Source organism: Pseudosulfitobacter sp. DSM 107133, from assembly GCF_022788695.1.
Lineage (GTDB): Bacteria > Pseudomonadota > Alphaproteobacteria > Rhodobacterales > Rhodobacteraceae > Pseudosulfitobacter.
The window spans coordinates 2,383,055-3,275,294 of sequence record NZ_CP085154.1 but is presented as its reverse complement, the minus strand read 5'-3'; the positions used below and the strand labels follow the sequence as shown (position 1 = coordinate 3,275,294).

The 892,240-nt window shown below is 61.3% G+C and carries 910 protein-coding genes, 10 tRNA genes, 13 pseudogenes and 4 riboswitches (2 of these 937 cut by a window edge); of the genes and pseudogenes, 520 read left to right on the top strand and 413 right to left on the bottom strand.

Annotation, left to right across the window (positions count from 1 at the left end; all coding sequences use genetic code 11):
* Positions 1 to 2,018, bottom strand: partial view of an NADPH-dependent 2,4-dienoyl-CoA reductase gene (locus tag DSM107133_RS16310; protein WP_114293160.1) — the 5' portion only. It extends 13 nt beyond the left edge of the window; only the first 2,018 of its 2,031 coding nucleotides appear in the window; the start codon lies at positions 2,016 to 2,018; the stop codon falls past the left edge of the window.
* A gap of 110 nt (positions 2,019 to 2,128) precedes the next feature.
* Between DSM107133_RS16310 and DSM107133_RS16305 the strand changes: the two genes are divergently transcribed.
* The gene (locus tag DSM107133_RS16305; protein ID WP_114293159.1) at positions 2,129 to 2,611 is read left to right on the top strand and encodes an RNA pyrophosphohydrolase; all 483 of its coding nucleotides are present in this window, start codon (positions 2,129 to 2,131) and stop codon (positions 2,609 to 2,611) included.
* 2 nt (positions 2,612 to 2,613) lie between these two features.
* Here DSM107133_RS16305 and DSM107133_RS16300 read toward each other — a convergent pair whose 3' ends face one another.
* Genes DSM107133_RS16300 through nth form a run of 3 tightly spaced genes read right to left on the bottom strand, consistent with a single transcriptional unit; the run spans position 2,614 to position 4,840 of the window.
* On the bottom strand, positions 2,614 to 3,210 hold the full coding sequence (locus tag DSM107133_RS16300) for a GNAT family N-acetyltransferase (protein ID WP_114293158.1): 597 nt from the start codon (positions 3,208 to 3,210) through the stop codon (positions 2,614 to 2,616).
* Positions 3,210 to 4,199, bottom strand: coding sequence for an adenosine kinase (locus DSM107133_RS16295; protein ID WP_114293157.1), 990 nt, complete (start codon positions 4,197 to 4,199; stop codon positions 3,210 to 3,212). Before DSM107133_RS16295 ends, DSM107133_RS16300 begins: the two co-directional genes overlap by 1 nt.
* Positions 4,196 to 4,840: an endonuclease III gene (gene nth / locus DSM107133_RS16290; RefSeq protein ID WP_114293156.1), complete on the bottom strand. Its 645-nt coding sequence runs from the start codon at positions 4,838 to 4,840 to the stop codon at positions 4,196 to 4,198. Before nth ends, DSM107133_RS16295 begins: the two co-directional genes overlap by 4 nt.
* 151 nt (positions 4,841 to 4,991) lie before the next feature.
* Here nth and DSM107133_RS16285 point away from each other — a divergent pair, with 151 nt between their 5' ends.
* The 4 genes from DSM107133_RS16285 (at position 4,992) to DSM107133_RS16270 (ending at position 8,097) form a co-directional block, all read left to right on the top strand.
* On the top strand, positions 4,992 to 5,669 hold the full coding sequence (locus DSM107133_RS16285) for a Hint domain-containing protein (RefSeq protein WP_114293155.1): 678 nt from the start codon (positions 4,992 to 4,994) through the stop codon (positions 5,667 to 5,669).
* Positions 5,670 to 5,720: 51 nt separating this feature from the next.
* Positions 5,721 to 6,575, top strand: coding sequence for a bifunctional helix-turn-helix domain-containing protein/methylated-DNA--[protein]-cysteine S-methyltransferase (locus DSM107133_RS16280; RefSeq protein ID WP_114293154.1), 855 nt, complete (start codon positions 5,721 to 5,723; stop codon positions 6,573 to 6,575).
* A gap of 199 nt (positions 6,576 to 6,774) precedes the next feature.
* Positions 6,775 to 7,443, top strand: coding sequence for an OmpA family protein (locus DSM107133_RS16275; RefSeq protein ID WP_114293153.1), 669 nt, complete (start codon positions 6,775 to 6,777; stop codon positions 7,441 to 7,443).
* A 111-nt stretch (positions 7,444 to 7,554) separates the two neighbouring features.
* The gene (locus DSM107133_RS16270; protein WP_114293152.1) at positions 7,555 to 8,097 is read left to right on the top strand and encodes an NADPH-dependent FMN reductase; all 543 of its coding nucleotides are present in this window, start codon (positions 7,555 to 7,557) and stop codon (positions 8,095 to 8,097) included.
* On the opposite strand, the gene DSM107133_RS16265 is transcribed toward DSM107133_RS16270, so the two are convergent.
* Together DSM107133_RS16265 and DSM107133_RS16260 are read right to left on the bottom strand one after the other, a co-directional pair.
* Positions 8,094 to 8,495 (bottom strand): VOC family protein, encoded by a 402-nt coding sequence (locus DSM107133_RS16265; protein WP_114293151.1) that lies wholly within the window; start codon positions 8,493 to 8,495, stop codon positions 8,094 to 8,096. The genes DSM107133_RS16270 and DSM107133_RS16265 overlap by 4 nt on opposite strands.
* 170 nt (positions 8,496 to 8,665) lie before the next feature.
* A complete protein-coding gene (locus tag DSM107133_RS16260; RefSeq protein ID WP_114293150.1) occupies positions 8,666 to 9,694 on the bottom strand; it encodes an FAD-dependent oxidoreductase in 1,029 nt (342 codons plus the stop codon).
* A 57-nt stretch (positions 9,695 to 9,751) separates the two neighbouring features.
* Between DSM107133_RS16260 and mnmD the strand changes: the two genes are divergently transcribed.
* Together mnmD and DSM107133_RS16250 are read left to right on the top strand one after the other, a co-directional pair.
* On the top strand, positions 9,752 to 10,411 hold the full coding sequence (gene mnmD, locus DSM107133_RS16255; RefSeq protein ID WP_114293149.1) for a tRNA (5-methylaminomethyl-2-thiouridine)(34)-methyltransferase MnmD: 660 nt from the start codon (positions 9,752 to 9,754) through the stop codon (positions 10,409 to 10,411).
* Positions 10,408 to 11,277: a DMT family transporter gene (locus DSM107133_RS16250; protein ID WP_114293148.1), complete on the top strand. Its 870-nt coding sequence runs from the start codon at positions 10,408 to 10,410 to the stop codon at positions 11,275 to 11,277. Before mnmD ends, DSM107133_RS16250 begins: the two co-directional genes overlap by 4 nt.
* Here DSM107133_RS16250 and DSM107133_RS16245 read toward each other — a convergent pair.
* Positions 11,242 to 13,215: a lytic transglycosylase domain-containing protein gene (locus DSM107133_RS16245; protein WP_205387801.1), complete on the bottom strand. Its 1,974-nt coding sequence runs from the start codon at positions 13,213 to 13,215 to the stop codon at positions 11,242 to 11,244. The genes DSM107133_RS16250 and DSM107133_RS16245 overlap by 36 nt on opposite strands.
* A gap of 126 nt (positions 13,216 to 13,341) precedes the next feature.
* Between DSM107133_RS16245 and dapA the strand changes: the two genes are divergently transcribed.
* The gene (dapA, locus tag DSM107133_RS16240; RefSeq protein ID WP_114293147.1) at positions 13,342 to 14,214 is read left to right on the top strand and encodes a 4-hydroxy-tetrahydrodipicolinate synthase; all 873 of its coding nucleotides are present in this window, start codon (positions 13,342 to 13,344) and stop codon (positions 14,212 to 14,214) included.
* A gap of 54 nt (positions 14,215 to 14,268) precedes the next feature.
* Here dapA and DSM107133_RS16235 read toward each other — a convergent pair whose 3' ends face one another.
* The 7 genes from DSM107133_RS16235 to DSM107133_RS16205 form a co-directional block, all read right to left on the bottom strand.
* A complete protein-coding gene (locus DSM107133_RS16235; RefSeq protein WP_114293146.1) occupies positions 14,269 to 15,141 on the bottom strand; it encodes a DmsC/YnfH family molybdoenzyme membrane anchor subunit in 873 nt (290 codons plus the stop codon).
* 1 nt (position 15,142) lies between these two features.
* A complete protein-coding gene (locus tag DSM107133_RS16230; RefSeq protein ID WP_114293145.1) occupies positions 15,143 to 15,907 on the bottom strand; it encodes a 4Fe-4S dicluster domain-containing protein in 765 nt (254 codons plus the stop codon).
* Complete coding sequence (locus DSM107133_RS16225) at positions 15,904 to 18,726, bottom strand: molybdopterin oxidoreductase family protein (protein ID WP_114293144.1); 2,823 nt, start codon at positions 18,724 to 18,726, stop codon at positions 15,904 to 15,906. Before DSM107133_RS16225 ends, DSM107133_RS16230 begins: the two co-directional genes overlap by 4 nt.
* Before the next feature lie 176 nt (positions 18,727 to 18,902).
* Positions 18,903 to 20,366 carry a PLP-dependent aminotransferase family protein gene (locus DSM107133_RS16220; RefSeq protein WP_114293143.1) on the bottom strand — a complete coding sequence of 488 codons (1,464 nt, stop codon included), beginning with the start codon at positions 20,364 to 20,366 and terminating at the stop codon, positions 18,903 to 18,905.
* 134 nt (positions 20,367 to 20,500) lie between these two features.
* Positions 20,501 to 20,761: a glycine zipper 2TM domain-containing protein gene (locus DSM107133_RS16215; protein ID WP_114293142.1), complete on the bottom strand. Its 261-nt coding sequence runs from the start codon at positions 20,759 to 20,761 to the stop codon at positions 20,501 to 20,503.
* 274 nt (positions 20,762 to 21,035) lie between these two features.
* On the bottom strand, positions 21,036 to 22,430 hold the full coding sequence (locus tag DSM107133_RS16210; protein WP_114293141.1) for an aminotransferase class III-fold pyridoxal phosphate-dependent enzyme: 1,395 nt from the start codon (positions 22,428 to 22,430) through the stop codon (positions 21,036 to 21,038).
* Positions 22,431 to 22,626: 196 nt separating this feature from the next.
* Complete coding sequence (locus DSM107133_RS16205) at positions 22,627 to 24,150, bottom strand: Hint domain-containing protein (RefSeq protein WP_114293140.1); 1,524 nt, start codon at positions 24,148 to 24,150, stop codon at positions 22,627 to 22,629.
* A gap of 661 nt (positions 24,151 to 24,811) precedes the next feature.
* Between DSM107133_RS16205 and DSM107133_RS16200 the strand changes: the two genes are divergently transcribed.
* Positions 24,812 to 25,225: a cytochrome c gene (locus DSM107133_RS16200; protein ID WP_345889589.1), complete on the top strand. Its 414-nt coding sequence runs from the start codon at positions 24,812 to 24,814 to the stop codon at positions 25,223 to 25,225.
* Positions 25,226 to 25,392: 167 nt separating this feature from the next.
* On the opposite strand, the gene DSM107133_RS16195 is transcribed toward DSM107133_RS16200, so the two are convergent.
* The 4 genes from DSM107133_RS16195 to DSM107133_RS16180 form a co-directional block, all read right to left on the bottom strand.
* The gene (locus tag DSM107133_RS16195) at positions 25,393 to 27,414 is read right to left on the bottom strand and encodes a response regulator (protein ID WP_162792003.1); all 2,022 of its coding nucleotides are present in this window, start codon (positions 27,412 to 27,414) and stop codon (positions 25,393 to 25,395) included.
* Positions 27,415 to 27,590: 176 nt separating this feature from the next.
* Positions 27,591 to 28,844 carry a multidrug effflux MFS transporter gene (locus DSM107133_RS16190; RefSeq protein WP_114293138.1) on the bottom strand — a complete coding sequence of 418 codons (1,254 nt, stop codon included), beginning with the start codon at positions 28,842 to 28,844 and terminating at the stop codon, positions 27,591 to 27,593.
* Positions 28,841 to 29,341, bottom strand: a complete 501-nt coding sequence (locus DSM107133_RS16185; protein WP_114293137.1) for a MarR family winged helix-turn-helix transcriptional regulator — start codon at positions 29,339 to 29,341, stop codon at positions 28,841 to 28,843. The genes DSM107133_RS16190 and DSM107133_RS16185 overlap by 4 nt, the downstream gene beginning before the upstream one ends.
* Positions 29,342 to 29,529: 188 nt before the next feature.
* Positions 29,530 to 30,690 carry an ROK family transcriptional regulator gene (locus DSM107133_RS16180; protein ID WP_114293136.1) on the bottom strand — a complete coding sequence of 387 codons (1,161 nt, stop codon included), beginning with the start codon at positions 30,688 to 30,690 and terminating at the stop codon, positions 29,530 to 29,532.
* Positions 30,691 to 30,841: 151 nt separating this feature from the next.
* Here DSM107133_RS16180 and DSM107133_RS16175 point away from each other — a divergent pair, with 151 nt between their 5' ends.
* Both DSM107133_RS16175 and DSM107133_RS16170 read left to right on the top strand, forming a co-directional pair.
* Positions 30,842 to 31,804 (top strand): carbohydrate kinase, encoded by a 963-nt coding sequence (locus DSM107133_RS16175; RefSeq protein ID WP_205387800.1) that lies wholly within the window; start codon positions 30,842 to 30,844, stop codon positions 31,802 to 31,804.
* A 12-nt stretch (positions 31,805 to 31,816) separates the two neighbouring features.
* The gene (locus tag DSM107133_RS16170) at positions 31,817 to 32,470 is read left to right on the top strand and encodes a transaldolase family protein (RefSeq protein WP_114293135.1); all 654 of its coding nucleotides are present in this window, start codon (positions 31,817 to 31,819) and stop codon (positions 32,468 to 32,470) included.
* Here the strand turns inward: DSM107133_RS16170 and DSM107133_RS16165 are convergent.
* Genes DSM107133_RS16165 through DSM107133_RS16150 form a run of 4 tightly spaced genes read right to left on the bottom strand, consistent with a single transcriptional unit; the run spans position 32,467 to position 37,568 of the window.
* A complete protein-coding gene (locus DSM107133_RS16165; RefSeq protein ID WP_240310493.1) occupies positions 32,467 to 33,747 on the bottom strand; it encodes a flavin-dependent oxidoreductase in 1,281 nt (426 codons plus the stop codon). The genes DSM107133_RS16170 and DSM107133_RS16165 overlap by 4 nt on opposite strands.
* Positions 33,744 to 34,931, bottom strand: a complete 1,188-nt coding sequence (locus DSM107133_RS16160; protein ID WP_114293134.1) for a cytochrome P450 — start codon at positions 34,929 to 34,931, stop codon at positions 33,744 to 33,746. The genes DSM107133_RS16165 and DSM107133_RS16160 overlap by 4 nt, the downstream gene beginning before the upstream one ends.
* 56 nt (positions 34,932 to 34,987) lie before the next feature.
* Entirely contained in the window at positions 34,988 to 36,634 is a 1,647-nt protein-coding gene (locus tag DSM107133_RS16155) for a tannase/feruloyl esterase family alpha/beta hydrolase (protein ID WP_162792002.1), read from the bottom strand.
* A 46-nt stretch (positions 36,635 to 36,680) separates the two neighbouring features.
* Positions 36,681 to 37,568 carry an amidohydrolase family protein gene (locus DSM107133_RS16150; RefSeq protein WP_114293132.1) on the bottom strand — a complete coding sequence of 296 codons (888 nt, stop codon included), beginning with the start codon at positions 37,566 to 37,568 and terminating at the stop codon, positions 36,681 to 36,683.
* Positions 37,569 to 37,682: 114 nt separating this feature from the next.
* Between DSM107133_RS16150 and DSM107133_RS16145 the strand changes: the two genes are divergently transcribed.
* From DSM107133_RS16145 to DSM107133_RS16130, 4 genes are read left to right on the top strand one after another with little or no spacing between them, the layout of a single operon-like run.
* The gene (locus DSM107133_RS16145) at positions 37,683 to 38,468 is read left to right on the top strand and encodes a crotonase/enoyl-CoA hydratase family protein (RefSeq protein WP_240310492.1); all 786 of its coding nucleotides are present in this window, start codon (positions 37,683 to 37,685) and stop codon (positions 38,466 to 38,468) included.
* A 45-nt stretch (positions 38,469 to 38,513) separates the two neighbouring features.
* On the top strand, positions 38,514 to 39,542 hold the full coding sequence (locus DSM107133_RS16140; RefSeq protein WP_114293131.1) for a TRAP transporter substrate-binding protein: 1,029 nt from the start codon (positions 38,514 to 38,516) through the stop codon (positions 39,540 to 39,542).
* A gap of 57 nt (positions 39,543 to 39,599) precedes the next feature.
* Positions 39,600 to 40,133, top strand: a complete 534-nt coding sequence (locus DSM107133_RS16135; RefSeq protein WP_240310491.1) for a TRAP transporter small permease — start codon at positions 39,600 to 39,602, stop codon at positions 40,131 to 40,133.
* Entirely contained in the window at positions 40,130 to 41,464 is a 1,335-nt protein-coding gene (locus DSM107133_RS16130) for a TRAP transporter large permease (RefSeq protein ID WP_114293130.1), read from the top strand. The genes DSM107133_RS16135 and DSM107133_RS16130 overlap by 4 nt, the downstream gene beginning before the upstream one ends.
* Before the next feature lie 76 nt (positions 41,465 to 41,540).
* On the opposite strand, the gene DSM107133_RS16125 is transcribed toward DSM107133_RS16130, so the two are convergent.
* Genes DSM107133_RS16125 through DSM107133_RS16115 form a run of 3 tightly spaced genes read right to left on the bottom strand, consistent with a single transcriptional unit; the run spans position 41,541 to position 44,564 of the window.
* On the bottom strand, positions 41,541 to 43,310 hold the full coding sequence (locus tag DSM107133_RS16125; RefSeq protein ID WP_114293129.1) for a feruloyl-CoA synthase: 1,770 nt from the start codon (positions 43,308 to 43,310) through the stop codon (positions 41,541 to 41,543).
* An 11-nt stretch (positions 43,311 to 43,321) separates the two neighbouring features.
* Positions 43,322 to 44,089, bottom strand: a complete 768-nt coding sequence (locus DSM107133_RS16120; protein ID WP_114293128.1) for an SDR family NAD(P)-dependent oxidoreductase — start codon at positions 44,087 to 44,089, stop codon at positions 43,322 to 43,324.
* A 4-nt stretch (positions 44,090 to 44,093) separates the two neighbouring features.
* Positions 44,094 to 44,564, bottom strand: coding sequence for a MarR family transcriptional regulator (locus tag DSM107133_RS16115; protein WP_114293127.1), 471 nt, complete (start codon positions 44,562 to 44,564; stop codon positions 44,094 to 44,096).
* A gap of 97 nt (positions 44,565 to 44,661) precedes the next feature.
* Here DSM107133_RS16115 and DSM107133_RS16110 point away from each other — a divergent pair, with 97 nt between their 5' ends.
* Positions 44,662 to 45,126 carry a DUF3237 domain-containing protein gene (locus DSM107133_RS16110; protein WP_114293126.1) on the top strand — a complete coding sequence of 155 codons (465 nt, stop codon included), beginning with the start codon at positions 44,662 to 44,664 and terminating at the stop codon, positions 45,124 to 45,126.
* A 313-nt stretch (positions 45,127 to 45,439) separates the two neighbouring features.
* Here DSM107133_RS16110 and DSM107133_RS16105 read toward each other — a convergent pair whose 3' ends face one another.
* Complete coding sequence (locus tag DSM107133_RS16105; protein WP_114293125.1) at positions 45,440 to 45,958, bottom strand: SH3 domain-containing protein; 519 nt, start codon at positions 45,956 to 45,958, stop codon at positions 45,440 to 45,442.
* A gap of 98 nt (positions 45,959 to 46,056) precedes the next feature.
* Between DSM107133_RS16105 and DSM107133_RS16100 the strand changes: the two genes are divergently transcribed.
* The 3 genes from DSM107133_RS16100 to DSM107133_RS16090 are packed head-to-tail and all read left to right on the top strand — an operon-like array spanning position 46,057 to position 50,253.
* A complete protein-coding gene (locus DSM107133_RS16100; protein ID WP_114293124.1) occupies positions 46,057 to 47,043 on the top strand; it encodes a D-glycerate dehydrogenase in 987 nt (328 codons plus the stop codon).
* Between the two features lie 21 nt (positions 47,044 to 47,064).
* The gene (ggt, locus tag DSM107133_RS16095) at positions 47,065 to 48,843 is read left to right on the top strand and encodes a gamma-glutamyltransferase (RefSeq protein WP_114293123.1); all 1,779 of its coding nucleotides are present in this window, start codon (positions 47,065 to 47,067) and stop codon (positions 48,841 to 48,843) included.
* A gap of 6 nt (positions 48,844 to 48,849) precedes the next feature.
* Positions 48,850 to 50,253, top strand: a complete 1,404-nt coding sequence (locus DSM107133_RS16090; protein WP_114293122.1) for an FAD-linked oxidase C-terminal domain-containing protein — start codon at positions 48,850 to 48,852, stop codon at positions 50,251 to 50,253.
* A 185-nt stretch (positions 50,254 to 50,438) separates the two neighbouring features.
* Here DSM107133_RS16090 and DSM107133_RS16085 read toward each other — a convergent pair whose 3' ends face one another.
* From DSM107133_RS16085 to DSM107133_RS16065, 5 genes are all read right to left on the bottom strand, one after another.
* Positions 50,439 to 51,215 (bottom strand): GH25 family lysozyme, encoded by a 777-nt coding sequence (locus DSM107133_RS16085; protein WP_114293121.1) that lies wholly within the window; start codon positions 51,213 to 51,215, stop codon positions 50,439 to 50,441.
* Between the two features lie 19 nt (positions 51,216 to 51,234).
* Positions 51,235 to 52,299 (bottom strand): FAD-dependent oxidoreductase, encoded by a 1,065-nt coding sequence (locus tag DSM107133_RS16080; RefSeq protein ID WP_114293120.1) that lies wholly within the window; start codon positions 52,297 to 52,299, stop codon positions 51,235 to 51,237.
* Positions 52,296 to 53,228 carry an aldo/keto reductase gene (locus DSM107133_RS16075; protein WP_114293119.1) on the bottom strand — a complete coding sequence of 311 codons (933 nt, stop codon included), beginning with the start codon at positions 53,226 to 53,228 and terminating at the stop codon, positions 52,296 to 52,298. Before DSM107133_RS16075 ends, DSM107133_RS16080 begins: the two co-directional genes overlap by 4 nt.
* Before the next feature lie 62 nt (positions 53,229 to 53,290).
* Entirely contained in the window at positions 53,291 to 53,899 is a 609-nt protein-coding gene (locus DSM107133_RS16070; RefSeq protein WP_114293118.1) for a glutathione S-transferase, read from the bottom strand.
* A 57-nt stretch (positions 53,900 to 53,956) separates the two neighbouring features.
* Complete coding sequence (locus DSM107133_RS16065) at positions 53,957 to 54,511, bottom strand: DUF4453 domain-containing protein (protein WP_240310490.1); 555 nt, start codon at positions 54,509 to 54,511, stop codon at positions 53,957 to 53,959.
* Positions 54,512 to 54,623: 112 nt separating this feature from the next.
* Here DSM107133_RS16065 and DSM107133_RS16060 point away from each other — a divergent pair, with 112 nt between their 5' ends.
* On the top strand, positions 54,624 to 54,947 hold the full coding sequence (locus DSM107133_RS16060) for a hypothetical protein (protein WP_114293117.1): 324 nt from the start codon (positions 54,624 to 54,626) through the stop codon (positions 54,945 to 54,947).
* Positions 54,944 to 55,747: a class D beta-lactamase gene (blaOXA, locus tag DSM107133_RS16055; protein WP_114293170.1), complete on the top strand. Its 804-nt coding sequence runs from the start codon at positions 54,944 to 54,946 to the stop codon at positions 55,745 to 55,747. Before DSM107133_RS16060 ends, blaOXA begins: the two co-directional genes overlap by 4 nt.
* A gap of 45 nt (positions 55,748 to 55,792) precedes the next feature.
* Here the strand turns inward: blaOXA and DSM107133_RS16050 are convergent, their stop codons facing one another.
* Complete coding sequence (locus tag DSM107133_RS16050; RefSeq protein WP_243253570.1) at positions 55,793 to 56,113, bottom strand: hypothetical protein; 321 nt, start codon at positions 56,111 to 56,113, stop codon at positions 55,793 to 55,795.
* Between DSM107133_RS16050 and DSM107133_RS16045 the strand changes: the two genes are divergently transcribed.
* Genes DSM107133_RS16045 through DSM107133_RS16035 form a run of 3 tightly spaced genes read left to right on the top strand, consistent with a single transcriptional unit; the run spans position 56,107 to position 57,572 of the window.
* Positions 56,107 to 56,304 (top strand): hypothetical protein, encoded by a 198-nt coding sequence (locus DSM107133_RS16045; protein ID WP_114294110.1) that lies wholly within the window; start codon positions 56,107 to 56,109, stop codon positions 56,302 to 56,304. The genes DSM107133_RS16050 and DSM107133_RS16045 overlap by 7 nt on opposite strands.
* Positions 56,301 to 56,876: an IS630 family transposase gene (locus DSM107133_RS16040; RefSeq protein ID WP_243253569.1), complete on the top strand. Its 576-nt coding sequence runs from the start codon at positions 56,301 to 56,303 to the stop codon at positions 56,874 to 56,876. The genes DSM107133_RS16045 and DSM107133_RS16040 overlap by 4 nt, the downstream gene beginning before the upstream one ends.
* A 30-nt stretch (positions 56,877 to 56,906) precedes the next feature.
* On the top strand, positions 56,907 to 57,572 hold the full coding sequence (locus DSM107133_RS16035) for a metal-binding protein ZinT (RefSeq protein WP_114292096.1): 666 nt from the start codon (positions 56,907 to 56,909) through the stop codon (positions 57,570 to 57,572).
* A 93-nt stretch (positions 57,573 to 57,665) separates the two neighbouring features.
* Here the strand turns inward: DSM107133_RS16035 and DSM107133_RS16030 are convergent, their stop codons facing one another.
* The 7 genes from DSM107133_RS16030 to xdhA form a co-directional block, all read right to left on the bottom strand.
* Entirely contained in the window at positions 57,666 to 58,739 is a 1,074-nt protein-coding gene (locus DSM107133_RS16030; RefSeq protein WP_114292097.1) for a BMP family ABC transporter substrate-binding protein, read from the bottom strand.
* Positions 58,740 to 58,767: 28 nt separating this feature from the next.
* On the bottom strand, positions 58,768 to 59,688 hold the full coding sequence (locus tag DSM107133_RS16025) for an ABC transporter permease (protein WP_028954936.1): 921 nt from the start codon (positions 59,686 to 59,688) through the stop codon (positions 58,768 to 58,770).
* Positions 59,688 to 60,770: an ABC transporter permease gene (locus tag DSM107133_RS16020; RefSeq protein ID WP_028954935.1), complete on the bottom strand. Its 1,083-nt coding sequence runs from the start codon at positions 60,768 to 60,770 to the stop codon at positions 59,688 to 59,690. Before DSM107133_RS16020 ends, DSM107133_RS16025 begins: the two co-directional genes overlap by 1 nt.
* Before the next feature lie 69 nt (positions 60,771 to 60,839).
* A complete protein-coding gene (locus DSM107133_RS16015; RefSeq protein ID WP_114292098.1) occupies positions 60,840 to 62,354 on the bottom strand; it encodes an ABC transporter ATP-binding protein in 1,515 nt (504 codons plus the stop codon).
* The gene (gene xdhC / locus DSM107133_RS16010) at positions 62,351 to 63,301 is read right to left on the bottom strand and encodes a xanthine dehydrogenase accessory protein XdhC (protein WP_114292099.1); all 951 of its coding nucleotides are present in this window, start codon (positions 63,299 to 63,301) and stop codon (positions 62,351 to 62,353) included. Before xdhC ends, DSM107133_RS16015 begins: the two co-directional genes overlap by 4 nt.
* Positions 63,298 to 65,595 (bottom strand): xanthine dehydrogenase molybdopterin binding subunit, encoded by a 2,298-nt coding sequence (gene xdhB / locus DSM107133_RS16005; RefSeq protein ID WP_114292100.1) that lies wholly within the window; start codon positions 65,593 to 65,595, stop codon positions 63,298 to 63,300. Before xdhB ends, xdhC begins: the two co-directional genes overlap by 4 nt.
* Positions 65,592 to 66,983, bottom strand: a complete 1,392-nt coding sequence (xdhA, locus tag DSM107133_RS16000) for a xanthine dehydrogenase small subunit (RefSeq protein ID WP_114292101.1) — start codon at positions 66,981 to 66,983, stop codon at positions 65,592 to 65,594. The genes xdhB and xdhA overlap by 4 nt, the downstream gene beginning before the upstream one ends.
* Positions 66,984 to 67,193: 210 nt before the next feature.
* On the opposite strand from xdhA, the gene dnaE reads away from it, so the two are divergent.
* The gene (gene dnaE, locus DSM107133_RS15995; protein ID WP_114292102.1) at positions 67,194 to 70,709 is read left to right on the top strand and encodes a DNA polymerase III subunit alpha; all 3,516 of its coding nucleotides are present in this window, start codon (positions 67,194 to 67,196) and stop codon (positions 70,707 to 70,709) included.
* Here the strand turns inward: dnaE and DSM107133_RS15990 are convergent.
* From DSM107133_RS15990 to hemC, 3 genes are all read right to left on the bottom strand, one after another.
* Positions 70,706 to 71,146: a GNAT family N-acetyltransferase gene (locus tag DSM107133_RS15990; RefSeq protein ID WP_114292103.1), complete on the bottom strand. Its 441-nt coding sequence runs from the start codon at positions 71,144 to 71,146 to the stop codon at positions 70,706 to 70,708. The genes dnaE and DSM107133_RS15990 overlap by 4 nt on opposite strands.
* A complete protein-coding gene (locus tag DSM107133_RS15985; RefSeq protein ID WP_114292104.1) occupies positions 71,143 to 72,087 on the bottom strand; it encodes a fatty acid desaturase family protein in 945 nt (314 codons plus the stop codon). The genes DSM107133_RS15990 and DSM107133_RS15985 overlap by 4 nt, the downstream gene beginning before the upstream one ends.
* A gap of 117 nt (positions 72,088 to 72,204) precedes the next feature.
* Entirely contained in the window at positions 72,205 to 73,191 is a 987-nt protein-coding gene (hemC, locus tag DSM107133_RS15980) for a hydroxymethylbilane synthase (RefSeq protein ID WP_114292105.1), read from the bottom strand.
* 66 nt (positions 73,192 to 73,257) lie between these two features.
* Between hemC and hemE the strand changes: the two genes are divergently transcribed.
* Positions 73,258 to 74,292, top strand: coding sequence for a uroporphyrinogen decarboxylase (gene hemE / locus DSM107133_RS15975; RefSeq protein WP_114292106.1), 1,035 nt, complete (start codon positions 73,258 to 73,260; stop codon positions 74,290 to 74,292).
* 53 nt (positions 74,293 to 74,345) lie between these two features.
* Positions 74,346 to 74,422, top strand: a tRNA-Met gene (locus DSM107133_RS15970).
* 59 nt (positions 74,423 to 74,481) lie between these two features.
* On the opposite strand, the gene DSM107133_RS15965 is transcribed toward DSM107133_RS15970, so the two are convergent.
* Complete coding sequence (locus DSM107133_RS15965) at positions 74,482 to 75,579, bottom strand: AbrB family transcriptional regulator (RefSeq protein ID WP_114292107.1); 1,098 nt, start codon at positions 75,577 to 75,579, stop codon at positions 74,482 to 74,484.
* Positions 75,580 to 76,073: 494 nt separating this feature from the next.
* On the opposite strand from DSM107133_RS15965, the gene DSM107133_RS15960 reads away from it, so the two are divergent.
* The 14 genes from DSM107133_RS15960 to DSM107133_RS15895 all read left to right on the top strand — a co-directional run bounded on the left by DSM107133_RS15960 (position 76,074) and on the right by DSM107133_RS15895 (position 90,359).
* A complete protein-coding gene (locus DSM107133_RS15960) occupies positions 76,074 to 77,114 on the top strand; it encodes a TRAP transporter substrate-binding protein (protein ID WP_114292108.1) in 1,041 nt (346 codons plus the stop codon).
* 79 nt (positions 77,115 to 77,193) lie between these two features.
* On the top strand, positions 77,194 to 77,775 hold the full coding sequence (locus DSM107133_RS15955; protein ID WP_114292109.1) for a TRAP transporter small permease subunit: 582 nt from the start codon (positions 77,194 to 77,196) through the stop codon (positions 77,773 to 77,775).
* A 6-nt stretch (positions 77,776 to 77,781) separates the two neighbouring features.
* Positions 77,782 to 79,134 (top strand): TRAP transporter large permease, encoded by a 1,353-nt coding sequence (locus tag DSM107133_RS15950; protein ID WP_114292110.1) that lies wholly within the window; start codon positions 77,782 to 77,784, stop codon positions 79,132 to 79,134.
* Between the two features lie 11 nt (positions 79,135 to 79,145).
* The gene (locus DSM107133_RS15945) at positions 79,146 to 80,948 is read left to right on the top strand and encodes a feruloyl-CoA synthase (RefSeq protein WP_114292111.1); all 1,803 of its coding nucleotides are present in this window, start codon (positions 79,146 to 79,148) and stop codon (positions 80,946 to 80,948) included.
* A 103-nt stretch (positions 80,949 to 81,051) separates the two neighbouring features.
* Positions 81,052 to 82,599, top strand: a complete 1,548-nt coding sequence (locus DSM107133_RS15940) for a benzoate-CoA ligase family protein (protein ID WP_114292112.1) — start codon at positions 81,052 to 81,054, stop codon at positions 82,597 to 82,599.
* Positions 82,596 to 83,408, top strand: coding sequence for an alpha/beta hydrolase (locus DSM107133_RS15935; RefSeq protein ID WP_114292113.1), 813 nt, complete (start codon positions 82,596 to 82,598; stop codon positions 83,406 to 83,408). The genes DSM107133_RS15940 and DSM107133_RS15935 overlap by 4 nt, the downstream gene beginning before the upstream one ends.
* Positions 83,401 to 83,847 (top strand): DUF309 domain-containing protein, encoded by a 447-nt coding sequence (locus DSM107133_RS15930; protein ID WP_240310399.1) that lies wholly within the window; start codon positions 83,401 to 83,403, stop codon positions 83,845 to 83,847. The genes DSM107133_RS15935 and DSM107133_RS15930 overlap by 8 nt, the downstream gene beginning before the upstream one ends.
* 118 nt (positions 83,848 to 83,965) lie before the next feature.
* A complete protein-coding gene (gene boxC / locus DSM107133_RS15925; RefSeq protein WP_114292115.1) occupies positions 83,966 to 85,627 on the top strand; it encodes a 2,3-epoxybenzoyl-CoA dihydrolase in 1,662 nt (553 codons plus the stop codon).
* A 66-nt stretch (positions 85,628 to 85,693) separates the two neighbouring features.
* Positions 85,694 to 87,145 carry a benzoyl-CoA 2,3-epoxidase subunit BoxB gene (gene boxB, locus DSM107133_RS15920; protein WP_114292116.1) on the top strand — a complete coding sequence of 484 codons (1,452 nt, stop codon included), beginning with the start codon at positions 85,694 to 85,696 and terminating at the stop codon, positions 87,143 to 87,145.
* A 71-nt stretch (positions 87,146 to 87,216) separates the two neighbouring features.
* Positions 87,217 to 87,387 carry a hypothetical protein gene (locus DSM107133_RS15915; protein WP_205387757.1) on the top strand — a complete coding sequence of 57 codons (171 nt, stop codon included), beginning with the start codon at positions 87,217 to 87,219 and terminating at the stop codon, positions 87,385 to 87,387.
* Positions 87,384 to 88,559 carry a benzoyl-CoA 2,3-epoxidase subunit BoxA gene (gene boxA, locus DSM107133_RS15910; protein ID WP_114292117.1) on the top strand — a complete coding sequence of 392 codons (1,176 nt, stop codon included), beginning with the start codon at positions 87,384 to 87,386 and terminating at the stop codon, positions 88,557 to 88,559. The genes DSM107133_RS15915 and boxA overlap by 4 nt, the downstream gene beginning before the upstream one ends.
* A complete protein-coding gene (locus DSM107133_RS15905; protein ID WP_114292118.1) occupies positions 88,543 to 88,989 on the top strand; it encodes a thioesterase family protein in 447 nt (148 codons plus the stop codon). The genes boxA and DSM107133_RS15905 overlap by 17 nt, the downstream gene beginning before the upstream one ends.
* Before the next feature lie 6 nt (positions 88,990 to 88,995).
* Positions 88,996 to 89,883 (top strand): helix-turn-helix transcriptional regulator, encoded by an 888-nt coding sequence (locus DSM107133_RS15900; protein ID WP_114292119.1) that lies wholly within the window; start codon positions 88,996 to 88,998, stop codon positions 89,881 to 89,883.
* A complete protein-coding gene (locus DSM107133_RS15895) occupies positions 89,880 to 90,359 on the top strand; it encodes a 3-hydroxyacyl-CoA dehydrogenase family protein (protein ID WP_114292120.1) in 480 nt (159 codons plus the stop codon). The genes DSM107133_RS15900 and DSM107133_RS15895 overlap by 4 nt, the downstream gene beginning before the upstream one ends.
* Before the next feature lie 65 nt (positions 90,360 to 90,424).
* Here the strand turns inward: DSM107133_RS15895 and DSM107133_RS15890 are convergent, their stop codons facing one another.
* From DSM107133_RS15890 to hmgA, 7 genes are all read right to left on the bottom strand, one after another.
* Positions 90,425 to 92,083 carry an ABC transporter substrate-binding protein gene (locus DSM107133_RS15890; protein WP_114292121.1) on the bottom strand — a complete coding sequence of 553 codons (1,659 nt, stop codon included), beginning with the start codon at positions 92,081 to 92,083 and terminating at the stop codon, positions 90,425 to 90,427.
* Between the two features lie 331 nt (positions 92,084 to 92,414).
* Positions 92,415 to 92,612 carry a DUF2783 domain-containing protein gene (locus DSM107133_RS15885; protein WP_114292122.1) on the bottom strand — a complete coding sequence of 66 codons (198 nt, stop codon included), beginning with the start codon at positions 92,610 to 92,612 and terminating at the stop codon, positions 92,415 to 92,417.
* The gene (locus DSM107133_RS15880; protein WP_114292123.1) at positions 92,609 to 94,162 is read right to left on the bottom strand and encodes an FAD-dependent oxidoreductase; all 1,554 of its coding nucleotides are present in this window, start codon (positions 94,160 to 94,162) and stop codon (positions 92,609 to 92,611) included. Before DSM107133_RS15880 ends, DSM107133_RS15885 begins: the two co-directional genes overlap by 4 nt.
* A gap of 12 nt (positions 94,163 to 94,174) precedes the next feature.
* Positions 94,175 to 94,441: a hypothetical protein gene (locus DSM107133_RS15875; RefSeq protein WP_114292124.1), complete on the bottom strand. Its 267-nt coding sequence runs from the start codon at positions 94,439 to 94,441 to the stop codon at positions 94,175 to 94,177.
* Positions 94,438 to 95,388: an MBL fold metallo-hydrolase gene (locus tag DSM107133_RS15870; protein ID WP_114292125.1), complete on the bottom strand. Its 951-nt coding sequence runs from the start codon at positions 95,386 to 95,388 to the stop codon at positions 94,438 to 94,440. The genes DSM107133_RS15875 and DSM107133_RS15870 overlap by 4 nt, the downstream gene beginning before the upstream one ends.
* A 67-nt stretch (positions 95,389 to 95,455) precedes the next feature.
* Positions 95,456 to 96,712, bottom strand: a complete 1,257-nt coding sequence (gene fahA / locus DSM107133_RS15865) for a fumarylacetoacetase (protein WP_114292126.1) — start codon at positions 96,710 to 96,712, stop codon at positions 95,456 to 95,458.
* A 68-nt stretch (positions 96,713 to 96,780) separates the two neighbouring features.
* Entirely contained in the window at positions 96,781 to 98,115 is a 1,335-nt protein-coding gene (gene hmgA, locus DSM107133_RS15860) for a homogentisate 1,2-dioxygenase (RefSeq protein WP_240310417.1), read from the bottom strand.
* A gap of 124 nt (positions 98,116 to 98,239) precedes the next feature.
* Here hmgA and DSM107133_RS15855 point away from each other — a divergent pair, with 124 nt between their 5' ends.
* A complete protein-coding gene (locus DSM107133_RS15855) occupies positions 98,240 to 98,680 on the top strand; it encodes a MarR family winged helix-turn-helix transcriptional regulator (RefSeq protein WP_114292128.1) in 441 nt (146 codons plus the stop codon).
* Between the two features lie 34 nt (positions 98,681 to 98,714).
* Here DSM107133_RS15855 and DSM107133_RS15850 read toward each other — a convergent pair whose 3' ends face one another.
* Together DSM107133_RS15850 and DSM107133_RS15845 are read right to left on the bottom strand one after the other, a co-directional pair.
* Positions 98,715 to 99,524 carry a division plane positioning ATPase MipZ gene (locus tag DSM107133_RS15850; protein WP_114292129.1) on the bottom strand — a complete coding sequence of 270 codons (810 nt, stop codon included), beginning with the start codon at positions 99,522 to 99,524 and terminating at the stop codon, positions 98,715 to 98,717.
* Positions 99,525 to 99,989: 465 nt separating this feature from the next.
* Positions 99,990 to 100,370: a MerR family transcriptional regulator gene (locus tag DSM107133_RS15845; protein ID WP_114292130.1), complete on the bottom strand. Its 381-nt coding sequence runs from the start codon at positions 100,368 to 100,370 to the stop codon at positions 99,990 to 99,992.
* Positions 100,371 to 100,439: 69 nt separating this feature from the next.
* Here DSM107133_RS15845 and DSM107133_RS15840 point away from each other — a divergent pair, with 69 nt between their 5' ends.
* Positions 100,440 to 100,694 (top strand): zinc ribbon domain-containing protein, encoded by a 255-nt coding sequence (locus DSM107133_RS15840; protein ID WP_114292131.1) that lies wholly within the window; start codon positions 100,440 to 100,442, stop codon positions 100,692 to 100,694.
* A gap of 483 nt (positions 100,695 to 101,177) precedes the next feature.
* On the opposite strand, the gene rpmE is transcribed toward DSM107133_RS15840, so the two are convergent.
* Positions 101,178 to 101,399 carry a 50S ribosomal protein L31 gene (gene rpmE / locus DSM107133_RS15835; protein ID WP_089421294.1) on the bottom strand — a complete coding sequence of 74 codons (222 nt, stop codon included), beginning with the start codon at positions 101,397 to 101,399 and terminating at the stop codon, positions 101,178 to 101,180.
* Between the two features lie 11 nt (positions 101,400 to 101,410).
* Positions 101,411 to 101,794 carry a 50S ribosomal protein L19 gene (gene rplS, locus DSM107133_RS15830; protein WP_114293628.1) on the bottom strand — a complete coding sequence of 128 codons (384 nt, stop codon included), beginning with the start codon at positions 101,792 to 101,794 and terminating at the stop codon, positions 101,411 to 101,413.
* Positions 101,795 to 102,115: 321 nt separating this feature from the next.
* On the opposite strand from rplS, the gene DSM107133_RS15825 reads away from it, so the two are divergent.
* Together DSM107133_RS15825 and DSM107133_RS15820 are read left to right on the top strand one after the other, a co-directional pair.
* Positions 102,116 to 102,499 carry a hypothetical protein gene (locus DSM107133_RS15825; protein WP_114293627.1) on the top strand — a complete coding sequence of 128 codons (384 nt, stop codon included), beginning with the start codon at positions 102,116 to 102,118 and terminating at the stop codon, positions 102,497 to 102,499.
* A gap of 45 nt (positions 102,500 to 102,544) precedes the next feature.
* A complete protein-coding gene (locus DSM107133_RS15820) occupies positions 102,545 to 103,936 on the top strand; it encodes a PepSY domain-containing protein (RefSeq protein WP_114293626.1) in 1,392 nt (463 codons plus the stop codon).
* 260 nt (positions 103,937 to 104,196) lie between these two features.
* Here DSM107133_RS15820 and trmD read toward each other — a convergent pair whose 3' ends face one another.
* From trmD to rimM, 4 genes are all read right to left on the bottom strand, one after another.
* Positions 104,197 to 104,976: a tRNA (guanosine(37)-N1)-methyltransferase TrmD gene (gene trmD / locus DSM107133_RS15815; protein ID WP_114293625.1), complete on the bottom strand. Its 780-nt coding sequence runs from the start codon at positions 104,974 to 104,976 to the stop codon at positions 104,197 to 104,199.
* The gene (locus tag DSM107133_RS15810; RefSeq protein WP_114293624.1) at positions 104,973 to 105,767 is read right to left on the bottom strand and encodes a hypothetical protein; all 795 of its coding nucleotides are present in this window, start codon (positions 105,765 to 105,767) and stop codon (positions 104,973 to 104,975) included. Before DSM107133_RS15810 ends, trmD begins: the two co-directional genes overlap by 4 nt.
* Entirely contained in the window at positions 105,767 to 106,534 is a 768-nt protein-coding gene (locus DSM107133_RS15805; RefSeq protein WP_114293623.1) for a hypothetical protein, read from the bottom strand. The genes DSM107133_RS15810 and DSM107133_RS15805 overlap by 1 nt, the downstream gene beginning before the upstream one ends.
* A 66-nt stretch (positions 106,535 to 106,600) precedes the next feature.
* Positions 106,601 to 107,113, bottom strand: a complete 513-nt coding sequence (rimM, locus tag DSM107133_RS15800) for a ribosome maturation factor RimM (RefSeq protein WP_240310527.1) — start codon at positions 107,111 to 107,113, stop codon at positions 106,601 to 106,603.
* 321 nt (positions 107,114 to 107,434) lie between these two features.
* Between rimM and DSM107133_RS15795 the strand changes: the two genes are divergently transcribed.
* Entirely contained in the window at positions 107,435 to 108,250 is an 816-nt protein-coding gene (locus DSM107133_RS15795; RefSeq protein WP_114293621.1) for an ion transporter, read from the top strand.
* Positions 108,251 to 108,589: 339 nt separating this feature from the next.
* Here the strand turns inward: DSM107133_RS15795 and DSM107133_RS15790 are convergent, their stop codons facing one another.
* Entirely contained in the window at positions 108,590 to 108,799 is a 210-nt protein-coding gene (locus DSM107133_RS15790; protein ID WP_114293620.1) for a DUF4287 domain-containing protein, read from the bottom strand.
* A 356-nt stretch (positions 108,800 to 109,155) separates the two neighbouring features.
* Here DSM107133_RS15790 and DSM107133_RS15785 point away from each other — a divergent pair, with 356 nt between their 5' ends.
* Complete coding sequence (locus DSM107133_RS15785) at positions 109,156 to 109,710, top strand: DUF1993 domain-containing protein (protein ID WP_114293619.1); 555 nt, start codon at positions 109,156 to 109,158, stop codon at positions 109,708 to 109,710.
* Positions 109,711 to 110,142: 432 nt separating this feature from the next.
* On the opposite strand, the gene rpsP is transcribed toward DSM107133_RS15785, so the two are convergent.
* From rpsP to DSM107133_RS15755, 6 genes are all read right to left on the bottom strand, one after another.
* The gene (rpsP, locus tag DSM107133_RS15780; RefSeq protein WP_114293618.1) at positions 110,143 to 110,529 is read right to left on the bottom strand and encodes a 30S ribosomal protein S16; all 387 of its coding nucleotides are present in this window, start codon (positions 110,527 to 110,529) and stop codon (positions 110,143 to 110,145) included.
* A gap of 44 nt (positions 110,530 to 110,573) precedes the next feature.
* Positions 110,574 to 110,870 (bottom strand): chorismate mutase, encoded by a 297-nt coding sequence (locus DSM107133_RS15775; RefSeq protein WP_114293617.1) that lies wholly within the window; start codon positions 110,868 to 110,870, stop codon positions 110,574 to 110,576.
* Positions 110,867 to 111,199, bottom strand: coding sequence for an NIPSNAP family protein (locus tag DSM107133_RS15770; protein ID WP_114293616.1), 333 nt, complete (start codon positions 111,197 to 111,199; stop codon positions 110,867 to 110,869). The genes DSM107133_RS15775 and DSM107133_RS15770 overlap by 4 nt, the downstream gene beginning before the upstream one ends.
* Complete coding sequence (ffh, locus tag DSM107133_RS15765; protein ID WP_028957153.1) at positions 111,196 to 112,704, bottom strand: signal recognition particle protein; 1,509 nt, start codon at positions 112,702 to 112,704, stop codon at positions 111,196 to 111,198. Before ffh ends, DSM107133_RS15770 begins: the two co-directional genes overlap by 4 nt.
* A gap of 168 nt (positions 112,705 to 112,872) precedes the next feature.
* Entirely contained in the window at positions 112,873 to 113,394 is a 522-nt protein-coding gene (locus tag DSM107133_RS15760) for a hypothetical protein (RefSeq protein ID WP_114293615.1), read from the bottom strand.
* A gap of 124 nt (positions 113,395 to 113,518) precedes the next feature.
* The gene (locus DSM107133_RS15755) at positions 113,519 to 114,097 is read right to left on the bottom strand and encodes an NAD(P)H-dependent oxidoreductase (RefSeq protein ID WP_114293614.1); all 579 of its coding nucleotides are present in this window, start codon (positions 114,095 to 114,097) and stop codon (positions 113,519 to 113,521) included.
* Positions 114,098 to 114,220: 123 nt separating this feature from the next.
* Between DSM107133_RS15755 and DSM107133_RS15750 the strand changes: the two genes are divergently transcribed.
* Both DSM107133_RS15750 and DSM107133_RS15745 read left to right on the top strand, forming a co-directional pair.
* Positions 114,221 to 115,099, top strand: a complete 879-nt coding sequence (locus tag DSM107133_RS15750; RefSeq protein ID WP_114293632.1) for a LysR family transcriptional regulator — start codon at positions 114,221 to 114,223, stop codon at positions 115,097 to 115,099.
* Entirely contained in the window at positions 115,099 to 115,998 is a 900-nt protein-coding gene (locus DSM107133_RS15745; RefSeq protein WP_205387821.1) for a DMT family transporter, read from the top strand. Before DSM107133_RS15750 ends, DSM107133_RS15745 begins: the two co-directional genes overlap by 1 nt.
* A 164-nt stretch (positions 115,999 to 116,162) precedes the next feature.
* On the opposite strand, the gene DSM107133_RS15740 is transcribed toward DSM107133_RS15745, so the two are convergent.
* Positions 116,163 to 116,513 carry a metalloregulator ArsR/SmtB family transcription factor gene (locus tag DSM107133_RS15740; protein ID WP_114293613.1) on the bottom strand — a complete coding sequence of 117 codons (351 nt, stop codon included), beginning with the start codon at positions 116,511 to 116,513 and terminating at the stop codon, positions 116,163 to 116,165.
* 353 nt (positions 116,514 to 116,866) lie between these two features.
* On the opposite strand from DSM107133_RS15740, the gene DSM107133_RS15735 reads away from it, so the two are divergent.
* The 6 genes from DSM107133_RS15735 (at position 116,867) to DSM107133_RS15710 (ending at position 120,624) form a co-directional block, all read left to right on the top strand.
* The gene (locus DSM107133_RS15735; protein WP_162792035.1) at positions 116,867 to 117,775 is read left to right on the top strand and encodes a LysR substrate-binding domain-containing protein; all 909 of its coding nucleotides are present in this window, start codon (positions 116,867 to 116,869) and stop codon (positions 117,773 to 117,775) included.
* 184 nt (positions 117,776 to 117,959) lie between these two features.
* Complete coding sequence (locus DSM107133_RS15730) at positions 117,960 to 118,313, top strand: AtpZ/AtpI family protein (protein ID WP_028957159.1); 354 nt, start codon at positions 117,960 to 117,962, stop codon at positions 118,311 to 118,313.
* Positions 118,314 to 118,360: 47 nt separating this feature from the next.
* Positions 118,361 to 119,131, top strand: coding sequence for a F0F1 ATP synthase subunit A (locus DSM107133_RS15725; RefSeq protein WP_114293630.1), 771 nt, complete (start codon positions 118,361 to 118,363; stop codon positions 119,129 to 119,131).
* A 47-nt stretch (positions 119,132 to 119,178) separates the two neighbouring features.
* The gene (locus tag DSM107133_RS15720; RefSeq protein WP_028957161.1) at positions 119,179 to 119,415 is read left to right on the top strand and encodes a F0F1 ATP synthase subunit C; all 237 of its coding nucleotides are present in this window, start codon (positions 119,179 to 119,181) and stop codon (positions 119,413 to 119,415) included.
* An 83-nt stretch (positions 119,416 to 119,498) separates the two neighbouring features.
* Positions 119,499 to 120,050: a F0F1 ATP synthase subunit B' gene (locus DSM107133_RS15715; RefSeq protein ID WP_114293629.1), complete on the top strand. Its 552-nt coding sequence runs from the start codon at positions 119,499 to 119,501 to the stop codon at positions 120,048 to 120,050.
* Positions 120,051 to 120,054: 4 nt separating this feature from the next.
* Entirely contained in the window at positions 120,055 to 120,624 is a 570-nt protein-coding gene (locus DSM107133_RS15710) for a F0F1 ATP synthase subunit B (protein WP_114293610.1), read from the top strand.
* A gap of 64 nt (positions 120,625 to 120,688) precedes the next feature.
* Here the strand turns inward: DSM107133_RS15710 and DSM107133_RS15705 are convergent, their stop codons facing one another.
* Both DSM107133_RS15705 and DSM107133_RS15700 read right to left on the bottom strand, forming a co-directional pair.
* Positions 120,689 to 121,147: a metal-dependent hydrolase gene (locus DSM107133_RS15705; protein ID WP_114293609.1), complete on the bottom strand. Its 459-nt coding sequence runs from the start codon at positions 121,145 to 121,147 to the stop codon at positions 120,689 to 120,691.
* Entirely contained in the window at positions 121,147 to 121,914 is a 768-nt protein-coding gene (locus tag DSM107133_RS15700; RefSeq protein WP_114293608.1) for an FCD domain-containing protein, read from the bottom strand. The genes DSM107133_RS15705 and DSM107133_RS15700 overlap by 1 nt, the downstream gene beginning before the upstream one ends.
* A gap of 112 nt (positions 121,915 to 122,026) precedes the next feature.
* On the opposite strand from DSM107133_RS15700, the gene DSM107133_RS15695 reads away from it, so the two are divergent.
* Both DSM107133_RS15695 and smc read left to right on the top strand, forming a co-directional pair.
* Entirely contained in the window at positions 122,027 to 122,416 is a 390-nt protein-coding gene (locus DSM107133_RS15695; RefSeq protein ID WP_240310526.1) for a hypothetical protein, read from the top strand.
* A 144-nt stretch (positions 122,417 to 122,560) separates the two neighbouring features.
* Complete coding sequence (smc, locus tag DSM107133_RS15690) at positions 122,561 to 126,016, top strand: chromosome segregation protein SMC (protein ID WP_114293607.1); 3,456 nt, start codon at positions 122,561 to 122,563, stop codon at positions 126,014 to 126,016.
* 266 nt (positions 126,017 to 126,282) lie between these two features.
* Here smc and DSM107133_RS15685 read toward each other — a convergent pair whose 3' ends face one another.
* The 6 genes from DSM107133_RS15685 to DSM107133_RS15660 all read right to left on the bottom strand — a co-directional run bounded on the left by DSM107133_RS15685 (position 126,283) and on the right by DSM107133_RS15660 (position 132,448).
* The gene (locus DSM107133_RS15685) at positions 126,283 to 127,227 is read right to left on the bottom strand and encodes an IS110 family transposase (protein WP_114291353.1); all 945 of its coding nucleotides are present in this window, start codon (positions 127,225 to 127,227) and stop codon (positions 126,283 to 126,285) included.
* A 648-nt stretch (positions 127,228 to 127,875) separates the two neighbouring features.
* Positions 127,876 to 128,892 (bottom strand): PRC-barrel domain-containing protein, encoded by a 1,017-nt coding sequence (locus tag DSM107133_RS15680; RefSeq protein WP_114294565.1) that lies wholly within the window; start codon positions 128,890 to 128,892, stop codon positions 127,876 to 127,878.
* Positions 128,893 to 129,033: 141 nt separating this feature from the next.
* Positions 129,034 to 129,423 (bottom strand): rhodanese-like domain-containing protein, encoded by a 390-nt coding sequence (locus tag DSM107133_RS15675; protein ID WP_114294564.1) that lies wholly within the window; start codon positions 129,421 to 129,423, stop codon positions 129,034 to 129,036.
* An 11-nt stretch (positions 129,424 to 129,434) separates the two neighbouring features.
* Positions 129,435 to 130,598, bottom strand: a complete 1,164-nt coding sequence (locus DSM107133_RS15670) for a lytic murein transglycosylase (protein ID WP_114294563.1) — start codon at positions 130,596 to 130,598, stop codon at positions 129,435 to 129,437.
* A 12-nt stretch (positions 130,599 to 130,610) separates the two neighbouring features.
* On the bottom strand, positions 130,611 to 131,519 hold the full coding sequence (gene cbiB, locus DSM107133_RS15665) for an adenosylcobinamide-phosphate synthase CbiB (RefSeq protein ID WP_114294562.1): 909 nt from the start codon (positions 131,517 to 131,519) through the stop codon (positions 130,611 to 130,613).
* Positions 131,519 to 132,448, bottom strand: coding sequence for a threonine-phosphate decarboxylase (locus tag DSM107133_RS15660; protein ID WP_114294561.1), 930 nt, complete (start codon positions 132,446 to 132,448; stop codon positions 131,519 to 131,521). Before DSM107133_RS15660 ends, cbiB begins: the two co-directional genes overlap by 1 nt.
* 181 nt (positions 132,449 to 132,629) lie before the next feature.
* On the opposite strand from DSM107133_RS15660, the gene DSM107133_RS15655 reads away from it, so the two are divergent.
* Positions 132,630 to 133,007, top strand: a complete 378-nt coding sequence (locus tag DSM107133_RS15655; protein WP_114294560.1) for a response regulator — start codon at positions 132,630 to 132,632, stop codon at positions 133,005 to 133,007.
* On the opposite strand, the gene DSM107133_RS15650 is transcribed toward DSM107133_RS15655, so the two are convergent.
* The gene (locus tag DSM107133_RS15650) at positions 133,004 to 133,987 is read right to left on the bottom strand and encodes a glutathione S-transferase family protein (RefSeq protein ID WP_114294559.1); all 984 of its coding nucleotides are present in this window, start codon (positions 133,985 to 133,987) and stop codon (positions 133,004 to 133,006) included. The genes DSM107133_RS15655 and DSM107133_RS15650 overlap by 4 nt on opposite strands.
* A gap of 195 nt (positions 133,988 to 134,182) precedes the next feature.
* On the opposite strand from DSM107133_RS15650, the gene DSM107133_RS15645 reads away from it, so the two are divergent.
* Together DSM107133_RS15645 and DSM107133_RS15640 are read left to right on the top strand one after the other, a co-directional pair.
* Positions 134,183 to 134,548 (top strand): hypothetical protein, encoded by a 366-nt coding sequence (locus DSM107133_RS15645; RefSeq protein WP_114294558.1) that lies wholly within the window; start codon positions 134,183 to 134,185, stop codon positions 134,546 to 134,548.
* Positions 134,549 to 134,756: 208 nt separating this feature from the next.
* The gene (locus tag DSM107133_RS15640) at positions 134,757 to 136,136 is read left to right on the top strand and encodes an MATE family efflux transporter (RefSeq protein WP_114294557.1); all 1,380 of its coding nucleotides are present in this window, start codon (positions 134,757 to 134,759) and stop codon (positions 136,134 to 136,136) included.
* A gap of 58 nt (positions 136,137 to 136,194) precedes the next feature.
* Here the strand turns inward: DSM107133_RS15640 and DSM107133_RS15635 are convergent, their stop codons facing one another.
* The gene (locus DSM107133_RS15635) at positions 136,195 to 137,364 is read right to left on the bottom strand and encodes a MalY/PatB family protein (RefSeq protein WP_114294556.1); all 1,170 of its coding nucleotides are present in this window, start codon (positions 137,362 to 137,364) and stop codon (positions 136,195 to 136,197) included.
* A 99-nt stretch (positions 137,365 to 137,463) separates the two neighbouring features.
* On the opposite strand from DSM107133_RS15635, the gene def (DSM107133_RS15630) reads away from it, so the two are divergent.
* Genes def (DSM107133_RS15630) through DSM107133_RS15615 form a run of 4 tightly spaced genes read left to right on the top strand, consistent with a single transcriptional unit; the run spans position 137,464 to position 139,659 of the window.
* Positions 137,464 to 137,988: a peptide deformylase gene (gene def / locus DSM107133_RS15630; protein WP_114294555.1), complete on the top strand. Its 525-nt coding sequence runs from the start codon at positions 137,464 to 137,466 to the stop codon at positions 137,986 to 137,988.
* Positions 137,985 to 138,479: a peptide deformylase gene (gene def / locus DSM107133_RS15625; RefSeq protein ID WP_114294554.1), complete on the top strand. Its 495-nt coding sequence runs from the start codon at positions 137,985 to 137,987 to the stop codon at positions 138,477 to 138,479. Before def (DSM107133_RS15630) ends, def (DSM107133_RS15625) begins: the two co-directional genes overlap by 4 nt.
* Positions 138,480 to 138,507: 28 nt before the next feature.
* Positions 138,508 to 139,413: a methionyl-tRNA formyltransferase gene (fmt, locus tag DSM107133_RS15620; RefSeq protein ID WP_114294553.1), complete on the top strand. Its 906-nt coding sequence runs from the start codon at positions 138,508 to 138,510 to the stop codon at positions 139,411 to 139,413.
* A gap of 9 nt (positions 139,414 to 139,422) precedes the next feature.
* On the top strand, positions 139,423 to 139,659 hold the full coding sequence (locus DSM107133_RS15615; protein WP_114294552.1) for a hypothetical protein: 237 nt from the start codon (positions 139,423 to 139,425) through the stop codon (positions 139,657 to 139,659).
* Between the two features lie 49 nt (positions 139,660 to 139,708).
* On the opposite strand, the gene DSM107133_RS15610 is transcribed toward DSM107133_RS15615, so the two are convergent.
* The 9 genes from DSM107133_RS15610 to DSM107133_RS15570 all read right to left on the bottom strand — a co-directional run bounded on the left by DSM107133_RS15610 (position 139,709) and on the right by DSM107133_RS15570 (position 145,172).
* Complete coding sequence (locus DSM107133_RS15610) at positions 139,709 to 140,332, bottom strand: trimeric intracellular cation channel family protein (protein ID WP_114294551.1); 624 nt, start codon at positions 140,330 to 140,332, stop codon at positions 139,709 to 139,711.
* Positions 140,329 to 140,718, bottom strand: a complete 390-nt coding sequence (locus DSM107133_RS15605) for a hypothetical protein (protein WP_114294550.1) — start codon at positions 140,716 to 140,718, stop codon at positions 140,329 to 140,331. The genes DSM107133_RS15610 and DSM107133_RS15605 overlap by 4 nt, the downstream gene beginning before the upstream one ends.
* Positions 140,715 to 141,176: a ribonuclease HI gene (gene rnhA / locus DSM107133_RS15600; protein ID WP_114294549.1), complete on the bottom strand. Its 462-nt coding sequence runs from the start codon at positions 141,174 to 141,176 to the stop codon at positions 140,715 to 140,717. The genes DSM107133_RS15605 and rnhA overlap by 4 nt, the downstream gene beginning before the upstream one ends.
* On the bottom strand, positions 141,169 to 141,744 hold the full coding sequence (locus DSM107133_RS15595; RefSeq protein WP_114294548.1) for a class I SAM-dependent methyltransferase: 576 nt from the start codon (positions 141,742 to 141,744) through the stop codon (positions 141,169 to 141,171). Before DSM107133_RS15595 ends, rnhA begins: the two co-directional genes overlap by 8 nt.
* Positions 141,741 to 142,193, bottom strand: a complete 453-nt coding sequence (locus DSM107133_RS15590) for a DUF3429 domain-containing protein (protein WP_114294547.1) — start codon at positions 142,191 to 142,193, stop codon at positions 141,741 to 141,743. The genes DSM107133_RS15595 and DSM107133_RS15590 overlap by 4 nt, the downstream gene beginning before the upstream one ends.
* 34 nt (positions 142,194 to 142,227) lie before the next feature.
* A complete protein-coding gene (locus DSM107133_RS15585) occupies positions 142,228 to 142,623 on the bottom strand; it encodes a VOC family protein (RefSeq protein WP_114294546.1) in 396 nt (131 codons plus the stop codon).
* Positions 142,624 to 142,633: 10 nt separating this feature from the next.
* A complete protein-coding gene (ispH, locus tag DSM107133_RS15580; protein WP_114294545.1) occupies positions 142,634 to 143,587 on the bottom strand; it encodes a 4-hydroxy-3-methylbut-2-enyl diphosphate reductase in 954 nt (317 codons plus the stop codon).
* 71 nt (positions 143,588 to 143,658) lie between these two features.
* On the bottom strand, positions 143,659 to 144,399 hold the full coding sequence (locus DSM107133_RS15575) for a LuxR C-terminal-related transcriptional regulator (RefSeq protein WP_114294544.1): 741 nt from the start codon (positions 144,397 to 144,399) through the stop codon (positions 143,659 to 143,661).
* 197 nt (positions 144,400 to 144,596) lie between these two features.
* Positions 144,597 to 145,172 carry an NYN domain-containing protein gene (locus DSM107133_RS15570; protein WP_114294543.1) on the bottom strand — a complete coding sequence of 192 codons (576 nt, stop codon included), beginning with the start codon at positions 145,170 to 145,172 and terminating at the stop codon, positions 144,597 to 144,599.
* 97 nt (positions 145,173 to 145,269) lie between these two features.
* Between DSM107133_RS15570 and folK the strand changes: the two genes are divergently transcribed.
* The 12 genes from folK to recO all read left to right on the top strand — a co-directional run bounded on the left by folK (position 145,270) and on the right by recO (position 154,615).
* Positions 145,270 to 145,878, top strand: a complete 609-nt coding sequence (gene folK / locus DSM107133_RS15565) for a 2-amino-4-hydroxy-6-hydroxymethyldihydropteridine diphosphokinase (protein WP_114294542.1) — start codon at positions 145,270 to 145,272, stop codon at positions 145,876 to 145,878.
* A gap of 106 nt (positions 145,879 to 145,984) precedes the next feature.
* Entirely contained in the window at positions 145,985 to 146,341 is a 357-nt protein-coding gene (gene rpoZ, locus DSM107133_RS15560; RefSeq protein ID WP_114294541.1) for a DNA-directed RNA polymerase subunit omega, read from the top strand.
* 20 nt (positions 146,342 to 146,361) lie between these two features.
* Complete coding sequence (locus DSM107133_RS15555) at positions 146,362 to 148,503, top strand: bifunctional (p)ppGpp synthetase/guanosine-3',5'-bis(diphosphate) 3'-pyrophosphohydrolase (RefSeq protein ID WP_114294540.1); 2,142 nt, start codon at positions 146,362 to 146,364, stop codon at positions 148,501 to 148,503.
* 26 nt (positions 148,504 to 148,529) lie between these two features.
* Complete coding sequence (locus DSM107133_RS15550) at positions 148,530 to 149,210, top strand: DUF2062 domain-containing protein (protein ID WP_114294539.1); 681 nt, start codon at positions 148,530 to 148,532, stop codon at positions 149,208 to 149,210.
* Between the two features lie 142 nt (positions 149,211 to 149,352).
* Complete coding sequence (locus DSM107133_RS15545) at positions 149,353 to 150,102, top strand: pyridoxine 5'-phosphate synthase (protein WP_114294538.1); 750 nt, start codon at positions 149,353 to 149,355, stop codon at positions 150,100 to 150,102.
* Positions 150,095 to 150,526, top strand: a complete 432-nt coding sequence (locus DSM107133_RS15540; RefSeq protein ID WP_114294537.1) for an ABZJ_00895 family protein — start codon at positions 150,095 to 150,097, stop codon at positions 150,524 to 150,526. Before DSM107133_RS15545 ends, DSM107133_RS15540 begins: the two co-directional genes overlap by 8 nt.
* A gap of 58 nt (positions 150,527 to 150,584) precedes the next feature.
* Positions 150,585 to 150,989: a holo-ACP synthase gene (gene acpS, locus DSM107133_RS15535; RefSeq protein ID WP_114294536.1), complete on the top strand. Its 405-nt coding sequence runs from the start codon at positions 150,585 to 150,587 to the stop codon at positions 150,987 to 150,989.
* An 80-nt stretch (positions 150,990 to 151,069) separates the two neighbouring features.
* Positions 151,070 to 151,906 (top strand): signal peptidase I, encoded by an 837-nt coding sequence (lepB, locus tag DSM107133_RS15530; RefSeq protein WP_114294535.1) that lies wholly within the window; start codon positions 151,070 to 151,072, stop codon positions 151,904 to 151,906.
* Between the two features lie 8 nt (positions 151,907 to 151,914).
* Complete coding sequence (rnc, locus tag DSM107133_RS15525) at positions 151,915 to 152,601, top strand: ribonuclease III (RefSeq protein WP_114294534.1); 687 nt, start codon at positions 151,915 to 151,917, stop codon at positions 152,599 to 152,601.
* Positions 152,598 to 153,506 carry a GTPase Era gene (gene era / locus DSM107133_RS15520; protein ID WP_114294533.1) on the top strand — a complete coding sequence of 303 codons (909 nt, stop codon included), beginning with the start codon at positions 152,598 to 152,600 and terminating at the stop codon, positions 153,504 to 153,506. The genes rnc and era overlap by 4 nt, the downstream gene beginning before the upstream one ends.
* Positions 153,507 to 153,557: 51 nt before the next feature.
* Positions 153,558 to 153,887: a DUF1491 family protein gene (locus DSM107133_RS15515; protein ID WP_114294532.1), complete on the top strand. Its 330-nt coding sequence runs from the start codon at positions 153,558 to 153,560 to the stop codon at positions 153,885 to 153,887.
* A 2-nt stretch (positions 153,888 to 153,889) separates the two neighbouring features.
* Positions 153,890 to 154,615, top strand: a complete 726-nt coding sequence (recO, locus tag DSM107133_RS15510) for a DNA repair protein RecO (protein WP_114294531.1) — start codon at positions 153,890 to 153,892, stop codon at positions 154,613 to 154,615.
* Here the strand turns inward: recO and DSM107133_RS15505 are convergent.
* The 3 genes from DSM107133_RS15505 to DSM107133_RS15495 form a co-directional block, all read right to left on the bottom strand.
* Positions 154,599 to 154,988, bottom strand: a complete 390-nt coding sequence (locus DSM107133_RS15505; protein WP_114294530.1) for an META domain-containing protein — start codon at positions 154,986 to 154,988, stop codon at positions 154,599 to 154,601. The genes recO and DSM107133_RS15505 overlap by 17 nt on opposite strands.
* A gap of 8 nt (positions 154,989 to 154,996) precedes the next feature.
* Positions 154,997 to 155,524, bottom strand: a complete 528-nt coding sequence (locus DSM107133_RS15500) for a TetR/AcrR family transcriptional regulator (protein WP_114294529.1) — start codon at positions 155,522 to 155,524, stop codon at positions 154,997 to 154,999.
* A 123-nt stretch (positions 155,525 to 155,647) separates the two neighbouring features.
* A complete protein-coding gene (locus DSM107133_RS15495; protein WP_114294570.1) occupies positions 155,648 to 157,333 on the bottom strand; it encodes an acyl-CoA dehydrogenase family protein in 1,686 nt (561 codons plus the stop codon).
* 148 nt (positions 157,334 to 157,481) lie between these two features.
* Between DSM107133_RS15495 and DSM107133_RS15490 the strand changes: the two genes are divergently transcribed.
* On the top strand, positions 157,482 to 158,249 hold the full coding sequence (locus tag DSM107133_RS15490; protein WP_114294528.1) for a sulfite exporter TauE/SafE family protein: 768 nt from the start codon (positions 157,482 to 157,484) through the stop codon (positions 158,247 to 158,249).
* A gap of 17 nt (positions 158,250 to 158,266) precedes the next feature.
* On the opposite strand, the gene DSM107133_RS15485 is transcribed toward DSM107133_RS15490, so the two are convergent.
* Positions 158,267 to 158,623, bottom strand: coding sequence for a helix-turn-helix transcriptional regulator (locus DSM107133_RS15485; protein ID WP_114294527.1), 357 nt, complete (start codon positions 158,621 to 158,623; stop codon positions 158,267 to 158,269).
* A 114-nt stretch (positions 158,624 to 158,737) separates the two neighbouring features.
* Between DSM107133_RS15485 and DSM107133_RS15480 the strand changes: the two genes are divergently transcribed.
* Positions 158,738 to 159,664, top strand: coding sequence for a LysR family transcriptional regulator (locus DSM107133_RS15480; RefSeq protein ID WP_114294526.1), 927 nt, complete (start codon positions 158,738 to 158,740; stop codon positions 159,662 to 159,664).
* Between the two features lie 261 nt (positions 159,665 to 159,925).
* The gene (locus tag DSM107133_RS15475; protein WP_114294525.1) at positions 159,926 to 160,630 is read left to right on the top strand and encodes a hypothetical protein; all 705 of its coding nucleotides are present in this window, start codon (positions 159,926 to 159,928) and stop codon (positions 160,628 to 160,630) included.
* 80 nt (positions 160,631 to 160,710) lie between these two features.
* On the opposite strand, the gene DSM107133_RS15470 is transcribed toward DSM107133_RS15475, so the two are convergent.
* Positions 160,711 to 162,309 carry a phosphoenolpyruvate carboxykinase gene (locus DSM107133_RS15470; protein WP_114294524.1) on the bottom strand — a complete coding sequence of 533 codons (1,599 nt, stop codon included), beginning with the start codon at positions 162,307 to 162,309 and terminating at the stop codon, positions 160,711 to 160,713.
* Positions 162,310 to 162,656: 347 nt separating this feature from the next.
* Between DSM107133_RS15470 and DSM107133_RS15465 the strand changes: the two genes are divergently transcribed.
* Genes DSM107133_RS15465 through DSM107133_RS15435 form a run of 7 tightly spaced genes read left to right on the top strand, consistent with a single transcriptional unit; the run spans position 162,657 to position 168,021 of the window.
* The gene (locus tag DSM107133_RS15465) at positions 162,657 to 163,358 is read left to right on the top strand and encodes a response regulator transcription factor (protein ID WP_028957212.1); all 702 of its coding nucleotides are present in this window, start codon (positions 162,657 to 162,659) and stop codon (positions 163,356 to 163,358) included.
* Positions 163,359 to 163,400: 42 nt separating this feature from the next.
* Positions 163,401 to 165,095: a sensor histidine kinase gene (locus DSM107133_RS15460; RefSeq protein ID WP_240310606.1), complete on the top strand. Its 1,695-nt coding sequence runs from the start codon at positions 163,401 to 163,403 to the stop codon at positions 165,093 to 165,095.
* Position 165,096: 1 nt separating this feature from the next.
* Positions 165,097 to 165,531 carry a serine kinase gene (locus tag DSM107133_RS15455; RefSeq protein WP_114294522.1) on the top strand — a complete coding sequence of 145 codons (435 nt, stop codon included), beginning with the start codon at positions 165,097 to 165,099 and terminating at the stop codon, positions 165,529 to 165,531.
* On the top strand, positions 165,528 to 166,418 hold the full coding sequence (gene rapZ / locus DSM107133_RS15450) for an RNase adapter RapZ (RefSeq protein WP_114294521.1): 891 nt from the start codon (positions 165,528 to 165,530) through the stop codon (positions 166,416 to 166,418). Before DSM107133_RS15455 ends, rapZ begins: the two co-directional genes overlap by 4 nt.
* On the top strand, positions 166,415 to 166,822 hold the full coding sequence (locus DSM107133_RS15445) for a PTS fructose transporter subunit IIA (RefSeq protein WP_114294520.1): 408 nt from the start codon (positions 166,415 to 166,417) through the stop codon (positions 166,820 to 166,822). The genes rapZ and DSM107133_RS15445 overlap by 4 nt, the downstream gene beginning before the upstream one ends.
* Positions 166,819 to 167,088 carry an HPr family phosphocarrier protein gene (locus tag DSM107133_RS15440; RefSeq protein WP_089421220.1) on the top strand — a complete coding sequence of 90 codons (270 nt, stop codon included), beginning with the start codon at positions 166,819 to 166,821 and terminating at the stop codon, positions 167,086 to 167,088. The genes DSM107133_RS15445 and DSM107133_RS15440 overlap by 4 nt, the downstream gene beginning before the upstream one ends.
* A 48-nt stretch (positions 167,089 to 167,136) precedes the next feature.
* On the top strand, positions 167,137 to 168,021 hold the full coding sequence (locus tag DSM107133_RS15435) for a lysophospholipid acyltransferase family protein (protein WP_114294569.1): 885 nt from the start codon (positions 167,137 to 167,139) through the stop codon (positions 168,019 to 168,021).
* 192 nt (positions 168,022 to 168,213) lie between these two features.
* Here the strand turns inward: DSM107133_RS15435 and DSM107133_RS15430 are convergent, their stop codons facing one another.
* Positions 168,214 to 169,089 carry a 3-hydroxybutyryl-CoA dehydrogenase gene (locus DSM107133_RS15430; protein WP_114294518.1) on the bottom strand — a complete coding sequence of 292 codons (876 nt, stop codon included), beginning with the start codon at positions 169,087 to 169,089 and terminating at the stop codon, positions 168,214 to 168,216.
* Positions 169,090 to 169,240: 151 nt separating this feature from the next.
* On the opposite strand from DSM107133_RS15430, the gene DSM107133_RS15425 reads away from it, so the two are divergent.
* Complete coding sequence (locus tag DSM107133_RS15425) at positions 169,241 to 170,086, top strand: DUF6473 family protein (RefSeq protein ID WP_114294517.1); 846 nt, start codon at positions 169,241 to 169,243, stop codon at positions 170,084 to 170,086.
* 66 nt (positions 170,087 to 170,152) lie between these two features.
* On the opposite strand, the gene DSM107133_RS15420 is transcribed toward DSM107133_RS15425, so the two are convergent.
* The 6 genes from DSM107133_RS15420 to DSM107133_RS15395 all read right to left on the bottom strand — a co-directional run bounded on the left by DSM107133_RS15420 (position 170,153) and on the right by DSM107133_RS15395 (position 174,365).
* Complete coding sequence (locus DSM107133_RS15420; RefSeq protein ID WP_243253568.1) at positions 170,153 to 171,079, bottom strand: FAD-binding protein; 927 nt, start codon at positions 171,077 to 171,079, stop codon at positions 170,153 to 170,155.
* Positions 171,079 to 171,837: an electron transfer flavoprotein subunit beta/FixA family protein gene (locus tag DSM107133_RS15415; protein WP_114294495.1), complete on the bottom strand. Its 759-nt coding sequence runs from the start codon at positions 171,835 to 171,837 to the stop codon at positions 171,079 to 171,081. Before DSM107133_RS15415 ends, DSM107133_RS15420 begins: the two co-directional genes overlap by 1 nt.
* A 158-nt stretch (positions 171,838 to 171,995) precedes the next feature.
* The gene (locus DSM107133_RS15410; protein WP_114294198.1) at positions 171,996 to 172,568 is read right to left on the bottom strand and encodes a cob(I)yrinic acid a,c-diamide adenosyltransferase; all 573 of its coding nucleotides are present in this window, start codon (positions 172,566 to 172,568) and stop codon (positions 171,996 to 171,998) included.
* A 1-nt stretch (position 172,569) separates the two neighbouring features.
* Positions 172,570 to 172,776 (bottom strand): twin transmembrane helix small protein, encoded by a 207-nt coding sequence (locus DSM107133_RS15405; RefSeq protein WP_114294199.1) that lies wholly within the window; start codon positions 172,774 to 172,776, stop codon positions 172,570 to 172,572.
* An 87-nt stretch (positions 172,777 to 172,863) separates the two neighbouring features.
* On the bottom strand, positions 172,864 to 173,691 hold the full coding sequence (locus tag DSM107133_RS15400; protein WP_114294200.1) for an SDR family NAD(P)-dependent oxidoreductase: 828 nt from the start codon (positions 173,689 to 173,691) through the stop codon (positions 172,864 to 172,866).
* Positions 173,692 to 173,750: 59 nt separating this feature from the next.
* Positions 173,751 to 174,365 carry an SH3 domain-containing protein gene (locus DSM107133_RS15395; RefSeq protein WP_114294201.1) on the bottom strand — a complete coding sequence of 205 codons (615 nt, stop codon included), beginning with the start codon at positions 174,363 to 174,365 and terminating at the stop codon, positions 173,751 to 173,753.
* A 224-nt stretch (positions 174,366 to 174,589) separates the two neighbouring features.
* Between DSM107133_RS15395 and parC the strand changes: the two genes are divergently transcribed.
* The 3 genes from parC (at position 174,590) to DSM107133_RS15380 (ending at position 179,368) form a co-directional block, all read left to right on the top strand.
* On the top strand, positions 174,590 to 176,905 hold the full coding sequence (gene parC / locus DSM107133_RS15390) for a DNA topoisomerase IV subunit A (RefSeq protein WP_114294202.1): 2,316 nt from the start codon (positions 174,590 to 174,592) through the stop codon (positions 176,903 to 176,905).
* A 105-nt stretch (positions 176,906 to 177,010) separates the two neighbouring features.
* On the top strand, positions 177,011 to 178,240 hold the full coding sequence (locus DSM107133_RS15385) for a DUF898 family protein (RefSeq protein WP_114294203.1): 1,230 nt from the start codon (positions 177,011 to 177,013) through the stop codon (positions 178,238 to 178,240).
* Complete coding sequence (locus DSM107133_RS15380) at positions 178,241 to 179,368, top strand: M48 family metallopeptidase (RefSeq protein WP_114294204.1); 1,128 nt, start codon at positions 178,241 to 178,243, stop codon at positions 179,366 to 179,368.
* Between the two features lie 63 nt (positions 179,369 to 179,431).
* On the opposite strand, the gene DSM107133_RS15375 is transcribed toward DSM107133_RS15380, so the two are convergent.
* A complete protein-coding gene (locus DSM107133_RS15375) occupies positions 179,432 to 180,823 on the bottom strand; it encodes a cytochrome P450 (RefSeq protein ID WP_114294207.1) in 1,392 nt (463 codons plus the stop codon).
* Positions 180,824 to 180,948: 125 nt separating this feature from the next.
* Between DSM107133_RS15375 and DSM107133_RS15370 the strand changes: the two genes are divergently transcribed.
* The 3 genes from DSM107133_RS15370 (at position 180,949) to DSM107133_RS15360 (ending at position 183,745) form a co-directional block, all read left to right on the top strand.
* The gene (locus DSM107133_RS15370; RefSeq protein ID WP_240310580.1) at positions 180,949 to 181,542 is read left to right on the top strand and encodes a hypothetical protein; all 594 of its coding nucleotides are present in this window, start codon (positions 180,949 to 180,951) and stop codon (positions 181,540 to 181,542) included.
* Between the two features lie 153 nt (positions 181,543 to 181,695).
* Positions 181,696 to 182,871 carry an elongation factor Tu gene (gene tuf / locus DSM107133_RS15365; RefSeq protein WP_243253567.1) on the top strand — a complete coding sequence of 392 codons (1,176 nt, stop codon included), beginning with the start codon at positions 181,696 to 181,698 and terminating at the stop codon, positions 182,869 to 182,871.
* Positions 182,872 to 183,049: 178 nt separating this feature from the next.
* The gene (locus DSM107133_RS15360) at positions 183,050 to 183,745 is read left to right on the top strand and encodes a dimethylsulfonioproprionate lyase family protein (protein ID WP_114294182.1); all 696 of its coding nucleotides are present in this window, start codon (positions 183,050 to 183,052) and stop codon (positions 183,743 to 183,745) included.
* Here the strand turns inward: DSM107133_RS15360 and DSM107133_RS15355 are convergent.
* On the bottom strand, positions 183,742 to 184,128 hold the full coding sequence (locus tag DSM107133_RS15355) for a VOC family protein (protein WP_205387848.1): 387 nt from the start codon (positions 184,126 to 184,128) through the stop codon (positions 183,742 to 183,744). The two genes, DSM107133_RS15360 and DSM107133_RS15355, sit on opposite strands and share 4 nt — an antisense overlap.
* Before the next feature lie 140 nt (positions 184,129 to 184,268).
* Between DSM107133_RS15355 and DSM107133_RS15350 the strand changes: the two genes are divergently transcribed.
* The 15 genes from DSM107133_RS15350 (at position 184,269) to DSM107133_RS15280 (ending at position 202,293) form a co-directional block, all read left to right on the top strand.
* Complete coding sequence (locus DSM107133_RS15350) at positions 184,269 to 184,913, top strand: CatB-related O-acetyltransferase (RefSeq protein WP_114294183.1); 645 nt, start codon at positions 184,269 to 184,271, stop codon at positions 184,911 to 184,913.
* A gap of 58 nt (positions 184,914 to 184,971) precedes the next feature.
* Positions 184,972 to 185,463: an anthrone oxygenase family protein gene (locus tag DSM107133_RS15345; RefSeq protein WP_114294184.1), complete on the top strand. Its 492-nt coding sequence runs from the start codon at positions 184,972 to 184,974 to the stop codon at positions 185,461 to 185,463.
* Between the two features lie 82 nt (positions 185,464 to 185,545).
* Positions 185,546 to 185,621, top strand: a tRNA-Trp gene (locus DSM107133_RS15340).
* A gap of 166 nt (positions 185,622 to 185,787) precedes the next feature.
* A complete protein-coding gene (locus tag DSM107133_RS15335) occupies positions 185,788 to 187,515 on the top strand; it encodes an adenylate/guanylate cyclase domain-containing protein (RefSeq protein ID WP_162792070.1) in 1,728 nt (575 codons plus the stop codon).
* A gap of 111 nt (positions 187,516 to 187,626) precedes the next feature.
* Positions 187,627 to 188,253, top strand: a complete 627-nt coding sequence (locus DSM107133_RS15330; protein WP_114294186.1) for a hypothetical protein — start codon at positions 187,627 to 187,629, stop codon at positions 188,251 to 188,253.
* 78 nt (positions 188,254 to 188,331) lie between these two features.
* Entirely contained in the window at positions 188,332 to 188,529 is a 198-nt protein-coding gene (gene secE / locus DSM107133_RS15325) for a preprotein translocase subunit SecE (RefSeq protein ID WP_114294187.1), read from the top strand.
* Positions 188,530 to 188,751: 222 nt separating this feature from the next.
* Positions 188,752 to 189,285 (top strand): transcription termination/antitermination protein NusG, encoded by a 534-nt coding sequence (nusG, locus tag DSM107133_RS15320; protein WP_114294188.1) that lies wholly within the window; start codon positions 188,752 to 188,754, stop codon positions 189,283 to 189,285.
* 103 nt (positions 189,286 to 189,388) lie between these two features.
* Positions 189,389 to 189,814 carry a 50S ribosomal protein L11 gene (gene rplK, locus DSM107133_RS15315; RefSeq protein WP_028957946.1) on the top strand — a complete coding sequence of 142 codons (426 nt, stop codon included), beginning with the start codon at positions 189,389 to 189,391 and terminating at the stop codon, positions 189,812 to 189,814.
* A gap of 1 nt (position 189,815) precedes the next feature.
* Positions 189,816 to 190,514 carry a 50S ribosomal protein L1 gene (rplA, locus tag DSM107133_RS15310; protein ID WP_114294189.1) on the top strand — a complete coding sequence of 233 codons (699 nt, stop codon included), beginning with the start codon at positions 189,816 to 189,818 and terminating at the stop codon, positions 190,512 to 190,514.
* A 262-nt stretch (positions 190,515 to 190,776) separates the two neighbouring features.
* Positions 190,777 to 191,292 carry a 50S ribosomal protein L10 gene (gene rplJ, locus DSM107133_RS15305; protein ID WP_114294190.1) on the top strand — a complete coding sequence of 172 codons (516 nt, stop codon included), beginning with the start codon at positions 190,777 to 190,779 and terminating at the stop codon, positions 191,290 to 191,292.
* Between the two features lie 71 nt (positions 191,293 to 191,363).
* Positions 191,364 to 191,738, top strand: a complete 375-nt coding sequence (gene rplL / locus DSM107133_RS15300; RefSeq protein WP_028957949.1) for a 50S ribosomal protein L7/L12 — start codon at positions 191,364 to 191,366, stop codon at positions 191,736 to 191,738.
* A 246-nt stretch (positions 191,739 to 191,984) separates the two neighbouring features.
* Positions 191,985 to 196,121, top strand: a complete 4,137-nt coding sequence (gene rpoB, locus DSM107133_RS15295) for a DNA-directed RNA polymerase subunit beta (protein WP_114294191.1) — start codon at positions 191,985 to 191,987, stop codon at positions 196,119 to 196,121.
* A gap of 70 nt (positions 196,122 to 196,191) precedes the next feature.
* Positions 196,192 to 200,442, top strand: a complete 4,251-nt coding sequence (gene rpoC / locus DSM107133_RS15290) for a DNA-directed RNA polymerase subunit beta' (RefSeq protein ID WP_114294192.1) — start codon at positions 196,192 to 196,194, stop codon at positions 200,440 to 200,442.
* Between the two features lie 166 nt (positions 200,443 to 200,608).
* The gene (locus DSM107133_RS15285) at positions 200,609 to 201,421 is read left to right on the top strand and encodes a glycosyltransferase (protein WP_114294193.1); all 813 of its coding nucleotides are present in this window, start codon (positions 200,609 to 200,611) and stop codon (positions 201,419 to 201,421) included.
* Positions 201,421 to 202,293, top strand: a complete 873-nt coding sequence (locus DSM107133_RS15280) for a DMT family transporter (RefSeq protein ID WP_114294194.1) — start codon at positions 201,421 to 201,423, stop codon at positions 202,291 to 202,293. Before DSM107133_RS15285 ends, DSM107133_RS15280 begins: the two co-directional genes overlap by 1 nt.
* Here the strand turns inward: DSM107133_RS15280 and DSM107133_RS15275 are convergent.
* A complete protein-coding gene (locus tag DSM107133_RS15275) occupies positions 202,290 to 203,099 on the bottom strand; it encodes a putative rhamnosyl transferase (protein ID WP_114294195.1) in 810 nt (269 codons plus the stop codon). The two genes, DSM107133_RS15280 and DSM107133_RS15275, sit on opposite strands and share 4 nt — an antisense overlap.
* Positions 203,100 to 203,485: 386 nt before the next feature.
* Here DSM107133_RS15275 and rpsL point away from each other — a divergent pair, with 386 nt between their 5' ends.
* From rpsL to tuf (DSM107133_RS15255), 4 genes are all read left to right on the top strand, one after another.
* On the top strand, positions 203,486 to 203,857 hold the full coding sequence (gene rpsL / locus DSM107133_RS15270; protein ID WP_028957955.1) for a 30S ribosomal protein S12: 372 nt from the start codon (positions 203,486 to 203,488) through the stop codon (positions 203,855 to 203,857).
* Between the two features lie 162 nt (positions 203,858 to 204,019).
* Positions 204,020 to 204,490, top strand: coding sequence for a 30S ribosomal protein S7 (rpsG, locus tag DSM107133_RS15265; protein WP_114294196.1), 471 nt, complete (start codon positions 204,020 to 204,022; stop codon positions 204,488 to 204,490).
* A 40-nt stretch (positions 204,491 to 204,530) separates the two neighbouring features.
* On the top strand, positions 204,531 to 206,648 hold the full coding sequence (fusA, locus tag DSM107133_RS15260) for an elongation factor G (protein WP_114294197.1): 2,118 nt from the start codon (positions 204,531 to 204,533) through the stop codon (positions 206,646 to 206,648).
* Between the two features lie 90 nt (positions 206,649 to 206,738).
* Complete coding sequence (gene tuf / locus DSM107133_RS15255; protein WP_243253566.1) at positions 206,739 to 207,914, top strand: elongation factor Tu; 1,176 nt, start codon at positions 206,739 to 206,741, stop codon at positions 207,912 to 207,914.
* 95 nt (positions 207,915 to 208,009) lie between these two features.
* Here tuf (DSM107133_RS15255) and DSM107133_RS15250 read toward each other — a convergent pair whose 3' ends face one another.
* From DSM107133_RS15250 to DSM107133_RS15240, 3 genes are all read right to left on the bottom strand, one after another.
* A complete protein-coding gene (locus DSM107133_RS15250; RefSeq protein ID WP_114292540.1) occupies positions 208,010 to 208,708 on the bottom strand; it encodes a Hint domain-containing protein in 699 nt (232 codons plus the stop codon).
* A gap of 363 nt (positions 208,709 to 209,071) precedes the next feature.
* On the bottom strand, positions 209,072 to 210,556 hold the full coding sequence (locus DSM107133_RS15245) for an inorganic phosphate transporter (protein WP_114292539.1): 1,485 nt from the start codon (positions 210,554 to 210,556) through the stop codon (positions 209,072 to 209,074).
* 78 nt (positions 210,557 to 210,634) lie between these two features.
* On the bottom strand, positions 210,635 to 211,051 hold the full coding sequence (locus DSM107133_RS15240) for an NUDIX hydrolase (protein ID WP_240310448.1): 417 nt from the start codon (positions 211,049 to 211,051) through the stop codon (positions 210,635 to 210,637).
* A gap of 326 nt (positions 211,052 to 211,377) precedes the next feature.
* Here DSM107133_RS15240 and rpsJ point away from each other — a divergent pair, with 326 nt between their 5' ends.
* The 12 genes from rpsJ to DSM107133_RS15180 all read left to right on the top strand — a co-directional run bounded on the left by rpsJ (position 211,378) and on the right by DSM107133_RS15180 (position 218,948).
* The gene (gene rpsJ / locus DSM107133_RS15235; protein WP_005849850.1) at positions 211,378 to 211,695 is read left to right on the top strand and encodes a 30S ribosomal protein S10; all 318 of its coding nucleotides are present in this window, start codon (positions 211,378 to 211,380) and stop codon (positions 211,693 to 211,695) included.
* 18 nt (positions 211,696 to 211,713) lie between these two features.
* Positions 211,714 to 212,589 (top strand): 50S ribosomal protein L3, encoded by an 876-nt coding sequence (gene rplC, locus DSM107133_RS15230; RefSeq protein WP_114292537.1) that lies wholly within the window; start codon positions 211,714 to 211,716, stop codon positions 212,587 to 212,589.
* On the top strand, positions 212,586 to 213,203 hold the full coding sequence (gene rplD / locus DSM107133_RS15225; protein WP_114292536.1) for a 50S ribosomal protein L4: 618 nt from the start codon (positions 212,586 to 212,588) through the stop codon (positions 213,201 to 213,203). The genes rplC and rplD overlap by 4 nt, the downstream gene beginning before the upstream one ends.
* Positions 213,200 to 213,496 carry a 50S ribosomal protein L23 gene (locus DSM107133_RS15220; RefSeq protein ID WP_028957236.1) on the top strand — a complete coding sequence of 99 codons (297 nt, stop codon included), beginning with the start codon at positions 213,200 to 213,202 and terminating at the stop codon, positions 213,494 to 213,496. The genes rplD and DSM107133_RS15220 overlap by 4 nt, the downstream gene beginning before the upstream one ends.
* A 162-nt stretch (positions 213,497 to 213,658) precedes the next feature.
* Entirely contained in the window at positions 213,659 to 214,318 is a 660-nt protein-coding gene (locus DSM107133_RS15215; RefSeq protein WP_114292535.1) for a type VI secretion system-associated protein TagO, read from the top strand.
* 341 nt (positions 214,319 to 214,659) lie between these two features.
* Positions 214,660 to 215,496, top strand: coding sequence for a polysaccharide pyruvyl transferase family protein (locus DSM107133_RS15210; RefSeq protein ID WP_114292534.1), 837 nt, complete (start codon positions 214,660 to 214,662; stop codon positions 215,494 to 215,496).
* Positions 215,497 to 215,740: 244 nt separating this feature from the next.
* The gene (gene rplB / locus DSM107133_RS15205; RefSeq protein WP_028957237.1) at positions 215,741 to 216,583 is read left to right on the top strand and encodes a 50S ribosomal protein L2; all 843 of its coding nucleotides are present in this window, start codon (positions 215,741 to 215,743) and stop codon (positions 216,581 to 216,583) included.
* Between the two features lie 3 nt (positions 216,584 to 216,586).
* Positions 216,587 to 216,865: a 30S ribosomal protein S19 gene (gene rpsS / locus DSM107133_RS15200; protein WP_114292533.1), complete on the top strand. Its 279-nt coding sequence runs from the start codon at positions 216,587 to 216,589 to the stop codon at positions 216,863 to 216,865.
* A complete protein-coding gene (gene rplV / locus DSM107133_RS15195; protein WP_037915861.1) occupies positions 216,862 to 217,242 on the top strand; it encodes a 50S ribosomal protein L22 in 381 nt (126 codons plus the stop codon). The genes rpsS and rplV overlap by 4 nt, the downstream gene beginning before the upstream one ends.
* The gene (rpsC, locus tag DSM107133_RS15190; RefSeq protein WP_114292532.1) at positions 217,242 to 217,949 is read left to right on the top strand and encodes a 30S ribosomal protein S3; all 708 of its coding nucleotides are present in this window, start codon (positions 217,242 to 217,244) and stop codon (positions 217,947 to 217,949) included. Before rplV ends, rpsC begins: the two co-directional genes overlap by 1 nt.
* Positions 217,950 to 217,961: 12 nt before the next feature.
* Positions 217,962 to 218,375: a 50S ribosomal protein L16 gene (gene rplP, locus DSM107133_RS15185; protein ID WP_114292531.1), complete on the top strand. Its 414-nt coding sequence runs from the start codon at positions 217,962 to 217,964 to the stop codon at positions 218,373 to 218,375.
* A gap of 366 nt (positions 218,376 to 218,741) precedes the next feature.
* Positions 218,742 to 218,948, top strand: coding sequence for a hypothetical protein (locus DSM107133_RS15180; RefSeq protein WP_114292530.1), 207 nt, complete (start codon positions 218,742 to 218,744; stop codon positions 218,946 to 218,948).
* A 23-nt stretch (positions 218,949 to 218,971) separates the two neighbouring features.
* Here the strand turns inward: DSM107133_RS15180 and DSM107133_RS15175 are convergent, their stop codons facing one another.
* A complete protein-coding gene (locus DSM107133_RS15175) occupies positions 218,972 to 219,592 on the bottom strand; it encodes a 2OG-Fe(II) oxygenase family protein (protein ID WP_114292529.1) in 621 nt (206 codons plus the stop codon).
* 222 nt (positions 219,593 to 219,814) lie between these two features.
* Between DSM107133_RS15175 and DSM107133_RS15170 the strand changes: the two genes are divergently transcribed.
* Complete coding sequence (locus DSM107133_RS15170; RefSeq protein WP_114292528.1) at positions 219,815 to 220,798, top strand: hypothetical protein; 984 nt, start codon at positions 219,815 to 219,817, stop codon at positions 220,796 to 220,798.
* A gap of 69 nt (positions 220,799 to 220,867) precedes the next feature.
* Here DSM107133_RS15170 and DSM107133_RS15165 read toward each other — a convergent pair whose 3' ends face one another.
* Positions 220,868 to 221,620: an SDR family oxidoreductase gene (locus DSM107133_RS15165; protein WP_114292527.1), complete on the bottom strand. Its 753-nt coding sequence runs from the start codon at positions 221,618 to 221,620 to the stop codon at positions 220,868 to 220,870.
* Positions 221,621 to 221,837: 217 nt separating this feature from the next.
* On the opposite strand from DSM107133_RS15165, the gene rpmC reads away from it, so the two are divergent.
* The 20 genes and pseudogenes from rpmC (at position 221,838) to rplQ (ending at position 234,073) form a co-directional block, all read left to right on the top strand.
* Positions 221,838 to 222,044: a 50S ribosomal protein L29 gene (gene rpmC / locus DSM107133_RS15160; RefSeq protein ID WP_028957245.1), complete on the top strand. Its 207-nt coding sequence runs from the start codon at positions 221,838 to 221,840 to the stop codon at positions 222,042 to 222,044.
* Positions 222,045 to 222,055: 11 nt separating this feature from the next.
* Positions 222,056 to 222,295, top strand: a complete 240-nt coding sequence (gene rpsQ, locus DSM107133_RS15155; protein ID WP_089421180.1) for a 30S ribosomal protein S17 — start codon at positions 222,056 to 222,058, stop codon at positions 222,293 to 222,295.
* 73 nt (positions 222,296 to 222,368) lie between these two features.
* The gene (rplN, locus tag DSM107133_RS15150) at positions 222,369 to 222,737 is read left to right on the top strand and encodes a 50S ribosomal protein L14 (RefSeq protein ID WP_011567679.1); all 369 of its coding nucleotides are present in this window, start codon (positions 222,369 to 222,371) and stop codon (positions 222,735 to 222,737) included.
* Positions 222,737 to 223,042 carry a 50S ribosomal protein L24 gene (rplX, locus tag DSM107133_RS15145; protein WP_114292526.1) on the top strand — a complete coding sequence of 102 codons (306 nt, stop codon included), beginning with the start codon at positions 222,737 to 222,739 and terminating at the stop codon, positions 223,040 to 223,042. The genes rplN and rplX overlap by 1 nt, the downstream gene beginning before the upstream one ends.
* On the top strand, positions 223,042 to 223,605 hold the full coding sequence (rplE, locus tag DSM107133_RS15140) for a 50S ribosomal protein L5 (protein ID WP_114292525.1): 564 nt from the start codon (positions 223,042 to 223,044) through the stop codon (positions 223,603 to 223,605). The genes rplX and rplE overlap by 1 nt, the downstream gene beginning before the upstream one ends.
* A gap of 20 nt (positions 223,606 to 223,625) precedes the next feature.
* Complete coding sequence (rpsN, locus tag DSM107133_RS15135; protein ID WP_114292524.1) at positions 223,626 to 223,931, top strand: 30S ribosomal protein S14; 306 nt, start codon at positions 223,626 to 223,628, stop codon at positions 223,929 to 223,931.
* A 13-nt stretch (positions 223,932 to 223,944) separates the two neighbouring features.
* A complete protein-coding gene (rpsH, locus tag DSM107133_RS15130; RefSeq protein ID WP_089421176.1) occupies positions 223,945 to 224,337 on the top strand; it encodes a 30S ribosomal protein S8 in 393 nt (130 codons plus the stop codon).
* A 10-nt stretch (positions 224,338 to 224,347) separates the two neighbouring features.
* Positions 224,348 to 224,881 carry a 50S ribosomal protein L6 gene (rplF, locus tag DSM107133_RS15125; RefSeq protein ID WP_114292523.1) on the top strand — a complete coding sequence of 178 codons (534 nt, stop codon included), beginning with the start codon at positions 224,348 to 224,350 and terminating at the stop codon, positions 224,879 to 224,881.
* An 11-nt stretch (positions 224,882 to 224,892) separates the two neighbouring features.
* Complete coding sequence (gene rplR, locus DSM107133_RS15120) at positions 224,893 to 225,252, top strand: 50S ribosomal protein L18 (RefSeq protein ID WP_028957252.1); 360 nt, start codon at positions 224,893 to 224,895, stop codon at positions 225,250 to 225,252.
* A 127-nt stretch (positions 225,253 to 225,379) separates the two neighbouring features.
* Complete coding sequence (gene rpsE / locus DSM107133_RS15115) at positions 225,380 to 225,958, top strand: 30S ribosomal protein S5 (protein ID WP_028957253.1); 579 nt, start codon at positions 225,380 to 225,382, stop codon at positions 225,956 to 225,958.
* Between the two features lie 2 nt (positions 225,959 to 225,960).
* Positions 225,961 to 226,149 carry a 50S ribosomal protein L30 gene (rpmD, locus tag DSM107133_RS15110; RefSeq protein WP_028957254.1) on the top strand — a complete coding sequence of 63 codons (189 nt, stop codon included), beginning with the start codon at positions 225,961 to 225,963 and terminating at the stop codon, positions 226,147 to 226,149.
* An 844-nt stretch (positions 226,150 to 226,993) separates the two neighbouring features.
* Entirely contained in the window at positions 226,994 to 227,467 is a 474-nt protein-coding gene (gene rplO, locus DSM107133_RS15105) for a 50S ribosomal protein L15 (RefSeq protein ID WP_114292521.1), read from the top strand.
* A 117-nt stretch (positions 227,468 to 227,584) separates the two neighbouring features.
* On the top strand, positions 227,585 to 228,955 hold the full coding sequence (gene secY, locus DSM107133_RS15100; RefSeq protein WP_114292520.1) for a preprotein translocase subunit SecY: 1,371 nt from the start codon (positions 227,585 to 227,587) through the stop codon (positions 228,953 to 228,955).
* Positions 228,952 to 229,593, top strand: coding sequence for an adenylate kinase (locus tag DSM107133_RS15095; RefSeq protein WP_114292519.1), 642 nt, complete (start codon positions 228,952 to 228,954; stop codon positions 229,591 to 229,593). The genes secY and DSM107133_RS15095 overlap by 4 nt, the downstream gene beginning before the upstream one ends.
* A gap of 67 nt (positions 229,594 to 229,660) precedes the next feature.
* A pseudogene (locus DSM107133_RS15090) lies at positions 229,661 to 230,436 on the top strand (IS5 family transposase).
* Positions 230,437 to 230,785: 349 nt separating this feature from the next.
* Positions 230,786 to 231,268, top strand: coding sequence for a DUF2938 family protein (locus tag DSM107133_RS15085; protein WP_114293953.1), 483 nt, complete (start codon positions 230,786 to 230,788; stop codon positions 231,266 to 231,268).
* A 352-nt stretch (positions 231,269 to 231,620) separates the two neighbouring features.
* Complete coding sequence (gene rpsM / locus DSM107133_RS15080; protein ID WP_028957259.1) at positions 231,621 to 231,989, top strand: 30S ribosomal protein S13; 369 nt, start codon at positions 231,621 to 231,623, stop codon at positions 231,987 to 231,989.
* Positions 231,990 to 232,004: 15 nt separating this feature from the next.
* Positions 232,005 to 232,394 (top strand): 30S ribosomal protein S11, encoded by a 390-nt coding sequence (gene rpsK, locus DSM107133_RS15075; protein ID WP_028957260.1) that lies wholly within the window; start codon positions 232,005 to 232,007, stop codon positions 232,392 to 232,394.
* A gap of 113 nt (positions 232,395 to 232,507) precedes the next feature.
* On the top strand, positions 232,508 to 233,524 hold the full coding sequence (locus DSM107133_RS15070; protein ID WP_114293954.1) for a DNA-directed RNA polymerase subunit alpha: 1,017 nt from the start codon (positions 232,508 to 232,510) through the stop codon (positions 233,522 to 233,524).
* A 132-nt stretch (positions 233,525 to 233,656) separates the two neighbouring features.
* Positions 233,657 to 234,073 (top strand): 50S ribosomal protein L17, encoded by a 417-nt coding sequence (gene rplQ / locus DSM107133_RS15065; RefSeq protein WP_028957262.1) that lies wholly within the window; start codon positions 233,657 to 233,659, stop codon positions 234,071 to 234,073.
* Positions 234,074 to 234,804: 731 nt separating this feature from the next.
* On the opposite strand, the gene DSM107133_RS15060 is transcribed toward rplQ, so the two are convergent.
* Positions 234,805 to 235,260, bottom strand: a complete 456-nt coding sequence (locus DSM107133_RS15060; protein WP_243253565.1) for a host attachment family protein — start codon at positions 235,258 to 235,260, stop codon at positions 234,805 to 234,807.
* Between the two features lie 170 nt (positions 235,261 to 235,430).
* On the opposite strand from DSM107133_RS15060, the gene DSM107133_RS15055 reads away from it, so the two are divergent.
* Together DSM107133_RS15055 and DSM107133_RS15050 are read left to right on the top strand one after the other, a co-directional pair.
* The gene (locus tag DSM107133_RS15055) at positions 235,431 to 236,822 is read left to right on the top strand and encodes a trypsin-like peptidase domain-containing protein (RefSeq protein WP_114293955.1); all 1,392 of its coding nucleotides are present in this window, start codon (positions 235,431 to 235,433) and stop codon (positions 236,820 to 236,822) included.
* Positions 236,815 to 238,125, top strand: a complete 1,311-nt coding sequence (locus DSM107133_RS15050) for a replication-associated recombination protein A (protein WP_114293956.1) — start codon at positions 236,815 to 236,817, stop codon at positions 238,123 to 238,125. The genes DSM107133_RS15055 and DSM107133_RS15050 overlap by 8 nt, the downstream gene beginning before the upstream one ends.
* 103 nt (positions 238,126 to 238,228) lie before the next feature.
* Here the strand turns inward: DSM107133_RS15050 and DSM107133_RS15045 are convergent, their stop codons facing one another.
* Complete coding sequence (locus DSM107133_RS15045; RefSeq protein ID WP_243253564.1) at positions 238,229 to 238,801, bottom strand: pyridoxamine 5'-phosphate oxidase family protein; 573 nt, start codon at positions 238,799 to 238,801, stop codon at positions 238,229 to 238,231.
* A gap of 327 nt (positions 238,802 to 239,128) precedes the next feature.
* On the opposite strand from DSM107133_RS15045, the gene crcB reads away from it, so the two are divergent.
* The 8 genes from crcB to DSM107133_RS15005 all read left to right on the top strand — a co-directional run bounded on the left by crcB (position 239,129) and on the right by DSM107133_RS15005 (position 246,625).
* The gene (gene crcB / locus DSM107133_RS15040; RefSeq protein ID WP_114293958.1) at positions 239,129 to 239,509 is read left to right on the top strand and encodes a fluoride efflux transporter CrcB; all 381 of its coding nucleotides are present in this window, start codon (positions 239,129 to 239,131) and stop codon (positions 239,507 to 239,509) included.
* A complete protein-coding gene (locus DSM107133_RS15035; RefSeq protein ID WP_114293959.1) occupies positions 239,506 to 240,549 on the top strand; it encodes an RluA family pseudouridine synthase in 1,044 nt (347 codons plus the stop codon). The genes crcB and DSM107133_RS15035 overlap by 4 nt, the downstream gene beginning before the upstream one ends.
* Entirely contained in the window at positions 240,546 to 241,229 is a 684-nt protein-coding gene (locus DSM107133_RS15030) for an HAD-IA family hydrolase (protein ID WP_114293960.1), read from the top strand. The genes DSM107133_RS15035 and DSM107133_RS15030 overlap by 4 nt, the downstream gene beginning before the upstream one ends.
* On the top strand, positions 241,226 to 241,939 hold the full coding sequence (locus tag DSM107133_RS15025; protein WP_114293961.1) for an ATP12 family protein: 714 nt from the start codon (positions 241,226 to 241,228) through the stop codon (positions 241,937 to 241,939). The genes DSM107133_RS15030 and DSM107133_RS15025 overlap by 4 nt, the downstream gene beginning before the upstream one ends.
* A 197-nt stretch (positions 241,940 to 242,136) precedes the next feature.
* Positions 242,137 to 243,153: an amino acid ABC transporter substrate-binding protein gene (locus DSM107133_RS15020; RefSeq protein ID WP_114293983.1), complete on the top strand. Its 1,017-nt coding sequence runs from the start codon at positions 242,137 to 242,139 to the stop codon at positions 243,151 to 243,153.
* A gap of 136 nt (positions 243,154 to 243,289) precedes the next feature.
* Positions 243,290 to 244,528, top strand: coding sequence for an ABC transporter permease subunit (locus DSM107133_RS15015; protein ID WP_114293984.1), 1,239 nt, complete (start codon positions 243,290 to 243,292; stop codon positions 244,526 to 244,528).
* Positions 244,529 to 244,531: 3 nt separating this feature from the next.
* Positions 244,532 to 245,830 (top strand): amino acid ABC transporter permease, encoded by a 1,299-nt coding sequence (locus tag DSM107133_RS15010; protein ID WP_114293962.1) that lies wholly within the window; start codon positions 244,532 to 244,534, stop codon positions 245,828 to 245,830.
* A gap of 15 nt (positions 245,831 to 245,845) precedes the next feature.
* On the top strand, positions 245,846 to 246,625 hold the full coding sequence (locus DSM107133_RS15005) for an amino acid ABC transporter ATP-binding protein (protein WP_275890937.1): 780 nt from the start codon (positions 245,846 to 245,848) through the stop codon (positions 246,623 to 246,625).
* A gap of 21 nt (positions 246,626 to 246,646) precedes the next feature.
* Here the strand turns inward: DSM107133_RS15005 and DSM107133_RS15000 are convergent, their stop codons facing one another.
* From DSM107133_RS15000 to rpmH, 12 genes are all read right to left on the bottom strand, one after another.
* The gene (locus DSM107133_RS15000) at positions 246,647 to 247,138 is read right to left on the bottom strand and encodes a histidine phosphatase family protein (RefSeq protein WP_114293964.1); all 492 of its coding nucleotides are present in this window, start codon (positions 247,136 to 247,138) and stop codon (positions 246,647 to 246,649) included.
* Positions 247,135 to 247,755 carry a ferredoxin gene (locus DSM107133_RS14995; RefSeq protein WP_114293965.1) on the bottom strand — a complete coding sequence of 207 codons (621 nt, stop codon included), beginning with the start codon at positions 247,753 to 247,755 and terminating at the stop codon, positions 247,135 to 247,137. Before DSM107133_RS14995 ends, DSM107133_RS15000 begins: the two co-directional genes overlap by 4 nt.
* Positions 247,752 to 248,546 (bottom strand): sterol desaturase family protein, encoded by a 795-nt coding sequence (locus DSM107133_RS14990; protein ID WP_114293966.1) that lies wholly within the window; start codon positions 248,544 to 248,546, stop codon positions 247,752 to 247,754. The genes DSM107133_RS14995 and DSM107133_RS14990 overlap by 4 nt, the downstream gene beginning before the upstream one ends.
* Positions 248,547 to 248,611: 65 nt before the next feature.
* Positions 248,612 to 249,472 (bottom strand): acetylglutamate kinase, encoded by an 861-nt coding sequence (gene argB / locus DSM107133_RS14985; RefSeq protein WP_114293967.1) that lies wholly within the window; start codon positions 249,470 to 249,472, stop codon positions 248,612 to 248,614.
* Between the two features lie 48 nt (positions 249,473 to 249,520).
* On the bottom strand, positions 249,521 to 250,171 hold the full coding sequence (yihA, locus tag DSM107133_RS14980) for a ribosome biogenesis GTP-binding protein YihA/YsxC (RefSeq protein WP_114293968.1): 651 nt from the start codon (positions 250,169 to 250,171) through the stop codon (positions 249,521 to 249,523).
* On the bottom strand, positions 250,171 to 250,926 hold the full coding sequence (locus DSM107133_RS14975) for an MOSC N-terminal beta barrel domain-containing protein (protein WP_114293969.1): 756 nt from the start codon (positions 250,924 to 250,926) through the stop codon (positions 250,171 to 250,173). Before DSM107133_RS14975 ends, yihA begins: the two co-directional genes overlap by 1 nt.
* A complete protein-coding gene (gene yidC / locus DSM107133_RS14970) occupies positions 250,923 to 252,740 on the bottom strand; it encodes a membrane protein insertase YidC (RefSeq protein ID WP_114293970.1) in 1,818 nt (605 codons plus the stop codon). Before yidC ends, DSM107133_RS14975 begins: the two co-directional genes overlap by 4 nt.
* Positions 252,741 to 252,867: 127 nt before the next feature.
* Positions 252,868 to 254,418 carry a phosphodiesterase gene (locus DSM107133_RS14965; RefSeq protein ID WP_114293971.1) on the bottom strand — a complete coding sequence of 517 codons (1,551 nt, stop codon included), beginning with the start codon at positions 254,416 to 254,418 and terminating at the stop codon, positions 252,868 to 252,870.
* 74 nt (positions 254,419 to 254,492) lie between these two features.
* The gene (ttcA, locus tag DSM107133_RS14960) at positions 254,493 to 255,386 is read right to left on the bottom strand and encodes a tRNA 2-thiocytidine(32) synthetase TtcA (RefSeq protein WP_114293972.1); all 894 of its coding nucleotides are present in this window, start codon (positions 255,384 to 255,386) and stop codon (positions 254,493 to 254,495) included.
* Between the two features lie 41 nt (positions 255,387 to 255,427).
* On the bottom strand, positions 255,428 to 255,673 hold the full coding sequence (yidD, locus tag DSM107133_RS14955; protein WP_114293973.1) for a membrane protein insertion efficiency factor YidD: 246 nt from the start codon (positions 255,671 to 255,673) through the stop codon (positions 255,428 to 255,430).
* Positions 255,670 to 256,080 (bottom strand): ribonuclease P protein component, encoded by a 411-nt coding sequence (gene rnpA, locus DSM107133_RS14950; RefSeq protein ID WP_114293974.1) that lies wholly within the window; start codon positions 256,078 to 256,080, stop codon positions 255,670 to 255,672. The genes yidD and rnpA overlap by 4 nt, the downstream gene beginning before the upstream one ends.
* A 23-nt stretch (positions 256,081 to 256,103) precedes the next feature.
* Positions 256,104 to 256,238 carry a 50S ribosomal protein L34 gene (rpmH, locus tag DSM107133_RS14945; RefSeq protein ID WP_012177012.1) on the bottom strand — a complete coding sequence of 45 codons (135 nt, stop codon included), beginning with the start codon at positions 256,236 to 256,238 and terminating at the stop codon, positions 256,104 to 256,106.
* Between the two features lie 318 nt (positions 256,239 to 256,556).
* Here rpmH and DSM107133_RS14940 point away from each other — a divergent pair, with 318 nt between their 5' ends.
* From DSM107133_RS14940 to DSM107133_RS14905, 8 genes are all read left to right on the top strand, one after another.
* A complete protein-coding gene (locus DSM107133_RS14940; protein ID WP_114293985.1) occupies positions 256,557 to 257,282 on the top strand; it encodes a VTT domain-containing protein in 726 nt (241 codons plus the stop codon).
* The gene (locus DSM107133_RS14935) at positions 257,279 to 258,697 is read left to right on the top strand and encodes an FAD-dependent oxidoreductase (RefSeq protein ID WP_114293975.1); all 1,419 of its coding nucleotides are present in this window, start codon (positions 257,279 to 257,281) and stop codon (positions 258,695 to 258,697) included. The genes DSM107133_RS14940 and DSM107133_RS14935 overlap by 4 nt, the downstream gene beginning before the upstream one ends.
* Before the next feature lie 15 nt (positions 258,698 to 258,712).
* Positions 258,713 to 260,098, top strand: a complete 1,386-nt coding sequence (locus DSM107133_RS14930; RefSeq protein WP_114293976.1) for a HAMP domain-containing sensor histidine kinase — start codon at positions 258,713 to 258,715, stop codon at positions 260,096 to 260,098.
* Between the two features lie 89 nt (positions 260,099 to 260,187).
* Positions 260,188 to 260,264, top strand: a tRNA-Arg gene (locus DSM107133_RS14925).
* A 246-nt stretch (positions 260,265 to 260,510) separates the two neighbouring features.
* Complete coding sequence (locus DSM107133_RS14920) at positions 260,511 to 261,980, top strand: TniQ family protein (protein ID WP_240310558.1); 1,470 nt, start codon at positions 260,511 to 260,513, stop codon at positions 261,978 to 261,980.
* 445 nt (positions 261,981 to 262,425) lie between these two features.
* The gene (locus tag DSM107133_RS14915; protein WP_240310559.1) at positions 262,426 to 263,082 is read left to right on the top strand and encodes a dsDNA nuclease domain-containing protein; all 657 of its coding nucleotides are present in this window, start codon (positions 262,426 to 262,428) and stop codon (positions 263,080 to 263,082) included.
* Positions 263,043 to 263,414: a hypothetical protein gene (locus tag DSM107133_RS14910; RefSeq protein WP_114293978.1), complete on the top strand. Its 372-nt coding sequence runs from the start codon at positions 263,043 to 263,045 to the stop codon at positions 263,412 to 263,414. Before DSM107133_RS14915 ends, DSM107133_RS14910 begins: the two co-directional genes overlap by 40 nt.
* A 57-nt stretch (positions 263,415 to 263,471) precedes the next feature.
* Positions 263,472 to 264,386 carry a hypothetical protein gene (locus tag DSM107133_RS14905; protein ID WP_114293979.1) on the top strand — a complete coding sequence of 305 codons (915 nt, stop codon included), beginning with the start codon at positions 263,472 to 263,474 and terminating at the stop codon, positions 264,384 to 264,386.
* Here the strand turns inward: DSM107133_RS14905 and DSM107133_RS14900 are convergent.
* A protein-coding gene (locus DSM107133_RS14900; protein ID WP_114293116.1) for an IS3 family transposase occupies positions 264,383 to 265,512 on the bottom strand; the annotation gives its coding sequence in 2 pieces (ribosomal slippage) (positions 264,383 to 265,269 and positions 265,269 to 265,512; 1,131 coding nt in all). The two genes, DSM107133_RS14905 and DSM107133_RS14900, sit on opposite strands and share 4 nt — an antisense overlap.
* Before the next feature lie 94 nt (positions 265,513 to 265,606).
* Between DSM107133_RS14900 and DSM107133_RS14895 the strand changes: the two genes are divergently transcribed.
* The 8 genes from DSM107133_RS14895 (at position 265,607) to DSM107133_RS14860 (ending at position 273,613) form a co-directional block, all read left to right on the top strand.
* On the top strand, positions 265,607 to 266,944 hold the full coding sequence (locus DSM107133_RS14895) for a helix-turn-helix domain-containing protein (protein ID WP_243253563.1): 1,338 nt from the start codon (positions 265,607 to 265,609) through the stop codon (positions 266,942 to 266,944).
* Complete coding sequence (locus tag DSM107133_RS14890; RefSeq protein WP_114295039.1) at positions 266,934 to 267,170, top strand: hypothetical protein; 237 nt, start codon at positions 266,934 to 266,936, stop codon at positions 267,168 to 267,170. The genes DSM107133_RS14895 and DSM107133_RS14890 overlap by 11 nt, the downstream gene beginning before the upstream one ends.
* A gap of 266 nt (positions 267,171 to 267,436) precedes the next feature.
* A complete protein-coding gene (locus DSM107133_RS14885; RefSeq protein ID WP_114295040.1) occupies positions 267,437 to 268,822 on the top strand; it encodes an IS1182 family transposase in 1,386 nt (461 codons plus the stop codon).
* Positions 268,823 to 269,177: 355 nt separating this feature from the next.
* Positions 269,178 to 269,456 (top strand): hypothetical protein, encoded by a 279-nt coding sequence (locus DSM107133_RS14880; protein ID WP_114295041.1) that lies wholly within the window; start codon positions 269,178 to 269,180, stop codon positions 269,454 to 269,456.
* Positions 269,456 to 269,827: an XRE family transcriptional regulator gene (locus DSM107133_RS14875; protein ID WP_114295042.1), complete on the top strand. Its 372-nt coding sequence runs from the start codon at positions 269,456 to 269,458 to the stop codon at positions 269,825 to 269,827. The genes DSM107133_RS14880 and DSM107133_RS14875 overlap by 1 nt, the downstream gene beginning before the upstream one ends.
* Before the next feature lie 34 nt (positions 269,828 to 269,861).
* Positions 269,862 to 270,851, top strand: coding sequence for an ImmA/IrrE family metallo-endopeptidase (locus DSM107133_RS14870; protein ID WP_205387890.1), 990 nt, complete (start codon positions 269,862 to 269,864; stop codon positions 270,849 to 270,851).
* A 290-nt stretch (positions 270,852 to 271,141) separates the two neighbouring features.
* On the top strand, positions 271,142 to 272,356 hold the full coding sequence (locus tag DSM107133_RS14865; protein ID WP_072629711.1) for an IS256 family transposase: 1,215 nt from the start codon (positions 271,142 to 271,144) through the stop codon (positions 272,354 to 272,356).
* 498 nt (positions 272,357 to 272,854) lie between these two features.
* Positions 272,855 to 273,613, top strand: coding sequence for a hypothetical protein (locus DSM107133_RS14860; RefSeq protein ID WP_205387829.1), 759 nt, complete (start codon positions 272,855 to 272,857; stop codon positions 273,611 to 273,613).
* Here DSM107133_RS14860 and DSM107133_RS14855 read toward each other — a convergent pair.
* Together DSM107133_RS14855 and DSM107133_RS14850 are read right to left on the bottom strand one after the other, a co-directional pair.
* Positions 273,573 to 274,271, bottom strand: a complete 699-nt coding sequence (locus tag DSM107133_RS14855; protein WP_114293721.1) for a uracil-DNA glycosylase — start codon at positions 274,269 to 274,271, stop codon at positions 273,573 to 273,575. The genes DSM107133_RS14860 and DSM107133_RS14855 overlap by 41 nt on opposite strands.
* A complete protein-coding gene (locus DSM107133_RS14850) occupies positions 274,268 to 275,359 on the bottom strand; it encodes a pyrophosphatase (protein WP_240310541.1) in 1,092 nt (363 codons plus the stop codon). Before DSM107133_RS14850 ends, DSM107133_RS14855 begins: the two co-directional genes overlap by 4 nt.
* A 189-nt stretch (positions 275,360 to 275,548) precedes the next feature.
* On the opposite strand from DSM107133_RS14850, the gene DSM107133_RS14845 reads away from it, so the two are divergent.
* From DSM107133_RS14845 to DSM107133_RS14830, 4 genes and pseudogenes are all read left to right on the top strand, one after another.
* Positions 275,549 to 276,274, top strand: a complete 726-nt coding sequence (locus DSM107133_RS14845) for a deoxycytidine triphosphate deaminase (RefSeq protein ID WP_114293723.1) — start codon at positions 275,549 to 275,551, stop codon at positions 276,272 to 276,274.
* 159 nt (positions 276,275 to 276,433) lie between these two features.
* A pseudogene (locus tag DSM107133_RS14840) lies at positions 276,434 to 276,757 on the top strand (transposase); the annotation flags it as partial.
* Positions 276,758 to 277,528: 771 nt separating this feature from the next.
* On the top strand, positions 277,529 to 279,043 hold the full coding sequence (locus DSM107133_RS14835; RefSeq protein ID WP_243253562.1) for a TniQ family protein: 1,515 nt from the start codon (positions 277,529 to 277,531) through the stop codon (positions 279,041 to 279,043).
* A 163-nt stretch (positions 279,044 to 279,206) separates the two neighbouring features.
* Positions 279,207 to 279,722, top strand: coding sequence for a hypothetical protein (locus DSM107133_RS14830; protein ID WP_114293724.1), 516 nt, complete (start codon positions 279,207 to 279,209; stop codon positions 279,720 to 279,722).
* Positions 279,723 to 279,898: 176 nt separating this feature from the next.
* Here the strand turns inward: DSM107133_RS14830 and DSM107133_RS14825 are convergent, their stop codons facing one another.
* The 3 genes from DSM107133_RS14825 to DSM107133_RS14815 form a co-directional block, all read right to left on the bottom strand.
* Positions 279,899 to 280,417 (bottom strand): SRPBCC family protein, encoded by a 519-nt coding sequence (locus tag DSM107133_RS14825; RefSeq protein WP_114293725.1) that lies wholly within the window; start codon positions 280,415 to 280,417, stop codon positions 279,899 to 279,901.
* A complete protein-coding gene (locus DSM107133_RS14820; RefSeq protein ID WP_114293726.1) occupies positions 280,410 to 280,754 on the bottom strand; it encodes a metalloregulator ArsR/SmtB family transcription factor in 345 nt (114 codons plus the stop codon). Before DSM107133_RS14820 ends, DSM107133_RS14825 begins: the two co-directional genes overlap by 8 nt.
* Before the next feature lie 280 nt (positions 280,755 to 281,034).
* Positions 281,035 to 281,499: a hypothetical protein gene (locus DSM107133_RS14815; protein ID WP_243253561.1), complete on the bottom strand. Its 465-nt coding sequence runs from the start codon at positions 281,497 to 281,499 to the stop codon at positions 281,035 to 281,037.
* 163 nt (positions 281,500 to 281,662) lie between these two features.
* Between DSM107133_RS14815 and DSM107133_RS14810 the strand changes: the two genes are divergently transcribed.
* A protein-coding gene (locus DSM107133_RS14810; RefSeq protein WP_114293116.1) for an IS3 family transposase occupies positions 281,663 to 282,792 on the top strand; the annotation gives its coding sequence in 2 pieces (ribosomal slippage) (positions 281,663 to 281,906 and positions 281,906 to 282,792; 1,131 coding nt in all).
* 528 nt (positions 282,793 to 283,320) lie between these two features.
* On the opposite strand, the gene DSM107133_RS14805 is transcribed toward DSM107133_RS14810, so the two are convergent.
* Together DSM107133_RS14805 and DSM107133_RS14800 are read right to left on the bottom strand one after the other, a co-directional pair.
* Positions 283,321 to 284,508: a DUF262 domain-containing protein gene (locus tag DSM107133_RS14805; RefSeq protein ID WP_114293358.1), complete on the bottom strand. Its 1,188-nt coding sequence runs from the start codon at positions 284,506 to 284,508 to the stop codon at positions 283,321 to 283,323.
* Positions 284,509 to 284,945: 437 nt separating this feature from the next.
* The gene (locus DSM107133_RS14800; RefSeq protein WP_240310469.1) at positions 284,946 to 285,983 is read right to left on the bottom strand and encodes an IS110 family transposase; all 1,038 of its coding nucleotides are present in this window, start codon (positions 285,981 to 285,983) and stop codon (positions 284,946 to 284,948) included.
* A 468-nt stretch (positions 285,984 to 286,451) separates the two neighbouring features.
* Here DSM107133_RS14800 and DSM107133_RS14795 point away from each other — a divergent pair, with 468 nt between their 5' ends.
* The 5 genes from DSM107133_RS14795 to DSM107133_RS14775 all read left to right on the top strand — a co-directional run bounded on the left by DSM107133_RS14795 (position 286,452) and on the right by DSM107133_RS14775 (position 289,178).
* The gene (locus DSM107133_RS14795; RefSeq protein WP_114292763.1) at positions 286,452 to 287,105 is read left to right on the top strand and encodes a TetR/AcrR family transcriptional regulator; all 654 of its coding nucleotides are present in this window, start codon (positions 286,452 to 286,454) and stop codon (positions 287,103 to 287,105) included.
* Between the two features lie 2 nt (positions 287,106 to 287,107).
* Positions 287,108 to 287,590 (top strand): VOC family protein, encoded by a 483-nt coding sequence (locus DSM107133_RS14790; protein ID WP_114292764.1) that lies wholly within the window; start codon positions 287,108 to 287,110, stop codon positions 287,588 to 287,590.
* Positions 287,583 to 288,119, top strand: coding sequence for a hypothetical protein (locus DSM107133_RS14785; RefSeq protein ID WP_114292765.1), 537 nt, complete (start codon positions 287,583 to 287,585; stop codon positions 288,117 to 288,119). Before DSM107133_RS14790 ends, DSM107133_RS14785 begins: the two co-directional genes overlap by 8 nt.
* Positions 288,112 to 288,423, top strand: a complete 312-nt coding sequence (locus DSM107133_RS14780; RefSeq protein WP_114292766.1) for a hypothetical protein — start codon at positions 288,112 to 288,114, stop codon at positions 288,421 to 288,423. Before DSM107133_RS14785 ends, DSM107133_RS14780 begins: the two co-directional genes overlap by 8 nt.
* Before the next feature lie 98 nt (positions 288,424 to 288,521).
* Positions 288,522 to 289,178 (top strand): glutathione S-transferase family protein, encoded by a 657-nt coding sequence (locus tag DSM107133_RS14775; protein WP_114292767.1) that lies wholly within the window; start codon positions 288,522 to 288,524, stop codon positions 289,176 to 289,178.
* 220 nt (positions 289,179 to 289,398) lie between these two features.
* Here DSM107133_RS14775 and DSM107133_RS14770 read toward each other — a convergent pair.
* The 5 genes and pseudogenes from DSM107133_RS14770 to DSM107133_RS14750 form a co-directional block, all read right to left on the bottom strand.
* Positions 289,399 to 289,491 (bottom strand): annotated as a pseudogene (locus DSM107133_RS14770) (IS5/IS1182 family transposase); the annotation flags it as partial.
* Positions 289,492 to 289,568: 77 nt separating this feature from the next.
* Positions 289,569 to 290,477 carry an HNH endonuclease gene (locus tag DSM107133_RS14765; protein ID WP_114292768.1) on the bottom strand — a complete coding sequence of 303 codons (909 nt, stop codon included), beginning with the start codon at positions 290,475 to 290,477 and terminating at the stop codon, positions 289,569 to 289,571.
* Positions 290,474 to 292,750 carry an AAA family ATPase gene (locus DSM107133_RS14760; protein WP_205387783.1) on the bottom strand — a complete coding sequence of 759 codons (2,277 nt, stop codon included), beginning with the start codon at positions 292,748 to 292,750 and terminating at the stop codon, positions 290,474 to 290,476. The genes DSM107133_RS14765 and DSM107133_RS14760 overlap by 4 nt, the downstream gene beginning before the upstream one ends.
* Before the next feature lie 3 nt (positions 292,751 to 292,753).
* Positions 292,754 to 294,082, bottom strand: a complete 1,329-nt coding sequence (locus DSM107133_RS14755) for a hypothetical protein (RefSeq protein ID WP_162791992.1) — start codon at positions 294,080 to 294,082, stop codon at positions 292,754 to 292,756.
* 465 nt (positions 294,083 to 294,547) lie between these two features.
* On the bottom strand, positions 294,548 to 295,411 hold the full coding sequence (locus DSM107133_RS14750; protein WP_114292770.1) for an EamA family transporter: 864 nt from the start codon (positions 295,409 to 295,411) through the stop codon (positions 294,548 to 294,550).
* A 76-nt stretch (positions 295,412 to 295,487) separates the two neighbouring features.
* On the opposite strand from DSM107133_RS14750, the gene DSM107133_RS14745 reads away from it, so the two are divergent.
* On the top strand, positions 295,488 to 295,982 hold the full coding sequence (locus tag DSM107133_RS14745; protein WP_114292771.1) for a MarR family transcriptional regulator: 495 nt from the start codon (positions 295,488 to 295,490) through the stop codon (positions 295,980 to 295,982).
* Here DSM107133_RS14745 and DSM107133_RS14740 read toward each other — a convergent pair.
* The gene (locus DSM107133_RS14740) at positions 295,961 to 296,695 is read right to left on the bottom strand and encodes an MBL fold metallo-hydrolase (RefSeq protein WP_114292798.1); all 735 of its coding nucleotides are present in this window, start codon (positions 296,693 to 296,695) and stop codon (positions 295,961 to 295,963) included. The genes DSM107133_RS14745 and DSM107133_RS14740 overlap by 22 nt on opposite strands.
* A 136-nt stretch (positions 296,696 to 296,831) precedes the next feature.
* On the opposite strand from DSM107133_RS14740, the gene DSM107133_RS14735 reads away from it, so the two are divergent.
* The gene (locus DSM107133_RS14735; protein ID WP_162791993.1) at positions 296,832 to 297,143 is read left to right on the top strand and encodes a helix-turn-helix domain-containing protein; all 312 of its coding nucleotides are present in this window, start codon (positions 296,832 to 296,834) and stop codon (positions 297,141 to 297,143) included.
* 210 nt (positions 297,144 to 297,353) lie between these two features.
* Entirely contained in the window at positions 297,354 to 298,313 is a 960-nt protein-coding gene (locus DSM107133_RS14730) for an IS110 family transposase (RefSeq protein WP_243253540.1), read from the top strand.
* Between the two features lie 12 nt (positions 298,314 to 298,325).
* On the opposite strand, the gene DSM107133_RS14725 is transcribed toward DSM107133_RS14730, so the two are convergent.
* The 7 genes from DSM107133_RS14725 to DSM107133_RS14695 form a co-directional block, all read right to left on the bottom strand.
* Positions 298,326 to 299,843 carry a DHA2 family efflux MFS transporter permease subunit gene (locus tag DSM107133_RS14725; protein WP_114292270.1) on the bottom strand — a complete coding sequence of 506 codons (1,518 nt, stop codon included), beginning with the start codon at positions 299,841 to 299,843 and terminating at the stop codon, positions 298,326 to 298,328.
* Complete coding sequence (locus DSM107133_RS14720) at positions 299,840 to 300,934, bottom strand: HlyD family secretion protein (RefSeq protein ID WP_114292271.1); 1,095 nt, start codon at positions 300,932 to 300,934, stop codon at positions 299,840 to 299,842. The genes DSM107133_RS14725 and DSM107133_RS14720 overlap by 4 nt, the downstream gene beginning before the upstream one ends.
* Positions 300,931 to 301,377 (bottom strand): MarR family transcriptional regulator, encoded by a 447-nt coding sequence (locus DSM107133_RS14715; RefSeq protein WP_162791961.1) that lies wholly within the window; start codon positions 301,375 to 301,377, stop codon positions 300,931 to 300,933. Before DSM107133_RS14715 ends, DSM107133_RS14720 begins: the two co-directional genes overlap by 4 nt.
* A gap of 237 nt (positions 301,378 to 301,614) precedes the next feature.
* Positions 301,615 to 301,821 (bottom strand): hypothetical protein, encoded by a 207-nt coding sequence (locus tag DSM107133_RS14710; protein WP_162791962.1) that lies wholly within the window; start codon positions 301,819 to 301,821, stop codon positions 301,615 to 301,617.
* A gap of 89 nt (positions 301,822 to 301,910) precedes the next feature.
* Positions 301,911 to 302,285, bottom strand: a complete 375-nt coding sequence (locus DSM107133_RS14705) for a response regulator (protein WP_114292273.1) — start codon at positions 302,283 to 302,285, stop codon at positions 301,911 to 301,913.
* Complete coding sequence (locus tag DSM107133_RS14700; protein WP_162791963.1) at positions 302,260 to 302,733, bottom strand: MarR family winged helix-turn-helix transcriptional regulator; 474 nt, start codon at positions 302,731 to 302,733, stop codon at positions 302,260 to 302,262. The genes DSM107133_RS14705 and DSM107133_RS14700 overlap by 26 nt, the downstream gene beginning before the upstream one ends.
* A 117-nt stretch (positions 302,734 to 302,850) precedes the next feature.
* A complete protein-coding gene (locus DSM107133_RS14695; protein ID WP_114292275.1) occupies positions 302,851 to 304,962 on the bottom strand; it encodes a PAS domain-containing sensor histidine kinase in 2,112 nt (703 codons plus the stop codon).
* A gap of 326 nt (positions 304,963 to 305,288) precedes the next feature.
* Between DSM107133_RS14695 and DSM107133_RS14690 the strand changes: the two genes are divergently transcribed.
* Together DSM107133_RS14690 and DSM107133_RS14685 are read left to right on the top strand one after the other, a co-directional pair.
* Positions 305,289 to 306,233 carry an NAD(P)-dependent oxidoreductase gene (locus DSM107133_RS14690; protein WP_114292276.1) on the top strand — a complete coding sequence of 315 codons (945 nt, stop codon included), beginning with the start codon at positions 305,289 to 305,291 and terminating at the stop codon, positions 306,231 to 306,233.
* 56 nt (positions 306,234 to 306,289) lie between these two features.
* Entirely contained in the window at positions 306,290 to 306,787 is a 498-nt protein-coding gene (locus DSM107133_RS14685; protein WP_114292277.1) for a hypothetical protein, read from the top strand.
* Positions 306,788 to 306,823: 36 nt separating this feature from the next.
* Here the strand turns inward: DSM107133_RS14685 and DSM107133_RS14680 are convergent, their stop codons facing one another.
* Genes DSM107133_RS14680 through DSM107133_RS14670 form a run of 3 tightly spaced genes read right to left on the bottom strand, consistent with a single transcriptional unit; the run spans position 306,824 to position 309,359 of the window.
* On the bottom strand, positions 306,824 to 307,387 hold the full coding sequence (locus DSM107133_RS14680) for a TadE/TadG family type IV pilus assembly protein (RefSeq protein WP_240310422.1): 564 nt from the start codon (positions 307,385 to 307,387) through the stop codon (positions 306,824 to 306,826).
* Positions 307,387 to 307,929, bottom strand: coding sequence for a TadE/TadG family type IV pilus assembly protein (locus DSM107133_RS14675; protein WP_114292278.1), 543 nt, complete (start codon positions 307,927 to 307,929; stop codon positions 307,387 to 307,389). Before DSM107133_RS14675 ends, DSM107133_RS14680 begins: the two co-directional genes overlap by 1 nt.
* Positions 307,926 to 309,359, bottom strand: coding sequence for a TadE/TadG family type IV pilus assembly protein (locus tag DSM107133_RS14670; RefSeq protein WP_114292279.1), 1,434 nt, complete (start codon positions 309,357 to 309,359; stop codon positions 307,926 to 307,928). Before DSM107133_RS14670 ends, DSM107133_RS14675 begins: the two co-directional genes overlap by 4 nt.
* Before the next feature lie 63 nt (positions 309,360 to 309,422).
* Here DSM107133_RS14670 and DSM107133_RS14665 point away from each other — a divergent pair, with 63 nt between their 5' ends.
* The 15 genes from DSM107133_RS14665 (at position 309,423) to ribD (ending at position 324,574) form a co-directional block, all read left to right on the top strand.
* A complete protein-coding gene (locus DSM107133_RS14665; RefSeq protein ID WP_162791964.1) occupies positions 309,423 to 309,578 on the top strand; it encodes a hypothetical protein in 156 nt (51 codons plus the stop codon).
* A gap of 108 nt (positions 309,579 to 309,686) precedes the next feature.
* The gene (locus tag DSM107133_RS14660; RefSeq protein WP_114292280.1) at positions 309,687 to 311,117 is read left to right on the top strand and encodes a Glu/Leu/Phe/Val dehydrogenase; all 1,431 of its coding nucleotides are present in this window, start codon (positions 309,687 to 309,689) and stop codon (positions 311,115 to 311,117) included.
* Positions 311,118 to 311,311: 194 nt separating this feature from the next.
* Positions 311,312 to 312,586 (top strand): sarcosine oxidase subunit beta family protein, encoded by a 1,275-nt coding sequence (locus DSM107133_RS14655; RefSeq protein ID WP_114292281.1) that lies wholly within the window; start codon positions 311,312 to 311,314, stop codon positions 312,584 to 312,586.
* Positions 312,587 to 312,671: 85 nt separating this feature from the next.
* Positions 312,672 to 312,935 carry a sarcosine oxidase subunit delta gene (locus tag DSM107133_RS14650; RefSeq protein WP_114292282.1) on the top strand — a complete coding sequence of 88 codons (264 nt, stop codon included), beginning with the start codon at positions 312,672 to 312,674 and terminating at the stop codon, positions 312,933 to 312,935.
* On the top strand, positions 312,932 to 315,865 hold the full coding sequence (locus DSM107133_RS14645) for a sarcosine oxidase subunit alpha family protein (protein WP_114292283.1): 2,934 nt from the start codon (positions 312,932 to 312,934) through the stop codon (positions 315,863 to 315,865). Before DSM107133_RS14650 ends, DSM107133_RS14645 begins: the two co-directional genes overlap by 4 nt.
* Positions 315,866 to 315,869: 4 nt before the next feature.
* Entirely contained in the window at positions 315,870 to 316,418 is a 549-nt protein-coding gene (locus tag DSM107133_RS14640) for a sarcosine oxidase subunit gamma family protein (RefSeq protein WP_114292284.1), read from the top strand.
* A 40-nt stretch (positions 316,419 to 316,458) separates the two neighbouring features.
* Positions 316,459 to 316,767: a hypothetical protein gene (locus tag DSM107133_RS14635; RefSeq protein WP_114292285.1), complete on the top strand. Its 309-nt coding sequence runs from the start codon at positions 316,459 to 316,461 to the stop codon at positions 316,765 to 316,767.
* A gap of 132 nt (positions 316,768 to 316,899) precedes the next feature.
* Positions 316,900 to 318,885, top strand: coding sequence for a DNA primase (gene dnaG / locus DSM107133_RS14630; RefSeq protein WP_114292286.1), 1,986 nt, complete (start codon positions 316,900 to 316,902; stop codon positions 318,883 to 318,885).
* A 134-nt stretch (positions 318,886 to 319,019) separates the two neighbouring features.
* A complete protein-coding gene (gene rpoD, locus DSM107133_RS14625; RefSeq protein WP_114292287.1) occupies positions 319,020 to 321,005 on the top strand; it encodes an RNA polymerase sigma factor RpoD in 1,986 nt (661 codons plus the stop codon).
* A gap of 12 nt (positions 321,006 to 321,017) precedes the next feature.
* On the top strand, positions 321,018 to 321,470 hold the full coding sequence (locus tag DSM107133_RS14620) for a DCC1-like thiol-disulfide oxidoreductase family protein (RefSeq protein ID WP_114292288.1): 453 nt from the start codon (positions 321,018 to 321,020) through the stop codon (positions 321,468 to 321,470).
* 95 nt (positions 321,471 to 321,565) lie between these two features.
* Positions 321,566 to 321,985 carry a hypothetical protein gene (locus DSM107133_RS14615; RefSeq protein ID WP_114292289.1) on the top strand — a complete coding sequence of 140 codons (420 nt, stop codon included), beginning with the start codon at positions 321,566 to 321,568 and terminating at the stop codon, positions 321,983 to 321,985.
* 25 nt (positions 321,986 to 322,010) lie between these two features.
* On the top strand, positions 322,011 to 322,418 hold the full coding sequence (locus DSM107133_RS14610) for a hypothetical protein (protein ID WP_114292290.1): 408 nt from the start codon (positions 322,011 to 322,013) through the stop codon (positions 322,416 to 322,418).
* 53 nt (positions 322,419 to 322,471) lie between these two features.
* Complete coding sequence (locus tag DSM107133_RS14605) at positions 322,472 to 322,888, top strand: secondary thiamine-phosphate synthase enzyme YjbQ (RefSeq protein WP_114292291.1); 417 nt, start codon at positions 322,472 to 322,474, stop codon at positions 322,886 to 322,888.
* 118 nt (positions 322,889 to 323,006) lie between these two features.
* Positions 323,007 to 323,474, top strand: a complete 468-nt coding sequence (gene nrdR, locus DSM107133_RS14600; protein WP_028958686.1) for a transcriptional regulator NrdR — start codon at positions 323,007 to 323,009, stop codon at positions 323,472 to 323,474.
* 23 nt (positions 323,475 to 323,497) lie between these two features.
* The gene (gene ribD, locus DSM107133_RS14595; protein WP_114292294.1) at positions 323,498 to 324,574 is read left to right on the top strand and encodes a bifunctional diaminohydroxyphosphoribosylaminopyrimidine deaminase/5-amino-6-(5-phosphoribosylamino)uracil reductase RibD; all 1,077 of its coding nucleotides are present in this window, start codon (positions 323,498 to 323,500) and stop codon (positions 324,572 to 324,574) included.
* Between the two features lie 9 nt (positions 324,575 to 324,583).
* On the opposite strand, the gene DSM107133_RS14590 is transcribed toward ribD, so the two are convergent.
* The 6 genes and pseudogenes from DSM107133_RS14590 to DSM107133_RS14565 all read right to left on the bottom strand — a co-directional run bounded on the left by DSM107133_RS14590 (position 324,584) and on the right by DSM107133_RS14565 (position 330,215).
* Complete coding sequence (locus DSM107133_RS14590; RefSeq protein ID WP_114292292.1) at positions 324,584 to 326,593, bottom strand: capsular polysaccharide biosynthesis protein; 2,010 nt, start codon at positions 326,591 to 326,593, stop codon at positions 324,584 to 324,586.
* A gap of 24 nt (positions 326,594 to 326,617) precedes the next feature.
* A pseudogene (locus DSM107133_RS14585) lies at positions 326,618 to 327,430 on the bottom strand (polysaccharide biosynthesis/export family protein); the annotation flags it as partial.
* Positions 327,431 to 327,444: 14 nt separating this feature from the next.
* On the bottom strand, positions 327,445 to 328,020 hold the full coding sequence (locus DSM107133_RS14580) for an IS630 family transposase (protein WP_162792061.1): 576 nt from the start codon (positions 328,018 to 328,020) through the stop codon (positions 327,445 to 327,447).
* Positions 328,017 to 328,214: a hypothetical protein gene (locus DSM107133_RS14575; protein WP_114294110.1), complete on the bottom strand. Its 198-nt coding sequence runs from the start codon at positions 328,212 to 328,214 to the stop codon at positions 328,017 to 328,019. Before DSM107133_RS14575 ends, DSM107133_RS14580 begins: the two co-directional genes overlap by 4 nt.
* A gap of 283 nt (positions 328,215 to 328,497) precedes the next feature.
* A pseudogene (locus DSM107133_RS14570) lies at positions 328,498 to 328,806 on the bottom strand (polysaccharide export protein); the annotation flags it as partial.
* A gap of 116 nt (positions 328,807 to 328,922) precedes the next feature.
* Positions 328,923 to 330,215 carry a capsular biosynthesis protein gene (locus DSM107133_RS14565; protein WP_114291910.1) on the bottom strand — a complete coding sequence of 431 codons (1,293 nt, stop codon included), beginning with the start codon at positions 330,213 to 330,215 and terminating at the stop codon, positions 328,923 to 328,925.
* Positions 330,216 to 330,369: 154 nt separating this feature from the next.
* On the opposite strand from DSM107133_RS14565, the gene DSM107133_RS14560 reads away from it, so the two are divergent.
* Positions 330,370 to 330,957 carry a riboflavin synthase gene (locus DSM107133_RS14560; RefSeq protein ID WP_114291913.1) on the top strand — a complete coding sequence of 196 codons (588 nt, stop codon included), beginning with the start codon at positions 330,370 to 330,372 and terminating at the stop codon, positions 330,955 to 330,957.
* Positions 330,958 to 331,065: 108 nt separating this feature from the next.
* Here DSM107133_RS14560 and DSM107133_RS14555 read toward each other — a convergent pair whose 3' ends face one another.
* Positions 331,066 to 332,334, bottom strand: coding sequence for a serine hydrolase domain-containing protein (locus tag DSM107133_RS14555; protein WP_114291909.1), 1,269 nt, complete (start codon positions 332,332 to 332,334; stop codon positions 331,066 to 331,068).
* Positions 332,335 to 332,529: 195 nt separating this feature from the next.
* Here DSM107133_RS14555 and ribB point away from each other — a divergent pair, with 195 nt between their 5' ends.
* Genes ribB through DSM107133_RS14535 form a run of 4 tightly spaced genes read left to right on the top strand, consistent with a single transcriptional unit; the run spans position 332,530 to position 335,652 of the window.
* On the top strand, positions 332,530 to 333,669 hold the full coding sequence (gene ribB / locus DSM107133_RS14550; RefSeq protein ID WP_114291908.1) for a 3,4-dihydroxy-2-butanone-4-phosphate synthase: 1,140 nt from the start codon (positions 332,530 to 332,532) through the stop codon (positions 333,667 to 333,669).
* Positions 333,669 to 334,220, top strand: a complete 552-nt coding sequence (locus tag DSM107133_RS14545; protein WP_114291907.1) for a 6,7-dimethyl-8-ribityllumazine synthase — start codon at positions 333,669 to 333,671, stop codon at positions 334,218 to 334,220. The genes ribB and DSM107133_RS14545 overlap by 1 nt, the downstream gene beginning before the upstream one ends.
* A complete protein-coding gene (nusB, locus tag DSM107133_RS14540; RefSeq protein ID WP_114291906.1) occupies positions 334,217 to 334,684 on the top strand; it encodes a transcription antitermination factor NusB in 468 nt (155 codons plus the stop codon). Before DSM107133_RS14545 ends, nusB begins: the two co-directional genes overlap by 4 nt.
* The gene (locus DSM107133_RS14535; RefSeq protein ID WP_114291905.1) at positions 334,684 to 335,652 is read left to right on the top strand and encodes an NADPH:quinone oxidoreductase family protein; all 969 of its coding nucleotides are present in this window, start codon (positions 334,684 to 334,686) and stop codon (positions 335,650 to 335,652) included. Before nusB ends, DSM107133_RS14535 begins: the two co-directional genes overlap by 1 nt.
* Here the strand turns inward: DSM107133_RS14535 and DSM107133_RS14530 are convergent.
* Positions 335,639 to 336,616: a DMT family transporter gene (locus DSM107133_RS14530; protein WP_114291904.1), complete on the bottom strand. Its 978-nt coding sequence runs from the start codon at positions 336,614 to 336,616 to the stop codon at positions 335,639 to 335,641. The two genes, DSM107133_RS14535 and DSM107133_RS14530, sit on opposite strands and share 14 nt — an antisense overlap.
* A 97-nt stretch (positions 336,617 to 336,713) precedes the next feature.
* On the opposite strand from DSM107133_RS14530, the gene DSM107133_RS14525 reads away from it, so the two are divergent.
* The 13 genes from DSM107133_RS14525 (at position 336,714) to DSM107133_RS14465 (ending at position 346,680) form a co-directional block, all read left to right on the top strand.
* Positions 336,714 to 337,256, top strand: a complete 543-nt coding sequence (locus DSM107133_RS14525; RefSeq protein WP_114291903.1) for a carbon monoxide dehydrogenase subunit G — start codon at positions 336,714 to 336,716, stop codon at positions 337,254 to 337,256.
* A 111-nt stretch (positions 337,257 to 337,367) separates the two neighbouring features.
* Complete coding sequence (locus tag DSM107133_RS14520; RefSeq protein WP_114291902.1) at positions 337,368 to 338,297, top strand: ABC transporter ATP-binding protein; 930 nt, start codon at positions 337,368 to 337,370, stop codon at positions 338,295 to 338,297.
* On the top strand, positions 338,294 to 339,055 hold the full coding sequence (locus tag DSM107133_RS14515; protein WP_114291901.1) for an ABC transporter permease: 762 nt from the start codon (positions 338,294 to 338,296) through the stop codon (positions 339,053 to 339,055). Before DSM107133_RS14520 ends, DSM107133_RS14515 begins: the two co-directional genes overlap by 4 nt.
* A gap of 48 nt (positions 339,056 to 339,103) precedes the next feature.
* The gene (locus DSM107133_RS14510; protein ID WP_114291900.1) at positions 339,104 to 339,901 is read left to right on the top strand and encodes a S49 family peptidase; all 798 of its coding nucleotides are present in this window, start codon (positions 339,104 to 339,106) and stop codon (positions 339,899 to 339,901) included.
* Between the two features lie 3 nt (positions 339,902 to 339,904).
* Positions 339,905 to 340,069 (top strand): hypothetical protein, encoded by a 165-nt coding sequence (locus tag DSM107133_RS14505; RefSeq protein WP_205387745.1) that lies wholly within the window; start codon positions 339,905 to 339,907, stop codon positions 340,067 to 340,069.
* 3 nt (positions 340,070 to 340,072) lie between these two features.
* Positions 340,073 to 341,056, top strand: coding sequence for a calcium/sodium antiporter (locus DSM107133_RS14500; RefSeq protein WP_205387744.1), 984 nt, complete (start codon positions 340,073 to 340,075; stop codon positions 341,054 to 341,056).
* Positions 341,057 to 341,088: 32 nt separating this feature from the next.
* Entirely contained in the window at positions 341,089 to 341,868 is a 780-nt protein-coding gene (locus DSM107133_RS14495; protein ID WP_114291899.1) for an SDR family oxidoreductase, read from the top strand.
* Positions 341,865 to 342,200, top strand: coding sequence for a hypothetical protein (locus DSM107133_RS14490; RefSeq protein WP_162791949.1), 336 nt, complete (start codon positions 341,865 to 341,867; stop codon positions 342,198 to 342,200). Before DSM107133_RS14495 ends, DSM107133_RS14490 begins: the two co-directional genes overlap by 4 nt.
* Positions 342,201 to 342,202: 2 nt before the next feature.
* Positions 342,203 to 344,077 carry an excinuclease ABC subunit UvrC gene (uvrC, locus tag DSM107133_RS14485; protein ID WP_114291897.1) on the top strand — a complete coding sequence of 625 codons (1,875 nt, stop codon included), beginning with the start codon at positions 342,203 to 342,205 and terminating at the stop codon, positions 344,075 to 344,077.
* A gap of 100 nt (positions 344,078 to 344,177) precedes the next feature.
* Positions 344,178 to 345,341, top strand: coding sequence for a serine hydrolase (locus DSM107133_RS14480; protein WP_114291896.1), 1,164 nt, complete (start codon positions 344,178 to 344,180; stop codon positions 345,339 to 345,341).
* Between the two features lie 38 nt (positions 345,342 to 345,379).
* Positions 345,380 to 345,985, top strand: a complete 606-nt coding sequence (pgsA, locus tag DSM107133_RS14475) for a CDP-diacylglycerol--glycerol-3-phosphate 3-phosphatidyltransferase (protein WP_114291895.1) — start codon at positions 345,380 to 345,382, stop codon at positions 345,983 to 345,985.
* Positions 345,985 to 346,230, top strand: a complete 246-nt coding sequence (gene moaD / locus DSM107133_RS14470; protein WP_114291894.1) for a molybdopterin converting factor subunit 1 — start codon at positions 345,985 to 345,987, stop codon at positions 346,228 to 346,230. Before pgsA ends, moaD begins: the two co-directional genes overlap by 1 nt.
* Positions 346,231 to 346,233: 3 nt before the next feature.
* On the top strand, positions 346,234 to 346,680 hold the full coding sequence (locus DSM107133_RS14465; protein WP_114291893.1) for a molybdenum cofactor biosynthesis protein MoaE: 447 nt from the start codon (positions 346,234 to 346,236) through the stop codon (positions 346,678 to 346,680).
* A 30-nt stretch (positions 346,681 to 346,710) separates the two neighbouring features.
* Here the strand turns inward: DSM107133_RS14465 and DSM107133_RS14460 are convergent, their stop codons facing one another.
* From DSM107133_RS14460 to ubiA, 3 genes are all read right to left on the bottom strand, one after another.
* Complete coding sequence (locus DSM107133_RS14460) at positions 346,711 to 347,037, bottom strand: hypothetical protein (RefSeq protein WP_114291892.1); 327 nt, start codon at positions 347,035 to 347,037, stop codon at positions 346,711 to 346,713.
* Positions 347,034 to 348,971 (bottom strand): OmpA family protein, encoded by a 1,938-nt coding sequence (locus tag DSM107133_RS14455; protein ID WP_114291891.1) that lies wholly within the window; start codon positions 348,969 to 348,971, stop codon positions 347,034 to 347,036. Before DSM107133_RS14455 ends, DSM107133_RS14460 begins: the two co-directional genes overlap by 4 nt.
* A gap of 61 nt (positions 348,972 to 349,032) precedes the next feature.
* Positions 349,033 to 350,025, bottom strand: a complete 993-nt coding sequence (gene ubiA, locus DSM107133_RS14450; protein WP_162791948.1) for a 4-hydroxybenzoate octaprenyltransferase — start codon at positions 350,023 to 350,025, stop codon at positions 349,033 to 349,035.
* 12 nt (positions 350,026 to 350,037) lie between these two features.
* Here ubiA and DSM107133_RS14445 point away from each other — a divergent pair, with 12 nt between their 5' ends.
* The 3 genes from DSM107133_RS14445 to DSM107133_RS14435 all read left to right on the top strand — a co-directional run bounded on the left by DSM107133_RS14445 (position 350,038) and on the right by DSM107133_RS14435 (position 352,827).
* On the top strand, positions 350,038 to 350,760 hold the full coding sequence (locus DSM107133_RS14445; RefSeq protein WP_114291889.1) for a 16S rRNA (uracil(1498)-N(3))-methyltransferase: 723 nt from the start codon (positions 350,038 to 350,040) through the stop codon (positions 350,758 to 350,760).
* Positions 350,761 to 350,839: 79 nt separating this feature from the next.
* Positions 350,840 to 351,373 carry a hypothetical protein gene (locus DSM107133_RS14440; protein ID WP_114291888.1) on the top strand — a complete coding sequence of 178 codons (534 nt, stop codon included), beginning with the start codon at positions 350,840 to 350,842 and terminating at the stop codon, positions 351,371 to 351,373.
* 83 nt (positions 351,374 to 351,456) lie between these two features.
* Positions 351,457 to 352,827, top strand: a complete 1,371-nt coding sequence (locus DSM107133_RS14435; protein ID WP_114291887.1) for a glutamate--cysteine ligase — start codon at positions 351,457 to 351,459, stop codon at positions 352,825 to 352,827.
* A gap of 51 nt (positions 352,828 to 352,878) precedes the next feature.
* Here DSM107133_RS14435 and DSM107133_RS14430 read toward each other — a convergent pair whose 3' ends face one another.
* From DSM107133_RS14430 to DSM107133_RS14400, 7 genes are all read right to left on the bottom strand, one after another.
* Positions 352,879 to 353,235, bottom strand: coding sequence for a hypothetical protein (locus tag DSM107133_RS14430; protein ID WP_114291886.1), 357 nt, complete (start codon positions 353,233 to 353,235; stop codon positions 352,879 to 352,881).
* Positions 353,236 to 353,259: 24 nt separating this feature from the next.
* Entirely contained in the window at positions 353,260 to 353,706 is a 447-nt protein-coding gene (locus tag DSM107133_RS14425) for a hypothetical protein (protein ID WP_162791947.1), read from the bottom strand.
* Between the two features lie 26 nt (positions 353,707 to 353,732).
* Complete coding sequence (locus DSM107133_RS14420) at positions 353,733 to 354,278, bottom strand: MarR family transcriptional regulator (RefSeq protein ID WP_114291884.1); 546 nt, start codon at positions 354,276 to 354,278, stop codon at positions 353,733 to 353,735.
* Positions 354,279 to 354,586: 308 nt separating this feature from the next.
* Positions 354,587 to 355,195: a glycerol-3-phosphate 1-O-acyltransferase PlsY gene (gene plsY, locus DSM107133_RS14415; RefSeq protein WP_114291883.1), complete on the bottom strand. Its 609-nt coding sequence runs from the start codon at positions 355,193 to 355,195 to the stop codon at positions 354,587 to 354,589.
* Complete coding sequence (pyrC, locus tag DSM107133_RS14410; protein WP_240310372.1) at positions 355,196 to 356,491, bottom strand: dihydroorotase; 1,296 nt, start codon at positions 356,489 to 356,491, stop codon at positions 355,196 to 355,198.
* Between the two features lie 155 nt (positions 356,492 to 356,646).
* On the bottom strand, positions 356,647 to 357,186 hold the full coding sequence (locus DSM107133_RS14405; RefSeq protein ID WP_162791946.1) for a hypothetical protein: 540 nt from the start codon (positions 357,184 to 357,186) through the stop codon (positions 356,647 to 356,649).
* 63 nt (positions 357,187 to 357,249) lie between these two features.
* Positions 357,250 to 358,191, bottom strand: a complete 942-nt coding sequence (locus DSM107133_RS14400) for an aspartate carbamoyltransferase catalytic subunit (RefSeq protein ID WP_114291911.1) — start codon at positions 358,189 to 358,191, stop codon at positions 357,250 to 357,252.
* A 117-nt stretch (positions 358,192 to 358,308) separates the two neighbouring features.
* Here DSM107133_RS14400 and DSM107133_RS14395 point away from each other — a divergent pair, with 117 nt between their 5' ends.
* The 6 genes from DSM107133_RS14395 (at position 358,309) to DSM107133_RS14370 (ending at position 366,049) form a co-directional block, all read left to right on the top strand.
* Positions 358,309 to 359,082, top strand: a complete 774-nt coding sequence (locus DSM107133_RS14395) for a uracil-DNA glycosylase (protein WP_114291880.1) — start codon at positions 358,309 to 358,311, stop codon at positions 359,080 to 359,082.
* Positions 359,079 to 359,675 (top strand): metallophosphoesterase family protein, encoded by a 597-nt coding sequence (locus tag DSM107133_RS14390; RefSeq protein WP_114291879.1) that lies wholly within the window; start codon positions 359,079 to 359,081, stop codon positions 359,673 to 359,675. The genes DSM107133_RS14395 and DSM107133_RS14390 overlap by 4 nt, the downstream gene beginning before the upstream one ends.
* Positions 359,676 to 359,702: 27 nt before the next feature.
* Positions 359,703 to 360,320, top strand: coding sequence for a LysE family translocator (locus tag DSM107133_RS14385; protein WP_114291878.1), 618 nt, complete (start codon positions 359,703 to 359,705; stop codon positions 360,318 to 360,320).
* Positions 360,317 to 360,859 carry a molybdenum cofactor biosynthesis protein B gene (moaB, locus tag DSM107133_RS14380; RefSeq protein WP_114291877.1) on the top strand — a complete coding sequence of 181 codons (543 nt, stop codon included), beginning with the start codon at positions 360,317 to 360,319 and terminating at the stop codon, positions 360,857 to 360,859. The genes DSM107133_RS14385 and moaB overlap by 4 nt, the downstream gene beginning before the upstream one ends.
* 103 nt (positions 360,860 to 360,962) lie before the next feature.
* Positions 360,963 to 362,423, top strand: coding sequence for an HlyD family efflux transporter periplasmic adaptor subunit (locus DSM107133_RS14375; RefSeq protein ID WP_114291876.1), 1,461 nt, complete (start codon positions 360,963 to 360,965; stop codon positions 362,421 to 362,423).
* Between the two features lie 2 nt (positions 362,424 to 362,425).
* A complete protein-coding gene (locus DSM107133_RS14370) occupies positions 362,426 to 366,049 on the top strand; it encodes an efflux RND transporter permease subunit (protein ID WP_114291875.1) in 3,624 nt (1,207 codons plus the stop codon).
* Between the two features lie 133 nt (positions 366,050 to 366,182).
* Here the strand turns inward: DSM107133_RS14370 and DSM107133_RS14365 are convergent, their stop codons facing one another.
* The 3 genes and pseudogenes from DSM107133_RS14365 to DSM107133_RS14355 all read right to left on the bottom strand — a co-directional run bounded on the left by DSM107133_RS14365 (position 366,183) and on the right by DSM107133_RS14355 (position 369,656).
* Positions 366,183 to 367,721, bottom strand: coding sequence for a phospholipase D-like domain-containing protein (locus tag DSM107133_RS14365; RefSeq protein WP_240310369.1), 1,539 nt, complete (start codon positions 367,719 to 367,721; stop codon positions 366,183 to 366,185).
* Between the two features lie 70 nt (positions 367,722 to 367,791).
* Positions 367,792 to 368,567 (bottom strand): annotated as a pseudogene (locus DSM107133_RS14360) (IS5 family transposase).
* Positions 368,568 to 368,837: 270 nt separating this feature from the next.
* Entirely contained in the window at positions 368,838 to 369,656 is an 819-nt protein-coding gene (locus DSM107133_RS14355; protein ID WP_114291474.1) for a protein-disulfide reductase DsbD domain-containing protein, read from the bottom strand.
* A gap of 160 nt (positions 369,657 to 369,816) precedes the next feature.
* On the opposite strand from DSM107133_RS14355, the gene DSM107133_RS14350 reads away from it, so the two are divergent.
* From DSM107133_RS14350 to DSM107133_RS14340, 3 genes are read left to right on the top strand one after another with little or no spacing between them, the layout of a single operon-like run.
* A complete protein-coding gene (locus tag DSM107133_RS14350; RefSeq protein ID WP_114291475.1) occupies positions 369,817 to 370,368 on the top strand; it encodes a YqgE/AlgH family protein in 552 nt (183 codons plus the stop codon).
* 44 nt (positions 370,369 to 370,412) lie between these two features.
* Complete coding sequence (locus DSM107133_RS14345; protein ID WP_114291476.1) at positions 370,413 to 370,634, top strand: hypothetical protein; 222 nt, start codon at positions 370,413 to 370,415, stop codon at positions 370,632 to 370,634.
* 5 nt (positions 370,635 to 370,639) lie between these two features.
* Positions 370,640 to 371,605 carry a DUF3137 domain-containing protein gene (locus DSM107133_RS14340; protein WP_114291477.1) on the top strand — a complete coding sequence of 322 codons (966 nt, stop codon included), beginning with the start codon at positions 370,640 to 370,642 and terminating at the stop codon, positions 371,603 to 371,605.
* A 15-nt stretch (positions 371,606 to 371,620) separates the two neighbouring features.
* Here DSM107133_RS14340 and DSM107133_RS14335 read toward each other — a convergent pair whose 3' ends face one another.
* A complete protein-coding gene (locus DSM107133_RS14335) occupies positions 371,621 to 372,562 on the bottom strand; it encodes an L-threonylcarbamoyladenylate synthase (RefSeq protein WP_114291478.1) in 942 nt (313 codons plus the stop codon).
* A gap of 144 nt (positions 372,563 to 372,706) precedes the next feature.
* On the opposite strand from DSM107133_RS14335, the gene DSM107133_RS14330 reads away from it, so the two are divergent.
* From DSM107133_RS14330 to DSM107133_RS14310, 5 genes are all read left to right on the top strand, one after another.
* Complete coding sequence (locus DSM107133_RS14330; protein WP_114291479.1) at positions 372,707 to 374,419, top strand: acyl-CoA dehydrogenase; 1,713 nt, start codon at positions 372,707 to 372,709, stop codon at positions 374,417 to 374,419.
* Positions 374,419 to 375,462: an MBL fold metallo-hydrolase gene (locus DSM107133_RS14325; protein WP_114291480.1), complete on the top strand. Its 1,044-nt coding sequence runs from the start codon at positions 374,419 to 374,421 to the stop codon at positions 375,460 to 375,462. Before DSM107133_RS14330 ends, DSM107133_RS14325 begins: the two co-directional genes overlap by 1 nt.
* A gap of 25 nt (positions 375,463 to 375,487) precedes the next feature.
* Positions 375,488 to 375,958 carry a DUF6173 family protein gene (locus DSM107133_RS14320; protein ID WP_114291481.1) on the top strand — a complete coding sequence of 157 codons (471 nt, stop codon included), beginning with the start codon at positions 375,488 to 375,490 and terminating at the stop codon, positions 375,956 to 375,958.
* A gap of 102 nt (positions 375,959 to 376,060) precedes the next feature.
* The gene (locus tag DSM107133_RS14315) at positions 376,061 to 376,195 is read left to right on the top strand and encodes an aa3-type cytochrome c oxidase subunit IV (RefSeq protein WP_114291482.1); all 135 of its coding nucleotides are present in this window, start codon (positions 376,061 to 376,063) and stop codon (positions 376,193 to 376,195) included.
* A 40-nt stretch (positions 376,196 to 376,235) separates the two neighbouring features.
* Positions 376,236 to 376,835: a hypothetical protein gene (locus DSM107133_RS14310; protein ID WP_114291483.1), complete on the top strand. Its 600-nt coding sequence runs from the start codon at positions 376,236 to 376,238 to the stop codon at positions 376,833 to 376,835.
* Between the two features lie 492 nt (positions 376,836 to 377,327).
* On the opposite strand, the gene DSM107133_RS14305 is transcribed toward DSM107133_RS14310, so the two are convergent.
* Together DSM107133_RS14305 and DSM107133_RS14300 are read right to left on the bottom strand one after the other, a co-directional pair.
* Entirely contained in the window at positions 377,328 to 377,651 is a 324-nt protein-coding gene (locus DSM107133_RS14305; RefSeq protein ID WP_114291484.1) for an AzlD domain-containing protein, read from the bottom strand.
* The gene (locus DSM107133_RS14300; protein WP_114291485.1) at positions 377,648 to 378,355 is read right to left on the bottom strand and encodes an AzlC family ABC transporter permease; all 708 of its coding nucleotides are present in this window, start codon (positions 378,353 to 378,355) and stop codon (positions 377,648 to 377,650) included. Before DSM107133_RS14300 ends, DSM107133_RS14305 begins: the two co-directional genes overlap by 4 nt.
* Positions 378,356 to 378,401: 46 nt before the next feature.
* Between DSM107133_RS14300 and DSM107133_RS14295 the strand changes: the two genes are divergently transcribed.
* Genes DSM107133_RS14295 through DSM107133_RS14280 form a run of 4 tightly spaced genes read left to right on the top strand, consistent with a single transcriptional unit; the run spans position 378,402 to position 382,496 of the window.
* The gene (locus DSM107133_RS14295; RefSeq protein WP_114291486.1) at positions 378,402 to 379,292 is read left to right on the top strand and encodes a formate dehydrogenase accessory sulfurtransferase FdhD; all 891 of its coding nucleotides are present in this window, start codon (positions 378,402 to 378,404) and stop codon (positions 379,290 to 379,292) included.
* Entirely contained in the window at positions 379,289 to 379,915 is a 627-nt protein-coding gene (gene mobA, locus DSM107133_RS14290) for a molybdenum cofactor guanylyltransferase MobA (protein ID WP_114291487.1), read from the top strand. Before DSM107133_RS14295 ends, mobA begins: the two co-directional genes overlap by 4 nt.
* Entirely contained in the window at positions 379,912 to 380,403 is a 492-nt protein-coding gene (gene mobB, locus DSM107133_RS14285) for a molybdopterin-guanine dinucleotide biosynthesis protein B (protein ID WP_114291488.1), read from the top strand. Before mobA ends, mobB begins: the two co-directional genes overlap by 4 nt.
* Positions 380,403 to 382,496, top strand: a complete 2,094-nt coding sequence (locus tag DSM107133_RS14280; protein WP_205387724.1) for a molybdopterin-binding protein — start codon at positions 380,403 to 380,405, stop codon at positions 382,494 to 382,496. Before mobB ends, DSM107133_RS14280 begins: the two co-directional genes overlap by 1 nt.
* Here DSM107133_RS14280 and DSM107133_RS14275 read toward each other — a convergent pair whose 3' ends face one another.
* A complete protein-coding gene (locus DSM107133_RS14275; RefSeq protein WP_114291490.1) occupies positions 382,497 to 382,874 on the bottom strand; it encodes a carboxymuconolactone decarboxylase family protein in 378 nt (125 codons plus the stop codon).
* Positions 382,871 to 383,854, bottom strand: coding sequence for an aldo/keto reductase (locus tag DSM107133_RS14270; RefSeq protein ID WP_114291491.1), 984 nt, complete (start codon positions 383,852 to 383,854; stop codon positions 382,871 to 382,873). The genes DSM107133_RS14275 and DSM107133_RS14270 overlap by 4 nt, the downstream gene beginning before the upstream one ends.
* An 89-nt stretch (positions 383,855 to 383,943) precedes the next feature.
* Here DSM107133_RS14270 and DSM107133_RS14265 point away from each other — a divergent pair, with 89 nt between their 5' ends.
* Positions 383,944 to 384,837 carry a LysR family transcriptional regulator gene (locus DSM107133_RS14265; RefSeq protein WP_205387725.1) on the top strand — a complete coding sequence of 298 codons (894 nt, stop codon included), beginning with the start codon at positions 383,944 to 383,946 and terminating at the stop codon, positions 384,835 to 384,837.
* Positions 384,838 to 384,928: 91 nt separating this feature from the next.
* Positions 384,929 to 385,558, top strand: coding sequence for a LysE family translocator (locus DSM107133_RS14260; RefSeq protein ID WP_114291492.1), 630 nt, complete (start codon positions 384,929 to 384,931; stop codon positions 385,556 to 385,558).
* A 48-nt stretch (positions 385,559 to 385,606) separates the two neighbouring features.
* Here the strand turns inward: DSM107133_RS14260 and DSM107133_RS14255 are convergent, their stop codons facing one another.
* The 3 genes from DSM107133_RS14255 to DSM107133_RS14245 form a co-directional block, all read right to left on the bottom strand.
* Positions 385,607 to 386,680 carry a hypothetical protein gene (locus DSM107133_RS14255; RefSeq protein WP_114291493.1) on the bottom strand — a complete coding sequence of 358 codons (1,074 nt, stop codon included), beginning with the start codon at positions 386,678 to 386,680 and terminating at the stop codon, positions 385,607 to 385,609.
* 14 nt (positions 386,681 to 386,694) lie between these two features.
* Positions 386,695 to 387,165, bottom strand: coding sequence for a transcription elongation factor GreA (greA, locus tag DSM107133_RS14250; protein WP_114291494.1), 471 nt, complete (start codon positions 387,163 to 387,165; stop codon positions 386,695 to 386,697).
* Between the two features lie 204 nt (positions 387,166 to 387,369).
* Entirely contained in the window at positions 387,370 to 387,750 is a 381-nt protein-coding gene (locus DSM107133_RS14245) for a VOC family protein (RefSeq protein ID WP_114291495.1), read from the bottom strand.
* Between the two features lie 80 nt (positions 387,751 to 387,830).
* On the opposite strand from DSM107133_RS14245, the gene soxR reads away from it, so the two are divergent.
* Positions 387,831 to 388,283, top strand: a complete 453-nt coding sequence (gene soxR, locus DSM107133_RS14240) for a redox-sensitive transcriptional activator SoxR (protein ID WP_114291496.1) — start codon at positions 387,831 to 387,833, stop codon at positions 388,281 to 388,283.
* A 161-nt stretch (positions 388,284 to 388,444) separates the two neighbouring features.
* Entirely contained in the window at positions 388,445 to 390,094 is a 1,650-nt protein-coding gene (locus DSM107133_RS14235; RefSeq protein WP_114291497.1) for an electron transfer flavoprotein-ubiquinone oxidoreductase, read from the top strand.
* 51 nt (positions 390,095 to 390,145) lie between these two features.
* Here the strand turns inward: DSM107133_RS14235 and DSM107133_RS14230 are convergent, their stop codons facing one another.
* Both DSM107133_RS14230 and DSM107133_RS14225 read right to left on the bottom strand, forming a co-directional pair.
* Positions 390,146 to 390,610 carry an SRPBCC family protein gene (locus DSM107133_RS14230; RefSeq protein ID WP_114291498.1) on the bottom strand — a complete coding sequence of 155 codons (465 nt, stop codon included), beginning with the start codon at positions 390,608 to 390,610 and terminating at the stop codon, positions 390,146 to 390,148.
* Positions 390,600 to 390,947 carry a metalloregulator ArsR/SmtB family transcription factor gene (locus DSM107133_RS14225; protein WP_114291499.1) on the bottom strand — a complete coding sequence of 116 codons (348 nt, stop codon included), beginning with the start codon at positions 390,945 to 390,947 and terminating at the stop codon, positions 390,600 to 390,602. The genes DSM107133_RS14230 and DSM107133_RS14225 overlap by 11 nt, the downstream gene beginning before the upstream one ends.
* A gap of 186 nt (positions 390,948 to 391,133) precedes the next feature.
* Between DSM107133_RS14225 and DSM107133_RS14220 the strand changes: the two genes are divergently transcribed.
* Both DSM107133_RS14220 and DSM107133_RS14215 read left to right on the top strand, forming a co-directional pair.
* Complete coding sequence (locus DSM107133_RS14220) at positions 391,134 to 392,846, top strand: tetratricopeptide repeat protein (RefSeq protein WP_114291500.1); 1,713 nt, start codon at positions 391,134 to 391,136, stop codon at positions 392,844 to 392,846.
* A gap of 10 nt (positions 392,847 to 392,856) precedes the next feature.
* The gene (locus DSM107133_RS14215; protein WP_114291501.1) at positions 392,857 to 393,726 is read left to right on the top strand and encodes a 4-(cytidine 5'-diphospho)-2-C-methyl-D-erythritol kinase; all 870 of its coding nucleotides are present in this window, start codon (positions 392,857 to 392,859) and stop codon (positions 393,724 to 393,726) included.
* On the opposite strand, the gene DSM107133_RS14210 is transcribed toward DSM107133_RS14215, so the two are convergent.
* Positions 393,719 to 394,720 carry a polyprenyl synthetase family protein gene (locus DSM107133_RS14210; RefSeq protein ID WP_114291502.1) on the bottom strand — a complete coding sequence of 334 codons (1,002 nt, stop codon included), beginning with the start codon at positions 394,718 to 394,720 and terminating at the stop codon, positions 393,719 to 393,721. The genes DSM107133_RS14215 and DSM107133_RS14210 overlap by 8 nt on opposite strands.
* A gap of 55 nt (positions 394,721 to 394,775) precedes the next feature.
* On the opposite strand from DSM107133_RS14210, the gene DSM107133_RS14205 reads away from it, so the two are divergent.
* The 3 genes from DSM107133_RS14205 to DSM107133_RS14195 all read left to right on the top strand — a co-directional run bounded on the left by DSM107133_RS14205 (position 394,776) and on the right by DSM107133_RS14195 (position 395,990).
* The gene (locus DSM107133_RS14205) at positions 394,776 to 394,991 is read left to right on the top strand and encodes a DUF2007 domain-containing protein (protein ID WP_114291503.1); all 216 of its coding nucleotides are present in this window, start codon (positions 394,776 to 394,778) and stop codon (positions 394,989 to 394,991) included.
* 47 nt (positions 394,992 to 395,038) lie between these two features.
* A complete protein-coding gene (locus tag DSM107133_RS14200; RefSeq protein WP_114291566.1) occupies positions 395,039 to 395,725 on the top strand; it encodes a methyltransferase in 687 nt (228 codons plus the stop codon).
* 100 nt (positions 395,726 to 395,825) lie between these two features.
* Positions 395,826 to 395,990 carry a DUF465 domain-containing protein gene (locus DSM107133_RS14195; protein ID WP_114291567.1) on the top strand — a complete coding sequence of 55 codons (165 nt, stop codon included), beginning with the start codon at positions 395,826 to 395,828 and terminating at the stop codon, positions 395,988 to 395,990.
* A gap of 51 nt (positions 395,991 to 396,041) precedes the next feature.
* Here DSM107133_RS14195 and DSM107133_RS14190 read toward each other — a convergent pair whose 3' ends face one another.
* The 6 genes from DSM107133_RS14190 to DSM107133_RS14165 all read right to left on the bottom strand — a co-directional run bounded on the left by DSM107133_RS14190 (position 396,042) and on the right by DSM107133_RS14165 (position 402,315).
* A complete protein-coding gene (locus tag DSM107133_RS14190; RefSeq protein WP_114291504.1) occupies positions 396,042 to 396,983 on the bottom strand; it encodes a transcriptional regulator GcvA in 942 nt (313 codons plus the stop codon).
* Between the two features lie 371 nt (positions 396,984 to 397,354).
* Complete coding sequence (locus DSM107133_RS14185; protein ID WP_114291505.1) at positions 397,355 to 398,335, bottom strand: zinc-binding dehydrogenase; 981 nt, start codon at positions 398,333 to 398,335, stop codon at positions 397,355 to 397,357.
* 10 nt (positions 398,336 to 398,345) lie between these two features.
* Positions 398,346 to 398,951: a TetR/AcrR family transcriptional regulator gene (locus DSM107133_RS14180; RefSeq protein WP_114291506.1), complete on the bottom strand. Its 606-nt coding sequence runs from the start codon at positions 398,949 to 398,951 to the stop codon at positions 398,346 to 398,348.
* Between the two features lie 120 nt (positions 398,952 to 399,071).
* Complete coding sequence (gene phbB / locus DSM107133_RS14175; protein WP_114291507.1) at positions 399,072 to 399,794, bottom strand: acetoacetyl-CoA reductase; 723 nt, start codon at positions 399,792 to 399,794, stop codon at positions 399,072 to 399,074.
* A 332-nt stretch (positions 399,795 to 400,126) separates the two neighbouring features.
* Positions 400,127 to 401,302, bottom strand: coding sequence for an acetyl-CoA C-acetyltransferase (locus DSM107133_RS14170; RefSeq protein WP_114291508.1), 1,176 nt, complete (start codon positions 401,300 to 401,302; stop codon positions 400,127 to 400,129).
* 170 nt (positions 401,303 to 401,472) lie between these two features.
* The gene (locus tag DSM107133_RS14165) at positions 401,473 to 402,315 is read right to left on the bottom strand and encodes an EAL domain-containing protein (protein WP_240310336.1); all 843 of its coding nucleotides are present in this window, start codon (positions 402,313 to 402,315) and stop codon (positions 401,473 to 401,475) included.
* 96 nt (positions 402,316 to 402,411) lie between these two features.
* Between DSM107133_RS14165 and DSM107133_RS14160 the strand changes: the two genes are divergently transcribed.
* From DSM107133_RS14160 to DSM107133_RS14125, 8 genes are all read left to right on the top strand, one after another.
* Positions 402,412 to 403,032 (top strand): DNA-3-methyladenine glycosylase I, encoded by a 621-nt coding sequence (locus DSM107133_RS14160; RefSeq protein WP_114291509.1) that lies wholly within the window; start codon positions 402,412 to 402,414, stop codon positions 403,030 to 403,032.
* A 123-nt stretch (positions 403,033 to 403,155) separates the two neighbouring features.
* Positions 403,156 to 403,776, top strand: a complete 621-nt coding sequence (rpsD, locus tag DSM107133_RS14155; protein WP_114291510.1) for a 30S ribosomal protein S4 — start codon at positions 403,156 to 403,158, stop codon at positions 403,774 to 403,776.
* Between the two features lie 212 nt (positions 403,777 to 403,988).
* Complete coding sequence (gene hisC, locus DSM107133_RS14150) at positions 403,989 to 405,080, top strand: histidinol-phosphate transaminase (protein WP_114291511.1); 1,092 nt, start codon at positions 403,989 to 403,991, stop codon at positions 405,078 to 405,080.
* On the top strand, positions 405,077 to 406,027 hold the full coding sequence (locus DSM107133_RS14145; protein WP_114291512.1) for a prephenate/arogenate dehydrogenase family protein: 951 nt from the start codon (positions 405,077 to 405,079) through the stop codon (positions 406,025 to 406,027). Before hisC ends, DSM107133_RS14145 begins: the two co-directional genes overlap by 4 nt.
* The gene (locus tag DSM107133_RS14140; RefSeq protein WP_114291513.1) at positions 406,024 to 406,821 is read left to right on the top strand and encodes an extensin family protein; all 798 of its coding nucleotides are present in this window, start codon (positions 406,024 to 406,026) and stop codon (positions 406,819 to 406,821) included. Before DSM107133_RS14145 ends, DSM107133_RS14140 begins: the two co-directional genes overlap by 4 nt.
* Before the next feature lie 137 nt (positions 406,822 to 406,958).
* Positions 406,959 to 407,489, top strand: coding sequence for a gamma-glutamylcyclotransferase (locus tag DSM107133_RS14135; RefSeq protein WP_114291514.1), 531 nt, complete (start codon positions 406,959 to 406,961; stop codon positions 407,487 to 407,489).
* A gap of 72 nt (positions 407,490 to 407,561) precedes the next feature.
* Complete coding sequence (locus DSM107133_RS14130) at positions 407,562 to 408,776, top strand: biopolymer transporter ExbB (protein WP_114291515.1); 1,215 nt, start codon at positions 407,562 to 407,564, stop codon at positions 408,774 to 408,776.
* The gene (locus DSM107133_RS14125; protein ID WP_114291516.1) at positions 408,776 to 410,839 is read left to right on the top strand and encodes a peptidoglycan -binding protein; all 2,064 of its coding nucleotides are present in this window, start codon (positions 408,776 to 408,778) and stop codon (positions 410,837 to 410,839) included. Before DSM107133_RS14130 ends, DSM107133_RS14125 begins: the two co-directional genes overlap by 1 nt.
* 353 nt (positions 410,840 to 411,192) lie before the next feature.
* Here DSM107133_RS14125 and DSM107133_RS14120 read toward each other — a convergent pair whose 3' ends face one another.
* The 3 genes from DSM107133_RS14120 to gloB all read right to left on the bottom strand — a co-directional run bounded on the left by DSM107133_RS14120 (position 411,193) and on the right by gloB (position 415,429).
* Positions 411,193 to 412,164 carry a M23 family metallopeptidase gene (locus DSM107133_RS14120; RefSeq protein WP_114292660.1) on the bottom strand — a complete coding sequence of 324 codons (972 nt, stop codon included), beginning with the start codon at positions 412,162 to 412,164 and terminating at the stop codon, positions 411,193 to 411,195.
* A complete protein-coding gene (gene clpA, locus DSM107133_RS14115; RefSeq protein WP_114292661.1) occupies positions 412,161 to 414,482 on the bottom strand; it encodes an ATP-dependent Clp protease ATP-binding subunit ClpA in 2,322 nt (773 codons plus the stop codon). Before clpA ends, DSM107133_RS14120 begins: the two co-directional genes overlap by 4 nt.
* A gap of 179 nt (positions 414,483 to 414,661) precedes the next feature.
* Positions 414,662 to 415,429 carry a hydroxyacylglutathione hydrolase gene (gene gloB / locus DSM107133_RS14110; protein ID WP_205387779.1) on the bottom strand — a complete coding sequence of 256 codons (768 nt, stop codon included), beginning with the start codon at positions 415,427 to 415,429 and terminating at the stop codon, positions 414,662 to 414,664.
* 68 nt (positions 415,430 to 415,497) lie between these two features.
* On the opposite strand from gloB, the gene DSM107133_RS14105 reads away from it, so the two are divergent.
* The 8 genes from DSM107133_RS14105 (at position 415,498) to DSM107133_RS14070 (ending at position 423,643) form a co-directional block, all read left to right on the top strand.
* Positions 415,498 to 416,238 carry a methyltransferase domain-containing protein gene (locus tag DSM107133_RS14105; protein ID WP_114292663.1) on the top strand — a complete coding sequence of 247 codons (741 nt, stop codon included), beginning with the start codon at positions 415,498 to 415,500 and terminating at the stop codon, positions 416,236 to 416,238.
* 776 nt (positions 416,239 to 417,014) lie between these two features.
* Complete coding sequence (locus DSM107133_RS14100; protein WP_240310462.1) at positions 417,015 to 417,845, top strand: class II aldolase/adducin family protein; 831 nt, start codon at positions 417,015 to 417,017, stop codon at positions 417,843 to 417,845.
* Between the two features lie 386 nt (positions 417,846 to 418,231).
* Positions 418,232 to 418,792 (top strand): F0F1 ATP synthase subunit delta, encoded by a 561-nt coding sequence (locus DSM107133_RS14095; RefSeq protein WP_114292702.1) that lies wholly within the window; start codon positions 418,232 to 418,234, stop codon positions 418,790 to 418,792.
* The gene (gene atpA / locus DSM107133_RS14090; protein ID WP_114292664.1) at positions 418,793 to 420,331 is read left to right on the top strand and encodes a F0F1 ATP synthase subunit alpha; all 1,539 of its coding nucleotides are present in this window, start codon (positions 418,793 to 418,795) and stop codon (positions 420,329 to 420,331) included.
* Positions 420,332 to 420,345: 14 nt separating this feature from the next.
* On the top strand, positions 420,346 to 421,227 hold the full coding sequence (locus DSM107133_RS14085) for a F0F1 ATP synthase subunit gamma (RefSeq protein ID WP_114292665.1): 882 nt from the start codon (positions 420,346 to 420,348) through the stop codon (positions 421,225 to 421,227).
* Between the two features lie 21 nt (positions 421,228 to 421,248).
* Complete coding sequence (gene atpD / locus DSM107133_RS14080; RefSeq protein WP_114292666.1) at positions 421,249 to 422,673, top strand: F0F1 ATP synthase subunit beta; 1,425 nt, start codon at positions 421,249 to 421,251, stop codon at positions 422,671 to 422,673.
* Positions 422,674 to 422,742: 69 nt separating this feature from the next.
* On the top strand, positions 422,743 to 423,177 hold the full coding sequence (locus DSM107133_RS14075) for a F0F1 ATP synthase subunit epsilon (RefSeq protein WP_114292667.1): 435 nt from the start codon (positions 422,743 to 422,745) through the stop codon (positions 423,175 to 423,177).
* A gap of 115 nt (positions 423,178 to 423,292) precedes the next feature.
* Entirely contained in the window at positions 423,293 to 423,643 is a 351-nt protein-coding gene (locus DSM107133_RS14070; protein ID WP_114292668.1) for an H-type lectin domain-containing protein, read from the top strand.
* Positions 423,644 to 423,717: 74 nt separating this feature from the next.
* On the opposite strand, the gene DSM107133_RS14065 is transcribed toward DSM107133_RS14070, so the two are convergent.
* Positions 423,718 to 424,737, bottom strand: coding sequence for a ribose-phosphate pyrophosphokinase (locus DSM107133_RS14065; RefSeq protein WP_114292669.1), 1,020 nt, complete (start codon positions 424,735 to 424,737; stop codon positions 423,718 to 423,720).
* Between the two features lie 105 nt (positions 424,738 to 424,842).
* On the opposite strand from DSM107133_RS14065, the gene DSM107133_RS14060 reads away from it, so the two are divergent.
* Both DSM107133_RS14060 and DSM107133_RS14055 read left to right on the top strand, forming a co-directional pair.
* Positions 424,843 to 425,442, top strand: a complete 600-nt coding sequence (locus DSM107133_RS14060; protein ID WP_114292670.1) for a 2-hydroxychromene-2-carboxylate isomerase — start codon at positions 424,843 to 424,845, stop codon at positions 425,440 to 425,442.
* A gap of 2 nt (positions 425,443 to 425,444) precedes the next feature.
* A complete protein-coding gene (locus DSM107133_RS14055) occupies positions 425,445 to 426,227 on the top strand; it encodes an alpha/beta hydrolase (RefSeq protein WP_028958571.1) in 783 nt (260 codons plus the stop codon).
* Here the strand turns inward: DSM107133_RS14055 and DSM107133_RS14050 are convergent.
* From DSM107133_RS14050 to DSM107133_RS14020, 7 genes are all read right to left on the bottom strand, one after another.
* Positions 426,224 to 427,261 (bottom strand): beta-eliminating lyase-related protein, encoded by a 1,038-nt coding sequence (locus DSM107133_RS14050; protein WP_114292671.1) that lies wholly within the window; start codon positions 427,259 to 427,261, stop codon positions 426,224 to 426,226. The genes DSM107133_RS14055 and DSM107133_RS14050 overlap by 4 nt on opposite strands.
* Entirely contained in the window at positions 427,262 to 427,720 is a 459-nt protein-coding gene (locus tag DSM107133_RS14045) for a YcgN family cysteine cluster protein (protein ID WP_114292672.1), read from the bottom strand.
* Positions 427,717 to 428,649: a bifunctional riboflavin kinase/FAD synthetase gene (locus DSM107133_RS14040; protein WP_114292673.1), complete on the bottom strand. Its 933-nt coding sequence runs from the start codon at positions 428,647 to 428,649 to the stop codon at positions 427,717 to 427,719. Before DSM107133_RS14040 ends, DSM107133_RS14045 begins: the two co-directional genes overlap by 4 nt.
* A gap of 107 nt (positions 428,650 to 428,756) precedes the next feature.
* Entirely contained in the window at positions 428,757 to 429,200 is a 444-nt protein-coding gene (locus tag DSM107133_RS14035) for a MaoC family dehydratase (RefSeq protein ID WP_114292674.1), read from the bottom strand.
* An 88-nt stretch (positions 429,201 to 429,288) separates the two neighbouring features.
* Positions 429,289 to 430,161, bottom strand: a complete 873-nt coding sequence (locus DSM107133_RS14030; RefSeq protein WP_114292675.1) for a TIGR01459 family HAD-type hydrolase — start codon at positions 430,159 to 430,161, stop codon at positions 429,289 to 429,291.
* A 157-nt stretch (positions 430,162 to 430,318) separates the two neighbouring features.
* Positions 430,319 to 431,239, bottom strand: coding sequence for a manganese-dependent inorganic pyrophosphatase (locus tag DSM107133_RS14025; protein ID WP_114292676.1), 921 nt, complete (start codon positions 431,237 to 431,239; stop codon positions 430,319 to 430,321).
* A gap of 186 nt (positions 431,240 to 431,425) precedes the next feature.
* Positions 431,426 to 431,779 (bottom strand): MmcQ/YjbR family DNA-binding protein, encoded by a 354-nt coding sequence (locus DSM107133_RS14020; protein WP_114292677.1) that lies wholly within the window; start codon positions 431,777 to 431,779, stop codon positions 431,426 to 431,428.
* A 53-nt stretch (positions 431,780 to 431,832) separates the two neighbouring features.
* On the opposite strand from DSM107133_RS14020, the gene DSM107133_RS14015 reads away from it, so the two are divergent.
* Positions 431,833 to 432,510 (top strand): DUF2161 domain-containing phosphodiesterase, encoded by a 678-nt coding sequence (locus DSM107133_RS14015; protein WP_114292678.1) that lies wholly within the window; start codon positions 431,833 to 431,835, stop codon positions 432,508 to 432,510.
* Here DSM107133_RS14015 and DSM107133_RS14010 read toward each other — a convergent pair.
* On the bottom strand, positions 432,507 to 433,493 hold the full coding sequence (locus DSM107133_RS14010) for a TraB/GumN family protein (RefSeq protein WP_114292679.1): 987 nt from the start codon (positions 433,491 to 433,493) through the stop codon (positions 432,507 to 432,509). The genes DSM107133_RS14015 and DSM107133_RS14010 overlap by 4 nt on opposite strands.
* Positions 433,494 to 433,714: 221 nt before the next feature.
* On the opposite strand from DSM107133_RS14010, the gene DSM107133_RS14005 reads away from it, so the two are divergent.
* From DSM107133_RS14005 to DSM107133_RS13990, 4 genes are all read left to right on the top strand, one after another.
* Positions 433,715 to 434,002: a co-chaperone GroES gene (locus DSM107133_RS14005; protein ID WP_089421014.1), complete on the top strand. Its 288-nt coding sequence runs from the start codon at positions 433,715 to 433,717 to the stop codon at positions 434,000 to 434,002.
* A gap of 55 nt (positions 434,003 to 434,057) precedes the next feature.
* Positions 434,058 to 435,704: a chaperonin GroEL gene (gene groL / locus DSM107133_RS14000; RefSeq protein WP_028958560.1), complete on the top strand. Its 1,647-nt coding sequence runs from the start codon at positions 434,058 to 434,060 to the stop codon at positions 435,702 to 435,704.
* A gap of 90 nt (positions 435,705 to 435,794) precedes the next feature.
* On the top strand, positions 435,795 to 436,277 hold the full coding sequence (locus tag DSM107133_RS13995; protein ID WP_205387780.1) for an N-acetyltransferase: 483 nt from the start codon (positions 435,795 to 435,797) through the stop codon (positions 436,275 to 436,277).
* 12 nt (positions 436,278 to 436,289) lie between these two features.
* Entirely contained in the window at positions 436,290 to 437,138 is an 849-nt protein-coding gene (locus DSM107133_RS13990) for a DMT family transporter (RefSeq protein ID WP_114292680.1), read from the top strand.
* On the opposite strand, the gene DSM107133_RS13985 is transcribed toward DSM107133_RS13990, so the two are convergent.
* Entirely contained in the window at positions 437,104 to 437,559 is a 456-nt protein-coding gene (locus DSM107133_RS13985) for an NUDIX domain-containing protein (RefSeq protein WP_114292681.1), read from the bottom strand. The two genes, DSM107133_RS13990 and DSM107133_RS13985, sit on opposite strands and share 35 nt — an antisense overlap.
* A gap of 82 nt (positions 437,560 to 437,641) precedes the next feature.
* Here DSM107133_RS13985 and DSM107133_RS13980 point away from each other — a divergent pair, with 82 nt between their 5' ends.
* Together DSM107133_RS13980 and DSM107133_RS13975 are read left to right on the top strand one after the other, a co-directional pair.
* Complete coding sequence (locus DSM107133_RS13980) at positions 437,642 to 438,421, top strand: alpha/beta fold hydrolase (protein WP_243253560.1); 780 nt, start codon at positions 437,642 to 437,644, stop codon at positions 438,419 to 438,421.
* On the top strand, positions 438,408 to 439,547 hold the full coding sequence (locus DSM107133_RS13975) for an alpha-D-ribose 1-methylphosphonate 5-triphosphate diphosphatase (RefSeq protein WP_114292705.1): 1,140 nt from the start codon (positions 438,408 to 438,410) through the stop codon (positions 439,545 to 439,547). The genes DSM107133_RS13980 and DSM107133_RS13975 overlap by 14 nt, the downstream gene beginning before the upstream one ends.
* A 66-nt stretch (positions 439,548 to 439,613) precedes the next feature.
* On the opposite strand, the gene DSM107133_RS13970 is transcribed toward DSM107133_RS13975, so the two are convergent.
* The 3 genes from DSM107133_RS13970 to DSM107133_RS13960 all read right to left on the bottom strand — a co-directional run bounded on the left by DSM107133_RS13970 (position 439,614) and on the right by DSM107133_RS13960 (position 441,470).
* Positions 439,614 to 440,693, bottom strand: coding sequence for a 5-(carboxyamino)imidazole ribonucleotide synthase (locus DSM107133_RS13970; protein ID WP_114292682.1), 1,080 nt, complete (start codon positions 440,691 to 440,693; stop codon positions 439,614 to 439,616).
* On the bottom strand, positions 440,686 to 441,180 hold the full coding sequence (gene purE, locus DSM107133_RS13965) for a 5-(carboxyamino)imidazole ribonucleotide mutase (RefSeq protein ID WP_114292683.1): 495 nt from the start codon (positions 441,178 to 441,180) through the stop codon (positions 440,686 to 440,688). The genes DSM107133_RS13970 and purE overlap by 8 nt, the downstream gene beginning before the upstream one ends.
* A 65-nt stretch (positions 441,181 to 441,245) precedes the next feature.
* Positions 441,246 to 441,470: a DUF465 domain-containing protein gene (locus DSM107133_RS13960; protein WP_114292684.1), complete on the bottom strand. Its 225-nt coding sequence runs from the start codon at positions 441,468 to 441,470 to the stop codon at positions 441,246 to 441,248.
* A 242-nt stretch (positions 441,471 to 441,712) separates the two neighbouring features.
* On the opposite strand from DSM107133_RS13960, the gene DSM107133_RS13955 reads away from it, so the two are divergent.
* The 5 genes from DSM107133_RS13955 to DSM107133_RS13935 all read left to right on the top strand — a co-directional run bounded on the left by DSM107133_RS13955 (position 441,713) and on the right by DSM107133_RS13935 (position 446,080).
* Positions 441,713 to 442,126, top strand: a complete 414-nt coding sequence (locus tag DSM107133_RS13955; protein ID WP_114292685.1) for an Hsp20 family protein — start codon at positions 441,713 to 441,715, stop codon at positions 442,124 to 442,126.
* 4 nt (positions 442,127 to 442,130) lie between these two features.
* Entirely contained in the window at positions 442,131 to 442,352 is a 222-nt protein-coding gene (locus DSM107133_RS13950; protein WP_114292686.1) for a DUF1150 family protein, read from the top strand.
* Positions 442,353 to 442,692: 340 nt separating this feature from the next.
* Positions 442,693 to 444,210 carry an ABC-F family ATP-binding cassette domain-containing protein gene (locus DSM107133_RS13945; protein WP_114292687.1) on the top strand — a complete coding sequence of 506 codons (1,518 nt, stop codon included), beginning with the start codon at positions 442,693 to 442,695 and terminating at the stop codon, positions 444,208 to 444,210.
* Between the two features lie 156 nt (positions 444,211 to 444,366).
* Positions 444,367 to 445,242, top strand: a complete 876-nt coding sequence (locus DSM107133_RS13940; RefSeq protein ID WP_114292688.1) for a PhzF family phenazine biosynthesis protein — start codon at positions 444,367 to 444,369, stop codon at positions 445,240 to 445,242.
* Positions 445,235 to 446,080, top strand: coding sequence for a hypothetical protein (locus tag DSM107133_RS13935; RefSeq protein ID WP_114292689.1), 846 nt, complete (start codon positions 445,235 to 445,237; stop codon positions 446,078 to 446,080). The genes DSM107133_RS13940 and DSM107133_RS13935 overlap by 8 nt, the downstream gene beginning before the upstream one ends.
* An 83-nt stretch (positions 446,081 to 446,163) precedes the next feature.
* Here DSM107133_RS13935 and DSM107133_RS13930 read toward each other — a convergent pair whose 3' ends face one another.
* From DSM107133_RS13930 to trxB, 4 genes are all read right to left on the bottom strand, one after another.
* On the bottom strand, positions 446,164 to 447,882 hold the full coding sequence (locus DSM107133_RS13930; RefSeq protein WP_114292690.1) for a bifunctional sulfate adenylyltransferase/adenylylsulfate kinase: 1,719 nt from the start codon (positions 447,880 to 447,882) through the stop codon (positions 446,164 to 446,166).
* A complete protein-coding gene (locus DSM107133_RS13925; protein WP_114292691.1) occupies positions 447,866 to 448,081 on the bottom strand; it encodes a hypothetical protein in 216 nt (71 codons plus the stop codon). Before DSM107133_RS13925 ends, DSM107133_RS13930 begins: the two co-directional genes overlap by 17 nt.
* A gap of 32 nt (positions 448,082 to 448,113) precedes the next feature.
* Positions 448,114 to 449,778 (bottom strand): adenylate/guanylate cyclase domain-containing protein, encoded by a 1,665-nt coding sequence (locus tag DSM107133_RS13920; protein ID WP_240310463.1) that lies wholly within the window; start codon positions 449,776 to 449,778, stop codon positions 448,114 to 448,116.
* 134 nt (positions 449,779 to 449,912) lie between these two features.
* The gene (gene trxB / locus DSM107133_RS13915) at positions 449,913 to 450,920 is read right to left on the bottom strand and encodes a thioredoxin-disulfide reductase (protein WP_114292693.1); all 1,008 of its coding nucleotides are present in this window, start codon (positions 450,918 to 450,920) and stop codon (positions 449,913 to 449,915) included.
* 246 nt (positions 450,921 to 451,166) lie between these two features.
* Here trxB and DSM107133_RS13910 point away from each other — a divergent pair, with 246 nt between their 5' ends.
* The gene (locus tag DSM107133_RS13910; RefSeq protein WP_114292694.1) at positions 451,167 to 451,667 is read left to right on the top strand and encodes an Lrp/AsnC family transcriptional regulator; all 501 of its coding nucleotides are present in this window, start codon (positions 451,167 to 451,169) and stop codon (positions 451,665 to 451,667) included.
* Between the two features lie 29 nt (positions 451,668 to 451,696).
* Here DSM107133_RS13910 and DSM107133_RS13905 read toward each other — a convergent pair whose 3' ends face one another.
* The 5 genes from DSM107133_RS13905 to lgt all read right to left on the bottom strand — a co-directional run bounded on the left by DSM107133_RS13905 (position 451,697) and on the right by lgt (position 455,736).
* Positions 451,697 to 452,449, bottom strand: coding sequence for a Hint domain-containing protein (locus tag DSM107133_RS13905; RefSeq protein WP_114292695.1), 753 nt, complete (start codon positions 452,447 to 452,449; stop codon positions 451,697 to 451,699).
* Positions 452,450 to 452,721: 272 nt separating this feature from the next.
* Positions 452,722 to 452,862, bottom strand: a complete 141-nt coding sequence (locus DSM107133_RS13900; protein ID WP_205387781.1) for a hypothetical protein — start codon at positions 452,860 to 452,862, stop codon at positions 452,722 to 452,724.
* 173 nt (positions 452,863 to 453,035) lie between these two features.
* Complete coding sequence (pgeF, locus tag DSM107133_RS13895; RefSeq protein WP_114292696.1) at positions 453,036 to 453,791, bottom strand: peptidoglycan editing factor PgeF; 756 nt, start codon at positions 453,789 to 453,791, stop codon at positions 453,036 to 453,038.
* The gene (locus DSM107133_RS13890) at positions 453,788 to 454,846 is read right to left on the bottom strand and encodes an SAM-dependent methyltransferase (protein WP_114292697.1); all 1,059 of its coding nucleotides are present in this window, start codon (positions 454,844 to 454,846) and stop codon (positions 453,788 to 453,790) included. Before DSM107133_RS13890 ends, pgeF begins: the two co-directional genes overlap by 4 nt.
* Positions 454,843 to 455,736: a prolipoprotein diacylglyceryl transferase gene (gene lgt / locus DSM107133_RS13885; RefSeq protein WP_114292706.1), complete on the bottom strand. Its 894-nt coding sequence runs from the start codon at positions 455,734 to 455,736 to the stop codon at positions 454,843 to 454,845. The genes DSM107133_RS13890 and lgt overlap by 4 nt, the downstream gene beginning before the upstream one ends.
* 96 nt (positions 455,737 to 455,832) lie before the next feature.
* Between lgt and DSM107133_RS13880 the strand changes: the two genes are divergently transcribed.
* The 5 genes from DSM107133_RS13880 (at position 455,833) to DSM107133_RS13860 (ending at position 459,121) form a co-directional block, all read left to right on the top strand.
* Positions 455,833 to 456,072 (top strand): accessory factor UbiK family protein, encoded by a 240-nt coding sequence (locus DSM107133_RS13880; protein WP_028958539.1) that lies wholly within the window; start codon positions 455,833 to 455,835, stop codon positions 456,070 to 456,072.
* Positions 456,073 to 456,486: 414 nt separating this feature from the next.
* On the top strand, positions 456,487 to 456,987 hold the full coding sequence (locus DSM107133_RS13875; RefSeq protein ID WP_114292698.1) for a YbjN domain-containing protein: 501 nt from the start codon (positions 456,487 to 456,489) through the stop codon (positions 456,985 to 456,987).
* Between the two features lie 37 nt (positions 456,988 to 457,024).
* Positions 457,025 to 457,837, top strand: a complete 813-nt coding sequence (proC, locus tag DSM107133_RS13870; protein WP_114292699.1) for a pyrroline-5-carboxylate reductase — start codon at positions 457,025 to 457,027, stop codon at positions 457,835 to 457,837.
* Positions 457,830 to 458,171, top strand: coding sequence for a tRNA-binding protein (locus DSM107133_RS13865; RefSeq protein WP_028958536.1), 342 nt, complete (start codon positions 457,830 to 457,832; stop codon positions 458,169 to 458,171). Before proC ends, DSM107133_RS13865 begins: the two co-directional genes overlap by 8 nt.
* Positions 458,168 to 459,121, top strand: a complete 954-nt coding sequence (locus DSM107133_RS13860) for a D-glycerate dehydrogenase (RefSeq protein ID WP_114292700.1) — start codon at positions 458,168 to 458,170, stop codon at positions 459,119 to 459,121. Before DSM107133_RS13865 ends, DSM107133_RS13860 begins: the two co-directional genes overlap by 4 nt.
* A 10-nt stretch (positions 459,122 to 459,131) precedes the next feature.
* On the opposite strand, the pseudogene DSM107133_RS13855 reads toward DSM107133_RS13860, so the two are convergent.
* The 3 genes and pseudogenes from DSM107133_RS13855 to DSM107133_RS13845 all read right to left on the bottom strand — a co-directional run bounded on the left by DSM107133_RS13855 (position 459,132) and on the right by DSM107133_RS13845 (position 460,930).
* Positions 459,132 to 459,907 (bottom strand): annotated as a pseudogene (locus DSM107133_RS13855) (IS5 family transposase).
* A 67-nt stretch (positions 459,908 to 459,974) separates the two neighbouring features.
* Positions 459,975 to 460,349, bottom strand: a complete 375-nt coding sequence (locus tag DSM107133_RS13850) for a hypothetical protein (RefSeq protein WP_114291426.1) — start codon at positions 460,347 to 460,349, stop codon at positions 459,975 to 459,977.
* Positions 460,346 to 460,930 (bottom strand): thymidine kinase, encoded by a 585-nt coding sequence (locus DSM107133_RS13845; protein WP_114291427.1) that lies wholly within the window; start codon positions 460,928 to 460,930, stop codon positions 460,346 to 460,348. Before DSM107133_RS13845 ends, DSM107133_RS13850 begins: the two co-directional genes overlap by 4 nt.
* Positions 460,931 to 461,296: 366 nt before the next feature.
* Here DSM107133_RS13845 and DSM107133_RS13840 point away from each other — a divergent pair, with 366 nt between their 5' ends.
* Together DSM107133_RS13840 and arsH are read left to right on the top strand one after the other, a co-directional pair.
* A complete protein-coding gene (locus tag DSM107133_RS13840; RefSeq protein WP_114291428.1) occupies positions 461,297 to 461,755 on the top strand; it encodes a hypothetical protein in 459 nt (152 codons plus the stop codon).
* On the top strand, positions 461,748 to 462,455 hold the full coding sequence (arsH, locus tag DSM107133_RS13835; protein ID WP_275890925.1) for an arsenical resistance protein ArsH: 708 nt from the start codon (positions 461,748 to 461,750) through the stop codon (positions 462,453 to 462,455). The genes DSM107133_RS13840 and arsH overlap by 8 nt, the downstream gene beginning before the upstream one ends.
* A gap of 79 nt (positions 462,456 to 462,534) precedes the next feature.
* On the opposite strand, the gene DSM107133_RS13830 is transcribed toward arsH, so the two are convergent.
* Positions 462,535 to 463,659 carry a beta-ketoacyl-ACP synthase III gene (locus tag DSM107133_RS13830; protein WP_114291430.1) on the bottom strand — a complete coding sequence of 375 codons (1,125 nt, stop codon included), beginning with the start codon at positions 463,657 to 463,659 and terminating at the stop codon, positions 462,535 to 462,537.
* 320 nt (positions 463,660 to 463,979) lie between these two features.
* Complete coding sequence (gene carB / locus DSM107133_RS13825; protein ID WP_114291431.1) at positions 463,980 to 467,312, bottom strand: carbamoyl-phosphate synthase large subunit; 3,333 nt, start codon at positions 467,310 to 467,312, stop codon at positions 463,980 to 463,982.
* 204 nt (positions 467,313 to 467,516) lie between these two features.
* On the opposite strand from carB, the gene DSM107133_RS13820 reads away from it, so the two are divergent.
* On the top strand, positions 467,517 to 468,185 hold the full coding sequence (locus DSM107133_RS13820) for an HAD-IA family hydrolase (protein WP_162791929.1): 669 nt from the start codon (positions 467,517 to 467,519) through the stop codon (positions 468,183 to 468,185).
* 2 nt (positions 468,186 to 468,187) lie between these two features.
* On the opposite strand, the gene DSM107133_RS13815 is transcribed toward DSM107133_RS13820, so the two are convergent.
* The gene (locus tag DSM107133_RS13815; RefSeq protein ID WP_114291433.1) at positions 468,188 to 468,961 is read right to left on the bottom strand and encodes an alpha/beta fold hydrolase; all 774 of its coding nucleotides are present in this window, start codon (positions 468,959 to 468,961) and stop codon (positions 468,188 to 468,190) included.
* Between the two features lie 47 nt (positions 468,962 to 469,008).
* Between DSM107133_RS13815 and DSM107133_RS13810 the strand changes: the two genes are divergently transcribed.
* Positions 469,009 to 469,383 (top strand): hypothetical protein, encoded by a 375-nt coding sequence (locus DSM107133_RS13810; protein WP_114291434.1) that lies wholly within the window; start codon positions 469,009 to 469,011, stop codon positions 469,381 to 469,383.
* 27 nt (positions 469,384 to 469,410) lie between these two features.
* Here the strand turns inward: DSM107133_RS13810 and DSM107133_RS13805 are convergent, their stop codons facing one another.
* Together DSM107133_RS13805 and glyA are read right to left on the bottom strand one after the other, a co-directional pair.
* Positions 469,411 to 470,001, bottom strand: a complete 591-nt coding sequence (locus DSM107133_RS13805; RefSeq protein ID WP_114291435.1) for a hypothetical protein — start codon at positions 469,999 to 470,001, stop codon at positions 469,411 to 469,413.
* Positions 470,002 to 470,142: 141 nt separating this feature from the next.
* A complete protein-coding gene (glyA, locus tag DSM107133_RS13800; protein ID WP_114291436.1) occupies positions 470,143 to 471,432 on the bottom strand; it encodes a serine hydroxymethyltransferase in 1,290 nt (429 codons plus the stop codon).
* Positions 471,433 to 471,599: 167 nt separating this feature from the next.
* On the opposite strand from glyA, the gene DSM107133_RS13795 reads away from it, so the two are divergent.
* The 3 genes from DSM107133_RS13795 to DSM107133_RS13785 all read left to right on the top strand — a co-directional run bounded on the left by DSM107133_RS13795 (position 471,600) and on the right by DSM107133_RS13785 (position 473,857).
* A complete protein-coding gene (locus DSM107133_RS13795) occupies positions 471,600 to 472,361 on the top strand; it encodes an NAD kinase (protein ID WP_114291437.1) in 762 nt (253 codons plus the stop codon).
* Between the two features lie 154 nt (positions 472,362 to 472,515).
* Positions 472,516 to 473,550 carry an endonuclease/exonuclease/phosphatase family protein gene (locus tag DSM107133_RS13790; RefSeq protein WP_114291438.1) on the top strand — a complete coding sequence of 345 codons (1,035 nt, stop codon included), beginning with the start codon at positions 472,516 to 472,518 and terminating at the stop codon, positions 473,548 to 473,550.
* Positions 473,551 to 473,647: 97 nt separating this feature from the next.
* Positions 473,648 to 473,857: a CsbD family protein gene (locus DSM107133_RS13785; protein WP_114291439.1), complete on the top strand. Its 210-nt coding sequence runs from the start codon at positions 473,648 to 473,650 to the stop codon at positions 473,855 to 473,857.
* A 75-nt stretch (positions 473,858 to 473,932) separates the two neighbouring features.
* Here the strand turns inward: DSM107133_RS13785 and DSM107133_RS13780 are convergent, their stop codons facing one another.
* Both DSM107133_RS13780 and DSM107133_RS13775 read right to left on the bottom strand, forming a co-directional pair.
* A complete protein-coding gene (locus DSM107133_RS13780; protein WP_114291440.1) occupies positions 473,933 to 475,825 on the bottom strand; it encodes an AMP-binding protein in 1,893 nt (630 codons plus the stop codon).
* 496 nt (positions 475,826 to 476,321) lie between these two features.
* Positions 476,322 to 478,595, bottom strand: a complete 2,274-nt coding sequence (locus DSM107133_RS13775; RefSeq protein WP_114291441.1) for an NADP-dependent malic enzyme — start codon at positions 478,593 to 478,595, stop codon at positions 476,322 to 476,324.
* Between the two features lie 181 nt (positions 478,596 to 478,776).
* Here DSM107133_RS13775 and DSM107133_RS13770 point away from each other — a divergent pair, with 181 nt between their 5' ends.
* From DSM107133_RS13770 to DSM107133_RS13745, 6 genes are all read left to right on the top strand, one after another.
* Positions 478,777 to 479,868 (top strand): cupin domain-containing protein, encoded by a 1,092-nt coding sequence (locus DSM107133_RS13770; protein WP_114291442.1) that lies wholly within the window; start codon positions 478,777 to 478,779, stop codon positions 479,866 to 479,868.
* On the top strand, positions 479,868 to 480,254 hold the full coding sequence (locus DSM107133_RS13765; RefSeq protein ID WP_114291443.1) for a cytidine deaminase: 387 nt from the start codon (positions 479,868 to 479,870) through the stop codon (positions 480,252 to 480,254). The genes DSM107133_RS13770 and DSM107133_RS13765 overlap by 1 nt, the downstream gene beginning before the upstream one ends.
* Positions 480,251 to 481,567 (top strand): thymidine phosphorylase, encoded by a 1,317-nt coding sequence (locus tag DSM107133_RS13760; RefSeq protein WP_114291444.1) that lies wholly within the window; start codon positions 480,251 to 480,253, stop codon positions 481,565 to 481,567. Before DSM107133_RS13765 ends, DSM107133_RS13760 begins: the two co-directional genes overlap by 4 nt.
* Positions 481,567 to 482,745, top strand: a complete 1,179-nt coding sequence (locus DSM107133_RS13755) for a phosphopentomutase (RefSeq protein WP_114291445.1) — start codon at positions 481,567 to 481,569, stop codon at positions 482,743 to 482,745. Before DSM107133_RS13760 ends, DSM107133_RS13755 begins: the two co-directional genes overlap by 1 nt.
* A gap of 67 nt (positions 482,746 to 482,812) precedes the next feature.
* Positions 482,813 to 483,445 (top strand): uracil phosphoribosyltransferase, encoded by a 633-nt coding sequence (upp, locus tag DSM107133_RS13750; RefSeq protein ID WP_114291446.1) that lies wholly within the window; start codon positions 482,813 to 482,815, stop codon positions 483,443 to 483,445.
* A gap of 109 nt (positions 483,446 to 483,554) precedes the next feature.
* A complete protein-coding gene (locus DSM107133_RS13745) occupies positions 483,555 to 485,033 on the top strand; it encodes an SPOR domain-containing protein (protein WP_114291447.1) in 1,479 nt (492 codons plus the stop codon).
* A 33-nt stretch (positions 485,034 to 485,066) separates the two neighbouring features.
* Here the strand turns inward: DSM107133_RS13745 and DSM107133_RS13740 are convergent, their stop codons facing one another.
* Together DSM107133_RS13740 and DSM107133_RS13735 are read right to left on the bottom strand one after the other, a co-directional pair.
* Positions 485,067 to 486,083 carry a hypothetical protein gene (locus DSM107133_RS13740; protein ID WP_114291448.1) on the bottom strand — a complete coding sequence of 339 codons (1,017 nt, stop codon included), beginning with the start codon at positions 486,081 to 486,083 and terminating at the stop codon, positions 485,067 to 485,069.
* 129 nt (positions 486,084 to 486,212) lie between these two features.
* Positions 486,213 to 487,841 carry an AMP-binding protein gene (locus tag DSM107133_RS13735; RefSeq protein ID WP_114291449.1) on the bottom strand — a complete coding sequence of 543 codons (1,629 nt, stop codon included), beginning with the start codon at positions 487,839 to 487,841 and terminating at the stop codon, positions 486,213 to 486,215.
* 74 nt (positions 487,842 to 487,915) lie between these two features.
* On the opposite strand from DSM107133_RS13735, the gene DSM107133_RS13730 reads away from it, so the two are divergent.
* The 4 genes from DSM107133_RS13730 to DSM107133_RS13715 all read left to right on the top strand — a co-directional run bounded on the left by DSM107133_RS13730 (position 487,916) and on the right by DSM107133_RS13715 (position 492,744).
* A complete protein-coding gene (locus DSM107133_RS13730) occupies positions 487,916 to 488,884 on the top strand; it encodes a DMT family transporter (RefSeq protein ID WP_243253559.1) in 969 nt (322 codons plus the stop codon).
* A gap of 82 nt (positions 488,885 to 488,966) precedes the next feature.
* The gene (locus DSM107133_RS13725) at positions 488,967 to 489,620 is read left to right on the top strand and encodes a sulfotransferase family 2 domain-containing protein (protein ID WP_114291450.1); all 654 of its coding nucleotides are present in this window, start codon (positions 488,967 to 488,969) and stop codon (positions 489,618 to 489,620) included.
* 164 nt (positions 489,621 to 489,784) lie between these two features.
* Positions 489,785 to 491,569: an SLC13 family permease gene (locus DSM107133_RS13720; protein WP_114291451.1), complete on the top strand. Its 1,785-nt coding sequence runs from the start codon at positions 489,785 to 489,787 to the stop codon at positions 491,567 to 491,569.
* A 140-nt stretch (positions 491,570 to 491,709) separates the two neighbouring features.
* Positions 491,710 to 492,744, top strand: coding sequence for a fatty acid desaturase (locus DSM107133_RS13715; protein WP_114291472.1), 1,035 nt, complete (start codon positions 491,710 to 491,712; stop codon positions 492,742 to 492,744).
* 5 nt (positions 492,745 to 492,749) lie between these two features.
* Here the strand turns inward: DSM107133_RS13715 and DSM107133_RS13710 are convergent, their stop codons facing one another.
* The 3 genes from DSM107133_RS13710 to DSM107133_RS13700 form a co-directional block, all read right to left on the bottom strand.
* The gene (locus DSM107133_RS13710) at positions 492,750 to 493,436 is read right to left on the bottom strand and encodes a YafY family protein (RefSeq protein ID WP_114291452.1); all 687 of its coding nucleotides are present in this window, start codon (positions 493,434 to 493,436) and stop codon (positions 492,750 to 492,752) included.
* A gap of 14 nt (positions 493,437 to 493,450) precedes the next feature.
* Positions 493,451 to 493,756, bottom strand: coding sequence for a hypothetical protein (locus tag DSM107133_RS13705; RefSeq protein WP_114291453.1), 306 nt, complete (start codon positions 493,754 to 493,756; stop codon positions 493,451 to 493,453).
* Between the two features lie 99 nt (positions 493,757 to 493,855).
* Positions 493,856 to 494,443, bottom strand: coding sequence for a TetR/AcrR family transcriptional regulator (locus DSM107133_RS13700; protein ID WP_162791931.1), 588 nt, complete (start codon positions 494,441 to 494,443; stop codon positions 493,856 to 493,858).
* 112 nt (positions 494,444 to 494,555) lie between these two features.
* Here DSM107133_RS13700 and DSM107133_RS13695 point away from each other — a divergent pair, with 112 nt between their 5' ends.
* Positions 494,556 to 495,551 (top strand): SDR family NAD(P)-dependent oxidoreductase, encoded by a 996-nt coding sequence (locus tag DSM107133_RS13695; RefSeq protein ID WP_205387722.1) that lies wholly within the window; start codon positions 494,556 to 494,558, stop codon positions 495,549 to 495,551.
* A 104-nt stretch (positions 495,552 to 495,655) separates the two neighbouring features.
* Here the strand turns inward: DSM107133_RS13695 and DSM107133_RS13690 are convergent, their stop codons facing one another.
* From DSM107133_RS13690 to DSM107133_RS13655, 8 genes are all read right to left on the bottom strand, one after another.
* A complete protein-coding gene (locus DSM107133_RS13690) occupies positions 495,656 to 497,860 on the bottom strand; it encodes a 3-hydroxyacyl-CoA dehydrogenase NAD-binding domain-containing protein (protein ID WP_114291456.1) in 2,205 nt (734 codons plus the stop codon).
* Complete coding sequence (locus DSM107133_RS13685; RefSeq protein WP_114291457.1) at positions 497,857 to 498,768, bottom strand: hypothetical protein; 912 nt, start codon at positions 498,766 to 498,768, stop codon at positions 497,857 to 497,859. The genes DSM107133_RS13690 and DSM107133_RS13685 overlap by 4 nt, the downstream gene beginning before the upstream one ends.
* 3 nt (positions 498,769 to 498,771) lie before the next feature.
* Positions 498,772 to 499,983: an acetyl-CoA C-acetyltransferase gene (locus DSM107133_RS13680; protein ID WP_114291458.1), complete on the bottom strand. Its 1,212-nt coding sequence runs from the start codon at positions 499,981 to 499,983 to the stop codon at positions 498,772 to 498,774.
* A gap of 27 nt (positions 499,984 to 500,010) precedes the next feature.
* Positions 500,011 to 500,643, bottom strand: coding sequence for a glutathione S-transferase (locus DSM107133_RS13675; protein WP_114291459.1), 633 nt, complete (start codon positions 500,641 to 500,643; stop codon positions 500,011 to 500,013).
* Between the two features lie 352 nt (positions 500,644 to 500,995).
* A complete protein-coding gene (locus DSM107133_RS13670) occupies positions 500,996 to 501,208 on the bottom strand; it encodes a hypothetical protein (protein WP_114291473.1) in 213 nt (70 codons plus the stop codon).
* Between the two features lie 52 nt (positions 501,209 to 501,260).
* The gene (locus DSM107133_RS13665) at positions 501,261 to 503,042 is read right to left on the bottom strand and encodes an acyl-CoA dehydrogenase C-terminal domain-containing protein (RefSeq protein WP_114291460.1); all 1,782 of its coding nucleotides are present in this window, start codon (positions 503,040 to 503,042) and stop codon (positions 501,261 to 501,263) included.
* 23 nt (positions 503,043 to 503,065) lie between these two features.
* Positions 503,066 to 503,467 carry a MerR family DNA-binding transcriptional regulator gene (locus DSM107133_RS13660; RefSeq protein WP_114291461.1) on the bottom strand — a complete coding sequence of 134 codons (402 nt, stop codon included), beginning with the start codon at positions 503,465 to 503,467 and terminating at the stop codon, positions 503,066 to 503,068.
* 209 nt (positions 503,468 to 503,676) lie between these two features.
* Positions 503,677 to 504,072: a MerR family DNA-binding transcriptional regulator gene (locus DSM107133_RS13655; RefSeq protein WP_114291462.1), complete on the bottom strand. Its 396-nt coding sequence runs from the start codon at positions 504,070 to 504,072 to the stop codon at positions 503,677 to 503,679.
* A 129-nt stretch (positions 504,073 to 504,201) separates the two neighbouring features.
* On the opposite strand from DSM107133_RS13655, the gene DSM107133_RS13650 reads away from it, so the two are divergent.
* The 3 genes from DSM107133_RS13650 to DSM107133_RS13640 are packed head-to-tail and all read left to right on the top strand — an operon-like array spanning position 504,202 to position 506,511.
* Positions 504,202 to 504,618 (top strand): PaaI family thioesterase, encoded by a 417-nt coding sequence (locus DSM107133_RS13650; protein ID WP_114291463.1) that lies wholly within the window; start codon positions 504,202 to 504,204, stop codon positions 504,616 to 504,618.
* Positions 504,618 to 505,172: a hotdog domain-containing protein gene (locus DSM107133_RS13645; RefSeq protein ID WP_114291464.1), complete on the top strand. Its 555-nt coding sequence runs from the start codon at positions 504,618 to 504,620 to the stop codon at positions 505,170 to 505,172. The genes DSM107133_RS13650 and DSM107133_RS13645 overlap by 1 nt, the downstream gene beginning before the upstream one ends.
* Positions 505,165 to 506,511, top strand: a complete 1,347-nt coding sequence (locus DSM107133_RS13640) for an MATE family efflux transporter (protein WP_114291465.1) — start codon at positions 505,165 to 505,167, stop codon at positions 506,509 to 506,511. The genes DSM107133_RS13645 and DSM107133_RS13640 overlap by 8 nt, the downstream gene beginning before the upstream one ends.
* 68 nt (positions 506,512 to 506,579) lie before the next feature.
* Here DSM107133_RS13640 and DSM107133_RS13635 read toward each other — a convergent pair whose 3' ends face one another.
* The 3 genes from DSM107133_RS13635 to DSM107133_RS13625 are packed head-to-tail and all read right to left on the bottom strand — an operon-like array spanning position 506,580 to position 508,389.
* A complete protein-coding gene (locus DSM107133_RS13635; RefSeq protein ID WP_114291466.1) occupies positions 506,580 to 507,623 on the bottom strand; it encodes a quinone-dependent dihydroorotate dehydrogenase in 1,044 nt (347 codons plus the stop codon).
* Complete coding sequence (locus tag DSM107133_RS13630) at positions 507,620 to 508,054, bottom strand: DUF1330 domain-containing protein (RefSeq protein WP_114291467.1); 435 nt, start codon at positions 508,052 to 508,054, stop codon at positions 507,620 to 507,622. Before DSM107133_RS13630 ends, DSM107133_RS13635 begins: the two co-directional genes overlap by 4 nt.
* A complete protein-coding gene (locus DSM107133_RS13625) occupies positions 508,051 to 508,389 on the bottom strand; it encodes a DUF952 domain-containing protein (RefSeq protein WP_114291468.1) in 339 nt (112 codons plus the stop codon). The genes DSM107133_RS13630 and DSM107133_RS13625 overlap by 4 nt, the downstream gene beginning before the upstream one ends.
* Positions 508,390 to 508,539: 150 nt before the next feature.
* Between DSM107133_RS13625 and DSM107133_RS13620 the strand changes: the two genes are divergently transcribed.
* Entirely contained in the window at positions 508,540 to 510,099 is a 1,560-nt protein-coding gene (locus DSM107133_RS13620; protein WP_114291469.1) for a bifunctional metallophosphatase/5'-nucleotidase, read from the top strand.
* 75 nt (positions 510,100 to 510,174) lie between these two features.
* Here DSM107133_RS13620 and DSM107133_RS13615 read toward each other — a convergent pair whose 3' ends face one another.
* The 3 genes and pseudogenes from DSM107133_RS13615 to DSM107133_RS13605 form a co-directional block, all read right to left on the bottom strand.
* On the bottom strand, positions 510,175 to 511,443 hold the full coding sequence (locus DSM107133_RS13615) for an MFS transporter (RefSeq protein WP_114291470.1): 1,269 nt from the start codon (positions 511,441 to 511,443) through the stop codon (positions 510,175 to 510,177).
* A gap of 119 nt (positions 511,444 to 511,562) precedes the next feature.
* Positions 511,563 to 512,338 (bottom strand): annotated as a pseudogene (locus DSM107133_RS13610) (IS5 family transposase).
* Positions 512,339 to 512,405: 67 nt separating this feature from the next.
* Complete coding sequence (locus tag DSM107133_RS13605) at positions 512,406 to 514,133, bottom strand: tetratricopeptide repeat-containing sulfotransferase family protein (protein ID WP_114292848.1); 1,728 nt, start codon at positions 514,131 to 514,133, stop codon at positions 512,406 to 512,408.
* Positions 514,134 to 514,232: 99 nt separating this feature from the next.
* Between DSM107133_RS13605 and DSM107133_RS13600 the strand changes: the two genes are divergently transcribed.
* Complete coding sequence (locus tag DSM107133_RS13600) at positions 514,233 to 514,895, top strand: SOS response-associated peptidase (RefSeq protein ID WP_114292847.1); 663 nt, start codon at positions 514,233 to 514,235, stop codon at positions 514,893 to 514,895.
* Positions 514,896 to 514,958: 63 nt separating this feature from the next.
* On the opposite strand, the gene DSM107133_RS13595 is transcribed toward DSM107133_RS13600, so the two are convergent.
* Positions 514,959 to 515,345 carry a hypothetical protein gene (locus DSM107133_RS13595; protein ID WP_114292846.1) on the bottom strand — a complete coding sequence of 129 codons (387 nt, stop codon included), beginning with the start codon at positions 515,343 to 515,345 and terminating at the stop codon, positions 514,959 to 514,961.
* 106 nt (positions 515,346 to 515,451) lie between these two features.
* Positions 515,452 to 516,339, bottom strand: coding sequence for a LysR substrate-binding domain-containing protein (locus DSM107133_RS13590; protein ID WP_114292845.1), 888 nt, complete (start codon positions 516,337 to 516,339; stop codon positions 515,452 to 515,454).
* Between the two features lie 103 nt (positions 516,340 to 516,442).
* On the opposite strand from DSM107133_RS13590, the gene DSM107133_RS13585 reads away from it, so the two are divergent.
* The 3 genes from DSM107133_RS13585 (at position 516,443) to DSM107133_RS13575 (ending at position 519,070) form a co-directional block, all read left to right on the top strand.
* Positions 516,443 to 517,666, top strand: a complete 1,224-nt coding sequence (locus tag DSM107133_RS13585) for an acyl-CoA dehydrogenase (RefSeq protein ID WP_114292844.1) — start codon at positions 516,443 to 516,445, stop codon at positions 517,664 to 517,666.
* A gap of 158 nt (positions 517,667 to 517,824) precedes the next feature.
* Complete coding sequence (locus DSM107133_RS13580) at positions 517,825 to 518,589, top strand: SDR family oxidoreductase (protein ID WP_114292856.1); 765 nt, start codon at positions 517,825 to 517,827, stop codon at positions 518,587 to 518,589.
* A gap of 25 nt (positions 518,590 to 518,614) precedes the next feature.
* On the top strand, positions 518,615 to 519,070 hold the full coding sequence (locus DSM107133_RS13575) for a CIA30 family protein (RefSeq protein ID WP_345889586.1): 456 nt from the start codon (positions 518,615 to 518,617) through the stop codon (positions 519,068 to 519,070).
* On the opposite strand, the gene DSM107133_RS13570 is transcribed toward DSM107133_RS13575, so the two are convergent.
* The 9 genes from DSM107133_RS13570 to DSM107133_RS13530 all read right to left on the bottom strand — a co-directional run bounded on the left by DSM107133_RS13570 (position 519,067) and on the right by DSM107133_RS13530 (position 528,608).
* Entirely contained in the window at positions 519,067 to 520,299 is a 1,233-nt protein-coding gene (locus DSM107133_RS13570) for a mandelate racemase/muconate lactonizing enzyme family protein (RefSeq protein ID WP_114292843.1), read from the bottom strand. The genes DSM107133_RS13575 and DSM107133_RS13570 overlap by 4 nt on opposite strands.
* A gap of 79 nt (positions 520,300 to 520,378) precedes the next feature.
* A complete protein-coding gene (locus DSM107133_RS13565; RefSeq protein WP_114292854.1) occupies positions 520,379 to 521,476 on the bottom strand; it encodes a zinc-binding dehydrogenase in 1,098 nt (365 codons plus the stop codon).
* A gap of 117 nt (positions 521,477 to 521,593) precedes the next feature.
* Positions 521,594 to 522,799: a TCR/Tet family MFS transporter gene (locus tag DSM107133_RS13560; protein ID WP_114292842.1), complete on the bottom strand. Its 1,206-nt coding sequence runs from the start codon at positions 522,797 to 522,799 to the stop codon at positions 521,594 to 521,596.
* A gap of 8 nt (positions 522,800 to 522,807) precedes the next feature.
* On the bottom strand, positions 522,808 to 524,142 hold the full coding sequence (locus DSM107133_RS13555; protein ID WP_114292841.1) for a lyase family protein: 1,335 nt from the start codon (positions 524,140 to 524,142) through the stop codon (positions 522,808 to 522,810).
* A gap of 1 nt (position 524,143) precedes the next feature.
* On the bottom strand, positions 524,144 to 524,932 hold the full coding sequence (pcaD, locus tag DSM107133_RS13550; protein ID WP_114292840.1) for a 3-oxoadipate enol-lactonase: 789 nt from the start codon (positions 524,930 to 524,932) through the stop codon (positions 524,144 to 524,146).
* Entirely contained in the window at positions 524,929 to 526,134 is a 1,206-nt protein-coding gene (locus tag DSM107133_RS13545) for an endonuclease/exonuclease/phosphatase family protein (protein ID WP_114292839.1), read from the bottom strand. The genes pcaD and DSM107133_RS13545 overlap by 4 nt, the downstream gene beginning before the upstream one ends.
* The gene (locus DSM107133_RS13540) at positions 526,131 to 527,102 is read right to left on the bottom strand and encodes a threonine/serine dehydratase (protein WP_114292838.1); all 972 of its coding nucleotides are present in this window, start codon (positions 527,100 to 527,102) and stop codon (positions 526,131 to 526,133) included. Before DSM107133_RS13540 ends, DSM107133_RS13545 begins: the two co-directional genes overlap by 4 nt.
* On the bottom strand, positions 527,099 to 527,920 hold the full coding sequence (locus DSM107133_RS13535) for an alpha/beta hydrolase (RefSeq protein ID WP_114292837.1): 822 nt from the start codon (positions 527,918 to 527,920) through the stop codon (positions 527,099 to 527,101). The genes DSM107133_RS13540 and DSM107133_RS13535 overlap by 4 nt, the downstream gene beginning before the upstream one ends.
* A gap of 1 nt (position 527,921) precedes the next feature.
* Positions 527,922 to 528,608 (bottom strand): haloacid dehalogenase type II, encoded by a 687-nt coding sequence (locus tag DSM107133_RS13530; RefSeq protein WP_114292836.1) that lies wholly within the window; start codon positions 528,606 to 528,608, stop codon positions 527,922 to 527,924.
* A 194-nt stretch (positions 528,609 to 528,802) separates the two neighbouring features.
* Here DSM107133_RS13530 and DSM107133_RS13525 point away from each other — a divergent pair, with 194 nt between their 5' ends.
* Both DSM107133_RS13525 and DSM107133_RS13520 read left to right on the top strand, forming a co-directional pair.
* Complete coding sequence (locus tag DSM107133_RS13525; protein WP_114292835.1) at positions 528,803 to 529,231, top strand: peptidylprolyl isomerase; 429 nt, start codon at positions 528,803 to 528,805, stop codon at positions 529,229 to 529,231.
* Between the two features lie 90 nt (positions 529,232 to 529,321).
* Positions 529,322 to 530,437 carry a class I SAM-dependent RNA methyltransferase gene (locus tag DSM107133_RS13520; protein WP_114292853.1) on the top strand — a complete coding sequence of 372 codons (1,116 nt, stop codon included), beginning with the start codon at positions 529,322 to 529,324 and terminating at the stop codon, positions 530,435 to 530,437.
* Between the two features lie 72 nt (positions 530,438 to 530,509).
* Here DSM107133_RS13520 and DSM107133_RS13515 read toward each other — a convergent pair whose 3' ends face one another.
* From DSM107133_RS13515 to fabA, 3 genes are read right to left on the bottom strand one after another with little or no spacing between them, the layout of a single operon-like run.
* On the bottom strand, positions 530,510 to 531,301 hold the full coding sequence (locus DSM107133_RS13515) for an enoyl-ACP reductase (protein WP_028958468.1): 792 nt from the start codon (positions 531,299 to 531,301) through the stop codon (positions 530,510 to 530,512).
* A gap of 8 nt (positions 531,302 to 531,309) precedes the next feature.
* On the bottom strand, positions 531,310 to 532,539 hold the full coding sequence (gene fabB, locus DSM107133_RS13510) for a beta-ketoacyl-ACP synthase I (RefSeq protein ID WP_114292834.1): 1,230 nt from the start codon (positions 532,537 to 532,539) through the stop codon (positions 531,310 to 531,312).
* A 33-nt stretch (positions 532,540 to 532,572) separates the two neighbouring features.
* The gene (gene fabA, locus DSM107133_RS13505; protein WP_028958466.1) at positions 532,573 to 533,082 is read right to left on the bottom strand and encodes a bifunctional 3-hydroxydecanoyl-ACP dehydratase/trans-2-decenoyl-ACP isomerase; all 510 of its coding nucleotides are present in this window, start codon (positions 533,080 to 533,082) and stop codon (positions 532,573 to 532,575) included.
* A 375-nt stretch (positions 533,083 to 533,457) separates the two neighbouring features.
* On the opposite strand from fabA, the gene irrA reads away from it, so the two are divergent.
* Both irrA and DSM107133_RS13495 read left to right on the top strand, forming a co-directional pair.
* Complete coding sequence (irrA, locus tag DSM107133_RS13500; protein WP_114292833.1) at positions 533,458 to 533,877, top strand: iron response transcriptional regulator IrrA; 420 nt, start codon at positions 533,458 to 533,460, stop codon at positions 533,875 to 533,877.
* A 41-nt stretch (positions 533,878 to 533,918) separates the two neighbouring features.
* Positions 533,919 to 534,713, top strand: coding sequence for a phytanoyl-CoA dioxygenase family protein (locus DSM107133_RS13495; protein ID WP_114292832.1), 795 nt, complete (start codon positions 533,919 to 533,921; stop codon positions 534,711 to 534,713).
* A 21-nt stretch (positions 534,714 to 534,734) separates the two neighbouring features.
* Here DSM107133_RS13495 and DSM107133_RS13490 read toward each other — a convergent pair whose 3' ends face one another.
* Positions 534,735 to 535,601 carry a hypothetical protein gene (locus DSM107133_RS13490; protein ID WP_114292831.1) on the bottom strand — a complete coding sequence of 289 codons (867 nt, stop codon included), beginning with the start codon at positions 535,599 to 535,601 and terminating at the stop codon, positions 534,735 to 534,737.
* Between the two features lie 109 nt (positions 535,602 to 535,710).
* Here DSM107133_RS13490 and miaB point away from each other — a divergent pair, with 109 nt between their 5' ends.
* The 8 genes from miaB (at position 535,711) to metK (ending at position 543,587) form a co-directional block, all read left to right on the top strand.
* Complete coding sequence (miaB, locus tag DSM107133_RS13485) at positions 535,711 to 537,048, top strand: tRNA (N6-isopentenyl adenosine(37)-C2)-methylthiotransferase MiaB (RefSeq protein ID WP_114292830.1); 1,338 nt, start codon at positions 535,711 to 535,713, stop codon at positions 537,046 to 537,048.
* 249 nt (positions 537,049 to 537,297) lie between these two features.
* On the top strand, positions 537,298 to 537,834 hold the full coding sequence (locus DSM107133_RS13480; protein WP_114292829.1) for an OmpA family protein: 537 nt from the start codon (positions 537,298 to 537,300) through the stop codon (positions 537,832 to 537,834).
* A gap of 22 nt (positions 537,835 to 537,856) precedes the next feature.
* Positions 537,857 to 538,147, top strand: a complete 291-nt coding sequence (locus tag DSM107133_RS13475; RefSeq protein ID WP_240310476.1) for a hypothetical protein — start codon at positions 537,857 to 537,859, stop codon at positions 538,145 to 538,147.
* 158 nt (positions 538,148 to 538,305) lie between these two features.
* A complete protein-coding gene (locus tag DSM107133_RS13470; RefSeq protein WP_114292828.1) occupies positions 538,306 to 539,340 on the top strand; it encodes a PhoH family protein in 1,035 nt (344 codons plus the stop codon).
* A gap of 81 nt (positions 539,341 to 539,421) precedes the next feature.
* Positions 539,422 to 539,919, top strand: a complete 498-nt coding sequence (gene ybeY / locus DSM107133_RS13465; protein ID WP_114292851.1) for an rRNA maturation RNase YbeY — start codon at positions 539,422 to 539,424, stop codon at positions 539,917 to 539,919.
* Between the two features lie 16 nt (positions 539,920 to 539,935).
* Entirely contained in the window at positions 539,936 to 540,853 is a 918-nt protein-coding gene (locus DSM107133_RS13460) for a hemolysin family protein (protein WP_114292827.1), read from the top strand.
* The gene (lnt, locus tag DSM107133_RS13455) at positions 540,850 to 542,343 is read left to right on the top strand and encodes an apolipoprotein N-acyltransferase (RefSeq protein WP_240310474.1); all 1,494 of its coding nucleotides are present in this window, start codon (positions 540,850 to 540,852) and stop codon (positions 542,341 to 542,343) included. Before DSM107133_RS13460 ends, lnt begins: the two co-directional genes overlap by 4 nt.
* A 9-nt stretch (positions 542,344 to 542,352) precedes the next feature.
* Positions 542,353 to 542,401: riboswitch (SAM-SAH riboswitch) on the top strand.
* 4 nt (positions 542,402 to 542,405) lie between these two features.
* Positions 542,406 to 543,587 carry a methionine adenosyltransferase gene (gene metK / locus DSM107133_RS13450; RefSeq protein ID WP_114292826.1) on the top strand — a complete coding sequence of 394 codons (1,182 nt, stop codon included), beginning with the start codon at positions 542,406 to 542,408 and terminating at the stop codon, positions 543,585 to 543,587.
* Between the two features lie 93 nt (positions 543,588 to 543,680).
* Here the strand turns inward: metK and DSM107133_RS13445 are convergent, their stop codons facing one another.
* The gene (locus DSM107133_RS13445) at positions 543,681 to 543,995 is read right to left on the bottom strand and encodes a putative quinol monooxygenase (RefSeq protein ID WP_114292825.1); all 315 of its coding nucleotides are present in this window, start codon (positions 543,993 to 543,995) and stop codon (positions 543,681 to 543,683) included.
* Positions 543,996 to 544,095: 100 nt separating this feature from the next.
* On the opposite strand from DSM107133_RS13445, the gene DSM107133_RS13440 reads away from it, so the two are divergent.
* From DSM107133_RS13440 to trpB, 10 genes are all read left to right on the top strand, one after another.
* A complete protein-coding gene (locus DSM107133_RS13440; RefSeq protein ID WP_114292824.1) occupies positions 544,096 to 544,797 on the top strand; it encodes a tRNA (guanine(46)-N(7))-methyltransferase TrmB in 702 nt (233 codons plus the stop codon).
* Positions 544,798 to 545,016: 219 nt separating this feature from the next.
* On the top strand, positions 545,017 to 546,369 hold the full coding sequence (gene aroA / locus DSM107133_RS13435) for a 3-phosphoshikimate 1-carboxyvinyltransferase (RefSeq protein WP_114292823.1): 1,353 nt from the start codon (positions 545,017 to 545,019) through the stop codon (positions 546,367 to 546,369).
* Positions 546,362 to 546,886: a hypothetical protein gene (locus DSM107133_RS13430; protein WP_114292822.1), complete on the top strand. Its 525-nt coding sequence runs from the start codon at positions 546,362 to 546,364 to the stop codon at positions 546,884 to 546,886. Before aroA ends, DSM107133_RS13430 begins: the two co-directional genes overlap by 8 nt.
* Positions 546,883 to 547,497 carry a (d)CMP kinase gene (gene cmk / locus DSM107133_RS13425; RefSeq protein WP_114292821.1) on the top strand — a complete coding sequence of 205 codons (615 nt, stop codon included), beginning with the start codon at positions 546,883 to 546,885 and terminating at the stop codon, positions 547,495 to 547,497. Before DSM107133_RS13430 ends, cmk begins: the two co-directional genes overlap by 4 nt.
* Positions 547,498 to 547,501: 4 nt before the next feature.
* Positions 547,502 to 548,500, top strand: a complete 999-nt coding sequence (locus DSM107133_RS13420; protein ID WP_114292820.1) for an aldo/keto reductase — start codon at positions 547,502 to 547,504, stop codon at positions 548,498 to 548,500.
* Positions 548,501 to 548,723: 223 nt separating this feature from the next.
* Complete coding sequence (gene rpsA, locus DSM107133_RS13415; RefSeq protein WP_240310475.1) at positions 548,724 to 550,385, top strand: 30S ribosomal protein S1; 1,662 nt, start codon at positions 548,724 to 548,726, stop codon at positions 550,383 to 550,385.
* A 296-nt stretch (positions 550,386 to 550,681) separates the two neighbouring features.
* A complete protein-coding gene (gene ihfB, locus DSM107133_RS13410) occupies positions 550,682 to 550,966 on the top strand; it encodes an integration host factor subunit beta (RefSeq protein ID WP_114292818.1) in 285 nt (94 codons plus the stop codon).
* Positions 550,967 to 551,317: a LapA family protein gene (locus DSM107133_RS13405; protein WP_114292817.1), complete on the top strand. Its 351-nt coding sequence runs from the start codon at positions 550,967 to 550,969 to the stop codon at positions 551,315 to 551,317.
* Positions 551,318 to 551,326: 9 nt separating this feature from the next.
* Positions 551,327 to 551,986, top strand: a complete 660-nt coding sequence (locus tag DSM107133_RS13400; RefSeq protein WP_114292816.1) for a phosphoribosylanthranilate isomerase — start codon at positions 551,327 to 551,329, stop codon at positions 551,984 to 551,986.
* Between the two features lie 105 nt (positions 551,987 to 552,091).
* Positions 552,092 to 553,324 (top strand): tryptophan synthase subunit beta, encoded by a 1,233-nt coding sequence (gene trpB / locus DSM107133_RS13395; RefSeq protein ID WP_114292815.1) that lies wholly within the window; start codon positions 552,092 to 552,094, stop codon positions 553,322 to 553,324.
* Positions 553,325 to 553,410: 86 nt separating this feature from the next.
* On the opposite strand, the gene DSM107133_RS13390 is transcribed toward trpB, so the two are convergent.
* From DSM107133_RS13390 to DSM107133_RS13360, 7 genes are all read right to left on the bottom strand, one after another.
* Complete coding sequence (locus tag DSM107133_RS13390) at positions 553,411 to 553,779, bottom strand: DUF2237 domain-containing protein (protein WP_114292814.1); 369 nt, start codon at positions 553,777 to 553,779, stop codon at positions 553,411 to 553,413.
* Positions 553,769 to 554,953: a serine hydrolase gene (locus tag DSM107133_RS13385; RefSeq protein WP_114292813.1), complete on the bottom strand. Its 1,185-nt coding sequence runs from the start codon at positions 554,951 to 554,953 to the stop codon at positions 553,769 to 553,771. Before DSM107133_RS13385 ends, DSM107133_RS13390 begins: the two co-directional genes overlap by 11 nt.
* Positions 554,954 to 555,011: 58 nt before the next feature.
* Positions 555,012 to 556,052, bottom strand: coding sequence for a DUF2332 family protein (locus tag DSM107133_RS13380; protein ID WP_114292812.1), 1,041 nt, complete (start codon positions 556,050 to 556,052; stop codon positions 555,012 to 555,014).
* Entirely contained in the window at positions 556,049 to 556,750 is a 702-nt protein-coding gene (gene pth / locus DSM107133_RS13375) for an aminoacyl-tRNA hydrolase (protein ID WP_114292811.1), read from the bottom strand. The genes DSM107133_RS13380 and pth overlap by 4 nt, the downstream gene beginning before the upstream one ends.
* A gap of 157 nt (positions 556,751 to 556,907) precedes the next feature.
* Entirely contained in the window at positions 556,908 to 557,555 is a 648-nt protein-coding gene (locus tag DSM107133_RS13370; RefSeq protein ID WP_114292810.1) for a 50S ribosomal protein L25/general stress protein Ctc, read from the bottom strand.
* Between the two features lie 314 nt (positions 557,556 to 557,869).
* On the bottom strand, positions 557,870 to 558,490 hold the full coding sequence (locus DSM107133_RS13365; RefSeq protein ID WP_114292809.1) for a sulfotransferase family 2 domain-containing protein: 621 nt from the start codon (positions 558,488 to 558,490) through the stop codon (positions 557,870 to 557,872).
* A 17-nt stretch (positions 558,491 to 558,507) separates the two neighbouring features.
* The gene (locus DSM107133_RS13360; protein WP_114292808.1) at positions 558,508 to 559,680 is read right to left on the bottom strand and encodes an alpha-hydroxy acid oxidase; all 1,173 of its coding nucleotides are present in this window, start codon (positions 559,678 to 559,680) and stop codon (positions 558,508 to 558,510) included.
* Positions 559,681 to 559,812: 132 nt separating this feature from the next.
* Between DSM107133_RS13360 and DSM107133_RS13355 the strand changes: the two genes are divergently transcribed.
* Both DSM107133_RS13355 and DSM107133_RS13350 read left to right on the top strand, forming a co-directional pair.
* A complete protein-coding gene (locus tag DSM107133_RS13355) occupies positions 559,813 to 560,922 on the top strand; it encodes a twin-arginine translocation pathway signal protein (RefSeq protein WP_205387788.1) in 1,110 nt (369 codons plus the stop codon).
* Positions 560,909 to 561,358: a MarR family transcriptional regulator gene (locus DSM107133_RS13350; RefSeq protein WP_240310473.1), complete on the top strand. Its 450-nt coding sequence runs from the start codon at positions 560,909 to 560,911 to the stop codon at positions 561,356 to 561,358. Before DSM107133_RS13355 ends, DSM107133_RS13350 begins: the two co-directional genes overlap by 14 nt.
* A gap of 12 nt (positions 561,359 to 561,370) precedes the next feature.
* Here DSM107133_RS13350 and DSM107133_RS13345 read toward each other — a convergent pair whose 3' ends face one another.
* Together DSM107133_RS13345 and trpA are read right to left on the bottom strand one after the other, a co-directional pair.
* Positions 561,371 to 562,330 (bottom strand): IS110 family transposase, encoded by a 960-nt coding sequence (locus DSM107133_RS13345; RefSeq protein ID WP_243253540.1) that lies wholly within the window; start codon positions 562,328 to 562,330, stop codon positions 561,371 to 561,373.
* A gap of 216 nt (positions 562,331 to 562,546) precedes the next feature.
* Positions 562,547 to 563,338 (bottom strand): tryptophan synthase subunit alpha, encoded by a 792-nt coding sequence (gene trpA / locus DSM107133_RS13340; RefSeq protein WP_114294326.1) that lies wholly within the window; start codon positions 563,336 to 563,338, stop codon positions 562,547 to 562,549.
* A gap of 212 nt (positions 563,339 to 563,550) precedes the next feature.
* Here trpA and ychF point away from each other — a divergent pair, with 212 nt between their 5' ends.
* Both ychF and DSM107133_RS13330 read left to right on the top strand, forming a co-directional pair.
* A complete protein-coding gene (gene ychF / locus DSM107133_RS13335; protein WP_114294333.1) occupies positions 563,551 to 564,648 on the top strand; it encodes a redox-regulated ATPase YchF in 1,098 nt (365 codons plus the stop codon).
* 472 nt (positions 564,649 to 565,120) lie between these two features.
* Positions 565,121 to 565,210: transfer RNA gene (locus DSM107133_RS13330), tRNA-Ser, on the top strand.
* Positions 565,211 to 565,540: 330 nt separating this feature from the next.
* Here the strand turns inward: DSM107133_RS13330 and DSM107133_RS13325 are convergent.
* From DSM107133_RS13325 to DSM107133_RS13295, 7 genes are all read right to left on the bottom strand, one after another.
* A complete protein-coding gene (locus DSM107133_RS13325; protein ID WP_114294324.1) occupies positions 565,541 to 567,076 on the bottom strand; it encodes a winged helix-turn-helix domain-containing protein in 1,536 nt (511 codons plus the stop codon).
* Entirely contained in the window at positions 567,048 to 567,743 is a 696-nt protein-coding gene (locus DSM107133_RS13320) for a hypothetical protein (protein ID WP_162792072.1), read from the bottom strand. The genes DSM107133_RS13325 and DSM107133_RS13320 overlap by 29 nt, the downstream gene beginning before the upstream one ends.
* A gap of 50 nt (positions 567,744 to 567,793) precedes the next feature.
* Positions 567,794 to 567,868 (bottom strand) — tRNA-Glu (locus DSM107133_RS13315).
* 76 nt (positions 567,869 to 567,944) lie between these two features.
* Positions 567,945 to 569,684 carry a single-stranded-DNA-specific exonuclease RecJ gene (recJ, locus tag DSM107133_RS13310; protein WP_114294322.1) on the bottom strand — a complete coding sequence of 580 codons (1,740 nt, stop codon included), beginning with the start codon at positions 569,682 to 569,684 and terminating at the stop codon, positions 567,945 to 567,947.
* 81 nt (positions 569,685 to 569,765) lie between these two features.
* On the bottom strand, positions 569,766 to 570,725 hold the full coding sequence (gene glpX, locus DSM107133_RS13305) for a class II fructose-bisphosphatase (protein ID WP_114294321.1): 960 nt from the start codon (positions 570,723 to 570,725) through the stop codon (positions 569,766 to 569,768).
* A gap of 62 nt (positions 570,726 to 570,787) precedes the next feature.
* On the bottom strand, positions 570,788 to 572,077 hold the full coding sequence (locus tag DSM107133_RS13300; RefSeq protein WP_114294319.1) for a homoserine dehydrogenase: 1,290 nt from the start codon (positions 572,075 to 572,077) through the stop codon (positions 570,788 to 570,790).
* A gap of 138 nt (positions 572,078 to 572,215) precedes the next feature.
* Positions 572,216 to 572,521, bottom strand: a complete 306-nt coding sequence (locus DSM107133_RS13295; protein WP_243253558.1) for a hypothetical protein — start codon at positions 572,519 to 572,521, stop codon at positions 572,216 to 572,218.
* Between the two features lie 98 nt (positions 572,522 to 572,619).
* On the opposite strand from DSM107133_RS13295, the gene DSM107133_RS13290 reads away from it, so the two are divergent.
* On the top strand, positions 572,620 to 573,213 hold the full coding sequence (locus tag DSM107133_RS13290; RefSeq protein WP_114294317.1) for a TetR/AcrR family transcriptional regulator: 594 nt from the start codon (positions 572,620 to 572,622) through the stop codon (positions 573,211 to 573,213).
* Between the two features lie 44 nt (positions 573,214 to 573,257).
* On the opposite strand, the gene DSM107133_RS13285 is transcribed toward DSM107133_RS13290, so the two are convergent.
* From DSM107133_RS13285 to DSM107133_RS13275, 3 genes are all read right to left on the bottom strand, one after another.
* Positions 573,258 to 574,169: a pirin family protein gene (locus DSM107133_RS13285; protein WP_114294315.1), complete on the bottom strand. Its 912-nt coding sequence runs from the start codon at positions 574,167 to 574,169 to the stop codon at positions 573,258 to 573,260.
* 380 nt (positions 574,170 to 574,549) lie between these two features.
* A complete protein-coding gene (locus DSM107133_RS13280; protein ID WP_114294313.1) occupies positions 574,550 to 575,296 on the bottom strand; it encodes a hypothetical protein in 747 nt (248 codons plus the stop codon).
* On the bottom strand, positions 575,293 to 576,588 hold the full coding sequence (locus DSM107133_RS13275; RefSeq protein ID WP_114294331.1) for a hypothetical protein: 1,296 nt from the start codon (positions 576,586 to 576,588) through the stop codon (positions 575,293 to 575,295). The genes DSM107133_RS13280 and DSM107133_RS13275 overlap by 4 nt, the downstream gene beginning before the upstream one ends.
* 115 nt (positions 576,589 to 576,703) lie before the next feature.
* Here DSM107133_RS13275 and DSM107133_RS13270 point away from each other — a divergent pair, with 115 nt between their 5' ends.
* Both DSM107133_RS13270 and DSM107133_RS13265 read left to right on the top strand, forming a co-directional pair.
* Positions 576,704 to 577,165 carry an MmcB family DNA repair protein gene (locus DSM107133_RS13270; protein WP_114294311.1) on the top strand — a complete coding sequence of 154 codons (462 nt, stop codon included), beginning with the start codon at positions 576,704 to 576,706 and terminating at the stop codon, positions 577,163 to 577,165.
* A gap of 104 nt (positions 577,166 to 577,269) precedes the next feature.
* Positions 577,270 to 579,108: an FAD-dependent monooxygenase gene (locus DSM107133_RS13265; protein ID WP_114294309.1), complete on the top strand. Its 1,839-nt coding sequence runs from the start codon at positions 577,270 to 577,272 to the stop codon at positions 579,106 to 579,108.
* Positions 579,109 to 579,122: 14 nt separating this feature from the next.
* On the opposite strand, the gene DSM107133_RS13260 is transcribed toward DSM107133_RS13265, so the two are convergent.
* Positions 579,123 to 579,311: a DUF6324 family protein gene (locus DSM107133_RS13260; RefSeq protein ID WP_114294307.1), complete on the bottom strand. Its 189-nt coding sequence runs from the start codon at positions 579,309 to 579,311 to the stop codon at positions 579,123 to 579,125.
* A gap of 80 nt (positions 579,312 to 579,391) precedes the next feature.
* On the opposite strand from DSM107133_RS13260, the gene DSM107133_RS13255 reads away from it, so the two are divergent.
* Entirely contained in the window at positions 579,392 to 579,877 is a 486-nt protein-coding gene (locus DSM107133_RS13255; RefSeq protein ID WP_114294305.1) for a GNAT family N-acetyltransferase, read from the top strand.
* Positions 579,878 to 579,922: 45 nt separating this feature from the next.
* A tRNA-His gene (locus tag DSM107133_RS13250) sits at positions 579,923 to 579,999 on the top strand.
* A gap of 101 nt (positions 580,000 to 580,100) precedes the next feature.
* Here DSM107133_RS13250 and DSM107133_RS13245 read toward each other — a convergent pair.
* Entirely contained in the window at positions 580,101 to 580,403 is a 303-nt protein-coding gene (locus DSM107133_RS13245) for a DUF6476 family protein (protein ID WP_114294303.1), read from the bottom strand.
* On the opposite strand from DSM107133_RS13245, the gene DSM107133_RS13240 reads away from it, so the two are divergent.
* The 3 genes from DSM107133_RS13240 to DSM107133_RS13230 all read left to right on the top strand — a co-directional run bounded on the left by DSM107133_RS13240 (position 580,402) and on the right by DSM107133_RS13230 (position 583,664).
* Positions 580,402 to 581,424: an RluA family pseudouridine synthase gene (locus DSM107133_RS13240; protein ID WP_114294301.1), complete on the top strand. Its 1,023-nt coding sequence runs from the start codon at positions 580,402 to 580,404 to the stop codon at positions 581,422 to 581,424. The two genes, DSM107133_RS13245 and DSM107133_RS13240, sit on opposite strands and share 2 nt — an antisense overlap.
* A 243-nt stretch (positions 581,425 to 581,667) precedes the next feature.
* Positions 581,668 to 582,564, top strand: coding sequence for an RNA polymerase sigma factor RpoH (gene rpoH / locus DSM107133_RS13235; RefSeq protein ID WP_114294299.1), 897 nt, complete (start codon positions 581,668 to 581,670; stop codon positions 582,562 to 582,564).
* Between the two features lie 179 nt (positions 582,565 to 582,743).
* Positions 582,744 to 583,664: a hypothetical protein gene (locus DSM107133_RS13230; protein WP_114294297.1), complete on the top strand. Its 921-nt coding sequence runs from the start codon at positions 582,744 to 582,746 to the stop codon at positions 583,662 to 583,664.
* Here the strand turns inward: DSM107133_RS13230 and DSM107133_RS13225 are convergent.
* Positions 583,657 to 584,823: a membrane dipeptidase gene (locus tag DSM107133_RS13225; RefSeq protein ID WP_114294295.1), complete on the bottom strand. Its 1,167-nt coding sequence runs from the start codon at positions 584,821 to 584,823 to the stop codon at positions 583,657 to 583,659. The two genes, DSM107133_RS13230 and DSM107133_RS13225, sit on opposite strands and share 8 nt — an antisense overlap.
* 112 nt (positions 584,824 to 584,935) lie before the next feature.
* Here DSM107133_RS13225 and DSM107133_RS13220 point away from each other — a divergent pair, with 112 nt between their 5' ends.
* Complete coding sequence (locus tag DSM107133_RS13220; RefSeq protein WP_114294329.1) at positions 584,936 to 585,205, top strand: DksA/TraR family C4-type zinc finger protein; 270 nt, start codon at positions 584,936 to 584,938, stop codon at positions 585,203 to 585,205.
* Here DSM107133_RS13220 and DSM107133_RS13215 read toward each other — a convergent pair.
* The 6 genes from DSM107133_RS13215 to DSM107133_RS13190 form a co-directional block, all read right to left on the bottom strand.
* A complete protein-coding gene (locus DSM107133_RS13215) occupies positions 585,168 to 585,674 on the bottom strand; it encodes a GNAT family N-acetyltransferase (RefSeq protein WP_114294293.1) in 507 nt (168 codons plus the stop codon). The genes DSM107133_RS13220 and DSM107133_RS13215 overlap by 38 nt on opposite strands.
* 98 nt (positions 585,675 to 585,772) lie before the next feature.
* The gene (locus tag DSM107133_RS13210; protein ID WP_114294291.1) at positions 585,773 to 587,593 is read right to left on the bottom strand and encodes a M3 family oligoendopeptidase; all 1,821 of its coding nucleotides are present in this window, start codon (positions 587,591 to 587,593) and stop codon (positions 585,773 to 585,775) included.
* A 59-nt stretch (positions 587,594 to 587,652) separates the two neighbouring features.
* Entirely contained in the window at positions 587,653 to 589,245 is a 1,593-nt protein-coding gene (locus DSM107133_RS13205) for an ATP-dependent DNA ligase (RefSeq protein WP_114294289.1), read from the bottom strand.
* Complete coding sequence (locus DSM107133_RS13200; RefSeq protein ID WP_114294287.1) at positions 589,242 to 590,243, bottom strand: ligase-associated DNA damage response exonuclease; 1,002 nt, start codon at positions 590,241 to 590,243, stop codon at positions 589,242 to 589,244. Before DSM107133_RS13200 ends, DSM107133_RS13205 begins: the two co-directional genes overlap by 4 nt.
* A gap of 32 nt (positions 590,244 to 590,275) precedes the next feature.
* The gene (locus DSM107133_RS13195) at positions 590,276 to 591,217 is read right to left on the bottom strand and encodes an alpha/beta hydrolase (RefSeq protein ID WP_114294285.1); all 942 of its coding nucleotides are present in this window, start codon (positions 591,215 to 591,217) and stop codon (positions 590,276 to 590,278) included.
* Positions 591,217 to 591,507: an SCP2 sterol-binding domain-containing protein gene (locus DSM107133_RS13190; protein WP_114294284.1), complete on the bottom strand. Its 291-nt coding sequence runs from the start codon at positions 591,505 to 591,507 to the stop codon at positions 591,217 to 591,219. Before DSM107133_RS13190 ends, DSM107133_RS13195 begins: the two co-directional genes overlap by 1 nt.
* A 76-nt stretch (positions 591,508 to 591,583) precedes the next feature.
* On the opposite strand from DSM107133_RS13190, the gene DSM107133_RS13185 reads away from it, so the two are divergent.
* The 6 genes from DSM107133_RS13185 (at position 591,584) to DSM107133_RS13160 (ending at position 598,318) form a co-directional block, all read left to right on the top strand.
* A complete protein-coding gene (locus DSM107133_RS13185) occupies positions 591,584 to 592,141 on the top strand; it encodes a tetratricopeptide repeat protein (protein WP_114294282.1) in 558 nt (185 codons plus the stop codon).
* A gap of 21 nt (positions 592,142 to 592,162) precedes the next feature.
* Entirely contained in the window at positions 592,163 to 595,084 is a 2,922-nt protein-coding gene (locus tag DSM107133_RS13180; protein WP_240310583.1) for a helicase-related protein, read from the top strand.
* Positions 595,085 to 595,480 carry an RNA-binding S4 domain-containing protein gene (locus tag DSM107133_RS13175; protein ID WP_114294279.1) on the top strand — a complete coding sequence of 132 codons (396 nt, stop codon included), beginning with the start codon at positions 595,085 to 595,087 and terminating at the stop codon, positions 595,478 to 595,480.
* 52 nt (positions 595,481 to 595,532) lie between these two features.
* A complete protein-coding gene (gene fdxA / locus DSM107133_RS13170; RefSeq protein ID WP_028955989.1) occupies positions 595,533 to 595,871 on the top strand; it encodes a ferredoxin FdxA in 339 nt (112 codons plus the stop codon).
* 305 nt (positions 595,872 to 596,176) lie between these two features.
* Positions 596,177 to 596,698 carry a CarD family transcriptional regulator gene (locus DSM107133_RS13165; protein ID WP_114294277.1) on the top strand — a complete coding sequence of 174 codons (522 nt, stop codon included), beginning with the start codon at positions 596,177 to 596,179 and terminating at the stop codon, positions 596,696 to 596,698.
* 423 nt (positions 596,699 to 597,121) lie between these two features.
* On the top strand, positions 597,122 to 598,318 hold the full coding sequence (locus tag DSM107133_RS13160; RefSeq protein WP_114294275.1) for a hypothetical protein: 1,197 nt from the start codon (positions 597,122 to 597,124) through the stop codon (positions 598,316 to 598,318).
* Positions 598,319 to 598,389: 71 nt separating this feature from the next.
* On the opposite strand, the gene cobS (DSM107133_RS13155) is transcribed toward DSM107133_RS13160, so the two are convergent.
* Entirely contained in the window at positions 598,390 to 599,139 is a 750-nt protein-coding gene (cobS, locus tag DSM107133_RS13155; protein ID WP_114294274.1) for an adenosylcobinamide-GDP ribazoletransferase, read from the bottom strand.
* Between the two features lie 84 nt (positions 599,140 to 599,223).
* Between cobS (DSM107133_RS13155) and cobT (DSM107133_RS13150) the strand changes: the two genes are divergently transcribed.
* A complete protein-coding gene (gene cobT / locus DSM107133_RS13150; protein ID WP_114294272.1) occupies positions 599,224 to 600,234 on the top strand; it encodes a nicotinate-nucleotide--dimethylbenzimidazole phosphoribosyltransferase in 1,011 nt (336 codons plus the stop codon).
* A 241-nt stretch (positions 600,235 to 600,475) separates the two neighbouring features.
* On the opposite strand, the gene DSM107133_RS13145 is transcribed toward cobT (DSM107133_RS13150), so the two are convergent.
* Positions 600,476 to 602,335 (bottom strand): monovalent cation:proton antiporter-2 (CPA2) family protein, encoded by a 1,860-nt coding sequence (locus DSM107133_RS13145; RefSeq protein ID WP_114294270.1) that lies wholly within the window; start codon positions 602,333 to 602,335, stop codon positions 600,476 to 600,478.
* 15 nt (positions 602,336 to 602,350) lie between these two features.
* Here DSM107133_RS13145 and DSM107133_RS13140 point away from each other — a divergent pair, with 15 nt between their 5' ends.
* A complete protein-coding gene (locus DSM107133_RS13140) occupies positions 602,351 to 602,689 on the top strand; it encodes a hypothetical protein (RefSeq protein WP_205387850.1) in 339 nt (112 codons plus the stop codon).
* A 55-nt stretch (positions 602,690 to 602,744) separates the two neighbouring features.
* The gene (locus tag DSM107133_RS13135; protein ID WP_114294268.1) at positions 602,745 to 603,536 is read left to right on the top strand and encodes a prephenate dehydrogenase; all 792 of its coding nucleotides are present in this window, start codon (positions 602,745 to 602,747) and stop codon (positions 603,534 to 603,536) included.
* 359 nt (positions 603,537 to 603,895) lie between these two features.
* On the opposite strand, the gene DSM107133_RS13130 is transcribed toward DSM107133_RS13135, so the two are convergent.
* Complete coding sequence (locus DSM107133_RS13130; RefSeq protein ID WP_028955994.1) at positions 603,896 to 604,351, bottom strand: Lrp/AsnC family transcriptional regulator; 456 nt, start codon at positions 604,349 to 604,351, stop codon at positions 603,896 to 603,898.
* A 150-nt stretch (positions 604,352 to 604,501) separates the two neighbouring features.
* On the opposite strand from DSM107133_RS13130, the gene hppD reads away from it, so the two are divergent.
* Complete coding sequence (gene hppD / locus DSM107133_RS13125) at positions 604,502 to 605,605, top strand: 4-hydroxyphenylpyruvate dioxygenase (protein ID WP_114294267.1); 1,104 nt, start codon at positions 604,502 to 604,504, stop codon at positions 605,603 to 605,605.
* A 218-nt stretch (positions 605,606 to 605,823) separates the two neighbouring features.
* On the opposite strand, the gene DSM107133_RS13120 is transcribed toward hppD, so the two are convergent.
* Entirely contained in the window at positions 605,824 to 608,334 is a 2,511-nt protein-coding gene (locus DSM107133_RS13120; protein WP_114294260.1) for a hypothetical protein, read from the bottom strand.
* 186 nt (positions 608,335 to 608,520) lie between these two features.
* On the opposite strand from DSM107133_RS13120, the gene DSM107133_RS13115 reads away from it, so the two are divergent.
* Positions 608,521 to 609,237: an SIMPL domain-containing protein gene (locus DSM107133_RS13115; RefSeq protein ID WP_028955998.1), complete on the top strand. Its 717-nt coding sequence runs from the start codon at positions 608,521 to 608,523 to the stop codon at positions 609,235 to 609,237.
* 53 nt (positions 609,238 to 609,290) lie between these two features.
* On the opposite strand, the gene DSM107133_RS13110 is transcribed toward DSM107133_RS13115, so the two are convergent.
* On the bottom strand, positions 609,291 to 610,583 hold the full coding sequence (locus DSM107133_RS13110; protein ID WP_114294258.1) for an aminotransferase class I/II-fold pyridoxal phosphate-dependent enzyme: 1,293 nt from the start codon (positions 610,581 to 610,583) through the stop codon (positions 609,291 to 609,293).
* 168 nt (positions 610,584 to 610,751) lie between these two features.
* Between DSM107133_RS13110 and DSM107133_RS13105 the strand changes: the two genes are divergently transcribed.
* Positions 610,752 to 611,375, top strand: coding sequence for a hypothetical protein (locus DSM107133_RS13105; RefSeq protein ID WP_114294256.1), 624 nt, complete (start codon positions 610,752 to 610,754; stop codon positions 611,373 to 611,375).
* A 121-nt stretch (positions 611,376 to 611,496) separates the two neighbouring features.
* Positions 611,497 to 611,826 carry a hypothetical protein gene (locus DSM107133_RS13100; RefSeq protein WP_162792071.1) on the top strand — a complete coding sequence of 110 codons (330 nt, stop codon included), beginning with the start codon at positions 611,497 to 611,499 and terminating at the stop codon, positions 611,824 to 611,826.
* A gap of 625 nt (positions 611,827 to 612,451) precedes the next feature.
* Here the strand turns inward: DSM107133_RS13100 and DSM107133_RS13095 are convergent.
* The gene (locus DSM107133_RS13095) at positions 612,452 to 613,453 is read right to left on the bottom strand and encodes a hypothetical protein (RefSeq protein WP_114292132.1); all 1,002 of its coding nucleotides are present in this window, start codon (positions 613,451 to 613,453) and stop codon (positions 612,452 to 612,454) included.
* 96 nt (positions 613,454 to 613,549) lie between these two features.
* Here DSM107133_RS13095 and DSM107133_RS13090 point away from each other — a divergent pair, with 96 nt between their 5' ends.
* Entirely contained in the window at positions 613,550 to 614,014 is a 465-nt protein-coding gene (locus DSM107133_RS13090; protein WP_114292133.1) for a hypothetical protein, read from the top strand.
* Between the two features lie 261 nt (positions 614,015 to 614,275).
* On the opposite strand, the gene DSM107133_RS13085 is transcribed toward DSM107133_RS13090, so the two are convergent.
* The gene (locus DSM107133_RS13085; protein WP_114292134.1) at positions 614,276 to 617,227 is read right to left on the bottom strand and encodes an ABC transporter transmembrane domain-containing protein; all 2,952 of its coding nucleotides are present in this window, start codon (positions 617,225 to 617,227) and stop codon (positions 614,276 to 614,278) included.
* Between the two features lie 225 nt (positions 617,228 to 617,452).
* Between DSM107133_RS13085 and DSM107133_RS13080 the strand changes: the two genes are divergently transcribed.
* A complete protein-coding gene (locus DSM107133_RS13080) occupies positions 617,453 to 617,866 on the top strand; it encodes a DUF3307 domain-containing protein (RefSeq protein WP_275890929.1) in 414 nt (137 codons plus the stop codon).
* Between the two features lie 197 nt (positions 617,867 to 618,063).
* Positions 618,064 to 618,978, top strand: a complete 915-nt coding sequence (locus DSM107133_RS13075; protein ID WP_240310403.1) for a YihY/virulence factor BrkB family protein — start codon at positions 618,064 to 618,066, stop codon at positions 618,976 to 618,978.
* Here the strand turns inward: DSM107133_RS13075 and DSM107133_RS13070 are convergent.
* The 7 genes from DSM107133_RS13070 to DSM107133_RS13040 form a co-directional block, all read right to left on the bottom strand.
* Positions 618,975 to 619,913 (bottom strand): AEC family transporter, encoded by a 939-nt coding sequence (locus DSM107133_RS13070; protein WP_114292136.1) that lies wholly within the window; start codon positions 619,911 to 619,913, stop codon positions 618,975 to 618,977. The two genes, DSM107133_RS13075 and DSM107133_RS13070, sit on opposite strands and share 4 nt — an antisense overlap.
* A 66-nt stretch (positions 619,914 to 619,979) precedes the next feature.
* Positions 619,980 to 620,777, bottom strand: coding sequence for an MBL fold metallo-hydrolase (locus tag DSM107133_RS13065; protein WP_114292137.1), 798 nt, complete (start codon positions 620,775 to 620,777; stop codon positions 619,980 to 619,982).
* Entirely contained in the window at positions 620,777 to 621,583 is an 807-nt protein-coding gene (locus tag DSM107133_RS13060; RefSeq protein WP_114292138.1) for a TatD family hydrolase, read from the bottom strand. Before DSM107133_RS13060 ends, DSM107133_RS13065 begins: the two co-directional genes overlap by 1 nt.
* 8 nt (positions 621,584 to 621,591) lie before the next feature.
* On the bottom strand, positions 621,592 to 622,722 hold the full coding sequence (locus DSM107133_RS13055) for a DNA polymerase III subunit delta' (protein ID WP_114292139.1): 1,131 nt from the start codon (positions 622,720 to 622,722) through the stop codon (positions 621,592 to 621,594).
* Positions 622,723 to 622,853: 131 nt separating this feature from the next.
* Positions 622,854 to 623,495, bottom strand: coding sequence for a dTMP kinase (tmk, locus tag DSM107133_RS13050; protein WP_114292258.1), 642 nt, complete (start codon positions 623,493 to 623,495; stop codon positions 622,854 to 622,856).
* Positions 623,496 to 623,497: 2 nt separating this feature from the next.
* Positions 623,498 to 624,667 carry a D-alanyl-D-alanine carboxypeptidase family protein gene (locus DSM107133_RS13045; RefSeq protein ID WP_114292140.1) on the bottom strand — a complete coding sequence of 390 codons (1,170 nt, stop codon included), beginning with the start codon at positions 624,665 to 624,667 and terminating at the stop codon, positions 623,498 to 623,500.
* Positions 624,668 to 624,681: 14 nt separating this feature from the next.
* Positions 624,682 to 625,461, bottom strand: a complete 780-nt coding sequence (locus DSM107133_RS13040; RefSeq protein ID WP_243253596.1) for an SPOR domain-containing protein — start codon at positions 625,459 to 625,461, stop codon at positions 624,682 to 624,684.
* An 898-nt stretch (positions 625,462 to 626,359) separates the two neighbouring features.
* On the opposite strand from DSM107133_RS13040, the gene DSM107133_RS13035 reads away from it, so the two are divergent.
* The 4 genes from DSM107133_RS13035 to DSM107133_RS13020 all read left to right on the top strand — a co-directional run bounded on the left by DSM107133_RS13035 (position 626,360) and on the right by DSM107133_RS13020 (position 630,384).
* Positions 626,360 to 628,213 carry a reverse transcriptase/maturase family protein gene (locus DSM107133_RS13035; RefSeq protein ID WP_162791954.1) on the top strand — a complete coding sequence of 618 codons (1,854 nt, stop codon included), beginning with the start codon at positions 626,360 to 626,362 and terminating at the stop codon, positions 628,211 to 628,213.
* 11 nt (positions 628,214 to 628,224) lie between these two features.
* Positions 628,225 to 628,314 (top strand) — tRNA-Ser (locus tag DSM107133_RS13030).
* Positions 628,315 to 628,627: 313 nt separating this feature from the next.
* A complete protein-coding gene (locus DSM107133_RS13025; RefSeq protein WP_162791955.1) occupies positions 628,628 to 629,458 on the top strand; it encodes a hypothetical protein in 831 nt (276 codons plus the stop codon).
* Positions 629,455 to 630,384 (top strand): hypothetical protein, encoded by a 930-nt coding sequence (locus DSM107133_RS13020; RefSeq protein WP_162791956.1) that lies wholly within the window; start codon positions 629,455 to 629,457, stop codon positions 630,382 to 630,384. Before DSM107133_RS13025 ends, DSM107133_RS13020 begins: the two co-directional genes overlap by 4 nt.
* Positions 630,385 to 630,393: 9 nt before the next feature.
* Here the strand turns inward: DSM107133_RS13020 and DSM107133_RS13015 are convergent, their stop codons facing one another.
* The 7 genes from DSM107133_RS13015 to DSM107133_RS12985 all read right to left on the bottom strand — a co-directional run bounded on the left by DSM107133_RS13015 (position 630,394) and on the right by DSM107133_RS12985 (position 635,499).
* Positions 630,394 to 630,846: a hypothetical protein gene (locus DSM107133_RS13015; RefSeq protein WP_243253557.1), complete on the bottom strand. Its 453-nt coding sequence runs from the start codon at positions 630,844 to 630,846 to the stop codon at positions 630,394 to 630,396.
* Between the two features lie 254 nt (positions 630,847 to 631,100).
* Positions 631,101 to 631,574 carry a hypothetical protein gene (locus DSM107133_RS13010; RefSeq protein ID WP_162791957.1) on the bottom strand — a complete coding sequence of 158 codons (474 nt, stop codon included), beginning with the start codon at positions 631,572 to 631,574 and terminating at the stop codon, positions 631,101 to 631,103.
* Positions 631,575 to 632,030: 456 nt separating this feature from the next.
* Positions 632,031 to 632,420, bottom strand: coding sequence for a hypothetical protein (locus DSM107133_RS13005; RefSeq protein ID WP_114292147.1), 390 nt, complete (start codon positions 632,418 to 632,420; stop codon positions 632,031 to 632,033).
* A 124-nt stretch (positions 632,421 to 632,544) separates the two neighbouring features.
* On the bottom strand, positions 632,545 to 632,835 hold the full coding sequence (locus tag DSM107133_RS13000; protein ID WP_114292148.1) for a hypothetical protein: 291 nt from the start codon (positions 632,833 to 632,835) through the stop codon (positions 632,545 to 632,547).
* 98 nt (positions 632,836 to 632,933) lie between these two features.
* Positions 632,934 to 633,125: an AlpA family transcriptional regulator gene (locus tag DSM107133_RS12995; RefSeq protein ID WP_114292149.1), complete on the bottom strand. Its 192-nt coding sequence runs from the start codon at positions 633,123 to 633,125 to the stop codon at positions 632,934 to 632,936.
* 182 nt (positions 633,126 to 633,307) lie between these two features.
* Entirely contained in the window at positions 633,308 to 634,282 is a 975-nt protein-coding gene (locus DSM107133_RS12990) for a hypothetical protein (RefSeq protein WP_162791958.1), read from the bottom strand.
* Entirely contained in the window at positions 634,279 to 635,499 is a 1,221-nt protein-coding gene (locus DSM107133_RS12985; RefSeq protein WP_114292151.1) for a site-specific integrase, read from the bottom strand. Before DSM107133_RS12985 ends, DSM107133_RS12990 begins: the two co-directional genes overlap by 4 nt.
* 166 nt (positions 635,500 to 635,665) lie before the next feature.
* On the opposite strand from DSM107133_RS12985, the gene DSM107133_RS12980 reads away from it, so the two are divergent.
* The gene (locus DSM107133_RS12980) at positions 635,666 to 635,965 is read left to right on the top strand and encodes an Arm DNA-binding domain-containing protein (protein WP_240310404.1); all 300 of its coding nucleotides are present in this window, start codon (positions 635,666 to 635,668) and stop codon (positions 635,963 to 635,965) included.
* Between the two features lie 460 nt (positions 635,966 to 636,425).
* Here the strand turns inward: DSM107133_RS12980 and DSM107133_RS12975 are convergent, their stop codons facing one another.
* Positions 636,426 to 637,112: a winged helix-turn-helix transcriptional regulator gene (locus DSM107133_RS12975; protein WP_114292152.1), complete on the bottom strand. Its 687-nt coding sequence runs from the start codon at positions 637,110 to 637,112 to the stop codon at positions 636,426 to 636,428.
* A gap of 192 nt (positions 637,113 to 637,304) precedes the next feature.
* Here DSM107133_RS12975 and DSM107133_RS12970 point away from each other — a divergent pair, with 192 nt between their 5' ends.
* From DSM107133_RS12970 to DSM107133_RS12935, 8 genes and pseudogenes are all read left to right on the top strand, one after another.
* Complete coding sequence (locus DSM107133_RS12970) at positions 637,305 to 637,865, top strand: OsmC family protein (RefSeq protein WP_114292153.1); 561 nt, start codon at positions 637,305 to 637,307, stop codon at positions 637,863 to 637,865.
* Between the two features lie 71 nt (positions 637,866 to 637,936).
* A complete protein-coding gene (locus DSM107133_RS12965; RefSeq protein ID WP_114292154.1) occupies positions 637,937 to 638,152 on the top strand; it encodes a DUF1127 domain-containing protein in 216 nt (71 codons plus the stop codon).
* A 65-nt stretch (positions 638,153 to 638,217) separates the two neighbouring features.
* On the top strand, positions 638,218 to 639,453 hold the full coding sequence (locus DSM107133_RS12960) for an NAD(P)-binding domain-containing protein (protein ID WP_114292155.1): 1,236 nt from the start codon (positions 638,218 to 638,220) through the stop codon (positions 639,451 to 639,453).
* A gap of 25 nt (positions 639,454 to 639,478) precedes the next feature.
* Complete coding sequence (locus tag DSM107133_RS12955) at positions 639,479 to 640,051, top strand: GFA family protein (RefSeq protein ID WP_114292156.1); 573 nt, start codon at positions 639,479 to 639,481, stop codon at positions 640,049 to 640,051.
* Positions 640,048 to 641,085, top strand: a pseudogene (cysK, locus tag DSM107133_RS12950) (cysteine synthase A); the annotation flags it as partial. The gene DSM107133_RS12955 and the pseudogene cysK, both read left to right, overlap by 4 nt.
* Positions 641,086 to 641,109: 24 nt before the next feature.
* Positions 641,110 to 641,571 carry a glutaredoxin domain-containing protein gene (locus tag DSM107133_RS12945; protein ID WP_243253595.1) on the top strand — a complete coding sequence of 154 codons (462 nt, stop codon included), beginning with the start codon at positions 641,110 to 641,112 and terminating at the stop codon, positions 641,569 to 641,571.
* A 17-nt stretch (positions 641,572 to 641,588) separates the two neighbouring features.
* Positions 641,589 to 642,812 (top strand): MFS transporter, encoded by a 1,224-nt coding sequence (locus DSM107133_RS12940; RefSeq protein ID WP_240310405.1) that lies wholly within the window; start codon positions 641,589 to 641,591, stop codon positions 642,810 to 642,812.
* 120 nt (positions 642,813 to 642,932) lie between these two features.
* Entirely contained in the window at positions 642,933 to 644,018 is a 1,086-nt protein-coding gene (locus DSM107133_RS12935) for a nitronate monooxygenase (RefSeq protein ID WP_114292158.1), read from the top strand.
* A 571-nt stretch (positions 644,019 to 644,589) separates the two neighbouring features.
* On the opposite strand, the gene DSM107133_RS12930 is transcribed toward DSM107133_RS12935, so the two are convergent.
* From DSM107133_RS12930 to DSM107133_RS12910, 5 genes are all read right to left on the bottom strand, one after another.
* Positions 644,590 to 646,230 carry an acyl-CoA synthetase gene (locus tag DSM107133_RS12930; protein WP_114292159.1) on the bottom strand — a complete coding sequence of 547 codons (1,641 nt, stop codon included), beginning with the start codon at positions 646,228 to 646,230 and terminating at the stop codon, positions 644,590 to 644,592.
* A 3-nt stretch (positions 646,231 to 646,233) separates the two neighbouring features.
* A complete protein-coding gene (locus DSM107133_RS12925) occupies positions 646,234 to 647,034 on the bottom strand; it encodes an enoyl-CoA hydratase (RefSeq protein ID WP_114292160.1) in 801 nt (266 codons plus the stop codon).
* A gap of 21 nt (positions 647,035 to 647,055) precedes the next feature.
* Positions 647,056 to 647,505 carry an OsmC family protein gene (locus tag DSM107133_RS12920; RefSeq protein ID WP_114292161.1) on the bottom strand — a complete coding sequence of 150 codons (450 nt, stop codon included), beginning with the start codon at positions 647,503 to 647,505 and terminating at the stop codon, positions 647,056 to 647,058.
* A gap of 82 nt (positions 647,506 to 647,587) precedes the next feature.
* The gene (locus DSM107133_RS12915) at positions 647,588 to 648,730 is read right to left on the bottom strand and encodes a glycine cleavage T C-terminal barrel domain-containing protein (protein ID WP_114292260.1); all 1,143 of its coding nucleotides are present in this window, start codon (positions 648,728 to 648,730) and stop codon (positions 647,588 to 647,590) included.
* 164 nt (positions 648,731 to 648,894) lie between these two features.
* Positions 648,895 to 649,383 carry an Lrp/AsnC family transcriptional regulator gene (locus DSM107133_RS12910; RefSeq protein WP_114292162.1) on the bottom strand — a complete coding sequence of 163 codons (489 nt, stop codon included), beginning with the start codon at positions 649,381 to 649,383 and terminating at the stop codon, positions 648,895 to 648,897.
* A gap of 323 nt (positions 649,384 to 649,706) precedes the next feature.
* Between DSM107133_RS12910 and DSM107133_RS12905 the strand changes: the two genes are divergently transcribed.
* The 9 genes from DSM107133_RS12905 to DSM107133_RS12865 are packed head-to-tail and all read left to right on the top strand — an operon-like array spanning position 649,707 to position 656,737.
* On the top strand, positions 649,707 to 650,159 hold the full coding sequence (locus tag DSM107133_RS12905) for a cytochrome c (RefSeq protein ID WP_114292163.1): 453 nt from the start codon (positions 649,707 to 649,709) through the stop codon (positions 650,157 to 650,159).
* A 13-nt stretch (positions 650,160 to 650,172) separates the two neighbouring features.
* Positions 650,173 to 651,522: a cbb3-type cytochrome c oxidase subunit I gene (locus DSM107133_RS12900; protein ID WP_114292164.1), complete on the top strand. Its 1,350-nt coding sequence runs from the start codon at positions 650,173 to 650,175 to the stop codon at positions 651,520 to 651,522.
* 2 nt (positions 651,523 to 651,524) lie between these two features.
* Entirely contained in the window at positions 651,525 to 652,319 is a 795-nt protein-coding gene (locus DSM107133_RS12895; protein ID WP_114292165.1) for a CbbQ/NirQ/NorQ/GpvN family protein, read from the top strand.
* 5 nt (positions 652,320 to 652,324) lie between these two features.
* Positions 652,325 to 654,208 carry a VWA domain-containing protein gene (locus DSM107133_RS12890; RefSeq protein ID WP_114292166.1) on the top strand — a complete coding sequence of 628 codons (1,884 nt, stop codon included), beginning with the start codon at positions 652,325 to 652,327 and terminating at the stop codon, positions 654,206 to 654,208.
* Position 654,209: 1 nt separating this feature from the next.
* Entirely contained in the window at positions 654,210 to 654,392 is a 183-nt protein-coding gene (locus DSM107133_RS12885; protein WP_114292167.1) for a protein NnrT, read from the top strand.
* Positions 654,389 to 654,628 carry an NnrT protein gene (locus DSM107133_RS12880; RefSeq protein ID WP_114292261.1) on the top strand — a complete coding sequence of 80 codons (240 nt, stop codon included), beginning with the start codon at positions 654,389 to 654,391 and terminating at the stop codon, positions 654,626 to 654,628. Before DSM107133_RS12885 ends, DSM107133_RS12880 begins: the two co-directional genes overlap by 4 nt.
* A complete protein-coding gene (locus DSM107133_RS12875; RefSeq protein ID WP_114292168.1) occupies positions 654,625 to 654,879 on the top strand; it encodes a DUF6522 family protein in 255 nt (84 codons plus the stop codon). Before DSM107133_RS12880 ends, DSM107133_RS12875 begins: the two co-directional genes overlap by 4 nt.
* Positions 654,879 to 656,072 (top strand): NnrS family protein, encoded by a 1,194-nt coding sequence (locus DSM107133_RS12870; RefSeq protein WP_114292169.1) that lies wholly within the window; start codon positions 654,879 to 654,881, stop codon positions 656,070 to 656,072. The genes DSM107133_RS12875 and DSM107133_RS12870 overlap by 1 nt, the downstream gene beginning before the upstream one ends.
* Positions 656,042 to 656,737, top strand: a complete 696-nt coding sequence (locus tag DSM107133_RS12865; protein ID WP_243253556.1) for an NnrU family protein — start codon at positions 656,042 to 656,044, stop codon at positions 656,735 to 656,737. The genes DSM107133_RS12870 and DSM107133_RS12865 overlap by 31 nt, the downstream gene beginning before the upstream one ends.
* A gap of 206 nt (positions 656,738 to 656,943) precedes the next feature.
* Here DSM107133_RS12865 and DSM107133_RS12860 read toward each other — a convergent pair whose 3' ends face one another.
* On the bottom strand, positions 656,944 to 657,372 hold the full coding sequence (locus DSM107133_RS12860; RefSeq protein ID WP_114292171.1) for a pseudoazurin: 429 nt from the start codon (positions 657,370 to 657,372) through the stop codon (positions 656,944 to 656,946).
* A gap of 100 nt (positions 657,373 to 657,472) precedes the next feature.
* Here DSM107133_RS12860 and DSM107133_RS12855 point away from each other — a divergent pair, with 100 nt between their 5' ends.
* Positions 657,473 to 658,162, top strand: coding sequence for a Crp/Fnr family transcriptional regulator (locus tag DSM107133_RS12855; RefSeq protein WP_114292172.1), 690 nt, complete (start codon positions 657,473 to 657,475; stop codon positions 658,160 to 658,162).
* Here DSM107133_RS12855 and DSM107133_RS12850 read toward each other — a convergent pair.
* The gene (locus DSM107133_RS12850) at positions 658,156 to 658,383 is read right to left on the bottom strand and encodes a hypothetical protein (RefSeq protein WP_114292173.1); all 228 of its coding nucleotides are present in this window, start codon (positions 658,381 to 658,383) and stop codon (positions 658,156 to 658,158) included. The two genes, DSM107133_RS12855 and DSM107133_RS12850, sit on opposite strands and share 7 nt — an antisense overlap.
* A gap of 220 nt (positions 658,384 to 658,603) precedes the next feature.
* On the opposite strand from DSM107133_RS12850, the gene nirK reads away from it, so the two are divergent.
* The 3 genes from nirK (at position 658,604) to DSM107133_RS12835 (ending at position 661,745) form a co-directional block, all read left to right on the top strand.
* Entirely contained in the window at positions 658,604 to 659,752 is a 1,149-nt protein-coding gene (gene nirK, locus DSM107133_RS12845) for a copper-containing nitrite reductase (protein WP_114292174.1), read from the top strand.
* A gap of 176 nt (positions 659,753 to 659,928) precedes the next feature.
* Complete coding sequence (locus tag DSM107133_RS12840) at positions 659,929 to 660,648, top strand: SUMF1/EgtB/PvdO family nonheme iron enzyme (RefSeq protein WP_243253594.1); 720 nt, start codon at positions 659,929 to 659,931, stop codon at positions 660,646 to 660,648.
* Between the two features lie 302 nt (positions 660,649 to 660,950).
* A complete protein-coding gene (locus DSM107133_RS12835; RefSeq protein WP_114292176.1) occupies positions 660,951 to 661,745 on the top strand; it encodes a methyltransferase domain-containing protein in 795 nt (264 codons plus the stop codon).
* A 23-nt stretch (positions 661,746 to 661,768) separates the two neighbouring features.
* Here DSM107133_RS12835 and DSM107133_RS12830 read toward each other — a convergent pair whose 3' ends face one another.
* The 10 genes and pseudogenes from DSM107133_RS12830 to DSM107133_RS12785 all read right to left on the bottom strand — a co-directional run bounded on the left by DSM107133_RS12830 (position 661,769) and on the right by DSM107133_RS12785 (position 671,340).
* Positions 661,769 to 662,185 (bottom strand): cytochrome c, encoded by a 417-nt coding sequence (locus DSM107133_RS12830; RefSeq protein ID WP_240310408.1) that lies wholly within the window; start codon positions 662,183 to 662,185, stop codon positions 661,769 to 661,771.
* A gap of 133 nt (positions 662,186 to 662,318) precedes the next feature.
* Positions 662,319 to 663,173: a universal stress protein gene (locus DSM107133_RS12825; protein ID WP_114292177.1), complete on the bottom strand. Its 855-nt coding sequence runs from the start codon at positions 663,171 to 663,173 to the stop codon at positions 662,319 to 662,321.
* Between the two features lie 336 nt (positions 663,174 to 663,509).
* Positions 663,510 to 664,098: pseudogene (locus DSM107133_RS12820) on the bottom strand (MBL fold metallo-hydrolase); the annotation flags it as partial.
* Positions 663,990 to 664,337, bottom strand: a pseudogene (locus DSM107133_RS12815) (DUF6691 family protein). The pseudogenes DSM107133_RS12820 and DSM107133_RS12815, both read right to left, overlap by 109 nt.
* A gap of 151 nt (positions 664,338 to 664,488) precedes the next feature.
* Positions 664,489 to 664,692, bottom strand: a complete 204-nt coding sequence (locus tag DSM107133_RS12810) for a formate dehydrogenase subunit delta (RefSeq protein ID WP_114292178.1) — start codon at positions 664,690 to 664,692, stop codon at positions 664,489 to 664,491.
* Positions 664,682 to 665,494, bottom strand: a complete 813-nt coding sequence (fdhD, locus tag DSM107133_RS12805) for a formate dehydrogenase accessory sulfurtransferase FdhD (protein WP_114292179.1) — start codon at positions 665,492 to 665,494, stop codon at positions 664,682 to 664,684. Before fdhD ends, DSM107133_RS12810 begins: the two co-directional genes overlap by 11 nt.
* Before the next feature lie 2 nt (positions 665,495 to 665,496).
* Entirely contained in the window at positions 665,497 to 668,391 is a 2,895-nt protein-coding gene (fdhF, locus tag DSM107133_RS12800; RefSeq protein ID WP_114292180.1) for a formate dehydrogenase subunit alpha, read from the bottom strand.
* The gene (locus DSM107133_RS12795; protein WP_114292181.1) at positions 668,388 to 669,896 is read right to left on the bottom strand and encodes an NADH-ubiquinone oxidoreductase-F iron-sulfur binding region domain-containing protein; all 1,509 of its coding nucleotides are present in this window, start codon (positions 669,894 to 669,896) and stop codon (positions 668,388 to 668,390) included. The genes fdhF and DSM107133_RS12795 overlap by 4 nt, the downstream gene beginning before the upstream one ends.
* The gene (locus tag DSM107133_RS12790) at positions 669,893 to 670,363 is read right to left on the bottom strand and encodes a formate dehydrogenase subunit gamma (protein ID WP_205387758.1); all 471 of its coding nucleotides are present in this window, start codon (positions 670,361 to 670,363) and stop codon (positions 669,893 to 669,895) included. The genes DSM107133_RS12795 and DSM107133_RS12790 overlap by 4 nt, the downstream gene beginning before the upstream one ends.
* A gap of 89 nt (positions 670,364 to 670,452) precedes the next feature.
* Positions 670,453 to 671,340, bottom strand: coding sequence for a LysR family transcriptional regulator (locus DSM107133_RS12785; RefSeq protein WP_114292183.1), 888 nt, complete (start codon positions 671,338 to 671,340; stop codon positions 670,453 to 670,455).
* A gap of 268 nt (positions 671,341 to 671,608) precedes the next feature.
* On the opposite strand from DSM107133_RS12785, the gene DSM107133_RS12780 reads away from it, so the two are divergent.
* Together DSM107133_RS12780 and DSM107133_RS12775 are read left to right on the top strand one after the other, a co-directional pair.
* Entirely contained in the window at positions 671,609 to 672,688 is a 1,080-nt protein-coding gene (locus DSM107133_RS12780) for a Hint domain-containing protein (protein ID WP_162791959.1), read from the top strand.
* 596 nt (positions 672,689 to 673,284) lie between these two features.
* Positions 673,285 to 673,782, top strand: coding sequence for a hypothetical protein (locus DSM107133_RS12775; RefSeq protein WP_114292186.1), 498 nt, complete (start codon positions 673,285 to 673,287; stop codon positions 673,780 to 673,782).
* Between the two features lie 29 nt (positions 673,783 to 673,811).
* Here the strand turns inward: DSM107133_RS12775 and DSM107133_RS12770 are convergent, their stop codons facing one another.
* The 4 genes from DSM107133_RS12770 to DSM107133_RS12755 are packed head-to-tail and all read right to left on the bottom strand — an operon-like array spanning position 673,812 to position 677,603.
* A complete protein-coding gene (locus DSM107133_RS12770) occupies positions 673,812 to 674,612 on the bottom strand; it encodes a heme ABC transporter ATP-binding protein (RefSeq protein WP_114292187.1) in 801 nt (266 codons plus the stop codon).
* Positions 674,612 to 675,697 (bottom strand): iron ABC transporter permease, encoded by a 1,086-nt coding sequence (locus tag DSM107133_RS12765; RefSeq protein WP_114292188.1) that lies wholly within the window; start codon positions 675,695 to 675,697, stop codon positions 674,612 to 674,614. The genes DSM107133_RS12770 and DSM107133_RS12765 overlap by 1 nt, the downstream gene beginning before the upstream one ends.
* The gene (locus DSM107133_RS12760) at positions 675,697 to 676,551 is read right to left on the bottom strand and encodes an ABC transporter substrate-binding protein (RefSeq protein ID WP_114292189.1); all 855 of its coding nucleotides are present in this window, start codon (positions 676,549 to 676,551) and stop codon (positions 675,697 to 675,699) included. Before DSM107133_RS12760 ends, DSM107133_RS12765 begins: the two co-directional genes overlap by 1 nt.
* Positions 676,548 to 677,603 (bottom strand): ChuX/HutX family heme-like substrate-binding protein, encoded by a 1,056-nt coding sequence (locus DSM107133_RS12755; RefSeq protein ID WP_114292190.1) that lies wholly within the window; start codon positions 677,601 to 677,603, stop codon positions 676,548 to 676,550. Before DSM107133_RS12755 ends, DSM107133_RS12760 begins: the two co-directional genes overlap by 4 nt.
* Positions 677,604 to 677,840: 237 nt before the next feature.
* Here DSM107133_RS12755 and DSM107133_RS12750 point away from each other — a divergent pair, with 237 nt between their 5' ends.
* From DSM107133_RS12750 to DSM107133_RS12715, 8 genes are all read left to right on the top strand, one after another.
* Positions 677,841 to 679,829, top strand: coding sequence for a TonB-dependent receptor (locus tag DSM107133_RS12750; protein WP_114292191.1), 1,989 nt, complete (start codon positions 677,841 to 677,843; stop codon positions 679,827 to 679,829).
* 66 nt (positions 679,830 to 679,895) lie between these two features.
* Positions 679,896 to 680,288: a hypothetical protein gene (locus tag DSM107133_RS12745; protein WP_243253555.1), complete on the top strand. Its 393-nt coding sequence runs from the start codon at positions 679,896 to 679,898 to the stop codon at positions 680,286 to 680,288.
* Positions 680,289 to 680,292: 4 nt separating this feature from the next.
* The gene (locus DSM107133_RS12740) at positions 680,293 to 680,934 is read left to right on the top strand and encodes a MotA/TolQ/ExbB proton channel family protein (RefSeq protein ID WP_114292193.1); all 642 of its coding nucleotides are present in this window, start codon (positions 680,293 to 680,295) and stop codon (positions 680,932 to 680,934) included.
* Positions 680,924 to 681,310, top strand: a complete 387-nt coding sequence (locus DSM107133_RS12735; protein ID WP_114292194.1) for a biopolymer transporter ExbD — start codon at positions 680,924 to 680,926, stop codon at positions 681,308 to 681,310. The genes DSM107133_RS12740 and DSM107133_RS12735 overlap by 11 nt, the downstream gene beginning before the upstream one ends.
* Positions 681,307 to 681,687, top strand: a complete 381-nt coding sequence (locus DSM107133_RS12730; RefSeq protein WP_114292195.1) for a biopolymer transporter ExbD — start codon at positions 681,307 to 681,309, stop codon at positions 681,685 to 681,687. Before DSM107133_RS12735 ends, DSM107133_RS12730 begins: the two co-directional genes overlap by 4 nt.
* Positions 681,684 to 682,565 carry a TonB family protein gene (locus DSM107133_RS12725; RefSeq protein ID WP_114292196.1) on the top strand — a complete coding sequence of 294 codons (882 nt, stop codon included), beginning with the start codon at positions 681,684 to 681,686 and terminating at the stop codon, positions 682,563 to 682,565. Before DSM107133_RS12730 ends, DSM107133_RS12725 begins: the two co-directional genes overlap by 4 nt.
* 384 nt (positions 682,566 to 682,949) lie before the next feature.
* Positions 682,950 to 683,144, top strand: a complete 195-nt coding sequence (locus tag DSM107133_RS12720; protein WP_114292263.1) for a hemin uptake protein HemP — start codon at positions 682,950 to 682,952, stop codon at positions 683,142 to 683,144.
* A complete protein-coding gene (locus tag DSM107133_RS12715; protein ID WP_114292197.1) occupies positions 683,141 to 683,620 on the top strand; it encodes a hypothetical protein in 480 nt (159 codons plus the stop codon). Before DSM107133_RS12720 ends, DSM107133_RS12715 begins: the two co-directional genes overlap by 4 nt.
* Here the strand turns inward: DSM107133_RS12715 and DSM107133_RS12710 are convergent.
* The 7 genes from DSM107133_RS12710 to DSM107133_RS12680 form a co-directional block, all read right to left on the bottom strand.
* Positions 683,617 to 685,095: a mannitol dehydrogenase family protein gene (locus DSM107133_RS12710; protein ID WP_114292198.1), complete on the bottom strand. Its 1,479-nt coding sequence runs from the start codon at positions 685,093 to 685,095 to the stop codon at positions 683,617 to 683,619. The two genes, DSM107133_RS12715 and DSM107133_RS12710, sit on opposite strands and share 4 nt — an antisense overlap.
* The gene (locus DSM107133_RS12705; protein WP_114292199.1) at positions 685,083 to 685,856 is read right to left on the bottom strand and encodes an L-iditol 2-dehydrogenase; all 774 of its coding nucleotides are present in this window, start codon (positions 685,854 to 685,856) and stop codon (positions 685,083 to 685,085) included. The genes DSM107133_RS12710 and DSM107133_RS12705 overlap by 13 nt, the downstream gene beginning before the upstream one ends.
* The gene (locus DSM107133_RS12700; RefSeq protein WP_114292200.1) at positions 685,853 to 686,857 is read right to left on the bottom strand and encodes an ABC transporter ATP-binding protein; all 1,005 of its coding nucleotides are present in this window, start codon (positions 686,855 to 686,857) and stop codon (positions 685,853 to 685,855) included. The genes DSM107133_RS12705 and DSM107133_RS12700 overlap by 4 nt, the downstream gene beginning before the upstream one ends.
* A gap of 10 nt (positions 686,858 to 686,867) precedes the next feature.
* Positions 686,868 to 687,698, bottom strand: coding sequence for a carbohydrate ABC transporter permease (locus DSM107133_RS12695; protein ID WP_114292201.1), 831 nt, complete (start codon positions 687,696 to 687,698; stop codon positions 686,868 to 686,870).
* An 8-nt stretch (positions 687,699 to 687,706) separates the two neighbouring features.
* Complete coding sequence (locus DSM107133_RS12690; RefSeq protein ID WP_114292202.1) at positions 687,707 to 688,573, bottom strand: sugar ABC transporter permease; 867 nt, start codon at positions 688,571 to 688,573, stop codon at positions 687,707 to 687,709.
* Between the two features lie 106 nt (positions 688,574 to 688,679).
* Complete coding sequence (locus DSM107133_RS12685) at positions 688,680 to 689,999, bottom strand: sugar ABC transporter substrate-binding protein (protein WP_114292203.1); 1,320 nt, start codon at positions 689,997 to 689,999, stop codon at positions 688,680 to 688,682.
* 109 nt (positions 690,000 to 690,108) lie between these two features.
* Positions 690,109 to 691,137, bottom strand: coding sequence for a LacI family DNA-binding transcriptional regulator (locus DSM107133_RS12680; protein WP_114292204.1), 1,029 nt, complete (start codon positions 691,135 to 691,137; stop codon positions 690,109 to 690,111).
* A 238-nt stretch (positions 691,138 to 691,375) separates the two neighbouring features.
* On the opposite strand from DSM107133_RS12680, the gene DSM107133_RS12675 reads away from it, so the two are divergent.
* From DSM107133_RS12675 to DSM107133_RS12665, 3 genes are read left to right on the top strand one after another with little or no spacing between them, the layout of a single operon-like run.
* On the top strand, positions 691,376 to 692,215 hold the full coding sequence (locus tag DSM107133_RS12675) for a crotonase/enoyl-CoA hydratase family protein (RefSeq protein WP_114292205.1): 840 nt from the start codon (positions 691,376 to 691,378) through the stop codon (positions 692,213 to 692,215).
* 4 nt (positions 692,216 to 692,219) lie between these two features.
* Positions 692,220 to 693,371, top strand: a complete 1,152-nt coding sequence (locus DSM107133_RS12670) for an iron-containing alcohol dehydrogenase (protein ID WP_114292206.1) — start codon at positions 692,220 to 692,222, stop codon at positions 693,369 to 693,371.
* On the top strand, positions 693,365 to 693,808 hold the full coding sequence (locus tag DSM107133_RS12665; RefSeq protein WP_114292207.1) for a thioesterase family protein: 444 nt from the start codon (positions 693,365 to 693,367) through the stop codon (positions 693,806 to 693,808). The genes DSM107133_RS12670 and DSM107133_RS12665 overlap by 7 nt, the downstream gene beginning before the upstream one ends.
* 73 nt (positions 693,809 to 693,881) lie before the next feature.
* On the opposite strand, the gene DSM107133_RS12660 is transcribed toward DSM107133_RS12665, so the two are convergent.
* The 3 genes from DSM107133_RS12660 to DSM107133_RS25005 all read right to left on the bottom strand — a co-directional run bounded on the left by DSM107133_RS12660 (position 693,882) and on the right by DSM107133_RS25005 (position 696,146).
* Positions 693,882 to 694,574, bottom strand: coding sequence for a substrate-binding domain-containing protein (locus DSM107133_RS12660; protein WP_114292208.1), 693 nt, complete (start codon positions 694,572 to 694,574; stop codon positions 693,882 to 693,884).
* Positions 694,575 to 694,778: 204 nt separating this feature from the next.
* A complete protein-coding gene (rsgA, locus tag DSM107133_RS12655) occupies positions 694,779 to 695,855 on the bottom strand; it encodes a ribosome small subunit-dependent GTPase A (protein WP_114292209.1) in 1,077 nt (358 codons plus the stop codon).
* Between the two features lie 159 nt (positions 695,856 to 696,014).
* The gene (locus tag DSM107133_RS25005; protein ID WP_275890930.1) at positions 696,015 to 696,146 is read right to left on the bottom strand and encodes a hypothetical protein; all 132 of its coding nucleotides are present in this window, start codon (positions 696,144 to 696,146) and stop codon (positions 696,015 to 696,017) included.
* A 74-nt stretch (positions 696,147 to 696,220) separates the two neighbouring features.
* Here DSM107133_RS25005 and DSM107133_RS12650 point away from each other — a divergent pair, with 74 nt between their 5' ends.
* The 15 genes from DSM107133_RS12650 to DSM107133_RS12580 all read left to right on the top strand — a co-directional run bounded on the left by DSM107133_RS12650 (position 696,221) and on the right by DSM107133_RS12580 (position 711,460).
* Positions 696,221 to 698,512, top strand: a complete 2,292-nt coding sequence (locus DSM107133_RS12650; protein ID WP_114292210.1) for a bifunctional salicylyl-CoA 5-hydroxylase/oxidoreductase — start codon at positions 696,221 to 696,223, stop codon at positions 698,510 to 698,512.
* Positions 698,509 to 699,228 (top strand): SDR family NAD(P)-dependent oxidoreductase, encoded by a 720-nt coding sequence (locus DSM107133_RS12645; RefSeq protein ID WP_114292211.1) that lies wholly within the window; start codon positions 698,509 to 698,511, stop codon positions 699,226 to 699,228. The genes DSM107133_RS12650 and DSM107133_RS12645 overlap by 4 nt, the downstream gene beginning before the upstream one ends.
* Positions 699,225 to 699,683: a MarR family transcriptional regulator gene (locus DSM107133_RS12640; RefSeq protein ID WP_114292212.1), complete on the top strand. Its 459-nt coding sequence runs from the start codon at positions 699,225 to 699,227 to the stop codon at positions 699,681 to 699,683. Before DSM107133_RS12645 ends, DSM107133_RS12640 begins: the two co-directional genes overlap by 4 nt.
* Positions 699,673 to 700,473, top strand: a complete 801-nt coding sequence (locus tag DSM107133_RS12635; protein WP_114292213.1) for an enoyl-CoA hydratase family protein — start codon at positions 699,673 to 699,675, stop codon at positions 700,471 to 700,473. The genes DSM107133_RS12640 and DSM107133_RS12635 overlap by 11 nt, the downstream gene beginning before the upstream one ends.
* Positions 700,474 to 700,527: 54 nt before the next feature.
* Positions 700,528 to 701,673, top strand: a complete 1,146-nt coding sequence (locus tag DSM107133_RS12630) for an acyl-CoA dehydrogenase family protein (protein ID WP_114292214.1) — start codon at positions 700,528 to 700,530, stop codon at positions 701,671 to 701,673.
* Positions 701,673 to 703,292 carry an AMP-binding protein gene (locus DSM107133_RS12625; protein WP_114292215.1) on the top strand — a complete coding sequence of 540 codons (1,620 nt, stop codon included), beginning with the start codon at positions 701,673 to 701,675 and terminating at the stop codon, positions 703,290 to 703,292. Before DSM107133_RS12630 ends, DSM107133_RS12625 begins: the two co-directional genes overlap by 1 nt.
* Complete coding sequence (locus DSM107133_RS12620; protein ID WP_114292216.1) at positions 703,289 to 704,104, top strand: tryptophan 2,3-dioxygenase family protein; 816 nt, start codon at positions 703,289 to 703,291, stop codon at positions 704,102 to 704,104. Before DSM107133_RS12625 ends, DSM107133_RS12620 begins: the two co-directional genes overlap by 4 nt.
* On the top strand, positions 704,104 to 705,288 hold the full coding sequence (gene kynU / locus DSM107133_RS12615; RefSeq protein WP_114292217.1) for a kynureninase: 1,185 nt from the start codon (positions 704,104 to 704,106) through the stop codon (positions 705,286 to 705,288). Before DSM107133_RS12620 ends, kynU begins: the two co-directional genes overlap by 1 nt.
* Positions 705,289 to 705,357: 69 nt before the next feature.
* Positions 705,358 to 706,497: an ABC transporter substrate-binding protein gene (locus tag DSM107133_RS12610; RefSeq protein WP_114292218.1), complete on the top strand. Its 1,140-nt coding sequence runs from the start codon at positions 705,358 to 705,360 to the stop codon at positions 706,495 to 706,497.
* A 95-nt stretch (positions 706,498 to 706,592) separates the two neighbouring features.
* Positions 706,593 to 707,510, top strand: a complete 918-nt coding sequence (locus DSM107133_RS12605) for a branched-chain amino acid ABC transporter permease (protein ID WP_114292219.1) — start codon at positions 706,593 to 706,595, stop codon at positions 707,508 to 707,510.
* Between the two features lies 1 nt (position 707,511).
* A complete protein-coding gene (locus DSM107133_RS12600; protein ID WP_114292220.1) occupies positions 707,512 to 708,495 on the top strand; it encodes a branched-chain amino acid ABC transporter permease in 984 nt (327 codons plus the stop codon).
* Positions 708,488 to 709,243 (top strand): ABC transporter ATP-binding protein, encoded by a 756-nt coding sequence (locus DSM107133_RS12595; RefSeq protein ID WP_114292221.1) that lies wholly within the window; start codon positions 708,488 to 708,490, stop codon positions 709,241 to 709,243. Before DSM107133_RS12600 ends, DSM107133_RS12595 begins: the two co-directional genes overlap by 8 nt.
* Positions 709,240 to 709,929: an ABC transporter ATP-binding protein gene (locus DSM107133_RS12590; protein ID WP_114292222.1), complete on the top strand. Its 690-nt coding sequence runs from the start codon at positions 709,240 to 709,242 to the stop codon at positions 709,927 to 709,929. Before DSM107133_RS12595 ends, DSM107133_RS12590 begins: the two co-directional genes overlap by 4 nt.
* A gap of 24 nt (positions 709,930 to 709,953) precedes the next feature.
* A complete protein-coding gene (locus DSM107133_RS12585; protein WP_114292223.1) occupies positions 709,954 to 710,349 on the top strand; it encodes a RidA family protein in 396 nt (131 codons plus the stop codon).
* 181 nt (positions 710,350 to 710,530) lie between these two features.
* On the top strand, positions 710,531 to 711,460 hold the full coding sequence (locus tag DSM107133_RS12580) for a zinc ABC transporter substrate-binding protein (protein ID WP_114292224.1): 930 nt from the start codon (positions 710,531 to 710,533) through the stop codon (positions 711,458 to 711,460).
* A 140-nt stretch (positions 711,461 to 711,600) separates the two neighbouring features.
* Here DSM107133_RS12580 and DSM107133_RS12575 read toward each other — a convergent pair whose 3' ends face one another.
* Entirely contained in the window at positions 711,601 to 713,631 is a 2,031-nt protein-coding gene (locus DSM107133_RS12575) for a PhoX family phosphatase (RefSeq protein WP_114292225.1), read from the bottom strand.
* Positions 713,632 to 713,915: 284 nt separating this feature from the next.
* Between DSM107133_RS12575 and DSM107133_RS12570 the strand changes: the two genes are divergently transcribed.
* The 6 genes from DSM107133_RS12570 to DSM107133_RS12545 all read left to right on the top strand — a co-directional run bounded on the left by DSM107133_RS12570 (position 713,916) and on the right by DSM107133_RS12545 (position 717,729).
* The gene (locus DSM107133_RS12570) at positions 713,916 to 714,557 is read left to right on the top strand and encodes an ATP-dependent Clp protease proteolytic subunit (RefSeq protein WP_114292226.1); all 642 of its coding nucleotides are present in this window, start codon (positions 713,916 to 713,918) and stop codon (positions 714,555 to 714,557) included.
* A gap of 168 nt (positions 714,558 to 714,725) precedes the next feature.
* On the top strand, positions 714,726 to 715,991 hold the full coding sequence (gene clpX / locus DSM107133_RS12565) for an ATP-dependent Clp protease ATP-binding subunit ClpX (RefSeq protein WP_114292227.1): 1,266 nt from the start codon (positions 714,726 to 714,728) through the stop codon (positions 715,989 to 715,991).
* A gap of 73 nt (positions 715,992 to 716,064) precedes the next feature.
* A complete protein-coding gene (locus DSM107133_RS12560) occupies positions 716,065 to 716,427 on the top strand; it encodes a RidA family protein (RefSeq protein ID WP_114292264.1) in 363 nt (120 codons plus the stop codon).
* Positions 716,428 to 716,515: 88 nt separating this feature from the next.
* Positions 716,516 to 716,899 (top strand): NADH:ubiquinone oxidoreductase subunit NDUFA12, encoded by a 384-nt coding sequence (locus DSM107133_RS12555; protein ID WP_114292265.1) that lies wholly within the window; start codon positions 716,516 to 716,518, stop codon positions 716,897 to 716,899.
* Complete coding sequence (gene mlaD / locus DSM107133_RS12550) at positions 716,900 to 717,373, top strand: outer membrane lipid asymmetry maintenance protein MlaD (protein ID WP_114292228.1); 474 nt, start codon at positions 716,900 to 716,902, stop codon at positions 717,371 to 717,373.
* Positions 717,370 to 717,729, top strand: a complete 360-nt coding sequence (locus DSM107133_RS12545) for a DUF2155 domain-containing protein (RefSeq protein ID WP_240310409.1) — start codon at positions 717,370 to 717,372, stop codon at positions 717,727 to 717,729. Before mlaD ends, DSM107133_RS12545 begins: the two co-directional genes overlap by 4 nt.
* Here DSM107133_RS12545 and aat read toward each other — a convergent pair.
* The 3 genes from aat to accB are packed head-to-tail and all read right to left on the bottom strand — an operon-like array spanning position 717,693 to position 720,179.
* The gene (aat, locus tag DSM107133_RS12540) at positions 717,693 to 718,325 is read right to left on the bottom strand and encodes a leucyl/phenylalanyl-tRNA--protein transferase (RefSeq protein ID WP_114292229.1); all 633 of its coding nucleotides are present in this window, start codon (positions 718,323 to 718,325) and stop codon (positions 717,693 to 717,695) included. The genes DSM107133_RS12545 and aat overlap by 37 nt on opposite strands.
* On the bottom strand, positions 718,325 to 719,677 hold the full coding sequence (gene accC, locus DSM107133_RS12535; RefSeq protein ID WP_114292230.1) for an acetyl-CoA carboxylase biotin carboxylase subunit: 1,353 nt from the start codon (positions 719,675 to 719,677) through the stop codon (positions 718,325 to 718,327). The genes aat and accC overlap by 1 nt, the downstream gene beginning before the upstream one ends.
* A 10-nt stretch (positions 719,678 to 719,687) precedes the next feature.
* The gene (gene accB, locus DSM107133_RS12530; protein WP_114292231.1) at positions 719,688 to 720,179 is read right to left on the bottom strand and encodes an acetyl-CoA carboxylase biotin carboxyl carrier protein; all 492 of its coding nucleotides are present in this window, start codon (positions 720,177 to 720,179) and stop codon (positions 719,688 to 719,690) included.
* A 157-nt stretch (positions 720,180 to 720,336) separates the two neighbouring features.
* Here accB and DSM107133_RS12525 point away from each other — a divergent pair, with 157 nt between their 5' ends.
* Positions 720,337 to 721,800: an AMP-binding protein gene (locus DSM107133_RS12525; protein WP_114292232.1), complete on the top strand. Its 1,464-nt coding sequence runs from the start codon at positions 720,337 to 720,339 to the stop codon at positions 721,798 to 721,800.
* 126 nt (positions 721,801 to 721,926) lie between these two features.
* On the opposite strand, the gene DSM107133_RS12520 is transcribed toward DSM107133_RS12525, so the two are convergent.
* From DSM107133_RS12520 to DSM107133_RS12500, 5 genes are all read right to left on the bottom strand, one after another.
* Complete coding sequence (locus DSM107133_RS12520; RefSeq protein WP_114292233.1) at positions 721,927 to 722,682, bottom strand: ABC transporter ATP-binding protein; 756 nt, start codon at positions 722,680 to 722,682, stop codon at positions 721,927 to 721,929.
* A gap of 12 nt (positions 722,683 to 722,694) precedes the next feature.
* Positions 722,695 to 723,456 carry an ABC transporter ATP-binding protein gene (locus tag DSM107133_RS12515; RefSeq protein ID WP_114292234.1) on the bottom strand — a complete coding sequence of 254 codons (762 nt, stop codon included), beginning with the start codon at positions 723,454 to 723,456 and terminating at the stop codon, positions 722,695 to 722,697.
* Between the two features lie 10 nt (positions 723,457 to 723,466).
* Positions 723,467 to 724,708 carry a branched-chain amino acid ABC transporter permease gene (locus DSM107133_RS12510; RefSeq protein WP_114292235.1) on the bottom strand — a complete coding sequence of 414 codons (1,242 nt, stop codon included), beginning with the start codon at positions 724,706 to 724,708 and terminating at the stop codon, positions 723,467 to 723,469.
* Between the two features lie 3 nt (positions 724,709 to 724,711).
* On the bottom strand, positions 724,712 to 725,743 hold the full coding sequence (locus tag DSM107133_RS12505) for a branched-chain amino acid ABC transporter permease (protein ID WP_114292236.1): 1,032 nt from the start codon (positions 725,741 to 725,743) through the stop codon (positions 724,712 to 724,714).
* A 92-nt stretch (positions 725,744 to 725,835) separates the two neighbouring features.
* Positions 725,836 to 727,200, bottom strand: a complete 1,365-nt coding sequence (locus tag DSM107133_RS12500) for a substrate-binding protein (RefSeq protein ID WP_114292237.1) — start codon at positions 727,198 to 727,200, stop codon at positions 725,836 to 725,838.
* 247 nt (positions 727,201 to 727,447) lie between these two features.
* Here DSM107133_RS12500 and DSM107133_RS12495 point away from each other — a divergent pair, with 247 nt between their 5' ends.
* The 5 genes from DSM107133_RS12495 (at position 727,448) to DSM107133_RS12475 (ending at position 733,476) form a co-directional block, all read left to right on the top strand.
* Positions 727,448 to 728,734 (top strand): helix-turn-helix domain-containing protein, encoded by a 1,287-nt coding sequence (locus DSM107133_RS12495; RefSeq protein WP_114292238.1) that lies wholly within the window; start codon positions 727,448 to 727,450, stop codon positions 728,732 to 728,734.
* A gap of 117 nt (positions 728,735 to 728,851) precedes the next feature.
* On the top strand, positions 728,852 to 729,220 hold the full coding sequence (locus tag DSM107133_RS12490) for a response regulator (protein ID WP_114292239.1): 369 nt from the start codon (positions 728,852 to 728,854) through the stop codon (positions 729,218 to 729,220).
* A 3-nt stretch (positions 729,221 to 729,223) separates the two neighbouring features.
* Positions 729,224 to 729,502 carry a hypothetical protein gene (locus tag DSM107133_RS12485; RefSeq protein ID WP_114292240.1) on the top strand — a complete coding sequence of 93 codons (279 nt, stop codon included), beginning with the start codon at positions 729,224 to 729,226 and terminating at the stop codon, positions 729,500 to 729,502.
* A complete protein-coding gene (locus tag DSM107133_RS12480; protein ID WP_114292241.1) occupies positions 729,502 to 732,198 on the top strand; it encodes an ATP-binding protein in 2,697 nt (898 codons plus the stop codon). Before DSM107133_RS12485 ends, DSM107133_RS12480 begins: the two co-directional genes overlap by 1 nt.
* 84 nt (positions 732,199 to 732,282) lie before the next feature.
* On the top strand, positions 732,283 to 733,476 hold the full coding sequence (locus DSM107133_RS12475) for a FliM/FliN family flagellar motor C-terminal domain-containing protein (protein ID WP_114292242.1): 1,194 nt from the start codon (positions 732,283 to 732,285) through the stop codon (positions 733,474 to 733,476).
* A 13-nt stretch (positions 733,477 to 733,489) separates the two neighbouring features.
* Here the strand turns inward: DSM107133_RS12475 and DSM107133_RS12470 are convergent, their stop codons facing one another.
* The 15 genes from DSM107133_RS12470 to DSM107133_RS12400 all read right to left on the bottom strand — a co-directional run bounded on the left by DSM107133_RS12470 (position 733,490) and on the right by DSM107133_RS12400 (position 744,192).
* Complete coding sequence (locus tag DSM107133_RS12470) at positions 733,490 to 733,915, bottom strand: TIGR01244 family sulfur transferase (protein WP_114292243.1); 426 nt, start codon at positions 733,913 to 733,915, stop codon at positions 733,490 to 733,492.
* A gap of 9 nt (positions 733,916 to 733,924) precedes the next feature.
* A complete protein-coding gene (locus DSM107133_RS12465) occupies positions 733,925 to 734,356 on the bottom strand; it encodes a DUF6691 family protein (RefSeq protein WP_114292244.1) in 432 nt (143 codons plus the stop codon).
* A 1-nt stretch (position 734,357) separates the two neighbouring features.
* Positions 734,358 to 734,786, bottom strand: coding sequence for a YeeE/YedE thiosulfate transporter family protein (locus DSM107133_RS12460; RefSeq protein ID WP_114292245.1), 429 nt, complete (start codon positions 734,784 to 734,786; stop codon positions 734,358 to 734,360).
* Between the two features lie 16 nt (positions 734,787 to 734,802).
* The gene (locus tag DSM107133_RS12455; RefSeq protein ID WP_114292246.1) at positions 734,803 to 735,669 is read right to left on the bottom strand and encodes an MBL fold metallo-hydrolase; all 867 of its coding nucleotides are present in this window, start codon (positions 735,667 to 735,669) and stop codon (positions 734,803 to 734,805) included.
* Positions 735,670 to 735,734: 65 nt separating this feature from the next.
* Entirely contained in the window at positions 735,735 to 735,977 is a 243-nt protein-coding gene (locus DSM107133_RS12450) for a hypothetical protein (RefSeq protein WP_240310411.1), read from the bottom strand.
* A gap of 36 nt (positions 735,978 to 736,013) precedes the next feature.
* On the bottom strand, positions 736,014 to 737,000 hold the full coding sequence (locus tag DSM107133_RS12445; protein WP_114292247.1) for a TonB family protein: 987 nt from the start codon (positions 736,998 to 737,000) through the stop codon (positions 736,014 to 736,016).
* A complete protein-coding gene (locus DSM107133_RS12440) occupies positions 737,000 to 737,380 on the bottom strand; it encodes a biopolymer transporter ExbD (RefSeq protein WP_114292248.1) in 381 nt (126 codons plus the stop codon). The genes DSM107133_RS12445 and DSM107133_RS12440 overlap by 1 nt, the downstream gene beginning before the upstream one ends.
* Before the next feature lies 1 nt (position 737,381).
* Positions 737,382 to 737,753 (bottom strand): biopolymer transporter ExbD, encoded by a 372-nt coding sequence (locus DSM107133_RS12435; protein ID WP_205387759.1) that lies wholly within the window; start codon positions 737,751 to 737,753, stop codon positions 737,382 to 737,384.
* Positions 737,753 to 738,388 (bottom strand): MotA/TolQ/ExbB proton channel family protein, encoded by a 636-nt coding sequence (locus DSM107133_RS12430; protein WP_114292250.1) that lies wholly within the window; start codon positions 738,386 to 738,388, stop codon positions 737,753 to 737,755. Before DSM107133_RS12430 ends, DSM107133_RS12435 begins: the two co-directional genes overlap by 1 nt.
* A complete protein-coding gene (locus tag DSM107133_RS12425; RefSeq protein ID WP_205387760.1) occupies positions 738,385 to 739,167 on the bottom strand; it encodes a cobalamin-binding protein in 783 nt (260 codons plus the stop codon). Before DSM107133_RS12425 ends, DSM107133_RS12430 begins: the two co-directional genes overlap by 4 nt.
* Entirely contained in the window at positions 739,167 to 739,826 is a 660-nt protein-coding gene (locus DSM107133_RS12420) for an adenosylcobinamide amidohydrolase (protein ID WP_114292251.1), read from the bottom strand. The genes DSM107133_RS12425 and DSM107133_RS12420 overlap by 1 nt, the downstream gene beginning before the upstream one ends.
* Positions 739,823 to 740,569 carry an ABC transporter ATP-binding protein gene (locus DSM107133_RS12415; protein WP_114292252.1) on the bottom strand — a complete coding sequence of 249 codons (747 nt, stop codon included), beginning with the start codon at positions 740,567 to 740,569 and terminating at the stop codon, positions 739,823 to 739,825. Before DSM107133_RS12415 ends, DSM107133_RS12420 begins: the two co-directional genes overlap by 4 nt.
* Positions 740,566 to 741,546 (bottom strand): iron ABC transporter permease, encoded by a 981-nt coding sequence (locus DSM107133_RS12410; RefSeq protein ID WP_114292253.1) that lies wholly within the window; start codon positions 741,544 to 741,546, stop codon positions 740,566 to 740,568. The genes DSM107133_RS12415 and DSM107133_RS12410 overlap by 4 nt, the downstream gene beginning before the upstream one ends.
* On the bottom strand, positions 741,543 to 742,379 hold the full coding sequence (locus tag DSM107133_RS12405) for an ABC transporter substrate-binding protein (RefSeq protein ID WP_240310413.1): 837 nt from the start codon (positions 742,377 to 742,379) through the stop codon (positions 741,543 to 741,545). Before DSM107133_RS12405 ends, DSM107133_RS12410 begins: the two co-directional genes overlap by 4 nt.
* Positions 742,366 to 744,192 carry a TonB-dependent receptor gene (locus DSM107133_RS12400; protein ID WP_114292254.1) on the bottom strand — a complete coding sequence of 609 codons (1,827 nt, stop codon included), beginning with the start codon at positions 744,190 to 744,192 and terminating at the stop codon, positions 742,366 to 742,368. Before DSM107133_RS12400 ends, DSM107133_RS12405 begins: the two co-directional genes overlap by 14 nt.
* A 133-nt stretch (positions 744,193 to 744,325) precedes the next feature.
* Positions 744,326 to 744,531: riboswitch (cobalamin riboswitch) on the bottom strand.
* A 136-nt stretch (positions 744,532 to 744,667) separates the two neighbouring features.
* Here DSM107133_RS12400 and DSM107133_RS12395 point away from each other — a divergent pair.
* A complete protein-coding gene (locus tag DSM107133_RS12395) occupies positions 744,668 to 744,931 on the top strand; it encodes a DUF2312 domain-containing protein (RefSeq protein ID WP_114292255.1) in 264 nt (87 codons plus the stop codon).
* A gap of 114 nt (positions 744,932 to 745,045) precedes the next feature.
* A riboswitch (cobalamin riboswitch) is annotated at positions 745,046 to 745,225 on the top strand.
* A 49-nt stretch (positions 745,226 to 745,274) separates the two neighbouring features.
* On the top strand, positions 745,275 to 745,955 hold the full coding sequence (gene bluB / locus DSM107133_RS12390; RefSeq protein ID WP_114292256.1) for a 5,6-dimethylbenzimidazole synthase: 681 nt from the start codon (positions 745,275 to 745,277) through the stop codon (positions 745,953 to 745,955).
* 10 nt (positions 745,956 to 745,965) lie between these two features.
* Here bluB and DSM107133_RS12385 read toward each other — a convergent pair.
* Positions 745,966 to 746,741 (bottom strand): annotated as a pseudogene (locus DSM107133_RS12385) (IS5 family transposase).
* A gap of 67 nt (positions 746,742 to 746,808) precedes the next feature.
* The gene (locus DSM107133_RS12380) at positions 746,809 to 747,684 is read right to left on the bottom strand and encodes a hypothetical protein (protein ID WP_114294516.1); all 876 of its coding nucleotides are present in this window, start codon (positions 747,682 to 747,684) and stop codon (positions 746,809 to 746,811) included.
* Between the two features lie 147 nt (positions 747,685 to 747,831).
* Between DSM107133_RS12380 and DSM107133_RS12375 the strand changes: the two genes are divergently transcribed.
* Both DSM107133_RS12375 and DSM107133_RS12370 read left to right on the top strand, forming a co-directional pair.
* Positions 747,832 to 747,907: transfer RNA gene (locus DSM107133_RS12375), tRNA-Thr, on the top strand.
* A gap of 778 nt (positions 747,908 to 748,685) precedes the next feature.
* Entirely contained in the window at positions 748,686 to 750,740 is a 2,055-nt protein-coding gene (locus tag DSM107133_RS12370; protein ID WP_114294515.1) for an ATP-binding protein, read from the top strand.
* A 301-nt stretch (positions 750,741 to 751,041) separates the two neighbouring features.
* Here the strand turns inward: DSM107133_RS12370 and DSM107133_RS12365 are convergent.
* Positions 751,042 to 751,125: transfer RNA gene (locus tag DSM107133_RS12365), tRNA-Tyr, on the bottom strand.
* 151 nt (positions 751,126 to 751,276) lie between these two features.
* On the opposite strand from DSM107133_RS12365, the gene rlmB reads away from it, so the two are divergent.
* The 3 genes from rlmB (at position 751,277) to DSM107133_RS12350 (ending at position 753,079) form a co-directional block, all read left to right on the top strand.
* On the top strand, positions 751,277 to 752,062 hold the full coding sequence (gene rlmB, locus DSM107133_RS12360; protein ID WP_114294514.1) for a 23S rRNA (guanosine(2251)-2'-O)-methyltransferase RlmB: 786 nt from the start codon (positions 751,277 to 751,279) through the stop codon (positions 752,060 to 752,062).
* 15 nt (positions 752,063 to 752,077) lie between these two features.
* The gene (locus DSM107133_RS12355) at positions 752,078 to 752,365 is read left to right on the top strand and encodes a hypothetical protein (protein WP_114294513.1); all 288 of its coding nucleotides are present in this window, start codon (positions 752,078 to 752,080) and stop codon (positions 752,363 to 752,365) included.
* A gap of 246 nt (positions 752,366 to 752,611) precedes the next feature.
* Positions 752,612 to 753,079, top strand: a complete 468-nt coding sequence (locus DSM107133_RS12350) for a CoA-binding protein (RefSeq protein WP_114294512.1) — start codon at positions 752,612 to 752,614, stop codon at positions 753,077 to 753,079.
* A gap of 81 nt (positions 753,080 to 753,160) precedes the next feature.
* Here the strand turns inward: DSM107133_RS12350 and DSM107133_RS12345 are convergent, their stop codons facing one another.
* Genes DSM107133_RS12345 through hisA form a run of 3 tightly spaced genes read right to left on the bottom strand, consistent with a single transcriptional unit; the run spans position 753,161 to position 754,991 of the window.
* Positions 753,161 to 753,466: a phosphoribosyl-ATP diphosphatase gene (locus DSM107133_RS12345; RefSeq protein ID WP_114294511.1), complete on the bottom strand. Its 306-nt coding sequence runs from the start codon at positions 753,464 to 753,466 to the stop codon at positions 753,161 to 753,163.
* Positions 753,463 to 754,224 carry an imidazole glycerol phosphate synthase subunit HisF gene (hisF, locus tag DSM107133_RS12340; RefSeq protein WP_114294510.1) on the bottom strand — a complete coding sequence of 254 codons (762 nt, stop codon included), beginning with the start codon at positions 754,222 to 754,224 and terminating at the stop codon, positions 753,463 to 753,465. The genes DSM107133_RS12345 and hisF overlap by 4 nt, the downstream gene beginning before the upstream one ends.
* A 44-nt stretch (positions 754,225 to 754,268) precedes the next feature.
* Positions 754,269 to 754,991 carry a 1-(5-phosphoribosyl)-5-[(5-phosphoribosylamino)methylideneamino]imidazole-4-carboxamide isomerase gene (hisA, locus tag DSM107133_RS12335; protein WP_114294509.1) on the bottom strand — a complete coding sequence of 241 codons (723 nt, stop codon included), beginning with the start codon at positions 754,989 to 754,991 and terminating at the stop codon, positions 754,269 to 754,271.
* Between the two features lie 126 nt (positions 754,992 to 755,117).
* Between hisA and DSM107133_RS12330 the strand changes: the two genes are divergently transcribed.
* Both DSM107133_RS12330 and DSM107133_RS12325 read left to right on the top strand, forming a co-directional pair.
* A complete protein-coding gene (locus tag DSM107133_RS12330; RefSeq protein WP_114294508.1) occupies positions 755,118 to 755,501 on the top strand; it encodes a DUF2147 domain-containing protein in 384 nt (127 codons plus the stop codon).
* A 235-nt stretch (positions 755,502 to 755,736) separates the two neighbouring features.
* Positions 755,737 to 756,165: a DUF2147 domain-containing protein gene (locus DSM107133_RS12325; RefSeq protein WP_114294507.1), complete on the top strand. Its 429-nt coding sequence runs from the start codon at positions 755,737 to 755,739 to the stop codon at positions 756,163 to 756,165.
* A 16-nt stretch (positions 756,166 to 756,181) separates the two neighbouring features.
* Here DSM107133_RS12325 and hisH read toward each other — a convergent pair whose 3' ends face one another.
* Positions 756,182 to 756,820, bottom strand: a complete 639-nt coding sequence (gene hisH, locus DSM107133_RS12320) for an imidazole glycerol phosphate synthase subunit HisH (RefSeq protein WP_114294506.1) — start codon at positions 756,818 to 756,820, stop codon at positions 756,182 to 756,184.
* Position 756,821: 1 nt separating this feature from the next.
* Complete coding sequence (gene hisB / locus DSM107133_RS12315) at positions 756,822 to 757,409, bottom strand: imidazoleglycerol-phosphate dehydratase HisB (protein WP_114294505.1); 588 nt, start codon at positions 757,407 to 757,409, stop codon at positions 756,822 to 756,824.
* Between the two features lie 131 nt (positions 757,410 to 757,540).
* Here hisB and DSM107133_RS12310 point away from each other — a divergent pair, with 131 nt between their 5' ends.
* On the top strand, positions 757,541 to 757,780 hold the full coding sequence (locus DSM107133_RS12310; RefSeq protein WP_028956017.1) for an Lrp/AsnC ligand binding domain-containing protein: 240 nt from the start codon (positions 757,541 to 757,543) through the stop codon (positions 757,778 to 757,780).
* A gap of 195 nt (positions 757,781 to 757,975) precedes the next feature.
* Here DSM107133_RS12310 and DSM107133_RS12305 read toward each other — a convergent pair whose 3' ends face one another.
* The 5 genes from DSM107133_RS12305 to DSM107133_RS12285 form a co-directional block, all read right to left on the bottom strand.
* Complete coding sequence (locus tag DSM107133_RS12305) at positions 757,976 to 758,869, bottom strand: NaeI family type II restriction endonuclease (RefSeq protein WP_114294504.1); 894 nt, start codon at positions 758,867 to 758,869, stop codon at positions 757,976 to 757,978.
* A gap of 33 nt (positions 758,870 to 758,902) precedes the next feature.
* Positions 758,903 to 759,862, bottom strand: a complete 960-nt coding sequence (locus DSM107133_RS12300) for a DNA cytosine methyltransferase (protein WP_114294503.1) — start codon at positions 759,860 to 759,862, stop codon at positions 758,903 to 758,905.
* 221 nt (positions 759,863 to 760,083) lie between these two features.
* A tRNA-Gly gene (locus tag DSM107133_RS12295) sits at positions 760,084 to 760,158 on the bottom strand.
* Between the two features lie 98 nt (positions 760,159 to 760,256).
* Positions 760,257 to 760,652, bottom strand: a complete 396-nt coding sequence (locus tag DSM107133_RS12290) for a VOC family protein (RefSeq protein WP_114294502.1) — start codon at positions 760,650 to 760,652, stop codon at positions 760,257 to 760,259.
* Positions 760,653 to 760,723: 71 nt separating this feature from the next.
* Complete coding sequence (locus DSM107133_RS12285) at positions 760,724 to 764,161, bottom strand: pyruvate carboxylase (protein WP_114294501.1); 3,438 nt, start codon at positions 764,159 to 764,161, stop codon at positions 760,724 to 760,726.
* Between the two features lie 406 nt (positions 764,162 to 764,567).
* Here DSM107133_RS12285 and DSM107133_RS12280 point away from each other — a divergent pair, with 406 nt between their 5' ends.
* Positions 764,568 to 767,192 (top strand): UvrD-helicase domain-containing protein, encoded by a 2,625-nt coding sequence (locus tag DSM107133_RS12280; RefSeq protein WP_114294500.1) that lies wholly within the window; start codon positions 764,568 to 764,570, stop codon positions 767,190 to 767,192.
* Between the two features lie 157 nt (positions 767,193 to 767,349).
* A riboswitch (cobalamin riboswitch) is annotated at positions 767,350 to 767,545 on the top strand.
* Positions 767,546 to 767,651: 106 nt separating this feature from the next.
* Entirely contained in the window at positions 767,652 to 767,936 is a 285-nt protein-coding gene (locus tag DSM107133_RS12275; RefSeq protein WP_114294499.1) for a hypothetical protein, read from the top strand.
* Positions 767,937 to 768,017: 81 nt separating this feature from the next.
* On the opposite strand, the gene DSM107133_RS12270 is transcribed toward DSM107133_RS12275, so the two are convergent.
* On the bottom strand, positions 768,018 to 768,716 hold the full coding sequence (locus tag DSM107133_RS12270) for a hypothetical protein (protein WP_205387858.1): 699 nt from the start codon (positions 768,714 to 768,716) through the stop codon (positions 768,018 to 768,020).
* A gap of 593 nt (positions 768,717 to 769,309) precedes the next feature.
* Positions 769,310 to 769,537, bottom strand: a complete 228-nt coding sequence (locus DSM107133_RS12265; protein WP_114294567.1) for a DUF1127 domain-containing protein — start codon at positions 769,535 to 769,537, stop codon at positions 769,310 to 769,312.
* A gap of 231 nt (positions 769,538 to 769,768) precedes the next feature.
* Between DSM107133_RS12265 and DSM107133_RS12260 the strand changes: the two genes are divergently transcribed.
* Positions 769,769 to 770,845 (top strand): Mrp/NBP35 family ATP-binding protein, encoded by a 1,077-nt coding sequence (locus DSM107133_RS12260; protein WP_114294496.1) that lies wholly within the window; start codon positions 769,769 to 769,771, stop codon positions 770,843 to 770,845.
* Between the two features lie 21 nt (positions 770,846 to 770,866).
* On the opposite strand, the pseudogene DSM107133_RS12255 reads toward DSM107133_RS12260, so the two are convergent.
* Positions 770,867 to 771,642 (bottom strand): annotated as a pseudogene (locus DSM107133_RS12255) (IS5 family transposase).
* Between the two features lie 236 nt (positions 771,643 to 771,878).
* The gene (locus DSM107133_RS12250) at positions 771,879 to 772,094 is read right to left on the bottom strand and encodes a hypothetical protein (protein ID WP_243253553.1); all 216 of its coding nucleotides are present in this window, start codon (positions 772,092 to 772,094) and stop codon (positions 771,879 to 771,881) included.
* Positions 772,095 to 772,975: 881 nt separating this feature from the next.
* On the opposite strand from DSM107133_RS12250, the gene mraZ reads away from it, so the two are divergent.
* The 7 genes from mraZ to mraY are packed head-to-tail and all read left to right on the top strand — an operon-like array spanning position 772,976 to position 780,633.
* Entirely contained in the window at positions 772,976 to 773,467 is a 492-nt protein-coding gene (gene mraZ, locus DSM107133_RS12245) for a division/cell wall cluster transcriptional repressor MraZ (RefSeq protein ID WP_114291420.1), read from the top strand.
* A 3-nt stretch (positions 773,468 to 773,470) separates the two neighbouring features.
* Positions 773,471 to 774,445, top strand: coding sequence for a 16S rRNA (cytosine(1402)-N(4))-methyltransferase RsmH (gene rsmH / locus DSM107133_RS12240; protein ID WP_114291419.1), 975 nt, complete (start codon positions 773,471 to 773,473; stop codon positions 774,443 to 774,445).
* A complete protein-coding gene (locus DSM107133_RS12235; protein ID WP_114291418.1) occupies positions 774,446 to 774,790 on the top strand; it encodes a cell division protein FtsL in 345 nt (114 codons plus the stop codon).
* Positions 774,787 to 776,577 (top strand): penicillin-binding protein 2, encoded by a 1,791-nt coding sequence (locus DSM107133_RS12230; RefSeq protein ID WP_114291417.1) that lies wholly within the window; start codon positions 774,787 to 774,789, stop codon positions 776,575 to 776,577. Before DSM107133_RS12235 ends, DSM107133_RS12230 begins: the two co-directional genes overlap by 4 nt.
* A gap of 17 nt (positions 776,578 to 776,594) precedes the next feature.
* Positions 776,595 to 778,079: a UDP-N-acetylmuramoyl-L-alanyl-D-glutamate--2,6-diaminopimelate ligase gene (locus tag DSM107133_RS12225; protein WP_114291416.1), complete on the top strand. Its 1,485-nt coding sequence runs from the start codon at positions 776,595 to 776,597 to the stop codon at positions 778,077 to 778,079.
* The gene (gene murF, locus DSM107133_RS12220; RefSeq protein ID WP_114291415.1) at positions 778,076 to 779,509 is read left to right on the top strand and encodes a UDP-N-acetylmuramoyl-tripeptide--D-alanyl-D-alanine ligase; all 1,434 of its coding nucleotides are present in this window, start codon (positions 778,076 to 778,078) and stop codon (positions 779,507 to 779,509) included. Before DSM107133_RS12225 ends, murF begins: the two co-directional genes overlap by 4 nt.
* 41 nt (positions 779,510 to 779,550) lie before the next feature.
* The gene (mraY, locus tag DSM107133_RS12215) at positions 779,551 to 780,633 is read left to right on the top strand and encodes a phospho-N-acetylmuramoyl-pentapeptide-transferase (RefSeq protein WP_114291414.1); all 1,083 of its coding nucleotides are present in this window, start codon (positions 779,551 to 779,553) and stop codon (positions 780,631 to 780,633) included.
* A gap of 8 nt (positions 780,634 to 780,641) precedes the next feature.
* Here the strand turns inward: mraY and DSM107133_RS12210 are convergent, their stop codons facing one another.
* Entirely contained in the window at positions 780,642 to 781,553 is a 912-nt protein-coding gene (locus DSM107133_RS12210; protein ID WP_114291413.1) for a glutaminase, read from the bottom strand.
* A gap of 73 nt (positions 781,554 to 781,626) precedes the next feature.
* Between DSM107133_RS12210 and murD the strand changes: the two genes are divergently transcribed.
* Positions 781,627 to 783,030: a UDP-N-acetylmuramoyl-L-alanine--D-glutamate ligase gene (gene murD / locus DSM107133_RS12205; RefSeq protein WP_114291412.1), complete on the top strand. Its 1,404-nt coding sequence runs from the start codon at positions 781,627 to 781,629 to the stop codon at positions 783,028 to 783,030.
* 346 nt (positions 783,031 to 783,376) lie between these two features.
* On the opposite strand, the gene DSM107133_RS12200 is transcribed toward murD, so the two are convergent.
* Positions 783,377 to 784,555, bottom strand: coding sequence for an NAD(P)/FAD-dependent oxidoreductase (locus DSM107133_RS12200; protein WP_114291411.1), 1,179 nt, complete (start codon positions 784,553 to 784,555; stop codon positions 783,377 to 783,379).
* A gap of 111 nt (positions 784,556 to 784,666) precedes the next feature.
* Between DSM107133_RS12200 and DSM107133_RS12195 the strand changes: the two genes are divergently transcribed.
* The 16 genes from DSM107133_RS12195 (at position 784,667) to DSM107133_RS12120 (ending at position 801,600) form a co-directional block, all read left to right on the top strand.
* On the top strand, positions 784,667 to 785,194 hold the full coding sequence (locus DSM107133_RS12195) for a peroxiredoxin-like family protein (RefSeq protein WP_114291410.1): 528 nt from the start codon (positions 784,667 to 784,669) through the stop codon (positions 785,192 to 785,194).
* Positions 785,195 to 785,317: 123 nt separating this feature from the next.
* Complete coding sequence (gene ftsW / locus DSM107133_RS12190) at positions 785,318 to 786,487, top strand: putative lipid II flippase FtsW (RefSeq protein ID WP_114291409.1); 1,170 nt, start codon at positions 785,318 to 785,320, stop codon at positions 786,485 to 786,487.
* Complete coding sequence (locus tag DSM107133_RS12185; RefSeq protein ID WP_114291408.1) at positions 786,484 to 787,584, top strand: UDP-N-acetylglucosamine--N-acetylmuramyl-(pentapeptide) pyrophosphoryl-undecaprenol N-acetylglucosamine transferase; 1,101 nt, start codon at positions 786,484 to 786,486, stop codon at positions 787,582 to 787,584. The genes ftsW and DSM107133_RS12185 overlap by 4 nt, the downstream gene beginning before the upstream one ends.
* Positions 787,581 to 788,987, top strand: a complete 1,407-nt coding sequence (murC, locus tag DSM107133_RS12180; RefSeq protein ID WP_114291407.1) for a UDP-N-acetylmuramate--L-alanine ligase — start codon at positions 787,581 to 787,583, stop codon at positions 788,985 to 788,987. The genes DSM107133_RS12185 and murC overlap by 4 nt, the downstream gene beginning before the upstream one ends.
* The gene (locus DSM107133_RS12175; RefSeq protein WP_114291406.1) at positions 788,984 to 789,238 is read left to right on the top strand and encodes a DUF2484 family protein; all 255 of its coding nucleotides are present in this window, start codon (positions 788,984 to 788,986) and stop codon (positions 789,236 to 789,238) included. Before murC ends, DSM107133_RS12175 begins: the two co-directional genes overlap by 4 nt.
* Positions 789,235 to 789,486, top strand: a complete 252-nt coding sequence (locus DSM107133_RS12170; protein WP_114291405.1) for a DUF2484 family protein — start codon at positions 789,235 to 789,237, stop codon at positions 789,484 to 789,486. Before DSM107133_RS12175 ends, DSM107133_RS12170 begins: the two co-directional genes overlap by 4 nt.
* A 2-nt stretch (positions 789,487 to 789,488) precedes the next feature.
* Positions 789,489 to 789,749 carry a hypothetical protein gene (locus DSM107133_RS12165; protein WP_162791928.1) on the top strand — a complete coding sequence of 87 codons (261 nt, stop codon included), beginning with the start codon at positions 789,489 to 789,491 and terminating at the stop codon, positions 789,747 to 789,749.
* A gap of 1 nt (position 789,750) precedes the next feature.
* On the top strand, positions 789,751 to 790,710 hold the full coding sequence (gene murB, locus DSM107133_RS12160) for a UDP-N-acetylmuramate dehydrogenase (RefSeq protein WP_114291403.1): 960 nt from the start codon (positions 789,751 to 789,753) through the stop codon (positions 790,708 to 790,710).
* An 80-nt stretch (positions 790,711 to 790,790) separates the two neighbouring features.
* Entirely contained in the window at positions 790,791 to 791,711 is a 921-nt protein-coding gene (locus tag DSM107133_RS12155; protein ID WP_114291402.1) for a D-alanine--D-alanine ligase, read from the top strand.
* Positions 791,699 to 792,583 (top strand): cell division protein FtsQ/DivIB, encoded by an 885-nt coding sequence (locus DSM107133_RS12150; RefSeq protein ID WP_114291401.1) that lies wholly within the window; start codon positions 791,699 to 791,701, stop codon positions 792,581 to 792,583. Before DSM107133_RS12155 ends, DSM107133_RS12150 begins: the two co-directional genes overlap by 13 nt.
* A gap of 4 nt (positions 792,584 to 792,587) precedes the next feature.
* On the top strand, positions 792,588 to 793,922 hold the full coding sequence (gene ftsA / locus DSM107133_RS12145) for a cell division protein FtsA (RefSeq protein WP_205387721.1): 1,335 nt from the start codon (positions 792,588 to 792,590) through the stop codon (positions 793,920 to 793,922).
* A gap of 412 nt (positions 793,923 to 794,334) precedes the next feature.
* Positions 794,335 to 795,975: a cell division protein FtsZ gene (gene ftsZ, locus DSM107133_RS12140; RefSeq protein WP_114291400.1), complete on the top strand. Its 1,641-nt coding sequence runs from the start codon at positions 794,335 to 794,337 to the stop codon at positions 795,973 to 795,975.
* A 195-nt stretch (positions 795,976 to 796,170) separates the two neighbouring features.
* Positions 796,171 to 797,091, top strand: a complete 921-nt coding sequence (gene lpxC, locus DSM107133_RS12135; RefSeq protein ID WP_114291399.1) for a UDP-3-O-acyl-N-acetylglucosamine deacetylase — start codon at positions 796,171 to 796,173, stop codon at positions 797,089 to 797,091.
* 136 nt (positions 797,092 to 797,227) lie between these two features.
* Positions 797,228 to 798,097: an outer membrane protein assembly factor BamD gene (locus DSM107133_RS12130; protein ID WP_114291398.1), complete on the top strand. Its 870-nt coding sequence runs from the start codon at positions 797,228 to 797,230 to the stop codon at positions 798,095 to 798,097.
* 36 nt (positions 798,098 to 798,133) lie between these two features.
* On the top strand, positions 798,134 to 799,783 hold the full coding sequence (gene recN / locus DSM107133_RS12125) for a DNA repair protein RecN (protein WP_114291397.1): 1,650 nt from the start codon (positions 798,134 to 798,136) through the stop codon (positions 799,781 to 799,783).
* 128 nt (positions 799,784 to 799,911) lie between these two features.
* Complete coding sequence (locus DSM107133_RS12120) at positions 799,912 to 801,600, top strand: chloride channel protein (protein ID WP_114291396.1); 1,689 nt, start codon at positions 799,912 to 799,914, stop codon at positions 801,598 to 801,600.
* Between the two features lie 16 nt (positions 801,601 to 801,616).
* On the opposite strand, the gene DSM107133_RS12115 is transcribed toward DSM107133_RS12120, so the two are convergent.
* The 5 genes from DSM107133_RS12115 to cobS (DSM107133_RS12095) all read right to left on the bottom strand — a co-directional run bounded on the left by DSM107133_RS12115 (position 801,617) and on the right by cobS (DSM107133_RS12095) (position 807,117).
* Positions 801,617 to 801,961, bottom strand: a complete 345-nt coding sequence (locus DSM107133_RS12115) for a DUF427 domain-containing protein (RefSeq protein ID WP_114291395.1) — start codon at positions 801,959 to 801,961, stop codon at positions 801,617 to 801,619.
* A 63-nt stretch (positions 801,962 to 802,024) separates the two neighbouring features.
* Positions 802,025 to 803,815, bottom strand: a complete 1,791-nt coding sequence (locus tag DSM107133_RS12110) for an aminopeptidase P family protein (RefSeq protein WP_114291394.1) — start codon at positions 803,813 to 803,815, stop codon at positions 802,025 to 802,027.
* A 52-nt stretch (positions 803,816 to 803,867) separates the two neighbouring features.
* Complete coding sequence (gene cobT, locus DSM107133_RS12105) at positions 803,868 to 805,745, bottom strand: cobaltochelatase subunit CobT (RefSeq protein WP_114291393.1); 1,878 nt, start codon at positions 805,743 to 805,745, stop codon at positions 803,868 to 803,870.
* Positions 805,742 to 806,134, bottom strand: coding sequence for a hypothetical protein (locus DSM107133_RS12100; RefSeq protein WP_114291392.1), 393 nt, complete (start codon positions 806,132 to 806,134; stop codon positions 805,742 to 805,744). Before DSM107133_RS12100 ends, cobT (DSM107133_RS12105) begins: the two co-directional genes overlap by 4 nt.
* Positions 806,131 to 807,117, bottom strand: coding sequence for a cobaltochelatase subunit CobS (gene cobS / locus DSM107133_RS12095; RefSeq protein WP_114291424.1), 987 nt, complete (start codon positions 807,115 to 807,117; stop codon positions 806,131 to 806,133). Before cobS (DSM107133_RS12095) ends, DSM107133_RS12100 begins: the two co-directional genes overlap by 4 nt.
* A gap of 332 nt (positions 807,118 to 807,449) precedes the next feature.
* Between cobS (DSM107133_RS12095) and DSM107133_RS12090 the strand changes: the two genes are divergently transcribed.
* Positions 807,450 to 807,953, top strand: coding sequence for a fasciclin domain-containing protein (locus DSM107133_RS12090; protein ID WP_240310327.1), 504 nt, complete (start codon positions 807,450 to 807,452; stop codon positions 807,951 to 807,953).
* 114 nt (positions 807,954 to 808,067) lie between these two features.
* On the opposite strand, the gene DSM107133_RS12085 is transcribed toward DSM107133_RS12090, so the two are convergent.
* Entirely contained in the window at positions 808,068 to 808,694 is a 627-nt protein-coding gene (locus tag DSM107133_RS12085) for a DnaJ domain-containing protein (RefSeq protein WP_114291390.1), read from the bottom strand.
* A gap of 86 nt (positions 808,695 to 808,780) precedes the next feature.
* Between DSM107133_RS12085 and DSM107133_RS12080 the strand changes: the two genes are divergently transcribed.
* Positions 808,781 to 809,038, top strand: a complete 258-nt coding sequence (locus DSM107133_RS12080; RefSeq protein ID WP_114291389.1) for a BolA family protein — start codon at positions 808,781 to 808,783, stop codon at positions 809,036 to 809,038.
* On the opposite strand, the gene DSM107133_RS12075 is transcribed toward DSM107133_RS12080, so the two are convergent.
* From DSM107133_RS12075 to gatB, 3 genes are all read right to left on the bottom strand, one after another.
* The gene (locus tag DSM107133_RS12075) at positions 809,039 to 809,611 is read right to left on the bottom strand and encodes a DUF4177 domain-containing protein (protein WP_114291388.1); all 573 of its coding nucleotides are present in this window, start codon (positions 809,609 to 809,611) and stop codon (positions 809,039 to 809,041) included.
* Positions 809,612 to 809,686: 75 nt separating this feature from the next.
* Positions 809,687 to 810,187 carry a thioesterase family protein gene (locus tag DSM107133_RS12070; protein WP_205387720.1) on the bottom strand — a complete coding sequence of 167 codons (501 nt, stop codon included), beginning with the start codon at positions 810,185 to 810,187 and terminating at the stop codon, positions 809,687 to 809,689.
* A gap of 133 nt (positions 810,188 to 810,320) precedes the next feature.
* The gene (gene gatB / locus DSM107133_RS12065) at positions 810,321 to 811,832 is read right to left on the bottom strand and encodes an Asp-tRNA(Asn)/Glu-tRNA(Gln) amidotransferase subunit GatB (RefSeq protein WP_114291387.1); all 1,512 of its coding nucleotides are present in this window, start codon (positions 811,830 to 811,832) and stop codon (positions 810,321 to 810,323) included.
* 120 nt (positions 811,833 to 811,952) lie between these two features.
* On the opposite strand from gatB, the gene DSM107133_RS12060 reads away from it, so the two are divergent.
* Positions 811,953 to 812,456 carry a hypothetical protein gene (locus DSM107133_RS12060; RefSeq protein ID WP_114291386.1) on the top strand — a complete coding sequence of 168 codons (504 nt, stop codon included), beginning with the start codon at positions 811,953 to 811,955 and terminating at the stop codon, positions 812,454 to 812,456.
* On the opposite strand, the gene DSM107133_RS12055 is transcribed toward DSM107133_RS12060, so the two are convergent.
* Together DSM107133_RS12055 and DSM107133_RS12050 are read right to left on the bottom strand one after the other, a co-directional pair.
* A complete protein-coding gene (locus DSM107133_RS12055; protein ID WP_162791927.1) occupies positions 812,453 to 813,082 on the bottom strand; it encodes a hypothetical protein in 630 nt (209 codons plus the stop codon). The two genes, DSM107133_RS12060 and DSM107133_RS12055, sit on opposite strands and share 4 nt — an antisense overlap.
* A 53-nt stretch (positions 813,083 to 813,135) precedes the next feature.
* Entirely contained in the window at positions 813,136 to 813,720 is a 585-nt protein-coding gene (locus tag DSM107133_RS12050) for a hypothetical protein (protein WP_162791926.1), read from the bottom strand.
* Between the two features lie 487 nt (positions 813,721 to 814,207).
* On the opposite strand from DSM107133_RS12050, the gene DSM107133_RS12045 reads away from it, so the two are divergent.
* Positions 814,208 to 814,786 carry a transglycosylase SLT domain-containing protein gene (locus DSM107133_RS12045; protein ID WP_345889578.1) on the top strand — a complete coding sequence of 193 codons (579 nt, stop codon included), beginning with the start codon at positions 814,208 to 814,210 and terminating at the stop codon, positions 814,784 to 814,786.
* Here the strand turns inward: DSM107133_RS12045 and DSM107133_RS12040 are convergent.
* The 4 genes from DSM107133_RS12040 to pepN are packed head-to-tail and all read right to left on the bottom strand — an operon-like array spanning position 814,783 to position 819,047.
* The gene (locus DSM107133_RS12040; RefSeq protein WP_114291382.1) at positions 814,783 to 815,214 is read right to left on the bottom strand and encodes a hypothetical protein; all 432 of its coding nucleotides are present in this window, start codon (positions 815,212 to 815,214) and stop codon (positions 814,783 to 814,785) included. The genes DSM107133_RS12045 and DSM107133_RS12040 overlap by 4 nt on opposite strands.
* Positions 815,211 to 815,744, bottom strand: a complete 534-nt coding sequence (locus DSM107133_RS12035; protein WP_114291381.1) for a hypothetical protein — start codon at positions 815,742 to 815,744, stop codon at positions 815,211 to 815,213. Before DSM107133_RS12035 ends, DSM107133_RS12040 begins: the two co-directional genes overlap by 4 nt.
* A gap of 1 nt (position 815,745) precedes the next feature.
* On the bottom strand, positions 815,746 to 816,495 hold the full coding sequence (locus DSM107133_RS12030; protein WP_114291380.1) for an SDR family oxidoreductase: 750 nt from the start codon (positions 816,493 to 816,495) through the stop codon (positions 815,746 to 815,748).
* 8 nt (positions 816,496 to 816,503) lie between these two features.
* Positions 816,504 to 819,047: an aminopeptidase N gene (pepN, locus tag DSM107133_RS12025; protein ID WP_114291379.1), complete on the bottom strand. Its 2,544-nt coding sequence runs from the start codon at positions 819,045 to 819,047 to the stop codon at positions 816,504 to 816,506.
* Positions 819,048 to 819,153: 106 nt separating this feature from the next.
* Between pepN and DSM107133_RS12020 the strand changes: the two genes are divergently transcribed.
* From DSM107133_RS12020 to DSM107133_RS12005, 4 genes are all read left to right on the top strand, one after another.
* A complete protein-coding gene (locus DSM107133_RS12020; RefSeq protein ID WP_114291378.1) occupies positions 819,154 to 819,339 on the top strand; it encodes a hypothetical protein in 186 nt (61 codons plus the stop codon).
* A 226-nt stretch (positions 819,340 to 819,565) separates the two neighbouring features.
* Positions 819,566 to 821,725, top strand: a complete 2,160-nt coding sequence (locus tag DSM107133_RS12015; protein ID WP_114291377.1) for a malate synthase G — start codon at positions 819,566 to 819,568, stop codon at positions 821,723 to 821,725.
* An 84-nt stretch (positions 821,726 to 821,809) separates the two neighbouring features.
* Positions 821,810 to 822,235 carry a heme-binding protein gene (locus DSM107133_RS12010; RefSeq protein ID WP_114291376.1) on the top strand — a complete coding sequence of 142 codons (426 nt, stop codon included), beginning with the start codon at positions 821,810 to 821,812 and terminating at the stop codon, positions 822,233 to 822,235.
* Positions 822,236 to 822,326: 91 nt separating this feature from the next.
* Positions 822,327 to 823,103, top strand: coding sequence for a gamma-glutamyl-gamma-aminobutyrate hydrolase family protein (locus tag DSM107133_RS12005; protein ID WP_114291375.1), 777 nt, complete (start codon positions 822,327 to 822,329; stop codon positions 823,101 to 823,103).
* 13 nt (positions 823,104 to 823,116) lie between these two features.
* Here DSM107133_RS12005 and DSM107133_RS12000 read toward each other — a convergent pair whose 3' ends face one another.
* Positions 823,117 to 823,623: a transposase gene (locus DSM107133_RS12000; protein WP_114291374.1), complete on the bottom strand. Its 507-nt coding sequence runs from the start codon at positions 823,621 to 823,623 to the stop codon at positions 823,117 to 823,119.
* A gap of 265 nt (positions 823,624 to 823,888) precedes the next feature.
* Between DSM107133_RS12000 and DSM107133_RS11995 the strand changes: the two genes are divergently transcribed.
* From DSM107133_RS11995 to DSM107133_RS11985, 3 genes are all read left to right on the top strand, one after another.
* A complete protein-coding gene (locus DSM107133_RS11995) occupies positions 823,889 to 825,463 on the top strand; it encodes a Re/Si-specific NAD(P)(+) transhydrogenase subunit alpha (RefSeq protein ID WP_114291422.1) in 1,575 nt (524 codons plus the stop codon).
* A gap of 13 nt (positions 825,464 to 825,476) precedes the next feature.
* Complete coding sequence (locus tag DSM107133_RS11990) at positions 825,477 to 826,913, top strand: NAD(P)(+) transhydrogenase (Re/Si-specific) subunit beta (protein ID WP_114291373.1); 1,437 nt, start codon at positions 825,477 to 825,479, stop codon at positions 826,911 to 826,913.
* Between the two features lie 195 nt (positions 826,914 to 827,108).
* Positions 827,109 to 828,386, top strand: coding sequence for a DUF3422 domain-containing protein (locus tag DSM107133_RS11985; RefSeq protein WP_114291372.1), 1,278 nt, complete (start codon positions 827,109 to 827,111; stop codon positions 828,384 to 828,386).
* A gap of 72 nt (positions 828,387 to 828,458) precedes the next feature.
* Here the strand turns inward: DSM107133_RS11985 and DSM107133_RS11980 are convergent, their stop codons facing one another.
* The 3 genes from DSM107133_RS11980 to DSM107133_RS11970 all read right to left on the bottom strand — a co-directional run bounded on the left by DSM107133_RS11980 (position 828,459) and on the right by DSM107133_RS11970 (position 832,311).
* Positions 828,459 to 829,460 (bottom strand): ABC transporter permease, encoded by a 1,002-nt coding sequence (locus DSM107133_RS11980; protein WP_114291371.1) that lies wholly within the window; start codon positions 829,458 to 829,460, stop codon positions 828,459 to 828,461.
* Positions 829,453 to 830,490, bottom strand: a complete 1,038-nt coding sequence (locus tag DSM107133_RS11975; protein ID WP_114291370.1) for an ABC transporter permease — start codon at positions 830,488 to 830,490, stop codon at positions 829,453 to 829,455. The genes DSM107133_RS11980 and DSM107133_RS11975 overlap by 8 nt, the downstream gene beginning before the upstream one ends.
* A gap of 102 nt (positions 830,491 to 830,592) precedes the next feature.
* Positions 830,593 to 832,311 (bottom strand): peptide ABC transporter substrate-binding protein, encoded by a 1,719-nt coding sequence (locus tag DSM107133_RS11970; RefSeq protein ID WP_114291369.1) that lies wholly within the window; start codon positions 832,309 to 832,311, stop codon positions 830,593 to 830,595.
* Between the two features lie 278 nt (positions 832,312 to 832,589).
* Between DSM107133_RS11970 and DSM107133_RS11965 the strand changes: the two genes are divergently transcribed.
* The 5 genes from DSM107133_RS11965 to DSM107133_RS11945 all read left to right on the top strand — a co-directional run bounded on the left by DSM107133_RS11965 (position 832,590) and on the right by DSM107133_RS11945 (position 839,481).
* The gene (locus DSM107133_RS11965) at positions 832,590 to 834,425 is read left to right on the top strand and encodes an ABC transporter ATP-binding protein (RefSeq protein WP_114291368.1); all 1,836 of its coding nucleotides are present in this window, start codon (positions 832,590 to 832,592) and stop codon (positions 834,423 to 834,425) included.
* A gap of 1 nt (position 834,426) precedes the next feature.
* Entirely contained in the window at positions 834,427 to 835,590 is a 1,164-nt protein-coding gene (argE, locus tag DSM107133_RS11960) for an acetylornithine deacetylase (RefSeq protein ID WP_114291367.1), read from the top strand.
* Between the two features lie 148 nt (positions 835,591 to 835,738).
* Positions 835,739 to 837,082, top strand: coding sequence for an FAD-binding oxidoreductase (locus DSM107133_RS11955; RefSeq protein ID WP_114291366.1), 1,344 nt, complete (start codon positions 835,739 to 835,741; stop codon positions 837,080 to 837,082).
* Positions 837,083 to 837,112: 30 nt separating this feature from the next.
* Complete coding sequence (locus DSM107133_RS11950) at positions 837,113 to 838,276, top strand: M20 aminoacylase family protein (RefSeq protein WP_114291365.1); 1,164 nt, start codon at positions 837,113 to 837,115, stop codon at positions 838,274 to 838,276.
* 41 nt (positions 838,277 to 838,317) lie between these two features.
* Positions 838,318 to 839,481, top strand: coding sequence for a M20 aminoacylase family protein (locus DSM107133_RS11945; protein WP_114291364.1), 1,164 nt, complete (start codon positions 838,318 to 838,320; stop codon positions 839,479 to 839,481).
* A 76-nt stretch (positions 839,482 to 839,557) separates the two neighbouring features.
* On the opposite strand, the gene DSM107133_RS11940 is transcribed toward DSM107133_RS11945, so the two are convergent.
* Genes DSM107133_RS11940 through moaA form a run of 3 tightly spaced genes read right to left on the bottom strand, consistent with a single transcriptional unit; the run spans position 839,558 to position 842,844 of the window.
* A complete protein-coding gene (locus DSM107133_RS11940; protein WP_114291363.1) occupies positions 839,558 to 840,559 on the bottom strand; it encodes a glycosyltransferase family 4 protein in 1,002 nt (333 codons plus the stop codon).
* On the bottom strand, positions 840,556 to 841,836 hold the full coding sequence (locus DSM107133_RS11935; protein WP_114291362.1) for a 3-deoxy-D-manno-octulosonic acid transferase: 1,281 nt from the start codon (positions 841,834 to 841,836) through the stop codon (positions 840,556 to 840,558). The genes DSM107133_RS11940 and DSM107133_RS11935 overlap by 4 nt, the downstream gene beginning before the upstream one ends.
* The gene (gene moaA, locus DSM107133_RS11930) at positions 841,837 to 842,844 is read right to left on the bottom strand and encodes a GTP 3',8-cyclase MoaA (protein ID WP_114291361.1); all 1,008 of its coding nucleotides are present in this window, start codon (positions 842,842 to 842,844) and stop codon (positions 841,837 to 841,839) included.
* Between the two features lie 85 nt (positions 842,845 to 842,929).
* On the opposite strand from moaA, the gene DSM107133_RS11925 reads away from it, so the two are divergent.
* Positions 842,930 to 843,424 (top strand): hypothetical protein, encoded by a 495-nt coding sequence (locus DSM107133_RS11925; RefSeq protein WP_114291360.1) that lies wholly within the window; start codon positions 842,930 to 842,932, stop codon positions 843,422 to 843,424.
* 98 nt (positions 843,425 to 843,522) lie between these two features.
* On the opposite strand, the gene DSM107133_RS11920 is transcribed toward DSM107133_RS11925, so the two are convergent.
* The 4 genes from DSM107133_RS11920 to glmU are packed head-to-tail and all read right to left on the bottom strand — an operon-like array spanning position 843,523 to position 847,923.
* Positions 843,523 to 844,197: a DNA alkylation repair protein gene (locus DSM107133_RS11920; protein ID WP_114291359.1), complete on the bottom strand. Its 675-nt coding sequence runs from the start codon at positions 844,195 to 844,197 to the stop codon at positions 843,523 to 843,525.
* Positions 844,194 to 844,745, bottom strand: coding sequence for a pyridoxamine 5'-phosphate oxidase family protein (locus DSM107133_RS11915; protein WP_114291358.1), 552 nt, complete (start codon positions 844,743 to 844,745; stop codon positions 844,194 to 844,196). Before DSM107133_RS11915 ends, DSM107133_RS11920 begins: the two co-directional genes overlap by 4 nt.
* Before the next feature lie 3 nt (positions 844,746 to 844,748).
* A complete protein-coding gene (gene glmS / locus DSM107133_RS11910) occupies positions 844,749 to 846,569 on the bottom strand; it encodes a glutamine--fructose-6-phosphate transaminase (isomerizing) (RefSeq protein ID WP_114291357.1) in 1,821 nt (606 codons plus the stop codon).
* Position 846,570: 1 nt separating this feature from the next.
* Positions 846,571 to 847,923: a bifunctional UDP-N-acetylglucosamine diphosphorylase/glucosamine-1-phosphate N-acetyltransferase GlmU gene (gene glmU, locus DSM107133_RS11905; RefSeq protein ID WP_114291356.1), complete on the bottom strand. Its 1,353-nt coding sequence runs from the start codon at positions 847,921 to 847,923 to the stop codon at positions 846,571 to 846,573.
* A gap of 140 nt (positions 847,924 to 848,063) precedes the next feature.
* Here glmU and DSM107133_RS11900 point away from each other — a divergent pair, with 140 nt between their 5' ends.
* Both DSM107133_RS11900 and DSM107133_RS11895 read left to right on the top strand, forming a co-directional pair.
* A complete protein-coding gene (locus tag DSM107133_RS11900; RefSeq protein ID WP_114291355.1) occupies positions 848,064 to 848,735 on the top strand; it encodes an HAD-IA family hydrolase in 672 nt (223 codons plus the stop codon).
* Positions 848,732 to 849,931: an aminotransferase class I/II-fold pyridoxal phosphate-dependent enzyme gene (locus DSM107133_RS11895; protein ID WP_114291354.1), complete on the top strand. Its 1,200-nt coding sequence runs from the start codon at positions 848,732 to 848,734 to the stop codon at positions 849,929 to 849,931. Before DSM107133_RS11900 ends, DSM107133_RS11895 begins: the two co-directional genes overlap by 4 nt.
* Before the next feature lie 121 nt (positions 849,932 to 850,052).
* On the opposite strand, the gene DSM107133_RS11890 is transcribed toward DSM107133_RS11895, so the two are convergent.
* The 3 genes from DSM107133_RS11890 to DSM107133_RS11880 all read right to left on the bottom strand — a co-directional run bounded on the left by DSM107133_RS11890 (position 850,053) and on the right by DSM107133_RS11880 (position 852,422).
* Positions 850,053 to 850,997 (bottom strand): IS110 family transposase, encoded by a 945-nt coding sequence (locus DSM107133_RS11890; RefSeq protein WP_114291353.1) that lies wholly within the window; start codon positions 850,995 to 850,997, stop codon positions 850,053 to 850,055.
* A 481-nt stretch (positions 850,998 to 851,478) separates the two neighbouring features.
* Entirely contained in the window at positions 851,479 to 851,928 is a 450-nt protein-coding gene (locus DSM107133_RS11885; RefSeq protein ID WP_114294893.1) for a CreA family protein, read from the bottom strand.
* A gap of 5 nt (positions 851,929 to 851,933) precedes the next feature.
* Positions 851,934 to 852,422 (bottom strand): pyridoxamine 5'-phosphate oxidase family protein, encoded by a 489-nt coding sequence (locus DSM107133_RS11880; RefSeq protein WP_114294838.1) that lies wholly within the window; start codon positions 852,420 to 852,422, stop codon positions 851,934 to 851,936.
* A 149-nt stretch (positions 852,423 to 852,571) separates the two neighbouring features.
* Here DSM107133_RS11880 and DSM107133_RS11875 point away from each other — a divergent pair, with 149 nt between their 5' ends.
* Genes DSM107133_RS11875 through DSM107133_RS11855 form a run of 5 tightly spaced genes read left to right on the top strand, consistent with a single transcriptional unit; the run spans position 852,572 to position 856,499 of the window.
* Positions 852,572 to 853,735: an isovaleryl-CoA dehydrogenase gene (locus tag DSM107133_RS11875; protein ID WP_114294839.1), complete on the top strand. Its 1,164-nt coding sequence runs from the start codon at positions 852,572 to 852,574 to the stop codon at positions 853,733 to 853,735.
* Positions 853,736 to 853,763: 28 nt separating this feature from the next.
* Positions 853,764 to 854,171: a DUF1622 domain-containing protein gene (locus DSM107133_RS11870; RefSeq protein ID WP_114294840.1), complete on the top strand. Its 408-nt coding sequence runs from the start codon at positions 853,764 to 853,766 to the stop codon at positions 854,169 to 854,171.
* Positions 854,172 to 854,181: 10 nt separating this feature from the next.
* On the top strand, positions 854,182 to 854,487 hold the full coding sequence (locus DSM107133_RS11865; RefSeq protein ID WP_162792128.1) for a hypothetical protein: 306 nt from the start codon (positions 854,182 to 854,184) through the stop codon (positions 854,485 to 854,487).
* A 42-nt stretch (positions 854,488 to 854,529) separates the two neighbouring features.
* The gene (locus DSM107133_RS11860) at positions 854,530 to 855,024 is read left to right on the top strand and encodes a lysozyme inhibitor LprI family protein (RefSeq protein WP_114294842.1); all 495 of its coding nucleotides are present in this window, start codon (positions 854,530 to 854,532) and stop codon (positions 855,022 to 855,024) included.
* Entirely contained in the window at positions 855,021 to 856,499 is a 1,479-nt protein-coding gene (locus tag DSM107133_RS11855; RefSeq protein WP_114294843.1) for an AMP-binding protein, read from the top strand. The genes DSM107133_RS11860 and DSM107133_RS11855 overlap by 4 nt, the downstream gene beginning before the upstream one ends.
* Before the next feature lie 2 nt (positions 856,500 to 856,501).
* Here the strand turns inward: DSM107133_RS11855 and DSM107133_RS11850 are convergent, their stop codons facing one another.
* Complete coding sequence (locus tag DSM107133_RS11850) at positions 856,502 to 856,864, bottom strand: type II toxin-antitoxin system HicB family antitoxin (protein WP_114294844.1); 363 nt, start codon at positions 856,862 to 856,864, stop codon at positions 856,502 to 856,504.
* Positions 856,861 to 857,118, bottom strand: a complete 258-nt coding sequence (locus DSM107133_RS11845) for a type II toxin-antitoxin system HicA family toxin (protein ID WP_114294845.1) — start codon at positions 857,116 to 857,118, stop codon at positions 856,861 to 856,863. The genes DSM107133_RS11850 and DSM107133_RS11845 overlap by 4 nt, the downstream gene beginning before the upstream one ends.
* A gap of 117 nt (positions 857,119 to 857,235) precedes the next feature.
* Here DSM107133_RS11845 and DSM107133_RS11840 point away from each other — a divergent pair, with 117 nt between their 5' ends.
* The 4 genes from DSM107133_RS11840 (at position 857,236) to DSM107133_RS11825 (ending at position 862,559) form a co-directional block, all read left to right on the top strand.
* The gene (locus tag DSM107133_RS11840; protein WP_114294846.1) at positions 857,236 to 858,843 is read left to right on the top strand and encodes a carboxyl transferase domain-containing protein; all 1,608 of its coding nucleotides are present in this window, start codon (positions 857,236 to 857,238) and stop codon (positions 858,841 to 858,843) included.
* Positions 858,844 to 858,938: 95 nt separating this feature from the next.
* A complete protein-coding gene (locus DSM107133_RS11835; RefSeq protein WP_114294894.1) occupies positions 858,939 to 860,873 on the top strand; it encodes a biotin carboxylase N-terminal domain-containing protein in 1,935 nt (644 codons plus the stop codon).
* Positions 860,874 to 860,900: 27 nt separating this feature from the next.
* Entirely contained in the window at positions 860,901 to 861,755 is an 855-nt protein-coding gene (locus DSM107133_RS11830; RefSeq protein WP_114294847.1) for a hydroxymethylglutaryl-CoA lyase, read from the top strand.
* Between the two features lie 21 nt (positions 861,756 to 861,776).
* Entirely contained in the window at positions 861,777 to 862,559 is a 783-nt protein-coding gene (locus tag DSM107133_RS11825; RefSeq protein WP_114294848.1) for a crotonase/enoyl-CoA hydratase family protein, read from the top strand.
* Positions 862,560 to 862,761: 202 nt separating this feature from the next.
* Here DSM107133_RS11825 and DSM107133_RS11820 read toward each other — a convergent pair whose 3' ends face one another.
* From DSM107133_RS11820 to DSM107133_RS11810, 3 genes are read right to left on the bottom strand one after another with little or no spacing between them, the layout of a single operon-like run.
* On the bottom strand, positions 862,762 to 863,265 hold the full coding sequence (locus tag DSM107133_RS11820) for a hypothetical protein (protein WP_114294849.1): 504 nt from the start codon (positions 863,263 to 863,265) through the stop codon (positions 862,762 to 862,764).
* Between the two features lie 32 nt (positions 863,266 to 863,297).
* Entirely contained in the window at positions 863,298 to 863,624 is a 327-nt protein-coding gene (locus DSM107133_RS11815) for a DUF6525 family protein (RefSeq protein WP_114294850.1), read from the bottom strand.
* A gap of 11 nt (positions 863,625 to 863,635) precedes the next feature.
* The gene (locus tag DSM107133_RS11810) at positions 863,636 to 864,847 is read right to left on the bottom strand and encodes a GTP-binding protein (RefSeq protein ID WP_114294851.1); all 1,212 of its coding nucleotides are present in this window, start codon (positions 864,845 to 864,847) and stop codon (positions 863,636 to 863,638) included.
* 350 nt (positions 864,848 to 865,197) lie between these two features.
* Between DSM107133_RS11810 and DSM107133_RS25060 the strand changes: the two genes are divergently transcribed.
* The 27 genes from DSM107133_RS25060 (at position 865,198) to DSM107133_RS11675 (ending at position 888,257) form a co-directional block, all read left to right on the top strand.
* Entirely contained in the window at positions 865,198 to 865,569 is a 372-nt protein-coding gene (locus DSM107133_RS25060; protein ID WP_347568680.1) for a hypothetical protein, read from the top strand.
* A 210-nt stretch (positions 865,570 to 865,779) separates the two neighbouring features.
* Positions 865,780 to 866,145: an NADH-quinone oxidoreductase subunit A gene (locus DSM107133_RS11800; protein ID WP_114294852.1), complete on the top strand. Its 366-nt coding sequence runs from the start codon at positions 865,780 to 865,782 to the stop codon at positions 866,143 to 866,145.
* A gap of 254 nt (positions 866,146 to 866,399) precedes the next feature.
* Positions 866,400 to 866,933 (top strand): NADH-quinone oxidoreductase subunit B, encoded by a 534-nt coding sequence (locus tag DSM107133_RS11795; RefSeq protein WP_028956107.1) that lies wholly within the window; start codon positions 866,400 to 866,402, stop codon positions 866,931 to 866,933.
* 86 nt (positions 866,934 to 867,019) lie between these two features.
* Positions 867,020 to 867,637 carry an NADH-quinone oxidoreductase subunit C gene (locus DSM107133_RS11790; RefSeq protein ID WP_114294853.1) on the top strand — a complete coding sequence of 206 codons (618 nt, stop codon included), beginning with the start codon at positions 867,020 to 867,022 and terminating at the stop codon, positions 867,635 to 867,637.
* Entirely contained in the window at positions 867,637 to 867,810 is a 174-nt protein-coding gene (locus DSM107133_RS11785) for a hypothetical protein (RefSeq protein ID WP_205387882.1), read from the top strand. Before DSM107133_RS11790 ends, DSM107133_RS11785 begins: the two co-directional genes overlap by 1 nt.
* Before the next feature lie 97 nt (positions 867,811 to 867,907).
* Positions 867,908 to 869,122: an NADH-quinone oxidoreductase subunit D gene (locus tag DSM107133_RS11780; protein WP_205387884.1), complete on the top strand. Its 1,215-nt coding sequence runs from the start codon at positions 867,908 to 867,910 to the stop codon at positions 869,120 to 869,122.
* 82 nt (positions 869,123 to 869,204) lie between these two features.
* A complete protein-coding gene (locus DSM107133_RS11775) occupies positions 869,205 to 870,368 on the top strand; it encodes an NADH-quinone oxidoreductase subunit E (protein ID WP_114294855.1) in 1,164 nt (387 codons plus the stop codon).
* A 22-nt stretch (positions 870,369 to 870,390) separates the two neighbouring features.
* Complete coding sequence (locus DSM107133_RS11770) at positions 870,391 to 871,206, top strand: endonuclease (protein ID WP_240310631.1); 816 nt, start codon at positions 870,391 to 870,393, stop codon at positions 871,204 to 871,206.
* 15 nt (positions 871,207 to 871,221) lie between these two features.
* Positions 871,222 to 871,440, top strand: coding sequence for a DUF5337 domain-containing protein (locus DSM107133_RS11765; RefSeq protein ID WP_114294856.1), 219 nt, complete (start codon positions 871,222 to 871,224; stop codon positions 871,438 to 871,440).
* Between the two features lie 6 nt (positions 871,441 to 871,446).
* A complete protein-coding gene (gene nuoF / locus DSM107133_RS11760) occupies positions 871,447 to 872,742 on the top strand; it encodes an NADH-quinone oxidoreductase subunit NuoF (protein WP_028956115.1) in 1,296 nt (431 codons plus the stop codon).
* A 9-nt stretch (positions 872,743 to 872,751) separates the two neighbouring features.
* Positions 872,752 to 873,150: an MAPEG family protein gene (locus DSM107133_RS11755; protein ID WP_114294857.1), complete on the top strand. Its 399-nt coding sequence runs from the start codon at positions 872,752 to 872,754 to the stop codon at positions 873,148 to 873,150.
* Positions 873,150 to 873,476, top strand: coding sequence for a hypothetical protein (locus tag DSM107133_RS11750; RefSeq protein WP_114294858.1), 327 nt, complete (start codon positions 873,150 to 873,152; stop codon positions 873,474 to 873,476). Before DSM107133_RS11755 ends, DSM107133_RS11750 begins: the two co-directional genes overlap by 1 nt.
* A 134-nt stretch (positions 873,477 to 873,610) precedes the next feature.
* A complete protein-coding gene (locus DSM107133_RS11745; protein ID WP_162792129.1) occupies positions 873,611 to 874,021 on the top strand; it encodes a DUF5333 domain-containing protein in 411 nt (136 codons plus the stop codon).
* Positions 874,022 to 874,024: 3 nt separating this feature from the next.
* Positions 874,025 to 876,043, top strand: coding sequence for an NADH-quinone oxidoreductase subunit NuoG (nuoG, locus tag DSM107133_RS11740; RefSeq protein WP_114294859.1), 2,019 nt, complete (start codon positions 874,025 to 874,027; stop codon positions 876,041 to 876,043).
* Positions 876,040 to 876,423 (top strand): hypothetical protein, encoded by a 384-nt coding sequence (locus DSM107133_RS11735; protein ID WP_205387883.1) that lies wholly within the window; start codon positions 876,040 to 876,042, stop codon positions 876,421 to 876,423. The genes nuoG and DSM107133_RS11735 overlap by 4 nt, the downstream gene beginning before the upstream one ends.
* A 6-nt stretch (positions 876,424 to 876,429) precedes the next feature.
* Positions 876,430 to 877,470, top strand: a complete 1,041-nt coding sequence (nuoH, locus tag DSM107133_RS11730) for an NADH-quinone oxidoreductase subunit NuoH (RefSeq protein ID WP_114294860.1) — start codon at positions 876,430 to 876,432, stop codon at positions 877,468 to 877,470.
* Positions 877,471 to 877,472: 2 nt separating this feature from the next.
* A complete protein-coding gene (nuoI, locus tag DSM107133_RS11725) occupies positions 877,473 to 877,967 on the top strand; it encodes an NADH-quinone oxidoreductase subunit NuoI (protein WP_114294861.1) in 495 nt (164 codons plus the stop codon).
* Positions 877,964 to 878,362 carry a carboxymuconolactone decarboxylase family protein gene (locus DSM107133_RS11720; RefSeq protein ID WP_114294862.1) on the top strand — a complete coding sequence of 133 codons (399 nt, stop codon included), beginning with the start codon at positions 877,964 to 877,966 and terminating at the stop codon, positions 878,360 to 878,362. The genes nuoI and DSM107133_RS11720 overlap by 4 nt, the downstream gene beginning before the upstream one ends.
* A complete protein-coding gene (locus tag DSM107133_RS11715; protein ID WP_028956124.1) occupies positions 878,359 to 878,961 on the top strand; it encodes an NADH-quinone oxidoreductase subunit J in 603 nt (200 codons plus the stop codon). The genes DSM107133_RS11720 and DSM107133_RS11715 overlap by 4 nt, the downstream gene beginning before the upstream one ends.
* 91 nt (positions 878,962 to 879,052) lie before the next feature.
* On the top strand, positions 879,053 to 879,358 hold the full coding sequence (nuoK, locus tag DSM107133_RS11710) for an NADH-quinone oxidoreductase subunit NuoK (RefSeq protein ID WP_028956125.1): 306 nt from the start codon (positions 879,053 to 879,055) through the stop codon (positions 879,356 to 879,358).
* A 4-nt stretch (positions 879,359 to 879,362) separates the two neighbouring features.
* Positions 879,363 to 881,480 carry an NADH-quinone oxidoreductase subunit L gene (gene nuoL, locus DSM107133_RS11705; RefSeq protein WP_114294863.1) on the top strand — a complete coding sequence of 706 codons (2,118 nt, stop codon included), beginning with the start codon at positions 879,363 to 879,365 and terminating at the stop codon, positions 881,478 to 881,480.
* Positions 881,480 to 883,021, top strand: coding sequence for an NADH-quinone oxidoreductase subunit M (locus DSM107133_RS11700; protein WP_114294864.1), 1,542 nt, complete (start codon positions 881,480 to 881,482; stop codon positions 883,019 to 883,021). Before nuoL ends, DSM107133_RS11700 begins: the two co-directional genes overlap by 1 nt.
* Before the next feature lie 16 nt (positions 883,022 to 883,037).
* The gene (gene nuoN, locus DSM107133_RS11695; protein WP_114294865.1) at positions 883,038 to 884,477 is read left to right on the top strand and encodes an NADH-quinone oxidoreductase subunit NuoN; all 1,440 of its coding nucleotides are present in this window, start codon (positions 883,038 to 883,040) and stop codon (positions 884,475 to 884,477) included.
* A gap of 63 nt (positions 884,478 to 884,540) precedes the next feature.
* Positions 884,541 to 885,290 (top strand): biotin--[acetyl-CoA-carboxylase] ligase, encoded by a 750-nt coding sequence (locus DSM107133_RS11690; RefSeq protein WP_114294866.1) that lies wholly within the window; start codon positions 884,541 to 884,543, stop codon positions 885,288 to 885,290.
* 12 nt (positions 885,291 to 885,302) lie between these two features.
* Positions 885,303 to 886,076, top strand: coding sequence for a type III pantothenate kinase (locus DSM107133_RS11685; protein ID WP_114294867.1), 774 nt, complete (start codon positions 885,303 to 885,305; stop codon positions 886,074 to 886,076).
* A gap of 3 nt (positions 886,077 to 886,079) precedes the next feature.
* Positions 886,080 to 887,747: a ribonuclease J gene (locus tag DSM107133_RS11680; RefSeq protein WP_114294868.1), complete on the top strand. Its 1,668-nt coding sequence runs from the start codon at positions 886,080 to 886,082 to the stop codon at positions 887,745 to 887,747.
* An 84-nt stretch (positions 887,748 to 887,831) separates the two neighbouring features.
* Entirely contained in the window at positions 887,832 to 888,257 is a 426-nt protein-coding gene (locus DSM107133_RS11675) for an OsmC family protein (protein ID WP_114294869.1), read from the top strand.
* An 84-nt stretch (positions 888,258 to 888,341) separates the two neighbouring features.
* Here DSM107133_RS11675 and DSM107133_RS11670 read toward each other — a convergent pair whose 3' ends face one another.
* From DSM107133_RS11670 to DSM107133_RS11655, 4 genes are all read right to left on the bottom strand, one after another.
* The gene (locus tag DSM107133_RS11670) at positions 888,342 to 889,919 is read right to left on the bottom strand and encodes a DEAD/DEAH box helicase (protein ID WP_114294870.1); all 1,578 of its coding nucleotides are present in this window, start codon (positions 889,917 to 889,919) and stop codon (positions 888,342 to 888,344) included.
* Between the two features lie 129 nt (positions 889,920 to 890,048).
* A complete protein-coding gene (locus DSM107133_RS11665) occupies positions 890,049 to 890,984 on the bottom strand; it encodes a glycosyltransferase family 2 protein (RefSeq protein ID WP_114294871.1) in 936 nt (311 codons plus the stop codon).
* Entirely contained in the window at positions 890,981 to 891,991 is a 1,011-nt protein-coding gene (locus DSM107133_RS11660) for a glycosyltransferase family 2 protein (protein WP_162792130.1), read from the bottom strand. The genes DSM107133_RS11665 and DSM107133_RS11660 overlap by 4 nt, the downstream gene beginning before the upstream one ends.
* 5 nt (positions 891,992 to 891,996) lie before the next feature.
* Positions 891,997 to 892,240, bottom strand: partial view of a peptide chain release factor 3 gene (locus DSM107133_RS11655; RefSeq protein WP_114294898.1) — the end only. 1,364 nt of this gene lie beyond the right edge of the window; only the last 244 of its 1,608 coding nucleotides appear in the window; its start codon lies off the right edge, out of view; the stop codon is at positions 891,997 to 891,999.

The window sequence follows — 892,240 nt, the reverse complement described above, 5'->3', positions numbered from 1 at the left end:
GCGAGCCGCGTGCCCTGGTCGATGGCGCGTTTCGCGTCGAGTTCTGCGGCCACGTCAGCCCCGCCAATGACGTGGCATGTGGTGCCCTGTTGTTCCAGCGCATCGGCAAGGCTGCGGTCGGGCAGCTGGCCCGCGCACAGAACGATGGTCTCGGCGGCGATGGTCTGCGGGTTTTCGCGGGCTTCGCCGAACGAGACATGCAGGCCGTCGGCGTCGATGCGTTCATAATTCACACCGCCGACAAAATTGACCTCTTTCATCTTCAGCGCGGCGCGGTGAATCCAGCCGGTGGTCTTGCCCAGACGTTTGCCGTGCTTTTCCGCCTTGCGTTGCAGCAAGGTGATGGCGCGGGCGGGGTGGCCGGGTTTGGGGCCATCGGGGTTCAGGCCGCCGCGGTGCTCTGCGGGGTCGGAGACGCCCCATTCGCGCATCCATTCGGGTAGGTGTTCGGTGGTGCTGTGGCCGTCTTCCTCGGACAGGAATTCGGATACGTCAAAGCCGATACCGCCCGCGCCGACAACGGCGACGGATTTGCCGACAGGTTTCTTGTGGCGTAGCACGTCGATGTAATCCAGCACGTTGGCGCCATCCTGACCGGGGATCGCAGGATCGCGGGGCAGGACGCCGGTGGCGATGATAACCTCGTCAAACCCTTTCAGCATGTCCGGCGTGGCGGTGGTGCCGAGTTTCGTGGTGATGCCCAGAGTGTCGACCATGGTGCGATACCAGTCGACCAGCCCCCAGAACTCTTCCTTGCCGGGGATTTGCTTGGCCATGTTCAACTGCCCGCCGACCTCGTCTGACTTGTCAAACAAGGTCACGCTGTGCCCGCGTTGGGCGGCGGTGATAGCGGTGGACAGGCCTGCGGGACCTGCGCCGACGACGGCGATTGATTTTGGGGTGTCGGTTGGCGTGATCGGCAGTTCGGTTTCATAGCAGGCCAGCGGGTTCACCAGGCACGAGCTGATCTTGCCGCCAAAGGTGTGGTCCAGACAGGCCTGATTGCAGGCGATGCAGGGCGCGATCTGCGCAGCCTTGTCTGCGGCGGCCTTGGACACGAAATGCGGGTCGGCCAGCATCGGGCGGGCCATCGACACCATGTCGGCGCAGCCCGTCGACAGGACCTCCTCTGCGACCTCGGGGGTGTTGATGCGGTTTGACGTGATGATGGGAATGTTCACCTGACCCATCAGTTTCTTGGTGACCCATGCAAAGGCCGCGCGCGGGACCGAGGTGGCGATGGTCGGGATGCGCGCCTCGTGCCAGCCGATGCCGGTGTTGATGATGGTGGCCCCCGCTTTTTCGATTTCCTTGGCCAGTTGCACGACCTCGTCAAAGGTCGATCCATCGGGCACAAGGTCGATCATCGACAGGCGGTAGATGATGATAAAGTCATCGCCCACGGCTTCGCGGGTGCGGCGGACCACTTCGATCGGCAGGCGCATGCGGTTTTCATAGGAACCGCCCCAGCGGTCGGTGCGCTTGTTGGTGTGGGTCACAAGGAACTGGTTCAGGAAATACCCCTCGGACCCCATGATTTCGACCCCGTCATAGCCGGCCTCGCGGGCGCGGGCGGCGGTGTTGACGATGTCGCTGATCTGTTTCTCGATGCCTTCTTCGTCCAGCTCGTTCGGCGGGAAGGGGGAAATCGGGGATTTGACGGGGCTGGGCGCCACGCACTTGGGGCTGAAGGCATAGCGGCCCGCGTGCAGGATCTGCATCGCGATCTTGCCGCCTGCCGCGTGGACACGGTCGGTGACGACGCTGTGATTCTTGATGTCTTCGTCCGTCGCCAGCATTGCGGCACCGGGTGCGACCGACCCTTCCATGTTGGGGCCGATGCCCCCTGTCACCATCAGGCCCACATCGCCGCGCGCACGTTCGGCGTAGAACTCTGCGACACGGTTCCAGTCCTTGGTTTCCTCAAGGCCGGTGTGCATGGACCCCATGAGCACGCGGTTCTTCAAAGTGGTAAAGCCAAGGTCGAGCGGGGCGAGCATGTGGCGGTAAGCTGTCATGGAATCCTCCGGCGGTATGATTTCGCGCTATTTCGCCCCAGTTGGGCGGGAATGTCATGTGCAACGCGGCGTAAGGCAATATATCACAGCCCAAACGACAGGAGAGTACGATGACACCGGAAGAGATTAACGCGCTGCCATACCGGCGCAATGTGGGCGTGATGCTGGTCAATGCGGCGGGGCAGGTCTGGGTCGGGCAGCGTCATGACCGGTTCCGTGAATTCTGGCAGATGCCACAGGGTGGCGTGGACAAGGGCGAGGATGCCCGAGCAGCCGCCCTGCGCGAACTGGAGGAAGAGACCGGCATCCCGTCGTCATTGGTCGAGGTCGAGGCTGAAACAGCGGGCTGGTTGCCCTATGATCTGCCGCACGATGTGGTGCCGGACATCTGGGGCGGCAAGTATCGCGGGCAAGAGCAGAAGTGGTTCCTGCTGCGGTTCAAAGGGGCGGACGGGGATGTGAACATCGCCACCGAGCATCCCGAATTTGTCGCATGGAAGTGGGTCGCGCCCGCGCAGGTGGTGGACGGCATCGTGCCGTTCAAGCGCGATGTTTACGCCGCCGTGTTGGCCGAATTCGAAACCTATCTGTGACCCTAAGGGGCCAACAGCGGCACATGCGGGGCCAGCGCGTCGTCAAACCCTTTGGCCACGCGCGGGTCGTCGTCGATTTCGACCTGTTGGCGGATCGGCGTAAACCCTGCACGGCGGTAGAACCCCAGCGCCTGCGGACTGTCCAGCGTGCAGGTGTGGACGTGAAAGCGGTTGATGTCGCGCGCCCATGCCTGATCAATCGCGACGTCCATCAGGTAACGCCCTGCACCAAGGCCGATCAGGTCCGGGGTAACGCCGAAGAATGCCAGCTCGCATTCCCCTGACACGCGGAAATCCAGTTCCAGCAGGGCGGCGTCGGTGCTGCCTTTGGATAGGGTCCAGATGGCGACATCGTCGCTGTGAATGATCGCGGCCAGTGCATCGTCGGACAGGCCACGGCGCGAGAACCACAGCCAGTCTTCACCCACCGCCTGAAAGATGCGGCGATACCAGTCCAGATCCGGCTTTTCCATGCGGCGCAGGGTCCAGCCCTGAGGGGCAGTGCGCCCCGAGATGTCGGCACGCGCGCGCATTTCCAGATGCGTGACCACTGTGGCGATCTTGCCCAGCGGTACGTCATGCATTCCGTTTTCCAGCATCAGACCAGACCTTCCTTGCGGAACACCTCCATCATGTCCGCTTCGGGGCGGGGACCGATGTGGCTGATAACCTCGGCAGCACAGGCGTTGCCCATGCGCCCGCAGGTGGCCAGATCGCGCCCCGAGGCGAGACCAAACAGGAAGCCGGCGGCAAACTGGTCGCCCGCACCCGTGGCATCGACCGGCACAACCTTGGTCACCGGCACGTCCACCCGTTCGCTGTTGCGGATCAGGGTCACGCCATCGCCCGAACGGGTGCAGACCACGGTGGGGCACATGGCGGCGGTCTTGCCCAAGGCTGCTTCAAGGTCGTCGGTTTCGAACAGCGACTTGATTTCGGCCTCGTTGCCAATGACATAGTCCAGTTCTTCGCCGATCATGCGCAGGAAATCGGCGCGGTGGCGGTCAACACAAAAGGGGTCGGAAATGGCGATGCCCGACATGCCCCCCGCCGCGCGGGTCAGCCGCGACGCTTGCAGGAACGCCTGTTTGCCATGGTCCTTGTCGAACAGATACCCTTCGAGGAACATGATCTTGGCCGCCGAGGCGACAGCGTCGGGCACATCGGCCGGGCCCAGATCGGTGGAGATGCCCAGATAGGTGTTCATCGACCGTTCGCCATCGGGCGACACAAAGATCATCGAGCGTGACGTGGGCAGATCGCCGCCCGCAACCGGTGCGTTGACAAATTCGGTGCCCACACCGGTCATCGCGTCGGCGTAGAACCGGCCCAGAACGTCATCGTTCACCCGTCCGATAAAGGCGGTCTTCATACCCAGCGCACCGACGCCTGCAAGCGTGTTGGCCACCGATCCGCCGGGGGTCTGCAAGCGGTCGTTCATTGCGCCGTACAGCACTTCGGCGCGGTCGCGTTCAATCAGCTGCATGATGCCTTTTTCGATGCCCATGTTGCCCAGAAACTGGTCGTCGGCATGCGAGATGACATCGACAACGGCGTTGCCGATGCCAACAAGTTCATATTGTGTCATTGGGTCTTGTCCTCGAATTGGCAGAGATCGCGGATGATACAGGTGCGGCACTGGGGCTTGCGGGCCTTGCAGTGATAGCGTCCGTGCAGGATCATCCAGTGGTGTGCATGTTGCTGGAATTCAGCGGGAATATTGTCTTCGATGGCGCGTTCAACCGCGTCCACGGTTTTGCCGGGGGCGATGCCCGAACGGTTGCCCAGACGGAAAATGTGCGTATCGACCGCCTGCGCGGGATAGTTCCACCACATGTTCAGCACCACGTTGGCCGTCTTGCGCCCGACGCCCGGCAGCGATTGCAGCGCGGCGCGGGACGAGGGCACGACGCCACCATAGTCGTCCACCAGAATCTGGCTGAGCTTCATCACGTTCTTGGCCTTTTGGCGGAACAGGCCGATGGTCTTGATATGCTCGGTCAGACCTTCCAGCCCCAGGTCCAGCATCTTTTGCGGCGTGTCCACCACCGCGAACAGCGATTTCGTGGCCTTGTTGACCCCCGCGTCGGTGGCCTGCGCACTCAGCGCCACGGCGACCACCAGCGTATAGGCGTTGGTGTGATCCAGCTCGCCCTTGGGTTCGGGGTCTGCATCACGGAAGCGGTCGAAGATCTGATAGATCGTGTGATAATCAAGCTGTTTTACCATTGTTCTCCTATGCGGGTTTTGGCGCGGGCGGGCAAGCGCGCAACCGGAAAATCCCGACAATCCTATCTAGTGCGTGTTCCTTTGGTCAGGTCCTTTTAAGTATTGGGCGATATCCGTCGGCGGGTCGAAGGTTACAGAGGACGCCGGAAAGATGCGTGCAACGACAGGGCCAGACGCGAACAGAACGGACATATCGCGGGACGCGGCGGTGTTAACCAGCTTTGGTCCCGGAACGATGGTGCTGACCGAAGAGGGCGAGGTGCCTGTCGAATGGCTGGACAGCCAGCACATGTTGGTCACGCGCGATCACGGCCTGCAACCCATCTTGCGGATCAACCGGATCCGTTTGTTGCGCTCGGACCTGAACCGGCATCCCGAAATTGCCCCTGTGGTCTTGCCGCCTGAATCGTTTGGTCGGGGCGTGCCGGTGCATCATGTGCGGCTGTCACCGAATTCGCTGGTGCTGTACCAGTCGTGGCGGGCCGAATTGCACTATGGATCAAATGAAGTGCTGGTGCCGGGGGCTGCGATGGCCCAGCAGATGCCGCTGCGTCGTCCGGGGGATTCGGTATTTGTCTACACACAAATCTTGATGCAGCAGCACGAGCTGCTGAATGTCGAGGCGATGTGGGTCGGGTCGCTGTTCATTGCCGACCTGAACGTCATTTCGACCATTCACGACCCGATGTTGGCCGCCGCGCTGGGCAAAGCCCCCATGATCGCGGCGCGGCCGATCCTGACGCTGGCCGAAGCGGGGGCGTTGATCGCTCAGGATTTGGGCAAGGATCTGCCGGAACACCGCCGTGATACACCGCAAAAGAGAATTTGATTGCGCAGCTTTCGGGTCGCTGTGGCGCGGATCTCGCGTTAGATTTGGGTCATGGAACAGCACACAGAAACCGACACAGGTTACCATTATAATATCGTGCGGCGCGCGATCGAACTGGTGGATGACAAGGGCAACAACCTGACGCTGGACGATCTGGCGCGCGAAATGGGCATGAGCCCGGCCCATTTTCAGCGGGTCTTTAGCCGCTGGGTGGGCGTGTCGCCCAAGCGTTATCAGCAATATCTGGCGCTGGGACATGCCAAGGCGCTTCTGGCAGAACGGTTCACCACGCTGGAGACCGCCCTTGCCGCCGGCCTGTCGGGTGGCGGGCGGTTGCATGACCTGTTCTTGCGCTGGGAGGCGATGAGCCCGGGTGACTATGCCAAGGGCGGCGCGGGGCTGACGATATACTGGGGCTGGTTCGAAAGCCCCTTTGGCCCCGCCGTGGTCATGGGCACTGACAAGGGCATTTGCGGCATGGGTTTCGCGGCAGAAACAGGCGAAGCCGCAGCCCTGGAGGATCTGGTTGCGCGCTGGCCCGCCGCCCGTTTTGTCGAAGACCCGATGCGTCTGCGCCCCTGGGCGCTTGCGGCCTTTGGCGCGGCGGATGCGAAACTGGAAACCGCGCCGCTGTACCTGATCGGTGCGCCGTTCCAGATCAAGGTGTGGGAAGCGTTGCTGCGCATCCCCTCGGGCCATGTCACGACATATTCCGAAATTGCCCAAAGCATTGGCAGCCCGCGTGCGGTGCGCGCTGTGGGCACCGCCGTGGGGCGCAATCCGGTCAGCTGGCTGATCCCCTGCCACCGTGCGCTGCGTAAATCGGGCGGGTTGGGTGGTTATCACTGGGGCTTGCCGGTGAAACGGGCGATGCTGGCCTATGAATCGGCCCGCGCCGAAGCTTGAATTGCGAAAGTGGCGGGCCGACGCGGGGGCCAGCCCCCCGCCGCTTGCGCGTCGTCCCCCGGGATTATTGGAACCAGAGAAGCAGGCGGGTTCTTGCCGAGTTTGAACTTCCCTTATTTTTGTAGGGAACAAGCCTATATATGAGAACGTTGATCAAAACATGCCCTGCCCGAACGGGGCCCAACCAAGGCAGTATGATATGACGTTTTCGAAAATTTCCATTGCAGCGGTCCTGATGGGCAGCATGGCGCTGACAGCCTGTACCGCTCCGGGCCAGTTGGGTGGCAACCCAAATGACCCCAAACGCAACACCAAGTCCGGTGCCCTTGCGGGTGCGGCTGCGGGCGCATTGCTGGGCGCCGCTGTCAGTGATGACGGCGACCGTGGCGACGGTGCGCTGATCGGTGCCGTCCTGGGCGGCGCTGTGGGCGCGGGGGTCGGCTATAGTCTGGACAAGCAAGAAGCCGAGTTGCGCCAGTCGCTGGACAACAACGTGCAGATCACCAACACGGGTGACCGTCTGATTGTGACCCTGCCGCAGGATATCCTGTTTGCAACTGACAGCTTTGCCGTCCGCCAGGGCCTGCGCGACGATCTGGCCTCGGTGGCCGCCAGCCTGCAACGCTATCCGGGCAGCACCGTTCAGGTGGTCGGACATACCGACAGCGATGGTGACGCGGCCTATAACCAACAGCTGAGCGAACGGCGTGCGAATGCCGTGGCTGATGTGTTGATGCAGAACGGCGTGCCCTATTCGCGTATCCAGGCCTTTGGCCGCGGCGAATCGCAACCCGTCGCCACCAACCTGAATGCCGCAGGCAAGGCGCAGAACCGTCGCGTAGAGATCGTGATTTTGCCCAACGCCTGATGCGACCTGCATCATGATGTATAACGAAAGAGGGCGTGGCAATGCTGCGCCCTCTTGCTATTGCACTGACCCGCCACATCTTTTGGCGGAAGTCATTGAAAAGGAGGCGACATGACCACGCCAAGACTATTGGGACTTTCCGGATCGCTGCGTGCGCAATCCTGCAACAGCAAATTGATCCGCGAGGCGGCGCGCCTGTTTGGGGAATGCAGCTTTTCGGAAGCGGACCTGCGGTTTTCGCTGTATGACGGCGACGAAGAGGATGCCAACGGCGTGCCGGAAAACGTGCAGGCTGTTGAACGTCAGATCGCTGATGCCGACGCCGTGGTGATTTCGACGACCGAATACAACAAGGGTCCGTCGGGCGTTTTGAAGAATGCGCTGGACTGGATCAGCCGTTGCGAAGGCAACTGCTGGGCGGGCAAGCCTGTTGCCGTAATGTCTGCCGCTGCGGGCCGTGCAGGCGGCGAGCGGGCGCAGTTGATCTTGCGCAGTTTCATGGTGCCTTTCCGCCCGCGCATCTTGCAGGGGCCGGAAATTCACGTCGCCAGTTGCGCGACCCAATTTGACGATCAAGGCCGGCTGACCGGCGAAATTTACCTAAGGGAACTGGGTCAGCTCATGCAGCAATTGCGCGCCGAGACAAACTGCTAGGCGCGGGTGCTGACCTCAAGCAAGTTGCCGTCAGGGTCGCGGATGTAAAGCGATAGCAGCGGGCCCGTTGCCCCCGTCCGGCTGACGGGCCCCTCTTCGATCGTGATGTTATTGGCCGCGAGATGGGCTTGCCACTCTTCCAGCGGCGTGTCCGAAAGCAGGCACATATCGGTTGTGCCGGGGCCAGGGTAGGCGGCCTTTGGGTCGTATTCCGCACCCCATCGGTGGACGTTGATTTTTTGGCTGCCGAATTTCAATGCATGGCGCTTTGATCCGTCTACGGCGGTGAATCTTTCGACTTTCATTCCAAGGATGTCCGAGTAAAAGGCGAGCGTTTCTTCCAGATCACCAACGGTCAGAACAAGGTGGTCGAGGCTGGCTATTTCAGGGTGTTTCATCAAAAAGGCTTTCGTACCGTGAGAGTCCGGAGCGTGAAACAGATGACGCATATGTGCAAGTGGACGTATCGAATGTGATTGCATGGCTGCTATGCAATTGACGCCGTCCGTGCAGTTGCAGCATGACCTTTGCCATTTTGCCTTTGTCTGCGATGCGCGGCGCGCCTGCCCTATTGCGAAGCTTGCACCTCGAAGCCGGTCGGGATGGTGTTGTCGCTTTCCAGGATCAGCGCGGCCATTGTTTCGGCCACTTTGGGGGCCATGCCAAAACCGATCTTGAAGCCGCCGTTTGCGATAAAGTGGTGGGGGCGGTCCGGCCAGGCCCCCAACATCGGCGCACGCGAGCGCGCGCGGGGGCGCACGCCGGCCCAGCGTTGAATGACCGGCGCATATTCCAGTGCAGGCACGGCGGCGCGGGCGCGGGCAATAATGTTGTCCAGTTGGTCGTCGGGTTGCAGGTGGTCGTATTGGTTTTCCGACGTCGACCCGATGGCGGTGGTGCCATCGGCGTGCGGAATGATGTGCAGCCCTTCGGCGTAAAGCTGTGGCGCGCCGGCCATGTCGTATTGCAGCAGCGCGGCCTGACCCTTTACGCCTGCCCCCATCGGCCGGGGCGCTGTTTTGTTCAGATCTTGCAGCCCCGCGATGCCGGTTGCCCATAGGGTCGGGCCGCCTTCGGGGCCGTCCGTTTCCACCGATATCCCGCGTGAGTCCAGCGCGGCAACCAGTGCTGCGCAAGCCTGTGCCGGATGTAAATGGGCGCTGAGATTGTCAAAGATCAGCTGTCCGGTCGGGCTGTCCGGCGCCCACGGGCCACCCGAGGCCGGTCGCAGGGCCCATTCCGCCTGTCCCTGCCACAGGTCGCGCGCGGTTTCGATCCGTGCCTGTGCCAGCGCCAGCGCGCGGCTATCTGCCACCGGTTGCAAACGACCAGACCGGATATAACCCGAATGCCGCCCGCCCGCGTCCGACACGCCACGCCAAAAGCTGTCGGCCATCAGCAGGCTTTCCAGCTGAAACTGTTTCTTGGGGTTCCAGTTTTCCGGCACATGCGGGGCCAGCGCGCCGACAATGCCCCCCGACGCGCCGGCAGCCGGGCCGTTCGGGTCGATGATGCGCACAGTCGCGCCTTTTTGGGCGCAGACCCATGCAGTGGCGAGGCCGAAGATACCGGCGCCGCGGATGGTGATGTCGGGCATTGCCAAGGATAGAGCCTTTCGCCATGGATGCACTGACGATCCTTACAGGGTGACGGGATGCAGGACCAGCAGGCAGACTTGGAATGGCGGGACGGCGACGTGCCGGTCAGCACACGGTTTGACGACCCTTATTTCAGCCTTGAAAACGGTCTGGACGAAACGCGCCATGTGTTTCTGGCGGGCAACGGCCTGCCTGCGCGTTTCTGTGACGGCTTTCACATTGGCGAGCTGGGCTTTGGCACCGGACTGAATTTTGTGGTGACGCTGGCCGCATGGCGTGCCGCAGGCGTGGCCGGTGTGCTGCGCTTTACCAGTTTCGAAGCTTACCCGATGTCGGTGGACGAAATGGCGCGCGCACTGGGGGCCTTTGGCCTTAGCGACGAAATGGTCGCGGTCTGGAACGGGCGCGGCGGACGGTTCGATTTTGGCGATGCCGTGCTGGAGGTGGTCACAGGTGATGCGCGCGCCACGTTGCCCGCGTGGCAGGGCAAGGCGGATGCGTGGTTTCTGGACGGGTTTTCGCCTGCCAAGAACCCGGAACTGTGGGACGCTGATCTGATGCAGGGCGTGGCCGACCATACGGCAGCGCATGGCACAGTGGCCACCTATACCGCCGCCGGTTTCGTGCGGCGGGGTCTGGAGGCTGCGGGCTTCGATGTCAGCCGGATTTCAGGCTATGGCCGCAAACGGCATATGACAGTGGGAACATTACGATGAGCGCAGGCAATAACACGCGGCTGGGTGTCGGCCTGATGGTGCTGACAACCTTCGTCTTTGCCATGCAGGACGGAATCTCGCGGCATCTGGCGTCGGAATACAATGTGCTGATGGTGGTGATGATCCGCTATTGGTTCTTTGCGGCTTTTGTCGTGGCCATTGCGCGGGCCAAGGCGGGGGGCATCCGCGCCGCCGCGCGCTCGGAGCAGATGGGATTACAGGCGTTTCGCGGTCTGCTGCTGGCCGCCGAGATTTGTGTAATGGTGCTGGCCTTTACCATCCTCGGGCTGGTCGAAAGCCTTGCGGTCTTTACCTGCTATCCCTTGCTGGTGGCGGCGCTGAGCGGCCCTATCCTGGGCGAAAGCGTCGGCTGGCGGCGCTGGTCTGCCATCGCTGTGGGCTTTGTTGGCGTGCTGATTATCCTGCAACCGGGCATTGGCGTGTTCGAACCGGCCGCGGTGATCCCGCTGCTGGCGGCGATGATGTTCGCGCTTTATGGGTTGCTGACACGCTATGTCGCGCGCAAGGACACCTCTGCCACCAGCTTTTTCTGGACCGGCGTTGCGGGGGCCGTAGCCATGACCGGCGTTGGCATCTGGTTCTGGGAGCCGATGGTGCCAGGCGACTGGCTGTGGATGGGCACTCTGTGCGTGACCGGCGCCCTTGGCCACTGGCTGCTGATCCGTGTGTACGAGGTGGCCGAGGCCAGCGCCGTGCAGCCCTTTGCCTATTTGCAGCTGGTGTTCGGCTCGATGATTGGCGTCAGCGTCTTTGGCGAAGTGATCGCGTGGAACGTGGCCACAGGGGCAGGAATCGTGGTGGCGGCGGGGCTATTCACCCTTTGGCGCGAACGCCAAAAGGGTTGAGCCTGTCAGCTCTTGGGTAAAGGGAATTGGCAGCGCTTCCTTGCCCAGTCGCGCGCGATAGACCGGCAGGCTTTCGGTGACGCGCATCACATAGTTGCGGGTCTCGCGAAACGGGATGTTTTCGATCCAGTCGACCACATCCATCTTGCCGTCGCGTGGGTCGCCGTACATCTCCATCCAGCGCAATGGACGCGACGGGCCTGCATTATAGGCGGCTGACATCATCACGACATTGCCTTCGAACCGTCCGGCCAGCGTCGACAGAAAGGATGACCCGAGTTCGGCGTTGTAAACAGGGTCTGAAATCAGCCGGTCTGTCGTATGTTCCGCGCTGCGGCCCAGATTTGCGGCCACTTCTTTGGCTGTGGCAGGCATCAATTGCATCAGCCCGCGCGCGCCCACGCCCGATTGTACCACCGGATCAAATTCGGATTCGCGCCGTGCGATGGCCAGGGCCATTTCGGGCGCAATCGCCAGATCCTGTTCGGTCAGCGGGTGCAGCGGATAGTAAGGCTCGGCCAGCGTGATCCCGCGATAGGCGACAGTCTTGCCGATCATCACGGCCAGATGCGGCTGGCCTGCATCAATCGCGGCCTGCCCCAGTTGCGCGGCCTGCTTTTCGTCCAGTTGGTCGGCCAGATGTGTCCAGAACCGTTCGGCAACGCTCAACTCGCCTGAGGCTTGCAGCAACAGCCCGGCTTCGAACAGCGGGGAATGGATCAGGGGGCTGGTGCGCCAGTCGTCTGTTTCGCCCTGTGGTTTCAGCCCGATGTCAAAGGGCTGGCCCGCCTTCTCGGCGGCAAGAATGCCATAGAATGATGTCTGAAACTGCGCCCCGTCGGCAAAGGCCTGATCCGCAGCGGCCACGTCGCCCAGGGCTTCATAGGCCAGCCCGGTCCAATAGCCCGCCCGGCCCCGTGAAATGGGGCTTTCGATCACGCTGCGGTGGTTTTGGAAATGCTTCAGCGCCGTGGCCGGATCGTTCAGCTTGCGCAGCGCGATATAGCCCGCAATCCATTCCAGATCGGCATAATCGGACCCCGAGGTCAGGAAATGCTGCGCGGCCAGCTGATAGGCCACCTTGGGATCGCCATCGCGCATTTCGTCACGCGCCAGCGCACGGCGCCGGTTCGACCACGCGTCGGGCCGTCCCAGCGCGGCGGCACTGGTCGAGCGTTCGAGGATCAGCGCCTTGGCGTCGTCCCACCGTCCCTTGCGCACCCGCCATTCAAAGCGGGCATGTTGCAGGCCGGCGTCAGATTGCAGGGCGGCGGGCACGGCGGCCAGTTTGGCATCTACATCGTTGCTGCGTTTGGTCAGCGCCACGCGGGCGTCCAGCAATGCCTGATGCCCGGCATCCAGCAGGGGGCGCAACCGCTCTGCCTCGTTCAGCTCGCCCAGCCACAGCATCGTGTCGACACGCGCCTCGTGATGGGGTTTCAGCAGTTCGCTGTGCCTGGTCAGAAACAGGGCCTCTTCGTCGGCATCCATCGGCATCGAGGTCCACGCCAGGACCACACTGGCCTGTGCCTCGCCGGTTTGCCCCTGCTCGGCCATCGCATCGGCATAGGCCAGAACGCCGCGCGGCGTCTTTGGCTCGGCTTCCGCAAAATAGGCGCGCACGGCTGCGGCGCCTTCGGCAATCGCTTCGCCTTCGCCACGGCGGCGCAAATAGTCCATGCCGGGCCAGTCATAGCGGCGTTTGAGGAAATCCATGTACTCGGCGTAGCTGCCGCGCCCTGCACGCAGGCGGTGCCATTCGATGACATCGGCTGCCACCTGACCGTCGCGCGCGGCAAGCCGTTGCGCTGTATCCCAATGACCCGCACGCATTGCATTCATCGCCCAGCCCAACGGGCGCGGCCGCTCGGGTTGAGCGGTTGCCACGGTGGCAAAAAGGCACAGCATCAGGGCAGCGAGGCGGGTGATCACTTGCATTTCCTGTCATGGCAAGGGTAGTGGCTGTAAGCATATGGTCTTGTCGCGACTGTGCAACTCACGACTGCGACAGGATCATGCAATCCGGCCAATTCCGGCCAGCATTTTGAAAAAAGGAGCGTGAATATGTTCAAGGGTTCTATGCCCGCACTCGTCACGCCGTTCCAGGACGGCGCACTGGATCTGGTCACGCTCAAGAAGCTGGTGGACTGGCAGATCGAACAGGGGTCTTCGGGGCTGGTGCCTGTGGGCACAACCGGCGAAAGTCCGACCCTGACCCATGGCGAACACGACAAGGTTGTCGAAGAGGTGGTGCGCGCCGCCGCGGGCCGCGTCAAGGTGATTGCCGGGGCCGGGTCGAACAATACGGTCGAGTCTGTTCGGCTGGCAAAACACGCGGAAGCCGTGGGCGCCGATGCGGTTCTGGTGGTGACGCCTTATTATAACAAACCGACGCAGGCCGGCGTGATCGCGCATTTCGCCGCCGTACATGATGCGTGCAAATTGCCGATCATTGTGTACAACATTCCGGGCCGCTCGGTCGTCGACATCTCGAACGCGACCATGGTCGAACTGGCCAAGATGGAGCGGATCGTGGGCGTCAAGGATGCCACGGGCGACCTGCAACGGGTTAACGACCAGCGTTTGATGTGCGGGCCGGATTTCATCCAGCTTTCGGGCGAAGATGGCACAGCACACGGGTTCAACGCCCAGGGTGGCGTCGGCTGTATCTCGGTCACGGCGAATGTGGCACCCAAGCTGTGCGCCGAAGTGCAGGCGGCCTGCGCCGCGGGCGACTATGCCAAGGCGCTGGAGTTGCAGGACAGGCTGATGCCGCTGCACAAGGCGATCTTTACCGAGCCGGGGCTGGTGGGCGTGAAATACGCTATGTCGCGTCTGGGCCTGTGCAGCGACGAGGTGCGCCTGCCGCACGTGCCGCTGACAGAAGCCACGCGCAAGCTGGTGGACAAAGGGCTGGCGCACGCGGGTTTGCTGTAACCGTTCAAGGTTGCACTAAAGGAATTGGCAAAGGGGCTGCAATCTGCGGCCCCTTTATCGTTTCCCATAGTACAGCCCGACCACATGTTCCGCCTGCGCAAAGAACAACCAGCGCGCCACCAGCACACCCGCCACATGGCTCAGCACCGCCACCAGCGCCAGCCAGTGCGAAAACGGCACCAGCAGCAGGATCACCGGCAGGACAATCGCCAGCACAAAGGCGATGATGCGCAGTTTCATCCCGTGTTTGCGCCCCACCACAAAGACAAACTCGCGCAGCAGATAGTTGGTGCCGGTGTGCGGCGGCTCGAACGCGCGGGGCGTGCCGATGGCGCCAAGTCCAGTCGCCGTCGCCAGCGTCGTGCCCGACCGGGTAAACGCGCCGTCGCCGTGCACCCACGTGGCCACCAGTGCAGCCCCCGCCAGCACCAGCAACACCGCCGCCGCAGTGGTCTGCCCTGCCAGCAACGCACCGCCCGCGACGGCAAGGGCCAGAAACATCACCGGTGTCAGCGGCGTGTGCCAGCGCGGCACGGTTCTCAGCTGGGTGTAGATCATCGAGGTGGTGAACACGGTCAGCAGGCACAACACCGCCCCCAAAATCCCAACCAACGGCAAGGCCGTCGCGAAAAAGATCGTCCCGATGGCATAGACGCCCATCACCAGAAGTGCGGCCACCGACATCACCGCCTCGCGGCTCAGCCAGCTTTTGCGCCATTGCGTGAACGCCTTGAGCGCGCGTTCGGGGCGGCCCAAGTGAAAGGCAGAGGCCATCAGCCCGCCCACCGCGCAGACATAGGCGATGGTGAAAAAGACAAAGGCGGTCAGACCCGTAACCGCCGGAAAGCCCAAGCCAAGCCATGCCAGCAGGCCAAAGCCCAGCCCCGAGAAGGTGGTGAAGAGAATGACAGAAGGTGCCGGATGCATCTCAGAGCTTCTCCAACGTCTTGTCGAGCCAGCCAAGAAAACCGCCCGGAGCGTCGTCGACAGGGGCAAGGTAGGGGGCCAGCACGTCAATCTCGGGCAGGGCATCCTTGGGCCGTGGCGGCAGATATTTGTTCACGGGTTTGGTGCCCATTTCCGGCATCAGGTCCATGCCGCCCCGTTCCGCAGTCAGCCGCGACACATGGCTGTCGGGGTCGGCAAAATCGCCAAAGTGGCGCGCACCCGACGGACAGGTGCGCACGCAGGTGGGGATGCGGTCCACCTCTTCAAGGTTTTCGTTATAGATGCGGTCGACACACAGGGTGCATTTCTTCATCACCCCCTCAGCCTCGTCCTTTTCGCGCGCGCCGTACGGGCAGGCCCAGGCGCACAGGCCACAGCCGATGCAGTCGCTTTCGTTGACCAGAACGATGCCGTCCTCGACCCGTTTATAGCTGGCGCCGGTGGGGCAAACGGTGACGCATGGCGCATCTTCGCAGTGCAGACAGGATTTGGGGAAATGGATCAACTGCGCAGGTGGCTGGACTTTGGCCGAGGTTGCCAGCGGTTGCACCTCGTAACTGTGCACGCGGTTCAGGAAGGTGCCGGATGGGGCTGCGCCGTAAGGGTCTTGATCGGACAGGGGCGCGCCGTAGTTTTCGGTGTTCCATCCTTTGCACGAAATCACGCAGGCATGGCAGCCGACGCAGGTGTCGAGGTCGATGACAAGGCCCAGTTTGCGTTCGGTTGTTTCGGGAAGCTGTGTCATTTTCCCACCTTCCATGCCAGCCTGTCAGGCCCCTGGCCCACGGGCGATTTGATCGGCGCCATGACGGGTTTCGACTGACCCTGTGGCGCGGCCTTGGCGATGCGCACTTTCAGGTCGAACCATGCGGCTTGGCCAGTGACAGGGTCCGAGTTGGACCACCGCAGCCCGTCGCCCTTGGGCGGCAGCAACTCGTGGATCAGGTGGTTCAGCAGGAACCCCTTGGTCGCCTCCGGCGCGTCCTTGTCCAGAGCCCACGCGCCCTTGCGCTTGCCGATGGCGTTCCATGTCCAGACCGTGTTGGGGTTCAGCGCCGCCATTTCCAGCACCGGCACCGTGATTTCGCCGTGCGGCGAGGTGACGGTGGCCCAGTCGCCGTCTTTCAGGTCGTTGTCGCGCATCAGGTTGGTCGGCAGATACAGCGGGTTGTGCCCGTGCAATTGCCGCAGCCAAGCGTTCTGGCTGCCCCATGAATGATACATCGCCATCGGGCGCTGCGTCAGCGCGGTCACGGGATATTCGGTGGCGCGGTTGTCGCCTGACGGGTCGTACCAGATGGGCAGCGGGTCCATCGTTTGGCGGATGCGGTCGCGCAGGTGGTCGGGCGGCTGGCGGTCGCCTTGGCCCTCGGCGGCCAACTGGAACCGGCGCAGCGGCTCGACATACAGCGAGAACAGATAGGGTTGCGGGGCGTCGAACAGGCCCATGCCCACGGCCCAGTCCTGATAGGCCATGTTCCACGGTTTGTAGTAATTTGCCCCCTGGGGGATGTGTTCGACGAAAAAGCCGCCGTTTTCGATATAGTTGTCGATCTGGCTGGCATTCGGCGCGCCGCGTCCTGCGGTCAGACCGTGTTCGCCGGTGCGCCAGCCAGCCAAAGGGCCGATGCCGGGGCGGCGTTCGTGGTTGATGATATAGTCGGCGTAATCGGCGTATTTCTGTGCGCCGTCTTCGGTGACAAAGCCGGGCAAGTTCAGCCGCGCGCCCAGATCGCACAACACCGACTGGAACCCGCGCACGTCGCGGTCTGGTTCGACCACGGGCCAGCGGATCGCATCGGCAGCCGCATCCGCCTCGCAGATCGGACGGTCCAGCAGCGAAATACAGTCGTGACGCTCCAGATAGGTGGTGTCGGGCAGGATCAGGTCGGCATAGGCGACCATTTCCGAGCTGTAGGCATCCGAATAGATGATGCGGGGGATGACGTAATCGCCGTTTTCATCCCTGTCGGTCAGCATGTCGATCACGCCGCGCGTGTTCATCGACGAATTCCACGCCATATTGGCCATATACAGGAACAGCGTGTCGATCTTGTACGGGTCACCCGCGTGGGCGTTCGAGATTACCATATGCATCAGCCCGTGAACCGACATCGGGTTTTCCCATGTAAACGCCTTGTCGATGCGCGCCGCCGTGCCGTCGGCTTTCAACGCCAGATCTTGCGGCCCCTGCACAAAGCCAAGGTGCGGGCCATCCAGCGGGCCGCCGCAGGTGGTTTTGCAGTGGGGCGTGGGATGCGCGGTCGCGGGTTTGGGGTAGGGCGGTTTGAACCGGAAGCCGCCCGGAACCTCGACCGTGCCAAGGATGATCTGCAACACATGCAATGCGCGGCAGGTCTGAAAACCGTTGGCGTGGGCGCTGATTCCGCGCATGGCGTGAAAGCTGACGGGGCGGCCTGTCATCTTTGTGTGTGTTTCGCCCCGGAAATCGGTCCATGCATGATCCAGCTCGAACGCCTCGTCAAAGGCGACGCGGGCCAGTTCGGAGGCAATGGCGCGGATCCGCGCAGCAGAGATACCGGTGCGTTCGGCCACGGCTTCGGGCGCATATTCCTCGGACAGATAGCGTTCGGCCATCAGGTGCATGACAGGCCGGTGGGTGATACCCGCCGCACGGTGGGTGGCGGCCAGATCGGGGCGCACGCCCTTTTTGTCAAAGGGGGCTAGCTTGCCCGTGGTGCGGTCGATCACCAGTTCCTTGCCGTCCGCATCACGCAGCAGCAGGCCGTATTCGGGCGATTTCTCGTCGCTGTTTACGAGACAGGGGGCGTTGGTGAACTGCGCCAGATACGTCAGATCAATCTTGCCCGCCTTCATCAGGCAATGGATCAGCGCCATGATGAACAACCCGTCGGTGCCCGGCGTGATGCCGACCCAATCATCGGCCACGGCGTTGTATCCGGTGCGGATCGGGTTCACCCCGATCACCCGCGCGCCGCGTGCCTTGATCTTGCCTATACCCATCTTGATCGGGTTGCTGTCGTGGTCTTCGGCGACGCCGAACAGCATGAACAGCTTGGTGTGGTCCCAGTCGGGCTGACCGAATTCCCAGAACGCGCCGCCCATGGTGTAGATGCCGGCCGCCGCCATGTTGACCGAACAGAACCCGCCGTGGGCCGCGTAGTTGGGCGTGCCGAAATTCTGCGCCCAGAAGGAGGTGAACGATTGCGACTGGTCGCGCCCGGTGAAGAAGGCCAGCTTTTCAGGATTGTCGCGGCGGATCGGTGCCAGCCAGCCGGTGGCGATGTCCAGCGCCTCGTCCCAGCTGATCTCCTCGAATTCACCCGAGCCGCGCGGTCCGACCCGTTTCAGTGGCGCGCGCAGACGGGCGGGGGCGTTGTGCTGCATGATGCCGGCCGATCCCTTTGCGCACAGCACGCCCTTGTTCACCGGATGGTCGCGGTTGCCTTCGATATAGGCAACCTTACCCGCTTTCATGTGAACGTTGATGCCACAGCGGCAGGCGCACATATAGCAGGTGGTCTTGCGAATCTCGTCCGAAACTTTGGGTGACAGGTCCAGCGCGGGCTGCTTGTGCGGCATATGTCTGATCCTTTGGCAGCGGGATGGTGCGCGGTGCACTGACGGTTTTGGCGGCACGGCGCGCCTGATGAGGAATATTTCCCAATCCCGATAGCTGTGCAAGAACATTATTCCGCCAGGATTTGGCATTTTACAGCAAGAAAGCAAGGCAATCGCTGCCGTCGACCCCCCGCTTATCAGACCAGCTGACTTAGGGTGTCTGCGATACGCTGCACGCCCTCAGCGATGCGATTTTCCGGAATCGACGAATAGGCCAGACGGTAGAAGTTGCGCGCCCTGTCGGTGCCGGAAAAGAACGATTCACCCGGTTCGATCAGCACGCTTTGCGCCCTTAGCATCTGTGCAAGCTGGCGGGTGTCTACCGGGTGCGGCGCGCGCATCCAAAAGGAGGATCCGCCCGAAACACCCTGACCTGCAATGGTCAGCCCGGTGTCGGTGATCGCCTGCTGCATCGCATCGCGGCGGCTGTGCAGGGTGGTGCTCATCTTGCGCACCAGCGCGTCGTAGTGGCCCAGCGACAGGAAATAGGCGACTGTGCGCTGGATGTGTCCGGGCGGATGGCGCAGCACCGATGCACGCAGGGCGCGGGCCTCGCGGATGAACGGCTCGGACCCGACAAGATAACCCAGCCGCAGACCCGGAAACAGCGATTTGGAAAAGCTGCCCACATAGATCACCCGCCCGTCCGCATCCAGCGATTTGAGCGCGGGCGAGGGCGGTTTGAGAAAGGACATCTCGAATTCATAATCGTCTTCGACGATCAGCGCGTCCATTTCAGCCGCCCTGTCCAGCAGGGCGCGGCGGCGCTCCATCGGCATGGTGGCCGTGGTGGGGCACTGATGGCTGGGCGTGGTGAAAATCACATCGACCCCCGGCGGAATCGCGTCGGGCGGCAGGCCGTCCTGATCGACACGAACATGGGACAGACGGCACTTTGACTGGTTCAGAATGTCACGCAGGGCGTGGTAAAACGGCTCTTCCAGTGCAGCGTGGCGGCGTTGGGTCAACAGCACCTGCGTGGTCAGCCACAGCGCGTTCTGTGCCCCCAGCGTGATCAACACCTGCTCGGGGCGGGCGGTGATGCCACGGCGGGGCAGCGAATGGCGCACGATGAATTCGATCAGTTTCGGGTCGTCCTGATCATAGTAATCCGTGGTCATCGGCCCGAAATCACGCTGCCCCAAGGCCTGCATCGCACATTGCCGCCAATTGGCATGGTCAAACAATGTCGGATCAGCCTGCCCGTAGATGAATGGAAAGCGATAGCGCGCCCAGTCTTGCGGGCGTTGGGGCGCCTCTCCGCCTGAATACCGTTGACCGATGGCACGCGACCAGTCCACGGCATCCGCGGTGTCTGGTGCGGGGGCAAAGACCGGGGGCACTGGTGCGGTGTCAGATACGAAATAGCCAGAGCGCCCGCGCGAGATCAGGTAGTCGTTGGACAGCAGTTCGGTATAGCCAAGCGTGACGGTGATGCGGCTGATGCCAAGGTGTTGCGCCAGCTTACGGGTCGAGGGCAGCTTTTCACCCGGCTGGAAGCGGCCCGACAGAATGCCCTGGGCAATCATCTGCTGGATCTGGCTTTGCAGCGTGCCTTGCGCATCGGGATGCAAAAAGAAGGTTTCGACGGGGACTGTCATAGCCCAGATCTACACTGGACTTATCGGCACGGCAATGTGGCGCCATCGCTGAAATGCGAAAGACCCCGGACGCGACCGGGGCCTTTGCATGGACATGTGAAGTGTCGTTCGGGTGCTTGAAGCTCGCGAAAAGCTTACGGGCAGGACGCATAGTAACGCGAGCCGTCTGCACGCTGGTACACACACTGGCCGTTTTGCGTTTTGCCGATGTAGTTGCCGGCAAGGCCGCCAACAGCCGCGCCAATCAGTGCGCCTTTGACCTTGTCGTTGCCGCCCGAAACGGTTGCACCGAGTGCAGCACCGGTCAATGCGCCGGCGGCAGTGGTGTTCGATGTCGTGGATTCGCAGGCAGCAAGCGATGCGATCAGCGGAATGGCGATCAGGAGCTTTTTCATTATGGTCTTCCCTTGTTGAATTCTAAAACGAGAACGCAGTGACCGGATAAACGGTTCCCACATTATTTCGATAACGGTGAAAAAAGGCTTTGGGGCGCAAGATACCACCGGTCCTGTTCGGGCAAGACAGCGTTACAGGTAGCGAATTGTCGTACAGCGTCAAGCCGAGCGCAGGCGGCACAGGCGAAGAAGCGCCGAGCGGGGCAGGGGTATGAGACGCGAAACGGGCAAAGGTTTCCCTTCGCCCGTCTGGTCTGGTTCATTTGGTGTGTCGTCAGCCGAACACGTCGCCCAGGGCCTTGTCGACTGCCGAAATGATATGGTCGATGTCATCCTTGGTGGCGATCAGCGCGGGCGAGAAACACAGGCTGTTGTTCTTGCCCGGCAGCGACCGGTTGGTTGCCCCGATGATGACGCCCTGTGCCATGCAGTTGCCGACCACGGCCTGAACCTTGGCCTCTTCCGCAGGCGCACGGCTTTCGCGGTCGCTGACCAGTTCCGCGCCCAGAAACAGCCCCTTGCCGCGCACATCGCCGATCACGGCGTGTTTGTCGGCCAGCGCGTACAGCTGGTCCAGCATATAGGCACCCATCTGCGTGGTGTTCTCCAGCAGGTTTTCGTCCTCGATGATGCGCATGTTTTCAATCGCCGCAGCAGGACCGGCGGTGCAGCCACCAAAGGTCGAGATATCGCGGAAATAGTTCAGCTTGTCCGACGGGTCGTCCTTGAACATGTCAAAGACCGCTTCGGTGGTCACAAGGCAGGCAATCGCCGCATAACCCGAGGCCACGCCCTTGGCCATTGTCACCATGTCGGGCTGAATGCCGTAGTGCTGGTAGCCGAACCATGTGCCGGTGCGGCCCACGCCGCAGACCACTTCGTCGATGTGCAGCAGGATGTCATACTTTTTGCAAATCTCCTGCACGCGGTCCCAATAGCCATCGGGCGGGGTGATGACGCCGCCGCCTGCGGTTACCGGTTCAAGGCACAGCGCGCCCACCGTGTCGGGCCCTTCGGCCAGGATTACCTTTTCGATCTGGTCCGCGGCCCAAGTGCCATAGTTTTCCTGCGGTGCGCCGTCCTGTTCAAAGGCGCGGTATTCCAGGCAATGCGGCACGCGCACGAAACCTGGCACGAAGGGACCGTATTGCGCGTTGCGCTCGTCCTGACCACCTGCGGACAGGCAGGCGATTGTGGTGCCGTGATAGTCGCGGTCGCGGTACAGGATCTTGTGCTTCTTGCCGCCATATTTCTTGTGCGCGATCTGGCGGACCATCTTGAACGCCTTCTCGTTCGCTTCGGACCCCGAGTTGCAATAGTACATCCGGTCAAGGCCGGGCATCTTTTCCAGCAGCTTTTCGGCAAAGAGCGCGCCGGGGATCGACCCGGCGGAGCCTGCGAAATAGTTCAGTTTCACCAGCTGGTCGCGGACCGCATCGGCAATGCTTTCGCGGCCATAACCGACGTTGACCGTCCAGACACCGCCCGAGACCGCATCCAGGTGTTCTTTGCCCTTCTGGTCCCAGACCTTCATGCCCTTGCCCTCGACGATGATGCGCGGGTCGATCGCGCTTTCGAAGGGTTGGTGTTGAATCAGGTGGTGCCAGACGTTCTTGCGGTCGGCTTCGACCACACGGCTAAGGTCGTTTTCACTAAAGGTTCCGTCCATTGTCTGGCCTTTCGGGATGCATGAGGGTGGGGCTGGGGCACTGCAAAACATATTGCACCCGTTGGTGATCTAGAGAACAGCAGAAATGACCCGTGCGATAGGGCCAAATACATGTGACATTTAAGTCCAGATTCTGGCCGCTCTCCGAGGATCAAAGCGGGAAAGGCGTCATTTCAGGCGCAAATCGGTCCAGACCCTAAAAAACATCGCTATCGACCAGCCGCTTGCTGTTCCTTGCAAGCCGGTAGGCAATTCTGCGCGCCCGCCCGCCCGAGATGATCTGTCGGCATGCCGCTGGCTTGCGGTATTGAGCAGACACATCGGGGAACAGACGCTGTATTTCCGCCCGACCGGCGGGCGTCAGCATGGTTTGCGTTTGCGCGCCCAAATACAGGCTTTCGCTGGGGATCCCGTTGGCTTTCACGATCTCGTGCCGGTCAAATAGGATGTGATAATATGAAACCGTGGCCATATCATAAGCAATATCAACGCCATCCACCGTGAGAAGTTGTTTGGCAGAAACCAGCACTTCGTGTTCGTTGAACATTCGTGTCGCGATTGGGGATGCAATCAGCAGGCGATGCTGCGGCGAAACGATCAGATCGGCTGCGCCTGCGTTCAGATTTACGGCCCGTTGGCAAATGCGGATCGGCCGCAGCTTCGGGTGTCGCAACAGGTCGCGGGCTGTGAGATGTCGCACCCCGATCCATCGCAGCGGTTGCAGGCCGTTGTCCATTGTCTGCACAAGATCGCCTATGCGCAAATTCTGGATCGGCACATCGCCGACCTGCGTCGCAATCAACGTGTCATTGGCAAAACAAACGACGCCGGTGTTTTCGGTGGTCAACCCAGAGCCATCGACCGCCGACCCCGCATTCTGGATCTGCAGGCCACCGGCCTGATCCAACGTGCCATCGGCCTGATCCGCGCGCATCCAGTTCAGGACGGTTGTATAGGTCTGCCCGGGGTTGTTGGCGTTCCAATCGGCAAGCGATGCTTCGTTGTAATAGGCGGACAGATCGACAAAATCATTGTCGCTGCTGTCGCCATCCCCAGCGATGCCTGTCGTGGTGTCGAAATCGGTGATCAGATCGGGCGTGCCGTCGATCTTGAACACATCTGCACCCGCGCCGCCGGTTAACGTGTCATTGCCGCTGCCGCCACTGATGGTGTCATTGCCGCCGCCACCGCTTAGTGTGATTGCATCGCTGGCCGTCGACGCGTCCAGAACCTCGTCCTGGTCGGTGCCGTCATAGGATTGCAGAACATTCTTTGTCGGTGTGACAGTCAGGTCAAAGCCATGCGTCAGCGTCGTCTCGACATCAAGCGTATTGACGTTTCCAACGAGCGGATCATCGTCCGCATAGGGGGAATCTCCAACCATGATTTGCGTGCGCTCAACATCATTTGGCACCGCGGCAATGCCGAAATTCTGTGCGCCGATCTGGACGCCGTCCTTGGCAATTGTCAGCGTGCCGCTGTCATCAATCGTAACCTCCCATGTGGTTTCGACACCTTCGACAATGACGTCGGGGACTGCGATTCGATACCGGATGCCGTTTTGCAGAACTTCGAAGGCAATCGTATCGGTGTATGCGATATTGCCAAGCCAGATCGAATCCACCCCGGGGCCGTTTCCAAAGTCAAAGATACGCTGGTAATTCCCGCCAGAAAGATCGTCAAAGGTCGCGGTTGCTGTGGCCTGGAAAACAATGGGCATTTCTTAGCCACCCCGAAATAGGCAGCGCATCGCGCAAATGACATTGGTCTGCGCATCTGGCCCGGCTTGGGGCGTTGCATCAAATGTGTCTGGCATTTTCGCTGCTTTTCCCTTGATCGGGGCAAGGATAGCGAAATGGGATTAATGGCCAGTGAAAAGTCTTACAGCTTTGGTCGGGTCATCGGAACATACAGATTGGTGCCGGTTTTTCAGTGCTCTGCCGATACCCCAAGCGGCCAGTTCCAGCCTAGGGCCAGGACCCATTAATCCTGCGCCGTCAGCGGCAATTTCACGAAATTTCAGTGGTTTGGGTCGTGCTGCCAATAGTGGTTCTATTTGCAAGCGGCCCAAGACACTGAAATGAAGTGAAATTGCCGCCCGTCGCTCCGTAGGAGCGCTTAATAATATTGGCACGCCTTCGGCGTGACGGGTTCGACGGATTTTCCCGCAGCCTGCGGCGCATCTGTTTGAAATAGAACCACTATTCCTGCGCAGATGCTGCTTGTCAGCGGAAAAATCTGTCGAACTGACAGTGCAGGGTTAATGGGTCCTGACCCTAAATGACCCGTGCGAACAGTATCCGTGTCGGCTATTGATATGGATCATGGCGGCGTTGCTGGTAAAGCGTGAAGAATTGGACATAACTTTGGACGAGGGGCATATGCGCAATCCTATTTTTATCATTTCCGGTCTGGCGCTTGCAGCGGTCGGGCTGCTGGCCTGCACTGAACCCACGATGCCGGATCGCACGGATGGTGCGGCATTCTTTGCCGATAATTGTGCGTCGTGCCACGGGGCAGGGGGGCGGGGCGACGGCGTTCTTTCTGGGGGGTTGCAAACTGCACCGGCAAATCTAACCATGCTCAGCCGCGATAATGGCGGATCCTTTCCGGCGGCCCGTGCGCTCAGCTATATCTATGGCGATCCCGAACAGGCCCATCTTGCCCGCGTCATGCCGCAGTTCGGCGGCGCGATGGCGCAGGATCTGGTTCCGGTGAAAATTGACGGCGTGCTGACCCCGACGCCGCGCGTGTTGGCCGGATTGCTGGCCTATCTGGAGAGCATTCAGGAATAAACGGACGGAAAAGGCCGCGCCGGCCTGCCGTTTATCCATCCTGCCGGCCGCCTTGGCTGGTAAATATTTGCCATGTCGAACCCGCGCGCGCCAGAACGTCACATCAGATAGAAAAATTCAGATATGTCACAGGCTGGCGCGGCGGCTTTGCGCTGGCCGCGCTTAGCCTAGTTGCGGGGGGGCTGCGACAGCACCGATGCCGCAACTTCGCGCAAGAGGATCCAGTTGATCGGTTTTTGCAAGAACGGTTCGTTCCACTCCTCGCTGTCGGTCTGGCGTTGACGGATGGAATCATAGCCCGACATCAGCACCACATGGGTTTTGGGGAAACGCGCCCTGATCTCCTTGGCCAGCATGTGGCCCTGCATGTCTCCTGGCATGACCAGATCGGTGATTACCAGATCGGGTGCGGGTCCTCTTTCCATCATGGACAATGCCTGTGCGGCATTCACGGCAACTTTTACTTCGTTGCCATCCAGTTGAAGCTGGCGTGCCATGACGCGGGTGACTTTGGGGTCGTCGTCAACCAGCAGAATTTGATGTCTCAGCGATTCGCTGTGCTCAACCTGCTGTTCTCCTCCGACAACGCGCTTCGGGCCATCTGGCGAGACCGGGAAGGACATGGTGACGGTCAGACCCTGCCCGAGGTCGGAGGACAGTGTCATACCGCCACCCGACTGGCGACAGAACCCCGATGCGACCGAAAGCCCAAGGCCGCTGCCCTCGCCCACGGGTTTGGTGGTAAAGAACGGTTCGGTGGCGCGTGACAGCTCTTGGGCTGTCATGCCCGGCCCGGCGTCGACCACAGTGACGCTGACAAAGGTGCCCGAGAACAGATGCTCAGGGCCGCCAAAGCCTGCCACGATTTCTCGGCCCAGTTCCTGAGTGGAACTGCCGACAATGATCGCCCCGCCGTTCGGTTGGGCGTCTTTGGCATTGATCAATATGTTCAGCAGTGCCTGTTGGAAATTGACCTGATCCACCTGAACAATCAGGTCGGGCGTCGAAAGCTGTGTTGTCACCGAGATATTCGCAGGGCACAGCCGCTGGAACATTGTCAGGGTCTTTTCAACCAGTTCGTCCAGCACCGAAGGCACCGGTTCCAGCCGTGACTTGCGCCCATAGGACAGCAATTGCCGCGTCAGATGCGCGGCATGCTGCACCGCTTCGACTGAATCGCTGAGATAGCCGGGGTGCGCCTCTGTGTCTGGGTCGACCTGAAGCAACTGGAGGTTCCCCAGAACAACCGAGAGCGTGTTGTTGAAATCATGGGCCACGCCGCTGACAAGCTTGCCCAACGCTTCGATTTTCTGACCGCGTTCCAACGCGATTTCGGCCGCCTGCCGGGCGCGGTCGCTTTCACGTTGCAGCTTTTCTGCCTGAAGGGCGCGTTGTTCCGCCTGATTGGTAACATGGGCAAAATAGATAGCGGCCGACATCAGCAGCAAGATCATCAGGTAGGCCAGAAACGAGGCGCGCAGATCAGGAGACAGATAATTCATATGCGAGGCGATCAGGGCCAGACCTGTCAGGGAAATCGGCACCATAATGATGAACGGCAGCAGGTTGCGCAGCATCTGGCTGCCAAGGCCGGGCGAGGTTAACACCTTCACCCAACCCGATTGGGAATCCAGCAGCAGAAATCCGATGAACAGAGCCGCAAAGCCGATGGCCGTGTGCAGGGCCATTTGGGTGTAGATGGCATTGTTGAACAGCGCGTTGGCGTTGAACAGGAATCCAATTGTTGGAATCATCACGATGCTGAGGCCCAAAGTCTTGGGGAACAATCTGCCGGCGAATGGCAGATCGGGCAGTGTCTTGAACACCAGACAGACCGCAATCAGCGTGCAGGCCAAGGCTGTGCCGATCGACATGCCGTCGTGTCCCAGATCGAAATGCGGCAGTCGGTAGTTTGCAATGACGATGGCCGCGACAAACAGGCCACAGCCGCGTGCAATCCAGTGGTTCTGCTTTTGGTGTATGGCGATCAGGCCCAGACTTCCCGACAGCAAACACACCGCAGTTGAGGGAACCATCGCAGGAAAACTCGGATGGATGCGGATGAAAAACTCCAGCCCTGCGCCCCATCCCAAACCCAGATCAAGCAGTGCCAGAATGCCGGCAAAGACCGCAAGTGCAAAGGCGAACTTGCGCGGCTTGGTGGCGGGTGAAGGCATTTGTCTATTCATGTCGTGGTCCATTACGCTTCAGGGCCTTCTCACAAACCGATCCCGCATCAAACAAAGGAGGCTCTCATTCAACCTACACGACATTCGGACGGCTAATAATATTCCGAACATCTTGGCAAATATGGGCCTTTGGGGGAACAGGAAAGTGGCCTGCACCCCGACCTCAGGTCCAGACCCTAACGCTCAGGGGCAGCCATGACCGGCCCCGGGGGCATACCAGCACCCGCGGCGGCGCGCTCGGGCCGGTAAGGCGGCAGGCGTCTGTACAGCCCATAGCAAAGGCAGGCAAAGGCACCCATCATGGGGATCAGAAGGCCCATCGCAAACAGCGCATCTCCCAGCAATGCGCCGATGCTGCCCACCAACAGGCCCGAGCCCATCTGGATGAACCCCAACAGTGATGCCGCAGCGCCGGCCATTTTTCCAAAGGGGGCAAGTGCCGCTGTCGACATTGCAGGCATGACAAAGGAAATTCCGAACGAATAAAACGCGACAGGCACCATCACATGCAAAAAGCTGGGTGGCCAGATCAACAGTGTTGCCGTGCCGATGCTTCCCGCTGCGATGAATATCAGGCCGGGCAGAACCAGCTTTTCAGCGCCATAACGGGTCATCAATCTGCGCACCAACATCGAACCGGCAAGAAACGCGCCTGACTGGGCAAGCATCGAAAGGCCGAATTGCGAGGGGGACAGGCCGACGTCGCGCATCAGTATGAACGGCAAAAAGGTTGCCTGCGCATAGACCGCACCCAATGCGCCCCCAATCACGAAAGAGGTGGTCAGGAACCGCCGGTTGGTCAGCAAGGTGCGGTAGGACCCCGCAAGTGCCCGGAAATTCAGACGTTTGGGTGCGTCTGCCACGGTTTCTTTCATCGAAAAGATCGTGACGCCAATGACGAAAAGGCCCAGAACGGTCATCAGCACAAAGATCGACCGCCAGCCGGACACCACCAGCAACAGCCCCCCGATTGTGGGTGACAGGGCAGGCCCCAGTGCCAGAATGATCCCGATCAGGTTCATGATCCGCGAGGATTTTTCACCGGTGAACAGATCGCGCACCAGGGCCCTTGAAATCGCGACGCCGACAGAGGCACCGACACCTTGGAAAAAGCGGGCAACGATCAGAAGTTCAACTGATTGCGACAGCATCGCCAGCACGCTGGCAGCGCAATAAAGCGACATGAAGGCAATGGTTACGGGCCGCCGTCCCAGCGCGTCTGACAACGGACCGGCGACGAGTTGGGCACAGGCAAAGCCGCCGAAATACAGTGTCAGGGTCAACTTGACGATGGCTTCACTGGTGTTGAAGTGGTGCACCAGTTCGGTCATCGCAGGTGTATACAGTGCCATCGAGACCGGCCCGATGGCCACCAGAAGGGCCCCGATGATGCTGACCTTGCGTTCGGACATAATGGGCTTTGTGGTCATGATCCGGCCTCGGTGCGGGATGCGGTGCGTGCGGTTTCAAGGTTCGTGCGTATGGCAAGGGCGGCCGATTTGAAGGCGGCTACCTGATCGTCGGTCAGCCCGGCAAGCGCCCGGGCGCGGGCCTGTTGCCCTGCGATGGCAATACGATCCAGCAAGACCTGGGCGGCTTCTGTCAACGTGACGATTTTTGCGCGCCGGTCGGCGGGGTCGGGTGCGCGCACAACCAGTCCGGCTCTTTCCAGATTGTCCAGAAATCCGGTCACGCTCATCGGGGCAAGCCCGAGGTATTCTGCCAGAACATTCTGCCGTGCTGCACCGCACCGGGCCATATGTACCAGAACCCGCGCTTCGGACGTGGTGACAGGCACGCCGACTTTTTCAATCTCGCGCTCGAAGTTGCCGCGCATCAGGCGGGCAATGTCACCGATCAGAAATCCCAGGCTGTCGGGATCTATGAGTTTGGTTTCAGATGGGGGCGGGGTGATCGTGGTGGACATGTTGATGGGTCTATTAGTATGGTTACCATATTATATTATCTACTTACTATGCGGGGTGCGAAGGTCAATGGCTTGTGCTGTGTTTTCCGGGTTTTGGGCCGCAATTCCGGGATGCGCACGCCGATGCGGTCTGTTGCGCACAAAATGGCGCCAATCACATCAAGGCGTGACGTCTGGGGCTGGGGCGGTCAGTCGTCTCTATCGACGGAAAAGCGGGCTTGAAATGGTGCGATACCACTGCCGGTTGCCCGTGCGGTTGTCCCAGCCGTGCCGCGCACAATGTTTAACGGTGCCAGCCCGCGTTGATCCAGCCGCAGGGCGGCGGCTTGCACGGCGGCGACCAGTTTTTCATTAAGTGGCCGTGACAGGCTGGTGTCGATCACGATCGCTTGCGGGTCCAGAAAGGCCTGCGCGCTGACGCAGGCTGTGGCGATGGCCTCGGCTGCCGGTATCAGCCAGCTGTAAAAGACCGCCTGTGCCTGGGCGTCCAGCGGGGCGGCTCCGGTGTACACGCCTGGTGACAGACCTGCGGCGGCTGCGCGCGTTTCAAGCTGTTGCAGCGATCCTGAATCAATCATCTGCTGCAATTTCCCCGAGGTCGGATCGACGGCGGGCATCGACCCGATGGCGCCCGCCTTTCCGCCCCCTGTAAACAACCGTCCGCCCAGAGCGATGCCGCCGCCAATGAAGGTGCCGACATAGACATAGACAAAGCTGTCAAAGCCGCTTGGATTGCCGGTTTCCAGTTCAGCCAGGCAGGCCGCAGCTGCGTCGTTCAACGTGGTCAGTGGAACGTCAAACCGCGCGGCAAGTTCGGCCCCCAGATCACTGTCGCGCCAGTCGGCCATCGCTTCGGGCGGCGCGCCGATGGTGGCCTCCCAGTCGGCCAGTTGATCGGGCAGCGCCAGCCCGATGCCGATAAAACGGTCCCTTGCGGTGGGGGGCAACTGGTCGAGCATGGCCGCGACGGAGCCGGTGACCTTGTGGCGCAATTCGGCCAGTTGCGGAAAGGCATAGCGGTGAGTGATGTGTTTCTGAATGCGGTAGTCAAGCCCCATGCTGACAACTTCGAGTGTGTGCCGCCCGACCTTGACGCCAATCGACGTCGCGCCGTCGGGGTTCACCTGATAGGGCGTCGAAGGTTGCCCGATGCGTCCACGCACTGCCTTGCCAGCACGAAGAAAGCCGTCAGCGACCAGACGGTTCACGATCACGCTGGCAGATTGCGCTGACAGACCCGAGGCGCGGGTCAGCTCGGCCTTGCTCATCTGCCCGGCCTTGCGGATCAGATGCAGAAACAGACGGTCATTATAGGGCCTTTGCGCGTTTTCAGGTGTCTTATCTGCCATCGTGGGGTCCTATCCTGCTCGCAGAGCCAAGCGCAATTGCCGCAAACATGTCAATAATTAAATCAAGTTGAATTAATTATTGACATCGCGGGTGATTCCACCGCTTTTTGCATGCGCAGCGCATGTCGGGCCCAGTGGGAGGAACCAGCAGATGACAGGCAAGGCCGTGATCGCCATTGGCGGTGAAAACCTGATTGATTTCGTCCAGACCGGAGAAAAGAACGGTGCGCCGGTGTTTGATGCCGCGCCGGGCGGATCCCCGTTCAATGTTGCGGTCGGGCTGGCGCGCCAAGAGGTCGAGACGCATTATGTCACGCCGATATCCACCGATGATCTGGGCGATATGCTGGCCGAGCGGCTTAGGGCTTCGGGGGCGCATATCGCGGCCCCACGCAGGCCGGAACCGACGTCGCGCGCTGTTGTGACGCTTGTGCATGGCATACCCACCTATGCTTTTCACCGTGATGGCACCGCCGAGCGCCAGATCACGGCTGAGGGTCTGTGGCAGAGCATTCCACAGGGGGTGAGCGCGCTGCATTGCGGATCACTGGCGCTGGCATCTGGCGCAGATGCCGATGTGTGGGCAGCGGCCATGGCCGAGGCTGCGGCGCGCGGCATATTCGTGTCGTTTGATCCCAATGTGCGGGCGTCACTGATCCTTGATCGCGCGGCCTATATGGCGCGGGTGGGGCGGGTGATGCAGGTGGCGCACCTGCTGAAACTCAGCGACGAGGATCTGGACTGGCTTTACCCCGATGTGTCCGAGGATGATGCGATCACGGCTCTTCTTGCGACAACTTCTGCCGGTATGGTGGTGCTGACACGCGGGCCGAAGGATGCAACCGCCTTTGCGAAATCGGCCACTTGGACCCAGCCTGCCCCCAAGGTTGCGCGTCTGGTGGACACGGTGGGGGCGGGCGATACCTTTATGGCGACCTTGCTGGCGACGCTTGCGGCGCGGGGTTCACTGACCGCCGAAGCACTCGAGGCCTTGGACGAGGCTGACTTGCAGCACTTGCTGGCGCGTGCGGGGCAGGCGGCTGCGCTGAATTGCGCACAGTCCGGTTGTAACCCACCGTCCCGGTCGGATATCGACGCCGCACTGGCTGGCTGAGGATCAATTCAAATGGCGCTCTATCTGGACACTGCCGACGTGACGGCCTGGGACAGGCTGATGCCCACGGGGCTGTTTCACGGCATCACCACGAACCCGCTATTGGCGTCCCGTGCCGGGCTCGATTATCCTGCAATCGACTGGGCGCAGATGGCCACCCGCGCCCGCGATCTGGGGGCGAAAGAGCTGCATGCGCAGGTTTACGGTCCGGTGACCGACTATGTCGACTGGGCGGGGGCACTCTATGATGCGGGCCGTGCTGCGGGAATTGAAACCGTGGTGAAAATCCCGCTGGTCGAACCGGCGATCCGCGCCACCGGCGCGATCCGTGCCCTGGGCGGGCGGGTTCTGATGACCGCCTGTTATGACGCGAAACAGATGTTTGTTGCCAAGGCACTGGGGGCCGATTTCATCGCGCCCTATTTCGGGCGGATGGACGGGCTGGGCATGGATGCCTACGACGCGCTGGCGCAGATGAAGGCGATACAGGGCGCGGGCGACAAGCGTTGTACGATCCTTGTGGCGTCGCTGCGGTCGCCGGAACAGATGGTGCGGCTGGCCGCCGAAGGACAGGACACGTTCACCATCAGCCCCGCCGTGGCGCAGGCGCTGCTGGACGATGCCAACACCGCTGCGGCCTACGCCGAGTTCGAGGCGACGGTCTAGAGTTTGACCGTCGCCCCATCGGGCAGCGTGCGCGGCGCGGCGTTCAGCGTTTCGATGGCAAAGCCGGCAGCGGCCTTGTACTTGGCCATGAACTCTTGCCGTTCAGCGGGCGGGATCACGTCGTCGATGTTTTCGTATTCCCCGCCCGAACGCGCGTTCAGCATGTTCAGCAGGCCGAAAGGCCCCGCTCCGCGATTGCGCAGGATCAGCTCGGAAATCGGGCCGCACAGTTGCGCGTCATAGGCGCTCAGCGCCTGCGCGCTCACGCCGTGCTGGACAAAGGCCGCGCCCATCATGCGCGCGTCGATCACCGCCTGGCTCGCGCCGTTCGATCCCGTGGGGTACATCGCGTGCGCCGCATCGCCCATCAGCGCCACAGGGCCATCGACCCAGCTGGACACCGGATCACGGTCGATCATCGGGTTCTCATAGGCGCTGTCCGCGCCGCGGATCAGCGCAGGCACGTCCAGCCAGTCATAGACCCAATCGTTAAAATGGTGGGCAAAATCGTCAATCGGCACCTCGCGGAACCACCCGATGTCGGCGCGCGCGGCGGGGTCGTCCATCGTGACTTCGGCAATCCAGTTGATCAGGGCCAGGCCGGTGTCGGGATCAGGGTGCGAGATCGGATAGATCACCATGCGCTGACGGTGCGTGCCCAAACCCACAAAGGACGAACCGGTGCGGATCGGTTTGGCCAGCGTTGTCCCGCGCCACATCACGGCACCGCCCCAGTGGATCGGCGGCTGGTCGGGGTGCATCTGGGCGCGCACGCGGCTGTGGATGCCGTCGGCACCGATCAGCAGTGTGCCGTCCTCGCGCGATGTACGGCCGTCAGCGTGTTCGATCAGTGCGGTGACGGTGCCGTCATCGTGCTTTTCATAACCGGTGACCCTGGCGCCCAGCCGGATTGCATCGTCGCCCGCGCGCTCCCGCAAGATCCGTGCCAGCAACATGTGGAATTCACCACGGTGCATGGCGTACTGCGGCCAGTTGTATCCGGCCTCTAGCCCGCGGGGTTCGGCATAGATGTCCTGACCGTTCAGCCCGACCATTGCCCATTCGCGCGCGGGCACGCCGACGCTGTCCAGATCATCACCCGTCAGCCCCATGTCGAACAGCTCGCGCACCGCGTTGGGCTGGATGTTGATGCCCACCCCCAGCGGGCGCAGGCTGCGCACGCTTTCGAACACGGTGCAGGGCACGCCGATCTGGTGCAATGTCAGCGCCAGAGACAGCCCGCCGATGCCGCCGCCTGCAATCAGAACACGGGTCAATTCAACAGCACCGGAATTTGCACCGGCCCGCGAAAGCCGAAGCCGCGCCAGATCACGTCGTCGGTGTTGGGGATGCTCATGTTTGGAAAACGGTCAAACAGCAGTGGCAGCATCACTTGCCCCACGGCGCGGCGCGCCACATGGGTGCCCTGGCAAAAGTGCGGGCCGTTGCCAAAGGCCTGATGCTGGTTCTTGTCGCGGTACACGATGAAATCCTCGCCGTTCTCGTACAGGTCTTCGTCACGGCAGGCGCTGGCCTGAATGGTCATCACCGTGTCGCCCTTTGGGATGTGATAACCGCGAATTTCCGTGTCTTCCAGTACCAGCCGGGCCGAGGCCTGAATGGGGGCGACCCAGCGCACACCTTCCTCGAACGCCTTGTCCCAGTCGGCGTTGCGTTTGACCTCTTCCAGCTGGTCGGGATTGGTCAGCAGGCCGTAGATGATCGTGTTCAGCGCATCGCGCGGTTCGTTGATGCCGCCGCCGATGGCGATCTTGATGTTGGAATAGATCTGGCTCATCTCGATGGGATCATCCGCGTTCAGCATCACCGACAGTGCCGAATTGTTCGGGTTGGCACGGTGGCGGTCTTGCAGGCTGTCCATCAGCGCGTTCATCTCGGTGTTGGCCTGATCGGAAATGGCAAAGGGTTCGTCCTTCCAGCCAAAGTTGCCCGCACCGTTGATCAGGGCCTGCGACCAATGTTGCATCTGGTCGTCCGTGGCCCCGTCCGGCCCGTCCAGCCCCAGCAGCACGGCCAGACCGCGCGCGGCATAAGGGCCTGCGAGCGCAGGGAATATGTCGACCACCTCGCCGCGTGGCAGGCGCGAGACATAGTCTTCTGCGATCTGGCGATAGCGCGGCATCCAGTCGTTCATGATGACCTTGGGCGCAAAGGCAGGCGCCATCGCCATGCGCTCGCGCTTGTGGGCCTCGCCGTCCTTGCGCATCAGCGTATGCGCCTGAAAGGCCCGCTTCATCGGCGTATTGGGATCGTCCGAGCTGAAGATTTCCGGTGTGTCCTTGACGTATTTGGTGTCTTCGGCCTTGGTCAGCAGTGTGCGACCCGCGGCCTTGACGCGCAGCACCGGCGCTTCGGCGCGCAGGCGGCGGTAGATCGGGTAGGGATCGCGATCCAGCTGGTCCAGCGTGATGCTTTCATCCAAAGGGGCAAGCGTGGTCATAGCGGGTTCTTTCGTCATACGGTGAGGCGCAGGGGATGGCCCCCTGCGCAGTGGTGTTATTGGCAGGTAAAGCTGTCCGCCATGGCGGGATTGCTGCCGGTGTAGCGGGCGACCTGCGGGGCCGGACACAGCGGGCGCGAAGTGTCGGCCAATGCCTCGGGCAGATCACGGTTCGACGCGCGTGCCGTTGCGGTCACGACCTGCGGTTCCATGTCGTTTTCGACCCAGGCCACCAGCTCTGCGAACATGTCGAAACCCTCGACCGCTGGGCCGCCCGAACAATGGGTCATGCCGGGAACAGGGTAGAATTTGGCGAAATCAGCCGCGCTGCCGCCGTTGTTGGCATCCAGCTTGCTGTACCAGTTCGCCGTGTCATTGACCGAAAACACCGGATCAGACACGCCGTGAAACAGCATCATCTTGCCGCCTGCATCGCGAAAGGCCGCCAGTTCGGGATTGTCCGATCCGGGCGGGGTCATCACTTGCATTGCCGATTCAGGAAAGGCGTCGCTGGTGGCAAAGATCTCGTCCGCGCGGGCAGACAGGTCAAAATCCCGCAGGAATTGCTCCAGCGCGGCGGGGTCGCCTGCCACTTCCGTCGGTGGTGTGGTGAAGATCTGTGCCAGTGACGCCGATCCCATCACCGCGATGATCGGTTTCTTGCCCCAGGGCGGGATCGGGCTTTCCAGTTTCCAGAACCGCCAGCCGCCGCCCGCGATCCCGGTGTCCCATGGAAAATCGCTGTAGAACGGCGTGCCGCCATCGGCGGTGCCTGCGTGAATGGTGTTCAGCGCCGTGACCTGTTCCGGCGACAGACAGGCCGAATTCTGCCCGTCGGTGCATTGCAGGGCCGCGCTGTCAAAGCTGGCCTGACAGGCGGCAGTGTCCATGACCAGCCCGTCCGCGATCCCGTCCAGTGCATCGCAGGCTTGAAGGATGCCGTTGGCAACCGTTTGCAGATCTGCGGCGCTAAAGGCGGTGGCCAGATCGCCTGTTACGGCTGTCAGCGCCTGTACATCCACCGCATGTTGCAGCGCCGCCTTGGGCAGGTTGTAGCCCGGCGCGCCGATCAGCAGACCGTCAAAGGCCTGCGGCATCCGCGACGCGGCGACCATTGCGTGCCGTCCACCGTTTGAGCACCCGACGCCATAGCTGTGGCCGATTTCATTGTCGTAATAGGCTTCGACGATCTGGCGGGCCAGCGGGTCCAGCAACGCCACGGCCTTGTAGCCGTACATCTGCCGTGCCTCGAAATCGAACCCAAAGCGCGCGCCACCGGCAAGGCCTGCATCCGTAACAGCCTTGCCATCATGACCCGCGTCCGAGGATACAACCGCAAAACCGTGTGCCAGCGGTGTCTGTTCACCTGTGCCGGCCCCCATGCCGCCGGTGGCTGGCTTGACCTCGCCGTCGTTGCCGCCGTTGAACTGGTGGACGTAATCGCCGTTCCAGACATCCGGCAGGGCCAGTTCAAACCGCAGCGCATAGTCGCGCGCGTCGGCGCCGGTGCGTTCGGCGGTCGTGGCACGGATGCGGCATTGGGCGGCGGGGCTGTCATCGCCTGCTGGCACCGCTGCCACTTCGCTAAAGGTGACGCCGCTCAGGCCCAGGGCTTCGGGCGTCAATCCTTCGCATTGCATCTGTGCCATGGCCAGCGTGGCCGTGCCGCACATCAAGGCAGCCGTTCCCATTGTCTTGAACATCACAGTTTTCCTCCCAGATACTCTGTGTCTCGGTTCTTGCGTATGCCTAGACAGTTTCCCCCAGCAGGCGCATCGCATTTTCCTTCAGGATCAGCGGGCGCACTTCGTCCTTGAAGGGGGCGGCCTCGAAGTCGGCCAGCCAGCGGTCGGGCGTGATCGCGGGCCAGTCCGATCCGAACAACATCTTCTTTTTCAGGATCGAGTTGGCATAGCGGATAAATGTTTCCGGGAAATACTTGGGCGACCAGCCGGACATGTCGTAATAGACGTTGGGCTTGTGCTGGGCGACGGCCAGACCTTCCTCGGTCCAGGGGAACGAGGGGTGGGCCAGAATGATTTTCATGTCGGGGAAATCCACCGCCACATCATCCAGATACATCGGATTGGAATACTTCAGGCGCATCCCCATTCCTCCGGGCATCCCCGAGCCCACGCCGGTTTGGCCGGTGTGAAACAGGGTAATCACCCCCTCTTCGGCGCAGGCTTCCAGCACGGTATAGCACGCCTCGCGGTCATTCGGGAAAAAGCCCTGCATGGTCGGGTGAAACTTGAACCCGCGCACGCCAAAGTCCCGTACCAGACGGCGCACTTCGCGTGCGCCTGCCTTGCCTTTGTGCGGATCAACCGAGGCAAAGGGGATCAGGATGTCGTCATTCTCGGCGCAGATACCTGCGACTTCTTCGTTGGAATAGCGGCGAAAGCCGGTCTCGCGCTCGGCGTCCACAGGAAAGATCACGGCCGCAATGTTGCGTTCACGATAGTAGTTTGCGGTGTCCTGCACCGTGGGCAACATGCCCTTGGCGCCTGCCGGATTCTTGAAATAGGCGGCCATGCCGGCCTGAAATTCGTTATAGCCATCATCGCGGTGGTCGCAGCACGGCTCTTCCGCATGCGTGTGAAAGTCGATTGCGCGAACGGATGCAAAGTCTACCAAGAATCAATCCTCCCTCGGGTTGCGTCATCAGTATATCACCAAAAAACGCTATGCTGTGTAACAATTACAGTCTATAACACTTTTAACACTATTTTTGAAAGGGAGGGGATTCTCGTGGCCGCAAACTCAGCCAAGACAAACGTGACCCGCATCGAAATCGAAGGCGAGATTGCAACCATCATCTTTGACCGACCTGAAAAGCGCAATGCGATGAACGATGCGCTGATCTCGGCGTTGGATGACTTCTTTTCCAAGCCGCCTGAAGGTGTGCGCGCAGTGGTGTTGTACGGCGAAGGCGGCCATTTCTGCTCGGGTCTGGACCTGTCGGAACACGAACATCGCAACCCCGAAGAGACCGTTTACCATTCACGCAACTGGCACCGTGTGTCAGACGCCATTGAATACGGTGGTCTTCCGGTTGTCGCGGCAATGACCGGTGCTGTGATTGGTGGCGGTCTGGAAATCGCCACGTCGGCGCATGTGCGTATTGCCGAGCCATCGGTGCGTTTCCAGCTGCCCGAAGGACGTCGCGGCATCTTTGTCGGCGGCGGGGCGACCGTGCGCGTGGGCCGTATCATTGGTGCGGACCGCATGCGTGAAATGATGCTGACGGGCCGCAATTACGGGGCTGAAGACGGCCTGCGTATGGGGCTGGCCCATTATTCGGTCGGTGAGGGCGAGGCACTGCCACTGGCGAAAAAGCTGGCGCGCGAAATTGCAGGCAACGCGCCGTTCTCGAACTACTTGATGATTCAGGCCATCGGGCGCATTGGTGATATGTCCCGCTCGGACGGCCTGTTCACCGAGAGCCTGTCTGCGGCGATGTCGCAGACATCGGAGGGGGCTCAGGAAGGGCTGCGTGCATTTTTAGAGAAGCGCCCGCCGGATTTCCGCAAATAAGCCAGAAAAGCTGGTAACAACAAGCATCTTCAGGGAGGAAACAAGATGAACAAACGGACACTATTGATTGGCGCAGCTGCGGCTGTCGCAATGTTGCCGGGATTGGCCTTCGCGCAAGAGGTCACTTTGCGTCTGCACCAGTTCTTGCCCCCCGTGGCCACTGTGCCTGCGAAAATCCTCAAGCCTTGGGGCGAAGAAGTGACAGCGGCATCCGATGGCCGCATCGTCATTCAACACTTTGACGCCATGGCATTGGGCGGGCGCCCGCCCGAGTTGCTGGATCAGGCGCGCGACGGAGTCGTCGATCTGGCGATGACGGTTGTGGGCTATACACCGGGCCGTTATCCGCGCACCGAAGTGTTTGAACTGCCGTTCATGATGAAGAACCCCGTCGGCACCTCGCGTGCGTTCTGGGAAATGGTCGAAAGCGACTTTCAGGAAAGCGAATATCAGGACGTCAAGGTTCTGGGCGCATGGGTACACGGCCCCGGTGTGATCCACACCAAGGACCCGGTGACCAAGCTGGAGGACATGAAGGGCAAGACCCTGCGCGGCCCGACCCGCGTGATCAACGACATGCTGTCCGAACTGGGGGCCACCCCCGTCGGCATGCCACTGCCCGCGATCCCCGAGGCGCTGTCCAAGGGCGTGATCGACGGCACCGTGATCCCGTGGGAAGTGACACCTGCGGTGCGTTTGTCAGAGCTGGTCAGCAATCACGCCGAATTCTCGGGTGACGAAGCGCTGTACACCGCGACGATCGTCCTGGTGATGAACAAGGCCAAATACGATGCCCTGCCGGATGATCTCAAGGCCATTCTGGACGAAAAATCCGGCGCTGCCCTGTCGACCTTTGCGGCCGAAGTGATGTTTGAGTACGACAAGCCGGGGCGCGATATTGCTGTCGCTGCTGGCAACACCATCGTGCAACTGGACGAAGCCGAGGTGGCCCGCTGGAAAGAAGCGGCACAGCCCGTGATTGACCGCTGGGTGGCCGACATGGACGCCAAGGGCATCGACGGTCAGGCCCTGATTGATCAGGCCAAAGGGCTGATCGACCAATACTCCAACTAAGGTTTGGCGCGGCGTGCCGATTGGGGCACGCCGCCTGCCACCTGCGGGGCGACATCCATGTATGTGACACTTTATAGATCTGCCGAAACGCTGGCGCGCTGGATGGCGTTGCTGGGGGGATTGGCCCTGTTGGTTGTGGTCGTGCTGACCTGCGTGTCGATCGCAGGGCGGGTGCTGTTGCCTCTGGACATCGGTGTTGGTCCAATCAAAGGCATTTACGATATGACCGAAATCGGTGTGGGGGCGGCGATTTTCGCCTTTCTTCCCTGGTGCCAGCTAAAGCGCAGCCATGCGGCGGTTGACCTGTTCAAACCTGTTTTCGGGGCGGCGCTGAACCGCCTGCTGGACGTGGTTGTCGATCTTGGGATGTTTGTGGCTGCAATGCTGATCGCATGGCGGCTGTACCTTGGGATGCTCGACAAGCTGCGCTACGGCGAGACGACGTTCATCATGCAGCTGCCTGTCTGGTGGGGCTATGCTGCCAGCCTTGTCGGTGCAGTGGCTTTTGCTTTGGTCGCCATTTTTTGTGTGATCCGGTCGCTGCGCGGGCTGAGCGGACACTCTGATCCAACGGAGGAGCCCGGCATATGAGCAATTTTGAACTGGCGCTGTGGTCGTTTCCGGTCCTGTTGATCCTGATTTTTATCCGTATCCCGATTGCATTGGCGATGCTGGCGGTGGGCTTTGGCGGCGCGTATCTGGTGATCGGTTCACCGATGATGATGATGAACCAGCTGAAAACGCTGACCTATGGCACGTTCTCGAACTATTCGTTCTCCATTATCCCGCTGTTCCTGCTGATGGGCCAGTTTGCCACCCTGTCGGGTATGTCGGCATCACTGTTCCGCGCCGCCGAAAGCTTTCTGGGCCAACGGCGCGGTGGCGTGGCGATGTCGGCCATTGGCGCTTGTGCAGGCTTTGGTGCGATTTGCGGATCTTCGCTGGCGACGGCAGCGACGATGGGGCAGGTGGCCCTGCCGGAATTGCGCCGCTACGGCTATCCCGGTTCGCTGTCCACCGGCGCACTGGCGGCGGGGGGGACGCTGGGCATCCTGATCCCGCCTTCTGTGATCTTGGTGATCTATGCCATTCTGGCGGAACAGAACATTGAAAAGCTGTTCGTTGCCGCCCTGATCCCCGGCATTCTGGCCGCTGCAGGCTATATGATTGCTATCTCGATCTGGGTGCGCGTGTCGCCCAACGCAGCCACAGTGCGCCCGCGCGTGCCATGGTCAGAGCGGATGGTGGCGCTGGGCAAGGTCTGGCCGGTGCTGACGATTTTCCTTGTGGTCGTGGGGGGCATCTATCTTGGTTTCTTCACTCCGACCGAAGCTGCCGCCGTGGGCGCGGCAGGCACCGGACTGATCAGTGTCGCGTCGGGGCAGATGTCGTGGGACAAACTGAAACAGGCGATCCTGTCCACGGCGTCCTCTACCGCGATGATCTTTCTGATTATCCTTGGCGCGGGTCTGTACAACAGCTTTCTGGCGCTGACCCAATTGCCGCAGATGTCATCGGTATGGGTGGCGGAACAGGGGCTGAACCCCTGGCTGATCCTGACCGCCGTTCTGGTGATGTATCTGGTCTTTGGCTGCATCATGGATTCGCTGTCGATGGTGCTGCTGACGGTGCCGATCATCTATCCGATCATGTCCGTGCTGGACTTTGGCATGTCCCCCAACGACTTTGGCCTGTGGTTCGGCATTCTGGTTCTGATCGTCGTCGAGGTGGGGCTGATCACTCCGCCTGTGGGGATGAACCTGTTCATCATCAACTCGATGGCGCGCGATATTCCCATCGGGCAAACCTATCGCGGGGCCATGCCGTTTGTGCTGACAGACATGATCCGCGTGGTGATCCTGACAGCCTTTCCGGCCATCACCCTGTCGCTGGTCTGGCTGATTGACTATCTGGTGCCTTAGCAGGGCAGACACGGACCGCAAAAAGCAAAACGCCGCGCTGGTAAGGCGCGGCGTTTCTGGTTTCTGGCAGCGTGGTTCAGGCGATGAACACGCCGTCGCCCCCTGCATACAGTTTCTCGACCAGCGCCGGACGTCCCGCCCGCATCGCGCGCTGGTTCAGTGATCCCTTTTCGGTGATCTCGCCTGCGTCAAGGCTGGGCGGTTCGTCCAGCACCACCGCACGGCGGATGCGGCTGGCCGAGCCGGTGGCATTGGCGGCTGCTGTGCTCAGATGCTCTTGCAGTTGCACCGCCAAAGTGTCGGCATCCATCGCCGCCGCCTTCTCTGACAGCCACAGCAAGGCCCCCAATTGCGCCTGATCTTCGCCCACAATCACCGCATCGCGGATCAACCCGTGCATGGCATCGACCAAAGTGGCGCGCACAGCACCCACCGCGACCCATGTTCCAGTGGTCAGCTTGAAATTCTCGGCCAGTCGCCCGTCGAAAAAGAACCCTTTGGAAAAATCGTCGGGGTCGGCAGGGCGCAGCGCGTCGCCAAAGCAGTAAAAGCCGTCCTCGTCAAAGACCTCGGCTGTTTTGGCTGCATCGCCATAATATCCGGGCATGATGCTGGGGCCCTTGATCCGCGCTTCAAGCTTGCCTGCATTCGGCACCAGTTTCAGCGTCAGCCCGCGCGCGGGCACGCCGACGTTGCCCGAACGGTCCTGTACGTCGGTGATCGCCAGCGCAAAGGGCGCGGTTTCGGTGGCCCCCAGTCCGGTTGCCAGCAGAACATCACGGCCCGTGACCTTGCGACCAAGCGCCGACAGGCGGTCCCATGTGCGTTGCGACATGCTGGCACCCGCATAGAACAACATGCCCAGATCGGCAAAGAAGGTGCGCGCAAGCTCCGGGTCGGTCTCCATTTCCTCGACCAGCATGTCATAGCCAACCGGCACGTTGAAATACCATGTGCACGAGATGTCGCGCAGGTTGCGCAGGGTTTCGGCAAATTTGCCCGGAACAGGGCGGCCGTCGTCAATGTAATAGGTGCCGCCGTTGGTCAGCACCAGATAGCTGACCTTATTGCCCGCAGCCGTGTGGTTCCACGGGGCCCAGTCCAGCACCACGGGGGGCTGGTCGGTCAGAAAGCGATAGCAATCGCGCACCATCGCCTGACTGGCGCAGATCATGGCATTGGTGTTGATCACGGCCTTGGGCGATCCGGTCGATCCCGAGGTGAACAGGTATTTCGCCACTGTTTCCGGTGTCAGGGCGGCGCGGGCGTCGGTGGCACCGGCCGGGTGCGTTTCCAGCAAGGCGTCAAACGACAGCGATCCCGCCGCCACATTCCGGACGTTGATCACCGCACGCCCGTCCGCGGCGATGGCCGCGATTGCCTTGGCATAGGCGGCCCCATCGTCGGCAAAGACAGCGCCGGGGTTCAGTGTGGCCGCGATATCCTTGATCTTTCCATGGTCCTCGGACACCAGCGAATAGGCGGTGGCCAAAGGCGCATAGGGCACGCCGACATAGATGGCCGCCATTCCCAGAAGGGCGTGCTCAAGACTGTTTTCCGACAGGATCAGCAGGGGCCGGTCCGGCCCCAGCCCGAGGTCCAGCAACGCCGCCCCCAACCTGCGACACATGTCCTGCGCAAGCTGGTAAGAGATGTTGCGCCATTCGCCGTTTTCACCACGGCGGGCAATCCAGGTGCGGTCGGGGGCTGCGCTGGCCCAATGGTCCAGATAGTCGGCCAGCAGCTGCGGATGGTCCGGCAAGGCCTCGGTCTGGGACATCAGCACTGTCCCGTCGGCGCGGGTTTCATAGGCAAAGGTCGGTGCCCAAAAGCGTGGCTGGTTCATGGAGCGTTTCCTTACCTTGGTGCCATACGGATGGCGCCATCCAGACGGATGACCTCGCCGTTCAGCATCGGGTTGTCGACGATGTGACAGGCCAGCTTGGCATATTCCGACGGATGCCCCAGCCGCGACGGGAACGGCACCTGCTTGCCCAGCGAATCCTGCACGTCCTGTGGCAGCCCTTCCAGAAGCGGCGTCAGGAACAGACCCGGCGCAATGGTGCAGACCCGCACGCCCTTGTCCGCCAGATCGCGGGCCATGGGCAGGGTCATGCCCACGATACCGCCCTTGGAGGCGGCATAGGCCACTTGCCCGATCTGCCCGTCATAGGCGGCAACCGACGCCGTGTTGATGATCACGCCGCGCGCGCCATCCGGTGCGACGGGATCGGCAGCAACCATGCGGGCGGCAACCTGGCTGGCGCAATTGAAGGTGCCCATCAGGTTGACGCGAATGGTCTTGTCGAACACCGCAGGATCATGCGCTTCGCCACGCGACACGGTCTTGGCCGCAGGGCCGATGCCCGCGCAGTTGACCAGCACACGCGGTGTGCCCAGCTGCGCCTGTACCGCGTCCAGTCCGGCGGCGACGCTGGCCGGATCCGAGACATCGACGCTGTGAAACATGCCGCCCAGTTCGGCGGCCAATGCGTCGCCCGCGTCCTTGTTCAGATCGAATACCGCGACCTTCATACCCGTTTCGGCCAATGCACGCGCCGTGGCCGCCCCCAGGCCCGAAGCCCCGCCTGTTACGACAGCGATGCTGTCTTTCCAAATGCTCATTGGATCACTCTCCGATTTCCCTGATCTTCTTCAGCAGATGCACAAGCTGCGCGCGCTCCTTGGCGTTCAGCATGTGCAAGACTCTGTTTTCGTGGTCGCGGATCAACGCCAGCGCGGCATCATATGCCTGCACACCCGCGTCGGTCGGTGACAGCGCCTGAATGCGCCGGTCCTGCGGAACAGCAACGCGGTGCAAATATCCGCGCCCTTCCAGTTCGTCGACGATCGCCACCAGCCCCGAGCGCTCGATACCCAGCCGTCGTGCCAGTTCGCTTTGCGTCAGGTCCGGAGTCTCGACCACAAATGTCAGCGCCGAGAAAACGCGCGGGCTGAGCCCTTCATCGCCCATCACCTTGCGATAGTCGTTTTGCATCACCACATAGGCCCGCTTGAGATTGTACCCCACCAGCGATTCCAGCGCCATTTCGGACAGATCAGCATCAGTGGTGCGGGCTTTTCGGTGTGTCCGTGTCATGTCATCCTCATGCGATGGGATCGCCGCACTGTTCGATGTGGACAGGCGCGAGATCGTTTACTAGGTTAACAATTATCGGAAGCGAGGGGCCCTGTCTATGAAATTACTGAAACCGACGCTGGAACATGTCTGTACACTGGATGTCGAACTGGGCCCGATCCGTGAAATGGGGCAAGGACGGGCAGGCACGCGCCGCATCATCCCGATTATCGGCGGCACTGTGACAGGCGCCCAATTGAATGGCAGGATCCTGAATCTGGGCGCCGACTGGCAGACCCTGTTCAGCACCGGCATGGCCGAGCTTGATACCCGCTATGCGATGGAGACGGACGACGGGGCGGTTATCGAGATCATCAATTACGGCTATCGTGACGGGTCGCCCGACGTGCTTGCGGCCCTTGGCCGTGGCGAGGCCGTGCCGCCCGAAGACTATTACATGCGCACCCACGCGCGGTTGGAAACCGGCGATGCGCGCTATGACTGGGTGAACCGCACGCTGTTTGTGGGCACCGGCGCGCGCAACAAATCTTCGGTCAAGGTGGACCTATACGCGCTGCGCTAGGGTCAGGACCCATTAATCCTGCGCCGTCAGCGGCAATTTCACGAAATTTCAGTGGTTTGGGTCGTGCTGCCAATAGTGGTTCTATTTGCAAGCGGCCCAAGACACTGAAATGAAGTGAAATTGCCGCCCGTCGCTCCGTAGGAGCGCTTAATAATATTGGCACGCCTTCGGCGTGACGGGTTCGACGGATTTTCCCGCAGCCTGCGGCGCATCTGTTTGAAATAGAACCACTATTCCTGCGCAGATGCTGCTTGTCAGCGGAAAAATCTGTCGAACTGACAGTGCAGGATTAATGGGTCCTGACCCTAGTCCGTTAGTCGCGGATTTCGTCTGGGGCGACGCCCCAAAGGCGCGATTTCGGGGCCCAGCCGCGATATCCGCCCGCCGTCAGCCAGCACCATTCCGGGTTACACTCGCCCAGCCGGGCAATCACCCCGTTTTCCAGCACCGCAGCCGTGGGCGAATCGGGGTCGGGGCGGGCGTGCAGCGGCATCAAGTCCTGTTCGACGATCACGGTGCGCGTGCCTGAAAGCAGCGAATAATGCACCCAGCCGCCCAGCCCGTCACGGTCTTCGACGCGCCTCCAGTGGCCATGCTCTGCCGTGATCTGCAAGGGCATATCGCGGCGTTTGAACACCCAGTCGATCCGGTGTGTCAGCGAGGGGCCGCGCCGGACGTTGCCTTCTGCGGCTTTCATCGAAACAAAACGGGGCAGCGGCAGATTGGTGACCTGTCCCTTGTCCTGCGCCTGCGCGCTGGCGATGCCGGCCAGCGACGTCAGCAAAGCTGCACAGATTACACCTGTTTGAATTCTTTTCAGGAATCCTGCCATAGCTGCCTCATATAGTGGGCGCGGGTTCTTGTGCCTCGCGCTCTCATCGGCCACCATAGCGTGGCGCGATACTGAGCGCCAAGTCCGGGAGGTGCCGAATGGTAAAGGAACGTCTGAGTGTTGTTGTTACGCGACGGTTGCCCGAAGCGGTAGAAACCCGTCTGAGCGAGTTGTTCAACACAACATTGCGTGAGGACGACACGCCGATGACGCGTGACGAATTGGCCAAGGCCATGAAAGTGGCGGATGTTCTGGTGCCCACAATCACCGACCAGATCGACGCCGCGATGATCGCCCAGGCCGGGGACCGGTTGAAGCTGATCGCAAACTATGGGGCCGGGGTCGACAATATCGACGTGGCCACCGCCCGCCAGCGCGGTGTATTGGTGTCCAACACACCGGGCGTGCTGACCGACGACACTGCCGATATGACGATGGGCCTGATTCTGGCCGTGACACGCCGTATGCCCGAAGGGCTGGCGGCCATGCAGTCGGGCACATGGCAGGGCTGGGCGCCCACCGCCTTTCTTGGGGGGCGCATCGCGGGGCGGCGTCTGGGCATTCTGGGCATGGGCCGCATCGGTCAGGCCGTCGCGCGGCGCGCGGCTGCCTTTGGCATGCAGGTGCATTATCACAACCGCCGCCGTTTGCGGTCCGAGATCGAAGACAGCCTGCAAGCGACCTATTGGGAAAGTCTGGACCAGATGGTCGCCCGCATGGATGTGCTGTGCATCAACTGCCCTTCGACGCCTTCGACATTCCATCTGATGAACGCGCGCCGTCTGAAACTGATGAAGAAAGACGCGGTTCTGGTGAACACCTCGCGCGGGGAAGTGGTGGATGAAAACGCCATGACGCGGATGTTGCGCTCGGGCGAAATCGCGGGTGCCGGTCTGGACGTTTACGAGAACGGCACCAACATCAACCCGCGCCTGCGCGAGCTGCCCAATGTGGTGTTGTTGCCGCATATGGGATCGGCCACGCTGGAAAGCCGGTTGGAGATGGGCGAAAAAGTTATCATCAACATCAAGACATTTGACGACGGCCACCGCCCGCCGGATCAGGTCGTGCCGTCCATGCTCTGAGCGATTCCAGGGGAGAACAGAATGCGCAAGACACTGACATTGATTGCCGCGTTGGCGGCAGGGCCGGTTTTGGCCCAGCAGGCCGCCGATGCGGTCCAGCCCGAAGCGGCAACATCGGGCGGGTTTGCCGCCATGTCGCCACAGGTTGCGGCAGCCCTGCAAGCCAAGGAAGACGGCGTGCCGGTGGCGGGTAAGACGTGGATGGTGGCAGCGGCCAACCCGCATGCGGTGCAGGCGGGGGCCGATGTGCTGGCGGCCGGGGGCACTGCGGCGGATGCGCTGGTTGCAGTGCAGACGGTGCTGGGGCTGGTTGAACCGCAAAGCTCGGGCCTTGGCGGGGGTGCGTTTCTGGTGTGGTACGATGCGGCCAGCGGCAAGCTGACCACATTGGACGGCCGCGAAACCGCACCTTTGGCCGCCACGCCGACACGGTTTCAGGATGCTGACGGCGAATCGTTGAAGTTCTACGATGCCGTCGTGGGTGGTTTGTCGGTCGGCGTGCCGGGCACGCCCGCGTTGCTGGCCACGGCTCAGTCGAAATGGGGCAAAAGCAATTGGGCCGATCTGTTGCAGCCCGCCATTGCGCTGGCTCAAGACGGCTTCGCGGTTTCGCCGCGTCTGGCTGGGCTGGTTGCGGCAGATGCCGAGCGGCTGGCGCGCTTTGACAGCACTGCCAGCTATTTCCTGCCGCAGGGGCAACCCTTGCAGGCGGGCGACCAGCTGACCAATGTCGCCTATGCCGACACGCTGCTGGCCCTGGCGGACGATCCGGCTGCCTTTTATACGGGTGCGATTGCCCGCGATATTGTCGACACGGTGAACGCAGCGGTGCCTGCGGGCGGTTTGCTGACACCGATGGATTTCAGCCTATATGCCGCGCGTGAACGCGAAGCTGTTTGCGCGCCGTTTCAGGGCCACGAAGTTTGCGGCATGGGGCCGCCCTCGTCGGGGGCGCTGACCGTGGGCCAGATTCTGGGCATGCTCGACAATTATGATCTGGCAGCCCTTGGCCCTGCTGACCCGCAGGCGTGGCGGCTGATCGGGGATGCCTCGCGTTTGGCCTTTGCCGACCGCGGGCGCTACATGGCGGACAGTGATTTCGTGCCGATGCCGACGCAGGGGCTGATTGATCCGGCCTATCTGGCGGAACGGGCCAAGCTGCTGGCAGGCGACGATGCACTGCCCGAGGTCAGCCCCGGCAATCCCGCATGGGACCACGCGATGCTGCTGGCGGATGACGAAAGCATCGAGCTGCCCTCGACCTCGCACATCTCGATCGTGGACAGCTATGGCAATGTGGCGTCGATGACGACCACCATTGAAAACGGTTTCGGCTCGCGGCTGATGGTGCGCGGGTTCCTGTTGAACAACGAGCTGACCGATTTCAGCTTTCGCACCCACAGCGACGGCGTGCCGATTGCCAACAGGCTGGAGCCGGGCAAGAGGCCCCGCTCGTCGATGGCCCCGACCATCGTGATGAAAGACGGCGCGCCCGTGCTGGCCATCGGCAGCCCCGGGGGCAGTCGCATCATCGGCTATGTGGCGCAGGCGATCATCGCGCATCTGGCCTGGGGTATGGACGTGCAACAGGCGGTGGCGATGCCCCATGCGGTCAACCGTTTTGGTGCCTACGACCTGGAAACAGGGACAAGCGCCGCCGACCTGCAAGGGCCGCTTGGCGAGATGGGATTTGACGTGGGCACGCGGGATTTGAATTCGGGCCTGCACGCAATTGAAATAGGCGATGGCCTGCAAGGTGGTGCCGATCCGCGCCGCGAAGGCATCGCGCTGGGAGACTAAGACAAAATGGTGCAAGCGATTGACCTGCCGCGCAACGAAAGCGGCATTGAAACTGTCACGGGCGTGCTGAAACAGCAATTCGGAGACCGGTTCCAGACCAGCGCTTCCGTGCGTGAACAGCACGGGCATACGACGACGTGGATTCAAAACCAGATGCCCGATGGGGTGGTCTTTGCGCAATCGACCCAAGAGGTTTCGGAGATCGTCAAGATATGTGCGGCCCACAAGGTGCCTGTCGTCGCCTTTGGCACCGGCACCTCGCTTGAGGGGCATGTAAATGCGCCCGCGGGCGGAATTTCGATTGATCTGATGAATATGAACAAGATCATCGACGTGCACACGGAAGACCTCGACTGTGTGATCCAGCCCGGCGTGACGCGCGAAGACCTGAACACCCACCTGCGCGATCAGGGCCTGTTCTTTCCCATCGACCCCGGTGCCAATGCATCGCTGGGCGGCATGGCGGCGACGCGCGCGTCGGGGACCAATGCGGTGCGCTATGGCACCATGAAAGACAATGTGCTGGCGCTGGAAGCGGTGATGGCCGACGGGCGCATCATCCGCACGGCGCAACGGGCCAAGAAATCGTCGGCAGGTTACGATCTGACGCGGCTGCTGATCGGATCGGAAGGCACCCTGGGGATCATCACCGAGATCACGCTGAAATTGCAGGGCATTCCCGAGGCCATCAGCTCGGCGCGCTGTTCCTTCCCCACGGTCGATGCCGCGTGCCAGACGGTGATGCAGGTGATCCAGTTCGGTATTCCCGTGGCGCGGATCGAACTGCTGGATGCGCTTCAGGTCAAGGCGTGCAATGCCTATTCGGGTCTGGACCTGCCGGAAACACCCCTGTTGCTGCTGGAATTCCATGGCTCGGATGCGGGCGTGGTCGAACAGGCCGAAACCTTTGGGGCCATTGCAGATGATTTCGGCGGCAATGGCTATACCGCGACCACCAGCACCGAAGAGCGCAATGCGCTGTGGAAAGCACGGCACAATGCCTATTGGGCCTCGCTGAACCTGCGCCCCGGCGCCAAGGGGATTTCGACGGATGTCTGCGTGCCGATCTCGCGGTTGGCCGAAATTGTGGGGGCCGCGCAAGAGCGGCTGGCAGAGCTGGGCTTTATGGCCCCGATCGTCGGCCATGTGGGGGACGGCAATTTCCATTCGCTGCTGTTGGTCGACGAAAACAGTCCCGAAGAGATGGAAAAGGCCCAGGGCTATGTCAGCTGGCTGGCCGAGATGGCGATTGCGATGGATGGCACCTGTACCGGCGAGCACGGGATCGGGCAGGGCAAGATGCCCTATCTGGTCAAGGAACTGGGAGAGGCCACCGATTTCATGGTCGCAATCAAACGGGCGCTGGACCCTGACAATATTCTGAACCCCGGCAAGGTCGTCACCGTCTGACCCTGCGGACGCTGGCGCGACGCTGTTTTGTCAGGAGGCTCTGCCACTGTCTTTGGTTACGGGGGCTCTGCCACTGTCTTTAGTTATGGGGGCTCTGCCCCCAGGGCGCTGGCGCGCCTCCCCCGGAGTTTTTCTGGCAAGATGAAGGGCGGGGCGCGTTCAAGGTCGTGCGGCTTGGGCGAAGCCTAGATCTTGTGCGAGGACAGCCATGTCTCCCATTCGGCGCGATTGCCATTATAGACGTTCAGGTCAACCTCGCCGACGATGCCTGGAATGAGTCCCGTGGATGAGTATTGCCAGAATTTCCACCGTTGGCCCGGATAGGCTTCGGAGACGCTTTTGGCGGTTGAGCGCAGCCAGAAGTCATAGCCGCGAAACGACCGCAGGCCGTTTTCTTCAAAGAACTTCGGGGTGGTATAGATGATCGGGCGCAGGCCATAGTGGGCCTCGACGATCTTGACCCAGCGGCGCATCTGGTTGCGTACTTCGCTTGCGGGCGGGCGAACATGGGCGCATGTGGGCGAAAACGGGTTCCATTCCATGTCCAGCACGGGCGGCAACATGCCTGCTGTGCGCGGGACATTGCGGATGAACCAGCGGGCCTGATCCTCGGGCGAGGTGCAGAAGTAATAAAAGTGATAGGCCCCCCGTTCGACACCTGCACGACCAGCGTCGCGCCAGTGCTGTTTGAACGCGGGGTCCAGCAGGTCACCGCCTTCGGTCGCCTTGAGAAAGGCAAAGTTCACCCCGTTGCGCCGTGCCGTGTTCCAGTCGATTGATGTCTGGAACCGCGCGGCATCAATGCCCTGCACCGGATAGCGCTGCGGCGCGCGGCCCCGGAAGTCGACCGGATGCGCGTCTGAAAACCTGGGCGCAAAAACGACGCCATCCGGCGCGCGCGGGGCGCCACAAGCTGCCAGCGCAAGCAGGGTCAGCAGGGCAAGACGGCGGGGTAGGGACATGGTCGGGCCTCCAACGGGCTTAGTGCTGAAAACGGACGGGGGATAGGGTTGCAACGGTTTCGGGGGCGATCACAGGCGTTTGACCACTCAGCAGATCGGCCAGCAATTGCGAGGCTGCGGGGGCAGTTTGAAAGCCATAGCCTCCCTGGCCTGCGCACCAGACAAAGGCGGGATTGACCGGATCGCGGCCCAACACCAGAAGGCGGTCGGGGGCAAAACTGCGCAGGCCGGCCCATGAGGCTTCGAGTCGTGTGACTTCTGTCGTGACGTGCTGGCTGTAGCGGTCCAATCCCTCGGCCAGCACCATGTCGTCGGGCCATGCGTCGTGTGCTGTGGTCGCGTCTTCTTCGGCGGGCGAGACCAGCAGCGATCCGGCATCGGGCTTGGCGTACCAGGTCTCACCGACACCAAAGAAGATCGGCCAGCCGCTGATGTCGTGCCCGCCCGGTGCCGGAATGCGCGCCATCGAGCGGCGAAGGGGGGTGATGCCGACGGGGGTAATCCCCGCCAGCGTGGCCACCTGATCGGCCCATGCGCCTGCGGCGTTGACCAGTGTCGGGGCGCTGTGCGTTTGCCCGCTTGCGGTGACGGTCCATCTCCCATCGGAAAAGTCGATTTGCGTCACCGGCGATTTGGTCAGCACCTGCCCGCCATTGGTCCGCACTTGTCTGGCGTAATCCTGGATCATCCGGTCGGTGTCGATGTCAAAGGCATCAACGTGATAGGCGGCGCGCGTGATCTGATCGTTCAGGATCGGCACCATGGCGCGGGCCTCTTCCAGCGAAATCTCGGGGCATTCCAGGGTGGCGGCATCCGCCTCGAACCCTGCATCCTCGCCTGCGCGCGCCACCAGCATGAACCCGCGCGGGCTCAGATAGGGCAGCTGTTCGGCGGCGCTGGCACGGCTGAGTGCGACGATGGATGCCAGCCCATAGTTGGGTTCGTAAAGCGCGGCAGAACGACCCGATGCGTGATAGCCAAGCGCCTCTTCTGCTTCCAGCACGGTGACGGTGCCATGGGCCGACAGCCGCGCGGCTGCCGAAACACCGGCTATGCCTCCGCCAATGACGATGAAATCGCTCACAGGTCGTCCAGCCGGTCGGTGGCGGGTGGTGGCGTTTGGGACAGGGCGGTGATGCGCTCATACAGCTCCGGCGTCATTTCGAAACCTTCTGCGTCCAGTGACGGCTGCAACTGCGCAACGCTGCGGGCCGAGATGATGGGGCGCGGACGGGCAGGGTGCGCAGCGGCCCATGCCACGGCAAGTGTGGCTGGGGAGACGTTCATGTCAGCGGCCAGCGCGGCCAGATCGGCGGCGCATTTGTGCATCCAGGGCAGGCCATAGCGTGTCGCATAACGGTCATCCGTGCTGAGCCTGCCGGTGCCACCCGAGGCATATTTGCCGGTCAGCAGCCCGCCCCCCAGCGGCGAATAGGGCACCACCTCGATGTTCTGGTCGACGCACATGGGGATGATCTCGACTTCGGCCTGACGTTTCACAAGGTTGTACATCGGCTGGATCACGTCGATGCGGGTGTCGAACCGTGCGGCGATGGCCTGGGCCTTCATCACCTGCCAGGCGGCAAAGTTCGACAAGCCGATATAGCGGATCGCACCCTGGGCTTGCAGATGGGCCATCGTGTCGATTGTCTCTTCCAGCGGCGTGTCGGGGTCAAAGCAGTGGATATACAGCAAATCGACCATATCAAGCTGGAGCCGCTGCCGAGACACGTCGAACTGTTCAAGGATGTTGATACGACCGGCACCGCCGGCAAAGGCAACCTTGGTGGCGATCACCAGACTGTCGCGCTGGGGTTTGATCATGTCAGCCAGCAGCGTTTCCGACCGGCCCTCGGTGTACAGATTGGCGGTGTCGAAATGGGTGATGCCCGCGCCGCGGCAGGCATCGAACATGGCGCGAGAATTGTCAGCATCGGCGGTGCCGCCAAACTGCATCGCGCCAAAGGTCAGGCGGCTGGCGGGTGTGCCATCGGGTGCGGTAAGCTGTGTCATGTCCCAAAGGTGGCACGGGCGCGCAAGCGGCGCAATGGTGTGCAGGCGGGGCAGGTGCCCCTTTAGTCTGCACCCTGCGCGGTGGCCCGCTGATAGGCAGGACTGGCGTGGATGCGTTCGACGAAATCGGCCAGTCGCGGGAAATCCCTGGCACGGCCCTGCATGACAGCGATTTCGGCAGGAAAGCTCAGCATGATGTCGGCAGCAGACAGATCATCCAGTACAAAATGGCCCGAAGGGCGCAGCACGTCGTTCATATAGCCAAAGTGCGAATCAAGCTGTTGTTGAATGCGCGGATGCAGCGGTGCGCCTGCTTCACCCAGTCGTCCGACATAAAGTTTCAGCAAGATCGGGGTCATCGCGGACCCTTCGGCAAAGTGCATCAGTTCCAGATGCTGGACATAGGCCGGATCATCACGCTCGGGCACCATTTGCGGGGCATGTTTGGCGCAAATCACCTCGACGATGGCAGCGCTTTCGGTGATCAGACGACCGTCCATCTCGATCATCGGGGATTTGCCCAGCGGGTGAATTTCGGTCAGCTCGGGCGGCGCGAGGTTGGTTGTCTCGTCACGTTTGTAGTGCTTGACGGTGTACTCTGCGCCAGCCTCTTCGAGCAGCCACAGAATACGATGAGAGCGGGACCGGTTCAGGTGATGAAGTGTGATCATCCCGCTACGTTGGCACGGCGCTGTGACCTTGGAAACCTGTTTTGCAAGGTCGTAACGTCAGGGCAGGTTCTGGGTGCACATGCTGTGATAAAACCCGTCACGCAACCAGCCGCCGCTTTTCAGTGCGTATGTGCTGCTTGTCACCGTTACATAGCGGTAACCGTCCTGCGGTGTGTGCGAGAAGTAGATGTTGTCGCCCGCCTGCGCCGACCCGATCACGCGCGTGGCATTGCTGGTGCCCGCATACAGCAGGACCTGCCCACCGGTCCAGCCGACACAGCCAGACGGGAATTCATCCAGTACAGGCTGTATTGTCAGCTGTTGGCGGATCGTAAGATCATCAAGTTCGATCCGGCGAGATTTCGTGTCGATCTTGCAGCCGACCGTTTTCTCGATGGCCTTGATCTGGGCGACGATGCGGCTTTGTGCGGGGCTGAGGCTGACGTTCTTGCCGGTGCAGTCGGCATTGTCGAACAGCGCCTGTCCCAGGTTGGAGCCAAAGCAATAACCCGCCTGATTGATCGTCTGGTTCCGGCTGAACCACAGATCGGTACAGGGCGTGGCAAGGGCAGGGCCACAAAGCAGCAAAAGGCAAAAGAGGATGCGTATCATAGCGATAAGCTAGCGGGAAATCGCGCAGCCGTGCCAGCGTTTTTCTGCGACGGGTTGGCAGTGCTGCCGCCAGAGGATTATCACATCAGGGATGACCCGCTCAGGAGCCACCATGGAACGGATTTTTGCAACGATTGCAGTCGGCATGATATTGGCGCAACCCGCGCTGGCACAGGCACAGCCCGACGGGTGGACTGTCGAGAAATGCAGCCGTTATTCGCTGGCTTGGGCGCAAATGACTTCGGGGGATATGACAGGCATCAGCGCGCGGTTTCTGGACGATCACGCGGACTTTCTTGCGTCGGGCTGTTTGCAGGGACAGGTCTGCCCTGTCAGCAAGGCCGAGTATCAACTGGCCGATACGCTGGCGCTGATGGCGGTGGCCGAAGGCATGGCGGGGTCGTTCCTGCCATTCTCTTGCGCGGCGCCGGAATGATGCGGCTGGCCCTGATCGCCGGACTGTGGCTGTGTGCTGCGATGGCGCAGGCCGCCGAGGTTTGCACGCTGGTCGCAGAGGCACGCAGCGGGGCCGTTCTGCTGGAGCGCGGCGATTGCGACAGCCGCGTCACCCCTGCCTCGACCTTCAAGGTGCCCCTGGCGCTGATCGGTTTTGACACGGGGTTTCTGAGCGATACCCAAAATCCGGTTCTAAAGCCCCAAAAAGGCGATCCCGACTGGGGCGGTGCGGCGTGGCGGCAACCGACCACACCGGAACGGTGGCTCAGGTATTCGGTGGTTTGGTATTCTCAACGGATCACGCGGGCTCTGGGCGCGGATGTGCTGCGCGATCATGCGCTGGCCTATGGCTTTGGCAACGGCGATTTCACGGGCGATGCGGGGTTCGACAACGGGCTTGAGCGGGCCTGGATTGCGTCGTCGCTTAGGGTGTCTCCGCGCGAGCAGGTGGCATTTTTGCGTGGACTGCTGCGCGGTACATTGCCCGCCACGCCCCGCGCGATGGCACTGACCCGCGCGGCGGTCGATGGCCGAACAGCCGGCGGTTGGCACATCAAGGGCAAGACCGGCGGCGCCTATCCTCGCCGCGCGGACAGATCGTTTGACTATGCTGCCGGTTGGGGATGGTTTGTCGGGTGGGCGCAAAAGGGCGACCGGTTTCTGGTTTTTGCGACTTTGACCAAGGCCACCAAACAGCAAGACGGATCACCCGGCACCCTGACGCGCGACGCCTTTTTGCGCGACTGGCCTGCCTTGGCGGAACGCCTGCCCAAAGAGTGACGGCAGAGCCGGTGGAAAAGTGCAATAGGAGCGATTTTGGATATGTTATAACGTAACCTTTTGTGAGATAGCTGCACTCTCAGACACTAAAGCGTTTCTAACAAAACCTGAATCGCTGGGGATTCCCAAACTGGCCTGATTGTGATTCATCCTGTTTGGGAGGATGAACAATGTCAGCACCTTTGCCATCAGCGCTACGTGCGCGGTTTCAGAGATATATTGAGGAAGGGTTAAGCGGGCGAGCGGCGGCAGCACGCTTGAAGCTGTCGCCAGCAACGGGCGCCCGGTGGCGGCATCAGATCCAAACGACGGGCCGGGCTGATCCTGCCGTACAGGGTCGTCCAAAAGGGTCAGGAAAATTGGCACCCCATGTTGGTTTTTTCGAAGAGTTGATTGCTCAAGACCCTGATATCACACTGTTTGAGCTGCGTGATGCGCTTGCTGATGCAACCGGACTGCAGGTCCAGCACTCTGCTATCGGGCATCTGCTAAAGCGTCTCGGGTTCACGCACAAAAAAAGTCACTGGTCGCTACCGAACGTCACCGTGCCAAGGTGAGGCGACGACGTGAGGACTGGTTCACACACCGTTTGCCAGCCATTGCGCGGATGCCGGAACGCGTTGTCTTTCTTGATGAAACAGCGGTCAAAACGAACCTCGCCCGGCTGCGCGGCTGGGCCCCGCGTGGCGAACGCCTGACGATGGATGCGCCCTTCGGCAGTTGGGGAACCCAAACCCTGATTGCGGGGCTAACACATGAGTCTCTGATCGCACCTTGGGTGATCAAAGGCGCGATGGATGGTCCTGCCTTCGCGGCCTATGTGCAAAAGGTCCTGATCCCTGAGATCGCGCCAGGCACAGCCGTGGTTCTCGACAACCTCGCGACGCATCACAACAAAGAAGCCGCTGCGGCGCTCAAGGCTCATGGATGCTGGTTCCTCTATCTGCCGCCATATTCGCCAGACCTGAACCCGATTGAGTTGGCTTTCTCCAAATTGAAGGCTCACCTCAGACGCATCAGTGCGCGATCATTCACCTCGGTGTTCGAAGCCCTTGGCGAAATCTGCGCAATGTACTCCCCGCAGGAGTGTACAAACTACTTTCAGGCTGCCGGATATGCCTCAGGTTAAATTAGAAATGCTTTAAGAGAGATTCGTATCATGCAGAAAATGATCCCCACCCGCCTCGCTGCTGTCGCACTGGGGGCGTTGGCCTTTTGCGTGCCACAGGCACAAGCGCAGACCACAGCCCACTCCCACACACACGCCGCCGAAATGCATACGCATGGGGCAGATGAAATCTATCACGGTCATTTTGCCGACAGCCAGATCGCGCCGCGCACGCTGGCCGACTGGCAGGGAGACTGGCAATCGGTCTATCCGCTGCTGCAAGACGGCACGCTGGATCCGGTCATGGATCACAAGGCCGCCAAGGGCGACAAATCAGCCGCCGACTATCACGCCATGTACGAGGTCGGCTATCAAACCGATGTTGATCATATCAAGATCGACGGCAAAACGGTGACATTTTTTCAGGATGGCAAAGCCTTTGGCGGCACCTATGAAAACGACGGCTACGAAGTTCTGACCTATAAGGCGGGCAATCGCGGCGTGCGCTATATCTTTGAAAAGGTCGCGGGCGATGCGCAGGCCCCTGCGTTTATCCAGTTCAGTGACCACGCCATCGCGCCGCAAACGGCGGGGCACTTCCATCTGTACTGGGGCGATGACCGCGCCGCCCTGCTGGACGAGGTGACCAACTGGCCGACCTATTATCCAACCGCGAAAAGCGGCGCACAGATCGCCGCAGAAATGATGGCGCATTAGGGTCCAGACCCCAGGGCTTACGAAGCTGCCCGCCAGATATGAAAAGGCCCCGGACATTGCCGGGGCCTTTTGACGTTTCAGCTCAAACGCATCTTATTGCGGAATATCGCCTTCGATGCCTTCGACATAGAAGTTCATGCCAGCCAATGTGCCGTCATCGGCGGTCTCGCCCTCGGCCAGCCAGTCGCTGCCGTCCTGCTTTTTCAGCGGGCCGGTGAAGGGGTGGTATTCACCCGATGCGATCTTGTCTTTCAGCGCCAGCGCCTCGGCTTTGACTTCGGCGGGCACAGCGTCGGAAATCTCGCCAATGCCAACCATGCCCGGCCCGATACCGTCCCATGTGTCTGTCGAAGTCCATGTGCCGTCCATCACGGCCTTGGTGCGGGCGATGTAATAGGGGGCCCAGTTGTCGATGATCGAGGACACGCGCGGCAGCGGCGCGTATTGCCCCATATCGGATGCCTGACCAAAGGTGATGACGTTGCCCGCCTTTTGCGCGGCAGCCTGCGGCGCGGTCGAGTCGGTGTGTTGCAGGATCACGTCTGCGCCCTGTTCGATCAGAACCTTGGCGGCGTCGGCTTCCTTGGCCGGGTCAAACCATGTGTAAGCCCAGATGATCTTGAACTGGACGTCAGGGTTTACCTTCTTGGCGTGGATATAGGCCGAGTTGATGCCACGAATGACTTCGGGGATGGGGAAGGACCCGATATAACCGACGATGTTCGATTTGGTCATCGCACCGGCGATGTGCCCCTGAATGGCGCGGCCTTCATAGAAGCGGGCCGAGTAGGTCGAAACGTTGTCTGCGCGCTTGTAGCCGGTGGCGTGCTCGAACTTCACGTTCGGGAATTTGGCCGCAACGTTGATCGTCGGGTCCATATAGCCAAACGACGTGGTAAAGATCAGGTCGGCCCCATCCAGCGCCATCTGCGTCATCACACGTTCGCTGTCGGGGCCTTCGGCCACGCTTTCCACGTAGACGGTTTCGACCTTGTCGCCGAACTCTTCTTCCAGGGCCAGACGCCCCTGGTTGTGCTCGTAGGTCCAGCCGCCGTCGCCGACGGGGCCGACAAAGACAAAACCAACCTTGGTCTTGTCCTGGGCAAAAGCGCCCGTGGCAAGGCCCAGCGTCAACGCCGCCGTGGCCATCAGTTTGGTGAAGGTCATGAGTGTTATACTCCCCGGTTTATTGGCCTCAATGCGAGGCATGGAAAATGCGCCCCAGAGAACCCGGTGCGCGGGATTTGTCAGCAGACAGGATCACCAGAACGATGATCGTTACGATGTAAGGTGACATTGCCAGATACTCGACCGGTATGGCAACGCCCGCGCCTTGCAGATTCAGCTGAAGCTGGGTGATGCCGCCGAAAAGATAGGCGCCCAGCAGGACCCGCCAGGGCTTCCACGAAGCAAAGACAACCAGCGCCAGAGCGATCCAGCCGACACCGGCGGTCATGCCTTCGGTCCATTGCGGCACACGGATCAGGGAAATATAGGCCCCGCCCATCCCCGCGCAGGCGCCGCCGAACAGGATCGCAAGCGTACGGATGCGTTTGACCTTGTACCCCAGCGCATGTGCGGCATCGTGGTTTTCCCCCACGGCGCGCAGAACCAGACCGGCGCGGGTGAATTTCAATCCGGCCCAGACACCCAGCACGATCAGCAGACCGATATAGACCATGGCATCGTGGCTGAACAGGATGCGGCCCAGCACCGGAATATCGCTGAGCGGGCCAAGGTCCAGATCGGCCATGCGCGGCGGTTTCACCCCCACATAGCTTTGCCCCATCAGCGCCGACAGGCCCAACCCGAACAGCGTCAGCCCAAGGCCGGACGCCACCTGATTGGCCAGCGCCACCTGCGTGAGGAACACGAACAACAGCGACAGCACCGCACCGCCAGCCGCCGCACCAATGAACCCCAACGCGGGCGATCCGGTGTTGACCGCCACGATAAAGCCCGCGATTGCGCCGACGATCATCATGCCCTCGACGCCCAGGTTCAGAACGCCCGCACGCTCCACCACCAGCTCGCCCGTGGCGGCCAGAAGGATCGGGGTGGCGGCGCTCATCAGGGCCGCCAGAAGCAGGATCGGATTGATAACAGACAGGTCCATCACGCCACCTCTGCCGCGCCAAAGCGCAGCCTGTAGTTGGTCAGCACGTCCAGCGCCAACAGGAAAAACAACAACATGCCCTGAAACACCTGAATGGCGGCGGCGGGCAGTCCAAGCTGCGATTGCGCGATGTCGCCCCCGATATAGGTCAGCGCCATCAACGCCCCGGCCAGCAGGATACCAATGGGATGCAAACGGCCCAGAAAAGCCACGATGATCGCGGTAAACCCGTAGCCCACGTTAAAGTCGATGGTGATCTGGCCCGCAGGGCCTGCGACCTCGAACATGCCGGCCAGCCCCGCCAGCATCCCTGACGCACCCAGACAGAACAGCACCAGCCGCGCGGGGTTCACGCCGCCGAACCGCGCGGCACGCGGGGCCTCGCCCGTGACCCGAATGGCAAAACCCAACCGGTGCCGCGTCAGCAGCACATAGGCAAAGATCACCGCGATCAGCGCAGCCACCACGCCCCAATGCATCCCCGAACCGGCAATGATCTCGGCGTTATGGGCGGACGCATATTGTTGCAGGTTCCGCGAGCCGGGAAAGCCGTAGCCTTCGGGGTTCTTGAGCAGCCCAAGCGACATCGACGACAGGAACTGCTCGGCCACATAGACCAGCATCAGGCTGACCAGAATTTCATTGGTGCCGAATTTCACTTTCAACAGCCCCGGTATCATTGCCCACAGGAACCCGCCCAGACCGCCACAAATGACCATCAGCGGGAAAATCCACCACGCGTCCAGCGGATAGAACGCCAGCGCCACGGCGGCACCGCAGATGGCCCCCATGATGTATTGCCCTTCTGCCCCGATGTTCCAGATGCCCGCGCGAAACCCCAGCGCCAGACCCATGGCGATCAGCACCAGCGGCGCGCCTTTGACCAGCAGTTGCGGTCGGTAATAGAACGCGAATTCGCCAAACAGCGGTTGCCAGAAAATCGTCAGGATCGACTGCACTGGGTCCTTGCCCAGCACCGCGAACAGCAGCCCGCCAAACACCATCGTCGCCAGCACCGCCAGCAGCGGTGTGGCCAGCGCCATTTGTCGGCTGGGTTGTGGCCGTTTCTCAAGCCGGATCATTGGCTGCCCCCAATTTCATCTTGCAAGACAAACTCTCCCCGAAGGGCCGGCTTGCCACATTTCCAAAGCTCACACATGGGCCACCTCCATCCCATGCGCGCCGCCCATCATCTGACCGATCTCGGCCACGCTCAGCCCTGCTGCGGGGCGCACCGCACTCAGCCGACCTTCGTTCAGGGCCGCAAAGTTGTCCGAAATTTCCATCAGTTCGTCCAGATCCTGCGAGATCACGATGACCGCCGCCCCCCCTTCGGCCAGATCCAGCAGCGCCTGCCGGATCGCTGCCGCCGCCGAGGCATCGACCCCCCATGTCGGCTGGTTTACGACCAGCACTTCAGGGCGTTGCAATATCTCGCGCCCGATCACGAACTTCTGTAGGTTGCCCCCCGACAGCGCACGCGCTGCATTGCCAGGTCCCGGCGTACGCACGTCGAAATCGGTGATGATCTGCTCGGCAAAGCGTCGCGCCGCGCCCCAGTTCAACAGGCCGTTGTTTTCCAGTTTCTGACGTGCAGCGCCGGTCAGCATCGCATTTTCGGTCAGCGACATGTCGGGGGCGGCGGCATGGCCCAGCCGTTCTTCGGGCGCCGTCAAAAGCCCCGCGGCGCGTCGCGCGTTCGGCCCCATCCGGCCCATGTCGACACCTTTGAAGAACACTGTTCCAGCAGGCACATGCACCTCACCTGACAAGGCCGACAACAGCTCGTCCTGCCCGTTGCCTGCCACGCCGCCAATGCCCAGAACTTCGCCCGCGCGCACCGAAACCGAAATCTCGCGCAAGGGCATCCCGAAGGTCGAAGCGGGCGGCAAGGACAGCCCGCGCAGTTCCAGCAGCACATCGCCCACCGGCCCCGCCACCTTTTGCGGAGGCTTCAGCGCGCTGCCCACCATCATCTCGGCCATTTCCGCGGCCGACGTGTCGCGCGGAATGCAATGCCCCACCACCTTGCCCAGTCGCAGGATCGTGGCGGCGTCGCACAGGCTGCGGATTTCCTCCAGCTTGTGCGAGATATACAGGATCGCCGTGCCTTCGGCGGACAGCTTGCGCAGGGTCTTGAACAGGATCTCGACCTCTTGCGGGGTCAGCACGCTCGTGGGCTCGTCCATGATCAGCAGCTTGGGCTCTTGCAGCAGGCAGCGGATGATCTCGACCCTCTGGCGTTCGCCTGCTGACAGGTCCCCCACCAGACGATGCGGTGCCAGTGGCAGGCCATAGGTCTCCGACACTGTTTTGATCTCTGCCGCAAGCTGGCGCATCGGCGGTGCGTTCTCCATCCCCAGCGCGATGTTCTCGGCCACACTCAGCGCGTCGAACAGCGAGAAGTGCTGAAACACCATGCCGATCCCCGCCGCCCGCGCCGCGCGCGGGTCCGCAGGGGCAAAGCCCGCCCCGTTCAGCGCCATCTGCCCCGCGTCGGGTTTCACCAACCCGTAGATCATCTTGACCAGCGTCGATTTCCCGGCGCCGTTCTCGCCCAGCAGTGCGTGGACTTCACCCGGTTGGATGGTCAGGCTGACGTTGTCGTTGGCCACCACGCCCGGATAGGCTTTGGTCACGCCGGAAAGGTCCAGAAGGGCTGTCATGCGATCTCTTTCGTCTTGGCAGGCAAAGGCTTGCGCAACAGTAGTAGCTGTGCGGCCACGCCGACGGCAATGGCTTTGGGATGTTTTCCAAGGGCCGGATCGCCGATGGGGCAGGTAATGCGGTCAATTCGGGCAGGGGCGTGACCCAGCGCCGCCAGACGGCTGCGAAACCGCGCCCATTTGGTGGCCGACCCGATCAGCCCCGCAAAGGCAAACTCGCGGCCCAGCAGATGGTGGCACAGTTCCAGATCATAGTCATGTTCGGGCGTCATGATGTAATGCGCAGCGCTGTCATCGGCACCCGCCAGTACGTCGGTGGGCACCGCATCGGTGCGGGCAATCGCACCCGGCAATTGCGCCAGTTCGCCCGCGCGCACATCGCTGACCAGCACGTCGTACTGCGGCAGCCCGTTCAGGACACCAGCCAGCGCCCGCCCCACATGGCCCGCACCGTAAATCACCACCTGCTGACGTTCCTGCCACAGCGACTCCGCCATCCAGCCGCCCTGATACATCGCAGGCAGCGGTAGGCCGCCGTCAGCGGCCCGTGCACAGGCGCGTTGCATCAGTGTGGGCATGTCCTCGGCGCCTTTGACCCGTCGCGCCCAGACGCCTGCATATTCTGTCCCGATGGCCCGAAACCGCGCCGCGTCGAACCATTCCAGCACGATCACCACAGCCCCGCCGCAGCACTGGTTCAGCGTCGGCCCAAGCGCCAGCTTTTCGACCCGCGCGGGCGGGGCGTCCTGTTCCAGCATCGCGCGCGCATGGCGGATCGCTTCCAACTCCAGCCGCCCGCCGCCGATGGTGCCCGACAGACCGTCACCCCAGACCAGCATCGACGTGCCCGCCGTTCGGGGGGCCGACCCGCGCACGTCGGCCAGCACAATCCGCACGACGCGGTCCTGTGTCTCGATGGCGTTGCCAATGGCATCCAGATCCATCATGCGCCGCGCGCCCGGTGAACGGCGGCCAGCATCTGTTCGGCGGTGGCGGGCGCGTGCAGATCGGGATAGGCGTCGCCACAAGAGGCCACCGCATCCGACAGGGCCATCAAAGTGGCAATGCCCAGCATCAAGGGCGGCTCGCCCACCGCCTTGGATTTGTAAATCGTATCGGCGCGGTTCTCGCCGTCCCACAACGCCACGTTGAACACCTCGGGCCGGTCGCCGCAGGCGGGGATCTTGTAGGTCGACGGCGCATGGGTGCGCAACGCGCCGGTGTCGTCCCAGACCAGTTCCTCGGTCGTCAGCCAGCCCGCGCCCTGAATGAACCCGCCCTCGACCTGTCCGATGTCCAGCGCCGGGTTCAGCGACGCACCGGCATCATGCAGGATATCCGCCCGCAGCATCCGGTTCTCGCCGGTCAGCGTGTCCACGGCCACCTCGACCGCCGCAACGCCGTAAGCAAAGTAAAAGAACGGGCGGCCGTGTCCCTTGATCCGGTCCCACGAAATCTCGGGCGTTTTGTAAAAGCCGGTCGACGACAGGCTGATCCGCGCCTGATGCGCCAGTGCCGCCACCTCGGCAAAGCTGTAGTCGGCGCCACCCGCCGTCACCCGTCCGTTCTTGAACACCACATCGGCAGGGCTGCATTGATGCAACTGCGCCAGATGCAGCTCGATCCGTTCCCGTATGGTGTCGCAGGCATTGCGCACCGCCATCCCGTTCAGGTCAGACCCGGACGACGCCGCCGTGGCGGATGTGTTGGGCACCTTGGCCGTGTCCGTCGCCGTGATCCGCACGGCCTCCATCGGCACCCCGAACCGGCTGGCCGCCACCTGCGCCACCTTCTGGAACAACCCTTGCCCCATCTCTGTGCCGCCGTGGTTCAGATGGACCGACCCGTCGGCATAGACATGCACAAGCGCCCCCGCCTGATTAAGATGCGTCAGCGTGAACGAAATCCCGAACTTCACCGGCGTCAGCGCCAGCCCCTTGCGGATCACACCGCCGCGCGCGTTCCACGCATCCACCGCCGCCCGCCGCGCGGCATAGTCCGAGCTTTCCTCCAGCCGTGCCAGCATCTCGTGGCCGATGAAGTCGTCCACCTCTTGCCCGTAGGGTGTGGTCTGTATCTTTTGGCCGGAAATATCCCCGCCGGAGGCATAAAAGTTTGCCCGCCGCACCGCCGTCGGATCGGCGCGCAGGGCATGGGCCACGTGATCGACGATCCGCTCCATCCCCAGCATCCCCTGCGGCCCGCCAAAGCCGCGAAAGGCGGTGGCGGACTGGTGGTTGGTTTTCCAGCGGTGGCTGGTGATACGCACCGCAGGCAGGTGATAGGCATTGTCGGCGTGCAGCATCGCGCGGTCTGCCACCGGCAGCGAAAGGTCCATCGCCCAGCCACAGCGGGTGTCGTGGCGCACGTCCAGCGCCAGAATGCGCCCCGCGTCGTCATAAGCCACGTCATAGGTGATGCGGAAATCGTGGCGCTTGCCGGTGATGATCATGTCATCATCACGGTCATAGCGCATCTTGCAGGGGCGGCCCGTCGCGCGGGCGGCTATCGCGCAGGCAACCGCAAGCGCGTTGCCCTGGCTTTCCTTGCCCCCAAACCCGCCGCCCATGCGCCGCGTCTCGACCCGCACGGCGTGCATGTGCTGCCCGATGGCCTCGGCCACCTTGTGCTGGATTTCCGACGGGTGCTGGGTGGACGAATGCACATGCATGTCGCCGTTGTCACCGGGCAGGGCGAGCGCAGCTTGCCCTTCGAGGTAAAAGTGTTCCTGCCCGCCGATCTCCATCACGCCAGACAGACGGTGCGGGGCATCGGCAAAGCCTGCGTCGAGATCGCCGCGCGCATAGATGCGTGGGCCGTCCTCGAACCGGCTGTCGGCGGCTTCAGCCTGTTCTATGGTCAGGATCGGGGTGGTCTTTTCGATCGTGGCATCGCCCAGACGCGCCGCGCGGCGCGCGGCACCGTGGCTGGTGGCGATGACCAGAAACAGCGGCTGGCCAAGATAGTGCACAGCATCCGTCGCCAGCAGCGGCTCGTCATGGTTCGAGGGCGACACATCGTTGTCAAAGGGCAGATCGGCAGCCGTCATCACCGCAACCACACCGGGGGCGGCGCGCACCGCCTCAAGGTCGAGCGCAGTCAGCGTTCCGGCAGCGACGGTGCTGGTGCCAAAGGCCAGATGCAGCGTATCCCGAGGCGTTGGGATGTCATCGACATAGCGGGCGGCCCCCGTCACATGCAGGCGGGCGGCGTCGTGGGGCAGGGGTCGGGCGACACTCATGCGCGGACCTCCAGCACCGATGTTGGCGCGCCTTGGTCTTCGGACCATGCCCGCAGCAGCATGTTCTGCGCGGCCTCCATCCGGTAGGCGGCACTGGCGCGCATGTCGGAGAGGGGGGTAAAGTCTTGCGTCAGTGCGGCCATTGCGTCGCGGACAGTGTCGTGGCTCCACGGCTGGCCGGTCAGCGCCGCTTCGGCCTTGTGCGCGCGTTTCGGGGTTGCGGCCATGCCGCCAAAGGCAAGACGGGCGGTTTTGACCGTGCCATCCGCAACTTCAATCCAGAAGCATCCGCAAACGGCGGAAATGTCCTGATCAAACCGTTTCGACAGCTTGTAGCAGCGCAGGTGGTCTGCACCCCGTGGCAGGGTGATGTGGGTCAGGAATTCGCCCTTTTGGCGGTCCTGTTTGCCGTAGTCGATGAAGAAATCGACAATGGGCAGGCTGCGCGTTTCTGCACCGCGTTGAAGGTGCAGCGTCGCATCCAGCGCGATCAGCGCCGGTGGCCCGTCGCCAATGGGCGAGCCGTTGGCGACATTGCCGCCGATGGTCGCAGCATTGCGCACCTGCGCGGATCCATAGCGGCGGATCAGCTCGGCAAAGGTCGGGTGGTGTTCGGCCATAACGGGGTGCAAGTCCGACAGAGTGGTCATCGCGCCGATGGTGATCACGTCGTCGCTGACCGTCACACCGCGCAGGCCGTCCACATGGCTCAGGAACGCGGTCTGCCCCAGATCACGCATTTGTTTGGTCACCCACAGGCCCACATCCGTGGCACCCGCGATCAGCGTGGTGTCGGGGTGGGCGGCGTACCAGTCGGCAAAGGCGTCGAGGGTTGTGGGGTGGCTTGGGGGCGCTGCCCCCGCCTGCGGCTCCCCCGGGATATTTGGGGCCAAAAGAAGCGGGGTGTCGTGCATATGGGCGGGGACGGGGGCGCTTTGGGCCGCTTTTGCGGCGCGGACGATCGGGGCATAGCCGGTGCAGCGGCACAGGTTGCCCGCCAGCGCGGTGTCATGGTCGGTGCGTCCGTTCAGGTGGTTGGCCGCCATCGTGGTGATAAATCCGGGCGTGCAGAATCCGCATTGCGATCCATGGTGGTCGATCATCGCCTGTTGCACCGGGTGCAGGGTGCCATCGGGGGCGCTGATACCTTCGACGGTGCGAATGGCTTTGCCCTGCAGTTGTGGCAGGAACAGGATGCAGGCGTTCAGCGGGCGGGCGCTGTCGGCATCGGTGACGATCACCGAACAGGCCCCGCAATCGCCTTCGTTGCAGCCTTCCTTGGTGCCGGTCAGGCCGCGCGTTTCGCGCAGCCAGTCGAGGAGTGTCGTCGTGGGGGTGACATCTGTCGCCGTGACGTCCTCTCCGTTCAGACGAAAAGACACGTTCATGTGGTTCTGACCTGCCACCCTACCAAGGCCCGACAAGGCGCGACGTCGATGTGGCGTAGACGGCGCGCGGGCGTGTTGGCAATCAGCCTAGGCGGGCAAAGCCTTGCATTGCAAGAGTTTTGGCGCGGGACCCTGAAACAGGTGCCGTAAAGTGGCGCAAAATGCGTCATCGCTCTGGCAGGGGGTGCGGGGCGGGGTTAGGGTTGCGCCATGTCAAATGATCCCCGATTCATTCACCTGCGCACCCATTCCGAGTATTCCCTGCTGGAGGGCGCGCTGCGGCTGAAAAAGCTGCCCGACCTGTGCAAAAAGCACGACATGCCCGCGCTGGCGCTGACTGACACCAATAACATGTTCGCGGCACTGGAATATTCCGTGACCCTGTCGGGGGCGGGCATCCAGCCGATCATCGGCTGTCAGGTGGATGTGACTTGGGTCGAGACCCGCCCCGGCGACCGTCCGCGCCTGCCTGCGGGACTGGTGCTGCTGGCCCAGAACGAGACGGGTTACGAAAACCTGATGAAGCTGAACTCGTGCCTGTACCTCAAGGGCGACGGGCAATTGCCGCAGGTCACGCTGGACGAGCTTGAGGCACTTTCGGCGGGTCTGATCTGTTTAACCGGCGGGCCGGAGGGGCCCGTGGGCCAGCTTTTGCGTGCAGGCCAGCGCCCGGCGGCACAGGCGATGATGGACCGGCTGGCGGCGGCATTCCCGCAGCGTTTGTATGTCGAATTGCAGCGCCATCCCGGACCGGACGGCCAGCCCGACGCGGAAAAGCTGACCGAGCGGCCGTTTGTCGAGATGGCCTATGCGATGGAGTTGCCGTTGGTCGCCACCAACGACGTTTATTTCCCTGCCTCGGATATGTACGAGGCGCATGACGCGCTGATCTGTATTGCCGAGGGCGCCTATGTCGACCAGCAGCAGGACCGCCGCCGCCTGACCAACCAGCATTATTTCAAATCGCAATCCGAGATGGTGACGCTGTTTGCCGACTTGCCGGAAGCGGTGCAGAACACGGTCGAGATTGCCAAACGCTGCGCCTTCATGGCCTATCGCCGCGATCCGATCCTGCCGAAGTTTGCCGATGACGAGGTGGTCGAGCTGCGCCGTCAGGCCAACGAGGGCCTGCAAGCGCGGCTGGCGGTGATCCCGCACGCGGCCTCGGTGGAAGACTACCAGAAGCGGCTGGATTTCGAGCTGGACATCATCGAAGGCATGGGGTTCCCCGGCTACTTCCTGATCGTTGCCGATTTCATCAAATGGGCCAAGGACGAGAATATCCCCGTGGGCCCGGGCCGTGGGTCGGGGGCGGGCAGCCTTGTGGCCTATGCGCTGACCATCACCGACCTTGACCCGCTGCGCTATGCGCTGCTGTTCGAACGGTTCCTGAACCCCGAACGGGTCAGCATGCCCGACTTTGACATCGACTTTTGCATGGACCGCCGCGAAGAGGTGATCCGCTATGTGCAGCAGAAATATGGCCGCGACAAGGTGGGGCAGATCATCACATTCGGTGCGCTCTTGTCCAAGGCGGCGGTGCGCGACATCGGGCGTGTGTTGCAGATGCCATACGGGCAGGTTGACCGGCTGTCGAAACTGATTCCGGTCGAGGGGGTCAAACCCGTCAGCATCGCCAAGGCGCTGATCGACGAGCCGCGCCTGCGCGACGAGGCGCGCAACGAAGAGGTGGTCAAACGGCTGCTGGATTACGGCCAGCAGGTCGAGGGATTGTTGCGCAACGCATCGACCCACGCCGCCGGTGTTGTGATCGGTGACCGTCCGCTGGATGCGCTGGTGCCGCTGTACCAGGACCCGCGGTCTGACATGCCCGCAACGCAGTTCAACATGAAATGGGTCGAACAGGCCGGTCTGGTCAAGTTCGACTTTCTGGGCCTGAAAACCCTGACCGTGATCCAGAACGCTGTGGACCAGATCCGGGGCGCGGGGCGCGACCTGCACACCTCGGCGGATGGCACGCAGCTTTATGAACCCGCGCCGGGGACCGAGAACGACATCAACGCCATCCCGCTGGATGACGAGGCCTCCTACAAGCTCTACGCCGCTGCCAAGACCGTCGCCGTGTTCCAGGTGGAATCCAGCGGCATGATGGACGCGCTGAAAAGGATGAAGCCGACCTGTATCGAGGACATCGTGGCCCTTGTGGCGCTGTATCGTCCCGGTCCGATGGAAAACATCCCGACCTATTGCGAGGTCAAGAACGGCCAGCGCGAGCGCGAGAACCTGCACCCGACCATCGACCATATTCTGGACGAGACCCAGGGCATCATCGTTTATCAGGAACAGGTGATGCAGATCGCGCAGGAAATGGCGGGCTACAGCCTTGGCGGTGCCGACTTGTTGCGCCGTGCGATGGGTAAGAAAATTCAGGAAGCGATGGACGCCGAGCGGCCCAAGTTCCTGGAAGGTTCCAAGGCCAATGGCGTCGACAAGGACAAGGCGATGGAGGTCTGGAACCTTCTCGACAAATTCGCCAACTACGGTTTCAACAAATCCCACGCGGCGGCCTATGCGGTGGTCAGCTATCAGACCGCATGGCTCAAGGCGAACCATCCGGTCGAGTTCATGGCCGGTGTGATGAACTGCGATATCCACCTGACCGACAAGCTGGCGATTTATTTCGAAGAGGTCCGCAAGGCAATGGGCCTGCCGTGGGTGCCGCCCTGTGTGAACCGCTCTGATGCGACGTTCAAAGTGGTCGACGGCGCGCTGGTCTATGCGCTGGGCGCGCTGAAAAACGTGGGCGTCGAGGCGATGAAGCTGGTGACCGAAGGGCGCAAGGTGGACGGCGTGGACAAGCCCTTTGCCACGCTCTTTGATCTGGCACGCCGCGTCGATCTGAAGCGTGTGGGCAAGCGTCCGCTGGAAATGCTGGCGCGTTCGGGGGCGTTCGACCAGCTCGACAACAACCGCCGCCGGGTGTTCGATGCGCTGGACGCGCTGGTGCAATATTCCGCCGCGATCCACGATCAGAAGAATTCCAATCAGGTGTCGCTGTTCGGCGAAGCAGGTGATGACCTGCCCGAACCACGGATGATGCCGGGTGACGATTACCTGCCCGCCGAACGGCTGAGCGAAGAATTCAAGGCCGTGGGCTTTTACCTGTCGGGTCACCCGCTGGACGATTACGCCGGTGCGCTGAAACGCAAGGGCGTGCAGACGCTGGACGAGGTGCTGGCCGATGTGGAACGGCGCGGGGCCAAGAACGCCAAACTGGCGGGCGTGGTCGCGGGCTGTCAGATCCGCAAGTCGGCCAAGGGCAACCGCTTTGCCTTTGCGCAGCTTTCGGACACCACCGGCGCCTACGAGGTCACGCTGTTTTCCGAAGCGCTGGAGAAATCGCAGGATTTTCTGGTGACCGGCGCCAAGGTGATCATCACCGCCGAGGCGACGATGGAAAGCGACCAGTTGAAGCTGCTGGCGCGGTCTGTCGCGCCGATTGATGCGGTGGTGGCCGATGTGGGCGGCATGGGGCTGCGCGTGTTCATCAACGATGCAGGGGCGGTCGGCTCGATTGCCTCGGTGCTGGAAGGGGCGGCGCAGGGCCAGCGCGCCATCGGGCGCGGCCCGGTGCAACTGTGCCTGATGGGCGCAGGGCTGAACGGCGAGGTTGACGTGGAACTGGGCGATGATTTCCCGGTGAACCCGCAGATCAAGGGCGCAATCAAAAGTCTGGGTGGCGTGGTCTCGGTCGAGGAGATCTAGGGCCGGCGCGGGGGGAGGCGGCGCAGTTGCATTCCGAACTTCTGGTCGGCACGAAACCCCAATTTTTCATAAAACCCGCGCGCGCCGGTGTCCTGACCGGTCAGCAGCATGATCTTGTAGGCGTTCTTCGCCCAGGCGGACTCAGTGGCGGCGTGCATCGTGGTGTTTGCATACCCCAGTCCCCGCATGGCCGGTTGTGTTACCACGTTTTCGATCAGGGCATAGGGGCGCCCTGCACGGGTCATGTTGGGCAGAATGTGAAGCGTGACGGTGCAAGCAAGCGTTTCGTTCACGAATGTCCCAAAGACCGATGTGCCCGGGTGGTCAAGAAGTCCGGCGAATTGTTTGGCATCTGCGACGGGATCACCGTCTGATAGATGTGCCAGAAGGGCTGCCGCTTGCGCGTAATCCGACAAGGTGAGCAGGCGCGTGGTCATGAACTGCGCCAGCCCGCCTCCATCATCGCTGCGCGGTAGCTGGGGGCGGTGCGCATGCTGTCGCCCAGCCCCTTGTCCATCAGCAGCGCGTGCATCTTGTGCAATTGCCAGCAGGGCACATGCATCACCATGTGATGCTCCAGATGATAGTTGACATAGTAGGGCGCAACCAGCGCGCGGGCGACGGGGCCCGCATGGGTCGTGCGCACGTTCTGCAGCGGATTGTCCGACCGCTCGACCGCGCCGTGTTCCGCGATGTTGCGCACGCGCAGGACGAACTGGAACCACGTCAGATAGGGCAACAACCAGAACGCCAGCCCCCACCACCAGTCTCCGATCAGGCCGATGGCAACGGCAATGCCGATGAACACCGGAAAGGCGCGGCCCAGCATGTTGGATTTGAACGCCTGCGCCGATTGCGATTTGGCCGCATCAATGGCGTCGTCGTCGCCCGCGAGCCGGATGAACATCGTGATCTGCCCGAGCAGTTGCCTGATCCCCGTCTGCCCGGTCAGATCGCGCAGAAACTTGCGTCGCATCGAGGCATGGCTGGTCGGGAACTTCTCGCTGAGGACAAGGTCGGGGTCCTTGTCGGTCTGGGTAAAACGATGATGCGTCAGGTGATAGTGCCGATAGGCGTGCAGGTCTGCCATGATCGGCCAGCCGCACAGCCATTCGCCGACCCGGTCGTTCAGCCAGCGGGATTTGAACAGGGCGCTGTGCGCGGCCTCGTGCATCAGGATCGCCAGACCCAGTTGCCGCGAGCCGATCAGGATCACCGCCAGCAGGAAGGTCACGGGATTGGGCCACAGCGCGAACAGGCCGATCGCCAGCACAATCGTGCCCCAGCAATGCGCCACCAGCCAAGCGCCCATCAGGTTCGAGCGTCGGGCAAGGGGGCGAATCTCGTCGCTGGTCAGATAGGCTTTGCCGGGTGTCATGGGGCCAGCGTGGGGTGTGCAGGCCCTTTGCGTCAAGCAGGACGCGACGTTGCCTTTGGGGCTCTGCCCCCGGCGCTGGCGCGCCGTCCCCGGAGTTTGTCTGGCAAGATGAAGGGTTTAGTGCCAGTCGAAGAAGTCGGGACCGGCCTTGGCCAGAAGCTCCTGGGCCAGATCGCGGCCCATCTCGGCACCTGTTGCTATAGGGCCGGTACGGGTGCCCTTGATCGCCTCGGACCCGTCGGGGCGCAGGACCTCGCCGCGCAGGGTCAGCGTGTCGCCATCCAGCAGGGCAAGGCCGGCGATGGGGGTTTCGCACGACCCGTCCAGCGTGGCGAGAAAGGCACGTTCGGCGGCGAGTCGCTGGCCTGTGGCGGTGTCGTGGATGGCCAACAGCAATTGCGCGGTGGCGGGATCGTTTTCGCGCCGCTCGATGCCGATGGCCCCCTGGGCGATGGCGGGCAGCATGTCGGCGGGGTCGATGGGGGTGGCGGGCACCTCTGTCATGTTCAGGCGGTTTAGCCCCGCAGTTGCCAGAAACGTCGCCACGGCCACGCCATCGTCCAGCTTGCGCAGGCGGGTTTGCACGTTGCCGCGAAATTCAACCACGTTCAGGTCGGGGCGGCGGTGCAGCAGTTGCGCGCGACGGCGCAGGGACGAGGTGCCGACGGTGGCCCCCTGCGGCAGGTCCGCAATGGCGCTGTAGGTGGGCGAGACAAAGGCGTCGCGCACATCCTCGCGCGGCAGGTAGGTGTCCAGCAGCAGGCCGGCAGGCTGCTCGGTGGGCATGTCCTTCATCGAATGCACCGCGATGTCGATCTTGCCTGCCGACAGGTCCTGTTCGATCTCGCGGGTGAACAGACCCTTGCCGCCGATCTCTTTCAGCGGGCGGTCCTGGATCATGTCCCCCGTCACCTTGATCACCACGATCTCGAACGCCGCCTGCGGCAGATCAAAGGCGGCGGCCAGCCGGTCGCGCGTTTCATAGGCCTGTGCCATCGCCAGCGGCGATCCACGGGTGCCGATTTTCAGGGGGCGGTCGGGGGATGGCAGGGTCACGTCGCGCGGCCTTTGGTTGGAAAAAGGTGTGTCACGGTGTCCTGCCATTGCAGGCCCGACTTGACAAGTGCCCCGCGCCAATAGACCTCACCCCTGACAACAAGGGGACAGCGGATGACCGGGAACAAAAAGATTTTGCGCGCACTTGCAGGCGAGACGCTGGACGTGCCGCCGATCTGGATGATGCGGCAGGCGGGGCGCTATCTGCCCGAGTACAAGGCGACGCGCGCACAGGCGGGGGATTTCCTGTCGCTGTGCTACAATCCCGAACTGGCCTGCGAGGTGACCTTGCAGCCGATCCGCCGCTATGGATTCGACGCCGCGATCCTGTTTGCCGACATCCTGCTGGTGCCGCAGGCGCTGGGTGCGGACCTGTGGTTTGTCACCGGCGAAGGCCCGCGGCTGAGCACGGTCACCACGCAGGCGGATTTCGACAAGCTGGGGCCGGTTTCGGACATCCACGAAACGCTGTCGCCGATCTACCAGACCGTGCGCCTGCTGACCGAAGCATTGCCGCGCGAGACCACGCTGATCGGCTTTGCCGGCGCGCCGTGGACCGTGGCCACCTATATGATCGCCGGAAAGGGCACCCCGGATCAGGGACCGGCCCACGCGCTGAAGGCCGGGAACGTGGCGCTGTTCGAGGCGCTGCTCGAGCGGATCACACTCGCGACCATCGAATACCTGTCGGCGCAGATCGACGCCGGTGCCGAAGTGGTCAAGATTTTCGACAGCTGGGCCGGATCGCTGAAGGGCGCCGATTTCGAGCGGTACAGCCTGGAGCCTGCCCGTCAGATCACCGCAGCCCTCAAGGCGCGCCACCCCGGCATTCCGATCATCGGTTTTCCGCGCGAGGCAGGCGAGAAATACGTGGGCTTTGCCAAGGCAACCGGCGTGGACTGTGTGGCGTTGGACAATTCCGTGGCCCCCGACTGGGCCGCCGCGAACGTGCAGGTCGATGGTTGCGTGCAGGGCAATCTGGCCTCGCATCATATGGTGACGGGTGGTCAGGCGCTGGTTGACGAGACGCGGGCGATTGTGAAGGCCTTTTCCAAGGGCCCGCATATCTTCAATCTGGGCCATGGAATCACGCCGGATGCCGACCCTGACAACGTACAATTGATGATTGATACAGTTCGTGAAGGATAAGCTGCGTTTCAGGGTTGACCTGACCGCGCGCCTGTCATACTTCGCACGCCGATGGCGCGGTAGCTCAGTTGGTTAGAGCGATCGACTCATAATCGATAGGTCGGGAGTTCAAGTCTCCCCCACGCCACCATTTACCACCAACATTTCGGGATTAGACGGATCGCCAAACGGCTTGCCCGTCTGCCCCTGTTACGGCGCAGATGCCGGTTCTTTTGCACGCAACCTTGGCATGGCCCAGCCCGCAATGCCGACCGCCAGCACGATGCGGAACAGATGGTGCACGGTGATCGCCACCGGGCTGATTCCCAGGCTCAGCGCCACCAGTCCCATTTCGGTCACGCCGCCGGGGGCAAGGCTGATCACCAGCGCAATGAACGGCAGGCTGGACCATGGTGCCAGCATCGCGGCAAAGGCCACCGCCACCGACAGCATCGCGGCCACGCTGATGCATCCGAATCCGAAGGCCCGCGCCAAACTGCGCAATGACGATCCGGCAAACAGCACGCCAAGGCCCGCACCAATCACCAATTGCGCCGCTGCCAGCAGCCAGCCGGGGCTTGCCACGTCCAGAACGCCGGTGCCGTGGACAATGGCGCTCAGCAGCATCGGCCCGATCATGTAGGACGCGGGCAGGCGCAAGGTGCGCCCCAGCCAGATGCCGATAACGCAGAGAACCGCCAGTTCTGCCATGTCGAGCAGACCTGCGGGCGTGCTGTCAAACGATTGGCCTGCCGCGCTGCCGACGACGACACCGGTGGCCAGATAATAGGCGGTGGGGATTGCCACAATCACCAGAACCACGCGCGCGAAATGCTGTGTGCTCAGCAGACGCGGGTCGGCACCTGCGGCTTCGCCCAGTGTCACGGCTTCGATCAATCCACCGGGCATGGCGGCAAAAAAGGCAGTGACGCGGTCCAGACCCGCAAGCCTGCGGTAGATCAGGAAACTTAGCGCATGGGTGGCGCAGACAAAGGGAACCACCGCCAGAACCGACATCCACAATTGGGGCAATTGCTCCAGCAGCGCAGGCGAGAAGGTCGCGCCGATCATCACGCCGATCAGCGAAATGCAGGCCTTGCGCAGGGTTTGCAGCACCGGACGCGCACTGTTGTCCGGCACGCCCGCACTGCGCCAGACCGCCCACGCGCCGACCACGATCATGGATCCCAGAAGATAGGGCAGCGGCGACCCCAGCCAGACCGCCAGCGCCGCGCCGATCGCCCCGATTATCAGGGTCAGCCCGGTTTTGGGCAACTCGGTGCGCAAGTCGGCAAAGTCGAGCGTCATGAATCTGGGTCACTGCAATTGAACGGATCGTTGTCATTAGGACCCAGAAGACGTCCGACTTCCAGACCGATCCATATGCAAAGGCTGCGAAACATCGTTGAGGGGTGGTTTTCAGGCTGTGTGCCGTGATGGCCCAAGCGCAGGATCGGGCTGTGAATCGGCTCTGGCGGGGGCGGACAAAGGGGATTCCACCGGGAAAATGCGCCTTGGCCGGGAATATATAGCATTATAATGCCTAGTGTTCTGGGCGGATTTTTTCGGATATACTATGAAAATATGGAGCTTTGCGCGGATCTTGCGTTTCGCTGTTGATATTGTGATCGGCGCATCGCCCGTATTTGTTCTATCTTGCACAATACTGGATCGGCAGCTTTGGTGTGGGAGAGGGCAACGGTTACAAAATCGGGTGACAGCCCAACAACCTTGCCCTACCAATTTGCTGCAACGACACACGAAAGGCACGCCGCAAGAGCGTGTCACAAGGGAGGAAGACCATGACCATCACGCGTAAATCATTCCTGTCACTCGCAGGCGCTGCGGCGCTCGCGCTGGGACTGGGCGCGGCACCAGCATCGGCCCAAGAGGTCACGCTCAGCCTGCACCAGTTCCTGCCCGCGCAGGCCAACGTGCCACGTCTGGTGCTGGACGTCTGGGCCGACAATGTTGAAAAAGACAGCGGCGGGCGCATCAAGGTGGATCGCTATCCGTCGATGCAACTGGGTGGCAAGCCGCCAGAGCTGATGGATCAGGCGATTGACGGCGTTGCCGATATTGTCTGGACCGTGGTGGGTTATACGCCGGGCCGTTACCCGTCGACCGAAGTGTTCGAACTGCCCTTCATCATGACCAATGCCCGCGCGGCCAGCCGTGCCTATTGGGAAATGTTCGAAGAACACATGAAGGACACCGAGTTCAAAGATGTACATATTCTGGGCACATGGGTACATGGTCCGGGCATGATCCACGCCAACCGCGAAGTCAAAGTGCCTGCCGATATGGAAGGTCTGAAAATTCGGGGCGGATCGCGTCTGATCAACGATTACCTGTCCGCTTTGGGCGCAACCCCTGTTGGTATGCCCGTGCCTGCGGTCTCCGAAGGTCTGTCCAAAGGCGTGATCGACGGCACCACCATCCCGTGGGAAGTGACTGCTGCGCTGAAGGTGCCGGAACTGGTACACAACCACACAGAGTTTGAAGGCAAGGCGCTCTATGTGCTGACCTTTGTTCTGGCGATGAACAAAGACCGCTATGACTCGCTGCCCGATGACCTGAAAAAGGTGATCGACGACAACTCGGGCCTTGAATTCTCGGTCTTTGCAGGCGGCACACAAGCCGATGCAGACGGTCCCGCCCGCGCGGCAGCGGTTGCCATGGGCAACAACATCGTCACCGTGTCCGAAGAAGACGCCAAAGCGTGGCGTGAAGCGGCGCAGCCTGTCTATGACGCATGGATTGCGGACATGGACAGCAAAGGGATCGACGGTCAGGCGCTGATCGACGAAGCCACCATGCTGATGGATAAGTACAGCCAGTAATCTGGCCGGTACGCTGCGACGCCTGGAGGCAGACGTCGCAGCTTTTCCTCACATCTTATTACCCAAAACCGGAGTCGCCATGACACGTCTGGTCACCTGGCTTGCCCGCGCCACCGCTATTCTGGGCGGTCTGGTTCTTATTGCGCTTATCGTTCTGATGACCCTGTCGATCATCGGGCGCTTTCTGAACAATATCTTCCACACCGAATTTGCCCAATCCGCCTTTGGTGGCCTGTCGAACTGGGCGATCAATGCGGGGGTGGGCGAAATCAACGGCTCTTACGAGCTGCTTGAAGCCGGCGTCGCCTTTGCCATCTTCGCGTTCTTTCCGGTGTGCCAACTGTATTCGGGTCATGCGACTGTGGATGTGTTCACCTCGGGCTTGCGCCCGCGCGCGCTGGCGGTGCTGCGCGCCTTTTGGGAGGTGGTTCTGGCGGCAACGATCGTGTTCCTGACGGCGCGGCTGGCAGATGGCATGATGCGCTATGTGAACAACGGCGAGACGACGCTGTTTCTCCAATTCCCAGTCTGGTGGACCTATGCCGCCAGCGTTGCTGCGGCCACGGTTGCCTCTGTCACAGCTGTCTACTGCGCTGGCGCCCGTGTCGCCGAAGTGGTTTTGGGCCGCGCGATCCTGCCCAACGACCCGATGGGGGAATAACCGACAATGCAATGGTTGCTTGATCTTTTGCCGCTGGCCGACCTCAGCCGCCTTGAGCTGGGATTCTGGTCTTTCCCGATCCTGCTGGGCCTGATCTTTTTGCGTGCGCCCATTGGCCTGGCCATGCTGCTGTGTGGCATGGGCGGCTGGTATTTTGCCATGAACGGCAACCCCACGCCGCTGCTGGCCAAGCTGAAATCAGAAACCTACACCACCTTTTCCAGCTATTCGCTGACCATCATCCCGATGTTCCTGCTGATGGGCCAGTTCGCCACGCTGTCAGGCATGTCCACGTCGCTGTTCAAAGCCGCCGAAAGCTTTCTGGGCCACCGGCGCGGCGGTGTGGCAATGGCCGCTGTCGGTGCCTGCGCGGGTTTTGGGGCCATCTGCGGGTCATCGCTGGCCACGGCTGCCACCATGAGCCGCGTGGCCCTGCCAGAGCTGCGCCGCTACGGTTATTCGGGCGGGTTTTCCACGGCAACGCTGGCCGCTGGCGGCACGCTGGGCATCCTGATCCCGCCCTCGGTCATTCTGGTGATCTATGCGATCATCACCGAACAGAACATTGCCAAGCTGTTTCTGGCCGCCTTTATCCCCGGCATCCTGGCCGCGATTGGCTATGTCATCACAATCTCGATCTATGTGCGCCTGTATCCCGATTCTGCTGGCACCCGCGAACCGCAGCCGATGTCGGAACGCTGGGCGGCGCTGGCCGAAACCTGGCCTGTGCTGTTGATCTTTGGCGTTGTGGTCGGCGGCATCTATGCCGGTTGGTTCACCCCGACCGAAGGCTCTGCCGTGGGTGCAGCGGGCACCGGGCTGGTGGCGCTGGTGTCGGGCAATCTGAACTGGGCCGTGTTTCGCGATTCGCTGATCGGCACCGCCAAAACCACCGCGATGATCTTTTTCATCGTGCTGGGCGCGGGCTTTTACAACGGTTTCCTTGCCCTGTCGGGCGTGCCGCAGTTCATGGCCGATTATGTGCTGGGTCAGGGCCTCAGCCCGTGGGTCGTGCTGATTATCATCCTGGTGTTCTACATGGTCTTTGGCTGCGTGATGGACAGCCTGTCGATGATCCTGCTGACGGTGCCGATTTTCTTCCCTGTGATTTCGGCGATGGATTTCGGCATGACGCCGGAACATGTGGCAATCTGGTTCGGTATCCTTGTGCTGATCGTTGTCGAGGTGGGGCTGATCACGCCGCCGGTGGGCATGAATCTGTTCATCATCAACGCGATGGACCGCAGCACCCCGATCACCGAGACCTACAAGGCGGTGATGTTCTTTGTCGGCAGTGACATCGTCAGGGTGGCGATCCTTGTCGCCTTTCCGGCCATCACCTTGTTCCTGATCCCGTGAAAGCCGATGCCATGACCCACACGCCCGTTCTTGCCCCCCATGCCGTGACGCGCGCACATCGTGCTGACGGAACCATCCTGCTGACCGCCGACACCCCGCTGGGCGAGGTCGTGCGCAATGATTGTGTCTGGCTGGAACACTGGGCGCAAACCACGCCCGATGCGGTGTTTCTGGCGGAACGTTCCGGGGCCGACTGGCGGCGCGAAACCTATGCAAGCGCACGGCAAAAGGCGCGTGCGATTGCAGGCTGGTTGCTGGGGCAGGGCATGGGGCCTGATACGCCTGTGCTGATCCTGTCGGGCAACGGCATCGACCATGCGCTGCTGACGCTGGGCGCGCATTACGTCGGCGTGCCGACGGTGCCGGTGGCCGAACAATACACGCTGATCCCCGCCGCCCGCGCGCGTCTGGATTATGTGGTGAACCTGATCAAACCCGCGCGGGTCTTTGCAGGTGACGGCGCCGCCTATGCCGCTGGTCTGACGCGGGCGAACTGCCCTGCAATCGCGTCCGATCCCGCCGACACAGGGGCCACGCCCTTTGCCGATCTGCTGGCGCATACCGATGCGGGCGTTGACGCGGCCTGGGCCACGGTCGGCCCGGATACGGTGGCCAAGATCCTGCTGACCTCGGGTTCGACCTCGGACCCCAAGGGGGTTTTGACCACCCAGCGCATGATGACCACCAACCAGACCCAGCTGGCACAGGGCCTGCCGTTCCTGCGCCAGCGTCCGCCGGTGATTGTCGACTGGCTGCCGTGGAACCACGTCTTTGGCGGGTCGCACAATTTCAACATGGTGCTGTCGGGCGGCGGCAGCCTGTATATCGACGATGGCAAACCGCTGCCCGCCCTGTTCGGGCGCACGCTGGAAAACCTTGCGATGGTGCCCGGCACCGTCAGCTTCAACGTGCCCGTGGGCTTTGCCCAGCTGGTGACGGCGCTGCGCAGTGACGACGCCCTGCGCGAGACCTATTTCCGCGATCTCGACATGATCTTTTATGCCGGTGCCTCCCTGCCGCAGGAAACCTGGGAAGCGCTGGAAGAACTGGCCGCGCTGGCGGGTCAACGGGTGCCGCTGATCACCTCGTCATGGGGTCTGACCGAAACCGCGCCGGGGGCGCTGTTGCAGCAGGTGCCCACCAAAGGGGCGGGTATTGTCGGCGTGCCGATGCCCGGTCTGACCGTCAAGCTGGTGCCAGACGCAGACATGCGCTGCGACGTGCGGGTCAAGGGCCCGTCGATCATGCAAAGCTATCTGAACAATCCGGCCAAGACCGCCGAGGCGTTCGACGAAGAAGGGTTCTTTATCACCGGCGACGCCATGCGTTTTGTCGATGAAAACGACCCGAACCTTGGCCTGCGCTTTGACGGGCGCATTTCCGAAGACTTCAAGCTGATGACCGGCACCTGGGTGCAGGCCGCGAACCTGCGGCTGGAAATGTTGGGTCTGCTGGCCCCCTATGCCGCCGACATTGTCGTGACAGGGCAGGGACGCGACCAGATCGGGCTGTTGATTGTGCCCAACCGCGCGGCGATCGAAAAGGCGGGGTTTGCGCTGGAAGCCGACAGCGGTGCTTTTGTCAGCGCTGCGCTGGCCGACACATTGCGCGCGCGTTTGCGTGACAAAGCGGCTGCGTCGACCGGATCTGCCACCCGTGTTACCCGCGCGCTGATTCTGTCCGATCCGCCCGACATGGGCGAGGGCGAGGTTACCGCCAAGGGCAATATCAACTTTGCCAAGCTTCTGGCGCGCAGGGCACCGATGGTGGACCGCCTGTATGACGACGCAGACCCGGCTGTCATCGCGATTTAGCCCGGAATCCTGCACTAAGTTGCGCAAAATTGCGACCCCTGTTGCGATATCCTGAAATTGGCGCACGATAGCGCACAATAGGATGTCTTTGGGAGGAGCGCCGATGTCGAGCTTAGCCAGCGCGAATGCAGCCAGCTATTTTGTAGACCGTCATGTTGCCGAAGGACGCGGCGACAAGGTTGCCTTTCGCGAATACGGCAGCGGGCGCAGTCTGACCTACGGGGCTTTGGCCGATGCTTCGGGGCGCGTGGCCGCTGCCTTTGCGCAGCATGGTATCGCTGCGGAACAACGTGTTGCCATGCTGGTGCTGGACACCATCGAATTTCCGCAAATCTTCTGGGGTGCGCTCAAGGCAGGGGTCATTCCGGTGCCGCTGAACACGCTGCTGGCCACGTCGGTTTATGATGTGATCCTGCGTGACAGCCGTGCCACCACTCTGTTTGTGTCGCAGGAACTGTATGACACCGTGGCTCCGGCGCTGGTCGGTAATCCGTTCTTGAAACAGGTTATCCTGATCGGCAATGAAACCCGCGATGGCACGATCCCTTACCAAAGCTTTGTGGACAGCGCCGACGCACCCGCAGCGGTCTTTGGTGCCTGTTCCGATGAGGTTGCATTCTGGCTGTACTCGTCGGGTTCGACGGGCCAGCCCAAGGGGGTGCATCACGTTCATTCCAGCCTGAAAGCCACCGCCGACACCTATGGTGCGCAAGTGCTGGGCGTGCAGCAGGATGATGTCGTGTATTCGGCGGCCAAATTCTTTTTCGCTTACGGCTTGGGCAACGCAATGACCTTTCCGATGGCCGTCGGCGCAACGACGGTGCTGTTTGCAGGCCGCCCCACGCCCGACAGCGTCATCGACATTCTGAACACCGAGCAGCCCACCATATTTTGCGGCGTGCCGACGCTTTATGCCGCTTTGGCTGCCTATATGGACAAGAACGGCGCCGCCGCAGCGCCACTGCGGCGCTGCATTTCCGCAGGCGAGGCGCTGCCCGAGGATGTGGGCAAGCGTTGGGAAAAGCACATGGGTGTCGAGATTCTCGACGGTGTCGGGTCGACCGAGATGCTGCATATCTTCCTCAGCAACCGCCCCGGTGATGTGGTCTATGGCACTTCGGGCGTGGCGGTGCCCGGCTATTCGGTGCGGCTGGTGGACGCGGCGGGCGAAGACGTGGCCGCGGGCGAGGTTGGCGAATTGCTGGTGCAGGGCGACAGCGCAGCGGGCGGCTATTGGAACCAGCGGGACAAATCACGCGCGACCTTCGAGGGGCTGTGGACCCGTACCGGTGACAAATACGAATGCCGTCCTGACGGGCGGTTTGTTTACTGCGGACGCACCGACGACATGTTCAAGGTCTCGGGCATCTGGGTCAGCCCCTTCGAGGTGGAAAGCGCCATTGTCAGCCACGCCGATGTGCTTGAGGCCGCCGTGGTGGCCATGCGGGATGACGACGGGCTGGAAAAACCCAAAGCCTTTGTGGTGCTGAACGCGGGCGTGTCCCCCGATGGCATCGAGGCCGTGCTGAAAGAGCATGTGAAAACGAAAATCGGCAAATGGAAATATCCGCGCTGGATCACCTGTGTCGATGAACTGCCCAAGACGGCAACCGGCAAGATCCAGCGCTTTAAACTACGCGAGGACGCATGATGGACTGGACCAACGGATTTATCGACATTGACGGGGCATCGCTGGAATACGCCTGCTTTGGCGCGGCACCGGGTGACGCACCCACGCTGGTGATGCTGCACGAGGGTCTGGGCAGTGTGGCGCAGTGGCATGATCTGCCCGAGGTTCTGGCGCGCGAGACAGGCTTTGGCGTGCTGGCCTATTCGCGGGCGGGCTATGGCCAGTCCACTGCCGCCGCCCTGCCGCGCCCGCTGGATTACCAAACCCGCGAGGCGGTGGATGTTCTGGGGCCGTTGCTGGATGCGGCCGGTGTTCAGGACTGTGTGCTGCTGGGCCATTCCGACGGAGCGACCATTGCCGCGATTTACGCCGGCAGCGTCAGCGACATGCGGGTGCGCGGCCTTGTGTTGATCGCGCCGCATTTCTTCACCGAACCGCAAGGGCTTGCCGCGATTGCAGCGACCAAGGCGGCCTATGAAACGGGTGGTTTGAAAGAGAAACTGGCCAAATATCACGCCCGTCCCGACAACGCCTATTACGGCTGGCACGACATCTGGACCAATCCCGATTACGCCAAATGGAACGTGGCTGACAGCATCGACCACTGGCGCATTCCTGTGCTGGCGGTGCAGGGCACGGCCGATCCTTATGGCACGATGGCCCAGATCGACGAGATTGACGGGCGGATCTATTCGCCGCTTGAAACGCTGATTGTCGAGGGCGCAGGCCATGCGCCGCACCGCGAAGCCACCGAACAGACGGTTGCAGGCATCACCGAATTCTGCGCGCGGCTCAAGCGCATGGAAGAGGCCGAGGTGGAGCTTGCCTGAGCTTGCTGGCGGCACCCCTGCGCCGGACCATGCCTATGTGCCCGGCCAGACGGCCCGCCACCCCGAGGGGTGGTTCGACCCGCTGAAAGCGGTTGATCCCGACCCTTTTGACAGCCCCGCCATGCGCGCGGGGCTGGATTACCTGCACGCGGGATATTTTTGGGAGTGCCATGAAGTGCTGGAAGCCGTCTGGCTGGCATTGCCCGATCCCAGCGCCGAGCGGCACATGGTGCAAGCGGTGATCCAGCTGGCCAATGCGCGTCTGAAGCTGGTGATGGGCCGCCCCAAGGCAACATTGCGTTTGTGCACCATGGTGCAAGAACATCTGGTCGCAGGCCGCGCCAGCCGCCCGATTCCCGGTGTCACGCCGTCCGAATTGCTGGAATGGGCCAGGAATACCGCCGGTTTGGCAGATGTGGCCGTGAATGATGAACTATAGTGCCGTAAATTCACGAAAACATGCCTATCAGTTGGCCGACGCACCCTGACTTTGTAACTATACTACACAACAAGCCCGTGCAGACCTTTCTGCACCCCGCCAAAAGGACACCGATACCGTGACCAAGATTATTGATTTCCGTACCGACCCCAGCAAATACCGCCACTGGCGTGTCGAATATGATGGCCCCGTTGCCAATCTGTTCATGGACGTGGACGAAGACGCGGGCCTGTTCGACGGCTACCAGCTCAAGCTGAACAGCTATGATCTGGGTGTCGACATCGAGCTGGCCGACGTCGTCCAGCGGATGCGGTTCGAACACCCCGAGGTCAAGGTCGTCGTGATGCAGTCGGGCAAGGACAAGGTTTTCTGTGCGGGGGCCAATATCCGGATGCTGGGCGGTGCGAAACACAGCCACAAGGTGAACTTCTGCAAATTCACCAACGAGACCCGCAACACATTCGAGGCCGCCGAGGCCGACAGTGGCCAGAAATACATCGCCGCCGTCAAAGGCGCATGTGCAGGTGGCGGCTACGAGCTGGCGCTGGCGTGCAACCACATCATGCTGACCGATGACAGCACGTCATCTGTGTCCCTGCCCGAAGTGCCCTTGCTGGCGGTTCTGCCCGGCACCGGCGGGCTGACCCGCGTCACCGACAAACGCAAGGTGCGCCGCGACCGCGCCGATATCTTCTGCTCCACCGAAGAGGGCGTGCGCGGCAAACGGGCACAGGAATGGCGGCTGGTAGACGAGGTGATCGCCAATTCGAAATTCGACGAGACCGTGCAGGAACGCGCCCGCGAATTCGCAAGCAGTTCGGCCAAGGCGGACGTGACACAGGGCATCACCCTGAACCCGATCGAACGCAGTATCGCGGAAGACGGCAGCGTGTCATACGAACTGGTCGAAGTGGCGCTGGACCGTGCCGCCCGCCGCGCCACGATCACGATCAAAGGCCCCGAAGAGGACGCGCCCGCCGATATGGACGCCTTCACCGCGCAGGGGGATGCGGCCTATATGCTGCGTCTGGCGCGGCAGTTGGACGATGCCATCCTGCACCTGCGCCTGAACGAGATGGAGGCGGGCCTGCTGGTGTTCCGCACGCAAGGCGACCCTGAAGGTTTTGCCGCCCACGAGGCGCTGTTGATGGACAACGCCGATCACTGGCTGGCCAACGAGGTGCTGAAATACTGGAAACGCATCCTGAAACGCATCGACGTGACCTCGCGCAGCATGGCGGCGCTGGTGGAGCACGGGTCGTGCTTTACCGGTATCCTTGCCGAAATCCTGTTTTCGGTCGACCGCACCTATATGATGGAAGACGAATTTGACGGCGACAACCGCCCCTTGGCGACGATTACCCTGACGGCTGCGAACTTTGGCCCCATGCCGATGTCCAATGATCTGACCCGTCTTCAAACCCGTTTCCTGGGCGAACCCGAAGCGGTGGATAAAGCCAAGGCCGCGATGGGCGAGCAATTGGAAGCCGAAGAGGCCGAAGAGCTGGGCCTTGTGACCATGATCCTGGACGATATCGACTGGGACGACGAAATCCGCATCTTCATGGAAGAGCGCGCCAGCTTCTCGCCCGACGCGATGACGGGGATGGAGGCGAACCTGCGTTTTGCCGGCCCCGAGACGATGGAAACCCGCATTTTCGGTCGCCTGACCGCATGGCAGAACTGGATTTTCATTCGTCCCAATGCCGTTGGCGCAGACGGGGCGCTGCAACGCTACGGCACTGGCAAGCGCGGCGATTACAACATGGAACGTGTGTAACTGAATCTGCGCGCGCCGACCCGAACACCGGGCTGTGCGCGCGCGTCACCTCATGGGAGAACGAACATGATGGACCTGATCAACGTAAGCTACGACACCCAGATTCCCAATAACGTGGGGCTGAGCCAGGACAAGAAGGTGCTGAAAGCACTGGAAAAATGGCACCCCGGTTACATCAACTGGTGGAACGACCTGATCCCTCAGAACTTTCAGGAATCGATGGTCTACCTGCGCACCGCCGTCAGCGTGGACCCCAAGGGCTGGGCCAAGTTCGACTATGTGAAAATGCCGGAATACCGCTGGGGCGTTCTGCTGGCCCCCGAGGTCGAGGGCCGCACCATTCCGATGGGCGAACATTACGGCGAACCCGCATGGCAGGAAGTGCCGGGCGAGTATCGCAACATGCTGAAACGGCTGATCGTCATTCAGGGCGACACCGAGCCGGGATCGGTCGAACAGCAACGTTTCCTGGGCCTGACCGCACCGTCGCTTTATGACATGCGCAACCTGTTTCAGGTGAACGTGGAAGAGGGCCGCCACCTGTGGGCCATGGTCTATCTGCTGCAAAAATACTTTGGCCGTGATGGCCGCGAAGAGGCCGACGATCTGCTGGTCCGCTCGTCCGGTTCGGACGAAGCGCCACGGATGCTGGGGGCCTTCAACGAGGAAACGCCGGACTGGCTGTCGTTCTTCATGTTCACCTATTTCACCGACCGCGACGGCAAGATGCAGCTGGAAAGCCTTGCGCAGTCGGGTTTCGACCCGCTGTCGCGCACCTGCCGGTTCATGCTGACCGAAGAGGCGCACCATATGTTTGTCGGTGAAACCGGCGTGGGCCGCACCATTCAGGCAACGCTGGAGGCGATGGCCAAACATGGCATCACCGACCCCTATGACATCAACAAGATCCGCGATCTGGGCGTTATCGACCTGCCGACGATCCAGAAAAAGCTGAACCTGCATTACACGCTGTCGCTGGACCTGTTCGGACAGGAGGTGTCGACCAACGCCGCCAACGCGTTCAACTCTGGCATCAAGGGGCGGTACATGGAGCAGCGGATCGACGACGATCACAAGCTGCAAAACGACACCTATGCGGTCACCTCGATCAAGGACGGCAAGATCGTGACCGAAGACGTGCCCGCCCTGACCGCCATCAACATGCGCCTGCGCGACGATTATGTGCGCGATGCGGCCGGTGGCGTGGGCCGCTGGAACAAACAGATCGCCAAGGCGGGCATCGATTTCGAACTGAAACTGCCCCACGAAGGGTTCCACCGTCAGATCGGTGTGTTCTCGGCTGTCGCTGTCGACCCCGATGGCAACATCATCTCGTCCGACGAATGGGCCAAGCGCCAGAACGAATGGCTGCCAACCAAGGCCGATGGCGATTATATCCAGTCGCTGATGAAGCCTTGCTATGAACCCGGCCAATATGCATCGTGGATTGCGCCGCCCAAGGTTGGCATCGACAACAAGCCCGGCGATTTCGAATACGTCAAACTGCACATGGCCTGATGGCCCTGGCCGGGGGCAGGGTGTATCCTGCCCCGGCGCACGTTTTCCCTTTCGCGCTCAGGAGACGACCCATGCAAACCAAACGCACCGTGGCCTTTGCGCCGCAAACCCATGCTCTGGCCGCTGATGTGGCCGTGCTGCAAGGCCCCTGTGTCGGCTGCAAAGGCTGCGAAGGGCTGTGTCAGGCCCTGATCGACGCGATGTTGATCCCTGACCTGATCCTGAACGGGCGTTCCCTATGAACCAGCCGCTGAAACAGCACCTGATCGACCCCGAAATTTGCATCCGCTGCTATACCTGCGAGATGACCTGTCCGGTGGGCGCGATTGTCCATGATGACAACAACGTCGTGGTGGATGCGGACAAATGCAATTTCTGCATGGACTGTATTCCGGTTTGCCCCACAGGGTCGATTGACGAATGGCGCGTGGTCGAAACGCCCTATTCGCTGGAACAGCAGTTTGAATTCGACGAATTGCCGGAACAAGAGGACATCGAGGTCGCGCCACCTTCGCAAGAGGGCGACAGTCTGGATGACGCCGTGGCCGCCCTGCTGGCCGAGGCGCATCAGGGCGCAGGCGGCAAGGCCCGCGCCCCCGTCAGCGCGGCCAAGGCTGCGGTCAATATGTACAACCTTGGCAAGCCGGCCAAGATGACGGTGCAGGGCAACTATCGTCTGACGGATGATCCCGATCACGATGTGCGCCATATCATTCTGGATCCCGGCGCGCTGCCGTTTCCGGTGCTGGAAGGGCAATCTGTGGGCATCATCCCCCCCGGCACCGATGCAGACGGGAAGGCGCATCTGCCGCGGCTCTATTCCGTGTCCAGCCCCCGCGACGGCGAACGCGCAGGCTATCACAACATTTCGCTTACGGTGAAACGCGAGGCCAAGGGGTTGGCGTCGAATTATCTGTGCGACATTGCACAAGGCGACACGGTGAATGTTACCGGCCCGTTCGGCGCAACCTTTTTGATGCCCAATGACAGCAAGGCCCGCCTGCTGATGGTCTGCACCGGCACCGGATCGGCGCCCATGCGTGCCTTTACCATGCAGCGGCAACGCACCTCGGCCACCGCGCAGATGACCATGTTCTTTGGCGCGCGCACGCCGGATTCGCTGCCCTATTTCGGGCCGCTCAAGAAAGTGCCCGAAGCGCAGATGAAACAGCATCTGGTGTTCTCGCGCACGGGCGACAAGGAATATGTCCAGGATCGCATGGTTGCCGAGGAAGAGGCGGTTGCCGATTTGCTGGCGGACGAAAATACCTATATCTACATATGTGGCCTCAAGGGGATGGAGGAAGGCGTGGAACGCGCGCTGACCTCGATTGCCGAAAGTATCGGCCAACAATGGACCGCTTTGCGCGATGTGATGCGTGAAGAGGGCCGCTATCATGTGGAAACTTACTGACGTGCCAGACCAGACACCGCCTTTTGTTCATGAAATCCGCGTGACATGGGGCGATTGCGACCCTGCGCGCATTGCCTACACGGGCCGCCTGCCGGTCTTTGCGCTGGAGGCGATCAATGCCTGGTGGGAGGCGCATCTGGACGGTGACGGCTGGTTCCAGCTGGAACTGGACCGCAACATCGGCACGCCCTTTGTGAACCTGTCGATGGATTTCCGCAGCCCTGTCACCCCGCGCCATCGGCTGATGTGTGCGGTCTGGCCGCAGCGGTTGGGCGAAAAATCCATCACCTTTCGGGTCGATGCCCACCAGAACGGGGTGCTGTGTTTCGAAGGGTCGTTTACCTGTGTGTTCACCGTGGCCGATGCCTTCCGCTCGCAAGCGGCTCCGCCCGAAATCCGGGCGGTGGTCGAACCGCTTATCCGGCCCTGAGGTGACATGACGGACCAGTCCAACACCCCCAACGACAACCCGCTGATCCAGCGGCTGGCCCAACGGGTGCGCGACGCGCGCAAGGCGCAGAAATTGCCGCGCCGCGCCTTGTCGGACCGGTCGGGCGTGTCGCCGCGCTATCTGGCGCAGCTGGAATCGGGGCAGGGCAACATTTCGATCCTGCTGTTGGCGCGGGTGGCCGATGCGTTGGGCGTGCCGGTATCGGCGCTGTTGGCGGATGACGCGCCGCTCAGCGATGACACGTTGCGCGTGGCGAAACTGTTCCAGTCGGCAGGGGCGGATATTCAGGGGCGGGTGCGGGCCATGCTGGCCCCGCAAGCGCCCGGTGGCGCAAAAGCGCAACGTATCTGTCTGGTCGGCCTGCGCGGCGCGGGCAAATCGACGCTGGGCCAGGCCGCGGCGGCGGCGCTGGGCATCCGGTTTCTGGAATTGAACACCTTGATCGAGGATCAGGCCGGCATGCCGGTGGCCGAGGTCATGGGGCTGTATGGTCAGGACGGTTATCGGGATCTGGAACAAGAGGTTCTGGGCTCTGTGATTGACAGTGAAAACCGCCTGATCCTTGCCGTGGGCGGCGGCATCGTGGCCGAACAACAGACCTATCGCACCCTGCTGGAACGGTTTCACACGGTCTGGGTGCGCACCAGCCCGGCCGAACACATGGCGCGGGTGCGCGCGCAGGGCGATCTGCGTCCGATGAAGGACAATCCGGCGGCGATGGACCAGCTCAAGGCGCTGTTGACCGCCCGCACACCACTGTACGAACGCGCGCAGGCGCAGGTGGATACCGCCAACCGGCCTGTGCAATCCTCGGTGAACGACCTGTTGGCGGTGATTGCCAAGCACCGCTTTGTCGAAAGCATTTCCGTTTGACCGAAGCCGAGGTGACGGCGACCCTGCAAGATGCCTTTTGGCTGGCGGCAGACAGATTGTTGATGTTTCACACCAACCCCTGGGAACTGGACGAGGCGCTGGAGGCGGCCGGCTATGCGATGGGCCCTTGCGCTGCGATGGACCTGCTGGGGCTGGATGTTGTTCTGGCGCGGCGTGCGGTGGCGGCCTCTCCGATCCTGCCGCGCATGGTCGCCGAGGGGCGCATGGGCAAGAAGGGCGGCGTCGGGCATTACCGCTATCCCGGCGGGGGCGGCGCAGTGATCGACCCGCTGATCGAAGATCTTATCCTCGAAGAAGCATGGTTCGCCAAGGTCACGCGCCATGACCTGCCGGATGCAGCGCTTGTGACACAAATGCAGGCGGCGCAGGCGCAGGCGCTACAGCACTTGCAGCAGCAGGGTGTGGATCAGAGGCGGCTGGCCAAAGCCTGCCAGACAGCGCTGCACCTTCGCTGAAAATCTTTGATCGAGACAAAAGGGGGCCGCGCGATGGCAGCCCCCTGATGCGTTAACCTGTTGGATCAGGTCCAGGCCATTTCGGCAGGCCGGTATTCAAACGTGATGTGGTGGCCTGCGCCAACCAGACCCTCGCGGGTAAAGTTGTACAAGGACCGCCAGTACGGCTGAATGGTCACGCCGTCATCTTGCAGGATTTTCTCACCGATTTCCATCAGTTCGCGGCGTGCATCCAGATCGGCGGTGGCCAGTGCTTTGGTCAGGTTTTCATCGAATTCGGGGTTGGAATAGCCGAATTCGTTCCATGCCTCACCGGTGCGATAGGCAAGCGCCCAGATCTGCACGCCCAGCGGGCGGTGGTTCCAGTTGGTCGACGAGAACGGATATTTCGTCCAGTCGTTCCAGAAGGTCGAGCCGGGCAGGATGGTGCGTTTGACCTTGATCCCCGCGTCGCGCAATTGGGCGGCGACTGCATCGGTGGTATCCTTGCGCCACGCATCGTCGATGGAAATCAGCTCGTGTTCGAAATCGGCCATCCCGGCCTCTTCCATCAGCGCCTTGGCGGCGGCAGGGTCGACGACGCGCGGGGGCAGTTTGAAATATTCGGGGTGCATCGGCCCGACGTGGTGGTTTTCAGCCGGAATGCCACGCCCGGCATAGCCCAGTTCCAGCAGCACTTCGTTGTCGACGGCCATGGTGATCGCCTGACGCACACGCTTGTCGGCGTAGGGTTTCATACCGTCAACTTCGGCGAGCTGGTTCGGGCGGATCACGATGGTCGCAGCGGTTACGATCTCGTTCTGCACCCAGCCGTCAAGCGTCGCCATGATGTCGATGAATTCGCTTTCAACGGAATACATCGCATCGACTTCTTCGGCCTCGGCTGCGGCGACCCATGCCGACGGATCGGTGCCGTAGTCGATATAGGTCAGCTTGTCGATATAGGCGCCGTTGCCTTCGTTCCACCATGTGTGGTTGGTGTTTTTCTCAAGCACGCCACGCACGCCAACCTCAAGTTCGGTGGGCAGATAGGGGCCGGTGCCGACGGGGTTTTCAACCATTGTGTCTGCGTTGAACCCCTGGGGTACGATGGCGGCGGGATAGTCGGCCATGCCGGGAATAATCGAGATATCGGACGCGGGCAGGTTCAGCTTGACGGTGTGGTCGTCCACAATTTCGATGGACCCGTCCAGCGCCTTGTTGGTCTCGGGGTCGATGATGGTGGCAAAGCGGCCTGCCATCGAGTTGCCTTCGACATCTTTTTCACACCACCGTTCGATGTTGTTGGCCACGTCAGCGGCGGTGAACGGGGTGCCGTCGTTCCATGTCACACCCTTGCGGACATGCAGGGTATATTCGGTGGCGTCGTCATTGACCTCCCAGCTTTCCAGAAGCTGCGGTTTGAACGTGCCGTCGTTTTCATAGGTCACGAGGTACTCAAGCCAGCCGCGCGAAAAGTTGGCGATTTGCGACCAGTCGAATGTGCGGGGGTCTTTCATCGCGCGCACTTCCATCTGAAAGCGCACTTCGCCGCCCATTTTGTGGCCTTCTGCATGTGCAGGTGCGGCGATGCCCAGCATGCCATATGCGGTTGCGGCAGTGGCACCAAAGGCGCTGGCCAAGGCGAGGAATTCGCGCCGGTCCACGGCGTTGGGTCCGATCTTTTTGGCTTGATCCACGATTGTTGAAGGTAGGGGTTTCCCCGTGCGTGTCAAAAAAGTCATGTTCTTCCTCTCTGTCGACACCACAAGGTACTTACGGTGTCATGGGTGCGTGCCGCGCAGAGTGCGTACACTTGGTAAAGCAGTTAACCTGCATTTGTTATCGCTCCGTTAAGAGTGTTTATGATTTCAAACGATCTAAGTGATCGCGTCAACCCAACCCGCAGAAGCGCTGAACCAGGAATACCCCGGTTTTTGGGTCGTTCTTGGTGCCCGAGCGTCATGAATTGTTGGAAAACGGCCTTTTCAGGCGCGTTCGGGCGCACACAAATTCGTGTACAGATTGCGTTTGGCATGTCCGCGGCACCATTCTGCCACCGCGTTGCGCCTGTGCTCAGGCCGCAGAAACGGTGCGGCGCGCCTCTTGCAGCAGGGAATTGATGCGCGCGGCGTCGCCCACTTCGTTGATCAGCATCAGCACCAGGCGCGCGTTCAGCGCGTGGCTTTCGGCCTCGGACAGGCCCTCGTGCGTTTGCATCAGGGCGGTGTAAATGCTGTCGCCCTCGGGGCCAAGGTTGTCTTGAAGGATCATTGTGTCAGTCCTTTGGCGCGGGCCAGTGCGGCGGAGATCTGTGCGGCTTGCGGGTTCTCGAAATGGGCGCAGATGTGGCCATCGGGGCGGATCAGAAAACAGCCCTTGCCATAGCGCAGGGCCAGTTCAGGGCCGGGGTTGGCGATGTGCAGGGCCTGAATACCCTCGATTTCCGGCGCGCGATCGTCGCCAAAGCTGAGCAGCGTAAAGGCCCCTTGCGCCTGCTCCACCAGCCAGCCGGTGCCGACGGGCGCGTCGATCAGCGACTGGCCCACCAGCGGGTGATCGCCCGTTTGCAAGGACATCCCGTGCAGCGAACAGGGCTGCGACAGGCGGCCCGAGTTGATCAGCTTGCGTGCAAAGGGGTGGGTTTCGGCCAAATTCAGCACTTCGTTGCGAAACAGCGCCTCGATGGGGCTTTTCGGGGTCATGAAGTTGGTGGCGCGTGACGAATTCAGGATGTTTTCGGCAGATCCGTGGCTGCGCTCGTCGTTGTAGCTGTTCAACAGGGTCGCAGGCGCATCGCCGGACAGCACAGCGGCCAGTTTCCAGCCCAGATTGTCCACGTCCTGAATGCCGCCATTGCCACCCCGCGCACCAAAGGGCGACACCACATGGGCACTGTCCCCGACGAACAGCACGCGGTTGTGCACGAAATTGTCCAGCTTGGCGCAGCGGAATTTATAGACGCTCATCCAGTCCAGCCGGAACGGCGTATCCCCGACGATGGCCTTGATCCGCGGGATTACCTTTTCCTCGGCCGCTTCGGCCTTGGGGTCAGTGTCAGGCCCCAGTTGCAGGTCGATGCGGTAGATGTTGTCGGGCTGCTTGTGCAAAAGCGCGGACTGGCCGTGGTGAAAGGGCGGCGCGAACCAGAACCAGCGTTCGGGGCTGTCGGTTTCAAACGGGCTTTGTTGCATTTCCACGTCGACGATCAGGAAATGCTCTTCGAAGGTCTGGCCTTCGAACGGCAGATCCATGCGTTTGCGCGTCGGCGATGCGGCGCCTTCGGCAGCGATGTAATAGTCGGCTTCCAACTGGTAGGGGCCATCGGGGGTTTCGACGTCGATCACCACATGATCGCCCTTGTCGGTGTGGCCTGTTACCTTGTTCAGGAACCGCAGGTCGATCAGGTCGGGCAGTTCTTGTGCGCGTTCGACCAGATATTGTTCGACGTAATATTGCTGAAGGTTGATGAAGGCGGGGTATTTGTGGCCCTCTTCGGGCAGCAGGTCAAAGTTGTAGACCGGCTTGTCGCCATGAAACAGGCGGCCCACTTTCCACGTCACGCCCTTGGACAGCATCCGTTCCCCGACGCCAAGCCGGTCAAAGATTTCCAGCGACCGTTTGGCCCAGCAGATCGCGCGGCTGCCAACCGAAACCACGTTGTTGTCGTCCAGCACCACCGAACGCACGCCCTGTTGCGCCAGGTCGATGGCCATCGCCAGCCCGATGGGGCCTGCACCCACGATCACAACCGGATGGCGTGCTTCTTGCCCGGTCAGGCCAGGCGGGGCGATATAGGGAAAAGGGGCGTAATCATAGGCCATGGTCGGGGTCCTTCATGGGTGAAGCGTGGCGCGCAAGGGGGCAAGTGCGATAAACAGGAAGAGCACCGCAGTGGTGACGAGCAATTGTTTGCCTTCGCGCGGATGGCTGCGCGCCCAGTCACGCAAGGCAGCAAGTGCAGCGAAAGGGCCGGGCCACATCTTGCCGCTGTTGGCAACGGCAATGCGACGGGCCTGAAACAGGGCGCGGAACATCTGGAATGCCCAGAGGGCAAAGACCAGCCCCTGTACCGCCAGATAAACCGCGCCCCAGATCGTCATGCTTGCAGGTCTTCCCACATTTCGATGTCGCGTTTGTCGGTCCAGATGCGCGGATGTGCGATGCCACGTGCCTCGTCATAGGCGCGGGCGACGTTGAAGGGCAGGCAATGTTCGTAAATCGCGTAATCTGCGAACTTGGGATCGCAGGCGGCGCGCACGGCATCCCATGCGTCCTTGAGCGATCCGCCACGGGCGGCCACACGCGCTGCGGCGGCATAGGTGCTGTCGACAAAGTCGCGGGTGTTTTCGATGGCGGCGTTCACCATCTCCTGTCCCACCAGCGCGTCACCGCGCCCCGGTGCGATGGCGTCAACGTCATAGGCCTTGATGTTGTCCAGTGTGGTGCCCCAGTCGCCGAAATAGCCGTCGCCGCAATAGCAGGCCGAGTGATATTCGACGATGTCGCCGGTAAACATGACGTTCTGGTCGGGCACATGCGCCACGATGTCACCTGCCGTATGGGCGCGACCCAGGTGCATCAGGTCCACGCGGCGGTTGCCCAGATAGACGGTCATCTTGTCCTTGAACGTGGTGGTGGGCCACGTCAGGCCGGGGATGCTCTCGTGACCTTCGAACAGGCGTGGGAAGCGCTGGAATTCGCTGTCCCAGTCCTCTTGCCCGCGTTCGGCGACCATGCCGCGCGCGGTGTCGGACATGATGATCTGGCCCGCGTCAAAGGCCGACGCGCCCAGCACGCGGACCGCGTGATAGTGGGTCAGCACCACGTGGCTGATCGGTTTGTCGGTGACGCTGCGCACGCAGTCGATGACCTTGTTGGCCAGACGCGGCGTGGCCTGCGCCTCGACGATCATCACGCTGTCGTCGCCGATGATGACGCCCGAGTTGGGGTCGCCTTCGGCGGTGAAGGCATAGAGGCCCTCACCGACTTCGGTGAACGAGATTTTCTTTTCGGTCATGTCCCCTTGGGACGCGAATGCCTTGGCCATGAGTGTGGTCCTTTTTGGTCAGCGCCGGAGCCTCCGGCGGGAGTTTTTCTAGCAAGATGAAGCGGGATTACCGCTTGTAGGGATCGTCCAGCGCGGGCAGCAGGGTGCCGGTGCAGGGGCCAAAGCCGATGCGGTAGCCGTCGCCCGAGGCATGGCCGTGCAGGCCCAGCGTGTCGCCGTCCTCGATAAAGCTGCGCGACTCGCCGGTGTCGAGCGTGAAGGGTTCCTTGCCGCCCCAGCTGAGTTCCAGCAGGCTGCCGCGTTGCGATTTTTCCGCGCCCGAGATGGTGCCGGACCCCAGCAGGTCACCCGGTGTCATCGGGCTGCCTGCGGTGGTGTGGTGCGCCAGTTGCTGCGCGGCCGAGTAATACATTTCGTTGTAGTTGGTGCGTGCGATCACGCTGGCGTCCTTGCCTTTGGGGGCAAGGGTGACGGACAGGTCGATGTTGTACAGCATCGGGCCGGTGTCCTTGAGGTGGTCCAGCAGTTCGAATTCACGCGCGGGCGTGTCGGTGCGGAAGGGCTCAAGCGCCGCCTTGGTCACGATCCACGGGCTGATGGTGGTGGCGGTGGCCTTGGCCTGGAAGGGCCCAAGCGGTTGGTATTCCCACGCTTGGATGTCACGCGCCGACCAGTCGTTCAGCAACACGTAGCCAAAGATCGCCGCGTCGGCCTCGTCCACGGTCAGCGGGCCGTCGGACGGAGTGCCGACGATGGCACCCATTTCCAGCTCGATGTCAAAGCGCGCGCAGGGGGCAAAGCGGGGCTTGTCGTCGTTCGGTCCCTTCAGCTGGCCCCAGGGGCGGCGGATGTCGGTGCCGGACACCACGACCGACGACGCGCGGCCGTTGTAGCCGATGGGAATGTGCAGCCAGTTCGGCGGCAGCGCGTTTTCCGCGCCCCGGAACATGGTGCCGACGTTGGTGGCGTGGTGGCGGCCGGCGTAAAAGTCGGTGTATTCCGCCACGACCGTCGGCAGGTGCATCGTGGCATCGGCCATCGGCACCAGCAACGGCGCGACCTTGTCCTGATCGGCGCTGCCCTCGGACAGCAATTGCACCAGCCGGTCGCGCAGGGCGGCCCAGACGGCGGGGCCTTCTTCCATGACCTCGTTCCAGAACGGCACGTCGAACAGCGGGTATTCGGTGAGCGTCACCAGACCGGCATCTTCGGCGGCGGCCAGATCCAGGATCATGTCGCCAATCGCCACACCGCAGCGCGGATCGTCGTCCCCGACCGAGAACACGCCGTAGGGCAGGTTGTTCAACGGAAAGTCGGTGTCGGCGGAATTGGCGCTGGAGATCCAGCTTTTCATCAGGGGCATATGTGGTTCCTATGGATTGTGGGCGGCCACGCGCGGGCCGCCCGGTATTTCAGATCGGCGCGGGGGCGTTATTTCTTGCCCGGCGTGCCGTCGAATTTCTTTTCGATGTCGCTCCAGCAGTCGATGTAATCATCCTGCAACGGAGCTTCTTTTGCAGCAAACTGGGTCAGATGCTGCGGGAAACGGGTTTCGAACATGAACGACATGGTGTTGTCCAGCTTCTCGGCCTTGAGGTCGGCGTTGGACGCACCCTCGAACGCATTCTTGTCCGGCCCGTGCGGCAGCATCATGTTGTGCAGCGACATGCCGCCGGGGACAAAGCCCTGTGGCTTTGCGTCATACTGGCCGTAAATATTGCCCATCATCTCGGACATGATGTTCTTGTGATACCACGGCGGGCGGAAGGTGTCCTCGGCCACCATCCAGCGTTCGCGGAACAGGACAAAGTCGATGTTGGCCGTGCCTTCGACGCCGCTTGGGGCGGTCAGCACGGTAAAGATCGACGGGTCGGGGTGGTCGAACAGGATCGCGCCGACGGGGCAATAGGTGCTGAGGTCGTATTTCACCGGCGCGTAGTTGCCGTGCCATGCGACCACGTCCAGGGGGCTGTGGCCGATGCGGGTCTCGTGAAACTGACCGCACCATTTGATCGTGACGGTGCTGGGGGTCTCGCGGTCCTCGTAGGCGGCCACCGGCGTTTTGAAATCGCGGCGGTTGGCCATGCAGTTGGCCCCGATCGGCCCACGGCCCGGCAGGTCGAACTTTTGCCCGTAGTTTTCGCAGACGAACCCGCGCGCGGGGCCTTCCAGCACTTCGACACGATAGACCAGCCCGCGCGGGATGATGGCGATTTCCTGCGGGGCAAGGTCGATCACACCCAGTTCGGTGCAGAACCGCAGGCGGCCTTCCTGTGGGACGATCAGCAGTTCGCTGTCGGCAGAGTAGAAATAGCTGTCGACCATGCTGTCGGTGACCAGATAGATGTGGCTGGCCATGCCCACCTGGGTGTTCACGTCACCGGCAGTGGTCATGGTGCGCATGCCGGTCAGCCATGTATAGGACTGGCCGGAATGGGGCACCGGATCCCAGCGGTACTGGCCCAGGCTGGTCACATCTGCCGGAATATGCGGCGCCGATTTCCAATAGGGCAGCTCAATGCGCTCGTACCGGTGCGAGTGTTTCACCGAAGGACGGATGCGATAGCACCATGTGCGTTCGTTCTGGTGGCTGGGCGCGGTAAAGGCGGTGCCGCTCAGCTGTTCGCCGTACAGGCCGTAGTTCACCTTTTGCGGGCTGTTCATGCCCTGGGGCAGGGCGCCGGGCAGGGCCTCGGTTTCGAAATCGTTGCCAAAGCCGGGCATATAGCCGGGCGTGGTGCCGCCGGTGTCAGGGGCCTGTACCATGGTGCTGGGCGTGGTGTGCGTGTTCATTGCGGTGCCTCCTGTACATTGCCTGATGCGGCAGTCTTGCAGATTCGTTGCATGTGTAATAGTTGGTTTTGTAACTAACAACCGTTTCAGGTGGAAAATGGCCGATACAGAGACATTCGATCTGAGGGCGTTTTTGCCCTATCTTTTGAATCAGGCCGCCGAGGCGTCTTCGCTGGAATTTCAGAGCATTTACAAAGGCCGCTATGGCATGTTGCGCAATGAATGGCGGGTGTTGTTTCATCTGGGCATGTACGGGCGCATGACCGCGTCGGATATCCGCGACCGGTCGGGGCTGCACAAAACCAAGATCAGCCGCGCGGTGCAGCGGCTGGCCGAACGGCGGTTTCTGACGCGTGACCGCGATGCGCAGGACCGCAGGGCCGAACATCTGGAGCTGACTGCGCAGGGGCAGGCAGCCTATCGGGATTTGCGCAAGGTGGCACAGGACTATGACGCGGCACTGGCCGAAATGCTGGGCGACGAGGACGTGGCCGCCCTGCGCCGTATGCTGTTGCGGCTGGCCGAAGAGGGGGGCTGAACCGGTGGGGGCCTGAATGGCCCGCCGCCGTCGGTCAGAAGTCGACAGTGACGCCGGGCAGGTTCAGCGATTTTATCAGGTCGCGCAGCTCTTGCCGTGCGGCCACGTTCGAGATGTTCAGCTGTTTGACCCCGATGTCTTTAAGGTCCAGCAGCGTCAGCCCGCGCGGGAACAGCTCGCGGAACACCACACGCTCGGAAAAGCCGGGGGCCACGCGAAAGCCGATGCGCTTGGCCAGCATCTTGATCGCGCGTTCCATCTTTTCCTTGTTGACCATGCGCTGTGCGCCCATGCGGTTGCGCACCACGATCCAGTCGATGGGCTGAAGCCCCGCCTGCGCGCGCAACTGCCGCGCGTTCCAGACCATTTCGGAATAGACTGACGGCCCGAGGATCTTGTCGCCCGTCGCATCAATCCGCGCCAGCAGGTCGAAATCGACAAAGCTGTCGTTCAGCGGGGTAATCAGCGTATCGGCCAGCGAATGCGCCACCTGGCTCAGACGGGTGTGGCTGCCGGGGCAGTCGATCAGGATAAAATCGTTGTCCGGCTCCAGCGAGGCCACGGCGGCACTCAGACGGTGGTCATAGATGTTTTCACCGGGTTGCAGGGTGCCGGGGTCGATCTCGGGCAGCTCGTGCACCTCGGGGCTGGGCAGGGTCAGCTCGGCGCTTTTCAGGAACCCTTGCCGGTTCTCGACATAGCGCCCGAAGGTGCGTTGCCGCAGGTCCAGATCCAGCGCGCTGACCTTGTGGCCCATGCGCGCCAATGCGGTTGCCACATGCATCGACACGGTGGATTTCCCCGCGCCGCCCTTTTCGTTTCCGACGACGATAATATGCGCCATGCCTGTCCCCTTGCATCCGCTGTTTCTGTGCGGTTTGCCTTCTTTGGCACACTATATGTTGTGGATCGACCTGTGAAAAGCGCGGACAGGCGCAAAGCTGGCAAAAATGACAGGGTTAGTGACGCATTTGCGGCAGGGAGGCCCACCACAAAGGGCAGCGCCCGACCGCGGGTGGGCATCACAACGTCGGTGGGTACCACTTAATTTCTAATCTTTGGCGTGAGGGGTAGGAAGTGCAAGACGGTGAAGAAGCGCCCGCCCGTCACGCCAGAGGCGTGCCGACTATTTACGGCGCACCTTGTTCCGGGCTTGGTGGGTGGCAGCAAAGTTAGCCAACCGGACCTCTACTTAGATCGCCGCGAACGGCGGGTAACAGGCCTTGCGAACCAATGCTGCGTTTTGATCGAATGGCTGCTAAGGACCTTCCAGTGGCGGCTGGTGCTTTCGACATTTAGGGTTCAGACCCTACCGCTCGAAGACCTGGTCGTCGCAATATGGCGCCGCAGCCAACGCCACTCTTGTCTGTTGCAGGGTGGCCAGGAACCGCTTCGAGGCTTGGATCCGATCCTCGATTTCGACGATCTTATCGGCCAGAAACGCGTCGCCATCAAAATCATCTGTGTCCTGCGCCTCAAGCTGTCTCATGAACTTTGAAAGGTCATGAATACTCATACCTGCTGCTTGGGCATCCCTGATGATTTCCAGCGCAAAGACCGCGCCTTCAGGATAGCTCTTGTAGTTGTTGTCGGCCTCTCGCGTGTCCGCTTTGATTAAACCGCTCCGCTCATAAAGTCGGATTGCATCGCGGGTAAACCCACTGCGTTTGGCCAGTTCACCTATGCGCATTTCAATACCATTGACTGTGGACCATGGTTGTTGGTAGTCATGTTGATGTGAAAACGCAAGGAGCTTTCCATGTCAAATCGGTGCCAAAGTTGCGGGATGCCGCTGAACAAGGATCCCAAAGGAGGGGGGTCAGAAAGCGACGGAACGAAGAGTTCGGAATATTGCTCGCTTTGCTATGAAAACGGTGCCTTCATACACCCCACGGTGTCGGTCACCGAATTCCAGGCACACTGCGTCACAGCCCTGGTTGAAAAAGGGATGCCCAAAATCCTGGCTTGGGCATTTACACGCGGGATTCCAAAACTGAGGCGTTGGGTGAACTGACAGAGCCGAACTTTTCCGCACCTGCTCCAAAGCGGTCATCTGCGCGATGTTTTCCAGCGGAGGCTTCGTCCCGCCTCTGGCGTGACGGGCGGTCGGGCGGTGCACCTTGTTGCGAGCCATGCGTTTCATTGCAAATGGCAGGCAACGCGGAATGGCTGCGCCGGAACACTCCGGGGCAGTTGTTTCGTTTCATCTGATGTGGATCGTGGGAAGCCCGTTAAAAAAGGCGGCGCCGCCAGATCGGAGTGTGAGACAGGATTTTATCCCTGCATGTCTGAACCGTTCAGATATGACGCGGCCTGCGCGCCTCTGGTCCTATGGGATGCCGGTCGGGTTGTTGGCCCGAACCGGCGGGTGTTGCAACGGGGCCAAGGATGCCGCCGACGGGTTAAGGTCGCGTGAGCAGGGCGTGCGGTGCATCCCTCAAACGAAAAAGGGCGCGGCCATCGCTGGCCACGCCCTTCGTCATAGCTGCTGGCAGGCTTAGAAGCCCAGACCGGCGTATTTGTTCTTGAACTTCGACACGCGGCCGCCGGTATCCATCAGACGGCTGTTGCCGCCGGTCCACGCGGGGTGCACGGAGGGGTCGATGTCCAGCGACAGCTGGTCGCCTTCCTTGCCCCATGTCGATTTCATTTTCACCACGGTGCCGTCCGTCATTTTGACGTCGATCATGTGATAGTCGGGATGTGTATCGGCTTTCATGATCCGGATCCTTACGCGCTGGCGCCCGACTTGGGCTTGTAGTTGGTGACTTCTGCGATACGCGCGGATTTACCACGACGGGCCCGCAGGTAGTACAGCTTGGCGCGACGGACACGGCCACGACGCACGACAGTGATGTCTTCGATGTTTGTCGAGAACAGGGGGAACACACGTTCCACGCCCTCACCAAAGGAAATCTTGCGCACGGTGAACGAACCGGCGATGCCGTTGCCGTTGTTGCGCGCGATGCAGACGCCTTCGTAGTTCTGCACACGGGTGCGTGTGCCTTCGGTCACCTTGTAACCGACGCGGATGGTGTCACCCGCTTTGAAATCGGGGATGGTTTTCCCCAGCGCAGCAATCTGCTCCGCTTCGATCTGTGCGATCAGGTTCATCTGACCTTCTCCTTTATGCTCGTGGTTGCTCCACGAAGATTTGCGCGCCTCAGAGCTTCCTGTCTTCGCCGGGTCCGGCATCGCCGCCCGCAGGGAGTGTTCAAGCACCGTTCCTTGTTATGTGTTTCGCGCTGCGCTGGTTCATCGAAGGGATGCCACAGGCCAAACAGTCCGGGCGGCAGGTGCCGATTCCGAACTTGCGCGGTATAGGGTGGATGGGCAGGCCCGGTCAAGGGGCAGACAGCGTCCGCATCCCTGCGCAGTATGACGCAGGCGTGTTTTAGCGCTGGCGCGGCGCTGCGGCTTTGTTAAACAGAGCGGATGACCAGGACAATATCAAAGCTGCACCACAAGACCGCTGCGCTGATCCGCGCGGCGCATGTGATGTTGTTCGTGGCGTTCTCCTGTCTGACGCCGGGCACCATGCCTGCGGCGCAGGCGGGCGGGTTGACGTTGGTGCTGTGCACCGGTGACGGGACCACCACCACCATAACGCTGGATGCCAGTGGCAACCCTGTCGAGGCACAGCACGACCGGTGTGACTGGTCTGCCGGCATGGCCCATGTCACCCTGCAAAGCCCGCTGATGGTGCCCGCAGCCCTGCAAATCCGCGCCTATGTGCCGACCGTGCAAGGGGCGGCACTGGTCACGGGGCAGGTTGCACGCAGCCAGAACCACCCACGCGGGCCGCCCGTCCTTCTCTGACACGACACCCAGTCTTCAATTTACGCCTGTCAGAGGAACATCTTCATGGTCTCTATCGACCCGACTGCCGCGCCTGCGCGGTCATCCGACACCCATGCCTTCTACCGCGCCGCATGGCGGTGGCATTTCTATGCGGGGCTTTATGTCATCCCGTTTTTCGCAATCCTTGCCTTGACCGGCATGACAATGCTGTGGATCGCCTTTTTGGGCGGTCGTGACGGCGAACGCATTCCCGTGGTGCCGCAAGACGCGCCGCTGGCCGTCAGTGTGCAGGCCGATGCGGCCCTTGCCGCCGTCCATGACAGCGTGCTGGTGCAATATGTTGCGCCACGCGCGCCGGACCGTGCGGCCGTGTTCCGCGTCGACGTGGACAATACCGCGATGATGGTCGCGGTCGATCCCTATACCGCCGACGTGATCCAGACATGGCCGCGCCGGTCGGGGTGGTATGATCTGGCCGACAATATCCATTCCGATCTGTTGCTGGGCGTGACCGGCGACCGGATGCTGGAAATCGCCGCCTCGCTGGGCATGGTTCTGATCGCCACCGGCCTGTACATGTGGTGGCCGCGCGACGGCGGGTGGCGGCGGGCGCTGGTGCCGTCGTTCAGGGGCGGGCGCGCTGCGTGGAAATCACTGCACGGCTCGATCGGTATCTGGATTTCGGTGGTGCTGGTGTTTTTCCTGCTGTCGGGCCTGTCATGGGCCGGCATCTGGGGCGGCAAGATGGTGCAGGCCTGGAGCCAGTTTCCCGCCGAGAAATGGGACAACGTACCCCTCTCCGACAAAACCCACGGCAGCATGAACCACGGCCCTAAAGAGGTGCCATGGGCGCTGGAACAAACGCCGATGCCGGCCTCGGGCAGTGCCGCAGGTACACCGGCGGCGCAGGCGTCGCCGGACATCGACAGCATCGACGCTTTGGCCCGTCAGATCGGGTTCGACGGTCGCTACCAGATGAACCTGCCGAGTGGTGCGAACGGTGTCTGGACGCTGGCCCGCGATTCCATGAACAACGACAGCGTCAGCCCGACCGCCGACCGCACCACCCATGTCGACCGGTTCACCGGCAACATCCTCGCCGATGTGCGTTATGAGGACTATTCGCTGGCGGGCAAGGCGATGGCGGTGGGCATTGCCCTGCACATGGGCACGCTGGGCATCTGGAGCGTTCTGGCCAACACCTTGTTCTGCCTGTGCGTGCTGACGCTGTGCCTGACCAGCGTCGTCATGTGGTGGAAACGCCGCGCGGGAAATGGCCTGCGTCTGGCCGCACCACCGCTGCCGCGCGACATGCCGCTGTGGCAGGGCGCTGTTCTGGTGGGGCTGGCGGTGTCGCTGGCCTTTCCGATGGCTGGGCTGACATTGATCGCGGTTCTGGCCCTTGATGCACTGGTGATCCGCCGCATTGCACCGCTGAAGCGTTTCCTGTCTTAGGGTCTGGCCCCACTAATTTTACGTCGTCAGTTTGACAGATTTTTTCGCTGACAAGCAGCATCTGTGCAGGAATAGTGGTTCTATTTCAAACAGATGCGCCGCAGGCTGCGGGAAAATCCGTCAAACCCGCAGGGCGGCGATTTCACTTCATTTCAGCGTCTTGGGCCGCTTGCAAATAGAACCACTATTGGCAGCACGACCCAAACCACTGAAATTTCGCGAAATTGCCGCTGACGACGTAAGATTAATGGGTCCAGACCCTAATCCTGTTCGGTGTGCCTGGCCCAAAGGTCAGGCCGCCGTTCCCGCGTCAGCTTTTCAGACATCTCGCGCCGCCATTGTGCAATTCTGGCGTGGTTGCCCGACATCAGCACTTCGGGAATTGTACGGCCCTGCCATTCGGCGGGTTTGGTGTATTGCGGATGCTCCAGCAGCCCTGCCGAGTGGCTTTCGTCCACCGCACTTTCCGCATTGCCCAGCACGCCGGGCAACAGGCGCACGGTTGCATCAATCATCGCCTGAGCGGCCAGTTCGCCCCCCGTCATCACGAAATCGCCCAGCGACACTTCGGTGATGCCAAAGGCTTCGAGCACCCGTTCGTCCACGCCCTCGAACCGTCCGCACAGCAGGGTCACGCCGTCACAGCGCGCCAGATCGCGGGCCATGGCCTGATCGAACCGCCGGCCGCGCGGCGACATGTACAGGATCGGCCAGCGCCCGCGCGCGTGGCTTTGCGCCTCGGCAATGGCGGGGCCAACGACGTCAGCGCGCAGCACCATGCCGGCCCCTCCACCCGCAGGGGTGTCATCGACATTGCGGTGTTTGGTCAGCCCGTGGTCGCGCAGGTCATGGGTGTGCAGCTGCCACAGCCCGTCCTTTAACGCGCGCCCCGTCAGGCTTTCGCCCAGCACACCGGGAAAGGCTGCGGGGAAGAGCGTGACAATCCGCGCCTGCCAGACGCCGGCCAGATCAGGCGTTTCGTCCATCAGCGATGACGGTTTCAGCGTTGCCCGAATGCTCTTGCGGCCATGTGATTTCATGCGTCTTTCCCTTGGGCTTGTGCCAATATGGCCTGTTTCGCCGCCTTGCGTGCGCCCCGGTCGGTGTGGGCGCGGTTGGCTTCCAGCAATGCCTCTAGCACAGATGGGTCCAGCGATGCATTCACCACCGGCTGCGGCATGATCTGTGCCAGTGTTTCGGGCGGTACGTTGCACAATTCCAGCAGCGGTTGCGCAGGGCCCAGCCGCTGCGTCCGGGACGCCTCAAGCTGGGCGCGGAACACGCGGCAGGGCACGGCTGCGGCAATGTTTTCAACCACCCCGTCCAGATCGCCGGCAATGCCATATCGCGCAACAAAGTCGGTGAAATCCAGCGTCATGGACGAGGATTTCACATGCTCCCAATAGGCGCTGCGCAGCCAGCTTTCAGGATCACGGGTGGATGCATACAGCGCAAGTTCGCAGTCGGGGAAATGCCGTTGCACCAGGTCCACATAGATGCGCGCCAGCTCGGGGGCGGCGGAATAATCCGCCAGATCACCACGCCCCGGCATATGGCCCGACAGCTCCTCGGCTGAAATCACCAATGTCCGGCGCGGCATTCCCGGCAGCTCTTGCAGCAGCCTGTCAAAGCGGCGCGACACCTTGGCCAGCGACACCGCGTCACGCCATGTCGAAAAGCCGCGCGTGGCGTGCAGCAGTTCGGTCATCTGCGGCTTCAGGCGCATGGCAACGTGCGGTCTGAGCAGGGTCCGGTTGGTGCGCAGAAGGTGTTGCACGGTTGACGTGCCTGTTTTGTGAAAGCCGATGTGAAGGACCACTTTGGCGGGCATCAGAAATCCTCGCGCTTCAGGGTGTCTTTGGCCACGCGCCAGTCGGCATCGGACAGGCCGGACCGGTTCATCGCCAGCATCGCGTCGATCTTGCCCTGTGGCGGGGCGGTGTTGTCCGGCGCGCGGGGTGTCAGCGCGGCGGCGTCGATACCGCCCAGCAGGTCCAGCAACGGGGCAAGGGGGCCAAGCGGCGTGGGGCACCCCTCAAGCGGCTGGGCCATCACCCGAATGTGGGGCACGGCGGCGGCAACCTGTGCCACGATGCCGTCCAGATCGGCCGAGGCCGCCATATCGCGCGCGTAGTCTTCGGCGCCCAGCGTGATCCGCGTCGCGCGCAGATGTTGCACATAGCAACTGCGCAGCCATGCATCGGCTGCGCGGGTGGTGAAATACAGCAGTTGCCCGGCATGCGGTGCAACGGCGGCAAAGGCAGCTGTCATCGCTTTCATGATTTGCGGCGTGGCGTCATAGGCGCCCAGCCCGCGCCGCCCCGGCATGTGCCCTGCCAGATCTTCGGAGCTGATGACAATATCCTTGCCCCGCGCCGCCCAGCCCTCGGCCAATACGGCGGCTTCATAGCGGATCAGCGCCAGATCGGTCTGGCTGCGGCTGACGGAATAGGCGCGCGCCGCCTCGCACAGGGCCACCATGCCAGGGCGCAGGATGATGCGGCAGTGCGGTCGCAGAACCTCGCGGTTGGCCCGCAGGGTTTTTTGCACCGTGGTCGTGCCGGTCTTGTGAAACCCTGCGTGTATGATGATGCGCATGACAGGACGCCGATCAGACGCGATGCGCCAACGGGCTGCGCGCGCTTCGGGTGCGCTGGTGCAGGGTCACGGCCACAGCCCGTCGGGCGGGTCCGCCACAATGCGCCCCGCAGCCAGGTCAACGGTCGGGACGGCGGCCAGCGTAAAGGGCAACAAGACCGTTGCACTGCTGTCGGGCAGTGTGACTTCCAGCAGGTCTGTCGCACCATGGTTCTGCACCGATTTGACGCGGCCCAATGCGCTGCCGCCGGTGTCAACCACGTCCAGTCCGACCAGATCGGCATGATAGTATTCATCATCGGGCAGCGACGGCAGCTGGTCGCGACGGGCGTGCAGCATCACGCCTTTCAGCGCGTCGGCCTCTTCCTTGGTCGCCACTTCGGCGATGCGCACGACAAAGCCGTTCTTGACCGAATGGACAATCGCCAGCGAAAACGACCGCGCGCCCGTCTCGTCGGTCAACGGGCTGTAGGTTTCGATGTCTTCGGGCGCGGCGCAAAAGGACTTGATCCGCACTTCGCCCTTTACCCCGTAGGCCCCGCTGATGGCGCCCACGCAAACCAGTTCTTCCTTGCTCACTTCACACCTCTGCATATCCCGTCGCGCATTGTGCCGCCGGCATCCGTACAGCGTTGCGCGGCGGCCTGGCTTTCATAAATCCAACCGGCGGCGAAAGCGACCGGCAACAGGACAATCATTCGAAGAAGTTTGAACACGCTGGCAACGTCCCGATGCACGTTTTAACCCCGTTACCCTGTCCCCCCAGCGTCCGAGTGTCCAGAGCAGGTGCCCCGCCAACCTTCTCTGGTTCAAAAAATCCCGGGGAGTCTGTGGCCCATCGGGCCGCAGGCGGGGCAGAGCCCCTTGCACAGGTGCCAGCCACACCCGATATGTCCGCCTATGAATGATTCCGTTGTCCTCCCCCAGCCTTCACTGCGCACGCGCGTTGCCCGTTTTGTCGACCGGGCTGCCGTGCAGAATTTCATCCTTGGCGTGATCCTGTTCAACGCGGTCATACTTGGGCTGGAAACCTCCGACGCCGCGATGCAGGCGGCCGGCCCGCTGATTGCGGCGCTGGATGCAACCTGTCTTGGCATTTTCGTGGTTGAAATCGCGCTCAAGATCTACGGGCGCGGCTTCGACTTTTTCAAACGCGGGTGGAGCGTTTTCGATTTCGTGATCGTGGGCATTTCGCTGATCCCCGCGACGCAGGGCCTCAGCGTCTTGCGCGCCATGCGGATATTGCGGCTGTTGCGGGTGATCTCGGTGGCACCCTCCCTGCGCCGCGTCGTCGACGGGCTGGTCAACGCGCTTCCGGGTGTTGGCTCGGTGTTCCTGCTGATGGGGGTTATTTTCTACATCGGTGCGGTGATGGCGACCAAACTTTTTGGCGCGGCCTTCCCCGAATGGTTCGGCACGCTGGCGCGCGCGGGCTATTCATTGTTCCAGATCATGACGCTGGAAAGCTGGTCCATGGGCATCGTGCGTCCGGTGATGGAGGTTTATCCCTATTCGTGGACCTTCTTCATTCCTTTCATCATGGTCACGACCTTTGCCGTGGTGAACCTGTTGGTGGGTCTGATCGTGAATTCGATGCAGGACGCGCACAACGAGGAAACCAACGAAAAGACCGACACCTATCGCGACGAGGTGTTGCAACGTCTGTTGGAGATCGAGGCATTGATCAAGGCGCAGGACGGCCACCGCAAGGACTGAGCCATTCTCGAACGTCGTTCAGATCCGGCTCCACGCGACAGACTTTCCAAATCGGGTGGTTGATCCGTGCCAAGCATTTCTGACCGAAACCAGACCTTCAGTCCAATCTGAATCAACGTCGGTGAGGCGGGACAAAATGACGTTTCGCTGCGGTTGCACCAAGGACTGCTTTCGGGAAACCTAGCCGGTCAAAAACGGTGGTTTTCGCCGGTGACAAAAACGGTTGAGTTTTGGCACATCCTGCGGTGCGGAGAAGGTCGGCTGCGAGCCCAGAATGAAGGATGCGGCACCATCAGGACATGACTGGTTGTTAGATCTGCTGGCGGGGAATGTTGATTTTCACCTATCCTTCGAGGCCCGCGAATGAGCCACGAGCGCATTTGCATGGCCGTGACCGAGTCCGTGTTCAGACTTGAGCCAGGCAACTGTCTCCATGTGCTTCTCTTCGGGTCTGTCTGCGATGATGGCGAGCCAATGCTGAACCGGCTTGCCGTAAGTCTTCTCGATAGACGGGAAATAGGAGGCCGGGCCTTTGACCTTGTCTTTCATGGAACGGTTTCTCTCATGCCTATTGCTCTAGCGTAGAATGCCGGGAAAAACGGCAAGCCGCAACTCTCTGACCAAGAAATGCTTCATGGTGGACTGTGCGCACTAACACTGCGCCAACTGCATCGTTAGAGCCAAATGTATTGGCCCCTTTCCATTCAGGAAAGCCGAAGTTGGCACAAGCCGCAGCGAATGGCAGCTTTGTCCGCAAAGCTGACCTTGACTACCGGTCAAGGTGCCGATCTTGCGTGCTGACGCGGCGAAGGTCAGGTTCGAGCCCTCAGTGACGGATGCTGCAGCACGGCCTGACGACCGCTTCGGGGATTGCCAGGGGGCCGTCGCAAGATCATAACTAGATCATGACAACGTCCCTCTTCGATCTGAGTGTTCCGACTTATTTGCAAACGGTGCGTTCAATCGGGGCGTGCCTTGACAACGCAGTCGTCCATTGCTCCGAGACCGGAATCGACCCAGATGATTTCGTGGAAGCGAGTCTGGTGTCGGACATGGCACCGTTCTGGTTTCAGATAGAATGCGTGGACAACTATTCTGTCTGGGGATTGGACGCTCTCAGGCATGGAGCCTTCAACCCACCTGACCTTGTTGGAGCGATCCCTTTCAGCGAGTTGCGCAGCAGACTCGCAAGAACGGAGGCCGCGTTGCTGGAGTTCAAACCCGACGAGGTCAACGCATGGTCAGGAAAACACCTGAACATGCAAGTACACACAAATCCCCAGACGTCGGCGTTTACCTCTGAAACGTACCTGCTGTCATTCCTGCTGCCCAACTTCTACTTCCACGCGGTGATCGCCTACGACATCCTTCGCACGCGCGGCGTGCCAATCGGGAAGAGCGATTTCGAGGGGCAACTCCGCGTTCTCGACACCGCAGACCTCGCAGGCGCTCATCACTGACATTCAATCGGTCGATGGGATGGCAGCTTTGTCCCGCACACCGGACACAAACCCCCTGACAGAACCCATGTGCCAAAAACGGTCGTTTTTGTCACAGGCTTTGCTGACGCTGGAATCGTTGAAAAATCTTGTGCCACAAACCCTTGGCGAAACTGCCTTTGGATTTGTCACGTTTTTGGCCGCGCTCAAAAAGCGGTCGTTGGTTCAAGCCGCAGCATCAGGTAAATTGGGCTCAGACCTGCCGTTCGCGGCAATTCTCATAAACGACCGCTTGGCTCCCGCCCTACGGACGCAGCGCCGCACCCTGGGTCAGTTATCTGTCGCAAAGGTCGGTTTTTTCTTGGCAACCGACATCTGCACACATCCGACGCCACACGAAAAAGACCCGCCCCACCTGCGTGGAACGGGTCCCAAATCTGACTGTTGTCAGAGTTATTCTTCGGCGGCTGCTTCGGCCGGTGCGTTGGCGGCTTCTTCGAGGGCTGCTTTCTTGGCAGCTTTCTCTTCAACGCGCGCCTGAGCTTTCTTGCCGGGCGTCCCTTTGTTGGGGTTGTTGCGCACGGTCTTGGGGGTCACGCCGGCGGCTTCCAGCATACGGGCCACACGGTCCGTGGGCTGCGCGCCCTGGGCGATCCAGTGCTGGATGCGCTCGACGTCCATTTTTACGCGCTCTTCGTTGTCTTTGGCCAGCAGCGGGTTGTAGGTGCCCAGTTTCTCGATGAAACGGCCGTCGCGCGGCATGCGGCTGTCGGCGGCTACGATACGGTAGAAGGGGCGTTTCTTGGAACCGCCGCGGGCGAGACGAATTTTCATGGCCATGGTTGGTATCTCCTAAGTGATGGCTTTGACGGGGGGACCCCGTTTCAGGATTGGTGCTGTTTGTGGTGCTGAATGACTTCAGCGATGATGAAGTTCAGGAACTTCTTGGCGAATTCGGGGTCGAGGTCGGCCTCGGTCGCCAAATCTTCAAGCCGTGCGATCTGCGAGGCTTCGCGCGCAGGGTCGGACGGGGGAAGGTCGTGTTCGGCTTTGAGTTTCCCCACAGCCTGTGTGTGTTTGAACCGCTCGCCCAGAGTGTAGACCAGGATGGCGTCCAGCCGGTCGATGCTGGCGCGGTGGCCTTTCAAAAGCTCGGCGGCAAGTTTCACGGTGTCGGTCATAGTCCCAATTCATCCACAGTTGCGCCGTCAAAAAGCGGCTTGGTGAACGAGCGGTCATAGCGGCGAATACACTTTGTGCGTTTGGCGTATTCATAGGCGCGCAGGCACTCGGGGTCTTGCCACATCTTTTCGCGATAGATTTCGTAGTCGGCAAGCGACGGAAACGAAAAGTGGCAATAGGCGATGTCGTTCGGCCCCTCATGCGGCATGTGATAACCGTGATGGATGCCGCCCAGCTTGACCACAAGATGCAGCCACGCCTTGGCGTAGACTTCGAACTCCGGCAATTTGTCGGGGTCGATCTCATATCTGACGGTGCAGGTAATCATTTCTTCTTCCCGAAACCGGACAGACCCGAGGGCAGGCCCATGCCGCCGCCCATGCCACCCAGACCGGCGGGCAGTTTGCCGCCCATCTGCTTGGCGGCGGCTTCCAGCGCCTTGGGGTCCATGCCTGCGGCCATCTCTTCGGGGCTGGGGCCGCCCTTGCCGAACATGCCTTTCATGGCCTGTTTCAGCATGCCGCCTTTGCCCATCTTGCCCATTTTCTTCATCATGTCGGACATCTGGCGGTGCATTTTCAGCAGCTTGTTCAGTTCCGACACTTCCATGCCCGCGCCGCGCGCGATGCGCTTTTTGCGGCTGGCCTGAAGCAGGGCAGGGTTGGCGCGCTCTTTCTTGGTCATCGACTGGATCAGCGCGATCTGCTGTTTCAGGATCTTGTCGTCAAAGCCCGACGCCTCGACCTGTTTGGCCATCTTGCCCATGCCGGGCATCATGCCCATCATGCCTTGCATGCCGCCCATCTTGATCATCTGCTCAAGCTGCATGCGCAGGTCGTTCATGTTGAACTGACCCTTGGCCATGCGCTTCATCATCTTTTCGGCCTGTTCGGCCTCGATGGTTTCCTGCGCCTTTTCGACCAGAGCGACGATGTCGCCCATGCCCAGGATACGGCCCGCGATCCGCTCTGGTTCGAACGTCTCAAGCGCGTCCATCTTCTCGCCCAGACCGACGAACTTGATCGGCTTGCCGGTCACCGCACGCATCGAAAGCGCCGCACCGCCGCGCCCGTCGCCGTCCATCCGTGTCAGCACAACACCGGTGATGCCGATACGGTCGTCAAAGTTCTGGGCGGTGTGCACGGCGTCCTGACCTGTCAGGCCATCGACCACCAGCAGCGTTTCGCGCGGATTGGCGACGTTGCGCACCGCTTCGACCTGTTGCATCAGCTCTTCGTCGATGGACAGACGGCCCGCCGTATCCAGCATATAGACGTCATAGCCGCCCATGCTGGCCTGCGTCTTGGCGCGTTTGGCGATGGCGACCGGGTCTTCGCCCTTGACGATGGGCAGGGTGTCGACACCGATCTGCACACCCAGAATGGCCAGCTGTTCCATCGCCGCCGGGCGGTTGACGTCCAGCGAGGCCATCAGCACGCGTTTGCCGTCGCGCTCTTTCAGACGTTTGGCCAGCTTCGCGGTGGTGGTGGTTTTACCGCCGCCCTGCAGGCCGACCATCAGGATCGGCGCGGGCGGGTTGTCGATTTTCAGCGCACCGGGTTCCCCTTCGCCGCGCAGGGTGTCGATCAGCGCATCGTGCACGATCTTGACGACCTGCTGGCCGGGGGTGATCGACTTGGTCACCGCCTGACCTGTGGCCTTGTCCTGCACCGCCTTGACGAAATCGCGCGCCACGGGCAGCGAAACGTCCGCTTCCAGCAGGGCCACGCGCACTTCGCGCAGGGCGGTTTTCACATCCTCGTCGGACAGCGAACCCTGTTTGGTCAGACGGTCAAAGACCCCGCCAAGCCGTTCGGATAGATTTTCAAACATGCCAAGCGCCTTTCGTGCCCGTTTCGATCTGCCCCCTATGTAGGAAGCGGTGAGGAATTTCCCAAGTTCAAACCAAGAGCGCCCCCGTGGGCGCAACGCGCTGACGGAGGGCGATCCCTGATCTGTCAGGGACCGGAAGGCTGATGCTCCCGGAGTGTTGTGGGGCGTTTACGGTGCCGCGGCGCGTGAGTCAACAGCAGGCGACGCCCGCCCCGGCAGGCTGCCAAGCCATGTATTGATTGCGGCGACCATCTGTGGCGGGCCCGACAGGTTGGTATAGGCAGAGGTCAGGGGATGGCGCCCCGCGCTCATCCCGCGGGACAGGACCAGAACCGGACGCGCCAGCGTGTTGCCTTTGGAGTTGACGGTGGTTTCCAGTTCGGCATGGCTGAGATTGTCCAGCGCATGGGAAACCTGCGAATACCGTCGCAGCAGGGATTTGCGCCGGATCGTCACGGTGCCTGCGGGCCGGTCAAAGATGATTTGAAGCCGCTCGACCATCACAGCCATGATGACACAGCCCACGATCCCTCCAAAGCCGCCAAAGGCCAGACCGAACAACAGGCTTTCGGACATGATAAACAGGCCGGTGCCGACAAAGACCAGCACGAACCCCGCCAGCAGCAGTGCGATCAACCACGGCGTTTCGTCCAGGATCAGACGGTCGGGCGTATCTTGCAGCACTTTCATGCGGTGGGCAGCAATAAGGCGATGGAATCGGAACGGGGCATATAAAAATCCGGCGCACTGTACGAGTGCGCCGGATGCTAGGACCGGTCGGCCCCTGTTGTCAAAATATGCGTCAAAGCCGCACTTATGCGGCCAGTTGGGCCACTTGTGCCTTGGCTGCGGCAATCGAACCCTCGGGGTCGACCGACAGGCGGTCGGCGGCAACCAGTTCGACATCGGTGATGCCGATAAAGCCCAGAACGTGACGCATGTAATTGGTCGCAAAGTCGATTTCAGACCCGACAGGCATACCGCCGGTGGCTGCCACCAGAATGGCGCGTTTGCCGGTCAGCAGACCCTCGGGGCCGGCTTCCGTGTAGCGGAAGGTGATGCCGGCACGACAGATCATGTCGACCCACGCTTTCAGGTTTGTCGGGATGCCAAAGTTGTAGACCGGCACGCCGATCACCAGCACATCAGCGGCCTGCACTTCTGCAATCAGCGTATCGGACAGCGCCAACAGCTCTTTTTGCGCGTCGGTGCGGTCGGCTGCGGGGGTAAAGTTCGCGCCGATCCAGCTTTCGTCGATGTGGGGCAGGGCGTCGAACAGGTCGCGGGTGACAACATCGCCGTCCAGACGGGCGACAACATCCTTGCTCAGGTCACGGGTGACAGAAGCAGCGCGGCGGGCAGAGGCATCAATATGCAGAATAGATTTGGCCATTTTCAGGTCCTTTCAGGAGGAAGTGTTCTGATACCGAAAATAGGAATTGTAAAAACACACGCAATTGGCCAGAATTCACATAACATGTTGAAATTTGCACACTACAAGGCTGGACATTACCGCATGGACAATTGGGACGAGATCAAGACCGCCTATCAGGTTGCGCGTATGGGCACCGTCAGCGGGGCTGCCGAGGTGCTGGGCGTGCATCATGCAACGGTCATCCGCCATATTGATGCGCTGGAAACGCGGCTGGGGGTCAAGCTGTTCCAACGCCATGCGCGCGGCTATACCGCGACCGAAGCGGGGGATGACCTGTTTCGCGTGGCCAAGGCGACCGACGACCAGTTCAGCCAGTTGGCCGGGCGGATCAAGGGGCGCGGGGCCGATGTGTCGGGCGATCTGGTGATTACCTCGCTGACGTCGCTGGTGCCGCGCATGGTGCCCATTCTGGCCGACTTCCAGCGGGAAAACCCTGATGTGATTATCCGCTATCTGACCGGCGCGCGTCTGTTCCGGCTGGAATACGGCGAAGCGCACGTTGCCATCCGCGCCGGGTCGCCGCCGTCGCAGCCCGACAATGTGGTGCAAAGCCTGTCGCATCAGCGCATGGGCCTGTACGCCTCGCGCCGTTATGTTGACACCCATGGCCTGCCCAAGGACTGGGATGCATGCAGCGGCCACCGCTTTGTCGGCACCAACAACGATCAAAGCCGCGCGCCGTTCAACCGGTGGCTGCGGGAAAAGGTGCCTGATATTGTCTTTGGCTTTCGCAGTGACGAAGACCGGGCCATCGAACAGGCTATTATCAATGGCGCAGGTATCGGCTTTGCCACGGTTCTTGAGGCGCGGGCCAATCCCGATCTGGTCGAAGTGTTTCCGCAAGAAGAGGGATGGTCGGCGCCGCTTTGGCTGGTCACCCATGTCGACCTGCACCGCACGACAAAGGTGCAGTCTTTTCTGACCTTCATCAAAGACGCGGCAAAGGGCTGGGACGCATGATGTCAAAACTGTCTGCGGGTGCGCAGGGGCATCTGGCGATGCTGACCTTTTCTGCGCTGGTTGCGGGGTCTTTTTCGTTGGGGTCAAAAGCCGCCAACGCGATAGACCCCTCTGCACTGAACGCCGCGCGCTTTGCACTGGCTGCGGTTGTGATCGGGGCCGTGGTGGCCGCCACGGGCAAGGCGCGCGCGGTGCATTGGCAAGCCCCCTGGCGCTATCTGGTGCTGGGCGGGCTTTTTGCGGTCTATTTCGTGCTGATGTTCGAAGGGCTGAAAACCGCACCTGCCGTCAGCGCGGCGGCTGTTTTCACGCTGACGCCGATTTTGGCGGGCGGATTCGGCTGGCTGGTGCTGCGTCAGGTCACAACGCCGCGCATGGCACTGGCGCTGGCCATCGGGGCTGTGGGGGCGGTCTGGGTGATCTTTCGCGCCGACCTGGGGGCGCTTGCGGCATTCGAGATCGGGCGGGGCGAGGCAATCTATTTCGTCGGTTGCGTGTCCCATGCGCTGTACACACCGATGGTGCGCCGGCTGAACAGGGGCGAGCCTGCGGTGGTGTTCACCCTGGGGACGCTGATTGCGGGATTTGGGCTGCTGACCGTCTATGGCTGGTCGGACATCATGGCGACCGACTGGCTGAACCTGCCTGCGATTGTCTGGATCACGCTGGTCTATATCGCAGTCTTTGCCAGTGCTGCCACCTTTGTCCTGCTGCAATTCGCGTCCTTGCGCCTGCCCTCGGCCAAGGTCATGGCCTATACCTATCTGACGCCGTCGTGGGTCATCATCTGGGAAATCCTGCTGGGCAATGGCGCGCCGGGGGGCATGATCCTGATCGGTGTCGGGCTGACCATCCTGGCGCTGTACCTGCTGCTGCGCGATGACAGCGCCGTGCGCTGAATGTGAGCGGGGCGGGAACCTTTTGGCAAGATATGGCGTTAGGTCTTCACAAATTGAATAAATGAAGGATCTGTCCATGCGTGGTATTTTTTACATCATCGGCGTCGTTGTCGTCGTTCTGGCCATATTGCGTCTGGCAGGTCTGGTTTAGACGACAGCCAGTGTCAGCGCTCTGACGCGTCGGGCTGTACGTCGCTGTCCAGTTCCTGCGCCAGAAACCGTTCGAATGCATCCAGGTTCACCGGCTCGAATTGCCCGAACCCCTGCATCCATACCGACGCGGTGCGCATCGCGTCGGGTTCCAGTTTGCACCACTTGACCCGCCCGCGCTTTTCCTGCGCAATCAGGCCCGCGCGTGTCAGGATCGTCAGGTGTTTGGAAATGGCCGCCAAAGACATCTCGAACGGCTCGGCCACGTCGGTCACGGCCATGTCATCTTCAAGCAACATCGTCAGGATCGCCCGCCGCGTCGGGTCGGCCAGTGCCGCGAATATCTGATCCAGATCATGTGCCATTCCCCGTCATAGCGGGGCTTTCCCCCGAATAGAAGTGTCACCAACGCGGATGTACAGGCCCCTGCGACGGCCAGCGGTGCGTCAGCCGCGCGTGGGTGGTGGCGTCCAGACCCATGTCACGGGCCAGATGCCGGGTGATATGGGGATTGCGCACGGGCTTGAGTGCCGAAGCTGCACGTCTAATCCGTGACCATATTGCAAAATTCATCCGGCCGCCAAAAGCGGTTGCTTTGAAAACCTGTTCCATATGACACCTTTAGAATATGACGACATCAGCTTTATCAGCGGTGTCGTGCGGCGGCTCAATCCAGATAAGTTTGACAAGACATGTGCAAAAATTGCACAGATATGTCATGCAACGACCGCTTCCCCCACTCAACGCCCTGCGCGCCTTCGAGGCCGCAGGTCGCCATCAAAGCTTTTCCCGCGCCGCAGACGAACTGCGCGTCAGCCACTCGTCGATCAGCCGCCATGTGCGCGGCCTTGAGGATTGGCTGGGTGCGCAATTGTTCCGCGATCTGCCGCGTGGCGTGGCGCTGACACGGGACGGGGCGGCGTATCTCGCGGATGTGTCGGGGGCGCTGGAGCAGATCAGCACGGCCACCGACCGGCTGACCGCGCGGCCATCGGGTGTTCTTGTGGTGAATGCCGAGCCGCTGTTTGCAACCAAATGGCTGGTCCCGCGTCTGGGGCTGTTCCACGCCGCCCACCCCGAGATTGAAATCCGGCTAGAGGCGTCGACCGGTCTGGCCGATGTGGCGCGCTACGAGGCGGACATTGCAATCCGTTTCCTTGCGGTTGCAGGGTCCGACCCGCAGGCGATCCTGCTGAGCGATGCGGCGATCTATCCCTATGCCGCGCCCGCGCTGATCCCCGTGGCCCCCGATGATCCGGCCGACCTGTTGCGCTATCCGCGTTTGCGCGACCGTTACAAGGACACCTGGGCGATCTGGGCCGAGCTTGCTGGCCTGCCGCCGCCCGAGACCGATGCCACATGGCGGATGCGCGCACATCTGGCGATCGAGGCCGCGGTGGCGGGGCAGGGCGTCTATATGGTGTCGTCCGACGTGGTGGCCAACGATGTGGCCGCAGGGCGGTTGCACCGGTTGTCCGACATCGGTTTCCACGATGGCGGGTTCTATCTGGTGCAGGCGCAGGGCAGCGCACGGCGCAGGGCGATCCGTATCTTTTCCGACTGGATGCTGGAGCAGGCCGCACCCAGGCGTGGTGGCCGCGGGCGGGAAGATCAACCAAACGGTTGAATATGGAAAACGGTCCGTTGGAGGGGTTTGGGGTCACGTGTGGACTCGCATGGCGCCGGACTTGCGCCAGATATACCTTTTAAATCAACATATTAGGCCGATTTCATTCCGGCACACCCCGCCATTGACTCAAAACCCGCATCACCGTAGCTATCCCCTCAAGTTTCCAAGTGGGGGACACCGCGTGGCGGGGCCAGAAGAACAGCAGCGTATGCGGGATCTCGAGGCCAAGATCAAAGCCCTGAAGGGCGAAGACAAGCCCGAGGCCCACCACTACGACGATCACCACTCTCAGGCGCAGATGGCCTGGCGGATGGTGATCGAACTTGTAACCGGTCTGGGGATCGGTTTCGGGATCGGATACGGGCTCGACAGCCTTTTGGGCACCAAGCCCTGGCTGATGATCCTGTTCATACTTCTCGGCTTCGCGGCCGGCGTGAACGTGATGATACGCAGCGCCCGCGAAATGCAGAGAGACGGAATGGCCAAAGCGGCCGACAGTGACGACGCCCCGCGGGGCACAGACGAAGGGCCCTGAGAATGGCAGACGAAGCACACAGCGCAGCAGCCACAACCGGCGCAGACATGGCACATGGTGCCGATGCCGCACACGGTGCGGACGGTGGTCTGGTCTTTCACCCGATGGACCAGTTTCTGGTCAAGCCGTTGTTCGGCCATGCCGGTGATCCGGTGTTCTGGTACACGCCCACCAACGTGACGCTGTGGCTGGGTCTTGCGGTTGTCGCGATCTTTGCGCTGATGGTTCTGACCACATCGCGCCGCGCCGTGATCCCCTCGCGCGGGCAATCGGTGGCGGAACTGGCCTATGGCTTTATCTACAAGATGGTCGAAGACGTGACCGGCAAGGACGGGATCAAGTATTTTCCCTATATCATGACCCTGTTCATGTTCATCGTTGTCGCCAACTTCCTTGGCCTGCTGCCCACTGCATTCACGCCCACGTCGCACATCGCTGTGACGGCGCTGCTGGCGATGGCGGTGTTCCTGGCGGTGACGGTGCTGGGTTTTGTCCTGCACGGTTTCAAGTTTCTGGGCCTGTTCTGGGTCTCGGCAGCACCGCTGCCGCTGCGCCCGATCCTGGCCGTAATCGAGATCATCTCGTATTTTGTGCGCCCTGTCAGCCACTCCATTCGTCTGGCGGGCAACATGATGGCGGGCCACGCTGTTATCAAAGTTTTCGCAGCATTTGCCGCGGTCACGGCCATCGCGCCGATCTCGATCGCAGCCATTGCCGCAATCTACGGGCTTGAGGTTCTGGTGTCCTTTATCCAGGCCTACGTCTTTACCATTCTGACCTGCGTGTACCTGAAAGATGCTTTGCATCCTGGGCACTAAGGTTCGGTCTACTACGCAAATCAAAATTCCATCGTAAGGAGAAAATCATGGAAGGCGATATCGCACAAATGGGTCAATTCATCGGCGCAGGCCTGGCCTCCGTCGGCATGGGTGGCGCGGCTATCGGTGTGGGCAACGTTGTTGGCAACTTCCTGGCGGGCGCCCTGCGCAACCCGTCGGCTGCCGCTGGCCAGACCGCAACCATGTTCATCGGCATCGCGTTTGCAGAAGCTCTGGGGATCTTCTCGTTCCTCGTCGCTCTGCTGCTGATGTTCGCCGTCTAAGCGTCTGACGATTATTCCTTACGCTATGGGCGGCGCGGTCAGCCGTGTCGCCCAATGGACTGATTGTTTGACTGGAGGCCATGATGGCAACTGAACCTATTGACCTAGAGGTCGCAGGAACCTGTACGGATGCAGCTGGCAGCGCCATCGGCATGCCGCAGCTGTGTGACGCATGGTTCGGCAACCAGATCTTCTGGCTGCTTGTCACCCTGGTCGTGATCTTTTTTATTCTGTCACGCATCGCTCTGCCCCGTATTGCGGCCATTCTGGCCGAACGTCAGGGCACGATCACCAACGACATCGCAGCCGCCGAAGACCTGAAAGCCAAAGCGCTTGAGGCCGAGGCCGCTTATGACCAGGCACTGGCAGATGCCCGCGCCGAGGCAGGTCGTATCGTTGACGCCGCCAAGGCTGAAATGAAGGCCGATCTTGATGTTGCCATCGAAAAGGCCGACGCCGAGATTGCCGAACGTACAGCCGAAGGCGAAAAAGCCATTGCCGAAATCCGCGAAGGCGCGCTTGTCGCTGTCAAGGATGTCGCCAAGGACACCGCGAAAGAAATCATCGCGGCGCTGGGTGGCAAGGCGGATGCCCGCACTGTAACAGCTGCGGTTACCGCACGGATGAAAGGATAAGACGATGAAAAAACTGATCGCCCTGTCCCTCGCTCCGTCTCTGGTTCTGGCGGCATCGCCCGCTTTTGCAGCCAGCGGCCCGTTCTTTTCGCTGCGCAACACCGATTTTGTGGTGCTGGTTGCGTTCCTGATTTTTGTTGGCGTTCTGCTGTACCTGAAGGTGCCCGGCACGCTGATGGGAATGCTGGACAAACGCGCGACAGGCATCAAATCTGAACTGGAAGAAGCCCGCGCCCTGCGCGAAGAGGCCCAAACCCTGCTGGCCAGCTATGAGCGCAAGCAGAAAGAAGTTCAGGAGCAGGCCGACCGTATCGTCGCCGCTGCCAAGGAAGAAGCCACAGTCGCGGCTGACGAAGCCCGCGAAGATCTGAAAAAATCCATCGCCCGTCGCATCGCGGCTGCCGAGGGTCAGATCGCATCGGCAGAAGCTTCGGCTGTGAAAGAAGTGCGCGACCAGGCTGTGAGCATCGCTATTCAGGCGGCCCGCGACGTGATCGCCAAGCAGATGACAGCTGCCGAAGGCAACAAGCTGATCGACGAGGCCATTGGCCAGGTGGATGCCAAGCTGCACTGATCCGTAACGGAGCATACGAATTTGAAACCCGGGGCAGTGCCTCGGGTTTTTTCGTTTTTGGGGGCTAGGGGCGCTTTGTGGATGTGAACCAGACCGCCGCGGCCAACGCACATATCACAATCTCAACCGCAAAGGTCCAATGCAGCAGGAACGACGCCACCCACCAGTCGCGGGTTGCTGGCACCACGACCAAGGGCGCAGCCCAATCTGTTACGGGCCACCCCCAGGTGATTTGCCCTGCGATGCTGTCCAGTATCAGGTGCAGTATGGCTCCGGCAGCGACACCAAGCACAGCGGCGCTGCCACGCCACCAGCCCAGCATGGCGATCAGGGCCCATAGCAGGGGTTTGTGGGTCAGGTAGGCATGGTGATGGTGCTGACGCGCATCCACCAGATAGAACCACAACAGGTCTATGTCGGGCAGAATCGATCCCGCCAGAACGGCGATCATCACCCTGCGAGAGGCGTCAGGCCGCAGGCAGCGCACTGCCAGATAGCCCGCAGGTAAATGCGCCACAAACATCAGCCCTGCGTTTCGTGATCCAGCCGTTGGCGGGCCACGTCTTCGTTACGCTCGGCTTTTTGCTGGTCGCGCAGGGCGCGTTCGACATAGTCCAGATGCGTCTCGACGGCGCTGCGTGCGGCCTCGGGGTTGCGTGTCTGGATGGCGTCGTTGATGGCGCGGTGTTGGTCCAAAAGGGCGCTGCGGGTGGTGCGCTGTTTGAACATCACCTGACGGTTATAGAACACGCCATTGCGCAACAGGTCATACATCGAACGCATCATATGCAGCATGATGACGTTATGTGACGCCTCGACGATGGCCATGTGAAACTGCGCATCCAGCGCGCTTTCTGCGTCGGAGTTGCGGGCAGGGTGGGCGGCGACCATCTTGTCGAAAATGGTTTGGACCACCTGAAGGTCGGTGTTCGACCCCAGCCGCGCAGCGCGTTCGGCGGCCAGCCCCTCCATGTCGCGGCGGAACGACAGGTAATCAAACACCGCTTCGTCATGGCGCGCAAACAGTTGCGTCAGCGCAGGGGCAAAGGCGGAGCCCAGCACGTCGGCCACAAACACCCCCGCACCGGGGCGGGCCGTCAGCAGCCCGGAGTCCTGCAAGCTGCTGATTGCATCGCGCAGAGATGGGCGCGACACGCCCAGCCTGTCGGCCAGTTCGCGTTCCGAGGGCAAGCGTTCACCGGGACGCAGGATGCCGCGCAGGATCAGCATCTCGATCTGGCGCACCACGGCGGAGGAAAGTTTTTCTGGGGCGACTGGGCGAAAGGGCATCGGCAATCCTTTGGGAATTGGTCAAATTATATGACCACCATGCCGTCGGGGTAAAGGGCAGCCTGTGCAGAGGTTCACCGGTTATTAACCATGTTGTACGCAATTTGGCGGAATGCGTACATATTTTCCGATGATCCTCGGCCTGCTGCTGACGGCCTGTAACACCCCGGGACCACATTTTCGCGGCCTGCCCGCCACCCGTGTCACCGTTGACGGATCGACCTTTGACGTGCGCGTGCGCGACCGTCTGGCAGAAGCACTGCGGGTGAACCCGGAATACGCCCCCCGCTTTGGCCCGATCCGGGGCCGCGCGGCTGTGGCGATGCAGAAAGTATCGGGCTGCAAAGTGACCGAAGTGCGCGGCGATCAGGCACTGGCCACAGGCCTGTTGGATTGCGGCAACGGGCCACCGCGGGTGACGATGCGGCCCGGCAGCGCCTATGCGTGTACCCCTGTTGCAGCACTTGGGTCTGAAACGGAATATGAATGCGATCCGATCTAGCAAGGATCGACGTGTAGCCCCCAAAACCCGCAATATCTTGTGGATAACTGTGCGGTTCACCGCTTTCCCTAGCGGTTGTCGTTGACAGGTCGTGATAGGCTCCGTCATCCTGAGCAGCACTGGAATCGGACCAAAGGCACAGATTTGCGCTTTACCAAGCTGAAACTGACAGGCTTCAAGAGCTTTGTTGATCCCACGGATCTGATCATCGCGGATGGTCTGACCGGCGTTGTGGGACCGAACGGCTGTGGCAAATCGAACTTGCTTGAGGCGTTGCGCTGGGTCATGGGAGAAAACCGTCCCACCGCGATGCGCGGCGGCGGGATGGAAGACGTGATTTTCGCCGGTGCAGCGACGCGGCCTGCCCGCAACTTTGCCGAAGTCAGCCTGCACATCGACAACAGCGACAGGCTGGCGCCGGCAGGGTTCAACGATCACGACCATATCGACATCGTGCGCCGCATCACCCGCGACGTCGGCAGCGCCTACAAGGCGGGCGGCAAGGACGTGCGGGCGCGTGACGTGCAGATGCTGTTCGCCGATGCCTCGACCGGGGCCCATTCGCCTGCGCTGGTCCGGCAGGGGCAGATCTCGGAGCTGATCAACGCCAAGCCCAAAAGCCGCCGCCGCATTCTGGAAGAGGCGGCGGGCATCTCGGGCCTGTACCAGCGCCGCCACGAGGCCGAGCTGAAGCTGAAGGGGGCCGAAGCCAACCTGACCCGCGTCGATGACGTGGTCGAGCAACTGGCGGCCCAACTGGCGCAACTGGCACGGCAAGCACGGCAAGCGGCGCGGTATCGCGAGATTGGCACGGAATTGCGCCGGACCGAGGGCATGTTGCTGTACCGCCGCTGGCGCGAGGCGGACGATGCGCGCGCCACTGCGGACGAGGCATTGCGCGCCCGTGTGACGGCTGCAGCACAGGCCGAGGCGCGGGTTCAGACCGCGATAAAGGCGCGGGCGGCTGCCGAGGACGGGCTGCCTGCACTGCGCGAGGAAGAGGCGATTGCCGCCGCATTGGTGCAACGTCTGATCGTGCAGCGCGACACGCTGACGGATCAGGAAGCCCAAGCGCTGCGCACGATTGAAACGCTCGTGGGCCGGATCGACCAGCTTGGCCGTGACATCGACCGCGAGGGCGGGTTGAACCGCGATGCGGGCGAGACCATCGAGCGGCTGGAATGGGAACAGACCGAGCTGCGCAAGGCATCCGAGGGGCATGAGGACCGTCTGGAGGCCGCCGTTGATGCCGCCCACGAGGCCGCATCGGTTTTGCAGGAACGAGAGGCCGATCTGGGCAGCCAGACCGAGGATGTCGCCCGGCTGTCGGCGCGCCACGGGTCGGCACAGCGGTTGCTGGATGACAGCCGCAAGACCGAGGAACGCTCGGAAAGCGAGGCGACCAAGGCGCGGGATGCCGTCGCTGCATCTCAAGCCGCGCTGACCAAGGCGGGCAGCGACTTCGAGGCAGCCGAACAGGCGTCGCGCGTGGCCGAGGAAACCGCGTTGCGGGCGGACGCTGCGCTGACCGCTGCCGAGACTGCGCGGGCCGATGCGCAGACCCGCGAAGCAGATGCGCGCGGCGAACGTTCAGAGGCCGAGGGCGAGATGAACGCCCTGCGCGCCGAAGTGGGTGCATTGGCGAAGCTGGTTGAACGGGATACGGCAGAGGGTGGGCAGATTCTGGACCGGTTGCAGGTTCAGAAAGGGTTCGAGAAAGCGCTGGGTGCGGCGCTGGCCGATGATCTGCGCGCGCCGCAGGTTGATGGCGACGGGCCGTCGGGATGGGCCGTGTTGCCTGCCTATGACAGCGATCAGCCATTGCCCGCAGGTGTCACGCCGATGACCCAGCACGTTTCGGTGCCCGAGGTCTTGACCCGTCGCATGTCGCAGATCGGTCTGTGCGATGCCGAGGATGCGGCGCGGCTGCAACAGCAGTTGAAGCCGGGTCAGCGGCTGGTGTCACCCGAGGGGGATCTGTGGCGCTGGGACGGATTCCGTGCCTGGGCCGAGGATGCCCCGTCGGCGGCGGCACTGCGGTTGCAGCAGCTGAACCGGCTGGAAGAGCTGAAACAGGGCCTTGAGCACGCGAGCCAGCGGGCCGAAGGCGCGCGGTCGGCGCACGAGGCACTGACGGCGCGGCTGTCCGAGTTGTCCAACGCCGACAAGGCCGCCCGCGAGGCGCGCCGCGAGGCGGATCGTCTGGTGGCCGATGCGGGCCGCGCGCTGAGCCGCGCCGAGGCCGACCGCAATCTGGCCGAGGGGCGTCTGGAATCGCTGTCGATGGCAGTGAAGCGCCACGAGGAAGAGGCCATGGCCGCCCGTGCCCGCGTGCTGGAGGCGCAACGGGCGCTGGACGAGCTGGACGATGTCGACGAAGCCCGCGCGGCGGTGGATGATCTGCGCATGACGGTCGAGGCGGCGCGGATCACCATGATGTCGCGCCGGTCGGCGCAGGACGAATTGCGCCGCGAGGGCGAGGTCCGCACACGGCGGTCGCAGGAGGTAACCAAGGAGCTGTCGGGCTGGCGGCACCGGTTGGAGACTGCCGAGAAACGCAGCGCCGAACTGGTCGAGCGCAAGGCGCAGTCCGAGGCCGAATTGAAGGCGGCGCAGGCCGTGCCCACCGAGCTGGCCGCCAAACGCGCCGACCTGTCCGAGATGATGGCCGAGGGCGAGGACCGCAAGGCCGCCGCCACCGATGCGCTGAGCGTGGCCGAGGGCGTGCTGCGCGAAGCGACTGTGGCCGAGCGCGAGGCAGAGCGTGCAGCATCCGAAGCGCGCGAGGCGCGTGCGGCCAGCGAAGCCCGCGCCGAAGCCGCGCGCGAGACGGTGCAGGCGGCGGCAGAGCGCATTGCCGAGGAACAACAGCAAACCCCGAACCAGTTGCTGACCGCGCTGGATATGGATCCCGGCCAGATGCCCCGCTCGGACGCGTTGGAGGCGGATGTGAACCGTCTGAAGCGCCAGCGCGAAGCCCTGGGCGCGGTGAACCTGCGCGCCGAGGAAGACGCGCGCGAGGTGCAGGAAGAGCATGACACGCTGGTCAGCGAAAAGGCCGATCTGGAAGAGGCGATCAAGACGTTGCGGTCGGGCATTGCCAGCCTGAACCGCGAAGGCCGCGAACGGCTGCTGACGGCGTTCGAGCAGGTGAACAGCAATTTCTCGTTGCTCTTTACCCACCTGTTTGGCGGCGGCGAGGCCAATCTGGTGATGGTGGAATCGGATGATCCGCTTGAGGCCGGTCTGGAAATCATGTGCCAGCCGCCGGGCAAGAAACTTTCGACGCTCAGCCTGTTGTCGGGTGGCGAACAGACGCTGACGGCGATGGCGCTGATCTTTGCGGTGTTCCTGGCCAACCCCGCGCCGATCTGTGTGCTGGACGAGGTCGACGCGCCGCTGGACGATGCCAACGTGACGCGGTTCTGCGATTTGTTGGACGAGATGTGCCGCCAGACCGACACGCGGTTCCTGATCATCACCCACCACGCTGTGACGATGGCGCGGATGGACCGGCTGTTCGGGGTGACCATGGGTGAACAGGGGGTCAGCCAGCTTGTCTCGGTCGATCTGAAAAAGGCGGCGAAGCTGGTCGCTTGAGGTCTGCGTGGAGGGTTGTGCGGCTTTGGTGTGGTGCGGCGGTTTAGCGGACCTTCTTGGGGCGCGCGCGTCACACAATATTGGTTCAGATGTCAGGCAGTTCTGCCCCGAACCGGAGTTGGACCGCGGGGCGTGAAAATGTCTGCTAAGCGGGACTTTGTGGCCATTCACCAAAGCCTGAAGTCAAGGCTCGATGAGCCACCCGTCGCAACGCGCTCAAACGCCAACCCCATCCACCAAAGCCCGGAATCAAGTATCCGTCTTGGTCAAGGGTGTTTTGGTGTCCATTCTCTGTTTTCGCTTATGAGAGTGTTTGCGAGGATCAGGAGTTTTCGCATGAGGACGGCGAGCGCGACCTTGTGGGGTTTTCCGGCGGCTCTGAGGGCATCGTATTTCTGGCTCAGATCGGGGTTTCGCTTCATGGCGACGAGGGCGGGCATGAACAGGCTCTCGCGCAGGAGCCTGCGCCCGCCCTGGATGTGGGCCTTTCCGCTCCACTGACCGGACTGACACGTGATCGGCGCGAGACCTGCGAGCGCCGCGATCTGCTTTGACCCCAGAGTGCCGATCTCGGGGCATTCGCTGAGCAGCGCCCGTGCGGTGATGGCACCGATCCCGGGGATCGAGGTGAGAATGCCGATTGCCCTGGCGCGTTCCGGGCAATCGCGGTTTCGCCGTTCGATTTCGGCGTTAAGCCTGTCGATCTGGTGGTTGACCTGACGCAGGCGTGCCCGGGTCAGGCGGCGGGTCACGTCGAGCTGTTGCGTGCCAAGGCGGTTCATCAGCGCGGTACGATCCCGCACCAGCCCGGTGCGGGCGACATGCAACTCCTTGATTTCACGCTGTTTGGGGTCGGTTGGCTGGTCCGGAACCAGCTCCAGCGCGCGCCCCATGAGCGCGAGCATGCGGGCATCGACCGCGTCGGTCTTAGCGCGTGTGCCGTGGGCCTGCGCGAAGCGGCGGGCCTGCAGCGGGTTCACCTTGACGAGCGGCAGGCGGCCTGAGAAATGGCTCTCGAGGCGTCGGTGGTAGGGGCCGGTGGGCTCGAAGACCACGCGCTCCGGCGTTGTCTGCCCCAACCAGCGCTCGAAGGCGCGCAGGCCTGTCGCGGTATTGTCGAACCGGGCGTGGGTTGCGGTGCTGAGCCGGTGCGCGTCAAGATGCGCTTTCGAGATGTCGATGCCGATGGTATCGTTGATCATCTTCGTCATGTCCTTTGCTTGTCGTGCAGAGCCTGTGAGCTGCTGCGTATCCGTTCAGGCCTCATGCGAAGACGACGGGCGATCTCACTTGATTACGGTCCTCGAAGACCTGGCCGCAGACGATCCACCCGTCGCCGGTGCCTGCGATCCAAAAGGTGGCTGGCACCGGCTCCACCTTCGCAGAAGAGCCACGGAAAGTCTGAGACAAGGCACGTAGTGCCGCCGGGCAGCGCCCGACCGCCCGTCGCACCAAAGGTGCGCCATCTACAGTCGGCACGCCTCTGGCGTGACGGGCGGGCGCAAACCCATCCACCAAAGCCCGGAATCAAGGTGCGTAGCACCGCCGGGCAGCGCCCGACCGCCCCATGGGCGGGCGCTTTCTCACCGTATTGCAGTTCTTTAGCCACACGCCAAAACATTGAAATTAAGTGGCCCCCGCCTGCGTAGCGATGCCCACCCGCGGTCGGGCACTGCCCTGTGTGGGTAGATCATTCAGGGCTCGATCCTGTCTTTCGCTGCGGCCTGCCCGAATGTCCGGTTGTCTGCGTTGGAGCAATGGTGTGAAGCGAAAATCAAAGTCACCTGACATTCACCACCTTGAACACGAAAACGCCCGCCCCGAAAGGGACGGGCGATAGACGGCGCGGCAAGCAAAGCTTACTTGGTTTCTTTCATCGCTTTCAGGCTTTCCTCGGTCAGGTCGACGTAGACGCGGACGTCACCGACTTCCATGTCGCGCTGGATGTTCAGGCTGTCCATGCCCACACGAACGTGGTCCTCGCCAATGCCCAGAAATCCGCCGATGTCCAGCTCGGCCCCTGTCAGTTGGCCGTCAGCCGAAACGAACAGTTCCCCGACTTCACCGATGTTTTCCATCTGGGCGTCGAAGACCACTGCACCTGTCAGGTCTTCTGTTGTCAGCTCGTCCAGCTGAACCTGGGTCCAGCCGTCAACCGAGACGGCCGGAGGCGCTGCGGAATAGATTTCCTGGTCTTCGGCCGACATCGTGCTGTCAGCTTCGGCCGTCTCCATGGATGTGTCCGCCGTCGTGTCGCCGGTCGCTGCCGTGTCTGTGTCGGCCATCGCCGGATCGCCCGTGCTCACATCGGGTTCGGCTGCTGCGCTGTCCGTGTCCGTCATCGCAGGATCGGTTGCTTTTTCCATCTCCGTCGCTGCCGTATCTGTTGCGACCGGACTTCCATCAGCCTGGCTGTCATCGGCCCAGGCACCAATCGCGGCCACATCATATTCAGGTGCGTTTTCCAGCGCGGCGGCATTGCCGTTGAACACGACGTAATAGTCGTCGCCGTCGTTCATACCGCTGACCAGTTTCAGCTGGTCGACACTCAGCGCCACAGTGCGTTCACCCAGGCCAAGGAAGCCCCCGATGTCGAGCAGAACAGCGTTGATTTCGCCGTTGGGGCTTATGACAAGGTCATCCACCTCGCCGACGCGCTCCCAGTCAATTGCGTCTGTGTCGATCTCTTGGGTGGTCACGTCTGTTGCGGTCACATAGACCGATTTGCCAATCAGGTTCGAGGCGCGCACGGTTTGCGCATCTGCGACGGATTCAGCGGCTGAATCAACAAAGGGCGATTGCGCCGGCGCCGTCTGTGCATAGGCTGAGGTTGCCAGAAGAGCGGCGGCTGCGGTGGTTGCTAGAAAGTGTTTCATGTGATCCTCCTGATCGTGTTGACTTGATGTCAGCAGAACACCGGGGATCGAGAGTGGTTCCTGAAATTTCGTAGTAATTTCGGTTCCTTATGTCATTTGATGTAGCGCGGATTTTTGCCTATTCAGGGGGCAAGACCGGAATCATCCCTTGGTTTCAACGGGTCCGCCCAGTTTCACCCATTCCGAGAAACCGTTTTTCAGATGGGCCGCTTTGAATCCCATGTCATTTAACGTATCGACCGAAATCGCCGAGCGCCAACCCGAGGCGCAGTGGAACACGAATTTGCGGTCTTCGGCAAAGATCTCTTTGAAATAGGGGCTGTCGGGGTCCACCCAGAATTCCAGCATGCCGCGCGGGCAGTGAAAGCTGCCGGGGATGTAACCGGTGCGCTCGCGTTCGCGCGGGTCGCGCAGGTCGACGATTTGCACGCCGGGGTCGTCGACCATTGCGATCAGGTCGGCGGTTTCGATTTCCTCGATACGGGCGCGGGCATCTGCGACCATCTGGGCGCTGGTTTTGGTAAGGGCCATTTGCGTGTCTTTCAAAGTTGGTTCAGCAGTGCAGGGGTCGGCCAAGCGTCGGCGGGCAGGCCAAGACGCTTTTGTTCGGCCTGCACTGCGGTGCGGGTGCCTGACCCCAGAATGCCGTCGATCTTGCCGACATCATAGCCCCTGTCTTTCAGACGTTGTTGCAATTGCTTCATCTGGGTGCTGTCCAGTCCGGCTTCGGGGGTGCCGGCATCATAGACGGGTGCGCCGCCCAGACGGGTGGCGAAATAGGCCGCCGTCAGCACATAGGTGAACGACTGGTTCCATTCGAAATAGACGTTGAAATTGGGATAGGCGAGGAAGGCCGGCCCCTTGTGGCCCTGCGGCAGGATCAGCGAGGCGGGCAGGTCGGCCAGTGTGCCGTTGCGTGCCTCGACGCCAAGCGCCTGCCAGTCGGCGGTGGATTTGACCGTGTCCAGCCCGCTTTGCGACCAGTCCATCGCGGCGGGCACGTTGACCTCTTGCAGCCACGGCTGCCCCGCCTGCCAGCCCAGATGGTGCAGCATCTTGCCGCCCGAGGTCAGCGCGTCGGGGGCGGAGGTTTTCAGGCTGACATGGCCGTCGCCGTCTGCATCCACACCGTTTTCGATGATGTCCATGGGCAGCATTTGCACCATGCCGATCTCGCCTGCCCATGCGCCCGTGGTTGTGCGCGGATCAAAGTCGTCGGCGGCGTGCAGTTGCATCGCGGCCAGCACCTGAGGGCGGAACAGGTCGGGGCGGCGGCAGTCGTGCGCCAGCGTCGCCAGCGCGTTGGCGGTGTTGAAATCTCCCTGAAACGCGCCGTAATCCGTCTCGAATGCCCAGAAGGCCAGCAGCACGGTGCGGTCGACGCCATAGGTTGCTTCGATGTTGTCAAAGACGCTGTCGTATTGCTGTGCCAGTTGCTTGCCCTTTTCAAGTCGCTGGGACGAGATCAGGCGGCGCGAAAACTCGATAAAGGGTTTCTGGAACACGCCTTGCGCCTGATCGGCCTTGAGCACGGCAGGGTCCTGACGCACACCCGACAGGAACGCATCGGCGGATGCGGCGGGGATGCCCATGCTGACGGCTTCGGCTTTCAGCCCCGCCTTGAAGTCGGCAAAAGAGCCGCCGCATTGGGCAAAGGCCGTTACAGGCAGGGTCAGAGCAAGGGCGAAAGTGGCAAGGCGCAGCATATCGGGTCCAGTTCAGAACAAGGAAAGAAGGGCGGCAAGGCCCAGAAACACTCCCCATGTCTTCCACAGTATCGCACAGGCGGCGTCAATGTCTGCTGCTGTCAGCGGCACGCGTCCGCCTGCGTTGACCCATGCCAGCGGCTGGATTGTGCCGTCATAGCTGCGCGGGCCGGCCAGCGCGATATCAAGGGCGCGGGCCATTGCGGCCTCGGGCCAGCCTGCATTGGGGCTGCGGTGGCGGCGGGCATCGGCGGTGATGTCAGACCACTGGTTCAGGCCGCCGGACAGCCCCGCGATCATCAGGGCGGTCAGGCGGGCCGGTATCCAGTTCAGCACATCGTCCAGACGCGCAGCGGCCCAGCCGAAGTGCAGGTATTTCTCGGTGCGGTAGCCGATCATGCTGTCGGCTGTGTTCACCATCTTGTAGATCACCAGCCCCGGCAGGCCGCCGATCAGGAACCAGAAGGCGGGGGCGATAACACCGTCGCTGAGGTTTTCTGCGGCGCTTTCGATGGCGGCGCGGGCGGTGGCGCTGGCGTCCATGTCGCGAGTGTCGCGGCTGACGATCATCGCCACGTTGCGGCGTCCCTGTTGCAGCGACATGCGCAGGCCGTCTGCTACGGCGCTGACATGTTGCACCAGTGATCGCTGCGCCAGCAGGATCGCGGCGGCGAGGGTGATGATGACGGGGCCGAACAGGGACAGGGCTGCGCCGATGGCTCCGCCCCCCAGCACCAGCAGCACGACAGCAAAAATGCCCCGCCATTTGCGGTTGTGACCAGTGTTCAGCCGCTGGTCGAGGGCGCTGACCGCGCGCCCCATCAGCACCGCAGGATGCGGCAGGTGCGCCCACAGCCATTTCGGTTCGCCCAATGCGGCGTCCAGCAGCAGGGCCAGGATCAGCAGGGGGGCGGTGTCCATCAGGCGGCCTCGATCTGTGCCCAACGGTCGGGGGCGGGCAGGCCAAGGCGCAGCCATGTGCCCGAATAGGGAAAGACGCGGCTCCAGATATGGGCGGCGGCCAGACGGTCGCGCCATGCGGTTGCATCGTCAACGTTGTACAGGCGGAACAGGTCGGTGCCGCCGACCACGGTGGCCCCTTTGGCTTTCATGATATCGTCCAGCCGCACCGCATCCTGTGCAAGCCGCGCGCGGGTTTGCGCGGCCCAGTCGGGGTCTGACAGGGCGGCGGTGCCTGTGGCCAGGGCAATGCCCGACACGGGCCATGGCCCCAGCATGGCGCGCAGTGCGCCGATCAGTGCAGGGTCGCCAATGGCAAAGCCCAGACGCAGCCCTGCCAGCCCCCAGAATTTGCCAAAGCTTTTCAGGATCACGGTGCCGGGGGTCTTGGCCTGCGCGATCAGCGAAGCGTCGGGCGTTACGTCGCAAAAGCTTTCATCGATCACGCGCAGGCTGGCTTGCAGGTCGGTGGTGGTCCACAGCCGTCCGTCGGGGTTGTTGGGATGGACCAATACCTGTGCCGTTCCTTGCGGGCCCACATCCCAGCCATGCGCCTGAAAGGCGGCGGCGTGTTCGTTATAGGTCGGGCCTGCGATGGCAACGCTGCCGGCCTTGGCCAGCCGTGGGATCTGGGCAATCAGGGCCGACGCGCCGGGCGCTGCCAGAACATCGGCACCCTCGGGCACCTTCCAGAATGTGCGCGCGGCGGCTTCGATCTGCGCGGTGGCGCTGGCGTCGGGCAGGGCGTTCCATGCATCGGGGCCAATCCGGGGCACCGGATAGGGCACCGGATTGATACCTGTCGACAGATCGACCCAGTTGGCGCGCGCGCCGCCAAAGCGGGCCACCGCCGCGTCCAGATTTCCGCCGTGATCCCGGTTTTGTGCCACGATGATGTCCTTTGACCATTTGGGCCGCTTATCGCTCTAATCACACGGGTCCGGCGGCGGAAACAAGCCGGTTTTGAGCGATTTTCCGACTTGTTAGGGATTGGTTCCGACGATTAACCAATTGTTAATAAATTGGGCGCCCTTCTAAAATCGAGGGTGCGGCATTCAAAGTGGCAGGGATATGAACGTATTGATCGTTGAAAGCGAACCCGCGCTGGCAGAGCTGTGGCGCAGACATCTGGTCCGGTCAGGTATGCATGTGCGGGTGTCGCACACGCAAGAAGACGCCATACGCGTGATTGCCGAGGATTGCCCCGAGATCATTATTCTTGATCTGGTGCAGGTGGAGGGCAGCGCGCTGGCCGTGTCCGATTTTGCCAGCTACCGCTGCCCTGATGTGCAGGTCATCTTTGTCACCAACACGACGTTCTTTTCAGACGGGTCGATTTTTGCCCATGCCCAGAACGCCTGTGCCTTTGTCCAAAGCGGAACCCCGCCCGAAGATCTTGCCGCGATGGTCGAACATTACGGTTCGCGGCACCCGCGAAGGTCTGCCTAGAGACCCTGGCCACGCCCGTGGGGCGCGTCGAAATCGGGGTCGGGATTGATCGGGATGATCCGGTGCGGGTTGATGGTCTCGTGGCTGTAATAATAGTGGCGCACGATATGATCGAAATGGACCGTTTCGGCCACGCCGTCCCATTGGTACAGCTCGCGCGTATAGGCCCACAGGTTGGGATAGTCGGTAATCCGTGCGCGGTTGCATTTGAAATGGGTGTGATACACCTTGTCAAAGCGCACCAGCGTGGTGAACAGCCGCCAGTCGGCCTCGGTGATCTGCTCGCCCATCAGATAGCGGTTCTGGCCCAGCCTGTCTTCCAGCCAGCCCAGCGTGTCAAACAGCGGGTGCACGGCATCGTCATAGGCTTGCTGTGTGGTGGCAAAGCCGGATTTGTACACACCGTTGTTCAACGTGTCATAGATGCGGTCGTTGACGGGTTCGATGGCGGAGCGCAGTTCGGACGGCCAGTAATCGTCGGTGTTGCCGGTGATCTCGTTGAACGCGCTGTTCAACATGCGGATGATTTCGGCGCTTTCGTTGCTGACGATGGTTTCGCGCTGTTTGTCCCACAGGATCGGTACTGTCACGCGCCCCGAGAATTTCGGGTCGGCGCGGGTGTAGATGTCGCGGGCAAAGGGCAGGCCGTACAGGGTGTCGCCGGTTACGCCGTCGTAATCGGAGTCAAAGGACCAGCCGTCGCCCAGCATGTCGGGATGCACGACCGAAACGCTGATGTGATCGGTTAACCCTTTGAGCGCGCGGAAGATCAGCGTGCGATGGGCCCAGGGGCAGGCCAGCGCGACGTACAGGTGATAGCGGCCCGATTCGGCGGCGAAACCGCCCGCGCCCGAAGGGCCCGCCGTGCCGTCTGCGGTGATCCAGTTGCGAAACCTGGCTTGGGCGCGTTCAAATTTCCCACCCGACGATTTCGTGTCGTACCACTGGTCGTGCCATTCACCGTCAACAAGCAAACCCATGCCATTCTCCTTTGCTGCTTGGGACAAACCTAGGGCGGCGCAGGCCAAAGGCCCATTGCCGCCGCCGCGCAGCCGCTCTGCGCAGGCGCACATTTCTGCAACAGCCGCAGTGCAGCAATTGGGGCTTCATGATAAATTCACTTGAAGCTGGTTAGAGTTAGGCCAAGTTTTATCTTGATAGAACTGGGGACGACCATGACGACATATCTGCCCAAAGAGGTTCAGGCCGGTCTGGACAGCGCCCGTTTGGCCAGCCTGAAAAAGGCGTCGCGCCTGCGTGTGAACATTGACGGGGTGACCCATCCGGTGCTGCGCATGTGGAAGACCGGGTTTTCGGTCGACGCGGCAACCGCGCCCTATTTGCGCGGCTATGTCGATCTGTATGACGGGGCCATCCACCTGTTCCAGTGTCTGATCGTCGCCACCGACGAAGAGGCGGGCGAGATGATCTATGAATTCAAGCGCGCCACCGCCGTTGCGGACAAACCTGCGCTGGATTTCGAAAAGTCACCCGACGCGCCCGTAGCGCTGCTGATGGACCGCCCTGCCGTCGATATGTGATCTGCACGCTTGACGCATCGTTGCGGCGCGGCTACTTGCAGGCAAGGGTCCGACCCCTGCCGCTCGCATTGATGGTGAAGTTCGGGAACCGACATCTGGTCCCTTTTTGGTACACATGCGGTCTGACGGCAACGCGAGCCCCTTCCCGATACCGCATCTGAGACCGAAAGAGGCTCAAGATGTTCTATCTGTCCTTTGCGGGTGCGCCATGACGCATACGCCCGCTTCCAATATTTTCCTGAGCGGCCCGTTGTTGCCGCTGTTTCTGCGCACGGCGGCGCCCATCATTCTGGTGATGGGGGTCAACGGTGCCTTTGCCGTGGTTGATGCCTATTTTCTGGGCGTCTATGTCGGCGCGCATGCGGTGATTGCGGTGACGCTGATGTTTCCGCTGTATATGATGCTGGCGGCGCTTTCGACGCTGGTGGCCAACGGGTTCTCGGCCATCTATGCCCAGGCGCTGGGCGCGGGTGACAGTGCGCGCGCCCGTGCCATTCTGGGCAGTGCGCTGCAACTGGCGCTGGTGGTCAGCGTGGCGTTGATGGCGCTGTTTGCCCTGTTTGGTGGTGCCGCTGCGCTGCGCGTGGCGGCGGGGGATGCCGGTCTGGCGGCCACCGGTCATCTGTATATCGCGATCCTTGTTTATGGCGCGCCGCTTGGGTTCCTTGTCGGGATCGGGGTTGATGCCCTGCGCGCCGAAGGCCGCATGGGCGCGATGGCGGCGATCATGCTGTCGGCGGCGCTGCTGAACATCGGCTTTGATGCGCTGTTGGTGGTCGGGATGGGCTGGGGCGTGGCGGGGTCTGCGATTGGCACGCTGCTGTCGCAGGTCTGCGCGGGGGCTGCGGTTCTGGCGTTGCGCCGTCGCCAGCCACCGCCGCAGGTGTGGCCGCTGTACCCGACCTATTGGGGGCGGCTTCTGGCGCTGGGCGCTCCGTCAAGCCTGGGGTATCTGGGGCTGTCGCTGTCAGCGGCGGTGACGCTGGGTGCGATCCAGATCTGGGGTGGTACGCAGTTCAATGCCATCTCGGGGGCCTTTGGCATCATCACGCGCCTGATGACCTTTGCATTTCTGCCACTGTTGGGGCTGTCGATGGCGTTCCAGACGATCACCGCCAATGCCTTTGGCGCGGGGCAGGGGGTGCGGGTGCAGGCCGCGCTGCGCATGGCTGTGGGTCTGGGCCTGGTCTATGGGCTGGGCGTGCAGGTGCTGTATCTGTTGGGCGCGCCGGGGCTGGGGGCGGTTTTTGTCGATGATCCGCAGATCGTCGCACAGGTGGCGCGGATCCTGCCGATCACCACGGCGACGATGTTCATGTTCGGGCCGCTGATGATAGTGGCGACGCATTTTCAGGCCATCGGAGACGCCCCGCGTGCGGGGCTGTTGGGGCTGTCGCGCACCTATCTGTTCGGGCTGCCGCTGACGCTGTTGTTGCCGCTGGTCTGGGGCGAGGTCGGTATCTGGCTGGCAGGACCGGTGGCAGAGTGTCTGGTGCTGGGGCTGACGGTTTGGGTGCTGTGGCGCAGATGGAGGTCAGACGAGACCGGACCAAGGTACACGGCACCACAGGCCAAAACGCTGAAATAATGCGGAATGAAAACGTTGCAGCGCCCACCTTGCGGTCGGGCGCTGCGCTTTGTCGCGTTTACTGCAAGTCGCCAAAGGCCGCGGTCAACCGCTTGACCGCCTCTTCGACGCGGCTGCGTTGTGTGGCGATGTTGAAGCGCATGAATGTCTCGCCGCCCTTGCCGAATGTCGGGCCGTAGTTGGTGGCAATCCGCGCATCTTTCTCGATCCGGCGGGTGATCTCCGCGCGGTCCATGCCGGTGCCTGCAAAGTCCACCCAGCTGAGGTAAGTCGCTTCGAGCGGCATCGCCTTCAGCCCCGGAATCGCGTTCACGCCCGCGTCAAAGATACGCGCGTTGCCAGCGATATAGTCCATCACATCGTCAACCCATGCAGCGCCTTCGGGCGAATAGGCGGCTGTGGCCATGAACAGCCCGAATGCGTTGGGTGACAGCCCCAGTGCGCCCATACGTTTGGCAAAGCGCGCGCGCAGGTCTGCGTCCTGGATGATCACATTGCCCACATGCGCCCCCGCGATCGAGAACGTCTTGGTCGTGGCGGACATCATCACCAGCCGGTCTGCGACGCCGTCGATCCTGGCCATCGGGATGTGGGTGTTGCCGGGCATCACAAGATCGTGGTGGATCTCGTCCGATACGATGATCAGGTCATGCCGTTTGGCGAACGCTGCCACGCCTTCCAGCTCGGCCTGTGTCCAGACCCGGCCACCGGGGTTGTGCGGGCTGCACAGGATCAGCAGCTTTTCACTGCCGTCCAGCTGCGCGTCCCATGCGTCGAAATCCAGTTCATAGCGGCCGTCGTTCAGGGCCATCTGGCATTCAACCACGCGCCGGTCGGCGGCGTTGATCACACGCGCAAAGGCGTGATAGATCGGCGTGAACATGACCACACCGTCGCCCGGTTGGGTATAGGTGTCGATGCACATGGCCGCGCCGTTCACCAGCCCGTGGGTGGTAAAGATCCAGTCGGTGTCGATGTCCCAGCCGTGACGCTCCTTCATCCACCACCGGATCGCGCCGCGATAGGCGCTGTCGTCGCCGAAATAGCCGAACATGCCGTGATCGACCCGCGCCTGTAGTGCGTCGACGATGCATTGGGGGGCGGCAAAGTCCATGTCTGCGACCCACATCGCCAGACCATCATCGGGCGAGACGCCATATGTCGGCTCCATCATGTCCCATTTTGCGCAATGGGTGCCGCGGCGGTCGATGATGTCGTCAAAACTCATAAGGGACTCTCCTGTGATTACGAAAGCATTGCTAACGTGCGCACAGCCGAGCGCAAGGGGGCGTTGCACCGCAGCCTGAGTTGCCCTACATGACCTGCCATGAAACGCCCTATCCTTTTGCACCCCGATCCACGGCTGAAAAAGCTTTGCACGCCCGTCACTGATCTGACGGACGAATTGCGCACGCTGGCCGACGACATGCTGGCCACAATGTATGATGCGCCGGGCATCGGGCTGGCGGCCCCTCAGGTGGGCGTATTGGAACGGGTTATTGTGCTGGACTGCGTCAAGGCCGAGGGCGAGGCTCCCCGGCCGATGATTATGTTCAACCCTGAAATCATCGCGGTTTCGGACGAGATGAATGTCTATGAAGAAGGCTGCCTGTCGATCCCCGAGCATTTTGCCGACGTGACCCGCCCTGCCGACGTGCAGGTGCGCTGGATCGACCGTGACGGCAAAGAGCAGACCGAAGAGATGGGCGGGCTGTGGGCCACCTGCGTGCAGCACGAGATCGACCATCTGGATGGCAAGCTGTTCATCGACTATCTAAAGCCGCTGAAGCGCCAGATGATCACCCGCAAGATGACCAAGCTGAAACGCGAACTGGCCCGCGAGAAATCATGACCCTGCGCCCGTTCCTGTCCTGGCCTGACAAGCGTCTGCGCACGGCGGCGGCGCCAGTGGACGAGATCACGGACGAGATTCACGCGCTGTGGGCCGATATGGTCGAGACGATGGACGCGATGCCCGGTGTGGGGCTGGCCGCGCCGCAGATCGGAGTGATGCTGCAAGTGGCGGTGGTTGATGCCACGCCCGACCGCAGCCGCCGGATTCTGCTGGCGAACCCGACGGTTCTGATGGCTTCGGACGAGGTCGAGGCGGGCACCGAAGCCTCGCCCAACCTGCCCGGTGTGCACGCCGAGATCACCCGACCCAAGGCGGTCACCGTGCGGTTTCTGAACGCGCAGGGGGTGATTGACCGGCGCGATTTTACCGGGCTTGAGGCGCGGTCGGTCCAGCACCAGATCGACCATCTGGCGGGGCGGATGTATTTCGACAATCTGGGCCGTGTGAAACGCGATATGCTGATCCGCAAGGCGCGCAAATCCCGCTGATCGGCTGCCCGTCAGGAAAGGACACAGGATGCGCATCATCTTTATGGGCACGCCCGATTTTTCGGTGCCGGTGCTGGACGCGCTGGTTGAAGCGGGTCACGAAATTGCCGCCGTTTATTGCCAGCCGCCGCGTCCTGCGGGGCGGGGCAAGAAGGACCGCCCGACGCCGGTCCATGCCCGCGCCGGGGCGTTGGGGCTGGAAGTGCGCCATCCGGTGTCGTTGAAATCTGCCGAGGCGCAGGCGGAATTCGCGGCCCTGCAGGCGGAGGTGGCGGTGGTCGTGGCCTATGGGCTGATCCTGCCGCAGGCCATTCTGGACGCACCTGCGCGCGGTTGTCTGAACATTCACGCCAGCCTGTTGCCGCGCTGGCGCGGGGCGGCGCCGATTCATCGCGCGATCATGGCGGGAGACGCTGAAACCGGCGTGTGCATCATGCAGATGGAGGCGGGGCTGGACACTGGCCCCGTGCTGCTGCGCGAAGCGACACCGATTGGCATGAGCGAGACAACCGCGCAATTGCACGACCGGCTGAGCGCGCTGGGCGCTGCGGCTGTTGTGCAGGCGCTGGCGCAGTTGGACGGGTTGCACCCGCAGGCACAGCCCGAGGACGGCGTGACCTATGCCCACAAGATCGACAAGGCCGAAGCGGCGCTGGACTGGTCACGCGATGCGGTCGAGGTCGACCGGCAAATTCGCGGGCTTTCGCCGTTTCCGGGGGCTTGGTTTGAACGTGACGCTGTGCGCATCAAGGTGCTGGGCAGCCGTCTGGCCGAGGGGCAGGGCGATGCGGGTGTGGTGCTGGATGATGCGCTGAGGGTGGCATGTGGTTCGGGTGCCGTGCAACTGACCCGCTTGCAAAAGGCCGGGCGCGGGGCGCAGGATGCGTCAGAGTTCCTGCGCGGCAACGCTTTGCCCGCAGGCACACAGTTGTAGGAGCACGCGATGTTTCCCGTTCTGATCGGCACCGTGGTGATTGCGGGGATCGTCGGCTATGTCTCTGAACGCTCGGGGTTCACCCGCAACGGTATTTTGCAAAGCATCATCATCTGCATCGGCGGGGCGTTTCTGTTCTACTTTGTGCGGCTGATGTTCGGCTTTGGCTTCAACAGCGCGGGACTGAACGCGATTGTGTCCAGCATCGGGGCGTTGATTATTGTCCCGACCCATTGGCGCAGGTAGCGGGCCGGCCCTTCGGGGAGGATTTTCTAAATCAGAGAAATAACCGGGTTCAGGATTTTGGCGGGGTCGAGCGGTAGGTGGGCAAGTGCCAGCCAAAGGCCAGCGAGCCTGCGCGCAAGGCCCATGTAACAGCCGCCCCTGCGGCCAGTGCAGGCAGGCCCGGTGCGATGTAAGCCGAAGTGAACCACAGCGCCAGCGCACCGCCAAAGGCCGCCGAGACGTAAAGTTCGCCCAGTTTCAACACCACGGGCACGTCGCCCACCACCACGTCGCGCATCAACCCGCCCATGCAGCCGGTGATCATGCCCATCAGGATCACGATGGGCGCAGGCGCGCCAAGGTCAAGCGCCACACCCGCCCCTGCGGGTACGGCGATGGCAAGGGCGAAGCTGTCGAGCCAGACAAGCGTGCGCAGGCGGCTTTCCAGCAGGTGCGCGGTGAAGAACACCACGATGGCCGCCCCACATGCGACGGCGATATAGGTGGGTTGGGCGATCCAGAACACCGGATTGCGATCCAGCAGCACGTCGCGCAGGGTGCCGCCACCCATGGCGGTCAGGCAGGCGATGAACAGAAACCCCACGGGGTCCATCTGGGCGCGGCTGGCGACCAGCGCGCCGGTCAGGGCAAAGATCATGACCGAGCCGAAATCGAGAAGCGCCAGCCAGCTCATAGCGCGGCCTTGATCCAGTCGATGGCGCGGTCGTGAGGCGCGGTCAGGCCGTCGGGCAGGGGGTCGTCCAGCGCCAGCCAGCCAAAGCGTAGCAGGGTTCCGTCGGGGCCTGCGTTCTGCCATTGGGCGCGCACGGGTGGCACCGTGCGGCACAGGGCGAAATGCCAACGTTCGCCCGCGATGATGTCGTCAGAGGTGCCCAGCAGCAGCGCGGCGCGTGTTTCCAGCCCGCCGATGGCATAAAGTGCCTGTGCGGCGGTGTTTTCGGGGCGGGCGTCGGGGGCGATGTCGGCGTGGACCAGTGCAGGCTGCGGATGCGTCGCGATGGCCAGACGACGGGGGGCTCCGTCGGGGTGCAGGGCCACGGGGCAGGCGACCAGCTTCATTTCGACTTGGTCTTGAAGGGGGCCATACCCGCGCGCGCCAGCGCATCGGCGCGTTCGTTCTCGGGGTGGCCTGCGTGGCCCTTGACCCATTTCCAGGTCACGTCGTGGCGGGCCTGCGCCTGATCCAGACGCTGCCACAGTTCGGCATTGGCCACCGGCTTTTTCGCGGCGTTCTTCCAGCCGTTTTTCTTCCAGCCGAAGATCCACGCGGTGATGCCGTTTTTGACATAGTTGCTGTCAGTCACCACGGTGATTTTGCTGGGGCGCTCCAGCGCCTCGAGCGCGTTGATCGCAGCCAGCAGTTCCATGCGGTTGTTGGTGGTCGCGGCCTCGCCGCCTTTCAACTCGCGTTCCTTGACGACCGCGCCGTTGTCCATTGCGCGCATCAAGGCCCCCCAGCCTCCCGGGCCGGGATTGCCGCTGCACGCGCCATCGGTATATGCAAATAAATCAGCCATGAGCGCGCAGACATAGCCAGTTGGCATAGGTGCCGTCCAGCCCCTTGTCGCGCCCGAATACGCGGGCGTCGATGGTAAACCCCGCGCTGGTCAGCAGGCCGGCCAGTTCGTCTTCGGAATAATAGGTGTACAGCCTGCCGATGCTGTCGCGGGCCGATCCGGTGCCCAGCTTCATGCCGATGTGGAAAAGCCCGCCCACCCGCAGGGCCGCCTTGAGCGCCGCCAGATGGCGTGGCATGTCGGCGCGCGGGGCGTGCAGCAGGCTGAAGTTGGCCCAGATGCCGTCAAACTGGCTGCTGATGTCGTCGAAGGTGCCAAGCTGCGCTGTCACGCCGGGGTGTTGCGCGGCCATGGCCACCATTTCGGGAACAGCGTCCATGGCGACCACGTCAAAGCCTGCCTGCGCCATCCGTCCGGCAGCGCGCCCCGGGCCGCAGCCCAGATCCAGCACGCGACCCGTGCCAAGGGTGGCGATGAAGTCGGTCAGTTGCGGGTCTTCGTGGTCGGTCATGGTGGCGTAATCTGCGGCTTTGGCCGCGTAGACATCCAATGTGGTCTTGTCACTCATGCGAAGACCCCGATGGCCAGACAGATCAGAACGATGCCGGTCAGCAGCAGCCGCAGCGACATCCACCACGCGGGCGCCAGCCCCCAGCGCCAGAATGCGAAATCCAGCAGCAGCAGACCCGCAAAGCCGATCATCAGGTTCAGCCCCGCCGCTTGGGGTCCGTTGCCTGTCATCAAAAAGGCCCAGAGTGCGGGAATGGTCGACAGGGCATAGCCTGTTGCGGCTTGTGCGCCTTGTGCCTTGGTGGCGAACCCCCACAGCACGCCGGACATGAACGACAGGATCACCGCGCCGTAAAACAGCTGGATGTAGGGGCCGACAAAACGTGCGCCCAGCGTGCGCAGGCACCAGTCGGCCAGATCGGCGTTCAATCCGGTGGCAGCGCCCCAGACAAAGGGGATCAGGCCCAACAGGCCCAGTATGAAAGGTGCGCGGGGGATTTGCATCATCGGGGCATCGGTCCTGTCAGACAGTGGGAGAAGGTCAGTCGCCGTTCCAGACCAGCTCAAGACGCAGCCCGCCGGGTTCTGCGAACATCATGTGCTGTCGGGGGCCGTCGCCCATGGGTTCGGGCATGAATTCGACCGTCACGCCGGGCCAGCCCGCGACCAGTTCGGCGGTGGCGATCAGGCTGGCATGGTCGGGGACGGACAGCGCCAGATGATGCAGGCCGATCTGGGTGTGCCGGTCAAAGGCGCGGGCGGATTTGTCCGCTTGCCACAGGGTCAGACGCAGGCTGCCGTCGGTGACGGTGTTGCGCGGATAGGTCAGATCCTGGGCAGTTTGCAGCCAGCCCAGACATTTGACGAAAAACCCCGTGGTCGTGTCCAGATCACGCACGGCAAGACCAAGGTGATCGAGGCCGCTGGTCTTGGGCATATCTCTCTCCTCAGGCGGGGGTGCGCAGCACGCGGGGGACTTTGAATTCGACGTTTTCCACGGCGGTTTCCACCAGTTCGGTGGTCACGTCAAAGCGGGCTTTCAGCGCGTCGATCACCTCGTTTATCAACACTTCGGGGGCGGATGCACCGGCGGTGACGCCGATTGAGGCGATTCCTTCAAGGCTGCGCCAGTCGATGTCGGCGGCCCGTTGCACCAGTTGCGCGTAATCGCAGCCTGCGCGTGCGCCGACCTCGACCAGACGACGCGAGTTTGACGAATTGGGTGCGCCGACAACCAGCATGGCATCGCATTTCGGCGCGATGGCCTTGACTGCTTCCTGCCGGTTGGTGGTGGCATAGCAGATGTCTTCCTTGTGGGGGCCGACGATGGTGGGAAAGCGCGCCTTGAGCGCTGCGACGATGTCAGCGGTGTCATCCACGCTTAGGGTGGTTTGCGTGACATAGGCCAGTCGCGCAGGGTCGCGCACCGTGACGCGGGCAACGTCATCGGGGGTTTCCACCAGCAGCACCTCACCTTCGGGCAATTGCCCCATGGTGCCTACGGTTTCGGGGTGTCCGGCGTGGCCGATCATGATCATTTGCAAGCCCGCCTCGGAATGGCGTTCTGCTTCGATGTGGACCTTGCTGACCAGCGGGCAGGTGGCATCGACATAGACCATCTGCCGGTGCTCGGCCGCGGCGGGGATGGCCTTGGGGACGCCGTGGGCCGAGAAGATAACGGGCCGGTCGTCGGGGCATTCGTCCAGCTCTTCGACAAAGATGGCCCCCTTGTCGCGCAGCCCGTCGACGACAAAGCGGTTGTGCACGATTTCGTGGCGCACATAGACGGGCGCGCCCCATTTTTCGAGCGCCATTTCCACGATCTTGATGGCACGGTCGACACCTGCACAAAACCCGCGCGGGGCGGCAAGGAACAGGGTCAGGGGCGGTTTGGTCGGCATATCAGGCTCCGGCATGGCGATATCAGACAGGTAGGATGTCGGGCGGGCCGCGTAAACCCTGTGGGCGCGGCTCAGTCGCCTTTGCGCCAGATCAGTTGCGCGGCTTCGGCGCGGTTTTTCACGCCCAGTTTGCGATAAGCGGACTTGAGGTAGTCCGAAACCGTATGCGGCGAGATTTCGCACATCCGGGCACATTCCTTGCGGCTCAGCCCGCTGGCGACCAGATAGATCAGCTCACTTTCGCGCGCGCTGAGGTCTGCGGTCACCGCGAACCCTGGCGCGACCTTGAGGTCGCGAAAGGCTGGATCCGGTTGGATGTCCTGTTCGCGGGCCAGCTCTTCGATCCTGCGGTGGGCGATCAGGCAGAAAAATCGCAAGGCTTCGGCCTTGGGGGCGATGCGGTCATTGAACTGGGCGCTCGACAGGCCGGTGCCAAGGTTGAAGCCGCCAAAGCGCTGCGATCCTTCCAGGCGCATGGGAATGCCAAGCCCCGACAAAAAACCATGTGCGGCGGCGTCTTTGATGAAATCCCTGGCTGTGTCGGGCAGGTAGGCGTGTTCAGACAGGAATTCGTAGCCCGTAAAGCTGATGGCGTAGCTGCGACAGCAATGCGCCAGAAACGGATCCTCCTGCGGTTGCAACGTCGCGTAGATGTCGGGCCGGTTGGTCAACGCGAACGGCGCACCGAAGTCGCTGTTCACCGTCAAGTAAATGACGTGATCAATGCCGCTTTCGGCGAGTCCTTCAAGCGTCAGTGCCCAAAGTGTCTGGATATCTTTGGCCTTATCAATGGCCGCTATTTTACTCTGCATCTACCCCTGCACCCCCCCCTTATTCGGGGGGTCGTGTTCTGCGGTGTTTTCACTAAAATGTGTAAGATAACATAAGACGAAAAAATTTATTTCAAGAAAAACCGGACCTCTTGCACGAGAGGTCCGGCCATTCAGCATTGAGCCACGCGCCAGATGGCAGCGCAGTCGGTCAGAAACAAGCGGCGCCTTTGCGTCGCTTAGCGTTCGTTTGCTACCGCGTTCTGGCGTGGTGCAAAGTCTTCATCGCGGGGTGGGCGGCCGATAACGTCTTTCAGCTCGTCCAGTTCGATGAAGTTGTCGGCCTGACGGCGCAGATCGTCCGAAATCATCGGCGGTTGGCTGCGGATGGTCGATACAACCGACACGCGAACGCCCTGACGTTGCAGGCTTTCGATCAGCGGGCGAAAATCACCATCGCCGGAAAACAGCACAATGTGATCCACACGCGGAGCAAGCTCCATTGCGTCGACCGCCAGCTCGATATCCATGTTGCCCTTGACCTTACGCCGCCCCATCGAATCCGTGTATTCTTTGGCGGGTTTGGTCACCATGGTGAAACCGTTGTAGTTCAGCCAGTCAACCAGAGGGCGAATGGGCGAATACTCGTCATTCTCGAGCAAGGCGGTGTAGTAAAATGCGCGCAGCAGTTTCCCACGACGCATGAACTCTTGACGCAACAGTTTGTAATCGATGTCGAAGCCCAATGCCTTCGCAGCCGCATACAAATTGGACCCATCGATGAACAGCGCAAGCCGTTCGTCCTTATAAAACATAAAACGTCCTTTCGAAAATCACCCTGTCTGCCTGTTTCCGTGAGTGTCTTGTTGAGTTAAGACAGAGTGTACCGCGCGAAAATAAGTATTTTTGAGTATGCCGCAAGGCACCCAAGGCGTCAAAAGGGGTATTCACCTGATGCAATTCCGGTCAGATATACTGATTGCCGTGGGGTCAAACGAGCGGTCTTCCGCCGGAACTCCCGTCGAAACGCTGAAAACAGCCTATGCGTGTGTTGAAAAAGCAGGGGCAGTGATTCGTGCGACAAGTCAATTTTACAACACGCCTTGCTTTCCCGCAGGGGCTGGTCCGGACTATGTCAATGCGGCTCTCGCGCTTGAATGGAATGCAACGCCACAAGAGATTATTGCGCAGTTGCACCGGATCGAGGCCGAACTGGGGCGCGCCCGTGTGCAGCGCTGGGGGCAGCGTACACTTGATCTGGATCTGATTGCGGTCGGGGATCGGGTACTGCCGGACCTGCCCGGCTATCGGCGCTGGCGTGACCTGCCGCTGGAGCGGCAGATGAAAGAAGCGCCGGACCGGTTGATCCTGCCACACCCGCGCATGCAGGACCGTGCCTTTGTGCTGGTGCCCCTGGCGGAAGTCGCTCCCGATTGGGTGCATCCGGTGTCCGGGTTAAGCGTGCTACAGATGCGCGATGCGCTGGATCCCGTCCTGCGTGCGGAGGTCAGGGCGCTGTAGCGGCGGGTGCTGCGTCGCTTTGGCACCTGTTTTCGCCTTGTCATCAGGTGCAGATGCGCCTAAATACACGTCTTCTGATATTATTGTTCTCTGCAGGAGCACCCAAATGGCCCGCGTAACCGTCGAAGACTGTGTAGATAAGGTTCCCAACCGCTTTGAGCTGGTGATGCTTGCCGCACATCGGGCACGCGAAATTTCGGCGGGCTCGGCTGTGACTGTGGATCGTGACAACGACAAGAACCCCGTCGTTTCCCTGCGTGAAATAGCAGAAGAAACCCAGGCTGCCGACGACCTGCGCGAGCGGATGATCGAAAGCAACCAGAACCAGATCGAAGTTGATGAGCCCGAAGAAGACGCAATGGCGCTTTTGATGGGTCAGGAAACAGCTGACAAACCCGACGAAGACAGCATGACCGAAGAGATGCTGCTGCGTCAGTTGATGGCGGCTCAGGGGCAGGGCTAACGCCTTAAGGTGCGGACCAAATGATATCTGCCGATGACCTGATCGCACTGGTCCGCAACTATAATCCGAAGACAAACGAAAAACTCATTCGTGCCGCCTATGACTATGGCGGCAAGATGCACGAGGGGCAGTTTCGCCACTCGGGCGAGCCGTATTTCACGCATCCCGTGGCGGTCGCCGCGATCCTGACCGAACAGCAGCTGGATGATGCCACGATCATCACCGCGCTGTTGCATGACACGATCGAAGACACCAAAGCCTCGTACAAGACCGTATCAGAGCTGTTTGGCGACGATGTTGCCACGCTGGTCGATGGCGTCACCAAGCTGACAAACCTGCAACTCAGCTCGCTGGAAACCAAGCAGGCCGAGAATTTCCGCAAGCTGTTCATGGCCATGTCCAAGGACATGCGGGTGATTCTGGTCAAACTGGCCGACCGTCTGCACAATATGCGCACGATCAAATCCATGCGCGTTGACAAACAGGTGCAAAAGGCACGCGAGACGATGGATATTTTCGCGCCGCTTGCAGGCCGGATGGGGATGCAGTGGATGCGCGAAGAGCTGGAGGATCTGGCCTTTCGGGTGCTCAACCCCGAGGCGCGTGCGTCGATCATCCGCCGCTTTGTCACCCTGCAACGCGAAACCGGCGACGTGATCCAGCGGATCACCAACGACATGCGCAAAGAGCTGGAAAAGACCGGGATCGAGGCCGACGTTTTTGGCCGTGCGAAAAAGCCGTTTTCGATCTGGCGCAAGATGCAGGAAAAGGATCTGACCTTTTCGCGGCTGTCGGATATCTATGGTTTTCGTCTGATTACCGAAAGCGAAGAGGATTGTTATCGCGCGCTTGGCACGATCCACCAGCGCTGGCGGGCGGTGCCGGGGCGGTTCAAGGATTACATCAGCCAGCCCAAGACCAACGGCTATCGGTCGATCCACACCACGGTTTCGGGGCGCGACGGCAAACGGGTCGAGGTGCAGATCCGCACCCGCCAGATGCACGACGTGGCAGAAAGCGGCGTGGCGGCGCATTGGTCCTATCGGGATGGGGTGCGGTCGCAGAACCCCTTTGCGGTTGATCCGGTCAAGTGGATCGCGGGGCTGACCGAGCAGTTCAACGACGAGGACGATCACGACGATTTTCTCGAAGCGGTCAAGCTTGAGATGTATTCGGATCAGGTGTTCTGCTTTACGCCCAAGGGCGATGTGGTGAAGCTGCCGCGCGGGGCGACGCCGATTGATTTCGCCTATGCGATCCACACCCGTATCGGCAACGCCTGCGTCGGGGCCAAGGTGGACGGAATGCGGGTGCCCTTGTGGACACGGGTCAAGAACGGCCAGTCGGTGGAGATCATCACCGCCGAAGGGCAGACGCCGCAAGTCACATGGCTGGAAATCGCGACAACGGGCAAGGCCAAGTCGGCGGTGCGCCGGTCCCTGCGCGAGGCCGACCGCGAGCGTTTCATCAAGCTGGGGCAGGAGCTGGCGCGTTCGGCATTCTCGAACGTGGGGCGCAAGGCGACGGACAAGGCGCTGGACACCGTGGCCAAACACCTGCGGCTGGCATCGGGCGACGAGGTTCTGGCGCGGCTGGGCAGTGCCGAGCTGACGGGCCGCGAGGTGGTGCAGGCGATTTACCCTGATCTGGCGCCCAAGGCGGGCAAAAAAGTGGACAAGCGCCGCGCGGTGATCGGTCTGTCGCCGGGCCAGAGTTTCGAGCGGGCGACATGTTGCCAGCCTTTGCCGGGCGAAAGGATCGTGGGCATCACCTATCGCGGCAAGGGCGTTGTGGTGCATTCCATCGACTGCCAGCGACTGGTGGATTTCGACGACCAGCCCGACCGCTGGCTGGACCTGCACTGGCACGATGGCAGCCACCCGGCCGTCTATGGTGCGACGCTGGACCTGACGATTGGCAACAATGCGGGCATTTTGGGCCGGATCTGCACCTTGATCGGCGACAGCAGCGCAAATATTTCCGATTTGGAGTTTTTGGACCGGAAACCGGACTTTTACCGGCTGCTGATAAATGTTGAACTGCGAGACGTGGAGCATTTGCATTCGCTGATGCTGACACTTGAGGCCGAAAGCGAGGTTGCGTCTATTGAACGCTTCCGCGATGTCACAAAAGGTGCTGCCGATCCGGCGCGTTTACACTGAACCCGAACGGGAAGGACTGAGACCCGGTGATCTTTAAACGTCGAGATCCCAAACCGTTCCTGCGCGCGTTGGCCGAGGCGCTGTGGCCGCGCGGTGGTTGGACGCGGGCGTTTCATTACGTCAAACACCGGGTGCGGCGGCTGCCTGATACGCCTGAACGCATTGCGCGCGGCATCTGGGCGGGCGTGTTCACGACGTTTACGCCGTTCTACGGGCTGCACTTTGTGGTGGCAGCGATGATTGGCAAGGCAATGCGCGGCAATCTGCTGGCGGCGCTGATGGCCACGTTCTTTGGCAATCCGCTGACCTATGTGCCGATTGGTATAGCGTCGCTGAAGACCGGCCACTGGCTGCTGGGCACCCGTATGGACCCGGACGAGCACCGCTCATTCGGGGGCAAGTTCTATGACGCGGCGGCTGACCTGTGGGACAACCTGATTGCCGTGGCACAGGGCCATGCGACCGACTGGACCGGGCTGGACCGGTTTTTTCATGACGTGTTCTTTCCCTATCTTGTGGGCGGCATTATTCCCGGCGTTATCTGTGGCACCATTGCCTATTACGTCTCTGTGCCGCTGTTGCGGGCCTATCAGAAGCGGCGCAAGGGCGCGATCAAAGCCAAATTCGAGGCGCTGAAGGCCAAGGCTGCGGAGAAAGCGGCGGCCAAGGCGGCCAGCAAATCCGAAGCGCGCACCGACAAAGAATAACGGGGGCGCTGCCCCCGCGCCTTGCGGCGCGCCCCCGGAGTTTATCCGGCAAGATGAAGGGGATGTATCGGTACAATGAACCCCTCGCGCTTGGGCGGCTCTGCGACTAGTCTGCGGCGCAAACAGTTTCTGGAGAAACCCTATGACAGCCCCTGGCCCCCTTCGTCTTGGTGTGAACATCGATCACGTGGCCACCGTGCGCAACGCCCGTGGCGGCGACACCCCTGATCCGTTGCGCGCGGCGCGGATTGCGCAGGAGGCCGGGTGCGACGGGATCACGGCGCATTTGCGCGAAGACCGCCGCCATATCTCGGATGCGGACATCGAGGGGCTGATGGAGGTGTTGAACGTGCCCCTGAACTTTGAAATGGCCGCGACCGAAGAGATGCAGAAGATCGCCCTGCGCCATCGCCCCCATGCGGTGTGCATCGTGCCGGAAAAGCGCGAGGAACGCACCACCGAGGGCGGGCTGGAAGTGGCGCGCGAAGAGAACAAGCTGGCGCATTTCATCGCACCGCTGCGCGAGGCCGGGTGCCGCGTGTCGATCTTTATCGCGGCGGATCAGCGTCAGATCGAGGCGGCGCACCGCATTGGCGCGCAGGTGATCGAACTGCATTCCGGGGCCTATTGCGACGCCCATCACGAGGGCCGTTTCGACGACCGCGACCGCGAGCTGGAGGCGCTGCGCGAGATGTCCGCATTCGCGCACGGGCTGGGGCTGGAGGTGCATGTGGGCCACGGGCTGACCTATGAAACGGTGCAGCCGGTGGCGGCCTTTCCCGAGGTGATGGAACTGAACATCGGGCATTTCCTGATTGGCGAAGCGATCTTTCGCGGTTTGCAGCCTGCCATTGCCGAGATGCGCCGCCTGATGGACGAAGCCCGTGGATAGCTATCGTTTCAACATCCCGCGGTTTGCCACCTTTTATCTGGGGCTGAGCATCGGCCTGCCGGTGCTGATCTTTCTGATCCGCCAGTATCTGGGATTTGACCTGAGTTCGGGCGGGATTTCGTTGATCCCGATCATGCTGACCACGCTGAACGAAGGCGCGCGTTTCGTGCGTGCGACAGGGCGGCGGCCCGAAAATCGGGAGGCGTGGAAGATGGCGGGCCTGTTTGCCCTGTTCGGGGTCATGTTGTCGATGCTGCTGGCGGCTGTGGTGCTGGTGGTCGCACCTGACATGTTGGGCGATCTGTCAAGTCTGGGCTTTGGCTTCGTGGCGGTGATGGTGGCTGCGATGGCCGTTGTTTATGTGCTGGTGGCGCGGGTGTTCTTTGCCCTTGGCGCGCGCAGTGAAGTGCGGCGGTTGCCGTGAGCTTTGCTCGGCGAAGATCTGGCGCGCTGTCTGTCTGCGAGGACGGGGGATCGGGGCGATGATCCTGGGCATTGGCACTGATCTGGCCAATATCGAGCGCATCCAGGGCACGCTGGACCGTTTTGGCGACCGCTTTCGCAACCGTGTGTTCACCGATGTCGAACAGGCCAAATCCGAGCGGCGTAAAGATGTCGCCGGCACCTATGCCAAACGCTGGGCCGCCAAAGAGGCGTGTTCCAAGGCCTTGGGCACCGGCCTGCGCATGGGCATTTCATGGCGCGACATGGCGGTCAGCAACCTGCGCACGGGCCAGCCGGTGATGCATGTCACCGGATGGGCGGCCGAGCGGCTGGCCGAGATGACCCCTGCGGGACATGAGGCCATCATTCACGTCACGTTGACCGACGATCACCCCTGGGCGCAGGCCTTTGTGGTGATCGAGGCGCGGCCCATAGCGGGGTGACGTATTGGCCGCATGCGGCCCGCCTTGACACCCTGACGCTGCACCCGCATGTAGCATCCTGACCCAAGCAGGAGCGTCCCATGGCTGCCAAGGAAAAATCCGGTAACGGATTCGTCGAAACGATCAAGACAATCGTCTATGCACTGCTGATTGCAGGCGTGTTCCGCACGCTGTTCTTTCAGCCGTTCTGGATTCCCTCCGGGTCGATGAAAGAGACGTTGCTGATCGGTGATTTCCTGTTTGTGAACAAGATGGTCTATGGCTATTCCTATGCCTCTTGCCCCAGTATTGTCATTCCCAGCATTGGCATCGACGTGGACGCCGAGGATATTTGCGGTGTCTTTGGCGGCGACAACACGCGCCTGTTCGGCGGCACGCCCGAACATGGCGATGTGGTGGTGTTTCGCCATCCGGTGTCGGGGCGCGATTACATCAAACGGCTGATCGGACTGCCGGGTGATACGGTGCAGGTGAAAAACGGCATTGTGATCCTGAACGGCGAACCCTTGCCGCAGGAGCCTGCCGGTACATTCTCGGAGCCGATGGAGCGGCAGGGGCCGCAAGGGCTGGTGCCGCGTTGTGAAAACGGGCCCGTCGGCGAGGGTGGCACCTGCACCAAGTCGCGTTTTACCGAGACGATGCCCAATGGTGTCAGCTATACTGTGCTGAACATGGCCAATCAGGGATCGGACAACACCAATATCTATCAGGTGCCGGAAGGGCATTACTTTTTCATGGGCGACAACCGCGACAACTCGTCGGACAGCCGGTTTTCGCAACTGGCCGGTGGCGTCGGTTTCGTGCCTTATGAAAACCTGATTGGCCGGGCAGACCGGATCATGTTCTCGTCTGCGGGCCGTTCGATGCTGTTCTTCTGGACATGGCGCAGCGACCGGTTCCTCAAGGGTATCTACTAGGCGATTTGATGAAGATTTCGAGCGAGCTCAGAGACTTTCAACACCGTATCGGACACGAGTTCGCCGATCCCACGCTGCTGACCGAGGCTGTGACACACGCGTCGATGTCGTCGCCGACACGGGGCGACAACCAGCGGCTGGAGTTTCTGGGCGACCGGGTGCTGGGGCTGGCGATGGCGCAGGCCTTGCTTGAGGCCGATACCGATGCGGCCGAGGGCAAGCTGGCACCGCGGTTCAACGCACTGGTGCGCAAGGAAACCTGCGCCGATGTGGCCCGCGAGATCGACGTGGGCGCTGTGCTGCGGCTGGGCCGGTCGGAAATGCTGTCAGGCGGCCGTCGCAAGGAGGCGCTGCTGGGCGATGCGATGGAGGCGGTGATTGCTGCCGTCTATCTGGACGCAGGCTTTGACGTGGCGCAGGCGCTGGTTATCCGGCTGTGGGGCAAGCGCATTCACGAGGTTGACGCAGATGCGCGTGACGCCAAGACCGCGATGCAGGAATGGGCGCAGGCCCAGGGGCTGCAACCACCCCGCTATGTCGAAGTTCACCGCGAGGGGCCGGATCATGCGCCCGTTTTCACAATTGCCGCGAAGCTGACCACAGGGGCCAGCGCGCAGGCCACCGCCAAATCGAAACGTCTGGCCGAACAGGCCGCCGCCGCCGCATTGCTGGCGCAAATGGAGAAGACCCAATGAACACCCGCGCCGGTTTCGTCGCCCTGATCGGAGAGCCGAACGCCGGCAAATCCACCCTGTTGAACCGGATGGTCGGGGCCAAGGTGTCGATCGTCACCCACAAGGTCCAGACCACCCGCGCGCGCATTCGCGGTGTCGCCATCGAGGGTGACGCACAGATCGTCTTTGTCGACACTCCCGGCCTGTTCCAGCCGCGCCGCCGGCTGGACCGTGCGATGGTTGCCGCCGCCTGGGGCGGGGCTGCGGACGCCGATGTGGTGGTTCTGATGGTCGAGGCGCACCGTGGCGTGAGCGAGGGCGTGGAGCGCATTCTGGAGGGGCTGGCGACCGTTGGCGAAGGCCGCAAGGTGGCGCTGGCGATCAACAAGATCGACCGCGTGGAATCGCAGGTTCTGTTGGGGCTGACCAAGGATCTGAACGAACGCTACGGCTTTGTCGAAACCTTCATGATTTCGGCTGAGAAAGGCTTTGGCGTGGATGCGTTGCGTACATGGCTGGGGGCGCAACTGCCCGCGGGGCCGTGGCTGTACCCCGAAGACCAGATTGCCGATCTGCCGATGCGTATGATCGCCGCCGAGATGACCCGCGAAAAGCTGACGCTGCGGCTGCATCAGGAGCTGCCCTATCAGTTGACGGTCGAGACCGAGAACTGGGAAGAGCGCAAGGATGGAACCGCGCGGATCGACCAGGTGGTGTACGTCAGCCGCGACGGTCACAAGGGCATTGTCCTTGGCAACAAGGGCGAGACGATCAAATCGGTCAGCAAGGCCAGCCGCGCCGAGCTGGAAGAATTCCTGGGCCGCCGTGTGCATTTGTTCCTGCAAGTCAAGGTGCGCGAGAAGTGGCAGGAAGAGGCCGAGCGTTATTCGCAGATGGGGCTGGATTTCAAAGATGGCAACGTTTGAACCTTTGGCCGAACGACCCTCCGGGGGGAGTTTATCTGGCAAGATGAAGCCATGAGCCGTCTGACGGCGCGGTTCTGGGTTGATGCCTATCTGACGCGGTTGCGGCTGTTTGACATTGCCGCTTTTGTGGTCGCCCATGGCGATGACACGGGCGGCGCGGTGCTGGTCAAGCTGAACACGCTGGACGGGCAGGCGGTGGTGTTTCACCGCAGTTTTGATCTGGAAAGTGACGCGCGGGTCTGGGCCGAGTTGGCCAAGGGGGCTGAGGCGGACGTGGACGCCGCGGTGGCACGCCAGCGCGGGTTCGATCCCGACCTGTGGGTGGTCGAGGTCGAGGACCGCGCGGGGCGACATCTGCTGGATCACGACGGGCTGGCCTGAGCATGGAGTGGCGGGGAACAGGCATCTTGCTGGCCGCGCGCAAACATGGCGAGACATCTGTGATTGTCGAAGTGTTCACCGAGGATCGTGGCCGTCATGCGGGTGTGGTGCGCGGTGGGACCAGCCGCAAGATTGCACCGATCCTGCAACCGGGCGCACAGCTTGACGTGGCGTGGCGTGCGCGGCTGGAAGATCATATTGGCAGTTTCACCGTCGAGCCGGTGCGCAGCCGCGCCGCGCAGGCGATGGGCGACAGGCTGTCGCTGGCGGGGTTGAACGCGGTGACGGCATTGCTGTGCTTTTGCCTGCCCGAGCGCGAGGTGCACGCGCCGCTGTACCGTCGGACCGAGGCCTTGCTGGACCTGATGGGGCAGACTGATATCTGGCCGCTGGCCTATCTGCGCTGGGAATTGGCGCTGCTCGAAGAGATGGGGTACGGGCTGGACCTGTCGGCCTGTGCGGTCACGGGGGGGACCGAGGGGCTGCGGTATGTCTCGCCCAGGTCGGGGCGGGCGGTGTCGGAACAGGGAGCAGGGGAGTGGGCGGACCGGTTGTTACCCTTGCCCGATGTGCTGCGCGGGCGCGGTGATGCGCCGGACGGCGAGATTGTGCAGGGGTTGCAGACCACGGGGCATTTTCTGCAAGCGCATCTGGCCGCAGGTCAGGGCCACCGCGCCTTGCCCGTGGCGCGGGCGCGGTTTGTCGAGGCGTTCAGTCGGCGGCTCTGAACATCATTTCGCGGCCTTTTTCATTCTTCAGAATCATCACATCGCCCAGCACTTCGATCAGGGTCATGTCTTGCAGCGCGGTGAAATAGCGGGTTTCGTCGGCAAGGGCCGGGCAGGCGCGGCGGGTGGCGCGCAGGGGGCCGGTCTTGAACCACGGGTAGGGAACCGACATCGTGCCGGAGAAGCCGTTACAGGGCCCCTGTCCATCAATCTTGCCGGTTTCGGGAAAGCGCAGCGTGGCTGTCGCCGCGAATGGCTGGCCGTCGATTTCAACAAGGGACCAGGTGCTGTCACCGGCGCCATAGGCGCGCGCGGTTTCATCTGCTTTGCAGGACACGGCGAAGGTCAGGGCGAAGATCAGGGCAATGCGCATGGCGCTGATTAGCGCAATGCCAGCACAAGGTCGATCAACGCCGTATAGGCATTGGCGGAATCGTGCCGTTTGGATTTGGGCAACATCGGCATGCCGATCAGCGCCCCATAGGCGGCGCGGGCGAAATCAGGGTTCTTGAGGCCCAGCTGCGTCAACAGCGTCGCCATGTAGGTCAGACGCTCGGCATCGACCTGCGCCAGCGCGTCGGCAGCGTCCTTGTGTTCCTGCGCCCACGAGCGGATGGCGGGGGCGGTGGTGTCGTCCAGAACGTGTTTGCCGAAATCCTGAAGGCGGTCAGCCGCGCCGCCATCGGATTCCAGCTGTGCGACCACATCGGCAAAAGCCCGGGTTTTCCAATGATCCAGCAGCGCCGCGTGAAAGGCGGGGACGTCGGTGAAATGCCAGTAGAACGAGCCCTTGGTGGTGCCCATGCGACGGGCCAGCGGTTCAGCCCGCAGCGCGGGTGGACCGTCGCTGCGCAGGGCAAGGATGCCAGCGCTGATCCATTTCTCGCGGTTGAGACGGGTGTGTTTCATACCTTCCGGTGTAGAGCGTCGCAGGCCCCCTCACAAGCGACATATGCTGCAAGTGCAGCATAAGCGCGAGAGCCTGCGACAGATTTGGGCACTGTGCCTGCGAAACGGGCTGCCCGCGCGGGATTAGCCCAGCAAACGGCGGGCGATGACCTGTGCCTGAATTTCGCCGGCACCCTCGAAAATGTTGAGGATTCGCGCATCGCACAGCACGCGGCTGATCTTGTATTCCAGGGCAAAGCCGTTGCCGCCGTGGATTTGCAGGCCGTTGTCGGCCGCCGCCCAGGCCACCCGCGCGCCCAACAGCTTGGCCATGCCGGCCTCGACATCGCAGCGCCGCCCCTGATCCTTTTCGAAGGCACTGAAATAGGTCAGCTGGCGCGCGATCATGATCTCGACCGCCATCATCGCCAGCTTGTTGGCCACACGGGGGAATTCGATCAGCGATTTGCCGAACTGTTTGCGGTCCTGGGCATATTGCATCGCGATATCCAGTGCCGACTGGGCCACACCAATGGCGCGGGCAGCAGTCTGGATGCGGGCCGATTCGAATGTCTCCATCAGCTGCTTGAAGCCTTTGCCTTCTTCGCCGCCCAGCAGGTTCTCGCCTTTGACGTGGAAGCCGTCAAAGGCCAGTTCGTATTCCTTCATGCCGCGATAGCCCAGCACTTCGATCTCGCCGCCGGTCATGCCCTCGGTGGGGAAGGGATTGGCGTCGTCACCGGGCGTTTTCTCGGCCAGGAACATCGACAGGCCCTTGTAGTCGGTCGTGTTCGGGTCGGTCCGCGCCAGCAGCGTCATCACATGTGTGCGGGCCGCATGGGTGATCCATGTCTTGTTGCCGGTGATCTTGTAGTCGTCGCCGTCCTTGACGGCACGCGTGCGCAGGGCACCAAGGTCCGATCCTGTGTTGGGTTCGGTGAAAACCGCCGTCGGCAGCGTCTCGCCCGAGGCGATGGCGGGCAGCCATTTGGCTTTTTGCGCGTCGGTGCCGCCCGCGATGATCAGCTCGGCGGCGATTTCGGAACGGGTGCCCAGTGAACCGACGCCGATATAGCCGCGCGACAGTTCTTCGGAGACGACGCACATCGACGCTTTGGACAGGCCAAGGCCACCGTGTTCTTCGGGAATGGTCAGGCCAAAGACTCCCATGTCGGCCAGCTCGTTAATCACCTCCATCGGGATCAGCTGGTCGTTCAGGTGCCAGTCATGGGCAAAGGGTTCGACCTTTTCCAGCGCATAGCGGCGGAATTGTTCGCGGATCATTTCCAGCTCGTCGTCCAGACCGGTGGCGCCCACCGTAATCTCGGCGTTGCGTTCCTGCATCAAGGCAACCAGACGGATGCGCGCGGCCTGGGTGTTGCCCGTCAGAATCAGTTTTTCCGTGGCAGGGACGGACAGTCCGGCCATATCGGCCGAGGTCAGGCCCAGATCATGCGCGCGCACGACCTCGCCCTGGTTCATCGGGATGCCGCCCTGGATCTGTGCAAGATATTCGCCAACACCGATTTGCAGGATCAGCTTTTCGACTTCACCGAACTGGCCGCTTTCGTTCAGCGCCGTGGCCCATTTGTGCATCTCGTGCAGCGCCTGCGCATAGGTGGCCAACCAGGCCAGCCCGTGTGCAGCGGTCTGGTTCTGCTCGACCAGCGTGGCCGACACACGGCCGTTTTCGCTCAGCAGGTTGCGCAGCTTGTCCTTGGCGGTGTCCAGAATCGCATCAACCGGTGCGATGGCCTCTGCGGTTGCTGTCAAAAGATCGTTCAGTATCACCGGAGTGGCCGAAGTCATGTCTTGTCCATCATGCGCCATGTCTTTCATCCCCTTGTTTGCTTGCGGGATGAGATAGGGCCTTCGCAGGTGCAGCGCAACTTATTTGCGTATATGTGCGTCAATTTGATCGAAAGTTACGCAGTGTTTTTGCAGATGCAGCAAGCTGCGGGGGTGATATAGCTGCGTCATGGATATTTTTCTGTCTGTTCTGACACCCGCCCAACTGTCTCTTGCCCTGGGAATCGCGCTGCTCGCGGGCTTTGTCAAAGGTGTGGTCGGCTTTGCCATGCCGATGATCTTTGTATCGGGGCTGTCGTCCTTTCTGGCGCCTGATCTCGCCTTGGCCATGCTGATCCTGCCAACGCTGGCCACAAACGGTGTGCAGGCGCTGCGACAGGGGCCGCGTGCGGCATGGCAGTCGATTGCCAAGTTCAGGATTTATCTGGCAGTGGGGGCGGTGGTGCTGTTCCTGAGTGCCCAATTGGTCAGTGTGCTGCCCATGCAGGTGATGCTGGTGATCATCGGCGTGCCGGTAACGGCCTTTGCCCTGATGCAGATTGTCGGGTGGACCCTGACGATGAACGCTCAAAGCGCCAGATTCGAAGTGGTGATTGGTGTGGTGGCGGGATTTCTGGGCGGAATCTCGGGGATCTGGGGACCGCCGACCGTGATGTATCTGACAGCACTTGGCACGCAGAAACATGAACAGATGCGCGCGCAGGGCGTGATCTATGGTCTGGGTGCGGTGTCGCTGCTGGGGGCGCATATCGGATCGGGCGTGCTGAACAGCGCAACCTGGCCGCTGAGTGCGGCAATGCTTTTGCCTGCTTTGCTTGGCATGGTCTGCGGCAGGCAGGTCATGGACCGGATTGATCAGGTGATGTTCCGCCGCGCGACGCTGTTCGTTCTGCTGGTGGCAGGGTTGAATTTGCTGCGTCGCGCTTTTGCGGGTTAGGGTCTGGACCCTAGCGATCAGGCCGTCTTGGAAACAGTGCGGCCCGAGACATCTTCGATAAAGGTGACGATGCGGGATTTGATCTGCTCGTCGTCGATCGAAGCCACGGCGCTTACGATATCCAGTCCGGGATCGCGGGCGGTGGGGGCTGCAAGGTCTTGCAAGCCTTCAAAGAAGTAGGAAGTGGGCACCTCAAGGATACGCGACAAGTCGTACAGGCGGCTTGCAGCGATGCGGTTGGAGCCAATTTCGTATTTTTGAATTTGCTGAAATGAAAGTTTCAGGTGACGCGCAACATCTGTTTGCGACATACGCCGCAACGTGCGGGCCTGCTTAAGCTTACGACCAACATGAATATCTACGGGATGAGACATCTGTCATTGTACCTCCGGTTGTAATGGGGTCAGTGATCGTGGAATTAGCCCCCGTAATCAAGTGCCTAGATTTTTACATTTGGGGTATATCTATATTGCATCACTGGATGATTTATGTACCAATGTGGGTATTCGCGAGTGACGGGGGGACCTCAAATCACACGCAGGCCTACGAATTTGACCCAGGACCACAACCCGCTTCTGTTTGAAATGCTGCGGTCTTTTACAACGTTGGCGCGGCATTTAAACCTGTCACGGGCTGTTGAAGAGCTGGGAAGCACCCGACAAACGGTGCGCAGGCATATCACTTTCCTTGAAGAGGCCAAGGGATTCACGCTGTTTCGAATCAGGGACCGCCGCTACGAACTGACCGAACGTGGGGCCAGCGCCCTGCCCGAAGCGCAGACGCTCTTGTCGCGGGGGAATGCGTGGCTGACCTCGGAGGTCGGTTTTGAATACGGCATGTTGCGCATTTCCAAGAGAGAAGACGACTGGCGGTTTTACCTGCAACAGCGGCCATTGTCGGATCTTTGGGAAAAAAGCTCCGACTTTATGCGTGATAGCGTGCGGTGCTGGGCCGAGGCCAGCGGCAACATCGAACATCCTTCGTTCCAGCCCATACGTCCCTATGCGATGGTCTTTCGTCCCAATGAAAGGCAATGGGTCTGCGTGGACGTGGGGCGCGAGTCCTCCTTTGCGACATGGTTTGGCTGGGAATGGCAAAGCAGTTCCATCGGGCGCACGCTGGAAGCGTTGCCGGGGGGGCCGCTGATCGGGGGGATTATGGAAGACACGTTCCACGAGATTGCCGCCAACCATGCCCTGCGGTTCGACCATATCCACACCACGGTTGCACGCAAACCTGATACGCCGCTTATCCCGCTGAGTTATTCGCGGCTGTTGCTGGGCGCACGGTTCCCGGACGGCAGTTTTGCCCTGGTCAATATCATCGAGCGGACCAACGCGTTGGAGATTGATGATCTGCCACCGGCTTTTGTGAATTCCATGGACCCTGAGTGGGAAATGCACGTGAGCCTTTAGGGTCTGGACCCATTAATCTTACGTTGTCAGTTTGACAGATTTTTCCGCTGACGACGTAAGATTAATGGGTCCAGACCCTAGGGACCAGTCCCTGGCGATTGCACCATGGCAAGAGACCGCTGACGGATTCAGTTGTCGGTCATGCAAATGATCACATTCTGGTGTATGTCATTGCGCAGGGCTGTTTCGCCGGGACGTGATAATCGTCTTAACTGTTTCTCGTTATACAGCCCGTTCGTGCGCCAAACTGGGAGAATCCTGATGAGCATACACGACGTTTTCGAAGGGTCGCGTTTGTTGACCGAAACAGTAGAACTGCTGGCACAGCGCCAGCTGTATCTGACTGTTGGTGACGATTTTAACGAGTACAAAGCATTGATTTCCAAATACCGTCCCAAGCAGCCGGTCAGTCTGCCCTTTGATCCGGCACATGCGGATTTAAGTGCAGGCAGGGGGTTCTGGTCTGTCGGACGCAACCCCCAAGGCAAGATTGTGCAAACGCAGGCGGTGCGGTTGATCGACCTGCAAGGTCAGACGCTGGCCGACTACATGCAGCGCAATTTCCGTGCCTATCCGCCTTCGGGCGTGCCGATTGATCTGGACGATTCGTGGTATAAATCAGGGCCGGGCGCGCGCCGTATTTCCGGCCAGGTCTGCTATCACGGTGAAATGTGGATCAACCCGGACGAAGGCAATTACCGTGGTCGCGGTATCGTTGACATTCTGGCGCGTTTTGCCTTTCTGTCCAGCATGTTGCAGTGGCAGCCCGATTATGTTTTTGGCTTCATGCCCCGTTCGATTGCACGGCGCGGTCTGGCCGAGCGCGAGGGGTACATGCATGTCGATCCGTTTTGTCTGAGCTGGAAGATTACGGGCCAGAACAAGCCGGTCGAGGGCAATATGGTCTATATGGGGCATGAGGATATCCAGCACATCATCCATGTGCCGCTGGACCTCGCAGCCTGAGTTATCCTGAGACATGAAAAAGCCCCCGTGCCGGTCTGGCATCGGGGGCTTGGATCTTTCGTGACACGCTGGCGCGGGCCTTAGCCGATGGCAGCAGCGCGCACGTCGTCGTCGATATGCGGCAGGTACTGGGCAAAGTTCGAAGCGAACATTTCCACCAGCTTGGCGGCCTGACGGTCATAGCTTTCGGGGTTGTCCCATGTGCGGCGCGGGTCCAGCAGGATGTCGGCCACGCCGTCCACAGCGACCGGTACTTCAAAGCCGAAGTTGGGATCCTTGCGGAACTTGGCGCTGCCCAGGCTTCCGTCCAGCGCCGCTGTCAGCAACGAGCGGGTGGCGCGGATCGGCATCCGGCTGCCTGTGCCATAGGCACCACCGGTCCAGCCGGTGTTGACCAGCCAGCAGGTTGCGCCATGCTGGGCGATCTTTTCGCGCAGCAGGTTGCCGTAAACCTCAGGGCGGCGCGGCATGAAGGGGGCGCCAAAGCAGGTCGAGAATGTCGGCTCGGGCTCGGTCACGCCGCGTTCTGTACCGGCCACCTTGGACGTAAAGCCCGATAGGAAGTGATACATGGCCTGTGCCGGTGTCAGGCGCGCGATGGGGGGCAGAACACCAAAGGCATCGCATGTCAGCATGATGATGTTCTTGGGGTGGCCGCCCAATGCAGTTTTCGACGCGTTCGAGATATAGTGCAGCGGATAGGCGCAGCGCATGTTCGCGGTCAGGCTGTCGTCGGCAAAATCCAGGTCCTTGGTTTCTTCGTCAAAGACCATGTTCTCGATTACGGTGCCGAATTTCTCGGTCGTGGCGTAGATTTCCGGCTCTGCCTCGGCGCTCAGGTTGATCGTCTTGGCATAGCAGCCGCCTTCGAAGTTGAACGTGCCGCGGTCGGACCAGCCGTGTTCGTCATCGCCGATCAGCGTGCGCGACGGATCTGCCGAAAGGGTCGTCTTGCCGGTGCCGCTGAGGCCGAAGAAGACAGCCGTGTCGACGGGGTTGCCCGTGGCGTGGTTGGCCGAGCAGTGCATCGGCATCACGCCTTTTGCGGGCAGCATGTAGTTCAGCAGGGTAAAGACCGACTTCTTGTTCTCGCCTGCGTATTCCGTGCCGCCGATAAGGATGATCTTGCGGTCAAAATTCAGCGCGATGACGGTGTCTGACTTGCAGTCATGCTTGGCCGGGTCGGCCCGGAACGAGGGGCAGTTGATGATGGTGAAATCGGCGGTGAAATCGTCCAGATCCTCGCGGTCGGGGCGACGCAACAGGTGGCGGATGAACAGGCCATGCCATGCCAGTTCGGTCACCATGCGCACATTGATGGCATAGGCGGGGTCGGCGCCGCCGATCAGGTCCTGCACGAAATAGTCGCGGCCTTTCATGTGGGTAAGCATGTCGGCGTAAAGCGCGTCAAAGCCGGCTTCGGACATTTCAGCGTTGTTTTCCCACCAGATGGTGTCAGCGACGCTGGCCGTTTTAACGACGTGTTTGTCTTTGGGCGAGCGGCCGGTGAACTTGCCGGTTGTCACCAGAAACGAACCGCCCTTACCCAGAGTGCCTTCGCCGCGTGCAAGTGCAGTTTCGACCAGCGCAGGCTCGATCAGGTTGTAATAGACATTGCCCAGCTCCTCGATGCCTTGATCTTCAAGCCGGAAATTCGGGTTGACCCGTCCAGATGTCATGTGTCGTCTCCCTGTCGCCGCCACGGGCGGATGGTACTAAGTTAGGCGCGTCAGCGTCGTGGCCGTCATGGCCTGTGCGCCTCATAACATGACGTTTCCAAACATGAACAGGACGCTTTGGCACAGTTAGCGCCATCAACGCTATCTTTGGCCGATGTGCCCCGTTACATGCTATTTCATCGCTTCCCGCATAGGGGGAAAGTGCGTCAATTTAGCCATTCCTAATCAAATTGTGGCGCAATTGCGGCGTACTGGGCAACTGATTCGCACTTAAGGATTGATTCGACCCAACAAAATCTGGATGTATGAGTAAAAAACAATATTGAGCAGCATAAAGGGTACAGGCAATGTCGAAGATCGCATTGGTGGACGATGACAGGAACATCCTGACGTCGGTTTCAATGACTCTCGAAGCCGAAGGTTTTGAAGTCGAGACGTATAATGACGGACAGGCGGCATTGGACGCCTTCAACAAGGGGCTGCCGGATATGGCGGTTCTGGATATCAAGATGCCCCGCATGGACGGGATGGATCTGTTGCAGCGGTTGCGCCAGAAAACGTCGATGCCGGTGATTTTCCTGACGTCCAAGGACGACGAGATTGACGAAGTTCTGGGTCTGCGCATGGGCGCCGACGATTATGTCAAGAAGCCGTTCAGCCAGCGTTTGCTGGTCGAACGTATCCGCGCACTGTTGCGCCGTCAGGATGCTGTTGCCACGGATGAAGTGGGCGACACCGAAGATACCAAAGTGATGGAGCGCGGTGACTTGCGCATGGATCCGCTGCGCCATTCGGTCAGCTGGAAGGGCAATGATGTGTCCCTGACCGTCACCGAATTCCTGCTGTTGCAGGCGCTGGCCCAACGCCCCGGTTTCGTCAAGTCCCGCGACCAGCTGATGGATGTCGCCTATGACGATCAGGTCTATGTTGATGACCGGACCATCGACAGCCACATCAAGCGGTTGCGCAAGAAAATGCGGACAGCAGACGATTCCTTCTCGGCGATCGAGACACTGTATGGGATCGGCTACCGGTACAACGAAGAGTGATGCGGGCAAATGGCTCTGGTCGAAAGGAACTTCGTGCGAGATATGGCGCCACCTTCATCGCGTGACAATGACGTCGTGCTGGGCGATGACTGGGTCGCGCCCGACCGTTCGGAAACCGGCAAGGAAATCAGGGCAAGCCGCGAACGGCGCGGACTGTTTTCGCTGCGCACTTCGCCACTGGCGCGCAAGATCATTACCTTCAACCTGATTGCGTTGAACGTGCTGGTGGCAGGCATTCTGTATCTGAATTCCTCACGCGACAGTCTGGCCGTTCAGCGCGCCACGTCGATGGTCAGCGAAGCCGAGTTGATTGCAGATGTGATCGAGGCCCAGCTGCCCGCCGGCGCACCCGTCAACCTGGCGACAGGTGACGGGGTTGATGTGGCAGCAACCCTTCAGGGGCTTGATCTGCGCGGTGGCATCGAAGTGCTGGTATTTGATCCGGCAGGTGCCCTGGTGTCCAGTATCGAAGGGGCGGCGGTGCAGCCATCCGATGCCCAGCCCAAGACCGAAGACCGAACCATTCTGACCGACGGGCTAAGCTGGCTGTGGGCCAAAATCTCGGCGCCATTTGCTTCTGATCCTGTTGAGAACCCGCCCACCGTCGAAGAACAACTGCGCATGATGGTGCCCGCCAGCCTGACCGGCGGCACACAGGTCCGCGACAGCCTTGATACCGCCGGTGGCACATTGTTCAGCGTCGTCACGCCGATTCGGCAGGGCAACAATACTGTTGGCGTGGTCGGCATCACATCGGCCGCCGGAGAAATCGACAAGCTGGTGCGCGGCGAGCGCGAGCGCGTGTTGCAGATGTTCGTGATTGCCACCCTTGTGTCTGTCGGCCTCAGCCTTGTGCTGGCGTCGACCATTGCCAACCCGCTGGCCGATCTGGCCGCCGCCGCCGAACTGGGGCGCGACCGCAACCAGCGCAAGGTCAATCCCGGCCGCATTCGTATCCCCGACCTGACCGCGCGCCCGGATGAAATCGGGCGGTTGTCCGGGGCGCTGCGCGGCATGATCGCGGCCCTGTACAACCGTATCGACGGAAACGAACAATTCGCCGCTGACGTCGCGCATGAGATCAAGAACCCTCTGGCTTCCCTGCGCTCGGCTGTGGGCACGCTGCGCCTGATCAAGCGCGAGGACCAGCGCGACAAGCTGCTGGACGTAATTGACCACGATGTGCGCCGCCTGGACCGTTTGGTCAGCGACATTTCCAATGCCTCGCGGCTGGATTCAGAGCTGGTCAAAGAAGAGGAAGAGCCCTTTGATCTGCTCAAGATGCTGGGAAATCTGGGCGAGTATCTGGGCGAGGATGCCAAATCAAAAGGCATTGATTTCATCACGGACCTGCCTGCCCAACCTTTGGAAGTCCAGGGGCTGGAGGCACGGCTGGCGCAGGTGTTCGTCAATCTGATCACCAATGCGATTTCCTTCTGCGAAGATGGCGATGCCATCCGCGTCTGGGCCCGCAAGAAAGAAAACCGCGTGCTGATCGTGGTCGAAGACACCGGTCCGGGCATTCCCGATCAAGCGCTGTCAAAAATCTTCAAACGCTTCTATTCACAGCGCCCCGAAGAGCATTTCGGCAACAATTCGGGCCTTGGGCTGGCGATTTCCAAACAGATCGTCGAAGCGCATGGTGGCGTCATCTGGGCCGAAAACATCCGCCCCACCGACGCTGACATCACCAGCGAACCGTTGGGCGCACGTTTCGTCGTGGGTCTGCCGGTTTGATATGACAACCGATGCGGCCCGGGTCACGCTGCACGCCACGACAGTGGCGGTGCGGGGCCGTGCCGTTGTCATCACCGGCGCATCCGGGGCGGGGAAATCCTCGCTTGCCTTGCAGCTTATGGCCTTGGGCGCTGTACTTGTGTCCGACGACCGAACCATTCTGACACGCGATGGTGCACAGATTGTTGCAGATGCCCCCGACACATTGCGCGGTCTGATCGAAGCACGCGGGGTGGGAATACTGTCGGCCACGGCAGCGGGGCCGACACCCGTGACCCTTGTTATTGACCTTGACCAGAGCGAAACCCGGCGCCTGCCCGAACGCCATCAGTTTGACCTGCTTGATGTCGCTTTGCCCTGCCTTCACAAATACGATACCGCTGCTTGGCCAGCTGCGATTGTGCAGTATCTTATTGGTGGAGCCGCTGACAAATGACCGACACAGAACGCACCCACCGCCGCCTTGTGCTGATCACCGGACCTTCGGGTGCCGGACGGTCCAGTGCTATTCGCGTGCTTGAGGATCTGGGCTTTGAAGTCATCGACAACATGCCGCTGCGCCTGATACGCCCCCTGCTGGACGATCCCTCCAGCACGCGGCCCTTGGCCTTGGGTATCGACCCGCGCACACGCGATTTTTCGGTGAATGCGGTGATGGACGCCATTGGCCAGATTGCGGCCGTTCCGGGGCTGGTGCCAGAACTGCTGTACCTTGATTGCGACACCGACGTGCTGCTGCGCCGGTTCTCGGAGACCCGCCGCAGGCACCCGTTGGCCGATGGTGACCGCCCCGAGGCAGGCATCGCCCGCGAGCTGGACATGCTGGGCCCGCTGCGTGCCCGTGCCGACATCCTGATCGACACCTCGCAGCTGAACGTTCACCAGCTGCGCGCGGCTGTCGAGGAATGGTTCGCGCCGGGGGAACAGGGGCATCTGTCGGTGTCGGTGGAAAGCTTTTCGTACAAACGCGGACTGCCGCGCAGCGTGGATATGGTGTTTGACTGCCGGTTTCTGAAGAATCCCTATTGGGACCCGACGCTGCGCGCAGCCAATGGCACCGAAAAGCTGGTGCAAGACCACATTGCAACAGATTCGCGCTATGCAGAATTTGTCACGAAAACCACCGATCTCGCGCTATGGTTGTTGCCAGCCTTCGCGGCAGAGGGGAAATCGCACCTTTCGATCGCATTTGGGTGTACCGGGGGGCAACATCGGTCGGTTGCCATGGCGGAAACCTGCGCGGCAGCCCTTGCGAAGGCGGGCTGGCAGGTGTCAATTAGGCATCGCGAATTAGACCGCCGGAAAAAGGACGGGGCAGAGTGATCGGAATTGTGATTGTGGCACATGGTGGGCTGGCACGAGAGTATCTCGCTGCTATCGAACATGTTGTCGGATCGCAATCGGGCGTCCGCGCCATTGCGATCGAAGCCAATCACAACCGGGCCGAAAAACAGTCCGAGATCTGCGCCGCCGCCGACGAGGTCGATGACGGCGACGGTGTGGTGGTTGTGACCGATCTTTATGGCGGCTCGCCCTCCAATCTGTCGCTGCTGGCATGTCAGCCACAGGGGCGGCGCATTTTGTACGGCGCAAACTTGCCAATGCTGATCAAATTGGCCAAAAGCCGTCACAAACCCGTTGGCGATGCTGTACGTGCAGCACTGGACGCTGGCAAAAAATATATCGACAGCCAGAACGTCAGCGCAGAAAGCCCGAACCACGTATGACCAAATGCACTTTGAAGATCGTGAACGAGAAAGGGCTGCACGCCCGCGCCTCGGCCAAACTCGTTGAAGTTGTCGAGGCTTTTGACGCCCAGGCAGAAGTGGCCAAGGACGGGATGTCTGCCTCGGGCGACAGTATTATGGGCCTTTTGATGTTGGCAGCCTCCAAAGGAACCTTTATTGACGTTGAAACCTCTGGACCGGACGCCGAAGCGCTGGCAGAAGCGCTGACGGCACTGGTTGCGGACAAGTTTGGCGAAGGCGCCTGAGACATCGGCGGCCTCAGACTTCACGGCATGACAAAGGGTAACACAGACGTGGTTGACAGCTCGCAGGGCGTAAAAGGCGTGACGCAGGCACAGGACGAAACGGTCACATTTACCAAATATGACCGCCGCAGCCTGTCCTATGCCTCGACCTTTGACGATCCCTGGAAAGCCGGCTTTATCCGTCTGATGGAAGCCTTTACCGGCAAGCTGACCATCCTGCGTCTGATCCGCAAATTCGAACGCCGTGGTGCACCGCAGGGACAGGCGTTCTGGCGGGCCTGCCTGGATGTGATGGGCATTGAACTGACCACACCCCAAAGCCAGCTGGATCGAATCCCCAAAGAGGGGCCCGTGATCGTGGTGGCGAACCATCCGCATGGGATGGTTGATGGCATGATCTTTGGCGACCTGATCGGCCGCGTGCGCCCGGACTATCGCATCCTGACCCGCTCGTTGCTGACCGCCATCGACGAGGTTGCGGGCAGCTATATGATCCCTGTGCCCTTTCCGCACGATCCCGATGCGCAGCGCAAGGGCGTCGAGATGCGTGCCAAGGCGATGAAACACCTCAAGGAGGGCGGCGTTGTTGCCCTGTTCCCTTCGGGTCAGGTCGCAGCGTCCGAAACCTATTGGGGCCCTGCGGTCGAGGCGGAATGGAACGTGTTCACCGCCGCCCTGATCCGCCGGTCAGGTGCCACGGTCGTGCCAATGAAGTTCCCCGGCCAGAACAGCCGCGCCTATCAGATTGCCAACAAACTCTCGCCGATGCTGCGTCAGGGGTTGCTGCTGCATGAAATCGTCTATTCCCTGAACAAACCCCAGGGCCCTATCGTTGGTGACCCGATCGCGCCCGAAGACCTCAAGGGCTGGGCAGATGATCCGCGCGGCTTCATGGCGTGGCTGCGGGAACACACCCTGAACCTCAAGGGCTGACCGCTTCTTCATCTTGCCAAAGCGTTTCGGGAAAGACCTGAATCACTTGTTCGCTGCCTTTCGCCTGCGGCTCAAACGCGAAAAGTGATCCCGTCTGTTTCAGTTTTTTCCCGAAAAGCCATAGAAAACTCCGGGGGAGGCGCGAAGCGCCGGGGGCAGCGCCCCCAACCCAGAGCATTTTCAAATAGCGCCTTAGCGCGTCGGAACAGGTGTCTCGCCCCGATAATCATAGAACCCGCGCTGTGTCTTGCGCCCCAGCCACCCGGCTTCAACGTATTTGGTCAACAGCGGGCAGGGGCGGTATTTGGTATCGGCCAGCCCGTCGTGCAGCACGTTCATGATCGCCAGACAGGTGTCCAGACCGATGAAATCCGCCAGCTCCAGCGGCCCCATGGGGTGGTTCGCGCCCAGCTTCATCGAGCTGTCGATGGATTGCACGTTCCCCACACCTTCATACAGCGTATAGACCGCCTCGTTGATCATCGGCATCAGGATGCGGTTGACGATAAAGGCGGGGAAATCCTCGGCGCTGGCGGCGGTCTTGCCCAGTTTGTCCACCACCTGTTTGCAGGCGTCATAGGTTTCGGCGTCGGTGGCAATGCCGCGGATCAGCTCCACCAGTTGCATCACCGGCACCGGGTTCATGAAATGGAACCCCATGAATTTTTCGGGCCTGTCCGTGCGGCTGGCCAGACGGGTGATCGAAATGGACGAGGTGTTCGACGTCAGGATGGTTTCCGGTTTCAGATGCGGCAGAAGGTCTTCGAAAATCGCCTGTTTGACGGTTTCGCGTTCGGTTGCCGCCTCGATGATCAGATCGCTTGGCCCAAGGTCGGTCAATGTCACCGTTGTGGTGATTCGCGCCATGGCTTCGGCCTTGACCTCGGCGGTGATCTTGTCGCGGGCGACCTGCCGTTCCATGTTGCTGTCGATCAGCGCGACGGCTGCTTTCAGCGCATCGTCGCTGATGTCCGTCATCATTACGTCATAGCCTGCCAACGCCATCACATGCGCAATCCCGTTGCCCATTTGCCCCGCGCCTACGATCCCGACCGTCTTGATGTCCATGAAATGCCCCTTGTGTGTTAGCGCACCATATCCGTGCCGCGCCTCTGGCTGCAAGGTGTGAACAACCGCGCGATTTGATCACACCCTGTTAGCAATTTCTAAGGACCTGTCCGGTATACCCTGCGTTGGGTGAAATTGAGAGGTGGGTGTAATGACCTATGATGCTATGGGCCAAGGGGCCCTGAACTATTTTCCGTGCCGGTATGGCACGTCCAAAGTGCTGTTTCGCGGGCCACGCAAGTCGCTGAAAAAGCCGTATATCGCTTTCTTTGGCGGGACAGAAACCTATGGAAAGTTTCTGGCCAGACCGTTCCCCGACCTGCTTGAGGAGAGCCTGGGAATGCCTTGCGTCAATCTGGGCTGCACCAATGCGGGCGTCGAGGTTTTTGCCTCTGACCCGCAACTGAGCGAAATCGGTGCGGGGGCCAAGGTGACAGTGCTGCAAGTGCTGAGCGCGCAAAACATGACGAACCGGTTCTATTCGGTGCATCCGCGCCGGAACGACCGCTTCCTGAAACCTTCGGGGCTGCTTGAAGCGATCTTTCGGGATGTTGATTTTGCCGAGTTCAATTTCAACAAGCATATGCTGATCCATCTGAATACGGTGTCGCCCGAACGGTTCCGCACCGTGCGCGAAGAACTGCAAAGCGCCTGGATCGCACGGATGCGCCATTTGCTGGCCCGCATTCCGGGGAAAACCGTGTTGCTGTGGTTCGGGCAGGCCGATCCCGACAACCGCGAAAACGGGATGAACCACGATCCGTGGTTCGTGACCCGCGAGATGATTGAAACCCTGCGCAACGAGGTTACCGAGATCGTCGAAGTACAGGCTTCTGAACAGGCGATGGAACAGGGCACTGACGGCATGGTTTTTTCGGAAATGGAACGTCAGGCAGCAGAAACCATGCTGGGGCCTGTGGCGCATCAGGAGGCGGCTGCAGCACTGGAACCTGTGCTGCGCAGGCTGGTGGGGCAGGCGGCCTTGACCGCGGTCTGATATGCAAAAGGCCCGCCATGCGCTGGCGGGCCTTTCTATCTGTCCAGAGGGGCGTGGCCCGTCTGTTTACAGTTTTTCGATCAGTTCCGGCACAGCCGTGAACAGGTCAGCCACAAGGCCGTAGTCCGCAACCTGGAAGATCGGGGCTTCTTCGTCCTTGTTGATCGCAACGATCACTTTGGAGTCTTTCATGCCCGCAAGGTGCTGGATCGCACCCGAGATGCCGACCGCGACATAAAGGTCAGGGGCGACCACCTTGCCCGTCTGGCCCACCTGCCAGTCGTTCGGGGCATAGCCGCTGTCCACAGCCGCGCGCGACGCGCCAACGGCGGCGCCCAGTTTGTCGGCCAGTTTTTCGATCAGCTTGAAGTCTTCTTCCGAGCCGACACCACGGCCACCCGACACAACGACACCAGCCGATGTCAGTTCGGGGCGGTCGCTGGCGGCAACCTTGTCTTCGACCCAGGACGACAGGCCGGGATCAGCGGCTGCCGACACGGTTTCGACCGAGGCGGAACCGCCTTCACCGGCCGCATCGAATGTCGATGTACGGAAGGTGATGACCTTTTTTGCGTCTTTCGACTTAACAGTCTGGATCGCGTTGCCTGCGTAAATCGGGCGTTCGAACGTGTCGCCATCAACAACGCCGGAGGCGTCGGAAATAATCATCACGTCCAGCAGCGCCGCGACACGGGGCATCACGTTTTTGGCGTCGGTGGTGGCGGGGGCAACGATGTGTTCGTAATCACCGGCCAGCGACACGATCAGCGCGGCTGTGGATTCCGCCAGACGGTGGCCCAGCGATGCGTCTTCGGCAACCAGCACCTTGGCCACGCCGTCGATTTTCGCAGCCGCTTCGCCCGCAGCAGCTGCCGAGCCGCCCGCGCACAGAACGGTCACATCACCCAACGATTTGGCGGCGGTCACAGCCTTGGCTGTGGCGTCCATCGCCAGTTCGCCATTGTTGACTTCGGCAAGAAGCAGAACAGCCATTACACCACTCCCTTTTCTTTGAGTTTCGCAACCAGTGCGTCCACGTCTGCCACGATTTCGCCAGCCGCGCGGGCTTCGGGCTCTTTGGTGCTGACCACTTCCAGATGCAGCGCCGTATCAACGCCGTAATCGGCTGCGGTTTTCTCATCCAGCGGCTTTTTCTTCGCTTTCATGATGTTGGGCAGCGACGCATAGCGCGGCTCGTTCAGGCGCAGGTCGACGGTGATGACGGTCGGCATGTTGATTTCAATGGTTTGCAAACCGCCGTCCACTTCGCGCGTGACCTTGGCCTTGTCGCCCGAGATTTCGACCTCGGAGGCGAAGGTGCCTTGCGACCAGCCCAGCAGGGCCGACAGCATCTGGCCGGTGGCGTTCATGTCGTTGTCGATCGCCTGTTTGCCGCACAGCACAAGGCCGGGCTGCTCTTCGTCGACAATCGCCTTGAGGATCTTGGCAACGGTCAGCGGTTCGATGTCCTGATGAACGTCATCGGCTGCGATGACCAGGATCGCCCGGTCCGCACCCATCGCCAGCGCCGTGCGCAGGGTTTCCTGCGCCTGCTTGACGCCGATCGACACCGCGATGATTTCTTCGACCTGACCGGCCTCTTTCATACGGATCGCCTGTTCGACGGCAATCTCGTCGAACGGGTTCATCGACATTTTCACGTTTGCAAGATCAACACCCGATCCATCCGCTTTTACACGGACTTTCACGTTATAGTCGATCACGCGTTTGACAGGCACCAATACCTTCATGAGCGTTCCTTCCTTGACAAAATCCGACTCACCAGATGGCAAGCCCACAATTCATTTCGCAGGGTTTACCCAAGCCTGCGCACAGGAAACAGGGTAAAACCGTCACAATATGGGTTGGCGACGCCGCGTTTTGGTGCCGCCAACCCGATGTTAGCGCCTCAGCGGTTGGCACCGGGCACCCACAACACGTCATCCTTGCCACAGTTATTGGCAATCCGCGCGGCCACAAAAAACCAATCGCTCAGCCGGTTCAGGTATTTCACCGCTGCCGGATTGACCTGTTCCTGCGTCGCAAGGTCCACCGCCAGACGTTCGGCGCGGCGCGAGACGGTGCGGCAGACATGCAGGTGCGCAGCCAGCGCGGCCCCGCCGGGCAGCACGAAGCTGCGCAGCGGCTCAAGGGTGGCATTCATGACGTCAATCTCGGCTTCCAGCCGTTTTACCTGCGCGTCGATCATGCGCAGGGGCGGGTATTCCGCCTTGGCGTCGCCTTCCATGTCGGGGCGGCACAGGTCTGCGCCCAGGTCGAACAGGTCGTTCTGAATGCGGGCAAGGGCGGCGTCGGTGTCGCCCGTGGCCTCAAGCCGGGCCACGCCGACAAAGGCGTTCAATTCGTCCGACGTGCCATAGGCGTTGACCCGCGCGGCGTGTTTGGCCACGCGTGTGCCATCGCCCAAGGCGGTTTCGCCCTTGTCGCCCGTGCGCGTGTAAATCTTGTTCAGTACAACCATATCAACCTCCGGATTGGCGCCACAGCACCGCGATTACGATCAAAATGACAGCGATAAACTGCGCAATGATCCGCATCCGCATCAGTTTGTTCGAGTTCTTCGAGGCCCAGCCGCTGCCTTTTGCAAAACCGCCAAGTCCGGTGACCAACACCAGAACCACGGCTGCACAGGCCAGCAGGATCAAGATGAACAGTGGATCCGAGGTCATGCCCTATTCCTTTTCAAGTCTGTTGCGACAGATGTAGCGGCCCGCGCGACGAAAGCGAACCCGCTTGCGCCAATTGGACGCGGCAGACTAGTTCCGCGACAGCAGCCAGTCCAGTGCGCGCGTTGGCAATATGCGTTTCATCACCCCCATGACATGCGTCGGCACAGTCACATAATAGCGCGGGCGGGGGCTGGAGCTTTCGACGGCGTGGATCAGTTTTTTCACCACGGCCTCGGGCGGCAGTGCAAAGGTGTCCGGCCCGCTGTCAGTGGCATAAAGCCGTTTCATCAGGCTGGTTTCGTACTGTGCAGCGCGCGGCGATGACCGCCAGTCGATCCAGCGCTCGAAATGGGCGACCGAATTGGCGCGGATGCGGCTGGTGACGGGGCCGGGTTCGATCGTGCAAATGCGGATATCCGTATCGCGCATTTCGATACGCAATGTGCTGGTCAGCCCTTCGATGGCGTGTTTCGAGGCGTTGTAAGCCCCACGCCATGGCATCGTGATGAAACCCAGCACAGACGAACATTGCACGATCCGCCCGTGCCCCTGGGCGCGCATCACCGGGATCACCGCGCGGGTCAGCGTGTGCCAGCCAAAGAAATTCGCCTCGAACAACGCGCGCAGGGCGTCGGTGGGCAGATCTTCGACAGCGCCGGGCGTGGCGTGGGCGCCGTTGTTGAACAGCGCATCCAGCGTGCCGTCCGTGGCGTTCAGCACTTCGGCCAGTCCGGCGGTGATGCTGGTTTCGTCGGTATAGTCGATTTGCGGGCTGTCGAACCCTTCGGCTTGCAATCGTGCGCAATCCTCAGCGCGGCGGCAGGCCGCAAAAACACGCCAGCCGCGCGCGCGCAGCCCGTGGGCGGCGGCATGGCCGATACCTGACGAACAGCCGGTGATCAGAATGGATTTCATGTACTGCCTGCCCGCGCTGTTGTGCTGGCAGGTGTGTCACGGGGCTGCGGTTTTGGCAATCAGCTGTTGGTCAGCAAAGACGCAGCCATCCAGCCCTCTGGGCCGCCATCCATCGGGCGCAGCTTGACCCAGCCGTTGCCGGGGTCTTGCAGGATTTCGACCAGCGTCCCGCGTGTCAGATTGCTGACCACGTCGTAATAGGTGCCCGGGCCGTCGCGCATGTTTACGCGGCTGCCCGAGACGGCACGCACATCCAGCAGACCGTTGTCTTCGTCCACCAACAGTTCGGCCGTTGTTTGGGCTTCAGGTTCTGCGGCGGGAATCAGGCTGGGGAGGATGATCTCGGGTGTCTCCGGGGTTTCCAGCGAAGCGGTGCTCAGGATTGCGCCGTCGAATTTTGCGGGTGCGGGTGCGGTGGGCAGCGGCTTGGCAGGGGCCACAATATCGCGCGTTGTGGTCAGGTTCAGCGCAACGCGTGTTACCTCGGCAGCGCCGGTGTCTTTGGTGTCGACTTCGGCCAACAGCGTCTTTGGTGTGGTGGCTGTCACCGGCGCACTCTGGTCGGCGTCAATGCGTGACATGCGCAAGGCTTCGGCGTCGAAATCGGCCCCGCCACTCATTTCATAAAAGGCCCAGCCCAAAAAGCCGAAGGTCAATACAATAAATCGAACCATAATAAAAATCCCCAGGTAACACCCGTCATTTGCGGCAGCTTTTGATCGGGTCGACTCAATCTTATCAGACTGCGCCACAGCGCGCAGTGAGAAAGGAAACCAATTCTTCCCCGCGTCTGGCGCGTGTCAGATAGGCAACGCCGCAACCGTTCAAATAGTTCCGTGGCCTGTTTCAGGCGTTTTGCCCTCTTGTCCCGTTTGGGGCACATGGCTACACAGCATCTATGTCAGATATTACCGAGCCCCCCAACATGGACCTGTCCGAACCGCTGCGCCGCGCGCTGGGGGATCGTTATCTGACCTATGCGCTGTCCACGATCATGCACCGCGCGCTGCCTGATGCCCGTGACGGGCTGAAGCCGGTGCATCGGCGAATCCTGTTCGCGATGCGCGAATTGCGCCTGTCGTCCAAGGGTGGCTTCCGCAAGTCGGCCAAGATCTCGGGCGACGTGATGGGGAACTATCACCCGCACGGCGATGCCGCGATTTATGATGCGATGGCGCGTCTGGCGCAGGACTTTAACGTCCGCTACCCGCTGGTTGACGGTCAGGGCAACTTTGGCAACATCGACGGCGACAACCCCGCCGCCAGCCGCTATACCGAGGCGCGCATGACCGCCGTGGCCGAGGCGCTGCTGGACGGGCTGAACGAAAACGCCGTTGATTTCCGCGACAACTACGATGGCACGCTGACCGAGCCGGTCGTGCTGCCCGCACAGTTCCCCAACCTGCTGGCCAACGGGTCGTCGGGCATTGCCGTGGGCATGGCCACCAACATTCCGCCGCACAACATTGCCGAGCTGTGCGATGCCTGTCTGCACCTGATCAAGGTGCCCGATGCGCGCGACGACACGCTGCTGAATTTCGTCAAAGGCCCCGATTTCCCCACCGGCGGGATCATCGTCGAGCCGCCCGAAAGCATTGCCGAGAACTATCGCACCGGCAAAGGCGGCTTTCGCCTGCGCTGTCGTTACGAGGTCGAGGATCTGGGCCGTGGCCAATGGCAGATCGTCGTCACCGAGATTCCCTATCAGGTCCAGAAGTCCAAGCTGATCGAGAAGCTGGCCGAGGTCATCCAGACCAAGAAGGTCCCGATTCTGGGCGATGTGCGCGACGAAAGCGCCGATGACATCCGGCTGGTGCTGGAACCGCGCTCGAAGAACGTCGATCCCGATGTGCTGATGGGGATGCTGTACCGCAACTCCGATCTCGAAGTGCGGTTCTCGATGAACATGAACGTGCTGATCGACGGCGTCACGCCCAAGGTCTGCTCGATGAAGGAAGTGCTGCGTGCCTTCCTTGATTTCCGCCGCGAAGTGCTGGAACGGCGCAGCCGTCACCGCATGGAGAAAATCGACCACCGGCTGGAGGTGTTGGAAGGGTTCATCGTTGCCTTCCTGAACCTCGACCGCGTGATCGACATCATCCGCTATGACGACGAGCCCAAGGCCGCGCTGATGCGCGAGGACTGGGGCCGCGATCATGTGCGGGCGATGGACGAGAAAGACTACCAGACGCCTCCGCCCGCGACCGAGGAGTCGCTGTCCGAGGTGCAGGCCGACGCGATCCTGAACATGCGCCTGCGCAGCTTGCGCCGCCTTGAAGAGCTTGAGCTGCTGCGCGAGCAATCCGCATTGATGGAAGAGCGCGCGGGCCTTGATGACCTGCTGGAAAATCCGCACCTGCAATGGGACGCGATCAGCGCCCAGCTGAAAGAGACCAAGAAACAGTTCGGCAAGGACTGGTCGATTGGCGACACGCCGAATGCAGGCGCACGGCGCACCACATTCGCCGAAGCCGGACAGGTCGAGGACGTGCCGCTGGAGGCGATGATCGACCGCGAGCCGATCACCGTTGTGTGCAGCCAGATGGGCTGGATTCGCGCGATGACCGGCCACATCGACCTGAACCGCGAGCTGAAGTTCAAGGATGGCGATGGTCCGCGCTTTGTCTTCCACGCGGAAACCACAGACCGGTTGCTGGTGTTCGGATCGAACGGGCGGTTCTACACCCTGTCCGCCGCCAACCTGCCCGGCGGGCGCGGCATGGGTGAACCGCTGCGCCTGATGGTCGATCTGCCGAACGAGGCGCAGATTGTCGATCTGTTCATTCACCAACCCGATGCGCGTTTGCTGGTCGCCTCGACCGCCGGTGACGGTTTCGTGGTGCCCGAAAACGATGTGATCGCCCAGACCCGCAGCGGCAAACAGGTGCTGAACGTGCGCGGCGATGTGTCGGCGCTGGTCTGCAAACGGGTGACCGGCGACGCCGTTGCCGTTGTGGGCGAGAATCGCAAGGTTCTGGTGTTCGATCTGGACGAACTGCCGGAAATGGGCCGTGGCAAAGGCGTGCGTTTGCAAAAGTACAAGGATGGCGGGCTGTCCGATGCCACCACCTTTACGCTGGCGGAGGGTCTGTCATGGCTTGACCCTGCCGGACGCACCCGCACCGAAGTGGGACTGGACGAATGGCGCGGCAAACGTGCCGGCACAGGCCGCATGGCGCCACGCGGATTTCCCCGCGACAATCGTTTTAACTAAAGTTATTCTTGCAACCGCAGGTCGTCTCATTCAGACGGCTGGCGAAAAATGCGCTGAAACCATGCGCATGGAATAATTTGGATTGTAACGAGGGTTATTTACAAAATGCGCACTTCTATTGATGGCTATTACCATGGCCAGGCGGGGCCTTTGTTCTCGCTTTATTTCAAAACCGCATTTCTGACGCTGATTACGCTGGGCATCTACCGTTTCTGGGCCAAGACCCGCCTGCGCAAATACATCTGGTCCGCAACGGCGGCGGGCGATGACACTTTTGAATACACCGGCACCGGGCTGGAAAAGCTGCTGGGCTTCCTGTTCGCCATCGTGGTGCTGGCGGTCTATCTGGGCATCGTCCAGATGGCGTTGTTCTACTTTGGTCTCAACCTGTTCACCGAGCCGCGCAATGACATCGAAGCGCTGGCGCAGGTCGGGGCGATCTATATCACCCTGCTGGCGGTTCTGCCGCTGCTGCTGTTCGCCACCTATCGCGCGCGGCGCTACAAAATGGCGCGCACACGCTGGCGCGGCCTGCGCTTTGGTATGGAAAATGGCGCATGGGGCTATGTCTGGCGGGCGCTGGGCCACGGGTTTCTGACGCTCATCACTCTGGGCATCCTGCTGCCGCGCCAGACCTTCTGGCTGGAAAAATACATGACCGACCGCACATGGTACGGCGATGCACGGTTTGAACAGGCTGGCCGGTGGCAGTCGCTCTATCCGGGGCTGAAACATGTGCTGTTTGCCGTGATTCTGATCGTAATGGGCATCGTGCTGGGCACGTTTTTGCGGGTTCCGTCGATGATAATGATCGCGGTGCTCGTCGGCTATATCTGGCTGATCGTGGGTGGCGTCTATTACCGTATCTACGCGTTCAACGTACTGACCCGTGCCAAGATGCTGGACGGGGCGGTGACATTTGATTCGGATGCACGCACGGGCCGCGTAATCGGCATCGTGTTGACCGGTATTCTGGCGATCATCGGCGCGACCATCGTCGGGATTCTGGTCATGGGGCTGGTGCTGATGGCCACCTTCGGGCTCAGCTTTTCCTCAGTGGGCGCGCTGTTCGGCGGCTACGCCGAGCCCGGTGATTTCAACGCCGCCGGCGGCATTCTGGGCAGCATCGTGATCGCCGTGCTCTACGTGGCGCTGATCCTTGCCCTGGGCGGGCTGTCGCTGGTCATGATCACCCAGCGGATCATCGGCCATGTGGTGTCATCCGTGGTGGTGGCCAACGCGCCACATCTGGATCACGTCCAACAGCGTGCCGCTGACCCCGGTGCCGATGCCGAAGGTTTTGCCGACGCGCTGGATATCGGCGGGGCCATCTGAATGGACACACCTGCGCGGTATTTCGACGGCGAAACGGGGCTGCGCCTGGACGTTGCCCTGTCGCTGGACATGTCCGCGCAGGTGCTGACCCTGCGTCATCCCGACCTGCCGGAGGGCGTGCAACACTGGCCGCTTGACGCCCTGCGCGCACTGGCGGATCAGGCCCGCACCGATCAACTGGTGCTCGGCCTGCGGGCAGATCATTCCTGCGACAGCGGGCTGATCGCCACCGCCCGCCTGACGGTGTCCGACACGCAGATGGTCCGTGACCTGACGCGCAGCTGCCCCGATCTGAACCGCCGCGACATCGCACCAGGCACCGCCCGCCGTGTTGTCACCCGCGTGGGAATGGCGGCGGGCGCATTGGCTTTGATGATTTTTGTCATCCTGCCCGCGATGGCAGGGACGATGGCCCTGATCATTCCGATAGAACGCGAAGTGGCATGGGGCAAATCCATGGTCCGCCAGATGGAGCGTATGATGGGCGGCGAAAAGGCCGGCGCGCTGATCTGTTCCAGCCCCGAAGGCGACGCGGCGCTGGCAGAGCTGACACAAAGGCTGACCGCGCCCACCGGTGTCGAATACGAACTGAACGTATCGGTGATGAACCACGAGATGGTCAACGCCTTTGCCGCCCCCGGCGGGCAGATCGTGCTGATGCGCGGCCTGCTCAAGGCCGCCGATACGCCCGAGGCCGTGGGCGCGGTTCTGGCCCATGAAATTGCCCATGTCGAAAACCGCGACAGCACGCGCGGTGCCTTGCGCGCCGCAGGATCGGCGGGGCTTTTGGGGCTGGTGCTGGGCGATTTCGCCGGTGGTACTGTCGCCGTGGCGATGGCCGAATGGATGCTGAATTCCAGCTACACCCGCGAGGCCGAAGCCAAGGCCGATACCTATGCGCTGACCATGCTGGACACCGCCGATGTCACCACCCGGGGCTTTGCCGATTTCTTTGACAGTCTGGCCGAGATAGAAAGCATCATGCCCGACCTGCCGGTCTATATGTCCAGCCACCCGCAAACCAAAGCCCGCGCCGACGCCGCGCGCGCCTTCGCGGCCTCCCAGGGCCCGACAACCCCGTTGTTGACAACACCCCAGTTCAAAGCGCTGCAAGCGATCTGCGACTGACCATCCTTCATCTTGCCAGATAATCTCCGGGGGAGGCCACCGGCCGGGGGCAGAGCCCCCAGATTATACCGGTTCCGCCGTCAGCCAGACCCCGCCTTCGGGCCGCAGGGTCAGGATCATCACCGGCTTGGGATCACGCCCTGCCACCGGCTTGAAACGGAACCGCGACAACAGCGTCGCCAGAATAATCACCGCCTCTTGCAACGCGAACGAAGCGCCGATGCAAATGCGTGGACCGTCGCCAAAGGGCAAATAGGCATAGCGGTCAATCGCCTTGCGGTCGGCAAAACGCGCGGGGCGAAAGGCGTCGGCGTCTTCCCACAGCAGTTTCGAGCGCCCCAGCGCATAGATCGGGATCATCACCGTATCGCCGGGCAAAATCTCGCGTCCGCCCAGCGTGTCCTTTTTCAGCGCCGTGCGCGACACGATGCCCGCAGGCGGATACAGGCGCAGCGCCTCGTCGACGATCTGGCGGATATAGGGCAGGTGCGCCACATCGTCGGCCCCCGCCGCACGGCCCTGCAACACCGATTGCGCTTCGGCGCGGGCGCGGTCCTGCACATCCTGATCGAAGGCCACCAGATACATCGACCACGCCAGCGTCAGCGCCGTGGTCTCGTGCCCCGCCACGATAAAGGTCAGCAGGTTGTCGCGCAGTTCTGCGGTGGACATGGTGCGTCCCGATTTCGGGTCTTCCCCTGCCAGCAGCAGATCCAGCAGGTCGGGCACCGGGCTGGTGCCGCGCGCGGCACGGTCTTCGATGGCCCTGTCCGCGACGGCCTTCATTTCTTTCAGCGCCTTGCCCGACATCAACCGACCGGGGCGCGGCACCCAGTCCGGAAAGCCCAGTATGTCGAACAGCGAAATCTTGCCCGCCTCGGCGATATAGTCGTCGATGGCTCCATGCACGCCGTCACGGTCAAAGGTGTCGCCCCCCGAAAAGGTCACATCGGCAATCACATCGAATGTGGTCGTCACCATCTCGTCCAGAAAGTTGACCGCGCGCGGCCCTGCCGCTGCGATCCTCTCGCAGGCCCGTTCGGCTGCATCCGACATGATCGGTGCCAGCGCCGAAACATTGCGATGTGAAAACACCGGTGCCGCCGTGCGCCGCTGCCAGCGCCAGTGTGCGCCCTCGGCAATGAACAGCGAGTCTCCGATCGCCGGTTTCAGCAGGTTCTTGGTCACCAGCGATTTGGGGTACTGGTCCAGACGGTCCAGCAACATCTCGCGGATGGCAGCGGGGTCCATGACCATATGCCAGCGTTTGCCGGTCTTGCCGGACACCATCGGCTGTGTTGTCGCAATCTCGGGGATGATCGACAGCACGTTGCGCCGCGCTTCTTGCAGGCTTTTCAGCAGGCCCCAGGGTTCGCTGACCAGCGGCACGCGCACGGGCAGCCGGGGGCCGGGCAGGGGGCTTTGGCTGGCTTGTGGCAGAACCGTTTCGGACATCATGCGCTCCTTGTTGCACCATGATATATGTGCATCTGCCCGCACTGCAATCGACCTGCGGCCAATTGCGCCTGTGCCGATCATCCGCTAGGCCTTTGCCGAAACAATCCTTTGGGGGGACTGCAATGCTGCGGCTTGTGATGACGATATGTGTGTTGGGCCTGCTGACGGCCTGTGGCGGCGCCAGGGACCTGGATGAAAAACCGGTGCCGCTTGGCAATTTCAACCTGCTGCACAACGTCGTTGTCGCCCCCAAGGCACAAAAGGGTCCGCTCAGCCGCGATGCGACCGAAGAACAGCTGACCACGGCTGTGCATGACGCCATTGCCCAGCGGTTTGATCGCTATGACGGTGACAGCAACTATCACTTTGGTGTGTCCGTCGAAGGCTATGTTCTGGCTGCCCCCGGCGTGCCGCTGGTCCTGTCACCCAAGTCGATCCTGATCATCAATCTGACGGTCTGGGACGATGCGGCCGGCAAGAAACTGACCGACAAGCCGCATACGATCACCGTTCTGGAAACCTTTGGCACCGGCACGGTCGTGGGATCGGGCTATACGCTGTCCGCCGAGGAACAGTTGGAACAGCTGTCCCAGAATGCGGCCAAGGCGATCGAACGGTATCTGGTCAAGCAAATGAAGGAAGAGGGCTGGTTTGTCACCACAGGGTCGGGGCGTCCCGGCGCTGCGGTCGCCACAGCGGCTGTCGCCGCCGAATAAGGCGCGCAATGACCAGCCCCCGTGACTTTTGTGCACATCCCCACAGGGGCAAAAGGGTGAAGACCGCTTGATTTTCCTGCGTAATGGCAATACATGCCGCGCGGAACACATCTGGGTCCAAATGGATTCCGCAAACAAAAAGGGTGCCGAGACATGGCAAAGGCAAAGTTTGAACGTAACAAACCACACGTTAACATCGGCACAATCGGCCACGTTGACCACGGCAAAACCACGCTGACAGCTGCGATCACCAAATACTTTGGTGACTTCAAAGCCTATGACCAGATCGATGGCGCGCCCGAAGAGAAAGCCCGCGGTATCACCATTTCGACCGCCCACGTCGAATATGAAACCGAAAGCCGCCACTACGCGCACGTCGACTGCCCCGGCCACGCCGACTACGTCAAGAACATGATCACCGGTGCCGCGCAGATGGACGGCGCGATCCTGGTTGTGAACGCGGCCGACGGCCCGATGCCGCAAACGCGCGAGCACATCCTGCTGGGCCGCCAGGTGGGCATCCCCTACATGGTTGTCTACATGAACAAAGTGGACCAGGTGGACGACGAAGAACTGCTGGAACTGGTGGAAATGGAAATCCGCGAGCTGCTGTCCTCGTACGAGTACCCCGGCGACGACATTCCGATCATCCCCGGCTCGGCTCTGGCTGCCATGGAAGGCCGCGATCCCGAGATCGGTGAAGAGTCGATCAAGAAACTGATGGCCGCTGTTGACGAATACATCCCGACACCCGAGCGTGCCGTGGACCAGCCGTTCCTGATGCCCGTCGAAGACGTGTTCTCGATCTCGGGCCGTGGTACCGTTGTGACCGGCCGTATCGAGCGTGGCGTGATCAACGTGGGCGACGACATCGAAATCGTCGGCATCCGCGACACCAAGAAAACCACCTGCACAGGCGTGGAAATGTTCCGCAAACTGCTGGATCGTGGTGAAGCCGGCGACAACATCGGCGCCCTGCTGCGCGGCATCGACCGTGAAGGCGTTGAGCGTGGTCAGGTTCTGTGCAAACCCGGTTCGGTGAACCCGCACACCAAGTTCGAAGCCGAAGCCTATATCCTGACCAAGGATGAGGGTGGCCGTCACACGCCGTTCTTCGCGAACTACCGTCCGCAGTTCTACTTCCGCACCACCGACGTGACCGGCACCGTGAACCTGCCCGAAGGCACGGAAATGGTTATGCCCGGCGACAACCTGAAGTTCGACGTCGAGCTGATCGCGCCGATCGCCATGGAGCAGGGCCTGCGCTTTGCGATCCGTGAAGGCGGCCGCACCGTCGGCGCCGGCGTGGTGTCGAAAATCACCGAGTAAGCCGCTTGTGCGGGTCTTCGGACCCGCATGACGCTTCCATCGAAAAGGCCGCAGCATATGCTGCGGCCTTTTTGTGTTTCGGGGTGTGCCGCATAGTGACTTGCAAAACCCGTACAAAAGATCGTTTCTGTGGTGCAAAGCCAAACCGCCGTTGATCTACACAAAAGGATTGCGCCAAGTGAGCGAACCGTCACCCCCTGTCGACCTGCGTCTGCGTGAGTGTCCGAACTGGACCTATCTGCTGCGGGAATTTGACGTGCTCTATCGCAATGGCACTGCGGGCGGCAGCCCGTCGATCCGCAGCCACCGCAAACGGGTGCGTGACAGGCTGTCGGCCTGCGTGGCCTCCAACCCTGTGGTCGTGGCGCGCCCGCACGAGGCAAAACCTGTAACCGCCCATTTCGCCCGCGCGCTCGATCTGGGCGAACGCTCTTCAATGCAGGGCATGGCGCGGGCGCTGCGCGAGGTGCGCGGCGATCTGACGTGGGAATACGGCTATGAGAAACTGCCCAGGGCGCTGGCGCAGAAATATGCCTATTGCGAGGTTCTGGGGCCTAAGGGGCCGGTGCAATCCGACAGCCTGATCCTTGGCTTCGTGCTGTTCGCCCCCGCCACCACATATCCCCAGCACAGCCATCAGGACATCGAGGAAAGCTATATTTCGGTCTCGGGCGCCTGGTCGGAAAACGACACGGCCGTCTATGCGCCGGGGTCGCTGATTTTGAACCGTCCGGGGGACGAGCACCGGATCACCACCGGAGAGCTGGACCCCTGCCTGCTGGCCTATGCGTGGACGGGCGCTGCGGGGCGGCTGGCCGAGCCGATGATGAAACTGACCGGAACGCGCAAGGCCAGATCGCGGGGGCCGTATTAGGTAGCTGCCGGATCCTTGTGACAGACCGCTTCCAGACGGTTGCCATCGGGGTCGGTGACGAAGGCCGCGTAATATGTGGCACTGTATTCCGGGCGCAATCCGGGCGGGCCTGCATCGACCCCGCCCGCTTCTAGGGCGCGGGCATAAAACCGGTCGACGCTGGCGCGATCCGCTGCGCGAAAGGCGACATGGGTGCCGTGCCGTGCAGAGGATTCGTCAAGTTGCAGGCCAAAATCCTCACCGTCTTTGACGCCATAGGTCAGCATGGTCGCATTTTCCCAAAGCAGCGGCAGACCCAGCGCGGGCATGACATGATTATAGAATTGTCGTGCTTTCTGGATGTCGCAAATGCCAAGCGTCACATGGTCGAAAATAGATGGCATCGGTCGCCTTTCCTGCGGTTGAAACGGTGACTTTGATTCTGCGCACCTTCGCTTTGCAGTTCAAGCCTTGGTAAACCGGTGCTGCCCAGCGGGCCAATTGGCGGGTGACAAGCGCCCCTTGGGCTGGCACATCATGACGCATGACACGATCCTTTGCCGACCCGACACAAATGCACCCTGTGATGTTGCCCGATGGCACGCCGCATCCTGGCACCGTGTTCCTGAAACCTGCCTTGTCGCATCCGCGCATCTTCGTGGGCGATTACACCTATGCCAGCGCCCATGTGCCGCCCGCCGACTGGGCCGGGCATCTGGCCCCCTACCTTTACGATTTCTCGCCCGAAGCCTTGCACATCGGCAAGTTCTGCCAGTTTGCCGATGGCGTGCAGTTCATCACAGCCTCGGCCAATCACCGCTATGACGGGTTCTCGTCCTTTCCCTTTGCCATTTTCGGTGGCGGTGAGATGGCGGGGCGTCCGTCGATGCCGGATGCGGGGCCTGATACCGTGATCGGCCATGATGTGTGGATCGGACAGGGCGCGCGCATCCTGCCCGGGGCGCGGATCGGCTGTGGCGTGATTGTCGGGGCCGGTGCGGTGGTATCAGGGCAGGTTCCGGATTACGCGATTGTCAGCGGCAACCCGTCCCGCGTGATGCGGATGCGTTTCGATGCAGACACCGTGGCAGCGCTGCTGGATATCGCGTGGTGGGACTGGCCCATCGACCGCATTCTGGCGCATGAGGCCGCGATTTGCGGCGCGGATCTGGCCGCCTTGCGCGGATAACCGACGGAATCGCACCGGCGCATCGTATCACCTGACATTGCTTCAGAGGGTTTTTCCAATGCTGTTCACATTCCGCAGCTTCCTGCTTCTCAGCCTGCTCGAAACCGGTGCGATCTTCGGGTTCTTTTATGCATGGGTCTGCTCGACCATGTGGGGGCTGGATGGCGCGCGCCCCGAGATTGCAATCGCCGCGATGCAGGCAATGAATGCCTCGGTGCGCAACGGCGTCTTTGCAGTCAGCTTTTTCGGCACGCCGCTGGTGTTGCTGGCGACGGTGATTATGGCCTTTGTCACCGCCCACCGCAGGGCAGGGGTGATTCTGGCGGCGGCTTTGGTTTTTTCCGTGACGTCCGTTGTGGCGACGATGGCGGTGAATGTTCCGATGAACCAGGCGCTGGCCCTGGTCAGCCTGCCCTCTGATCGGGCGGCCGAGATTTGGGCGGCCTATTCGGGGCCATGGCAGTTGTGGAACAGCCTGCGCACGCTGACCAGCGGTGTTGCGCTGCTGCTGGTCGGTGTCGCGTTGATGCAGGCGCAGCACCGCACCTGACGATCCCTGGCATTAATGGGTCCAGACCCGAAAACACTCTTGCAATGCAGCCGCGTGCCGCGTAATCACGCAGCGATCGCGTAGGGGTATAGCTCAGCTGGTAGAGCGACGGTCTCCAAAACCGTAGGTCGAGGGTTCGAACCCTTCTGCCCCTGCCATCATCCTCCAGAACAGTTTTGCAAAGCTTCGCCTGTTTCGGGCGCACGGCTGTATGTGTTCCTGTGGAAAAGGTGAATGGTCAACAGCCTTGCCTTTGACGGTCGGAACATGAACTGTCGAATTGGGTAAGTCGTCATGAGTTGCCCCGGACCGACGGAGGACCATGTGAAACGGCGACTGGCGGCGATTCTGGCGGCGGATGTATCTGATTACGGTGCCCTCGTTCAAAGCGACGAGATGACGGCCGTCCGCACCGTGCGTGGGCATATCAGCGCATTCGAGCCGCAGATTGCGCTGCATCACGGGCGGATGGTCAAAACGATGGGCGATGGCTTTCTGGCTGAATTCGGCTCGGTCGTTGATGCTGTTGCATGTGCTGCCATCCTGCAAAAGATCGCGCTGGAGCGGAACCACAAGATTGCCATTTCCGAACGCGCCGTGTTTCGCATGGGCGTTCATGCCGGAGACATTCTTGAGGAAGCAGAGGACATCTTTGGTGACGGGGTGAATATTGCCGCCCGTCTCGAAAGCCTGGCCGCGCCCGGATCGGTTCTGATTTCGGCCAAAGTGTTCGAAGACGTCGACCGGCGTCTGGATCTGACGTTCAAGGATCTGGGCCTGAAAACCCTCAAGAACATCGAAAAACCCGTTCAGGTTTACCAGCTTGAGACTGATGGCGTGCACCCTGTAAGTCTGGCGCATCCCGAACTGCCGGAAAAACCGTCCATTGCGATCCTGCCGTTCAAGGTGTTTTCGAACGGGGATGAAGACGAATTTCTGGCGGACAGTCTGGCCGAGGATCTGACCACTGTGCTGTCGGGGGTGCCGTGGCTGTTTGTCATCGCGCGCAATTCGGCATTCACCTACAAGGGGCTGGTGGTTGATATCCGCGAAATCGGTGCAGAACTTGGCGTGCGCTACATCGTCGAGGGCAGCCTGCGGCGGTCGACCGACCGGATCAGGGTTTCGGTACAGCTGGCAGACGCTTCGGACCGTCGCCAGATCTGGGCTGACCGCTATGATGGCCAGCTGAACGATATCTTTGAATTTCAGGACGTCGTGACCAGCAAGATTGCCACAACAATAGCGCCACAGCTTCAGGCGCTCGAAATCCAGCGGTCAATGCGCAAACGTCCCACCGACCGGTCGGCTTACGAGCTGTTCCTCTCGGCGCTGGGGTGCCTCAACAGTGCAAGAATCACCGAGGCCGAGCAGATATTGGAAAGCGTGATACAGGCCTATCCCGACTATGCCAGTGCCAAGGCGGTTCTGGCGTGGTGCACCACGCTGCGGGTCGCATGGCAATCCGCCGACGAGTCGGATGCCCTGCGCGAGAAAGGCGTCGCTTTGGCACGCGCGGCGCTGGGCAGTGCGCAGTGCGACGTCGAAACCCGCGCCTATGCGGGTTATGCGATTGCCTTTCATTTCTATGACATCGAACGCGGCAAGGAGCTGGTCGCCGAAGCTGTCGAGCTGTGCCCCAGTTTTGCCTGGGCCTGGGTGTCGCGTGCGCTGCTGGAAGCGTTTTTTGGGGATCCGGCCAAAGGTATCGCCTATGGCGAAACAGCGCTGAGATTGAACCACCTGGACCCGCTGGTCTTTCGCACATATATGGCGCTGACCAATTGTTATATCGGGTTGGGCGACAACGCGAACGCCCTTGGTCATGCCGAAAGGGGATTGCTGCGAAATCCCAATATCGTCGGCTTGCAGGTCTTGAAGACGGTTGCGTTGCATCGGCTTGGACAACAGTCCGAGGCGACGGCAGAAGCCGCGAACCTGATCGGGCGGCACCCCGGATTCCGCGTGTCCAAGTTCACGCTGCACACCGGAAAGTTCGCAAATATCTCTGATGTTGCGGGTGCGTTGCTGGCCAGTGGCCTGCCCGAGTAGCGCGGGGCCGGCCGGAAACAGCGCCACAGTTTCGCCATAATGCCGCCGCCGTCATTGCGCATTCTGCCTTTATGTCGGCATGGTTTGTTAATGTCTGCCAAAGGTTCCCCCATGTCCGATTCTGCCAAAGCGGATCTTGGTCCCGACACGCTGTCTCTGATCCGTGATCTGGTGACCGATGAAAATGTTACCCCCGAAGCCCCCCGCGCGCCGTCACCACGCGCGCAGATGGCAGCGACACCTGTTGAACATGTGGCTGTGACAGCAGGGCCGGCACGCCGCGCCACGCAGGGGCGGGCAAAGGACGCCTTGCATCGTGTTGTCGCCCGCCTGCGCGGCTTTCGCCCCAGCCGTCGCCAGATCATCTGGGCCGCCATTGCGCTGGTCGTGGTGCTGCGTCCTGCATGGGTTGTTCTGGCGCTGGTGCTTGGCCTGTTTCTGGTTCTGGGCGTGTTTCTGGCCTTCGGGCCCGACCGGCTGTGGGCGGGCACGGTCGCCCTGTTGAAGTGGTACATCGCCCGCGCACCCGAACGCGGGGCGCGGCTGGCCGCATGGATCGACGGGTTTGCCTATCGTTGGGACAGTCTGCTGGACCTGTTCCCCGATGGCTGGGTCGATGCTCTGTATCTGCCCGACCTGCAATCGGTGCTTGAGGCTGATGACCGCCACGACGCCGTCATGGCCACGCGTCTGCAACGCTTGCAGGACCAATCCCCCGATCAGGGTGCCGCCGCCTGAGGCCGGCACCTGCAAGGGGCCTTGAATTCGCAGCCGCAGCCCGTTACATGGGCCGGACCAATCCGATAGGAGCCTGTCATGGCCACCACCAATCCGCTGCAATTCATCCAGCAAGTGCGCACCGAAGTCAGCAAGGTCGTTTGGCCGACGCGGCGCGAGGTCATGCTGACCACCGTGATGGTGTTCATCATGGCGGCGCTGGTTGCCGTGTTTTTTGCGCTGGTCGACATCCTGATCCGCGGCGGCTTGCAGCAAATTCTGACGATGTTCGGCTAAGCGTAACGCTGTCAGCCGTTCCTTGCCAAAAGCCCCACAAACCCGATCAAGGCCTTGAAACTCTGCGATTGTCGGAGTAGACGGCAACCCTGACCTGACAGAGGGCGTGCGGCGATTCGTGTTGCGCGCCGATTTTTTGTTCAGGTCAGTCGGGCCAAGTGTCTGAAAATTATTAAGAATTTGACACGTCTTCGTGTCGCACCAAGAGAGGCAGACGAGCTTATGGCGAAACGGTGGTATTCGGTCAGTGTTCTTTCGAACTTCGAAAAGAAAATTGCCGAGCAAATTCGCACCTCCGCCGTCGAGCAGCAGCTCGAAGGTGAGATCGACGAAGTTCTGGTGCCGACCGAAGAGGTCATCGAGGTGCGCCGCGGCAAGAAGGTCACGACCGAGCGTCGCTTTATGCCCGGTTATGTGCTGGTCCACATGGAGATGTCCGACCGCGGATATCACCTGATCAGCTCGATCAACCGCGTCACCGGTTTCCTGGGCCCCCAAGGGCGCCCGATGCCGATGCGCGACGCCGAGGTAAACCAGATCCTGAACCGCGTTCAGGAAGGCGAAGACAGCCCGCGCACTCTGATCCACTTTGAAGTGGGCGAGCGCGTCAAGGTGAACGACGGTCCGTTCGAGGATTTCGATGGCATGGTCGAAGAAGTTGATGAAGATGCGCAGCGCCTCAAGGTGACGGTGTCGATCTTCGGGCGCGAAACGCCCGTGGAACTGGAATTCACTCAGGTCACCAAACAGATGTGAGTGTGAATTGTGGGAGGCGAGGGTGCCGCGGCATCCAAACCGGACCACACAACGCAAAGCCCCAAGGGACGCGTCCTGCGGGGGTTGAAACAGGAGAAGGCCCATGGCCAAGAAACTCGTCGGCACTATGAAGTTGCAAGTGCCCGCCGGTCAAGCAAACCCCTCCCCGCCGGTCGGTCCGGCGCTGGGTCAGCGCGGCATCAACATCATGGAATTCTGCAAGGCGTTCAACGCCAAGACAGCAGACATGGAGCCCGGTGCGCCGTGCCCGACCGTGATCACATATTACCAGGACAAGTCCTTCACCATGGACATCAAGACGCCCCCGGCGTCCTACTTCCTGAAAAAAGCGGCCAAGGTGAAGTCTGGTGCGAAAACGCCCAGCCGTGAAACCGTCGGGACTGTGACAACCAAGCAGATCCGCGAAATCGCCGAAGCGAAGATGAAAGACCTGAACGCCAATTCGATCGAAGCGGCGATGCAGATCATCCTGGGCTCTGCCCGCTCTATGGGCATCGAGGTGAAGTAAGATGGCAAAGTTCGGAAAACGCACCACCGCCGCCCGCGCAGCTTTCGCTGGCAAAGAGAACCTGTCGGTCGAAGACGCAATTGCGCTGATCCAGGGCAACGCCAAGGCCAAGTTCGACGAAACCGTCGAGATTTCGATGAACCTGGGTGTTGACCCCCGTCACGCGGACCAAATGGTGCGTGGCGTGGTTGGCCTGCCCAACGGCACCGGCAAAGACGTGCGCGTCGCTGTTTTCGCCCGTGGTCCCAAGGCCGACGAAGCCAAAGCAGCCGGAGCCGACATCGTTGGCGCCGAGGACCTGATGGAAATCGTGCAAGGCGGCAAGATCGAATTCGATCGCTGCATCGCAACACCCGACATGATGCCGATCGTCGGCCGTCTGGGTAAGGTTCTGGGCCCCCGCAACCTGATGCCGAACCCCAAAGTGGGCACGGTCACCATGGATGTGGCGGACGCGGTCAAAGCTGCCAAAGGCGGCGAAGTCCAGTTCAAGGCCGAAAAAGCGGGCGTCGTGCACGCCGGCGTTGGCAAGGTTTCGTTCGACGCGGCCAAGCTGGCTGAAAACATCCGCGCCTTTGTTGGTGCCGTGGCCAAGGCGCGTCCCGCCGGTGCCAAAGGTACTTACATGAAAAAGGTCTCGCTCAGCTCCACAATGGGCCCGGGCGTGTCGGTTGACGTGGACAACGCGGTTACCGAGTAAGTTTTTCGGGGCAGGGGAAACCTTGCCCCGCACAAGATCCCGCGCAAGCGGGTTGGCGGGGACGCCTTTGTGGTTTCCCCGTTCTGTCCGAGACGGAGGGTGAATGCAGCCGCATTCATAATTCCTTCCTGAGATGGGAAACGAGATTTAAAGGATCCGCAACGCGGTGATTTTGGCCTCGGTCCCTGAAGCGGACCTAAGTGGTGACCCTTTGGGTTGCTGAATTGAGCCGGGGGGAAACCCCCATACTTGGAGTGAAACTGTGGATAGAGCCCAGAAAGAGAAAGTGGTCGAGGAACTCGGCCAAATCTTCGAAAGCTCTGGCGTCGTTGTGGTTGCCCACTACGCCGGTCTGACAGTTGCGAACATGCAAGATCTGCGTGCCCGTGCCGCCGAGCACGGAAGCGCAGTGCGTGTTGCCAAAAACAGGCTCGCCAAAATCGCCCTTGGTGGAAAGCCGTGCGAAAGCATCGGTGACCTCCTGACGGGTATGACCGTTCTGACCTTCTCCGAAGATCCCGTGGCTGCTGCCAAGGTGTCCGAGGACTTCGCCAAAGACCACGACAAATTCGTGATCCTTGGCGGTGCCATGGGTGAGAACGCTCTGGACCGGGCTGGTGTTACAGCTGTGTCGAAAATGCCTTCGCGCGAGGAGCTTATTGCTTCGATCGTGGGCTGCATCGCCGCACCTGCAAGCAACATCGCCGGGGCCATTGGCGCGCCTGCAAGCAACATCGCGTCCATCTTGTCCACAATCGAGGACAAGGCGGCTGCATAAAGCAACGTCATACTGGCGTGTGGTTGACCCATCACGTTGGAACACACATATCGTAACGGAAAGAGCTGAACATGGCTGATCTGAAAAAACTGGCAGAAGACATCGTTGGTCTGACCCTGCTGGAAGCACAAGAACTGAAAACAATCCTCAAAGACGAGTACGGCATCGAGCCCGCCGCTGGTGGCGCTGTGATGATGGCTGGTCCTGCTGACGCCGGTGGCGCAGCCGAGGAAGAGAAGACTGAATTCGACGTCGTTCTGAAAAACGCAGGCGCATCGAAAATCAACGTCATCAAAGAAGTCCGCGGCATCACAGGCCTGGGCCTGAAAGAAGCCAAAGACCTGGTCGAAGCCGGTGGCAAGATCAAAGAAGGCGTGTCGAAAGACGAAGCCGAAGAAATCAAAACCAAGCTGGAAGCAGCTGGCGCTGAAGTCGAACTGGCGTAAGCCAACCGCATGGGGCTTGCCCCATGTCGCATTCAAGGCTGGACCCGGAGTTTTCCGGGTCCAGCCGAACCTGTCTTGGCAAGGGCTTCTGAATGAAGCGTTTTCCAGGATGTGGTTTCAAAGGTCGGGAGGCACTCGGTGGGACGAGGGCCATGAATTGACCGAAACCCAACCATCTCGACTGGGCGGTGTACCGTGGCCCGACGGTGCGCGCGCTCGCAGAGAATCTGAAAGGTGACAGTTCACATGGCGCAATCCTTCCTTGGCCAGAAACGTCTTCGTAAATACTACGGCAAAATCCGCGAAGTGCTGGAAATGCCGAACCTGATCGAGGTCCAGAAATCCTCGTACGATCTTTTCCTGAACTCCGGCGACGCGGAAACCCCCACCGATGGTGATGGTATTCAGGGCGTGTTCCAATCGGTTTTCCCGATCAAGGATTTCAATGAAACCTCGATCCTTGAATACGTCAAATACGAGCTGGAAAAGCCGAAATACGACGTTGAGGAATGCCAGCAACGTGACATGACCTATAGCGCGCCGTTGAAAGTGACGCTGCGCCTGATCGTGTTTGATGTCGACGAAGACACAGGCGCGAAATCGGTCAAAGACATCAAAGAACAAGACGTGTTCATGGGCGACATGCCCCTGATGACGCCGAACGGCACTTTTGTCGTGAACGGCACCGAACGTGTGATCGTTTCCCAGATGCACCGTTCGCCGGGCGTGTTTTTTGACCACGACAAGGGCAAAACCCACTCTTCGGGCAAACTGCTGTTCGCCTGCCGCATCATTCCCTACCGCGGCAGCTGGCTGGACTTTGAATTCGACGCCAAGGACATCGTGTTCGCACGCATCGACCGCCGTCGGAAGCTTCCTGTCACGACCCTGCTTTATGCACTGGGTCTGGACCAGGAGGCGATCATGGACGCCTACTATAACACGATCACGTTCAAGCTGGAGAAGAACAAGGGCTGGGTCACGCCGTTCTTCCCCGACCGCGTGCGCGGCACCCGTCCCACATATGATCTGGTGAACGCAGCTTCGGGCGAAGTGATTGCGGAAGCCGGCAAGAAAATCACCCCCCGCGCGGTCAAACAGATGATTGACGCAGGCGATGTTGAAAACCTGCTGGTGCCCTTCGATCACATCGTTGGCAAATTCGCAGCCAAGGACATGATCAACGAGGAAACCGGCGCGATCTACATCGAAGCCGGTGACGAGCTGACGCTTGAGTATGACAAAGACGGCGATCTGATCGGCGGCACAGCCAAAGAGCTGATCGACGCAGGCATCACCGAGATCCCCGTGCTGGACATCGACAATATCAATGTCGGTCCCTACATGCGCAACACGATGCACAACGACAAGAACATGAACCGCGACACCGCGCTCATGGATATCTATCGCGTGATGCGTCCGGGCGAGCCGCCCACCGTCGAAGCGGCAAGCAACCTGTTCGACACGCTGTTCTTTGACAGCGAACGTTACGACCTGTCGGCTGTTGGCCGCGTGAAAATGAACATGCGTCTGAATCTGGACGCAGACGACACCCAGCGCACGCTGCGCCGCGAAGACATCGTGGCCTGCATCAAGGCGCTGGTCGATCTGCGCGATGGCCGTGGCGACATCGACGACATTGACCACCTGGGCAACCGCCGTGTGCGGTCCGTTGGCGAGCTGATGGAAAACCAGTACCGCGTCGGCCTGCTGCGCATGGAACGTGCGATCAAGGAACGTATGTCCTCGGTCGAAATCGACACCGTGATGCCGCAGGATCTGATCAACGCCAAACCGGCGGCCGCTGCCGTGCGCGAATTCTTCGGCTCGTCGCAGCTGTCGCAGTTCATGGACCAAACCAACCCGCTGTCCGAAGTGACACACAAACGCCGCCTGTCGGCGCTTGGGCCGGGCGGTCTGACCCGCGAGCGTGCCGGTTTTGAGGTGCGTGACGTTCACCCGACCCACTATGGCCGGATGTGTCCGATTGAAACGCCCGAAGGTCCGAACATCGGTCTGATCAACTCGCTGGCCACCTTTGCCCGCGTGAACAAATACGGCTTTATCGAAACACCTTACCGCGTCGTCAAGGACTCGGTGGTGACGGATGAAGTGCACTACATGTCCGCGACCGAGGAAATGCGTCACACGGTGGCGCAGGCGAACGCCAACCTCGACGAGAACATGCGCTTTGTGAACGATCTGGTGTCGACACGGAAATCGGGCGACTACACGCTGTCCCCGAACGAAAACGTCGACCTGATCGACGTGTCGCCGAAACAGCTGGTTTCGGTCGCGGCATCGCTGATCCCGTTCCTTGAAAACGACGACGCCAACCGCGCCCTGATGGGGTCGAACATGCAACGTCAGGCCGTGCCGCTTCTGCGGGCCGAGGCGCCGCTGGTCGGCACCGGCATCGAAGAAGTCGTGGCGCGCGATTCCGGCGCTGCGATCATGGCGAAACGGGCCGGTATCATCGACCAGGTCGATGCGACCCGGATCGTTGTGCGTGCCACGTCCGATCTGGAGCTGGGCGACGCGGGTGTGGACATCTACCGCATGCGCAAATTCCAGCGTTCGAACCAGAACACCTGTATCAACCAGCGTCCGCTGGTCAAAGTGGGTGACACCGTTCAGAAGGGCGAAGTGATTGCCGATGGTCCGTCCACTGATATGGGCGAACTGGCTCTGGGTAAAAACGTGGTCGTCGCGTTCATGCCCTGGAACGGCTACAACTACGAAGACTCGATCCTGATTTCCGAGCGCGTGTCGCGCGATGACGTCTTTACCTCGATCCATATCGAGGAATTCGAAGTCGCCGCCCGTGACACCAAGCTTGGGCCAGAGGAAATCACCCGCGACATCCCCAACGTCGGTGAAGAAGCGCTGCGCAACCTCGACGAGGCTGGCATCGTGTACATCGGCGCGGATGTTGAACCGGGCGATATTCTGGTCGGCAAGATCACACCCAAGGGCGAAAGCCCGATGACGCCGGAAGAAAAGCTGCTGCGCGCCATCTTTGGTGAAAAAGCATCGGACGTCCGCGATACCAGCTTGCGTGTGAAACCGGGTGACTTCGGCACAGTCGTCGAAGTGCGCGTGTTCAACCGTCACGGCGTCGAAAAAGACGAACGCGCCCTGCAAATCGAGCGTGAAGAAGTCGAAAGCCTGGCCCGTGACCGCGACGACGAACTCGCGATCCTTGACCGCAACATCTATGCCCGTCTGGGTGACATGCTGCTGGGCAAGGAAGTGGCCAAGGGTCCCAAGGGCGTGAAAGCCGGCAGCACCGTCGACGCCGACATGCTGGACGCATACCCGCGTTCGGCATGGTGGCAGATTGCCGTGAAAGACGAGCAGTCGGCACAGGTGATCGAGGCTCTGAACGAGCAGTACGAAGTGCAAAAGCGCACTCTGGACGCCCGTTTCGAGGACAAGGTCGAGAAAGTGCGCCGTGGTGACGACCTGCCGCCGGGCGTGATGAAGATGGTCAAAGTCTTTGTCGCGGTGAAGCGCAAGCTGCAACCGGGCGACAAGATGGCGGGCCGCCACGGGAACAAAGGGGTTATCTCCAAAGTGGTTCCCATGGAGGACATGCCGTTCCTTGCGGACGGTACGCCGGTCGACTTCTGTCTGAACCCGCTGGGCGTGCCGTCGCGCATGAACGTCGGTCAGATTCTCGAAACCCACATGGGCTGGGCGTCTCGTGGCCTTGGCATCAACGTGGACGAGGCATTGCAGGAATACCGCCGGTCGGGTGACCTGACCCCGGTGCGCGAAGCGATGCATCTGGCCTATGGCGACGATGTCTACGACGAGGGCATCAAGGACATGGAAGAGGATGTGCTGCTGGAAGCGGCGGGCAACGTGACCCGCGGCGTTCCGATCGCCACGCCCGTCTTTGACGGTGCAAAAGAGGCGGACGTGAACAACGCTCTCAGCCGCGCAGGCTTTGACACATCCGGTCAGTCGATCCTGTTCGACGGTCGCACAGGCGAGCAGTTTGCCCGCCCCGTGACCGTTGGCATGAAGTACCTGCTGAAACTGCATCACCTTGTGGACGACAAAATCCACGCGCGTTCGACCGGGCCGTACAGCCTGGTCACCCAGCAGCCGCTGGGTGGTAAGGCGCAATTCGGTGGCCAGCGCTTTGGTGAGATGGAAGTCTGGGCTCTGGAAGCCTACGGCGCCGCCTACACCCTGCAGGAAATGCTGACAGTCAAGTCGGACGACGTTGCCGGACGGACGAAAGTCTATGAAAGCATCGTCAAGGGCGAGGACAACTTTGAAGCCGGCGTGCCGGAGAGCTTCAACGTTCTGGTCAAAGAAGTCCGTGGCCTCGGCCTGAACATGGAACTCCTGGACGCTGAGGAAGACGAATAACGGCGGCGGGCGGGAATACTCCCGCCCTCCCGTTCACCTCTTCCAATGCCTCCCTTTCAAGGATTTGAAAATGAACCAGGAACTGACAAACAACCCGTTCAACCCGCTCACACCCCCCAAGGTGTTCGACGAAATCAAGGTCTCGCTGGCGTCGCCAGAGCGGATCCTGTCGTGGTCGTTCGGCGAGATCAAGAAACCCGAAACCATCAACTACCGCACGTTCAAGCCCGAGCGTGACGGCCTGTTCTGCGCGCGCATCTTTGGCCCGATCAAAGATTACGAATGCCTGTGCGGCAAATACAAACGCATGAAGTATCGCGGCGTCGTCTGCGAAAAATGCGGCGTTGAAGTTACCCTGCAAAAGGTCCGCCGCGAGCGGATGGGCCACATCGAGCTGGCCTCGCCGGTTGCGCATATCTGGTTCCTGAAATCGCTGCCCTCGCGCATCGGCCTGATGCTGGACATGACACTGCGTGATCTGGAACGCGTGCTGTATTTCGAAAACTACGTTGTCATCGAACCCGGCCTGACGGACCTGACTTACGGTCAGATGCTGACCGAAGAAGAATTCATGGACGCGCAGGACGCATACGGCATGGACGCTTTCACCGCCAACATCGGCGCCGAAGCGATCCGTGAAATGCTGTCGATGATCGACCTTGAAGCCGAAGCAGACAACCTGCGTGCGGATCTGAAAGAGGCAACAGGCGAACTGAAGCCCAAGAAGATCATCAAGCGTCTGAAAGTCGTGGAAAGCTTCCTGGAATCCGGCAACCGCCCCGAGTGGATGGTTCTGACCGTGATCCCCGTGATTCCGCCTGAACTGCGCCCGCTGGTGCCGCTGGACGGTGGCCGCTTTGCCACGTCGGATCTGAACGACCTGTACCGCCGCGTGATCAACCGGAACAACCGTCTGAAGCGTCTGATCGAACTGCGTGCACCGGACATCATCGTGCGCAACGAAAAGCGGATGTTGCAGGAATCCGTCGACGCATTGTTCGACAACGGCCGTCGTGGCCGCGTCATCACCGGAGCCAACAAGCGCCCGCTGAAGTCGCTGTCGGACATGCTGAAGGGGAAGCAAGGCCGCTTCCGTCAGAACCTTTTGGGCAAACGCGTCGACTTTTCGGGCCGTTCGGTTATCGTGACCGGCCCCGAACTGAAGCTTCACCAATGTGGTCTGCCCAAGAAGATGGCGTTGGAGCTGTTCAAGCCGTTCATCTATTCGCGCCTTGAAGCCAAGGGCCTGTCCTCCACCGTGAAGCAGGCCAAGAAGCTGGTTGAAAAGGAACGCCCCGAGGTTTGGGACATCCTGGACGAGGTTATCCGCGAACACCCCGTCATGCTGAACCGTGCGCCGACGCTGCACCGTTTGGGCATTCAGGCGTTCGAACCGATCCTGATCGAAGGCAAGGCGATCCAGCTGCACCCGCTGGTCTGCTCGGCCTTTAACGCCGACTTTGACGGTGACCAAATGGCGGTTCACGTGCCTCTCTCGCTGGAAGCCCAGCTGGAAGCGCGCGTTCTGATGATGTCGACCAACAACGTTCTGTCGCCTGCCAACGGCGCGCCGATCATCGTTCCCTCGCAGGATATGATCTTGGGTCTGTACTACACGACCCTGGAGCGCACCGGCATGAAGGGCGAAGGCATGGTCTTCGGCTCGATCGACGAAGTGCAGCACGCGCTGGACGCCGGTGTGATCCACCTTCACTCCAAGATCACCGCACGGATTCCGCAGATCGACGACGACGGTCAGGAAATCATGAAGCGTTATGAAACCACGCCGGGCCGTGTCCGTCTGGGTGCGCTTCTGCCGTTGAACGCCAAGGCGCCCTTCGATCTGGTCAACCGTCTTCTGCGCAAAAAAGAAGTGCAGCAGATCATTGATACCGTTTACCGGTATTGCGGCCAGAAAGAGAGCGTCATCTTCTGTGACCAGATCATGACCATGGGCTTCCGCGAGGCGTTCAAGGCCGGGATTTCGTTCGGTAAAGACGACATGCTGATCCCCGAAACCAAGTGGACCATCGTTGATGAGACACGCGAACTGGTGAAGGACTTTGAACAGCAGTACATGGACGGCCTGATCACTCAGGGTGAAAAGTACAACAAAGTTGTCGACGCCTGGTCGAAGTGTAACGACAAGGTCACCGACGCCATGATGGGCGCGATTTCGGCGGTGCAAATCGACGAAACCGGAGCCGAAATGGAGCCGAACTCGGTCTACATGATGGCCCACTCCGGTGCGCGTGGCTCGGTCACCCAGATGAAACAGCTGGGCGGGATGCGCGGTCTGATGGCGAAGCCGAACGGCGACATCATCGAAACGCCGATCATCTCGAACTTCAAGGAAGGTCTGACCGTTCTTGAATACTTCAACTCGACCCACGGCGCCCGCAAAGGTCTGTCGGACACCGCGTTGAAAACAGCGAACTCGGGTTACCTGACCCGTCGTCTGGTGGACGTGGCCCAAGACTGTATCGTGCGCATGATCGACTGCGGCACCGAAAACTCGATCACGGCTGTCGCGGCTGTGAACGACGGTGAAGTCGTGTCGTCGCTGTCCGAGCGTGTTCTGGGCCGTGTCGCGGCCGAGGACGTGCTGAAACCCGGCACCGACGAAGTTCTGATCGCACATGGCACGTTGATCGACGAACGCATGGCAGATGCCGTTGAAGAAAACGCGGTTGCGTCCATGCGCATTCGTTCGCCATTGACCTGCGAGGCGGAAGAGGGCGTTTGCGCCACCTGCTACGGTCGTGACCTTGCGCGCGGTACGCGCGTCAACACCGGCGAAGCGGTCGGCATCATCGCCGCCCAATCCATCGGTGAACCCGGCACACAGCTGACGATGCGGACATTCCACATCGGCGGCGTTGCGCAGGGCGGCCAGCAATCCTTCCTGGAAAGCAGCCACGCTGGTAAGGTCCAGATCGAAAACGGTATCACCATCGAAAACGAAGCCGGTGAAACCATGGTCATGGGCCGGAACATGAAGCTGGCGATCCTCGACGAAAACGGTGAAGAGCGTGCCAGCCACAAGGTCGGCTATGGTTCGAAACTGTTCGTCAAGGACGGCGAGACCATCGCGCGTTCGGCCAAGCTGTTCGAATGGGATCCCTACACGCTGCCGATCATCGCGGAAAAAGCGGGTACAGCCAAATTTGTCGATCTGGTCAGCGGTATCGCCGTCAAGGACGAGACCGATGATGCGACAGGCATGACCCAGAAGATCGTGATCGACTGGCGCGCGGCCCCCAAGGGCAACGAGCTGAAGCCGGAAGTGATCCTTGTGGGTGAAGATGGCGAACCGGTCCGCAACGATGCGGGCAACCCGGTAACCTATCCGATGTCTGTGGATGCGGTTCTGTCGATCGAAGACGGCCAGGAGATCAAGGCCGGTGAAATCGTCGCGCGTATCCCGCGTGAAGGGTCCAAAACCAAGGACATCACCGGTGGTCTGCCGCGTGTGGCCGAACTGTTTGAGGCACGCCGCCCCAAAGACCACGCCATCATCGCGGAAATCGACGGCTATGTGCGCTTTGGCAAGGACTACAAGAACAAGCGCCGCATCGCGATCGAAAGCTCGGAAGATCCGGATCACAAGGTCGAGTACATGGTGCCCAAGGGCAAGCACATTCCCGTGGCCGAAGGTGACTTTGTCCAGAAGGGCGATTACATCATGGACGGCAACCCGGCCCCCCACGACATCCTTGCCATCATGGGTGTCGAGGCGCTGGCGGACTACATGATCGACGAAGTGCAGGACGTTTACCGCCTCCAAGGTGTGCGGATCAACGACAAGCACATCGAAGTCATCGTGCGCCAGATGCTGCAAAAGTGGGAGATCCAGGAAAGCGGCGATACCACGCTGCTCAAGGGCGAACACGTCGACAAGCAGGAATTCGATCAGGCCAACGCCAAGGCGATTTCCAAAAAAGGCCGTCCCGCAACGGGCGAACCGATCTTGTTGGGCATCACCAAGGCAAGCTTGCAAACCCGCAGCTTCATCTCGGCGGCGTCGTTCCAGGAAACCACACGCGTTCTGACCGAAGCATCGGTTCAGGGCAAACGCGACAAGCTGGTCGGCCTGAAAGAGAACGTCATCGTGGGTCGTCTGATCCCTGCGGGCACCGGTGGTGCAACACAGCAGATGCGCAAGATCGCCACAGACCGCGACAACGTCGTGATCGAGGCGCGCCGCGAAGAGGCGGAGAAGGCAGCAGCCCTGGCCGCACCCGAGCCGCGGGCTCAGGACGACGTGGTGGGTGGCGACGTGTTCAACACCATCATTTCGGACGACGAAAGCCGCGATTGATCGCACGGAAACGACTTTGCGAAAGCCCCCGGTGTTCCGGGGGCTTTTTGCGTTTCAGGGCAGGGCGGCCACGGTTCTGGCACGCGGGGTCCCGAAAATGCGCAAGGGGGCTTTTTCGTTACATGATCATCGCTTAGCGTGAGTTCGGAACAGAACAGGACGCGGCATGGCGGACGAAAGCAAAGTACAGATCAAAGGGTTGATCCGGTTTTCCTATCTGTCGGAAAACGGCTTTGCCAATTCCCGTCAGGGCATCGAGAAAACGCGGGCGATGCTTTATGATCCCGACCGGCTGGAGCGCCGGTTCGCATGGTTTGAAAAGCTGGCTTTTCACACGCTGGCCTTGCAGGACGACACCGATTTTTCCGCCGCCATCCTGATCGGAGACAGCTTTCCTGATGCGGCGCGCACACGTCTGGAAAAGCTGGTGGCGGGGTTTGCCCCTGCGCAGATCGTGGCACTGCCGCCGATGACCCATGTACAGGCGGTCAAACAGGCCTATTTCGCGCTGCCCGATGACCCCGATGCCACCCATATCGCCACTTTCCGTCAGGACGACGACGACGGAATGCACCGCACGACCACGGCCCGCATCCGCAAGATGGCCGATGCCTTGCTGGCTGCGCGGTCTGACGATACGCCCTTTGTCATCGGCTTCAATCGCGGGTTCTACCTGAACACAAATGCCGAACCGATGCTGTCCGAACGCTTTGAACGGACCCCGCTGGGGATCGGGTTGACGCTGGTGGCGCGCAAGGGCGATCATGCCACGGTGTTCCGCCGCAACCACCGCCAGTTTACGCAGTTCTATGATTGCTACACCGAAGTCGGCACGCCGATGTTCATCCGCTCGGTGCATCAGGACAACGATTCAGCAGCCGAACCGTCGGGCCGCGAAGGCAGCTTGCGCCCGCGCGGGATTCAGCGCGTCTTGCGCAACGGTTTCGGGCTGACGCCCGAGATGCTGGAAGGCCTTTGATGTCGCCGAATGTCCTGGGCGCGCTGTTGATGATGGCGTCGATGGCCTGTTTCACCTTCAATGACACAGCGGTCAAACTGACCGGCGGGGCGTTGCCACTGGGCCAGTTGCTGACCTTGCGGGGCATCTTTTCGACGCTGCTGATCTTTGCGCTGGCGCGTTATCTGGGTGCATTGCGCTTTGATCTGCGGTGGCGCGACTGGATGCTTGTCGGCATCCGCTCGGCCAGCGAAATCGCGGCGGCCTATTTCTTTATCACGGCGCTGATGAACATGCCGCTGGCGAATGTCTCGGCGATCTTGCAGGCCCTTCCGTTGACCGTGACATTGGGCAGCGCCCTGGTGTTCCGCGAGGCCGTGGGCTGGCGACGGGCCGTCGCCATCGGGGTGGGCTTTGTCGGCATGTTGCTGATCGTGCGGCCGGGGCCCGAGGGGTTCAATGTCTGGTCGCTCTACGGGCTGGCCGCAGTGGTGTCGGTGACGGTGCGCGATCTGGCGACGCGGCGCCTGTCGCCAGACGTGCCGGGCCTGACCGTCACACTCAGCGCGGCGGTGGCGGTGCTGCTGTTCTTTGCGGTTTTCAGTCTGGGCGAGACATGGCAGCCGGTCACACCGCGCCTGTGGGCACTGCTGGTGGCGTCGTCGGTGTTTATCTTTGGCGGTTATTATTTCAGCGTGCAGGTGATGCGCACCGGCGACATCGCCTTTATCGCGCCGTTCCGTTACACGGGGTTGATCTGGGCGCTGGTGCTGGGCTGGCTGGTGTTTGGCGACTGGCCAACACCTTTGACCCTGCTGGGGGCGGGCATCGTGGTGGGCATGGGCCTGTTCACGCTGTACCGCGAACGTCAGTTGCTAGGGTCCAGACCCTAAATCGCTGAATACAACTGCCGGACATGATCGGCGTCGATGTTGAACACGGCGCGCAAATGCGCCTCGCCGTCGGCGTCCAGAAGTTCCAGCGGCACCGGCTTGACGTTCTTCTTCTGGCGGCTGTCGTTAAAATCATTGTGCCCGCGCAGCACCATGTCTTCGTTGGTGATCGTGACTGTTGGCATGTTCTGCGCCACCTTCACATGGGCAAAGTTCATCACGCTTTGAATGATCTTCGGTTTGAACATCAGCGCCAGCCCGGCGGTGGTATAGGGCAGCTTGGTCGCGGTCGCCTCGATGCCCTTGGCGGAGGCGCGGGCGAGAAAGCCCTGGTTGAAATCGATGGCCAGATAGCGGTTCTTGTTCGCCAGCCCTTTGACATCCCGCGCCACCTCGCGCAGGCGTTCGACATAGCGCACGCCCACGGCATCATCGTCGTCCATACGGAATTGCAGGCAATGTTCGCCGTCAAAGGCACGCACCTCGTTGATCGCATCCTGCATGATCTTGCGGTGCCGGCGCGGCGGATAGGCGGCAATGATGGCCTGGGGAATATCGGCCAGCAGGGCCTCCAGCCGTTGCCGGTACAGGTCGGGCAGGCTGTCCCCGATCACTACGAGAAAGGTAAAGTCGGGGTCGGTCTGCGCGCGCAGCGGGGGCAGGGTGATGGTTTCAAAGGTGGCAAAGCGTTCTTCCATCCGCGCGGGGGCATAGAGATAGGCAATCCGCTCTTCCAGCGTGGGGTGATCCACCTGAAAGCCGCCAATTGCAGGGTAGGAAAACCGGCACAGCCCGATCACTTGCATTGCTATGCCCTTTGCTCGATATACCGCCCGACCATGACAAGCCGTGCGCGCCTGCGCAAGGTGCTGCTGTCGGTCGGTGCTGTTGACACCCGCTGCGACTCCCCCTATACGCGCGACATCTCGGTGAGGGAGCGGCCTGCTCTCGTCCCGAAATCAGAATTGAAGTGCTCACGAACCGGTCTCCTATGGACCCGTTCCTCTGGAAACACACCGCAACGTTCGCCTCGGTACGGGAACGTCGCGGTCTTTTCTGCATTCGCGCACCAAGCGCAACGTATACCGCATCTTTCGGGGTGCAACTGAACAGGTCCGTGGACGCGCGGACAATTGAATTGAAACCGCGGGATTTTCCCGCAGCACATGTGTAAGACGGGGAAAAAACCGGAATGCCAACGATCCAACAGCTGATCCGCAAGCCGCGCCAGCCTAAAATCCGACGTTCGAAATCGACGCACCTGCAAGAATGCCCGCAAAAGCGCGGCGTTTGCACACGCGTTTATACAACAACGCCCAAGAAACCGAACTCGGCGATGCGCCGCGTTGCGAAGGTCCGCCTGACCAACGGTTTCGAAGTCATCAGCTACATCCCGGGCGAAGGCCACAACCTTCAGGAGCACTCTGTGGTTCTGATCCGTGGCGGCCGTGTAAAAGACCTTCCCGGTGTCCGTTACCACGTTCTGCGTGGCGTTCTGGACACCCAAGGCGTCAAGGACCGGAAACAACGTCGTTCGAAATACGGCGCGAAACGTCCGAAGTAATGGTTCGCGCTTTTGCCCGCCACGGGTGAAAGCGCACCGGTCTGACCGCGGCCTGGCTGCGGGGCAGATCCAAATTCGCTCTCGCATCTTGCGAAACAAATCAAATTGCTGCCAGCCCGGTCATCATGACAGCTGCGCGGCCACCGTAGAGGGAAGCTGAGGATGTCACGTCGTCACGCTGCTGAAAAACGCGAAGTCCTGCCGGACGCCAAGTATGGCGATAAGGTTCTGACAAAATTCATGAACAACCTGATGCTGGACGGTAAGAAATCGACCGCCGAGCGCATCGTTTACAACGCACTTGAGCGCGTTGAAGGCAAAATCAAACGCGCCCCCGTGGAAGTGTTCCACGAAGCGCTGGAAAACATCAAACCCTCCGTCGAAGTGCGTTCGCGCCGCGTTGGTGGTGCGACATACCAGGTTCCCGTCGAAGTGCGCCCCGAGCGCCGCGAGGCCCTGGCGATCCGCTGGTTGATCAAAGCCAGCCGCGCACGGAACGAAAACACCATGGAAGAGCGCCTTGCAGGCGAGCTGATGGATGCCGTTCAGTCCCGCGGCACCGCGGTGAAAAAGCGCGAAGACACACACAAGATGGCCGACGCCAACAAAGCGTTCAGCCATTATCGTTGGTAATACGTCGGTTCTCCGACGCAATCTCTGAGGAAGCAGCCCAATGGCACGCGATTATCCGCTCGACCGCTACCGCAACTTCGGCATCATGGCACACATTGATGCCGGCAAAACCACCTGTTCGGAACGCATCCTGTTCTATACAGGCAAGTCGCACAACATCGGTGAGGTGCACGACGGCGCCGCAACCATGGACTGGATGGAACAAGAGCAAGAGCGTGGGATCACCATCACCTCGGCTGCGACCACTACGTTCTGGGAACGCACCGAAGACGGTGAGACACCCGACACGCCCAAGCACCGCATGAACATCATCGACACCCCCGGCCACGTTGACTTCACCATTGAAGTCGAACGTTCGCTGGCGGTTCTCGATGGTGCGGTTGCCGTTCTCGACGCCAACGCCGGTGTCGAGCCGCAAACCGAAACCGTGTGGCGTCAGGCCGACCGCTACAAGGTTCCGCGTATCGTGTTCGTCAACAAGATGGACAAGATCGGCGCAGATTTCTTCAACTGCGTGCGCATGATCCAGGACCGCACCGGCGCGACACCGTGCCCGATCCAGATTCCGATCGGTTCCGAGACCGAGCTGGAAGGCATGGTCGACCTGGTCACCATGGAAGAGTGGGTCTGGGAAGGCGAAGATCTGGGCGCAAGCTGGGTCAAGAAGCCGATCCGCGACAGCCTGAAAGATCTGGCTGACGAATGGCGCGCGAAAATGATCGAGATCGCCGTCGAAATGGACGACGACGCGATGGAAGCATATCTGGAAGGCGAAGAGCCCGACGTGCCGACACTGCGCCGCCTGATCCGTGCCGGTACACTGGGGATCAAATTCATCCCCGTTCTGTGTGGTTCCGCGTTCAAGAACAAAGGCGTCCAGCCTCTGCTGAACGCCGTGATCGACTATCTGCCGTCGCCGATGGACGTTGTCGATTACATGGGCTTCAAACCCGGTGACGAAACAGAAACACGTAACATCCCGCGTCGCGCGGATGATGCAATGGCGTTCTCGGCGCTGGCGTTCAAAATCATGAACGACCCCTTCGTCGGCACCCTGACCTTCACACGCATCTACTCGGGCGTGCTGAACAAGGGCGACACGCTGTTGAACTCGACCAAGGGCAACAAAGAACGTGTTGGCCGTATGATGATGATGCACTCGAACGAGCGTGAAGAAATCACCGAAGCGTTCGCGGGCGACATCATCGCGCTGGCCGGTCTGAAGAACACCACAACCGGTGACACGCTTTGCGCCGTCAACGACCCTGTTGTTCTGGAAACGATGACCTTCCCCGATCCCGTGATCGAGATCGCCGTCGAGCCCAAGACCAAAGCCGACCAGGAAAAAATGTCGATGGGCCTGCAACGTCTGGCCGCCGAAGACCCCTCCTTCCGTGTCGAGACCGATATCGAATCCGGTCAGACCATCATGAAAGGCATGGGCGAACTTCACCTGGACATCCTGGTTGACCGTCTCAAGCGTGAATTCAAGGTCGAGGCCAACATCGGTGCGCCGCAGGTGGCCTATCGTGAAACCATCGGTCACGAAGTCGAACACACTTACACCCACAAGAAACAGTCGGGTGGTTCGGGTCAGTTCGCCGAGGTGAAAATGATCATTTCGCCGACAGAGCCGGGCGAAGGCTTCTCGTTCGAAAGCCGCATCGTTGGTGGTTCGGTGCCCAAGGAATACATCCCGGGCGTTGAAAAAGGCATCCGTTCGGTCATGGACAGCGGCCCGTTGGCCGGCTTCCCCGTGATCGACTTCAAGGTTGCGCTGATCGACGGTAAGTTCCACGACGTTGACTCGAGCGTTCTGGCGTTCGAAATCGCGGCGCGGATGTGTATGCGTGAAGGTATGCGCAAAGCCGGTGCGAAGATGCTGGAACCGATCATGAAAGTCGAAGTTGTGACACCGGAAGAATACACCGGCGGCATCATCGGCGACCTGACATCGCGTCGCGGTCAGGTTCAGGGTCAGGATACCCGCGGCAACGCGATTGCGATCGACGCATTCGTGCCGCTGGCCAACATGTTCGGCTACATCAACACCCTGCGTTCGATGTCTTCGGGCCGTGCGAACTTTACCATGCAGTTCGACCACTACGAAGCTGTGCCGCACAACATCTCGGAAGAGATCCAGTCCAAATTCGCGTAACGGGATGGCGGGGGAAACCCCGCCCTACCCAACTTAAGTAGGGCAGGGGTTACCCCGCCTCCCAACCAAGACAAATAGGAGACCTCCCCCATGGGTAAGGCAAAGTTTGAACGTAACAAACCACACGTTAACATCGGCACAATCGGCCACGTTGACCACGGCAAAACCACGCTGACAGCTGCGATCACCAAATACTTTGGTGACTTCAAAGCCTATGACCAGATCGATGGCGCGCCCGAAGAAAAAGCCCGCGGTATCACCATTTCGACCGCCCACGTCGAATATGAAACCGAAAGCCGCCACTACGCGCACGTCGACTGCCCCGGCCACGCCGACTACGTCAAGAACATGATCACCGGTGCTGCGCAGATGGACGGCGCGATCCTGGTTGTGAACGCTGCCGACGGCCCGATGCCGCAAACGCGCGAGCACATCCTGCTGGGCCGCCAGGTGGGCATCCCCTACATGGTTGTCTACATGAACAAAGTGGACCAGGTGGACGACGAAGAACTGCTGGAACTGGTGGAAATGGAAATCCGCGAGCTGCTGTCCTCGTATGAGTACCCCGGCGACGACATTCCGATCATCCCCGGTTCGGCCCTGGCCGCCATGGAAGGCCGCGACCCCGAGATTGGCGAAGAGTCGATCAAGAAGCTGATGGCCGCTGTTGACGAATACATCCCGACACCCGAGCGTGCCGTGGACCAGCCGTTCCTGATGCCCGTCGAAGACGTGTTCTCGATCTCGGGTCGTGGTACCGTTGTGACCGGCCGTATCGAACGTGGCGTGATCAACGTGGGCGACGACATCGAAATCGTCGGCATCCGCGACACCAAGAAAACCACCTGCACAGGCGTGGAAATGTTCCGCAAACTGCTGGATCGTGGTGAAGCCGGCGACAACATCGGCGCCCTGCTGCGCGGCATCGACCGTGAAGGCGTTGAGCGTGGTCAGGTTCTGTGCAAACCCGGTTCGGTGAACCCGCACACCAAGTTCGAAGCCGAAGCCTATATCCTGACCAAGGATGAGGGTGGCCGTCACACGCCGTTCTTCGCGAACTACCGTCCGCAGTTCTACTTCCGCACCACCGACGTGACCGGCACCGTGAACCTGCCCGAAGGCACGGAAATGGTTATGCCCGGCGACAACCTGAAGTTCGACGTCGAGCTGATCGCGCCGATCGCCATGGAGCAGGGCCTGCGCTTTGCGATCCGTGAAGGCGGCCGCACCGTCGGCGCCGGCGTGGTGTCGAAAATCACCGAGTAAGCCGCTTGTGCGGGTCTTCGGACCCGCATGACGCTTCCAAAGAAAAGGCCGCAGCATATGCTGCGGCCTTTTTGTGTTTCGGGGTGTGGCAGGGCCTAGCCGTGCTGTTGCGCTGACAGATGGCGCGCGTATTCCTTTTCCGCCGCCGCCTGGGCAAAGATCGTTTCGCTGTCGATGCGCGACGGGGTCAGTTCGGGGAACAGATCAACCACAGTGCCGGCCCCGGCGCTTTTGATCGGCACCGCTTTGGAATTGCCCGGCTGAAGGCTGTCCGACCACAGGCCATCGCCCAGCACCACGGGGTGACGGTCAAACACCAGATGCACATAGGTCACATCCGAGGCCGCCACGCGGTCGATGCCGTCAAGGTCCACCAGCGCACTGATGGCGACCAATCCTTCGGGCGCGTCTTCGGGCTGGTCGGTCGTTTTGGCCAGCAGAACCCGTTGGTTGGGGCTGAGCAACGTGTCGCGCAGCGGGTGATCCTTGCCGATCGCGCCCTTGCGCACCAGAACCGGTTGCAGCTGCGGGTTCTGTCTCAGCTCTGCGGCTGTCAGGGTGCAGCTGCCGATCCAGCGGATCGGCTGATAGCCACGCTCGCGGGTGATCACCTCGTCTCCGACCGCAAGGTCTTCGACGCTGACAAAGCCGTTGCGGGTGGAGATCTGGGTGCCGGGGGTAAAGCTGACCATTCTGCGTTCCATATCGGGAACGGCGGTCATTTTCATCTCATCCCTGTCCAGCGGCCCCGATGTGGTGCCGGTTCGGTTGGGTGTCGGGTCCTGTGTGGTCATTGGATAGGCTCCTCAGGCGAATGCCGGCACCTGTGGTCATTGTGCCGGGCGATGCGTGTTCACGTCATTCGGCCAAAGGTCGGCTGTAGCGACCCGGCCATGCTCGATGTTCACCGCCAGACAAAGCCCCCCCCTGCAGGGTGTTTGGCGGTGCGTCCGTGGCACAAGATTACACGCAAGGCGAGAGTGGCGCGAGTGGGCGTGTGAAATATGCCCGCAATAGGAGGATTTTCGCCGCCCGGAGGGGTGGCTAAGTTTCTGAATTTAAATCAGTTGTTGAAAATCGCGGGCATTGTTTCCAATGCCCGCTTGGGGTGTGGCCAGGTTCGGGCATTGTGCCGCGTTCGGGCAGAAAAAGCCGTGTCAGCCGGCCATGCCCTGAATGCCAAAGAACAGCAGTGCCGACAGAATTGCGGCGGCGGGCACCGTGATGACCCATGCGGCAATGATGGTCAGGAAATGCGACCGGCGCACCAGCTTGCGGCGGCGGCGCTCTTCGGGCGCATAATTGGCGCGGTTCGGCATCGCCAGCTTGGCCTTACGAATGCGCCGTTCCGCGTCCCATTCGCGGAAAAATCCGACGCCGAAGACACCGCCCACCGCGATGTGGGTCGAACTGACAGGCAGGCCCAGCCAGCTGGCCACGATCACCGTGATCGCCGCAGACAGCGCCACGCAATAGGCGCGCATCGGGTTCAGCTTGGTGATCTGGCCACCCACCATGCGGATCAGTTTCGGCCCGAACAGGAACAGACCGAACGAGATGCCAAAAGCCCCGATAATCATGACCCATGAGGGAATGCTGACGGCGTCGGTAAAGCTGCCGGTGCCCGAGGCCTGCACAATCGCCGCCAGCGGCCCCACCGCATTGGCCACATCATTGGCCCCATGCGCAAAGCTGAGCAGCGCCGCAGAGACGATCAGCGGGATTCCGAACAGCACCTTGAGCGACTTGTTGCGGTTCTCCAGCCCTTCGGACTGTTTGCGCACCACCGGAATCATCACCAGCCATGTCAGCACAGCGATCACCAGTCCGATCACAGCGGCCGAGTGCAGCTCGATTTTGATGACCTTGCCCAGACCTTTAAGCGCGAGATAGGTGGCAAAGGTGCCCGCCATGATGCCGACCAGCACAGGCACCCATTTGCGCGCCGCGGCGATCTTGTCGTCGCGGTAGATGATACGGGATTTGATCAACGCCAGAAACAGTGCCGCAACGGCGCCGCCCAGCACCGGCGAGATCACCCAGCTGGCGGCAATCTTGCCCATTGTCGGCCAGTTGACCGCGGCAAAGCCGATGGCGGCAATGCCTGCGCCCATCACACCGCCCACAACCGAATGGGTGGTGGACACCGGCGCGCCGATCCATGTGGCCAGATTGATCCACAGCGCGGCAGACAGCAGCGCCGCCATCATCGCCCAGATGAATGTGGTGGCGTTGCCCATGCTTTCGGGGGCAATGATGCCCTTGGCGATGGTCGACACCACATCGCCCCCCGCCAGCAGGGCGCCTGCGCTTTCGAAGATCACGGCAATGGCAATGGCCCCGCCCATGGTCAGCGCATTGGCCCCCACCGCAGGGCCCATGTTGTTGGCCACGTCGTTCGCCCCGATGTTCAGCGCCATATAGGCACCCAGACAGGCCGCCACGACAACGATGACCGAATTGTTGGCCTGACCAAAGAACAGCGCCGCCGCAAGGCCCGCGATCACCACGAAAACCAGCGCGATGCCGGTGCTGACCATCGGGCGCGCAACATAGTTCGCTGCCAGTTCCGCATTGGAAAAGCGCGCAAGGTCGCGGTCCAGTGTTTCCAGGTGGCGTGGATCGCCTTCGGTGTCGCTCATGTGTACGGTCCCCTGTGCAGTTGACCGTACTTGCCCTAAGTGGCGCGCGCGATCAAGGCGGGCGCGGCTGGCGTGGGCTTACATCTGGCGCAAAATCATCTGTAGTTCGGGTTCTGCGACCATCTCGGCGGCGTCGCTGGGCGAGACCCACTTGCGCTTGCGCTCGTGGGATTCGGGAAAGACTTCGCTCAGATCGTTCACGGCCACCGAATAGACCAGCGTTTCCACCGGCATGTCCCAGCCCGCGTTTTGGCGTTTGTCATAGGTATAGGTGCCGATCGGGGCGGCCTCGGCCTTGCTGTTGCGCACGCCGGCCTCTTCCCAGGCTTCCTGCAAGGCGGCCTCGGAGGATTTCAGGCCGCGGATCGGCCAGCCCTTTGGAATGATCCAGCGCCCGGAATCGCGGCTGGTGACCAGCAACACCTCTTCGGTGCCGTCGCCCTTGGCGCGGTGGCACAGCGCAGCAACCTGCAACCGCTTTGGGCGCTGCAACATGGGCGCCAGGGTGTGACCCCAGATTTTCCTCAGGACTTCAAACATGCGAAACTGCTCAACGATCTTGTTGTTTTTCTTCTTGCTTTTGATTGGTTAATATAGCGTTATCTCGGGCAGATGCAAATCGGACAACGGTTTGCCCCTTTGCGCGGGCAAGTTTTTGTCAAATGCCCATTGCATTTGCACCCGACTCCCCGTAAACGGCCCAGATTATCAGAAGGGTGCGCCTATGCGTGCCCTTCTTGGTTCTACACAACACGCGATGAGGGCGGACGATGAGCGTCCTTCCTCCAATCCGTTGAAATCCCAAGTCAAGGGATATGCACATGGCACAAAGCCAAAACATCCGCATTCGCCTCAAGGCGTTTGACTACCGGGTGCTTGATGCTTCCACACAGGAAATCGTCAACACCGCGAAGCGCACAGGCGCTTCGGTTCGCGGCCCCATTCCGCTGCCGAACAAAATCGAGAAATTCACCGTTCTGCGTGGCCCCCACGTTGACAAGAAATCCCGTGACCAGTTCGAGATCCGCACGCACAAGCGCCTGCTGGACATCGTTGATCCGACTCCCCAGACCGTGGACGCGCTGATGAAGCTCGACCTGGCCGCTGGTGTGGACGTCGAGATCAAGCTGCAATCGTAAGCGTAGGAGGGTAATCATATGTTGCGCTCAGGCGTTATCGCGAAAAAAGTCGGCATGACCCGGCTGTTCATGGAAGACGGCAAACAGATTCCTGTGACCGTTCTCCAGCTCGACAAATTGCAGGTTGTTGCCCAACGCACACCCGAGAAAGACGGCTACACAGCTGTTCAGCTCGGCGCGGGCACAGCCAAAGTCAAACGCACAAGCCAGGCGATGCGCGGCCACTTTGCCGCCGCTTCGGTTGAACCCAAGCGTAAGGTTGCTGAATTCCGTGTTGACCCCGAGGCCATGCTGGCCGTGGGCGAGGAAATCATCGCCGACCATTACTTTGAAGGTCAGTACGTGGACGTGGCAGGCACATCCATCGGTAAAGGTTTTGCCGGTGCGATGAAGCGTCACAACTTCGGTGGTCTGCGTGCGTCGCACGGTGTTTCGATCTCGCACCGTTCGCACGGTTCGACAGGTCAGTGTCAGGATCCCGGCAAGGTTTTCAAAGGCAAGAAAATGGCCGGTCACATGGGCGCTGCCCGTGTTACCACACAAAACCTGCAAGTGATCCGCACCGACAGCGACCGTGGCCTGATCATGGTCAAGGGCGCCGTTCCCGGTTCCAAAGGTGGTTGGGTGACAGTCAAGGACGCGGTCAAGAAACCGTTCCCCGACACTGCAATCCTGCCCGCCGCCCTGCGTTCGGCCGCTGACGAAGCTGCCAAAGCCGCAGAAGAAGCCGCCGCCGCAGCAGCAGCCGAAGCAGAAGCAGAAGCAAAGCGTCTGGCCGAAGAGCAAGCTGCAGCCGAAGCCGAAGCGCTGAAAGCCGCTGAAGCTGATATCGCAGCCGAAGGTTCGGACGCCGACAACTCGGACGCCGAAGACAAGAAAGAAGGTGACGCATGAAATTCGATGTCATCCAAATGGACGGCGGCAAAGCCGGATCGGTAGAGCTGGACGAGGCCCTGTTCGGTCTTGAGCCGCGCGCGGACATCCTGCACCGCGTCGTGCGCTGGCAGCGTAACAACGCCCAGCAAGGCACGCACAAGGTCAAGACCCGCTCGGAAACCTCCTATTCGACCAAGAAGATCTATCGCCAAAAAGGCACCGGCGGCGCACGCCACGGTGACCGCAACGCGCCGATCTTCCGCAAAGGTGGTATCTACAAGGGTCCGACCCCGCGTTCGCACGGCCACGAGCTGACCAAGAAGTTCCGCAAACTGGGCCTGCGTCACGCACTCAGCGCCAAGATGAAAGCGGGCGAACTGGTTATCATCGACGCGGCAACAGCTGCCGGTAAAACCGCCGCTCTGGCCAAACAGGTCAAGGATCTTGGCTGGAAACGCGCACTGGTGGTTGACGGAGCTTCGGTCAACGAAGAGTTCCTGATCGCATCGCGCAACATCGAAGGTCTGGATATCCTGCCGTCGATGGGCGCTAACGTCTATGACATCCTGAAAAGTGACACGCTCGTGCTCACCAAAGCAGGTGTCGAAGCACTGGAGGCCCGTTTGAAATGAGCGCCAAAGCAAACCACTACGACGTGATCCGCAAGCCGATCATCACCGAGAAAGCAACCATGGCATCCGAAGCCAACGCAGTTGTGTTCGAAGTGGCGATGGACAGCAACAAGCCGATGATCAAAGAGGCCGTCGAGGCCGTCTTTGGCGTCAAGGTGAAGGCCGTGAACACGTCCATCACCAAAGGCAAGACCAAGCGGTTCCGCGGCCAGCCCGGCCGTCGCAAGGACGTCAAAAAAGCCTATGTGACCCTCGAAGAGGGCAACACCATCGACGTGTCCTCGGGGCTGTAAGTCGTTCGGTATTGATTGGGAAAACCCCCGGCCGCGAAAGTGGCCGGGGGTTTTTCTGTTTGGGGGGTGGCTAGAGCCTAATGGTCTCAAACTGCCATAAAGCGCTTGAAAGTTTCGGCGTAATTCGGGTTTTATTCGCAAATTCCATTGCGAGGACCCATCATGAAATTCGCCATAATTTTCACTCTTTGTACTGTTTCCCCGTCATTTGCACAAACTGAAGAGTTTAGTCGTTGTCATTCCATGAAAGGCTCAGACAATAGGCTCACCTGCTACGACCTTGTAACAGGTTACACTTCTTCGGAGCTTGATGGCAGCGTGGAAGAGGTGTCGAAGACAGCCGAAGCTGAGCCGGCGGCAGAACTGCCAGTTGTCGGCCCTTCTGGAAAGCAGTGGCGTTACACAGATGAAAAGAGCGCACTCGAAGATCGAAAGGATGTCTGGCTCTCTGTCACCAGTCAAAATACGGAAGGTAATTCTATTGGTTCGCCAATTCATGCGACGCTTTGGGTGAGATGCATGGAGAATTCCACGAACTTATTTATTGGGTTTGATCGGTACACAACCGATGATCAAAATGTAAAATATAAACTGGATGAAGGCTCCATACGAAAGCAGTGGATGGAAACTATGAGAGGCGGTGACGGGATAGGTGTTTGGTCTGGTTCGCGAGCAATCCCCTTTATCAAAAAAATGTTAGGAAAGGATAAGATGGTGGTGGCCTACAACACTTATACGGGACCAGTTGAGTTCGTTTTCGACATTTCAGGTTTGTCTCAGAGAATTGCGCCGCTATCGACGGCGTGTCAGTGGAAGCCTTAAGCTTCAAATGACATTGGAAGATGATCACTTTCAATATTGCGTGTTGGCTGGCCTATCTTGAGTGGTCTGCTTGAGGACAGGGCGCTTGCGGCAACATCCAAGCCGGACGGTTGTCGGCCCGAGGGTTGGCGTTCCGACGTTGCAGGTTGTCACTTTATCCCCGCCACATACCTCCACTCTCACCGGCCCGCGCACCGCTGGCCAAATCGCCGACCCGTGGGGCGGGCCGACGATCGTCCGGCGGCTTCGCCTTGTCCCGGACGCGCGCGGGATGATCTACTGTTTCGCGAGGCAATCGGTTGCGATATGTTGCTTCAATCGAAGCAGGGAAAGCAGCGCTGATGACAACTGTAACCGGTGCAAGCCCTTTTGACGGCTATCAGGTCGACCATGAAAACCTGTTGATGGTCGATGGCAAGGTGCCCCTGATCCACTGGCCCCAAACCCCAAATTTCGGTGACGCGCTGTCGCCCTGGTTGTTTCGCCAGATCACCGGACTTGAGACGCTTCAGAACAACGGAGAGATCCCGTCATATATCGCGATCGGCTCGATCCTGAACCGGGTGCGGGACGAGACCGTTGTCTGGGGGACTGGGTCGTTCGGGCCGGAGCCACCGCGCCAGATCAATCGTCACGCGACCTATCATGCCGTGCGCGGTCCGCTGACGCGGGCGCGGGTGCTGGACAAGGGCGGCGCCTGTCCGCGTGTCTACGGCGATCCGGCGCTGCTGACGCCGTTATTTCACCGCCCGAAGGTGCCCAAGACCCATGAGATCGGTCTTGTGCTGCGCTGGTCAGACACCGACTGGCTGCGCCGCAGCGTCGGTGATGGCGTGCGTCTGATCGACCTTGGCACCGATGATGTGGAAACGGTGCTTGATGCGATGCTGGGCTGTCAGCGTATCATCACCTCCTCGTTGCACGGTCTGGTGATTGCCGATGCCTACGGCATTCCCAATGCATGGCTCTATTCCGACAGCCCGAAGGGGCGCGAATTCAAGTTCTACGACTATTTCCTGTCGGTGAACAAAGTCCGCCATTCGACGGCAGTCGATATCACGACATTGCCGCTGGACGTCGAAACGCTGGATGCCACCTTTGACTTTGATGCGCGCGCGATTGATTTCGACTATGCCGCTTTGGTGGCGGCCTGCCCCTTGCTGCGCAAGACGGGCTGAGCGGGCAAGGTGGGCTAAGCGGGTAAGGCGCCAAACCCCATATTCCCAAGCCTTACCGCTTGACCCCAACCGCGCGCTCCCCTAAACGACCCCATCGGCACCAGCCCCGGATTCGTCCGGGGCTTTGCCTTTGTTTTCGGCCCAGGTTCAACTTGTGGCCAAAGAACACTCCAAACGGGGACCTTCGGGGCCCTACAACCACGGCGACTTCGGTCGCTGACAAGCAAAACGGAAGACAGCAAACATGGCACTTAAGTCGTATAAGCCGACGACGCCGGGCCAGCGCGGGCTGGTACTGATCGACCGTTCGGAGCTTTGGAAAGGCCGCCCGGTCAAAGCCCTCACAGAGGGTCTGACCAAGAATGGCGGACGGAACAACACCGGACGGATCACGATGCGCCGCAAAGGCGGTGGGGCGAAACGCCTCTACCGGATCGTCGATTTCAAGCGTAACAAATTTGACGTGGCGGCCACAGTCGTTCGCATCGAATATGACCCCAACCGGACCGCGTTCATCGCACTGGTGCAATACGAGGACGGCGAACAGGCCTATATCCTCGCGCCCCAGCGTCTGGCAGTGGCGGACAAGATCGTGTCGAGCCAAAAGGCTGACATCAAGCCCGGTAACGCAATGCCTTTCTCGGGCATGCCCATCGGTACAATCGTCCACAACATCGAAATGAAGCCCGGCAAGGGTGGTCAGATCGCGCGTGCCGCAGGCACCTACGCCCAGTTCGTGGGCCGCGATGGTGGCTACGCCCAGATCCGCCTGTCCTCGGGCGAACTGCGCCTGGTGCGTCAGGAATGCATGGCGACCGTCGGTGCCGTGTCGAACCCCGACAACAGCAACCAGAACTTTGGTAAAGCTGGCCGTATGCGTCACAAGGGCATCCGCCCGTCCGTGCGTGGTGTCGTTATGAACCCGATCGACCACCCCCATGGTGGTGGTGAAGGCCGTACATCGGGTGGTCGCCACCCCGTATCGCCTTGGGGCAAGCCGACCAAGGGTGCTCGTACCCGCAACAAAAACAAAGCGTCGCAAAAGCTGATCATCCGCTCGCGTCACGCCAAGAAGAAGGGACGCTAATAGATGTCTCGTTCCGTATGGAAAGGCCCGTTCGTCGACAGCTACGTCCTGAAAAAGGCCGAAGCGTCGCGTGAAGGCGGCCGCAACGAAGTGATCAAGATCTGGTCGCGTCGCTCCACCATCCTGCCCCAGTTCGTGGGCCTCACATTTGGCGTGTACAACGGCCACAAGCATATCCCGGTGAACGTCTCCGAAGATATGATCGGCCAGAAGTTCGGTGAATATTCCCCGACGCGTACCTATTACGGTCACGCCGCTGACAAGAAGGCGAAACGCAAATGAGCAAGGATAAGAATCCGCGCCGCGTGGCCGACAACGAAGCCATGGCAAAAACCCGCATGCTGCGCACCAGCCCTCAGAAGCTGAACCTGGTTGCACAGATGATCCGCGGCAAGAAAGTCGACAAGGCGTTGACCGACCTGACGTTCTCGAAAAAGCGGATCGCACAGGACGTGAAGAAATGCCTTCAGTCCGCGATTGCGAACGCCGAAAACAACCACAACCTGGATGTTGACGAACTGATCGTCGCAGAAGCGTGGGTTGGCAAGAACCTGACACTGAAACGCGGTCGTCCGCGCGCCCGTGGCCGGTTTGGCAAGATCATGAAGCCGTTTGCCGAAATCACGATCAAAGTGCGTCAAGTCGAGGAGCAAGCCTGATGGGTAACAAAGTCAATCCGATCGGTATGCGTCTTCAGGTGAACCGCACCTGGGACAGCCGCTGGTACGCCGACACCAAGGATTACGGGAACCTTCTGCTGGAAGACCTGAAAATCCGTGATTTCATCAAGGAAGAGTGCAAGCAGGCCGGTATCGCCCGCGTGATCATCGAACGCCCGCACAAAAAGTGCCGCGTGACGATCCACACGGCACGTCCCGGTGTGATCATCGGCAAAAAAGGCGCCGACATCGAAGTTCTGCGCAAGAAGCTGGCCAACCTGACCGACAGCGAACTGCACCTGAACATCGTTGAAGTGCGCAAGCCGGAACTGGACGCGGCACTGGTGGGCGAAAGCATCGCACAGCAGCTGGAACGCCGGGTGTCTTTCCGTCGTGCCATGAAACGTGCGGTTCAGAACGCCATGCGTATGGGTGCCCTGGGCATCCGCGTGAACGTTGCCGGCCGTCTGGGCGGTGCCGAAATCGCGCGGACCGAATGGTACCGTGAAGGCCGCGTGCCTTTGCACACCCTGCGGGCCGACATCGATTACGCCCACGTCGAAGCGACAACTGCTTATGGTATCATCGGGATCAAGACTTGGATCTTCAAAGGTGAAATCATGGAGCACGATCCGCAGGCGCGTGACCGTAAAGCACAAGAACTCCAGGATGGTCCTGCGCCCCGTGGCGCTGGTGGCCGTCGCTAAAGGGGAAGAGAGATGCTTCAACCAAAACGCACGAAGTTCCGCAAACAGTTCAAAGGCTCCATCAAGGGTCTGGCGAAGGGCGGGTCTGACCTGAACTTCGGCACCTATGGTCTGAAAGCCATTGAGCCCGAGCGGGTTACAGCACGTCAAATCGAAGCGGCACGCCGCGCGATGACACGTCACATGAAACGCCAGGGCCGTGTCTGGATCCGGATTTTCCCGGACGTTCCCGTCACAGCCAAGCCCATCGAAGTTCGTATGGGTAAAGGTAAGGGTTCGGTCGACCGTTGGGCGGCCAAAGTGAAACCCGGCCGTGTGATGTTTGAAATCGACGGCGTCGGCGAAGACATCGCACGCGAGGCCCTGCGCCTGGCCGCGATGAAACTGCCGATCAAAACCCGCGTGGTTGTCCGCGAGGACTGGTAAAGATTGCGCCCAAGGGCGCAGTCAGCCGACAGAGATAAAAGGCCCCCGTCGCGTGATCGGCGGGGGCCTTTTTCTGTTTTAGATGCAAAGGCTTTTCACCAAGCACCAAAGCCCGGAATCAAGGCACGCAGTGCCGCCGGGCAGCGCCCGACCGCCCCATGGGCGGGCGCTTCCTAGCTGTATCGCGCCCCAGTTTCCTCACCCCAAGGACTAGAAATAAAATGGCATCCACCGATGTTGTGATGCCCACCCGCGGTCGGGCGCTGCCCTCTGACGCGGACGTCACACCACGTCTGGCCATCACATCCAAACCCTCTTACCATGGCGCTTAGACGACGTTCCGCTACCGAGACAAAGGCAACCGCGATGAAACAAGTCCCCAAACCCAATACCGACGAAGACCTGATCCGCGAGTTCCTGAACAAGGGCGGCAGCATCAAGAAAGGCAAGACCAAACCGATGCCAACCGATCTGGGCCTCAGCAACAACCAGTGGGGCAACAAGCTGACCAAGGAAGAGAAGGCGCTGGTGAAAGAACAGGAAGAGGCGCGTAAAGCCGCTAGGAAGAAGTAAGCTTTACGCTTGCCGGGTCGGCCTCACTCCCAGCGGTAGTTGAACGACACCGAAACCCGCTCATCCTCGCTCATGTTCATCGGCACCTCGTGGCGCAGCCAGCTTTCCCACAGCAGCACGTCACCGACGGCGGGGGCGACATAGATGAACGGCTTCATCTCTTCGCGCACGTCTTTCACGCGGGGCGGGGCGGCCATCATCATGGCGTGGCGCGGGTCTTCGAACTTGATGGCGCTGGCGCCTTCGGGCATGGCGACATAGGTGGTGCCAGACACCACCGAATGCGGGTGGATGTGCCCCGAATGGGTGCCACCCTCGGGCAGGATGTTGATCCACAGATCCTCCAGCACCAGCTTGCGCCCGTCCAGGTCAAAGCCTGCGTCCTCGGCAAAGGCCATCACGTGCTTGTCCAGCGACTTGACCAGATCGGCAAAGATCGGGAACCGCCAGGGCAGGTCGGTCAGCGACGCATAAGAGGTGTAGCCCGGAAACCCGTTCTCCTCGCACCAGTCCTGTCCGGCCTCGTCATCCTCGGCAATGGCATAGCACGAGGCCTCCATCTCGGCCGCATCTATGGCGGGGCCGTGTTCGGACAACAGGGCGTGGTACAGGCGGGTGACGAAGAGGGATTTGATGCTGGACATGTCGGTTCCTTAGCGCAGGACAATTGCAGAGGCGAGTGGGGAGCAAAGACCACCCTGCGCCATCCACATCACAGATTGCAGCCGCCCGCAAACCGCGTTGACATGCCCCACACCCGTGACTAGCCTTTTTCTAGTCATGATTGTTATTTTTCTGAAAACAATCATCCATATCTTAGCGGCTTCCGGCTTGGAAATGCCGCATTTGCTTAAAGGGATTTCACGATGGGCGCACTTGCATTGATGGCGCTGCTGGGTTTCGGGCTTTTTGCGGTGGCGATTGACGGGTCTGACGACGCCGCGGACGACAACGAGCCCGAAACACCGGAAACACCAGAGACGCCGACAGATCCTGTCGATCCTGAAACGCCAACCGATCCCGAAACGCCCACCGTCGAAGGGGGCGCGCTGACGCTGGACGGTGATGAAGTCGTCACCGGCACAGAGGGTGCCGACACGCTGGTCGCCGTTGCCGACAGTCGGGAAGAGCAGGCGTTGATTGACGAGACCCAGCAGATCGACCTGTTGGGGGGCGATGACAGCGTTACAATCCTGAACGACATGCATCTGGTGATCAACGCGGGCGACGGGAACGATCTGATCGAAAGCCTGGGGCTGGGTGTCACGATCAACGGCGATGCGGGCGACGATACGCTTTATGCCGGATCGGCTGACCACGCGTTTGGTGGCGAGGGCGACGACGAACTGATCTATCGCGGGGATACGGTGCTGATTGACTCTACAGCGGTTCTGGAAGGCGGTGAGGGTGACGATCATCTGGTGGGATATGTCGAAACCGGTGCAGCCCCGACGATCTATGACAGCGAGCGGGGCGGCTTCTTTCTGACCGGCGGCGCGGGGGCCGATGTGTATGAGATGAAGCTGGATGTTGTCGACTACGGCGCCGAGGATGCGCCTGATGTTGTCAAGGACTCGATCAATTCGTTCAGAGACTTCGATCCCGATGAAGACAGCCTGATTGTTGACCTCAGCGAAGAGGACCGGACGCTTGAGTCATACGAGATTGATAAGGTGTCCTACACTTACGGGGGGCAGACATTCGAATATTCCAACCTGGTTCTGACCTTCGCAGCGACAGACACGCAGCCGCAGGTCGAGCTGTCGGTTCGGCTCGACAGCCTGGACGTGACCCTGGATGACATCACCATCCTGACGGCGCCGGAACCTGCTATGGCGGTTGGCATGTGATTGGCGGGGCGGGTCGGCAGGTTGCAATTCCGGCCTGCCGACCCGCCCGTCTGACGTCTACGGTAAAGATCAGGACCGCAAGGCAGGCAGGCCGACGCCGGTGCTGTCAAAACCGCCGTCCGAGGCGACAACCTGCCCGGTGACATAGCTGGCCTTGTCCGAGCAGAGAAAGGTGATGACTTCGGCAATCTCGTTCTCTGATCCATAGCGGTTCAGCGGGATCGCGTCGTGATAGGCGTCGATGATCTCTTGGGTGTGTACGGCCATCGCCAGCTTGGTGCGCACGGGGCCGGGGCAGACGCAATTGGCACGGATGCCATATTCGCCCAGCTCTGCGGCCTGTTGTTTGGTCAGATGGATCACGGCGGCCTTTGACGTGCCATATGCCACGCGCAGGGTCGACGCCCGCAGGCCCGAGATCGATGCGATGTTCAGCAGCGCACCGCGTGTTTCCTTCAGCGCGGGGATACAGGCCTGCGAGACCAGGAACACGCCGTCCAGGTTGGTCTCCATCACCCGCCGCCAGCGGGCAAAGTCGGTGTCCGCGATGGGGCCGAAATCGGCCACGCCTGCATTGTTCACCACCGCGTCGATGCGGCCAAAGCTGGCGCGCACGTCCGTCACCATCTGGTCCACCTCATCGGGGTGCGACACGTCACAGACGAAAGGCGAGGCTTCGTTGAGACCCTTGGCGACACTGGCCAGCTCATCGCCGTCGCGGTCCACCATGGCCACGCGCCAGCCCTGTTCGATGAACAGCCGTGTGGTGGCAAGGCCGATGCCGCGTGCGGCTCCGGTGACAAGGGCGGTTTTCTGGGGCATGACAGTCTCGCTGGTTGCATCTGTTTACAGTGCGATACCAGCTTGCCGCTTTCGGAATCAATCGCGCACAGGTCGCAACACGACATTCCACCCGTCATATCCTCCATAGGGGTTGCCATGCGGGTGCATCCCGCGTATTGGCACCTTTCATCATGAACTCCACCAGAATCATGGTCACCCCTCAGGGGCCTACTGGTGATGTTGAAAGGAAAATGGGATGAACGCCCAAGAACTGCGCGACATGACGCCGGACCAGCTGCGCGACAAGCTGGCCGAGCTGAAAAAAGAAAGCTTCAACCTGCGTTTTCAGCAGGCCACAGGCCAACTGGAAAACCCTGCTCAGATCCGCACCGCACGCCGCAACGCCGCGCGTGTGAAAACGATCCTGAACCAAAAAGCTGCCACCGCAGCCACAGCTGAATAAGGACGGCCGACATGCCCAAGCGTATCCTGCAAGGCGTCGTGACCTCCGACGCAAACGAACAAACCATCACCGTGAACGTAGAGCGCCGCTTTACGCACCCGGTTTTGAAAAAGACCATTCGTAAGTCCAAGAAATACCGGGCGCACGATGAACAGAATGCCTTCAAGGTCGGTGACACAGTCCGCATTATCGAATGTGCACCGCGCTCGAAGACAAAACGCTGGGAAGTGTACGCAGGCGCTGACGCCTGAGCCACGCTCTCAACATTAATCGAAACCCTGGGGATCAGGCACGCATCGCCCCCCAAAGGTCGGGAGAAACCAAATGATCCAGATGCAAACCAACCTGGATGTTGCTGACAACAGCGGCGCACGCCGTGTTCAGTGCATCAAGGTGCTGGGTGGTTCCAAGCGTAAATACGCATCCGTCGGCGACATCATTGTCGTGTCGGTCAAGGAAGCCATCCCGCGCGGCCGTGTGAAAAAAGGCGACGTCCGCAAGGCCGTCGTTGTGCGCACTGCCAAAGAAGTTCGTCGTGAAGATGGCACCGCCATCCGCTTCGACCGCAACGCCGCCGTCATCCTGAACAACAACAACGAGCCCATCGGTACACGTATCTTTGGCCCGGTTGTTCGCGAACTGCGCGCCAAGAACTTCATGAAAATCATCTCGCTGGCTCCGGAGGTGCTCTGATGGCTGCGAAGCTTAAAAAAGGCGACAAGGTCGTCATGCTCACCGGCAAGGACAAGGGCAAAGAGGGCACAATCGCCTCTGTTGACCCCAAGTCGAACAAAGCCGTGGTTGACGGTCTGAACATCGCCATCCGCGCCACACGCCAAAGCCAGACCAGCCAGGGCGGCCGCATCCCCAAGGCGATGCCGGTTGACCTGAGCAACATTGCTCTGGTGGACGCCAAGGGCAACCCCACCCGCGTGGGTTTCAAAGTGGAAGGCGACAAGAAAGTGCGCTTTGCCAAGACAACAGGGGACGTGATCTAATGCTTGACGACGCAAAATACACACCCCGCCTGAAGGAGCAGTACCGCGACGCAGTCCGCGCTGCCCTGAAAGAAGAGTTCGGCTATAAGAACGACATGCAGATCCCGCGTCTGGACAAAATCGTCCTGAACATCGGTTGTGGTGCAGAAGCTGTCCGTGACAGCAAGAAAGCCAAATCCGCTCAGGAAGATCTGACCGCGATCGCAGGCCAAAAGGCTTTGACCACAGTCGCCAAGAAATCCATCGCGGGTTTCCGGGTGCGTGAGGACATGCCCTTGGGTGCCAAGGTTACCCTGCGTGGCGACCGCATGTACGAATTCCTCGATCGTCTGATCACAATTGCAATGCCCCGCGTCCGCGACTTTCGCGGTGTATCGGGCAAATCTTTCGACGGCCGCGGCAACTATGCCATGGGCATGAAAGAGCACATCGTGTTCCCTGAAATCAACTTTGATAAAGTTGACGAAACCTGGGGCATGGACATCGTGATCGCCACGACGGCGAAAACCGACGCAGAAGCCAAGGCGCTGTTGAAAGCTTTCAACATGCCCTTCAATTCGTAAGCGCGGGAAGGAATTTAGATATGGCTAAGAAATCCATGATCGAGCGCGAGAAAAAGCGCGAAGCCCTGGTCAAGAAGTACGCCGCCAAGCGCGCCGCACTGAAAGAGATCATCAACGACGAAAGCCAGCCGATGGAAGACCGCTTTCGCGCTTCCCTGAAGCTGGCGAAACTGCCGCGCAACAGCTCGGCCACACGTTTGCACAACCGGTGCCAACTGACCGGCCGTCCGCACGCGTACTATCGTAAACTAAAAATTTCGCGGATCGCGCTGCGGGACCTTGGCTCGAACGGCCAGATCCCCGGCATGGTCAAGTCGAGCTGGTAAGGAGGGCTTTGGTATGAACGATCCTATCGCAGACATGCTGACACGCATCCGCAACAGCCAGATGCGCGGCAAATCCACAGTCATGACACCAGCCTCCAAGCTGCGTGCATGGGTTTTGGACGTGCTGGCCGACGAAGGCTATATTCGCGGTTACGAAGCAAAAACAGGCGCTGACGGCCACCCGGCCATCGAAATCAGCCTGAAATACTACGAAGGCGAACCCGTCATTCGCGAAGTGAAACGGGTTTCGAAACCCGGTCGTCGCGTCTACATGGGCGTCAATGACATCCCCGTTGTCCGTCAGGGCCTGGGCGTGTCGATTGTCTCCACCCCCAAGGGTGTGATGTCGGATGCAAACGCACGGGCGGCCAATGTTGGCGGCGAAGTGCTTTGCACCGTATTCTAAGGAGGGTTTCATGTCTCGTATTGGTAAGAAACCGGTCAGCCTGCCCAGCGGTGTTTCCGCAACGGTCAGCGGCCAGTCGATCGAAGTCAAAGGCCCCAAAGGCACACGTTCGTTCAAGGCAACGGATGATGTGACCCTGACGGTCGAAGACAACGTCGTGAAAATCACGCCCCGTGGCAAATCCAAGCGCGCGCGCCAGCAGTGGGGCATGAGCCGCACAATGGTCGCGAACCTGGTCACCGGCGTGTCCGAAGGCTTTAAGAAAGAGCTTGAGATCAACGGTGTGGGTTACCGCGCCCAGATGCAGGGCAACACCCTGCGTCTGAACCTTGGCCTGTCCCACGACGTCGACTATCTGCCGCCCGAAGGGGTGACAGTGACCGCGCCGAAGCAGACCGAGATCGTGGTCGAAGGCATTGATGAACAACTCGTCGGTCAGGTTGCAGCGAACATTCGCGCCTGGCGGAAGCCCGAGCCCTACAAAGGCAAAGGCATCAAATACAAAGACGAGTATATCTTCCGCAAGGAAGGCAAGAAGAAGTAAGGACCAGACAGATGGCAAACAGCAAACGGACCCTGTTCCTCAAGCGCCGCCTGCGCGTCCGGAACAAACTTCGCCGCGTGAACGCAGGGCGCATGCGCCTTTCGGTGCACCGCTCGAACAAGAACATCAGCGTTCAGCTGATCGACGATGTGAATGGTGTCACAGTGGCATCGGCTTCCAGCCTCGAGAAAGATCTCGGCGTTGTTGGCAAAAACAACATCGACGCGGCCACCAAGGTCGGTTCTGCGATTGCAGAGCGCGCGAAGAAAGCAGGCGTGGAAGAAGCATACTTCGACCGCGGCGGCTTCCTCTTTCATGGCAAGGTGAAGGCTCTGGCCGACGCTGCGCGTGAAGGTGGTTTGAAAATCTAAGACCCATGTAGGTCGCCCCTTGCTTTGCGGGGGGCGGCTTCGATGATCCGGGGGGCCAGGTCTATCATGCCTTGTCCCACCAGGATTGACCCATTCGGCGCAAGCCACCAATGAAAAGGATGTTCTCATGGCAGAACGTGAAAACCGCCGCGGCCCGCGCCGCGACCGGGAAGAAACACCGGAATTCGCAGACCGTCTGGTCGCGATCAACCGCGTCAGCAAAACCGTCAAGGGTGGTAAGCGCTTTGGCTTCGCCGCACTTGTGGTTGTTGGCGATCAAAAAGGCCGCGTCGGCTTTGGCAAAGGTAAAGCGAAAGAGGTCCCCGAGGCCATTCGCAAAGCCACCGAACAAGCCAAGCGCCAGATGATCCGCGTTCAACTGCGCGAAGGCCGCACCCTGCACCACGACATGGAAGGTCGCCACGGCGCCGGCAAGGTCGTGATGCGCACAGCACCAGAAGGTACCGGTATCATCGCCGGTGGTCCGATGCGTGCCGTTTTCGAAATGCTCGGCGTCAAGGACGTTGTGTCCAAGTCGATCGGTTCGCAAAACCCGTACAACATGATCCGCGCCACCATGGACGGCCTGAAGAAAGAGGCTTCGCCTCGTTCGGTTGCCCAGCGTCGTGGTAAAAAAGTGGCTGACATTCTGCCCAAGCGCGAAGACAACGTCGAGTCGTCCGCTCAAGTGGCTGAGGAGGCATAAGCATGGCCAAGACTATCGTCATCAAACAAATCGGTTCCCCGATCCGCCGCCCTGCAAAACAGCGCGCAACACTGATCGGCCTGGGCCTGAACAAGATGCACCGTGTGCGCGAACTGGAAGACACACCTTCCGTGCGCGGCATGATCAACTCGATCCCGCACATGGTCGAGATCATCGAAGAAAAGGGCTGAACATCTGACAGGGTGTAATGCCCGACAGATGGAACGCCAGACGCCCCGTGGGAAACCGCGGGGCGTTTTGCTGTTTGCGGCACAACACGAGGGCGGTGCTGCGCACCTTGCCCCCGGGCTTTTGTGCCCTTCCTCTTCTCAGAGTCTCCCCCCCCACAGCCATGCATTCCGCGCAGGACGGTATTGCCATCTCGTCTGTGGTGCGGGGCGGGGCGCGGGGCTATGTCGGCCTCAACACGACCACTCATTCACGGATATTTGTCATGTACGCTCGTATCGCCCTGTTCTCCCTTGCTGCCGCAGCCCTGATGGCTCTGACATCTGCTTTCAAAGCCGCTTTGAACGCAAAACCCATTCCCAGCCGCTCTGACTATCTGCGTCAGACTGCACATCGCTAAGCGTGTCGGGTGCGCCACCGCGCGCACCCCTCACCGCACATTAACCTGCACCGCGTAAACCTTGGTGCGTTGCAACACCGGCCGCAGGGGCGAACACCCCGGCGGTTTCCACAGGATAGAGGCCCCTGACAAGGGCCACACTGAACGGTTCAGGGTGCAGGCCCCCAAGCCTGTCTCGCATATCCGATCTGGCGGCGCCGCCCTTTTTACCGGCCCCAATGAATTCCCAGATACAGACCGCCCTGAACTGCCCCGACACCGTGTCGGCGCAGCGATCTGGCGTGTCTGTATGTCGCGGCCTTGCGCCCGCCATCTCCCTCTTGCCCCATCGCGCCCCATCCCTTATACGCCCCCAGTGGCCACCGATCCGGCTCACAAGAATCATGAAACGCCGCGTTTGACCGCTCCCGTCGCTGGGGGTCACATCCGGCAAAAGGAGAAGCGACATGAAACTGAATGAACTGCGCGATAACGAAGGTGCCACCAAGAAACGCAAGCGCGTTGGCCGTGGCCCGGGCTCGGGTACCGGTAAGATGGGTGGCCGTGGTATCAAAGGTCAGAAATCCCGTTCGGGTGTGGCGATCAACGGCTACGAAGGCGGCCAGATGCCCCTGTACCAACGTCTGCCCAAGCGTGGCTTTACCAAGCCGAACCGCAAATCCTATGCGGTTGTGAACCTGGGCCTGATCCAGAAATTCATCGACGCCAAGAAAATCGACGGCGCTGCCGCGATCACCGAAGACGTTCTGATTGCGTCGGGTCTGGTGCGTCGCAAACTGGACGGCATCCGCGTGCTGGCCAAGGGCGAAGTGACCTCGAAGCTGGACCTGCAAGTGACCGGCGCGTCCAAGTCTGCGGTTGAAGCAGTGGAGAAAGCTGGCGGTTCGCTGACAGTCACAACCACGGCAGCGGCCGAGTAAACCCTACTCGAACCTTGTGGGCCGGCTCTGGCTGGCTTACATAGCCTTGAGTTTTCCTTAACGCCGCCCGCCGGAAAACGGCCTGGGCGGCGTTTTCGCAACAGAAAGAGCCGATATATGGTATCCGCCGTCGAAAACATGGCCGCCAACACCAGCTGGTCTGCGTTGGGCAAGGCCACTGACCTGCGCAACCGAATCCTGTTCACGCTGGGCCTGCTGATTGTCTATCGCCTGGGCACGTTTATTCCCGTTCCGGGTATCGACGGCGCAGCGCTGCGTGACTTCATGGAAGGCGCAGGGCAGGGCATCGGCGGCATGGTGTCGATGTTCACCGGCGGCGCGCTGGGGCGGATGGGCATTTTTGCCCTTGGGATCATGCCCTATATTTCGGCCTCGATCATCATCCAGCTTCTGACCTCGATGGTGCCTTCGCTTGAGCAGCTCAAGAAAGAAGGCGAACAGGGGCGCAAGAAGATCAACCAGTACACCCGCTACGGCACTGTGGCGCTGGCGACCTTGCAGGCTTACGGCCTTGCGGTCAGCCTTGAGGCGGGCGATCTGGTCACCGATCCGGGCCTGTATTTCCGCATGGCCTGCCTGATTACGCTGGTCGGCGGCACTATGTTCCTGATGTGGCTGGGCGAACAGATCACCTCGCGCGGCATCGGCAATGGCATTTCGCTGATCATTTTCGTCGGCATCATCGCCGAAGTGCCCGCAGCACTGGCGCAGTTCTTTGCCAGCGGCCGCAGCGGCGCCATCAGCCCTGCGGTGATCGTCGGCGTGATAATTATGGTGATCGTGACCATCATGTTCGTGGTCTTCATGGAGCGCGCCCTGCGCAAGATCCACATTCAGTACCCGCGCCGTCAGGTCGGCATGAAGGTCTATGACGGCGGTTCGTCGCACTTGCCGGTCAAGGTCAACCCCGCAGGCGTTATTCCCGCGATCTTTGCGTCCTCGCTGCTGTTGTTGCCGGTGACCATCAGCACCTTTTCGGGCAACTCGACCAATCCGGTGATGAGCTGGCTGCTGGCCAACTTTGGACCCGGTCAGCCGCTGTACCTGCTGTTCTTCGTGGCGATGATTGTGTTCTTTGCCTATTTCTACACCTTCAACGTCAGCTTCAAGCCCGACGAGGTTGCCGACAACCTGAAGAACCAGAACGGCTTTGTGCCCGGTATCCGTCCTGGCAAGAAAACCGCCGACTATCTGGAATATGTGGTCAACCGCATTCTGGTGCTGGGCGCGGCCTATCTGGCGCTGGTCTGTCTGCTGCCGGAAATCCTGCGCAGCCAGTTTACCATTCCTTTCTACTTCGGCGGTACGTCGGTGCTGATCGTCGTTTCGGTGACCATGGACACCATTCAACAAGTACAGTCACACCTGCTGGCCCACCAATACGAAGGGCTGATTGAAAAATCGAACCTGCGTGGCAAAGGCAAAGGGGGAAAACCCCGCAAGAAACGGAGCCCCGTGCGTCGATGAATATTATTCTGCTTGGACCGCCAGGGGCGGGCAAAGGAACGCAAGCGCGCTTTCTGGTTGAAGAGCATGGCATGGTGCAGCTTAGCACCGGTGACATGCTGCGCGCCGCCAAGGAAAGCGGCACCAAGATGGGCGACATCGTGGCCGACGTGATGGCCCGTGGTGCGCTGGTGACGGATGATATCGTGATCGGTCTGATCCGTGAGCAGCTGAACACGGTCAAGGCGAACGGGTTCATCTTTGACGGCTTCCCGCGCACGCTGGCGCAGGCCGATGCGCTGACCAACCTGCTGGCGGTCGAAGGCGAAATGCTGGACGCCGTGATCGAGATGGAAGTGGACGACGAGGCTTTGGTCGCGCGGATCACGGCACGCTCGACTTGTGGCGATTGTGGTGAGGTTTACAACGACAACACCAAACCGCAGCCTGCCGACGGCAAGTGCAGCAATTGCGGCGCCTCTGATTTCCGCCGCCGCGCAGATGACAACGAGGACAGCCTCAGAACCCGTCTGATGGAATATTACAAGAAAACCTCGCCGCTGATTGGCTATTATTACGCCAAGGGCATGCTGACCAAGATCAATGGTCTGGGTGAGATTGACGAGGTGAAAGCGGCCATCGACAAGGCGCTTTCCTAGGTCACATACCCATAAAAGGGATTCACAGACTTTAGAAAACGTGATTCACTTTCCGGCAAATGTGGAGGTGAGAATGGCACGTTTTGATTTGACAGATTTTGAATGGTCGGTGATCCAGCCGTTGCTGCCGACGAAGGTGCGCGGCAAGCCGCGTGTGGATGACCGGCGGGTTTTGAACGGCATCTTCTGGCGCTTGCGGACTGGTGCGCCCTGGGCAGACATTCCTGCCCGATACGGGCCGCATACGACCTGTGTGAACCGCTTCAACCGCTGGCGGCGTGCGGGTCACTGGGCGCGTATTCTTGAAGCAATATCAGAGGCATATGAGGGTGAGGTGCAAATGATTGACAGCTCCTCCATCCGGGTACACCAACAGGGCGCAAATGGCCCTAAAAAAGGGGGCGATCCGATTGCCTGGGTCGCTCAAGGGGCGGGCTGACAACGAAAATCCACGCTTTGGTGGACGCGCTTGGCCGCCCGATCCGGCTCATGCTGACGGCTGGGCAGGCCTATGATGGACACGCGGCAGAGCAGATGTTGGATCGACTGAAAGAAGGCTGCAGCGTGCTGGCGGATCGCGCCTATGACAGCAACGCGATCCGTGATTTGATCGCCAAACAGAAGGCGCAAGCCGTGATCCCTTCGATGCCGCAACGCAATCCTGTCATCGCGCATGATCGCGAGCGTTACAAAGCACGCAACGCAGTGGAGCGTTTCTTCAACAAACTCAAAAACTTCCGCGCGGTAGCAACAAGATATGACAAACGCGATGATAATTTCCTCGCATCCATACAACTCGCGTCAATCAGGATCTGGTTGCGAACTTATGAGTCGGTGACCTAGGGTCCAGACCCTAAGCTTGGAGCAGGGACAGCAGGTATCAAACGGATCATCGCGGTAACGCTGTTCGGTTTGGCTGCCTTTCCTGCTTTGACGCGCCTGTAGCGCAGGCAAACGCTTCCAACTGCGGACCCAGGGTGCGCCAAGCACGAACCGTACGCCATTGGCGTGGCGGGCGGGCGCTTTTTACCTGTATTGCGCTTCTTTTTCCTTACACAAAGATCAGATCCTAAATTCCCCCTTGACCTCAAGCCGACTTGACTTTGTACAGCTTGCGCCCTGTCGAAACGTCAACGGAGCACGAGATCAATGACCAACCCCCACACATCACCAGTTCTAAAGGCGCAAAACAATGGCTGAGCTTTTCCGCGACGCCCTGATCATCGGAACCGGCGCCACGCTGTTCATGGATCTTGTTGCCCTTGTTCTGAAACACACGCTGGGCCTCCAGCCGCTGAACTATGCGCTGGTCGGGCGCTGGGGCATTTATCTGCTGCATGGGCGTTTGCGCCATCACCCGATCACCGCCAGCCCGTCCATTGCGGGCGAGCGTTGGGCTGGCTGGGGCCTGCACTACCTGACGGGCGTGGTGTTCGCCTGTATTCTGTTGTGGCTGGTCGGGAACCAGAACCCGCTGCGGTTTGACGTGGCCCTGACGTTCGGGGCGCTTAGTGTGCTGGCGCCGTTCCTGATCCTGCAACCGGGCATGGGGGCAGGGCTGGCCGCACGGCGCACGCCGCAGCCCGGCCTTGCGCGCCTGAAAAGCCTGCTGGCGCATCTGAGCTTTGGCGCGGGGCTTTGGGTGGCGGCCTTTTGCTGGAATGCGGTGTCCTGAGCGCCCCGCCGCCGCTGCCGGGGGCAGGGAATTTGCAACCGGCACGATATCGTGGCAAAGCTGTGCACGCAGACATAACGCGGCATTTCATGCACGCCACGATGTCCATTTGCGGGCGCGCACAGCCCTTTGTGGTAAGGTCACGGCTTCCTTATCCACAGGGGGGTTGACCCCACCCCAAAGGCCACATAATTAGCCCTATCTCGAAAGAGAATCGCAGTGTTCCGACCGGGTCGCGCCCGACAGGAACAGATCACCTGATCAGCGGCGGCCCGTAGCAGAAATGCTTCGGGCTTATGTTGTGAAAAAAGGGCCCGGAACTACGGGCTCGCAACGAAAAGGAAAATGACACGTGGCACGTATCGCCGGCGTTAACATCCCCACTGCAAAGCGGGTCCCAATCGCCCTCACCTATATCACCGGTATCGGTAACACTTCGGCCAAAGCCATCTGCGAAGCAGTTGGCATCGACGCATCGCGTCGTGTGAACGAACTGTCCGACGCCGAAGTTCTGAAAATCCGCGAGCACATCGACGAAAACTACACCGTCGAAGGTGACCTGCGTCGTGACACGCAGATGAACATCAAGCGCCTGATGGACCTGGGCTGCTACCGTGGCCTGCGTCACCGTCGCAACCTGCCCGTTCGTGGTCAGCGTACTCACACCAACGCACGTACTCGCAAAGGCCCCGCAAAGGCCATTGCCGGTAAGAAGAAATAAGGGAGGCTCTGATCAATGGCACGCGATAAGACACGTACAAAGAAAAAAGAGCGCAAGAACATCGCCGCTGGTGTGGCGCATGTGAACTCTTCCTTCAACAACACCAAGATCCTGATCTCGGACGTTCAAGGCAACGCGATTGCATGGTCGTCCGCAGGCACCATGGGCTTTAAAGGGTCGCGTAAATCGACACCTTACGCTGCCCAGATGGCCGCCGAAGATGCAGGCAAAAAAGCACAAGACCACGGCGTGAAAACGCTGGAAGTCGAAGTGCAAGGCCCCGGCTCGGGTCGTGAGAGCGCATTGCGCGCCCTGGCGGCTGTCGGTTTCAACATCACGTCGATCCGTGACGTGACACCGATGGCCCACAACGGCTGCCGTCCGCCGAAACGCCGCCGCGTCTAAGCTGATTTTTACCTTCGGGGCTGCGTGTCTGCACGCGGCCCCGATCCGCTTTTTTGAAACCTCGGGAGTCTGCTCCTTAAGGACATGGGGAACAGACAAGAATGGAGGGACGCATGATCCACAAGAATTGGGCTGAACTGATCAAGCCTCAGCAGCTTGACGTGAAACCGGGCAACGACCCGGCGCGTCAGGCCACAGTTGTCGCCGAACCGCTGGAACGCGGCTTTGGTCTGACAATGGGCAACGCCCTGCGCCGCGTGCTGATGAGCTCGCTGCAAGGTGCGGCCATCACATCGGTGCAAATCGACAACGTGCTGCACGAGTTTTCCTCGGTGGCCGGTGTGCGCGAAGACGTGACCGACATCATCCTGAACCTCAAGGGCGTGAGCCTGAGCATGGAAGTCGAAGGGCCCAAGCGCCTGTCGATTTCGGCAAAAGGTCCGGGCGTTGTCACTGCCGGCGACATCTCGGAAAGCGCGGGCATTGCGATTCTGAACCGCGAACATGTGATCTGCCACCTGGATGACGGTGCCGATCTGTACATGGAACTGACCGTAAACACGGGCAAGGGCTATGTCGCAGCCGACAAGAACAAACCCGAAGACGCGCCCATCGGTCTGATCCCGATCGACGCGATCTATTCGCCTGTCAAACGCGTCAGCTATGACGTGCAGCCGACGCGCGAAGGTCAGGTTCTGGACTATGACAAGCTGACCATGAAGATCGAAACAGACGGCTCGCTGACGCCGGACGACGCCGTGGCCTTTGCCGCGCGTATCCTGCAAGACCAGCTGGGCATCTTCGTCAACTTCGACGAGCCGGAATCGGCTTCGCGTCAGGACGACGACGACGGTCTCGAGTTCAACCCGCTTCTGCTGAAGAAAGTGGACGAGCTGGAACTGTCGGTACGTTCGGCCAACTGCCTGAAGAACGACAACATCGTCTACATCGGCGACCTGATCCAGAAAACCGAAGCAGAAATGCTGCGCACCCCGAACTTTGGCCGCAAGTCCTTGAACGAAATCAAGGAAGTGCTGTCGGGCATGGGTCTGCACCTTGGCATGGACGTCGAGGACTGGCCACCAGACAACATCGAGGATCTGGCGAAGAAATTCGAAGATTCCTTCTAAGACGACCCCGAGGCGGGGGAGACCCCGCCCCGGACCACGACTGGGCCACAAGCCCCAAGGAGAGCCCAAGACACGCATCGCGGGCCAGACAAAGCAAAACCGCCCGTAGAGGGCACATCTAGGAGAACGAACATGCGTCACGCACGTGGATACCGCCGCCTGAACCGCACACACGAGCACCGCAAGGCGCTGTGGGCAAACATGGCCGGCTCGCTCATCGAACATGAGCAAATCAAGACAACCCTGCCCAAAGCGAAAGAGCTGAAGCCGATCATCGAGAAAATGATCACGCTGGCGAAACGCGGTGACCTGCACGCCCGTCGTCAGGCCGCAAGCAAGCTGAAACAAGACGCTTTCGTCGAGAAACTGTTCGCAGTTCTGGGCCCGCGCTACAAAGACCGCCAAGGTGGTTACGTGCGCGTGTTGAAAGCCGGTTTCCGTTACGGTGACATGGCGCCCATGGCGATCATCGAATTCGTGGACCGCGACCGCGACGCCAAAGGCGCCGCAGACAAAGCGCGTCTGGTCGAAGTCGAAGCCGAAGATTGATTTTTGGTCGGACCTGCGGGTCTGGACATCGAAACGCCGCTCCTGAACAGGGGCGGCGTTTTGCGTTTGGTGGGCAGTTGCTCGGTTGTTGACTGACACAAAGCGGAAACCGGACGTTCGCGCAAAGCGCAGAGAATGACGGCTTCGAGTCCAAAGTGACTTAACCACACAGGGCGGCGCCTGACCGCGGGTGGGCATCACCACATGGGTGGATGCCACTTAATTTCTATGCTTTGGCGTGGGGATGAAGAGGCGCAAGACGGTGAGGAAGCGCCCGCCCATGGGGCGGTCGGGCGCTGCCCGGCAGCTCTTCGAGCCTTGCTTCCGGGCTTTGGTGAATTGCCACAAAGTCCACACTGCGGCCCCTCGGTAGAAAACTTCCGAAGGGCCGGTTAGGACCAATATTGCAGTCCTTGCGGGTTTCCGAAAATCAGCCGCATCGCGTCAAAGATGCACGACCTTCGCGCCTAGGGTCTGGACCCATTAACCTTATGTCGTCAGCGGCAATTTCGCGAAATTTCAGTGGTTTGGGTCGTGCTGCCAATAGTGGTTCTATTTGCAAGCGGCCCAAGACACTGAAATGAAGTGAAATTGCCGCCCTGCGGGTTTGACGGATTTTCCCGCAGCCTGCGGCGCATCTGTTTGAAATAGAACCACTATTCTTGCACAGATGCTGCTTGTCAGCGGAAAAATCTGTCAAACTGACAACGTAAGATTAATGGGTCCAGACCCTAAGCCGCTTCCAGCGCGTGCTTCACGATCTGTTCAATCTCGTGCACGGGATGGTTGGTCAATGTCTTGGGGATTTCCGCGACGATCTTGCTGGTCACTTCCACATGCATGTCATCGCGCAGAACGCCCAGCACCTGCGGGCTGGCCACGATCACCAGCTTGTCGAACAGCCCCTTGTGCGCCGCCTTGTACAGCAGGTCGGACAGGTCCTTGGCAAAGCGGTCCTTGGCCAGTTCGTGCCAGTCGGTGTCATCCAGCGCCGAACGTTGGTTCATCCCGCCATCCTGCATACGTCCGGGGCGATTGGCCGATTGCGCGCTGTCTGACGGGTTGTCCTGCTGCTCGGTGTCCGTGACCTCGAAATTCGGATCTTGCAGGTCGGTCAGATTGCGCATGAACAGTGCTTTTTCGCTGTCTGTCACAACGATCCATGTGCCTTTTGCCAGTTTTGCCATCTCGTATGTCCTTTCATGAACAGTTTCATTGGACAAACGGATGGGGCGGGGCGCTGGTTCCGAGCGGGGCGGCACATTGCCGTGTCATGCGCGTGCGGCGTCGCCAGACCGCCCGCGTCTTGCAATTGCCGTCCCGTCTGGGCATATCCCAAGAGCAAACCGGAGGTGCCATGAGACGTTTCATCCTTGCCGCTACGTTGGTTTTCACAGCCCTGGGCGCTCAGGCGCAGACCATGGACAAGGTTCCGCAAAGCCAGGGCGAAATCTCGCTCAGCTTTGCCCCCGTGGTGCGACAGGCGGCCCCCGCCGTGGTCAACATCTATGCCAAATGGGTGACCGAGGGACGCCAGACCCCGTTCATGAACGACCCATTCTTTGACCGCTTCTTCGAGGGTATGGGCCAGCGCGAGCCGCGTGTGCAAAGCTCGCTTGGCTCGGGTGTGATCCTCAGTGCCGACGGGCTGATGGTCACCAACTATCACGTCGTCGGCATGGCCACCGAAATCCGCGTGGTGCTGAGCGACCGCACAGAATATGCCGCCGACGTGCTGCTGGCGGACGAAGACAGCGATCTGGCGGTGCTGCAACTGGTCGGCGCGCATGATCTGCCCTTTGTCACCCTGCGCGACAGCGCCACCGTCGAAGTGGGCGAACTGGTGCTGGCCATCGGCAACCCCTTTGGCGTCGGGCAAACCGTGTCCAGCGGCATCGTGTCTGGCCTCGCGCGGTCGGGCGGGGCCGGGGGCGCGGGGCATGGGTATTTCATCCAGACCGACGCGCCGATCAACCCCGGCAACTCGGGCGGGGCGCTGGTGGACATGGGCGGCCGCGTGATCGGCATCAACACCCGCATCGTCAGCAAATCGGGCGGCTCGAACGGCATCGGCTTTGCGATTCCGGCGGGGCTGGTGCACAGCTTTGTCGAACAGGCGCGGGCGGGGGCCACCTCCTTTGGCCGTCCGTGGGCGGGCATGTCGGGCCAGCCGGTCGACTTCGACATGGCGCAGTCGCTGAACCTGCCGTCGGTCAGCGGTATCGTGGTGTCGGGCCTGCACCCCAGCAGCCCGTTCCTGACCGCAGGATTCGAGGTCGGCGACGTGATCGCCGCCGTCGACGGGTTGCCGGTGAACACGCCGTCGGAAATGGTCTATCGCATGACTGTTGCGGGCCTTGGAAAGACCTCGCAGATCACGCGGCTGCGTGACGGCAAGGCAGAGGATATCGCGGTGGAACTGGTGGCCGCACCGGATGAGCCACCCCGCGATCCGCACAGCTTTGGACCGCAGTCGCGCTTTCCCGGCCTGACCGTGGCGCGCATCAATCCGGCGGTGATTGCCGAAATGAACCTGCCGATCGAGGCCGAGGGCGTTGTTGTCACGCAACTGGAAGGCCCCGCCGCCCGTTCGGGACTGCGCCCCGGCGACATCATCGAAACGCTGAACGATGTGGCGATTACCGATCCGGAAACGTTCCGGAAAACGCTTGAGGCTTCGGGCCGCTGGTATGCCTTCGGGCTGATCCGTGACGGGCGTCGTGCCGGACTGCGGTTGCGCGGTGGCTGATCTGTTTGACACCCCCGGCGGACCGGAAGCGCCGACCAAGGGCCGCCCGCTGGCGGACCGTCTGCGTCCTGCGCGGCTGGACGAGGTGATCGGACAGGATCACATCCTTGGCCCCGACGCGCCGCTGGGCGTGATGCTGGCAGGGGACACCCTGAGTTCGTTGATCTTCTGGGGACCGCCCGGCGTGGGCAAGACCACCATCGCGCGGTTGCTGGCGGGGGAAACTGATCTGCATTTCGTGCAGATCAGCGCGATCTTTACCGGCGTGCAGGACCTGAAGAAGGTTTTCGAATCCGCCCGCATACGCCGCCAGAACGGGCAGGGCACATTGCTGTTCGTTGACGAGATTCACCGTTTCAACAAGGCGCAGCAGGATGGGTTCCTGCCGCATATGGAAGACGGCACAATCCTGTTGGTGGGGGCCACCACCGAGAACCCCAGTTTCGAGCTGAACGCCGCGCTTATGTCCCGCTCGCAGGTTCTGGTGTTGCAGCGGCTTGAGCTGAAAGACCTTGAACGGCTGGCGCAACGCGCTGAGAAAGAGCTGGGCCGCGCCCTGCCGCTGGACGGCCCCGCGCGCGAGGCGCTGCTGGAAATGGCGGACGGGGACGGGCGGGCGCTGCTGAACCTGATTGAACAGGTCAGCGGCTGGAAGGTTGACGGCAACCTTGGTCCCGACGCGCTGGCCACCCGCCTGATGCGCCGCGCGGCGCAATATGACAAAAGCGGCGAACATCACTACAACCTGATCTCGGCCTTGCACAAATCGGTGCGCGGGTCCGACCCCGATGCGGCGCTCTACTGGTTCGCGCGGATGCTGGAGGGCGGCGAAGACCCCCGCTATCTGGCGCGGCGCATCACCCGCATGGCGGTCGAGGACATCGGCCTGGCCGATCCCAACGCCCAGGCCGTGTGCCTGCAAAGCTGGGAAACCTATGAACGGCTAGGCAGTCCCGAGGGCGAACTGGCGCTGGCGCAGGCGCTGACCTATCTGGCGCTGGCACCGAAATCGAACGCCGCTTACGTCGCCTACAAAGCCGCGCGTCAGGCTGCGAAAAAGACCGGCTCGATGATGCCGCCCAAACACATCCTGAACGCGCCCACCGGCCTGATGAAGGATCAGGGCTACGGCTCGGGCTATGCCTATGACCACGACGCCGAGGACGGGTTTTCAGGGCAGAACTATTTCCCCGACGGGATGAAGCGGCCGGTTCTCTACAATCCGGTCGAACGCGGGTTCGAGAGGGACCTGAAAAAGCGGCTGGATTACTTCGTTAAATTGCGGGCCAAGCGGGAAGGGTGAGGTCCGATGACAGGCTGAATGGGTCCAGACCCTAGCAGGGGCGGCGAGGGTCGAAAGAAGAGGTCAGGGTGACATAAACCTGCATCACCGGTCCTCTATAATGTTATCGACGGTGCGGGTCCTTTGCCGGAAGAGCATCGCGCAAGTCCTCGGCGTTTTTCCATTCGGGTTTGGCGCTGGCCCCTGTTTCGTCCGGTATGAAAGAGGAAGCAGCAGCTTTGGTCAAATCGGGAATATAGCGCGGACAGTTTGGGAAGATCTCGTCGGCGTCGACACGCACGGTCAGCTTGTGGCCTTCCTTCGTTGGGCCGTCGACAAGAGTGCAATTGCCATTGACGCGCAGACGCTTTGGCCGAGCGCCAAATTCAATGAACAGAAGTCCGATTCGCGGTGATTTCAGTGCATTGCCAAGGCTGCGATACATCGAGTTTCCATCAAAATCCGCCCACTCAAGTCGCGTCGGACCTGTGACTTGCACGAAGCCGGGCGCTCCGCCCCGAAAGGAACAGTCCACGCTTTGTCCGTATGCCGTAGCAATGAAAAAGAACTCTGCATTTTCTATGAAGCTGACGTCTTGCTCCCGAAACTCGGGAAGCCGCCGATGCTTTTCCAATGCATCTGCCATTCGGCGGCCATCAAACCTGTCCTGCAACGCACGGTGACCATCGTGAAACATGCTGGTTGATTGCTCTGACATCTTCAAACCTCGCAGTTGACTGATAACAGACTACCACACTTTCTTGCGGTCTAAAGGTCCGCTGTGTCCGGCTCACCGAAGACGTAGATTGGCGCGGGCGACCGCTCCGAAGGCTGTCCATGTTCCCCGTGCGCGCGGCCAAAGCCTGACGCTGCGCGGTTTGGTGACTGGCTGGACCTGTGCGGGGTTTGCCTGACACGGCGCGCTGAGCGGATGCAGGCTCCGCGCCGGACCTGCCAAAGCGTTCCGGCAGGCGAAAGCCGAGGAAAACTTGACTCTTCCGCGTGGCCGCGCGATGGACGCGCCATGATCTCGACCCTGACCCTCGTTGCCCTCGGCGGTGCCATCGGTGCCAGCCTGCGCTATTTGTTTGGCGTGGCCGTGATGCGCGTGGTTGGTGCGACCCAATTCCCCCTTGCGATCATCGGGGTGAATGTCATCGGGTCGGTGCTGATGGGGGTATTCGTGGTGGCTGCGGCGCAGCGGGGGCTGACGCATCTGTCGCCCCTGGTGATGACCGGGCTGCTGGGCGGGTTCACCACTTTTTCCGCCTTTTCGCTGGAAACCGTCGGCCTGATCGAGCGGGGCCAGTTCGGCCTTGCCGCGGCCTATGTCACCCTGTCCGTGGGGTGTTCGGTGCTGGGCCTGATGCTGGGCATGATACTTGCCCGAGGAGCTTTTGTATGAGCCGTGTTCAAACCGTCACCGTGGCCCCGGACGAGGCCGACCAGCGCCTGGACCGCTGGATGAAGAAACGCTTTCCGCAGGTCAGCCAGGGCATGATCGAGAAATTCTGCCGCAAGGGTGAAATCCGTGTCGAAGGCGGGCGGGTGAAATCCGCGACCCGTCTTGAGGCGGGGCAAAGCGTGCGCATTCCGCCGCTGCCCGACGAAGCCGCGCCGGTGATCCAGCGCACGCGGATTTCGGATGCCGATGCCAAGATGATCCGCAACTGTGTGATCTACCGCGACGATCATGTGATCGCGCTGAACAAGCCCCCCGGTCTGGCCGTGCAGGGTGGATCGGGGCAGGCGGATCGCCATGTCGATGCGCTGTCGGATGCGCTGATTTTCGATGCCGAGGAAAAGCCGCGCCTTGTGCACAGGCTGGACCGCGACACGTCGGGCGTGCTGCTGCTGGCGCGCACGCGGCTGGCGGCCAAGGCGCTGACCGCGTCGATGCGCCACCGCGAAACCCGCAAGATTTACTGGGCCATCGTCGCCGGTGTGCCCACGCCCTATCTGGGCGAGGTCCGTTACGGGCTGGTCAAGGCCGGTGGCCACGGCAAGGGCGGCGAGGGCGAAAAGATGATCGCGGTGCATCCGCGCGACGTGGACAGCACGCCGGGCGCGAAACGGGCCCACAGCCTCTATGCTACGCTGTTCCGCGTGGGGTCGCGCGCGTCGTGGGTGGCACTGGAGCCGATCACAGGCCGCACCCACCAGCTGCGCGCGCATATGGCCGAAGTGGGCCACCCGATTGTCGGTGACGGCAAATACGGCGGTTCGGGTCAGGAAAACCTGGGCGACGGCTGGGGCGCACAACTGGGCGGGATCATCTCGAAAAAACTGCACCTGCACGCGCGGATGATGCGGTTCGAGCATCCCCACACCCGCAAGGTGATCACGATCACGGCGGAACTGCCCGACCACATGGCCCACAGCTGGGAGACCTTTGGCTGGACCGAGGATCTGGCCGCAGAAGACCCCTTTGAGTCGTTGCAATGACGGCACCGCTGCGGCTGGTGATATTCGACGTGGACGGCACGCTGGTCGACAGTCAGGGGCATATCGTGGCCTCGATGACGGCGGCCTTTCAGGCGCTGGGGGCCGCGGTGCCCACGCGCGAGGCGATTCTTGGCATCGTGGGGCTGTCGCTGGATGTTGCAGTGCCGCGTCTGGCCCCCACGCTGTCCGGTGCGCAACATGGCGCGTTGGTGCAGGGGTACAAGGACAGCTACATGGACATGCGCCTGTCGCACGGCGCGGCGGCGGCCTCGCCCCTGTATGCGGGCGCGCTTGAGACCTTGGAAAAGCTGCACCAGCACGACGACATCCTGCTGGGCGTCGCCACGGGCAAATCCAAACGCGGCCTTGATGCGCTGATCGAGGCGCACGGGCTGGAGCGGATGTTCGTCACCCGCCAATGCGCCGATTTCCATCCGTCGAAACCGCATCCGTCGATGATCCACACCGCCCTGAGCGAGGCGGGCGTTGATGCGGCCAATGCGGTGATGGTGGGCGACACCAGCTTTGACATGGACATGGCGCAGGCCGCCGGTGTGGCGGGCATTGGCGTCACATGGGGCTATCACGCGCCTGCTGCCCTCACGGCAGCCACCCACATCGTGCAGGACTTTGACGCCCTGCACAGCACGATCACGACACAATGGAGCCTGCCCGTATGAGCGAGTGGAAGCAAAAGAAGTTCTGGACCAGGTCCGAAGTGACCGAAGCCGAGGGCGGCTTTGGCGTGGCACTGGACGGGCGTGGTGTGAAAACCCCGGCCAAGGCGCCGCTGGTGGTGCCGTCGCGCAGAATGGCGCAGGCGATTGCCGATGAATGGGCCGCCCAGGAGGGCACGGTCGACCCCACCACCATGCCGTTCACCCGCAGCGCCAACGCGGCCATCGACAAGGTGCACGTGCAACACGCCGAGGTGGCCGATCTGGTGGCAGCCTATGGCGACGCCGATCTGCTGTGTTACCGCGCGGCCAGCCCCGAGGGTCTGGTGGCCCGTCAGGCCGAACGCTGGGACCCGCTGCTGGACTGGGCGCATGTGGCGCTGAATGTAAAGCTTGCGACCCTGCAAGGGGTCATGCATGTGCCACAAGACCCGTCGGCGTTGGCGGCTTTGGCGCAGCGCACACACGCGCTGGATGCCTTTGAACTGACCGGATTTCATGATCTTGTCAGCCTGTCGGGGTCGCTGATTATCGGTTTTGCAGCCTTGCACGACGCAAGGGAAGCCTCGGAATTGTGGCACCTGTCACGTCTGGACGAGGAGTGGCAGGCCGAGTTCTGGGGCAATGACGACGAGGCCGACGCCGAAGCCGCGATCAAGAAGGCCTCGTTTTTGCACGCAAAATCCTTTGTGGATGCCCATCGGGCGGGCTAATTCCGCTGCACACAAGAAACTTGGGCCGCTGTCGGTTCTAATGCTTTGTTTTCCCGTTTCCTCCCCTTGACGTAGCAAGCTGAATCCGACCACACTCGGGCCTATCAGCAAGGGTCTTGCCCTTGTTCGTTATTGCTTCGGGCTGCAAAAGCCGGTTGCGTCACCCGAACGGGGTGGAAAATCAGGAAGAGGTAAAAATGAAAAAAACGATAATTTTTAGCGCGTTGACAGTCGCCGGCTTTGCGGCCGGTGCAGCAGCAGCTGGAACACTTGATGACGTCAAGGCACGCGGCAAGCTGAACTGCGGTGTTGTGACCGGTCTTGCCGGTTTCGGTGCGCCCAACGCTGACGGCCGCTGGGAAGGTTTCGACGTGGATCTGTGCCGCGCGGTTGCTGCGGCTGTTCTGGGTGACGGCGACGCTGTTGAATTTGTTCCAACGACCGCCAAAACACGCTTTACCGCGCTGGCGTCGGGCGAAATCGACATGCTGGCGCGCAACACCACATGGACCTTCTCGCGCGATGTCGATCTGAAGTTCACCTTTGTCGGCGTCAACTATTATGACGGTCAGGGCTTCATGGCGCCCAAGGCGCTGGGCGTTTCGTCAGCCAAGGATCTGGACGGCGCGACTGTCTGCATCCAGACCGGCACAACAACCGAGCTGAACCTGGCGGACTTCTTCCGCACCAACAACATCAGCTACGAGCCGGTGCCGATCGAAACCAACGCCGAAGCGCAACAGCAGTATCTGGCTGGTGCCTGTGACGTGTACACAACCGACGCATCGGGTCTGGCGTCTTCACGCGCCACATTCGAAAACCCCGGCGACCACATCCTGCTGCCTGAAATCATCTCGAAAGAGCCGCTGGGCCCGTTGGTCCGTCACGGCGATGATGAATGGGGTGACGTTGTGCGCTGGACGCTGAACGCCCTGATTGCTGCGGAAGAGCTGGGCGTGACCTCGGCCAATGTCGGCGAAATCGGCAACAGCACCAACAACCCCGAGATCAAGCGTCTTCTGGGCACCGAAGGTACGCTGGGTGAAATGATGGGCGTTGACGCGGACTGGGCTGCCAAGGCCATCGCGGTTGGCGGCAACTATGGTGAAATCTTTGCCAAGAACATCGGCGAAGAAACACCCATCGGTCTGGCCCGTGGCCTGAACGCACAGTGGACGAACGGCGGCCTGATGTACGCGCCTCCGTTCCGTTAATTTGAACTGCCAAAGGGCGCGGGACACCCCCGCGCCCTTTGCGCAACCGGCATAGTTGCCGAACAAAGACGACAAAATGAACCGGCCGGAAGAAGCATCAAAAGATGCACAGGCACGGGACACAGGGAACAGTTTCATGACAACACTCACCGACCCCCCCAAGGGTGCGTTCCGGCCATCTATGCTGCTGTACGATTCGCGCTATCGCTCGCTGACGTTGCAGGCGATTGCGGCCATCGTTCTGGGGCTGTGCTTTTTGTACCTATATTCGAATGTCGCCGCCAACCTGCGCGCTGCGGGTCTGAATATTTCCTATGACTTCCTGGGAAATACCGCCGGCTATGACATCAACCAGACGCTGATCGACTATTCCAGCCAGTCCAGCAACTGGCGCGCGGCGGTTGTCGGCATTCTGAACACGTTGCTGGTGGCCTTTCTGGCCTGTGTCACCGCCACCATCTTTGGCGTTCTGGCCGGTGTGCTGCGGCTGTCGCCAAACTGGCTGGTGCGCAAGTTGATGGCGTTTTACGTCGAGATTTTCCGCAACATTCCGGTGCTGATCTGGATCATCATCATTTTCACCATCATGACAGCGGTGCTGCCTGCACCCAGCGCATTCCGTGGCGAGAACCCCGACAGCACGATGCTGTTCGATCTTGCGGCCTTTACCAACCGCGGGGTCTATATTCCCGGCCCCTATTTCACACGCGGTTTCGGTGCCGAGGGCAATGGCGCGCTGAACTGGTTGCTGGTTATCGCGGTTTTGCTGGGGTCGCTGTTTGGAACGCGCGCCGTCACGGCGTCGGCCAATGCCAAACAGGCGGCCACCGGCCTGCGTCCCAATACGCTGTGGGTGAACCTTGGTATCTGGTTCGTGCCGATCATCGTGGTGCTGTTTGCACTGGGTCTGACCTGGGATTACCCTGCGCTCAAGGGCTTTAACTTTCAGGGTGGCCTGAAAGTTGGCGGTCCGCTGATTGCGCTGTGGTTTGCCCTGTCGATCTATACCGGTGCCTTTATTGCGGAAAACGTCCGTGCGGGTATTCAGGCCGTGTCCAAGGGCCAGACCGAAGCTGCCGCCGCCCTGGGCCTGCGTCCGCGCCGTGTCATGGGCCTTGTGGTGCTGCCGCAAGCCCTGCGGGTCATCATCCCGCCGCTGATTTCGCAGTATCTGAACATCACCAAGAACTCGTCACTGGCAATCGCGGTGGGCTATGCCGACATCACGGCGACGCTGGGCGGGATCACCCTGAACCAGACAGGCCGCGCGATCGAATGCGTGCTGCTGTTGATGCTGTTCTATCTGACGATCTCGTTGCTGATTTCGGCGTTCATGAACGTCTACAACAACAACATGAAGCTGAAGGAGCGCTGAGCCATGTCAGATACACATGCAGAATCCATCCGCTTCGTGCGTGAAACAACCTTGCCGCAGGCGGAGCCGCCCGTGGCCGAACGGGGCATCTATAAATGGGGCCGAGAGAACCTGTTTGCCACGCCCGCCAACGGCCTGCTGACGCTGGTATCGCTTTATGTGATCTATCTGGTGCTGTCGGGGGTGCTGCCGTGGTTGTTGAACGGGGTGTGGAACGCCAGCAGCCTGTCTGAATGCCGCGAGATTCTGGCGGGTGAGACAGGCGGCTGTTTTGCTGTTCTGGTCGACCGCTGGTCGCAGCTGTTCTTTGGCTTCAAATACCCGTCGGATCAGTACTGGCGTCCGACACTGGCCTTTGCACTGTTCTTTGTTGCGGTGGCGCCTGTGCTGTTCTTTGATCTGCCGCGCAAGATGTTGGCCTTTACAGCAGTCTTTCCGTTTCTGGCCTATTGGCTGATCTGGGGCGGTCCGGTTCTGGTGCCTGTCTTTGCCTTTGTTGGCGTTGTCGTGGGCTATCTGGTCTATGCCCGTCTGGTCACCCAAAGCTTTGCCGGCGGTTTCTTTGGCGGCGTGGCGGCGGCAGCGGTGACATGGTTCATCGGCGGCTATCTGGTCGAATGGACCAGCGGACCCACGTCGATGCTGGAAGCGGTGCCAAGCCGCGATCTGGGCGGCTATATGCTGAACTTCATGCTGGGTGTAACCTGTGTGTCGCTGTCGGTGCCCATCGGCATCGCGCTGGCGTTGGGGCGGCAATCGTCGATGCCGTTTATCAAATGGGTCAGCGTGGTGTTCATCGAATTCATTCGCGGTGTGCCGCTGATCACCCTGCTGTTCGTGGCAAGCGTGATGCTGGCCTATTTCTTCCCGCCTGAATCGACGGTTGATCTGTTCCTGCGTGTGGTCATCATGATCACCATGTTCTCCTCGGCCTATATCGCCGAGGTGATCCGGGGCGGTCTGGCGGCCCTGCCCAAGGGCCAGTACGAGGCGGCCGACAGTCTGGGGCTGGATTATGCGCAGGCCATGCGTTTGATCATTCTACCGCAGGCGCTGAAAATCTCGATCCCCGGCATCGTCAACATCGCGGTGGGCCTGTTCAAGGACACCACGCTGGTTTCGGTGATTTCCATGTTCGACCTGGTCGGCATGATCCGGGGGCCGATTCTGGCCTCGACTGACTGGAACGGCGTTTACTGGGAATTGCTGGGCTTTGCCGCGCTGCTGTTCTTTGTCGTTTGCTACGGCATTTCGCAATATTCGCAGTGGCTGGAACGCCGTCTTGCGACAGACCACCGTTAAGAGAAAGGTTCAGACATGACTGAAGCCGTAAAGACCCCCGCCCAAATGGCCGTCTCTGACGAGGTGGCGATTTCGATCCAGAAGATGAACAAATGGTACGGATCGTTCCATGTGCTGCGCGACATCGACCTGACGGTCAATCGCGGCGAACGCATCGTGATCTGCGGGCCTTCGGGCTCGGGGAAATCGACGCTGATCCGGTGCATCAACGCGCTGGAAGAGCATCAGAAAGGGTCGATCGAAGTGGATGGCACATTGCTGTCCTCGGACCTCAAGAACATCGACAAGATCCGGTCCGAGGTTGGCATGTGCTTTCAGCACTTCAACCTGTTCCCGCATCTGACCATTCTGGAAAACTGCACGCTGGCTCCGATCTGGGTGCGCAAGACGCCCAAGAAGGAAGCCGAGGAAATCGCGATGCATTTCCTGGAAAAGGTGAAGATCCCCGATCAGGCCGACAAATACCCCGGCCAGCTTTCGGGCGGTCAGCAACAGCGTGTGGCCATCGCCCGCAGCCTGTGCATGCGTCCGCGCATCATGCTGTTCGACGAACCCACATCGGCGCTGGACCCCGAGATGATCAAGGAGGTTCTGGACACCATGATCGAGCTTGCCGAAGAGGGCATGACCATGCTGTGCGTCACGCACGAGATGGGCTTTGCCCGTCAGGTGGCGAACCGCGTGATCTTTATGGATCAGGGGCAAATCGTGGAACAGAACGAGCCCGAAGAGTTCTTTAACAACCCGCAGTCGCCCCGGACCCAGCTGTTCCTCAGCCAGATCCTCGGGCACTAAGGGTACGCCTGCGGGCGCGGCCTACATCACATCGCCGGGAACGGCAAAATCCATCGGCTGGCCTGTGTGCCAGCCGATGCTTTTCCAGCTGTCGACATCGAACCGCACCACCAGCGTGGCACAGGTGGGATAGTCGGCATAGCGCGGGTGCACGGGCTGGGTGGCACACAGCCGCCATGCCATGTCACCGATACCGGGATTGTGGCCCAGCAACAGAACCGTGGAGGCGGTGGCTTTGCGCAGCAGGCCGAACATCACATCGCTGCTTTTCAGATACAGGTCGCGGGTTATCGCCGCAGGCACGTCAAAGCCCAGCCGTTCAAAGGTTTCGACGGTGCGCGCCGCCGACGATACCAGCGCAGCGTCCGGCAGATGGCCCTGTGCCCTCAGCCAGTTGCCCATGGCGGTGGCCGCATAGCGTCCGCGTGCGTTCAGGGGGCGGGCGTGGTCGCTGAGCTCGTCGTGGTTCCAGTCGGATTTGGCATGGCGCATCAGGATCAGGGTGCAGGTCATGTCGGGCAAAAGGCTTTCATGTGGAAACGGGATTGGGAATCGGGTCGGTCAAATTTCCGGCTGACGGGGCAGGCGCGGCGCACCTTGCAGCCTTTGGTCATGCAATCGGCACCTGCTTCGGTGCGCAGGTAGGTTTTGCAGGCCGGAACGTCATAGGGGGGTGTGGCGGACAGGGCCCCGACCGGACAGGCGGCAATACAGGGTTTGGTGGTGCAGCTTTGGCAGGGGCTGGTTGTATGGGCGATTGGAAAATCGGGAATGTTGTCAAATATCAGGGCCCCCCGTATCGAAATCATCAAACCGGCTACATCATGCACCATCATGCCCACAGGGCTTTGAAAAAAGCGACCCGTGTCCATCGCCCAAGCAATAAATGGCGCATAGGGTGGCCCGTCCGAGGGAAAGGCGGTGGTCGCGCCAAGGGTTTCGGCCATGGCGCCGATGATGCGTTTCGACCAGCGATCCAGCGGGTTGGCAAGGCCGTCGTGGTATTCCGGGCTGGCAATGAACACCTCCCAAAACTCTGCGTCGCAGCCGACCAGCACGCGCCCGCCGCTGACGCCCATCACCATCAGCCCGTGCTGTGCGCAGGTGTCAGAGATCGCGGCCAGCGTCATTTGCGCGCAAAGGGCAGGGCCAGTGACCAGCCAAGACGGGCGGGGCGGTCGTCCTGCCATTCCAGACCGGTCTGCATGTCGTCATGGCCCCCCTGCGGCTGGGCAATGTAGGTGCCGAACAGCCGGTCCCAGACCGACAGGGAAAAGCCGTAGTTGCTGTCATGCTCGGCGCGGTGCACCGAATGGTGCACGCGGTGCATGTCGGGGGTGACCAGCACGCGGCGCAGGGGCGCGTCCAGCCACGCGGGCAGGGCGATGTTGGAATGGTTGAACATGGCGGTGCCGTTCAGGATGACTTCGAACAGGATCACGGCCAGCGCGGCGGGGCCCAGCAGATAGACCAGCGCGATTTTCAGCAGCATCGACAGGGCAATTTCCAGCGGGTGAAAGCGGATTGCCGTGGTCACGTCCATATCGACATCGGCGTGGTGCACCCGGTGCAGCCGCCACAGCAGTGGCACCTTGTGTGTCACCAGATGTTGCGCCCAGATCGCCAGATCAAGGATCAGCACCGCCAGCGTGATTTCCAGCCAGACGGGCCAGTGCAGCAGGTTGAACAGCCCCCAGCCGTTCGCCGCCGCATCCACCGCCGCCCCGACGGCCAGCAAGGGCAGCGCGAGCGCCAGCAGGCGCAGGGTGGCGGTGCTGGCAAGGATGATGGCCCAGTTGGTCACCCAACGCCCTGTGCGCCCCTGTGCGCGTGCGCGGCGGGGGATCAGCACCTCGGCGAGCGCCAGAAGGGCGAACAGGCCCAGAAAAACGCTCAGGCGAAGGGTGGTTTCATGTTCCATGGCTCTTAGGTAGCGCCACAGGGCGCGCCTGCCAAGCGGCGGCGCGTCACAAGCACGTCAGGGTGTCAGCGGCGGATGATGCTGCCCGCGCCGTGGTCGGTGAACAGTTCCAGAAGACAGGCATTGGGTGCCCGCCCGTCCAGAATAACAACCGCCCGCACGCCCGAGGCGATGGCGTCCAGCGCCGTTTCGGTTTTTGGGATCATGCCGCCCGCGATCGTGCCGTCGGCGGTCATCTCGCGGATTTGCGCGGCGGTCATTTCGGTCACGACCTCGCCTTCGGCGTTTTTCACGCCGGACACGTCCGTCAGCAACAACAGCCGGTCGGCCTTGAGCGCGCCGGCAATGGCACCCGCTGCCGTGTCGCCATTGATGTTAAAGGTTTCGCCGTTCGCACCGGACCCCAGCGGCGCGATGACCGGAATGATCTCCTGCGCGAACAGGGTTTCCAGAATGCGCGGGTCCATCTTGCTGGGCGTGCCGACCAGACCCAGCGCGGGATCGGTGGGGATACATTCTATCAGGTTCGCATCCTTGCCCGACAGGCCCACAGCACGACCGCCCTGGGCATTGATCGCCTGCACGATGCGTTTGTTGACCAGACCGGACAGGACCATTTCGACCACGTCCATCGTTGCCTTGTCGGTGACGCGCTTGCCGTTCACAAACTCGGACTTGATGTCCAGTTTCTCCAGCATGGCGTTGATCATCGGCCCGCCACCGTGCACGATCACGGGGTTCACGCCCACCTGCCGCATCAGGACCACATCGGCGGCAAATGTCGCCATCGCCTCGTCGCTGCCCATCGCGTGACCGCCCAGCTTGATCACCACACGCGCGCCGGAATACCGCTGCATATAGGGCAGTGCCTGGCTGAGTGTGCGGGCTGTGGCGATCCAGTCGCGGTTCATATCTTGCTTTCTCATGTGCTTACCTCGTGCCCTGTTATCGACAAAGGCTGTGGGGCCTGCAAGCTATTCCAGTGTCGAAATCAAAGCGCGCAGGGTGGGAATGCCCCAACCCTTTTCGCTGCTGGTCACGACAATCTCGGGATAGGCGGCGGGGTGTTTGGCCAAGGCGCCGCGCACCTGTTCGATGATCGCTGTGCGCTCGGCTTCCTTGACCTTGTCGGCCTTGGTCAGGATCACCTGAAAGGTCACGGCAGAGCTGTCCAGCAGCGACATGATTTCGTCGTCGACCTTCTTGATACCGTGGCGCGCGTCCACCAGCACAAAGGCACGGCGCAGGGTCTGCCGCCCGCCAAGGTACTGTTTCAGCAGGCGCTGCCATTTCTCGACCACCTGCAAGGGCGCGTTGGCATAGCCATAGCCGGGAAGGTCGACCAGATACAGCTCATCCCCGGCGGTGAAAAAGTTGATCTCTTGCGTGCGCCCCGGCGTGTTCGAGGCGCGCGCCAGCGCCTTGGTGCCGGTCAGCGCGTTGATCAGGCTGGATTTGCCCACGTTGGACCGGCCGGCAAAGCAGACCTCCATGCGGTCGGGATCGGGCAGGCCGGACATGGCCACCACACCTTTGACGAACACGGTTTCGCCCGCGAACAGCAAGCGGCCCTTTTCGGCGGTTTGGGGGTCCGGCTCTTCCGCCAGTTTGAAATTGACCTGCATCACAGAACCTCGACCTTGTCGCCCAGAGAAATATTGCCGCCCTTGGTCACCTCGGCGTAGATGCCGAAATCCTGATGGCCGAATTGCCCGCGCAGGGCACCCAGCGTGTCGGCATCGCGCACACCATTGTGCGGGTTCGAAGCGGTGTGCATACACCGTTTGATCCGCTCGCGCACCCGCAATATGGCACCGCCAATGGCGATATCACGGTCAACCCAATCGAACTCGGCCCATGCATCCAGGCCGTCCAGCCAGATGTTGCCGCGCCAGCGTTCCTGTTCCAGCGGCCGGCCCAGCACGTCCTGCACGGCGGCGTGCGAAGCCGTGTTCATCACCGAGATTGACGGGAAAGCGCTGTCGGTCAGGCCGCGATCCTGTACGGCTGCGATGCCATTTGGCAGCAGGCGGTCCGCAGGGCACAGCGGCGTGACCCAAGTGAGAAAGCGCTGCACGTCCTCGGCATCATCTGGGCGAAAGCTGAGGCTGCCCAGATCGACATGGGTCAGCGTGATGGTGCGCGTGTCTTCGTCCAGCTTGGCCCACAGGCCCGCCAGCTTGGGCGTCAGGGTGCCCAGCATAAAGTTACGGCAGGCCACCCATTCGGGGGCCTGCGCGTCAAATTTGGTCTTGTCGTGGGTCACGGCCCATGTGCGGTCCCATGGCATCGTCTGCCCGGCGGTCAGGGTGACCGTCTGGATCGCCTCGCGCCCGTGGCTTTTGATGGGATGGCGCCACAGGGCCGTGACGGTGCTCATTTTTTGGCATCCTTAGGGGTGCGTTTAAAGCCGCCCTTGATGTTGCCCAGAATGTCGGGCGTGTACCCCTGCGAGCGCATGATCAGGTATTGTTGCGTGAACGTGATCGTGTTGTTCGCGATCCAGTAGACCACCAGCCCGCTGGCAAAACCGCCCAGCATGAACATGAACACCCAAGGCATCCACGCAAAGATCATCTGCTGCGTCGCATCGGTGGGGGCCGGGTTCAGCTTTTGTTGCAGGAACATCGAGATGCCCAGCAGCAACGGCAGAATACCGATGAAGATCAGCGCCATTGTCGTTCCGGCCTCGGGGGCTGCCCAAGGCAGAGCGCCGAACAGGTTGTAGATCGAGGTGGGATCGGGCGCGCTGAGATCCTGGAAGGGGCCAAAGAAGGGCGCATGGCGCAGCTCGATGGTGACGAAGATCACCTTGTACAGCGAGAAGAAGATCGGGATCTGCATCAGGATCGGCAAACAGCCCGCGGCGGGGTTGACCTTGTTCTTCTTGTACAGCTCCATCATGCCCTGCTGGACCTTTTGACGGTCGTCGCCCGCATCGGCTTTCAGTTTCTCCATCTCGGGCTGCAATTCCTTCATGCGCGCCATCGAGACATAGGATTTATACGCCAGCGGGAACAACACGGCCTTGATGATCAGCGTCAGGGTGATGATCGACAGACCCATGTTGCCGATCAGCTTGTGCAGCTCGTGCAGCAGCCAGAAGATCGGTTTGGTCAGGAAAAAGAACCAGCCCCAGTCGATGCTGTCGACAAAGCCGCTGATGCCGTCCTTTTGATAGGCTTGCAGGACTTCCCATTCTTTGGGGCCTGCGAACATGCGGGTTTCGCTGGTGACGGTCTGGCCGGGTTCAATGGTGCGCGTGGGCAGACGGGTGACGGCGCGGTAAACATTCGCGGCCTGGTCATAGGTCAGCGCCTGATCAAAGGTTGTGCCGGATTCGGGCACCAGAATGGTCTGCCAGTAGTGGTCCGAGAATCCGATCCAGCCCTCGGTGACGCCATTGGTCACGATGGCAGGGCGGCCCCATGCGGGGTCGACGTCGGCATCGGGGATTTCGTCCCATTTGGTTTCGGACAATTCGCCATCGGCCATGGCCACCGCACCTTCGTGCAGGATGAAGAATTTCTTCAGGCCCGAAGGTTCGCCGTGGCGGACCACCATACCATAGGGCGCTGCACGCACGGCGGCGGTGCTGTCGTTGCGCACGCTTTGGGTGATGTCGAACATATATTCGCTGTCCACCGAAATCTCGCGGCGGAAGGTCAGGCCGTTGCCGTTGTTCCATTCCAGCGTCACCGGCGTGTCGACGGTCAGCGGGCCATCGCCCACCTGCGTCCACTCGGTCGACGGGCCCGGCACCGCATCGGCGGCCAGATCGCCGGCAGGCGCCCAGCCTTGCAGGGCATAATAGGCATCGGGAGAGCCGACGGGGGCCAGCATGGTCACGATTTCCGAGCCGGGCTCGATGGTGACGTGGTAATCTTTCAGGCGCAGGTCGTCGATGCGACCACCGGCCAGCGAGATCGAGCCGTCCATGCGGGCGGTGTCGATCTTGATGCGGGGTGCTTCGACAGGGGCGACAGGCGTTTCAATGCCGGGTGCCGCCGCTGTGGGCTGGTCAGTTGTTACGGCTGGCACTGTACCAGTGCCATCTGTGGTGGTCTGCACCTGCTCGGTCGGGGTTTCGGCCACCGGATCGGGTTCGGGCGGTGGAAACATCACGAACCAGACAAGGATCACGACGAAACTGAGAGCTGTTGCAAGAATGAGGTTCTTGTTCTGATCGTCCATAGGGACCGGCACCTGCGCAATTTGTATATCACGCAGGGTTCAACAGAGGTGGACCCCAAAGGTCAAGCGGATTCGGGGTTTCAGGGTACAGTCCGCCGCGCCCAATCCGCGCAGGCAGGCTGTATTTTCAGGGGCCATTGCCGCGTTTGCTGGTGATCGCGGGGGCCTCTGCCAGCTTGGCGTTGTGGGCGCGAATCCATGGCAGTGTCTGTTCAAAGGGGATGGGTTTGCAAATGCCGAACCCCTGCACATGATCGCAGCCCAGTTGCGCCAGCAGGGTGTGTTCGCCAGCGGTTTCAACCCCTTCGGCCAATGTTTCCACCTGCAACCGTTCGGCCATGGTCAGGATCGCGCTGATCATCCGCTGCTGGTCTGGGTCGCGGTCGGATTTCATCACGAAGCTGCGGTCGATCTTGATCCGGCTGACCGAAAACCGCCGGATGGCCGCAATCGACGCATTGCCGGTGCCGAAATCATCCAGATCTATCCGGCATCCCAGTTTGCCCAGATCGTTCAGGTTGCGGCACACAACATCGTCGGGGGCTGCGGTCACAACGGTTTCCAGCACCTCGATGGCCAGCCGTTCGGGGGCCAGGTCGAACCGGTCAAGTTCCCATGCAATCTTTTCCACCAGGCGCGGATTGCCCAATTCGCTGCTTGAAAAGTTCACGCCGACCTGCGGTACATATACGTCGGCGGCATCCCAGGCTTTGAGTGCGGTAAAGGTGTGATACATCATGACCTCTGACAAACGCTCCAGCAGGCCACCTTCATCCAGCGCGGGCAGGAATTCAGCGGGCGAGACAATGCCCCGTTCGGGGTGAATCCAGCGCGCCAGCGCCTCAAAACCGGTGACTTTGCCAGTGTCTGTCGAGATTTGCGGCTGATACCATGGCTTGATGTGGCCGCTTTCCAGCGCCAGCGCGGCCTCTTCGCGCAGGGCTGTTCGGGCGGTTTTCGCGATCTGCATCTCGTGGGAAAAGGCGCGGATGGTCGATGGGCCACGCTTTCGCGCTTCGGTCAGGGCGATGGATGCGGCCGACGTCCAGGCCTCACTGCCGGTGTCGGGTGCGCGGGTGTTCAGGCAAAACCCCACGGCGCAGGAGACATAGACCGTGGTGCCATCAACCGCGATCGGTTCTTCGATGGCGCCCTGAATACGGCCTGCCATCTGGATACAAATTTCCAGATCAATCCGCGACGCGGGCGCACAACAGATGGCAAAGCGGGCATCCCCGATGCGGGCGACGATGTCGTCGTCGCGCAGGGCGGTCACAATACGTTGCATCACACGGGCGGCCACTGTATCGGCCGCCGCCTGCCCGTGCTGGTTCAGCAGGCTTTCGAAATCGTCCAGCTCAAGATACAGCAGGGCCGAGTTGGTCTGCTGGTCGCGCGTGGTTTGCCAGATACGGCGCACCATATCCTCGAAGTGGGCGCGTTGCAGCACGCCGGTGGTGGCATCGCGCAGGGGCGGCACGGCGCCGTCTTTGGTGGAATGCAGGGCCAGAAGCAGCATCGGTACGAGGATTCCGATGCCGACCAAAACAGTCTCGCCGCCCCACCAATAGGCGCCCAGCATGGCCGCAGAGAGGAAGGTCAGCGCTTGCGGGCCATAGAACATCACCCGAAGGTCTTCACGCAATCGGGTCAGAAATCGAGATGTTGGTCTGGCCATTGTATTCCCTCGCTGGATGCGCGCATCGGGGCGCAGAGCAGCGACAGAATGTGGCCCGGAACGTAAGGCCGAAGTTAACGCAGAACAGGAATTCCGTCGGAATTTGAGTCAAATTCTTCGGTTTTCAGCATCAGACCGGCGAAATCGAACAGTTTCGGGTCCAGCAGATGCGACGGGCGCGCGTTCATCAGGGCGCGGAACATCACCTGGCGGCGGCCGGGGCTGTTGGCCTCCCAACCGTCGAGAATCTGTTTAACCTGTTGACGTTGCAGGCCGTCCTGGCTGCCGCACAGGTCGCAGGGGATGATCGGATAGTTCATCGCACGGGCGAATTTCTCGCAATCCGCTTCGGCCACATGGGCCAGCGGGCGATAGAGGAACAGATCGCCCTCTTCGTTGACCAGTTTCGGCGGCATCGTCGCCAGACGGCCACCGTGGAACAGGTTCATGAAAAATGTCTCTAGAATATCGTCGCGGTGGTGGCCCAGCACCACGGCGCTGCATCCTTCCTCGCGGGCGATGCGATAGAGGTTGCCACGGCGCAGACGCGAACAGAGGGCACAGAACGTGCGACCTGCGGGCACCTTGTCGACGACGATGCTGTAGGTGTCCTGATATTCGATGCGATGCGGCACGCCCATGCGTTCCAGAAACGCGGGCAGGACGGTGGCGGGAAAATTCGGTTGCCCCTGATCCAGGTTGCACGCCAGCAGATCCACCGGCAGCAGGCCGCGCCATTGCAATTCGTGCAGCACGGCCAGCAGGGTATAGCTGTCCTTGCCCCCCGACAGGCAGACCAGCCACTTTTGCCGCTTGGCGCCGGGTTCATGCGCGCCCGCTTCGATCATGCCGTATTGTTCGATCGCCTCGCGGGTATAACGCACGATGCGCTTGCGCAGCTTGCGAAACTCGGTGGTTTCGGGGGCACCTTCGAACAGGGCATGGATTTCCGAGATGTCATCACGCATGGGGGCTGAATACTCTTGTGCAGGCGGCAAAGCCAGTGGGGTCAGTCGTGGGTGTGGTCGGGCCCGGAATCGGGGACGGGGTCGTATCCGTCGCCGCCCCAGGGGTGACAGCGGCCAATGCGCCGCGCGGCCAGCAGGCTGCCGCGCAGGGCACCGTGTTTTTCCAGCGCCTCCATGGCATAGGCGCTGCAGGTGGGTTGATAGCGGCAGTTGAACCCGACCCAGGGAGAGAACACCAGACGATAGGCGCGCACGGGCAGGGCGACCAGATGGGCCAGCGGGGTCATTTGCGCGACAGGGCGGCGCGCAGGTCGGCGCGCATCTGTTCGAAATCGCGGGTGGCGGTGACCTGATGGCGGCCGATCAGCACATAATCGGTGCCCATTGCCCCATGCTCGGGCAGTTCCAGCCGCGCGATTTCGCGCAGGCGGCGCTTGGCCCGGTTGCGGGCCACCGCATTGCCGACCTTTTTGGAACAGGTGAACCCCACACGCAGCGGCGCATTATCGCCACGGCTGCGGATTTGCAGCACAAAGCCGGGCGTGACCACACGGGGGCCACGCGACGCGCGCAGGAAATCGGCGCGGTTCTTCAGGATCTGGTCGCTTTGGAGAGAGGCCAAACGTGACAAACCCGCCCGAGGCTGGTCCGATCCAGCGCGAACGCTGTCTGCGGGGGCCTCCGGCGGGGTCATGTAGATACCGTGACGCAGGGCGCTTACGCGCTCAGCGACTTCCGGCCACGTGCGCGACGGGCGTTCAGGATCTTGCGACCTGCTTTTGTCGCCATGCGCGCGCGGAAACCGTGGCGCCGTTTGCGCACGAGGTTGCTTGGTTGAAAGGTGCGTTTCATCGCTCCGTCTCCGTCTTTTCGGATGGGCTGCGCGGAATCGCTGTGCCCGGAATATGTTCAAGGCCCGTGCTCTAACCCTGGTGGGGGACCAAGTCAAACCCCCAAAGGGGCAAAACATGGAATAAGGTGCAACATTCGCACCACGACGCCGGTATTCATGTTTCAAAACCGCCCGAATGGGGCAAAAACACCGGTATTTGGTCACCTTGTATCACCCGCGCGTGACAATCCTGTTACAGCCATCGGCGCGGGGACATCTATGGTCTACACCCTTTTCAAGCAAATGCCAAAGGCGGGCAAGACATGCACCAGGACCGGATGAAGGCCAAAAAGCCGACGCTGCGGCGTCGTTTGCCGCTGTTTGCGATTCTGCTGGTTGCGGGTATCGGGGCCTTTACCCTGCGCGATTACCTGAGTTTCGACACCCTGCGCGACAACCGCGCGGTGTTGCTGGCGTTTCGGGACGACCATTTTGCGCTGACGGCGCTGGGCTTTGTCGCGGCCTATGTGGTGATCGTGGCGTTTTCGCTGCCCGGGGCGACGATTGCGACGCTGACCGGCGGATTCCTGTTCGGCACGGCGCTGGGCGCTGCGTTTAACGTCACGGCGGCCACCCTTGGGGCCACGTTGATCTTTCTGGCGGCGCGGCACGGGCTGGGCACGCAGCTGGGGGCGAAACTGGAGAACAGCAAGGGCGTGGTGAAGCGCATCAAGGACGGGATTGATTCGCACCAGTGGTCGATGCTGTTCCTGATCCGGCTGGTGCCGGCTGTGCCGTTTTTCGTGGCCAATCTGGTGCCTGCATTCATGCAGGTGCCGCTGTACCGCTTTGTTGTGTCGACGTTTTTCGGGATCATGCCGGGGGCGGTTGTCTATACGTCGGTGGGGGCCGGGCTGGGCGATGTGTTTGCACGGGGTGAAACGCCGGATCTGGGCATTATCTTTGAACCACATATTCTGTTTCCGCTGATGGGGCTGATCGCGCTGGCCCTGCTGCCGGTCCTGTACAAAGCCGTCACCGGCAAGAAAGACATTCTGAAATGAAAAAGATCAAAACCGATATTCTGGTCATTGGCGCAGGTTCGGGCGGGCTGTCGGTGGCGGCGGGGGCGGTGCAGATGGGGGCGGACGTGACCCTGTTGGAAGGGCACAAGATGGGCGGCGATTGCCTGAACTACGGCTGTGTGCCGTCCAAGGCGCTGATTGCTTCGGCCAAGGTGGCCTATGGCCAGCGCCACAGCGCGCAATTCGGTGTCGCGGATGCGGCCGGAACGGTGGATTATGCCGCGGTGATGGACCATGTGGCCGATGTGATCGCCCAGATTGCGCCGGTGGACAGTGTCGAGCGGTTCGAAGGGCTGGGCGTGCGGGTGATCCGCGAATGGGGCCGCTTTACCGGCGCGCGCACGGTACAGGCCGGCGATACCGAGATCACCGCGCGTCGGATCGTGATCGCCACGGGGTCGTCGCCACTGGTGCCGCCGATCGACGGGCTGGACAGCGTGCCCTTCGAGACCAACGAGACCCTGTTTGACCTGCGCATGCGCCCCGAGCATCTGTTGATTGTCGGCGGGGGTCCCATCGGCATGGAAATGGCACAGGCCCATGTGCGGCTGGGCAGCAAGGTGACGGTGATCGAGGGCGCAAGGGCGCTGGGCAAGGATGACCCCGAACTGGCGCAGGTGGTGTTGCAAACGCTAAAGGAGGAAGGCGTCGAAATTGCCGAGAATGCCAAGGTGAGCAAGATCAGCGGCAGCGCGGGCGCTATCACCATCGAAACCGAAGACGGGCGCCGCTTTAATGGCTCGCATCTGCTGATGGCGGTGGGGCGCAAGACCAATACCGAACGTTTGAACCTTGCGGCGGCGGGGATCGAGACCGAAGGGGCAGGGATCAAGGTGGACGTCAGCCTGCGCACCAGCAACCGGCACGTCTATGCCATCGGCGATGTGGCGGGGGGGATGCAGTTTACCCATGTGGCGGGCTACCACGCGGGGGTCATCATCCGGTCGATGCTGTTCGGCCTGCCGTCCAAGGCCAAGACGGCGCATATTCCCTGGGCCACCTACACAGACCCCGAACTGGCGCAGGTCGGCCTGACCGAGGCGCAGGCGCGCGCGCAGCATGGCGACCGGCTGGAGGTGGTGCGGTTCGACTATCACCACAACGACCGCGCCATCGCCGAACGCAAGACGCGCGGCTTTATCAAGGTGATGGTGGTCAGGGGGCGGCCCGTGGGCGCGTCGATCGTGGGCCATCAGGCGGGCGAGCTGATCAACCAATGGGCGCTGGCGCTGGCCAACAACATGAAGATGAGCCGGATCGCCGCCATGGTGTCGCCCTATCCGACCATCGGCGAGGTCAACAAACGCGCCGCCGGCGCCTATTTCAGTCCGCGCCTGTTTGACAGTAGACTGGTCAAAACCGTCGTCGGACTTGTCCAACGCTTCATTCCCTGAGACCATAAACCCACAATGTTGAATTCACTGTCCGGCCGTTTTCTGATCCTGACCACCATCTTCGTGATGCTGGCCGAGATATTGATCTTTGTGCCCTCGATTGCGCGGTTTCGCGAAGATTACCTGCGCGCGCATCTGGAACGGGCGCAGATTGCGTCGCTGGCGCTGCTGGCTGACGATATGCTGAACCCCGATCTGGAACAGGAACTGCTGGAGAATGCCGGCGTGTTCAACGTGGTGCTGCGGCGCGACGAGGTGCGCCAACTGATGCTGTCGTCGCCCATGCCGCACCCGATCTCGGCCACCTTTGATCTGCGCGACGCCACGGCGATGACGCTGATCAAGGACGCGCTGATGCGGCTGGTGGATACCGATCAGGAAGTGATCCGCGTGATTGGCGCACCGGTGCGCGATGCGGGGCTGCTGATCGAGGTGACGATGGATGCAATGCCCCTGCGCATGGCGATGATCGACTATGGCCTGCGCATCCTGATTCTGTCGGCTGTGATCTCGGTCATTACCGCAGTGATGCTGTTTCTGGCCGTGCGCGCCTTTTTGGTGAAACCGATCAAACGGGTGGTGGGCCATATGCAAAACTATGCCGCCGCCCCCGAGGATTCGCGCCGGATCATCACGCCGGGGGCCGGCGTCCGCGAACTGCGCGAGGCTGAAACCGCACTGCAATCGCTGGAAACCGAGCTGACACAGGCCTTGCGCCAGAAAGAACGGCTGGCGCAGCTGGGCGGGGCGGTCAGCAAGATCAGCCATGATTTGCGCAATATCCTGACCTCGGCGCAATTGTTCGTGGACCGGATCGAAGGCTCGGACGATCCGCTGGTGCGGCGGATGGCGCCGAAACTGGTGGGGTCGATCACCCGCGCGGTGCATCTGTGTGAAAGCACTCTGGCCTTTGGCAAGGCCGAAGAACCGGGGCCGACGCTGGCGCGGGTGCAGCTGGCCGAAACCGTGGCCGACGTGATCGAGGCCGAGCGTCTGGCGGTGGAAGGCTATGATCTGAGCTTTGCCGAAGATATCCCGGCCATGCTGACCCTGCGCGCGGATGCGGAACAGCTGTATCGTGTGCTGTCCAACCTTGTGCGCAATGCGCGCCAGGCTATCGTCGCCTCGGGCAGCCCCGGTGAAATCGCCGTGTCGGCGCGCGAGGATGCCCAAGCTTGGTGGATCGAGGTCGCCGACACCGGCCCCGGCTTGCCGCCCAAGGCGCGCGAACATCTGTTCACCGCCTTTCAGGGGGGCGCGCGCAAGGGCGGCTCGGGGCTGGGGCTGGCGATCAGCCAGGAACTGGTGCGCGGCCACGGCGGCACGCTGACCCTGCTGCACAGCGGGCCGGAAGGGTCGACGTTTTCGATCTGCCTGCCCAAGGGGGACGGCGCGCTTTAGGGGCTTTTCGACCGATTGAAATTTTCCTGACATAAATCGCGCATCAGGGCTTGCACCCGCCCGCCAGTCCGACTAAACCCCGCGCCAGTGGACCAATAGCTCAGCTGGATAGAGTACTTGACTACGAATCAAGGGGTCGGGGGTTCGAATCCTCCTTGGTCCGCCACTACTCCCTTGTCAGATGCCAAGCAAAACCGACTTTTGTGACAGGTAACTGACCCAAGTCGGCGGAATTTCCTGAAATCATAGCAGCGTTGCTCAGTTGAGCGGGTGATCGTAAGATCCAGCCAATCCAGCCTTTGTCTGATCTCGGAAGCCTCACTTGGTCAAAAGCCTACCTGCCACCCCCGGAACCAACTTCCCGCAGTTGCCGCTGACGGTGGCACATGCCGCGTGCGAGCCGGCTAGTTCCTTGCTGTCACGACTTGCGGCCAGGAACGGCACCATTTCGATGCAGAGGTTCTGCGGCGACATTGCCTTTCCGATCGACCCGCTGTTTCGTGGTGAGAAGGTTGCCATAAAGCAATTGGCCCAGCTTGCAGGGTGTGACGTGGGCGCATTGGAGCGGGTGTCTATCCGCCATCTCGGCAAGGGCCATTTCCGCCTGCGGGATGAATTCGCCTCCCTTCAGAGCTTTCAGCGCACGCGCATCCGTGTCTGTCCGGAATGCATAAGGTCCGAGATGCCGTCAGCAGCGGAGTCGTGGCGTGTGCCGCGTCGCCTCCAGTGGAAATTTTCGTCAATTAGGAGCTGCCCGGAACACGGCTGCATGCTCATCAGCCTTCCAGCCGAGAAATTTCACAAGGATGCCCGAGACTTCGCGGCGCAGCTGCGAAAACACCACGTTTGGATTTTGGATCAGCCGGTGGTCCACGCAAACCCCAGCCCTTTCGAGGCGTATGTTACGAACCGCATCCTGAGCGGGCGGGGCGACCGATGGATCGACCGCCTCGAACTCAACGTGGCGTCGCGGGCATGTGAAGTGCTGGGCCTGCGTGTCGCAAAGGGGCCAGATGCTGCGCTGGCGGGGCACAGTGAGGCAGACTGGATGACCTATGGTTTCTTGGGCTACGACATACTGAAAGACGGACCTGTAGCCCTTTCCAATTGTCTTGCCGATATGGCTCGCGAGGACGTCGTGGACGGCAGGTTTTTCGATCGACTCTTTGGCCCCTGGATGGCGTGGCTGAAGAGCCGGAGTCTCGGCGATGAGTTCGAGCCCCTGCGTGACGTTGTGCGGCGGCACGTCTTCGACAATTTTTCGGTCAGAAAAGGGGTGCTGGTACTTGGCGTGCCTTCGGAGGGAATGGCTTCATCGAACCCACAGAAGTCGGTTTTGCTGAAGGGGTTCGCCAAGCGCAATGCGGAGGATCTGATTTACCGAGGTCTCGCAAAGCGTGACGCTGGTGGCGGTATCGTACCAATGAATTTTGTAACCCAGCAAATGCTCGACGCCTACGAACGCGAGAAGAAGTTCTTTCGAAACGCAAAGTGTTCATCTGAAGGTAGAAAATCCAGAACATTTATTATGGACGAAACCGATCTCGCACGGGAGAGCCGCCTTTCCATCGGTGACGCCGCCGGGCAGTTAAGAGTGACGGCCAAAACAGTAGGGTATTTGATCCAGCATGGAATATTGTGCGGCGTGGATACCTCAGAGTTCTACCGCCGAGGGGCGACCGTTGTCACAACCGACAGTTTGACGCGTTTCCGAGAGACTTTTATTTCTTTGGGCGAGTTCGCGGAGGTCGTGCAGCGCCCACAAGGATCACTTTCGATGAAACTTAGAAATGAAAATGTGGTCCTGTTGGCGATGCCACATGATCTAAGCCGGATTTACTGGCGTGAGGACGTGAGTGCCTACGCAACAACCCAAAAATGACCCTTTCGGCACTTTGCCGCCGTTCGCTAGCTATGTTTGCTGCGCAGCGGCACTTCCTAAAGCGGCCGTTTGATAGCGCAAGCAGCTATTTCAGATCACAACCATCCGCGTTGCGCACATCTCCTGACATTTTCTGCAGCTACATCTTGAGGTACCATTGACCGTGAATGCGTGTCGGAAGAAAGTAATTATTCTTGAGATGCTTGATCAATCATTGCTAGTGTAAACATCGAGGTCGGAAAAGCGTGCATTGTGCTGACCAAGTCGGAATGGTGACTCTGGATGCAGATCCATGTCCGTTTTGAGCATTAAGTTATAACAGATAAATTTTTTGGAACGAGTATCATTGCCAGAGCTCTCACTAAATACCGTAGCATCGAAACAGCCTCGCGAAACTGCGGGTTCCTCGGCGTTCAGGGCGTTCGATTATCAGGTGAACGTGTCAATGGCATTGGTTCTCGAGCTCTTCAAACAGGGCAAAGAATTTGTAGCCTTGTTCGATCACCACGATGACCTCGTAGTATTTGTTGGAGAAGGAAAGGACTCAGAGCTCTCGTTTTACCAGGTGAAGTCGACCAGTGAACTCACTTGGACAGCAAAGAGGCTCGCGAGGCGAAGCCCAAAGGGAGAGTTGCCGAAATCCATCGTCGGTAAGGCCTACTACAATGTGGCGCAGTTCGGGCCGGGAATTCGCCGGGCGTCGATATTGTCTAACCGGCCGCTGAGCGCCACCTTGGCGACGGCCACCAAATCCGACCTCCATGACGGCGAGCTTTCGGTTGCCGATCTCTGCTCGGCTGATCAGGAAGCACTAATGAAGTCGCTGGAGGCGGACTTCCCTGTCGGCTTCGACAAATCTCACGCGACGCTTCTGACGTTCGAGCGCGTTCCGTTTGATCTTGAAAGTTATCGCGCCACCGTGCTTGGTAGGATCGTAACGATGCTAGAAGAACTCCATCCGGATTTCGTAGCGGTCTCCAGCCCTTCTACGCGGCACTCCTTTCCGCAGCAGGTGAGTGCACCGGCAACAAGACCAAGTCGGGGACGGTCGAAGAATTGCGGATGCGGGTCGCCTTGGATCGCGATGCGATCGCCCGTCTGATCGAGAGAGTGCAGAACAGGTCGAAAAATCTTGTCGAGTGGTGGTCGAGCGTGAGTGATGAACTCGCTGCGGAAGGAATGAAGGCGCTGCAGATCCAGCGCAACAAGAACATGTGCATGGCGTACGCCGACGCCCGTCGCGCGGGGGGCAGGACGGCCGCCAAGTTGAGCGCGGCAATCCGCGACGCCATCGGCAAAACCGCGGTGAGCGATATGGGCAGCGTACTCGAGGCGGCCGTAGCCTTGAAGGCCCACGGTCTCAGTGAACCCGTGTCGGAGCTCTACGATCTCCAGTCCGCGATGATCGTCGAATTGATGGAAACCATGACATGACAGACGACGACACGACGAGACTGCGGCGCGTCCTCCGAAAACTGAGCGAGAATAGCAATGCAAAAGGTAAAATTCAAAAATCTCTTCCTGTTGTCGCAGGTCGAAAAGAGAGCGCTGCACGTACCATTGCATTCGCAAAAGCTGTTGATTCAAGGCGCAAACGGCTTTGGAAAGTCAGTCATAATGAAGAGCCTGTACGAGGCTCTGGGAGCGACGCCGAACAAGATTGACGTCCGCTGGAAGAACGCCAACGTGTCGAGCTGCCTCGAATTCGAGTTCGCGGGCGCGACTTGGTTTTCGATAAAGGCCCACGGAGTGCTTTCGCTCTTCGATGAAAAGGGCAACAGACAGTTTTGGGGTCAGCGACTGGTCAAGGATTGGGGACCGAAGCTTGCCGAGTTTTTCGGCTTCAAATTGGAGATGGTGGACAAGGACGGAGAAACGTTAACGCCGCCACCCGCGTATCTGTTCGCACCGTTCTACATTGACCAGGACGGAAGCTGGGACAATACATGGGTTTCCTTCCGCAAAGACTTCTACCTGCCAGAAAGTGCGGGCACACTTGCGGACTATCATTCAGGCATACGGCCGGACGGCTACTACGCCGCCAAGGCCGAACTGACGAGGGAAAAGATCGTTCTTTCTAGCTTGGAGACTGCCGTCGAGACACTCCGCCAGACGATGACTCAGATCGAAGAGATGGAAGGCGCGACCCCAATCTACGACTTGCAGGAATTCGCCAGCGAGTGCGACGATCTCGTCGCGGAAAGCGAGCGGCTTCTTGTGCTGCAGACGGAGCATCGCCGGACGGTGTCCGACCTCCATGAGGAAACACATCTTGTCAGGGCAGAGGCGGTCCTCCTCAAGAACGCACTCAATGAAATGCGGGGCGAGTTCGAGCTTGCATCCTCATTGCCACGTCAGGTCGAATGGACCTGTCGCGCTTTTGTGCCGCCCCAAGTGCTCGTTTAGGCCACTTTCTTCTCGAATGCGACAGGGCTTTTCCAGCCAAGTGCTGAGTGACGTCGTCGCGGATTGTAGAACCCGTTTATGTATTCGAAGATCGCCATCTTTGCTTTCCGCCGCGTCTCCCAAGGATGCCGCCAGATCAGTTCAGCTTTGATGGTTTTGAAGAACGTCTCAACGGCGGCGTTGTCGTAGCAATTGCCCTTGCCGCTCATCGATACCTTGAACCCGTGTTGACGCAGGATCTTCTGGTAGTCGTGTGAACAATATTGCGACCCGCGATCCGTGTGATGAATGCAGCCTTTGGGCGGCTGGCGGAACGCGATGGCCATCTTCAAAGCCCTGATAGCAAGGTCGCGTTTCATGCGATTGCTCACCGCCCAGCCGATCACACGGCGCGAATGCAGATCAAGAATGACAGCCAGATACAGCCAGCCCTCCCGGGTCCACACATAGCTGATATCGCCAGCCCATTTTTGGTTTGGCTGATCAGCGGTGAAGTCCCTATCCAGCAGATTGGGTGCAATGTTGAACTTATGATCGCTATCTGTCGTGACCTTGTGTTTACGTGTCCGAATAACAGATATGCCGTTCTGACGCATCAAGCGGCCAACGCAGCGATGACCGACATTCAGACCAATCTCTTTCAGCTCTTCGGTCATCCGTGGCCTGCCGTAGCTACCAAGGCTAAGGCGGGACTGTTCCTTGATATGTGCAAGTGTGACCAAGTCAGTCCGTTGCCTGCGACTGGCGGGACGGCCGCGAAAGGCCCTCAATCCACGCGAGCTGACCTGCATCACTTGGCACATACGCTGGATGGAAAACGTAGATTGGTGCTCTTCGATGAACTTGAACCTCACGGCTTTTGGCTCGCGAAGAACACCGTGGCCTTTTTTAAAATCTCCCGCTCCTCCTTGAGGATACGGTTCTCGCGCCGAAGCCGGTCATTCTCTTTCGCGAGTTCTAAATCCTCTTTCGACAGCACATCTATGCCTCGATGCGCCGTGATCCATTTGTTCAGCGTCGACATGCCAACGCCCAAATCATCTGCCACCTGCTTACGCGTAAGCCCGCTGGTCAGTGCGATCCGCACCGCATCCTGGCGGAATTCGTCCGTCCGTTTCAGTCCCATCGTCAATCTCCTTTGTTGCAGTAAATGCTATCAAAGGAGCGGCATCAAACCGCGACAGGTCCATGTTGCCCAGATCGCGCGGCACAGTGACCTTGTGAAAAAGGCCGCAGATGCGGGCCGGATATATGCTCCTAACGCATTCGAGGCTTACGTGAGGAGGAGGATCAACCATGGTCCGCAGGCGGATTGGCTAGGCGAGCTGGAGCTCAGTCAACTGCACGGCGCTTGCTTGAGCCTTGGTGCCGCTATCTGCGGATCATCCCTTCCAAGTTCTGCAAATGTCGATCCAGATCTTGAACGTGAGTTTTGCGTCGAGGGACTACGCGTTCTCTCCGCTGGGCCAGGCAGCCTGATGGTCTGCATGGAACGGCTGAAATCCCGACCCGGCCCTCGGCGTTCTTATTTTTCGACAGATCTGGGGGCATTTTATGTCTGGCTACGAGCCGCGCATGGTGACGCGGAGGTCCAGTCCATCGTCGATAGCGTCCAGTCGTTTGCAGTCCGGAACTACACGATGAAACCCAAAAAGCGTGTGCTGGGTAGGCCGGTGCCAGACGTTAAACGCATGTCGTTTGAAACCGCCCGTGAGCAGTCGGGGCTCAGTGTGGGGTTTCTTAAGCGGCTGATCCCTCACGTTGACAATCTCTCTGAGGCACAATCTGCCGCGCTGACGGAAACAACGCCTGACCAGCTATCCAGGGCGATCGACTTCTGGAGCGGGTTGCGAAATCTCAAATCCACAGCAGTAACGTTGAATGTGCATCCGACGCAGGTGAAGGGGCTGATTGAAAAGGGGATATTGCGCTCGATCCGGTTTGGAACCGCGCTGCGCTATGTTTTTACTGAGGATGTCGATCGACTTTTGGCAGAAGCGGCTGCCTTGCCTGAACTGCCCGGTGTCGGGGTCTTCCTTCCGCTTCGCGAGCATTGCCAAAATCAACGGATTGGACTGGTTCGCCTCATCACTCTCTGGCAGGAGGGCAAGGTTGGCGGTTTTGTCCGGGGGACGGACGCGATAGGACTTCAAGCGATCCATGTGCCGCAAGATGTGGACGTTGGTGCGCGCGATACGCCGAGCGCTACGCGAGACCTCACGCCGCTAGAAGCCGCAGCTTACCTGAAAATTGGCGTCGGAGCCATTCGGGCGCTTCGGGATGCGGGCTACCTTGGTCACGCGAAACGTCTCAACGCAGATACCAATCATCGTCATTCCCTGATAACCCAATCCAGTATTCGGGAATTTGAGGCGCGTTTTCTGACGCTTGGACAGCTTGCCACGTCGGCGCGGGTTGCCCCCATACATTTGGCGCGGCGGCTGGATAGGGAAGGGGTCCCGACAGTCACCTGCCGTGGCCGACACGTTCGTGCCTACGAGAGATCGCAAGTTGCAGAGCATGAGAGTCTCGCAAGGAGCATCAGCAATGGAGGATGAAGTCGAGCGCTTGAAGTCTCTGCTGTTGCGGATGGCCGACGTGGACGTGTCGTCTGATGTGTACAACGACCACCTAACGACGGTTTTGCTTCGTGAACTCCACCGCCTGATGGCTAACGAAGAGCTGCGCAAACGCGTGCGTTCGCTTCAGGAGCAGGTTGAACGCATGGGGCCACGAGATCCGGATTTCGACATGAAACGCTTCATGGATGAAAGTTGGGAGTAGCGGTGGGAGGCCGTTTCGGTGCTCTCTACATACGCCCGAATGGCGAGGAAAGTGGATCTCTCGGTCGGGCACAGCGGTAGATATATAACTTTCGGCCCCAAAATGCGGTCCATGAAGTGAACAGCCGTTGACCGCTCCCAGCCCGTCCACGACCTTCGAGCCTCGGACCAGGCGCTGGCACAAACGGCTTATTTTGTTGAAAAACTCTTTCTTGATTGAGGGCTGAACTGCTGATTCAATTCCTGTAATTGAGGGGAGGATCAGCGATGATGGGACCGAGGCAGGAAGCGCAACCGGCGCTGTTTTACGAGTTCTCGCTCGAGGATCACATCCCCACGGATCACTTGCTGCGATCCATCGACCGGTTCGTCGACTTGAGCAGTATCCGCGCCCATCTGGCGGAGTTCTACAGTCACACAGGCCGACCCTCGGCCGATCCCGAGTTGCTGATCCGAATGCTTCTGGTCGGATATTGTTTCGGCATCCGGTCAGAGCGGCGGCGCTGCGAAGAGGTGCATTTTAACCTCGCGTATCGCTGGTTTTGTCGCCTCGATCTGAGCAACCGGGTCCCGGATCACTCAACGTTTTCCAAGAACCGGCATGGGCGCTTTCGCGGCAGCGAACTGCTGCGCCATCTGTTTGAGACGACTGTCGCGCGTTGCATCGCCGAAGGTCTGGTCAGCGGCCAGCGCATGGCGATTGATGCCAGCCTGATCGAAGCCGATGCCAACAAGCAGAACTCCACGCCGAAGGAAGACCGGGACGCAACGCACATCGATCCGGCTGACGCGCCCCGCGCCGTGCGCGAGTATCTCGACACGCTGGACAGGGCCGCATTTGGCGCGGCCAGCGAGGTGCAGCCCAAGTTTACCTCGCATTCTGATCCCGCCAGTCAGTGGACAGCAGCCCGTAAAGGCCCTGCTTTCTTTAGCTACTCCGACAATTATCTCATCGACACGGATCACGGTGTCATCTTGGATGTGGAACCCACCCGCTCCATCCGGCAAGCCGAGGTTGGGTCGACAAAAACCATGCTGACGCGGGTGAAAGACAAATTCGGCCTGGTCCCTGACTGGATGATCGCCGACACAGCCTATGGTTCAGGCCCAATGCTCGGCTGGCTCGTGGAACGCAAGATCGATCCCTACATCCCTGTGATCGACAAGGCCGGACGACCCGATGGGACCTGGACACGCACAGATTTCGACTGGGATGCGCAGAACGACCAATACATCTGCCCCGAGGGGCACGCGCTCAAGCAGTTCCGCCGGAATTATTCCGATCCGAACCGGGGTCCGACGGGCAAAGGCACTGCGAAGTATCGTGCGCTGAAGCTGATCTGTCAGGTTTACCCATCCAAGCCGAAGTGCTGCCCCAATGCCGACGCCAGATCGATCACGCGTGAAGAACACGAAGATGCCCGTCAAGTTGCCAGGGATCTGGCCAAAACGGATGAATACGCGATCGCGATGAAGCTCAGGAAGAAGGTCGAAATGCTCTTCGCTCACCTCAAACGTATTCTCGGCCTGAGCCGACTTCGATTACGTGGCCCATGCGGTGCAAATGACGAATTTCTGCTCGCCGCAACCGCCCAAAACCTCCGTAAACTGGCTAAGATCTTTCCTGCATCGCAGCAAACGCGCAAAGCCTGATAAGAAAGGCGCTCGCGCTGAATTTCGAGCAGCTATTTCTGCGATCGCAAACGTTAGTTTTTCAACAAAATCGGCGGTTTGCGGACATTCGCTGCGGCGTGCAATTTCAGTTCGGTGCCTCGTTATGCCGACATTCGAAACAGCAGGGGTTTGACCTTATATTTCTGACTTTCAAAGCGAGTTTCCGACAAAGGAGACAGGAGTAACTTCAATTGAACATGGCTGGACGAGATCGCCATGCACGATAAGTGGCAATACTTAAGGCTTCTCGACGGGTATACGTCAAGAAAATACCTTGTCTGAAAATCAGACATGTGATACATGATTGACTGAAAAGCGAACATGGAGTCTTCTTATGTTTCCTGCAAGCGACCTTGAAGCCGCGATCCGAGATGAGATTTCAGCTGCAAATAATGACCGACCTACTCCGCGTGAGGCCTGGGAACCTGAGATTGACTCGCTGGTGATGGTGAGGGTCATTTTGCGGGTTGAAGAAGAAATCGCTGTTGAGTTGCCAGACGATGTAATGCCGGCAGGCGGTCTGGACGACGTGGACGGCTGGGTTCGTTCTGTGGTCAAGAGCTGCCGAGAGATCTGGGAAGCAAATCAATCATTAGTGAAAGAAGTCGTATAATGGCACGGACACCTATGGGTTTTGCTGGTCCTGATGTGGAAGCGGTAGAATTGGGAAAGCGCCTCAAACAAGCCCGCGAATATATCGGGGTAACGCAAGAGGAAGCTGCGAAGCACCTCGGAGTTAGAAGATCAGCTATTTCGGAGATGGAAGCTGGCAAAAGAGGGGTAGGAGCTTTGGAGATCAAGCAGTTGGCCGCTCTTTATCAGAGGCCAATGGGCTGGTTTGCTGGAGAGGTGGAGGCACCTGCCGCAGATGATGTTGGTTTCTTGGCACGCACAGTGAGTGAGTTGTCCGAAAATGATCGCACCGAGTTAGCAAATTTCGCGGAATTTTTGCGCTTAAAGTCACAAGCTCCGAAAGATGGCTAGACAACCTAGCACACGTGGGGCGGTACTTAAGGGCATGAGAGCCGCTTTGCGGCTGCAACGTGATCTCGGCCTTGATCAGGGTGGCAACCGTCCGCACAGAATTGACGTGTTTGGCTCAATTCTAAGAGAAAACGTCCCTCTAATGTTTCAGGAACTTGACCCCCTGATGGGAGCATATCTGCGTCCAGGGGGGCAGCCGGGAATAATTCTGACTACACGTCGTCCTCTTGGGCAGCAGCGGTTTACTGCAGCACACGAGCTTGGACATCATATTCTTGGACATGACCCACACGCTGATGATGATAGCATCTTGCGCCGTTCGCCGGACATTATGCGAGACTACGTTTCTTTACCACCGGAGGAGCAGGAGGCGGATGCATTTGCATCCTATTTTTTGCTGCCGGACTGGTTGTTGCGCACACAGATGGAGCGACACAATTGGACGTCTCGGCACTTTGAAGAGCCGGAGATCGTCTACCAGGCCGCATTGCGAATGGGGGTCAGTTATTCTGCTGTCCTGTATGCGTTGGTGCGTGGAAAAGTCATCACGACAAACGTTCGGCGACAGCTGTCTGGCATCCAACCTGCAAGGCTTAAGAAGGCCTTAGTGCCTGATTTCCAGCTTGAAAGCACTAGGAACATTGATGTCTGGGAACTCGATGAACGGGATGAAGGAAGCGTCATCGAGGCAGGGCGTGACGATCTATTTGTACTAAAGCTACGGGAAGATAGTAACGCAGGCTACGTCTGGAGCTTTGAGGAGTTGCAGACGGCAGGCTTTGCGATTTTGAAGGATGGTCGTCAGGCATTTTCCGAAGACACTATCGGTGCACCAACGGTCAGACGGGTTTTGGCTAGAGGACAGAATAATCCTCTGAGTGGCACATATACGCTTTGGGAAAGACGCCCATGGTCGCCTGAAGAAGATCCCAAAAGTTGGTCTTTTGACTATAGGCCCGTCTATACGCACGACATTGGTTTGTTTCGACAACGTCAGCTTCAGGGCGACGGAGTGCGTCAATGATCGAGATTTCTGTCGATCTTAGGGCTTTGCTTGAACCTGTCCGGGATCAAGGCCGCAGGCCGACCTGCTTGGCCTTCGCGGCTTCGTCGGCGCATCGTGTAGCTCACAATCACAATGCGCCGCTCTGTGCAGAGTGGCTGTACTACATGTCGAACCGAAAAGACGGCCTACAGCCAGATCAAGGTTCTACTGTAAATTCGTCGCGAGATGTCATTCTCCAGAGAGAGTGTCCGACCTTCTGTGTATGAGTAATATGGCCCATGCTTCACCAACGAAGGAGCATGACTGCAATGACAATTTCCAAGGAACTACTGGACGAGCTGCTCAGCGGCGTTGAACGACCTGAGGATTTACTCGGCGACAAAGGCCTGATGAAGGAACTGAAGGTCCGGCTGATGGAACGGATGTTGGGCGCGGAACTGACCGAGCATCTGGGCTATGAGCCACATGGTGAGCCTGCCAGCCAGCAGGCCAACCGGCGTAATGGGGCGACGCGCAAAGTGCTGAAGGGCAACGACGGTGCGGTGCCGATTGACATCCCACGAGACCGGGAAGGCAGTTTCGAACCTGAGCTGATCCAGAAGGGCCAAACCCGGATCGACGGGATGGATGACAAGATCATCGGGCTTTATGCTGCAGGTTTGTCGACCCGCGATATCCGCGCCCACCTTGAAGAGGTTTATGGCCTGAAGGTTTCCGCCGACCTGGTCAGTCGCGTCACCGATGCGGTTCTGGAGGAGGTTTCAGATTGGCAAAACCGTGCCTTGGAACCAGTTTATCCTATCGTTTTTCTCGACGCTCTCAGGGTCAAAATCCGCGACGCTGAAAGTCGCCAGGTTAAAAACAAGGCCGTCTACGTGGCCTTGGGGGTCACCGCGGAGGGTGAACGCGAGGTTCTGGGCCTGTGGATCGCGGCCAACGAGGGGGCCAAATTCTGGCTGTCGATCATGAACAACCTGCGCAATCGGGGCGTCGAAGACATCCTGATCGCCGTCGTCGATGGCCTTAAGGGCTTCCCTGACGCCATCAACGCAGCCTTCCCCGATACGACTGTGCAAACCTGCATCGTGCACCTTGTGCGCCACTCCCTGAACTTCTGCGGCTGGAAAGACCGCAAGGCCGTGGCCAAAGACCTGCGTCGGGTTTATCAGGCGGTGGACGACGAGGAAGCCGCCAAAGCCTTGGATGATTTCGAAGCTGAATGGGGTACAAAATACCCCTCAATCGCGCCAAGCTGGCGGCGCGCATGGCAGGAGGTCATCCCGTTCTTTGCCTTCCCGCCCGCGGTGCGCAAAATCATCTACACCACCAACGCCATAGAAAGTCTGAACCGGGTGATCCGGAAAACCACGAAAACACGTGGCAGCTTTCCAACAGATGATGCCGCAACCAAGCTGATCTATTTGGCAATCCGAAAATTCGAGAACACCGGACGGTGTGTCAGGGAATGGGTTGCTGCCCGAAACCAGTTCGCTATTCTCTACCCTGAACGGTTCAACCGATGACCTGTTTCAACCGCATGGGCTAAGCCTCATACACAGAGTTTCGGATACTCCCTCTCCAGACGGGGCAACCTGACGAAGATCATTGGCCCTACCAGGGGATTGATACGAATCCGACGCCTTGGGAGCCACCCAAGACACCTACCTCGCTGTTAAAATGCTCTTCTGGAGCGCGAGGGAACGACCCAGACCGATGGCGAACCGAACTTAAACGCAACGTGCCAGTTCCAATAGCAATATTCATATCGGACGTATTTTTTCGACCTGCATCTTTCGCTGGTTCGGAGGCAATTATAGCGGACGATACCGATCCCATCGATCATGCGCGGGGCCATGCACTGGTTCTGTGCGGGGCGGGGAAACTTCGCGGAAGCGAAATGTTCCTTGTCAGGAATTCATGGGGTCAAAACTGGGGTTGGAACGGACATAGTTGGGTCCCGGAGTCCTATCTAGCGCGACGTTTTGCTGACGCATTCATTATAGAACAAGGAGCATCTGACGATGTATCACCCAATGCCAACCGCCCCCACGCTGGTCTCCGCGTGGGTTGATGCAGCTCAAAAACTTAATGAGGTCGGAGATTTGCACGGGCTAATGCTGCATATCGAAGATCCCGTGTCGTTCCTTCCTGGTGAAGCGGACGTAATCAGTCGAGTTGATGAGTTTCTCAAGAGCGAGGAAAAGTGCGGTATCTCAACCGTTTCAAATACAATTTTTCCTTCTGCCCTTGATCGAAATGACGGCATCGACGGTCTAACCGCCCGCTATCTTGAGGTCTTCGAACGTCGAATGCATCGCCAAGGTGAATGGGGACGATACTTCGAGCGTATGGTCGCCTGGAAAAAAGGGAAATCGACTGTCAACCAGCTGTCCCACGTGATCACCTCACTTCGGGAAATGAAGTCTGGCGAAGCCAAGTTCTTCGAAAATGTTACCGAAATTGCCTTGTTCGATCCGCGCAGAGACCTCCGCAAGAAAATGAATCGCCAATGCTTGAGTTTTATCGAGCTAAAGCCTGATCGTAACGGATCTCTCCATATGATGGCGGTGTACCGGAACCACTACTACATCCAACGCACACTGGGCAATCTAATCGGGCTTGGCCGACTGTTGGCCTTTATATCGAAAGAAACGGGGTTTGATGTTGGAACCCTAACTATCCAATCTACCCATGCCTGCCTTGATCAAAACTTCAGTCGTTCGGCTGTGCGAGAACTCATCAAAGCGTGTGCAGATGATCATAGAGAGAAAGCTGCATAGGTGCCGCCGGTTCATGAGCTGGTTGACTCAGACCGTATGCGGCTTCGACTTCTGAAATGAATTGAGTTTGGCCACCGTAGCTTGGATGTCGGAACGACATTGTCTCAATGCCCATCTTGTCCAAACCGCGACGGGCGTCGCCGCCAATAGTGTAAACATTTTCAGGCTCTAGGATATCGATAAGGGTGTGGAGTACCCATTCAGTTGCACGGCCCTCAGATCTCGTATGACAACGGTTAGTCATTGGTTCCTGCGGTTCGTGTGGGTGAAATGGGAAGACGTTCCAAAGGAAAACGGGCTCCCTGACGCGAGCGAGCATACGCCAAATCACAGTTGCAGTTCTCTCAGCGATTGCGGGTCCACGGGTTGCTCGTTCAATATCGACGCCACCAAGCAGTCTTGCATGATGGTCGAGGTGCGCTTCATCCGTTAGCGCGAGCCCTGTGCGTCTGCCACCCCGATAGCCTAAGTCGCGTGCGATCCAAATGGTTCTCACGTTCAGGTCAAGTGCCGCGTTGAGCACATTGGTCAAGTTCTTCCGACGCAGCCGATCAGCATCGGGCAAGTCATGTTCTTCGCAGACGTCAACATATGGGTTGAAGATATTCGGCATGTCCATGGACGCGAGTTCATCTACAAACTTGGCTACTTGGTTCATTTAATTGGCTCGTATTGAAGGGTGCGGTTGTCGAGATCGACGATCAACCGGCCGCTGCGGTTCCTTTTTAACTGCCGAAATGCCGCATAGCCTTGCAGGATAGCCTCCTCCCAGCACCACAAAGGACAGTTCTCGGCCTCATATCCTTGTACGAATTCTCTAACAGTCTTCAGCATGCTGTAATCCAACGCGCGTAGGTTCTCAAAATACTCGAGACGTTGGGCATGATTGAATATCCAAGTGGCAATGCCTTCTTCAATCAAAACCGCCCTAGCACCATCTTGGGTCTCATCGATCATTGGATCGCTTTTTCTTTTCCGCTTCAAAAGACGTCTCAACGTTGGTGACCAGCCCATGACAGCCGCGTACGCCATGTGGAAGACGTCGTGAAAGCGATAGTCGTCGTCCCCCTGTCTATTGTCAGTCAACACATCCCCGATCGCGATCCCGTCCTTTGTGAGTCTGGAGACGAGCAGGTCTCCTTCAAGAACTTCGCTGATTTCAAAGACCATTTTTCGCTCGAAGCGTTCTGGCTCTGGGAAACCATCATCAAACGGTGCCGGGTAGATTTTCTCGTCGGGCCAGCGATCTTTGATTTTGGCCAAGTTGCCATTGGCAGCGGCTTCGAGCGTTATACCAGCATCTCCAGCCGCTTGGCGTAGCTCACGAAGAATAGAAAGCAGGCGCCCCGCCAAGGCAGGCTCGTTGTTGACAAAGCGGCCAGCATCGAAATCAACCATGAGCAATCCGACCTCAGCCGATAAACGGATCAACGTTCGCTCAAACTCGGCGGTTGGCTGAGAAATCCAGCTTATTTGGGCATCAGGTTCTTGAAGGTCAGCAAAGCGAATTGAGTCACTAGTCCTTCCAATGTTTCGGGTGGTGCTCGGCCCCATCTGGAGAGCAAGATCAGCGATGCTGATTTCAGAACGGGTCGCTACAGCCGCAAGGTACCAAAGAACGTCGCCGAACTCCTCCAGCACTGTGCGCTCATATCCAAGGTATGCCACCGGATCACGCTGCTTCTTTTTTGCCTCGCTCAGAAGGCTTCCTATCTCGCCAAACAAACCAAGAAGCGGCAAGCTCAAGTCGCTGCCCCTATCTCTCAAATGGTCCGTTCTGCTCGCAAGTACTTGATATTGTTTAATTGTTCGCATTTCTTCAAGCGTTACCTGTCTTCTAGGGGGCTTGGCAGTTCTCGCGGGGCGTAGTTTAGTAACCACTGTTTAGCAAGCCCGAATAGAAATCAATCAAACAACGAGTGGACGGAGGCGTATATGGCATTTTGGAGTAGTCAAACTCTTGAGGCGAAGGCCCACAAGCTAATCAAGGGATCATCGGAACAGCCTGTAGTCGATTGCAATTCGCTTCGTCTTCGAGTGGGAGAGGAGATCTTTGTCACTCCACAGCTGGAAGACGCTAATAGAGTCACCAAGCGCAGGCTTGCTAACGGTGAAGCCTTCAATATCCCTCCGCAGCAGTTCGCTTTCATTATGACCGAAGAGCAGGTGTGCATTCCGACTGACGCAATGGCATTCATTTCGATGCGCGCGACGTTCAAGATGTTGGGTTTGGTCAACGTATCTGGCTTTCACGTCGATCCTGGGTGGGACGGAAAACTGACCTTTGCAGTATTCAACTCAGGCCCTACGCCAGTGATGCTTGAAAGAGGGCAATCAGTCTTCTTGATGTGGTGCGCCAGCCTCGACCATCCGTCAGAGAAGCACAAGACGAAGCCTGGCAGCAATACAATCGAGCCGGAACGCCTATCCGCCCTCATGACTAAGTCTGACTCGCTGTATCAATTGAACCAACGGCTATTGGAGGAGTCCGACGCGCGAAAGTCAGCTTCAGAGGATATGAATAAGCGTCTTCATACCGTCGAAAAAACGATGGTGGCTATGAAAGTAAGGAATGCGATTGCCCTTACAGCGCTGGTCGGAATCGTGATGTACCTGTTCCGGTCCGACGTACTTGTCCTATTGAGCAAACTGGCAAGCTGAAACTGCTGCTTCCTCTACCGAAGAGCGTACAAAGTCCTCTTAGGAGAAGCTGCACTGCAGCACCCATTAGCATGGCGAAAGTCCGCTAATGGGATGTACCGGCTGCTTCACCCAGCAGGTTAGGTTGAGCCTAGTTCACCTGCATTTAGGAGAAGTAGCATGGCGAAGACAGAGTTTGATGAACTGATGTCGATTGGCATCGATATCGGCAAAGACACGTTTCATTTGGTTGGTTTTGACCAAGATGGGCAGCGCGTTCTGCGCAAGCAGATCAAGCGCCTCGCTTTGATAACGACATTCGAGAAGTTGCCGCGTTGCGTGGTCGGCATGGAGGCGTGTCTGAGCGCTCACTTTGTCAGCCGCACCCTGCGCAAGATGGGTATTGAGCCTCGGATCATCCCTGCGATTTATGTGAAGCCTTTCAACAAAGGTCAGAAGAACGACTACAACGATGCTGAGGCCATCGCAGAAAGCCGCCCTTCGCTGCGTTGCAAAAGGATGTAGGTTTGGGCTGATTGTGTTGAAAAACTCGAGCGGGTTTAATACGGCCTGAATTTACAGAACGCTTGTATTTGCCAGCGGGGATAGCGCCCGGTTCAAGAGGCAAATCCGACCTCCGGCAGAACAAAATTCTGGTTCAGCGCCTGCCGACGCGGATAGAGGGAGTTTTTCAACGAAATCGGCACACTGCCGACATTGAGGGCAAGAAGCCGCGTTTGACAGCTTGAATGTCCGGTTCCGGGAAGTCGAGGCGCGATTTGTGCATGTGCGGCAACGAGAACCAACCTCGCTTCGCACCGGTCACTTTGGGCTGGGACCGGTCATCCGCGGCGTCAGGCACGAAGGGCGGCTCAGGGCCGGAAGCGTCAGGAGACGTGAGGGCAGCCTTTCCGGGAACCATTCCCGATTCCCGCGCATAGCGAACCTTCTTGCGCCTTGGTACCAACGTTCCGGTTGGGTCGGAAATGCTTGGCATTTGGGTCGGAATTGCTTGGCACGGCTTACTGACAAGATTCAGAAAATTCGCCGGAAAGAGTCGGAAATGCACGGCATTCGACAGCCCTGTCAGTTGCCAAGCAAAACCGACTTTTGTGACATGTAACTGACCCAATCGGTAGAATTTCCTGAAATCATAGCAGCGTTGCTCAGTTGAGCGGGTGATCGTAAGATCCGGCCAATCCAGCCTTTGTCTGATCTCGGAAGCCTCGCTTGGTCAAAAGCCTACCTGCCACTCTTGGAACGAACTTCCCGCAGTTGCCGCTGACGGTGGCACATGCCGCGTGCGAGCCGGCTAGTTCCTTGCTGTCGCGGCTTGCGGCCAGGAACGGCGCCATTTCGATGCAGAGGTTCTGCGGAGACATTGCCTTTCCGATCGATCCGCTCTTTCGTGGTGAGAAGGTAGCCATAGAACAATTGGCCCAGCTTGCAGGGTGTGATGTGGGCGCGTTGGAGCGGGTTTCTATCCGCCATCTCGGCAAGGGCCATTTCCGACTGCGGGATGAATTCGCCTCCCTTCAGAGCTTTCAGCGCACGCGCATCCGCGTCTGTCCGAAGTGCATACGGTCCGAGATGTCGTCAGCAGCGGAGTCGTGGCGTGTGCCGCGCCGCCTCCAGTGGAAATTTTCGTCGATCAGGATCTGCCGGGAACACAGCAGCGTGCTCATCAGCCTTCCAGCCGAGAAATTCCACAAGGACGCCAGAGACTTTGCGGCGCAACTGCGAAAACACCACGATTGGATCTTGGATCAGCCGGTGCTCCAGGCCAGCCCCAGCCCTTTCGAGGCGTATCTCACGAACCGCATCCTGAGCGGGCGGGGCGACCGATGGATCGACCGCCTCGAACTCAACGTGGCGTCGCGGGCATGTGAAGTGCTGGGCCTGCGTATAGCAAAGGGGCCAGATGCTGCGCTGGCGGGGCACAGTGAGCCAGACTGGATGACCTTTGGTGCCTTGGGCTACGATATACTGAAAGACGGTCCTGATGCTCTTTCCGAGTGCTTAATTGCGATGGCTCGTGTGGACGGTGTGGACGGCAGGTTCTTCGGTCGACTCTTTGGCCCCTGGATGGCGTGGCTGAAGAGCCGGAGCCTCGGCGATGAGTTCGAGCCCCTGCGTGACGTTGTGCGGCGGCACGTCTTTGACAATTTTTCCGTCAGGAAAGGGGTGCTGGTGCTTGGCGTGCCTTCGGAGGGAATGGCTTCGTTGAATCCACAGAAGTCGGTTTCGCTGAAGGGGTTCGCCAAGCGCAATGCGGAGGATCTGATTTACCGAGGTCTCGCAACGCGTGACGCTAGCGGCGATATCGTACCGATGAGTTTTGTTACCCAGGGAATGCTCGACGCCTACGAGCGCGAGAAGAAGTTCTTTCGAAACGCAAAGCGTTCATCTGAAGGTAGAAAATCCAGAACTTTTGTTTCGGACGAAACCAATGCGGCAGCGGAGAGCCGCCTTTCCATCGGTGACGCCGCCGGGCAGTTAAGAGTGACTGCCAAAACAGTAGGGTATTTGATCCAACATGGAATGTTGTGCGGCGTGGATACCTCAGAGCTCTACCGCCGAGGGGCGACTGTTGTTACCGCTGACAGTCTGACGCGTTTCCGAGAGACCTTTATTTCCTTGGGCGAGTTCGCGGAAGTCATGCAGCGCCCACAAGGTTCACTTTCGATGAAGCTTAGAAATGCCGGTGTGGCCCTGTTGGCGATGCCCCATGATCTAAGCCGGATTTACTGGCGCGAGGACGTGAGCGCCTACGCAACAACCAAAATTTGATCCTTTCGGCCCTTTGCGGACACTCACAGTGTCATCCGACGCTGCGCTGCAGCTTCCCGGAAGCAGTCATTAATCATAGGCGCTTCAATCTGGTGGACAAAGGAATGGCCACGTGACTTCTTGGCTGTGAATAATGCCCATCTAACCTCGAATTGAGACTGAAGTGCGGGATACTGACCAAACCATCACCTTCGACCAGATGAAAGGAACTATCGGCTCACTCGTGTTTCTTTGGTCGGGTATCGAACAGTCTCTTAATGAAGCAATTGAAAATCTGCTCACAGAGAAGAAGCCCAAATCGGTTCATGGCATATCGAGGTCTATCGATGTGTGGTCGCTGGCGGTCAAACAAGCGGATAATATCAGTCCACTTCGGACGGACCTTTGCGATCGCTTGGTCAGAATGCTTAAAGAAGCGCTCGTGATCAGGAATCTCGTATGTCACGGACTGACTGGCATCTCCGCGCGACTTCATATTGATGACCCCGAAGCACATCTTAAAGTGCAGCTTGGGGAAGATACGCGTATCCTGACTTGGTATCAACTTGATGAAATGTTTAGTTGGATGTCGAGGAGTAGATGGCTCATCATAGATTTGACCGTGGCCGCCATGGAAAATGACGCCCAGCGAGCCCATAACAGACTGCTCAGTTGGGAGAAATTCCCCGAGCAACATTAACGGCCCTTACTTGCCGTTCGCTTCATGGCCGAGCGCTGCGGCGCAGCTTCACAATACCGACCATTCGTTTATCGCGCAGCATTTCGGCAAATCAAAGGGCTGCGGCGCAGGACGGCACTGCCGCTCGTATTGTCCATACGACCGGCAGCAAAGGTGGGACACACTTCGCCTGGTTGCTACCCTCTGGTGGCGACAGCGCCGGATTTTTCAGCAACGTGAGCGGCGAATTTGCCCAGAGTTTGCCCACCAAATTCGACCGCGCCAAATCCAATAACAGTCGCGCGACGTTCTGCAGTCGGATGCATCTGACGCAAGGTGACAACTGTCTTTCCGTTATCTTGCTCATCAAACGTAACCAAGAGTCGGAAGCAGTCAGGGTCGTTATCGATGTCTTGACCGTGATCAACTTCAATCAGGCTCGGGCTCTCGACCCGTAGAAAATCCATACGATTGGAGAATCGTGTGCCATCAGGTGCAACCATGTCGAACCGCCAGACGCCGCTCGCGCGAATGTCGGTCTCATGTGACTCGACGCGAAAGCCGTCAGGTCCGAACCATTGAACAATTTGCGCCGGATCAGTCCATGCCTCAAAGGCGGTCGCGCGATCAGCGTCGACAACGCGAGCGATGACAATTTCCTTGTCCAATGGATACGAAGCCCATTTGGAGACGGTATTGGTGGTTTGATCAGTCATTGAGGTTCTCTTTTTTTACGTTGTGCAGGTGAGCTTGAAAGCGATCCAATCGGCTTTCCCACCGCTTCCGGTAAGAGGCCATCCAGTCTTCCGCTTCCTTCAAAGCCGAGGGGTTCAGCGAACAAACGCGGCTCCGCCCTTCCCGTCGCGACACGATAAGGCCCGCGTCTTCCAGAACGCCTAGATGCTGCGTGAAGGAGGGCAGTGCCATGTCGAAAGGGCTCGCCAACTGTGAGACGGTCGCCGAGCCTCCGCAAAGCGTCTGAACCACTGCACGTCGCGTTGGATCGGAAAGTGCAAGAAAGGTCTGTTCTATCGGGTGCTTTTCGTTAGGCATGGACCTAAGTATGGAGCTGTATAAAGGTTAGGTCAACACCTAATCTTAAGAACTTATCAGCGCGATGGAAGCCGCTTCAACATTGCGCAGTATTCGGCACTCTGGGCTCCCGAGCCGACATGTGGCGTCGCAGCGAGCCGGGGCCTTCATTGACCAGGCTCACGGTCACTGGCGGCCCTTAGTAGACATTGCTTCCATCCAGCAATGTTGCGGTGCGGCTTTGGCGAAAGGGACAAAATTACTATAGAAAAATGAAAGAATTCACTCACGCGCCGAAAGTCTACCAGGCTGAGTTTGTAAGAACAGCCGCCTTTTTCCTTGAGATTGCCTTGTCAAGCTTAATGCCCAGCTCGACTTCTCCGTCAAAGCTCATCGCACTAACCTCGACATTGTCAACCTGCATTGACAGAATACGTCTTTCCACACAGTAGCCATCAGCCAGAAATGAGATTATTTGTTCCCTTTCTAGCGTCCCGCTTGTCACCTTGCAGATCACGATGTTTCCCCGCAGTTTTTCGGTCAAAGTCCCAATTTTTTGGGCATCCCCCGTTTCCTGAAGTAGAGTTAGGGCATAGCTACGATGTAAAGCATTTAGGCTGGAACATAAGACTCGAATAAAACTTGCGAATTCCAAAAATTGTTGCTGTCCAAGGATTTCGCCAACAGATACTAGCCCATGAGAAGCATCGTTTCTGTATTGAACTAGCTCCGACAACTTAGAAGCGATTTGCTCAATTATTCTCACGCCGCCATTGTCAAAGAAACCCTTGATTTCATCATCTTTGGAAAGCCATTCGCCAACGTTCAGAATTCCGAACCTCCGATAAATTTCAGTTAACTCATTCTGGACCTGTCGCGGTTTGATGCCGCTCCTTTGATAGCATTTACTGCAACAAAGGAGATTGACGATGGGACTGAAACGGACGGACGAATTCCGCCAGGATGCGGTGCGGATCGCACTGACCAGCGGGCTTACGCGTAAGCAGGTGGCAGATGATTTGGGCGTTGGCATGTCGACGCTGAACAAATGGATCACGGCGCATCGAGGCATAGATGTGCTGTCGAAAGAGGATTTAGAACTCGCGAAAGAGAATGACCGGCTTCGGCGCGAGAACCGTATCCTCAAGGAGGAGCGGGAGATTTTAAAAAAGGCCACGGTGTTCTTCGCGAGCCAAAAGCCGTGAGGTTCAAGTTCATCGAAGAGCACCAATCTACGTTTTCCATCCAGCGTATGTGCCAAGTGATGCAGGTCAGCTCGCGTGGATTGAGGGCCTTTCGCGGCCGTCCCGCCAGTCGCAGGCAACGGACTGACTTGGTCACACTTGCACATATCAAGGAACAGTCCCGCCTTAGCCTTGGTAGCTACGGCAGGCCACGGATGACCGAAGAGCTGAAAGAGATTGGTCTGAATGTCGGTCATCGCTGCGTTGGCCGCTTGATGCGTCAGAACGGCATATCTGTTATTCGGACACGTAAACACAAGGTCACGACAGATAGCGATCATAAGTTCAACATTGCACCCAATCTGCTGGATAGGGACTTCACCGCTGATCAGCCAAACCAAAAATGGGCTGGCGATATCAGCTATGTGTGGACCCGGGAGGGCTGGCTGTATCTGGCTGTCATTCTTGATCTGCATTCGCGCCGTGTGATCGGCTGGGCGGTGAGCAATCGCATGAAACGCGACCTTGCTATCAGGGCTTTGAAGATGGCCATCGCGTTCCGCCAGCCGCCCAAAGGCTGCATTCATCACACGGATCGCGGGTCGCAATATTGTTCACACGACTACCAGAAGATCCTGCGTCAACACGGGTTCAAGGTATCGATGAGCGGCAAGGGCAATTGCTACGACAACGCCGCCGTTGAGACGTTCTTCAAAACCATCAAAGCTGAACTGATCTGGCGGCATCCTTGGGAGACGCGGCGGAAAGCAAAGATGGCGATCTTCGAATACATAAACGGGTTCTACAATCCGCGACGACGTCACTCAGCACTTGGCTGGAAAAGCCCTGTCGCATTCGAGAAGAAAGTGGCCTAAACGAGCACTTGGGGCGGCACAAAAGCGCGACAGGTCCATTCCAGCGAAGGTTGGACTGGTGGTGGGTTAAGCACTCAGGCGCAAGGCTGTAGGTCGATTCCCCTTTCAGAGCCGCATCGTACCCTGAGACTAAATCTTCGACAGACAGGTGGTCATACCGTGGGCTGGGTAAGCGGCTAACAATATGTGCGAACCCTGTTCGATAGCTACCGACGATTTGTTCTGGCAGGTCCAAGAATGGTTTCCGCGCTGACAAAAAATGAAGCCAATCATGGAGAACATTTTCGCAAAAGTGCTCGTACACTGCATAAATTCGTCCAACAGCGGAGCAATGATCCATTACTCGCCATCGGATATCCTCAGGAGCCAAACCTCTCAAAGTACAAAGATCGTCATGTAAAATGGTTGGTTCTAGTTGACGCTCTACTCTCGAAAGGACAGCTCTCATTTCAGCGTTTGCTCGTGAATGAGCTACGATTGCGTCTAGTTCGATGCACAAACCATCAAATTCATCGGAAAACATGAACTTTATGCCGCTACGTCTGCGAGCATTCTTGAATAGATGTCAATTCTGTTCTTGATGTCTGACTTAGTATTTCCACGGCCCGTGAAAGTTCCTTCCTCATGGTCTTTGAAAAGCTGTTTCGTGCGTTGTAGAATCTCGTCCTTCTTTTGGACGAGAATATCAGCCTCTTGGATATTCTGCGAAATCGCAACTGTAACAGCATCAAAGAAGGCCTTCTGTGGCCTTCCAAGCCATTCGTTTTTTTCAGGCACAAAAGGCTGGAAGGCGAGATCGCCATAGATTTTTTCTACGGTATCCATAACTAACGTAAAATGGTCTTCAAGTTGATCAATTGCATAATCTCCAAGACGCGACGCCTTCAGCATATATAGATCCAGAAAGCCCTGCATCCCTTTGGCGTAGTGATCGACATTTCGAAGTGCGAAGAAACGCAGAACTAGTTCTGCATCTTCCATTTTCTGGTAAAAGCTCGACTTTACTAGATCGGGGTCTTTCTTCTCATCCTCTTCAGGATCATACAACGGTAGTTTCCAAGCTTTCCGGATTGTGTCATGACGAGATAGGTCCATGATTGTTTCATTGAGCCTTCCTTGAAACAAGGCGTTTCTTATTTCTTGCCGCTCCAATGCAACTCCACCGGTGTTAAGACGCTCAAAAACGATTTCTCTCAACAAAAGGGCTTCTTCATCCTCAGGTGCCGACTCCTTAAGCATAACGATTGACGAAATCGAGCGGCGGTCAATACCAGCTTTTACGGTTTTGGGTAGGTTGTGATAGTAGCGGCCATCCAACTCTGGCCAATACTGCAATCCCTTCAACTGCAGCTTCCCGTCGTAGAAGTCCTTGATCGCAGTTATTCGTTGCTGTCCATCCATTACCTCGTATGAGTTATAGTCTCGCTCGTAGAGAAACACGGGCGGTACGGGTAAGTTTATCAAGAATGACTCGATTAGTCGGCTCTGCCTAACAGGATCCCATCTTGGGCGACGCTGATAGAATGGGCGAAGATCCATGTATCGCTCGTTAGAGAGCTGCTGTACAAAACCATGTAGTTTTTCTCGGTTGTTCTCGACCACAATTCTGCCTTCACCCCTAGAGTACCGATCGTTTATCTCGGCATCGCTGAGCTTGACTTTCTGCACGTCTTGTTTCTGGCGCCACATCGCTTTTTCTTCTTTCAACATGGACATGGGCCGACCTCAATCTTCTGTAATTTTCGTTGCTAGTTTAACTTCGACCTACTGCGATTATCAAGGCTCGTCACCTCAATGACCCATGCCATCTTGATCTACCTTGAACACACATCAACCACCTAAGGCAGCTACCATCAATGAGCGAACTTTTGATTGGATTTGCATGTGCAGCGAATGTCAGCTTCTCTAATTGGGTGTCTGGGTCAAGCTCGTTTTCCTTGTTCTATGTGATCGGTGATCGCTTATCCGGGTCACGCTTCTCTTCGCAGTCTGTTTTGGTGTTCGAATGGCACCGCTGCATGCATGTGTCGGATTGGTAGTGGAGAGCCCTGCTTCCCGGCGCGCTTCAAGTTGCGCAGCAGACATTTTCGTCTTCATCCACAGACCTCGTCCGGATTGGACGATCCCGTCAGGTTGGTTGGGGGTTTTTTAGATCATGCCGTGCCTCCTGCCTGTTCCTGACGGAATTCTGTGCCATCGGCCCACATTCGATGCAGTAAGACAGCGAGTTTGCGTGCGACAGCGACTACAGCGCGACGGCGACCTTTGGTGCGCATCAATCGCATGCCCCATGATTTGATCTGCGACCCTGCCATGGTTCGCATCAACATTGCGTTGGCTGCAGCATACAGCGTTGCACGAACATCTCGGTCTCCTGCCTTCGATATTCGGCCGGGGTTATCGTGTTCACCTGACTGATATCTTCGCGGCGTGAGACCAAAATGCGCTGCGACAGTGCGGGATTTTTTGAATCTATTGGGGTCATCAATTGCGGCTTTGAATGTCAAAGCTGCAATAGGTCCCACACCTGGCACTGTCATCATCCGCATGCACACCGCGTCTTGCGATGCCGCGCGCTTCACGCGTCGATCCAGTTCCAGATAGTTTTGAAAGAGGACCGTACGGGCATCAAGTAAAGGAAGAACCGCGTGCGCGAGAACTTCATCCATCTCAATCATAGGTCGAACGAGGGCGTCGAAGGAACCGTGCTTTACCGTTCTGGGCAGTCGTACCCCGAAGATCTTCAATAAACCCCGCACTTCGTTTGCAAGGTCGATCGTCTTCTTCAGCAATGCCTTGCGTGTGCTAAGCAGCGCCCGAAGGCCATGAGCTTCGCGGCTTTTCATATGTACTGGACTGAACCACCCAGTGCGTAGGATCTGCGCAATCCCTTTCGCATCGGTCTTATCTGTTTTGTTCCGCATCGCTGACAAGGCAGCATTCACCTGGCGGGCCTCCATACAGACGATATCGAAGCCCAAGGATTGTAAGCCAAAGTAAAGATGCTGGCTCAAGGCACCGGCTTCAAAACCGACGCGCTCAACGGGGTGATCAAAGGCTTCAAGGCACGCAGCAATGTCCGCAACTTCGCATGGCAGCTCTCGCTCCAGCCAAACCTTGCCTTTGCTATCGACGATGCACAAAGCACACGACCGAAGCGACACATCTAAACCAGCATAGTATTCCATCATCTGTCTCCCTTGTTCACAGCTATGCTGTGATACTATCGGGAGCTCGACCAAAGTGCAGGGTCAGCCCAATTACGCATGCTTCCCGCCCTTCGTGCCGATGCCTAGCGTCAGGCTGCGTCTTGCGCGGCTGTCCACCTCTTCGTGCTGAACCCGAACTGAACCGCTAGGCATATCTACAGCCAGACATGCAAATGGCCTCGGGTTCTCCCCGCGGCCATTTCTTCATCTTCTCAGCCAAAATGACCTTTTGAGACGTTTAGATCATGTCGCATGACACGTCACACAAAACACCTGTGGCGTTCCATCTGACACTACCTATCAACATCTCAAAAATCGTTTCTTTTCAATGCGGCTCGCGTGCTCCATTGGCTGCATCCCGCAATCAGACATAATCGATTGATATTGCTCACGCGCATGCCGATTGTTCCTCACCTTTACAACATACCGACTGTATGGTATAAATAACTAATGACGAGACCGACCAAAACCTCCCCCGAGCGCGGGGATGCCCGCACCCGCCTTTTGGAGGCCGCCCGCGACGTGATCCGCCAGAAGGGGTTTGCCGCAACCTCCGTAGATGACCTGTGCCAATCGGCCGAGGTCACCAAGGGCGCGTTTTTCCATCATTTCAAGACGAAGGAGGCGCTTGGCGTGGCGGCGGCAGAATACTGGGCCGAGACGACCAGCGCCCTGTTCGCAGAAGCGCCCTATCACCGACCCGACGATCCGCTGGACCGTCTTTTGGCCTATCTCGAGTTCCGCCGCGCCATCATTGACGGGGAGACATTCGAATATACCTGCCTTGTCGGCACCATGACGCAGGAGGTCCATAATTCTGCCCCTGCGATCCGGAATGCCTGTGCCGAGAGCATTTTTGGCCATGCCGCCACTTTGGAGGCGGATATCAGGGCGGCCAGAGAGCAGCGCGAGATCGACGCGGACTGGACCGCCGAGAGCCTTGCCCGGCACACCCAGGCGGTTCTTCAGGGCGGCTTTATCCTGGCCAAGGCGAGCGGCAGCCCCGAGCTCGCGCGCGAGAGCGTCGATCACCTGATCCGATATGTCCGCCAGCTTTTTCACCTCGAACCCGACCCTCCAGTCACGACAGAAAGGGAGACTTGAAAATGGAACATGCAGCCAAGGTTAGGACCTGCCTGTGGTTCGAAAAAGGTGGCCATGAGGCTGCCCGTGACTATGTGAAAATCGTTTCGAACAGCCGGATCGAGGCGGTCCGCGAGAACGGTCAGCCCGATGACCCTATGATTGTCGAATTCACTCTGGCTGGTGCGCCCATGATGATCCTGACGGCCGGACCGCACCACAAATTGACCCCTGCCGCGTCGATCAGCGTGCTGACCGCAGACCAGGACGAAACAGACCGGCTTTGGAGTGAGCTGACCGCAAACGGCGGTGAGGCGGGACATTGCGGTTGGCTGGTGGATCGCTTTGGCGTCTCTTGGCAGATCGTGCCAAAGCGTATGCCGGACCTCTTGTCCAGTGACGATCCCGCGGTTGTGGGCCGTGTGACCGCGGCCATGATGCAGATGGGCAAGATTGACATCGCGGCGCTGGAGGCTGCGGCGGCGCAGGAGACGGCGCATGGGTGAGACAACCGAGATCACTTGCACCTGCGGGCGGACCCGCCTTGAGCTGCGCGGCCATCCCATCGACAGCGTCGAATGCTGCTGCACATCGTGCCGCGAGGCGGCAGATCGGATGCAGCGACTGGACCGCGCGTCGCAGACCTTGACGGATCATGGCACCACGCCGTTCGTCATCTGTCGCAAGGATCGCGTGCGGTTTCTTTCCGGCACCGATGGTCTGAAGACCTTCCGCCTGTCCCCCGAACACGCGACCAAGCGCGCCATCGCCACCTGCTGCAACACGCCGATCTATCTGGAGTTCAAGGGCGGGCACTGGCTAAGCCTTTATGGCGGATTGTGGCCGGAGGGCACGATGCCTGCGCCCACGATGCGCACGATGGCCTCCGATCTGCCTGAGGGGGCCGTGCTGCCCGACGACATCCCGAACGCCAAGAAACAGAGCCTGGGCTTTTTCGCCAGGCTCTTTGCCGCGTGGGTCGCCATGGGGTTCCGCAACCCGAAGACGCCAGTCACAGGAGAAATAGATGTCTGACACGGATGAGAAAATCGAGATCGAGAGCATCACCTCGCCCGGTCGAACCCAGCGCGTGAACAAAGCCAAATATACGGCGATGCGCGACGCGTTCCTGCCGGTGCTACCGACCGAGGCCCCGGGATTAACGGTCGCCGAGGCAAAGGCCGCCCTATTGCCGACCCTGTCGCAAGACCTGTTTCCAGGTGGTGAGAAAGCCGGGTGGTGGTTGAAGGCTGTGCAGCTTGATCTGGAAGCCAAGGGCGTAATCAAGCGCAGTGGCACGGGGCCGGTTCGACTGTTCAGAACGCGAACGCCGAAATAGCATCGCCGCAGAAACAAGCTTTTGACGCGGTTGCTACGACCTCAGGTTTGATTGTCATGTGAGCGACGGCTGCGCAAACTTACGTCCGGGAGGTGGAAATGCACGAGACCATAACGATCTGGACCCTCGACTGGGTGCCAATGACCAATGGCCCCGCCGGCTTCGTGCGCGACATGCGGCTTAGGTGGGCCTGCGAGGAGGCGGGCCTTCCCTATTCCGTCAGAACCGTGCCATTGGGGGAAGGCGGTCCAGACCATCTTGCCCGTCAGCCATTCGGACAGGTTCCCCTCATGTCGGACGGTGATCTCCATATGTTCGAGAGCGGGGCCTGTGTTTTGCATCTGGCGGAGAAGAGCGAGACGCTGATGCCGCGTGATCGGCAAGCGCGCGCCGAAACCCTTCAGTGGGTTTTTGCCGCCCTTAACTCCATCGAGATGGTATCCGTTCCTTGGTGGTTCCTAGAGGTGACGGGCGCGACTGAGAACGGATTGACCGACTGGTTGGAAAGTCGTCTGGCCCATGTGGAGCGCACCCTGAAGGAGCGAGAATGGCTTGCTGCTGGTCGTTTCACCATCGCGGACCTCATGATGACGGACGTCCTGCGCGTGGCAAAGCTCCGTGCCTTCGGAGATCGGCCTGCAACAGAAGCCTTTGTGGAAAGGGTCATGGATCAGCCCGCTTTCAAGAAGGCTTATACCGACCAAATGGAGCATTTCGAGGCCGCCGATACAGCTCGGCGTCTGGACGAAAGCTGATCGTCTCGACTTGGTATCCTGCTAGTCGGCAACACATATATTGTCCGCCGAAGAACCATTTCAAACACCCTTTCCGTCGTCTTAACCGACTGATTGTTCATGATGGCAACTGTGGGATCAGGGCGGCGACCCGCCCTTTTGCAAGCAGCTTGGTAGAGCACTCGATGCAACTGGACCCAGACACCGTTGAGACGCCAGCACCGGAAATACGGCCAACGGCATCCACACGCGGCTTGCCGCGCACCTTCGTCGGCAGCAACGGCTGGATCACCGACCATTCAAAATCTGTCAAATCAAAACGTGCCATTCTCACCTCCACATTTGCCGGAAAGTGAATCACGTTTTCTAAAGTCTGTGAATCCCTTTTATGGGTATGTGACCTAGGGATGCTCAGCTCTGCATTGTCGCGACTTCGTCCTGAACCTGTGACAGGAAGGCGCGCGCCATACCCGCGAACGGCTGTTTCTCGTCCGTCATCGCACGCAAATCGTCAATGACTTCCTGAGCGGCTGCTTGATAAACCTCAGCGAGGACTGAACTATCCGCTTCCAGCCACTTGTTCAGCTTGGCAATCAATCGGTTCCGCAGCCGCCGCATCTCCAGCAGCCTGATCCGCCTGTCCTCTTCCAACCAGCGCCGGTTCAGCCCGAGGATCTTGCGCGTCGCCTCGCCCACCGCACTGCCGCCCTTCGCCCGCACGGTCGAAGCGCCCTGAAACAGCACCCATTCGAGATGATCGTCCGGATCCATGTCCACCGGGTTCAGGATCAACGGATTCTCCGTCGCCAAATCACCGCCCTCGTCCGTCACCCAGGCATTCCCTTCCACCGGAAAGGCATTCAATTTGCCCGCCCGCGTCTTGGGCTGCCGTTCCAGGAACGCGCGCAGGTCATCCTCAGTCTCCAATCCATCCGGGATGATCACGTGATAGCTGCGCGACTGGTTGCAATGCTGGCACGACAGCACGAGGTTTTCCCACCGCATCGCCAACCACCAATAGCCCGGATGCGCCACGCCCGCCTCGTCTGCCTCGGTCACGCCCTTCTTGGGCCGGTAATGTTCCACGTCCGTGTCCTGAGACCCGGCGATCTTGCTCTCACAATAGGCGCATTTGCCGTGGAACATCTCGCGCAACGCCTCGCGCACGGCACGGTTTCCGTAGGCGCTGAAATCATCGCTTTTCAACACCTCTCCCGCCGCCAGCTTGGCCTTGACCTTCGCCAGTTCCCTCGACCCCGCCGACCCTGGAACCGTCAGATCCAGCGCGGGCGGACAGGGGGTACGCACAGCCTTGATCATGAGCGTTTCTCAAACAACGCCGAAAACGTCTGCCGCAGGTCGGCGCGGCGCGGCGACGCCACCTTCGTCGGCGCAACTTCCTGCCCGACCTGCTTCTTCAAGGCCTCGGCATAGGCCTGTTCCCGCAGAGTCGATCCCAGAACCATCCCGTCGTCCAGTTTGCCGCGCAGCACGTCCAGTTCGGCGCGCTCGGCCTCGGACAGGTCCTCGATCCGCACCGCCAGCCGATTATAGCGTTCCAGCCGCGCGTCCGTCTCCGGGTCAGTCGACCCGAGGCCGAAGAATTCCGACGTCAGGATCTGTTCCGCCCGCATCCCCCGGATCGAAGGCAGGTCTTCGACCCGCTCGACCTGATCCTCGGCAGACCGTTGCAGCACGAAGACCTCGCCGTCATACATGCCGCGCAGGCACAGCGGGTCATGCGTCGTGGCGATGAACTGGATCCTGGGAAAGGCGCGGCGCAGCAGCGTCATGATCTGCATCTTCCAGCGCGGATGCAGGTGGGTTTCGATCTCGTCGATGAAGACCACGGCGCTGGCGAATTCCAGGTTGTCGTAGTGACAAAGCATCTCGCGGATGATGTCGCAGACCATCGCGATCACGGATTTATACCCGACCGACAGATCCTTCATCGCCACCAGCCGCCCGTTCTGGCGCACGTAGATCGCCCCCGGCGTGTCCGGGTCGTCGTCGCGTTCGAAATCGTCGTCATCCGACAACATCAACACTTCGCGCAGGGCGCGCGCGGTGGCCTCCCACTTCTTTCCCTCCAGCGTCGTCAGCCACAGGATCGGGTTGGCGATCATGTCCATCGGATCGAAGAGCGACCGCACCCGGTGCGCAGGCGCCCGCAGCCGCCGCGTCTTGCGCTTGGTAAAGAACCGGCGCGGGCCGTAGCCCAGCACCACCTTGCAACACTGCGCATCACCGGAAAACCGCGCATCGCCCGTGCGCGCGTTGACGCCCGCCGGGATGATGCTGTCGAGAAACCCAAGCCGAACGGCCATGCCCGGCGTGGTCTCGGCCCACCGATAGGGATCGGGGCGGTGAATCAGATCGGCGGGTGAGAGCGGTTCGTCGTCGATGGCCTCGTCCAGCGCGGCGGCTTCCTCGGTGCCGATCACAGCCAGAGCCATCGCTTCGAGGACCGAGGACTTGCCTGTGGCGTTCTCGCCCAGCAGCAGCATGCAGGGCGATTGATCGGCGTCGGCGACGCGGTCGGGCAGATCAAAGGCGATTTCCTTCAACGCCTTGAAGTTGCTGATCTCGACCCGCGTGATCGGCTTTGTCGCATTGGGCAGCTTGCGGATGTTGGGGATGCGGCTGGGGGCTCGTGTGGCCGGGGCGGTGTCGTCCTCTTGTACAGCAAGACTGCTCTCGAACCCGTCATCGGGGGCAAAGCCCGCTGCTTCAACATCGACGTCATAGGTGCGGGAAAGGAAATCTTCGGCAAAGCGCCTCCGGTCCTCCGGGTCCATTGCGTTTACTGTCTCGGCCAGTGCGTCGACGGTCGCAGCAGAAAGCCCCTGAGCCGCCGCAAAGCGCATCAACGCATTGGTCACGGCCCCCGCATGCTCCGCTGGACCGGAAAGGGTTTCTGCCGACAGAACATACCCGTCGGCCACCAAACCGCCGCTCCGCAGCGCCTCACCCAAAGCCTGGATCGCGGACCGGCGGCTTGCGACCAATTCCGGGCGGTTGAGGTCGAGTGTCTCGGACGTCGCATGCCCCGCCGGACTGGTCCACTCCACGGTCCCATCGGGCAGGAAAACAAGATGATCCCCCGGGTCGTGGAAACAGGAGTCGAGCATGACCTCTTGTTCTAACGCGCGCAGTTCCTTGATGGACATGCCGGGTTGGCCGCGCCTGGCCTCGATGAAGAACTTGTTGCCCTTGAGCCGCGCGCAGGTGGGGCAGACCCACAGCAGGTTTTCCCAGTCATACATCAACCAGCAATACGCCAGCAGATCGGTCTTGCCGTCTTCGTCCTGCGCCAGCATAGGCGGGCGGTGGCGGCTGACATAGCCCTGTTTCCGCTCGCCATCGAACGGCGCGGGACTTTCGCAATAGGCGCAGACATGGCCAAAGCGTTCAGCCATCTCTCGGCGCATCAAGACATCATCATCCAGCCAATCGGACCGGGGCGCACGCCGCGTGCCGCCCTTGCTGTAGGTCTGGTCGATGAAGGCCTGCACCTCGGCGCGGGCCTCATCCGTGCGCTTGTCGAACAGCATCTCGGGCGGGCTGAGTTTGTCCCGGTCGATAAAACGCATGGCCTACCCCAATAGCCGCAGGGCGCGGCGCAGTTCGGCGATGTGGTGCGGGACGCCCGAGTTCCCTTTGTCCGTGCCCTTGTCCATCGCCCAGTAATTGTTGTGCGAAAAGAACGACCGCTTGTGCCCCTCGGCCACCTTTCCGTCGGCATCCAGCGCGGGCATCACGGGGATATCGCGCACGCCCTGCACCACGCCTTTGTCGCCCGGCAGGCCAAAGGCCGCGCCCACGGGGCCGGAAATCAGGTCTCCGGTCAGGATAGCCTTTTCCTGTGAATAGAGGTTCGTCCAGCGGGTGTAGGCGAACAGCGCCGCGTGGTGCGGCGTGCGGCAATCGCCGGGCTTGCGGTCGCGTTTGCCGGAATAGCTGAAGTGCTGCATCTTCGTCGTGCCGTCGTATTCCAGCGTCGGAGGACAGGTCGGCAGCAGGCGGTTTTGCTGGCGGGCGCGCAGGTCTTCGTCGCTTTCGGCCACGAGGAATTCCGCATGGGTCAGCGGCGCGCCCATCGTCACGAAATCCGACACGATCCAAGGGGAGCCCTGTTCCTTGGCCTCGGCAAAAGCCCTGGCCTGCTGGTCCTGAAACGCGTCGATGTCCAGTTTGCCGCTCGCCTTAGCGTCGCGGATCATCTGTTCCAGCGAGTCGCGTTCGGGCTGCGGGGCGTCTTCGTGCTGGTCGTTGTAGCGGGTGTAGGTCTGGGCGAGGATGTCATACGCGACGATGGTCCCCAAAGAATGGGCGGCGACGATGATCCGGTCGTATTCTGGGTCATCGATCAGCCGCGACAGCAGGTCCACGCCCGCCTGCCGGATCTGGTGGCGTTTGGCAACGTTGGGTGGCAAGGCTTTGACATAGCGGGCGACGTCTCCGAAGCGCTTGACCAGCACCGCCGAGACGAAGGTCGACACCGCCATCCCGCCAAGTGCAGAGACCCAGGCCACCCACAGCTTCGGTGCTTCTTTCGGCCACATCCCCCAGAGCGTCATCCCACCGACGATCACCGTGATGATCCACAGCACGACCCATGCATGGGCGACCCGCTTGGGCGGGACCCGGAAGAGTAGGTCTTTGATCCACGTCACCACGTGCTCCCACGTGTTGCCCTGCATCATATGCGCCCAATAGTATTCGTAGAAATCCGTGTAGTTGCCCGCTTTATCACGTTCGGTGGCGATGCGGCGTAGCTCGGTTGAACTGTTGCGTTCGTCCGGCTTCGCCCAGGAAACGTTGCCATGACGGACACCGCCAGTATTCGGGTCTGGCCTGTCAGCATCTACCAGGGAGCCGTCTTTCGTCCAGACAGAAGATACGAAGGCATTCAACGTGGCCATTGGAATTTGCTCGCCCATGCCGTGTAGAATGATGACAGCTTGTTTCATAATACCAACGCGAAAATCAACCTAAGCAAGAAAAACACCCTTCAATTCATTTTTGCAATGGTTTTTGCAGCAAGCCACGTTGCCCTTTTCTAGGGTCCAGACCCGAGCAAACGCCGAAGCTATTTCAGCGGCGCAGCGTAGGTCGGCTCTTTGGCCCCTGGATGGCGTGGCTGGAGAGCCGGAGCATCGGCGATGCGTTCGCGCCCCTGTGTGACCTTGTGCGGCGACACGTCTTTGACAATTTTTCCGTCAGAAAAGGGGGGCTGGTGCTGGGCGTGTCTTCGGAGGGAATGGCTTTGTCGAACCCACAAAAGTCGGTTTCGCTGAAGGGGTCCGCCAAGCGCAATGCACAAGGCCTGATTTACCGAGGTTTCGCAACGCGTGACGCTGGTGGCGGTATCGTACCGATGAGATTTGTCATCCGGAGAATGCTCGACGGGGTGCAGGTGCGCCGCCAAAGGCCATGCAGAGGATGACAATCAGGGCACCGGCCAGTTGTGCGGGTCCAAGGGTTTCGCCCAGAATGAGCCAGCCCAGCAACACCGCCGTCAGGGGGCTGAGGAAACCAAAGCGGGTGATGGCCGCAGGGCCAAGCCGTTCGATGCCCCTGAACCAGAAGAAATAGGTCAGGGCGGCACCGATCAGCCCAAGCCACAGGAACCCTGCGATATGGGGTGTGGTGAACGGGGGCAGGGCCGGCTCGAAGGTCATGGCAAAGGGCAGCAACAACAGTCCGCCCGCCGTCAATTGCCACGCGGTAAAGGTCAGTGCCGGGACGGGCGGTTGCCATTTGCGGGTCAGCACCACACCACAGGCCATGGACACAGCACCGCCAAGGGCCGCGATGATGCCAATGCTGTCAAGGCGCGCCGATGGGTCGAGCACCAAGAGGGCCACGCCAAAGATGCCGGCGATGGCAGCGATTACGCCGCGCAGATGCAATGTGCCACCCAGCAAGGCGCGTGCCAGCAGCAGGACAATCAGCGGCTGCACCGCACCAAGGGTCGCGGCCACGCCACCGGGCAGGCGGTAGGCGGCCAGAAACAGCGCGCCCCAGAAAATCGAAAAGTTCAGCGCGCCCAGCACGGCCAGCTTGCCCAGCCAGGCACGGGGCGGCAGGCGGCGGGCAATCAGCATCAGGAAAATGCCCGTGGGCAGGGCGCGCAGCATGGCGACGGTTAACGGATAGCCGTCGGGCAACATCTGCGTTGTCACGATATAGCTGCTGCCCCAGATCGCGGGGGCCAGTGCGGCCAGTGCAAGGTCGGTGGTTCGGCTCATGGGGTGGTCCTTTATCTTGACGTCAAGATATACCTATATCTCTTGACGTCAAGGTAACAAGTCCTAAAGTGGCGACATGGACCATGTAGACCGTGTACTTGCGCAATGGAAAAGCGAACGGCCCGACCTTGAAGTCGTGCCGATGGGGGTGCTTGGACGTCTCAAGCGGCTGCACAATCACGTGGCAGCGCAGCTTGAAACTGTCTATCGTGCCAACGGGTTGACGGCGGCCAGCTTTGATGTGCTGGCCACGCTGCGCCGCGCGGGCCCACCCTATGCGCTGAGCCCGTCCGAGCTGATTTCATGGACGATGGTGACATCGGGAACAATGACCAACCGGCTTGACCGGCTGGCCGCTGCGGGGCTGGTGGAACGCAGGCCAAACCCCGAGGACGGGCGCGGGTCGGTGGTGGCGCTGACGCCGCAGGGCTACGCGATGATCGACAGGGTGGTCACGGAACATGTGGCCAACCAGCACGACATTCTGTCTGCGCTCAGCACCGACCAGCGGGATGCGCTGGACGGGCTGCTGCGGCAATGGCTGGGCGCTTATGAAGCGCCCGAAGGCTGAGCCGGCAGGCGGCGCAGGAACCGGATGTGCTTTTCAATCATGCTGGAAGCAAGCGGGCCGCCGTGGCCCAGATAGAACTGTTCATATCCCAGTGACACAAGCCGCTCCAACGAAGCCGCGACTGTCTTGGGGGCTTCCTCGAACGGGGGCTGTTTGGGGCAGCTGCGCAGCGCGATCCCGCCCAACAGAATACCCGAGGCTGCCAGATCACCGGCAATGACGCGCCTGTCGTTCAGCAGCACCGACACCGATCCGGGGGTGTGGCCGGGGGTTCGCAAGATGCGCGCGTCAAATCCGAAAGGTGCCAGATCCAGAGCGTCGTCCGTCATGACGTGGTCGGGGGTGAAATAGTCGAATGGCTGCTGGATCGCGCCTGTCTTGAAAAACAACCGACCAAACATGCCGGTGGGGTGCAGCACCGGGGCCTTGCCCTCGAAATAGGGGAGGTCGCCTGCATGGGCCAGCACTGGTGCACCCGTCAGCGCGCGCAGGCTGACAGCACTTCCCGCGTGGTCAATATGCCCGTGGGTCAGAACGATCAGCTTGATGTGGGCCCAGTTCAGCCCATGTTTTTTCAAGGCTTTTGCCACATGATTTGCAGCCTTCGGCAGGCCGGTGTCCACCAGAACAGCTTTTTGATCCTGCACAAGCAAAAAGGCGTTGAGCATCCCGAAGGGAAGCATGGCGATGGGTTCGATGTATGTTTTTGTCATTTGGCCGTTCCAGCTGATAACGTGGTGTTGGTCGCTGATGGCATCACGCTTGGGCGGTCGCAATTGGGCACCTTTTTGTAACCGGTAGAAAGATATGCAGCATTCGATCCCTCGGCAAAGACCATGGACAGACCCGGTGACCGGAGATTGTCCGGTTGCGCAGACCCTGCGCGCGCTGGGCGGCAAGCACGGGCCGCACATTCTGCACTGTCTGCTCGGCGGCGAGATGCATTTTCTGGCGCTGGCACGCGAACTGGACCCGATCAGCAAACGGGTGCTGCGCGCCCAGCTGCGCGATTTCGAGACCGGCGGATTGGTCGCGCGGGAGGTCAAGGACGACGCGCGCCGGCATGTCGGATATTCGCTGACCGGCAAAGGGCGCGCGCTGGGCGAAATCCTGTCGCAGCTTTATGACTGGAACCAGAGGTTCGAGGTCACCAGCCCCTAGGGGCCAGACCCTTCTGTATCTCCGATCTGTTATTGTTCCCCCGTCAGCGACCTTGGCCGAGGTCACTGACGGGACGTTGTATGGCGTCAGAGCCTTGTGGCCCAAGTTGAACTGGGACCACGTTTGCTAGCGAGCCAGCACTGTCTCTCTTCATCCATCTCGAACAGTTGCTTGTGGCCAGCTTGGACCACGGATCAGAAGGAAGAGAACATGAACAGGATAACACGAGACGCAATCCTTGGCATAGATGTCAGCCGCGATTGGCTGGACATTCATTGCCTGCCAAGCAATCAGAGACTTCGATTGCCCAATTCCGAGGACGGGCATGCGCGCGTGGGCGCCCTGGCAAAGTCAGCCTGTGCGCTGGTTTGTTTTGAGGCCACAGGGGGGCAGGAATGGCGTCTGTGGTCGGCCCTCGACGTTGCAGGGGTCGCGACCAGGCAACTGCCGCCCGCGCAAATCAAAGCCTTTGCCGCCAGCCGGGGCACGCGGGCGAAAACGGATAGGATCGACGCGGAGCTTATCGCGCGGTTCATGGCCTTTCGGCCTGATGCAGGGCGGACCTTGCCGCATGAAAAGATACGTCTTCTCAGGGCTTTGGTGTCCAAGCGTGGTCAGCTCGTCGAAACACGCAAACGGCTTTTGGCGCAAATCAAGGCGCATGCGAAACTGGGTTCGGATGATCTGTTCGACGTCATGGATGGTGACCTGAAAGACCTACTGGATCGCCAGATTGCAGGACTTGAGGTCCGGATCGAACAGATCATCGCCTCAGAGGAAGGCCTTGCCACGACTGCTGCCATCTTGCGTTCAGTTCCCGGCATTGGCCCGGTCGCCAGCACGATGTTGATCGCTGAAATGCCGGAACTCGGCCAGATCACGGGCGAACAAGCCGCCGCGCTGACAGGCCTTGCGCCCATTGCCCATGACAGCGGCGCGATGCGGGGCAAGCGCGCTATCGGAGGCGGCCGGCGCCCGCTGCGACACGTTATGTTCCAGGCGGCGCTCGTCGCCAGTCACCACAATCCCGTCCTGAAGCCGTTCGCAGACCGCCTTCGCGAAGCCGGAAAACCACACAAAGTGATAATCACCGCCGTCGCAAGAAAGCTTGTGACAATCGTGAACGCCCTTTGCAAAAGTCGGCAGAAATGGACTACTCAACTCGCTTGAGAAATACAGTTGCTAGCTGGGGCGTCGCAGGAAGAAAACGACGGGGATGGCACATAGGGTCAGCAACATCATCAAAAAGAAGTTGTCGATATAGGCGATCATCGCCGCCTGCTGTGTCACCAGCCTGTCTGCGATGGAGGCATAGAGCGGGATCGAGTCGAGCAATTGCGGCATGGTTGCGCGCACCTGCGGCGACTGGGCGGTGAGCGTTGAAGCAATCTCGGCGTGGTTCACCGTTGTCATGCGTGACAGCACCACAGTGACCAGCGAAATCCCCACGCCCGAGCCGACATTGCGCACAAGGCTGAACATCGACGTCGCATCGCCGCGAAAATGCGGTGCAATGGTGGCAAAGGTCAGCGTTGACAGGGGCACAAAGACAAACCCCAGGCCAAAGCCCTGCATGACACCGGTCACAATGATCAGATGGGCGTCCATCCCGGTTTCAAAGCCGGTCATCAGGTACAGCGACCATGCGGTCAGCCCCAGCCCGAACAGCACCAGCCCGCGCGGATCGAAACGGCTGACCAGACGGCCCACAACGATCATCGACACCATGGTGCCAACGCCGCGCGGGGCCATCACCAGACCGGTTTCGATCACCGGATAGCCCATCAGCTTTTGCAGCAGCGGCGGCAACAGCGCGAGGCCGGAAAACAGTGTCATCCCGATGACAAAGATAAAGATCAGGCCCATGAAAAAGTTGCGGTCGCGGAACATGCCCAGATCGACAAAGGGGTCTTTGGCGCCCCAGCAATGGATCACAAAGGCCCACAGCCCCGAAACCGCAAGCCCCGCATAGAGCAGGATTTCAAAAGAGGTGAACCACCCAGCGGATTGGCCACGGTCCAGCATCAGTTGCAGCGCGCCGACGGCGATGGCCAGCAGGCCAAAGCCCATCATGTCAAAGCGGCGCTCCTTGGTTGCTTCACGCGGCATAAAGGCTGCGATGCCCAGCAGGGCGACAATGCCCACGGGCAGGTTGATGAAGAACACATAGCGCCAGTTGAACACTTCGGTCAGGTAGCCGCCAAGCGTGGGCCCGATGATCGGCCCGACCATGATGCCCGCACCGTAGATGGCCATGGCCTGTCCGGTCTTTTCGCGCGGGTTGATGTCCAGCAGAACCGACTGTGCCATGGGGATCAGGGACGCGCCGCAAATACCCTGCACGATACGGAAGATCACCATCTCGGGCAGGCTGGTGGAGAACCCGCACAGCATCGACGACAACACGAAGCCCGCGATTGCGACCAGGAACACCATGCGCCGGCCCAGGCGGTCGGACACCCATCCGGTCAGCGGTGTGGCGATGGCCGAGGCGACGATATACGAGGTCAGCACCCAGGTGATTTCTTCCTGCGTCGCGTTCAGGCTGGAGGCCATATGCGGCAGCGCGACGTTTGCAATCGTGGTGTCCAGCACCTGCATCACTGTGGCCACCATGATCGACGCCGTCAGCAGCGCGGGGGCGGCAACCTTGACGTTGGGGGGTGTCAGCATGGGCGGTGATGCAGCTGCGGTGCTCATTTCAGGCGTTCCAACCGGTCGTGGCCGGTGTCGACCGACACGGAAACGCTCATGCCGTCACGCAACGGGCGATCTGCTGTTGTCTGGATCTGGATGCGCACCGGCACCCGCTGGACCACCTTCACCCAGTTGCCTGTCGCGTTCTGTGCGGGGATCAACGAAAACTGCGAACCCGTGGCCGAGGCAAGGCTTTCGACGGTGCCGGTCAGTTCCAGACCGGGATAGGCGTCGACGTCGATTGTGACGGGTTGGCCGGGGTGCAGCTCTGCCAGTTGGGTTTCTTTGAAATTGGCCTCGACCCAGGTCTGGCCGCTGTCGACAAGTGTGGCGATGCCCGTACCTGCGGCGATAAATTGCCCGACGTTCAGGCTTTCGATCTGGCTGACTGTGCCATCGCTGGCGGCAGAAATCTCGGTTTGTTTCAGGTGGCGTTCGGCGGCTTCGCGGGCGGCAAGGGCGGCGCGCACCGATGGCAATGTATCGGTGTCTGCCTCGGGATCACCGCCAAGCGCGGCGGCTGCGGCGTCAAGCTGGCGCTGAGCCAGAGTTACGGCGTTTGAAGCCGAGCGAAAGGCAATCGTTGCCTCGTCCAGTGACGCTTGTGTGCCAATGCCGCGGTCGGTCAGCTGCTGCTGGCGTTTCAATTCACGGTCCTTGACGTCTTCGATGGCTTTCGAGGCCTGCAACTGCGCCTGTGCGGTCTGAAAAGCTGCCCGCTGCTGAGCCACCGCGAGACGCGCAGATGCCAGGCCGGCGTCGGCAGTGTCCAGGGCGATCCGATAGTCGGTCGGATCAAGCCGGAAAAGCGGCGTTCCTGCGGTGACCGACTGGTTTTCAGTGACCAGAACATCGCTGACACGGCCGCTGACATCGGGCGAGATCGTGGTCATGGGCTGGTGGATATAGGCATTGTCGGTGGTGATGTAGCGCCCGCCAAACAGCCATGCACCGGCACCTGCAAGGACCAGCACCAGCGGCACCGACAGCATCAGCAACCGCCGCCGTCCGCGTGTGGGGGCAGGGGGCTGCGCGTCTTTGGGTGCCGGGGCGGCCTCGGTTGCGGGTGCGATAGGGTCAGGGCGGGCGTTCATCGTTTCGGTTCCTTGTCGGGCGCTGCCAGGGTGCGGCCCAGATTGTCTTTGATGGCTTGCAAACCGTCTTGAAGGGCGGCTGCGGTTTCGGGGCTGACCCCTGCAAAAACTTCGGCAAACACAGCTTCGCTGATCCGGTGCATTCCGGCGACTTTGGCCTGACCTGCCGGGGTCAGTGTCAGCGTCTTGGCACGGCTGTCGTGCGGGTCGACCTGACGGGTCACAAGACCTGCGGCCTGAAGCCGGTCGGCCAGATCGCTGATGGTCATGGGCGAGGCTTCGAGCGCTTCCTTGATCGTGACCTGACGCAGCGGGCCTTCGCGCTCTAACAGCCCAAGGGCGCGCCATTGCATCAGCGTCAGCCCTTCGGGACGGGCGGCCTGTTCAAACCGCCGGCGCATCAGCCCGGCTGTTTCGTGCAGCAAAATTCCGATGTCTTTCATGGTTCGCTCCGTTTGGTACGGATGCATATAATACGGACATATATGAAAAGAAGGTGCGGCAATGTGCAAATTTGCACAGTAAAGGGTGCAGCAATACACAGAGTGCGCTGCATCGTAGAGTTATTGGAGTTTTGGAAAACCGGTTGCGTGATCACCCGATGGTACACAGCAAGCGGAGCGGCTACGGGATCGCGAAGCAATCCGTATAAACGTCAGACCACCTAAAAGGTGGGGGAATCAACCTTTTACGCAGTAAAGCTTCGGTGTGCTACGCCGACGATACTGTTCACAGTCGCGCGCGATTATTTCCAGCCGCTGCGCCAGTGTATCCACCTGCGCCGCCGAATCGTCCGTCAGGTCATGCCCGACAGCTCTTAGATATCCGGCGAGATCCGAAATTACCTGTTTCGCTTCAACGACTGCGTCTTCTGCAAGACCACTCATGAACTGCCTCCAAATTCGATAAGTAGCATTTTATTGCTACTAGCAAACAAATCAACCCGAAAGTGCATGGATCGCGGCAAATCCGGTGGTCAGGACAGCGCCGTTTCCACGGCTTCGAGCAGATCGTTCTTGCGAAACGGTTTTTGCAGGAAGGCCACCGCACCGCTGATGTCGGCAATGGCCTGTGTGGTTTCCAGATCGGTGGCCGTGTTGCCGCCGGAAATAATGAGAATTGGAAGCCCTTTCAAATCGTTACGCAGGTCATCCATCAAACCGACTGCGGTGTCTTTTCCCAGCCAGAAATCAAGAATCGCCAGGTCGATGTCGGCACGGTCCCGCAAGATCTGCCTTGCTTGTTCCAGGCTGTCGGCTTCGTGTACATTGGCTCCGGCCCGTGTCAGGAACTGCACTATCAAATGACGCACGGCCGGGTCATCTTCAACGAGAAGTATCTGCCTTGTCATGAGCGTCCCCCGCTGGATTGGTGTCTAATGCCGTGCCCAGTGCGAGCGTTCGCACCGAGCGGATAAAATTCATGCGTTCTAAATCGGGCAGCGCGTCAATTCTTGCCGCTACGTCAACGATAGGGTCCTCAAGCAAAGCTTCAAGCCCCAAATTGGTTAACGTTATCGTCTTGATCCGGCTGTCCGCGGCGCTGACACTTTGGGTGACCAGACCGCGTTGGGCCAGCGTGGTAATCGCGCGGGCCACGGGGGCAGGGGTCAGGTTCAGAAAGGGCGCGATGCGGCGCAGCTGTCGCTGGTCTTCGGGGGTGCGCGCAAGATACCGCAAAATAGACCACTGCAAGGGTTGGATTTCCGACGAATGACGCGCTGAATAGGTATCGCGTATCATACGCTCAAGCAAAACAGCGGCGGCCATCGTGGTTTTGTCTACATTTTGGCCGGTCACTTCCGGCCAACTTCCGAGCAGGAAATCGTGTTCGATTTCAGAAGGGTGACGTGTCTTAATGCGCGCGACAGGCAGTTAATCATACGGACCTTGGGATGCTTATTGTTCGCTTGAATGCTAGAGTATAGCCTTAATAAGAGCCGCTTCCAGTCTGGCGCGGCTAAACGGCTTTGACAGCAGTATTCTCCCGGCTGCCAACATTTCGTTGTGCAAAGCGGCATTTTCGGAAAAACCCGAAATAAAGACGACGGCCGCTTGCGGAAAATACGGAGCCAGCGCGTCGGCGGTATCGACGCCGTTCAGGCCACCGGGCAGGACGACATCGCTGAGGATGACGGTGGGAGGATCGAGTGTGCGGGCAAGTTCAACAGCGTGTTCACCCGAGGTTGCTTCGGTCACCTTGCACCCCATCGATTCGAGATAGGTGGCATATAGTTTGCGCAACTGGGCTTCGTCTTCGATCAGAAGAACGTGGCTGTCTTTCAGGATTTCCTTGCCATTCTGCTCTTCCGGCGGGGCGTTCGCATCCTGCTGAACCTGTGGTCGGCTGATGGCGCGCGGCAGAAAAACCCGCACGGCGGTGCCACGGCCCTGAATCGTGTGCAGTGATGCAAAGCCGCCTGATTGCTGGGCGAACCCAAGGACCATCGACAGGCCCATGCCGGTTCCCTTGCCAACGTTCTTGGTGGTGAAAAACGGTTCAAAGGCTTTGGCCGCGACAGCCCGGTTCATGCCGTGGCCGGAATCAGCCAGTTCGATGCAGACATATTCGCCGGGCTCCGCCCCTGCGATCTGGCGCGCCTGATGGGGGTCGATCTTGCGATCAGAAATGGTCAGGGTCAGCGTGCCGCCATTCGGCATGGCGTCGCCTGCGTTGATTACGATGTTCAGCAGGCAGGCTTCCAACTGGGTTGGATCTGCGCGAATAAGCCAGTTGCCCGGATGCGATGGCAGCTTAAGCGCAACCTTGGGGCCCAGCGACATGCGGATCATCGGCAGCATTTCGGTCAACAGTTTGTAGGGGGCGATAATGGATGGCGACAACGGCTGGTTGCGGGCAAAGGCCAAAAGCTGTTGGGTCAGTGCCGCGCCGCGCGCCACGGCGGTTAGCGCGTTGTCCAGATAGGCAGAGCGTTCCGCGTCGGTTTCAGCAACCTCTGTCAGTTCGATGTTGCCGGAAATGATGGCCAGCAGGTTGTTAAAGTCATGGGCAACGCCGCCGGTCAGATTGCCAATTGTCGACATGCGTTCTGCCTGATTGGCACGCTGTTCCGTCAGGCGCATGTCGGTGACATCCTGCGCCACCAACTCTAACATGCGCGGTGAACCTGCGGTGGCGGGTTGGGGTTCCAGAATGGCGCGGATGTATCTGATTTCGCCCGAACGCCAAATCAGGCGAAAGGTTTCGTCAATGGTTTCTCCGTTCAGAACCGCAGCGCGGCGCGCGTTGTTTTTCTCCCTGTCAAAATCCAGCATCATCTGACGCTGAATGGATTCAATGGCATCGGGTTTGAAAATTTGTGCGGTCGTTCTGTCCAACATGGCGGCAAACGTATGGTCACAATCGCAAAAGCACCATTTGTCCATGTCAATCGACGCATAGCCCACGCCTGCAATCTCGATCGCGCGTGCCAGTCGCAGTTGCTGCTGAACCGAGACCCGATCCGACCTGATAATCCGGGCGCGCATGTTTTCAATCGAGTCTACAATACTGCGCAGGGGGTCGATCATATGCCGCTGCGATATTTCATTGAAACTGACGGCAAAGTCGGGCTGCGCGGGGTCTGACCTTTTTAATCCCTGATCAATTTCGTCCAGCGGGGTCAAGATGCTGCGGTTCAGCATGGAATACAGTGCCAATGTGATTACCGCGATGCACATTCCGGCAACGCACAGGATCAGAATAGCGCGAACAATGCTGCGATTGTGGCTGGAAGAGAGGGTTGCATAAACTGTCAGGGTGCCGATTGGCGTTTTCACCCCGCCCTGGTCGCGTACCAGCGGTGTGGTGACCGCCAATGGCACTTCGAGATGTGTGACCTGGCCTGCGACAATGTCAGACGGGCCGATACCTGTGACCCTGGCACCGACCAGATCCTGCGAGGCAACGAGACTGTCCAGAATCGATTGAATTTGTTCGGGATGCTGCGCCTGTTGCGAAATCTGTACGCTGCCGAGACTGGCCAGTGTTTCGATGTGATGTTCGAGCTGGTGGGCGGTCGTGTTCATCGTCACCAGCAGGCTTAGAATACTGGCGGCAACAGCACACAACAGCGTCGGCAGGACAACCGATGCAAAATACTGAGCACTCAGTTTGCCTGTACGGGCGCGTTTGCGTGGAGATATGCTGCCGGAAAGATTAATCTACTTGGCCCTGACGTCAAAAGTAAGTGCAATTTGCTGGACCGTACTATTGTGCGAACGCATCGCGATTCCCAGCGTGGCTTGGGGTCTCCGGCTGGCTTCTCTGTCGGGTGTCGCTGTTGTGTCGCATTTAGAACGGACTTGATGCCATCAGGCTATGACATTTACGCCAAAACGGGGAGTTTTTTTACATGAAAGTCGGATTTATCGGATTGGGAAATGTTGGCGGCAAGTTGTCGGGCAGTCTTGTGCGCAATGGTCAGGACGTGACGGTGCACGATCTTGACCCGGCGCCGGTTGCGCGCAAGGTCACCGAGGGTGCGACTGCAGGGCAGGGGCCGGCGCAGATGATGCGCGACTGTGATGTGGTGATTACCTGCCTTCCGTCGCCTGCGGCCTCGGCTGCGGTGGTGGAGCAGATGTTGCCGCAGATCTGCGAGGGCAAGGTCTGGGTCGAAATGTCGACGACCGATGCGTCGGAAATCCGGCGGTTGGCCGGACTGGTCGAAGCCGCGGGAGGCCGCGCGGTTGATTGCCCCGTTTCCGGGGGCTGTCATCGTGCAGATACGGGCAACATCTCGATTTATGCCGGTTGTGATCGCGCCACTTTTGAACGGGTTTTGCCCTTGCTGACCCATATGGGCCGTCGCATTCTGCATGTGGGCGACATCGGCACCGCATCGACGCTGAAGGTGATGACAAACTATCTGGCCACGGCCAACCTGCTGACGCTTTGCGAGGCGCTGACGGTCATGAAGGCGTCGGGCGTTGATCTGGGGCTGACCTATGAAGCCATTGCGATGTCATCGGGAAACAGCTTTGTGCACGAGACCGAAAGCCAGTTGATCCTGTCGGGATCGCGGGATGTGAATTTTACCATGGACCTGATCCAGAAAGACATCGGCCTGTTTCAAAAGCTGGCGGATGACGCAGATGTGCCGCTCGAAATCTCGCCCTTGCTGATCCAGATGATGAGTGACGGGCAGGCCCGCTATGGCCAGCGCGCCCAATCCGACCGCATGATCGAGCGGCTGGAAGAGGCGACGGGGCTGCGCATTCTGGCCGACGGTTTTCCGCAGGAACTGGTTGACGGCGAACCCGAAGAGCGCGGCTATGAGGTGGCGCGCCGTCACTGACCGCTTGCCCCGCGGCACCCGCCGTTGCACAAGGGACCAAACGCAGGGGACCCGACATGCAACAGATCAACCCAGACGACGTTCTGGCCGCAGTATCCGCCTCATTCGGGCGGCGCATCATTGGCGTGGTTTCGGTGGCGACGCTGGGGCTGTTGCTGATTTATCTGGCGGTTTTCCAGCCGCCCGCACTGGGCTGGCAAGTGTTCCTGCTGGTGATCGGCGCCGGGTCCATCTGGTTGGCAATGCGGATGTGGCAGGCCACGCGCCACACTGTCGTGCTGACCGAAACCGAATTGCGCGATACGGCGGGCAACGTGCTGGCCACCATCGACGAGATCGAAAGCATTGACCGCGGCTTTTTCGCCTTTAAGCCGTCGAACGGTTTTCTGTTGAAAACAAAAAGCCCCGGCACGCGCAGTTGGCAGCCGGGGCTTTGGTGGCGTATCGGGCGCCGGATCGGCGTGGGCGGCATGACGCCCGGATCGCAATCAAAATCCGTGTCCGAGATTATTGCAATCAAGGTCGCACAGCGAGATATGGGCAACCCGTCATAAAGACCAACGCCAGCTGCAACGTCCGGCAAAGCCGCTTTAGCTGCCGTTGCTCCAAAGCACCTGCGGCGTATAGCGCGGGCGGGTAAAGACAAATTGCCGGATTGTGCGTTCTTCCAGACCGATGTTGAATGCAGGTTTGTAGTCTACGAAAGTTTCGACCACGACGATGTGTTCATTGTCCAGCATGACCGGCAAGCGGTCGTGCCAGTTTTCAACGTCGGTGTTTGTCAGTGCGTCGGCGTTGCTGCCACGGACCTTTGACCAGTCGCGTTTGTAGATGTTGTTTTCGGCGTCATATTTGATCGACGAAACACGAATGGTCGGATCCACGCCGCTGTTGCGTGTCAGATATTTCAGCAGGGATCGCGCGCCATCCAGATAGGCCACATCCAGCGGTGTCGTCTGGCGGGAAATCATGTCGCCAATGGTATAGGCGGCCTTTTCGTTCAGCGTCTGTTGACGATAGGCGTCAAAGATCGCGTACATGGTCAGATAGCCCCAGAACAGCACCGGGATGATGACCATGGTTTCGACGGCCACGTTGCCATCTTCTTTGCGCACAAAGCGGCGCATCCATTGAAAGCGGGCGGAGAGGGACATTAGCGTGGCTCCTGTACAAAGGCCGCGACACTGACCATTTTGGCATGACCAGCGCCATCGCCATTTTCGGCAAAGCTCTCCCCCAAGCCGTTCATGCGGAACACCGGATCGAACATATAGCAGCCGCGCATCAGCATGATCGAATGGTCGGAGCCATGCGAAAAACTGCGCAGCGGCGTCACCGGTTCCGAGGTGTCAATGCAATCCGCGGTGCCCTGGAAGCCGGCAAAATCCCGCATATCAATCGGGTTCATTTCCAACCGCAACCGGGTGTCGCAATCGGGCAGGAAGCCGGAGAAATGGCAGATACTGTCCTTGAGCTCGGCATGTGAATAATTCTTGCCGGTGTTCAGGCGCACCAGGCGAATGGTCATCTCCATGCCGCGGTCCAGAAAAATCTGGCGGGTCGTATAGATGCCCAGTTCCACCGAGGTCAGGAACATGGTGAAGATCAGCGGGATCGCCAGCGCGAATTCGACCAGCATAAAGCCGCGGTCGTCTTTTTTGAACCTGCGCAGGCTTTTGATGAACTTGCGTATCATTGTGTCAGCCTCAGTTGGTTGATGGTGCGGGCAATGGCCTTGAACGCTTCGGTGATCTCGACACCTTCGACCCGGAAAAAGTGGCTGGGTGTCGAGGCGCAGTTCTTCATCTGCTCGGCACCGTGGTCGTCGACCTCGAAGCCGATGGCCCAGATCACAATGCCCTTTTCCTTGGCGGCGTCGCAAATGTTGTCCAGCAAATAGTCGCCTTGCGAGGCTGTGTAGTAGTTCGATACATAAAAGTACTTGCGGTCATAATAGTTGACGTAGCGGCTGAGGTACCAGTTGAAGTTGTAGTTGCTCCAGTGAACGTAGTCGCTGCTGGAGTCATAGGCCCAGTCGGCGATGCGGTTCGAGCGGTCGTTCTTGCCATCGGTCATCAGAATGATGGTTTTCAGGGTTTCCTGATCGTCATAGGCAACGGGACGCCCAGAAAACGCGCTGTCGATGTTGTTGTCTGTGATCAGGTTGTTGACGACAGGGCGAAAGGACGGGTCCAGAAGGGCGGTGGCCCATTTCATACCCAGAAAGATCGACGTACCGGCACGGGGCTGGAATTTGCTAATCTGTGCTTTCAGGCGTGTGGCGTTCTGGCTAAGTGGTGTGATTGTTTCATAGTTGTATTGCGGGCAAACGGTATCCGTGCGGTCGTTGTTGTAACCGTCATAGTTCCATTGAAAGTGCTGCATCTGGTCATAGGTGCGGGTCAAGTCAAACGCGGCAGAGCTGAATTCCGAATCCGGTATTTCCAGGCAATATGAAAAGTTGTGACGGTGAATGGTATTCAGTTCGTCAAAAATCATTTTACCGGCGTTCACATGCTCGGAATAGGGCACCAGCGACAGGGACACGAGATCGTCGGTTTCGGGGCGGATGACAGTATCGACAAAAACACCTGCTGCATCGCGCAGGTTCTCGATCTTGCTGTTCGAGGACATCGAGCCGGAAATATCCAGAACCAGCGAAATTTCGACATTGGCAATCCGTTCGCTGGCAGTGCCAACGGCGGGCACGTTCAATTCCGACACGCCCATCAGTCTCATGAACTGGGTTTTCGAGCTGGTCCGGGCGCGCGCCGTAACGGTCCGGTAGTTCAGACCCTCGTCCACTGTGACGCTTTGCAAATAGTCGCCCAGACCGGATTTTTCGAAATAGTCGGTGACCACCGCTTCGGGTGACATCTGTTGGTCCAGATCGGCGGCGGCCAGAACCGCGCGGTCGATTGTGTTCTGAAGCCGCGTGCGCTCCATTTCGCCGCGCATCAGGTCGACACCGATGCCGCCAACCAGCAGCATCATCATCAAGAGGAAGCAGGCGAAAATGGTCATCGACCCATCGTCGTCATCGACGAATGCACGCATTGATCCGCGCAAACCGCAGGTATGTGCCGAGACTGATCCGGTTTTCGTGTCACGAAAAATGCGTGTCATGATGCAGGTCCAATATTGTTATGTGCAAATTCGACCGCACAGGCCAATTCACCAGCGTCCTTAATGGATGCCGATTGTGGTGAGAATCAGGCGGAATGGAGCAATCACTGTGGTTTTACGGTGTTTTTGCGTCAATTGTGGCGCTTTGCGGGCGGTTTGGTCGACAGTAATGGGATTGGGTTGAAGATTGTTTCTGCCTGCAATTGCCCGCTGGATTGAACGTTTATTCTGCAAAATATGCCTAAAAAAGTCGCAAGTCTTAATCGCTTCGTCATAGGTTGGAGTCAGTTGTCTCGAAGGAATCGAGTCGCGATCAAAGGAAGTGTCATGAGCAACGTGCAAGAACCCAGTTTCCGCGAAAGCGTGGATTTGATGTTCAACAGGGCTGTCGCATTGATGGATTTGCCGCCCGGCCTTGAAGAGAAAATCCGGGTTTGCAACGCCACATACACGGTACGCTTTGGCGTGCGCCTGCGCGGCAAGATCCAGACCTTTACCGGATACCGCTCGGTTCACTCGGAGCATATGGAGCCGGTCAAGGGGGGGATCCGCTATTCGCTGGGCGTGAACCAGGACGAGGTCGAGGCGCTGGCGGCCCTGATGACCTACAAATGCGCCCTGGTCGAGGCACCCTTTGGCGGCTCAAAGGGTGGTTTGTGCATCGACCCGCGCGAATACGAGGAACACGAGCTTGAGCTGATCACCCGCCGTTTTGCCTATGAGCTGGCCAAACGCGACCTGATCCATCCCAGCCAGAACGTACCGGCCCCTGACATGGGCACGGGTGAACGTGAAATGGCATGGATTGCCGATCAGTATGCGCGGATGAACACCACAGACATCAACGCCAAGGCCTGCGTGACGGGTAAACCACCCCATGCGGGCGGGATTCAGGGCCGTGTCGAAGCGACGGGGCGCGGCGTGCAATATGCGCTGCAAGAGTTCTTTCGCCATCCGCAGGACGTGGCCAAGGCCAACCTGACCGGCACGCTGGAAGGCAAGCGCGTGATCGTGCAGGGTCTGGGCAACGTGGGGTATCACGCTGCCAAGTTCCTGTCAGAGGAAGATGGCGCGTTGGTGACTGGCATTATCGAACGCGACGGCGCGCTGACCGATGCCAAGGGTGTTGATGTCGAAGCGGTGGCAAAATGGATCCGTGAACATGGCGGTGTCAAAGGTTACCCCAACGCGACCTATGTCGAGGATGGTTCATCAGTGCTTGAGGCCGATTGTGACATCATGATCCCGGCGGCGCTTGAGGGGGTGATCAACCTTGGCAACGCCGAGCGCGTCAAGGCGCCCCTGATTATCGAGGCTGCGAACGGTCCGGTGACGGCGGGGGCTGACGACATCCTGCGCGAAAAGGGCTGTGTGATCATTCCAGACATGTTTGCCAACGCGGGCGGTGTGACGGTGTCCTATTTCGAATGGGTCAAGAACCTGAGCCACATCCGCTTTGGCCGTATGGGGCGGCGTCAGGAAGAGGCGCGCCACCAGCTGATCGTGGAAGAACTGGAGCGGCTGTCCAAGGACAAGGAACTGGGCTGGACCCTGTCGCCTGATTTCAAGACCAAATACCTGCGCGGCGCGGGGGAGCTTGAACTGGTGCGCTCGGGTCTCGAAGACACGATGCGCACGGCCTATCAGGCCATGGCCGAGGTCTGGCGCTCGCGCGACGATGTCAAGGATCTGCGCACCGCTGCCTATCTGGTGTCGATTGACCGCGTGGCGACCAGCTATCGCGCCAAAGGTCTGTGATCTGATGCGGGCAGGGGCCCCCCTCTGCCCGCTCTTTTGTCTGATCGAAACGCACCGCACCCTGACGCTGCTGAACCTGGTGTCGCTGGTATGATGGTCGATGTCGGTAATCTGGGTGGATTGCCGGTGCCCCATTGATACTTTTGATCTGATGCGCCAGCCTGCCTGTGCGTGCTTTGGGAAAAGGATGGGACATGGGCTTTGATCGGTTGACGAAAGGGTTCTCCGGCCTGCGGGTTCTGAAAGAGGGCCTGACCGGCAACACCGGCTGGACACCACACTGGCGCGACCCTGCGCCCAAGCCCGAATATGACATCATCATTATCGGCGGTGGCGGTCACGGGCTGGCCACGGCGCATTATCTGGCATCGCAACATGGCATCACCAATGTGGCGGTGCTGGAAAAAGGATACCTTGGCGGCGGCAACGTGGGGCGTAACACCACGATTGTGCGCGCCAACTACATGCTGCCCGGCAATTCCGAGTTCTACAGCCATTCGCTGAAACTGTGGGAAGGGTTGGAAGAAGACCTGAACTACAACGTGATGCATTCCCAGCGCGGCATCATCAACCTGTTCCATTCCGACGGGCAGCGCGACGGTTTTGCGCGGCGTGGCAACCAGATGATCGCACAGGGCGACGACGCCATCCTGTTGGACCGCGCAGGCGTAAAGCGGGTGCTGCCCTATCTGGATTTCGACCAGACCCGCTTTCCGATCTATGGCGGGCTGTACCACAAACGCGGCGGCACCGCGCGCCATGATGCGGTGGCCTGGGGCTTTGCGCGCAGTGCCGACAGCCGGGGCGTTGATCTGATCCAGAACTGCGAAGTCACCGGCATCGACATTGAAAACGGGGCCGTGCGCGGGGTGCAGACCACGCGCGGGGCGATCCGCGCCAAAAAGGTCGGTATGGTGGTCGCGGGCCGGTCCAGCCAGGTGGCGGCGATGGCGGGGATGCGGCTGCCGATTGAAAGCCACGTCCTGCAGGCCTTTGTCACCGAGGGGCTGAAACCCTGTATCGACCATGTGGTGACCTATGGCATGGGCCACTTCTATATCAGCCAGTCGGACAAGGGCGGGCTGGTCTTTGGCGGTGATCTGGACATGTATTCCAGCTACGGCGCGCGGGGCAACCTGCCCACCGCAGAACATGTGGTCGAGGCAGCGATGACCCTGATGCCGGTGATCGGCAAGGCGCGGATGCTGCGCAGTTGGGGCGGGATCATGGACATGACGCCTGATGGGTCACCGGTGATCGACCGCACCCATATCGACGGGCTCTATGTGAACTGCGGCTGGTGCTATGGCGGGTTCAAGGCGACACCAGCCTCGGGGCACACCTTTGCGCATTTGCTGGCCACGGACACACCGCATCCGGTTGCCACGGCGCACCGGCTGGACCGTTTCCGCACCGGGCGGGGAATTTTGGACGAAGAGGCCAGCGGGTCTCAGCACAATCTACACTAGCGTCCGGGGCTTTGGACGGGAGCCTGGGCCAGGGATTTTTTGAACACGAGAAGATGCGGGCCTGCCGCATCAAGGGGAACAGACCATGCGCTTGCCTTGTCCGATTTGCGGAGAACGGGACCGCCGCGAGTTTTATTATCAAGGGGCCGCGCTGGCGCTGCACCGGCCTGCGCCGGATGCGGATGCGACTGCGTGGGACGATTATGTGCACCTGCGCGAGAACCTGCCCGGCGATCTGGACGAGCTGTGGAGCCATGACGCAGGCTGTGGCGCGTGGCTGGTGGTGACGCGCAACACGGTGACCCATGCGGTATCAGGCGCGCGGCTGGCGTCAGAGGTGGCGCAATGAGGGTTGCAGGCAAGGGGCGCGTCGACCGCAGCACCACGGTGAATTTCCGCTTTGACGGGATCGACTATCAGGGCTTTGACGGCGACACGATTGCCTCGGCGTTGTTGGCAAACGATGTGCGGCTGATGGGCCGTTCTTTCAAATACCACCGCCCGCGCGGCGTGCTGACGGCGGGCAGCGAGGAACCCAATGCGCTGATGACGGTGGGCACGGGGGCAGCGCGCGAACCCAACGTGCGGGCCACCACGCAAGAGCTGTACGAAGGATTGGAAGCGCGGTCGCAGAATGCGTTCCCTTCGCTGAATCTTGATCTGCTGGCGGTCAACGATCTGGCCGCGCCGTTTCTGTCGGCAGGGTTCTATTACAAGACATTCATGTGGCCGCGCGCCTTTTGGGAGAAGGTGTACGAACCGGCGATCCGGCGCGCCGCTGGCCTTGGTGCGCTGAGCGGACAAGCGGATCAGGACCGCTACGAGAAAGCCTTTGCCTTCTGCGATCTGCTGGTGATCGGCGCGGGCCCTGCGGGTCTGATGGCGGCGCTGGTTGCGGCGCGGTCGGGGGCCGATGTGATACTGGCCGACGAAGACGCGCAGATGGGCGGGCGGTTGCTGGCCGAGACAGATGCGGTCGACGGGCTGGCGGGGGCCGATTGGGCCGCCGAAGTGCTGGCCGAACTGGCAGGCATGGACAACGTGCGCCTGATGACACGCACCACGGTTACCGGGGCCTATGATCAGGGCACTTATGGCGCGCTGGAACGGGTGTCGCACCACATCGCGCGCCCCGACGGGCGGCTGCCGCGCGAGACCTTCTGGCGGATTGTCGCACAGCGCAGCATTCTGGCCGCGGGCGCGCTGGAGCGGCCCATCGCGTTCCAGAACAACGACCGCCCCGGTATCATGACGGCGGGGGCCGTGCGCGCCTATCTGAACCGTTGGGGCGTTGCTCCGGGCAGGGCGGTCACCGTCTTTGCCAACAACGACGCGGCCCACCGCACCGCGCTGGACCTGATTGACGCGGGCGTTCATGTGACCGCCGTGCTCGACAGCCGCCCGGATGCGCAGACGCAGGGCGATTATCGCCTGATCCGTGGTGCGCAGGTGTGCAACAGCACGGGCCGCACGGGGCTGGATGCGATCACCTACCGGACCACCTCGGGACAGGACAAGCTGGCGACCGACTGTCTGGCCATGTCCGGTGGTTGGAACCCCTCGGTGCATCTGACCTGCCATATGAACGGACGGCCCGTATGGGACGACAGCCTTGCCAGCTTTGTGCCGATGGCGGGGGCGATTCCGGGCATGACCGTTGCAGGGGCGGCACTGGGCGTGTTTTCGACCCAAGGCTGCCTGACCTCTGGCGCCGAGGCTGCTCGGGCGGTGCTGCGCGACTTGGGCCGGTCGGTGGCGGATGTCGCGGTGCCGGTGGCCGATGATGCCGCTTATGCGATTTCCCCGCTGTGGGCCGTGGCGGGCAAGGGGCGCGCCTGGCTGGACTTCCAGAACGACGTGACGGTCAAGGATGTGAAGCAGGCCGCCACCGAAAACTTCCGCTCGGTCGAACATATGAAACGCTATACCACGCAAGGGATGGCGACCGATCAGGGCAAGAACTCGAATGTGGGCGCGCTGGCGGTGCTGGCCGACGCGACGGGGCGCGGCATTCCCGAGACCGGCACCACAACCTTCCGCCCGCCCTATACGCCGGTCACCCTGGCCGCCCTTGGCGCGGGCGCGCGGGGCAAGGGGTTTGCGCCCGAACGTCTGACCACTTCGCATGCTGCCAGCATCGCCATGGGCGCGCCGATGATCGAGGCGGGGCTTTGGTATCGCCCCAGCTATTTCCCGCGCAGGGGCGAAAGCAACTGGCGACAATCCTGTGACCGCGAGGTCGGCTATGTGCGCAACGCCGTGGGCGTTTGCGACGTGTCCACGCTGGGCAAGATCGACATTCAGGGGCCGGATGCCGCCAGGCTGCTGGATTTCGCCTATACCAACATGTTTTCCACGCTCAATGTCGGGCGGGTGCGCTATGGTCTGATGCTGCGCGAAGACGGGTTCGTGATGGACGACGGCACCACCGCACGGCTGGGTGAGAGGCATTTTGTCATGACCACCACAACCGCCGCCGCGGGGCCAGTGATGCGCCATCTGGAGTTTATCACGCAGGCGCTGCATCCCGAGTGGGATGTGCGGATCATGTCTGTCACCGAGCAATGGGCACAGTTTGCCCTCGCAGGCCCAAAAGCGCGCGATCTGGTAAACGGGCTGGTTGAGACGGCGATTGACAATGACAGCTGGCCTTTCATGGCCTGCGGTCCGGTGCGTGTGGCAGGGATCGACGCGCGGCTGTTCCGCATCTCGTTCTCGGGCGAACATGCCTATGAACTGGCGGTGCCCGCGCGCTATGGCGATGCGCTGTTCCGGGTGCTGGTCAAACGGGCCGAGGCGCTGGAGGGCGGGGCCTACGGCATGGAGGCACTGAACGTGCTGCGCATCGAAAAGGGCTTTATCACCCATTCCGAGATCGACGGTCGGGTTACTGCCTTTGACATCGGCATGGAGCGGATGATCTCGACCAAAAAGGACTGTATCGGCAAGACGATGGCCGCGCGCGCGGGTCTGGTGGACGAGGACCGTGCCCAGCTGGTGGGGCTCAAACCCGCGGGGGCCATCAAGAAACTGACCGCAGGGGCGCATTTGTATTCCGAAGGGTCTGATGCGGTGCCTGAAAACGATCAGGGCTATGTGACCTCGGTCGCCTTCTCGCCCGACTTTGGCCATTACATCGGCCTTGGTTTTGTCCGCGACGGGGCAGAGCGGCACGGCGACCGCTTGCGATTTGTGGACGCCCTGCGCGGCATCGACACGGTTGTCGAGGTTTGCGCCCCTGTGTTCCTGGACCCGGAAGGAGGCCGCGCACGCGGTTGATGATATGGCTGATGCACTGACCCTGACCGCAACATCGCCCTGCGCGGGGCTGCTGCCCCGGACCGTGGGCACCTGCACGTTGACGGAAACCGACCTTGGCCTGCTGACCTCGGTCGCGCCGTACAAGGGCAATGCGATCTCTGAGGCGCTCAAGGCCGCCCATGGCATGGCCTTTCCTGCGCCCAACCGCACTACTGGCAAGGACGGCGCGCGCGCGATCTGGTTTGGCCGCGAACTTGCCCTGCTGGCAGGCCCCGCGCCTGACGCCACGCTGGCCGATCACGCCGCGCTAAGCGACCAGTCGGACGCATGGGCCTGCGTGACCCTGTCAGGCGATGACGCGCGCGCGGTGCTGGCGCGGCTGGTGCCGGTCGATCTGTCGCCCGCCACCTTCAAACAGGGCCACACCGTGCGCACCCAACTGGGCCACATGACCGCGTCGATCACCCGCACAGGCAACGACAGCTTTCTGATCCTTGTATTTCGCAGCATGGCGGCAACACTGGTTCACGATCTTGTCACGGCGATGGAAAGCCTTGCCGTACGGCATTAGATAGCACCAAACATATAACGCAGACCCCAAGAGGCCCGCCATGACCCGTTCCATAATGATTGCCACTCTGGCCGTTGCCGGCCTGTCCACTGCTGCCTTTGCAGCAGACACCAAAGAACAAAGCTGCGCCTATCAGGCCGCCATCGTCTCGGCTGTGCAGGCTGCGCGTGTTGATGGGGTCAAGGAACGCAAGGTGTCCGAAACCCTTCTTGCCAACGATCCCACCTGGCCCGAAGGCTATAACGCCGCCATCCCGATCATCACTCCCTGGGTTTACGAGCAAAAACGCAAAGACCTGAAGTCCAAGGACCTTGGGGCCGCATGGTCGGAGCTTTGCCTGCAACAATAACCCACCCGTTTCTTTTGGCCGCAAATATCCCCGCCGGAGGCTCCCGCAGCCGCAACGGGGCCGGGCGATAGAAACAAAAGCGTATCGCGCCGCATCTGGACTCTGAGCGCGCGCGATACGATATAATAGGGCATGAGCCTGCCCCCCGGATTCCTTGATGAACTGCGCACCCGCCTCAGCCTTGCACAGGTTGTGGGCCGAAAGGTCATGTGGGACAGCCGGAAATCCAATCAGGCCAAGGGCGACCTGTGGGCGCCATGCCCGTTCCATCAGGAAAAATCCGCCAGTTTTCACGTCGATGACCGCAAGGGATTCTACTATTGCTTTGGCTGCCACGCCAAAGGCGACGCGATTTCGTTCGTGCGCGAGACCGAGAATGTCGATTTCATCGAAGCGGTGCGCATTCTGGCAGGCGAGGCAGGCATGCCGATGCCCCAGCGCGACCCGCAAGCCCAGCAAAAGGCCGACACCCGCACGCAACTGGCCGAGGTCATGGAGCAGGCGGTGCAATACTACCGGCTGCAACTGAAAACCGGCGTCGCGTCCGAGGCGCGCGCTTATCTCGAACGGCGTGGCCTCAGCCAGCAAGCGCTGGATCGTTGGGAAATCGGCTTTGCCCCCGATGTGTGGCAGGGGCTGTGGGATCACCTGAAGTCGAAGAATATCAGTGATGAGCTGATCATCGGCGCGGGTCTGGCCAAGCCCAGCCAGAAGGGCGGCAAGCCCTATGACACCTTCCGGGGCCGCATCATGTTTCCGATCCGCGACGCACGCGGACGCTGCACCGCCTTTGGCGGGCGCGCGATGGACCCGAATGACAACGCCAAGTATTTGAATTCGCCCGAAACCGAACTGTTCGACAAGGGCCGCAGCCTGTACAATCACGGCCCGGCCCGCACGGCTGCGGGCAAGGGTATGCCGCTGATCGTGGCCGAAGGGTATATGGACGTGATCGCCCTGTCCGAGGCGGGGTTCGAGGCGGCTGTGGCCCCGCTGGGCACCGCGATCACCGAAAACCAGCTGCAAATGTTGTGGCGTGTGGCACCCGAACCCATCATCGCGCTGGATGGTGACACTGCGGGCCTGCGCGCGGCGATGCGGCTGATTGATCTGGCATTGCCGCTGGTCGAGGCGGGGCAATCCCTGCGCTTTGCGATGATGCCCGAAGGGCAGGACCCCGACGATTTGCTGAAATCCTCGGGCGCGCCTGCGCTGCAAAAGCTGCTGGACGGGGCGATGCCGATGGTGCGTCTGCTTTGGCAACGCGAGACCGAAGGCCGGGTTTTTGACAGCCCCGAACGCAAGGCAGCGCTGGACAAGGCGCTGCGGGAAAAGATCAAGACCATCGCCGATCCGTCGATCCGCAATCACTACGGGCAGGAGATCAAGGAACTGCGCTTTCAGTTGTTCCGCCCGCAACGCGCGGCGACGGGTGGGGCACGTTCGGGCGGGCAGCGCAGTGGCGGCGGCTTTGGCAAATGGCAACCTGCGCCGGTGCCGTTGCAATCCACCAAATCCTCGGCGCTGGCGGCTGCTGCGGGTGACAAGGTTCCGCATATGTTGCGCGAATCGGTGATTCTGGCGGCGCTGATCACCTGCCCCGAAGTGGTGGAAAGCTTTGAAACGCCACTGGAAAGACTGCGCTGCATCAACCCCGAAAACGCCGCCCTGCGCGACCTGATCCTGCGCCATGCACATGAGGGTGCAGAGGTGTTGCGTGAAAAGATTTCCAGCGCACGCGGGCCCGAAGCCCTTGAAAACCTGCTGAATGCAAGCCATGTCGCTATCGTCCCCTGCATCCGCACCCCCGGCAACGCCGACATGGCCCGGATCACCGTGGCCGAAGAGCTTGCGAAACTTTCAGCGGCACGTGGACTGGACGCAGAAATCGCCGATGCGGCCGAAGACCTGACCGGCGTGGCAGACGAAGGTGTGACCTGGCGGCTAAGCCAGGCCGCAGAAGCCGCAGACAGCGCCAACCGCAGCACCCAGAAAGAGGGCAGCGGCGACTTTGTAACCGCCGACAACGGCGTGAAGATGGAAAAAGACGAAGTGACCCGCAGCCGCGCGATGTTCGACGCTATCGACTTCTCGAAGCGGGGCAGAAAACAACACTAATGAGGTTTTCGTTGGGAAACCTTGGGAAAATAACGTTACACGGGTGGCCGAATCACCCGAATCGTGAATGATTCCCTGTTAGCCGAATCACCTTGGGGTGATTCGCGACAGGAGTGCTTGAACAGGAGCAACCGATGGCCGCGAAAGACACAAACGAAGACGCCAAGACCGACGATTCCGATACCGGTCACTCGCTTGATATGAGTCAGGCGGCCGTCAAGAAGATGATCGCCGAAGCCCGTGAAAAGGGCTATATCACCTATGACCAGCTGAACACCGTTCTGCCCCCCGATCAGGTCAGTTCCGAACAAATCGAAGACGTGATGTCGATGCTGTCCGAAATGGGCATCAACATCATCGAGGACGAGGAAGCCGAGGACGAAGAGGGCAAGGGTTCTACCGAGTTGGCCACCACCGAAGGCACGCGTGAAATCACGCTGGGCTCGGGCACCTCGGAAAAACTGGACCGCACTGACGATCCGGTGCGCATGTACCTGCGCGAGATGGGCAGCGTCGAACTGCTGAGCCGCGAGGGCGAGATTGCCATCGCCAAACGTATCGAGGCCGGTCGCAACACCATGATCGCGGGCCTGTGTGAAAGCCCGCTGACCTTTCAGGCGATCACGATCTGGCGCGACGAACTTCTGAGCGAAGACATTCTGCTGCGCGATGTGATCGACCTTGAGGCGACGTTCGGGGATCAGTTGGGCGACGAGGATTCGACTGAAGCCGTTGTGTCCGGGGCGACATCGGAAACGTCGAAATCCAGTGAAGGTGGCAAGACAGAGCTGGATGCCGACGGCAACCCGATTGCTTCCGACGATGACGATGACGAAGACGAACAGGCCAACATGTCGCTGGCCGCGATGGAAGCGGCGCTGAAACCGCAGGTTCTGGAAGCGCTGGACATCATCGCCGACGATTACGTCAAATTGTCAGAAATGCAGGACAGCCGGATTTCGGCAACGTTGAACGAAGATTCCAGCTTTAGCGCCGTTGACGAGAGCACCTATCAAAAGCTGCGCTCGGAAATCGTGCTGCTGGTGAACGATCTGCACCTGCACAACAACCGTATCGAAGCGCTGATTGACCAGTTGTACGGCATCAACCGCCGCATCATGCAGATCGACAGCGCCATCGTGAAGCTGGCGGATCAGGCGCGCATCAACCGCAAGGAATTCGTCGACGCCTATCGCGGTCACGAGCTTGATCCCAACTGGATGGAGCGGATGGGCGAAAAGTCCGGTCGTGGCTGGCAGATGTTCATCGAACGCTCGGCGGACAAGGTTGACGAACTGCGCAACGATATGGCGCAGGTCGGCCAGTATGTCGGTCTGGATATCTCTGAATTCCGCCGCATCGTGCAGCAGGTTCAAAAGGGCGAGAAAGAAGCCCGTCAGGCCAAGAAGGAAATGGTCGAGGCCAACCTGCGTCTGGTGATCTCGATTGCCAAGAAATACACCAACCGTGGCCTGCAATTCCTTGATCTCATTCAGGAAGGCAACATCGGCCTGATGAAGGCGGTGGATAAATTCGAATATCGTCGCGGCTATAAATTCTCGACCTATGCGACCTGGTGGATCCGTCAGGCGATCACCCGCTCGATCGCCGATCAGGCACGCACCATCCGTATTCCGGTGCATATGATCGAGACGATCAACAAACTGGTCCGCACCGGTCGTCAGATGCTGCATGAAATCGGCCGCGAGCCGACGCCGGAAGAGCTGGCCGAAAAGCTGCAAATGCCGCTGGAAAAGGTCCGCAAGGTGATGAAAATCGCCAAGGAGCCGATCTCCCTTGAAACGCCCATCGGCGACGAGGAAGACAGCCAGCTCGGTGATTTCATCGAGGACAAGAATGCCGTGCTGCCGCTCGACAGCGCCATTCAGGAAAACCTCAAGGAAACCACCACCCGCGTGCTGGCCTCGCTCACCCCGCGCGAGGAACGGGTTCTGCGGATGCGCTTTGGCATCGGCATGAACACCGACCACACGCTTGAAGAAGTCGGCCAGCAGTTCAGCGTGACCCGCGAGCGGATCCGCCAGATCGAGGCCAAGGCCCTGCGCAAGCTGAAACACCCCAGCCGGTCGCGCAAGCTGCGGTCGTTCCTGGACCAGTAAGGACGGGGGACCATGTCCCGTCCGGTTGAGGTACTGCCAGAAACACAGGTCGCGCTCCTTCGGGGCCGCGACCTGATTGTTTTTGACGGCGAATGTGTGCTGTGCTCGGGGTTCTTCCGTTTTGTGCTGCGTCATGACCACGCCGAACGGTTCAGCTTTGCCACGGCGCAGTCGCCACTGGGGCAGGCGCTGTACCGCGCGCTGGACCTGAACCCGACCGAATTTCAGACCAATCTGGTGATCGTGAACGGACGGATCCACGAAAATCTGGATTCCTTTGCCGCGGCTATGTCGGCGCTGGGTTGGCCGTGGCGCGCGCTGTCGGTGGTGCGGTTCATCCCCGCGCCGATCCGCCACCCGCTGTACCGCGCCATAGCCCGCAACCGGTATCGTCTGTTCGGCCGTTATGAGTCCTGTGTGCTTCCCACACCGGATGTTCGGGCGCGGTTCATCGACAAGACCTGAGTGTTGCGACTTGTTTTCGCAAACAGGTGACGCGCATGTGATTGGGATCGCTTGCCACGCGGCCTATATTGGGAATCAGACACAGGAGTAAGTTTATGGTTCGTTTTCCCATTGCAGCCGGTCTGGGGCTGGCCCTGACCGCTTTTCCTGCCGCTGCGCAATTTACAGATGCGCTTTTTGAACCGAAATTGCCGGTGAACCCTTTGTCGGCTTCGACGTTCGAGGTCATTGAAAAAAATGGCGCAGGGCCGCGTGACATCTGGTGTGCGGCGGCGACCTACGCGATTGACCAGTTGGGCGACCAGCGCGGGCGTCTGTATATCGTGACACCGCGCGGACCTGCTCAATCCGTTGCGGGGGCCAAAGGCGTGGCCTTTTCCACCCGCGATCCGGGCAATGCCCCCGCGCCGGGCCATTCTGTGACCACAAGCGTGCCGGGTGCAAATCTGTTGCTGTTTCATGCGGTCCAGTTCTGCAAAGATCATATTATCGAACCGGGTGACGTTCTGCCCTGAGATCAAGACACTCAAAGGCGCTTGCATGTTTCGAGCCATCGTACCGATACTGGCCATCAGTCTGGCAACGCCAACGCTGGCGCAAAGCTTTCGTGCCCCCAACGATTTGCGTGTTGCGCCCTTGGCGGATGGCAGTTTTGAAGTGATCGAGGGACGGGGCGCTGGCGCGCGCGCGCTTTGGTGCGCTGCGGCGGATTACGCCCGCAAGGTGCTGCTAGAACCCGACGAAGGCCGCTTGTATGTGGTTGCAGCGCGCGGCGACAGTCAGTCCGTGGCAGGGCGCAAGGCGGTGACCTTTGGCCTGACGGCGCAAGGGGCCGTACCACGCCAGGTGTTCGTCGTCGGCCTGTCGGCCTATCACGCCGGGTCGAACCTGTCGGTGGGCCACGCGCGCACCTTCTGCACCGATGCGCGGTTGCCGGGCGGGCTGTGATCCGCTCGATATAAGCGCTTGCAGCCTGACGGGGGCTGCGCCACCTTCGGCTCATGCAAACCACGTTCCAGATTGATACACAGGGCCCCGGTCTGACCGAGTTTACCGATACGGTGGCGCGATGGGTGCGCGGGCAGGGGGATGGTTTGCTGACGCTTCTGGTGCAGCACACCTCGGCGTCCTTGCTGATACAGGAAAACGCCGACCCCGAAGTGCAGACCGATCTGCACAATTACTTTGCGCGGCTGGTGCCGCCCACAACCGATCCGTCGATGGCCTATCTGACCCATACATACGAAGGCCCCGACGACATGCCCGCCCATATCAAGGCGGCAATGCTGCCCGTGTCGCTGTCGGTCCCGGTGGCGGCGGGGCGCATGGTGCTGGGGACATGGCAAGGCATCTATCTGTTTGAACACCGCAGCCGCCCCCACCTGCGCAAGGTAGCAGCACATTTTCGCGCGGATTAGGCGGCTTATCTAGCGGTGAAATTTCCCCCCTACCCAAAACCTAGGCGACGCCCTATAACTGTGGATAAGTGCGGGTCAAACCCCACAACACAGGCGGGACAGAATAAGGGGACAGGCAATGCGCTGCCCATTTTGCGGAAATATCGACACTCAGGTGAAAGACAGCCGACCGGCAGAGGATCACGTTTCGATCCGGCGCCGTCGTTTTTGTCCGGCCTGCGGTGGCAGGTTCACAACCTACGAACGGGTGCAATTGCGTGACCTTGTGGTCATCAAATCCAGCGGCAAACGCGAGGATTTCGACCGTGACAAGCTGGAACGGTCCATCCGCATTTCGATGCAGAAACGACCCATCGAACCCGAGCGGATCGACCAGATGATTTCGGGCATCGTGCGGCGTCTGGAATCGCTGGGCGAAACCGACATTCCGTCGAAAAGCATCGGCGAGATCGTGATGGAGGCATTGGCGCGCATCGACACCGTGGCCTATGTGCGTTTTGCCAGCGTTTACAAGAACTTTCAGGCGGCTGATGATTTTGACAAGTTCGTACAGGAACTGCGTCCCGATCAGCCGATGGATGAGTGAGCGCGACATCTGACAGCCGGTACATGGCGCTGGCCCTGTCGCTTGGACGACGGGGGCAGGGCAACACCGCTCCCAATCCGGCTGTGGGCTGCGTGATCGTGTCGGATGGGCGCATCGTCGGGCGCGGCTGGACCCAGCCGGGCGGGCGGCCCCATGCCGAAGCCGTGGCGCTGGCCCAGGCCGGTGACGCTGCGCGCGGGGCGACCGTTTATGTGACCCTGGAACCCTGTGCCCACCACGGCCAGACGCCTCCCTGTGCGCAGGCGCTGATTGATGCGGGCGTTGCCCGTGTGGTGGTGGCGGTGGCGGATGCCGACGGCCGTGTGGACGGGCGCGGACTGGCGATGTTGCGCGATGCGGGGATTGCGGTGGAAGAGGGGCTGATGGCCAACAAGGCCTTTGCCGACATGGCCGGATTTTTCCGCCGTGTGGTCACGGGGCGGCCCGAGGTCACGCTGAAACTGGCCAGCAGCTTTGACGGGCGCATTGCCACCGGCACGGGCGAAAGCCAGTGGATCACGGGGCCAGAAGCGCGCCGCGCGGGCCATGCGATGCGCTTGCGCCACGACGCGGTGATGGTGGGCGGCGGCACGGCGCGTCATGATGATCCTTCGCTGAACGTGCGGGATATGGGCGCGGCGCACCAACCGGCGCGCGTGGTCATTTCGCGCAGGCTTGATTTGCCCTTGCTGGGCAATCTGGCGCGCACGGCGCAAGAGGTTCCGGTGATCCTGTGTCATGGCAAGGATGTCGATAAGGGGCTGCAAAAGACATGGGCCGATCTGGGCGCGGTCTTGTTGCCCTGTCAGATTGTCGGCAGCCAGCTTGATACCAATGACGTGCTGGCGCAACTGGGCGCGCACGGGTTGAACCGTGTCTATTGCGAAGGTGGCAGTGCCCTGGCCGCGTCATTGCTGGCCAATGATCTGGTGGACCGTCTGGTGGGCTTTACCGCTGGCCTGACCATTGGCGCAGAAGGGCTGCCCAGTGTCGGGGCGCTGGGGCTTGGGGCTTTGTCAGAAGCCGCGCGCTTTGATCTGGTCGAGACCCGCGCTGTGGGGGCGGATGTGATGCATGTCTGGGAACGTGCCGAAGGCTAATAGGCTGATTTAGCGCCACAAATGCGCGTATGAGGCAAAGACACCCTGCAATTTCGCCACCAGTCGGTTCAACGCACCCGGGTGCGGCACGTCGCCTGTCGCCAGCCGTTCGGTGACCACTTCGACGGGACAGGGCAGGCCGGTTTTCGGATCGAAATAGCGCGGATAGTCGATCAGCGTGGCATGAACCAGCCCTGCCAGATCGGGCAGCGCGCGGCGGCGCGGGGGCACGTCGCCGTGATCGTCAGTCAGACCCCAACCCGCATAGAACGGCGCGCCGGTGGTGGTGACGGGAACGCCCCGTATCAACGCCTCGAAGCCGGTCAGCGATGTCATGGTCCACAGCCGGTCGACCTGTCCCAGAAGGGCCGCGATGTCGCTGCGCGTGGCGATCACATCGGCAATCTCGCTGGCGTCAAAGGCACCGGCGCGCAGGCCTGCTTCGACGTCGGGGTGGGGTTTGTAGATCAGCGTGGCGTCGGGATGTGCCGCGCGGGCGGCTTCCAGCAAGGCGCGGTTTGTACATATTTCGCCCGCTCCTGTACGAATTGACGCGTCGTCCTCGACCTGTCCGACCACAAGCACGCGGGGGCCTTCGGGCAGATCGGGCGCTGCGCCACCAAGGTTGTATTTGCTCAAAGCTGCTCTGCTCAGCGTGCGCATCAACGCCTCGGCGCGGGCGCGTTGATCGGGGCGCAGGCTGGCGCGTTCGGCAATCAACTGCTCCAGGCGGCTGGACTGTGAGGGGTCGTAGTAAATGCCCAGATCGTCCGTCACCAGTGACAGGGGCGGCACCAGTTCCGCCCCCAACCCGCGCGAGCGCAGGAAACCATCTTCGATACGCACGGCGTCGGAATGGTCGCCGGTGGCTTTGCCCGCCCAGACCATCCACGGGCGTCCCGTTTCGCGGGCGCGGGCGGGATCATCCTGAAAGATCATGCGCTTGTGACGGCCAAAGACCTGCTGCAAGGGTTTGCGTTTCCAAAGCCGCATACCGCTGGCGACCCAGCCGCGATGATCGGCCCGCCATGCGCGGGTCTGCGCGGCCAGCGTTTCAATGGCGGTTTCCGCGCTGCACAGCGCGTCGCGGTAGGGATCGTACCATTTCGGATACAGCAGCATCGCCCCCGCAAACAGCTGCGCGCGGGTCAGGTTGCGCTGGCGGCGCTGGACGGGGAATTCGTCGGTGGTCAGCCCCCAGCCCGCATAGAACGGCTGGCCGAAGACACGCGGTTTGTGGCCTGCGTAAATCGCCTCGAAACCCAGTTGCGAGGACACGGTGTAGACGCCTATGGCCCCCTCGAACAGGGTCCAGGGGCTGATGGCGTCATCGAGCAGGGTGATACGGTCATTGCAGTCGGCGGCGGTGAAATAGCCCTGTCGAAAGCCTTGGGCGGTTTCGGGATGCGTTTTGATAATGATAGGTGCGCCGGGATGTTCCTCCTGGGCGACGAACAGCATTTCAAGAAATCGGTTGCGGTCGGCCCCGCTGGCGCGCACCGAAGCATCGCCAAAGGTCTGGTCGATCACCACTACATAGCCCGGCGGCAGGGCCGCGCGGGTGGCGTCAAAGGCGGTGTATTTGGTCAGATGCGCCTCTTGCAGGCGGGCGATGCAGCCGCGTGCGCGGTTCAGCAGGGCAGTATCGTCCAGCGGATCATCACGCAGGATCTTTTCCAGATCCGACGGCTGTGCAGGGTCGAAATGCGCGCCCGAATGGTCGACCAGCAGGCCAAGGGGAGGGTCGGTCGCCCGCGTCGACGCCCGCCCCGGATGCAACGAGCGCAACCAGGCGTCCTCGATCCGCACAAGGGGTACACCATGTTTCGCAGCCATCGCTTCGCCGCGATGGGCGGTGGGGCTGTTGCCCCAGACGCCGACCAGATCGCCGTCGCGGGGAACGCCCAGCGCGATGCGATAGCCCGCCAGCGCCAGAATCCGGCGCAGCCTGCGCTGGGTCAGAAAGCCGCCGTTGTAAACAAAAAGCCGCCGGGCCTTTTCAGGTCCGGCGGCGTGCATGTCCTGCGGAGCAGGGTTCAAGTGTCAGTTCCCGGCAAGGCGCGCCAGCGAGTCGGCCGAGGCCGCGGGCCCTGTCAGCGCCGAGAGGATTTTGGTGAACTGGGTATAGGGTGCTTCGGTGACATAAAGCGTGTCGCCGTCGCGGATCAGGAAATCACGCGCTTCGAACATGCCGTTGGGCTGTGTCAGGTCCAGAACATAGACCATCCGTTGTGCCCCTTGCAGATCGCCCCGGCCCAGCACCGAATTGGCAATCGCAGCGTCTTCGTTGCGCATCACGAAAATACCGGTGGGATCGGCTGTTGCGGGGTTCAGGCCGCCGACTTGTGCGATGGCTTCCAGCGCGCTCATGTTCTGGCTTTCGAAGGGCACACGGGCCTGACCGCCGGTTGCACCCAAAGCGGTAAAGGCGCGGGTGTCTTCCTCGACCAGAATCCGGTCGCCGCCGCGCAGGGCGATGTCCAGTTCGGGGTGGTCATACAGGTCTTGCAGCCAGATCTTGCCGCGATGTGAGCCGCGGATCACGGTGACCTGGGCAACATCGGGTTCGATGGTCACGCCGCCCGCGCGGGCCAGCATGGCGCCCAGCGTGCGGGTGGGACGTTCGATGGCAAACACGCCCTGACCGCCAACCGCGCCGATCAGCGACACGGTCGAGCCGTCACCAGCCATGCGGCGCACCTGCACCTGCGGGTCGGGGGTTTGTTCTTCGAGCTTGGCGGTGATGATGCGGCGGATCGCTTCGGGGCTGTTGCCTGCGGCACGGATGCGCCCCGCATAGGGCACAAAGATAAATCCGGCGCCGTCGACCTGAACCTCTTCCAGCTGGGTGGCATTAAAGCATTTCTAATTTAACCTGAGGCATATCCGGCAGCCTGAAAGTAGTTTGTACACTCCTGCGGGGAGTACATTGCGCAGATTTCGCCAAGGGCTTCGAACACCGAGGTGAATGATCGCGCACTGATGCGTCTGAGGTGAGCCTTCAATTTGGAGAAAGCCAACTCAATCGGGTTCAGGTCTGGCGAATATGGCGGCAGATAGAGGAACCAGCATCCATGAGCCTTGAGCGCCGCAGCGGCTTCTTTGTTGTGATGCGTCGCGAGGTTGTCGAGAACCACGGCTGTGCCTGGCGCGATCTCAGGGATCAGGACCTTTTGCACATAGGCCGCGAAGGCAGGACCATCCATCGCGCCTTTGATCACCCAAGGTGCGATCAGAGACTCTTGTGTTAGCCCCGCAATCAGGGTTTGGGTTCCCCAACTGCCGAAGGGCGCATCCATCGTCAGGCGTTCGCCACGCGGGGCCCAGCCGCGCAGCCGGGCGAGGTTCGTTTTGACCGCTGTTTCATCAAGAAAGACAACGCGTTCCGGCATCCGCGCAATGGCTGGCAAACGGTGTGTGAACCAGTCCTCACGTCGTCGCCTCACCTTGGCACGGTGACGTTCGGTAGCGACCAGTGACTTTTTTTGTGCGTGAACCCGAGACGCTTTAGCAGATGCCCGATAGCAGAGTGCTGGACCTGCAGTCCGGTTGCATCAGCAAGCGCATCACGCAGCTCAAACAGTGTGATATCAGGGTCTTGAGCAATCAACTCTTCGAAAAAACCAACATGGGGTGCCAATTTTCCTGACCCTTTTGGACGACCCTGTACGGCAGGATCAGCCCGGCCCGTCGTTTGGATCTGATGCCGCCACCGGGCGCCCGTTGCTGGCGACAGCTTCAAGCGTGCTGCCGCCGCTCGCCCGCTTAACCCTTCCTCAATATATCTCTGAAACCGCGCACGTAGCGCTGATGGCAAAGGTGCTGACATTGTTCATCCTCCCAAACAGGATGAATCACAATCAGGCCAGTTTGGGAATCCCCAGCGATTCAGGTTTTGTTAGAAACGCTTTAATGCCTTCACCGGCGAGCAGGCCGTCATCGACGTTTTCCCAGATGGTCAGGCCCAGCACGTCGCCCGGCTGGATCGTGTCCGATCCCAGTTGTGCGGCGTTCTTGAAGCTATCGGAAAAGCCAAGCGCAGGGACAACCGAAGTGGCGCGGGTGACGCGGTCATTGACCGAAACGATAAAGGAATCACCTTCGCGTTGAACCGAGCCTGCGAAAATCTGCCGTTTGTTCGGACCCACTTGCGGCAAGCCACACGAGCTGACAACAGCCAACGCTGCCAGCAGCGCGACAGGGCGCGCCCACTTGAAACCATGGTAAATCACTGCGCGGTCTCCTCGACCTATTCTTGTTCTGCCTCGAAATCCCCGATTGCTTCGGGGTATTTGGGATCAAGCTAGCTGAATCCGAACAGAAAATCTACCGCTAGGGGTAGTGTTGGTCAGTTGACCAACCGCAACTGTTGCCGTGGAGCCGCGGTGCCCGATTTCAGCGCGTCATAGGGATCCTCGGGCGACAGCATCATATCGACCACATGGCGCATCAATTGCCGCCGCCCGCGTGCCGAATAAAAACCGCCGGGCAATTGCGAGGTTTCCAGCAGGTAGCGCCGGTAATCCTTGTAGGCCTTGTTGTCGGGACGCTTTGCGGCTTTGAAAAACTCGGCCAGTGGCTGGTCCGAGACGAATTCGGGCTGGTTATAGACCGCGCGGCCGAACACCTTGAGCGGGATGCCGCGCCACAGCACCTGTTGGCCGGCGGTGGAATTGACGGTCACGGCGCTGCGCACTTCGTTCATCAGCCCGGCCAGCTTGCCGCCGCGCACATAATGCACGCGGTCTGCAACGCCATAGTCGCGCGCCAGCTTGCGCACGGCGCGGCGCACGGGCACGCGGCCGTCTTCCAGCGGGTGATCCTTGAACACAAGGTGGTGGTGCCCCGGTGCGCCCTTGGCAAAGCCCTCGATCACCACCTCAAGAAAGTCGGACATGGTGTCAAAGGGCGAATGTTGCTGAAAGCTGGAGTCATGTTCCAGTTGCAGCAGCGCCAGGTGATAGGGAAATCCGCCATAGCGCACCCGCATCGTGCTGATACGCCGGTCGATGGCCAAGACGGGCATCAAGAGCAGGCGACGCACATACAGCTGGAATTCCTTGGTCACGCTGATGCTGCGGTGCGGGCGGAAATTGCGGTAGTCGCCGTTACGGAACATCACGAACCAATGATAAAGCGCCCCGTAGAACACATGCTGGCGCATATCGCCCCAATGGGCGGGGGGCAGCGGGGCTTCCATGTCGGACATGGCCAGCGCCTTTTGCATCTGGGGAATGGTCATTCCCATCAGACGTGAATGGCCGTTGGTGCCGCCGCGTTCGTAGGTGACCCAATAGGGCCGCATATAACCTTCTTCGAACACATGGACGGTGATCCCGCGCCGCTTGGCCTCGGCCACGGCGCTGGCGTGGATCGGGCGGGTGTCGCCATACAGCACGATGTCGGTGACCTTGCGCGCGCTGCACAGGTCGGCAAAGGTTTGCGGCCAATCCTCGGCGGTGCCGCGATAGGGGATATAGCTGGACGGATGGAACCAGAACGCGCGGTCGCCCGCGTTAAAGCCGACACGGCACACCGACACATCCGCACGGCGCAGCATTTTTCCAAGACGGTTGAAAAATGGTCCGTGCGGGCCCTGCAAGAACAGGAATACGCGTTGTGGATCGGTGGGGCTGGTCATCTGTCCTCTGATAATCGGTTCGGGTTATCATTCAATGACCACCCAAATCCGGCTGAAATATGACTGCCGTCGGGCAATTGCGCAATGGGTCTGGGTCTTGCGTGCGGGGGCAGGCATGTTTAGCTGGAGGGAACAGTTTCAGGGGGCACTTGCCATGTTTACAGGGATCATCACCGATATCGGAAAAGTCGTGTCGCTGACGCAGTCAGGCGATTTGCGTGCGCGCATCGAGACGGCCTATGACACGGACGGCATCGACATGGGCGCGTCCATCGCGTCGGATGGTGTCTGTCTGACCGTCGTGGCGCTGGGTGCCACCTGGTATGATGTGGATATCAGTGCCGAGACCCTGTCCAAGACCAACCTTGGGGCATGGAGTGAAGGCAAGCGGGTCAATCTGGAGCGCGCGTTGCGGGTGGGTGACGAGTTGGGCGGGCATATCGTGTCGGGCCATGTGGACGGTGTGGCCGAGGTGATTTCGGTGACCGACGAAGGCGACAGCACACGCGTGCAACTGCGCGCGCCTGCGGCGCTGTCGCGGTTCATCGCGCCCAAGGGGTCCGTGGCGCTGAACGGCACATCACTAACGGTGAACGAGGTGCAGGGCGATGTGTTCGGCATCAATTTCATTCCGCACACCAAGGAAATGACGACCTGGGGCGATGTGGCGGTGGGCGATGCGATCAATCTGGAGATCGACACGTTGGCGCGCTATGTGGCGCGGCTGGCCGAAGCGGGGTGAGTTCGGGATAAATTCGGGGGCGCTGCCCCCGCGCCTGTGGCGCTCCCCCGGAGTTTATCTGGCAAGATGAAGAAAGGCCCCGCGTGGATGTGCGGGGCCTTTTTCGGTTTAATCGGCGTGGCTGTTGGCGATGGTCGCGAACGCAAGGTTCTTGAAGATCAGGCGCAGCGGGCCGCGGTTGGCGGGGGACTGGATCATCAGCAGCGCGATCATGTCTTCGGCGGGGTCGGCGTAATAACCGGTGCCAGCCGCGCCGCCCCAGTTGTAATCGCCCTTGGTCCCAAAGGAGGGCGCGTTGCCGTCTTCCAGTCGCACGGCATAGCCGAGGCCAAAGCCGTAGCCGGGGCCGGGCAGGTAGTATTTGCCGGGTGTGATGCCTTCGAGATGGTTGGAGGTCATCAGCTGCACGGATTTGGGCGAGAGCAGGCGGGTGCCGTTCAACTCGCCGCCGTTCAGCATCATCTGCGCGAACTTGGCATAATCGTGCACGGTGGACATCAGCCCACCGCCCCCCGATTGGTTGGGTTTGCGTACACGCGGATCGAATATGTCGCTGCTGCCCACTTGCGCCTGATCGGGGAAGGCTTCGGCGATGCGGGGGTAATCCGCTTCGTCGTCCACATAGAACGCCGTGTCGGTCATGCCCAGAGGGTCAAAGATGCGCGCGGTCATGAACGCTTCGAGGCTTTGGCCCGAGATGGTTTCGATCACGGCACCCAGCACGTCGGTGGAACGCGAATATTCCCATGTGGTGCCCGGGTCATGCTCCAGCGGCAGGCTGGCCAGCAGGTTGGCCTGTTCGATGCCGGTGTTCTCGGAGGACCAGACATCGGCGGCATTATAGGCCTCGCGGGCGGGGCCCGCACCGAAGAAGCCATAGGTCAGCCCTGACGTGTGGCGCATCAGGTCGCGGATGGTCATCACGCCCTTGGCCGGACGGGTGACGGGTTTGCCGTCGGCGTCGGTTTCTCCGGTCACCACGGTCATGTCCTTGAAGGCGGGCAGATAGGTGGCAACGGGCGCTTCCAGCAGCAGGCGGCCCTCTTCCACCAGCATCATCGCGGCGGCAGTGGTGATCGGTTTGGTCATCGAGTAGATGCGAAAGATGGTGTCATCGCTCATCGGTTCACCATCGGGGGTGCGTTTGCCCAGGGTGGACAGATGCGCGATCTTGCCGTCGCGGATCAGCATGAGAACGGCGCCGGGCGTCATCCCCTTGTCGATCAATGCGTCAAAGGTGGCGTCCATGCGGGCCAGTCGTGCGGGGTCAAAGCCCAGCTTGGTTGCATCGCCGCGTGGCAGGTCCTGGGCGATGGATGTGCTGGCCGTGGCCAGCGCCAGCGCTCCGGCGTAGAGGCAGGTTCGCAGAATTTTCATGTGGTCTCTCCTCCCAAAGATACAGCGCCCTGTGCGGGTCGCAGGACCAGGCTAGGGGGAATTCAACGCCAGGTGGAAATTACCCTGCGACACTGTGCCTTCAGGGTTTATTGTAAACGCGGCGCACAGCGGCCCGCACTGGCGTTTTACGCACAAAGGTCTTATCTGCCGGATAGCACATCAAGGGAGGCCCCCATGCCCGACAGCACAACCTATGAAACGCCTGGCCCCGTCGAGGGCGGTCTTGCAGGCGCGATCAGCCCCATCGAAGAGATCATCGAGGCCGCGCGGGCCGGTCAGATGTTTATTCTGGTGGACCACGAAGACCGCGAGAACGAAGGCGATCTGGTGATTCCGGCAGGGTTTGCCGATGCGGCGGCGATCAACTTTATGGCCACCCACGGGCGCGGGCTGATTTGCCTGACGCTGCCCGCCGAGCGGATTGCAGAGCTGGGTCTGCCGATGATGGCGATGCACAATTCGTCGCGCCATGAAACCGCTTTCACCGTCAGCATCGAGGCGCGCGAAGGTGTGAGCACCGGCATTTCCGCTGCCGACCGGGCGCTGACCGTGGCCACGGCAATCAATCCGCAGGCGGGGCAGGCCGACATTGCAACGCCCGGCCATGTGTTCCCGCTGCGCGCCCGCCCCGGTGGGGTGCTGGTGCGCGCCGGTCACACCGAGGCAGGCTGCGACGTGGCGCGGCTGGCGGGGCATTACCCTGCGTCGGTGATCTGCGAGATCATGAAGCCCGACGGTGAAATGGCACGGCTGCCTGATCTGGTGGATTATGCCGCCGAACACGGGCTGAAAATCGGCACGATCAGCGACCTGATTGCCTATCGCCGCCGTCACGACAATCTGGTCGACCAGACCGACGCGCGTATGGTGACATCGGAATTCGGCGGCGAGTGGGACATGCGGATTTTCACCGACCAGACGTTTGGCATCGAACATGTGGCGCTGATCAAGGGCGACATCAGCACGCCCGAACCGGTGCTGGTGCGCACGCATGCGCTGGATGTGTCGACCGATGTTCTGGGCCTTGGCCCGACGCCGGCCAGCGAACTGCCGCGCGCGATGGAGATCATTGCGCAGGAAGGGCGTGGCATTGTCTGCCTGTTCCGCCAGCCGCGCAAGACGCTGACCGACAAGGACACCGACGAAGACGGCCCGCGCACGGTCAAGAACACCGGGCTTGGCGCGCAGATCCTGTCCAATCTCGGGGTGCAACAACTGGTCTTGCTGACCGACCACCCGCAAACCCGCTATGTCGGGCTTGAGACATACAATCTGGAAATCACGGGCACCCGCCCGATCATGGGAGACGCCTGATGGCCGGCAATGAACAACATTACGTCCTGGACCGCCCCAGTTTTGAACGTCCGGTGAAAATCCTGATCGTCGTTTCGCCTTATTACAAGGACATCGCCGACAATCTGGTCGCCGGTGCCAAGGCCGAGATCGAGGCCGCAGGCGGCACATGGGAGCTGGTGGAAATGCCGGGCGCGCTGGAAATCCCCACCGCTATTGGCATCTCGGACCGGGCGTCGAACTTTGACGGCTATGTGGCACTTGGTTGCGTCATTCGCGGTGAGACGACCCATTACGAAACCGTCTGCAATGACAGCAGCCGCGCGCTGCAATTGCTGGGTTTGCAGGGGCTGTGCATCGGCAACGGCATCCTGACGGTTGAAAACCGCACACAGGCCGAAGTGCGCGCCGACGCCAAGGGCCAGAACAAGGGTGGCGGTGCTGCGGCTGCGGCCTTGCATCTTGTTGCGCTCGCCCGTAAGTGGCGTGGCCAAAGCAAAGGCATCGGGTTCAAACCGGCCTCTGAGAACATCCTGCTTGCAGGCGACAACGACGGACCCACCACAGCATGACCCTCTCGGGCAATCAAAAACGCAAAATGCGCTCGGCGTCGCGGCTATATGCCGTGCAGGCGCTGTTCCAGATGGAACATTCCAGCATGACCGTGGAAGCGGTGCAACGCGAGTTTCTGGACCACCGGTTTGGTGCGATCTATGAAGGCGACGAGATGCAAGAGGGTGACCCCGACCATTTCGGCCGCGTGCTGGAAGATGCGGTGAACTATCAGGCGTCGATTGACCAGATGACCGACCGTGCGCTGGTGGCAAAGTGGCCGATTGCGCGGATCGACCCGACGCTGCGGGCGCTGTTTCGCGCTGCGGGGGCCGAATTCCGCGACAGCGGCACGCCGCCCAAGGTTGTCATCGTCGAATATGTCGACGTGGCGCGTGCGTTCTTTCCTGACGGCAAGGAACCCAGCTTTGTGAACGCGGTTCTGGACCACATGGCGCGCGAGGCGCGGCCCGAGGCATTCTGATGCGGGCCATGCAGGTCAGGGCGCTGGGTGCGCCGCTGGAACTGCATGACGTGGCCATGCCCGAGCCCGGTGCAGGCGAGGTGCGGCTGCGGGTTCTGGCCTGTGGTCTGAACTTTGCCGATACGCTGGTGCAGGTGGGCAAATATCAGGAAAAATTCGATCTGCCCGTGACGCCGGGGATGGAGTTGTGCGGCGTGGTCGATGCGCTGGGCGATGGCGTAGACAGCTTGCGCGTGGGCCAGCGGGTTGCGGCCAATCCGGGGCATGGGGGGCTGGCCGACTATGCGGTGACGCCCGCCAGCGCCTGTGTGCCGATCAGCGACACCATGTCTGACGCGGATGCAGCGGCCTTTCTGGTGGCCTATGCCAGCAGCCACATGGCGCTGGACCACCGCGCGCATCTGCGCCCCGGTGAACGCCTGCTGGTGCTGGGCGCGTCGGGTGGCGTCGGATTGACAGCGGTGGAACTGGGCAAGCTGATGGGGGCCGAGGTCATCGCCTGTGCCAGAGGTGCCGACAAGCTTGAGATCGCGCGCAAGGCCGGGGCCGATCACTTGATCGACAGCGATACTGATGACCTGCGCGAGGTGGTGTTGGGACTGGGCGGTGCGGATGTGGTTTATGACCCCATTGGCGGCGATCTGTTCACCGCCGCGATGCGTGCCTGCAACCCCGAAGCGCGGATTTTGCCCATCGGTTTTGCCAGCGGGACGGTGCCACAAATCCCCGCGAACATCCTGCTGGTCAAGAACCTGACGGTGATCGGCTTCTATGTGGGCGGCTACAAACGCTTTGCCCCCGAGGTGCTGACCCGCAGCTTTGCCCAGTTGATCGCATGGTATGACGCGGGCCAGTTGCGGCCCCATGTCAGCAACATCCTGACGCTGGATCAGGCGAACGCAGGGCTGGACCTGCTGCGCACACGGCAAGCGACGGGCAAGGTGGTGATCAAGATCAGCGCAGCTTGACCTTGCCGCGGGAGATGACGCGCGCCTTTTGCTGCTCTCTTACGAATACGAACAGTCCTGACGACAGGATCAGGATGATCCCGATCCAGACCTCAAGCACCGGCAGTTCCGAAAAGATCGCCCAGCCCCAGAACACCGCCAGCGGCAGGCCCGCGTATTCGAAGGGTGCCACGGTGGCGGCATCGGCCATGCGATAGGCCTGTGACAGGCAATAGCCGACAGCGGCAGAATTCAGTCCCAGCCCGACAAAGGCCCAGATGTCCTCTGGCTCGGGCCAGATCCATGCGCGCAGCAGGAACAGCAGTGACGGATTGGTTGTCTCTTGGGCAAACCGTCCGTCACCGGCGACAAGGAAAAACAACAAGGACACCAGAATAAACGTCACCTGAATATAGACCGACAGCGCGCTGGCCTTGCTGGTGACGCCCAGCTTGCGGGTCATCAGCTGGTTCAACGCATAGGTCAGCGCCGACAGCACCGGCAGCAACAACACCAGCCGTGACACGTCCAGCTCGCTGGCGTCGGCCCATGGTCGTTGCATGATGACCACGCCGATAAAACCGACCAGCACCGCGCCGATGCGCAGCGGGCCGACCTTTTCGCCCAGCAGGGGGATCGACAGCACCGTGATGAACAGCGGTGCCACGAAGAACAGCGCAGTCGCATCGGCCAGAGGCAATGCCGCCAGCGCCACGAAATAGGACATGTTGGAAACCACGATCAACAGGCCCCGTGTCGCGTGCAGCCATGGCGTTCTGGTGCGCAGGATCGACCATCCGCCTTCGAATTGCACGATGCACAGTGTGATCATCAACCCGATGGCCGAGCGGACAAAAACGATCTCGTGCAAGGGGTAGCCGCCCGAAAGCTGTTTGATCAGCATATCGTTGATCGAAATGCAGAAAATTCCGATCAGGATAAAGGCAATGCCGATGCCGGCGCGATTCTGGGGCAGGGTGGTCATGGACTAGCTCTAGCAGTCCAGCGGGATATGTCACGCCTCTTGGCGCTTCTGGCGCAATGGGATATGACCGGATCAACGCACAGAGGGAGTCTTGCAGATGAAAATGACCGATACACGCCAGATTGATGCCCCGCCCGCCGACGTCTATGCGGCGCTACTGGACCCTGCTGTGCTACAAGCCTGTGTGCCCGGCGCGCAAGAGGTAACCGGATCACCCGCTGACGGGTTCGAAGCGACCGTGGTGCAAAAGGTTGGTCCGGTGAAGGCCACCTTCAAAGGGCAGGTGACCCTGTCCGAGATGGTCGAGAACCAGTCGCTGACCATCACCGGCGAGGGCAAGGGCGGCGCCGCAGGCTTTGCCAAGGGCGGCGCTGATGTGCGTGTCACCGAAAAGGATGGCGGCACCGAGCTGAGCTATGATGTCGAAGCCAAGGTTGGCGGCAAACTGGCGCAATTGGGCAGCCGGATCATCGACGGGTTCGCCAAAAAGATGGCCGATCAGTTCTTTGACAACTTCAAGGCCGCTGTCGAAGGCCCCGCGCCCGCAGAGGCCGCTGCAGAAGATGTTGAAGACGCAGCCGATTCTGAAGCCGACGCACCCAAGAAAAGCTGGCTGGGCCGTCTCACCGGCAAGGACTGACCGCACGTCATTCACAGAAGGCGTGCAGTGCACAGTTGTCTGTGCGCTGCCGCGCTGGTCTTGCAGGGACAGAGGTATTAGATACCCACCTCGAAGCTGCCGGAGGCCCACATGTCGACCATTCTAGAAATCCGCGATCTCACGAAATCCTATGACGACGGGTTCCAAGCGCTGAAAGGCGTGAACCTGACCATCGAAGAGGGCGAGATTATCGCACTGCTGGGGCCGAACGGAGCGGGCAAGACCACGCTGATTTCGGCAATATGCGGCATTGTCACGCCCACATCCGGCAGCGTCACCGTGGGTGGCCATGACATCGGCACCGATTTTCGCGCTACACGCTCCATGATCGGGCTGGTCCCGCAAGAGGTGGCGCTGGAACCGTTTGAAAAGGTCATCAACACGGTGCGCTTTTCGCGCGGTCTGTTCGGCAAGCGGGGCGATGATGCGCTGATCGAATCCATCCTCAAGCGTCTGTCGCTGTGGGACAAGCGTAACAACCAGATCAAGGAACTGTCGGGCGGGATGAAACGCCGCGTGCTGATCGCCAAGGCGCTGGCGCACGAGCCGCGCGTTCTGTTCCTGGACGAACCCACCGCCGGTGTGGACGTGGAACTGCGCAAGGACATGTGGGAGATCGTGGCCGATCTGAAGGCCGACGGAGTCACCATCATCCTGACCACCCATTACATCGAAGAGGCCGAAGCCATCGCGGACCGCATTGGCGTGATTGCCAAGGGCGAGATCCTGTTGGTCGAGGACAAGGACGCATTGATGCTGCGCATGGGCAAGAAAGAGCTGGAGGTGCAGCTGAACGCCCCGCTGGATGCGCTGCCCGCCAGTCTGCAATCGGATGCGGTGCGTTTGGGGGCGGACGGCGCGTGCCTGATTTACACCTATGATACACGCGCCGAGCGTACGGGCATCACCAAACTGCTGAGCGATGTGGCCGCTGAAGGGCTGGTCCTGCGCGATGTGGTGACGCGGCAATCCTCGCTTGAGGATATTTTTGTGACTTTGGTCAAGGAGGACGCGGCATGAACTGGACGGCGATCAAATCCATCTATGTCTTCGAGATGACGCGGTTTTTCCGCACGTTCCTGCAATCGCTGATCTCGCCGGTGCTGTCGACCTCGCTGTATTTCGTGGTGTTCGGCGCCGCCATCGGCAGCCGCATCACCGAGGTCGAAGGCGTGAGCTATGCCGCGTTTATCGTGCCGGGGCTGATCATGCTGTCGGTGATGACCCAAGGGATTTCGAACGGGTCTTTTGGCATCTATTTCCCCAAGTTCATCGGCACGATCTATGAACTGCTGTCTGCCCCCGTGAACTTTCTGGAAATCGTTCTGGGCTATGTGGGCGCGGCGGCGACCAAGGCGATGTTTATCGGTGTCATCATCCTGATCACCGCGTTTTTCTTTGTCGATATCAACATCATGCACCCCGGTGCGATGGTGCTGTTTCTGGTTCTGACCTGTATCAGCTTTGCGCTGTTCGGGTTCATCATCGGCATCTGGGCGAAGAATTTCGAACAGCTGCAACTGGTGCCTTTGCTGATTGTGACGCCCTTGGTTTTTCTGGGCGGGTCGTTCTATTCGATCTCGATGCTGCCGCCTGTCTGGCAGGCGATTTCAATGTTCAATCCGGTGGTTTATCTGATTTCGGGGTTCCGTTGGGCGTTCTTTGGCATCGCGGATGTGCCGATTGGCACCAGCCTGATGGCGATTGCCGCATTTACCGGACTTTGCCTGCTGGTGATCGGCTGGATTTTCCGCACAGGCTGGCGCATTCGGGAATAAAGGGCGCTTGGCCTTGTCTGCCATGCCTGCGCTGTCTACATCAGCGTGATGAAACGCTTTATTCCCTTTGTGAAATCCGGCCCGATTGTTGCCGTGGTCCGCCTGCAAGGTGTGATCGCGGGCGGCACGCGCGGCACGTTGAACGATGCCAGCCTTGGGCCGGTCCTTGAAAAAGCCTTTTCGCGGGGCAAGCCCGTGGCGGTGGCGCTGGAAATCAGCTCGCCGGGCGGCAGCCCGGTGCAATCCTCGCTGATCGGTGCGCGCATCCGGCGGCTGGCCGAGGAAAAGAATATTCCCGTCATCGCCTTTGTCGAGGATGTGGCTGCGTCGGGGGGCTATTGGCTGGCGGCGGCGGCGGACGAGATTTACGCAGATCCGTCGTCGGTTGTGGGCTCTGTCGGGGTGATTTCGGCAGGGTTTGGTCTGCACGAGCTGATTGACCGCTATGGGATCGAACGGCGGGTGCATACGGCCGGCAAGTCCAAGTCGATGAACGATCCCTTCCGCCCTGAAAAGCCCGAGGATGTTGCCCGGCTGGACCGGCTGCTGAGCGACATCCACAGCAATTTCATCGACCATGTGACCGCCCGGCGCGGGGCCAAGCTGGACAACGCCGAAGAGCTGTTTACCGGCGAGGTCTGGCTTGCCAAGCGCGCCACCGAACTGGGGCTGATCGACGGCCTTGGCCACCTGAAACCGGTGCTCAAGGCCCGCTTTGGTGACAAGGTCAAATTCCGCCGCTACGGCGTGCGCCGCCCGTTCTGGTCGCGCTTTGGGGCGCAGGTGATCGAGGACGCGGGCCACATGATCGAAGAACGGGCCGCCTATGCCCGGTTCGGGCTGTAACCCATGCTGTTCAAGATCATCATTCTGTTTTTCGTGTTTATCGCGGTGCTGGGCTTTTTCGGCAAAATGCACTGGCTGGGCGGCAAACGTCTGACCCAGTCCAAATGCCCCGACTGCGGTCGCTATCGCATTGGCACGTCGCCCTGTCCCTGTCGCAAAAAAGGTTGATTGATGATTTTGCCGTGGATTCTGTCGGGCCTCGGGCTCGTGATCTTGTTGCTGGCAGGCGATGCGCTGGTGAAAGGTGCGGTGAACCTGAGCCTGCGCTTTGGTGTGCCTGCGTTGATTGTCAGCCTGACAATCGTGGCCTTTGGCACCTCGGCGCCCGAATTGCTGATTTCGATACAGGCGATTCTGGACGGGGTGCCCAGCCTGGCGTTGGGCAACGTGGTGGGGTCGAACACGGCCAACGTGTTGCTGGTGCTGGGCCTGCCTGCGCTGCTGGCGACGATGCACACGTCCGAATGCAACACACGCAAGACGTTCCGCTTTATGATGATTGCGACGGTGGTGTTTATCGGGCTGGGGCTGCGCGGTGTTTATGACTGGGCTGCGGGGCTCATCCTGCTGACGCTTATGGCCGGTGTGCTGTACGACGCCTTTCGTCAGACCCGCAAACACCGCCGCGCGGGCAAGGCTGCGCGCGCCGCTGCCGCAGCCGACTGTTGCGACGATGAAGAGGTGGAAGGCGCCGACCCCGACATGAAGATGTGGCTGATCCTGGCCTATCTGGTGGCCGGTCTTGTGGGCCTGCCGCTGGGGGCGCAGCTGCTGGTCACCAACGCCACGATCATCGCGCAAACCTATGGTGTCAGCGATACGGTGATTGGCCTGACGCTGGTGGCTGTGGGCACTTCGCTGCCCGAGCTGGCAACCACCGTGATGGCGGCCCTGCGCCGTCAGGCCGATGTGGCGCTGGGCAATGTGATCGGGTCAAACCTGTTCAACCTGCTGGCCATCATCGGCATTGCGACTTTTGTCGGCCCGATCCCGGTAGACCCGCAGTTTCTGTACCTTGATTTTTGGGTGATGCTAGGTGCGTCACTGTTGCTGTTGCCCTTTGTCTATTTCGGTCGCGATATCACGCGGCTGTGGGGGGTGTTCCTGACGGCCCTTTATGCGGCCTATGTAGTGGCTGTATTGTTCTGCACCTGACACCCTGAAAGGCCCGAAAGGAGCGAATGTCCATGACCCGCAGTCTTGTAACAGGAGCAGGCCAGCGACTTGGCCGTGCGATGGCGCTGTATCTGGCGCAACGCGGACATGATGTGGCAGTGCATTATGCCACCTCTTCGGACGGGGCGGATGCGGTTGTGGCCGAGATCAAGGCCATGGGGCGCAACGCTGTCGCGCTTCAGGCCGATCTGCTGGACGAGGACGCCACGCTGGCGCTGTTCGATCAGGCTGTTGAGCGCTTGGGCGGGCCGGTGACCTGTCTGGTCAACAATGCCTCGATCTTTGAATATGACACCATCCATTCTGCCACACGCGCCCATTGGGACCGGCACATGGGCAGCAACCTGCGCGCGCCCTTTCTGCTGACGCAGCGCATGGCGGCCCAAGGGTTGCAGGCGGATACGGACGAGACCGGCGAACCTGTCGCCACGGGTTTGATCGTCAACATGGTCGACCAGCGCGTGCGCAAGCTGACACCGGAATTCATGACCTATACGCTGGCCAAAATGGGCCTGTGGGCGCTGACCCAGACCACCGCGCGCGCCCTTGCCCCTGCGATCCGCGTGAACGCCATCGGCCCCGGACCGACGCTTCAGGGCGCGCGTCAAAGCGATGCGCATTTTGCAGGGCAACGGGCCGCGACCATTCTGGGGCGGGGGGCGAATGTATCTGACATCACTGCGGCGCTTGGCTATTTTCTGGATGCTCCTGCCATTACGGGTCAGTTGCTGTGCGTCGATGGCGGGCAACATCTGGCGTGGCACACACCGGACGTTCAAGGTGTGGAATGACACGAATCATAGGGGGTTCTGTGGTGTTTCCAGCCCGATGCGAAAGGCAAGCCGGAAGAGTTTTGCACTGCGTTAAACTTCGTTACAAAACTGTTACGAAAAGGCCTTTGTTTTCAGGGGTTTGCCTTGAAATCAAAAAAGTTTCGTTTGAAATCAAGGGCCTTGGGGTGCGCCTAAAAAACAGGCAGTTCTGCGAAGCCTCCCAAAATCAACGGAAATTTCCCAACCGCGGAAAGTTGTCCAAAGACTTATCCACAGGAACGGTGGACATCAAAACGCTTGAACCGTCATCGTTTTTCGTTGCAGGGCGGCTGGCAGGAGAATCGGTCTGATCATGGAGCAGGGTGACGACGCAACACAGCCAAAGGCAGAGCAGGGCTACAAAGTCATTCAGGCCTATCTGAAAACAATTGATGCCTCGCCCGGCGTTTACCGGATGCTGGATAGCGAAAGCCGCGTGTTGTATGTTGGCAAGGCGCGCAACCTGCGGGCGCGGGTGTCGTCCTATGCGCGCCCCACCGGCCACAGTGCGCGGATTGCGCGGATGATCGACAACACCGCGTCGATGATGTTCCTGACAACCCGCACCGAAACCGAAGCCTTGCTGCTGGAACAGAACCTGATCAAGCAGCTCAAGCCCAAGTTCAACGTGCTGTTGCGCGACGACAAGAGTTTCCCCAATATTCTGGTGACGGCAGACAGCGAATACCCGCAGATCAAGAAGCATCGCGGGGCCAAGAAAGAGAAGGGCGCCTATTACGGGCCCTTTGCCAGTGCGGGCGCTGTGAACCGCACGTTGAACCAGTTGCAGCGGGTGTTCCTGCTGCGCGACTGTTCCAATGCGATGTTCGAAAGCCGCACGCGGCCCTGTCTGCAATACCAGATCAAACGGTGCAGCGCGCCCTGTGTGGGCAAGATCAGCCCGGCCGATTATCAGCAGACTGTACAGGACGCCGAAAAGTTTCTGTCCGGCAAATCCACCGACATTCAGGCGCGGCTGGCGCAGGATATGGCGCGGGCCTCGGAAGAGATGGAATTTGAACGCGCCGCCGCCCTGCGCGACCGGATCAAGGCGCTGACACAGGTGCAGACGGCCCAGGGCATCAACCCCAGGAACGTGGACGAGGCTGACATCATTGCCCTGCATCTGGAGAAGGGGCAGGCCTGTGTGCAGGTGTTCTTTATCCGTGCGGGCCAGAATTGGGGCAACCACGACTATTACCCGCGTGTGGGGTCCGATGTGGACGCCGCCGAGGTTCTGGAAGCCTTTGTGGGCCAGTTCTATGACACCCGCGAACCGCCGCGTCAGCTGATCCTGTCCAATCAGGTTGAAAATCCCGACCTGATGGCCGACGCGCTGACCCAAAAGCTGGGGCGCAAGGTTGAGCTGCTGGTGCCCCAGCGGGGCGAAAAGGCCGAGCTGATCGACAGCGCCCTGCGCAACGCCCGCGAAAGTCTGGCGCGCAAGATGGCCGAGACCGCAACGCAGGCGCGGTTGTTGCAGGGGGTGGCCGATGCCTTTGATTTGCCCCAAGCGCCCGCGCGGGTCGAGGTGTACGACAACAGCCACATTCAGGGCGCACACGCGGTGGGGGCGATGATTGTCGCAGGCCCTGACGGGTTCATGAAAAACCAGTACCGCAAGTTCAACATCCGTGGCGACGAGCTGACGCCGGGTGATGATTTTGGCATGATGAAAGAGGTTCTGAACCGCCGCTTTCGGCGGCTGCTGAAGGAAGATCCGGACCGGTCGCGCGGCATGTGGCCCGATTTGCTGCTGATCGACGGCGGCGCGGGGCAGGTCAGCGCTGTGCGCGAGATCATGCAGGATCACGGCGTGGGCGACATCCCGATGGTTGGCGTGGCCAAGGGGCTGGACCGCGACGCGGGCAAGGAAGAATTCCACCGCACCGGCAAGCCGGTCAAGGCGCTGCGCCACAACGATCCGGTTCTGTATTTCATCCAGCGTATGCGCGACGAGGCGCACCGCTTTGCCATTGGCACCCACCGTGCGAAACGGTCCAAGGCCGTAGGTGCGACGCCGCTGGATGATGTGCCGGGCGTGGGGGCCGCGCGCAAACGGGCGTTGCTGGCGCATTTCGGTTCGGCCAAGGCGGTGGCGCGGGCCAATCTGGCGGACCTGAAGGCCGTCGATGGCGTATCGGCGGCACTGGCGCAAAAGATTTATGATTATTTCCAGACGGGTTAGGGGCGCTGGCGCGTTCTAACCCTGCGATACGCACCCAATTCTGACTTGCCTCTTGCGCGCAATCCTCCGACGCTGCGGCGGAACAATGAAAGGTTCAGACATGCCCCTGATGCAAGGTTTCCCACCTGCCCCCGAAGACCGTGCTACGCTGGCGAACTGGCGCACGCAACCATTCAATGCGTGGGCCTTCCACCATGTGCGCGAAGTGATTCCATCTGCCGAAATCCGCAACGATCCCGCCAATGTGCGCGTGTTGGCGCAGGGCGACACCGACCTGTCGGGGGCGGATCTGGATCAGGCGATTGGCGGCATGTCCAACGACGCGCTGGTGATACTGCACAAGGGCCGCCTGGTCCATGAAAGCTATCGCAACGGGATGACGCGGCGCGATCCGCATATTCTGATGTCGGTGTCGAAATCGGTGCTGGGGCTGGTCATGGGCACGCTGGTAGAGCGTGGCGAGGTGACGGTGGACGACCTGTTGACCAAGTACCTGCCCGAGCTTTCGGGTACGGCCTATGCCGGGGCCACCGTACGTCAGGCGCTGGACATGCAGGTGGGTCTGTTGTTCGAGGAAGATTATACGGCCACGACGGGTGTGATCGTCGATTACCGCAAGGCCGCCAACTGGAACCCGCTGGCGCCGGGCGACGCAGCGGGTGACTTGCGCAGCTTTCAGGAGCGTCTGAGCGACAGCACAGGCCCGCACGGTCAGACATTCTATTATGCGTCGCCCGTCACCGATATGCTGGCATGGCTGATGGAACGCGCTACGGGCGTGCGCTTTGCCGATCTGGTCTCGCAGCGGTTGCTGGCCCCGATGGGAGCCGAAACGCCCGGATATATCACCGTTGACCGCATCGGTGGCGCACGCGGGGCAGGGGGCATGTGCCTGACCGCCCGCGATCTGGCGTTGATCGGGCAGTTGATGATCGAAGGCGGCGCGCGCGACGGGGTGCAGATTATTCCCAAAAGCTGGATCGACGATATTGTCACCCAAGGCGACAACGCCGCGTGGCAACGTGGTGATTTTCTGGACAAGTTCGAAAACCAGCAGATGCATTACCGTTCCAAGTGGTATGTTCACCCCGGCGAGACACCGTTGATTCACGGGCTGGGCATTCACGGTCAGTTCCTGTTTGTCGATCCGGTAAGGGAGCTGTCGATTGCCTGGTTCTCGTCGGAAAATGCACCCACCGATCAGGGTTGGCTGGACCATGTGATGAACTCTGTCGCGCGCATCCGCGCCGCGATTCCCATCTGACCCTTTTCCAACGGACCACAACAGGATACGACGTTCATATGATCTGGAACTTACCCAATATCCTGACGACCCTGCGGCTGGTCGCGGCCCCTATGGTTGCGGTTATGTTTTTGTTTTTTCCGCGCTTCTATGCCGACTGGTTTGCGCTGGTGCTGTTTGTCGGCGCGGCGGTCACGGACTGGTTCGACGGCTATCTGGCCCGCGCATGGAAACAGCAGACCAAGCTGGGCGCGATGCTGGACCCGATTGCCGACAAGGCGATGGTGGTGATTGCGCTGATGGTGATCATCGGGTTTTCCAGTTGGAAAGCGTCGCTGGTGCTGCCTGCGACAATGATTCTGTTCCGCGAGGTGTTTGTCAGTGGTCTGCGCGAATATCTGGGCGACGTGGCGGGCACGCTGGCGGTGACCAAGCTGGCCAAATGGAAGACCACATTGCAGATGATCGCGATTGCGGTGCTGTTCTCGCAAGGAGTGTTTGAACATTATAGCGTGTCGGCCGGCGGTTTGGGCTGGAAGCTGATGGGCGCTGAATGGTCGGGACTGGTCGGGCTGTGGTTGCTGTGGATTGCAGCGGGGCTGACATTGCTCACGGGGTGGGACTATTTCCGCAAGGCATTGCCACACCTGAAGGAGACTGTGTGATGGATGTGCTTTATTTTGCATGGGTGCGTGAACGCATTGGCCTGCCGCGCGAGCAGGTCGAAAGCGATGCTGCGACGGTGAACGATCTGGTGGCCGAACTGCGGGCGCGCGAAGAGCGTTATGATATGGCATTCAGTGACCTGAGCGCGTTGCGCGTGGCGCTGGACCAGCAGTTGTCAGACTTTGACGCACCGCTGGACGGCGTGCGCGAGGTTGCGTTCTTTCCGCCGATGACGGGCGGCTAGGCCATGCGCATCACCGTGCAAGAGGACGCGTTTGACGCGGGGGCCGAGCTGAATGGCTTTGCCGCGGGGCATAGGGACATGGGGGCGATTGTCACCTTTTCCGGCGTGGTGCGCGATCTGCCTGATGATCCGCTGGTGGCGATGGAGATCGAACATTACCCCGGCATGACCGAAACGGCGCTGAGCGACATTGCCCTGCGCGCGCAAGAGCGTTGGCAGTTGGGCGATGTGCTGGTGATCCACCGTTTTGGCCGTCTGGCACCGGGCGAGGTTATCATGATGGTGGCCACAGCAGCGCCGCACCGGCGCGATGCGTTCGAGGCGGCAGAATATCTGATGGATTTCCTGAAATCCCGCGCGCCGTTCTGGAAGCGCGAGATCACGGCCAACGGTGCCTCGGAATGGGTCGCGGCGAAGGACGCCGATGAGGATGCGCTGAACCGCTGGTAGATGTCGGCCGCAAAGCCCGATGTGGTGCGCTTAGCTGGACTGGTTCTTTTCGATATAGGCACGCATCTCTTCCGCCTCGTGGCGGGCATCGCGCAGGCCGTCCATGGCGGCGCGCAGTTCGGCTTCGGTCTGGCTTAGCTGGTTGGTCAGCTCTGCCTCGCGTTGCTGAAGATAGGTGATCGCCTGATCGCGGGTTTCCTCGGCCTCGTGCAATTCCTGGCTCATTCTGTCCAGCTCGGCCACGTCACCCGCTGCCACGCGGCTGAACCGGTGGACCAGCCAGTTTGCAAACCATCCAAGGCAGAATGCCACGAATAAGATAATGGCCGTCGCGAAAACGAATTCTGTTCTGCTCATTCCGTCGCGTCCTCTGACGGTTCTGACGCATTGCTGCCTGCTGCGTCTTCATTGCCGTCTTGGGCACCGTTATCACTCGATTCTGCAATGCTTTCCAGAGTTGTTTGCCGTTCCGGTGCACTGGGTTCGGGCTGAATCAGCCAAAATTCGATGCGCCGGTTGGCTTCGCGGCCTTCTTCGGTGTCGTTGTCCTGAATCGGGCGCTCTTCGCCATAGCCTTTTGCCTCGAAGGTCGAGGTGCGCACACGGCGTGCGCGCAATTCGTTCAGAACCGACTGGGCGCGGGCCTGCGACAGCGACAGGTTCATTTCTTCGCGGCCCTGACTGTCGGTATGGCCCTGAATTTCCAGCCGCAGATCACCGCAGGTTTTCAGAACCTCGGCAATATCGTCCATCGTGCCCAAGGTGCCGGCGTCAATGGTGGCGCTGCCGGGTTCAAAGTTGATCTTTCTGGCATCGGTGATGGCCTTGATCTGGGCCTGGCATTCTTGCGGTGTGGGAATCGCGGCCTGCGGGTCCAGTTTTTCCTGATAGGTCACATCAATGTCGAAATCTTCGGCCTCGCCCAATTTGGCAGCCAGCAGCGCGGCAATCTTGGCGCTGGCGTCAGCGTCTCCGGTGTTGCCGGAAATCGACAGCTTGTCAGGGGTGACGGTGACGACCCCGTTCGACAGGTTGGACAGCGATTCAAGCGCCGACAATACGCGGGTGGACCAATCGGCCGGCAGCCCGTCGACAACGCGCGCAGCTGTATAGACGCTGTCCGAGCCAAACCGCGAGCGTGCGTAGCTGTCAGCGATATTGCGCAGGTTCTCGTTGCTGAGACGTCCGCGCAGCTGCACCTGACCTTCTGGGGAAAGGGTGGCGATGAACTCGGGCGGGCCCTGATCGGGGGCTGCGGTTTCGGGCAGCTTGGCCGCCAGGGCAAAGACGTCGGGCAGCTCGTTTTCCAGCTCGCCCACGACAGTGTCGAAGGTGCCCTGATCGGTGCCCTCAAGCGCCAGAAGCGTCAGGTCGGCATCGGAAAAGGTGATTGACCCGCCACCCAGTTTGGAAAGCGCAGCGATGGATTGTTCGACAGCCTGCGCCCAGCTTGGGGTCGGAACGCCCATGCCTACGGTGCAGCGGGCCGGTCCGGTCATGCCAGCCTTGAGCGCGGCATTCAGAATGCGGGTGCGGGCCTTGTCGGTGTCGGCGCTGCATGCGTCGAACCGGGCGCCGTCTTCGTCAATGATGAAGCGCAGGGTAAAGGGGGTGATGACAGGGCGCGGGGCCGAAATGTCCAGCGCCAGCCGCAACCCCGGAGGGGCGGCCCCCTTGAGCGATTTTTCCAGCGCGTTCTTTTCCTCGGCGCTGTCTGTGATGGCAGTGATTGCCACGCGGCCTGCGCTGACCGACACCTTTGCGCGCGGCAGTTGCTCCATGGCGAGCAGGGCAAAATCCAGCGCGTCTTCCCAACCCTCCGGTGCCGGATGGTCGGCGGTTTCGATCAGGTCGGCCACAGGGGTTTCTGCCCCCGCCATGGCCGCGAACCGGTCGGTGATCGTGTCGCGGTCGGTGCTGGTGGGGATCAGCCCGATAATGGAAATGCCGGCGTCATTGCGCAGGATCTCGGCAGAGAAGCGCGGCGGGCGGATGGCCGCGACCGCTTCGGCCTCCATGCCGTCAATAACGCGCGCGGCGTCTACCACGGTGCCAGCGGTGGTCAGCGCGGCAAAACGGTCGGCTTCGGTCGGGGCAATGCCTGCCAGTGTGACGGTCAGCCCGTCGGCCTGCACTTCGGCCCATGTGGCCCCGGAATCGTCCAGGGCCTCGCGCACGCCGATCTCTGATGTCTCCTCGATCAGTTTGACCGAGAAATTTGCGGCCACGATGGCGACAACAGCGGCCGCGACAAAGGTGGTGGCGATGATCAGAGCCGAGCTGAGACGCATGAGAATTCCATGGGCAGTGACGGTATGGGACGTTGTTACGCGGCCAGTCCCGTGGTTTCAATCACGCCAGCAGGCTGGCCGCAAAAAATACGAGCGGAATCATGCCGGTGTCGCGGTTGACCCGGAACAGGTGCAGACATTTTCCCGCGTCGCTTGCATCAAATCCGCGCAGTTGCCACGTCATGTGCCAGCCCATGGCCCAAGGGCCGATCAGCGCAATTCCCAACGCCAGACCCGAGGCCTGGGGCAAGGCGGCATAGATCACCGCGATGCCCATCAGCCCCACGGTCGCCATCAGGAACCGCCGCAACCACTGCGGCGACTTGTCGGCAAACAGGCGGGCGGTGGATTTCACCCCGATCAGGGCGTCATCCTCGGTGTCTTGGTGGGCGTAGATCGTGTCATAGAACAGTGTCCACGCGATGCCTGCCAGATACAGTACCACCGCAGGGGCGGCCAGCGATCCGGTATGCGCCACCCAGATCATCAGCGCGCCCCAGTTGAACGCCAGCCCCAGAAACACCTGCGGCCACCATGTGAACCGCTTGGCAAAGGGATAAATCGCCACCGGCACCAGCGCCAGCACACCCATGCGTATGGCGGCGGCGTTGAATGTCAGCAATATCAGGAAGGCCAGGAGCGCTTGCAGGCACATCCAGATCAATGCGCCGCGCAGGCTGACCTGCCCCGAGGGTATGGGCCGCGACCGTGTACGTTCGACCGAGCCGTCGATATGCCGGTCGGTGATGTCGTTCCAGGTGCACCCCGCGCCGCGCATCAGGAAGGCCCCCAGCGCACAGGCCACGAACAGCCACAGGTCAGACCAGCGCGGGCTTTGATCATATAGTATCGCCAGCGCCAGCCCCCACCAGCAAGGAAGCAGAAGCAACCATGTACCGATGGGCCGGTCGGCCCGTGACAGCCGCAGATAGGGGCGTGACCATGCGGGCGCCCACAGATCGACCCAATTGCCGCTGACCGCATCTGCGACCGTTCCCTGGGGGGACGCATTTTCTGTGGCCTCTGCCTCTGGTGTGGCGCGGTTGTCTTGCATATGTATCTGCCCATGAATGACGCAAAAATCCGCCTTTATGTAGACGCACCCTTGGGTCAGGGGCAAACGGTTCCTCTGAACCGCGATCAGGCGCATTATCTCTTTGGGGTGATGCGGCAGGCCGTGGGCGGTGCCGTTCTGCTGTTCAACGGGCGCGATGGCGAATGGCGCGCCGAGATTGCACAGGCCGGCAAGCGCGGCGGCGAGCTGGCCTGCGTGGCGCAGACGAAACCGTTGCAGATGCCGCCCGACCTGTGGCTGATGTTCGCCCCGATCAAAAAGGCGCGTACCGACTTTATCGTCGAAAAGGCCGCCGAGATGGGTGCGGCGCGTATTCTTCCGGTGATGACCGAATTTACCAACGCAGGCCGCATCCAGCGCGACCGCTTGCAAGCCCACGCGGTCGAAGCCGCCGAGCAATGCGGCGGCACCTATGTTCCCGAAGTGGCCGAGGCGCATAAGCTGGGGCGGCTGCTCGACGGCTGGGACCCCGCGCGCCGCATCCTGTTTTGCGACGAGGCGCTGGCGGGGGATTCGCCAGATTTGCCGGTGGAACCCGGACCCTGGGCGATCCTGATCGGACCAGAGGGCGGGTTTTCCGACAGCGAACGCAAGCGTTTGAGGGGGTTGGAATTTGCGCATCCGGTGGCCCTGGGGCCGCGGATTTTGCGGGCCGATACGGCGGCTGTGGCGGCCATGACGCTGTGGCAGCGGGCGTTGGGAGATTGGACATGAACGTGCATGCGGGGCGCTGCCCCCGGCCTGCGGCCTCCCCCGGGATATTTGTGGCCAAAAGAAAGCGGATAGGTTTGCCATGGCGGTAAGGTTCTTTCGACCCGAGGCGGTGGCGACGGTGATGCGCTGGCGCGAGGTGCTGGTCGGCGTGGGCCTTGCCGTGCTGGGGTTGTGGTGGATTTTGGGGCCGGGCGAGCTATTGGCGCTGGTGGGCGCGGGGCTGGTGCTGGTCGCGGGCGGGCTGATCCTGATCGGCATCCAGCGCGGGCGTTTTCGCGGCCCCGGTGGCGGCGCGGGCGCTGTGCAGGTGGACGAGGGGCAGATCACCTATTTCGGTCCCCTGACCGGCGGTGCCGTGGCCCTGCGCGAGATGGAGCGGCTGACACTGGACCGGGCCATGTATCCGCCGCACTGGCGGCTGGACCAGCGCGGATCGCCTGCGTTGTTGATACCGGTGAACGCTGCGGGGTCGGATGCGCTGTTTGATGCCTTTGCCACGCTGCCCGGTCTGCGCACCGAACGGATGCTGAGCGAGCTGGGCGACGACAGTAAAGCGGCGGTTGTGATCTGGGAACGCGCCCCCTTGCGCCCGCAGGCGGTGCGGTTGCATTAGGGTGCTCTTCACGTCCTTGCGCCTTGACACTTCTGCGCACGCCCTACACCAAGTCAAACGACGTACACGAAAGGCCATTGCGCATGTCTATTCCACAGTCCGGCGGCGGGCCGATTGAACATCACGACCAACTGGCACAGTATCTTGCCGACGGCTGCAAGCCCAAGGAAGACTGGCGCATTGGCACCGAACACGAGAAGTTCGGCTATATCAAGGACACGCTGGAACCGCTGCCCTTCGAGGGCAAACAGTCGATCGTGGCCGTTCTGGAAGGCCTGCGCGACCGCTATGGCTGGTCCGAGGTGCGCGAAGGCGGGCATCTGACCGGCCTGGAGCTGAACGGCGCAAACGTGTCGCTGGAGCCGGGCGGCGCGCTGGAACTGTCGGGCGCCCCGCTGGAAACCATTCACGGCACCTGTGACGAGGTCAACGACCACTTGCGTCAGGTCAAGGACATCTCGGACGAGATCGGCGTGGGCTTTATCGGCTTGGGCGCTGCCCCGATCTGGACGCATGAGGAAATGCCGCTGATGCCCAAGGGGCGCTACAAGCTGATGGATGCCTATATGGGCAAGGTTGGCACCATGGGGCGCACGATGATGCGGCGCACCTGCACGGTTCAGGTGAACCTTGATTTCGGCTCCGAGGCGGACATGGTGCAGAAACTGCGCGTGGCACTGGCCTTGCAGCCGGTGGCGGTGGCGCTGTTTGCCAACTCGCCCTTTTTCGAGGGCAAGCCGAACGGTCACAAATCATGGCGCAGCCGGGTCTGGCGTGATCTGGATCCGGCGCGCACGGGCATGTTGCCGTTCGTGTTCGAGGACGGTTTCGGGTTCGAGGCCTGGGTGCAATACGCGCTGGATGTGCCCATGTACTTTGTCTACCGCGACGGCAAATACATCGACGCGCTGGGCATGTCGTTCCGCGACTTCCTCAAGGGTCAATTGCCTGCGCTGCCCGGTGAGATGCCGACCCTGTCCGATTGGGCCGACCACCTGACGACGGCGTTCCCCGAGGCGCGGATCAAGAAGTTTATCGAAATGCGCGGCGCCGATGGCGGCCCATGGCGGCGTCTGTGCGCGCTGCCAGCGTTCTGGACCGGGCTGATGTATGATCAGGGCGCGCTGGATGCGGCCTGGGATCTGGTCAAGGACTGGGATGCCGAAACCCGCGAAGGGCTGCGGGTTGCGGCTTCGATTGACGGGTTGCAGGCCAAAGTGGGCAATGTGTCGATGCTGGACATCGCGCGCGAGTCTCTGGCGATTTCGAAGGCGGGCTTGCAGGCGCGGGCTTTGCCGGGGGCTGGCGGGCTGATCCCCGACGAAACGCATTTCCTGAATGCGCTGCACGAGAGCGTTGAGACGGGGCAAACCCCTGCGGACGAGTTGCTGGCCCATTACAATGGCGACTGGAACGGCGATCTGAACCGGATTTTTGCCGAGTATTCCTATTAATAGAATGTGAACGCGTGACCGGCCCGGTGTTATCGGGCCGGTCAGCACAGGTCAGGCCGCTGCGGCTTCCGCCAGATCGGGCTTGGCCGTGTCACTGACCACGGCGCGCAGGGTGCCGACGGCGTGGGTAAAGCCAAGCCCCAGACACAGCGCAACCAGCCCCAACGCCAGCAACAACCCAGCGGCTGGTTCGGACTGGATCAAAGGCAGTGCGCCACCGATCAGCGCCACACCGCCCGCGCCGATGGCGCAAAAGCCGGTGGCAATGGTCACCGCAGCGGCGCGTGCTGCGTGTCGGGCCTCGGGGCACTGGCCCAAAAGGGTGCCGATCTTCAGGATCATGGCTGCCAGGGCGACGAGCATTCCCAAGGCAATGGCAAGGTAAATCACGGCAAGTATCAGCATCATATGTCTCCTTTGTGATGCAGGAATTCAGTGGGGCACGCGGCTGAAATCGCTGCGCAACCGGTTGTAGATCCAGCCGAATGCCCCGGCCCACAGCGGTCCGAGGATCAGGCCGAAGCCACCGTAGAACAGGGCGATGATCGCCACCTCGCTGTCTGGGACCAGCAGGCCATAGACGTAGCCTGCGGCTGCGCCACCAATCACGACGGCGAAGGCCAGAGTTATGATCCCCCCTGTCTCACCATCGCGAAAGCGCAGATGGATCAACAGCGCAGGCGTGGCCAGCAACAGGTAAACCGGCCCGCCAAAAACCAGCGCAAATACCGGAATGAGCGCCCAGAAGCCCAGCAGTGCCACCAGCAGCGGTCCGCCGAACAGGGCGACGAAAAAGGCTACCGGATCAATCAGATATCGGGGTCCGGTGCGGCGCGCGTGCCAGAAAATTCTATCGTTATTTGCAGTTATTTCTGCCATTTCAGAAATCTCCAGTCGTGAAAAAATCACTCCGCCTCGGGTTTGGTTTTCCCCTTGGGGATAAAGCGGGCAATGCGCGCGCCCATCTTGAGCAGGGACAGTTGCACGCCGCGCGGAATGCGGTCGATGTCGGTGTACCAGTCGTCAAACAGCTGCATCGTCTCCAGGGTGTCGTCGATGCGTTTTTGCACGGCTGCGGGGGTCGCGTCGGTGGCGGCCTGCGCTTTGACCTCGCGCAGGGCGGCCAGCGTCGGGGCATACTCCCGCTCACGCCGGGTGCGCACGACCGTCTGGACCAGATCAAACATGTCGCGGATCGAATGAAAATGATCGCGGCGGTCGCCCAGCTGCCGGCTGGCTTTGACCAGCCCCTGACTTTGCAGTTCCTTCAATCCGGTCGACACGTTCGAGCGCGCAAGGTTCAGCAGCTCGCAGATGTCTTCAGCAGTCAAGGGTTCGGGCGAGATGTGCAACAGGGCGTGGATTTGTGCAACCGAGCGGTTGGTGCCCCATTTGTTGCCCATTTCCCCCCAGTGAAGGATAAAGTCTTGCATGGCGGGGGTCAGGTGCATGTCGTGTCTCACTAATTTCTGTAATGACAGAAATACCAGAATTGACAGTCACGTCAAACGATTTTTCCAGCGACCCTCCGGGGGGGGGATTTTTTAGAACCAGAGAAGGGGGGCTGTTTACGGCAAGTTAACCATGGCTGTGCAGGATCAAGGGGCAGCAGGCGCAGGGATGCGACCTGTTGTAACCGGAGAAGGTCCTCGACGCGGCTGCCGAAGCGGGTCGCGTTGGGGGCCGGACCGTCCGGCTTCTCTGGTTCAAAAAATCCTCCCCGAAGGGTCGGATTGCGTTCTGGCGCGTGGTGTGTGGGTCAGGATTTCTGGCCGATTCTGGGTTCGGTTCCCTGCCGGATGCGCGCGATGTTGGCGCGGTGGCGCCAGAACACCAGCACTGTCAGCGCGACACCAAGGGCCAGCATGGAGCCGTTGCCGGTTAACACCAGCAGGAATGTCGACGCTGCCGCAGACATCAGCCCGCCCATCGACGAGATCCGCGACAGGAAGGCGCCGAACGCCCATGCCAGGCAGCAGCCCAGTCCGACAGGCCATGCCAGCGCCCACATCAGGCCAAGGAAAGTTGCAACACCCTTGCCGCCCTTGAAGCCCAGCCAGACCGGATAACAATGGCCCAGCATCGCCATAAGCGCGGCCAGTTGGGCGGCGTCCTCGCCTGCATAGACCCGCGCCAGCAACACGGCCACCACGCCTTTGCCCGCGTCCAGCAGCAGGGTCAGGGCGGCGGCGGTCTTGTTGCCGGTGCGCAGCACGTTGGTCGCGCCGATATTGCCCGATCCGATCTCGCGCAGGTTGCCAAGGCCCAGCAGTTGCGTCAGCAGCAGGCCAAAGGGGATGGACCCCAGCCCATAGCCGATAAAGGACCATAGAATCAGCGTAAAGGTCGAGCTTTCGATCAGCGGCATTCAGGCCCCCATTTCAAAAACACATGCGCCGTCCACATATGTTGCCAGCACCTTACCCTGCATACGCTGGCCGTCAAACGGGGTGTTGCGGGATTTCGAGCGCAGTGTCGTGCGGTCCATGACAAAAGGGACATGGGCGTCGAACAGCACCAGATCGGCGGGGGCACCTGCGGCCAGTCGGCCTGCGGGCAGGCCCAGACGTGTGGCCGGATTCAGCGACAGCGCGCGCCACAGTTGCGGCAGTTCGATCAGGCCTGCATGGACCAGCCGCAGCGCCGCGGGCAGGAAGGTTTCCAGCGCCACGGCCCCGCTTGCGGCTTCTTCGAAGGGCAGGCGTTTGCTTTCTTCGTCCTGCGGCGTGTGCATGGACGAGATGATGTCGATCAGCCCCGAGGCGACGGCTTCGGCCACCGCCACGCGGTCGTCTTCGTCGCGCAGGGGCGGTTTGAGTTTGAAGAAGGTGCGATAGTCGGCCACGTCCAGCGCGTTCAGCGTCAGGTGGTGGACCGAGGTGCCCGCCGTGATATCCAGACCGTTGGCCTTGGCCCGCGCCAGCGCGGGCAGGGCGCGGGCGGTGGTGATCTGGTCGACGTGATAACGCGCGCCGGTCATTTCGATCAGCGCGATGTCGCGGTCCAGCGCCATGCGTTCGGCCATCGGCGTCACCCCCGGCAGGCCGCGCAAAGAGGCGAACTTGCCTGAAGTCACGCAAGCCCCCTTGCTCAGGCCCGGGTCCTGCACATGGGCAATGACAAGCGCACCCAGCGACCGCGCATAGGTCAGTGCGCGCGAGAACACCTTGGTGTCGGTCACCACGTGGTCACAGTCGGTAAAGGCCACGGCACCGGCGTCGAGCAGAAAGCTGATTTCGGTCATTTCGCGCCCCATCCGGCCCTTGGTCAGCGCGGCCATGGGCAACACGTGTACAGGGGCGGCTTCGCGGGCGCGACGGATGACGAATTCCAACGTCTCGGGATTGTCGATGGCCGGATCGGTGTCGGGGCGGGTGACGATGGTCGTAACACCGCCCGCCGCAGCGGCAGCACCGGCCGAGCGGAAGCTTTCCTTGTGGCGCTCGCCGGGTTCGCAGACCTTTACGCCAATGTCGATGATCCCGGGGGCCAGGTATTTACCCGCACAGTCGACGATGTGATCAGCGCCGAAGGTACTCGGGTTTTCAGCGGGTTGGGTCAGGATGTCCTTGATCTTGCCATCCTCGACCAGAAGGCCTCCGTCGATGATCTGTCCGGCTTCGGGGTCGATCAGGCGGGCGTTGGTAAAGAGGGTCAGGGTCAAGGGGGGCATCCTCATTCCGGTGTTTGCACAGGCTTTAACGGGGTTTGGACAGTAGTGAAAGGGGAGAGGGGCGACGGCTTTGTCACCAAGCCCGCCCCCGGGGCGCACGGCACCGCTGTGTCCTACCCCTTTCAGGCTTTGCTAAGGTCCAGACCTTACGCGATCCAGACCACAAGTCCGGTAATCAGAAATATCACAAGCAGTGCGACGGTCGCGACGCGGCCTGACATTGCAGCATCGGATACCGGTTTGCTGGCCTTGGGGGGGCCGCTGTAGGGCTCTGCCGCCGCGCTGGTGATGGTTTCGGTTGTGCTCCATTCCGCTGCCGGCGCGCCGAATGTGCCGATCAGCGTCAGGTCGGGCGTGTCGGGCAGGGTGACGTGGAGGTCGCGGAAGGCCAGCGACAGCACAACCAGCACATAGCCTTCCAGCGCGCGCAGGCGGCCTGCTTGTGGATCAAGCTGTGCGCGGGGAATGTCATAGCCGGTGTGCAGATAGTCATCGAGACCCATATCCCCCAGATCTGCGACGCGGAACAGTTCGATAAAGTCGGGGTTCAGGTCGTTCGCACCCAGCAGGGTCTGGATCGCATGGGTGCCTTCGGCCAGAATTGCGCGGGCTTCGTCTTCGGTCTTGTTGATGGCAAACAGGCGCAAACGGCCGCGTTCCATCGGGGGTATTTCAGCAAGGCTCATTGGGGTGCCCTTTGTGGGGTGCGTTACGAGATATGGCAAAAGTCCGTCGCGGCCAGTGCCGTGTCAGGCCGCGGCGCGTTCGGCGCGCAGGTTTTGCGCCAGCAGGTCCATCGCGGCCATGCGCACGGCCACGCCCATTTCCACCTGCTCCTGAATAACGCTGCGGTTGATGTCGTCGGCCAGTGTTCCGTCGATTTCCACGCCGCGATTCATCGGACCGGGGTGCATGACGATGGCGTCGGGCTTGGCATGTGCAAGCTTTTCGGAATCCAGTCCAAACCGGTGGTAATATTCGCGTTCGCTGGGGATAAAACCGCCATCCATGCGCTCTTTTTGCAAGCGCAACATCATCACCACATCGACGTCTTTCAGCCCTTTGGCCATGTCGTCGAACACTTCGACGCCGAATTCCTCGATGCCCGAAGGCATCAGCGTGGGCGGGGCGATCAGGCGAATGCGGTTCTCCATCTTGCCCAGCAGCATGATGTTGCTACGCGCCACGCGGCTGTGGGCGATGTCGCCGCAGATGGCGATGGACAGGCGGTGCAGGCGGCCCTTGGCGCGCCGGATCGTCAGCGCGTCCAGCAGCGCCTGGGTGGGGTGCTCGTGGCGGCCGTCACCGGCGTTCAGCACGGCGCAGTTGACCTTTTGCGCCAGCAGGTCGACCGCGCCCGATTGCGGATGGCGCACCACCAGCAGGTCGGGATGCATGGCGTTCAGGGTCATCGCGGTGTCGATCAGGGTTTCGCCCTTTTTGATCGAAGAGGCCTGCATCGCCATGTTCATCACGTCGGCACCCAGCCGTTTGCCCGCGATTTCAAACGACGCCTGCGTGCGGGTCGAGTTTTCGAAGAACATGTTGATCTGCGTCAGCCCCGCCAGCGTATCGGAATGTTTGGCGTTGCGGTTCAGGGCGACATAATCGTCGGCCAGATCCAGCAGCGTGGTGATGTCTGTGGGGGCAAGCGGCTCGATGCCCAGCAGATGGCGGTGTTTGAAGGTCATGCGCAGGTCTCCTGAGTTGCGCGCTTTATAGGGGCGCGGCTGGGGGGCGGCAAGCATCGGCGGCAGGTGCGTGTAACAGGCGTTTTGTCTGGCTGCGGGGCGGCGTAGAGTGGCAGCATGGAATCACTAAGTTATCATGACGCCGCCGCCTTGCTTGCGTGGCAGGTTGAACTGGGGGTGGACGAGTGCATCATGGATGCGCCCGTGAACCGCTATGAAACACCCGCCGCCGCGCCCAAGCCCAAGGCCGCCCCGCAAGTGCCGAAAAAGGGCGCGGTGCGCTTTGTTGAAACGCAGGTGGATCTGCCCGCGATGGCGCGCGCGGCTGCGGCGCAGGCTGCCGACATTGCGGGCTTGCACGCGGCGATTGCGGGCTTTGGACATTGCGATCTGCAGAAGGGCGCGCGCAATCTGGTGTTTGCCGATGGCGATCCGGCGGCGCGGGTGATGATTGTGGGCGATGCTCCGAACCGCGAGGAAGACCGTGCCGGCACGCCCTTTGTCGGGGCCGAGGGCGCGTTGCTGGATGCGATGTTTGCGGCCATCGGCATGGGGCGGTCCACCGATGTGCCGGTCTATGCCACGCTGGCGCTGCCCTGGCGCACGCCGCAGGACCGCGCGCCGACGGGCGAGGAAATTGCGATGATGGCCCCGTTTCTGGAGCGTCACATTGCGCTGGCCGACCCGGATGTGGTTGTGATCATGGGCAATGTGGCCGCGCAGGCGCTGATCGGGAAACCCGGCATCACGCGGATGCGCGGCACCTGGGCCAAGGTGTGCGGCAAGCCTGCCATGCCGATGTTCCCGCCCGCCCATCTGCTGCGCAATCCGCTGGCCAAGCGCGAGGCCTGGGCGGACCTTCTGGACATACAGGCACGGTTGAACGCATGAGGATTCTGGCCTTTTCCGACCTGCACCACGCCCGCGCGCGGGCCGCCGATCTGGTGGCCGCGAGCGCCGATGCCGATCTGGTGATTGGCGCGGGGGATTATTGCAACATGCGGCATGATCTGGGGGGCGCGATGGCGCTGCTGGACGGGATCGCGGTGCCGTTGGTGTTGGTGCCGGGCAATGCGGAAAGCGTGGACGAGTTGCGCGCCGCAGCACCCCGCGCGACGGTGCTGCATGGCGATGCGCATGAGGTCGGCGGGCTGCGGCTGTTCGGTATGGGCTATGGCGTGCCGCCGACGCCCTTTGGCCAATGGTCCTGCGATCTGGACGAAGACGCTGCCGCCACGATGCTGGCGGGCTGTGATGGGGCCGACCTGCTGATCTGCCATGCCCCGCCCAAAGGCGTGGTGGATGTGACCAGCGGCGGCGAGTCTGTGGGATCGACCGCGATCCGCGTGGCGGTCGAACGTATCCAGCCCAAGCTGATGTTTTGCGGGCACATTCACGATTGCTGGGGGCAGGAGGGGCAGATTGGTGACACGCGTGTGGTCAACCTTGGGCCGACTGTGAACTGGTTTGACCTTGGGGCGTGACCCCGTGACATCGGATTGGAACCGACAATGACCGAATGGATTACCTTGCTGGCGTTTTTGCCTGCGGCGCTGGCGCTGAACCTGACGCCGGGGGCGGATATGATGTTTTGTCTGGGCCAGGGGCTGAGGTCCGGGCCACGGGCGGCGGTGGCGGCGAGTGCCGGCATTTCGCTGGGCGCGTTTATTCACACCGGACTTGCGGGGCTGGGTCTGGGCGCTGTGGTGGCCACGGTGCCGGGCGCGTTCGAGGTGATCCGCTGGGCCGGCGTGGCCTATCTGCTGTATCTGGCGCTGCAACTGCTGCGCGGCAGTGACGCGAAACGCAGCAAGGCGGGCGGATTGCGTGCCATTCAGGCGTTTCGCACGGGATTGATCGTGAACCTGACCAACCTCAAGGTGATCCTGTTCGTGCTGGCCTTCTTGCCCCAGTTCGTACAGCCCGACGGGCTGCCTGTGCTGGTGCAATTCCTGATCCTTGGGCTGGTGATGGCGCTGGGCGGGTTTGTGATCAACGGGGCCGTGGGTGTCTTTGCCTCGGGTCTGGGCGCGCGTCTGGCGCGGGGCAGCCGGGTGCTGGACTATATCACCAGCGGAATTTTTGCGGCCCTCGCGGTGCGGTTGGCCTTGCTGGAGCGCAGCGCATGAGCCGGATTGACGAGAGCAAAGAGTTTATCCCCGTCCGCATCGCGGTGCTGACCGTCAGCGACACGCGCACGCTGGCCGAGGACCGCTCGGGCGATGTGCTGGTGGACCGGATCGCGGCGGCGGGGCATGTGCTGGCCGACCGCAAGATCATCGCAGACGAGCGGACCGAGATTGCGGACCAGCTGCGCGCATGGTGCGCCGATGTGCAGATCGACGTGGTGATCAGCACCGGCGGCACCGGCCTGACGGGCCGCGATGTCACGGTCGAGGCGCACCGCGATGTCTATGAAAAGGAAATCGACGCTTTTGGCACGGTGTTTACCATCGTCAGCATGAACAAGATCGGCACCAGCGCCGTGCAAAGCCGTGCCACGGGCGGTGTGGCGGGCGGCACCTATCTGTTCGCGCTGCCCGGCAGTCCCGGTGCCTGCAAGGATGCCTGGGATGAAATTCTGGTCAGGCAGCTGGATTTCCGCCACCGTCCCTGCAATTTTGTTGAAATAATGCCGCGACTTGACGAACATCTGCGACGGAAATGATCTCGCTTTGCGTAACATCGTCGTGGGGCCGGGTTTCGCAGTGCGTATTCGTGCTATGATATCATGCCTCTGACACAGCAACGGGGCCAACAGGTATGAATGCATGCGGTTTCTAAGACAAAGCCTGATCGGGCTGATCCTGACGGCGCTGACAATGGCCTTGCTGGTCTTTGCGGGCAATCTGGTGCGTGGTGCGGTGCAGGAACGTCTGGCGCGGGAGACCAAGGCGCCGCCCGCGCGTGAACGCACCTTTGCGGTGACATTGGTGCTGGCCGAGGCGGGTGATGTGGTGCCGGTTCTGGAAACCTTTGGCGAGGTGCAGTCGCGGCGCACGCTTGAGCTGCGCGCGGCGGTTGCGGGGCGCGTGATCGAAATGGCCGACAGTTTTGAAGACGGCGGCACGGTGCGCGCCGGTGATGTGCTGGTGCAGGTTGATCCTGCCGATGCGCAATCGACGCTGGATCGGGTACAGGCCGATATTTCCGACGCCAAGGCAGAACTGCGCGATGCGCAGCGTGCGCTGGATCTGGGCCGTGACGATCAGGCAGCAGCTCAGGAACAGGCGGATTTGCGTCAAAAGGCATACCAGCGGCAGGTTGATCTGGAAACGCGCGGTGTGGGCACCGCCGCTGCCGTGGAAACCGCTGAACTGGCTGCCTCGTCGGCACGTCAGGCGGTGTTGTCGCGCAGGCAGGCTGTAACTGCAGCCGAGGCGCGCATAGATCAGGCCAACACCACGCTGGCCCGCACCGAGATTGCGCTGGCCGAGGCCAAACGGCGGCTGGCAGATACCACCCTGCGCGCGCCTTTTGATGGCACGCTGAGCCTGACCAATGTGGCGCTGGGGCGGCTGGTGTCGGGCAATGAAAAGCTGGCCGATCTGGTGGATCCCGATGCGCTGGAAGTGTCGTTCCGGGTCTCGACCGCGCAATATGCGCGGCTGCTGGACGCGGCGGGCAACCTGCTGAACGCCCCCTTGGTGGCGACGCTGGATGTTGCGGGCATTGATTTGCAGGCCACGGGCATCATCAGCCGCGCCAGTGTCGACGCGGGCGAGGCGCAGACTGGGCGGCTGGTTTTTGCCCGTCTCAGCAACGCGCGCGGGTTCAAGCCCGGCGATTTCGTGACCGTGGGCGTAGAGGAGCCGCTGTTGCGCGACGTTGTGCGCCTGCCGTCTTCGGCATGGGGTGCAGATGGCACGGTGCTGGCTCTGGGCGCAGATGACCGGCTGGAAACCGTGGCGGTCGAGTTGTTGCGCCGTCAGGGCGATACTATTCTGGTGCGCGGCGACGGTCTGGCGGGGCGCGAGGTGGTCGAGGCCCGCTCGCCCCTGTTGGGGGCGGGTATTGCCGTAACCCCCTTGCGCATCGGCCGCGACGCCGTGGTTCCGGCCGGGCCCGAGATGCTGGAGTTGAGTGCCGAACGGCGCGCGCGGCTGGTGGCCTATGTCGAGGGCAATGACCGGATGCCACAAGAAGCCAAGGCCCGCGTTCTGTCGCAACTGGCCGAACCGCAGGTGCCCGCACAGATGGTTGCGCGGATCGAAAGCCGGATGGGCGGCTGAGCATGGCACGCGAGATTCCCTCGGCGGCGGGCGGCATCCTCAGCTATTTTACCCGTCACCGGACGTTGGCCAATCTGCTGCTGGTTCTGATGCTGGCAGCCGGGGCGGTGGCCATTCCGAACATGCGGGCGCAGCATTTCCCGGATGTGATTATTGATGACGTGACCGTAAGTGTCAGCTGGGACGGGGCCGGTGCCGAAGATGTCGACGCAGGCATTGTGCAGGTGCTTGAACCTGCGTTGCTGGCGGTGGAAGGGGTTGAAAGCTCTCGGGCCACCTCGGTCGAGGGGCGCGGGGCGATCACGCTTGAGTTTGAGCCGAACTGGGACATGAGCCGCGCGGCGGATGATGTGCAGACGGCGGTGAACGCGGTTACGACGCTGCCGGACGAGGCGGACGAGCCCACGGTGCGCCGGGGCGTCTGGCGTGACCGCGTGACCGATGTGGTCATCTCGGGGCCGGTGTCGCCACAGCAATTGGGCCTGTTCGCGGATGAACTGGTGACGCGGTTGTTTGCCCAGGGGGTGACGCGCACAACCATTCGCGGGGTGGCAGCGCCGCAGTTGCTGGTCGAAGTGCCCTCGGCGCGGTTGATCGCCTATGACGTCAGCATGGCCGACATTGCAACGGCCATCGCCGCCGAGGTCGATGCCAACCCCGCAGGCGATGTGACCGGTGCCAACGCGCGCGTGCGCACCGGCACCGAAAAGCGCAGCGCGCAGGCGATCAGCGGGATTGTCCTGCGCTCGAACCCCGACGGATCCAAGCTGACGATTGGCGATGTGGCGCGGGTGGAACAGCGCGGCGTGGACCGGTCGCGCAGCTACTTCGTCGGGCCAGATCCGGCGGTGTCGATCCGCGTTGACCGGTCGGACACGGGCGATGCCATCGCGGTGCAGCACCGCGTGGAACAGGTGGCCGAAGCCTTGCAGGCAACCTTGCCGCCTGCGGTTACAGTCGACCTGATCCGCACCCGCGCCGAAGAAATTTCGGGGCGGCTGGATATTCTTGTCGACAACGGGATGGTCGGGCTGGCGATGGTGGTGGCGCTGTTGTTCCTGTTCCTGAACGCGCGCACGGCAATCTGGGTCGCGGCGGGGATACCCGTGGCGATGATGGCGGCGATTGCACTGATGTATGTGGGTGGTCTGACGATCAACATGGTGTCGTTGTTCGGCCTGATCATCACGCTGGGCATCGTGGTGGATGACGCGATTGTGGTGGGCGAACATGCTGACCATCGGGCGCGCTATTACGGCGAATCTCCGGTGGTTGCGGCGGAAACTGCGGCGCGTCGCATGGCCATGCCGGTCTTTGCCGCGACGCTGACCACGGTGATTGCGTTTTTTGCATTGGTGGCCATCGGCGGTCGCTTTGGCGATCTGATCCGCGACATTCCCTATACGGTGATCGTGGTGCTTGTGGCGTCGCTGGTCGAATGTTTCCTGATCCTGCCACACCACATGTCCCATGCCATCCGGCCCGACGGGCAGTCGCAGTTCAGCTATGGCAAGCTGGCCGTCGGGCTGGTCACGGGGGCCGTGTTCATCGGCGGTGGGGCCATGCTGGTCTGGGCAATGATCACCAGGCCCGACGACGGGGTGTGGGCGGCGATTGTCTGGGACGGGTTGCGCGTTGCTGCCTATGCGCTGGCGGGTTGTGCTGTGATCTTTCTGCTGCTGCCGCGCCGCGCCAAGGCCGCCGTCGTCCAGCGCATCGGCAGCGCGGGCATCGACCTGCCGTCCAAGATCGTGAACCGCGGCTTTGAATGGCTGCGCGACAGGCTGTTCCGCCCGTTCATGGCCGGGGTCATCGCGGCGCGTTATGTGGTGTTGGCCGGTGTTCTGGCAGTGCTGGCCAGTCAGGTTGCACTGTTTATCACCGGCGACGTGCAGTGGCGGTTCTTCAACGCGCCCGAACGCGGTTCGGTCACCGGCAACTTTGCGATGGCCGAAGGCGCCACCCGCGCCGATACTCTTGAGATGATGCGCGAAATGCAGCGCGCGACCGAGGCATTGGGCAAGACCTATGAAGAGCGGTATGGCCGCAACCCGCTGGACTATGTGATCGCGGAAATCGGCGGCAACGCAGGGCGCGCGCTGGGCGGGTCCGACACCAAGGACGCCGACCAGCTGGGCGGTATCTCGATCGAGCTGATCGACGCCGATCTGCGGCCCTATTCCTCCTTTGCCTTTGTGGCCGAGCTGCAAGAGAGCGTGGTGCATCATCCGCTGGTCGAAACCGTCAGCTTTCGCGGCTGGCGCTCGGGACCGGGAGGCGATGCGCTGGATGTGCAGTTCTTTGGCGCCAGCACCGATGTGCTCAAGGCGGCGTCGGAGGATCTGAAACGCGCGGTGCTGCAATACCCCGAGGTCAGCGCGGTCGAGGACAATCTGGCCTATGACAAGGAAGAGCTGATCCTGGACCTGACAGCACAGGGGCAGGCGCTGGGCTTTACCATCGACACGCTGGGGCGTGCGCTGCGTCACCGGCTGAACGGGATCGAGGCGGCGACTTATCCCGACGGGCCGCGCAGTGCGACCATCCGCGTCGAGCTGCCTGAAAGCGAGCTGACGGCGGACTTTCTGGAACGCACCCAGTTGCGGACCACGGCGGGCACCTATGTGCCGCTGGCCGATATTGTCAGCGTCACCCGCCGCACCGGATTTTCCACCGTGCGGCGCGAAAACGGCATCCGGCTGATCTCGGTCACCGGTGACATCTCCGAAGACGACCCCGCTCGCGCCGCCGAAATCACCCGCGCGTTGCAGACCGACATCTTGCCGCGCATCGCGTCCGAACGGCAGGTGGAGTTCCGCGTGGCGGGGCTGAGCGAGCAGGAGAACACCTTTTTGAATCAGGCACTGACCGGGCTGATATTGTGTCTGTTGGGCATCTATCTGGTGCTGTCGTGGATCTTTGCCAGCTGGATGCGGCCCCTTGTCGTGATGGCGGTGATCCCCTTCGGGCTGGTGGGCACGATCTATGGCCATGCGCAGTGGGGGGTGCCGACGAGCATGTTCACGGTGGTCGGGCTGTTGGGGATGACGGGGATTATCATCAACGATTCCATTGTTCTGGTCACCACCATCGACGAATACGCCGCCGAACGCGGATTGATCCCGTCGATCATTGATGGTGCGGCCGACCGGCTGCGGCCCGTGTTGCTGACCACGCTGACGACGGTGTTGGGCATGGCACCGCTGTTGTATGAGACATCGCAGGACGCGCAGTTTCTCAAGCCGACAGTGATTACATTGGTTTACGGCTTGGGCTTTGGCATGGTGCTGGTGTTGCTGGTGGTGCCTGCGTTGATTGCGGCGCAACATGACGTGGCGCGGCAGGTGCGCGCGATGCGGCGCGGACTGCGAACACGCGGATTGCAGTTGCTGCTGGTGCCGCTGTGGTTGGTGGTGCTGGCCTGGGGGGCTGCGACGGTGGGCTATGTTGCGGTGACGGGCGCGCTGTGGCCGGCGTTGGTGCCGTTGTGGCCGGTGCTGGCGGCATTGTCGCCGTGGTTGGCGGCCTTTGTGCTGTTTACTGTGGGGCTGCTGGGCGTGGTTGCGCTGGTCTATGTGCTGGCAGCGGTGGGCTATCAGGTGATGCGGGCACGCAGGGTGGTTTGAGGCCGGGTTGGGGCCGTCGCATGGGTTTGCCCCGGTCGCCTGAGTTTTTTGAGCGCAGCGGACGCGCCATGCAGATCTGGGGTCTGGACCCTGGAAGCATAGCGTGAAACTTGCGTGCGATGGATCGGCAACGTCACTTGCGGCGCCAGTGCTTCCACAGCTTGTCTGCAACGTAAGCAGCCGCGAATCCTGCTGCCGCCATGGCGATATGACGCGGGCGCAAGCCTTCTCCTGCTTTGCTGTCATGGCGGTCAAAATAACGCTGGTCCATGAGACGGGTATCGGCGAGAAGCTTGCCCATCACAGTCTCGGACGAGGGCACGATCGGCCGCAGACCGCGGCCCTGCCGGGGATTCAGACCTGCGATGGCCGCGATGACTGACCCTTCGCGGCGCAATGTTTCCGCGAAATGCTCTGGCGATACGCCCAGATGTTCGGACAGCAGCTTGTCCCGAAAGTCGCAGATGAGGTCGGCATGGCCGTGAATGGCGACGTCACATTCCGTATCGAATCCCATGGACCTGTCATTCAGGTTGCTGGACCCGATGTGCAGAAGTGTATCGTCCACGATCATAACCTTCGCGTGGACGTAGATCGGTTCGTCAGCGCTGTTCACGGGATTGAAAATACGGAACCTGTCCGACCGGTCGGCGGCCTGAAGGCGACTGATGGCGCGACCGCGCAGCGCATGCATTGACTTGTCCTCGAAGCCGTTCAGGGCCGCCTCGGGATTGATGATGATGATCTCGGGCGCATCGTCAGCAGAGAGCCGCGCGCACAACGCGTCGCAGACCGTCTTGGTCGTCAGGTATTGCGATTCGATGTAAATCGTTTCGCGGGCCATACTGATGCTGTCCAGGAACAGACATTCAATCTCGTTGATAAGCGGCTCGCTGTCATAGGGTGGTTCTGTACGGGCGATCGCAACCTTGATCTGCGTCGCTTCGACCTTCAGATTGTCGGGCCAGATGTCGCGTGCGGCTGCGTCGGGGGGCGTCAGCGTTTCGCCGGTGGCGCGCGCCCACCTCGCGCGTGAAAGCTCGCCCAGCGCTTCGGCGGCGGGGCCAGTCATCGCAGTGGTTACATCGTGCCATGGCGCCAGCGGGGCCCCGTCCTTGCCGATCCGGCGCGCATCGTCGGGGAGATGCTCGGACGTATCCCAGCGGTTTTCGGTCACGTCGATGCCGCCGCAAAACGCGAAGGATTTATCGGCAACGATGATTTTCTGGTGATGGCACGCACCGAAAGGATGTTTCCCGTCCAGAGCGAAGTGGATGCGGTCGCTGCTGGAGACAAGGACCGACACGGACGACAGCAGGCGGCCCGGTGCTATGATGACCGCGCCGTTCCACTTGAGGATATAAACATGCAGGTCGGGGGCCTGTTCGACAACCGCCTCCAGAAACGCGCCGACTTGATTGGGCAGTCCATCAGGGGCGTTTCCGTCCTCATCGCTTTCGCCTGGCAGCATTTCGATCTCGAAGTCGAAATCCCAACCGATCAGTAGCAGCTCGCGCCGGGCCTGGCGAATGACCCGTCGCAACGCCGCAAAATAAAGCTCACCGTCAATCACCAGCGCCAGCCGCCCGGCCGTCGGCACGCGCCAGCAGTTCCGGCCCGGATCAAAGAAAGCGGCAGCGGAATTGTCGTCCCCGTGACTGTTTTGGATCATGTCAAAGCCCCTCACCGTTTTGCCTGGCCAAAGAGTGCCTTGCTGCGACCCCATGGATTGCCACAAGCCTCTAGGTCACCGACTCATAAGTTCGCAACCAGATCCTGATTGACGCGAGTTGTATGGATGCGAGGAAATTATCATCGCGTTTGTCATATCTTGTTGCTACCGCGCGGAAGTTTTTGAGTTTGTTGAAGAAACGCTCCACTGCGTTGCGTGCTTTGTAACGCTCGCGATCATGCGGGATGACAGGATTGCGTTGCGGCATCGAAGGGATCACGGCTTGCGCCTTCTGTTTGGCGATCAAATCACGGATCGCGTTGCTGTCATAGGCGCGATCCGCCAGCACGCTGCAGCCTTCTTTCAGTCGATCCAGCATCTGCTCTGCCGCGTGTCCATCATAGGCCTGCCCAGCCGTCAGCATGAGCCGGATCGGGCGGCCAAGCGCGTCCACCAAAGCGTGGATTTTCGTTGTCAGCCCGCCCCTTGAGCGACCCAGGCAATCGGATCGCCCCCTTTTTTAGGGCCATTTGCGCCCTGTTGGTGTACCCGGATGGAGGAGCTGTCAATCATTTGCACCTCACCCTCATATGCCTCTGATATTGCTTCAAGAATACGCGCCCAGTGACCCGCACGCCGCCAGCGGTTGAAGCGGTTCACACAGGTCGTATGCGGCCCGTATCGGGCAGGAATGTCTGCCCAGGGCGCACCAGTCCGCAAGCGCCAGAAGATGCCGTTCAAAACCCGCCGGTCATCCACACGCGGCTTGCCGCGCACCTTCGTCGGCAGCAACGGCTGGATCACCGACCATTCAAAATCTGTCAAATCAAAACGTGCCATTCTCACCTCCACATTTGCCGGAAAGTGAATCACGTTTTCTAAAGTCTGTGAATCCCTTTTATGGGTATGTGACCTAGGGTCCAGACCCTAGGTGACTAGGTGACTTTGACCAGATAATACGCGGCTTAGAAACCACTTACCGACATTCGTTTGTGCCGCAATTTTCGTCGAAATGGATTTGAACCGGACATTTGCTGCATTCTGCGCCAGGCTCCGGTTTGGTATTTGGGTATCGTTGAAACCGCCAAGGCTGAAAAGTCACTTGACCCTCGACAGTTAGCCTGCCGTACAGCCCTGAATATCAACCGCATGATGGCTGCCCAGAACCGTGATGCGCATGGCGCTGCGGTTGATGGCAAAGGGGCGGCCACTGTTGTGCATCATTTGCGCCGTGGCGCGCAGCCAGTTGCCGTTGCGACTGGTTGCGGCTTCGGATGTCCAGACGTCGGGGATGTTGGGTTCGATCACCGCAACTTCTGTACCGCCCGAGGGGGGCATTTGAACCTGCACTGTCACTTCCATGCCGTCGGGGATCGGGCGCAGGGTGCAGGTTGCGGTGACGACTCCGGCCTCGCGGGCCGAAAACGGTGTTTCGGTCAAGGCGGCTGCAATGCTTGGCACAGGTTTGGACAGGGTCGTATCCAGCGTGCTGTCAAAGTCGATCCGGTGCGGTATGCAGATGTCGGAACACACGCCCAGATCCATCTCGCCACGCAGGCGCACCGGACGGCCCGCCACTTTGGGCTGGATATGCAGGGGGATCACAACGTGGCCCTTGTAGCCAATCGAGCGCATGCCGTTCTGGTGAAACACATGCGGCGTGGGCCATGTGATAGCCACGCTGCCCACATTGCGCGCGCGCGTCCAGTCGAATTGCGGCGGAATGCCTGCGTCGCCCGGTGATCGCCAATAGGTTTTCCAACCGGGTTTCAGTTGCAGGTCAATCCCGGCCACCAAGCGCCCGTCGGGCAAGGTCCAGCCTTGCACCACCCGTCCGGTAATCGGCATGTCCTGTGCCAGGACGGATGTGGTGCCAAGGACAGCGGCCACAGGTGCCAGCATCAGGGCTGCAAGTAAGGAAAGCGTGCGGATCATGCCCTTTATGTGACCTGAGTGCTGCACAAAGCCAAGTCACGTTTTCATCAGCCCTTGTTTCGAACAAGGGCGGTCACTGCCCCTTGCACGCAGCGGGTGCTATGCCCATTCTGGTAGGGACATGTTACACAACTGCGGGACGGCAATGACGGATCAAGGCATGGAACTGACGGGCAAGCTATTGCTGGCGATGCCGGGCATGGGGGATATGCGGTTCGATCATTCTGTGGTGTTTCTGTGCGAACATTCGTCCAAGGGTGCCATGGGGCTGATCGTGAACAAACCTGCGCAGGATCTGGCGCTGGGCGAGGTTCTGGAACAACTGGACATCGAGGTGTCGGCGCAGGTGCGCAAGATGCCGGTGCATTTTGGCGGGCCGGTCGAGACCTCGCGCGGGTTCGTGTTGCACTCGGCGGACTACAGCTCGCAATTGCACTCGCTCAAGATCGGTGACGGCTTTGGCATGACTGCAACACAGGACATTCTGGAAGACATCGGGCGCGGCGCAGGGCCTGCGCAGGCCTTGCTGATGCTGGGCTATGCCGGTTGGGGGCCGGGGCAGCTCGAGCAGGAGATTCTGGCCAATGGCTGGCTGACCTGCGACGCCAGCACCGATCTGGTATTCGCGGACAGCAGTGACAAATGGCAAAGCGCGCTTAAGTCGCTGGGGGTTGATCCGCTGGGCCTGTCGGGCACGGCGGGGCGGGCGTGAACGTGGCCATTGCGCCATCGCCGTTGCCAACGCACTGAGGGTTTATGAAAGCGTTTTGGATATTTGTCGCAGGCGTGATCCTGTTTGGGGCGACTTTCGCTGGCTGGGTCTTTCTGAATGCCTTTGGCTGCGGCATGAACCCGACCGGATGCGGTGGGTTTTCGCTGAACTGGAGCGATTTTGAAGCCTTGCGGCTGTTTCTGCCGACCTTCGTGATTGGCGCGGGATTGATGATCTGGGGCCTTTGGCTGTGGTGGCAGAGATAAGCGGAATGGACGCATTCACCTTTACCGAACGCGCTGAGTACGAGCGCGGCTTTGCTGCGATCTATGACCACAAGATAGCACCGTTCCTGCGCGAACAGGAAGTCGCGCGCCAGGCCGCCATCCGGCGCAGCAGGATCTGGATCAGGCTGATTGCGGGCTGTAGCGTGGTGTTGGCCGTGCTGGCGTTCCGGCTTGATCCGTTCCTGCCGATTTTCCCGATCTTCGCGGGCGGGTCCGTGGCCTTGCTTGTCTATCTGACCCGTGGCGAAAAGGTCCAGGCCGAGGTGACACAGTTCATCCGCCCGGTAATCAGCGATTTCTTTGAGGACATGACGTTTTCCGTGACCCCGCCTGAGGGGGCTTTTCCCAAAGAGCGGCTTGCGGCGTTGGGCATTGTTCCCGTGGCCGACAAAAGCAGCATAGGGCCGGAAATTGCCGGAAACTGGCGGGGCATATCGTACCGGCTGACAAGCGTGTCGTTTCACAACACGCACCGTGACAGCGATGGCAAGACGAAGCGGACACATCTGTTTGGCGGGATTGTGCTGGACATCGAATGTCTGGAAGAGATGCCCACAGTGGTGTTTCAACCTGACTTGGGCGGTGTGCTGAACGCTGTCCTAGGCTGGGCCACACGCAAGAACCGGCCGCCGTACCGGTTCGAATTTCCGGATGCCCGTGTTGAAGAGGTGTTCGAGGTTTATACCGACGATCCGGAACAGGCCCGGCGGTTGTTGCATCCCGAATTCGGCGGGAAACTGTTGCATTTCGCGCAGGAATATCAGGCGTCGAAATCCTATATCGCGGCGGCGTTCCGGGGGCGGCATTTCTATCTTGCGATTGATCTGCCCTATCAATTCATGAGCTTTGACGTGGCGGGGCAGCCGCTGAGTGAATGTGAAAACCAGATACACAAGGCGATGCGCGACCTGATGATTCCCAGGCGGATCATCGACATGCTTGTGGATTAGCCGAGGGTCTGGACCCTAGCGCGGGGCGGCGGCCCGGTTCAGGCGGTCGTTGATGGCCGCGCCCAGTCCGGTGTTCGGGATCGGGGCCACGGCGATGGGTTTGCCCATTCGGTCCAGCTGGTGCAGGGAGTCAAACAGCGCGGCGGCGGCTTCGACAAGGTCGCCCGAGGCGCTTAGGGTCAGATCGCCCGTGACAGGGCCAAAGCCCAGCATGACTTCGCCCTCGGCAGCCTCTGTGGCGTTCAGGCGCACCGTCGCGCCTGGTGCATAATGCGAAGCCAGCTGGCCGGGGGCGGTGATGGCGTCGCCTGCGTGATGGCTGACGGGGCCGTTCAGGGCCGCTTCGATGGCTTCGACCGGCAGGCCGCCGGGCCGCAAAAGCGTGGGCGTGCCTGCAAGCGACAGGATTGTGCTTTCGACACCAACGGGGCAGGGGCCGTCATCCAGCACGGCGGCGATGCGCCCTGACAGGCCGTCCAGCACATGCGCTGCGGTGGTCGGGCTGATGCGCCCCGACACATTGGCCGAAGGGGCGGCAACGGGCATGTTGGCCGCCCGCAGCAAGGCCTGCGCCGTGGGGTGATGCGGGACGCGGACGGCGACGGTCTCAAGACCTGCCGTGACCAGTGACGACAGGCCGTGCCCCGGCGCCAGCGGCAGCACCAGCGTCAGCGCGCCGGGCCAGAAGACCGAGGCAAGCCGGTCGGCGGTGTCGCTCCACTGCACCAGCGCCTGTGCCGCGTCCACATCCGGCACATGCACGATCAGCGGGTTGAAACTGGGACGCCCCTTGGCGGCATAAATGCCTGCCACGGCTTGTCCGTTGCGGGCATCTGCCCCCAGACCATAGACGGTCTCGGTCGGGAACGCGACCAGCGCGCCTGCGTTCAGCAGCGCGGCTGCGGTCGCCAGACCTGTGTCGTTGGGGTGCAAATGCCGGGTTTTGATCTGTTTCATATGATCTGTGCGTGACGCCGCGTTGGGGTTGCCTTAAAGGGGCGGGAAAGCCCATGTTACCGCGCAAAGCTGCCCCCGTCGCCCGCATAAATGACCGCACAGGGCCTTGCCAAGGGTGCGGCGCTATTCTGAGGAGGTTTTCCTATGCCCTATCGCGCCCCTGTCAATGATTTCACCTTTTTGTTCGATCACGTTGTTGGTCTGGAGCAAGTGCGCGCGACCGAGCGGTTCGAGGAGGCCAGCAGCGATGTCACTGCTGCCATTCTGACTGAAGCGGGCAAGATGTGCGAAGAGGTGATGGCCCCGTTGCAACGCGGCGGTGATCTGCATCCGGCGCATCTGGAAAACGGCGTCGTGCGGACCTCTCCGGGGTTTGCCGAGGGGTTCAAGGCGATTGCCGATGGGGGCTGGATCGGGATTGCCGCGGACCCCGAGCACGGCGGTATGGGCCTGCCGATGACGTTGAACACTGCGGTGAACGAGATGATGAGCGCGGCCTGCCTGTCACTGCAACTGGCCCCGCTGATGGGGCAGGGGCAGATCGAAGCGCTTGAGCACCATGCCAGCGACGAGATCAAGAACACCTACCTGCCCAAGTTGATCAGCGGCGAATGGACCGGCACGATGAACCTGACAGAACCGCAGGCCGGATCGGACGTGGGCGCGCTGTCGACCAAGGCCGAGGCCAACGGCGACGGCTCGTACAGTGTCACAGGGCAGAAGATCTATATCACCTGGGGTGACAACGATTTTGCGGCCAACGTCTGCCATCTGGTGCTGGCCCGTCTGCCAGGTGCCCCCGCAGGCACCAAGGGGATCAGCCTGTTCATCGTGCCCAAGTTCATTCCTGACGATCAGGGCAATCCCGGCAAGGCCAACAGCCTGAAAGTGGTCAGCCTTGAGCACAAGCTGGGCCTGCACGGCTCGCCCACCTGTGTGATGCAATATGATAGCGCCCAAGGTTGGCTGGTGGGGCCGGAGCAGGGCGGTATGGCGGCGATGTTCACCATGATGAACAACGCGCGACTTGGTGTCGGCACGCAGGGTGTCGGCATTGCCGAGGGCGCGTATCAACATGCGCTGACCTATGCACAAGAGCGCAAACAGGGGCGCACCAACGGGCCAACAGGCGCGATCATCGACCACGCCGATGTGCGCCGCATGCTGGCGTCGATGAAGGCGGATGTGTTCGCCGCCCGCGCCATTGCGCTGTCTTGCGCCGTGGCCATCGACATGCACAACGCCGGGGGTGGCCCCGAATGGAAGGCCCGCGCGGCGTTCCTGACGCCCATCGCCAAGGCCTTTGGCACCGATGTGGGCATTGAGGTCGCCCAGCAGGGCGTTCAGGTGCACGGCGGCATGGGCTTTATCGAGGAAACCGGCGCGGCGCAGTATTGCCGCGATGTGCGGGTGACGTCGATCTACGAGGGCACCAATGGCATTCAGGCGATGGACCTTGTGGCGCGCAAGATGATGGACGGCGGCGAGGCAGCCCATGCGCTGATCGACGAAATCGAGGAACAGGCCGAAGCCGCCCGCGAACGCTTTCCCCGCATGGGCGAGGCGGTTTGGCAGGCGTCGGAAAACCTGCGCGAGGCTACCGAATGGCTGGTCTCGCAAGAGGATATGGAAGACCGCTTTGCCGGTGCTGTGCCGTACCTGCGCGCCTTTGCACGGGTGCTGGGCGGCCACCTTCATTTGCGCGCCGCACTGGCCGATGCCGTTGGCGGGCCGCGCGAAAAGCTGGCGCGGTTCTACATCCAGCGTCTGTTGCCCGAACACGAAAGCCTGCTGGTACACGCACAAGCCGGTGCCAAGGCGCTGATGGCGCTGAGCGCTGACGAGTTGGCCGCCTGATGGCTGACGGAGCACCCCAAGGGCTGAGATACCCCTGGCCCGAACCGCCCGAACACGGCACCGCGATCGAAGTGGCCGAAGGTGTCTTGTGGTTCCGGATGCCGCTGCCGATGAAGCTGGATCACGTCAACATCTATGCGTTGGATGACGGTGACAGCTGGACGGTGATCGACACCGGCTTTGCGCTGGGGCAGACGCGCAAGCTGTGGCAGCAGATATTGTCAGGCCCGCTGGCCGGCAAACCTGTGGGCCGGGTGATCGTCACCCACCACCACCCCGACCACATCGGGCTGGCCGGCTGGTTCCAGTCGGAACACGGGGCCGAACTGGTAACCACGCGCACCGCCTGGCTGACTGCCCGCATGCTGGTTCTGGATGAACAGGCCTCACCGCTGCCGGAATCGCTGGCATTCTACCGCAGCGCGGGGATGGACCCCGAGATTTACAATCAACGCGTGTCAGAACGCCCGTTCAACTTTGCCGATGTCGTGGCGCCTTTGCCGTTGGGCTATACGCGCATCCAGCAAGGCCAGACGATCCGCATTGGCGGGCGCACCTGGGACATTCACATGGGCAACGGCCACGCGCCGGAACATGCGACGTTCTGGAGCCGCGACGACAACCTTGTGCTGTCCGGCGATCAGATCCTGTCGTCGATCAGCCCCAATGTTGGCGTTCACGCCACCGAACCGATGGCCGACCCGATTGGCGAATGGCTGGAGGCTTGCGAACGGCTGGAACCGCTGGCGCGGCCCGACCATCTGGTGTTGGGGGGGCACAAGCTGCCGTTTACCGGCCTGCCGACACGGATGCGGCAGCTGATCGACAACCATCACGGTGCGTTGAAACGTCTTTTGGCCTATATCGACACGCCCAAATCGGCCACCGAATGCTATGCGCCCCTGTTCAAGCGCAAGATCGGTGAGGCGGAATACGGGCTGGCTATGGTTGAAGCCTATGCACATTTGTCCCACCTTTATCAGACGGGTCTGGCCACGCGCAGCCTGCGCGAAGACGGGGCCTGGGTCTTTCAAAAGGCATAATCGGGCAAAAGCATAGGGGCACGCAATGGACGACCAGATCAAAACGACCGCCGAAGCGATCGAGGCCGATGTGATGCCGCGCCTTTACGAGGTGCATTGCGACCCCGATAGCCCCAATGTCTGCGACACGCCGGTGCCCAAGACCATGGCGGGCAAGCCGGTCAGCCAGAAAAGCCCTGCGCAATGGGCCTATGAGCGGCTGGCGCTATACATCAAGAACTTTGAGGAACAGCTGGACAATGAACACGAGGTCGCCATGGGCTTTACCGGGGGCGATGCAGGCGTGTTGCGGATCGAGGGGATGGGGTATTTCGACCCTGACATAATCACCTTTTACGGCGCGGACCCGACGGGCGCGCGCACGCAGCTGATCCAGCATGTGACCCAGCTGAATGTGTTGCTGCGCGCGTTGCCCAAGGCGGTTGAACAAGAGGCGCCCAACCGCATCGGTTTCCGGCTGGCCGAGGCGTTGGAGACGGAAGCGGAGACGAGTTGAGGCAAATGCCACCCTGCGCGGCATTGACACCGTGACAGGGCTGCGCAAATGCAGTAACCAGCGCCCAAAGTGGATCAACCCAGACAGACAGGAGCCAGACCGATGGCAGAACACAAACACGGTGAAATGGACACGAAAGTGCAAGAAGACACCTTTGCCGGTTTCATGGCGTGGACCAAATGGAGCGTTATCGTGATTCTCGTGGTGCTGATCGGCATGGCCGTTTTCATTTCCTAAGCCATTGTTCCTGTAACCAGTTCCACCGGAGACTGACCGCATGCGCTCGATTCTGATTGCCCTGTCGCTTGTTGCGACGCTGGCAGGCTGTGCCACGAAACCGGTAAACGACTCACCCCCCGAAGTGATTGCGGCCAGCGCCTATCGCGATCCTTCGGCACCGTCGCTGACATTGATGACTGTGGTCAGCAACCGTTCGGGCAGTGGCGGGCATTCGGCACTGGTGGTCAACGCATCGCAGCAGGTCATCTTTGACCCTGCCGGATCGTACAAACATCCGCGGGTGCCGGAAAAGGGCGATGTGCTGTATGGCGTGTCGCCCGCGATCTTGCAAAGCTACAAGGGCGCACACGCCCGCAGCACCTATCATGTGGTTAGCCAGACGGTGCCGGTAACAGCCGAACAGGCCGAAATCGCGCTGCGTTTGGTGCGGGGGTATGGCAACGTTGGCGATGCGCGCTGTGCGCAGGCGACCACGGATATTCTGGCGCAGGTGCCCGGTTTCCAGGGCATCAAATCGACATGGTTCCCTGCCAACCTGATGGAGCAGTTTGCCACGCTGCCCGGTGTGGTTACCGACAAATATTACGAAAACGACGAAGGCGACATTCTGGACGGCGTGGCCAAGATCCAGCTCTGAGCTGCGGGGCGGCAGCTGTCGAACGTCGCGCACCTTTGATCCGATGCACCGGTTTTTTGAGCTCCTGTCAACGCGCCGCGTCACGCATTTCTGTCCCAATCCGGACCTTCAATACAGTATGGGTGAAAGGTCTGCTGAGCGGGACTTTGCTGCGGTTCGCAAAGCCGCGCGACGACGGGCTGTGGTGCGGCGATCCGACCTTAGTGCATGGCACTTAATGGCAGCCAAGCACATCCTAAGGACCCGTCACGCGCAACAGAAACCAAATCGCCGTGCCGGCGGGCGGCCCGTCATGTCGAAGACATGCCTAAGGCATGATGCGCGGCGGCCTGCGGCCTTGAATCCGCGCAGGTGACAAACGGAAAGGGCTCGTTCCTGCCGTTTGCTGCGATCTGCGTGAATGTCGGGTCTTCCATTGTAGATCAGTTGATGACGCAAGGTTGAATTTCGTCTGACGTCGTACAGCAGCGCAGAGACGGAACTGCCGCCACCTTACCCGACAATCAGAATATACAACGTCAGCACTGCGGCCCCCGATCCGATGGCCGCCAGCACGTTTTTGGTTTTCGCACCTACCGCCACGGCAACCAGCGCCGCCAGCAAACGTCCCGGTTCCGGGCCGGTGCCAGCCGCATTTGAAAAGGCCACCAATGGCGTGACCATTGCAGGCAGGATTGCCACGGCTGTATAGCGCAAATGGCGCAGCAACCACGGCGGCAAGGGGCGGTCACCGACCAGCCCCAGAAACGAAAAGCGCAGCAGAAAGCTGCCCACGCCCAGAGAAATGATGACGGTCCACAGGGTCAGGGTGTTCATCTGCGACGCTCCATCCACAGTTCGGCCTGCGCGCCCGCGATCATGCCTGCTGCCCCCGCGATGATCAGCCCCAGCGACCACGGCACAGAGGCGGCAAACAGGCTGACGACAACAGCCGTAAAGGCGGCGATGACATGGGGCAGGGTGCGCAGGGCCGGGGCGACCATGGCAAGAAACGCAATCGGCAGGGCGAAATCAATCGGGATCTGCGGCGGCAGCGCGCTGCCGATGATCGCGCCAGCCAGACTCGCCCCGTACCAGACCGACATCACCAACATGCAGGTGCCCATGTAATAGGCCATCCGCTCGGGCACACTCATCTCCGGCTCGGCCTCGAATTTCTGATGGCTCAGCGCATAGCTTTGGTCGACCAGCAGATAGGCCGCAAAAACCCGCTGCCACATCGGCGCGCGGCCCAGATAGGGGGTCAGTGCGGCGGAATACATTGCCACCCGCAGGTTCACAGCCAGCGCCGAGATGATGACGACAACGGTGGGTGCATTTTCCTGCATCAGTTGCAGGGCGGTGAACTGTGCCGCGCCTGCGATTACCGCCAGCGAAAAGGTCATGACTTCAAACAGATTCAGCCCCGCCTCGGTCGCGATTACGCCAAAGAGCAGCGCAAAAGGGCCGGCGACCAAAGTAAAGGGCGCGCTGTCGCGCACGCCGCGCCAAAAGGCGGTTTTCGGTGTGGTGGTGGACATTGTGAAACCTTAGTGTTGGTCTAGGGTTAACGGGCAACGAAAGGGGATGCAATTGGCGACGCAAGACAATTCGGGCAGCTATCTGATTGCGCCCATGCCCGCGCGGTCGGGGTTGACCCGCAACGTGACGGGGTTTGACCACACCGGCGCGCAGGTTGATCTGTCGGTGGTCGAGGAGCGGCCCCTGACGATCTATCTGAACGCGCAGGAAATCGTTACGGCCATGACCATCGGCGATTACCCCGAATATCTGGCGCTGGGCTTTCTGCGCAACCAGCGGATGCTGGGTGATGATGATGTCGTCACCGGCGTCGATTACGACGAGGAATTGCAGGTGGTGGTGGTGCGCACGGCGCGCCAGACCAACCACGAGGACAAGCTGAAGAAGAAAACCCGCACCAGCGGTTGCGCCGTGGGCACCGTCTTTGGCGACATGATGGAGGGGCTGGACGGCGTGGTGCTGCCTGCAACGCCGGTGCGCACCTCGTGGCTTTATGCGCTTAGTGCCGCGATCAACCGCACGCCCTCGCTGTATCTGGAAGCAGGTGCGATTCACGGCACGGTGCTGTGCCATCAGGACCGTCCGCTGGTCTATATGGAGGACGTGGGGCGTCACAACGCGGTGGACAAGATCGCAGGCTGGATGCTGGACGAGGGCGTCAACCCCGACGACAAGATCCTGTACACAACGGGCCGTTTGACGTCCGAAATGGTGATCAAGACCGCGATGATGGGCATTCCGGTGCTGGCGTCCCGCTCGGGCTTTACCGCCTGGGGCGTCGAGATTGCGCAACAGGTCGGGCTGACCCTGATCGGCCGGATGCGGGGGCAGCGGTTTGTCTGCCTTGCGGGCGAAGACCGCCTGATCCGCGATGCCGATCCCGCGGCGGTTCAGGACGAGCCGCGCAAGTCGGGCCGTAAGGGGAGCGGGGAATGAAGCAACCTTTGGGCGTGATCCTTGCCGGTGGTCTGGCCACGCGGATGGGCGGGGGTGACAAGGCGCTGTTGCAACTGGGCGGGCAGAGCCTGCTGGCGCGGGTGATTGCGCGGCTGGAGCCGCAGGTGGCGGGGCTGGCGCTGAACGCCAATGGCGATCCGGCGCGGTTTGCGGGCTTTGGCCTGCCGGTGGTGGCGGACAGTGTGGAAGGGTTCGCGGGGCCGTTGGCGGGCGTACTCGCCGGGCTGGACTGGGCAGCGGAACTGGGGGCAGATGCGATCGTGACCGTGGCCGCCGACACGCCGTTCTTTCCCTGTGATCTGGTGCCGCGTCTGCTGATGGCCTCCGAAGGCATGGTCGCCCCGCTGGCGCTGGCCGCGACGCCGCGCGGCAATGCGGACACGCGCTCGATGACCGCCGGGCTGATCCGGCACCCGACATTTGGCCTGTGGCCTGTGGCCCTGCGCGACGATCTGCGCGCCGCTTTGCAGGACGGGCTGCGCAAGGTTGTGATCTGGACAGACGCGCACGACGGGCGGTTGGCGGAGTTTCCGGAAGCAGGTGATCCGTTTTTCAACGTCAACACGCCCGAGGATCTGGCGGCAGCAGAGGCGATGCTATGAGAATTTTTGGTGTTGTCGGCTGGAAGAACGCGGGCAAGACGGGGTTGATGGAGCGACTGGTGACCGAGATCACGGGGCGTGGCATCACCGTCAGCACGGTGAAACATGCGCACCATTCCTTTGACGTCGACCATCCGGGCAAGGACAGCCATCGGCACCGTGTGGCCGGCGCCTCCGAGGTGCTGCTGGCCTCGCGCAACCGCTTTGCGTTGATGCACGAGATGCGCGGCGCGGATGAATTGCCGCTGTCTGCGCTGCTGGAGAAACTGTCGCCGGTCGATCTGGTGCTGGTCGAGGGATACAAACGCGACGCCCATCCCAAGGTCGAGGCGCACAGGGCCGAAACCGGTAATCCGCTGATCGCGCCCGACGATCCGACGGTGCGGGCGGTGGCCAGTGACAGCGCGGTGGACGTGACCGTGCCGGTGTTCGATCTGGACGACACAGGCGCGATTGCCGATTTCATTCTGATGCAGGTGGGCCTGTGATGTTCGACACGGTGATCGTGGTGGACTGGTCCGGGGGCAACGACCGTGGCGCGACGCCCAAGGCCGATGCGATCTGGGCCTGTGTGGCGCGGGATGGGGTGGCGGATGCACCTGTCTATCTGCGCAACCGTCAGGTGGCCGAGGATTGGATTGGCGACGCGGTGCAGGTCGAGCGGGCGGCGGGCCGGCGGGTGATGGTCGGGTTCGACTTCCCCTTTGGCTATCCGCAGGGCTTTACGCGCGCCGTGGCGGGCACGGATGATCCGCTGGAATTGTGGGACTGGTTCGCGGAGCGGATCGAGGATGCGCCCAAGGCCAACAACCGATTTGATGTGGCCGGAGTGATCAACCTGTCGCTGGGCGGCAAGGGGCCGTTCTGGAGCAATGGGTTGAAGCGCGACATTGACGGGCTGGCGCGCACCAAGGCGGGCTATGAAAACCCCTTTGCCGAACGGCGCCGCGCCGAAGCGCTGGCCACGGGGGCTTTTACCGTCTGGCAGCTGAGCGGGGCGGGGTCTGTGGGGTCGCAGGCGCTGATGGGCCTGCCGGTGCTGGCGCGGTTGCGGCGGCGGTTCGGGGACGATCTGGCGGTCTGGCCGTTTCAGACCCTGGACACAGGGATCGCGCTGGTCGAGGTCTGGCCCTCGCTGATCGCGCCCGAGATTGCGGCGCGCGCGCAGCCCGACGAGATCAAGGATGCCGCACAGGTGCGGGTTCTGGCGCAGGCCCTGTCCGCGCTTGCGCCTGATCGGTTGGCCGCGATGCTGGCCGAAGGTGACACCGAAGAAGGCTGGATTCTGGGGCTGGGGCATGAGGATTCCTTGCGCGCCGCGTTGCGCCCCGACGGGCCCTTGCCGCCGCCCCTGTCCAACGATTGCTTTGCGCTACCGCCCGGTGTGAACTGGACGCCGGTGGATGAGGCTTTGGCCTTGCTGCAAGAGCGGCTGACGCCGGTGGCACAGGTGGAAACGGTTGCCATCCAACAGGCGCTGGGTCGCGTGATGGCCGCTCCCGTGACGGCGTTGCGGTCCAACCCGCCGCGCCCGAACACTGCCGTGGACGGATACGGCTTTGCCGGAGGGCGCGAGGCCGGAGTGCATGTGCTGCCGCTGGTCGCGGGGCGTGCAGCGGCGGGCGGCGATTTCGACGGCACGGTACCTGCGGGCCATGCAGTGCGGGTGCTGACGGGGGCGGCCTTGCCTGCGGGGGTGGACACCGTGGTGCTGCAAGAGGACGTGAGCGTTGACGGGGCCCGCATTGCGTTCAACGGGCCGGTCAAGGCGGGCGCGAACAGCCGTCGCGCGGGCGAGGATGTGGCCGCAGGCGATGAGGTGCTGCCGCAGGGGCGGCGGCTGACCCCTGCCGATCTGGCGCTGCTGGCAGCAGTGGGTGTCGGTGCGGTGCCGGTCTTTGCGCCCCTGCGCGTCGGCGTGTTGTCCACGGGCGACGAACTGGCCGAGGCGGGCACGGATGCAGGCGAAACACAGATTTACGACGCCAATCGCCCGATGTTGCTGGGGCTGCTCGCGCGGCTGGGCCACGTGGCCGTGGACCTTGGCCGGGTGCGGGACGACCGCGCCGCGCTGGCGGCGGCTTTGGACGGTGCGCAGGTGGATGCGATCCTGACAAGCGGCGGTGCTTCAGCGGGGGATGAGGACCACGTGTCGGCCCTGCTGCACGAAGCGGGGGCGCTGGCGCTGTGGCGCATTGCGGTCAAGCCGGGGCGGCCCTTGGCCTTGGGGATGTGGAAGGGCACGCCGGTCTTTGGGCTGCCGGGCAATCCGGTGGCGGCGATGGTTTGCACGCTGGTTTTTGCTGCCCCTGCGCTGGCGTTGCTGGCCGGGTCCGGTTGGCAGGAACCGCAGGGCTTTACGGTGCCTGCGGGATTCGAAAAATCCAAGAAACCGGGCCGCCGCGAATATTTGCGCGCCCGGATGCGGGAGGGCGTGGTCGAGGTGTTCCGGTCCGAAGGGTCGGGCCGGATCAGCGGGCTCAGCTGGGCCGAAGGGCTGGTGGAATTGCCCGACGGCCCGCTGGAGGTCAGGCGCGGCGATCCGGTGCGCTTTATCCCCTGGGGTGGTTTCGGGCTGTGATCAGATGCCGTGGGCGTCGAACGCCTTGCGCGCCGCCGCCACGCCGTTGATGCAGGCGGGCACACCGGCATAGACCGCCATCTGCAACAGGATTTCCACGATTTCATCCCGCGTGACGCCGGTGTTCAGGGCGGCGCGAATGTGGAATTCCAGCTGCTCGGGCGCGGTCCCCATCGCTGTCAGCGCCGCCACCGTCAGCATCTCGCGGGTGCGCAAGTCGATGACGGGGCGGTCCAGAACGTCGGCCAGACCGAAACCCAGAAGCGTGTCGAACAGATCGGGGGCCATGGTGTTCAGGTTGGCCTGAACCTTGGCAGCGGCGCCTTTTTCCAAGGTCTCAAGCAATGCGATGGTGCGGTCGGTGCGTTGGGTACTCATGCGTTCAGTCCTTTCATGCCTTCGGCGGTATATCGTGCGCCCGCCACGTCCAGCGCGGCGATGGCGCGGTTGAGGGTTGTCAGTTCGTCTGTGCTCAGGGTGATGTCGACGGCGGCTATGTTCTCTTCGAGGTATTTCAGCCGTTTGGTGCCGGGGATCGGCACGATGTGGTCGCCCTTGGACAGCAGCCACGCCAGCGCGATCTGTGCAGGCGTGCAGCCTTTGGCGGTGGCCAACTGACGGACACAGTCGACGATGCGCGTGTTGCTGGCCATGTTGTCGGCAGAGAACCGCGGCAGGTTGGCACGAAAGTCACCGTCGCCAAAGGTGGTTGCCTTGTCGAAAGCCCCCGTCAGAAACCCGCGCCCCAGCGGCGAGTAGGGCACGAACCCGATGCCCAGCTCGGCGCAGGCGGGCAGAACCTCGGCCTCGGCCTCGCGGGTCCACAGGGAGTATTCTGTTTGCACCGCCGTCACGGGATGCACCGCGTGGGCGCGCCGCAGGGTGGGGGCGCTGACCTCGCACAGGCCGATGTGGGCGATCTTGCCCTGTTTCACCAGATCGGACAGCGCGTGCATCACCTCTTCGATGCGTTGGGCGGGGTTGATGCGGTGGACATAGTAAAGGTCGATCCGCTCGACCCCCAGACGTTTCAGCGAGGCCTCGCAGGCGCGTCGGACATAGGCGGGGCTGTTGTCGATCTCGCGGCGGTATTCGCCGGGGTTGCGGACGATGCCGAATTTGGTGGCCACTTCGGCCTGTGGTTTGTGGGTGCGCAGGAACCGGCCCAACAGTTCCTCGTTGTGGAAGGGGCCGTAGGTGTCGGCGGTGTCGAAGAAAGTGATTCCCAGATCGGCGGCGCGGTTCAGGACGGCCAGCGATTGGGTGTCATCGCGGGGGCCGTAGAATTCGCTCATCCCCATGCAGCCAAGGCCAAGGGCTGAGACAGAGAATTCGGGGGTCAGGTGGCGGCGTTGCATGGTTTGTCCTTTTGATTGAGGGATGAGGACAAGATGCGTATTCTGATACCGGAAGAATATAGACAACATCAGAGGGCTGTTTTCGAAAAGTGGAAGACGCGTTGAACTGGAACGACACGCCCGCCTTTCTGGCGGTGGCGCGGACCGGCACACTGACCGGCGCTGCGGCGTCCCTTGGCGCGGGTGTCGCCACGGTGTCGCGGCGAATCGAACGGCTGGAGGCCGCGTTGGGTGTGCCGTTGTTCGCGCGGGCACAGACCGGATACCAGTTGACCGATGAGGGCACCGCATTGATGCCCCGCGCCGAGGCGTTGGAGGCGGCGATGGACGGGTTCCAAAGTGCCGCTCAAGCGGGGCGCGGTGTTCAGGGGCACGTGCGGGTGGCCACGGCCGAAAATCTGGCAAATCCGCTGCTGATCCCGTCACTGGGCTCGTTGCTGGCAGCGCATCCGGGGCTGACGGTCGAGGTGTCGACCGATGTGGCCTCGGTCAACCTGCACAAGCGCGATGCGGATCTGGCGGTGCGCATGGTGCGGCCCACGCGGGGGCACCTGACAGTGCGGCGGATCGGGACGCTGGGCTTTGGTCTGTATGGATCGGTTGATTACATGGCGCAGCGCGGGAGCGGTGCGGGGGTCGAGGGCGACCGCTATATCGGCTGGGCAGACCGCTTTGGCGATCTGCCTGCGGCGCAGTGGCTGGCCCGCAGCTTTCGCGATGCCGCACCGGCGGTGGTGACGTCGACGCTGGCCTCGCAACTCAGCGCGGCGCAGGCGGGGTTGGGGCTGGCGGTGCTACCGCATTTTCTGGCGCGGGGGGCCGGGTTGGAACGGATGCCGGTCGAACTGGGCGTGGATCAGGACATCTGGCTGGTGATGCACAGTGATCTGATGGCCTCACAGCGGGTGCGTGTGGTGGCGGATCATCTGGTAAGCGTGATCGAGGCGCATGGCGCGCAGTTGCGGGGGGAAACGCCGCCCTGATCTGAATGGCCACCGGCGGTTCCGGTTGCTTTCTTGACCCAAAAGAGCACCGCTCCTAGACTGAAAAGAACACCGATAAGGAGCGAGACCAATGGTGATGGAAACCTATCTTGTCTATCTCGCCGCGGTCGCCGTGTTCTTTGCAACGCCACCCGACACCAGCCAGCTTTTGATTATTTCAAACAGCATTCGCCACGGGTTGCGTAAAAGTGCCTATACAATTGCCGGAGACCTGACGGCCAACTGCCTGCAAATGACGGGCGCGGCGTTTGGGCTGGCAGCGATTATCGCGACATCGGCAGACGTGTTTATCTGGGTCAAGTGGCTGGGTGTTGCCTATCTGGTTTGGATCGGTTTGCAGCTTGTTCTGTCAAAAGAGCATACGCCCGATGTCGAGGCGAACGCTTCAGGGCAGGCAATTCGGTTGTTTCGGCAAGGCTTTGTGACTTCGATGGCAAATCCGTTTGCTGTCGTGTTTTTCGGGGCGCTGTTTCCGCAATTCATTGACCCAGCGTCGCCGGTGCTGCCGCAGCTTTTCATTCTGGGCATGACTTATATCGTGGTCGACGGCGCTATCTTGCTCCTATGGGGGTGGGCTGGAATCAAGGCGACGACCGCACTCAAGCGGGTGTCATTCGGAGTGGTGAACAAAGTTTGCGGGTGCTTGATGATCGCGGCTGCGGCATTGCTCGCGACGAAGGATTTCCAGCCGCAGCGTTAGGATTATGTTTGAATTGCTGGCTGGGGGGCCGAAGCGGGGCTTTTGCCCTTAATCAAACGTCCCCGCCACACGGCCCAGCAGCATGAAGGCGCGGGCGGTGCGGGTGTCGGCCAGCGCCGAGATGTCGGCGTCATCTGCTTCGGCCTCGAAGGCGGCAAAGCTGCGGTCGAAGCGGCGCAGGAAATGGTGCGCGGCGTCGCGGAAGATCGGGTCTTGCTTCATCCGGCCGGCGGTCAGGGCCAGCGACGAGCGGTCCCGCACGCCACCCAGCGCGGCAACACTGCGGCCACGCGCACCCTGGGCAAAGCTGCGCCAGATCTCGGGGCGGGCACGGTCGGGGCGCAGGTCGTCCATATAGATGCCGTCCTGGCTGAGCAGGGTCAGGATGTCCTGGGCCGCCTGGATCATCTGGGCGGTGGGCCGGTCCTTGAGCGCGCGGCGCAGGGCGGAAAAGCCTTCGGCATCCTCGGCGGTTTCGGGGAAGTTCAGGGCGCGGATGAAATCCTCGCGGGGCAGGGGCGGCGCGGTCTCCTCGGAGGAGGTGCCAAGCGCCAGCTTGGGCTGATCGTCGGCGGCCTGCGGGGCCATGGGCGGCGGCGCGTGACGGGCCGGTTTCACCGCGTCGCGCCGCGTGTGGAAGGTGGCCAGCGTGGTTTCGGTTTTCCTGGCGGCGGCGGCGATTTCATCGAGCTTGCGCGCGACCGACGGTTCGCTGGACAGATCGCGGCCCTGTTGCTGGGCGATATAGGCCTGGCGGATGGCATCAATCGCCGCCTGCAACCGCTGGCTTTCCTCGCGCATGACGCGGCTGGCCTTGGCTGCGGTGGCGGCGACCCAGATCATGCCCACGGGCATGAAGATCGCCAGCATGGTCATCAGGAACATCAATCCGCGGGTGCCGCCGTCCTGACCTTCGGGGGCCGAGGGCATGCTGAGGAAGAACACTGTCGCGCCCAGCAACCAAACCGCCGACAGGGCGATGGCGATAATCTCGATCCCGGTGATCCCTTGGGCACGCGGCCGGTCGTAGATGCCCAGCGGCGTCGGACGTGCATGTGCCGCAGACGCAGGGCGGCCCTGGGTCCGGGAAGGTGTCGTGTCAGCAGTCGGCGTGTCGGCCATGTTCCGGGTTCCGATCAGATGAACGCGATTTTCAGCACTTCATAGGATTTGCCACCGCCGGGGGTGTGCACCTCGACGCTGTCGCCTTCTTCCTTGCCGATCAGGGCACGGGCGATGGGGGATTTGATGTTCAGCAAGCCCGCTTCGATGTTGGCCTCGTATTCGCCGACGATCTGATAGGTCTTCTCTTCGTCGGTGTCTTCGTCAACCAGCGTGACGGTGGCGCCGAACTTGATGCCGCCTTTCATCTTGGTCGGGTCGATCACATCGGCCAGCGAAATCGCGCCTTCCAGTTCCTTGATGCGCCCCTCGATGAAAGACTGCTTTTCCTTGGCGGAATGGTATTCGGCGTTCTCGGACAAATCGCCATGTTCACGCGCTTCGGCGATGGCCTTGATGATGGCTGGGCGCTCGACGGATTTCAGGTGCTTGAGTTCGGTCTCAAGGGCAAGGTGACCCTTTCGGGTCATCGGGATCTTTTCCATAGGTCACGTCCAGCAGATTAGGGCGGCCAAAGTGGCCGCCGGTCAATGTTGGATGCTACCTGACCTATTGCGAAGGGGGATTGCAAGGGTTGGGTGCGTGCAGGGCGGCGAATGTCGCCGATCTGTGGGCCCGATCGGCAAGGGGGCGCTGCCCCCGCGCCTTGCGGCGCTCCCCCGGAGTTTGTCTGGCAAGATGAAGGAAGATCAGTCGTATTGCACCACTTCATATTCGATGCCGTCTGCATCGTGGAAATAAAAACGGCGGCCGGGTTCATAGTCGGCGTGGTTGCCGGTGGTGAACCCATGCGCCTTGATCCGGGTTTCGAGTGCGTCGAGGTTGTCGGTGGTGACCGCCAGATGGTTCAGCCCGCCGATGGTGGTATAATTGGATTGCTGCGGCGTTTCGACAGCTTTGGGGGCGTAAAGGGCAAGGTAGTGCGTGTCACTGCCAACGTGAACGGTGTGTCCGCCGGCGATCGCATCGCCCTGCCAGCGGATGTGCCAGCCGAACAGGTCGCACATCCACGCCGCAGTCGCAGCAGGGTCGGAGACGGTGAAGTTGGCGTGTTCAAGTTGGGCGGTCATGGGGTTTTATCCTTTTCTCGGGGTTCGAATGGCTTTAGCGTAATTTCTAAACCTAACTTTAGGTCAAGGGATTTTTCGAGATGGCAAAAGACGGATTGAGTATTGGTGATCTGGCCGCGCGCACGGGGTTGGCGGTGTCGGCAATCCGTTACTACGAAGTGCAGGGCCTGATTGACCCGTGGCGCAATTCCGGCGGGCAGCGGCGCTACGAGCGGGCAGACATCCGGCGGCTGTCGTTCGTGATGATCGCGCAACAGTTCGGTTTTACACTTCCCCAGATCCGCGCCGAACTGGACCTGTTGCCAAAGGGGCGTGTGCCGACCAAGGCGGATTGGGCGCGCATCAGCACCGGGTTTCGCGCGGCGCTGGATGCGCGGATCGACACGCTGACCCGGATGCGGGACACGCTGGACAGTTGTATCGGCTGCGGCTGCCTTAGCCTTGAAAGCTGCGGCTTGTACAATCCCGGCGACCGCGCTGCCGAGAAGGGCAGTGGTCCGCGTTATCTGATGGGCGATCGTCCTGCGGGCTGAACCCGTTGTAGCGGTGCTTTACGCTGCGAAATCGGTCGCAAAACGATGCCGCCTGGACGGTGTTTCGATTGCAATGGCGGGCCGTGTGGTTTAGCCAAGCGCGAAAGAATGTTGCGCGTTGCTGGGAATGCACGCGCTTTTTGCACAAGGAGCCGCCGAGCATGGCCGAGATTGAACGCGAAGCGATGGAATATGATGTGGTCATCGTCGGTGCCGGGCCTGCGGGCCTGTCGGCGGCGATCCGTCTGAAGCAACTTGACGCCGACCTGAACGTGGTCGTGCTGGAAAAGGGCTCGGAGGTGGGCGCACATATCCTTTCGGGCGCGGTTCTGGACCCCTGCGGTCTGGATGCGCTGATTCCCGACTGGAAGGAGAAGGGCGCGCCGGTCACTGTCGAGGTGAAGGAAGACAATTTCTACATGCTGGGCGAAGCGGGCAAGCTGCGCATTCCCAACTTTCCCATGCCGCCGCTGATGAACAACCACGGCAACTATATCGTGTCGATGGGCAATGTCTGCCGCTGGATGGCGGAACAGGCCGAAGAGCTGGGCGTTGAAATCTTCCCCGGCATGGCCTGTTCCGAACTGGTTTACGGCGAAAACGGCGAAGTCAAAGGTGTGGTTGCCGGCGAGTTCGGCATTTCTGCCGACGGCTCCAAGGGCGACAGCTATGAGCCGGGCATGGAACTGCACGGCAAATATGTCTTCCTGGGCGAAGGCGTGCGCGGTTCGCTTTCAAAAGAGGTGATCGCGAAATACGATCTGTCGGCCGGCAAAGAGCCGCAGAAGTTCGGCATCGGTATGAAAGAGATCTGGGAAATTGATCCCGCCAAGCACAAAGAGGGCACTGTTACCCACACGATGGGCTGGCCCTTGGGCAGCAAGGCCGGTGGCGGATCGTTCATCTATCACCTTGAAAACAATCAGGTCTATGTGGGCTTCGTGGTCCACTTGGGCTACAAGAATCCCTATGTGTTCCCCTATATGGAGTTCCAGCAGTTCAAGCATCATCCGATGGTGGTCGAGCTGCTGAAAGGCGGCAAGCGCGTGGCTTATGGCGCGCGCGCCATCACCGAGGGCGGCTATCAGTCGATGCCCAAGATGGTGGCGCCCGGTGTGGCGCTGCTGGGCTGTTCGGTTGGGATGGTCAACGTGCCGCGCATCAAGGGCAACCACAACGCGATGTTGTCGGGCAAGGCGGCGGCCGAGGCGGCTTTTGACGCGATTAAGGCCGAGCGTTCGGGCGACGAACTGAGCGCTTACGAGACCGAAGTGCGCGGTGGTGCAATTGGCGCGGATCTGAAAAAGGTGCGCAATGTCAAACCGTTGTGGTCAAAATTCGGCCTGACGGCGTCGCTGGCCATCGGTGGCTTTGACATGTGGTGCAACACGCTGGGCTTTTCACTTCTGGGCACGCTGGGGCACGGCAAATCCGACGCCGATGCGACCGAACCTGCGGCGCAGCACAAAGAGATCACCTATCCCAAGCCGGACGGGAAGCTGTCGTTTGACCGTCTGACCAACGTGGCGTTCAGCTTTACCAACCACGAGGAAAGCCAGCCTGCGCACCTGAAGCTGAAAGATGCCAGCATTCCGGTGGAGCGCAATCTGGCGGTCTATGCGGGCCCATCGGCGCGCTATTGCCCTGCCGGCGTCTATGAATTTGTGACAGAGGACGGCAAGGACCCGCGCTTTGTCATCAACTTCCAGAACTGCGTGCACTGCAAGACCTGCGACATCAAGGATCCCAGCCAGAACATCAACTGGACCACGCCGCAGGGCGGCGACGGGCCGAACTATCCGAATATGTAATGCGCCTATGGCGTTGTGTGAAAAGGCGGGCGTTGGCCCGCCTTTTTGCGTTCACAGGGTTTTGGCGTAGGCCGCAAGCTGGTCGGCCACGGTGCCCCAGCCGTCAAAGAACCCCATATCCTCATGCGATTTGCGCGCCTCGACAGAGCGGTGTCGCGCTGTGGCAGTATAGATTGTGCCGCCCGCACCATCGTCTTCAAATTCGACAATGGCGGTCATGAACGGATCGGCGCTGGGTTTCCAGCCTTCGCTATAGGCATCGGTGAACACCAGTTTGCGCTGGGGGATGACCTCAAGATAAACACCTGTGTTGGCCATGGTGTTGCCATCAACCTTGAAGCTGGTGTTGAACCGCCCGCCCACGCGCAGGTCGATTTCGCAATCGGTAACAGCGTGCGGCCTGGGAACAAAGAACGCTTTGACGTGCTCTGGCGTTGTCCAGCATTCCCACAGCAGGGCAGGCGCAACGTCGATCTTGCGGGTAAAGGTCAGGTCGGTCGTGGGGTCAAGTTTCATTGGCGCGCTCCTTGGCGAGTTGTTTTGCATATGTGTCGAGTTGATCCAGACGCCGGGTCCAGAGGTCGGATTGATGGCCAAGCCAGTCCTGAACCGGGACAAAGGCGGTGTCGGACCGCGCATAGGTGCGCACGCGCCCGACCTTGGTCGAGGTGATCAGCCCTGCGGATTCCAGCTTGGCCAGATGCGCCAGCAACGTCGGCAACGCCATGTCATGCGGGGCCGCAAGTTCACTGGTGGTGGCCGTGCCGCGCGACAAACGGTCGATGATGGCGCGTCGCGTCGGATCGGCCAAAGCCGCAAAGATGTGATCGAGTTGAGAATCATACTTAGCCATTTGGCTAACTATTGACATCCAGCCCGTTTTGACAAGCCCTATGTGCGTGCGGGATGCAAAAAGCGGCTATCTGGGCAAGTTGCTGCCAGACCTCACGGCTTTGTTGGGTGTGGTATTCGCAGGCCCATTGCGCCCGCGTGCAGACGTGCTAGCCTTATTGCCAACGAAATTAGACGAGGCAGTCGCGTGATCCGTTCCATTCTGAAAAGCACCGTGGCCACGGCCTTGATCTGGACACTGGCGGGGCCTTTGGCGGCACAGGATGTGGCGGGGCCCTATCTGGCGGCGCGGCAGGCGTCTTATACCAACGCCTTCGAGACTGCGGCCAGGTATTACGATGTGGCGTTGCGCCATGACGCGGACAATCCCGAGCTGATGGAAGACGCGACACTGGCGCATTTGCTGCTGGGCGACGTTCCACATGCCTTGCCGATTGCCCAGGAAATGGAAGCGGCGGGCCTGCGCAGTCAGGCGGCGCATATGGCCGTGATAGCCGATATGGCACAACGCAAAGATTTTGCAGGGCTGCTGAATCGGGACATGGCAAACCAGGGCATCGGGCCGCTGGTGGATGGGCTGTTGGTGGCCTGGGCCCATGTCGGCGAGGGGGACATGAAAGCCGCCCTTGACGGGTTCGATGCCGTGTCGCGCGAACAGGGACTGAAAGGTTTCGCGCTGTATCACAAGGCGATGGCGCTGGCGTTGCAGGGCGATTATGCCGCCGCCGAAGAGATTTTTTCGGGCACCGACAGCGGCACGATGGTGCGCACCCGTCGCGGTGCGATGGCGCGCGCCGAAGTGCTGAGCCAGATGGACCGCAATGCAGATGCGGTCACCAGCCTGCAAGAGGCATTTGGCGGCGCATTGGACCCCGAGCTGGAGCGTGTCATCACCGCGCTTGAGGCCGGCGAAAAGCTGCCCTTTACCCATGTCACCTCGGCGCGGGATGGTCTGGCCGAAGTGTTCTATTCGCTTGCCGGAGCACTGCGCAGCGAGGCTGCTGCAGATTATACGTTGCTTTACGGCCGTCTGGCCCGCTACCTGCGGCCCGGCCATGTCGATGCGCTGCTGTTGAACGCGGAGCTGCTGGAAGAGCTGGATCAACATGATCTGGCGATCGCTGTTTACAAGGAAGTGCCCGCAAGTGATCCGGCCTTTCACGCCGCCGAACTGGGCCGTGCCGCAGCATTGCGCAAGGCGGGCAAGCCCGATGCCGCCATCGAAGTGCTGGAGCAACTGGCGCGCCAGTATCCCGATCTGCCTGTGGTGTATTCGACGCTGGGCGACGTGCTGCGCCAGCAAGACGAATTCGCCGCCGCGATCAGCGCCTATGACCGCGCGCTTGACCTGACCACCGAAGGTGCGCGTGCACAGTGGTTCCTGCTGTATGCCCGTGCCATCGCCCACGAACGGCTGGACCAGTGGCCCGAAGCCGAAGCCGATTTCCGGCATGCGCTGGCCCTGAATCCCGGCCAGCCGCAGGTGCTGAACTATCTGGGTTATTCGATGGTCGAACAGCAGGTCAATCTGGACGAAGCGCTGGAAATGATCGAACAGGCCGTCGCAGCCAGCCCTGACAGCGGCTATATCATCGACAGCCTCGGCTGGGTTCTCTACCGTCTGGGCCGTTATGACGAGGCGGTGGTGCACATGGAACGCGCCGCGCAGCTTGAGCCGGTCGATGCGGTGGTCAACGACCATCTGGGCGACACACTGTGGGCCGTGGGGCGCAAGCGTGAAGCGCGGTTCCAGTGGCGGCGGGCGCTGTCCTTTGTCGATCCCAAAGAGACCGACGGCGAGGCCGATCCCGACAGGATGCGCCGCAAGATCGAGATCGGGCTGGACAAGGTGCTGGCCGAAGAAGGCGCGCCGCCCCTGAAGATGATGGCAGATCGCTGAGCCTGTCGGGATGGCGGATTTGCGGGTCTTTGCCCCTGCCAAGATCAACCTGACCCTGCATGTGACGGGACGGCGCGCAGATGGCTATCATCTGCTGGATTCGCTGGTGGTCTTTGCCGATGTGGGCGACGAAGTGCACCTGCGTCCCGCGACCGCGGTGTCATTGGATGTGGACGGGGCCGAAGGGGCGCAGGTTCCGGCAGGCGAGGACAATCTTGTGCTGCGCGTCGCGCGGCTGTTTCCCGATATCGCTGTGGCGCTGACACTGACCAAGGACCTGCCGGTCGCGTCGGGGATCGGCGGCGGCTCTGCCGATGCGGCGGCGGTCTGGCGCGGTCTGTGCCGCATGGCGGGGCAGGGCGGTGATGCCTCGGACCTGCTGGCGCTGGGCGCCGATATTCCGGTCTGCGTGCCTGCGCAAACCGCGCGGATGCAAGGCATCGGGGATGTGGTGACACCGCTGGAAGGCCTGCCGGAGGTGCATGTGGTGCTGGCCAATCCGCGGGTCGCCGTGTCAACGCCGCAGATATTCAAAGCGCTGATACAAAAGGACAATGCGCCGATGCCTGCCGCACTGCCAGATTTCGCAGATGCAGCCGCCTTGTGCCGCTGGCTGGCCACGCAGCGCAACGATCTACAGGCACCCGCCGAGGCCATCGCACCGCAGATCGCGCAAACCCGTCAAGCACTGGCGGCGCTGCGTGGCTGCCTGCTGGCGCGTATGTCCGGCTCGGGTGCGACCTGTTTCGGGGTTTTCGCCAGCGCCGGTGCGGCATCTGACGGCGCGGCAATGCTGGCAGCGGCACAGCCCGGCTGGTGGGTGCGCGCAGGGCGGATGGGGTCAATGAAGACCGCCGCCGAACCGCAAGCGGTCAGCTGATCCGGTCGACCACAAAGTCGGCCAGATCGACCAGCATGTCCTTGATGTCGTGATCGGGCAGGGGGGCCAGCGCCGCTTTGGCACGGTTGGCCCAATGCAGCGCGTCCTCACGGGTTTCGGCCAAAGTGCCGTGTTTGTTCAGCAGCGCCAGCGCGTGATCCAGATCACCGTCGCCTTGTTTGCCCTTTTCGATGGTGCGCACCCAGAATGCCCGTTCGTCGGCATTTGCCTTGGCCACGGCCTTGATCACCGGCAGGGTCAGCTTGCGTTCGCGGAAGTCGTCACCAATGTTCTTGCCCGTGGCTGTGGACTGTCCCTGATAGTCCAGCAGGTCATCAACAATCTGGAACGCTACCCCCAACGCATCGCCGTAATCATACAGCGCCTTGACCGTTGCGGCATCGGCATCGGCAATGACACCACCCACTTCCATGGCGGCCGAAAACAGCGCTGCGGTCTTGCCGCGCACAACTTGCAGATAGACAGCTTCGTCCGTTGCCAGATCCTGTGCGGCGGTCAGTTGCAGCACCTCGCCCTCGGCGATGGTGGCGGCAGCGTTGGACAGGATGCGCATCACCTCCATCGAACCGCATTCGGTCATCAACTGGAAGGAGCGGGCGAACAGGTAATCCCCGACCAGAACGCTGGAGGTGTTGTCCCACAGCAGGTTGGCGGTGGGGCGGCCACGGCGCTGTTCGCTTTCGTCCACCACATCGTCGTGCAACAGCGTGGCGGTGTGGATAAATTCGACCGTGGCGGCCAGATGAACGTGATAAGGCCCCGTATATCCGCACAAATGCGCCGACGCGAGTGTCAGCATGGGGCGCAAACGCTTGCCGCCCGCCCCCACCAGATGCGCGGTCACTTCGGGAATGCGCGGCGCATGTTCCGAGGCCATCTTGGTGCGGATCAGTGTGTTTACGGCGTCCATGTCGTCGGCCAGCCGGGCGGCCAGCCGGTCATGCGGTTTCAACATCGTTGTGCTGCTGTCCATCTTGCCCCCATTGGCCCCTGTACATTGAGGCCTGCCTTCTCTTACATCCGTGATCATGAAAGAACTTTTGCGCAGCAACGACCCGACGATCATCGCCTTTGCCTCGGCCCTACTGTCGGGCGAGGATATAGACTGCTTTGAATTGGACGTAAACATGAGCGTGCTTGAAGGCGGGATCGGGATTTTCCCGCGCCGCCTGATGGTGCGCTCTGATGACCATGTCGCCGCCACACGGGTCATGCGCGACAACGACATTCCGCTGGGCCGGTGAGCGCGGAGAGCGATCTGACCCAAGACGCCTTTTTGGGCGGGCAGGTGATGCTGTGGCAACCGCGCACCGGGTATCGCGCGGGATTGGATCCGGTGCTGCTGGCTGCCAGCGTTCCCGCGCAGGCGGGACAATCGGTGCTGGATCTGGGCTGCGGCGCAGGCGCGGCGGCCCTGTGTCTGGGCGCGCGGGTGCCGGGGCTGGAGTTGCACGGAGTCGAGCGCCAGCCCTTTTATGCGGATCTGGCCCGCCGCAACGGGCTGGACGTCACCTGTGCCGACCTGACCCAATTGCCGGTCCCCCTGAATGAACGCAGCTTTGACCATGTGATTGCCAACCCGCCCTTTTTTGACCGCAGTGCCAGCCGCCCCTCGCCCTATGTGGGTCGCGAGGGCGCATTGGGCGAGGACACGGCGCTGGAAGACTGGGTTCAGGTCGCCGCCAAACGCCTGCGCTATCGCGGATTCGCCCATTTTATTCACCGCATGGCGCGTCTGCCCGATATTCTGGCAGGCATTCGCCCGGTGATGGGCAGTGTCGAAGTGCTGCCTTTTTCAGCACGCCCCGGTCGCGCCCCGGAACTGTGCATTATCCGCGCACGCAAAGGCGGGCGCGCGGAATTTCGCTTGCATTTTCCACGCCTTCTGCACCGCGGCGAAAGCCATTTGCGCGATGCAGAAAGCTATACGACTGAAATAAAAGCGGTTCTGCGCGATGGGGCCGCGCTGGAATTTTAGCCATCGGGTTGTAGATCACATATCTATGATGCGCATGCAGCGTGACAGAATTGTAAAATCATGGTTTGCTCGCCTTGTACTTGAACAAATGGAGGATTGCATGAGCTTGAGCGCACATCTCAACGAGTTGAAGAAAAAGCACGAGACCCTGAGTAACGCGGTGGAAAAGGAACTGCGCGCGCCGGGAGCGGACACGTTAAAAGTGGCCGAGCTGAAAAAGCAAAAACTCCGTCTAAAAGAAGAAATCACGCGTTTGTCAGTCTGACCGCGTTTTAGCCAAGCTGGCGTGCGCCGTGATGACGGCGCCGCCGGTCGGTTACGAAAGATCAGCCGCCTGAACGATCCGCAATGCGTCGGTCACATGGGCGGTTTTTTCAATTTCTGCCAGAATCCAGTCGCGGAATGCTGCGACCTGCGGGCGGTTCTCGGCTCCGAGCGGGCACAAGAACCGGAACCGCGCGGTTGTGCCCAGGGCAACCTTAAATGGCGCGACCAGACGGCCATCGGCCAGATCCTTGATCACCAATGCACGGCGTCCCAGCGCCACACCTACGCCGGCGAGAGCTGCATCAACAGCATGATCTGCCTGGGAAAAACGTGGGCCGTGGCTGGGCGCATGGTCGATGCCCATCGCGCGGAACCACGTTGCCCAGTCACAGGGCGGATCCAAAAAATTAACGCTTTCGTCCCAGATCAGGCTGGCCTGCATCAGGCTTTCGGGGGTCGGGTATTGCGCCGCCATTTCGGGGGTCATGACCGGACACATCCATTCATCTGCCAGCGGCAAGGCATATAGCCCCGGATCGGGGCCATAGCCAAAGCGAATGGCCACATCGACCGCGTCACGGGCAAAGTCCATCATCCTGAGCGAGGCTGAAAACCGCAATTCGATCTCGGGATGGGCCTGGGCAAATTCATACAGACGCGGCGCCAGCCATTTGGCGGTAAAGGCCGGACCTGCGGTGACGGTCAGGGTCACGTTATCCTGCAAGCGTTCAGCGGCGCGCCATGCAGCTGCCAGCGTCTGGAAGCCGTCCTGTGCGCCGGGGGCCAGCGTGTGGCCTGCTTCGGTCAACTCGACAGCGCGGTTCAAGCGGCGGAACAGCGGTGCGCCCAGATGCGCTTCGAGCGATTTGATCTGATAGCTTAACGCCGCAGGCGTGACGTGCAGTTCATCCGCCGCCTTGGCGAACGACATATGGCGTGCGGCGGCATCAAAGGCGCGCAATGCAGTAAGCGGGGGCAGGCGGTCAGGCATGTCAGTTCAATTATACTTATCTGAAGTGGTCAAAACTCTCGTTTGTCATAGGGTGCGCACAAGTTCATGTTAAGTGCAAGACAACGCCCCAATCACAGACACCACAGCCAGACCCCTCCCAGTCAATGGCCACCAAGGAGATCACAATGTTCGAAGCCACCACAAACCCCGCCGCACGCACCGCCATCGGTTCGGCCCATGTCGCTCGCGGGCAGTTCGTTCAGGATGCTATGGCATGGATTTTCGGCGCAAAATCGGCCCGCTAAGTCAGGCCAAAACGGTTTTCCGCTGATCCGGGTGCACACGGATCTTACGGAATAAAAAGGGGCGGTCCCAAGTTGGCCGCCCCTTTTTCTATGTGAAAGGCGGGGTCAGGGCCGCAGCATCACCTTGCCCGCGCGGCCTGGCGTCAGCGCTGCGGTCATTGCCTCAGACAGGTGATCCAGACCATAAACGCCGCCATCTTCCAGCGTCAGTTCACCTTTGGCGGCAAGCGTCACCAGTTCGGTGATCAGCCGGACACGCTGGGCCGGGTCCATATCGCTGCTGACCTTTGAGCCCCAGAACCCTTTGACCGTGATCTGTTTCATGATCAGCGTGCCCGAGGACAAAGGCAACGGTGCGCCTGTGGCCGTGCCGAACACGACCAACTCACCATTGGCGCCCAGCAGATCGGTCAGGTCCTGTGCTAGGTCACCCCCAACCGAATCGATGGCCGACACGGCGCCCGTTTTGCCGATCAGCGCCTGGGCCTTGCTTTTCCAGTCGGCGTCCGACGTGGACAGCACGTTGTCGATGCCCAGTTCAGTCAGTTCGGCCACCGCAGCGTCACGCCGCACCAGATTCAGCAGATGGATGCCGCGCGATTTGGCCAGAACCGCCATGATTTTGCCGACAGCCCCATTGGCCGCGGTCTGGATGATCCAGTCGCCCTGTTTTGCCTGCAACATTTCCAACAGCGAAATCGCGCTGAACGGCATGGCGATCAACTGCGCACCCATGGCGTCAGAGATCGCATCCGGCAGCGGCAGAACGCCGGTTGCGGGGGCGATGAAATACTCCGCCCATGTGCCGTGCACGCCTGCGATGCTTACCCTTTGACCGATCACGGAAGAGTCGACCCCCGCACCAACGGCGTCAATGGTGCCCATCGCTTCGGATCCGCCAATCGCGCCCGGCAGCTCGGGTTTATAGCCATAGTTGCCACGGATCGTCCAAAGATCATGGTTGTGGATCGGTGACAGCAGCATCTTGACGCGCACTTCGCCAGCGGCGGGCTCGGGGGTGTCAATGATTTTGGTTTCCAGTACGTCGACGGGTTCGCCAAAAGTGTCGTGAATGGCAGATTTCATGATGTATTCCTTAGTTTTCAGTGTGTTCTGGTGAAAGGCGGCGTGCGGTGTCGTCAAGCGCGCCGCGCAAGGCACTGTCGTTTTGCGACAGCTTGGACAAGATCGCGGCCCCCAGCCAAGTTGCATACAGAATGCGGGCTGAGGCGTCGGGGTCGGGCAGTGCGCGCACCGAGCCGTCAATGGCCCCGGCGCGCAACAGATCGGCAATGCGTGCGGTCAGCTGGTCAACGCCTGCATCCAGTATGACGCGCATGTCGTTGGACAGATCGGCGACTTCGGCCGCCAGTTTGACAACCAGGCAGCCCGACGCGATGCCGCAGGTGCCGCTGTGATCCAGCCATGCCGACCAGAACCTGTGCAGCTTGTCGCCTGCGGTTCCCGGGCCGTCGGCCAATGCGTCGAAACGGGCCAGATAGTCGTCGACATAGTCCTGAAGCAGGGCGCAGCCAAAGACTTCTTTGGACGAGAAGTAATAGTAGAACGACCCTTTTGGGATACCACTGGCGGCAAGGATCTGCGAAAGCCCCACGCCGCTAAAACCGCCGCGCAAAACCAGCTCTCGTCCCTTGGTCAGGATCTGCTGGCGGGTCTGTTCTGATTTGGTTGGCTGTGTCATATCCCTCAGATAGGCGCTAATAGACCGGTCGTCTAGTGGTTGGGACAATCTTTTTCCAAAAGGCAAAAACAGAAACGGCGCGCCAGATGGGCGCGCCGCTTGCAAAGAGATTTGATGGCGTCAGACGAAAAACTGGCCGCCGTTGGCCGAGATCGTCGAGCCGTTGATAAAGCCCGAATCGTCCGAAGCCAGAAACACAACGCAACGTGCGATTTCTTCCGGTTCGCCCAGGCGGCCTGTCGGGATCTGCGCGATGATCGATTCGCGCACCTTTTCCGGCACGGCCATGACCATATCGGTGCCGATGTAGCCGGGGCAGATGGCGTTGGCGGTGATACCTGCGCGCGCGCCTTCCTGAGCCAGCGATTTGACGATGCCAAGATCGCCCGCTTTGGTCGCGGCATAGTTCACTTGTGCGAATTGGCCCTTTTGCCCGTTGATCGAGCTGATGACGATCACGCGGCCGAATTTGCGTTCGCGCATGCCCGGCCAGACGGGGTGCACGGTGTTGAACACGCCGGTCAGGTTGGTGTCGACAACCTGATGCCACTGTTCGGGGGTCATTTTGTGGAAGGGCGCGTCGCGGGTGATGCCTGCGTTGGCCACCACGACGTCGACGGGGCCAAGGTCGGCTTCGACTTGGGCGATGCCTGCCTTGCTTTCGTCGTAGTCGGCAACGTTCCATTTGTAGGTCTTGATGCCGGTTTCATCGGTGAATTTCGCGGCGGCTTCGTCGTTGCCGGCATATGTCGCGGCGACGCTGTATCCTGCGTCTTTCAGGGCTTGCGAAATGGCCGCGCCGATTCCGCGCGATCCCCCGGTAACAAGTGCAACTCTGGCCATGGTATTCTCCTCCAATTGATCTTTATTCTATTAATGCGTGTATCCGCCTCGGTCGTCCATGCATTTACTGCACCAAATATGACAAGGTTTTGTCACAGCCAGTGTTACACGAAACGTGGGCGTAAGAGGGGATTTGTGCGCATTGCGCGGATGTTGGTCGCAAAGGGTGCACCGTTGTCACGCTGCGGGTGGCAGACGTGGTTAACCGGTTTGAAAAAGCTGTTTTTATCGGCACGAAGCAACCTTTGGATTTCGCGACACATGATATGCCGCGAAATCTTGTTACTCATTCCGTCATGCGCCCGCAACTATATTGCGCGGCCTGACGGAAATTAGGGGCGCTCAAGACACATGGCAACGCCCATGCCGCCGCCAATGCACAATGTCGCAAGGCCTTTTTTGGCGCCACGGCGTTTCATTTCAAACACCAGCGTGTTCAAGATCCGCGCACCCGAGGCGCCGATTGGGTGGCCGATGGCAATCGCGCCGCCGTTGACGTTCACGATGGACGGATCCCAGCCCATGTCCTTGTTCACCGCACAGGCCTGGGCGGCAAAGGCTTCGTTGGCTTCGACCAGGTCCAGGTCTTCGGCGCGCCAGCCGGCTTTTTCCAGGGCCTTGCGCGAGGCAAAGATCGGGCCCGCGCCCATGATCGACGGGTCAAGACCGACTGTTGCATAGGAAACGATTCGCGCCAGCGGTTCGATCCCGCGTTTTTCGGCATTGTCCGCTGTCATCAGCAGCGCGCCGGCAGCACCGTCGTTCAGGCCGGACGCGTTGGCCGCTGTGACCGACCCGTCCCTGGTGAAAGCGGGGCGCAGTTTTTGCATCGCCTCCAGCGTGGCACCGTGGCGGATGTATTCATCGCTGTCTACCACGGTATCGGCTTTGCGGCCTTTCACGGTAAAGGCAACAATTTCGTCCTGAAACTTGCCGGCCTTTTGGGCGGCTTCGGCCTTGTTCTGCGAAGCGACGGCGAATTCATCTTGCTGTTCACGGCCGATTTGCCATTTTTCCGCAACATTTTCGGCTGTTTGACCCATGTGGTAGCCGTTGAACGCATCCCACAGACCGTCGCGGATCATCGTGTCGATATACTGCATGTCGCCCATCTTGTGGCCTGCGCGCAGATTCGCGGCATGGGGGCTCATCGACATGTTTTCCTGACCGCCCGCGGCCACGATGTCAGCGTCTCCCAACTGGATATGCTGGGCGGCAAGGGCGACGGCGCGCAGACCCGAACCGCACACCTGGTTGATGCTCCACGCTGCGCTTTCAATCGGCAGGCCGGCATTGATATGTGCCTGACGGGCAGGGTTCTGCCCCTGGGCAGCGGTCAGAACCTGGCCCAAAATGGTCTCGCTCACCTCGGCCTTGTCGATACCGGCGCGTGCGACAATCGCCTCAAGTACAGCGGCGCCCAGATCATGTGCGGGTGTGCCGGCGAAAGAACCGGAAAAACTGCCGACGGCGGTGCGTGCGGCAGAGGCGATGACGACGTTGGTCATGGAATGCATCCTCTTGTTGTTTGACGAGGGACATATTGTCAGACCAGGCAACATGCCGCGTCCGGGCCCCTCGACTTAAGAGAATGGATAAACCATTCGATCCTGTGTCACAACGTAAACGGATGGCCAATTGACGACAGCCCGCGGGAACGGGCAGCGGACCGGGCGTTTCAGCCAACGGCACGGACAACCGGCTTGGATTTCCAATCGGGCAGGGTGGTGGGCGCACCGTAAAGATAGCCTTGCAAGCAGTTCACGCCAAGTTTGGTCAAAACCTGCGCGTCCACTTCGGTTTCGACGAATTCCGCAACTGTCATCATGTCGAAATGCTGTGCAATCGACACCATGGACCGCACCAGCGCCTGATTGTCGGTATCCTGTGCAATGCCCGAGACGAACTGGCCGTCGATCTTGAGGATGTCAAAGAAGAAGTCTTTGAAATAGCGCAAGGCCGTCTGGCCCGATCCGAAATCATCCAGCGCGAAACAAATGCCGCGTACCTGCCAGCGGTCCATAAAGTCGATGACCAGTTCCGGCACCGTCATGGCCGACCCTTCGGTGATCTCAAGGATCAGCCGCTCGGCAATGGTGGGGTTGCGATCCAGCCAGCGTTGCAGCGTGCGGGTCCATTTTGCATATCCGATCGAACGGGCCGACATATTGATCGACAGCCGCAATTGTGGCGTTTCGTGCAGGGCGCGCAGCCCCATCTGCAAGGCCAGAACGTCGATTTCGCGGCCCATTTCGGTGGCTTCAACCACATGCATAAAGTCGCGTGCGGGAATGACCCGTCCGGTTTCATCGGTGATGCGGATCAATGCCTCGTGAAAGCCGATGCGCGACGGATCACCCGACAGAACCACGGGTTGAAATGCCAGCAATGTTTGCTTGTGACGGATGGCATCGGCCACCATGTCCATCACCGACCCGTCACGGCGCGACACCGCAAAGGTTAACGGGTTTTCAGCCCCGGGCGGGATATCGGCAATGCGGCGTTTCTTCAGGTTCACGATCTTCTCCTGACTCGCGTGTTCGGCTTCCACTTTGTCGCCATATTCTCTAACAACGGCTTAATATTCTAATTCTAGCCAAATTGGCGGAGATGGCCGATGTGCGGGGAAATCACGGGCGATGACGGGATCAGCCGCTGCAATTGGGCAGGGTCCGAACCGATCTATCGCACCTATCACGATACCGAATGGGGCGTGCCCGAATACGACAGCCGCGCGCTGTGGGAGAAGCTGATCCTTGACGGGTTTCAGGCGGGCCTGTCATGGATTACCATTCTGAAAAAGCGGGAAAATTTCCGTGCGGCCTTTCGCGGTTTCAACCCGCGCGACATCGCCACATGGGGCGATGACGAGGTGGATCGGCTGGTGCAGGATGCGGGTATTATCCGCCATCGCGGCAAGATCACCGCGACCATTTCAAATGCCCGCGCGTGGTGCGCAATCGAGGACCGGGAAGGCTTTGACACCTACATGTGGCGCACTGTCGATTTCGCACCCTTGCAGCCAAAATATACGGCCCAGTCCCAGGTGCCACCCAGCACCGACCTCAGCGTGCGAATCTCCAAGCAGATGAAGAAAGACGGTTTCAAATTCTGCGGTCCCACAATCGTTTATGCATGGATGGAGGCCTGTGGTCTGGTCAACGATCATCTGACCACGTGCCACCGCCACGATGCGGTTGCGCAAATGGGCCGCGAAAACCCGTGGAAAGCCCGTTGACTCTGGTCCAAGCGGGCGTATAAGCGCCCCTTCATTGGTGTTGGTGGCCCCTGCAAGGGGATGCCTGTCGGGTGCAAGCCAGAGGACAACGCCCTTTATGAACCTAAATAAAGGAGACCAGCCGTGACCAAACGCACGTCTGCCAAGTACAAAATCGACCGCCGTATGGGCGAAAACATCTGGGGCCGCGCCAAATCGCCGGTCAACCGTCGTGAATATGGCCCCGGCCAGCACGGCCAGCGCCGCAAGGGCAAACTGTCGGACTTCGGTCTGCAGCTGCGCGCCAAGCAGAAGCTGAAAGGCTACTACGGCGACCTGACCGAAAAACAATTCCGCCGCATCTATGCCGAAGCCGAGCGTGTCAAAGGCGACACCGGTGAAAACCTGATCGGCCTGCTCGAGCGTCGCCTGGACGCCGTTGTCTACCGCGCGAAATTCGTGGCGACCGTGTTTGCGGCCCGTCAGTTCGTGAACCACGGCCACGTCCGTGTGAACGGCAAGAAAGTGAACATCCCGTCCTACCGCGTCAAAGAAGGCGACGTGATCGAAGTGCGTGACCGTTCCAAGCAGATGGCCGCCATCCTGGAAGCCACACAGCTGCCCGAGCGTGACGTGCCCGACTATATGGACGTCGACCATTCGAAACTGACCGCCACATTCGTGCGCACGCCTGCATTTGGCGATGTGCCTTATCCGGTGATCATGGAACCGAACCTCGTGGTCGAATTCTACGCCAAGAACTGATCAACCCGATCTGTTCCACAGCTTACGAAAGGCCGCGCACCGAGCGCGGCCTTTTTGCGTTTGGGGCGGGCAGGGCGATCACTGTCCAGCGGAACGATATGCCGCGCAATGCGGTGGGATTGTCACGCTGGGCACGCAAAACACTGCATGACCAAAAGAGCATGGCGCAGGCGCGTATGCCCCGCTAAAACAAGCCGCGAAGGAGCCAACCCATGACCCAAGCCATTGCGCCACAACCCGGCATTATGACAATCGACCCCTATGTGGGTGGCACCAGCCATGTGGCGGGCGTCGAAAACGCGGTGAAACTGTCGTCGAACGAAAACCCGCTTGGCCCCTCTGACAAGGCTATGGAAGCGTTTCGCCGCACGGCACACCAGCTGCACCGCTACCCGTCGACGGACCACGCGTCGTTGCGCGCCGCTCTGGCGCAGGTGCATGGCGTGGACGCCGAGCGGATTATCTGCGGTGCGGGATCGGACGAGATCATTGCATTCCTGTGTCAGGCCTATGCGGGGCCTGGCACCGAAGTTGTGCACACGGTCCACGGCTTTGGCATGTATGCTATCAGCGCCAAAGCGGCGGGGGCGACTCCGGTTGAAGTGCTGGAAGCCGACCGTGTCACCGACATCGACGCGCTGCTGGCGGCCTGCAACAAGAAGACGCGGCTGGTGTTCATCGCCAACCCCAACAACCCGACAGGGACGATGATTTCGGACGCCGAGATTGCACGTCTGGCCGACGGGTTGCCCAAGCAGGCCTTGCTGGTATTGGACGGTGCCTATGCCGATTATGTCGAAGGTTATGATGGTGGTTCTTCGCTGGTTGACAGCCGTCAGAACGTTGTGATGACACGCACCTTTTCCAAGCTTTACGGCCTGGGGGGGCTGCGCATCGGCTGGGGCTATGGTCCGGCGCATGTGATCGACGTGTTGAACCGCATTCGCGGACCGTTCAACGTAAGTCAGGCGGCGCTGGACACCGCCGAGGCGGCGGTGCGCGATGTGGCCTATGCCGACCATTGCCGCAGCGAGAATGCCCGTTGCCGTACAATTCTGGCCGAAGGGCTGGCCGCCCTGGGCGTGCCGTCTGATGTGAGCCATGCCAACTTTGTGCTGGCCCGATTTGGCAGCGCCGCCGAGGCCAACGCCTGTGATGCATGGTTGCAGAGTCAGGGATTGATCGTGCGCAAAGTGGCTGGCTACAAATTGCCTGCCGCGCTGCGGATCACTGTGGGCGATGAAAGCGCATGCCGTCGTGTTGTTCACGCGGTGCGCCAGTTCAAGGAAGGCAAAAGCGCATGACGGCTCTGGCGACGGCACCTGCGGCCCCAATCTACAACCGCATTGCGCTGATCGGTCTGGGGCTGATCGCGTCGTCGATGTACTGGGCCATCCAGCGCGGTGGTCTGGCGGGCGAGGTCACCGGCTATGCACGCAGTCAGGAAACCCGCGACACCGCGCGCCGCATCGGGCTGACCGACCGTGTCTGCGATACCGCAGCCGAAGCGGTGGCGGGCGCCGATCTGGTGGTGCTGGCGGTGCCTGTGGGCGCGATGGCTTCGGTCGCCGCCGAGATTGCGCCGCATCTGGCGCCGGGCACGACTGTGACCGATGTGGGGTCGGTCAAACGCAACGTCATCGAAAACGTCGGCCCGCACATGCCCGAAGGTGTGCATTTCATTCCGGGCCACCCGCTGGCGGGAACCGAGCATTCGGGGCCGGAGTCGGGCTTTGCGACGCTGTTCGACAACCGCTGGTGCCTGCTGGTTCCGGTTGAAGGCACGGAGCCTGCGGCCACCGCGAAACTGCGCAGCCTGTGGGAAGGTCTGGGTTCGAATGTCGAGGAAATGGATGCCGATCACCATGATCTGGTGCTGGCCGTCACCTCGCATACGCCGCACCTGATCGCTTACACGATGGTGGGCGTGGCCGATGATCTGGGCCGCGTGACCGATGGCGAAGTGATCAAATACTCGGCCGCCGGCTTTCGTGACTTTACCCGCATCGCGGCATCTGACCCGACCATGTGGCGCGACGTGTTCCTGACCAACAAGGACGCGACACTGGAAATTCTGGGCCGTTTCACCGAAGAGCTGTTTGCCCTGCAACGCGCCATTCGCACCGGCGACGGCGACCATTTGTTCGACTATTTCACCCGCACCCGTGCAATCCGGCGCGGGATTATCGAGGCGGGTCAGGACACCGATGCGCCGGACTTTGGCCGCACACCGCGCAAAGAGACGACATGAGGGCTGCGCTGTCTTTGATTTTGGCCGTCTGTGTGGCCACAACGGCGGCGGCCAAGGCCCCCAAGACCTCCCTTCGCCCGATTGCACGAGCCAACGAAGTGGTCGCACGGGCGCAGATTGATCCGTTGGGCGTGATTGTCCTGCAACCGGACCAAAGCGCTGTGCATCTGGCGATGGTGGCGTCCTTCACCGGCCCGAAGGTCGCCTTGCGCCCGTTCGTGCGCCCCAAGGCGCTGGAACACAAAGCGATGGCCAAGAAACGCAAGCGCGCCAAAGGTTCGGTGTGCGGCGACCTGGCGCTTCAAGGCACCTATATCGGTCCGGTGCCGGGGCGGATTGCGGCCTGTGGCATCGACGAGGCGGTCAAGCTGAGGTCGGTGTCTGGCGTCGTGCTCAGCCAGGAGGCCGTGATGGATTGCACGACGGCCAAGGCATTGAAAAAATGGACTGAACGCAGCGCAAAGCCCGCAATGGCGCGTCTGGGCGGTTTGACCGGATACCGCGTGGCGGCGCATTACACCTGTCGCACCCGCAACAACCAGCCTGGCGCGAAAGTGTCGGAGCACGGCAAGGGCCATGCGATCGACATCTCGGGGTTTCAACTGAAAAACGGCCAGATTGTCAGCGTTCAGGAAGGGTGGAATTCTGCGCGCTACAACAAGGCGCTGCGCAAGATGCACGCGGGGGCTTGCGGGCCCTTTGGCACGGTGCTGGGCCCGAATGCCGACCGCTTTCACCGCGACCATTTCCATTTTGACACGGCGCGTTATCGCAGTGGTTCGTATTGCCGATAGGTGATTGGGGCTTTGCCCCCGCCGCTTGCGCGGCTCCCCCAGGATATTTCGGGCCAAAAGAAATCTGGGGCGCTTGCCCTTTTCATCGCAGTGCGGATCGGATTTACCCTATGGACGGACAGAAGGGATAAGATGCGATGACGATGTGGGTTTTCGGCTATGGCAGCTTGCTTTGGAACCCCGGATTTCCGGTGGCGGACCGCGTGGTGGCGCGGTTGAAAGGGTATCAGCGATCATTCTGTATGCGCTCGATCCATCACCGTGGCTCTGAGGAAGAACCGGGGCTGGTGCTGGCGCTGGATGCGGTGGGCGCTGCGTCATGCGAAGGCATAGCAATGGCGGTTGCCGAGGGCGAGGAAGCGGCGACACTGGAGTATTTGCGCGCACGCGAGCTGATTTCGTCGGCCTATTACGAGGCGACGGTGTCGCTGCAACTGGTGGACGGGCGCGTTGTCGATGCGGTGGCCTATATTATTGACCCGGAACACGACCAGTATTGCGGCGACCTGCCACTGGAAGAACAGGCGCAGATTATCGCCAGGGCCGTGGGCGGACGTGGCCCCAATACCGAGTATCTGTTCAACACTGCCGATCATTTGAACCAGATTGGCCTGCAAGATGCCGATCTGGACTGGTTGGCGGCGCGTGTGCGGGCAATCTGTGCATAATCCCTTGGCCTTGATGGCAAATGTTCGTTATCGTTGCTGCAGAGCAGTAATTTAGGGCAAGGACCCGGGCGCATGTCGCAGATGGATCGCGAAACGCGGCCACAATTCTCACAACCGGTGCGTCAGATCGCACTGATGCTGATTGTGATCGCCCTGAGTGCCGGAATGGTCTTTGTTGCGGCCCCCAGCGTGCTGCCGGTATTCGAGGCCAACCCCTATCTAAACGGGTTTATCTTCTTTGTTTTCCTGATCGGCGTCGTGGCCTGTTTCTGGCAGGTCTTGCAGCTGATCGGATCGGTGCGGTGGATCGAAGGCTTTGCCGCCGACACGCTGGAAGGCGATGACAAGGCGCCGCAACTGCTGGCGCCGCTGGCGTCGTTGCTGCGCACGCGCGGGGCGCGGATGCAGGTTTCGGCCACCTCCACGCGGTCGATATTGGATTCGGTGGCCACGCGGGTCGACGAGGCGCGCGAGATCACGCGCTACATCGTCAACCTTTTGATTTTTCTTGGACTTTTGGGGACCTTTTACGGTCTGGCGACCACCGTTCCGGCATTGGTCGACACCATTCGCAGCCTGGCACCGCAAGAGGGTGACGCGGGCGTCGACGTGTTTGGCCGCCTGATGGATGGTCTGGATTCACAACTCAGTGGCATGGGCGTCGCCTTTGGATCGTCGTTGCTGGGTTTGGCGGGATCGTTGATCGTGGGGCTGTTGGAACTGTTTGCAGGCCATGGACAGAACCGGTTTTACCGCGAACTGGAAGAATGGCTAAGTTCGATCACGCGCGTCAGTTTTGCGTCGGGCGATGATGCGGCGGGTGACGGTCAGGTGATGGCGGGGGTGATTGATCATCTGGCCGGGCAGATGGAAACGCTGCAACAGATGTTCACACAGTCTGATATCTCGCGCACCATGGTCGACGAAAAGCTTGGCACGTTGGCCGATGCGATTCAGGGCATGACCCGCCAGATGCAACACGGCGACCCGGAGAATTCGGCGCTGGAGCGGGTGGCCGCGGGGCAGGAGCGGCTGATTGCACATCTGGAAGCACAGGGGACGGGCGACGGGATTGACGCGGAAAGCCGGATGCGGCTGCGGTCGATCGACGTGCAGATGCTGCGTATTCTGGAAGAGATTTCCGCAGGCCGTCAGGAAAGCCTGGCCGAGCTGCGCACCGATATTGCCGGGTTGGCCCAGGCGCTGTCAAAGCCGCGCGGGCAGAACCGGGGCAATCGTGGCCGCGGGGTCCAAAGCGGAACGGGCGACATCAAAGGTGACGGCTGATGGCTTTGTCGCGGCGCACGGGTTCGCGGTTTCAGGGGTCGATCTGGCCCGGCTTTGTCGACGCGATGACCGGACTGCTGCTGGTGCTGATGTTTGTGCTGACCATTTTCATGGTGGTGCAATATGTGCTGCGCGAAACCATCTCGGGGCAGGAAAGCGAACTGGACCAACTGGCCGGTGAAGTAGCGGCGCTGGCACAGGCGCTGGGGCTGGAAGAGCAGCGCGGCAACCAACTGGATGCGCGGCTTTCGGCGCTTTCAGCAACGCTGAGCGATGCCCAGCAACAGGTGTCGGATCAGGCGGCGCTGATCACTTCGCTGACCCAGCAACGTGATGCACAGGCCAGCGAACTGGCCGCCGCGCAGACACGGATTACCAGTTTCGAGGCGCAGGTGGCAGCCTTGCTTGCCGACCGCAATCAGGCCCAAGCTGCGGTTGCGGATTTGCAGGCAGAACAGACGCGGCTGTTGTCCGAGCAAGAGGCGCTGAATCTGGCGCTGGCGCAAGCGCGGGAAGAAATCGACGCCGGCACGGAAGCGGCACGACTGGCTGCGGCACGGCGCGAGGCACTGGATGCGCTGGTGGCGGATTTACGGGCCAGAAATGCCGAGGCTGAAGGGCAACTGGCGACGTTGAACAGCGCGCTGGCGGAAACCCAGACAGCGTTGAGCGAGGAAGAGGCGGCCAAACTTGCCGAAGCAGAAGCCGCCAAACTTTTGCGCGAACGGCTGAGTGAGGCAGATGCCGAACTGACCTCGATGACCCTGGCGCTGGAAGCGCAGCGCAAAAAGGCCGAAGAAACCCTGACCCTTCTGGCCGCCGCGCGCGCGGCCGAGGCGGATCTGGACACGCAACTGGTTGCGGCCCTTTTGCAGGTGGAAACCCTGAAAGGGCAGGCCGAAGGCACCGACAGCACAGTGCAGGAACTGGCCAGCCAGCGGCAGGCGCTGAGCGCGCAGAAGGAGGCCCTGGAAGGTCAGCTTGCGGCGCTGCAAGGGCAGCTGGACGTGGCACAGGCCACCATCGAGGCAGGCAGCGCCGAGACCCAGGATCTGCGCGCACGTCTCACAGCAGCCCTTGCCGATGTTACGGCGCAGACAGCTGCGGCAGAGGCGGCGAAATCAACCAGCGCCGATTTGCGCACACAGTTGCAGGCGGCTCTGGCGGCCAAGCTGGCAGCGGAAACAGAGGCGCAGAGCCTGAACGCTGATGCGGCGCAAGTGCGTGCGCAACTGGCCGCAGCGCTGGCGGCGAAACTGGCCGCCGAGAATGCCATCGACGAAACGATGACCGATGCAGAACGCCGCGCGGCGCTGTTGCAAACCGCGCGCGACAAACTGGCCGAGGAACAGGAAAAATCTGCCGCCGCCCAGCGAAAGACCGAGGTGCTGAATCAGCAGGTCGCGGCGCTGCGCGCGCAACTGGGGCAATTGCAGGCGCTGCTGGACGACGCCAAGACGCGGGACGAAGCTGCGCAGGTTGAACTGCAATCGCTGGGCCAGGACCTGAACACCGCTTTGGCGCGTGTGGCCGCAGAAGAGCGCCGCCGCCGTCTGCTGGAAGAGCAGGAGCGCAAGCGATTGGAAGCGGCAGCGCAGGATCTGGAAAAATACCGCTCGGAGTTCTTTGGCCGCCTGCGTGATGTCCTGGGCAATCAGGAAGGGGTGCGGATCGAAGGCGACCGGTTTGTGTTTTCTTCGGAAGTGCTTTTCCCGCCCGGTGCCGCCACCCTGTCCGAGGACGGACAGCGCGAGATTTCCAAAATCGCGGCAATCCTGCGCAGCGTGGCCAGCGATATCCCGCCCGAGATCAATTGGGTGATCCGTGTGGACGGGCACACCGACAACGTGCCGCTGTCGGGCTTTGGCGAATTTGCCGACAACTGGGAACTGAGCCAGGCGCGCGCGCTGTCGGTTGTGAAATATATGGTGAATTTCCTTGGTATTCCGCCGGACCGGCTGTCGGCCAACGGGTTTGGCCAGTACCAGCCTGTGAACACCGCGGACACCGACGCGGCGCGGGCGCAGAACCGCCGGATCGAATTGAAATTTACCGAGAAGTAAGTGCGTGGTGGTGCGCTGTGCGTCTGGGGGCTCTGCCCCCGGCGCTGGCGCGCCGCCCCCGGAGTTTGCCTGGCAAGATGAAGGAGGGCTTAGGCTCTGGACCCATTAATTCTATATACTCAGCGGCGATTTCGCGAAATTTCAAAGGTTTGGGGCGTGCAGCCAATAGTGGTTCTATTTGCAAGCGACCCAAGACGTTGAAATGAAGCGAAATCGCCGCCCTTCGGGTTTGACGGATTTTCCCGCAGCCTGCGGCGCATCTGCTTAAAATAGAACCACTATTCTTGCGCAAATGCTTCTTGTCTGCGAAAAAATCTGTCAAACTGAGTATATAGAATTAATGGGTCCAGAGCCTAGCGCAGGGTCATGCGGGCGCTGCGGCTGTCAATGTCGCGGCCCTGACGGATCAGCGTGACGGTGCCGGTGTAGGTGCCGCCGGGCCAGCGGGCCCGTTTCAGCCGTTTGCCGACAGCGCGGAAAAACTGGGCCTGTGGCTTTTCCAGCGTGGCACTTTGATCGACGATGGTGCCATCGGGTCCGGTCAGGGCGATGCGAAACCTGTCGCCCTTTTGGCCGCCAAAAGCAAAGCCATAGACGACCAAAGCCGGTGTTGTGGCCGAAAGGGACGGGGCGTTGGCCTGGCCTGATTTGACATCGCCATAGGCGGGAACGGTATCGGAAAAGCCCACGTCAAGAATGCCGCCGGGCCGGTAGGGCGGCGGGTCCTGCCACAGGGTATGCGTATCAGGGCTGCCGCAGGTGATCGCGCCATCGGGATCGAACGGGTCGATGGTGGCGCCATCGTGGCGCACGCTCAGGTGGACATGGGGAAATTGGGCGCGCCCGCTGTTGCCAACCTGTCCCAGCACCGCACCACGTTCGACCTGCTCGCCCGTGCGCACCGACAGGCTGCCCTTTTTCATATGGCAATATTGGGTTTCCCAGCCCTTGCCGTGGTCGATGACCACGCCATTGCCGCATTCACGGCCCGCAACCTCGGCGCTGTTATCCTTGGAATAGGTGCGGTCGGCCATGCCATCACGCACCCCTTTGACAGTGCCGGTGGCGCTGGCCAGAACATTCACGCCCGCCTGCATCTGTTTCAGGGTGGCCAGGCCAAAGTCGGTGCCTTTATGGGCGTCATAGCTGAGCGGGGCGCAGCGGTAGTCGAATGCGCCGGTGGTCGGGTCGTGATCGACATATTGCTGGATGAAACAGTCGCGCCCCAGATCGCAGGCTATCGGGGATGTCAAAACAGGTTCGCTCGCCGCAGGCATCCCTGCGGCGAGCGTGAGTGACAGTGCAGCGCAAAGCGTGCGGATCATTCCGCCGTCAGAAGGGGCGGCTTGTTGCCCGAAATCTGCGGTTTTTCCGGCCCTTCGACCTTGAGGTCGAGCACGCCGTTTTTCATGCCGACCTTGACCACGCCACCTTTGGCCAGTTTGCCAAAGAGCAGTTCTTCGGCCAGTGGCTTCTTGATGTATTCCTGGATCACGCGGCCCAAGGGGCGCGCGCCCATCTTGCTGTCGTACCCCTTGTCGGCCAGCCATTCAGCGGCGGGACGTGTCAGTTCGATGGTCACACCACGGTCCATCAGCTGTGCTTCGAGTTGCAGCACGAACTTTTCGACCACTTGCAGGATCACCGCCTTGGGCAGTGGGGCAAAGCTGATCACCGCGTCCAGACGGTTGCGGAATTCGGGCGTAAAGGTCCGTTCGATGGCGGCTGTGTCCTCGCCCTCGCGACGGTCACGGCCAAAGCCGATCGCCTCTTTCGCCTGTTCCGCCGCACCGGCGTTTGAGGTCATGATCAGCACCACGTTGCGGAAGTCCACCGTGCGACCGTTGTGGTCGGTCAGGCGGCCATGGTCCATGACCTGCAACAGGATGTTGTAGACATCCGGGTGCGCCTTTTCCATCTCGTCCAGCAGCAGAACGCAGTGCGGATGCTGGTCGATCCCGTCGGTCAGCAGACCGCCCTGATCGAAGCCGACATAGCCCGGAGGGGCACCGATCAGACGGCTGACCGCGTGTTTTTCCATGTATTCCGACATGTCGAACCGCAGCAGTTCCACACCCAGCGTATCGGCCAGCTGTTTTGCCACTTCGGTCTTGCCCACGCCGGTTGGTCCTGCGAACAGGTAGTTGCCGATGGGTTTCTCCGGCTCGCGCAGGCCGGCACGCGACAGTTTGATGGCCGAGGCAAGCGCCTCGATGGCGCTGTCCTGACCAAAGACCACCCGTTTCAGCGACCCTTCGAGGTCTTTCAGCACAGCGGCGTCGTCTTTCGATACGTTTTTCGGCGGGATGCGGGCGATCTTGGCCACCACGGCCTCGATCTCCTTGGTGCCGATGGTCTTGCGCCGCTTGTTGGCGACCACCAGATGCTGCGCCGCGCCGGCCTCGTCGATGACGTCGATGGCGCTGTCGGGCAGTTTGCGATCGTTGATGTACCGGCTGGCCAGTTCCACCGAGGTTTTGATCGCATCCGAGGTGTATTTGACCGAGTGGTGATCCTCGAAATAGGGTTTCAGACCACGCAGGATTTTCACCGCATCTTCGACCGACGGTTCGCTGACGTCGATTTTCTGGAACCGGCGCGACAGGGCGCGGTCCTTTTCGAAATGCTGGCGGAATTCCTTGTAGGTGGTCGAACCCATGGTGCGCAATTTGCCCCCCTGAAGCGCAGGCTTCAGCAGGTTGGACGCGTCCATCGCACCGCCCGATGTGGCACCGGCTCCGATGACGGTATGGATTTCGTCGATGAACAGAACCGCGTCCTTGTGCGCTTCCAGCTCGGTCACGACCGCTTTCAGCCGTTCCTCGAAATCACCGCGATAGCGTGTGCCGGCCAGCAATGCGCCCATGTCCAGCGAATAGATCGTGGTGTTGGCCAGAACCTCGGGCGTTTCGCCCGATACGATCTTGCGCGCCAGACCTTCCGCGATGGCGGTTTTGCCAACACCGGGGTCGCCCACCAGAAGCGGGTTGTTCTTGCGCCGGCGGCACAGAACCTGAATGCAGCGTTCGACTTCGCTGTCGCGTCCGATCAACGGATCAATTTCACCCTCACGCGATTTGGCGTTCAGATCGACGCAGTATTTCTCAAGCGCCGAATCCTTTTTCTCACCTTCGGTCACGCCCTGCGGCTCGTCCTCATGCTCGGGCGCGCCCGAGACGGGGCGCGGATCGCCAAAGGCGGGGTCTTTGGCGACGCCGTGGGCGATAAAGTTGACCGCATCATAACGGGTCATGTCCTGTTCTTGCAGGAAATAGGCCGCGTTGCTTTCGCGCTCGGCAAAGATCGCGACCAGCACGTTGGCGCCTGTCACCTCGGTGCGGCCCGACGACTGCACATGAATTGCCGCGCGTTGAATAACACGCTGGAACGCCGCTGTGGGCACGGCTTCGCTGCCGTCGATGTCTGTGACAAGGTTCGACAGATCCTCGTCGACGAATTCGTTCAGCGTCGTGCGCAGTTCGTCTACGTCTACGCTACAGGCCTGCATGACACGTTTGGCGTCGGGTTCGTCGACCAGCGCCAGCAGCAAATGCTCAAGCGTTGCGAATTCATGGCGGCGCTCGTTTGCCAGCGCCAGCGCGGAATGGATTGCTTTTTCCAATGTCGTCGAGAATGAAGGCACGCTCGTGCTCCTTCTGATCTGGGTCGGTGAAGGCGTTTGACGGCCCTGCTGCCAACCATGGCCTCATACTGTTAGAGTTTGGTTGATCGACGGCTGGCTTCAAGGGTTTTCTTTCATAATCCGGTCACAAAAGTGGCAAACCTGAAAGAAATGCTGTCGATTGTTGCGAATGGGGAGCTTCAAAACCGGTCGCGGCGGGCGCGGATTTCGGTAAAGACGTCCAGTGGCGTTGAATCTGCCATTTCCAGATGAGCGGCAATGGCAGGGTCTGAGGCGCGCAAAAAGGGGTTGGTGTCCATTTCAAGCTGAAGCCTGGATGGTACGGTGGGCATTCCGGCGGCGCGTTTCTCGGCGATGTCCTGTATCCGAGATATAAGTGCAGGGTTCTGCGGATCAACCGTGGCGGCGAATTTTGCGTTGGTGGTGGTGTATTCGTGGCCCGAACACACGGTGGTATCACCGGGCAGGGCGGCCAGTTTGGCCATGCTTTCCAGCATTTGCGCAGGGGTGCCCTCAAACAGGCGTCCGCATCCCAGGGCCATCAGGCTGTCGGCGGTAAACACCAGTTTGGATTCGGGGGTATAAAAAGCAATGTGGCCGATGGTGTGGCCGCTGACATCCAGAACTTCAAAAGAATCGCTGCCCAGGCGAAAGCTGTCACCCTCGGTCACGGCCAGATCCAGCGGTGGCAGGCGGTGGGCATCTGCGGCGGCACCCACAACCCTGGCCGGGTGATCGGCCAGCAGGTCGGGCAAGCCGTCGACGTGGTCCCAGTGGTGATGGGTCAGCAGCACATGGCTCAGCGTCCAGCCGCGCGCGGCCAGCGCCGCTTTGATCGGTCCGGCTTCGGGCACGTCGATCACCGCTGTTTCGCCGCTTTTGGCATCATGGACCAAAAAGGCATAGTTGTCTTCAAGGCAGGGAACGGTGACGAGTTCGAGAGGCATGGTCATTTCCTTCACGGTTGATAGGATCAGCGCGACCGCCAACTTGACTGATCCGATGAAGGGCTGCAATGCACCTCGACGTACAGGACTTGCGCAATTTTTATTATCGCAGCGCGCTGGGACGTGCCGCGCAGAAATCATTGCGCGGGCGCATGCTGGAACTGTGGCCCGAGGCCAAGGGCCAGACGGTGGCCGGATACGGCTTTGCCGTGCCGCTGCTGCGCCCCTATCTGCAAGACGCGCGTCGGGTGATGGCGCTGATGCCGGGGCCGCAGGGGGTCATGCCCTGGCCCGCGGGGCAGGCAAATGTGTCGGCGCTGATCGAAGAGACGATGTGGCCCATCGAGACCGGACATGTGGACAAGCTGGTGGTGATGCACGGGCTGGAAACCTCGGACCGTCCGCAGGATCTGCTGGAAGAATGCTGGCGGGTGCTGGGGCCGGGGGGCAAGGCGCTGTTTATCGTGCCCAACCGCGCGGGGCTGTGGTCGCGGCGGGACCGCACGCCGTTTGGCTACGGGCGGCCCTATTCGGCGTCGCAGCTGGAAACGCAGTTGCGCACGCATCAGTTCCTGCCCGAACGCCATGTGGGCGCGCTGTATCAGTTTCCATCGGGCAAACGTGTCTGGATGAAATCCGCAGCCATGTTCGAAGGGGTGGGGCGCGCCGTGCCCGGCATGATCGCGGGCGGGGCGTTTATGGTTGAAGCGACCAAGCTGGTCTATCCGCCCAAGGGCAAATCGAGCCGCGCGCGCAAACGGGCAAGCGTGCTGGAAGGGTTGACCGAACCCGTGGCGAAGCCTGTCTGAGTTCCAGACAGGGTTATCCGGCGGGGGCATTTTTGTCTTTGATCAGAGCGGAGCGCCTGATCGGCGGTCACGCCTTTGGAATGACGGGAGGCACTGCCATGAGTGGTAAGGTCACTAGGCTCTGGACCCATTAATCTTACATGCTCAGCGGCTATTTCACGAAATTTCAGTGGTTTGGGGTGCGCAGCCAATAGTGGTTCTATTTGCAAGCGGCCCAAGCCGTTGAAATCAAGTGAAATCGCCGCCCTTTCGGGTTTGACGGATTTTCCCGCTGGAAGCGTCACATCTGCTTGAAATAGAACCACTATTCCCGCGCAAATGCTCCTAACCAGCGAAAAAATCTGTCAAACTGAGCATGTAAGATTAATGGGCCCAGAGCCTAGGGCCCAGACCCTAAGCACGCGAAGTTGCAAATCGGTGCAGCATCCTCAAAAGCTTACTCGGTTCACCAATGCCCGGAATCGAGGCTCGAAGAGCCGCCGGGCAGCGCCCGACCGCCCGGACGGGCGGGCGCTTCTTCGCTGTATTGCAATTCTGCTTCCCCACGCCAAAGACGAGAAATTAAGTGGCATCCACTGACGTCCCAATGCCCACCCGCGGTCGGGCGCTGCCCGTTGTTGTTGGGTCGCTCTATCCTGCCATTCACTTCGTATTACCGAACCCCACCTCCAGCACTCCGCCAAAATCCGCCAGCGCCGAACGCGGCGTAATTTCCAACCCGTGACGTGTTCGTCTAGGCTGCGCGCAAACGCACGCGACTCTGGGAGGAGAGACCAATGAAAGACGCAGCCACCGCCTTGCCGGCAGCTATGGACATCAAGGACATGCCCGATCCGGCTGAAATGCCCTCGCTGAAAGGCAAGGTCTCGGAGGAAGAATGGGCGCTGCGCTGCCAGTTGGCGGCCACCTACCGGCTGTGCGCCATGCACGGCTGGACCGATCTGGTGTTCACCCACATCTCGGCACGGCTGCCCGACGAGGACGGGGCCGAGCGGTTTTTGATCAACCCTTACGGCGTGATGTTTGACGAGATGACGGCGTCGTCGCTGGTCAAGATCGACCTTGAGGGCAACATCTGTCAGGACACGCCCTACAACATCAATCCGGCGGGCTTCACCATCCATTCGGCCATACACGCGGCGCGCCATGATGCGGGCTGTGTGATCCATGTGCACACGCCTTACGGTGTTGCGGTGTCGGTGCAGAACGGCGGGCTGCGGCGCTATACACAGTTTTCGATGATCGTGAACAACGATCTGGCCTATCACGACTACGAAGGCATCGCCCTGGAACTGGACGAGCGGGAACGCATCGTCAACGATCTGGGCGACAAGTCGCTGCTGATGCTGCGCAACCATGGTACCCTGACGCTGGGGGCGAATTGTGCGATCGCTTTCCTGCGGATGTATTTCCTTGAGAACGCCTGCAAGACGCAGATTTTCGCGCAGGCAGCCGGAACCGAAAACCTGCATGAGGAGGATCAGGCAATGGCCGATACGGTGCAGGCACAGGCCGCAGGCGCGTTCACGCCGGGATATGGCGACAACCTGATCTGGCCGGGTCTGATGCGCAAACTGAAACGGACCAATCCGGGGTACGATCACTAGCACTTTTTGCGCGCGCAGGCAGGGGGCCGGCCCCCCGGCCTGCGGCCGTCCCCCGGAGTTTTTCGGGCAAAATGAAGCAGAGGGCCGCCGCGGGGTTGGGGGTGGTAAATTTGTGGTGAATGCCTCGGAATCGCTCATTCACGGCCTCTGATCCGAACAGTTTTTTAACAAATTCATTGGCGCAAAGGGTCGCAGTTGGCCTAAATATTTGAAATTAAAAGATAAGACCCTTTTGCACAGGGTGCTGTCCACAGTTGCGGGGTGCGCAGGGGTCTGATACATCCCCCCTGATTTCAGCGGATTGATGCCCATCAGCCCGCACCAACTCCCTCGTTCTGTCGTCGCGGATGCGGCGAAGACCGGGGCCAGACATTGGAAGGGTGGACGTGTCCGAACCAGCTTCGATCTCCACAGGCATCGCCAAGCGCTATGCGACTGCCGTCTACGACTTGGCCAAAGAGACCAAGGCCGTAAAAGCCATCGAGACCGATATTGCTGCCTTGCAAGATGCCATGGCACAGTCGGGCGACTTTAACGCTATGATCCATTCGCCGATCTACACCCGCGACCAGCAAGGCGCGGCCGTGACGGCGTTGGCGAAAAAGATGAAGCTGTCGGACGTGATGTCCAACACGCTGGCACTGATGGCGCAAAAGCGTCGTCTGTTTGTGCTGCCGCAGCTGGTGCAGACCCTGCGCGAGGTGATTGCCGAAGACAAAGGCGAAGTGACTGCTGATGTGACATCGGCCAAGGCACTGACCAAGACGCAATCGGACAAACTGGCCAAGACGCTGACCGCGTCGATGGGCAAAACCGTGACTATTCATGCGACCGTTGATGAAAGCCTCATCGGCGGTCTTGTCGTCAAAGTGGGCTCGAAGATGATCGACACGTCGATCCGCTCCAAGCTCAATTCCCTTCAGAATGCAATGAAAGAGGTCGGATAAATGGGTATCCAAGCAGCAGAAATTTCTGCGATCCTGAAAGACCAGATCAAGAATTTTGGTCAAGAAGCAGAAGTCGCCGAAGTCGGCCGCGTTCTGAGCGTCGGTGACGGTATCGCCCGTGTCTATGGTCTGGACAATGTTCAGGCCGGCGAGATGGTCGAATTCCCCGGTGGCATTCAGGGCATGGCCCTGAACCTGGAAAGCGACAACGTCGGTGTCGTGATCTTCGGGTCCGACCGCGACATCAAGGAAGGTGACGTTGTCAAACGCACCAACTCGATCGTGGACGTTCCCGTCGGTGACGAACTGCTGGGCCGCGTTCTGGACGGTCTGGGCAACCCGCTGGACGGCAAAGGCCCGCTGAACGCCAAAGAGCGTCGCGTGGCGGACGTCAAGGCACCGGGCATCATCCCGCGTAAATCGGTTCACGAACCGATGGCAACCGGCCTGAAATCGGTCGACGCGATGATCCCGATCGGCCGTGGCCAGCGCGAGCTGATCATTGGTGACCGTCAGACCGGCAAAACCGCCGTGGCCCTGGACGCGATCCTGAACCAGAAATCCTACAACGACGCCGCAGGCGACGATGAAAGCAAGAAGCTGTACTGCATCTATGTTGCCATCGGTCAAAAGCGTTCGACCGTTGCCCAGCTGGTGAAAAAGCTCGAAGAGAGCGGCGCCATCGAATATACCACAGTGGTTGCCGCCACCGCGTCGGACCCCGCGCCGATGCAGTACCTGGCACCCTATACCGCGACAGCCATGGCGGAATTCTACCGCGACAACGGCCGTCACGCGCTGATCATCTATGATGACCTTTCCAAACAAGCGGTGTCCTACCGCCAGATGTCGCTGCTGCTGCGCCGCCCGCCCGGCCGCGAAGCCTACCCCGGCGACGTTTTCTATCTGCACTCGCGCCTGCTGGAGCGTTCGGCCAAGCTGAACGAAGACAACGGCTCGGGCTCGCTGACGGCTCTGCCGATCATCGAAACCCAGGGTGGTGACGTTTCCGCGTTTATTCCGACCAACGTGATTTCGATCACCGACGGCCAGATCTTCCTGGAAACCGAACTGTTCTACCAGGGTATCCGTCCTGCTGTGAACACCGGTCTGTCGGTGTCGCGCGTTGGCTCGTCGGCGCAAACCAGCGCGATGTCCAGCGTTGCAGGCCCGGTGAAACTGTCGCTGGCCCAGTACCGTGAAATGGCGGCCTTCGCCCAGTTCGGTTCCGACCTTGATGCGTCGACACAGGCGTTGCTGAACCGTGGTGCACGTCTGACCGAGCTGATGAAACAGCCGCAGTATTCGCCCCTGACCAACGCCGAAATCGTCTGCGTCATCTTCGCAGGCACCAACGGCTTCCTGGACAAGGTTGCGATCAAGGACGTCGGCCGCTGGGAAGCGGGCATGCTGGCGCACATGCGCTCCAAGCATCAGGATGTTCTGGACTGGATCACAAACGAAGATCCCAAGATCAAGGGCGATGCCGCAGACAAGCTGCGTGCAGCTCTGGACACCTTCGCAACTGACTTCGCTTAAGGAGAGATAAGGCAATGCCAAGTCTCAAGGACCTTAAAAACCGGATCCAGAGTGTGAAGAACACTCGGAAGATCACTAAAGCCATGCAAATGGTGGCCGCGGCGAAACTTCGCCGCGCCCAGGAAGCTGCCGAACAGTCGCGGCCCTATACAGAGCGGTTCAATGCCGTGATGGCAGGGCTGGCGGGTTCCGTTGGCGGATCTGACAGTGCGCCCAAGCTGCTGAGCGGCACGGGCAGTGACCAGACCCACCTGTTGGTCGTCATGACCGCGGAACGTGGCCTGTGCGGCGGTTTCAACGCGAACATCTCGAAAAAGGCCAAGGCCAAGGCAGCGGAATTGGAAGCGGCGGGCAAGACCGTCAAAATCCTGACCGTTGGCAAAAAAGGCCGTGACGCCATGAAACGTGATCTTGGATCGCGCTTTGTGGGCCACGTCGACCTGACCGAGGTCAAGCGTGTCAGCTACCCCGACGCGCAAGGCATCGCCAAGGACATCCTTGGCCGCTTTGACGCTGGTGAATTTGATGTTGCCACGATCTTCTATGCGAAGTTCGTGAACGTTGTGAGCCAGACGCCCACAGCACAACAGATCATTCCGTTCGAGGTGCCTGCCGAGGCGGTTGCCGATGTCGATGGCTCGACCGTCTATGATTACGAGCCCAGCGAAGAGGCCGTTCTGGCTGATTTGCTGCCGCGTGCGATTGCGACGGCGATCTTCTCGGCTCTGCTGGAAAACGGGGCGTCCGAACAGGGCGCACGGATGTCCGCAATGGACAACGCCACCCGCAACGCAGGCGACATGATCGAAAAGCTGACCATTCAGTACAACCGTTCGCGTCAGGCCGTGATCACCAACGAGCTGATTGAAATCATTTCGGGCGCCGAGGCGCTCTAAGACAAACCGGAGTTATACGACATGGCAAAAGCAGTCGGAAAAATCACCCAAGTCATCGGGGCCGTCGTCGACGTGCACTTCGAAGACAACCTGCCAGAGATCTTGAACGCTCTGACAACTGAAAACAACGGCCGCCCGCTGGTTCTGGAAGTTGCCCAGCACCTTGGCGAAAACACCGTGCGTACCATTGCGATGGACGCCACCGAAGGTCTGGTCCGCGGCGCGCCCGTGTCGGACACCGGTGCGCCTATCCAGGTGCCCGTTGGTCCCGGCACTTTGGGCCGCATCCTGAACGTCACCGGCGACCCCGTTGACGAAAAGGGCCCTGTTGACGCGACAGAAACACGTTCGATCCATGGCGAAGCGCCTGCCTTCGACCAACAGTCGACAGCGACCGAGATCCTGACCACAGGCATCAAGGTTATCGACCTGCTGGCCCCCTACACCAAGGGTGGTAAAATCGGTCTGTTCGGCGGTGCCGGCGTGGGCAAAACCGTTCTGATCATGGAACTGATCAACAACATCGCAAAAGTGCACTCGGGTGTGTCCGTGTTCGCCGGTGTTGGTGAGCGGACCCGTGAAGGCAACGACCTTTACTACGAAATGATCGAATCCGGCGTTATCGTTCCCGACAACCTGCCGGAATCGAAAATTGCGCTGGTTTACGGCCAGATGAACGAGCCTCCCGGTGCGCGTATGCGGATCGCTTTGACCGGCCTGTCGCTGGCGGAACAGTTCCGTGACGACACAGGTTCGGACGTTCTGTTCTTCGTCGACAACATCTTCCGCTTTACCCAGGCGGGTTCGGAAGTGTCGGCTCTGCTGGGCCGTATTCCTTCGGCTGTGGGCTATCAGCCGACACTGGCGACCGACATGGGCGCCATGCAGGAACGCATCTCGTCGACCAAGAACGGTTCGATCACTTCGGTTCAGGCCGTGTACGTTCCCGCGGACGACTTGACCGACCCCGCGCCTGCGACATCCTTTGCCCACCTCGATGCGACAACCGTTCTGGACCGCTCGATCTCGGAAAAAGGCATCTATCCCGCCGTGGACCCGCTGGGCTCGACCTCGCGTCTGCTGGATCCGCTGATCATCGGTGACGAACACTACAAGGTCGCAACCGACGTGCAGCAGGTTCTGCAACGCTACAAGTCGCTGCAAGACATCATCGCGATTCTGGGCATGGACGAACTGTCGGAAGAAGACAAACTGGCCGTTGCCCGTGCGCGTAAGATCGAACGCTTCCTGTCGCAGCCTTTCGACGTTGCGAAAGTGTTCACCGGTTCGGACGGTGTGCAGGTTCCTCTGGAAGACACCATCTCGTCGTTCAAGGCGGTTGTGGCCGGTGAATACGATCACCTGCCCGAAGGTGCCTTCTACATGGTTGGTGGCATCAACGAAGTGATCGCCAAAGCCGAAAAAATGGCGGCTGACGCGGCCTAAATCCCAATCACCGATCCCGGATGGCAGGCAGTGCTGTCCGGGTGACGTGACTGATCCAAGGGGACTAAAATGGCAGATATGCAATTCGATCTGGTTTCGCCCGAGCGCAGCCTTGCCTCGCACGCGGCGACCGCGGTTTCGATCCCCGGCGCCGATGGGGATCTGACCGTGATGGCCGGCCACGCGCCGACCATTACCACGCTGCGTCCCGGCCTGTTGAAGGTCGAGGCCGACGGCAAGACAGCCGAATACGTTGTCACCGGCGGCTTTGCCGAGATCAACGCCGAAGGCGTGACCGTTCTGGCGGAACGCGCCATGGCGCGTGGTGACATCACTCAGGAACATCTCGACGAGATGTACGAAGAAGCCGAGAATATGTACAAGACGGCCAAGGAAAACTTCCACAACGAGCCGGGCCCCGTCGATGACGCGGCCAAGCTGCTGGGCGACATGGTCGCCATGGGCAGCGAGATCGGCCTGAGCACCAAACAGCCAAACCTGTAAGCTCTGACTTCAAATCGTTGAAAAGGCCCCGAAATTTTCGGGGCCTTCTTGCATTCAGGCGACATTGTTGTGCATTCTGCGGTTCGCGCCAACTCTGTGCCGTCGGGATCCAAGAATGAAGAAATTGCGAAACAATTTGATCGGCATCGAACAGGGCGACCCTGTGTTGTTCTCGGATTTCGAGGACGGTGGCGAGATGTGGACCGGGCGCGGCCAACGCGAGCGGCGGCGGCGGATTTCATTTTCTGAACCGTTCCGCAGTCCGCCAGCGATTCAGATCGCGATCAGCCTGTGGGATATGGATGCCACAACAGTGATCCGCGCCGACATTGCCAGCGAGACGATTACCGAAAGCGGGTTTGATCTGGTGTTTCGCACATGGGGCGACACCCGCGTCGCGCGGATACGGGTCGGGTGGACGGCCATCGGTGAATTGGTCGACCCAGAAGACTGGGATCTGTACTGAACCGGGGCAGGGGGCGCTGCCCCCGCGCCTGTGGCGCTCCCCCGGAGTTTATCTGGCAAGATGAAGTTGGGTGATTACTCGGCGGCGTACATACCGTCGTAGATCGGGCCCAGCGTGTCCTGTTCAAAGAGCGAACTGACCGAGGTGCCGTTCCAGATGTTCAGGATGGCCTGGGCAAAGATCGGCGCAGTTGGGACCACACGGATGTTCGGCGCGCCAAGGATGGCCTGGGTGGGGGCGATCGTGTCGGTGATCACCAGCGATTTCATCACCGACTTGGTCACACGCTCGACGGCCGGGCCGCTCATGACGCCGTGGCTGATGTAGCTGTGCACTTCCTTGGCGCCGTTTTCCATCAGCACTTCGGCGGCTTTGCACAGGGTGCCGGCGGTGTCGCACATGTCATCGACGATCAGGGTGATTTTGTCTTTGACGTCACCGATCACGGTCATTTCGGCAATCTCGCCGGGTTTCTCGCGGCGCTTGTCGACGATGGAGAGCGGCGCGTTCAGGCGTTTGGCCAGTTCGCGGGCGCGGGCCACGCCGCCGACATCGGGAGAGACGATCATCAGCTCATTCATGCGGCCACGGAACTGGTTGGCGATATCCAGTGCAAAGATCGGCGAAGCATAGAGGTTGTCGACAGGGATGTCGAAGAAGCCCTGAATTTGCGCGGCGTGCAGGTCCATGGTCAGAACCCGTTCGACACCGGCGCTGACCAGCATGTTGGCCACCAGCTTGGCACTGATCGGCGTGCGGGCCTTGGTGCGGCGGTCCTGGCGGGCATAGCCGAAATAGGGGATCACGGCGGTGATGCGGGCGGCGGACGAGCGGCGCAGCGCGTCGCACATGATCAGCAGTTCCATCAGGTTGTCGTTGGCCGGGTTAGACGTGGGCTGGATAATGTACATATCCTCGCCGCGGACGTTTTCGAAAACTTCGACGAATATTTCACCATCGTTGAACCGTTCGACGCGGGCGTCAACCAGACCCATTTTCTTGCCACGGTGCATCGACATCCTGCGTGCGATGGCCTGTGCAAGCGGCTGGTTGGCGTTTCCGGCGATCAGCTTGGGTTCCTGAACGTGTGGCATGTCTTGTGGCCCCCCAAGGCGCTTGTGACAGAATCGTAACGTTGACACCGCTTAGCATGGCCTTACGGTCCGGCAAAGCGGGACACCCCCCTATCGGAGAAGAACATGCACCAGATCGACTATTTTTTTTCCGTGCTGTCGCCATATACCTATCTGGCAGGCACGCGGCTGGAAGAAATCGCGGCCAGACACAGCGCCACGATCAACTATAAGCCCACAGATGTGGTGGCCCTGTTCGGTCGCACCGGGGGCACACCCCCCAAGGACCGCCACCCCAGCCGCCAGGAATACCGGGCACAGGAACTGGTGCGGCAGGCCAAGAAACTGGACATGCCGTTCAATCTGAAGCCCGCCCATTGGCCCACCAATGGCGCGCCTGCCTCTTATGCGATCATCGCGGCGATTCATGCGGGTGGTGGCGATCTGGGCAAGCTGGTGCATGGGTTCCTGCGCGCGGTTTGGGCCGAAGAGAAAGACATCGCGCAGGATGACGTGGTGCGTGCCTGTCTGGAAGAGGCGGGATTCTCGCCGTCGCTGGCAGACAGCGGGTTGTTGCAGGGGGCTGAAACCTATGCCGCCAATCTGGAAGAGGCCGCCAATCGCGGTGTCTTTGGCGCGCCATTCTACATCTGCGAGGGCGACAACCGGTTCTGGGGGCAGGACCGGCTGGAAGATCTGGATCTGCATCTGGCAGGCAAGCTTTAGGCATGCAGTACCACTCAAGACGCTATGGCAAGGGCCCCCGACAGGTCCTTGCGATTCACTGCACGCTGGCCCATTCGGGCGCGTGGCGCGGTCTGGCCGATGCCATGGGCGCGGGGCTGACGATCAACGCCTATGACATGCCCAGCCACGGCAAATCTCCCGACTGGGACGGCACCGGCGACCTGCATGATCTGGTGACCGCTTGGGGCCATGACATGCTGTCCGAGCCTATGGACGTGATCGGCCACAGCTTTGGCGCGATCGTGGCCTTGCGGCTGGCCGCCGAGGCGCCCGAGCGGGTGCGCAGTCTGACCTTGATCGAACCGGTCGCCTTTGCCTTTGTGGCGGCGGATGATCCGGCCAAGGTCGAGGAGTACCGCCAGCGCAATCTGGATTTCGATGCGGCGATGCAGGCGGGTGACAAGATGCAGGCGGCGCGGTCGTTCAACCGCGGCTGGGGCAACGGTGTGCCGTGGGATGAAATTCCCGAACAGACCCGGCAGTACATGGCCGACCGTATCGACTTTGTCGCGGGTTCCGCGCCCGCAGTGCAGCGCGACAGCATCGGACTGCTGAAGCCCGGCGCGCTGGACGTGATCAAATGCCCTGTGCTGCTGATCGAGGGTGACCAATCCGACGGCACCATCGCCGCGGCCAACAGCGCCATTCAGCGCCGTATTCCACAGGCCGAGCGGGTTGTGCTGGAGGGTGCGGGGCACATGGCCCCGATTACCCACCCCGAGAAGGTCGCCGCCGAAATCCGCCGGTTTCTGGACGCGGTTTAAAGGTAGCTGAGAAACTGGTCGATTTGCGCATCCGAGATCGACCAGTCGCAGACCAGACGGGCCGCGATCATTTCGTCGGGGTCGTCGCCTTCCAGTTCGCCTTCCCAGATGTAATACTTCGCCCCTGCCGCGTGCAGCCGCTTGTGCGCGGCGCGGGGGAAGGCGGCAAAGATCATGTTGGCGTCGGGCTGGTGCAGAAACTCGGCACCCTTGTCGCGCAGCCCTGCGGCCAGACGCTGGGCGTGGGCATTGGCGGCGGCAGCGGTTTCCATCCACAGATCGCCGTCCAGATAGGCGGCCATTTGTGATGACAGATAGCGGTGTTTCGAGAACAGGTGCGCCCCGCGTTTGCGGCGCAGCTCGAACTCCCACGCCTTGTCGGGGTCAAACAGCACCACGGCCTCGACGCCCATGCAGCCGTTCTTGGTGCCGCCAAAGCTGAGGATGTCGACGCCTGATTTCCACGTCATTTCGGCAGGGGTGCAGTCCAGCGTGTTGATCGCATTGGCAAAGCGTGCGCCGTCCAGATGGACGGGCAGGTCGAATTCCTTGGCCACGGCGGTCAGGGCGCGCAGCTCGTCCAGCGTGTACACCTCGCCGCGTTCGGTGACCTGGGTGATGCTGACCGGACCACGTTGCGGGCCGTGCACACCGCGCACCTCTTCGCCGGCGATGGTGGTGTGTAGCGCCTTGGGCGTCATCTTGTCGCCGCCGGGCACCAGCGTCAGCTTGGCCCCGCCTGCGTAGAACTCGGGGGCGTTGCATTCGTCCTCGTGGATGTGGGCGACGTTGCTGCAAAAAATGGTGTCGAAGGGATGGGTGTAGCAGGCCAGCGCCAGCGCATTGGCGGCGGTGCCTGTGGCCACCAGAAACACTTCGGCTTCGGGGGCCTCGAACGTGCGGCGGATGGCTTGTCGCACCTCGTCCATCACCGGATCGGCACCATAGGGCATGGCATGGCCCGTGTTGTCGTCGATCATGCGCGTCATGATCTGCGGGTGAACGGGACCGGCGTTGTCAGAGGCGAAAAACATCTAGGTGGGTTCCTCAATTATGTGCTCTTCCCAGTCTTCTTCGGGAATGTCGAATTCGCTGAGCGTCATGTTTTGCACGCTGACGCCGGCATCATGCACCGATTGCGATGTGCCTGTCAGCAGCGGGTGCCACTCGGGCAGCGGTTTGCCTTCCCACAGCAGACGGTAGGCACAGGTTTGCGGCATCCAGTAGGCGTGGGTGTCCAGATTTGACGGTTTCAGCACGATGCAATCGGGCACGAACTGGTGGCGGTTTTCGTAATGCGCGCAGCGGCAGGTGGCATCGTCCAGCAGGCGGCAGGCGATGCGGGTCAGGGCCACGTCGCCGGTGTCTTCGTCTTCCAGCTTGTTCAGACAGCATTTGCCGCAGCCGTCGCACAGGGCTTCCCATTCGGGGGCGGTCATCTGGTCCAGTGTCTTGCGTTCCCAGAATTTGTGCCCCAGTTTCGCGCCGCTCATAGCGCGGCCAATATGGTGCGTGCACGGGCGCAATCGGCGTCCATCTGGGTGATCAGCGCATCAAGGCTGTCGAATTTTTCCTCGCCACGCAGATGCTCGACAAGGGCAACAGAGACATGGGTACCGTAAAGATCGCCGGAGAAGTCGAAGATAAAGGTTTCAAGGTTTGCGCGGTTTTCGCCGAACATCGGGCGCACGCCGATGGACGCGGCCCCCTGATAGCGGCCCTTGTGTGGCCCTTCCAGCACGTCGACCAGCACGGCATAAACGCCATAGGCCGGCGGGTGCAGGCCATCAATGGACATGTTGGCCGTGGGAAAGCCCAACTCGCGGCCCCGTTGCTCGCCGCCGATGACCGGGCCTTCGATCCGGTGCCAGTGGCCCAGCATCGCGGCGGCGTCACGGGGGCGGGCGTTGCTCAGTGCGTCGCGGATGGCTGTTGACGAGACGGTGGCATCGCTGGCTTCCAGCAGCGGCGCGATGGTCACGCCAAAGCCCATGTCGGCCCCGAACTGTTGAAGATCGGCCGCTGTACCGGCGCGGCCCTTGCCAAAACAGAAATCGGCCCCCACGACGACATGGCGCAGGCCCAGACCGTCAGCGATCACCGTGCGGGCAAATGCTTCGGGTGACAGGCCGGCAAGCTGGGTGTTGAAATTCAGCTCGTACAGGCGTTCGACACCCAGTTTGGCCAGCTGCGACGCCCGCGCCTCGGCGCCCATCAGCCGGAAGGGCGCAGAGTGGGGGGCAAAGAATTCGCGCGGGTGGGGTTCAAAGGTCAGAACGCCCAAGGGCGCGTCAGGCGCGGCTGTGCGCGCCAGATCAATCACCGACTGGTGGCCCACATGAACGCCGTCAAAGTTCCCGATGGCCACAGAGGCCCCGCGATCTGAAGGCTCGACAAACTGGTAGTCTCGAATGATCCGCATGGCCAATGCCTAGCTGCGCCCATGACGAGAGGCAAGACACGTCCCGACGTTGCAGGGGGCAAAAACCATGGGAAAAGCGATGGGCCGGGGGCAGTGCCCCCGCCGCATCAGTCGAATTTGCGCGACGGGGCCAGAACCGAGGCTTCGCCGATCAGCACTTTCTTGCCCTCGACGCTGCAATGGCAATCCAGTTTGACGCGGCGTTTGGCCATGTCGATGTCGATCACCTTGACCTCGGCATAGACCATGTCGCCGGGGCGCACAGGGGCCAGAAACTTCAGGCTTTGCCCCATGTAAACCGTGCCGTGACCGGGCAGCTGTTCACCGATCACCGCAGAGATCAGACCCGCAGTCAGCATCCCGTGGGCAATGCGCCCTTCAAAGATGGTGTCGCGGGCATAATCGTCATCCAGATGCACCGGATTGCGGTCGGTGCTGATCTGGGCAAACATCTCGATGTCTTCGTCCGTCACCACTTTGCGCAGGTGACGGGTCATACCCATTTCAATGTCTTCGATGCAGATCGTACCGCGTGGCAGGTTGTCCAACATTCCAGGCTCCGGTTATTTTCTGACGTAATGGCAGTTCTATCCGCAACATTATTACTTTGCAGGTGCAGAAAAGCCAAGCGGAAAATTGTCAGCGCAAAAAGCCTATGGAGTAGGTGGGGGCAACCATTTCTTTGTCCAGATAGGCTTTCAGAGCCGCTGCATCGGGCTGCGTTTCGGTTTTCGTCTCTTCGGCGGCAAGGCCACCAGAGATGAACAGAGAATCGATATCCTCGCCCAGAGCGCCCTGAATGTCGGTCAGAACACCGTCGCCAATCGCCAGAATAGACCCGTTTTCGGTCTTGCGGTTGATCTCGGCCAGTCGCATCCGTGCCAGATCATAGATCGGCGGGTGCGGCTTGCCGGTATAGATGCTTTCGCCCCCCATTTCGGTATACAGCTTGGCCACGGCCCCGGCGCACCATTCGCGCACATCGCCACGGTCGACGACGATGTCAGGGTTGGCGCACAGCAGTTTCATGCCCTTTTGCTTGGCATACAAAAGCTGGGGGCGCAGATCAGCGACATCGGCCAGCGGATCGAAGGGGCCGGTGCAGACGATGCCTTCGGCCTCTTCCAGCGGCACGATCCTGATGTCGACCGGCTCGTCCACCACGCCGATGGGATCGAAAAAGTTGGTGTCGCGGTTTTCACCGATAAAGAACACCTTTTCCCCGACCGCGCCGCGATACATCGCCGTGCGCGCGCTATCGCCGGATGTGGCGATTGTGTCCCATGCATCGTCGGGAATGCCCATGCCTGCGATCTGCGTGGTGACGCTGGCGCGGGGGCGCGGCGCGTTGGTGACCAGAACGACTGTGCCACCGCGGGCGCGATAGGCTTGCAGGGCGGCCACGGCATCGGGGAAGGCGCTGATGCCGTTGTGCACACAGCCCCACAGATCAACGAACAGCGCGTCATAGCGGTCGGAAACTTCGGAAAGGGCGGAAATGATCTGCGTCATGGGGCGGTCCTTTTGACTTGGGTTATAATGCTTCGAGCATGAAAGGTGAGTTGGGTGCAAGGGCTGGGACTGTGGTTGGTCGGCAAAGAAAAAGGCGGGCAAGCTGCCCGCCTTTTGCGGGGCTGCGCCCCTTATTTCACATGTCGTTTCACCGGCCTCAAACTTTGAGGTTGGGGATGATTTGCTTTTTGCGGCTCATCACGCCGGGCAGCACCACGGTGTCGCCGGTCACGGTCGCGCCAAAGCTTTTCTCGGCCACGGTTTTCACCAGATCGTTGGGCACCAGCAATGTGGCCTCTTCGTTCAGGATGTCGACGACGAACAGCAGCACCTGATCGGCACCGTCTTCGGCAGCTACGTCCACCATTGACGCCATCAGGCTGTCCTTGCGGTCCAGCACGATCTTGGGCGCTGTGGTTTCCAGCACGCTGACGCGGAAGTCTTTGCCGGCAACGGTGTATTCCTTGCTGTCCATGCGCAGCAGTTCCGCATCCGAGAAGGACGAAACGTCGGATTTGGCTTCGAACATTTCCGAGGCGTAGGACGCAATGTCGATGCCCAGCTGTTTAGCCAGATCATGTGCGATGGCCTTGTCTTCGTCGGTGGTGGTCGGGCTGCGGAATTCCAGCGTGTCGGACAGGATGCACGACAGCATCGCGCCTTTGATGTTCTCGGGCATTTGCGCCATATGCGCGCCGATGGCTTTGAACATGATGGTTGCGGTGCAGGCCAGCGGCTCCATTACGATGTGGATCGGGCCGGCAGTTTCCAGACCACCCACCAGCTTGTGGTGGTCGATGATTGCCTTGATGTCGCAGTTGTTGATGTTGTCGGGCAGCTCGGCGGGGTTGTTGGTGTCGACGATGACAACGGGTGTGCCGTCGGCCACGGTGCTGACGATCTCGGGCTTGTCGAGGTTCCAGCGTTTCAGCACGAATGCCGCTTCGGTGTTGGGTTCGCCCAGCAGGACCGGCTTGGCATCGACGCCGTGAACGGTTTTCAGATACCACGCCCAGATGATCGGGCTGCCGGTGCTGTCGGTGTCGGGGGATTTGTGGCCAAATACGAGCGTTGTCATGGGACGTCCTGAAGTTATGTGTGGTTTTGCGGGCCTTATAGGGGGGCGGATGCGCATTGTCACCTGCGGTATTTTGGCCCCTTGGACTGTGTCAAAAAGGCCCGCTGGCGCGGACGCTGTTTGTTTGGATGAGGGGCGTTGCCCCTCATACGCCCCAGGATTTTTTGAACCAGAGAAGGGGCGGGGTTACAGCCCCAGCGCGGTGCGGGTCTTGCGCGGCAGTTTGGCGGCGATCATCTCATAGGAGGCGTCGATGTGCTGGGCCAGTTCGGTATCGTTCAGGCCGGGGGCCGCGTGGTGCTGAATCCACTTCATGCCGCGCGAGGCCAGATAGGGCGCGGGGCGCAGGCCGGGCATGTCGCTGAGGATCTCAAAGGCCATCTCGGTGACTTTGAACGTGAAGGCCGGCGCATCGTCGGCCCAGCCGCAGATGGCAAAGACCTTGCCGCCTACCTTCCACACATCTGCATTGCCCCATTGCACCACATGGGTTGTGGCGGGTTTTGCGGCGCAGTGGGCGTTGAATTCATCGCGGGTCATGGGCGGACATTAGCGGCTTGGGGCGGGTTGGGAAATGGTGTTATCTGGCGGGCATGAGTGCGCCGCGTGAAACCGATCTGTATTTGCCCGTCAAAGCCTTTCTGGAGGGGCAGGGCTATGTGGTGAAAGCCGAAGTGGGCGCTGCCGATGTGGTGGCCGTGCGCGGGGGCGAGCCGCCGGTGGTGGTGGAGCTGAAGCTGGGGTTTTCGCTGACGCTGGTGCATCAATGCGTGGCGCGGCTGGCGGTGTCGGATGATGTGTATATGGCCGTGGCGCGCGGGCAGGGGAAGCGGTTCCAGCGCGCGCTGAAAGAGATGACCACGCTGGCGCGTCGGCTGGGGCTGGGCCTGCTGACGGTTCGGATCAGCGACGGGCTGGTCGAGGTGCATTGCGATCCGGGGCCTTATGTGCCGCGCAAGTCGAAGAAACGGCAAGGCCAGTTGCTGCGCGAATTTGCGCGCCGGCAGGGCGATCCGAACGATGGCGGTCAGACGCGGGTGGGGCTGGTCACGGCCTATCGTCAGGATGCGGTAAAGCTGGCGCTGTATTTATACGAGGCAGGGGCCTGCAAGGGCGCGGATGTGGCGCGCGAGACGGGTGTTGCGCGGGCCACCACGATGATGCGCGACGATCATTACGGCTGGTTCGAGAAGGTGGACAAGGGCATATATGGCCTGACCCCCAAGGGGGCCGAGGCGGTGATGGCGGCGGGCGTTGCGCTGGGCAGTTAGAACGGCTGGCGTGTGAGCATGTAACCGTCGCCTGCAAGCAGGTTCAGCAAGCCGTGCGTGCCACCCAGATGACCCGCGCCGACGGCGACGACGGTGACACCTTGGCTGGCGGTGATCTTGGGCAACCAGTTTGCGTTACGCCGGACCAACAATTTGTCCAGCATATCGTCAAAGAGCACATCGAATTCGCTCTTTGGAAGGTCGAGCCAACTGCGGGTCACCACGCGGTTCAGGGGCATGATCGCGCCGTGCTCTTGCGCGAAATATTGTGCGACCAGCGTGGCGGTCAGGTCTTCGAGTTGCTGCACGCCAAACGTACCGAGGCGCAGCAGCGCGACCTGTTCTTCCAGCGGATCCTGCCCCATCAGGGTAAAGAGCGTGTCAAAGGGTTCAAGCGCTGTGGCGGGCGTGCCATTTTCGCTGGCGACGCGCAGCAGTGCCTTGTCCAGACCTTCGCCGCCATTCTGCATCGCCGTCATGACGCAAGGCGGCATGCCCAGAATCAGCGAGAGATACCAGGGCTGGAGTTTCGCGGCCATGAAGGGCGGAATGCCACGCTGGGACGCGGCTTGTGCCAGTTCGGCCCAGTCTTCGGCGGGCATCAGGTCGATCAGCGTCGGGCCGGAGGCGAGCGAGATCAGCTCGGGGCGGGTGGCCATCGCGTCTTTCAACTGTTCTTCTTCGATTGCGGTGGCTTCGACCAGCAGCGCGTCGGCTGTCGCGATCACGGGTGCCAGCGCGTCGGCCACCGCTGGCAGGCGGGGATCGGCCACATGGATCGTGCCGATCAAATGAATTGTCTGGTCCCCCTTGTGTGCGATCCAGTGGTTCCCATCTGGGTAGGGCATGTCGCGCATCAGCGCGTCCAGGTCCGCGGTCTGATCCGCAGTCAGACGGGTGCGCAGATCGGTGCCGTTACAGGTGGCAACCGCCATCTGCGGCAGCAGCAGGGCGAGCGTGAAAACAAGGGTGCGCAGCATCATCAAGGGCCTCTTGGTCAGTGTCAGGCCACGCTATGTCCTTGGGCTGCGAAGGCAAAGGGGCGACCCTGAAAAAGCAACGCAAAAATTGCAAACACACCTGTTGACAGCCTTGCCGCACATCCCTAGCTATGCGTCGTTATCACTCGGACGAGCTGAGTGCTAACACGGGGTACCAAGGTGCCCTGCAAGGGAGTAACTTTGAGCCTTAAGGAGCTGCAAAGATGGCATTGAAACCGCTTCATGACCGCGTGCTGGTTCGCCGCACGGAAAGCGAAGAGAAAACTGCTGGCGGGTTGATTATTCCCGATAGCGCGAAGGAAAAGCCCTCGGAAGGCGAAGTTGTTTCGGTTGGCGAAGGCGCCCGCAAAGACAGCGGCGAGCTGATCGAAATGGCCGTCAAGCCAGGCGACAAAATTCTGTTCGGCAAATGGTCGGGCACCGAAGTCACCGTCGCAGGCGAAGAACTGCTGATGATGAAAGAATCGGACATCATGGGGATCATCGAGTAAGCGCCACGCCTGCTCTGACCCTCATTGACCTACACATTCTCAAAGGAGAAAAATCATGGCTGCTAAGGACGTCAAATTTGACAGCGAAGCCCGCAACAAGATCCTGAAAGGTGTCAACATCCTTGCTGACGCCGTCAAGGTTACACTGGGCCCCAAAGGCCGTAACGTTGTTCTGGACAAATCCTTTGGCGCACCGCGCATCACCAAGGACGGTGTATCGGTTGCCAAGGAAATCGAACTGGAAGACAAGTTCGAAAACATGGGCGCACAAATGGTCAAGGAAGTTGCTTCCCGGACCAACGACGAAGCTGGCGACGGTACAACAACCGCCACAGTTCTGGCCCAGGCGATCGTGCGCGAAGGCATGAAATCGGTTGCCGCCGGCATGAACCCGATGGACCTGAAGCGCGGCATCGACATGGCAACAGCCAAAGTCGTCGAAGCGATCAAGGCCGCCGCACGTGACGTGACCGACAGCGACGAAGTTGCTCAGGTTGGCACCATCTCGGCCAACGGCGAAAAAGAAATCGGTCGCCAGATTGCCGACGCGATGCAAAAAGTCGGCAACGAAGGTGTTATCACCGTCGAAGAAAACAAGGGTCTGGAAACAGAAACCGTTGTTGTCGAAGGTATGCAGTTCGACCGTGGCTACCTGAGCCCCTATTTTGTAACCAACGCCGACAAGATGACTGTCGAGCTGGAAGACGTGATCATCCTGCTGCACGAGAAAAAACTCTCGAGCCTGCAGCCGATGGTTCCGCTGCTGGAGCAAGTCATCCAGTCGCAAAAACCCCTGCTGATCATCGCGGAAGATGTCGAAGGCGAAGCGCTGGCGACACTCGTGGTCAACAAACTGCGCGGCGGTCTGAAAATCGCTGCTGTGAAAGCGCCCGGTTTCGGCGATCGCCGCAAAGCGATGCTGCAAGACCTTGCGATCCTCACAGGCGGTCAGGTGATCTCGGAAGATCTGGGCATGAAGCTGGAGTCCGTCACCATGGACATGCTGGGTTCGGCCAAGAAAGTTTCGATCACCAAAGACGAAACCACCGTTGTTGACGGCGCTGGCGAGAAGGCCGAGATCGAGGCACGCGTTGCCCAGATCCGTAACCAGATCGAAGAAACCACATCCGACTACGACCGTGAAAAGCTGCAAGAGCGCGTTGCCAAGCTGGCAGGCGGTGTTGCCGTGATCCGCGTGGGCGGCATGTCGGAAATCGAAGTCAAAGAACGCAAAGACCGCGTTGACGATGCTCTGAACGCGACACGTGCCGCTGTTCAGGAAGGTATCGTTGTGGGTGGTGGTGTTGCCCTGGTCCAAGCCGGCAAAGTGCTGGAAGGGTTCAAAGGCGACAACAACGACCAGGACGTTGGTATCAGCATCGTGCGCAAGGCCGTGGAAGCACCGCTGCGTCAGATTGCTGAGAACGCTGGCGTCGACGGCGCTGTTGTTGCGGGCAAGATCCGTGAAAGCAGCGACCTGACATTCGGTTTCAACGCGCAGACCGAAGAATATGGCGACATGTTCAAGTTCGGCGTGATCGACCCTGCCAAAGTGGTGCGCACCGCACTGCAGGATGCGGCATCGGTTGCAGCTTTGCTGATCACCACCGAAGCCATGGTTGCCGACAAGCCGTCGAAAGACAATGGCGGCGGCGGCATGCCCGATATGGGTGGCATGGGCGGCATGGGCGGCATGATGTAATCTGCCGTTCCTCACCGAACGCTTTGTTCTATAAGAAGGGGCTGCCTGCGGGCGGCCCCTTTTTTCATATGCCATTCAGGAGGGCAGCCTATGCTGATCGGACCGGATTTCTCGCGCGAATTGCGGCGCGGTGAAGAGGACGCGGTAGACGCGCTGTTGCGCAGCGCCTTTGACGGCCCGGCCGAGGCGGAGCTGGTGCACGCGCTGCGCAAGGCCGGTGCGATGGCGGGCGAAAGCGTGGCCACCTGGGATGGCCGGATCGCGGGGTATTATGCCCTGTCCCATATGGTCGCGCCGCAGGGCTGGTTGTGTCTGGCCCCTGTCGCCGTAGCCCCCGACCGTCAGGGCCATGGGTTGGGGCGCCGGATGATGGGTATGCTGAGCGAATGGGCGCGACTGAGCGAAACCTATGTTGTCGTGCTGGGGCAGGTGTCGTTTTACGAACGGGCCGGATTTTCGCAGGCCCGCGCACAGGGACTGACATCGCCCTATCCCTTGACGTATACAATGATTGCGGGGCCAGGGACGGATGTGCCTGCGGTCGCTTTGAAGTATCCGAAAGCCTTTGGATAAACGGGCACCAGAATGAAACTTGCGCTTCTCACCGCCCTCACGATGACGGCATTCGCGGCCAACTCGGTGCTGAACCGCGCTGCTGTCGGCAGTGGCAGCATTGATGCCGCCAGCTTTGCTCTGATCCGGGTGGTCGCGGGCATCGTGATCCTGTGCATGGTGCTGAGCGTGCGGGGCACACCGCTGCCGTTGTTCCGCCGTGCGCGGGTGCCGGGGGCGCTGTCATTGGCGGCCTATATGGCCGGGTTTTCGCTGTCCTATGTGGTGCTGGATGCAGGGCTGGGCGCGCTGATCCTGTTCGGGGTGGTGCAGATCACCATGTTCGGTTGGGGTGCGCTGCGCGGCACCGCACCGACGCGGCGGCAGATGGCGGGGGCGGGCGTGGCCTTTGCCGGTTTGCTTCTGGTGCTGTGGCCGGGGCCGGGCAGTCACACCGATCCGGCGGGGGCGGCGTTGATGGTGATGGCCGGGCTGGGCTGGGCTGCCTATACGATTTCGGGCAGGGCCGAAGCCGACCCGCTGCCCGCAACGGCGGCGAACTTCCTTTTGTGCCTGCCGGTGCTGGCGCTGGTTCTGATCGGGCCCGGGATGCATGCGGCACCTGTGGGGATCGGGCTGGCGATGGTGTCGGGGGCTGTGACCTCGGGGCTGGGCTATGCGCTGTGGTATGCGGTGCTTCCGCGTCTGGCACAGGCGACCGCGGCGGTTGTGCAACTGAGCGTGCCGATCATCGCAATTGCGGCGGGGGCGGTGATTCTGGGTGAACCGGTCAGCGCGCTTATGCTGGTCGCGGCCGCGCTGGTGCTGGGTGGTATCGCATGGGCGGTCACCACACCAAAGGCTCCAACGGATCATAGCTGATCCCGTCATTGTCAAACGCCACGGCCCCAAGGCTTGAGGGTTTGTGCGGTATCCCGGCCAGTTCGGCCTGAGTCACCCAGCGGCGTTTGGTCACCACCGCCTCGGGGTCTTTCCAGCTGTCAGGCGTGTCGGCGCTGCCGTCCAGCGTGCAGCGAAAGAACACCTCGACCTGATGAAAGTCGCGGTTGCGGTCGTGGAACTCGTTGACCAGGCAAGGGGCGCCCACGGTGACCCGCAGGCCGGTTTCCTCATGCACTTCGCGCGCCAGATTGGCGGGCAGGCTGCTGTGCGCCTCGACCCCGCCGCCGGGGGCGCACATCAGCGGGCTGCGGTTGCCGGCAAAGGCGTTCACCAACAACAACCGCCCGTCGTGGACGATCACCGCGCGGGCAGCGATACGGGGCGGGCGTGGCTTGGGCATAGGCGGCTTTCTGTAAGTTGTCGCGAACGGGGCATTCCATAAGGGGCGCAATGGCACTATCTCACACCCCATGAAGATTTGCATGTCGATCTTGTCGTTGCTGATGCTGCTGTCCGCGCCTGCGCGGGCGGACTGTGTTATTTTGTTGCATGGGTTGGCCCGCACCGAGACTTCCTTTGCCCTGATGGAAGCGGCGCTGGAGGCGGACGGGTTTCAGGTGGTGCGCCCCGGCTATCCGTCGACCGAAGCGCGCGTGAAGTCGCTGGCCGAAGGTGTGATGCCGGCGGCACTGGCGGAATGTGGCGACCAGAAGGTTGATTTTGTCACCCACTCGATGGGCGGTATTCTGGTGCGCGAATGGTTGCGTGACCACGATCTGCCGAACCTGGGGCGTGTGGTCATGCTGGCGCCGCCCAATCAGGGCAGCGAAGTGGTGGACAAGCTGGGCGATCTGGCGGCTTTCGAGTGGATGAACGGCCCCGCAGGCGCGCAGATGGGCACCGGCCCCGACAGCCTGCCGCGCAGCTTGCCGCCGGTGGATTTTCCGCTGGGGGTGATTGCCGGTGACCAGTCGTTGAACGCCTATTTCTCGACGCTGTTGCCGGGGCCGGATGACGGCAAGGTCAGCGTGGCCTCGACCCGTGTGAAGGGGATGAGCGCGCATATCGTTCTGCCGGTCACGCATACATTTATTATGAACAACCCGCGCGTGATTTCACAGACCGTGCATTTCCTGCGCACCGGCACCTTCGAGGACAATATCTCGTGGCTGGATGCGGTGCTGGAGCAACTGGATTGCCCCAGCGGCGATTGCGTGGCGCGCGGCGGGTTTTGGGGATCAAAGCGCAATGCTGACAATTGATGTGACAGGGGCCGAGGTGTTGGGCCCGCAGGGCTTTCACCGTGACGGGCTGAGCCTGTGCGATGGGTTGATTGCCGATGCACCTGTGGGGCGGTCGGTGGATCTGAGCGGCTTTCGCGTGCTGCCCGGCATCGTGGATGTGCACGGCGACGGTTTCGAGCGGCATCTGGCTCCGCGTCGCGGTGCGATGAAGCAGATGGCCGAAGGGCTGATCGCCGCCGAGGCGGAACTGGCCGCCAACGGCATCACCACCGGTGTTCTGGCGCAGTTTGTCAGCTGGGAAGGCGGCCTGCGCGGGATGGACTTTGCCGATCAGGTGTTCACCGCCATCCGCGACACAGCGGGCGGGCTGGTCACCGACCTGCGCCCGCAGTTGCGCTTCGAGACGCATTTGCTGGATGATTACGCGGGCCTGCCTGCGCGGATTGCGGAATGGGGCGTGTCCTATGTGGTGTTCAACGACCACCTGCCGCACGCGCGTCTGGCCGAAGGGCGCAAGCCGCCGCGGCTGGTGGGGCAGGCGCTGAAAGCGCAGCGGAACCCGGAGGTGCATTTCCAGATGCTGCTGGACCTGCACGCGCGTCGCGCCGAAGTGCCTGCCGCTTTGGACGGGCTGTGCGCCGAACTGGGCCGGATGGGCGTCCAGATGGGCAGCCACGACGATCAGACTGCCGAAGACCGCGCTGCGTGGCGCGCGCGGGGTGTGAAAGTGTCGGAATTTCCCGAAACGCTGGACGCCGCCGAGGCGGCACATGCGGGGGGAGATGTCGTCATTCTGGGGGCGCCCAATCTGGTGCGGGGTGGCTCGCACAAGGGCAATGTCTCGGCGTTGGATGTGGTGTCGATGGGGATGGCCGATGCGGTGGCCTCGGATTACCACTATCCCAGCCCGCGCCGTGCCGCCTTGATGCTGGCGCGTTCGGGGGTGTTGGATTTTGCTGCCGCGTGGGCGCTGGTGTCAGCAGGACCTGCGCGGGCGCTGGGGCTGGAAGATCGCGGCGTGTTGCAGGCGGGCAAGCGCGCCGATCTGGTGGTGCTGGACGGCGCTGACCGCGTGGCGATGACCGTATCAGGCGGGCGCGTCAGCTATCTGTCGGGCGATATTGCGGCGCGGCTGGTGGCCTGACCCCAACGGGGGGCGCTGGCGGACAGCGGCCCTCCGGGGGGGATTTCTTAAGCCAAAAGAAAGCAGTCAGCGCGTGATGCGGTTGACGTGGCCCATCTTGCGGCCCGGTTTTGTTTCGGCCTTGCCATAAAGATGCAAGGCGGTGTCGGGGGCGGCGGCCAGTTCGGGGACGCGGTCCATGTCGTGGCCGATCAGGTTTTCCATGACCACGTCACTGTGGCGCTGGCCGTCGCCCAGAGGCCAGCCGGCAACCGCGCGGATGTGCTGTTCGAACTGGTCCACGGCACAGCCGTTCTGGGTCCAGTGGCCCGAGTTGTGCACGCGCGGGGCGATCTCGTTCACGATCAGGCCCGCAGGAGTGACGAACAGTTCGACCCCCATGACGCCCACGTAATCCAGTGCGTTCAGGATGCGCGCCGCCAGCAGCACGGCATCGGTGCGCGCGCTGGCGGGCAGCGAGGCCGGGACAGTGGTGGTGTGCAGGATGCCGTCGCGGTGAACATTTTCACCGGGGTCGTAGCAGGCGACTTCGCCCTTGGCGCTGCGGGCGGCGATGACGGACACCTCGATGGTGAAGTCGACGAAGCCTTCGAGCAGGGCGGGTGCGCCTGCCATGTCAGCAATGGCCCGGGCCGCGTCGGCGTCGGATTTCAGGCGGGCCTGTCCCTTGCCGTCATAGCCGAAGCGGCGGGTTTTCAGGATCGACGGCGTGCCGATGGTGCCGAGGGCGGCGTCCAGAGCGGCGGCGTCGGGAATGTCCGCATAGGGCGCGGTGTTCAGGCCCAGATCTTTCAGGAAATCCTTTTCGGTCAGGCGGTCCTGACTGATCCGCAGTGCCTCGCGGTTGGGGTGGATCGGTTTGATCGCCTCGAGGACGTCGAGCGCCTCGGTGGGGATGTTCTCGAACTCATAGGTGATGACATCGACCGAGCGGGCAAAGGCGGTCAGCGCGGCGGTGTCGTCATAGGCCGCCGTGGTGCAGGCGTGGGCCACGTCTGCGGCCGGCGGGTTGGCGCCGGGCTCGTAGATGTGGGTTCTGAAGCCAAGGCGGGCCGCAGCAACCGACAGCATACGGCCCAGTTGGCCGCCGCCCAGAATGCCGATGGTGGCGCCTGTGGCCAAGGGAGTGGGTCGGGGATCAGTCATCGGAAGGTTCTTCCGGGATAGAGGCCGACAGATCGGCGCGCCATTGGTCCAGACGCTGTGCAAGGTCGGCGTCAGTCAGGGCAAGGATGCCCGCCGCCATCAGACCGGCATTGGCAGCACCTGCGGCACCGATGGCCATGGTCGCCACGGGAAAGCCGCGCGGCATTTGCAAAATGGAATACAGCGAATCGACACCCGACAGCGTTTTGGTCAGCACCGGAACGCCGATCACCGGCACGCGGGTTTTCGAGGCCATCATGCCGGGCAGGTGGGCTGCACCGCCGGCACCGGCGATGATCACCTGCAAACCGCGATCCACGGCTGTCTTGCCATAGTCCCACAGCCGGTCGGGCGTGCGGTGGGCCGAAACGATGCGGGTTTCAAAGGTTACGCCCAGATCCTCCAGCATTTGCGCAGCTTCGCGCATGGTCGGCCAGTCGGACTGGCTGCCCATGATAATGCCGACTTTGGGGGATTGGTCTGTCATCCTGTGCCCTCGTGTATTGTCGTTTGGTCAGGGACTTATACGGGCCTGATCCGGCGGGGCAAGGCTCAGGCGATGATGTCGGGGGTCAGACGGTCTTCGAGTGTCGAAATCAGGTCTTTCAGGCGCAGTTTGCGTTTTTTCAGCCGTTGCAATGTCAGCGGATCGGATGTGGCACGCTGGGTCATGGCCGAAATCGCCTCGTCCAGATCACGATGTTCGCGCCTGAACACTTCCAGTTCAACACGCAGCACATCGTCATTTTTCATCGAAAGGTCAGAGGGCGCATTCATGGATTGTTGATTCCTGATGAGTAACGAGTTGTAAACATAAGCGATGATCCCCGTTGCGCATAGAGTGCGTGCAGCGCAAATGCTGCGATTGGGTGGCTAAAATTGCTGCTTTTTAACAAAGCGACACCGGCATGGCCGCCCGGCCCCTTGTCTGGGCGCGAAAATCTTCCCATATTCTTATCAGGCGGTTGCCAAAAGGGGCCGCAATTGACTGTCGCTTGATCTGATAAGGACGTGTCGCAATGACGAAAATGACCCTTGGTTCGCACCCGCATATGTTGGGGTTCGAGCAACTGGAACGCCTGCTGGAACGCACGGCGAAATCCGGAAACGAAGGCTATCCGCCTTTCAATATCGAACAAACATCCGATTTTTCCTATCGTATCACCCTTGCGGTGGCCGGATTTGCCGAGGACGATCTGCAAATCACGGTCGAGGACCGTACGCTGGTGATCCGCGGGCGGCAATCCGATGACGGCGAGGGCAGGGTGTTTTTGCACCGTGGCATCGCCGCGCGACAATTCCAACGGACCTTTGTGCTGGCCGACAGCGTTGAGGTTGGAGAGGCGATCATTGAAAACGGTCTGCTGCATGTCGATCTGACGCGGGCAAAACCCGAAACAGTCGTCCAGACCATCAGCATTCGGAAAGGGTAACCACATGGAAACGCCATTTGACACAGAACCCAAAAGCAACATCGTGTATGTCAAAACCATCGATGTAAGCGATCTGCCGCAGGACGTTCAGGAACAGGCCGAAGGGCTTGACCACCTTTATGCCGTCCATGACGCGCAGGGCACGCAAATTGCCTTGGTTGCAGACCGCAAGATGGCCTTTGTGCTGGCCCGCCAGAATGACCTTGCCCCGCAAGCGGTGCATTAACACAACTGCGCTGCTGGCCTTGCAGGCCGGCAGCCTGCGGGCCTCGCGGCGCTGGACGAAGCGCGGGACTTGATCGCGCGCCACATCACAACTCTCTGCAACACGGCCCAAAGCTCTGCCCTTTCATCGGGGGCTTGTGAAAACGGACTGTGTTTTCTAAACTTCAAAGGTCACAATCTACAATGGGAGGGCACAAGCTGAACATGCGTATCATCCGCCGACTTCAGCATGGTCCCCGCTTCGCCCTGTAAATCCGTTTGCAGGGCCGACCCGAGACATACATCTCAATTGGTCGCCCATAGCCGCGTTGCGGCATCCTTTTGTATGATCCGAGACCCCTATGACAATTCTGAATATCAACGCTTTGGGCGTCGTCCTTGGCGATCCTCTCTTTGACGACTTGAACCTGACCATTTCCAAGGGTGACCGTGTCGGTCTGGTCGCCGCAAACGGGCGCGGGAAGACGACACTTCTGGAGTGTCTGGCGGGGATCGGTGAACCGACAACCGGCGATATCATCCGCGCACGCGGTCTGCGAACCGGATATGTGCCGCAAAACGTTCCACAGGACGCCTACGGTCATACCCTTTACGACTGGGTGCTGGCCGCGCTTCCGGCTGAACAAGCTGAATATGAAAGCTGGCGTGTGGATGTGGTGCTGGGCGACCTGAGTGTCCCTTATGAGTTGCAACACAAACCCCTGAGCGCGCTGAGCGGTGGATGGCAGCGCACCGCGATGTTGGCGGCTGCGTGGATTACGCAACCCGATATTTTGCTGCTTGATGAACCCACGAACCATCTGGACCTGCACCGTATCGGATTGCTTCAGGAATGGTTGGCCGGCCTGCCGCGCGATATGCCTGTTGTCATCACCTCTCATGATCGGGCGTTTCTGGATGCCACAACCAACCGGACGCTGTTCTTGCGGGCCGAACGGTCGCGGGTGTTTCAGCTGGCTTTTTCGGCGGCCCGCGCGGCACTGGACGAAGCGGATGCTGCCGACCAGCGGCGCTTTGCCAACGATCTGAACAAAGCACAGCAGCTGCGCAAACAGGCCGCGAAGTTGAAGAATATCGGGATCAATTCCGGCTCGGACCTGCTTGTTACCAAGACCAGGCAACTGAATGATCGTGCAGCACAGATGGAGGCGGCGGCAAAGCCATCCCATCAGGATCGCAGCGCAGGTGACATCACGTTGGCAAACAGCGGCACTCACGCAAAGGCGCTGGTTACATTGGATGACATAGCGGTCGAAACGCCGGATGGCCGGGTTTTGTACAAAACGGGGCAAAAGTGGATTCTTCCCGGCGACCGGATTGTGTTGCTGGGGGCCAATGGCACCGGAAAGACGCAACTGGTCAAGTTGATACAAAACGCATTCGAAGGCCGTGACAGCGTGGTGAAATGTGCACCTTCGATTGTCCCGGCCTGTTCCGATCAACATCTTAGCCAGCTTTCGGACAGCGACACGCCCATGACGGCAATCGCTGGGCAGTTTGACATCGGTGATCAACGCGCACGCGGCGTGTTGGCGGGCGCGGGTGTGGCGATACAGATGCAGGATACCAAGATTGGCGCATTGTCTGGCGGACAAAAGGCGCGTCTGGCGATGTTGGTCCTGCGCCTGAAAAATCCGAATTTCTACCTGTTGGACGAACCGACAAACCACCTTGATATCCAGGGACAGGAAGCGCTGGAGGACGAGCTGATTGCGCATGACGCGTCTTGCCTGCTGGTCAGTCACGACCGCAGCTTTCTGCGCAATGTCGGCAATCGGTTCTGGTGGATCAAGGGCAAGAAGCTTGAAGAGGTGGACAGCCCGGAACCGTTTCTGTGCGCGGCGATGGGGACATCGTAAATCCGTTGGGGCAAGAATAGGCCAATCAGTTGTAAATTGATCCGGTCTGCCCATCGCGCCGCCTGATGAAGATGCAGCTTTTCTTGCGGTCTTCGCGGGGGCTATGGTGGCCTTTGATGCCAGCTTCGGCGCGGCCAATGCCTGTGTGAGGATGCGATGACATATGAATTTGACTGGGTGGATGCGTTCACCGACCGTGCTTTTGGTGGCAATGGTTGTGCCGTGGTGCATCAGGGCGCAGGGCTGGGCAGCGAAACCTGCATGGCCTATGTCCGCGAGACATCTCTGGTCGAGTGTACCTTTACCGGACCGTCAAAGGTGGCCGATGTGCGGGTGCGCTATTTTCTGGCCAGCCGCGAGATTCCCTTTGCGGGGCATCCCACCGTTGCCACTGTCGCCGCGATGCGTGCGCGCGGGATGATCGCGGATGGTCCGCTGGTGCTGGAAACCGGTGCGGGGCTGGTGCCGGTGAACGTGCAGGGCAACCATGTGACGATGACGCAGGTGGCGCCGCAATTCGGTGGTTTTGCCGATCCGGCGCTGGTCGCGGCCGTGGGGGGCTTGACGGCGGATGACATTGTCAGCCCGCCCCAGCAGGTCAGCACCGGTCTGCCCTTTGTCATTACTGTTCTGAAAGACCGGGCGACGCTGGAGCGGGTGCAGTTGAACCTTCAGGCCCTGGCCGACCTGGCGGCGGCGCAGGGCACTGACATCGACATGATGGAACCGTTCTGGTGCACGCTGGAAGGGTTCACGCCCGCAGGCGACACCGCCGCGCGGTCGCTGATGGCCCCGCCCAGCCCGTCCGAAGACCCGTTTACCGGATCGGCCACAGGCGCGATGGCAGCCTATCTGTGGGGGCAGGGGCTGATCGAGACGCCGACGTTCACTGCCGAGCAAGGGCACGGAATGGGCCGCCCCGGACAGGCACACGTGCGGGTGCTGGGGCCGCGCAACGCGATCACGGGCGTCGAGGTTGCGGGCGCGGGGTTTGTGTTGATGTCCGGGATGCTTGATCTTGGCGATGACTGATCCTGCAATCGCTGTGCTGCCCTATGGCAAGGGCGTCGGGCGGCGGGTGGCTGATCTGCCGCTGGACATGCTGCACTGGCCTGTCGGGCGTCCGGCGCACCTGAGCAAGGGCACGGTCGCGGATCTGGGGGCGCAGGATCACCTGCTGGTCTACCCCAAGACCGCGATGCATCTGCGCCCTTTCGGGGTGGCTGCACAGGTCAGCGTGATGGTGGTGGAGCCGCGCGCCATTCATTTACGCCACCTGCGGCTGCTGCGCTGGACGCATTGGCGCTATCACCGGATATTCACCCATGATCCCGGTCTGTTGCGCGGCGCGCCGAATGCGCGGTTTCTGGCAGCGGCGCGCACTTGGGTGCCAGAGTGGGAGACGCTGGATCTGAGCAAGACCCAGGAGGTTTCGCTGATTGCGTCGAACCGGCGTGATCTGGAGGGGCACAAATTGCGCCACGACGTCGCCGCCCTGGCGCAGGGGGTAACGCTGATGGGGCGCGGCTATGCGCCCTTCGAGCACAAGCACGAAGGGCTGGCGCCATTCCGGTTTTCGGTGGTGATCGAGAACATGCGGGCAGGGGGGTATTTCAGCGAGAAGCTGGTAGATGCCTTGTTGTGCGAAACGGTGCCGATCTATTGGGGCGCGCCGGATGTGGCCGACTATTTCGACACGGACGCGATGATAGTCTGCACCAGCAAAGACGAGATATTGGCAGCGATTGCAAAAGCCGATGCCGGTCTTTACGCGGCGATGCGCCCTGCGCTGCTGCGTGCCAAAGCGCAGGCGGTGGAGTGGTCGGACTATGAACGCAGCGCCGCCGAAATGGTACGCGACGGGGTTTGACGGCCACCGGCACGGCATTGCATCACTAAAAAGGCCCCGCTGAACACAACGGGGCCTTTTCATATCTGTCGGTCTTGCGCGCTTTATTCGGCGGCGATCAGACCCATGCTTTCCAGCTTCAGCAGAACCTGGTGGGCGCAGTTGTCGACGTCTACATTCTCGGTTTCGACGCTCAGCTCGGGGTTTTCCGGCACATCATAGGGGTCAGAGATGCCGGTGAACTCTTTGATCTTGCCTTCACGGGCCAGCTTGTACAGGCCTTTGCGGTCGCGGCGCTCGCATTCCTCGATCGAGGTGGCAACGTGAATTTCGACAAAGGCACCAAAGGCTTCAACGTCTTCACGCACAGCGCGGCGGGTTGTGGCATAGGGCGCGATGGGCGCGCAGATGGCGATGCCGCCGTTCTTGGTGATTTCCGACGCCACATACCCGATACGCCGGATGTTCAGGTCGCGGTGCTCTTTCGAGAAGCCGAGTTCCGAGCTGAGGTTCTTGCGCACCAGATCGCCGTCCAGCAATGTCACGGGGCGGCCACCCATTTCCATCAGCTTGACCATAAGGGCGTTGGCGATGGTGGATTTGCCCGAGCCCGAAAAACCGGTGAAGAACACGGTAAAGCCCTGCTGCGAACGCGGCGGCTTGGTGCGGCGCAGTTCCTTGACCACTTCGGGGAAGGAGAACCAGTCGGGGATCTCCAGACCTTCTTGCAGACGGCGGCGCAGCTCGGTGCCCGAGATGTTCAGGATTGTGACGTCGTCTTTGTCTTCGATTTCGTCCATGGCTTCGTATTGGGCGCGTTCCTGCACATAGACCATGTGTTTGAAATCGACCATTTCGATGCCCATTTCTTCCTGATGCGTGCGGAACAGGTCCTGCGCGTCATAGGGGCCATAGAAATCTTCGCCTTTGGAGTTCGAGCCGGGGCCCGCGTGGTCACGACCAACGATAAAGTGGGTGCAGCCGTGGTTCTTGCGGATCAGACCGTGCCACACGGCCTCGCGCGGGCCGGCCATACGCATGGCAAGGTTCAGCAGTGACATCGACGTGGTGGCCGCCGGGTATTTGTCCAGCACGGCTTCGTAGCAGCGCACGCGGGTAAAGTGATCGACATCACCCGGTTTGGTCAGGCCGACAACGGGGTGGATCAGCAGGTTGGCCTGTGCTTCGCGCGCGGCGCGGAAGGTCAGTTCCTGGTGGGCGCGGTGCAGCGGGTTGCGGGTCTGGAATGCAACCACTTTGCGCCAGCCCATTTTGCGGAAGTAGCTGCGCAATTCGTTGGGCGTGTCGCGGCGGGCGCGGAAATCATAGTGCACGGGTTGCTGGATACCGGTGACCGGACCGCCCAGATAGATCTTGCCTGCCTGGTTGTGCAGATAGTTCACTGCGGGGTGTTTGATGTCATCGGCACCAAAGACCTTTTCCGCTTCGTTGGCCTTGTTCGGCTCCCAACGGTCGGTGACAGTCATGGTGGCCAGAATTACGCCTTCCTGGTCGCGCAGGGCGATGTCCTGACCAATTTCCAGCGACTCGGCAAATTTTTCGCTTACGTCGAGGTTGATCGGCATCGGCCACAGGCTGCCGTCGGCCAGCCGCATGTTTTCCACGACGCCGTTGTAATCTTCTTCGGTCAAAAAGCCCTTGAGCGGGTTAAACCCGCCGTTCATCAGCAATTCCAGATCGCAGATCTGGCGCGGGGTCAGATCGTGGCTGACCAGATCGGCCGCCTCGAGTTTGAGCTTCTGGGCTGAATCGTAGGAAACATATAGTTCTGGAATCGGGGCGAGATTATTCTGCATCGGCATGAAGATTGCTTTCGTTCAACGGGTGGAGGCGGCCCTGCGGACAGCGCTTGATGCGGGCAATAGCGGGCTGGGCGCTGGGCGTCCAGATGCAGAGCGCAGGCAAAATCACATGTGACGCAAAATCGGCACAAATTCCCCTGTCGAGATGGGTTTTCGGGGTGTTTTGTCCTGTTTTTGCGGGTTTTGGCGAATGGCGCATATCGGCTTTGTGTGCTGGTCATGCGTTTTGCCCTAGGGCGCGGGCATTTGTGGCGCGTTGGCGGCCTTGGGTACAGGCAGGGCGTGGATGTCGCCATCAACCCCGCGCAAGGACAGAGGCACCAGTTCGCCGGGGGGCTCAAGGCCGGCGGCGTGCAGCACGGCGGCGCTGATCAGCAGTTCGACTTTCATCGGCTTGGTCGCGGCCTCAAGCCGGCTGGCGGCATTGACGGCATCCCCGATCAGGGTGCGCGGCGCATCGCCCTGCGCGCCGATTTCCCCCAACACGACGTTGCCCAGATGCAGCCCGATTCCAATACCCACGGGCGGCGCGCCTTCGGCTTGCAGGCCGGCATTGAACGCATCCAGCGCCCGCCCGATCCCGGCGGCCGCCGTCAAGGCAGCCTGTGCCGAAGAGGCGGTGTCGGGGGTTTCGAACAGGGCCAGAAACCCGTCACCCAGATATTTGTCGATCTTGCCCCCCGAAGCCGTCACCGCTGGCACAACCGCGTCAAAGAACCGGTTCAGCAGGAACACCACATCATAGGGCAGTTGCCCTGCGGTGCGCGCGGTAAAGCCGCGCATGTCCAGAAACAGAATCGCAAGCGGACGTTCCTGCCCCTGCGTGGCCGATCCGCGCGCGATACGGGTGCCGTGGGCAAACACACGATGAACAGTCATCGCCTGCGCAGGTTTGATCTGGCAAGCCAGCCGCGTGCCCGAGGCAGCCCCCACAGCTTGCAGGCTGCGTGCTTCGGCCTCCGAGGGCGGTGGGAGATCTTCGGCACCCGCTTCGATCATTACGCGGCAGGTGGTGCACCGGCCCTTGCCCCCGCACAGGGCGGTGTGCGGCACGCCCGCGCCGCGTGACATTTCCAGCAGTGTCTGGCCCACGGGTGCGGTGATGGTTGGCCCGTCCGAATAGGTGATACGTACGCTGCTGCGCCGTGCATTCAGCCGCAGGGCAAAGTGCAGCGCCAGAGCAGAGCAGAGAAGAACGACAAATCCCCAGTACAATGCGGCGTCGATCTCGAAAAGGTGCGTGAACTGCCCGGGGCCGGGCCAGTTGTAGGCATCCAGCATGTCCAGACGTGTGTCTTCGTCCTGGGCAGCCAGCTGCAAACGGCGGCTTTCGGTCACAAAGCCGGCCAGCGCAAAGGCGGGGACCAGCACCGCCAGACCCGTCAGCACATGGGTGTTGCGCCGCCACCACGCCCGTCCGCGCAGCCAGAAGTGCAGGCCGATGCAGCTGTGTATCCAGACAATAAGCAGCAGCACGCTTTGGGTCAGCGCCGATTTGGTGCCCCAGATCAGATACATCAGATATCCCATCTGGTCCTCGACGTCGTAAACCTCGTGGGCAATGCGGGTGAAGGTGATGTGCGTTATCAGCAACAGCGGAATGGAAAAGCCAAAGGTGTATTGCACCGCCTCGGCGCGCGGCATGCGCAGGCTGCGCCGTTCGATCAGGCGCCAGAGCGCCAGGCCCGCGTGCAGGATCAGCATTGCGTAGAGCAACACGCCGCCCACCGGGCTGCGGGAGAATATTTTGCGAAGCTCCTGGCCGCTTTCAAGCCAGTCGGGCGAGAACAGGCCCAGGCCGATATTGAGAAAGTGCAGCAACGCATACAGCATTAGGGCCAGCCCGCTGACGATGCGGGCGCGCGTTGCCCAGTTGCCGCGCCAGAGGTCGGACATGATCTGCTCCTTGATTTGGCGCAGAATGGCCCGACCTTGCGTGCGCGGTCAACGAAAGATGGGGGCCAGCCCCCCGGCGCATGCGCGCCGTCCCCCGGAGTTTATCCGGCAAGATGAAGGGGCTGGCGAAGTGGTCAGACGCTCTCTTGGACTTCGGCGCCGTGACCGAGCGGCAGGGAGGTGTCTTTTGCCACGTCCGTGTCGGTGTTTTCTGCCAGCCAGCGTTCGGCTTCGAGCGCGGCCATGCAGCCCATGCCTGCCGAGGTCACGGCCTGGCGGTATTTGTGGTCGGTCAGGTCGCCCGCGGCAAACACGCCCGGAATTGATGTTTCGGTGCTGTCGGGTTTGGTGACGACATAGCCGCCCATGTGGGTTTCCAGCACGTCCTTGACCAGTTCGTTCGAAGGCGCGTGGCCGATGGCGACAAAGACGCCCTTGGCAGGAATGTCGGTGATTTCGCCGGTGTTCACGTTCTTGACCTTCACGCCCTCGACGCCCAGCGGGCTGTCGGTGCCGTAAACCTCTTCGAGCTGGTGGAACCACAGGGTTTCGATCTTGGGGTTCTTTTTCAGCCGGTCTTGCAGGATCATCTCGGCGCGCAATTCGTCGCGGCGGTGGATCAGCGTGACCTTGGAGGCAAAGTTGGTCAGGAACAGCGCCTCTTCCACGGCGGTGTTGCCGCCGCCGATCACCACGATTTCCTGGCCGCGATAAAAGAAGCCGTCGCATGTGGCGCAGGCCGAGACACCGAAGCCTTTGAACTTCTCCTCGGACGCCATGCCCAGCCATTTGGCGCGCGCGCCGGTGGCGAGAATGATCGCATCAGCCACATAGACCGTGCCGCTGTCGGACTGCGCCACGAAGGGGCGTTTTGAGAAATCGACCGAGGTGATGATGTCGCTGACAACGTCGCAGCCCATCGCCTTGGCGTGGGCCTCCATGCGCACCATCAGGTCGGGGCCTTGCACTTCGGTGTCGCCGGGCCAGTTCTCGACTTCGGTCGTGGTGGTCAGCTGGCCGCCCGGTTCGATGCCCTGAACAAGGATCGGCTCCAGCATGGCGCGGCTGGCATAGATGCCGGCTGTATAGCCCGAGGGGCCCGATCCGATGATCAGAACCTTGGTTTTGCGTGTTTCGCCCATGATGATCCCCTTAGGTCGATATCCCTGTGCGCCGAAACGGCGCGGTTTGGTGAGTGGTGGTACATATTGTGCAGCTCCTTGGATATAGACATCTGCGCTTTGTGATTGAACCCCGCAATTGCATGGCCGATATGCAGCGCTAACAGGCGATTCCGTCGATGAGAGTGCAAGATTCTTGCGTCTGAGCGAAACATTATTGCGCACAACGCGGTCGGTGCTATAACAACCGCAAATTCCGGGGGTGAAATGGCGAATACGCGGCTTGATCCAATTGATCGCAAGATTCTTGCAGAGCTACAGGCAGACGGGCGCATGACCAATGTCGAGCTTGCCAAACGGGTGGGGATTTCCGCGCCACCCTGTTTGCGGCGGGTGCGCACTCTGGAAGAGGCGGGGTATATTCGCGGCTTTCATGCGGATGTGGATGCGCATGTTCTGGGCTTTGAAGTGCAGGTGTTCGCGATGGTTGGTCTGGCCAGTCAGGCCGAAAGTGATTTGAGTGCTTTTGAGGACCGCTGCCGTGCATGGCCGCTGGTGCGGGAGTGCCACATGCTGAACGGCGAAGTCGATTTTATCCTGAAATGCGTGGCGCCCGATCTGTCGGGCTTCCAAAGCTTTCTGACGGGGCAGTTGCTGACCACACCCAATGTGGCCAGCGTCAAGACATCGCTTGTGATCCGTCAGGCCAAGGACGAGGCGGGTGTGCCCTTTGACGTTCTGGAAGACCGGCTGAGCAAGACCGCCTGAGGGATGACCCGCGCAGCAGGCGCGGGCCGTCAGGCTGCGGTTTCGATCTGCTCTGGCGCGCGCGGATGCGCCAGCGGACCAAAGTCGGTTACATGGGAAATGCGCGGGAACATCGACAGGAACATGTCGCGCACGGAATGGCTGACGTTGCGGGTCGCGTTGGCGCCGGGATGAAAGGTTTCCATAAGCATGCCACCGGCATAAACCGCGGCATGGCGTGTCAGGCCGATGTGGAACAGCCGCACCGATGTGGGCGGCGAGATTTCAATGACATTCACACCGTCGACAAAATCCCGGGCAGGGGTCAGCATTTGCGCACCCGATGCCAGGGTGCCGCGCAGGTTGTGCGGCGTTTGCAGCAGGCGGGCCGACGGCCCGACGGTCAGAAAGCTTTCGGGGCGCGCGGGGCCGAAGGTGTCGGCCATGATGCGGATCAGCGACGTGCGCTGTCCGGTGTCGGCGGGTACAAAAGTGGTGGACCCGATCCAAACGGCCTGCGCAGCATCCCCGTTCGAGGTGCGCAACCAGTCGCCCGGTTGCAGATCTTCGATGGCGATGGGACCATCGCGTCCTTCCAGAACAGTGCCACGCGCAAATGCGGAAAAGGCCGATTCGATCAGCGGCAGGGCGGGTGCCTTGATCTGGCTCACCATACGGCTGCCATCGGCGCGCAAGGCGGCGATTTCATATGTCCGGTTCGGCGGCAGTCTTTTGCCCTGAGCAGTCGGGGCATATTGGCTGTAGTAGCGCGATTGCCCTGCAAGGGCGATAGTCGTGGTCATGCGATTAACCTTGTTCTGGTCGGTCACATCTGATGTCGGCCCCCACCGACGACGATAGATGAACTGAGGTTCACGTGTCTGATGAACCGTTAATCGCTGTTTAAAGGGTGGATTGTCAAAGAATTGACGACATTTGCCGTTCAAATCACACCAATCCGCCTCATTTGAGGCGGATTGTCAGGCGGCGCGCGCCAGATTTTGCCACATTTGCCGCAGCCCTGCGCGCAATGTGATTCTATTTTTGCACCATGATTCGGCCTGAAGGCAGCGGATCAGGCGGCTTTGCTGTTCAGCTCGGCTTTGCGTTTTGCGATGAACGCCGCGCGACGTTTGCCGCGCGCCCAAGGCATCACGGTTTTTTCGTCAGCCGCTGCTGCAACCACGGACTTGATGAAACGTGTGTTGGTTTTCATGTGTTTGTCCTCTGCTCTGTCATAGATGCGGCAAAGTGCGCCGCTGTTAACAACAGTTTTGCAGGAGCATTCTGGCCCGACTGGGACCGGTTTCTGCCGATTTCAAGATGATTTGAGGCAAATGAGGATTAAATAAGGCGCCGTGGCCGCAATTGTTTCCGTTCTTGCGGGTCTCAGAGCCGGATGGCTGCGATCAACCGGCCATAATCGGCAGCACGTTCGTGAACAGACCGGCGATAGGAGAAAAACTGCTCGGGATCACTATAGGTGCAATGGCGGGTCCATTCAGCCGACGCAACGCCGCGCTGTCGCAGGCGGTGCAGCCCGTATCCGGGCAGGTCGTACATCATCCGGTCGCCCTTGCCGTTGGCGAAATAGCGCGCGCTTGCGTCATCCTCGGCCATATGGGCTTCAAAGAACTCGGGTCCGACCTCATAGGCGCGCTGGCTGATCGAGGGGCCGATGACTACATTTATGTTCCGGGCAGAGGCACCCAAAGCCTCCATCGCGTCCACCGTCGCCTCCAGCACACCGTCCAGCGTTCCGCGCCACCCTGCATGTGCGGCGCCGATCACCTGCGCCTTGTGATCGGCAAACAGCACCGGCTGGCAATCCGCTGACAGAACCGACAGGGCCAGCCCCGGTGTTGCCGTCACCATCGCATCGGCCTTGGGTTTGTTGGGCAACGGCGCGGTGACAGGAATCACTTTGGTCGAATGCACCTGATACACGCTGAGAAGATGGTCGGCGGGCACGTCCAGACGGGCCGCGACACGGGCGCGGTTGATCGCGACAATCTCGGTTTGATCGGTGCTGCCGCTGCCACAGTTCAGCCCGGCGAACACGCCCGAGGACGCGCCACCCGCGCGGGTGAAGAACCCGTGTTGCAGCGGATCCAGTGTATCATGTGTCAGCAGTTTGAGTGTCATGGTTCCAGACCTGGTGGTGGTGCGGCGCCGTTTGGATAGAGGCCCAGCACTTTGAACAGGTTTCCCATTTCTGTCGGGTGCGTCAACCGGCGATGTGCGGCGATGTGCGCTTCCAGCGGCGCGTCGCGCAGAGTTTGCGCCAGCGTCTGGGCGCGCTGGGTGATACCAAGCCGTTCCAGAAACACTCCTTGCGGGGTTACGCGGGTAAACGGGCAGCGGGCGGCCTGCGTCAGGGCCTCAAAGTCGACATGGGTGGTCAGGTCTGCGGTGCCGGGATCGGTCAGCGGGTCGGTGGTTGCATGGGCTTTCAGGGCCTGCAACGTGTCGCCCAAAGACCGCCAGTCGCCATAATCAACGATCAGCGCCGCACCGCCGTGATCGTGAATGCGGGTGCTGATGGTGTCGATGATTGGCACAGCGGCGGGGCAGATCTCGACGATGTCGCCCTGGGCCGTGTCCTCAAGCCGGTGCGCCAGTGCCGGTTGCGGCGCGGCGGGGCCAAGCCCCATGTGCAGCAGACCCTCCTGCGCCCCCACCATCCGCTCGCGCCAATGTGCGCCGTCGCGTTGATATTGATGCACCGGCAGCGCGTCGAAGAATTCATTGGCGACCAGATACAGCGGTTGTTCGGGCAGGGCGTGTACGCTGTCCAGCCAGTCGGGCGTGTGGGCCTGCAACGTGGTGGCTTGAACGGCGCGCAGGGTGGGCGAGGCTTCGACGAGCGTGAGGGTAAGGGCCGCATGAAACCCCGGCAGACGGGCGGTGGCGCGCAGGATGTCGGCCATCAGCGTGCCGCGCCCCGGTCCCAGTTCGGCCAGCGTGATGGCCGCAGGCGCGCCCTGATCCAGCCAGCATTGTGCCAGCGACAGCCCGATCAGTTCGCCAAACATCTGGCTGATCTCGGGGGCGGTGGTGAAATCTCCCGCAGCGCCCAGCGGGTCGCGGGTGGCGTAATAGCCATAGGTCGGGTGCAGCAGCGCCTCGGACATATAGTCGGCCAGCGTGATCGGACCTGTCGTCGTGATCCGCTCGGTCAGTATCCTCAGCAGGCTCATGGGGTGGCGGTGTCTTTGCGGGCACGCAGGATCAGCCACAGGCCCAGAGCGATCATCGGCACAGACAGAATCTGCCCCATTGTCAGCCCCCAACCACCGACGTGCCATGCCAGCCCCAGCGGGTTGCCTTCGGAAATGAACTGCGCATCGGGCTGGCGTACGAATTCCACCAGAAACCGCGAGAGGCCGTAACCTGCGAAAAACGTACCGGCGACCCGTCCGGGGTGTTTCAGCGCCCCGCGTTTCCAGACAAGGACCAGCAGAACCGCGCCCAGAATCAGCCCTTCCAGCAGCGCTTCGTACAGCTGGCTGGGATGACGCGCGCACAGGCCCACAACATCGGGACAATATTGCGCTGCATCGCCGGGAAAGGCGACGCCCCACGGCAGGTCGGTCGGGCGGCCCCACAATTCGGCGTTGATGAAATTGGCTATACGTCCCAGCAGCAGCCCCGGTGGTACGCCCAATGCGATGGCATCGGCGGCGGCGGTTTTCGGGATGCCCTGACGCCAGGTGAAAATGAAGGCGGCAGCAATGACGCCCAATAGCCCGCCGTGGAACGACATGCCGCCCTGCCAGATCGCCAGTATCTGCATCGGGTTGGCCAGATAATAGGCCGGCTGGTAAAACAGCACATAGCCCAGCCGCCCGCCCAGAATCACGCCGATGATGATCCAGGTCAGCAAATCCTCGATCTGCGTCGTCGTCATCGGGGGCGTGTCATCGCGCCACAGGGACGGGCGTTTGATCGCGCGGATCACCAGCCGCCATCCCGCGAGAATGCCCACGATATAGGCCAGTGCATACCAGCGCAGGGCAATGGTCATGCCAAAAATCGACACCGAAAAGATGTCGGGAGAGATGTCGGGAAAGGGGATCAGACCGGTCATGGGTGCGACATGCATGTGCGGCGCGGGGGAAGTCAACCTTGCGGGCGCGCGCGCATGGCCCCATATACAACACAAGCCAGTTACAGGAGAATGCACATGCAGGCGCGTGGCAAGATTTTTGACGATATTTCGCAACTGATGACCAACGCCATGGGCGTGGCGCAGGGCGCAAAAGACGAAGCCGAAACCGCGATGAAGTCGCTGATGGACCGCTGGCTGGCGGACCGCGACTTTGTCACCCGCGAGGAATTCGACGCGGTGCGGGCGATGGCGCAAAAGGCCCGTGAAGAGAACGAGGCGCTGAAGGCGCGTCTGGACGCGCTGGAAAGCAAGTAAGTCAGGCGAACCTGGCGCGCGCAACACGCGCCCAGGCACTAAAGCCCCGCAACACATTGCCTTGCATTCTGTGAGAGGCCGCGCCCGACCGCCCGTCACGCCGCAGGCGCGACGGTAATGAACGGCGCAGCTTTGGTGAGATAAACGGCGCACCTTTGGTGCGACTGGCGGGCGCCGACCTTGTGGTGGGCTCATTCCCTCGAACATCCAAAATAGGCGTGCATTTTGTGCGCCCCTCGGCCTTTTCCACAACTTATTGAAGTTATCCCCAAATAAAGGGTTGCCAGATGGCCGCCCCGCCTGCACCATATTTGGTAGAGATACGGGGGATGACCCTCGACACTCAGAGCAGGCACCTAGCGCTTGGGGGCGCGGCAATGCCCCACCGCTAGAGCGAGAAAAAGAGGTGGCGACATGGCCCTTTCCGAGCAATTCCTGGAAGACGAGATTCACCCGATTGATATTGTCGAGAATATCGCAGCACACCACGACTGGGATTTCGACCGTATTGCAGACGATCAGATCGCCATGGCTGTCGAAGGCCAGTGGCGCACCTATTCCCTGACGCTGGCCTGGTCGGGCTATGACGAAACGCTGCGTCTGGTCTGTACCTTTGAAATGGAACCACCCGCTGAAAAGCTGGGTGACCTCTACGCTTTGCTGAACCTGATCAACGATCAATGCTGGGCGGGCGCCTTTACCTTTTGGGAAGAGCAAAAGCTGATGGTCTACCGCTATGGTCTGGTGCTGGCCGGTGGTCAGATCGCAGGCCCCGAACAGGTCGATACCATGATCAACGCCGCCGTGATGAGCGCCGAGCGGTACTATCCCGCGCTGCAACTGCTGACATGGGGTGATCGTACGCCCAAGGATGCGTTGGAAGTTGCCATTGCAGAGGCCTATGGCCGCGCGTAAACCTTTGCCCTGAACCATATTCGGGGAAGGGCAAACCATGACAACTGAGGTAATTGCGCAGCGCGGCCTTGTGCTGCTGGGCTGTGGCAAGATGGGCTCGGCCATGTTGGCGGGCTGGCTGAAACGCGGTTTGCCCGCCACGTCGGTCTGGGTGAAAGACCCCAATCCGTCGGACTGGCTGAAGGGCACAGGCGTGCACATCAACGCCGACCTGCCTGCGCATCCGGCGATCGTGCTGGTGGCGGTCAAGCCGCAGATGATGGGCGATGCGGTGCCCAATATGGCCCACATGGGCGGGGGCGGCACCACGTTCGTCAGCGTCGCGGCGGGCACGCCGATTTCCTATTTCGAGAAAACGCTGGGTGCAGGCACGCCCGTGGTGCGGGCAATGCCGAACACCCCTGCCGCCGTGGGTCGCGGTATCACCGCTATCGTCGCCAACGAAGCGGGCGCAGGCGCGCTGGACGTGGCCGAAGAATTGCTCAGTGCCGTGGGGCAGGTGGTGCGTCTGGAAACGGAATCGCAGATTGATGCGGTGACCGGGGTCAGCGGGTCGGGGCCGGCCTATGTGTTCCACATGATCGAAACGCTGGCAGCCGGTGGCGTGGCACAGGGGCTCTCGCCGGAACTGGCGATGCAACTGGCCAAGGCCACGGTGGCAGGCGCGGGGGCGTTGGCCGAGGATGCGGATGAGGACCCCGCGCAACTGCGCATCAACGTGACTTCGCCCAACGGCACCACGCAGGCGGCGCTTGAGGTCTTGATGGATGAAGAAACGGGCTTTCCGTCGCTGCTGCCCCGCGCCGTGGCCGCCGCAACACGCCGTGCAAAGGAGCTGGCAGATGGCTGATAATCTGGACTTTGACACATTCCTCAAGGTCGACATTCGCGTTGGCACCGTGCTGCGCGCAGAACCTTTCCCCGAGGCACGCAAGCCTGCGATCAAGATGTGGGTCGATTTTGGTGGTGACATTGGCGAGCGCAAGACCAGCGCACAGGTCACCGCGCATTACACGCCCGAGATGCTGGTGGGCAAACAGGTGGTTGCAGTCGTGAACTTTCCGCCCCGCCAGATTGGTCCCTTCATGTCCGAGGTTCTGGTGCTGGGCTTGCCCGATGACGCAGGCGAGATCGTGCTGCTGCGCCCCGATCAGGCGGTGCCAAACGGGGGGCGGATGCATTGAAACGCCTCTTCATCTCGCGCCCCATGCCCGCCGACGTCGAGGCCGAGGCACGCAGGCATTTCGACGTGACCATGCGGGACAGCAACGCGCCGCTGTCGCAGGCTGAAATGATTGACGCCTTGGATGGCTACGACGCCGTGCTGCCGACGCTGGGCGATATGTTCAGCGCCGAGGTTTTTGCGCAAGTCACGCCCCGCGCGGTGATGCTGGCCAACTTTGGCGTGGGGTATAACCACATCGACGTGGCGGCGGCGCGGGCCAAGGGGCTGATCGTCAGCAACACGCCGGGGGCGGTGACCGATGCCACAGCCGACACCGCCATGACCCTGATGCTGATGAGCGCGCGGCGTGCCGGCGAAGGCGAACGGATGGTGCGGGCAGGGCAGTGGGACGGCTGGCACCCGACGCAGATGCTGGGGATGCACCTGTCGGGCAAGACCGTGGGCATTGTCGGCATGGGCCGCATCGGGCTGGCGATAGCACGGCGCTGCCATTTCGGCTTTGGCATGAAGGTCGCATATTTCACCCGCTCGCCCAAAGAACTCGACCTTGACGCGACGCCTTATGATGACCTGTTAACACTGGCGGCTGCGGTGGATGTGCTGGTGCTGGCGGTGCCCAGCGGGCCCGACACGCGCAATCTGGTCGACGCGGCGGTGCTGGCGGCGATGCAATCCCATGCGCATCTGATCAACATCGCACGCGGCGATGTGGTGGATGAGGGTGCCTTGATCGACGCCCTGCAAACCGGGGCCATCGGTGGCGCGGGGCTGGATGTTTATGCGCGCGAACCCGAGGTGCCTGCTGCGCTGCTGGCCTTGGACAACGCGGTGCTGCTGCCGCATCTGGGCACGGCGGCACTGGAAGTACGCACCGATATGGGGCTGATGGCCGTGTGCAACCTCAAGGCCGTGCTGATCGACGGACAGGACGCGCCCAACGCGGTCTAGGATCCGGACCCTAGGTCACCGACTCATAAGTTCGCAACCAGATTCTGATTGACGCGAGTTGTATGGATGCGAGGAAATTATCATCGCGTTTGTCATATCTTGTTGCTACCGCGCGGAAGTTTTTGAGTTTGTTGAAGAAACGCTCCACTGCGTTGCGTGCTTTGTAACGCTCGCGATCATGCGCGATGACAGGATTGCGTTGCGGCATCGAAGGGATCACGGCTTGCGCCTTCTGTTTGGCGATCAAATCACGGATCGCGTTGCTGTCATAGGCGCGATCCGCCAGCACGCTGCAGCCTTCTTTCAGTCGATCCAGCATCTGCTCTGCCGCGTGTCCATCATAGGCCTGCCCAGCCGTCAGCATGAGCCGGATCGGGCGGCCAAGCGCGTCCACCAAAGCGTGGATTTTCGTTGTCAGCCCGCCCCTTGAGCGACCCAGGCAATCGGATCGCCCCCTTTTTTAGGGCCATTTGCGCCCTGTTGGTGTACCCGGATGGAGGAGCTGTCAATCATTTGCACCTCACCCTCATATGCCTCTGATATTGCTTCAAGAATACGCGCCCAGTGGCCCGCACGCCGCCAGCGGTTGAAGCGGTTCACACAGGTCGTATGCGGCCCGTATCGGGCAGGAATGTCTGCCCAGGGCGCACCAGTCCGCAAGCGCCAGAAGATGCCGTTCAAAACCCGCCGGTCATCCACACGGGGCTTGCCGCGCACCTTCGTCGGCAGCAACGGCTGGATCACCGACCATTCAAAATCTGTCAAATCAAAACGTGCCATTCTCACCTCCACATTTGCCGGAAAGTGAATCACGTTTTCTAAAGTCTGTGAATCCCTTTTATGGGTATGTGACCTAGCGCATCAAACATCCCCGGCTGTCAAAGCCGTAAATATCACCCGGCTCCGTTGCCAACGGCGGCGCCGGGCGGGTGTGGATGCGCAGCGCCCAGTGGGCATCTTGCAACTGCCGGGGCATCGCTTCGGTGTCAGGGTTGATGATCTCGACCTCCCAGCCCCGGATCTGGGCGGCGTGGCGGATGTCTTCCTGACCGGCGCAGGCCAGAAAAGCCGTATCACGCAACATCAGCAATTTTGCTACCTGCCAGTCGTTTGTCGCGCGTTGATCCATGCGGGCGTACATGCCCGGCAACACCCCCGGCACGCCGGTCAGGATCAACCCGCAGGCCAGCGCGATACCGCAAAGCAGACCGGCGCAGAACCGTTTCATGCCTTGTCGCCCGTGGCCTTGCGCCAGTGACGACGGCACAGGCTGACATAGGTTTCGTTGCCCCCGATCTGCACCTGCGCCCCATCGCGCACCACATTGCCCTGCGCATCCTGACGCACGACCATCGTGGCCTTTTTGCCGCAATGGCAGATGGTGCGCACCTCGCGCATTTCATCCGCCAGCGCCAGAAGTGTGGCCGAACCGGGAAACAGCTTGCCCTGAAAATCGACCCGCAGGCCATAGCACATGATGGGCACTTTCAGATCATCCACCGCACGGGCCAGTTGCCAGACCTGCGCCTCGCTCAGAAACTGCGCCTCGTCGATAAAAACGCAGGCAATGTTGTCGGTGTCCAGATGGGTTTCGATCTTGGCAAACAGATCCTCGCCGGGTGCGAAAGTGTCTGCATCCTGTCCAATTCCGATACGGCTCGCGATACGGCCCTGACCTGCGCGGTTGTCGAATTGCGCAGTCAGCAAATAGCTTTGCATACCGCGCTCGCGGTAATTGTGCGCGGCTTGCAACAGAACTGTCGATTTGCCTGCGTTCATTGTGGAGTAGTGAAAATAGAGCTTGGCCATAGCGCCAAGGGGTACGCCAAGGGGCGCGGGCAGGCAAGTGAGAGGGCGGGCCGCAGCGCCCGTTTTTGCAGCAGAGGCAGAGCGCTAAGCTGTGGCGGTGCGATGGCCGCAGGGGTGCGGAAAGGCCCCGCAAAGGAGCCCGTCACGCCGACTGCCGGACATGCCAGCCCACCGTTCCCAAGCGGCGAAAGCGCAACGGGTCTCACACTTTCCCGTGGGGGAGGCACGGGCCACTCGAAAAAAAATCCCGAAACCGGCGGGACGATTAAAAAATGACATTTCCACGCTGTTGATTTAATGGGAAAAGACAAGATGCTTTCCCCTGCCTATCAACGGGGAGGGCACGCGAGAGTCGAGTGGGGACGTATGGCAGGTATTGGCAGCTACTTGAAAAAGCACACCGAGGCGTTGGTCAAGGATGTGGGCATAGAGCCCGCATGCGCTGTGACCGGCAAATCCAAAGCGACTTTGGGGCGGTATTATTCGGACAATCCCGAACATGCCGACAGGTTCATGCCGATTGACGCGGTGGTGCGTCTTGAGAAAGAGGCGTCCTTTCCCTTTGTCACCACAGCATTGGCCGAATTGCAGGGCGGCGTTCTGGCATTCGAGGACCGCCGCCAGAATGCGCCGTCGACCGGCGGAATAAATGCCGATGTGATCGCGTTGAGCCAGCGGTTTGCCATGTTGATGAGCGAATACCAGCAATCCATCGAAGACGGGATTATCACCGTCAACGAAGCCAAACGTCTGCTGCGCGAGACCTCGCTGCTTCAGCGCGTGCTGATCGACATGAAGCTGCATCTGGAAGAAGAAAGTGCCTGAAGACACAGGCGCGCTTTTCACGGACGCATTGCCCGACATTGATGTGAATGCACTGGCGGCGGCAGATGATCCGCGCCACCCGCCGCGCATTTTGCTGCTGTATGGCTCGCTGCGCGATGTCAGCTATTCCCGCCGCGCGGCGGAGGAAAGCGCGCGCATACTGCGGCATCTGGGCTGCGAGACGCGGATGTTCGACCCCACCGGCCTGCCAGTGGTGGATGATGCATCCGAGGATCACCCCAAGGTGACCGAGTTGCGTGAACTGGCGGTCTGGGCCGAAGGCATGGTCTGGTCGTCGCCCGAGCGTCACGGGGCGATGACGGGGCTGATGAAGACCCAGATCGACTGGCTGCCGTTGTCGATGCAGGGCGGCATTCGCCCGACACAGGGCAAGACGCTGGCAGTGATGCAGGTGTCGGGCGGGTCGCAATCATTCAATGCGGTGAACCAGATGCGGATTCTGGGACGCTGGATGCGGATGGTGACGATTCCCAACCAGTCGTCCATTCCCAAGGCGTGGCTTGAGTTTCAGGACGGGCGTCTGCCCGAGGGGCCGTTTTACCGCCGCATCGTTGATGTGATGGAAGAGCTGGTGAAGTTTACCTGGCTGGTGCGCGGGCGGGCCGATTATCTGGTGGACCGGTATTCGGAACGGGTGGAAACGGTCGAGGCGGTGCACAAGCGGGTTTCGCAGAAATAGCGGGTCTGGCTTGTTGAAGCCGAATAGGGGGGCGCTGCCCCCTGGCCCCCCGGGATATTTTTGGCCAAAAGAAGCCGGTTTAGCCGTGTTTTTCGACCAGCACACTGCCAACGGAATAGCCTGCACCGAACGAGCAGATCAGACCGTGGTCGCCATCCTTGAGATCGGCGGAATGTTTGGCGAAGGTGATGATGGACCCCGCCGATGACGTGTTGGCGTAGTCTTGCAGGATGTTGGGTTGTTCATCCGGTTCGGGCGTGCGGCCCAGTACCTTTTTGCCGATAAAGTCGTTCATGCTTTTGTTGGCCTGATGCAGCCACAGGCGCTTGATGTCCTCTGCGTTCAGGTTTTCGTCCGCCATGTGATCCATGATGTGTTGCGATACCATCGGGACCACTTCCTTGAACACCTTGCGGCCGTTCTGCATGAACTGCATGTCTCGGCGGTCTTTCATGCCGTCGGGGCGCGAGCGGCGCAGAAAGCCGTTGTTGTTGCGGATGTTGTTGGAAAAGCTGGTGGCGCAACGGGTGGATTTGACGGCGAAACAGGGGCCTGCGGCGTCCTCTTCACGCTCCAGCAGGGTGGCGGTGGCCACATCGCCAAAGATAAAGTGGCAGTCGCGGTCGCGCCATTCGATATGCGCCGAGCAGATCTCGGGGTTGATCACCAGCGCCGAGCGGATCGAACCCGAACGGATCATGTCGGCGGCGGCCTGAATACCAAAGGTGGCAGAGGAGCAGGCGACATTCATGTCGAAGGCAAAGCCCTGAATGCCCAGCAGATCCTGAATTTCGATGGCAACGGCCGGATAAGCGCGTTCGAGGTTTGAGGCGGCGCAGATCACCGCGCCGACGTCGGCGGCGGTCTTGCCTGCGTTTTCCAGCGCGATATTGGCGGCCTTGAGCGCCATTTCAGCCATGATCGACGGTTCGTCATCGCTGCGCTGGCGCATTTTTGGGTACATGACATGCGGGTCCAGAATGCCGTCCTTGACCATCACATAGCGCTGTTCGATGCCCGATGCCTTGACGATGAATTCTTCCGAGGAGTGGTCCTTGGGCGCAAGCGTGCCCGCGGCGATTTCGGCGGCGTGTTCGGCATTGTAGAGATCCGCATAGGCGTTGAACGCTGTCACCAGTTCTGCGTTGGTGACTGTCTCGGAGGGTGTAAAGACACCTGTGCCCGTGATCGCCGGTGTGTACATGATCTGCCCCTTTTTTCAGCGTCCCATATGAAGCCGTGTTAGCGCCGGAAGGTCAAGGTGGGGTGGCGGGACATCGTCTTGATTTAGGCGGCTGGGGGCGTCGTTCAAGTGATGTGCCGGTGGGCCTGCGCCTGCATGGACGGAAGGGCACACCACTTCGCAAAAAGGTTGGGCCTGAACGCTTCAGATCAGCGGCACAAAAGGCACGTCGCAGGCGGCAAGGCCGGCCAGCAGTACAAAAAGAACGAAAAGGCGCATTCGGAAGTCCTGTCAGGTTGGAGGCATGTGCCACCAACCTGTGCGGGAATCTTGTGCGTTGTCTACCCTTGCAGCGACTTTACGCCCACATCGTCGGCCGCCTGTGCCTTGATCGCCAGCGCGGCGGCGTAGGAGGCGGCTGCGGTGGTGAAATAGGGGATCTTGTCATAAAGCGCGATCGAGCGGATCGATTTGCTGTCTTCGACTGCCTGCGTGCCCTCGGTCGAGTTCATGACCATCTGCACGCCGCCGTTCTTCATCAGGTCGGTGACATCGGGGCGGCCTTCGTAGACCTTGTTGACGGTGCCGCAGGTGTGACCGTTTTCGGTCAGCCACTTGGCGGTGCCGTTCGTGCCCACGAGGGTAAAGCCCAGACCCAGAAGGATTTTGGCGGCTTCCAGCATGTCGGCGGTCTTGTCGTCGTCCTTGATCGACACGAACACGCAGCCCTCGCGCGGCAACGGGTTGCCTGCCCCCATCTGCGCCTTGAGGAAGGCACGCGGGAAATCGCGGTCCCAGCCCATGACTTCGCCGGTGGAACGCATTTCCGGCCCCAGGATCGTATCGACACCGGGGAAGCGGGCAAAGGGCAGCACCGCCTCTTTCACCGAATACCAGGGCATGTTGGGGTCGGCCAATGTCATCGGATCACCCAACGGCAGCACGTCCGAATATTTGGCGTTTGCGTCATAGGGCGCGCGCATCGGGAAGTTCGACAGCGGCTCGCCCGCCATGACGCGCGCGGCGATGGAGGCAATCGCGCTGTCTGTCGCCTTGGCCACGAAGGGCACGGTGCGCGAGGCGCGCGGGTTGACCTCGATCAGGTAAATCTCGCCGTCCTTGACCGCGAACTGGATGTTCATCAGGCCGACCACATGCAGGGCAAGGGCCAGCGCGTGCGTCTGTTCCTTGACCCGCTCGATGATCTCGTCGGGCAGCGAATAGGGCGGCAGCGAACAGGCACTGTCGCCCGAGTGGACGCCGGCCTCTTCGATGTGCTGCATGATGCCTGCGACGTGCACGTTGGTGCCGTCACAGATGGCATCCACGTCCAGTTCGACCGCGCCGGACAGGTAGCTGTCCAGCAACACGGGGCTGTCGCCCGATACCACGACGGCCTCTTTGATATAACGCTCAAGCTGGGCCTGATCGCGCACGATTTCCATCGCGCGGCCACCCAGCACATAAGACGGGCGGATCACCAGCGGAAAGCCGATGTCCTTGGCAATCTCGATCGCTTCGGCGTCGGAATGGGCGATGCCGTTGTGCGGCTGTTTCAGGCCAAGGCCCTGCACCAGCTGCTGGAACCGCTCGCGGTCTTCGGCCAGGTCGATGGCGTCGGGCGTGGTGCCCAGGATCGGGATGCCCTCGGCGTGCAAGGCGGCGGCGATTTTCAGCGGGGTCTGGCCGCCGAATTGCACGATCACACCGTGCAGCGTGCCGTTGTCCTGTTCGACCCGCAGGATTTCCATGACGTGCTCGAACGTCAGCGGTTCGAAATACAGCCGGTCCGAGGTGTCATAGTCGGTCGACACGGTTTCGGGGTTGCAGTTGACCATGATGGTTTCATAGCCCGTCGCCGTCAGCGCATAGCAGGCGTGGCAGCAGCAATAGTCAAACTCGATGCCCTGACCGATGCGGTTGGGACCGCCGCCCAGGATCACGACCTTTTTGCGGTCGGACGGCCGCGCTTCGCATTCGACCTCGCCAAAGACGGGCGATTCATAGGTCGAGTACATATAAGGGGTTTGCGCCTCGAACTCGGCAGCGCAGGTGTCGATGCGTTTGAACACGGCGACAACGCCTGCAGCACGGCGCGCGGTGCGCACCTGATCTTCGGTCAGGCCGGTCAACGTGCCCAGACGCGCATCGGTAAAGCCCATCATCTTGAGGTGACGCAGGCCCTTTTCATCTTCGGGCAGGCCGTTGGCGCGGACCTCTTCCTCGGCGTCGATGATCTCGCGGATACGGGCCAGGAACCACGGGTCGAACATGGTGATGCCGTGAATGTCGTCGTCGCTGATGCCGTGGCGCATGGCCTGTGCGATCACACGGATGCGGTCGGGGGTCTGCTGGGCCAGCGCCTTGGTGATGGCGGCGCGGTCGGGTGCGCCCGGAATGGCAATTTCGTCAAAACCGGTCAGACCGGTTTCCAGCGAGGCCAGCGCCTTTTGCATCGATTCGTGGATGGTGCGGCCAATGGCCATCGCCTCGCCCACGGATTTCATCGCGGTGGTCAGGTTCGGCTCGGAGCCGGGGAATTTCTCGAAGGCAAAGCGCGGGATCTTGGTGACGACATAGTCGATCGTCGGCTCGAAACTGGCCGGTGTCACCTTGGTGATGTCGTTGTCCAGTTCGTCCAGCGTGTAGCCGACGGCCAGTTTCGCCGCGATCTTGGCAATCGGGAAACCTGTCGCCTTGGACGCCAGCGCCGACGAGCGCGACACGCGCGGGTTCATCTCGATGACGACCATGCGGCCATCGGCGGGGTTCACCGCCCATTGCACGTTTGATCCGCCGGTTTCCACGCCGATCTCGCGCAGGACCGCGATCGAGTGGTTGCGCATGATCTGGTATTCTTTGTCGGTCAGCGTCAGGGCCGGGGCCACGGTGATGCTGTCGCCGGTGTGGACGCCCATCGGGTCGATGTTTTCGATGGAACAGACGATGATGGCGTTGTCGGCGGTGTCGCGCACCACTTCCATTTCGTATTCTTTCCAACCCAGCAGGCTTTCATCGACAAGGATCTGACCCACGGGCGATGCATCCATGCCGGTGCGGCAGAAATGTTCGTAATCTTCGCGGTTGTACGCCACGCCACCGCCGGTGCCGCCCATGGTAAAGGCGGGGCGGATGATGGCGGGCAGGCCGACATAATCCAGTGTTTCAAAGGCCAGTGCGACGCCAGCGGCAAGGTCTTTCTTGCCATCCGGTCCCTTGGGCGCGGTCACAATCGTGGCCTTGGGGTTTTCGATGCCCAGCCGGTCCATCGCTTCACGGAACAGTTTGCGGTCCTCGGCCATCTCGATGGCTTCGCGCTTGGCGCCGATCATCTCGACGTTGTATTTCGCCAGAACGCCCATTTCTTCCAGCGCAAGCGACACGTTCAGGCCGGTCTGCCCGCCCATGGTGGGCAGCAATGCGTCGGGGCGTTCTTTCTCGATGATCTTGGCGACCATCTCGGGGGTGATCGGCTCGATATAGGTGGCGTCGGCCATGCCCGGATCGGTCATGATCGTTGCAGGGTTCGAGTTGACCAGAATAATCCGGTACCCTTCTTCGCGCAGGGCCTTGCAGGCCTGTGCGCCCGAGTAGTCGAATTCGCAAGCCTGCCCGATTACGATGGGGCCAGCTCCGATGATCATGATGGATTTGATATCGGTTCTTTTCGGCATGGCGCGGCCCCTTACGTTTCCGGGCACCCCCTGCGCCCAAATTGTCCTGCGTTATAGGCAACAAGGCGTCGGGTGCAAGGCCCGTTGCCCTGCTATAAGGCATTCAGGCAGGTGGATTCGCAAAAATCTTTGCCTCTGCTCGCCTGTCGGCTGGAACCACCTGCCAGCCTGCGCGTTTGAATGCACATCGTGGGGGAATCTGTCTTGCGCTATTCTGCACTGCTTTTGGGGTCGATCGGGGTTCTGGCCGACACGTTCGAGCTGCAACGCTGCGCATTCAACGCAGCCTTCGCCACCCACGATCTTGAGTGGGACTGGAACGCCGAGACCTACACCGAATTGTCCCGCGTGATTGGTGGCCGGGCCCGTATCCAGCATTACGCCGACAGTCTTGATCAAGAGGTCGACGTTACCGAGCTGTATGATTCCAAGATCGACGCATTTGCCAAGGCGCTGGAGGCGGGCCTGCGTCTGCGTCCAGGCATTTCCGACCTGATCGCAGAGGCCCGGCGTTGCGAGCTGAGAATCGCCCTTGTAAGCACCGAGGACAAACGGCAGGTCGCCCTGATCCTGCGTGCGCTGGGGCGTGATCTGGACCCTTCGGTGTTTGACTATATCGGAGACGGCTCAAAAGCGGCCCGTCCCAAACCCGAGCCTGCGATTTACCGCGATGCCCTGCGCGCCTTGCATATCGAGGCCAAGGACGCGCTGGCCGTTGAGGACACGCCCGAAGGTGCTGAATCCGCCATGGAAGCAGGGATCGACACCTTCGCCTATCCCGGAACCGGCATGGAAGACCGCAGCTTTGCTGAGGTGATCGGCACAGGCACGCCGTCGCTGGACCTGTTGCACAGCGAAGAGCAGCCCAGCTAGGGTCAGGTCCCTTGGAAATCCATCGTCAGAAAGGTCCGCACCGCCGCCTCGAAGTCGCGCGGTTTTTCCGCGTGCAGCCAGTGGCCGGTCTCGGGGATCTTTGCAAAATGCGCTTGCGGGAACAGCTCTTTGATGCGCGGGCGATGCGCGGCTGTGACATAATGCGAGTTGCCCCCCGTCAGAAACAGCGCGGGCCCGTCAAAGGCGCCGGCCAGTTCGGGGAAAGACAGGATGTCGGGCATGTTCGCCTCAAGCGCATCCAGATTGAGAAGCCAGCGTTTTTCCGACAGATCCAGCGACTGTGTAAAAAACGACTGCAAGGCGGGTTCGACACCCTGGGCGGCGAGCTGTTCGGCTGCTTCCGAACGACGCGTGACAGTGGCCAGATCGACGCCGCGCATGGCCGTGATGAATTCGGCCTGCGTATGTTCGTAAGTCACCGGCGCGATATCGGCGACAATCAGCCGCCGCACCAGCTCCGGGCGGGTCAGCGCCAGCGTCATCGCCGCCTTGCCGCCCATCGAATGGCCCAGCACATCCATCGGTGCGCCGAAATGGTCGATCACAGTGGCCAGATCTGCCGCCATATCCGTGTAACTGTTGGTATCCGCACGCATACTTTGCCCGTGGTTGCGCATGTCCACCGCGATCACGCGGCGCGCGTCCGACAAGCGTTTGGCAATGACACCCCAGTTGCGCCCCGAGCCGAACAGGCCATGGGCGATCAGCAGCGGGGTGCCGGCGGTGTCGGGGGCGTGGTCGATATAATTCAGCATGGCGCTAGGGCTAGCGCGTTTTGCCAAGGTACGCTAGGCCTGCCGCCATGGTTATGCAGACGAATATCGACACGCGCTCCGAACGATTGCGCGAGGCTTTGGAAACGGCGCTGGGCGTCAAGGCGCGCACATTCGACGCCGCCCTGCGCAAGGCGGGGCGCCGGTTGCCCAAACGGGTGCGCCAGCAAGGCGCCGTGGTGGCCCGCGCACAGGCCATCGACGGCCATCCCAAGTTGCGACGCACGATTGATCTGGACGCGGTCACCCGCGCCGAGGCCGAAGTGCTGGCCCATCTGAAAACGATTGACCGCGCCGATTTGCGCCGCGGGCGGCTGTTGGGGCTGGCCGGTGTGATTGTGTTCAACCTGTTGGTGATCGTGGCTCTGTTCGTGGGCTGGATGGTTTGGTCCGGGCATTTGTAATCCACAAACGGCCAGACCGCGCCAGATTTAGTCCGAGACGGTAAACGTGGCAGAGGAAGCCCTGTCGAGGTCCAGAGGCTGCTGTGCAAAACTGCTGCCTGCATTCTCATGGCTCGTTGTCAGAAGTTTGGTCTGTGACAAGATCACCAAAGACACAACCAATGTGGCGAGCGCCCCCAGCAACAGCGCCTCCCTTGCGGGTCTGCGGGAATGCCCTGTCTGATCGGTCTGCGGACGGGGTGTTGTTCGTGCCGACACCGGGCGTGCAGGAATGGGCGGTGCCGATAGCGGTTTGATGGTTGAAGGCGGGCTGACGGCAGCAAAGGCCCTTGCTTCCCTGTCGCAACAGAATTCGAACATGCGGGCGCGTTTGGTGAAAATCTGGCCGGGCCGGGCCAAAATCCTGGTGACCTGTCCGGGCAAATCAAAACTATAGGTGTGCTGCGCGCCTGCGCTGTCCATCAACGTATAGATCGGATGGGTATCTGGATTCACATAATCGCTGACCTGCACATAAATCGCCTGCACCCGAAGCGGGTAGGGCAGGGTGGCCTCGTCAGGCAGGGCCAGACCGTTGGTGGACGGTCCTATGTCACTCTGGGCGCGGGCTTTCGCCATACGTCAGCCTCCGTTCAGGTCTAAGGCTTTGGCGAAGGATGGACCAAAAATCCGGGGACTTCAAAGTGAAATTGTTTTGTTTACAAATGCAAACACCCGCAGCGCCAAGGCTGCGGGTGTCATCGGTCTGGCCTTGCGGGCTTACAGGTTGGGGTACATCGGGAAACGTGCGCACAAATCCGCGACTTCGGCGCGAACCTTGGCCTCGACCTCGGAATTGCCGTCTTCGCCGTTTGCGGCCAGTCCGTCGACAACCTGAATGATCCAGTCACCGATCTGGCGGAACTCGGCCTCGCCAAAGCCGCGGGTGGTGCCGGCGGGCGAACCCAGACGGATGCCGCTGGTGATTGTGGGTTTTTCGTCGTCGAAAGGAACGCCGTTCTTGTTGCAGGTGATGTGCGCCCGGCCCAGTGCCTTTTCGGTGGCATTGCCTTTGACGCCTTTGGGACGCAAATCGACCAGCATCACATGGGTGTCGGTGCCGCCGGTAACGGTATCAAGGCCGCCCTTCATCAACTGGTCTGCCAGTGCTTGCGCGTTCTTGATGACCTGCTGCTGGTAGGTCTTGAACGAAGGGTCCAGCGCCTCGCCAAAGGCGACAGCCTTGGCCGCGATCACATGCATCAGCGGGCCGCCCTGAATGCCGGGGAAGATGGCGCTGTTGATCTTTTTGGCGATGGCTTCGTCATTGGTCATGATCATGCCGCCGCGCGGGCCGCGCAGGGTTTTGTGCGTGGTGGTGGTTGCCACATGCACATGCGGGAACGGCGAGGGGTATTCGCCTGCGGCAATCAGACCGGCAAAGTGGGCGACATCCGCCAGCACATAGGCACCGACCTTGTCGGCAATCTCGCGGATGCGGGCAAAGTCGATGTGGCGCGGAATGGCCGAACCGCCCGCGATGATCATCGCCGGTTTGTGCTCCAGCGCCAGCGCTTCCATCTGGTCATAATCGATGTTCAGCGTGTCGCGTTTCACGCCGTATTGCACGGCGTTGAACCATTTGCCCGACTGGTTGGGGGCTGCGCCGTGTGTCAGGTGACCACCTGCGTCCAGGCTCATGCCCAGGATGGTCGCGCCGGGTGTCAGCAGCGCCTGGAATACGCCCTGGTTCGCCTGCGAACCCGAGTTCGGTTGCACATTGACGAAATCACAGCTGAACAGCTGCTTGGCACGGTCGATGGCCAGATTTTCAGCCACGTCGACAAACTGGCAGCCGCCGTAATAGCGCCGTCCGGGATAGCCTTCGGCATATTTGTTGGTCAGCACCGAACCCTGCGCTTCCAGCACGGCAGCCGAAACGATGTTCTCAGAGGCGATCAGCTCGATTTCGTCGCGCTGGCGGCCCAGTTCGTCTGTGACGGCGCCGAACAGTTCAGGGTCGCGGTCGGCAAGGCTTTGGGTGAAAAAGCCGGGTGTTGTGGCGGACATGTGCAATTCTCCATGCGTGGCGTGAGGTATTGCGCCGCTTCCTAACGGAAACCGACGGACTGGCAAAGCGGGTAATACGACGTAAAGTCCTAAGATTGCGGCTGCGCTGGTGCCTTGCGGAATAATATGTTTCAAATCGTGCAGCTTCGTGCCGATAGGAAACCCTGATGTCGCTAAAAATTGCCATTGCTGCCAGTGCGGCCCCTGTTGCGCAGGCCGCCTATACGGCGTTGGTGAAACGCTATGGGGATGTCCCGCAAGAAAGCGCTGATGTAATCGTGGCGCTGGGCGGCGACGGCTTTATGCTGCAAACGCTGCATGCCACACAGGATCTGCCCGCACCGGTCTATGGCATGAACCGTGGTACAATCGGCTTTTTGATGAACGAATATGCCGAAAGCGACCTTGTCGAACGGTTGCAAGCGGCGGAACAGGCCGAGGTGAACCCGCTGGCGATGACTGCCACCTGCGGCGATGGTACGGTCCATCATGCGCTGGCGATCAACGAGGTCTCGCTGCTGCGTGCCGGCCCGCAAGCGGCCAAGCTGCGCATCACGGTTGATGGCCGCCTGCGTCTGGATTCGCTCAGCTGTGACGGCGCTTTGGTTGCTACGCCCGCAGGGTCCACCGCCTATAATTACTCCGCGCACGGCCCGATCCTGCCGATCGGTGCCGATGTGCTGGCGCTGACCGCCGTTGCTGCCTTTCGTCCGCGCCGCTGGCGGGGGGCATTGTTGCCCAAAACCGCCGAAGTGCGCTTTGACGTGCTTGAACCGGAAAAACGTCCGGTGATGGCCGATGCCGACAGCCGCTCGGTGCGCGATGTGCGCACTGTTGTGATCCGCTCCGAGCCGCGCATCGTGCACCATATCCTGTTCGATCCCGGCCACGGCCTTGAAGAACGGCTGATCTCGGAACAGTTCAACTGAGTCTTCTTCATCTTGCCGGATAAACTCCGGGGGGAGGCGCGTATGCGCCGGGGGGCTGGCCCCCGATCCTGACGGCTGCAAACAGCCTCTCGCATGGCGGGAAATCGTGCTATCTTGCGGCCATTCACCCGCATTCATTTTCAGGACAAGGCACATGGCATTCTATCAATCGCTTAAACACGCCTATCCCCACGGGCGCACCGTCCCGGGGCAATCCGGCTGGATCGCAGACCGACTGCTGCGCTTGCGCGCACTGCTGAACGGGCAGATCACCGCACGCCGCCAACCCAATTCTCTGATCATCGGCAGCTGGAACATTCGCCATTTTGACGGTGGCCGTCCGCGTCTGGCCGAAAGCTTTCACTATATTGCCGAGATCATCGACCATTTTGACATCTGCGCCATTCAAGAGGTGAAATCGACCGAGGCGATGGTGCGACTGATGAAGCTGCTGGGGCCGAACTGGGATTACTTCATCAACGACAGCTCCGGCTCGGGGCGCGGCAATCATGAACGCATGGCCTTTGTCTATAACCGCAACCGCGTGCGTTTTCGCAACCTGATCGGTGAACTGGTGCTGCCCAAGGGGGCATTGCCCGGTGACGAACAGGTGGGGCGCACGCCGTTTTTTGCCGCGTTTCAGGCGGGGTGGTTCCGCTTTACCCTGTGCAACGCCCATATCGTTTTCAAAGAAGAACAGGGCCGCCCCCTGCGCGAGGACGAAATTGGCGTGATCGCCCGCGAACTGGCCAAACGCGCCCGCGCCGAGGATGAGGTGCATATTTTTCTGGGCGACATGAACATCGAAAGCCGCGACGATGCAGGCATGGTCGCGCTGACGGATGCGGGCTTTCATGTGCCCGACATCGGGGCAACGTCACTGACGGGCACCAAACATTACGACCAGATCGCCTTTGTCGGGCCGCCATCTGAATCGCATATGCTGGCCCATGGTGTGATCCGCTGGCACGAGGCCGTGTTTACCGAAGCTGAAATGTCCGACTACGAGGAAATTGCCAAGGCGATCCGCACCGCGCCGGACACCGGCAAGCCTTATGCCGACTGGCCCGGCACCTATGGCGATTGGCGCACCCACGAGATGTCGGACCACCTGCCGGTCTGGGTCGAGCTGGAGGTGGACTATTCCAACGCCTATCTGGCCGACATCGCGCAGGCGCCGATCGGCTGAAGCGCGCCCGCTTGTTTCGACACTGCCCCGCTTTTCATGGAACGCCTTACAGAGTTGGGCGTTGGGTATGCAGACGCAAACACAAAGGAGTTTCACCATGAACTGGGATACAATCCAAGGCAACTGGAAGCAGCTGACCGGGTCGATCCAATCGAAATGGGGCGAGCTGACCGACGACGAAGTACAGGAAGCCAAAGGCGATCGCGAGGTGCTGGTTGGCAAGATTCAGGAACGCTATGGCGTGGCGCGAGACGAGGCGGAACGTCAGGTCGACGAATGGGCAGACAGCGCCAAGGCGATGTTCTGAACCTTTCGATACCAAGGTCAAAAAAGCCCGCAGCGCAGGATGCGTTGCGGGCTTTTGCTGTTCTGCCATGGGCGATCAGCCGCCTGCGTAACCGATGGCTTTCAAAGCGTCGCTGATTTCGTCCAGAATGGCGGGGTCATCAATGGTCGCGGGCATCTTGAACGCCGCGCCGTCGGCGATTTTCACCATTGTCGCGCGCAGGATCTTGCCCGAGCGTGTCTTGGGCAGCCGGTCGACCACCACGCATTGTTTGAACGCCGCCACCGGCCCGATCTGGTCGCGGATGCGTTGCACGCATTCGGCGGTGATGTCGCTGTGGGGGCGGTTCACGCCTTTGGTCAGGCAGACGAACCCGATGGCATTCTGTCCTTTCAGATCGTCCGCCACGCCGATTACCGCGCATTCGGCTACATCCGCGTGGCCGGCCAGCACTTCTTCCATGGCCCCGGTGGACAGGCGGTGCCCTGCCACGTTGATCACGTCATCGGTGCGCGCCATGATGTAAAGATAGCCATCGGCGTCGATCATGCCGGCATCGCCGGTCTCGTAATAGCCGGGGAATGTGTGCAGATAGCTTTTGCGGAACCGCTCTTGGGCCTGCCACAGGGTTGGCAGGGTGCCGGGCGGCAGGGGCAGCTTGATCGCAATCGCCCCCAGTTCGCCCGCGGGCAGGGCGCGTCCGCCTTCGTCCAGAATTTGAACGTCATAGCCGGGCATTGCCACAGTGGGTGATCCGATCTTGACCGGCAATGCTTCCAGCCCCGCAGGGTTGCCCGCGATGGTCCAGCCGGTCTCGGTTTGCCACCAGTGGTCGAAGACCGGCACGCCCAGCAAATCCTGCGCCCATTCGATGGTGTCAGGATCGGCGCGTTCGCCGGCCAGATACAGCGCGCGCAGACAGCTCAGGTCATAGGGTTTGCGAAAATCGCCCTTGGGATCTTCACGCTTGATGGCGCGGAATGCGGTGGGGGCGGTGAAAAAGCTGCGCACGTTATGTTCAGAGATCACCCGCCAGAAGGTGCCCGCATCGGGCGTGCCGATGGGTTTGCCCTCGAACACAACAGTGGTGTTGCCGTGGATCAGGGGGCCATAGCAGATATACGAATGCCCCACGACCCAACCGACATCGGAAGCGGCCCAGAACACATCGCCGGGATCGACGTTATAGATGTTCTTCATCGACCAGTTCAGCGCCACCAGATGCCCCGCGGTGGGGCGCACCACGCCCTTGGGTGCGCCGGTGGTCCCGGATGTATAGAGGATATAGGCGGGATGCGTGCCCTCAACCGGTACACAGTCGGCGGGGGTGGTGCCGGCCTGGAAATCGGTCCAGTCCAGATCGCAGCCCTCAATCATCGGGGCCATTTCTTCTTCGCGTTGCAGGATCACGCAGAATTCGGGCTTGTGGGTCGCCTGTTCGATGGCACCGTCCAGCAGCGGTTTGTATTTCACCACGCGGTTGGGCTCCAGCCCGCAAGAGGCGGCAATAATCGCCTTGGGTGCGCAATCGTCGATGCGCACCGCCAGTTCATGGGCGGCGAAGCCGCCGAACACCACAGAATGGATCGCGCCAAGACGGGTGCAGGCCAGCATGGCCACCAGCGCTTCGGGAACCATCGGCATATAGATAATGACGCGGTCGCCCTTGGTGATGCCCCGGGCCGCCAGTCCGCCGGCAAAGCCTGCGACCTGTTGTAGCAATTCGGCAAAGCTGGTCTTGGATTTGCGCCCGGTGATCGGGCTGTCATAGATGATGGCCGTGCGGTCGCCATTGCCTGCGATGACGTGACGGTCAACCGCATTATAGCATGTGTTCACCCGCGCATCGGCAAACCATTCATAGATATGGTCGCCACGGTCAAACAACGCCTGAGAGGGTGCAACGTCCCAATCAATGGCCTTTGCTGCCTCAAGCCAATAGCCTTCGGGGTCGTTCTGCCAGCGCGCGTAGGTCTCGCGGTATCCCATAATGTGTCCTCCCTCTCTTGGGATCAGTCATAGGCTGCGGCCTATGGTCTTGTCCAATACAAGAGAGGGGCGGGTTCTGCGGTATTTCAGCGCGCAGTTGCAGACGGAAGTTACGCGCAAATGTGAAAGGGACAGAACGCATACGGCGGCAAATCCGTTCCGCGAAAATTCACTGCCCCGCGCGGGAAAATGCTGCATCAGCCAACCTTGGCTCATGGCGTAGAGAATCTGGCAACCTTCTGCCGTTAAAAGGAAAATACTGCATCTGCACGCAAATAAATCCCTTCCTTCGACTCGGGTTCAGGTACAGATTACGCGCAGGCCCGACGTTGTGCCGGGCCGCTTGCAAACGAGAGTATGCATCATGGCCACATCGCCAAAACCGCAGCCGAAAAAAGCACCCTCCAAACCCGGTGCCAAACCCGCGCAGAAATAAACCGCCAGCCGAAACGCAAAACGCCGCCCCGGAAACGGGACGGCGCCATGTCTGTGCGACTTAGCCGTATTGAGTAACCGGCGTGCCGGCGATGGCCGACATGTTCAGCAAGCCGCGCGCGGTGATCGACGGGCTGACGATATGGGCGCGGTTGCCCATGCCCATCAGGATCGGACCAACCTCAAGCCCGCCGCCCTTCATTTTCAGAATGTTGCGCACGCCCGACGCTGCATCGGAGTTGGCAAAAACCAGCGCATTGGCCGCGCCTTGCATGCGTCCGCCCGGCAGCAGCCGTTCACGCAGCTCGGGGTCAAGAGCGGCGTCGATGTTCATCTCGCCTTCATAGCAGAAATCGCGGGGCTCGGAATCGAGGATTTCCAGCGCTGCACGCATGTGCACGCCGGTGCCGCCGGGTTGACTTCCAAATTGCGATTGCGAGCACAGCGCGACGCGCGGCTCGATGCCAAAGCGGCGCATGTGCCGCGCCGCGCCGATCACAATCTGCGCGATGTCATGGGGTGTCGGTGTCGGGTGAACATGCGGATCGGCAATGAACAGCGGCCCGTCTTCGAGAATCATCATCGACAGGGCGCCCACGGGATGCAGCTCTTGGGTGCCCAGCACCTGTTCAATGTAGTTCAGATGCCATTTGAATTCGCCGAAGGTGCCGCAGATCAGACTGTCGGCTTCGCCGCGATGTACCATGACCGCACCAATGGCGGTGGTGTTGGTGCGCATGATGGCGCGGGCCAGATCGGGGGTGACACCCCGGCGGGCCATGATCTCGTGGTAGGTGCCCCAATAGTCACGATAACGCGGATCGTTCTCGGGGTTCACCAGATCGACATGTTCGCCCAGCTTGATGGTCATGCCTGCACGCTCGATCCGGGACTCGATCACCTCGGGGCGACCAATCAGGATCGGGCGTTCGGTCGTTTCCTCGACCATGGCCTGCGCGGCGCGCAGCACGCGCTCGTCCTCGCCCTCGGCAAAGACGATGCGACGCGACATGGTGCGCGCGGCTTCGAACACGGGGCGCATCAGCAGGGCGGATTTGAACACCGATCCGTCCAGCTTGGTCTTGTAGGCTTCGAGATCTTCGATGGGGCGGGTGGCCACCCCGCTGTCCATTGCAGCCTTGGCCACGGCGCTTGAAACGATGCCCACAAGACGCGGATCAAAAGGCTTGGGAATCAGGTAGTCAGCGCCAAAGGTCATCTGCTCGCCCTGATAGGCGGCAGCGGCCTCGGCGCTGGTGGTGGCGCGGGCAAGGGCTGCGATGCCGTCAATACAGGCCAGCTGCATTTCGTCGTTGATCGTGGTCGCCCCCACATCCAGCGCGCCGCGAAAGATGAAGGGAAAGCACAGCACGTTGTTGACCTGATTGGGAAAATCGCTGCGGCCTGTGGCGATGATCGCATCGGGCGCAACCTCGCGGGCCAGATCGGGCAGGATTTCAGGCGTCGGGTTGGCCAGTGCAAAGATGATCGGGCGTTTGGCCATCTTGGTGACATGCGCTTGGGTCATCACACCGGGGCCGGACAGGCCCAGAAACAGGTCGGCCCCGTCAATGACATCGTCCAGCGTGCGCAGGTCGGATTTTTGCGCAAAAGCAGCCTTGGCGGGGTTCATATCTTCGGTGCGGCCTTCGTAGACCAGCCCGTGAATATCGCACAGCCAGACGTTTTCGCGCTTTACGCCCAGTTTCAGCAGCATGTTCAGGCAGGCAATGCCCGCAGCCCCGCCGCCGGTCGAAACAATCTTGATATCCTCGAATGCCTTGCCGGCAACGTACAGCGCATTGGTCGCCGCCGCACCCACTACGATCGCGGTGCCGTGCTGGTCGTCGTGAAAGACCGGAATATTCATCCGCTCGCGGCAAATTCGTTCAACGGTAAAGCAATCCGGTGCCTTGATGTCTTCCAGGTTGATCGCACCAAAGGACGGTTCCAGCGCGCAAACGATATCGGCCAGCTTTTCAGGATCGGATTCGTTCACTTCGATGTCGAAGCAATCAATGCCCGCGAATTTCTTGAACAGGACGGCCTTGCCCTCCATCACCGGTTTTGACGCCAGCGCCCCGATGTTGCCCAGCCCCAGTACGGCGGTGCCGTTGGTGACCACGGCCACCAGATTGCCCCGCGCTGTATACCGTGCAGCGGTTGCAGGATCGGCCTTGATTTCAAGGCAGGCCTCGGCCACGCCGGGCGAATAGGCCCGGCTAAGATCACGCCCGTTCGCAAGTGGTTTGGTGGCGCGGATTTCCAGTTTTCCCGGCTTGGGAAATTCGTGGTAATCAAGGGCGGCTTGGCGCGTCGAGGGGGTGTCGGACATTGGTTTGGCTCCGGGTTGATCAATTTAGTTTAGCGTTAAACTACTTTTTCCGGCAGGCCAACAGCTACCGGTAAGCTATCTGCGAGGCGCTGCCTCGCGCTCCGGGATATTTAAGGCCAAAAGAAAGCGGTGGCTTGTCAAACGGCTGCGGTCGGGACAGGTTGGGACTTCGGAGGATGCTATGAGTGAAACGCGGGCACAGGTGATATTGCCGACGCAGGATCTGCGCGGTGACATCGGGTTTTTCACCAAGCGGCTGGGGATGCGGATGGACATGATCTATCCGGCGGATGATCCGGCGGTGGCGGTGTTTTCGGGGCACGGTCTGGCGGTGCGGCTGGATTCGGGGCTGGATGCGGCTGCGGGGCGGCTGCTGATCCGATGTGCGGAACCGGCGGATTTTGCCGAAGGTGCGCTGGAGGTGACCGCGCCGGGTGGAACGCAGGTGACAATCGAGGCCTTGCAACAGCCGGTGGTCATGCCCGACACGGTCCATTCTTTTGTGGTGCGGCGACTGAAGGATCAGGCGCCCTGGGTCATCGGCCGTGCGGGCATGCATTACCGCGACCTGATTCCCGACCGTTTGGGCGGGTCGATTATTGCCAGCCACATCCGCATTCCCGACGGCGGGCCGGTGCCTGACATGGTGCATTACCATACGGTCGGGTTTCAGTTGATCTTTTGTTATCGGGGCTGGGTTGATCTGGTCTACGAAGATCAGGGTGAACCGTTCCGCCTGTACGCAGGCAACTGCGTGATACAGCCGCCCGAGATCCGCCATCGCGTGCTGTTCGCCAGCGACAACATCGAGGTGATCGAGATCGGCGTGCCGGCCGAACATGTCACGACCATTGACCACGATATGGAGTTGCCCAACGGCCCGGCCAACCCGGACCGCGTGTTCCAGGGCCAGCGGTTTGTGCATCACAAGGTGGACGAGGCGACGTGGCAGCCGTTTCGCATGGGTGGATTTCAATCACGCGACACCACGATTGCGGCGCATACCGACAATGTGGCGGGTGTGCATGTGGTGCGGCGGGGCACGGGCACGCCGGAGTGGTCATGGCATGACAGCGACATTCTGTTCACCTTTGTGATGGACGGCACCATGGAATTGCATGGCGAAGGCCGTGATCCCTATCCGCTGGAGGCAGGCGATGCATTTGTGGTGCCGCCGGGAATGAGGGTCCGCTATGCCGATCCTTCGGATGATCTGGAATTGTTGGAGGTGTCCTTGCCGGGCGTGTTCAACACCCGAACAGGAGAGAGTTGATGACGTTGAAACAAGCCGCCACAGATGTGCGCGAAAAGGCCTATGCGCCCTATTCCAACTTCAAGGTGGGGGCGGCGATCACCGGGGCTTCTGGCACCGTTTATGCGGGTTGCAACGTGGAAAACGTGGCCTATCCCGAAGGCACCTGTGCCGAGGCAGGCGCCATCGCTGCGATGGTGGCGGCGGGTGAGACGCGGTTGACCGAAGTTTACGTGATCGCAGGCAGCCCGATGCCGGTGACCCCCTGCGGCGGGTGCCGCCAAAAGCTGGCCGAGTTTGGCGCAGGCGACGTGGTTGTGACCATGGCGACCACCGGCGGGGTCGAGCAGGTGATGACGCTGGCCGAATTGCTGCCAGGGGCCTTCACGCCCGATCACATGAAATGAGCGATTTTTCGGCACGCGATATCATTGCCACCCTGCGTGCAGGCGACACCCCGTCGCGCGATGCTTTGGCGTGGTTTGCCCAAGGGCTGGCCGATGGCGCGGTCAGTGATGCGCAGGCGGGGGCCTTTGCCATGGCGGTCTGCCTGAACGGGTTGAGCGACGAGGGCCGTGTCGCGCTGACCTTGGCGATGCGCGACAGCGGGCAGGTGTTGGGCTGGGATCTGGGTGGCCCGGTGCTGGACAAACATTCCACCGGCGGCGTGGGCGATTGCGTGTCGCTGGTGCTGGCCCCTGCGCTGGCCGCCTGCGGGGCATTCGTGCCGATGATTTCGGGGCGGGGCCTGGGGCACACCGGCGGGACGCTGGACAAGCTCGAGGCGATACCGGGCGTAAATGTGAACCTGGACGCGGCGCAGTTTCACGATGTGGTTGCGGGCGCGGGCTGTGCGATTGTCAGCGCTACAGGTGACATCGCTCCTGCGGACAAGCGGCTGTATGCGATCCGCGATGTGACGGCGACGGTGGAGAGCCTGGACCTGATCACCGCGTCGATCCTGTCGAAAAAACTGGCAGGCGGGCTTGAGGGGCTGGTGCTGGACGTCAAGGTCGGCTCGGGCGCATTCATGAAGGATATGACTGCCGCGCGGGCGCTGGCCGAGGCGCTGACCCAAACCGCGAACGCCGCGGGGTGCCGCACGTCGGCGTTGATTACCGATATGAATCAGCCGCTGGCCCCATCGCTGGGCAATGCGCTGGAAGTGTCCGAGGTGATGGCGGTGTTGACGGCAGGCAACACCGATGCCCCGTTATCGCAGATCAGCGCGGCGTTGGGCGGGGTGTTGCTGGCAGGCGCAGGGCTGGCGGCAGATGCCGACGCAGGGGCTGCACAAATCGTGCAGGCGATCCGCAGCGGTCATGCCGCCGAACGCTTTGGCAAGATGATCGCGGCGATGGGCGGGCCGGTGCAATTCGTCGAAAACCACGCACGCTTCCTGCCCGAGGCAACAGTGATCCGCGAGGTTGCGACCCCCAAGGCCGGCACCGTGCGCGCCATTGATGGCGAGGCGTTGGGCCGTGTCGTTGTGGCCCTTGGCGGCGGGCGCGCGGTGGAAAGTGATGTGGTCGATCCGGCGGTGGGCCTGTCGCGCGTGCTGCGTCTGGGCGACGCCGTGGCCAAGGGGCAGCCGCTGGCGGTCATCCACGCCGCGCGGCCCGATCAGGCCGACCGCGCCGAGGCAGCCGTGCGGGCTGCGTTCACTGTGGGCGATCGGGCGCTGAAAGCCCCGTCCCTGATCCACGCGTGGGTGTCGTGATGGGCCGTGCGTTTCTGGTGGTGATCGACAGCGTCGGCATTGGCGGCGCGCCGGATGCGGACACCTTCTTTAATGGCGATGTGCCCGATACAGGGGCCAACACGCTGGGCCATATCATCGCAGCCTGCGCGACAGGGCAGGCGGAAGAGGGCCGCTCGGGACCGCTTCACGTACCGCATATGATGGCGCTGGGCCTTGGCGCGGCGGTGACATTGGCCAGCGGGCAGGCGGTCGATGGCCCTGTGCCCATCGGCACATGGGGGGCAGCCACCGAAGTGTCGCGGGGCAAGGATACGCCGTCGGGGCATTGGGAACTCGCAGGGCTTCCGGTGCCGTGGGAGTGGCACTATTTCCCCGATGAAACCCCTGCATTTCCCGATGATGTCGTGGCTGCAGTCTGCAAGGCGGCGGGCACGGCGGGTATTCTGGGCAATTGCCATGCCTCGGGCACCACGGTGATTGCCGATCTGGGGGCAGAGCATCTGCGCACCGGTTGGCCGATCTGCTACACCAGCGCCGACAGCGTGTTCCAGATTGCCGCACACGAAGAGCATTTTGGCCTCGACCGTTTGCTGCAACTTTGCGCGGATGTGGCACCGCTGCTGCATGACATGAAAGTGGGCCGTGTGATCGCGCGCCCCTTCGTGGGCGATGTGGGCAATTTCCAGCGCACCGGCAACCGCAAGGACTTTGCCATTCTGCCCCCCGCGCCGGTGCTGACCAACCGGGTGCAGGACGCAGGCCGCGCGGTCTATGCGGTGGGCAAGATTGGCGACATCTTTTCGATGCAGGGCATTGACGAGGTGCGCAAAGGCGACGACCGCACCCTGATGGGGCATCTGGGCGACCTGATCCGCGAGGCGGCAGACGGTTCGCTGACATTCGCCAACTTTGTGGAATTCGACAGCCTTTATGGACACCGCCGCGACGTGTCCGGCTATGCGCGCCATCTTGAATGGTTCGACACCGAACTGGGCGCGCTGCTGCGGCAGTTGCGGGAGGGTGATATGCTGGTGATCACCGCCGATCACGGCAATGATCCAACGTGGGTTGGCACCGATCACACCCGCGAACGTGTGCCGGTTCTGGTGGCGGGCAAGGGCGCGGGCACGCTGGGGCAGATCGCCTTTACCGATGTGGCGGCGCTGGTTCTGGAGCACCTGGGGGTGGCACAATAGGCACGACACAGGTTGTCTCGGGCCTTCGCGCTTGGCACATAGGGACCAAGCAAATTTGGAGAGCGCCATGAGCGAGCATGTCACCGTCGTCGATCACCCCCTTGTCCAGCACAAGCTGACCATCATGCGTGACCGCGACACGCCGACGGCTGTGTTCCGCCAATTGCTGCGCGAAATCAGCCAGTTGCTGGCCTATGAGGTGACGCGCGGCCTGCCGATGACGACCAAGCGGATCGACACGCCCATGCAGCCGATGGACGCGCCGACGCTGGATGGCAAGAAGCTGGCGCTGATCTCGATTCTGCGGGCGGGCAACGGGTTGATGGACGGCGTGCTGGAACTGATCCCCTCGGCGCGTGTCGGATTTGTTGGCCTTTATCGGGACGAGGAAACGCTGAAGCCCGTGCAATATTATTTCAAAGTGCCAGAAGGTCTGGATGACCGGCTGGTGATTGCGGTTGATCCGATGCTGGCCACGGGCAATTCGTCGGTCGCAGCGATTGACCTGCTCAAACAGGCGGGTGCCACCAATCTGCGGTTTTTGTGTCTGCTGGCCGCCCCCGAAGGCATCGCCACCATGCAGGCAGCGCATCCCGATGTGCCGATTGTGACAGCGGCGATTGATGAAAAGCTGAATGATCGCGGCTATATTGTTCCGGGTCTGGGCGATGCGGGTGACCGTATGTTCGGCACCAAATAGGCGCGCCCCACCTTCGGGTCGGGACCCTAGAATGCTTGCCTTGCCTCTAGTTATGGGGCATCGTGGTCGATACTATATATAGTATCGACCAAATCCTGTGGGGGCGCAGATGAAAGTTACCAAAGCAATTGCAATTGCTGTGATCGCAGTGTCGACAAATGTCGACGCTGGGCACGCGCAAAGTCTGTCACGCGGTGAGATTACACCGGCTGAATTTCCCTCTGCCAGCTACAAGGGCTTGCAGTATATCGACAGCAAAGGCTGCGTCTTTATCCGCGCGGGGATTGACGGAAACGTCACCTGGGTGCCGCGCGTCAACCGGTCCCGCAAGGTGATTTGCGGCCAGACGCCGACCCAGGGCGTGCAGACCGCTGCCGGTGCGCCGTCCGGGCAGGGGACACCACAGCAGATTACGCTGAACCCCGCACCCGCAGCCAAGCCCGCGCCACGCAAAGTGGCCACAGCACCTGCGCCCAAGCCCGCACCAAAAGCGGTTGTGCGCCGTGCACCTGCCGTTGCACCTGCCGCTGTTCCCGCACCCAAGCGGGTTGTTGTTCAGGCGCCCCGGCCCGCCCCGTCGCCTGCTGCGCCGAAAACAGTCTACAAATCCACACCTGCGCCAAAGCCGGCCGCACCGGCCCCGCGCGTCGCCGCTGCCACACCGCGGCAACCGGCCTGTCAGGGCGCTTCGCCGATCAGTTCGCGTTATATCAACTCGGGCGTGCGCGGCGCGGTGCGCTGCGGCCCGCAAGCCGAGCCAATTGTTGCCGGAACACGTCGTGTTGTCGCGGCAGCGCCTGCCACGACGACCTATGCCGCACCCAGTTACAGTGCCCCAAGCTACGCGGCTCCAAGTTACACCGCGCCGGTCTATGCCGCACCTGCACCGCAACGCTCTGCTCTTACAGGGCAAACCCGCGTGGTGCCCAAACACGTCTACACACACCGTCTGAACACCCGCAACGCACCGCTTCCCGAAGGGTATCGCCCTGCATGGACCGATGACCGCCTGAACCCTTACCGCGCCGAGCAGACGCTGGACGGCCACGCGGGCATGTTGCTGATCTGGACGTCGACCGTGCCGCGTCGTCTGATCGACCAACGCAACGGTGTCGATGTGACAGCCAAGGTCCCGCTGGTCTATCCCTACACGGACATTGCCACGCAACAGCGCGAGCTGGGGATCGTGACAATCGAGAAACGTCAGGGATTCCTGGTCAAACGCATCCAGCGCAATGCGGGCACCTACCGTGCGCCGACGATTTCAAGCCGCTCGGCACCGGTCAAAGCGGCCCCCGCACAGGCGGCAACTGCGGTGCGGGCTGCGCCCAAACCCCAGCAAGCCAAAGGCGAGCGGATCTCGGGCAAGGGGTATGTCCAGCTTGGGTATTACAGCGGGTCCGACAGCGCCCAGCAGGCCGCGCAACGTGCCAAACGTTTGGGGATGTCCACGCGGATTGGCAAATTCACCCGCAGCGGTCAGGAAATGCGTCTGGTGCTGGTCGGACCGTTCAGCACGCCCGCGGCCCAGAAAAGCGCACTGGCGAAAATGCGCGGTGCCGGTTTCTCTGGCGCTGTGCTGCGTTAATTTGAATATGACAGCGGCGGCATGGCGCAAGCCTCAGCCGCCGCAGATCGCCTGAAGCCGCAACCAGTCGGCATCTTTCAGAACCGGTGCAGGGGTTTTTCCTGCCATCGGGTCGCCTTCGATCAGCGCCAAAGTCCGTTCGCCTGAAATGTCCTGTGCATAGGCGTAGGGAGTGCTGCGCACTTGCGCGCCCGCAAATGCCGCCAACAGGTCCTGATCGCCCACATCCGGGCGCGCGGCTGCCACGACGGTTTCCGCATAACGATCCAGAACACGTTCGGGCATTTCGCCCGTGGTCAGCAAGGTGATGCTGCCGCGCAGCCCTGCGGTCGACAGCAGGTCGCGCAGGCCGGACTGGTTGGCACGACGCACTTCTTCGGCCAGAATATAGCCTGCAACAACGTCCGGTTCTTCAAAATCCTCAACCAGCGCCCGGTTGATCAGCACCTTGCCTCCCGGCAAGGCAAGGCTTGTGCGCACCCCTCCGCGCAGCACCGCGATGCCGCCCGTTGCACCGGTACGGACCGCGAGCTGCTTGAGGGCACGTTCCGATTCAGCTGTCTCGCAGGGCGGACCCGCAACCCGCTCGATGCGGACCAGCAGTTCCCGGCCGATCTCGGTGCGGGTGACTTCGGGCACCACCTTCATTGCGTGGTTCACCAACGCGCCGGGCAGCCAGAAGATCAGCAAGGCGGCCACCGCCGTTGTCGACAAGGTCGCCCCCAGCCAGCGCAATCTGCCCGGCCGCGGCCGCGATTTGATCACCGCGCGGCGCAGGGTCTCGATGGCCTCGATCATCTGGGATTCGTCGGCCTGCAACTGCAAGGTTTCGCCCGGATCGCCATCGGGATGAAAGGTTGCGGGATCATCGCTTGTGCCCGCCCGCTCGATGGCGGCCAGGGACCAATGGGTCAGGGCGGTGTCGTTCAGGCTGGAAATGACAAGCGTGGCATCGCCAATCGAAACAACCACCTCGCGGCGTTGCTCGTCAGGCGTCTGGCGCCAAAGGCCCGTCGCTTCGAGACGGGCGTATTTCTTGAGGGCGGTCATTGTCTGCTCGGACAGCCTTGTGTGTGTGTGGCAACCTAGCACGTCGAAATGCGGGCGCAAAGAGTCTGGAAAGATGTGGAACCGGGGCCAGCCCCGGACCCCGGAGTTTATCCGGCAAGATGAAGCCGGTCAGTCGAGTGTGGCGGCCTGCTTGCGCAATTCGAATTTCTGGATCTTGCCGGTGGATGTTTTTGGCAAATCACCGAAGACGACCCGTTTGGGGGTTTTGAAACCGGCCAGTTTGCTGCGGGCAAAGGCGATCATTTCTTCGGCGGTCGGGCTGGTCCCGGATTTCAACTCGACAAAGGCACAAGGGACCTCGCCCCATTTGTCATCGGGTTTGGCCACCACGGCGGCAAGGTTCACGTCCGGGTGCGCCATCAGCACACCTTCGACCTCGACTGACGAGATGTTTTCGCCGCCCGAGATGATGATGTCCTTGGCCCGGTCGGCAATCTGGATATAGCCGTCGGCATGCTGAACGGCCAGGTCGCCCGAGTGGAAATATCCACCGGCAAAGGCCTCTTGCGTGGCTTGCGGGTTCTTGAAATATCCCTTCATTACCGAATTGCCGCGGATCATGATCTCGCCTTGATGGGTGCCGCTCATGGGCACTTGTTCCATGGTGTCGGACATCACGGTGATGTCTTCCATCATCGGCATGGCAATGCCCTGACGAGCTTTGATCGCGGCGCGGGCGTCCTGATCCAGTGCGTCCCAATCCTCGGGGCGCCACAGGCATTCGGTGACATGACCATAGGTTTCGGTCAGCCCGTAGACCTGCGTGACGTTAAAGCCGATCGCCTCCATCTTGCTCAGCGTGGTGGGGGCGGGGGGCGCGCCTGCGGTAAAGACCTGTACCTGATGGTCAAAGTCGCGGCGTTCGTCGGGGCCTGCGTTGACCATCATGTTCAGCACAATGGGCGCACCGCCGAAATATGCGACCTTTTCATCGGCGATGGCGTTATAGATCGCGCCGGCAGTGACATCACGGCAGCACACCAGCGTGCCGCCCAGCAGGGGCATCATCCAGGTGTGGTTCCAGCCGTTGCAGTGAAACAGCGGCACGATGGCCATGAACACCGGATGCAGTGTCATCCGCCAGCTGACCGGCGTGCCCATGGTCATCAGGTACGCGCCGCGATGGTGGCACACCACCCCCTTGGGCCGCCCGGTGGTGCCCGATGTATAGTTCAGAGCGATGCTTTCCCATTCGTCCTGCGGCATCTGCCAGTCATAGGACGGATCGGCGCCGGCCAACACCTCCTCGTAGACCGGATGCCGCCCCGAGGCGGGCCAGCCGTGGGCGGCGTCGGGCACTTCGATGATGCGCAGGTCAGAGCCGGATTGCGCCTTGGCGGCTTCCGCCAGCTCGATAAACTGGCTGTCGGCCAGCACGACCCTGGCACCGCCGTGGTCAAAGATATAGGCCACCGTATCCACGTCCAGCCGGGTGTTGATGGTATTCAGCACGCCACCACAGGCGGGCACGCCGAAATGCGCTTCGGCCTGTGCGGGCAGGTTGGGGATCAGCGTGGCCACCACATCGCCCGACGCGACCCCCAGCGCCGCCAGCGCCGAGGCCAGCCGCGTGCAGCGGTCGTGGTAGTCGGCATAGGTGACACGGTGATCGCCGTAAACCACTGCCGTGCGACCGGCAAAAGCCATACGCGCACGGCGCAGGTGCGACAGCGGTGTCAGCGGCACATGGTTGGCGGCACATTTGTCCAGCCCGGTCTCATCGCTCAACCATCCCATTTTGGCATCTCCCTCTTGCTGCTAGGTGCGCATCCGTGCGTTGTATGAAATCAAATATGGCAGAGGGCAGTGCGTTGCAAAAGAAAGATAACTCCGTCGCGGTATCCAATGTCAGAACCCTGCCTGCGGCGGGTGCCAGCGCGGGGGCGGACACGCGTCCGGTGATGGCGGCCGGGTCGATGCTGATTGCCATGGTGCTGATCGGCTTTGTCGACAATTACGTGGCAACCATCGCAACCGAAGTTAGCGTCTGGCAATTTCTGGCGGTGCGGTCGGTGATGGCTCTGGCGCTGGTAGCAGGGCTGTCACGGGCCGGGCTTGGTACGCTGAAACCCCGACGCTGGTGGGCTGTGGCGCTGCGCAGTCTGCTGGTTGCCATCGGCTTGATGTGCTATTTCGGCTCGCTCGCCTTCATGCCCATCGCGCAATCCCTGGCGGGGTTGTTCACCTCGCCGATTTTCGTGCTGCTGATGACGGTTCTGGTGTTGCGCCAGAAGATCGGCCCGTGGCGGGTGGTTGCGGTGGTGGTCGGCTTCAGCGGCATTCTCGTGGTGCTGGGCGTGCAAGAGGGGCTGCCGGGCACGATCATGTTGCTGCCCGTCGCGGGCGGTTTCTTTTACGCGATGGGGTCATTGGCCACCCGATTGCTGTGTGCCGAGGAAAGCACGATCTCCATGCTTGCAGGTATCATGGGCCTGCAAGGGGTGGTCGGCGCCTGTGTCCTGATCGTCCTTGCCGCGATTGCCCCCACCGTTCCCGATGGCGCTGCCGGCTTTTTGTTGCGCGGCTGGGTCTGGCCGATTCCTTCGATCTTCCCGCTGATCGTGTTGCAGGCGTTTGTCTCGGTTGTCGGGGTCTTCTTCCTGATCCGCGCCTATCAGTGGGGCGAGGCCAGCCAGGTCAGCGTGCTGGAATACACCATCATGATCTTTGGCCCCTTCTTTGGCTGGCTTCTGATGGGCCAGGTGGTGACACCTTCCATGATCGCGGGCATCTTCCTGATCATGATTGCAGGCATCATCATCGCCGTGCGTTCTAAATGACCCCGCTTTCTTTTGGCACTAAATATCCCCGCCGGAGGCATAAATTCTTATGCTTGCCGGTCCGATGGGCTAAACAACGCCCATGATCCTGTCCACCGGTCGCCACTATCTGTTCATTCACGCGCCCAAGACCGGCGGCACCTCGATGGCGCTGGCGCTGGAGGCGCGGGCGATGAAGGATGACGTAATGCTGGGGGATACGCCCAAGGCCATCAACCGGCGCCGTCGATTGAAAGACGTGCAGACGCGCGGGCGGCTTTGGAAACATGCGACGCTGGCGGATCTCGACGGGCTGGTCACGCCGCAGATGCTGGCGGGGCTGTTCGTCTTTACGATGGTGCGCAACCCTTGGGATCGCTTGGTCAGCTATTATCACTGGCTGCGCATGCAGCGCTTTGATCATCCTGTTGTCGGCTTGGCGCAAGTTCTGAGTTTTCATGACTTTGCCCTGCACCCGCAAGTCTGCGCCATGCTGCGTGCAAATCCGGCGCAGCATTATGTCACGGATGCGACAGGGGCCGCGCGTTGCGATCTGTTTATTCGCCTGGAACACATGGCCACTGACATCGCCCCGCTTGAGGCGCATCTGGGGTTTTCCCTTGATCTGCCGCACGCGAACCGGTCGCCGCGCGATGCGGATTACCGTCGCTATTATGCGCCCGATACGCAGGCGGCGGTGGCCGAGGCCTGCGCCGAGGATATTGCGCGCTTCGGCTACAGCTTCGACCCCTCCTGACCCTTGCGACGGGCAGGTGCAAACCTGCCGCGTTCCGAGGCGCAATCGGCGGAATTTGCGCCACATGCATCAGTCGCAGTTGAATGCTGTCGCAGAGTGTCACACATAGGCACGTCAGGATCGGCATGCTGTACCTGACCGGTGTTTTGAGGAGAGCACATTCAATGTCTGATGCCATTGCCGCAAACGCGCCAATTCTTGCGATTGTCATTCTCCTTGGCCTGTTCGTCGCCTTTGCGCTGGAAAAATATCCCCCAGATGTCACGGCCACCGTTGCTGCTGCACTGTTCATTGTGCTGGGGCTGGTGCCGGGCGATCAGGTGATGGCTGCCTTTTCCAACTCGGCCCCTATCACCATCGGGGCAATGTTTGTGATTTCAGGCGCGCTGGTGCGCACCGGGGTGCTGGACGCGATGGCGCATCTGGTGATCGGGCGGGCGCAAAGCAGGCCGGTTCTGGCGATTGCCATCTTTCTTATGGCGACCATCGCCGCCTCGGCCTTTATGAACAACACGCCGGTGGTTCTGGTGTTGATCCCCGTTGTGATCCGGCTGGCGCACAGTCTGGGCTTTGCCCCGACGCGGCTGCTGATTCCGCTGTCCTATGCCGCGATTCTGGGCGGCACCTGCACTCTGATCGGCACTTCGACCAACATTCTGGTGGACGGAATCGCGCGTGAAGGCGGGCTTGAGCCGTTTTCGATCTTTGAAATCGCCCCCGTGGGCATCACCGTGGCCATTGTCGGCAGCGTGGTGATGCTGATCCTGGGCCGGTTCCTGTTGCCCGAGCGGGGCCAGAAGGGCATCGAGGCGGAAACCAGCGAGACCGTGTATCTGTCCGAAATCACTGTGCTGTCCGGTTTCCATGGCATTGGCGAAAGCCTGGGCGATCTGGTCGAATTCAAGCGGCCTGGCGTGCGCATTACAGGATTGCGCAAGGCGGGGGTGATCGACCGCAACCAGATCAGCACCCATGTATTGCAAAAGGGCGAGGTGGTGATTGTTCATGCCACCACATCCGAGTTGCTGACTTTGGCCCAGATCAAAGGACTGCGCGTGGGCCTGCGCCGCTCGGTCGAGCTTGAGGCAGGCGCGGACGTGCAGATTGCCGAAGCAATCCTTGCCCCGTCACGCTGGCACACAGGTGTGCGGATTTCCGATCTGGCATTGGGCCGGCGCGCGGGCGTGCGCGTTCTGGGGGCCTATCGTCATGGCCATATTCCGGGGTCAGACCTCAGCAGCGTGCGCCTGCGACCCTCGGACAAGCTGCTGCTGGAAGGCAGCCACGAAGGCTTTGCCGAAATGGCGCGATCCGGTGATGCGGTATCAATCACCGAACCGGGCGCGCGCGCTTTCCGGCGCCGTCAGGCGCCTGTGGCGATTGCAGCGCTGGCGGCGATTGTGGTGTTGGCTGCGCTGGATGTCATGCCCATCGGCCTGCTGGCACTTGTCGGGGTCGCGGGCATCCTGCTGTTGCGCTGCATTGACGGAGACGAGGCCTGGGCGTCGATTGACGGGTCGATTCTGGTGCTGATTTTTGCGATGCTGATCATCGGCTCGGGGCTGGAAAGCACGGGGGCGGTGGAATTGATCGTATCGGTGCTGGAACCCTATCTTTCAGGATTGCCGCCACTGGCAACCTTGTTCGCAGTCTATTTCATCGCCTCGATCCTGACGGAAACGGTGACGAACAATGCGGTGGCGGTGGTGTTTACCCCCATCGTGATCCCGCTGGCCACACAGTTGGGCATTGATCCGCGCCCCTTTGTGGTGGCTGTCATGTTTGCGGCCAGCGCGTCCTTTGCCACCCCCATCGGCTATCAGACCAACACGCTGGTTTACGGTGCGGGCAACTACAAGTTTGTCGACTTTTTGAAAATCGGGGTGCCGATGAACCTGATCGTTGGCGTCACTTCTGTGATGACCATTAGCTTTTTCTTTCCGTTATAGGGCTATTTCAAAGTGCGCCGACGGCAAAGAACCCTTGAAAATGCCATTGTACATCAGTTTTCCACCCGTTTGGCGCAAGCGACGTTTGCAAAACGCCGACGATGCTCTATGCAGACACGCAACAAGAAAAAAGCAGGCACATGCTAGAATTCCCAGATCCCTTTCTGCAACAGACCGAAACACGCGCGCCAAGGGAATGGGTGAAAATCCTTTCCAGCTATCGCGAGCCCAGTGTTCTGCGCAGTCTTTATGAACTTGCGGTGACCGTTGGCCCCTTTCTGACCCTATGGGTTTTGGCGTGGTGGGCAATGTCGGTCAGCTATTGGCTGACGCTGACCTTGTCGCTGTGTAACGCGGCTTTCTTGCTGCGTCTGTTTGCCATTCAACACGATTGCGGCCACGGCGCGTTCTTTAACAACCGCACCGCCAGTGACTGGCTGGGGCGGGTTTTGGGGGTGTTGACGCTGACACCCTATGACGTCTGGCGGCGGACCCATTCGATCCACCACAGTGCTTCGGGCAACCTGAGCCGGCGTGGCATTGGTGACGTTCATACCCTGACGGTGGACGAATACCGCGCACTCAGCCCGCTGATGCGCCTGCACTATCGTGTCTACCGGCACCCTGTGGTGCTGTTCGGTTTGGGGCCAGGATACCTGTTTTTGTTGCAAAACCGGATTCCTCTGGGGCTGATGAACAAGGCGCGGTACTGGTTCAGCGCGATGTGCACCAATGCGGTGATCCTGATCGCGCTGGGTTTGATGCTGTATTTTGGCGGCCTGATGCCGATCTTGCTGATTTTCCTGCCCTCGACCCTCTTGGCGGCTACGGCCGGTGTCTGGCTGTTCTATGTCCAGCACCAGTTTGAAACGACCCATTGGGAGGAGGAGGAGAACTGGCAGCTTCACGACGCGGCCATGCACGGCAGTTCGTATTATGTATTGCCCGGCTGGCTGCAATGGCTCAGCGCCAACATCGGCATTCACCACGTCCACCATGTGCACAGTCGCATTCCGTTTTACCGACTGCCCGAGGTGCTGCGCGACCATGCCGAACTGGCGATCAACAACCGCATGACCATCCGTGAAAGCCTGCGCAATGCGCGGCTGCATTTGTGGGACGAACACAGCAAGCGTTTGCTGTCCTTTGCGCAGTTCCGGGCGTTGTCAAGATAAGTGGGTTAATGTGACTGCTCTGCGCCCATAGTGCGCAGATAGTCCTGCATGGTCTTTCCCGGTTCTGGGGTGAATTTACGCCCGGTGGGCACGCAGGTCTTGATCCTGTCCACACGAAACGCCCGAAAACTGTCCCTAAGCTCGCACCAGCTGCTCAGGGTCCAGACCTGCCCCCAATATTCGATTTGCAGCGGGCGCACCATGCGCGTGGACGTGCTGTCGTCCAGCGCGTGATAGGTGATGCACAGCTGCTGGCCTGTACGGATGGCGGCGCGGATCGTTGGCATGTGTTTGAATCCAAGCTGGGCTTGCATCTGCGGATATACGCCAAAGCCCCAGTTGTCAGGCGCCTTACGACGGTTCGTCGCGGTCTCGGCAACCTTGGCCAGCAGGGTTCTGGACGCGGTTTGCAGCTCTGGATCGGCGGCGCTTGCGATGATGGCCATGCCCAGATGCAGTGCCTCTAGCTCGGCCATCGACAGCGTCATGGGGGGCAGGAACACCGGTTCGCGCAACAGGTATCCAACGCCGCGTTCCCCATCCAGCGGAATGCCTGAGGCAACAAGCGTATCCATATCGCGGTAGATGGTTCTGACAGACACCCCAAGTGCCCGCGCAATGTCACGCGCAAGGTGCAGACGACCGTCGCGGACGATCTCGATGATTTCCGAAAGCCGGTCGCTGCGCCTCATCGCGTTCTGCCAGATCAGTTAACCGAAATTTCAAGTTCAGTGTGGTGCATGGTAACGCTTGGCCCGTCGATGGCAGACAGGAACGGGCGGTTGCCTTCGGGCGCGCCAATGCCAGCGGCGGCGGCTTTGGCGGCCTCCATGTTCTGCCATTCGATGTGTTCGATCCACAGACCGTCAGCGCCACAGGACAGGCGACGGGAAATGAAGCCTGCGCAGCCGTTGACATAGTCGTTGACCGCAGTCGCGCTTTTGGCAAAGGCGGCGCGACCAACGCCGTCTTTCAGGCGAAAGGTAACGGTTTCGATGATGTGATTGGGCATGACAGGTTCCTTGTGTCTTTAGGGTTGGTCCTGTCGTGATAGGCCAGGGCAACTGACAAACCCTGTCAGTTGAGCCTTGTGCCGTCGGAATATTTGACCTCAGGTCCTGTAATCAAACTGCGGGAAAACATCGAAAATATTCAGGTCTTTCATATCGCCCTTGTTCAGCTTGCCGGATGCGGTCAACTGGGCAAAGCCGTGCACCATGCTCCAATGCATGATTTGCGCGCGCAGGGCGGCGTCGGGCGTGTCGGATTTGTCCCAGACCAGCCCTTCTGAGACGTCGCGCAGCACCTCAAAGCAGCGTCCTGCATCGTGCAGCAGGTCCGGGTCGTCGCTGTTGGTACGTTGGCGCGAGAACATCAGTTCGAACAGCCCGGCGTTTTCTCTGGCGAAATCGACATAGCCACCCAGAGCCGCCTGACGCCTGTCAGCACGCGACGCATTGGGGGGCAGGCCGGTTTGCATGGATTGTGTCAGGCGTTGATAGCCGCGCGCTGCGATGGCGGACATCAACCCTGCGAGGTTGTCAAAGTGGTTCTTGGGCGCCGTATGGCTGACACCCGCGCGCACCGCACAGGCCCGCAGGGTGAGGGCTGCCAGCCCTTGCTGCTCAAGAATGTCCAGCCCCGCCTGAACAAGGGCCTCTTTAAGGTTGCCGTGATGATATGTGCCTTGGTCGGTCATGACGGCAGTATTCGACATATTGTTTACAGTGTAAATATCTGTTGACGGGCTTGGGGTTTTGGTGGCAGCTTATATTTACACTGTAAATATTATCCTGCACCGGAGCCGCCCCGTGACCCATACACCGCACGCTACCAAATATTACGATGACCTTGTCCGAAGCTTTCCTTCGATGTCGGGAAAGGTGGTGATGATCACCGGCTGTACTTCGGGAATGGGGCTGGTTCTGGCGCAGACCTGTGCGGGTCTGGGCGCGCGGGTCGTGATGCTGAACCGTCCGTCGCCGCGTGCGGATGCGGCGCTAAAGGGGGTGTTGGATGCGGGCGGTGACGCGGTGTTGGTGCCGTGCGATCTGTCCAGTTTCGACAGTGTCCGCGCGGCGGGTGCGACCTTGCGTCGGGACTTTGGCGATCAGGGCTGTGAAGTATTGTGCAACAACGCGGGCATCATGGGCGTGGCGGACAAGGCGACCGAAGACGGTTTCGATGTGCAGATGCAGGCGAACCATCTGTCGCATTTCCTGCTCACGCACGAGGTCTGGCCGCTGTTGGAAACCGCAGGGGCACAGCGGGGCGAGGCGCGGGTGGTCAACCATTCCTCGGGCGCACGGGGAAAGCCGGGGCGGCCCTTGCGTGCGAAGTATCTGGGCCGGAACGGCGGAAATCTGGGGGGCGACGGTTGGCCGGGGTTGGCGAAATGGACGCGCTACCAGCAGTCAAAGCTGGCCAACCTGATGTTCACCTATGCCTTGGACAGCCACGCAGGCCAGCGGGCGGACAATAGGGTCAAGGCGCTGTGCGCGCATCCGGGACCGGCGGATTCAGGGCTGCAAGGCAAGACGACACAGGCGGGCGGGGACCGCTGGCTGGACCGGTTCGTGCTGGGGCAGGCGCTGAAATATGCGCAATCTGTCGAGGACGGGACCAGCGGGATTGCGCGGTGCTGTTGCGAGGCGGATGTGCAAAGCGGTGCGTTTTACGGACCGAACGGGCCGCACCGGACAGGGCCTGCGGTGTTGCTGTCCCCCGAGCGCAACCCTGTGAACGAGGCGCTGATCTGGGAAGAAAGCTTGAAGGCGACGGGGATAGCTAACTTCTTCAAGCCTTAGGCGACGAACATCAGCACGCAGCACCGCAACCCAATGTGACATTGTCTTGAACTGAAAAGGGCACCCCGAAGGGCGCCCTTTTGCGTTTCTGTATCGCTTCGGTCTCAGGCCGCAGCCGCTTCAGCCTTGGGGCCAAACCGGCCATAGAAGGTCTGGTTCTTCTCGGCCATCTCACGCAGCAGGGCGGGGCATTCGAACCGGTCGCCAAACTTTTCCTGCAACTGGTCACAGCGTTCCGCCGCATAGGGCGTGCCCAGAATATCCAGCCAACTGAACGGGCCACCCGACCACGGCGCAAAGCCCCAGCCCAGGATCGCACCGACATCGCCTTCGCGGATGTCTTCCAGCACGCCTTCTTCCAGCGCGCGCACCGCTTCCAGCACTTGCGCGAACATCAGACGTTCCTGCACTTCGATCAGGTCGGGCTGTTCCTCGGCCAGCGGATATTTGTCGTGGATGCCTTTCCAGTACCCCAGACGCTTGCCGTTTTCGTCATAGTCGAAATAGCCCGCCTTGGATTTGCGGCCCAAACGTCCCTTGTCCTCCATCCAGACAATCAGATTGTCAGCCTCGGAGCCGGGATAGGCGTTGCCCATCGCGGCCTTGGTCGCCTTCATGATGCGCACGGCCAGATCGACCGAGGTTTCGTCACCCAGCTGGATCGGACCCACAGGGAAACCCAGTTGCTGCGCTGCATGGTCGATCAGCACCGGTGCGACACCTTCGGTGACCATCCGCGTGGCTTCGTTGCCATATGGAATGATGCAGCGGTTGGCATAGAAGAACCGCGCGTCGTTGACCACGATGGGGGTCTTGCGGATCTGGCGGACATAATCCAGCGCCTTGGCCACGGCGCGGTCGCCGGTTTCGGTTCCCTTGATGATCTCGACCAGCGCCATGCGCTCCACGGGCGAGAAGAAGTGGATGCCGATGAACTGCTCGGGACGCACCGACGCCTTGGCCAGATCCGAGATCGGCAGCGTCGAGGTGTTCGAGGCATAGATGCAATCCTCGGGGATGATGGCCTCGACCTTCTTGGTCATCTCGGCCTTGACGCCGGGGTCTTCAAACACCGCTTCGATGATCAGATCACAGCCCTTGAGCTGTTCCAGATCCGGGGTTGCCGTGATCTTGGCCAGCAATGCCTCTTTCTTCTCTTCGGTGGCTTTCTTGCGCGCGATGCCCTTGTCCATATAGCTGGCGGAATAGGCCTTGCCCTTGTCCGCCGCCGCCTGGTCACGGTCGATCAGCACGACCTCGATACCGGCCTGCGCCGACACCAGCGCGATGCCGGCACCCATCATGCCCGCCCCCAGAACGCCCAGTTTCCTGACGCGCTGGTCTGGCACATCCTTGGGACGCACCGCGCCTTTTTCCAAGGCTTCCTTGTTCAGGAACAGCGACCGGATCATCGCACCGGACGACGGGTTCATCAGGATGTTTGTGAACCAGCGTGCTTCGATCTTCAACGCGGTGTCAAAGGGCACAAGCGCGCCCTCATAGACAGCCGACAGCATCGCCTTGGCGGCAGGGAATGCGCCCTTGGTCTTGCCGTGTACCATCGCGTTGGCACCGACAAAGTTCATGAAGCCCGCAGGGTGATAGGGCGCGCCGCCGGGCAGTTTATAGCCCTTCGCGTCCCAAGGTTTCAGAATGTCCGCGTCCTTGGCGTTCAGCACCCAGTCACGGGCGGCGGCAACCGGATCGTCGACCACTTCGTCGATCACGCCCGCGCCTTTGGCCTTGTCGGGAGCCAGCATCTTGCCTTCCAACAGCAAGGACGACGCCCCCATCAGACCCAGCTTGCGCACCAGCCGCGTGGTGCCGCCCGCGCCAGGGAAAATCCCGACCATGATCTCGGGCAGACCGATCTTGGCCTTGGGGTTGTTGGCCGCGAAAATGCGGTGCGTGGCCAGCGGCAGTTCCAGCCCGATCCCCGCCGCAGTGCCGGGCAGGGCGGCGGCGATGGGCTTGCCACCCTTGTTGGTCTTGGCGTCCATGCCCGCGCGCTCGATCTTGCGCAGCAGGCCGTGCATTTGCATCGTGCCTTCGAACAGGCCCTTGGCCGGATCGTCGCCCGCACTTTCCTTCATCTTGGCCAGCAGGTTCAAATCCATGCCACCCGCGAAGGTGTCCTTGCCCGAGGTGATCACGATCCCCTTGACCGCATCATCGGCCAGCGCATCGTCGACCAGATCATTCAACTGGCCAAGGCCCTCGATCGACATGACGTTCATCGTCTTGTCGGCCACGTCCCATGTGATGATCGCAACGCCGTCGGCGTCTTTGTTCATGGTGAAATCTGTCATTTCTGATCTCCCTTTTCTGGAGTGTAGTCCGGTATGTTTTCCATGTCGGCGGGGCTAAGCGCCGACCAGTTCAAATGCCCGATGGCGCGCATCACGGTGGTGACGCGCCACAGGCCGTTTTCTTTGCGCAGGGTCATCGAGGCGTCCCAGGGTGGCACCGCGTGGTTGGTGCCGCGCATCATGTGCATGCGATATGTTCCGGTCATCTGGTCGCCGCCGATGATCTCGGCAGTTTTGGCCTGCCGGACGATCGAGGTGACCCCGTAGGTCATGAAATCCTGCTGGTAGGCTTCGAAGTCTGCGATGATTTGCGCAGGGGTTTCAAAGGTCTCAATGCCCTGTCGCGAGACCAGACACAGCGGCAGCGACACGCAATTCAGCCAGCCCTGCACATCGTTGCCGATAAAGGCAGCGCTGATCCGGTCAAGGATGGTCTGGAAGTTCTGCAAGCGGTTCTTGGATTCGGATTTCTCCTGCGCGGGGGCGTCGAACTCGTCCTGGCGCAGCAACGGCCAGTCAGTGGTGTGCAGGGACGAATCCGAGATGCCAACCTTCCAGTCGTCGCCATCGCGAAACAGCGACATACGGGTCAGATAGGGCGTGGCCACATCAATGCCTTGCCGACGCAGCCGTGTCGTATGATAGCCGGATATCTGATGCTGCGAGACAAATTTGGCTGTGTCGCAGCTGCGCAGATATCCGTCGACACCCTGCGAAGCCAGCAGATCACAATAGGCGTTCAGGCTGTCCTTGACCGATTGGGTCGAACGGTGCGTGGTGCTGCCGTCCAGAGTTTTCATAACAAAAGGCAGGCGCGTGCGCGCGGCAAATCCCGCCGCATCCCTGTCCAGCACAGCTTGGGTCAGCTGTGCCAGCAGGTCTTGGTAAATGTCACGCGCCGACGCCATGTGTCAGACCCGTTCGATGATCGTGGCGGCACCCATGCCCGACGCGATGCACAGCGTGGCAAGGCCGACTTCCTTGTCCTGACGCTCAAGCTCGTCCAGCAAGGTGCCGATGATCATCGCGCCGGTCGCGCCCAACGGGTGACCCATGGCAATGGAGCCTCCGTTAACGTTGACCTTTTCATGCTCGACGTTGAACGCTTCCATGAACAGCATCACGACCGAGGCAAAGGCTTCGTTGACCTCGAACAGGTCGATGTCGCCGATGGTCATGCCGTTGTCGGCCAGGATCTTCCTGGTCGCGGGCACGGGACCGGTCAGCATGATGGTGGGATCGGTGCCGATCTTGGTGGTGGCACGGATGCGGGCGCGGGGTTTCAGGCCGTATTGCTCGCCGAATTCCTTGTTGCCGATCAGCACGGCCGCGGCGCCGTCCACGATGCCGGAGGAGTTGCCCGCGTGGTGGATGTGGTTGATCTTTTCCAGATGCGGGTACTTCAACAGTGCCACAGCATCAAAGCCGGGCATGACTTCGCCCATCGCCTGAAACGCAGGGCTCAGCGCGCCCAGCGTCTGCATATCAGTCTGCGGGCGCATGTATTCGTCATAGTCCAGAATGGCCAGACCGTTCTGGTCGCGCACGGTGATCACGGATTTGGCGAACCGCTTTTCGTCCCAGGCTTTCTTGGCCCGCTGCTGCGAGGCCACGGCCAGCGCGTCGGCATCGTCGCGGCTGTGCCCGTATTGGGTGGCGATGATGTCGGCGCTGATGCCTTGAGGCACGAAATAGGTCTCCATCGCCACGGACGGATCGGCGGCAATGGCAGCCCCGTCGCTGCCCATGGCCACGCGGCCCATCATTTCCACGCCACCGGCGATATAGGCCATCCCGGCCCCGCCCTTGACCTGGTTGGCGGCCAGGTTCACAGCCTCCATGCCGCTGGCACAAAAGCGGTTGATCGCCAGACCGGGGATCGACTGGTCAAGGTCCGAGGCCAGAACGGCAGAGCGTGCCAGACAACCGCCCTGTTCCATCACTTGCGTGACGTTGCCCCAGATCACGTCCTCGACGGCATGGCCGTCCAGATTGTTGCGCTCTTTCAGCGCGTTCAGCGTCAGCGCTGACAGGCGCAGCGATGTCACCTCGTGCAGCGCGCCGTCCTTGCGGCCCTTGCCGCGCGGCGTGCGCAGGGCGTCGTAGATATAAGCTTCGGTCATTGGATGTCCTTTCAAGTTCAGGATCGGTCAGGCGCGGTCAGCGGGGCTGCCGGGCATCAGGTCATAGGGGTGTTTCCAGCCGGGCAGGGCTTCGATGTTGCCCAGCCAGCGGTTGATGTTGCTGTGGGCCTTGCGGTCGAAACCGAAAGGCTCGGGGTAAAACAGATAGCCGCAGCACGAGAAATCAGCGTTGGTCACGCCGTCGCCCACGATCCAGTCGCGTGCGGCAAGGTGGTCGTCGAGCGTTTTGTAAGCGGCCTGCAAGCGGCCAAGGTTAAAGTCGATCACCGCCTGCGGGCGTTTGTCCTCGGGCAGGAAGTTCATCAGAAACCGGGTCAGCCCCGCCATCGAGCTGAGCTTGTGGTTGTCAAACAGCACCCAGCGCAGCACGTCATATTTCTCGGCCTCGGTGCCGCCGAATTTGCCCGTCTTGTCGGTGATATACTGCTGGATCGCGCCGGACTGGCTGATGCGCATATCGCCGTCGATCAGCAGCGGTGCCTCACCCATCGGGTTCAGGCTGCGAAACTCGGGCGCACGGGTGGCACCGCCGAAAAAGTCGACCTTCACCGGCGTCCAGTCCTGACCGGACAGTTCCAGCGGCAGGGCTGCCTTGTAGGAATTGCCGGATTCGCCAAAGCAGTGCAGTTGCATGGTCATAGGTTCAGGCCCCTCCCAAGGCGCATGTCAGTGAGGTCGGACCGGGGGGGTCACACCCCCGGACCCCCGTGGAGTTTATCTGGCAAAATGAAGATGGGAACGATTCAGGCATTGTTAACCCCGATGGCCGCAAAGTGATCCCGCGCGGCAGACTGGAGAGTTGCGCCGCGTGCAAGGTGAAGCCCCGCTGGCCGGGCTGCATGGGTCAATCCCGAATTGGCATCGGGCAGCGGGGTGGTTTTGTCACCCCGGTCTCCCTTCATCTTGCCAGAAAAACTCCCGCCGGAGGCTCCCGTAGGGGCCGCGCAGTGCAAGTGGTGTTGTGTCATCGCGTCCTCCCCAGAAGTTACGTTCAGCGTTTGCGTTCGTCGAGATCGGCATTGAACAGGCGCAGCCGGTGGCCCAGATTTTCTGCATCCGTCACGCTGTCGAAATTCTCGAAGAGAAAGGACAATGCTTCCCCTTCGTCCAGCCCTGCTTCGGCCGAGAACTTTTTGAGGCGGCGATATCCGTCTTCGGTCATGGCGACAGGAAAACGGCGGGTGAGGCGAAAGCGTTTGGGCATATTGGCTCCGGCAATGGTGTGCCGGATGCGCACAGGCGCATCCGGCGGGGGCTTAAAAGTTGGCCGCGTCCAGCGCCATGACCGTGTCCGCGCCCGATTCAATACGTTTCAGGTGCAGGGCCGTCGCGGGCAACTGGCGGGCCATGTAATAGCGACCCGTGGCCAGTTTGGTTTCGTAGAAGGCAGTGTCGGAGGCGCCGTTGGCCAGTGCTTCCATCGACGCCTTGGCCATGCGGGCCCACATCAGGCCCAGGCAAACATGTCCGAACATGTGCATGAAGTCGTTGGAGCCTGCCAGCGCGTGGTTCGGGTTCTTCATGCCGTTCTGCATGAAATACATGCCGGCGGCCTGCAAATCCTTGGACGCGGCTTTCAGCGGATCGAGGAAGGTCTTGTCAAAGGTTTCGTCCTGACCCGCGTTGTCCTTGATGAAATTCTTGACCATCTCGAAGAACGCCATGACGTGTTTGCCACCGTCCTGCGCCAGCTTGCGGCCAACCAGATCCAGCGCCTGCACGCCGTTCGCACCCTCGTAAATCTGGGCGATGCGGGCGTCGCGGGTGAACTGGGACATGCCCCATTCCTCGATATAGCCGTGGCCGCCGTAAACCTGCTGGGCCTTGACGGTCATGTCATAGCCCTGATCGGTCAGGAACCCTTTGATCACCGGCGTCAGCAGCGACACCAGCCCGTCGGCATCCTTGTCGCCCGAGCGGTGCGCCGCGTCGATCAGCGAAGCCCCCCACAGGATGAAAGCCCGCGCGCCTTCGACAAAGCTTTTCTGGTCCATCAGGCTGCGCCGGATGTCGGGGTGCACGATCAGCGGGTCGGCCGGGCCGTCGGGGTTTTCGGCACCGGTCACGGCGCGCCCTTGCAGGCGGTCCTTGGCGTAGTCCAGCGCGTTCTGATAGGCCACGTCGGCCTGTGCCAGACCTTGCATGCCCACACCCAGACGCGCCTCGTTCATCATGGTGAACATGGCGCGCATGCCTTTGTGCTCTTCGCCCAGCAAGAAGCCGGTGGCGCCGTCATAGTTCATCACGCAGGTCGAGTTGCCGTGAATGCCCATCTTTTCTTCGATCTTGCCAACGGTGACGCCGTTGCGGTCGCCCAGGGTGCCGTCGTCTTTCACCATGAACTTGGGCACGATGAACAGCGACACGCCCTTGATCCCTTCCGGCCCGCCAACGATCTTGGCCAGCACCAGATGGATGATGTTGTCGGCCATGTCGTGTTCGCCCGACGAGATGAAAATCTTCTGGCCGGTGATCTTATAGCTGCCGTCGTCCTGTGGTTCGGCTTTTGTACGCATCATGCCCAAATCTGTACCACAATGCGGTTCGGTCAGGTTCATGGTGCCGGTCCAGTCGCAGGCGACCATCTTGGGCAGGTAGGTGTCTTTTTGTGCGTCGGTGCCATGCGCCAGAATGGCCGAGGCTGCCCCGTGGGTCAGGCCCTGATACATTGTGAACGCCTGGTTGGAGGCCGAAAACATCTCGCCCACAGCCGATCCGATGACAGCGGGCATGTTCTGGCCGCCATATTGCTCGGGCATGTCCAGACCGGTCCAGCCGCCTTCCTTCACTTGCGCAAAGGCTTCCTTGAAGCCTTTCGGCGTGTAGACCACACCGTTTTCCAGACGGCAGCCTTCCTTGTCGCCCACAGCGTTCAGCGGTGCCAGAACCGATGAGGTCAGCTTGCCCGCTTCTTCCAGAATGGCGGATGTGAAATCGGCTTCCAGCTCGTCATAGCCCGGCGTGTCGCTTTGCGTCACTTTCAGGACATCGTGCAGGACGAATTGAAGATCTTTGGTGGGGGCGGTGTAGCTGGGCATGTGATGGGTCTCTCTACAGGTCGTTATTGGGCGGCTTTTTGGGTGTTGTTCATCGAGGCGAGCATTTTCTCGACCCATTTGATCTGGCTTTTCAGATCGTCGATGGCTTCAGTCAGCTCGTCGCGCTGTTCGATCATGCCGTTCAGGCGCTGTTTGGCGATTTCGTAGGTGCTGGCCAATTGCGTGTGCTGCTGGTCGCCCATGTCATAAAGGTCCAGCAACTGACGGATCTCTTCCAGGCTGAAACCAAAGCGTTTGCCACGCAGGATCAGCTTCAGGCGGGCGCGGTCGCGTTTGGTGAACAGGCGTTTCTGACCCTCGCGGATCGGGAACAGCAGTTCCTTGGCCTCGTAGAACCGCAGCGTGCGCGGTGTCACCTCGAAGGTGTCGCACATCTCGCGGATGGTCATCGTTTTGTGGTCCATCTCGTTATCTCGCATCAGTTGTTACAAGTCCGATCTACACAGGATTTGGGTGCCTTGGCGGGACCATACAACACAGGTTGACGTTTACGTAAGCTGAACGTCACGTCACAATTTGGTTGACGCAGGTCGCCGCTACGTCAACCTATTGAAGTGACGGAGTTTTCCCGCATTCAGGGAAATGTCGCAAAATTTCAGAAAGTTTGAAGCGCTTAGGTGTCGCTGGTTTCCACCGCGGGGCGGCCCAGTTCTTCACCGATGTCGCGGCGCAATTGCTTGAGCTCGCTCAGGGCTTCGTCAAGATGCGCGCGCTGTTCGGTCAGTTCCTTGATCTGACCATCGGCCATATCAATCCACCTGTTCCACTGGGCGTGGGTGCCTTCACGTTCGTAGATCAGCAGCCATTGACGGATGTCTTCAAGCTGGAAGCCGAACTTGCGACCCTTCAGAATCAGCTTCATGCGGGCCCGTTCGCGGGGTCCGTAAAACCTTGCGCGGCCTTCGCGATCGGGTTGCAGCAGCTCGATGTATTCGTAATACCGCAGCGTCCGAGGGGTCACGTCAAATTCAGAACACATCTCTTTGAAGGTCAGACGGTCATCGCTCATGGGATCTCTTCCTCGCTCGTCGTTGCGCAAATTAGGACGCAGCGGCAGGAAGCGCAACCGCCAGAGTTGTGGTTTGACGCGCAGGGCGCGCTGAACGTATGAAGTGCGAGGGGCAGCGGAGTTTACGGCATGGACAAGATCCAGATAGCACGACAATTCATCGAAGCGATCCCGCATGCGCGTGATCTGGGCATGCAGCTGATGGAACTTGAGAATGGTGTTGCGGTCATCACCATGCCCTATGATCCGAAACTGGTGGGAAACCCTGCAACCGGTGTCATCCATGGCGGGGCAGTGTCGGCGTTGATGGACACGTGCAGTGGCGCTGCCGTGATGTGCCACCCCAACGCGCCGGGCGGAACGGCAACCATTGATCTGCGGATTGACTATATGCGCTCGGCCAATCCGGGTGACATGATCACCGCGACGGCGACATGCCATCACATCACCCGGACGGTTGCTTTTGTACGGGTGACAGCCACCGACAGCGATACTGGAAATCCGGTTGCGACCGGAACAGGCACATTTAGCGTGGAGGGCAACTGATGAGTGACAGCCAGCCGAAACCGGGGGAGCGGGCCGCGGCACCACGCAAGCGTCTGTCGCTGAAGGACCAGCAGGCCTTGCACAAACGTTGGGATCTGGCGCTGAACACGCTGGCAATAAATGTGCCTTATGTTGCCTATCTGGGGATGGATTTTGACCGCCGCGGCGACGAGCTGACCGCGATCCTGCCGCTTCAGGACAAGTTGATCGGCAACCCCTTGCTGCCGGCGATCCACGGCGGTGTGACAGCGGCCTTTCTGGAAATCACAGCCGTCATGACGCTGTCGCGGCTGTACCTGTGGGAAAAGCTGGAAAATGGCGCGCTGGATCTGGACCGGCTGGAAAACGGCGAGGTGCCGCGCCTGCCCAAGACCATCGACTTTACCGTCGATTATCTGCGCTCGGGCCTGCCGCGCGATTCCTATGCGCGCGCGCGGATCCGTCGGGCGGGGCGGCGCTATGCATCGGTGCATGTCGAAGCATGGCAGGCGGACCACACACGCCTGTTTGCACAAGCGACAGGCCACTTCCTGATGCCGCAAAAGCGTGACTGACGCCGGATTGAAAGGCGACATCACCGATGTGCCACAAGCGCCGATCACGCACCGTCGTATTCTGGCCGTGGCGCTGCCGATTGTTCTGAGCAATGCCACGGTGCCGATTTTGGGCGCGGTTGATGTGGGGGTTGTCGGACAGCTGGGCGAGGCTGCCCCCATCGGAGCGGTGGCGCTGGGGGCGATCATCATTACCACGATCTACTGGATCTTCGGGTTTCTGCGTATGGGCACCGTCGGGATGGTGGGGCAGGCCGAAGGTGCAGGCGACAGCGCCGAAGTCTCGGCGTTGCTGACCCGCGCGCTAATGATTGCCGGGGGCGGGGGGCTGGCGCTGATTGTGCTGCAACCGTTGGTGTTCTGGGGGGGCTTTGCGATGGCCCCGGCCTCGGAGGAGGTGGAAGCGCTGGCCCACACCTATATGACAATCCGTATCTGGTCGGCACCTTTTGCCATCGCGGTCTTTGCCCTGACTGGCTGGCTGGTGGCGATGGAGCGCACGTCGGGGGTGTTTGTGGTGCAACTGGTGATGAACGGCACCAATATCCTGCTGGATCTGTGGTTTGTGCTGGGGCTGGACTGGGGCGTGGGCGGCGTGGCCTTTGCCACGGTGATTGCCGAGACGCTGGGGGCGGGGGTTGGCCTGTACCTGTGCCGCGATGCCTTTGCGCGGCCCGACTGGCGTGATTGGGCGCGGGTGTTCGACCGTGCGCGGCTGATCCGCATGGCACTGATCAACACCGATATCCTGATCCGTTCGGCGCTGTTAATGGCGATCTTTACGTCGTTCGTGTTTCTGGGGGCGGGGTTTGGAGACGTGACGCTGGCGGCCAACGAGGTGCTGGTGCAGTTCATGTATATCACTGCCTATGCAATGGACGGCTTTGCCTTTGCCGCCGAAACGCTGATTGCGCGCGCCTATGGGCGGCGCGCCCCCGACCGCGTGCGCCGCTCGGCGCTGCTGACGTCGGGATGGGGGGCTGCAACCTGCGCGGTGCTCGCGCTTGGGTTTGCGCTGGCGGGGCCGTGGTTGATTGATGTGATGGCCAAGGATCAGGCGGTGCGCGACGCGGCGCGTGTCTATCTGCCGTGGATGGTGGCCGCGCCTGTGGCGGGCTGTGCCGCCTGGATGCTGGACGGCATCTTTATCGGGGCGACGCGGGGGGCCGACATGCGCAACATGATGCTGGTCAGCTTTGCGATCTACGTCGCCTGCGCGGTGGTTGCGATCCCGCTGTTGGGAAACCACGGGCTGTGGCTGTCGCTGCTGGTCAGCTTTGTGGCGCGCGGGGTGACGCTGGGGCTGCGCTATCCGGCGTTGGAGCGTGGGGCACGTTAGGGTCTGGGGGCGCTGCCCCCCGGCCTGTGGCCGTCCCCCGGGATATTTGGGGCCAAAAGAAGCGGGGGTTAGAGCCAGTCCTTGGTGTCGGTCCCCACCGCTTCGCTGACCGAGCCAAAGCCGTCTTGTTGCAACAGAACGTCGAGCCCCTGTGCGATGCGGGCGGCAAGGCTGAGGCCGCCGTAGACCAGAGCGGTATACAGTTGCACCGCCGAAGCACCTGCGCGGATCTTGGCATAGGCATCGCGGGCCGAACCGATGCCGCCGACGCCGATCAGGGGGATGTCGGTGAGGCTGTGCAGCCTGGCCAGCGTGCGGGTGGATTTTTCGAACAATGGCGCGCCGGACAGCCCGCCCGCTTCGCTGCCATGGGTGCTGCGCAGGCCGGTGCGGTCCAGCGTGGTGTTGGTGGCGATGATGGCGCTGATGCGGGCGTCCTGGGCGACTTTGGCGATGTCCGCCAAATCCTGATCGCTCAGGTCGGGGGCGATTTTCAGGAACACGGGCACGTTGCCGCGCACCTGCATAACCCCGTCCAGCAGGGCGGCCAACGCCATCGGTCCTTGCAGGTCGCGCAGTTTTTCGGTGTTGGGCGAAGACACATTGACGGTGGCAAAGTCGATGTGGCCGCGTGCGGCTTGCAGCACGCGGGCGAAATCCTCGGCGCGGTTGGCGCTGTCCTTGTTGGCCCCCAGGTTCAGGCCCACGGGGATGGTGCGGTGGGCGCGGGACAGGCGGCGCACGATGGCCTCGGCGCCGTCGTTGTTGAACCCGAAGCGGTTGATCGCGGCGCGGTCTTCGCTGAGCCGGAACAGGCGCGGTTTGGGGTTGCCCGGTTGCGGCAGGGGCGTGGCGGCACCGACTTCGATAAAGCCGAAGCCGGCGCGGGTCAGCGGGCGGATGGCGGTGGCGTTCTTGTCGAACCCTGCGGCCAGTCCTACCGGATTGTTCAGCGTCAGCCCCGCGATGCGCGTGGTCAGGCGGGGCGAGGTGACGGGGCCAGGCAGGGCGGCAAAGGGCGTGTGCAACGCGCGCAGGGCCAGCCCGTGGGCCAGTTCGGGGTCAACGCGGTGCAGGGCGGCAAGGCCCAGTTTTTCAAGGCTGCGCTTCATCCGAAAGTTACCCCCGCGTCCGCAGGCGACGTGCGGATCAGCCGCGAGGTCAGCACGGCGGCCTGACGGTGGATCACCGCCTTTTGGTAATCGGGGTCGGTGACCATCGCCAGAAAGGCGCGGGCATCGGGGTAGCGGGCGATAAAACAGGCGTCCCAGACCTCGTCCGCGGGGCCGATCAACGTGGTCTGGAAAGCACCACGCCACAGAATGCTGCCCCCCAAGCGCGCCACCACGGGGCCGGAGTCGCGCCCGTAGTTGGCATAGGCCTGTGCGCCCGTCAGCCCTTGACCCGCCAGCGGGTGATCGTCGGGATAGGTGGCGCGTTCACGAAAGCGCACGAGGTTCAGCATCTCGATCGGATGGTCGCGCGGCAGGTCCTTGAAGGCGTCGAACTGCGCGCGCTCGGGGTCGATATATGTATCGCTCATAGGATACCTGCGGGGAATTGGTGCACGCCGTCCTGCACGGGCAGGGGCTGTGCCCATGCCACATCGTCCAGCTTGAGCGGGCGGTATAGATGGGGAAACAACGCACCACCGCGCGAGGGTTCCCAGACCAGCTTGTCGCCCAGATCGTCCGCCTCAAGCCCCAGCAGCCACAGGTTTTCTTCGCCCGCGAAATGCTTGGCCGCGGTTTCGGCAGCCTGCGCAGGTGTCGAAAAATGCATATAGCCGTCGGTGACGTCGATGGGCGCGCCCAAAGTTTCACCCCTGGCGCGCAGATATTGCCATTCATCGGCACGGAATATTTTCAAAATCAGCATGGATCACTGATGCCGTGTGCCTTGCGCCTGGTCAAGCGGCCAAGGCTGCCGATACGTCAATTCGCGCAACCTGCATAACGGTTTTGACTCTTAATCCGGGCAGCGCCAGAGTGTTTGCATTGCCAACACACCTTTAGGGGGACACCTGACATGCTTATGCGTCTGACACAGACAGCGGCGGCCATCGCGCTGACCGCAGGGACCGCGATGGCGGATTATTCGCTGACCATCCTGCACACCAACGATTTTCATGCGCGTTTTGAACCGATCAACAAATATGACAGCGGCTGTGGTGCCGAGGATAACGCCGAGGGCAAATGCTTTGGTGGCTCGGGGCGGCTGGTGACGGCGATCAGGGATGCCAAGGCGCGGTCGAACAACGCGATTCTGGTGGACGGCGGCGATCAGTTCCAGGGCACGCTGTTTTACACCTATTACAAGGGCAAGCTGGCCGCCGAGATGATGAATGCGCTGGGCTATGACGCGATGACCGTGGGCAACCACGAATTCGACGACGGCCCCGAAGTGCTGGCCGGCTTTATGGATGCGATCAACTTTCCCATTCTGATGTCCAACGCTGATGTCTCGGGCGAGCCGCTGCTGGCGGGCAAGCTGGCAAAATCCACGGTGATCGAACGCGGCGGCGAAAAGATCGGCCTGATCGGTCTGACGCCACAAGACACAGACGAACTGGCCAGCCCCGGTCCGAATGTGATCTTTACCGATCCGTCCGATGCGGTGCAGGGCGAAGTGGACAAGCTGACCGCAGAAGGTGTGACCAAGATCATCGTGCTGTCACACTCGGGCTATGGGGTCGACAAACGGGTGGCCGAAAGCACCACCGGCGTTGACGTGATTGTTGGCGGCCACTCGAACACATTGCTCAGCAACACCGACGAAAAGGCCGAAGGGCCATATCCCACGATGGTCGGAAATACGGCGATTGTTCAGGCCTATGCCTATGGCAAATATCTGGGCGAGCTGAACGTGACCTTTGACGATGACGGCAACGTCACCGAAGCCAAGGGCGATCCGATCCTGATCGACGCTTCGGTGGCCGAGGATGCGCCCACGGTGGCGCGTATCGCAGAAGCGGCCAAGCCGCTGGACGAGATCCGCAACCGCGTGGTGGCCGAAGCTTCGGCACCGATCGGCGGGGACCGCGAAGCCTGTCGTGCGATGGAATGTTCGATGGGGTCGCTGATTGCCGACGCGATGCTTGACCGCGTCAAGGATCAGGGCATTGAAATTGCCATACAGAACGGCGGCGGCATCCGTGCGTCGATTGATGCAGGCCCCGTCACCATGGGCGAAGTGCTGACCGTGCTGCCGTTCCAGAACACGCTGTCGACCTTTCAGGTGACTGGCGCGACCGTTGTGGAAGCGTTGGAAAACGGTGTGAGCCAGGTGGAAGAGGGCGCGGGCCGCTTTGCGCAGGTGGCGGGCATGACCTATGCCTTTGATGCCTCTAAACCTGCGGGCGAACGGGTGTCTGACGTGATGGTTGGCGGTGCGCCGATTGATCCGGACAAGGTTTATGGCGTTGTGTCCAACAACTATGTCCGCAACGGTGGCGACGGCTATAAGATGTTCATCAATGCCGAGAATGCCTATGATTTCGGGCCTGATCTGGCGGATGTGACGGCCGAATATCTGGCCGCCCAGGGACCGTTCACGCCGGTCACCGACGGTCGTATTACGGTCAAGTAACGCAGGTTGCAGAGAGCCTTGAAGGGGCGCGCAGGCATCGGTCTGTGCGCCCTTTTTTGTGCTGCGACGGGCGGTTCAGAGCGGTATGGCGCTGTCGGCTTCGGCCTGTACTTCGGCGTCAGATGCGGCAAGCGCTGCGGTTTGCGGCGTGCTGCCCCGCCCGCCCGGTGCCACCTGAAAGGCGGTCTTGTTTTCGTCTTTTACCGCCACCCGTCGCGAGATACGCCACAGCGTGTAGACGATCACCAGAACATGCGCTGCGGCGGTGATGGCGAACAAGGCGCGGTCGGCAAAACTGGTCATTGCCCAGCCCGCCATCAGGGGACCGATAATTCCGCCGCCGCCATACAGCAACAGCAACCCGCCAGAAATCTGGATCGAGGTGCCGGGGGCGGCGTGGTCGTTGGCGTGGGCCACGATCACCGGATACATGGCAAATATCGAGCCGCCCAGGATCGCGGCCAAGATGAAATTGGGAATGCGTCCCTGTGGTGCGAGGGTGATGAACAGCGTGTCGGCGATCAGCGCGGCCAACGCGATGCCGACCAGCACCTTGCGGCGGTCCATCCGGTCGCTGAGGACACCCACAGGGATCTGCGCCAGCGCGCCCGCCAGGATCGGCAGCGAGGTGAACAAGGCCACAGCCGCCAGCACCAGCCCCGTGCGCTCGGCATAGACCGCCGCCAGCGTTCCAAAGGCCGAGTTGCTGACGCCAACCCAGAACACCGCGAACACGGCCACGGGCGAGTTGCGCCACAGCGCCTTCATGTCCAGCCGCGCGGCGACCAGCGGAGCAGGGTTCGAACTGGAGGACAGGGCGGTGGGGACCAGTGCGAGGCAATAGAATATCGCCCCCACGGCAAAGAACAAAAATCCCGATGTGTCGCCCAGTGTCAGGGTCATCTGCCCTGCGGTCACCGCGCCAAGGTTGACCATCGAATAGACGCCAAAAATACGTCCGCGCTGGTCGGGCGCGGCCTGATCGCTCAGCCAGCTTTCGACGATCATTGCCGCCCCCGCAAAGCAGAACCCGCAGACGCCGCGCAGGACGATCCAGGCCCAGGGGGTCAGCATGATGGCCGATCCCAGCATCGACACCGCCGCAATCGCCGCCATCGCGCCAAAGGCCCGCACATGCCCGACATTTGCCACCAGTCGCGGTGTCAGCACGCAGCCCGCCATATAGCCGACGGCCCAGCCGGTGCCGAGCAGGCCCAGCGAAAAGGCCGAAAACCCTTCGGCGCTGCCGCGCACCGGCAGGATCAGCCCGTTGATCCCCCCGGCGAACAGCAGAAAGGAAGAGCCCAGCAGCAGGGCAAAAACAGGCAGGAACTGGCGGATCATGGGGCGGCTTTCAGTTGGTTCGGCGATGGGCGCAGTCTGCGCAGCTTTGGGACGGGTTGCAAATGGATGGCAGTGGCCCGTTGGGCAGACGGTGCGCGCTTTGTGGTAGGGGCCAGACCCTAGGTCACCGACTCATAAGTTCGCAACCAGATCCTGATTGACGCGAGTTGTATGGATGCGAGGAAATTATCATCGCGTTTGTCATATCTTGTTGCTACCGCGCGGAAATTTTTGAGTTTGTTGAAGAAACGCTCCACTGCGTTGCGTGCTTTGTAACGCTCGCGATCATGCGGGATGACAGGATTGCGTTGCGGCATCGAAGGGATCACGGCTTGCGCCTTCTGTTTGGCGATCAAATCACGGATCGCGTTGCTGTCATAGGCGCGATCCGCCAGCACGCTGCAGCCTTCTTTCAGTCGATCCAGCATCTGCTCTGCCGCGTGTCCATCATAGGCCTGCCCAGCCGTCAGCATGAGCCGGATCGGGCGGCCAAGCGCGTCCACCAAAGCGTGGATTTTCGTTGTCAGCCCGCCCCTTGAGCGACCCAGGCAATCGGATCGCCCCCTTTTTTAGGGCCATTTGCGCCCTGTTGGTGTACCCGGATGGAGGAGCTGTCAATCATTTGCACCTCACCCTCATATGCCTCTGATATTGCTTCAAGAATACGCGCCCAGTGGCCCGCACGCCGCCAGCGGTTGAAGCGGTTCACACAGGTCGTATGCGGCCCGTATCGTGCAGGAATGTCTGCCCAGGGCGCACCAGTCCGCAAGCGCCAGAAGATGCCGTTCAAAACCCGCCGATCATCCACACGGGGCTTGCCGCGCACCTTCGTCGGCAGCAACGGCTGGATCACCGACCATTCAAAATCTGTCAAATCAAAACGTGCCATTCTCACCTCCACATTTGCCGGAAAGTGAATCACGTTTTCTAAAGTCTGTGAATCCCTTTTATGGGTATGTGACCTAGAGATCGGGCCACAGCGCGCGATCAAGGCCGTCAAGCAACGGGGCAAGCTGTTCGGTATGCCCCTGCCAGCGTCCCAGGGATCGGGTATGGACCGGTGCGCGCACTTGCTGGCTGCTGGCGGTCAAAACCGGGCGGATCACGTCTTGGGGGGCCAGCATCGCGCTATCCCATGATACGCCGCACAGGTCGGCAAGGCGGCGCGAGGTGCTGTCCAGATCGCTGACCAGGTCGCTGTAGCGCACTGCATGAATACGGTCTCCAAAGGCTGCGCGCCAGTCAGCCATGACGCGCGCATAGTGGTTCATATGCTGGGCCATCCATGCAAAGTCGTTGGCATAGGCGTGTGCGGTGGTCGGGAACAGGCTGTCCCACATCGACAGGGCCACATCACGCGGATCGCGCTGCATTTCGATCACGACCGCATTGGGAAAGGCGCGCAGGATCGGGCCGATAAAGCGGAAGTTTTCGGGCATCTTGTCGACAAAGGCGGCAGTGCCCGCAGGCATCGAGGGCAGAGCACTTAGATAGGTCGCCGCCAGATCGGGTGCTTGGGTGCCGTCACGCAGGGCCGCGCGAATGGCGTTTCCGATCTGGGTCAACTCGCCCAATCCGTTGACTTGGGGATGGGCCACTGCCACCTGCTCGCACAGCGACGTGCCCGAGCGGATCAGGCCGACCACGAAAACAGGCACCGGCCCCGCGGATGACACAGCCGCCGGTGTCATGGTTTGATCCAGTGTCAGAATTTCAGCGTGCTCCGCAACTTCAGCCTTGGCATCATAGGGCATCGCGCGGGCCGCCAGGCGGTTGCCGATGACCAGCCGTTCGGCGGCACCTGGAGCGCCCATCGTCCGCTCGGCGCGGGCCTGCGCGAATGTCAGCAGAATTTGCAGCGGGCTGCCGCGTTTCTCGGCCTCTGCCGCAGATTTCAGCGGTTCCAAAAGTGTTTCCGCCGCGGCTGCATCCGCCACATAGGCCATGCCGTTCAGGGCAATCGGATGCGCGGGTATCTGCGCCAGAACGCGCGCATAAGCATCGAATGCCATTTTCGGCTGGTCGAGGGCACCGTACAGCCGCGCCTGAAGCAGGGTCAGGCCTATGTGATCGGGAGCTGCCTGCAATCCGGCTTCAATCTGGCTGCGCGCGCGGTCATGGGTGGCGTGTTCCAGCAGGTATTCGGCGTATTGCAACCGCAAATCAGGATTGTGCGGTGCCAGCGTGACAGCGGTTTCCAAGCTGGCCAGAGCTGTGGCGTTGTCGTAAGTGTCCAAGGCAATGCGGGCGCACAGCCCGTGCAGCGTTGCATCCTGGGGCGACACAGAAATCGCGGCATCCACAGCCGTGCGGGCAGTGGCGTGATCCTTGGCAGCAAGACAGGCATTGACCCGCAGACGCAACAGGGCAGGCACATCGGGCCACCGTGCCAGCGCGCTTTCGACCTCGGTCACCGCGCGTGCTGTGTCGCCGGTGCTAAGCAACGCCTGTATCCGGTTCTGTCGCGCGGCAGGATCGTTCGGGGTAACCTTGACCAGTTGCGTGAAGAACCGCAATGCCTCGGAATGCTGACCCAGATTGGCACAGGACAGGCCGGCCAGTGTCAGCGGAACAGGCTGCGCGCCATTCGCCTTGATCGCAGTTCGTGCGGCTTTGAGGCTGGCAGCAAAGCGCCCCTCTGAAAAGGCACGTTGCGCTTTGATCGTCAGTTCGGGGTTGGGGCGGGCCATATGTGCAAACCGGTGAAATTTGGGTTGGGTTCGACCTATGCTTGCGCACTTCGCTGTGCAAGGCTTGGTCAGGTCGCTGCGATGCTTTAGATTGCCCCCATGTGTGGACGTTTTGCCATAACCCTGCCCACCGACGCGATGGCGCAATTGTTTGCGGCGGCCCCTGCGAACGATCTGCCGCAGGTGCCCAACTATAATATCTGCCCGACCGATCCCGTGCATGTGATCCGCAGCGACGGAACGCAGCGGTCGCTATTGTCGATGCGCTGGGGCTTTATCCCGCACTGGTACAAGACCCCCGCCGACGGGCCGTTGCTGATCAACGCTCGCGCCGAAACCATCGCTGAAAAGCCGGCTTTTCGCAGTGCCTGCCGCGAACGGCGCTGCGTGATGTTGGCAAGCGGGTTCTATGAATGGACCAAAGACACCGAAGGCAACCGGCTGCCGTGGTATATCACCCGTCGGGACACCGCCCCGCTGGCTTTTGCCGCGGTCTGGCAGGACTGGGACAAGGGCGACAATCCGCTGCGCACCTGCGCGATTGTCACAACCGGGGCAAATGCCACCATGTCGAAGATCCACCACCGGATGCCCGTGGTGCTTGAGCCCGAGCAGCTGTCCCTGTGGTTGGGCGAAGAGGGCAAGGGAGCGGCCCGTCTGATGCAGGCCGCGCCAGAGGATAAATTGCAGATGCATCGGGTGGATCGGGCGGTGAATTCGAACCGCGCTGCGGGCCCCGAACTGATTGAACCCTTTGACTGAAACGCAAGACGGCCCGCTTGCACTGGCTGCAAGGGGCCGCAGGTCGCGCCGCGTGTCGGGGGATCAGTCGCCCAGAGGCGCCTCGCTAAAGCTGATGGCGCCAGCAGGCGCTGACACTTCCTCTGATCCTTCAGCCGTTTCAGTGGCCGGGACGACAAGGAAATAGTCATTCTGCATATCCGCGAAGACGGTAAATGTTTCTTCGCTCTCTACGGCAATAGGGCCAACACTCCAGTTGTCGTCTTGCGCCACGATCGACTGTTCCGCACTGGAGGCGTTCACAAAATGAATAACATCGCCGGGCTGGGCGTAGGTCACCGTTGGAAAGAATGATTCGTCCAGAACCATAATCGTATGTTCGTTGGGCGCAGCGCCGTCGGCAAAGGCCGCAGGGGCAAGAAATGCGCCGAATACGGCGGCAACGGCGAGTTTTTGAATAGTTTGCAGCATCAAGGCGCTCCTGTTTGGTTCGGCCCCACCCGAAAGTATTGCTATAGCCCTAGCCAAAGAATGAGGCGCCAATGCGGCAACTCCTGGTCGGCGCTGCGGCATTGGTTCAGCCCGTGCGGCGGGTTTGATCTTGCAGCCAGGTGCGAAAAGAGTGCAGGGGGGCAAGATTGGCGCGCTCGGACGGCCAGACAAGGTAATATGTCCCGATGCTTTCCGAGGTTTCGCCCGAAGCCATCGCCAGTTGACCGCTGTCAAGGTAGGGCTGGGCCACAAAGGTCGGCAGCAGCGCCACGCCCATGCCGTGAATCGCCGCCTGCGCCATTGTTGAAAACTGGTCGAATTGCATCCCCGGCGGCAAATCCGCGGTCCATCCCTGCGCCGCCAGCCAGCGCGCCCACCCTTTGGGCCGCGTTTCCAGATGCAGCAGCGGCTGGGCGGCGATCTGCGCGGTGGTTGCCTGTTGCAGCAGGCCGGGCGCACAGACCGGCACCACGGTTTCCGGCATCAGGGGCAGGTGATCGGCACCGGGCCAGTCCTCGCGGCCAAAATGTATGGCCGCGTCAAACCGGCTCGCACGGAAATCGAAGGGGGCAAGACGGGTGGACAGGTTCACGGTAACCTCGGGGTGGCTGCGCGCGAAATCCTGCAAGCGCGGGGCCAGCCAATGCATGCCAAAGGCGGGCAGGATCGCAAGGTTCAGCGTGCCGCCGTCGGGGTTGGTGCGCGCCGCCACCGATGCCGCCGCCAGCCGGTGCAGTATCTCGCGCACGGTGCGTGCATATTCGCGCCCCACCGGCGTCAGCACCAGCGCACGCCCCTCGCGCTGCACCAGCGATGCACCGATCTGCGTTTCAAGGCTGCGCAACTGGCGGCTGACCCCGCTTTGGGTCAACGACAGCTCTTGCGCCGCCGCCGTCGCAGACCCCAGACGCGCGACGGCCTCGAATGCCATCAGCGCACCGGTGGAGGGTAGAAAGCGGCGGGGGGCGATCATCTATGACTAATCCTCATGTAACACAGGACGGATGATTGTTAGAACTTGCCGCGTTTCTTTGCAATACTGAGTGAAATTCAACAGATTCGAAAAGAGGCCGATCATGAATGCAGAAACTCCGATCCTGAAAGCCAAAGACGCCCCAGATCTGGGCAGCTTCGACTGGGCCGATCCTTTTCGCCTGTCGCAGCAGCTGACCGAAGACGAACGCATGATCCAGGACAGCGCCGCGGCCTATGCCAAGGAAAAGCTGGCTCCGCGCATCATCGACGCCTTTGCCAATGAAACCGCCGACAAGTCGATCTTTGCCGAAATGGGCGATATGGGCCTGCTGGGCGTGACCCTGCCCGAGGAATATGGCGGTCTGGGCGGCTCTTATGTCTCTTACGGTCTGGTCGCACGCGAGGTCGAGCGGATCGACAGCGGTTACCGGTCGATGATGTCGGTGCAATCCAGCCTGGTGATCTATCCGATCTACGCCTACGGCTCGGAAGAGCAGCGCAAGAAATACCTGCCCAAACTCGCCAGCGGCGAATGGGTAGGCTGCTTTGGTCTGACCGAACCTGACGCAGGGTCCGACCCCGCAGGCATGAAAACCCGTGCGGTGAAAACACCCACAGGCTACAAGCTGACCGGCTCGAAAATGTGGATCTCGAACGCGCCGTTTGCGGACGTGTTTGTGGTCTGGGCCAAGTCGGAAGAGCATGGCGGCAAGATCCGCGGCTTTATCCTTGAAAAAGGCATGAAGGGTCTGAGCGCACCCAAGATCGAAAACAAGCTGTCCTTGCGCGCCTCGATCACCGGCGAAATCGTCATGGACGGTGTCGAGGTTGGCGACGACGCGCTGTTGCCCAACGTGCAAGGTCTGAAAGGCCCGTTCGGCTGTCTGAACCGTGCCCGCTATGGCATCAGCTGGGGCGCACTGGGCGCAGCCGAATTCTGCTGGCACGCCGCCCGTCAGTACGGTCTGGACCGCAAACAGTTCAACAAACCGCTGGCCGGCACGCAGCTGTTCCAGAAGAAACTGGCCGACATGCAGACCGAAATCGCGCTGGGCCTGCAAGCCTCGTTGCAAGTGGGACGTCTGATGGATGCGGCACAAGCGGCGCCTGAAATGATCTCGATCGTCAAGCGTAACAACTGCGGCAAGGCGCTGGATATCGCCCGCATCTCGCGCGACATGCACGGCGGCAACGGTATCTCGGGTGAATTCCAGGTGATGCGCCATGTGATGAACCTTGAGACGGTCAACACCTACGAGGGCACGCACGACGTGCACGCGCTAATTCTGGGCCGCGCCCAGACCGGCATTCAGGCGTTCTTCTGAACGATCACGCCTTGAATACGTGAACACAGATGCGGGGGCCACAGTGCCCCCGTTTCTTTTGTCTATAAATATCCATGCCTATGGTTGCAGCCATGCGCTGGCTCTGGTGGTCCGCACATCATCCGCTAAGCTGTGCGGACCACCATGCGAGGCAGATGATGACACCGGCACTTCCCCAAATTCCTTCTTTCGACCTGTCAGGCCGCCGCGCCCTTGTCACGGGGGCATCCTCGGGCATCGGTCTGGGTTGCGCCGTGGCGCTGGCCGGCGCCGGGGCACATGTGGTCTGTGCGGCCCGCCGAGCCGATGTGCTGAACGACAGCGTCGCCGCCATGCGCCACGCGGGCCATTCCGCCGAGGCGCTGGTGCTGGACCAGTCCGACACCGGCGCGCTGGCGGCTGCGTTTTGCGACCCTTTTGACGTGGTGCTGAATTCGGCCGGTCTGGCGCGCCATTCGGCGGCGGTGGATACCGATGTGGCGGATTATGACGCGGTGATGGATGTAAACGTGAAGGGGGCCTATTTCCTGTCGTCCTATGCCGCGCGGGCGTTGATCGCGGCCGGAATGCCCGGCTCGATCATTCACATCGGCAGCCAGATGGGCCACGTCGGCGGCCCCGACCGCGCGGTCTATTGCGCGTCGAAACATGCGCTCGAAGGCATGGTCAAGGCGATGGCCGTCGAATGGGGCAAGGCTGGCATTCGTATCAACACGATCTGCCCGACGTTCATTCGCACCCCGCTGAGCGAACCCACATTCAACGACCCCGACAAACGGGCCTGGATCGTGGACAGGATCAAGCTGCCCCGTGTGGGCGAGGTTTGCGATATCATGGGGGCAGCGCTGTATCTGGCATCGGACGCCTCGGGGATGGTGACAGGGACTGCGATGATGGTCGATGGCGGATGGACGGCGGACTGATGGGACAGCATCGGGCAAAGCGCACATGATGGAACTGGATCCGAACTGGGAATTTGTTGCCGACACGATCATGGGCGGTGTGTCGCGCGGTCAGGTCGCGCAGACACAGGTGGCGGGCCGCGCGGCCATGCGCCTGACGGGAGAGGTCAGCACCGACAGTGGCGGCGGTTTTATCCAGATGGCATTTGACTTTGCCCAAGACGCCAGCGACCACACCGGCATCGCGCTGGATGTCTGTGGCAATGGCCAACGGTACGACCTGCGCCTGCGCACCACGCGGCTGACCCGCGCATGGCAATCCTTTCGGTGCGATTTCACAGCCCCCACAGCATGGACCACGATCACTGTGCCCTTTGCCATGCTCGTCGCCCATCGGACCGAGGCCGTCTTTGATCCCTCCGAACTGCGCCGTGTCGGGGTCGTCGCCGTAGGGCGTGAATTCGCGGTTGACGTGGCGGTCAGCGGCGTGCGGTTGGTCTAGTCCTTAGGCGCGGGTGCACCGCCTTCGAAGGCATTGCCGTTCACGTAATCGCAGGGCGCTTCCTGCATCTCCAGATGCAGGCCGGTGCCGGTGTAAGGATGCGCGCGAGCCAGATCCTCGTCCACCTCGATCCCCAGACCGGGCGCATCTGGCGGCGTGACAAAGCCTTCCTCGACCCGGATGCTGCCCTTGATCAGCGCGTCGTGGAACGGTGTCTCGATGGTTTCACACATCAGCAGGTTGGGGATGGAGGCAGCCAGTTGCAGGTTGGCAGCCCATTCGATCGGCCCTGCATAGAGGTGTGGCGCGACTTGCGCGTTATAGACTTCGGCCATGGCTGCAATCTTCTTTGCCTCCCAGATGCCGCCCGCGCGGCCCAGTGCCGGTTGCAGGATACTGGCCGCGCCGCTGCGCAGGATCGGGGCGAACTCGGCCTTGGTGGTCAGCCGCTCGCCGGTAGCGACAGGAATGCCCACGCCGCTGGCCACGGCTGCCATCTGCGCAGGGTTGTCCGGCGGAACGGGCTCTTCGAACCACAGCGGATCATAGGGCGCGATGGCGCGGCCCAGCCGGATTGCACCGGCGGTGGTGAACTGCCCATGGGTGCCGAACAGCAGGTCGGCGCGGTCGCCCACGGCTTCGCGGATTGCCTTGCAGAAGGTCACTGACTGGCTGATGTCGCTCATTGCAGGCATGTGGCCCCCGCGCAGGGTATAGGGGCCTGCGGGGTCGAATTTCACCGCCGTGTACCCGCGCGCGACGCAATCTGCGGCGGCCTCGGCGGCCATTTCGGGCGCGGTCCAGAAAGCCTGCATTTCATGATGGGGAAGGGGGTAGAGGTAGGTGTATGCCCGGATGCGGTCGTTCATCCGCCCGCCGATCAGCGCATGAACAGGCCGCCCGCGGTCCTTGCCCAAGATGTCCCAACAGGCAATCTCAAGCCCCGAAAACGCACCCATCACCGTCAGATCGGGCCGCTGCGTGAACCCCGCCGAATAGGCGCGGCGGAACATCATTTCGATATTTTCGGGATTCTCGCCCTGCATGTGGCGCGCAAAGACGTCCCCGATCACCGCCCGCATCGCCTCGGGCCCCACAGAGGCTGCATAACATTCGCCCCAGCCCACAATGCCGGTATCGGTCGTTACCTTGACCAGTATCCAATAGCGCCCGCCCCAGCCCGGCGCCGGAGGCGCCGTCACGATAATATCAAGGTCTTGAAGCTTCATGCGGGCCGTTCCTTCATCTTGCCAGTAATCTCCGGGGCCGGAATCAAAATCGGGTGCAGAGCCCCGGTCGGTCAGCGGTCTATGCTTTGTGATCGAACACGATCACATTGCGCCGCGCACTTCCAGCCTTGGTGTCGGCAATCGCCTCGTTGATCTGTTCCAGCGACCACCGCCCCGAGATCAACTCGTCCAGTTTCAGCCGCCCCTGTTCATACAGGTCCAGCATCCACGGAATGTCGCGCTGGATCACCGCATCGCCCATTTTCGAGCCGATCATGCCCTGACCCGCAGCGGCCAGATTGACCGGTTCGTAGGTCGCTTCGCCGCCCACATGGGGCATCCCGACCATAATCACCTTGCCCTGCGTGGCCAGATAATTCGGGGCCTGATCATAGGCCGGAATGGCACCCACGGTGACAATCACCGCATCGGCCCCGCGCCCGCCCAAGGCCTTGCGCGCCGCCAGCCAAGGGGCCTTGTGGGTGGCCAGTACGCCATGGGTCGCGCCGAAGTCCTTGGCGACGTCAAGTTTCCCGGCGCTCATGTCAACGGCCACGATGCGCCGCGCGCCTGCAATGCGCGCCCCCTGTATCGCGTTCAGCCCGACGCCACCCGCGCCGATCACCACCACGTCCTGACCCGCGCGCAGTTGGGCCGAGTTCACCACCGCGCCGACGCCGGTGATGACACCACATGCCACCAGCGAGGCCACATCCTTGGCAATCCTGTCCGAGATGCGCACCACCTGCCGCTGGTCCACCACCACCTTTTCGGCAAATCCGCCGGTGGCCATTGCCTGATGCAGCTTGCTGCCGTCTGACAGGGTGATTGGCCCCGTATCGCCGTCATAGGGGGTCTCGCACGACACAGGGCTGCCCCCTGCACAGGGCGCGCAAAAGCCGCAAGAGCGGATCAGGGTCACGACAACACTGTCGCCTTCCGACAGGCCTGTCACGCCGCCCCCGACAGCGCTGACGCGCCCTGCCGCCTCGTGGCCATAGACCGCAGGCAGGCTGCCGCCCCACGCGCCTTCGGCATAGGAAATGTCGGAATGGCAGATCGCCACCGCATCTATCGTTACCTCGACCTCGCCGGCTTCGGGTGCGCGCAGGTTAATGTCCTCGACCCGCAAGGGGGCGCCAAAAGCGTGGCAGACGGCGGCTTTGATGCGTTGCATGATGTATCCTGACGGCAGTTGGGTGTGCGTTCGGGCCAGCGTGCGGGGCGTGAAACGGCCAAGCATGTCGAAAACCGACCGATTGTCGGTCTGTCAGCGCCAGTTTGCGTTGTGACGTCAGGTGAGGCGCGCCGCCCGCAACGGGCGCAGATAGATCGCCAAAGCCAGCGCCGTCAGCAGCGCCGACAGCACAAAGGGGGCGCCGGGCAGATACACGGGGGCGGTGACAGCGGTAAAGCTGTAGAATACCGAGGTCATGACCAAAGGCGACAAGATCATCGCCAGCGCGTTGATCGACACCATAGCGCCTTGCAGCTCGCCCTGCTGGTCGTCGCCCGTGGCCTTGGACATGATCCCTTGCAGGGCGGGTGCAATCACACCGCCAATGGCTGCCATCGGGGTCAGGATCAGCGCCACCGTCCCCGAGGTGACCAGCGCAATCGCCAGATAGCTGGTGATGGTGAACATCAGGCCATAGACAATCGTGCCACCTTCGCCAAAGCGGCGCAGGGCGATGCGGATCAGCCCGCCCTGAACCACCGCCATCGAGACGCCGAACAGCCCAAGGCTGAGGCCGATCATGGCAGGCGACCAGTCAAATCGCGCATGCCCGAAATAGGCCCAGACCGTTGGATAGGCGATAAAAGCGAATTGATAGATGAAATAGACCACCAGAAGGCGGCGGATCTGCGGCAGTTTCCCCAGCGCACGCAGGGTGCCCAGCGGGTTCGCCCGCCGCCATGAAAACGCGCGTCGGATGCGGTCGGTGACCGTCTCGCTCAGCACCAGCCAGCCAAAGATCGCATTCAGCCCCGCAAGGATCGCCGCCGCCCAGAATGGCGCACGGGTGCCATATTCGGCCAGCAGCCCGCCGATCAGCGGGCCCAGCACAAAGCCGATGCCAAAGGCGGCGCCGATCAGTCCGAAATTGGCGCTTTTGTCTTCGGGGGCGGACAGGTCGGCCATACAGGCGTTGGCGGTGGATTGCGTCGACGCTGCAACCCCGCCGATGATCCGCCCCACCAGCAGCAACCACATGCTGCCTGCCACTGCCATCAGGACATAGTCCAGACACATCACGGTTAACGAGGCCAGCAAGACCGGGCGTCGGCCAAAGCGGTCGGACAGTCCGCCGATAACAGGGCCGAACAGGAACTGCATCACGGCAAATGACGTGGACAGCACACCGCCCCACAGGGCGGCCTGCGCCAGCGTGCCGCCCTGCACGCTGCGGATCAGGTCGGGCATGATCGGAAGGATCAGTCCGATGCCCATCGCGTCCAGCAGGACGGTGACCAGCAGGAAGACAACCGCCGGCTTCACCCGCGCACCTAGGCGGCAGCGGCGCTGCGGGCGCGGCTGGCAAAGCTGCGGGCGTCTTGCGCCGCGGTGCCCATTTGGGATGCCGCGTCGAACAGCCCTTGCGGCAGGTCGGGATAGGTCCGCATCGCCAGTTCGGGCAGGGGGGTCTGGGTGTCCATCGCCTGTTTGCAAAGCGCCTTGACCGCGGCCTGCGCCTCGGGGCGGGGCATTTGTTCGGCCAGTGCAAAGCTCAGCGCTTCGGCGTGGATCAGCCCCAGCCCGCTCTCAAGGGTTGCGTGCATCTGGGTGGGGATCGGGTTGATGCCTTCGGCCAGTTTGCGCGCGTGATGCAGGGCACAGGCGGTGGTCAGAACCACCTGCGGCAGGACCATCCATTCGGCAAACCATGCTGACCCGTCGCGCTGGTGTTGATGTGCGGCTGCGGTTTGAAGCGCGGCGCGCAGGCCGCTCATCTGGATGTTCAGGGCCACCAGTACGGAGGGCCCGACGGGGTTCTGCTTTTGCGGCATCGTGGACGAGCCGCCCGCGCCGGACAGGGTGACCTCGCCAATGCCGGACATGGTCAGCCCCACCAGTGTGTCGCCCATTGCGGCCAGCGTGGCCGTCACCCGTGCCATCCATTCGGCAATGCGCAGCACCGGGCTGCGGTCGGTGTGCCAGCTGTGGCCGGGGTCGTTCAGCCCCAGCGCCCTGGCCAGTTCCGCGCGGGTCTCGCCCGCTTTGGGACCAAGCGCCGAGGACGTTCCAGCCGCGCCCGACAGAGACACCCAAAGGCTGGCGTCACGCAGGGCGGGCAGGTCGTCCAGCGCCGCAATCAGGGGCGTGCCCCATTGCGCCAGCACCGCGCCCCAGCTTGTCGGTGTCGCGACCTGACCATAGGTGCGCGCGGGCATCGGGGTGGCGGCGTGCTCTTCGGCGGCTTGTGCCAATGTGCCCAACAGCGCGCGTATTTCCGCCTCGGCCAGTGCCAGCGCCTGCCGCAGCCGCAGCATCAGCGCGGTGTCGGCGATGTCCTGACTTGTTGCGCCCCAATGGGCGTATTGCGCGTGTTCCGGCGCTTCCATCGCGGTGCGGAATGCGGCAACCAGTCCGGGCACCGGCACGCCGTTTTGCCCCGTGGGTGCGCCCAATGCGCCGGGGTCAATCGCGATCTCCAGACTGGAGCGGTGGATCGCTGCGCCACTGATCTCGGGGATAACGCCCAAGGCGGCCTGCGCCTTGGCCAAGGCTCCCTCGACCAGCAGCATCGCGCGCACCTCGGCGCTGTCGGTGAACAGGCGGCCGGTTTCGCCGGTGGCAAACAACTGCCCGTACAGCGGGCTGCCAAAAACGCTTGCTGCCATGTCAGATATGTCCTGTATCGCGCATGAATTTGGTCAGTATCTGCGCGTATTCTTCGGGCTTTTCGACGCAGGGCAGGTGGCCCGCACGCCGGATGATTTCGAACTTGCTGCCGGGGATCAGATCGACGGTTTCGCGCACCAGATCGGGCGGGGTCGAGCCATCGTCCGAGCCTGCAATGCCAAGTGCTGGCAGCCGCAACGACGCGGTGGTGGTGTAAAAATCGGTGCCGGAAATGGCAGCCGAACAGCCCGCATAGCCGTCGACCTCCTGGCGCACCAGCATGTTGCGCCACAGCTCCAGATCGGGCGTGGCCCGGAAGTCGGGGGCGAACCAGCGTTCCATGACCGCATCGGCCAGACTGTCGATGCCGTTTTTCTGAACGGCGGCAATGCGTTCGCCCCACATGTCGGCATTGCCGATCCTGGCGCCTGTGTTCGACAGCACCACCGCGCGCACCAGATCCAGACGTTTCACGGCCAGCCCCTGCGCAATCATCCCGCCAATCGACAGGCCGACAAACAGCGCATCCTTGAACCCGTGCAACTCCATCAGCTTTTCGGTGTCCGTCACCAGCGCGCCCATCGAATAGGGCGCGGGCGGACAGGACGACAGGCCGTGACCGCGCTTGTCGAACCGCAAGATGCGCAGGCCCTTCGGCAGCAGTGGCATGATCGGGTCCCACAGGCGTAAATCGGTGCCCAGCGAATTGGCAAACACCACGGGTGCGCCATCGTCGGGGCCGTCAATACGGTAATGCAGGCGCACATCGCCCAGATCTGCCAGTTTCATCGTCTTTCTCCTTTTCCCAGCACAATATGTGCCATGATCTGCCCGTGGTCTGAAGCGAGCTTGTTGTAGGGGGCCTCGGCGTGGCTGCCATCGGTCAGGTGGTCGTTCAATACGCTGAAATATTGCATTTCGCCAATGCTGTCAGGTGTTTCGGGCAGGAAATGCCGCGACATCAGGATTTGGTCAATGCTTTCGTACACACCGCCAAAGGCCGAGGTGTAGACCATGTCGCGCAGCGATTTGCGCACGAACTGCTTTTCCGCCGAATGCAGGCGCATCGCTTCGACCTGTTCGGTGATGATCTTGTTCTCTTCGTGGGAATAGCGGTCGTTCGGGCCACGCGCGTCGTGGCGCAGCATCCATGAATAGTTCTTGAACGGCACCTCGCCGGTGATGATTTCCGAGCTGACCGCGTTTTCGCCGTCGTTGAAATCGCCCAGAACCATGACAGGGAGGCCCTGTTTCAGCTCGTCCACGATGGCACGGCGCAAAACCCAGGCCTCGGTCATGCGGCGCAGGGCGGCGCGCAGTGATCCCATGGCGCGGCCCACCGGGTCATAGTGGACAAGGTCTTGTTCCGGTGCAAACTCTGCCCCCGGTGGCGTGATGTATTCGCCCAGCTTCGATTTCAAATGACAGTTGAACAGGGTGATGACCTGCCCGCCCACGGGAATGCGCACCTTCAGGATCGGACGGCTGAGCCGTTTGACCGTGTAGTGACCCGCATCATCGCCGCCGCCAAGGCTTTGCAGGGGAATGCGGATGGGGTCGGGCAGGTCCTGAATGATCTCGGGCGTGCCTTCGAACCCCAGCCGCGACAGCACCGCCACGCCGGGGCGACGCGCGCCCGCCGGGCCGTCGTTCAGATTGGGGGCAAAGGCCAGCGCCGCCCCCGCATAGGGCGTATAGGCCAGTTTGCGAAAGATTGCTTTCTTACGGTACGGCTTGTCCGATCCGGGGATCGCGGCTGCATTGGCGGCCATACCTTCGGCATCGGTGGCGGTGATCACATCGCGCAGCGCCTCTTCTTCGAAGATCTCCTGAAAGCCGATCACATCCGCGTTCAGCGATTGCATCTGCTCGGCCATCCAGTCGCGTTTCCAGGCGTATTCCTCGGGGGTGTAGCGCTGGAATTCGTAATATTCCTTGTCCGGCCCGATCAGGTTTTTGACGTTGAAACTGGCGATTGTGAAACCGGTCATGCAAGTGTCTCCAATGCGCGGGCGAACATCACAGCATCGACGTTGCCGCCCGAAATGACGACAATCACATCGTCGCCTTCAATCTCGTCGCGGCGCGACAGGGCCGCGGCCAGCGCCACCGCACCGCCGGGTTCCGCCACCAGTTTCAGCCGCAGAAAGGCCTGTGCCACGGCTTGCAGCGCTTCGTCTTCCGAGACGGCCAGACCGGGGCCGCACAGCCGGTGCATAATGGGAAAGGTGATGTGGCCGGGGGCAGGGGTGATGATTGCATCGCAGATGTTGCCCGAGGTTTGGGCGTTGCGCTGGATCGCACCCGTCGCAAGCGACCGTTTCACATCGTCAAAGCCTTCTGGCTCGGCTGGCCGCACCCGCAACCCCGGCGCGTCTGCCTCAAGCGCCAGCGCGATTCCCGAGGTCAGCCCGCCACCGCCGCAGCACACCAGCACATCGGCGGTTTCGATCCCTTGGACGTTCGCATCTTCGGCAATCTCAAGACCCACGGTGCCCTGGCCCGCGATCACCAGCGGTTCGTCAAAGGGTTTGATCAGCGTCAGCCCCCGCTCTGCCGCCAACCGGTCGCCAATGGCGTCGCGGTCCTGGGTGGCGCGGTCATAGGTCACCACTTCGGCCCCCAGCGCGCGGGTGTTTGCCAGTTTCAGCGCGGGCGCATCCGCTGGCATGATGATCACCGACGGCACCCCGTGTTGCGCCGCCGCAAGCGCGACGCCCTGCGCATGGTTGCCGGATGAAAAGGCGATGACCCCCTTGGACCGCGTCTCGGCATCCAGCGCCGACAGCGCCGACCATGCGCCGCGAAACTTGAAACTGCCGGTGTGTTGCAGGCACTCGGGCTTGATCCAGACGCGGCGGCCCGCGATCTGGTCGATAAAGGGCGAGTTCAGCAGCGGCGTGCGGCGCGCGTGGCCTTGCAGCCGCAGGGCTGCGGCACGGATCATGTCGATGTTCATTGAATCAGGTCCAGCCAGTCTTTCAAGGCGGTCACTGCCGCAGGTTCGTCCAGAAACGGAATATGTCCACGATCGGGCAGATTGGCATAAATCATATCAGGCCGGCGCGCGCGCATTTCCTGCGCCGTCCTTTCGTTCAGAATGTCGCTGCCCGCCGCATGGATCAGACACAAGGGCTTGCCGACCAGATCATCGAAAAAGGCCCAGAAATCAGGGCTTTCGGTTTCATTTGCCACCGCATCGCGCAGGTGCGCGTCATAGGTCAGGTTCAGCCCGCCCGCGCCGTCATCGACAAAATGTGTCTCGGCCTCTTCCATCCAGCGGCTGGCGGGCACGCCGATGAAACCGCCCAGCAGGTTGGGCAGGATCAGCGCCGCCTCGGCATGGGTGCGGATGCTGGGTTTGACGCCCAGATAGGCCATGATGTCCTTGATCCCCTCGGGATCGATCTCGGGGCCGACGTCGTTGAACGCCACGCCAAGGATGCGGTTGGGCACCATCTGTCCCAGCATCATCGCGTTCAGCCCCCCGCGCGAGGTGCCAAGGATCGCGGCCTTGTCGATGCCCAGGTGGTCCAGCAACTCGACCGCATCGCGGCTTTCGATGGCCAGCGTATAGTTGCGCCAGTTCTTGTCGAACTCCGACTGCCCCCGCCCGCGATAATCCATGGTGATGACGCGATACTCTTCCAGGTAGGGCGCGACATAGCGGAAATCGGCGCCTGTGCGCCCCAGTCCGGACAGGCACAGGATCGGCAGGCCGTTCCCGGTATCGGTGTAATACAGGCTCAGCCCGTCGGATGTGGTGAAAGTGGCCATGTCAAACTCCGGCAAGGGCGGGGATGCCCGTGAGATCGGTCAGGATGGTATCGGGCGTGGCGGGCAGGCGGTCCACCGGATCGCCTGCGCGGTTCACCCATGCGGTGCGAAACCCATAGTGCGCGGCGGCGGCGGCGTCCCAGCCGTTCGAGGACACGAACAGAACCTCGTCCCTGGCGCAGCCAAAGCGCGCGCCCACAAGGTCGTAGACCCGGCTGTCCGGCTTGAAGATGCCCACGGATTCCACCGACAGACAGTCGTCCAGCACGTCGCCTATGCCTGCCGATTGCACCGCCCCATCCAGCATCGCAGGCGCGCCGTTGGACAGAATCGCCGTGTTCAATCCGGCGGCTTTCAACGCCTTCAGCATGGCGGGCACCTCGGGGTAGGCTTGCAATTCCCAGTAGAGATCCAGCAGCCGCTGGCGCAGGGCCGCGTCGCCGTCCAGTGCCGTTTTTTCCAGCGCCCAGTCCAGCGCATCCTGCGTCACGGTCCAGAAATCGGTATGCGTGCCCATGACCGCGCGCAGCCATGAATAGTTCAGTTGCTTGGCCCGCCAATGCTCGGCCAGTTGCGGCCAAGCCTTTGCAAGGGCTGGAAATTCCGGCTGTTCAGCGGCCAGTCGTGCGGCGGCGGCCACATCGAACAGGGTGCCATAGGCATCAAAAACGCAGGTGGTAACGGGCATGGTCGATCTCCGGTGGCTGCCCAAGCAGACTGTCACGCAGCAGCCCGAGGGAAAAGGCGCAAAATCACCGCAAGGCTGCGTGCAGGTGGCGGGGTTTACACTTATGCGCTGCTATGTTGAATTAATGCCAACCCCGGAGCACCCGCGCAGACACGCGGCCTCCGTCCATTCCCCCCTAAAATTCGGAGAGTCACATGACCCAGGTCAAATCTGGCGATACAGTTCGCATTCATTACACAGGCACCTTGCTGGACGGCAGCACCTTTGACAGTTCCGAAGGGCGCGACCCGCTTGAGTTTCAGGTCGGCAGCGGCCAGATCATTCCGGGTCTCGACACGGCCCTGCCGGGCATGGCTGTCGGCGAGAAGAAAGAAGTCAAAGTCGCCGCCGAAGACGCTTATGGCGCCGTGAACCCCGACATGCGTCAGGCCGTTCCGCGCGAAGGCATCCCCGCCGACATCCCGCTGGATCTTGGCACGCAGCTGCAAATGCAAACCCCCGACGGTCAGGCCCTGCCTGTGACCGTGGTCGAGGTTGACGAAAGCACCGTGACGCTGGACGCCAACCACCCGCTGGCGGGCAAGGATCTGACCTTTGCCATCGAACTCGTTTCGGTAAACTAAGACAGTCGTTGCAGAGGGCGGCCGCGCCCTCTGCACCCCCCAACCAACAGCATCTGGCCGCGCCCGCGATTTGCGCGTATGACGCAGGCCATGAGCACATCTGACCCCTTTGAAATTTTCCTCGTCTGCCCGCCCGGGCTGGAACATGTCCTTGCCACCGAGGTGGCCGAGGCCGGTTTTGACGCGCCTGTGGCCTCGGTCGGCGGGGTCACGATCATGGGGGGCTGGGCAGATGTCTGGCGCACCAACCTGTGCCTGCGCGGGGCCGTGCGTGTGCTGGTGCGCGTGGGCCACTTCATGGCCTTTCATCTGGCCCAACTGGACAAACGTGCGCGCAAATTCCCATGGGGCGACATTCTGCGTGCCGATGTGCCGGTGCGCGTGCAGGTCACCTGCAAACGCTCCAAGATCTATCACGCAGGCGCTGCCACCCAGCGCATCGAAACCGCCCTGCGCGACAGCCACGGGCTGACCCTGTCGCCCGAGGCCGAGATCGTCATCAAGGTGCGCATCGACGACAATGCGGTGACCATCAGCCTCGATACCTCGGGCGAGGCGCTGCACAAGCGCGGCCACAAGGAGGCCGTGGGCAAGGCCCCGATGCGCGAAAATCTGGCCGCGATGTTCTTGCGCCAGTGTGGTTACGATGGTGTCCAACCGGTGGTGGACCCCATGTGCGGCTCGGGCACGTTCCTGATCGAGGCGGCGGAAATCGCCTGCCACTTGCAACCGGGCCGCTCGCGCGACTTTGCCTTTCAGAAACTGGCCTCCTACGACGCAGAGGCTTTCGACACCCTGCGCACCGCAATGCCGGACATCACCGGCCCCGCACGGTTTTTCGGGTCAGACCGCGATCAGGGGGCCATCCGCATGAGCACGCAAAACGCCGAACGGGCAGGGGTTGAACCGCTGTGTCAGTTCGACGTCCACGGTGCAGGTGAGGTCACCCCACCCGAGGGCCCACCGGGGCTGGTCATCGTCAACCCGCCCTACGGCGCGCGTATCGGCAACAAGAACCTACTGTACCCGCTGTACGGCACGCTGGGCGAAACCCTGAAGACCCGTTTCAAAGGCTGGCGCGTCGGCCTTGTCACCTCGGAACCTGGCCTTGCCAAGGCCTGCGGCCTGCCATGGAAGCCCCAAGAGGCCCCCGTCGCCCACGGTGGTCTGAAAATCTGGCTATGGCGCACGGACGCGCTGCGCTAAACACAGTTCTTTTGGCTAAAAATATCCCGGGGGAGCGCCAAAGGCGCGGGGGCAGCGCCCCCGAACCAAAGCTTACAGGTGATCCGGCTGCGGCATGCCCAGCACATGAAACCCGCCATCGACGCGAATGATCTCGCCAGTGGTGCAGGCGCCCGCGTCCGATGCCAGATAGACCGCCGTACCGCCCACCGCTTCCAGCGTCGCATTCGAGCGCAGCGGCGCGTTCTGGTCGGTGTGCTTGTAGGTCTTGCGCGCACCGCCAATGGCCGCACCGGCCAGGGTTTTCATCGGACCGGGCGAGATGGCGTTGACGCGGATGCCTTCGGGACCAAGATCATTGGCCAGATAGCGCGTTGCGCTTTCCAGTGCCGCCTTGGCCACGCCCATGACGTTATAGTTCGGCACCACACGGTTGCTGCCCTGATAGGTCAGCGTCAGCAGGGTGCCGCCGTTTTCCACCATCAGCGGATGCGCGCGGCGTGCCACGTCGATGAAGGAATAGGCCGAGATGTCCATCGAGTTCTTGAAGTTGGCGCGGCTGGTGTTCAGGAACCGCCCCGTCAGTTCGGATTTGTCGGAAAACGCAATGGCATGGACCACGAAATCAATCGTCGGCCAGCGCGCGCCCAGTTGCTCGAACGCGCCGTCCAGGCTGGCGTCGTCGGTCACGTCGACGTCGACCATAAAGTCCGACCCGACCGAGGCCGCCAGCGGCTCAAGCCGCTTGCCAAACGCCTCGCCCTGATAGGTAAAGGCCAGTTCGGCACCGGCGGCGTGCATCGCCTTGGCAATGCCCCATGCGATGGATCGATCATTGGCCACGCCCATAATCAGGCCGCGTTTTCCTGCAAGCACATCCGACATTTTTGCAATCACTCTTTATATTTGGAAAGGATCATCGACCCGTTGGTGCCGCCAAACCCGAACGAGTTTGTCATGACGGAATCCAGCCCTGCGTTTTGCACCAGCTTGGTGGCAATCTCGGCAGGGTCCAGTCTTTCGTCCAGCGTTTCGACGTTGATCGACGGGGCGATGAAATCATGTTTCAGCATCAGCAGGCAAAAGATCGCCTCAAGGGCACCGGCGGCACCTTGGGCGTGGCCGGTCATCGACTTGGTCGAAGACACGGGCGGCGTGCTGCCCTGGCCGAACACGCGGCGTACCGCTTCGATTTCGCCGACGTCGCCGACGGGGGTCGAGGTGCCGTGGGCGTTGATATAACCGACCTTGCGGCCTTCGGGCAGGGTTTGCAGCGCCAGACGCATCGCGCGCTCTCCGCCTTCGCCCGACGGGGCCACCATGTCGTGTCCGTCAGAAGTAGCGGCAAAGCCGGTCACTTCGGCGTAGATCTCTGCGCCACGCGCCAGCGCATGTTCCAGCTCTTCCAGCACAAGCATGCCGCCGCCGCCGGAAATCACGAAACCGTCGCGGTTGGCGTCAAAGGCGCGCGAAGCCTTGTCGGGCGTGTCGTTGAACTTGGACGACATCGCGCCCATTGCGTCGAACAGGCAGGACAGGGTCCAGTCCAGCTCTTCGCCGCCACCGGCGAACATCACGTCCTGTTTGCCCATCATGATCTGTTCTGCCGCATTGCCGATGCAATGCAGCGAAGTCGAACAGGCGGATGTGATCGAATAGTTGATGCCCTTGATCTTATAGGCCGTCGCAAGGTTGGCGCTGATCGTCGAGGACATGCATTTGGGTACGGCAAAGGGCCCGATGCGTTTTGTCGCACCCGTGGACAGCACCGTCTGGTGCGCCTGAAACAGCGCCGATGTGGACGGCCCGCCGGATCCGGCCACAAGACCGGTGCGCGGGTTCACGATATCATCCTCGCTCAGGCCCGCGTCGGCAATGGCCTCGGCCATGGCGATATGGGCATAGGCCGCAGCAGGGCCCATGAAACGCAGGGTGCGCTTGTCGACCATTTCGGAGACGTCGATCTTCAACGTCCCGGCGATGCGGCTGCGAAATCCGTGCTCGGTCATCTCTTCAGATGCCACGATACCGGATTTTCCCGCCTTCAACGCAGCCAGCACTTCAGCTGCGTTATTGCCGATGGATGATACAATCCCCAGCCCTGTCACGACGACTCGGCGCATGGTTTACTCCTTCAGACCTTTGACCCTTCCGGTTCAGCTCTCGGACAGAGCGACCTTCATGTCAGTCACTTGATAGATGGTTTCTCCGTCTGCTTCCACCCGTCCGTTGGCCACACCCATGGTCAGGCGGCGCGTCTGGATCGCTTTGGTGAAATCGACGTAATATGTCAGCAGTTTGCGGTCGGGCCGCACCATGCCTGTCAGCTTGACCTCGCCCACGCCCAGGGCATAGCCGCGCCCCTGCCAGCCGCGCCAGCCGAGGTTAAAGCCGGTCAGCTGCCACAGCCCGTCCAGACCCAGACAGCCGGGCATGATCGGGTTGCCTGGAAAATGGCAATCAAAGAACCACAGGTCGGGTTTGATATCGAATTCCGCGACAACGTGGCCTTTTTCATGCAAGCCGCGGTCGCCGGAAATGTCGGTGATCCGGTCCATCATCAGCATCGGCGGTTCGGGCAATTGCGCATTTCCGGGGCCAAAAAGCTCTCCGCGTGCGCATTTCAGCAGATCGTCGCGGTCGAAACTGGTGGGATAGTCGGACATACTTGGAAATTTCCTTCGCATCGCTTGCAATCAAACCCCTCTAGCACCCGTGCGCCCTTGTTGCCAAGAGTGGCGAATCCCGACTTGATCGTGTCTGAGCGTCAGTTGAAGGTCGCTGGGATTTGACCTCACGGTCATAATCTGACTCCGAATGGAAAACCCGACCTTCGTGCAGGCCAACGATGCGCGGCCTCGCGATACGGTGGGGCAGGCGGAAATTCGGGTTCACCGAACTTTGGCCCAAATGCGTGGGCACATGTTTGAGGGCAACACATCACGCGATACAAGGCCATGACGTCACGCATCCTTGTTTTCCGTTTGAAAATTACCCAAGGCGGACTTTATATATGGGTAAGTCTTAACACGAGGGCAGGCATGGCGCAGTCGCAACATGACATCGGAACCGAATGGCTGGCGGGGGCGGGATTGCGCCCGACGCGGCAGCGCGTGACGTTGGCCGCCTTGCTGATCGGAGACGGGCAACACCGCCATGTCACCGCAGAAAGCCTGTTCGAGGCCGCCAAATCCGAAGGCGAAGCCGTGTCTTTGGCCACTGTGTACAACACCCTGCGCACGTTTTGCGACGCCGGGCTGGTGCAAGAGGTGACCGTGGACGGATCGAAAAGCTATTTCGACACCAACACCCACGACCACCCGCATTTTTTCTGGGAAGACGAGGCACGGCTGAGCGATGCACCGTCAGACGAGCTGGTGATTTCACGGCTGCCAAACGCTCCGGCCGGCGCAGAAATTTCGTCTGTCGACGTGGTGATTCGGTTGCGCAAGAAACCGTAAGGCGACACCAAGGTGCAGAATAATACCGGAATGCTGCACCCATGACAGATACCCCCATCGTGACCCAGGACCAGATCGACACCTATCGCCGTGACGGCGTGGTGCTGGTGCGTGGCCTGTTTGCCGACCATGTTGAATCCCTGCGGGCCGGTGTCGCCCGCAACATGGACGATCCCGGCCCCTATGCCTCGGAAAACAAACGTGATGGCGAGCGGGGGCGGTTTTTTGATGACTATTGCAACTGGCAGCGCATCCCCGAGTTCGAACAGGTCATCCGCAGCTCTAACGCCGCCGAAGTGGCCGCGGCTTTGATGGGGTCGGATCGGGTGCAGCTGTTTCACGATCATGTCCTGGTGAAAGAGCCGGGGACCTCAATGGCGACGCCGTGGCACACCGACGGGCCTTATTACTTTGTCGAGGGTCAGCAGGTTGTCAGCTTCTGGTCGCCGCTTGATCCTGTGACCACCGCCAGCCTGCGCTGCGTTGCCGGATCACATTTGTGGGAAAAGGACGTGCTGCCGACCCGCTGGGCCAAGGGCGATGCGTTTTTTGACCCCGCTCCCTATATGCCGGTTCCCGATCCCGATGCCGAAGGCATGAGGGTCGTCGAATACCAGATGCAGCCGGGCGACGCCGTGGCGTTCCACTATCGCACGCTACACGGCGCGCGCGGCAACACCAGCGACAGCCGCCGCCGCGCGTTTTCGCTGCGGCTTGTGGGGGAAGACGCCCGCTATGTCGCGCGTCCCGGCCCGACATCGCCGCCGTTTCCGGGGCACAACATGCAGCCGGGACAACGGCTGCGCGAGGACTGGTTTCCGGTGCTGCGCGGCTAGGGTCCAGACCCTAGGTGCGTCTCAGAACCACTGCCCCGGTTCCATCAGTCCCAGATCCAGCAATTGCCGGGAATGCCATTCAAACGGCGCCGAGTTGTGCCATTTGAACGTGGGAATATCAAATGTGCTGCCAGGATTGCGTTTCAGCGCCTTGGCGGTGCGGAACGACGCGATGGCGGATGTAATGTTGTGGTGCCACGGGCAGGTGAACGTGTTGTATTCCTGATCGTTAAAGGTGTGGTCGTCTAGCAGGCGCAGCCTGGGGGCGGCCCTGAACAGCGCAATCCTGTCGATCTTGCGACGGGCGGGGGGCACATGTTCTTCATAGCGCCAGCGCAAGCCGCCAAAGAAATCCAGCTGCCGTTCACGCGGATGGCCGGTGGCCGGGTCCTTGCGGGCCAGCGCGTAATAGCCCGAGCGGTCCAGATGGGCATGATCCAGTGACACCGCATCGGGGCAGGCGTCCAGATCGTCTGCATACAGATCAATTACATAGGTCAGCATCGCCGCGCGCCGCTCTTCGCTGTGAAAGGCCAGCATCTCGCCAACGCTGCGGGTCTCGCAGAACGGGTAGAACAGATATTCGGCGTTGTAGCAGTAATACAGCCATTGCCCGATGGCCGCGTCATTGATCCGGTTCACCGCCTTTTGCACCGCGCCTTCGACCGTCACGTCATAAGTGATGCGGATGGCGTCGATTTCCAGATCACGGGGCAGCGTGAAGTCCGGCGGCATAAAGGCAAGCACGGTCGCAAAGCCCGCCTGCAAATGATGACGCAGGGTTGTTGCCACCTCGACGTCGTCCTCGACCATGACCATGGCAATCGGCCCTTTTGCCAGATGTTTGGCTCCGGTCTTCACAAAAGCATCAAGAGAGGGGTAAATCATGCGGCGGCCTGTTTGTTTTGCCCAAGGTCCGACAAACCGGCTCTCATTGCAAGATGTGCGCCTTGCTGATAGCACCGCAAACTTGACCTCAGATGCCCGGATGCCCGTCATGACACAGACAAAACCCGCACCCAAAAAGCTGTTTATCAAGACCTACGGCTGTCAGATGAACGTTTATGACAGCGAACGCATGGCCGAGGCGCTGGGCGGGCAGGGCTATGTCGAAACCAATGCGGCAGCCGATGCCGACATGATTTTGCTGAACACCTGTCATATCCGGGAAAAGGCGGCGGAAAAAATCTATTCCGAACTGGGCCGCTACCGCGATCTGAAAGACGAAAAACCCGATCTGATGATCGGAGTCGCGGGATGCGTGGCGCAGGCCGAGGGGGCTGAGATTATGCGCCGTCAGCCCTTGGTTGATCTGGTTGTGGGCCCGCAAAGCTATCACCGTCTGCCCGAGATGGAAGCGCGGGCGCGCAAGGGTGAAAAGTCTCTGGATACGGACTTTCCCGAAGAGGACAAGTTCGAACAGCTGAAATCGCGCCCCAAGGCAGCGCGCGGCCCCACTGCGTTTCTGACCGTGCAGGAAGGCTGTGACAAATTCTGTGCTTTCTGCGTGGTGCCCTATACGCGCGGCGCCGAAGTCAGCCGCCCCGCAGCACGCATTCTGGACGAGGCCAAGGGGCTGGTCGAGCGCGGCGTGCGCGAAATCACCCTGCTGGGCCAGAACGTGAATGCCTATCACGGCACCGGACCGGATGGATCGGATTACACATTGGCCAGGCTGATCTGGGATCTGGACAAGATCGACGGCCTGGAGCGCATCCGCTTTACCACCAGCCACCCCAACGACATGAGCGATGACCTGATCGAAGCCCATGGCACCTGTGCCAAGCTGATGCCCTATCTGCATTTGCCCGTGCAGTCGGGCAGCGACCGTATCCTGAAACGGATGAACCGCAGCCACACCGCCGACAGCTATCTGCGCCTGATCGAACGCATCCGCGCCGCGCGTCCCGACATTGTTCTGTCGGGTGACTTCATCGTGGGCTTTCCCGAAGAGACCGAAGCCGATTTTCAGGCCACCTTGGATCTGATCGAAGAGGTTAAATACGGTTACGCCTATTCCTTCAAATACTCGACCCGCCCCGGCACACCGGCTGCCGAGCGCCCGCAGGTTGATGCCGCCGAAGGCGACGCGCGCTTGCAGCGCATTCAGGCCCTGATCACCCGCCACCAGCGCGCAATCCAAGAGGCGATGGTTGGCCGCACAGTCGGCGTCCTGTTCGAGAAAAAAGGACGCCAGGCCGGGCAGATGGTGGGCAAATCCGATTACCTTCATGCGGTGCATGTGACCGACGCCAATGTTGCCCCCGGCGAGGTCAAATCTGTCAGAATCGTGTCATCAGGCACGAACTCGTTGGGTGGCGTGCTGCTGGACTGAATTGCCTGACTGTGTCCAAAATTGGGTCAAAACCTTGCTGAATTCGGTAAGTGTGCCAAAAATAGCCACAATATCTGGTTTAAGCGGCTTCACAGGTCGTTAAAATTTTCTTACTCTGAAACAATAGTAGCAGGGGTCCGCGCTGCCATGTTTGTTTGGGGCCCTGCGGGGGAATAATTGATAAGGGACAGAGCTGTGGGTAACACACTTTCCAAAGCCACGAGCGCGTTTACGCGTGTGGCTGCTGCAATGGCCGTCGCACTTGCGACCGTTGTTGTGTCAGCGGCAGACGTTGATGCGCAGACACGATCGCAAGGGGGCCGCGACCGTGGCCAGTACATTCCAACCATCTGGGTCGATCCGGACGGATGTGAGCACTGGGTCATGGATGACGGTGCCGAAGGTTATATGACACCGCATGTTTCACGTCAGGGTATTCCGGTCTGCCGCCGGGGCAATGTCTGCGGCGTGATGGAAACCGACCAGTTCTTTGCCACCGACAGCTATCGTATTTCGGCAGCGGGCAAACAGCGTCTGGCCCAGTTCTTCCAAACCACAGGTGCCACCAGCTACATCATCACCGGTCACACGGACAGCCGCGCTTCTGACGCCTATAACATGCGTCTGTCGCTGAACCGCGCCAACTCGGTTGCAGCGGTGGCACAGTCCACCGGCGCGCGTATCGCCGATGTGCGTGGCTACGGCGAGCGTATGCCCGCAGCGCCGAACACCACGGTGGCTGGCATGGCCAAGAACCGCCGCGTCGAAATCATCTGTATCCGTTGAGGGGACCATTATCGTGAAACGCATTGCACTTTCGCTGAGCTTGTGTGCCTTCGGCCTTGCCGCTTGCGGCACCGGGTATTCATCCGACAAAACTGTCGACCGCGGCATTGACAGCAAAGACCTGAGCCAGCTCAAAGCCGGTATCTGGGTCGATCCCAACGGTTGCGACCACTGGATCATCGACGATGGCCTCGAAGGGTATCTGTCCCAGCGGCTCGACAAATACGGCAAACCGGTCTGCTCCGGCGTGGCCGAGCCGACGCATACCGTGGGCGATTTCAAACGCGGTTCCAGCATTTTGGATCCAAACTAAAGCAGTCGACAAATCACAACAGAATGCAAAGGGCCAAAGCGCATACCGCTTTGGCCCTTTTTCCATCGCAGGCACGAATTTCTTGTAAATTGAAGCAAAAACAGGATCGTCGCAGTTGCACTGCCGGCCCAAACTTGCCACGCTACATCAGACCCCTGATGCAGGAGCAGGCATTGGCCACAGGCGCCCCACTTACCCCGATCGACACCGTCCCCCCAAGCGAAACGCTGGTGGACTTCCCCGACAACCGTTTGCTGATCGACCTGTGTGGTCCCTATGATCGCAATCTGACGGCCATCGAATCCGCGCTTGAGGTGCAGATCGTGCGCCGCGGCAATCATCTGGCGATTCTGGGTGGGCTCGATGCCCGCACCCGTGCGCTCGAAATCATGAATGCGCTCTATATCCGGCTGGAATCGGGCCGCGAGGTCGAACCCGGCGACATCGACCGCGAATTGCGCATGGGCGGTGGCAGCGATGACGTGCGCAGGCCCATGCAGGGCGACCAGATGGAACTGCCCGTCGGTCACAAGGTCGAAATCAAAACCCGCAAGAAACCGGTCGAACCCCGCACCGAGGCGCAAAAGGCCTATGTGCAATCGCTGTTCGACAACGAACTGGCCTTTGGAATCGGCCCCGCCGGCACGGGCAAGACCTATCTGGCGGTTGCCGTGGGTGTGTCGATGTTTATCGGGGGGCATGTGGACAAGATCATCCTCAGCCGCCCCGCCGTCGAGGCGGGCGAGAAACTGGGCTATCTGCCCGGCGACATGAAGGACAAGGTCGACCCCTACATGCAGCCGCTTTATGACGCGCTGAACGACTTTCTGCCGGGCAAGCAGCTGGCCAAGCTGATCGAAGAGAAACAGATCGAGATCGCGCCGCTTGCCTTTATGCGCGGCCGCACCCTGGCCCGCGCCTTTGTTGTGCTGGACGAGGCGCAGAACGCCACAACGATGCAGATGAAGATGTTCCTGACCCGCCTTGGCGAAGGCTCGCGCATGGTCATTACCGGCGACCGCACCCAGATCGACCTGCCGCGCGGTCAGGCTTCGGGTCTGCAAGACGCCGAGCGGCTGTTGCAAAACATCCCCAAGATCAGCTTCAACTACTTCACCTCGAAAGACGTGGTGCGCCACCCCCTTGTGGCCGCGATCATCGAGGCCTACGAGGCAGACACACAATCGGGCTGATCCTTCTTTTGGCCGTAAATATCCCGGGGGTCCGGGGGCTGGCCCCCGGAATACGACGTGAACCATACGATCGACATCGCCATGGAAGACCCCCGCTGGGAACAGGCGGGGCTTTCCCCGCTGGCCGACCGCGCGGCTCAGGCAACCTTTTCACACCTGAATATCTCGGAGGCTGAAATCGCGATCCTTGCCTGCGACGATGCGCGTATCGCCGGGCTTAACGCAGATTTCCGTGGCAAACCGACGCCGACAAACGTGCTCAGCTGGCCGTCGGACGAGCGCGGCGCCGAACGCGCGGGGGGCATTCCACTGCCTCCCGAACCCGATCCCGATGGCACGCTTGAGCTGGGCGACATCGCCATCGCTTATGACACCTGCGCCGCCGAGGCCGCCGCCGCAGGCAAATCCCTGCCGGATCATGCCACGCATCTGATCGTGCATGGCATTCTGCATCTTTTGGGGTATGACCATGTGCGTGACGCAGATGCCACGCTGATGGAACGGCTCGAAGTCGAAATACTTGGCAAAATGGGTCTTGATGACCCATACTCGCCACAACTGGCAGATCCCTCTGCTTGAACTGGATAAGGACCCGATGGGCGACAACGACGAAGGATCGTCTGAGGCGGCGCAAAGCGCGCAGTCTGAGACAGGCACCGAACCCCCGCTGAACGACACGCCTAGATCAGGCGGCTTTCTGTCCCGCGTGTTCGAGGCGCTCAGCCCCTCCGACAACGCCGGCAGTGATACCGACAATGCGTCCGACCCGGCTCCCAGCCGCAGCGGGCATGGTATGATCAACCTGCGTCGTATGCGTGTCGAAGATGTGGCCATTCCCAAGGCAGATATTGTTGCGGTGCCCAACTCGATCTCGCTGGACGAACTGGTCGAGGTTTTCAAGGAAAGCGGCATGACCCGTTTGCCGGTGTTCGACGGCACTTTGGACACGCCTTTGGGCTTTGCCCACCTCAAGGATCTGGCGCTGTTGCACGGCTTCAACGGGGATCGGGGCAAGGATTTTGTCCTTGAAGACATGATTCGCCCCCTGCTGTTCGTGCCCCCTTCGATGACCATCGGCGTGTTGCTGACCAAAATGCAGACCGAACGGCGGCACATGGCGCTGGTGATTGACGAATATGGCGGCGTTGACGGGCTGGTGACCATCGAGGACCTGATCGAACAGGTCATTGGCGAGATCGAGGACGAACACGACGTGGACGAGGGCCAGTTCTTTAACCTCGATGCGGCGGGCGACGGCTATCTGGCGCTGGCCAAGACGCCGCTGGAGGATTTCGAGACCGAGATCGGCCAGTCGCTGACCGACCACGAAGACGTGGATGCCGAAGAAATCGACACGCTGGGCGGGCTGGTCTTTATGCTGGCGGGCCGCGTGCCTGCGCGCGGCGAGGTCGTGGTGCATCCCGAAGGCCCCGAATTCGAGGTGATCGACGCCGACCCGCGCCGGATCAAGCGGCTGCGGGTGCGTTTGCCGGGACTGGACGAAGACGCATGATGATCGCCGCATGGTTTGCGGCGCGCTCGATGTGGCAGGTGATCGTGCTGGCGCTGGGCTGCGGGGTGGTGATGTCCATGGGGCAGGCGCCGGTCAATCAGCCGCTGCCGATGCTGTTGATGCTGCTGGTCAGCTTTGTTTTCTACCTGGGGGCCGCGCGGGCCGGACGGGCGGGATTGGTCGGGTTTTTGATCGGCTTTGGCTATTTCATGCCGTCCCTGTCCTGGCTGGTCGAACCCTTTCAGATTGACCCGGCACGCGACGGGTGGATGGCGCCCTTTGCCTTGGTGGGGATGTCGACGCTGCTGGCTGCCTTCTGGGGGCTGGGCTTTTCGCTGGCGCAGCGGTTGCGCGCAGGCGTGATCGGGCTGGCGGTATTGTGGCCGCTGGCCGAACTGGCGCGCGGCTATCTTTTTACAGGCTTCCCATGGGGCATGCTGCCACAGGGATTGCTTGATACGCCTGTGGGGCAGGGACTGGCCTGGGTCGGGCCCTATGGCATGATGCTGTTGCTGTGCGCGGGCGCTGCTATGCTGGCAAGGTTGCTTGACCGTCCACTGCTGGTGTTACCGCCTGCTGTGCTGGCGCTGGCCTCTGTGCTGTGGCCGATGTCGCTGCCGGTGCCGGACATGACGCCGCATGTGGTGCGTTTGGTGCAACCCAATGCGCCACAACAGGAAAAGTTTGATCCTGAAAAATTGCCGGTCTTTATGAACCGTTTGCTGAACGCCACGGCAGCCGATCCGCAACCTGATCTGGTGATCTGGCCGGAAACGGCGGTGCCTTATCTGCTGGAATACGCCCGGCCGGTGCTGGACGAAGTCGCCATAGCCGCGCGCGGCGCGCCGGTGGTGTTGGGCATTCAGCGGCGCGATGCGGACTGGTATTACAACTCGCTCGTTGTGGTGAACGGCGATGCGCAGGTCACCGACATCTACGACAAGTACCATCTGGTGCCCTTCGGGGAATACATGCCGCTGACCGATCTCGCGTCCAGGGTCGGGCTGAAAGGGCTGGCCGAAGCAGCGGGCGGGTATGGTCGTGGCCCCGGCCCGCATATGGTGGATCTGGGCGCGCTGGGGCAGGCCCTGCCGCTGATCTGCTACGAGGCGGTCTTTGCGCAGGATGTCGGGGCTGCCCCCGAGCGTCCGGCTTTTCTGGTCCAGATCACCAATGATGCATGGTTTGGCAAACGGGCCGGCCCGCAACAACATCTGGCGCAGGCGCGGATGCGGGCGATTGAACAGGGGCTGCCGATGGCGCGCGCGGCCAATACTGGCATCTCCGCGATGATCGGCCCGCGCGGGCAGGTTCTGGACAGTTTGCCGCTGGATGTGGCAGGCCACGTCGATGCCCGCTTGCCTGCGCCATTGCCCCTCACGCTTTATGCGCGCACGGGGGATCTGCCGGTGCTTGTGCTGCTGTTGCTGGGGGTCGGCCTGCTTTTGGCGCGCCGCATTTCGATTGACGCCCTGCGCCGTCGCCCATAAACGGGATTGAACGTGTCACAACGGCTTCCTGACGTGACACATGGTTTTCATTGGAGCGCTTCATGTCCCGAAATAATTATACCTTCACCTCGGAATCCGTTTCCGAGGGCCATCCTGATAAAGTGTGTGACCGTATTTCCGACGCGGTGCTGGATGCGCTGCTGAGTGAGGAACCCGAAGCGCGCGTCGCCTGCGAGACCTTTGCGACCACAAACCGCGTGGTGATCGGCGGCGAAATCGGTCTGTCGGATCAGGACAAGTTGCATGAATACATGGAGCGGATCGAGGACATTGCGCGCGATTGCATTCGCGATATCGGTTACGAGCAGGACAAGTTCCACTGGAAAACCTGCGAAATCACCAACCTGCTGCACGAACAGTCCGCACATATCGCCCAAGGGGTGAATGCGGCCACGGACAAGGAAGAGGGCGCAGGCGATCAGGGGATCATGTTCGGCTTTGCCACCAACGAAACCGACGCGCTGATGCCCGCCCCGATCCAATACGCCCATGCGATCCTGCGACGTCTGGCCGAAGTGCGCAAGAACGGCACCGAGCCGGCCCTTGGCCCCGACGCCAAAAGCCAGCTGTCGGTGCGCTATGAAAACGGCAAGCCGGTGGGCGTGTCTTCGCTGGTGCTGTCCACACAACATCTGGACCCCAACCTGACCAGCGCCGACATCCGCGCGATTGTCGAACCCTACATCACCGAAGTGCTGCCCGACGGCTGGCTGACCGCAGAAACGAAATGGCACGTCAACCCAACGGGCAAGTTCGTGATCGGCGGCCCCGATGGTGACGCGGGCCTGACCGGCCGCAAGATCATTGTGGACACCTATGGCGGTGCGGCGCCGCATGGCGGCGGTGCGTTTTCGGGGAAAGACCCGACCAAGGTAGACCGTTCGGCGGCCTATGCGGCGCGCTATCTGGCCAAGAACGTGGTGGCTGCGGGGCTGGCGGACAAATGCACGATCCAGCTGAGCTATGCCATTGGCGTCAGCAAACCGCTGTCGATCTATTGCGATACTTTCGACACTGGCGCGGTCAAGCCTGCGGCGATCGAAGCGGCCATCGAAAAGGTCATGGACCTGACTCCGCGCGGGATTCGGGAACATCTGAGCCTGAACAAGCCGATTTATCAGCGCACGGCGGCCTATGGCCACTTTGGCCGCGCGCCGGATGCGGATGGCGGGTTCAGCTGGGAAAACACCGATCTGGTGGCGGCTTTGAAAGCGGCTGTTTAAGGGGGCGCTGCCCCCGCGCCTTTGGCGCTCCCCCGGGATATTTGGGGCCAAAAGAATTGGGGCGGTGCCGGTCAAGGCGCCGCCTCTTTTTGTTCAGCTGGGGCTGAGGACGTGGATTTTGCGGTCGGCAATCATGTCTTTGGTTGCTTTTCCATAGGCTTTCATATGGGGTGCGACGGCGTGGGCCATCAACGCATCAAGGCTGGCCCATTCCTCGATCACCATAAAGGTATCGTCACCGATGGGGGTCTGGAAGGGCCCCACATCGGGGGTGTCGGTAACGGCGCGGTAACTGATGCAGCCGTCTTCGGCATGGACAGCCGGAACGTTGGCGTTGAATTTCTCCAGCAATTCTGCGCGCTGCCCGGGGGTGGCAGTGATGACGGCAACGACGTGGACATGGCTCATGGTGGTCTCCCTTTTCTGCCGGACAGGCTAGCAGGACAGGCGGGGCAGGGAAGCGATACGTTGCGTTGCGCATTTCGAAACTTGGCGCTAAACCGCCGCCATGAACACGCCAACACGCCCCCACCGCAACTTTTATGGCCGCCGCAAGGGCAAGCACCTGAAGGCCAGCCAGGAAGGTTATCTTGAAGAAAACCTGAGCGCCCTGTCCCCGGGGCCGGTGGACTGGGACGTGAACCCCGACCGCGTGCCGCTGGATTTACAGGGGCTGTTCGGGGGCAAGCCTGTCTGGTTGGAAATCGGCTTTGGCGGGGGTGAGCATATGGTGCACCAGGCCGCCGCGAACCCCGAGGTGGGGATCATCGGCTGCGAACCCTACATCAACGGTGTTGCGATGTTGCTGGGCAAGTTCCGCAAGGCCAAGGTCGACAATCTGGCGGTCTATCCGGGGGACGTGCGCGATATGTTCGACGTGCTGCCCGAGGCGTCGATTGACCGTGCGTTCCTGCTGTACCCCGACCCCTGGCCCAAGGCGCGGCATCACCGGCGCCGGTTCGTCACGCCCGAGCATCTGGAACCGCTGGTGCGCGTGCTGAAACCCGGCGCGATCTTTCGGGTGGCGACGGATATTCCCGACTATGTCCGGCAAACGCTGGAGCAGGTGCCGGGGCACGGGTTTGACTGGCTGGCCGAGGGGCCGCAGGACTGGCGCGTGGCATGGGACGACTGGATTTCGACACGCTACGAGAAGAAGGCTCTGCGCGAGGGGCGCGTGCCGCATTATCTGACGTTTCGAAAAACGTAGGGATCGGGGGACGGCGCCCCCCCCGAAGCCGTTGCAGGCGGCGTTTACGCATCCATGATCAGGACAGCCTTGGCGTTGGTGAATTCCAGCATGCCAAAGCCACCGTGCCCGCGGCCATAGCCTGAATCCTTCGCGCCGCCGAAGGGGCATGTTCCGTGCATGGACGTCGCGGAAACGAGCGGCTAAGACTTGGCGCGAACACGAAACCAAGGAATTGCCATGTCCAGCCACGGTACCCCCATCCCAATGACCTCGCGTGCCTGTGGTGCGCTGACCGGAACGGCGCAGGTGCCGGGTGACAAGTCGATCTCGCACCGCTCGCTGATACTGGGCGCGATGTGCATCGGCAAAACCACGATTTCGGGCCTGCTGGAGGGCGAGGACGTGCTGGACACGGCCAAGGCCATGCGTGCATTCGGGGCCGAAGTGACAGATCAGGGCAATGGCAACTGGTCGGTGCATGGCGTCGGTGTCGGCGGCTTTGCCGAGCCGGATCAGGTGATCGACTGCGGCAACTCGGGCACCGGTGTGCGGCTGATCATGGGGTGCATGGCAACCTCGCCGATCTCGGTGACCTTTACGGGTGATGCCAGCCTGAACGGCCGTCCGATGGCGCGTGTGACCGATCCGCTGGCCCTGTTCGGCACGCAATCGGTGGGCCGTTCGGGCGGGCGCTTGCCAATGACCATCGTGGGTGCCGCCGAACCCGTGCCCGTGCGTTACGTCGTACCCGTGCCGTCGGCACAGGTGAAATCGGCGGTGTTGCTGGCAGGGCTGAACGCCCCGGGCAAAACCGTGGTGATCGAGACCGAAGCCACCCGCGACCACACCGAGCGGATGCTGGCGGGCTTTGGCGCTGAAATCACCACCGAAGTGACGGACGAGGGCCGTGTGATCACCCTGACCGGCCAGCCCGAGTTGAAAGCGCAGCACATCGACGTGCCACGGGATCCGTCTTCGGCGGCCTTTCCGGTCTGTGCGGCGTTGATCGTGCCCGGATCGGATGTGCTGGTGCCAAACATCGGTCTGAACCCGACGCGGGCAGGGCTGTTCACCACCCTGCGTGAAATGGGCGCGGACCTGACCTATGAAAACGAACGCGAAGAGGGCGGCGAACCCGTGGCGGATCTGCGCGCGCGGTTTTCGCCCGACTTGCATGGCATCGAAGTGCCTGCCGAACGTGCCGCCAGCATGATTGACGAATATCCGGTGCTGTCTGTCGTCGCGGCCTTTGCCACCGGCAAGACGCATATGCCCGGCGTCAAGGAATTGCGCGTCAAGGAAAGCGACCGGATCGACGCGATGAAAGTCGGCCTGATCGCCAACGGGATCACCGTCGAAGATGGCTCCGACTGGTGGACCGTCACCGGCTTGGGCCATGGCAACGTGCCGGGCGGGGCGACCTGTGCCAGCCATCTGGATCACCGCATTGCCATGTCGTTCATGGTGCTGGGCATGGCCACCCAACACCCCGTGTCAGTGGATGATGGCGGGCCGATTGCCACGTCTTTCCCGATTTTTGAACCGCTGATGGGCGGGTTGGGTGCCAACATCACGCGCGATAATGCCTGAGCCGCTGCCCCGCTGGTTTGGCCCGTTGCTGTGGGTCACGATGTTGCTGTTTGCGGCAATGGTCTGGACCTCGACCCGCAGCCTGTCGCCGGCGCCCCAGTGGGCGGTGTTTGACGCGCGGGTGTTTGGCTATGATCTGGACTATGCACGCGGCTATATCGCGGCCTTGCGCGAAACCGGCGGGATCGACGTGTATCTGGGCCGCCAGCGTATGTTGGACACGGTGTTTCCGGCGTTGCTGACTGCGGTGCTGCTGGTGGTGTTCCGGGTGCGGTTCAACGGCTTGGCGCAGATGGTGCTGGGCGCGCTGGCGCTGGTCTATATGGGGGCGGATTATCTGGAGAATATGCGGGTGGCCGCACTGCTTCGAACCGCACCCGATGCGTTGACGGTGCAAGCGGTCGCGGCTGCCAGCTTTGCGACCGTGGTGAAATACGCGACGCTTGTGCCCTGCTTGATTGCGGCACTTGTGGTCTATGTCCAGGGACGTATCGCGCAATCGGAAGGAACAGAATGACAGAACCGTTTACAATCGCAATCGACGGCCCCGCCGCCGCAGGCAAGGGCACGATCTCCAAGGCCGTTGCCGCCCATTTCAATATGGCGCATCTGGACACCGGATTGCTGTACCGCGCTGTCGGTGCGCGGGTGCTGGCGGGCGAGGATGCTGTTGAAGCCGCCCGCACGCTGGTGGCGGCCGATCTGGAAAACGACAGCCTGCGCACGCAGGACGTTGCGCAGGCGGCCAGCAAGGTGGCGGTGATCGGTGACGTGCGCGCTGCACTGTTGGATTTCCAACGTGCCTTTGCGCGTCGGGCGGGGGGCGCTGTGCTGGACGGGCGCGACATTGGCACCGTGATTTGCCCGCAAGCCGAGGTGAAACTGTTCGTGACCGCCAGCGCCGAAGTGCGCGCCAAACGGCGCTATGACGAACTGGTTTCGCGCGGCCAACCGGCAGATCTTGAGGCCGTGACAGCTGATGTCAAAGCCCGCGACGCCCGCGACATGGAGCGCGCCGAAGCGCCGTTGAAACCCGCGCAGGATGCTGTTCTGATCGACACGTCTGACAAAACCATCGATCAAGCTGTTGCGGCGGCCATTGATGCGGTGAACCTCAAAAAGGGGTAACTTGATGAAAATGCGGAAACTGGGCGCACAGGGCCCCGAAATCTCGGCGCTTGGGATCGGGGCGATGTCCTTTGCCAATTTTTACGGCGCGGCAACCGAGGCAGGAAGCCATGCCATTCTGGATCTGGCCCGCGATCTGGGCGTGACCCATATTGACACGTCAAACGTCTATGGCATGGGGCAATCCGAGAGCTTTATCGGCAGCTATCTCGCCGCCAACCCCGGTGCACGTGACGATTTTCACATCGCAACCAAGGCCGCCATCACCCGCGATTCTGCCGGCAACCGCCACTTTGACAACAGCCCCGCGCATTTCGAATCCGAGCTGGACAAAAGCCTGAGCCGTTTGGGCTTGGACCATGTCGATCTGTATTATTGCCACCGCCGCCAAGCCGATGTGCCGATCGAAGAGGTCACCGGCACGCTGGACGCGCTGCGCCAGAAGGGCAAGATCAAGGCCATCGGATTTTCCGAGATTGCCCCGTCGTCCCTGCGCCGCGCTGCAGCTGTCGCCCATGTGGATGCGGTGCAATCGGAGTATTCGCTGCAAACCCGCGCGCCGGAACTTGGGCTGGTGCAGACCTGCGCCGCGCTTGGCACCGCTTTGGTGGCGTTCTCGCCCGTGGGGCGGGGGCTGCTGACCGATACGCCCGCAACGGCGGAAAAAGTGGCGGGCCTGCCATTCCTGCGTTCAAACCCACGGTTCCAGTCGCCCAACTTCGAGGCCAATCTTGCGGTCTTGCAGGGGTTTCGCGATCTGGCGGCAGAGATGGGCGAACCCACGGCGGCGCTGTCGATTGCATGGCTGCTGGCGCAGGGCGATCATGTCATCCCGATTCCCGGCACGCGCCACACCGCATTCTTTCGCGAACTGGTGCGCGGCACCGAACTGACCCTGTCCGCCGACGATCTGGCCCGCATCAACGCAGTGTTGCCCGTGGGCTGGTGCCACGGCGACCGCTATAACGCGGAACAATGGGAAGGGCCCGAGCGCTATTGCTAGCGCTTGGAGCTTGCGCACAAGGGCCAAGCCCGCTATACGCGCGCCTGTCAGCAAGGTGAATACACCGCAAGGCATCGAGATGAGCAGGGTCGGAACCATCCGGCCCTCTTTGTTTTGAGTTCACCTGACCAACGAAACCCGCAAGACCGGCGGAGACAACCGCACGGCCCGAAAACAAAACGTAGATTAGGAAACCAGAGACCACATGGCTCAATCAACATCTATGGAGGAATTCGAAGCCCTCCTGAACGAAAGCTTCGAAATGGACACGCCCGAAGAAGGGTCTGTCGTAAAAGGCAAAGTCATCGCAATTGAAGCGGGCCAAGCCATCATCGACGTCGGCTACAAGATGGAAGGCCGCGTTGACATCAAAGAATTTGCAGATCCCGGTGAACAGCCCAAAATCGCCCCCGGCGATGAGGTCGAAGTGTTCCTGCGTCAGGTCGAAAACGCGCGTGGCGAAGCCGTCATCAGCCGCGAAATGGCCCGTCGTGAAGAAGCATGGGATCGTCTGGAAAAAGCTTACGCCGACGACGCCCGCGTCGAAGGTGCGATCTTTGGTCGTGTCAAAGGCGGCTTTACCGTTGATCTGGGCGGCGCCGTTGCGTTCCTGCCCGGTTCGCAGGTTGACGTGCGCCCCGTGCGTGACGCAGGCCCGCTGATGGGTCTGAAGCAACCCTTCCAGATCCTGAAAATGGACCGTCGTCGTGGCAACATCGTTGTATCGCGTCGCGCCATCCTGGAAGAATCGCGTGCCGAACAGCGCGCCGAAGTCATCGGCAACCTGACCGAAGGTCAGACCGTCGAGGGCGTGGTCAAGAACATCACCGAATACGGTGCGTTCGTTGATCTGGGCGGTGTTGACGGCCTGCTGCACGTCACAGACATGGCATGGCGCCGGGTCAACCACCCGTCGGAAATCCTGTCGATCGGTGAAGCGATCAACGTTCAGGTCATCAAGATCAACAAAGAAACCCACCGCATTTCGCTGGGCATGAAGCAACTGCAGGAAGATCCGTGGGATCTGGTGGCTGCCAAGTACCCGCTGGAATCGGCGCACACCGGCCGCGTGACCAACATCACCGACTACGGTGCATTTGTTGAGCTGGAGCCCGGTGTTGAAGGTCTGGTTCACGTTTCGGAAATGTCCTGGACCAAGAAGAACGTGCACCCCGGTAAAATCGTGTCCACCTCGCAAGAGGTTGAGGTCATGGTTCTGGAAATCGACAGCGCCAAGCGTCGCGTTTCGCTGGGTCTGAAACAGACCATGCGCAACCCGTGGGAAGTGTTTGCAGAAACACACCCCGAGGGCACCGAAGTCGAAGGCGAAGTCAAGAACATCACCGAATTCGGTCTGTTCGTGGGGCTGCCCGGCGACATCGACGGCATGGTTCACCTGTCCGACCTGTCCTGGGACGAGCGCGGCGAAGACGCCATCCAGAACTACCGCAAGGGCGACATGGTTCAGGCCGTTGTTTCGGAAGTTGACGTCGAGAAAGAGCGCATCTCGCTCTCGATCAAAGGCGTCGGTGGCGACAAGTTCGCCGAAGCGGTTGGCGGCGTGAAGCGCGGCTCGATCGTGACCGTGAACGTGACCGCGATCGAAGAAGGCGGCATCGAAGTGGAATATGAGGGCATGAAATCCTTCATCCGCCGCTCCGACCTGTCGCGTGACCGTGCCGAGCAACGCCCCGAGCGCTTTAGCGTTGGCGACAAGGTTGATGTGCGCATCACCAACGTCGACAACAAATCGCGTCGTCTGGGTGTGTCGATCAAGGCACGCGAAATCGCAGAAGAGAAAGAGGCCGTCGAACAGTATGGTTCCTCCGACTCGGGCGCATCGCTGGGCGACATTCTGGGCGCCGCGCTGAAAGGCGACGACTGATCACTGATCCGGCCCTGCCTTCGGGCAAGAGCTATATCATCTGACATAGGGCCTCGCATCTTCGGATGCGGGGCCTTTTTGCTGACCGAATCAATGCGTCACAAGACGGCGCTGTTTTGAACCTTGCCGTGCCTAACTGGTGGGCGCGGGGGCCAAAACGCAAATTTCTCACCCGAAACAGCGTCTTCGCCCTGCAAAATCTTGCCTGCTGCTTGCGCTACCTGTTTCCGCAACCGATTTTTGTTCCTATAGTCACGACTTGTGACACGCGCGAATAACGCCCGGGGGGGACACATATGATCCGGTCTGAACTTATTCAGAAAATCGCTGACGAAAATCCGCACCTCTATCAGCGTGACGTCGAACGGATTGTGAATACAATTTTCGAAGAAATCACCGGCGCCATGGCAAACGGTGACAGGGTCGAGCTGCGCGGCTTTGGCGCATTCTCGGTCAAACAGCGCGATGCGCGTGTGGGACGGAACCCGCGGACGGGTGAAACCGTTCATGTAGAAGAAAAGCATGTGCCGTTCTTCAAAACCGGCAAACTGCTTCGCGACCGACTGAACGGAAACGACTAAATGCGCTATATTCGCTATGCCTGTATTGCGGTCTTTGCGATCGCCCTGGTTGCTGTTGCCCTTGCGAACCGCGGGATTGTGACGCTGAAGGTGTTGCCAGATGAAGTGGCAGGCTATTTTGCGGTGAACCCGTCCATTCAACTGCCGCTGTTTCTGGTGATCTTTCTGGGGATTATTGTGGGCCTGCTGGTCGGCTTTGTCTGGGAATGGATGCGCGAACACGCTGTGCGCGCCGAGGCGTCGCGCAAGGGACGCGAAGTGCGCAAGCTGGAACGCGAAGTCAAACGCCTGAAAGGCGAAAAGCACGAAGGCAAGGACGAGGTTCTGGCCCTGCTGGACGAAGCGGGCTGACGCGCGCTTATGTCAGGTGACATAGCTGTAAAAGTCTGCGGACTGGCCAAACCGGCCGATATCGCCGCTGCGGCGGCGGCGGGGGCCGTGTATTGCGGCTTTGTGTTCTTTGCCAAATCCCCTCGCAATATTTCCTTTGAAACGGCGGCTGCACTGGCGGTTGATGCGCCGGTTGGGCTGGCCAAGGTGGCGCTGACGGTCAACGCCGATGACGCGTTTCTGGATGCCTTGGTGGCGCAGGTGCCGTTGGACATGTTGCAACTGCACGGCAGCGAACCCCCCGCGCGGGTGGCCGAGGTTCAGGCGCGCTATGGTCTGCCGGTGATGAAGGCGGTGGGCGTGGCCGATGCCGGTGATCTGGCGGTGCTCGACAGTTATCTGACGGTGGCCGATCAAATTCTGGTCGACGCCAAACCGCCACGCACCGCCGAACTGCCCGGCGGCAACGGACTGTCCTTTGACTGGCGGCTGATTGCGGGCCGTCGCTGGCCGGTGCCATGGATGCTGGCGGGCGGGCTGACACCGGACAATGTGGCCGAAGCTATCCGCGTCACCGGCGCACGTCAGGTCGATGTGTCATCCGGTGTCGAATCCGCGCCGGGAGTCAAGGACGCGGCAAAGATTGCAGCCTTTTGCCAGACGGCCCATGGCGCGTTGAATCCGGCCTGATCCGCGTCAGTACAGGCCTGAAGCGGCCTTGCAGGAACGGCTAGTCCTTTACACGCAGGGCGCTGAAAGCTAGGTCCAAGGCAACATCAGACAGGAGCAGCCCCGATGGCGAATGATCTCTTCAATTCCTTTATGACCGGCCCCGACGAACAGGGCCGCTTTGGCGATTTCGGCGGGCGGTTTGTCTCGGAAACGCTGATGCCGCTGATTCTGAGCCTTGAGGAAGAATACGAGAAGGCCAAGACCGACGAAAGTTTCTGGGCCGAGATGAACGACCTGTGGACCCATTACGTTGGCCGCCCGTCGCCGCTGTATTTTGCAGAACGGCTGACCGATCATCTGGGCGGTGCCAAAGTGTACATGAAGCGTGACGAGCTGAACCACACCGGCGCGCACAAGATCAACAACGTGTTGGGCCAGATCATTCTGGCGCGCCGCATGGGCAAGACGCGGATCATCGCGGAAACCGGTGCGGGCCAGCACGGTGTGGCCACGGCCACGGTCTGTGCCAAGTTCGGTTTGAAATGCGTGGTCTACATGGGGGCGCACGATGTTGAACGTCAGGCGCCCAACGTGTTCCGTATGCGTCTGCTGGGTGCTGAAGTGGTGCCGGTGACCTCGGGCCGAGGCACGTTGAAGGATGCAATGAACGACGCGCTGCGCGACTGGGTGACCAACGTGCGCGATACGTTCTACTGCATCGGCACCGTGGCGGGTCCGCACCCGTATCCCGCGATGGTGCGTGATTTTCAGGCCATCATCGGCAAGGAAGTGCGCGAACAGATGGATGCTGCCGAAGGGCGTTTGCCCGACACGCTGGTTGCGGCCATCGGTGGTGGTTCGAACGCCATGGGGCTGTTCTTTCCCTTCCTTGACGACACGGATGTGAACATCATCGGCGTCGAAGCCGGTGGCAAGGGCGTGAACGCCAAGATGGAGCACTGCGCGTCGCTGACGGGCGGCCGCCCCGGCGTGCTGCACGGCAACCGCACCTATCTGTTGCAGGATGACGATGGCCAGATTCTGGAAGGGTTCTCGATCTCGGCGGGCCTGGATTATCCCGGCATCGGCCCTGAACACGCATGGCTGCACGAGATCGGGCGGGCAAAATACGTCAGCATCACCGATGTCGAGGCGCTGGAAGCCTTCCAGCTGTGTTGCACGCTGGAAGGGATCATTCCCGCGCTGGAACCCAGCCACGCGCTGGCCCATGTGATGAAGCTGGCACCGACCTTGCCTGCCGATCACATCATCTGCATGAACATGTGCGGGCGCGGCGATAAGGACATCTTTACCGTGGCCAAGGCGCTGGGATTCGAGATGGGGAATTTCGGCTGAACTGACAGCGGGTTGGGGGCGCTGCCCCCGGCGCTGTGCGCCTCCCCCGGAGTTTATTCGGCAAGATGAAGTTGAAGGCCCGCGCTTTAGGAAGCGTGGGCCTTTAATACGTCCAGCGGCACGATGTCGAGGGCGCGCTGGTGGGTGGAGTTGAGTGCCACATCAGGCGCGCAGCCTTCGTCGTGCGCTTGCAGGAAGCGCGCGGCGCACAGGCACCAGCTGTCACCGGGTTTCAGCCCGTCAAAGCCGTATTCCGGGCGCGGGGTGCTAAGGTCGTTGCCGACGTATTTGGAATAGGCAAGGAATTCGGCTGTCATGACCGCACACACCGTGTGGCTTCCGTGATCGGCGGCACAGGTGTTGCAATGGCCGTCTCGGAAAAAGCCTGTCAGCGGCGTTGTGCTGCAAGGGCTAAGTGGCTGGCCCAGCACGTTGATCGGGTCGTCAGGTTCCATCAGTTGTCTCCGTTGCCTGTGTCAGGATGCGCAGCATGTCGATGTTCGAGGTGTTTATACCGTCGTCTTTGAATTTCCGGTCGGCGGCAGTGACGACAATCACCACATCGGCAGCCATGTCGATGTAGAGATATTGGCCGTAGACGCCAAGGCCGGTCACTTCCTGCCCCGGAACCGCCCCCACAGGCACCCACCACTGGTAGCCATAGCCGATCTTGCCGGGGGCGGTGTTGGCCGTGGGGCGGATTGCGGTGTCGATCCAGTCAGCGGGCACGATTTGTTTGCCTTGCCATTGGCCGTCTTGTTCAATCATCTGGCCAAATCGGGCATAGTCGCGGGTGCGTATGTTCAAGCCGCCCAACACAAAGGCGACGCCGACGCCGTCGGTCAAATAGTAAGGGGTCGCCTCGAAGCCCAGCGGCGCAATGATCTTTTCCGACATTAGCGATGGAATGTCGCGGCCCGTGGCTCCGCGGATCACCATGCCCAGCACATGGGTGTCGATCGACGTGTATTGCATCTGGGTGCCAGGGGCGGTGAAGGTCTCGGTCAGGCTGGCGGCAAAGTCGTCCATCTTGCCACCAAGCGCCAGCACTCGGCCCATACGGTTGATGTCGCTGTCGTAGTCCAGATAATCTTCGTCAAAGGTCACGCCCGAGGACATTTGCAGCACGTTGCGAATGCTGGCCCCGTCATAGGCGCTGCCCGCCAAAAGCGGCGCATATCGGGTGACCGGATCGTCAAGCGAGGCGATGGTGCCGTCTGCGACCAGAATGCCCATCAGCGCGGACAGAAAGCTTTTGGCGACCGACCAGCTGATGCGCAGATCGTTCCGGGTGGTGCCAAGGTAGTAATCCTCGTAGACGATTTTCCCGTCCTTGAGGATCAGCAGCGAGGTCAGCGCGCGGTCTTTGATCCAGGTGTCAGCGCCGGCGGGCAGGGTCATGGGCACGCCGTAGGGCAGGGGCGAGACCGGCCCGTCGCCGCGCGGGATTTCGCGCCACAGAAAGGCGTCGTTCATATGGCTGAAGTTGTTCACGATCCTGTCTTCGGCGAACAGGCTGTTCACCGCCAGCAGACGGGTGATTTCTTCGCGTTTCCAAAAGCCTGTGACGGCTGCGGCCAGCACGGCCACAAGCAGGATACGAAGTGTCCATTTCAGGATCGTGCGCATGAATGTCCCCCTTGGTGTTGGCCAGCAGTGAAGCACGGTGCAAGGGGCGGGGCAAACCCTATGTGGGGCCGGTCCAGTTGACCCAGCGTCCGTGAAAATCGGCGCGCCCCAGCGTCAGGCGCAGATCCCCCGGCCACAGGCGCAGGGTCAGCGCGGCCCCGACCGCGCCGGTGACATCGCCATCGGTTTCCATCGACAGCCAGGCCAGCGGGCGCGTCGATGTTGCCCGTGCGCCCGCGGCTTCGATCAGGGCGGTGCCGCGCGCCTGAACAGCGGCGGGGAAATACTGCCAGGCAACTGTGTGCTGGATCAGGTGCATCTGGCCCTCGGGTTGGTCCGTCAGGCGTTGTTCAAGCCAGTCGATAGCATCGCCGCGTGCGATCTCTGCGTCAAAGACAGCAGCGGCCGCGCGGGTGCGGGCCAGACGCTCGGGCTGGTCGGCCCACAGATATGCGGTCAGGCGCAGCAGATCGTCTGCATCGCGTGGGTTCAGCGGGTTCAGATCAACACCGGCGCGGCTGGCGATTTGCGGCACGTTCGCGGGGGGCAGCGGGCCGGTCCAGTCGGGCGACAGGGTCAGGGCGGGATCGGCAGGGCCAAAGGTGGTGCCGTCGATGTGCAGGGCAAAGCGATCCCACATCAGGTTCAGCCCGCCGGACGCGCCCAACTCGCTGAGCATCACCGGCGGGTCGAAATGCTGGCACGCCACGCAGGCCCCTGCAATCAGCGCGCCAGAGCGGCGGACTTCGTTGGTTTGCGGCGGACTGTCGACCCAGTTCAGAAGAAAGGTTTCGTGTTCGGACAGGGCCGCCAGAACAGCCGCGCGCAGGGTGGTGTCGTCGGCGGTGTTGGGCGGATAGCTGGCAGCCAGCTGCGGGCTGCGCCCCGACAAAACCAACGCATGCAATCCACCTGCAACCCGCAGCGGCAGGGAGTGGCCCGAGGGGCCGATATCGCCGGTAAAGCCCGCAAGTTTACGCCCCAACGCGCTGTCGGCGGGCCAGTCTGTCGCCAGAAGGGTCAGCAGGCGTTGCATGAATGGCGAATCGATCCGGCCGCAGGATTCAGCCTGATTGCGAAAGGCGTCTGAAAGGGTCATCTGAAGCGTTCCATCAGTTTTTGCAGGGCCGAAAGTGGCGCTTCGGGTTCTGGCTCTGGCGCGGTTTTCGACGTGGGCTTGCGCGCCTCTGGCTTGCTATGCTGGCTTTTGTCGCCGGTGCCTGAACGCGGCGGCGAAACACGCAGGGCGACGGCGTTCATGAACTTGGCCGGATCGCTCTGTGCCAGATACTGCGCCCCGTCCGACACGCCGCGCAGCACGTCGTCCAGCCAGTCCTGATCGGCCTTGGCAAAGTCGTGCAGCACAAAGCCCGGAACACGGTCCTTGTGCCCCGGATGGCCGACGCCCAGCCGCACGCGGCCATAGTCTGCCCCCAGATGCGCATGGATCGAGCGCAGACCGTTGTGGCCTGCATGACCGCCGCCTTGCTTGAAACGCACCTTGCCGGGGGCCAGGTCGATTTCGTCGTGCAGCACGATCACGTCCTCAGGTTCCAGTTTGTAGAACTGCGCAGCGGCAATCACCGACTGGCCCGAATTGTTCATGAACGTCTCGGGTTTCAGCAGCACGACGCGGTCGCTGCCAAAGCGGCCTTCGATCACCTGCCCCTGAAACTTTGATTTCCACGGGCCAAAGCTGTGATCCGCCGCGATCCGGTCCAGACACATGAAGCCGATGTTGTGGCGGTGACCTGCGTATTTGGCGCCCGGATTGCCCAGACCGACGATCAGTTTCATCAACGGCTCCTTTGGATGTTGCGGCGCAGCATAAGGGCAGGGCGCGGGCGGGTCCAGTCAGGGTGTGGACCGGGGGAGAGACGAAACTGCACCGAAGGCCCAAACGCAAAACGGGGCCCCGAAGGACCCCGTTTCAAAACACTGAGGTGGCCGCGACTTATGCGTCGGCGTCCACTTCGGTTGCGGGCACTTCGTCAGCGGCCACGTCATCTTCGTCATCCGACTGCGAGGCCAGACCGGAAGGCGCCGAGATTTGTGCGATGACAAAATCACGGTCAATCGTGGGCTTCGAACCTTCGGGCAGTTTCACCGAAGAAATGGTGATGCTGTCGCCGATTTCGATTTCCGACACGTCGATGGTGATGTGATCGGGAATGTCGCCTGCGGTCACAACCAGTTCGACTTCGGGGCGGATCATGCTCAGAACGCCGCCGTGCTTCAGGCCGGGCGATGTTTCTTCGCCAACCACTTCAACCGGAATGAACAGGTTGATCTTGGTGGTGCGGCGCAGACGCATGAAATCGACGTGAGTCGGCAGGTCTTTGACAACATGGCGCTGAACGTCGCGGCAGATAACGCGCACGTCGTCATGGCCTTCGACCTTCATGTTGAACAGCGTCGCCTTGAAGCGGCCCGCTTTCAGCATTTTCAGCAGTTTGTTGAAAGGGATGTTGATGGGCAGCGGGTCAACGTCGCCACCAAAAACAATGCCCGGAACCATGCCGTCGCGGCGTGCCTGACGAGCGGCGCCCTTGCCTGTCCCCGTCCGTTCCAGAGCTTCGAGATCAGGAATCTCTCCAGCCATAGTCATTCTCCAATATATAAGAGCAGGGTGCCTCCAAGGCTGCCACCCCGCGTGAAGTCGCGCGTATAGACCGGATCGGGTGCCGTGAAAAGGGGGTATTTGCGCGACTTCGTCCCGCAGTGCCTTGCACCGCTGCGTGGCGCGCGGCAGCGCACCGATCATGGGCCTGCGACGGAGCTGATGCAAGCGGCTTTGGGCGCGGTGACTGCAATGGTCTGGTCAGCCAGGGCCGGGGGCTGCGGGTGTCGTTGTACATGATCGGCGCGCTGCTTGTTTGGGCATCAGCGATGTTGATGCCGATCATTGCCGCGCAGTCAGTCGACGGGCGTCACCAGATGGCCGCCAGACTCTATTATGCGCTCGTACAGCGCAAATTCGTCAGCCCTTGCTGCGCGCAGCTTGGCTTCGACTTCTGCTGACAGCGGTGCCGCCGCAGGGGGCGAGACGTTTTTCTGCTTCAGCGTGACCTCTTCGCCAAAGGCGTTTGTCAGAAAGGCGCGGAACACCGGCTGGCGTTCATAGGCGAACAGATGGGTGACCAGAACCGCGCCCTTGCCCGAGGTGACAAAGTTGAACTGGCTGCCAATGCCGGCAAAGGGCGGCGGATCGTCCGAAATTACCGCCAGAACGAAATCATCAAAGCTGCATCCGTTGGTGCTGGCAGGCGTGCCTTTTTGCCGTGGCCCGCTGCGATACCGATACCAGCTGCGGATTTGCTCGACGGGGTCGCGCATGACCGCCATCGTTTCCACGCTCAGGTTAAAGGTATCGGCCAGAAACGGCGCGACCTTGTTGTGAAAGCGCGCGGCGGTCAGATGTTTGCGCCGCTTCGACAGAATCATGTCGGCGCGCGAACGCAGCGCCATTTCAAAGGCGGTCGTGCCGGTTTTGGGGACGGCAAGAAAGGCAAGCTTCTGTTCTGAAAAAACCAGCATGACCCAGCCTTAGCCTGTCAGTGCCCGTCTTGCCAGCGGCCCTGAAAATCTTCGGGGATCAGCAGGTTGTGGCGTCCCAGATTTGCAACATTTGTCTCGCCGCACAGGGCCATGGTGACGTCCAGCTCGCGGTGAATGACCTCAAGCGATTTGGTAACACCTTTCTGCCCCATCGCGCCCAACCCGTAGACAAAGGCCCGGCCAATAAAGGTGCCGGTGGCCCCCATCGCCAGCGCCTTCAGCACGTCCTGACCCGAACGGATACCGCTGTCGAGATGCACCTCGACCTGATCGCCCACTGCGTCCAGGATCGCGGGCAGGGCGCGGATCGAGGACAGCGCCCCGTCCAGCTGTCGCCCGCCGTGGTTGCTGACCACAATCGCATCTGCCCCGACTTTCAGTGCCATCCTGGCGTCTTCGGCGTCCAGAATGCCCTTGAGAATCACCTTGCCGCCCCATTCTTCCTTGAGCTTGGCAATCTTGTTCCAGTCCAGCGAGGGGTCGAACTGCTCTGCAGTCCATGAACTGAGTTGGGACGTATCGCTGATGCCTTTGACGTGGCCCACGATATTGCCGAACTCGCGCCGTTTGGCCCCCAGCATCTCGATGCCCCAGGCCCATTTGGTTGCCAGGTTGGCCATGGTCTTGAGCGTCAGTTTGGGCGGGGCGGACAGGCCGTTTTTCAGGTCCTTGTGGCGCTGGCCCAGAATTTGCAAATCCAGTGTGATTACCAGCGCCGAACACTTCGCATCCTTGGCGCGCTGGATCAGGCGGCTGACGTAATCTGTGTCGCGCATCGTATACAGCTGGAACCAGAAGGGGGCGGTTGTCGCCTCGGCGACGTCCTCGATCGAGTTGATCGACATGGTCGAGAGGGTGAACGGCACGCCAAAAGCTTCGGCGGCACGGGCGGCTTTGATCTCGCCATCGGCATGCTGCATTCCCGTCAGCCCGACGGGGGCAAGGGCCACTGGCATCGCCACATCCTGCCCGATCATCTGGCTTTTGGTGCTGCGCCCCGACATGTCCACAGCCACGCGCTGGCGCAGGCGGATGTCATCGAAATCGGACGAATTGTCGCGAAACGTCTGCTCGGTCCACGACCCGCTTTCGCAATAATCATAGAACATGCGCGGCACGCGGCGTTCGTAAATACGTTTGAGATCGGCAATTTCGGTGATGACAGGCATGAGTTTCCCCTGAATTGGTCATTTTTGGTTACCAATTTTTGAATTTCAGATCAATTGCAAAAATGGAATCGCTTGATTGGTTCGATATCGCGCTATATATGGTGCGATATCGAACTATATGAGGATGCGATCATGTCACTGACCCGAAGACAAACCCTTTCCCTGATCGGGGGCGGCACCATATTGGCCGCAACAGCTGCCGGTGCCGGTTTTGTCAGCACCCGCACCCCGACGCGGGCCTTGCAACCCTGGCAACAGGCGGGGCGCTATGATGATGTGCGCCTGAACGCGCTCAGCTTCGCGCTGCTGGCTCCGAACCCGCACAACCTGCAACCGTGGCAGGTGGCGCTGGAGGGCGATGATGCGCTGCTTTTGCACCGCGATCCGACACGCCACCTGCCGGAAACCGATCCCTTTGACCGGCAGATCACCATCGGGCTGGGCTGTTTTTTGGAACAGATGGTGTTGGCGGCAGGGGCGGCAGGATATGCCGTTGACCTGACCCTGTTCCCGCAGGGCCCGGACGGACCGGTTGCCCATGCCGTCTTTGGCGCGGGCGGCGCCGCCGACCCGTTGGCCGCCCATATCCTTGCGCGCCGGTCCTGCAAGGAGCCCTTTGAGGACAAGGCCGTGCCCGCTCCTCTGGCCCGCCAACTTGAAGCATATGCGGACATTTACACCGACGCACCCAGCGTTCAGGCGCTGACATCGCTGACGTGGGACGCCTGGCTGGTCGAAGCGATGACCCCGCGCACCATGCAGGAAAGCGTGGACCTGATGCGTTTTGGCAAGGCCGAGATCAACGCAAACCCCGATGGCATCGACCTGGGTGGACCGTTTCTGGAATCGCTGATGTTGCTGGGGGTCGTCAGCCGCAAGGTGCAGGCCGATCCCGCCAGCACCGGATTCAAGCAGGGGATAGAACTCTATCGGGCAATGTTGCAGGCAACGCCGGCCTATGCGGTTCTGACCTCTCCCACCAACACCCGCACCGATCAGATCGACGCGGGCCGCCGCTGGCTGCGTCTGAACCTTGCGGTCACCGGGCTGGGGCTGTCGCTGCATCCGGTCAGCCAGGCCTTGCAGGAGTATCCCGAAATGGCCGATCACTACGCCACCGCCCACAATCTTCTGGCTCCGCAGGGACATACAGTTCAAATGCTGGGACGGCTGGGCTATGGTCCGTCACGCGCACCCAGCCCGCGCTGGCCACTGGAGACCAAACTCATTGACCGAACCTGACGATCCGCTCTTGCTGTTCGAGATTTTCAACGAGATCGGGATTATCGAACAGCTCAGCCGCGCCTTGCTTGAGGCGCAGCTGCCGTCAGGGTTGATTGCCCCGCATTTCGCTGTGCTGAACCATTTGATGCGACGCGGCGACGGGGCGGTGCCGATCGACATGGCACGCGCTTTTCAGCTGCCCAAAACATCCATGACACATACGTTGCGCGGGCTGGCGGCACATGGGCTGGTGGAGTTGCGGGCAAACCCCGACGACGGCAGGTCAAAGCGGGTGTGGCTGACGCCGCAAGGGCGGGCGCTGCGCGACCAGACCATCGCGCGGCTTGCACCAGAGCTTGCCAAACTCTCCGCAGGGTTCGACACCGTGCGGCTGCTTGAGATCCAGCCGGTGCTGAGCGCGTTGCGCGCCTATATGGACGCCGCGCGCGACTAGCAACTGTATTTCTCAAGCGAGTTGAGTAGTCCATTTCTGTCGACTTTTGCAAAGGGCGTTCACGATTGTCACAAGCTTTCTTGCGACGGCGGTGATTATCACTTTGTGTGGTTTTCCGGCTTCGCGAAGGCGGTCTGCGAACGGCTTCAGGACGGGATTGTGGTGACTGGCGACGAGCGCCGCCTGGAACATAACGTGTCGCAGCGGGCGCCGGCCGCCTCCGATAGCGCGCTTGCCCCGCATCGCGCCGCTGTCATGGGCAATGGGCGCAAGGCCTGTCAGCGCGGCGGCTTGTTCGCCCGTGATCTGGCCGAGTTCCGGCATTTCAGCGATCAACATCGTGCTGGCGACCGGGCCAATGCCGGGAACTGAACGCAAGATGGCAGCAGTCGTGGCAAGGCCTTCCTCTGAGGCGATGATCTGTTCGATCCGGACCTCAAGTCCTGCAATCTGGCGATCCAGTAGGTCTTTCAGGTCACCATCCATGACGTCGAACAGATCATCCGAACCCAGTTTCGCATGCGCCTTGATTTGCGCCAAAAGCCGTTTGCGTGTTTCGACGAGCTGACCACGCTTGGACACCAAAGCCCTGAGAAGACGTATCTTTTCATGCGGCAAGGTCCGCCCTGCATCAGGCCGAAAGGCCATGAACCGCGCGATAAGCTCCGCGTCGATCCTATCCGTTTTCGCCCGCGTGCCCCGGCTGGCGGCAAAGGCTTTGATTTGCGCGGGCGGCAGTTGCCTGGTCGCGACCCCTGCAACGTCGAGGGCCGACCACAGACGCCATTCCTGCCCCCCTGTGGCCTCAAAACAAACCAGCGCACAGGCTGACTTTGCCAGGGCGCCCACGCGCGCATGCCCGTCCTCGGAATTGGGCAATCGAAGTCTCTGATTGCTTGGCAGGCAATGAATGTCCAGCCAATCGCGGCTGACATCTATGCCAAGGATTGCGTCTCGTGTTATCCTGTTCATGTTCTCTTCCTTCTGATCCGTGGTCCAAGCTGGCCACAAGCAACTGTTCGAGATGGATGAAGAGAGACAGTGCTGGCTCGCTAGCAAACGTGGTCCCAGTTCAACTTGGGCCACAAGGCTCTGACGCCATACAACGTCCCGTCAGTGACCTCGGCCAAGGTCGCTGACGGGGGAACAATAACAGATCGGAGATACAGAAGGGTCTGGACCCTAATTTCAGGCGCTGTGCGCGCCGTCGGCCAGCGATTTCACAAACGCCAGAATGTCGGCCACACTGTCGCCCGCCGCAATCCGTGACACGATGGCCGACCCCACAACCGCCCCGTCCGCCACGGATGCAATCGCGCGGCTTTTTTCGGGGGTGTTGATGCCAAAGCCCACGATAATCGGCAGATCGGTCTGCGATTTGATCCGCGCAACCTCGGGGCCGACGTCGGTTGCTTCGGCCTCGGCCGCGCCGGTGATGCCGGTGATCGAGACATAATAGACAAAGCCCGACGTGTTTTGCAGAACGCGCGGCAGGCGTTTGTCGTCGGTGGTCGGTGTCGCCAGGCGAATAAAGTTCAGCCCCGCCGCCTGCGCCGGAATGCACAGCTCGCTGTCTTCTTCGGGGGGCAGGTCGACCACGATCAGGCCGTCAATGCCTGCTTCTTTGGCGTCCACCAAAAACTTGTCCACGCCGCGCGAATAGATCGGGTTGTAATAGCCCATCAGCACGATCGGCGTGGTGTCATCGGTTTCGCGGAACGCGCGCGCCAGATCCAAGGTGCGTTGCAGGGTCATGCCACCCTCAAGGCTGCGCTGGCCTGCCAGCTGGATCGTGGGGCCGTCGGCCATCGGATCGGTAAAGGGCAGGCCCAGCTCGATGATGTCCACGCCCGCGTCAGGCAATCCCTTGACGATCTCAAGCGAGGTGTCGAAGTCGGGGTCGCCCGCCATCACATAGGAAACGAATGCTTTCATACCGGCGGCTTTAAGCTCAGCGAATTTTGCGTCGATGCGGGTCATGGGGTGGCCTTTTCATGTGTCAGCACCGCAATGCCGAAACTGGCGCAGGAAATCAATGCATCGCGGGCAGGGGGCGGGGCAATTTGCCGGGGGCGGCACGTCTTTTCCCCGACATATCTGGCAGGATATCTGGCGCGCGCGCCGATTCACCGCCTTGCACGCAGCGCTGCCCGCCACTAGAAGCAGCCTGTCGTGGATTTCGGAGAATGAACATGGGTTTCAAGATGGGTATCGTCGGGCTGCCGAACGTGGGCAAATCGACCCTGTTCAACGCGCTGACACGCACCGCCGCCGCACAGGCCGCAAATTTTCCGTTTTGCACGATCGAGCCGAACGTCGGTGAAGTGGCCGTGCCCGATGCGCGTCTGGACAAGCTGGCCGAAATTGCACAGTCGAAATCCATCATCCCCACGCGCATGACATTTGTCGACATCGCCGGCCTGGTCAAAGGTGCGTCCAAGGGCGAAGGGCTGGGCAACCAGTTTCTGGCCAACATCCGCGAGGTTGATGCCATCGCCCATGTGCTGCGTTGTTTCGAGGATGGCGATGTCACCCACGTCGAGGGCCGCGTAGACCCGGTGGCCGACGCCGAAACCATCGAAACCGAATTGATGCTGGCCGACATCGAAAGCATCGAAAAACGCCTGCAAAACATCGTGCGCAAGGTGCGCGGCGGCGACAAGGAAGCGGTGCAACAGGAACGCCTGATGCGCGCGGCACTGGCCGTGCTGGAAGAGGGCAAACCCGCCCGCGTCGTGGATGTGGACGACGACGACCTGCGCGCCTGGAAAATGCTGCAACTGCTAACCACCAAGCCGGTTCTGTATGTCTGCAACGTCGGTGAAGCGGAAGCTGCCGAAGGCAACGCCCTGTCCGCCCGCGTAGGCGAAATGGCTGCCGCCCAGGGCAACATGCACGTCATCATCTCGGCCCAGATCGAGGAAGAGATCAGCCAGCTTGAGCCGGAAGAGGCACAGATGTTCCTGGACGAAATGGGCCTGAGCGAAGCGGGCCTCGACCGTCTGATCCGCGCAGGCTACGAACTGCTGCACCTCGAAACCTATTTCACCGTCGGCCCGAAAGAGGCCCGCGCCTGGACCATCCGCCAGGGCACGTCCGCGCCCAAGGCCGCAGGGGTGATTCACGGAGACTTTGAAAAAGGTTTCATCCGCGCCGAAACCATCGCCTTTGACGATTTTGTTGCACTTGGCGGCGAACAGCCCGCGAAAGAGGCAGGCAAGATGCGCGCCGAGGGCAAGTCCTATGTGGTCAAGGACGGCGACGTGCTGCACTTTCTTTTCAACACCTAGGGTCCAGACCCTCGGGTTTTCCCGCCCTGTGTCTGTCGAAGCCGGTGGCGAGACGGTCGCAGGCGGTGATGGCGCCGCCCGGACATGTCATCCATGCAGCGACGGGACCAAGACGGCGCAGGAACGGCTGCTTCGGGTCTGCCCCCCGTTGAGCGCAGGCAGGTCTTGCTGACGCATCGCCTGGTTGCGGGTCAGCAGCCGGTGCGCGCACAGCGTCGTATCAAACGATCGGCCCTTTGGTTGGAACGGTGGGCCTGACCACCATGCAAGCCCTGAAGGGCTGGCCGTCTGGCCCTCGACACGGAAACCGGCGAGCGGAAGGCTGGAAACCAAGCCGGATTTCCCCAGATGACACTGCTGAGCCGCACTGACGCAAAAGCACATGCTTCGTGTTCCGAGATTTTTCACAAGCAATACAAAAAGCGCGATTTTCGGCTTGTTTCCAGCGCCGACCCTCTCTAAACGGGGCGACGGAGACGTGGCCGAGTGGTCGAAGGCGCTCCCCTGCTAAGGGAGTAGGCCCGGAAGGGTCTCGAGGGTTCGAATCCCTTCGTCTCCGCCACCTACCATTCGCGAACCCGAGACGAGGCCCCAGCGGGGCCTTTTTTTCAAAGGGGTTTGGCGAAGCCATCCGATTTTCGGAGACTGGCCTCTGGCTCGAAATCGGTCTGCGAACGTCCCGCGTCTCTTTCCATCCGCCCCGCACCTACGTTGAGACGGATTTGAAACTGGTCGTCTTTTCAGTCGGCGATGCGCGTGCGCCAGTGGGACCGCTGCGCGATCAGTGGACAGTCAGGTGCTCAAGACGCCTCTTTCATCCCTGCACCGCCTCAATGCCGCTGCGAGCGCGAAATATTCATCTCGGACCGCGGCCTCTGCCTTCTCTGCTACCTCACCCAGCCAATCCCGCCCGCGCAAGATTTTTCAGGAAGTGGTCCTTTTCGGCCGGATCTGCATAGGCAACATACTTGCGCGCATGAGAAAGCGTGTAGCCAGCGCTCGCCCGTCTGACCTCGGCGACGGTCTCGCGGGCCTCCTCCAGGCGTCCCAGCGCTGCGTAGCAGGCGGCAACATGTGCGAGAGCGTTCGCGTGAAATGGCTGAGACGAGCGAATCCGTTCCAGTCGCGGCATCGCCTCGTCGTATCGCCGCAGATTGAACAGAGCCCGTCCGTAGAACACATGGAACAGCTCCGGGTAGTAGGGATTCAGCTGCATGGCCTCGTCAAGCGCCGTCAGGGCTTCGGCCGACCGTCCCGCGTATGTCATCGAAAATGCAAGCATACTTCGGAACTGGGCGTTTCCGGGATTGGCTTCCACGGCGCGGCGTTGTTCTTCGAGCCCGCGCTCGAATGCCTTGTCGCTCCACATATAGACCCAGCCAAGCACCGCATGCGCAAAAGGCTCGCGCGCGTTCGTGGAAACGCCCGCCAGTCCCGAGATCTTGGCGCGATCCAATGCTTCGCGCGTATCCTCTGCCCAGGCGTTGGACGCTTCGGAAATATGCGTCCAGGCCACGAGCGCATGGGCCCTGGCGAACCGTGGGTCGCATTCCAGCGCCTTCTCGGCCTCGGTTCGCGCGGCCCGTGCCTTGTCAGGCTCCATGCGGTAGTTGAGGTCCAGTGCGCGCAGAAAATGGTCGTAGGCATTCACCGCCTCACCGCTTTTCAGGAGCGAAGTCCTGCGATGCTGACGTTCTATCGCGCCTACCAGGGTGTTCACAATGACCGAGGTGATCTCGTCCTGCACTTCAAAGATATCCCGGATGTCGCGGTCGAACCGCTCCGACCAGATATCGTTGCCTCCGATTGCATCGATCAGGTGTGCGGTGACGCGGATGCGCTTGCCGGAGCGCCGCACCGAGCCTTCAACGATGTACCGGACACCCAGTTTCCGAGCCAGATCTCCGGCGGTCAGGGTTGACGCGCGAAACGCGAAGCTCGAATGACGGGCAATCACGAAAAGCTCGTCGTAGCGCGACAGTTCGGTGATAACGTCATCCGTCATGCCGTCCGAAAAATAGGTCTGCTCCGGGTCCCCGGAAATGTTTTCGAATGGCAGGACCGCCACGGCTGGTTTCTCCGCCATGGCCAGAGTCGAACTGGTCGCCGCGTCGCGGATCGTCCCTTCGAAACGGAAGCCCCTGCGCGGAATAGTCCTGATCAGTTTTTGCGCCTGACCATCGTCGCCCAAGGCGGTACGGGCCGCATTTATGCGGGTCGAGATAGCGCTGTCGGACACGATCCGTCCGGCCCAGACATGCGCGATCAATTCATCGCGGGAGATCACCGTTCCGGGGTGCGAAACGAGGTAGGAAATCAGGTCGAATACTTGTGGCTCGACGGCGACGACGCGTCCGTTCCGCGTCAGCTCGCCCCTCGCGGCGTTTATCTGGAACTCCTCAAACGAAATGATAGCCGTGCTTCCCATGTCCAAGTGGACCACGGGTCAGTTTGTTTCTCAAGCGAAATAGATGTGATCTGGACGGCTTCTGGACGTCGGCTGAAAGCGGCATGGGCGCAGGTGTGGCACCTTGGGTCATGTCAACCCAACCCCAAAAACCTGGAGACACGCCATGAACAGCCGAGACAATTTCATCTTCACGCACTACACAAGTATCGCGGAATCCTGTCAGCGCGACGTTAGTCGGCAGCAGGCTGAAACAGCCGCAAACATCTTGCGCGGCCTTGTTGCAACACTGCTGATGGCGGTTCGGCGTTCGTCTCGCGGTAATCAAGCGGGAGGCACAGATCAGGCATAAGAAACCATTTTCCTGCGTCCCCTGGCCCCACCGCGAAGCAATGGGCGGCCCTTCACGAATACCGGCTTCGGTAATCGGTTTCGCAAGTGGTGCGACGAGGCTGGCTTGAAGCATTGTTCGGTCCACGGTCCGCCCAAGGCAGCCGCCACGCGCTTTGCCGAGTTGGGATCCACCGGGTTCGAAATCATGGCGATCACCGGCCACCAGACCTCGAAAGAGGTCATGCAATACGCGAAAGCGGCCAGCCGAAAAGCGCGCGCTCAGGCTGCCTTTAAGAAGATGCGCGCCGGACAGAGTTAGAACAAAAGTGCCCCACTTTTTGCCCCCGTTCGACACGGTGGAAAAAGTTACTTATCGCTCTGATTTTTCGGAAACAAGAATTCAAGTGGCAGCCCGTAGGGGAGTCGAACCCCTCTTTTCAGGTTGAAAACCTGACGTCCTAACCGATAGACGAACGGGCCACTGTCTTGTGAGCCGCTGATTAGGCAATCACGCGGCAGGGCGCAAGACCAAAATTGCAGTTCTTCGACAAAAAATTTATCCGGCGGGTGCTGCATCCTCCAGACGCAGCTGCACGCTCTGCCGTCCGCGAAAGGTATTGATGTCCAGACGGCCTGCCAGATGAAAGCGTGCACCACCGTGTTGTTCCAGACCTGGCCCCAGCGGGCTGTCGTAAGCGCCAAAGCAGATCGCGTCCATGCGCGGCCCGCCAATGTCGCCAAAGCTCAGTTTCAGATGGTTTTCGCCCACCCGTTTGGCGTGGAATATCTGCATGTCGGCAAAGGCATAGCGCGGGCCGGGGGCGGCGGCGCCGAATGGGCCTGCCTGTTCGATCATCTCGGCCAGCTCGACCTGTGCCGCTCCGGGCATCAGGGTGCCGTCCAGCCGCAGGTCGGCCACGCCAATGCGGTCTGCGCCCTGTTTGGCCAGCAATTCGCCCAGCCGCTCCATCGCTTGCGGAATCAGCTCTGCGCGCACGCTCAGGCCCGCGGCCATCTTGTGCCCGCCGCCCTTCAGCAGCAGCCCCTCGGCGGCCAGCCGTTGAATCGCCGCACCCAGATCAATGCCCGTGACCGAGCGGCCAGAGCCTTTGCCGATGCCATCCTCGATGCCAATCACGACCGAGGGGCGGTTTGCGGCCTCTTTCAGCCGCGCTGCCACGATGCCTACGACACCAGGGTGCCAGCCGTCGCCCGCGGCCCATGCCAGCGGCCCGTCATAACCGCGCTCTTCTGCCTGCGCCATGGCGGCGGCACGCACGGCTGATTCGATATCGCGGCGTTCGGTGTTCAGCAGGTCCAGCCGTTCCGCCATCGCAGCGGCCTCGTGCGGGTCCGTGGTGGCCAGCAGGCGCGCGCCCAGATCGGCCTGACCGATCCGTCCGCCCGCATTGATGCGTGGCCCCAGCAAATAGCCCAGATGATAGGCCGCAGGTGCTGTGTCCAGCCGCGCCACATCGGCCAGTGCTGCAAGGCCGGGACGGTCGCGCGCTGCCATCACCCGCAGGCCCTGGCGCACAAAGGCACGGTTCACCCCGATCAGCGGTGCCACATCCGCAACCGTCGCCAGCGCCACCAGATCCAGCATCCGCATCAGGTCCGGCCCGGTCTGGCCCGCACTGCGCATCTGCCGCCCGCATTCGACCAGCATCAGAAACACCACGCCAGCCGCGCACAGGTGCCCCAGGTCGCCGTCTTCGTCCTGCCGGTTGGGGTTCACCACCGCCACCGCCTTGGGCAAGGTCTCGCCGCCCAGGTGGTGATCCAGCACAACCACATCCGCGCCCGCGGCCGCCGCGATCGGCCCGTGCGACAGCGTTCCGCAATCCACGCAAATGATCAGGTCATGTTTCGCCGCCAGCGCGGCCATCGCTGCGTCATTGGGGCCATAGCCCTCGTCGATCCTGTCGGGCACATACAATGTCGCGCGCAGCCCCAGCTGGCGCAGCCAGTCCAGCAACAGCGCCGCCGAGCTGCCGCCATCCACATCATAATCGGCAAAAATCGCAATCCGTTCACGCCGCGTGACCGCATCCAGCACACGGGCGGCCGCCTTTTCCATGTCTTTCAATCGGCGCGGATCGGGCAGCAAATCCCGCAGGGCAGGGGCCAGAAACGCCTCCGCCTCCTCAACCGCCACACCGCGCCGCGCCAGCACCTGCGCGACCGGGGCAGGCAGCCCCCGTTGCTGCACGATCAGGTCCGCGGCCCGCTGCACTTCCACGGCCGGTCCAACCCAACGGCGGCCCGTCAGGGATGTCTCTACGCCCAGATACATGGCCACATCCCCCGCTTCATCTTGCAAAACAAACTCCCCCCGGAGGGCCGGCCGGCCTCATGCTCCGGGGGGCAAGGCTATTCAAACCGGCGTGCGATACTGCATCCGCCGCACTGATCCGGTTTTCGACCGCATCAGCAGGGTTTCGCAGGTCAGCCAGCCGGGTTCGCGCTGCACGGCTTGCAGCAATGATCCCGAAGTCACGCCCGTGGCGGCAAAGATCACATCCTCGGTGACCATCTCGTCACGGGTATAAATGCGGTCCAGATCGGTGATGCCCGCCTTGGCCGCGCGTCCCTTTTCGTCGTCGTTGCGGAACAGCAGGCGGCCGTAAATCTGCCCGCCCATGCATTTCAGCGCGGCAGCTGCCAGCACGCCCTCGGGCGCGCCACCGTCACCCATGTACATGTCGATACCTGTTTCGGGATCGGCGCAATGCATGACGCCGGCAACATCGCCGTCGGTGATCAGACGGATCGCCGCACCTGTGGCGCGCACGTCGGCAATCATGTCAGCGTGGCGGGGGCGTTCAAGGATACAGACCGTGATGTCGGATGTGTCACAGCCCTTGGCCTTGGCCAGTGCCGCGACCCGCTCGCCGGGGGTCATGGCCAGCGTCACCGTATCGGGGGCAAAGCCCGGACCGATGGCCAGCTTTTCCATATAGACGTCAGGTGCGTGCAGCATCGAACCGCGCGGACCCATGGCGATCACGGTCAGCGCGTTGGGCATGTCCTTGGCGGTCAGCGTGGTGCCTTCCAGCGGGTCCAGCGCAATGTCCACGCCGGGGCCGTTGCCGGTGCCGACCTCTTCACCGATGAACAGCATCGGGGCCTCGTCGCGCTCGCCTTCACCGATCACCACCACACCCGCGATGTCCAGCAGGTTCAACTGCTCGCGCATGGCGTTCACCGCCGCCTGGTCAGCGGCTTTCTCGTCGCCGTGGCCGATCAGCTTGGCCGAGGCCAGCGCGGCAGCTTCCGAGACCCGCGCAAGGCCAAGTGACAACATGCGGTCGTGAAATTTTGCGGCTTCGGGCATAGTGTGGTCCTTATCAATCACTGTTTGAAAATATGTAGCGGGGGTGACGCTTGTGCGCAACTTTACAGGTGTTCAATCCGCAGCGCGACAGGGGCCGAGGCCAGAACGCCGGTGCCTTCCATTGCCTCGACAGCCACGTCCAGGCTGGCGCGGGTTGTCTTGTGGGTGACGATCAGCACCTGCGCCGCTTCGGCATCGGCATGGGCATACTGGCGCATCCGCTCGATGCTGACACCCGCTTCGCCAAGGGCGGTGGCGATCTTGGCCAGCGCCCCCGGTTTGTCGACCAGACCCATGCGCAGGTAATAGGGCGCAGGCAACACCGACAGGGCAGGCGTGGCCGCCTCAAGCGTGGTGGCAGGCTGACCAAAGACCGGCAGCGAGAAGCCGCGCGCGATGTCGCAGACATCGGACATCACCGCGCTGGCGGTCGGGCCGGCACCGGCACCGGGGCCGCGCAGCACGATCTGTTCGACTGCGTCGCCTTCCAGCACGATCATGTTGGTGCCGCCCTGCAACTGACCCAGCGGCGAGGTGTCGGGCACCAGGCACGGCTGCATCCGCTGTTCCAGCCCGCGGCCGGTCTTTTGCGCGACGCCCAAAAGCTTGATCTTGAAGCCCATGTCGGCGGCGGCACGGATGTCTTCGATGCTGATGCGTTCGATGCCTTCCAGCTCGATCCCGGCAAAATCAACACGGGTGCCAAAGGCGATCGACGACAGGATGGCCAGCTTGTGGGCCGCATCAATGCCGCCCACGTCCAGCTGCGGATCGGCTTCGAGATAGCCCAGACCGTCAGCTTCGGCAAAGACCTCCTGATAGCTCAGGCCCGCGGTCTCCATGCGGGTCAGGATGTAATTGCACGAACCGTTCATCACACCCATCACGCGGGTGATCCGGTTGCCCGCAAGCCCTTCGGTCAGCGCCTTGATCACAGGAATGCCACCTGCCACCGCCGCTTCGAACCGCAGGGACAGCCGCGCGGCTTCGGCTTGTTCCGCCAGCGCCTGACCGTGCATCGCCAGCATCGCCTTGTTGGCGGTGATCACATGTTTGCCTGCGGCAATGGCGGCTTCGGTCGCGTCTTTGGCAGGGCCGTCTTCCCCGCCCATCAGTTCCACGAACACGTCCACGTCATCGCGTTTGGCCAGTGCCACGGGATCACTTTCCCACGCATAGTCCGACAGGCTGATGCCGCGATCCTTGTCCCTGGAGCGGGCCGAGACGCCGGAAATGGTGATCTCGCGACCGGTGCGGGCCGACAGCAGGGCGGCCTGTTGGCGCACGATCTTGACGACACCCATGCCGACCGTGCCCAGACCGGCGATACCAAGGCGAAGGGGCTGCGACATTGTGGGGTTCCTCGTAGATGCGTGGTGGTTTTTGCGCATCTAACCCGTTCCCGCAGGGCACGCAACATGGCGTGTCGGTGCCTGCGGCAAGAAAGCCGCGATCAGACCATGCATTGCCCGTTTGCGGGGCAGCGCAGATCAGCCGTTTGTGCCGGGTTCCTGATCCAGACGCGTGCGGGCGGGGGCGTCGATCACGCTGGTGCGCTTCAGCCGTGCCGCGCGGTTGCGCAGGGCGGCCACACGGCTTTCCAGATCGCTTCGGGTCTCTTCGGGTGCGGGGCCGCTGTCTTTGGTGCGCGCAAGGATCGGCTCGACATTGACCAGCGCAGGATAATCCGCCGCTCGTGCGCTGTCGGACACCGCCGCGTCCAGCTCGGGGAACTGGGTGCAGGCCGCCAGCAACAGCGGGGCGACGATCAGGGCGTAGAGTAAGCTGGGGCGCATGAACCTGCCTGTACCTTTCTGTTGCATGCTTGATGCACCAGCGGTGCGCGTGGCGCAAGGCACTTGGTTTTGAACGTATGTTCAGATAAATCGGATCCATGGCACGCACAGCAGGATCACATTCAGACATCACAGGCCCACGGGTGCGCGACGCCGCCCTGCGGTTGTTTGCGCGCGACGGTTATGCCGCCGTGTCGATGCGCCGGATCGCGGGCGAGGTCGGGGTGCAGGCCGGGGCGTTGTACAATTACACGCCGGACAAGCAGACATTGCTGTTCGATCTGATGCGCGACCATATGATCGAATTGCTGGCGGCAATACCGCAGGACACCGGCGATGCGACCGTGGCGCTTGAACGCTTCGTGCGCTTTCACATCGCGTTCCACCATGACCGCCCCGATGCGGTTTTCATCGCCTATATGGAATTGCGCAATCTGGACCCTGATAACTTTGCCGAAATCGAAGCCTTACGGCGGCGCTATGAGGATTATCTGGAAAAAATCCTGCGCCGGGGCGCCGAGGCGGGTGTGTTTGACGTGCCCGACCCCAAGATCGCAACGCTTGCGGTGATCGCCATGCTGACAGGTGTGAACACATGGTTTCGCGCCGGCGGGCGTCTGCGGCTGGACGAGGTGCAAGACATTTACTGGGACATGGTGCGCCGGTCGGTGGGCGGCACTGTTGCCCCCTAGCGGGGCAATGCGCCCACCCGCCGACCCTTGCTTACCCTTCGGATTTAATGCGCAGGCCGGATAAACGTCCCGTTGCGCAGATCGCGCATGGCCTGCTGCAACTCTTCTTGTGTGTTCATCACGATGGGCCCGTGCCATGCCACAGGTTCATTGATCGGCGCGCCCGAGATCAGCAGGAACCGCACACCCTGTTCGCCCGCCTGCACGGTGATCTCGTCACCTGACCCAAAGCGGACAAGCGTGCGGTCGCCGGACATGTCGCGTATGTTGACCTCTTGCCCCGCCACTTCCTTCTCCAGCAGCACACCCGTAGGCGTCGCTGCGTCGACAAAGGCAGCACTTCCGTCAAAGATATAGGCAAAGGCGCGCCGGTAAGTGTCGATGTGGAACGTCTTTTTGACGCCCGCGGGCATGGTCACGTCCAGATATTGCGGATCGGCGGCAATGCCGTCCACGGGGCCTGTCTTGCCCCAGAATTCACCGGTGATCACGCGCACGATGGTGCCGTCGTCATCGGTGACCTCGGGGATGTCGGCGGCGGTCACGTCCTGATAGCGCGGTGCGGTCATCTTTTGCGCCGAGGGCAGGTTGCCCCACAGCTGGAATCCGTGCATCTGGCCGCGCTGGTTCCCGTGCGGCATTTCCTGATGCAGGATGCCGCGCCCGGCGGTCATCCACTGCACGTCGCCCGCGCCAAGCGATCCGGTGTTGCCCAGGCTGTCGGCGTGATCAACCGTGCCCGACAGCACATAGGTGATCGTCTCGATCCCGCGGTGCGGATGCCAGGGGAACCCCTTTTCGAAATCCTCGGGCCGTTCGTTGCGGAAATCGTCGAACAGCAGGAACGGGTCCAGCTCGGACGGGTCCTGAAAGCCGAAAGCGCGGTGCAGTTTGACGCCGGCACCTTCCAGCGTGGGCAGGGCGCGGCGTGTCTCGAGGGTAGGGCGCAGGGACATGGAATATCTCCTTTGAATGCTGCTGTTGAACAACAATCTAATCGTGCGGAGGTGCGTTGCAATCGGCGTTTATGCGCCGTTGCTGTGCAGATTTGCGGAAAGTGGCGGGAACCACCGCAACCGTTGGTTCTTTGTTCCCGAGGACCTGTATGTACAGGTGGGCACCAGGTAAGTGGACCAGGGTCCAAACAGAGCCAGCTCCCTCGGAATTGCTTAAGGCCACTGGAACGTAACCGTATCGAGAAGGGCAGAACCCGCCACTGATCTAGGTAGGGTGCGTGCGGGCACTTGGCAAGGGGGATTGGGGGCGCCGCGAGTCGTATTTGGGGCTCTGCCCCCGGCCTTTGGCCTCCCCCGGAGTTTATTGGGCAAGATGAAGCCTATTCGTCCGCGATGAAGTGATAGCGTTCCAGCTCCTCGGGCAGCAGGACATAGATTTCATCGGGCGGCGTGGTCAGCGCGTGCTGCATTACCAGCGGGTCGATGCCCATGTCGTTGAGGTACATCATGACCTCGCCCTGGCCGCGCTGGATGTCTTCGACGGCAAAGGCGGCGGGCAGGATCGTGCTTTGCCCGAAATAATGCTGGTGGACGCCAACGCTCGCGGTATCCGCGATGGTGCGGGGGATGCCGGCGGCGAGCAGGTAGGGGCAGGCGGAATAGCAGACCTCATCGCTGCGCATTTCGGTGGCGATGCCGCGCGCGCGGATAAAGCGGCCCAGCTCCAGAGCGTCGGCGACCGAGCCGCCGGGGGATTGCAGGACAAGCCGTTCGGGGGCGGGGTCGGCTTTCGCGATCTGGTCCGAGATGCGGGCCGCATCGTTGGCGGCAATGGTGCCTTCCAGCCGGTAGGTGGTGCCGTCCATCTGCGTCAGTGTCAGGCGCCCCGGCAGCGGATTGCTCGGCCCCGAGGGGCGCGGGCGGTCGGGGTCATAGGTGCGGCGCTGGTCGCCAGGGGCCACGGGTTCGGTCAGCTGCGGCTGGTGCGGGCCGAAGGACGGCAGCGACAGGCCGGCGCCCGCCATGTCGCCAATCACCAGCAACAGGCCCAACCCCAACTGGAACACCAGAACCCCCGCAAGGATGCGGCTGACCGAAGGCCAGCCCGAAGGCGCGGGCGTTGTCATTTGGCGCGCTCTGGCAGGGCGCGCAGGGTGGCGTCGGGTGGGTCCCGGCTCTCGGTCTCCGGCATGGCGTTCATCGCCAGTTCGACGTCGCGGATCGCGCCAAGGGCGGCGCGCAGTTCGGCCAGTGTCATGGTGTCGTCCACAGCGGTGCCTTCGCGCCCCTGCCGGATCGCAGATTGGGTGATGGCCAGAATGAACACCAGAACGGCGGGCAGCAGGTCGATGGCGATGGCACCGGCCCATGATGGCACAAAGTTGCGTGCATACAGGATCACAGCATCCGCCGAGGAAATCGGTGTATAGGTCACATCGGGCGGCGGAGTTTGCGCAATAACCGCAGCGGCGGCACGTTGCAGGGTCGCCGCGCGCTGGGCCAGCACATCCAGCACGCTGGTGATGGTCGAGGCCTGATCGGTGCGGATCTGGCTGGTGCTGCCATCAAGGTCGGGCAGCACGACCGAGGCGGCAAGATCCTGGGCGGCGCGTTCGACCAATGGCGCAACAGACAGCTGGCGCAATTGCGCGATCAGACCGGCCAGACGCACCGTGGCTTCGGAAAATTCGACCGAGCGGGCCTCGACGGGACCTGCTTCGACTGTCAGGGCGCGCATCCGGCTGAGGATGGCATTGCCCTCGGCAAAGGCGGCGCTGACCAATGGTGTCTGGGTGGCAATCTGCGCCTCAAGCCCCGCCAGTTCCGCAGATTTCTGGCGCAGGACGCGAAACACCGCGCCGCGACCGGCCAGCCCCGACAGCGCGCCGGCGGCTTCCTGTTCCGACAGGTCTTCGAACGACTGGCGCACGCGGGCGACATCGCGTTCCAGCCCCTGCGCGCTCAGGGCGATCTCGTGGGTTTCTTCCAGCGCGGTTTGGTATTCCTGCACCGTGGTTGCCAGATGTTGTTCCACCGCTGCCGATCCGGCCAGTGCGGCGGCGTTCAGCCACGACGACATCGCCACAATGGCCAGCGATCCCAAGGCCATAGCGCCCAGCAACCCGATGCGCGCCTGCGCGGTGCGCACCGCCGGAAACAGGCGCATCATATAGGACCAGAACACGAAGATGCCGACGGATACCGCCACCGAATAGGCAATCGCCGCAAACACCGACATCGCCCCCGTGTCATCCAGCAATGAGGACACACCAAGGTAGGTATAAATCCCCGAGGCCACCGACAGCACGCCAAGCGCGGTGCCGGAAAACGTGTCGAGCCATGTCAGGTGGGTTTCCAGTTCGCGGGCGTGTCGGACGCCGCGCGCCTGGGCGTCGGTCAGGGGGCGATCAGATGTCATGCGGGCCTTTCCGGCGTGCTTGTGTCGGACCTTAACATAGATGCGCCCGCGCAACCTTCCAAGGTTTTCGGCACGGGGCTTGCAAATGTTCACGGATTGTTCATATTTTTGCCCCATGAGTCTGGTCTCTGACATCACCGCCCTTGCACCGGGGCAACTGCTGGCGCGCGGCGTGGCGCGGCATCTGGCGGCGCTGGGCATGGTCACGGTCGAGGAACTGGTGCCCACGCGCGGCCTGCGGGTCGATGTGATGGCACTGGGCCCCAAGGGCGAGATCTGGGTGGTCGAATGCAAATCCAGCCGCGCCGACTATATGACCGACAGCAAATGGCAGGGCTACCTTGAATGGTGCGACCGCTTCTTCTGGGCGGTGGATGCGGATTTCCCCACCGACCTGCTGCCCGAGGGCACCGGCCTGATCATCGCGGATGCCTATGACGCCGAGGTGATCCGCATGGCGCCCAAGGACAAGCTGCCCGCCGCGCGCCGCAAGGTGATGGTGCAGAAATTCGCCACCCACGCTGCGCGACGGTTGCAGGCCCTGCGCGATCCGGCTGCCTTTGCGGGATTCGGGTGACCCTATAATCTGGTGCAGTCCAGTGCATACAAATGTGATTGCGCTGGCTGATCCCGCTTCAAAGGCTTTAGCGTGGTCCACGGGGGAACACGGGAGGCCATACAATGCAATATCATCTGAACGGCTATACCAGCGGTGATCCGCATGTGGCCAAGGTCATCGCCACCCACGATCCCGCGCAGATGCCTGCGCAGGTCGATGTGCTGATCGTCGGCTGTGGCCCTGCGGGGCTGACACTTGCCGCGCAGATGACGCAGTTTCCCGATATTTCGGTGGCGATTGCCGATCAAAAGGAGGGGCCGTTGCAGGTCGGGCAGGCGGACGGAATTTCCTGCCGCAGCATCGAGATGTTCAACACCTTCGGCTTTGCCGAGGACGTGCTGCGCGAGGGCTATTGGGTCAATGAGACAACCTTCTGGAAACCCGATCCCGACCAGCCCGCCCATATCACCCGCACGCAAAAGATCGAGGATGTCGAACCGGGCCTGTCGGAATTCCCGCATGTGATTCTCAATCAGGCGCGGGTGCACGATTTCTACCTGCGCTGCATGGCCAACGGCGCGCGGCGCTTGCAGCCGCATTACGCACGGACGCTGGACAGCCTGACAACGGGCGATGGCACGCACCCGGTCACGGCCCGCTTTCAGGGCCCGAACGGCCCCGAGGTGGTGCAGGCCCGCTATGTCGTGGGCTGCGACGGCGCGCGCAGCACCGTGCGCCGCCAGATCGGGCGCACGCTGGAGGGCGCGGCCGCCAATCAGGCCTGGGGCGTGATGGATGTGCTTGCAGTGACCGATTTCCCCGACGTGCGGTTGAAATCGGTGATCCAGTCGGCGGATGCGGGCAGTGTGCTGATCATCCCCCGCGAAGGCGGCTACATGGTGCGCATGTATATCGAGCTGGACAAGCTGGGCGCGGACGAGCGGGCCGCGGGGCGCAACATCACCGTCGAACAGTTGAGCGCAGCAGCAGGGCGGATTTTGCATCCCTATACGCTGGAGGTGAAAGACGTGGCGTGGTGGTCGGTCTATGACATCGGGCAGCGTCTGTGTGACCGGTTCGAGGATGACAGCGGCCACATCTTCATCGCCGGAGACGCCTGCCACACCCACAGCCCCAAGGCGGGGCAGGGCATGAACGTGTCCATGGGCGACACGTTCAATCTGGGCTGGAAGCTGGCGGCGGTGCTCCGCGGGCAAAGCGACGCCCGCCTGTTGCGCACCTATTCGGACGAACGTCAGCAGGTGGCGCAGGACCTGATCGACTTCGACCGCGACTTTGCCCGCATCTTTTCGGCCCCGCCACAGGCGGGCAATGCGGCGCAGGCGTCGATGCTGCAAGAGATTTTTGTCAAGGCGGGGCGGTTCACCGCAGGCATGGGCGTGCAGTATCGCCCTTCGATGATCTGCGGCGCGGGGGCGCATCAGGCGCTGGCTGCGGGCCTGCCTGTCGGGCAGCGCTTTCATTCCGCGCCTGTGGTGCGGCTGGGCGATGCACGGCCCATGGAGCTGGGCCATGTGATACAGGCGGACGGACGCTGGCGGCTGTTTGCCTTTGCAGATGCGAATGACACAGGGGCCGCGGGCGGGGCGCTGCACGGGCTTTGCGCATGGGTGCAGGAGGCTGCGCGGTCCTGGGGCGCGGGCGATATGGATGCGGTGCTGGACCTGCGGGCGGTGATGCAACAAGGTCACCGCGATCTGGATCTGATGCACATGCCGCCCATTCTGCGCCCCGCGAAGGGGCGCTATGGGCTGATCGATTATGAAAAGGTGTTCTGCGCCGATCCCGCCCATGACATTTTCGACATGCGCGGCGTCATCCGTGAAACGGGCTGCGCGGTGATCGTGCGCCCTGACCAATACGTCGCGGATGTGCTGCCGATAGGCGACACAGATGCGATTTCTGCGTTCTTTGACGGGGTCTTTGTTGCGCGGGCCTGATGGCCCACCCGCAATCAGCGTCTGATCGACTCGGCGGCCTTGGCAGCAGCCAGCAGCTCTTCGGCAATCTCGCGGGCTTCGTCGGGTTCAAAGTCCATGGGAATCTCGGCGCCACCACCTTCAACAAACAGACGGACCATGCCCTTGTCTGTCGGGCCGATTTGCAGATTGGCTTCGATGTCGCGTTCGCTGTTGATGCCCATGATGGCCTCCGGCTGTGTCAGGCGAGTGTGCTAGCGAAGACAGGCTTGATTGGCAAGCGTGGCGAGGGCACTGTCGCAGCATGACAGACTTTCAGATCCGTGCCTATACGCCGGATGATGCCGCGTGGGTCCACACCGCCCACGCCCGGCATTACCGCGACGTGGACGGCTTTGACGACAGCTTTGGCGTGCTGGTCGCATCGATTCTGCGCGATTTCGACGCGGGCCATGATCCGGCGCGTGCGGCGGGGTGGATCGCGATGGACGACAGGGGCGCGCCGGCGGGGTGCATCTTTTGTATGGCCCTGAATGACGAGACCGCGAAGCTGCGGATGTTTCTGGTAACCCAAGCCGCGCGCGGCAGCGGGGTGGGCTTTCGGCTGTTACAGACCTGCATGGATTTTGCGCGCGACAAAGGCTATACTGGCATGGCCTTGTGGACCCACGAAAGCCACAAAGCGGCCTGTGCATTGTACCGTCGCAATGGCTGGCAACTGGTCCACTGCAAGCCGGTGCGCGCTTTCGGGCAGGATCTGGTCGAACAGGAATGGAAAATTCGCTTTTGAACGGCCTTGCCAAACCCCGACGTCTTGGTTACATCACCGCGCAGTGCCGCCTTAGCTCAGTTGGTTAGAGCGCTTGATTGTGGATCAAGAGGTCCCTGGTTCGAGACCAGGAGGTGGTACCATCCTTCCCAACTCTTGCTGACCGAGCACAATTCGGGGCTTTGACCATCGGCTTTTTTCGGGGCTTTGCCCCGGACCCCAGGATATTTTTGGCCAAAAGAAATCAGTCGAGCGTGATGGTTCGTCTCAGCTCTGTGCCGTCGGGGCTGTAGATCAGCACCTGTGTCGGTGTCGTGATGGCGATATACTGGGGGGTCTGGGCAAAGGCCGTGGGGGTTGTGCCGTCGGGCAGGGTGATGCGCTCTGGCAGCGGCGGCGCTGACGGGCTATTGAGGCGTATTGCCATCAGCACAAAGATCGCGGCCATGCCTGCGATCATCGTGGCAGTGAGAAGCGTCACCAGACGGCGCAGGGTTTTGAGATAAGGCGGTTCGGGGACATCGGGCGCGTCGTGAGGATTGGACATGTCGGATCAACTCGTTCGGTTTCGGGTGGGCGAAGCGCCGCCTGCACGTCTTGATAGGGCCTTGGCGCGCGATGTGCCAGTGGATGCATCCCTGTCGCGCACGCGGCTGGGCCGATTGATCGAGGATGGCGCGGTGCAGGTGGACGGCACGGTTGTGCGCGACCCCAAGGCAAAGGTCGAAGAGGGGGCCGATGTGATCATCACGGTGGCCGTTGCCACCGAAAGCCATATCGGGGCTGAAGACATCCCGCTGGTCGTGGTCTACGAGGACGACGATCTGGTGGTTGTGAACAAACCTGCGGGCATGGTGGTGCATCCGGCCCCCGGCACGCCGTCGGGCACGCTGGTGAACGCGCTGATGCACCATTGCGGTGACAATCTGTCGGGCGTGGGCGGGGTCAAACGCCCCGGCATCGTGCACCGCATCGACAAGGAAACCAGCGGCCTGCTGGTGGTCGCCAAATCGGACGTCGCGCATCACGGGCTGGCCGACCAGTTCGCCGCCCACACGGTCGAGCGGTATTACCGTGCGCTGGTCTACGGTGTGCCCGATGCCAACGACCCGCGCCTGCGCGGGATTCGCGGTGCCTCTTTCGAGCCGGGCAATATCCTGAAACTGACCACCCAACTGGCCCGCCACAAGACCGACCGCCAGCGGCAGGCGGTGTTGTTTCAGGGCGGGCGCCACGCGGTGACACGGGCGCGCACGGTCCAGCGGTTCGGCGCGCCCGAGGTGCTGGCGCTGATGGAATGCTGGCTGGAAACCGGCCGCACGCACCAGATTCGCGTCCATATGGCCCACGCCGGTCACGGGCTGGTGGGCGATCCGGTTTACGGCGGCAAACGCAAACTGCCCAAGGGCGCGCTGAACGACACGGCGCTGGCGGCGCTGAACGGCTTTGACCGGCAGGCGTTGCATGCTGCGGTTTTGGGCTTTGTGCACCCCGTGACCGGCGAAAACATGCGCTTCGAGGCCGATATGCCCGCAGATATGTCCGATCTGCTGGACGCGCTGGCCTGAGACCGTATCATTAATACCGACGGAAACCCGCGCCCCGCACGTTAAGGTCATGTTCACACCGGCGTGCATATGCGTTTGTAACAGACCGCACACGTGTGCGTGAATGCACTGTACACACGCTAACATTGCCGTTGGGTTCGTGTATGCTGGTCGGCGAAAAACGGGGAAGTGGCCTCTTGCGATGGCCCCAGCGACTCCCCATATCGATGTTAAGCCCCTAAACATGGGGCAGAGAGGACAGAGATGGCAAATTATGCAAATCTGCCGGCCCCGACGCCGGAAGGCGGCCTGAACCGCTATATGCAGGAAATCCGCAAGTTCCCTTTGCTGGAGCCTGAAGAGGAATACATGCTGGCCAAACGCTGGGTCGAAGAGCAGGACACAGAGGCCGCGCACAAGATGGTGACCAGCCACCTGCGTCTGGCCGCCAAGATCGCCATGGGCTATCGCGGCTATGGTCTGCCGCAGGCCGAGGTGATTTCCGAAGCCAACGTGGGCCTGATGCAGGCGGTCAAACGGTTCGACCCCGAACGCGGGTTCCGTCTGGCGACCTATGCGATGTGGTGGATTCGCGCTTCGATCCAGGAATATATCCTGCGCTCGTGGAGTCTGGTGAAACTGGGGACCACCTCGGCGCAAAAGAAGCTGTTCTTTAACCTGCGCAAGGCCAAGGCCCGCATCGGCGCGCTGGAAGAGGGCGATTTGCGCCCTGAAAACGTCAAACGGATCGCCACCGATCTGGGTGTGACCGAGGACGAAGTTGTCAGCATGAACCGGCGGATGTCGGGCGGGGATGCGTCGTTGAACGCCACCGTCGGCTCCGAAGGCGAAGGCACGATGCAATGGCAGGACTGGCTGGAAGACGAAGACGCCGACCAGGCCGCCGATTACGAGGAACGCGACGAGCTGACCGTGCGGCGCGAAATGCTGGCCGAGGCGCTGGATGTGCTGAATGACCGCGAAAAGGACATCCTGACGCAACGCCGCCTGTCCGACCAGACCGTGACGCTGGAAGACCTGTCCAGCCAGTATGATGTCAGCCGCGAACGCATCCGCCAGATCGAGGTGCGCGCCTTTGAAAAGCTGCAAAAGCGGATGCGCGATCTTGCCAGGGAAAAGGGCCTGATGGCCTCCGCCTGATCCTTTTCTACCGAACGAAATCGCAATGCTCTGCCCCGCAAGGGGTGGGGCATTTTTTCTATATCCCAAGCGGTGTTAAATATGTCAAAGCTGGCGCAATGCATGGTGTTTGCAACGCAAAAGGCATAGGGTGCGGCCAGCGGCAGAACCGCTGCCACTCAACAACAGATGGGGCCTGAATGAGCCGGATTGTCTTTCATGTGCCACGATCGTGGTTGGGGCCGCTGGGTGGCGGGCTGATGCCGTTCTATGTGCGGCTGACCGAAGGGCTTGCCGCCCAGAATATTCCGTTCGATCTGGTCACGCTGGACCGCGACACAGTGATGGCCGAGGTTGAAGCGGATGAAGCGTTTCATGTCATCAATCACGGCCGGTTCACCCATCCGCGCATTCTGAACGCAGGCGTGGCCTATATTTATCCGTTCTGGAACCTGGACCCGACCGGCATCCGCGCATTTTCGTCCATCGGCAGCCAGGCGTTCAATCCCGCACAGATCGAAGCGGAAGAGGCGCGCGCGTTCTTTCGCAAGCTCAAGGCACGGTTGGTGGGGGGGCGCACCTCGCGCTATGAGCAGCCGCAGGACGAAACAGAGGTGCCCGACGGCGGCACGGCGGTGTTCTTCCAGTCCGAAGCGCATCGCACCGTGGGCGAAACCATGTGGCTGGACCGCTGGGAAATGCTGCAAGGGGTGATCGACGCCAATCGCGGCCCCGTGGTGGTCAAACCCCACCCGCGCGACACCGATCCCAAGACACGCGCACGTCTGCGAAAAATGGCAGGGGTGACGGTCAGTGATGGCAACATCCACGACATTATCGCCGCCAGCGACCGCGTGGTCACCATCAATTCGGCCGTGGGGATCGAGGCCTATCTGCACCGCAAGCCGGTGATCCTGTGCGGGCAGGCCGATTTCGCCCATATCGCGGATCAGGCGCACGACACTGCGGAACTGGTAACGCATCTGCGGGCAGAACCGGCGCGGCGGGCCTATGACAAATACATCTGGTGGTATTTTGCCCACCAGTGTCTCAGCACGACCGAGCCGCAGCTTGCCACACGGTTTCTGGACCGCGTGCGCGCCACAGGGTTCGTCATTTAAGCCGCGCGCGCAGCACCCGCAGCATGTTTTCACCGGCCACCTTGCGAATGTCGGCCTCGGAAATCCCGGCGTCCAGCATGGCGCTGGTCAGCGCGGGCAGTTCCGAGGTGTCAAAGGCCGTGCCGACCGAGCCGTCAAAGTCCGACCCAAGCGAGACGTGATCGGCGCCCACGGTGGCAATGCCGGCCTTGATCATCCTGGCGATGCCCGATGGCGTGATGTCGCCGCAAGCGACCTCGGCCCAGTAGCCCATGCCGATCACCCCGCCCGTTGCCGCGATCCCGCGCATCAGATCGTCGGGAAAGTTCCGCTTTACAGGGCAGTTGCCGTGAATGCCCGAATGGCTGACGATCACCGGCATATCGGTCATGGCCAGCACATCGCGTGCCACTTGGGGCGACGAATGCGCCAGATCCAGCACCATGCCGCGCGCTTCGATCTCGGTGACGACGGCGCGGCCAAACGGGGTCAGACCAAGATTGCCCTCGCCATGCAGCGACCCGCCCAAAGCGTTGTCAAAGAAATGTTGCAACCCGATGATGCGGTGCCCTGCGGCCTCGATCTTGTCCAGATTGGCAATGTCGCCCTCAAGCGGGTGCGCCCCTTCGATGCCCAGGATACCACCAACCGTCTTGCTGCCCGCAGCGCGGGCCGCCAGATGCGCGTCAAGATCGGCGCGGGATTCGATTATGGTCAGGTGCTCGGGATCCTTGGCGGCGGCCCTGTGCAGCTTTTCGGCCTGATACAGTGCGCGTTCCAGAATGCTGGTCCATGTGCGCACCGGCCACAGCTGGCCGATGGCCAGCGGCGTGATGTTGTCAAAGGCATCGGCCGAGTTTTCCTCGTAATTCTGGCCGGCGGGGGATTTGGTCACGGCGGTGAAAATCTGGATCGCCACGCCGCCTTCGATCAGGCGCGGCACGTCCACCTGCCCACGGTCGCCGCGTTCGGTGATGTCACGGTTCCACAGAAGGCTGTCGGCGTGCCAGTCGCCCACGATCATGTCGGCGTGCAGCGCGCGGGCGGCGTCGGAGACCGGATAGGGGTCATGCGGGGCAACTGTGTTGCGGGTGCTTTCGACATAGCCGGGGCCGAAGATGAAAAAGCCCCCGATGCCAAGCAGGATAAGGGCAGCGATGATTTTCAGGGCGGTGCGCATGATCTGGTCCTTTGTCTTCCGTTGGCGCAGGGTAAGCACACAACCTGAGGTTTCCAAAGGGTGACGTGAGGGCGCGCACGTCCTACATATACATCAAGCAGAGAGGTGCATGATGGCCGGTGGATGGGCAAAAGACGGCGCAGTGTCGGAACAGATCGAAGCGTCGATCAACGACGAACTGGCGCGGATGCAGGCGCGCAAGGCGCCCGTGGGTGACAGCCTGATGTATTGCGCGGAATGCGAAGAGGAAATTCCCGAACGGCGGCGCGTGGCATTGCCCGGCGTGAAACTGTGCGTCGATTGTGCCGCCGAACGCGACGGCCGCCCGCAGGACCGTGGCGGGTTCAACCGGCGTGGGTCAAAGGATTCGCAGTTGAAGTAACGCGCAGCGGCATCTTCATGATGTGCTGCGGTCCGGCATCGCCGCCCAGCCAGTGTTCGCCCGTGTCGATGAAGCCGCCTTTGACATAGGCACGCACCGCACCGGGGTTGCGCAGGTTCACCGTCAGCCACAGGCTGCACGCTTCGGGGTAGTGGTCCTGCAAATACGCGGGCAGCATTTTGCAAAAGGAACCGCCAATACCCATGCCCTGACGGCCTGCGTCCACCATCACCGTGCGCAGGCCAAGGCCGGTGGGCGGGGCAAAGCTGTGAATCTGGCTGTAGGCGCGGTCGATCCGGAAAAAGCCGACCACATCGCCGTCCTGCTGGATCGCATAGGCGTCCATGTCCGGCGTCGGGGTGTCAAAGGCCTCTTGGATTGTGCCCGAGAATACAACCTGTTCGGGGCGCACGGCGATATGCGCCACGCGCGGCAGGTCGTCGGGGCTGAGCGGGAGGAATGTGATCATGGGTAACTTGAACTTGGTGTGTGGGGCAGGCCGGCCCCTCGGCTGAGGCCGTAACAGCAGCACCGGCGCGGATCATTGCCCGCGCCGGTCCTTTTGGATCAGTCTTCCATCGCTTCCAGCTCGTCGATAAAGCCCGAAATCATCGACAGGCCCTTGTCCCAGAACGCCGGGTCCGAGGCATCAAGGCCGAAGGGTGCCAGCAGTTCCTTGTGATGCTTCGACCCGCCAGCGCGCAGCATGTCGAAGTATTTGTCCTCGAACCCTTCCGCGCCTTCCTCATAGACGGAATAGAGCGCGTTCACCAAGCCGTCGCCGAACGCATAGGCATAGACGTAGAAGGGCGAATGGACGAAATGCGGGATATAGGCCCAGAAGTGCTCATAGCCGTCCATGAAATCAAAGGCCGGCCCCAGGCTTTCGCCCTGTACGCTCATCCACAACTCGCCAATGTCCTCGGGCGTCAGCTCGCCGCCGCGCCGCGCTGCGTGCAGTTTGCATTCAAAGTCATAAAAGGCAATCTGGCGGACGACCGTGTTGATCATGTCCTCGACCTTGCCCGCCAGCAGCACCTTGCGCTGGGCGTTGGTCTTGGCCCCGTCCAGCATCTTGCGGAAGGTCAGCATCTCGCCAAAGACCGAGGCGGTTTCGGCCAGCGTCAGGGGCGTGGATGACAGCATTTCGCCCTGACCCGCGGCCAGAACCTGATGCACGCCGTGGCCCAGTTCGTGTGCCAATGTCATCACGTCGCGCGGTTTGCCCAGATAGTTCAGCATCACGTAAGGGTGCACATCCGTCACGGTGGGGTGGGCGAATGCACCGGGCGCCTTGCCGGGTTTCTCCGGCGCGTCGATCCAGCCCTTGGTAAAGAAGGGCGCCGCAATCTCGCCCATGCGCGGATCGAATGCGTTATAGGCATCCATCACCGTTTTCTCGGCGGCATCCCAAGGCACCAGCTTGGGGTCTTCCAGCGGCAGCGGCGCGTTGCGGTCCCAGACCTGCATCCGGTCCAGCCCCAGCCATTTGCGTTTCAGCTCGTAATAGCGGTGGCTGAGCTTGGGATAGGCGTTGACCACGGCGGTGCGCAGCGCCTCGACCACTTCGGGCTCCACATGGTTGCTCAGGTGGCGGGCGGTCTGGGCCGTGGGCATCGCGCGCCAGCGGTCCATGATTTCCTTTTCCTTGGCTTGCGTGTTGTGCACGCGGGCAAAGGTCTTGACGTTCTTGCCGAACACATCCGCCAGTTCTTCGGCGGCGGCCTGGCGCGTGTCACGGTCGGGGTCGGTCAGCAGGTTCAGCGTGCCCTCGATGGTCAGGTCATCGCCTTGCACGTTGAATTCCAGACCGGCGATGGTTTCATCGAACAGCCGTTCCCATGCGTCCCCGACCACCCCCAGATCGTGCAGGAATTTCTCCATCTCGTCGGACAGCTGATAGGGTTTCATCGCGCGGATGCGGTCGAACACGGGTTCATACCGCGCCAGATCGGCGTTCTGGTGCATCAGTTTCGACAGGTGGTCGTCGTCCAGCCGGTTCAGTTCCAGCGTGAAGAACACCAGCGGCGTGGTGAAATTGGTGATCTTTTCCTGCACGTCCGACATGAACTTGGCGCGGCCGCCGTCGGTGGTCTGCTGGTAATAGCGCAGCCCAGCATAGGACATGATGCGCCCCGCGATCTGGTTGATCTTTTCCTGACGCAGGATGCAATCCAGCAATCCTTCGGCGTCTAGACCGGCCAGATTGTTCTCGAAATCATGGGCAAAGCTGGCACAGGCCTCTTCCAGCCAGTCCAGATCGCGTTTCAGCTCGGGGGCGTCCTCGCCTGTATACAGATCATCCAAATTCCACTCGGGCAGGTTGCCCAAATGCTTGTCACCACCGGCTGCGTTGGCGTCTTGGACAGGAAAGGGAAGCTGGAACATCGGGAAACCTCTGATTTGTGTTGGTTCATAGGTATGTGTGCAGATGGACGAGGGCAAGCCTAGCCGTAGACGCGCAGCATTTCGTTCAAATCGTCCAGCGTGTTCGCCTCTTGCACCGGTTTGTCCTGCCGCCAGCGCGACATGCGCGGAAACCGCAGGGCGACGCCGAATTTGTGGCGGGGGCTGGACTGGATGCCCTCGAACGCGATCTCGAAGACATGGTGCGGCGTGACCTGTCGCACGGGGCCGAACCGTTGCAGGGTGTTCTTCTTGACCCATGCGGTGATCTTGCGGAACTCGGCGTCGGTCAGGCCGGAATAGGCCTTGGTGAACGGCACCAGATCGTTGCCGTTCCAGACGGCAAAGGTGAAGTCCGTGAACAGGTTCGCGCGCCGCCCCGCGCCCGACTGGGCATAGATCATCACCGCGTCGATGGTCAGCGGGTCCAGCTTCCATTTCCACCAATCGCCCTTTTTGCGCCCTGCCAGATAGGGGCTGTCCTTGCGTTTCAGCATCAGCCCTTCGGCCTGCGCGTCACGGGCGGTGGCGCGGATGGCATGCAATTGCGCCCAATCGTCAAAGGCGATGCGCGGCGACAGCTTTACGGGGGCTTCGGGCGGCAGGTTGGCGGTCAGCCGTTCCAGCCGCGCGCGGCGTTCGGACAGGGGCAGGGCGCGGATGTCCGCACGACCGTCCTCCAGCAGGTCATAGGCATACAGGAGCACCGGCGCCTCGGTCAGCAGCTTTTTCGGCACCGTCTTGCGCCCGATCCGCTTTTGCAGCGCGTTGAACGATTGCGGCGCGTTCTCGCCCCAAGCCAGCAGTTCACCGTCCAGCACGGTGCCATCGGGCAGGAAATCCACCGCGCGGGCCAGTTCGGGAAAGCGGTCGGTCATCAGTTCCTCGCCACGCGACCAGACGAAATGCTGACCGCCGCGCAGGATCACCTGCCCGCGGATGCCGTCCCACTTCCACTCCGCCTGCCAATCCTCTGGCGGGCCCAGATCTTCGGGTGTGTCGTCCAGCCCGTACGCCAGGTAAAACGGATAGGGCCGCGCGGCATCTGCCTGCGGGTCGTCGGCTTCGATCAGCTGGTGCCATGTGATGCTGTCGGGCTGCCAGTTGCCCATCAAACGGTGCGCCAGTTCGGCCTCGTCGCGGTCCGTGGCACGGGCCAGCGCGCGGGTCATCAGCTTTTGACTGATGCCCACGCGAAACCCGCCGGTGATCAGCTTGTTGAACAGAAACCGCTGGGTGTCGGGCAACTGGTCCCATGCGTCCAGAACAAAGGCCTTGCGCGCTTCATCGTCTGTCTCAGAAAGGCCGCGCAGGGCATTGATCCAATGCGATAAACTGTGATCGGCCTCTAGGCTCGGCGGCGGCAGGACCAGCGCGATCGTCTCGGCCAGATCGCCCACGATCGGGTAGCTTTCCTCGAACAGCCACAGCGGGATGCCCGCCCGTTCCGCCGCCCATTCGCGCAGGCGCGTTGTGGTCACCGCGCGTTTGGGCCGCCGCCCCGAAAACATGGCGATGGTCCAGACCCGGTCCGGCTCGGGCGCATCCGCGAAATATTCAGCCAAAGCAGCGACTTTCGCGGTGGTCTTTGTGCTTTGGTCCAGCGCGTTGAACAGGGCGGCAAAGCGGTTCATGCCGCGTCTTCCTCTTCGCTGCCGAACTGGGTGGGGATCACTTGCGCGTTCCAGCCTGCCGAATTCAGGTAGCGTGTGAAAATCTCGGTGTAACCGTGGGTGACATATATGTTTTCCGCGCCGGTCTGTTCGATGGCCCACAGCAATCCGGTCCAGTCGGCGTGATCGGAAATGACAAACCCGCGGTCCTGCGCCCGCCGGCGCCGGATGCCGCGCAGCGCCATCCAGCCCGAGGCAAAGCCGGTCTGACGCGCGCCGAACTGCGCGGCCCATTTGCTGTCCGTGGCCGAGGGCGGTGACAGCAACAGGGCGCGCGGATGCGTCTTGGGGTCTACATCCGCCGTGGCGTGCACGGTGTCGGGCAGGTGCAGCCCCTGATCGCGCAGGATGGCGTTGGTGTTCTCGATGGCGGTGTGGCACAGGATCGGGCCAATCGCGGGGTCCAGCATCGACAGCAGCCGCTGCGCCTTGCCCAACGCATAGGCACCCAGCACCGCTGTCTGCCCCGCGTCCGCACAGGCCGCCCACCACGCGTTCAGATCGGCGGCGACCTCGGCCTGTGGCTTCCAGCGGAACACAGGCAGGCCGAATGTGCTTTCGGTGATGAAATGGTGACAGGGCACCGGCTCGAATGGTGTGGACAGCCCGTCGTCGACCACCTTGTAATCGCCCGAGGCCACCCAGACCGCGCCGCCATGTTCCACCCGGATCTGCGCCGATCCGGGCACATGGCCTGCGGGATGAAAGGACACCGACACGCCGCCGATGTCGCGCACCTCGCCGAAGCGTATCGTTTCAAGAGGAATATCGCCCAGCCGGTGCCGCATCACCGGCGTGGCCAGATCGCAGGCCAGATAGTGCCCCATGCCGGGGCGCGCATGGTCGGCGTGGCCGTGGGTGATCAGCGCGCGATCCACAGGCCGCCAGGGGTCGATGTAAAAATCGCCCCGTGGGCAATAAATGCCCCGTTCGGTGAAAGTCAAAAGCGGGTCGGCCATGACGGCCAACCTAGCACGCGCGCCTAAATTTCCTAGGCCGCAGCCAGAAAGCTTTGCACCATCTGGTCAAAGATCGGGCCGCGCTTGGCGGGGCCTTCCATCAAGACCTCGTGCTCGCCGTCTGTGACCATAACCAGCGTGCCCTTGGGCCAGCTTTCCATGCGTTCAATCACACGTTGGGTGTGAACGATCCGCTCGTTCGTGCCCATGAAGACAATGCAGGGCAGGTCGGGCGCGGGCAGTTTGGACATGGCTTGTGTTTCAAACAGCGCCTCGCGCAGCCATGTGATGCTGGGGCCGCCAAGGGACAGGTCGGGATGCGCGTTCAACTGGTCCACCATCATGTCCCACATCTCGCGGTCGCGGGTCAGCAGGTTGTCCTCGAACGGGTCCGAGAGAACATAGGATGACAGTTTTGTGCCGGGGGGCAGGCGGTGACCCTGTCCCAGCCTGGGCATGACCTGTGCCAGCGTCCACGCAATCGGGCGCAGATGTCCCGCAATGCGGATACCCCACATCGGGCCGGTGAAGGCCGCAGCCTTGACCGGCAGACCTTCGTACAACGACCGCAGGCCAATGCAGCCGCCCATCGAATGGCCCAGCAGGAACCACGGTTGCGGCAGCTTCATTTCGGTGGCCAGTGCGACCATACAGGCCACATCTTTCTGGTAATCCAGAAAGTCGACAACGTGGCCGGTGCGCACCTCGTCCAGCATCCTGTCGGCCAGACCCTGACCACGCCAGTCGATCGTCACGGTTGCCAGGCTCCGCGCCGCCAGTTCACTGGCCGCAGGGGCATATTTTTCAACGTATTCGGTGCGCCCGGGGAACAGCAGCACAGTGCCCTTTGGCGCATCGGCGTTCCAATGGGCGATCCGAACCCGCAACCCGTCCGACGTGGTGGCCCAATGGGCCAGCCCCCCCGGCGGGCCGGGGTGGTGATCGGTGTAGAGAGGTGCGGGTTCAAATGGCATCAGGCCAGTGCCGACGCCAGTTTCATCGCCATGCCCATGTCGCCGTCGACCTTCAGCTTGCCGGTCATGAAGGCGGATGTCGGATTGGTGTCGCCGCTGATGATGCCCTGAAACGTGTCGGCATCGGCGCTCAGCGTCACATCGGCCTCTTCGTCACCTGCGTGCGCGCCGTCACTGTCGATCACAACCGAGCCTTCGCCCTCGATCTCGAACTTGGCAGTGCCGGAAAAATCCTGACCCTGCATCTTCTCGTTCAGAACTTTCACGGCCTCTTGAACCACATCACTCATCTGTCATGCCCTTTTTGTCGATTGCTGTTGGCGATGTCTGGATTTGCACGGCCAAGCTGTTACATTCATCAATACTATGGGCATCAAAACATTCCTTCGCCACCCTATCGTTGCGGCAATCGTGCTGACAGTCGGGAATTCCTTACCTGCGGTTGCGCAGGGTGACGTTTCTGCGCTGATGGAGCGGCTGCAAACCGCCGATCCGGGGCAGGCGGCACAGATCGAACGCGAGCTGGAACGCACGTGGGCGCAATCGGGATCGGTTGCGATGAACCTGCTGCTGGAACGGGGCCGCAAGGCGATGGAGGCGCAGGATTACGTCACCGCAATCGACCATTTCACCGCCCTGACCGACCATGCCCCCGACTTTGCCGAAGGCTATCACGCCCGCGCCATGGCCTATTATCGGGCGGGCCGCTATGGCCCCGCGCTGGATGATCTGTGGCATACGCTGGCGCTGAACCCGAACAATTACAACGCGGTGTTCGGGCTGGGCATGATGCTGCTGGAATTTGGCGACAACATCGGCGCGGAACAGGCATTCCTGCGCGTTCTTGAGTTGAATCCCGGACACGAAAGCGCAAAGGATGCGCTGAAGCGTCTTGAGGCGGACGGAATCGGCCGCACGCTGTAAGTTAAATCGGGGATCTTAACTGTGGCACAAGACAGTCGCGTCGTGGCCGTATTGGGCCCGACGAACACGGGTAAAACCACCTATGCCATCGAACGGATGCTGGCCTATCGCACGGGCGTGATCGGCCTGCCGCTGCGTCTGCTCGCGCGCGAGGTTTACGACCGCGTTGTCGCCCTGCGCGGCCCGTCTGTGGTGGCGCTGGTGACGGGTGAGGAACGCATCGTACCGCCCCGCACGCAATACTGGATCTGCACGGTCGAGGCGATGCCCGAGGGCATGGGCTGCGATTTTCTGGCAGTGGACGAAATCCAGCTGTGTGCCGATCCCGAACGCGGCCACGTCTTTACCGACCGGCTGCTGCGCGCGCGTGGGTTGCACGAAACCCTGTTTCTGGGAGCGTCCACCATGCGCGGCCCCATTGCAGCGCTGGTGCCCCATGTCCAGTGGATGACCCGCGAGCGCATGTCCGACCTGACCTATGCGGGCGAGAAAAAGATCAGCCGGATGCGACCCCGCTCGGCCATCGTCGGGTTCTCGGTTGAAAACGTCTATGCCATCGCCGAACTGATCCGCCGCACCAAGGGCGGGGCGGCCGTTGTCATGGGCGCGCTGTCCCCGCGCACCCGCAACGCACAGGTTGCGATGTATCAGTCGGGCGAGGTCGATTACCTTGTGGCGACGGACGCCATCGGCATGGGGCTGAATCTGGATGTCGACCATGTGGCCTTTTCCAGCCTGTCGAAATTCGACGGACGGCGGATGCGCCCGCTGGCCCCGAACGAGCTGGCGCAGATCGCGGGACGGGCCGGGCGCGGACAGAAAAACGGCAGTTTCGGGGTGACGGGGGATGCCCCGCCGCTGGATCCGGGCGTCGCGCAGGCGATTATGGACCACCGCTTTACACCCCTGTCGAAACTGAACTGGCGCAACCACGCGCTGAAATTCGCCACCATCGACACATTGATCGGCAGCCTCGAAGCCCCGCCAGACCACGATGTTCTGGTGCGCGCGCGCGAGGCGGACGATTTGAAAACGCTGCGCACATTGTCGCAAGTGGATCAGGTTTTTGCCCGTGCCAGCGACACGGCTTCGGTGAAATTGTTGTGGGATGTCTGCAGGATACCCGACTTTCGGGGCATCAGCCATCAGGAACATGCCAGCCAGTGCGAGGTGATTTTCACCTATTTGCATCAAAACGGCGTCATCCCCGATGACTGGCTTGCGCGACAAATTCGGCGTATAGATCGAACCGATGGCGACATTGATGCGTTGTCCAAACGTCTTGCGTTCATTCGAACGTGGACCTACGTGGCGCAGCGGCAGGGTTGGACAAGTGATCTTAGCCATTGGCGCGATGCGACGCGGCATGTAGAAGACAGGCTGTCGGATGCGCTGCACAGCGCGCTGACGAAACGATTTGTAGATCGGCGCACCAGTGTTCTGCTGCGCCGGCTGGGCCAGAAGGAGGCCATTGTGGCCGAAGTAAATGACGCCGGTGAGGTGACTGTCGAAGGTGAATTCGTGGGCAAGCTGGAAGGCTTCCGCTTCACTCAGGATAAGGGCGCGGGTGCCGCCGAAACAAAGACCATCAAGACGGCTGCCTTGCAGGCGCTTGCACCCCACTTCCACCTGCGGGCGGACCGGTTCTATAACGCACCGGACACCGAGATCGACTATACCGAACAGGGCGGCCTTATGTGGGGCTCGACCGCTGTGGGCAAACTTGTGGCCGGGTCCGACCCGCTGAAGCCGCAGGTCGAGGCCTTTGTCGACGACGTGGCCGGTCAGGATGTGATCGACAAGGTCAAGCGCCGCTTGCAACACTTCATCGACCGCAAGATCGCCGCGCTGTTCGAACCCCTTCTGAACCTGTCGAAAGACGAGGCGCTGACCGGGCTGGCCCGTGGCTTTGCCTTCCAGATGGTCGAAAACTTTGGCGTGGTGCCGCGTGGCAAGGTCGCTGACGATGTGAAATCGCTGGATCAGGATGCGCGCGGAATGTTGCGCAAACACGGCATCCGCTTTGGCCAGTTCACCATTTTCATGCCCTTGCTGCTGAAACCCGCGCCCACACGTCTGCGTCTGGTTCTGTGGTCGCTGGCCAACGGGCTGGACGATTTCCCCGAGGCACCGCCGCCGGGTCTGGTCACCATCCCCGCGCCGCTGGGCGCACCGGACGGGGCCGACACGATGTCGGGCTATCGTCTGGCAGGCACACGGGCCATCCGCATCGACATGCTGGAACGTCTTGCCGACATGCTGCGCGCCGAAGACAGCCGTGGCGGGTTCGAGGCCAAGGCCGACATGCTGTCGATCACCGGCATGACGCTGGAACAGTTCGCCGACCTGATGAAGGGTCTGGGCTATAACGCCGAGATGGGCGAACGCGCAAAGGTTAAGGCAACCGATGCGGTCGTGACCACGGATGCGGGCCAGACCGGCGCGGACGTGCCCGTAATGGACGCAGCCCAAGAGGTTCTGCCAACAGCCGCTGCGGGCACCGAAGAGACACCTGCCGCCGCTGACGTTCCTGCCGAAGTGGCCGCCATCGACGACGCGGGCGTCGCCCCGATCGCCGAGGAAGCCGCCGAAACACCCGAAGTCAGCGATCACATCCCCGAGGTCAGCGAGACCGAGGTGCCGGTGGGCAAAGCCGCCGACGCCGAAGTGGCCGCACCCGAGATGGAGACCTTTTATACCTTCACATGGGCCCGTCCCGCACGCACGGGGGGCAACCCCCGTCAGGGCGGCCGTCCAGCAGGCAAGGGCCAAGGACAGGGGCAGGGTGGCAAGCCGCGTGGCAAACAGGGCGGCGGTCCGCGCAAGGGGGGCAAGCCCCAGGGCGGCCAGAGCTTCAGCGCACGTCCGCCGAAAAAGGAAAAGGCCATCGACCCGGACAATCCTTTTGCCGCAGCCCTGATGGGGCTGAAGGACAACAAGTAAGTGAGCACAGCCGACGCGCCCGCTGCCAAGTTGCGGCTGGACAAATGGCTGTGGTTCGCCCGCTTTTTCAAGACACGTTCGCTGGCGGCCACACGGGTGGCTGCCGGTGATGTCCGCGTCAATGGCGAGCGTGTCACCAAACGCGCCACCATTATCACCGCCGGCGACACGCTGACCTTTGCCCAGGGCGACACGGTCCGCGTCATTCGCGTTGTGGCCATCGGCACACGGCGCGGTCCGGCCCCCGAGGCACAGGCGCTGTACGACGATCTGACCCCTGCCGCCCCGCCACCCGAGGACAAACCGCCTGAAAATCCGGCGTATGAGGGAAAAGGACGCCCGACAAAGCGTGATCGGCGCAAAGCCGATCTTTCCCGGGCGCGGCATCTTGAATGATCGCCCGCGCTGATTTAGCTAGGCTGCGAATTCGCAATTAAGGTTCGCCCGCATGACCTATATCGTCAACGATGCCTGCATCGCCTGCAAATACACCGACTGCGTCGAAGTCTGTCCCGTGGACTGCTTTTACGAAGGCGAGAACATGTTGGTGATTCATCCCGATGAATGCATCGATTGCGGTGTCTGCGAGCCCGAATGCCCCGCCGATGCGATCCGTCCCGACACCGAGCCGGATATGGAAAAGTGGGTCGAGTTCAACCGCAAATACGCCGAGCTGTGGCCCGTCATCATCACCAAGAAAGACCAACTGCCCGAGGCAGAGGAACGGGATGGCGAAGAGGGCAAGCTGGAGAAATACTTCTCCGAAGCACCCGGCGAGGGCGGCTGAGCGAATCAGTTACGCGCCGCGGGGCGGTCATCGCGTCGGATTTGGCCTTAAATGGTCGACTTAACGCCCTGAAAGCCTTTGGGAAACGCGGATTTGACCCACGGTGAACTATCATCGGGGCTGTTTTTGTGCTATGATCTGTCTTGTATGAAACGACAGATGCAGCATTCATTCATGGCCCACCACTGGCTGGACCTGTAAATCACTGACCCGAATCCGATTGCGACGCGGCCACGAACGGTCTCGCCACAGTTGGCTTTTTGTGTCTGAACCCCAAATGCCGCAGCCTGTTTGCGAGGATAAAAATGTCAAAAGCCAAATCTCTTGAATTCCGCCCCAACGAGTTTGTCGTCTACCCCGCCCACGGTGTCGGGCAGATCGTGTCGATCGAAGAGCAGGAAGTTGCGGGCATCTCGTTGGAGCTGTTCGTTATCTCTTTCGAGAAAGACAAGATGACCCTGCGGGTGCCAACGCATAAAGCGACCGAAATCGGTATGCGCGCGCTGTCCAGCCCCGATGTCATCAATCTGGCGATGAAAACGCTTAAGGGCAAGGCCAAGGTGAAACGCGCCATGTGGTCGCGTCGTGCGCAGGAATACGAGCAAAAGATCAACTCGGGCGACCTGATCGCGATTGCCGAAGTGGTGCGCGATTTGCACCGCACCGACGACCAGCGCGAGCAAAGCTATTCCGAGCGTCAGCTGTACGAAGCCGCGCTTGAGCGTCTGACGCGCGAAGTGGCCGCCGTCAGCGGTGGCGACGAAATGGCAGCCTCGAAAGAGATCACCGACGTTCTGGTCAGCCGCGCGCCTCCGGCCGCCGCATAAACGACGCCACGTCCAACAGGGTGGCAAAGCCGCGTCCCGATCCGGGGCGCGGTTTTTTTCGTTGCGGGGGGACCCGAAGTAGACTTTCAATGCACGGCTTGCGAAGGTCCGGTGAGCGGGTGAAGCTGCCGTTGATCGCACCTGTGTCAATGACCGCTTTCTGGCTCGGTCAACAAACGATCTCTTGGGAGAGGCATTCGACAAATAGATAGGGTCCTGACCCTAGCCGGTACTCTTATTTCGGGCGAAACTCTCTATAAAGCCAGAGTACCATATCAATCTGATACACCCCGCAACTATTGACGAAATAGTTCTTTCTTGATCTGATCGCAGAACCAGCAACCTAACTTTAACAGACCAACGAAAAGCCACGCTTATTTTTAATAGGTAGCTATATCTGTACACATTGAACGGGGTAATTGAATGACGGCCTTGATATTATTGGGACTGTTCGGAATAGGCGCGATGTTTTTGGCTGACGGATCGGCTGATAATGACAGTGCGGATGTAGAAGACATTTCAGACGATCTGCCCGATGATGTTCCTCAAGAACAACTTGAAGAGCCTGATATCGGTGCCTCGTTTACGGTGGTGGATGATACCATCTCAATTGATGTGGGCGACGACGAGACCGGATCGGTTGTGGCGGTCCGAACCGAGCTTGATACAGCCGATAGAATTGGCACGTCTGATGGAACTGCTGTCGAAAAAACAACAGAATACGGAGTTCGGTTCTACCTTGTGCCGGAGGGCACCGACTTCCCGCCAAGCGTAGACGAAGTCTTTGCCTCTCTGTCACCTGAACAACAAGCCACTGCTACCAGCACCGATTCTGAATTTGTTGGTCTGCCCTATGACGTGTATTTGGATAATTTAGGAGCAGAACTGATCGGCAGTGTTGATCTGGGCACCACAACCTTTCAGACACTACCCAATAGCCAACCGGAAATAATTACGGATGCGCGCGGCGCTGGTTACAACGTCCAAAGCAATCAGCAGATTTCAGCATTGGAGCTGGATGGAGAAGGCATCACGCCATCCTCGGCATCGAACTTCGCCTATGGCACACCCTTCTTTGAGATTCCGGTCGAGACAGTGGCAGATGCGGATATCACCCCCGCAGATGCGGACATTACTTTTGAAGATGGTGTAATCGATGTCGTGCTCGATCCGGAGGTTGAAGGGCGCGTGATTGCGATCGAGGCCGACACCATAAATGGCGAGGAAGCATCCCGAAGCGTGCGATTTTTTGTCCTGCCTGATGATGCCCCATTTCCAATTACGGTTGCACAAACCAACGAGGCGCTTCCTGAGAGGTCCAACTTTCATCTTTATTTTCCTCCGGGGGATACAGCCTCGCTGGATGGAATACTGGCGATTGCCGGCGCACAGGAAATTGGCAGTGTCCATCTGGGGGGCTTCGGGTCATACTATGTAGGTCCAGAGGGAGACCTGGTAACCTATGACACGTTAGTGCCCTACGTGATCAACAATAATTTGGATTACGAGGGTTTCATCTTTCACCCTGTTGATGGTGCTTACGTACAGGACGCAGGAACAAACACAATCAGGCCAGCAACACTCGGGACAGACGTTCCGGTAGGGGCTGTCGCTGCATAGTCTGGAATACGCTGGCAAGGCGACTGAGGTTACTCTTAACACTGTCTTTTTGGCACGTCTGCAAACCCACCCTAAGGAACCAGCGCCAGCAAAATCACCAGTTCGGCTACCTGCTGTGCAGCCCCCAGAATATCGCCCGTCTGTCCGCCGATCTTTGCCCGCGCCAGTGCGCCAACCGCGCCGACGGCCAGCATGGCCAGCACCAGCGCCCAGATTGCGCCCCAGCCCGCAACCACCCGCGCCATCAACACCGCGATCCCCAGAGCGGCCAGCGCCACGCCCTGCGATGGCCGCCCCACCTGATGCGACAACCCCGTGCGCCGTGCGTGCGGCATCCACGCCATCAGCGCGGGCAACAGCCCCCGCGACAACACGGCGGCTGCGACCATCGGGCCAACCCCGACCGCCAGCGTGGCGCTCAGGGCCATCCAGCGCAGCCCCACGCCCAGACCCAGAGCCAACACCCCGTAGGTGCCAATGTGGCTGTCCTTCATGATCTCCAATCGCCGCGCGACATCAAAGCCGCCCCACAGCCCGTCGGCGGTATCGGCCAAACCGTCCTCGTGCATCGCCCCCGTGGTGACGACCAGCGTGGCCAGCATCAGCCCCGCAGTTACCGGCACGGGCAACCCCATGGCCATGCAAATCCACCCGACCACCGCTGCAACCAGCGCCACCGCCAGCCCGGCCAGCGGAAAGGCCCAGACCGCCTGTGCCTGACGCGCAAACGCCACCCTGGGCGCCTGGGGCAGGGGCAGGCGGGTCAGCAAAACCAGTGCCACGATCACGTCCCAGACCGGGCTGTTGTCGTCTTTGATCATCGCGGTGCCTTTGCTGCCCTTGTTCTATACGCGCCAACGGGTAAACAGGCCGTACCGCAGAGGCAAGCGAAAGGATTTTGCGCTATGGCACCGACATTCGACACATTGGCGGCCTTTGCCGGGCTGATGCGCAGCGCACCCGGCCCGGACATGGCAGCACAGACAGGGGCGACCCAGCGCAACAGCCAGCTGACCAAACCCCCCGGTGCCTTGGGGCGGCTTGAAGATCTGGCGATCTGGTACGGTGCATGGCGCGGCATGGCGCGTCCGGTGGTGAAGGCGCCCCAGATTGTGGTCTTTGCCGGCAACCACGGCGTCGCGGCGCGCGGCGTGTCGGCCTTTCCGTCGGAAGTGACCGCGCAGATGGTTGGCAATTTTCAGGCGGGCGGCGCTGCGATCAACCAGCTGGCGCGCACTTACGGCGCACAGATGCAGGTGGTTGCACTGGAACTGGACCGGCCCACGGCGGACTTTACCGAAAACGAAGCCCTGGGCGAAGCCGACTGCGTTGCCGCCCTGCGCGCGGGCTGGGATGCTGTGGACCCTGACGCGGACCTGCTGGTGCTGGGTGAAATGGGCATTGGCAACACCACCGCAGCGGCGGCGATTGCGGCCGCGCTGTATGGTGGCGGGGCAGCGCCTTGGGTCGGACGTGGCACCGGCGTGGATGACGCAGGGCTGGCGGTCAAACGCGATGTGGTCGACGCGGGCCTGAAACGCCACGGCGATCTGCGCGGACTTGCGGCGCTGTCGGCTTTTGGCGGACGCGAGATGGCGGCGATGGCCGGTGCGATGATGCGTGCGCGGTTTGAACGCATTCCGCTGATCCTTGACGGGTTCATCTGCTGCGCGGCGGCGGCCTGTCTGGAAACCGAAGTGGCCGGCGCGCTGGATCATACCGTGGCAGGCCATCAAAGCGCCGAGGGAGCGCATGGCAGGCTGCTGGCCGAACTGGGCAAAGAGCCGCTGTTGCAGCTGGGCCTGCGTCTGGGCGAAGGCTCGGGGGCGGCATTGGCGATTGGTGTGCTACAAGGCGCGGTGGGCTGCCTGAGCGGCATGGCAACCTTTGCCGAAGCAGGCGTGGCGGCAGGTTAGGGTCCAGACCCTAACTGATTCAGTTTTTTCGAAAGTGCGATAAGGTGCGCCACTGGGGGGTGGTGGTGCAGTTGCTCCTGCTGGTGGTCCAGGAGCTATGGGGGCGCGCAAGGGTGCCCCGTTGCCCCAGGTCGAGGCGCTGTTGCAGACAGGCGGCGCTGAGGCGCCACGTGATGTTTGCAGCCCCCGCCGGGGGCTGCGTGCCTCCGGCGGGGATGTATCGGGCCAAAAGAACGGGAGGTCAGGCGCGTTTCTGTTCGGTCTCGCGGGACAGCAGCGCGGTTTCAAGGTCGCGTTGCAGTTCCTTGGCGCGCTCGACATATTCCTTGTTCTGGTCGATTTTCATGCCGGGTTTCCACAGCGCCGCCAGTTGCCGCACGGTGTCGCGGTCGTGGTGGTAGAACACGCGTTCCGCTTCGGCGGCCTCGTATTCCGAAAGCCCCACGTTTTCCAGCACATAGCGGCCCGCGCGCAGCGAGCTGTCGAACATTTCACGCACGATGTCATTGGCACCCGCCTGATACAGTCGGTAGGTGTGTGTGCGGTCATAGGCGCGCGCGACGATGTGCAGGTCGGGGCGGATTTTGCGGGCATAGGTGGTCAGCTTGATCGCGGCCTCGGGGTCGTCCAGCGCGACAACCAGCACGCGGGCGTTCTTGATCCCGGCGGCGGTCAGAATGTCGGGGCGGGTCGGATCCCCCAGAAACCCTTTGACGCCAAAGCGGCGCATCAGCTGGATGGTTTCCATGTCGTGATCCAGCACCACCGTGGCAAAGCCCGAGCCCCGCACCAGACGGTTGACGATCTGTCCGAAACGGCCGATGCCTGCGATGATTACCGGGCCTTCCTCGTCGATCTCGTCGGGTTCGTGCTGGACGCTGCCATCGGACATGCGGCGGCTGATGACTTCGTACAGAATGAACAGCAGCGGCGTGATCAACATCGACAGCGCGATCACCAGCAACAGGATTTCCGCAATGCCGGTGGGCAGGATGCCCTGGCCCACGGAAAAGCTGACCAGCACAAAGCCGAATTCGCCCGCCTGTGCCAGCGACAGGGCAAACAGCCAGCGGTCGCGGCCCTTGATGCGGAACACAATGGCCAGCACCATCAGGATCGCGCCCTTGAGCAGGATCACCAGCAGCGCCATCGACAGGATGGCGGGCGCGTTTCCGAACAGCAGCGGAAAGTTGATGCCCGAGCCGACGGTGATGAAGAACAGGCCCAGCAGCAGCCCCTTGAACGGCTCAAGGTCGGTTTCCAGCTCGTGACGGAATTCCGAGCTGGCCAGAACCACACCGGCAAGGAAGGCCCCCAGCGCGGGCGACAGGCCCACCAGCATCATCAGGAACGAAATGCCCACCACGATCAGCAGGGCCAGCGCCGTGTACATTTCACGCAGGCGGGCCGAATGGATAAAGCGGAACACCGGACGGGTAAGGAAGATGCCCGCAAAGATCACCGCTGCGATGGCGGCGATGGTCACCAATGTGACGCCCCAGGCGGGCAGGCCTTCGACCAGGCTCATGGTATGGTGGTCGTCGGCGGTCATCACAATTGCGCCGTTCTCGGACAGCTTCATCGGCAGGGTGACGGCAATCAACGGCAAAAACGCCAGGATCGGGATCACCGCGATATCCTGCGTCAGCAGCACCGAAAACACCGAGCGCCCGCCGTTGGTTTGCATCAGCCCCTTTTCCGACAGGGTTTGCAGCACGATGGCGGTGGAGGACAGCGACAGGGTCAGGCCGATGGCCAGTGCGACGCCCCACGGCTGGTCATAGGCCATCGCCACGCCCATCAGCACCAGCGTGGACAGGGTGACCTGCAAGCCGCCCAGCCCCAGCAGCTTGTGCCGCATGTCCCACAGCGCGCGCGGTTCCAGTTCCAGACCGATCAGGAACAGCATCATCACCACGCCAAACTCGGCAAAGTGTTGCAGGCTTTCGGTTTCCGATCCCACAAGGCCCAGCACGGGGCCGATCAATATGCCTGCCGTCAGATAGCCCAGCACCGAGCCCAGCCCCAGTCGGGCGGCAATCGGCACGGCGATGACGGCGGCAAGCAGATAGATCGAGGCTTGGTAAAGAAAGCCTTCCATGGGCGCGGGCTCCTGATGCTGGGTTGCGCCCATAGTGGCGGGGATTGCGGCCAAGGACAACGGCATTGGCTGCGGTTCTGGTGTACGTCAGATGGTTTTGATCTTTACGTCATCAACGGGGCCGAAGTGGAAGACCGCAGGTTGGTGGGGATTGCAGCGCAGGTCGGGTTTGAGGCCATCCCTACGCAATGCGGCGCCATAACCAATGACCGCTACGCAGAAACATTGTTGACTCTGCTGTCTTGTGTGCCTTACCGCAGACATCATGATGAAATCGTTCTTCGCATCGCAAAACTATTATCCCCAGCTTCCATAGCTGCGGGCAAATCATCATTGGTTTTCCGCTGCCCCTGACAGCGGTCAAAACGAAATCGACCTTGTGCCGGGCGGCAAATTCAAAGGTCGAGAAATGAACAAAAACAGCAGAAGTGAAAACACGTCGCTCGGCATCGTGGGGTTTGGTGCATTCGGACAACTTGCATCCCTTCACCTCGGCCAGCATTTCGAAATATCGGCCTACGATCCGTCACCGAACGTTGCAGAGATCGCAAAGCAGTTCGGCGTGCGTCTGGCACCATTGCACTCGGTCTCGCAGGCTGACGTGATCCTCATTGCCGCACCAGTGTCTTCATTCGAGCAGGTTGTCAGCGAGATCGCTGTTGCCTGCAAACCGGGCGCACTGATTGTCGATGTTGGCTCGGTCAAAGTTGTCCCCTCGGAGATCATGCAGCGGGTCCTACCGGACAATGTGGACATCGTGGCGTCTCACCCCCTGTTCGGTCCTCAAAGTGCGGCGACAGGTATTGAGGGTCTGAAAATTGCGGTGTGCCCCATTCAGGGAGGGCGACATGCGAGGGTGGCTGCGTTCTTGCGCAAAGTTCTGGGTCTGACAGTCATCATGACGACACCGGAAGATCACGACCGGGAAGCAGCAGTTGTTCAAGGGCTTACACATCTTATCGCCAAAGTGCTGCTGAGAATGGGGCCGCTGCCAACACGCATGACAACGAAGAGCTTTGATTTGCTATCCGAGGCGATTTCCATGGTTCAGCATGATGCGCCGGAAGTTTTCGAAGCGATTGAAAAGGCCAATCCCTACGCCGAGACCGTGCGGCGACGGTTTTTTGGCTTGGCGGCCAGTTTGAATGTCGAACTCGACACAACCTTCGGGACACGGCCACGTAACAAGACCGGACGTTGATGGAGCAGCATCCAACGGCAGCAAAGTCCCGCATAGCTGCCGTTGGCTGTCAGGTTCGGCACCGATCATGTTTGCGGGAGCGGCAAAAGTCCGCTTTGAGGCCAGAGTGACCTTGCCACTGAGGGCAGCGCCCGACCGCGGGTGGGCATCTGAACGTTTGTGGGAGCCACTTTATTTCTAATCTTTGGCGTGTGGGTGAAGAGGTGCTAGCCGGTGAGGCAGCGCCCGCCCATGGGGCGGTCGGGCGCTGCCGGCGGCACTGCGTGCCTTGTTTCCGGGCTTTGGTGGACGTCCGCTCCGTCCGCCATACGCTGACCAGCGTCGGCATTTTGAATGGCCGCTCCGGCTCCGACGTTGGTCTAGGTCGGCAGGGGGCCGTCGCGTTTCAGTTGATCCATCACGATCTGGCTGTGGACCCGCGCCACCGCCGGATGCGGCAGCAGCACCTCGTGGATCAGCGCGTTCAGCGCGGGCAGGTCGGCGCAGAACACGCGCAGCAGGTAGTCGGCGTCGCCCGTCATGGTCCACGCGCTGGTGATCTCGGGGCGACTGCGCACTAGGCGGGCAAAGGCCGCGGAATGGTCCGGCCCGTGGGTGCCCAGATGCACCTGCACGAACCCCTGCACGTTCAGCCCCAGCTTGGCGGGGTTCAGCCGCGCGGTGTACCCTTCGATATAGCCTGCCGCCTCGAGCCGCTGGCGGCGGCGGCCGATCTGGCTGGGGGACAGGTGCAGCGTGTCGGCCAGTTCCTGTGCGGTGGCTTGGGCATTCTTTTGCAGGGCTTCCAGAAGGCGCGTGTCGAGATCATCCAGCATGGTGCGTGTTTTCCGTATCCATTTCACCAAAGATGCGTGAAACGCGCGAATTTGACCAGTGCCATGACCGATTATGCGCAGAAAACGCAAGGGCAACGGCCTATTCTCAATCCCAAGAGTTGTTCACCACATATTCAGGAAGGCTGTCCCATGGGTCCGTTCCCGCATGACGCACCGAAATCCAAGATCACCGCAGAGAACCCCGCCGGCACCGACGGGTTCGAATTTGTCGAGTTTGCCAGCCCCGAGCCGCAAGAGCTGCGCGATCTGTTCGCGCGCATGGGCTATGTGAAGGTGGCCAAACACAAGACGCAGGATGTCGAGTTGTGGCAGCAGGGCGATATCACCTATGTGCTGAACGCTGACGCCGACAGCTATGCGGCGAAGTTCGTCGCCGAGCACGGCCCCTGCGCGCCGTCGATGGGCTGGCGCGTGGTGGATGCGCAAAAGGCGTTTGATCATGCGGTGTCCAAGGGCGCGAAACCCTATGAGGGCGGCGGCAAGGTCATGGACGTGCCTGCGATCTACGGCATCGGCGATTCGCTGATCTATTTCGTCGACCAGTATTACGAAACCTCGCCCTATAACGCGGAATTCGAATGGCTGGAGCAGTCCAAACCGCGCGGCGTCGGGTTCTTTTACCTCGATCACCTGACCCACAACGTCCACAAGGGCAATATGGACACGTGGTTCAACTTCTACGGCAACCTGTTCAACTTCCGCGAAATCCGGTTCTTTGACATCGAGGGCAAGTTCACCGGCCTGCTGAGCCGCGCGCTGACATCGCCCTGTGGGCGCATCCGCATTCCGATCAACGAAGACCGGGGCGAGACGGGGCAGATCGTGGCCTATCTGAAGAAGTACAAGGGCGAGGGCATCCAGCACATCGCCGTCGGGTCGGACGACATCTATGACAGCACCGACGCGATTGCCGAGAAGGGCGTAAAGTTCATGCCCGGCCCGCCCGACACCTATTACGACCTGTCCAAAACCCGTGTGGTCGACCATGACGAGCCGATTGAACGCATGAAGAAACACGGCATCCTGATCGACGGCGAAGGTGTCGTAGACGGAGGCGAAACCCGCATCCTGTTGCAGATCTTCTCGAAAACCGTGATCGGGCCGATCTTTTTCGAGTTCATCCAGCGCAAGGGGGATGACGGCTTTGGCGAGGGCAACTTCAAGGCGCTGTTCGAAAGCATCGAGGCCGAGCAGATCGCCAATGGCGAGCTGGATGGGGCCGAGGCGAACTGAGGATTTGGTTCGGGGAGGAGAAAGGGCGGTCCTGCGGGGCCGCCTTTTTTTGCGTTTGACTTGTGGCAGGCGTCAGATGGCTTTGGCCGTTGCGACAGGCAGCAAGACCCCGCCCTGCGGACCATGACCCATACCGCGCCCAAGGTCGGTTCCGGGGCAGACATGCCGGACGTTTCGGCCAATAATGCGGCCTGTTAACAAGGGGGTAAATGGCACTCCTACGGCATCTTCAGCACAATGCTGCGACTGCCCTTTTGATAGCGCAATTCGCTGTCGCCAATGGCGGACACGCGGCCGCCGTCGATGCGGTCACCGACCTGCACCTTTTGATAGCGCCCGTTCGACAGGCGCACCAAGGCGCGGCGCGATGACGGCTTGCCGTAGACGCCGATCAGGTTGACCTTGCGCAGGTTGATGGCGTTTTTCACCGTCGCCTCGCGCGCGACGCTGGTTTTTGACGGGATTCTGGGCGCCACGGTAACAGGGGCCACGGGGGCGCTGGCGGCGGTCTGGGTCGGCGCGGGATCGGCGGTGCGGGCGGTGCTGACGATGCGGTCGAAATTGCGCGGGCGCACCGTGGGGCGGAACGACACGGTGGCGGCTTGCGCCGTCGGCACCTCGTCTTTTTCCTCTTCGATCTTGGTGACCGCGGGGCGCAGTTTCGGGCGGACCTCGCCCAGCTCGTTGCGGGTCAGGCCGCCCAGATTGGCACGTTCGGTGTTTTCGATCAGATCGCCCGGGCGCGGGCGCGGGCGGATGCGGGCCAGGCGCTCAAGCGCGGGATTGACTTCGGGCGCTTCGGCAAAGCGCGTGGGCGTGGTCGGCGGCACGACCGCAGGGCGGCCCTTGTACAGGGTCACGCCGTTCGGGGTCACGGCTCCGTCTTCGGTGGGGATCACGCGGCCTTCGCCGTCCAGCGCAAAGCTGGTGCCCGCAGCGGCGGGGGAGGGCAGGGCGACCAAAGCCATATCGGTATCAAGCGCGGCAGGATCGGGCAGTGCCACAGCGTCGCGCGCGGGGCTGACCGGGTCGATCGAGGCAACATAGAGTTCTTCCAGCGGAACGATCTGGGCGGGTTCGGGCACATCGGGGGCCAGCGGCCAGATGCCGGTGACCGCATAGCGCGCCTCGGCGGCCTGACGTTCGCGTTCGGGGTCTTCTTCGGCAACCGTCTCGGGTTGGCGGTCGCGCATGGCGTCCAGCACGGCGGCGTCTTCGTCGCTCAGCGCGGGGTCCAGGCTGGCCACCTCGACATTGTCTTCGATCTGTTCGGGGTCGGCTTCGGGTACAACCTCGGGCACGGCCTCGGGCGGGGCCTCGACGACCACGGGGTCCTCGCTGCGGCCAAAAAACCGGGCCAGCCCCTCGTCGACAAAGATCGACGCCCACGCCGCCACGCCGGCCAGAAACACCAGCAAGGCAGCGGTCAGGACCAGCCCCAGATAGCGCGGCTTGCCACCCGCCCTTGCAGGGGTTTTGCTGCGCGCGCCAAAGACCGTCATGCGCTGTTCTTCATCCGCAGGCGGATCGGTGATGGGGTGCGCGGTTTGGGGGGCCACGCCGGGCGTTGTTGCGGGATTGCTGCGCTTGGGTTTGCGGCGACGGCTCATAAAGCCGGTGATGCCGGCCTTGGTGGTGGTCGCCGCGATTTCGTCCGGCACGCGGGCCGCTACCGCGCCTTTGGCTTCGGGGGCGACTGGGGCGGTGGCGTCGGTCTCTTGTGTGGACGGCGCGGAGCTTCGGGGGGCGACCAACGGCGTTTTGGCAGCGACAGTTGGCGGCGGCGTGTCTGCGCGGTTGGCACCACCCAGCACGGGGGCTGCGGCGGGCGCGGTACGGCGGCTGGCAAAGCCAAAGGTTGCGGGGGCCGCAACGTCTGGTGTCGCGGCTTGATCGGGACGATCAGATTTGGTTGTCTCGGGACGATCCGATTGGGAAGTCTCGGCCTGTTCAGGTTGGGATGTTTCGGGCAGAGCGGGATCGGTTATGTTCGCCTTTTCAAACGCTTGGACCTCTTCCGTCGGTTCCGGCTCCGGGGTTTCATCGGGCGCGGGCGTTTTGACAGTCCCGGCCGGTGCGTTCCCGGTGGGATCCTGCGCTGCGGCCTCGGTTTCGGCAACGGTGGGAGTCACATCGGCCTCGGCAGGGACCTCGGTGACAACGGGCCCGTCCGGTGTCTTGATGTCACCGATCACCACCACGGCTATGCCGTCGGGTGTGACGCTGTCGCCGGGTTCCAGCAGGTCGGCAGCATGACTGGTCACGCCCAGAAACGGCTCTCCCAAAAATCCGGCGTCCTCGGGGGCGGCCACAAAGCTGACCGGCTGAAACCTGTGCAACATTGCAAAAGCCTCGGCCTCGTCCAGCGTTTCGCGGGCCACGGCAGCCACATGGGTTTGCGCACCGTCTGCGCAGATGTCGACACTCAGCTCGTCCACCGCATAGGGGGTTGCACCCTCAAGCGCGCTAAAGGCGGCGGCCCAGCGCCCGTCGTCATCCACATCACCGCTGTCGACGGTCAGATAGCGGATTTGCTCGTTGGGAATGACCAGCTTGCTGCGCACGCCGCGCGGCTCAAGATCCGAGGCGGTCTTGCGCAACGCGGCCAGTTCGGCGGCCATGTCTTCGGCGGCAAGCGAGACTTCGCCGACCACGCGCCAGCCTCCCGCTGCACGGTGCAGCAGGCGGATCCCGTCAAAAGACAGGCTTAGCGCAAAATTTGGCTTCATATCATGCCCTTACCATTCAAACCGGAACCAGAACACACTGCCGGACGTTTGACGCAGAATAGAACAGCCTGCGGCCCATGAAAAGGAAAAGACCCGATGCCTCTGGTCAATGCGCGGAGGACCACACATCTTGGGGCTGTAGGGCGATCCAACGCCCCCGTTGTTAACGAATGAGGAACACGAGACATGCGCAATATGATGATGGCCAGCGCGCTGGCACTGGCGGCAATGACAGGTGGCGCACTGGCGCAGGACGCGGGCAATATGATGCCCCCACAGATCGAGGTACAAGGGCAGGGCGAAGTTGCCGTGGCTCCCGATATGGCCGTGATCTCTTTGGGCGTGATGCACCGCGCACCGCAGGCACAGGATGCGGTGAAGGCCGTGAACGAAAACATGGACGCCATCCTGCAGCGGTTGACCGAGCAGGGCATCGAATCCTCTGATGTGCAGACCAGCCAGCTGACGGTTTATGCCGACCAGAACATGCAACCGCGCGACATGAACAACGGCGAGGCTGCGGACAAGCCGGTCGAGTTTGTCGCCACGTCGATGCTGAACGTGCGGGTGCGTGATCTGGACGCCTTGGGCGGTTTGATTGATCTTGTGCTGCAAGACGGGGCGAACCAGATGTCCGGCCTGCGCTTTGACGTGCAGTCCCCCGAGCCGCTGGAAGCGCAGGCGCGCGAGCGTGCGGTGCAGGACGCGATGGAGCAGGCGGCGCAACTGGCTGCCGCTGCGGGGGTCGAGCTGGGCCCGGTCCGTCGCATCACCGCCTATAACAACGGTGGCCGCCCCAAGATGATGGAAATGTCGCGCAGCATGGACGGCGGTGCACCGGTCGCCTCGGGCGAGGTGACGGTAGACGCGCAAGTGTCGGTGATTTTCGATATTGCGCAGTAATTTCAACGCAATGTGATGATGGCGGGCGGGGGCGTAAACCCCCGCCCGTTTTTTTATGCGGTGGCCTTGGCCAGCGCCTGATCCAGATCGGCAATCAGGTCCTCGGCGTTTTCGGTGCCGATGGACACGCGCACCACTTCGGGCGCGGCCCCGGCTGCGACCTGCTGTTCCTCGGTCAACTGGCGGTGGGTGGTCGAGGCCGAATGGATGATCAGCGACCGCGTGTCGCCCAGGTTGGCGACATGGCTGAAAATCTCCAGGCTGTTGACCAGCTTCACGCAAGCCTCGTAGCCGCCCTTGACCGCGAAGGTGAACAGGCCACCCGCGCCGCGCGGGCAGATCTTTTCGACCCGTTTGTTGTAGGGCGACGATTTCAGGCCCGCATAGGTCACGTAATCAATGCGCGGATCGTTCTCCAGCCATTCGGCGATTTTCATCGCGTTTTCAACGTGGCGGTCCATGCGCAGCGACAGGGTTTCGGTGCCCATCAGCGTATAGTGCGCGGCTTGCGGGTTCATGGTCATGCCCAGATCGCGCAGGCCGATGGCGATGCCGTGGAAGGTGAAGGCCAGCGCGCCGAATGTCTCGTGGAACTTCAGCCCGTGATAGGCAGGCTCGGGCGCGCTGAGCGAGGGGAACTTGTCCGAGGCCGACCAGTCGAATTTGCCGCTGTCGACGATGCAGCCACCGGTGACGGTGCCGTTGCCGGTCAGGTATTTGGTGGTGGAATGCACCACCAGCGTGGCGCCATGTTCGATGGGGCGGCACAGGTAGGGCGTGGCCGAGGTGTTGTCGACGATCAGCGGCACGCCTGCTTCGTCGGCAATCGCGCTGATGGCGTCCAGATCGGTGATATAGCCGCCGGGGTTGGCGATGGCCTCGCAGAACACGGCGCGGGTCTGGTCGTCGCAGGCCGCCTTGACCGCGTCCAGATCGTCAAAGTCGACGAATTTCGCGTTCCAGCCGAAGCGTTTGATGGTGTGGGTGAACTGGGTGACCGTGCCGCCATAGAGGCGCGTGGACACCACCACGTTGTTGCCCGGCATCATCAGCGGGAACAGCGCCATGATTTGTGCCGCGTGACCCGACGAACAGCACACCGCGCCGACACCGCCCTCAAGCGTGGCGATGCGTTCTTGCAGCACCGCGACGGTGGGGTTGGTCAGACGCGAATAGATGAACCCGACTTCTTGCAGGTTGAACAGCGCCGCCGCGTGGTCGGCATCGCGGAACACATAGGCCGTGGTCTGGTAGATCGGCGTCTGCCGCGCGCCGGTGGCCGGATCGGGGCGGGCGCCTGCGTGGATTTGCAGCGTGTCAAAGCCGTGTGCGGGTGCGTCTGTCATGAAACTCTCCTCCTCTGGAAATGCTAGGAGAAGGTGTAGGCTGTATTTCGGGTGCACTCAACGGGCGTTTGTTCAGGGTTCCCATTTGGGCGCATACATCACATGTATGTTGACATGAGGCTGATTCCAGCATACATAACAAGTATGTTTTCACGCAGGAGACCCGAAATGGGCAAAGTTGAAAAAATCACCCGGAATGCAAAAGCCAAGGTTGCGGCAGCAGACGACACAGAGACCGCAGGACCTGCGACGGACCGTGTTGCGCGCCGGGCCAGACGGCTTGAGAAACTGGCCAAGGCCAGCACCGTCACCTTTACCTTGGAACCCGCCGTGCGCCAGTACATGGATGCGCAGGCCAAGTCGGCAGGCATGAACCTGACCCACTACATGCAGCAGATGGTGGAAACCCATGTGATCCAGTCCGCACCGGCAGATGATGCGCTGGGCCAGCGTCTGGCCGCCAAACGCCATGTCATCAGCGAAGTCGTCGCGCGCGCCAAGGCGATGGATGCCGCCGGCAAGTTCGAGGACCATTTCATCCTGAAGGTCGTGCAGGACATCGCCAAGGATGACGGTTTCGCCGCGCAGTACGAGCTGGCCAGCAGTGGCGGCGCACAGGCAGGCAGCCGCGCCGCGTCGCGCGCCCGCGTGTCGCTGAACCAGCAGATTGGCCGCGTGATCAAGAAAGCGGTCGGCGCGCGCAGCAAGCGCAATGAGGGCGGCAAGATCGCCCGTGCGCAAGTGCAGGATGCCCTGATCTCGACCTATACGCTGCTGGACAAACCCGCCTGAGGCAGTGCGCGTCTGGCAACGTTGGCCTTCAGGATGTTGGCTGGCTTGAAATGAAAAACCGGACCTTCGCGCAGAGTGCAGCGAGGGTCCGGTTTGAGGCCAAATTGACAGATGCCGCGTTGTGTTCGAATATCGGTTTTTAGAAGATCTCTCATTGTCGATAGAAGGACCAACCGTGGGACGTGGCTTGGCAATAGGTTTCTGGACGCTGTTTGCCATCAGCATTATCGCCCATTTTTGGATTGGGGGTGTCGTCGTCAACACGAAAATCGAGGGTACTCTCCATCTAGTAATGCTGCGGGAGCAACAGGAGGAGTGGGTAAATGTCAGCGCGTTTGTGTTCTGGACGCACTTGACAGTCAAATTCGCTATGCAGTTTTTTTGTGTTCTAGCCATATTATGGGCTTTATCGAGACTGCTCTTGCATGGCCGTTTTGGTGAGACCGATTAAATCTCCTGAAGCGTTTGAATCACGATGAACGGACGTTCAAGCATATGCGGCAAAATCTAACTAAGTCCGCATAGCGGACCATGACCTCTGGCCCCTATGCCGATGTTGTGTGTAGAAGCGGCGAAGGTCGGCTTCGAGGCCATAGTGACCTTGCCACAGAGGGCAGCGCCCGCCCGTCACGCCAGAGGCGTGCCGACTGTAGATGGCGCACCTTTGGTGCGACGGGCGGTCGGGCGCTGCCCGGCGGTGCTACGCACCTTGACTCCGGGCTTTGGTGGACGTCCGCTTCGTCCCGCCAACCAAACCTTGACCCACACCGCGCCCAAAGGCTGCTCTGGGTCACATGCACGCATGCGGAATGGCTGCGCCCGAAGCCTCCGGGGCAGTTTTTCATCTCTGTTCATATGGATCATGGAAAGCCCGTTAAAAAAGGCGGCGCCGCCAGATCGGAGTGTGAGACAGGATTTTATCCCTGCATGTCTGAACCGTTCAGATATGACGCGGCCTGCGCGCCTCTGGTCCTATGGGATGCCGGTCGGGTTGATGGCCCGAACCGGCGGGTGTTGCAACGGGGCCAAGGATGCCGCCGACGGGTTAAGGTCGCGTGAGCACAGCGCGCGGTGGCTCAGCGCATCCAGAACCCTTCGGATTTGATCCGGTTGCGGATCGCCTGTTCGCGGCGGGGCAGGTTGTTCTGATCGAACAGCGCACGCACCTTTTCGCCGCGCCCCTGATAGATCATGCGTTTGATCGCCTCGGACCCTTTCAGCACCTTCTTGATCTTGTTGGGGGCGGCAACCTCTTCCAGCGTGGCAATCACATGGGCGGCCTCGCGGGCATAAAGCAGCGGCAGCAGCCGGTAGTGACAGCTGACCGACCCGTCCAGCAGGCCGGGTGGCAGCGTATCACGCCCGCCGCCAAGACTGTGGATCACCAGCGGCAGCGCAATCTGGTCCAGCCAGGGGTCCAGCGCCTGACAGCACAGTTCAACCGGCGTGTCATCGCGGATCGCCAGCGCATAGTCGCGGAAGCGGTCGCCAAAGACGCGGGGGCATTTGTAAAAGAAATAGCCCGCGTTGAAATACAGGTAGCGCGCCCAGTATTCGTCCGGCTCGGACAGATCGAGGCTGCTTTCGAAATCCAGCCCGAACTTGTCATAAAGCGATTTCCACAGGCCCGCGTAGCCGGGGCCGTACAGCTCGGGCTTGGGCCAGGATCCTTCGCGCCGCAGCGATGCAGAGGGGCGGTCGAAATCGAACGGCACGGTTGTCAGGTCGCCGGTGATCAGCGTGTCGGTGTCGAAGAACACGAAAGGTTCGCCTTCGGGCAGGGCCGACAGCATCTCGATCTTGTTGCCATAGGGGTAGGCCGCGCCGAAATGCGCGTTGTGAAAGGGCACAATCTCGGCCCCCAACTGTTCCAGCGTGGCGCGCACGTCCGGTTTCAGACGCGGATCGTTGGGCCACAGGGGGCCGGGTTGGGGTTCAGCGACCAGCAGGCGGCCCTGAAAGTCGGGGGAATGATGGCGCAAGGACGCTGCAAACAGGATCGCCTCGTAACCTAGCCGCCCGGATTGGCCGACCACAACCACGTTGAAGTCCTGTTTTTTGGCCGGTTTGCGTGCCATACTTGTATCTGCCCCGATACCTGCGGTTGTCTTTTGCGACAACTATAGAGCGGTTGTGTCAACGGCAAAAGGCGAGATTTAAGAAAGGGTTTTGCGATGTTGGATATTCTTGTGGCGTTGATTGCGCTGGGGTCGGGCGGCGGCAGCGATGCGCCAATGGTCGCGGCCCCCGCGTCGGCGCTGGTGGCCGAGGAACAGGTGGCCACCGGCAAGTTCCTGACCGCGCTCGAGGTCAAGCCGATCCTGACCGCGACCAAGGGCAACTGGGTGGCGGTGCGCGATTATGACGGGCAGGATCTGGTCTATGTCACGCATCTGTGGGCGTGGCGCTGCGGGTTGGTGCAGATTGAAATGGCGGTAAATGGGGGCGAGTACGAGGTCTGGCCGATGCCGGATTGTCATGTGGACAGCCCGACGCCGGGGGCGATCACCGAGGGCGACGGGTTGCCCTATCGCGCCTTTCCGGGGGGATCGGTGCAGCAGCTGGATGTGCGGATCACCTATGACGATCTGAGTGTTGACACGATTTCGGTGGCGCGCAAGGCGGTGTTGATGCCTTAGGGGGCAAATATTCACCAAAGCCCGGAAACAAGGCTCGAAGAGCCGCCGGGCAGCGCCCGACCGCCCGGACGGGTGGGCGCTTTTTTCACCGTATCGGGATTTTTGATCCCCACGCCAAAGGCGAGAAATAAAGTGGCACCCACAGACGTTATGATGCCCACCCGCGGTCGGGCGCTGCCCTGTGTGGCCGGGTTCTCATGCCTCATAGCCGTCTTTTGACGGTCTCGCTCAGGACACCTCAAGCCTGACAGCCGCAGACTCCTAAGTGCTGACGTACCCCGCCACCACTTGCAGCAGCTTGAACGCCGTCGTTGCGTCGTTTTCGACCACGGCCAGAAACTCCTCGACCCCGATGCGCAGGCAGGTCAGCTCGGTCTTGGCCTGCATGTCCAGCGCGCGCGGTTCGTTGCGGATCAGGCCCAGTTCTCCCACCAGCGCGCCGGGGCCGACGGTGGTAATCAGCTGCTTGTCCTGACCGGCACGCGGCAGCCACAGGTCGGCCTCGCCCTCGAGGATCATATAGGCGCCATCGGCGGGCGGATCGTTTTTGTAAAAGACATAATCGCCCGCCGGGCAGGTATACCAGCGCGCGCCAAAAGACAGCAATCTCAACTGTTTACGCGACACGCCTGAAAACAGATCGGTCGAGCCTAGCGCCTGCACCTTGCGCGCCAGATCGGCGCTGGTGGCGCTGTCTTCATGGGCGGTTTGCGCGCCGCCGCCGCCCACGATGCGCCCGTCTTGCAGTTCTAGCTGCATGTCAAAGGCATCAGCGTTTTCAAAGCCGGAAGCGATGCACACCAGTGTGGTGTCGGGCAGCAGGGCGCGCAGGTTCTCGAACATCTTTTCCTGCGTGGCGGCGTCGAAACTGGCCAGCACCGCCTCAAGGATCAGCACATCTGGCCGCTTGATCGCGGCGCGGCTGACGGCGGCGGGTTCGGCGTAGAAGACCGGCAGGTTGGCGCCCCCCAACGCAATCGGCACATCCAGTATCAGGCGCATGACCTCGCGGCCCATGCCGCTGTTCTGGATGACCTCGGCCACCTTGGCGCGCACCTCGTCGCCCTTTGAGCCGGCGCCGTCCGATATCTTGCCGAACAGGGCATTTTCCAGAACCGTCAGACCCGCGACAATCCCGCCCGAGCGGATCGGGGCAAAGGCCGTGCCCATGCTGGCCTGAAGCGCTGCGGAATGCTGGCGGCGCATGTCCAGCACGCGGTCCTTGATGTCGTCGGGAAAGCCCGCGCCGATCTGGTCCGATGTGATCTGGAAGGGCACCGTCAGCAGCAATGCCCGGTCTTCGGCGCTGGGCTCGGCCCCCTCGCGCTGGCGCGACAGGATGGCGACGGCTGCCTCGTAGGTTTCGGGGGCCAGCGTCAGTTTGCGAAACAGCGGATGGTCGGTGCCGTCGATGCCGAAAATCTGGCGCAGCAGGTCGATCACGTCGCGGGTCAGCGCCAGCAGGTCGCGGTCAAGGTCCAGTTCGGCCAGAAGATCCAGAAATCCGGTTTGCCCCGCAATAAACGCGGGCGTCACCGGCTGGCGCGCGGTGGCGAACAGCAGGTTTTCGGCCACCGGCAGGGCGGGGTTATAGGCATCCTCGCTGAACAGATAGGCATGGCGCGTCAGATCGGCCTGATCCAGTGCGGCGGCCACTTCGGCGCGAAGGTCTACCAGCCGCTGTGCCAGTTCGGGCTGGGTTGCCGCATCAATGCGCTGTTCTGTGGCGCGGCGGAACAGGGCGGCGGTGCTGCCCATACCGTCCACCAGCGCCAGCCACCAGTCCAGCAGTGCGTCGTCATCCGCAGCACCGGCGCGCGTGTGATCCAGCCACGGCGCGTCCAGCATGTCATCGGTGTTGCCTGCCCGCAGCGCCTCTGCGGCAAAGTCCGCGTCTTGCCCCTTGCCGTGCGGCTGGTGTTTCAGCGCCATCATGATGTTGTCGCCAAAGCTGCCCTGAAACATCACGGGGCGCGATGTGGCATGGCCGATGCGCGCGGCAATCACCCCCTGATGCAGATCGTTCAGCGCATGATCGCCAATGCGGATGCGGCCACTGGTGGGCATGGTCTCGCGGGTCAGCACCTGCGCCAGCGCGCGGCGGTCCTCGTCGCTGGGCGCGGTGATGGCGATGCTGCGTCCTGCGGGCAGGGTGGCGGTGATGTCCTCAAGCACCGCGTTGCCATCGGCATCGCGCACGGTCACCCCGTCCAGCACCACGTCACCGTCCAGATGCGGCAGGCTGTCGGGCTGGCCGTAGAACCTGTCTTCGTCGATCATGCCGTTTGGCGCGAACCGCTCGGCGATGGTTTCCCAGCGCAGCTGCATGTCCTGCGCCTGATTGTAATAGGCCAGCAGTTCCTTCCACGGGCTCGACAGGTCCTTGTAGGCCGCAAGGGCCGCGACGAGTGCGCCCAGGCTGACCTGCCCCTGAATCACCAGATAGCCGCCGATCGAGAAGAAGAAGAAAGGTGTGAGCTGGGTGATGAAGTTGTTGAGGAACTTCATGAAGAATTTCTTCTGGTAGATGTCGAAACGGATCTCGTAGAGCCGCCCCAGCCGGTCGGTGATCATCGCCATCCGGTAGCGCCAGCCGCCGTTCACCCGCAGCGTTGCCGCCCCCGAGGCGCTTTCGCCGATCTCGGCGGCCAGCGCACGCACCTGCACCACGCGTTTCTTGTTCAGCAGGTTGATGCGCCGCTGCAACTTGGGGATCAGCCACGCCTGCAAGGGGATCAGCGCACAGGCCGCAATGCCAAATGTGACGGATTGGGCGAACAGAAAGCCAAGGATCGTCAGCATCTGGCCCGCCTGCAACACCGGCTGCGCCAGCGCGTCACCCATCAGCCCGCCCATCGGCTCGCTTTCGGATGTGACCATGCTGACCAGTTCGCCCTGCGAAGTGCGTTCGAAATAGGGCTGCGGAAACCGCAGGATGCGCGCGATCAACCCGTAGCGGTAGCGGCGCAGCAGGCGCTCGGACAGCACGCCCTTCATGGTGTTGATGCGCATTTTCATCAGCCCGTGCCCGATGACCGACAGCAGGAACAGGCCGCACAGCAGCAACAAGAAGTGGATTTGCGAAAAAGACATGCCAAAAACGTCAACCACATCCGATTGCGCGGCGATGGCATCGTTGATGATCCGCTTGGGCAGTTCCAGCGTCAGGTAAAGCATTGGAAACAGCGTCAGCGTGACCAGCAACAGGATGATTTGATCACGTTTTGAATGTTTGAAAATAAAGCTGAAAATGCTGCGTTCTATGGGGCTGTCCAGACGTTGTCTCGGGGCATCGGCAAGGTGCCGGTAATGTTGTCCAATCGGGGTAACCTAGCAAGCGACAGGCGCGTGCGGCAATGGCTATTGTGCGGGCAGGTACAGGCATTTGACCGCCCGCGTGCCTGAATGATGGACGAAGCGGGTTCAAGCCATTAGGCTTTGATCAACACAGGAGACGACGGCCCGTTGACCGCCACGATATCATCATTGCTGTTCCTGCTTTTTCTGTTCCAGATCAAGCATATGCTGGCAGACTTTTTTATGCAGACTCCCCGAATGCTCAGCGACCGCGGGCGCTATCTGCATATGGGTCGGGCACAGCATGCCGGTGTTCACGCGCTTGGCTCGGCGCTGGCGCTGGTGATTGTGGGGACATCGCTGCCCCTGGTTCTGGGCATCGTTGTGGTAGAATGGGTCGCGCATTACCACATCGACTGGGCCAAGGGACGCTGGTCTGACCACACCGCGCACACGCCGGCCGACGGAGGCTACTGGCGCGCCATGGGGGCCGATCAGGCGCTGCACCAGCTGACCTATCTGGTCATGGCCTGGGTCTGGGTGGCCTGCGCCTGAAGGCGTTTCTTGCAAGAGCGGCTTTGGCAACCGGCGCAGAATGATTTTTGGAAAGGGGTACATCGGGTTGGCAAACTGCGCCCATCGCAATACCTGTTGCGCAGACAATGCTGCGTTTGCATGCCGTGCAAAGACTGCGGCCCGCCCTTGCAGGGGGCGCCGCGCGCATGGACGCGCCGTGGTGCCCTCGTAGAACAGTGATAGGTTTCCCTTTGCCCCAGTCCGAGACATCCAACACCGACACACGCCCGCTGGCCCCCTATTCGCAGCGTGCCCAGTGGTGGCATATCCTGCGGCGGGTCTATACGGATATTGACGATAAGAACATGTTCCTGATCGCGGCAGGTGTGGCGTTTTATGGCATTCTGGCAGTGTTTCCCGCGATTGCCGCAGTGATCGCCATCTGGGGCATTGTTGCCGACCCCGAAGTCGTGGCCATCGAAGTCGAGAAATTTCACGCGGTTCTGCCGCAAGAGGTTTACGATCTGATTTCACAGCAGATTTCGCAACTGGTCAACGGTGATCGAACCACGCTGACATGGGCATCGGCCTTGTCGCTGACGGTGGCTGTCTGGACATCGCGGGCCGGTGTGTCGGCAGTGATGCGCGGGCTGAATGCGATTTACGGGCAGGCCAACCGCAGCGGGCTGTCACATTATGTTCGGGCGCTTTTGCTGACGATCACGCTGGTCGGGGTCGCGCTGGTGGCGTTGGCCTGTGTGGTTCTGGCCCCCATCGTCATGCGGTTCGTGCCCTTTGGCATTGCCAACAGCACGATCATCGACCTGTCGCGCTGGGTGGTGATGGTGCTGGTTCTTTATGCGGGGATTTCGGTGCTGTACCGCATGGGACCGGCACGGCGAGAGGCACGGATGAAGTGGTTTACGCCCGGTGCGCTGTTCGCCACGCTGGGCTGGACGGCGGCCTCGCTGGGGTTTTCGATCTATTTGCAGAACTTTGGCAATTACAACGAAATCTACGGCTCGATCGGGGCGGTGATCGCCCTGTTGATGTGGCTGTTTATCAGCGCGGTTCTGGTGCTGCTGGGCGGGTCGATCAACGCACATTTTGAACGTGAACGCTGGCAACGGCGGTCACAGGATCCGGTCTAGATATGCCCGCCCAAGGCGACCAGCCACAGCCAGGCGGTGATGACTGACGCACCTGTGGCCACAAGCACCGATGATGCCGCGACCCGTCGCGCGCGGCCATAGAGGTTGGCAAAGATATAGGCGTTGACCCCCGGTGCCATGGCCGCTGTCAGCACCGCCGAGCGGAAGAACTCGGGCGAGATGTGCAGGCTTTTGCCGACGGTCCAGGTGATTGCCGGATGCACGACCAGCGACATCAGGCAGACCATGGCGATGGGCAGTTTGTCCCCCTCGGGTTTGTACTGGATCAGCACGCCACCCAGCGCAAACAGGGCCGCGGGCAGGGCGGCACGCACGATCAGGTCAAGACCGTCGTTCAGCACGCCCGGAATGGGGATGTTCAGCAGGTTGACGGCAAAGCCCAGTGTGATCCCGATCACCAGCGCGTTGCGGAACATTGCGCGGGCGACGGACCGGGCCATTTTCAACGGGCTTCCACCACGGTTGCGGGCAATCTCCATCACCGTGATGCCCAGACCATAGCAGAACGGCGAATGGATGGCGACGATGACAAAGTTGCCGGTCAGCGCATCCGTGCCGTAGGCGCGCTCGGTGATCGCCAGCCCCAGCAGCAGCGAATTCGAGAACAGGCAGCAAAAGCCGATGACGATGCTGTCTTCCAGATCGCGTTTCAGCACATAGAAGGACACCAGCGTGCCAAGCGCGAAACAGGCCGCAGCACCGGTGTAAAAGGCAATCAGGATGCCGGGATCGAAATTGGCTGACAGATCCATGCGCGCGATGGCCTGAAACAGCAGGCAGGGGATCGCGAAGTTCTGGGTAAAGCGCATGACCCCGTCGATCCCCGAGACCGGAAAGGCCTTGGTCCAGACCGCCACATAGCCAAAGCCGATGACAAGGAAAACCGGCAGGATGACGTCAAGAAGGGTTTGCATATTCAGAACCTTGAGAGGGTCAGAGAACGGCCCTTCGGGGAGGATTTTTTAGAACCAGAGAAGCGGTCAGTCGGGAAAGGTCAGCGTCATGCCGTCATAGGCGGGCTGGATATGGTCGGGGGTTTCATCCAGCAATGTCTGATAGTCGAGGTCGATGTGCATGTTGGTCAGCACCGCCTGTTTGGGCTGTACCTGCGTGATCCAGTCCAGCGTTTGCGCCAGATGGCTGTGGGTCGGGTGCGGATCGCGGCGCAGGGCGTCGACGATCCAGCAGTCAAGGTTGTCCATATAGGGCCATGAGGTGTCGGGTATGCTGGCGACATCGGGCAGGTAGGCCACGTCGCGGATGCGAAAGCCCAGGGCGTCGATGGCGCCGTGGTTGACCGGGAAGGGGGTAAAGGTGATGTCGCCGCCGGCTCCAGACACGGTCACGTCGCCTTCAAGCAGGTTCATGTTCAGGATCGGCGGATACATCGAGCCTTCGGGTTGCACGAACGCATAGTCGAAACGCGCCATCAGGGCGGCCTGGGTCTCAGCGTCGGCCCAGACGGGCAGGCGCGCGCGCATGTTGAACACGATCATGCGCAGATCGTCGATGCCGTGCACATGGTCGGCGTGGCTGTGGGTATAGATGACCCCGTCAAGCCGGCCGACTTTGGCATCCAGCAGCTGGCTGCGCAGATCGGGCGAGGTGTCGACCAGCACGGTGGTGGTGCCCGCATCGGCGACGCGCTCCACCAGAATGGAACAGCGGCGGCGGTTGTTTTTCGGGTTGGCCGGATCGCACGCGCCCCAGTGGCCGCCCAGACGCGGCACGCCGCCCGAGGAACCGCAGCCGAGGATGGTAAAGCGCAGGTCTGCCATCAGGCGGCGGCCTTGTACTGGGCTGCCTTGGTGAACAGGCGGTCAAAGTTGGTTTGGGTTTGCGCGGCGAAGTCGGCGTAATCAAGCCCGAAGACCTCGGCACCGACACGGGCCGTATGGGCGGTATAGGCCGGTTCATTGCGTCGGCCCCGGTGGGGGGGCGGTGCCAGATAGGGGGCGTCGGTTTCGACCAGAATGCGTTCAACGGGTGCTGCGGCAAAGATGTCGCGGATCTCCTGGCTTTTGGGAAAGGCGGCGATGCCCGACATGCTGAGATAAAAACCAAGGTCCAGTGCCGCGCAGGCCAGTTCGGGCGAGGAGGAGAAGCAGTGCATGACGCAGGAAAAGGCGCCGTTTGCGTGTTCTTCGGCCAGAATGCGGGCCATGTCATCATCGGCGGCACGCGCGTGGATGATCAGCGGCAGGCCGGTCTGGCGCGCGGCGGCTATGTGGATACGCAGGCTTTGCTGCTGCACCCCGGCGCTGTCGGCGGTGTAGTGGTAATCAAGACCGGTTTCGCCGATGCCCACGAATTTCGGGTGCTGGGCCAGTGCCACCAGTTCATCGACCGAGGCAAGTGGTTCGTCTGCGGCGCTCATCGGGTGGGTGCCGGCAGCATAGAAGACAGATGCGTATTTCTCGGCAATCGCACGCACTTGCGGCTCGTTCCTGAGTCGCGTGCAGATGGTGACCATGCGCGTCACGCCCGCCGCTGCGGCGTCGGCGACGATCTGGTCGCGCTGGCCGTCAAAGTCGGTGAAATCCAGGTGGCAATGGCTGTCGGTGATCTGCGGAGGTGTCTGCATCGGGCCCTTCAGGCAAGCGCCTGTTGTTGTAGCTTGAAAAACGTATCCAACACCAGCGCGGCAGGGTCAAGGTTGACCGCCCGCCCGTGGGCAGCGCGGGCGCTGACATGCTGTTGCGTGGTGGCCCAGCCGCGTGCGGCGCGGGCGTCGGGGGAAAGGCGGGCCAGCACGGTGGATTCATGCGGCGCAGCCTGCGTGGCGGGGGGGCTGCCGGTGGCACCGGTACGCGCCAGCCGCCCCATGGCGATGTCGAGCAATACGAACAGCAGGTCCAGCTTGTCCGCAGCACCGCGCTGGGCCGCGGCCTCGGCCAGTTTCAGGGTGCGGGCACGGTCGAGGTTGGGCAGCGATCCGAGCAGGCCGATGATTTCGGCGTAGATCTGCAAGCCACCCGACAGCGACAGGCGCAGGGCCTCTCCCACCGAGCCGGCAGACAGTTCGGCCAGCGCGGCGGCGTTGTCGCCTGCGTCGATGCCCGCCTGCGCCATCGCTTGCGCCATCTGTTCGGGTGCCAGCGTGCCCAGCCGCAGGGTGCGACAGCGCGACCGGATCGTCGGTAGCAGGCGCGAAGGCTGGTGGGAGATCAGCAGGATGGTGGCACGGGCCGGTGGCTCTTCCAGCATCTTGAGCAGGGCGTTGGCGGCTTGCGTGTTCATGTCGTCGGCGGTATCGACGATCACCACGCGGCGGCCCCCGTCGGTCGCGGACATCTGGAAGAAACCGGCCAGACGGCGGATGTCATCCACAACGATCTGGTCGCGCATCCGTCCGGTTTTTTCGTTGACGGTGCGGGTGATGGATTTCAGCCCCGGTTCGGCCCGCGCCGCGATGCGGTGGGCGACGGGGTGGTCGGGGTTGATGTGCAAGGACGTGGGCGGAGGCGGCGCGCCGAACATGCCGCCGTCGTCGGCCGGATCGGGGGTGGCCAGCAAAAAGCGGGCGATGGACCACGCCAGCGTCGCCTTGCCGACACCGCGCGGGCCGGTGATCATCCACGCATGGTGCAGGCGTGCGCTGGCAAAGGCATCAAGGAAAGCCTGTTGCGCGGCGTCTTGTCCGATCAGCTGCGTCGCCGCGCTGGGATGCGGGGCGCCGGGGACCTGATCGGCAGGCTGGATATCGGGTTCGGTGGTGGCCATTGGGGGTGGTCTAGCACTGTGTTGCGGCGGTTGGAATGGGGGCTTTGGCGACATGAGATCGGGGGCGCTGCCAAATGTAATATCGGGGGCGCTGCCCCCACGCCGCTGCGCGACGTTCCCCCGGGATATTTTCAGCCAAAAGAAGACAGGTTCGGGGTGACGGTCCGGGCAACTTCGGCGGCGACGGTGTCGATGGCCCCGGCACCGTTGATGGTGCGGAAGCGGTCGGGGAATTCTTGTGCGAGGGCCAGAAAGCCCGCGCGCATCCGGGCTTGCAGCTCGGTGCCGAAATCCTCGAAGCGTTCTTCGGCGGTTTGGCGGGATTTGGCGCGGGCGTGGCCGGTGTCGGGGTCCATGTCGATCAGCACCGTCAGGTCGGGTTCGCGCCCGATCATCAGCGTGTGCAACTGGTCGACGGTGGCGCGCAGGTCGCCGCGCGACAGGCCCTGATACATGCGGGTGCTGTCGGCAAAGCGGTCGCAGATCACGATTTTTCCCGCCGCGAGGGCGGGGTTGATGGTGCGTTCCAGATGGTCGCGTCGCGCGGCGGTGAACAGCAGGATTTCGGTTTCGGCAGACCAGCGGTCGGGATCGCCCTGCAACACCAGCGCGCGGATTTCCTCGGCCCCCGGCGAGCCGCCGGGTTCGCGGGTCAGCACCACGTCGCGGCCAAGGGCGCGCAGGTGATCGGCCAGCAGGCGGGCTTGCGTGGATTTGCCCGAGCCGTCGATGCCTTCGAAGGTGATGAACGTGCCGCGTTGGCTGTGCGGCAGGCTCAACTGGCAGCCTCGGGTGCTTCTTCGGGGCCACGGTTCAGGCGTTCCAGCAGGATCAGCGCCACGGTGCTGACCTTGGCCATGAAGCCGGCAGGGGCGACCGAGGTCTCGGCCACCAGCGGCACGCGGGTTTCCGGCAGGCCTTCGGGTTTCAGTACCAGTTCCGCCAGCTTGTCGCCTGCTTCAAACGGGGCCTTGATCGGGCCGGTATAGACCACTTCGGCGGGGATCTCGTCACCGGCCAGCACCGGCAGCAGCACTGTCAGGTCCTCCTCGAGCGTCAGGCCGACGCTTTTGGACTGGCCCATCCAGACGTCGGCCTGCGCGATGCGCTGGCCGGCTTTGCCCAAAGGGCGTTGCGCAAACTGGCGAAAGGCCCAGTTCACGATGGCCTCGGCCTCTTCGGCGCGGGCGTCGGCGGTGGCCAGGCCCGACAGCACAAAGATGATACGACGATCGCCCTGCACGGCAGAGCCGACCAGCCCGTAACCGGCCTCTTGGGTGTGGCCGGTTTTCAGGCCATCCGCGCCGATGCCAAGGCCCAGCAGCGGGTTGCGGTTGTAGCGGTTCGACGCCTCGGTGGGATCGAACAGATATTCTTTCTCGGCAAACAGCGGGTAATATTGCGGGAAATCGGTGATGATGTGGTTGGCCAGCAACGCCAGATCGCGCATCGACATCAAATGACCCGCCTGCGGCCAGCCGTTCGAGTTGGCGAAGGTCGAGTTGGTCATGCCCATCTTCACCGCACGCTGGGTCATCAGCCGGGCAAAGCCCGCCTCGGTGCCATCGGGGCTGAGCGCCTCGGCAATCACGGCACAGGCGTCGTTGCCCGACAGCACGATGATGCCACGCAACAGGCTTTCGACGGGCACCCGCTCGCCCGCTTTCAGAAACAGGGTCGAGCCTGCATAGTTCATCGCATGTTGCGACACGGGCAGCTCTTCGTTCAGGGTCAGGCGGCCATCGCCCAAAGCCTCGAACGCCATATACAGCGTCATCAGTTTGGACATCGAGGCAGGCGGCAGCGGCTGGTCTGCGTTCTTGGTCAGCAACACTGTGCCAGTGGTCTGGTCGATGACAAAAGCAGCCCCTGCGCGGGTGTCGAAGGCCAGCGCGGGCAGCGTGGTGAGGATCAGCGCGAAGGCGGCAGCGAGGGTGCGGATCATCGGTTGGGTGTCCTTTAGTTGGTCACGGCATAGGCATCAGAGAAGCCCTGTTCCTTGATCTTGGCAAGGAGCTGTTTGCGTTCGGATGCGGTTACGGCAGGGCCGACGACAACGCGCCAGAAGGTCTTGCCATTTGAGTCGAAGGGTTTGATCTGTGGCACAACACCGGCGCCGCGCATCTGGTTGGCGGTGCGTTCGGCATTGGCTTCGACCGAGAAAATACCGATCTGCACATAGGGTTTGTCCAGCGAAGAGGTGCGGGGTTTCGGTTTGGGCGCGGGTTTTGGGGCCGCCGGCGCTGCGGTGTCTGCCAGCGCGGTTTCCGCGACCGAAACCGGATCAAGCGATGTGGCTTCAACCTCTGTGGCGGCGGGCAGGGCGGCGGTTTCGGCGTCCGCCGTGGTCCCGGCGGGCAGGTCATCGGCGGGGCCATCCTCGGCCACCTCTTCCTTGCGCAGCGCGGTCACGTTCAGTTCAACCGGCGCACCGGCCAGCATGCCCAGCGAGGATGCGGCATCGGATGATACCTGTAGCCGTGGCCCGGGAATGTCACGCTCGCGGCGGAACAGGGCGCCGACGACGAACTTGCCGTTGGCCTGGTTGCGGATAATCACCCGCTCGGGGTCGTTGACATCGGGGTGCGCCACCCAGACACCGCCCAGCGACGGGCGACCGTCCCACAGGCCCGCTTCGGTGGCCGAGAACACCTCGGGGGCTTCGATGTCACGCTCGACCGTCTTGCGGGTGCGTTTGGTGGCACTGACCTGTTCGCTGCCGTTGGATTTGACGCCCAGCCCCTGCCCAAGGCTGAACTGACCGCCCTCGTCGCATCCGGCCAGCAGGGCCAAAGCGCAGGTTGTGGCAATCAAGCCTTTGGTACGATTGGAAAAATGTGTAGAGAAGACTGCCCAAGCCATCGTCATAAAGTCCTTGCCTGTCTCCGGCACCCCAATGGGCCGGTGTGCCCACAATGGCACGCGTGATAACCCCTCTGTCGGGGGCATTGGGCGCATTCTAGCGCGTGAAGCGGCCTGTGAAAAGCGCGGGTGGAACCTATCGGCAATATTCCCCGCGCAGATTTGTAAAAATCGCGGTTTGCCGAATCGTTTCACCCGCACTATTCCACCCCAGTCGGAGGAGTGGCAGAGTGGTCGAATGCACCGGTCTTGAAAGTGCGCCGTCTAAGGCGCGATATTGGTAATGTAGGAGGTCTACATCACACTGTGTGTTAGTGTGTAAAGCACCAAGGTTAGGTCGAAGCGAAAGTGCCGGCTGAACATAGCATCCTTGGAAAAGCGATGATGAGGCGAACGAGATGTAGCCAAGAGAGCATTGCAGCTAAATCGCATATGATTAAGCCTAAACTGGCTGAACCCAAGTCTGCCCGGGAATACCGCGACCCTACTCGGAAAATCTCGCGTTGCCGATTATCTCCCACCTCCACGAAGGTTTTCAAGTCGAGGAGGACGCACTGGGAGAGGGATGCCACGAGAAGTGGTTGAAAGACGAAATGGGAATCTAAGTGCGGTCAATAACCGATGTCGTGTCGAATTCGGGAAGGCCTAAGGGGAGTAATTCCTACGGTCTCGGAGTCGTCGTAATAGCCGCGCCAAACGGCATAATGTCCCGGTAATGCGGGGAGAAGGTGAAGGACGACAGGTTCTCATCTGTAAGAAAGGAAGGTTAATCCGGATGGATTTTAAAGGCCTGAATAGACTGCAGAAAGTCAAGGAACTGAACGCTAACCCCAACTGGGTCAATCAAGATCTATATCGGATGCTGTATATGGAAGATCTCTATATCACGGCTTACGAGAGGATTAAGAGCGCCCCTGGGAACATGACCCAAGGGACGGATGAAACAACCCTTGATGGTTTCTCTATGACAACCATTAAGAACATCATCCGGAAGATGAGAGATCAAAGTTTCGATTTCACTCGGTCCAAGAGGATTAAAATCCCAAAGGCCAACGGGAAAGAGAGACCGCTTGGGATCCCATCGCCTAAGGACAAAGTGGTTCAAGAGGTTGTTCGCATGATACTTGAATGTATCTATGATGGGGATAATCCTACTTTCTTGGACACCTCTCATGGTTTCAGAAATGGAAGGGGAACGCACAGCTGCTTGCAACAAGTTCGTGGATGGCACGGAGTCAGTTGGTTCGTGGAGGGAGACATCAAAGGATGTTTCGACAACATTGATCATCAAACTCTAATCCACATCCTATCCAAACGGATCAAGGACCAAAAGTTCTTGGACCTGATTTGGAAAGCTCTCAGGGCCGGGTATATGGAAGGCAAAGTCTCCCATAACTCGATTCTTGGCACTCCCCAAGGGAGTATCATCAGCCCTATCTTAGCGAACATCTACCTACACGAATTCGATATGTGGGTGGACGAGTTCATCGCGAAGAACCAGAAGTTGCGTGAGGACGGAACGACCCGTAAAAAGGTCAACCCAGAATATACCTTCTTCGACAAGGAGTTAAAAAGGATCAAGGCTGGCAAAAAGCGAGTTTCTCCCGAGAGATTCGCCGAGCTGATGAAGGGGAAACTCTCTACATCATCTATCGTTCATAACGACCCTGATATCATCAAGGTAAAATATGTGCGATACGCTGACGACTGGTTGGTTGCTATCGACGGACCCCGCTCTCTGGCGGAAAAGTTCAAAGAAGAAGCCACGGAGTTCTTTCAGAAGAACCTCAAACTGGAACTCAGTGAAGAAAAGACAGCCATAAGGAACGCAAGGAAAGAAGAAGCCCTCTTCCTCGGAACCAATATCACTATTGGCTCCGGAGAAGACATCATGAGAAGGATGAAACCCCCAAGGGGCAACACCCTAATCAAGAGAAGACTCCCTACAACGCATAATACAATGATGCGTGTTCCTATTCAGAACATTCTGAAAAGGTTAAAGGAGAAGGGATTCCTCGACAGCGATAACCAGCCTCAAGCCAAGTTGGCTTGGATACATAAGGAAGAGTGGGAGATCGTAGAAGCCTATTCAGCGATCATGCGTGGCTATCGGAACTATTATTCATTCGTGGATAATCCGAGACGCTTAGCTTACCTGCAATACCTTTTGCAGTTCTCGTGCGCGAAGACACTCTGTCGTAAAAGACAGTGTTCGTTAAAACGACTATTCGCAAGAATCGGTCTTCGCTGCAAAGTCCCGAAGAAAAAGGACAATGCTGGGAAGGTGATCAAATACTCTGAACTGGCCCTAAATACCAGTTGGAAGAAAGATCGCATGAACTTCAAGGGGGGTAAGGGTCCTGCGGACCTAATTACCCTTGGGATCAACCTCAGAACGCGAACAAAGCTGGAAGAAATGTGCGTAATCTGTGATGGCGACGATAGGGTGCAAATGCACCACGTGAAGCACATCAGAAGAGGCAAGGCGAAAGGTTTTACACAGGTCCTGCAAGCCATAAACCGAAAGCAAGTCCCAGTATGTCATGAATGCCATTTAGGCATTCATCAGGGACGCTACGATGGAATTTCCATCAAAGACTTGGCAAACGCCGATGTTGCGACTAGGTAGCAGGAAGCAGAGGAGCGGTGGCAGAGTGGTCGATTGCTGTCGCCTTGAAAGCGACCGGGCCTTCGCGGGTCCCGTGGGTTCGAATCCCACCCGCTCCTCCAAGATTTCCCTGTGTGATGAGAACTGGAGAGCCGTGTGCTATGAAAGTAGCAAGCACGGTTCGGAGGGGGACAGTTGGTTATCCTTCGGGACCCGGCTGTCTACCCTACACCGACGAGGGTGAAAGTCCTCCGTGGGTTCGAATCCCACCTCCTCCGCCAAAATAGTTTTATTTAATGTTATTTATCAGCGGTTTAGCTGTTTTTCTGCTGAGCTCGCCCCCCAATTAGGCCGCCAATTGAGTTTTGAATGGACTGCCGGTTTTACTGCAACTAGTGTTCCAAGGTATTCCATTTTCACGTTGAGCGAGCATTGATGATAAATTTTGCAACGATTGCTGGCGAGTTGCTGCCTTTCAGGCATGGCAACGTAAATCAGACCTTCAAGGCGCTGGTCGCCACTTCAGACGGTCGTGTGCCAGTTGCTGCAATAATTAAGGATTTGCCAGTAAAAGAGCTATTCAATGAGTTAATTTCTTTTCTTATACTTAAGGACTTAGGGCTGCCAGTTCCTGACACTTACCTGGGCCTTGTTCCTGCGGGAAATCGACAAATTTCAAAAGGTCCACTGCTACCAGACGGAGCCCGGTTGGTGCTGGCGTCAAAGGATGTGGGGTCGCCAAACTTAAAGTTTGTTACAAATTTGTCCGACTTATCATCCGAAGCTGAAGCTAAAGCTTGTCTCTCCCGTTTCGTTCCTGAATTGGCAAAATGGGGGAAATTTGGAGAGATGTATGCCTTCGACACTTGGGTAGCCAATGTTGACCGAAATCTCGGAAATGTTTTGTTTGGTGGAACGAAGCCAGATGGAAGCGTAGATGTTTGGGTGATTGACCACGGACAGGCTCTTACGTCTGAGATGTGGCAACCTAACGATTTGATTCCCGAAGGCAGTTACATGAATAAACTGCAAATTTGGGCGGTTCCCTTTCTAACAGACGATAACAAAAGCACGTGCTTAGGCTCACTTCAATTGTTTGAAATTAAAGCTCATGCCTTAGACAAACGTTCAAAAGTCGAATACCTTTCCAAGATGTTCGGGCTGGATGATGCCAGCAAGAACGCCGTCACAAATTTTCTTGAACTCCGATTGGCTGAAGTATCAGGCCAGTGTAGAACGGCGTTAATGGTGGAAACAATGATATGACGAATTTTGGAGTGAAATTCGAGGATTTCCCGACTGTTGATGCCTCAAGGTCAGTCACTTGGGCACCCATTATCTGCAATCCTAAAGATGCTTCTTGGGAAAGGTTTGTAGTCGGAGTTGTTGCGATTAGTGATGATGGATTTCACATCGAAGCGGCTAACAGACTGTCCCGCTTAGCTTGCTTGTATGAAGGCCGGGCAAGGTCCGTGGTGCTGTCGGTCGAAATTGCGATTAGCTGGTTAACCGAATTTTTAGCATCTGGTACGGCCAGTTTGGAACAGCTAGATTTCCCGGTTGGAAATATTTCCATTGGCGAAACTCACAGTGTAACGGGCATATCCTGTAAAGAGGTTTCGCAGCTATGGATGGAAACACTGTCTTCTTTCTATGAAGTTCCCAAATCTCAGGCAGTAGATACAGCAGTTTCAGTGGTGGAATATGCTCTCAGAGAAGTTGATGAGCTTAAACTTAGATTACCCGTTCAGGTGCTGGGGATTGTTGAAAGAGAAAATTCATCCTTGCTACGATTTTTCCACGAGGATGTAAGAAATCGGAGGACGCGTCGTCGTCGTGCAAACGCTCGGATTAAGATTGACTATGATGGCAAGATTCTTTCCGCGAACATAGACGATTTCAACATTGATGCCCCTTCACCGAGTGTTGGGATAATGAAGCAGCGCATGTGGGATTTGGCAGTGCAGCGTGATAAAACCCCAGCGGAAGCTTTGAAGTCTAGGCGTTTTGAAATGCTTGTTGGTTTTCCGAAACACAGAGTGTTTGAAAAAAAGCCCAAGTCCGTTGAGCGCATCCAAGAACACTTGAGGGAACTGACGGCACAGGCTGACCGCGAAGAAATTCGTCTTCGTACTCTTACAGGCCCACGTGAAATCGGTGAACACATTGTCAGGCTAGAGAGTGCAGAATAGTTAATTGCGTCAGAAAAGCATCTCGCGTTCCTCTGCGCTGAGAAGGTGCGCAAATTTGCTGAGAAAAAGACGGTCTGCTTGGTTCTCGCACCACTCAATCTCAAACCGCTTTCTTTGGTACGTCCGCTGCCACATGCCCTTTGGCTTTGGCGCTATCCAGTTGGCGGTGCCAGCTTCGCCGCCCAGCGCCGTGCGCAGTTTGTTCGCGCGCCTTAACATGCGGTCATAGCGCGGCTCTGACTGGCTGGCATATCCGACGTTGTAGCAATGACGGCAGAGGAAATATCTACCACCAGCAAAGACCTTGCAGACGCGGCGTGTGCAATGCCGACCGTTCACGATGCCGTTGCATCTGAAATAGGGGCGTGCGCCGCCGTAGTTGCACTCTGCATAGGTCAGGGGGATTGATTGCGTGATGGTTTCCCAATCGCCGCCATAGACGCGCACCTTGTAGTCCAGCACCAAATGACGTTCGGTCGCGTGATAGCCAACGCGTCCGGTTTCCGTGCCATCCCTTGACCAAACCCAATGCCCACGCCTGCCGGGCCTTAGGCAGCCTTCACGGTGCAATCGGTTCACATCCAACGACTTCGTGTGCTCTGCCTTCTGTTTGTAGCCTCTGCGTCCAGATCCATAACCGCCCATGCGGTGCCTCCAATAATTTTACAAAAGCATTAGGTAAGTTGAGGGTGTTCGCTCTCAGCTTTTTGCAGGGGCTAACTCTTGATCGAAACCAAGTGTCCCAAAGGACCAACACTAACCTCATCGCAGAGGTTTTTCATCTCCGTCTTGCCCCATTGCCTTACGCTCAGAACGGTAAAATACGTACGGCCCTTCTCCCATTTTGAAGAAAATACCTCCTTCGTATGAAGGTTAATGTGGGGGTTCCAGACTTTGGTGAACATCCCACGGTCGAAGGTCCATTTTGGAGAGGGCCAAACAACAACACTCTCTATATCGGTCTCAGAAATTTCCCAAACGTCTCTGATTGATGGCGAGAACGCTCGCGCTTCGGATTGACTGGCTGTCCAAACAGTAAGCAGAGGATGTGAATAGACCATCCATTCGCCAGAATAGGTTCCTGATGGAAGTCCTCTCCCAATGGTCAGACCGCACCCCCCATCCTTGAGTGGTGATGGAAAAATAATGGCCTCAAGATCTGAGAAGGAAAGTCGGCTGTTTAAACCCATGAAATATTTCCAAGTTATTTTGGTAGTAGAGGCTGCTCATCTCAGAGAGAGTTCTCCCATCGGATGGTCCAGTTTGAACGTTAGTGCGCCGTTCGCCTTTGGTCTATGCTCTGCTTTTTGTTTGTAGCCTCTGCGTCCAGATCCATAGCCGCCCATGGGGTGCCTTCTGATATTTTCCGAAATCATTAACCAAGTTTGCGTTCTATCGGTTCGCTGAAACCCAATCCCCAATTTGTGGACGCGGGTTTTGTGCAGCTTACCCCGGTCCCGAAACCACGCGGTTCAGACCTTTGACCGCCCCCCGCCTTTCATCCCTGCCTATGGCTAAATGTATACATGTCACCTTTGCTGTGACGCTCTTGGGTGTCGATCTGCTAGTATGCGTCACATATTCAATGCATGACCTTGCCCAGCGCAAAACCATGCACAGTATTTGTGACAAGGTATGCACGGTATTCATGCGGGGGTTTTCCATTTCTTGAACGCCAAGGATGCTCTATTTCCCTCTATTGTAGACGCCTCCGCCAATGCCCAGGTCGATGCGCGACCGACGCCAGCGGGGCCAAGATGAGGTGCGCGTGTCATGTGGATGAAGCCGCGTTCCTCTAACATCTTGAACCACGGGCCAACGGTGTTGCGGTGAACGTGCAAGGCAATCGCCGCCTCACGGTGGCTTAGAAATATCTCGCCATTGTTCAAGCCGTTGTAGCGCCGCTTGAGTTCGATATAGAGCGCGCGCGGGCCGGGGGGCAGGGTGGCCCATGCCTGCGTTGCTAGCACCCATTCGGGAAGCTGGACGAAACGCCCAGCCCCCCTTTTCTTGTGCTTGTAGGGTTTGCCCGCCATCAGCGATGGCCCCCGCGAATGTCTTGCAGCGTTCGGGCCATGTGGTTGGGCAGGTTGTGCCGCTTCACCAAATGCCTTTCAAACGCAGAGAGGAAATATAGCGGCGCTGCGGTGCTTGTGGCCCTCATGCGCTGGCCTCCTGTCCTAAAAGGTCAACTTTGGCATCACAGGACAGCACATAGCGAGCGTGTGTACCGGGATAACTGCCTTCGTGTGGCTCCAGGTGCGTGGCAATGGGAATGCCCATTTCACGCAGATCGAACACATAGCCAGACCAACGTGGCGCTGGGCGTTCAATAGGGGTGACGCCTTTTGCTCCAGCGTTAGCGAGTTGCACCATTGCCCAGCCAAGTCGGCCTTTGAGTTCAAACGTGCGGGATTGTTCGCTCAGAGCGAGCGTTACTTGGATCTGCATTTCACTGCATCCTTGTTTTGTGGGTTGCAGCGCGGTATCTGGAAGGTGTGTAGACTACCCAGCGCCCGCGCCAGTTTTGTTACTGCGTGGGCGTTGTTCTATCCATCGCGGTCTGCGGTGGGACGGGATGCCAGCCAAGCGGTCACGGCGCTTTCGGGCCATGCAACGGCACGCTTGCCAATGCGCACAGGGCGGGGGAAGTCGCCAGCATCCATCATAGCGTAAAGGCTGGATCGGCTGAGGCCAGTAGCGGCTTCAACGGCGGGGCGTCTGAGGTGTGTTTCTGCCAATTTTCGACCTTTCAAGTAGCTTTCGGTTGCAAAGCTATCTTGTCCGACTTTCTTGGAAGGTTCTAATAGATGCGTGCCCAATTCTTAGATTTCTTGCCCAATAGGTAGATGCCCAACTTTGTAAATCTGGGCGGTTTCTGGGCAGAAAAATGAGCAGGGTTAGTTGTTGCGGTCTGGGAACCCTACGGTTCAAATAGTTTCGATAAGTATCTTTGCATTGTGCTGCGCGGAATGTTCTCCCCCAAAACTTCACTGCACCATTCGATAGCTTCTGCATAGACGGACTCTCGCTTTTCGGCCAAGTGTCCTTTGCGCTTCCTGCGTTTGAACTCATTGAATACAGCTTTTGAGATGTCCTTTCTAGGATTTGTTGGTCTATTTCTGAGGCTATTAATGGGCTCGCGCCTTTCTGCATCGCTCTCTACGATAATTGTGCCGCCACTGACGATTGCATTAGCTAAGGGGCCAGCACTTACCGGGAGTGGGAAGAGTTCGAACAGTTGTTGGGTGGGTATGGTTGCTAGCAAGTACTTGCAGCTGTCTCCCAAAACGACATGATTTTTCCAGTCAATCCCCGCGAAGCCGACCAAATTTGGCTGAAATTCCTGCGGCTCTGGCATGTCTGTATAATCAGTACTTTCTAGATCAAATTCCCGATCAACGCAGACCCCAGTAAATACTAACTTGCCATCCATAAGTGCAGCTTGAATATCTAGTTTTGACCGTTCAACTGCGAATTTAAGTTTCGCTTCTTTTGTTTCTACCCAACGTAATTCGGCTATCTCTTCGGTGCCAAGACTTGGCCAAACTCTCTCACCTACTAACGGGTCGGGGTTACCACTGGAAGCCAGCCAAGCTCTACGACTAGATATTTCGGCGTTAGCCTCATCGACCGAGCGGTGGCCCGGGAAATCTAAGACCGCATCGATGTACCTCTGAAATTCAAGCTCGACCCCATGCAATTCGAATTCTGGTGGCAAAAAATAACGGAGGTCTTCAACCGTGTAACCGTTAGCTTCACTTTCCAAGCTTCCCCGGGCATCAAAACCGTGGCCATCAAACTGAAATTCTGGAACCCTACCCAGAGCGATCCATAAAGCAGCCTCTATTGGATAGCATTTTTCAGCTATCTCAACTTCGACAAACATACGTCTCATGAAATTCTCACTACATTGGCACCAGTTGAAAAGATAAATGTTGCCCAACGTTCCATCAGCTTCCTACGCTTGTCAAAAAAATCTGACCGCGCATAGGCCGCCTCTGCTTTGTCTTTGACCGTATGGGCCAGTGCCGCCTCTGATACATCGCGGGGCGTGTTGGTACGTTCCTGTGTCCATGTCTTGAACGAGGTGCGAAACCCATGCACGTCCACGTCATAGCCCAGCGCCTTCGTCAGCTTCGATAGCGTCATGTCAGACAGCGGCTTGCCGTGTTTGGTGCCAGGAAAAACTAGACCCTCGCCAGACCCCAATTTGCGGGCTTGTGTCAGCACCTCTAGGGCGCGGGGCGATAAGGGGACACGATGCTCTTTCTTGGCTTTCATGCGGTGCGCTGGGCGCGTCCAGACGGCTTGGTTTAGATCAAACTCTGACCATTCCGCCAATCGCACCTCGCCAGAACGTGACGCTGTTAAAATAACCAGTTCTAACGCCAGCTTGGTAGCGTCCGCTGCATCCGAGGCTTTTAGGGCTTCAAGAAATTCAGGCACCAAGTCATAGGGCAGGGCTTTTCGGTGCGCTTGGGTCTTGTCCTGTTTGGGCAGGGCTTGGGCGATGGCGTCCGCAGGGTTGTCTTGCCGCCATCCGTTTGCCACGGCCCATTTCATCACGGTGCCGATGCGCTGGCGCACCCGCCGCGCCGTTTCGGGCTTTTCCAGCCATATGGGTTGCAGCACGGCCAGCACGTCCGCCGTTGTCACCTCTGATACCTTCAACTTGCCGATGCGGGGGAAGGTGTAGGTTTCCAGCGTCGATATGAATTGCGCCGCGTGTTTCTTGTTACGCCATGTCGGTTCGTGGATCTTGTGAACCTTGCGCGATGCCTCCTCAAATGTCAGCAAAGCCTCTGAGGCGCGTTTTGATTGCAGGGGGTCGCCACCCGCCCGCGCTAGTTTGCGGTTCTGTAGGGCGGCTTCCCGTGCCTCTGCCAAGGTGACAAGCGATGCGCTGCCCATGCCTATCTCTGTGCGTTTGCCGCGTATCATAATGCGCTGCACCCAACGCTTTGCGCCTGAGGTATCAACCTTGAGGAACAAGCCGTGGCCGTCGGTGTACTTGCCGGGGGCGGTGACGGTGCGCACAAATGCAGCGGACAGCGCCTTCTCAGCCCGCTTACTTGGTTCGGTTCGTTCGATTGCTGTTTTCGCGTCCGCCATTCCGTCCTCCATTTATATCTGGAATATGGGGGACGGCACTGGAACAATCAAGACTTAGGCGGGTCTAAGTTGTTGAATCTAGTAATTTACTGGAATGGGTTGGAATGCACGCGGGCGGACACCTCCTCCGCCAATATGCACTTTTCCTGATTTTGAACGGGTCGCCTTGGGCGGTCTTTTTCCTTTGTTTCCATGGATTTATCGCCTGCGTTCGTTTGCCTTGAGTGGTGCGGAATGTGGTATTTTTGAAATGGCCCTGTCTGGCAAGCTGACCAAGAAGCTGGTCGAGAATCTTGGCGCTGGGCGTCATGGTGATGGGAACGGTCTTTATCTGGTGGTCGATCCGTCAGGCGCGCGGCGTTGGATCGTGCGGGTGGTGGTCAAAGGCCAGAAGAACAAGAAGGGCGCTCCGCTGCGCACTGACTTTGGTCTTGGCGGCGCGGATACCGGCGTGGATGCAGAATAATAACGACGTCTGACGTCTCGAATGCCTGAATTCTTTACCAGCCAGATCAAATAGAAACCACGCGAAACGGTATTCATCAGTCTTGCGTTAGGGTCTGGACCCATTAATCTTACGTCGTCAGCGGCAATTTCACGAAATTTCAGTGGTTTGGGTCGTGCTGCCAATAGTGGTTCTATTTGCAAGCGGCCCAAGACACTGAAATGAAGTGAAATTGCCGCCCGTCGCTCCGTAGGAGCGCCGTGTTATGCTGGCACGCCTTCGGCGTGACGGGTTTGACGGATTTTCCCGCAGCCCATTGCCCGGCAGGGCATTGCGCAGAAATGTCCCGAGAGGAGGCGGCGCATCTGTTTGAAATAGAACCACTATTCCTGCACAGATGCTGCTTGTCAGCGGAAAAATCTGTCAAACTGACAACGTAAGATTAATGGGTCCAGACCCTAAGAGTTACAGGGACCGGCCGTCAGGCAGACTGAGCACCACGGGGAGACTTGGCAAAGAGGGCCGGCTTCAGCCAAGCCGTCACGTTTCGGGTCAGGCTTGGATCTCCGTCCATCCTCAGGTCGCCGCTCTTGAGTGCATCGCGATAGGTTCGGTCGCCCATCCAGATGTCCGTCAATGTTTGAACGGCGCAATTGAAGTACACATCGATATCCTTGCCTGGATCCTTGATGCAAACCTCCGACTTTTCCGGACTTACGACCAGCCACCAGTCCCGTTGCTCATCCAGATCTGAAAACCGGAACTTGATGATCGTCTCGAGCCCCTTGATCTTTTCGTGATCAATACTGCGCTCAAGGTTGAGCATGAGGTACTCGACATCGAAATCCTGGTCGAGGATCGTGTTTTTTGCCCATACGATCCCCCATTCGCCAAGGGCGAACAGAACCGGCAAAAGGGATTCGCAGGCGGCGGTCGGGAAGTACTCATAACCTTTCTGGCCCGGAATGCGCCGACGCATAACCATATTCTGTTCTTCAAGCTGTTTCAGCCTCTTGGTCAGAAGCGCCGGTGAAATATCTCCCAATCCGCGCTGCAGGGTGCTGAACCGCCGCCCGCCCATGAGGATTTCGCGCAGGATCAGGATTGTCCAGCGCTCGCCCAGGATCTCGGCTGCTTTCGCGATCGGGCAAAACTGGTTGTAGTTCATATCAGCCTCCTGAGGCAGAGATTGATCTTTTTCACTTCACAATCTGTAGCACGTTACTCTGGTTTTTGTAGTGGCTTGCTTTCGGTCGTGAAGTATCCGGCTACCCCCCAGCCCTCTAAAACTCTTCTCATCGGCGATCGGATGTCCGGCGCCTTTGAATGAAACACGAAACCCAATTCTGAGGAAATACCCATGAACGTACAGACAAAAATCGTAAAAAATGGCGTCAACACCGAAGCGCTGCTTGGCGCGCGCGGCGCCTTCACCGAGACGCCCGAAGCGGCGCAGTTCACATGGCGCAGCACCTGTGACTGGATCGAAGGCACTTACAGCCGCAATGCAATCAACGGCTACTTCGGTCTTGGCCAGGAAAACCAGCGCAAGCGCGACTTCTCGATCGAATCCGATCACCCGGAGGTTTTCGCTGCCGCTGACCGTGCCGTGACACCGACCGAGATTGCGCTGGCGGCTCTTGCCAGTTGCCTGACGGGCGGTGTGGCGGCAGTGGCCCAGCATCGCGGCATTCAACTGCATTCGGTACGGGCAACGGTAGAAGGCGACGTTGATGTGCGGGGCATCCTCGGCATGGACGCCGAGGTTCGCAACGGGTTCTCCGCGATCCGTGTAACTTTCGAAATCGACGCCGATGCCAGTGACGATGACATCCGCGCGCTGGTTGCCCAGTCGCAGAAACGCTCGGCGATGTTCGACGTCATCGCCAACCCGACAAACGTCGCCGTCAGCGTCGCCTGAGCGCCAACACCAACCAAAGGGGGCCGCCTTGGGCGGCCACCCGATCCCAAGTGCAAGAAAGGAAAAAACCCATGTTTACCACTGCAAACACCCTGCTGATCAATCCGGGCCGCCCGTTTCGGGACCGCCTGAAGTCATATCTCGCCGCGTCCCGCCGCCGTGCGTTTCAGAAACGCAGCATCGCCCAATTGCACAAGATGGACGAGCGGATGCTGAAAGATATCGGCCTGGGCCGCGGCGATGTGATCCATGCGCGGCCTCGGTCCCTTCGGGAAATCGGTTACTGAAAACGGTCGGACGGCGCAGTTGACCACACTGCCTGCCGAACCGGCACACTCCAATGGAGAGAGCCATGCGACACATCAGAAACATCATCATCGGTGCCGGTCAGGCCGGGCTTGCCATGAGCCACTGCCTGACCGCGCTGTCGCAGCCGCATGTCGTGCTGGAACGCGGCGTGGTCGGAAACTCCTGGGCGCGCGAGCGGTGGGACAGCCTGAGGCTTTTGACGCCCAACTGGCAAAGCCGGTTGCCGGGGCATGTTTATTCTGGTTCTGACCCTGATGGGTTCATGACGGCCCGTAGCGTCGTTGAGTATCTGGCGCAGTATGCCAATGCTTCGGCTGCGCCGGTTCAGACCGGTGTGACAGTCACCTCTGTCTCTCGCGATGCCAACGGCTACATCGTTGCTACGAACAAGGGGATTTGGCGGGCCGCGAACGTCGTCCTCGCCAGCGGCGCGTGCAACCGCGCCAGCGTCCCATCCTTTGCAGACGACCTGCCGCAGCATATCGTACAGGTGTCGCCGCTGTCCTATCACAACCCTACCGACCTTCCGAAAGGCGGCGTCTTGGTCGTCGGAGCCTCCGCGACAGGCGTACAGCTTGCCGCCGAAATCCATGCATCGGGGAGGCCGGTGATACTTGCTGCGGGCAATCACATCCGCATGCCGCGCCACTATCGCGGCCACGACATCCAGTGGTGGATGGAACACGCGGGGTTGCTGTCGGCGACGGCGGACACCGTCGATGATATCGCCCGCGCCCGTTCCGTTCCTTCCCTGCAGCTGGTCGGCGACCCGGCGCGGCAGTTTCTCGACCTCAACGCCCTTCAGAACATGGGCATAGAGATTGTCGGGCGTCTCGCCGGAATGCATGACACATCGCTAATGTTCTCCGGCGCACTGGCCAATGCCGCGTCCCTGTCGGACCTGAAGATGAACAGGGCCCTGACCCAGATGGATAATTGGGTGGCGACGACGGGTTTGGACCTGAAAGCCCCCCCGGTGCGCTTTGCGCCGACATGGCTGCCGACTTTGCCGCGACTGACGCTGGATATCTCTTGCGGGGCCATCAAGACGGTCGTCTGGGCCACCGGGTTCGCGCCCGATTATTCCTGGCTGCACCTCCCGGTGTTCGACGCCAAGGGGCGGCTTGTACACAACGGCGGCATTGTAGCCCCCGGTCTTTATGCTTTGGGCTTGCCCTTCATGCGCACCCGCAAGTCTTCGCTGATCGATGGCGTCGGGGATGATGCCCGCTGGCTCGCCCGCCACATCGCCACAAGCGTGGACCGCCGTGCCGCCTGAAAAATCATTCGAAAGGAAAACTCAAATGTCTGATTCAACCAAAACTTTCTGCGAAGGTGGCTGTGCTTGCGGCGCTGTTCGGTATCGCGTGACCTCTACGCCCATGATCGTGCACGCTTGCCATTGCCGCTTGTGCCAGACGCAAACCGGTTCATCCAATGCCATAAACGCGCTGATCGAGGCTGACAGGGTCATCGTGCAGTCCGGCGAGATCGAAACGCGCGTACTGGACACACCCAGCGGCAAGGGTCAACGCGTCGCAAGATGCACGAACTGCAAAGTCGCGCTCTGGAGCAACTATCTGATCAACCAACAGGACGATCATGTGCGTTTTCTGCGTGTTGGTACGCTGGACGATCCCGCCGTGATGCCGCCCGACGTGCACATCTACACGGAGTCCAAACTGCCGTGGTACGTCATCGATGCCACGCCAGCAGTCGCGCAATTTTACCACCACGATACGACCTGGTCGGAAAGCAGCATGCGAAGGCTGGACGCCGTCGGGAAGAAATCGGGCGCTCCCTATCCCAAGAGCCGAATGAAACCAGTCGCCGAAACATCGGCATCCGCGAAGATTTCAGAAGGACCCGTCGAATGAATACGATCCATTCCTCCGTTCTGACCACCATCGGCAACACGCCGATCATCCGCCTCAACACGCTCGCACCTGACGGTGTCGAGATGTTCGTGAAGGTCGAAAGCTTTAATCCCGGCGGTTCAGTCAAGGACAGACTGGCCCTTGGGATCATCAAGGCAGCCGAGCGTGACGGTACGCTGACGCCCGGACAAACCGTCGTCGAAGCAACTTCCGGCAATACCGGGATTGGTCTGGCCATTGTCTGCGCCGCAAGAGGCTATCCGCTGGTGGTCGTCATGGCCGAGAGCTTTTCGGTCGAGCGGCGCAAACTGTTGCGGATGTTGGGCGCTAGGGTGGTGCTTACTCCGGCTGGCGAAAAGGGCACCGGCATGCTGGCCAAGGCGCGCGAGTTGTCGCAGGCGCATGGCTGGTTCTTGGCCCGCCAGTTCGAGAATGAGGCTGGCCCCGATATCCATTCGGCCACCACTGCGGAGGAAATCCTTGCCAGTTTTTCCGACACGCCGCTAGATTACTTCGTGACCGGTTTTGGCACGGGTGGAACCCTGAAAGGGATCGCCCGCGTTCTCAAGGCGAAGAGCCCGGAAACGAAAGTGGTTGCCGCAGAACCAGAAAATTCTCCCCTTCTCGGTTCGGGCATCGGGCAAAGCTACAACCCCGATGGATCCCCCGCTGCCAGCCACCCGGTCTTTCGTCCGCACCCGATGCAAGGCTGGACGCCGGATTTCATTCCAAAGCTCGCAAATGATGTGATCGCTTCCGGCCACATTGACGCCATTCAGGCTGTGCGCGGTGACGATGCGATCCGCTGTGCCCGCGACCTTGCCCGCCGCGAAGGGCTGCTGGTCGGCATCACGGCCGGTGCGACGCTGGCCGCTGCCCTGAAGGTGGCGCAGACAGCGCCGAAGGGCGCGCGCATTCTCGCCATGCTGCCGGACACGGGCGAACGCTATCTCTCTACACCGCTCTTTGAGGGGATCGAAGAGGAGATGGATGCCGATGAGATGGCAATAGCGGCCTCGACTCCCGGCTATCGTTTTGACACTGGGCCCATTCAGACTGTGCCCGCAGCGACCAAACCTGTGACGCTGGATCCTGCGGCGGTGGCCCATGTCGATGCGATCATCTCGGACCCGGATGAGCCGGTGGTCATCTTCGCCCTCGAATGGTGCGAATTCGCCTGGGGCGCGAAAAAGTTGCTGACGCAACTCGGCGTGCCATACCGCGCGGTCCATCTGGACGGGCCGGAGTTCGCCGATCCCCGCTGGGCCACGAAGGTCCGCCGCGCCATGGCCGACCGGGCAGGCGCCGTCACGATCCCGCAGGTCTTTATCGGCGGGCAGCACTTGGGCGGCGCGACCGAGACCTTCGACGCCAGCAATGATGGACGCCTCAAAGCGCTGCTTGGCGGTGTCGGGATCGAGGCAAACCCGGACAGCGTCGGCGACGCCTATGGCTTCCTGCCGAAATGGGTGCATCCGCGCGGCTCCTCTGTGACAGCAAGCAACAGCAAAGTCGCGTGAGCGAGAGGCGGATCCTGATGATGATGTATTCCAAACCTGAGTATCGCTGGGTGATCGCTGCGACCTCGGCCGTGATGCTCGCCATATCCATGGGCCTGCTGGTCAACGGGCTTTCCCCGTTCTTCGTCCCGCTGGAGGCCGAGTTTGGCTGGAGCCGGGGCGAGATCGCGCTGATCAACACGTTCGGCCTGATCGGCCTTGGCCTTGGCGGCATCGTGATGGGCCGCGTCACCGACCGGGTTGGCGTGCGCGGCGTGGTGCTGACCGGCGCGATAGTAACCGGGCTGACGGTGCTGGCCGCTTCGCAGGCGCACAACCTTTGGCACCTCTACGCGCTTTTCTTTCTCGCCGGAGCCTTCGGGGGCGGCGCGCTTTTCGCTCCGCTCATGGCCGCTGTGGGCAGCTGGTTCCGAACCGGCGCAGGTCTTGCCATCGGACTCGTCGCCGCAGGGCAGGCGGCGGGCCAGGGCGGTATTCCGCTGGCGTCGGCGCTGCTGATCGAGGCGGTCGGCTGGCGTGGTGCGCTCCTTTCACTCGGGCTGGTGTCGCTGGCCACGCTTGTGCCGCTGGCCCTGCTTATTCGCCAACCACCGGCCGCGCGCGCGCACACAACGCTGCCCGCCGACGAAGCCCCTACTCTGACGGCCATCTCCTCCGTGCTGATCATGGGGGCTGCCGTGCTGATGTGCTGTTCGCTGATGTCGGTGCCACTGATGCACCTTGTGCCCTACGCTCAGGGCTGCGGCATCCCTGCCGCCCAGGCGGGCGGGATCGTCACGGTCATGATGCTTGCCGCCATCGCAGGACGCGTCGCTTTTGGCCAGCTGGCTGATTGGATTGGCGCAATCCCTGCCTACCTTACTGCATCCGCCTGGCAAACCGCGCTGGTGTTCGTGTTCATGCAACTCAAAAGCCTCGACCAACTCATGACCTTCGCGCCTATCTACGGCTTTGGCTATGCAGGCGTGATGACCGGGGTGCTGGTGACAATCCGCCGTGTCACACCCACGGCAACGCGTGCAACCTGTACCGGCGTCATCATTGCCTTTGCGTGGGCAGGGCACGGGTTGGGCGGCGTGGTCGGTGGGTATCTCTACGACATGACCGCCACTTACGATCTGACATTTGCCGTGGCCGCGTTGGCGGGCGTTGTGAACTTGGTGATCATCGGGTCACTGGGCATTTGGCTGGCACGCGACAAGGGCAACCATTTGCTGCAGCGCGAAGTGGCGACGGGATAGGGAAGTTGAATCACCGGGCAATCCGGTGATCCGGGCACAAGCCCACGAGCGGCAAACCCAACTTCTGGCACAAGCGGTAGTCTAACGACTGCGCAGATAGGCGATAGAAAGGAACCGGCCATGTGGCCTGACAATCAACTACGCGATCTTTTTTCGATTGATCTCCCGATCATCCAGGCACCCATGGCGGGATCCAGCAGTATTGATATGGCGGTTGCGGTTAACGCGGCGGGCGGGCTTGGTTCTCTGGCCTGTGCGACGCTCGATGCAGACCAATTGCGTATTCTGCTGGTTGATGCGCAGAACAGAACGGACAAGCCGCTGAACGTGAATTTCTTCGCCCATACCGTGGCGCAGGACGATGCGGAACATGACGCGGCCTGGCTTGACAGGCTTTCTCCTTATTACGCTGAGTTTGGGCTGGATGTACCCAAGACCCTGTCGGCGGGCCCCATTCAGCCATTCGACGCGGCACGATGCGAAGTTGTCGAGGAGTTCGCGCCGTCTGTGGTCAGCTTTCACTTCGGACTGCCTGAACCGGAGCTTGTTTCAAGGGTCAAGGCTGCCGGCTGCAAGATCATCAGCTCGGCCACAACAGTGAATGAGGCGCGCTGGCTTGCCACGCATGGGTGTGATGCCATCATCGCCCAGGGTTTCGAGGCAGGAGGGCACCGGGGTATGTTCCTGACCGAAAGCCTGGGCAGCCAGATGGGGACGCTGTCTTTGGTGCCGCAGATAGCCGACGCGGTCGATCTGCCGGTTATCGCCGCGGGCGGCATCGGTGACGCGCGCGGCATTGTTGCGGCCTTTGCCCTGGGGGCCAGTGCCGTGCAGATTGGGACCGCCTACCTGTTTACGGACGAGGCCAGCATCAGCCCCGCTTACCGCCAATCGCTGGAAAACGCCGCGAACATCGACACATTGGTCTCTAACGTGATCTCTGGAAGGCCCACGCGGGTTCTTGCCAACCGGATGGTCACGGAACTTGGCCCGGTTGCGCAGGATGCACCGGCGTTTCCAAGGGGGTTTTCTGCGGCAGGACCGTTGAAATCCGCTGCCGAAGGTCATGGTAACCGGGATTTCAGCGCCCATTACTGCGGTCAGGCAGCGGCACTGGCACACAGGACAACCGCTTTTTCGCTGACCCGCGAATTGGCTTCCCGCGCTCTGCAAAATTTTGGCTCGGCAAACGGCGCGGCGCGATAGGTTGCGATGCTATCTGCCGAAATAGGCGACTTCCGATCATGCAGGGGCGAAGACAAAATATGAGCAAGAAATCAGTCGTGCTGTTCAGGGCGCGCAGGGCAGTGGTCAGCTTTGACGGTGAACTGGCACCGCATCGTACGTGCGATTACAGAACGGTGCGCGCAACGAAATAACAGTGCCATATATCCGCGTTTCGATGGTTGATCGCGGTTGCAGCGAAAGGGCGGTTCGAAACCCGAGCATTGTTGTAGCTTTGAATGGCCGGTCTGGTGATATCAACTGCAACGCAGCGACGGTCGCGCCGCACTCGCAAAGAATTGCTGCATAAGAAAACATGGGAAACCCGAGGTCGGCTTCGTCCGCAGTCCTGACCTTCTCCACCTCTCATATCAGGCCCATGCGGCGAATGGCCTGTGTGGATAGCTCCTGCATAGCAATACTTTTTTGAGTGATTTTGCACTGGTCAGAAGCAGACGTGTGTCTGAACAGCCTCGGCAAATATCTTGCCGACACGGGGCAAACAGGGGCTACCACTTGCGATGCCTTCGGCTGCAATTGTTGCTGTCTCGGCTCAGGTCTTGGCAAACATTTCTCTCGCGCGTTCGCGCAGGGCGAATTTTTGAATCTTGCCGGTTGAAGTTCTGGGGATGGTCGTGACGACAAAGGTTCCCGGAACTTTGTAGGCCGCCAGCCTGTCGCGGCACCAACTGCGCAGTGCGTCCGTGTCGATCTCGTGGCCCAAAGCCGGCTCGATAAAGGCGCAGGGTGTTTCGCCCCATTTTTCATGGGGCACGGCAACAACAGCTGCAATTTCTATCGAAGGGTAGCTGTAGAGTACTTCTTCCACCTCGATGGACGAAATGTTCTCGCCGCCTGAAATGATAATGTCCTTCGAGCGGTCCTTGAGCTGGATATAGCCATCCGGATACACAACGCCTAGGTCGCCGGAGTGGAACCAGCCGCCTGCAAAGGCCTCTTGCGTGGCCACAGGGTTGCGGAAATAGCCCTTCATCACGACATTTCCGCGGAACATGACCTCGCCCATGCTCTTGCCATCACGCGGCACGGGCAGCATGGATTCAGGGTCCAGCACATCAAGCCCCTCGAGCGGCAGATAGCGGACCCCTTGGCGGGATTTGAGGCGCGCTTGTTCGTCACCGGGCAGGGATGACCAGCTTTCGTGCCAGTCGTTCACAACCGCAGGCCCGTAGGTTTCTGTCAGCCCGTACAGGTGGGTTACGTCGAAGCCTGCCGTTTTCATGTCGGCCAGCAGCTTTTCAGGTGGCGGCGCGGCAGCGGTGAAGAATTGCACGGTGTGATCCAGCGCGCGCTGCACCTCTGCGGGTGCAGAAATAAGGAGCGACATGACAATTGGCGCACCGCACAGATGCGTCACCTTGTGGTCGGACAATGCGCTCCAGATTGGCTCGGCGCGGACCTGACGCAGGCAAACATGCGTGCCGATGATGGCCGAAAGTGTCCACGGAAAGCACCAGCCGTTGCAGTGAAACATCGGCAGCGTCCACAGGTAGACGGCGTGTTTGCGCATTGAGGTCGTGAGCGCGTTGCCCTGCGCCAAGAGATAGGCGCCGCGGTGGTGCGAGACGACGCCTTTCGGGTCGCCCGTCGTGCCGGAGGTGTAGTTGATCGAAATTGCGTCCCATTCGTCCTCGGGCATGAGCCAAGCGAAAGCAGGGTCGCCCTGTGCAAGAAAGGTCTCGTAACCGGTCCCGTCAAACGCAGCCCCTGGGCCGTCATATTCGGGATCGTCAACCTGGATCACCAGCGGGGCGACATTGGCCAGGGCCAGCGCCTCTCGCATAAGCGGCATGAACTCGGAGTCAACGATGACGACCCTGGACATCGCATGATCAAGCTGAAAGGCGATGATCGCCGCATCAAGCCGCGTGTTGATCGAATGCAGAACCCCCCCGCACATGGGCACGCCATAGTGGCATTCCAGCATGGCCGATGTGTTGGGCAGCAGGGCCGAGACAGTGTCACCCCGCCCGATACCGCGTTGCGCCAGTGCCGAGGCCAGTTGCCTTGAGCGCGCATAGAACCCGGCGTAGCTGCGGCGCATCGGGCCATGGATGATCGCCGTATGATCCGGGAACACCGAGGCCGCGCGCTCGAGAAAGGTGAGCGGCGTCAGCGGCTGGTGGTTTGCCGGGTTGCGGTCCAGACCGGTGTTGTAGGGGTTCATGTTCATCTCTCAGGCATCCTGCCATTGGGGCGCGCGCTTTTCGATGAACGCGCCGATCCCTTCGCGCGCATCATGCGCCATCATGTTGCCAACCATCACCGCAGAGGCATATTCATAAGCCTCGGACAGCGGCATCTCGCGCTGTGCGTAATAGGCGCGCTTGCCCGTGGCCAGTGTCATGCTGGATTTGGAGGCGATCTTGCGGGCCATTTCCATTGTGGTGTCTTGCAGGGCGTCCTCGGTGGCCACGCGGTTGACCAATCCGATCTCGGCGGCGCGGGCGGCATGGGTCATGTCGCCGGTCATTAGCAACTCCATCGCGTGTTTGTGTGACACGTTGCGCGACAGGGCGACCATCGGGGTCGAACAGAAGAGACCGATATGAACTCCCGGAGTGCTGAATTGCGCGCGGTCTGATGCGATGGCCAGATCGCAGCTTGCCACCAGCTGGCAGCCTGCCGCTGTGGCGATGCCTGCGACTTCGGCAATCACCGGCTTCGGGCAGTTGACGATTGCTTGCATCACGCCCGAACACATGGCCATGACCTTGGCGAAATAGGCGTTGCCGCCATCGGGCGCCGCGCGTCCTGCGGTCATTTCTTTCAGGTCATGGCCCGCACTGAACGCCGGACCGTTGGCGGCCAGAATGATCACGCGCACGGACGGATCATCGCCGGCCTGTGCAAAGGCGGTGCCAAGGGCGGCCAGCATCGCCTCTGACAATGCGTTGCGCCGTTTCACGTCATTGAGCGTAAGGCGCAGAATGCCGTCTTCGCCCAGGTCTTGCAGCAGAATATCGGTGGATTGCATGGTAGGGCTCCTGACGCCGGCCTAACGGATGTTGATCTCGACACTGTCCGCAAGGGTGTTGGCAATAAAGCAGTAGCGGTGCGCGCGGTCCTGCATCTGTGCAAGCTGCGCGTCGGTTACGGAAAAGCCGGTGTCGAACCGCACCACAGGGTGCAAATCTATCCGCGTGACCGACATTTGCCCTTTGGGGTTCTTGCCGAGATGGGCCTCGGCATAGTCGTGATAGCTTGCGACGGGCCAGCCCGCCTTTGCCGCCAGCGCGAGGAAGGTCATCATATGGCAACTGGACAGCGCCGAGGCGAGGGCCTGTTCGGGGTTGGTATTTGCCGGATCGCCGCCCCAATCAGGGGCAGAGTCCACGGCGATGTCATACAACCTGTTCATTTGCACGGTATGGGCGTTTGAATAGGTGCCTGCCGCAAAAACAGGCTCGGCGCGCTGCCAATGCAGCTCGATGGAAAGATCGGACATGTCTGAAGTCTCTTATGAAGATGTGGCGCGCGGCGGCGCATGCACCCCGAGAAGTGTACGCGCCGCTTGTGATACAGGAAGCCTAGGCTGCCGCGATCTGCTTTTTCGGGTCGTAAAACGGGCGCTCGACGACAGTCGCCCTTGTCGGGCCGGACTTTGTCACAACCTCTACCTCGGCCCCCAGCACCGCCGCATCCGCCGCGACCATCGCCAGCGCGATGTTTTTCTCAAGGCGCGGCGAATAGACTGCCGATGTCACCTGACCAATCTCTGTCCCGCCCTGATTGATCGCCCAGAAAGTTGTGTTCGGGCCCGTCAGCGGATCACAGTCGATCACCAGACCGATTTGCTTGCGTTTCGGGCCTTCTTCCTTGATGCGGCGCAGCGCGGCCTTGCCGATGAAATCCGCCTCCATGTCGAGGTCCACAAGGCGATCAAAACCCAACTCGTAGGGGTTTGTGTGGATGTCCGCATCTGCGTGGTACGAGAGCATACCCCCTTCGATCCGCCGGATTGAAGATGTGTGACCAGGTTTCAGCCCGTGCTCCATACCCGCCGCCATGATCCGCTCCCAAAGCGCGTCGCCATGGCTGCCATCGCGCAGATAAAGCTCGTAGCCCAATTCGCTCGACCAGCCTGTGCGCGAGACGATCAGGGGAATACCATCCAGATCGACTTCGCGCAGCCAATAGTATTTCAGGTCCATGATGCTGTCACCGAACAGCTCTTGCATGATCAGGCCGGAATTCGGCCCCTGAAGCTGGAGCGGCGACACGTCGGGTTCGCAGATCTTCACATCCATGCCTGAATGCACGGCAACGCCCTGTGCCCAAAGCAGGATGTCGCTGTCGGCCAGCGAAATCCAGAAATGGTTCTCGGCCAGACGCAGCAGGATCGGATCATTCAGAATGCCGCCATCGGCATTTGTGATCAGAATGTATTTGCACTGGCCCACGGCCATCTTCGACAGATCGCGCGGCGTCAGCATCTGCACGAATTTGGCGGCATCCGGTCCGGTAATTTCAACCTGACGCTCAACGGCCACATCGCACAGGATCGCCTCGTTTACGAGGCTCCAGAAGTTCTGCTCTGGGTCGCCAAAATCGCGCGGGATATACATGTGATTGTAAACAGAAAAACCCTTGGCGCCCCAGCGCACCGTGGCATCGAAGTAGGGTGATTTGCGGATTTGTGTGCCAAAGCCGAAGTCGTCTGCTTGTGTCATATTTTCGCCCTCATAGCAGGTGGCCTGACGGGCCATCGAAGTGTTGAAACCTGAGGGTGATTTAGTCTGAAATCTTTCAGCGATGCGGTCTGATAACCTGCTTGGATTAGGCCGATCAGACCGTTTTTCAGGCCGCGCAAAGGCTGTTCGGACTTTGCGGGCTTTCAGTGGCTTTTTGCGATCAGTTTTGTCAGGTTGGGCTGGCTGGTTTTGACCTGCCGCGTCGTGATGTATGTCATATAGCGTTCGATCGCGAGGTCGGCCGAAAGCATCTCGTCCATGATCTCCTGAAACGCGGCGAGATTGGGCGTTACTATTTTCATCACATAGTCCATGCCACCACCGGTGGCGATGCAATCGGTCACCCCGTCAAGTTTGTGGATATGTGCCTCGAAGCGATCAAATTCTGATTTGCGATGCGACCCGAGAGACACTGTCACGATGACCTGTGTGAAGTCTATGATACGTTCCAACGCCAGTTCGGCATGATAACCGCGGATATAGCCTGCGGCTTTCAGCCGGTCGAGGCGCGCCCAGCACGGCGTGGGAGACAGGTTCACAAGCTCGGCCAGCCGCGTCTTGCTCAACTGCCCGTGCAGCTGCACAGCACTCAGGATACGAATGTCCATGGCATCGAGGCCCGTTTTTTTCATGCGCATGGTTCTTTCACTTGGTCGAAGGACCGGTTGACCGCGTTTTCTTGTGGAGGCGTTACCAATACAATAGCAGGAAAATATCATTATCCGGCTGTAGATTTTCCGACCAATTCCCCCTTGATCGCGCCAACAACGCGGTACCGCACATCGCGCCGCGCTGCGCGTGGATTTCTGCCATCCGGTCCTGTCATGGACCGGCGTCCTTGACGGGTGAAGAATACAGCGCCTGTATCAATCGCCCCAAACATTGCGCCAGCACAAACTCGGAGAATTTTACCTTCGTTAGAAGAGGCTGTGCCGAGTTCAAGGAGCCCTATCGCATGGCTGAATTTCTGACCAAATCGCGGGCGCGCAACATCTTTTATGGAGGCTCGATTTTCTTTGTCGCGGTCTTCATCGGGATGACCGTCCATTCTCATAAATACGTCGTCGAGGTCTCGACCGCTGGCATGCCGCTGAGCGAAGAGGTGATCCATGGCAAACATATCTGGGAGAAAAACTCCTGCATCAATTGCCACAGCCTGCACGGTGAAGGCGCATATTTTGCCCCCGAAGTCGGCAACGTGATGACCCGCTGGGGGGTGCAAGATGATCCCGAAGGCGCCTTCGAGATACTCAAGGGCTGGATCGAAGCGCAGCCCAGCGGCATCGAAGGCCGTCGCCAGATGCCCCGTTATGAGCTGACAGACGAGGACATCCGCGGCCTCGCGGAATTCCTTCGATGGGCGGATCAGACAGACACACAGGGCTGGCCGCCCAATGATGCCGGATAAGGAGGCGATAACTATGAAGTATCAATCACAAAGAGTTGCATACTGGTATTTTCTGGCGGCCATGGCGCTTTTCGCCATTCAGGTGCTGGGCGGTCTGCTGGCAGGCTGGATCTATGTCTCGCCTAATTTCCTGTCCGAGTTGCTGCCCTTCAATATCATCCGAATGATCCACACCAATGCGCTGATCGTCTGGCTGCTTCTTGGGTTCTTCGGCGCGGCCTATTTCCTGATACCCGAGGAATCGGAACGAGAGATCTGGTCGGTGAAGCTGGCGTATCTGCAACTGGTTATCCTGCTCGTCGGCACGCTCGGGGCTGTGGGGTCTTACCTTGTCGGCATCCATGGCGGGCGCGAGTTTCTTGAACAGCCGCTTTGGGTAAAATTCGGCATACTCTTGGCGGCGGTGATCTTCTTGCTGAACGTGTCCATGACAGTGCTTGCGGGCCGCAAGACCGCAATCACGGGGGTGTTGCTGACGGGCCTGTGGCTTTTGTCACTGCTTTGGATCTTTGCCTTTATCAACCCTGACAACCTGTCACTCGACAAGATGTATTGGTGGTTTGTGGTGCATCTCTGGGTCGAAGCGACATGGGAACTGGTCATGGCGGCGATTCTCGCTTTCCTGCTTCTCAAGCTCACTGGCGTGGACCGTGAGGTGGTCGAAAAGTGGCTCTATGTCATCGTGGCGACAGCGCTGTTTTCCGGTATCCTCGGCACCGGACACCATTTCTACTGGATCGGGCTGCCCGGCTATTGGCAGTGGGTCGGCTCCATATTCTCGACCTTTGAAGTGGTGCCTTTCTTCCTGATGATGTCCTTTGCCTTTGTCATGGTTTGGAAAGGCCGCAAGAACCATCCCAACAAGGCGGCACTTCTGTGGTCCTTGGGGTCGAGCACTGTCGCCTTCTTTGGCGCAGGTGTGTGGGGGTTCCTGCACACGTTGCACGGGGTCAACTTTTACAGCCACGGCACCCAGATCACAGCGGCGCACGGGCACCTGTCATTCTATGGCGCTTATGTGGCCATGAATCTGGCGATGTTCAGCTATGCGATGCCGATGCTGCGTCAGCGCGCGCCCTATAATCAGGTGCTCAATATGGTGTCCTTCTGGCTGATGACCGGTGGCATGGCCTTCATGACCTTCGTGCTGACCTTTGCCGGCACCATCCAGACCCATATGCAGCGTGTGGTCGGGGACTATTACATGGACGTGCAGGACAGCCTGTCGATCTTCTACCTGATGCGCTTTGGTGCGGGTTTCGCTGTGGTGATCGGCGCGCTGCTGTTCCTCTACGCGATGCTGGTGGTCCGTAAAGACGAAGTGATCGAGCCCGGCCCCGCAAACCCTGTTCCCGGAGAGTGATCATGAACATAGCCACAACACCAACCCTGCCGTTTTACCGCGAAACCGGTCGTGAATGCGCTTTGTTCGAAACGGCTCATGACAACGGTTTGCCCCTTCTTTTGAAGGGGCCGACCGGCTGCGGCAAGACCCGATTTGTCGAACATATGGCAGCAAAGCTGGGCAAGCCGCTTTACACAGTGGCCTGTCATGACGATCTGTCGGCGGCGGACCTGATTGGCCGCTATCTGCTCAAGGGCGGGGAAACCGTTTGGGTCGACGGGCCCTTGACCCGCGCCGTGCGCGAAGGCGGGATCTGCTATCTTGACGAGGTGGTGGAGGCGCGCAAGGACGTCATCGTGGTGTTGCACCCGCTGACCGACACCCGTCGCAGTCTGATGATCGACCGCACCGGCGAGGAACTGGCTGCGCCGCGGGGTTTCATGCTGGTGGCAAGCTACAACCCTGGCTACCAGAATGTGCTGAAACGGCTCAAGCCTTCGACGCGGCAACGCTTCCTGTCGATCTCTTTCGACTTTCCCGCGCCCGAGACTGAAATTGCCGTGGTTGCCCGGGAAAGCGGTTTGGAAACCGCCCGCGTTACGCCGCTGGTCCGTCTGGCAGGCACCATCCGCAAGCTGTCGGGCATGGATCTGGAGGAGGGTGTCTCGACCCGGCTGCTGATCTACGCGGCGACCTTGATGGCCGGCGGCATGGGGGTGGAACAGGCACTGGAAGCAGCCGTGGTCGAACCGCTCAGCGATGAGCCGGATGTTCAGCAATCGCTGCGCGATCTTGTCAGCACGATCTACGGATAGACACCATGCATCTGCTCGATTTCATGGACCCCGAGGAAGCCATAGGCAATCTCTGGCACGATCTGGCCACAGGGATCGGCGCTGATGTGGTCTTTCCCGAGGCGGCGGTTGCCTTGACTTCGGTGCGCCCCAGTCTTGCCATGCTTTTTCGTGCGCTTGGCGGGGCGCCGGGGGTTGAACTGGGCGAGGCGCCGGCGACGCCGATGCAGCACCGTCGGCCGTTGCGGCGCAAGCTCGGGGCAGGGCAGGAGCGTGAATGGGTTGCGTGCTTTGACGGAGAACGATTGAGCTTGCCGCCGGTGCTGGCTTTTTTCCCCGAAATCGCACTGAACCGGGCCGCATATTTCTGGCTGACGGCGCTGGCCGCGGTGGCGCAGCCTGGCGATCTGGAGTTGCCCGAAACCGGTCCTGCACGGGATCACGCACAGATCCGCGCCAATGTTGCCGCTGCCGGTGCGGCCTATGCGGCCTGTCCCGGCCTGCGCGACCTCTATCAGACCATGGCGCAGTTTTGTGCCGCCCAACGCCCCGAAGTGATCCGCCCAGCCGGGGAAGCGCGGATCGAGGCCATGATCCGCGACCAACTGACCGGGCTGGGGACCTTGACCCAAGTGCACCCTGAGCCGCGCGGCTACATGCCCTTTGCGCCGGTTCCAATCTGGTTGCGCTTTGGCACACCGGGTGCTGGCCGCGCCTGCGCCGCGGAATTGGCAGACCCCGAAGCGGCTCCGGCAGGTGCGGCCTATACGCAGCGCAAACTGGGCACGCGAAAGGATCACGAACAGAACGACCGCAAGGACAGTTTCATCATGCACCGGTTTGAATCGATCCTGTCATGGGTCGAGTCGATGAACATCAACCGAAGCGTCGATGATGACGACGACGAGAATGCCCAAAAAGCCGCCGACGATCAGAACGAGATCACCCTGACGAAGAACGAGCGCAAGGCCGCGACCCGCCTGCGGCTGCATCTGGACCTGTCGCCTGCGGATGCCGATCACGAGGCGCTGTCAGGTATCTTTACCTACCCCGAATGGAACCACAAATCGCGCAGCTACATGCCTGCCCACTGCCGCGTGTTGGAGGCTCCGGCGCGGCCACAAGGCCAACCCTTTGTGCCAGACGCGCGCCGCGTGCGCGACGTGCGCCGCCAGTTCGAGGCGCTGCGTCCGCGTCGTGTCGTGCAACCCCGTCAGGTGGACGGAGCCGAACTGGACCTTGATGCGCTGCTGAGAGCGCAGGCCGATCTGCGGGCCACGGGGCGCGGGTCGGATCGCATCTGGCAATCGGCACGGCAGGTCGAACGGGACATGTCCGTGGCCTTCCTGATCGACAATTCCCGATCAACCGAGGCTGCGATCGGCGATACCAGCGTGATCGACGTGGCGCGGCATACGATGGCGGCGCTTGCCTTCGGCATCGACGGGCTGGGTGACCGGCTGGGCATTTGGGGATTTTCGTCGCTGCGCCGGGATCGCGTGTTCCTGACCCGCTGCAAGGGGTTTGACGATTTGATGTCGCCGCAGATCAGCGCCAATATCGGTGCGCTGACGTCAGGGCACTATACACGTCTTGGCGCAGCGATCCGCCATGTTTCGGCGCAATTGGCCGAGGAACCCAGCGCGCGGCGGTTGCTGATCGTGCTGACCGATGGAAAACCCAATGATCTCGATCACTATGAAGGGCGGCATGGTATCGAGGACAGCCATATGGCGGTGCGCGAAGCGCGCAACGCGGGGCTGGCGTTGCACGGCATCATCATCGATGCAGACGGACAGGACTGGTTTGCGCGCATCTTCGGGCGGGGCGGCTTTACGCTTCTGCCCGACGGAAGAAGGCTGACCCTTGCGTTGCCCGACATTTACCGCACTTTGACACAGGAGACCTGACATGCGTTTTCTTCTTCCATACTTCAGCGCGCTCTGCGCATTCGCGTCTTCGGGCGCGGCCGAGCAATTCGACCGCCCGATCCCGCAGGCGCAATCGGCAACGGCAGAATTCTGGTATGCGCTGGCCTGCCTGTCGTTGATTGCGGCAATGATTGCGGTGCAATGGTTGGTGTCGCGGCGATGAAACAGACAGGGTGGGCCACATACAAGATTGCACTGGTGCTTTATCCCCTCGGGGCAGGAGCGGCTGCGGTGAATGTATTTTTTGCATCGCTGATCTTGAGCTGGTTCGACGTGCCCGTGCTGGGCACCGGATGGTCCCTTGTACTTGGCTGCGTGATCGGGGGGCCGGCCACATGGGTCTTTGCTCAACACATAAGACGTCTGATGGACCTTGCAGATAAGACGGAGACGGCATGAAGATTGATATGCGTTCAGAACAACCGGTGATTGATGCCAACGACCTTGGCCCGCTGCTGGGGATCGAACCCGGAGCGGTGCAGGACGGGATGCGGCGCGGCGAGATCACCAGCAAATATGAGATTGGTCAGGACGCGGACGCAGGGCGTTTTCGCCTGACATTCTTTTATCGTGGCATCCGCGTCAGGCTGACGTGCGCTGCGGACGGCACGGTGATCAGCCGGATCAGAACAATGGCGGAGCAAAGCTGATGGCACGCTCCTCCTCCGAGCAGATCCGCGCGTGGCGGGGGCCCGCGCTTTTTAGCTACGGGTTTCGCCCGTTCTTTCTGTTCGGCGCGGTCTGGGTGATACTTTCAATGTGCATCTGGCTGCTTGTTCTAAGCGGTCGGTACGTTTTGCCAAGCCGCTTCGACCCGCTGTCCTGGCACGCTCATGCGTTTCTCTTCGGCTATCTCGGCGCTGTGCTGGCGGGATTTTTGCTAACTTCTGTGCCAAACTGGACAGGGCGGTTGCCAATCGTCGGCTGGCGGCTTGCGGCGCTTTTTCTCCTCTGGTGTGCAGGGCGGGTGGCGGTGTTTTTCTCTGCCGGCTTGCCGGAAGCGTTCGCGCCAATTGTAGATCTGGCTTTTCCTGTGGTGCTGGGCGCGGTGATCCTGCGTGAAATCCTCTCCGGGCGAAACTGGCGAAACCTGATCGTGCTTGGGCTATTGGCCGTCTTTGCGCTGGCCAATGCGTTGTTCCATTTTGAAGCCATGCGCGCAGAGCTTGCGGCGCAGGGCACGGGGCTGCGGCTGGGGGTGGCCACAGCCGTCATGATGATCGCGGTGATTGGCGGGCGGATCATTCCGTCGTTTACACGCAACTGGCTGGTGCGGATGGAACGCCGCGCAAGACCCGCGCCACCGATGCAGGGTTTTGACCGCCTGACACTGCTGTTCAGTCTGTTGGTGCTGCTGCTTTGGGTGGTACGGCCTGCCCAGACCTACACCGGCGTCGCGCTTTGTTTGTTCGGTCTGTGCCATCTGGCGCGGCAGGTGCGTTGGCAGCCGCATCAGACATGGCGCGATCCTTTGGTCTGGGTCTTACATCTTTCCTATGCCTTCATTCCGGCAGGCGCGCTTGCCCTTGGCCTGACACAGCTTGCAGGAGGTGCCAATACGGCGGCAGCACAGCATCTGTGGATGAGCGGTGCGATCGGAGCCATGACATTGGCGGTGATGACCCGTGCAACCCTGGGGCACACAGGGCAGGCATTGCGCGCGGACGGGATGACCGTCGGAATATATCTGTGTATCGTCGGGGCAACACTGGCGCGTGGGCTGGTGCCGTTGTGGCCTGGGGCCACCAATGCGTCGGGGCTTTTGTGGCTGCTGGCCTTTGCGGGGTTTGTGCTGGCATACGGGCCAGCGCTTTGGCGCGCGAAAGCGGAGGCGTCGTCTTGAGCTGGCTTGGGTTTGCAACTGTCTTTGTACTGTTCTTCGCCACCCATTCGATTCCGGTGAGGCCCGGGGTGAAATCGGGCATCATCGACCGGATCGGCCCCCGTGGGTTTGGTATCGGTTACGCGCTGCTTTCCACGGCGATGCTCGGGTGTCTGATCTGGGCCGCGGGACAGGCGCCTTTTGTTTCTCTTTGGCCGCAGATGGTCTGGCAGCGACATGTGGTGCATCTGGGGATGCTGGGTGTCTGCCTAATCCTTGCCTTTGCCATTGCGCGGCCCAACCCCTTTTCTTTTGGCGGCGCCCGGAACGAGACCTTTGATTCCAAACGCGCCGGCATTGTGAGGCTGACGCGCCATCCGGTACTGCTGGCGCTGGCGCTTTGGGCGGGGCTGCATTTGCTGCCCAACGGAGACCTGGCGCATGTGCTGATGTTCGGGGTTCTGGGCTGCTTTGCCATCGCGGGCAGGGTGCTGGTCAACCGGCGCAAACGTCGCGAGATGGGGGCGGACCGGTGGCAAGCTCTCGACACCGCTGTGGCGCGCGCGCCTCTTTTTCACAGGCCGGCCTCGTGGACCGGTGTCATAGTGCGGCTGATCGCGGGATTGGTGGTGTTCGCCGGGTTGCTGGCATTGCACCCACTGGTGATCGGCGTGCCGGCCCTGTGAACTGCGCGGGCCTGACCCTAAGGGGGGCGTTGCCCCCCGGCCTATGGCCGTCCCCCGGGATATTTGGGGCCAAAAGAAGTGGGGGTTAAAGCCAAAGCGGAGCGGACCGAAATCTACAGGGGCCAGAGCCCCAAATATTCTTGTGGCACAAACAAAAAGGGACGACAGTGAAATGTCGCCCCATTCTGCGGTCGTAGCTGTATGGATCATTCGACCTTTTCAAAGAGATCGGCCATCCGGCTTTTTGCCTTGCCCTTATGCTTTACGGCGGCGGTTTCATCCAGATTGACCGGCTCTCCCGCCTGAATCAACGCGACCATCCCCATGGCGTAGTGCGGGGTGCACTTGACCCCGTAAAGTCCTTCGTTTTTGACAACCAACTCGAACTCTTCATTGAATTTGGTTTTGAAAGGCTCAACCCCGTCGGGAAGCATGCCCTTGATGTTTTCAACATTGTGCCCTTTGTCCGTCGGCACGAAATGGATCACGTCGCCCACTTCGGCTTTGATGTAAGCCGGTTCAAAGACCATCGCGCCCTCTTCGCCCTTGTTCAGCATTCTGACCTCGAAGGTCTCTGCATTGGCGCTTGCGGCTATTATTGCCAGCATTGCGCCTGCCATCAGTTTCTTGATCATCTTGAATTCCCTTCATCACGATCGCGTTGTTTCGTCTGATGCAGATATGGGCTATGTGTGGCGACCAAACGTTGAGCTTAAACAAACTCGCAGGACATTCGTGGCAAAACTTGATGAAAGCCTGCTTAGCGGCCTGCCGCCCTTCAGCCTTCTGGGCCGTGCGCAGATCCGTGAAATCCTTGATCAGGCCCGCACGCAACGTTTCGATGAAGGCGCGCAAGTGTTCTGTGAAGGAATGGACGCCACGCATTTCCATCTGCTGTTGGATGGCTATCTGCGCGTTGTGCGCACAACACCGGGAGGGGACCAGATCATTGTGCTGCATATCTCGCCCGGCCAGTTGTTCGGTATTGCGGCGGCGCTGCACCGCGATACCTATCCGGCGACGGCCGTCACCGCGGCTGAGTCGATCGTGCTGACCTGGCCCTCGCATCTTTGGGAGGGGTTCACGTCAAAATACGACGGCTTTGCCACGGAAACCTATAAGACACTGGGCCGGCGTCTCGGCCAAATTCAGGATACCATGACCGAGATCGCAACGCAGGCTGTCGAGCAAAGGGTGGCCGCCGCGATACTGCGCATGGTCAACCAAAGTGGCCGCAAGACGGATGCGGGCATTGAAGTCGGTTTTCCCGTCACCCGCCAAAATATTTCGGACATGACAGGCACGACGCTTCATACGGTCAGCCGGACACTCTCTGCATGGGAGAAGGACGGCATCGTGCGATCAACCCGCAAGCATATCGTCGTGACGGCGCCGCACCGGCTTGTACAGCTCTGCGGTCACTGACCGCTGCCTGCGGCAGCATCGACGCGTCGTTTCAGCTCTTCTCGAAATATGCGCTCATCCTGCCCATATCTGCAACAGGCATCGCCAAGCGTATAGAAGCGGGCGACCGGGCAGCCGGGACAGAGCATATGTTTTTCAAAGAACAGCGGTGCGGCTTCGGGCCAATGCTCAAACAGCATTGACAGCGGCAAATCCGGGTCATCCAAAACGGGGTCTCGCATGATGGTCTCCTGACGACCTGCCCATTTTGCACCTCAGGCCGCGTGCCATCTTTGCGCTCGCGCAATGAACCTGTATTTCCGCAGTGCCCGGAGGTGAACAAAGAGCGTTGCAGCCTTTCGGCTGGCTTACCGTGTGAAGTTTGCGCCTGCGCAACGTTCATCCCGCTTGACCGGGCTATTCACGTTTCAACAGCAATCCAGTCCGAAAAGGGGATGACAGATGTTGACACGACGCGCCGCATTGATGGGAGCCGCAGGCATGGCCGCGCTTCCAATTCTGGCGAAAACCGCCAGTGCTGAAGAAATCATGGACACTTCGATGGCTGAGCCGGTGGACCTGTCCAACCTCAAGCGGATCAAGCACAAGCTCGTGCGGCCACCGATGGTCCACGCGCATGATCAAACCGCCCCGGCGGAACCCCGTATCGTCGAGTTCGAATTGCAGATCGTCGAGAAGGAAGTCGAAGTTGACAGCGGAGCCTATCTTCAGGCCATGACTTTTAACGGCTCGATCCCCGGTCCGCTGATGGTTGTCCACGAGGGCGATTATGTCGAATTGACGCTTTACAACTCGCCTGAAAACCTGATGCAGCACAACATTGACTTCCACGCGGCAACCGGTGCTTTGGGTGGTGGATCGCTGACTTTGGTGAACCCCGGCGAAAAGACGGTGCTGAGGTTCAAGGCAACCCGTCCCGGTACTTTTGTCTATCATTGTGCGCCAGGCGGCCCGATGATCCCCTGGCACGTTGTCTCTGGCATGTCGGGTGCGATCATGGTCCTGCCCCGTGACGGCCTGCGCGACCACGAAGGCAAGCCGGTATCCTATGACAAGATTTACTACATCGGCGAAAACGACTTTTACATCCCCAAGGATGAAGCGGGCGATTACAAACGTTTTGAAGATGTCGGGGAAAGCTATCCGGAAACGCTTGAAGTGATGAACGGGCTGATCCCGAGCCATGTCGTATTCAATGGCAAGGTCGGTTCCTTGACAGGCGACAATGCCTTGACCGCGAGCCAGGGGGAAAAGGTGCTGTTTGTGCACAGCCAGGCCAACCGTGACACCCGCCCGCACCTGATTGGCGGTCATGGTGATCTGGTCTGGGAACGTGGCAAGTTCAACAACCCGCCGGCGCGGGATCTGGAAACATGGTTCATCGCCGGAGGATCTGCCGGGGCGGCGCTCTATGAGTTCTTGCAGCCGGGGGTCTATGCCTATGTCAACCACAACCTGATCGAGGCGGTGAACCTGGGCGCCACTGCACATGTGGTCGTCAGCGGTGTCTGGAACAATGAGCTGATGGAACAGGTTCAGGCGCCGGTTGAATATGATGCAGCATATGAAGGGAAATCCGCTTTGCCGTGATCTGACGGGGTCGGGGCGGCCGATGAACGGGCGCCCTTTCTGCCTTTGGAAGGGAAAATCCAATGCCATCGATAGTTGCTTCTCTCACCGTACAGCGTGCTGGCCTGCTGGCGGCGACGGTTTTGCTTCTTGGCAGTCTTGCCTGGCTGCGAGACAGGCCGTCGTCTGTTTCCGACGTGCAAGTCGTTTCAGTTCCCGCGGGTGAAGTGAGAGTGCATCTTTTGGGGAGTTTCTCCAAAGATGACAAGACGATCGACCCACCCGGGCAAACGCTTCAGGTGCCTTCGTTTCAGATCATGAAGTATCAGGTTACACGCGGCCAATATTCGGAATGTGTGCAGATGGGCATCTGTGACGCGGTCACGACCGACGCGCGGACTGCTGGCGCTGCATTGCCACAAACTCAGGTCAGTTGGCGCGACGCGACACGCTATGCAGACTGGATGTCCGGTCAGACCGGGCAGCGCTGGCGGTTACCTTCAGTCGGAGAATGGCAAAGGGCCGCAGCGGAACGCTATCCAGAGCAAGCCGGTCGTGTGTCGGCAACTTTCACACAAGATCCCGGGGCACGCATGCTTGCGCAATATGAAAACGGAAAGATAGCGCGCGTAGATCGGGAGGCTGCCCTGCAACCTGTCGGCGCTTTGGGGGAGAATTCTTTGGGCATCGCGGATATGGCGGGTCATGTCTGGGAATGGACAGACGGCTGTTTTGCAAGGGGCGTGATACGCCCTGACGGCAGCCTCGAACGCAGTGCCGACTACTGCGGGGTGCGGATCGCTGCGGGTGCCCATCACGCCGCGGTTATTCACTTTGTGCGTGACGCCAGCGTTGGCGGCTGCGCAGTGGGCCTGCCGCCGGATCATCTGGGGTTCAGGCTTGTCCGTTCGTTCTGATACTTTGTGAATGCATCCGGCCCCAAGGGCAGCCTATCGACATGAATTGCGCCGAGCGACGATCCAGCACGACGCAACACTGCCAGGGTCCTGACCCTAGATCCCAGGGTTTGATGGTGTGATCCTTTCGTCGGGATGGAAGGAAACACTATGGGACAAGTTCGTCATGGCAGCGCTACGAACCAGAATTGGCTCTGCGCGGTTGAGCGCCTTTGCTCCGTCAGCCGTTTCGCCGAATTAGGCTGTTCTGGCCCTTTTATGCTATGCTTTGACCTCGGATTTTGTGAACGCAGGACAGGATTATGGACAAGCAAGGAGAAGACGCAGCCACAGGTCAGATTACCGCCGAGGCGGCCCGGATCTATGAGGCATTTTTTGTTCCCGCATTGTTTGGACAGTTCGCGCCCTGGCTGGTCGAGGCTGTGGGCGCAGGTCGCAGTGATCATGTGCTGGATGTGGCGACAGGTACGGGGGTCGTTGCGCGGGCGGCGCTGGAACAGGGCGCGCGCGTCACTGCCGTAGACATTAATGAAGGTATGCTGAGCGTCGCCAAAGATCTTGAGGCCAGGGTAACCTACCAGCTAGCGTCATCCGAAGCACTGCCCTTTGATGACAACGTTTTTGATGTTGTGACCTGCCAATTTGCGTTGATGTTCTTTGAGGATCGCGTGAAGGCACTGCGCGAGATGAAACGTGTCTGCCGCCCGGGCGGGCATGTCGCGGTTTCGGTCTTTGCGCCCTGGCGGGACTCTCCGGGGTATTGCGATCTCATTCCGCTTCTTGGTGATATCATGGGCCCCGAGGCGGCAGAGGCGCTCAAAGCCCCGTTTTGCCTTGGTGCCGCAGGAACTCTCGAAGAATTGCTGATGCAGGCGGGGGCGGCTGACGCGAAAGTGATACGCAAAACCGGGCTGGTCCGTCATAGCTCTCTGGATGGATGGCTCGATACCGAGATTGGCGGCTGGACCCTTGCCTCCGAGGCGCCCCCCCAGATCATGCAGGCCCTGAAAGCTGCCGCAGCAGACAGGCTTGGCAAGTATCGCAATGCCGACGGAACGGTGTCTTTCGATGCGCCTGCAATTTTTGCAATCGCTTAGGGTCTAGACCCTGGACCCTAGACTTACTCCTGTATCGCTTCGAGGTAGTCGAGCAGATTTGCGAAATCCGTCTCCAACACCTCTCCATCTGCGCCCCCATTCGGGTACACATGGCGCAGTCCGACCATGGAAAAATCGGGCATCGGAGACGCAGGGTCGTCTTTCTCAAGGCGGCCCATGATGAACCGCCGGACGAACTCCCGTGGGAAATACCCGTCGTTACGTTGCTTGAGCCCTGTCAAATCCGGCGGCACTGCCCCCACAGCGGATAATGTCGAACCCGCGCCCTCAGCACGCGCGCCATGGCAGGCAGCGCATTCTTTTGCATATATCAGCCGGCCTTTGCGAACGGCATCATTCCCCGTGATGGACCCTGCGCTACAAGCTGACAGAAGAGCGCTGGATATGCCGGCGATGGCTGTTAGGCGCAGTCGCATCATGTAAGCCCCTTTGTTTGTTGCTGATCGTCATTCTGCACTGCCTTGCCTGAAGGCCGTGCTTTGAATTGGTCCATGTCAACGCATCTGATTGAAAAGAAGCAGGACTATCCAGATTGCGCAACATCAGGCCTGGTTAGTGACACAGCAGGACAGGCTGGTCGCGTTGTGCGATCAGAGTGCGGGTGGTGCCTCCAAAGACCGTTTCGCGCAAACGCGAATGATCATAGGCCCCCATAACGATGAGGTCTGCTCCGATTTCTTTGGCCTGATTGATAATAGCCGTTCCGGTTTCCTGCCCACCGCGTGGATACTGCTGTAGTGAAACGGTGCATCCATGATGGTTCAGCCAGGCAGCCACGTCCGAGCCGGGATTTTCGCCGTCTTGCGAAGGCGTTGATATCGGATCAAAAAGGGCGATTGTGACCTCTTGCGCTGTGCGCAGGACCGGGAGAGCCACACGGAGCGCATGTGTTGCAGGCATACCCGCTTTCCAGGCCACAAAGACCGACCGGGGTTGCAGTGTTTCAACGGCGTTCAATGCGTTCAGCATGACCGCAGCCGAGGAGTCGAAAAGAGCGGCGTGAACGATATCGCTGAACAACCGATCATCCGCGCGCAGATCATTGCCGATAATGATGGTGTCACAGGTTAGGCCGACACGGGCCACAGCGGTCCGCAGGCCCGAGGCATCTCCGAATACGGTGCGCACTTCGGCGCTTACGCCCTGGTCGGCCAGATATTGCGAGATTTTGGCACGTTGCGCTTCCAGAGCGGCGTTTGCGTTATCGACATCGGCCTGCCAGCCGTCGGGCAATGAATAGGTGCTGATCTCGCCCATGCCCATGGAAAATACCGGGACGGGGGGGAGGGCGCACAACAAAAAGACGATCAGATGCATGTTGTTTTCAAGGGCCGTCTGGCTCAAGGATTGCAGATCTGCGGGCCGGGCGTCTATTCCGAGAATAACTGAGACTGTTGCATTTTTCATTGCGGTGCTCCTTTGCGCGCTGCGATCAGTATGGCCTGCCAAAGAAACGGCGCATTGATTTGGATCAATTTCTGATACCGGGGGGGCGAGCCCGGGGGATGTGTTGCAATGTTGACGTTGCCATCAAAAGGCTGCGGCCCACCCTAGCCGATGTCCGTTTCGGAGACCCGGCACCGTTGCGCGGTATCTGTTCACGTCTTTGGTCTATTCGGACGGAGCGAGCCGACAGATCGCAGCGTGCCGGCTCAGGAAAACCTCTCCGGTCAGCTCGTCCAGAAAGTGGCTGCGTTGCAGGCGGTCCATCACGGGCCCTTTCACCTCGCTCAGATGCAGGCGGATGTCCTGGATCGAGTCCCAAAGCGCGTTGGTATCGCCCACCGGAAAGTCCGAACGCGAGGTGCCGGCGTCCGGCTGCATCAACGTGTCATGCACGAAAGCCGCATCACCGCAGACATAGGTGACCGACCCCAGCGTGTGCCCCGGCGACAGCATGACTTTTGCATCCAGGCTGACGATCTTGAAGGTTTCGCCCTCTTCGAACAGGTGGTCAAGATCGCGGTTCGGGTCAAATGCGTCAGGCAGATTGTAGAGGTCGGCCCAGATATTGGTGATCTGCGGCACCAGCGCCCCGATGGCGTTCGGTGCGCCCTTGCGGTACCTTTAGATGTGCCGAGGCCATGACATGATCTGCATGGGGGTGCGTGTCGAGCACCCATTCAACGCTCAAGCCCTGATCCTTCGCGATGTCCAGAAGCTGATCCATGCTTTCGGTCGAAAAGCGATAGGTCTTGGGATCGAAGTTCCAGACCACATCAATCAGCGCGGCCTTTTTGGTTGCTGGGTCCGCGCAAATGTACTGGATTGACCCTGTGTCAGGTTCATAGATGCCGCAGACATCAGGGCTGTTGGCGCCGGGCCGGGGCAAAAGCCGCCCAGCCCCCAACCGACGCCAAAGATCGTCGCACCGGCCAGCAGCTTCGGGTCCGGATCACGGCTTGAGGGCAGGTGGAAAGTGGTCTCGAAATAGGGGGTATGCCGGTTTCAGAACAGCCAGGCAAAGCCCGGCGCAGTCACCGCGACGGCCCCGCCCATAACAAAGGCAAGGCTTGGGCCCCAAGTGCCAAAAACATCAAGGAAGTTCAGCACTTTGGCCGGGTTTGACATGCCCGAGACAATCAGTCCGAGGCCAGCAACCACAGCGGAGCTGGCAGCAGCAGCCCCAACACAAACAACGCCGAGACGCCGCGCGCCTCACCATCGCTGTTGCGTGCGAAAAGTCCTGAGGTCAGCCCGCCGATTTTCCTGACAGCGGCGTTCAGATAAGCGGGATTGCCGTCAGCACGACGTCGTCCAGTCCGGCCCCGCCGGTGGCTGCATAGTCCTGCAACTGCGTGCGCATGCGCGGTTCCCAGAAATCGCAGATATGCGCGGCGACCCTTGCGGGGGCATCTGCGTCGGGTTGGGTCTTGAAAAAGGTGGCGATCTGGTTCGCCATACGGATCATTTTGTCAGGCGACATGGGTGGCCTCGTCGGAAATGCGGTGGGGATGGGAATACAGATCGAACCCGCCGCCCCGTGCAAAGGCGGCAAGGGTGATGCCGACAGTGTCGGCCAGTCGCACGGCGGCACCTGTGGGGGCAGAGACGGCGATCAGAACGGACATGTTGGCAAGGGCGCATTTCTGGACCAGCTCGACCGACAGGCGCGAGGTCATGACAGCGGCCCCGGACGCGGGGTCGATGCCCTGACGCACCAGCGCGCCAATCAACTTGTCCAGCGCATTGTGGCGGCCTACGTCCTCGCGGGCGAGGGTCACGCCGGTGCCGGGCAGGACGAATCCCGCTGCATGGGTGGCGTGGGTCAGATCGTGCAGCTGCTGGTGGGTGCGCAGGCATTCGGTGGCCTGCGCCACGTCCTTGGGGGGCAGCTGTAGATCAGAGGTGACAGGCGGCACCGTGCGCAGTGCCTGTTCCAGGCTGTCGATACCACACAATCCGCAGCCAACCGGCCCCGCCATGTTGCGCCGCCGCGTGCTCAGCGCTTCGGCGCGGTCGGCACGCAGCCAGAACCGCGCCTCGATACCGCGCCCGTGTTCGACAATCTCGAACTCTTCGATCTGGGCCGGATCGGTGACGATGCCCTCGGTCAGGGCAAAGCCGTGGGCGAAATCCGTCAGATCGGCGGGCGTGGCCATCATCACCGCCTGCGTGGTGCCGTTGAAGACCAGCGCGACGGGCACTTCTTCGGGCAGGGCGCGATGGATGGCGCGCGTGCCTTCGGCGCGGTGCGCCCGGCCTGCGGTGCTGATATGTGCGCGCATGGTCACTCTGCCGCAGGCAGGATGCGCCGGGCCTGTGCGGCCTGAGCGGCATAGTCCTCTTGCCAGTCGGTCGGGCCGTTCGAGGGCGAGATCTGCACCGCTGTCACCTTGTATTCAGGGCAGTTCGTGGCCCAGTCGGAATAATCGGTGGTGATCACATTGGCCTGTGTGTCGGGGTGGTGGAAGGTGGTGTAAACCACGCCGGGGCTGACGCGATCGGTGATGCGCGCGCGCAGGGCCGTTTCGCCCGCACGGCTGGCCAGCCGGACCCAGTCGCCGTCTTTCAGGCCACGGTTTTCGGCGTCATGGGGGTGAATTTCCAACAGATCCTCTTCGTGCCAGACGGTGTTTTCGGTGCGCCGTGTCTGCGCGCCGACGTTATATTGCGACAGGATGCGCCCGGTGGTCAGCAGCAAGGGAAAGCGCGGGCCGGTCTTTTCATCGGTGGCAACATATTCGGTGACAATGAACCGCCCCTTGCCGCGCACGAATGTATCGACATGCATCAAAGGCGTGCCTTCGGGGTGTGCCTCGTTGCAGGGCCATTGCACCGAGCCTTTGGCTTCCAGCAGTGCATAGTCGACGCCGGCGAAGCTGGGGGTGGTGGCGGCGATTTCATCCATGATCTGGCTGGGGTGGGTATAGGACCAGCCCGCGCCCATGGCATTTGCCAAAAGCTGCGTCACCTCCCAGTCGGCATAGCCATTCTTGGGTGCCATCACCTTGCGCACGCGGTTGATGCGCCGTTCGGCGTTGGTAAAGGTGCCGTCCTTTTCCAGAAAGGTCGAGCCGGGCAGGAAGACATGGGCATAGTTCGCCGTCTCGTTCAGGAACAGATCATGCACGATGACACATTCCATCGCCGCCAGACCCGCAGCGACGTGTTTTGTGTCGGGGTCCGATTGCAGGATGTCTTCGCCCTGACAATACAGCCCCTTGAACGTGCCATCCACGGCGGCGTCCAGCATGTTGGGGATGCGCAGGCCCGGTTCGGGGTCAATTTCGACACCCCAGACCTGTTTGAACAGATCGCGCGCCTCGGGGGTTTTGACGTGGCGGTAGCCGGGCAATTCGTGCGGAAACGAGCCCATGTCGCAGGACCCCTGCACGTTGTTCTGGCCACGCAGCGGGTTCACGCCCACGCCTTTGCGGCCAATATTGCCGGTCAGCATGGCAAGGTTTGCGATGGACATGACTGTGGTCGAGCCTTGGGAATGTTCGGTGACACCCAGCCCGTAATAGATCGCGCCGTTGCCGCCCGTGGCGAACAGCCGTGCCGCGGCGCGCAAGTCGGCGGCGGGTACGCCTGTCAGCATCTCGTTTGCCTCGGGGCTGTGGCGGGCATCGCTGACGAATGCGGCATAGGTCTGGAATTCGTCCCAGTCGCAGCGTTCCCGAATAAAGGTCTCGTCCATCAGGCCTTCTGTGACGATCACATGCGACAGGGCAGTGACCACGGCGACGTTGGTGCCGGGCCGCAAGGGCAGGTGATGGGCGGCGGCAACGTGGGGCGATTTCACCAGATCAATGCGGCGCGGGTCGATTACAATCAGCCTGGCCCCGGCCCGCAGGCGCTTTTTCAGGCGGCTGGCAAAGACCGGGTGGCCGTCTGTGGGGTTCGCTCCGATGACGATCACAACATCGCTGTGTTCGACGGAATCGAAATCCTGCGTACCGGCAGAGGCGCCGAATGTCTGGTTCAAGCCATAGCCGGTGGGCGAATGGCACACGCGGGCGCAGGTGTCGGTGTTGTTGTTGCCAAAGACCGCGCGGGTCAGTTTTTGCACCAGATAGGTTTCTTCGTTGGTGCAGCGGCTGGAGGTGATCACACCGATGGATTTCTGGCCGTATTTTTCCTGCAAACCGCGCATCCGGTTGGCGGTGAAGCTAAGCGCTTCGTCCCATGACACTTCGCGCCACGGCTGGTCGATGCTGTCGCGGATCATCGGGTTCAGGATGCGGTCGCGGTGGTTGGCATAGCCATAGGCAAAGCGTCCCTTGACGCAGCTGTGACCGCGGTTTGCCTTGCCGTGTTTATAGGGCACCATCCGCACCAGCTGGTCGCCCTGCATCTCGGCCTTGAACGAACAACCCACTCCGCAATAGGCGCAGGTTGTCACGACCGACCGGTCGGGCGTGCCCATCTCGATAATGCTTTTCTCTTGCAATGTGGCGGTGGGGCAAGCCTGAACGCAGGCCCCGCAAGACACACAGTCCGAGGCCAGCGCGGTGTCGGATTTGGCCCCGAATGACACCCGGCTGTCAAAGCCACGCCCCTCGATCGTCAGCGCGAATGTGCCCTGCACCTCTTCGCAGGCGCGCACGCAGCGGTTGCACACGATGCATTTCGCGGGGTCATAGGTGAAATAGGGGTTGCTGTCGTCCTTGGGCAGCCATTCGGGGTTGGCTTCGCCACTTGTGTTGCGCACCTCGAAATGGTTGGCCAGTGCGGTGCCTTCGGGCGCTTTGTAACGCACGTCGCGCAGTCCCACGGCACCCGCCATATCCTGCAGTTCGCAGTCTCCGTTGGCCGAACAGGTCAGGCAATCCAGCGGGTGATCCGAGATATACAGCTCCATCACGCCTTTGCGGATCTTGCGCACCTTTGCCGATTGTGTGTCTACAACCATGCCCGCGCTGACGGGGGTGGTACAGGACGCTGGCGTGCCGCGCCGACCTTCGATCTCGACGGCGCACAGGCGGCAGGAGCCAAAGGCCTCAAGGTTGTCAGAGGCGCACAGTTTGGGCACCGAAATGCCGATCTCGGCCGCCGCACGCATCACGCTGGTGCCTTCGGGCACCGTGACGTCGAAGCCGTCGATTGTCAGCGTGACGGGCGCGCCTTTGCGGGCCGGTGTGCCCATGTCCTTGTCGGCGGGGATGATGAAATCTTTCATTCTGCGGCCTCTTTGGAGCGGGAGAATTCGGCGGGAAAATGGGTAACGGCGGACATCACCGGCAGGGGCGTGAGGCCGCCCAGAGCGCACAGCGATCCGTCCTGCATGGTTTCGCAAAGATCGCTCAGCAGCGGCAGCGCGTCGGCGTCCCCCTGTGCAATCCGGTCGATGGTTTCGACACCGCGCACCGCGCCGATACGGCAGGGGGTGCATTTGCCACAGCTTTCGACAGCGCAGAATTCCATCGCAAAGCGGGCCATGCCCAGCATATCGGCGGTGTCGTCAAAAACGGTCAGGCCGGCGTGGCCAAGCAGACCGCCGTTGGCATCCAGTTCTTCGTAGCCCATGGGGGCTGCGAATTTCGACACCGGCAAATAGGCCCCCAAAGGCCCGCCGATCTGCACGGCCTTGACCGGACGGCCCGATGCGGTGCCGCCCCCCAGATCGTTCACCACGTCGCCCAGGCTGATCCCGAATGCCGTTTCAAACAGGCCGCCACGCGCCACATTGCCGGCAATTTGCAAGGTTACCGTGCCGCGTGACCGGCCCATGCCGAAATCGGCATAAGACTGCGCGCCGCGCTCAAAGATCACCGGCACGGTGGCCAGGCTGATGACGTTGTTCACCACGGTCGGACGGCCAAGGAATCCTTCGAGCGCGGGCAGGGGCGGTTTGGCCCGCACCACGCCGCGCCTGCCTTCCAGCGAGTTCAGCAGCGAGGTTTCCTCGCCACAGACATAAGCTCCGGCACCGACACGAATTTCCATGTCAAAGCCTTGCCCTGATCCAAGCACGTCGCTGCCCAGCACGTTCTGTTCACGGGCGATGTCGACGGCGCGGCGCATGACCTTGATCGCGTCGGGATATTCCGAGCGCAGATAGACATAGCCCCGCGTCGCACCGACACCCAGCCCCGCGATGGCCATGCCTTCGATCAGGGTAAAGGGGTCGCCCTCCATGATCATCCGGTCTGCGAATGTGCCGCTGTCGCCCTCATCAGCGTTGCACACGATGTATTTCTGCGCAGCATCGGCATCGTGTACGGTCTGCCACTTGATCCCGGTGGGAAAGCCTGCGCCGCCCCGGCCACGCAGGCCCGAAGTCTTGATTTCATCCACGATCTGCTGGCCGCTCATATCCAGCGCCCGCCGCAGGCCCGCCAAACCGCCGTGGGCCTGATAGTCGGCCAGCGACAGCGGGTCGATCACACCGACGCGGGCAAAGGTCAGGCGGGTCTGGCGTTTCATCCAGTCAAGATCGTCAACGGGTCCAAGCGCCTTGGCGCTGCTGCCATCCAGGATCGCGGCCACATCTTCGGGCTCTGCGGGGCCATAGCCATGGCGCACGCCGTCAATCTCGACCTCGACCAGCGGTTCCAGCCAGATCATGCCGCGCGTACCCGTGCGCACGATCTGCGCATCGGGGGCGGCGGCGCGCAGGGCGGCGACGACATCTTCGGCCCCCAGTGCCTTGGCGGCGCTGTCCATAGGAACATAGATTTTCATGCGCCTGCCTCCGCCAGAACCTTGTCCAGTTTGGCCGTTGTCAGCCGCCCGATCACGCGGTCGTCGACCATCGCGGCGGGCGCGCAGGCGCACAGGCCAAGGCAATAGACCGGTTCGATGGTCACCGCACCATTGGCAGTCGTGCCGTGCCAGTCCAGCCCAAGCTTGGCCAATGTCGCATCGGCCAGCATCGCGCCGCCGACCGACTGGCAGGCCTCGGCGCGGCAGATCTTCAGCACATGCCGACCGGCGGGCTTGTCACGGAAATCATGGTAAAAGCTGATGACGCCGTGCAGTTCGGCGCGTGAAATGTTCAACGCATCGCAGATTGGTGCACGGGCTTCGGCGGGGATGCAGCCAAAGCTGTCCTGAAGGGCGTGCAGCAGCGGCAGCAAGGGCCCTTCAAGGTGGGTATGCGCGTTGACGATCCTTGCGATGTCTTCGATGGCGGCGGCGGATTGGGCCATGGCTGTCGTACTCCCGTTTTGCATGCAATGGCACACCAATGCAGGAGCAGATCAATAACGGTGTTCCGTAGGGTGATCGGGGTTTCCGATCAACCGGTGCGCGGCAGTTTGTGCGCCTGCGCCAGAAAGGCAGACAGGATCGGCGTACGCGGGTCGCGGTGGGGCAGGATCAGGCCGACCTTTTGTTTCTCGGGCTTGCCTTCCAGCGGGATCAGGGCCAGATCCTTGCCGCCCGCCAGAAACTGGGCGATGTCTTTTGGCAGTACTGTCATGCAATGACCCGAGGCCACGCTGGACACCAGGGCGATGATCGAATTCGCCTCGATGCAGGTCGTGGGGACAACGCCGGCCCCGGCAAAGAGGTGATCTATGATCCGGCGGTTCTGCATGTCGGGCGTCAACAGCGCCAGCGGTTGACCTTTCAGCTCGGACCACGCGATGCTGGTCTTTTGGGCGAATGGCGCGGAACCGGCGCACACCAGGATATAGCTTTCATCGTAGAGTTCGACGGTATCAACGCGGCCCAGCGGTTCGTTTTCAAGATAGGAAATGCCGGCGTCGGCCTCGAATTCTTCGAGCATTTGCAGGATTTCGCGCGAGTTGCGCGACAGGATTGTAAAGCGGACATTGGGGTGGAGTGCGGCAAAGGCGGTGCAAAGCCGCCCGGCCCAGGTTTGCGCGGTGGGGATCACCGCCAGACGAATCTCGCCCGAGAACCCCTTGCGACCGGTTTGCATTTCTTCGCGCAACTGGCGGGCGTCTCGGGTGATCCGCCTGGCCCAGACCAGCGCTGTCTGGCCTTCGGGTGTCAACCCGCCAAAGCGCGATCCACGGTACACCAGTTGCACGCCAAGCTGGTCTTCAAGCTGCTTTATTCCCCCCGAAAGGGTCGGCTGCGCGATATTCAAACGTTCGGCGGCACGGCCAAAGTGACCTTCCTTGGCGAGGGCGATGAACATTTCCAACTTGTCGAGCATGATCGGTCATTCCTATTGGAATGTTGGTTTCTAATTACATATCCATAAATTGACAAGAAGGCGCCCCATGGCAGTTGCCTCTTCCAACGCTCATGTGCCGGCAGCGGGCTGCATCTCGGGCATGTCATGGTGTGATGTCCCAAAGAGGTCAGGGGGTCGATCCAGCATTGCTGTGGGGGGATCATTGCGCGTGCCGCGCCTATCTGGCGCTCTTCATTCGGTGTTTATTTTCATGCGCTACCTTGCGGGGCCAAAAAGGGAATATCGCATGGCAATCGAATCTGTTTCATTCTTCGGCTTTTCCCAGATGAACACGTCGAACTGGGGCGCCGTCATGAGCACGGACGGATGGGCCTGGAACATTGGTTCAGACTGGATCAGTCTGAACCCCGCTGCGGCCATTGATACGCTTTCAGTTCACGATGACGATACCACGTTCGGGGATGATGACCTTGGCCAATACCTGTGGGGCTTGCAAACCCTGGACGGGCAGTTCTGGGGTCACGGCACGATCATCGAAAACGAATATTTGCTAACGGTCGAGGATTCGCTGGGCGACAGCTATAAGCTTGCTGCAGTCAGTCTGAACTTCGACGCCTTTAACGTCAGGGGATATTGCTATGTTGGCGCGCAGCCCCCGAGCGGGGAGCCGCTGACTATTGTCTCTGTCGAAGACTTTGCCGAAATGGCCTATTCACCGGTCTGCTTTACGCCGGGGACGATGATTGAAACCGAACAGGGCGCGGTTCCGGTCGAGAGTTTGGCCGTGGGAGACAGGGTTTGGACACTGGACAACGGGTATCGGCCCGTGCGCGTCATCGCCAGCCGCCGGTTTGTGTTCGGGTCCGACGCGCACCCGCACAAACCGATCCAGATTTGCGCGGGTGCGCTGGGGGGCGGGTTGCCCGAAGGTGATCTGATGGTGTCGCCACAGCACCGTATGCTGCTGCCAGGCGGGGCGGGGCAGGCGGGTGTTCTGGTGCCGGCCAAGGCGCTGACCGAACTGCGCGGGGTCCGGCAGATGCAGGGCTGCCGTGAGGTGGACTATATCCACCTTGTGCTGAGCAATCACGAGATCGTTCTGGCGAACGGTGCGCTTTCGGAAACGCTGTTGGCGGGTGAGGTGGCGCTGGCGGCGCTTGATACGGCAACCCGGATGCGGGTGCTGATGGCGGTGCCATCCAACGCCGAGGCGCAACCGGCGCGCCGTATCCTGACCGTGCGCGAAGGGCGTGCACTGGTGCGCGAACAGCAGGGGGCAGAAGAATTTGGTGCGGGAACCGAATGTGACGGCTGGGCGGCACTATGTGCACAGATGCCGCAGCCGTTGGCCTGCCGTCCGGCGTGATCGGCGTTTGATCGGGCCAGCGCGGCCAAGGGGGCGAAGCTTGTCGAACCACCGCGCGGGGTAGTCTGCCTGGACCATTTGACCAAATCGTGCTGGCCGTTCTGGAGCCGCCTTACGCATTTCGGGACGCAGCACTTCGCGCGCTTGACGATGCCGGTCTTGCCTGCCGGATGGCGGTCACAAGTGCAAACCTCGAAGGCTTGAGGGCAGCCGTCAGGGCAGGGATCGCAGTGACGGTTCGAACCCCGAATTGGTGGGGCGACGAGAACGTTGAAGCGGCACAACAACGCAGGCTTTCACGAATGTCAAAAGCGGAATTTGCAGATAAGTCTGCGCAACACACACGACGTCAATACAAGCCGGATGGCGGATCTTCTTGCTGATGGAATGCGTAAAAGCCGCCAGATGAATGGGCCCGGACCCTACTGAATGCGGTGATCTGTCGTCAGTGCAGCATTGGTGAAATCTACGCTTTCAACCTTTGCTGCTGTCCTTGAAACGCAAAATTGCTTTGGCAAGTTTTTTGACAGATCAAGGATTGTCTTTTTTCCGGAATCGATGAAGGCTTTCCGTGGCTTGAACGGGAGGGCTTTGAAATGAGATTTACAGCGATTGCGGCCGCTGTGCTATGTGCGGCAAGCACTGTGGCATCCGTTGTCGATGCACAGTCACTTGAGGCGTGGGGCAGCTCGGATTACTGGGACGTCATGATTGATCCGACGCTTGGCGACGGGTGCCTGATCCAGTCGGAATTCGAAGACGGCTCTGTCGTGCGTATCGGTTTCAACCGGCGTGACGGGGGCGGATACGTGACGGCCTTCAACATGGCCTGGGGCGACATCGAAGAGGGCGCGTCTTATCCGGTTCTGTTTTCGCTTGACGGTCAGGACTATGACGCAGACGCGGTTGGCATCTATCTTGCAGATGTGCCGGGGGCTGACATTGCGTTTGATAACCCTGATTTTCTGCTCGACATAGCGGCCAAGAATACGATGACGCTGTACACCGAAGAGGGTGAGGTGATGTCGATTGATCTGACCGGCAGCTATCAGGCGCTGGAGGCCGCGATTGCCTGTCAGGAAGAAATGGACTGAGGTGGGCGGGGCGCTGTGACGCCCTGACCCTAAGGTGTGACAGGATGCGCCTCTGCGCCGCGGGCCGATTGTGGCAACATGAACCAGCCGCCATCGGATGGGACGGTGCGGGTGCGGATGTCGCAGCCATAGGCGTGCGAGACGTGCGCGTCGGTTAGCACCTGATCGGGCGTGCCGTGCACGATAATGCGGCCCGATTGCATCAGCACGACCTGATGGGCGAACATTGCGCTCAGGTTCAGGTCGTGCATCACCGCCACCACACCGCCGCCCGCGCGGGCAAAGTCGCGGGCGATCTGCATCACCGTCAGCTGGTGGCCGATATCCAGGCTCGAGACCGGTTCGTCCAGAAACAGCCAGCGCGGCACACCGCTGACCACTGGGCGCCAGACCTGGCAAAGCACACGGGCCAGTTGCACGCGCTGTTGTTCGCCCCCTGACAGCTCTTGGTAAAAGCGGTTGGCGTAGCCGTCGAGGCCGACCCGCGACAGGGCGGTCAGCGCCAGCCGGTCGTTGGTTTCAATGCCGCCGCGCAGGCCCAGCCGCACCACTTCGACCGCCTGAAACGGAAAGGACAGGGGCGTCGCCTGTGGCAACACCGCACGCTGGGCGGCCAGATCATAGGGCTTGGCCTTGGCGATGTCGGTGTCGCCCAGCGTGATCCTGCCCTCAAAGGTCACGTCGCCGGTCAGGGCGCGCATCAGCGTGGTCTTGCCCGACCCGTTGGGGCCGACGATGGCGGTCAGGGTGCCCGGCCGGGCGGTGAGGTTCAGCCCGTGCAGAACCTGTTTGGGGCCATAGCTGACCGAGATGTTCTGTGCCTTCAGCATTACATATCCACCAATCCGCGCTTGCGCAGCAATATCCACAGGAAAACCGGAGCGCCCAGCAGGGCGGTCAGAATGCCGATGGGCAGTTCCGCAGGGCTGACGACAACCCGCGCGATCATGTCTGCCGCCAGCAGCAATGACGCACCCAGAAGGCCCGCGTTGACCAGCAGCCCGCGATGGTCCGGCCCCGTGGCCAGCCGAAGCAGGTGCGGCACCACGATGCCGATGAACCCGATGCCGCCCGATATGGCGACGGCGGTGCCGGTGGCCGCCGACACGGCCAGTATGGCAACGGTCTTGGTCCGCTCGACCGGAATGCCCATGTGATGTGCCGCAGCTTCGCCCAGAGCCAGCCCGTTCAGCCCGTGCCCCAATGTGCAGGCCAGCGCCACCGCCACCACGATGACGGGGGCGGCAATGCTGAGTTTGACCCACGAGGCTCCGGCCAGCGAGCCAAGCGACCAGAAGGTCAGTTCACGCAGTTGCATGTCATCGGCCAGAAAGATCAACACGCCGGAAAAGGCTGCAAAAAGCGCGCTAAGGGCGATGCCTGCCAGCAGCATGGTCGCCACCGAGGTGCGCCCGGCACGGGTCGAAACGCGGTAGAGCAACAGCATCGACCCCCACGCACCCAGAAACGCGGCCACCGGCAACAGCCCCGCGCCCAGCGTGGCGTGTACCACTGCGGGCAGGGTGGCACCCAGAACGATAATACTGATCGCCCCCAAAGACGCGCCGGTGGTCACGCCCAGAATGCCCGGATCGGCCAGCGGGTTGCGGAACAGCCCTTGCATGACAGCGCCCGAAACGGCCAGCGCACTGCCCACGCAGATGCCCATGACCAGACGCGGCGCGCGGATGTCCCACAGCACCACCCGTTCGGTCAGGGTCAGCGCCTCGCCCTGCGCCAGTTTCAGCAAGGCCCCCCACAGCGATGTGCCGGATGCGCCCACGGCAAGGCTGGCCAGCGACACCAGCACCAGCAATAGACCCAGCCACAGATGCGCGCGCCGCGCGGTGCTGCGCCTGTCGACAAAAGGCCCCCGGACAAAAGGCTGGTCGGTGGTGGTGTCGCTGGCCATCATCAGCTTTGCCCTTGCAACACGTCATGCAGCGCCTGTGCCGCCTGCGGTGTGCGCGGACCAAAACCCAGCAGCAACAGCCCGTCCATCTTGACCAGCGCGCCCGTTTGGGCCGCCGGGGTGGTGGCCATTTCGGGCATGGCAAACAGCGCTTCGGCGGTGCTGGCATGATCGCCTTCGCGGTCCATCATCAGCACCACGTCGGGGGCTGCAACGGCGATGGCTTCGGCGGTCAGCTGGCGGTAACCTTCGAACTGGTCGATGGCATTGATGCCACCCGCCATCGCGATGATCCCGTCTGCCGCCGTGTTGGTGCCCGATGCCATGATGCGCCCGCCCTGCGTGCTGAGCACGAAGAGAACGCGTTTGGGGGCAGTGTCATCGTTGGCGACCTGCGTTGCCACATCGTCCAGTCCGGCGCGCACTTGGTCGCTCAGCATTTGCGCCTTGTCCGGCATTCCAAGCGCATCGCCAATGGCTGTGATCTTGGCCAGAATCCCTTCGCCGGAGAAGGGCGCGGGCACCACCACCATCGGCACCGACGCGGCCTGAAGCACGGATATCGTCTCGGGCGGGCCGGCTCCCGGTTCGGTCAGGATCAGTGTGGGCTGCACGCTCAGCACGCCTTCGGCGGCCAGTGCACGCATATACCCAATGTCGGGCAGGGTTTGCGCGCGGGCCGGAAAGGTCGACGTAGAATCGCGTGCCACCAGCTTGTCGGCCGCCCCCAAGGCATAGACGATTTCGGTGGTGGCACCGCCAATGGCGACGACGCGGCTGGTATCATAGGGTTGCGCAAGCGCGCCCAGAGGCAGGGCAAGCGTCACCAATCCCAGCATCAGGGATCTGCGTTTCATTCTGCCGCCTTCAGCTCCAGCGCGGGCAGGGCGTCGACGATCTCGCGCCACGCGGGGCGGCTGTCGTAGTCGTCCTTTCGCACACCGAACACCTGAAATATCAGCCCGCCTTCGGCGTCGAATGCTTCGACCGACACGGCCTTGCCGCGCTGGGTCGGTTTGTCGACGGCATAGACCTCTGCAACATGGTCCAGACGCAAGTGAAGGTTAAAGCCGGGGTCCATCACGTTCTGCCAAGGGCCCATCGGTTTCAGCGTCTCGATCGGGCCGGTATGGATCTGGATGCAGCCACGGTTGCCGACAAAGACCATCACCTCGATGCCTGCCGCCTGCACGTCGTTCAGCATCCGGTCAATCGCACCGGTCGCCAGCGGACGCACGAAAGGCGCGCCAACGATGCGATAGGCGCCCAGACGGTTCATCCGCAGTTTCGATGTCAGGCGCATGAACTGGTGGGTGTCGGTCATCTTGGACCACTCCGTTTGCAACACGTCCAGCTTTTCGGGGTTGGGCTTGGCCGCCTCGACGGGCGCGCGTTCTGCCAGGTCCAGCGCGGTGGGCTGGTCGGGCAGGGCAAGGGCCGCTTTGGCGGCGTCCCATGCAGCAACTTTTGTCGCGTCGCGCATGAAGATCTTGTGCACAGCGTCGCCCGCAGCGTCGAACACCTGCAAGCTGCGGCGGGTGCCGGTGTCGGTTGCCTTTTCCACCATAAAGGCATGGCACCAGTGGCTGGGAAACATGCGCAGGTCGATCCTGTCGTTCAGCACCATCGCGGCATGCGCACCAGAGGTGTAGTTGCCATAGTGGCCGACTTTTTCGTTCACGCAGGAAATGTTGCGCGTCAGGGCCATGACCTCGCCCAACTGGCTGGCAATCCCGATGATGTTGTCGGGATGCGGCGCGATGTGAGTGACGCCCTGACCGGTGTGCGCGGCGATCAGCTGTGCTTCGGTGATGCCCAGTTTGTCGGCAAGGTCGCGTTCGCGCAGTTTGGCATGTTCGATACGCGCGGCGCGAATGTCTTCGGCGGATGGTTGTGTGGTCTGGCCCATGATGCCCCCTCGGGTTTTGTTCAATGTGAATGGGTGAACTGGCTGCGGCCCGGGGATCGGGGGGCGTGGCTGGGCAGGGGTGAAAACCGCCGCCATTAATTCTTGACAGTTTTAGTCTGATTAATTAGGGGGCTGCAAGAGACAAGTTTCGAGTTTGTCCAACATACAAAAATCAAACGCCAAGCCAGCCCTTTCGCAAGCACAAGGCCATTGCCATGACCGCGAAGGGACTCTGCCATGACATTTCGAACCACCAAGGGCCGATTGTGCGCCTCGACCGCCACGCTGATAGTGATTGGCGCGGCTTCCGGCGCTTATGCGCAAGAGGGCGAGGGCTATTTGGGCACCATCGTGCTGGGCGAAGGCAAGCGGTCGGTGCAGACCGACACCGCCGTGCCCGTCACCGTTGTCGACCAGGCCGAGATCGAGGACCGTCAGGCCGGCACCATCGCCGAGCTGATCGAAACAGTACCCGGTGTAACGCTGGTGAACGGCACCACCGCGGCAGGCTCGGGCATCAACATTCGCGGTTATGGGGCCAACAGCACCTATGGCACCGATGGCAAGGTTCTGGTGCAGATTGACGGTGCGGCACGGGGCAGTGAGGAATTGTACCGCATCGGTTCGCAGCTTTACACCGATCCGTTTCTATACCGCGAGGTCGAAGTGCTGCGCGGATCGGTGGGGTCGTTTGAATATGGTTCGGGTGTCTTTGGCGGGGTGGTGCGGTTGGAGACCATCGACGCCAGCGATTTGACCAAGGGCGAGCTGGGCTTTGCCGGGCGGCAAACGCTGGAATTTTCCACCAACGGCAACGGGCTGGCGTCTTCGACCACGCTGGCATGGCAGCCGGATGAACAGTTCGAGGTGTTGTTCAACTATTCCCGCCGCCAGTTGGGCGTGCGCACAGATGGGGAGGGCAACCAGATCAACCCAGACGCGGGCGACATCGACGATCCGTCGGGCCTGCTCAAGGCGCGCTATACCTTTGGGGCAGGCAACGACCAGTTTGTCGAGTTCAGCTATTCCAAGACCCAGCAGGAACAGTTTGACGTGCCCTATGACCAGTTCGGCACAACCGCTTTTGGCAACGTCGACCGGTATATCGAAAACGAAGTTGCCACCCTGCGCTACAACTACAATCCCGGCGACGTTGCGTGGCTGAATGTCACGGCTGAATTGCTGTATTCGGACGAGCTGGTGGAAAGCGAAGCCATCGTTGGTCCCAACCCGTTGCTGGATGCGGACAACCGTTATCGCACCACGACGTTTCGCGTGAAGAACGAGGCGCTGTTCAGCACCGGCACCATTGACCACGAACTTCGCACCGGCATCGAATTCATCCAGCGCAAACGCACGGATGCCAGCGCAGGGTCCGCCCCCGGCGGGACCAAAGAGGCGCTGGCGTTCTATGCCGTCGATGAAATGCAGATCGGTGACCGTTGGACGATCACACCTGCGTTGCGCTATGAAAACCAGACGATCACGCAGGACCCGATCAACGGCAATGCGTCTTACGACAAGGACGCGCTGATGGGCGGCGTGTCGGCGCGCTATGCGTTTGGAAACGGCTGGGCTGTGTTCGGCTCGGCCTCTTACACCGAAAACCTTCCGATCATCGACGACATCGACACCGGTCTGATCACCCAGTCGGAAAAGGGACGCAGCTATGAAATCGGCGTGGCTTATGATGCAGTTGACGTGTTTCGAACCGGCGACAGCCTTGCGTTCAAGGTCAACTATTACAACGATCATCTGACCGACCTGACCACCTATCAAGGCCGCGGTCCGGGTACGACAGTCGAGGGGCTTGACCGCGAGGGGATCGAGCTTGAGGCCGCCTATGCCATGCAGAACGGTTATTATCTGGATGCAAACGTCCATATTTCACAAGGCACCGCAACCTTTGACGGAGGTGCGCAAGGCGACTGGGCACAGAACCCGCAGGACAGCCTGCGTCTGACGCTGGGGCGCAAGTTCAGCGACGAGCTTGACCTGAGCTGGGAAGTGGAAGCGGCCAAACGCTATGACGAAGGTGGCACCGTGTCCCCCGGCTTTGGCGTGCACAATCTGCGCGCCACCTATGTGCCGCAGAACGGTGTGATGGAGGGGACGACGATCCGCTTCGGCGTCGAGAACCTCTTTGACAAGACCTACCAGCCGCGCCTGTCCACCCGCAACGCGACGGGCCGGACGTTCAAGGTGACCCTGTCCACAACCTTCTAAGCGCTAGGAAAAGGAAACCCCATGCAGCCACTTCGCCACATAGGCACCTGTCTTACCGTCGCTGCCATGTTTATTGGCACGGCGGTACGGGCTGAAGACGCGACCCCGCCCGCCGGTGTCGCACTTGAGCTGAACGCGGCGGATCTGGTGGGCGAAGCCTGCCGGATCACCTTTGTCGCCACCAATACCGGATCTGCGCCAATCGAACAGGCGGTTTATGAAACCGTGCTGTTCGGAGCCGACGGCGGGGTGATGATGCTGACGCTGTTCGACTTTGGCGCGCTGCCCGTGGGCGTGCCGCGTGTGCGCCAGTTTCAGATTGCCGACACCGCCTGCGGGCGCATCGGGTCGCTGCTGATTAACGGGGCAGGGACATGCACCGTGGATGGCGTGGCGTCGGACGTCTGCACCAAAGGGCTGGCCACCTCCAGCCGTCTGAATATCGCATTGCAAGGATAGGGTTATGTTTGATCTGTCACGGCTTCAGGGTCTTTACGATCTGGGCGGCCCCGTGGTCGCTGTTCTGGTGGGGGTTTCGGTTCTGACCTTTGCGGTTGTTCTGTACAAACTCTGGCAATTCCGCGCCGCGCGGGTGGGGCAGCACGCCGCGATCCGCCATGCGCTGATGCATTGGGACGCGGGGGCGCGCGACGCCGCCCAGCGTGATCTGGACAGCTCGCGCAGCTATCTGGCCCCCGTGGTGGCGCGCGCCATGTCGGCCCCTGCTGGACCAGACCGCGCCGCGCGACTGTACGCCGAGGCCGAAAGCCGGTTTCTGGCGCTGGAACGCGGTTTTCGATCGTTGGACAGTGTTGCGCAACTGGCGCCGCTGATGGGACTGTTCGGCACCGTTCTGGGCATGATCGAAGCCTTTCAGGCTTTGCAGAACGCGGGTTCGTCTGTTGATCCGTCGCTGTTGGCGGGGGGCATTTGGGTGGCCTTGCTGACCACGGCGGTGGGGCTGGCCGTGGCCATGCCGACGTCGATTGTGTTGTCCTGGTTCGAGGCGCGCATGACTGGCGAACGGGTCTTTGCCGAACAGGCGCTGACCACCATTCTTGCACCCGCCGAAGACGCGGTGAAACAGGTGCGTGATGCCGCTTAGGGCGACACGCAAACGGCGCAGGTTGTCGATGACGTCGTTGATCGACGTCATTTTTCTGTTGCTGCTGTTCTTCATGCTGTCCTCGACGTTTTCCAAATTCGCCGAGGTCGAAGTGCAGGCCGCTTCGGGTGGGGCGGCGGCCTTGGGCGATCAGGCGCTGGCGTTTCTGCGGGCCACGCCGGCGGGTTTAACGCTGAACGGCGCGGCGCTGGGCGTTGAGGAATTGCCGGTGCGTTTGCGTGACCTTCAGGCGGGCAAGCCCCTGGTCTTGCTGGTAAACCTGAGTGCCGAGGTAGACGCGCAGGCGATGACCGATATTCTGGTTGCGGTGCGCGGCATTCCCGATCTGGCCGTCAACGTGATGGGGGCCTCATGAGAGCTCCGCGCAAGACATCCGAACGGGAACCGACGATCGCGCTGATCAACGTGGTCTTTCTGATGCTGGTGTTCTTCATGGTGGCGGGCACCTTGGCCGCCCCGCTGGACCCTGATCTGAAGCTGGTGGAAACTGCGGATCTTCAGAGCGAGGCGCCCGCGGATGCGCTTGTGATCGGGGCGGATGGCACGTTGACCCATCGCGGCCAGCCGGTGGGTGTGGCTGCGTTTATGGTCGCGGTGCCTGCGGTCCTTGAAACGGCGCGCATGATCCCCGACCGCGCGGCACCTGCGCACACTGTGATTGAAACCGCGCGCGCGCTGCGGGCCGCAGGGGTGGCGCGTGTTGTCATCGTGACCGAGAAAGCTTTGCAATGATCCGCCGTTCGTGGAAAGTCGCTGCGCTGTTCCTGGGCTGCTCGGTTGCGGCCCATGCCGCGTTTCTGGGTCTCACGGCCAGGGAAGAGACCGCTCAGATCGAAGGCGGCGCGCAGGCCACGGTAGCCGCCTTGGGCAACAGTTTTGCGGATATGGCGGCTGGGGTCATGACCCCCGATGCGGTGGAGGTTGTGCAAGAGATGCCCGAACCGCCCGCCCAGCAGGCAGAACCGGTGCAACAGACACCGGCCGCGCCGGTCGAGACCCCGCCGCTGAAGGCTGAAAGCAGTCTTGCGGTTCCGCTGTCCCCCGAACCTGCTACACCGCTGCACGCCCAGGAGACGCCGCAAGTAACGCAGCCTGTGACACCGGCTGTGCAGGAACCCTTGCCGGATCAGGCTGCGACACAAGTTTCGCGCCGCCCCGCCTTGCGGCCCAAATCGGTCGAGGCGATGGCCCCGAAACCGGCCCCCGCACCCAAAGCGTCACCGCCCAAGCCGCCGCCCAAGGGCAATGCCAGAACTGCCGCGAGGGCAGGCAGCGCCGAGGGGCAGGCCACGGCACAGGCCAAGGCCGCGTCGCTGCGCAAGGCGGCCAAGGCGGCAAAGGGGGCCAATGCTGCTGCCAGCAATTACCCCGGTCAGGTGATGGCCCGTATTGAACGTCAAAGACGCCCGCGCACCAGCAGCCGTGGATCGGCGACGATTGCCTTTAGCGTGGCGGGCAATGGCGCGCTGGCCTCGGCCCGTCTTGCGGCCAGTTCCGGTTCGGCACAGCTGGATCAGGCGGCGCTGGAACTGGTCCGCCGCGCCAGCCCGTTCCCGCCGCCCCCCGCCGGTGCGCAGCGCAGCTTTTCGATCCGTATCAAGGGGCGCTGACCGTTTGAGCGATTCGCGTTAAGATTGAATTTTCTGACGCTGCCGGTCGGTTTGAATTGCAACAACTTCAGATCGCAGGCGCGTTTGAAGGCAAACGTGTCTTGCTGTAAGAGCGCAAAATTTTCGTTTTCAAACAATGCGCTTACACCTGACTGTCTGCCGCAAAATGCGCGGTGTGCAGGCAGGCATTTCGCTCTGTTGCCGTCCTGCACCGGAACACAGCGAAACTGATACCGCCATGCGATTTCCCTGTTTGACAATTCCGATTAAATCACTCAGGTATTGTAGGAGAGGTCCAGCCACCCCGAGTCACGCACCGGGCCAGCCCGACGGTTGCAAAACAAAAGGGACAGCGCCATGCGCATGGAAAACAGAATTGATCGTATGTATCACACGGCGGACCACGGTTCTGGCAACAGGACACTGACAGTCTCCACCAAGCCGCAGGTCACCGACACCGTGCCTTCGCATGACGCGCGCGTGCTGACCGATGGGGCCGATCAGGCGCGCATTGTGCTGGACGGTCAGGTCTACACCCTGCGCATCACCCGCGCGGGCAAGCTGATCCTGACGAAATGAGCGGCGCGGTGCAGGGGCGCGGCGGGGCAGCCGTGGGGCTGTTGACCGAGCTGGAGGGCGTGGAGGCCGCGTCGGTGATCTATCTGCGCCTCTGGAGCGACGGGCCGGACGGTCAGGCGATGCTGTGGAGCGATCTGAGCCGCACGTTGGGCCGGGACCGGGGGCGGCGGACCTTGCAGGCGTTTGAACAGCTGTGTCGTTTGTGCGCCCGCCACGGCCGCCGCCCGCTGATGCGTCATGCAGTCGAATGCAAATGTCTGGGCGCGGACGAGGCGTGCTTTGCCAACTTTATCGCCTGTGCCGCCACTGGCGCGCAAGAAGACGCGATGTTGATCGCCACGCTGCTGGTGCGCGCGGATGTGGCCGCGCAAGTGACATCGCTGGCGACAGATTTCGGATTGGGTCTGCAGCGGATGCGCCCCGCAGCCCCCCGCGATCTGGACATCTCCAGACCGCCATCCGCCAGGCTGCATTAACCGTTGGCATAGGCTCTGAGTGCCGCTTCTGTTCCGGTGGTCCAGATCATGGTCAGCCAGTGGTCAAAGGCGCGGGCAAAGGTCGGGGCGGTCGCGAGATCGCCATAGAACTGGCGCTGCGCGAGCCATGCCGCCGGATCGTGCCGTGCGGCTTTGGCGGCGGTTTGCAGGGCGGGCCAGTGTGGATCGTTGGGCGGGATCGTGCTGCCGTCTTCGCGGGTGCCTTCGCACATGCGCGCCCACAGCGCCTCGGCCAGCGCCAGCCCGTCAACGGGTGTGCCTGCGGCCAGCCCGTCGCGCACCGTCGGCAGCAGGAACCCTGTGTGGCGCGACGATCCGTCAAAGGCGACGCGCTGGGTGGTGTCGACGATGGCGGTGTTGCTGAAACGTTTGGCAATCAGGGCGATATAGGTCTGGGGTGTCATATCGGGCACGGCGTGGACGTGGGGCGTGATTTCGGCCTGTTCCACGCGGGCAAAGAAAGCGGCGATGGCCGGGTGGGCCATGCAGCCGGAAATCGTCGGCACTGACAGGATTTCGCCCGCATTGGCCAGCAATTGATGGCCCGCGTTCAACATGCGGATTTTCATTGCCTCATAGGCATGTACGTCATCGGTAAATGTCGCCCCCGCGCGGTCCCAGTCGGGGCGTCCGGCGCAGAAGTCATCCTCGATCACCCATTGGCGAAAGTTTTCGTGTGTCACGGGGGCGGTGTCGTCGATGCCGATGTCACGGACCAGTGCCAGTTCGGCAGGGCCGGTGGCGGGCACGATGCAATCGACCATCGCATTGGGAAAGCTGGCATTGGTGTCGATCCAGTCGGCCAGCGCCGTATCACTCATCCGCGCCAGTGACACCACGGTTTGGCGCAGGATCGCGCCGTTGCCTTGCAGGTTGTCACAGCTTTGCCCCGTGAACGGACCGGTGCCCGCATCCCGCCGCTGCCGCAGGGCGGCGACCATCGCGCCAAAGGCGGTGCGCGGCGTGTCGGGGTGGGCGGCGTCGTGCTGCATGTCGGGGTGGGCGGCGTCAAAGCCCCCGGTCACGGGATCGACGTAATAGCCACCCTCGGTCACGGTCAGGGCGACGATACGGGTCGCGGGATCGGCCATTTGGCGTATCAGCGCGGTGTTGGCATCCTCGATGGGCAGATAGCCGATCATCGACCCGACAACCTCGGCCGAGACACCCGAAGGGTCGAGTTCGATCAGCGTGGTCAGACAGTCCTGCGCCAGCAGGCGCGCGCGCTTGGGCGCGTCGGACTGGCGCACGCTGGCCCCGATGATCGCCCAGTCGTGGGCCAGCCCCATTTGCATCAGCCGGTGCAGATACCACGCCTGATGGGCGCGGTGAAAGTTGCCCAGACCGATGTGCACGATCCCCGGTGTCAGGGCGCTGCGGTCGTATGTGGGGACGGACACGGCATTTGGCAGGTTGGCCAGCGTGGCGTCGCGCAGCGGCGTCAGCTCATCCATTGGCCACCATCGACGTTATAGGTTTGCGCGAGGATATAATCGGCGTCGGCACTGGCCAGAAACACCGCCATGCCGGTCAGATCGGCGGCGGTGCCCATGCGGCCATGGGGTACGGCGGCGGCGACTTCGCGCTTTTTCTGGCCAGGTGCCTTGCCTTCGTATTTGGCAAAGAACGCATCGACCCCGTCCCAATGTTCGCCGTCCACCACGCCGGGGGCGATGGCGTTGACGTTGATCCCGTGGACGATCAGGTTCAGTGCCGCCGATTGGGTCAGGCTGATGATCGCGGCCTTGGTCGCGCAATAGACCGCAACGAGCGGTTCGCCCCTGCGGCCCGCCTGACTGGCCATATTGATGATTTTGCCGCCGCCACCGCGCGCGATCATGTGTTTGGCGACCGCTTGCAGGGTGAACAGGGTCCCGGCGACGTTGATGTCGAATGTACGGTCGAAATCGGCGCGGGTGATTTCGGTGATGGGGGCGGCGGTAAAGATGGCGGCATTGTTGATCAGAATGTCGATCTGTCCCAACTGCGCCACCGTTTCGGCCACCGCGCTGTCGATGCTGGCCTGATCTGTCACGTCCATGTGCACGGCAATGGCGGCTGCGCCTATGTCGGCCGCCGCCGCGCGGGCACGCGCGATATCAATGTCAGCGATGGCGACGCGCGCGCCTTCGGCGACGTAGGCTTGGGCAAAGGCCAAGCCGATGCCGCGTGCCGCCCCTGTGATCAGGGCGCATTTTCCGTTCAGTCTGGTCATTGGATACGCAGGCCTTTTTCGTCAAAACGGTGGATCTGGTCGGCCCTTGGGTGCAGGTGAATCCTGTCGCCGTGGCGCAGGTTCACTTCACCCGCGACGCGCACTGTCAGCATCTCGGCCAGTCCGGTGTCGTGGACGTGAAAGAAGGTGTCTGACCCCAGATGTTCGGCCACGCCGACACGGCCCTGCCACAGCCCGTCTGCCTCGGCCACGTCGATATGTTCGGGACGCACGCCGATGGTGTGGGCGCCGTGTTTGGCGGCTTCGGGTCCTTCGATCAGGTTCATTTTGGGCGAGCCGATAAAGCCGGCCACAAAGACGTTGCGCGGGGTGCGGTACAGGTCCAGCGGGCTGCCGACCTGTTCGATATTGCCCGCGCGCAGCACCACGATCTTGTCGGCCATTGTCATCGCCTCGACCTGATCGTGGGTGACATAGATCATGGTGGTTTCCAGCCGCTTGTGCAGTTCGGAAATTTCCAGCCGCATGCCCACACGCAGGGCGGCGTCAAGGTTCGAGAGGGGTTCGTCGAACAGGAAGGCCGAAGGTTCGCGCACGATGGCGCGGCCGATGGCGACCCGCTGGCGCTGGCCGCCAGACAGCTGGCCGGGGCGGCGGTCCAGATAGTCGGTCAGGTTCAGCGCGGTGGCCGCCTGTTCGATGCGGCGGTCCTGTTCTGCCTTGTCGACACCGGCCATGCGCATGGGAAAGGCGATGTTCTTGCGCACCGACATGTGCGGATAGAGCGCGTAGGACTGGAACACCATGGCCAGCCCGCGTTTGGCGGGCGAGATAGCCGTGGCATCCGCCCCGTCGATCAGGATGGTGCCCGAGGTGATGTCCTCAAGCCCCGCGATCAGGCGCAGCAGCGTGGACTTGCCGCAGCCCGAGGGGCCGACAAAGACGGTGAATTCGCCGTCTTCGATGGTCAGGTCCAGCGGCGGAATGACCTGCACGTCGCCAAAGTTCTTGGTGACCTGTTGAAGCGTGATCTGTCCCATTTTCTTATCCTTATTTCACAGCGCCGAAGGTCAGGCCGCGCACCAGTTGTTTCTGGCTGAACCAGCCCAAAATCAGGATCGGTGCGATGGCCATGGTCGAGGCGGCAGAGAGCTTGGCGTAAAACAGCCCCTCGGGGCTTGAGTAGCTGGCGATGAAGGCGGTGAGCGGCGCGGCCTTGGCGGCGGTCAGGTTCAGGGTCCAGAACGCCTCGTTCCACGCCAGAATGATGTTCAGCAACACGGTCGATGCGATGCCGGGCACAGCCATCGGTGTGAGCACATAGAGGATTTCCTCTTTCAACGAGGCTCCATCCATGCGCGCCGCTTCCAGAATTTCGCCCGGAATTTCGCGGAAATAGGTGTACAGCATCCAGATGATGATCGGCAGGTTGATCAGCATCAGCACAACGGTCAGGCCGATGCGGCTGTCCAGAATGCCCAATTTGATGAAAATCAGATAAATCGGGTACAGCACGCCCACGGCCGGCAGCATCTTGGTCGACAGCATCCACAACAGGATGTCCTTGGTGCGCGCCGACGGCACAAAGGCCATCGACCACGCCGCAGGCACCGCCACGATGATGCCCAGCAGGGTAGAGCCGCCCGCGATGATGACCGAATTCCACAGGAACCGCATGTAATCCGAGCGTTCCTGCACCACGCGGTAGTTGTCCAGCGTCCAGTCAAAGAACAGGAACACCGGCGGATCGGCGATGGCGGTGGCCTCGGACTTGAAGCTGGTCAGGATGGTCCAGAGGATCGGAAAGAAGATCAGCAGGCCGATGCCCCAGGCGACGGCGGTGTTGACGATCTTGCGTTGGTTGGTGACGTTGCGTGCCATGGTCTACCTCATGCGTCCAGATTTTTGCCGACGATGCGCATCAGGAAGATGGCGATGATATTGGCAAGGATGACGGCAAATATGCCACCCGCCGAGCCCAGACCGACGTTCTGGCTTTCCAGTACGCGCTGGTAGATCAGATAGGTCAGCGTCTTGGTGCCGAACGACCCTTGGGTGGTGACAAAGATTTCGGCAAAGATCGACAGCAGGAAAATGGTCTGGATCAGCACCACGACCGTGATCGCACGGCTGAGGTGCGGCAGGGTGATATAGCCGAACCGCGACAGGGGCGGGGCGCCGTCCATCTCGGCAGCCTCAAGCTGTTCGCTGTCCAGCGACTGGATCGCGGTCAGCAGGATCAGCGTGGCAAAGGGCAGCCATTGCCATGCCACGATCATGATGATCGAGGTCATCGACGCCTGAGAGAGCCATTCGACGGGGGCGGCACCGAAGAATTTCCAAAGGTGGGCGAACAACCCGTTCACGGGATCCATGAACATGTTCTTCCACACCAGCGCCGACACGGTCGGCATGACAAAGAAGGGGGCGATCACGAGGATACGCACGATGCCCTGACCCCACATCGGCTGGTCCAGCAGGATCGCCAGCAGGATGCCAAAGACGACCGTGATCGCCAGCACACCGCCGACAATCACTAGCGTGGCAATCACCGAGGGCCAGAAAGCGGAGGAGCTGAAAAAGCGCACATAGTTGTCAAAGCCGACCCAGCCCAGATCACCGCCGCGCAGGGGCAGGTATTTCTTGAACGAAAAATACAGGGTCATGCACAGTGGCACCAGCATCCAGCCCAAAAGCAGGATCACGGCGGGGGCCATCATCAATCGTGCGGCGGATCGGGAAGCTTTGGTGGCCATGAAGTCTCTCCTTGCCGGTGCGTGCCCTTGGGCGCGCGTGGCAACAGGTCTGAAAGGGAAAGAAGTGTCGGAGGGCAGCCAGGCCGCCCCCCGATACCTTGGGAGATCAGTAGCCTGCGGCTTCCATCTCGTCCGTGGTCAGCGCCTGCGCTTTTTCCAGCGCTTCTTCGGCGGTTTGCTGACCGGCAAGGGCGGCCGAGAATTCCTGGCCCACTTGCGTGGCGATGCCCGCAAATTCGGGGATCGCGACGAACTGGATTCCGGTATAGGGCACGGGGTCCACGGTCGGGTTGGTCGGATCAGCCGCGTTGATCGATTTCAACGTCATTTCGGCAAAAGGAGCTGCCGATGTGTAGGCTTCGTTTTCGTACAGCGATGTACGGGTGCCCGGAGGCACGTTTGCCCAGCCTTCGTTTGCTGCGACCAATGCGGTGTATTCCTTGCTGGTGGCCCAGGCGACGAACTTCTTGGCCGCGTCAACCTTGTCCGAGCCTGCGGGGATCGCCAGCGACCACGCCCACAGCCAGTTGCCGCGCTTGCCCAGCCCCTTGTCGGGGGCCAGTGCAAAGCCGACCTTGTCGGCCACGGTTGAATCGTTGGGGTTGGTCACGAAGGACGCCGCAACTGTGGCGTCGATCCACATGCCGCATTTGCCTTGCTGGAACAGCGAGAGGTTTTCGTTGAACCCGTTGGTGGAGGCACCCGGAGGGCCGTAGTTGTTCATCAGGTCCAGATAGTCGGTCAGCGTCGCCTTCCATGCGTCGGTGTCGAATTGGGCTTTCCAGTCTTCGTCGAACCAACGCGCGCCATAAGAGTTGGCCATTGCGCTGAGGAACGCCATGTTCTCGCCCCAGCCGGCCTTGCCGCGCAGGCAGATGCCATAAACTTCGGCATCCTTGTCGGTCATTGCGGCAGCAGCGGCCTTGATGTCGTCCCATGTGGGGGCGTCGGGCATTTCCAAGCCCGCGGCTTGCATCAGGTCCTTGCGGTACATCACCATCGAGCTTTCGCCGTAGAAGGGTGCTGCATAAAGTTCGCCGTCTACGGTCAGACCGCCGCGCATCGCGGGCAGTATGTCATCGGCGTCCCATTCGGCGGGCAGGTCGTTCAGCGACACCAGCCAGTTCTGCGCGCCCCAGATCGGCACTTCGTAGGTGCCGATGGTCATTACGTCGAACTGGCCGCCCTTGGCGGCGATGTCCTGTGTCACGCGCTGGCGCAGAACGTTTTCTTCCAGCGTCACCCACTCAAGGGCGATGTCGGGGTTTTTCGAAGTGAAGTCGTCGGTCAGGCCCTGCATACGGACCATGTCGCCGTTGTTCACGGTTGCGATGGTAAGGGTTGTTGTGTGGCTTTCGGCGAAAGCGCCGGTTGCAGTGGCCAGCGCAAGCACGCTCGCCGCACAAAATGCGGTTCTTATGGTCATCCGGTTTCCTCCCTGGTGATTGGATGCTTGGCCCGGAGTGAACCAAAAAACTAAGCGCGGAGTCAATAAAAACTTTACGCGCGTAAACAAATTGCGGAAAGAAAATCCCTCAAGCCGAGGCGCGCATGACCAGCTTTCCCTCAAAAAGGCTTTCAATACGGGGGCCTGCGGTGCGCCCGCCCTCGATCAGCGTGAACAGCGCCTCGACGCTGCGTTCGGATATTTTTTCGTAATCCTGCGCAATGGTGGTCAGTGGCGGGCAGCCGAATCGCGAGAACGGATGGTCATCATGACCCGCGACACGCAGCACGCAGTCCGCATCGCGGCCCACGCGCAGGCCGCGTTCATAGCAAGCGGCCAGAAAGCCGATGGCCAGACGGTCGTTGCTGCACAAGACGGTGTTAGATGTCAGCAAACCGCGATCAATCACATCCAGACCGCCGAGATAGCCGACCTCCTCGAACCCCCAGCCTTCGCCCGCCACCCGGATCACCTGTGGCGCAAAGCCGTTGGCTTCCATCGCCTGAATGTATCCGTTGCGTCGTTTGTTGGCGTTCGGGTTCACGGGCGGCATTTCGAAAAAACAGGGCGGTTCGCCGGTGCGGCACAGGTATTCGACGCTGAGTTTGACGAATTGCGTGTTGTCCGACCCGACAAAGGCTTCGCCCACGCCGTCGATGTTGCTGTCGAACAGGACGGTTGGCACGTCGTCGCAAAACTTTTCGATCGCTGCACGGTCCGACGCCCTCCCCAAGGGGGCCAGCAGCACGCCCGCCGGTTTGAGCGAGCGCAGGCTGTCGAGAATTTCCACCTCGAGCGCGCTGTCGCCGTGGGCGCTGAACAAGGTGGGCCAGAAACCGGCCTGCATACAGCGCTGTTCGATGTTGCGTGCAATCTCGGCAAAGAACGGATCGGCCAAATAGGGCACCACGATGCCAATGTTCTTGGTCAGGCGACGGTTCTGGTTAACGGCAAAGATATTGGGGCGATAGTCGTATTGCTCCAGCGCCTCTTCGATGCGGGCACGGGTTTTCGGGCGCACGCTGGCAGGATCGTTGAAGTATTTCGATACGGTGGGGCGCGAGATGCCGCTGACGCGGGCGAACTGCTCCATGTTGCGGATCTTGCTGTCGTCCATGGCATCGGTCCTTGAGCGTTTGCGCAACGCGTGATTTTTCCGCGCGTAAAGCAGATTTCTTTACACGAAACTTAGCCGCGCGCAGGCGGGTAGGGCAAGGGCAAGCTGGGACATGGTGTATCTGTACCGCGCCATTGCGAGGCGTATCGCTGCGTCACAGCCTGTGCCGGGGGCTTGTCCGTCTGGACACTTGCCGTGCGATCAAGGCACCATGCAGCTGTCGCAGGAGGAGCTTTGCATGACCGATCCATTAACTTCGACCTTTTTCGCCGTCTCGGTGGCGGATGGCGTGGCCCATATCGAAATGGACAATGCGGCCAAGGCCAACAGCATGACACCAGCCTTCTGGGACGACCTGCCGCGCATCGCGGCGGCGCTGGACAGTGATCCCGCAGTGCGCTGCGTGGTGATCTCGGGGCGGGGCAAGCATTTTACCGCCGGAATGGATCTGGCCGCCTTTCAGGGTATCATGGAACTGACGGGGCAAGAGCCGGGGCGCGCCGCCTATGCCATGCGCAAGCTGGTGCTCAGTCTGCAAGCCTCGCTGACTGCGCTGGAAGAGATGCGGGTGCCGGTGATTGCGGCCATCCACGGCGCCTGTCTGGGTGGTGGTATTGATCTGATTACGGCCTGCGATATCCGGCTGTGCGCCGCTGACACCGCCTTTGGCATCGAAGAGATCAACATCGGCATGGCCGCTGACGTGGGCACGTTGCAACGTATGCCCAAGCTGATGGCCCCCGGTGTGGTGCGCGAACTGGCCTATACGGGGCGGCGGTTCACGGCGGACGAGGCGCGGGGCTGGGGCATCGTCAACGCCATTCACGCCGATCGCGACGCGGTGATTGCAGCCGCGCTTGAGATGGCGCAGACCATTGCCGCCCGTTCGCCGCTGGCCATCGCGGGGATCAAGCAGGCGGTGACCTATGTGCGCGACCATTCGGTTGCCGACGGGCTGGACCAGATCGCCACATGGAACGCAGGCATGCTGCGCCCCGACGATCTGACCCGCGCCATGGGTGCCAAGATGAAACAACAGCAGGCGGTGTTCGACGACCTGCTGGCAGATGCAGGATAGACCGATGACTCCTTTCACATTCAACACCACACCCAGCATCCGCATGGGCGACGGTCTGCTGGACCAGCTGGGCGACATGACCCTTGCCACCTGTGGCGCAAGCGTGCTGCTGGTGACCGATCCGGGTATGATGGCAACCGGTATCGTTGACCGCGCGCTGGCCTCGCTGGAAGCGGCAGGGGTGCGTGCGGCGGTGTTTGCAGAGGTCAAGGCCGATCCGCCCGAGGCGGTGATCATGCAGGCAGCAGAGGCCGCCAAGGGCATGGGTGGCGTGATTGGTCTGGGCGGCGGGTCATCCATCGACGTAGCCAAGCTGGCCGCACTTCTGGCCTGTTCGGGCGAGACGCTGGCAGATTGCTATGGCGTGAACCTGGCCAGGGGGCCGCGCCTGCCGTTGATTGCGGTGCCGACCACCTCGGGCACCGGATCGGAAGTGACCCCGATCAGCATCGTGACCACGGGGGCGTCGGAAAAGATGGGCGTTGTCAGCCCGCTGATCATCCCCGACGTGGCCCTTCTGGACCCCGAACTGACCCGCGACCTGCCGCCACATGTCACCGCAGCGACGGGCATCGACGCGATGGTGCATGCCATCGAAAGCTATGCCAGTGCCTCGCCTAACAACAACCCCGTCAGCCGCGCGCTGGCGGTCGAGGCGCTGCGCCTGATGGGCGGCGCATTGGAACGCGCGGTGAAAGAGCCGCACGACATGGCCGCGCGCGGCGACATGCTGCTGGGCTCGTTGCTGGCGGGGCAGGCCTTTGCCAACAGCCCGGTGGCGGCGGTGCACGCGCTGGCCTATCCCATTGGGGGCCATTTCAAGGTGCCGCACGGCTTGTCGAACGCGCTGGTGCTGCCCCATGTGCTGCGGTTCAATGCGGTGACGGCGCCCACGCCCTATGCGGAGCTGGCTGGCATCACATTCCCCGAACTGGCAGATTTGCAGGGACAAGAGGCCGCGACCGCCTTTGCCGACGCTTTGCAAGACCTGTCCACCCGCTGTGGTCTGCAAAAAGGTCTGCGCGAGGTTGGCATCGGGCAGGACGACCTGCCGATGCTGGCGCGCGATGCCATGAACCAGACGCGCCTGCTGGTCAACAACCCGCGCGCTTTGGCCGAGGCCGACGCGCAAGCGATCTATGAGGCCGCGTGGTGAACCGTCCCAAACCCGGCACGCGGGCCGACTACACAGCATTTTCCGTCATCACGACCCGCTGGCTGGACAACGATATGTATGGGCACATGAACAACGCCATGCACTACCAGCTGTTCGACACGGCGGTGAACGGCCATTTGATCGAGCAGGGGGTGCTGGACCTGAAGACCAGCGAAACGGTGTTTCTGGTGGTGGAAACGGGCTGTGTCTATCACGGCGAGCTGGCCTTTCCTGATGCGGTGCACGCAGGCATCCGCGTGGCGCGGCTGGGCGGGTCGTCGGTGCATTACGAGATCGGACTGTTTCGCAACGACGACGACAGCGCCGCCGCCGAAGGGCGGTTTGTGCATGTGAACGTCGACCGCGTGACCCGCAGGCCGGTGCCGATTGCGGATGGTGCGCGGGCGGTGCTGGAGGCGTTGATGAAGGCGGGGTAAGGGGCTGGGCAACCATTGCGCCATCTGGCGATTGGAGTGCGCAAATTTCGCTGGGCTGTTCGTCGCCGCGCGGTCAATCCAGTTGAAATCGCAAGACGCCTGCCGCAGCCAATTCGTCGTCAAGCGCGCTTGACGTAAGAAATGCGTGGGCAGTCGTCGCACCGGTTCGCGGTTTGCAACTGAGGAAAATCGACATGTCGATATGTGCCTTCAGTTCTACAGGAAAGATGGCGGCCGGCGCGACACCCGGGCTTGAAAGAACTGTGGTCAGCGGCGCAATGGCAAGCTCGGCATCGCCCGACGCGACCGCTGCCACCGGTGCGCCACCGCCCATCGCGTGACTTTTGGGAAGAACGTCACGTCCCATGCCCAGCCGTTTGATCACATCTAGGTAGGTCTGGCCGCTTGTCCCGGCACCCGTGTAGCCGATGCCTTGCGCCCTATGCAGCAGCGCCTTGATGTCTTTCACCTCTTCTGTGATCTCACCACCCGGGCCTGCCTTTCGGGCAATTGCAAGAGGCACGCGGCCAAAGGCGCGGTGGCTGGTGTTGTCTGCGTGGCCAGATCTAAAAAGCGCCTTCGCGTATGGTGGATTGGTCAGGCCGATGTCATAGGCTTCTCCGGCCGAGATACGTTCGGGTATCACCGGGTTCAGGTCGATCAACTGCGTGATCGTAGTTTGCGCGCAAACCGCCATACGGGGGGCCAGGTTGTTCATGATCGCCCGGATGGCCAGGGGCACGAAGATACGCAGTTCATTTGACATGGTGGTGAACGTTCCTGAGGGCGCGGCAGCGCGATGATGTCTGCACAATGGATATCAACGCGGAACGGAGCAATGCCCGCGATGGGACCGGCGCGCCATGAAAGCGCGCCGGAGCTTTGCCATATCGACCATGAGGTCGGGCCGGTTTCGCCAGCTTCTGCAATCAAAGTGCAAAGCACTGTCCGGATATCAGGATAAGAAGACCTAGTGCTTCTTCTTCTGCTGGATCGACTTGATCTTCTTGTGAAACGACTTCTCGTGCGCCTTGCGCTGGGCCAGCGTCGAGGTGTTGAACCGCTCCTCGGCCGCCAGCTTGCGCCAGCGTGCCAGACGGGGCGCGTCGATTTCGCCTGTCTCCAGCGCCTTGCGCACAGCACAGCCCGGTTCGGTCTCGTGGGCGCAGTCGTTGAACCGGCATTGGCCTGCCAGCGTCACCAGATCGTCAAAGACCTCGGCAATCCCGTCTTCGACATCGGTCAGTTGCAGCTCGCGCATTCCGGGCGTGTCCAGCACCGCGCAGCCCTCTGCGGTAAAGTGCAGCTGGCGGTGCGTGGTGGTGTGGCGTCCGCGATTGTCATCCTCGCGCACGGCGCCGGTGTCGGCCACGCTGCTTTGAAACAGCGCGTTGACCAGTGTGGATTTGCCGACGCCGGACGACCCCAGAAAGGCCACCGTCTGCCCCGGCGTGCACCAGCCCGACAGCTTGGCAAGCGGCTCTTCGCTTTTGGCATTCAGCGCCTCGACCACAACGCGGTTCGAGATGGCACGCGCCGCATCCAGGTAGGGGGCGGTGTCGTCGCACAGGTCGGCCTTGGTCAGCAGGATCACCGGCGTCACCTGTGCCTCGAAGGCCAGCGCCACGAACCGTTCCAGCCGCGCCACGTTGAAATCGCGGTTGCAGGAGGTCACGATAAACACCGTGTCCACATTGGCTGCGATCATCTGGCGTTTGCGGTCATGCCCTGCTGCGCGGCGTTCGAACAGGCTGATGCGGTCCAGCAGGATGCTGTTGGCGGGGTTGGTTTGGTCCAGCAGAAACCAGTCGCCCACTGTTGCCTCTGGCCCCGGAGGAATGGTGGCATCAATGCCGTCGCCCAGCACCCGCAGACCAGAGCGATGCACTTCGGTAACGCGCACGGGCGGCGTGGTCGCAAGGTTCTCGAGGTTGGTCTGCTGGTCGAAAAACGGCTTCCACCCCAGCAGCTTCAGCGGCGAAGGCGCGGGTTTGGGCAGGGGGGCGGACCCTGCGGGGGGCAGGAATTTCGAATAGTCTCGTGTCATTGGAATGAACTCTCGTGTTCAAGGAGCGGGCCGGGCCCGCGCTGGTAAAATGTCGTGTGACGAGATTGCAGAAAGGATTTGCCCGACGACGTATCGCGCGGGCAGCGGTGTGGTCCGGTTCTGCATCGGGAGGGCGCTGTGCCTCCCCACTTTAACAGGTCATAACCTCTCCATGAGTGTTGCTGGTTGATAGGCCGCCACCGCGCGCACGGCAAGGTTTTTCAGCGTTTCCTGCGCTTTGTGTGGGCAGAAGAGATGCAGCATCATGCCAGATTGGCCATTATATTTCATGCTTAAAATATTTTTGCTTGAAGTAAATTCGAATCGCGCCTAGCCTTCTCCTTGCTTGGATCAGGGAGGATGTTATGCGCGCTGTATGTTTGGGTGGGGGCCCGGCCGGGCTGTATTTCGCCATTTCGCTAAAGCTGCGCGATCCGTCGGCGCAGATCACGGTGATCGAGCGGAACAAACCCGATGACACGTTCGGCTGGGGGGTTGTTCTGTCGGATGAAACGCTTGGCAATCTGGCCGCGAACGATCCTGTCAGCGCCGAGACCATCCGCCAGCATTTCGCCTATTGGGACGACATCGCGCTGCACCACAAGGGCCAGCGGATCGTCAGCACCGGCCACGGGTTCTGCGGCATCGGACGCAAGACGCTGCTGAGCCTTTTGCAGGCGCGCGCCCGTGAATTGGGGGTCGACCTGCAATTCGAAACCGAAGTCGGCAGCGCCAGCGACTATATGGACGACTACGATCTGGTGGTCGCCTGCGACGGGCTGAATTCCAAGACTCGGCTGGAGTTTCAGGACACCTTCAAGCCCGACATCGACGTGCGCCGTTGCCCCTTTGTCTGGCTGGGCACGCATCAGAAATTCGACGACGCCTTTACCTTTATCTTCGAGCAGACCGAACATGGCTGGGTCTGGGCGCATGCCTATCAATTCGACCCCGACACGGCGACCTTTATCGTCGAGTGTTCGCAGGCGACCTATGACGCTTTCGGCTTTGAACACATGAGCAAAGAGGAAAGCATTGCCACTTGCGAGCGCATATTTGCGGCGCATCTGGATGGCCATGCGCTGATATCCAATGCCAATCACGTGCGCGGCTCGGCCTGGATCAAGTTCCCGCGGGTATTGTGCGAAACCTGGCATCACGAGAATGTCGTGCTGCTGGGCGATGCCTCTGCCACGGCCCATTTCTCGATCGGGTCGGGGACCAAGCTGGCGCTGGAATCGGCGGCCAAGCTGGCCGAGGCGGTGGTGAACGAGCCGGACCTTGGCAAGGCATTCGTGGACTACGAGGCCGCCCGCCGTCTGGAAGTGCTGCGCCTGCAATCGGCAGCCCGCAACTCGCTGGAATGGTTCGAGGATGTGGAGCGCTATCTGGACATGGATCCGGTGCAGCTGAACTACTCGATGCTGACGCGGTCGCAGCGGATCAGCCACGAGAACCTGCGGGAACGCGACCCGAAATGGCTGGCGGATGCCGAAGACTGGTTCATGGCGCAGGCCGGTGCCGCCCCAAGCAATGCGCCCCGCGCGCCAATGTTCGCGCCCTTGAAGTTGCGCGACCTGACGCTGGCCAACCGGATCGTTGTGTCGCCGATGGCGCAGTACAAGGCCGTGGACGGATGCCCGACCGACTGGCACCTGATCCATTATGGCGAACGGGCCAAGGGCGGCGCGGGGCTGGTCTATACCGAGATGACTTGCGTGTCGGCGGACGGCCGGATCACACCGGGCTGTCCGGGGCTATATGCGCCTGAACACGAGGCGGCATGGAAGCGGTTGGTGGATTTCGTGCACAGCGAAACCGACGCAGCGATCTGTTGCCAGATCGGCCATTCGGGCCGCAAGGGATCGACGCAGGTGGGCTGGGAAACGATGGACGCGCCGCTGCCTGCGGGCAACTGGCCGCTGATTTCGGCCAGCGCGCTGCCGTGGTCAGATGGCAACGACACCCCCCGCGCCATGACGCGCGATGACATGGACAGGGTGACGGCTGAGTTTGTTGTGGCGGCGGAAATGGCCGACCGCGCAGGGTTTGACATGATCGAACTGCACGCGGCGCACGGCTATCTGATCTCGTCCTTTATTTCGCCGTTGTCGAACGTGCGCGATGATGACTACGGCGGATCGCTGGAAAACCGTCTGCGCTATCCGTTGGAAGTGTTCGCGGCCATGCGTGCCGTGTGGCCCGCGGCCAAGCCGATGGCAGTACGGATTTCGTCGACCGACTGGCATGACATGGGTGTGACACCCGAAGAGGCCGTCGACATCGCCCGTGCCTTTACCGCCGCAGGTGCCGACATCATCGACGTCAGTGCGGGCCAGACCAGCACCGAAGCCCGACCCGTCTATGGCCGCATGTTCCAGACACCCATGTCTGACCGCATCCGCAACGATGCAGGCATCAAAACCATGGCCGTGGGCAATATTTTCGAGGCCGATCACGTCAATTCGATCCTGATGGCAGGGCGCGCCGATCTGGTCTGTCTTGCGCGGCCGCATCTGGCGGACCCCTATTGGACCCTGCGCGAAGCCGCGCGGATTGGCGACAGACAGGCCATCTGGCCGCAACCCTATGGCCCGGGACGGGATCAGCTTTGGCGGCTGGCCGACCGCGCTGCAGAGACAGAGGAACGGGTATGAGACAGGTTTTGATCACGGGCGGCGGTTCGGGCATCGGGCGCGGGATTGCACAGGCAATGGCCGACGCGGGCGATGCGGTGACCATCGCGGGCCGTCGCATGGATGCTTTGCAGGAAACCGACGGCGGGCGCGGAATGACCTGCCTGACCTGTGATGTGACCGACGAAGCCTCGGTCAACGCCTTGTTCTCGAAACCTTATGACGTGGTCGTTGCCAATGCCGGGGCGGGCAAGTCGATGAAGCTGCGCGACATGCCGCTGGATGTGTTCAAGGGCACAGTGGATGTAAACCTGACCGGCACCTTTCTGACCTTTCGCGCGGCCTTGCAAAGCATGGCACGGGGCGGGCGGCTGATTGCCATCGCCTCGACCGCCGGATTGCAGGGCGGGCCGAATATTTCGGCCTATGTGGCGGCGAAACACGGGGTGATCGGGCTGGTGCGTGCGCTGGCAACCGAGGTCGCGCGGGAGGGGATCACCTGTAACGCCGTGTGTCCGGGGTTTGTCGACACCCCGATGGGCACCGCAGCGGTCCAAGGCGTCGCGGCGCGGTTCAAGATCAGCGAAGAAGAAGCCGCCGCGCGGATCACCTCGGGCAACCCGATGCGCCGCATGATTACCGTGGACGAGGTTGTGGCGGCGGTAACCTTTCTGGCCTCGGAAGGGGCGTCGATGGTCAACGGCCACGCTTTGTCGGTGTCGGGCGGCGAGATATGACATCGGCCAAAGACCGTTTGCGCCTGTGGTTGCGCCTGCTGAAAGTCACCCGTGGCATTGAGGCACGCCTGCGCGAGGCGCTGCGGCGCGAATTTGAAACCACGCTGCCACGCTTTGACATGATGGCGGCCCTGTCGCGCCATCCCGACGGGCTGAAGATGACGGCCCTGTCGGGGGTGCTGCGGGTGTCGAATGGCAATGTGACGGGCATCGCTGACCGGCTGGCCGCCGAAGGGTTGGCCGAACGGGTGCCGGTGCCGGGGGACCGCCGTGCAATGATGGTGCGCCTGACCGATGCTGGGCTGGCCGAGTTTGCCCGTCAGGCTGCGGCCCACGAGGGGTGGATTGACGAGATGCTGGGTGATTTCACCGCTGACGAGGCCCGCACGCTGGCCACCCGCCTGCTGCGGCTGGCCGAGACACAAGACCAAGAGGAGATGACCAATGCGCTCTGACGTAACCCATTTTGAATGCGAGATCGCCGGGGGCATCGCCACGGTGCGGCTGAGCCGCCCTGACCGCAAGAACCCGCTGACCTTTGACAGCTATGCCGAGCTGCGCGACTGGTTTCGCGATCTGCACTATGCCGATGATGTGCATGCGGTGGTTTTTGCCTCGAACGGCGGCAACTTCAGCTCTGGCGGAGATGTGCATGATATTATTGGCCCTTTGACCAATATGAACATGAAGGAACTGCTGCGCTTTACCCGTATGACCGGTGATCTGGTCAAGGCGATTCTGGGCTGCGGCAAGCCGGTGATAGCGGCCATCGACGGCATCTGTGTGGGCGCGGGGGCAATCATTGCCATGGCATCGGACCTGCGGATTGGCACGCCCGAGGCCAAGACCGCATTTCTGTTCACCCGCGTGGGATTGGCGGGTTGTGACATGGGAGCCTGCGCGATGCTGCCGCGTATTATCGGTCAGGGTCGCGCAGCGGAACTTCTGTACACTGGCCGGTCGATGAGCGCCGAGGAAGGTGAAAAATGGGGATTTTTCAACCGCCTCGTTGCGGCTGATGCGCTGGAAACATCGGCGCGCGAACTGGCGCTGCAAATCGCCGCGGGCCCGAACTTTGCCCATATGATGACCAAAACCATGCTGGCGCAGGAATGGTCGATGTCGCTGGATCAGGCGATTGAGGCCGAAGCCCAGGCGCAGGCGATTTGCATGCAGACCGCGGATTTCGAGCGCGCCTACCGCGCCTTTGTCGCCAAGGACCGCCCCGTTTTCGAGGGAGATTGAGGATGGGAGCCTCCGGCGGGGATTTTTTGTACCAGAGAAGAAGGGCCTGTGGATATGTCTGACCGATCGTTTCTGAACTGGCCGTTTTTTGAGCCCCATCACAAGGCATTGGCCGATGAGCTTGATGCGTGGTGCGCGGCGCATCTGCCTGTGGATCATTCTGATGTGGATGGGGCGTGTCGCGCATTGGTGGCGGATCTGGGCGATGCGGGATGGTTGCAGCACACCGGCGGCGATCTGGATGTGCGGACCCTGTGTTTGATCCGCGAAACATTGGCGCGACATGATGGGTTGGCGGATTTTGCTTTTGCGATGCAAGGGTTGGGCACCGGGGCGATTTCGCTGTTCGGAACCGAGGCACAAAAGGACGACTGGCTGCCACTGACGCGGACGGGCCAGGCGATTTCGGCTTTTGCGTTGACCGAACCGCAATCAGGTTCGGATGTGGCAAGTTCTACCATGTCTGCGGTGCGGGATGGGGATGAATTTGTTCTGAATGGACAAAAGACATGGATCAGCAATGGCGGCATTGCAGATGTTTACACTGTCTTTGCCCGGTCCGAAGACGTGCCGGGTGCGCGGGGGCTGTCGGCCTTTGTGGTGCCTGCGGATACACCGGGCCTGGAGATTAGCGAGCGCTTGCAGGTGATCGCGCCGCATCCGCTGGCAACGCTGACGTTCAATGACTGCCGCGTGCCGGCCTCGGCCTTGCTGGGCGAAAGGGGTAAGGGGTTTGGCATTGCCATGTCGGTGCTGGATGTCTTTCGTTCGACCGTGGCGGCGGCGGCACTGGGGTTTGCGCGCCGTGCGCTGGACGAGTCACTGGCGCGGGTCACGACACGGCAGGTGCAGGGGGCGGCGCTGGCGGAATTGCAGCTGGTTCAAGGGCATATCGCGGAAATGGCGCTGGATGTCGATGCTGCTGCCCTGCTGATCTACCGCGCGGCCTGGACCAAGGACAGCGGCGCGCCAAGGGTTACGCGCGAGGCGGCGATGGCCAAGCTGTTTGCCACGGATCAGGCGCAAAAGGTGATTGATGCGGCGGTACAGCTGCATGGTGGCGACGGGGTGCGCAGCGGGCAGATGGTTGAAAGCCTGTACCGCGAGATCCGCGCCCTGCGCATCTACGAGGGGGCTTCGGATGTTCAGAAAGTTGTGATTGCACGTCAGACTTTGGCAAATTTTGCAGGAGAGAAATGATGTTGAGCCCGTCCGCACATGTAGACATGTTTTCGCGCCAGAACCTGCCGCCGCAGGATCAGTGGCCCGACTTTGATCTGAGCGGTTTTGACTATCCCGACGCTTTGAATGTCGGGGTGGCGCTGACGGATGATATGGTGGCCAAAGGCTTTGGCGATCACACTGCATTGATCGGAAACGGGCGGCGGCGGACCTATAAGGAATTGACGGACTGGACCAACCGCCTGGCGCATGTTCTGGTTGAGGATCTGAACGTAAAGCCCGGTAATCGTGTGCTTATCCGGTCGGCCAACAACCCTGCGATGGTGGCCTGCTGGCTGGCAGCGACCAAGGCGGGTGCGGTGGTGGTGAACACCATGCCGATGCTGCGCGCGGGGGAATTGCGCGCGATTGTGGACAAGGCGGAGATCAGCCACGCGCTGTGCGATACGCGTCTGCTGGACGAACTGAAAGCCTGCGCCGAGGACTCTGCGTTTTTGACCAGCGTGACCGGCTTTGACGGTACATCGAACCACGAGGCCGAGCTGGACCGGCTGGCGCTGGAGAAGCCGGTGCAGTTTGACGCGGTGCAGACCGGGCGGGACGATGTGGCGTTGTTGGGGTTCACCAGCGGGACCACGGGAAACCCCAAGGCGACGATGCATTTTCACCGTGATCTGCTGATGATCGCGGATGGCTATGCGCGCGAGGTTCTGGGTGTGGTGCCCGAAGATGTCTTTGTGGGATCGCCGCCTTTGGCGTTCACATTCGGATTGGGGGGGCTGGCGATTTTTCCGCTGCGTTTTGGCGCTGCGGCGACCTTGCTGGAGACTGCCTCGCCGCCGAATATGATTGAGATCATTCAAAAATACCGCGCGACAGTCTGCTTTACCGCGCCAACGGCCTATCGCGCCATGTTGCGTGCGATGGATGAAGGTGCAGACCTGAGCAGCCTGCGCGCGGCGGTATCTGCGGGCGAGACGCTGCCCGCGCCGGTCTATGACGAATGGATGGCCAAGACCGGCAAGCCAATGCTGGACGGGATCGGTGCGACCGAGATGCTGCATATCTTCATCTCGAACCGTTTTGACGATCACCGCCCCGCATGCACCGGTAAGCCGGTGACGGGTTACCGCGCCAAAGTGGTTGATGCGAACGGGGCCGAAGTGCCGCGCGGCACGGTGGGCCGGCTGGCGGTGCAGGGGCCGACCGGCTGTCGCTATCTGGCCGACGCGCGGCAGGCTGATTATGTGCAAAACGGCTGGAACATCACCGGTGACAGTTTCACCATGGACGAAGACGGGTATCTGCATTTTGCCGCGCGCAACGATGATATGATTGTCAGCGCGGGCTATAATATTGCCGGCCCCGAGGTTGAGGCGGCGTTGCTGTCGCACCCGGATGTGGTGGAATGCGGGGTGGTGGCCAAGCCCGATGAAGGGCGCGGGCAGATCGTTCAGGCGCATGTGGTAGTCGCCGAGGGCGTGGCCAAGGATGATATTCTCATCAAAGCCTTGCAGGACCATGTGAAAGCAACCATCGCCCCCTATAAATACCCCCGTGACATCCGCTTTGTGGATGCGCTGCCCAAAACGGCGACAGGGAAAATCCAACGTTTTGCTTTGAGAGAGACCGAATGACAGACCACCACGGCGCAAAGCTCGATTTCAGCAAGGATATGTCCTATGGCGACTATCTGGGGCTGGACGCGATCCTGACGGCGCAACACCCGCGATCTGACGCCCATGACGAGATGCTGTTTATCGTGCAGCACCAGACATCCGAGCTGTGGATGCGGCTGGCGATTCATGAATTGCAGACCGCGCGCGCGCGCATTGCGGCGGGGGATTTGCAGCCTGCTTTCAAGATGTTGACCCGGGTGGCACGGATTTTTGAACAATTGAACGGGGCCTGGGATGTGCTGCGCACCATGACGCCCAGCGAATATACGGCGTTCCGCCCGTCCCTGGGCAATTCGTCGGGGTTTCAGTCGCATCAGTATCGCATGATCGAATATTTGCTGGGCAACCGTCAGGTGGCACTGAAAAAGGTCCATGAACACCGCAGCGCGGCGCATGAAGCGCTGGAGGCCGAGCTGGCCCAGCCTAGCCTGTATCAGGTGGCGCTGGCCGTTGTGGCGGCGCGTTTGGATGTGAGCGCGCCGAACCCCGCGCCGTCACAGGCGGCATGGTCGGCGGATGTTGCCGTGCAGGATATGTGGAAAACGGTTTACCAGGACCCTGCAACCCATTGGGAATTATACGAACTGGCCGAAAAGCTGGTAGATCTTGAGGATTATTTCCGCCGCTGGCGGTTCAATCATGTGACCACGGTGGAACGCATCATCGGATTCAAACGCGGCACGGGTGGGACCTCGGGGGTGGCGTATTTGCGCAAGATGCTTGAGGTCGAGCTGTTTCCCGAACTTTGGCATGTCAGAGGAGAGCTGTAATGGTGCTGCGCAAAGAGATGTTCGCTCTGCCTGAGGGCGTGCTGTATCTGGATGGCAATTCGCTGGGTCCGTTGCCAAAGGCGGCAGCGACGCGGGTGTCTGGCATGATTGCGGATGAATGGGGACAGATGCTGATCCGTGGCTGGAATGACGCGGGATGGATGGCGCAGCCTGCACGGATTGGCGACAAGATCGCCCGTCTGATCGGTGCGCCCGCCGGGTCGGTTGTGATGGGCGATACGCTGTCTATCAAAGTGTATCAGGCGGTCGCCTCGGCGTTGAAAATGCGGCCCGGTCGCAAGGTTGTCCTCAGCGACACGGGTAATTTTCCCACTGATCTGTACATGGTGCAGGGGTTGATTAACACGCTGGATCAGGGGTTTGAGCTGAAGACAGTCGCCCCCGAGGATGTGGCCGACGCCATTGACGATCAGGTGGCGGCGGTGATGCTGACCGAGGTGGATTACCGCACGGGCCGCAAGCATGACATGAAAGCGATTACTGAAATTGCCCATGCCAACGGTGCGGTGATGATCTGGGATCTGGCGCATTCCGCCGGTGCGGTGCCGGTCGATCTGGCGGCCAGCAATTGCGAAATGGCCGTGGGCTGTACCTATAAATATCTCAACGGTGGCCCCGGCGCGCCTGCGTTTATCTATGTGCGCCCCGATCTTGTCGATCAGGTGCAGCCGGCACTTGCGGGCTGGATGGGTCATGATGCGCCCTTTGCCTTTGATCCCGATTACCGCCCCGCTGGCGGGATTGAACGGATGCGCGTAGGCACGCCGCCGATCATCCAGTTTGCCGCGTTAGAGGCGGCGATGGAGGTTTGGGAAGGTGTCGAGATGGCAGATGTGCGCGCTGCCTCGGTCGCGCTGCAAGAGCTGTTCATCCGCGAGGTCGAGGCCCGCGTGCCCGAACTGACGTTGTCCAGCCCGCGCGATGCGGCGCAGCGCGGCAGCCAGGTCTCGTTTTGTTTCGAACATGGCTATGCGGCAATGCAGGCGCTGATCGCGCGCGGCGTGATTGGCGATTTTCGCGCGCCTGACACCATGCGGTTCGGGTTTACCCCGCTGTATCTGGATGAGGCCGACGTAATGGCCGCGATAGTGCACATTGAAACGGTGATGCGTGACAAACTGTGGGATGACCCGCAATATCAGACTCGTAGCAGGGTGACCTGAGGAGGGGGCATTCTGCGATAGAGGACATAAGAGGGGCGCAATGCCCCCACCACCAAGGGAGAAGACCAAATGAAGATGAAATCACTGGTAACAGCGGCCTGTATGGCTCTGGCGGGCACGGCGGCTTTGGCCGACGACCACGGCAAGGTCAAGGTTGGGATGATCACCACGCTTTCGGGGGGTGGTGCAGGTCTGGGCATTGATGTGCGCGACGGCTTTATGCTGGCGGCCAAGGGCAATGACATGCTTGAGCTGATTGTCGAGGACGACCAGCGCAAGCCCGACATCGCTGTGCAACTGGCCGACAAGCTGGTGCAATCGGAAAAGGTTGACGTGCTGACCGGCATCATCTGGTCGAACCTTGCGATGGCGGTGGTGCCAAGTGTCACGGCGCAGGGCAAATTCTATCTGTCGCCCAACGCGGGCCCTTCGGCGCTGGCGGGCAAGGGATGCAGCCCGCTGTATTTCAACGTCGCATGGCAGAACGACGCCTTTAACGAGGCGGCGGGTGGCTGGGCCAATGAGAATGACATCAAGAAGGTCTTCCTGATGGCGCCGAACTATCCGGCGGGCAAGGACATGATCGCCGGTTTTAAACGCTTTTACAAAGGCGACATTACCGACGAGGTCTATACCAAGTTGGGCCAGACCGATTACGCCGCTGAAATCGCGCAGATGCGCGCCAGCGATGCTGACACCATCTATTTCTTCCTGCCCGGTGGCATGGGCATTTCGTTCATGAAGCAATACGCGGGTGCGGGTGTCGAGAAAAACGTGATGGGGCCTGCGTTCAGCTTTGATCAGGGGATTCTGGGCGCGATCGGCGAGGCCGCTTTGGGCGTCAAGAACACGTCGCATTGGTCCAAGGATCTGGATGCGCCGGGCAATGCGGAATTCGTGCAGGCGTTTCAGGATGAATATGGTCGTCTGCCGTCGCTTTACGCGGCCCAGGGGTATGACACCGCGCTGCTGCTGATCTCGGCAATGGGCAAGGCAGATGTGAAAGACGCGGCGGCTTTCCAGGCGGCACTGGAAGCGGCTGATTTCCAGTCGGTGCGCGGCAAGTTCTCGTTCGCGCCCAACCACCATCCGGTGCAGGACATCTATATGCGTGAAGTGGTCAAGGAAGGTGATGTTGTCACCAACCGGATCGTCGGCGTTGCCGCGACCGATCACACCGATGCCTACGGCGCTGACTGCAAGATGTAAAGCCAACGGCTCTGGCGGGTGCGCTGCCAGAGCCGGTTTCTGAAACCTATGATTATTCAAGGGCTTGCCGTCGCATTGCGGGGCAGGGGTGGCAGATGACACCATTGTTGTTGATCGAACAGGTGCTGAACGGGCTGCAATCGGGGATCATGTTGTTCCTGATGGCGGCCGGTCTGACGCTGATTTTCGGGGTCATGGGGCTGATCAATCTGGCCCATGGTTCGCTGTATATGGTCGGGGCCTTTGCGGCGGCGGCGGTTGCGGGCTGGACCGGATCGTTTGTGCTGGCCCTTGGCGCGGCGCTGGCGGCGGCGGCTGTGGCGGGGTGCATCATTGAAATGGTGGTGATCCGCAGGCTGTATGACCGCGACCATCTGGATCAGGTGCTGGCCACCTTTGCGCTGATCCTGATCTTTTCCGAAGGCACGCGGTGGCTGTTCGGATCGTTCCCGCTGTATCTGGACGTGCCTGCGGCGCTGTCCGGCCCGGTGACATTGCCCGGCGGAATCCTGTACCCGTCTTATCGGTTGCTGATTATCGTGATCGGGCTGCTGATTGCCCTTGGTCTGTTCCAGCTGATCGCGCGCACGCGCATCGGCATCCAGATCCGTGCGGGCGAAAGCGACCGCGAGATGATCGGTGCGCTGGGTGTCGACATCAGCCGTCTGTATACCATCGTCTTTGCCCTTGGCGCGGCGCTGGCCGGTCTGGCGGGTGCGCTGGTGGGGGCGATCCAGTCGGTGCAGGTGGGCATGGGGGAACCTGTGCTGATCCTTGCCTTTGTGGTGATCGTGATTGGCGGCATCGGCTCGATCAAGGGGGCGCTGGTCGGCGCGCTGTTGGTGGGGCTGACCGATACGCTGGGCGGTGTGCTGTTGCCGCTGCTGTTTGGCCTGTTCATGGACCCGTCCAGTGCGACAACCATCGGCTCGTCGCTGGCGTCGATGTCGATCTATATCCTGATGGCGCTTGTATTGTTGTTCAAGCCTACCGGCCTGTACGGAGGGGCATGAGATGCGGCGGGAAACCTTATTGAACGCGGGGCTGTATCTGGCGATGCCGGTGGCCGCCGCTCTGGCCTTTGCGCTGGATGAACCGTTTCTGATTACGCTGATCACCCGCGCCGCGATCTTTGCACTGGCGGCGGTGGGGCTGAACCTTGCCCTTGGCCTGGGCGGGCTGGTCAGTCTGGGCCACGCGGCGTTTTTCGGGATTGGTGGCTATGCGATGGGCATACTGGCCCATCACGCACAGACCTATACGCCCGTGATCGACAGCTGGATCGTGATCGAGGGCACCAAATCGATGCCCGTGATCTGGCTGGTGGCGATTGTGACCAGCGCGCTGGCAGCCCTTGCCATCGGGGCGCTGTCACTGCGCACCTCGGGCGTTTATTTCATCATGATCACGCTCGCCTTCGGGCAGATGTTCTATTACTTCGCGATCTCGTGGCCTGCCTACGGCGGCGAGGACGGGTTGAGCATCTATGTGCGAAACGGGTTTCCGGGGCTGAACACGCTGGACCCGATGCAGTTCTTTGCGCTGGTCTTTGTGATCCTGTCGGCGGTGCTGTGGTGGATGGGCCGTCTGGCCCGCGCGCCCTTTGGTCTGGCGCTGAGCGCGGCACGCCAGAACGCCGAGCGGGTCGAGACCGTGGGCCTTGGACCGTTCCGGCTGCGGCTGGTGGCCTTTGTGATCTCGGGCGCGGTGACGGGGCTGGCAGGGGCGTTGTTTGCCGATCTCAACCGTTTTGTCAGCCCGACCATGTTCAGCTGGCAGATGTCGGGCGAATTCATCGTGTTTATCGTGCTGGGCGGTGTTGGTCGTCTGTTCGGGCCGGTGGCGGGGGCGATGATGTTTGTGCTGCTGGAATACCTGCTGTCGCCAATGTCCGAATTCTGGCTGATCTATGTGGGTGCGATCCTGCTGTTGGTGGTGTTGTTTGCGCGCGGCGGGCTGATCGGCTCGCTGGCGGGACGGGAGGTGGCCCATGACTGAACCGCTGCTGCATGTGGACGGCTTGCATAAATCCTTTGGCGCGTTGCAGGCCACGGACAACGTGACGCTGACGCTGATGCCCGGTGAGATTCACGCGCTGATCGGGCCGAACGGGGCCGGAAAGTCGACGCTGATAAAACAGATTGCGGGTGGCTTGCCCCCCGACGCGGGCCGCATCCGGTTCGAAGGGCGCGATGTGACCGCGCTGAGCACGCAGGCGCGCGCGCGGGCCGGGCTGGGGCGCACGTTTCAGGTTTCGTCGCTGGCGATGGAGGCGACAGTGCTGCAAAACGCGGTGCTGGGTGCGCTGGGGCGGGCCGGTTCGGTCTGGCGGTTCCTGCGTCCGGTGATGCGCGACGCCGAGCTGGTGGCACAGGCGCAGGCGGCGCTGGACCGGGTGGGGCTGGCCGATCATGCCGCCACCCGCACAGCGGAACTGAGCCACGGCCAGCGCCGGTTGCTTGAGGTGGCCGTGGCGCTGACGCTGAAACCCCATGCCTTCGTGATGGACGAACCGATGGCGGGCCTTGGCGCGTCGGGGTCGAAACGCATGACGGGCTTTCTGGACGGGTTGCGCCGCGAGGCTCCGATCCTGCTGGTAGAACATGACATGGACGCGGTCTTTGCGCTGGCCGACCGGATCAGCGTGCTGGTCTATGGCAAGATCATCGCCACCGGCACAGCGGACGAAATTCGCGCCGATCCGCTGGTGCGCACCGCCTATCTGGGCGAGGAGGATGTGGCATGAGCTTGCTGGAACTGGAACAGATACAAGCGTCTTATGGACCGTCGCAGGCGCTGTTCGGCGTTGATCTGGACGTGGCCGAAGGCGAAGTTGTGGCCCTGATGGGGCGCAACGGCATGGGGAAATCCTCGACCATCAAGGTGATCAGCCGTTTGCTGAAACACTCATCCGGCAACGTCAGGCTGGACGGACGTGACATTGGCGCATTGCCCGCACACAAGGCGGCGCGCGCCGGTCTGGGGCTGGTGCCCGAGGGGCGGCGCTGTTTTGCCAACCTGACAGTGCGCGAAAACCTGATCGCGGCGGCGCGGCCCGGGCATTGGGACATGGCGCGGGTGACGGCGCTGTTTCCGCGGCTGGAGGAGCGGCAGGATCAGCTTTCGGTGTCGCTGTCGGGGGGCGAGCAGCAGATGCTGGCGATTGGCCGTGCGCTGATGACCAACCCGCGTCTGCTGATGCTGGACGAGGCCACCGAGGGCTTGGCGCCCGTGGTGCGGCAGGAAATCTGGGCCGCCGTGCGCACACTGAAATCCGAGACAGGGCTTGCCCTGCTGGTGGTTGATAAATCGCTGGCCGAACTGCGACAGGTCGCGGATCGCGCTGTGATACTGGAACGCGGCACATCGGTGTGGCGCGGTGACATGGCGGCAATTGACCGCGAGGTCGCAGATACATTCTTGGGCGTCTGACGTTCACTTTACAGGAGGTGGCTTATGGCCCATCGCATCATTCAACCCGACGGCTGGAAACCTGCCAAAGGATATGCCAACGGCGTTCTGACCAGATCCGGCACGCTTTATGTGGGTGGGCAGATCGGCTGGACCGCCGATCAGGTGTTCGAAGTGCATGATTTCATTGGACAGATGCGTCAGGCACTGACCAACATCCGCACCGTGGTCGAGGCGGCGGGCGGCACCTGCGCAGACATCGTGCGGCTTACGTGGTATGTCACCGACAAGGCCGACTATCTGGCGCATCAGGCAGAAGTCGGCGCGGCTTACCGCGACGTGCTGGGGCGCAATTTTCCGGCGATGACCATGGTGGTGATCGACGCGCTGGTCGAGGACGAGGCGCTGCTGGAAATCGAGGCGACCGCCGAGATCGGATAGCGCTGGTCCCGCAAACCGATCAGGTTGGGGCAGTTGCGTTGCGGGGCCATGAAGGTGCGCTCACCGCAAGGGGCGTGTTCGCCTTTTGCCAAAGCCGATGGCAGATATGTGCCGATTTCGGGTTGATGCGTAATTGCCTTACATCTAGCAGGGCCGCGTTGATGACACCGGAGTGAAAACCATGATCCGACTGGTTGGGCTGGCCCTGATGTGCAGTGCTTCGGCTGCGGTTGCCGAGGTGCCGCGCGTGGCGGTGGATATTGCACCCGTCCATGCACTGGTCGCGCAGGTGATGGAGGGGGTGGGCACACCGGAGCTTATTGTGCCACCCGGAGCGTCGCCGCACAGCTATGCCTTGCGCCCCGCGCAGGAGCGCAGCTTGTCGCAAGCGGATGCGGTTGTGTGGGTCGGCCCCGGCCTGACGCCATGGCTGGGCGGGCCGTTGGACGCGCTGGCCGGCGCGGCGTCGCAACTGGTGTTGATGGATGTCCCGCAGGTGCTGAAGCTGAAACTGCGCGAAGGGGACGGATTTTCGGGCCGCCCGCAGGAAGAGGTCGGGCACGAAGGCGCGGGGTATGCGGATCATGCCGAACACTTCGATCATAGCCTGGATCCGCACGCATGGCTTGCCCCGGAAAACGCGGCATTATGGATGCTGGAAATCTCGGTTGTGCTGGGGGCGCTGGACCCTGACAACGCGCTGACCTACGAGGCAAATGCCCGCAAGGGGGCGGCGGGTCTGGCGGGGCTGAACGGTGAGATCAACGCTGTTCTGGCGCCTGTGCGCGGGCGGCCCTATATGGTTTATCATGATGAATATCAATACTTTGAGCGTAGCTTTGCCATGCCCGCAGAGGGTGCGTTAAGCGGCGAAGACGCGCTGCCCGTTGACACCGCGCGGGCGGCTGAAATGCGCGATATGGTGCGCGGCGCTGGCGTGTCTTGCGTGATGGCCGGGCCGCAGTTCGACGCGGGTTTGTCAGAGGTTGTGGGGCCGACGCATGTTGGCGTGGCCGACCCGCTGGGGGCTGAGCTGAAGCCGGGGCCGGCGCTGTACGGGGACGTGCTGCGCGGGCTGGCTACCTCTTTGGCGGCGTGTTTGCAGGATTGATCCGTTGGCTGGGGGCTCTGCCCCCGGCGCTGTGCGCCTCCCCCGGAGTTTTTCTGGCAAAATGAAGGGGCGATGGAAAAGACCCCGCCCGAAGCGGGCGAGGTCTGAGACGTGCTGAAAAGAGATTGGTTGGAATGGGGTCAGGTGGCGATTTTGCCGCCGCCTTTTTTGGTGACCACCAGCACCGTGGGGCGCGGCGGCATGGCGGGATCAAAGTCGGGCCAGCGGGTGGCGGGATCTTCGAAGGTCGAGTTGCGCTCGAAGCCAGCGAGGTCCTTGGTGCCGTCGGTGCCGGGGTGCTGGACGGCCAGGAACAGGGTGTCCATTTCTTCGGTGAAGTAGGGACCGCACAGCTCACCGCCCACTGGGCAGCGGAAGAACAGCTTTGAGGTGCCGCGCGCCTCGCCTTCGGTTTCCAGCGCATAGAGCCCGTCGGATTTGCCGGTTTTGCCCCAGCCAGACCCCTGGTCGGTGGAAATCCACAGGCGCCCGTCGGCGTCGATGGCGGCGTTGTCGGGCGAGCCGAACCAGCCGTTTTCCGAGGTGTCGGGGTTCCACTGTGCGCCCACTTCGGTCACTGCCGGATCGCCGCATTTGACGAGGATCGACCATGTGCCGGTGGTGGCCGAATGCAGGCCGCCGTCTTCCTTGATCTCGATGATGTGGCCAAAGCTGCTGTCGGCGCGCGGGTTGGCGGCGTCGACCTGGTCGGGTTTGCGCTTGGTGTTGTTGGTCAGCATGATGTAGGCAGTGCCATCGCCACGCGGTTGCGCGTCTTCGGGGCGGTCCATCGGCGTGGCACCCAGCGCATCGGCGGCCAGACGGGTGTCGATCATCACGTCGGCCTGGCTGTCAAAGCCGTTATCGGCGGTCAGCGGGCCGGTGCCATGCACCAGCGGCAGCCAAGTCACGGTGCCGTCTTCGTCAAAGCGCGCGACGTAAAGCGTGCCGTCGGACATCAGCGACGATCCGAATGTCTCGTCACCGGTCACCGTGCCGTTCGAGACATATTTGTACTGATAATCAAAGCGGTTGTCGTCACCGCAATAGATCACCAGCTTGCCGTCCTCGGACACACATGTTTCGGCACCCTCGTGGCGGAAACGGCCCAGGGCGGTGTGCTTGATCGGCATCGCGTCGGGGTTGCGCGGGTCAACCTCGACGATCCAGCCCCAGCGGTTCGGCTCTTGCGGCTCAAGGTCGATGTTCCAGTGATCGTGGAACTTGCCCCATGCGTACCAGCGGCCCGGCACGCCGTAGCGCTTCAGTTTTGCGGCCTCGGGGTGGGCGGAAATGTCGGGGTTGCCCTCGGCGTCCAGCTTGTCGGTCCAGAAATAGCCGTGAAAGTTTTCCTCGGCCATCAGGTAGGTGCCCCAGGGGGTCATGCCACCGGCGCAGTTGTTGACGGTGCCCATCACGGTCATGCCCGCGGGGTCGGCATTGGTCTGCATACGCGCATGACCTGCGGCGGGGCCGTCGAGGGTCATCTTGGTGTTCAGCGGTGTGATGCGGCGGTTGTATTTGCTGTCGCGCACCAGTTCCCATTTGCCGGCATCGTTGCGGGCAATCTCGACCACGGTGCCGCCGTGGGCCGCCATTTCGATGTCGATCAGCTCGGGCGTCATGCCTGCAAAATCGACGCTGTCCTGACGGCCAAGGCCGGGAAACATGACTTCTTCGTTGGTGTATTCGTGGTTGACGCACAGCAGGCCGCGGTCGGGGTTGCCGTCCAGCGGGGTAAAGCCGACATAGTCGTTGTTGTAGCCGAATTGCTGCAACTGGGCGGCGGCGGTCTGGTTCATCACGTCGAATTCAGGTGCGTCGGCCGTGATCGGGTCACCCCAGCGCAGCAGAACGTCGGCGTCATAGCCTTCGGCGATGTGGTGCGTGGCGTCGTTGCCCCATGCCAGTTCGTCAAAGACATAGCGCGACGCGGCACTGTCGGTGGCGGCTGCGGGCGTGGGGGCCATCATGGCTGCGGTGCCGAACAGGGCGGTGGTGGCCGACACACCCAAAGTGCCGCGCAGGATGTCACGGCGCGAATAGCGGGCGGCGATGACATCACCGATGGTGCGGCTGAGGTTGGGGTTTGTGGGGATGTCGTCAAAGGCTTCGTAGGCTTCGGCCTTGTTGCCGATGTCCGGGGCATTGATGATGGAGCGGCGATTCATTTGGGTGTGTCCTCACAAGGGTCATGATTTGTGCACCGGATGCCCCATAAGTGTAACGGGCGCATGACGGTTGCGCAGAATCTGCAAAATCAGCGCACAGCATGGGTGCGGGCGATGCGCAGCCCTGCGGGCAGCGGCAGGAGGGGCCGTTTTCGGGCCGGATGTGGGGGCAGTTGATACAGGTTTCGACAGGTCGCGGGGTTGCAGGTCGGAAATGGCGATACTAAGACTCAGGTAACACCTTTGCAGGTATGGTCCCGCAAAGGCTGACGAGGCAGGAACCCATGCACGATCCCATTGATACATATATGAACACTCTGGTCCCCATGGTGGTGGAGCAGACAAGCCGCGGCGAACGCGCCTATGACATTTTCTCGCGCCTGTTGAAGGAACGGATCATTTTCCTGTCCGGTCCGGTGCATGATGGCATGTCATCGCTGATCGTGGCGCAGTTACTGCACCTTGAGGCGGAGAACCCCAGCAAGGAAATCAGCATGTATATCAACAGCCCCGGCGGCGTTGTGACATCTGGTTTGTCGATCTACGACACCATGCAGTACATCAAACCCAAGGTCAGCACGCTGGTCATCGGTCAGGCGGCCTCGATGGGGTCGCTGTTGCTGACGGCCGGTGCGGAAGGCATGCGGTTTTCGCTGCCCAACAGCCGTGTCATGGTACACCAGCCTTCTGGCGGCTATCAGGGGCAGGCCACCGATATCATGATTCACGCGCAGGAAACGCAAAAGCTGAAAACGCGCCTGAACGAGATTTATGTGCGTCACACCGGCCAGACCCTGGAAAAAGTCGAAGCGGCGCTGGAGCGTGACAATTTCATGTCGCCCGATGAAGCCAAGGATTGGGGCCTGATCGACGAAATCGTCGAAAACCGCACCAAGGCCGAAGAGGCCAAAGACGACGCCAAGTAAGTGGCGTCGTGCCCGTAGAAGTGCATTGTGCAACGCCGTTAGGCATTCGGGCATTTTGACATTGTGGACGGTCTGGGGCTGGCCTAAACTGGCCCCTAACATTCGCGAAACAGGCTGCTGCGCCATCGGGCGTGGCAGTGATAAACGGCAATACCTGAAAGGGTGGACATGGCAAACAACTCAGGCGGCGACAGCAAAAACACGCTTTATTGCAGCTTTTGCGGCAAAAGCCAGCACGAGGTTCGCAAGCTTATTGCAGGACCGACCGTGTTCATCTGTGATGAATGCGTTGAATTGTGCATGGACATCATCCGCGAAGAGACCAAGGCCAGCGGGCTGAAGTCGACCGACGGTTTGCCGACGCCAAAGGATATTTGCGGCGTTCTTGACGATTATGTGATCGGTCAGGCGATGGCCAAGCGGGTGCTTTCGGTGGCTGTGCACAACCACTACAAGCGGTTGAATCACGCTCAGAAGGGCGGCGATATCGAGCTGGCGAAATCCAACATTCTGCTGATCGGCCCGACCGGTTGCGGCAAGACCCTGCTGGCGCAAACGCTGGCGCGGATTCTGGATGTGCCGTTCACCATGGCCGATGCGACCACATTGACCGAAGCCGGTTATGTGGGCGAGGATGTTGAAAACATCATCCTCAAACTGCTGCAATCGTCTGAGTACAACGTTGAACGCGCGCAACGTGGCATTGTCTATATCGACGAGGTCGACAAGATCACGCGCAAGTCGGAAAACCCCTCGATCACCCGCGACGTCTCGGGCGAGGGCGTGCAGCAGGCGTTGCTGAAACTGATGGAGGGCACCGTTGCCTCGGTGCCGCCGCAGGGCGGGCGCAAGCATCCACAGCAGGAATTCCTGCAAGTTGATACAACGAACATCCTGTTCATCTGTGGCGGGGCCTTTGCCGGTCTTGACCGGATCATCGCCGCACGCGGCAAAGGGTCGGCCATGGGCTTTGGCGCCGATGTACGCGATAATGACGAACGCGGCGTGGGCGAGATCTTTACCGATCTTGAGCCGGAAGATCTGCTGAAATTCGGTCTGATCCCTGAGTTCGTTGGCCGACTGCCGGTACTGGCGACGCTGGAAGATCTGGACGAAGATGCGCTGGTTACCATTCTGACCCAGCCCAAGAACGCGCTGGTCAAACAGTACCAGCGTCTGTTCGAGCTGGAAGATACGACACTGACCTTTACCGATGATGCGCTGACCGCGATTGCAAAACGGGCAATCCTGCGCAAAACCGGTGCGCGGGGGCTGCGCTCGATCCTGGAAGATATTCTGCTGGACACCATGTTCGAACTGCCCGGTCTGGACAGTGTGACCGAAGTGGTCGTCAATGAAGAGGCTGTCAATTCCGACGCCGCGCCGCTGATGATCCATGCCGATGCGGAAAAAGAACCTGCAACAGCGGGCTAAGGCGGATGCCTTGGAAATGTGACAAAGGCGGTGCGCAGGCGCCGCCTTTTTTATGGCAACAGTGGAAAATAACATGAAGATCAAACGGATACATTCAGGTGGCGCGTTCGAGGCCAAGATTGCCTATTGCCGCGCTGTGGTCGCGGGCGGCTTTGTCCATGTGGCGGGCACCGTGGGGCAGGGCGACACTGTCGAGGCGCAATGCGCCGATGCGCTTGAGATCATCGGCAAGGCCCTGACCGAGGCAGGCAGCGGGTTCGACAAGGCGGTGCGGGTGACCTATATGCTGCCCAATGCCGCCGATTTCGAGGCGTGCTGGCCGGTGCTGCAAAAGACATTTGGCGACAACCCGCCCGCAGCGACGATGATCGAATGCGGGCTGATCGACCCCAAATACCTGATCGAGATCGAAGTGACGGCGCTGGCGGGCGCGTAACCGCCCGAAAAGACCGCTGCGCGCACCTGTTCACTGGACGTTGCGCGCGGTATGCGGCATAGACAATACAAAGCTTTCGGAGGCCAAAATGGGTATTCTCAAATCAATGTTGCGCGCCGTGACGTGGTGGAACGGGCAAACCCTGAACACACAGCTGTTCACATGGCGCAAAGGCACCAAAGTGGGTGAAGATGCCGAGGGCAATATTTTCTACCGCAATGAAGATGACAGCAAACGCTGGGTGATCTTCAACGGCGAGGCAGAAGCATCGCGCATTGATCCCAATTGGCACGGCTGGCTTCATCGCACATGGGACGAAACGCCCACGGACAAGCCGCTGGTGCACAAGGCGTGGGAAAAACCGCACCAGGAAAACCTGACCGGCACCGCGATGGCCTACGCGCCTGCGGGATCGATCCGGCGGGTTCAGCCTGCGGATCGCAGCGACTACGAGGCGTGGAGCCCCGAATAAATGTCTGAAAACACTACAGAAGTTCTGGTGGGCAGCGTCGTTCTGGCTGCTGCCGTTGCCTTTGGCGTCTATGCGGCACAAACTGCGGGGCTAAGCTCGGGCGGCGACAGCTATCCCTTGCAAGCCAGCTTTCGCAGCCTTGAAGGCGTAAGCGTAGGCACCGATGTGCGGCTGGCCGGCGTCAAGGTGGGGACCGTGTCCGCAGTGGCGCTGAACCCCGAGACATTTCGCGCCGACACCACGGTGGCTGTGGCCAAATCAATCGAAATTCCAGACGACAGCGCCATCGTGATCAGCTCCGAAGGCTTGCTGGGCGGCAATTTTGTCGAAATCGTTCCCGGCGGGTCGCCCTTTGCCTTTGAGCCGGGCGATGTGATTTCCGACACCCAAGGGGCCGTTTCCCTGATTTCGCTGTTGTTGAAATTTGTGGGTGGCGGTGGTGGCGATTCAGCCGGCGACGGGGCCAGCCAGTGAAACATCTGCTGGCGGGTTTGTGGCTGATGGCGCTTGCGTTGCCTGCGGCGGCCCAAGAGACATCGAATGCCAGCGGCGCGGTCCTGCGCGGGCTGGACACGTTCAATGGTCACGTTACCGACATGCAGGTCGCGGCGGGCGAAAGCGTGCAGTTTGGCCGTCTGAACATCGTTCTGCGTGAATGTCGCTATCCGGCGGGCAACCCGTCGGGCGACGCTTTTGCATCGCTTGAGATCAGCCAGCAAGGCCGCGCAGGGGTGCTGTTTTCGGGCTGGATGGTCGCGTCGTCCCCGGCGCTGAATGCGATGGAGCACCCGCGTTATGACGTCTGGGTGCTGCGCTGCACCACGTCCTGAAGCATCGGCGGGGGCAGGGCGGTAAAGCTGGCCTGACCTTGTAGTGCCTTTTCCAGCATCTTGTGATAGCCCGCGCGTGACACTTCCACGCCGCCCAGTGATTTCAGATGGTCGGTCAGAAACTGTGTGTCAAACAGGGTAAAACCGCAGCGCCGCAGATGATCGACACAGGCCGCCAGCGCCATTTTTGATGCGTTGGTGCGCCGTGAAAACATGCTTTCCCCGAAAAACGCGGTTCCCAGCGTCACGCCATAGACACCGCCCACCAGTGAAACGCCCTCGTAGAGCTCGAAGGAATGGGCGTAACCCTGTTGATGCAGGGCGTTGTAGAGGCTGCGGATCTCGGCGTTGATCCAGGTCTCGGTGCGGTCGGCGCAGGCGTCGACGGTGCCAAGAAAATCGGTGTTGATCGCCACCTGCCAGTCGCTGCGGCGCATGGCGCGGGCGAGGCTGCGGGACATGTGGAACCCGTCCAGCGGCATCACCCCGCGCAGACGCGGATCGACCCAGAACACCTCTGGGTCGTTGCGGTTTTCGGCCATCGGGAAAATCCCGATACTGTACCCGTGCAAAAGAATCTCGGGAGTGAGATCCATTATGCAGGCTGCAAATGCGTCTCCAGCCAGTGTTCCAGCCAGTGAATGTTGTAGTTGCCCGAATGGATGTCAGGCTCTTGCAGCAGCGCATCGAACAGCGGGATAGTGGTGTCCACACCGTCCACGATCAACTCTCCCAAGGCGCGGCCCAGACGTGCCAGTGCCTCGGGGCGATCTCGGCCATGGACGATCAGCTTGCCGATCAGGCTGTCGTAATAGGGCGGGATCGAATAGCCGTCATACAGCGCCGAATCCATCCGCACCCCCAGACCGCCGGGCGCGTGGTACTGCGTGATCCGGCCGGGGCAGGGGGAAAAGTTGGGCAGGCGTTCGGCGTTGATGCGCACTTCGATGGCGTGACCGTTGATTTTCAGGTCCTCTTGGGTAAACGACATGGGCAGGCCCGCGGCCACGCGGATTTGTTCGCGCACCAGGTCGACGCCAAAAATCCCTTCGGTCACAGGATGTTCCACCTGAAGACGGGTGTTCATCTCGATGAAATAGAACTCGCCGTTTTCATAGAGAAACTCGATCGTGCCCGCACCGATATAGTTGATGTTGGCACTGGCGTCGGCGCAGATCTTGCCGATGCGGTCGCGTTCTTCCTGGGTGATGGAGGGGCCGGGGGCCTCTTCGAACACTTTCTGGTGGCGCCGTTGCAGCGAACAGTCGCGTTCGCCCAGGTGCACCGCGTTGCCCTTGCCGTCGCCGAACACCTGAATTTCGATGTGGCGGGGCGTGGTCAGATATTTCTCGATATAGACTTCGTCGTTGCCAAAGTTCGATTTGCCTTCGGCGCGCGCGGTCATGAAGGCGCGTTCCATCTCGGCGGCGGAACCGGCGACTTTCATACCCTTGCCACCACCGCCGGCTGTTGCCTTGATGATGACCGGATAGCCCATTTCGGCACCGATGCGTTTGGCGTCTTCCAATGTGTCCACGCCGCCATCGGAACCGGGGACGCAGGGCACACCCAGTTTTTTCATCGTGTCCTTGGCGGTGATCTTGTCGCCCATGACGCGGATGTGATCGGCGGTGGGGCCGATGAACGTCAGGTCGTGGTCCTGGATGATCTGCACGAATGCAGCGTTTTCGGACAGGAAGCCATAGCCGGGGTGAATCGCCTCGGCTCCGGTGATTTCACAGGCGGCGATGATCGACGGAATCGACAAATAGGACTGTGTCGACGACGGCGGGCCGATGCACACGCTTTCGTCGGCCATGCGCACATGCATCGCGTCGCTGTCGGCGGTCGAATGGACCGCAACGCTGCCGATGCCCATTTCACGGCACGCACGGATGACGCGCAGTGCGATCTCTCCGCGGTTGGCAATCAGGATTTTGTTGAACATTGTCAGATCCTTATTCCAGGATCACAAGCGGGGCGCCAAATTCGACCGCCGCGCCATCATCCACCAGGATACGCTTGACAGTGCCGGCACGCGGGGCCGGAATGTGGTTCATGGTCTTCATCGCCTCGACGATCAGCAATGTGTCGCCTTCGGACACTGTCGTGCCAACCGAGATGAACGACGGCGCACCGGGTTCGGCTTGCATGTACACGGTGCCAACCATGGGCGAGGTCACGGCGCCGGGATGATCTGCGGGGTCTTCGGCGGCAGCAGGCGCTGAGGGCGTGGCGGCTGGTGCCGCAGCAGCAGGTGCGGCAGTAATCTGGGCCGGGGCGGCGGCATAGCCTGCCACGGGGGGATGTTCGCGCGAAACGCGCACGTTCAGGCTGTCGTCCTCGGCATAGTCGCGTTTGACCTGAAGCTCTGTCAGATCGTTTTCGCGCAGCAATTCGGCCAGCGCCTTGATAAAGGCCACGTCGTCGTCGTGTTTGTTCTTTGTCATTGTCGTCCTCGACCTCTTGTCAGGGGCGTTGAACGCCCCCTGTTCTGGGGTCGGGTTATAGGCCAGATGTGCTGCATTGGAAAGCATGGCTTTGGCAGATTGAAGCAGTCCTGCGCTTGCGCCATATTCCGGCCAGGGGATAGGCGGAGGGCAGTGGATGAATTTGGCGACATGGCTAGAACGGACAGCGGCGGCGGATTCACGGGCGCAGGCGTTGTATAGCGGCACGCAAGCGGTGGCCGATTACGGGACATTCGACAGATTGGCACGCGAACTGGCCGGCTGGTTGGGTGCACAGGGGGTGGCCCCTGGTGACCGCGTGGCGATCTTCATGGCCAACGTGCCGGATTACCTGGTGGTCATGTGGGGCTGTTGGTATGCGGGGATCTGCGTCGTTCCGATCAATGCAAAACTGCACGGGCGCGAGGCGGCCTATATCTTGCAGGATTCCGGTGCAAAGATGGTTTTTGCGACAGCGGCGCAGGCACAGGCATTGCGGGCTGCGCAGGTGGCGGCAACGATCATCGAGGATCTGCCCCAAGGTACGCCGGTGATCCGTTCCGTACACCGCAATGAATATGATCTGGCATGGCTTTTTTACACGTCCGGCACCACGGGGCAGCCCAAAGGTGTGATGTTGTCGCATGGCAATCTGATGGCCATGGCGCTGAGCTATTTTGCAGATGTGGATCAGGTGCACCGCAGTGATGCCGCCCTATATGCTGCGCCGATGAGCCATGGTGCGGGGCTGTATAACCTGATGCATGTGCGCATGGGCGCGCGGCACGTCTGTCCGGCGTCGCAGGGGTTTGATCCGGCTGAAATACTGGATCTGGCCGAACATTTTGGAAATGTGCATATGTTTGCAGCGCCCACGATGGTGACGCGCCTGACGGCTTACGCAACGGCGTCAGGCCGGTCGGGTCAGGGATTGCGCACGGTGGTTTACGCAGGCGGGCCGATGTATCTGGCGGATATTCTGGCCGCGCGCGCCGCCCTGGGCGATGTGTTTGTACAAATTTACGGGCAGGGCGAATGCCCGATGGCGATCACGGCGCTGTCGCGGGCGGACGTGTCGGGCGATGACATGGCGCGGGTGGCCTCGGTCGGGCAGGCGCAGTCCTGTGTCGAGCTGGGCATAGGCGACAGCGCGGGCGCGTTCTTGCCGGCAGGGCAGGCAGGCGAGATCATGGTGCGCGGCGCGCCGGTGATGTTGGGATATTGGAACAATCCGCGTGCCACTGCCGAAACCCTGCGCGACGGCTGGTTGATGACCGGCGACATCGGCATGTTGGACGCCCAGGGCTATCTGACACTGCAAGACAGGTCCAAGGACGTGATTATCTCGGGCGGCAGCAATATTTACCCGCGCGAGGTCGAAGAAGTGCTGCAAAGCCACGCAAGCGTGCAGGAGGTGTCGGTGGTGGGCCGGCCACATGCGGATTGGGGCGAGGAAGTGGTGGCCTTTGTGGTGGGGACCGCGACAGATGCGGATCTGGATGCGCTGTGCCGTGACCACATTGCGCGGTTCAAGGCGCCCAAGGCCTATATCCACGTCGATGCCCTGCCCAAGAACAACTATGGCAAGGTGCTGAAGACGGAATTGCGGGCGCTGCTGTAAAGGGCGGCCACGCGTTTGCAAAGGTTTGCAGATTGTAGCGAAATTTAGGGCAATGCCTGAGCATTGTTTCCACAAATGGGGCCGACCGGTTTCGGCCAGCCCCCTGTGCGACGCAAAGCGGACCGGTCAGATTGCCAGATACTCTTCGCGCAGTTCCTTGTTTTCCAGCACTTCGGCGGCGGTGCCGTCAAAGACGATTCCCCCCGTGTCGAGGATCACCGCGCGGTCGGCCAGTTGCAGCGCGCGCACGGCGTTCTGTTCGACGATGATGGTCGTGATGCCCTGTTCCTTGATAATGCGCAGGGTCTTTTCAATCTCGTCGACGATGACAGGGGCCAGTCCCTCATAGGGTTCGTCCAGCAACAGCACCTTGATGTCGCGGGCCAGCGCGCGGGCAATCGCCAGCATCTGCTGTTCGCCACCCGAAAGGGTCACGCCCTCTTGCAAGCGCCGTTCGCCCAGCCGGGGGAACAGGTCATACAGACGGTCAATCGACCAGCCGATCGGCGGGGCAATCTGTGCCAGTTTCAGGTTTTCCTCGACGGTCAGGCCCTGAATGATCCGTCGATCCTCCGGCACCAGTCCCAAACCGGCCTGCGCGGCCTCGTAGCTGGACATCTTGTGCAGCGGTTTGTGATCCAGCCAGATCTCGCCCTTGCGCACCTCGGGGTCACCCGTGCGCGCAATCGACCGCAGGGTCGAGGTTTTGCCCGCGCCGTTGCGGCCCAGCAGGGCCAGAATCTCGCCCTCGTGGACGTTAAAGCTGACGCCTTGGACGATATAGCTTTCGCCGTAATAGGCGTGCACATCCCAGACCGAGAGAAAGGCAGGGGCGGTTGCCGCTTGGTTGGCGTTCTTCGAGAAGTCGGGTTTCGTGTTCATCTGGGCCCGTCCTTATGCTGCCTGGGTTTCGCCAAGATAGGCTTCGCGCACCTTGGGATGGCCCTTGATGTTGTCGGGTGTGTCTTCGACCAGCGGTGTGCCCTGCGCCAGCACGGTGATCCGCTCGGCCAGCGAAAACACCACATGCATGTCATGTTCGATGATGGCGATGGTGATGTCGCGCTCTTCCTTGATCTGTTTCAGCAGGTCGATGGTGTTGTTGGTGTCGGCACGCGCCATGCCTGCGGTGGGTTCGTCCAGCAGCAGCAGGCGCGGTTCCTGGGACAGGCACATGCCGATTTCCAGCCGCCTTTTGTCCCCGCGTGACAGGGATGCGGAATGCATGTGGCGTTTGTTCGACATGTTCATTTCTTCCAGCATGTGTTCGGCCCGTTCCACGATGTCACGGTCGTCCAGCATGTTGGCCATCGCGTTCAACCCGAATGATCCGTCGCGCTTGGCAAAGCAGGGGATCATCATGTTTTCCATCACCGTCAGATCACCAAAGATTTCCGGCGTCTGGAACACGCGACTGATGCCCATTTGGTTGATTTCATAGGGTTTGCGCCCCAGAACCGATTGGCCATCAAACAGCACCGATCCGGTGTCGGGGATCAGCTTGCCCACCAGACAGTTCAGCAGCGTCGACTTGCCCGCGCCGTTGGGGCCGATGATGGCGTGCACGCTGTTTTCCGCGATGCTCAGGTTCACATCCCCCAGCGCCTGCAACCCGCCAAAGCGCTTGCCGACATTTTTGACTTCGAGAATACCCATCGTCTGTCTCCTATTCGGCAGCTGGGTTGCGTTGTTCGGCAGCGTCGGCCTCGGCCTCGGCAGTCGAACGTTTGGGGCGGCCAAAGACCATGCGCCCCAGACGTTTGCCGCCCTCGACCAGCCCGCCGGGCAGGAAGATGATGACGATCATGAACAACAGCCCGAGCGTCAGATGCCAGCCTTTGCCCACGAAGGGGTGGATGATCGTCACAAGGAAATCCTCGACGCCGTCAGGCAGGAAGCCCAGCCATTGATGCAGCACCCCGTCGTTGATCTTGCTCAGGATGTTCTTGAAATACTCGTTGAAGCCCGCGCCAAGGATCGGGCCGATCAGCGTGCCGACGCCGCCCAGAATGGCCATGATCACGATCTCGCCCGAGGCGGTCCAGTGCATCCGTTCGGCCCCCGCCAGCGGGTCCATCGACGACAGCAACCCGCCAGCCAGACCGGCATAGATGCCCGAGATGACAAAGGCGGCCAGCGTATAGGGCTTGGTGTTCAGACCGGTGTAGTTCATCCGCTGCTGGTTCGATTTCACCGCCCGCAACATCATGCCAAAGGGCGAGCGGAAGATGCGGATCGAGATATAGAAGGCGATCAGCATGATGATGCCGCACAGGTAGTAACCTGCGTTGAAGGTGAACAGCCAGTCGCCCAAGCGCAGCTCGTAGCTGTCGCGCATGGCGATGCCAAAGAAGTTGGTCACCGGCAGCGATCCGTCCGCCGTGGTCGATTGCCCCAGCACACGCGGGTCGGTCAGCAGCAGTTGCAGGCCGGTTTCACCATTGGTCAGGTTGAAGTTCGACGTGGGGTTGCCCAGCACCGAATAGGCCAGATTGTAAGACATCTGCGCAAAAGCCAGCGTCAGGATCGAGAAATAGATGCCCGAGCGGCGCAGGCTGACGTATCCGATGGCCAGCGCGAAGATACCCGCCACCACCATCGACAACAGGATGCCGGGGATCACGTTCATGCCCAGCAGTTTGAACATCCAAACCGCCGAATACGAACCGACACCCAGAAACGCCGCATGGCCAAAGCTGAGGTATCCGGTCAGGCCGAACAGGATGTTGAAGCCGATCACCAGAATGCCAAATATCACAAAGCGTTGCATCAGGTCGGGGTAGCCCGCATTGAACATCTGCGCGAGGCTGGAGCCCTGCGGGAAGGGGTTCAGGATGAAGGGCGCAAGCGCCACCATCACCATAACCACCATGAACAGGGTAAAGTCTTTTTTGGTCAGTCCGAGCATGTCTTATTCCTCCATCACGCCTTTGCGGCCCATCAGGCCACGGGGACGGGTCAGAATGATGATGATTGCCACCACATAGATGATGATCTGGTCGATGCCGGGCACAATGGCCTTGACCTGGTTCATCGAGGCAAAGGCTTCGAGGATGCCAAGCAGGAAACCGGCCAGCACCGCGCCGGGCAGGGAGCCCATGCCGCCGACGACAACGACGACGAAGCTCAGCACAAGGAAATCCATGCCCATGTGGTAATTGGGCGAGTTGATGGGCGCGTACATAACCCCCGCCAGCCCTGCCACGGCAGCGGCGATGCCGAACATGATGGTAAAGCGGCGGTCGATGTTGATGCCCAGCAGGCCCACGGTTTCACGGTCCGCCATGCCCGCGCGCACCACCATGCCGAAGGTGGTGAATTGCAGGAATGCAAAAACCGCACCGATGATGACGGCAGCAAAGGCAAAATAGACCATGCGCCAGTAGGGGTAGATGATCGCATTGGGGTCAAAGCCGATCAGCACCCCGAAATCGAACGACCCGCGAAACGCCTCGGGCGCGCCGGTGGGGATCGGGTTGGCGCCGTAGAACGCCTTGATCACTTCTTGCAGGACGATGGCCAGGCCAAAGGTGACAAGGATCTGATCTGCGTGGGGGCGTTTGTAGAAATGTTTGATCAGGCCGCGTTCCATGATGAAACCGATGGCGACCATGACCGGAATGGCAAACAGGATCGCCAACGGCACCGACCAGTCGATCAGGGCGGCGCCCACTTCGGGACCGAACCAGCTTTCGACATAGGGCGTGCTGATCTTGGCAGGATTTCCCAGAAAATCGGTTTTTGTCGGGTCCTCGACGACGGTGGACAGGTTCAGGATGCGTTGCAGGGTGACGGCGCAAAATGCACCGATCATGAACAGCGCCCCGTGGGCAAAGTTGACCACACCCAGCGTGCCAAAGATCAGGGTCAGGCCAAGGGCGATCAATGCATAAGCAGAGCCTTTGTCCAAACCATTGAGAAATTGAAGGATTATCTGATCCATCGTCCCACTCGTTTTATGTAAAGGGAAACTGCGCCCGCAGGCGGCAGGGACTTGCGGGGCAGGCGTTGGCCCGCCCCGCAGATTGAACGGCCTTAGGCGCCGGGGTTACACGATCCCAACGCACCGCCCGAGAACATCGGGTGATCGACGGGATAGGTGACCTGCTCGGTCGGCGTGACTTCGACGATTTCCACGAGATCGAATTCGTTCTCGGGATTCTCTTTGCCGCGCACAACGACAACGTCCTTGAAGCACTGGTGATCGCCGGCACGGTACAGGGTCGGGCCGTTGCCCAGACCGTCGAATTCAAAGCCTTCCAGGGCTTCGACAACGGCGCATGGGTTGAACGAACCGGCGCGTGTGACCGCATCGGCATACAGCAGCGTCTGCGCATAGCAGGTCTGAGCGGCCTGGCTGGGCGGGAAGCCGTATTTTTCGCCAAAGGATTTGACGAACGCATTGGTGCCCGTGTAACGCGCGCCTTTTTCGTTCTCCAGTTTCCAGTCCCAGTTCTGCGACCCGACGATACCGGCAATGTTCCTGCCCGCACCCTTGGCCATCAGCTCGGAATAGAGCGGCACGACGATTTCAAAGTTCTTGCCGTTGGCTTGCTTTTCACGCAGGCCGAATTGAACGGCGTTGGTCAGCGAGTTGACCATGTTCCCGCCGTAGTGGTTCAGAACCAGAACATCGGCGCCCGAGTTCAGAACCGGCGCGATATAGGACGAGAAGTCGGTTGCCGCCAGCGGCGTGCGCACCTTGTTCACGGTTTCCCAGCCCAATGCTTCGGTCGCGGCTGCGATCGATTCTTCCTGTGTCCAGCCCCATGTATAGTCGGCTGTCAGGTGATAGGCGCGACGGTCCGAACCATAAAGCTGCTCAAGCACGGGGGCGAGGGCGGCCGCGGACATATAGGCGTTAAAGAAGTGGCGGAAACCGTTGGCTTTCTTGTCTTTGCCGGTGGTGTCGTTCGAGTGGGTCAGACCCGCCATGAAGATCACGCCGGCTTCCTGGCACAGACCCTGCACAGCCACAGCCACGCCCGAGGACGACCCGCCCGAAATCATGATCGCACCGTCTTTTTCGATCATCGACTTGGCCGATGCGCGGGCAGCATCCGATTTGGTCTGTGTATCGCCTGTGACGAAGCCGACCTTCTTGCCCAGAATACCTGTCCCATCCAGAGCCTTGGAGGAGAAGGTGCTGAGCATACCGCCGTCGCCTTCGCCGTTCAGATGCTCGACCGCCAGCTCGAATGCGCGCAGCTCGTCGGCGCCTTCGTCGGCGTAGGGGCCGGATTGGGGCACGTTAAAGCCCAGCGTGACCGTGTCGCCGGTGGGTGCATTGGTAAAGCCTGCGTGGCTGGCCGCACTCAGATACGTCGGCAGCGCAAGGCCCGCACCGGCAATGGTGCCGGTCTTAAGCACGCCACGACGTGTAAAGTTCGAATTGGACATGAAATCCTCCCAGTTGTTGAAACGCGCCCGCCGACTCCTCCGTCCGCACAAAGCGCATGCACCACGCCTGTTGGTGCACAGTGCAAATATGTTATCGCCTGATTTTGGAAAATTGCGCAATAAACCCCTTGAATTTCACAATTATTTTGTAAACAAATGTACAAATTTCATTAACTATCTGTAAATTTTCTTATGTCGCGCCGCAGAAAGCCATTGATAAGGCGCAACAAAGCGACAGGAGCCGAGAATGATTAAGGACTCGCTGACCGGCAGCCGTATCCGTGAACGTCGGGTGATTTCGGGGTTGAAACAGGCCGACCTGGCGCGACAGATCGGAATTTCGGCCAGTTACCTCAATTTGATCGAACACAACCGGCGCAGAATCGGCGGGAAACTGCTGTTGAACATTGCACATGTGCTGGGGGTCGAGCCCTCGGCGCTGACCGAGGGGGCCGAAGCCGCGCTGATCGCGTCGCTGCGCGAGGCGGCCAGTGATGTCGGGCTGGGCGTTGCCGAAATCGAGCGTGTCGAAGAGTTTGCAGGCCGCTTTCCCGGCTGGGCCGAGGTGCTGGCAGGCGCGCACCGCCGCGTGCTGTCGCTGGAACGCACAGTCGAAACGCTGAGTGACCGGCTGACCCATGATCCGCAACTGGCAACGTCGATGCACGAGGTTCTGTCCACCGCTGCCGCGATCCGTTCGACGGCGTCTATTCTGGCCGAGGACAACAGTATTTCGCCAGACTGGCAGGCGCGGTTTCACGCCAATATAGATCAGGACAGCCGCCGGTTGGCCGACAGTGCCAAGGCGCTGGTGACCTATCTGGACGCCAACCCCGAAGAGTCTGCCCACGCTTCGCCCCAGGAAGAGGTCGATGCCTTCCTTGAAGCCTATGATTACCGCTTTGACGGAATCGAAGCCGCGAGCCAGTCGGTCGACGCGGTTCTGGCAGACGCCCCGCAGCTTGTCTCGGTGGCGGCGCAGCATCTGGCCCGACAGGTCCTCAGCCAGATCGAGGCCGACGCCCGTGCCGTCAGCAACGCAGCGCTTGCCGAACAGGTCGCGCAGGTCGGGACCGATCCCGTTGCGCTGGCCCAGCATTTTGGCTGTTCGGTGGCCCGTATTCTGCGCCGTCTGGCGGCGCAGCCGGACGCGCCGCGCGGTCTGGTGGTGTGCGACCGTGCGGGCAGTTTGGTGTTTCGTCGCCCGGTCGAAGGCTTTTCCATCCCGCGTTTTGGCGCCTGCTGCCCGTTGTGGCCGTTGTTTCAGGTGTTGCAGCATCCGGGGCAGGTTTTGCGCGAACGAATCCAGCAACAGGGCCGCAACGTGGCCACCTTTGACTGTTTTGCTGTGGCCGAACCGGTTGGCCCGGCACAATACAATGCGCCGCAACTGGTCCATGCGACAATGTTGATCCTGCCGGTCAGCGCGCAGGGGCACGCGGCGGGCCGTCCTGTCGGGTCGACCTGTCGCGTGTGCCCGCGCGATTCCTGTGCGGGGCGCCGCGAACCGTCGATTCTCAGCGCTGGCTTTTGACAGGCACAGTTTTTCGATCAATAGTCTGCGATCAAGAGGGGCCCGGCGCGCAGAAATGCCGCAGGGGGACGTCGCATACAATGCGACGGGGGCCGTTCAGGGGAGGAATGGACGCCAATGGACAAGCATGTACTGCTGGTCGAAGACGAAGTGAATATTATCGAAGCCATGCGCTTTTTGCTGACACGCGAAGGCTGGAAGGTGGGCACCCATTCGGACGGGGCCACGGCCGTGTCGGCCATTCGCGCAGCACAGCCTGATCTGGTGGTGCTGGATTACATGCTGCCGGGCAAAAGCGGCATCGAGATTTTGACAGAGCTGCGTGCCTTGCCCGATTTTGCGGCTTTGCCGGTGCTGATGCTGACCGCCCGTGGCCAGTCGCGCGACCGCGAAAAAGCCGAGCAGGCCGGGGTCAACCGCTTTATGACCAAGCCGTTTTCCAACACTGAAGTGCTGAATGCGGTGCGCGATCTGGTGCGGGTCTAACGCATGGCGCGCGGCCCGTCCTCTCCGGTGTTTCTGGAACGGCGCAGCTATCGCCGCCGCCGGATGCAGGACGCGCAACGGGTGTTGCCGGTGCTGGGCATGGTGTTGTGGATGGTGCCGCTGTTGTGGCCCTCGGGGGATGAGGCGGGGCATGTCACGATGTCGGCCGCTATCTCTTATGTCTTTGGCGTCTGGTGTGTCCTGATCGGCCTGAGCTTTGTGCTGTGGCGCGGGTTGCAGCGCGGGGCCGATGAGGGTGTGGACGCGGCGGGTGATCCCTGATGGCGTCGCTTAACCTGCTGGTCGGCGTCTGTCTGGTCTATGTGGCGTTTCTGTTTTCGGTGGCTTTTGCCGCCGAACGCGCGGCAGTGCGCGGGCGCAGCGGCTGGTTGCGCACACCGTTGGTCTACACGTTGTCACTGTCGATCTATTGCACGGCATGGACGTTCTACGGCGCTGTCGGATATGCGGCACGTTCGGGGATGGAATATGTCACCATATACCTTGGCCCGTCGCTGGTGATGATCGGCTGGTGGTGGGTGCTGCGCAAACTGGTGCGCATCGGGCGCAGCCAGCGGGTGACCTCGGTGGCCGATCTGATTTCGGCGCGCTATGGCAAGTCGAACACGCTGGCGATTGTTGTGACACTGATGGCCGTGGTCGGCGTGACGCCGTATATTGCACTGCAATTGCAGTCAGTTACTCTGTCATTGTCGATCTTCGCGGGACCGCCGGATGTGGACGGGTTGAACGGCTTGAACACGCTGTCCGCTGGCTTTTGGGTGGCCGCAGGGCTGGCCGTTTTCACGGTTTTGTTCGGCACCCGTAACCTGAATGCGAATGAACGCCACGACGGCGTGGTCATCGCCATCGCGGTCGAGGCGGTCGTCAAGCTGGTGGCGCTGATGGCAGTCGGCATTTTTGTGGTCTGGGGCATTGCAGGCGGCATTGGCCCGATGATGGAACGTATCGATTCCAGCGCGCTGGGCACATGGCAACTGGACCGCAGCCGCTGGGCCGCACTGACCGTGCTGTCGGCGGCTGCTTTTCTGTGCCTGCCGCGTATGTTTCAGGTGCTGGTGGTCGAAAACGACGACGAACGCCATGTGCAAATCGCCAGCTGGGCCTTTCCCGTCTACCTGATGCTGATGAGCCTGTTCGTGGTGCCCATCGCCGTGGTGGGGCTGAACCTGCTGCCCGCAGGATCGAACCCCGACCTGTTCGTGGTCAGCGTGCCCTTGTCGCAGGGGCAGACCGGACTTGCGGTGCTGTCGTTTCTGGGGGGATTCTCCTCGGCCACGTCGATGGTGATCGTGGCCACGCTGGCGCTGTCGACGATGGTGTCGAACCATGTGGTGATGCCGATATACCTTAGCATCAAGCCCGGCGGCGCCAGCATGTCGGGCGACGTGCGCGATGTGATTCTGCGCGCGCGGCGGCTGTCGATCCTGCTGATTATCGCTCTGGGCTATCTCTATTACCTGTTGTCGGGGGGCAGTGGCGCGCTGGCGGCCATCGGGTTGATTTCCTTTGCCGGTGTGGCGCAATTCCTGCCTGCGATGCTGGGCGGGATATTCTGGCGCGGGGCGACGCGCATCGGGGCGCTGTCGGGCCTGTGTCTGGGGTTTGCGATCTGGGTCTATGCCTCGTTGCTGCCCAGCTTCGGGCAGGGGGCGGTGCTGCCGGTCTCGTTTTTCGAGATTGGCCCCTGGGGCATCGGCTGGCTGCGTCCCTACGCTTTCTTCAACATCGAGGGTATAGATCCGACCGTGCATGCGGTGTTCTGGTCGTTGGTGCTGAACACCGGAACCTTTGTGGTTGCGTCATTGCTGAGCTTTCCCAAGCCGCTGGAGCGGTTGCAGGGCGCGCAATTCGTCAATGTGTTCGACCATTCGGGACAGGCGCGCGGCTGGCATGCTTCGGTGGCGGCGTCCGAAGACCTGATGATCATGGCACAGCGTATTCTGGGCGCCACCGAAGCGCAGGCGCTGTTTCGCACAGCTGCAAAAGAGCAGGGGATGACGGGTCATCTGCCCGAACCGAATCCGGCCTTTCTGGAACGGCTGGAACGGGAATTGTCCGCCTCGGTCGGCACCGCGACCGCACATGCGATGGTCAGCCAGATGGTTGGTGCGGCTTCGGTCTCGGTTGAGGATTTGTTGGCGGTGGCCGATGAATCGGCGCAGATGCTTGAATATTCCAGCCAGCTTGAAGCCAAATCCGCCGAACTGAGCCGAACGGCGGGCCAATTGCGCGAGGCAAACGAGAAGCTGACCCAGCTTTCGGTGCAAAAAGACGCCTTTCTGGGCCAGATCAGTCACGAGCTGCGCACCCCGATGACCTCGATCCGCGCCTTTTCGGAAATTCTGCGCGACGCCGACGGGCTGAGCGTGGCGGAAAAGACCAAATACGCCTCGATTATCCACGTCGAGGCGATCCGCCTGACCCGTTTGCTGGATGACCTTCTGGACCTGAGCGTGCTGGAGAACGGGCAGGTCAGCCTGAATTCGGCCACGGGGCCGCTCGAGGCGGTGCTGGATCAGGCGGTTGTCACGGCGCAAGCCAGCGGTGACGGACGTTTGCAGATTGTACGTCTGCGTGCGGCGGCAGATACGGTGCTGACCACGGACATGGACCGTTTGGGGCAGGTGTTCATCAATCTGATTACCAACGCACAGAAATATTGCCGTGCGGATGCGCCGCAGCTTGAGATTTCGGTGCGTGCCGATGCGGATGTTCTGTCGGTTTCTTTTCGCGATAACGGCACGCCCATTCCGGATGCGGCGCGCGCGCTGATCTTTGAAAAATTCGCGCGGGTGGCCGATGGTGACGGGTCGGGCGCGGGGTTGGGATTGGCGATTTGCCGCGAGATCATGGCGCGGCTTGGGGGCGATATTTCCCATGTACCACAGGCGGTTGGTAATCTTTTTGTGGTGCAGATGCCACGCGATGCGGCGCTGGCTGCGCAACCGGTGTGACGGAAGCGACCTGCCGTCTCTAAAGCCTATGGTAACCTTTCGTGCGCTAGGACTGGGGTTACCTATTTGCAGGACAGGGGTGCCATGAGCGCAGGCGATCCGAATCTATCGGTTTTGCACCGCAAGACGGCCGCAGGACAACAGCAACACCAGGCACGGTCGGTGACCGTGGCCAAAGCCATGCGGCTGTCGATTGCCAAGGTGGCGCTGGATGTCTTTGACATGGCGATGCAAGCGATTGGCCTTGTGGTCGAGGATCGCAGTCAGGAAACCTGCATCGACATGATGGACCCGGCCAACCTGTTGGTTCTGCTGGACGGCCCGCAGGGGCGCATCGGGGCTGCGATGATAGATGCGGGTTTGGTCGGCGGATTGATCCAGCAACAAACCATGGGCCGTGTCGAACCAGCCAGGGGCGATCCGCGTCCGATGACCGAAACCGATGCAGCCATGTGTGCGCCGCTGCTGGATGCGCTTTTTGAGAAGGCGTCAGGCGCGGTCGAGGACGAAGCAGACCGCCTGTTGTTGCGCGGTTTCACCTTTGGCGCCCGCTCGGAAGAGCCGCGATTGGTGGCCATGGCGCTGGAGGATGCGGAATACCGCATAATCCGTCTGACGTTGGACATGGCCAAGGGGGCGCGTCAGGGGGACCTGCTTCTTGTCCTGCCATTGGTTCCGACGCACGATCCCGATGGCGGCGGCCTTGATGGGGTCGAGGATGACGAGGGCCACGCCGAAGCCGGCCCGCGCAACCTGACCGATGTGGTGATGCATCTGGAAGCGGAACTGATGGTGCAGCTGTGCCATGTGCGGATGAACCTGTCAGAGCTGACCCATCTGTCAGCCGGCGACACGGTGTTGCTGCCGCCCGGCACCTTCCCAAAAACACGGATCATGGCGCAATCGGGCAAATGTCTGGGCACCGGCACGCTGGGGCAGGTGGACGGGCAACGCGCGCTGAAGATCGACCGTGAACCGGCCCATGCCAAAACACCGCAGCGCCGCCTTACCGATCAGCCGGATGTCGAGATGCCGCAAGTGGAGATAGGGACGCAAAACCAACAGCCCATGCCCGCCGCCGCACCGTTGCCCATGGTTGCAGAGCAAATGCCGACCGCTTTGCCGCCGGAAATCGACGATACGCAATTGCCCGATCTTGAAGCTTTGCCAGACCTGAACGATTTACCAGATCTGAACGATTTGCCTGCGCTTGATGATCTGCCCGACCTGGCAGACCTGCCCGATTTGGGGGATCTGCCCAATCTGAAATCGGCGTGACCGCAAATGCCGGTCAGGCCCCTGACATCGCCGTCAGCGTGGGCCGCAGCCCTTCCAGATCGTAGCCACCCTTTTGCGCGGTCGCCAGGATGTCATCAACGCTCAGTGTTCCGGCCTGACCCAAAGCCCAGACAACGGTACAGCGCGTGCCCGAGGCGCAATAGGCCAGAACCTTGCCCGGTGCATCCGCGAGAAAGCCCATTTGCGCGGCCACATTGTCAGGTGTCATGGTCTGATGCGTCAACGGCAGCACCTTAAACGGCAGTCCGGCGGCTTCGGCCGCCTGGGCCATCGCCTGGGCCTGATGGCTGGGCGGGTTTTCCCCGTCAGGCCGGTTGCAGATCACGCATGTAAAACCTGCCTCGGCAATTGCAGGCAGGTCGGCCGGATCAATCTGCGGCGCAACGAAATAGTCGGGGGTGATTTGACGAATATCCATGGCGCAAGTTTAGGCCGATGCCCTGTGCGTGTCCAGCATAAGACTGATGCGCGGTGCCGATGCCATGCCGACCAGCATAGCCACAAAGAAAACAACGCCCGACATGCCGCCATAGCCCAACGAGGCCATTGCAGGCCCCGGGCACAGACCAACCAGCCCCCAGCCGATGCCGAACAGCACCGACCCGATGGCCAACCTGCGGGTGATCTCGGTGCTGGGCCGCAAGGGGAACATGCCCCCCGCCAGTGGCTTGCGCCCCAAGGTGAGCCGCCATGCAATCGCCATGGGCAATATCGCCCCGCCCATCACAAAGGCCAGCGTCGGGTCCCAGGTGCCAAAGAGGTCAAGAAACCCTTGCACACGGTTGGTGTCGGTCATGCCAGACAGATGCAGGCCCAGCCCGAACAGCCCACCTGCAAGCAACGCGATCAGCAAGCGCATGTCACAGCCCTCCCGTCAGCGCGCGCAGACCGGCCACAGTGGCCACGCCTGCACCAATATAGATCAGCGTGGCGGCAATGCCGCGCAGGCTCAGCCGCGAGATGCCGCAAACGCCGTGCCCCGACGTGCAGCCATTGGCCAGTCGCGTGCCAAGGCCCACAGCCAGACCACCGGCGATCAAAAGCACCGGCGATGTGGTGGCATGGGTGTCAACGGTGCCGCTGCCCAGATGATGCAGCGCTGCCGGCACTGCGATCAGCGCTGCGACAAAGGCCATCGCTTCGGGCCAGCCGCGTCCTGCCGTGCGGTCCAGCAGACCACCCAAGATGCCCGATGCCCCCATGATCCGCCCGTTGCCCAGCAACAGAATCGCGGCTGCCGTGCCGATGATAAGTCCACCGAACAGCCCCCAGATCCACGATATTTCCATTGGTTATCCTTTGTTTTCAAAGCTTGTTGATCGGCAGCTTTAACATAACATCGCCCTTGTCGTCGGGGGCGGGCATATGGCCGGCGCGCATGTTCACCTGCAAGGATGGCAAGATCAGCTTGGGCATGCCCAGCGTCGCATCGCGATCCTGTCGCAGGTGCACAAAATCCTCGCAGGCAACCCCGCCGCCGATGTGGACGTTGGCGGCTTTTTCTTCGGCCACGGTGGTTTCCCAGGCAAATTCTTCCCGTCCCGGTGCCTTGTAGTCGTGGCCGACAAAAATGCGCGTGGTGTCGGGCAGCGACAATATGCGCTGGATCGAGGCATAGAGATCCTGCGCCGATCCGCCGGGGAAATCACAGCGCGCGGTGCCAAAATCGGGCATGAACAGCGTATCGCCCACAAAGGCCGCATTGCCGATCACATAGGTCAGGCAGGCGGGCGTATGGCCCGGCGTGTGCATCACTTCGCCGCGCATCTGCCCGATGTGAAAGCTGTCGCCGTCTGCGAACAGTTTGTCGAATTGTGAACCGTCACGCTGGAATTCGGTGCCTTCGTTAAAGACCTTGCCAAAGGTATCCTGCACCACGGTGATGTTCTGCCCGATGCCGATCTTGCCGCCGATGCGCTCTTGCAGATAGGGGGCTGCCGACAGGTGGTCGGCGTGTACATGGCTCTCCAGGATCCACTGGCAATCCAGATCGTGGCGTTGGATATGGGCGATGATCCGGTCGGCACTGGCGGTCGAGGTGCGCCCTGCGGCCTGATCGAAATCCAGCACGGAATCGACCACGGCACAGGCGCGCCCGGCAGGGTCTTTGACCACATAGCTGACCGTGTTCGTCGCGGAATCGAAAAAGGCGGTGACATCTGGATGAAACATAAGGCTCTCCGACGTTGCTTGGTTCACAATATGAACACCACCGGCGTCTTTACAAGCTTTGCGCGTTATCCGAGGAAGATTCCCAAGACCACCAGCATCAGGCCAAAGGCCGAGACGAACAAGGCGCCAAGGTTCAAGGGAACAACGCTTTTCAGCACCGCGCGCATGGCGTCGTCATCCAGTTGTGCGCGTTTTGCGCGGGTCACGCGGACAATGCACCACACCAGCCCCGCAAGGCCGGCAAGCGAGATCGCGGCACCGGTCCAGATGAGCAGGTCGAAGATCGGGAATGAGGTCTGTTGTTCCATGCGCACCCGCTACTGCATTGTCGGGCGCTGGGCAAGTCAGCCGTTGAAATCCAGCGCGATGGTGAACGTATAGGCGGGCTTGGTCAGCCCCTTGGGCGCGCGGGCAAAGCGGCGGGCGCGTTTGACGGCGGAAATCGCGGCCTGATCCAATGCCGCATTGCCAGAGGAGGCTACCACCCGCACCGATTGCAGCACGCCCGACGGCGCGATGGACAGTGCCAGCTTTGTGCGGCCTGCACCCGCGCCGCGTGGGGATGCGGCGTTGCGGCGCACTTTGGACTGGATCGCGGCCCCCCATTGCGCTTGCAGGGCATTGGCGCGGGCGGTGGACAGGCTTTGGGTTTGCGCCGCGCCCCCCGTGCCTGCGGTGGCGGATTTGGCAGCCTTGCCCTTTGCGGTCGATTTGGCTTGTGGCGCCGATGCGGTGGCAGCGGGCTTGGGCTTGGCGGTCGGCTTGGCCTTGACGGGCGGTGACAGGTCGCGCGGGCGCAGCTTGGGTCGTTTCGACGTGCTGGCGATGGTGTCCTGAAATTGCGGGAGGTCCGGCGTTGGCGTGACGGCAGCCAGTTGGTCCGGCGCTGCGGGGGCAGGGCGCGCGTCGGTTCGGGTTGTCGGGGTGTCCTGCGGCGACACTTCGGGTTGCGCCGGTTGGGCCACTTCGGTTTGCGGCTGCACTTTGGGCATGGGATCGGGGATCGCGGGCAGTGCCGGGGCTGCCATGTCGAACTGCGGGGCTTGCGGCAGGGCCGTGGTGGCTGCGGGCGCATCGGTCACAGGGCGGGCGGGAGCGGCCTCCACAATTGCCTGTGCCTGCGGCATGGCGATTTCGGTGAGGGGCGCGGGGGGCTGCTCCCATGTCTCGGCCAGGGCGGCCATCGCCGCCGAGGCGGGGGCCACTGTCGCCGCCTCCGCGCCTGTATCACCCGCCGAGGATGCCCCTTGCGGTGCCGGAAACGCCGCCCACAGGCCGACGTGGGCGCCTGCAGCCAGTGACAGGAAAACGGCGGCTTCGATCAGGCGCATCACTTTGCCCCCGTGATCAGTTCGACCCCATCGACCCCTGCTGCTGCCAACTTCGGCAGAAGGGCGGCCAACTTCGTCGCAGGCAGGGCCGCGTCGGCACGCAAGGGCAGCACACCTTGGTGGTCGGACAGCGCGGCCAGCGCTGCGTCGCCCGTCGCACCGCCATAAGCCAACGTGCCATCCGCCCCGACATAAAGCGCGTTGGGGTCCAGCGGTGCAGCCTCGGAGGTGCTGTCGGGCACGGTGACGTCGATGGGGTCCGGCGGCGCGATCTGGGCGCTCATCAGGAAAAAGATCAACAGCAGGAACACCACGTTGATCATCGGCACGATGTTTTCAGCGGCGCGGCGCGGCGGCGTGGCGGGGGAAAAATCCAGCATACTATTCCACCACGATCAGGCGGGTCAGGCCCGCCGCGCGCAGCTCGTCCAGCGTGCGGACCAGATCCTGTACCGTGGCATCGCCGCGTGCCCGCAGCAGGACGGCATCATCGGGGGCTGACATCAACGGCGCAAGGGCAGCAGGCAGGTCGCTGACAGCCACGCCGTTCAGGGTCACAGCGTTCACATCCACCCCCACCAAACGCGGCGGGCCTGTGTACTCTGCCCCGCTGCCCGCCGTCTGCAAGGGCAGGGCAAAGTCGGTGCCAAAACGCGCGGCCAGCATGAAGAACACCAGCAGCAGAAACACCACGTCGATCATCGGCGTGAGGCTGGGCCTGCGGGCGGGCCGTATGGGGCCAAAGCTGAACATCAGGGGGCCTTGGGGCCTCGGGTAAAGACGCGGGTCGCGGCGGTTTCCATGTCACCTTGCAGGCGGGCTGCGATGCTTTCGAACCACGTCAGCGCCACGCCTGCGGGGATGGCCACGGCCATGCCTGCGGCTGTGGTCAGCAGCGCCTCCCAGATGCCACCGGCAAGGGCAGCGGGGTCGGCGCGGCTGCCGGCCTCTTGCAGCGCCTGAAAGGCGTCGATCATGCCAACCACCGTGCCCAGAAGCCCCAGCAACGGGGCGGTGGTGGCGATCAGTTCAAGCGCGCGCAGGCCGCTGCGGGTGTGGGCCAGATCAATGCGGGCATGGGCGGTGGTTTCCTCGCGGGCCTGCGCCTCGGTCAGGGCGGGGTCGTGGCGGGCGGTCATCGCGGCCAGTGCCATGCGGGCACGTATGGACCTGCGGCCCGCCAGCTTTGCGCGGGCGCTGTCCACATTGCCTTGCGCCCAGTCGTCCAGTGCCGCCGCCGTGGCCGCGCCCGACCATGCGCCCAGCCGCGCAAGTTGCCACAGCTTCCACAGGATCAGCGCCATCGTCAGCACCGACAGCGCCGCGATCAGCCACAGCACAGGGCCGCCGCGCTCCAGAAAGGCAATCATCGAGGGTGGCAAAATCATTGTGTCTCTCCCCAGAGGGCGGTCAGAATGGCGTCAAGCCCGTCAGTCAGGGCCGCAGGCCCCGGTTGCAGGATCAGCGGCGATTTGATTTCGACGATGCGCCCATTCGCCACCGCCGGAATGCTGTCCCAACCGGCGCGGGCGGCGATGCGTTCGGGGCGCACCTTTTTGCCGCACCAGGACGCGATGATAACATCCGGTGCCGCGTCGATCACCTGTTGCGCGTCCAGAATGCGGGCGCGCGCGCCTTGTTCGGCTTGCAGATGGGCAAAGACGTCGACACCGCCCGCAATTTCGATCAGCTCCGAGGCCCAGCGGATGCCGGAAATGGGCGGGTCGTCCCATTCTTCGAAATAAACGCGGGGGCGCGTGCTGCGTGGCGTTGCACGGATTGTTTCAATACGGGCGGCATAGCTGTCGGCCAGCGCAGCGGCCTCTGCCGCGCAGCCCGTCAGCGCCCCCAGCGTGCGGATCATATCAAGGATGCCCGCAACCGAGCGTTGGTTGAAGCCGTGCACCGCAATGCCTGCGCGGATCAGCTCGGCGGCAATGTCGGCTTGCAAGTCGGAAAAGGTCAGCACCAGATCGGGCTGCAGGTCCAGTATCTTGGGCACATCCGCCGAGGTGAATGCCCCCACGCGCGGCTTTTCGCGGCGCACGCGGGCCGGGCGCACGGCATAGCCGGTGACGCCAACGATGCGGTCGGACTGGCCCAGAAGATACAGCGTTTCAACCGTTTCTTCGGTCAGGCAGACGATGCGTTCGGGGGGGAAGGCCATCAGATCACCTCCGGCCTGCGGACGGTCTGCATCCACTCTTGTGCGCCGTCCAGAACAGCGGTGAAGACCGCACGGCCCACCGCTTCGCCAAGCTCGGTGTGCATTCCGGCAAAGGGTGAGCTACCTTCGGGGGCGGCCACGGCGATGCAGTCGGTGCCGGTGCCCGTGGTAATGCCTGTAGGCAGCTGGTGGTTCACCTCCATCACCGCCACGGTGCGCGCCTGGGTGGCAATCGCCATCATCTCGATCAGCGCGGCCTGCGTCAGGGCAACATCTGTCTGCACCGCGACGTTGATCGTGCCCCAATCCTTGCCCGAGCGGTCCAGCCGTGCGCCGATGTGTTCGCCGTTCGACAGGCCCACTGTGGCCACGGCGCGCGCCGTGGCGCTGCCAGCGCTGGTGCTGTGTTCGGTCACGGCGCGGATGTCACGCGAGGTCAGAAAACACACGTCGTCAGGCGTGCCGCGCGCCGCCAGCTGGCCGGTCAGCCAGTCCAGCACATCCAGATCCGGCGTCAGATCGGCATTGCGTACCTCGCGCCACGATATCGCGCTGGCGGTGACAAAGCCGGGGCGGTTCAGCGCCCAGCTCAGCACCTGATGTGGCCCGCCCAGATCAAAGCGCAGCCACGGGCGGTCGAGTGTCAGCGGCACCTTCATTCCAGCGTGTCCAATGTCTGGAAGACAGGGCCGCGGTCGGTCATTTCGTAATGTGCCAGAATGCCAAAGACCTGCGCGAGGTTTTCAGGAGTCATGACGTCGACAGGCGGGCCGTCGGCCACGATCTTGCCGTCATGCAACAGGATCACACGGGTGCAATGGCGCGCCGCCAGCCCCAGATCGTGCAGCGAGGTCAGCACAGTGCGCCCGGATGCGGCGAGGTCGGAAAACACCCGCATGGTGGCAATCTGGGCCGCAGGATCAAGGCCCGCGATGGGTTCGTCGGCCATCAGCAGCGGGGTGTCCTGTGCCAGCGCGCGGGCGATCAGCACACGGGCCTGTTCGCCACCCGACAGTTGCGTGGCGGTGCGCTGCGCATAGGCGTCCAGCCCCATTTGCGCCAGCGCCCCGGCCACGGCGGCGGTGTCCTCGGCCTTGGTGCCGGAATGGGGCAGGCGGCCCAGACGCACCAGCCTTTCGACCGACACGGGCCATGCGATTTCGCGCGCTTGCGGCATCCATGCACAGGCGCGGGCGCGTGCGTTACTGGACAGTTGAGCCAGCGACGAGGTGCCGTCGTGCGCCAGCAAGCCAAGGGCCGCGCGCATCAGTGTGGTCTTTCCCGCGCCGTTCGGTCCCAGCAGGCCGACGCATTCGCCGGGGTGCAGGGTCAGCGATACGCCGTCAATCACCGGGCAGACGCCGCGTTTGACGGACAGGTCTTGCAGGGTCAGCAGGCTCATTGCAACGTCCCCCGTGTCTTGTAGATCAGGTGCAGGAACAGCGGAGCCCCCACCAGCGCCATCAGCACGCCCAGCTTCAGGTCACGGTCGGGCAGGGCCACGCGTACTGCGATGTCCGCCGCCAGCACCATCGCCGCCCCGCCAAGCGCCGAAGCCCAGAGCAGCCGCGAAGGTTGACCGCCTACCAGCGGGCGCAACACATGCGGCACCACCAGCCCGACAAAGCCGATGGCACCGGCGACAGCCGTACCGGCTCCGACGCAGGCCGCTGTGCCGATGACCAGCGCCAGCCGCAGGCGGGGCAGGTGCACGCCCATCGCGGCGGCGGCGTCCTCGCCCAGTGTCAGCGCGTCCAGACCACGGCCCAATGACCCCAGCAGAACCCAGCCCAGCACCATGAACGGCAGCGCCAGCCAGACGTGTGAAAACGACCGGTCCGCCAGCGAGCCCAGCATCCAGAACACGATTTCGGCGGCGGCAAAGGGGTTCGGCGACAGGTTCAGCACCAGCGAGGTAAAGGCCGAGGCCAGCGCCGAAATCGCGATGCCCGCAAGGATCAGCGTCAGCGCCGCACCGCGTGGCCCCGCCAGTGTCAGGATCATCGCCACGGCGATCAGCGCGGCCAGCAGCGCCGACAACGGCAGCGCCAGCGCAAAGGCCGCCGCCAGTCCGGTTTGCAGCGCCAGCACCGCCCCCAGACCCGCCGCCGCCGACACGCCGATCAGCCCCGGCTCGGCCAGCGGGTTGCGCAGATAGCCCTGCATCGCCGCCCCCGACACGCCCAGCGACGCGCCGATCATCACCGCCAGCAGCGCGCGCGGCAGACGGATTTGCTGCATCACCACGCTCATCGGGCTGCCGTCGGTGGCAAACAGGCTGGCGAAGGAATGCCATGGCGACACGGGCGTGGTGCCGGTCAGCAGCGAAATCACGAACAGCGCCACACACAGGGCGATTAGCAAGACAGTCAGCTTCATTTGCGTGCCTCGACCTGTTGGCGCAGATCCACCATTTTGCGCACCGCGTTCAGCACGGTTGGTGTGCCGCAGACCCAGTCACGGTCGGTCAGCTCGCCCGCCAGATAGGTGCCTTTCAACGAGGCCAGCGCCGGATGGTCCAGATTGTCTTCGGCGCGCGCGGCGCCGGGATAGTTGCGGCCCTGAATGATGACATCGGGGGCCAACAGCACCAGTTGTTCCAGCGGCAGCACGCCGACCGCGCCAAGCCCGACCTCTTCGGCAACATTGTCGAAACCGGCGGCATACAACACGTCACCCGCCAGCGAATGACGCCCCGAGGAATAGTTGTTCACATAGGTCAGCGCCGCGCGGGGGCGCAGGGCAGGGGCGGCGGACAGGGCCGCAAGCTCGGCGTTGAATTTATCTATCAATGCCGTCGCTTGTGCTTCGCGCCCCAGTGCGGCGCCCATCTGCGCCAGACGATCGGGCACATCCGACAGGGCGCGGGCGGGGGCGAATTGCACCACTTCGATGCCAAGATTGCGCAGCATCGAAATCGTGGCCATCGACGTGAACGTGCCCGCCACCACCAGATCGGGTTTCAGCAAATAGACCTGCTCGGCGCCGGTCCCGTTGGCGGGCAGGGCGCGGGCCTTGTCATAGAGGGCCGAATCCGTGTCCTCATGAGACAGCTGTGTAACCGACACCAATTGGCCGGGAGCTGCCATCAGCAGCGCAAGCTGATCGGTGCACAGGTTGATCGACACCACCCGTTGCGGGGCACCGGCCAGGGCGGTTGCAGCACTGACCAGCAGTGCGGCAACCGATGTTATGAGATCAGAACGACGCACGGACGCCAAAGTAGACGGCGCGGTCCGAGGTGCCATAGCCGTATGAGGTCTGGTATTGCGCGTTGGTCAGGTTTTCGAACCGCACATAGCCTTGGGTGCTGTCGTTGAAGTCATAGGTCATCGAGGCGTTGACCACGGTGTAGTCGGGCATTGCATTGCCGCCGTCATTGGCGCGCCCTGCGACGTGGTTCAGCACCAGTTGGCCTGACAGCTTGTCGGTCAGCTCTGCCTCGACGCCGAGGACAAAGTCATGCTTGGGCACGCGAACCAGTTGGTTGCCGCTTGAATCCTTCCCATCGGTATAGGTGTAGGAGCCGAACAGATCGGTGCCCGCCGACAACGTCATGCGCCCCGACAATTCAATGCCCTTGGTGGTCGAGGTGCCCGGCACCTGATTGTAGCCGCTGGTGGCGAAATCATATTCGATCAGGTTGTCGATTTCTGTGTAAAAGACTGTCGCCTTGACCATCGCGGCGTTGGGGAAATGATGCTCGATACCCAGCTCGGCGCTGCGGCTTTCTTCCTGCTGTAGCGCCGGATTGCCATAGAAGGGATGGAACAGTTCGTACAGCGACGGCGCACGGAAACCGGTGCCGACGGAAGCGCGCACAGTAGTATCCGCGGTGATCCGCCAGTTGCCGGCCAGACGGCCCGTGGTAAACCCGCCAAAGGTCGAGTGGTCGTCGTGACGCAGCGCAAAGCTGAGGTCAACATTCTCAGAGGCGGCGTACTGCGCCTCGCCAAAGACCGACGCGATTTCATAGGTGCCGCTGATGGCATCGACCGCAAATTCCTCTTGCGAATAGCTGGCGCCAAAGGCCAGATCGACCGCGCCGGCCTGTGTCACAGCTTTGTAGGATGCTTCGGTGCGCTGACCGTGGAAATCACGGTTAAAGCCGATTGGGTATTCGCGTTTGGTGTCGGTATAGGTCAGCGAAATCGTGTGATCGACCGCAGCGCCTTCAATTTCGGCATAGACCCGTGTGCCCAGTCGTTTGGTCAGTTCCTGATCTGCGGTATCAGCCAGAACATAGGCAGGCGCGGGAAATCCGTCCTGGTCTGTTTCGCTGTCGATATAGTTCAATGCAAAACCCAGCGTGACCAGATCAGTGGCATCATAAGACCCCGTCAGGATCAGCGTTGTGCCTTTGAATCCATCGGCTTCGGGGTTGACGCGGTCGTTTTCCTCAAAAGCGGAAAACCCCTTGGTGCGCGCATGGCTCAGCGTCAGGGCCAGTTCGCCCCGCTCGGCCTTGGTGGTGACGCCAAAGGTGGCGGCATAGGTGTCAAAGCTGCCTGCCTCGACGCTATAGCTCAGATGGGTGCCCATTTCGGTGGCGCGTAGGGTGGTGATGTTGACCACGCCACCAATCGCTTCCGATCCGTAGATCGCCGATTGCGAGCCTTTCAACACTTCGATGCGCCCGACGCCAGCAGTGGTCAGCGCGCCAAAATTGTATTGGGTCTGGACGCTGGAAGGGTCGGTCACGTCGATGCCGTCGATATAGACCGGCACATATTTGCCGGACAGTCCGCGCACGCGCAGCACGGACGATGTGCCCAGACCGCCATTGCCCGAAAGCGAAACGCCCGGCAGCGTGTCCAGCGTTTCGGATACGCGCACGCTGCTGCTTTTTTCGATCTCATCCTGTTCGACCACCTCGACCACAGTGCCGGTGCGCTTGGTCTCAACAGGTGTCTGGCTGGCCGATACCGTGATCGTGCCCAGGTCAAAGGCATCGTCCTGCGCCAAGGCCACGCGGGGCAGGGTGGCCAGTGCTGCTACAGATGCCGAAGCAAGTAGATGTTTCATAAAATTGTCCCCTTACGGACGGGTCGGTTGGGTCCGACCCTTTGGTCGTCGATATGGGAAAGACAAAACGCCCTCCGCCGGTGAAATGCCACCAAAGCGGTCAGGCCGCCGACACACACGCTCCCCGCGTCCGTATCCGGGTGATCCCTTTGGCAGGTCTCCTGACTTGCGGGTCGATGCGGGGCCGTGCCTTCCCGAGGTTCGATGACCCAGTGGCATATGACGGCCGCGCTCACCGCTAACAGTTGCGGGGGCAGTCACGGATTTGGGGAAATTGCCCCGCACCGCGTTCCCTTAAACGACGAGTCACCCCGTCGAACCAAAGTATGCGTGGCTTATCGCCTGTGCCGTCACCGATCAAGTCGCGAATGCGACCCGCCATTGGGGCCAAGCGTCAAAGTGGTCTTGCAGGCAACAGGGGGGGGCGGTATCGGTTGGGTCTTGCCCGAGCAGCACCGATTGAAGGACGCACCCCATGACCGACACCGCCACCAACCTTGAAAGCTATCGTGTAACCGCCGACGAACTGCGCCAGTTCATCGAACGTATCGAACGTCTGGATGCCGAGAAAAAAGACATCGCCGAGCAGCAAAAAGAGGTGATGGCCGAAGCCAAGGGGCGCGGCTATGACACCAAGGTGATCCGCAAGGTGATCGCGCTGCGCAAACGCGAGCCCGACGACATCGCCGAAGAAGAGGCGGTTCTGGAAATGTACAAAGAAGCGCTTGGCATGAGCTGACGCAGAGGCGGGGCGCGCGCTGGTGCCCCGCCGACTTCGAGGGCGGCTGTTCATCCACCGTTTCCCGCACGGGCCCGATCCCCCCTTTCGCCCTTGTCCCCCATTTGCCTTGCGTGCATCCTGGCTCCGTCTGGTGCCCGCTCGTCGGGAGAATCGGGAATCCGGTGAAACTCCGGGACGTGCCCAACGCTGTAACGGTGATGGCCACGCGCAGATGCCACTGGAGCGATCCGGGAAGGCGCGCGGGCCAGGTGACCCCAAGTCAGAAGACCGGCCAGACAGCACAGCGTGCCCCGCGTGGACGGCAGGGGCGCCGCATAAACGTGTTGTTGGGGATCAAACAATGACGAAATCAACCGCTCTGGCGCAGGCTGCGGCCTTTTCCACTGCCGAACGCGATGCCGTTTACAAGGCCATCTATACCCGCCGCGACGTGCGCGACCAGTTCCTGTCCGATCCGGTGGCCGATGACCTGCTGCGCAGGCTGCTGGACGCGGCCCATCACGCCCCTTCTGTCGGATTCATGCAGCCGTGGAATTTCATCGTGATCCGCGAACAGGACGCCCGCGAACAGGTCTGGCGCGCCTTTCAGCAGGCCAATGACGAGGCCGCCGAAATGTTCGAGGGTGCGCGCCGGTCGACCTACCGGTCCCTCAAGCTGGAGGGCATCCGCAAGGCACCGGTCAACATCTGCGTGACCTGCGACCGCACGCGCGGTGGCGAAGTGGTGCTGGGGCGTACGCATAACCCCAGCATGGACCTCTACAGTACCGTCTGTGCGATCCAGAACCTTTGGCTTGCCGCCCGCGCCGAAGGGATCGGCATGGGCTGGGTCAGCATCTTTCGGGATGCGGACCTGAGGCGTATTCTGGAAATCCCGGACCGGATCGAGATTGTCGGTTATCTGTGTCTCGGCCATGTCGACCAGTTGTATGAAAACCCCGAGCTTGAAGTCAAAGGCTGGAACCGCCGCATGGACCTGGACGCGCTGATCTTTGACGGCAAATGGCAGGGCGATCCCTAGGGGCCAGGCCCTAGGTCACCGACTCATAAGTTCGCAACCAGATCCTGATTGACGCGAGTTGTATGGATGCGAGGAAATTATCATCGCGTTTGTCATATCTTGTTGCTACCGCGCGGAAGTTTTTGAGTTTGTTGAAGAAACGCTCCACTGCGTTGCGTGCTTTGTAACGCTCGCGATCATGCGCGATGACAGGATTGCGTTGCGGCATCGAAGGGATCACGGCTTGCGCCTTCTGTTTGGCGATCAAATCACGGATCGCGTTGCTGTCATAGGCGCGATCCGCCAGCACGCTGCAGCCTTCTTTCAGTCGATCCAGCATCTGCTCTGCCGCGTGTCCATCATAGGCCTGCCCAGCCGTCAGCATGAGCCGGATCGGGCGGCCAAGCGCGTCCACCAAAGCGTGGATTTTCGTTGTCAGCCCGCCCCTTGAGCGACCCAGGCAATCGGATCGCCCCCTTTTTTAGGGCCATTTGCGCCCTGTTGGTGTACCCGGATGGAGGAGCTGTCAATCATTTGCACCTCACCCTCATATGCCTCTGATATTGCTTCAAGAATACGCGCCCAGTGGCCCGCACGCCGCCAGCGGTTGAAGCGGTTCACACAGGTCGTATGCGGCCCGTATCGGGCAGGAATGTCTGCCCAGGGCGCACCAGTCCGCAAGCGCCAGAAGATGCCGTTCAAAACCCGCCGGTCATCCACACGCGGCTTGCCGCGCACCTTCGTCGGCAGCAACGGCTGGATCACCGACCATTCAAAATCTGTCAAATCAAAACGTGCCATTCTCACCTCCACATTTGCCGGAAAGTGAATCACGTTTTCTAAAGTCTGTGAATCCCTTTTATGGGTATGTGACCTAGGGCGCAATCAGGGTCACACCGGGTATGCGCTGGATACGGAAAACATCCTCGTCATAGATTTCCGTCATTTCGTGCACCAGATCGTCGGTCCAGCCGGGCATGTCCAGCTCTTCCTCGATCTCGTCTTCCAGCGCGTATTTGTCGAGAAAGGCCGCAATCACCCGACGTTTTTGCATTTCGGTCATCACGGAATGCGTTTTGAGATAGGCGCGGAACCGCTTCATCCCTTCGGGCGACATGATGTCGCCGAGCAAATCAAAACCGCCGATGATTTTCTCGTTGTGTTCCAGCCCCGCCATCTCGCGGATGATCTCGGCCCAGATCAGTGGCGTATCTTCATTGCACCAGACGGTGATATTCACGTTGGGGGCCGCTTCGCGCACCTCGTTCAGCATGTCCGACCAGCGCACATCGGCGGGATCGGCCACGCCCAGAAAGTCCTCGACACTTTCGCGTGGCGATTCTCCGAAAACCGCAGGCAGGAACGTTGCCGGATTGCGCAGGGCCGTGAACATTTCGATCTGGTCGTGGGGGAACAGCTGGCTCAACTGTACCATGCGCTCGACCGCATTCGGGTAAAGCCGCCCGTTGCGCACACTGGCCAGCGGCGCGCCAAAAATATGCGGATGGCTCAGGATCAGGCGGTCGGCCTCTTCGGCATCCAGAATCGCATCAAGCAACACATCGCGCGCGCCCTCGGCAGGAGCCGTCGTTTTCAGCGCCGCAAAGGTTTCGCGCAACAGTTTGCGGTATCGCGAAGGTCCGGGAACAGCCACACCCCTGCTCGCAAAATCTTCCTTGTTGCGCAGCAGGCATTTCACCAACCGCTCGACTTCGGTGAAATGGGCGCCGGTATGAATGACAATCTGCATGTGTATGTGTTGGGTCCTGTAAGGATCGGCCTATGGTGTTGTTATATCGGTTTTGATCCGCGGGAAAACCATGAAAGACAAAGTGCAGTCTGCCGTGCATTTTGATCTTGCACGTTTCGAACGGGCACAGTAAATGAGCGCCCGAGTGCCCCTATAGCTCAGCTGGTAGAGCAACTGATTTGTAATCAGTAGGTCCGCGGTTCGAGTCCGTGTGGGGGCACCATTTCATCCGTAAAAATCAGTCCTTGGCGTTTCGTCCGAATTCTGGCGTCCGACCGTCCGAGGCAAGCGATGTCGGATCATATCGCTATCATCCCAGCAGCTGGTCTGCGGCATGGGTCACACATGCGGTTGAGGGGCACCTTGGATCTGGAAGTTTTCGCTCAGGTCAGGCACGGCCGTTCGGTCAGACTGTCCTGGAGCTTCAAGCGGCCGACCGGCTGGCCATTCTTGGGGGCCTGCCATCCCTCTCTGGATGGGATCGCGTCAAACATCCGGGTGCCTCCTTAAAGCTTTGGTGCTGGTTGGGTGCCAAGTTTCACTGTGGGGTCCTGCTGGCCTGTCCGGCGCTGTGTGGTGCCCTGTGGTGGCAAGCCGCACAGATGCGCTGCCAGGTAGAGGGTCATATGCGGGTATCGCGGATCCTTACAAACCGTTCAGGCCGCTTTGCGCGAAAGCCACTTGGGCCGCGGATTTGACGCCTGTCACGGCTCAGCCCATGCAGCGGACCGTCGAAGATACAGCCCGCGAAGGTTTACACCAACAATTTGAACAACAGCTGCTGCCGGTTCAAAAATCTGGTTATGAAATTTCCAAAATCTACCTAGGATAGAGTAAATTGATATTGTACGCGTAATCCGTGAGCAGTTTCATGACATCAACCGCCCCAATTGCGCCAATTTTCGATATATAGTTGTCTCAGAAAAAGGCTTGGAGCAGCCAGGAAAAAACCCGACAGCCATAGCGGGAAAACCTTACAAAGCCTTAGTGAAGGACAGTATGTGTTGAGCAAGTACAAGAGTTATCTGGTCTCAAAAGCCTATATTTTGCTGACCGCGCTAGCCCTGGGCAGCGTTGTGGGCATCGGCTATGCCGTGATCAAGCTGGACAGGGACAACCATCTGGCAACCGTGCGCCGAGATCTGGAACAGGATCTTTACACCGCGACGGACCAGATCCAGTTGCGCTTTTTCGAAGCGGTTCTGGTGGCCAAACACATTGAAAACCTCCTGAACGCCTCAACAGAGGTGAACGAAGCAGAGATTTCCCGCTTTGTCGCTGACCTGCAATTGCGCAATCCGGGTGTCCGGGCCGTGGCTCTTGCCCCTGGATTGGAAGTGACCCACAGCTTTCCGATCACAGGCAATCGGAAAACGATTGGCCTGAAATACTGGCAGGTGCCCGAACAGATGGCCAGTGTGGCACAGGCCTATCGTCGGCAAAGCCCGATCGTCGACGGCCCGGTGCCGCTGGTGCAAGGGGGCACGGGCTATATCCTGCGCTATCCTGTTTTTATGCCCAACCCATCGACCAACGTTGAACAGTTCTGGGGCGTCATTTCGATTGTCATCTCGGCGGACGGACTTCTTAGCGCCCAGCGACACGATTTTGGCGATACCGAGAAATACAGCTTCAGCCTGCGTGAAATCCAGGCTTCGGCCACGTCTCCTATCGGCGTGCGGGACGATGCCGGACCGTTGAACGCGCGGCCGGTGACGACAGAGTTCAAAATGCTGGGCAGCACATGGCGGGCGACGGGCCGTCCCACGGGTGGATGGCCGTCTTACTCCCCGCAGAGCCCCTATCTGCTGGCCTTTGTGCTTTTTCTGGCGGTTATTCTGGTCGGCGTGCTGTTGATCATCCGCAGATTCGCATCGGAAAAGGAAAGCGCGCGCGCACTCTTGGCCGAGTCCATTGGCTGTCTAAACGAGGGCTTCATCGCCTTTGACGACCACGAGCGGATGATGTTGGTGAACGAAAAATATCTCGAGTACTACCCCGAGATCGGCCCCCTGATCGCACCCGGAATGACGATGAAGGAATTGTTGGCGCATTCGGTCAAGAACCAGCCCGGCGTGACCACAATCGAAGACGAAAACACATGGATTGCAGAACGGCTTGAGCGGTTCCGAAATCCGGGCGTGTCCTTTTCGGAGGCTGCTGCTGGCAACCGCTGGCTGAAAGTGACCGAAGCCAAGACACCGCACGGCTATACGGTGGGCATTTCAACCGACGTCACCGCCGAGCAACGTGCCCTGAAGGCTGCAGAGGCCGCAGACCGCGAAAAGACGGAATTCCTCAACAATGTCTCGCACGAGTTGCGCACCCCGCTGACCGTGATTTCGGGGCGCGCATCGTTTCTGCACAACAGCGAAAGATTGCCCCAGTCCAGAAGCCTCGCCGCCGCCTTGGAGAATGCTGCGCCCGCCGATGGCACGGTGACCACGGCAGTGGCCAACTTTCAGCGGTTCGTATCGGAACAGAGTGCAGGCATTGAGAATTCCGCAAAGCACATGCTGCGTTTGGTCGAAGATTTGCTGGATTGGACCCGGGTTGCGCGGGGTCAGCTCGAACTGGACCTGGAGCGGATCGAGGTCACCGACCTTGGCAGGTCCGTCGTCGATGACCTGCGCTCCGATGCCGAAGCAAAAGGGCTGACATTAACCTATTCCGAAGACGGACCGGCGCAGGCGATGGCCGACACGATCAGGCTGAAACAGATCCTGTACAACCTGATCTCGAACGCCATCAAGTTCACCGACACAGGCAACATTCACCTGTCAATCGAGCAAATGGGCGACCAGATCGTGTTCAGCGTGGCAGACACCGGATGCGGCATCGCGCAAGATAATCTGGAACGGGTGTTCCAGCGGTTCCAGCAGGTCGACGGGTCGATGTCACGCCAGAAGGGCGGATTGGGCCTGGGGTTGGCCATCGCCGAACAACTGGCGGTGCTGCACGGCGGTGCCCTCTCTTTGGAAAGCGAACTGGGCAAAGGCAGCACGTTCCGTCTGACCCTGACGCGGGCAGAAGCGGCCTTCCAGCGGACTGCTTGAACAACCGGTTGGTGGCAGGGTCATGACGCGCCGTGGCTGTCCTTGTTGTGAATTCTCATCACGTTGTTCATTCGGGTCTCCCTGAGAAGCTGAGGCTGCCGACGACCGAAGCTGATCAGGGAGACCCGAATGAACATGCACCAGAATGTGTGTGGGCAAGTCCCATTGCCACCGCCCGGTGGTGATGAAAGTGATGTGATGCCTGCCAAAGCACAGGCAGGATGTGCCCTGCAAATCTGACGGTGCGCCAAATGGGCGCTGCATCTCGCAAAGTCCTGGAAAACATGAATAAGAAGCAAAGTGGTGGGCGACCCTGGAATCGAACCAGGCGTGCGTCTCCGCGAGGGAGTTACAGTCCCCTGCCACACCTTGCGGCCTGTCGCCCACTTTCGCCCATCTGCATTGCGCTGGGCGTGGGGGCGTGATTACAAGCGGTCCCAAAGGGCGTCAAGGCAGAATATCGCCTTTTGCCCAGGTTCGTGAAAAGACATGGACGCAGGTTCTGCGCTGCGCGCATATATTGATGAGGGTCGGCGATGAATAAAGTGAAAAAACCCAAGTGGGTGGTGGCAAAGGAACAGGCCAAGAAGGTCGAAGCCGCCACGACGGTCTGGCTGTTCGGGCTGCATGCGGTGCGCGATGCGCTTGTGAACCCCAAACGCGAGAAACTGCGTCTGATCGTGACGCTGAATGCGCACAACAAGCTGGCCGAGGCGATTGCAGAGGCGGGGATCGAACCGGAAATCGTCGATCCGCGCAGCTTCAAGGCACCGCTGGACCCCGGATCGGTGCATCAGGGCGCTGCGATGGAGGTCAAGCCGCTGGAATGGGGCAGGCTGGCTGATGTGGCCATCGGCGCGGAAGTGCCGCGGGTGATTCTGCTGGACCGTGTGACCGACCCGCATAACGTCGGTGCGATTCTGCGTTCGGCAGAAGTGCTGGGCGCTTCGGCCGTGATCGGCACGCGCCACCATTCGGCCCCCGAAACCGGCGCGCTGGCCAAAACCGCCAGCGGGGCGCTGGAACGCCAGCCCTATCTGCGAGTGCGCAATCTGGCCGATGCCATCACCGAACTGCAGGGCATGGGCTATCTGGTGCTGGGGCTGGACGGCGAGGCCGAGCAGACCATCGAGGCCGCCGTTGCAGGGCGCAAAGCGGGGCCTGTGGCGCTGGTGCTGGGGGCAGAGGGGCCGGGGCTGCGTGAAAAGACCAAAGAGACCTGTGACGCGCTGGTACGAATTGACGCAAGCGGCGGGTTTGGGTCGCTCAATGTCTCGAATGCTGCGGCTTTGGCCCTATATGCCACCAAGGCACGCAGCTGAGGCAGAAGGCAGTTTATGGGGTATCCGACCAAGATCGCGACCTGTTGTTATTGCGGGACGCGGGCCGCGCTGGTGTTGGATCGGGCGCGTCATGAACTGAGCTGCGCGCAATGCGGCGCGCCGTTGCACGACCTCAAGATGCTGCGTGTGGAACGCGACGTGGCCCCGGCGCAACCGCAGCCGGTTGCAAGCGCCAAGGTTAAGAAATCCAAACACCGGCGCAAACCCAAGCGTAAAAAGGCATTCGGGTTCAAGAAACTGGTGGAAGAGGTCTTTGACCTGGTCGACGATATTCTGGACTGATCGGCCTGAAATGCGGGTTTTGAGCGAAATTTGGCTCAAGGATTTATCTTTCGTTCACACAATTGAGAGACGGTCTTCATAACCCGAAAGAAGTTATTATCTGATGGGTACAGGCAGCAGGTCTGGAACTCCTGTCGCCCCAAGCACTGTCCCTCGTTCCGTACCTTGCGTCCCAGGCCAACCGGCTTTGGGGCGCTTTTTTTATGCTGCGAACCGGTGTAGGACAACGGCAGGCAAGGAGTGGTTATGCATTATTCGGATGATCTGCTGAAGGACGTGCTGAAACGCACCAAGGTGATCGCGGTGGTGGGGGTGTCGACCAATCCGGTGCGACCCAGCTATTATGTGGCGCGCTATCTGTCGTTGCGCGGGTATCGGGTGATCGGTGTGAACCCCGGCGCTGCGGGGCAGATGCTGTTTGGTCAGAAGATCGTGGCGGGGTTGGCGGACATCGACGCCCCCGTGGACATGGTTGATATTTTTCGCCGCTCCGACGCTGTGCCGGCCATTGTGGATGAGGCGCTGGAGGTGTTCCCGGACCTGGGCACGATCTGGATGCAGATCGGCGTGGAACATGGCCCAGCAGCCGCCAAGGCCGAAGCGCGGGGGATCACGGTGATCCAGAACCGCTGTCCCAAGATCGAATATCAGCGGTTGTTCGGTGAATTGCGCATGGGCGGGTTCGCCACCGGCATCATCAGCTCGAAACTGTGAGCGGGCGGGGGCGCTGCCAGAGTGCGGGGCGCTGCCCCGTCGCTGGCGCGACTCCCCGGGATATTTGGGGCCAAAAGAAGCCTAGCGCGATGCCTTTTCCGCGAGGCCGGATTGCGACTGGCGGCGGGCCAGTTCGGCCAGCACATCGTCCAGCGGCACATCGCGCGCGGCCAGCATGACCAGCAGGTGATAGAGCACGTCGGCGGCCTCGGAGGTCAGGGCGGGTTTGTCGTCGCGGATGGCTTCGATGATCGCCTCTATCGCTTCTTCCCCGAACTTCTCGGCGCATTTTTCCGGCCCCTTGGCCAGCAATTGCGCGGTCCAGCTGCTGGACGGGTCGGCGGATTTGCGGGCGAGGATCGTCGCATAGAGGTCGTTCAGCGTCATGTCAGCCTCATGTTCAGGCCCGCGGCGGCCATATGCTGTTTCGCTTCGGCGATGGTGTAGGTGCCAAAGTGAAAGATCGAGGCGGCCAGCACAGCTGAGGCATGGCCTTCGCGCACGCCGTCAACCAGGTGGTCCAGCGTGCCGACCCCGCCCGAGGCAATCACGGGGACAGACACGGCATCGGCTATGGCGCGGGTCAGGGGCAGGTTGAAGCCCTGTTTGGTGCCGTCGCGGTCCATCGAGGTCAGCAGGATTTCACCCGCGCCCTTTTCGGCAGCGAGAATCGCGAATTCCACCGCGTCGATGCCCGTGGGCTTGCGTCCGCCGTGGGTGAAGATTTCCCAGCGGCCCGGCTCCACCGTTTTGGCGTCGATGGCGCAGACGATGCACTGGCTGCCAAACCGGTCGGCGGCGCGGGCCAGCACGTCGGGGTCGGCCACGGCGGCGGAATTGAAGCTGACCTTGTCCGCGCCCGCCAGCAGCAGGTCGCGCACATCTTCCGAGGTGCGCACGCCACCGCCGACGGTCAGCGGGATGTAACAGGCCTCGGCGGTGCGGCGGACCACGTCGAACATGGTGCCACGGTTTTCGTGGGTGGCGTGGATGTCGAGAAAGCACAGCTCGTCCGCGCCGGCGGCGTCATAGGCGCGCGCGGCATCGACAGGGTCGCCTGCGTCCACCAGATCGACAAAATTCACGCCTTTGACCACACGGCCATCGGCAACATCAAGGCAGGGGATGATGCGGGTTTTCAACATGGGGTTGCTATAGGCGCGCGCGCGGCGTGGGGCAAGCCCGCCGCTCAGTCCTGCGCCAGAACCTTGAGCGCTTGTGCCAGATCAATCGCCCCGTCATACAGCGCGCGGCCCGAAATTGCACCCGAGATCACGCCGGTGGCCTTGAGCGCCTGCAGGTCCTGCAAGGAGGACACGCCACCCGAGGCAATCACCGGGATCGACACGGCGCGGGCCAGATCGGCGGTGGCGTCCACGTTGGGCCCGCCCATCGCGCCGTCGCGCATGATGTCGGTATAGATGATCGCGGCGACGCCTGCGTCCTCGAAGGACTTGGCAAGGTCGGTGACCATCACATCGGTTTCCTCGGCCCAGCCCTTGGTCGCCACCCGCCCGTTGCGCGCGTCGATGCCAACGGCGACCTGATCGGGAAAGGCACGGGCGGCTTCGCGCACCAGATCGGGGTTTTCCACCGCCACGGTGCCCAGAATCACCCGCGCCAGCCCCTTGTCCAGCCAGCTTTCGATGGTGGCCATGTCGCGGATGCCGCCGCCCAGCTGGGCCGGTACGGGGCAGGCCTCGAGGATCGCCTCGACGGGGGCGGCGTTGACCGGCTGGCCTGCAAAGGCGCCGTTCAGATCGACCAGATGCAGCCAGGTGCAGCCCGCATCGACAAAGGCACGCGCCTGCGCGGCCGGGTCGTCGTTGAACACGGTGGATTTGTCCATATCGCCATGCACCAGACGCACGGCCTGACCGTCTTTGAGATCAATTGCGGGGTAGAGGATCATGAGGGCACCTTTCGTTTGGCAGTGCTTTGGCACGGGTCCGGCGGATTTGCAACGCGACCTTAGGAAACCCTTGCCATCAGGGGGCGGCGTGCATCAATGTGATTGGCGAAACAGGAGGAACAAAAGATGAAACGCTTTATCATAGCTGCGGCGATAGGTGTGGTCATGGCGGGTGCGGCAATGGCAGAACCGGTGCTGGGGACGTGGAAGACACAGGTGGATGATGGCGCCTATGCCTATGTCGAATTCACGCCCTGCGGGGCGTCGCTGTGCGCCACCATCGCAAAAACCTTTAACGACACCGGCGAATACAAGTCCCCCAATCTGGGCAAGAAACTTGTCTGGGACATGAAGGCCGACGGCGGCGGTAACTATAGCGGTGGTACCATTTGGCAGCCTTCCACCGGCAAGGAATACCGCTCGAAGATGGTGCTTTCTGGGAATACATTGAAGGTGTCGGGCTGCGTCGGTCCGTTCTGCAAGAAACAGACATGGAGCCGTGTGAAATAATCGCCGCAATCTTGGTGAGATACGCAATCCGGCCCTGTAAAGTGGCCGGATTTTTTCATGCGAACTGCAATTTCAGGCAGCATTCCGCGCCGTTTTTTCCAGCCGGACGACCAGCCTTCACAAGAACGTCTTGAACAGGTGCGAGACGGGTCTAAGTGATAGGTTAACCTTTGTGTGCAGCGCCCGATTCGGGCCCGGCCAGATCAGGGTGTTCTCTCCAGAAGGAGTGTGGTTGATGCTTGCGATGTCCAGACCCCGTGCCGATGCATTTGAGCGTTTTGGCTCTGTCGTAGCGGGCGGATCGCTGGCGCTGGCCATGTGGGCGGGCGCGGCGCAGGCCGGTTCTCCCGTGGGCACATGGAAAACCCAGCCCGACAAGAAGGGGCAGACCGCTTATGTGGTGGCCAAGCCTTGTGGCAATGCGATTTGCGGCACGATGACGCGCGCCTTTGATGCGCAGGGCAACGAGATCAGTCACCCCAACATCGGCAAACAACTGTTCTGGAATATGGTCCCACAGGGTGACGGTTTTGCGGGCCGTGCCTATGTGCCCGCGCACAAGCGGGAATATGGCGGCACGCTTAAGGTGTCGGGTCAGACGATGACGGTAAAAGGCTGTCTTGGCCCCGTCTGTCAAAGCCAGACGTGGCGCAGGATCGACTGAACCTGGGGTCCAGACCCTAAGGCGCCCACCGCAGGAAATTCGCAATCATCTGCAAGCCGGTGTGCTGGCTTTTCTCGGGGTGGAACTGCATTCCCAGCATGGTGCCGGTGCCAATCACGGCGGTAACATCGCCGCCATAGTCCACATGCGCCAGACGCTGCGCGGGGTCGGCGACCTGAAAATGATAGGAATGCACGAAATAGGCGTGGTCGCCGGTGTTGATGCCGTCGAAAACGGGGTGGGGGGTGTTCAGCACCAGATCGTTCCAGCCCATGTGCGGCACCTTCAGCGTCGGATCGTCGGGGGTGATCGCCACCACCTCGCCGCCGATCCAGTCCAGCCCCGGCGTGTCGCGGTATTCGCGGCCCAGTGTCGCCATCAGCTGCATCCCGACGCAGATGCCCAGAAAGGGGCGCGCCTTGACCTCGACCGCCTCTTGCAGGGCCGCCAGCAGGCCGGAATGGCCGCTCAGCTCCGCCCAGCAGGCCGGAAAGGCGCCGTCGCCGGGCAGCACGATACGGTCAGCCTTGGCCACCACGTCGGCGTCTGATGTGACACAGACGGTGCCGCCACCGGTTTCGTTTGCCACGCGCTCGAATGCCTTGTGGGCCGAATGCAGGTTGCCGCTGTCGTAATCAATGATCGCCGTCAGCACGTTACAGCGCACCTTTGGTCGACGGAATCGCATCGGCCTTGCGCGGGTCGGTTTCAACCGCCTGACGCAGGGCGCGCGCGACCGATTTGAACGCGGCCTCGGCGATGTGGTGGCTGTTCAGGCCGTGCAGCATGTCGACGTGCAGGGTGATGCCGCCGTGGGTGGCGAATGCGGTGAAGAATTCGCGCACCAGCTCGGTGTCGAAGCTGCCGATCTTTGCCGTCGGCAGGTCCACGTTCCAGATCAGGAAGGGCCGTGCCGACAGGTCCAGCGCGGTGCGCACCAGCGCGTCGTCCATCGGCAGCAGGCAACTGCCGTAGCGGACGATGCCACGCTTGTCACCCAGCGCCTGCGCCAGTGCCTGACCCAGCGCGATGCCGGTGTCCTCGACCGTGTGGTGATCGTCGATGTGCAAATCGCCCTTGGCGCGGATCGTCATGTCGATCAGCGAGTGGCGCGCCAGCTGGTCCAGCATGTGATCAAAGAACCCGATGCCGGTCTGGTTGTCATAGGAACCGGTGCCATCCAGGTTGATGGTGACCGAAATATCGGTTTCCGCCGTCTGACGGGTGATGGTCGCACTGCGCATTTTGGGCCTCACATGACTGCGTCGCCCTTATAGGCGCAGGATTTGCGCAGGCCAAGAGCGCGCGGCAGGGATTGCGCAGGGCGGTGTATTTGTGCCAGCAATACAACCACATCAACCGCCCCGGAGGCCCTATGTCCACATGTGTTTTCATCCAGATCCAGTGCAAGCCGGGAACGACCTATAAGGTGGCCAAGGAGATCGCCCTGCGCGAGATCCATTCGGAACTGTATTCGACCAGCGGCCACTACGAGCTGATGATGAAGGCCTATATTCCCGAAGGCGAGGACGTGGGCAAATATATCAACGATCATTTGCTGGACATCGAGGGGATCGAGCGGTCGCTGACCACGATGACGTTCAAGGCGTTTTAAGACGGGTTATGAACGCCAGGTCCGAACACAACGTGACCTTGCCAAAGAGGGCAGCGCCTGACCGCGGGTGGGCATCGCAACATCGATGGTTACCACATTATTTCTAATCTTTGGCGTGGCGGTGCTGCGCACCTTGTTCCGGGCTTTGGTGGAAGACAGCGGCGCTTGGTGTTGCGCTGATCGGTTAAAATGGCGCTAGAGGTCCAGCACCACCCCATGAACTGCCGCCAGATCGACCTGCTCTCGCGTGACCGGCCGATAGGACACAAACTCGCTGCCGGTACAGTGTGGCAGGCCCAACGCGGCAATCAGCGGCGCATCATAGTGGCCGGACAGCAGCGCGATGCCTTCGCGCGCCAGCAGGTCGCGGGTGCCGCGTCCCTTGTCCGAGCGTATGCGGCGCATGAAATCCTGTTGCTGGGCCACCGCTTCGACCACGTCGCGGGTGATGGGCTTGCCCTGAATGTGCCGGAACAGCGCCGCCATGCGCTGATTGCCCGAGGCGCCTGCGAAAATCTGCGGGACAATCTCGGGCGGCACGGTGCGCCAGAAGTTTGCCGGATAGGGATGATGGCGCAGCAGCCACAGGATATTGGCAAAGCCTTGGGCTGAAACGCTTTTCTTGGCGTCCTTGTTCTGGCCGGCGGTCAGATAGTCAGGCCGCGCCACGATCAGCCCCAGATAGCATTGCGCGCGCACCTCGTCGGCGGCGACCAGAATGCAAGGGTGGTCTATCGCCTCGGTCGGGATCATCCAGTTGCTGCCCATGGTGTTCTTGATGTCGACATCATGGCCCTGAACAACGGTGTCCAGCTTGCCCCGTTGCAGGCGCAGCATGGCGCGCAGTTCGATTTCGACCCGCGTGCCGATATAGGTTTTCTCGGTCTTTTCCAGTTCCTCGTACGACCGCCGCCCCGTCTTGGGCGTCATGATCACATCATCGACACAGCGGCGCAGCATGGCGGCGAATTGTGTGGCCAGCGTCTCGGGGCCGCCTGCACGCGCGGTGATGTCGGCGGCGATGGTGGACAGCAGCGCGTGATCGCGGTGGTCCGGGGTGACGATGCTGTCGGGAAGCGACTGTTTCACAGGTCTAGGGCAGGGACGGGGCGGTTTGCACCGTCAGCCCGCCACCGCGCGCAGCACACGTTTGCGCAGGGCCTTGGCGATCTGGGTCGACACGGCCTGTGCCACGGGGGGCGGAAAGGCGTTGCCGACCTGACGGTAAGCGTTGGTTTTCGCGCCGGTAAAGTGCCAGTCGTCGGGAAAGCCCTGAATGCGCGCCACCATGGGCACGGTCAGGCGGGGCATTCCCTGATGCAGGGCATCGGGCGCTTCTGGCGCGATGGTGCGCCCCTCGACGCCCAGCGTGGCCCACGCGGCGCGCGCGCGGGTGGGGCCAAGGTCGGGGCCGCCGTGTTTTTTCGATCCGCCGACGATGGTGGGGGCAATCTCGTCCGCCTTGGCGGCCCAATCATCGGCCCCGCGCCAGCCGCCCGCTGCCATCAGGTCGCGCAGGGTTTCGCCCACGGTGGGTGGGTTGTGCGGCTGCGGATCGGGCCAGTCGAAGAAATCGGCGCGTTCTTTTTGCACGGCGACAATCACCACGCGGGGCCGAAGCTGCGGCACGCCGTAGTCGGATGCATTCAACAGCCGCCAGTCGGTCTTGTACCCCATCTTGTCCAGCTGCGTTTTCAGCTTTTCGCGGTAGTCGTGGAACACGGCATCCAGAAACCCGCGCACGTTTTCGATCATCACCGCGCGGGGGCGGGCGTCGGCCACGATGTCCAGCGCGTCGTTGAACAGGTTGCGTTCGTCCTGTTCGCCCAGTTGCTTGCCGGCCACCGAAAACGGCGGGCAGGGCAGGCCACCGGCCAGCAGGTCCATGCCACGATAATCGGACGCGCGTTCCTTGAGGATTCGCATGTCCTCTTCCAGAACGTTCCATTCGGGGCGGTTGTGGCGCAGGGTGTTGCAGCAATGTTTGTCGATCTCGACCAGCGCCGTATGGGCAAAGCCCGCGCGTTCCAGACCCAGGGCCTGACCGCCGGCACCGGCGCAAAGTTCTACAGATGTCAGCATGTCGATCGCCCTTTTTGCACACATAAAACGGGGTCGGCCCCCAAGGATCAAGAGCCCGCGCACCGCGTGATATGTGTTCTTTATTCGTTCTTACCGGCGGGGCGCGATTCCGGCAAGGGCAATGGGGCAGGGTGGCTGTGGAAAAAACGGGACCCCGAAACGCAGCAAGGCCGCCCGAAGGCGGCCTTGTCTGTTTCCTGCGTGGGTGGGCAGGACCAAATTGGAGCGGGCGAGGCGATTCGAACGCCCGACCCTAACCTTGGCAAGGTTATGCTCTACCCCTGAGCTACGCCCGCTTCCTTTTGGTAGGGCTGATCTACAAACGCGGGCATCCGGCTGCAAGAGGAAAATTGAGGTTCGTCAAAAAAAGTTCATCTTGTCGCAGGGGGCGGGGTCAGTTGGCGGGATTTGCGAACTGGATCAGGTCCCAGCGGTTGCCGAAAATGTCCTGCATCACGGCGACGGTGCCATAGGGTTCGTGGCGCGGTGATTCCTCGAACGTGACACCGGCGGCCAGCAGGCGCGCATGATCGGCGGCGAAGTCGTCGGTTTGCAAAAACAGCCAGACCCGCCCGCCGCCCTGATTGCCGATGGCGTCAGTCTGGCGTTTGCCCACCGCGCGGGCCAATAGGAACGCGGTTTGCGCCCCCGCAGGGGCGACGCGCACCCAACGTTTGCCGCCGCCCAAGTCGGTGTCTTCCAGCAACTCGAATCCCATCCGGCCGACATAGAAGGCGATGCCATCGTCATAGTCGGGCACCAGCAGGGAGATGAGGGCGAGGTGTTGCATGGGGCGCTCCGGTTGCGGCTCTGCCCGGCAGTGCCGGACAGAGTTTTGCAGATATCAGGCCGCTTCCCCCCTCACTCCAGCTCGATCAGCAGATCCTTGGCGTCGATCTGGCTTCCGGGCTGGACGTTCACCGCCTTGACCGTGGCGTTGCGTTCGGCGTGGATGCCGGTTTCCATCTTCATCGCTTCGATGGTCAGCAGCAGATCGCCCTCTTTGACCTGCGCACCCACGGATGTGGCCACGGTGGCCACCACGCCCGGCATCGGCGCGCCGATGTGGTTGGCGTTGCCCAGTTCCGCCTTGGGGCGCTGCTGGGTGGTGGCTTTGACCAGACGGTTCGGCACGCGGATCACCCGCGGCTGGCCGTTGAGTTCAAAGAACACTTTCACCTCGCCGTCCTCGCCGGTGTCGCCCACCGCTTGCAGGCGGATTTCCATGGTCTTGCCGGGGTCGATTTCCACGCTGATCTCTTCGCTGGGGGACATCCCGTAAAAGAACGTATGCGTGGGCAGGGTGCGCACCGGGCCATAGCTGCGGTGACGGCCCATGTAGTCCATGAACACCTTGGGATACATCAGGTAGCCGGCCAGATCCTCGTCGTCGATCTTCTTGCCTTCCAGTTCCTTGATGACCTGCGCGCGGGTCGCTTCGATGTCCACAGGTTTCAGGTGCAGGCCGGGACGGTCGGTCGACGGCTTTTCGCCCTTCAGCACCTTTTTCTGGATGCCTTCAGGGAAGCCGCCTGGAGGCTGGCCCAGGTTGCCGCGCATCATGTCCACGACGCTGTCGGGAAAGGCCACGTCGGATTTGGGGTCTTCGACCTGCGCGCGGGTCAGGCCCTGGCTGACCATCATCAGGGCCATGTCGCCCACGACCTTGGAGGACGGCGTGACCTTCACAATGTCACCGAACATCTGGTTCACATCCGCATAGGTCTGCGCCACCTCGTGCCAGCGGTCCTCCAGCCCCAGCGAGCGCGCCTGCGCCTTGAGGTTGGTGAACTGCCCGCCGGGCATCTCGTGCAGGTAGACCTCGGACGCCGGGGCCATCAGGCCGCTCTCGAACGCCGCATATTGCGCGCGCACGCCTTCCCAATAGTCCGACATCTCGCGCACGGCGGCCATGTCCAGCCCGGTGTCGCGGGGCGTGTTGCGCAGTGCCTCGACGATCGAGCCAAGGCAGGGCTGCGAGGTGCCGCCCGAGAAGGCATCCATCGCCGCATCGACCGCATCCACACCCGCATCCGTCGCCGCCATCACCGTGGCCGCCGCCGCACCCGAGGTGTCGTGCGTGTGGAAGTGGATCGGCAGGCCGACCTCTTGCTTCAGCGCCCCGATCAGCGCCTTGGCCGCGGCGGGTTTCAGCAGGCCCGCCATGTCCTTCAGGCCCAGCACATGCGCGCCTGCGGCCTTCAGGTCCTGACCCATCTGCACGTAATACTTCAGGTCGTATTTCGCGCGCTCGGGGTTCAGCAGATCACCGGTATAGCAGATCGTGCCCTCGCAGACCTTGCCGCTGTCCACGACCGCGTCCATGGCCACGCGCATGTTTTCAACCCAGTTCAGGCTGTCGAACACGCGGAACACGTCAACACCGCTTTCGGCGGCCTGCTTCACAAAGAACTGGACCACGTTGTCGGGATAGTTGGTGTAGCCCACGCCGTTGCTGGCGCGCAGCAGCATCTGGGTCATCACATTGGGCATCGCCTTGCGCAGGTCGCGCAGGCGCTGCCAGGGGCATTCCTGCAAGAACCGATAGGCCACATCGAATGTCGCACCGCCCCAGCATTCGACACTGAACAGCTGTGGCAGGTTGGAGGCATAGGCGGGAGCTGCCTTGATCATGTCGATCGAGCGCATCCGCGTCGCCAGCAACGACTGGTGCCCGTCGCGCATGGTGGTGTCGGTCAGCAGCAGCTGCTTTTGCGCCTTCATCCAGTCGGCCACGGCCTGCGCGCCCTTTTGCTCCAGCAGGTTGCGCGTGCCCATGGTTGGTTCATGCGTCGCGGCGGGCGCCTTTGGGGCGCGGGCATTGGCGGGCAGCGGGCGGTCCTTGGTCTCGGGGTGACCGTTCACGGTGATATCCGCGATATAGGTCAGAACCTTGGTGCCACGGTCGCGCCGGCGCGAGAACTGGAACAGCTCGGGCGTCGTGTCGATGAACTTGGTGGTATAGCTGTAATCGAGGAAGGTCGGGTGCTTCAGCAGGTTTTCCACGAAGGCGATGTTGGTGGACACGCCGCGAATACGGAATTCGCGCAGGGCGCGGTCCATGCGGGCGATGGCCATCTCGGGCGTGGGGGCCTTGGCGGTGACCTTGGTCAGCAGGCTGTCGTAATAGCGGGTGATGACGCCGCCCGCGTAAGCCGTGCCGCCGTCCAGACGGATGCCCAGGCCCGTGGCCGAGCGGTAGGCGGTGATGCGGCCATAGTCGGGGATAAAGTTGTTCTGCGGGTCCTCGGTGGTGATCCGGGTTTGCAGGGCGTGGCCGTTCAGGGTCACGTCGCTCTGGCTGGCCTTGCCGGTGGCGTCGGCAATGCTCTTGCCCTCGGCGATCAGGATCTGGGCGCGCACGATGTCGATGCCGGTGACTTCTTCGGTGACGGTATGTTCGACCTGCACGCGCGGGTTCACTTCGATGAAGTAGAATTTGCCGTCGTCCATATCCATCAGGAATTCGACGGTGCCCGCGCATTCATAGTTCACATGTTTGCAGATTTTATAGCCAAGCGCGCAAATCTCCTCGCGCTGCTCTGCGGTCAGATAGGGGGCGGGGGCGCGTTCCACGACCTTCTGGTTGCGCCGCTGCACGGAACAGTCGCGCTCAAACAGGTGGTACATGCCGCCATGTTTGTCGCCCAGGATCTGCACCTCGACGTGGCGGGCGCGCAGGATCATCTTTTCCAGATAGCCCTCGCCGTTGCCAAAGGCGGCTTCGGCCTCGCGCCGACCTTCCAGCACCTTTTCTTCCAGCTCTTCGGGCGCGTTGATCGGACGCATGCCGCGTCCGCCACCGCCCCACGACGCTTTCAGCATCAGCGGATAGCCGACCTCTGCCGCCTCGGCGCGGATCGCGTCCATGTCGGTGCCCAGCACTTCGGTCGCGGGGATCACCGGCACACCGGCCTCGACCGCCACACGCCGCGCGCTGGCTTTGTCGCCAAGGGCGCGCATGGTCTCGGCCTTGGGCCCGATAAAGGTAATGCCCGCCGCGTCGCAGGCATCAACGAAATCGGGGTTTTCCGACAACAGCCCGTAACCCGGGTGGATCGCATCGGCGCCCGACATGCGGGCCACGCGGATGATTTCCTCGATGCTCAGATAGGCCGCCACCGGCCCCAGCCCCTCGCCAATGCGATAGGCTTCGTCCGCCTTGAACCGGTGCAGCCCCAGCTTGTCCTCTTCGGCAAAGACGGCCACCGTCTTTTTGCCCATCTCGTTGGCCGCACGCATGATGCGGATGGCGATTTCACCCCGGTTGGCAATGAGGATCTTGGAAAACTCGGTCAAAGTGGACATCCTTGTATAAGTAACGGCCTGATGGTGTTCACGCAGGGTGTAGGTCAATTTACGCGACTGTTACAACCCAATGGCACCGTCGCGAAGCCTGTTTGCGGCGCATCCGGTCTGCTGCCGGACATGTTAGCGCAAAGACTCAGCCGAACCCGCGCGGGCCGGAGGATTTCAGGGGAATCCCCGCCCCTGTTGGTGGCCATGTCCCGGGGATCGGGCAGGTGCTGTTGCATTGCTGAAATTTTGGGCGTCCTGGCAAATCAAGCAGCGTTTCCGCGGGTCTCAGGCGGAGCCAGGACGCGGCGTGATGCCTTGTCAAAGCAGCAGTTATCGGGCGCTTTGTGGCGAGAACATCCATAGAACACCCTTTCCCTTGGGCCGTGGTATCTGTATATCGACCTACATGAGCAGTTTCGATGAAATGGACGCCTTCGAGGGCGCTTCGCTGTCCGCCCGCGCCATGGCCGCGCGTCCGCAACCCTATCTTGACGGGTTGAACCCCGCCCAACGTGCCGCGGTCGAACAGATGGACGGCCCCGTGCTGATGCTGGCAGGGGCGGGCACCGGCAAGACCCGCGCCCTGACCGCGCGAATCGTGCATTTGTTAATGACAGGACGGGCGCGCCCGAACGAAGTGCTGGCGGTGACCTTTACCAACAAGGCCGCGCGCGAGATGAAAATCCGCGTGGGCCAGATGCTGGGCCAGCAGATCGAAGGCATGCCGTGGCTGGGCACGTTCCACGCCATCTGTGTGAAACTGTTGCGGCGGCACGCGGAACTGGTGGGGCTGAAGTCGAACTTTACCATTCTGGACACCGACGACCAGCTGCGCCTGCTGAAACAACTGGTCAGTGCGGCGGGCATTGACGACAAACGCTGGCCCGCGCGGCAACTGGCCGGTGTCATCGACGCATGGAAAAACCGCGCCCTGACGCCGGACAAGATCCCGTCGGCGGATGCGGGGGCCTACAATCACAAGGGCGTGGAGCTGTATGCCCAATACCAGCGCCGCCTGATCGACCTGAACGCCACCGATTTCGGTGACCTGCTGTTGCACATGGTCACGATCTTCCAGAAACACCCCGACGTGCTGGAGCAGTACCAGCGTTGGTTCAAATACATTCTGGTGGACGAATATCAGGACACCAACGTGGCCCAATACCTGTGGCTGCGGCTGCTGGCGGGCGGGCACAAGAACATCTGTTGCGTGGGCGACGACGACCAGTCGATCTATGGCTGGCGCGGGGCCGAGGTGGGCAACATCCTGCGGTTTGAAAAGGATTTTCCGGGGTCGCATGTGGTGCGGCTGGAACAGAACTACCGCTCGACCCCGCATATTCTGGCTGCGGCCTCGGGGGTGATTGCGGGCAACACCGACCGTCTGGGCAAGACGCTGTGGACCGAAGAGACCGAGGGCGAGATGGTGCGCCTGATCGGCCATTGGGACGGTGAGGAAGAGGCGCGCTGGATCGGTGAAGAGATCGAGGCGGCGCAGCGTGGCACATCAAAACACGCGGTCAGCCGCAATAATCCTCGCTCGAAGAGTATTCTTCAAGAGTTCGAGCGTCTTGCGAAGCAGGATGCTCTGAATGGAGTGAAAACGCCTGAAGAGTTGTTCGCAAGAATGCGGTTTCAAAACAGTCCTTTCACGGACCAAAAATCCCGCCGTTTAATGTGGGAATTGGTCGGAAGATATGAGGATAATCAACCGCTTCCACCGGCGTTTCAAAAGTTTGACCTCGACGAAATCGCCATCCTCGTCCGCGCCTCGCACCAGATGCGCGCGTTCGAGGACCGGTTCCTGACCATCGGTCTGCCCTACCGCGTGATCGGTGGCCCGCGCTTTTACGAGCGGTTGGAGATCAGGGACGCGATGGCCTATTTTCGCGTCGTGGTGTCGCCGGACAATGATCTGGCGTTTGAACGTATCGTCAACACGCCAAAGCGCGGCCTTGGCGACAAGGCGCAGCAGACCATTCAGATCACGGCGCGGGCGAATGGCGTGAACCTGGTCGAAGGGGCGCGGATCGCGGTTGAACAAGGGCTGATCAAGGGCAAGGGTGGTGCCGAACTGCGCAAGCTGGTCGAGGGGATCGACCGGTGGTCTGCGATGCTGCGGGCCAATGGCACCCGCATTCTGGACGATGACGACAGCGTGGTGGACACCGAAACCGACACCGCGCCCGACTATACCCATATCGAACTGGCCGAGGTGATTCTGGATGACAGCGGCTATACCGCCCACTGGCAGAACGACAAGACACCCGAGGCGCCGGGGCGGCTGGAGAACCTCAAGGAGCTGATCAACCAGCTGCACAATTTCGAAAACCTGCAAGGGTTTCTGGAACACGTCAGCCTGATCATGGACAACGAGCAGGAAGGCGAGGGTGCCAAGGTCAGCATCATGACCCTGCACGCGGCCAAGGGGCTGGAATTCCCCATGGTGTTCCTGCCCGGTTGGGAGGACGGCCTGTTCCCGTCGCAACGTTCGATGGATGAAAGCGGGGTCAAGGGGCTGGAGGAAGAGCGCCGCCTTGCCTATGTCGGCATCACCCGCGCCGAGGAGGTCTGCACGATTTCCTTTGTCTCCAACCGCTTTGTGTTTGGCCAGTGGCAGTCGGCGCTGCCCTCGCGGTTTATCGACGAATTGCCCGCCGATCATGTCGACGTGCTGACCCCGCCGGGGCTGCATGGGGGCAATTACGGTGCCGCAGGCATGGCCGGTGTGCGATCCCGCCTGCACGAAGCGGCGGCCGAGGCCAATGTCTATAATTCCCCCGGATGGCGGCGCTTGCAGGCGCGCAGTCAGGACCGCTCGGTCAGCCAGCCGCGCGAAAGCCGTAACACCACCATCGACGCCAGTGCACTCAGCAGCTTTACCGTGGGCGAACGGGTGTTTCACCAGAAGTTCGGCTATGGTGCGGTTGTGGGAATCGAGGGCGACAAGCTGGAGATCGACTTTGAAAAGGCGGGGACCAAAAAGGTCGTGTCGAAGTTCATCACCGGCGCTGACGACATTCCGTTCTAAAGCGTCCGGCCATTACCCTGAGGCATCGCACATCACTTTTCGCGCCCCGCCGCAGGCGAAGGCAGCGAACAAGTGATTCATGTTTAAGGCCGGACGCTCCAGGGTCGCAAATGGTCGTGTGCTGCCGTCTTTGGGCTTGTGGTGAATCAGCAGCAACAATAGTCTGAACATCCAAGGTGCCGCCCACGGGCGGAGAATTGGGAAGCCGGTGTGATTCCGGCGCTGCCCCCGCAACGGTGAGGGTGGGATGTGACTGGCAAGGCCACTGGGGCGTTCCCCGGGAAGGTGTCAATTGCGGGCCGCAAGGCCACCCGCCCCAAGCCCGGAAACCAGCCTTGGGTGTACGTGAATCGCGGGTGGCGATGGAAGCGGCTGTGCATGGGCCTGTTTCCGTGCTGCCCTTTCCGCACCATCCGTCCAATTGAACAGGTCACGGGGCGTGACGGGAAAGGACGACAGATGTTTTCAAAGATCGTGGCAGGGCTTGCCGATCTGGATGATGCCGGCATTGGTGCGGGTGCCGACGGCGATGCGGCAGCGCGGGCGGGGTTTCTGGAATGGGTGTTCACCCTGCCACAGGATGTGCGCCCCGGACAGGCGGCGCGTGAAGTGCTGGCGCATTGGGATTATGACAATCCGGGGCCGGCAGTTACGGCCTTTCTGGACCATATCGAAGCAGCAACGCGACATGTGCCCACGCCGCAGCGCCGTGGCGGGGCTGCGGGGCGGCGGGTGTTGCACTGAGGTTCGCGCAACCGCTCTTGCCGGTATCGAGGTGTGCCGGGACGACGCGGCGCATCCTTCGCACTAAAGGCGTGGGTTGAATTAACCCGGCAGGCAAACACCTTCGTGACTGCGCCCCACCTGTGTCAGCGCGCGCGACGGGCGGCTTGGCGGGCGGCAGGCGACCACGGTCAACCCGTCGCGATTTCCGGGATTATACGACAGCCGCGCTTCGCCGGGGTCAAAACGGGCAACCGCTCCGGGGGCCAATGTGACCGATTGCCGGCATGTCTCGGGGTTCCGCTCGTCCGGCATGCACAGGCCGACCACAATCGTAAAATCGCAGGTGTTGGTCACGTCGCGCGGCTGCACCTGCCCGCGCATCCCGCTGGTGCAATGGTCCACATTCGCCCGGTAGGATATCTGCTGATAGGTGCCGGTCGTCTTGAACAGCACCCAGGGCAGCACAAGGGCCACGACGACAGCCGTGGCCAGACTGGCCCGGACCGGAACACGGCGCGGTTTGTCTTTGCCCTCGAACATATAGTGCATGACGAAAAACACGAAGCCGCCCAAAAACACCATGCCCTCGGTGATCACCGGCAGGAACGGCAAGGCGCGCCACAGGCGCTGCAAGATGTCCAATGCGGGCGGGCCGACATAGGCGGCAACAATGCCGATCAATACGCTGCCCCAGAAGGGGACCGGTCGTTTTGGCGTGCCCCGCACAGGAATGAAGCGCGACAAAAGCGCTGCCAGAATGCCGAAGACCACGCTGTTTTCCATCAGTTCCGGCATCATGTCCCCTTGGGATGTCGCGGGCCATGCCCTGTCGGCTGAATGTGCCTCAAACCCAAGGGTCGCACAACACGCGCCTGCAGGGTCGCGGTTTTCACCGGACATAAAAAAACGGCGGCCCCGGGAGGATGGGACCGCCGCCTTTGCAACTGTCGGGACCAGGGAGGAGGAAAGGCCCGACAATTTTAGGGTGCGGCGTCACCTGGGAGGAGGGTTCGCCGCGTATTTTCACCACCGGGCCAGGGAGGAGGAGAGGCCAGGTGGCGATCTGTATCCCCGTTTGATCGGGGTAGAAGGTGCGGCGACACTTGGGAGGAAGGGCCGCCGCCTTGTTCACCGCCGGGTCAGGGAGGAGGAGAGACCCGAGAGGCGATCCGTTTCCCCGTATGACCGGGGTATTTTGTACGGCGACACCTGAGGGAGGAGCGGTGTCGCCGTGTTAGTCACTGCGCAGGTCAGGGAGGAGGAGAGACCCTGCAGCGATGTCGATCCCCGTCTGATCGGGGAATTTCTGCGGCGACATCAGGGAGGAGGAGAGATGTCGCCGCGTCGTGACGAGGGGGTCCGGGAGGAGGTGGAAACCCTCGAATTCTGTGTTACTGCGCGCCGTAGGCGGCTTCGGTTGCAATCCGGCGGATCTGCGAGCGGTGGATGCCGAGGTCAAGCAGGTCGCGATCGCCCAGGCCAGCCAGCTCGTTGAATGTTTTGCGGTAAACCGCGCGTTTGGCTTGGCGGGCTGCTGCGGCGTCCAGAATGCGGGCTGTTGTTGCCAGCAGGCGCTCGGTCAAGCTGCCGTATGTTGTGGTTTGGTTCAGATAGGCCATGTTCGTCGGTGCCTCGGATGTGTGTTTCATGTTCGTTTGCGTTCATGTTGACCTCAATTTAGTCGAATGCTGCGCTTGCACAATAGACGTATAAACATTGCTGCCATGCAGCAAATGCATAGGGAGCGCTGACCTATTTTCTTAAAGCGCCCAAGGCTTGTGCAGGTCGCCGTTAGGGGTTGCACCTGCGGCTCTAACTGACACAACAATGGCTCTGAACAGAGGTATCACATGAAACTTACAAACGATCTGATCACCGCCGCCCTGAAACGAGTCGCCCTGCCGGATGGCGGCGACCTGATCAGCCGCGATTTGATTCGTGCCATCCAGATCGACGGCAGCGCCGTGCGTTTTGTCATCGAGGCCCCGACGCCCGAGGCCGCGCAGGCCATGGGCGCGGTGCGCGAGGCGGCGCAGGCTGCGGTGGCGGCTGTGCCGGGCGTGGACAGCGTACAGGTGGCGTTGACCGCCCACGGTCCCGCCGCCAAACCCTCGACACCGCCCCCCAGCCTGAAGATCGGCGGCCACCCCAAGCCGCAGGACGGCCCGACCAAGCCGTCGGGCGTGCAGCGCATTCTGGCCATCGGGTCTGGCAAGGGCGGGGTGGGCAAATCCACCGTGTCGTCGAACCTTGCCGTGGCGCTGGCCAAACAGGGCCGCAAGGTCGGCCTGCTGGATGCGGACATCTATGGTCCGTCACAGCCGCGGATGATGGGCGTGAACAAACGTCCCGCATCGCCCGACGGCAAGACCATCATCCCGCTGCATGCCCATGGTGTCACGCTGATGTCCATCGGTTTCATGATGGAAGAGGGCAAGGCCGTGGTCTGGCGGGGGCCGATGCTGATGGGCGCGTTGCAGCAGATGTTGGGGCAGGTGCAGTGGGGCGAACTGGACGTGCTGCTGGTCGACCTGCCGCCGGGCACGGGCGATGTGCAGCTGACGCTGTGTACCAAATCCGAACTGACGGGGGCCATCGTGGTCAGCACGCCGCAGGACGTGGCGCTGATTGATGCGCGCAAGGCGCTGGATATGTTCAAGACGCTGAAAACGCCTGTGCTGGGCCTGATCGAGAATATGTCGATGTTCGTCTGCCCTGATTGTGGCGCGCAACACGAGATCTTTGGCACCGGCGGCGTGGCGGCCGAGGCGCAGAAAATGGGGGTGCCGCTTTTGGGCGCATTGCCGATTGATCTGGAAACGCGGCTTGCGGGCGACAACGGAACGCCCGTGGCTGCCGGCGATGGGCCGATGGCGCAGGCCTATGCGCGGATTGCCAAGGGGCTGATCGACGGCGGCATGGCGTGATCGCTACTTAGGGTCCTGCCCCTAGGTCACCGACTCATAAGTTCGCAACCAGATCCTGATTGACGCGAGTTGTATGGATGCGAGGAAATTATCATCGCGTTTGTCATATCTTGTTGCTACCGCGCGGAAGTTTTTGAGTTTGTTGAAGAAACGCTCCACTGCGTTGCGTGCTTTGTAACGCTCGCGATCATGCGGGATGACAGGATTGCGTTGCGGCATCGAAGGGATCACGGCTTGCGCCTTCTGTTTGGCGATCAAATCACGGATCGCGTTGCTGTCATAGGCGCGATCCGCCAGCACGCTGCAGCCTTCTTTCAGTCGATCCAGCATCTGCTCTGCCGCGTGTCCATCATAGGCCTGCCCAGCCGTCAGCATGAGCCGGATCGGGCGGCCAAGCGCGTCCACCAAAGCGTGGATTTTCGTTGTCAGCCCGCCCCTTGAGCGACCCAGGCAATCGGATCGCCCCCTTTTTTAGGGCCATTTGCGCCCTGTTGGTGTACCCGGATGGAGGAGCTGTCAATCATTTGCACCTCACCCTCATATGCCTCTGATATTGCTTCAAGAATACGCGCCCAGTGACCCGCACGCCGCCAGCGGTTGAAGCGGTTCACACAGGTCGTATGCGGCCCGTATCGGGCAGGAATGTCTGCCCAGGGCGCACCAGTCCGCAAGCGCCAGAAGATGCCGTTCAAAACCCGCCGGTCATCCACACGCGGCTTGCCGCGCACCTTCGTCGGCAGCAACGGCTGGATCACCGACCATTCAAAATCTGTCAAATCAAAACGTGCCATTCTCACCTCCACATTTGCCGGAAAGTGAATCACGTTTTCTAAAGTCTGTGAATCCCTTTTATGGGTATGTGACCTAGGGTCCAGACCCTAATCCTTTGCGCGGTTTGCCTCTATATATATGCAAGCCGCGCCCAGCACGCTGAGTGCGAGCATTGTCCAGCCAAACCAAAACACCGAAATGAGCAGTGGGAATGCCCCCGGCGCTTGTTTGATCAAAGCCAGAAATGCGCCGCAAGCCAGCGTCAGAGCGGCCACCCAGCCGAGCGTGGCACCATGCCCGCGACCGCTGCGCCCCGCGTTGCTGAAGTGAGCACGGGTCCCATCCGCAGCAGCAGGTAAGTCCGTGCCAGAGCCAGCAGGATGTTCAGCGCGGGGATAATCTCCGGACCGGTAGCGCGCGCGATGCGGTGGATCTGGATCAATTCGAAGAACGTGCAGGCCACTGTCGTCGCGGCCATCGCCCACAGGCGCCAGAGCAGGGATCAGACCCGCGACCAGAAACAACGGTAAAAGCACGCCCGCGACGAACAGCGCCTGCGTCGCCAGCGCGCAGCGCGTCATTCCAGATCACAAGGGCCGCGCGCAGGGATGCCATGTTTCGCAATTTCACCCCATCCGGCCAGATAGCGCAGGTTTGCGGGATTTTATAGGACGGGGGCGGGTTGGCGCGGGATTCATGGGAATTTATGGTCCGGGACTGGGATTCGATCTTAAATCTGCGAATCACGGGACCGTGACTATAGGATTTGGGGTGGATTCCGCGTTTGTACCCCTGTCGGCGGTGAGAACGTAACGAAAACATCAGATTCTGGCCGCTTCTGTGGATAAGTTTTTTGGGAATTTATGGGCCAGAAGGTTTTGGATCACGGTGGCACAATATATTGTGCAGAAGTCCAAAGTTTAAACAAATTGAGCCAATTTCCGCCGATTTTTACCCACAATATGTTGTGTATAACTTTGGCGCTGAACAACAGTTAGTGGCTCTTGCCCATAAAAAACTATTGCCGCCCATGAATTCCCATGCCATCACTTGTTCATCGGATGAGGACGAGACACGGGGCACCAAACGACCCCAGGCAGACAAACAAAACTCTAGCAGGTTTCATACAGGCACCTCGCTTTCATCAGACCAAAGATCCGGCGCGCGAGCGAGCAGACATCCCCCCAGGTGGCGCGCGCAGCTGGACATCCCGCACAGCGGGACGAGGGCGGCGAGTTGATCAGTGGCAGCAGATCAACTCGCCGTTTCCATTTCAAGCACCGGGGACAGCATTCGCGGGGGCGCGAGACACACAAGCCCGAACCATAACGGGCGCAACATTGGGACGGACCAGGCCAGATGGCACGCAGGTTCAGAGGCGAAAGCGACCACAAGGTGGACGCAAAGGGCAGGGTCTCGATCCCGGCCTCTTTTCGCCGTGTGATCGAAGGATCCGACCCTGAGTGGAAAGAGGGCCTGCCTCCCCGCATCATCATTGTCTATGGCGGCAAAACCCGGTCTTACCTCGAAGGTTTTACCATCGAAGCTATGGACGAGGTCGACGAGAAAATCTCGAAACATCCGCGCGGTTCGGCCAAGCGCAAGGCGATGGAGCGTCTGTATTCGACGCAGGCCATCGAAACCGTGGTGGACGACACGGGACGCATCGTCCTTTCCGCACGCCTGCGCGAAAAGATCGGCCTGACCGACATGGCCCGCTTTGCCGCCTCCGGCGATACCTTTGAGATCTGGAACCCCGAAACCTTTGACGCGGTCCATGACGACCTTGAGGGTGATGGATATGACCCGGACCTTGATCCCTCCGTCTACTTGGACGGGGAGCTGGACTAGATCATGGCTGGGGGGCCACATATTCCGGTTCTGATCAACGCCATCCTGCGCGCCTGCGCACCCATCACGGGGACTTGGCTGGACGGAACCTTTGGCGCGGGGGGCTATACCCGTGCGCTGCTTGAGGCGGGCGCTGACCGCGTCATCGCCGTTGACCGCGACCCGCTGGCCTTCGAGATGGCCGCGGCTTGGGCGGGCGACTATGGCGACCGGATCGTGATGCAGCAGGGCGTGTTTTCCAAACTGGACGATTATGCGCAGGATCTGGACGGTGTTGTCCTTGATCTGGGCGTCAGCTCGATGCAGCTGGACCTGGCAGAGCGCGGCTTTTCCTTTATGCGCGACGGGCCGCTGGACATGCGGATGAGCCAGTCGGGGCCTTCGGCGGCTGATCTGGTCAACGACGCGGACGAGGCGGTGCTGGCCAACATCCTGTTTCACTACGGCGAAGAACGCGCCAGCCGCCGCATCGCCAAGGCGATCCTGCGCGAACGTGCGGTGGAGCCGATCACCACAACACTGCGGCTGGCCAAGATCGTCGAATCCTGCCTGCCACGCTCGAAACCGAACCAGTCCCACCCCGCCACGCGCAGCTTTCAGGCGTTGCGCATCGCGGTGAACAATGAATACGGCGAGCTTTATCAGGGGCTTATGGCGTCCGAGCGGGCGCTGAAGGTTGGCGGGCAACTGGCTGTGGTCACCTTTCATTCGGTCGAGGACCGCATGGTCAAACGCTTTCTGACCGCGCGCACGGGCAGTCAGGCCAACGCCAATCGCTATGCGCCCGAGACCGAGACCGAGGCCGCGCAATTTACCCAGAAAACCCGCAAGGCCATCGCTGCGGATGCGGACGAGGTCGACGCCAACCCGCGCGCCCGTTCGGCCAAGCTGCGGGTGGCCACGCGCACCGATGCGCCATCGGGGCAGATTGACGCCAAATCCATCGGAATGCCCTATACGGCAGGAGTGTTCGAGTAAATGAAATCGGTTCTTTATATCCTGACAGTTCTGACGGTGATCGGTCTGGCGTTCTGGGCCTATCGCGAAAATTACGCGACCCAAAAGGCATTGACCCAGACCGACAAGCTGCACAGCGACATCCAGCGCGCCCATGCGCGTCTGGCAGTGTTGCGGGCCGAATGGGCCTATCTGAACCGCCCGGACCGTCTGCGCGATCTGGCGGACATCAACTTTGACAATCTGGGCCTGTTGCCTTTGACGCCTGAACAGTTCGGTCTGATTGATCAGGTCGCCTATCCGGCGCCCAAAGCCTTGCCGATCACCAATCCGGTGGATGTGTCCAGCATGGAGGCAGACGAATGATCCGTGTTCCTCTGCGCCCGCTGGCGCGTATTTTGCCGGCCCGTGCCAACGGTGAAAATCCCGACGCCATCGAGCGCGAGAACAAGCGTATCCGCCACGAGGAAATGCGCGACCGGATGCGCGCGCGTGCCGAAAGCCGGTTGCTGATCCTGGGCCTGTTCTTTGTCTGCGCCTTTGTTGTTGTGGGCGCACGCATGGGGCTGTTGTCGATCTCCGAACCGATGGAGCCGCGCGCCTATGCGCCGGGGGCTGCGATTTCGGCGGCCCGTGCCGACATTGTTGACCGCAATGGCGCGCTGCTGGCCACCAACTTTGAAACCCACGCGCTGTATGCGCAGCCGACCCATATGATCGACCCGCTGGCGGCGGCTGAAAAACTGGTCGAAATCTTCCCTGACCTTAAATACGAACGTCTGGTCAAGGATTTCACGGGCAAGCGCAAGTTCCTGTGGATCAAAAAGAAAATGAGCCCCGAGCAGATGCAGGCGGTCCACGAGATCGGTGATCCGGGGCTGATGTTCGGCCCGCGCGACATGCGTCTTTATCCCAATGGCACGCTCGCTGCGCATGTTCTGGGCGGGGCGTCTTTTGGCAAGGAAGGCGTCAGTGCCGCCGAAGTGATCGGCGTGGCTGGTGTCGAGAAATATTTTGACGACTATCTGCGCGACCCCGACAACGGGGGCAAACCGCTGACGCTGTCGCTGGACCTGAGCGTGCAGGCCGCAGCCGAGCGTGTGTTGTGGGGCGGTATGAAGCTGATGAACGCCAAAGGGGCGACATCGGTGCTGATGGATGTGCACACCGGCGAAGTGATCTCGGTGGTGTCACTGCCCACTTTCGATCCCAACGACCGGCCGCGCCCTGCAATCGCGGGCGATCCCTCTGACAGCCCGCTGTACAACCGGTCTGTGCAGGGCGTGTACGAGCTGGGGTCGGTGTTCAAGATTTTTGCAGCCGCGCAGGCGATTGATCTGGGGCTGGCCACGTCAGACACGATGATCGACACCTCGCCGCCAATGCGGGTGGGCGGCTATCCTATTGGTGAATTCCACGGCAAAAACTATGGCGTGCTGAGTGTCGCTGACATCATCATGCATTCGTCGAACCGTGGATCGGGCCGTTTGGCGCTGCAAATCGGTGCGGAACGCCAGCAGGCGTTTCTGAAATCGCTTGGCTTCTTTGATGCCACTCCATTTGAAATCGTCGAAGCGGCGCAGGGCAAACCCCTGTTGCCAAAACAGTGGACCGATCTGAGCGCTGTGACCATCTCTTACGGTCACGGGTTGTCGACATCGCCCATGCATCTGGCTGCGGCTTATTCTGCGATTGCCAATGGTGGCTATGTGGTGCGTCCGACCATCCTGAAGCAAGACGGGCGCACGCCCCGTGGGGAACGGGTGATGAGCGAACACGCCGCCGTTATGGCCCGCAACATGCTGCGCAAGGTTGTGACCTCGGGCACCGCCAGCTTTGGCGAGGTGCAGGGCTATGCTGTTGGGGGCAAAACCGGATCAGCAGACAAGCCCAGACCGCAGGGCGGCTATTACAAGGACCGCAATATCGCGACCTTTGCCAGCATGTTCCCAACCAATGATCCCAAATATGTTCTGATCCTGACGCTGGACGAACCGGTGGAAACCTCGGGCGACAAACCGCGCCGCACCGCCGGTTGGACCGCCGTGCCCGTCGCCGCCGAGATGATCCGTCGCGTGGCGCCGCTGTTGGGGCTGCGACCAACCGTTGAACCGACCACACTGGCTGATATAACGCTGACCAGCAGCAACTAAGCCGAAAAGGCAAACCTATGGTCACGCCCCGCAGTATCACGTTGAATTCTCTGGGGCTGATGTCCGCGTCGGGGGCGAATCCGCAACTGAGCAACCTGTGTGTTGACAGCCGCGATGCCCGCGAAGGCACGCTGTTTGCCGCCATGCCCGGCAGCCGTGTGCATGGCGCCAGTTTTATCGAAAGCGCGCTGGAACGCGGCGCATCCGCCATTCTGACCGATCCGGCAGGGGCCGATCTGGCCCACGACGTGCTGGCCGCATCAGACGTCGCTTTGGTCATTTCGGACACCCCGCGCGAAACATTGGCACGCACCGCCGCGCTGTTCTTTGGCGCGCAGCCGCAGGTGATGGTGGCTGTCACCGGCACCAACGGCAAGACTTCGGTGTCGACCTTTGTACGCCAGATCTGGATCGAACTGGGGCTGGAGGCCATCAATCTGGGCACCACCGGCGTCGAGGGCGCGTGGAGCGCGCCGCTGGCCCACACCACGCCCGAACCGATCACGCTGCACCGCACGCTTGGTGCCGCAGCGCAGCGGGGCATCACCCATGCGGCGATGGAGGCCTCTTCGCACGGGCTCGACCAGCGGCGGCTGGACGGTGTCGTGCTCAAGGCGGCAGGCTTTACCAATTTCACCCAGGATCATCTGGATTATCACCACAGCTTTGACGCCTATTTCGACGCCAAGGCGGGGCTGTTCGCCCGCGTGCTGCCCGAAGACGGCACCGCCGTCATCAACATCGACGACGAACGCGGCGTTGACATGGCCGCGATAGCCAAGGCGCGGGGCCAGCAGGTGATGACCGTGGGCCGTGCCGGGGGCGATCTGCATCTGGCGGGGCAACGCATGGACGCCACGGGGCAGGACATCCGGCTGGTATATCGCGGCAAGGTGTTTCAGGCGCGCCTGAACCTGATCGGTGATTTTCAGGCCGACAACGTCGCACTTGCCGCCGGGCTGGTGATCGCTTGCGGGGCCGAACCGGCACAGGTCTTTGACACGCTGCCGCATCTGGTGACCGTCAGGGGCCGGATGCAACTGGCAGCCACCCGCGAGAATGGCGCCGCGGTCTTTGTCGACTTTGCCCACACGCCGGATGCGATCGAAACCGCGCTGTCTGCGATGCGCCCGCATGTGATGGGTCGCCTGATTGCCATTGTCGGTGCGGGAGGCGACCGCGACGCAGGCAAACGTCCGCTGATGGGCGCTGCGGCGGCGGCCAACGCCGATGTGGTGATCGTGACCGACGACAATCCGCGCTCGGAAGACCCTGCCACCATCCGCGCCGCTGTTCTGGGCGGCTGCCCCGAGGCGCTTGAGGTCGGGGACCGTGCCGAAGCAATCTTGCGCGGCGTTGACATGCTGGAGCCGGGCGATGCGCTGCTGATCGCAGGCAAGGGCCATGAAACAGGGCAGATCGTTGGCGACGACGTGCTGCCCTTTGACGATGTCGAACAGGCCAGCCTGGCCGTCGCTGCACTTGAAGGACGCCTGACATGACAACCCCGCTGTGGACCGCAGCCGCTGCCGCCGAAGCGACAGGCGGCACCGTCACCACCGATTGGCAGGCAAATGGCGTGTCTATCGACACCCGCACGCTTGCAAAGGGCGATCTGTTCGTCGCGCTGAAAGATGTGCGCGACGGCCATGATTTCGTGGCGCAAGCATTGGCAAAGGGGGCCGCTGCCGCATTGGTCACCCATCTGCCCGAAGGCGTGGCAGATGACGCGCCGCTGTTGATCGTGCCGGACGTGCTAAAGGCGCTGGAGGCGCTGGGCCGCAAGGGGCGTGCGCGCACCCGTGCCCGCGTGGTCGCCGTCACCGGCAGCGTTGGCAAAACCTCGACCAAGGAAATGCTGCTGGCGATGCTGTCGGATCAGGGCCGCACCCATGCCTCGGTTGCCAGCTACAACAACCATTGGGGCGTGCCGCTGACACTGGCGCGCATGCCGCAAGACACCGAATACGCGGTGATCGAGATCGGCATGAACCATCCCGGTGAAATCGCCCCGCTGTCGCGCATGGCCCGCCCGCATGTGGCGCTGATCACAACTGTGGCCGCTGCCCATCTGGAAGCGTTTGACGACATCACCGGCATCGCTGTGGAAAAGGCCAGCATCATCGACGGGCTGGAATACGGCGGCTCGGCCATCCTGAACAACGACGTGGAAACTGCCGCGATCCTGCAAGCCAAGGCGCATGATGCCAAACGCAAGGACGTGGGTTTTGGCTGGCACGGCTTTGATTACGTCCTGAAAGACGTGAATCTGCTCAGCGACGCCACTGTCGTGCAGGCCGAGGTCGACGGCACCCCGCTGGTGTTCAAGATTGACACCACCGGCCAGCATTTTGCAATGAACGGGCTGGGCGCACTGGCGGCCTGTGCCGAACTGGGGGCCGATCTGGCGCTGGCGGCGCAAAGTCTTGGCCGCTGGAAGCCGTTTGCGGGGCGTGGTGCACGCGAGACCATCCATCTTGATCCCGTGGAACGTGACCTGACGCTGGAACTGATCGACGACAGCTATAACGCCAACCCCACCTCGATGGCCGCAGCGCTTGAGGTGCTGGCCGCCGCCGAAGTCACCAATGACACGGGCCGCGTGCGCCGGGGGCGTCGTATTGCGGTGCTGGGCGATATGAAGGAACTGGGCGACGACGCGCAAAAACTGCACGCAGGGCTGGCCGACCTTGAAGCCATGGAAAAGGTCGATCGCGTGCATTGCATCGGCCCGCTGATGCGCGCCTTGTACGATACGCTGCCCGAACACCAGCGTGGCCGGTGGTGCGAAACCTCGCAGGAAATGGCCAAAGTGGTGCGTGCCCGTCTGGACGCAGGCGACGTTGTGCTGGCCAAGGGGTCGCTCAGCATGAAACTGGCGCTTGTCGTTGACGCAATCCGCAAAATGGGCCATCCGGTCGAAAACGCCTGAACACGCTTCGGGCCACAAAAGAATGAGTTGGAATACCTGAAATGCTCTATTGGTTGACCGCGCTGTCGGATGGTGGCGATTTTTTTAACCTGTTTCGCTACATCACCTTCCGCGCGGGCGGGGCTTTTCTGACGGCGCTGCTGTTCGGTTTCATCTTTGGCCTGCCGCTGATCAACGTGCTGCGCCGCACCCAGGGCAAGGGCCAGCCGATCCGCAATGACGGGCCCGAGGGGCATTTTGTCAAGGCCGGCACCCCGACCATGGGCGGGCTGCTGATCGTGGGTGCGCTTCTGACGTCGACCCTGCTGTGGGCGCGGCTGGACAACCCGTTCATCTGGGTGGTGCTGTTTGTCACCGTGTCTTTTGCCGCCATCGGCTTTGCCGATGATTACGCCAAGGTCTCGAAACAGACCACCGCAGGCGTGTCTGGCAAGGTGCGCCTGTTGCTGGGTTTTCTGATTGCCGGTATCGCAGGCTATGTTTCGGCGCTGTATCACCCCGTTGAATTGCAAAACCAGCTGGCCCTGCCGGTGTTCAAGGATACGCTGATCAACTTGGGCTATCTGTTCGTGCCCTTCGCCATCATCGTGATCGTGGGCTCGGCCAATGCGGTCAACCTGACCGACGGGCTGGACGGGCTGGCGATCATGCCGGTGATGATCGCCGCCGGCGCGCTGGGGGTGATTGCCTATGCAGTGGGCCGCGTCGACTTTACCGAATATCTGGACGTGCATTATGTGCCCGGCACCGGCGAAATCCTGATCTTTACCGCCGGTCTGTTCGGCGGCGGTCTGGGGTTCTTGTGGTACAATGCGCCCCCCGCTGCGGTGTTCATGGGCGACACCGGCAGCCTTGCACTGGGCGGCGCGCTGGGGGCCATCGCGGTGGCCACCAAACACGAACTGGTGCTGGCCATCGTCGGCGGGCTGTTCGTGGTCGAGGCGCTGAGTGTCATCATTCAGGTGCTGTACTTCAAACGCACCGGCAAACGCGTGTTCCTGATGGCCCCGATCCATCATCACTACGAGAAAAAGGGCTGGGCCGAGCCGCAGATTGTGATCCGGTTCTGGATCATCTCGTTGATCCTTGCGATGATCGGTCTGGCGACACTGAAGGTACGCTAGGGGCTGGGTCAGAAGATCGACCAGTCCATTTCGCTTGTCAGTTTGGCCAGCGCCTCGGTGCCCTTGTGCGAATTGCCATAGCGGTTCAGGCCAGGGCTCCAGACCGCGATAGAGGCTTGTCCTGGTACAATCGCCAGAATGCCACCGCCCACACCGCTTTTGCCGGGAATGCCGACGCGATAGGCGAAATCGCCCGACCCGTCGTAATGCCCGCAGGTCAGCATCAAGGCATTCAGCCGCCGGATACGGCGCGGCGAGACAAGGTGCGGCATGCCCGGCGCATCCAGCAGAAACCGCCCTGCCATGGCCAATTGGCTGGTGGTCATTTCCAGCGCGCAGTGGTGAAAATAGGTGCCCAATGCCTTTTCGGGCGTGTTGCGCAGGTTGTCATGGGCCGCCAGAAAATGCGCCAGTGCAAAGTTGCGATGCCCATAGGCAGTTTCCGAAGCGGCCACGGCCTCGTTGATATGGATGTCGTCCGATCCGGCGGCGGTGCGCACAAAGCGGATGATCTCGGCCAGCGCCTCGCGGGGGGCGCGGGCGCCCAGCACCTCGTCGGTGGTGACGATGGCACCTGCATTGATGAACGGATTACGCGGGCGGCCGGCTTCCTGTTCCAGCTGCACAATCGAATTGAACGCCCGCCCCGAAGGCTCGCGTCCCACGCGGGTCCACAGCTGGTCGCCGGACCGACCCAGAGCAATGGCAAGGGTAAAGACCTTGGTGATCGACTGGACCGAAAACGGCACTTCACAGGCACCTGCCTCGTGCAGGCTGCCGTCGGCCAATGCCACGGAAATGGCGAACTGCGCCGGATCGACCTGCGCCAGCTGCGGAATATATTGCGCGACCTGACCCCAATCAGCGTCGGCGCGGGCATCGCTGTCCAGCCTTTGCAGGACGGAAGGAAGATCGCTCATTTCGCTACACTCCGGCTTGTGAAGGGCGCGCATTGTCCCCATTCTGCGCCGCACGGGTAGCAGGGGTGATGTGATGATTCCAGTACAAGGTTTGGCAGGCGCGCAGGTGGCGGTTCTGGGGCTGGGACGCTCCGGCCTGTCTGCGGCGCGCGCATTGGCCGCCGGCGGTGCGGTGCCGGTCTGCTGGGATGACAACCCTGATGCCCGCGCACGCGCCGGGGCCGAAGGCTTTGCCGTGCAAGACCTGCACCACCCCAACGCATTCACCGACATCGCGCGGCTGATCGTCAGCCCTGGCATTCCGCATCTGTACCCTGCGCCCAACTCTATCGTTGCTGCCGCCCAGCTTGCCGGCGTTCCGGTGGACAATGACATCGGGCTGTTCTTTCAAAGCTTTGCCAACAGCGGCTGGGCTTCCTTTGACACGCCGCCACGGGTGGTGGCGATCACCGGATCGAACGGCAAATCAACCACGTCGGCGCTGATCCATCACATTCTGACCGAGGCAGGCCGCGACAGCCAGCTGGCGGGCAACATCGGGCGCGGGGTGCTGGACATCGACCCGCCCGAGGACGGCGGTGTGGTGGTGCTAGAGCTGTCTTCCTACCAGACCGATCTGGCGCGCAGCCTGACGCCGGATGTGGCCGTGTTCACCAACCTCAGCCCTGACCATCTGGACCGGCACGCAGGGATGGGCGGCTATTTCGCGGCCAAGCGTCGCCTGTTTGCCGAGGGCGGCCCCGACCGCGCGGTGATCGGCGTGGACGAGGCCGAAGGGCGTTTTCTGGCAGGGCAGCTGGCCGAGGGGCCGACGGACGACCGTGTCATCCGCATTTCGGTCGCGGCGAAACTGGCCGGACCGGGTTGGAACGTCTTTGCGCGCAAGGGCTTCCTGTCGGAATACCGCAAGGGCAAGCAGGTGGCGTCGATTGATCTGCGCAGCGTCAAGGGCCTGCCGGGTGCGCACAATCACCAGAACGCCTGTGCCGCCTTTGCCGCCTGCCGGTCGCTGGGGCTGGCCCCGCGCGTGATCGAGGCAGCGTTTCACAGTTTCGGCGGGTTGCCGCACCGCAGCCAGTTGATCGCGGAGGCGGATGGCGTGGCCTATGTGAACGACAGCAAGGCGACCAATGTGGACAGTGCGCTGAAGGCGCTGGAGGCGTTCCAGAACATCCGCTGGATTTGTGGCGGCTTGCAGAAAGAGGGCGGGCTGGACCCGCTGAACGCGGTGTCGGGAGCGGTCAAAAAAGCCTATGTGATCGGGCGCGAGGCGGCGGCTTTTGCCGTGCAACTGGACGCCGAAACCGAAGTCTGCGGCACGATGGCATCGGCGGTCGCGGCTGCGATGGCCGACGCCGAGGCGGGCGATACGGTGCTGCTGGCGCCGGCGGCGGCCAGTTTCGATCAATATGACAGCTTTGAAAAACGCGGCGATGATTTCGTGGCAGAGGTCAGGGCGCGGCTGGGTTTGGCTTAGGGTCTGGACCCATTAATCTTACGTTGTCAGTTTGACAGATTTTTCCGCTGACAAGCAGCATCTGTGCAAGAATAGTGGTTCTATTTCAAACAGATGCGCCGCCTCCTCTCGGGACATTGCTGCGCAATGCCCTGCCGGGCAATGGGCTGCGGGAAAATCCGTCAAACCCGTCACGCCGAAGGCGTGCCAATATTATTAAGCGCTCCTACGGAGCGACGGGCGGCAATTTCACTTCATTTTAGTGTCTTGGGCCGCTTGCAAATAGAACCACTATTGGCAGCACGACCCAAGCCACTGAAATTTCGTGAAATTGCCGCTGACGACGTAAGATTAATGGGTCCAGACCCTAGGCTGCCGCAATCGCCCGCGCGGCGGCCATGCCCGAAGCCCAGGCCCATTGAAAGTTGTAGCCGCCAAGCCAGCCGGTGACATCCACCGCTTCGCCAATCACATACAGGCCCTGCACGTCCTTGGCCTGCATCGTTTTTGACGAAAGCGCATCGGTGTCGATGCCGCCAAGAGTCACTTCGGCGGTGCGATAGCCTTCGGTGCCGGTCGGGGTCAGCTGCCAGTTTTGAATCTGATCGACCAGCGTGTCGATTCGCGCGTCGGACTGGTCTGCCAGATTGCCGGTCAGCGCCCAGTCGTCTTTCATGAATTCCACCAACCGCGCGGGCAGGTGGGTGGCCAGTTCCGTCGTCAGGTTGCGCCGCCCGTACTGCTGGCGCTGCGCGCGCAGGGCGGGGGCAATGGTGGCTTGGGGGTCAAGGTTCAGCGTCACGCTCTGCCCTTCGCGCCAATAGCTGGACACTTGCAGCACCGCAGGGCCGGACAGGCCGCGGTGGGTGAAAAGCACCGCCTCGTCAAAGTTGGGGCCATCCGCCACCATGCGGGCCGGGGCGGCGACACCGGCCAGCGGAACAAAGCGCCCTTCGGCAAAGGTGAAGGGGACCAGTCCGGGGCGGGTTTCGGTGATGGGCAGGCCGAATTGCCGTGCGATGTCATAGGCAAACCCTGTCGCGCCCATTTTTGGGATCGACTTGCCGCCAGTGGCCAGAACCAGATGCTTTGTTTGAATTTGCAAAGGGCCGTCAGAAGTTTGCAAAGAAACTGCAAACCCGTCAGCAGACTTTGCAACATTGGTCACAGTGGTTTGCAAATGCAGCGTGACCCCCGCATCGGCCATCAACCCCGTCAGCATCGCCACGATCTGCTTGGCCGAGCCGTCGCAAAACAATTGCCCCAGGGTTTTTTCGTGCCAGGCAATGCCATGCCGGTCGACCAGTTCGATGAAATCCCACTGCGTATAGCGTGCAAGCGCCGATTTGGCGAAATGCGGGTTCTGCGAAACAAACGCCTGCGGATCGCAATACATATTGGTGAAATTGCACCGCCCGCCGCCCGAGATACGGATTTTCTCGCCTGGAGCCTTAGCGTGGTCCACAACCATCACCCGCCCGCCCGCATGGGCCGCGCACATCATGCCGGCAGCACCGGCGCCTATGATCAACGTGTCGATTTGCATCGCTCTGCCCTGCCTGAATGTGCGGGTGTGGTCAAGAAACCGCTGACAGGCTTTGACGATGAACCCGAAGGACATAGGTAGGGAGCAACGCAATTCAGAAAGGACCGCCCGATGAACACCCTTGATGCAGGCACGCCCTTCCCGCAAATCCAGTTGCGCACCGTCGGGGGCGGCACCCGCACGCTGGGCAAGGCGCAAAACGGCCATGACTGGCAGTTGGTTGTCGTCTATCGCGGCCTGCATTGCCCGATCTGCAAACGCTATCTGTCACAGTTGCAAGAGATGGCATCGGCCTTTTACGACCAGAAGGTCGAGGTTATTGCCGTGTCAGCAGACCCGTTGGAAAAGGCGCAGAAAATGGTGGAGGAACAGGCGCTTGAACTGCCCGTCGCCTATGATCTCAGCCCCGAGCAGATGGCGCATCTGGGTCTGTATATCTCGGACCCGCGCAGCCCGCAGGAAACCGACCGCCCCTTTGCCGAGCCGGGGACATTCGTGGTGAACGGCGCGGGAAACCTGCAAATCGTCGACGTGTCGAACGCGCCCTTTTCGCGGCCCGATCTGGATGCGTTGTTGCGCGGTATCGCCTTTGTGCGCGAGAAAGACTATCCGGTGCGCGGCACCCGCGCACGCCCATGATAGGCGGGCCTCTGCCCACCGGTGGGGCGGGGTGAAACACACTAGCCCGTGCCGTCTTTTCCGGCTATGATGCGCCTTAGACCCCGCAAAGGGGCGACCTGAGGCAGTTCTAGGCGGTTTGACATGACAGAAATGGTGTATGGTGCAGCACCGGTGCGCGATGGCGAGCCGATCCTGCCGAAATGGTGGCGCACAATCGACATGTGGTCGATGTCGTGCATTCTCATCCTGTTCACGATCGGCCTGCTGCTGGGGTTGGCCGCATCGCCGCCGCTGGCCGCGAAGAACGGCTTTGATGCCTTCCACTATGTGCAAAGACAGGCGTTTTTCGGATGTGTGGCGCTGGTGGCGATGATGCTGACCTCGATGATGACACCGGTGATGGTGCGCCGACTGGCGGTTGTGGGTTTTCTTCTGACATTCGTGGCGCTGATGCTGTTGCCCTTTTTCGGCACCGATTTCGGCAAGGGCGCGACGCGGTGGTTCTCGCTGGGCTTTGCCAGCGTGCAGCCATCGGAATTTCTCAAGCCCGGCTTTGTGGTCGTAGCCGCGTGGATGATGGCCGCAGGGCAGGACCTGAACGGCCCTCCGGGGCGGACGTGGTCGTTTATCCTGTGCGTGACCATCGTGCTGATGCTGGCCTTGCAGCCCGACTTTGGCCAGGCCTGTCTGGTTCTGTTCGGCTGGGGTGTCATGTATTTCGTCGCCGGTGCGCCGATGCTGCTGCTGGTGGGCATGGCAGGCATGGTCGTTTTGGCGGGCACGTTTGCCTATTCCAATTCAGAACACTTTGCGCGCCGGATCGACGGATTTCTGAGCGCCGATATCGACCCCACGACACAGTTGGGATACGCCACCAACGCGATCCGCGAGGGCGGGTTGTTTGGCGTCGGCGTCGGCGAGGGCGAAGTGAAATGGTCGCTGCCAGATGCTCACACCGATTTCATCATCGCTGTGGCAGCCGAGGAATACGGCCTGATCCTCGTGCTGGTGATCATCGCGCTGTACACCTGCGTGGTGGTGCGGTCGCTGTTGCGGCTGGTGCGTGAACGCGATCCGTTCATCCGGCTTGCGGGCACCGGACTGGCCTGTACCTTTGGCGTGCAGGCGATGATCAACATGGGTGTTGCGGTGCGACTGCTGCCTGCCAAGGGCATGACATTGCCCTTTGTCAGCTATGGCGGCTCGTCGGTGATTGCTTCGGGCATTGCGCTGGGCATGTTGCTGGCGTTTACGCGCACGCGCCCGCAGGGCGAGATCAGTGATTTGCTGGGGCGGGGACGCGGCCGATGAAGCCGCCACTGCTGATGATCGCTGCCGGTGGCACGGGCGGGCACATGTTCCCCGCGCAGGCACTGGCCGAAGAGATGTTGCGCCGGGGCTGGCGGGTGAAACTGTCGACCGACGCGCGCGGCGCGCGCTACACCGGCGGCTTTCCCCATTCGACCCAGATCGAACAGATCAGCAGCGCCACTTTTGCGCGCGGCGGTGTGCTGGCCAAGGCGCTGGTGCCGTTCCGCATTGCGGGTGGCATTCTGGGTGCGGTGGTCAGAATGATGCGGGACAAGCCCGACATCGTGGTGGGCTTTGGCGGCTATCCCTCTATTCCGGCGATGTCGGCGGCCACGCTTTTGCGGCTGCCGCGGATGATCCACGAGCAGAACGGGGTTCTGGGGCGGGTGAACCGGATTTTTGCCAAACGTGTGCATGCGGTGGCCTGTGGCACATGGCCCACCGAACTGCCCGATGGCATCGAAGGCTACTACGTCGGCAACCCCGTGCGCCGCGCGGTGCTGGAGCGGGCCGAGGCGGGCTATATCGTGCCCGGAGACTATCCGATGGAGCTGCTGGTGATCGGCGGCAGTCAGGGCGCGCGTATCCTCAGCGATGTGGTGCCACCTGCCATTGCGCAGCTGCCGATGGAAATGGTGCGCAACATCCGTGTCAGCCATCAGGCGCGCGACGAAGATCAGGAGCGCGTGGCCGACTATTATGCGCAAGCGGGCATCGACGCCGATGTGCAACCCTTCTTTAACGATGTGTCGCGCCGCATGACCGAGGCGCAGCTGGTCATTTCACGCTCGGGCGCATCGTCCGTGGCTGACATCGGCGTGATCGGTCGCCCGTCGATCCTGATCCCCTTTGCGGCGGCCACGGGCGATCACCAGACCGCCAACGCACGCGGGCTGGTCGACGCAGGCGCCGCGATCCTGATTCCCGAAGATGCGCTGACACCCGCCGCGCTGGCCGAACAGATTTACGCAGTTCTGGACAATCCGAGCGGGGCATTGCAAATGGCCTCCTCCGCGCACGGACACGCCAAACCGGCGGCTGCGCAGGAGCTGGCCGTGATGGTCGAGACACTTGCAGGGAAAGAGACTGAAGAATGAACGCTGCCACAAAACTGCCCGGAGACGTTGGCCCCATTCATTTCGTCGGCATCGGCGGGATCGGCATGTCGGGCATCGCCGAAGTGTTGTTGAATCTTGGCTATGTGGTGCAGGGGTCGGATCTGAAGACCTCGAAAATCACCGACCGTCTGCACGAACTGGGCGCGCATATCTTTGAAGGGCAGCGCGCCGAGAATATTGCCGACGCGCAGGTGGTCGTGATTTCCTCGGCGATCAAGCCGGGCAATGCAGAACTGGACGCGGCCCGCGCGCGGGGCCTGCCCATCGTGCGCCGCGCCGAGATGCTGGCCGAACTGATGCGGCTGAAATCGAACGTCGCCATCGCCGGCACCCACGGCAAGACCACGACCACCACGATGGTGGCCGCGCTGCTGGACGAGGGCAAGTTTGACCCGACCGTGATCAACGGCGGCATCATCCACGCCTATGGCAGCAACGCCCGCAAGGGCGAGGGCGAATGGATGGTGGTCGAGGCGGATGAAAGCGACGGCACGTTCAACCGGCTGCCCGCCACCATTGCCATTGTCACCAACATCGACCCCGAGCATATGGAACATTGGGGCACCGAAGAGAACCTGCACAAAGGGTTCCTTGATTTCGTGTCCAACATTCCGTTCTACGGGCTTGCGGTGTGCTGCACCGACGATCCCGATGTGCAAAGCCTTGTGGGCAAGTTGACCGACCGGCGCGTGACCACATATGGGTTTAACGCACAGGCCGACGTGCGCGCGATCAACCTGACCTATGAGAACGGCGTTGCCCATTTCGACGTGGTGCTGCGCGCCGAAGACAAGATTATCGAAGGCTGCACGCTGCCGATGCCGGGCGATCACAACGTGTCGAACGCGCTGTCGGCCATCGCCGTGGCGCGGCATCTGGGTATGAAAAGCGCCGAGATCCGCAAGGCGCTGGCCAATTTCGGCGGGGTCAATCGCCGCTTTACCCGTGTGGGTGAGGTGGATGGTGTGACCATCATCGACGATTACGGCCACCATCCGGTTGAAATCGCCGCCGTTCTGAAGGCCGCGCGCCACGCGACAAAAGGCCGTGTGATCGCGGTACACCAGCCGCACCGCTATTCGCGCCTGTCGCATCACTTTGACGAATTCTGCGCCTGCTTCAATGATGCTGACGTGGTTGGCATTGCCGAGGTTTACGCCGCAGGCGAACAGCCCATTCCCGGTGCCTCGCGCGACGATCTGGTGGCGGGGCTGGTGCGTCACGGGCACCGTCACGCCGTTGCCGTGCAAAGCGAAGACGATCTGGAACGGCTGGTGCGGGAAACGGCCGAGCCCGGTGATATGGTTGTCTGCCTTGGGGCAGGGACCATCAGCACATGGGCCAACGCCTTGCCGAAACGGTTGCAAAAGGGGGCGGCATGACGCTGCTTCTGGCCTCTGTCGCATGGGTCTTTGCTGCGGCGGCGGTGGCGATGTTACCGATGCGCCGGCAATATCTGCCCGGCCTTGCGCTGCTGATCGCGGCCCCGGTTCTGGTCGTCATGATCGGGATGCAGGTGGCGTGGTGGGCGGGCCTGCTGGCGCTGGCGGCCTTCGTTTCGATGTTTCGCAATCCGCTGCGTTACTTTTACGCACGCCTGAGGGGGCAACGACCGGAGCTTCCTGAGCTATGACACTTTCCCTGATACTGGCCAGCCTGTGGGCTTTGGCCGCCAACGTGATCGCAATGACCCCCAGCCGCGACCACCACTGGCGCGTGGCTTATGTGCTGATCGCCATTGGCATCCCGATACTGGGCTTTGTCACGGTCCAGCACGGTCCGTGGATCGGGCTGCTGGTGATGGGGGCCGGCGTGTCGGTGTTGCGCTGGCCGGTGATCTACCTGGGCCGCTGGCTGCGCGGGCGGACGCTGGGCAAGTGATTGTGACCCCGGTTTTTGTTCCGCCGCTGATTTTGGGCGCTGTGGCATTCTATCTGGGGGTGCGGGGCTATATCCGCCTGTATCTTTACTATGTGCCGCTGTCGCTGGTGATTATCGCAGGGCTGTTGTGGCTGGTTGCGGGTGTGCCGCCCTATGTCAACAGTGTGGTGTTGGCATTGCTGGCAATGGGCCTGTTTCTTTGTGCCTGTTTTGGTATGGGGTGGATCATTCACCGTATCCTGACCCACAAACCCCGAGACTGACATGACTGATCTGCCGCCCGTCCGAGGCAAACTGACCCCGAAACGCGAACTAAGCGATTTGACATGGCTGCGTGTGGGTGGGCCTGCCGACTGGCTGTTCCAGCCTGCGGACACCGATGATCTGGCGCAGTTTCTGGCGGCCTTGCCGGATGACGTGGCGGTGTTTCCGATGGGCGTGGGCAGCAATCTGATCGTGCGTGACGGTGGTTTGCGCGCGGTGGTGGTCCGGCTGGGGCGCGGGTTCAACGGAATTAACGTGGACGGTGACACGGTAACGGCGGGTGCCGCCGCACTGGACGCCCATGTGGCGCGGCGCGCGGCGGACGCGGGCGTGGACCTGACATTCTTGCGCACCATTCCGGGCAGCATCGGGGGGGCCGTGCGGATGAACGCGGGCTGCTACGGCAGCTATACGGCAGATGTTTTCCAATCTGCGCGCGCGGTTCTGCGCACGGGGGACGTGGTGACGCTGACGCCTGCGCAGATGAATTTCCGCTATCGTCAGAGCGATCTGCCCGAGGGCGCGGTGCTGGTATCCGCCACCCTGCGCGGCCCTGCGGGGGAGGCCGGCGCGCTGCACGACCGTATGGCGGCCCAGTTGCAAAAACGCGATGAAACCCAGCCGACCAAAGACCGCAGCGCCGGATCGACCTTTCGCAATCCCGCCGGGTTTTCGTCCACGGGGCAGGCAGATGATGTACACGACCTGAAAGCCTGGAAGGTGATCGACGATGCAGGCCTGCGCGGGGCCATGGTGGGCGGCGCGCAGATGAGCCCGAAGCATTCCAATTTCATGATCAACACCGGCGATGCCACCGCTGCCGACCTTGAAAACCTTGGTGAAAAGGTGCGAAAAGAGGTTTACGCAACCCGCGGTATCACGCTAGAGTGGGAAATTATGCGTATCGGCGAACCGAGCCCGGATTTGCCGGTTTGCAAGATGGCTAAAAGACCAGAATAACGACCAAATAAACGATAAGGGCCGCAACAGGCCACAACGATAAGAGTCCGCAAAAGGGCTTGGGATACAGAGGCACCAAGGTGGGTCAGTCGAGCAGGACACCCCCGAAAGTGGCGGTACTATTGGGTGGACCTTCCGCTGAGCGCGAGGTCTCGCTCTCAAGTGGACACGCTTGCGCTGCCGCGCTGAGGGACGAAGGATTTGACGTGGTCGAGGTCGATGCAGGCCGCGACCTTGTTGCGCGTTTGCAGGACATCAAGCCCGATGCCGTTCTCAACTGCCTGCACGGGCGTTGGGGCGAGGACGGCTGTGTGCAGGGTCTGCTGGAATGGATGGGCGTGCCCTATTCGCATTCCGGCGTGCTGGCCTCGGCGCTGGCGATGGACAAGCAGCGCAGCAAAGAAGTGTTCCGCGCCGCCGGTCTGCCGGTGGTCGACAGCATGATCTGCTCCAAGGTCGAGGTGATGGCGGGCCATGTGATGCCGCCGCCCTATGTGGTCAAACCCAACAACGAAGGCTCGTCTGTCGGCGTTTATCTGGTGGGCAAGGACAACAACGGCCCGCCGCAGCTGGACGACAACATGCCCGCCGAGGTCATGGTGGAAACCTTTGCTCCGGGGCGCGAGCTGACGACCAGCGTGATGGGCGACCGCGCGCTGACCGTCACGGATATTCTGACGACCGGCTGGTATGACTACGACGCCAAATACAAACCGGGCGGATCGACCCATGTGGTGCCTGCCGAGGTGCCGCAGGAAATCTTTGATCTGTGCATGGAATACGCCGTGCGTGCGCACAAGGCGCTGGGGTGCCGTGGCATCAGCCGGACCGATTTCCGCTGGGACGAAAGCCGGGGCGCTTCGGGGCTGATCCTGCTGGAAACCAACACCCAGCCCGGCATGACCCCCACATCACTGTCGCCCGAACAGGCCGAGAAAACCGGCATGTCCTTTGGTAAGCTGTGCCGCTGGATGGTGGAGGATGCCTCGTGCAACCGCTGATCCGCCGCGCCAAGACACCCAGGGCCGATCCGGCACCCTCGCGTTGGGCGTGGCGGTTGCAGCGGCTGATGCTGACGCCGGGATTTCGGTTCGGGCTGCGCTTTGGCGTGCCCTTTGTAATCGTCTTCGCGGGGGCCAGCATCTATCTGTCCGATGATGCGCGTCGTCAGGTGATCCTGGACACCGTGGCCGAAGCGCGCCGCGCCATCGAGGAACGTCCCGAATTCATGGTACAGGTGATGGCCATCGACGGCGCCAGCACCGAAACCGGCGAAGACATTCGCGAAATCCTGCCGATTGATTTCCCTGTATCCTCCTTTGATCTGGACCTTGAGCATATCCGGCGCACGGTCTCGGGGCTTGATCCGGTCAAGGAAGCCTCGGTGCGCATCCGTCCGGGCGGCATTCTGCACATTGAAGTCACGCCGCGCGTGCCTGTCGCGATCTGGCGCCAGCCCGACGGGCTGACCCTGATTGACGAGACCGGCGCCCATGTGTCGGGTCTGGCCCGCCGCAGCCTGCGCCCCGACCTGCCGCTGGTGGCAGGGGACGGGGCCGACAAGGCTGTTGCCGAAGCGCTGACACTGGTCGAAGCCGCCGCCCCGCTGGGCAGCCGGCTGCGCGGTGTCGTGCGCGTTGGTCTGCGCCGCTGGGATCTGGTGCTGGACCGCAATCAACGGGTGTTGTTGCCAGAAGAGGGGGCTGTGTCCGCGCTTGAGCGCGTGATTGCGCTGGAGAATGCGCAAGACCTGCTGACGCGCGATGTCGCGCGGGTGGACATGCGTCTGGCGCAGCGTCCCACGGTAAAAATGAACGAGGCTGCCACGCAAGAATGGTGGCGTATCCGGCAAATCGAGATGAATGGGCAGTGATATGATGAATGACCTCTATGACAGCCAGCGCAGCATGCGCAACATGCGCAAGATGGCGATGCAACGTGGTGTTGTGGCCATTCTGGACGTAGGATCGTCCAAGATTGCGTGCCTGGTTCTGCGCTTTGACGGCTCGGCCAAGATGGACGAAGGCGGCGAGATCGGCTCGCTCGCCGGACAATCGGGCTTCCGCGTCATCGGGGCTGCGACCACGCGGTCGCGGGGGGTGCGCTTTGGCGAGATCTGCGCCATGGGCGAAACCGAACGCGCCATTCGCACCGCCTTGCAGGCTGCGCAAAAGATGGCCGGAATCCGTGTGGATCATGTAATTGCCTGCTTCGCCGGTGCCGAGCCGCGCAGCTATGGGCTGGATGCGCAACTGGAAATGGACGGCGATCTGGTCAGCGAACAGGATGTGGCCCGCGTGCTGGCGCGCTGCGACGTGCCTGATTACGGCGAAGACCGCGAAGTGCTGCACGCACAGCCGGTGAACTTTGCGCTGGACCACCGGTCGGGTCTGTCCGATCCGCGCGGCCAGCTGGGCAACACGCTGTCCGTGGACATGCACATGCTGACGGTGGATGCCGCGGCGGTGCAGCATCTGGCGCATTGCATCAAGCGCTGCGATCTGGAACTGGCCGGCGTTGCGTCGTCTTCCTATGTCTCCGGCATCTCGGCCTTGGTCGAGGATGAACAGGAGCTGGGGTCGGCCTGTATTGATCTGGGTGGCGGCACCACGGGCATTTCGATCTTTATCAAGAAGCACATGATCTATGCCGACGCGGTGCGCATGGGCGGCGATCACGTCACATCGGATATTTCGATGGGGCTGCAAGTGCCGATGGCCAATGCCGAGCGGATCAAGACGTTTTACGGCGGCGTGCACGCCACGGGCATGGACGACCGCGAGATGATCGAGATCGGTGGCGACACCGGCGATTACGAACACGACCGCCGCACCGCCAGCCGCGCCGAGCTGATCGGGATCATGCGGCCTCGGGTCGAGGAGATTCTGGAAGAGGTGCGCGCGCGTCTGGATGCGGCGGGTTTCGACCATCTGCCCAGCCAGCAGATCGTGCTGACCGGGGGCGGCAGCCAGATCCCCGGTCTGGACGGGTTGGCGTCGAAAATTCTGGGCCAGCAGGTCCGTCTGGGCCGTCCGTTGCGCGTACACGGTCTGCCACAGGCCGCCACGGGGCCGGGGTTTGCCTCGGCCGTGGGGCTTGCACTGTTTGCCGCACACCCGCAGGACGAATGGTGGGATTTCGACATTCCTGCCGACCGCTATCCCGCGCGCTCGCTGCGCCGCGCCGTGCGCTGGTTCCGCGACAACTGGTAGGGCAAGGCGCAACCTGCCGCCGGTCATTTCTTGCCGATGCGCGCCGGATTGGGCTGGCGCGAATCCGCACCCTGTAATAGGGTCACGGCAAGGTCCGAAGAGACCCGCGGCAGACCGAGCAGTCAGCCAAACAGACATATCAACCTCGCGCCCCCTGGCTTTTGGGCGCATTCAAAACGGGCTTGCGCTTTGCATGCCTGCTACCTCTAGGTGCAGGGTGCACCATTGCTTTGCCCACATCATACGGTGTGATCGGCGAAATCCCGCGTCTTTGCCAAAAAAACATCAACATTTTGGGGTTGTTGGCCAGTTTTGACGTGACGTGCTTGCGCGCAGTCTTTAAGATCAGGTCAGATTTGGGACGAAAAACACCGCGAATGCGGGCCGGAACACAAAAACAGGCGGATTAGTGATGACATTGAACCTCTCTATGCCGGGGCAGGACGAACTGAAACCACGGATCACCGTGTTCGGGGTCGGCGGTGCCGGTGGTAACGCGGTCAACAACATGATCGAAAAAGAGTTGGACGGCGTCGATTTCGTTGTCGCCAACACCGACGCGCAGGCGCTGCAACAATCTGCCGCCGCGAACCGGGTCCAGCTGGGCATCAAGGTGACCGAAGGGCTGGGCGCTGGTGCGCGGGCCACTGTCGGGGCTGCGGCTGCCGAAGAAAGCATTGAACAGATCGTTGATCACCTGGCGGGGGCACACATGTGCTTTATCACCGCGGGCATGGGCGGCGGCACCGGCACCGGTGCGGCCCCGATCATCGCACAGGCTGCCCGCGAACTGGGTGTTCTGACCGTTGGCGTCGTGACCAAGCCCTTCCAGTTCGAAGGTGCCAAGCGGATGCGTCAGGCCGAAGACGGCGTTGAAGCCCTGCAAAAGGTTGTTGATACGCTGATCATCATTCCCAACCAGAACCTGTTCCGGCTGGCGAACGAGAAAACCACATTCACCGAAGCCTTCTCGATGGCAGATGATGTTCTGTATCAAGGCGTTAAAGGTGTGACCGACCTGATGGTCCGTCCTGGCCTGATCAACCTCGACTTTGCCGACGTGCGCGCCGTGATGGACGAGATGGGCAAGGCGATGATGGGCACCGGCGAGGCCGAAGGCGAAGATCGCGCCATTCAGGCCGCCGAAAAGGCCATCGCGAACCCGCTGCTGGACGAAATCAGCCTGCGCGGCGCCAAAGGTGTTCTGATCAACATCACCGGTGGCCACGACCTGACCCTGTTCGAACTGGACGAAGCCGCCAACCGCATCCGCGAGGAAGTGGACCCCGAGGCGAACATCATCGTCGGTTCCACGCTGGACACGGACATGGGTGGCATGATGCGCGTCAGCGTAGTTGCCACAGGTATCGACGCCGTCGAGGTGAACACCGAAATGCCGGTGCCGCGCCGCAAGATGTCGGCACCGCTGAAACCTCAGGTGACGCAGGAAGAAACCCCTGTCGCCGCAGCACCAGCGCCCGTGAAGGCGCCGGTCGAAGAGGTCTATGAAGAAGAGTATGCTTCGGCGCAGACCCCGCAGGAACCGACATTGTTCGAAGAGATGAATGTTGAACAGGCAGCTGCCGAAGATATGGCCGAAGATATCTTTGCCGAAGACGACAGCGATGCGTTGCCGCCGCCCGCCTATCAGCCGGAAGTGGCCGCATTCGAACCGCAGCACCACGACTCGCTGAACGCCGAACCGGATACATTCGTCGCCCCCCGCGCTCCGACGCCCGGCACGCCGTCGCCCGAAGCACTGGCCCGTCTGCGCGCCGCGGCGCAAAAGGCGGCACCCGCTGCGACACCGCGTCAGGCACCCGCCGCAGCACAAGGCGAGCGCCCGCGCTTCGGTATCAACTCGCTGATCAACCGCATGACCGGACACGGTGAAGGCCAGCAGCCCGAGCGTGCGCAACAACAACCTGCGCGCCAGCAGCCTCCGGTTCAGTCGGGCCGCGCGGCGGCACCTGCGCCGCAACCGGTCGAAGCGCACGACCCCGATCAGGAACGTATCGAAATCCCCGCGTTCCTGCGTCGTCAAGCGAATTAATGTTCGCTAGATTGTAACGAATTGGGCCACCTTCGGGTGGCCCTTTTTCGTTTGTTCACAGGGGCTTATGTGTCTCCAAGCGCCTTATTGCCGGTTCTGAATCGGGATGTTTCATTACGTTACAAAGATTGAGTTGAGAGACGGTGCCCCGACCACTAGTTAAGATACACCGCTAACAGTTCAGGACAGACCAACGTGCAAACAACCATCAAATCTCCGATCAGCTTTACAGGAACCGGTCTGCATTCCGGCAAGCCTGCGACGCTGACCATTCGGCCCGCAATGGCCGAACACGGGATCTGGTTCGCACGTCGCGATGTGGATGGCGACGCGCTGATCCCCGCGCGTTGGGATGCGGTGAACCGTTCGCCCCTGTGCACCAAGCTGGAAAATGCTTCGGGCGCCACCGTGTCGACCGTCGAACATGTGATGGCGGCGCTGGCGGGCTGTGGTGTACACAACGCGCTGGTGGAAATTGACGGCCCCGAAGTTCCGATCCTTGACGGTTCTGCGGTGCCTTTTGTGCGCGGTATCATGCAGCGCGGTTTGCGTGCGCTGAACGTGCCTGTGCGTGCCTTCGAAGTGATGCGCGAAGTGACCGTGACCGATGGCGCGGCCAGTGCCACATTGCGCCCCTCGGATACGCTGCGCATTGATTTCGAGATTGATTTTGACGATGCGGCGATTGGTCACCAGCAGAAATCGCTGGTGATGAACAATGGCAGCTTCGCGCGCGAGCTGTGCGACAGCCGCACCTTCTGCCGTCAGGCCGATGTGGTTGCCATGCAGGCCAACGGTCTGGCCCTGGGCGGCAACCCTGGCAAGAACGCCGTGGTGTTCGACGGTGACCGCGTGCTGAGCCCTGGCGGTTTGCGCCATCGTGATGAACCCGTGCGCCACAAAATGCTGGATGCGCTGGGGGATCTGGCGCTGGCAGGGGCCCCCTTGATCGGCCACTATATCGGTGTGCGGTCGGGCCATTCGATGACCAACATCTTGCTGCGCAAGCTTTTTGCAACGCCGGATGCGGTGCGCATGGTGGTTTGTGATGCGCAGCAGTCGCGCCGCTTGCCGGGCTACGGTCTGGTTTGGGATGAAATTCCCCAAGTTGCGTAAGCGCGCGCAACGTGACATCTATCATTCAGTTTCAAGAACAGTGCATTGGGGCGTTTTGCCCCGTAATTTTCTGTGCTAGAGACTTTGTAATTCAGTCTGCGAGGCAGGCGATGGACAGTTGTGAGGATGGCAAGGCATGACCAGCGGCGGGACCCGAACCGGGGTAGTGTGTGCCCTCGTCTTGGCGACGGCGTTGAGCGCCTGTGGCAACGGCAAGGATCGCCCGACAACGGGCACGATCTTTAACCAGCAGGAAATTCCGCTGGAAACCTACACCGCCCAGCAGATTTTCGAACGTGGCGAATACGAGCTTGAGCGCAAGAAACCGGATCAGGCCGCGTTCTATTTTGCTGAAATTGAACGACTATATCCATATTCCGAATGGGCCAAACGTGCGCTGATCATGCAGGCCTTTGCCTATCATCGGGACAAGGATTACGAAAACTCGCGCTCGGCGTCACAGCGGTTCATCGACTTCTATCCCGATGACGATGACGCGGCCTATGCGCAGTATTTGCTGGCGCTCAGCTATTATGACCAGATCGACGAGGTTGGTCGCGATCAGGGGCTGACGTTTCAGGCGCTGCAATCCCTGCGCAAAGTGATCGAAGTGTACCCCAACAGCGAATACGCCAAGTCCGCGATTCTCAAATTTGATCTGGCCTTTGACCACCTTGCCGGCAAGGAAATGGAAATCGGGCGCTATTACCTGAAGCGGGGCAACTATACGGCTGCCATCAATCGCTTCCGCGTTGTGGTCGAGGATTTCCAGACCACGTCGCACACGGCCGAGGCGCTTCACCGTCTGGTCGAAGCCTATCTGTCGCTGGGGCTGACCCAGGAAGCACAGACAGCCGGGGCCATTCTGGGCTATAACTACCGTTCGACCGACTGGTATGAAGACAGCTACAAATTGCTGACCGGTCGCGGGCTGGAACTGGAAGCGGCGGGCGACAATTGGCTGAGCCAGATCTATCGCCAGATGATCAAGGGGCGGTGGCTGTAATCCTCAAAGGTTGCACCCACCCGACAGGCAACTGACATGCTGCGCGGGCTTGATATCTCGGACATGCTGATTATCGACCGGCTGGAACTTGCGTTCCAGCCGGGACTGAACGTGCTGACGGGTGAAACCGGCGCGGGCAAGTCTATCTTACTGGATTCGCTGGGCTTTGTGCTGGGCTGGCGCGGGCGTGCCGATCTGGTGCGGCAGGGCGCGGCACAGGGCGAAGTGACCGCGTGGTTTGATCTGCCTGACGGGCATCCGGCCTATGCCGTGCTGGAAGAGGCGGGGCTGCCCGCCAGCGACGAGCTGATCCTGCGCCGGATCAATACCGCTGACGGGCGCAAGACCGCCTGGGTCAACGACCGGCGTTGCTCGGGCGAGGTGCTGCGCGCCTTGTCGGACACATTGGTGGAATTGCACGGGCAGCATGATGATCGCGGGTTGCTGAACCCGCGCGGTCACCGCGACATTCTGGACGCATTCGGCGGGCTTGAAGGGCGCAAGGCAACGGTGCGTACCGCTTGGAGTGCCGTTGGCAAGGCCCGCAAGGCGCTGGACAAGGCCGAAACGGCGATGGCCGCGATCCGCGCCGAAGAGGAATTCTTGCGTCACGCCGTCGGCGAGCTGGACGCCCTTGCCCCAGAGCCGGGTGAAGAGGCATCGCTGGACGTCCGTCGTCGCCTGATGCAGGCCGCCGAGCGGATTCGCTCGGATGTGGTGAAAGCCTATGAAACATTGGGCTATGACGGGGCAGAGGGCGCGATGAGCAACGCCCTGCGCTGGCTTGAGGGCGCGGTGGACAAGGCCGAGGGCACGCTTGACGGTGCGATTGCCGCGCTGGGGCGCGCGATGGTCGAACTGGACGACGCCCAAAGCGGCATCGTCGCGGCGATTGACGGTCTGTCGTTCAATCCGGTCGAGCTGGAAGAGGCCGAGGAACGTCTGTTCGCCATCCGCGCGCTGGCACGCAAGCATGATGTGGCCCCTGACGAACTGGCGGTTTTCGCGGACACGCTGCGCGAGAAGCTGGCGGCGCTGGATGCTGGCGACGCCGGTCTGGCAGCCTTGCGAAGCGCGCTCAGCGCGGCGCATGGCACCTATGACACCGCCGCAGATGCGCTGCACCAGGCGCGCACCAAGGCTGCGGGCAAGCTGGACAAGGCGGTCAGCGCCGAACTTGCCCCCCTGAAAATGGAACGCGCGGTGTTCGAGACGCGCATCAGCGACGAAAGCGCAGGCCCCGACGGGCGCGATGCTGTGGCGTTCACCGTGGCCACCAACCCCGGCGCGCCTGCCGGGCCGCTGAACAAGATCGCATCGGGTGGCGAGCTGAGCCGCTTTCTGCTGGCGCTCAAGGTCTGTCTGGCTGGTGGTCAGGCGGGGCTGACCATGATCTTTGACGAGATCGACCGCGGTGTCGGCGGGGCAACTGCTGATGCTGTAGGCCGCCGTCTGAAAGCGCTGGCCGAGGGTGGGCAGGTGCTGGTGGTAACGCATTCGCCGCAGGTTGCTGCACTGGGCGCGCATCACTGGCAGGTGTCGAAATCGGTGGCCAAGGGCATGACCACGTCGCAGGTGATCCCGCTGGATGCGCCTGCACGGATTGACGAAGTGGCACGGATGCTGGCGGGCGATCAGGTGACCGAGGCCGCCCGCGCGGCGGCCAGCGCGTTGCTGGACGGCTGAGCATATGGGGGCGCTGCCCCCGGCGCTGCGCGCCTCCCCCGGGATTTTTTTGAACCAGAGAAGACGAGCGTGGGCCTTTTTGTTTGGCTTGGCCTGGCATAGAAATGCACAGCGGAAAGTGGCAGGACATGAGCAGCCCGAAACAGTCGATCTTTGCACAGTCATACGGTCAGGCGCTAGCCGCCTGCCGTGACGGGTTTCAGCTGGTCCGCCGCAGCGGGCCCTCGCAGATCCAGTTCTGGTTTATTGCCCTGCTGATCGGTATCGGGGCGGGCTTTGCCGCCTTGCTGTTTCGCAAGGGGATCTCCAGCTTTCAGTCATTTCTGTACGGCACCGATGATGTACAGCATTTGCACAGTTTTGCACAAAACCTGCCGTGGTACTGGATCTTGATGATCCCGATCTGTGGCGGTCTGGCCGTGGGGGTGATCCTGCACCTGTTTACCCGTGACGGTCGTGCGCGAAGTGTGGCCGAGGTGATCGAAGGTGCCGCGATGCACGAGGGCCGGGTTGAAACGCGGGCCGGTATTGCCTCGGCTTTGGCGTCTTTCATTACGCTGTCGTCGGGCGGATCGACGGGCCGCGAGGGGCCTGTGGTGCATATGGCGGCGGTGATTTCGACCAAGGTGTGCCGGTTCATCAAGGCAGACGGGGTGACAGGGCGCGACTTGCTGGGATGCGCCGTGGCGGCCGCGGTCTCGGCCAGCTTTAACGCACCGATTGCCGGGGCGCTGTTCGCGTTGGAAGTGGTGTTGCGCCATTTTGCGGTGCACGCATTCGCACCCATTGTTATTGCGTCGGTGGCGGGGACCGTCATCAACCGGCTTGAGTTCGGCGGCGTGACCGAGTTTCGTCTGGCCGAACCGGAAATGCTGCAGTTCTATGTGGAACTGCCTGCCTATCTGTTGCTGGGGCTTGTCAGCGGGCTGGTGGCCGTGGTGCTGATGCGCGCGGTGTTCTGGGCTGACGATCTGGGCACCATCGTGCAGACCCGCACTGGCCTGCCCCGTTGGCTGCGCCCTGCGCTGGCGGGGGCCTTGCTGGGCGGCATTGCAATCTTTTACCCCCATATCATCGGGGTCGGGTATGAAACGACCTCGCTGGCGCTGACCGGCGCGCTGGGGCTGCGCGAGGTGATGGTCTTTGCAGTGCTCAAGGTGATAGCGGTTGCCATCACCATGGCGGGGCGCATGGGCGGTGGGGTGTTTTCGCCCTCGCTGATGGTGGGGGCGCTGACCGGTCTGGCCTTTGGGCTGATTGCGACGGGCGTGTTCCCCGATGTGTCGGGGTCGGTCACGCTCTATGCGCTGGCAGGCATGGGCGCGGTGGCCGCTGCGGTGCTGGGCGCGCCGATTTCGACCACGCTGATCGTGTTCGAGCTGACGGGTGACTGGCAGACCGGTCTGGCCGTGATGGTGTCCGTATCGCTGAGCACCGCATTGGCCAGCCGTTTGGTGGACCGCAGTTTCTTTCTGACGCAACTGGAGCGGCGCGGCGTGCATCTGGCTGCGGGGCCGCAGGCCTATCTGCTGGCGATGTTCCGGGTGACAACGGTGATGCGCAAACCCGACGATCCGCGTGCGGCTGATGATGAAGCCTGTTGGGACATGATCCGTGCAGGTACCTATCTGGACGCATCCGCCACACTGGAAGCCGCAATGCCGGTGTTCGAGACCGCGTCGGTGGCGTTCATTCCGGTGGTGACATTGCAGGGAGAAGACATGCCGCCCGAACTGCTGGGCGCGCTGTTCCATGTGGATGCCTTGCGCGCCTACAACCGCGCGCTGGCGGCGACGGCGGCAGAAGAACACTCCTGATGCCGCTGCTGCACGTTCAGATTTTTTCGACCGTTACGCCGTTGCCTGCGTAAAAGGCCAGATAGTCTTTGATCTCGGTCATGTCGTCCTTGGGGGCTTCATAGCTCCATGCGACATTTTCCAGCGTGGTGGATTTGGTCACCACGGAATAGTAGCTTGCGTCGCCCTTGTGCGGGCAAAACGTGGTTTTGTCGGTCTTGTCCAGGAACGCCGTGGCGATGTCGCCGCGCGGGAAATAGATCACAAAGGGATAGTCGCCTTCGGTCAGTTCCAGCGCATTTTCGCTTTCACCGATGACGGCACCACCGGCGCGCACGCTCCATTTGCCTGTGGCAGGGCGGATTGTGATGTGATTGGCCATGTTATGTCCTCCTCGGATCGCTGAACGCAGTCTTTAGCAGCTTTGTAACAATCCCGCTATGTGTCAGATTGGTGCCGTAGCGTCCTTTAGCCAGACACGAGCGTCGGCGCTGACACGCGGGCCGATTTTTTCCAGAACGTCACTGTGATAGGCATTCAACCAGTCGCGTGACGGGGTGTCCAGTAGTGACGGCACAATCAGGCGGCGGTCAATGGGCGCATATGTCAGCGTGCGCCAGCACAGCATCGCGCGGTGCGTATCGCCGCCTGCGGGGGGAGTGGCGGGTTCCACCACCAGCAGGTTCTCGATACGGATGCCAAAAGCCCCCTCGCGGTAATAGCCGGGTTCATTGGACAGGATCATGCCCGGTTGCAGGGGCACATGGCTGATCTTCGACAGGCGTTGCGGCCCTTCGTGTACAGACAGATAGGCCCCGACCCCGTGGCCCAGACCGTGATCGAAATCCTGATGGGCATACCACAGGGGCGCGCGGCCGATGGCCTCGATGTCGCGGCCTGCCAGCCCCACGGGCCAGCGCAGGCGGGACATGGCGATCATGCCCGCCAGAACGCGGGTAAAGGCGGCCTGTGCCTCGGGCTGGGGCGTGCCGATGGCGATGGTTCGGGTGATGTCGGTGGTGCCGTCCAGATATTGCCCGCCGCTGTCCAACACGATCAGCTGGCCGTCTTGCAGGGTGCTGTCGGTTTCTTCGGTGACGCGGTAGTGCATGATTGCGCCGTTCGGGCCGGTGCCCGCGATGGTTTCAAAACTGATGTCCTGCAAGGCGTTGTCCCGCCGTCGGCTGGCTTCCAGCTGGGTGACCACTTCGGTTTCGCTGACCGTGCCGGGGGCCTGGGCATCCAGCCACGCCAGCAGTTCGACAACCGCCGCCCCGTCGCGCAAGTGGGCGTTGGCGCTGCCATCGATCTCGGCGGGGTTCTTGCAGGCCTTGGGCAGGGCACAGGGATCGTCGCCCCAGACACCGTTTGGCCCCACGGTGTCGGCAACAATGGCCGGCACCGTGGATTTTTCCATGCGCACAGGGCCGCGCAGACCCGCGATATGGGGCAGGAAGCTGTCGGGGGCATGGGGGGTGATGTCGGGGCCCAGATGCGCGCCCAGAGCGTCCAGCTTTGCCGCGTCCATGAACAGATCAACCCGCGCGTCGGCGTGCAAGACAGCCAGACCCTGAGCAATCGGATTCCGCGGGATGTCGGCGCCGCGGATGTTCAGCAGCCAGCACAGGCTGTCGGGCAGGGTGATGATGGCCGCCGCCTGACCGTTTTGTGCCAGTTCGGTGCTTAGGCGGGCGCGTTTGGCCTCGTGGCTTTCGCCCGCAAATTCCAGCGGATGCACTTTGGCCGGTTCCATCGCGGGGCCGGGCTGATCGGTCCAGATGGCATCAACCATGTTGTCGCAGGCTTGCAGGGCAATGCCGGCGCCGGTCAGCGCGTCGGTCAGTTGTTCGATCTGGCCCGCGGTGTGCAGCCATGGATCAAAGCCGATCACGCCGCCCGAGGGCATCTGTTCGATCAGCCAGTCTGCCAGCCCGGTTTCGGGCCACGGTACGGGGGTATAGACATCGGCCACCTGCGCCTTGACCTGAGTGCGGTAGCGTCCGTCGATGAACACGCCCGCCACCTCGCGCAACACGGCGCAAAAGCCTGCCGAGCCGGTAAAGCCGGTCAGCCACGCCAGCCGTTCGTCACGCGCGCTGACGTATTCGCCCTGGTGCGCATCGGCGCGGGGCACCAGAAATCCGTCAAGCCCTTGTGCGTCAAGAACGCTGCGCAATGCTGCCAAGCGGGGCGGGCCTTGCTCTGGCCGTGCGGTCACCTGGAACGACTGGAACATAGGCTTGTACCCTCTTCATCTTGTTACATAAACGCGCCGCGCAAGGCCATGCTCAGGTGGTACGGCGCATTCCCATCACGCGGGCGCGTGCCCGTGGGTCGCTGTCAAACAGCGCCGCCAGTTGTTCGGTCATGGCACCGGCCAGCTGGTCGACATCAGTGATCGTCACGGCGCGGTCGTAATAGCGGGTGACGTCGTGGCCGATGCCGATGGCCAGCAGTTCCACCGCGCGGCGTTTTTCGATCATGGCGATCACATCGCGCAGGTGTTTTTCCAGATAGTTGGCCGGGTTGACACTCAGCGTGCTGTCATCGACCGGCGCGCCGTCTGAAATCACCATCAGGATCTTGCGCGCCTCGGACCGGTTGACCATGCGGCGGTGCGCCCATTCCAGCGCCTCGCCGTCGATGTTTTCCTTCAACAGGCCCTCTTTCATCATCAGCCCCAGATTGGGGCGCGCCCGACGCCAGGGGGCATCGGCGGATTTGTAGATGATATGGCGCAGATCGTTCAGACGCCCCGGCGTTTGCGGGCGGCCATCGTTCAGCCATGCCTCGCGGGCCTGTCCGCCTTTCCACGCGCGGGTGGTAAAGCCCAGAATCTCGACCTTGACGTTGCAGCGTTCCAGCGTGCGCGCCAGAACATCGGCGCAGATCGCGGCGATGCTGATCGGACGGCCTCGCATCGAGCCGGAGTTGTCCAAGAGCAGCGTCACGACGGTATCGCGGAATTCGGTGTCTTTCTCGATCTTGAAGCTCAGCGGCGTGGTGGGGTTGGCCACAACACGCGCCAGACGGCCCGCATCCAGCATGCCTTCTTCCAGATCGAACTCCCAGCTCCGGTTCTGCTGGGCCTGCAAGCGGCGTTGCAACTTGTTGGCCAGACGGCTGACCGCGCCCTTGAGCGGCTCAAGCTGCTGGTCCAGATAGGCGCGCAGACGCTCCAGTTCGACCGGTTCGGCCAGTTCGTCGGCGTTGATCTCTTCGTCGTGGGTGTTCAGATAGACCTTGTAATCGGGGTCCGCGTCGCTGAAGGGTTGCGGGGCAGGCGGCTCAAGCGGAGCTTCGCCCTCGGGCATCTCGGCCTCTTCGCCCATCTCCTGATCGGCCATCTCGTCCATCGAGACCTGCGCCTGCGACGCATCCTGCTGTTCTTCCTGCGACTGCTCGGGCGAGCCTTCGGCGTCTTCGCTGTCGTCGTCGTCGCTGCCGGTGCTGTCGGGATCCTGTTCCTCTTCGGCGCCTTCTTCGGCCTGATCTTCCTGATCCTCGTCCATCTGGTCGGGGTCATCACCGATCTGGTCGCCATAGCCCAGATCCTTGATGATCTGACGCGAGAAGCGCGCGAAATCAGCCTGATTTCCCAGCGTCTTGTCAAGGTTGTCCAGCGTCACGCCGGCCTGTTCCTCGATAAAGCCGCGCCACATTTCCATGGCGTTCTGCGCGCCTGCGGGCAGTTGGCGGCCCGTGGCCAGATGGCGGATCAGGTAACCCGCAGCAGTGGCCAGCGGCACGTCAGAAGCCTGTTTGACCTGATCATAGCCCTTGCGGGCCGCTTCGTTGGCGATCTTGGCGTCGATGTTGCCGGCGGTGCCGGGCATGTCGCGCGCGCCCATGGCCTCGCAGCGGGCGGTTTCCATCGCTTCGTACAGCTCGCGCGCCACCTCGCCCGAGGGCAGGTATTTCGAATGGGTCTGGCCGTTGTGATACCGCCGGTGCAGCGCCAGCGCGTCGGCGGTGCCGCGGGCCAGCAGAACCTCCTGGCGGGTCATGCGGCGGGTCACCTGCGGCAGCCGCATCGCATCGCCCGACAGTCCCGAAGGGTCGGCGGAATAGCTGACGTTCAGGTCGGGGTCATTGGCCATGACCTTGGTCGCTTCGCCAAGCGCCTTCTTGAACGCGTCTGCGGGGTTGTCGGTGGGTTTGCTCATGACAGCTTTCGGGTCTCGGGGTGGTCCTTGGCGAAACTCTTGCAGGTTTCGTCGAGGGCTTCAAACACATCCGTGCTTTGACGGTCGCGGCCAAAGATCATCGCTTCGACCAGTTTTTCCATCAGCGGGCGCTGGAGGGCGATAAAGTGGTCGATCTGGGCGCGGGGTGATGTGCCAAGGCGCAGGGCAACGGCGCGAAATGCGGCCGCACGGTCGGCATCTGCGGGATCAACGGCCAGATAGGGCGAATTTGCCGCGCAGTCCGAATAGCCCAGCCACAGTGCCGCACATTGGGCGGCGGGGTGGATGGACAGGTCGCGGTCGGCCTGTGCGGCGCCGACGCCGAGCACGCCAGTGGCGGCTGCGGTTGTCAGCGCCTTCAGGCTCACCCCAGGCTCACGCTGGCCGCGCTTTCGGGCAGTTCCTCGTCGAACAGACGCTGGTAGAACTCGGCAACGGTCTGGCGCTCCAGCTCGTCGCATTTGTTCAGGAACGACAGGCGGAAGGCATAGCCCACATTGCGGAAGATCTCGGCGTTCTGGGCCCATGCGATAACGGTACGCGGGCTCATCACGGTGGACAGATCACCGTTCATGAAGGCGGTGCGCGTCAGATCGGCAACCGTGACCATCTGCTTGACGATCTTGCGGCCTTTTTCCGTGTTGTAATGCGGGTTCTTCGACAGAACGATCGCGGTTTCCGCGTCGATCGACAGATAGTTCAGCGTGGCCACCAGCGACCAGCGGTCCATCTGGCCCTGGTTGATCTGTTGTGTGCCGTGGTACAGGCCGGTCGTGTCGCCCAGACCAACGGTGTTGGCGGTGGCGAAGATGCGGAAATAGGGGTGCGGGTGGATCACCTTGTTCTGGTCCAGCAGCGTCAGCTTGCCGTCCACTTCCAGCACACGCTGGATCACGAACATCACGTCCGCACGGCCCGCGTCATATTCGTCGAACACGATGGCAGTGGGGTTGCGCAGCGCCCAGGGCAGGATGCCCTCCTGGAAATCGGTGACCTGTTTGCCGTCTTTCAGCTTGATCGCATCCTTGCCGATCAGGTCGATCCGGCTGATGTGGCTGTCAAGGTTGACGCGCACGGCGGGCCAGTTCAGGCGGGCGGCGACCTGTTCGATGTGGGTCGATTTGCCGGTGCCGTGATAGCCCTGGATCATCACACGGCGGTTGTGTGTGAACCCGGCCAGAATGGCCAGCGTGGTATCGGCATCGAATTTATAGGTGCTGTCAACATCCGGCACCCGCTCTGTGCGGTCGGCAAAGCCTCTGACGACCATATCGGTGTCGATACCAAAGACTTCGCGTACGGAAATCTCTTCGGTGGGTTTCGCACTAATTTCCAGTTCACCGTCGGCCATCATCTGTCCTTGTCTTTGGTATCTCGCGCCCTTGCGCACCCGGCAGTTGGTGCAACATATCGAAAGGAAGGGCAAGGGGGGCGGGCAGGGTTGCGCTGCGAAAGCATGGGACGTGGCGTCGGATAGCGCCTTGACTGTCAAAATCCAGCATGTGGCGCTGAAATAATCGTGACCAAAAAAATTGAACTCTTTTGAAACTAGCGGCAGCGGGCTCCCGTACCTCTTGTACATCCGGCACATCGCCGGTGACAGACATCAATGGGAGTTATTTCATGTTTTCTACTAAGACACTCGCGACATCCGCTCTGGTTCTTGGCTTGTCGGGTTTTGGTATGGCCGCTGTGGCCGCTGACAATCCGATGGTGGGTGGCGCTGCCATGTACGCCGACAAGAACATCGTTGAAAACGCGGTGAACTCGGCAGATCACACAACGCTGGTGGCCGCAGTCAAGGCCGCTGGTCTGGTTGATACGCTGGCGAGCCCAGGCCCGTTCACCGTTTTCGCCCCGACCAACGAAGCCTTTGCCATGCTGAAAGCCGGCACTGTTGAAACTCTGCTGAAGCCAGAGAACAAAGACTTGCTGACCAAAATCCTGACCTGCCACGTCGTCGCTGCCGACGCGATGTCGGATGCCATTGCCGGTATGATCGCGGATGACGGCGGGGCGCATGACGTGCCGACAGTGGGTGGCTGCACACTCAGCGCCAAAATGTCGGGTGACACCATCACGCTGACAGACGAGCGTGGCCGCACAGCCAACGTGACCATTGCCGACGTGAAACAGTCGAACGGCGTGATCCATGTGATCGACGCTGTTCTGCTGCCTGCGGAATAAACCCCGCGCGCGGGGGCTGGTATCCTCCTCCACCAGCCTGAAACGACAAACGCCCCGCTGTTGCGGGGCGTTTTTTCGTTTCCACAGCGGCGCGAACGCCGGCCAAACACACACTCAGTCCTTGAAGTTCTTGCTGGCCTTGATCTGTTCCCAGGCCCACATGACCTCTTGCAACTGTTCTTCCTGCGAGCGGTCGCCGCCGTTCATGTCGGGGTGCAGCACCTTGATGAGCGCCTTGTAGGCCTTGCGCACCTCGGCCTTGGTCCAGTGGTCCTTGGCTTCCAGAATGTCCGCCGCACGACGTTCGGTGGGGGGCAGTTTCTTGCCCGCGCCACCGGCCTTTCCGGGGTTCTGCGTGGCATTGGCCCCCAGCACCTGATGCGGATCCTCGATGCCCAGCCGCGCCCAGGCGCGCGCTTCGGGGTCGCCCAGCGGCTTGGTTGCGCGTTCCCAGACCTTGTCCTTGGACATTTGCGCATTCAGCTCGGCCTCGGTGGTGCCGTCGAAGAAATTCCATTTCAGGTTATATTCGCGCACATGCTGCTGACAGAACCAGAAATAATCGTCCAGCACATCCGGCGCCTTGGGCGCGCGGTATTTGCCGGGCTCGTCACAGCCGTCGTGGTCGCAAATGCGGGTCGAGGTTTCGGACGCCCCCGACATCCCGCGACGTCCGCGCGGGTTCTTTTTCTTGGCGGAGGAGACGGACATATCGAAACCGAAGGGATCAGACTTGGACATTGGGACAACCTTATCGACTCTGGGCCGTTACTTTAGGATATTGGGAGGGAGATAGAAGGGGGCGCAGTGAAAAAGTGAGCGAAAAAATGCGAGTGGCAGACGAGATTGCGGAAAAGTTGAACGATGTGTTTTCACCGCGCGAGCTAGAGGTGGTGGATGACAGTGCATCCCATGCCGGACATGCGGGCGCACCGGACGCCGGACAAAGTCATTTCAACGTGCGCATTCGCGCGGCGGAATTCGCAGGTCAGAGCCGGATTGCCCGTCACCGCGCGGTTCATGCGGCCATCGGGGCCGATCTGATCGGGCGCATTCACGCCCTTGCCATCGACGCCGACGGCTAATCATTTGTCGTCGCGGGTGACCCCTTTGAGGCGGTTGCGGTTGCTGGCAAGGTTTTGCAGCGAACTGGTCATGCCCGACACTTCAGAGGTCTCCTCGACGCCATTGTCGGACAGCATGTGGGTGGCGCCCAAACGGGGCGATTTCTGTTCATCTGCCGGTGCCGCATCGTCATCCTCAGGGTCGCTTTTCGCGGCGACCACTGCGGGTTCTGGCCGAAGTGCCGCCTCTTGAACGGGGGCGGGTGCCGCGGTTTGCACCGGGACGGGGGCAGGCACTGGGGCAGGCGCGGCTTGCTGTTCGGCAGCGACAGGCGCGGGCGCTGCCGTTGCTTGCGCTGTTGGCAGCGCACGGCGAAAGATCAGCAGATGGCGCCATTCGGTTGTCGATCCGGTCAGCCCCGCGCGTTCGGTCGAGGGCAGCGTGTCGGCGCGCTGGTAGTCCCAGCCGTCACCGGCCAGTTCGTTCATCAGCGTTTCGATTGCGTGGGCATAGCGCGCTTCCGGGCTTTTTAGTCCCTGTGCTTTCAGGCCTTTGGCGGGCGCTGGAACGACCTTGTATTCGTATTGTTTCATGACCGTGCAATCGCCCCTGATGATGTCATTGCGGAGGGGCGTATACCAACTGGGGGCAGGATGTGAAAGAGTGCATCAGCCCTTGGGCGCAGGAATGCCGATCTTGCGGCCGGCACGTTCGGGCCGTGGCAGCGCCGCCTGGGCCACATGCATCTTGCGCAGGTTTGCCAGAATGCTGTCAGGCATCGGGGCCACGCGCGGGCCGGATTGGTCCACATGAAGCGTCAGCCCTTCGCCGGTGGCAGCCAGCCAGCCGTCCCTGTGCCAAAGCTCTTGATAGAGGTGGAATCGTTTCTCATCAAAATCAATCAGTTGCACCGTGGAATAGACCTGATCGCCTTCGTGCAACTCGCGCACATAGCAGATGTGAAATTCGGCAATATACGTCGTGCATCCAGTGGATTTCAGGTAATCCGGCCCAAAGCCGAACTGCGGGTAAAGATCATCGACGGAGGTGTCCATCAGCACCGAATAATAGGCCATGTTCAAATGCCCGTTATAGTCGATCCATTCGGGGCGCACGGTCATCATCTTGCTGCGGAACAGCAGGTCGGAGTGTGGGGTGGGGTTGGTCATGCTCTGCCTTCGTCACTTGGGTTGACCCAAGGTGAGGGGCGTTCGCGGCAAGGTAAAGCGCGACGTGGCGGCGCGCCCGCTTGGGGCGCGCGTTGCATTTGGATATTTATGGCCAAAAGAAAGCAGGGGTGGATCAGCCCTTGAGCTTTTGCGCAACCAGATCGTTGACCGCCTTGGGGTTGGCCTTGCCGCCGGTGGCTTTCATCACCTGACCGACGAACCAACCTGCAAGCTTGGGGTTTTCCTGCGCCTTGGCGACCTGATCGGGGTTTGCGGCGATGATCTCGTCCACCGCGGCCTCGATGGCGCCGGTGTCGGTGACCTGCTTCAGGCCCTCGGTCTCGACGATCTCGGCGGGGTCGCGGCCTGTGGTATAGGCGATTTCAAAGACATCCTTGGCAATCTTGCCGCTGATCGCATCCGAGGCGATCAGGTCGATGATGCCACCCAGCTGCGCGGGCGTCACGGGGCTTGCGTCGATGTCCTTGTCGTCTTTTTTCAGGCGGCCGAACAATTCGTTGATGACCCAGTTCGCGGCCATCTTGCCGTCGCGACCTGCGGCCACGGCCTCGAAATAGCCGGCGCTGTCCAGATCGGCGGTCAGCACGGAAGCGTCATAGTCTGTCAGGCCGAAGTCGTTGATAAAACGTGCCTTCTTGGCGTCTGGCAGCTCGGGCAGGGAGGATTTGATCTGGTCAACCCAGTCCTGTTCGATCTCCAGCGGCAGCAGGTCGGGGTCGGGGAAATAGCGATAGTCATGCGCTTCTTCCTTGGACCGCTGTGTGCGGGTCTCGCCCTTGACGGGGTCAAAGCCGCGCGTTTCCTGATCCACTTCGCCGCCGGCCTCGAGGATGGCAATCTGGCGGCGTGCCTCGACTTCGATGGCCTGCTGGATAAAGCGGGTCGAGTTCATGTTCTTGATCTCGCAGCGCGTGCCCAGATGGCCGAAATCGCCGGACTCGCGGTAACGTTCATAGTCACCGGGCCGACAGACCGACACGTTGACGTCCGCGCGCAGGTTGCCGTTCTGCATGTCACCGTCGCAGGTGCCCAGATAGCGCATGATCTGGCGCAGCTTCAGGATATAGGCTGCGGCCTCTTCGGCGCTGCGGATGTCGGGGCGGCTGACGATCTCCATCAGGCAGACGCCGGCGCGGTTCAGGTCGACAAAGGACATGTCGGGGTCCATGTCGTGAATCGACTTGCCCGCGTCCTGTTCCATGTGGATGCGTTCCACGCGCACCGGGCGCGCGGTGCCGTCGCCCAGTTCCACCAGCACTTCACCCTCGCCCACGATGGGGTGGTACAACTGGCTGATCTGATAGCCGGCCGGCTGGTCGGGGTAGAAATAATTCTTGCGGTCAAAGGCCGATTTCAGGTGGATCTCGGCGTTCAGGCCCAGCCCCGTGCGCACGGCCTGTTCGATGCAATATTCGTTGATCACGGGCAACATGCCGGGCATCGCCGCATCGACAAAGGCCACGTTCGAATTGGGCTCGGCCCCGAACAGGGTCGACGCCCCCGAGAACAGCTTGGCGTTTGACGCCACCTGTGCGTGGACTTCCATCCCGATCACCAGTTCCCAGTCGTGTTTGGCACCGGCAATCACGCGGGGTTTCGGCAGGTCATAGGACAGGTCAAGCATGGTCTCACCAAAGGCTGTGGGGCATTGCCGGACGGTGTAGTCCAGCGCCCGCTGTGCTGCAAGAGGGCTGCGACATTGCGCGGGCTGGGCGCAGGGCGGCAAGTAGGCCAATGTGACGCCATGGTTGATATTCAAACACAAGACGCGCCGCCCGAAAGCCTGATCGCGCCCTTTGCCGCGCAGGCCGGATTTCACAGCGATTGCTATACCTGTGTGGTGCCGGGGCAGGTGACGCTGGCCGATTATGTCGGCGCCTTCTATACCACGCCGCTGTTTCGCGCCGAACGGCTGGTGCTGCGGTTTGCGGCGGGCGCCCCGTCAACCGACGTCGAGGCGCAGGCGGTGGCCAGCGGGCAGGCCGAGCGGTTCGCGGTCTGGCAGGTCGAGGCACGGCGCAGCGATGAAATGATACTGGCCGAACGCTCCGGGCGCACTAAGTCCTGGTTCAAGGTCGCAGCACAAGGTGCTGACACCAAATTGTTTTTCGGCTCGGTTGTGGTGCCTGTCCGTTCAAAATCGGGCGCTTTGGTGCTGGGGCCGGTGTTCGACAGTCTTAAAGGCGCGCATGGGCTGTATTCGCGGGCCTTGCTGGCCTCGGCAGCGCGTCGTTTGGCGCGCGCCTAGACCGGCTCAAGCTGGGCACCGTGATCGGTGAACACCACCCGGTTGCCCTGCGACATCTCGCGGCGGAACATGTCACACAGGATGCGGTGGGCATCGGCCGCCCCTGCGGCAGCAAACCGGTCGGGGCAACGCACCCGCAGATTGTTGTCGAATCCGCGTGCCGCATGGGCCCAGATCATCGGGTGCAGTTCGGTCAGATGCCGGCGGATGATCCATTTTGCGCAGTCGGCAATCTGGCCGCGAACAAAGGCTACACTATCGGCAGCATCCATCGTCATGCCCATGGTGTTGGCACAATAGGCCGCCAGCAGGTTTACCGTGTGCTGGTCGGCGCGTCGTTCCAGAATGTCGTGCAACCCCTCGATAAAGAATTCGAGATCCAGCCGAGCACAGGCCGCGTCGTCTTGCGCAATGGCGTCCAGCATGACCCAGGTATAGCCGCCAGCCCCCCATATCGCGTGACTGCGGCTTGCCATTCGACGGGCCTGAAGCTCTAGTTCCTGCACAGAACCGTGCCAGCGCGGCAGCAGATGTGTGCCCAAATTCCGGTAGCCCCGCGCGTTCAGCGGGTCCATATCAATCAGCGCTTCATAGTCGCTGACCAGACGCTTGGTGTCGGTCGGCAACCCGCTGCGCACGGCGCAATGGGCCGCAGCCAGCAGCGGCGAGCGGTGGTCGATTACGGCAAAAAAATTTCGATAATATCGCGGGCACGGTCGAAATGGGCGTCAAAGGCTTCGCGGTTGCGCGCCGACACTTCGACGGTCCAGCCTGTGCCGCGCCATGCCCAGCCGATGTCGATATGTGTCATCGCGACCACGGTTGCGATGACATAATCGTCGGGAAATTCCGCCAGCACTTCTTCCAATGCGATGATGCCGTCCAGCAACGGGGCATCTTTGGCGGGACGCCCCGTCAACAGGGCGTGCTCGGCAGCATAGACCACATCGGCGCGGGCACCGAACGCAATCAACTCGGCCACGGGCATACCCCCCGGCGTGCGGCTGGCGGCGGCTTCGGCGGTGCGGATGGCTTCGGATACTGCCGTCCAGTTTTCCTGACGGGCAAGGCGCTGCCCCCTGGTCTTGTGCATGTCACATGCGCGGTCTTCGCCAGTGGGGTCGGGGCTGGGAATGCTTAACAAGGGGAGGGTGGTGGATCCGGCGGCGTGCTGTGGACGCGCTGCCGGACCCGATGCGTCCAGGACGCCGTCAACTGCCAGATGAGGCTCGGGCCGGTGCGCCGCTGTGCGGAGCAATTTCAACAGTCTTGAAGCTGTGGCCATGGGGCGCATCTGATGTACTCGTTACTTTCGTTTACCTGCTGTCAATTTGCCGCTGGTTTGAGGCGCAAACATGGCACCCGTGCGGAGCTTTGACGCTGATTGGTGGACCAAGCGAGAGTGGTTTGCCACAGTTCGCGCGGTGGGTGAATTTTCTGCTGTTTTAAGCGGAAATTTGCACATCTTATTAATGATCTATCAACTATTTTGAGGGCTGCGTGGCCCAAATCCATTGAGGCAATGGCAAGGGCGAATCGCGGCGCGCACATCAAACTGGCGACAATGGGGCGCGTCTTGCGCGCGTTGTTTTGCTTATGGTGACAGTCGCGTGGCTTGCTGCTGTCATGGCAGCTTGATTTGGCAGAAAGCTGTTGCGCATAGTGGCGCGATGAAACGCGTCTTGATGATAATATGTGTGGGGCTATGGGGGCTGACGTCGGGGGGGGCGGCCTTGGCCGACCTCTCACAGATGCCGCGACCGCCCGCGCGGGACGGGGATGTGCCGCGCACCCGCTGGACCCATCAGCCCAAGCATATGCTGTGGAACAGGGCGGCTTTGTCTGCGCTCAAGGCGCACGGCGCGCCGCTGGTGCAAAGCGTGCCGCGTGATGTGCAGGACTGGTGCCCGAACTATCCGCGCGCCAGCACCCGCGAGCGCCGCGCCTTTTGGTTGGGGTTTCTGTCGGCGTTGGCAAAACACGAAAGCACCTATAAGCCGAAGGCCGTTGGCGGCGGCGGGCGCTGGTACGGTTTGCTGCAAATCTTGCCCTCCACGGCGCGCGGGTACAAATGCAATGCGGGGACAGGGCCGGACCTGATGAACGGAGCGGCCAACCTGTCCTGTGCCGTGCGTATCCTGGCGGTGACGGTGCCGCGCGACGGTGTGATTTACGGGCGCGACAGCAGATGGCGCGGGGTCGCTGCCGACTGGGGCCCGATGCGCAGCGCGGCCAAACGGCGCGACATTGCGGGCTGGACGCGCAAACAGCCCTATTGCGCGCTGCCCAATGCGATCCGCCCGAAGATGCGACCGAAACGCAAAAGCTAACCAACCAGACGGAAATGGTGGCGCTCGACGGCAACACCGCGCGCTCTCAGCGCGTCTTCAAAGGCTTGGGCAGGGGGCACCACATCCAGCGGCAGGCGCAGGCGGGAGCCGGTGTGCAGCACCAGCGTGGCCTTGATCGACAGGTCCAGGCGCGTGTCCAGCCGCACGGTTTTGATGTCTTGCAGCGTGACGCTGCCGTTGCGTTTGCCCGATTGCCAGTTCAGGACCGCGTCGGTGAGGCGCAGCAATGACACCCGCGCCGTGACCAGATCATAAAGCGCGGGCAGCGTGGCCAGCGCCCCGATCCACACCACCCAGACAGAGGCGTCAAAACGCACCATCGCAACGGCCAGCAAGATCCAGATGGTCACGAGGGTGATCAGCGTCACGGGTCTGCGCCCGCTGCGTTGGTATATATAGTCGCTCACGTCAGGCGAAAGGCGCGCTTGATTTCGTCCAGCGCTTCAATCTGGCGTCGGCTCAGCCCATCGCCCGAGGCTTGGGCGGTGGCTTGCAGTACGGTCATCAGGGTCGGGAATGACGCGCCGTTGTCCAGCTTGTACAGACGCCGCGCCAGCCGCGCGACCGCAGCTTGTGCGCTGCCACAGGTCTGGACGAACCAGTGGCCCAGCACGGCGATTTCCTGTGCGGCTTCGGCATCCGGGGCAACACGCTGCGTGCGCAATTGCACGTTCAGCGCGGCGCGCGCGTCGCGGGTGGGCAGATCGTCCAGCTCCAGAAAGGCCGTGGCCAATGCCCCCAGCGCAAGGTTCGCATCATCAATGCTGTCGACGGGGTGGACATTGGTGCGCCGTTTGAACCCGAACCGGCGGGCGGCCGCGCGGGCGTCGCTGGCCATGTCGATGACCTCGGCCACCATGGCAGAGCCGCGCCGCACCCGCAGCAGGAAGAAATAGACGCCCATGCCCACGGCGATCAGTCCCAGAAGTATCGGCATCTCAGCGCCCCCCTGTCACATCCAGAAACGCGCCGGTGACATAGCTGGCGTCGTCTGACATCAGGTACAGCACCGACGTGGCCACCTCGGCGGCGCTGCCCGCGCGGCGCATCGGTGTCATTGGGCCCAATTGGTCCACCCGTTCGGCGGCACCGGCCTTGCCGTGAATGTCTGTTTCGATAATGCCGGGGCGCACCGAATTGACCCGGATGCCGTTGGGGGCAACCTCGTCCGACAGCCCCTTGGTAAAGGTGTCGATGGCCCCTTTGGTGGCGGCATAGTCCACGAATTGCCCGCCCGACCCCAGCCGCGCGGCGGCAGAAGAGATGTTGACGATATTGCCACCGTCGCCCTGCGCTTCCATCCGTTGCACGGCGCCCTTGGCCACCAGCATCGCGCCGATCACGTTGACCGCAAAGATGCGCGTCAGGCGCGCGTGGTCCATGTCGGTCAGCCGCGCGATGGCGTCGATGGCACCGGCATTGTTGATCAGCGCTTCGATGCGGCCAAACTGGTCGTCCAGCGTGGCATAGATGCGCTCGATGGCCTCCGGTTCGGCCACGTCGGCCTGCACCAGCACCACGCGGGCGCCTGCCGCCTCGGCGCGGGCTTTTACGGCTTCGGCACCGGCCATATCGCTGCGATAGGTCAGCAGCAGGTCATAGCCGCGTTCGGCGGCCAGTTCGGCACAGGCGGCCCCGATGCCAGCCGAGGCACCGGTGATCAGACAGACGGGACGGGGAGTGGTCATGGCAGGCCTCAGGCATTGCGGATGCGGGTGATCATCTCGGTGGTGTCGCGGCTGAGGTCGGGGGTGGAGGCGATACGGTCCAGCTCCCTGGCCATCAGCGACTGGCGGATCTGGTCATAACGCCGCCATGTCTGGAAGGCCGAACACATCCGCGCGGTGGTTTGCGGGTTGACCGGATCAAGCTTGATCAACCAATCGGCCAGCAGCGCATATCCCGACCCGTCAGCGGCATGAAAGCCCGCGTGATGCATCGACAGCGCGCCCAGCGTCGCGCGAAAGCGGTTGGGGTTCTTCCAGTTGAAATCGTGGTGACGGGTCAGCGCGGTGGCCGTGTCGGCGGCATCGTCGGGTTTGGCTTCGCTGACTTGCAGGGCGAACCATTTGTCCATGACCAGCCGGTCGTCTTTCCACTGTGCCTCGAAATCCGCCAGTGCGGCATCGCCACGGCCTGCACGGATCAGGTTGGCCAATGCGGCCAGCTGCTGGGTCATGTTGGTGGCACTGTCGTATTGCGCCTGTGCCACGTTACCGCCGTCCAGACGGGTCAGCAGCGACAGGGCGGCATTGCCAAGCGCACGCATCCCGGATTGCGCGGCATCGGGCGCATAGGGCGCGGTCACCTGATTGTCGGCATAAAGCCCCGGCAGATCGTCCTTCAGCGTCTGCGCCAAGGCCTCTTTCATCGCCTCGACCGCCGCATAGATCGCCTGCGGATCGGGCGTGTCGCCCTTGCGGTGCAGGGCAGCGGCCAGTTCCGATTGCCCGGGCAGGCCCAGCATCAGCGCGCGGTACGCCGGATCAAGGCTGTCATCGCGCAGCACGGTGGCGATCCCTTGCAGGTAGTCCGCATCGGGCGCGGTCCCCTTGGTGATCGCGGCCAGCAGCGATGCCAGCGCCAGCGCGCGCCCCGATTCCCAGCGGTTGAACGGGTCGGTGTCATGGGCCAGCAGGGCGGCATGATCGGCGGCAAACTCCAGCACCACCGGCGCGGAAAAGTTGCGCAGGATGGAGGCAGTCGGCTTGGCGCTGTGCCCGGCAAAGGCAAAGCTTTGTTTGGCTTCCGTCAGCTCCAGAATCTGCGTGTCCATCACCTCGTTGCCGTCTGCATCCAGCAGCCCCACGGCCACGGGAATCACCAGCGGTTGCGGATCGGGCGACGCGGCGCTGGGCGGGGTGTGCTGGGTAAAGGTCAGCGTATAGGTCGCGTTTTTGTAATCCTCGCTCACGCTCAGATGCGGGGTGCCTGCCTGAGAATACCAGCGTTTGAACTGGCTCAGGTCGCGGCCCGTGGCATCCTCGAAGACCTGCAACCAGTCCTCGATGGTGCAGGCCTGTCCGTCGTGGCGGTCAAAGTACATATTCAGCGCGTTCTTGTACGAATCCGGCCCCACCAGCGTGCGCAGCATCCCGATCACCTCGGCGCCTTTTTCATAGACGGTGGCGGTGTAAAAGTTGTTGATCTCCTGAAAGCTTTCGGGGCGCACCGGATGGGCCAGCGGCCCCTGATCCTCGGGGAATTGCCGCCCGCGCAGGTCGATCACGTCGTTGATGCGTTTCACCGGCGCACTGCGCATGTCGGATGTGAACTGGCTGTCGCGGTAAACGGTCAGCCCTTCTTTCAGGCACAGCTGGAACCAGTCGCGGCAGGTGATGCGGTTGCCGGTCCAGTTGTGGAAATATTCATGGGCAATGATCGCTTCGATGCGCTCGAAATTCATGTCGGTCGATGTCTCGGGAGAGGCCAGAACCGCCGAGGCGTTGAAGATGTTCAGCCCCTTGTTTTCCATCGCGCCCATGTTGAAATCATCCACGGCCACGATGTTGAAAACCTCAAGGTCATAGGCGCGGCCATAGACCTCTTCGTCCCATTTCATGCTGTCTTTCAGCGCCTGCATCCCGAAAGCGCATTTGCCCTCGTCACCGGGGCGCACATACAGCGCCAGATCGACCTTGCGGCCTTCCATGGTGGTGAACGTGTCGCGGTGGGCGATCAGATCGCCCGCGACCAGCGCGAACAGATAGGCAGGTTTGGGCCACGGATCGTGCCATTCGGCCCAGCCGTCGCCCGACGATACAAGGTTGCCGTTTGACAACAGCACCGGATGCAGCCCGTTGATGCGCACGGTAAAGGTGCTCATCACATCGGGGCGGTCGGGGTAATAGGTGATCTTGCGAAACCCCTGTGCCTCGCATTGGGTGCAATACATGCCGTTCGACTGGTACAGCCCCTCAAGGGCGGTGTTGGCGGCGGGGTCGATCTGTACATGGCTTTCCCAGGTGAAGGGGATCGACGGAACGGCGCATGTCAGCCCTTCGGGCGTGACCTTGGGTTTGACAGGTTCGCCGTCGATCTTCGCCTCGATCAGGGTCAGGTTTTCGCCGTGCAAAAAGAAAGTGCGGTCGGTGGCGTCGGGTTTCGGGGTGAACCGGATGCGGGCGCGCGCATGCGTGGCAGAAGGGGCCAGATCGAACGTCAGATGCACCTCGTCCACGTCAAAGCCAAAGGGCGTGTAGTCGGCAAGGTAAATCGTCTGGGGAGCGGCGTCGCGCATGGGTTGTCCTGTCGGTCTGGGGTGGAACAAAGCGATAGGCGCAGACGTTAAATGTATGACGCAAGGGCGGCAACCCGCCCATTCAGCGAAGCGAAAGGAATTGACTATGTCAGCATCAGACACACAGATTGAAAAACAAACGAAACGCCACAAGCCTTCACTGCTGGGCATCGGTGCCGCCGTTGCCCTTGCACTGGTCGCAGGTGTGGTTTTTGTCTTCGGAGGCTTTGACACCGAAGAAGATCAGGCCACCAGCAGCGAACCGGCGGTCATGCAGACTGGAACGGACTGACGATTAAGGGCCGACGATCACGCGGCCTCTGTCTCCTCATCTGGATAAAACCGGTCACAGCCGAACGGCTGGGCCGGTTTTTGCATGTCCGGGCGGGGTTGCAGGCCGGAATTCCATGTTGCGCTGAACTGGTAAATATATATGACCAATCTGCCTCGCCAGAGGTTTACGACGCCGGGGTTTCGCCTTAACTTTAGCGCCAACACAGCACAATACGGAGTAAGTCATGACCAATTATGTGGATCGCAGCGGTTTGAGCGTTGCGCCCGAACTGGCCGCCTTTGTCGAAGATCGCGCCCTGACGGGCACCGGCGTGGACGCCAGCACATTCTGGGCAGGCTTTGCCGGGATTGTCGCGGACCTTGGCCCGAAAACCCGCGATATGCTGGCCAAACGCGAAGAGCTTCAGGCGCAGATTGACGCTTGGCATGTAGAACGCCGTGGCCAGCCGCATGACGCAGAAAGCTACACCGCCTTCCTGCGCGAGATCGGCTATCTGGTGCCCGAGGGCGCGCCGTTCGAGATCGACACCGCGAACGTGGACCCCGAGATTGCCAACATCCCCGGCCCGCAGTTGGTGGTGCCGATCACCAACGCCCGCTTTGCGCTGAACGCGGCCAATGCGCGCTGGGGCAGCCTCTACGATGCGCTCTACGGCACCGATGCGCTGGGCGATTTGCCTGCGGGCAAGGGGTACGATCCGAAACGCGGTGAGCGGGTGATCGACTGGGCCAAGGGGTTTCTGGATAAGGCCGCGCCGCTGGCGGCGGGAAATTGGGGTTCGGTGACCGGCGTAAGTGTTGCGGACGGTGGTTTGGCGCTGAGCACTGCTGACGGAAGCGCCGCACTGGCCACGCCCGACGCTTTCGTGGGCTTTGGCGGTGACGCGGATGCACCCGATTTCGTGCTGCTGCGCAACAACGGGTTGCACATCCAGATCATGCTGGACCGCAGCACCGACATCGGTGCCAGTGATCCGGCGGGCATTTCGGACGTACGGCTGGAATCGGCCATGTCCACCATCATGGATTGCGAAGACAGCGTTGCGGCGGTGGATGCCGAGGACAAGGTCGTGGCCTATGGCAACTGGCTGGGCCTGATGAAGGGCGATCTGCAAGAGACCTTTGATAAAGGTGGCAAGCAGATGACCCGCAAAATGGCGGATGACATTGCCTATACCGCCGCAGACGGCAGCGCCGCGCGCCTGAAAGGGCGGTCGCTGATGCTGGTGCGCAATGTGGGCCACCTGATGACCAATCCTGCGATTCTGGACGCCGAAGGCCGCGAGATCAGCGAAGGGTTGATGGACGCGATGATCACCACGCTGATTGCCATGCACGATTTGAAAAAATCGGACGGCCTGCGCAATTCGGTGGCCGGATCGGTCTATGTGGTGAAACCTAAGATGCACGGGCCGGAAGAGGTGGCACTGGCCGACGAGATTTTCACCCGCGTCGAAAAGGTGCTGGGCTTGCCTGCGAACACTGTCAAACTGGGCATAATGGATGAGGAACGCCGCACCTCGGTGAACCTGGCCGAATGTATCCGCGCCGCGAAATCGCGCGTGGCCTTCATCAACACCGGTTTCCTGGATCGCACGGGCGACGAAATCCACACTTCGATGGAGGCGGGGCCGATGGTGCCCAAGGGCGAGATGAAGTCCGCCGCGTGGATTGCCTCGTACGAGGATCGCAACGTCGACATCGGTCTGGCCTGCGGTTTGCAGGGCCGCGCGCAGATCGGCAAGGGGATGTGGGCTATGCCCGATCTGATGGCCGATATGTTGACGGCCAAGATCGGCCACCCCAAGTCCGGCGCCAACTGCGCATGGGTGCCGTCGCCCACCGCGGCGACCCTGCACGCGACACATTACCACGATGTCGACGTGCTGGCCCGTCAGGACGAGATCACGGCCGGCGGCGCGCGTGGCACGCTGGAAGACCTGCTGACCATTCCGGTGATGGACGGGCGCAACCTGAGCGACGCGGAAATCGCGCAGGAAATCGAGAACAACGCCCAAGGCATCCTTGGCTATGTGGTGCGCTGGGTCGATCAGGGCGTGGGCTGTTCCAAGGTGCCGGACATTCACGACGTGGGCCTGATGGAAGACCGCGCGACCTGCCGCATCTCGGCGCAGGCGCTGGCCAACTGGCTGCATCACGGTGTGATCAGCGAGGATCAGGTGATCGCGGGGCTGCGCAAGATGGCCGCTGTGGTGGACAAGCAGAACGCAGGCGATGCGTCCTATACGCCGATGGCTCCGGGGTTTGACGGTGTGGCTTTTGCCGCTGCCTGTGATCTGGTGCTGAAAGGGCGGGTGCAGCCCTCGGGCTATACCGAGCCTGTGTTGCACGCGCGGCGGCTTGAGTTGAAAGCACAGGGCTGAGGCGGGCGGAGCAGGGGGGCTGTCTGCCCCCCGCGCCTTTGGCGCACCCCCCGAGGATTTTTTGAACCAGAGAAGGAGGGACCGATGTCGGTGACCCTGAACCAGGCGCGCAAGATCGTTCGCAAGGCGATCAGCACGGGACGTGAAATGGAACTGAAACCGCTGTCAGTGGTGGTGTTGGACGCGGGCGGCCATGTGGTTGCCTTTGAACGCAGCGACGGTGCGTCGCCGGGGCGGTTCGGCATTGCCCATGGCAAGGCCTACGGCGCTGTGATGCTGGGAATGGCGGGCACAGCGCAGATGAAACGGGCCGAGGATCAGGCCTATTTCATGGCGGCGGTCAACGGTGTGTTCGGCGGGCAGGTTGTGCCGGTGCCGGGCGGCGTGCTGCTGCGCAGCAAGGCGGGCAAGGTCGTGGGGGCGGTCGGTGTGACCGGTGACACATCCGACAACGATGCGATTGCGGCGATGGCGGGTATTGAAGCTGCTGCTTTGGTAGGCGAAATCTAGGCTTTCGCCACGGGACGAAGCGTCAGGCTGGGCAAATGTCCCGGCCTGCGGTATACGATCCTGCACACTCAACGAAGGCGAGAGAGGCCCCATGGCACGTCCGGTTGTCGGTATTATCAGCAATGCGCATGTGATTGGCGACGATTACAAAGTGCATGCCGGTGGCATGATGAACACATCGGCAATTGCAGAAGTGTCGGGCGCGATCCCGTTGTTGGTGGCGGCTGATCCGGCGTTGAACACTGCCGAAGAGCTGATGGAAGTCTGCGACGGCTTTCTGCTGACCGGCGGACGCCCCAATGTGCACCCCGAGGAATATGGCGAGGAAGCCACTGTCGCCCATGGCGATTTCGACCGTGCGCGCGATGCGGTGACGTTGCCGTTGATTCGCGCCTGTGTCGAACGCGGCCAGCCGTTTTTCGGGGTCTGTCGCGGGTTTCAGGAGGTCAACGTGGCGATGGGCGGCAGCCTGTACCCCGAAATTCGCGATCTGCCGGGGCGCACCAACCACCGGATGCCCCCCGATGGCACGCTGGAAGAGAAATTTGCCCTGCGCCATGAGGTCAGCTTTACCGAGGGCGGACCGTTCCACCGCTTGCTGGGCAAGCAGGCGGTCATGACCAATACGCTGCACGGTCAGGGCATCAAAGCCGCTGGCAAACGCGTGATAATCGACGGCTATGCCCCTGATGGCACGCCCGAGGCGATCTATATCGACGGCGCGCCGGGCTTTACCATGTCGGTGCAGTGGCACCCCGAGTACAACGCAGGGCTGGACCCGGTATCAAAGACCCTGTTCTGCGCGTTCGGTGATGCGCTGCGTGACTGGGCGGCGGGCAAGGCCCGTCCGGCGTTGAAAACCGCCTGACCCCTATGCCATTTCAAGCCGCTGACACCTGCCGGGGCAGGGTCCATGTGCCTGCCTTCAAAGCGCGGTGCAACGATGTGTGTGGCCACTGGCGCGGATCATCAACAAGCCCTGCCTGTACCGGTGCGCTATAGATCAGGTTGCGATGGGTTGCGATGTCTTCGGTGTTCGACAGCGGATGCGACCAGAACCGGCGCTGCCATATCCCCTTGTCGTTGCTGCGTATTGCGGCAGGGTGGCGATGTGCAGGCGGTGCAACGCCGCGTGAAAAATAAGCCTTCAGCAGGCCCCAGCGGCGCGACACATCGGTGTCTGCGGGTGGCATTGTCCAGATGGTGTGGATCGCGTTTGGCAACACGACAATGTCGTCGATGCGAAACGGGTGGGCATTCAGGGCAATCCGCGTGGCTTGTCGCAAGCGCCCGATCCTGCGCACCAGCAGGTCGGACCGGCAGTCTTGCAGGCGAACTGTGAAAAAACAGGTGCCCGTGGCGGGCAATGGGCGTGCGGGATCAATCATCCTGCAAGCCTATGTACGGCACAGTTAACAACGCGTGAATCCACCCAAAGACGGGATATTCCTGCGTCTGGCGCAGGTCGACAGAGGCGCCAGACCGGCGCGGGACCATGCGCGCGCATGAAAGATGCGCATCTTCATGGATTTCTTTGCATTAATTGCTCTGCATCGCAGCGTCGCTGCTTGTATCTAGGGGCGTCGCAGGCTAGTCAATATGTCGTTAACCGCCGCCAGGGCGGCGGATATGGAATCAAACGGGGGGTGCGCGGTGAAAATCGGAACACCGAAGGAAATATTCAAAGGCGAACGCCGGGTGGCAATGACGCCCGACAGTGCGTTGATGCTGCAAAAACTCGGGCATGAGTGCATTGTTGAAACGGGTGCAGGGGCCGAAGCCGGCTTTAGCGATGCCGACTATGCGGCCGCAGGCGTCGAGATTGCCAAGACAGCCGCCGCATTGTGGAAAGCATCGGATGTCGTTGCCAAAGTGCGCGCGCCCGAAGAGGTCGAGGCCAAGCGCCTGCGCGACGGGCAAACGCTGATTTCGTTTATCAACCCCGGTGCAAATTCTGAACTGCTTGAAACGGCTGCCAAAAAAGGCAGCACAGTTGTTGCCATGGATATGGTTCCGCGCATCAGCCGCGCGCAGAAGATGGACGCGCTGTCGTCGATGGCCAACATCGCGGGTTACCGTGCGGTGATCGAGGCGGGCAACAACTTTGGCCGTTTCTTCACCGGCCAGATCACGGCAGCGGGCAAGGTGCCCCCTGCCAAGGTTCTGGTGGTGGGTGCCGGTGTGGCCGGTCTGGCGGCTGTGGGCACATCCACGTCGCTGGGCGCGATCACCTACGCTTTTGACGTGCGCCCCGAAGTGGCCGAACAGATCGAATCCATGGGCGCCGAGTTCGTCTACCTCGATTTCGAGGAAGAACAGCAGGATGGCTCGGCTTCGGGCGGGTATGCATCCGTTTCCAGCCCCGAATTCCGCGAGGCGCAGCTGGCCAAGTTCCGCGAGCTGGCCCCCGAAATGGACATCGTCATTACCACGGCGCTGATCCCCAACCGCGAAGCCCCCGAACTGTGGACCGAAGACATGGTCAAGGCCATGAAATCGGGCTCGGTCATCGTGGACCTTGCAGCGGAAAAGGGCGGCAACTGCAAGCTGACCGTCAAGGACGAGAAAATCGTCACTGAAAACGGCGTGACCATCATCGGTTACACAGATTTCCCCAGCCGGATGGCGACACAGGCATCGACGCTGTATGCGACCAATATCCGCCATATGATGACGGACCTGACGCCGGAAAAAGACGGCGTTATCAATCACAACATGGAAGATGACGTGATTCGCGGTGCCACCGTGACCCACGCCAAGGAAGTCACCTTTCCGCCACCGCCCCCCAAGATTGCCGCGATTGCCGCAGCACCCAAAAAGGAAGCGGTCAAGGAACTGACGCCGGAAGAAAAACGCGCCGCCGAAATCGCGGCGTTCAAGGCGCAGACCAAAAGCCAGGTGACCTTGCTGGTGGTTGGTGCGGTGCTGCTGCTGGGTGTGGGCCTTGTGGCACCTGCCAGCTTCATGCAGCACTTTATCGTGTTTGTCCTGTCGGTCTTTGTCGGGTTCCAGGTGATCTGGGGCGTGGCGCACAGCCTGCACACGCCGCTGATGGCCGTGACCAACGCGATTTCGTCGATCATCATTCTGGGTGCCTTGGTGCAGATCGGGTCGGGGTCGTTCCTTGTGGTCGTTCTGGCAGCGGTGTCGGTCTTTATGACCGGTATCAACATCTTTGGCGGCTTCCTTGTGACACGGCGTATGCTCGCCATGTTCCAGAAATCTTAAAGGGGCTTAGACAATGGATTTTGGATTTACGACAGCGGCCTATGTGGTCGCAGCCATCCTCTTCATCCTCAGCCTTGGCGGTTTGTCGGGACAGGAAAGCGCCAAGCGCGCGGTGTGGTACGGCATTGCCGGTATGGCGCTGGCGGTCTTTGCCACGCTGATCGGGCCGGGCACCGGTTTCTGGTGGCTTTCAATCGTGCTGATCGCGGCTGGCGGGGTCATCGGCTATCAACTGGCGACACGGGTGCAGATGACGCAGATGCCCGAACTGGTGGCGGCCATGCACTCGCTGGTCGGTCTGGCGGCGGTCTTTGTCGGCTTTGTCGCGCATTTCCAGATTGGCAATGTCGCGGCGGCCATCGCTGACGGCACGGTCAAGGAACTGGGCAATTTCGGCCAGCTGATTGCCAAGAAAGAAGCGGTCGAGATCAACATTCTACAGGTTGAGCTGTTTCTGGGCATCTTTATCGGTGCGGTCACCTTTACCGGGTCGGTCATTGCCTATGGCAAGCTGGCAGGGCGGGTGAATTCGAAGGCGACCAAACTGCCGGGCGGTCATGTGCTGAACGCCTCGGCGGCGGGCCTGTCGCTGGTCTGTCTGATCTGGTACGTCAGCACGGGCGGCTTCCTGCCCCTGATCCTGATGACGCTGGCGGCGCTGTTCATCGGCTATCACCTGATCATGGGTATCGGCGGTGCGGATATGCCCGTGGTGGTGTCGATGCTGAACAGCTATTCCGGCTGGGCGGCGGCGGCCATCGGTTTCAGTCTGGGCAACGACCTGCTGATCGTGGTGGGTGCGCTGGTTGGCTCGTCCGGTGCGATCCTGAGTTACATCATGTGCAAGGCGATGAACCGTTCCTTTGTCAGCGTGATCCTGGGCGGCTTTGGCGGCACCACCGGTCCGCAGATGGAGGTCGAGGGCGAACAGGTCGCGATCGAGGCGGACGGCGTGGCCGCAGCCCTGAACGAGGCCGACAGCATCGTCATCATCCCCGGTTACGGCATGGCCGTAGCGCAGGCGCAGCAGGGTGTGGCCGAGCTGACGCGCAAGCTGCGTGCGGCAGGCAAGACCGTGCGCTTTGCCATCCACCCCGTTGCGGGGCGTCTGCCGGGCCACATGAACGTGCTGCTGGCCGAGGCCAAAGTACCCTATGACATCGTGCTGGAGATGGACGAGATCAACGAAGACTTCCCCGATACGGACGTCGCCATCGTGATCGGCTCGAACGACATCGTGAACCCTGCCGCACAGGACGATCCCAACAGCCCCATCGCCGGGATGCCGGTTCTGGAGTGCTGGAAAGCCAAGCAGGTGTTCGTCAGCAAACGCGGTCAGGGCACCGGCTATTCGGGCATCGAGAACCCGCTGTTCTTCAAAGAGAACACGCGCATGTTCTACGGCGATGCCAAGGCGTCGATCGACAAACTGCTGCCGATGATCGACTGAACCCACTGAAAATCAACGTGAAAAGGCAGGCCCATCGTGGCCTGCCTTTTTGTTTGGCGGATCGGGCGGGGGGGGTGATCGGGGTTCGGTATACAGTTGTATTCTGTAATGGATTGATATTGCTACATTTTTGCTATCTTTTTGGGTTTTGCTCCGTTACAGGTTTCTGCCAGCACACACCAACAGGGCCGGACCATGCCACCAGTGATCGACCACCCCTTGCGCCATCGCCTGACGTCGGAATTGCATGCGCGCCCCTTTCCGGTGCTGAATGCGCCGGCCATGGCCGCCTATCTGGCGATCAAGCACCGCCCCGACGAAGCCGACCGTGCTGCCGCCCTGGCCCAATTGACGGCCTTGCTGGATCATTATGGCGCGCCACGCCCGGACGCGGGGGCGACCCATTACTTTGGTCCGATGGGCAAATATACGATCAAGTGGGAACAGCATACGGAATTTGTCACCTACACGGTGTTCCTGCCGGGGCTGAGCGCGCGCGCCTTTGACCCTGCCGAGTTCGAGGTGTTCCCGCAGCATTGGCAAGAGGCCATGTCAGGTGTGCGCATCACCTCGGCTTTGTTCCGGGTGATGCCGCGCCCGGCAGATGACAAACAGATACTGCCCGAGCTGGACTCGTGGCTGGTGGCCGAAAGCATCGCGGTGGCGGATGTGCTGGACGGCTCGGCGGTCATCGCATCGGATTTTCGCATTGATCCCGCGGGGCACCTGCGCTTTGCCGTCTATGTCAGCGACACCACAGGGCCCGGACGGGTGGGGCGGATCGTGCAGCGGCTGTGCGAGATCGAGACCTATAAATCCATGTCGCTTCTGGGCTTTGCCAAGACCCGTGAAATGGCGGGGCCGTTGAACACGCTGGACAGGCAGCTGAACGACCTGACCGAGACCATGCGCAGCGCGGATGCGCGCGCCGAGGAGACCCTGCATGCGCTGCTGGGTGTCTCGGTTGCACTCGAACAGCAGGGCGCGCGGTCGGCCTATCGCTTTGCCGCGACGGGGGCCTATACGGCGCTTGTGGCAGAACGCATCGCTGTGCTGCGCGAGGCGCGGTTTCTGGGCCGACAAAGCTTTGCCGAATTCATGATGCGCCGCTACGAACCGGCGATGCGTACCGTCAAGGCAACCGAAGCACGTCTGCACGCCATGTCAGGCCGCGCCATTCGCGCCTCGGAACTGTTGCGTACGCAGGTCGATGTGGAGCGTTCTGCCCAGAACCAGGCGATTCTGGCCAGCATGGACCGCCGCTCGGACCTGCAACTGCGCTTGCAGCGCACGGTCGAGGGGCTGTCGGTGGTCGCGGTCAGCTATTACGCGGTGTCGCTGGCGGGCTATCTTTTGTATCCGCTTGCGGCACATCTGGACATCAGCAAGGGCATGATGACCGCCGCGGTGACCCTGCCGGTGATCGGGGCGGTGTGGTTGATGCTGCACCGGATCAAGCGGCATGTGGAATAGGCGGGCGTTACCTCGATAGAAGACAGGCGGCCCCCAAAAGGACCGCCTGTCTTTTCTCGTAGCTGCTATCGCTCAGCGTCCGCGAATGCGCGGGTCCAGCGCGTCGCGCAGACCGTCACCCAGATAGTTCACCGACAGCACCGTCAGCGAAATCGCGATGCCGGGCAGCATCACCCGTTCGGGGTACTGTTCCATCCGCTGCACCGCATCCGCCAGCAGCTTGCCCCACGTGGGAAAGTCCGACGGAAAGCCGACGCCAAGGAAGGACAGCGCGCTTTCGGTGATGATCGCGGTGGCCAGTCCCAGCGTGGCCGACACGGTGATCGGTGAAATCACGTTGGGCAACAGGTGGCGCATGATGATCTTGGAGTTCTTGGTGCCGATGGAGCGCGCCGCCAGAATGAACTCGCGTTCCTTCAGCGCCAGAATGTCGCCGCGCACGATCCGCGCCGTTTGCATCCACGAGGTGATGCCGACCACTCCGACGATCAGGATGAACATGCCTGTTTCAGGGCCAAAGTTGGCCCGCAGAGGCTGGCGGAACAGGGTCACGGCCACCAGCAGAAGCGGCAGGATCGGCAGGGACAACACCAGATCGGTAAAGCGCATCAGCCAGAAATCGGCGCGGCGGAAATAGCCCGACACGACGCCGACAAAGGTGCCGATAAACAGCGCCAGTATCATCGCGGCCCAGCCCACGGCCATCGACGCGCGCCCGCCCTTGATCAGGTTGGCCAGCAGGTCACGGCCCAGCTGGTCGGTGCCAAAGGGATGCGCCCAGGCGGCCTTGGCCTCGCCGTCCCAGATCAGGGTCCAGACCGGGCGCATATCCTTGGCGCGGATGTCCAGCTTTTGCGCATCCAGCGTCCAGATATAGGGGCCGACCAGCACGAACAGGGTGATAAAGATCAAGAAGCCGCCGCCAAACATCGCACCTTTGTGGTGCTTGAACTGGTTCCAGACGTCATGCCACTGGCTGCGGGGCGGGGCGATGGGGCCCTTGTCCTGCAACGCGCCGTAAGCCTGTTCGTCAATCTCGGGGTCGGGACCGGACACAAGGGGTTGGTCAGTCATAGCGGATCCTCGGGTCGAGCACGCCGTAAAGGACATCGGCGATCAGGTTGAACAGGACAATCAGGATGGCAAAGATAAAGGTCAGCGTCATCACGGTCGGGATGTCATTGGCAAACAGCGCAATCAGCAACTGATAGCCGATGCCGTTCACGCCAAAGACGTTCTCGGTAATAATCGCACCGCCAAAGATCGCGGGGATACCCAGCGCAATCACGGTGATGACCGGGATCATCGAGTTGCGCAGAACGTGAACCATGACAACGACCCCCTCGCGCAGGCCCTTGGCGCGGGCGGTGCGCACATAGTCCTGGCCAAGGTTGTCGAGCATCGCCGAACGCATGTAACGGCTGATCTGTGCCGTGGTTTGCAGCGCCAGCACCATCACCGGCAGCACCATCTGTTTCAGCTGGTAAACGAATGTCTCCCAGTTGGTGACCTCGTGGACGGTGTTGTAGTTCGACGGCAACCAGCCCAGCTGCACCGCAAAGATCACGATCAGCAGGGGGCCGGTAAAGAACGGCGGGATCGAAAAGCCGATCATGGTGATGAATGTGCCGGTCTGGTCAAAGACCGAATAGTGGCGATAGGCCGAATAGATGCCGATGGGCAGCGCGATCAGCACCCCCACCACATAGGCCATGCCGACAACCCAGATCGTCTGGGGCATGGATTGCACCACCAGGTTCATCACCGGCCCGCGTGTCTGCCATGACAGCATACGCAGACGGCCATCGTAGAACGATGTATCGGGTAGCCAGCCCAGCAGGGTGCTGTCGCGGGTCAGCCAGTCGATAAAGACCATGGGTTCGACCCAGAAGAACTGAACCATCCATTTCCAGTATTGAACGTACAGCGGTTCACCCAGCCCCAGCGCGATGCGCATTTTCTCTTTGACTTCCGGCGGCACCGTCAGGGGCACCTGCGCCATCGGATCACCGGGCGCAAGTTGCAGCAGAAGAAAGATCACGAGGCTGATAAACAAAAGCGTCGGGATCGACAGGATCAACCGGCGGATTGCAAAGGTAATCATGTGTGTGGCGCCTTTATGCGTCAGTCTTGTTTATTGCGACCCTGTCCCGAGGGCCGGAAGGCTGTGTCCCCCGAAAAGGGGACACAACAACAGTATGGCTGATTACTTGACGCGATACCAGTCTGCGACATTCCACAGCTCGGAATCCCAGACGTTCAGCACAACACCGCCCAAGGAATTGGCATGTGCCGAAACCCGTGCACGGTTGACCAGCGGCACGATGGTGTATGTGTCCTTGGTCAGCATGTCGTTCATCTTCTTGGCCAGCGCGCTGCGCGCATCCAGATCACCGGTGCGGGCCAGCTCGTCGATCATGGCGTCATAGGCCGGATCGCAGAAGCGGTTGATGTTTTCACCCTGCCACTGGCTGGATGGCTTGGGTTCGCCGCCGCAACGGTAGGCCGCCAGATACTGCTGGGGGTCTGTGCCGTTGAACGTGTTGGCATACATTTCCACATCGGCATAGAACTTCTGGAAGGTGTCGGGCGAACCGGGGTCACCACCAAAGAACACCGAAGCATCGAGGTTGCGCAGTTCGGTTTCAACACCGATCTGGCTCCACCAATCCTTGATCAGCGCCTGAAAGTCCTGACGGACGGCGTTGGTCGATGTCTGGTACAGCAGCGACAGCTTCATGCCGTCTTTTTCGCGCACGCCGTCACCGTCGCTGTCGGTCCAGCCGGCTTCTTCCAGCAGGGCCTTGGCGCCTTCCAGATCTTGCGTCAGACAGTCGGTGTTGTCCGAAGCATAGATCGCAGGTGCAGGCACCAGGTTACAGGTCGGCGCACCGGCCTTGCCATAGCCCACTTCGGTCAGCAGTTCGCGGTCGATGGCCATCGACAGCGCCTTGCGCACCTTCACATCGCCCAGAATCGGGTGCGGTTCTGCCACGGTCGAACGTGTTTCGGGCGGCAGGTCGGGTGACGGGTTGGTCAGGTTCATCTCGATCCGCTCAAGCAGCGGGCCAAAACCGGCGACAGCCTTGCCGTAACCGGCGGCTTCCATCTTGGCGATGACGTCGGGTGCCAGTTGCAGGTTCCAGGCATAGTCGAATTCGCCTGTTTCCAGAACCGCACGACCGGCCGAGTTCGCGTCGCCGCCACCTTTGAACGTGACCTTGGCAAAGGCGGGTTTGCCTTCTTCACGGTAGTTTTCATTGGCTTCGTACTGGATCACGTCGTTCGGTTTGAAATCCGCAACCTTGAACGGGCCGGTGCCAATGGGGTTATAGTTGGCTTCGGTGCATTCGGGCGCCTTGGCACCCAGGCAGTCAGCGAACTGCGCGGCCTGAATGATCGGGGACTGACCGCCGACAAAAGGACCATAGGGGTTTGGCTTGGGCTGGTTGAACGTGACCTTGACGGTCAGGTCGTCCACCGCTTCGACGGATTCGACGCCGTCAAAGAACGCCGCCTGTGCGCAGCCGCCTTCGGGGTGCATACAGTATTCCGAGGTGAACTTTACGTCGGCGGATGTCACCGGCGTGCCATCCGACCAGATGAGTCCTTCCTTGATTTTCCATGTGATGGTGGTCAGGTCTTCGGACACACCGCCATTGGCCACGGTGGGCACTTCGGCAGCAAGGAAGGGCACCATTTCACCGGTTTCATTGTAGCGTGCCAGTGGCTCCAGAACCAACGAAGCCGCTTCGATGTCCTTGGTACCGCCCGACAGGAACGGGTTCAGAATCGAGGGCGCTTGCCAATAGAGGATTTTCACCTCGCCATCGCGGCCTTGCGGGCCTTCGTGACCGGCGGCCATTGCCATCGGTACAAAGGCAACGCTGGCAGCCGCGCCAAGCAATAGGGTCTTGAGTTTCATAACATACTCCTTGTTGGACACATGTTTGTGTCTTTGGCGTGCCCCATTTGCCGGGTGCACGCAGTGTAGCGTCGGTTGGGGTCGTGAAATTTACCTTGCGTAACCATGCGATTACAGTGAAATTTCTAGCGCGCCCCCCAGACGAATGGCCACATCGAAACAGACTTGACGGAAAAAGCAACCCCAGAGATGCCCGATAAATGGGCAAACGTCGGGATGCGTTTGACAGTGCCCGATCATTGGCCGTAGCGTTCACGTCAAAACAATCGGGGAATGTTATGCTGGACCACGGGGCCGAAGGGCCGATTGCCGATATCAGAGGGTTGCGGGTCGAATTCCAGACCAAAGACGGCCCTGTTTTGGGTGTCGAGGACGTGTCCTTTTCCATCAACGCGGGCGAAACGGTCTGCGTGGTGGGCGAATCTGGCTCGGGCAAGTCGGTGTCATCGCTGTCGCTGATGCGTCTGGTTGAATTCGGCGGCGGGAGAATTGCCGGCGGGCAATTGATGTTTGACCGCAAGGACCATGCGCAGGTGGATCTGGCACAGGCCGATCAAAGCCTGATGCGCACGATTCGCGGCAATGAAATCGGTATGATCTTTCAGGAACCGATGACCGCGCTGAACCCGGTGTTTACCGTGGGCCGCCAGCTGACCGAAGGGCTGCGCCTGCACAAGGGGATGACCAAAAAAGAGGCATCCGCCCGCGCGCTGGAACTGATGCGACAGGTGCGCATCCCCGAACCCGAACGTCGTCTGCAACAATACCCGCACGAATTGTCCGGCGGCATGCGCCAGCGTGTCGTGATCGCCATGGCGCTGGCCTGCGAGCCGCGCCTTCTGATCGCGGACGAACCCACAACCGCGCTGGACGTGACGATTCAGGCCGAAATTCTGGCGCTGATGGACCGGCTGAAGCGCGAAACCGGCACCGCCGTGATGTTCATCACGCACGACATGGCCGTGGTGGCGCAAATGGCCGACCGCGTTGTCGTCATGTTCCGCGGCAAGAAGGTCGAGGAAGGCCCGGTCGCCGACATCTTCGAGGCGCCCAAACACCCCTATACCAAGGCTTTGCTGGCCGCCGTGCCCAAACTGGGCGAAATGACGGGCAAGCAATATCCCGAACCGATGAAGCTGCTGGGCCGCAATCAGGGCGAGATCAAACCGATTGTCGGCGAAGAGAACGAAGTGCTGCTTGAGGTGCGCAACCTGACCACACGTTTCGAGGTCAAGGGTGGGCTGTTGCGGCGCACTGTGGCCAATGTCCATGCTGTCGAAGACCTGTCGTTTTCGATCAACAAGGGCCAGACGCTCAGCCTTGTGGGCGAATCCGGCTGCGGCAAATCCACTGCGGGCCGCTCGATCCTGCGTCTGGTCGAACCGCTTTCGGGCGAGGTCCGGTTGGGCGGCAAGGACATCATCGCGCTGAACCAGCACGATCTGCGCACCGCGCGGCTGGACATGCAGATGATCTTTCAGGACCCGTTCGCCAGCCTGAATCCGCAGATGCAACTTTCGGATCAGGTGGCTGAACCGATGCAGAACTATGGCATGTTCAAGGGCGACGAAGGGCGCAAGCGCATCGAAATGCTGTTCGACCGTGTCGAGCTGCCGCGCAGTTTCATGCGCCGCTATCCGCACGAACTGTCCGGCGGGCAACGCCAACGGGTCGCCATCGCGCGCGCCCTTGCGCTGAACCCCAAGCTGATCATCGCGGACGAGGCGGTCAGCGCGCTGGATGTGTCGGTGCAGGCGCAGGTGTTGAACCTGATGATGGAGCTGCAAGAGGAAATGGACCTGTCATTCCTGTTCATCAGCCACGACATGGCCGTGGTCGAACGGGTCAGCCACTTTGTCGGGGTGATGTATCTGGGACGAATCGTCGAATTGGGGCCACGCAGTGCGGTGTTCGAAAACCCGCAGCACCCCTATACCCAAGCGCTGATGAAGGCGGTGCCCATCGCCGATCCGCGCCAGCGCAAGGACGAGAAAGACCTGAACTTCAAGCCGATCCCGTCCCCCATTCACCCGGCGGATTACGTCGCCGCCCCGTCGGAATACCGCGAGATTTCGCCCGGCCACAAAGTCCTGACCACCGACAGCGGATACTGACATGCCCGAACGCCTTACGCCGTTGCAGCTGATGACCAAACTCATCAGCTTTCCCACCGTGTCGCGCGACACCAACCTGCCGCTGATCGACTGGGTCGAGGTCTATCTGGCATCGCATGGAATCACCGCCCACCGCTGGCCCGATCCCGACCAACCTCACAAGGCAGCGCTGTTTGCCCATGTGGGACCCTGGGAAGAGGGCGCTGTCGTACTGTCGGGCCACACGGATGTGGTGCCGGTCGACGGCCAGCCGTGGGACAGCGATCCGTGGACGGTGACAGAACGGGACGGCAAGTATTACGGGCGCGGCACCTGTGACATGAAAGGCTTTGACGCGCTGGCAATCTGGGCGCTGGTCGAGGCGCAGTACGCCGATGTCAAACGCCCCCTGCAACTGGCGCTCAGCTTTGACGAAGAGGTCGGTTGTACCGGCGCGCCACCGATGATCGCGGCGATGCAGCCCGTGCTGCCCAAGGGCGAACTGGTGATCGTGGGCGAACCGTCGATGCTGCAAGCCGTGACCGGCCACAAGGGCGGGCAGGGGTTTGACACCCATGTGATCGGCTTCGAGGTGCATTCGTCCCTGTTGCACACGGGCGTGTCCGCCATCCTTGAGGGCGCGAAAATCATCGACTTTGCCAACCAGCGCAATGCCGAGAATTTTGCCAATCCGCCCACCGCCCTGGGCGCGATGTTCGAACCACCCGTGACAACATGGCATGTGGGCCAGATCAGCGGTGGCACGGCCCATAACATCACCGCCAAGGATTGCTGGTTCTCGATGGATTTCCGCGCGGTGCCGGGGGACGACCCCGAGGCGCTGAAAGAAAGCTATCTTGAGCATGTGCGGACGATCGAAGCACGGATGCAGACTGTTCACCCCGATGCGCGGGTCGAGATCAAGGAACGCTTTTCCGTGCCACCGCTAAAGCCGGAAGAAAATGGCGCGGCCGAGTTGATGGTGCGCCGGATCACCGGTGACAATGGCGGACATGTGGTCAGCTACGGCACCGAAGCGGGGCAGTTCCAGGCGGCCGGTTATTCGGCGGTGGTCTGTGGTCCCGGCGACATCGCGCAGGCGCACCAGCCCAACGAGTTCATCACCGTGGCGCAGTTCGATCTGGGACATCAGTTCATGCGCGATCTGGTGGCGCGGCTGGGGTAGCTTTCGCCGCAGAGGCGGATTTGACGTCACGTCATTGCGTTACAAGCCGCCGGTGACACGCTGAAAAATGTAGCATTTTTCAGCCTCAAATCCTTTCAGGATTTCGCCGCATCTTGCACCCGCCAATCCAGGGCGTAGGGTGCGGCCCATGAGCTTTCCCACCTTTATGGACTCACCCGCAAATTGGCCCGGACCCGCCCCGCAAGAGGCGGATGTTGTGGTGATTGGCGGCGGTGTGATCGGCGTCTGCACGGCCCTGTTTCTGGCCCGCGCAGGCCAACGTGTCGTCTTGCTGGAAAAGGGCCGCATCGCCGCCGAACAGTCCAGCCGCAACTGGGGCTGGATCAGGGTGCAGGGACGCGACCCTGATGAGATTCCCATCGTGCTCGAGGCGGCGGACCACTGGCGCGCATTGGCGCAACAGACCAACGTTGACATCGGCCTGCGGCAGGAGGGCGTGACCTATCTGGCGGAATCCGAAAAGGATTATGCCAAATACGAGGCATGGCTGGATCATGCGCGCGCCCATGGGCTGGACAGCAAGATGCTGAGCAGTGCCGAGACAGCGCAGCTGATTCCGGGCCTGTCGCGCCGCTATTCCGGTGCCATCTACACAGCGCAGGACATGCGCGCAGAACCATGGGTGGCAGTGCCTGCATTGGCAGGCATCGCGGCGCGCGAAGGGGCCACTTTGGTCGAAAACTGCGCCGTGCGCGGGCTGGACATCGAGGGTGGCAAGGTCGCCGGTGTCATCACCGAACAGGGCCGCATCAAGGCGCCTCAGGTGGTTCTGGCCGGTGGTGCATGGTCCTCGCTGTTCCTGCAACGGCACGGGGTTTTCGTTCCGCAACTCAGCGTGCGGGCCACGGTGGTGGCAACACAGCCGATGGGGGCAACCTACGAGGGCGGGGCGACCGACAGGAAAGTGGCCTTTCGTCATCGCGCCGACGGCGGATATTCCCTTGCCCAAGGCGGGTTCTCCGAGCTGTTCGTCGGCCCGCAAGCCTTTCGCAGCCTGCCGCACTACATGACACAGTTGCGGTCTGATCCCTTTGGCGTGCGTCTGTTGCCGCGCGCGCCTGCGGGCTTCCCCGACGCATGGGGCACGCCGCGCCACTGGGGGGATGACGACGTCAGCCCCTTCGAGCGGATGCGCGTGCTGAACCCCGAACCGAATCACCGCAAGGCGGCCAAGCTGCTGCGCCAGTTCGCCGCCATGATGCCCGGATTGGGCGAGGTGCGCCAGGCCAGGACCTGGGCCGGCATGATCGACACCATGCCCGACATCGTGCCCGTGGTGGACCGCGTGGCCAGTATTCCCGGCCTGACGGTCGGCACCGGCATGAGCGGCCACGGCTTTGGAATCGGTCCCGGCATGGGGCGGGTGCTGGCCGCTCTGGTCACGGGCGACAAGGTGGGGCATGATCTGCATCGTTTCCGCCTGTCCCGTTTCAGCGACGGATCGGCCATGACCCTTGGCCCCGGAATTTAGACCCAAATCAGCCCCGAAGGAGACCGTCCCATGCCGATCAAGAACCGATTTGCCGAGATGCACAGCGACATCACCGCGTGGCGCCGCCACCTGCACGCGCACCCCGAACTGATGTTCGATGTGCACGAGACGGCCAGGTTCGTCGAAGACAAGCTACGGTCGTTCGGCGTTGATGACATCACCACCGGCATCGGCCAAACCGGCGTTGTCGGCGTGATCAAGGGGCGTGGCAACAGCGACCGCGTGATCGGCCTGCGTGCCGATATGGATGCGCTGCCCATCATCGAGGCGACGGGGCTGGACTATGCGTCGACCGTGCCGGGCAAGATGCACGCCTGCGGCCACGACGGCCACACCGCGATGCTGCTGGGCGCGGCGCAATATCTGGCCGAGACCCGCAATTTCGACGGCACCGTCGTGCTGATATTCCAACCCGCCGAAGAGGGTGGCGGTGGTGGCCGCGAGATGGTCAATGACGGTCTGATGGACCGATGGAACATCCAGGAAGTCTATGGCATGCACAACATGCCCGGCTTTCCCACCGGCACCTTCGCCATCCGCCCCGGCCCGCTGCTGGCCAGCGCCGACGAATTCACCATCCGCGTGGTGGGCAAGGGCGGCCATGCCGCCAACCCGCACGAGGCCATCGACCCCAACCTTGCCGCCGCCCATGTGATCGTGGCGCTGCAAAGCATCGCCAGCCGCAACGCCAACCCGCTGTCCTCGGTCGTGGTGACCGTGGGGGCGCTGCACTCGGACAGCCATGTCAGCAACGTGATCCCGCAGGCGACCACGATGAAGGGCACCGTGCGCGCGCTGGACGAGGACGTGCGCGCGATGGCGCAGAAACGTGTGCAAGAAATCGCGACCGCCACGGCGCAGGCCTATGGTTGCGTGGCCGAGGTCGACTATGTCGTGGGCTATCCGGTCACCGTGAACGCCGCAGAGAACACCGAATATGCCATTGCCGCCGCCCGTGCGGTGGCCGGCGATGTGACCGAAAACATCCCGCCGGTGATGGCCGCCGAAGACTTTGCCTTTATGCTCAACGCGCGGCCCGGTGCCTACATCCTTGTGGGCAACGGCCCCGGCGCGATGGTGCACCACCCCGAATACAACTTCGACGACGAGGCGATTCCGGCCGGATGCAGCTGGTTTGCCGAGATTGTCGAACAAAGGCTGGCGCAGGCCTGAGCGCCTGACCCAGCGAAACACATCAAGAAGGAAGAAAGACCATGCCCGTCAAGAACCGATTTGCAGAGCTGCACGCCGACATCACCGCCTGGCGCCGCGATCTGCATGAGAACCCCGAAATCCTGTTCGACACCCACCGCACCAGCGCGCTGGTGGCGGACAAGCTGAAAGCCTTTGGCTGTGACGAGATTGTCACCGGCATCGGGCGCACGGGTGTTGTGGGGGTGATCAAGGGCAAGACCGACACATCGGGCAAGGTCATCGGCCTGCGCGCCGATATGGACGCGCTGCCGATCCACGAGCAGACGGGGCTGGAGTATGCCTCGAAAACCGATGGGGCGATGCACGCCTGCGGCCATGACGGGCACACCGCCATGCTGCTGGGGGCGGCGCAATATCTGGCCGAAACCCGCAATTTCGACGGCACCGTGGTGCTGATCTTCCAACCCGCCGAAGAAGGCGGCGGCGGCGGCAAGGAAATGTGCGACGACGGCATGATGGACCGCTGGGGTGTGCAGGAAGTATATGGCATGCACAACTGGCCCGGCCTGCCCACTGGGCAATTCGCGATCCGCTCGGGGGCGTTCTTTGCGGCGACTGACCAGTTCGACATCTATGTTGAAGGCAAGGGCGGCCATGCGGCGAAACCGCATGAGACCGTGGACACCACCGTGATGGCTTCGCAACTGGTGCTGGCGCTGCAAACAATCGCCAGCCGCAACGCCGATCCGGTGGATCAGGTGGTGGTTTCGGTGACCTCGTTCGAAACCTCGTCCAAGGCGTTCAACGTGATCCCGCAACGGGTCCACCTGAAGGGCACCGTGCGCACCATGAGCGCCGAGATGCGCGATCTGGCCGAAGCGCGGATCAACGCGATTGCCTCGGGCATCGCCGCGACATTCGGCGGTGTGGCAGATGTGGATTACCACCGTGGTTATCCGGTCATGGCCAACCACGAAGACCAGACCGAATTCGCAGCCGACGTGGCGCGCTCGGTATCTGGTGCTTGCGATGATGCGCCGCTGGTCATGGGCGGTGAAGACTTTGCCTTTATGCTCGAAGAGCGTCCGGGGGCTTATATTCTGGTCGGCAACGGCGCGGGCGCGATGGTGCACCACCCCGAATACAACTTTAACGACGAGGCGATTCCGGCGGGGTGTTCGTGGTGGGCCGGCATTGTCGAACAGCGGATGCCTGCGGCCTGATTGACGGACGGGTTGGGGGCGCTGCCCCCGGCCTGCGGCCTCCCCCGGGATATTTAGGGCCAAAAGAAAGGCACGCCTAAAGGGTTTCGTAGACCCTTGCGATGCCGTCGGCTTCGGACTGGGCCGAGAATTGGGTGCGGGCCGTTTCGCGGGCGGCCTGAGCCATTTGGTCGAAATTACCTGTCAGGATCGTGCGGGCGGCTTCGGCGGCAGTGTCCGGCGTGGCGATCAGCCCGGCGGTCTGGGCATTTGTGAACGCGTTGTAATAGCCGGCATCGGTGCCGACAAAGGGCACACCGCTGGCCATGCCTTCCAGCGGGACCATGCCGTAGCCCTCGTAGCGGGGCAATTGCACCACAAGGCTGAGGGCGCGCATCAGGGCGGGCAGGCCGGTGGCGGGAACCTCGCCGGGGAATAGGATGCGGTCGGACAGGCCCGCGGCGGCGATCTGGGATGCGAGGTCTTGCAGGAATTCCTGATGTTTGCGGGCGGCGCGTCCTATGATCAGGGCCGTTGTGCCGGGCAAGGTTGGCAGCAGGTCGATCATGGCGGCGACGAATTGGTCGGTGCCCTTTTCCGGGCGGATGCGGCCGACAGTGGCGATGCCGCGCGTGCCGCCGTACCCCAGTGCAGCCCAAGCGGCGGCGCGGTCGGGGGCGGGGGTGAACAGATCGGTGTCGACCCCGTGCGGCACGGTGGCGCGCACATGGGGGACAAAGCTTGCGGCGGTGTCCGTGGTGGCGATCACCGCGTCCATGCGGCTGATCAACCAGCGCGGAAAAGCCGAGTGGCGGCGTTGCGCCGCCGAGGTGAACACGATCTTGACCGGCAGGCGCAGCACGTCGCGCGCCCAGAGGGCTGCCCGCATTTCGGTGTTGCGGCGCACATGCCAGATGCAGGGGTCATGCGACAGCGCGCGGGCCTGTTTGAGCGTGATGGGGGCGGGGCATCCGGGCAGGGGCTGGCCCACCAGATGCAGGTCGTACCGCCCGAGTTGCCGGCGTACCACATTGGCCGCCGTGGCCGAGACGCCGGTGTAATTGCGGTTGAAATTGGTGACAAACAGGCGGCGCGTCATGGGCCGAGGTCCAGTGCGGTCACCAGGCGGGCCGCGATGTCGGCAGCACCCGTGTCGCGTTTGGCGACGAAATCGGTCGCGGCGGTGCGCGCGCGCCCCAAGGCTTGGGGCGTGTCGATCCAGTGCAGGGCGCGTTCGCCCAAATCGCGCCCGTCGGCCACCAGTTGCACCGCGCCACACGCTTCGAGCGGCGCGAAGGTTTCGGCAAAGTTCGACACATGCGGACCGGTCAGGATCGCCGCTCCGGCTTGGGCCACCTCATAGGGGTTGTGGCCGCCGTGTGGTTGCAGAGAGCCGCCCAGAAACACGAAAGGGGCCAGCGCGTACCAAAGCCCCATCTCGCCCAGCGTGTCGGCCAGATAGACCTGCGCGTCGGGTGTGTCGCCCAAGGTGCGGCGGGTGTGGGTCAGGCCCATGTTCTCGATCAGAACGGCCACCTCGTCGCCCCTGTCAGGGTGGCGGGGGGCAAGGATCAGCAGGGCATCAGGGTGTGTTTTCAGCACATGGGCGTGGGCCAGCAGCGCATCGGCCTCTTCGCCCGGATGGGTCGAGGCAGCCACCCATGTGGGGCGCTGCGCGATAATCTCGGCCAGACGGGTGCGCGCCGCGCCATGCACGGGAAGGGCCGGTGACAGGCTCTTGAGGTTGAAACCGGTCTCGACCAACGTGTGCGGCGGGGCGAGATCTGTCAGCGCTTTGGCCATTTCGGCGTTCTGGGTCAGGATCAGTCGGAACTGGCCTAGAATGAACGCCGCCGTGCGTGGAAATTTGCCCCAGCGTGCCAGCGAGCGCAGCGACATACGTGCACCCACCAGCGCCAGCGGCACATTGGCGCGGCGCGCGCGCACCAGGATCTGCGGCCACAGCTCGGATTCCACAAAGACCGCCGCGTCCGGCCGCCAGCGTTTCAGGAAGCGTTTGACCGGTCCCGCGGCATCGAGCGGGGCAAACTGGTGCACGCAGCGCGGCGGCATCCGCGCGGCAATCAGCGCCGCCGAAGTGGGCGTGCCCGAGGTGATCAGGAACCGTGCTTCAGGCAGTTGCTGACCAATGGCGGCGATCAGCGGCAGCACCGACAGGCTTTCCCCGACCGAGGCGGCGTGGAACCAGATCAGCAACCCGCCGGGGCGCTGTTCGGTGGTGTGCCCCAGAATTTCATGCGCACGGTGCACCGCAACCCCGTCGCGGCGCAAACGTTTGATGCGGGCATGGGCGGCAAAGGGCACCACCAATGCGGCGGCCGCCACATAGGCGCGATAAAGGGCAGTCGGGCGCATTCAGCCGCCGGTGTGGCTCATGTGGCGGGGCATTTGCCCGTCGGCCTTCTGGCGGGAATAGTCGAAATCATGGCCCTTGGGCTTGATCCCGATCGCGGCGCGGATGGCGTCGTGCAGGGGGGCGTCGTCATCGGGATGCGCCCGCAACGGTGCGCGCAGGTCCATCATGTCTTCTTGCCCCAGACACAGGTAAATCTCGCCCGTACAAGTCAGGCGCACGCGGTTGCAGCTTTCGCAGAAATTATGGCTCAGCGGGGTGATGAATCCGATTTTCTGGCCGGTTTCTTCCAGCCGCACATAACGCGCAGGCCCGCCCGTGCGTTCGGCCAGATCGGTGACGGTATAGTGCTCTGCATAGCGCGCGCGCACATCTTTCAGGGACCAGTACTGGCCCAGACGGTCCTCGTTGCCCAGATCGCCCATCGGCATGACCTCGATCCACGTCAGGTCCATGCCGCGTTCGGCACACCATTGCGTGATCGTGGGCAGTTCGTCCTCGTTAAAGCCTTTCAGCGCCACGGCGTTGATCTTGACGTGCAGACCGGCAGCCAGTGCTGCATCAACACCGCGCAGCACTTGCGGCAGGCGGCCCCAGCGGGTGATGTCGGCAAACTTCTGTTCGTCCAGCGTGTCCAGCGAGATGTTCACGCGGCGCACGCCGGCAGCATAAAGATCCTTGGCGAACCGCTCCAGCTGGCTGCCGTTGGTGGTCAGTGTCAGCTCTTTCAGCGTGCCTGCCTCCAGATGGCGGGCCATGCTGTTGAAAAACGTCATGATTTCGCGGCGCACCAATGGCTCGCCACCGGTGATGCGCAGCTTTTCCACGCCCAGATCGACAAAGGCCGAACACATGCGGTCCAGCTCTTCCAGGGTCAGCAGCTCTTTCTTGGGCAGAAAGGTCATGTTCTCGGACATGCAATAGACACAACGAAAGTCGCATCTGTCGGTGACAGAGACGCGCAGGTAGGTGATCGCGCGGGCGAAGGGGTCAATCAAGGGTGCGTTCATGACTCTATAGGTAAGGCTGGCGGGAAAGCGCAGCAAGGGGGAATGCGCATTGATGCACCTTGTGGGCTGTGCTTAGCATGAGGGTATGAAAACTTTGACCCTTGCCCTGATTTGCGCCTGCACCCTGACGGGCTGCGCGCGTTTGCCCGATTTCCTGAAACCGCGCCCGGATGTGGCCGAGACCCGCGCCGACGGCATGAGTGTCGACGTGCGCCCCAAAGCGCGACCTGACGCTGCATTGCCCGCCAAAGGCGCGCGCACCGTGGCCGAGTTTGATACGGTCAGCGCCGAGGAAAAGGCCGCCGCCACGGCGCCTGCGGCTGTCGGGGGACGTTTGGGGGTGACGGTGGCGTCGCTGGGCAGCCCGTCCGAGCCGGGGCTGTGGCTGAAAACGCCGCTGGTCACAAGCGAACAGCCCGGGCGGGTGGTTTATGCTGTGTCGGGAAAATCGGTGGCGGTGACGCTGATCCCGATCGAGGGGCCTGCAACGGGGGGCAGCCGGATGTCGCTGTCGACATTCCAGACGCTGGAGGCACCGTTGACCGGATTGCCCGAGGTTGAGGTGTTCAGCGCATCCTGAACGGGGCACTGCGGCGACAGTGCGGGAGCCTGCGGCGCGCGTTTATTTGGCAAGATGAAGGTGAGGGGGCGGCACATGGCAGCCACCCTCAAGTGTGCTCACAGGAACTTGGCCGCATCCTTGCGCGCAAAGGCCTTCATCGTGTCGCCGTGTTCGGCCAGAAAGGCGCGGGTGCGGGCAGCGTCGTGCTTGCTGAGGTCGCGCAGCCACCACGAGACGGCTTTCTGGATAAACCAGCGACCGTCGGGCGCATAGTCGGCGGCCCAGCCCAGAATGCGCTCGCGGGCTTCGGCCTCTTGCGGTTTGGGGTGGTTCTGTTTGGTCCAGGGCAGGGTGATGACCAGCGCCGCGCGTTTGGTCCACATGTGATCGCTGGTGGTCCACTCTTCGATTTCTTTCAGACGCGACGGATCGGCGATCAGACGCTTCTGGCCTGCCATGCAGGCATGATCGGCAATGGCCCAGCTGTCGAAGTCAGGCGCCCAGGACTTGATCAGCGCCCAGACCTCGGCGTCAGGGTCCATGCGGGCCTGTGTCAGCAGCTTGGCGGCGGCGATGCGGGCCTCGAAAATGTCGGTCTTCCACAGACCGTCGGCCAGTGCGACGCGGGTGTCGATGTCCAGCTCTTGCCGCCATGTCTTTGTCAGGTCGTTCAACACCGGATTGGGCACGCCCAGATAGGTGCGGTCGGCCTTGTGATAGGCTTGCGCGCCTGTCGCCCGTTCGGGATCGGCGTGGTCGTTGATTTCGGCCAGGGCCGCTTCGGGTGTCATGTTTTGGTGTCCAATATATGTGTGGGCAGACCGTCGATGCTGGTCTGGTTGCGCTCGCTCCAATAGGTCGAAACGCCGTCGGGGCCTTTGGTTTCGGCCCATTTTTGCAAGGTGTCGCGCGGGCCTGCGTGGTCAAAGTAGGGGACCGCGTAGCCGCAGGAGGTTTGCAGCATGTCCACCGTCACGTCATAGATCTGCCGCGCGCCGGGCGAGGGTTCGAACATTGCATCCAGTTCGGCGAATTCCGCATCGCGCGGGTGCAGGGTGCGGGCGGTGCCATAGGCACGCATGATCATCGGGCGTTTTTCAAAGCCGCACCACATCAGCGTGATGCGGTTGTGCAGCGCCAGATGGGCGGCGGTTTCGTTGCCCGATCCGGTCAGGTTGCGCCAGACGATGCGGTTTGGCCCCATGACCCGCAAGGCATCCATCCCCTTGGGGCTGATGTTCACACGGCCCGTGTCTGCCGCACTGCCCACGAAAAACATGTGCTGTTGGGCGATGAATTTCGCGTGGTCGTCTTCGATGCTGTCAAACTGTTTGCCCATGGGTCACTCCACCGTAACGGATTTTGCAAGATTGCGCGGCTGGTCCACATCGGTGCCCTTGGCCACGGCAGTGTGATAGGCCAGCAGTTGCGCCGGCAGCGCATAGAGGATCGGGGCCACGGCATTGTGCACCGTGGGCATCACAATCGACGCCCAGACACCGTCGCCGGCTTCTTCCAGCCCTGCGGCGTCCGAGATCAGCACGATCTTGCCCTTGCGCGCCATGACCTCTTGCATGTTGCTGACGGTCTTGTCGAACAGCGCATCGCGCGGGGCCATGACCACCACGGGCACATGTTTGTCGATCAGCGCGATGGGGCCGTGTTTCAGCTCGCCCGACGCATAAGCTTCGGCGTGGATATAGCTGATTTCCTTGAGTTTCAATGCACCCTCAAGCGCCAGCGGATACATCAGCCCGCGCCCCAGAAACAGCACATCGCGCGCCTCTGACAGGCGGCGTGCGGTGTTCTGCATCGCCTTGTTCTGTTCCAGCGCCGTGGTCATCAGCGCAGGCAGGCTGCGCAAGGCCGACACATGATCGGCCAGCGCCTCCTTCGACAATGTGCCCCGGTCCGACGCCGCCTTCAGCGCCAGCATCAGCAGAACGGTCAACTGGCAGGTGAACGCCTTGGTCGAGGCGACGCCCACTTCGATGCCCGCATGGATCGGCAGCGCCAGATCGCTTTCGCGCGCGATCGAGCTTTCGGGGACGTTGACCACCGACAGGATGCGCGCAGCCTTGCCCTCGCAATAGCGCAGGGCGGCCAGCGTGTCGGCGGTTTCGCCCGATTGCGACACAAACAGCGCCAGTGTGCGGTCGGGGATCGGCGGCTCGCGGTAGCGGAACTCGGACGCCACATCGACCTCGACCGGGATACGGGCGATCTGCTCGAACCAGTATTTCGCGGTCAGACAGGCATAATAGGCGGTGCCGCAGGCCACCAGCGTCAGCCGGTCGATGGCGGTGAAATCCACACCGGGGTCGGGCAGGGCGATGTGCCCGTCAGCGGTCAGGTAGTTGGCCAGCGCATTGCCGATCACCGTGGGCTGTTCCGCGATTTCCTTGGCCATGAAATGCTTGTGTCCGGCCTTGTCCACGCGTGCAGAATCAATCTGGATGGTCTTGATGGCGCGGTTGGCCAAATTGCCGTTGGCATCATGAATTTCCAGCGACGTGCGGGTCAGAACTGCGCGGTCACCTTCTTCCAGATAGGTGATGCGGTCGGTCAGAGGCGCCAGCGCGATGGCGTCCGAACCTACGAACATTTCACCATCACCGTGCCCGATGGCCAGCGGAGACCCCTTGCGGGCGGCGATGATCAGATCGTTTTCGCCCTGAAACAGAAACGCCAGCGCAAATGCACCGTGCAGCCGGTCAAGCGTCTGGTTGGCGGCCTGAACCGGGTCTGCGCCCGCGTCCATATACATCTGGGTCAGCAGGGCGACGGTTTCGGTGTCGGTCTCGGTCACGAACTGGAAACCGGCCTGCGACAGCTCGGCGCGCAGCTCGCGAAAGTTCTCGATGATGCCGTTGTGCACCACGGCCACAGGCCCCGCCTGATGCGGGTGCGCATTGGTGACCGAAGGCGCGCCATGGGTGGCCCAGCGGGTGTGCCCGATGCCGGATTTGCCCGCCAGCGGTTCGTGCACCAGCAGATCGCTCAGGTTCACCAGCTTGCCCACCGCGCGGCGGCGGTCCAGTGTGCCCTTGTTCACGGTGGCGATGCCCGCGCTGTCATAGCCGCGATATTCCAGACGCTTGAGCGCCTCGACCAGAATGGGGGCCACTTCGTGGTTGCCCAGAACGCCGACGATTCCGCACATATCAGTTGCCCCTTGTTTGTCTGGCCTTTTTGGCCCGCAGCATTTGCATCAGTTTGCGCGCCATGCCCGGCTTTTCAACCTGAAGCGCGCGGGCGATGGCCAGCGCGCCGTCCTCGACATCAGAGGTGATGACAGACCCCGAGGCTGTCATGGCTTCGCTGCCCACGGACACGGGGGCGACCAGCATGGTGTTCGACCCGATAAAGGCACGCGCGCCGATGTGGGTGTGGTGTTTCAGCACGCCGTCGTAGTTGCAGGTGATGGTGCCCGCGCCGATATTGGCCGCGGCGCCCACAAAGGCGTCACCGATATAGCTCAGGTGATTGACCTTGGCGCCGGCGTCGATGGTGGCATTCTTGATCTCGACAAAGTTGCCAACGCGTACGTCTTCGGCCAGTTCGGCACCGGGGCGCAGACGGGCATAGGGGCCGATGACCCCGCCGCGCGCCACATGACACCCTTCCAGATGCGAAAACGCACGGATGCGGGCACCGGATTCGATGGTGACATCGGGGCCGAAAAACACATGCGGTTCGATCACCGTGTCGCGGCCGATGAAGGTGTCATAGGAGAAATAGATGCTGGACGGGTCCAGCAGGGTCACGCCGTCTTCCATCGCCGCCGCCCGCGCGGTCTGTTGGAACAGCGCGTCGGCCGCGGCCAGTTCGGCGCGCGAGTTGATGCCCAGCGTTTCCGCTTCGGGGCAGGTGACGACGCCGGTGCTCAGGCCACGCGCGCGGGCCAGACCAATGATGTCGGTCAGGTAATATTCGCCCGCAGCATTGTCGTTGGTGACCGCGTCCAGCAGCGAAAACAGCGTGGCGGCGTCACAGGCAACAACGCCCGAGTTGCATAAGCTGATGGCGCGCTCGGCCTCGGTGGCATCCTTGAATTCCACTATGGATTCAAGCGTTTCGCCCGACATCTTCAAGCGGCCATAGCGCCCCGGATCGGCCGCCTCGAAGCCCAGAACCACCACATCCTGCGCGCCGCGCGCCAAAACCATTGCCTCAAGCGTTTCGGGGCGCACAAAGGGCGTATCGCCGTACAGCACGATCACCGTACCGTCGAACCCGTCCAGCGCGGCGCGGGCCTGTTGCACCGCATGGCCGGTGCCAAGCTGTTCCTCTTGGACGACAACCTGCACTTCTTCGTCGTAATCAAGCACCGCCTTGGTCACCGCCTCGGCGCCGTGGCCTGCGACGACCACCATGCGTTCGGGTTCCTGCGACCGTGCCGCTTGCAGGGCGTGCACCAGCATGGGCGCGCCTGCGATGGGGTGAAGGACTTTCGGAATGTCCGAATTCATCCGTGTGCCTTTGCCTGCGGCAAGGATGACCGTCGCGATGCTCATGCCAAATCTCTTTGTGTTCTTGTTGTGACCGTTTTATCCATCTTGCCATGCGGCGCAACCGTTGGCCCCATCAAACAAGATTGCTGGCCGTAACACGAACAATGACAGGACGGCAATGATCCGCCCATCAGGAGACAGGCATGACATCGGTAATCTTTGATCTGGACGGCACTTTGGCAGACACCAGCGGCGATCTTCTGGCCGCCGCGAATGTGTGTTTTCGCGATATGGGCGCGGGCGATGTGCTGACGGTGGCCGATGCCGGGGCTGCGCTGCGCGGGGGGCGGGCGATGCTGACGCTGGGCCTGCACCGCATCGGACGGTTCGACGAGGCGCTGGTCACCAAATATTACCCTGTGCTGCTCGAAGCCTATGATGGCGCGATTGATCATCACACGGTGATGTACCCCGGCGCGATGGAGGCCGTGGCCGCGATCAAGGCCGATGGCATTGCCGTGGGCATCTGCACCAACAAGCCCGCAGGGCTGGCCGAGAAGCTGTTGCAATCGCTTGGGGTGCGCGATGCCTTTGCCTCGATGGTCGGGGCCGACACATTGGCGGTGCGCAAACCGGACCCCGCCCCGCTGTTCGCCGCCGCGCGACAGGCGGGCGGGTCCGATCACTGCATCCTGATCGGGGACAGCGACACCGACCGCAATACGGCACGGGCGGCGGGGGTGCCCTCGGTTCTGGTCACCTTCGGCCCCTCGGGCGAGGATATGGCCGCATTGAACCCCGAGGCTTTGTTGAACGATTACGCCGACTTGCCCGCACTGGCGCGGCAGCTGCTGCGCGGCGAGGCCGCCGCATGAGCGAGGTCTTCAAGGGCAGCTTTACCCAGCAGGAACCGATCCCCGAGGCGGGTATCGAGGCCGCGGTACGCGTGATGCGCCACGGACGCCTGCACCGCTACAACACCGTGGGCGAGGAAGTGGCCGAAGCCGCGATGCTGGAACAGGAGTTCGCGGCACTGGTCGGCGCGCAATATTGTCTGGCGGTGGCCTCGGGCGGCTATGCCATGGCCACGGCGCTGCGGGCAGTGGGGGTGAAACCGGGCGACCGCGTGCTCTCCAACGCCTTTACGCTGGCGCCGGTGCCGGGGGCGATTGCCTCGCTGGGTGCGGTGCCGGTCTTTGTCGGCGTGACCGAGGATCTGACAATTGATCTGGAGGATCTGGACGCCAAGGGCGACACAGCCGATGTTCTGCTGCTCAGCCACATGCGCGGGCATATCTGTGACATGGACCGGCTGATGCAGATTTGCGACCGCCACGGCATCCAGGTGGTCGAGGATTGCGCCCACACCATGGGGGCCGCGTGGAACGGCGTGCCGTCGGGGCGGCACGGCGTGGTGGGCTGTTATTCGTGCCAGACGTACAAACATGTGAACGCGGGCGAGGGCGGTCTGCTGGTCACGGACGACGCCGAAGTTGCCGCCCGCGCCGTGATGCTGTCGGGCAGCTATATGCTGTACGAACGTCATCTGGCCGCGCCGGATGCCGCGGTGTTCGCTGACCTGCGCTATACCACGCCCAATATCTCGGGGCGCATGGACAACCTGCGCGCGGCGATCCTGCGCCCGCAACTGGCCAATCTGGACACGCAATGCGCCCGCTGGAATGACCGTTACAAGGTGCTCGAAGACGGTGTGCGCGGCACGCCGGGGCTGAAGATTGTCGAACGGGCAGCGGTGGAACGCATTGTCGGCTCGTCCTTCCAGTTCCTGTTGCTGGACTGGAAGGCTGACGACATTCTGGCGGTTCTGAAACGCTGCGCGGCACGCGGGGTTGAACTCAAGTGGTTCGGAGCACCCGAACCCACGGCGTTCACGTCGAAATACGACAGCTGGCGCTATGCTGCCGCCGAGGTGATGCCCGCCACAGACAGGGTGCTGGCGGGTATCGTTGACATGCGCGTGCCGCTGACCTTCTCGCTGGACGATTGCGCGCTGATCGCACGGATCATCCGCAGCGAAGTGTCAGCGGTGTTTCAGGCGGCCAGCGCCTAGCCTTCTGGCTGTCCCAAATCGCATGCGGGAAAGAAACGCGGCCGTTCGTGTCTGGCGCAGGGAACGGTAGGAACGAGCCCTTTCCGAATTCCACCCGCGCGGAATCAAGTATCCGTCTTGGTCAAGGGTGTTTTGGTGTCCATTCTCTGTTTTCGCTTATGAGAGTGTTTGCGAGGATCAGGAGTTTTCGCATGAGGACGGCGAGCGCGACCTTGTGGGGTTTTCCGGCGGCTCTGAGGGCATCGTATTTCTGGCTCAGATCGGGGTTTCGCTTCATGGCGACGAGGGCGGGCATGAACAGGCTCTCGCGCAGGAGCCTGCGCCCGCCCTGGATGTGGGCCTTTCCGCTCCACTGACCGGACTGACACGTGATCGGCGCGAGACCTGCGAGCGCCGCGATCTGCTTTGACCCCAGAGTGCCGATCTCGGGGCATTCGCTGAGCAGCGCCCGTGCGGTGATGGCACCGATCCCGGGGATCGAGGTGAGAATGCCGATTGCCCTGGCGCGTTCCGGGCAATCGCGGTTTCGCCGTTCGATTTCGGCGTTAAGCCTGTCGATCTGGTGGTTGACCTGACGCAGGCGTGCCCGGGTCAGGCGGCGGGTCACGTCGAGCTGTTGCGTGCCAAGGCGGTTCATCAGCGCGGTACGATCCCGCACCAGCCCGGTGCGGGCGACATGCAACTCCTTGATTTCACGCTGTTTGGGGTCGGTTGGCTGGTCCGGAACCAGCTCCAGCGCGCGCCCCATGAGCGCGAGCATGCGGGCATCGACCGCGTCGGTCTTAGCGCGTGTGCCGTGGGCCTGCGCGAAGCGGCGGGCCTGCAGCGGGTTCACCTTGACGAGCGGCAGGCGGCCTGAGAAATGGCTCTCGAGGCGTCGGTGGTAGGGGCCGGTGGGCTCGAAGACCACGCGCTCCGGCGTTGTCTGCCCCAACCAGCGCTCGAAGGCGCGCAGGCCTGTCGCGGTATTGTCGAACCGGGCGTGGGTTGCGGTGCTGAGCCGGTGCGCGTCAAGATGCGCTTTCGAGATGTCGATGCCGATGGTATCGTTGATCATCTTCGTCATGTCCTTTGCTTGTCGTGCAGAGCCTGTGAGCTGCTGCGTATCCGTTCAGGCCTCATGCGAAGACGACGGGCGATCTCACTTGATTACGGTCCTCGAAGACCTGGCCGCAGACGATCCACCCGTCGCCGGTGCCTGCGATCCAAAAGGTGGCTGGCACCGGCTCCACCTTCGCAGAAGAGCCACGGAAAGTCTGAGACAAGGCCGCAGGCCGCCGCGCATCATGCCTCAGGCATGTCTTCGACATGACGGGCCGTCCGCCGGCACGGCGATTTTGCTGCTGTTGTGCGCTACCGATAGCTCGAATGTGCTAGGCTGCCATAAAGTGCCCAGCACTACGGTCGGATCGCCGCACCACGGCCCGACGCTGCGCGGCTTTGCGTTCCATTTCAAAAGTCGGCTCCGTCCGCACTCTCGGCGTTGGCGTATCCCGTTCCCAACGTCCGCTGTTAGTTCGTAAATGCTCGGCATGCGACACCCGCCATCAATCCGCCCCGTACAGCGGCACCGTAGACATGCTGACCTTGGCGCTGCCTTCGGTCAGCTCGCGGGCGTGGGCCACGTAGATCAGTGTCTGGTTCGCCTCGTCAAAAATCCGTTTCACCCGCAGGGATTTGAACACAATCGAGCGCGAGGTGCGAAACACGTCCTCGCCTTCCTCGCTGCGGTCGATGTCTCCGATCTTGATCGGACCGGTCTGGCGGCAGGAAATGGACGAATTCGACGGGTCCTCGAACCAGTTGCCATTGGCAATCCGGTCGATCAGGCCACGGTCGAAATAGGCAATGTGGCATGTCACGCCGGTGACTTCGGGGTCGGGAATGGCTTCGATCACGATGTCATTGCCCGCCCAGTCGACGCCAATCTCGCCCACCTGTTCAGCCTGTGCCGCGCCGCTGATTCCCAGCGCCGCAGCAAAAACCCAATGCCCCAGACGGCTCAAAACGTCAGCACCGCATGCTCGCCCATGTCGGGCGTGGCCTCGGTCAGGTTGGCCTTGGCAATCTCATACAGGAATTTCGCGCCGCCATCGGTGGCCCAGACCTCGGCCTTGGACAAGGTCATGCGGACAAGGCAGACATCGGGGTCCTTCTGCCCCCCTTCAAACCAGGCATCGGCAATGGGTGACCAAAGGTCATCCAGCGTCTTGGGGTCGGTCACGACGTCCAGCGTGCCCTCGACCGTGGCGTAGAGTTTGTTGCGCTGGCAGGCGACCAGATAGGTGGCGGCGCTGCCGGACTTGCCGGCATCGGCGATGTCGGTGCCATGGGCCGTGATGAACCACAGCGCGGTGCGGTCGTCGTCATGCAGCGTGTGCGACATGGGGCGGGCGCGGTTGGTGGGCGTGGCCAGCATACCGGCGTTGATGTCGCTCATACGGTCCCAGAAGGTGCCGGTCAGTTCGGATCGGGTGGCATGGTCTTTCATGGCAAAACTCCTTTTTTTATCGTCAGTTGCCATACCAACGCCCGATCCCGTGGCTGTGTTCCACAGGCCGGTTGGTGAAGATGCTTGACCGGACGGGGGTCGTGGATGTAAGTAATGAACAAGCGTTCAATAACGGGAGGGATGCGCCGATGTTTACCCATTCTATGACGTTCGATCTGGGCGAGGATGCCAACAGCCTGCGCGAGATGGTGCACCGCTGGGCGCAAGAGCGCGTGCGCCCGATGGCGCAAGAGATCGACCAGACCAATGAATTCCCCCCCGCTTTGTGGACAGAGATGGGCGAGCTGGGCCTGCTGGGCATCACCGTCGAGGAGGAATTCGGCGGATCGGGCATGTCCTACCTCGCGCACACCGTCGCCGTGGAAGAGATCGCACGGGCGTCGGCCTCGGTCTCGCTGTCCTACGGCGCGCATTCGAACCTGTGCGTGAACCAGATCAAACTGAACGGCACGCCCGAGCAAAAGGCGAAATACCTGCCCGGTCTGGTCAGCGGCAAACACGTAGGCGCACTGGCCATGTCCGAACCGGGCGCGGGCAGCGACGTTGTCAGCATGAAACTGCGCGCCGAAAAGCGGAACGATCATTTCCGCCTCAGCGGCAACAAATACTGGATCACCAACGGCCCCGACGCCGACACGCTGGTGGTCTATGCCAAGACCGACCCAGATGCCGGCAGCCGTGGCATCACCGCCTTCCTGATCGAAAAGGATATGGCCGGTTTCTCCACCTCGCCGCATTTCGACAAACTGGGGATGCGCGGCAGCAACACCGCCGAGCTGATCTTTGACGGTGTCGAAGTGCCCTTCGAGAACATCCTGGGTGAAGAGGGCAAGGGCGTTGCCGTGCTGATGTCGGGTCTGGATTACGAGCGCGTCGTGCTGGCGGGCATCGGCCTTGGCATCATGGCCGCCTGTCTGGACGAGGTCATGCCCTATGTGTCCGAGCGCAAGCAATTCGGCCAGCCCATCGGGAACTTCCAGCTGATGCAGGGCAAGATCGCCGATATGTACACCGCGATGAACAGCGCGCGGGCTTACGTCTACGAGGTGGCGCGCGCCTGCGACCGTGGCACCGTGACACGGCAGGACGCGGCGGCGTGCTGTCTCTATGCATCCGAACAGGCGATGGTGCAGGCGCATCAGGCGGTGCAGGCGCTGGGCGGGGCGGGGTTCCTGTCCGACAGCCCTGTCAGCCGCATTTTCCGCGACGCCAAGCTGATGGAAATCGGCGCGGGCACCTCGGAAATCCGCCGGATGCTGATTGGCCGCGAACTGATGGGCGCGATGGCCTGAGGCGGCGGCACTCGGGGAGGGGGCGCAAATGGACCGGCTGTTGGACCTTGGTACGAAAGAGACGGTGCTGCATGCCAGCCTGCCTGCGCTGGTCGAGGTGCTGGAGTGGATTGCAGCGGGCATCGACCTGTTTGCCATCCTGCTGCTGGTCATCGGCGCGGCCCGCTTCATGGCGGGTTTCATCGCAGCCGAGCTGCGCCGCGACAGCGGCCAGCGGTTGCGCGCCTCGAACCGCGCCCGGCTTGAACTGGGCAATTACATCCTTGCGGGGCTGGAGTTGTTCATCGTCTCGGACGTGATCCACACCGCGCTCAGCCTTGCGGCGTCCGACCTGATTTTCCTGCTGCTGCTGGTGATTATCCGCTCGATCACCTCGTATTTTCTGGACCGCGAACTGTCCGGTTTGCGCCGTGAGCTGGATGAAGACCCCGTGTAGGACAGCATCGGTGTTGCGTTGGGGGCCACTGGCGGTGGTCACTCTGATTGGCGCGCTTTTTGTGTTCCGGCTTGGGTGGATCGCCGCCCATCTGGATGAAAGCGCACTGCTGGAACACTACGCACGGCTCTATGTGGCCGAGACCGGAGACGGCGCGCAGCCGAGCGACTGCGTCGGGGGGCCGGGAACGCGCAGGCAGGTGCGGTTGGTGATCCGCTGCACAACGCCGCAGGGGGCGCTGAGGGTGTATATGATTGGCCGGTTTGGCAGGCTTTTGACCCTGCCGCCAGCGCCGCCCGATGCGGCAGAGACATAAACGACGGCATTGCGCCGTGTGTTGAAAGGAAAGGGAACGACCATGCGATGCAAACCTGCCTTGATTGCTGTCATTCTGGGCGCATCTGCGGCCCCGTTGGCGGCGCAGGACCTGTCGTTCAATCAGGACATCACCGCCGCGTTCCTGCTGCACACGCCTGATCTGGCTGGGCAGATGGCCTGTATCGGGGCTTCGGCCAATGCCTGTATGGAAAATACACCGGGCGGCTATTCGACGGCGGCCATGTCTGGCTGTCTGGACCGCGAATTGCAGTATTGGGACGCGCGGCTGAACGCGAATTACACGCAGGCCCGCGCCAAGGCACGCACTGCCGATAGCTATGTGGACGGCACCCCGTCCGAAACCGCCTTGCGCGATATGCAGCGGGCATGGATCACCTTTCGGGATGCCACCTGTGATTACGAGCGCTCCCACTGGGGCGGCGGCACAGGGGGTGGTCCGGCCACCTATAGCTGTCTGATGCGTATGACAGGGCAGCAGGCGCTGTATCTGGCCAACAGCGGGATCGGTGAATGAGCGACCTGCCCAACATTGCCCGAACCTGTCTGGACCATGACGCGGATGCGGTGGCGATCATCGACCTGTCGGAGGGCGCGCGCCGCGAGGTGCGCTTTGGCGCATTGGCTGAAATGGTCGACGGCATTGCCCGTCGTCTGGGGACACAGGTGCAGGCCGGCGACCGCGTGGGCGTGTTGCTCAGCCAGACACCGTGGTGTGCAGCGGCGCATCTGGCAATCTGGAAGATCGGCGCAATCTCGGTGCCGCTGTTCAAACTGTTCCAACGGGATGCTTTGGCGTCGCGTATCAGCGATGCTGGTGCCACTCTGGTGCTGACAGATGCCGAAGGGGCGGACCTGCTGGGCGATCTGGCGACACCGGTGATGGCCGCGACCTGCGGTGTTGCGGGCGGGCCTGTGGACTATGCGCCGGGCGGGGCGGATGTGCCCTGCGTGCTGATCTACACCTCGGGCACCACCGGCACGCCCAAGGGGGCGTTGCACGGGCACGGCGTGCTTGAGGGGCATCTGGCGGGCGTCAGCGCCAGCCACAACCATCTGGGACAGCAGGGCGATTGCCTGTGGACCCCCGCCGACTGGGCATGGATCGGCGGGCTGTTCGATGTGCTGATGCCGGGCCTGCGGCTGGGCGTGCCCGTCGTCGCCGCCCGAATGGCGAAATTCGATGTGGGCCGCTGTGCGCAGATCATCGCGGACGGCGACGTGCGCAACATCTTTTTCCCGCCCACCGCGCTGCGGATGCTCAAGGCGGCAGGGGCCAAACTGCCTGGCCTGCGCACTGTCGCCAGTGGTGGCGAGCCGCTGGGCGCTGAGATGCTGGCCTGGGGGCGCGATGCCTTTGGCGTGCAGATCAACGAATTTTACGGGCAGACCGAATGCAACATGGTCGCCAGCAGCTGCGCTGCCGATTTCCCGCCGCGCCCCGGTTGCATCGGCAAACCGGTGGCGGGGTTCGACATCGCGGTGATCGACGACGCAGGCCAGCCTGCGGAGGGCGAGGGCGACATCGCCATCCGGCGCGGTGCGCCCAGCATGATGCTGCGCTATTGGCAGCGGCCCGACGCGACCGCCGAGAAGTTTCGCGGCGACTGGATGCTGACCGGCGACCGTGGCCTGTGGGAGGGTGATTATCTGCGCTTCGTGGGCCGCGAGGATGACGTGATTACCTCGTCCGGCTACCGCATCGGCCCCGCCGAGATCGAGGATTGCCTGATGACCCACGCGGACGTGGTGACAGTGGGTGTGGTCGGCAAACCCGACCCGCTGCGCACCGAGATCGTCAAGGCCTATGTGGTGCTGAAAGACGGGGCCACGGCCAGCGAGAAAGACCTTCAAGACTACGTCAAGGCGCGACTGGCGCAATATTCCTACCCGCGCGAAATCGCATTCCTGGATGCGCTTCCGATGACGGTGACGGGCAAAGTGATCCGGCGTGAGTTGAAGGCCCGCGCTGCGGCGGAGGAGGCAGCATGACCTTAGCCGAACTTGATCTTCTGACGTCCCTCAAGGATCGTTCTGCGCGCCGCGTCTTCAAGCACCTCATCCATCCACTGGTTGATCGAGCGCGCCTCGGCAGAAGCCGCTTCGGAAATCAGCCGGTGATGTTCCGGTGTCGTGCGGAACGCAAGCTTGCCCGAATAGGGGCGTTCCGGCACGACACCATCTTCGGCGCAAGCCTCAAGATAGGCATCGACGCTGTCGTGAAACGCCTCTTCCAGCGTATCCACCGAATTGCCTGCAAAATGCACAGTGTCACGGATGCCTTCGACAACGCCATGAAACAGACGGTCGTCATTTTCAAACCAGATCGTTGGCGTGTAGCCCTTGAAGGCTTTCATGGTTCCATTCCTGTTTCTTTTAAAAACAGACGCAAAGCGACCAGCGCGCCCTTGTCTGTCTCGGGTTTGGGGTGCGGACGTTGGAAAACAGCTCTGCGTCCGTTCAACCGGATCAATACGCGTGAACCGGCGCGTTCTTCGACCTGGCCACCGAAGGCCGTGATCATCTTTTCAATATCGCTCCAGCGGATGTTTGAGCGTGTTGGTGTCTGGAAAACCGAAGCAAGTGTCGCGGCATGTTTCGAAGAGACCATTCAGACCCACCTTTTTCATAATTGGCATCAATTTTCTCCTTTGATGTTCAAGGCGGGCTTCATTGCCCTTGTATGCAATATAGTAGCAAATAGTGCTATCGTCAATGGAGGTTTCTCATGAAACTGACGTCACAGATTTTGACTTCATCGGCTGACTTCAAGGCCAACCAGCAGGCGCATGAGGCGGCCTTGCATCAGATACAGGAGGCGGCGCAAGCCGCTACCATGGGCGGCGGTGAACGGTCGCGTGACCGGCATGTCAGCCGTGGCAAGATGCTGCCGCGCGAACGGGTGGCGAACCTGCTGGATCCGGGCAGCCCGTTTCTTGAGGTGGGCGCGACTGCGGCCCACGGCATGTATGGCGGCGATGCCCCTGGCGCGGGCGTGATCACCGGCATTGGCCGCGTCATGGGCCGTGACGTGATGGTCGTGTGCAACGATGCCACCGTAAAGGGCGGCACCTATTACCCGATGACGGTCAAGAAACACCTGCGCGCGCAGGAGATTGCCGAGGCGAACCATCTGCCCTGCATCTATCTGGTCGACAGCGGCGGTGCGAACCTGCCCAATCAGGACGAGGTCTTTCCCGACCGCGACCACTTTGGCCGCATCTTTTTCAATCAGGCGCAGATGAGCGCCAAGGGCATTCCGCAAATCGCTGTGGTCATGGGCTCGTGTACGGCGGGCGGGGCCTATGTGCCTGCGATGTCCGATGTCACCATCATCGTACGCGATCAGGGCACGATCTTTCTGGCCGGGCCCCCGCTGGTCAAGGCGGCCACGGGCGAGGTGGTCAGCGCCGAGGATCTGGGCGGCGGCGAAGTCCACACGCGCCTGTCGGGCGTGGCGGACTATCTGGCCGAGGATGACACACACGCGCTGGCGTTGGCGCGCCGCGCCGTCGGCTCGCTGGAAGGTGCGGCGTCGCGTCTGACGGCGGGTGCGGTCAGCTATGACGAGCCTGCCTATGATCCGGCGGAACTGCTGGGGGTGGTGCCTGCGGATGCGCGCACGCCCTATGACATCCGCGAGGTGATCATGCGGCTGGTCGATGGCAGCGTGTTCGACGAGTTCAAATCCCGTTTCGGTGAAACGCTGGTCTGCGGCTTTGCCCACGTCAAAGGTACGCCTGTGGGCATCATCGCCAACAACGGGGTGTTGTTTTCCGAAGCCGCACAAAAGGGCGCGCATTTTGTCGAGCTGTGCTCGCAACGCAAAATCCCGCTGGTGTTCCTGCAAAACATCACCGGCTTCATGGTGGGGCGCAAATACGAAAACGAAGGCATCGCGCGCCACGGGGCCAAGATGGTGACGGCGGTGGCGACCACGTCGGTGCCGAAAATCACCATGCTGGTCGGCGGATCGTTCGGCGCGGGTAACTATGGCATGGCGGGGCGGGCCTATTCGCCGCGTTTCCTGTGGACCTGGCCCAACAGCCGGATCAGCGTCATGGGCGGCGCACAGGCGGCCGGGGTGCTGGCCACGGTCAAACGCGACGGCATGGAAGCACGCGGCGAGACATGGAGCGCCGAGGACGAGCAGGCCTTCAAGCAGCCGACGATTGATATGTTCGAGGAACAGTCGCACCCGCTTTATGCCAGCGCGCGGCTGTGGGACGACGGGGTGATCGACCCGCGCAAGAGCCGCGACGTGCTGGATCTGAGCCTGCGCGCCAGCCTGAATGCGCCGATCGAAGACACGCGCTTTGGTCTGTTCCGCATGTGAGTTTTGCCGGCGGTGGACGGGGGCCAGCCCCCGGACCCCCGGGATATTTTTGGCCAAAAGAAATGGCCCAGTGAAAGATTTAGAGGACGGGAATGATGTTTGACACGATCCTGATTGCGAACCGGGGCGAGATTGCCTGTCGGGTGATGGAAACAGCGCAGAGCATGGGCGTGGCCTGTGTGGCGGTCTATTCGGATGCGGATGCGCAGGCCAAGCATGTGGCGATGGCCGACCGCGCCGTACACATTGGCGGGGCGGCACCTGCGGACAGTTACTTGCGCGGCGATGTGATCATTCAGGCTGCGCTGGATACAGGGGCGCAGGCGATCCATCCCGGCTATGGCTTTCTGTCCGAGAATCCGGATTTTGTCGAGGCGGTGGAGGCGGCGGGCTTGGTGTTCATCGGCCCCTCTGCCAGCGCGATCCGTGCGATGGGGCTGAAAGACGCGGCCAAGGCGCTGATGGTCGAGGCGGGCGTGCCCGTGGTGCCCGGCTATCACGGGGCGGACCAGTCGGATGATCTGCTGGCGGCAGAGGCCGAGAAGATCGGCTATCCGGTGCTGATCAAGGCCGTCGCGGGCGGCGGCGGCAAGGGGATGCGTCAGGTCGACACGGCGGCGGGCTTTCACGAGGCGCTGGCCTCGGCGCGGTCCGAAGCCAAGACCGCCTTTGGCAATGCCGACGTGCTGGTCGAGAAATTCGTCAGCAAGCCGCGCCATATCGAGGTGCAGGTCTTTGGCGACGGCAGCCGTGCGGTGCATCTGTTCGAACGCGATTGTTCGTTGCAGCGCCGTCACCAGAAGGTGATCGAAGAGGCACCGGCCCCCGACATGACGCCCGAGATACGCGCCGCCATGGGGGCGGCCGCTGTGCGTGCGGCCGAGGCCATCGGTTACGCCGGTGCGGGCACGGTGGAATTTATCGTCGACGGGTCGAACGGGCTGAACGCCGACGGCTTCTTTTTCATGGAAATGAACACGCGGTTGCAGGTGGAACACCCCGTGACCGAGGCGATCACCGGCGTCGATCTGGTGGAATGGCAGTTGCGCGTTGCGGCGGGCGAGGCGCTGCCGGCGGCACAGGAGGATCTGGGCATCAGCGGCCATGCTTTCGAGGCGCGGCTCTATGCCGAGGATGTGCCCAAGGGGTTCCTGCCCGCGACCGGTACGCTGACGCATCTGCAGTTCCCCGACGGATGCCGCGCCGACAGCGGTGTGCGGGCGGGCGATGTGATCAGCCCGTTTTACGATCCGATGATCGCCAAGGTGATCGTGCATGGCCCCACGCGTGACGTCGCACTGGCGCGCCTGCGCACGGCGCTGTCGGGCACGCAGGTGGGCGGCACGGTCACCAACCTTGCCTTTCTCGGGGCCTTGGCCGGGCACAAGGGCTTTGGCCGGGGCGAGGTCGACACCGGCCTGATCGCGCGTGATCTGGACGATCTGGTCGCCGCCCCGCAAGCCGCGCCGAGTCATGCGGTGGCGGCGGGGATGGTCGCGCTGGGGCTGGACCGGCCTGCGGGCGACACAGGCTTTGCCCTGTGGGCACCGCTGCGGCGCAGCCTGACGCTGGTGCATGGCGACGCGGATATTGCCCTGACGGTCGATGTTCTAAGTGCGACAGCGCAGGATTGGGTGGTGGACGGCACCGCCGTCGCGGTGCGCCGTGTGGGTGCGCTGTGGCATATCGACGGGCAGGTGGCGCCTGACGTGGCGCGGGCGGGTGCGCAGATCACCGTTTTTGACGGCTATGGGCTGGCTTATGGCGTTGTTGATCCGCTGGAACGCGCCAGTGCCGCAGGCGGCGATGGCAACCTGATCGAGGCACCGATGCCGGGGCTGGTGCGTGCGGTCTTTGCCAAGGCGGGGCAGGCGGTCAAGGCGGGCGAGCGGCTGGCCATTCTGGAAGCGATGAAGATGGAGCACAGCCTGTTGGCCGTGCGCGATGGCATCGTCGCCGAAGTGCTGGTGGACGAGGGCGCGCAGGTCGAGGCCGGCGCGGCACTGGTGCAATTGGAACCGGAAGCCTAGGCTGGCTTCAGCAAGGGAGGAATTGCTATGAGTCTAGGTGCTTGTGAGATTTTCGAAGTTGGTCCGCGCGACGGGTTGCAGAACGAAGTCAACGAGATTTCGGTGGCCGATAAGGTTGCTTTGGTCGATCTGCTGAGCCGTGCCGGTTTCAGCCGCATCGAATGTGCGTCATTTGTCAGCCCCAAGTGGGTGCCGCAAATGGCAGGCAGCGCCGAGGTGCTGGCGGGAATCACCCGTGGGGACGGCATCCGCTATGCGGCGCTGACCCCCAACATGCGTGGATTCGAGGATGCGCAGGCGGCGGGTGCGGACGAGATCGCGGTGTTTGCCTCGGCTTCGGAGGGGTTTTCCAAGGCCAATATCAACGCAACCATTGCGGAATCTCTGGAACGGTTCGCGCCAGTGATCGAGGCCGCGCGCCATATTGATCTGCCGGTGCGGGGCTACATCTCTTGCGCTGTGGAATGTCCTTTTGACGGGGCGGTTGCGCCGCAGGCCGTGGCCGATCTGGCGGACAAGCTGTTCGCCATGGGGTGTTATGAAATCAGCCTGGGCGACACCATCGGCAAGGGGACGCCCGACGCGGTGGCCCGCATGTTGCTGGCAGTGCGCGACGTGGTGCCTGTGGGCCGTCTGGCGGGGCATTTCCATGACACCAACGGGCGGGCGATGGACAATATCGACGCGGCTTTGGCGATGGGCGTGCGGGTGTTCGATGCGGCAGTGGGGGGCTTGGGCGGTTGCCCCTATGCCCCGGGTGCCGCTGGAAACGTGGCAACCGAGGCCGTGGCCGCGCACCTGAAACGGCTGGGCTATCAGACCGGGCTGGACGCGGATGTGATTGCCGAGGCGGCCGCCTTTGCCAGGAGCCTGCGCAGTTAAACGTACAAAAAGGACGGGAATATGTACAAGACGATTTCGATCGACGTGGACGCACGCGGTGTGGCCACGCTGACGCTGGACCGTGCAGAAAAGCACAACGCGATGTCGGCGCAGATGCTGGCCGAACTGACCGAAGCGGCGGCCGTGCTGGGCGCGGATGACGCGGTGCGTGTGGTGGTGCTGACCGGCGCGGGCAAATCGTTCTGTGCGGGCGGCGATCTGGACTGGATGCGTGAACAGATGGCCGCCGATCCCGAGACACGGGCGCGCGAGGCAGGCAAGCTCGCGCATATGTTGCAGGCGCTGAACACAATGCCCAAGCCGCTGATCGGCATGGTGCAGGGCAACGCATTCGGCGGCGGGGTCGGCATGGCGTCGGTCTGTGATGTGGCCATCGGCGCGGAGCATCTGAAGATGGGCCTGACCGAAGTACGTCTGGGCATTATTCCCGCCACCATCGGCCCCTATGTCATTGCCCGCATGGGCGAGGGGCGGGCGCGGCGGGTGTTCTTTTCCGGCCGCCTGTTCGATGCGTCCGAAGCGGTCGATCTGGGCCTTCTGGCGCGGGTGGTGCCTGCGGATGATCTGGCCGCTGCAGTCGAGGCCGAAGTGCTGCCCTATCTGAGCACGGCCCCCGGCGCCGTCGCCTCGGCCAAGGCGCTGGCACGTTCCCTGGGGCCGCGCATTGATGCGGGCACCATCGACATGACCATTCAGGCGCTGAAAGAGCGTTGGGAGACCGAGGAAGCCGCCGAGGGGATCGGCGCGTTTTTCGACAAGCGCAAGGCGGCGTGGATGGGGTGACGTTGCACGGGGTTGGTCGACAGCTGCCGGTGAACAGCAAGCCGGCAACCTTGGCCCTATGCGTTGATCATGGTTGGTCAATCCAGACCAAGCCTACAGAAATGCCAAATCGACGCTCAGGCTGCGCAATCTGGGTGTCGGCTATGCGGACAAAGCTGACTTTGACCTTTGATCCGCCAATGTCGGCTAAAGTGTACAGCGTTCAAATGTGTTGATATACGACTGACACGCCACAGCCCAAAGCGGCTTCGATTTCGCTTACGGTCTCATCCGGCATTTTCGCTAGGTTCGGGTTCATAGCACTCAGTGCAAAACGACCGAAGGCCTGATGGAATTCATAGCTTAGCTCATCAAGCGAAGCTGACGCAGAACAGCAGGGCATTGGGTATTCATTTAGCTGGCAACCTGACGTTTCGTCAAAGTCTGACGACATTGCCTCGCCCCACCAGTCAAAGTCGATATCGGCGCTGCACCGTGGGCATGTGATCGTTTCAAGATTCGCACCGCAGTCAAAGAATTGGATGTGCTCGCTCTGAACGATTTCGAATTCCTCGGCATCCGGCATCGATTTTTCCAAGAGTTCGAGTGCAGCCTTAGCTTCGTCCTGTGAAGGAATATGCTCCGGTTGTTTGGGAACGATCAAAATCCAATTGTCAGACATAGTTTGCGCCTCATCACACTTTTCATCGGTCCGAATAGCAGACATTCACGTTTTATCCAGCATTGGTCAATCAGGGCTCAAACCGGACCTTCACTGCGCCCGGACTTCATGTCCGCAATGTCAGGTCGCCGGGAAAAAGGGGGTGTCCGGCGCAGGTCTGCGGCCAGCGTTCTGCGTTCCACCTCGCGCAGCTTTGCCCGTGCCTTTGCGTCGTCGCCACCTGTCTCTTGCATGGCCCTTTGCCAGACCCTCAGAACGGATCGGGGCGACCATGGCAAAACGGCCTCTTGCGCAACCCAGTGGCGCAAGGGGGGTGGCAGCCCGTCGAAGGCGGCCATTTTGCAACCCTTGCGGGCTTTGCGCTTCAACGTGCTCCGCGTGTTCGAGGCGCGGGCCGGTTTCATCCTCTGCGCCCTCACGCGGCTTCGCCTGTTTTGCGCCAGCCCGGGAAAGGATCGGCAAGACCGGCCCACAGGGCGGGTTGCATATCTGTTTCATCCACCAGTGCAGCATCCAGCGTGGCCGTGATCGCGGCCCTGTCCATGCCTGACCCGATGAACACCAGCTCTTGTCGCCGGTCACCGAAGGGGTCTTGCCAGTTTTTCGCAAGATAGCTGCGCATTTGCGGGTGATCCGGTCGCCGTTCGGGCGGTACGCTGGCCCACCATGTTCCAAGGGGGGCGATTTTGCTCAGCGCGCCGGCAAGCGAGAATTCGGCCAGCCAGTCGGGGCGGGTGGCGATCCAGAAATGTCCCTTGGCGCGGATCACGCCGGGCAGGGGACCATTCAGCGCATCGTGTACCTTTTGCGGATGAAACGGCCGCCGTGCGCGATAGACAAAAGAGGAAACGCCGTATTCTTCGGTCTCGGGGATGTGGTCGGTAAAGCCGTACAGTTCCTTGGCCCACAAAGGGTGGTCATGCGCGGTTTCAAAATCAAAAAGCCCGGTGTCGAAGATCTGTTGTTGCGGAACGTGCCCATAGTCTGTTTCGACAATTTTTGCATCGGGGTTGAGGGCGGTGATGATCAGACGCGCGGCGGTGGTGCGGTCCGCTCCGGCGTCGGTCACCTTGTTCAGCACAACAACATCGGCAAATTCGATCTGGTCAACCAACAGGTCAACCAGCGTGCGGTCGTCGCCATCGCCCAGACTTTCGCCGCGGTCGCGCAGGAAATCGTGGCTGGCGTAGTCTTTCAGCAGGTTGACCGCATCGACCACGGTGACCATCGTATCCAGCCGCGCCACATCCGACAGGCTTTGACCTTCGGCATCGCGAAATTCAAATGTCGCTGCGACGGGCAGCGGTTCGGACACGCCGGTGGATTCGATCAGCAGGTAGTCGAACCGGTTTTCCGCCGCCAGACGCCGCACTTCGATCAGCAGATCGTCACGCAGGGTGCAGCAGATGCAGCCGTTGGTCATCTCGACCAGTTTCTCGTCGGTCTGGCTGAGGTCGCCGCCGCCATCACGCACCAGATCGGCGTCGATGTTCACTTCGGACATGTCGTTGACGATCACGGCCACGCGCCGCCCGTCGCGGTTGTTCAGAACATCGTTCAACAGCGTGGTTTTGCCGGCACCAAGAAAACCGGACAGAACAGTGACGGGAAGGCGGTTGTCGGTCATGGATGAGTCCTGTATAATATGTTATATCATAACAAATACAAAAGACGCGCAGCCTGCACAAGCCGTTTTTCCCGGGTCAGGCCCCCAAGGTCACGACCATGTGTCCTGCGGAGTCGAAAAAGAGCTGGCCATCAGCCTGTGCCCTGTGATCTGCGTGCAGCACGGGCACCAGATGCGCCGCGTGCCCTTAGGTCAACTTTACCACCCCATGTGTCGTTCGGGCGTCGTAAAAGCGTCGTTTTCACCGCTGCCGCATGGTCAGAACAGATGCACAAACGCATATCCGGCAGGCTGCCGTCCTGCGGGTCGCGCAAGTCCCGGATATGATTTTCACCGTACAGGAGACCTGGATGGAACCCCGACTGATCGCAATTCTTATCCTGCTGCCATTCGTGGTGGCCTTTGTATATGCGGTGGTTCACGAATACAGGCGTTACAATTCAGAAGGCAAAATGACGTATGGGTTGGCCTATGACGAGGAGACAGGAACGACCCATGTCACGGGAATACCGGATCATGAGGAGAGTTTTGATCTTGATGAGTTCGATCCCAATGGCTGGAATGGCTTTGGCGGCCAGGTGCAGCTAGAGGCGGAAACTGTGCCGGAAACCGAGGCCGCAGAGGACACGGGCAGCGCAAAGGGCGCTGAGGGCGCACCTGATGCAGCGCGGCCGCCAGCGGACCCCACAGCACAGCGCGCGCCCGACTTTGAAAAAACCTGAAAAATCATGACTGCCGGCCGGGGCCAGACCGAGGGCGGACCGGGGCAGGGCGTGCGAAGAGCAAGCGTCGCCCACGGGCTGTGGTGCCCCGCGCATCAATGTCGAAACCCTTGCGCGCCTCGGTTGACCTCATCCGCGCGCGCGCGTAAACCTGCGGCAGTCTTTTAGGGCCGCGCGATCCTGTGCGCTGGCAAAGCAAAGGAACCAAACGTGGACGAGATGCTGCGCGAATACCTTCCCATTCTGGTGTTTCTGGCCGTTGCCATTGCACTGGGCCTGATTCTGATCCTCGCCGCTTTGGTCATCGCCGTGCGCCGCCCCGACCCCGAAAAGGTCAGCGCCTATGAATGCGGGTTCAATGCATTCGACGATGCGCGGATGAAATTCGATGTGCGGTTCTACCTTGTGTCGATCCTGTTCATCATCTTCGATCTGGAAATCGCTTTCCTGTTTCCATGGGCCGTTGCGTTCAAAGACATCAGCATGGCAGGTTTCTGGTCGATGATGGTGTTTCTGGGCGTTCTGACCGCAGGCTTTGCCTATGAATGGAAAAAAGGCGCGCTTGAGTGGCAGTAAGCCACTGATGAGCGCCGATTTGAAAAGCCGCCCTGCAACGGGGCGGCTTTTGTCATTTCAGGGGGCGGGCAGGTCGGGCGCCGCTTTCCGGGGCGTTTTCCAGCCATCAGAGCAACTTGACCACGTTTTCCCTGTGATCGGGCAAGCATGTCGCGTTGACGCTCTGGCAGGGCTGGGCTACACCCAAGACCAACATGCGGGTCGGCGGATTATCGCAGCCCGTCATCCCGACAAAACGCTGGAGCGAAGCGCATATGTCAATTGCCACATCACCGAACGCTGCGGGGGCCGACCGCGAGGTCGCAACCCAGAGCCTGAACGCCGAGTTGCAGGACAAGGGTTTTCTGCTGACCTCGACCGAGGATCTGATCAACTGGGCCCGCACCGGCAGCCTGCACTGGATGACATTCGGTCTGGCGTGCTGCGCGGTCGAGATGATGCACACCTCGATGCCCCGCTATGACCTGGAACGCTTCGGCACCGCGCCGCGCGCTTCTCCACGCCAGTCGGACCTGATGATCGTGGCCGGCACGCTGACCAACAAGATGGCACCGGCCCTGCGCAAGGTCTACGACCAGATGCCCGAACCGCGCTATGTGATCTCGATGGGGTCCTGCGCCAATGGCGGCGGCTACTATCACTACAGCTATTCGGTGGTGCGCGGCTGTGACCGTATCGTGCCGGTCGACATCTATGTGCCGGGCTGCCCGCCCACGGCCGAGGCGTTGCTGTACGGAATCATGCAATTGCAGCGCAAGATGCGCCGCACCGGAACAATCGTCCGCTGAGGCGGACGCTGCGATATTCACCCGCCACGGCGGGCAGGGGCGGGACAGACCGCACCACACAGACAGACTTCGGGTAAGGATAACCGATGAGCGATGCACTGAAAGAACTGGGAACCTACATCGAGGCCAAGCGGCCGGGCTGCGTTCTGGCATGGGACATCAGCCACGGCGAGCTGAACGTCGACGTCACACCTAACAACATCGTGGGGCTGGTCGAGTTTCTGAAAACCGATGCAACCTGCCGGTTCTCGTCGCTGGTCGACATCACGGCGGTTGACTACACAGGCCGTGCCAAGCGGTTTGACGTGGTCTATCACTTCCTCAGCATGTACCAGAACCACCGCATCCGCCTGCGCGTTTCGGTGCGCGAGGACGCGATGGTGCCGTCGATCGTTGACGTGCACCCCTCGGCCAACTGGTTCGAGCGCGAGATTTTCGACATGTTCGGCATTCTGTTCTCGGGCCACCCCGACCTGCGCCGTATCCTGACCGATTACGGTTTCCGCGGCTATCCGCTGCGCAAGGATTTCCCGACCACCGGCTATACCGAGGTCCGCTATGACGAGGCGCAAAAGCGCGTGGTCTACGAACCCGTCAGCCTGGTGCAGGAATACCGCCAGTTCGATTTCATGTCCCCGTGGGAGGGTGCGGAATACATCCTGCCGGGGGATGACAAGGCCGCAGACGGCAAGGATGCCAAGTGATGGGCGGCGTCTGGTGGCTCATCCTGTCGGCGCTGACAGCCATTCCGATGCTGAAACTGCTGCCGTTCTTCGGGATCAACAAATACTGGGCTGCGGCATGTGTTGTTCCGTTTGGCACCATCGCGTTGCTGTGGTGGATCGGACTGCGGCTGCAAGATCTGGAAAAACGCTGATGGGCGCGAATTTGCAATTAGACTATGACTTTGTCGTGCCCGCCAAGGGCGCGCTGCCGCTGCGGTGGCACGAACACATGCAGGAGAGAGCGGGATGATGGACGGCTCCAAAGGTTTCGAAGACGCCCTGACGGGCGAGCAGAAAATCCGCAACTTCAACATCAACTTCGGGCCTCAGCACCCGGCGGCGCACGGCGTGTTGCGGCTGGTGCTGGAGCTGGACGGCGAGATTGTCGAACGCTGCGATCCGCACATCGGCCTGCTGCACCGTGGCACCGAAAAGCTGATGGAAAGCCGGACGTACCTGCAAAACCTGCCCTATTTCGACCGGCTGGATTATGTGGCGCCGATGAACCAGGAACACGCCTGGTGTCTGGCCATCGAAAAGCTGACCGGCGTCGAGGTGCCGCGCCGCGCGTCGCTGATCCGTGTGCTCTATTCCGAGATCGGGCGCGTGCTGAACCACCTGCTGAACGTGACCACGCAGGCCATGGACGTCGGCGCGCTGACGCCGCCGCTGTGGGGCTTTGAAGAGCGCGAAAAGCTGATGATTTTCTACGAGCGGGCCTGTGGCGCGCGTCTGCACGCGGCCTATTTCCGTCCCGGCGGTGTGCATCAGGATCTGCCCGATGCGCTGCTGGACGATATCGAGCAGTGGGCGCATGAATTCCCCGCCGTTCTGGCCGACATCGACGGGCTGCTGACCGAAAACCGCATCTTCAAACAGCGCAACGCCGACATTGGCGTGGTGACCGAAGAGGACATTCTGGAATACGGCTTTTCCGGTGTGATGGTGCGCGGGTCCGGTCTGGCATGGGATTTGCGCCGGTCACAGCCCTATGAATGCTATGACGAGTTCGATTTCCAGATTCCTGTGGGCAAGAACGGCGACTGCTATGACCGCTATCTTGTGCGCATGGAAGAAATGCGCCAGTCGGTCAGCATCATCAAACAGGCCATCGGCAAATTGCGCGAAGCCACAGGCGACATTCTGGCCCGTGGCAAGATCACCCCGCCCAGCCGGACGGATATGAAAACCTCGATGGAAAGCCTGATCCATCACTTCAAGCTGTACACCGAAGGGTTCCACGTTCCTGCGGGCGAAGTTTACTGCGCTGTCGAAGCCCCCAAGGGTGAATTCGGCGTCTATCTTGTGGCCGATGGCAGCAACAAACCCTACCGCGCCAAGATCCGCGCGCCGGGGTTCCTGCACTTGCAGGCGATGGACCACATGAGCCGTGGTCACCAACTGGCCGACGTCGCCGCGATCATCGGCACCATGGATGTGGTGTTCGGAGAGATCGACCGGTGATGGTTTCCCTCGCGCTTCATCTTGCCCAGAAAACTCCCGCCGGAGGCTCCTGCCTTGGCCACGCGAACCGAAAGTCGAACTGATGCTCCGCCGCTTGCACCCTGACCAACCCGAAAGCTTTGCCTTTACCCCCGCCAACCAGGCCTGGGCCGAAGCGCAGATTACCAAATACCCCGAGGGCCGTCAGGCCAGCGCCATCATCCCGCTGCTCTGGCGCGCACAAGAGCAGGAAGGCTGGTTGACCCGCCCTGCGATTGAACATGTGTCGTCGATGCTGGGCATGGCCTATATTCGCGGTCTCGAAGTGGCGTCGTTCTACTTTATGTTCCAGCTGCAACCGGTTGGTTCTGTGGCACATATTCAGGTTTGCGGCACCACCTCCTGCATGATCTGCGGGGCCGAGGACCTGATGGCAGTCTGCAAGTCCAAGATCGCGGCGAAACCGCATGAGTTGTCGGCGGACGGCAAGTTTTCGTGGGAAGAGGTCGAATGCCTCGGGTCCTGCGCCAATGCGCCCATGGCCCAGATCGGCAAGGATTATTACGAGGATCTGACAACCGACCGCATGGCCGAGATCATCGACGAGATGGCCGCAGGCCGCGTGCCCGTGCCCGGTCCGCAAAACGGGCGCTATGCGTCGGAACCGCTGAGCGGTCTGACCTCGCTGACCGAATACGACAGCGGCAAGACACAATACAACGCCAGCGCCCAGTTGGCGACAGATATCGGTGACACCATCAAGCGTATTGACGGCACCGAAGTACCGTTGACCGCACCCTGGCAGGGCAAGGCGGCCAATGCCGCGTCGAAACCGCCTGCGAAACCCGAAGCGCGCACCGCGCCGTCGGCGCCAGTGGCCGAAACCAAGGCCAAAGTTGCAAAAGCGCCTGCCTCGGAAACGCAGTCCAAAGCCAAGCCCAAGCGCAGCGAGACCGCGCCACAGGCGGATGCGGGCAAAAAGCCCCGCACCATGAAAGCGCCGCGCAAGGCGGGGGCTGATGATCTGAAGCTGATCAAAGGTGTCGGTCCCAAGCTGGAAGGTTTGCTGAACGACATCGGCATTTACCATTTCGACCAGATCGCCAAATGGGGTGATGCCGAAGTGGCATGGGCCGACGAGAACCTTGTGGGTTTCAAGGGGCGCGTCAGCCGTGACAGCTGGGTTGAACAGGCTGTCAAACTCGCCGCTGGTGAAGAGACCGAATTTTCCACCCGTGCGAAGAAGGACGGTATCTATAACGAATAAATAGGATTTCAGGAGAGGGACCATGATGAACGACGACAACACGATGCAGCATTGCGCACGAAAGTGCTGGATGCTGGCGGCGATAGCGGGGGTGGTTTTGGCCATACTGCTGCTCGCCTTTGCCGGATGGGGCTTTTGGGGCTCGATTCTGGCCGGGATTGTGGTGTTCGCGGTCGGTGGTTTTCTTCTGAAGTCCGTGCAATGTGGCTCTGTGGACGCTGAAGCGTCTGGCACGACGACGCAACCGGCCCCCAAGCCAGCGCCGGCAACCGACGCAGCCCCCGCGGCTGAAAAGGCTCCCGTGGCCGCAGCGCCAACAGCAGAACAGGCGGTATCTGCCGCTGCCGCAGCCCCCGAAGCCAGGGTGTTGGTCAAACCCAGCGCCCGTCTGGCCGGTCAGGAAGAACTGGCCGCGCGCAAGGGCAGCTGGAAATACGAAAAGCCCGCCGAGGACGCTGCGCCCAAACCCGTCGCGTCAAAAGCACCGGCCAAGAAAAACGCTGCCAACAAGGATGCAGGCACCACCACAGCGCGCGCACCCGTTGCTGCCGATGGCAAGCCCGAGATGCTGGACGCCCCGCGCGCCGGAGGGGCGGACGATCTGAAGCAGATCAAAGGTGTCGGCCCCAAGCTGGAAGCCTTGCTGAACGAGATGGGCATCTACCACTTTTCGCAGGTGGCCGGATGGCGCAAGAAAGAAGTCGAATGGGCCGACCAGAACCTTGTGGGGTTCAAAGGTCGGGTCAGCCGTGATGAATGGGTCAAACAGGCCAAGGTGCTGGCCAAGGGTGGCAGCACAGAGTTTTCGAATAAGGTCAAGAAAGGCGGCGTTTACTAAACGCCGACAGATTTGATGCAGGGTCAGGATAGCACAAACAAGACAGGGCAGCGTCTGGCGCTGTGGATTGTCGGCGTGGCGCTGTTCTGGCTTGGCACGACAATCGCAGGGGGCTATCTCGGCTGGACAAGCCGGACGCAGGCTCTTTTTGACCTTGCAGCGCTGGCCGGTTTCGGCTGGGCGTTGTGGATGGGTTTCAACATCTGGCGCGCGCGCCAGAAAGACAAAGGCTGAACGGACATGTTGCAGGACAAGGACCGGATTTTTACCAACCTCTACGGTATGCATGACCGCACGCTGAAAGGCGCGCAGGCGCGTGGCCATTGGGATGGTACGGGCGCGATCATCAAGAAGGGTCGTGACTGGATCATTTCCCAGATGAAAGACAGCGGCCTGCGCGGGCGCGGCGGTGCGGGTTTCCCGACCGGTCTGAAATGGTCGTTCATGCCCAAGGAAAGCGACGGTCGCCCGGCCTATCTGGTGGTGAACGCGGACGAATCCGAACCGGGCACCTGCAAGGACCGCGAAATCATGCGCCACGATCCGCACACGCTGATCGAGGGCTGTCTGATTGCGTCCTTCGCGATGAACGCCAACGCCTGCTACATCTACATTCGCGGCGAATACATCCGCGAGCGTGAGGCCCTGCAGGCGGCGATTGACGAATGCTATGACGCGGGTCTGGTCGGCAAGAACGCCGCGAAATCCGGTTGGGATTTCGACATTTATGTGGCCCACGGTGCCGGCGCCTATATCTGCGGCGAGGAAACCGCGCTGCTGGAAAGCCTTGAGGGCAAGAAGGGCATGCCGCGCATGAAGCCGCCGTTCCCTGCGGGTGCGGGTCTGTACGGTTGCCCGACCACGGTGAACAACGTGGAATCCATCGCCGTGGTGCCGACGATCCTGCGGCGCGGGCCGGACTGGTTCTCGTCCTTTGGCCGCCCCAACAACGCGGGCACCAAGCTGTTTGCGATCAGCGGTCACGTGAACAACCCCTGCGTCGTCGAAGAGGCGATGTCGATCACGTTCGAAGAGCTGATCGAAAAGCATTGCGGCGGCATTCGCGGCGGCTGGGACAACCTCAAGGCTGTGATCCCCGGCGGCTCGTCCGTGCCCTGTATTCGCGGCGAGCATATGCGCGAGGCAATCATGGATTTCGATTACCTGCGCGAGCAGCGGTCGGGTCTGGGCACGGCGGCGGTGATCGTGATGGACAAGGACACCGACATCATCAAGGCGATCTGGCGTCTGGCCAAGTTCTACAAACACGAAAGCTGCGGCCAGTGCACGCCCTGCCGTGAAGGCACCGGCTGGATGATGCGCGTGATGGACCGTCTGGTCAAAGGCGATGCCGAGGTCGAAGAGATCGACATGCTGCTGGACGTGACCAAACAGGTCGAGGGCCACACCATCTGTGCGCTTGGCGATGCGGCGGCCTGGCCGATCCAGGGTCTGATCCGCAACTTCCGCGATGAAATCGAGGACCGTATCAAACACAAGCGCACGGGCCGCGTCAGCGCCGTTGCCGCGGAATAGGACATGACAATGGAACTCTATTCCCACGCCATCGCATCCATGGGCGGATATGCCGTGTTGATGATCGTGCTGACGGCTTTGTCGGCCACGGGTCGTACCGATGCGATGCGGTGCGACTGCGGGCAGGTCAAACGCGACTATGCCAATGCGATGTACCGCAAGGGGCGCGCACATGCGAATGCCGTCGAGAGTGCAGGACCGTTCATCGCGGCCGTTGTCGCGGCCATCCTGATGGGGGCCAGCCCGTTCTGGGTGAACCTGTTGGCTTCGGTCTTTCTGACCGCGCGGATCGTGATGGCCTATGTGCACATCGCCACCACCAACCAGCCGATGCGCAGCCTGTTCTGGTCGATCAGCATGCTGTCGGTTCTGGCGCTTGCGATCATGGCAATCTGGGAGGCGTTTTGATGCGGGTGGTTCTGTTGCTGGTGGCGGCACTGGCTGTGACAGGGTGTTCGCAGCGCGACAAGGGCATCGCCTTTGACGGCCATTATTACCGCGCCAAGACCAAAAAGGTCGGCGATGACCGCGCGGTGTTCCAGTCCGAGATCAAGCCGGTATCGCAAAGTCTGGAAGGCGCGCGCGAGGCCGGGCGTCATGCGGCGACAAAATATTGCATCGAAAATTTCGGCACCTCCAACGTCGCGTGGACGTGGGGGCCGGATGGTGCAGACGGAACATTGTCGGTGACCAACGACACGCTTTTGCTGCAAGGGACATGCGACGTTCTATGAACGCTGTGGCGACATATCGCCCTGTTCCCGTCTCGGGGCTGCCCTGTTATTGCATATCAGGGCGCGGGTTTCCCATTTGCGAAGAGGGGCTTGCGCATGTGCGGGCCCCGTTTCGCAGCACAGGAGACCTGACTATGCGACTGAAGACCTTTGTTCTGGGCGCAACACTTGCGCTGTCGGCGGCCACCGCAACCTCAGCCGGTGCCAAACCGCATCTGCGGGACACGCCGATTGACGACGGTTTGCTGGCGGTTGGCCTTGCCGACGAGATTCGCAGTGGCTGTCCCGATATCTCGGCACGGATGCTCAAGGCGCTTGGCTATCTTAGCGGATTGAAAAGTCAGGCCCATGCAATGGGCTATTCCGACGCCGAAATTGACGCCTATCGGAAATCCGGCACGGAAAAGGCGCGGCTGAAATCGCGCGGTGCGGCATATTTGGCTGCCAATGGGGTTGTCGTCGGACAGCCAGAGACGTATTGCGCGCTTGGGCGCAAAGAAATCGAAAAATCGAGCCAGATCGGTTCGTTACTCAGGGTGAATTGACGCATGAGCGACCTTCGCAAGATCATCATCGACGGCCACGAAATCGAAGTAGACGGGGCGATGACCCTGATTCAGGCTTGTGAGCAGGCCGGGGTCGAGGTTCCGCGCTTTTGCTATCACGAGCGGCTGACGATTGCGGGCAACTGCCGGATGTGTCTGGTCGAGGTTGTCGGCGGTCCGCCCAAGCCTGCGGCGTCTTGCGCGATGCAGGTGCGTGATCTGCGCCCCGGTCCCGAAGGCCAGCCGCCTGTGGTGAAAACCAACAGCCCGATGGTCAAGAAGGCCCGCGAGGGCGTGATGGAATTCCTGCTGATCAACCACCCGCTGGATTGCCCGATCTGCGATCAGGGCGGCGAATGCGACCTGCAGGATCAGGCGATGGCCTACGGCGTTGATTTCAGCCGTTTCCGCGAACCCAAACGCGCGACCGAGGACCTGGATCTGGGGCCGCTGGTCGAAACCCATATGACGCGCTGCATTTCCTGCACCCGTTGTGTGCGCTTCACCACCGAAGTGGCGGGTATCACCCAGATGGGCCAGACCGGGCGCGGCGAGGATGCCGAGATCACGTCCTATCTGGGCGAGACGCTTGATTCGAACATGCAGGGCAACATCATCGACCTGTGCCCCGTGGGCGCGCTGGTGTCGAAACCCTACGCGTTTACCGCCCGCCCGTGGGAGCTGACCAAGACGGAAAGCATCGACGTGATGGATGCGCTGGGATCGTCGATCCGCGTGGACACCAAGGGGCGCGAAGTGATGCGGTTCCTGCCGCTGAACCATGACGGCGTGAACGAAGAATGGATTTCGGACAAGACCCGTTTCGTCTGGGACGGTCTGCGCCGCCAGCGTCTGGACACGCCGTATATCCGCGAGAACGGCAAGCTGCGCAAAGCCGACTGGGGCGAAGCGCTGCAACTGACGGCCTCCAGGATCAAGGGCGCGGACAAGCTGGCCGGTCTGGTCGGTGATCTGGCACCGGTCGAGGCGATTTTTGCGCTGAAGCAGTTGATCGAAGGGCAGGGCGGTGCTGTCGAATGCCGCACCGATGGCGCCAAGCTTGAGGCAGGCAACCGGTCGTCCTATGCCGGCACCGCGCGGATCGAGGATATTGACAGCGCCAAGTTCATCCAGCTGATCGGCACCAACCCCCGCACCGAAGCCCCCGTGCTGAACGCGCGTATCCGCAAGGCGTGGTCTGCTGGGGCCAACGTGGGTCTGGTGGGTGAATCTGTTGATCTGACCTATGATTACGCCCACGTCGGCACCGACCGTGCCGCTTTGGACAGCCTTCTGGGCAAGGATTACGGCGCTGTGCTGGACGCACCTTCGATCGTGATCGTGGGGCAGGGCGCACTGCAAGAGGCGGATGGCGCGGCCGTTCTGGCCGCCGCAATGAAGCTGGCCGAGGACACCAATTCGAAATTCATGGTTCTGCACACCGCCGCATCCCGCGTGGGTGCGCTGGATGTGGGCGCGGTCAACGACCGTGGCATGGACGCCGTGGCCGAGGCCGACGTGATCTATAACCTTGGCGCGGACGAAGTCGAAATCGCCGAAGGTGCGTTTGTGATCTATCAGGGCAGCCATGGAGACCGTGGTGCACACCGCGCCGACGTGATCCTGCCCGGTGCCGCCTATACCGAGGAAAGCGGCGTGTTCATCAACACCGAAGGCCGCCCGCAACTGGCCCAACGCGCCAGCTTTGCCCCCGGCATGGCCAAGGAAAACTGGGCCATCCTGCGCGCCCTGTCGGGCGAGCTGGAGGCGGTTCTGCCCTATGACAATCTGGCCACCCTGCGCACGGCGCTGGTCGAGGCGGTCCCACATATTGCCGATCTGGACGAAGTGCCGGAAAACGCCTGGCAGCCGGTGGCCGCTGGCAAATTGGGTACGGCGTCTTTCCGCAACGCGGTGTCCGATTTCTATCTGACCAACCCGATCGCACGTTCCAGCCAGTTGATGGCCGAGCTGAGCGCCAACGCCAAGGCGCGCACCGAAGGGGCAATGGCCGCAGAATGATCCGTCTGGGCATCATAGCCTTGGCGCCGCTGGCAGCCTGCACCGAACCGGAAATCACGGCCGAGCGTCTGATTCCCGATTATCGGGGCGTGCAGACATCGCTGCTGGACAACGATCTGGTGCAGTTCGATGTGGAAATGACAAATGCGCTCAGCACCAAAGACGTGTCTGACTATGCGCAATGTGCCGCAGCCCGTTATGCGCTGATCCGTGGATACGGATTTGCGCGTCATGTGCGGACAAATGTAAACGAAGAGGGTGGCGTGTGGCAGGCAGATGCTGTTTACACCATCTCGCCATCCTTGCCGCGCGGATTGCGCACCATCGACGCCGAAGTCGTGGCTGCCAACTGTGCGGAAAAAGGGATACCGACGGTGTGAGGACCTATGGCTGACTTTTTCATGAACCATCCGTTGGGCATTGCCCTGTTGATCATCGGGCAGATTTTCCTGCTGGTGATCCCGCTTCTGGTCGCCTTGGCGTTCCTGATGTACGCCGACCGCAAGATCTGGGCCGCTGTCCAGATGCGCCGTGGCCCCAACGTCGTGGGCATCTTTGGCCTGCTGCAAAGTTTTGCGGACTTTGGCAAATATATCGTCAAAGAGGTCGTTGTGCCCGCCGGTGCCGACAAGACGGTGTTCTTTATGGCGCCGATGGTCAGCCTGGTTATGGCGCTGATCGCCTGGGCGGTGATCCCGTTCAACGACGGTTGGGTGTTGTCCAACATCAACGTTGCCATCCTGTACGTCTTTGCCGTGTCCTCGCTGGAGGTTTACGGCGTGATCATGGGCGGCTGGGCGTCGAACTCGAAATATCCGTTCCTTGGGTCGCTGCGGTCTGCCGCGCAGATGATTTCTTATGAGGTCAGCATCGGTCTGATTATCATCGGTGTGATTATCTCGTCCGGTTCGATGAACTTTGGCGACATCGTCACCTCGCAGGATGGCGACTGGGGCGTGTTCAACTGGTACTGGCTGCCGCACTTCCCGATGCTGTTCCTGTTCCTGATCTCGGCACTGGCCGAAACCAACCGCCCGCCGTTCGATCTGCCCGAGGCGGAATCGGAACTGGTGGCCGGCTATCAGGTCGAATATTCGTCCACGCCTTTCCTGCTGTTCATGATCGGTGAACTGGTGGCCGTGGTGCTGATGTGCGCGCTGATCTCGCTGATGTTCTTCGGTGGCTGGCTGTCGCCCGTGCCGTTCCTGCCCGATGGCATCCTGTGGATGATCCTGAAAATGGGCTTTGTCTTTTTCATCTTCTCGATGGTCAAGGCAATCACCCCGCGCTACCGCTATGACCAGCTGATGCGTCTGGGCTGGAAAGTGTTCCTGCCGTTCAGCCTGGTTTGGGTGGTCTTCGTGGCATTTGCTGCAAAATTTGAATGGTTCTGGGGCGTTTACGCGCGCTGGACTGTAGGGGGCTAAGCATGACCCAGATCGACTATACCCGCGCGGCCAAGTATTTCCTGCTTCAGGATTTCTGGGGCGGCATGAAGCTGGGGATGAAATATTTCTTCCGGCCCAAGGCGACGCTGAACTATCCCCACGAAAAGGGGCCGCTGTCCCCGCGTTTCCGGGGGGAACACGCCCTGCGCCGCTATCCCAATGGCGAGGAACGCTGCATCGCGTGCAAATTGTGCGAGGCAATCTGCCCCGCGCAGGCGATCACCATCGACGCGGAACCGCGCGAGGACGGCAGCCGCCGCACCACGCGCTATGACATCGACATGACCAAATGCATCTATTGCGGTTTCTGTCAGGAAGCCTGCCCGGTGGACGCGATTGTCGAGGGACCGAACTTTGAATTCTCGACCGAGACCCGCGAAGAGCTGTTTTATGACAAGGCCAAGCTGCTGGAAAACGGCGACCGCTGGGAAGCCGAGATTGCCCGCAACCTGGAACTGGATGCACCGTACCGATGAGTGATCCCACCAACCCCTTTGCCGCAATGATGGCCCAGATGCAGGAAATGGCGAAAACCTTTCCGGCGATGGAAGCTTTTGATCTGAAGAAATTCGAGGGCATGTTCCCGACGATGCCCAAAGAGATGATGGAAGCGATGTTCGGCAACGCCTTTAACGAAGGCGGTCTGGACGCGCGGACACGGCTTTTGCTGACGCTGGCCGGGTTGGTCATGCAGGGTGCGCAGAACGAAATCGGGTTGCGCCAGACGGTGCGCCATGCGGTCGAGGCTGGCGCCACCGACCAGCATATCAGCGAAACGATAGCGATGATGTCGATGTTTGCAGGCATCCCCGCAACGACCAAGGCGATGGAGATCGCGCAGGCCGTCATGAAAGAGGACAAAGAGACATGAGCGTTTTTGCCTTTTACCTGTTTGCGATCTCGGTGATCGCCGGTGGGCTGTTCACGGTCATCAGCCGCAACCCCGTGCATTCGGTGCTGTGGCTGATCCTGTCGTTCCTGTCGGCTGCGGGCCTGTTCGTGCTGCTGGGCGCGGAATTTGTCGCCATGCTGCTGGTCATTGTCTATGTCGGCGCGGTTGCGGTTCTGTTCCTGTTCGTCGTCATGATGCTGGACATCGACTTTGCCGAGCTCAAGGCCGAGATGGCGCGCTATATGCCGCTGGCCCTGCTGATCGGGCTGGTGATCCTGATGCAATTCGTCATGGCCTTTGGCGCATGGGAAGCCAACGCCGCCGCCGAAGGGCTGCGCGCACAGGCGATCCCGGTCGACCGGCACAACACCGAAGCGCTGGGGATGATCCTCTATGACCAGTATTTCCTGCTGTTCCAGCTGGCCGGCCTGATCCTGCTGGTTGCGATGATCGGGGCCATCGTGCTGACGCTGCGCCACCGCAAGGATGTGAAGCGTCAGGACGTGGTCGCACAGATGATGCGTGATCCGGCCAAGGCGATGGAACTGAAAGACGTGAAATCGGGGCAGGGGCTGTAATGAACTTTGCGCTGACCGCCGATGGGGATCTTGCCGCGATGGCAACGATCCGCACCGGATCTGACATAAAACAAAAAGCCGAGGGACGAGAATGATCGGACTTGAACATTACCTGACAGTGGCAGCCACGCTGTTTGTCATCGGCATCTTCGGGCTTTTCCTGAACCGCAAGAACGTGATCATCCTGCTGATGAGCATCGAGTTGATGCTGCTGGCGGTGAACATCAACCTTGTGTCCTTTTCCAGTTTCCTGGGCGATCTCGTCGGGCAGGTGTTCACCCTGTTCGTGCTGACGGTCGCCGCCGCCGAGGCCGCGATCGGCCTTGCGATCCTTGTGTGTTTCTTCCGCAACCGTGGCACCATCGCGGTTGAAGACGTCAACGTGATGAAGGGCTGAATTCATGGAACTGACTATCCTGTTTGCCCCTCTGGTCGGCGCGATCCTGTGCGGCTTTGGCTGGCGCGTCTTTGGCGAAACGGCGGCGATGTGCATCTCGACGGGGCTGTTGTTCCTGTCGGCGCTGCTGTCGTGGGTCGTGTTCCTGAGTTTTGACGGCGTCACCGAACACATCCAGATTTTGCGCTGGATCGAAAGCGGATCACTCAGCACCGATTGGGCGATCCGTCTGGACCGGATGACCGCGATCATGCTGATCGTCATCACCACGGTGTCCAGCCTGGTGCATCTCTATTCCTTTGGCTACATGGACCACGATCCGCAGTGGAAAGACGACGAAAGCTACAAGCCACGCTTTTTTGCCTATCTGTCGTTCTTTACCTTCGCGATGCTGATGCTTGTGACATCCGACAACCTTGTCCAGATGTTCTTTGGCTGGGAAGGCGTGGGCGTCGCCTCGTATCTGCTGATCGGCTTTTACTATCGCAAGCCGTCGGCCAACGCCGCCGCGATCAAGGCGTTTGTGGTCAACCGCGTGGGCGACTTCGGCTTTGCGCTGGGGATCTTTGCGCTGTTCATGCTGACCGACAGCATCCGCTTTGACGACATCTTTGCCGCCGCACCCGGTCTGGCCGAAACGCAACTGTCGTTCCTGTGGGGCGAATGGAATGCGGCCAACCTGATTGCGATCCTGCTGTTCATCGGTGCGATGGGCAAATCGGCGCAATTGCTTCTGCACACCTGGCTGCCCGACGCGATGGAAGGTCCGACACCTGTGTCGGCGCTGATCCACGCGGCAACCATGGTGACCGCTGGCGTGTTCCTGATCTGCCGCATGTCGCCGATCATGGAATTCGCCCCCGAGGCGACCATGTTCATCACCTTTATCGGTGCGACGACTGCCTTTTTTGCCGCGACCGTGGGTCTGGTCCAGACCGACATCAAGCGTGTGATTGCCTATTCGACCTGTTCGCAGCTGGGCTATATGTTCGTGGCCGCAGGCGTTGGCATGTATTCGGCGGCGATGTTCCACCTGCTGACGCACGCCTTCTTCAAGGCGATGCTGTTCCTGGGCGCCGGTTCGGTCATTCACGCGATGCACCACGAGCAGGACATGACCAACTATGGCGGCCTTCGTAAAAAGATCCCCTATACCTTTGCGGCGATGATGATCGGCACGCTGGCCATCACCGGTGTCGGCATTCCGTTGACCCACATCGGTTTCGCGGGCTTCCTGTCCAAGGATGCGATCATCGAAAGCGCCTATGGCGGCGGGTCGATGTACGGCTTCTGGATGCTGGTGATTGCCGCCGCGATGACCAGTTTCTACAGCTGGCGTCTGATCTTCCTGACCTTCTATGGCGAAGCGCGCGGTGACAAGCACACCCACGATCACGCCCATGAAAGTCCCAAGGTCATGCTGATCCCGCTGGGCGTTCTGTCGCTGGGTGCGGTGTTTGCCGGGATGATCTGGTACAACAGCTTTTTCGGTCATGCCGACAAAGTCGGTGAATTCTATGGCATTCCCGTTGCCGAAGCTTCGGCAGGTGGCACGGCCCATGTCGAGGGTGCCGAAGAGAGCCACGGCGAAACCGCTGCTGCCGGTCACGAGGCCGAAGGCGGGCATGGTGCTGCTGCGGGCGAACACCACGTCGCATTCGCAGGCAAGCCGGGCGAGGGCGCGCTGTATATCGGCCCCGACAACCATGTTCTGGAAGACGCACACGCATCGCCTGCCTGGGTCAAGGTTTCGCCGTTCATCGCGATGCTGGGCGGGTTCATTCTGGCGCTGTGGTTCTACATCTGGAACCCGACACTGCCCGCACGTCTGGCGGAAAACCAGCGTCCGATCTATTTGTTCTTCAAGAACAAATGGTACTTTGACGAGCTGTACGACTTTGTCTTCGTGCGCCCGACCAAATGGATCGGCCGCCAGCTTTGGAAAAAGGGCGACGGCAACGTGATCGACGGCACGCTGAACGGTGTGGCGATGGGCATCGTGCCCTTCCTGACCCGTCTCGCCGGGCGCGCGCAGTCTGGTTATATCTTCACCTATGCCTTCGCGATGGTCATCGGGATTGCCGTACTTATCACCTGGATGACCCTCGGAGGAGCAAACTGATGGACAACCTGCTTTCCTTCACCACGTTTATTCCGGCCGCAGCGGCCTTGATCCTGGCTGTGTTCCTGCGCGGTGGTGATGCCGCATCGCAGCGCAATGCCAAGTGGGTGGCGATGTTCGCCACCACGGCCACCTTCCTTGTGTCGCTGTTCATCCTGTTCGAATTCGACCCCAGCAACACCGGGTTCCAGTTCGTCGAACAGGGCGAATGGCTGCTGGGTCTGCAATACAAGATGGGCGTTGACGGGATCAGCGTTCTGTTCGTGATGCTGACCACCTTCATGATGCCGCTGGTGATTGCCGCAAGCTGGAACGTGGAAACACGGGTCAAGGAATACATGATCGCCTTCCTGCTGCTGGAAACGCTGATGCTGGGCGTGTTCATGGCGCTGGACCTGGTGCTGTTCTACCTGTTCTTCGAGGCCGGTCTGATCCCGATGTTCCTGATCATCGGCATCTGGGGCGGGGCGAACCGCATCTATGCGAGCTTCAAGTTCTTCCTTTACACTTTCCTCGGCTCGGTGCTGATGCTGGTGGCGATGGTTGCCATGTTCTCGGACGCGGGCACCACCGACATCGTGCAATTGCTGAGCCACGAGTTTGAATCGGACACCTTCAGCCTGCTGGGCATCCAGATCGTTGGTGGGATGCAGACGCTGATGTTCCTGGCCTTCTTTGCCAGCTTCGCGGTGAAAATGCCGATGTGGCCCGTGCACACCTGGTTGCCCGACGCGCACGTTCAGGCGCCGACGGCGGGCTCGGTGGTTCTGGCCGCGATCCTGTTGAAGATGGGCGGCTATGGCTTCCTGCGGTTCAGCCTGCCGATGTTCCCCGTGGGGGCAGAGGTGCTGACGCCGCTGGTGCTGTGGATGTCGGCGATTGCGATTGTGTACACGTCGCTGGTGGCGCTGGTGCAGGAAGACATGAAAAAGCTGATCGCCTATTCGTCGGTGGCGCACATGGGCTTTGTCACCATGGGGATCTTTGCCGCCAACCAACAGGGCGTGGACGGTGCGATTTTCCAGATGGTCAGCCACGGGTTCATCTCGGGTGCGTTGTTCCTGTGCGTGGGCGTCATCTATGACCGTATGCACACCCGCGAGATCGACGCCTATGGCGGTCTGGTCAACCGGATGCCTGCCTATGCGCTGGTCTTCATGTTCTTCACCATGGCCAACGTGGGCCTGCCGGGCACATCTGGCTTTGTCGGGGAATTCCTGACGCTGATGGGCACCTTCCAGGTCAACACATGGGTTGCAGCCGTGGCGACATCGGGCGTGATCTTCTCGGCGGCCTATGCGCTGTGGCTGTACCGCCGCGTGGTTCTGGGCGATCTGATCAAGGAAAGCCTGAAAGCCATCACTGACATGACCCGCCGCGAAAAGCTGATCTTTGCGCCGCTGGTGGCCATGACGCTGCTGCTGGGCATCTATCCGGCGCTTGTGCTGGACATCATCGGGCCGTCGGTTTCCGCACTGGTCAACAACTACGACACGGCCACGGCCGCGGCATCTGCCGCGACCCAAATGGCCGGACACTGATAAAGGAACGGGACCCATGTCCGCTGATCTGACGCTTATTCTTCCCGAGATCGTACTGGCCGTCTTTGCGATGCTGGGCCTTTTGGGCGCGGTGTATACGGGCAAAGACGCACTGGCCCCGGCGCTGGTCTGGGCCACCTCGGCGTTGTTCGTGCTGGTTGCATTCTGGGTCGGGCTGGCCGCACCGGAAACCCACACGGGCTTTGGCGGCATGTTCATTGACGACGGGTTCGCCCGCTTTGCCAAGGTGACATTGCTGCTGTCCGCCGCCGCTGTTCTGGCGATGTCCGAAGGGTACATGGCTGCACGCGGGCTGTTGCGGTTTGAATACCCGATCCTGGTCACGCTGGCCGTGGTTGGCATGATGATGATGGTCAGCGCGGGCGATCTGATGTCGCTGTACATGGGGTTGGAGCTGCAATCGCTGGCGCTTTATGTGGTCGCCTCGCTGCGGCGCGATTCGATCAAGTCGACCGAGGCGGGCCTGAAGTATTTCGTGCTGGGCGCGCTGAGCTCGGGGCTGCTGCTGTACGGCGCGTCGCTGGTCTATGGCTATGCCGGAACCACGCTGTTCTCTGGCATCATCCAGACTGCGCAAGCGGGTGATGTGTCGGTTGGTCTTCTGTTCGGTCTGGTGTTCCTGATTTCGGGTCTGGCGTTCAAAGTGTCTGCGGTGCCGTTCCACATGTGGACACCCGATGTCTATGAGGGCGCACCAACACCGATCACCGCCTTTTTCGCCACCGCCCCCAAAGTCGCCGCAATGGGCCTGTTTGCCCGTGTGATGCACGATGCCTTTGGCAATGCAGTCAGCGACTGGCAACAGGTGGTGGCGCTGATTTCGGTTCTGTCGATGTTCCTGGGCGCCATTGCCGCCATCGGTCAGACCAACATCAAACGCCTGATGGCCTATTCGTCGATTGCCCACATGGGCTATGCGCTGATGGGGCTGGCGTCTGGCACCGTCTTTGGCGTGCAGGCGATGCTGGTGTATCTGGCGATCTATGTGACGATGAACGTCGGCACCTTTGCCTTTATCCTGATGATGGAGCGGGACGGGCAGCCGGTGGTCGATATCGCGTCGCTGAACATGTATTCCAAACGGGAACCGGGCAAGGCGCTGGCGATGCTGGTGCTGTTGTTCAGCCTTGCGGGCGTGCCGCCGATGCTGGGTTTCTTCGGCAAGCTTTACGTTCTGCGCGCAGCTTACGAGGGCGGGCTGGCATGGCTGGCTGTTGCCGGTGTGGTCGCCTCGGTGATCGGGGCGTTCTACTACCTGCGCATCGTGTTCTACATGTATTTTGGTGACGAGAATGCCGAAGGTCTGGATGGCGGCAAATCGCCCGTGCTGTGGGGTTTCCTGATGGCTTCGGCTGTTGTGATGATCCTGGGCATCGTCAACATGTTCGGTGTCGAAGGTGCGGCGGCTGCGGCGGCTGCGTCTCTTGTCAATTGATCCGGTGACGCCGGTGGCTGCTGCGGGAGCCTCCGGCGGGGATTTTTCAGAACCAGAGAAGACATGACCGGCTGGCCTGACGGGTACGGGCGGCATGTGTTGGCCAGCGTGGATTCCACCCTGTCCGAAGCAGCGCGTATGGCGGCGGGTGCGTCGGGGCCGGTCTGGATCATGGCCGAACAGCAAACAGCAGCACGCGGGCGGCGCGGGCGGCCGTGGTCGATGCCTGCGGGCAATTTCGCGGCGACATTGCTGTTGCCTGTTTCCGAAGCACCGGGGCAGGTTGCCTTGCGGTCCTTTGTGGCGTCGCTGGCCCTGCGCGAGGCGCTGGTGGCAGCGACCGGACGTGCAGACGATTTTGAATTGAAGTGGCCCAACGATGTGCTGCTGCGCGGCGGCAAGCTGGCCGGTATCCTGCTGGAAAGCGCGGGACAGGGCGGGCAGATGCGTCATCTGGCCATCGGCATCGGTGTCAATCTGGTGGCGGCACCAGCGGTTGACGAGGTTGAGGCCGGGGCGGTGCGCCCTGTGTCGCTGAAAGGTGTCCTGGGCACCGTGATCACGTCCGAGGCGTTTCTGGACCTTCTGGCAGACGCCTATGCACGTTTCGAGCTGCAATTCACCACATACGGTTTTGCGCCGATCCGTACCGCGTGGATGAGCCATGCCGCCCGTCTGGGCGAGGTCATCACCGCCCGTACCAGCCGCGACGAGACCACCGGCACCTTTGCCGAGGTGGACGCAGCAGGCAATCTTGTACTAGAGACACCCAAGGGCCGCGTGGCAATCGCGGCGGCAGACGTCTATTTCTAAGGGGGGCAGGGCATGCTTCTGGCCATCGACTGCGGCAATACGAATACGGTCTTCTCGATCTGGGACGGCGAAAGTTTCATTGCCACCTGGCGCACTTCGACAGAATGGCAGCGCACGGCGGACCAGTATTATGTCTGGCTGTCGACCCTGATGAAGTTTCAGAAGATCGACGTAGACATCACCGACATGATTATCAGTTCGACCGTGCCGCGTGTGGTGTTCAACCTGCGTGTGCTGGCGGATCGCTATTTCAACACCCGCCCGATTGTGGTGGGAAAACCCGATTGCCTGCTGCCAGTGGATGTGCGCGTGGACGCGGGCACGGCAGTGGGCCCGGACCGGTTGGTGAACACGGTTGCGGGGCATGACCTGTATGGCGGCAATCTGATTGTGGTCGATTTCGGCACCGCCACCACCTTTGACGTGGTCAGCGAGGATGGCGCCTATATCGGCGGGGTGATTGCCCCCGGTGTGAACCTGAGCCTTGAAGCGCTGCACCACGCGGCTGCCGCCTTGCCCCATGTGGACATCGCCAAACCGCAACGGGTGATTGGCACCAACACTGTTGCCTGTATGCAATCCGGCGTCTTTTGGGGTTACGTCGGACTGGTGAAAGAGATATGTGCGCGGATAAAGGGCGAACGGGCGCGCGGGATGAAAGTCATCTCGACCGGCGGACTGGCACCATTGTTCCAGCAGACTGAAGACCTGTTTGACGAATTTCATGATGATTTGACGATGCACGGGCTGACCGTGATTTATCGATACAACAAGGAAAATAACTGACTTATGAGCAGTGAAAGATTGATCTACCTGCCCCTCGGTGGGGCGGGCGAAATTGGCATGAATTGCTATGTCTACGGTTACGGCAAACCTGAAAAGGAACGCCTGATTGTCGTCGACATCGGCGTGGCCTTTCCCGACATGGACAGCACGCCGGGGGTGGACCTGATCCTGCCCGACATCAGCTGGCTGGAAGAGCGGCGCGACCGCATCGAGGCGGTGTTCGTGACCCACGCGCACGAGGATCACATCGGCGCGATTGCCCACACCTATGGCCGTCTGGAAGCGCCGATTTTCGCGCGTGCCTTTACCGCCAACCATGCCAAACGCAAAATGGCCGAGCATGGCCATCCTGCCAATGCCGTGACCGTGGTCGAGGCCTGGCCCGACCAGATGGATGCGGGCCCGTTCAAGGTGGGTTTCCTGCCGATTTCGCATTCGATCCCCGAAAGCTCGGGATTGGTCATCGACAGCCCTGCGGGCCGTGTGATCCATTCGGGCGACTTCAAGCTGGACCGCACACCGCTGGTGGGCGAGGCATGGGATCCAGACCTGTGGGCGGATGTGTCCAAGGGCGGGGTCAAGGCGCTGGTCTGTGACAGCACCAACGTGTTTTCCCCCCACGCAGGACGGTCCGAAGTGACCGTTGGTCCCGAAATTGAAAAGTTGATGAATGCGGCCAACGGTATGGTCGTGGCCACCACTTTTGCGTCGAACGTGGCACGGGTGAAAACGCTGGCCGAAGCGGGCGAACGGGCGGGGCGGTCAATCGTTCTGCTGGGGCGCGCGATGAAGCGCATGGTCGAGGCGTCGGTCGAAACCGGTGTGCTGACCGAATTCCCCCCTGTGATCGCCCCCGAAGATGCGCGCAGCATCCCGCGCGAGAACCTGTTGCTGCTGGTCACCGGCAGCCAGGGCGAGCGCCGTGCGGCCAGCGCGCAGCTGGCGCGTGGCAAATACATGGGGCTGGAGATGAAGAAGGGCGATACATTCCTGTTTTCGTCCAAGGTCATTCCCGGCAACGAACGCGGTGTGATCCAGATCATGAACGCATTCTCTGAAATCGGTGTGGATGTTGTGGATGACAACAGCGGCCATTATCACGTCAGCGGCCACGCCAACCGTCCCGATCTGGAAGAGATGCACGCGGTGGTCAAACCGCAAATTCTGGTGCCCATGCACGGTGAACACCGACACCTGCGCGAACATACCAAGATTGCCGATGCCAAGGGCCTGCAAGGGGTTCTTGCGGTCAATGGTATGATGATCGACCTGACGGGCAACGCACCCAAGGTTGCGGAATATGTCGAAACGGGCCGCACCTATCTGGATGGCTCGGTGCAAATCGGCGCGCTGGACGGCGTTGTGCGCGACCGCATTCGCATGGCTTTGAATGGCCATGTGATCGTGACGCTGATCATCGACGAACAGGACGAGCCGCTGGGCGATCCATGGTGCGAAACCATGGGCCTGCCGGAAACGGGCAGCAGCAAGGCCGCATTGGTCGAAGTGCTGGAAGCGGACCTGAGCCAGTTCCTGGGCCGTGCCGACCCCAAGACCCTGCGCGATGACGAAGCGTTGGAGCAGGCCTTGCGGCGGACCGTGCGCAAGACCGCACAGGACGAGATTGGCAAAAAGCCCGAAGTCAGCGTGATCATCAGCCGTCTGACCTGAGGGAACCGAACCGCTTCTTACCGCGTTGATCATGAACGGGGGCGCACGGGCTGCGCCCCGTTTTCACATGCAAAGGAGAGTTTCATGATCAAGAAAAGCGGTTCTGCAAAGTGGTCGGGTGATCTGAAATCCGGCAAAGGCCATGTTTCGACTGAATCCGGTGTGCTGAGTGATCAGCCCTATGGGTTCAACACCCGTTTCGAAGAGGGCAAGGGCACCAACCCCGAAGAGCTGATCGGTGCGGCCCATGCGAGCTGCTTCTCGATGGCGCTCAGCATGATCCTTGGGGAAAAGGGGCTGAAGGCCGACAGTATCGAGACCAAGGCGACCGTGTCGCTGGAGAAGAAAGACACCGGGTTTGAAGTGACCAAGGTGCATCTGGACCTGAGCGCAACCATCCCCGGTGCGGATAAGGTGACATTCGACGAATGTGCCAAAATGGCCAAGGCAAACTGCCCGATTTCGAAGCTTCTGAATGTTGAAATCACCATGGATGCGACGCTGGCCTAAATGGCATAAGTCCGGTCTGTACCCATAAAAAATGCGCGTCGGGCACCGGGCCTGACGCGCATTTTTTCGTCTTACTGCCTTGTTTTAGCCGTCGTAGCGTTCGGCAAAGCTTTTTTCGATGAAGGTGGGCGTGTGATCGCCCAGACCTGTCACACGGTTGCCACCACGATCATCGCGACCACCGCGCGAACGGCTTGATGCGTTGCGTTTGCTGTCGGAATTGTCGTTGCGGTTGTCAGAGCGATTGTCAGCGCGCGTGTCGTTGCGCTGGTCAGCAGTGCGGCTGTCCGGCGCTTTGTTGGCCTGCGTCTCGGCAGGCTTTTCTGCGCGGGCTTGTTTCGCTTCCACGGGCTTGGGGGCCGCGTCGGGTTTGGCCTCTGTATTCTCGGCCCTGGCGTCGACCTGTGGCGCATCATCGCTCTTGCGGCTGCGCGAGCGGGACCGCGAGCGGCTGGGCTTCTTCTCGGTTGTCTCTGCGGCGGGGGCATCGCCCTGCGCTTCGGCACCGATGTGACCCAGCGGGTTTTCAAGGCGTGGAATTTCACGCTGGATCAGCCGTTCGATGTCTTCAAAGTTCTTTTCGTCGCGCGGCACGCAGATCATCATGGCCTTGCCGTCACGGCCCGCACGCCCGGTACGGCCGATGCGGTGAACGTAGTCCTCGGCGTGGCTGGGCACATCAAAGTTGAACACATGGCTGACACTGGGCACGTCCAGACCGCGCGCGGCCACATCCGATGCCACAAGAAAGCGCAGCTTGTTGGCGCGGAAACCGTCCAGTGTGCGTGTGCGCTGGCTTTGGTCCAGATCGCCATGGATCGGGGCCGCGTCATAGCCGTATTTGTTCAGCGATTTGGCAACGATGTCGACATCGGTCTTGCGATTGCAGAAGATGATCGCGTTGGTGCACTTGTCGCCTTCGGCGTCGATCAGCATGCGCAGAACCTTGCGCTTTTCCGATGCCTCACGATCCTTGCGCGACCCTTTGAACATCACCACACCCTGTTCGATGGTCTCCGAGGCGCTGGCCTGACGGGCCACTTCGATGCGGGCGGGGTTGCTGAGGAAAGTGTTGGTGATCCGCTCGATCTCGGGTGCCATGGTGGCCGAGAAGAACAGCGTCTGGCGGGTGAACGGTGTCAGGCCGAAAATGCGTTCGATATCGGGGATAAAGCCCATGTCCAGCATCCGGTCGGCTTCGTCCACGACCATGACCTTGACGTCCGACAGGATCAGCTTGCCACGTTCGAAATGGTCCAGCAGACGGCCCGGTGTGGCAATCAGCACATCCACGCCCTTGTCGATCAGCGTGTCCTGTTCCTTGAACGACACGCCGCCGATCAGCAGCGCCTTGGTCAGTTTCAGGTGCTTGGTATAGGTGTCGAAGTTTTCGGCAACCTGTGCGGCCAGCTCGCGGGTGGGGCACAGCACCAGGCTGCGCGGCATCCGCGCGCGGGCGCGGCCTCGGGCCAGCAGGGTAATCATTGGCAGAACAAAACCTGCGGTCTTGCCTGTGCCGGTCTGGGCAATGCCCAAAACGTCGCGTCCGTCCAGGGCGGGGGGAATCGCACCGGCCTGAATGGGGGTCGGGGTTTCGTATCCTGCTTCCTCGATGGCTTTCAGCACTTTGGGATTCAGGTTCAGATCTGAGAATTTTGTCATGTATGTCCGAAGTTTGCGGACACTGACTTGGCCCGCGGCAGCTTTGAAATGTCGGCCCGCATGGCCCAAAGGCAGCCCAAAGGCCGCGACATTGATCTGCCCATACCAAAGCGCGGGCGCGGGGTCAAATCATGTCATGAAATCAGGGAAGTGGCGGGACAATAATTGATCTAAATTCAACTGTAGCGTGCGAAGCAGCCCTTCATTGTCCAGTCGGGTGCGCAAATCGGCGCTGTCTTCGGCCACTTCACGATAGAACGCGCGCAGACCGTCCTCGCCGCTGTCGGCTTCAATAAACCGGAACAGTTCGTGCAGGCTCATCCCGCCGGCGTCGCGCGGGGTGGCCGGCGCCAGTTCGGCGCGGTACGACCCCTTTTCCAGACGGTAGCGATAGGCGGCCAGCCAGTCCTCCCATGTCTTGGCATGGCAATGGGCCAGATCAACCTGTGTCAGCTCGACTTCGCTGGGGTTCATCACCTTGTCCAGAAAGACATTGTGAATGCGCACGTCCAGCCCTTCCATATCGGTGCGTGCAAACAGCTTGCCCGCCACATGTGACAGGAAACCGCCTTTGATATGTGCGCCATAGGTCGGGTAAAGCCGGTTCACGATTGGCGCGCGCTCCGGTCCGTTGGGTATAAACGCCTTGAAATGTTGCCCGTCGCCCGCAAGCTGCTCCATCGGGCGCACGCGGGCGGTTTGCACCGTGTCGGGCAGGGCGGCCAAGGCTGTGCCGACAGGCCGGTCCGAGACCAGGAATTCGTCGGCGTCCATGTGGATCAGCCAGTCGACCTCGGCGCGGCGGGCATGGGCATGCGTGGCGTTGCGGCTCTGGCGCACCTGATGTTTTTCGGGCCGCTTGCCGCCCAGCTTTTGCCAGTGCTGCGCGTCGCAACGGGTGACGCGGATTTTCGGATGCGCCTTGAGCGGGGCAAAGGCATCGCTGTCGGGGTCGTCCAGATAGATATACAGCCGGTGCGCGCCAGCCTCGATATGATAGGCGGCAAAGCTCAGGATGTCGCGGGCGGGTGCGAGGATGGTGGATGACAGGCCCCAGGTGGTCATGCGGCAGGCTCCTGTGATGGAAACACCCGCGCGACCTTGGCGTCCAGATCCAGCGGTGCGGTGACCAGCATGTCGTGCTTGCGCAGCAGGCCCAGACGTTCAGGCGTTGCGGCGCACATCTCGTCGTAGAAACGCCGCAGGCCGGTGTCGCCTTCTTCTTCGATCAATACTTGAAGAACATCATTCAGGATCATGTTTCCATTTGTTTTCTTCCGGTACGACCCGTGGGTCATTCGAAAGTCGAAATGGCGTTGGAAGGTCTCCCAATCGGGGGCATGGGCGTGACCCACATGCACCGTGTCCAGCACAGCGCCATTGGACACTTTGAACCCGGCCTGCATCATCGCATGAATGCCCAGACGGATGCGTTTGAAGCCGGTGCGCACGATGTTCTTGCCGCCGGTATAGCTGATGAACCCCTCGGGCACATAGGCGCCAAAGGTGGGATAGATGTCGATCAGGTCAGCGGTCTTGCGTTTCGCCGCCTTGCGGGTGCGTTTGAAATAGGCGGGGCCGGTCCACGGATCGTCCGAGGCCATCAGCTCCACCGGCTGCATCCGGGCAAAGGCCATGTCTGCGGGCACTGCGGCAAGGTGCTGCGCAAGCGGTTGATCCGTCAGAATATATTCATCCACGTCGATATGCGCCAGCCAGTCCAGATCCGATGCCTTGTAGGCCTGCGAGGCGTTGGACGCCTGCCGCAACTGGTGGCTTTCGCGGGCCTTGTCCGGTTTGTCAGCCCAAAAGGCATCGTTGCACTGGTGAAAGCGCACCTTGGGGTGGGCCAGCTGTCGCGCAATCTCTGCGTCGGGCACATCCAGAAAGATGTCCATCTGCGCGGCACTCGCCTCCAGATGGTAGGCGATAAAGCGGGCGATCTGGTGAACCGGGGCCTTGATCGTCGACACCGTGCCCCAGCGCAGCACGGCGGGGTCGGTGACGATGTCCTTGGCGATCAGCGTCGTCTTGGCGCGCTCGGGCGCCTTGTCCGGCTTGCCCCAACGCATCGCGTCTACACCATCATTTCTTTGGTCGCGGTCAGGCGAATGTCGGGATAGTCGCGCACCACGCGGTCGATGTCCCATTGCAGCCGGGTCAGGTAGACGACGTCGCCGTCGTGGTCATAGCCGATGTGCTGTTTGTTCGCTTCCATAAACTTATCAACGGCTTGTCGCGCACCGTTCACCCAGCGGGCCGAGGTGAACTGTGACGGTTCAAACCGCACCGGAAGGCTGTATTCCAGCTCGATCCGGCTG

Coding starts and splice junctions, on each gene's coding strand:
- DSM107133_RS13540 (WP_114292838.1), bottom strand. CDS start 527,102: ATGAACATCGACATGATCCGTGCCGCAGCCCTGCGGCTGCAAGGCCAC.
- DSM107133_RS15845 (WP_114292130.1), bottom strand. CDS start 100,370: ATGCGCATAGGTGAACTGGCCAAACGCAGTGGGTTTACCCGCGATGCA.
- rplX (WP_114292526.1), top strand. CDS start 222,737: ATGGCTGCGAAGCTTAAAAAAGGCGACAAGGTCGTCATGCTCACCGGC.
- cobT (WP_114291393.1), bottom strand. CDS start 805,745: ATGAGCAAACCCACCGACAACCCCGCAGACGCGTTCAAGAAGGCGCTT.
- DSM107133_RS11935 (WP_114291362.1), bottom strand. CDS start 841,836: ATGCGCCCGACTGCCCTTTATCGCGCCTATGTGGCGGCCGCCGCATTG.
- DSM107133_RS16225 (WP_114293144.1), bottom strand. CDS start 18,726: ATGCCGCACAAGCAGCCCGCGCTGGACCTGTCACCCAAAGTTTCGGAC.
- DSM107133_RS15890 (WP_114292121.1), bottom strand. CDS start 92,083: ATGACTTTTTTGACACGCACGGGGAAACCCCTACCTTCAACAATCGTG.
- DSM107133_RS14130 (WP_114291515.1), top strand. CDS start 407,562: ATGTCGCAGATGGATCGCGAAACGCGGCCACAATTCTCACAACCGGTG.
- DSM107133_RS14405 (WP_162791946.1), bottom strand. CDS start 357,186: ATGAGCCTTGCTGAAATACCCCCGATGGAACGCGGCCGTTTGCGCCTG.
- DSM107133_RS14315 (WP_114291482.1), top strand. CDS start 376,061: ATGGCAGAACACAAACACGGTGAAATGGACACGAAAGTGCAAGAAGAC.
- DSM107133_RS12595 (WP_114292221.1), top strand. CDS start 708,488: ATGACTGAACCGCTGCTGCATGTGGACGGCTTGCATAAATCCTTTGGC.
- trmD (WP_114293625.1), bottom strand. CDS start 104,976: ATGAAATCACATGGCCGCAAGAGCATTCGGGCAACGCTGAAACCGTCA.
- DSM107133_RS14845 (WP_114293723.1), top strand. CDS start 275,549: ATGGCATTTTGGAGTAGTCAAACTCTTGAGGCGAAGGCCCACAAGCTA.
- DSM107133_RS14195 (WP_114291567.1), top strand. CDS start 395,826: ATGAGCTTGAGCGCACATCTCAACGAGTTGAAGAAAAAGCACGAGACC.
- DSM107133_RS13190 (WP_114294284.1), bottom strand. CDS start 591,507: ATGAGTGATGTGGTTCAAGAGGCCGTGAAAGTTCTGAACGAGAAGATG.
- DSM107133_RS15755 (WP_114293614.1), bottom strand. CDS start 114,097: ATGGCCAAATCTATTCTGCATATTGATGCCTCTGCCCGCCGCGCTGCT.
- carB (WP_114291431.1), bottom strand. CDS start 467,312: ATGCCGAAAAGAACCGATATCAAATCCATCATGATCATCGGAGCTGGC.
- DSM107133_RS15440 (WP_089421220.1), top strand. CDS start 166,819: ATGACCAAATGCACTTTGAAGATCGTGAACGAGAAAGGGCTGCACGCC.
- DSM107133_RS14350 (WP_114291475.1), top strand. CDS start 369,817: ATGGAACTGACGGGCAAGCTATTGCTGGCGATGCCGGGCATGGGGGAT.
- DSM107133_RS13460 (WP_114292827.1), top strand. CDS start 539,936: ATGGGCGACAACGACGAAGGATCGTCTGAGGCGGCGCAAAGCGCGCAG.
- DSM107133_RS12600 (WP_114292220.1), top strand. CDS start 707,512: ATGCGGCGGGAAACCTTATTGAACGCGGGGCTGTATCTGGCGATGCCG.
- DSM107133_RS12715 (WP_114292197.1), top strand. CDS start 683,141: ATGAGCGGCGCGGTGCAGGGGCGCGGCGGGGCAGCCGTGGGGCTGTTG.
- DSM107133_RS16305 (WP_114293159.1), top strand. CDS start 2,129: ATGACACCGGAAGAGATTAACGCGCTGCCATACCGGCGCAATGTGGGC.
- DSM107133_RS11690 (WP_114294866.1), top strand. CDS start 884,541: ATGACCGGCTGGCCTGACGGGTACGGGCGGCATGTGTTGGCCAGCGTG.
- DSM107133_RS15555 (WP_114294540.1), top strand. CDS start 146,362: ATGATATCTGCCGATGACCTGATCGCACTGGTCCGCAACTATAATCCG.
- DSM107133_RS15345 (WP_114294184.1), top strand. CDS start 184,972: ATGCTGTTCACATTCCGCAGCTTCCTGCTTCTCAGCCTGCTCGAAACC.
- DSM107133_RS14760 (WP_205387783.1), bottom strand. CDS start 292,750: ATGCGTTTTATCGACCGGGACAAACTCAGCCCGCCCGAGATGCTGTTC.
- DSM107133_RS15355 (WP_205387848.1), bottom strand. CDS start 184,128: ATGCCATCTATTTTCGACCATGTGACGCTTGGCATTTGCGACATCCAG.
- DSM107133_RS15375 (WP_114294207.1), bottom strand. CDS start 180,823: ATGTCCGAAACGGTTCTGCCACAAGCCAGCCAAAGCCCCCTGCCCGGC.
- DSM107133_RS16270 (WP_114293152.1), top strand. CDS start 7,555: ATGACCACGCCAAGACTATTGGGACTTTCCGGATCGCTGCGTGCGCAA.
- DSM107133_RS15775 (WP_114293617.1), bottom strand. CDS start 110,870: ATGACCGACACCGTGAAACTTGCCGCCGAGCTTTTGAAAGGCCACCGC.
- DSM107133_RS15210 (WP_114292534.1), top strand. CDS start 214,660: ATGACAACTGTAACCGGTGCAAGCCCTTTTGACGGCTATCAGGTCGAC.
- DSM107133_RS15885 (WP_114292122.1), bottom strand. CDS start 92,612: ATGATCCTTCAAGACAACCTTGGCCCCGAGGGCGACAGCATTTACACC.
- DSM107133_RS13840 (WP_114291428.1), top strand. CDS start 461,297: ATGGCAGGTATTGGCAGCTACTTGAAAAAGCACACCGAGGCGTTGGTC.
- DSM107133_RS11880 (WP_114294838.1), bottom strand. CDS start 852,422: ATGAAAGACCATGCCACCCGATCCGAACTGACCGGCACCTTCTGGGAC.
- DSM107133_RS15795 (WP_114293621.1), top strand. CDS start 107,435: ATGAATGATTCCGTTGTCCTCCCCCAGCCTTCACTGCGCACGCGCGTT.
- nuoH (WP_114294860.1), top strand. CDS start 876,430: ATGGCTGACTTTTTCATGAACCATCCGTTGGGCATTGCCCTGTTGATC.
- DSM107133_RS12580 (WP_114292224.1), top strand. CDS start 710,531: ATGATCCGACTGGTTGGGCTGGCCCTGATGTGCAGTGCTTCGGCTGCG.
- DSM107133_RS12570 (WP_114292226.1), top strand. CDS start 713,916: ATGCACGATCCCATTGATACATATATGAACACTCTGGTCCCCATGGTG.
- DSM107133_RS15950 (WP_114292110.1), top strand. CDS start 77,782: ATGCAATGGTTGCTTGATCTTTTGCCGCTGGCCGACCTCAGCCGCCTT.
- DSM107133_RS14420 (WP_114291884.1), bottom strand. CDS start 354,278: ATGCACCTGACCCCCGCCATGCAAGACTTTATCCTTCACTGGGGGGAA.
- DSM107133_RS15870 (WP_114292125.1), bottom strand. CDS start 95,388: ATGGCCAAGGCATTCGCGTCCCAAGGGGACATGACCGAAAAGAAAATC.
- dapA (WP_114293147.1), top strand. CDS start 13,342: ATGTTCAAGGGTTCTATGCCCGCACTCGTCACGCCGTTCCAGGACGGC.
- DSM107133_RS11715 (WP_028956124.1), top strand. CDS start 878,359: ATGAGCGTTTTTGCCTTTTACCTGTTTGCGATCTCGGTGATCGCCGGT.
- DSM107133_RS13755 (WP_114291445.1), top strand. CDS start 481,567: ATGGGCCGTGCGTTTCTGGTGGTGATCGACAGCGTCGGCATTGGCGGC.
- DSM107133_RS13950 (WP_114292686.1), top strand. CDS start 442,131: ATGGAAACGCCATTTGACACAGAACCCAAAAGCAACATCGTGTATGTC.
- DSM107133_RS14135 (WP_114291514.1), top strand. CDS start 406,959: ATGACGATGTGGGTTTTCGGCTATGGCAGCTTGCTTTGGAACCCCGGA.
- DSM107133_RS15330 (WP_114294186.1), top strand. CDS start 187,627: ATGTCCGATTCTGCCAAAGCGGATCTTGGTCCCGACACGCTGTCTCTG.
- DSM107133_RS12695 (WP_114292201.1), bottom strand. CDS start 687,698: ATGGCACGCAACGTCACCAACCAACGCAAGATCGTCAACACCGCCGTC.
- DSM107133_RS12750 (WP_114292191.1), top strand. CDS start 677,841: ATGACATTTCGAACCACCAAGGGCCGATTGTGCGCCTCGACCGCCACG.
- DSM107133_RS16280 (WP_114293154.1), top strand. CDS start 5,721: ATGGAACAGCACACAGAAACCGACACAGGTTACCATTATAATATCGTG.
- DSM107133_RS15410 (WP_114294198.1), bottom strand. CDS start 172,568: ATGGTTGTACTGAACAAGATTTACACGCGCACGGGCGACAAGGGCGAA.
- DSM107133_RS13655 (WP_114291462.1), bottom strand. CDS start 504,072: ATGAGCGATGACCGTCTGACCTTCAAAGAGATGTGTTCTGAATTTGAC.
- DSM107133_RS12860 (WP_114292171.1), bottom strand. CDS start 657,372: ATGATCAAGAAACTGATGGCAGGCGCAATGCTGGCAATAATAGCCGCA.
- glpX (WP_114294321.1), bottom strand. CDS start 570,725: ATGCCCGAAGCCGCAAAATTTCACGACCGCATGTTGTCACTTGGCCTT.
- DSM107133_RS14055 (WP_028958571.1), top strand. CDS start 425,445: ATGCAGTACCACTCAAGACGCTATGGCAAGGGCCCCCGACAGGTCCTT.
- lnt (WP_240310474.1), top strand. CDS start 540,850: ATGATGATCGCCGCATGGTTTGCGGCGCGCTCGATGTGGCAGGTGATC.
- DSM107133_RS14505 (WP_205387745.1), top strand. CDS start 339,905: ATGCTGTTCAAGATCATCATTCTGTTTTTCGTGTTTATCGCGGTGCTG.
- DSM107133_RS14520 (WP_114291902.1), top strand. CDS start 337,368: ATGTCGACCATTCTAGAAATCCGCGATCTCACGAAATCCTATGACGAC.
- rnpA (WP_114293974.1), bottom strand. CDS start 256,080: ATGACCCCGCCGGAGGCCCCCGCAGACAGCGTTCGCGCTGGATCGGAC.
- DSM107133_RS15670 (WP_114294563.1), bottom strand. CDS start 130,598: ATGCTGCGCCTTGCCACTTTCGCCCTTGCTCTGACCCTGCCTGTAACG.
- DSM107133_RS12000 (WP_114291374.1), bottom strand. CDS start 823,623: ATGATTGATCCCGCACGCCCATTGCCCGCCACGGGCACCTGTTTTTTC.
- xdhC (WP_114292099.1), bottom strand. CDS start 63,301: ATGATGGATCTGGATGCCATTGGCAACGCCATCGAGACACAGGACCGC.
- DSM107133_RS12960 (WP_114292155.1), top strand. CDS start 638,218: ATGCGACACATCAGAAACATCATCATCGGTGCCGGTCAGGCCGGGCTT.
- rplE (WP_114292525.1), top strand. CDS start 223,042: ATGCTTGACGACGCAAAATACACACCCCGCCTGAAGGAGCAGTACCGC.
- DSM107133_RS13115 (WP_028955998.1), top strand. CDS start 608,521: ATGCGCAATATGATGATGGCCAGCGCGCTGGCACTGGCGGCAATGACA.
- DSM107133_RS12875 (WP_114292168.1), top strand. CDS start 654,625: ATGAAGATTGATATGCGTTCAGAACAACCGGTGATTGATGCCAACGAC.
- DSM107133_RS16205 (WP_114293140.1), bottom strand. CDS start 24,150: ATGCCCATTGTTTTCCAGGCCACAGCAACCGCGACCTTTGACGATCTT.
- DSM107133_RS15685 (WP_114291353.1), bottom strand. CDS start 127,227: ATGACGAAGATGATCAACGATACCATCGGCATCGACATCTCGAAAGCG.
- DSM107133_RS11990 (WP_114291373.1), top strand. CDS start 825,477: ATGGATTTTGGATTTACGACAGCGGCCTATGTGGTCGCAGCCATCCTC.
- bluB (WP_114292256.1), top strand. CDS start 745,275: ATGACGAAATCAACCGCTCTGGCGCAGGCTGCGGCCTTTTCCACTGCC.
- DSM107133_RS12005 (WP_114291375.1), top strand. CDS start 822,327: ATGGCACGTCCGGTTGTCGGTATTATCAGCAATGCGCATGTGATTGGC.
- DSM107133_RS12035 (WP_114291381.1), bottom strand. CDS start 815,744: ATGCCGATACTTCTGGGACTGATCGCCGTGGGCATGGGCGTCTATTTC.
- secE (WP_114294187.1), top strand. CDS start 188,332: ATGGCCACCACCAATCCGCTGCAATTCATCCAGCAAGTGCGCACCGAA.
- DSM107133_RS16215 (WP_114293142.1), bottom strand. CDS start 20,761: ATGAAAAAGCTCCTGATCGCCATTCCGCTGATCGCATCGCTTGCTGCC.
- DSM107133_RS13165 (WP_114294277.1), top strand. CDS start 596,177: ATGTCAAAAGCCAAATCTCTTGAATTCCGCCCCAACGAGTTTGTCGTC.
- DSM107133_RS14745 (WP_114292771.1), top strand. CDS start 295,488: ATGGACCATGTAGACCGTGTACTTGCGCAATGGAAAAGCGAACGGCCC.
- DSM107133_RS14635 (WP_114292285.1), top strand. CDS start 316,459: ATGACCCGTTCCATAATGATTGCCACTCTGGCCGTTGCCGGCCTGTCC.
- DSM107133_RS14685 (WP_114292277.1), top strand. CDS start 306,290: ATGCAACAGATCAACCCAGACGACGTTCTGGCCGCAGTATCCGCCTCA.
- DSM107133_RS16200 (WP_345889589.1), top strand. CDS start 24,812: ATGCGCAATCCTATTTTTATCATTTCCGGTCTGGCGCTTGCAGCGGTC.
- DSM107133_RS14880 (WP_114295041.1), top strand. CDS start 269,178: ATGTTTCCTGCAAGCGACCTTGAAGCCGCGATCCGAGATGAGATTTCA.
- DSM107133_RS13790 (WP_114291438.1), top strand. CDS start 472,516: ATGGCATTCTATCAATCGCTTAAACACGCCTATCCCCACGGGCGCACC.
- DSM107133_RS13675 (WP_114291459.1), bottom strand. CDS start 500,643: ATGACCATGCAACTGCACTGCTTTGGCGAATCCGGCAATTCCTACAAG.
- DSM107133_RS13865 (WP_028958536.1), top strand. CDS start 457,830: ATGGCTGATAATCTGGACTTTGACACATTCCTCAAGGTCGACATTCGC.
- DSM107133_RS14355 (WP_114291474.1), bottom strand. CDS start 369,656: ATGATCCGCACGCTTTCCTTACTTGCAGCCCTGATGCTGGCACCTGTG.
- rpsG (WP_114294196.1), top strand. CDS start 204,020: ATGTCACGTCGTCACGCTGCTGAAAAACGCGAAGTCCTGCCGGACGCC.
- DSM107133_RS12410 (WP_114292253.1), bottom strand. CDS start 741,546: ATGAAGCTGACTGTCTTGCTAATCGCCCTGTGTGTGGCGCTGTTCGTG.
- yidD (WP_114293973.1), bottom strand. CDS start 255,673: ATGACCCCGCTGGCCCATCTGGTCGCCCTGCCCGTGCGCGCCTATCGT.
- DSM107133_RS12210 (WP_114291413.1), bottom strand. CDS start 781,553: ATGAGCGATCTTCCTTCCGTCCTGCAAAGGCTGGACAGCGATGCCCGC.
- DSM107133_RS13345 (WP_243253540.1), bottom strand. CDS start 562,330: ATGAACAGGATAACACGAGACGCAATCCTTGGCATAGATGTCAGCCGC.
- DSM107133_RS16260 (WP_114293150.1), bottom strand. CDS start 9,694: ATGCCCGACATCACCATCCGCGGCGCCGGTATCTTCGGCCTCGCCACT.
- DSM107133_RS14010 (WP_114292679.1), bottom strand. CDS start 433,493: ATGATGCTGCGCACCCTTGTTTTCACGCTCGCCCTGCTGCTGCCGCAG.
- DSM107133_RS12525 (WP_114292232.1), top strand. CDS start 720,337: ATGAATTTGGCGACATGGCTAGAACGGACAGCGGCGGCGGATTCACGG.
- DSM107133_RS13940 (WP_114292688.1), top strand. CDS start 444,367: ATGACATATGAATTTGACTGGGTGGATGCGTTCACCGACCGTGCTTTT.
- DSM107133_RS13275 (WP_114294331.1), bottom strand. CDS start 576,588: ATGACATCTGATCGCCCCCTGACCGACGCCCAGGCGCGCGGCGTCCGA.
- DSM107133_RS12740 (WP_114292193.1), top strand. CDS start 680,293: ATGTTTGATCTGTCACGGCTTCAGGGTCTTTACGATCTGGGCGGCCCC.
- DSM107133_RS14510 (WP_114291900.1), top strand. CDS start 339,104: ATGAAACGCTTTATTCCCTTTGTGAAATCCGGCCCGATTGTTGCCGTG.
- DSM107133_RS15215 (WP_114292535.1), top strand. CDS start 213,659: ATGAAATTCGCCATAATTTTCACTCTTTGTACTGTTTCCCCGTCATTT.
- trxB (WP_114292693.1), bottom strand. CDS start 450,920: ATGGGCGAAACACGCAAAACCAAGGTTCTGATCATCGGATCGGGCCCC.
- rpsQ (WP_089421180.1), top strand. CDS start 222,056: ATGCCCAAGCGTATCCTGCAAGGCGTCGTGACCTCCGACGCAAACGAA.
- DSM107133_RS12170 (WP_114291405.1), top strand. CDS start 789,235: ATGACACTTTCCCTGATACTGGCCAGCCTGTGGGCTTTGGCCGCCAAC.
- DSM107133_RS14085 (WP_114292665.1), top strand. CDS start 420,346: ATGCCAAGTCTCAAGGACCTTAAAAACCGGATCCAGAGTGTGAAGAAC.
- DSM107133_RS14605 (WP_114292291.1), top strand. CDS start 322,472: ATGCAAACCACGTTCCAGATTGATACACAGGGCCCCGGTCTGACCGAG.
- DSM107133_RS12785 (WP_114292183.1), bottom strand. CDS start 671,340: ATGCTCGACAAGTTGGAAATGTTCATCGCCCTCGCCAAGGAAGGTCAC.
- mobA (WP_114291487.1), top strand. CDS start 379,289: ATGAAGCAACCTTTGGGCGTGATCCTTGCCGGTGGTCTGGCCACGCGG.
- DSM107133_RS13975 (WP_114292705.1), top strand. CDS start 438,408: ATGCTGACAATTGATGTGACAGGGGCCGAGGTGTTGGGCCCGCAGGGC.
- DSM107133_RS14390 (WP_114291879.1), top strand. CDS start 359,079: ATGAGGATTCTGGCCTTTTCCGACCTGCACCACGCCCGCGCGCGGGCC.
- DSM107133_RS14070 (WP_114292668.1), top strand. CDS start 423,293: ATGAAGAAATTGCGAAACAATTTGATCGGCATCGAACAGGGCGACCCT.
- DSM107133_RS11900 (WP_114291355.1), top strand. CDS start 848,064: ATGACATCGGTAATCTTTGATCTGGACGGCACTTTGGCAGACACCAGC.
- DSM107133_RS13690 (WP_114291456.1), bottom strand. CDS start 497,860: ATGACAGATTTCACCATGAACAAAGACGCCGACGGCGTTGCGATCATC.
- rpmC (WP_028957245.1), top strand. CDS start 221,838: ATGAACGCCCAAGAACTGCGCGACATGACGCCGGACCAGCTGCGCGAC.
- DSM107133_RS12880 (WP_114292261.1), top strand. CDS start 654,389: ATGAAACAGACAGGGTGGGCCACATACAAGATTGCACTGGTGCTTTAT.
- DSM107133_RS13205 (WP_114294289.1), bottom strand. CDS start 589,245: ATGAACCGCTTTGCCGCCCTGTTCAACGCGCTGGACCAAAGCACAAAG.
- DSM107133_RS14325 (WP_114291480.1), top strand. CDS start 374,419: ATGGCTGACGGAGCACCCCAAGGGCTGAGATACCCCTGGCCCGAACCG.
- hppD (WP_114294267.1), top strand. CDS start 604,502: ATGGGTCCGTTCCCGCATGACGCACCGAAATCCAAGATCACCGCAGAG.
- DSM107133_RS14765 (WP_114292768.1), bottom strand. CDS start 290,477: ATGATCAAGGCTGTGCGTACCCCCTGTCCGCCCGCGCTGGATCTGACG.
- DSM107133_RS14565 (WP_114291910.1), bottom strand. CDS start 330,215: ATGACCAGCCCCACCGATCCACAACGCGTATTCCTGTTCTTGCAGGGC.
- DSM107133_RS13605 (WP_114292848.1), bottom strand. CDS start 514,133: ATGGCCCGCCCCAACCCCGAACTGACGATCAAAGCGCAACGTGCCTTT.
- rplD (WP_114292536.1), top strand. CDS start 212,586: ATGAAATTCGATGTCATCCAAATGGACGGCGGCAAAGCCGGATCGGTA.
- DSM107133_RS13570 (WP_114292843.1), bottom strand. CDS start 520,299: ATGAAGCTTCAAGACCTTGATATTATCGTGACGGCGCCTCCGGCGCCG.
- tuf (WP_243253566.1), top strand. CDS start 206,739: ATGGGTAAGGCAAAGTTTGAACGTAACAAACCACACGTTAACATCGGC.
- pepN (WP_114291379.1), bottom strand. CDS start 819,047: ATGCGCGACGCCGCTCCCCAGACGATTTACCTTGCCGACTACACGCCC.
- DSM107133_RS13600 (WP_114292847.1), top strand. CDS start 514,233: ATGTGTGGACGTTTTGCCATAACCCTGCCCACCGACGCGATGGCGCAA.
- DSM107133_RS12260 (WP_114294496.1), top strand. CDS start 769,769: ATGAAACTTACAAACGATCTGATCACCGCCGCCCTGAAACGAGTCGCC.
- DSM107133_RS13670 (WP_114291473.1), bottom strand. CDS start 501,208: ATGCCCAAACGCTTTCGCCTCACCCGCCGTTTTCCTGTCGCCATGACC.
- DSM107133_RS12895 (WP_114292165.1), top strand. CDS start 651,525: ATGAACATAGCCACAACACCAACCCTGCCGTTTTACCGCGAAACCGGT.
- lepB (WP_114294535.1), top strand. CDS start 151,070: ATGGCTGCCAAGGAAAAATCCGGTAACGGATTCGTCGAAACGATCAAG.
- kynU (WP_114292217.1), top strand. CDS start 704,104: ATGGTGCTGCGCAAAGAGATGTTCGCTCTGCCTGAGGGCGTGCTGTAT.
- DSM107133_RS14255 (WP_114291493.1), bottom strand. CDS start 386,680: ATGGCCGACACGCCGACTGCTGACACGACACCTTCCCGGACCCAGGGC.
- DSM107133_RS12780 (WP_162791959.1), top strand. CDS start 671,609: ATGGCAATCGAATCTGTTTCATTCTTCGGCTTTTCCCAGATGAACACG.
- DSM107133_RS15165 (WP_114292527.1), bottom strand. CDS start 221,620: ATGCCCCAGAAAACCGCCCTTGTCACCGGAGCCGCACGCGGCATCGGC.
- fdxA (WP_028955989.1), top strand. CDS start 595,533: ATGACCTATATCGTCAACGATGCCTGCATCGCCTGCAAATACACCGAC.
- DSM107133_RS15415 (WP_114294495.1), bottom strand. CDS start 171,837: ATGAAGGTATTGGTGCCTGTCAAACGCGTGATCGACTATAACGTGAAA.
- DSM107133_RS15405 (WP_114294199.1), bottom strand. CDS start 172,776: ATGACCTCGGATCCACTGTTCATCTTGATCCTGCTGGCCTGTGCAGCC.
- ftsA (WP_205387721.1), top strand. CDS start 792,588: ATGAATGACCTCTATGACAGCCAGCGCAGCATGCGCAACATGCGCAAG.
- DSM107133_RS13245 (WP_114294303.1), bottom strand. CDS start 580,403: ATGTCCAATCCTCACGACGCGCCCGATGTCCCCGAACCGCCTTATCTC.
- rpmE (WP_089421294.1), bottom strand. CDS start 101,399: ATGAAAGCCGATACACATCCCGACTATCACATGATCGACGTCAAAATG.
- DSM107133_RS12905 (WP_114292163.1), top strand. CDS start 649,707: ATGGCTGAATTTCTGACCAAATCGCGGGCGCGCAACATCTTTTATGGA.
- DSM107133_RS14460 (WP_114291892.1), bottom strand. CDS start 347,037: ATGAGCAGAACAGAATTCGTTTTCGCGACGGCCATTATCTTATTCGTG.
- DSM107133_RS11870 (WP_114294840.1), top strand. CDS start 853,764: ATGGACCGGCTGTTGGACCTTGGTACGAAAGAGACGGTGCTGCATGCC.
- rplC (WP_114292537.1), top strand. CDS start 211,714: ATGTTGCGCTCAGGCGTTATCGCGAAAAAAGTCGGCATGACCCGGCTG.
- DSM107133_RS13710 (WP_114291452.1), bottom strand. CDS start 493,436: ATGAGGCGCAGCGACCGGCTTTCGGAAATCATCGAGATCGTCCGCGAC.
- DSM107133_RS15770 (WP_114293616.1), bottom strand. CDS start 111,199: ATGATTACCTGCACCGTCAGATATGAGATCGACCCCGACAAATTGCCG.
- DSM107133_RS13440 (WP_114292824.1), top strand. CDS start 544,096: ATGAACACGCCAACACGCCCCCACCGCAACTTTTATGGCCGCCGCAAG.
- DSM107133_RS13920 (WP_240310463.1), bottom strand. CDS start 449,778: ATGTCCGACCTCTGGCGCGGCAACTGGGCAACGCGCGCCCGCATCGTC.
- rplV (WP_037915861.1), top strand. CDS start 216,862: ATGAGCAAGGATAAGAATCCGCGCCGCGTGGCCGACAACGAAGCCATG.
- DSM107133_RS12630 (WP_114292214.1), top strand. CDS start 700,528: ATGTCTGACCGATCGTTTCTGAACTGGCCGTTTTTTGAGCCCCATCAC.
- DSM107133_RS15170 (WP_114292528.1), top strand. CDS start 219,815: ATGGGCGCACTTGCATTGATGGCGCTGCTGGGTTTCGGGCTTTTTGCG.
- DSM107133_RS15515 (WP_114294532.1), top strand. CDS start 153,558: ATGAGCCGTCTGACGGCGCGGTTCTGGGTTGATGCCTATCTGACGCGG.
- DSM107133_RS14330 (WP_114291479.1), top strand. CDS start 372,707: ATGCCCTATCGCGCCCCTGTCAATGATTTCACCTTTTTGTTCGATCAC.
- DSM107133_RS12010 (WP_114291376.1), top strand. CDS start 821,810: ATGTCGGTGACCCTGAACCAGGCGCGCAAGATCGTTCGCAAGGCGATC.
- DSM107133_RS13705 (WP_114291453.1), bottom strand. CDS start 493,756: ATGCCCAATCACATCATCGAAACCGTTACCTTTCGCCTGAAAGACGGC.
- DSM107133_RS15675 (WP_114294564.1), bottom strand. CDS start 129,423: ATGGCCCTTACCAAAACCAGCGCCCAGATGGTCGCAGATGCCCGCGCC.
- DSM107133_RS13490 (WP_114292831.1), bottom strand. CDS start 535,601: ATGATTTACCCCTCTCTTGATGCTTTTGTGAAGACCGGAGCCAAACAT.
- DSM107133_RS15000 (WP_114293964.1), bottom strand. CDS start 247,138: ATGACCTGCACCCTGATCCTGATGCGCCATGCCAAATCCGACTGGAAC.
- DSM107133_RS14655 (WP_114292281.1), top strand. CDS start 311,312: ATGGGCTTTGATCGGTTGACGAAAGGGTTCTCCGGCCTGCGGGTTCTG.
- DSM107133_RS11970 (WP_114291369.1), bottom strand. CDS start 832,311: ATGAAACTCAAGACCCTATTGCTTGGCGCGGCTGCCAGCGTTGCCTTT.
- DSM107133_RS14730 (WP_243253540.1), top strand. CDS start 297,354: ATGAACAGGATAACACGAGACGCAATCCTTGGCATAGATGTCAGCCGC.
- DSM107133_RS14715 (WP_162791961.1), bottom strand. CDS start 301,377: ATGAAAGACATCGGAATTTTGCTGCACGAAACAGCCGGGCTGATGCGC.
- DSM107133_RS14855 (WP_114293721.1), bottom strand. CDS start 274,271: ATGAACCAAGTAGCCAAGTTTGTAGATGAACTCGCGTCCATGGACATG.
- DSM107133_RS16035 (WP_114292096.1), top strand. CDS start 56,907: ATGCAGAAAATGATCCCCACCCGCCTCGCTGCTGTCGCACTGGGGGCG.
- xdhB (WP_114292100.1), bottom strand. CDS start 65,595: ATGAGTGTCGCCCGACCCCTGCCCCACGACGCCGCCCGCCTGCATGTG.
- DSM107133_RS14140 (WP_114291513.1), top strand. CDS start 406,024: ATGAGGGCTGCGCTGTCTTTGATTTTGGCCGTCTGTGTGGCCACAACG.
- DSM107133_RS13665 (WP_114291460.1), bottom strand. CDS start 503,042: ATGCCCAGCTACACCGCCCCCACCAAAGATCTTCAATTCGTCCTGCAC.
- DSM107133_RS14105 (WP_114292663.1), top strand. CDS start 415,498: ATGCACCTCGACGTACAGGACTTGCGCAATTTTTATTATCGCAGCGCG.
- DSM107133_RS12675 (WP_114292205.1), top strand. CDS start 691,376: ATGACCGATCCATTAACTTCGACCTTTTTCGCCGTCTCGGTGGCGGAT.
- DSM107133_RS13535 (WP_114292837.1), bottom strand. CDS start 527,920: ATGGCCACTTTCACCACATCCGACGGGCTGAGCCTGTATTACACCGAT.
- DSM107133_RS14425 (WP_162791947.1), bottom strand. CDS start 353,706: ATGGCAGAAATAACTGCAAATAACGATAGAATTTTCTGGCACGCGCGC.
- DSM107133_RS14235 (WP_114291497.1), top strand. CDS start 388,445: ATGGCCGAGATTGAACGCGAAGCGATGGAATATGATGTGGTCATCGTC.
- DSM107133_RS11755 (WP_114294857.1), top strand. CDS start 872,752: ATGGAACTCTATTCCCACGCCATCGCATCCATGGGCGGATATGCCGTG.
- DSM107133_RS15875 (WP_114292124.1), bottom strand. CDS start 94,441: ATGACGATCTGGGGCGCGGTTTATCTGGCGGTACAGGGGCTGGTCTTT.
- murF (WP_114291415.1), top strand. CDS start 778,076: ATGACAACCCCGCTGTGGACCGCAGCCGCTGCCGCCGAAGCGACAGGC.
- aat (WP_114292229.1), bottom strand. CDS start 718,325: ATGGATCTCACTCCCGAGATTCTTTTGCACGGGTACAGTATCGGGATT.
- DSM107133_RS14335 (WP_114291478.1), bottom strand. CDS start 372,562: ATGAAACAGATCAAAACCCGGCATTTGCACCCCAACGACACAGGTCTG.
- DSM107133_RS12645 (WP_114292211.1), top strand. CDS start 698,509: ATGAGACAGGTTTTGATCACGGGCGGCGGTTCGGGCATCGGGCGCGGG.
- DSM107133_RS13470 (WP_114292828.1), top strand. CDS start 538,306: ATGCAGGAGCAGGCATTGGCCACAGGCGCCCCACTTACCCCGATCGAC.
- DSM107133_RS11685 (WP_114294867.1), top strand. CDS start 885,303: ATGCTTCTGGCCATCGACTGCGGCAATACGAATACGGTCTTCTCGATC.
- DSM107133_RS12510 (WP_114292235.1), bottom strand. CDS start 724,708: ATGCTCGGACTGACCAAAAAAGACTTTACCCTGTTCATGGTGGTTATG.
- DSM107133_RS16015 (WP_114292098.1), bottom strand. CDS start 62,354: ATGACAGCCCTTCTGGACCTTTCCGGCGTGACCAAAGCCTATCCGGGC.
- DSM107133_RS12330 (WP_114294508.1), top strand. CDS start 755,118: ATGAAACGCTTTATCATAGCTGCGGCGATAGGTGTGGTCATGGCGGGT.
- DSM107133_RS12725 (WP_114292196.1), top strand. CDS start 681,684: ATGATCCGCCGTTCGTGGAAAGTCGCTGCGCTGTTCCTGGGCTGCTCG.
- DSM107133_RS13620 (WP_114291469.1), top strand. CDS start 508,540: ATGCTTATGCGTCTGACACAGACAGCGGCGGCCATCGCGCTGACCGCA.
- DSM107133_RS14065 (WP_114292669.1), bottom strand. CDS start 424,737: ATGCCACACGTTCAGGAACCCAAGCTGATCGCCGGAAACGCCAACCAG.
- DSM107133_RS12735 (WP_114292194.1), top strand. CDS start 680,924: ATGCCGCTTAGGGCGACACGCAAACGGCGCAGGTTGTCGATGACGTCG.
- nuoI (WP_114294861.1), top strand. CDS start 877,473: ATGACCCAGATCGACTATACCCGCGCGGCCAAGTATTTCCTGCTTCAG.
- DSM107133_RS16210 (WP_114293141.1), bottom strand. CDS start 22,430: ATGGACGGAACCTTTAGTGAAAACGACCTTAGCCGTGTGGTCGAAGCC.
- upp (WP_114291446.1), top strand. CDS start 482,813: ATGAGCGAGCATGTCACCGTCGTCGATCACCCCCTTGTCCAGCACAAG.
- DSM107133_RS13420 (WP_114292820.1), top strand. CDS start 547,502: ATGAAAATGCGGAAACTGGGCGCACAGGGCCCCGAAATCTCGGCGCTT.
- DSM107133_RS13390 (WP_114292814.1), bottom strand. CDS start 553,779: ATGGAACCTGACGACCCGATCAACGTGCTGGGCCAGCCACTTAGCCCT.
- ybeY (WP_114292851.1), top strand. CDS start 539,422: ATGGAAGACCCCCGCTGGGAACAGGCGGGGCTTTCCCCGCTGGCCGAC.
- DSM107133_RS13120 (WP_114294260.1), bottom strand. CDS start 608,334: ATGAAGCCAAATTTTGCGCTAAGCCTGTCTTTTGACGGGATCCGCCTG.
- DSM107133_RS14465 (WP_114291893.1), top strand. CDS start 346,234: ATGCGCATCACCGTGCAAGAGGACGCGTTTGACGCGGGGGCCGAGCTG.
- DSM107133_RS15055 (WP_114293955.1), top strand. CDS start 235,431: ATGAGACGTTTCATCCTTGCCGCTACGTTGGTTTTCACAGCCCTGGGC.
- DSM107133_RS13445 (WP_114292825.1), bottom strand. CDS start 543,995: ATGAGCCATGTCCACGTCGTTGCCGTCATCACTGCCACCCCCGGGCAG.
- DSM107133_RS14100 (WP_240310462.1), top strand. CDS start 417,015: ATGAAAGACGCAGCCACCGCCTTGCCGGCAGCTATGGACATCAAGGAC.
- DSM107133_RS16230 (WP_114293145.1), bottom strand. CDS start 15,907: ATGACACAGCTTCCCGAAACAACCGAACGCAAACTGGGCCTTGTCATC.
- DSM107133_RS13515 (WP_028958468.1), bottom strand. CDS start 531,301: ATGTCGGATGTGCTTGCAGGAAAACGCGGCCTGATTATGGGCGTGGCC.
- DSM107133_RS12120 (WP_114291396.1), top strand. CDS start 799,912: ATGAGCAGCCCGAAACAGTCGATCTTTGCACAGTCATACGGTCAGGCG.
- DSM107133_RS15220 (WP_028957236.1), top strand. CDS start 213,200: ATGAGCGCCAAAGCAAACCACTACGACGTGATCCGCAAGCCGATCATC.
- DSM107133_RS12090 (WP_240310327.1), top strand. CDS start 807,450: ATGGCCGCTGTGGCCGCTGACAATCCGATGGTGGGTGGCGCTGCCATG.
- hisA (WP_114294509.1), bottom strand. CDS start 754,991: ATGATCCTCTACCCCGCAATTGATCTCAAAGACGGTCAGGCCGTGCGT.
- moaB (WP_114291877.1), top strand. CDS start 360,317: ATGAGCCGGATTGACGAGAGCAAAGAGTTTATCCCCGTCCGCATCGCG.
- DSM107133_RS13405 (WP_114292817.1), top strand. CDS start 550,967: ATGCGCTATATTCGCTATGCCTGTATTGCGGTCTTTGCGATCGCCCTG.
- DSM107133_RS14795 (WP_114292763.1), top strand. CDS start 286,452: ATGACGAGACCGACCAAAACCTCCCCCGAGCGCGGGGATGCCCGCACC.
- ribB (WP_114291908.1), top strand. CDS start 332,530: ATGCCCGACAGCACAACCTATGAAACGCCTGGCCCCGTCGAGGGCGGT.
- DSM107133_RS13890 (WP_114292697.1), bottom strand. CDS start 454,846: ATGAGCCTGCTGAGGATACTGACCGAGCGGATCACGACGACAGGTCCG.
- DSM107133_RS11845 (WP_114294845.1), bottom strand. CDS start 857,118: ATGGTCTCTTCGAAACATGCCGCGACACTTGCTTCGGTTTTCCAGACA.
- DSM107133_RS12480 (WP_114292241.1), top strand. CDS start 729,502: ATGGCGTCGCTTAACCTGCTGGTCGGCGTCTGTCTGGTCTATGTGGCG.
- DSM107133_RS13875 (WP_114292698.1), top strand. CDS start 456,487: ATGGCCCTTTCCGAGCAATTCCTGGAAGACGAGATTCACCCGATTGAT.
- murD (WP_114291412.1), top strand. CDS start 781,627: ATGATTCCAGTACAAGGTTTGGCAGGCGCGCAGGTGGCGGTTCTGGGG.
- DSM107133_RS16185 (WP_114293137.1), bottom strand. CDS start 29,341: ATGTCCACCACGATCACCCCGCCCCCATCTGAAACCAAACTCATAGAT.
- DSM107133_RS11890 (WP_114291353.1), bottom strand. CDS start 850,997: ATGACGAAGATGATCAACGATACCATCGGCATCGACATCTCGAAAGCG.
- DSM107133_RS13380 (WP_114292812.1), bottom strand. CDS start 556,052: ATGACCCTTTCAGACGCCTTTCGCAATCAGGCTGAATCCTGCGGCCGG.
- DSM107133_RS14910 (WP_114293978.1), top strand. CDS start 263,043: ATGCGGGTCGCCTTGGATCGCGATGCGATCGCCCGTCTGATCGAGAGA.
- DSM107133_RS12080 (WP_114291389.1), top strand. CDS start 808,781: ATGCGAGTGGCAGACGAGATTGCGGAAAAGTTGAACGATGTGTTTTCA.
- DSM107133_RS14400 (WP_114291911.1), bottom strand. CDS start 358,191: ATGACCTTCAAACACCGCCATCTGCTGGGCATCGAGCCGCTTGCCCCC.
- def (WP_114294554.1), top strand. CDS start 137,985: ATGACCCTGCGCCCGTTCCTGTCCTGGCCTGACAAGCGTCTGCGCACG.
- DSM107133_RS12940 (WP_240310405.1), top strand. CDS start 641,589: ATGATGATGTATTCCAAACCTGAGTATCGCTGGGTGATCGCTGCGACC.
- DSM107133_RS12430 (WP_114292250.1), bottom strand. CDS start 738,388: ATGATTTTGCCACCCTCGATGATTGCCTTTCTGGAGCGCGGCGGCCCT.
- DSM107133_RS15425 (WP_114294517.1), top strand. CDS start 169,241: ATGACCTATGATGCTATGGGCCAAGGGGCCCTGAACTATTTTCCGTGC.
- DSM107133_RS12585 (WP_114292223.1), top strand. CDS start 709,954: ATGGCCCATCGCATCATTCAACCCGACGGCTGGAAACCTGCCAAAGGA.
- nusB (WP_114291906.1), top strand. CDS start 334,217: ATGACCCTCTCGGGCAATCAAAAACGCAAAATGCGCTCGGCGTCGCGG.
- DSM107133_RS15505 (WP_114294530.1), bottom strand. CDS start 154,988: ATGCGCATTGCCCTGATCTTCGCCCTGACCTTCGCCGTGTCCTGCAAA.
- DSM107133_RS13585 (WP_114292844.1), top strand. CDS start 516,443: ATGAATGCAGAAACTCCGATCCTGAAAGCCAAAGACGCCCCAGATCTG.
- DSM107133_RS25060 (WP_347568680.1), top strand. CDS start 865,198: ATGGAACCCCGACTGATCGCAATTCTTATCCTGCTGCCATTCGTGGTG.
- DSM107133_RS12455 (WP_114292246.1), bottom strand. CDS start 735,669: ATGTTTCATCCAGATGTCACCGCCTTTTTCGATTCCGCGACGAACACG.
- DSM107133_RS13580 (WP_114292856.1), top strand. CDS start 517,825: ATGACACCGGCACTTCCCCAAATTCCTTCTTTCGACCTGTCAGGCCGC.
- ggt (WP_114293123.1), top strand. CDS start 47,065: ATGCGCAAGACACTGACATTGATTGCCGCGTTGGCGGCAGGGCCGGTT.
- rpoD (WP_114292287.1), top strand. CDS start 319,020: ATGGCCGCGAAAGACACAAACGAAGACGCCAAGACCGACGATTCCGAT.
- rplP (WP_114292531.1), top strand. CDS start 217,962: ATGCTTCAACCAAAACGCACGAAGTTCCGCAAACAGTTCAAAGGCTCC.
- DSM107133_RS12575 (WP_114292225.1), bottom strand. CDS start 713,631: ATGAATCGCCGCTCCATCATCAATGCCCCGGACATCGGCAACAAGGCC.
- DSM107133_RS15735 (WP_162792035.1), top strand. CDS start 116,867: ATGCAACGACCGCTTCCCCCACTCAACGCCCTGCGCGCCTTCGAGGCC.
- DSM107133_RS14260 (WP_114291492.1), top strand. CDS start 384,929: ATGGTGATGGAAACCTATCTTGTCTATCTCGCCGCGGTCGCCGTGTTC.
- DSM107133_RS12650 (WP_114292210.1), top strand. CDS start 696,221: ATGCGCGCTGTATGTTTGGGTGGGGGCCCGGCCGGGCTGTATTTCGCC.
- DSM107133_RS12915 (WP_114292260.1), bottom strand. CDS start 648,730: ATGACACAAGCAGACGACTTCGGCTTTGGCACACAAATCCGCAAATCA.
- DSM107133_RS16025 (WP_028954936.1), bottom strand. CDS start 59,688: ATGGACCTGTCTGTTATCAATCCGATCCTGCTTCTGGCGGCCCTGATG.
- DSM107133_RS15250 (WP_114292540.1), bottom strand. CDS start 208,708: ATGACCACACAGGACCCGACACCCAACCGAACCGGCACCACATCGGGG.
- DSM107133_RS13295 (WP_243253558.1), bottom strand. CDS start 572,521: ATGCGCCCCAGCTTACTCTACGCCCTGATCGTCGCCCCGCTGTTGCTG.
- DSM107133_RS15705 (WP_114293609.1), bottom strand. CDS start 121,147: ATGTTTGTGGCGCATTTACCTGCGGGCTATCTGGCAGTGCGCTGCCTG.
- DSM107133_RS13625 (WP_114291468.1), bottom strand. CDS start 508,389: ATGCTGATTTTGAAAATATTCCGTGCCGATGAATGGCAATATCTGCGC.
- rpoC (WP_114294192.1), top strand. CDS start 196,192: ATGAACCAGGAACTGACAAACAACCCGTTCAACCCGCTCACACCCCCC.
- DSM107133_RS15245 (WP_114292539.1), bottom strand. CDS start 210,556: ATGAGCGACACCGAAGGCGATCCACGCCACCTGGAAACACTGGACCGC.
- xdhA (WP_114292101.1), bottom strand. CDS start 66,983: ATGAACGTGTCTTTTCGTCTGAACGGAGAGGACGTCACGGCGACAGAT.
- greA (WP_114291494.1), bottom strand. CDS start 387,165: ATGGAAAAGATCCCGATGACCCGAAAGGGTCACCTTGCCCTTGAGACC.
- rsgA (WP_114292209.1), bottom strand. CDS start 695,855: ATGACACGAGACTATTCGAAATTCCTGCCCCCCGCAGGGTCCGCCCCC.
- DSM107133_RS13645 (WP_114291464.1), top strand. CDS start 504,618: ATGAGTGACAGCCAGCCGAAACCGGGGGAGCGGGCCGCGGCACCACGC.
- DSM107133_RS14645 (WP_114292283.1), top strand. CDS start 312,932: ATGAGGGTTGCAGGCAAGGGGCGCGTCGACCGCAGCACCACGGTGAAT.
- glmU (WP_114291356.1), bottom strand. CDS start 847,923: ATGAGCATCGCGACGGTCATCCTTGCCGCAGGCAAAGGCACACGGATG.
- DSM107133_RS14640 (WP_114292284.1), top strand. CDS start 315,870: ATGGCTGATGCACTGACCCTGACCGCAACATCGCCCTGCGCGGGGCTG.
- mobB (WP_114291488.1), top strand. CDS start 379,912: ATGAGAATTTTTGGTGTTGTCGGCTGGAAGAACGCGGGCAAGACGGGG.
- DSM107133_RS11660 (WP_162792130.1), bottom strand. CDS start 891,991: ATGCGTTGGGGCAAGCCGGACAAGGCGCCCGAGCGCGCCAAGACGACG.
- DSM107133_RS14740 (WP_114292798.1), bottom strand. CDS start 296,695: ATGACAAAAACATACATCGAACCCATCGCCATGCTTCCCTTCGGGATG.
- DSM107133_RS13995 (WP_205387780.1), top strand. CDS start 435,795: ATGCTGATCGGACCGGATTTCTCGCGCGAATTGCGGCGCGGTGAAGAG.
- rplA (WP_114294189.1), top strand. CDS start 189,816: ATGGCAAAGTTCGGAAAACGCACCACCGCCGCCCGCGCAGCTTTCGCT.
- DSM107133_RS12250 (WP_243253553.1), bottom strand. CDS start 772,094: ATGGCCGCGACGACAGTGGCCTGCACGTTCTTCGAATTGATCCAGATC.
- cmk (WP_114292821.1), top strand. CDS start 546,883: ATGACAGAACCGTTTACAATCGCAATCGACGGCCCCGCCGCCGCAGGC.
- ychF (WP_114294333.1), top strand. CDS start 563,551: ATGGGTTTCAAGATGGGTATCGTCGGGCTGCCGAACGTGGGCAAATCG.
- DSM107133_RS13355 (WP_205387788.1), top strand. CDS start 559,813: ATGTCACTGACCCGAAGACAAACCCTTTCCCTGATCGGGGGCGGCACC.
- ispH (WP_114294545.1), bottom strand. CDS start 143,587: ATGCCGACCAAACCGCCCCTGACCCTGTTCCTTGCCGCCCCGCGCGGG.
- rplN (WP_011567679.1), top strand. CDS start 222,369: ATGATCCAGATGCAAACCAACCTGGATGTTGCTGACAACAGCGGCGCA.
- DSM107133_RS14440 (WP_114291888.1), top strand. CDS start 350,840: ATGGCGGTAAGGTTCTTTCGACCCGAGGCGGTGGCGACGGTGATGCGC.
- DSM107133_RS12955 (WP_114292156.1), top strand. CDS start 639,479: ATGTCTGATTCAACCAAAACTTTCTGCGAAGGTGGCTGTGCTTGCGGC.
- DSM107133_RS12930 (WP_114292159.1), bottom strand. CDS start 646,230: ATGAACATGAACCCCTACAACACCGGTCTGGACCGCAACCCGGCAAAC.
- DSM107133_RS12490 (WP_114292239.1), top strand. CDS start 728,852: ATGGACAAGCATGTACTGCTGGTCGAAGACGAAGTGAATATTATCGAA.
- mraZ (WP_114291420.1), top strand. CDS start 772,976: ATGGCACGCAGGTTCAGAGGCGAAAGCGACCACAAGGTGGACGCAAAG.
- DSM107133_RS15855 (WP_114292128.1), top strand. CDS start 98,240: ATGGCCGATACAGAGACATTCGATCTGAGGGCGTTTTTGCCCTATCTT.
- DSM107133_RS13785 (WP_114291439.1), top strand. CDS start 473,648: ATGAACTGGGATACAATCCAAGGCAACTGGAAGCAGCTGACCGGGTCG.
- DSM107133_RS14820 (WP_114293726.1), bottom strand. CDS start 280,754: ATGCCTAACGAAAAGCACCCGATAGAACAGACCTTTCTTGCACTTTCC.
- DSM107133_RS14230 (WP_114291498.1), bottom strand. CDS start 390,610: ATGAAACTTGACCCCACGACCGACCTGACCTTTACCCGCAAGATCGAC.
- recJ (WP_114294322.1), bottom strand. CDS start 569,684: ATGTATCTGGGCGTAGAGACATCCCTGACGGGCCGCCGTTGGGTTGGA.
- rsmH (WP_114291419.1), top strand. CDS start 773,471: ATGGCTGGGGGGCCACATATTCCGGTTCTGATCAACGCCATCCTGCGC.
- DSM107133_RS15545 (WP_114294538.1), top strand. CDS start 149,353: ATGACAGCCCCTGGCCCCCTTCGTCTTGGTGTGAACATCGATCACGTG.
- DSM107133_RS12495 (WP_114292238.1), top strand. CDS start 727,448: ATGATTAAGGACTCGCTGACCGGCAGCCGTATCCGTGAACGTCGGGTG.
- DSM107133_RS12555 (WP_114292265.1), top strand. CDS start 716,516: ATGGGTATTCTCAAATCAATGTTGCGCGCCGTGACGTGGTGGAACGGG.
- DSM107133_RS12850 (WP_114292173.1), bottom strand. CDS start 658,383: ATGCGAGACCCCGTTTTGGATGACCCGGATTTGCCGCTGTCAATGCTG.
- DSM107133_RS15025 (WP_114293961.1), top strand. CDS start 241,226: ATGAGCGAGTGGAAGCAAAAGAAGTTCTGGACCAGGTCCGAAGTGACC.
- DSM107133_RS12175 (WP_114291406.1), top strand. CDS start 788,984: ATGACGCTGCTTCTGGCCTCTGTCGCATGGGTCTTTGCTGCGGCGGCG.
- DSM107133_RS16140 (WP_114293131.1), top strand. CDS start 38,514: ATGAACAAACGGACACTATTGATTGGCGCAGCTGCGGCTGTCGCAATG.
- ftsW (WP_114291409.1), top strand. CDS start 785,318: ATGACAGAAATGGTGTATGGTGCAGCACCGGTGCGCGATGGCGAGCCG.
- DSM107133_RS13195 (WP_114294285.1), bottom strand. CDS start 591,217: ATGCCATTTGAACCCGCACCTCTCTACACCGATCACCACCCCGGCCCG.
- DSM107133_RS14710 (WP_162791962.1), bottom strand. CDS start 301,821: ATGAGTGGTCTTGCAGAAGACGCAGTCGTTGAAGCGAAACAGGTAATT.
- DSM107133_RS14375 (WP_114291876.1), top strand. CDS start 360,963: ATGCGGTTTCTAAGACAAAGCCTGATCGGGCTGATCCTGACGGCGCTG.
- pgsA (WP_114291895.1), top strand. CDS start 345,380: ATGATCTGGAACTTACCCAATATCCTGACGACCCTGCGGCTGGTCGCG.
- ihfB (WP_114292818.1), top strand. CDS start 550,682: ATGATCCGGTCTGAACTTATTCAGAAAATCGCTGACGAAAATCCGCAC.
- DSM107133_RS15035 (WP_114293959.1), top strand. CDS start 239,506: ATGAGCCGTGTTCAAACCGTCACCGTGGCCCCGGACGAGGCCGACCAG.
- DSM107133_RS15465 (WP_028957212.1), top strand. CDS start 162,657: ATGTCGAAGATCGCATTGGTGGACGATGACAGGAACATCCTGACGTCG.
- DSM107133_RS14190 (WP_114291504.1), bottom strand. CDS start 396,983: ATGCCTGACCGCCTGCCCCCGCTTACTGCATTGCGCGCCTTTGATGCC.
- DSM107133_RS16020 (WP_028954935.1), bottom strand. CDS start 60,770: ATGATCCGGCTTGAGAAACGGCCACAACCCAGCCGACAAATGGCGCTG.
- DSM107133_RS15615 (WP_114294552.1), top strand. CDS start 139,423: ATGTTTCCCGTTCTGATCGGCACCGTGGTGATTGCGGGGATCGTCGGC.
- DSM107133_RS13065 (WP_114292137.1), bottom strand. CDS start 620,777: ATGGCAGACCTGCGCTTTACCATCCTCGGCTGCGGTTCCTCGGGCGGC.
- DSM107133_RS13555 (WP_114292841.1), bottom strand. CDS start 524,142: ATGGCAGCAAGCGTTTTTGGCAGCCCGCTGTACGGGCAGTTGTTTGCC.
- DSM107133_RS14785 (WP_114292765.1), top strand. CDS start 287,583: ATGGGTGAGACAACCGAGATCACTTGCACCTGCGGGCGGACCCGCCTT.
- boxA (WP_114292117.1), top strand. CDS start 87,384: ATGAACCAGCCGCTGAAACAGCACCTGATCGACCCCGAAATTTGCATC.
- rpsE (WP_028957253.1), top strand. CDS start 225,380: ATGGCAGAACGTGAAAACCGCCGCGGCCCGCGCCGCGACCGGGAAGAA.
- DSM107133_RS13845 (WP_114291427.1), bottom strand. CDS start 460,930: ATGGCCAAGCTCTATTTTCACTACTCCACAATGAACGCAGGCAAATCG.
- DSM107133_RS15585 (WP_114294546.1), bottom strand. CDS start 142,623: ATGCCCAAGACCAGCGGCCTCGATCACCTTGGTCTTGCCGTGCGTGAT.
- DSM107133_RS12450 (WP_240310411.1), bottom strand. CDS start 735,977: ATGGAACAACAGACCTCATTCCCGATCTTCGACCTGCTCATCTGGACC.
- DSM107133_RS12990 (WP_162791958.1), bottom strand. CDS start 634,282: ATGAGACGTATGTTTGTCGAAGTTGAGATAGCTGAAAAATGCTATCCA.
- DSM107133_RS14660 (WP_114292280.1), top strand. CDS start 309,687: ATGAGCAACGTGCAAGAACCCAGTTTCCGCGAAAGCGTGGATTTGATG.
- DSM107133_RS12745 (WP_243253555.1), top strand. CDS start 679,896: ATGTTTATTGGCACGGCGGTACGGGCTGAAGACGCGACCCCGCCCGCC.
- DSM107133_RS13630 (WP_114291467.1), bottom strand. CDS start 508,054: ATGAGCGATACATATATCGACCCCGAGCGCGCGCAGTTCGACGCCTTC.
- DSM107133_RS15180 (WP_114292530.1), top strand. CDS start 218,742: ATGAAACAAGTCCCCAAACCCAATACCGACGAAGACCTGATCCGCGAG.
- DSM107133_RS12230 (WP_114291417.1), top strand. CDS start 774,787: ATGATCCGTGTTCCTCTGCGCCCGCTGGCGCGTATTTTGCCGGCCCGT.
- DSM107133_RS14870 (WP_205387890.1), top strand. CDS start 269,862: ATGAGAGCCGCTTTGCGGCTGCAACGTGATCTCGGCCTTGATCAGGGT.
- DSM107133_RS14120 (WP_114292660.1), bottom strand. CDS start 412,164: ATGATCCGCACGCTTTGCGCTGCACTGTCACTCACGCTCGCCGCAGGG.
- DSM107133_RS13220 (WP_114294329.1), top strand. CDS start 584,936: ATGGCCGGTGGATGGGCAAAAGACGGCGCAGTGTCGGAACAGATCGAA.
- DSM107133_RS14300 (WP_114291485.1), bottom strand. CDS start 378,355: ATGTCCACCACCACACCGAAAACCGCCTTTTGGCGCGGCGTGCGCGAC.
- mraY (WP_114291414.1), top strand. CDS start 779,551: ATGCTCTATTGGTTGACCGCGCTGTCGGATGGTGGCGATTTTTTTAAC.
- DSM107133_RS13590 (WP_114292845.1), bottom strand. CDS start 516,339: ATGATCGCCCCCCGCCGCTTTCTACCCTCCACCGGTGCGCTGATGGCA.
- DSM107133_RS15470 (WP_114294524.1), bottom strand. CDS start 162,309: ATGACATCTGGACGGGTCAACCCGAATTTCCGGCTTGAAGATCAAGGC.
- DSM107133_RS11675 (WP_114294869.1), top strand. CDS start 887,832: ATGATCAAGAAAAGCGGTTCTGCAAAGTGGTCGGGTGATCTGAAATCC.
- DSM107133_RS11665 (WP_114294871.1), bottom strand. CDS start 890,984: ATGACCACCTGGGGCCTGTCATCCACCATCCTCGCACCCGCCCGCGAC.
- murC (WP_114291407.1), top strand. CDS start 787,581: ATGAACGCTGCCACAAAACTGCCCGGAGACGTTGGCCCCATTCATTTC.
- mlaD (WP_114292228.1), top strand. CDS start 716,900: ATGTCTGAAAACACTACAGAAGTTCTGGTGGGCAGCGTCGTTCTGGCT.
- DSM107133_RS14125 (WP_114291516.1), top strand. CDS start 408,776: ATGGCTTTGTCGCGGCGCACGGGTTCGCGGTTTCAGGGGTCGATCTGG.
- DSM107133_RS13980 (WP_243253560.1), top strand. CDS start 437,642: ATGTCGATCTTGTCGTTGCTGATGCTGCTGTCCGCGCCTGCGCGGGCG.
- DSM107133_RS15810 (WP_114293624.1), bottom strand. CDS start 105,767: ATGCCCGCCAAAGTGGTCCTTCACATCGGCTTTCACAAAACAGGCACG.
- DSM107133_RS13810 (WP_114291434.1), top strand. CDS start 469,009: ATGGTTATGCAGACGAATATCGACACGCGCTCCGAACGATTGCGCGAG.
- DSM107133_RS12130 (WP_114291398.1), top strand. CDS start 797,228: ATGACCAGCGGCGGGACCCGAACCGGGGTAGTGTGTGCCCTCGTCTTG.
- secY (WP_114292520.1), top strand. CDS start 227,585: ATGGTATCCGCCGTCGAAAACATGGCCGCCAACACCAGCTGGTCTGCG.
- DSM107133_RS14890 (WP_114295039.1), top strand. CDS start 266,934: ATGGAGGATGAAGTCGAGCGCTTGAAGTCTCTGCTGTTGCGGATGGCC.
- hisF (WP_114294510.1), bottom strand. CDS start 754,224: ATGTTGAAAACCCGCATCATCCCCTGCCTTGATGTTGCCGATGGCCGT.
- DSM107133_RS15715 (WP_114293629.1), top strand. CDS start 119,499: ATGGCAACTGAACCTATTGACCTAGAGGTCGCAGGAACCTGTACGGAT.
- DSM107133_RS13365 (WP_114292809.1), bottom strand. CDS start 558,490: ATGCTGGTTTTTTCAGAACAGAAGCTTGCCTTTCTTGCCGTCCCCAAA.
- rpsN (WP_114292524.1), top strand. CDS start 223,626: ATGGCTAAGAAATCCATGATCGAGCGCGAGAAAAAGCGCGAAGCCCTG.
- DSM107133_RS14805 (WP_114293358.1), bottom strand. CDS start 284,508: ATGTCCATGTTGAAAGAAGAAAAAGCGATGTGGCGCCAGAAACAAGAC.
- DSM107133_RS12355 (WP_114294513.1), top strand. CDS start 752,078: ATGGGGTATCCGACCAAGATCGCGACCTGTTGTTATTGCGGGACGCGG.
- DSM107133_RS13910 (WP_114292694.1), top strand. CDS start 451,167: ATGGCGAATACGCGGCTTGATCCAATTGATCGCAAGATTCTTGCAGAG.
- murB (WP_114291403.1), top strand. CDS start 789,751: ATGACTGATCTGCCGCCCGTCCGAGGCAAACTGACCCCGAAACGCGAA.
- tuf (WP_243253567.1), top strand. CDS start 181,696: ATGGCAAAGGCAAAGTTTGAACGTAACAAACCACACGTTAACATCGGC.
- DSM107133_RS11925 (WP_114291360.1), top strand. CDS start 842,930: ATGAAAACTTTGACCCTTGCCCTGATTTGCGCCTGCACCCTGACGGGC.
- DSM107133_RS14525 (WP_114291903.1), top strand. CDS start 336,714: ATGAAAATGACCGATACACGCCAGATTGATGCCCCGCCCGCCGACGTC.
- DSM107133_RS13110 (WP_114294258.1), bottom strand. CDS start 610,583: ATGACAGACGCACCCGCACACGGCTTTGACACGCTGCAAATCCACGCA.
- DSM107133_RS13985 (WP_114292681.1), bottom strand. CDS start 437,559: ATGCCCAAGCCACGCCCGCCCCGTATCGCTGCCCGCGCGGTGATCGTC.
- DSM107133_RS12640 (WP_114292212.1), top strand. CDS start 699,225: ATGACATCGGCCAAAGACCGTTTGCGCCTGTGGTTGCGCCTGCTGAAA.
- DSM107133_RS11700 (WP_114294864.1), top strand. CDS start 881,480: ATGGACAACCTGCTTTCCTTCACCACGTTTATTCCGGCCGCAGCGGCC.
- DSM107133_RS15400 (WP_114294200.1), bottom strand. CDS start 173,691: ATGAAATCCATTCTGATCACCGGCTGTTCGTCAGGTATCGGCCATGCC.
- DSM107133_RS12835 (WP_114292176.1), top strand. CDS start 660,951: ATGGACAAGCAAGGAGAAGACGCAGCCACAGGTCAGATTACCGCCGAG.
- clpX (WP_114292227.1), top strand. CDS start 714,726: ATGGCAAACAACTCAGGCGGCGACAGCAAAAACACGCTTTATTGCAGC.
- DSM107133_RS15500 (WP_114294529.1), bottom strand. CDS start 155,524: ATGAAACACACCCGTCTCAACCGCGAGAAATGGATCAGCGCTGGCATC.
- DSM107133_RS13005 (WP_114292147.1), bottom strand. CDS start 632,420: ATGGCGGGCAAACCCTACAAGCACAAGAAAAGGGGGGCTGGGCGTTTC.
- lgt (WP_114292706.1), bottom strand. CDS start 455,736: ATGACCGGTCTGATCCCCTTTCCCGACATCTCTCCCGACATCTTTTCG.
- DSM107133_RS12730 (WP_114292195.1), top strand. CDS start 681,307: ATGAGAGCTCCGCGCAAGACATCCGAACGGGAACCGACGATCGCGCTG.
- DSM107133_RS15940 (WP_114292112.1), top strand. CDS start 81,052: ATGTCGAGCTTAGCCAGCGCGAATGCAGCCAGCTATTTTGTAGACCGT.
- nuoF (WP_028956115.1), top strand. CDS start 871,447: ATGTTGCAGGACAAGGACCGGATTTTTACCAACCTCTACGGTATGCAT.
- DSM107133_RS11945 (WP_114291364.1), top strand. CDS start 838,318: ATGCCCGTCAAGAACCGATTTGCAGAGCTGCACGCCGACATCACCGCC.
- DSM107133_RS12925 (WP_114292160.1), bottom strand. CDS start 647,034: ATGCAATCCACCGATATTCTGCTGCAAGACCTGGGCGAAGACGGCATT.
- nuoL (WP_114294863.1), top strand. CDS start 879,363: ATGGAACTGACTATCCTGTTTGCCCCTCTGGTCGGCGCGATCCTGTGC.
- rnhA (WP_114294549.1), bottom strand. CDS start 141,176: ATGGCTGATTTATTTGCATATACCGATGGCGCGTGCAGCGGCAATCCC.
- DSM107133_RS14670 (WP_114292279.1), bottom strand. CDS start 309,359: ATGACACGCATTTTTCGTGACACGAAAACCGGATCAGTCTCGGCACAT.
- DSM107133_RS13900 (WP_205387781.1), bottom strand. CDS start 452,862: ATGAAAACCAACACACGTTTCATCAAGTCCGTGGTTGCAGCAGCGGCT.
- DSM107133_RS13680 (WP_114291458.1), bottom strand. CDS start 499,983: ATGACCGAAGCTTATATCTACGACGCCCTGCGCACGCCGCGCGGCAAG.
- DSM107133_RS12700 (WP_114292200.1), bottom strand. CDS start 686,857: ATGGGACAGATCACGCTTCAACAGGTCACCAAGAACTTTGGCGACGTG.
- DSM107133_RS15710 (WP_114293610.1), top strand. CDS start 120,055: ATGAAAAAACTGATCGCCCTGTCCCTCGCTCCGTCTCTGGTTCTGGCG.
- DSM107133_RS15655 (WP_114294560.1), top strand. CDS start 132,630: ATGAACGTATTGATCGTTGAAAGCGAACCCGCGCTGGCAGAGCTGTGG.
- DSM107133_RS13290 (WP_114294317.1), top strand. CDS start 572,620: ATGGCACGCACAGCAGGATCACATTCAGACATCACAGGCCCACGGGTG.
- DSM107133_RS12910 (WP_114292162.1), bottom strand. CDS start 649,383: ATGAAAAAAACGGGCCTCGATGCCATGGACATTCGTATCCTGAGTGCT.
- DSM107133_RS15430 (WP_114294518.1), bottom strand. CDS start 169,089: ATGGACATCAAGACGGTCGGGATCGTAGGCGCGGGGCAAATGGGCAAC.
- DSM107133_RS14695 (WP_114292275.1), bottom strand. CDS start 304,962: ATGAACACGACCGCCCACCAGCTCGAACATCACATCGAAACACTGGCC.
- recN (WP_114291397.1), top strand. CDS start 798,134: ATGCTGCGCGGGCTTGATATCTCGGACATGCTGATTATCGACCGGCTG.
- DSM107133_RS15285 (WP_114294193.1), top strand. CDS start 200,609: ATGGCGGACGAAAGCAAAGTACAGATCAAAGGGTTGATCCGGTTTTCC.
- DSM107133_RS16060 (WP_114293117.1), top strand. CDS start 54,624: ATGGAACGGATTTTTGCAACGATTGCAGTCGGCATGATATTGGCGCAA.
- DSM107133_RS15990 (WP_114292103.1), bottom strand. CDS start 71,146: ATGACCACGCGCCTGCTCACCTTGTCGGATTACGCGCAAGCGGCAGCC.
- DSM107133_RS14990 (WP_114293966.1), bottom strand. CDS start 248,546: ATGGAACATGAAACCACCCTTCGCCTGAGCGTTTTTCTGGGCCTGTTC.
- DSM107133_RS13905 (WP_114292695.1), bottom strand. CDS start 452,449: ATGACCACGACTATCGCCCTTGCAGGGCAATCGCGCTACTACAGCCAA.
- DSM107133_RS13850 (WP_114291426.1), bottom strand. CDS start 460,349: ATGAAACGGTTCTGCGCCGGTCTGCTTTGCGGTATCGCGCTGGCCTGC.
- gloB (WP_205387779.1), bottom strand. CDS start 415,429: ATGCCTCTCGAACTCGTCACCGTTCCCTGCCTTGAAGACAACTATGCC.
- DSM107133_RS14270 (WP_114291491.1), bottom strand. CDS start 383,854: ATGCAACGCCGCCACCTGACCCCCGAATTCTCTGTCTCAGCCCTTGGC.
- DSM107133_RS12185 (WP_114291408.1), top strand. CDS start 786,484: ATGAAGCCGCCACTGCTGATGATCGCTGCCGGTGGCACGGGCGGGCAC.
- DSM107133_RS14320 (WP_114291481.1), top strand. CDS start 375,488: ATGGACGACCAGATCAAAACGACCGCCGAAGCGATCGAGGCCGATGTG.
- DSM107133_RS12975 (WP_114292152.1), bottom strand. CDS start 637,112: ATGAACTACAACCAGTTTTGCCCGATCGCGAAAGCAGCCGAGATCCTG.
- DSM107133_RS15840 (WP_114292131.1), top strand. CDS start 100,440: ATGTCAAATCGGTGCCAAAGTTGCGGGATGCCGCTGAACAAGGATCCC.
- DSM107133_RS14205 (WP_114291503.1), top strand. CDS start 394,776: ATGAAAGAACTTTTGCGCAGCAACGACCCGACGATCATCGCCTTTGCC.
- DSM107133_RS11920 (WP_114291359.1), bottom strand. CDS start 844,197: ATGACACCCGAAGCGGCCCTGGCCGAAATCAACGACCACGCCGATCCC.
- DSM107133_RS13370 (WP_114292810.1), bottom strand. CDS start 557,555: ATGGCTGGAGAGATTCCTGATCTCGAAGCTCTGGAACGGACGGGGACA.
- DSM107133_RS12420 (WP_114292251.1), bottom strand. CDS start 739,826: ATGAAGGTGCCGCTGACACTCGACCGCCCGTGGCTGCGCTTTGATCTG.
- DSM107133_RS12720 (WP_114292263.1), top strand. CDS start 682,950: ATGTATCACACGGCGGACCACGGTTCTGGCAACAGGACACTGACAGTC.
- DSM107133_RS13615 (WP_114291470.1), bottom strand. CDS start 511,443: ATGATCCGCCAGTTCCTGCCTGTTTTTGCCCTGCTGCTGGGCTCTTCC.
- DSM107133_RS14005 (WP_089421014.1), top strand. CDS start 433,715: ATGGCATTGAAACCGCTTCATGACCGCGTGCTGGTTCGCCGCACGGAA.
- DSM107133_RS14755 (WP_162791992.1), bottom strand. CDS start 294,082: ATGGCCACGTTGAATGCCTTCGTATCTTCTGTCTGGACGAAAGACGGC.
- DSM107133_RS14020 (WP_114292677.1), bottom strand. CDS start 431,779: ATGACCCGCGATGAATTCAACGCCCACTGCGCCGCAAAACCCGCCACA.
- DSM107133_RS11790 (WP_114294853.1), top strand. CDS start 867,020: ATGAGCGATGCACTGAAAGAACTGGGAACCTACATCGAGGCCAAGCGG.
- DSM107133_RS12900 (WP_114292164.1), top strand. CDS start 650,173: ATGAAGTATCAATCACAAAGAGTTGCATACTGGTATTTTCTGGCGGCC.
- DSM107133_RS16085 (WP_114293121.1), bottom strand. CDS start 51,215: ATGTCCCTACCCCGCCGTCTTGCCCTGCTGACCCTGCTTGCGCTGGCA.
- DSM107133_RS12045 (WP_345889578.1), top strand. CDS start 814,208: ATGCCGCGACCGCCCGCGCGGGACGGGGATGTGCCGCGCACCCGCTGG.
- DSM107133_RS16030 (WP_114292097.1), bottom strand. CDS start 58,739: ATGACCTTCACCAAACTGATGGCCACGGCGGCGTTGACGCTGGGCCTT.
- DSM107133_RS15790 (WP_114293620.1), bottom strand. CDS start 108,799: ATGAAAGACAAGGTCAAAGGCCCGGCCTCCTATTTCCCGTCTATCGAG.
- DSM107133_RS14535 (WP_114291905.1), top strand. CDS start 334,684: ATGCGGGCCATGCAGGTCAGGGCGCTGGGTGCGCCGCTGGAACTGCAT.
- DSM107133_RS14885 (WP_114295040.1), top strand. CDS start 267,437: ATGATGGGACCGAGGCAGGAAGCGCAACCGGCGCTGTTTTACGAGTTC.
- DSM107133_RS13095 (WP_114292132.1), bottom strand. CDS start 613,453: ATGGCACGCAAACCGGCCAAAAAACAGGACTTCAACGTGGTTGTGGTC.
- DSM107133_RS16070 (WP_114293118.1), bottom strand. CDS start 53,899: ATGATCACACTTCATCACCTGAACCGGTCCCGCTCTCATCGTATTCTG.
- DSM107133_RS12560 (WP_114292264.1), top strand. CDS start 716,065: ATGAAGATCAAACGGATACATTCAGGTGGCGCGTTCGAGGCCAAGATT.
- DSM107133_RS13105 (WP_114294256.1), top strand. CDS start 610,752: ATGGGCAAAGTTGAAAAAATCACCCGGAATGCAAAAGCCAAGGTTGCG.
- DSM107133_RS14930 (WP_114293976.1), top strand. CDS start 258,713: ATGTTGAATTCACTGTCCGGCCGTTTTCTGATCCTGACCACCATCTTC.
- hisB (WP_114294505.1), bottom strand. CDS start 757,409: ATGCGCAGTGCGACCATCACCCGTCAGACGGCGGAAACCGATATTTCG.
- DSM107133_RS15010 (WP_114293962.1), top strand. CDS start 244,532: ATGTCAGATACACATGCAGAATCCATCCGCTTCGTGCGTGAAACAACC.
- DSM107133_RS15455 (WP_114294522.1), top strand. CDS start 165,097: ATGACAACCGATGCGGCCCGGGTCACGCTGCACGCCACGACAGTGGCG.
- DSM107133_RS13805 (WP_114291435.1), bottom strand. CDS start 470,001: ATGGCGAAAGCCCGCGCCCAGAGTGACATAGGACCGTCCACCAACGGT.
- DSM107133_RS11855 (WP_114294843.1), top strand. CDS start 855,021: ATGAGCGACCTGCCCAACATTGCCCGAACCTGTCTGGACCATGACGCG.
- DSM107133_RS14675 (WP_114292278.1), bottom strand. CDS start 307,929: ATGATACGCAAGTTCATCAAAAGCCTGCGCAGGTTCAAAAAAGACGAC.
- purE (WP_114292683.1), bottom strand. CDS start 441,180: ATGACAGACCAATCCCCCAAAGTCGGCATTATCATGGGCAGCCAGTCC.
- era (WP_114294533.1), top strand. CDS start 152,598: ATGAACACCCGCGCCGGTTTCGTCGCCCTGATCGGAGAGCCGAACGCC.
- glyA (WP_114291436.1), bottom strand. CDS start 471,432: ATGTCCGCCACAACACCCGGCTTTTTCACCCAAAGCCTTGCCGACCGC.
- DSM107133_RS12505 (WP_114292236.1), bottom strand. CDS start 725,743: ATGGATCAGATAATCCTTCAATTTCTCAATGGTTTGGACAAAGGCTCT.
- DSM107133_RS25005 (WP_275890930.1), bottom strand. CDS start 696,146: ATGAAATATAATGGCCAATCTGGCATGATGCTGCATCTCTTCTGCCCA.
- DSM107133_RS13070 (WP_114292136.1), bottom strand. CDS start 619,913: ATGCAAACCCTTCTTGACGTCATCCTGCCGGTTTTCCTTGTCATCGGC.
- DSM107133_RS14875 (WP_114295042.1), top strand. CDS start 269,456: ATGGCACGGACACCTATGGGTTTTGCTGGTCCTGATGTGGAAGCGGTA.
- DSM107133_RS14370 (WP_114291875.1), top strand. CDS start 362,426: ATGGCACGCGAGATTCCCTCGGCGGCGGGCGGCATCCTCAGCTATTTT.
- ribD (WP_114292294.1), top strand. CDS start 323,498: ATGGCGCTGGCCCTGTCGCTTGGACGACGGGGGCAGGGCAACACCGCT.
- DSM107133_RS11820 (WP_114294849.1), bottom strand. CDS start 863,265: ATGTCTGCTATTCGGACCGATGAAAAGTGTGATGAGGCGCAAACTATG.
- DSM107133_RS15380 (WP_114294204.1), top strand. CDS start 178,241: ATGGACACACCTGCGCGGTATTTCGACGGCGAAACGGGGCTGCGCCTG.
- DSM107133_RS16235 (WP_114293146.1), bottom strand. CDS start 15,141: ATGCATCCGGCACCTTCTGTCATTCTCTTCACCACCTTCTCGGGGCTG.
- DSM107133_RS13735 (WP_114291449.1), bottom strand. CDS start 487,841: ATGGGATGGTTGAGCGATGAGACCGGGCTGGACAAATGTGCCGCCAAC.
- DSM107133_RS13575 (WP_345889586.1), top strand. CDS start 518,615: ATGATGGAACTGGATCCGAACTGGGAATTTGTTGCCGACACGATCATG.
- rpsC (WP_114292532.1), top strand. CDS start 217,242: ATGGGTAACAAAGTCAATCCGATCGGTATGCGTCTTCAGGTGAACCGC.
- DSM107133_RS15680 (WP_114294565.1), bottom strand. CDS start 128,892: ATGAAACACTTTCTAGCAACCACCGCAGCCGCCGCTCTTCTGGCAACC.
- DSM107133_RS13255 (WP_114294305.1), top strand. CDS start 579,392: ATGACAGACTTTCAGATCCGTGCCTATACGCCGGATGATGCCGCGTGG.
- rpoB (WP_114294191.1), top strand. CDS start 191,985: ATGGCGCAATCCTTCCTTGGCCAGAAACGTCTTCGTAAATACTACGGC.
- DSM107133_RS14975 (WP_114293969.1), bottom strand. CDS start 250,926: ATGAGCACCGTCACGGCCCTGTGGCGCCATCCCATCAAAAGCCACGGG.
- DSM107133_RS13010 (WP_162791957.1), bottom strand. CDS start 631,574: ATGGGTTTAAACAGCCGACTTTCCTTCTCAGATCTTGAGGCCATTATT.
- accC (WP_114292230.1), bottom strand. CDS start 719,677: ATGTTCAACAAAATCCTGATTGCCAACCGCGGAGAGATCGCACTGCGC.
- DSM107133_RS15985 (WP_114292104.1), bottom strand. CDS start 72,087: ATGACACCCGGCAAAGCCTATCTGACCAGCGACGAGATTCGCCCCCTT.
- rplQ (WP_028957262.1), top strand. CDS start 233,657: ATGCGTCACGCACGTGGATACCGCCGCCTGAACCGCACACACGAGCAC.
- DSM107133_RS13945 (WP_114292687.1), top strand. CDS start 442,693: ATGACAATTCTGAATATCAACGCTTTGGGCGTCGTCCTTGGCGATCCT.
- acpS (WP_114294536.1), top strand. CDS start 150,585: ATGATCCTGGGCATTGGCACTGATCTGGCCAATATCGAGCGCATCCAG.
- yidC (WP_114293970.1), bottom strand. CDS start 252,740: ATGGACGATCAGAACAAGAACCTCATTCTTGCAACAGCTCTCAGTTTC.
- DSM107133_RS14365 (WP_240310369.1), bottom strand. CDS start 367,721: ATGATCCAAAACAGTCACGGGGACGACAATTCCGCTGCCGCTTTCTTT.
- DSM107133_RS15900 (WP_114292119.1), top strand. CDS start 88,996: ATGACGGACCAGTCCAACACCCCCAACGACAACCCGCTGATCCAGCGG.
- DSM107133_RS14480 (WP_114291896.1), top strand. CDS start 344,178: ATGCCCCTGATGCAAGGTTTCCCACCTGCCCCCGAAGACCGTGCTACG.
- DSM107133_RS16120 (WP_114293128.1), bottom strand. CDS start 44,089: ATGAGCATTTGGAAAGACAGCATCGCTGTCGTAACAGGCGGGGCTTCG.
- DSM107133_RS15005 (WP_275890937.1), top strand. CDS start 245,846: ATGACTGAAGCCGTAAAGACCCCCGCCCAAATGGCCGTCTCTGACGAG.
- DSM107133_RS16155 (WP_162792002.1), bottom strand. CDS start 36,634: ATGTTCAAGACAATGGGAACGGCTGCCTTGATGTGCGGCACGGCCACG.
- DSM107133_RS12275 (WP_114294499.1), top strand. CDS start 767,652: ATGTTTTCAAAGATCGTGGCAGGGCTTGCCGATCTGGATGATGCCGGC.
- rplF (WP_114292523.1), top strand. CDS start 224,348: ATGTCTCGTATTGGTAAGAAACCGGTCAGCCTGCCCAGCGGTGTTTCC.
- DSM107133_RS15420 (WP_243253568.1), bottom strand. CDS start 171,079: ATGGCTGTTCTGCTTCTTGCCGAAGTCAACAATGGCGAACTGGCGATG.
- DSM107133_RS12690 (WP_114292202.1), bottom strand. CDS start 688,573: ATGGCCACCAAAGCTTCCCGATCCGCCGCACGATTGATGATGGCCCCC.
- moaD (WP_114291894.1), top strand. CDS start 345,985: ATGGATGTGCTTTATTTTGCATGGGTGCGTGAACGCATTGGCCTGCCG.
- fahA (WP_114292126.1), bottom strand. CDS start 96,712: ATGCCCCTGATGAAAAGCTGGATCTCCAGCGCCAATTCCGCCGACACC.
- DSM107133_RS13240 (WP_114294301.1), top strand. CDS start 580,402: ATGTCGGATCAACTCGTTCGGTTTCGGGTGGGCGAAGCGCCGCCTGCA.
- rpsJ (WP_005849850.1), top strand. CDS start 211,378: ATGGCACAAAGCCAAAACATCCGCATTCGCCTCAAGGCGTTTGACTAC.
- DSM107133_RS12685 (WP_114292203.1), bottom strand. CDS start 689,999: ATGACCATAAGAACCGCATTTTGTGCGGCGAGCGTGCTTGCGCTGGCC.
- DSM107133_RS12265 (WP_114294567.1), bottom strand. CDS start 769,537: ATGGCCTATCTGAACCAAACCACAACATACGGCAGCTTGACCGAGCGC.
- DSM107133_RS12520 (WP_114292233.1), bottom strand. CDS start 722,682: ATGAACACGAAACCCGACTTCTCGAAGAACGCCAACCAAGCGGCAACC.
- DSM107133_RS12030 (WP_114291380.1), bottom strand. CDS start 816,495: ATGACCACTCCCCGTCCCGTCTGTCTGATCACCGGTGCCTCGGCTGGC.
- DSM107133_RS16090 (WP_114293122.1), top strand. CDS start 48,850: ATGGTGCAAGCGATTGACCTGCCGCGCAACGAAAGCGGCATTGAAACT.
- DSM107133_RS11860 (WP_114294842.1), top strand. CDS start 854,530: ATGCGATGCAAACCTGCCTTGATTGCTGTCATTCTGGGCGCATCTGCG.
- DSM107133_RS11830 (WP_114294847.1), top strand. CDS start 860,901: ATGAGTCTAGGTGCTTGTGAGATTTTCGAAGTTGGTCCGCGCGACGGG.
- DSM107133_RS14060 (WP_114292670.1), top strand. CDS start 424,843: ATGCACCAGATCGACTATTTTTTTTCCGTGCTGTCGCCATATACCTAT.
- DSM107133_RS12885 (WP_114292167.1), top strand. CDS start 654,210: ATGCGTTTTCTTCTTCCATACTTCAGCGCGCTCTGCGCATTCGCGTCT.
- DSM107133_RS15595 (WP_114294548.1), bottom strand. CDS start 141,744: ATGAGTGACAAGACCACATTGGATGTCTACGCGGCCAAAGCCGCAGAT.
- rlmB (WP_114294514.1), top strand. CDS start 751,277: ATGAATAAAGTGAAAAAACCCAAGTGGGTGGTGGCAAAGGAACAGGCC.
- DSM107133_RS15490 (WP_114294528.1), top strand. CDS start 157,482: ATGGATATTTTTCTGTCTGTTCTGACACCCGCCCAACTGTCTCTTGCC.
- nirK (WP_114292174.1), top strand. CDS start 658,604: ATGTTGACACGACGCGCCGCATTGATGGGAGCCGCAGGCATGGCCGCG.
- DSM107133_RS15045 (WP_243253564.1), bottom strand. CDS start 238,801: ATGTTTCACGATGGTCACCGTGCGTTGCAGGACAGGTTTGATGGCCGC.
- DSM107133_RS11775 (WP_114294855.1), top strand. CDS start 869,205: ATGCTCCGCCGCTTGCACCCTGACCAACCCGAAAGCTTTGCCTTTACC.
- rplK (WP_028957946.1), top strand. CDS start 189,389: ATGGCCAAGAAACTCGTCGGCACTATGAAGTTGCAAGTGCCCGCCGGT.
- blaOXA (WP_114293170.1), top strand. CDS start 54,944: ATGATGCGGCTGGCCCTGATCGCCGGACTGTGGCTGTGTGCTGCGATG.
- DSM107133_RS14295 (WP_114291486.1), top strand. CDS start 378,402: ATGCAATTGGCGACGCAAGACAATTCGGGCAGCTATCTGATTGCGCCC.
- DSM107133_RS14935 (WP_114293975.1), top strand. CDS start 257,279: ATGAAAAAGATCAAAACCGATATTCTGGTCATTGGCGCAGGTTCGGGC.
- nusG (WP_114294188.1), top strand. CDS start 188,752: ATGGCGAAACGGTGGTATTCGGTCAGTGTTCTTTCGAACTTCGAAAAG.
- DSM107133_RS14780 (WP_114292766.1), top strand. CDS start 288,112: ATGTCTGACACGGATGAGAAAATCGAGATCGAGAGCATCACCTCGCCC.
- rpsP (WP_114293618.1), bottom strand. CDS start 110,529: ATGGCCATGAAAATTCGTCTCGCCCGCGGCGGTTCCAAGAAACGCCCC.
- DSM107133_RS14430 (WP_114291886.1), bottom strand. CDS start 353,235: ATGATGCTGATACTTGCCGTGATTTACCTTGCCATTGCCTTGGGAATG.
- DSM107133_RS15725 (WP_114293630.1), top strand. CDS start 118,361: ATGGCACATGGTGCCGATGCCGCACACGGTGCGGACGGTGGTCTGGTC.
- DSM107133_RS11850 (WP_114294844.1), bottom strand. CDS start 856,864: ATGAAAGCCTTCAAGGGCTACACGCCAACGATCTGGTTTGAAAATGAC.
- DSM107133_RS13760 (WP_114291444.1), top strand. CDS start 480,251: ATGAGCGATTTTTCGGCACGCGATATCATTGCCACCCTGCGTGCAGGC.
- DSM107133_RS14555 (WP_114291909.1), bottom strand. CDS start 332,334: ATGAAAATTCTGCGAACCTGCCTCTACGCCGGAGCGCTGGCGCTGGCC.
- DSM107133_RS12810 (WP_114292178.1), bottom strand. CDS start 664,692: ATGTCGCCTGACAAAATGATCCGTATGGCGAACCAGATCGCCACCTTT.
- DSM107133_RS12985 (WP_114292151.1), bottom strand. CDS start 635,499: ATGGCGGACGCGAAAACAGCAATCGAACGAACCGAACCAAGTAAGCGG.
- DSM107133_RS12345 (WP_114294511.1), bottom strand. CDS start 753,466: ATGACGCTGAACGACCTCTATGCGACGATCCTCGCCCGCAAATCCGCC.
- rplB (WP_028957237.1), top strand. CDS start 215,741: ATGGCACTTAAGTCGTATAAGCCGACGACGCCGGGCCAGCGCGGGCTG.
- DSM107133_RS15740 (WP_114293613.1), bottom strand. CDS start 116,513: ATGGCACATGATCTGGATCAGATATTCGCGGCACTGGCCGACCCGACG.
- DSM107133_RS13215 (WP_114294293.1), bottom strand. CDS start 585,674: ATGATCACATTCCTCCCGCTCAGCCCCGACGACCTGCCGCGCGTGGCG.
- DSM107133_RS12280 (WP_114294500.1), top strand. CDS start 764,568: ATGAGCAGTTTCGATGAAATGGACGCCTTCGAGGGCGCTTCGCTGTCC.
- DSM107133_RS16125 (WP_114293129.1), bottom strand. CDS start 43,310: ATGAACCAGCCACGCTTTTGGGCACCGACCTTTGCCTATGAAACCCGC.
- DSM107133_RS13130 (WP_028955994.1), bottom strand. CDS start 604,351: ATGCTGGATGATCTCGACACGCGCCTTCTGGAAGCCCTGCAAAAGAAT.
- ubiA (WP_162791948.1), bottom strand. CDS start 350,025: ATGCAAGACAACCGCGCCACACCAGAGGCAGAGGCCACAGAAAATGCG.
- DSM107133_RS12225 (WP_114291416.1), top strand. CDS start 776,595: ATGGTCACGCCCCGCAGTATCACGTTGAATTCTCTGGGGCTGATGTCC.
- DSM107133_RS14705 (WP_114292273.1), bottom strand. CDS start 302,285: ATGACAAGGCAGATACTTCTCGTTGAAGATGACCCGGCCGTGCGTCAT.
- DSM107133_RS13285 (WP_114294315.1), bottom strand. CDS start 574,169: ATGTCCCTGCGCCCTACCCTCGAGACACGCCGCGCCCTGCCCACGCTG.
- DSM107133_RS14665 (WP_162791964.1), top strand. CDS start 309,423: ATGGATGCCGATTGTGGTGAGAATCAGGCGGAATGGAGCAATCACTGT.
- DSM107133_RS13700 (WP_162791931.1), bottom strand. CDS start 494,443: ATGACCGACCAAGGCACATATCATCACGGCAACCTTAAAGAGGCCCTT.
- DSM107133_RS14905 (WP_114293979.1), top strand. CDS start 263,472: ATGCAAAAGGTAAAATTCAAAAATCTCTTCCTGTTGTCGCAGGTCGAA.
- DSM107133_RS15570 (WP_114294543.1), bottom strand. CDS start 145,172: ATGTTTTATAAGGACGAACGGCTTGCGCTGTTCATCGATGGGTCCAAT.
- DSM107133_RS15350 (WP_114294183.1), top strand. CDS start 184,269: ATGACACGATCCTTTGCCGACCCGACACAAATGCACCCTGTGATGTTG.
- DSM107133_RS14590 (WP_114292292.1), bottom strand. CDS start 326,593: ATGCACGCCGCCGGACCTGAAAAGGCCCGGCGGCTTTTTGTTTACAAC.
- DSM107133_RS14515 (WP_114291901.1), top strand. CDS start 338,294: ATGAACTGGACGGCGATCAAATCCATCTATGTCTTCGAGATGACGCGG.
- DSM107133_RS15485 (WP_114294527.1), bottom strand. CDS start 158,623: ATGTCTCATCCCGTAGATATTCATGTTGGTCGTAAGCTTAAGCAGGCC.
- DSM107133_RS14015 (WP_114292678.1), top strand. CDS start 431,833: ATGAGTGCGCCGCGTGAAACCGATCTGTATTTGCCCGTCAAAGCCTTT.
- DSM107133_RS15645 (WP_114294558.1), top strand. CDS start 134,183: ATGACGACATATCTGCCCAAAGAGGTTCAGGCCGGTCTGGACAGCGCC.
- DSM107133_RS15275 (WP_114294195.1), bottom strand. CDS start 203,099: ATGCAAGTGATCGGGCTGTGCCGGTTTTCCTACCCTGCAATTGGCGGC.
- rpoZ (WP_114294541.1), top strand. CDS start 145,985: ATGGCCCGCGTAACCGTCGAAGACTGTGTAGATAAGGTTCCCAACCGC.
- DSM107133_RS11975 (WP_114291370.1), bottom strand. CDS start 830,490: ATGATTACCTTTGCAATCCGCCGGTTGATCCTGTCGATCCCGACGCTT.
- DSM107133_RS12085 (WP_114291390.1), bottom strand. CDS start 808,694: ATGTCCAAGTCTGATCCCTTCGGTTTCGATATGTCCGTCTCCTCCGCC.
- DSM107133_RS12710 (WP_114292198.1), bottom strand. CDS start 685,095: ATGGATGAGCTGACGCCGCTGCGCGACGCCACGCTGGCCAACCTGCCA.
- DSM107133_RS13775 (WP_114291441.1), bottom strand. CDS start 478,595: ATGTCCGACACCCCCTCGACGCGCCAAGCCGCCCTTGATTACCACGAA.
- DSM107133_RS16170 (WP_114293135.1), top strand. CDS start 31,817: ATGGCGCTCTATCTGGACACTGCCGACGTGACGGCCTGGGACAGGCTG.
- DSM107133_RS15785 (WP_114293619.1), top strand. CDS start 109,156: ATGACAACGTCCCTCTTCGATCTGAGTGTTCCGACTTATTTGCAAACG.
- DSM107133_RS11915 (WP_114291358.1), bottom strand. CDS start 844,745: ATGGGCAAACAGTTTGACAGCATCGAAGACGACCACGCGAAATTCATC.
- DSM107133_RS14310 (WP_114291483.1), top strand. CDS start 376,236: ATGCGCTCGATTCTGATTGCCCTGTCGCTTGTTGCGACGCTGGCAGGC.
- DSM107133_RS11795 (WP_028956107.1), top strand. CDS start 866,400: ATGTCAATTGCCACATCACCGAACGCTGCGGGGGCCGACCGCGAGGTC.
- gatB (WP_114291387.1), bottom strand. CDS start 811,832: ATGCTTGACCTGTCCTATGACCTGCCGAAACCCCGCGTGATTGCCGGT.
- DSM107133_RS12060 (WP_114291386.1), top strand. CDS start 811,953: ATGGTTGATATTCAAACACAAGACGCGCCGCCCGAAAGCCTGATCGCG.
- DSM107133_RS14305 (WP_114291484.1), bottom strand. CDS start 377,651: ATGAACACCCTGACCCTGTGGACCGTCATCATTTCTCTGGGCGTGGGC.
- DSM107133_RS11950 (WP_114291365.1), top strand. CDS start 837,113: ATGCCGATCAAGAACCGATTTGCCGAGATGCACAGCGACATCACCGCG.
- DSM107133_RS13930 (WP_114292690.1), bottom strand. CDS start 447,882: ATGCCGATGCAGAATAATCTCGCCCCGATTCCAGAACTATATGTTTCC.
- DSM107133_RS16190 (WP_114293138.1), bottom strand. CDS start 28,844: ATGACCACAAAGCCCATTATGTCCGAACGCAAGGTCAGCATCATCGGG.
- DSM107133_RS13020 (WP_162791956.1), top strand. CDS start 629,455: ATGACGAATTTTGGAGTGAAATTCGAGGATTTCCCGACTGTTGATGCC.
- rpsK (WP_028957260.1), top strand. CDS start 232,005: ATGGCACGCGATAAGACACGTACAAAGAAAAAAGAGCGCAAGAACATC.
- DSM107133_RS14030 (WP_114292675.1), bottom strand. CDS start 430,161: ATGACGCAGATCATTTCCGCCCTTTCCGAAGTTTCCGACCGCTATGAC.
- DSM107133_RS16110 (WP_114293126.1), top strand. CDS start 44,662: ATGAAATTACTGAAACCGACGCTGGAACATGTCTGTACACTGGATGTC.
- trpA (WP_114294326.1), bottom strand. CDS start 563,338: ATGACCCGCATCGACGCAAAATTCGCTGAGCTTAAAGCCGCCGGTATG.
- hemE (WP_114292106.1), top strand. CDS start 73,258: ATGACCGGGAACAAAAAGATTTTGCGCGCACTTGCAGGCGAGACGCTG.
- soxR (WP_114291496.1), top strand. CDS start 387,831: ATGGCAAAAGACGGATTGAGTATTGGTGATCTGGCCGCGCGCACGGGG.
- DSM107133_RS14965 (WP_114293971.1), bottom strand. CDS start 254,418: ATGGCCAGACCAACATCTCGATTTCTGACCCGATTGCGTGAAGACCTT.
- rpsH (WP_089421176.1), top strand. CDS start 223,945: ATGAACGATCCTATCGCAGACATGCTGACACGCATCCGCAACAGCCAG.
- parC (WP_114294202.1), top strand. CDS start 174,590: ATGTCAGATATTACCGAGCCCCCCAACATGGACCTGTCCGAACCGCTG.
- DSM107133_RS13360 (WP_114292808.1), bottom strand. CDS start 559,680: ATGCCTGTCATCACCGAAATTGCCGATCTCAAACGTATTTACGAACGC.
- moaA (WP_114291361.1), bottom strand. CDS start 842,844: ATGAACGCACCCTTGATTGACCCCTTCGCCCGCGCGATCACCTACCTG.
- DSM107133_RS11680 (WP_114294868.1), top strand. CDS start 886,080: ATGAGCAGTGAAAGATTGATCTACCTGCCCCTCGGTGGGGCGGGCGAA.
- ttcA (WP_114293972.1), bottom strand. CDS start 255,386: ATGCGTGATGACATCTCGGAAATCCATGCCCTGTTCGAAGGTGCCCCC.
- DSM107133_RS11875 (WP_114294839.1), top strand. CDS start 852,572: ATGTTTACCCATTCTATGACGTTCGATCTGGGCGAGGATGCCAACAGC.
- DSM107133_RS14750 (WP_114292770.1), bottom strand. CDS start 295,411: ATGAGCCGAACCACCGACCTTGCACTGGCCGCACTGGCCCCCGCGATC.
- DSM107133_RS13960 (WP_114292684.1), bottom strand. CDS start 441,470: ATGAATGCGCCCTCTGACCTTTCGATGAAAAATGACGATGTGCTGCGT.
- DSM107133_RS13725 (WP_114291450.1), top strand. CDS start 488,967: ATGATCCTGTCCACCGGTCGCCACTATCTGTTCATTCACGCGCCCAAG.
- folK (WP_114294542.1), top strand. CDS start 145,270: ATGCCGCAAGGCACCCAAGGCGTCAAAAGGGGTATTCACCTGATGCAA.
- DSM107133_RS13160 (WP_114294275.1), top strand. CDS start 597,122: ATGACGGCCTTGATATTATTGGGACTGTTCGGAATAGGCGCGATGTTT.
- DSM107133_RS12290 (WP_114294502.1), bottom strand. CDS start 760,652: ATGCAACACCTCGCCCTCATCTCCCTGCTGGTGCCCGACTATGACGAT.
- DSM107133_RS15095 (WP_114292519.1), top strand. CDS start 228,952: ATGAATATTATTCTGCTTGGACCGCCAGGGGCGGGCAAAGGAACGCAA.
- fmt (WP_114294553.1), top strand. CDS start 138,508: ATGCGCATCATCTTTATGGGCACGCCCGATTTTTCGGTGCCGGTGCTG.
- DSM107133_RS15085 (WP_114293953.1), top strand. CDS start 230,786: ATGGCTGAGCTTTTCCGCGACGCCCTGATCATCGGAACCGGCGCCACG.
- DSM107133_RS12605 (WP_114292219.1), top strand. CDS start 706,593: ATGACACCATTGTTGTTGATCGAACAGGTGCTGAACGGGCTGCAATCG.
- DSM107133_RS12620 (WP_114292216.1), top strand. CDS start 703,289: ATGACAGACCACCACGGCGCAAAGCTCGATTTCAGCAAGGATATGTCC.
- DSM107133_RS11895 (WP_114291354.1), top strand. CDS start 848,732: ATGAGCGAGGTCTTCAAGGGCAGCTTTACCCAGCAGGAACCGATCCCC.
- DSM107133_RS11825 (WP_114294848.1), top strand. CDS start 861,777: ATGTACAAGACGATTTCGATCGACGTGGACGCACGCGGTGTGGCCACG.
- DSM107133_RS14615 (WP_114292289.1), top strand. CDS start 321,566: ATGGTTCGTTTTCCCATTGCAGCCGGTCTGGGGCTGGCCCTGACCGCT.
- glmS (WP_114291357.1), bottom strand. CDS start 846,569: ATGTGCGGAATCGTCGGCGTTCTGGGCAACCACGAAGTGGCCCCCATT.
- DSM107133_RS15480 (WP_114294526.1), top strand. CDS start 158,738: ATGTACCAATGTGGGTATTCGCGAGTGACGGGGGGACCTCAAATCACA.
- DSM107133_RS14620 (WP_114292288.1), top strand. CDS start 321,018: ATGTCCCGTCCGGTTGAGGTACTGCCAGAAACACAGGTCGCGCTCCTT.
- DSM107133_RS13815 (WP_114291433.1), bottom strand. CDS start 468,961: ATGCTGAATTATATCGACCACGCCCCCGACACCGCCGGCACCCCGCTG.
- DSM107133_RS13525 (WP_114292835.1), top strand. CDS start 528,803: ATGACCCAGGTCAAATCTGGCGATACAGTTCGCATTCATTACACAGGC.
- hemC (WP_114292105.1), bottom strand. CDS start 73,191: ATGGCAGGACACCGTGACACACCTTTTTCCAACCAAAGGCCGCGCGAC.
- DSM107133_RS16220 (WP_114293143.1), bottom strand. CDS start 20,366: ATGACAGTCCCCGTCGAAACCTTCTTTTTGCATCCCGATGCGCAAGGC.
- DSM107133_RS13955 (WP_114292685.1), top strand. CDS start 441,713: ATGACGAAAATGACCCTTGGTTCGCACCCGCATATGTTGGGGTTCGAG.
- DSM107133_RS15030 (WP_114293960.1), top strand. CDS start 240,546: ATGACGGCACCGCTGCGGCTGGTGATATTCGACGTGGACGGCACGCTG.
- uvrC (WP_114291897.1), top strand. CDS start 342,203: ATGGAGCAGGGTGACGACGCAACACAGCCAAAGGCAGAGCAGGGCTAC.
- DSM107133_RS11735 (WP_205387883.1), top strand. CDS start 876,040: ATGATCCGTCTGGGCATCATAGCCTTGGCGCCGCTGGCAGCCTGCACC.
- DSM107133_RS12795 (WP_114292181.1), bottom strand. CDS start 669,896: ATGAAAATCTATGTTCCTATGGACAGCGCCGCCAAGGCACTGGGGGCC.
- DSM107133_RS12350 (WP_114294512.1), top strand. CDS start 752,612: ATGCATTATTCGGATGATCTGCTGAAGGACGTGCTGAAACGCACCAAG.
- DSM107133_RS14775 (WP_114292767.1), top strand. CDS start 288,522: ATGCACGAGACCATAACGATCTGGACCCTCGACTGGGTGCCAATGACC.
- DSM107133_RS15820 (WP_114293626.1), top strand. CDS start 102,545: ATGGTCTCTATCGACCCGACTGCCGCGCCTGCGCGGTCATCCGACACC.
- DSM107133_RS14345 (WP_114291476.1), top strand. CDS start 370,413: ATGAAAGCGTTTTGGATATTTGTCGCAGGCGTGATCCTGTTTGGGGCG.
- DSM107133_RS16135 (WP_240310491.1), top strand. CDS start 39,600: ATGTATGTGACACTTTATAGATCTGCCGAAACGCTGGCGCGCTGGATG.
- DSM107133_RS13545 (WP_114292839.1), bottom strand. CDS start 526,134: ATGACCGGTTTCACAATCGCCAGTTTCAACGTCAAAAACCTGATCGGG.
- DSM107133_RS16115 (WP_114293127.1), bottom strand. CDS start 44,564: ATGACACGGACACACCGAAAAGCCCGCACCACTGATGCTGATCTGTCC.
- DSM107133_RS13650 (WP_114291463.1), top strand. CDS start 504,202: ATGGACAAGATCCAGATAGCACGACAATTCATCGAAGCGATCCCGCAT.
- DSM107133_RS11745 (WP_162792129.1), top strand. CDS start 873,611: ATGCGACTGAAGACCTTTGTTCTGGGCGCAACACTTGCGCTGTCGGCG.
- DSM107133_RS15935 (WP_114292113.1), top strand. CDS start 82,596: ATGATGGACTGGACCAACGGATTTATCGACATTGACGGGGCATCGCTG.
- DSM107133_RS12395 (WP_114292255.1), top strand. CDS start 744,668: ATGACCGACACCGCCACCAACCTTGAAAGCTATCGTGTAACCGCCGAC.
- cobS (WP_114291424.1), bottom strand. CDS start 807,117: ATGGCCGACGGTGAACTGGAAATTAGTGCGAAACCCACCGAAGAGATT.
- DSM107133_RS15745 (WP_205387821.1), top strand. CDS start 115,099: ATGTCAAAACTGTCTGCGGGTGCGCAGGGGCATCTGGCGATGCTGACC.
- DSM107133_RS13780 (WP_114291440.1), bottom strand. CDS start 475,825: ATGGGATACCGCGAGACCTACGCGCGCTGGCAGAACGACCCCGAAGGC.
- DSM107133_RS14690 (WP_114292276.1), top strand. CDS start 305,289: ATGAAAGTCGGATTTATCGGATTGGGAAATGTTGGCGGCAAGTTGTCG.
- pgeF (WP_114292696.1), bottom strand. CDS start 453,791: ATGACACTCAAACTGCTGACACATGATACACTGGATCCGCTGCAACAC.
- DSM107133_RS15650 (WP_114294559.1), bottom strand. CDS start 133,987: ATGGGTTTGCTTGTTGACGGTGAATGGCACGACCAGTGGTACGACACG.
- DSM107133_RS13280 (WP_114294313.1), bottom strand. CDS start 575,296: ATGACAACGCCCGCGCCTTCGGGCTGGCCTTCGGTCAGCCGCATCCTT.
- DSM107133_RS12195 (WP_114291410.1), top strand. CDS start 784,667: ATGAACACCCTTGATGCAGGCACGCCCTTCCCGCAAATCCAGTTGCGC.
- cobS (WP_114294274.1), bottom strand. CDS start 599,139: ATGATCAAAGACGACAACAGCCCGGTCTGGGACGTGATCGTGGCACTG.
- proC (WP_114292699.1), top strand. CDS start 457,025: ATGACAACTGAGGTAATTGCGCAGCGCGGCCTTGTGCTGCTGGGCTGT.
- DSM107133_RS12790 (WP_205387758.1), bottom strand. CDS start 670,363: ATGGCCCAATCCGCCGCCGCCATCGAAGACATCGCAAGGATCGTCAAC.
- DSM107133_RS12460 (WP_114292245.1), bottom strand. CDS start 734,786: ATGGAAATATCGTGGATCTGGGGGCTGTTCGGTGGACTTATCATCGGC.
- DSM107133_RS13265 (WP_114294309.1), top strand. CDS start 577,270: ATGCAATATCATCTGAACGGCTATACCAGCGGTGATCCGCATGTGGCC.
- DSM107133_RS15280 (WP_114294194.1), top strand. CDS start 201,421: ATGTCGCCGAATGTCCTGGGCGCGCTGTTGATGATGGCGTCGATGGCC.
- DSM107133_RS13635 (WP_114291466.1), bottom strand. CDS start 507,623: ATGAAGCGCAGCCTTGAAAAACTGGGCCTTGCCGCCCTGCACCGCGTT.
- DSM107133_RS13045 (WP_114292140.1), bottom strand. CDS start 624,667: ATGATCCGCACCCTCGCTGCCGCCTTCGCGCTGATCCTCACCACGCTG.
- hisC (WP_114291511.1), top strand. CDS start 403,989: ATGACCCAAGCCATTGCGCCACAACCCGGCATTATGACAATCGACCCC.
- DSM107133_RS14490 (WP_162791949.1), top strand. CDS start 341,865: ATGACACGAATCATAGGGGGTTCTGTGGTGTTTCCAGCCCGATGCGAA.
- DSM107133_RS13495 (WP_114292832.1), top strand. CDS start 533,919: ATGACAGATACCCCCATCGTGACCCAGGACCAGATCGACACCTATCGC.
- DSM107133_RS12110 (WP_114291394.1), bottom strand. CDS start 803,815: ATGTTCCAGTCGTTCCAGGTGACCGCACGGCCAGAGCAAGGCCCGCCC.
- DSM107133_RS15575 (WP_114294544.1), bottom strand. CDS start 144,399: ATGCAGAGTAAAATAGCGGCCATTGATAAGGCCAAAGATATCCAGACA.
- fusA (WP_114294197.1), top strand. CDS start 204,531: ATGGCACGCGATTATCCGCTCGACCGCTACCGCAACTTCGGCATCATG.
- trpB (WP_114292815.1), top strand. CDS start 552,092: ATGGCGAATGATCTCTTCAATTCCTTTATGACCGGCCCCGACGAACAG.
- DSM107133_RS14445 (WP_114291889.1), top strand. CDS start 350,038: ATGAATGACGCAAAAATCCGCCTTTATGTAGACGCACCCTTGGGTCAG.
- DSM107133_RS12400 (WP_114292254.1), bottom strand. CDS start 744,192: ATGAAACATCTACTTGCTTCGGCATCTGTAGCAGCACTGGCCACCCTG.
- DSM107133_RS14245 (WP_114291495.1), bottom strand. CDS start 387,750: ATGACCGCCCAACTTGAACACGCCAACTTCACCGTCTCCGACCCTGCT.
- DSM107133_RS13400 (WP_114292816.1), top strand. CDS start 551,327: ATGTCAGGTGACATAGCTGTAAAAGTCTGCGGACTGGCCAAACCGGCC.
- DSM107133_RS16250 (WP_114293148.1), top strand. CDS start 10,408: ATGAGCGCAGGCAATAACACGCGGCTGGGTGTCGGCCTGATGGTGCTG.
- DSM107133_RS11980 (WP_114291371.1), bottom strand. CDS start 829,460: ATGACTGACCAACCCCTTGTGTCCGGTCCCGACCCCGAGATTGACGAA.
- DSM107133_RS12435 (WP_205387759.1), bottom strand. CDS start 737,753: ATGTTCAGCTTTGGCCCCATACGGCCCGCCCGCAGGCCCAGCCTCACG.
- DSM107133_RS13430 (WP_114292822.1), top strand. CDS start 546,362: ATGCCTGAGCCGCTGCCCCGCTGGTTTGGCCCGTTGCTGTGGGTCACG.
- DSM107133_RS12070 (WP_205387720.1), bottom strand. CDS start 810,187: ATGACCAACCCCACCCCACACTCCGACCTGCTGTTCCGCAGCAAGATG.
- DSM107133_RS12765 (WP_114292188.1), bottom strand. CDS start 675,697: ATGATGGCCAGCGACACCACCACCGACCAGCCTTTTGTCCGGGGGCCT.
- DSM107133_RS12485 (WP_114292240.1), top strand. CDS start 729,224: ATGGCGCGCGGCCCGTCCTCTCCGGTGTTTCTGGAACGGCGCAGCTAT.
- DSM107133_RS14825 (WP_114293725.1), bottom strand. CDS start 280,417: ATGACTGATCAAACCACCAATACCGTCTCCAAATGGGCTTCGTATCCA.
- DSM107133_RS12325 (WP_114294507.1), top strand. CDS start 755,737: ATGCTTGCGATGTCCAGACCCCGTGCCGATGCATTTGAGCGTTTTGGC.
- DSM107133_RS11940 (WP_114291363.1), bottom strand. CDS start 840,559: ATGACGCGCCGCCTGTTTGTCACCAATTTCAACCGCAATTACACCGGC.
- DSM107133_RS13595 (WP_114292846.1), bottom strand. CDS start 515,345: ATGCTGCAAACTATTCAAAAACTCGCCGTTGCCGCCGTATTCGGCGCA.
- DSM107133_RS15825 (WP_114293627.1), top strand. CDS start 102,116: ATGACCAGGACAATATCAAAGCTGCACCACAAGACCGCTGCGCTGATC.
- fabA (WP_028958466.1), bottom strand. CDS start 533,082: ATGTCCGACTATCCCACCAGTTTCGACCGCGACGATCTGCTGAAATGC.
- DSM107133_RS14185 (WP_114291505.1), bottom strand. CDS start 398,335: ATGAAATCTGCCATTCACGACACTTTTGGCGAACCCGTCGACGTACTG.
- DSM107133_RS12660 (WP_114292208.1), bottom strand. CDS start 694,574: ATGTCAAATGAACTGCGTATCTTCGTGCCCCTGGCCATCCGGGCGATC.
- DSM107133_RS16275 (WP_114293153.1), top strand. CDS start 6,775: ATGACGTTTTCGAAAATTTCCATTGCAGCGGTCCTGATGGGCAGCATG.
- aroA (WP_114292823.1), top strand. CDS start 545,017: ATGTCCAGCCACGGTACCCCCATCCCAATGACCTCGCGTGCCTGTGGT.
- atpA (WP_114292664.1), top strand. CDS start 418,793: ATGGGTATCCAAGCAGCAGAAATTTCTGCGATCCTGAAAGACCAGATC.
- DSM107133_RS12310 (WP_028956017.1), top strand. CDS start 757,541: ATGTCCACATGTGTTTTCATCCAGATCCAGTGCAAGCCGGGAACGACC.
- DSM107133_RS15760 (WP_114293615.1), bottom strand. CDS start 113,394: ATGAAAGTGCTGCAAGATACGCCCGACCGTCTGATCCTGGACGAAACG.
- DSM107133_RS15020 (WP_114293983.1), top strand. CDS start 242,137: ATGAAAAAAACGATAATTTTTAGCGCGTTGACAGTCGCCGGCTTTGCG.
- DSM107133_RS11770 (WP_240310631.1), top strand. CDS start 870,391: ATGATGAACGACGACAACACGATGCAGCATTGCGCACGAAAGTGCTGG.
- DSM107133_RS11955 (WP_114291366.1), top strand. CDS start 835,739: ATGAGCTTTCCCACCTTTATGGACTCACCCGCAAATTGGCCCGGACCC.
- DSM107133_RS15695 (WP_240310526.1), top strand. CDS start 122,027: ATGCGTACATATTTTCCGATGATCCTCGGCCTGCTGCTGACGGCCTGT.
- DSM107133_RS12935 (WP_114292158.1), top strand. CDS start 642,933: ATGTGGCCTGACAATCAACTACGCGATCTTTTTTCGATTGATCTCCCG.
- DSM107133_RS12920 (WP_114292161.1), bottom strand. CDS start 647,505: ATGTCCGATCTTTCCATCGAGCTGCATTGGCAGCGCGCCGAGCCTGTT.
- DSM107133_RS14940 (WP_114293985.1), top strand. CDS start 256,557: ATGAAGGCCAAAAAGCCGACGCTGCGGCGTCGTTTGCCGCTGTTTGCG.
- DSM107133_RS13830 (WP_114291430.1), bottom strand. CDS start 463,659: ATGTACACACCGGCGATCACGGGCACAGGTGTCTTTACACCCTCCGAG.
- DSM107133_RS12775 (WP_114292186.1), top strand. CDS start 673,285: ATGAGATTTACAGCGATTGCGGCCGCTGTGCTATGTGCGGCAAGCACT.
- DSM107133_RS16245 (WP_205387801.1), bottom strand. CDS start 13,215: ATGCAAGTGATCACCCGCCTCGCTGCCCTGATGCTGTGCCTTTTTGCC.
- DSM107133_RS14495 (WP_114291899.1), top strand. CDS start 341,089: ATGACCCGCAGTCTTGTAACAGGAGCAGGCCAGCGACTTGGCCGTGCG.
- DSM107133_RS14050 (WP_114292671.1), bottom strand. CDS start 427,261: ATGTTTTTCGCCTCTGACAACGCCGGTCCCGTTCACCCGCAGATCATG.
- atpD (WP_114292666.1), top strand. CDS start 421,249: ATGGCAAAAGCAGTCGGAAAAATCACCCAAGTCATCGGGGCCGTCGTC.
- DSM107133_RS12590 (WP_114292222.1), top strand. CDS start 709,240: ATGAGCTTGCTGGAACTGGAACAGATACAAGCGTCTTATGGACCGTCG.
- fdhF (WP_114292180.1), bottom strand. CDS start 668,391: ATGAAAGATTTCATCATCCCCGCCGACAAGGACATGGGCACACCGGCC.
- nth (WP_114293156.1), bottom strand. CDS start 4,840: ATGGTAAAACAGCTTGATTATCACACGATCTATCAGATCTTCGACCGC.
- DSM107133_RS12300 (WP_114294503.1), bottom strand. CDS start 759,862: ATGCTGACATCTGTAGAACTTTGCGCCGGTGCCGGCGGTCAGGCCCTG.
- DSM107133_RS16075 (WP_114293119.1), bottom strand. CDS start 53,228: ATGACACAGCTTACCGCACCCGATGGCACACCCGCCAGCCGCCTGACC.
- DSM107133_RS12020 (WP_114291378.1), top strand. CDS start 819,154: ATGTCAGCATCAGACACACAGATTGAAAAACAAACGAAACGCCACAAG.
- DSM107133_RS14650 (WP_114292282.1), top strand. CDS start 312,672: ATGCGCTTGCCTTGTCCGATTTGCGGAGAACGGGACCGCCGCGAGTTT.
- DSM107133_RS15605 (WP_114294550.1), bottom strand. CDS start 140,718: ATGAAGCTGGTCGCCTGCCCCGTGGCCCTGCACCCCGACGGAGCCCCC.
- DSM107133_RS11835 (WP_114294894.1), top strand. CDS start 858,939: ATGTTTGACACGATCCTGATTGCGAACCGGGGCGAGATTGCCTGTCGG.
- DSM107133_RS14720 (WP_114292271.1), bottom strand. CDS start 300,934: ATGAACGCCCGCCCTGACCCTATCGCACCCGCAACCGAGGCCGCCCCG.
- DSM107133_RS13090 (WP_114292133.1), top strand. CDS start 613,550: ATGTTGGATATTCTTGTGGCGTTGATTGCGCTGGGGTCGGGCGGCGGC.
- DSM107133_RS14075 (WP_114292667.1), top strand. CDS start 422,743: ATGGCAGATATGCAATTCGATCTGGTTTCGCCCGAGCGCAGCCTTGCC.
- DSM107133_RS14215 (WP_114291501.1), top strand. CDS start 392,857: ATGGCGGATTTGCGGGTCTTTGCCCCTGCCAAGATCAACCTGACCCTG.
- DSM107133_RS15060 (WP_243253565.1), bottom strand. CDS start 235,260: ATGGCAAAACTGGCAAAAGGCACATGGATCGTTGTGACAGACAGCGAA.
- DSM107133_RS14455 (WP_114291891.1), bottom strand. CDS start 348,971: ATGCGTCTCAGCTCGGCTCTGATCATCGCCACCACCTTTGTCGCGGCC.
- DSM107133_RS16300 (WP_114293158.1), bottom strand. CDS start 3,210: ATGCTGGAAAACGGAATGCATGACGTACCGCTGGGCAAGATCGCCACA.
- DSM107133_RS16175 (WP_205387800.1), top strand. CDS start 30,842: ATGACAGGCAAGGCCGTGATCGCCATTGGCGGTGAAAACCTGATTGAT.
- DSM107133_RS15905 (WP_114292118.1), top strand. CDS start 88,543: ATGTGGAAACTTACTGACGTGCCAGACCAGACACCGCCTTTTGTTCAT.
- DSM107133_RS16100 (WP_114293124.1), top strand. CDS start 46,057: ATGGTAAAGGAACGTCTGAGTGTTGTTGTTACGCGACGGTTGCCCGAA.
- DSM107133_RS13660 (WP_114291461.1), bottom strand. CDS start 503,467: ATGGACCACAAAACGATGACCATCCGCGAGATGTGCGACACCTTCGAG.
- DSM107133_RS12380 (WP_114294516.1), bottom strand. CDS start 747,684: ATGCAGATTGTCATTCATACCGGCGCCCATTTCACCGAAGTCGAGCGG.
- DSM107133_RS12015 (WP_114291377.1), top strand. CDS start 819,566: ATGACCAATTATGTGGATCGCAGCGGTTTGAGCGTTGCGCCCGAACTG.
- DSM107133_RS13185 (WP_114294282.1), top strand. CDS start 591,584: ATGGGCATCAAAACATTCCTTCGCCACCCTATCGTTGCGGCAATCGTG.
- DSM107133_RS13770 (WP_114291442.1), top strand. CDS start 478,777: ATGAGTGAAACGCGGGCACAGGTGATATTGCCGACGCAGGATCTGCGC.
- ffh (WP_028957153.1), bottom strand. CDS start 112,704: ATGTTTGAAAATCTATCCGAACGGCTTGGCGGGGTCTTTGACCGTCTG.
- rpoH (WP_114294299.1), top strand. CDS start 581,668: ATGGCAAATTATGCAAATCTGCCGGCCCCGACGCCGGAAGGCGGCCTG.
- DSM107133_RS13060 (WP_114292138.1), bottom strand. CDS start 621,583: ATGCAGACACCTCCGCAGATCACCGACAGCCATTGCCACCTGGATTTC.
- miaB (WP_114292830.1), top strand. CDS start 535,711: ATGACACAGACAAAACCCGCACCCAAAAAGCTGTTTATCAAGACCTAC.
- rpmD (WP_028957254.1), top strand. CDS start 225,961: ATGGCCAAGACTATCGTCATCAAACAAATCGGTTCCCCGATCCGCCGC.
- rnc (WP_114294534.1), top strand. CDS start 151,915: ATGAAGATTTCGAGCGAGCTCAGAGACTTTCAACACCGTATCGGACAC.
- DSM107133_RS12200 (WP_114291411.1), bottom strand. CDS start 784,555: ATGCAAATCGACACGTTGATCATAGGCGCCGGTGCTGCCGGCATGATG.
- DSM107133_RS14500 (WP_205387744.1), top strand. CDS start 340,073: ATGATTTTGCCGTGGATTCTGTCGGGCCTCGGGCTCGTGATCTTGTTG.
- DSM107133_RS14725 (WP_114292270.1), bottom strand. CDS start 299,843: ATGAGCACCGCAGCTGCATCACCGCCCATGCTGACACCCCCCAACGTC.
- DSM107133_RS13970 (WP_114292682.1), bottom strand. CDS start 440,693: ATGACTGATCCCCGACCCACTCCCTTGGCCACAGGCGCCACCATCGGC.
- def (WP_114294555.1), top strand. CDS start 137,464: ATGAAACGCCCTATCCTTTTGCACCCCGATCCACGGCTGAAAAAGCTT.
- DSM107133_RS12770 (WP_114292187.1), bottom strand. CDS start 674,612: ATGCTGAAGGCACAGAACATCTCGGTCAGCTATGGCCCCAAACAGGTT.
- DSM107133_RS13260 (WP_114294307.1), bottom strand. CDS start 579,311: ATGGGCATCAACAGCGAACGCGACATCGAAGCCAATCTGCAAATCGGC.
- DSM107133_RS11965 (WP_114291368.1), top strand. CDS start 832,590: ATGCTGGACCACGGGGCCGAAGGGCCGATTGCCGATATCAGAGGGTTG.
- DSM107133_RS11780 (WP_205387884.1), top strand. CDS start 867,908: ATGGACGGCTCCAAAGGTTTCGAAGACGCCCTGACGGGCGAGCAGAAA.
- DSM107133_RS14385 (WP_114291878.1), top strand. CDS start 359,703: ATGACCGAATGGATTACCTTGCTGGCGTTTTTGCCTGCGGCGCTGGCG.
- DSM107133_RS15495 (WP_114294570.1), bottom strand. CDS start 157,333: ATGGCGCATGATGGACAAGACATGACTTCGGCCACTCCGGTGATACTG.
- DSM107133_RS14860 (WP_205387829.1), top strand. CDS start 272,855: ATGTATCACCCAATGCCAACCGCCCCCACGCTGGTCTCCGCGTGGGTT.
- DSM107133_RS14800 (WP_240310469.1), bottom strand. CDS start 285,983: ATGATGGAATACTATGCTGGTTTAGATGTGTCGCTTCGGTCGTGTGCT.
- DSM107133_RS13520 (WP_114292853.1), top strand. CDS start 529,322: ATGAGCACATCTGACCCCTTTGAAATTTTCCTCGTCTGCCCGCCCGGG.
- DSM107133_RS13055 (WP_114292139.1), bottom strand. CDS start 622,722: ATGGCCACCACCGAACCCGATATCCAGCCTGCCGATCAGGTCCCCGGC.
- DSM107133_RS15700 (WP_114293608.1), bottom strand. CDS start 121,914: ATGCCCTTTCGCCCAGTCGCCCCAGAAAAACTTTCCTCCGCCGTGGTG.
- DSM107133_RS13935 (WP_114292689.1), top strand. CDS start 445,235: ATGACTGATCCTGCAATCGCTGTGCTGCCCTATGGCAAGGGCGTCGGG.
- DSM107133_RS14915 (WP_240310559.1), top strand. CDS start 262,426: ATGGCATTGGTTCTCGAGCTCTTCAAACAGGGCAAAGAATTTGTAGCC.
- DSM107133_RS12270 (WP_205387858.1), bottom strand. CDS start 768,716: ATGATGCCGGAACTGATGGAAAACAGCGTGGTCTTCGGCATTCTGGCA.
- DSM107133_RS15805 (WP_114293623.1), bottom strand. CDS start 106,534: ATGCGCATCATCATACACGCAGGGTTTCACAAGACCGGCACGACCACG.
- DSM107133_RS15460 (WP_240310606.1), top strand. CDS start 163,401: ATGGCGCCACCTTCATCGCGTGACAATGACGTCGTGCTGGGCGATGAC.
- DSM107133_RS14790 (WP_114292764.1), top strand. CDS start 287,108: ATGGAACATGCAGCCAAGGTTAGGACCTGCCTGTGGTTCGAAAAAGGT.
- DSM107133_RS12470 (WP_114292243.1), bottom strand. CDS start 733,915: ATGGATATTCGTCAAATCACCCCCGACTATTTCGTTGCGCCGCAGATT.
- DSM107133_RS15915 (WP_205387757.1), top strand. CDS start 87,217: ATGCAAACCAAACGCACCGTGGCCTTTGCGCCGCAAACCCATGCTCTG.
- DSM107133_RS11785 (WP_205387882.1), top strand. CDS start 867,637: ATGGGCGGCGTCTGGTGGCTCATCCTGTCGGCGCTGACAGCCATTCCG.
- DSM107133_RS12235 (WP_114291418.1), top strand. CDS start 774,446: ATGAAATCGGTTCTTTATATCCTGACAGTTCTGACGGTGATCGGTCTG.
- DSM107133_RS13300 (WP_114294319.1), bottom strand. CDS start 572,077: ATGTCGCAGCCCCTTCGCCTTGGTATCGCCGGTCTGGGCACGGTCGGC.
- DSM107133_RS13745 (WP_114291447.1), top strand. CDS start 483,555: ATGAAAGTTACCAAAGCAATTGCAATTGCTGTGATCGCAGTGTCGACA.
- ftsZ (WP_114291400.1), top strand. CDS start 794,335: ATGACATTGAACCTCTCTATGCCGGGGCAGGACGAACTGAAACCACGG.
- DSM107133_RS13225 (WP_114294295.1), bottom strand. CDS start 584,823: ATGCGCACCGCCCTGAAAATCATCGCTGCCCTTATCCTGCTTGGCATC.
- DSM107133_RS11670 (WP_114294870.1), bottom strand. CDS start 889,919: ATGACAAAATTCTCAGATCTGAACCTGAATCCCAAAGTGCTGAAAGCC.
- nuoN (WP_114294865.1), top strand. CDS start 883,038: ATGTCCGCTGATCTGACGCTTATTCTTCCCGAGATCGTACTGGCCGTC.
- DSM107133_RS12075 (WP_114291388.1), bottom strand. CDS start 809,611: ATGAAACAATACGAATACAAGGTCGTTCCAGCGCCCGCCAAAGGCCTG.
- DSM107133_RS13270 (WP_114294311.1), top strand. CDS start 576,704: ATGAGTCTGGTCTCTGACATCACCGCCCTTGCACCGGGGCAACTGCTG.
- argE (WP_114291367.1), top strand. CDS start 834,427: ATGCCCGAACGCCTTACGCCGTTGCAGCTGATGACCAAACTCATCAGC.
- DSM107133_RS12425 (WP_205387760.1), bottom strand. CDS start 739,167: ATGGCCTTCCCCCCCGAACGCATCGTCTGCCTGACCGAAGAAACGGTT.
- crcB (WP_114293958.1), top strand. CDS start 239,129: ATGATCTCGACCCTGACCCTCGTTGCCCTCGGCGGTGCCATCGGTGCC.
- DSM107133_RS12680 (WP_114292204.1), bottom strand. CDS start 691,137: ATGGACGACAGCAAGATCCGCAACATGGAGCAGTTCGCCCGCGTCAGC.
- nuoG (WP_114294859.1), top strand. CDS start 874,025: ATGAGCGACCTTCGCAAGATCATCATCGACGGCCACGAAATCGAAGTA.
- DSM107133_RS13715 (WP_114291472.1), top strand. CDS start 491,710: ATGCTAGAATTCCCAGATCCCTTTCTGCAACAGACCGAAACACGCGCG.
- yihA (WP_114293968.1), bottom strand. CDS start 250,171: ATGCAGGTCAATTTCAAACTGGCGGAAGAGCCGGACCCCCAAACCGCC.
- DSM107133_RS16130 (WP_114293130.1), top strand. CDS start 40,130: ATGAGCAATTTTGAACTGGCGCTGTGGTCGTTTCCGGTCCTGTTGATC.
- irrA (WP_114292833.1), top strand. CDS start 533,458: ATGGCGCAGTCGCAACATGACATCGGAACCGAATGGCTGGCGGGGGCG.
- DSM107133_RS13145 (WP_114294270.1), bottom strand. CDS start 602,335: ATGGAAGGCTTTCTTTACCAAGCCTCGATCTATCTGCTTGCCGCCGTC.
- DSM107133_RS12465 (WP_114292244.1), bottom strand. CDS start 734,356: ATGCGCTTGCTGATCGCGTTGCTTGCAGGTGGGCTGTTCGGGCTGGGC.
- DSM107133_RS11815 (WP_114294850.1), bottom strand. CDS start 863,624: ATGAAACCGGCCCGCGCCTCGAACACGCGGAGCACGTTGAAGCGCAAA.
- rpmH (WP_012177012.1), bottom strand. CDS start 256,238: ATGAAACGCACCTTTCAACCAAGCAACCTCGTGCGCAAACGGCGCCAC.
- dnaG (WP_114292286.1), top strand. CDS start 316,900: ATGAGCCTGCCCCCCGGATTCCTTGATGAACTGCGCACCCGCCTCAGC.
- DSM107133_RS15635 (WP_114294556.1), bottom strand. CDS start 137,364: ATGAGTTTTGACGACATCATCGACCGCCGCGGCACCCATTGCGCAAAA.
- DSM107133_RS12760 (WP_114292189.1), bottom strand. CDS start 676,551: ATGAAACGCAGATCCCTGATGCTGGGATTGGTGACGCTTGCCCTGCCT.
- fdhD (WP_114292179.1), bottom strand. CDS start 665,494: ATGCGCGCACATATCAGCACCGCAGGCCGGGCGCACCGCGCCGAAGGC.
- DSM107133_RS14170 (WP_114291508.1), bottom strand. CDS start 401,302: ATGACCAACGTCGTCATCGCCTCTGCCGCACGCACCGCCGTCGGCAGT.
- DSM107133_RS13685 (WP_114291457.1), bottom strand. CDS start 498,768: ATGGCGTCGGCGCGTGACATTTACCAAGACCTGCTGGCACAGCTGACC.
- DSM107133_RS14530 (WP_114291904.1), bottom strand. CDS start 336,616: ATGACCACCCTGCCCCAGAATCGCGCCGGCATCGGCATTGCCTTTATC.
- cbiB (WP_114294562.1), bottom strand. CDS start 131,519: ATGGACACCGCCCCCCTGCTGATCCTGGCCCTGCTGCTGGACGCCGCA.
- DSM107133_RS11810 (WP_114294851.1), bottom strand. CDS start 864,847: ATGACCGACAACCGCCTTCCCGTCACTGTTCTGTCCGGTTTTCTTGGT.
- DSM107133_RS14560 (WP_114291913.1), top strand. CDS start 330,370: ATGTTTACAGGGATCATCACCGATATCGGAAAAGTCGTGTCGCTGACG.
- DSM107133_RS14025 (WP_114292676.1), bottom strand. CDS start 431,239: ATGACAACGCTCGTATTTGGCCACAAATCCCCCGACACCGACAGCACC.
- DSM107133_RS13325 (WP_114294324.1), bottom strand. CDS start 567,076: ATGGGAAGCACGGCTATCATTTCGTTTGAGGAGTTCCAGATAAACGCC.
- DSM107133_RS15610 (WP_114294551.1), bottom strand. CDS start 140,332: ATGAGCTGGCTGGCGCTTCTCGATTTCGGCTCGGTCATGATCTTTGCC.
- DSM107133_RS13385 (WP_114292813.1), bottom strand. CDS start 554,953: ATGCGCACGATCCTGAAATGGACACTTCGTATCCTGCTTGTGGCCGTG.
- pcaD (WP_114292840.1), bottom strand. CDS start 524,932: ATGAAACTGGCAGATCTGGGCGATGTGCGCCTGCATTACCGTATTGAC.
- DSM107133_RS16195 (WP_162792003.1), bottom strand. CDS start 27,414: ATGAATAGACAAATGCCTTCACCCGCCACCAAGCCGCGCAAGTTCGCC.
- DSM107133_RS15070 (WP_114293954.1), top strand. CDS start 232,508: ATGATCCACAAGAATTGGGCTGAACTGATCAAGCCTCAGCAGCTTGAC.
- DSM107133_RS13000 (WP_114292148.1), bottom strand. CDS start 632,835: ATGCAGATCCAAGTAACGCTCGCTCTGAGCGAACAATCCCGCACGTTT.
- DSM107133_RS11720 (WP_114294862.1), top strand. CDS start 877,964: ATGAGTGATCCCACCAACCCCTTTGCCGCAATGATGGCCCAGATGCAG.
- DSM107133_RS13565 (WP_114292854.1), bottom strand. CDS start 521,476: ATGCAACGCATCAAAGCCGCCGTCTGCCACGCTTTTGGCGCCCCCTTG.
- DSM107133_RS14610 (WP_114292290.1), top strand. CDS start 322,011: ATGTTTCGAGCCATCGTACCGATACTGGCCATCAGTCTGGCAACGCCA.
- phbB (WP_114291507.1), bottom strand. CDS start 399,794: ATGGCCAGAGTTGCACTTGTTACCGGGGGATCGCGCGGAATCGGCGCG.
- DSM107133_RS12705 (WP_114292199.1), bottom strand. CDS start 685,856: ATGACCAGACTGAACGGAAAATGCGCCCTGATCACAGGGGCGGCACGC.
- mnmD (WP_114293149.1), top strand. CDS start 9,752: ATGCAGGACCAGCAGGCAGACTTGGAATGGCGGGACGGCGACGTGCCG.
- rpsS (WP_114292533.1), top strand. CDS start 216,587: ATGTCTCGTTCCGTATGGAAAGGCCCGTTCGTCGACAGCTACGTCCTG.
- rapZ (WP_114294521.1), top strand. CDS start 165,528: ATGACCGACACAGAACGCACCCACCGCCGCCTTGTGCTGATCACCGGA.
- DSM107133_RS13720 (WP_114291451.1), top strand. CDS start 489,785: ATGTCTGATGCCATTGCCGCAAACGCGCCAATTCTTGCGATTGTCATT.
- DSM107133_RS14160 (WP_114291509.1), top strand. CDS start 402,412: ATGTGCGGGGAAATCACGGGCGATGACGGGATCAGCCGCTGCAATTGG.
- DSM107133_RS13765 (WP_114291443.1), top strand. CDS start 479,868: ATGACGTTGAAACAAGCCGCCACAGATGTGCGCGAAAAGGCCTATGCG.
- DSM107133_RS15880 (WP_114292123.1), bottom strand. CDS start 94,162: ATGGCCTATGATTACGCCCCTTTTCCCTATATCGCCCCGCCTGGCCTG.
- DSM107133_RS13025 (WP_162791955.1), top strand. CDS start 628,628: ATGATAAATTTTGCAACGATTGCTGGCGAGTTGCTGCCTTTCAGGCAT.
- DSM107133_RS14865 (WP_072629711.1), top strand. CDS start 271,142: ATGACAATTTCCAAGGAACTACTGGACGAGCTGCTCAGCGGCGTTGAA.
- plsY (WP_114291883.1), bottom strand. CDS start 355,195: ATGCCGCTGATCGAAAGCTCGACCTTTACGCTGATTCTATGGTCCTTT.
- DSM107133_RS11765 (WP_114294856.1), top strand. CDS start 871,222: ATGCAGGGTCAGGATAGCACAAACAAGACAGGGCAGCGTCTGGCGCTG.
- DSM107133_RS15240 (WP_240310448.1), bottom strand. CDS start 211,051: ATGTTGCAGCGCCCAAAGCGGTTGCAGGTTGCTGCGCTGTGCCACCGC.
- DSM107133_RS12830 (WP_240310408.1), bottom strand. CDS start 662,185: ATGATGCGACTGCGCCTAACAGCCATCGCCGGCATATCCAGCGCTCTT.
- DSM107133_RS12755 (WP_114292190.1), bottom strand. CDS start 677,603: ATGGGCCAGACCACACAACCATCCGCCGAAGACATTCGCGCCGCGCGT.
- DSM107133_RS11750 (WP_114294858.1), top strand. CDS start 873,150: ATGCGGGTGGTTCTGTTGCTGGTGGCGGCACTGGCTGTGACAGGGTGT.
- DSM107133_RS15395 (WP_114294201.1), bottom strand. CDS start 174,365: ATGGTTCGATTTATTGTATTGACCTTCGGCTTTTTGGGCTGGGCCTTT.
- DSM107133_RS12475 (WP_114292242.1), top strand. CDS start 732,283: ATGAGCGCAGGCGATCCGAATCTATCGGTTTTGCACCGCAAGACGGCC.
- DSM107133_RS13740 (WP_114291448.1), bottom strand. CDS start 486,083: ATGACCGCCCTCAAGAAATACGCCCGTCTCGAAGCGACGGGCCTTTGG.
- DSM107133_RS13210 (WP_114294291.1), bottom strand. CDS start 587,593: ATGTTCCAGCTTCCCTTTCCTGTCCAAGACGCCAACGCAGCCGGTGGT.
- DSM107133_RS15750 (WP_114293632.1), top strand. CDS start 114,221: ATGGACAATTGGGACGAGATCAAGACCGCCTATCAGGTTGCGCGTATG.
- DSM107133_RS16295 (WP_114293157.1), bottom strand. CDS start 4,199: ATGACACAATATGAACTTGTTGGCATCGGCAACGCCGTTGTCGATGTC.
- rpsA (WP_240310475.1), top strand. CDS start 548,724: ATGGAGGAATTCGAAGCCCTCCTGAACGAAAGCTTCGAAATGGACACG.
- DSM107133_RS12670 (WP_114292206.1), top strand. CDS start 692,220: ATGACTCCTTTCACATTCAACACCACACCCAGCATCCGCATGGGCGAC.
- DSM107133_RS14280 (WP_205387724.1), top strand. CDS start 380,403: ATGTTCGACACGGTGATCGTGGTGGACTGGTCCGGGGGCAACGACCGT.
- DSM107133_RS13480 (WP_114292829.1), top strand. CDS start 537,298: ATGGCCGTCGCACTTGCGACCGTTGTTGTGTCAGCGGCAGACGTTGAT.
- DSM107133_RS12825 (WP_114292177.1), bottom strand. CDS start 663,173: ATGAAAAATGCAACAGTCTCAGTTATTCTCGGAATAGACGCCCGGCCC.
- DSM107133_RS14680 (WP_240310422.1), bottom strand. CDS start 307,387: ATGTCCCTCTCCGCCCGCTTTCAATGGATGCGCCGCTTTGTGCGCAAA.
- DSM107133_RS15175 (WP_114292529.1), bottom strand. CDS start 219,592: ATGTCCAGCATCAAATCCCTCTTCGTCACCCGCCTGTACCACGCCCTG.
- DSM107133_RS12445 (WP_114292247.1), bottom strand. CDS start 737,000: ATGCGCCTGATCGAAGCCGCCGTTTTCCTGTCACTGGCTGCAGGCGCC.
- DSM107133_RS16180 (WP_114293136.1), bottom strand. CDS start 30,690: ATGGCAGATAAGACACCTGAAAACGCGCAAAGGCCCTATAATGACCGT.
- DSM107133_RS12625 (WP_114292215.1), top strand. CDS start 701,673: ATGTTGAGCCCGTCCGCACATGTAGACATGTTTTCGCGCCAGAACCTG.
- DSM107133_RS15850 (WP_114292129.1), bottom strand. CDS start 99,524: ATGGCGCATATTATCGTCGTCGGAAACGAAAAGGGCGGCGCGGGGAAA.
- DSM107133_RS15955 (WP_114292109.1), top strand. CDS start 77,194: ATGACACGTCTGGTCACCTGGCTTGCCCGCGCCACCGCTATTCTGGGC.
- DSM107133_RS13925 (WP_114292691.1), bottom strand. CDS start 448,081: ATGCGCCATTCGCCAAAACCCGCAAAAACAGGACAAAACACCCCGAAA.
- DSM107133_RS14180 (WP_114291506.1), bottom strand. CDS start 398,951: ATGACACAGCCAACCAAATCAGAACAGACCCGCCAGCAGATCCTGACC.
- DSM107133_RS14210 (WP_114291502.1), bottom strand. CDS start 394,720: ATGGACAGCAGCACAACGATGTTGAAACCGCATGACCGGCTGGCCGCC.
- DSM107133_RS14395 (WP_114291880.1), top strand. CDS start 358,309: ATGGAATCACTAAGTTATCATGACGCCGCCGCCTTGCTTGCGTGGCAG.
- groL (WP_028958560.1), top strand. CDS start 434,058: ATGGCTGCTAAGGACGTCAAATTTGACAGCGAAGCCCGCAACAAGATC.
- DSM107133_RS16065 (WP_240310490.1), bottom strand. CDS start 54,511: ATGATACGCATCCTCTTTTGCCTTTTGCTGCTTTGTGGCCCTGCCCTT.
- DSM107133_RS12890 (WP_114292166.1), top strand. CDS start 652,325: ATGCATCTGCTCGATTTCATGGACCCCGAGGAAGCCATAGGCAATCTC.
- DSM107133_RS12970 (WP_114292153.1), top strand. CDS start 637,305: ATGAACGTACAGACAAAAATCGTAAAAAATGGCGTCAACACCGAAGCG.
- DSM107133_RS11985 (WP_114291372.1), top strand. CDS start 827,109: ATGCCACCAGTGATCGACCACCCCTTGCGCCATCGCCTGACGTCGGAA.
- DSM107133_RS12415 (WP_114292252.1), bottom strand. CDS start 740,569: ATGAGCCTGCTGACCCTGCAAGACCTGTCCGTCAAACGCGGCGTCTGC.
- DSM107133_RS13230 (WP_114294297.1), top strand. CDS start 582,744: ATGAGCCGGATTGTCTTTCATGTGCCACGATCGTGGTTGGGGCCGCTG.
- DSM107133_RS14035 (WP_114292674.1), bottom strand. CDS start 429,200: ATGTTGGACAACCTGCCACGCGGTACGATCTGCATCGAAGACATTGAA.
- DSM107133_RS15945 (WP_114292111.1), top strand. CDS start 79,146: ATGACCCACACGCCCGTTCTTGCCCCCCATGCCGTGACGCGCGCACAT.
- DSM107133_RS12610 (WP_114292218.1), top strand. CDS start 705,358: ATGAAGATGAAATCACTGGTAACAGCGGCCTGTATGGCTCTGGCGGGC.
- DSM107133_RS14340 (WP_114291477.1), top strand. CDS start 370,640: ATGGACGCATTCACCTTTACCGAACGCGCTGAGTACGAGCGCGGCTTT.
- DSM107133_RS12515 (WP_114292234.1), bottom strand. CDS start 723,456: ATGGGTATTCTCGAAGTCAAAAATGTCGGCAAGCGCTTTGGCGGGTTG.
- rplO (WP_114292521.1), top strand. CDS start 226,994: ATGAAACTGAATGAACTGCGCGATAACGAAGGTGCCACCAAGAAACGC.
- DSM107133_RS12965 (WP_114292154.1), top strand. CDS start 637,937: ATGTTTACCACTGCAAACACCCTGCTGATCAATCCGGGCCGCCCGTTT.
- nuoK (WP_028956125.1), top strand. CDS start 879,053: ATGATCGGACTTGAACATTACCTGACAGTGGCAGCCACGCTGTTTGTC.
- DSM107133_RS13795 (WP_114291437.1), top strand. CDS start 471,600: ATGTCGCTAAAAATTGCCATTGCTGCCAGTGCGGCCCCTGTTGCGCAG.
- DSM107133_RS13530 (WP_114292836.1), bottom strand. CDS start 528,608: ATGCCCGTTACCACCTGCGTTTTTGATGCCTATGGCACCCTGTTCGAT.
- pth (WP_114292811.1), bottom strand. CDS start 556,750: ATGAAACTGATCGTCGGTCTGGGCAATCCGGGCGCCAAATACGCAGGT.
- DSM107133_RS15720 (WP_028957161.1), top strand. CDS start 119,179: ATGGAAGGCGATATCGCACAAATGGGTCAATTCATCGGCGCAGGCCTG.
- DSM107133_RS13140 (WP_205387850.1), top strand. CDS start 602,351: ATGCTGGGTTGCGCCCATAGTGGCGGGGATTGCGGCCAAGGACAACGG.
- DSM107133_RS14145 (WP_114291512.1), top strand. CDS start 405,077: ATGACGGCTCTGGCGACGGCACCTGCGGCCCCAATCTACAACCGCATT.
- metK (WP_114292826.1), top strand. CDS start 542,406: ATGTCCCGAAATAATTATACCTTCACCTCGGAATCCGTTTCCGAGGGC.
- DSM107133_RS12115 (WP_114291395.1), bottom strand. CDS start 801,961: ATGGCCAATCACATCACAATCCGCCCTGCCACAGGCAAATGGAGCGTG.
- rpsL (WP_028957955.1), top strand. CDS start 203,486: ATGCCAACGATCCAACAGCTGATCCGCAAGCCGCGCCAGCCTAAAATC.
- accB (WP_114292231.1), bottom strand. CDS start 720,179: ATGACAAAGAACAAACACGACGACGACGTGGCCTTTATCAAGGCGCTG.
- DSM107133_RS14225 (WP_114291499.1), bottom strand. CDS start 390,947: ATGGCTAAGTATGATTCTCAACTCGATCACATCTTTGCGGCTTTGGCC.
- nrdR (WP_028958686.1), top strand. CDS start 323,007: ATGCGCTGCCCATTTTGCGGAAATATCGACACTCAGGTGAAAGACAGC.
- DSM107133_RS12870 (WP_114292169.1), top strand. CDS start 654,879: ATGGCACGCTCCTCCTCCGAGCAGATCCGCGCGTGGCGGGGGCCCGCG.
- recO (WP_114294531.1), top strand. CDS start 153,890: ATGGAGTGGCGGGGAACAGGCATCTTGCTGGCCGCGCGCAAACATGGC.
- DSM107133_RS14545 (WP_114291907.1), top strand. CDS start 333,669: ATGGCCGGCAATGAACAACATTACGTCCTGGACCGCCCCAGTTTTGAA.
- DSM107133_RS15385 (WP_114294203.1), top strand. CDS start 177,011: ATGCGCACTTCTATTGATGGCTATTACCATGGCCAGGCGGGGCCTTTG.
- DSM107133_RS13200 (WP_114294287.1), bottom strand. CDS start 590,243: ATGGCCGACCCGCTTTTGACTTTCACCGAACGGGGCATTTATTGCCCA.
- DSM107133_RS15960 (WP_114292108.1), top strand. CDS start 76,074: ATGACCATCACGCGTAAATCATTCCTGTCACTCGCAGGCGCTGCGGCG.
- hmgA (WP_240310417.1), bottom strand. CDS start 98,115: ATGGTACAGGCCCCTGACACCGGCGGCACCACGCCCGGCTATATGCCC.
- DSM107133_RS14040 (WP_114292673.1), bottom strand. CDS start 428,649: ATGCGGATCATTCGAGACTACCAGTTTGTCGAGCCTTCAGATCGCGGG.
- DSM107133_RS14275 (WP_114291490.1), bottom strand. CDS start 382,874: ATGAGTACCCAACGCACCGACCGCACCATCGCATTGCTTGAGACCTTG.
- boxB (WP_114292116.1), top strand. CDS start 85,694: ATGATGGACCTGATCAACGTAAGCTACGACACCCAGATTCCCAATAAC.
- DSM107133_RS14995 (WP_114293965.1), bottom strand. CDS start 247,755: ATGACGCTGGCCGCGATCTCTGACACCTGCGCACAGCACGGGCTGATG.
- DSM107133_RS14045 (WP_114292672.1), bottom strand. CDS start 427,720: ATGAGCGGCGCGAAACTGGGGCACAAATTCTGGGAACGCAAGACACTG.
- DSM107133_RS13135 (WP_114294268.1), top strand. CDS start 602,745: ATGAACAAAAACAGCAGAAGTGAAAACACGTCGCTCGGCATCGTGGGG.
- DSM107133_RS15475 (WP_114294525.1), top strand. CDS start 159,926: ATGAGCATACACGACGTTTTCGAAGGGTCGCGTTTGTTGACCGAAACA.
- DSM107133_RS14435 (WP_114291887.1), top strand. CDS start 351,457: ATGTCTATTCCACAGTCCGGCGGCGGGCCGATTGAACATCACGACCAA.
- DSM107133_RS12500 (WP_114292237.1), bottom strand. CDS start 727,200: ATGTCCAATTCGAACTTTACACGTCGTGGCGTGCTTAAGACCGGCACC.
- DSM107133_RS13880 (WP_028958539.1), top strand. CDS start 455,833: ATGCAGGCGCGTGGCAAGATTTTTGACGATATTTCGCAACTGATGACC.
- DSM107133_RS13990 (WP_114292680.1), top strand. CDS start 436,290: ATGAAACTTGCGCTTCTCACCGCCCTCACGATGACGGCATTCGCGGCC.
- DSM107133_RS13035 (WP_162791954.1), top strand. CDS start 626,360: ATGGATTTTAAAGGCCTGAATAGACTGCAGAAAGTCAAGGAACTGAAC.
- cobT (WP_114294272.1), top strand. CDS start 599,224: ATGGCACCGACATTCGACACATTGGCGGCCTTTGCCGGGCTGATGCGC.
- rplR (WP_028957252.1), top strand. CDS start 224,893: ATGGCAAACAGCAAACGGACCCTGTTCCTCAAGCGCCGCCTGCGCGTC.
- argB (WP_114293967.1), bottom strand. CDS start 249,472: ATGAGAAAGCAAGATATGAACCGCGACTGGATCGCCACAGCCCGCACA.
- DSM107133_RS15965 (WP_114292107.1), bottom strand. CDS start 75,579: ATGACGCTCGACTTTGCCGACTTGCGCACCGAGTTGCCCAAAACCGGG.
- fabB (WP_114292834.1), bottom strand. CDS start 532,539: ATGCGCCGAGTCGTCGTGACAGGGCTGGGGATTGTATCATCCATCGGC.
- dnaE (WP_114292102.1), top strand. CDS start 67,194: ATGTCAAATGATCCCCGATTCATTCACCTGCGCACCCATTCCGAGTAT.
- DSM107133_RS15640 (WP_114294557.1), top strand. CDS start 134,757: ATGACGCATACGCCCGCTTCCAATATTTTCCTGAGCGGCCCGTTGTTG.
- DSM107133_RS14200 (WP_114291566.1), top strand. CDS start 395,039: ATGCTGTGGCAACCGCGCACCGGGTATCGCGCGGGATTGGATCCGGTG.
- DSM107133_RS12440 (WP_114292248.1), bottom strand. CDS start 737,380: ATGCTGGATTTTTCCCCCGCCACGCCGCCGCGCCGCGCCGCTGAAAAC.
- DSM107133_RS12635 (WP_114292213.1), top strand. CDS start 699,673: ATGCGCTCTGACGTAACCCATTTTGAATGCGAGATCGCCGGGGGCATC.
- DSM107133_RS11840 (WP_114294846.1), top strand. CDS start 857,236: ATGAAACTGACGTCACAGATTTTGACTTCATCGGCTGACTTCAAGGCC.
- DSM107133_RS16105 (WP_114293125.1), bottom strand. CDS start 45,958: ATGGCAGGATTCCTGAAAAGAATTCAAACAGGTGTAATCTGTGCAGCT.
- DSM107133_RS16265 (WP_114293151.1), bottom strand. CDS start 8,495: ATGAAACACCCTGAAATAGCCAGCCTCGACCACCTTGTTCTGACCGTT.
- DSM107133_RS15015 (WP_114293984.1), top strand. CDS start 243,290: ATGACAACACTCACCGACCCCCCCAAGGGTGCGTTCCGGCCATCTATG.
- DSM107133_RS15370 (WP_240310580.1), top strand. CDS start 180,949: ATGCTGCGGCTTGTGATGACGATATGTGTGTTGGGCCTGCTGACGGCC.
- rplL (WP_028957949.1), top strand. CDS start 191,364: ATGGCTGATCTGAAAAAACTGGCAGAAGACATCGTTGGTCTGACCCTG.
- DSM107133_RS15590 (WP_114294547.1), bottom strand. CDS start 142,193: ATGATGCAAATCCCCCGCGCACCTTTCATACTGGGCCTGTTGGGCCTG.
- DSM107133_RS16285 (WP_114293155.1), top strand. CDS start 4,992: ATGCGTGCAACGACAGGGCCAGACGCGAACAGAACGGACATATCGCGG.
- DSM107133_RS16160 (WP_114293134.1), bottom strand. CDS start 34,931: ATGACCACGCTTGCCCCTTTGGATGAAAGCATCACGCTGGACCAGCTG.
- rplS (WP_114293628.1), bottom strand. CDS start 101,794: ATGAACCTGATCGCACAGATCGAAGCGGAGCAGATTGCTGCGCTGGGG.